The sequence below is a fragment of the Kocuria sp. KSNUG genome (assembly GCF_049532735.1).
In the GTDB taxonomy this organism is placed as follows: Bacteria; Actinomycetota; Actinomycetes; order Actinomycetales; family Micrococcaceae; genus Kocuria; species Kocuria rhizophila.
In genome coordinates this window covers 56,850-979,595 of record NZ_CP150981.1, presented here as the reverse complement: position 1 = coordinate 979,595, position 922,746 = coordinate 56,850, and the positions used below count along the sequence as shown (strand labels likewise).

Genomic DNA, 922,746 nt, shown 5'->3' with positions numbered 1-922,746 from the left:
CTACTACCCGCTCTCGACCCTGCTGCTCGCGGGTATCCGGGAGATCCTGGTGATCACCACCCCGCACGACGCCACCCAGTTCCGTCGGTTGCTCGGGGACGGCTCCCGCTTCGGCGCGGCGATCAGCTACGCCCAGCAGGAGTCCCCGGACGGGCTCGCGCAGGCGTTCCTGCTGGGCGCCGAGCACATCGGGAACGACAGCGTGTGCTTGATCCTGGGCGACAACATCTTCTACGGGCCCGGCCTGGGCACCCAGCTGCGCCGCTTCCACGATCTCCAGGGGGCCGCGATCTTCGGCTACCGCGTGGCGGATCCCAGCGCGTACGGCGTGGTGGAGTTCGACTCCGCAGGGCAGGCCGTGGCCATCGAGGAGAAGCCCGAGCACCCCCGCAGCGCCTACGCCGTCCCGGGGCTCTACTTCTACGACCGGCGCGCGGTGGAGTTCGCCCGCTCGCTCACGCCCTCACCGCGCGGGGAGCTGGAGATCACGGACCTCAACCGGATGTACATGGACCGCGGCGAGCTCTCCGTGCACGTGCTCCCGCGCGGCACCGCGTGGCTGGACACCGGAACGTTCGACTCCCTCGCGGACGCCACCAACTTCATCCGCACCGTCCAGGCGCGCCAGGGCACCTCGATCGGCTGCCCCGAGGAGGTCGCGTGGCGCATGGGCCTGATCACGGACGAGCAGCTGCGGGAACAGGCCACCGCACTGCGCAAGAGCGGCTACGGCGCGCACCTCGAGTCACTGCTCTCGGAGCACGACGCCGCCCTGCCGCAGCGCGGCTGAATCGCACCCCGGGCGCGGCAGAGCGGGCACGGCGGGTCCGTGAGAGCCGCGACTCAGCCGCACACCTCGGCGGCGTGAAGCGCGACCAGCCAGGCGGGGCACGGCGGCGTCGTCCGCGTCAGCCCACCCGGGAGAGCTGCCCGGACAGCTGCACTGCGGCCTCGCGCAGCAGGGGCACCGCGCGCTCCCCGAAGTCCCAGTCCACGCGCGTGGTGGGCCCGGACACCGAGATCGCGGTGGGGGTGGGGGTGTCCGGGACGAGCACGGAGAAGCAGCGGACGCCGATCTCCTGCTCCTCGTCGTCCACGGCGTAGCCGCGTTCGCGGATCAGCTCCAGGTCTGCCAGCAGCTCCTCCACCGTGCCAAGGCTCTTCTCTGTGGGGGTGGGCATGCCCATGGACGTGACGATCGAGACCACCTGCTCCTCGGGGAGGGTGGCCAGGATGGCCTTGCCCACGCCGGTGCCGTGCAGGTGGGCGCGGCGGCCCACCTCGGTGAACATGCGCATGGAGTGGGAGGACTGCGCCTGCCCCACGTACACGACCATGCGCCCGTCCAGCACGGCCATGTTGGCGGACTCCCCGAGCTGGTCCACGAGCCCTTGCAGCACGGGTTGGGCGTACGTGCCCAGCGCGAGCCCCGCCGCATTGCCCAGCCGGATGAGGCCCGGGCCCAGCGCGTAGCTGCGGTTGGGCAGCTGGCGCACGTATCCCAGGGGGATCAGCGTGCGCAGCAGCCGGTGGATGGTCGGCAACGGAAGCTGCGCCCTGCTCGCGAGCTCGCTCAGCGAGATCTCTCCTCCGGCGGCGGTGATGATGTCGAGCAGGCCGAAGACCCGTTCGACGGACTGCACCCCGCCCGTGCTCCTGCCCTCTGGCATCCGTGTGCTCCTCTGGTCGTCCGTGGTCTTGCGCGGGGCTCACCGCCGGCCGGCCCAGGCCGCAGCGGGACCGGACCGACGTGGCCGGGACTGTGCGGTTCCGGCGACTCCGCACGCGTGTGGCCTGCGTCTCAGCAGGACCTTGTCCTGGGTCACATCCTATGTCTAAACTCGTGGTAATGGAATAACTTTTCCACAATACGGATACCTGGAGGCACTCCATGAGCATCACCCACACCACCCCGCAGAACGTGGCCGCCGCGGACGAGATCCTCTCGGACGAGGCCCTCGCGTTCGTGGAGGCGCTGCACGAGAAGTTCGCGGACCGCCGTGAGGAGCTGCTCGGCCAGCGCGAGGCCGCCCGCACGAAGGCCGCCGAGACCGGCACCATGGACTTCCTCCCCGAGACCCGCGAGGTCCGGGAGGGCGACTGGAAGGTGGCTCCGGCCCCCGAGGCGTTGCTGGACCGGCGTGTGGAGATGACCGGGCCGGCGTCGCCCGCCAAGATGGCGATCAACGCCCTGAACTCCGGTGCCAAGGTGTGGCTCGCGGACCTCGAGGACGCCGCGTCCCCCAGCTGGGCCAACCAGGTGGACGCGATCGCCAACCTGCGCGACGCCGCCCGCGGCACCCTGGGCTTCACCTCCCCGGAGGGCAAGGAGTACAAGCTCCGCGAGGACGTGCCCCTGGCCGTGGTGGTCATGCGCCCGCGCGGCTGGCACCTGCCCGAGTACAACATCACGGTCAACGGCAAGACCGGTTCCGGCTCCCTCACGGACTTCGGGCTGCACTTCTTCCACACCGCCAAGCAGCTGATCGAGAACGGTCAGGGCCCCTACTACTACCTCCCCAAGATGGAGTCCTACCTGGAGGCGCGGCTGTGGAACGACGTGTTCACGTTCGCGGAGGAGTACCTGGGCATCGAGCACGGCACGGTGCGCGCCACCGTGCTGATCGAGACCATTCCCGCTGCGTTCCAGATGGACGAGATCCTCTACGAGCTGCGTGACCACGCCTCCGGGCTCAACGCCGGTCGCTGGGACTACCTGTTCTCCATCATCAAGTACTTCCGCGATGCCGGGGAGAAGTTCATCCTGGCGGACCGCTCCGCCGTGACCATGACCGCTCCCCTGATGCGCGCGTACACGGACCTGCTGGTGCAGACGTGCCACAAGCGGGGTGCCTTCGCCATGGGCGGCATGGCCGCGTTCATCCCCTCCCGCAAGGACGAGGAGATCAACAAGGCGGCCTTCGAGAAGGTCCGCAACGACAAGACCCGCGAGGCCGGGGACGGCTTCGACGGCTCGTGGGTGGCCCATCCGGACCTCGTGCCCGTGTGCCAGGAGGTCTTCGACGGCGTGCTCGGCGAGAAGCCGAACCAGGTGGACCACCAGCGCCCAGATGTGGACGTGACCGCCGAGATGCTGCTGGACGTGCCCTCCGCGGGCGACCAGCGCACCGAGAAGGAGCTCAACGCCAACCTGTACGTGGCCATCCGCTACGTGGCGGTGTGGCTCTCCGGCAGCGGCGCGGTGGCCATCCACAACCTCATGGAGGACGCCGCCACCGCGGAGATCTCCCGCTCGCAGATCTGGCAGCAGATCAAGAACGGCGTGGTCTACACGGACACCGGCAACACCGCCACGCGCGAGCTGGTGGCGGACGCCCTGGACACGCAGCTCGAGGTGCTGCGCGGTGAGATCGACCAGGAGAACTACGAGAAGTGGTTCGTCCCCGCGGGCAAGCTCATCTCGGACATGGTGCTCAGAGAGGACTACCCCGCGTTCCTCACGCTGTCCGCCTACGACCTCATGGAAGGCAGCAAGTGACACCGGAGCACCCGGACGCCTCCCCGGCCCCCGCCACGACCGCCCCACGCGGCGCGGCGGGGGCCGCCCCTCTCTGCCGGCGGGCTTCGCACGCCGCGCGGACCTGCTGCTCGCGGGCACGGACGCGGACCTCGCACGGTTCCTCCCCGGGGACTCCGGAACCCGCCAGCCCGTGCACACGTGCTACGTCCCGGCCGACCTCGTCACGGATCGGACGCCCGCCGAGTGGGGCGCTGCGGCGGCGTCGGCGGCCGAGGATGCGGGCGGGCTCGGGGCCCTGGCCGAGCTCGCGGGGATCGACGCCGCGGCCGCACCCGATCTCGTCGAGCGGGTGGCGCGCAAGCTGCGCACAGAACCGGTCGAGGACCTGCGCCTGGACCTCGAGGACGGCTACGGCGAGCGCCCGGACGCTGAGGAGGACGCCGACGCCGTGCGCGCCGCCCACACGGTGGCCGCGTTCGCCCGGAACCGCGCCTCGGGTGAGGCTCCGGCCCCGGCCTTCGCCGGCATCCGCTTCAAGTGCTTCGAGGCGGCCACCAGGATCCGCGGGCTGCGCACCCTGGACCTGTTCCTGAGCACCCTCGTACGCGAGGGCGGGCTCACGGAGGCCGGGATCAGCGAGGACGGGCTCCCCGGGGGGCTCGTGCTCACCCTGCCCAAGGTCTCGGCGGTGGAGCAGGTGGTCGTGATGGTGGAGGCGTGCGAGGCGTTCGAGGACGCCCTGGACCTGCCCGCCGGGCGGCTGCGCTTCGAGATCCAGATGGAGACCCCGGCCATGATCCTGGGCCCGGACGGCACGTGCCCCATTCCGGCGATGCTGCGCGCGGCGAAGGGTCGGGTCTCGGCCCTGCACTACGGCACGTACGACTACTCCGCGTCCATTGGGATCTCAGGGCAGTTCCAGTCCCTGGAGCACCCGGCCGCGGACCACGCCAAGGCCGTGATGCAGGTGGCCGTTGCCGGCACCGGAGTGCACCTCTCGGACGGTTCCACCAACCGGCTGCCCGTGGGGGACGCCGCCCAGCGCCGCGAGACCTGGGCACTGCACGCCCGCCTGGTCCGCCGGTCCCTGGAACGCGGCATCTACCAGGGCTGGGACCTGCACGCCCACCAGCTGCCCACGCGCTTCCTCACCAACTACGCGTTCTACCGCGGGGCGTTCGACAACGCCGCCCGCCGCCTGGTTGCCTACGCCGGCCGGTCCGTCCCCGGCATCGAGACGGCGGACGTGGCGGACGAGCCCGCCACCGCACGGGCCCTCGCCCGCTACGTGGTGCGCGGGGTACTGTGCGGTGCGGTGAGCGAGGACGAGCTGCGCGAGAAGGGCCTGGACCCGGAGACGGTGCGGGCCGTGGCGAACCCGGGCGCAGCGGCGTCGTCGTCCGCGGGAGACCGCACGAGCCCCGAGACAGGAGAAACCCCATGACCGAGCGCACGTACTGGGCCACCCGCGGGGGGCACCCGCCGCAGACGGACCTGCTCACGGACCGGGCGATGTTCCGAGAGGCGTACGCCGTGATCCCGCGCGGAACGCAGCGGGACATCGTGACCTCCTACCTGCCGTTCTGGGAGGACACGCGGCTGTGGGTGCTCGCGCGGCCCATGACCGGGTTTGCGGAGACCTTCTCGCAGTACCTCGTGGAGGTGGCGCCCGGCGGCGGCTCGGACAAGCCCGAGGACGATCCGGACGCGGAGGCCGTGCTGTTCGTGATGGAGGGCTCCCTGGAACTGACCCTGGGCGACGAGCCCGGGGACGGGGACACCCACGAGCTCACGCCGGGAGGGTACGCGTTCATCGCCCCCGGCGAGACGTGGACCGCGCACAACCGCGGGGGCGAGCACACCCGGTTCATGTGGATCCGCAAGCGCTACCAGAAGGTCGCGGGCGTCCCGAAGCCGGAGTCGTTCGTGACCAACGAGCGGGACATCGAGCCCACCCCCATGCCGGACACCGAGGGGCGCTGGGCCACCACGCGGTTCGTGGACCAGAAGGACCTGCGCCACGACATGCACGTGACCATCGTGACGTTCCTGCCCGGCGGGATCATCCCGTTCGCGGAGACCCACGTGATGGAGCACGGGCTCTACGTCCTGGAGGGCCAGGCCGTGTACCGGCTCAACGAGGACTGGGTGGAGGTCCAGGAGGGCGACTTCATGTGGCTGCGCGCGTTCTGCCCGCAGGCCTGCTACGCCGGTGGCCCCAAACCGTTCCGGTACCTGCTGTACAAGGACGTGAACCGGCACGCGCCGCTGGGCCTGGGAGGGCACGCGGGGCGGTGAGGGTCGCACCCGTCTGAGAAGGAGCCGCCGGGCACTGTGCCCGGCGGCTCCTTCCGTGGTCACTGGTCGCGGAACTCCTCCGCGAGCATCGCGTAGCCGTAGCCGTCGTGCCACTGGCCGTCCCGGTGCAGGGACTCCTTCACGCTGTGGATCTCACGCCGCATTCCCACCTTCTCCATGACCTTCCAGGACCCGGTGTTCTCCGCGAAGCAGCCGGCCTCCACCCGGTGGACGCCCATGTCGAACGCGATGGCCAGGCCTTCACGCACGAGCTCCGTGGCCACGCCGCGGCCCTGGGCCCAGGGCGCCACCACCCAGCCGAGTTCCACCTGCTGCCCCCGGGCCTGTTCGGTGACGTCCGTCTGGGACCACGCGTCCTGCTGCTTGACCATGAGATAGGCCGCGAGCCGCCCGGCCCAGTGGGCCATCAGGTGGGTGGCGGCCAGGGCGTCCCAGTCCGCCCGGAACTCCTCGCGCGAGGCATAGATCCGGGTGGTCCAGCGGTTCAGCTCCGGGGCTCTTTTCAACTCCCACAGAGCGTCGGCATCCTCCGGGGCCAGGCGACCCACGGTGAGCCGTTCGGTGTGGCGGGGCCAGGAGAGGTCGTGGATTGTGCGGGGCATGGGCTCAGGCTAGTGGAGCGCGGTGAAACGCACGACGCGCGACGGCGCCCCGGACCGTGAAGGTCCGGGGCGCCGTCGTCGGCATGCCTGGGCCCTGCCTCAGATCGTCTTCGCGTCGATCACGAAGCGGTAGCGGACGTCCGAGTCCACCACGCGGTCGTAGGCGTCGTTGACGTCCTCCGCGTTGATCAGTTCGATCTCCGCCGTGACCCCGTGCTCACCGCAGAAATCCAGCATCTCCTGGGTCTCGCGGATGCCGCCGATGTTGGAGCCCGTGAGGGACTTGCGACCGCTGATGAGCGAGCCCGCGCTGATCTGCAGGGGTTCGGTGGGCAGACCCAGCAGCACCATGGCACCGTGCGGGCGCAGGGTGGCCATGAACTCCTGCACGTCGATGTGCGCCGAGACGGTGTTGATGATGACGTCGAACGCACCCTTGTAGTTCTGCAGCGCGTCGGGGTCCTCGGCCCGTGCGATCCAGTCGGTGGCACCGAAGCGGCGGCCGTCCTCCTCCTTGGAGCGGGTCTGGCTGATCACCGTCACCTCAGCACCCATGGCGGCGGCGAGCTTCACGGCCACGTGGCCAAGACCACCCATGCCCACCACGGCCACCTTGGAGCCCTCGGTGACACCCCACGTGCGCAGCGGGGAGTACGTGGTGATGCCCGCGCACAGCAGCGGCGTGGTGGCTGCCGGATCCAAGTTCTCGGGGATGTGCAGGGCAAAGGCCTCGGACACGATCACCTCGGTGGAGTACCCACCGTCGGTCTGCTCCCCCGTGAAACGGTCCTTGCCGCGGTAGGTGCCCACGGCCTTCGGACAGTTGTTCTCCTCGCCCTTGAGGCACCACTCGCACTCGCGGCACGAGTCGACGAGACAGCCCACACCCGCGCGCTCTCCCACGGTGAACGTGGTGACCTCGGAGCCGATCTCCGTGACACGGCCGATGATCTCGTGCCCGGGAACGAGCGGGAAGTCGATGGGCCCCCACTCCTCGCGCACGGTGTGGATGTCCGAGTGGCAGATGCCGGCGAACTCGATCTCGATGCGGATGTCGTCCGGACGCAGGTCCCGGCGCTCGATGGTGCCCTTCTCGAGCGGGGCACCGGAGGCGACGGCCTGATAGGCAGCAACATTGGTAGTCATGGGACGTGACTCTAGACCTGCACCCCCGGCCAGGTCATTTCGGCGGAAAGGGGTTCGGTACCGGTTCGCGCCTGCCCGTGCGCGTGCGAGCTGCCCCACAACGTGCGCGTGCGGGGCGCGGTCTCACACCACCGAGTCGACGGCCAACTCGAACACACCCTCCTGCGCGGTGTAGTGCACCCACGTGCCCTGCCGGCGCGAGCTGACGAGCCCGGCCTCCCGAAGCTTGCGCAGGTGGTGCGAGATGGTCGCCTGGGACAGATCGAAGTCCGGGAGATCGCACACACAGATGCTTCCGGGCAGAGCCTTTCGGATCGAGAGGTACAGGCGCAGGCGCACCGGATCCGCCAGGGCTTTGAACACGGCGGCCGAGCGTTCGAGGCCGTCGGGCGCGTGATCGATGTGCAGCTCAGCCGAAATCATGAGCCTATTTTGACAACTGTCTATGCAGACGGCAAGCTGGATTGTATTGGCTTCTGTCTAAGCAAGGCCCCCTCGGGGTGCTCAGCCACGCGGCGCTTGCCCCCACGGCCCCGCCCTCCGGCGCGCAGTCGGGCCGCTGAGGCGGGGCCTCCGACGACGCCATCCGCTCGTGCCGCACCACTGGAGACGACCTTGAGAACTGACACACCACCGGCCGCCCGCCTCTCCACCCTCGACCGTTTCCTGCCCGTGTGGATCATTGCGGCCATGATTGCCGGTCTCGCGCTGGGCCGTCTGGTGCCGGGACTGGGGGAGGCACTGGGCGCCGTCGAGATCCAGGGGGTCTCGCTGCCGATCGCGATCGGCCTGCTCGTGATGATGTACCCGGTGCTCGCCAAGGTGCGCTACGACCGCCTGGACACCGTGACCGGGGACAAGCGCATGCTCGGGGCGTCCCTCCTGCTCAACTGGGTGGTCGGTCCCGCGCTGATGTTCGCCCTCGCCTGGATCTTCCTGCCCGACCTCCCCGAGTACCGGACGGGTCTCATCATCGTGGGCCTGGCGCGCTGCATCGCCATGGTCATCATCTGGAACGACCTCGCGTGCGGTGACCGTGAGGCGGCCGCCGTGCTCGTGGCCCTCAACTCGATCTTCCAGATCGTCGCGTTCGGCTTCCTCGGGTGGTTCTACCTGGAGGTGCTGCCGGGGTGGCTCGGGCTGGAGCAGGCGTCACTGGATGTCTCCCCCTGGCGGATCGCGGCGTCCGTGCTCGTGTTCCTGGGCGTCCCGCTCGTGGCCGGATACCTCTCACGGCGCATCGGCGAGAAGAAGTGGGGACGGGAGGCCTACGAGTCGTCGTTCCTGCCCAGGGTCGGCCCGTGGGCCCTGTACGGCCTGCTGTTCACCATCGTGATCCTGTTCGCCCTGCAGGGTGAGCAGATCACCTCCCAGCCGCTCGACGTGGTGCGGATCGCCCTTCCCCTGCTCGCCTACTTCCTGCTGATGTGGGGTGGCGGCTTCCTGCTGGGGCGGGCGCTGGGCTTCTCCTACGAACGGACCACCACCCTCGCCTTCACCGCCGCCGGGAACAACTTCGAGCTGGCCATCGCGGTGGCCATTGCCACGTTCGGTGTGACCAGCGGGCAGGCACTGGCAGGCGTCGTGGGGCCGCTCATCGAGGTTCCGGTCCTCGTCGGGCTCGTCTACGTGAGCCTGGCCCTCCGCAAGCACTACCCCCACCAGGAGATCCGCGCATGAGCCCCCAGGATCCCAGCGTGCTGTTCGTCTGCGTCCACAACGCGGGACGTTCACAGATGGCGGCCGCCTACGTGCGGCACCTCTCGCGCGGTGCCGTGGAGGTCCGCTCGGCCGGTTCCGCACCCGCCGCCTCCATCAACCCGGCGGTCCACGAGACCATGCTCGAGGAGGGGATCGACCTCAGTGCCGAAAGGCCCAAGGTGCTCACCAGGGATGCCGTGGAGGCCTCGGACGTGGTCATCGCCATGGGGTGCGGGGACGCGTGCCCCTACTACCCCGGCAAGCGCTACGAGGACTGGGCGCTGCAGGACCCCGCGGGGCAGGGCGTTGACGCCGTGCGTCCCATCCGCGACGAGATCAGGCGGCGCGTCGTCGAGCTGCTGGGCTCGCTCGGGGTGCTGGCAGGATGAGTCCGTGAGCTACACCGTCAACGCCTCGATCGTCTTCGCGGACCTCCCCCTGCTCGACCGCGCCGCCGCAGTGGCCCGGCAGGGATTCACCCGCGCGGAGTTCTGGTGGCCGTTCGACTCCCCCACGCCACCTCAAGAGGAGGTGGACGCCTTCGTGGCCTCCCTGCTGAATGCGGGCATCCAGCTCACCGGTCTCAACTTCTATGCCGGTGACATGCCCGCCGGCGGGCGCGGCGTGCTCTCCCATCCCTCCCGCGCGGCGGAGTTCCGCGCGAACGTGGACGTGGTCGCGGAGATCGCCCGTACCACGGGGTGCCGCCACTTCAATGCGCTGAATGGCAACCGCCTGGACGGTCTCGCCGGGGAGGAGCAGCGGACGACGGCGCTCGCGAACCTCCGCCACGCCGCGGACGTCCTCGCCCCGCTGGACGGGACGGTGCTGCTCGAACCGGTCTCCGGCGTCCCCACCTATCCCCTCAGAACCGCGGCGGACGCGCTCGCGGTGGTCGACGCCGTGAACCGGGAGAACGTGCGGCTGCTCGCGGACTTCTACCACCTGGCCGTCAACGGCGACGACGTGCCCGCCGTCATCGAGGCCCACGCCGCGGAGTTCGGGCACATCCAGATCGCGGACGCCCCCGGTCGCCACGAACCGGGCACGGGTGAGCTGCCAGTGCTCGACTGGGCGACCCGCTCCCGCGAGCTCGGCTACACCGGGGACGTCGCCCTCGAATACGTGCCGTCCCGCGAGGACCCGTTCTCCTGGTTGCCGCGCTCGGAGCGGGCATGAACGCGGTGTCACCGGCCGCCTGCCCGGCCGCACCGTCCACGTCCGGCCGCCCGCGCAGGGCCGTACCCGCACGCTCCCCACGGGCGGTGCGCGGAACGGGACCCTGCGGCGTCGTCGTGCTGGAATGGCCCCGCGGGGCGCGCTCCACCGGCGCGCGCCGGCCGTGACCGAGACCCGTCAGCAAGGAGGCGCCGTGCGCATCGTGGTGGCACCCGACAAGTTCAAGGGCTCCGTGACAGCCCGCGAGGCCGCCGCCCACCTCGCGGCCGGGATCCGGGACGCCTCCCCGGAGGTGGACGTGGTGGAGCTGCCCGTGGCCGACGGCGGCGAGGGCACACTCGACGCCGCCCTGGAGGCCGGTTTCGCGCGCCACGAGCTCACCGTCACGGGCCCCGCGGGCGATCCCGTGGCCGCGGCGTGGGCCCGGCGCGGGGACGAGGCGGTGGTCGAGATGGCGCTCGCCTCGGGCCTGGCCGCCCTGCCCCATCGTGACGGCGAGCCCCTCCTGCAGGCGCGCACCGCCACGAGCCACGGCACGGGCGAGCTGATCGCCGCCGCCCTGGACGCCGGGTGCACGCGCGTGGTCCTGGGCGTGGGCGGCAGCGCCACCACGGACGGCGGCGCCGGAATGCTCACCGCCCTGGGCCTGCAGCTGCTGGACGAGCACGGCGAGCCCCTGCCCCGGGGCGGCGCGGCGCTCGCGCATCTTCACACCGTGGACGCCTCCCGCCTGCACCCCCGCGTGCGGCATGCGCAGTTCGTGCTGGCCGCGGACGTGGACAACCCCCTGACCGGTCCGCGCGGAGCCGCCGCCGTCTTCGGCCCCCAGAAGGGCGCCTCACCGCGGGACGTCACGGAGCTCGACGCCGCCCTGGGCACCTTCCGCGACCGGCTCGCGGACGCGCTCGGCGAGCCCGCCCGCGCCGCCGCGAGCGCCCCGGGGGCCGGGGCTGCCGGTGGCGTGGGGTACGCGGCGCTCGCCGTGCTCGGGGCTGAACGCAGACCCGGCGTGGACGTGGTCCTGGACCTCGTGGACCTGGACACCGCCGTGGCGGGCGCAGACCTGCTCGTCACGGGCGAGGGCAGCCTGGACGAGCAGAGCCTGGGCGGCAAGACCCCGCTGGGCGTGCTGCGCGTGGGCCGCCGCCACGGTGTGCCGGTGATCGCCGTGTGCGGTCGCACCACGCTGTCCCCGAAGACACTGACCGGCGCGGGCTTCGCCGCCGTCCACGAGCTGCGAGCCCTCGCCCCGGACCCGGCCACCTCCATGCGCGACGCCCCACGTCTGCTGCGTGAGGTGGGTCACCGCCTACGCTCGCAGTAGCACCCGCAAGGCCACCACCGCCCGCCGCACCCACCACGGCACGCCCCACCGAAAGGACCACCGACATGAACGCCTCACCCCAGCGCGGTTCCCGCAAGACCTCGCACGACGACGCTGTGGCCCCGGACAGCGCGTCTCGGCCGTCTGAGGACGCGGCCGCCACGGACCCCGCCCGGGACGACGAGCAGGCCACGGTGGACGTGCGCACAAAGGTGGAGCGGGCGGCGTCGTCCCCCGAGCGTGACGAGTCCCCCGAGGAGGTCGCGGAGCAGAATTCGAACCTCGCGGAGACCCCCGAGAACCGCGCCGAACGGGGTGGTGAGCGCGCCGCGCAGATCGCGTTGGCCGCCGAGGTCAACGGTGCGGAGCACGTGCGCGCGCTGATCCGCGAGTACCAGGCCGAGCACCGTCTCACGGGCACGGACGAGTCTGCAGAAGAGCGAAGCACCGGACGGCGGAACGGCGAGTTCGACCTCGTGGTCCGCGGCCACCGGGTGATGTGCGGGGACCACTTCGTGCCCCGGGAGGTGGGCGTGCGGAACGGAAAGATCGCCGCGAGCGAGCCGCTCGGCGCCGGGCTGCAGGGCGCGCGGGTCGTGGAGCTGGCCGAGGACGAGACGCTGCTGCCCGGCCTCGTGGACACCCACGTGCACGTGAACGAGCCCGGGCGCACCGAGTGGGAGGGCTTCGCCACCGCCACCCGGGCGGCGGCCGCCGGCGGTGTGACCACCATCGTGGACATGCCCCTGAACTCCGTGCCCGCCACCGTGAACACGGCCGCCCTCGAGTACAAGCGGCTGTTCGCGCAGCAGAACGCGTTCGTGGACATCGGCTTCTGGGGCGGTGCGATCCCCGGTAACAAGGAGGACCTGCGCCCCCTGCACGACGACGGCGTGTTCGGGTTCAAGTGCTTCCTGCTGCACTCCGGTGTGGACGAGTTCCCGCACCTGGAGGCGGACGAGATGGAGGAGGCGCTCGCCGAGATCAAGACGTTCGACTCGTTGCTGATCGTGCACGCGGAGGACTCCCGCACCATCGACAAGGCCCCGCAGCCCCACGGCAACGTGTACGAGAACTTCCTGAAGTCCCGCCCGCGCGGTGCGGAGAACATTGCGATCGCGGAGGTCATCGAGCGCACCCGCTGGACCGGGGCGCGCTCGCACATCCTGCACCTGTCCTCCTCGGACGCGATCCCCATGATCCGCTCCGCCAAGAACGACGGCCTGGACATCACCGTGGAGACCTGCCCGCACTACCTCACGCTGCTCTCCGAGGAGATCCCGGACGGCGCCACCGCGTTCAAGTGCTGCCCGCCCGTGCGCGAGGTCTCCAACCGGGAGAAGCTGTGGGCGGGGCTGATCGACGGCACCATCGACTACATCGTGTCGGACCACTCCCCCTCCACGCTCGACCTCAAGGACCTCGGCAACGGGGACTTCGGGGTCGCGTGGGGCGGCGTCTCGTCGCTGCAGCTGGGCCTGTCCCTGATCTGGACGGAGGCACGACGCCGCGGGGTCGGGCTCGAGCGCGTGGTGCGGTGGATGTCCACTCGCCCTGCCGAGCGCGTGGGACTGCGCGGCAAGGGCAAGCTGTCCCTGGGCTACGACGCGGACATGGCCGTCTTCGCGGCGGACGAGAGCTACGTGGTGGATGCCCAGCGCCTGAACCACAAGAACCCGATCACCCCGTACCAGGGCAAGGTGCTGTCCGGGAAGGTCCGCGCGACCTTCGTGGGCGGGCGCGAGGTGGACTACGAGACGCCCACGGGACGACTCCTGAGCCGCGGCCAGGCCTGACGACGACGCCGTGCCTCGCCTTCATGGGGCGGGGCACGGCGTCCTGCAGGAGCGGGCCGACCTCGAGCCCGGTGGAACCGGCGGCTCAGCCTTCGCGCACGAACTGTCCGTGCAGCGACCGGGCGACGGCCTCCATGTCCACGGACCGTTGCTTTGTGACCCCCGTGTCGAGGTCCGAGTAGTCACTGACCAGCCAGTTGCGGCCCTTCACAAAACTTACTGATCCTGCCAGACCGGCCGCGCTTGCCAGGAGGTCGAAGACCTTGTCGCGGTCCGTCTTGGAGTCGAACCACAGGACTTCCAGCGTGTCCGTGCACATCCTGGATTCCCCGGTCGGTCCGGGCGGGTGCAGGACCTTCTCCGTGGGCGCCGGGGGATTCGTGTCGCAGTTCACCACGGCGTCCACGGCACCATAGGCGTCGTTCAGAGAGGCGTATTCCGGCAGGCCATCTTCGTCGCGACTGCACGCAGTAGTTCCGGCAGAAAGCAGCACGACCAGTACGAGGGTGGCGATCTTCCTCATGGGAACCTCGGTTCTTCGTCCCGCTGCCGCGCGATGAGCACGTGGTGCCGCACAAGGCACCCCCAGCCCGCTCAGCATCAGGCGTCATTCAGTTGGTTCAGTGTGCGCCCGCATCTTCCGCCCGCCAAGGGGCGCAGAGCAGTTCTCCCTGGGAACCTGCCGATGCCCCCTGAACCGTCGCTTGCAGCACCCGTCCCCCTCAGTAAAGATGAGCGAAAGGGAACCGCCCCACCGGGGCGCCAGAGGGGGCAAACATGGCCGAGGAAAAGACCGGCTCGATGCAGTACGGGGTCAAGAAGTTCGTCTACGTCGGAGGGACGCTCGCCATTCTGGTCAGCGTTGTGGCCATCGCTCTCAAGCTCTCGGCGGGAACCACATCCGGCCTGTTCTTCCCGCTGACCACCATGGTCCTCGCGGTGATCTTCATCCTCCTGGCGAGGTTCAATTCGAACGCCAAGTGACGGTCCTCAGGATCAGCGGCACAGGTGTCACTGCCAGTTCGTCTCACCATGCGCTTCCGCTTTTTCCTGTCGATGCCCGGGCTCTGCCATGCCGACATGACACGCTTGCCCGACCACGCGGCGCCCTTCCGCTGCGGCCATGGCAACCAACCGCCGGCCCTTCCCACCGGCTTTTTCACGGTGGACATCGAGGTCTTGCAGTCCTTCACATGGACCTACGCGTCCCCCGAAATCGACCCGGTGGCGGGGCGGCTCCCACACCGAGCGCGTCTGCTCCTCCGGTTCCGCCGGCGAGACTCACTCCCTTTCCCAGGCAAGACTCTCCGGGGACCACAAACTGCCCTCGGCAGAGCCATCAAGCACCGGATCGAGGAACGCGGTGGTGAGCTCAACGGCGGCATCGAACGTGAGGAAATCACCGCACGCTGGAACACGCCTCGCTACGGGCGGATACAGGCGGTCCCACGATTTCGGTGGTGCGAAGAACGGTGCTCCGGAGAGGCCCCGGTGTTCCCATTCGGCCGCAATGGCTTGTGAGAGTTCAATGCCGTTGACGTGCTGGGTCCGTGCGAGCACTACCAGGTCGACCAGATCTCGCACTCGGGTCGAAGACTGGTCTCCGGCGGAGCCGTACATGCTCTGCGTAGCGCAAACCTTGTCGGCAATGTGGTCGACCACGGGGTAAAGACTGACACGGGCTGGCGGCACGGCGGGAATGAGACCTGGACGGGTACAGACCTCTGGCGAGGCAGTCATCAGGGAACCTGTCACCACATCCACGCTGAAACTGTGGCGCCGCGTCACACCGCAGTAGGCGTCGAGCGACACCTTGCAGCCGGCGATGCCCGGTTGCAGCACACCCCCGGACGCTGCGCGGACCCCGGTCACGGCGAATCGGAAATGGTCACCCAGATCAATGGCGACTGCCGCCCGCAGCGCCGCTACGGCATCCTCAGGGTCAGCCAATTCCGCCAGGAGGTCGACGTCCTTGGTCGTGCGCGCATCATGCACCCGAACGAGCACGGCATTGCCTCCTTTGAGCACCCACCTCGCAGAGCGCGAAATGAACACCCGGGCGAGAAAACGATCGACGACGAACCGTCTGATGACGGCCTCAACCGGAGCCCCAGAGGTCATGGACTCCGTCTTGGCATGGGCTCTTACTGCAGCCCAGAGTGCATTGCCATCCCGATAGGGAAACCCCTCCGTCATTTCGTTCATTGCGAGATGCCGGTCGAGTCAGCGCCCGGGGGCAACGAATACCTATTGATATCGCTCATTGCAGGTGCAGCGCTCGAGAGCAGCGTCCTCTCGAAGTTCAGACCTGCTCCGTCGAGCAGGTATCCGAGCAGTGCGGCCCCGCTCGTCTGACCGTTCCTCCGCGCCAGCGGCTCCAGCGCCACCTCTAGCTCGTGAGGCGTGGCGAGATCCCTCCTCACCGCCTCGCCGACGATGTCGGCAACATGGGAGGGGTCGTGCCCGTCGCGCAGGAGGTCTGCGACGGTTCGAGCTGGTGTGGTCACCGGCAGACCACTGACAAGGGTCACGTCATCGGCGGCGAGCGCTGCGCGATGCAGTCGGATACCCCGCCTGCTCTGCTTCCTGCCGGGAACCGAGAGTTCCGGCTCGTCATCCAGGAGATCCCCCATCCCGTGCAGTGCCGCCGCCGAGGTGTGCGACAGCACCCCGGAGGCAATGAGATTGGTCAGCCGTTCTTCGGCGAATCGCCCGGGATCGAGCGACAGCCACGCGACTCGCATCGGAGTCCTTTCATCCACCGCCGCCGGGATGCCGTAGATGCCTCTGTCGAGCCGCTCGATGACACCGGCGGCTGCAAGACGTCCCAGGTGCAGCCGACTGATGCCCTCGCTCGCTGCCTGCGCGGTGGTGAGCAACCCCCATTGTCGTGCCGCCAGCTGCGACACCTGCGACACCACCTCAAGGAGCTTCATACCTGCAATTGTATCTGTCCAGAGATACAAGTGAAGCACTTTTGACCACTCAGGCTGCCCCGGTCACCCAATTCGCGTTGTTCCCACGACGACGCCGTGCCCCGCCCCACACAGGTCGGCACGGCGTCGTCGTCGTCCGGACGCGGACGAGGCGCCCACCCCGTGGAGGGTGGGCGCCTCGCTCATGCACTGCCGACGTGCGCCGGCGGGCGTGGAGCTACGACTCGCAGCAGGATGCCTGCTCCTGCTCGCCCTCGCAGCAGTGCCCCTTCTTCGGGGCCGGAACGTCCAGCACCGGGGAGCGGTCGAAGAAGCCCTCGGGGCGCAGCTTGAATCCCACGGTGTCCACGGGCATGATCGGCCAGTCCTCCACGCGCGGGAAGTGCGTCAGCCCGAAGGTGTGCCACACCACGATGTCCGTGCCGTCCACGGATCGGTCCTTGGTGGTCCACTCGGGCAGGCCACCGTGACCCGCGTGCTGGTTGGGGAAGTCGCCGGTGGGGTACCTCTCGGACTCCTCGTACGGGGTGACCCACAGGGCCTTGGTGGCGAACGTGGCCCGGCGGTGGATCGACGAGTCCTCGGAGGCGAGCATGGTGGGCAGCCCCTCCGGGTGCAGCTTGTAGCCCACGGGGTGGCCCAACCGGTTGGTGTGCTCGGTGCTGGAGACCACCCACGTGCGCGCCCGGGACATGTCCGCGTCCCGCATGGCGGCCTTCTCCGTCTCCAGCACGGTGCGCCTGCGGGTGAACGCGTTGCCGCGGGAGTTGTCGTCGGAGACGGGCACGCGCACCGCGTCCTCCTCCTCCACGCGGCACGGACCGCCGTCGAGCGCGAAGTCCAGGCGGGCCGAGAACAGGTGCTGGTGGAACGGCGCGCCCAGCCCCGGGGCGATCTCCGAGGCGAAGTCCGAGGAGCCGTTGGGCAGGGCGGAGGTGAAGACCACGCCGGTGGCCTTGGCCTCGAACTCGATGGTGCCGTCCAGGTAGAGGTACCAGTAGAAGCCGTAGTCGTAGTTGCCCACGGTGGTGAAGAAGGAGATCACCAGGCGGCGGTTGCGGCGGGTGTAGGCCACCCCGCTCCACAGGTCCGTGTGCTTGGAGAGGATGGACCAGTCCTCCTCGTGCATGCAGATGCCGTTGGTGATCTCCCGCGGCTCGCCGCGTCCGGTGACGACCACCGGGGACAGGTAGGTGATCTCACCCAGGCAGTCGCAGCCGAGCTCCAGGGAGTTGGCCCACTGCCCCACCAGGTACTCGCCGGTGTCGAAGTAGTTCTGCCAGGACCGCACCGGGGAGGGGTCCCCGTAGGGCACCATCATCTCCGCGATGGCCGCGCGGTCCAGGATGCGACGCTTCTCGCCCTGGTCCTCGAACGCGATGTTGTGCAGCACGAGCCCCTCGCGCATGTCGAAGCCCACGTCCAGGCTCCACTTCTCCCACTCCACGTGGTTGCCGCCGGTCACGGTGAAGGAGGGCCCCTCCGGCTGGGTGATCTCGATCGGCTTCTGTGTGGTGCGCGTGGGCCCGGTGAGCTCGGGATCCGTGTAGTTGCCGTGCTCCTGCGGCACCGGGACCACCTCCAGGTCCAGCACCTGGTCCACCGCCTGGTTGGTCACGTCCACGTAGGCCACGAGCCCGTCGATCGGGTGCGCCCACGCCGAGTCCTCCTCGTGCTCCTGCAGGAACGCCAGACCACGCAGCATGCGCCGCCCCTTCTCCTCCGGGTACTCGAACACCCCGGCGGACAGCGGCGCCACGCGCACCTTCTCCACGGGCAGGTTGCGCTTCTCCAGCGCAGCCAGCCAGCGCTCGTCCGTGGAGAGGATCTGCTCCACCATCTCGAACTCCTCCTCGAGCACCGGCAGCTCCCCGGTCTCGGAGGTGTCCAGCTCGGTCACGCTCTCCACGCGGCGCGCCGTCGCGGAGACGACGACGTCCTTGGCGGGTCCCCCGGCGACGCCGAGCAGGAACACGCGGAACCTGCGGTCCGCCGGCGCGTCCACGGGCGTGCCCCGTGCGGGTTCGACGAGGCCCAGGTACGCCATGCGCGCCGTCTCGGGGAAGTGCCCGGCGTCCTCCAGGACCTGGCGCACCACCCGGATCTCCTCGGGACTCTGGAGGGCGTACGGGCTGGTGGTCTCGTGCGACATGGTGGATCCTCTCGTGGTGCCGGCACCGCGGCGGGCCGTGACCCGCGGAATGTGGCCCGGATCACTTTTTGTTCTACGCTTGTAGAGATTAGGGCGACCCCCGCCGCGTGACAACCCCCTGGCCACCGACGACGCCGCCCGGACACCGTCTCCACGGCCCCGGAGGCCCCGCCCCGCGACCCAGACGCCCCCGACCCCCAGGAGGTTCGCAGATGCCCCGAGTGGTGGACCACACCGCCCGCCAGCAGGAGATCGTGCGCGCCGTGTGGCGCGTGCTCGCCCGGGACGGCTCCTCGGGGATGACCATGCGCCAGGTGGCCGCGGAGGCCGGGTACGCGAACGGCGCCCTCAAGCCGTACTTCGCATCCAAGGCGGATCTCATCGAGGCCACCTACACCCACGTGTTCGAGCGCACCAACGAGCGCGTGACCCGTGCGGTGGTGGGACGCTCCGGCCTGGCCGCCCTGGAGATGTTCTGCCGCGAGGTCATGCCCCTGGACGCGGACCGGCTGGACGAAGCCCGCGTGGTCATGACCTTCTGGCAGGAGGCCACCCACGACCCCGTGCGGGCGGAGCACAACCGGCGGTTCATGGCGCAGTGGCGCGGGTCCGTCACCGGGTGGCTGACCGAGGCACGGGACGCCGGGGAGCTCTCGGAGGACGTGGACCTCGTTCAGTGGGGAGACACCCTGCTGACCTTCCTGCTGGGCACCCAGGTCACCGCCGCACTCGGCCTGCCGATCGCCTCCCCCGACCTCCTGGAGGCCCAGCTGCAGGGGGTCCTCGCTCCCGTGCTCGCGCGTGGCCCAGAGCACGCCGGCGCGCCGTCCCCGCTCGCGTAACCTGCTGGGATGCGTTCCCCTCGCCCGCTTCCCGCGCGCCCCGACGACCACGACGACGGCCCTCCCGCCGGCAGCCGCTACCAGCGCCTCGACAGCGCCGCCGTCCGCGGTTCCGCGGCCACCCTGCAGCGCCGGATCTACGCCCGCTTCCCCCGCCGCAGCCTGTGGGAGGTGGGCGGTGAGCTGATCGCCCTGGTGGACGAGGTGGTCGAGGGAGGCGGCATCAGCCGGCGCCGGATCCGCTCGGCCCGGCTGCTCTCCCGGCTGGGCGTATTGGTGGTGCTGCTGGTCTTCGGCACGGCCATAGCCCTGGCCGCCGCGAGCATCTGGTCCAACCCCGACGCCCTGGGCCCCGTGGACTGGCTGCCCCTGCTGGAGACCGTGGTCAACGACCTCGTCTTCGCGGGCATCGCCATCTTCTTCCTGCTGGCGGTGCCCCAGCGCATGGAGCGCGCCCGGGTGCTGCGGGTGCTGCACCGGCTGCGCTCGCTCGCGCACGTGATCGACATGCACCAGCTCGTCAAGGTCCCCGAGCGCCTGCCGACCGCCCGTCCGGAGGCCGGGGGCACGACGTCGCCCGCGCACCCCCGCGGCCCAGGTGCCGGTTCCGCGCGGGCTGGCGGAGCGGCGTCGTCGGAGACGGCGGCGGGTGACGCGCACGGCCGCGGCGCGGGTCCGAGCGGTGACGACGTTCCGCCGGTGGCTGCGGACGGGCCCGGCGCGGCGGCGTCGGCGACCACGGATGAGCGCGGCGGAGAGCTGCGGATGTCCCGCGCCGAGATGACGCAGTACCTGGACTACTGCACCGAAATGCTCTCCCTGGTGGGCAAGACCGCGGCGCTGTTCGCGGAGGACACCACGGACGGGGACGTGCTGGATGCGGTGGAGGGCATCGAGACGCTGACCTCGGACATGGCGCGGAAGGTGTGGCAGAAGATCGCGATCATCCAGGAGCAGGCGGGCTGATCGCCCGGGATGCGGCCCGCCCCACGCAGGAACGGGGGACGGGCAGCTCGCTCCTGCGGCACGGCAGTCCGGCGGGCGGGCCCGCGTGGCGCCGGGCGGAGCGGCACGCCGTCGGCGACGCGCACCCCGGCAGGATCAGGACGCCGGGGTGATGAGCCCCTGCTCCACCATCCAGTCGTAGGCCACGTCCCCCGGCTCCTCGCCGCCCTGGTCCACGCGGGCGTTGAGCTCGCGCATGGTCTCGTCCGTGAGCAGCGGGGAGAGCTGCGCGAACACGTCCTCCAGCTCCGGGTACTGCTCCAGGGTCTCGGTGCTGAACACCGGCGCGGCGTTGTAGGCGGGGAAGAACCCGCGGTCGTCCTCCAGCAGCGTGAGGTCCAGGGTGTCGATGCGCCCGTCCGTGGTGAACGCCTCGCCGAAGTTGCAGTCCCCGGCGTCCGTGGCGGTGTAGACGGCGCCGGTGTCGTAGACCCCGATGTTCTCGTCCGGCACCCCGTCCGCCGCGCCGCGGTCCAGCCCGTACGCCTCCAGCATGGGGTTCAGCCCGTCCGGGCGTGAGTTGAACTCCGCCTCCACGCAGAACGTCCGCTCGCTCACAGGCAGCTCGGCCACGTCCGAGAACGTCTTGATGTCACCCAGCTCCGCCACGGCCTCGCTGCGCACCGCGAACCGGTAGGTGTTGTTCAGCGGGGCCGGTTCCGCCCACGTGAGACCGTTCTCCAGGTCCGCGTCCCGCACCGCCTCGTACTGCTTCTGCTGGTCCGCGATCCCCTTCTCGTGGTTGAGGTAGGTGATCCACGCGGTGCCCGTGTACTCGTAGGTCATGTCCGCCTCCCCGGAGAGCATGACCTCACGGGTGGGCTGGCTGCCCGGGATGTTGGTGAGGTCCGTGACCTCGAACCCGGCGGCCTGCGCGGCGAGCACGGCCATCTTGCCCAGGATGAGCTGCTCCGTGAAGTTCTTGCCCGCCACCGTGAGGTGCGCGTCCTCCGGCAGCCCCTCGATCGGCTGGATGGTGCCCGGCCCGGCCGCGGGCACGTAGGACGAGGCCGGCTGCAGTCCGCAGCCCGCCAGCAGGAGAACCCCGGCCACGGCGGCCACACCCGAGGCGGCACGTCGCCCCCGGCGGCGCGAGCGGTGCCGCCCACCGGGGGACGCGGGGGACCCGGTGGCCGCGATGTCCCGGTGCGCGGCGTCGCCGCCGTCCGGGGCGGGAGCAGCCGGGTCCGACGACGCCGCGTCGCCCGGCCACCCGCGGCCGTGGACTTCCGATGCCTGCGTCATGGTCACAGTCCCTTCGGTCGGGCCACGTGCTCGACCACACGGCCGAGCCAGTCGACGACGATGGCCAGCAGCGCGACCAGCAGCGATCCCACCACGAGGACCTTGGTCAGGTTGAGGTTCACGCCGGTGGTGATGAGGATGCCCAGCCCGCCGCCGTTGATGAACGTGGCCAGTGTGGCCGTGCCGACCAGCAGCACGAGGGCCGTGCGGATCCCGGCGAGCATGACGGGAACAGCCAGGGGAAGCTCCACGCGGAACAGCACCGCGGCTGCGCTCATGCCCATGCCCCGCCCGGCCTCCACGAGCCGCTGGTCCACCTGCTGCAGCCCCACCATGGTGTTGCGCAGCACCGGGAGCACGGCGTAGGCCACCAGGGCGATGACGGCCGCGGTGAAGCCGAAGCCCACGATGAAGGCCAGCAGCACGATCAGACCGATCGCGGGCGCGGCCTGCCCGATGTTCGCGACCACCATGACCGGCCCGGAGAGCCGCCGGAACGGGCGCCGGGTCAGCAGGATCCCCAGCGGGATGGCGATCACCAGCACGATGGCCGCCGCCACGACCGTGAGCTGCAGGTGCTCCACGGTGTAGTTCCACAGGTTCGTCGGTGCCAGGGTGGTCCGCTCGGTCTCGCTCAGATCCCCGAAAGCAAGGTAGGACCACAGACCCGCGATCGCCAGGAGCACCACGACCAGCTGGATCCACAGCGAGCGCATGCTTCCGCTCGTGAGGGTCTCGGCCGCTGCCTGGGTGGCGTCGGGGGCCTGGGTGGCCTCGGTGGCCTGGGTCGTGGCGCTCATGCCCGCCCGCCCCGCCCCTCGGGACCGGCACCCTGCTCGGGCCCTGCGGGGCCTCCGCGCGCCGGGTCTCCGTGCGCCGGGTCTCCGTGCGCCGGGTCTCCGAGGCCGGGGGACGGCGCGGCGTCGACCGCGGGGTCCGCGTCGCCGCTCCCGGTGCTCGCCTGACCCTCCCCGGCGAGAGCTGTGACGTCCTCGGAGGGTGCTTCGCCCGGTGCCGCGGCGTGGGACCCGGACGCCGCGGGTTCGGTGGTCGAGGCGGTGAACTGCGCCGTGTTCGCCCCCTCGGGGCTCTCGGAGTCCTCCCGGGCCGCGGACTGGGACGCGGAGATGGCGTCCATGATGGTGGCGATGGAGACCAGACCCACCAGGCGTCCCCTGCGGTCCACCACGAGCGCACTGCCCGTGCTGCCCATGAGCATCGCATCCAGGGCGTCGTGGAGGGTGGACTGCGCCGTCACCAGGGGGAGGTTGGGATCCGCCGCCGCGGGGAAGGACCGCAGCCGTTCGACCTGCCGGCGGGACAACCACTGCACGGGCCGCCCGGAGGAGTCCGTGAGCACCACGTTCTCCTCACCCGCGGCCACCATGGCCGCCAGCACGTCAGCGGGTGCGGTGTCCGCCGCTGCCACGTGCGCGTCCGCGAGCTGCACCTCCCCCACCCTGCTCAGGGTGAGCTGCTTGAGGCCCGCGCCGGAGCCGATGAAGCTCTCCACGAAGTCGTCCGCGGGATTGGCCAGGATGCGCTCCGGGGAGTCGTACTGCACGAGCCGCGCCCCCTCGTCGAACACGGCGATCCAGTCCCCGAGCTTCACGGCCTCGTCGAAGTCGTGGGTCACGCACACGATGGTCTTCTGCAGCTCGGCCTGGATGTTGAGCAGCTCGTTCTGCAGCCGCTGACGGGTGATGGGATCCACGGCACCGAAGGGCTCGTCCATGAGCAGCACGGGCGGGTCCGCCGCGAGCGCCCGGGCCACTCCCACACGCTGCTGCTGGCCGCCGGAGAGCTCCTTGGGGTAGCGGTCCCGGTAGGTGTCCGGGTCCAGGGAGACCAGTTCGAGCAGCTCGTCCACGCGGCGCGCGATGCGCTTCCTGTCCCACTTCAGCATCTTGGGGACCAGGGCGATGTTCGCCCCCACCGTCATGTGCGGGAACAGCCCACCGGCCTGGATGACGTAGCCGATGTTGCGGCGCAGCTTGTCACCGTCCATGCCCGTGACGTCGTCCCCGTTGATCACGATGCTGCCGCTCGAGGGTTCGATGAGCCTGTTGATCATCTTCAGCGTGGTGGTCTTGCCGCACCCGGAGGGGCCCACGAACATGACCACGCTGCCGGCCGGGATCTCCAGGGTGAGGCCGCCCACCGCAGGCTTCTTCTGGCCCGGGTACCGCTTGGTGACCTGCTGCAGGAGGATGGCGGCACCGCTCACGGACTGCTCGCCGGTTGCTGCTGCTGACTGTTCAGACACGGATACCTCGCGGAGTGGTGAGTCGACCGATGAGCACGAGCACCAGGTCGAGGATGACGGCCAGGACGATCACACCCACCACGCCCACGACGACCGACTCGAAGGCATTGGCACCTCCCAGCCGGGACAGGCCCGAGAAGATGAATCCGCCCAGTCCCGGGCCGAGGGTGTAGGCGGCCACGGCGGCGATGCCCATGACCATCTGTGCGGAGACCCGGATGCCCGCCATGATCACCGGCCAGGCCATGGGGATCTCCACGGTGAGCAGGGTGCGCAGCCGGCTCATCCCGATCCCGCGCGCGGATTCGCGCACGGCCCCGGGGATTCCGCTGAGCCCCACCACGGCGTTGCGCAGGATGGGCAGGGTGGCGAAGAAGGTCACCACGATCACCGCCGGGGTGACACCGAAGCCGAACGGTGCGATGAGCAGCCCGATGAGCGCGAAGGACGGGATGGTGAGCCCCACGGCGGAGACCCCGTTGGCGATCCCCGAGGCCGTGGAGCTGCGGTAGACCAGCGCGGCGATGACCACCGCCAGCACCGTGGCCAGCACGAGGCACTGGACCACCAGGCTGAAGTGCTGCCAGGACGCGAAGAGGATCTCCTCGCGTCTCTGGGTGATGAAGTCCCACATGGGTGTACCGGCTCCTCGGATCGGCGCGGAACCGGCGTTCGACACAGCGGGCCGTGGCGCCGCCGTGGGCCCGCTGGCTCGTTGCCGGCAGGAGCCGTCTCTCGCTCTTCGATCGTAGGTGCATTCGCGTCCTTCGGTACCGCGCCGCGCCGCACGTCGGTGCCCGGGTCCACACCCGCCGCAGGGCCTCCGAGGTTCTGCGGGCCGTCGCACCCGCGCGCCGTCCGTAGCAGGTAGCGCCGGGCGGCGTCGTGCGCGTGCCGCTGTCAGCGGAACCTGCCACCGTGATCTTGCAGGCTTCGGGAGCGCAGTGCCAGAGTAGGAGTCATCACCCGATAGAAAGGACCCTTAGCAATGTCTGACCTGTCCGGAAAGAAGATCCTCCTCCTCGTGAACAACCAGGGCGTGGAGCAGGACGAGCTGAAGGTGCCCGCGGACAAGCTGCGCGCGGCCGGTGCCGAGGTCACGGTGGCCGCCCCCGAGTCCGGCGAGGTGAAGTCGCTGGTGGGCGACTGGGACCTGGGCGAGACCTTCCCCGTGGACGCGACCATCTCCTCCGTGGACGATGCCGCGTACGACCTCCTGCTGCTGCCCGGCGGCACCCTGAGCGCGGACTCCCTGCGCCTGGACGAGGACGCCCAGAAGATCGCCAAGGCCTTCGCCTCCTCCGGCCGCCCGGTGGCCTCCATCTGCCACGGCCCGTGGCTGCTCGTGGAGACCGGCCTGGTGGACGGCAAGACCCTGACCTCCTACCAGTCGGTCAAGACGGACATCGTCAACGCCGGCGGCAGCTGGGTGGACGAGCAGGTGAAGGTGTGCCCCGCCAACGGCTGGACGCTGATCACCTCCCGCAACCCCGGTGACCTGGACGCGTTCGTGGGCGCCATCGCGGACCAGCTCACCGCCTGATCCGCGCCCCTTCACACCGCACGACGACGGCGGGCCCCACCGAAGAGGTGGGGCCCGCCGTTCGCGTGAGCTCGCGTCAGCGGCCCAGCACGTTCTTCAGCGCCCCGAGGATCAGGGTCACGGACTCCATCGACGCGTTCGGGCCCATGAGGCCGATGCGCCACACGGTGCTCGCGTACTCCTTCACGCCGGGGCCGATCTCGATGTTGTAGGTCTCCAGCAGTTCCTTGCGGACCGCGGCGGAGTCCACGCCCTCCGGGACCTTGACCGTGGTCAGCTCCGGCAGGCGGTGGCCCTCGCGGGCGAAGAGTTCCAGACCCATCTCCTGCAGCCCGTCCTGCAGCGCACGGCCTGCAGCCTCGTGACGCTCGCGGACGGCGTCGAGCCCCTCCGCCAGCACGCGGCGCAGACCGGCCTCCAGGGAGGCGACCATCGCAACCGGCGCGGTGTGGTGGTAGGTGCGGGTGGCTCCGGAGGCCTCCCCCACGTAGCCGCCCAGCATCCCGAGGTCCAGGTACCACGAGCGGGGCTTCTCCACGCGGCGCTCCCACGCCCGGTCCGAGACCGTGAACGGCGCCAGGCCGGGGGCCACGCCCAGGCACTTCTGGGTGCCGGCGTAGCCGATGTCGATGCCCCACTCGTCCGCCTTGAGCTCGATCCCGCCGATGGAGGTCACGGCGTCCACGAGCAGCAGGGCATCCCCCTTGAGGGCGCCGAGGGCGGCGATGTCCGAGCGGACACCCGTGGAGGTCTCCGCGTGCACCGCCGCGATGATCTTCGGGGACGGGTGCGCCGCGGCCACCTTCTCGGGGTCCACGGGCTCACCGAACGGGAAGTCCACGCGGGTCACCTCGGCACCGCAGCGGGCGGCGACGTCGCACATGCGCTCCCCGAACAGGCCGTTGACCGCGATCACCACGGGATCCCCCGGATTCACGAAGTTCACGAACGCCGCCTCCATGCCCGCGGAGCCCGTGGCGGACAGCGGCAGGGTGCGGCGGTTCTCGGTGCCCCACACCGTCCGCAGCCCGTCGCACGCGCTGTCCATGACCGCGAGAAACTGCGGGTCCAGGTGGCCGAGCAGCGGGCGCGCGAGCGCCTCGGTGGCCTCCGGGTACGGGTTGGTGGGGCCGGGGCCGAACAGGTGCCGGACGGTCATGATCTCGCTCATGGGAGGGTCTCCTGACTGCGCCGGCCGCGCTCGCGTCCTCACGAGGCGGTGCCCTCCGGAGCACCGGCGGACGGCGGCGCGCTGTGGTGTGCGGGGCCGTCTCCAGGGTAGAGCCAGATCACAGCCCGCGCGATTCCCGGCCGCTTCCCGCCCGGCCCCCCCTCGCTCGCCCTTCTGCGTGCGAACCGCTTCACCCCGGCGGTTTCGTGCCACCCCTCTGGTTGCCCTTGCGTGCCTTGCCTTTCCGCCCGACGACGCCGCGGGGCTCAGCCGGCCAGCTCGGCCCGCCGCTGGCGCAGCTCCCGTTCCGCGAATCGCAGCGGGGACCCGTGGAACGGCAGCGCCTCGAGGTCAATGGTGCTCGCGGCTTTCAGCGCCAGCGCGTTCGCCGAGTCCGCCGCGCGCTCCGGCAGCCCGATGGCACGGGCGAAGGCTGCCCAGTGACTCGCCCGAAGGTTCTTGACCCGCCCGTCCACCGGCAGCGCCTGGGTCCTGTCCTCGTAGAGGAGCGTGCAGGGCACGTCGTAGACGGGGGCCACCTCGAACCGTCCGCCGGTGCCCGCGAGCACGGAGACGTTCTTCGCGTGGAGATCGCCGTTGCCGGTCAGCCAGGAGAACACGAACTGCAGGTAGAGGTTTCTGGTGGCCACCAGGGGAGCCGCCGTCGTGCCCGCGAGCGCGCGCACCACCTCCTCCGAGGTGATGGTGTACTTCGCCGCCGGAGCCAGCCCCATGACCTGGCACGCGTCCTCCGCGGCAATGCGGGACCAGCTGCCGTCGCGGAATGTCCGGTCGAACCGCTCCACCATCAGCCCGGCAACGCCATGACGGTCCACCACGGTCTGCGCCGGGGCCACCGGGATCCTGAGGTGCCTCGCGGCGGCGAGGTGCAGTGCCTCGTTGGCGACGAGATGGGGGTGGTCCGGGGGATCCAGTTTGAGGATGTAGCGCTTCTCCGCCGCGGCCACGGGGGCGGTGAGCATCGACGCGCTGGCCTTCTCCTGGACCCCCGGCAGGGCGTGGAGGTCCAGAGCGGTGGCGAGTTGTGAGAAGTCGACGTCCTGCAGGTGAGCCGTGTCGACCAGCGGGTCGGGCTCGGCCGGAGGGGTTCCTGCGGGAACCACCTGGACGTCCCCCGGGGCATCAGCCCCCACGGCCATGAGCAGGGAGAGCTCATCATCCGGACTCGTCTTGATCGCGTTGCGCAGGACGGTCAGACGGTGACCCTCCGGCAGCAGACCCGCGAAGAACGCGGGCACCCCGCCCGAGGCCGTAGCGACGGGCGCCTCCTGGACGGGCAGCGTCGTCGCCACCGGAGGGCCTCCCAGCTGCCGGTACTGCTCGTCGTAGGTGAACACGGTGCTCGCAGCGTCACCCCGTTCCAGTCGTGCCGCCAGCCGCCCGGCCTTGTAGACGTCCGCCGCGGCGACCGAGCGCAGGCGCTGCACATCCGCCGTCATGCCACGCTCACCCGCAGACCGAGCACCCCGGCGGTGGCGACGAGGGCGGCCACCGTGGGGTTGCCCCGTCCCGTCTCGATGGCGCGCACCGTCCTCTCGGAGACGCCCGAGAGGTCCGCGAGGTCTTTCTGGGTGAGACCCGCCTCCCGGCGTGCCCGTCGGATGGCCTCGCCCGGTTCCACGATCCCCTGCATCAGTCTCTCCCTCCGGCAAGAAATTGCCGATATCGGTTCATAAAACCTCATTGTGCCGCCAAACCCCGAGAACCGGCAAGATGTTGCCTTTCTGGGCTCCGCGGAGTCGTCAATCTCATCCAAGGCGGATTATCGGCAGGATGCTGCCGCTCTGGGCAAGAAAGTCACCGCCAGCAGCACGGCCGCGACGATGAGCCCCAGGATGCACAGCACCGCGCCGTTCCACCCCGCGGCGGTGAAGGGGACACCCACTGCGTAGCCGAGCACCGACGATCCCCCGTAGTAGAACAGCGTGTACAGCGAGGACGCCTGCGCCCGGCCCTCCGTGGCGAGGGCGGGGACCCACCCGTTGGCCACGGAGTGCGTCGCGAAGAACCCGGCCGTGAACACGAGCAGCCCCGCCACGATCACCGGCAGCCACGGCACGGCGGTGAGCAGCAGCCCGCCGAGCATCACCAGGGCGGAGCCGAGCAGCACGGGCTTCCGGCCGAACCGCCCCGCGAGGCCCCCGGCCCGGGCGGAGGACCACGTGCCGGAGAGGTAGGCCAGGAACAGCACCGAGATCACGCTCTGGGGCACGTTGTACGGGGCCTCGCCCAGGTGGAATCCGAGGTAGTTGTAGACGGCCACGAACCCGCCCATGAGCAGGAAGCCCTGCAGGTAGAGGGTCAGCAGGCGGGGGTCCTTGAGGTGGATCCACAGGTGATCGAGCAGCCCGTGCTCGCCCGTGATCTTGACAGGCTGGGCCGTGAAACCGCGCTGCCGGGGGGCGAGCAGGATGAAGACGACGGCGGCGGCCGCCGCGATCAGGGCAACCACCGACGTACCCACGCGCCAGCCGAAGAAATCCGCGAGGGGTGCGGCCACGATCCTGCCGGAGAGCCCGCCGAGACTCGTTCCGGAGATGTAGGTGCCCGCCGCCACTGCTCCGTGGCGCGAGCTGACCTCCTCCGCGAGGTAGGCCATGGCCACCGCCGGGATGCCTCCCAAGGCCACACCCTCCGCGAAGCGGAGGGTCACGAGGGACTCGAACGTGGGCATGAGCCCCACAAGCACACCGAGCACGCTGGCTGCGCTCACCGCGGCGACCATCGTGCGACGTCGCCCCCACCGGTCGGAGACCAGGGACCAGGGGATCACACCCACCGCCAGGCCCATAGTGGCGGCAGAGACGGCGAGTGCTGACTGGGCGGCGTCCACGTGGAGGTCCTCGGCGAGGATGGGGAGCACGCCCTGCACGGAGTACAGCTGCGCGAACGTGGCCACCCCCGCGCACAGCAGGGCCACGAGGATGCGGCGGTAGCCGGAGCTGCCCCTGTCGTAGCCCTCCCACGGGCTGCGTGACGATGCCATAGCCGCAGATTCCCTCTCGTTCGGCCGGTGCCCCCGGGTTCGTCGATCCGCCGCATTACAGAGAGCGGTCGGGGCTCGCGGGCATGGACCGGTCCAGGCTACGCCGGTGGCACCGGTCGGCCAGTATGGTGCGTACCTGACTCGCCACGAGCCTCAGGCCAGCACAAATAGCAGCGCCAGCGGCAGCAGCATCCCGGCCCGCGGTCGTTGATAAACCCCAGAACCAGCCATAGACGGGACACACGATGACGCCCACCTGTGGCTACCGGCGGAGAAATCAGAAGTAACTTTATTTTCACGCGCAAAACTTTGCCAATTAGGAAATACACGTCTTGTCGGCCAGATCACCGCACCCGATCCAGCGACGACCGCGCAGCACGCGCAGCCGATTCTCAAACCGTTCATCCTCGTCGGTTCAATTATTACCCATAGTGCCGCCAACGATATCGCTAGTATTTACAGGCGCTTGAGTTTTTGAAAAGTAATGAACGAATCCTGTTCAGTTTTTTCGATGTCGATACAAATGTACGCCCAATGGCGTCATTCCCACTACCAGGAGAATTGTCAAGGACACCTGGAATGCGCCGGGTTCGAGGACGTTCCATATCAGTATCACAAGCAGGAGAAACACCCCGTAGCAAAACATGGCAACATAAAACGGTCGATTTCCGGGACTTTCTTTCACTTCAGGATCCCTCCACCTAAAATCGGTCCGGCGGGATCAGGATGCCCATCACGACCCCGGCGACTCCGATTACCACGAAGCCCACTCCCGCCATCGCCACACCAACAGGCTTCGATTGTCCTGCCAAGAATTTACCAAGTCTCCCGAACATACTTTTCTGGCCTTCAGCTATGCTAGAGGCAATAGCTTTTCGATTGCAAACAATTGCCATGCCAGAGATTATCGCGAACACACCGATGAAAATTACAGGTACCGTCATATCGCCTCCAAATATGGTTCACGATTCGACCAGGACAGGATCATCGCTTTCGACCAGCACCCAATGCGAACATGAGGCACGCCAACAGATAAACCCCGTAGAACGTGTAGACGGAGACCTCGTGGACTGCCCCCTCCGTTCTCCACGGCACATCCCCGTCGAAGACAAGAGAAACACCCACGCATGCCAGGAAGCCCGCCACAAATCCCAGCACCAGGAAGACCGCCAGCCTCTTGAACTGAGCCCCGGACAACCACCTGTTTTTTGGCAAGCCCACCACCTCGTTTCTGACTCTTCCTTTGACACCCCGCTCTTTAGCGGCACGTCGAAAGGTCCTCTGGGCTTGCCGCTCGTCACTGGTGACAAACGCAGGGGCAGTTTCAGCAAACAGTTCGAGCATCCGTGCGCTCATAGTGGGAGGCCACACTGATCTGAGGGTAGCCCCATGGGAACCACTCAGATGTTGTTAGACACGATCTGCATCACCAAGTGTCTTGCGTGGAGCCGGGGCGCAGTGTCCGGACCTGTCACCAGGGTGCGCCCGATGAATCCCGGGCGGCCCTTGTGGGGGCACCACCAGCAGTGTCGTCGTCCGGAGTCCAATCTGGGGCCCCACACCGGGCCGGGGACGGGCCCTGGAACACAGAACGCCCGCATCCTCCCTCAGGAAGAAGCGGGCGAACGTGCTTAGTTACAGGGGACGAGAACCCCGCAGCGGGATCAGGAACCCGAGACGGACGCGGCGAGCTTGTCCAGGGACTCCTCCAGGACGTTCTGGTCGAAGACCGGGAAGCTGACCTTCTTCTCCACCTTGGGGTTGGCGTGCTCCCACGAGTAGGTGAGGGTCACGGTGGTGGAGTCCGAGCCCTCGGGCTGCAGCTCGTACATCCACTCCCAGCCGTTGTCCTCCACGGAAGTGCCCTCCGGGCAGGGCTTCCACGCGATGAGCTTGTTGGGATCCAGCCCGGTGACGTGGTTCTCCATCTTGTAGTCCCCGCCCATCATCTCGGCGTTCATGTTCATCACGAACACGTCGCCGACCTTCTGGATGCGCTGGTCCGTGCCGGAGATGACGGTTCCGGAGGCGTCCAGGCCGGGGTGCTTGGCGGGCAGGGTCAAGACCTCGAAGATCTCCTCCGCCGGGGCGTCGATGACACGGCTGACAGTGATGCTCTTCTCGCTCACGAGATACCTCCTGTGTGGTGACGTGATCTGTTCCCTCACACGGTAGTCAGGACCGGGGGTGGGGGTTCAAGCGTTTTTGCGGTGGGCGAAGAACTCCGGGCCGTTCGGGCGGCCCGCGGGTTCGGGCCGCTGTGGCTGCGCGGACCCCGGCCACGGCGCCTCCTCCGGCCCTCCGGCCAGCTGCGCGAGGCCCAGCAGGTGGTGGGCGAACCCGAGCTCGGCGCGCCCCTCGAACCGCGCGGAGGTGATCGCCCGGATCCGGTCCGTGGCCTCGATGCGCGCTCCCGTCCGGTTCAGCGCGGCGACGAGCGCCTCGTCCTCGCTGCACTCCAGCGCGGGGAACCCGCCCGCATGCTCGTAGCTGCGCGCTCGCAACCCCATGTTCGCGGCGTGGATGTGCGGGTGCCCCTCCGCGAGCGTGTGCTCCCGCTGCCACAGGCGGTACACAGCCACCGGGCACTCCGCGGGGTCCGGCTCCACGGTGCCGAGCACCGCATCCACCCCGTGCGCCGCGCGCTCCAGCTGGTAGGCGACCCAGTTCTCGGGCACCGCGGTGTCCGCGTCCGTGGACGCGATCCATTCCGGCCGGCGGTTCGCCAGCGCCCACGACGCCGCCGCGGCCCGGGCTCCCCCCGCGCTGCGCCACGACCCCGTGACCACCTCCAGCTGTGCGGTTTCCGCGGGCAGTCCCGACGCCGCCCACGCGGTCCTCGCGCGGTCCACCGTGCGGTCGGTGCACGAGTCCGCGGCGAGCACCACGGTCACGCGGAGCGGCTCGGGCAGGTCTGGTCCATCGGGTCCACCGGGGGACGACAGCTCGGAGTCGACCGGCGACACGGCGGCGTCGTCCCCCGGCGGCGCGGACTCCGACCCCGCGGGCACGGCAGGGGCCGCCCCGGGGGCCGTCTGCGACGGCGCCCCCATCACGCGAGCCGTGGTGCAGGCCGCCGCAATCGCCGCCGCCACGGACGCGATGCACCGCCCCACCCGCTCCTCCTCGTTGCAGGCCGGAACCACCACCGCGACTCGCCGGATCATCCCTGCTCCCGCGGCACGGGTTCGAAGATCTCCAGCTCGAAGTCCCGTTCCCGGTGGCTCACCACGCGTCGAAGGTCCGGGCGGCGGCGCGCCTCGCGGTGCACATCCGCGCCGTCCAGGGGCCAGTCCTGGATGGGGTGGCGCCAGTGGCACAGCACCAGGTGCCCCTCCGGGTCCAGGGCAGTGGCGCAGCGCTCCAGCAGCTCGTCCCACTGCTCGGGGGAGCAGAAGTAGCCCATCTCGCTCACCACGATCAGGTCTCTGGGAGCCCACTCCTCCCGCCAGCCCGCGGGCAGCACGGCGTGGACGAGGTCGACGTTCGCGGCGCCGTCCTCCGCGAGCCGGGCGCGGGCGGCACGCAGGGCGACGTCGCTCGCGTCCACCGCGGTCACGGCACCCGCCCGCTGGGCAAGCTCCGCCGTGAGTGCGCCCGTGGAGCAGCCGATGTCGAGGACGCGCTCGTAGTGCCGCCGGGGCAGGCTCGCGAGCAGCACCTCGCGCTTGCGCCGCTCGTACCAGGAGGTGTCCACGTCCCAGGGGTCCGCGGCGTCGGAGTGCACGCGGTCGAACACCGCGGACTGGTCCGGGGCGGCCAGTACGAAGAGCTCGGCGGCGCGGTCGAAGTGGGCCAGCACGTGCGCCCCCAGCAGCACCTCGTCACCGGGCCGGTCCGAGAGCGGACGCACCTGCGTGACGTGGTGGGCCAGGGCGTCGCGCTTGGCCGCGCGGTCCTCCTCCGAGAGCGGCACCCGCACCAGACCGCGCGGCAGGCGGGTGGGTGAACCCCAATGCCAGTACCACACGGGGTACTGCGCGCAGCGCACACCCCGCGCACCGGCGGCGCGGGCCACCGTGCGGGCGAGCACCTCGTGGTCGGTGTGCCCGTCCCGCTCCCAGGTGACGACCGCGAGCGGGCTCTCCCCCTGGCCCGCCCAGTCGAGGTGCTCGGCCACGGGGGCCTCCAGCTGCTCCTCGGTGAGGCCCCCGTCCGTGAGGGACAGGTACACGGGTGGCGCATTCTGCCCGGTCAGGGTCCGCACCGCGGCGGCCAGCTCCTCGTGGCGCAGCCGCGCGAGCTCGTCCGGCGTGAACGTGGGGGAGTCCGGGTGGGAGTTCTCCCCCAGGGTCGCCACGACCACCCGCACCTCGGTGCCCTGCCGGGCGAGCCGGTGCACGGTGCCGCCCGCACCGAGGGTCTCGTCGTCCGGGTGCGCGGCGAACACGACGGCGCGGTCCACGCCCGCAAGCTCCAGCTCCGGGGCGCGGTGCAGGGCGCCGCAGCGGGCCCAGTCCTCCTCCAGGGTGCCCGGATCCCGGTGGTCGAAGCTCACCACGGGGTGTCCTCCTCCCCCAGCTCGAGGAGGGCGCGCCCGAGCGCGGCGGTGTCCCGCTCGGCGTGGTCCTGGCGGATGTAGACCTGCAGTGACTCCATGCGGCGGATGTGCGCCGGGTCCCCGGTGAGCGGGCCGGGGCCCGTGGCGCGGGAGACCACGCGGATGACCGTCTCGGCGGCGTCGGCCACGGTGCGGCGCACGCGCAGGGCCCAGGCGGCACCGCGGTCCCCGGCGGCGTCGCCCGCGTCCACGGCCGCGGCGGCCTGCTCCAGCACGGCGCGAGCCGCCCCGAGCGTGAGGTCCAGCTGCCCGAGGGCGGTGTGGGCGGCGTCGTCCACGGGGCGGCGGGGGTGGCGCAGCTGCCGCCACAGCAGGTCCGCAACCGACTGCGCGCCGCCCAGCCAGATGGCGGCCACACCCATGCCACCCCACGCGAAACCGGGGCGGGTGAGGTACCACTCGTCCGCGCCGAGCGGCTCGGCGGGGACGGCCTCGAACGTGACGGGCACGGTCACGACCTCCGCGAGCCCGTGCGAGGTCCACTGCGTCACGGGTGCCGGGCGAAAGCCGGGGTGGTCGGTGGCCACGACGAACGCGCGGCGGTGCCCGGTCGGCTCGCCGTGCTCGTCGGTCACGTGGGCGGTGACGACCGCGCGGGTCACGGAGTCCGCGAGCGAGCACCACGGTTTGGTGCCGGTGAGGGTCCAGGTGGGGACCGGCTGGTCGCCCGCACCGGGTGACGGCGTGCGGGCAGTTCCCCCGCTCCCGTCCGGCTCCGACGTCGACGCCGCGCCGCCCCGGTTCTCGGCGAACCTCAGGCCCGGCGCGCGGTCCGGACCGGGCGGCGTCGTCGTCGGCGGCGTGGCGAGCAGGGGATCCCCCGGGCCCTCGGCGGCCCACACGGCCCAGGTGTCGTGGTCGGTGACGAGGTCCTCGCGGCCGGCCTGGCGGAGGATCGCGAGGGCGTCCAGGTGGGGCTCGATGATGCGCGCGTACGCCAGGTCGGTGCGCCCGAGGCTGCTCAGCGAGCGCCACAGCTCGGCCGTGCACCCCTCCCCCGGGGCGGGCAGCTGCGGCCCGAGCTCGCGGGCCCGCTCCAGGGCGTGGGCCACGAAGTCCCGCACCGCGTGCGGATCGGGAACGGCGGCGGGCGGAAACGGAAGTTCTGCAGGCGCGGACACGACCATCAGCCTACGTGCAGTGACGGGCGCTCCCGCCGCACCCCGCCGGGGGTGGGGCGGGCCCTACGATGAGGGCAGACGACGGAAAGGCACACCCATGTTCACGGTCGACCCCCACTCCACCACCCCGGTGTACGAGCAGCTCGTGGAGTGCGTGCTGCGGGACGTCTCCGCAGGGGAGCTCGTGGTGGGTGACCGCATCCCGCCCGTGCGCACCCTCGCGGCGGACCTCGGGCTCGCGGCGGGGACCGTGGCCAAGGCGTACCGGGAGATGGAGACCCGCGGGATCATCGAGACCCACGGCCGCAAGGGCACGTTCATCGCGCAGAGCCGTGACGACCGGGAGTCCAGTGCGGCACGGGCGGCCGCCGCCTACCTGGACGTGGTCGCGGGTCAGCTGCACTACTCGCCCGAGGAGAGCGTGGCGCTGGTGCAGCGAGCGCTGGACAGGCGCGCGGCCCGGTGACCGCCCGGCCGGCCACCCTGGGCCCGACCCCCATGGAGGAGGACCCCGTGGATCCCGTGATCCAGACCCGCGCCCTGCACAAGCGCTTCGGCGATGTCCATGCTCTGCGTGGCATCGACCTCACCGTGGAGCGCGGCACCGTCCACGGCCTGATCGGGCCCAACGGGGCCGGGAAGTCCACGATGCTCCGCGTGCTCGTGGACATCATCCGCCCCACTGCAGGTTCGGTCTCGGTGCTGGGCGTGGCACCGCGCAGGGCCGCTCCCGGGCTGCGGCGCCGCATCGGCTATTTGCCGGGCGAGGTCAGGTTCACCGAGCGCAGCACCGGTCTCTCCGTGCTGGAGCACTTCGCCCGCATCAGCGGCCCGGTGGCCCCCGGCACCGTGGAGGAGCTGGCGCAACGGCTGGGACTGGACCTCCACCGCCCGGTGCGCACCCTGTCCAAGGGCAACCGGCAGAAGCTCGGACTGGTCCAGGCCTTCATGCACCGCCCGGAGCTGCTGATCCTGGACGAACCCACGAGCGGGCTCGATCCCCTCATGCAGCGCGAGTTCCTGAGCATGGTCCGCGAAGCGCGGGACAACGGCCAGACGGTGCTGCTCAGTTCCCACATCCTCGGCGAGATCCAGCACACCGCTGACGCCGCCTCCATCCTGGCCCACGGCACGGTGGTGGCCGAGGGGGACATCGCCTCGCTGCGCCTGGCCGGGGCCTCCCGGGTGCACGCCGTGCTCTCCGGATCCGCACCGCACACCGTGCGTGCCGCCCTCGAGGGGCTTCCCGGGCTGAGCGAGCTCACCGTCCGGGGTACGGACGCGGCGGCGGTCCAGGTGACGGGGCTGCTGCGTGGAGAGCCGGACGCGCTGCTCAAGGCGCTGGCCCAGCACACCGTCCACGAGCTCACCCTGGAGGCCCCCGACCTCGAGGAATCCGTTCTGGAACTCTACGAGAGCACGGTGACACCGTCATGACCACCCCCGTGCCTCACGCCACTCCGTGCCCCGTCCTGCGCCGGCAGCTGCACGGCGGACTGCGAGGGCTGCTCTGCTGGTGCCTCGGGTTGACCGCGGTGCTGTGCCTCTACCTCCCCCTCTACCCGAGCATCCAGACCCCCGGGTTCAGCGAGATGGTCGCGGCCATGCCGCCCACGCTCACCGAGACCCTGGGCTTTGACCAGATCGCCACGGGAGCGGGATACACCCAGGCCACCTACTTCGGCCTGCTCGGCCTGCTCATCGCCACACTGGCCAGCGTCTCCTGGGGTGCCCAGCTGATCGCGGGCGCCGAGGAGTCCGGCCGCCTGGAGCTGAGCCTGACCCACGCCGTGGGGCGCGGCCAGTACGCGCTGGAGAGTCTGGGCACCCTGGTGCTGCGGGTGCTGGTGCTGTGCGCACTGACCCTGGCGGTCGTCCTCACACTCAACGGCCCCGGGGAGCTCTCCCTCACGCCCGGCCACGTGCTCACCACCACGGCAGCCTGGGGAGCGCTGTGCCTCGCGTGCGGGGTCACCGCCCTGTCCGCCGGGGCCGCCAGTGGCCGCCGCGGTCTCGCGGTGGGCACGGGAGCGGCGGTGGGCATCGCGTCCTACGCGTTCGACGCGGTGGCCCGGAGCAAGGACTCGCTGGACTGGCTCTCCGCGGTTTCGCCCTACCACTGGGCCTTCGGCTCGGACCCGCTGAGCACGGGAGAGGGCTGGGCGGGGATCGGTCTGCTTCTCGTCTACTCCGCGGTGGCCTACCTCCTCGGCCACCTCGCTTTCACCCGCCGGGATCTCCACGCCTGATCCGCCCCGCAGTCCGCCCGCCGCTGATTGATTACGCTCGACGACGCCGCACCCCCGGTGGCGGGGCACCTCACCCCGCCACCCACCGCCCTGACCACCCGCTGGGCGGGTCTGCCATCACACGGTCCTCCCACGTGCCGCGCCTAGACTGGTGCCCCATGAAGTCCTTCGTAGCTCCCGCCCTGCTCGTGATCACCGCCGTCCTCCAGGCCATGGGGGTCTACCCCTACATCCAGGACGGCATCACGCTCGCCGGGCAGCTGCTCTTCCCCATCCTCTTCGGGCTCACGGCCATGTACCTCTCCCGCAAGGGCCGCCCCGGGGTCTTCGGCACCGCGCACATGGTCGTGCTGATCCTGTCCGTGGTCCTGCTGGTGCTGTCCCTGGTGGGCATGAGCCAGCAGCTGCCGTACTTCTACCCCACGATGATCATCTACTACATCGCCTTCGTGCTGCTCGTGGTGGAGTGCGGGCTGCGGATCGCCGGGCTGCCCAAGAAGGAGCGCCCCAAGGATCCCGAGCTCGACGAGGACCTCGAAGACCTCGAGGACACGGAGGAGGCAGAGGACGCCGACGAGCCTGCCCGCTGATCCCGTGACCGCCCGCGGCGCCGCCCACCGGGGCCTCCGCTTCGACACCGTGGTCGTGGCCGGTGGCCGCTCCTCGCGGCTCGGGGGAACCCCCAAGGCGCTGCTCCCCGTGGCGGGCTCCACCCTGCTGACCCGCACCGTGGACGCGGTGCTGCCGTTCGGGACCGTGGTGGTCGTGGGCCCGGAGGACCTCCCGCTGCCGTCTCACGTGCTGCGCACCCGCGAGGAACCTGCGTCCTCGGGACCGGCCGCCGCGGTGGCCGCCGGCGTCGTCGCTCTGGCGACCATTCCCGAGCGACTCCCCTGGACCGCCGTGCTCGCGTGCGACATGCCGGACGTGCACCGCGCGCTGGTGGAGCTGCGTTCGGCGGCGGAGCGGGCGGCGTCGGACGTGGCAGGGCTGATCGCGGTGACCGGTGAGGGGCGCCGGGAGAACCTGGTGGTCCTGGCCCGCACGGACGCGCTCCCCCGCGCCCTGGAGGCCGCGCCCACCGAGAACGCGTCCCTGCGCTCCGTGTGGCGGCGACTGGGTCCGCAGGAGGTCACCGTGCCCGCCGGAAGCACCTCGGACGTGGATACGTGGGAAGATGTTCACAGGCTCGACTCGTACTGAATCAGCACGCTGAGGAGACAAGATGCCCGGACTTCCGCACCCGCACGATGCCGCCGCCCACGAGGACCACGAGCAGTCGCAGCACCGCGAGGCCGTCGAACCGACCGTGCACTGGGCGTCCTGGGACGAGGCGCGCCGCATCGCGTACGGCGTTCCCCAGCCGCTGCCCAACATCCTCCTGCCGCTCGCGCAGTGCCTCGAGGAGACCCTCGCGGAGTCCGTGACCGCAGAGATGCCGGTTCCCCACTACGCCACGGCCGCCACGGACGGCTGGGCGGTGTCCGGCGAGGGCCCGTGGCGGGTCCGCACCCCGAAGCCCGCCGAGACCGACGAGCGGCTGTTGCTGACCCTGCCCCCGGACAAGCGCATGCTGGCCGTGGTGGAGCTTCACCCCGGTGACGCCACCCACGTGAACACCGGGGACGCCGTCCCCTACGGAACCACCGCCGTGCTGGAGGCCCACCGCGGTCACGTGGTTCCCGCGGACCCGGCCGCGGAGATCCCCGAGGACACCGAGCACGGGCGCAAGGCCGTGGAGGGCGACACCCTGGAGGACGCCACCCCCGCCGCTGTCCTGGTGAAGAACCAGGACGTCCGCGCCGTGGGTGAGGAGATCCAGCAGGGTGACCTGCTGCTGCGCGCGGGCCGCAAGCTCAACCCGGTGCACCTGGGTCTCGCGGCGAGCGCCGGCCACGACATGCTCCCCGTACGACGCCGCCCGCGCGTCACCGTGCTGCTCGGCTACGCCAACGTGGTGGAGGACGGCATCCCCGGACCCGGTGAGGTGCGCGACTCCCTGGGTCTGCAGCTGCCCGCGGTGCTCCGGGAACTCGGGGCGAACGTGGACCAGGTGCGCCGCGTGGCGGACGGCTGCGAGGGCATGGTCTCCGCCCTCACGGAGTCCCCCATGGGTGCGGGTTCACTGTTGGACGCCCGCGCCGAGATGGTCGTGACCACCGGCGGCACGGGTCACGGGGAGGACGACCACGTCCGTCAGGCCCTCGAGGAGCTGGGTGCCCACCTGATCCTGGACGGTGTGGCGCAGGAACCCGCACACGGCGTGATCCTCGCGAAGCTCCCGGAGGACGGCCCCGTGGTGCTCGCGCTGCCGGGCTCGCCCCTGAGCGCCATGACCGGTCTGCTCACGGTGGGCCACGCGCTGATCGCCGGGGCCACCGGTGAAGGACTGCCCACCACCCGCCGCCTCACGGCCGGACGCGCACTGGACCCGCTGGGCCGCACCCGTGTGATCCCCGCCTACATCCAGGACGGCCGGGTGATCCCCGAGCCCACGGTGGGCCCGGCCATGCTCTCGGGCCTCGCCCACGCGGACGTGCTGCTGGTGGTCCCCGAGGACGGGATGCAGCCGGGCCAGGACATGGAGGCCATCCCGCTGCCCTGGCGGTTGTGAGCCGGTGAGACGGCGCCGGCGGGCACGGATCGTGGAGGCGCTCCGGCCGCGAGCGTGGCACGTGCTGTGGTGTGAAGCAAATGCAGCAGAACGGGCCTCAGCGTGCATTTACTCCACTGGAGAGCACCATGTGATTCCGCTCCGCTGCCGACCTCCTGGGCGCCCGCCGGTCGGGCACCACCGGTAGGGGCGCCGTTGCCGGTCACGCCGTGACGCCGTTACGCCGTCACGAAGTACGTGATCGCCCCCACGATGAACGTCAGGGACGCCAGCAGCGCGCACGTGAGCTCCAGCAGGATCCCCACCCCCATGGCCTTGGCCGCCACCCAGGAACTGGCCAGCGCGGTGTTGAGGTTGCGGTTGCGCACGGTCTCGGAGAGCAGCAGCCCCACCAGGAACCCCACGAACAGGCCCACCACCGGGATCACGAACATCCCGACCACCGCACCCAGCACTCCGAAGAGCAGCGTGCGGTTGGGGATGGCCCGGCGCTTGAGCTTGCTGCCGGTGAGCACCAAGCTGGAGGACAGCCCCGCGATCAGCAGGGTCCCGCCCAGGGCCAGCACTACCCACCCCTCGGGTGAGTTCACCACGAAGGCCCAGATCACCAGCCCGATCAGCGCCAGGATGGATCCCGGCAGGATGGGGATCACGATTCCCACGCAGCCCACGATGATGAGGGCGACGGTCACGATGGTGGCGATGATGTCTGCGGTCACCGCCCCATCGTACGGTGGCGGCCCCGCGGACGATGGCGCTCCCGCACCTGGGCGGTGAGGTCCGGCCCCCGCCGCTCGCCTGCCCACCGGGCCACTTCCCCGGCTGCCCGCGCTCCGGACGTCCGCACTGCTCGGGCGCCAGGACCGGTCGGACGCCAGGTCCGGTCGGGCGCACGATCGCGCCCCCGCCGCCCGGCACCTGGGGTGCGTGGGCCACGGGGGCGCGGTGCGGCGTCGTCGGGCGGGCCGACGGCGTGCGGATCAGTCCACGAGCGCCCCGCGCAGGGTGCGCAGCGCCACGGACAGCGCGGCGAGCTCGGCGCCGGCGTCGTCCGACTCGGACATGGACTCGATCTCGTCCAGGACCTCGCGCAGCCGCTCGAGCCGGTCCGCGTTCTCCTGCTCCCAGGCCTGCACCTTCTGCTGGGCGTCCTCACCCGGGGACTCGAGCGCCTGCGCGGCGAGCGCGACGAGCGTGGAGTACAGGTCCTCGCGCATCGCGATCCGCGCCATGTTCTCCCAGCGGGTGGTCTGCGGCAGGGCGCTGATGCGGTTGAGCAGGTTCTCCAGCCCGTAGCGGTCGAACAGCGAGAAGTAGACGCGCGCGATCATCTGCACGCTCACCCCGTTCTCGTCCGTTCCCTCGGTCAGACCGCGCTCGGAGGACGACGCCGCCGCGCCGGCTCCGCCGCCCGACGTGCCGTCCTGCGCCGGGCCGGTGATGCCCTGCTGCTCGGCGAGCCGTGCCACGTCCAGCAGCGCGAACGCGTCCAGCAGCTCCGCCCACTCGACCGCGAGGTCCCGCGGTACGCCGTGGCGTTCGGCGAGCTCGGCCTCGGTCTGGGTGCGCTCCTCGGACTCCTCGCCCATGAGGTGCTCGGAGCCGAAGCGCAGGGCCACGATGGGGCGGTAGGTGTCCACGAGCTCCTGGATCCCGGTGTCCGTGTCCTGGCGGTGCAGGAACCAGCGGACCACGCGGTCCAGCAGGCGCCGCATGCGCAGCGACATCCGGTTCCAGACCTCCAGGGGCACGTCCGCGCCCAGCTGGGCGTGGCGGGTGGCGTAGCTGTCGAGCTCGAAGATCTCCATGGCCGCGGTGAACGCCCGGGCCACGTCCGCGAGGTCCGAACCGGAGTCGTCCACCACGCGGTACGCGAACGCGATCCCGCCGAAGTTGATGATCTGGTTGGCCACCACGGTGGAGATGATCTCCTTGCGCAGCGGGTGGGTGTCCAGCTCCGCGTCGAAGCGCTCCCGGATCTGCGCCGGGAAGTACTGGGACAGGGTGCGGTGGAACCACGGGTCGTCCGCGAGGTCGCTGTCCACGAGCGCCGCCGTGAGCTGGATCTTGGCGTAAGCCGTGAGCACGGACAGCTCCGGGCCGGTCAGGGGCTGACCCTGGGCGGCGCGCTCGCGCAGCTCGGTGTCCGAGGGCAGGAACTCCAGCTCCCGGTTGAGGTCCGCGGTGTCCTCCAGCCAGTGCATGAGCCGGATGAACATCTCCGTGAAGGAGACCCCGCGGGCGCGCTCGGTGGTGAGCAGCACGTTCTGCGCCACGTTGGTGCGCAGCACCAGCTCCGCCACCTCGTCCGTCATGGACTCGATGAACTCCGCACGCTCCTCCGTGGAGAGCAGCCCGGCCTGGACCATGCCGTCCACGAGGATCTTGATGTTCACCTCACGGTCGGAGGACTCCACGCCGCCGGAGTTGTCGATCGCGTCCGTGTTGACCAGGATCCCGTTCAGAGCGGCCTCGATGCGCCCGAGCTGGGTGGCGCCCAGGTTGCCGCCCTCGCCGATCACCTTGACGCGCAGGTCCTCGCCGTTCACACGGATCGCGTCGTTGGCCTTGTCCCCGACCTCCTGGTGGGTCTCGGAGGAGGCCTTCACGTAGGTGCCGATGCCGCCGTTGTAGAGCAGGTCCGCCGGTGCGAGCAGGATGCGGCGCACGAGCTCCTGCGGGCTGAGCGACTCCACGTCGTCCTCGATGCCCAGCGCCTCGCGCACCTGCGGGGTGAGCGGGATGGACTTCTCGCGGCGCGAGTACACGCCGCCGCCCTCGGAGATCACGCTGCGGTCGAAGTCCTGCCACGAGGTGCGCCCGGCGTTGAACAGCCGCTCGCGCTCCTTGTAGGAGGCCGCGGCGTCCGGGGTGGGGTCCAGGAAGATGTCCCGGTGGTCGAACGCGGCCAGCAGGTGGATGTGCTCTGAGAGCAGCATCCCGTTGCCGAACACGTCGCCGGACATGTCCCCCACACCCACCACGGTGAACGCCTCGGACTGGGTGTCCACGCCGAGCTCGAAGAAGTGGCGCTTCACGGACTCCCACGCACCGCGGGCCGTGATGCCCATGGCCTTGTGGTCGTAGCCCACGGAGCCGCCGGACGCGAACGCGTCCCCGAGCCAGAATCCGCGCTCCAGGGAGATCGCGTTCGCGGTGTCGGAGAACGCCGCGGTGCCCTTGTCCGCGGCGACCACCAGGTAGGAGTCGTCGCCGTCGCGGCGCACCACGTTCTCGGGGTGCACCACGGTGTCCCCGGCCTCACCGGAGGTCTCCGCGGAACCGCTCGCCCCGCCCTCGGCACCCGGGGTCGCATCCCCGCGGGACGACGACGCCGTGCCCTCCCCGGTCTCGGACTGGGCTCCGGTCTCCGCTTCGCGCACGATGTTGTCGGTGACGTCCAGCAGGGACGCGATGAAGAGCTTGTACGCCTCGCGCCCCTCGGTCAGCCAGCCCTCACGGTCCGTGGAGGGGTCGGGCAGCTGCTTGGGGAAGAACCCGCCCTTCGCACCCGTGGGCACGATGACCGCGTTCTTGACCATCTGCGCCTTGACCAGGCCCAGCACCTCGGTGCGGAAGTCCTCGCGGCGGTCGGACCAGCGCAGACCACCGCGGGCCACCTGACCGAAGCGCAGGTGCGTGCCCTCCACGCGCGGGGACCACACCCAGATCTCGAATGCGGGGCGGGGCTGCGGTGCCGCGGGGATGGCCGCGGGGTCCAGCTTGAACGCCATGGTGGGCCGGTTCTGGAACACGTTGGTGCGCAGGGTGGCCGTGACCACGTCCGCGAGCGCCCGGAACAGCCGGTCCGCGTCCAGGCTGGGAACGCTCTCCAGCACCTCGGCCAGCCGCTGGAGGGCGCCCTCGCGCGCCTGGCCGCGGGCGGCGTCGTCGTCCGTGAAGCGGGACGGGTCGAAGCTCGCGGAGAACAGCTCGGCGAGCTCGTGCGTGGCCTGCGGGTGGTCCACCAGGGTGTCCGCGATGAACTCGAAGGAGTTGGGGTAGCCCAGCTGCAGCAGGTACCGCACGTAGGCGCGGATCACGGCCACGGTGCGCCAGCCCATGCGCTCGGTGAGCACCAGGCGGTCCATGCTGTCGGACTCGGAGCGGTTGGAGAGCACCGCGCACAGGGTGTCCTCGATGAGGTCCTCCGTTTTGGCATCCTCGGGGCCCTCGGGGTCCACACCCTCGGGCAGCTCCACGCCGAAGTCGTAGAGCTGGAACTCACGGCCGTCCGCGGGGGTCACCGTGTAGGGGCGCTGGTCCAGCACGCGCAGGCCCATGTTGTGCAGCAGGGGCAGCAGCTCGGTGAGGGACAGGGACTGCGTGAGGTAGATGTTCAGCCGGACCTGGCCGTCCTCCGTCTGAGCCACGCGCACCTCGGCGGGCAGGTCCGGGTCGCGGCCCCACAGCTCCTCGCAGCGCTTGAGGTCCTGGATGGCCTCCTCGATCTCGTAGTCCTCGCGGTACGAGCCCGGGAACGCGTCCGCCCACACGGGGCCCAGCGCGCCGGCCTTCTCGTCCTCGAACTCGTGGCCGATCGCGCGGCCCAGGGACTCGGGCCACGAGCGCACCGCGGCGCGCAGGCGGGACTCGAGGTTCTCGTGGTCGAAGTCCCGCACCTCACCCGTGTAGGGCAGCCGGATGCGGAAGAACAGGCGGGCCAGGGAGGAGGAGGTCAGGCGCACCTCGAAGTCGATGGCCTCGGCGTCGAAGACCTCGAACAGCTGGGTCTCGATGCGCTGACGCACCGAGGTGTTGTAGCGGTCCCTGGGCAGGAACACCACGGCGGACATGAACCGCCCGAAGGTGTCCTGGCGCAGGAACAGGCGGGTCTGGCGGCGCTCGTTGAGCCCCAGCACGCCGCCGGCCGTCTCGTAGAGCTTCTCCGCGGACATGTGGAACAGCTCGTCCCGCGGGTAGTCCTCGATGATCCCCATGAGGTCCCGTGCGGAGTGCGAGTCCGGGAGGAAGCCGAAGCGCTCGACCACGCGCTCCACCTTCTCCCGCACGAGCGGTGTCTGCTGCGCGGGCACGGAGTAGGCGTGACGGGAGAACAGGCCCAGGATCAGGTACTCCCCGTCCACGTCCCCGTTCTCGGCGAACGTGCGCACGCCGATGTAGTCCAGGTACTCGCGGCGGTGGATCGAGGAGCGGCGGTTCGCCTTGGTCACGAACACCACCTGGTGGTCGCGGGCGTGCGCGCTGCCCAGGCCCGTGAGCTTCTGTGCGTGGCCCTCGGAGCCCTGCTCCCGCAGCAGCCCCAGGCCCGTGTCCGGGCGGGAGTGCAGCACGGCGTCCTCGCCGTCCGCCTCGAGGTCGTAGCGCTTGATGCCCATGAACACGAAGTTGCCGTCCCGCAACCACTGCAGGAAGTCCTGGGAGGCGCGGACGTCCGACAGTCGGGAGCCGTCCTGGAACGTGAGGTTCTCGAGGGGCGCGAGGGACTCCGCGATCACCCGGGCCTGCTCGTGCATGGCCTCCTGGTCCTCGGCCACCCGGCTCACGTCCGCCACCAGCGACTCGATGTGACGCGCGAGTTCACCGCGTTCCGCCTGGTCCAGGGAGCGGTGCAGCTCCATGCGGATCCACGACTCCACCGCGGTGGACGAGTCACGGCCCCGCGCGGCCGCCCCGGCCAGCTCGTCCGTGATCGGGATGGCCGTGGTGTCGCCGGAGGACACCGCGGAGATGTTGGGGACCTCGTCCAGGGACGTGAGCTCGTGGGAGCCGGCGTCGCGCACGGCCAGCAGCAGCGGGTGCAGCACCAGCTTGGCGCCACCCCAGTTGGCGGCGATCTCCGTGGTCAGCGTGGACACCAGGAACGGCATGTCCGTGGTGACCATGGAGAGCACGGTGACCCCGTGGTCCTCACGGACGTCGATGCACAGCTCGTCGGCCCCGCGGGTGCGGCCCACCTCCCGGTGGGTCTCGGCCCGCTCGGTGAGCACCGACTCCTGGGGGCCCACCAGGTCCGCGTCCGGCGCGGAGCGGTAGTACTCGTTGATCCATGCCCGCGCTCCGCTCCATCGCGGTCGCTGCCACACCGTGGGGATGGCCTGGGTGCTGGCTTGAGGAGAGGTCACTACTGCATCACGCCTTAGCTGTCGTTGAGTCGGGGATCGTAACTCCACGGCGTGGCACGTGACGCCCTGTGGGGCATCTCCGGGCAGGGTCCACCGGAACGCTCTTTCGGAGTCCACGATCCCTGCACCGCCCACGGCCACACTGCCGCATGTCCCACCACCATAGGACCCCGACGGCACGGGGACCAGACACGGCGCGTGTTCGACGGAAGCGTTGCGCGGTCAGCCCGCGGACAGCACCTGCTCCGCGGTGACCGTGAGCACCTGGCCGTTCTCCAGGCTGGGCAGCTCGGTGTCCAGCACCCGGTCCAGGGTGAGCCGGATGAGGGTGCCGTGGGCCACCACCATCACGTCCTGGCCCGGGAAGTCCGCGATGACCGTGCGCAGCACCGAGAGCCCCCGCTGCACCACGTCCTCGGTGGCCTCGCCGTGCTTCTCCATCATGGCGTGGCGCTCGTCGTCGCCCATGCCCGTGCAGTCGTGGCCCTCCACGTCGCCGAAGGCGCGCTCCACGAGGTCCTCGTAGGTGCGGGAAGGTTCCAGCCCGATCTCCCGCCCGATGATCTCCGCGGTCTCCCTGGCGCGCTGCAACGGGGAGGAGACCAGCACGTCCCAGTGCTCACCCGAGGCCGCCAGCTCGCGGCCCACCACGCGGGCCTGCTCGCGGCCGGTGTCATTGAGGGGGATGTCCGAGCGCCCCTGCAGCCGACGCTGCAGGTTCCAGTCGGTCTGGCCGTGGCGGATCAGGGTCAGGGTCGTTTCACTCACCCGTTCAACCTACCCCCGGGTCACGGCGGGCGGAGAGACGACGCCGCGCCCCCGAACGGCGGGGCGCGGCGTCGTTTTACCGGCAGGGGCCGGGAGGGAAGGGCTCAGACGCGGGGCTCGTCCTGGGTCTCGATGTCCACGCGCTCCTTGCGCAGGGTGTCCTCGACGACCTCGGTGCGCTCCACGCGCCGGGCCACGAGACGCACCCGCTGGTAGGGAACGCGCACGGTCTGCACCACGGGCTCGGAGCGGTAGAGGATGACCTCGTCCTCCCCGAGCGGCAGCTCTCGGCCGTCCAGGAACGCCTGGCGCTCCTCGGCCGAGATGGGGGTGCGCACCAGGTCAGGCTCCTCGGAGCCCAGCGTGACCTCCTGGCGCACGGGCTCGGTGACCACGTACTTGCGCAGCCGGGCGCGGCCCGTCTCCGCCTGCTCCCGCTCGATGACCAGTCGCTCCTCGTGACGGATCACGGAGGCGTGGTCCTCGTCGTGGGCTGCTGCTGCGTGGCGGGGAGCGCGCGGGTCCTGCCCCGGCGCGGTGTGCTGTGCTGGCATCCTGACCTCCTGGGAGTGTGTGGGTCCGAGATTATCAGCAGGGTTGCGGCACGGCTCACCGAGTAGCATGGGCTCACCTCGACCCGGCCCCGGGAGGATGAGCTGATGAGTTACTCGGATGACGGAAACGGGTTCTTCACACGAGCCCTGGACGCGGAGGACCGCGGGGACCACACCCTCGCGGAAACCGCCTACCGGCAGGCCATCGAGCTGTTCCAGGAGGCCGGGCCCGCGCACAGGGAGCTCGCGGCGTGCCACTACAACCTGGGGCACATCTACATGGTCATGGACCGGACCGGCAAGGCCGTCACGGAGTACCAGAGCGCGCTGGAGCACTTCTCCCAGCTGGAGGGCAGCGGCAAGCACAAGGCCCGCGCCCACCTCATCCTGGGTTCGCTGCTCGTGGAGACCGGGCAGCTGCGCGCCGCGGAGACCCACCTGCTGGACGCCCTCGGGCAGTACCTGGACGCCCCGCACGAGCCTCGGGACCAGGCGGACTGCTACGTCAACCTCGCGCGCGTCTACCGGGAGACCCGCCGCCACGCGCAGGCCGTGACCGCGTACAACCGGGCCGTGGACTTCTACGAGCAGGACCCCGACTCCTTCCGGGACCGTTCCGACTGCTTCACCGAGCTGGGCGCCCTCCACGAGCGCGCGGGCCAGCTGGACGAGTCCGCCGCCGCGTTCGCGGAGGCCGCCCGGCTGCGGCGCGCCGCGCAGCAGCAGGGCGGCCGCGCGTGAGCCCGTCCCTGGTCTACGGGTGCATGAACCTGGGCGGTTCGTGGGGCCAGGAGCGCATCCCGGCCATCCAGTACGACGCCGCCCGCGAGGCCGTGTACGCCGCGCACCGTTGCGGGTACTCGCTCTTCGACCACGCGGACATCTACATCGGCGGGGACTCCGAGACGGTGTTCGGGCGGATCATCGGCGAGGACGCCGTGCTGCGCCAGGCCGTGCAGGTCCAGACGAAGTGCGGCATCCGGCTCCCCGGGAACACCGCCCCCGCGGGAGCACCCGCCCACTACCGGCTGGACCGGGACGCCGTCCGCTCCTCGCTCGAGGGTTCCCTGCAACGGCTCGGCGTGGACCGCGTGGAGCGGTTCTTCCTGCACCGCCCGGATCCCCTGACGCCACCGGAGGAGACCGCCGCCGCCCTGGACGAGCTGCACCAGGAGGGGCTCATCGGCTCCGTGGGGCTGTCCAACATGACCACGGAGCACGTGGTGCAGCTGCGCCGCCACCTGCGCGCACCCGTCACGGCCGTGCAGATGCAGCTGAGCCTGGCCCACCGGGACCTCGTGGAGGCCCAGGTGCTGGCCAACCACCCGGACGGGGCTGCCGTGTCCTTCCCCCGCGGCCTGCCGGAGCTGTGCGCCGCGGAGGGCATCGAGATCCAGGCGTGGGGTGCGCTGGCCGGCGGCGTCTACTCCGGCGCCGCCCCTCCCCGGGACCCCGCCGCGGCCCACGGCCCATCGGGCCCGGGTGAGGCGGGCGGACGGGACCGCACGGCCGCCGACGCCGCGGGGGAACCGGACCGTGCGGCGTCGTCCGCCGGTGCCGAGGGCCTCCCCGACACGCCGGAGGAGCGCACGAGCGCCCTGGTCGCCCGACTCGCCGAGCGCTGGGAAGTTCCTGCGGAGGCCGTGGTGGTCGGCTGGCTGCTGCGCCTGCCCCACGGCATCCGCCCCGTGGTGGGGACGCTGAATCCGCGGCGGATCGCGGCCTGTGCGCAGGCTCCCCGTGCGGCGCAGCTCATGACGCACGAGGACTGGTACGCCCTGTGGACCGCGGCTCGCGGACGACCGTTGCCGTAGCCCCACCGCCCGGATGCGGGCCTCTTGTCACCGAACAGTGACCATTCGGTGCTTGCCTGTCCCCCGAGCCGGGGATATTTTCAATCGTGAAGTAGGCGCGGCGGGCTGCCGCGCGGCCGACAGGAAGATGGCAAGCATGGAGCATGACTGGCTCACCCGAGTGCCCGGGCACGTCGTGTGCCGCCCGGACCAGTTCGGCTACCGCACGGATCTCCCGGTGCTCGACGCCCCCGCGGGCCGCCGCCTCCGGGTGGACGAGCTCACGGACGTGGAGCTGCGCGTGGGATCCGGGCACCACCAGTTCGTCATCACCCACGCGGGGCGGACCTGGGTGGAGACGGTGGGGGTCTTCGAGGACGGCGCCGCCGAGCTGCCCATCCTGCGCGACATCTCGCACCCCTCCCCCTTCGCCTCCCACGTGGAGGTGGGCTGCACCGTCACGGAGCACTCCGCCCGCGGACTGCGCAAGGAGCTCGCGCGGATCCGGACCACGCTGGAGAGCGCACCCCTGGCGGTCTGCGTCCAGGACCCGGAGGAGCCCGCCGCCATCACGGCCGCCACGTGCCACGTGGACCGGGAGTCCCACGCCCTGCTGTGGTGGACGTGGCGCGTGCTGCCCGAGCACGGCGCGGTCCTGCGCACGCGCGCCGAGCTGCAGTTCGCCACAGCCCCGGGCGTCGCAGCCTGAACCCTGCGCGCCCGTCCGGCCTCAGAACGGCGACGGCGCGGTGTGCGGGGCGAGCACGTCCCGCTGCTCACGGGTGAGGCGCAGCACCGTGCGGGTCTCCGGCAGGTAGAACGCCAGCTGGGTCTGCGCGCGCACGCACGGGGAGCCGTCCGCGGAGTCCAGGATCTCGAACCCCAGCTCCAGGGTGGCGGCCTTCGCCGAGACCACCCACACGCGCACGTCCACCGGCTCGTTGCGGTACTCCAGGGGCCGCAGGTACTTCACCCGGTGCTCCGCGATCAGGGCCTGGGTCCCCTCCGGCAGCACCGAGAACAGCGGGATCCTGGGCGGGACCACCTGCTCCCCCGTGCCCACGGGAACGCCGAAGGCCGCGATCCGCGCCTCTTCCAGCACACGGATGACCTCCACGTTGTTGACGTGGCCGTACGGATCCATGTCCCCCCAGCGGAGGGGAACCGGGCAGGTCACGGCGCGTTCGAGATGTTCATTCGATCGCATGTGCTGACTCCTTGCTGGGTGTTTGGCCGTCCGGGCGCGGATCCACAGGTCACCACACCGCCGAGTGAGATGATATCGGCGACGTCCCGCCGAGCTGTCTCCAGCGAGAGGAACCCCGTGGCCCCGAAACCCTCCGGGCATCCCCCTGCGCTCAGGCGGAAGTGGCCCCTCGTGGTGCTGATCGCCCTGGCGATCCTCGTGAGCCTGTGGCTCGCGGTGTGCCACGCCGTCCTCGACAGTCCGGACGTGGACCCGCCCCGGACCTCGGACGCCGTGTTCGTGCTGGGCCCGCCGGACCCCACCCGCATGGCGTACGCGGAGGACCTCGTGTACAACCAGCACATCGCGGACACCCTGGTGATCTCCGCCCCGGACCCGCTGCCGTACGAATCGCCCGAGGCGGTGGCCTACTACAACGCCCGCTCGTTCTGCGAACCCCGTGACGGCGTGGAGGTGCTGTGCTTCAAACCCGACCCCTCCACCACGCAGGGAGAGGCCATGAAGCTGCAGGAGCTCGCGGAGGAGCGCGGGTGGGACACCGTCACCGCCGTGACGTTTACCCAGCACGTCTCCCGCTCCCGGCTGATCCTGGAACGCTGCTACTCCGGCGAACTGCGGATGTCCGCCGTGGACTTGCAGCTCTCGGGCAGGAGCCTGTTCAACCAGTACATCCACCAGAGCGCCGGGTACGTGAAGGCCTGGCTCACCCCGGGGTGCGACCAGCAGCTGCCCTGGACGCCCAAGTCCGGGGACTGAACGGGACCGCGCCGGTCCGACCTCGTGGCCCCGGCCCGGGTCGTTGCCACCGGAGACTGTGAAGGTCGCGCAACACGCGCCCCGCTCACGGGGACGCCGGCCCGCCCCGCGGGGAGACCGGCCCGCCCCGCGGGGACACCGGGCGCGCTCTGTCCGCGAGCGGCGTCGCCCCACGCAGACTCGCCCAGGGCGCAGTGTCGACGGCGCTTATGCGGGTCGGAAACCGTTCCTAACCTGGGGTTTCTCCTCTTCCCCGAGGTCTGGAAAGGACCGCCCCCATGCCCAGGACCGCCCCGTGATGGGCCCCAGCCACGCCGCGTGCGGTGCCGCCGCGTGGGTGGCACTGACCGGCACCTACACCGTGGATCTCGCGGACGTCTCCTTCCCCGTGGGCCTCGGCCTCATGCCCGTGGGCGATCCCGGGGTGGTCACCGGCGCGCTGATCTGCGCGGGGGCCGCCCTGCTGCCGGACCTCGACCACCCGGGCGGGACCGTTGCCCGGTCCCTGCCCCCGGTCTCGCGCTGGCTGGCACGGGGCCTGAGCAGACTCGCCGGCGGGCACCGCCGCGGCACGCACTCCCTCCTGGGGCTGCTCGCGATCATGGTGCTCGCCGAGCTCTCCCAGCGCGCCTCCGTCCCGGTGGGCGATGCCCTGCGGTGGAACGGCACGGAGTCCGCGGCGGACACGGCAGGCGGTGCGGCCACCGGTGCCGCGGTGTCCGGCGGGCTGGGGCCGGGTTCTGTGGGGTCGGGCGCGGTCGGTGACGCGGCGGCGTCGTTGCCCGGGCAGGTGTGGCCGCTGGCCGCAGTGCTGTCCGTGCTGCTGATCGCCTGTGCGGTCAAGGTGCTGGCCTTCGTCCCGGACCGGCTCTCCCACGCCAACTGGGTGGTGGGCATCCTGCTCGGGGCGTTCGTGGCCGCGCACCCCCCGGAGCATCCGCACTGGTTCGTGGTGGCCGTGGGGCTCGGGTGCGCCGTGCACATGGCCGGCGACCTGCTGACCACCCAGGGCATCCACCTGTTGTGGCCGCTGCGCCTCCCCCTTCCGCTGCCCCCCTCCCTCTACCGCCGGCGCTCGTTCGTGCGCCTCCCCCTGCTGGGCAACGCCGGATCCGGACGGGAGATCCTGCTGCTGGTGCCCGTCACCCTCTATGCCGTCGCGGGGCTGCTCTGCGCCGCCATCGCGTGGACGGGACTCACGGTCAGCATGTGAGGGAGCGCGACGCCGCGGCGCGGGTCGCGGGCGGCGTCGGCCCCGTCTTCGAGCACTCCACGACGCGCTGGTCCGTGGCGCACCCCGCCTCCCGGGGCCACGATTCGCCAACCCGGGCAGGGTGGGGTAGGCTTTTCGACGTTGCTCACGGGCGTACGCCGAGTGGGACAACGAGCGCGAGTGGCGGAATAGGCAGACGCGCACGGTTCAGGTCCGTGTGCCCGAGAGGGCGTGGGGGTTCAACTCCCCCCTCGCGCACCGCAGGAGACCCCGTTCGACCGAGAGGTCGGACGGGGTCTTTCTCATGCCCCGGCACCGCCCACCTGCGCGAACAGCGGCAGCACCCGGTTCTGGAAGTGGGTCTGCAGCACCACCACGCTGCGGGTCCGGTTCACGGCTCCGGTCCGGGCGATCGAGTCGATGACCCGTTGCAGGTCGTCGTTGGAGCGGGCCACCACGCGGACCATCACGTCGTGGTCCCCCGAGACCGTGTACATCTCGATCACCTCGGGGATCTCGCGCAGCGCCTCCCCCACGGGAACGTGGCCCACCCCCTGGCTGATCTCGATGGAGACGATCGCCATCACGGGGTAGCCGAACCGCGCCGGGTTCAGAGTGGGTGCCACGTCCTGGATCACGCCCGCGGCCTTGAGCTTGTCCAGGCGGGACTGCACGGTGGGGCGGGCCACTCCCAGCGCGCGCGACGCCGCGAGCACCCCGATCCCGGAGTCCTCGCTGAACAGCTGCACGATCCGGACGTCGAGCTCGTCGATCTTCATATCCGATTCCCCTGCCTGAGTGCCGACTGAGTGCCAGCGCGAACGCGTTGCACATGACATATTGTGCAGTGATCACCGGCACACACGCTGAGAACTGCACATTGTGCTCACTCCGGACTGCCCCGGTTGTGCGCCCCCATGGGCTATGTCACCGTGACTGCCACCACAGATCCCGCAAGGAGTCCTTCGTGTCCCATCATGCTTCCGAAGACGCGGCCCGATCCGCCGTGTCCCTGCGTTCCGCCCTGCAGTCGCTTCCTCCCTACAAGCCGGGGAAGTCCGCGGCCTCGTCCGACGTCATCACGTACAAGCTGTCCTCGAACGAGAACCCGTACCCGCCCCTGCCCTCCGTCCTGGACGCGGTCAACCAGATGTCCCCGGAGATGAACCTCTACCCGGACATGACCTGCCAGGCGGTCACGGAAGCCGTGGCGAGCCACTGGGGTGTGGAGCCGTCCTCCGTGAGCTTCGGCAGCGGTTCCGTGGAGGTCGCCTCCCAGATCATCCGCGCCGTGTGCGAGGAGGGCGACGAGGTCGTCTTCGCGTGGCGCTCCTTCGAGGCGTACCCGATCCTCACGGGGCTCGCGGGCGCCAAGGCCGTGCACGTGCCGCTGGACGAGAACGAGCGCCACGACCTCCCGGCCATGGCCGCGGCCGTCACCGAGCGCACCAAGGTGATCCTGGTCTGCACGCCCAACAACCCCACCGGAACCTCCGTGACCGCTGACGAGCTCCACGAGTTCATGAAGCAGGTCCCCGAGCACGTGCTCGTGGTGGTGGACGAGGCCTACGTGCACTTCAACGTGGACCCGGACGCCGCCCGCGGCATCGACTTCTTCCGCGCCTACCCGAACGTGGTGGTCCTCCACACGTTCTCCAAGGCGTACGGGCTGGCCGGTCTGCGCATCGGCTACGCGATCTCCCCGGACTACATCAGCGCCGCACTGCGGGCGGTGGCCATCCCCTTCGGAGTCACCAACCTGGCGCAGCAGGCGGCCCTGGCCAGCCTCGCCGCCGAGTCCGAGGTCGAGGAGCGCATCACCGCCCTCGTGGAGCAGCGCGACCACGTGCACCAGCAGCTCACGGAGCAGGGCTGGGACGTCGTCGAGTCGCAGGCGAACTTCGTGTGGCTGCGCACCGGTGAGCACACCGCGGCCGCGGAGGAGATTTTCACCCGGCACGGCGTGATCGTGCGCGCCTTCGGAGACGAGGGCATCCGCGTGAGCATCGGCTCCCCCGCCGGCAACCAGGCCTTCCTGGTGGCGGCAGAGGAAGTCCGCGCCCATCTCGACGGCACCGCGACCTCCCGGAACGAGGGCTGAACCCCATGAGCACCACCACCCCGCAGAGTCCCGGGCCCGCCCCGGACGCCTCCACCAAGACCGTCCGCGGCCTCAAGCCCCGCCAGCTGACCATGATGGGACTGGGCGGCGCGATCGGCGCGGGCCTGTTCCTGGGCAGCGGCAAGGGCGTGGCCGTGGCAGGGCCTGCCATCCTCGTCTCCTACGTGGTGGCCGGCGCCCTCGTGGTGCTGATCATGTGGATGATCGGTGAGCTCTCCGCCGCGAACCCCACGAGCGGCGCCTTCTCCACCCACGCACAGAACGCCTTCGGCCCCGTGGCCGGGTACACCGTGGGGTGGCTGTACTGGGTGCAGCTCGCGGTCGTGACCGCCGCCGAGGCCAACGGCGCCGCCACGATCCTCACGGGCATCCTGGGGGACTCCGTGGCAGGGATAGGCGTGCCACCCACATGGGTGCTGAGCCTGATCTTCATGGCGATCTTCACCGTGATCAACATGTTCGCCGTGAGCAAGTACGGCGAGTTCGAGTTCTGGTTCGCGTTCCTCAAGGTGGGCGTGATCCTGGCGTTCCTGGTGGTCGGCTTCCTGCTGATCTTCGGTGTGATCCCCGGGCACGACGGCGGCCTGTCCAACTTCCAGGACTTCGCCCCCACCGGGATCGCCGGCGTGGGTGCGGGCCTGCTGATCGTGATCTTCTCCTTCGGCGGCACCGAGATCGTGGCGATCGCCGCGGGTGAGACCGCGGACCCGCAGAAGAGCGTGGCCACGGCCATCCGCACCGTGGCGTGGCGCATCGTGCTGTTCTACATCGGCTCGGTGTTCATCATCGTCGCGATCCTGCCGCCCTCCCAGGCGGATCCGCCCGAGGGCCCCTTCGCCGCGGTGCTCAACGTCGCCGGGCTGCCGGCAGCGGGCAGCATCATGGCACTGATCGCCGTGTTCGCCCTGCTCAGTGCGCTCAACGCCAACATTTATGCCGCGTCACGCATGATGCACTCCCTGGCCCAGCGCAACTACGCCCCGGCCGCGATCAAGCGCACCGCGCACAACAGCGTGCCGCGCCGCGCCGTGTTGCTCACCGTGTCCTTCGGGTTCGTGGCGAGCATCCTGGAGGCGCTGTTCCCGGGCAAGGTGCTGGACACGCTGCTGGCGATCGTGGGCTCCACGATCATCATCATCTGGATCTCCGTGGCCGCCTCGCAGATCACCCTGCGCCACCGCCGCGAGCGGGAGAACCCCGGGGTGCGTGCCACCACGTACACCATGCCGCTCTTCCCGTTCCTGTCCTACCTCACGGTGGCCATGCTCGTGCTGATCGTGGTGGTCACCATGTTCGACCCCGCCAGCCGCAACCAGCTGCTGCTCACGGTCACCGCCACCGCGCTGATCGCGCTGACGGGCGTGTTCGTGACCCGTCGCTCCGAGCACACCGGCGCGGAGCACGCGGACCTCGGCGAGTAGGAGCGAACCCATGAGCACGCACGACGACGCCGCCGCCCACGATTCCGACGAGTCCCGCGAGACGACCGCCGGTCGAGCCGCGGTGGCGGGGTTGCGGGAGCACGGCGTGGACACCGTGTTCGGCATCCCCGGTGTGCAGACCTACGAGCTGTTCGAGGCCCTGCGCGAGGAACCGGGCATCGAGGTCATCGCCACGCGCCACGAACAGGCGAGCGCCTACATGGCGCTGGGCTACGCCCAGTCCACCGGGCGCCCGGGCGTGTTCAGCGTGGTACCCGGACCGGGCGTGCTCAATGCCGGCGCGGGCATGCTGACCTCGCTCGCGACGAGCACACCCACCGTGTGCCTCACGAGCGAGATCCCCACCGAGTTCATCGGCAGGGGGATGGGCCACCTGCACGAGATGCCGGACCAGCAGGCCACGGTCGCCTCGTTCACCACGTCCGCGAGCACCGTGACCGACCCCGCCGAGGTGCCCGCGGCGGTGGCCGAGGCGTTCGCACAGGCGACCGGCGGGCGGCCCGGACCGAGCGTCGTCGCCATCCCGTGGGACGTGCTCACGCAGAAGGCGGGCATGGAGAGCGTGGTGGCGCCCCCTGTGTCCGCTCCGGCGGCGGACGCGGGCGAGGTGGCCCGCGCCGCAGAGCTGCTGCGCTCCGCCCGCAACCCCATGATCATGGTGGGCAGCGGCGCCCGGCACGCGGGTACGGAGATCCTGGCCCTGGCCGAGAAGCTGCAGGCCCCCGTGGTCTCCCTGCGGGGTGGTCGGGGGATCGTTTCCGACGAGCACCCGCTGGGGTTCACGAGCGCCCAGGGCTTCGAGCGCTGGGCGGACACGGACGTGCTGCTCGGCATCGGCACCCGGCAGGAGCTCGTGTGGTTCCGCTGGCCGGACACCCCCGAGGGGCTGCGCACCGTCAACGTGGACATCGACCCGGCCCAGCAGGAGCGGCTCACGCCGGACGTCCCGCTCACCGGGGACGCACGGGCGGTCACCGCCCAGCTGCTCGAAGCTCTCAGGGACATGCCCGGACGGGCATCCCGCACCGCCGAGTTCGAGAGGGTCAAGGAGGGCGTCCGGGCCGAGATCGCACAGCTGCAGCCCCACAGCGACTATCTGGCCGCCATCCGCGAGACGCTCCCCCGGGACGGCTACTTCGTGGAAGAGGTCTCGCAGATCGGCTTCGCGTCCATCTTCGCCCTGGAGGTCTACGAGCCCCGCCACTTCATCAACAGCGGCTACCAGGGCAACCTGGGCTACGGCTTCCAGACGGCGCTGGGGGTCCAGGCCGCGCACCGGGACAGCGTGGTGGTCTCCGTGACCGGGGACGGCGGTTTCCTCTACGGCGTTCAGGAGCTCGCCACCGCCGTGCAGCACGGGCTGAACCTCATCACGGTGGTGTTCGACAACAAGGCCTTCGGCAACGTCCAGGCGGACCAGGTGCGGATCTACGGCCACGGCTCCGCCACCGAGCTGGCCAACCCGGACTTCGTGGCCCTCGCGGAGTCCTTCGGCGCCCTGGGTCTGCGCGCCACGTCCCCGGAGGAGCTGCGCACGGCCATGCGGGAGGCGATCGCGGCCCGGCGCCCCACGGTGATCGAGGTGCCCATGCCGCTGTCCCTCGAGCAGAGCCCGTGGAAGTTCCTCATGCCCGCGAGCCGGGCCGCGGCCGCGGAGCCGGACCGTCCCTGAGCGCGCGGCAGCGGTGAGCACAGCGGGGCACGACGCCGCCGTGCTCAGCCCCGCGCGACCGTCACCTTCCCCGTGGCGCGGTGCCACGTGGCGGTGTACCCGTTGGAGAACTTCTGCGCCATGCCCCCTGACACCGCGTACTCGTCCGTGACGGGATAGCCCCAGCCGTGCTCGTGTCCCGCCGTGGACCACGCCGAGCCGATGCCCCCGCTGAGCTTGACCACGTGCGTTCCTCCGCGGGGTGAGTACATGGCACGGAACCGGGCGCTTCCCTGGTGGAAGTCCTGGTACGCCCCACCGGGCAGGGCCCGCTCCGCCATCACGGGGTAGCCCCACGCGCGTTCCAGCCCGGCGGCCCGGTACGCGTTGCCGATGCCGGTCCCCCACTTCACGGGGTGCGCCCCGGTCTGCGAGCTCCAGTAGTAGGTGCAGTTGGCCGTGAAGCCCTGGTAGACCCCGCCCCGGTGGCCGGTGGGCTTCTCGGGGGAGGTGGGCTGCCCGTAGCGCGCCGCCCCGCCGGTGGCCAGGTAGTCGGTCTTGATGGCGCCCTTCAACCAGGACGAGGTCTGTGCGGGTGGGGCCGGGGGCAGTGCCGCGAGGTCGTGGCGCAGCAGCCCCACGATGTCGTACTCCTCGTGGTCGACCCCCGGCAGGGTGGACAGGGAGGTGCGGGTGAACCCGTCCTTCACATAGCGCTTCTGTCCCTTGGTGGCTGCGTTGCGGGCCGACCACGTGGGCGGGTTGGTGCTGCCCGCCACGTCCTCGGACCCCACGTGCCACGTCAGGGGCAGGGAGCGCACCGCTGCCCCTGGGTCGGTCTGCATCCCGTACGAGCCGCCGCCGCCGATGATCGTGGCGCCACCGCCCTTGATCCAGCTCTGCCGGTCCGCGAGCAGCTCGTAGGTGATGAACTCGGCACCGCCCGAGTAGCCGGTGAGCCACACCCGGGAGGCGTCCAGCCCGTACCGGGCCGTGAGGGAGCTCTGCAGGGCCCGGAACCAGTCGCCGTTGGCGTCTGCGTCCTCCCACCACGTGATGCCGTTGCCCTGGGCCTGGCGGTCCGGGGAGATCGGGACCACCAGCACCATGTTCTTCTTCCGGGCCTCCGCGGCCAGGGCCCGCATGTGCGCGCCCCCGGGGTCGTGGACCCAGGACTCGCCGGGCTTGTCGTAGTCGCCGCCCAGGTAGAAGACCGCTCCCACGGCCTTGGAGGGGTCCAGGCCGTCCGCGTAGACGTGGTAGGTGGAGGTCAGCCCGGCCGCGGTGAAGCTCTGGTGGAACGCCGTGGTGGGAGGGGCCGCGCGGGGTGCCTGCACGGCTGCCTGCTGCTTCTCGGGTGGGGCTGCTGCGGCGGCAGAGCCGGCCAGCAGGGTCAGGGTTGCCGCACACAGGGCTGCAGCGGGCATGACGGAAGAACGGGGGAAAGGCATGGGGGGGATGCTCTCTGGGGGGAATGTGCAGTTGTGGCCCCGCCCGGTCAGCTCAGGCCCGGACGGGGCGGTGGCCGGGCGTGCCGGGGCGCAGGTCCGTCCAGTGGTCGATCATGCCATCCCCGGGTGTCCCAGCCGGGCACGACCGCCCCCTGAGGTGCGACGACGCCGTCCCCGACCGCACCCGTGGGGCCCACCGCCGGCCTCCCCAGGGAGGCTGCCGGCCGCCCGTCCGCTCAGTCGCGCGGGGACTGCGCGGCGGTGGAGCCTGCGTGCCCCGCGCCACCCTCGGGAGTCGCCTCGGAACGCGCCGCATCCATCTCGACCCCGCTCATCCCGTCCTGGTGGGACTCCGCGGCCTCTGCCTCCGCGGCCGGGGCGGCGTCGTCGTCGTGCTTCTTGCCGAACGGCAGGACGTGGACGATGCCCACGATGATCGCGCCCCAGATGACGCCGAGGACCAGTGCGCACACCGTCTCCACGAGCCACGCGAGCACGGGACCCACGACGGCCACGTGGTGCACGGCCTCGCTCAGGTGGTGGACGAGCTCCTCCGGGGCGGTGAACCCCAGCTCGGCGGTGCCCACGAGGAGGATGTGCCCGCCGACCCACAGCATGGCGAACATGCCCACGATGGAAATGACGTTGAGGACCGAGGGCATGGCACGCACCAGGAACTCGCCGAAGCGCTGGGACTTCTCCGAGTCCCGCTTGGCCATGGCCAGGCCGATGTCGTCCATCTTCACGATCAGGGCCACGACCCCGTAGACCAGGAACGTGATGAAGATGGCCACCGCGATCAGGATGAGTGTGCGGGCCAGCAGGGGCTCGTTGGCCACCTCGTTGAGGGAGATCACCATGATCTCCGCGCTCAGGATGAGGTCCGTGCGGATGGCGCCCGCGGTGATCTTCTTCTCCGCCTCCGGACCCTGCTCCGCCGCCGGCTTCTTCTCCACGTGCTCCTTGGCGAACAGGTGCTCACCGATGGCCTCCGCACCCTCGAAGCACAGGTAGGTCCCCCCGATCATGAGCAGGGGCGTGAGCAGCAACGGCGCGAACTCGCTGAGGATCAGGGCGATCGGCAGGATGATGAGCAGCTTGTTGCGCAGGGAGCCTATTGTGATCTTCTTGATGATCGGCAGCTCGCGGCTGGGGCTGAGGCCCTCCACGTAGCGGGGGGTCACGGCGGTGTCGTCCACGACGACGCCCGCGGCCTTCGCGCTGGCCCGCCCGGCGGCCCCGGCGATGTCGTCGATGTTCGCGGCCGCCATCTTGGCGAGCGCCGCGACGTCGTCCAGCAGTGCGGCAAGTCCAGCGGACATGCGTGTACCTCTTCCCGTTCACCCAACACACGTGTGCGGGTCAAGCGTACGGGGTCTCCCCGGGAGCCTTCCCCAGAACGATCACCATGAAGTCGCTGTCCTCCCTCCACGGCCGCAGGTCCCACCCCGCCAGGGTGAGCTGGGGTGCCAGGCCCGCCGCGGCGGCGTCGGTCAGGAAGTCCTCGGTGGGATAGCCGCGTCCGGCGCCGAAGCCGACGACCGCGCGCCCCTCGGCAGTCAGGTGTGCGGCGAAACCGCGCAGCACGTCCTGGCGCGTGCTCTCGGCCAGGAACGTCATCACGTTGCCCGCGCACACGACGAGGTCGAAGGGTTCCCCCAGGTCCAGCTGGCTCAGCAGAGCGAGGTCCGCCACACGGTAGTCCGGCCCGGGGTGGTCCTTGCGGGCCGCGCGGATCAGCTCGGGGTCCACATCCACGGCGGTGACCGCGTGCCCCGCCCCGTGGAGGTGGCCTGCGATCCGTCCCGCTCCGCAACCGGCGTCCAGGATCCTCGCCCCGCGGGGGACCATGGCGTCCACGAGGCGCGCCTCCCCCACGATGTCCTCGCCGCGGCGCGCCATGGTGCGGAACCGGTCGATGTACCACTGCGAGTGCCCCGGGTTCTGCGCCACCTGGGCCATCCACCTGCTCTGTTCCACCATGGGGCCAGGGTAGGCGTTGAGGTGACGCCGCACACCATCACCGCACCCTGGGCCTCTGTCCGCCACGCCGGCGCGCGCAGCCGCCAGGGCCGGGCCCGCCACCGGTCACGACGACGCCGCGGCGCCACCCCGGTGCGCACGGCCGCCGCTGAGCGCCCCGTCTGAGAGCATGGACCCCGTTCACGGGGTTGCCGTGCACCGCACGACGGACCCCGCGCCATGCCCCGCCGACCGCCCCCGCGCCACGCACCCGAGGAGCAGCACATGAGCATCCTGCTGGCCGCCCTGGCCGCCGTCCTGGTGGGCACGGTCCTGCAACGGGTCTCGGGGACCGGGGTGGGCCTCGTGGTGGCGCCCGTGCTGTCCCTGCTCATGGGTCCGGGGGCCGGTGTGCTGGCCACCAATGCGGCCACCACGTGCTCCGGATTCCTCATCACCCTGTCCGTGCGGCGGCTCGTGGAGTGGCGCCACGCCGCTGTCCTGGTGGCCGCCTCGGTTCCGGGCATCGTGGCGGGGGCCGTGGTGGTGCGCTACGTGCCCAGCGCGTGGCTGCAGGTGGCCGTGGGCTCGGTGGTGCTCGCGGGGCTGGCCATCACCCGCTTCTCCCCCGCCACTCCCCACGGCACCCGTCGCGCCACGGTGGTGCCCGCCGGTGTGATCGGCGGGTTCTTCAACGCGACCGCGGGTGTCGCGGCGCCGGCCATGGTCATCTACTCGCGGGTGACCCGCTGGGACCAGGTGCGCTTCGCGGCCACCATGCAGCCGGTGTTCATGTCCATGGGGGCACTCTCGGCCGTCACCAAACTGGTGGCGGGCGTGCACTTCACCCTTCCCGTTCCCGCGTTCGTGGCGGTGGTGGCCCTTGTGCTCACCGTCCTGGCCGGCATCGCGATCGGGACGTGGCTGGCCCGCCACATGTCCAAGGCCACCGCGCAGAAACTGGCCATGATGCTCGCGACCGTGGGCGGCGTCGTCGTGCTGGTCCGCGGAACGATCACCCTGCTGACCACCTGACGCCACAGGAACCGGCGGGCACAGTGTCGGCGTACGACGCCGCCCGCCGCCTCAGCGCCCGGCGGCGCCCGCCTCCACCGCGTCCAGGTCCCGTACCTCGTGGCGGCGGCCGTAGGCCATGATGCCCAGGCACAGCGTGGCGATCACGGCGCCGGAGGCGAACAGCCACGGGTAGGTGGTGAACTCGGAGATCAGTGCGAGCACCATGGGTACGAAGAACCCGATGTAGGTCAGCGAGTAGAACACGGCGGTGAGCCCGGCGAGGTCGTCCGGGCGGGCGATCCGCTGGACCTCCTGCAGGCCGGAGACCAGCACGAGCCCGTAGCCGCAGCCCAGCACCGCGGAGGCCATCAGGACCAGCACCAGGTTCAGGGTGGCCGAGGCCAGCACCGCCGCGAGCATCCCCAGGATCACCGCGCACATGCCCACGGCGAGCGAGCGGATGGAACCGTCCCGGTCCAGGCGCTTGCCCAGCGGCTGGATGAAGAACCCGAAGCCCAGACCCACCAGGCACATCAGCCCGGAGAACGCGATCCCGTACTCCGGACCCACCACGTCCGCCATCAGAGCGGGCAGGATTGCGTAGGCGGAGGCCGCGCAGCCGAAGACCCACGGGGCGGAGGGCGCCACCACGAACCAGAAGCGGTGCTGCCGGGTGGCCGGGATCTTCAGGTCCGCCAGCAGCGGCCCGTGTGGGGGCGTGGCGCGCCGGGTCTCGGGAGCGCCGGCCACCAGGAACACGGCGGGCAGACAGATCGCCAGGTTGATCATGTAGGGCAGCACGGTCTGCAGGGGCGCGAACTGCGCGAGGGCCGCGGCCACCGCGGCACCGAGGGCGAACCCGGCGGTCAGGGACAGGGAGGCGCGACGCGCTCCCGAGACGCGCTCGGGGTGCTCCTCGTACGGTTTCTCGGAGAGCTCCTTGATCCAGGAGGTGCCCACGGCCATGCCGAGCCCGAGGGCCAGCCCGGAGAACACCCGGCCCACGAACAGCAGGAGCAGACTCTCGGCACCCACGGCCAGCAGGATGCTGCCCACCATGGCCAGCACCGGGGCCGGGATCATGAGCGTGCGGCGCCCGTGCCGGTCCGAGAGCGGCCCACCGATCAGCAGTGCGGGCACGATGCCCAACACATATGCCGCAAGGAGCATGTCAACGGCCACCTGCTCGTAGCCCTCAACCGTGCGGTACATGACCAGCAGGGGCGTGAACTCGTTGCCTCCCCACGCCACCGCCAGCAGCGCGGAACTGACCCTCATCCAGGGCTTGGTTCTCATGACGTCATTCCCTCGCAGTCACCCTCGGGGTGGGGGCCCGCCACCGGCGGCACGCGACCCCTGAACAGTGTCTGCATGCTAGGGCAGGGTGGGACAGGTCACAAAACTCGCCGGTAACAAATGGGGTCCAGAGCGGGACGGACCCTGCCGCGCCGGCTGGTCAGTGCTCGCTCTGGTAGAGCCGCCGGGCACGGACCCGCGCCTCGTGGTGGACCGCGGCCTCCGGGCGCACGAGCCGGCAGAACGCGAACCCCAGCAGCGCCGCCACGGTGTGCCCGATCGAGGACCAGTCGAGGTCCAGGAGCAGGCCCGTGGCGAGCAGCGCCACGAGCGCCCCGGCCCACAGCAGTCTGCGCAGCAGCGCTCCCCGGTAGGTGGCCAGCGCGGCGAGGGCGCAGAACCCGTAGCTCGCCCCCACGTCGATCAGCACGGGGGACGGCACGGGCAGCTCCGCGGTGCGGAACAGCCACACCTGGAGGTAGGCCACGGCCACGGTGGCGCCCACGTGCCCCAGTGCGAACCCTGCAAGAGTACGCTGCCATCCGAAGCGGTGCTCCAGGGGTGCGACCACCAGGCTGAACCCCACCCACCAGATGAGCAGCTCCACGGGGGACACGTACATGGCACTGCGCACGAGCACCGTCACCGGGTTGGTGCTGAGCTCGTGCAGGTTGGTGGACTGCTCCGCGAGGAACGCCTTGCGCAGCGGCTCGGAGGTGTTGGCCAAAAGCCACGTGGTGAACGTGAGCAGCGTGAGGTACAGGTACGTCAGCGGGGCCCGGCGCACCCAGTCCTTGACCGGCTCACCACGGCGCAGCCACCACGCACTGATCCCGCGGAACCCGGGCCAGGCGTGGTCCACGGCGTAGAGGAACCCCACCACCAGCAGCACGAGCGCGAGAGTGATCACGGGGAAAGTATGCGCCCGTGGTGCACGCCCCGGCACCGGAGTGCCCCCGCCCGGGACACCGCACCTCCCGCGGCGCGGCCAGGACGGTGGGCCGTCGGGGAGCGGGGGGTCGTGCACAGCCGGCCCGGCGGCGTCGTCGCCCCGTCCCCTTCGGACACGCCCGTCTCGCACGAAGGCCCCCCGGCGTGGCAGGGTTACCGGGTGACCTCGTGGTCACGCTCCGTCTGAGAGGAACACCGTGAACGACGACGACGTCCGCACCGGCCCCGCGCCCCGGGACTCCGCCCCGCAGGGCCCGGCAGCACACCCGGCGCCCACCACGGGGGCCGGGGCATGAGCCGGGTGCGCGAACCGTTGCCACCGCTCGTGGTGGTCATGGGGGTCTCGGGCTCCGGCAAGACCACCATCGGCACGCTCGTGGCCCACGAGCTGGGGGTCGAGTTCATCGACGGGGACAGCCTGCACCCCCTGGAGAACGTCCGGAAGATGGCCGCGGGCACCCCCTTGGACGACGACGACCGCTGGCCCTGGCTCGAGATCGTGGGCCGCACCCTGCACGAGCACGGCGAGCGCCGCGAGGGCCTCGTGGTGGCGTGCTCCGCGCTCAAGCGCGTCTACCGCGAGCGCATCCGCTCCCAGGTGCCCTCCGCACTGTTCCTGCACCTGGACGGCACCGTGGAGGTGCTGACCCGGCGCATCGAGGGTCGTAGCGGACACTTCATGCCGGCCGCTCTGCTGGAGTCCCAGATCGAGACCCTGGAGCCGCTCGCCCAAGAGGAGGGCGGGTACGTGCTCAACATCGACCAGCCCGTCGCGGACATGGTGGACGACGCCGTCACCCGGCTCCGCGCGCTCGTGGCCGCACAGTCCTGAGCGCGCCGGCCTGACCGGATCGTCCGGGCCGGGCCCTCCCGGCGGAAGGTCTCGGGGCCGCGGGACGGAATCGACGGGGCGGACGCGCGCTGCCCCGGGCCTGGCGGCGTCGTCCCGCGCCGGGCGCCGCCTGCCCCCTCAACCGCGCCGCAGCAGCACCGCCACCTCGTAGTGCCCGGTGTGGGGGAACATGTCCAGCAGCCGAGCCTCCACGGGGCGCAGGGACGGCATGCGGGCGAGGTCGCGCGCGAGGGTCGTGGCGTTGCACGAGGAGTACACCGCGTGACCCACGGACGAGGTCTCGAGCCACGCGCACAGGGAGGCGTCCAGACCGCGCCGCGGCGGGTTGACGATCGCGAGCTCCGGGGTGCCGGGCAGGTCCGCGGGGGTCGCGGCGGCGTCGTCCGCCAGGAAGCGCACGGAGCCCGGGCCGTCCTGCGGCAGTCCCATCGCCCGGGCGGTGCCCCGAGCCGAGGCCACGGCCTCCTCCGAGATCTCCGTGCCCACCACCTCGCGCCCCGGCCCGGCCACGTGCAGCGCGAAGCCGCCGACGCCGCAGTACAGGTCCCACACGCTGGCGGGCCCCACGGCGTCCACCCACTGCGCCACCTGCCGGTACAGCTGCTCGGTCACGGCCGTGTTGGTCTGGAAGAAAGAGCGCGGCCGCACGCGCAGGTCGATCCCGTTGAGGCCCATGACCAGCTCGCGCTGCTCGCTCAGCAGGATCTCCTCGGGGCCCTCGATCACCGCTTTGTGCTCGGGCTGGATGTTCACGGAGACCACCTCCGCCGCGGGCACCAGCTCGCGCAGCAGGTCCAGGTTCTCGGCGACCTTGGGCAGCTGGCGGGTGCTGCGCAGCACGAAGCGCACCATGAGCCGGCCCTCGGGGCTGCCTGTGACGATCACGTGCTTGATCTCCCCGCGGCGCTTCGCGACGTCGTAGGGCAGCAGCCGCACCCGCCCGATGAACTCCGCGAGCGCGTGCAGGGCGCGCGTGACGGGTTCGGGGTACAGCGGGCAGTCCCGGAGGTCCACGCCCGCCGCGCCGTCCAGGATGCCGAGCGTGGGCGCCCCCACCTCACCGGCCACCACCATCTTGGCCTTGTTGCGGAACCCCCGCTCCGCCGAGGCCACCGGCTCCAGCCACCGCGGCGCACCGTGCGCGTCCACGAGCTCCCGCACCAGCTCCTGCTTGCGGGCCAGCTGCCGCGCGTACGGGACCTCGATCACCGTGCAGGACCGGCACTCGCCCCGGTCGTAGTATCCGCATTCCACCCGCCCGAGTGTACGGCGGGCCTCGCCTGCCGGGCACGACGACGCCGCACGGCCGGGTGGGGTGCCCCTCCACCGTGTGTGGCGCGGGCCCGAGGATCGTGGCACCGTGAGGGCATTCGCCGCCCACCCCGAGGACCACAGCCATGAGCAACCAGCGCCCCTCCCCCGCCGTGATGCGGGGCCGCACCGATCCCGCGCGGGACGTGCGTCCGGTGGACTACACCTCGTGGCGCCCGTCCCCTGCGGCCCCGGGGATCGCCGGCGAGGAGGGAACGGAGACCACCGCGGCACGGAACGCGGCAGAACGGGGCACGCGGGCGGCGTCGTCCCCCGCGGCACCCGGAGCTGCGGCGCACGTGGCACCGGGCGGGACGCCCAAGCCGGGACCCGGACCTCGCCCGGCGCCCGCGGTCACCGTGGGAGACGCACCCCGCGAGCTGACCGTGGACCCGCAGCTCGCGGCCATGGTCGCGCGGCTGCGGTCCGAGGTGGCACCGGTGACGGGCACGCCGGAGAACGCGTTCTACACGGTGGACTCCGCACCGGGGCAGGAGCGGGAGCTGGACGTCCCCGCGGACGGGGTGGACGTGCACGGCGTGTGGGACGTGGGCGAGGACGCCCTGCGGGCCGTGGTGGCGGACCCCGAGGACACGTGGACCGCGGACCTGGGCCGCACCGACTACTACGTGCGCGGCCCGCTGTGCGTGCAGGTCACGCGCGCGGAGCACCGCGTGGTGGGGATCTACCGCAGCGGCTGGGCGATCGCGCGCCGACCGGACGAGACCTGGGCCGACACCCCCGACTCCCTGGAGCGCACGGGTGCCAAGCCCGGCGGCAGCGGCACGCGCTACCCCACCAACCGCCGGGAGCTGCTGGAACGGCTGCGCGCGGCGGGCTTCGAGGTCACCACCTCGGGGCCCACGCACGGCAAGATCACCCACCCGGACGTGCCCGGCCGGTTCCTGCCGTTCTCCTCCACACCGTCCTCGCAGCGCTACGGGCGCCACGTGGTCACCGCGGTCAAGCGGGTGTTCGGCATCGACGTGCGGTGAGCCGGGCCCGGGAACCAGCACGGTCCCCGGGCCCGGCCCACGGCGTTGCCCGACGACTGCCCGTCAGACGGACGCCGGCAGCTCGTCCACGCCGGTGCCGCGGCGCCCCCACGCCTGCAGCACGTCCAGGTAGCCCGCGCGGGTGCGCCGGGCCTGCTTCACGGCGCGACGCCCCCCGGCCTTGCGGGCCTCCTTGAGCCCACGACGCCGCTGCGTGCGCGTGCCCACCGCGCTCGTCACCGCGGGCTGCCCGTACTCGGCCGGGAGCTCCCGGGCCAGAGGCGACCCACGCAGCTCCTGCTCCGCCCGCGCGAGGTACTCGCGCTCCTGACGCCACGCGATCCGCGCCACCAGCACGAAGCACACCAGCGCCAGCACCACCTTGACCGGCATGCCCAGCCACGGCAGCGCCGCCACCGGAGGAGCGTTCCAGAGGAAGTGCAGCACCCACCCCAGGGCGTAGAGCCCGGCGAATGCCGAGATGCGCACCATCATGGAACAGTGCTTCACGGTGCGGCCCAGAAGATATGCCACCCCCACGCCAATGATCGCGGAGTACAGCCAGTGGGAGGAAATGCCAATGGTGCTGCGCAGCAGCGTCACACTGAAAGCACCCGAGAAATCACTGTTCGCATCCGTGGGCGCATTGTTCGCGGCATAGGAGACATTCTCGAAGATCTGGAACCCCAGACCCACGAACGCCCCCACCAGCAGTCCGTGCATGGGCCGGGTCAGCGTGCGGGAGGCCACCAGCATGATCACGAGCACTCCGATGGTCTTGCCCCACTCCTCGCTCGTGGGCCCCGCGAACGCGGCCCCCCAGTCCGCGCCCACTCCCCACGGGAGCAGCTTGGCCGCGAGCTCCAGGATGTGCTCGTTGGCGTGACCCCCGAGCCACGTGGGAACGGTGGCCCCGAACACGGTGGCCAGCAGCAGGATCCACGGCCGACGCGCCCGGTACGGGTCCGCCCACAGCACGATGACGGCGAACAGCACCAGGGTGAGCGCGAAGATCGGGGCGATCGCCAGCAGCGAGTCCTTCGCGGTGGTGAAGGACTTCGCCACCGCCAGGGACACCCCGGTGGTGCCCAGTGCCACCAGCACGCAGAACAGCCACCACACGGCCGAGCGCGGGCGGAAGAACTCGTGGCCGTACCCGGGTCCGTCCTGATCGGCTGTGACTCGCACGGCGGGGCGGGCCGGGGCCGCGGGGGTTGCGGTCGCGGTGCTCATTGCGCGCCCTCCTTGCTCGCGGCGAGGCTGTCCAGCAGACCCTGAAGGTCCGGAGCCTCGTCCTTGCTCGTGCTCGTGGCGGTGACCAGGACCACCGTGGCACCGTTGTGGACCACGGCGCACGGGCCCGTGGCCTTCTGCTCCGTCTTGATGGCCACGCAGCTCTTGCCGGTGAACCCGCCACCCCCGGACACGCTTCCGCCGTCGAACGCGGCGGAGGTGCCGTCGAGCGCCTGCTGGCGCAGCACGCGGTCCGCGGTGGTGTCGAAGTTCTGGCTGCCGTCCACCACCGACAGCGTCAGCTCCTGGTCCTGCTCCGCCCGGGTGAACGTCACCGAGGTGCGGCTCGTGGACGGGCTCGTGCTCCACCCCTCGGGCGCCCGGAACGTCACCGTGGTGCCCGCCGTGCTGTCCAGGGCACCCTGCTCGTGGGCCCCCACGGTCAGCTGCGGTGCGGGCACGGCGTGCGAGACCGCTGCGGGAACCGCCCACGTGCACGCCGTCATGACGGCGAGCACCGCGGCGGATGTTTTGTGCGTCACTTTCTTTTCCGTGTATCTTTCTCCCTCACGACAAGGACACGTGACGATATCACGGAAATGCGGGGGCAATTGTTTTCCTGTGACCTCCGTCAAACATTTTGTTTATGCAGGAGAACTAAGCAACGGTAAAAGCCCATGTCGGATTAGTGGCCACGCCCGAATTGTTCTGCAGGAGTGGTGCAGAACACGCGTGGTGGACCGCGTCGACAGCGCTCCCGGACTCAGCCGGCGGCCTCGGCTCGGGCGCGCTCGGCCCCACCGCGGGTCCAGGCCCGGGCGGAGAGACTGGTGAGCGCGTACACGGTGAGCAGGTCCACGGACGCGGACAGCAGGGCTCCCGCCGTGGGACGGCCGCCCTGGAAGAACGCGATCATCTGGAAGATCTGGGAGAAGGTGACCAGCGCAATCATGATGAGCCGCGAGCGCTGGCTGCCCTGGAAAGTGCGCCACCCGAGGAACAGGATGGCTCCCAGCATCAGCGCCAGGAGGACCACCATGAACGTCACCACGGCCACGCCCAGTCCCTGCGGCTCGCCGTCCAGTTGGAGGTCGCTCGTGAGCTCACCGGGGTGCAGCACCAGATCCAGCACGAGGGCCAGGGCGGAGAGCACGGTGAGCGCCCAGGCGGCAACGATCGAGAAGGGCCTGCGGGCGACGTCCTGGAGCACGTCCTCCGCAGAGGTCGCACGGTCGGTGGCCCGCCCTGCCTGCACTGGCGTGGTGGGCCCCACCGTGGCGGGCACGTCCTCGAGCAGCAGCACGGGCAGGTCGCCGTCCGTGCGGACGGCGTCCCCGCCGCCGTTGCGGCTGTGGTAGCCGGTGGAGAAGTCCTCGATCACCGCCACCTCGGCCTCCGGCACGGCGTGCAGCACGGTGTCCACCACGTAGTCGCGCTCCACGTCGATGTCCGCGTCGATCTTGTGCGTCACCTGCAGGGTGAACAGTGAGAGCCCCACCGCACGGTCGTACGTCCCGGCGGCGAGCCACTGCACGCGGTGGCCACCCGGCAACGGCCACCCCTCGGGGCAGGGCCAGAAGCGGATGTGGTGGCGCTGGGCGGCGTTGCCGTCCACTTCCTGCTGGTACGCGAACTCCTGGACCTTCCCGAACAGCAGCAGGGGGCTCACCGGCGCCTCAGGATAGCTCTTGCGGGTCACGGACGACTTCACGATCCCCCAGCTCGACCCGATCGTGATGGGATCCGCGAGCGTCCACCCGGCCGCCCGCATGGCCGTGTGGATCTGATCCCGTGAACCGTTGACCGCGAGGTTCACGGGATCTCCGAGCAGCCCGTCCGGGGTCACGGTGCGCCCGATGAAGTAGGAGGGCACGTAGATGGCCGTGAGCGTGCGGTGCAGCCGGGGAAGCGCCAGGTACGCCATGATCCCCCAGAAGACGATGCTGTAGCCCAGCAGCGTCCACCCGTCGTCCACGCTGCGCAGGATCACCACCGCGAACACGAAGACCAGCACCATCACGATGCCGAAGAAGACGTTCTCCACCATGTCCATCCCGAGCCCGGACCGCCGGTCCTGGACCTTCACGGGCGGGTGCCGGTACTCGGCGGGCCGCCGCGACGAGTCGTAGTGCTTCATGTGGTCTCCGTCCCGGGCACATGGCGGCTTCCGCCGACCGGCCGCGCTCAAGCTGTTCTGGCGCCCCGGGAACCTCCCGGTCTGGGCACCGCGTCCTGGCCGCGATCCTAGGCCAGGGGGCGCAGAAGAATTACCCGCGCCATCCGGTGACTGCTCGTTCCCATCCGGCCTGACCCCACTTCGGGGGACCACTCCACCAAAGTGTGGGCGAGTGCTCCCGGGCCCGGGCCGGGGCGGGGAAGTTAGGCTGGCACAGTACACACGGCGTGGCGCCCGCGGCACCGCTCAGGGGAGAGACGGTGGACGCCCACGGGGCGCAGCGCCGCACGTCTTTCGGGGGAGAGTTCATTGTTCAGCTTCTCAGGTCCGGGCCGCCCGTTGCGGTCCATGATCGGCACGTCGTCCCGCGCAGCCACCGCCCGCGCGAGCAGCCCGGACGAGGGCGTGGGCCACGGCTGGATCCCTGCAGGGGAGCGCTGGCTCGCGGTGGACGTCCACGAGCCCTCGGCCCCCGCGCGCGGTGCCACGGTCGTGGTGGCCGCCCCTCCGGGCCGGGAACGGGTCACGATGACCCGCACGGTGCTCCACACGGCGCGGGCTCTCGCGGCGGACGGCTGGCGAGTGGTGCGGTTCGACTGGTCCGGGACCGGGCAGAGCCCCTGCCTGGACGAGGCCTGCGACGCCCGGTGCTGGGCCGAGGACGTGCGCGCGGTGCGGGAGTGGGCGGGCGGCGGGCACCCGGTGCACGGTGTGGCCTTCAGCGTGGCGGGGGCTCTCATGGCCGCGGACGAGGACCACGGCTGGGCCCAGCGGATCCTGCTGGCCTCCGTGTCCGGGAGGCAGTGGCTGCGCCACCAGAGTGCGCTGCGGCGGATGGCCGGCGCGGACCTGCCCCCGCGCGTCACGGAGGGAACGGAGCTGCTGGACCTGCAGCTGGCCTCTGAGGGCGTCTCAGCAGTGAAGGCCGTGCCCGCCCCTGCGGAGGATGCCGCACGAGGCCTCCGGGTGCTCGGCGAGGATCTCACCGGTCCCCTCCCCCTCGACGTCCACCCCCGAGCAGCCACGGTGCCGGAGGGTCTGACGAGCACGGTGACCCGAGCACTGGCCGAGCACGCGCCGGCGCGCGGTGCGTCCACCCGGCAGGACGACGCCGGGGGCGAACCCGTCCGGTGCCTCACACTGGACGTCCACGGCACCGCGGTCCGTGTGTCCCGCGCCACCGTGGGACACGGCGAGCGCCCCGCGATCCTCACGGAACCCGTGGAGCGGGCGGCCGAGGCGCCGGGCCTCGCCCTGGTCTCCCCTGGTTCGGACGCCATGGAGACCGCGAGCGGGCTGTGGTTGCGCACCGCGCTTCTGTCCTCGGGTCGCGGTGCCGTGTGCCTGCTGGCCGAGCGCACGGACACCGGCGAGCTGGTGGACGCCACCCTGGCCCGCAACTCGAACCCCTACGCCCGGCACACCGTGGTGGAGTGCCGCGAACTCGTCACGCGGCTCGCGGACCTCACGGACGGGCCTCTCACGGCGGCGGGCATCTGCCTGGGCGCGTGGGGACTCGTGGCGGCGGCCCCGGAGCTTCCGCGGGCGGTCGCCGAGCGGCTGACCTTGCACGTGGTCAACAACGTGGCGTGGCAGCGGGAGCCGTGGCGGTACTGGCGCCAGGGTCTGCGCAGTGGGCCCCTGGCACCCCGGCTCCCGGGGGAGGAGTCACCCGCGCCCGAGGCCGCCCCGGAGCAGGGCGCACCCGCCCCCCGTTCGCCGGGACGGGTGCTCATCTCCCGCGCGGGCAGCGTGGGCCGGACCGTGGTGCGCGGCACGCGGGCCAGGGCCCACGCGGCGTCGCCCGGGATCAACTCGCTCGCCGCCACCGTGGGCATCATCGACGTCCCGCAGCCCGCGCTGCGGCGGCTGGCCCGGATTCCGGGTCTCACCGTCAAGGCGGTCTTCGGGCCCGCCGACGCCGCGCACTGCCACGTCACCGCCGCGCAGCAGGACGGGCGGTCCGCCCTGCTGCTGCTGGAGCCGCTGGACCACTCGGTGTTCGCCACGGCCTCCCGGGACACCCTGGCCCGCTACATCGTGGACGAGACCACGGCGCTGGGGCCCACTGGGCACTGACCGGGGCGCGGGCGGCACCACCGCCCGCGCCGGACGCGCAGACAACGAACGGCGGGACCCTGCAGGGTTCCGCCGTTCGGGCACTGCGGGGCATGTCCGGACGGGCTCCGGGCGCCGTGCGGCATGAGCTTCCTGAGAGCGTCCCCGGACGCGGGGCGGTCCCCTGCAAGCGGCTCAAGGCCGTGGAGATCACCCCGGAGCGCCCACGGACTTGGGGCGGTTCCGCGGTCTCCGCCGTAAGCACCGCCGCCCGACGAGCGCCGCCCCCACCGGGCGGCCTCAGCCGCCCTCCACGACCACGGGCATGGCACCCAGTGCCCGCACGCGTGCGTCCCGCCGCACGGCAGCCGTGACGGCACCGCGCACCGGCAGGTGCGCCGTCTCACCGGGCAGCACGTGCACGTAGCCGTCCTCGGCCACCGCCTCCCCCGCCGAGAACGCGCCGGAGGCTGGGAGGTCCAGCGCCACGAACCGGGCCAGCCCCGTGGCCGTGACCGCGACCCGCCAGGCACCGTCCTCCGCACGCTCCCACCGTGCGGCGAGGTCCGGGTCACCGGGGGCGTCCCTGCGGGGCCCGCCGCTGAGGTGCGTGTCCCGCGCGAGCACGCGGCCGGCGTCGTCGAGCAGCACGGCGGAGACCGCCTCGTACGCGCGCTCCCCGAAGCCGTAGGCGTGGTCCAGGTCCCGGAACGTGCCGTCCGCGAGGTCCGCGCGCAGCGTGTACTCGCCGTGCGCGGGCACCTCCACGGGGACCTCCAGCGGCGCCTGGCAGCCCCCGCGGACCGTGGCCACGGTCAGCCGCACGGTCGCGGTGAGGGGGTGGGCGGCGTCGTTGAAGACGTGCAGGGGCAGGCCGTCCCCGCCCGCGGGCACGAAGCACAGGGCCACGGGCGCGCACGCCCGCCGCATCCCGTACCACGCGGCGGTGGGCCGGCCGGTCACGTCCAGCACGCCCCACCCCGCCCCGGGTGCCGTGGACATCGCCGAGAGCACGAGAGCTCCCCGGCACGCGGACGTGGCCGCGCGCCACTGCGCGAAGGTCCGCTGGAACACGTGGGCGAGGGCGGCACGCTCCAGATCGAGCCGCGCGCCGTGGTCCGCCGGGGCGCCCTGCGGTGCCGGCCGTGCGGGACGCGCGAGGCCCGCGTCGGGATCGCTGTCCCGGTCCAGGAAGAGCCGGTGGACGTAGAGCCGCGTGGTGTCCTCGAAGGTCCACCCGGCGCCGGGATCGTGGGCCAGACCCTGCCGCCAGGCGTGGGCGGAGCCGGTGCCGTCCAGCGGTGCGTCCGTGCCGAACTGGGCCCGCACCACGGCCGGTTCGGGAGGCACCGCGAAGGCGAGGGACTCCGCGGCGAAGCGCACCCCGCGGGTCACGGCGTCCTCGACCGGACGCCCGTACGCCCCCACGCCGAAGTAGTGGCAGACGCCGTCCGCCGCGTCCACCGGGGAGCACGCCGGACGTTCCACCGACGACGCCGCCGCCTGCGCCGTCGGGACGCGATCCGCGCTGTTCGCCCGTGCTGCCACCGCTGGCGCCGTCCCGCCCGACGGGCCGGGCCCGCGCGAGGCCGCTGTTCCGCTCGTCGTGCCCTGGGCGGCGACCACCGCGGTTATCGGGGTGGCCCCGCGCGACGGCGCCCGGCCGCCCTCCCGCCCGCCGGCAGCGGGCAGGGACGGGAACCAGAGCCTGTGCGCCCGCTGCCGGGCGGCCTCCTGGGCGTGGCGCGCCGCGTCCAGGTCAGCGTCCGAGCACGGTGAGGACGGTACGACGACCACGTCCGCCCCCACCTCCCCCACCGCTGTGGGGATGTCCCGCACCAGCACCGGCGGAGTCCACTGCTCGGCGGGCCGCCCCGCGAGCACCGGCGCCTGGATGACCTCCGTGCCGCCGGAGAGCACCGCCGTGGAGGGGTGCGCGGCCAGCCGGGACGCCAGGGCACCCACCTCGGCGCGCAGCCCCGCGCGCCAGATCGGCTCGTCCGGAGGGTCCAGGGGACCGAGAGCCACGTCCTGCCATACCAGGATTCCCAGCTCGTCGCACGCCCGGTGGAACTCCTCCCTCTCGTAGCAGCCGGTTCCCGGGATGCGGACCATGGTGGTGCCCGCGTCCCGCAGCCGCGCGAGGACCGCACGAACGCACTCGGGGGATGCCGCCACCTCGTACGGGTCGGCACCCGTCCACACCGCACCGCGCACGAACAACGGAATGCGGTTGATCGTCAGGGCCAGTCCGCGGTGCTCGGCATCGCGGGGTTCGGCCTCCACCGTGCGGAAACCCACGGTGGCCGTGTGCTCCGCGCCCGCGGCACGCACCCGCACCGTGTAGCGGGACTGCCGGCCCATGCCGTGGGGCCACCACAGCTGGGGTCGGGGCACCGTGAGCCGCAGGGTGATGCATCCGTCGCTGTCGGCGTCCGCCGTCGAGACCTCCTGCTCGCAGGACACCGGGGCGTCGGCGGTGTCTCCTACCGCCGCGACCTCCACGCGCACGCGGGCTGCCTCGCGTCCCCTCAGCAGGTCCGCCACGGCGCACCGCACGCCCACCACCCCGTCACCGTGCTCGTCCACGAGGGTGCGCACCGCGAACGGCTCCGCTGGCAGCGCGCGTGCAGCCGCGGGTGCGGAGGCGGCGTCGTCGCCAGGGCCCGGCTCGTCCCGGAGTGTGACGTGGGGCGCGCCGACCGGACGGGCGCGCGGACCGCCCCACGGTCCGATCACGGGTTCGGTACCCCTCGCTGCGGCGGCCTCGTCGTCCGTGCCCGGCGCTTGCGGGAGGGCGGCGTCGAGTGCGGAGACCGGACGGGCGCTCAGCCCGCCCCACGGACCGATCACGGGACGGGCTCCCGGCCAGTCGATCGAGCCCACGAGAGGGGTGCGGCGCCAGCGCACCGAGCGGTCGGGGACCAGCGGCGAGAGCCAGCGGGCGCGCGGCTTCCGCGGTACCGGGACAGTGCTCAGCGGCAGCAGCCGGAGAGTGATGTCGCACCGGCCGGGCGGCAGCTCCACCGTGACGTCCCACGGCAGGAAGGCCGTGTCCGAGGCGTGGACCTCCTCCCCGGCCGCGAGCAGGCGGGCCACGGTGGCCACGCCGGTCGAGGTGAAGCGGTGGGGGCCGCCCGCGGTGGTGAGGCTGGTGCGGTACTCCCACACGGCGTCGGGCGCACCCGAGCGCAGGATCTGGTCCACGGCATGCTCCCCGAGTGCGTCGCGCAGCGCGCCGGTCACGGTGCCCGGAACTCGTGCTGGAACGCCCTGCGTCAGCACCGCGGCCCACGCGGCCAAATCGCCCTCCCGGGACGGAACCTCTTCGCCGGGCAGGACGTCCTCCCCCGGCGTGGCGGCCACCCCGTGGGTAGCATCCGCCTCAGCGGCCGGGTCCACGCGGTGCAGCGTCCACGTGGCCCGGGCCAGGACGTCCTGCGCGGCAGGCATCACTCGCCCATGCCCACGGCGTCCCGCACGCTCCGCATCCCGGTGTCGTAGCCGGAGACGAAGGCCTGCGCGGACGCGTCCACCCGCGGGGTGCGGCCCGACGCCGCCCGGGCCAGCTGGAACTGCAGGGTCTTGGCGGCGGCCGCGGCCGCGTCCAGGGACTCCGCGGCGGCCCGCAGCTGCAGGGCGTCGAGGTCGCTCGGCCACTGCTCCGCTCCCTCGGCGAGGTAGCGGCACGCGTGGGCCGCGAGCCCCGCCGTGAGGCCGGCCTGGCGCGTGGTGGCGAAGGAGTAGACGTGGAAGTAGTCCATGCCGCGCTCGGCGAGCGCGGGGAGCTCCTCGCGGATGGCGGCCACGAGCCGCTGGGCCGGACTCGTGTCCGGGGCCCGGCGGACGTGGGCCCGCGCCAGCCCCGTGGCGCACTGCCAGAGCTCGCGCGGCTCGAGCCGGTGCACGTCCTGCGTCCGCACGAGCTCCACGTATGGGAACGGCACCGTGCCGGCGCGTGCCCCCGGGCCCAGCGTGTTCTCCAGGTCCTCCCCGGAGAGCACGTGCACGCCGTCGTTGTGCAGGTACACGAGCTCCCCCGCCACGGGGTCCAGCCGCAGCGGCACGATGGACGTCTTGGTGTGGGCCGCGCGGTAGGAGACGCCCGCGGTGTCCGGGAGGTGGAACGCGTCCACCTCCACCACCAGGGCGTCCCCTCGGGACATGGCGCGCTGCAGGTGCTCGCCCAGCGGGCGCCACGTGTCGTACTCCCCCACGGTCAGCCCGTAGAGGGCCTCGATGTCCTCCTGGCGGGGCTTGAGGAACTCCCACTGGTCACCCAGGAAGTCCGCGCTGAACGCGGCTCCCAGCATGGGGACCGGGTCCAGCCCGAGGACCGTGGTGAGCCCGATCCACACGTCCATGTAGCAGTTGGTTGGTGACCACGGCTCCGCAGGATCGTGCAGCGCGGAGCGGGGGGCGTTCGCCGCGGTGAGCGACTCGCACCCCCGCACCGCCAGGACGTCGGTGCCGAACGGTGCCTCGGCGACCTCCCGCCCCGCCGGGCCACCGCGGTTCTCGGTCACGGTGGTCATGACAGACCCAGCTCCTGGCGCACGGAGGCCGGCCACGCGGCCACGTCGAAGCCGTGGACGGAGGCCAGAGCCAGCGCCACACGCTCCAGACCGAAGCCGAAGCACGCGGAGTGGGCCACGGCGCCGTCGGCGGTGCGCATGCCGAAGGCCTCACCGAAGTGGTCCTCGTGCAGGTTCGCGGAGGCGATGGCCGTGGGGTGGCCCGGGTAGACCTCCGTGAGGATCTCGAACTTCAGCTGCGCCTCGCGCTGACCCGCGCTGAGCAGCTTGCCCGCGCGGCCGAAGAACGGGTCGTTCGCGGTGTCCGCCTCCACGGTGAGCCCCAGCGCGCGCAGCAGCTCGGTGCCCGCCGCGAGCCACCTCTCGCGGTGCTCCTGCGCCTGCTGGGGCGTGCCGATCCGCACCGCCTCGAACATCCGGAACGTCACGAAGCGCATGGGGTCCGGACTGGGCTCGTGGCGGTAGCACTCGCCCATCAGCTCGAACACGGTGCCGTCCACCTGCGATCCTTCCAGGTACGCGTACAGCGGGTGGCACACGGCCGGGACCAGCGCGTGTCCGGCCGGGGTGAGCTGGGAGGACCAGTCGCCCTTGTCCTCGTACGTGGCCAGCAGCTGACGGTGGGCCTTGTTGTCCCCCTCGAAGGCGGAGATCGTGCCCAGCAGCTGCGGGAAGGACGCCACGTAGTCGGTGCGCTCCAGCAGCCGGGTGCCGTTGACCGGTGGGAAGCGCAGCCGGCGGGTTCCCGTCTCCGGCGAGAGCTCCCCGGCGATCTTCCGGGCGGCGGCCGCGATGCCCTGCACCACGTCCTCGGCCTGCGGGCCCAGGCCCGTGACGCCGTCGCCCAGGGTGGGCAGCAGCCAGTCGTTGGCCTCGAGCCCCGCGCGGAACGTGTCCTGCTGGGTGGCGAGGTCCTGGTGGGTGTCCATGATGGTCATCGTTGTCCCCTCGAGACGAGTTGCATGGTGGCGGTGTGCTGCAGGATGCGGTCGTTGTTGACCATGACGGACGGCCCGATGCTGTCCCGGTACAGCCGGGCCAGGCTCACGGGCGAGCGGTTGGCGAAGCCCGTGATCCCCACGATCACCAGGGCGTCCCCCACGATCCGCCGCACGGCCTCCGCGCCGGAGACCTTCAGGGTGTTCATGGCGATCGCGAACTGCATGGACTCGCACGCGGCGGGATCGTCGTACGCGGCCTCATAGCGTGCCACGGAGGCACGGACCACGTCCGTCATGGCCTGCAGCTGGACTTCCAGCTCGGCCAGGCGCAGGGCCGACGGCGGAGTGGTTCCCGGGGTCTTGCGCGCGGCCTTCTGCACCACGGAGCGGGCGGTCAGCCCGGCCTGGGTGGCCATGCCGAGCCACGCGGAAGCCCAGAGGCAGTGCGCGCCGGGCAGCATGGTCTGCGCGGAGATGGTCTCGAACAGTGCCGTGAACACGGCGTCGGCACGGGTGGTGGCGTCCAGCTCGAATGATTCGGAGCACGTGCCCCGCATCCCCAGGGCGTCCCAGCCGCGCTGGCGCTCGAGCTGCAGGTCCGCGGCCTCGACCACGAGCAGCACCTGGTCGCTCGACGCCGCTTCCTCGCTCGCGCGGGCCGTCACCAGGATGGCGTCCGCGTACGCGCCGTAGGAGATCACGGGGCACGTCTTGTGCAGGTGCACGCGGCCGTCGCCGGCCGGGCGCACCGCGCACGTGGACGAGCGGGTGTTGCCGCCGATGTTCACCTCGGTGGTCGCCGAGGCCAGCAGCAGACCCTCGGTGGCCACCCGGCGGGTGAAGTCACGCAGGTACTCCGTGTCCGCGTGCCGGGTCAGGCACAGCGTCTGCGAGTGGTGCATGGCCAGGATCATGGCGGTGGAGGTGCACTCACGCCCCACGCGCTCCAGCATGCGGCACAACTCGGTGATGCTCCACCCCAGCCCGCCGTCCGCCTCGGACATGGGCGCACCCAGCAGTCCCTGGGTGCGGGCCTCGTCGATCGCCTCCCGGGGGAAACGACCCTCCTCGTCCACGGCGGCCGCGAACTCGCGGGCCACCGCGGCCACGGCCTCCGCGCGGGCGGCGTTGCGCTGCGTGCGGTCCTCGTTCTCCGGTTCCTCCCGCTGCGCGCGGGGGGTGTCGCTCAGGACAGTGGTCTCAGTCATTCTGGATCGCCTCCACGGCCTCGGTGATGGACTGGACGGACGTGAACGTGGCCTTGGTCAGGCGCTCCTCGGGGAACTCGATGTCGAACTCGTCCTCCAGCCCGAGCATCACGTTCACGGACGCGTGCGAGGTCATCCCGGCGCGGTACAGGTCCGCGTCCACGGCGATGCTCTGGGCGTCCTCGGAGAGCTTGCCCTGGTCCGCCAGGACGGAGCGGACGGTGGTCTCGATGGCGGTGGAATCCATGGTGTGAACCTCTTTCGGTTGATCTGATGCTTCTCGTGCTCCGCGGTACCGCCCTCTCTGCGGTCCCAGCGGTGATCTTGTGGTCTTCGACGGGTGCTGTCAGGGCGCCGTGGCGCACGCCACGGCCATGGCGAAACCTGCGTCGTGCGAGGTGCTCACGCTCCAGTCCCGCACCCCGCCACGCTCCGCGACCCGCGCGGCGGTCCCCCGCAGCCGCACCTCGGGAACGCCCCCGGGCCCGGTGCGGATCATGATCTGGGGCCACGCCACGGCGTCCTCGACCCCGGGGCGCAGCACCTTCAGCACGGCCTCCTTGGCGGCGAACCGCCCGGCCACGGACTCCGCGGCCGGAAGCTCGGACGAGCTCGTGAGCTCCGCGATCTCCTCCGGCGCGAACACCGCGCGCAGGTAGCGTTCGCCCCGCTGGGCGAGGGCCTCCGCGACCGGTGCGACACCCTGCAGGTCGCAGCCCACGCGAGCCCCGCGGGCGGCGTCGTGCGCGGCGCTCACGACCCCCTCCCCGGAGGTGACCGCCTTGAACTCGGGGGCGACCGACGGCTCGCCCGCGGTGCGCTCGATCCCCACGCGCTCGGACCACCGGCCCAGGGCGACGACGGCGGCGGGGCGCCAGCACTGGAACACGTGTCCGCCGTCGCACTCACCCACCTGTCCGTACTCCGTGTACTGGTAGGGGACGCCGCGGGTGTCGAGCTCCCGCGCGAACGTGGCGGTGGTGTCCCGCAGAGCGGGCTCGATGTCCCCGTCCGCGCCGTTGCCCTGCCCCGCGAAGAGCTGCACGTGGACGTCCTCAAGCGACGCGCTGTGCGTCATGGGGTCGTGGGCCTTCCACTGCTCCTCGGTGGTGAAGTCCCCGTCACCGAACACCGCCTCCCACTGCCCCGTGGACTCGTGGGACGCGGCCGAGAAGTTCTGGCGCACGTCCTTGGAGGACAGGTCCAGGACCCCGGACAAGCTCACGGCCTCCCCGAAGAGGTCCGGGCGGTCCTCGGCGTAGCGGACGGCCCCGTAGCCTCCCATGGAGTTGCCCATCACCAGCCGGTGCTCCCGGTCCGTTGCGGTGGAGAGGTGGGAGTCCACCCACGGGACCACCTGCTCCAGGTGGAAGGTCTCCCAGTTCTGCGTCAGCTCGTCCTGCGTGGCCCAGTCGGTGTACCACCCCTGCTTGCCGCCGCTGACGATCACCGTGATCACCGGCAGGCCCTGGGTGACCTGCTCCGCCTGGCCCGCCTCGTACCACTGCAGGGCGGGGGCGTCGACCGCTCCGCTGCCCGGCAGCATGTAGACCACCGGGTACTTCTTGGCGGGGTCGTAGCCCTCCGGGGTGATCACCACCATCGAGTTGCGCCCGCCGGGCGCCTCCGGGGACACGGCGTCGGTGCTGACCCCGAGCTCCACCGCACGCGGGGAGAGACCCCGCGCAGAGGTGACCGTGATCCCGTGGTCCTGCGTGGTGATCGCCTCGGGGTCCTGGAAGCCCACCTGCGCCACCGCCTGGGCGTCGAACCCCGCGATCGAGCTCGTGCCGGTGGTGGCGTCCGGCGTGCCGCCCCCACCGCAGCCGGTGAGCAGCAGTGCGGCCGCCGCGCAGCCGGCGACGACCCGCACCGAGGCGGCGCGCGCGGTGCTGCGGTCTCTTCTCACACGGCGCACGGCGCCACCTCCTCCTGGGGGAAGGCGCTCAGCCCGAGCGCCGCGTCCACGATCTGCAGGGCGGTGCGGCGTGAGGCGCACGCCTGGAGCGAGTGGTCGAGCGCAGGAACCTGGGCCACCCGGATCCGCCGCCCCTGACGGGTGAGCCGGGCCAGCCCCTCCTCCCCGCGCTCCTGCCGGAACAGCAGGCCGTCCTCGGGGCCGAAGCAGAACAGGACCTCGGCACCTCGCGAGGCGTACTCCATGACCACCTCGGGGACGTTCGGGATGTTGCGCCTGCCCAGCGCAAGCCACACCGGGTACGGCATGCGGCGACGCACTCTGTTCTTGGCCCGGGTGCGCCAGCTGGCGCTGACCTCCACATCGGCCATGGTCCGCAGCTGCTCCAGCACGGCGTCCACGTCCCAGTTGCGGTAGAGCTTGTCGTAGTACGTCTCCCCGGCACGCCATGCCACGTTGTTGAGCACCACGCGGCTGGTCATGGCGCTCGTGGGCGGGGCCATGGCCACGAGCCAGCCCCCCACGCACAGGCCGACACCCGTGATCTCCTCCCCCGTGCGCTCCTTAAGCCAGGCGGCGCCCAGGTCCAGGTCCGCGACGCCCTGCCCGGTGTAGGGGTTGATGTCCTTGAGCTCGTCCAGACCGGCCGCGTCACCGCAGTGGTGACGCTCCACGCGGATGGCGGGCACGCCGCGGGCCGCGAGCCGACGGGCCTGCACGGTCCACAGACCCGTGGGGCCGTCCTTGGGGTCCGCGGAGGGCGGAGCCAGCAGAACGGCGCCGGCACCGGTCCCGTCGCGGCCCACGGGATGGGTGTAGGAGGCAGGCAGCAGATCCTCCCCGAGCTCGAGGAGCTCCTCGGCAACATCCACCCCGAACTCGGCCACGTGGAATCGCGCGGTGGTCCGTGGCTGCCAGGAGCTCACGTCCGCCCGCTCGGAGGCATCCTCCCGGGGGCCGTCCAGGCGGGCCACGAGCGAGGCGATCGCCTCCGGGCTGGACTTCGCGTAGATCGCCGCCACCCCGTAGAGCTTCTTGGCCACCGCGCGGTCCTCCTCGCGCACCGGCTCGAGCCCGGGAGTTGCGAGTTTGCGGGGATCCGGGAGCGCGCGGATGGCGGCGGCCTCCTCCCCCGTGAAGTGCGCTCCGCCAATCTCCACGCCGGAGTCCACCTCCGGCGGCAGGTCGAGTCCGCTGGCGCGGCGCAGCCCGGTGTACTGGCGCATGTACACGGCCCCGGAGACCGGCTCCCACAGCAGCCGCTTCTCGAACGGCAGCCCAGAGGTTGCCAGCACCGACGCCCCGATGCGCAGCCCGATCCCGTGGACCGGCAGCTCCGGGCCCACGAGCTCCCGGGCGGCGCCGTACGCCACCGCGAGGTCCCGGTGCCACACCTGCACGGGGTCGCTCCCGGGCGGGCGCTCACCCGACTCCGAGGTCCCGCTCCAGGCCATTCGGACGACCAGCCAGCCCGCCTGCGCCGCCCGCGCCGCAACCAGCCGCATGCTGCGGTGGCTGACCACTTCCTCGCGTGCCAGTGCGGGCGCCACGACGACGGCGCCGCGCACCTGACCGCTCTGCGGTCCGTGGACCCACGCGTGAATGGTGTGGTCGTCCCCCGTCAAAAAACTTGCCTGCCCGGCAATACGCATGAATTCTCCCCAGTTCTGCTCCGGATGCACCTCAGCCGTACACCGTTGCTCTGCCCCCGCCGCCACGACGAGCGCCGTTCTGCCGGCGTGTTCCCCACCGCCGACGGCGTGTCCCTGCCCCGAGCACCGCATTGCCCCCGCGGATGCCGTGCAGGTTTGCACTCACAAAGCATAGCCAGGACACGCATCAGCGGGCCGGGAAACAGTGTCCCCTAATGTGTGGTTTTCCATTGAAGCGACTATTTTCCCCGGTCCGACCAGCGCATTTACCGGGTTGTACCTACATGGGCCCACACAGAATTGTCGTCATTGCGGAGTCGAATACTTGGCGGCGTGATTATGATGGCAAACGCCGGTGTTCCAGGGAGAGAACGAGCACCGGCACCGACCGCCGTTCCCCGTGAACCGTCACGGGAAGCGGCAGGTGGGCCTGGGGAGGCCCACCGCAACTGGGGGAGAGCAGGGGCGGCGCCCCTGCTCTTCAGGGGGAGGAGAGAGCGTGGCACCACGCGTCCTGATCGTAGGTCTCAACTATTCACCGGAGCACACGGGCATCGCTCCGTACACCGCGGGCATGGCCCGGGCGCTACGCGATGCCGGGTGGGACACCGACGTCATCACCGGCCTGCCGCACTACCCGCAGTGGAGCATCCACGAGGGGTATCCGAAGCGCGGTGACGGGTACGAGGTCATCGACGGAGTGCCGGTGCTCCGCGTGCCACACCCCGTGCCGCACGACGCCGGGCAGCTGCGCCGGTTGGGCATGGAGGTCGTCTTCGGCCTGCGCGCCGCCACCGCCGCATGGGGGGACCCGGACGTCGTCGTGGTCGTCACGCCGGCGCTGTTCGCCTCCGCGATCGTGCGGGTGCGCGCGGCGTTGACCCGGACCCCGGTGGTCGCCTGGGTCCACGACATCTACACGGCTGGCCTCTCGGAGACGGGCGCGGCCAGTGGACCGGTCACGCGCCTGATGCGAGCGGTGGAGGGGACGTTCCTGCGCTCGTGCGACGGCGTCGTCGTGATCCACGACCGGTTCTCCGAGTACCTCCGCCGCCACATGGGAGTGGCGGCGGACAGGGTGACCACCGTGCGCAACTGGACCCACATCTCCGAGGCACCCAGCGTGGACACCGCCGCCCTGCGGCGGCGCTTCGGCTGGGAGCCGGAGGACGTGGTGGTGCTGCACACCGGCAACATGGGCGCCAAGCAGGACCTCGGCAACGTGGCTGCCGCCGCACAGGTGGCCGAGCGCACGGGTGCGCCGCTGCGGTTCGTGCTCGTGGGCGGCGGGCACCAGCGCCCGCAGCTCGAGGCGCTCGCGGAACGCACCCCGCGCTTCGAGGTGCTGCCCAGCGTGGACAACGACACGTACGCCGGGCTGCTGCGGGCCGCGGACATCCTGCTGGTCAACGAGCGTCCCGGGCTCACCGAGATGTGCGTGCCCAGCAAACTGACCAGCTACTTCACGGCTGACCGCCCCGTCCTCGCGGCCGTCGAGGCCGAGGGCCCCTCCGCCGCGGAGCTGGCGGCGGCGGACGCGGGCATCCGTGTGGAACCCGGTGATCCCGAGGCGCTCGTGGCGGGGGCCATGACACTGCACGAGGAGTGGATCACCACCGGGGGCGCCACCCACCGGGGCGGACGCGGCTACGTCCGTGACGTGCTGAGCCGCGGTGCCGCCGTGCGCTCCTTCACCACCGCCCTGCACAAGCTGCGCCCGGGCATCGCAGCGGAGCACAGGGCACCCGTCACCGCCCATTCCTGACACACCGGGCCGCACCGGCCCACCGCACTGATCCACCAGGGGAGAGACCACCATGAACCAGAAGAAAGCACTCATCACCGGCATCACCGGCCAGGACGGCTCGTACCTCGCGGAGCTGCTGCTGTCCAAGGGCTACGAGGTCCACGGCCTGATCCGCCGCGCGTCCACGTTCAACACGTCCCGGATCGACCACCTGTACCAGGACCCCCACAACCCGGACGCGCAGCTGTTCCTGCACTACGGGGACCTCTCGGACGCAGCACGGCTGGTCACCCTCATGGGGGAGATCGACCCGGACGAGGTCTACAACCTGGCCGCGCAGTCCCACGTGCGCGTGTCCTTCGACGAGCCCGAGCACACCGGTGACACCACCGGGCTGGGCACCGTGCGGCTGCTCGAGGCCGTGCGCCGCGCCGGCGTGAAGTGCCGTTTCTACCAGGCCTCCACATCAGAACTGTTCGGTGCCACGCCGCCCCCGCAGGACGAGAACACCCCGTTCTACCCGCGCTCGCCGTACGGCGCGGCCAAGATCTACTCGTACTGGATCACCAAGAACTACCGCGAGGCGTACGACATGTTCGCGGTGAACGGGATCCTCTTCAACCACGAGTCCCCGCGCCGCGGCGAGACCTTCGTGACCCGCAAGATCACGCGCGCCGTGGCCGCGATCGCCGCGGGCAAGCAGGAGCACCTGTACATGGGCAACCTGGATGCCATCCGCGACTGGGGCTACGCCGCCGAGTACGTGGAGGGCATGTGGCGCATGCTGCAGGTGGACGAGCCCGAGGACTTCGTGCTGGCCACCGGCCGGCCCAGCACGGTGCGCGAGTTCCTCGAGACCTCGTTCGAGCACGCCGGGCTGGACTGGGAGAAGCACGTGCGCTTCGACGAGCGCTACCTGCGACCCACCGAGGTGGACGCCCTGATCGGTGATCCGTCCAAGGCCGAGGAGAAGCTCGGGTGGAAGGCCACCGTGCACGCCCCCGAACTCGCCCGCATCATGGTGGACGCGGACCGCGCGGCCCTCGAGTGCGCGGGCACCCCGTGGATCGACACCGTCTCCCAGCACATCTGGGCCCCGGGGAAGGCCGCATGAGCACCGAACTGCACGAGGAGGAGATGGTGGACGCCACCGCACCGGGTGCCGACTGGCCCCGCACCGTCAGCGATCCGGCCGACGCCCGCACCACGGACGACGTCCGCTACACGCCGGGGCCCCTGGACCGCTCGGCACCGTTCTACGTGGCCGGGCACCGGGGCCTCGTGGGCTCCGCCATCTGGCGGCACCTGGAGTCCGCAGGGTTCGAGAACCTGGTGGGCGCCACGTCCGCGGAGCTGGACCTGCGGGACCGCGAGGCGGTCGAGGCCTTCATGGCGGAGCAGAAGCCCCAGTACATGGTGCTCGCGGCGGCCAAGGTCGGCGGCATCGGGGCGAACAGCACCCGCCCGGTGGACTTTCTCTCCGACAACCTGCGCATCCAGCTCAACCTCCTGGACGCCGCGCGCGCGGTGGACGTGGAACGGGTCCTGTTCCTGGGCTCGTCCTGCATCTACCCCAAGCTCGCGGAGCAGCCGCTGCGGGAAGATGCGCTGCTGACCGGCTACCTGGAGCCCACCAACGACGCCTACGCGATCGCCAAGATCGCGGGCATCCTGCACGTGCAGTCGGTGCGCCGCCAGTACGGGCTGCCCTGGATCTCGGCCATGCCCACCAACCTGTACGGGCCCGGGGACAACTTCTCCCCCACAGGCTCGCACGTGCTCCCGGCCATGATCCGCCGCTACGACCAGGCGGTGCGGGACGGCGACACGGAGATCACCAACTGGGGTTCCGGGTCACCGCGCCGCGAGTTCCTCCACGTGGACGACCTCGCCTCGGCGTGCCTGTTCCTGCTGGAGCACTACGACGGCCCCCAGCAGGTCAACGTGGGAGTGGGCGAGGACGTCTCGATCAAGGAGCTCTCGGAGCTCGTGGCCGCGGCCACCGGATTCGAGGGCACCACGCACTGGGACGCGTCCAAGCCGGACGGCACCCCCCGCAAGCTCATGGACGTCTCGCACCTGAGCGCGCTGGGCTGGACCGCGTCCATCGACCTGCCCACGGGGCTCGACGACGCCGTGGCCTGGTACCGCGCGCACCGGGACTCGGCGCGGGGCACCTGACACACTCCCGGCGAGCACACGACGGCGGGCGGTCCTTCACGGGGCCGCCCGCCGTTCTCGTGCTCCGCACCGTCACGGTCCCGCGTGGTGGCGGGTTCCGCCCAGGAGACGGCATCCCGGACCCTGCCCGCACCTGCAGGCGTGGCCGGTCTGCGGCTGAGCATCAGCCGGCCTGCAGGTGACGGCGCGAGGGAGCCCGAGAGCTGACGGGCGGCGTCGTCCTGCGCCGCAGGCCCCGCCCGCTCAGGGGCGGGGACCCGTGGAACGTGTCAGAGCACTCCCAGCCAGCAGACCGTGAGACCCACGGCGCTGAGCCCCGCCCCGAACCAGAAAGACCGCCACGGTGCGGCCCTGCCCACGAGCAGGTACGCGGTGAGCACCACGGCGAACTCGCGCAGCACCAGCACCGTGGCCGCGAGCTGCAGGTTGAACGACGCCACCCACGCGATCACGGCACCGAAGACGATGCCGATGACCGGCCCCACGAACGTCTTCCACGCCGCACCCGTGCGCACGAGCAGCACCGACGCCGCCCAGGACAGCACGCCGGGGAAGGACACCATGGCGATGAACGGCACCATGGCCATCGCCGGGCGCCACTCCTCCCCCAGAACCGGTGTGAGGACGATGGCGGCGACCTGCGAGACGACCACCCCTGCAACGGCCAGGATGAGCGCCCGGAACAGGTAGTGGTCGCTGGCGTCCCGGATCTCGTCGGGGGTCTCCTTGTCCGCCACCCCCACACGCACCATGTTGGCAGTCGACGCCGCGAGCGCGTCTCCCGGCGCACGGCCCACGGCGCTGCCCGCGGTGTAGGTGCCCAGCACCGCTGTCCCGGCGAAGACCGTCATGAACAGCCGCTCGGCCTGGCCCTGCAGCCAGGCCATGAGCGCGTAGCCGGACATCGTGGTCATGTCCGAGAGGATCGACTTCTCCCCGGGGGTGGACCGCGGCAGCGGTTCCGTGCTGCGTCGTGCGGCCCGCCAGCACAGCAGGGCGAAGGTGCCCTCCGTGACGGCCAGCTGCAGGGAGGGCCCCAGCAGCGAGTGGGTCATGACGAGCACCGCACCGCCCACGGCCAGTCCCGCAACGGAGGCACGCAGCTGCATCCGCGCCAGGGTCCCCCACTGGTTGGTGGCCTGCAGGGTGCCCACGTAGAGCAGCCCCAGGGCGCCGAAACCCGGAGCGAACGCGACGGGGAGCACCTGGAGGAACTCGCCCCAGGTCTCCAGGGTCCCGTTGGAGCGCAGGAAGAGCATGAGCCCCACGAGGATCGTGAACGCCAGCACGGGCATGACGGTGCGGTAGCGGTTCATGATCCGCATGCCGCCGGGCTCGGTCAGCACCCGGATCACCGCGAACCTGGCGCCGGAGTCGATGGTCACCTGGATGGCCGTGTAGCACAGCGTGACCACGTTGTAGATGCCCACGTAGTGCGGGTTGGTGAACGCCGCGAGGGTCAGGATGACCAGCGCCGAGGACACCCGGGGCAGGGCCCGCTCGATGAGTGACTTGATCTGGTTCAGCATGCGGGTTCCCTCGCCACGCCCGCGACCTGCGCCAGGTGCCGCCGCGTGTAGGGCCGTGTTCCGGGACGGACCCCGGCCACAACCGCCCGCAGCTGCTCGGCGGTGCCCACGGGACTGCCGGGACCGCCCCCGTTGTCCACGAGCCACGTCATGCCGCTCGTCCGGGCCCACGCGTCCCAGGCGCGCCGGACCTCGGGGTCCTGAGCGATGCGGGCGTGGTAGTCCGGCGCGCTCGACAGCTGCCCCGGGCTCAGCCGGTAGGCGATCAGGGGCATGGCCAGTTTGTGGATCCGGGCGCCCTGGCACAGGGCGTCGAGCCACAGGACGTAGTCCTCGGCGGTGTTGGGCCGCGCGTAGGCGTCCGCGAGTTCGAGCGTCTCCCGGCGCGCGAGCATGCTCGAGTGGAACAGCGGGTTCACGAACGGCAGCAGCAGTCCGAGCTCCGTGCTCGTGAGGCTCCGGGGGTAGGAAAGCCGAGGGAGCATTCCCTGCCCGAACCGGACGCCGCCGCCGCACACGATGTCCGCGTGGCCCAGTGCCCGCATGCTGGCGGTGAACCGCCACGGCAGCGAGAGGTCGTCCGCGTCGGTGCGCGCCACGAACGCGCTGTCGGTGGTGTCCAGCGCGTCCCGCATGCGCGCCACGGTCCCCACGTTCACGGCGTTCTCCCGCACGACGACGCGGCGGTCCGCCACCCGATGGGCGGCTCGCTCGGTCTCGGCGTCCGGGCCGTCCACGGAGACCACGAGCTCGGAGTCGCGGGGCATGGCCCGCAGCGTGGAGCGCATGGCGCTCTCCACGGTGGCACCCGCGCGGTACGCGGGCATGATGACGGTCAGCTGTGGCATGGTTCTCTTCCCGGTGATGATGGTCCGATGCGTGGGCTCCCCTGCCCCGCGGTCGGTGGATGGTGTCTCAGAGGCGGGCAGTGCTGCGCTGCCACGGGGCCTCGACCGTCTCGGACGGCTCGGGGTCGAGCGGCTGGCCCGTGTCGTACGGTCTCGCGAAGATCCGCTCGGCCACCCACAGCCCCCACAGCGGCAGGATCGAGAGCGTCACGAACACCTCGAAGGACTCCAGCTGCCCCACGATCCCCTGGAACACGAGGGTGGAGCCGATTGTGGCCAGAAGCACCCTGTTGGTCTCGCTGCGGCTGCGGCTGTAGGCGTCCGACACCACTGCGGAGACCAGCCCGAGGAGGAAGTATCCCCCCACAGCCCCGAGCACCCCGAAGTTCAGGATCATCTCGGCGGTGAAACCGGGCACCACGTAGATCTGGTCCTCCCCGCCCAGCAGGTCGTAGCCCGAGACCTCCACCATGGAGCGGAACGGGTTGTCCACGTCGATGCCCACGAGGTGCAGGAGCGAGAGAGGGACGTTGAGCAGGGCGCTCCACACCGTCTCGCCGTGGAGGGCGCCGTGGAGCTCCGTGTGGTTGGCGGCCCACGCGGCCATGGAGAACCGCCCCCACTGCCAGTCCACGAAGGACCAGGGGTCCGTGGTGGCTCCCACCCGCTGCATCGTGGTGTAGACGATGTAGCCGGCCAGCAGAGCTGCCCCCGCCACCATGAACGGCCAGCGCAGCACGTTGATCCTGGGGAGCATCAGCGCGAGCAGCGGGAACGCCACGTAGACGATCTCGGAGCGGCCGCCGTTCCAGGAGGCACTGACGGCCAAGGCTCCCAGGCCCACCACGAGCAGGATGGTGTTCCACACGGCGGGTCCCGGCGAACGACGTCGGCAGGCCAGCACCAGCACCAGCAGCGTCACAGCCCAGGGCAGCCATCCGGCCAGGAACGCGAACCTCGCGTTGCCGTCGTCCACCGCGATGATGCGCCCACCGGTCTGGTCGGTCGTGGCCCCCATGACGCGCACCAGTCCGAAAGCACCCGCGCCCGCGAGCGCGAGCGCGACACCCCCCACGGCCACCCGGTGCGCTGCGGCGAACGAGTAGAGGTTCTCCGGGGCGAGCGGTCGGCGGGGCATCGTACGGGCTCCCGCTCGGGCGGGAAACAGTCGGGGTCGAGGCAGCACGAGCCCAGCCCACAGCGCGCAGCTGCCCAGGAACGTGGCCCATGCGGCCTCCGTGAGCCCCGACGTGGAGCCCACGGGATCACCCGAGAGGACCTCGTAGAAGCCACGCTCCTTGGACCACTCGAGCACGTGGGCGAAGCCCGAGAGCACGTTGGCCAGCAGGAAGTTGAGCATCATCCACATCCGCAGGTTCAACCCGTCGATCTGCCGGGTGCGGACGTGGATGATCGCCAGCACACCCACCACTGCGGAGGCCGTCAGGAGAAGCACGGCGACCGCGACGGGATTCATCGCGCCCACGGTGCTCAGACCAGACCGGGACGACCGCGCGAGGCCCGCACCTTGTTGGCCACGAGGGACACGGGAGCGCCGCGGAAGGCGTCCACCGAGGTCTGCAGCTGATCCGCGGAGACGCGTCCCGGGACGGCGACCAGCAGGATCTCGTCGGAGAGCTCACCGAGCACCGCGGCATCGGCGGACTCGCTCAGCGGCGGACAGTCGAGGATGACCACGTCGAACTCCGACCGCAGGTCGCGGATCAGGGACTCCATGGGCTCGGAGCACACCAGGTCGCTGGAGCGGGACGTGGGCGGGCCGGCGGGCAGGAACGTGAGGCCGGGCCCGAGCCGCACCACGCCCTGCTGTGCCACGGCACGGTCCTCCACGAGGTCCGAGAGGCCCGGGTGGTTCTGCTGCTCGAGCAGCTCGGTGACGCCACGGTCGGAGAGGTGGGCGTCGACCAGGGCCACCCGGCTGCCGAGGCCCACGAAGCTGCGCGCCAGTTCGAGCGCCACGGTGCTCGCGCCGTCACCGGCGCGGGTGCCCGCGACCACGAGGACGGCGCAGCCGTCGGTCTGCGGAAGCACAGAGGCGTGGCGCTGCTGCAGGCGCGATCGCAGTGCGGTCACGTGCGGTGCCGCGTCGTCCGACGCCGAGCGCTCCAGGGCACCGGGCTCGAAGCTGCGCGCGTCGCTCAGCCGCTTCAGCTTGGGAACCGACACGGCCAGCGTGGCACCCGGTACGCGCCGCAGCTCCTCCACGGTGCGGGGCCGGCTGTTGAGGCTGCCCAGCACGAAGGCAAGGACCACTCCCAGCAGCGCCCCCACGCCCAGGCCGATGAGCGGGTAGCTCCAGGCCGGCAGACCTGTGGTCTCGTCCGGCACCTGAGCCTTGCTGAGGACGGTGGCCTGGACGGTCCCCTCCCTGTTGGCCACCTCCGGAGACAGCGTGCCAACTCCTTCGGTCAGCTGGTCGGCGACCCCGTTGGCCACGATCTGGGCCTCCTCCGGGGAGTCGGCCGTGGCGTCGATCTGGATGATCGAGGTGGCGGTCGGATTGGTGACGTCGAGCATCTCCTCGAGCTCTGCCACGGTCTTGTCCACGCCGGTGGCCTTGCGCACGGGTTCCAGGACGTAGGGCGACGTGGCCACCGTGGCGTAGGACTTCAGCTCCCGGGACAGGTACGTGGCCGCCTGGTTGAGCTCGGTGGCCGAGTCGCTCGTGGGAATGGACACGTAGAGCTCCGACGTGGCCTCGTACTTGGGCGGCAGCACGAGTGCGAGAACTACCCCCGCGAGCACGCCCACGAGCGTGAGTGCGGCTATCGCCTTCCACCAGTTCCTCAGTACATCGACGTAATCTCGCAGCGTCATGCGTCCTCCCAGCCCCCTTGTGACGACGGCCGGGCGAATGCTCCCCGAGCACTGCCCAGCGCCCGGAGGGATTGGTCTCAGCCCGACCGTCTCTCCCCATGTGATATTCCGCAGTCTAACGCGGGCCATCTGGTCCATGAACGCGGCCGTAGTTTCTGCGGAATGGCTTTGTACCCATATTGGGGGATAAATTGGCATCCTATTTTTCTCTTTCCCGGTAATCAGGGCGGGAAAGACGCGGCGATTCACGGTGCCCCTCACAAATTCCCATTCTCACGACAAGTACTCGAAACCTGCGGCATTCGCGCCGCCACATGCGTACTCATCCATCCCGCCCCCGTCCCGCAGTCACGGCCCACGCGCACACGCCTCTCGTCCGCGCCGCTCTCCAGCCGAGTGCGACACCCTCCCCGTGTTCCCTCTTGTGGGGTCAAAGCCCTCGGCCCGGGCCGGCCGCGGTGTGCCAAGCTGGGGCGCAGCGGCCGCGGAGTGCTGGGGAGCACGGACCCGGCCGCAGGAACAGTCACGAGCACGGACTGCTCGTCACACCAGGGGGAGAGAACATGACACACCACCGACGCCGCCTCGCCACATTCACGGGCCGCGGCTACGACAAGGGCCGCAGCATCCTCCAGTGCGCGGCGTGGGCACTCGTCGCGGAGCCGCTGCAGCGCTCCGTGCTGTGCCCCCCGCGCGTGCGCACGCGCATCCTGCGCGCGTTCGGGGCCCAGATCGGGGAGGGCACCCTGATCCGTCACGACGTGCGGATCCACTGGCCCTGGAAGCTGAGCGTGGGCGAGAACTCGTGGATCGGCGTCGGCGCGTGGCTGCTGAACCTGGAGCCCGTCACGATCGGCTCGGACGTGTGCATCTCGCAGGGCGCCATGCTGTGCACGGGCAGCCACCGCGCGGACGACCCCGCGTTCGAGTTCGACAACGCGCCCATCACCGTGGGCGACGGCGCGTGGATCGCCCTGCGCGCCACGGTCCTGCGCGGCGTGACCGTGGGCGAGGGCGCCGTGGTGGGCGCCACCGCCCTGATCACCCGGGACGTCCCGGCCGGCGAGCGCGTCCTGGCCCCCGTGGCCGCGAGGGCGTGAGCGGCATGCGGATCCTGCAGATCGTGGCCCTCGTCTCGGGCACCAACGCGTACGGCGGGCCCACCACGGTGGCCTTCAACCAGTGCCGTGCCCTGGCCGACGCCGGCCACGACGTCGTGCTCGCGGCCACCGGTTCCGAGCTGGGCACCCCGCTGCCCACGGAGCGCGACGGCGTGCGCACGGCCCTGTTCCCGCCGCACTTCGTGCTGCCGGGCGCGGGCTTTGCGGGGCTGACGTCCCCCGCGATGCTCTCGTGGGTGCGCCGGGTGGCCCCGAGCGCGGACGTGGTGCACGTGCACATGGCCCGGGACCTGCTGACGCTGCCCGCGGCGTGGCTCGCGCAGCGCGCGGGCACCCGGACGGTGCTGCAGACCCACGGGATGATCGACCCGTCGGAGAACCCGCTCGCGGGTCCGCTGGACGCCGCCCTGACCCGGCGCGTGCTGCGGGACGCGCACCGCATCTTTCACCTGACGCCGCGGGAGCAGCGGGAGGTGGCACAGGTGGCGCGCGGTCCCGTGAACCTCATGGAGCTGCACAACGGCATGCCCGTGGGCGCACGGTCGCGCACGGCGAGGACGGACGGGACCTGCCGGGTGCTGTTCCTCGCCCGCCTGCAGGAGCGCAAGCGTCCGCTCGCGTTCGTGGCCGCGGCCCGCTCGCTCGCGCAGCGCTTCCCGCACGCCACGTTCACGCTGGTGGGCCCGGATGAGGGACAGGGGGACGCAGTGCGCCGCGCGATCGCGGAGGCCGACCTCGGGGACCGTCTCACCTGGGCGGGCCCGGTGGACTCCGCGGGTGCCGCGCAGTGGATGCGAGACTCGGACCTCTACGTGCTGCCCTCGGTGGACGAGCCGTACCCCATGTCGGTGCTGGAGGCCATGTCCTCCGGGCTGCCGGTGGTGATCACGGATACGTGCGGTTTGGCGGGCACGGTGCGGCGCACCGGCTCCGGGGCGGTGGTGGACGACTCGCAGCCGGATCTCGAACGCGCACTCGCAGAGCTGCTGTCCGACCCCGACCTGCGGGAACGCACCGGGCGGGCGGCGCGGGACACCATCGCCCGGGAGTACGGCATGGACGCGGTCCGTGAGCGGCTGCTGCGGGCCTACCAGGGCTGAGCGCCACACGCACCAGGAAAAGGTCTCGGAGGTGTCCCCCGTGCGGGGGACGGCGGACTGGCCGATCGGCCAGTCCGGTCCTGGCCGGGGTTCCAGCCCAGATCTGGCCGGTGGTCGGTGGTCCCGGCCGGGGCGGCTCCGTAGCGTAGTTACTACCGGGTCAGAACGGATCAGCATCCGCTCGGGGATGGCCCGGTACATGTCACCGACGTTCAACAGCAAAGGACACGCACCATGGACATCTTCACCTCCATCATCCAGTCCCTCGGCACCGTTGCCGGCATCGTTCTCGACTTCCTCAAGGCCTTCGGCATCGCCGGCTGATTCCGGTCCTGAGACCCGGATGCGGGGTCTGATCCCGCATCCGCACCGCGCGGCCCCCGCTTCTCGGCGGGGGCCGTGCGCATGCCGTCACGACGCCGCCCGCACGGCTTCCCGCCGCGCCGCACGTCCGGCGCCGGGGCAGCGACCCCGGCCACGCGACGTCGTGCCCGTCCGCGGGTCACCCCGGCCCGACGGCGTCGTGCCCGGTCACGGGGCGGAGGGCCCCGAACCCGGACCGTAGGATGACAGCGTGAAGGCCTTACTGCTCGAGAACATCCACACCGACGCCGTCGACGCCCTGCGCAGCCGGGGGTTCGAGGTCGAGACCCGCAAGGGCGCCCTGGACCCCGAGGAGCTGCTCACCGCCCTGGAGGGCGTGGACCTGCTGGGCATCCGGTCCAAGACGCGGGTCACCCGTGAGGTCCTGGAGGCCCACCCGAAGCTGCTGGCCGTGGGCGCGTTCTGCATCGGGACCAACCAGATCGACCTCACGGCGGCCACGGACACCGCCACGGCCGTGTTCAACGCCCCGTTCTCCAACACCCGCTCCGTGGTGGAGCTCGCGCTCGCGGAGATCATCGCCCTGGCCCGCCACCTCACGGACAAGAACGCCGCCGTGCACCAGGGCGTGTGGAACAAGTCCGCCGAGGGCTCCCACGAGGTCCGCGGCCGCACGCTCGGCATCGTGGGCTACGGCAACATCGGCAAGCAGCTCTCCGTGGTCGCGGAGACCTTCGGCATGGACGTCTACTACTACGACGTCGAGGACCGCCTGGCCATGGGCAACGCCACCAGGTGCGACTCCCTGGAGCAGCTGCTCTCCTGCGTGGAGACCGTCACGCTGCACGTGGACGGGCGCGAGTCCAACACCGCCATGTTCGGCCGGGAGCAGTTCCGCCAGATGCGGCCCCGCTCCATCTTCCTCAACCTCTCGCGCGGCCACGTGGTGGACATCGAGGCGCTGCACGAGGCGCTCGTCTCGGGGCACCTGGCCGGCGCGGGCCTGGACGTCTACCCCTCGGAGCCCAAGGCCGCCGGGGAGCCCTTCGTCTCCCCGCTGCAGGGACTGCCCAACGTGATCCTCACCCCGCACGTGGGCGGTTCCACGGCGGAGGCCCAGGAGAACATCGGGGGCTTCGTGTCCGGCAAGCTGGTGGACTACTGCCGCTACGGCACCACGAGCCTGTCCGTGAACTTCCCCGAGGTCCAGCTGGACCCGGAGATCCGCGGCACCCGCCTGCTGCACATCCACAGCAACGTCCCCGGCGTGCTGGCGCGCGTGAACTCCGTGCTCGGCGAGCACGGGATCAACGTGGACCGCCAGCAGCTCGTGACCAAGGCCCAGATGGGCTACCTGGTCACGGACTGCGGCAACGGGGTCACCGAGGACGTGGTGGCCGCGATCCGCGCCCTGCCCGAGACCATCCGGGTGGCCACCGTCTCCTGACACCCGTTCCGGCGCACGACGCCGCCCGCGCACCGCGACCCCGTCACCCGCCCCGGGTGGCGGGGTCCGTTCGTGCGGGCAGGGCGCTGACTCGTCGCCGGCCCCGCCTCGGGCGGCCGCGCACGCGGACGCGCGGTCCGCGACCGCCGTGGGCCCCGTGTCGCCGGCCGGTGCGAGCCCCCGAGCCGCCGGTCCGACGCGTTCACAACCTGTCACGCGGGGCCGGCCCGGCGCGGCCCCGGGGTCCCCTCCCCCGCCCTCACCTACGCTGGAGGGGATCCCCTTTCCCACGACGATGTGGAGAACACCATGAGCCACCCGGCCGTGCCCGGCGCACACCTGAAGAACCTGGACCCGGATCCGCACCGCGGCGAGGAGGTGAACTTCCAGTCCCCGGGTGAGCGGGCTCCGGCCGAGAAGCCGCACACCCGCACGATCCGGCTGCTGGGACTGCTCGCGGGTCTCGCCCTCGCCGTGGCCATCTACGCGCTGATGCCGCAGGACGTGCCCCACAACGCCAAGCTCACCGCGGCCACCGCCGTGCTCATGGGCGTGTGGTGGATGACCGAGGCGCTGCCGCTGCCCGCCACGGCACTGATCCCCCTGGTGGTGTTCCCCACGCTGGGCGAGGACATCACGCTCGACAAGGTGGGCGCCTCCTACGGCAACAACATCATCTTCCTGTTCATGGGCGGGTTCCTGCTGGCCCTGGCCATGCAGCGGTGGAACCTGCACCGGCGCATCGCGCTGCTCACCGTCAAGGTCATGGGCACCAAGCCCTCCCAGATGGTCGCCGGGTTCATGGTGGCCACGGGCTTCCTGTCCATGTGGGTGTCCAACACCGCCACGGCCGTGATGATGCTGCCGATCGGCGTGTCCGTGCTGCTGCTCGTGACCAAGATCGGCTCGGGTGACGGGGAGACCGCCCCGGCCACCGCGGAGGCGGGGGAATCCCGCGACACCGGGGAGGTGGACCTGCAGGACGACCAGCTCAAGGAGGAGGTGGTCAAGTCCAACTTCGGCACCGCCCTGATGCTCGGCATCGCGTACTCGGCGTCCATCGGCTCCCTGGGCACGATCATCGGCACCCCGCCCAACACGCTCATGGCGGGCTACCTCTCGGACGCGCACGACATCACGATCGGCTTCGGCCAGTGGATGCTCGTGGGCGTTCCCCTGGCCGTGGTGCTCATGGCCCTGTGCTGGCTGCTGCTCACCAAGGTTCTCTTCAAGCCCGAGATCAGCGAGATCCCCGGCGGCAAGGAGCTGATCGGTGAGGAGCTGCACAAGCTCGGCCCCATGTCCTCGGGTGAGAAGCGCGTGCTCGCGCTGTTCGTGCTGGCCGCTGCGGCGTGGATCCTGGTGCCCATCCTCTTCGACGACCCCATGATCTCGGACGCCGGGATCGCGGTGGCCGTGGGCCTGCTGCTGTTCCTGTGCCCCGCCGGCGCCGCACCGGGCGTCCGGCTGCTGGACTGGGACACCGCGGTCAAGCTGCCGTGGGGCGTGCTGCTGCTGTTCGGCGGCGGCCTGGCGCTCTCCGCCCAGTTCTCCACCTCGGGGCTCACCGAGTGGATCGGCCAGCAGGTCCAGGGCCTCGGCGGCCTGCCCGTGGTGCTGCTGGTGCTGCTCATGGCGGGCGGGATCCTGCTGCTCACCGAGCTCACGTCCAACACCGCCACCGCGGCCACGTTCCTGCCCGTGGCGGGTGGCGTGGCCATGGGCATCGGCGTGGACCCCATGCTGCTGGCCATTCCGGTGGCGCTGGCCGCGACGTGCGCGTTCATGCTCCCCGTGGCCACCCCGCCCAACGCCATTGCGTTCGGCTCGGGCTACGTGACGGTGAGCCAGATGATCCGGGGCGGCGTGTGGCTCAACCTCATCGCCCTGGTGCTGATCACCATCACCACCATGACCCTGGGGGTGTGGGTCTTCGGCCTCACCTTCTGAGCCCGCTCCGCCGGGCCCACGACGCCGCCGCGCACCCCTGGGGGCCCGGCGGCGTCGTCGTACGGGGCGCGGGAGGCGTGCCGGGACTGGGACACGCAGGGAGACCAGCCGGCTCGTGCGCATGGTGGCAGGGGGTGCGGGGAGAAGAGCCCCGCGGGGCAGTGCGGGGCGCGCGGCCCGTTCCGCGGGCGTGCACGCATGCGAAGGCCCCGGGGTCGCGCGGGGCGATCCCCGGGGCCGTTGCGGAACCCTGGACGGGTGGGACTACTTCTTCTTGGAGCCCTTGGCCGAGGTGCGGGAGGACTTGGCCGCGCCCTTGCCCCCGGTGGCGGACTTCGCGGCGGTCTTCTCCGTGCGGGCCCCCGCGTGGTCCAGCACGCCCGCGCCGGACTCGATGTGCGAGCGTATGAACCACTGGAACAGCTCGAGACCGCGGACCTGGCCGATCAGCATGTCCTCAGTGATGGGGTCCACGTCGCTCACGCGGGCCAGCGCCTCGCGGTGGTCCGAGATGACGCCGTCGTACACGAGGTCCAGCGCGGCGAGGTGCTCCACGCCCGACGCGCGGTTGATGTCGTAGTCGTCCCACGTGCGCTCGGCCACGATGGCACCGGGCAGACCGTTGGGGGACACGCCCATGGTGGCCATGCGCTCGGCGAGGTCGTCCACGTAGCCGCGGACCTCCTCGATCTGCGGGTCCAGCATCTCGTGCACCGCGATGAAGTTGGGGCCCACCACGTTCCAGTGGGCGTGCTTGAGGGTCAGCTGCAGGTCGTTGAGGGCGTGCAGGCGCTGCTGCAGGATCTCCGCGACGGCGTGGCCCTGCGCGGTGGTGAGACCCGGGACGGTGAAATTGGCGTTCCGGGTGGACTTCTTGGCCATGACAACCTCCTGGTGGAGTCGCGGCTGCCAGCACGGGATCGCACCGGGCCCGACTTATTGTGATGAATTCAGAATAACAAGCCGACGGCGAGCGCACCAGGGTGCGGACGACGTCGCCCGCGCCTCCCCGGGGGATTGGTGATCCTGCTCACGCACTCTAGGGTGGAGAAAATACCTGAGACCTGGAGTATCGGATGACTGCCTACCCCCACCTTCTGTCCCCGCTGCGCGTGGGGTCCCTGACCCTGCCGCACCGCGTGATCATGGGGTCCATGCACACCGGCCTGGAGGAGACCCCGGGCGGTGAGCAGGAGCTCGCGGACTTCTACGTGGAGCGGGTGCGCGGCGGAGCGGGGCTGATCGTCACGGGCGGCGTATCCCCCAACCGGGAGGGTGCCGCCCGCGAGGGCGGGGCGCACCTGAGCGAGGAGTCGCAGCTGCCCCCGCACCGCACGGTCACCGACGCCGTGCACGCGGAGGGTGGCCTGATCGCCCTGCAGCTGATGCACAGCGGCCGCTACGCCATGCACGCGGACGCCGTGGCACCCTCCCCTCTCCGCGCACCGATCAACAAGGTCACCCCACGCGAGCTGAGCACCGAGGACGTGGCGCGGACCGTGGAGGACTTCGCGCGCGCCGCGGGTCTCGCGCAGCAGGCCGGCTACGACGGCGTGGAGATCATGGGCTCGGAGGGCTACCTGATCAACGAGTTCCTGGTGGCGCACACCAACCAGCGCACGGACCACTGGGGCGGCTCCCCCGAGGCCCGGCGGCGCTTCGCCGTGGAGGTCGTGCGGCGGGTGCGGGGGGTCGCCGGCCCGGACTTCCTCGTGATGTACCGGCTCTCCGCCCTGGACCTCGTCCCGGACGCCCAGGAGTTCGAGCAGGTGCTCGCGCTGGGGCGCGAGGTGGAGACCGCCGGCGCGTCGATCGTCAACACGGGCATCGGCTGGCACGAGGCGCGGATCCCCACGATCGCCACGAGCGTCCCGCCCGCCGGCTTCACGTGGGTGAGCCGCGCGCTGCGTGAGCACCTGGAGATCCCCGTGGCCGCGGTCAACCGCATCAACACCCCGGAGATCGGCGAGGCCGTGATCGAGCGGGGGGACGCGGACCTCGTGTGCCTGGCCCGCCCGTTCCTGGCGGACCCGTCCTTCGTGTCCAAGGCCCGTGAAAACCGCCCGGACGAGATCAACACGTGCATCGCGTGCAACCAGGCGTGCCTGGACCACACCTTCTCGGGCAAGCGGATGTCCTGCCTGGTCAACCCGCGGGCCATGCGCGAGACCGAGCTCGTCCTGGGGCCCACCCGCACGGCCGAGCAGATCGCCGTGGTGGGCGCGGGCCCCGCCGGTCTGGCGTTCGCGGAGGCCGCCGCGCAGCGCGGGCACCGGGTGACCCTGTTCGAGGAGCACACCGAGATCGGAGGCCAGTTCCAGCTGGCCCGGCTCATCCCCGGCAAGGAGGACTACGCCCACACCATCCGCTACTTCCGCACCCGCCTGGCGGAGCTCGGTGTCACGGTGCACACGGGCCGCACCGCCACGGCTGCGGACCTGGGGTTCGCGGACCGGGTGGTGCTGGCCACGGGGGTGAATCCGCGGGTGCCCGGGATCCCCGGCGAGGACGGACCCACCGTGCTCGGCTACAAGGAGGTCCTGGGCGGAGCGCCGGTGGGTGAGCGCGTGGCGATCATCGGCGGCGGCGGCATCGGCTTCGACGTGGCCCACTTCCTCACGCACGACCCCCGCGCGGACTTCTACGAGGAGTGGGGCGTGGACCGCACCCTCGAGGCGCGCGGCGGACTGCTGCGCCCCGCCCCCGCCGCGCCCCTGCGCCGCGTGAGCGTCCTGCAACGCACCCCGGGCAAGCCGGGAGCACGACTGGGCACCACCACGGGCTGGATCCACCGCGCCGAGCTGCGCATGGCGGACGTGCAGTTCGTCACCGGTGTGCAGTACCAGCGGATCGACGAGCAGGGCGTCCACGTGCTCGTGCCGGAACCGGATGCGGCGGCCCCGGAAGCCGGCCGTGCGGCGTCGTCCGGAGCCGGGGCCGGTGGCACGGCGCGTGCGGCGGGAACCACGGCGATGGCCGAGGCCCCCACACTGCGGAAGCTGCTGGTGCCCGCGGACACCGTGGTGCTGTGCGCGGGCCAGGAGTCCCGTGCTGATCTCGTGGACGAGATGCAGGGCGAGCGTCCCGTGCACGTGGTGGGCGGAGCGCACGTGGCCTCCGAGCTCGACGCCAAGCGCGCCATCAAGGATGCCGTGGAGCTCGCCGCGTCCCTGCCCTGACCGGGGGTGCCCCACGAGGCTCGGTGCCGGCCACCGCGACACCGGGAGGGTCACCCGGACGACGCGCCCGGCGCCGGACCCGGATCCCCCGGACGGCGGGGCGCACTGCGGTGCACGGGCCGGGCTGTCACCACCCGCCCAGTCCGGCCGGTTACTATTCTGGGAACTGCCCACGACCGTGTGCCCCACCGCGCCCCTCGCGGCGGCACGGAGAACGCCGCCACTGGCCGAGCGAGAAAGGAGGCGGAATGGGTTTCTGGACCGGACTCGAGAACGGCATCGAGAAGGCCGTGCGCACCGCCTTCACCGCGGGGTCGCGCAAGCGCGTCGAGGCCGTGGAGATCGCGAGCGCGCTGCGCCGCGAACTGGACCAGGAGTCCTTCGGAGTCTCCGGCGGGCGCACCATGGCACCGAACGTCTTCACCGTGGAGTTCTCGGACGACGACTTCCCGCGCGCCCAGGAGTGGGGGGTGCAGCTGGCCGAGGAGCTGTGCGACGTGGTCATCCGCCACGCCCGGTCCCAGGCCTACACGCTCCAGGGAGCGGTGCGGGTGAGCTTCGTGCGCGAGCCCGAGCTGGAGACCGGCGAGTTCCGGATCCTCTCGTCCTTCGAGCGCACCAGCGCCCCGCAGGCACCCGCGGACGCCGGGACCTCCGCGCGGGCGCCCCAGCCGCCGGCTCCGGCACCCCACGCGCAGCCCCGCCCCGCGGGCGAGCCCGCCCCCCTGCCCGCCGCGGTCCACGATCCCGTGGTGCCCCGGTCCGCGCCGAACGCCGTGCCCGTGATCGAGGCGGGCTCCGAGCGCTTCTCCCTCAACGCCCCGAGCGTGAGCGTGGGCCGTTCCGCGGAGGCGGACATCACCGTGGAGGACACCGGGGTCTCCCGCAAGCACCTGGAGATCCGTCGCCAGGGCCAGAACTATCTGGCTGTGGACCTCGGCTCCACCAACGGCTCCTCCGTGGACGGCCAGAGGATCCAGGGCCGCGCCCAGCTCGTGGACGGCTCCGTGATCACCATGGGACGTACCAGGCTGGTCTTCCGGCTGCTGGTCCCGAAGGAGAGGCGCTGACGTGTCCGAACTGACCGTGACCCTGCTGCAGTTCGGCTTCCTGGCCCTGCTGTGGCTGTTCATCGCCGCCGTGGTCTTCTCCCAGGCCCGCGACCTCAGCGTGAGCGGCAAGGCCCGCTCGCGATCCCGCGGCCGCACCCGCTCCGCCGTGGCCACCGAGGAGCCCTCCGGTCGTCGCGCTGAGCCCGCCGCTGCCGCCGCTCCCGTGACGGGTGGTTCCAGGCACCGGCCCCAGCAGCTCGTGGTGCTCGACGGCCCGCTCGCGGGCAGCAGCTACCAGCTGGGCGCCGCGCCCGTGATGCTCGGCCGCTCCCCCGAGGCCACCGTTCCGCTCGAGGACGACTACGCCTCGGGCCGCCACGCCCGCCTGTTCCCGCAGGGCTCACGCTGGTTCCTGGAGGACCTCGGCTCCACCAACGGCACGTTCGTGCAGGGCCAGAAGCTGACCCGCGCCGCGGCCGTGGAGCCGGGTGTCCAGTTCCGCGTGGGACGCACCGTGATGGAACTGAGGCCGTAGCCCATGCCCATCGCCTTCCGCTACGCCGCGCGCTCCGACGTGGGGCGCGTGCGCTCCAAGAACGACGACTCCGCCTACGCGGGACGGTACCTGGCCGTCGTCGCCGACGGCATGGGCGGCCACGTGGGCGGCGACGTGGCCTCCGCCTCCGCGGTGATCGACCTCACGCACCTGGACCACGCGGGTCACGACGGCGACGCCGAGACCGTGCTCGCGGACGAGATCCAGAACGCCAACCAGAACCTCGCGAAACTCGTGCAGTCCAATCCTCGGCTGGGCGGGATGGGCACCACCGTGACCTCCCTGCTGATCGACGGGGACGAGATCTCCGTGGCCCACATCGGGGACTCCCGCGCGTACCGGCTCTCCGAGAGCGAGGGCTTCCAGCAGGTCACCACGGACCACACCTTCGTGCAGCGCCTCATCGACGAGGGCCGGCTGCACCCCGAGGAGGCCGAGACCCACCCCCACAAGAACGTGCTGATGCGCGTGCTCGGGGACGTGGACGCCTCCCCGGAGCTCGAGGTCCGCACCGTGCGCCCCGCCGTGGGCGAGCGCTGGCTGCTGTGCTCCGACGGCCTCAACGCCGTGGTCAACGCCAGGACCATCGAGAGCGTGATGCGCTCCACGGGTGACCTCAACCAGATCGTGAACTCGCTCGTGGAGCTCACCCTGGACCGCGGTGCCCCCGACAACGTGACCGTGGTGGTCGTGCAGGTGGACGAGATCCCCCACGGCAACGAGGCGCACCCCATGACCGGGGAGGGCCACGGCGCCGTGCCGGACGAGTCCCGCACCTCGGACGAGCGGCTGCGCGTGGAGACCTACGAGGCGCTCGAGGACCACTGGAACGGGCCGATCGACTCGCCCGTGGCCGGTGGCGGGCACGACTACCGCGAGCCCGGGCGCCAGGACCCCGCCGATCAGGAACCACCGCAGTCCTCGGCCTCGGCGCTGCGCCAGGACCTCGCCGAACGCCCCCACCTCCTGGTGGGCGCGGCGGCCAACGCCACCCAGACGGGCCGGATCCCCACGGTCTCCGACTCCGCGATGCAGCGCCGCTCCACCATGCTCTCCACCTCCACCCTGGAGGAGACCACCGACCCCGCCGAGGTGCGCAGCCTGCTGCGCCGCAAGGGCGAGGACCCCGAACCCGGGACCAGGCGGCGTCGTGCCGCGTGGATCGCCGGCGGTGTGGTGCTCGCGGTCGCGCTGCTGCTGGGCGGCTGGGGAGCCCGCGCCTGGACGTCGTCGCAGTACTACGTGGGCGAGGACCAGGGAAAGGTGGCCGTCTACCAGGGCGTCTCGCAGAGCCTGGGTCCCATCGCGCTGAGCGAGCTCGACTCCACCACGGACATCTCCGTGGACTCCCTGTCCCAGTACGCCCAGGAACGGGTGCGCGCCACGATTCCCGCCGGGAGCCGCGAGGAGGCGGAGGAGATCGTGGTGGAGCTCAAGAACTCGAGCAGCCCGGAGCCCCGCCCCACCGGCAAGGTGACCGTCACCACACCCACCCCGGATCCGTCCCGCAGCGCCAGCGGGTCGCCGAGCCCGGGGCGGAGCTCCTCCGGGGGTGACGACTCGTGAGCACCCTTGCCGCGCCGGCCGCCGCGCCCGCCCAGCACCCTGCCGTGCTCCCCAAGCCCCGGCGCATCACCGAGCTGATGCTGCTGCTGATGGCCCTGACCATCGGCGTGGGCGCCAACATCCTGGTGGACCCCGAGCAGCTGGAGAAGGACCCCTCCCACATCATCGTGAGCGGGGCCGTCCTGGCCGGGGGCGCGCTGCTGGTGCACGTGGTGCTGTGGATCCGAGCCCGGTACGCGGACCCGTACCTGCTGCCCATTGCCGTGGCGCTCAACGGCCTGGGCCTGGCCATGATCCACCGCATCGACCTCTCCACGGGTCAGACCGCCGCGAACACCCAGGTGGTGTGGACCGCCGTGGCGATGGTCACGTGCTGCGTGGTGCTGTGGTTCCTCAAGGACCACCGCCGGCTGCGCAACGTCACCTACACCATGCTGCTGCTGTCCGTGGTGCTGCTCCTGCTGCCCATGGTTCCGGGGCTCGGCGTGGAGATCAACGGTGCCCGGCTGTGGATCTCCGTGGCGGGACGCACGTTCCAGCCCGGTGAGATCGCCAAGATCACGCTCGCCATCTTCTTCGCCGGGTACCTGTCCATGAACCGGGACCTGATCCTGCTGGCGGGGCGCAAGGTGGGGCCCGTGCGGCTGCCGCGCTTCAAGGACATCGCGCCCATGCTGGCCGCGTGGCTCATCGCGATCGGGGTGCTCGTGCTGCAGAAGGACATGGGCACGGCCATCATGTTCTTCGGCCTGTTCCTGGCCATGCTCTACCTGGCCACCGGTCGCCTGGGCTGGATCGTGCTGGGCCTCGTGCTCATGCTCGTGGGCGGTTTCGCCGCGAGCCGCATCTTCTCCCACGTGAGCCTGCGCCTGGACGCCTGGCTGTCCGCGTTCGACCCCGAGGTCTACACGCGCTCCCCCGGGGGCTCCGCCCAGATCGTGCAGGGGCTCTTCGGCCTCGCCTCGGGCGGGCTCTTCGGCCAGGGGCTCGGGCAGGGCCGCCCGGACCTCGTCTCGTATGCCAACTCGGACATGATCATCACGGCGTTCGGTGAGGAGCTCGGCCTGATCGGGCTCTCGGCCATCCTGGTGATGTTCCTGCTCTTCGCCTCGCGCGGTCTGCGCGCGGCGCTCGGCACCCGGGACGCGTTCGGCAAGCTGCTCGCGGGCGGGCTGTCCGCGCTGATGGTGCTGCAGCTGTTCATCGTGGTGGGCGGCGTGACCCGTCTGCTGCCGCTGACCGGACTGACCACACCGTTCATGTCCGCCGGCGGTTCGTCCCTGCTCTCCAACTGGATCATCGTGGCCATCCTGCTGGCCATCTCCCACAGCGCCCGGCGCCCGGTGGCCACCGGCCCCGCCACGGACGAGGACCTCGCGTCGGTCGAACGACGCCGCCGCGCCCGCGAGGAGCAGCGCGCCCAGGACGGGGACGCCGCCGAGCGGGAGCCGGCCACGCAGCCCACACCGTCCGCCGCCCTGGCCTCGTCCGCCAAGCCCCTCGACGCCGCCGCGCACGACGCCGCGGGGCCGGGCTCGGCCACCGAGGTGATGTCCCGTCTCACCACCCGAACGGACGCCGCCGAGCGCGGCACACGGGGCGAGGAGGGCGCAACGGCCCGCCCGGCGTCGTCGGCGGGCGACGACACTGCAGAAGCGAACTCGCGCACCGGACGCGCGGCCGACGAGGAAGGAGGGACTCCGTGAACAAGGCGATCCGCAGGATGTGGCTCATGGTCGCGGGCATCGTGATGGTGCTGCTGCTGACCCTGACGTACGTGCAGTTCTTCGCGGCCGATGCCCTCCAGGCCAACCCCTGGAACAACCGGACCCTCTACGAGCAGTTCGGCCAGGACCGGGGCTCGATCCTGGTGGACGGCCAGGAGATCGCCAAGTCCGTTCCGTCGAGCGACGACTTCGAGCACCAGCGCGTCTACACGGACTCCCCGATGTACTCCAACCTCACCGGCTACTTCTCGCTGGTCTACGGCGCCACGGGGCTGGAGTCCGCCATGGGCGACGAGCTCTCCGGGGCCTCCGACGACCAGTTCTACGACCGCGTGGTCTCCCTGTTCTCGGGCGACCAGCCCAAGGGCGCGTCCGTGGAGCTGACCCTGGACTCGGAGCTGCAGAAGGTGGCCTACAACGCGCTCGAGGGTCACAACGGCTCGATCGTGGCCGTGGACCCGAAGACCGGCGAGATCAAGGCCATGGTGTCCCGCAAGAGCTACGACGCGAACGTGATGTCCTCCCACAACACTGACGAGGTCGTGGCCGCGGCGGACCAGCTCAACGCGGACCCCGCCCAGCCCCTCGTGAACCGCGCGATCGGCGGCGACCTCTACGCGCCCGGCTCCACGTTCAAGCTCATCGACACCGTGGCAGCCCTGGAGTCCGGGAAGTACACCACGGACACCACGATCCCGAACCCCAGCGAGCTGCCGCTGCCGGACACCACCGTGACCCTGCCCAACTACCGCCAGGGTGGCTGCGCGGCCCGCTCGCAGGTGAATCTGCAGTTCGCCCTGGAGCAGTCCTGCAACACGCCGTTCGCCCAGATCGCGATGGAGCTCGGGCAGGACGAGATCCGCAAGACCGCCGAGAACTTCGGCTACGGCCAGGAGCTGAGCATCCCGCTGGAGGTGACCCCCTCGGTGTTCCCCGAGGAGATGAACCAGGCGCAGCTCGCCCTGTCCTCGATCGGGCAGTACGACGTCCGCACCACCCCGCTGCAGGTGGCCATGACCTCCGCGGCGATCGCCAACGACGGGGTGATGATGAAGCCCAGCCTGGTCAAGAACGTCCGTTCCTCGGACCTCTCCGTGATCGACGAGTTCAAGGCGGAGCAGCTGCGCCGCTCCACGGACGCGGAGACCGCGCAGACCGTGACCGAGCTGATGACCTCCGTGGTGGACAACGGCATCGCTTCCGGCGCGGCCGTGCCCGGCGTGAAGGTGGCCGGCAAGACCGGCACGGCGGAGACCGGCGAGGACGGATTGAACGATTCGTGGTTCACTGGATTCGCGCCCGCCGATGACCCCCAGTTGGCAGTGGCCGTGGTCGTCGAGGACGTGGACGTCACCACAGGGTCCACCGTGACCAGCCCCAGCGCACGGCAACTCTTCGAGGCGGTGTTGAACAAGTGAGACCATCGTCGAGCACCATTCTGGGCGGTCGCTACGCGCTCACGGAACGAATTGCCATCGGTGGCATGGGCGAGGTGTGGAAGGCCAAGGACCAGGTCCTGGGCCGCATCGTGGCCGTGAAGATCCTCAAGGACGAGTACAACGGGGATCCCACGTTCCTGCAGCGGTTCCGGGCCGAGGCCCGACACACGGCCCTGCTCAACCACCCCGGCGTGGCGAACGTCTTCGACTACGGCGAGGACGAGGGCTCCGCGTTCCTGGTCATGGAGCTCGTGCCGGGCGAGCCGCTGTCCAACATCATCGACCGGCAGAAGTCGCTGGACGCGGACACCGTGCTCAACTACATCGGGCAGACCGCGCGCGCCCTCGCGGCCGCCCACGCGCAGGGTCTGGTGCACCGGGACGTGAAGCCCGGCAACCTGATCATCACCCCGGACAACCGGGTCAAGGTCACGGACTTCGGCATCGCGCGCCTCGCGGACCAGGTGCCGCTCACCGCCACGGGACAGGTCATGGGCACGGCCCAGTACCTCGCCCCGGAGCAGGCCACGGGTCAGACCGCCACGGGCTCCTCGGACATCTACTCGCTGGGCATCATCGGCTACGAGCTGCTCGCGGGGCGGCGGCCCTTCACCGGGGAGTCGCAGATCGCGATCGCCCTGGCCCAGGTCAACGACAACCCCCCGCCGCTGCCGGACTCCGTTCCGGAACCGGTGCGGGCGCTCATCATGTCCATGCTGGCCAAGGATCCCGAGGACCGGCCCGAGAACGCCGGCAAGCTCGCCAACGCCGTGGACGCCCTGCGCCGCGGGGACGTGGCCTCCGCCGTGACCATGGTGCCCGGCATGGGCCCGTGGCTGTCCGACACCGGTTCTGCCGACGACCAGCCCACCGAGGCGATGGCCCCGGTCTCCGGGCCGAGTACGCGCGCCATGCCCGGCACCGCCGGGTCGGCCGCGGCGATCACGAGTTCCGCGGCCGCCGCGGACCGCCCGGACCCCCGGTACAGCGCCCACCCGTCCACGGCACAGTTGGACGCCGTCGAACAGACCCGGGGGTCGGAGGGCTCCTCCGGGACGAAGGCCAAACGCTCGGTGTGGGCGTGGCTGCTCCCTGTGCTCGCGCTCCTCGCGGTGCTCGTGCTCGCGGGCGTGTGGTTCTTCTCCACACGGGACTCCGCGGACTCCCCGGCACCGGGAACCGTGACCTCCTCCACCGTGACACCCACGCCGGAGAACACCGTGACCCTGCCCCAGAACATCGTGGGGCGGGACGCGGACCAGGTCTCCACCGAGATCACCGCCATGGGCGTGAACGTGGACAAGCGGCTGCAGCGGGACACCGGGCGGCCCGCCAACACCGTGGTCTCCTCGGATCCCGCGGGCGGCACGGACGTGGCGGTCGGCTCCACGGTGGTCATGTACGTGGCATGGGATCCCGCGGCCGCTCCGACCCAGGGCTCGGGTGGCGGATCCACCCCTGCCCCCTCGCAGCCCGCGCCCACGCAGGACCCGGACCAGGGGCCCGCAATCCCCGGCAACTCGGTCCCCCCTGCCGCTCCCAACACCGGGGGCAACGGCGCCACGAACGGCGCCGCTCCCGAGAACAGTGCCGCCGGCGGCACGCAGGACGGCGGCGTCTCCGACGGACAGGGCGTGCGGGCTGACGGCACCACGGACTCCACCGACCCGCAGGACACGGGTGCCGTGGCGGCTCCCTCCCCCGGCACGGGCACGGACGGGTAGAGCACATGGGTGGGTCTTCGGTTCCCGAGCTGATCAACGATCGCTACCAGGTCGGCGAGGTCATCGGCCGCGGCGGCATGGCCACGGTGCACGTGGGCCAGGACGTCCGGCTGGGCCGCCAGGTGGCCATCAAGATCCTGCGCCCCGAGCTCGCGGCGGACGAGACCTTCCACGAACGGTTCCAGCGCGAGGCGCACGCGGTCGCATCCCTGAACCACCACTCCATCGTGGCCATCTACGACACCGGCGAGATCCGGCCGCAGAGCCCGGACGGCGTGCTGCGGCCCTACATCGTGATGGAGTACGTGCCCGGGGAGACCCTGCGCGAGCTGATCCATGGCCCGGGCGTGGCCCCCGCCGCGGCCGTCGAGTACATGCTCGGGATCGTGGACGCGCTGTCCTTCAGCCACCGGGCGGGGATCGTGCACCGGGACATCAAGCCCGCCAACGTCAAGGTCACCCCGGACGGCAGCGTGAAGGTCATGGACTTCGGCATCGCGCGCGCCGTGGAGGACACCCAGGCGGCGCTCACGCAGTCCCAGGCGGTGCTGGGCACCGCGCAGTACCTCTCCCCGGAGCAGGCTCGCGGGGCCGCCGTGGACCCCCGCTCGGACCTCTACTCCGCGGCGTGCGTGCTGTTCGAGATGCTCACGGGCCGCGCGCCCTTCGTGGGCGAGTCCTCCGTGGCGATCGCCGCGCAGCACGTGCGGGACGCACCGCCCGCGCCGTCGGCCCTGAACCCGCAGCTGCCGCCCGCCGTGGACCGCTTCATGGAACGGGCCCTGGCCAAGAACCCGCAGGACCGCTTCGCGGACGCCGGTCAGATGCGCCGCGCCCTGCGGGAGCTCGGGGCCGCCCTGCCCGCCGATCTGGGTGCCACCCAGCCCATCAGCCCCACGGACGCCGCTGCCCTGGCGGACTCCCACACCAAGACCCTTCCCGCCGTGGGAGCCGCGGTCGCCGCCGGAGCCGTCACGGCGGCGGGGCGCAGCGAGGACACAGAACCCACCGAGCCCACGCCGTCCCCGCGGCCCGGGCCCTTCGAGCCGGACGACGACGCCGGTGCCGACGTTCCCGAGCGGCGGCACGGGCGGCGTGGCTGGGTCGTCGTCCTCGTCGTCGTCCTGCTGCTCTCCCTGCTGGGGGCCGGAACGGTGCTGGGTGTGCAGTGGTGGCAGAGCCAGCAGGTGGAGCAGGTGGCCCGGGTGACCGTGCCACAGGTCGAGGGCATGGACAGCACCACCGCCGAGAACACCCTGCGGGACGCGGGCCTGAACCCCACGTTCACCCCGGAGCACAGCGACACCGTGCCCGACAAGCACGTGATCGCAGTGTCCCCGGCCGCCGGCACCGAGGTGGACCGGGACTCCTCCGTGGTGGTGAGGGTGTCCGAGGGCCCCGAGAACGTGAAGGTCCCGGAGGACATCGTGGGCCAGTCCCTCGAGTACGCCCGGGAGTCCATCCAGCACGCCGGCCTCACCATGGGCCCCGTCAGCACCGTCAACAGCGCCACCGTGCCGGCGAACGCGGTGATCTCCTCGGATCCCGCACCCGGCAGCTCCGTGGCCAGGGACAGCGCGGTGAAGCTGCAGGTGTCCTCGGGAAAGGTGACGGTCCCGGATGTGGTGGGCCGCAGCCGCGCGGACGCCGAGAACGCCCTGCGCTCCGAGGACGTGCGGCTCAACTCCAACGTGGAGATCCGCGAGACGGAGGACGCGGAGACGGGAACGGTGCTCGCGCAGTCCGCCCCCGCCGGTTCGTCCGTGAGCCAGGGCTCCACCATCACGCTCACGGTCGCGAAGAAGACCGAACCGTCCCCCACGCCGACGCGGACCCCGGAGGAGACCACGGAGCCCACAGAGCCCACAGAGCCCACGGCGCCCGCGGAGACGGCCACGGCCTCCCCGAAGCCCACCCGGCCGCAGCCCTCGGGCGGGTCCACGGCCTCGCGCGACAGCGGCCGCTGACGTCCGCGGGACGTCTCCGTCGCACCGTTCTCCATCCGGCCACGGTTGCCGGCCCTGTGGCCGCTCCCGCGGCGGCTCGTCGCAACGGCAGACAGCGGCAGACGCAGAAGACCCGCGGCCCCTCAGGGGACCGCGGGTCTTCTCGCACGGGGCGCCACTCGGCGCAGCGGGTCAGGCCGTCATGAGCGGGGACAGCCCCGCGGCAGCGGCTGCGGCACCGTCCTGGCCGACCTCCTCGAGCCAGTTGCCCAGCATGAGGTAGCCGCCCTCGGTGAGCACGGACTCCGGGTGGAACTGCACGCCGTGCAGCGGGGCGGTGCGGTGCCTGAGCCCCATGACCACCTGCCCGTCGTCCGTGGTGGCGGTGACCTCCAGGCAGTCCGGGACGGTGTCCGTGGCCACGGCGAGCGAGTGGTACCGGGTGGCGGTGAACGGCGAGGGGACCCCGGCGAAGACGCTCTCCCCCTGGTGCACCAGCTGGGAGGTCTTGCCGTGCATGAGCTGCTGCGCGTGGCCCACGCGCGCCCCGTAAACCTCACCCAGGGCCTGGTGGCCCAGGCACACGCCGAGCAGCGGGGTGCGGGTGCGCTCCGCCCAGCGGATCAGGTCAGAGCACACGCCCGCGTCCGCGGGGGCTCCGGGGCCCGGTGAGAGCAGCACGCCCTGGTGCTCGCCCGCGAGGGCCGTGGCGGCGGGGACGTCGAGGTCGTCGTTGCGCACCACGGTGGTCTGGGCACCCAGCTGCTGGAGGTAGCCCACCAGCGTGTAGACAAAGCTGTCGTAGTTGTCCACGACGAGGATCTTCACAGACACTCAAGAACTCCTGCGCGTTCACCGGTTGAAAGAACTCGCGCAAGTCTACGCCCGCGCGGGCGATAGACTGAACGGCGATGTCACGCCGGGGCCGCCGCCCCGGAATTCACCGGTGGGCGCCCGCGCGAGCCACGGACCCACCCGCACGGCGCCGGGTCGCTCCCGCGCTAGGAGGAATGATCAGCAGTGTCGCAGCCCAAGAAGCGCTTCGGTAGATCCCGCAACGCCCAGGACGAAACACAGCAGTTCAGCCTCACGGAGGAGGACCGCGAGCTCGCCGCCCTCGCCGCGGAGATCCTGCCGCGCAACAGTGCCGCGGCCTCCTTCGAGCGTGCGGCCACCCGCCAGGCCGGTTCCACCTCCGTCTCGGCGCGGGACGCGGTCACGGACACCGAGCTCGCCGGGGGCCCCGGAGCCGCCTCGGACACCGCAGCCGACCACCAGCCCGACGCCGCGGTCACGCCTTCCACGAAGCGCAGGAAGCGCGGGAAGAAAACGAGCGCGCAGACGTCGGTCACGGCGTCGTCGGATGCGGCGAGCACCACCGGCGCGGACGACGCCGCCCCGCAGGCCGCCACCGCGGGCGCCGAGGACACCGCGGAGGAGACCCCGGCGGAGGCCAAGGCCCGCATCAAGGCCGCCCGGCAGGCCAAGCGCCGCGAGGAGAAGGCCGCCAAGGCCGAGGCCCGCGAGCACCGCGCCACCGAGTACCGCCCCACGCCCATGTGGTTCAAGGTGATCATGATCGGCCTGATGATCGTGGGGCTGCTGTGGATCATCGCCTACTACCTGTTCCAGGGCCTGGTGCCCATCCCGGGGATCGGCGAGTGGAACCTGTTCATCGGTCTCGGGTTCATGCTCGCCGGGCTGATCATGACCACGCAGTGGCGATGAGCACGCCTCAGGGCCCGCGCCCCGGGGACCGCTCCGACCCCGAGGGCTCCGGGACGACGCCACCGGGGCCCCTCACGGAGGCCGATGACCTCGAGGGCGGCTCTCGGACCGGGAGCGAATCCGGTCCCCGTGAGCACACCCCCCGGATCAACCCCGCGCGCATGGAAGTGCGGGTGCGCCGGATCGCGCTGCTGGGGCTCGTACTGGTCCCCCTGATCTACTTCGTCGTGCAGTCGCTGCGCTGAGACCCGTCAGCTCGCACGGCGCACGACCCCGAGCACGGGCCACGGCACCAGGACACGGCTGAGGCATCCGCGCACAGCAGCGGTTCCCGGACACGGCAGTGCCGGCGCCCCGTCGAGGATCGGGGGCACCGGCACGTCACGCGCACCGCTCAGGGGCGGAGCCGCTGAGGCGGGGAGCCGCTCAGACTGCTGAGCGTCTCAGGCGGCAGAGCCGGGAGCGGTGAACTCCACGTCCAGGTCGATCCGGACCTTGTCCGAGACCATGACCCCGCCGGCCTCCAGGGCCGCGTTCCAGGTGATGCCGAACTCCTTGCGGGAGATCGTGGTGGCGGCGGTGAAGCCCGCCCGGGTGGTGCCGAACGCGTCCACGGCCACGCCGTTGAACTCCGTCTCGAGCTCCACCTCGCGGGAGACCCCGCGCAGGGTCAGGATGCCCGTGACCGTGCCTTCCCCGCCGTCCAGGTGCACGCCGGTGATGTCATAGCTCATCTGCGGGAAGGTCTCCACGTCGAAGAACTCCGCGGAGCGCACGTGGTTGTCGCGGGCCTCGTTCTTGGTGTCCACCGAGGCCATCTCGATCTCCACCCGGCCGGTGGACCGAGCGGCGTCCTCGGCCACGGTCAGTTCGCCGGAGACCCCTGCGAACGTGCCGCGGACCTTGGAGATGCCGGCGTGGCGGACCGAGAACCCCACCTCGGTGTGCGCCGGGTCGAGGGTCCAGGTGCCGGTGGTCATGCCGTCGAGGGTGTTCATGGGTGCGTTCCTCCGCGTCTCGTGGGTCGGCGCTGCGCCAACCACTTGCTTGCTTCGGAAACTAAATTACGCCCACTTTGATGATGCGTCAATGTATGTCGAAGAAACTTTCTGTGCGGGTCCCGGCAGGGGCCGCAGCGCCTCCCTGGCTGGACTAGAGGTGCAGGTCCAGCACCGAGTTGTGACTCAGGCCGTGGAACTGGCGCTGGTGGTACACCAGGGGGCTGCCGGAGCCCTCCTCGCCCAGGACGTCCACCACCGCGGCGTTGAACACCAGCGCGGGCCCGGCCTTGATGCGGGCCAGCGGAATGGCGCGCAGCACGCGGCGCACATCCGTGAGCCGGGGTTCACCCGTGGGCAGGGTCTCCCAGGCCATGTCCTCCCCGAAGCGCGGGGCACCGGAGATCGCAAAGGAACGGGCCAGCTCCACGTTGTCGGAGTCCAGGAAGTGGACGATGAACGAATCCGCGGTGGCCACCACCGCGGCGGAGCCGCGCTTGGCCTGCAGGGAGAACCCCAGGATGGGCGGGTCCGCGGAGATCGAGGACACCGAGGACGCCGTGAGGCCCACCGGACCCTCCGGGCCGGCCACCGTGATGATGGCGATGCCCGCGGGGTGCTGGCCGAACGCGGACTTGAACCCCTCGGTGAGTCCGGGATCGCTTTGCAGCGCCTCCGTGGGGGCCACGAGATCCACGGCGTGCGCCGCCACGCTTTCGGCCTCCCGCCCCGTGGCGGGCACACCCTCCAACTCCGCCCCGCTCTGCGGTGTGGTGTCCTGGGGGGTTCTCTCGCTGACGCGCTCCGACATGATCATGGGTTCCTCTCCCGCGGTGCTCCGGGGTCGTCGGCCCGGCCCTCTGTCTCTCCCTGCTCCTCTCGATCCTGCCAGGGACAGCGCCCGCAGGACACCGTCTCAGGGTCCACATTCTGGGCCACACGGCGCAGAGCGGCGCCACCTTGGGGGACAGATTCGCACCTGCAACTCCGCCGTTCGCCCCACAGGTGCCACGCGCTCGGGGCCATTTCGTCCGCGCGCTGCCAAGGATCGGCCCGGGGCGGGCGGTCGGGGGTACCGCCCGGTTTCATGTCATCCGATGGTCTTGTACTCCCTGGCGTAGTGGATCAGGGGACGGTCCGTGGAACCGGCCCCCGCACCGCGGCCCATCGCGGTGACCCTGCCCACCACCACCAGGTGCGTGGCCGCCGTGTGCGCGGAGACGGTATCCAGCTCGAACCAGCTCAGGCAGCCGTCGATCACCGGGGTGCCCGTGCGCTGGGTGCGGTGGAACGGGACGGTGTCCAGCAACCCGTCCACGGGGTTGCCGGGACTCGCGAGCCAGTTGGCCACGGGGCGCTGATCCGAGGCCAGCAGGGACAGCGTCCACGTTCCGCTGCTCTCCACGGCCTCGCACATCCGGCCCATGTCGTACAGGCACACCAGCATGGTGGGCGGGTCGTAGGAGACGTCCGCGAAGGCGGTCACCGTAATCGCGTGGTCCTTGCCCCGGTACCGGGAGCACACCACCCCCACCCCCGAGGCGTGCTCGGCGGCCAGGGTGCGGTAGCGCTCCACCTGGGCCTCGGCCGGGTTCGGATCCACGGGTTCGATCTGCATGGGCCCAGTGTGTCACCGTCACCCACGACGCCGCCCGGCCAGGTCCGCCGCGAAGTCCCGCGGCCGCGCGCGCCCCACCCCGTGTCCACCACGTCACGCCCACGTGCAGCTGGTCGTCCCGCGCCGGTCCTGGCCCTCCCCGGCGGCGGCACCCGTGTCCCGTCACCTGCCGCCGCGGCCACCCGTCATGCGCAGCGTGATGTTCAGCCGCCCGCCGTTCTTGAGCCCCAGCTGGCGCCCGCCGGTCCCCGGCAGCACCTTGGGCACACCGTGGAACGCGTACCGGGACGGTCCGCCGAACACGAAGAGGTCCCCGGAACGCAGCTCCACGTCCTGGTACGGCGCCGTGCGGGTCTCGGTGTTGCCCAAACGGAACATGCACGTGTCCCCGAGCGAGAGGGACACGATGGGCGCGGCGGAGAACTCGTCCTTGTCCTGGTGCATGCCCATGTGGGCGGCGTCGTCGTAGAAGTTGACCAGCGCAGAGTCCGGGCGGTGCTCGCGCACCACCCGATCGATGCCGTCGAAGGCCACGGGGTCCGGGTCGGACGCGGCCACCGGCCCCGCGGCGTCGTCGTCCGCGCCCGGCCCGTAGGCCTCCGCCACCGCGCGGGTGCCGAGCGCCACGAGCCACTCCGGCAGCTCGGGCAGGCGCGGGCCCGCGGCAGCGCCGTAGCGGTAGGGCTCGCGCGTGCCGAGCATGACCGACTGCACGGACATCCGCCCGCCCCCGGGCATGACCTGGTGCTTCATGGGAGCAGCTCGCACCCACTCCCGGCAGACCGTGACCAGCTGCTGCTGGCACCCGGTGTCCAGCCAGTCGGGCACGTGCACCGCACCGGGTGCCAGCACGCGGCGTGAGCGCGGGACGGTGAAGAGCTCCTCGACCTCGTACTCGGACATGGCCCGAGCGTAGGACCGCACTCCGACACCCACACACGGACTCCCCCGCGGAATACCACGCCCACCAGTCCCGTTATTTCCACAGCAAGCTTTCGTCTGGAAAGGTCCTGCCATGTCCCTGCCCCTGTCCGTCATCGACTTCGCCACCGTGCGGGAGAACCAGCCGCTGCGCGAGACGTTCGCGGACTCCGTGACCCTCGCCCAGCACGTCGAACGCCTGGGCTACCAGCGCGTCTGGTACTCCGAGCACCACAACGCCCCCACCATTGCGTCCTCCGCTCCCGCGGTGCTGATCTCCCACATCGCGGCGCGCACCGAGAGCATCCGGCTCGGTTCCGGCGGCGTGATGCTGCCCAACCACTCCCCGCTGGTGGTCGCCGAGCAGTTCGGCACGCTCGCGGAGCTGTACCCCGGGCGCATCGACCTCGGCCTGGGGCGCGCGCCCGGCACGGACCCGCGCACCCTGCAGGCGCTGCGCCGTGCTCCCGAGGCCGCAGAGAACTTCCCCCAGGACGTCAGGGAGCTGCAGGGCTTCCTGCGGGACGAGTCGCTGATCCCGGGGGTGCGCGCGGTGCCCGGTGCGGGCACGAACGTGCCGCTGACCATCCTGGGCTCCTCGCTGTTCGGCGCCCAGCTCGCGGCGGCCTACGGCCTGCCGTACGCGTTCGCCTCGCACTTCGCCCCGGACGCACTGGTGGATGCCGTGGCGGCCTACCGCTCCCAGTTCCAGCCCTCCGAGCAGCTCGCGGAGCCGTACGTGATCGCGGCGGTGAACGTGATCGTCTCCGAGGACGCACAGGACGCCGCGCGCCAGCTCGAGGCCACGCAGCGGGCCCGCGTGAAGCTCATGCTGGGCCGCGGCCGCGAGTTCACGGACGAGGAGATGGACATGGTCATGGCCTCGCCCGCCGCGTCCCAGATCCTGCACATGCTCAGCTACATGGGCGTGGGCACCCCGGACACCGTGGTGGACTACCTGCACCGCTTCGCGGACCACGCGGACGCGGACGAGCTCATGATCTCGCCGCTGTCCACGCGCCAGCCGGACGTCCTGCAGTCCATGGAGCTGCTCGCGCGCGCCTGGTCCTGAGCCCGGAGTTCAGGCGAGGGAGTCCGGCACGCACGTGAGGGCGGCGTCGTGCACGGCGGGGAGTTCCGCGCACCGCCCGCACGCCGCCGGGAGCGCACTGCGCGGCCCCACACCGCACGGCCCGGTGCCGCGCCGCCATGACAACGACGCCGCTGCGCCGCCTCCGCCGCGCGCGGCACCGTAAATTCTCGCGCGCCTGGGCCGCACCCTACGATGACTCCCATGACCCACACCCCCGCGGAGAGCACCCCTGCGCCCCACGGCCTGCGCCGCATCAGCGCCCGGGACCGCACCGAGGCGCACCGGACCGCCACCCCGTTGGAACTGCTGTACGACCTCGTGTTCGTGGCGGCGTTCTCCCAGGCCGGTGTGGCGCTCGCGCACCAGGTGGAGACGGGCAACGTGGCCGGCGGGGTGCTCGCGTTCAGCGTGGCCATGTTCGCCGTGGTGTGGGCGTGGGTGGGCAACACGTGGTTCTCCTCCGCGTTCGACACCGACGACTGGCTGCAGCGGCTGTCCACCATGGTGCAGATGGCCGGGGTGGTGATCCTGGCGCTGGGGATCCCGCCGTTCTTCGAGTCCCTCCACGAGGAGCACGTGCACAACGGGCCCATGGTGGCCGGGTACATCGTGATGCGCCTGGGGCTGCTGGCACAGTGGCTGCGCGTCTACCTCAGGGTTCCCGAGCACCGGCACCGCGCGGGCGTGGTGATCCTCTGGACCGTGGTGGCGCAGATCGGCTGGACCCTGACCGCGGTGTTCCCCACCACGTGGCCCGTGTTCGTGGGCGCCGGGCTCGTACTGGTGGGCTTCGAGTTCCTGGGCCACCTGCTGCCCGGCGGCAGCCAGCAGGCCCCGTGGCACCCCCACCACCTCGCGGAGCGCTTCGGGCTCATCGCGATCATCACCCTCGGCGAGAGCGTCGTGGGAACCATTGCCGCGCTGCAGACCGCCCTGCCCGAGGAGGGCGGCTGGACGCTGCAGCCCGTCCTGGTGGTCGCCGCCGGGCTCGGTCTCACGTTCGGCGTGTGGTGGAGCTACTTCGGTGTGGACTTCGGCAGGGCGCTCGCGGCCCGGCCGTCGGTGGCGGGGATCTTCACTGTCCTGCACCTGGTGATCCTGGGCGCCATCGCCGCCATGGGCGCCGGTCTGCACGTGGCCGGCGCCGCGCTGGCCCACCCGGAGGAGGCCTCCCCCGAGCTCGCCGTGCTGTTCGTGGGGGTGCCGCTGCTGGTGTTCTACCTGGGCTTCTACGGGCTGTACACGGTGTTCGTGCCGGAGGCGGACCTGCGCCACATCGTGCTCATCCTGATCACGCTCGCGCTCGCCGCCACGGGCCCCCTGCTCGCGTGGTGGGGCGTGCCCATGGGCTGGTGCCTGCTGGTGGTCGCGGCCGCCACGCTGCCCACGGTGGTGGGCTACGAGTGGTTCGGCCACGACCACCAGGAGCAGCAGCTCCGGCGCCTGGAGCGCCGCACGCGCTGACAGTCTGCACCACGCGGCGAGCGGTCCTCAGCCGCGGACCTGGGACCACCAGATCAGCAGCATGGTCACCAGGAACCCCGTGAGGTAGTTCAACCACAGGAACGTCCTCCACCCGGCGTTCGCGCGCCCGGAGTCGGCGTCCGTGACGCCGCGGAAGCGCAAGGCGTTGAGCAGGTACGGCACCGCGAGCAGCGCGGCCAGCTGACCGGGCCACTCGGTGCACAGCATCAGGATCCCGGCGAGCGCGTACAGCCCCGCGGAGAGCCACACCGTGGGGCGGGCGCCCAGCACGGTGGCCACGGAGCCCAGCCCGCCCTCGCGGTCCGGGACCACGTCCTGCACCGCCCCGAACATCTGCGAGGCCATGCCCCACAGGAAGAACCCGGCCAGCAGGGCCCACAGCCCGCCGGTGAACTCCGTGCCCGCGAGCGCCAGCCCGTACACGGCCGGAGAGACGAAGTGCGTGGCGGAGGTCATCGCGTCCAGGAACGGGCGCTCCTTGAACCGCAGCCCCGCCCACGAGTAGGCGACCACCGCGAACAGGGACACCGCGAGCACCGCGAGTGAGACCCAGTTTCCCGTGGCCACGCCCCAGCCCGCGAGCACCAGGACGAACGGCACCGGCAGCAGGCAGGACGCCAGCAGCACGGGCCGCTGCGCCGCCCGGTCCACCACCGCGCCCTCCACGCCTCCCTTGCGGGGGTTGCGCAGGTCGGACTCGTAGTCGAAGACGTCGTTGATGCCGTACATCGCCAGGTTGTAGGGCACCAGGAAGAACACGGTGCCCAGCACCACCAGCCACCACGGCAGCCCACCGGTCAGCAGCACGGCCGCCGCGAACGGGTAGGCCGTGTTGACCCAGCTCAGGGGGCGCGAGGCCCAGAACAGCCTAGTGAGCACGTCCACTCCCCTCCTTGCCACCGGGCGCGCCGGGGGACGACGCCGCCCCCTCCCGTTCCCAGCCCAGCAGCAGCCACAGCGCGGGCAGCAGCAGTACACCCGCCACGGGGTAGGCGAAGTCCTCGAGCGGCGCGAGTCCGATCCGCACTCCGGAAATGTTCTGCTCCGTGTACGTCATGATCCCGGAGGCGATCATGACGTTGTCGAACACCGCCGTGAGGACCACGAGCAGCACCGCGGCCCCCGCGAGCGAAACCCAGAACAGTCGTCCCGGACGGCGCAGCAGCACCGCCACCGCGAGCACCACCACGGCGATCCCCAGGAAGATCGCGTTCACACCCCAGTACGTCATGAACGTTCTCCCGTCGGTGGTGTGCGGCTCGTCTCTGCCGCACGTGCCACGGCGTCCCCGGCGCTGGGGTGCCCCGCCGCGCGGGACCGCAGCCAGCGCCACAGCACGGGCGCGCCCAGCACGTAGACCATGGTCTGGTAGCCCAGGAACGCGAGGAAGAAGACCTCTTCCAGGGGCAGCTCGGGGGCCACGAAGATGCCCAGGGTCAGCGAGTTCTCGCCGTGCCAGAACAGGCCGTTGGCGATCCCAACGAGGTCCCAGGCCAGGAAGAACACCGTCCCCGCGAGCAGCACGAGCCACGCGCGCAGCGGGTTCCCGGACCAGAAGAACAGACCCCAGCGCCGGTCGAGCAGCGCGAAGCACCCCAGGAGCACGAGCAGAACGGCCAGGTACATCAGCGGCCCCCGTGTCCCCGGACCGCGTCCCGGACCACCTCGGAGGAGATCAGGCACATGGGCACGCCGATCCCCGGGCGCACCGAGGACCCCGCGTAGAAGAGGCCCGCGATCCCCGGGTCCGTGACACCCGGGCGGAACAGCGCCGACTGCCGCAGCGTGTGGCCCGGGCCCAGCATGGAACCGCGCCACGCGTTGAACTGCGCCTCGAAGTCCTCGGGGCCGTAGGTGCGGCGCACCACGATCCGCTCGGCAAGGTCCGGGATGTCCGCCCAGCGTGCGAGCTGCGCGATCGCGGCGTCCGCCACCCGCTCCACCTGCGGGGAACCGGGCTCGTCCATTTCGGGGGTGCGGACCCCGCCGCGGCCCCACTCCGGCACCGCCGGGGAGGGCACCAGGATGAACAGGTTCTCGTCCCCGTCGGGTGCGGTGCCCGGATCGGTGGCCGAGGTCATGGACACGTAGATCGAGGTCTGCTCCGCGAGCGGCGAGCCGTCCGCGATGCGCCCGAAGTTGTCGTCCCAGTCCGCGGTGAACAGCAGGTTGTGGTGCACGAGCTGCGGCAGCTTCCCCCGCACGCCCAGGCACACCAGCACCCCGGAGGGCCCGGGGTCACGGTGCGTCCACCGGGTCTCCGGCGCCCGGAAACGCTCCGGCAGCAGGCGGGTCTGCAGGTGGTGCAGGTCCGCGGCACCGATCACCACGTCCGCGGGGACCCTGACCTCGCCGACGCCGCCCGGCTCCCCCACGCGGTAGGTCACCCCGGTCACGGAGCCGGCCGAGCGGCGTCGTGCGCGGGCCGCACGCGCGAGGGACCGCGGCGAGGGTCGTGCGGACGAGACCTCGATGCCGCTGACCGCGGCACCGGTGACGATCTCCACCCCGGCCGCGCGCACGAGGCGTTCCATGGCGTCGACGAGCGCCGCGAACCCGCCCACGGGGTACTGCACCCCGTCGGTGAGGTCCAGGTGGCTCATGAGGTGGTACATCGCTGGGGCGGTGTCCGGGGAGGCGCCCAGGAACACGGCGGGGTAGCCCAGGATCTGGCGCTGCCGCGGGTCCCGGAACCGGGCCGCCACATAGCTCTTCATGGACGAGCTCAGCAGCCCGCCCAGCCGCGGCAGGTTGCGCAGCACCTCGGTGCGCGCGAGGTCCGTGGGGCGGGAGAAGTTGGTGTACAGGAAGTGCTTCTTGGCCAGCTCGTACACCTCCGCACCCGAGTCCAGGTACTCCCGCAGGGCCTCGGAGGAGCCGGGGTCGAGCTGCTCGAACAGCTCTTCCGCGTGCCCGGCGCGCACGTCCGTGGGCGGCTCGTCCAGGTGCTGCTCGAAGAACGTGCGGTAGCCGGGGTCCAGGCGGCGCAGGTCCAGCTGCTCGGCGGCGCTCGAGCCCATGAGCCGGAACCACCGGTCGATGACCTCGGGCATGAGGTACCAGCTGGGGCCGGTGTCGAACGTGAACCCCTCCGCGGACCAGCGCCCGGAGCGCCCACCCAGGGTGTCCCGCTGCTCCAGCAGGGTCACCCGGTGCCCGTCCCGGGCCAGCAGTCCCGCGGTGGCGAGCCCCGCGAACCCGCCACCGACCACGACCGTCCGCGGGGCACCCCCGCCGCCGTGAGCCGTGTGCGTGCTCGTGGTCTCGTTCGTGCTCGTCGTGGCCATGTGTGCTCCGCCCTGGTGCTCGTGGTCTTTCCGGTTCACGCCGTCACCTCCGTGTTCGACAGGGAACGCGCGGCGATCCGCAGCTTCACCGCGGTGGGCACGCTGATCCGGCGCCGCGTCAGCTCATGGGCGGGAACCCGCTCGATCCGGCGCGCGAGCTCCCCGAACAGCCCGTGGGCCATGGCCACCGCGCGGCGAGCGCGCCGGTCCAGGGCGAGGATGCCGGGCACGGCGGCGTCGAGGTCCGCGGTGAGGTCCGCGAGCAGCTCGGTCTTCTGCGCCTCGGTGAGGTGCTCGGGGTCCGCGCCGGGGAAGTACGTGCGCCCCAGCTGGTCGTGGTCCGCGCCAAGGTCCCGCAGGAAGTTGACCTTCTGGAACGCCGCGCCCAGCCGACGGGCGCAGTCCGTCAGCAGCTCGCGCTGGGCGGGGGTGTCCGCGAGGGTTCCGGGCATGTCCATGAACACGGCCAGGCACATCAGGCCCACCACCTCCGCGGAACCGTAGATGTAGGACTCCAACGAGGCGCCGTCGTGCTCCGCGACCTCCAGGTCCGCGCGCATCGAGGCGAAGAACGGGGCGGTCAGCTCGCGCCCGAAGCCGTGGCGGCGGGCCACGTCCGCGAAGCCGTGGACCACCAGGTCCGTGGCGAACCCGGTGTCCAGTGCCCGGTCCACGGCCGCCTCGTAGTCGTCCAGCGCGGCGCGCACCTGCGCGGCGTCCAGGCCCGCGGCCCGGGCGGTGCCGTCCACCACCTCGTCCGCCACGCGCACGAGCGCGTAGATCCCGGCGATGTCCCGGCGCACCGGACCCGGCAGGGTGCGGCAGGCCAGGGAGAACGAGGTGGAGTACTCGCCGATCACCCGCCCGGAGGCCGTCAGGGCGGTGCCGGTGTACAGGCGCAGCGGCGCGAACGCCTGCGCGTCCGGAGCGGTCATGGGGGTCCTCACTACGAGTCTCGGTTCAGGACGTGGTGGCACAGGCTGTCCAGCTGGGCGCGTTCATCCTCCGGCAGGGCCAGCCCGTCCAGGAGCTCGCGGGCCTGCCCCACCAGGTCGGTGGCCAGCTCCACGGCGGCCTCCCGCGCACCCGACGCCGCCAGCGCCTCCCGCGCACGCTCCACCGTGGCGGTGCCCGACGCGAGCTGCCCGAGCACCCGGCGGGTCCGCGGGACCTGCATCCCGTGGGCCGTGAGCACGGTGGCCTTGCCCGAGCGCAGGTCCGCGTCCACGGACTTGCCCGTGACCTCCGGGTCCCCGAAGGTGCCCAGGACGTCGTCGACCACCTGGTAGCCCACGCCCAGCAGCGCACCCGCGCGGGCCAGCCGCTCCGCGTCCTCCGCCGCCGCGCCCGCGAGCAGGGCCCCCGCGCGCAACGGGGCCTCGAACGAGTACGTGGCCGTCTTGAGACGCTCCATGTCCAGGATGTCCTGCACGCCCGGGTGCCCCGCACCGAAGCGGCGCAGGGACAGCAGCAGATCGTCCAGCTCTCCGGCCGCCGAGGCGGTCACGGCCTCGAACACCACGTCCGCCACGGCGCGGGAACGCCGCGGATCCTCGGTGCACGTGGTGGCCAGTCGCAGCGCGCCCGAGAGCAGCAGGTCCCCGGCGAGGATCGCCGCGGACTCCCCCGCGTGCTCCGCCTCCTCCGGGCTCGCACCGGCCGCCACGGCGTCCCGGCGGAACAGCTCGCCCACCGTGGGGCGGCCCCGGCGGCGCCAGTCCCGGTCCACCACGTCGTCGTGCACCAGCAGCGCCGCGTGCAGCATCTCGAACGACGCCGCCAGCCGCACGCAGGACGCGTCCGGAACCTGCGCGGCGGCGCCCCCGCCGGAAACCCGGGCGAAGGAGCGCCACGCGATGAGCGTCAGGCGCGGGCGGATGAGCTTGCCGCCCGCCAGCTGCTCCCGGATCCGCTCCCACAGCAGCGGAAACCCCGGGCTGCAGGGCACGCGGTGGGCGGGCGATGCGAAGAAGTCCTCCAGCTCGCGCAGGACGGCGGCGCGGAAAGGGAGCCATGCGGCGTCGTGGCCGGAGGCGGTACGGGGACCTGCGGTCACGGGGGTGCCCCCCGCGGGGACCTCGGGAAGATCGCGCGCGGAGCCCGTCACGAGGACTCCTCCGCGTGGACCGGACACACGGGCCCACCCGCCGCGGCCGCTGCCGGGCGCCCGCACAGCTGCTCCAGGTGGTCCTCCATGCGGGTGACCATCCCCGTGAGGAACTGCAGCACCGCGCGGCGGCCGGGCTCATCGAGGGTCGCGAGCTCCTCCTCGACCATGGCGACCATGGGGGCGACCTGCGCGGCCACCTCTGCCGTGGAGCGCTCCACGGCCCGCACTGTCATGCGGCGGCGGTCCTCGGGATGGGGTTCACGCACCACGTGCCCCGCCCGGACCAGCCGGTCCACCATGGCCGTGGCCGATGCCGTGGTGATGTGCAGCGCCCGCGCCAGCTCCGTGGGGCCCATGGGGCGGCGCATCAGAAGGGCCATGGCCGAGAAGTCCGTCTCCTTCAGGCCCATGATCCGCTGCAGCTGGTGGTCGATCTCGTGGTTGAGCGTGATCACCCGGCGCAGAGCACGGGCCTCGGGCCCGGCGGCCAGCAACCCCGCGGCACTCTGCGCCATGCTCCACCTCGCGTCACCGATAACTAGACAATCTAGTAAGCATCATGCTGTACGGGCGGGAGCCGTGTCCAACGCCACGGGACCCGCCCGCGAGGCGGCACTCACCCCAGACGGCGCAGCGCGCTCATCACGGACGCCCCGTAGCCGCCACCGAAGCGGATCGCGTGGATGAGCAGCGGAGGCAGCTGGTACCACGGCACCCGCTCATGCCAGCCGTCCGCGAGGGGGTGGGCGTCGTCGTACGCGGCGAAGCACTCGCGGCCGAAGCCACCGAAGAGCTGCATCATGGCAAGGTCGTACTCGCGGTGGCCGTAGAACGAGGACGGGTCGATCAGCCAGTTGCCCCCGGAGGCGTCCACCAAGCGGTTGCCGGCCCAGAGATCACCGTGCAGCAGGCTCGGGGACTCGGGCGGACCTGCCAGCTCGGCCGCCCGCGGAGCCAGCGACTCCAGCAGCGCCGACGCCGCCGGGTCCAGGTTCCCGGCGTCCACGGCCTGCCGCAGGAGGGGCTCGATCCGCCGCTCCAGCAGGAAGTCCGCCCAGTCGTCCGTGGGGGTGAGGTCCACCGGCGCGGATCCGATGCGCTCCGGCAGCTCCGGGCCCAGCCAGCCCACGTGCGGAGCGGGAGCCGCGTGGACCGCCGCGAGCCCGATGCCGAGGCTGCGTTCGGTGGCCCGGTCCGGAGCCCCGTGCGCCTCCTCGATCCACTCCAGCGCCAGGGCCTCCTCCGACACGAAGCGCACGGCCGGAACGCTGATCTCCTCGGGTGCCACTGCCCGCAGCTTCTCCAGGGCCGCGGCCTCCAGGGGAAGCACCCCGGAGGCCGGATTCCGCATGGTCTTGGCGAAGACCGGACCGTCGCCGGTCTCCAGCCGGAAGGCGTTGGCACCGTCCCCGCCGCTCAGGCTGCGGGCACCGCTCACCCCCAGTGCGCTCACGAGGTCCGGGGGTAGCTGGTCGAGAGGTGCCATGAATCCTGTCTAGCACCGGTCGTGAACGGGCACCACTCATCGCTCAACTCGGGACTGCTGCACGGTGGGGTGACATCCGATCTGGCTTGCCCGCCGGGTGGCCTGGAAGGATGGGCACCATGCCCGCCCCATATCCCCGAGAGTGCCGCGAAGACGTCGTTCGTGTGGGGCGCGCCCACGAGGATGGCATCACGCTCGCGCAGATCGCTCGTGAATTCGGCGTTCACGAGATGACTCTCCACAAATGGCTACGCCAAACCGATATCGAGGACGGCAACCGTTCCAGAAGAACCCCCGAGGAGTCCTCAGAGCTGCGCGACGCGCGCAGGAGCATCCGGCTTCTTGAGCAGGAGAACGAGGCCCTGGGCCGCGCGGCTGCGTACCTGTCCCAGGCGAACCTGCCGTCAAAAGGCTCTACCCCCGCAAGCGGCAGGTACCCCCACCGCTCGTGAGAGAGCCCGCCGTCAACGGGATTCCCGTCGCGGTGTCCTTGCGGGTTTTGAAGCTCTCCCGCCAGCCCTACTACCGGTGGCTGAAACACCAGGTCACCGCCTCGGAACTAATCGAGGCATACCGCGCGAACGCCTTGTTCGATGCCCACCGCGATGACCCCGAGTTCGGATCCCGGTTCGTGGTCACAGAAGCCCACGCGGCCGGCGAGGCGATGTGTGAGCGGACCGCGTGGCGGATCTGCCGAGACAACGAGTGGTGGTCGGTCTTCGGGAAGAAACGAGGGAAGAACGGCAAGCGCCCCGGCCCTCCCGTTCACGAGGACCTCGTGAAGCGAGACTTCACCGCGGATGACCTCAACGAGCTCTGGTTCACCGACATCACGGAACACTGAACTGATGAGGGAAAACTCTATCTCTGCGCGATCAAGGACGCATTCTCCGGGCGGATCGTGGGCTACTCCATCGACCCCCGGATGAAGGCCCACCTCGCGGTGAACGCACTGGTCAATGCGGCCACGCGGCGCGATGACGTGGCCGGTTGCATCGTCCATTCCGATCGGGGCTCCCAGGGCGTCAGTCTGGCCTACTCTGATGCGCTGATCGCCGCTGGTGTGAGCGCCTCGGTGGGCACGGTCGGGGATTCCTACGACAATGCCTTAGCCGAGACAGTCAACGGGCTCTACAAAGCCGAACTCATCCACGCGAAACGGGTGTGGGAGTCCACCGAGGCGGTGGAAGTGGCCGCGATGGGCTGGGTCCACTGGTGGAACACGACCCGGCTGCACGAGGCCCTCGGGTACGCCACTCCGGTCGAGACGGAAACCGCCTACCCTCACAACCACGACGCAGCGCCCGTTGCGTTATAACCACGGAACGAAACCCAGGGCGCTTCACTCGCGGCTTGACACTACAACTGTCACCTCACCGTGCAGCAGCCCCACACCATGCGTAGACGACCGGTCGGGGTCGGGGGTGCATTAGCGTGAGTCATGAGCGGGCTCTGCTTTCTCGCGGATGGGTTGTTGAGGAACTTCCATCCTGCGGGGTAGAGCCCGCTCGTCTCACATCACCCCACCACTCGTGCCAAGAACCTCATGCCCCACAACAACTAGATGTACTGTCTCAGCCACTCGGGCAGGTTCGGATCGTCGACCGCCCAGGATGCCTCGGACGTCTCGCCGCGCTGCCAAGTGCTCTCATCGCCATCGAAGAACTTGAAGCGGTTGCACTTGTACTTGACGACGGTGTCGCCTTCGAGCCGGTACTCGTTCCAGTAGTAGTTCTGCTTGCCGTACCCGCTCCACTCGTTCGTGGTGTAGATCGTCGTCATGCGGCCGAGTGTAGTCACGCCGCGAGCGCGGTTGTCTGCTGGTGCGCGATGAGTCGGCGCTGGGCCTTGGCCACGCCATTGACAGTCCAGGGGAGGCCGGTAGCCGTGGTGTGCCCCTCGGCGTTGAGCGCGGCAGCCGCAGCGGCGAGGGTGCGCGTGCTCCGCAGCGCCAGCAGCCGGTCGCCCGTGGCCGGGGGCAGCACCGACACGCGGCCCATGTGTCGCCCCTGACGCTTGGCGGCTTGCATCGCCGCGCTGGTGCGTTCACCGATCACCCGGCGCTCCCACTGGGCTACCGACATCATCACATTGGCCACAAGCTCGCCGGTCGGTGTGCTGGTGTCCACTCCCAGATCAATGGCGACGAGCGCCCAGCCGCGTGAGCGGGCCAGCTCCAGCACGCGAGCGAAGCGAAGCGGGAGCCGCGTGGACCGCCGCGAGCCCGATGCCGAAGCTGCGTTCGGTGGCCCGATCCGGCGCCCCGTGCGCCTCCTCGATCCACTCCAGCGCCAGAGCCTCCTCCGACACGAAGCACACGGCTGGGACAAGGACCTCCTCGGGTGCCACTGCCCGCAGCTTCTCCAGGGCCGCGGCCTCCAGGGGAAGCACCCCGGAGGCCGGATTCCGCATGGTCTTGGCGAAGACCGGACCGTCGCCGGTCTCCAGCCGGAAGGCGTTGGCACCGTCCCCGCCGCTCAGGCTGCGGGCACCGCTCACCCCCAGTGCGCTCACGAGGTCACGGGGGAGCTGCTCCACAAGTTCCATGACTCCTGTCTAGCACCTGCCTCCGTCCCGCTGGGACCGGCCCCGCCCACCGCGTCGGGACCAGGCCCACCCTCCCGCGGGCCGGGCCGCGCGCACACTTGTGCCCGACGGCCGGGACGGGTGGGGGCTCGCGCGGCCCGGCGCGGCAGTGCTGCGAACCTTGTGCCGGCTAGCAGCGCCAGGTTGCCGCCAGGCGAACTCGGAGTGACAGATGACCCACGATGCTGTTTGCCAGCCCGTCACGACGACCCTCCACGATGATTACCTGTGAGTACATCCCTGCCCGCTGGTCGCGGAGCCCCGCCGTCCGCCAGCCATCCTCCTGCCACGGTCCGGCGACGACGCCGCTGGAACGCCAAGCAAGTAGCCCTGGCGTTCGCTCTGATCGTCCCCAATCTCCTGCTGCTGGCCGTGTTCACCTACCGGCCGCTGATCGACAACATCCGGTTGTCCTTCTACAGCTGGAACATCTCCTCGCCCAAGGCCACGTTCATCGGCCTGGACAACTACGTCGAGTGGTTCAAGGACCCCGTCAGCTGGCAGATCCTCTGGAACACTGTGGTGTTCACGGGGTTCGCGGTGGTGGGGTCCATGGTCCTCGGGCTCGCACTCGCACTGCTGCTGGACCAGAAGCTCAGGGCACGTGGCTTCGTCCGCTCCTTCGTGTTCGCGCCGTACGTGATCTCCGGTGCGGCCGTGGGCGTGGCGTTCCAGTTCGTCTTCGACCCCAGCTACGGGCTGGTGCAGGACCTGCTGCGCCGGGTGGGCCTGGAGTCCCCCAACTTCTACCAGGAGCCGGGCTGGGCCCTGTTCATGATCACGGTCACCTACGTGTGGAAGAACCTGGGCTACACCTTCGTGATCTACCTGGCCGCGCTGCAGGCGCGCCGCACCGACCTGGACGAGGCCGCCGAGATCGACGGCACACCGGCCTGGCGCCGCTTCTGGCGGATCACGCTGCCCCAGCTGCGGCCCACCACGTTCTTCCTGTCCATCACCGTGCTGCTGAACTCGTTCCAGGTCTTCGACATCATCCAGGTCATGACCGGCGGCGGGCCCTTCGGCACGTCCACCACCACGATGGTCTACCAGGTCTACCAGGAGACGTTCGTCAACAACCGGGCGGGCTACGGCGCCGCGGTCGCCACCATCATGTTCCTGATCGTCCTGGTGATCACCGCCGTTCAGGTGCGCTTCCAAGAGCGGAGTGAGCAGTTCTCATGAAGATGTCCCGCATTTTCGGCTACCTGGCCATGGCGTTCGCCTTCGCGGTCGTGGCGGTTCCGGTGTACTTCATCATCATCACGTCGCTCAAGGAGCACTCGGACATCTACTCCGACCCCATCACGTGGTGGCCCAACCCCTTTGCGCCGGAGAACTACCGCTACGTCTTCGAGACGGTCAACTTCGGCCAGTACCTGCGCAACTCGATCATCATCACCACGGTCCTGACCGTGATCGAGGTGGTGCTGGGCGTGCTCACCGCCTACGCCTTCGCGTTCCTCGAGTTCCCGGGCCGGAAGGTGCTGTTCCTGTTCGTCATCGCGTCGCTCATGGTGCCGAGCCAGATCACGATCATCTCCAACTACGCGCTCGTGGCGGAACTGGGCTGGCGCAACACGTTCCAGGGCATCATCATCCCCCTGGCCGGGGTGGCCTTCGGGACGTTCCTCATGCGCAACCACTTCCTGAGCCTGCCCCGCGAGGTCATGGAGGCCGCGGAGATGGACGGCACGGGGTTCCTGCGCAAGCTGTTCCGCGTGGTGCTGCCCATGTCCTGGCCCACGCTGATCGCCTTCATCCTCATCACCGTGGTGACCGAGTGGAACCAGTACCTGTGGCCGTTCCTGATGTCCGACACGGACGCCGTGGCCCCGCTGCCCATCGGCCTCACCCAGCTGCAGAACAACGAGGGCCTGAGCAACTGGGGCCCGGTCATGGCCGGGACGGTCATCGCGACCATCCCCATGATCATCGTGTTCATCCTGCTGCAGCGCCACATGATCAAGGGTCTGACCGCGGGCGCGGTCAAGGGCTGACCCTCCACACACCACCCTCCAGCACATCCACCACCTCCTGAAGGAAGAAGCACACATGGAACTCTCACGTCGTCATGCCCTCGGCCTGCTGGGCCTCGGAACCGCCGCCGTGGCCCTGTCCGGCTGCGCCGGCACCGGGGGCGGAAGCTCCTCCGGCGGACAGGAGGCCTCCGGCCCGCTGCAGTTCTGGTCCAACCACCCCGCCAGCTCCAAGAGCCTGGAGCAGAAGCTCATCGACGCGTGGAACTCGGCCAACCCCGACACTCCGGCCGAGCTGATCGACGGCGGTGCCGACTACGAAGAGGTGGCGCAGAAGGTCAACGCCGCCCTGGCCGGCGGGGACCTCCCGGACGTGTTCGTGGCGTCGGACGTGAACTGGTTCAACTTCGCCCTGAACGAGGCCGTGACCCCGCTGGACGACCTGTGGCAGAAGGCCGGGATCGACTCCAGCACCTACGTGGACACGCTGCGCGAGGACTACAACTTCAACGACAAGCACTACTGCGCGCCGTACGCCCGCTCCACCTGCATCATGTACTTCAACAAGGACATGATGCGGAAGGCCGGCCTGCCCACGGACCGCGGGCCCCGCACGTGGGAGGAGTTCGCGCAGTGGGCGCCCCAGCTGGTCAAGGCCAACGGCGGCAAACCGGCGCTGATCCTCCCGGACGGTGCCAACTACATGGACTGGTACTTCCAGGGCATGATCTGGACGTTCGGGGGCGCCTACTCCCGCGACTGGACCGCCACCTTCACGGAGGAGAACTCCATCAAGGCCGGCGAGTACCTCAAGAAGCACGTGGCGGAGGGGCACATCAAGATCGTCCAGGACGGGGCCAACGACTTCGGGATCGGCAACGGCGCGGCGCTGCTGGAGTCCACGGGCTCCCTGGGTGGCCTCAAGGAGGCCGCGAAGTTCGACTTCTACACCACCTACCTGCCCGGCCCGAAGCCCGGCTGCGCCACCGGTGGCGCAGGCCTGGCGATCCCCAACGGCATCAGCGACGAGCGCAAGCTCACCGCCGCCAAGTTCATCGACTTCATGACGAACACCGACAACACGATCACGTTCACCCAGGCCACCGGCTACATGCCGGTGCGCAAGGACGCCATGGAGAAGCCCGAGGAGAAGAAGTTCCTCGAGGAGAACCCCAATGCGATGACCGCGATCAAGCAGCTGAACGAGAACACCCAGCCGCAGGACGCGGCCCGTGTGTTCGTCTCCGGCGGTGGCCAGCGGATCGGCGGCGGCCTGGACCGCATCACGTTCGGTGGCGAGGACGTCAAGACCGTCTTCCAGCAGCTGCAGGACGAGACCCAGAAGATCATCGACTCGGACATCAAGCCCAAGCTGTGATCCACCGCGGGTGGCGGCCCCTCTCGGGGCTGCCACCCGCGGCCCGATCCGAACGGCGCCCGCACCGCTTAACACCACGGTGAGCCCGCGGCGACCACCGCGCTGCGGCACCGAGTTCGTCACCACTGTCACCACCCAAGAGCCCGAGGAGCACCATGGCCACCGTCGAGTACAAGCACGCATCACGCATCTTCGATCCGGGCAAGCCGCCGGCGGTGTCCCAGCTCGATCTCAGCATCCGTGACGGTGAGCTCCTGGTCCTCGTGGGCCCCTCCGGCAGCGGCAAGTCCACGGCCATGCGGATGCTCGCCGGCCTCGAGCCCGTGGACGAGGGCTCCGTGTTCATCGACGGCCGCGACGTCACGGGCACCCGGGCCCGCGACCGTGACGTGGCCATGGTGTTCCAGTCCTACGCCCTGTACCCCAACATGACCGCGCGGCAGAACATGTCCTTCGCGCTGGAGAACGAGAAGCTGGACCGCGCCGAGATCGAGCAGCGGGTGGAGCGCGCCGCCGCCATGCTGGAGCTCGGGCCCCTCATGGACAAGCGTCCCGCGGCCATGTCCGGGGGACAGCGGCAGCGTGTGGCCATGGGCCGCTCGATCGTGCGCAACCCCAAGGTGTGGTGCATGGACGAGCCGCTGTCCAACCTGGATGCCACGCTGCGCGTGTCCACCCGCGCCCAGATCGCGGACCTCCAGCGGGAGCTGGGGGTCACCACCATCTACGTGACCCACGACCAGGTCGAGGCCATGACCATGGGCGACCGCGTGGCCGTGCTGCGCGACGGTCAGCTGCAGCAGGTGGCCGATCCGATCCACCTCTACGAGCACCCCGCAAACGTGTTCGTGGCTCGCTTCATCGGGTCGCCGGCGATGACCATCATGCACGACGTCCCCGTCCGGGACGGCCACGCGGTCCTCGACGCCGCGAGCGGGCTGCGGGTGCCCGTGCCGGCCGAGTTCTCGGCGCACGTGCGGGACACCGTGACCGTGGGTGTCCGTCCGGAGTCGTGGGAGATCACGGGCGAGGGTGACGCACCGGGGACCCCCGCTCTGCCCCTGCGGGTCCACCTGGTGGAGAAGCTCGGCTCCGAGGCGTTCATCCACTGCGTGCTGCCGGGCACCTCGGACCCCGGGACCGAGGACGCCCGCGCCATGCGGCTGGAGAAGGGCCGCGCCACCGTCCGCGCGGACAAGTTCCTGCAGATGGAGGCTGGATCCACGATCCACGTGCGGCCGAACGCCCGGGAGACGTGCTTCTTCGACCCCGCCTCCGGCGAGAACCTGGAGGTCGTGGTCGGCCGCTGACCACGCGTGTGTCCCCCGGGGTCCGACCCCGGGGACACGCCGTCCCGGGCCGTGTGTTTTTCACGGCGCGGGGCCCTCGTGCTACCGTCTCACCCACCAAAGGATCATGAGACCCGGCGAAAAGCTCTGGCTGGCCGGGCGGCAACCCTCCTGCTGTAGTGGGGTGCCCCAGATGACGATCCGGCCGCCGCGCAACCGCGTGGCTGGCAAGTACGGCGCACGGGGTCCACCTCCGGCGTCCTACCGCCGGAGGTTTTCTCATATGCCCGTCACACCGCCGACCGCCCGCGCCGAGGACAGGCCGCAGCTCGTGGCCGCGGCCCGCGCCGCGGACGAGCCCGTTTACGCGTCAGGCGCCCACCCCGCCGGCTCAGCCGTTCCCGTGGGCCCCGCCTCCTCGACGGGCGGGCACGATCCTGCGGGTGCCAGCCGCCCCAGTGGCGTTCCCACGGCGGCCACCTGCCGCGCGGGCGCACCCGCCGCCCCAGCGCCCAGCCCGGACTCGTCCGAGCCGTCCTGCTCCGAACCGCCCGCGCGCACGTCCTGGCTGGTGCGCCGCCCCCGGCGCTCCACGCTCGTCTCCTTCGAGGTGTTCCCGCCCCGCCCCACCGCGGACCCGGACACCGTGTGGCGCAGCATCGACGCCATGGCCCAGGCCGGGCCCGACTTCTTCTCCGTCACGCACGGACACTCGGGTGGTCGTGGTGTGTCCCGCGAGGCGCTGCGCCATCTGCGCCGCACCACCAGGACCCCCGTGATGGCCCACTTCACGTGCGGTGGCACCGACCGCGCGGGGCTGGAGCGTTCGGTGGAGCAGCTGCTGGACGACGGCGTCCGCGACCTCCTCGCGCTGCGCGGGGACCCGCCCCTGGGCGCCGGGCAGTGGCGGACCCCGCCCGGGGGGATCGGCCGGGCCTCGGAGCTGGTGCGGCTCATCCGGGACGTCGAGCGGCGTCGTTTCGGGGACGGGTTCCGCCCCGGGACGCGGCCGCTGTCCGTGTCGGTGGCGTGCTACCCGTCCCCCGCCCGGGGGCGTGACCCCGAGGCGGATCTCGCGTCCCTGTGGGAGAAGCAGGAGGCCGGGGCGGACTACGCGATCACGCAGGTGCTCTACGAGCCCGAGGACTACGCGTCGTTCCTGGAGCGGGCGCGCTCCGAGGGGATCCACATCCCGGTGGTCGCGGGTCTCATGCCCCTGACCAACCCGAAACGGTTGCAGCGGATGACGGAGATCACCGGAGTGCCCGTTCCCGAGCGGCTCACCCGGTTCCTCACCTCGGGCTCCCCCGAGGAGCTGCGGCACCGGGGCACCGCGGCCACGCTGTCGCTGATCGACGACCTCCTGGACCTGGGCTGCGCAGGCTTCCACCTGTACACGTTCAACCGCCCGGACGCGGCGCTCACCATCCTGGAGCACCTGCGCGTCCGGGATGCGGCCCGCGAGTACCGGGGCCGCAGCCCCGCGGCCTGACCGTGCGGCGTCGTGCGCACCGCCCACCGCAGAGCCGCACGCGCGGCTCTGCCCACGCGCGCTGGAGCACGTGCCCCGGTACGCCCGCCGCGCCCGTCACGCCCAGTGACCCCGTACAGCGCCGTCGCCGGCCCACCCGCGACGCGGCTGCCTCACACCCTTTTCACGTCACCACACCAACCCCTACAAGGAGAGATCATGACCGTCACGAATCCCACCCCCCTGCCCAGCGCCACGATCCTGGGCTACCCGCGCATCGGCCCGGACCGGGAACTCAAGCGGGCCCTCGAGGCCTACTGGGCGGAGCCCGCACGGCACCCGGCCCAGACCGTCCTGGACACTCTCGGCGACCTCCGGGAGCGCACGACCCTCAGGCTGCGCGAACTGGGGCTCACGCAGGACACCGCCGTGCCCTCCGAGGGCTTCGCCGTGGACCACGTCCTGGACACCGCGCTCGCCCTGGGTGCCGTGCCGGCCCGGTTCCGGGCGGAGGGCCTCCTCCCCGCCGCGCCGGACACCGAGCGCGGGATCGAGCTGATCACGGCCCTGTCCCGGGGGACGGACGATCTGGAGCCGCTGGAGCTGACCAAGTGGTTCGACACCAACTACCACTACTACGTCCCCGAGCTCGATCCGGGCACCGCCCTGCGGGCGCACCCGGAGAGCCTGGTCTCCCGGTACCGGGACACCCTGCGGCGCACCGGCGTGCGGACCCGCCCCGTGCTGGTGGGTCCCGTGACCTTCCTGCTGCTCTCGCGCCCGGAGACCCCCGCGGCCCACGGCGCGCGGGTGGACCCCCTGGCAGGGCTCGACGACGTCCTGGCCCAGTACGTCTCGATCCTCAGCTCTCTGCACGCGGCCGGTGTGCCGTGGGTGCAGCTGGACGAGCCCGCCCTCGCCGCGGACGGCTGGGGTGCGTCCCGCGAACGGATCCTCTCCGCGGTGACCACCGCGTACACGCGGCTGACCGCCCTGTCGGACCACCCCTCGGTGCTGGTGACCGTGGGCTACGGGGACGCCGGGCAGGACGCCCACCTCGCGCTGGCCCGCACGGGCGTGGACGCCCTCGCCGTGGACCTCGACCGCGGGGCCGTCCCCACCCGGGCCGCGCTCGAGGCGTGGGGCGAGCGGCCGGTGGTGGGCGGCGTCGTGGGCGGACGCACCGTGTGGCGCACGAACCTGGCGGGCGCCACGGACACCCTGCACCGGTTGCGTGCCGCGGGCCGCGGCCCCGTGGCGGTGGGCACGGCGACGCCGCTGCTGCACGTCCCGCACGACGTCACCCGGGAGACCGAACTGGACCCGGACGTGCGCAGCTGGGTGGCGTTCGCGGACCAGAAGGTGAGCGAGGTCGTCGAGCTGGCGCGCGGCGTCGAGCACGGCTGGGACTCGATTGCGCAGACCCTGGAGACCGACACCCGCATCCGCGAGGCCCGGGCCGCCCACCCCGCGACGCGCCGCCCCGAGATCCGCGAGCGCACCGCGGCCGTCTCCCCGGAGGACCGATGGCGCCCCTCAGCGGCTGAACGCCGGGCGGCGCAGCAGGAGCGGCTGAGGCTGCCGCTGCTGCCCACCACGACCATCGGCTCCTTCCCGCAGACCGCCGAGATCCGGGCGGCCCGCGCCGCCCACCGGGCGGGTCGCCTGGACGGCGCCGCCTACTGGGAGGCCATCCGGTCCGAGATCGCCCGCGCGGTGCGCGCCCAGGAGGAGCTGGGGCTGGACGTGCTGGTGCACGGAGAGGCGGAGCGCAACGACATGGTGCAGTACTTCGCGGAGTCCCTGGAGGGTTTCGCGACCACCCGCCACGGCTGGGTGCAGTCCTACGGCTCGCGGTGCACACGCCCGTCCATCCTGTTCGGGGACGTCTCCCGGCGCGTGCCCATCACCGTGGACTGGACGCGCTACGCGGCCTCGCTCACCGACCGTCCTGTGAAGGGCATGCTCACGGGTCCGGTCACGATTCTCGCGTGGTCCTTCGTGCGGGACGACGTCCCCGCGGCCGAGGTGGCCGATCAGGTGGCGCTGGCCCTGCGGGACGAGATCACCGACCTCGAAGCCGCCGGCACCGCCGTGGTGCAGGTGGACGAGCCCGCCCTGCGGGAGCTGCTGCCGCTGCGCGAGGCGGACCGTCCGGCCTACCTGGAGTGGTCCGTGGGCGCGTTCCGGCTGGCCACGGGTGCCGCCGCCGCGGACACGCAAATTCACACCCACCTCTGCTACTCCGAGTTCGAGACCGTGCTGGATGCGATCGAGGGTCTGGACGCGGACGTCACCACGCTGGAGGCCTCCCGCTCCGGCTCGGGCATCGTGGACGGTCTCGCCGCCGCGGACTTCCCGAGGGACGTGGGACCCGGTGTGTGGGACATCCACTCCCCGCGCGTGCCCTCCTTCGAGGAGGTGGCTCGCAGGGTGCGCCGTGCCGCCCACGCCATTGGCGCGGAGCGCGTGTGGGTCAACCCGGACTGCGGGCTCAAGACCCGTGGCTGGCCCGAGACCGAGGCAGCACTCGACCGCCTCGTGACCGCCGCGGTGTCCGTGCGCACGGAGCTCGAGCGGGAGGACCACGACGCCCGCGTCGGCGCGGGGCCCGTCCTTAGTTCAGCGGGCGCCGCCTGAGCCAGGAGACGGTGATTCCGGAACCACGGACCGCCCACGCCGCGCAAAACGCACGGCGCGGGCGGTCCGGCATGTTCGGGGCGGCGCATTCGGGCTCCGTGACGAGCCGTGGCATCCTCTGTCCGCCGGTCCTCACGGCGCGGCACCCGCCAGCCCGCAGACCGTCAACCCGTCAGACTGCCAGCCAGTCAGCCCGTGGGCGGCAGGGCCTCCGCCGGGACGGCCCGCTGGCGCACCAGCGCGGAGAGGTCGATGATCCGGTCCACGTCCTCCTCCTCGAACAGCACCTCCGGCCCGGACCAGGCGATGTCCGTGAAGGGCGGTTCGTAGAGCCGCTCCGGCTCCATGGCCCCGTTGCGGGTGAGCTCGTCGATCACCCGTTCGATGAACCGGATCTGCTCCACGGTGTGGGTGGAGCGGTTGAGGTACTCCGCGAACAGCGTGGACACCTCAGCCCGTTCCATGCCCACGAGCTTGCGGATGAGCAGGCCCATGCCCTGGTTCCGCTCGGCGGCGTCCCGCAGGGCGTCCCGGTCCCCCACCCCGTGCTCGATCATCATCTCCTCGAGGCTCTTGAGGTCCGCGGCCGTGAGCGGCTTGTTGCGGCGCAGCCGCTCGATGGCCACGTGGTCCAGGTGCTGGGTGAGGAACGCCCGGGCCTTCTGCTCGAAACGTGCCAGATCCGTGCCGGGAGCACGGGGGTGCAGCTCCACATCCCGGATCTCCTCCAGGGTGTCCTGGAAGTCGGTGTACACGGGATTGCGCCGGGTCTTCTCGATCAGCGCCACCAGCCCGCGGACGCGCTGGCGCAGCACGTCCAGCATGGGCAGGGTGACGTCCTGCCACCACTCGTCCCCGGCAGCGGCCTCGAGGATCTCGAGCTGCTTCTGGACGGCCGGGATCTTGTCCTTGCCCCGCAGCTGCTCCGCGATCTCCTGGATCCTGGCCCGGTAGCCCTCCCCCGCGGCGTCGTCCCCGTCCAGCAGCGCCACCTGGTGGCGCAGCACCAGCAGGTCGAAGCTCTTGGCGTCCACGTCCGGGTCCTGCTCGCTGGACGGCAACCCTGCGAGGTTGTCCATGACGTCCTGGGCGGAGGACTCGTCCAGCGCCTGCCACGCCTCGGGCCGGGCAAAGCGTTCCACGAGCCGCAGGTGCGGGCGTACCAGCACGTTCTCGCGGTTCATGCCCAGCACGTACCGCTGCACCGACGACGCCGTGTCCTCCCGCAGCTGCCGCACGTCACCGGCCAGGTTGCCGCGCTTGGCCTGCGCGTCGATCCCGCAGATCATCCGCACGCGGTGCTCCACGATGCGCTGGCTCAGGGACTTGGGCACGGAGCCCTTGGGCTCTGGGAGGTCCTGGTTGAAGAAGTCCAGGTTCCCGCAGCAGTCGAAGACCAGGAAGTCCTCCTTGTCCCGCCCCGGGCCGAAGAGGTCCGGGCGCAACCGGGTGCCGCGGCCGATCATCTGCCAGAACTTGGTCTTGGAACGCACCGGTTTGAAGAACACCAGGTTCACCACGTCCGGGACGTCCACGCCGGTGTCCAGCATGTCCACGGAGATGGCGATGTGCGGTTCCCTCTCCGGATCGCTGAAGTCGTCGATCAGGGACTGCGCATGGCGGCTGCCGTGGGTGATCGCGCTGGCGAAGCGGCCTCCGTAGCCGGGGTACTGGGCGTCGAAGCGTTCCTGGATGAAATCCGCGTGGCGCTGGTTGCGGGCGAAGATGATCGTCTTGCCCAGCCGGTCCCCGTTGGCCACCCGGTGCCCGGACTCCATGACCGCGGCCAGCACCTTGTCCACGGTGTCCGTGTTGAAGAGCACCCGGTTGATCTCCTCCGAGGAGACCTCGTCCGGGATCTCGCCCTCGCCCCAGTCGAGCTCGTCCCAGCGCTCCCGTTCTTCCTCGGTGCGCTCGTGGTAGCGCATGCCGCGGCGGATGAACCCGGTGCCGATCTCCTTGCCGCGCGGTGGCACGAGCTTGCCGTCCGCCACGGCCTCCTCCAGGGTGTACGCGTCCGTGGGGACGCCGTCCTCCAGGGCGAAGAGTTGATAGGTGTTGTGGTCGATGTCGTCCTTGGGCGTGGCGGTGAGGCCCAGCAGCAGGGAGTCGAAGTGCTCGAAGATGGCCCGGTACTTCTGGTACACGGAGCGGTGCGCCTCGTCCACGATCACCAGGTCGAAGAACCCCGGACCGAAGCGCCGCACCCCACCCTCGTTCTCGTGGATCAGGTTCAGCATGGTGGGGTACGTGGAGAGGTACACGCGCCCGGCGCCGGGGCGTTCGTCCACCAGGTTCACGGACGCGGTGTCCGTGAGCAGCTCCGCGAAGGCACGCTTGGCCTGGCGCACCAGGGCGGTGCGGTCCGCGAGGAACAGCACGTTCTTCGCCCAGTTATGCTCCTGCAGCTGCTTCACCAGGGCAATGGCCGTGCGGGTCTTGCCGGAGCCCGTGGCCATGACCAGCAGGGCCGCGCGCTGCTTCCGGTCGAAGGCATCGTCCACCGCGCGGATCGCTCGGGTCTGGTAGGGGCGCTCGAAGCCCGCGATGCTCTCGTCGATCGGCGCCTGCGCCAGGGCCGCGCGGGTGCCCCGCCGCTGGATGGCGAGTTCCAGCTCGTCCCGGGTGTAGAAGCCCTGGACGCGGCGCGGCGGGTAGCCGGCGGCGTCGTCCCAGATCTCGTGCTCGTAGCCGTTGGACAGGAAGATCACCGGACGACGCCCGTGCTCGCATTCCAGGGCGTCCGCGTAGAGCTTGGCCTGGTGCTGGCCGTCGCGCAGGCTCACGTGGCTGGCCTTGGCCTCCACAATGGCCAGGGGGCGGCCGTCCGTGCCCCACAGCACGTAGTCCACGCGGCCCGTACCGGAAGCGGTGGGCATCCCGGACACGGTGAACTCCCGGTCCCGGGGATCGGAGAGCTCCCACCCGGCCTCGAAGAGCAGGGTGTCGATGTTGGTCGCGCGGGTCTCGGCCTCGTTCAGGTCGCGGTCGTCGCGTGCAACAGGGACCTCCCTCCCGGCGCGAACGGCGGCCTGCAGCTCCGCGATGGTGGCCTGCTGCTGGGCGGCGAGGTCGTCCCGCTCCTTGAGCAGTTTTTGGTACTTGGCGTCCTGGTCCTTGAACTTCTGCGCAAGCTGCACCACCTGCTCGCGGGTCAGGGGCGCGGCCTGTGCGGCCACCTGAGGGTCGAACACCGCGTGCGGGTCCACGGTGTCCGGGTGGCGGGTGTAGCGCAGCGCCGCCCAGATCATCACGTGGTGCAGTTCCTTGAGGACCGGCAACGACTGCTGCCGAGAAATCGGCCCGGTCCGGTGCACAGCGGTATTGCCGTTCTTGCGGATCAGGTTCAGCTTGGCCTGGATCGCCGGGCCCGTGACGGCCACGAAGGCGGAGTCGTTCGTGCGGGCCGCCAGGTCCGAGGCGTAGGCCTCCCGCAGGTTCTCCATGTCGAACAGGAACCCCACGAGCACCTCAATGGCGCGGCGGCTGTAAAAGCACGCGGACCGCGGGTCGCTCATCACGTAGGACTCCGCCCGCGCGCAGTCCTCGTAGAGCTCCGGCCACTCGGCCCTCAAGAAATCGAAGTTGCCCACGCGCCCTCCCCGGCTCTATGCGTTTGGAACGACCCTACAGTTCGCCCGAGAACGCCCGCGACTGCAAGGACGCGAACAGCTCCTCGTCCTTCTCCAGCGCCCGCTCCACGAGAGCGCGCTGCGCGTTGATCTGCTCGACGCGGGCGGCGAACTCCTGCTGGACGGCGAGAGGCGGGATCGGAAGAGAAACGTCCCCAAGGATTTTCTGGTTAATCTTAAAAGTACCGTTCGTCGTTCTCGCACCCGCTTCTATCTGTTGCCGGACTACTCGCTGACCCCACAGTGCCGCCAAGTAAGGTGGACGAATTTTGTCAGCATCTAAACGGCAGGCAATCATGGTGTCCGGGAAGACGACCTGATCGTCGTCCGACTGGGGGAACACCCCCTGGCCCACCAGGTCGATATTTCCATTCCCCCGACATACCAAGAAGTCTTGCTTTCGCACACGAACATTCTCCTCGGGTATTCGGTCGAACATCGCTGCCCGTCGTGATGTAGGGTCGAACCTCCCATGTGTAATTGCACCAAGAGTCAGCACCTGCGCCCCAAATTCACCGCTGTTCGAAGGGGACAAACCATTGCGGAAGTTTTGGACGAGATCGCCGAATCGCATTTTCTGCGGTTCCGAGGAGACTGATAAATCGAGAAAAACTGACTGAGTAAGTTCATCAAGGAGAGCGAGGGAGGCACGGCGCTTCGTGCGGATCGCGTCAGCCTGATCCAGGATCCCCGCGATCCTCCGCTGCTCATCTAGTGGGGGTACAGGTATCATCAAAGAGGCAACGACGTTCCGAGTAATTCCTTTAATCGTCGCGCCCCGCGCCTGATCCGCGAGCGACCGAGCCGACAATTTCAAAAAATGGCGGATATAATTGGGGGAGATCCCGGTATGGGGTATGACTCCAGTAAGGTCCTGGCTGATTGCGGTTGCTCGATCCAATAACGCAACCTTCCCAACCGACGTCCTGGTTACCAGTACTAGTGCGCCCGCCTCAACAATGTTAGTTGCAGACTTCTGCACTGCTTCAGTCGTTATCCAAAACCGGGAAGAGATATCCCCCGAATCGTCGATGTCCGCACCTGTAATCCAAGGTATATGTCCGCCGTAATACTCGGCCACGGAACGGCTGGGCGTTCCTCCCGACACGAACGTAGCAACATCTCCCAGCTTCATACGTGTCATCGAAGATCCGCCTTCAATGACGCCAGCGAGTGCTCAATCATCTGATTGAGACGCTCGATATCATCAACGATCTCCGTAGGGCTACGGTGTTCTACTTCCTCCTGTACCACTTCGCGGTACCGGTTCAACGACAGGTCGTACCCCTGCTCCGCGATCTCCTCCTTGGGGACCACGAAGGACTGCTCTGTGCGCGCGCGACCCAGCTCGGCGGCGTTGCCCGACACGAACAAGCGGTAGTGCTCGCGAACGTCCGGGAGGTCATTCGCGTCCACAGGGGTGCGCTTGTCGTCCAGGGAGTAACCGTCCGCGCGGACGTCGTAGAACCACACGTTGTCGGTGCCGCCACTGTCCGTCTTGGTGAACAGCAGGATGGCCGTGGACACCCCCGCGTAGGGCTTGAAGACGCCCGAGGGGAGCTTGATCACCGCGTCCAGCTTCTGCTCCTCCACGAGCATGCGGCGCAGGTCCTTGTGCGCCTTGGAGGAACCGAACAGCACCCCGTCCGGAACGATCACGGCAGCACGCCCGCCGGTCTCCAGCATCTCCAGGAACAGGGCCAGGAAGAGCAGCTCGGTCTTCTTGGTCTTGATGGTCTTCAGCAGCGTCTGGGAGGTGGCCCCGTAGTCCAGGGAGCCCGCGAACGGCGGGTTGGCCAGGATCAGGCTGTACGTGGCGTCGTTGCGGGAAACCTCCGCCAGGGAGTCCCGGTACCGGATGTCCGCAGAACCGATGCCGTGCATCAGCATGTTCATGCTCGCAATGCGCAGCATGGTGGAGTCGAAGTCGTAGCCATGGAACATGCCCGAGCCGTAGTGAGCCCGCTTCTTCGGGTCGGAAAACAGGGTCTCGTCGTGCTCCCGCAGGTACTCGGACGCGGACACCAGGAACCCCGCCGTGCCGCACGCGGGGTCGCAGATGGTGTCCTCCGCGTTCGGCTCGGTGAGATCCACCATGAGGTCGATGATGTGCCGGGGCGTGCGGAACTGCCCATTCACACCGGCCGAGGCCAGCTTGGACAGCAGATATTCGTAGAGGTCCCCGTTGGTGTCCTGGCGCAGGTCCAACTGGTCCAGCAGGTCGATGACCTTGTGCAGCAGAGCCGGCGTGGGGATGGTGAACCGGGCGTCCCGCATGTGCTCCGTGTAGGCGCTCTCGCCACCCAGACGCCGGAGTAAGGGGAACACCCCGCGGTCCATCAACTCGTAAGCGGTGGCCGGGTCCTGGTTCTTGAGATGACTCCACCGCAGCTTCTGCTCATCCCCGGGGCCGAAGATGGGGTCCTCCGGGGTGCGCCCGGTACGGCTGGCCTTACGGTCGATGAGCTCCTGCTCCTGGTCCAGGCGCTTGATGTAGAGCAGGTAGGTGATCTGCTCGATCACCTCCAGCGGATTGGAGATGCCACCCGTCCAGAACGTGTTCCACACTCGGTCGATCTTCGACTTGAACTCACCCGTAATCACTCCGTCAGGCTACCCGGAGGAATGGGCAAGCACATGGGGAGACGCGCACTCGGAGACATTGCGTGCGAACTGGCACGCCCAGAAAAGACGATGGACCTCACGGGCTCCGCTGCCAGCGCCGGCCTCCCGGGGGAGCAGACCGGAAATGGTGTGTTAAATGCGGGGAGGCCCCACCTGGTCCACTCGGTGTGAGTGGTCCTGGTGAGGCCTCAACCCTTCCATGTTGATTCCGGCGGTGACTTACTCTCCCACACCCTACCGAGTGCAGTACCATCAGCGCTGTGGGTCTTAGCTACCGGGTTCGGGATGGGACCGGGCGTTTCCCCCACGCTATAACCACCGGAAACCTGTACCCCACCCCTGGTGGGGGAAACCTGGTTTCCCGTTGTCTACGGGAACAATATTCTGTTGCCAACCACACGACCCGGACCACCCTCACCGGAACACGCCACCCGGCCCCTGCCGGCCCAGGCTCTCCGGCCCGGGTTGCGTGTCCCCCGTGGGGTTGGGGTTGTTGGTGGTCAACCACATAGTGAACGCGAACACCACACTTGATGACTGTTTGTGTGTGTATAAGTCTTCGGTGTATTAGTACCAGTCAGCTCCACGCCTTGCAACGCTTCCACACCTGGCCTATCAACCCAGTCGTCTACTGGGCACCTCACACCCCTCAAAGGAGGCTAGGAAATCTCATCTCGGAGCAAGCTTCCCGCTTAGATGCTTTCAGCGGTTATCAATCCCGAACGTAGCTAATCAGCGATGCTCCTGGCGGAACAACTGACATACCAGAGGTTCGTCCGTCCCGGTCCTCTCGTACTAAGGACAGGCCTCCACAAATTTCCAACGCACGCAGCGGATAGGGACCGAACTGTCTCACGACGTTCTGAACCCAGCTCGCGTACCGCTTTAATGGGCGAACAGCCCAACCCTTGGGACCAACTCCAGCCCCAGGATGCGACGAGCCGACATCGAGGTGCCAAACCATGCCGTCGATATGGACTCTTGGGCAAGATCAGCCTGTTATCCCCGAGGTACCTTTTATCCGTTGAGCGACGGCCATTCCACAATGTACCGCCGGATCACTAGTCCCGACTTTCGTCCCTGCTCGAGCTGTCACTCTCACAGTCAAGCTCCCTTGTGCACTTACACTCAACACCTGATTGCCGACCAGGCTGAGGGAACCTTTGGGCGCCTCCGTTACTCTTTAGGAGGCAACCGCCCCAGTTAAACTACCCATCAGGCACTGTCCCTGACCCGGATCACGGGCCGAAGTTAGATGTCCAGAGTGACCAGAGTGGTATTTCAACAACGACTCCACCACCACTAGCGTGATAGCTTCACAGTCTCCCACCTATCCTACACAAGCCACACCGAACACCAATACCAAACTATAGTAAAGGTCTCGGGGTCTTTCCGTCCTGCTGCGCGAAACGAGCATCTTTACTCGTACTGCAATTTCGCCGAGTTCATGGTTGAGACAGTAGGGAAGTCGTTACTCCATTCGTGCAGGTCGGAACTTACCCGACAAGGAATTTCGCTACCTTAGGATGGTTATAGTTACCACCGCCGTTTACTGGGGCTTAAATTCTCCGCTTCGACCCAAGGGTCTAACAGGTCCTCTTAACCTTCCAGCACCGGGCAGGAGTCAGTCCGTATACATCGTCTTACGACTTCGCACGGACCTGTGTTTTTGATAAACAGTCGCTTCCCCCTAGCCTCTGCGACCCCACCCAGCTCACACAGCACGTGTGCTCACCAGGCAGGGCCCCCCTTCTCCCGAAGTTACGGGGGCATTTTGCCGAGTTCCTTAACCATGATTCTCTCGAACGCCTTAGTATTCTCTACCTGATCACCTGTGTCGGTTTGGGGTACGGGCGACTAGAACCTCACGTCGATGCTTTTCTTGGCAGCATAGGATCACCGAATTCCCTCACCTAAGAGAGTCCCATCACATCTCAGGCACACAACCCGCGGATTTACCAACGGGTCACCCTACATGCTTAGACCAGGACAACCATCGCCTGGCTCGGCTACCTTCCTGCGTCACACCTGTTAACACGTTTACCTCCCCGGATCAGGTCCCACGCTCCCCACACACCCCGCGACCCACAAGGGGCCACGGTCGTGGTGGTTCGGGTGGTTAGTATCCCCGGTTCAGTAGGGTCGGTTCTTCGTCGGTACGGGAATATCAACCCGTTGTCCATCGACTACGCCTGTCGGCCTCGCCTTAGGTCCCGACTCACCCAGGGCAGATTAGCTTGACCCTGGAACCCTTGATCATCCGGCGGACGGGTTTCTCACCCGTCTATCGCTACTCATGCCTGCATTCTCACTCGTTGAGGTTCCACCACTGGGTCACCCCGCAGCTTCACTACCCCAACGACGCTCCCCTACCCACAACACCACCTCAACCACAAACGGCTCAGCTATACGGTGTCATGCCACAACTTCGGCGGTGTACTTGAGCCCCGCTACATTATCGGCGCGGAATCACTTGACCAGTGAGCTATTACGCACTCTTTCAAGGGTGGCTGCTTCTAAGCCAACCTCCTGGTTGTCTAAGCAACTCCACATCCTTTCCCACTTAGCACACGCTTAGGGGCCTTAGTTGATGGTCTGGGCTGTTTCCCTTTCGACTATGAAGCTTATCCCCCACAGTCTCACTGCCACGCTCAACTTGACTGGCATTCGGAGTTTGGTTGACGTCAGTAACCTTGTAGGGCCCCTCAGCCATCCAGTAGCTCTACCTCCAGCAAGCAACACGCAACGCTGCACCTAAATGCATTTCGGGGAGAACCAGCTATCACGGAGTTTGATTGGCCTTTCACCCCTACCCACAGCTCATCCCCTCCATTTTCAACTGAAGTGGGTTCGGTCCTCCACGCGCTCTTACACGCGCTTCAACCTGGCCATGGGTAGATCACTCCGCTTCGGGTCTAGATCACGCCACTCACAACGCCCTATTCAGACTCGCTTTCGCTACGACTACCCCACACGGGTTAATCTCGCGACGTAACACTAACTCGCAGGCTCATTCTTCAAAAGGCACGCTGTCACCCCAAAAGGCTCCAACGGCTTGTAAGCACACGGTTTCAGGTACTATTTCACTCCCCTCCCGGGGTACTTTTCACCATTCCCTCACGGTACTGATCCGCTATCGGTCATCAGGAAGTATTCAGGCTTACCAGGTGGTCCTGGCAGATTCACACGAGATTTCACGGGCCCCGTGCTACTCGGGAGAACGTCACACCACGACAATGACAGTTTCGTCTACGGGACTCACACCCCCTACGGTCTGGCACTCACCACCAGTTCGACTACCACCACGCCACAGCGCCCAGGGTGGCGACCCCAGGAACAACGCATCCCACAACCCCGATCATGCAACCCTCGCCAGGTATCACACACAACCGGTTTAGCCACCATCCGCTTTCGCTCGCCACTACTCACGGAATCACTGTTGTTTTCTCTTCCTATGGGTACTGAGATGTTTCACTTCCCCACGTTCCTCCTCGCACCCTATGAATTCAGATACGAGTGACTACGCATAACACGCAGCCGGGTTACCCCATTCGGAGACCCTCGGATCACAGCTCGTTTATCAGCTCCCCGAGGCTTATCGCAGATTTCCACGTCCTTCATCAGCTCCTGATGCCAAGGCATCCACCGTGTGCTCGTAACAACTTATACGCCACACAACACAAATAAATCATCAAAGAACACACCACACACCCCAACAGGGTGCGCGGCGTCAAAGATGCTCGCGTCCACTATGTAGTTGACAAACAACAACCCACCAACACCACACCCACCCCAGAACACTCCAGGGCTTCGTGGTGCTGCGGGAAACCAACCAACACCAGCGTGTTGATCGACAACCCAACAATGTGCCACCACACCACCACCCCAACACCACCACCAGAACTCGTGTCCGGTCGTGTTCCCGTGTCAGGGAGCAGCGTGTCCGCTTGCTGATATTCCACCCATGAGCATCAACCACACCCCCACCACAACGATGAGGATCGTGGGCGCCGGCCACACGGCCAGCCACTGTGCTCCTTAGAAAGGAGGTGATCCAGCCGCACCTTCCGGTACGGCTACCTTGTTACGACTTAGTCCCAATCGCCAGTCCCACCTTCGACGGCTCCCCCCACAAGGGTTAGGCCACCGGCTTCGGGTGTTACCAACTTTCGTGACTTGACGGGCGGTGTGTACAAGGCCCGGGAACGTATTCACCGCAGCGTTGCTGATCTGCGATTACTAGCGACTCCGACTTCACGTGGTCGAGTTGCAGACCACGATCCGAACTGAGACCAGCTTTTTGGGATTAGCTCCACCTCGCGGCATCGCAACCCATTGTACTGGCCATTGTAGCATGCGTGAAGCCCAAGACATAAGGGGCATGATGATTTGACGTCATCCCCACCTTCCTCCGAGTTGACCCCGGCAGTCTCCTATGAGTCCCCACCATCACGTGCTGGCAACATAGAACGAGGGTTGCGCTCGTTGCGGGACTTAACCCAACATCTCACGACACGAGCTGACGACAACCATGCACCACCTGTACACCAGCCCCACAAGGGGGAAAGACCATCTCTGGCCCGGTCCGGTGTATGTCAAGCCTTGGTAAGGTTCTTCGCGTTGCATCGAATTAATCCGCATGCTCCGCCGCTTGTGCGGGCCCCCGTCAATTCCTTTGAGTTTTAGCCTTGCGGCCGTACTCCCCAGGCGGGGCACTTAATGCGTTAGCTACGGCGCGGAAAACGTGGAATGTTCCCCACACCTAGTGCCCAACGTTTACGGCATGGACTACCAGGGTATCTAATCCTGTTCGCTCCCCATGCTTTCGCTCCTCAGCGTCAGTAACAGCCCAGAGACCTGCCTTCGCCATCGGTGTTCCTCCTGATATCTGCGCATTTCACCGCTACACCAGGAATTCCAGTCTCCCCTACTGCACTCAAGTCTGCCCGTACCCACTGCACACCCGGGGTTAAGCCCCGGGCTTTCACAGCAGACGCGACAAACCGCCTACGAGCTCTTTACGCCCAATAATTCCGGACAACGCTTGCGCCCTACGTATTACCGCGGCTGCTGGCACGTAGTTAGCCGGCGCTTCTTCTGCACGTACCGTCACTTTCGCTTCTTCCGTGCTGAAAGAGGTTTACAACCCGAAGGCCGTCATCCCTCACGCGGCGTCGCTGCATCAGGCTTCCGCCCATTGTGCAATATTCCCCACTGCTGCCTCCCGTAGGAGTCTGGGCCGTGTCTCAGTCCCAGTGTGGCCGGTCACCCTCTCAGGCCGGCTACCCGTCGTCGCCTTGGTGAGCCATTACCCCACCAACAAGCTGATAGGCCGTGAGCCCATCCAAAACCAGTAAAACCCTTTCCACACACCACCATGCGGTGACATGTCATATCCAGTATTAGACCCAGTTTCCTAGGCTTATCCCAGAGTCAAGGGCAGGTTACTCACGTATTACTCACCCGTTCGCCACTCATCCACCCAGTGCAAGCACCAAGCTTCAGCGTTCGACTTGCATGTGTTAAGCACGCCGCCAGCGTTCGTCCTGAGCCAGGATCAAACTCTCCGTCAAAAAATTCAACAGAAACCACCCACCACGCGAAGCGCGGTACGATGGGATCCCAGCTGACACCCAACACCCCCAGGAAACGGGAAAACACCTGAAAAGGCATCGGGCCATCAACCAAAAATTTAAAACTTCTGGTATCAACAAACTAGACACACTATTGAGTTGACAAACAACACACCACATCTAAACCCTGATCTAGGGCTTTGGATTGGAAGTTTTGTGTTGCCGCGATTTGGAAGCTCTTGTGCTGTCCTGTTGGCAACTCGACTAGCTTATCCGTTCCTCATCCGGTCCGCAACTCCGCGTTCTCACGCGGTTGGTTCCTGTGGAGGAAGGGGGCTGGTCGACCGTCCAGGCCAGCTCTCGGCTGTCCGTCCTTGCGGCGACTCGGAATACATTACACACGGCCGCTGACCTGCGCAAAACGGCGTTTGCCCTGCCCAGTGGGGCTCCCTTGCTGGGGCGCAACCTCCCCCGCCGGCGCGTGGTCCCGTGCCAGCGGCACTGGGGCCGCCGAGTTCGTCAGTTGCGCAGCAAGTTCTTGCGCACCTTGCCCGTGGCCGTGCGGGGCAGCTCGTCGCTGAAGGTCACGGTGTCCGGCACTTTGAATCCGCTGAGCTGCGATCGCACGTGTTCACGCAGCTCGTCCTCCGTGACCTGGGAGCCGCCTGCACGCACCACGTGGGCCACGGGCCGTTCCCCCCACTTCTCGTGGGCCACCCCCACCACGGCCACGTCCAGAACGTCCGGGTGGGAGTAGAGCGCCTGCTCCACCTCGATCGAGGAGATGTTCTCGCCTCCGGAGATGATCACGTCCTTCGCGCGGTCCGTGAGCTGGATGTACCCGTTCGGGTGCATCACCCCGAGGTCCCCGGTGTGGAACCAGCCGCCCCGGAACGCCTCGCGTGTGGTCTCTGGATCCCTGTAGTAGCCGATCATCACGTTGTTCCCCCGGAGCACGACCTCCCCGAGCGACTCCCCGTCTGCGGGGACGTCCTGCATGTCGGGATCCACGATCCGAGCAGATTCCGCCTGGATCATGGCAACTCCCTGCCGGGACATCTGCCGCGCCCGGTCTGAGGCGGACAGGGACCGCCACTGCTCCTGGGGCTCGCAGATGGTGATGGGGCCGAACACCTCGGTGAGCCCGTACACGTGGACCACCTCGAAACTGGCGGTCTCCAGGCGCTCGATGATGCTCGGCGCGGGCGGGGCTCCCGCCGTGGTGATGCGGATGGGACGTTCCAGGGGGTGCGCCTGTTCCGCGTCCACGATCACCGAGCACACCGCCGGGGCGCCGCACAGGTGGGTGATGCCCTCCTGGTCGAATGCCTGCCAGATGGCGTCCGGGCGCACCGCTCGCAGACACACGTGCGTACCGCCGGCGGCCGTCACGGCCCACGTGGTGCACCACCCGTTGCAGTGGAACATGGGCAGGGTCCACAGGTACCGGGTCTCGCCTGTGAAACCGTTGTGGAACACCTCACCCAGATTGTTCAGGTACGCCCCCCGGTGGGAGTACAGCACTCCCTTGGGCCTGCCCGTGGTGCCCGAGGTGTAGTTCAGGGTGATGGGCGTGTTCTCGTCCGCCACGGCCCAGCGCACTGCCCCGCCGGCGGTGCCCTCGGTCTGGGGCGGAGCCGATGGCGTGCCGTCCAGGAACTCCTCGAACGTGGGCACGCCCGCTCCCGCCCCGTCCCGCACGGCCGGCAGACCCGCCTGGTCGTCGGGAATCTGCACCAGTGCGACCCCGGCACGGTCCGCGAGCGCCTCGGCCACGGTCTCCAGCGCTGAGACGTCCGCGAGGACCACGCGGGCCCCGCAGTGCTCGAGGATGTAGTTCAGTTCCCGAGCGCTCAACCGCGGGTTGAGCGGCACCAGCACGGCCCCGGCCGCGGGCACCGCGTAGTGCGCCATGAGCGCGGCAGGCACATTGGGGGCCACCATGGCCACGGTGGGCCAGTCCCGCTGCAGGAGATCCACCCCCTGGAACTCCTCGCTGGTCGACGACGCCGCTCGGGACGTTCCCTCCGCCGGGTCCTCCTCCCGTCGGTACCCCTCGGGTCCGGGGGATTCCGCCCCGGTCACCAGGGGCAGCAGCGCCGTGGCGAAGCGCCGCACGTCCCGTTGGAACTCCCGGTAGGTCCACTCCCGGGACCCGTGCACGACCGCACGGCGATCAGGGAAGACCTCCGCGCTGCGCTCCAGGAAGCGCAAGGGAGTCATGGGCTCGTTGTTGGCGAACATGATGCTCCTGAGGAGTCGGCGATCGGGACACACCCCGCCGGGTCACTTGTAGGCGGAGATCCCCGTGACGGACTTGCCGATGATGAGCGCCTGAACCGTCTCGGTGCCCTCGTACGTGTGGATGGCCTCGATGTCCGCGAAGTGCCGTGCCACGCGGTTCTCCATGAGGATGCCGTTGCCGCCCAGTAGATCCCGGGCGTTCATGGCCACCTGGCGCGCGGTGCGCGTGGCGGTGTACTTGGCCAGCGAGGCCTGCGGACCGCTGAGCGTCCCGGCCTCCTCCTTGCGGGCCATGGCCATCACGAGGGTCTGGATCTGGGTGAGCTCGCTGAGCATGCGGGTGAGCCGTTCCTGCACGATCTGCGATGCGGCCAGCGGGCGCCCGAACTGGTGGCGCTGCTTGGCGTAGTGCACCGCGGTCTCGTAGCACGCCTGGGCGTGGCCCACCGCGGCCCAGGCCACCCCGATGCGGGTGGCGAACAGCACAGCGGAGGTGTCCCGGAAGCTCTTGGCGTGCGGCAGGACGTTCTCCGTGGGCACGAAGACGTTCTCGAGCGTGATCTCGGCCTGGTGGATGGCCCGCAGGGCCAGCTTGGCCTTCATGGTGGTGCCCGTGTAGCCCTCCGACTCCTGGGGGACCACGAACCCGTGGACGGCGCCGTCCTCGTCGCTGCGTGCCCACACCACGGTGATCCCGCCCATGGATCCGTTGCCGATCCACTTCTTGGCGCCGTTGAGGATGTATCCGCCCTCCACAGGGGTGGCCTTGCTCTCGAGCCCGATGGAGTCGGAGCCGTGGGCCGGCTCGGTCAGCGCGAACGCACCGAGGAGCTTGCCAGTGGCCATGTCCGGCAGCCAGCGCTGCTTCTGCTCGTCGCTGCCACACAAGGCGATCGAGCGCATGGCCAGCCCGCCCTGGACACCGGACACCGTGGAGATGGAGCCGTCGCCGCGCGAGAGCTCCATGGCCACCAGACCAGCGGCCATCTTGGACATGGGGGGCATGCCGGGCACGTCCACGCCGTCGCGGAGCAGGTCGAGCTCGCCCATGCGGCGCACGAGGTCGAGGTTGTACTCGCCGCGGTCCCAGTACTCGGCGATGACGGGCAGGACGTCCTCCTGCACGAAGGTCCTGGCCCGCAGCTGGTGCGCGCGGTCCTCCTCCGTGATGTCCTCGAAGATCCCGGCCTCGTCCGTGGCCAGGGGCTCGTTGAGGTCGTAGTGCGGCTCCAGCGTGCCCGTGGGGAAGTCCTCCGGGTGGCTGATGGTGATGCCAGTGGTCTCCGTGCTGTCCTTGCTCATGGTGACTCCTCAGTCCTTCTGGAAAGTGCTACTGCTGGGCGGCGTCGAACCGGGCGCCCCGGACGCGCTCGGCGGCGCCGCAGCGGTCCAGGTACGGGGTGATGCCACCCAGGTGGAACGGGTAGTTGGCGCCCAGGATCATGCACAGGTCGATGTCCCGGGCGGTGGCGACAACGCCCTCGTCCAACATGTGGCCGATCTCGTCCGCGAGGGCATCCTGCGCGCGCGTGAGCAGCTCGCCGTCCGCGCCGTCACCGGACTGTGCGGCGACGCCGCTGTCCCGGCGGGTGCGTTCGAGGGCCTCGTGCGCACCCTCGGAGAGGTAGGTCTCGGACGTCTCGCCGCGCGCCGGCAGGGTGTTCTTGAGGCCGGCCTCCGCCACGGCGTCGAGCCACGGGGAGAGGGTGAACCGGTCCGGGTAGGCGTCGTTCATGGTGTGGGTGATGTGCACCAGCACCGCGGGACCCACGAAGTCCAGCAGCTGCAGCGGGGTCATGGGCAGACCCATGGGATCCAGGGCGTGGTCCACGGCCTGCGGGTCTCCCCCGGCATCCATGGCGCGGCCGATCTCGTCGAACATGCGGGTGAGCACGCGGTTGACCACGAAGCTCGGGGCGTCCTCCACCCGCACCGCGATCCGTCGCAGCTTTGCGGCGAGGTCGAACGCGGTGGCCAGGGTGGAGTCGTCAGTCTTCTCGCCGGCAACGATCTCGAGCAGCGGGGTGACCTCCACCGGATTGAACACGTGGAAGCCCACGAGCCGCTCGGGGTGCTGGAGGTCCCGGCCCATGGCCGTGATGGACAGCGAAGAGGTGTTCGTGGCGAGGATCGCGTCCTCCTTGATGACGGGCTCCCACTGCGCGAAGACCTGGCGCTTGACGTCCAACTCCTCGAAGACCGCCTCGATGACGAAGTCCGCGTCCGCGAGGTCCTCCGGGCTCCGGGCGCCCGTGATGAGCACGCCGAGCTGCTCGGCCTGCTCCTCCGTCATGCGACCCTTCTTGGCCTGGGCCGTGAACCGGTCCCGAGTGCGCTGCACACCGGCGGCCAGCCGCTCGTCGTCCAGGTCCGTCATGACCACCGGAATGCGGGCACCCTGCGCGATGAGGGACGCCAGCTGACCCGCCATGAGACCCGCGCCGATCACGGCTGCCTTCTTGATCTCCCGCACGGGAGCGTCCGGGACGTTGGCGGCCTGCTTGCTGCGGGCGCTCACGAGCTCGAACGCGTAGAGAGAGGCGCGCGCGGGCTCCGACTGCACGATGGTCTTGAACGCCTCGACCGCGGCCTCCGCGTTCTCCAGGCGGGAGTCGGTGCGGGCGCGGCCCACGAGCTCGATGGCGGCCACGGGGCCGGGAGCGGCGCCGTGCCAGGCCTGCTCCGCCTTGGCGGCAGCCTTCTGCACCGCGGCGTCCCAGGTCTGGGCGTCGTCCGTGGTGCGGCGGGGCTCGTGCTTGCCCTCGAGGGCCTCGACCACCCAGTCCTGCCAGGATGTGTCCCACTGCTCCGTGCCGGGGGCGCCCTCGAGCACGGCGTCCACGAGCCCGATCTCCGCGGCCTTGGCCGGGTTGAGGTTCTTGCCGCGCATGGAGTCGGTCACGATGATGTTCAGCGCCGCCTCCGCTCCCACGAGGTGCGGCAGGAGGTAGACGCCGCCCCAGCCCGGGAAGAAGCCCAGGTGGCACTCCGGAAGACCCATGGGGGCCTTGCCGGAGGTGGAGAGACGGTAGTCGGTGTGCAGCGCGAGCTCCAAGCCGCCACCCAGGGCCACTCCCGTGATGAGCGAGAACGTGGGCACGTCCATCTCCGCGAGCACCCCGAAGGCGTCGTGGCCGGAGCCGACGTACTCGTCCGACGTGCCGCTCAGCTGCGCCGCACGAATCTCCTTGAGGTTGGCACCGGCCCCGAAGGACTTCTGGTTGCCCGTGACGACCACCGCCTCCACCTGCGCGGTGTCAATCGCGGAGAGCTCCCGCTGCAGATCGCGCATGGCCTGGGAGCCCCAGATCACGAGACCGTTGGGGTCCGTGGAGTCCAGGCTGACCAGGGCGATGGGCTTCTCACGTCCCGGCAGCACCGGGGTGGTCACGGTGATGGTCACGGTGGACGGGAAGGACTGTTCGCTCACGCGGGGCTCCTGTGTGGGTTGGAGAGGTGGTGTGGACCACAGTGTTTGGGGCTCAGTCTGCCCTGAGACGCAGTCTCACGTCAAGATATTCGGTACCACCCGCCTCGCACCGCCGCCGCATCCGTCACCGCCTGGAGAGAACGCCCAGGCCTACCCAGCGGCACCGGGCCGAGGAGGACCCCGGCCCGGTCGGTGGCGGCACGGGCAGGTCTACGCGGACCCGGAGTCCGCACGACCCGCGGACCGGCCCCCCAGGGCCTCGTAGACCGAGCGCGCGGTGCGCTCGGCCACGGCGGCCGGGTCCTCGCCCTGCGGCACGACCACGACGACCGGCGCCGGTGCCGGGAAAGGTGGCGCCGCGGCGTCGTCGAACCGCACGGTGAGATCCGGCGGTAGGAAGGTGAGGTCCACGGGATGCGCCACGAAGGCACGACCCACCCCGAACACACCGCACAGCCACGCGATCCGCTGACTCAGGACCCCCACCAGCTGCTCGCCGTGCGCCGGGCGGGGAGCACGCAGCCAGGTGCGCAGGCAGGCGTTGTGCACCGCCACCGTGGCCGCGGCGAGCGCCACCGCGGTGACTCTGCGGTCCGGGGACTGGGGCAGCACCCGGCGCAGGAACGCGTGGAAGACGCGTTCGTAGCGGGAGGACATGGCGATCTCCCGGTCCCGGAGGGATTCCACGCGCTGCAGCAGGTCGTGCCGAGCCACAGCGCGGTCCCGGTGGTCGAGGTGGTGGCGGAACACCAGCTGTGCGCCCTCCGTGAGGCCGGCCTGGAGCGACTGCCCCGGGCGGCGCAGCAGCAGCTCCAGCTGCTGCAGGGTGGCGGCGTGGTCCGCGAAGACCATGTCCTCCTTGCTGCCGTACTTGCGGAAGAACGTGGCCCGGCTGATGCCCGCCGCTTGGGCAAGCTGCTCCACGGTGGTCTCCGTGTACCCGTGATCCGCCAGCATGCGGATGGAGCGCGTGACCACATCCACCCCCGCTCCGTGCGTCTCGCTCATCTGGGCCTCCTCGGCAGCACCATGGGTCTTCTGGCACGAGACTAGCGGCAATGAGACGGAGTCGCACGGGAGCACGACGCCGCACGGCCGGCTCCGGCGCGCACCGGACCCCGGCCGCATGACACCTTCTGCCTGCCCCGGCCCCGCGAGGAGTGGGTGAGGAGCCCTGACCTCAGCAGCGGTGCTCTCGACCCATCCGCGCCCTGCCGCGACCCTGCTCCCGCCACGCCGCCGCGGCAGGTGCGGGACGCGCGCGGTGGCCCGACACGCCGGGGCCGCGCGCGGATCCGTCGCGCCCCGTCCAGCCTGGGCGCCGGGCCGGGGGGCACGGCCGCGACACCCGTGGGGTGCGAACCCCCTGGAACGTCCCGCGTGGCGAGTGACCTGGGCTATACTTCCGAGTGTTCCGAGCCACAAGATCGGCAACCTGACCACCGGACGTCGGCACATCCATCCGTACTCCCGGAAGCTGGTTTCATCGGCTCTCGTCTTGTTCTATTTCGCTTTCGAGGAGGCGAGATGCGCATCTCCCGCATTTCCAAAACTCTCGGTGTCGCCGCAGCTGCGACCCTGGCCCTGACCGCCTGCGGCGGCGGCGGCGACTCCAACAGCTCCGGCGAGGCCGGCGACGGCAACGCGATCATCACCGCGGACTCCGTGGAGCCCCAGAACCCGCTGGTTCCCACCAACACCACCGAGACCGGCGGTGGCGTGGTCGTCCAGCAGATCTTCAACGGCCTGGTGACCTACGACTCCGAGGGCAAGACCCAGAACGACCTCGCCGAGTCCATCGAGTCCGAGGACAAGCAGACCTGGACCATCAAGATCAAGCCGGACATGAAGTTCACCAACGGTGAGGCCATCACTGCCCAGAGCTTCGTGGACTCCTGGAACTACGGCGCCGCGGCCAAGAACGCCCAGGGCACCTCGAGCTTCTTCGAGCCGATCGAGGGCTACGAGAAGGTCTCCGCCGAGGGCAGCAAGGACGACAAGATGTCCGGGCTGAAGGTCGTGGACGACACCACCTTCACCGTCAAGCTGGTCTCCCCGCAGTCGGACTTCGAGCAGCGCCTGGGTTACACCGCCTTCGCCCCGATGCCCTCCTCCGCCTTCAAGGACATGAAGGCCTTCGGCGAGAACCCCGTGGGCTACGGCCCGTACAAGATGGCCAAGGACGGCGCCTGGCAGCACAACTCCGCCATCGAGCTGGTGAAGAACGAGGACTACAAGGGCCCGGAGGCCGCCAAGAACGGCGGCATCACCTTCAAGCTCTACCAGAACCCGGACACGGCCTACCAGGACCTGATCTCCAACAACCTGGACGTGCTGCAGCAGGTGCCCACCGGGGCACTGGGCAACTACAAGTCCGACCTGGGCGACCGCTACTCCGACAAGCCCTACGCCGGCATCCAGACCATCGCCGTTCCGGAGTACCAGGACAACTGGAAGGGCGAGGCCGGCAAGCTGCGCCGCCAGGCCCTCTCCATGTCCATCAACCGTGAAGAGATCACCAAGGTGATCTTCAACGAGACGCGCCTGCCCGCCACCGACTTCACCGCCCCCACCATCGAGGGCTACCAGGAGGACCTGCCGAACTCGGAGAACACCAAGTTCGACGCGGAGAAGGCCAAGGAGCTCTGGGCCAAGGCCGAGAAGATCCAGCCCTACAACAAGTCCCAGAAGCTGACCATCGCCTACAACGCCGATGCCGGCGGACACAAGGAGTGGGTTGACGCGGTCGCCAACCAGATCAAGAACAACCTGGGCATCGAGGTGGAGGGCAAGTCCTACTCCACCTTCAAGGAGCTGCGCACGGACGCCAAGGCCGGGAAGCTGACCGGCGCCACCCGCTCAGGCTGGCAGGCCGACTACCCGTCCATGTACAACTTCATGGGCCCCACCTTCTCCAAGGGCGCATCCTCCAACGACTCCCGCTACGACAACCCGGAGTTCGAGGCCAAGCTGAACGAGGGTCTCGAGGCCAAGAGCACCGAGGACGGGGTGAAGAAGTTCCAGGAGGCCGATTCCATGCTGCTTGAGGACCTCCCCTCGATCCCGCTCTGGTACAACCAGGCCAACACCGCGTGGTCCGAGAACGTCTCGGGCGTGGGCACCGGCTGGGACGGCGTTCCCGAGTACTACAAGGTCGAGAAGACCGCGAACTGATCTTCTGACCCCCTAAAGCACACGGAGCAGGGAGGCGCGTGACTTTGGCGCCTCCCTGTCCCCGTGTTCCAGAGAGGAGCGACTCTTGGCCTGGTATCTGGTCAAAAGACTTCTGCAGCTGATCCCCGTGTTCTTCGGAGCCACGCTGCTGGTCTACTTCCTGGTCTTCATGACCCCCGGTGATCCGCTGGACGCGCTGTGCGGGGACAAGGGCTGCACGCCCGGTGTCGCCGCCGCGCTGACCGAGCAGTACCACCTGAACGACCCGTTCTTCGTCCAGTACTTCAGCTACATCGGCGGTCTGCTGACCGGTGACCTGGGCGTGAACTTCTCCGGACGCGAGATCAGTGAGGTGCTCGCGGACGCGTTCCCGGCGACCGTCCGACTCGCGATCATCGCGCTGGTCTTCGAGGCGATCTTCGGCATCACCTTCGGCCTGTACGCCGGGCTGAAGAAGGGCGGCTGGTTCGACTCGACCGTCCTGGTGCTCTCCCTCGTGGTCATCGCCGTCCCGATCTTCGTGCTCGGCTTCGTGATGCAGTACTTCGTGGGCGTCAAGTGGGGGCTCGCGAAACCCACGGTCTCCGGCGCCGCGGACTGGAGCGACCTGATCCTGCCGGGCATCGTGCTGGGCCTGGTCTCCTTCGCCCAGGTGCTGCGCCTGACCCGCACCGCCGTGGCGGAGAACGCCAGCGCGGACTACGTGCGCACCGCAACGGCCAAGGGCCTGACCCGCGGCCGTGTGATCCGGGTGCACATCCTGCGCAACTCGATGATCCCCGTGGCCACCTTCCTGGGCATGGACCTGGGAGCTCTGATGGGCGGCGCGATCGTCACCGAGGGCATCTTCAACGTCCCCGGCATCGGCAATCAGCTGTACAAGGCCCTGACCCTCGGGGACGCACCCATGGTCGTCTCCGTGGTGTCCGTGATGGTCATCATCTTCTGCGTGGCCAATCTGCTGGTTGACCTCCTCTACGCCTGGCTCGACCCGAGGATCCGTTATGCCTGAGAACAACTTCGAGAACAACGACTCCGCGGGCCGGGACCTGAACCCCGAGGCCCGTTCCCACGAGGCCGCCGCCCGGGAGATCCGGGAGACCGCCGACGCCCCGGCCGGCTCCCACCAGAAGGACCTGGGTGGGCTGAGCACCGGCGTCATGATGGAGCACTTCGTCGCGGACGTCGCGCAGACTCCCGTGGCGGCCACGGACTCCCGCTCGGCCGAGGGCGCGCCCGTGAGCCTGTGGCGCGATGCCTGGCGGCAGCTGCGGAAGAAGCCCACCTTCATCATCGCGGCGCTGCTGATCGTCCTGGTGATCGTGGTGGCCCTCTTCCCGCAGCTGTTCTGGACCGAAGACCCCTCCGCGGCCTCGACCCAGTGCCTGCTCGAGAACTCCAACGGCAAGGCCACCCCGGGGCACCCCATGGGCTTCACCGCCCAGGGCTGCGACGTGTACTCGCGCGTGATCGCCGGAACCCGGGCCTCGCTGATGGTGGGCCTGTTCACGACCATCGGTGTGGTCATCATCGGCGGCATCATCGGTGCCCTGGCCGGCTACTTCGGCGGCTGGCTCGACGCGATCCTCGCGCGACTGGGTGACATCTTCTTCGCCCTGCCCCTGATCCTGGGGGCACTTGTGGTCATGCAGCTGCCGTTCTTCAAGGCCAACCGCGGGGTCTGGACCCTGGTGGTGGTGCTGGTGCTCTTCGGCTGGCCACAGATCGCGCGCATCATGCGCGGGGCGGTGGTCGAGGTGCGCAACGCGGACTACGTGGTCAGCGCCCGCTCCCTGGGCGTCTCCTCGTTCGGCATCCTGGTGCGCCACATCATCCCGAACGCCATGGCACCGGTGATCGTGATCGCCACGATCTCGCTGGGCACGTTCATCGTGGCCGAGTCCACCCTGTCCTACCTCGGCATCGGCCTCCCGGCCAGCACCATGAGCTGGGGCAACGACATCTCGGACGCGAAGGACGCCTTCCGCTCGAACCCGATGCCCGTATTTTGGCCCGGCCTGGCACTCTCGCTGACCGTCCTGAGCTTCATCATGCTCGGGGACGCGCTGCGTGACGCGCTGGATCCCAAGGCCCGGAAGAAGTGATGAACATGTCTGAGGAGAAGAACCGTCCCCTGCTGGAGGTCCGCGATCTCGGGATCGCGTTCACCACCGCCACGGGCGAGGTGCAGGCCGTCGAGGACTCGAACTTCACCGTGATGCCCGGGGAGACCGTGGCCATCGTGGGTGAGTCCGGCTCGGGCAAGTCCACGTCGGCCCTGGCCGCGATCGGGTTGCTGCCCGCCAACGGCCGCGTGAACTCGGGTCAGATCATCTTCGACGGCGAGGACATCACGCACGCCAGCGAGAAGCGCAAGGTCAAGCTGCGCGGCAGCCAGATCGGCATGGTTCCGCAGGATCCGATGTCCAACCTCAACCCCGTGTGGAAGGTGGGCTTCCAGGTCCGGGAGACGCTCAAGGCCAACGGGCTGCCAGCGAAGGACGAGGACGTCGCCCGGGTGCTGAGCCAGGCCGGTCTGCCGGACGCGGAGAAGCGCGCGAAGCAGTACCCGCACGAGTTCTCCGGTGGCATGCGCCAGCGAGCCCTGATCTCGATCGGGCTCTCGTGCCAGCCGCGGCTGCTGATCGCGGACGAGCCCACCTCGGCCCTGGACGTCACGGTGCAGCGCACCATCCTGGACCACCTCCAGACCATGACCGACAAGCTGGGCACTGCGGTGCTGCTGATCACCCACGACCTGGGCCTCGCCGCGGAGCGCGCCCAGAAGGTCGTGGTGATGTACAAGGGCCGCGTGGTGGAGGCGGGCCCGGCGCTGCAGCTGCTGCGCAACCCGCGCCACCCCTACACCCAGAAGCTCGTGGACTCCGCGCCCTCGCTGGCGTCCCGGCGCATCGAGGTGGCCCGCACCCGCGGGGAGGAGTCCGAGGACCTGCTCGCGGAGCGCCCGCAGACGGCCATGCAGACCGCACTGCGACAGGACTTCGTCCAGGTCAAGGATCTGACGAAGGTCTACAAGCTGCGCGGGTCCTGGGGCCGGTCCGAGGACTTCACGGCGGTGGACAAGGTGTCCTTCGACATTCCCCGCGGCACCACCACCGCGGTGGTGGGTGAATCCGGTTCCGGCAAGTCCACCGTGGCCAAGATGATGCTCGGCCTGGAGCCGATCACCTCTGGGTCGATCGTCTTCGACGGCCAGGACGTGGCGCGGCTCAAGGGCAAGGAGATGTTCGCCTTCCGGCGCCGGGTGCAGCCGATCTTCCAGGACCCCTACGGTTCCCTGGACCCGATGTACAACATCTACCGCACGATCGAGGAGCCGCTGAAGGTCCACGGCGTGGGGACGTCCAAGGAACGGGAGAACAAAGTCCGGGAGCTCATGGACCAGGTCTCCCTGCCCCAGTCCATGCTCGCCCGGTACCCCAACGAGCTCTCGGGTGGCCAGCGCCAGCGCGTGGCGATCGCCCGCGCCCTCGCGCTCAACCCGGAGCTCGTGGTCTGCGACGAGGCCGTCTCCGCACTGGACGTGCTGGTGCAGGCGCAGATCCTCAACCTGCTGGCCGAGCTGCAGCACGAGCTGGGTCTCACGTACCTGTTCATCACGCACGACCTCGCGGTGGTCCGCCAGATCGCGGACAACGTGTGCGTCATGCAGAAGGGTTCACTGGTCGAGCGGGGTTCCACCGACTCCGTGTTCGAGAATCCCCAGACGGAGTACACCCGCCAGCTGCTGGCGGCGATCCCCGGAGCGGGTCTGCTCACGGCCGGCTGAGCGGGGACCGGTCCCACGGGCAGCTCCGCAGGACCGGACGGAACGGACGAAGCGCCCGGTGCCACGATCCACGTGGCACCGGGCGCTCCGTCATTCGGGGCGCCGTCTCGAGCGGGGCACCCCACACGGTGCGGCCGGGAGACCCGGCACCGGGACGAGGCCTCGGAACCGCCGCCCTCCCTTCGCCCGGCGCCGCACTGCCCCGCCGAGCCGCGGGGCACGTGACAGGGGGCTCAGCCCCCGAACGCCGCGGTGACCTGCCCGGGGACGGCCACGCGCACGGCGTAGAGCGAGCCCGCAGTGGGCTGGACGTGGTCCGGGAGGTTCTCGCGCGACGTCGTGATGTAGAGCGTGCGCAGGTCCTCGCCGCCCAGGGCGCATGCGGTGGTCTGCTTGGCGCCCACCGTGACCACGGTGTCCAGGGTGCCGTCCGGGAGGTAGCGGTGCACCTGGCCCGCACCGTTGAGGGCCACCCACACGGCGCCCTCGGAGTCCACGGTGAGACCGTCCGGGCTCACGGACACGCTGCCCGGTTCGTAGGTCTCCTCCGGGTCCGTGGCCGCCGCGGCGGCGTGCTCGTCCAGCACGGGAGCCACGAACGTGCGGCGGTTGCGCAGCCCTCCCTCAGCACTCCAGTCGAACACGGAGACCTCGTGGGTGGGGGTGTCGTTGTAGTAGGCCAGCGTGCCGTCCGGGGACCACGCAATCCCGTTGGAGATGCTCACGCCCTTGAGCACGGGCTCCCACGTGAGGTCCGTGGCCACGCGGTACAGGGTGGCGGAGCCCTCGGCCTGGTCGTACGCCATGGAGCCCACGTAGAAGGAGCCGTCCGGGGCCACACCGCCCTCGTTCATGCGGATGTCCGGGGTGTCCCACAGACCGATCTCGCGTTCCACCGTTCCGGTGGCATCCGTGAGGACGATCCCCCGTTCCACGGCGACGATCTGCCCGCCGCCCGCCCGGGGACGCACGCACGCGGCCACATCCCCCACGTGCTGCCGGCGCGGCTGGTCCTCCGGGGTGAACGTCATGACGTCCCCGGCGAGCATGTCCACCCAGGCCAGCCCGCCCCACGTCCGGCTCCAGCACGGCCCCTCGGCGTGGTGCATCCAGGACGGGGTGATCCTCTGCGCTGTCAGCTGGTTCACGGTTGCGGCCTCCTCTGGCTGGTGGGTGCGGGAATGCGGTCACGGTCGTAGGTGATCTCCGTGTAGCCGTGCGGCACGGGCTCGCCGTTCTCGTCCAGGCTCACGAACACGATCTTGTCGATGCTCAGGATCAGCTCGCGCGTGATCATGTTGCGCACCTGAGCGCGCATGGTCAGGGACGTGCGCCCGAACCGGGTGGCCGTGAGGCCCATCTCGATGAGGTCCCCCTCCACGGCGGAGGACACGAACTCGATCTCCGACATGTACTTGGTGACCGCCCGCCGGTTGCCCAGCTGCACGATCGCGTAGATCGCGGCCTCCTCGTCGATCCACCGCAGCAGCGAACCCCCGAACAGGGTGCCGTTGGCGTTGAGGTCCTCGGGCTTGACCCACTTGCGTGTGCGGAACGAGATGTCGCCGGGCTGTCTCATGCGCCCCAGCCTATGCGGGCAGGCTCGGGGCCGCGCAACGACGACGCCGCTCCGCAGCCCCCGCGCGCCGCGTACCGGGTCCTGTCCGGCCGTCCGCCCCTGGTAGGAGCGCCGGTCTCCACCGCACACGCACCAGCCCACCGCAGACACACCAGCCCACCGCACGCGCACCAACCCGCCGCCCTGGCGCCCGCTGCCACGCTGGGCCCGATGCGGGCGGCACGGCGGGCCCGGTGCGGGCGGCACGGTGGCGCGCGGCGGCGTCGTCCGCGATGATGCGGTCATGAGTGCCACCACGGGGGCCGCGAGCGCCGAACTGCAGGACCCCGGGCCGGGATTCCAGCGCCGGGTGCTGGGCGTGCTCGCGCTGGGTCAGATCCTGGGCGGGCTCGGCACCGGGGCCACGCTGGCACTGGGGGCGCTGCTGATCACGGAGGTCTCCGGCAACAGCGCCCTGTCCGGGATGGCGTCCACCATGAACACCCTGGGCGCGGCATTGGTGGCCATCCCGCTGGCGCGGCTCGCGCAGCACCGGGGCCGCCGGGTGTCGCTGACCACCGGGGCTCTCGTGGCGATCCTGGGGGCTGCCGTCATCGTGGTGGCCTCGACCCTGAACGTGCTCCCGGCGCTGCTCGTGGGCATGGGGCTGCTGGGTGCGGGCACTGCCCTGAACCTGCAGTCCCGCTTCGCGGCCACGGACGCGGCCGCCGCGAGCACGCGGGCGCGGGACCTCTCCCTGGTGGTGTGGTCCACCACCGTGGGAGCCGTGGTGGGCCCCAACCTTTTCGGTCCCGGCGAGGCGATCGGCCGCGCACTGGGGCTGCCGCCGTTCACGGGCGGGTTCGTGATCGTCCTGTGCGCGCAGTGCCTGGGTGCCGCGGTGTACTTCGTGGGGCTGCGCCCGGACCCCCTGGCCGTGGCCTTGGCCCGGGGCGGGTCCGTGGCGAACAGGCCGGACCCCGCGGGCGGGTTCACCCTTCTGCGCACCGTGCCCGCGGCGCGGCGAGCCGTGCTGGTGGTCGCGCTGTCCCACGCGGTGATGGTGAGCGTGATGTCCACGACCCCGGTGCACCTGACCAGCCACGGCGCCACGCTGTCCGTGGTGGGGCTGACCATCTCCCTGCACGTGGCCGGGATGTACGCGCTCTCGCCGGGGTTCGGATGGCTCGCGGACACGATCGGGCGTGTGAGCACGGTGCTGCTGGGGCAGGGGCTTCTCGTGGCGGCACTGGTGCTCACATGGCTGGGCTCGGACCAGCACAGGTTCGTGCTCGCCGCACTCGTTCTGCTGGGGCTCGGCTGGTCCGCGTCCACCGTGGCCGGTTCCACCATGGTCACCGAGTCCGTGACGGCCCACGACCGGCCCGGGCTCCAGGGCACCTCGGACCTCGTGATGAACCTGTGCGGCGCGGCCGGCGGGGCCCTTGCCGGTCCCGTGCTCGCCGCCGTGGGCTTCTCGGGGCTGGGTGTGGCCGCCATGCTGCTCGTGGCCCTCACGACCGCCTCGGCGCTGCGGGGCCGGTGAGCGCGTTCCCCGCTGGACCCCACGGATGGCGACGACGCCCCGGGGGCGGCCGGGGCGGCGTCGTCGACCGCGAGGGACGGGGCGGCGTCCTCGGACGAGGGGGACAGGGCGGCTACTGCCGGTCCGCGTCCCCGGGGCGCTCGGTACGACGGGCGGCGCGGCGTCGTTCGCTCTCCGCCCCCGGGGTACCCACGACCACGGGGAACGCGCCCGTGTAGCCCTCGCGCTCGGCGGCGATGGCCCGCACGCGCTTGCGCACCATGAACCAGCCGACGATCAGGATGGGGATCACAAGCGCCATCGAGGCGACCGTGAGGGTGCCCAGCGGGTAGTCGAAGGCCACGAGGACCAGCACGCCCACCAGGAACACCATGGTGAGCCAGTTGGTCCAGGGTGCGAACGGTGAGCGGTAGGCCGGACGCTCGTAGTGGCCCTGCCGAGCAAGGCGCACGAACTTCTGGTGCGGGAGCGTGATGGCCGCCCAGCCCACCAGGATGCCGATCGCGGAGATGTTCAGCACGATGCTGAAGGCGTCCTCCGGGACGTAGTAGTTGAGGATCACCCCGAGCGCCCCCACGCCCACCGTGAGCAGGATGCCCCCCGCGGGAACCCCCGAGCGCGTCATCTTGCCGGTGAACTTGGGTGCGGAACCGGCCATGGCCATGGAGTGCACGATGCGCCCCGTGGAGTACAGCCCCGCGTTGAGGGAGGACAGCGCCGCGGTGATGACCACGAGCTGCATGATGGGCGCGATGCCCTGGATCCCGATGGAGTCGAAGAACGTGACGAACGGGGACTCGTCCGCGGAGTACGCCGTGTAGGGCAGCAGCAGCGTGAGCAGCAGGACGGAGCCCACGTAGAACAGCGCGATGCGCAGGATCACCGTGTTGATCGCCTTGGGAATGGTCTTGCGCGGGTCCTTGGTCTCACCCGCGGTGATGCCCACCAGCTCGATGCCCGAGTACGCGAAGACCACACCCTGCGAGACCACGAGCGCGGGCAGCAGACCGTTGGGGAGGAAGCCCCCGTTCTCGCTGATCAGGGAGAACCCGGTGGGTGCGCCCGTGGGGGTCCCGAAGATCACGAAGCAGATGCCCACGATCAGGAACACCACCAGCGCGGAGACCTTCACCACCGCGAACCAGAACTCCATCTCCCCGAAGAGCTTCACGGAGATCAGGTTGGTGGCCATGACCACCACCAGCACCACGGCGGCGATCAGCCACTGCGGCAGGTCCGCGATGAACTGGCTGTACTGCCCGAACCACTTGACGTAGATGGCCATGGCGGTGGCGTCCACCACCGTGGTGGAGGCCCAGGAGAGCCAGTACATCCACCCCACGAAGTACGCGCTCTTCTCCCCGTAGAACTCACGGGTGTAGGACACGAAGGAGCCGGAGGACGGCCGGTGCATCACCAGCTCGCCGAGCTGCCGCAGGATCAGGTAGCCGAAGAACCCGGCCACCGCGTAGAGGATGAACAGGGCGGGACCGGCCGAGGCCAGCCCGCCACCGGCACCCAGGAACAGACCCGTGCCGATCGAGCTGCCGATCGCGATCATGTTGATCTGCCGCGTGGTGAGCCCCTTGCTGTACCCCTCCTGCTCGGCCACGAACTGGGCGCGCGTCTCCGGCCCGCCGGAAGGCTGGGTGTCGGAAGGGTGCGAGGCCATGGATGTACACCTTTTCTCGGTTGCGAGGATGACGCACTCCGCACAGGACCCGCGAGGTGCACAGAGGAAGCCTAAGCGCTGCGCCGCCCGATCGTGTCGTGCGGCTCACCATTTCGCGCCATTCGTCAGCCCCTCGGAGGTGCCGCCCAGGCGGGGACGACGCCGCCCGCGCGCCCGCCTGGAACGGCATCACCGCTGGTCAGCGGGCAGAGTGTGCGACGCAGGACCCACTCGGACCCGGCGGCCTCTGGCGCCTGAACCGCAACGGGGGCCGCCGGAACGGACGCCCCGGTGTCAGCGCCCGGTGCGCTCCCGGTGCTTGCAGCCGGGCCAGCAGCACGGGCGGCGCTTGCCCTCGTGCATCTCCTCGCCCGTGCGGCGGATGCGGCGGGCGCGGGTCTCGGGCTTCTTGGCGTCCTCCACCCAGCACACGAACTCGTTGCGGCCCAGGGGCGTCAGCCCGCGCCACAGCTCGGCGGTCTCCGGCTCCGCCAGCAGGGCCTCGGCGAGGTCCGCGGGCAGCTCGTGGACCACGCCGCCGGGGAGGTCGGCCGCCTGTGCGGGGGACGACGCCGCGGCGCCGGGCGCGCTGCCGGGCGCGGGCGTCGTCGTCTGCGGGGTGTCGCTCACGGTGCTCTCCCTGCCGTGGTCATGGATGAGGCTCGCCCTCATCACCGGCAGTGTGCCACGGGGACGGGGTGGGGGCCAGACGCTCCCTGGTCGTCCCACGAGGTTTTGCACTGCACATCTGGCCCGGAGGCCGTGACGTCCCGTCCCATGGTCCGCAACGGTTGGTCCCACAACAGTGGCGCTTAGTGGGAAGATGGGCACGGATCGTCTCATTAAGCTGCTTAATGAGACGATCTGCGGACTTCTTCTGAGAAAGGACCGTCATGACGTCCTCGAGCTGGCCCGCCGTCGGAGGGGAAACCCACCGCTGGCTCCACCGTGACCCCATGGCATCGCGCCGCACACTTTTGGAGAACAGAGGAGATTTCACCGCCGCAGTGGTGCCGGAGATCGCCCGCCTAACCCCCGTTCTCGCCGGAGCTGCGGCCGCGAGAGCACAGGAGGCGACGCGTGCCATGACAGCCTTCGGGGTGACGTCCGACCGCATGGCTGCCCTGCCGTTCTCCGCAGTCCTCCTTCGTGGCGAATCCGCCACCAGCTCGCAGATCGAAAACCTCACGGTGCATGCCAGGAAGCTCTCCCTCGCGGCGGTGGGTGCGCACGTGGGCGGCAACGCCGAACTGGTCGCTCGAAACGTCTTCGCCATGCAGGCGGCCATTGATGCCGCTTCCGACCTGAATGCCGACGCCGTGCGCCGCATGCACCGCGAACTCACCGTCGGGGTTCAGGACGACGCCGGCGAGTTCCGGGACCAGTGGGTGTGGATCGGAGGCCGCTCCCCGGTCACAGCCAGCTATGTGGCACCACGACACGAAGCCGTGCCGGCGGCGGTGGAGGACCTGGTGCTGTTCCTGCAGCGGCGGGACCTGGACCCCACGGTGCAGGCGGCCATCGCGCACGCGCAGTTCGAGACCATCCACCCGTTCACGGACGGAAACGGGCGCACCGGTCGCGCCATCGTGTCCTCCCTGCTCCGGGCCCGCGGCGTGGTCGACAACGTGACGGTCCCCATCTCTTCGGGACTGCTGCACGACATCGACGGGTACATCGCAGCTCTCACCGCCTATCGAGCTGGGCGCCCCACGGCCATTGTCGAGTGCTTCTCCGATGCCGCCATGGCCTCGCTGGCCAACGCCTCGATCCTGATGGCGGACGTCGAAGCGTTCCACGACAGGGTTCTTGACTCTCGCCGACGAGTGACGGCGTCCTTGCGCGCGGTCGCGCGGTTCTGCTGCTCCGAACCCGCTTTCACCGCGGGGATGCTGGAGAGCATCGGTGGAGTGCCCAAGGCCACTGCCTACCGCACCGTGGACGAGCTCACCACGGTGGGACTGATCCGCCACGAGCGGTCGGTCAAGGTGAAGGGGCAGAAAGTCTGGGTGGTTCCAGCGGTCCTCACCGCGCTGGACGAGTTCGCCGAGCGCGCGGGCCGCCGCACCTACGGTTCCAGCGAGTGAACATCCCATCAGCCGGGGCCTTGACCGCGCAGCCGGTACGGAGGGTGCACCACACGGCATCCGTGGCACCATGACGTCATGGCACTGACACTGCGGCACCTCACCTCCGAGGACGAACCCGTGGTCCGTGCCCTGCACGAGCAGCTGCGCCGGGACGACTTCGACTTCCTTCTCGAGAGAGGCAGCTGGGACGAGGTCCTGGAGGCCACGGCACGACAGTCCCGGGGCACGAACCTGCCGCCCGGACGGGTCCGCGCGGACTACCTCCTGGCCGAGGTGGACGGGCAGGTGGTGGGCAGGACCTCCATCAGGTACGACCTCACGGAGCACCTCCTCCGCGTGGGCGGGCACGTGGGCTACGGCGTGGGCCCCGCGTTCCGACGGCGCGGGTACGCCACGGAGATCCTGCGGCAGTCGGTGGGGCGCCTGAACGCGGCCGGTGTGGAGCGGGTACTGGTCACGTGCGCCGACGACAACGCGGCCTCCGCCGCAACCATCGAGGCCTGCGGCGGGGTGCTGGAGAACGTGGTCCCGGACGGGGACGGCCGCCCGACCCGCCGCTACTGGATCGGCTGACCGCCGCCGCATCGGCACCCCTCCACGGCGGTCTCACCGCCCGCGGTGGCGCGCGGCTCCCGCACTACTGGCGTTCCGGGGCGCTCCGCCCCTCCCCCAGCCCCCGCGCCAGGCGAGCCATGATGTCTCCCAGCCGGGCGACGTCGTCCTGCGTGAGCGCGGCGAAGAAGAGCTCCTCCACGTCCCGCGCGTGGTCCGGGCGCAGTCGCCGGAACGCCTGCGCGCCCTCGGCGGTCAGCGCGGCCTCCCAGCCGCGGCCGTCGCCCTGCGCACGACGCCGCTGCACCCAGCCCCGCTCGCCCAGCACCTTGACCTGGTAGTTCAGCCGCGACGGCGAGAACACCAGGCGGCGGGCCAGCTCCCCCATGCGCAGGCAGCGCCCGGGAGCCTCGTGGAGCAGCAGGAGCAGCTGGTACTCCATGAGCGAGCAGCCCTGGGCCTTGAGACGCTCCTCCACCCGGGACGTCAGCCGCGCCGTGGTCTCGAAGTAGAGCCGCCACGTGTCCCAGCGATCGGCCCCTTCCGCGCCGGTGGTCGACCCCGCGGCGGTCGGCTCGGAGCGGTCCTCGGGACGGCGTGCTTCTGAGGGCATGGAGCTCATCCTCGCACCGCCGCCAGCAGGTCCTCGAAGTTCGGCACCGCGGCGAACTCGTCCCGCGCGGAACGATCCGGGCGCGACGGCGCGTTCCGCCGGGCCCCCACGGACTCCGTGGAGGCATCGACTGTGGCGGAGCCGCCGTCCCCCGTGGCCCCGGAACCGGTGCCGTCCGCGGGACCCGGCCCGGCGGCGTCGTGCCCCGTCGCCCCGGCCCCGAGCATGCCGGCGAGCGCCGCCCCGGCCCGCTCGATGCGCGCCTGCAGGGACGCGTCCGCCCAGTCCTCCGTGGCGGCGTACACCCCGATGGGCAGGGTGAGCGCCTTGAGGTAGCTGAACAGCGGGCGCAGGGCGGTGTCCAGGACGAGGGAGTGGCGCGGGGAGCCGCCGGTCGCGGCCACCACGGTGGGCAGGTTCTCCAGGGCGCCCTCGTCGAAGAGGTCGAAGAACGCCTTGAACAGCCCGGAGTAGCTCGCCTTGTAGGTGGGCGTGGCCGCGATCAGCCCGTCCGCGGTGAACACGGCGTCCAGCGCCTCCTGCACCGCGGCGGGAGCCGTCCCGGTCAGCATGGCGTCCGTGATCCCGTGGGCGATCTCCCGCAGGGCCACCACGCGCACCTCGGATTCCTCACCACCCCGGGCGACGACGCCGCTCGCAGCCTGCGCGATCGCCCGTGCCAGACGCGTGGTGGACGCGTCCTCGGACAGGCCCGCGGTCACCACGGTGATCTTCAAGTGTTCGGTCATGATGTCTCTCCTGACTTCTCTGTGCTGCACGTCCTCGCCGCCCGGGGCCCGCCCGTCTCGAGGAGGGTCCTCCCCCGGGGCGGATCCTCCTCGAGACGGCCCCCCTGGGCCGCTCTACGCGGTGGGGCCCTGCGTGCCACCGGCGCCCTGGCGGGACGCCGTCTCCTCCGCGGCCGCGCGATCCTTGGCGGGACGGTCGCTGGCCGCCCGGTCCCTGGCCGCCTGCGAGTCCGGCCCGCCGCCGGGGATGGGATCCTCCCCCGCCGCGTGGCGTGCCACGAGGGACGCGTGGGTGGGGGCCTCCGGCATGTGGGCCGGCCGGGCGGCGTCGAACTCCTTGCGCAGCACCGGGAAGACCTCCTCTCCCAGGAAGTCCATCTGCTCCAGGACGTCCTTGAGCGGCAGGCCCGCGTGGTCCACCAGGAACAGCTGGCGCTGGTAGTCGCCCGCGTACTCCCGGAAGGAGAGGGTGCGCTCGATGACCTGCTGGGGCGAGCCCACGGTCAGCGGCGTCTGCTCCATGAAGGACTCCAGCGAGGGCCCGTGGCCGTACACCGGCGCGTTGTCGAAGTACGGCCGGAACCGGCGCACCGCGTCCTGCGAGTTCCTGGCCATGAACACCTGCCCGCCCAGGCCCACAATCGCCTGGTCCGCGGAGCCGTGGCCGTAGTACTCGTAGCGCTGGCGGTAGAACGCCACCATGCGCTCGGTGTGCTCCTTGTTCCAGAAGATGTTGTTGTGGAAGAACCCGTCCCCGTAGAACGCGGCCTGCTCCGGGATTTCCGGGGAGCGGATGGAGCCGTGCCACACGAACGGCGGGACGTCGTCCAGGGGCCGCGGGGTGGATGTGAAGCCCTGCAGCGGCGTGCGGAAGCGCCCGGAGAAGTTCACGCCCTCCTCGCGCCACAGCCGGTGCAGCAGCTGGTAGTTCTCCACGGCCAGCGGGATGCCCTGGCGGATGTCCTTGCCGAACCACGGGTAGACCGGGCCGGTGTTGCCGCGGCCCATGGTCAGGTCCACGCGACCGTCCGCGAGGTGCTGGACGTACGCGTAGTCCTCCGCGATCCGCACGGGGTCCGTGGTGGTGATCAGCGTGGTGGCCGTGGACAGCTGGATCCGCTCGGTCTGCGCCGCGACCGCCGCCATGAGCACGGGCGGGTTCGCGGGGGCCACGAACGGCGGGTTGTGGTGCTGGCCGGTGGCGAACACGTCCATCCCCAGCTCCTCCGCCTTGCGGGCGATTGCCACCGTGGCCTTGATGCGCTCGTTCTCGGTGGGGGTGCGGCCCGTGGTGGGGTCCCGGGTGACGTCCCCGATGGTGAAGACTCCGAGTTGCATGGTGCCTGCCTCCTTCGCGGCGGGACCGTCGCCCGCCCTGGTACTTCAAATTTGAACTACATCTGTAATGCGGCGCCCCGGAGAAATATTCCGGGGTGGATTGTTGAACAATCTGCGGCGCATCGGGCATGCTGGGGGGTCACACCCGATGAGACGGAGGTCACGCATGACGGTCATGGATCTGAACAGCGACGTGGGCGAGTCGTTCGGCGCCTGGGGCATGGGGGACGACGCCGCCATCTTCCGCTCCGTCTCCAGCGCCAACGTGGCCTGCGGCTTCCACGCCGGAGACCCCTCCGTGATGGCGCAGACCTGCCGGGACGCCGTGGCCGCCGGGGTCACCGTGGGAGCGCACGTGGCCTACCGGGACCTCGCGGGCTTCGGCCGTCGTTTCCTGGACTGCTCCCCCACCGAGCTCGCGGACGACGTCCTGTACCAGATGGGCGCGCTCGAGGCCGTGGCCCGCGCCGCGGGCACCACCGTGCGCTACGTCAAGCCCCACGGCGCCCTCTACAACACGATCGTGCACCACGAGGCCCACGCCCAGGCCGTGGTGGACGCCGTGAAGGCCTTCGGCGGGGACCTCCCCCTCCTCCTGCTGCCCGGCTCCGTGGCCCTGCGCACGGCGGAGAAGGCCGGGCTGCGCGCCGTGCCGGAGGCGTTCGCGGACCGCGGCTACACCCCCGAGGGCACGCTGGTCTCCCGGCGGGACCCGGGTGCGGTGCTGCACGACGCCGCCCAGGTCACCGAGCGCATGGTGCGCCTGGCCGAGGACGGCACGCTCACCGCGGTGGACGGCTCCACCGTGCGGATCCAGGCGGAGAGCATCTGCGTGCACGGGGACACCCCCGGCGCCGCGGCCATGGCCGCCGAGGTCCGCGCGGGCCTCGACCGCGCCGGGATCACCGTCCGGTCCTTCGCATGAGCGCACCGCACCCCGGACAGGCACCCCGCACCGCGCAGGAAGCGGGCGCACGGCAGGCGGCCCGCCCTGACACGACGGGAACGGTTCCCTCCTCGTCCGCCGAGGCCCGCCCGGTCCCGGAGCTGCGCTGGGCCGGAACCCACGCGTTCCTGCTCGACTGCGGCGAGCTCGCCGACGTCGTGCGCTGGCATGCCCACCTCACCGCGCACCCGTTCGCCGGGCAGACGGACGTGATTGCCGCCGCCCGCACCGTGCTGGTGACCTTCACGGACGCACGGTCGGCGCGGAAGGCCGCGAGCGGCGTCGTCACTGCCCGTCCCCGGGAGAACCGGGAGGCCGGGGGCAAGACCGTGGAGATCCCCGTGGTCTACGACGGCGCCGACCTCTCCGAGGTCGCCCGGCTCACCGGGCTGAGCGAGCAGGGCGTGGTGGACACCCACACCGGCACGGAGTGGACCGCCGCGTTCGGCGGCTTCGCCCCCGGCTTCGCGTACCTCAGCGCACCGGGCAACCCCCTGGACGTCCCCCGCCGGGACACCCCCCGCACCGCCGTGCCCGCGGGGTCCGTGGCGCTCGCGGGCGTCTTCTCCGCGATCTACCCCCAGCGCTCACCGGGCGGGTGGCAGCTGATCGGGCGCACGGACGCCGTCCTGTGGGACACCCACCGGGACTCCCCCGCGCTGATCCGCCCTGGGGACACCGTGCGCTACCGGGCCGTGCGCGAGCTCGTGACGCTGGCCGACGACGCCGCCCCGGACCCGCGCGGCGGCCCGCAGCTTCCCGGGGACTCGGCTCCCGCCGTTCAGTCGGGGGACGGCCCGGGCCAGGACACCGCGGGCCCGGGCCGCGACACGTCCGGCCGTGAGCACGCCGACGGTCTGCAACCCATCAGCGCGGCGGATGGCTCCCTCGCTGACGACGGTGGGCACGCCCTGGTGGTCGAGAACCCCGGGATGCAGACCCTGATCCAGGACCTGGGCCGCCCCGGACTGGGGGACCTGGGCGTGGTGGCCTCCGGTGCGGCGGACCGCGCCTCCGCGATGCAGGCCAACCGGATCGTGGGCAATGCCAGCTCAAACGCGGTCCTCGAGGTCACGATGGGCGGGTTGCAACTCACGGCCCGGGGCCACCACGTGCTCGCCCTGACCGGGGCGCCCGTGGGCGCCCGGATCACCGGCGGGGAGACCGAGCGCGCCGCCCCGTTCTGCACGCCGTTCGCCCTGTACGACGGCGAGCAGCTCACCCTGGACACCCCGAGCGCGGGGCTGCGCAGCTACCTCGCGGTCTCCGGAGGTCTCGACACGACCCCGGTGCTCGGCAGCCGTGCCACGGACGTGATGTCCGGGATCGGGCCCGCTCCCCTGGCCGCTGGTGACGTGCTGCCGGTGCGCCCGGCGCCAACCGGCCGCGCCGTGGGCCATGCCGAGGAGCCCGCGGTGCGCCTGCCCGCACCGCACGAGACCACCGTGCTCCGCGTGGTTCCGGGTCCGCGTGAGGACTGGTTCACCCCCGCCTCCCGCGCCGCCCTGGCGGAGCGGACGTGGCGCGTCAGCAGCGACTCCAACCGCGTGGGCGTGCGCTTCGAGACCCCGCAGGACGGCGGTCTCGAGCGCGGCCGCGACGGCGAGCTCGCGAGCGAGGGCGTGGTCACCGGTTCCCTCCAGGTCCCCCACTCCGGTGTGCCCGTGCTGTTCCTCGCCGACCACCCCGTCACGGGCGGGTACCCCGTGATCGGGGTGGTCGTCCCGGAGGACCTCCCCCTCGCCGCGCAGCTGCTGCCCGGCTCCGAGGTGCGGCTCCACCCGGTTCCGCTCCCGCCCGCCGACGCGGCGATCCCCGCCGCACCCGGCGCTGCACCGAGCCACGGGGTGGCACCGGGGGCCCGCTCCACACCGCCATCCCCCACGGACGCCCTCGGCGCCCAGGAGCCCACGACGACCCCCACCGCGACGATCCCCGCGGAGCAGCCCACCTCAGGAGACACCCCATGAAGAAGGTTCTGATCGCCAACCGCGGGGAGATCGCCGTGCGCGTGGCCCGCGCGTGCTCGGACGCCGGGCTCACCTCGGTGGCCGTGTACTCCGAGCCGGACGCGGACGCGATGCACGTCCACATGGCCGACGAGGCATATACCCTCCCCGGTTCCTCCTCCGCCGACACCTACCTCAACATCCCCGCCGTGCTGGCCGTGGCGGAGCGCTGCGGGGCGGACGCCGTGCACCCGGGCTACGGGTTCCTGTCGGAGAACGCGGACTTCGCGCGCGTCGTGGTGGCTGCCGGCCTCACCTGGATCGGCCCGAGCCCGGACGTGATCGAGGCGCTCGGCAACAAGGTCACGGCGCGGGAGATCGCCGTGCGCGCCGGGGCGCCGCTCGTCCCGGGAACCGACGGCCCCGTGGCTGATGCCGCCGAGGCCCGCGCGTTCGCGGCGGAGCACGGGCTGCCGATCGCCATCAAGGCGGCGTTCGGCGGTGGCGGACGCGGCATGCGCATCGCCCGGGAGCTCTCCGAGGTGGAATCGGCGTTCGACGCCGCCGTGCGCGAGGCCACCACCGCCTTCGGGCGTGGGGAGTGCTTCGTGGAGCGGTTCCTGGACCACCCGCGCCACGTGGAGGCCCAGGTGGTGGCGGACACCCACGGCAACGTGGTGGTCATGGGCACGCGCGACTGCTCCCTGCAGCGCCGCCACCAGAAACTCGTGGAGGAGGCCCCGGCGCCGTTCCTGACCGACGAGCAGCGCACCACGCTGCACGAGTCCGCCCGGGCCATCTGCCGCGAGGCCGGGTACACCGGCGCCGGCACGGTGGAGTACCTGGTGGCACCGGACGGACTGATCTCCTTCCTGGAGGTCAACACGCGCCTGCAGGTGGAGCACCCCGTGACCGAGGCGACCGCCGGAGTGGACCTGGTGCGCGAGCAGTTCCGCGTGGCCGAGGGCCTGCCGCTGAGCACCACCGAGGACCCCGCCCCGCGCGGCCACGCGATCGAGTTCCGGCTCAACGCGGAGGACCCCGCACTGGGGTTCCTCCCCACCCCGGGCACGGTGGAGGCGTTCGAGGCCCCCACGGGCGCGGGTGTGCGCGTGGACACCGGCGTGCGCACCGGATCCGTGGTCCCCGCCGAGTACGACTCGCTGCTCGCCAAGCTCATCGTGTGGGGCGAGGACCGGGCCCAGGCCGTGGTGCGCTCCCGCGCCGCCCTCCGTGAGCTCTCGATCCGCGGACTGCCCACCGTGGTGCCGTTCCACCGCGCCGTGCTGGACGAGCCCGCGTTCACCTCCACCGACCAGCTGGGCGTCTACACCACCTGGATCGAGGACGAGTTCGCGCAGGACCTCGAGACCTCACCCCACCTCGATCCCGAGGCCGCCCAGCGCACCACGTTCACGCTCGAGGTGGACGGGCGTGCAGTGCGGGTGGGCCTGCCCGCGCGCCTCGCACAGGCGCTGCTCCACGGCGGAGGCGGGACTCCGGGCGAGACGGGACAGGGCGGCGCGGCGGCGTCGTCGGACGCGGAGGACGGGACCGCGCTCACCGCGCCCATGAACGGCACGGTGGTCACGTGGCTCGCACAGGACGGCGAGGACGTCACGGAGGGTCAGCCGGTGCTGGTGGTCGAGGCCATGAAGATGGAGACCCCCGTGAAGGCCCACCGCTCCGGAACCCTGCGCCGTGGTGATGTGTCCGAGGGCGACGCCGTGCGCGCGGGTCAGACGCTCGGGGAGATCGCGTGAGCGGCCCGCCCGCCACCCACCCCGGAGCGTCCGGGCCACGCGAAGAGGTCCAGGCCGGCGCCCATGCCGCCGCCCGGCTGCGGACGCGGATCGCCGACGGCGCGCTGCCCCCGGGCGCGAAGCTGTCCGAGCACGCCGTGGCCGCCGAGCTCGGGATCTCCCGCAACACCCTGCGGGAGTGCTTCGCGATGCTCGCGGCGGAGGGGCTCGTGCTGCGGATACCCCACAGGGGCGTGTTCGTGGCGCGGCCCACCGCGGACGACGTCCGCGATCTCTATGCCGCCCGGAGCATCCTCGAGTCCGGGGCGGTGCTGTGGGGAACCGGGGATGCGGGGCTGCTGGAGCGGCTCCGCTCGATCGTCGCCGCGGCCCTGACGGCGCGGGACGGCGCGGACGTGGCCGGCATGGCGAACGCGAACCAGCGGTTCCACCGGTGCCTCGTGGAGGCCGCGGGGTCGCCCGCGCTGCTCCTGGACATGGACCGTGCCCTTGCCAGAATGCGCCTGGTGTTCCACGCGATGCTCGAGGACCGGGAGTTCCACGCGCGCTACGCCGTGCGCAATGCCGAGGTGCTTGCCGCACTGGAGTCCGGCGACCGGAGCCGTGCCGTCGAGCTGCTGCGGGACTCCCTGGGCGCGGCGCGGGACGAGATCCTCACCCGTCTGGAGTGAGGTCGGCCGGCCAGGTCCTCCGACGACCCGCCGTGGGCGTCACCGGAGAACCCCGCGACACCGCCGGTCGGGGCCGCTGTCGATGTGCGCCGCAGAGTGGACCACCCCGGGGGTGAGCCAGGGCACGGTCCCCTCGCCTCCGCGCCCCGTCAGGGCACCTGGTAGTCGGCGTCCCGGGCGTCGGTGACGAGCATGTGCCCCGGGGCGTGGGTGATCGCGAACGGCGGAGCCGACTCCATCACCGCGGCCTGCGGAGTGACCCCGCACGCCCAGAACACGGGCAGCTCGCCGGGGGCGATCCGCACGGCGTCGCCGAAGTCCGGCGATCCCAGATCCGCGATCCCCAGCGCCCCGGGATCCCCCACGTGCACGGGCGCGCCGTGGACGGCCGGGTAGCGGGAGGTGATCCGCACGGCGTCCGGCACCTGTGCCGCCGGAACCGGCCGCATGGACACCACGAGCGGCCCGGACAGCCGCCCCGCCGGCTCGCAGCGCCGCGAGGTGCGGTACATCGGGACGTTCACACCCTGGTCGATGTGCGCCAGGCGGACGCCGTGCGCCTGCAGCGCGTCCTCGAACGTGAACGAGCAGCCCAGCATGAGCGTGACCAGGTCCTCCCGCCAGTACGGGGTGATGTCGGTGGGGCGGGCCACCTCCACCCCGTTCTCGTAGACCACGTACTGCGGCACGTCCGTGCGGATGTCCCCGCCGGCCAGCAGCGGGCCCGTGGTCTTCCCCGCGTCCAGGACACCCAGCACGGGGCACGGCTTGGGGTTGCGCTGCGCGAAGAGCAGCACGTCGAACGCCAGCTCGCGAGGCACGATCACGAGGTTTGCCTGGGCGTGGCCCGGGGCCATTCCCGCGGTGTGGCGCACGAGCCCGGCACGGAAGCGCTCTCGTGCCTGGGCGGGGGTCAGCGCGGTCTCCATCATTGGGCGGCCTGTCCTGTCCGGGGGTCTCAGGCCCAGAGCTTGGAGAGCCCGGCCAGGGAGTTGACGGCGAGGAACACGGAGAGCACCCACGCGAGCACACCCACAATCAGCAGCCACCCGGGGTAGCGGTAGCCCTGCAGCAGGTCCCGGCGGCGCCAGCCCACCCACAGCAGGATCGCGAAGCCGAACGGAAGGATGAGGCCGTTGAACGCACCCGCGAAGACCAGCAGCGTCTGCGGGGCCTGGCCCAGCACCAGGTAGATCACTGCGCACACCAGGATGAAGCCCACCGTGAGCAGGTTGCGCGTGCGGGGGCTGCCCGTGGAGGAGGTGACGAAGGAGATGGAGGTGAACGCGGCACCGATCACGGAGGTCAGGGCGGCGGCCCACAGCACCACTCCGAAGATCCGCACCCCGACCTCCCCGGCGGCGGCCCGGAAGGCGTCCGCGGCCATGTTGTCCCCGGCCAGTGCCACGCCGCTCGCGACCACCCCGAAGATCGCAAGGAACAGCAGCACGCGCATGACGCACGTGACCAGGATGCCCAGCACGGACGTCCGGGTGATCTCGCGGACACTGTCCACTCCGGTGACGCCGGAGTCGATCATGCGGTGGGCGCCGGAGTACGTGATGTACCCGCCCACGGTGCCGCCGATGAGCGTGGTGATGACCAGGAAGTCCACTTCCTCCGGCATCACGGTGTTCTTGAGCGCCTCACCCACCGGGGGTGCCGCCACGATCGCCACGTACAGCATCATGAGGATCATCACGGCGCCCAGCACCACCACGATCCGGTCCAGGGCGAGACCCGCGCGCTTGGACAGGAAGACCAGGATGGCGACCACGGCCGAGATGGCCCCGCCGAGCGTGGGATCCATGCCCAGCATGGCATTCAACCCCAGCCCGGTTCCCGCGATGTTGCCGATGTTGAACACCGCACCGCCCAGGAACACCAGGGCCGCCAGGACGTACCCTGCCCCGGGGAGGACCTGGTTGGCCAGCTCCTGCGCCCGCATCCCCGAGACTCCGATGACCCGCCACACGTTCAGCTGCACGGCGATGTCCACCAGGATGGACACCAGGATCGCAAAGGCGAACGCGGCGCCCAGCTGCACGGTGAACACCGTGGTCTGGGTGATGAACCCCGGGCCGATCGCACTGGTGGCCATGAGGAACATGGCACCCAGCAGGGCGCTGCGGTGGCCGGAGTCCTTCCGGGCACCCGGTGTCTCGCGGTCGAGGTGCGGCTGTGGTGAGGCAGAGGACATGGATCCATCCCAGGGTCGGTGTGAGCAGAGCCACACGGCGGCTGACCACTGCACACTACAGGTTGTTCAACAATCTGCCCAGTGGCAGGCCCACCACACGCACGAACCGCCCGGGGAAGCCGTGAGGCTTTCCCGGGCGGTTCGTGGCGGACGGGCCGCGGGCGCTCGGAGCGAGCGTGCGGCGCCGTGGGATCAGCGCAGGATGGGCAGCTGCATGGGGTAGCGGTAGGCCTTGCCACCGCCGGCCTTGACCGCCGCGATGATGTGGAACACGAAGAGCATGATCCAGTACGCCGCGATCAGAAGGAAGCCGAGCGGGGACAGCACCACGGTGAACACGCAGATCCAGCCGATCAGGTTGATCAGCCACAGGGACGCGTTGAAGTTGAACGCCCCCGCCGCGGCCTGGCGCAGGAACGGGCTCTTGTCCTTGTAGATGAACCAGACGATCAGCGGACCCAGGAAGCTGAGCCAGCCCACGGAGATGATCGCCGCGATCGGGCTGGACAGGTGGGTCAGCACCGCCACGGTCTTCTCGTCGTCCTGGGGACCGCGAGCGCCCGCGGGGTACCCGCCCGGCTGCTGGGCGTAGCGGGGGTCGCCCTGGTAGCCACCGGGGTTCTGCGCGTAGCCCGGGTGCTGCGTGTACGGGCCGCCACCGGCGTTCTGTGCGTAGCGGGGGTCGCCCTGGGGCCGGCCCTGGCCACCGGCGTTCTGCGCGTAGCGCGGGTCTCCCTGCGGCTGCCCGGCCTGCGTGCCTGCCTGGGGCTGGCCGGCGCCGGGAGTGCCCTGGGGCTGCCCCGGGCGGGTGCCGCCCTGCGGCTGCGAAGGGCGAGGGGCACCCTGGTTCGGGATGTAGCCCTGCTGGCCCTGGTTCTGCCCCCACGCCTGCTCACCGGTGCCGCGGGCGTCGGCCGAGCCCTGCTCCTGCGGGGCCGACGCGGGCTGGCCACCGGTCGCTCCGGAACGGTAGTCGGGGCGCGGCTGCTGCGGTTCGTTGCTCATCTGGTCTCCATCGGTGTCGTTGCAAGGGCCTGCGCGGCCGACGTGCTGTGTGTGCTTCCAGCCTATTCTGACGCACCGCTCGGGACGGAGGGGTTATCCGCACTCTTGGGGAGGGGTTTTTCCGCGGAAGCCACCGCCGCGTCGGCGCTGTGCTTGGCCGGGCCGTCCGCTCCGCGCAGACCCACCCGCTTGTCGTACGCCCAGCCTCCGAGCAGACCCACCAGGAGGGCGACCACCAGCATGATGGACAGCCCGATCACGCCCGTGGTCAACCCCGCCTCCGGGATCGCGTCGAAGTACAGCGCGGAGCGCACGGACGTGAAGATGTGGTGCAGCGGCTCGAACGGGGCGATGGCGCGGAAGAAGTCCGGCACCGCCTCGAGCGGCACCACGGCTCCCGCGGAGGGCAGGCCCATGAAGACCAGGTAGATCAGGCACAGCAGCATGCCCACGCTGCCACCCACGGAGATCAGCGCCAGCACGATCGCGGAGACCGTGGACATCGCGAGCCACCCGAGCAGGAACACCAGGAAGCCGTGGGGCACAGGCATGCCCACGGCCGAGGCCACCCACATCATGAGCGCGGACGCGGGCAGTGCGGCCACCACGAAGGTCAGCCACTTCATGAGGAAGCCCACCGGACGGGGCAGGACGGCGCGGGGGTAGTCCTTGAAGAAAGGACCCATCTCGAAGGGCGCCATGCCCATGCGGCCGTCCATGAGAAGGTTCAGCGCCACGGAGCCGGAGAAGCCCACCACGAGCAGCAGGATGGAGTAGTAGAACGCGCTCATGCCCAGGGCCGTGCCGTCCGGGAGGTCGTTGTACGCCTTGGACACCATGCTCACGGGGTCCTTGAGGGTGTCCTTGGCCACCGAGCTGACGGTGGGCGCGAGTTCCTTGGCGATCTCCTCGGCGGAGCCCTCCTGGGACTTCTGCACCTGCTGGGCGAACTGCTGCACCTCGGGGCCACCCTGGGCGGCCTGGCGGGAGAGCTGCTCGGACTGTTCCTTCTGGCTCTGCTGCAGCTGCTGCAGCACCTTGTTGTAGGCCGCGTCCTCAGCGGGCGCCACGGACTCCGTGAGCTGCTCGCCGAGCGCCTTGCTGGCTTCCTGGATGCCGGGCTCGACCGCGCCCGTGGCCAGCCGCGTACCCAGGGAGCCGGCCTGCGGGTCCGTGTAGACGGTGACCTCGGGACGGGCGGCGTGATCCTTGGTGAGGGAGCCCTCGATGAGGCTCACGGTGTCCTCGGAGAAGCTCTCGGGGACCACCACGGCGGCGTAGAGCTCACCGCGGTCCAGCTGCTCCTTGGCCTCGTCCATGCTCAGCTCGCGCAGGTCGATCTTGTCGTCCTCCGCGGCCTTGTCCACGAACTCGCTCACGAGGTCCGTGCCCAGGTTCTCCTGGGTGGTCTTGCCGTTGGCCTTAGGTACCTCGGCGCCCTTGTCCTGGTTGATCACGGCAATGGGGAACTCCTTGAAGTTCTTGTCGGGGCTGGACAGACCGCCCAGGTACAGGGCGGTGCCGATCACCCCCACCGCGATGATGGCGAGCATGGGCAGCAGCCAGAACCCGAACTGGCCGAACGGCCGGCCGAGTCGGGCCCGGAACGAGTGGGCGGGTGCGTGTTTGGGTGTCACCGGTTTCTCCTGGCACAGAGGGATACACGAATGTATTGGGATTCGTGAACACGATACACTGATGTATTGAGAAGGGAAGACGAACCGAGGGACACGTGAGCAACAAGACAGAAGAACCCGCCGCACCCGCTGCCTGCCTCGGGAGGGACGGACAGCCCCTCGACAGTGACACTGCCACACCCGATGCCGCGCCGGACAGACGTTCCCGCAGTGCAACGCGGCTCAAACTGATCCGCAGCGCCCCGGCCGTGTTCGCCCAGCAGGGCATCGACGGCGCCTCCGTGAACGACCTGTGTGCGGCCGCCGGGTTCACGCGCGGGGCGTTCTACTCCAACTTCGAGTCCAAGCGGGAACTCGCGATCCTCGCGTTCGAGGACCTCGCCACCCAGCTGGAGGAGACCCTGGGGTCGGAGCTGGACCACTGGCTGGGCTCGGGTCTGGACGTGGACCAGGTGGTCACCCGCGTCATCGAGGGCGTCACGGACCGGGTGGCGAACGTGAACCAGCAGGCCCTGCGGGTGGAGCTGTCCATCGCGGCGTTCCGCTCGCCGGAGGTGCGAGAGCGCATGGCCCCCATCCGGGAACGGGTGTACCGCGCCATCGAGCAGGCGCTCGTGCGCGTGGCCGCCACCCAGCACCTCGAGTTCACGGTGCCCCCGGCAGACGTGGCCCGCGTGCTCCTGACGAGCTACTCGGGCCAGCTCGCGGACAACATGGCCATGGGCGACTCGGGGCGCGGTGCCCAGCAGGTCATCCCCACCATGTGGCTCGCCTTCACCCGCCCCGCCTGAGCGCGGCCGTCCCGCACCACGCCCCGGGAACGACGCCGTCGGGCCACCCCGAGTGGCCGGGCGCGGTCCCGGCGCGGGGCGGGTCGCGTCCCACCGTGCACTGAGAGGGGGGCGAGGACCGCACCCACCGCAGACCGGCGGCGGGCGCGGAACCCGGCCGCGCGGCGTCGTGGTGCCTCAGACCACGTACGGCAGCACGAAGAGCATGGTCAGGGACCAGATCAGGTGCGTGACGATGCCGGGGACGAGCGAGCGGGTGCGCTCGCGCAGGTAGCCCACGAACGCGCCGAGCGCGGCGGCCGCGAGGGCGAGCAGCGGGATGCCGGCGAGGGCGGTCACCGCGGTGTAGGCGATGGTGGTCACGAGGATCCGCCGACCCCGCGGCAGGATCCGCCAGAGCGCCCCGCGGTAGTAGACCTCCTCGGCCACGCCGTTGACCGCGGTGGTCAGAGCCACCATGACCAGGCTTCCCACCCGGGCGTGGTTGAGCAGCTCGTGCACCGGTTCGCTCAGGAACGGGATGAAGCGGACCATGAAGCCGCCGGCGATGAACACCACCGCGAGCACCACACCACCGACCACCGCGTCCCGCATGCCCCGCGGGGTGACCCGCCAGGGCAGGCGTTCGCCCGTCATGCGGATCGCGATCGAGCTGCCCGCGATGTACACGCCGGCCAGGATGAAGGTGGCGGGGTAGAACCACGGGTCCCCCGCGGGGATGCGCAGGGACCACGCGAGGCACGCGGCCGCGAGCACTCCGGTGGCGATCACCACCCACACGGTGCGCTTGCGCGTGGCCGCGGTGGTGTCCCCGTAGGGGCTGAGCCGATGTTCCGTCACCGAGGTTCCTTTCCGCCCGGCGCTACGATCCGCCGGGGATGTTCGGGACCCGCCGCCCGGGACTGCCCGGGCCCGTGCGGGCCGCTCGGCCGACCGGGCCGCGGGCTACTTGCGGCGCGGGTTGAGCACGCTGATGGTGGTGGAGAGCACCGAGGCGAAGGCGGTCCACCCGGCGTAGGGGCTCAGGATCACGCCCTTCTCCGGGGACACCTTGGCGCTGCGGCGCACCAGGTCCGCGCTGCTCACCGCGAGCAGCACGGACTCCACGGCCGCGGCCCGCAGCTTCTTGCGGTGGAAGAACAGGACGCTCCACCCGGCGTTGAGCGCCAGGTTCACGCCGAGTGCGGCGATGTAGGCCCGCTGCTCGTCGGTGCGGCCCTCCTCCCCCAGGTCCGCGATGGACAGCGAGCCCATGGCGGCGATGTCCGCGTACAGCGCGGTCCACGCCACGGGGAACGCCCAGCCCGGGGGCTGGAAGCGCGGCTTGCGCAGCTTCTCGTACCACGTCGACTCGGGGTCGCTCGCGAGCGTGCCCACCACCGCCGTGGCCGCAACGGCCGCCGTGGTGGACAGGAAGACCCGCCGCCAGCGGTTGAGGTCCAGGTCCGTGACCGCGGCGCGCACCGCGTCCGCGAAGGGGGTGTGCCCGCCCGGGGGCGCCCCGATGTAGTCGTCGAGGTCCCGCTCGTGGATCACGGTGTCGTGCTGCAGGCTGCCCACCAGGGGCCGGGCCAGCTTGGTGTCGATGGGGGTCACGAGCCCGATCCAGTTGGCTGCTAGCTCCGCGGTGGTCACGGGGGCGGTGATCATGAACCGCCCACCCTTGCCCACGGCGCGGGAGTACTGGTCCAGCATGTCCGCGTACTCGATGGCCTCGGGCCCGCCCACGTCGAACGTGCGGTTCACGTCCGCGGGCAGGTCCGCGGCGCCCACGAGGTAGTGCACCACGTCCGCCACGGCGATCGGCTGGATGCGGTTGCGCACCCACTGGGGGGCGATCGCGCCGGGCAGCCGCTCCGCGAGGTGGCGGATCATGATGAAGGACGAGGACTCGTCCCCGATCACCACACCGGTCTGCAGGGCCGCGGTGGGCACACCGGAGTCCATGAGCGCGCGGCCCACCTCCACGCGGGAGCGCAGGTGGTCGGAGAGCTGGTCCACGGGCTCGTCGTCCGGGTGCAGACCGCCCAGGTAGACGATGCGCTGCACGTGGGCGTCGTGCGCGGCGGTGCCGAAGGTCTCGGCCATCTCCACCTCCTCGCGCACGAAGTCGTCCGAGTCCCCCATGGAGTGCAGCAGGTACCAGGCCACGTCCACGTCCCGCATGGCCCGTGCGACGTCCGCGGCCTCGGAGGCGTTGCCCTCCACCACTTCCGCCTGGCCGGGTCCGGCGGACCGGCCCTCGGCGACGACGCTGTCCCCCCAGGGCAGGTGGCGGACCTTCTCCGCGCTGCGGCTCAGCAGGCGCACCCGCCAGCCGCGGCGCAGCAGCTCCTGGGCCACCTGGCCGCCGATGTAGCCCGTGGCACCCGTGACGAGAGCCAGCCGTGCGTTCTCACTCATGTGTCGTCCTCGCATCGTCCGTGTCGTGGCCGGGTGCGTGACCCGGAGGGCGGTGCCGCACCGCCGCAGTTCTCCCGGCCAGTATGTCAGCGTGCTGAGGGGCTGGGCCACGGACTCCGCTCAGGGCGAGACGTCCCCGGATCAGCCACCGACGTCCACGTCCTCGAAAATCAGGAACGTCTGGGTGTCCACCACCTCGGGCATGGGCTGGATGCGTTCGAAGATCACGTCCCGCAGCTCACCCGTGCCCCGGGCGCGCACCAGCAGCATCACGTCGAACGTGCCACCCACCAGGGCCACGTGCTGCACCTGCGGGATGCGGCGCAGCTTGGGGCCCAGGGTGTCCCACGTGTTCTGCTTCAGGCGCAGGGTCACGTAGGCGGAGGCCTCCAGGCCGGCCTTGGCGGGGTCGATCACCGCGGTGTAGCGCAGCACCACGCCCTGCTCGTGCAGCCGGCGGATCCGCTCGTACGCGTGCGCACGGGAAATGTGCACCTTGGCCGCGAGCGCGGTCACGGACTGCCGCGCGTCCCGTGTGAGCTCATCCAGGATGCGCCGGTCCGTCTCGTCCAGCTCCACGCGCTTGCTCTCCGCCATCCGCTCCACCTTTCCACCACCTCCCGGCCCTGTCACGGCCACGACGCCGCCGGGCAGCACCCCGCGCCGTCGCCCTTTCCGCGGCCCGCGCCGCAGCACCCGCCGACGACGCCGGCTCGCCCGTTCCCGGGGCCACCCGGCTGGTACCCGCCGCCCGTTCGGCCAGCGCCCCGGGGTGCGGCCCTGACATGCGGAGGCACCGGATGTGACGTGCAAGACATTTCCGCATGGCGCCCGTCACTCACGAGCAATTCGTCCACGGGAAACCCGTTCTGGAAGTCTACCGTCCACGAATTCCCCCCGGTGTGGAGACGGTGCGCCCGGATTGCCCATACTGACCGGACGACGTGTCCGACGCGTTGCCGCTCGATCCTGCCCGCGGCCGTCGCGGCACCACCGAGTTCCACCCAGAGAAGAAAGGGACGCACCATGAGCGAGCCCATCCCCGCCGGTGGCGAGTCCGCCACCCGGGAGCCCACCCCGCCCGTGAATCCGGCGGTGGAGGCCTCCAAGAACTTCGGGATCACGCCCGAGCAGTACATGCTGCCCGCAAGCTCGGAGATCCGTCTGCTCAACCCGGACGGCACCGCCGTCCCCGAGTCCGAGCAGGGCCAGGAGCCCGGCCACGAGTACCCCATGCCGGACACCGAGCGGCTGCTCAACGCCTACGAGAAGCTCGTGGTGGGCCGTCGCATCAACGACCAGAACATGGCGCTGGTGCGCCAGGGCCGCATGGCCGTGTACCCGTCCAGCCACGGCCAGGAGGCGTGCCAGGTGGCCGCGGCCCTGTGCCTCGAGGACGACGACTGGCTGTTCCCCACCTACCGCGACTCCGTGGCCGTGATGTCCCGCGGCGTGGATCCGCTGGAGGTCATGAGCACCTACCGCGGCGACTGGCACGGCGGCTACGACCCCAGGCAGTACAAGGTCTCCATCCAGGCCACCCCGCTCACCACGCAGCTGCTGCACGCCGTGGGCGTCGCCCACGCCGCCCAGCTGCGCGGCGAGAACACGGTGACGCTGGCCATGTGCGGTGACGGAGCGACGTCGGAGGGGGACTTCCACGAGGCCCTGAACTTCGCCGCCGTGTTCCAGCTGCCCGTGCTGTTCCTGGTGCAGAACAACGGCTACGCGATCTCCGTGCCGCTGTCCTCGCAGACCCGTGCGCCGTCCCTGGCCCACAAGGGCGTGGGCTACGGCATGGCCAGTGAGCGCGTGGACGGCAACGACCTCGCGGCCATGCTCTCCGTGCTGGGGCGCGGCATCGAGCTGTGCCGCCAGGGCGGCGGCCCGCTGCTCGTGGAGGCCATGACCTACCGCATGCAGGCGCACACCAACGCGGACGACGACACCCGCTACCGCGAGCGCGACGAGGTCAGCGAGTGGGTGGCCAAGGACCCGATCACCCGTATGCAGCGCTACCTGGAGGACCAGGGTGCGCTGACCGAGGACGCCACGGGAAAGATCTCCGAGCACGCCGAAGCCATGGCCAAGCGGCTGCGCGAGGCGATGTCCTCCAAGCCGGAGCTGGACCCGCAGGACCTGTTCCGCTTCGTCTACCACGAACCCACCACCCAGCTGCGCGAGCAGGGCGCCCAGCTCGCGGACGAGCTCTCCCGAGAGGAGGCGTGATGAGCGCTTCGAAAACCAGTTTCGCCAAGGCGCTGAACACCGCACTCGCGGACGCCATGGAGGCCTCCCGGGAGGTCGTGGTCTTCGGTGAGGACGTGGGCACCCTCGGTGGCGTCTTCCGCATCACCGACGGGCTGACCGCGCGCTTCGGCCGCGAGCGCTGCTTCGACACCCCGCTCGCGGAGTCCGGGATCATCGGCACCGCGGTGGGCATGGCCATGAACGGCATGCGCCCCGTGGCGGAGATGCAGTTCGACGCGTTCGCGTACCCCGCGTTCGAGCAGGTGGCCTCCCACGTGGCCAAGATGCACAACCGCACCCGGGGCAAGCTGAGCATGCCCCTGGTCATCCGCATCCCCTACGGCGGCGGCGTGGGCGGCGTGGAGCACCACTGCGACTCCTCCGAGTCCTACTACGCGCACACCCCCGGGCTGAAGGTCTTCACCCCGGCGTCCGTGACGGACGCGTACGTGATGCTGCGCGAGGCCATCGACTCCCCGGACCCCGTGGTGTTCTTCGAGCCCAAGCGGCTCTACTGGTCCACCGCGCAGGTGGACCTGGACGAGCTGCGCGAGCAGTACGAGAACGGGAGCCTGCCCACGCGCGAGGGCCACGCCGTCGTCGCCCGTGAGGGCAGCGACGCGACCCTGATCTCCTACGGCCCGTCCGTGCCGGTGTGCCTGGCCGCGGCGGAGGAGGCCGCGAAGGACGGAATGTCCGTGGAGGTCATCGACCTCGGTTCCGTGGTCCCCTACGACGACGAGACCGTGGCCGCGTCCGTGCGCCGCACCGGGCGCGCCGTGGTGGTCGCCGAGTCCCAGGGCTTCGCGTCCGTGGCCTCGGAGATCGCCGCGCGCACCCAGGAGCGCTGCTTCCACTCGCTCGCCGCACCGGTGCTGCGGGTCACGGGATTCGACATCCCCTACCCCTCACCGTCCTTCGAGCACCACCACATCCCGAGTTCCGAGCGCATCCTGGACGCGCTGGACGACCTGCAGTGGGAGGACTGACCCGTGAGCATCAATGTGTTCAACCTGCCCGACCTGGGCGAAGGGCTCACCGAGGCGGACATCCTCCGCTGGCTCGTGGCCGAGGGTGACACCGTCACCATGGACCAGCCCATCGTGGAGGTGGAGACCGCCAAGTCCGCCGTGGAGGTGCCCACCCCCTTCGAGGGCGTGGTCCACAAGCTTCACGGCGCGGAGGGCGACACCATGCTGGTGGACCAGCCCCTGATCTCCATCTCCGACGGCGTGGAGTCCCCCGAGACCCCTGCCGGCTCCGGGACGGACGCGGACGCCCCCGGCGCCGAGCACGGCGCGAGCTACCGCGAGGAGGAGCTCGCGGGCACCAAGCCCTCCGCCGAGCTGGCCGTGGACGAGGCCGATCCCGCCGCGGGTGAGGACGAGGAGTCCTCGGGCAACGTGCTGATCGGCTACGGCACCTCCGCCGCGTCCTCGTCCCGCCGCCGCCGCCGCAAGCGCGGCGCGGGCGCCGAGGCCGCCGAGCGGACCCACGAGGCGCTCGCCGAGGCCCCGCGGCTGGCTCCCACCGTGATCTCCCCGCTCGTGCGCAAGCTCGCGCGGGAGCACGGCGTGGACATCGCCACCCTGCAGGGCAGCGGTCCCGGTGGTCTGATCATGCGCAAGGACGTCCTCGCGGCCATCGACCAGGTGGACGACCAGCGGATGCGCGCCGACGCCGCCGGGCCGGCCCCCACGGGACTGTCCGCCGCGGAGCCCGCGGCGCCCGCTCCCGCCGGCCTGACCGCCACGGGAGGTGCGGCACCCCAGGGTGGTGCCGCGGCGTCGTCTTCCCCGGCCGCCGCCGGGACCGACTCCCGCACCGGGCTGCCGATCGCCTCGCAGGAGCCCGTCAAGGGCGTGCGCAAGACCATTGCGGACGCCATGACCCGCTCCCGCACGGAGATCCCCGAGGCCACCGTGTGGGTGGACGTGGACGCCACCGAGCTGCTGAAGCTGCGCTCCGAGCTCAAGGCCAAGGACCCGGAGAACACGCCGAGCCTGCTCGCGCTGATCGCCCGGTTCACCGTGGCCGGGCTGCGGAAGTTCCCGCAGCTCAACGCCCGCGTGGACACCGCCGAGGACGGCTCCCGGACCATCACCCGCCTGCAGGGCGTGAACCTGGGCCTCGCGGTGGAGTCCGAGCGCGGACTCATGGTGCCGAACCTGCGCAACGCGGACCAGCTCAGCGCCATGGAGCTGACCGGCGCCATGCGGGAGATCATCCAGGTGGCCCGTTCCGGCAAGGCCAGCCCCGCCCAGCTGAGCGGTTCCACGTTCACGCTGAACAACTACGGTGTGTTCGGCACGGACGGCGCCACCCCGATCATCAACCACCCCGAGGCCGCGATCCTGGGCATCGGGCGGATCATCGACAAGCCGTGGGTGGTGGACGGTGAACTGGCCGTCCGCAAGGTCACCACCGTGACCATCGCGTTCGACCACCGCGTGTGCGACGGCGGCGCGGCGGGCGGTTTCATCCGCTTCGTGGCCGACTGCATCGAGAACCCCGTGGGGGCTCTCACGCAGATCTGACGCGCACCGGGGCATCCCACCCCGGCAGGACCACGACGGCGCTCGGGCTTCGGCCCGGGCGCCGTCGCCGTGTGTCGGGGCTGCCCTGCGAGCGGCTCTCACGCGCGTGGCACACCCGTTGAGGAGGAACCGTCCTGGGACCCCGCGGGCACCGCGCCGGGATCAGTCCGTGGGGGAACCCAGTTCTCGCTCGGCCCACGCCCGCAGGCGCTCCACCAGGGCCGGGGGCAGGTCCCCGCCGGCCATGGCGTGCTCGGAGCGGGTCCGGGCCGTGCCCATCATGCGTTCGACGGCGCGCACGGAGCCGGAGCGCTCGAGCAGCTCGTGGGCGTGAGCGGCGTCGTCGTCCGTGAGGGCGCCCTGCGCCGCGCGCTCGCACAGGGAGCGCCACGCGGGGCCGTGGGGACCGGATGCCACGAACGTGCCGAGCACCGTGGGGCGGTCCGCGCGCAGCAGTTCACGCGCGCCGTGACCGCCGTCCGCGTGGGCGGCCAGGCGCAGCTCCTTGGCGAGACCGTGGGCCATGCCCAGGGCGCGGCCGGTGTCCGCCAGGGCGTTGACGTGCGCGGTGGGCGCTCCACCCAGCACGGCACCCGCGCGCAACGGCGCCTCGTAGCAGGGTACGGCGCTGCCGATCCGCAGGGCCTCCAGCACCTCGCCGTGCCCGACCGTGGCGGCGCGCTGGGTGAGCTCGCCCAGGATCCGCTCCCCCGCCGCGGCGTGGAACACGGAGTGGTCCAGGATCTCCAGGAGCTTGATCAGCCGGGACTCCGGTGCGTGGGACGTGGCGACCATCCGGTAGGCGGCGGCCAGGGCGATCTCGCTCGCGAGGGAGGTGTAGTGGACGGGGTCCTCGGGGGCCACCGGAGCGTCGTCCGGCGCGTCCCCACCAGGCTGACGGGACTGCACCGGCTCCACGCCCGGCGACGCCGCACCGATCGCTGTTCCGGGGCTCACACCCTCCCCGCGCAGCAGCAGGGCCGTGTTGAGCAGTTCGAAGCCCGCGGCCACGGCGTTGAGCACCGGGCGGGTGGGACGCGCCGGGTAGGCCTCCACCGCGGCCATCACGAAGTCCTGCTGCAGGCCCTGCGCGGCGTAGGTGACCTCCGCGACCCGGGCCCACACGCGCTCGTAGCCGGGGCTGAGGTCCGCAGCCCGGCGCCGGGAGTGCTCCAGGAACCCGCGCACCGCTGTGGCGGGAGTGAACTCCTGGGACCTGCGCCCGGTTCCGCTGCTGGTGTACGAGGAGGTGGGCGTCATGAGTCCATTTCAGCACACGGCGCAAGCGCCGGCGCCGTGTCAGATGGCCGGCATCAGCGCGAGCTGCACCGCGATGAACAGCATCACCAGGCCCACCCCCACGTCCACGATGCGCCACGTCAGCGGAGTGTTCAGCACGTGGGACAGCGCCCGCGCCCCGGCACCCAGGGCCGTGAACCAGATGACCGACCCCGTGAACGCGCCCGCAGCGAAGACCCAGCGCTGCTCCCCGTGCTGGTTGGCCAGGTTGCCCAGGATCAGAACCGCGTCCAGATAGGCGTGCGGGTTGAGCCACGTGAACGCGAGCGTCGCGAGGACGACCCCGCGCAGTGAACCTGCTCCGCCGCCCGCAGCCTCCATGGTCTGGGGTTTCAACGCTGACCTGAAGGACATCACCGCGAACACCGCGAGGTACACGACCCCCGCCCAGCGGAACGCGTTGATCAGCCACGGCACCTGCTCGATGAGCACCCCGATCCCCGCGGTGCCCAGCCCGATCAGGAAGATGTCCGAGACGATGCAGATGGCCACCACCACGCCCACGTGCTCGCGGCGAATCCCCTGCCGCAGCACGAAGGCGTTCTGGGCGCCGATGGCCACGATCAGGGCCAGGCCGGTCACCAGCCCGGGAAGGAACGCAGAAGTCACCCGGACAAGGTACATCCCCGGCGTGACGTCCCCGACATTCGGAGTACACCGCAGGACCTGGAGGTTATAGTTTCCCTAGAAATAATTGCGCCGGACGGCACGACGCCGTCCGCGCACCCCTGCGTGGAAGGACACCCCATGAGCACCCCCACCCTCGAGCAGCTCGCCCTCGACATCACCCGCGAGGACGCCGACCGGCTGTTCACCACGGCCCGCACCGCAAGTCACTTCACGGACGAGCCCGTGACCGCGGAGCAGCGGCACACCATCTACGAGCTCACCAAGATGGGTCCCACGGCGTTCAACTCGCAGCCCCTGCGCATCACGTGGGTGGAGTCCCCCGAGGCGCGCGAGCGCCTGGTGCAGCACATGAACGGCGGCAACCAGGAGAAGACCCGCAAGGCTCCGCTGACCGCCATCCTGTCCTTCGACGAGAACTGGCACACCCGCTTCCCGGAGTTCCTCCCCGCGGCCCCGCAGCTGCAGGGCATGTACGACGAGAACGCCGAGCTGCGCATGTCCAGCGGCACCGCCAACGCGCACATCCAGGTGGGCTACTTCATCATCGCGGCCCGCGCCGCCGGTCTGGCCGTGGGCCCCATGACCGGATTCGACGCCCCCGCCGTGGACCGGGAGTTCTTCGAGGGCACGGGCAAGCGCGCCATCGTGGTGGTCAACCTGGGCCGTCCCCAGGCACCGGGCTACGAACGCAACCCGCGCTTCGCCGTGGAGGACGTCACCGAGACCGTCTGAGAGCGGACGACGACGACGCGCCCCGCCGGTCGGGCCTTCGCCGTGGCGCCACTACCCGAGCTCTGGCCGTCCGCGCCACCGCTGTTCGCAGCGGCGTCGTGCGGCTTGTCCCTACGGGCCACATGGTCCCAGAACTGTTGCTCAGGACTTCCGGCTGATCTCTGCCGGCTCGGTACCCGCCCCGCTGTCTCCCGTGGCGAGCTTGGTGAGAACCGGCAGCGCGGCGTCGAGCGCGGCGACCTCCCGGGCGTCCAGTGTGGACAGCACGTCCGCGACGAAGCCGTTGCGGCGCTCGTCCTCGCGCGCCAGCACCTCTTCCCCTGCGGGTGTGAGGGACACGAGCACGGCGCGGGCGTCCGTGGGGTCGGGATCGCGGCGCACCAGACCCGCCCTGCTCAAGCGGTCAACACCCTGCGTGGCGGTGGGCGTGCGGACACCGAGGTTCGCGGCGATCGTGGTCATCCGCACCCCGCCCGGGCGCAGCATGGTCAACAGGCTGATCTGTTGGCTGGTGATCTGCCGGGACCCCTCCATGCTCCGCAGGAAATACACGCCGTGGCGCAGCACCTCCCGCAGGCGAGCCGCGCTCTCGAGCAGCCGGGTGCGGTCGACGTCGGGGGCGCAGGCGCGGGAGGTGTCCATGTTGTCCCATTCTACGGCGCCTAGAATGCGTCCATGCGGGAGATCCTCACGGCCCTGGACGGGCTCGCACCGGACCTCAGCCTCAGGGCGATGGACGCGGTGCACGGCCACGACGACCGGTGGAACGGCGCCCTGGACGTCCGCTCCCTCGCGGCGGCAAGTGTGGGGCTTGCAGCGGCGTCCGCCCGGGAGTTCACGCGGGCCAGCGGCCGACCATCGGTAGAGATCACGGCTACTCTGCCGGAGATCGTAGCGGCCTTCGCCTCCGTCTCCCAGCTGCGCATCGACGGCCAGCCGCTCCTCGGCTTCGCCCCGTGCTCCGGTTTCTTCCGCACTGCGGACGGGTGGCTCCGCACCCACGCCAACTACCCTCACCACCGGGCCCGGCTGTTCCGCGCCTTGGGGATCGACCACGACAACGCCCTGGCGCCCGCGCTGGCCCACCTCACCTCGCGGGACGCGGAGTCCCACATTGTTTCCGAGGGAGGTGTGGCTGCCTGTGTGGTGAGTGAGGGCGAGTGGCGGCAGGAGGCGGCACACGATCCCGGCCCGTGGCTCCATCTCTGCCCCGGGGATTCGAACATCGCTGATCGCCACCGCTCCCCCAGGCCGGACAGCCACCCGTGGCGGCCGGTGCACCCGCACGCGGGCAGTGTCCCTCTGCCCCTGCACGGCGTCCGAGTGGTCTCGCTGACCCGGGTGATTGCTGGTCCCACCGCCGCGAAGTTCCTGGCGGCACTGGGCGCGGACGTGATCCGCATCGACCCGCCCGCCATGCCCGAGCTGCTGGGACAGCATCTGGACACCGACCAGGGTGTGCGCTGCACCGCCCGTGACCTCAGCGACCCGATCGCGGCTGGAGACCTCGCTGGTCTGCTCGGTCAGGCTGACGTCCTGCTCACCGGATACCGCCCCGGCTCACTCGCCGCGCTGGGACTCGACGGCGCCCGCGTTCGTGAGCGGTTCCCCCACCTCGTTCATGTGGAGCTCAGTGCGTGGGAGCCCACCGGGCCCCGCGCTGGACAGCGGGGCTTCGACAGCATCGTCCAGGCGGCCACGGGAATCGCCCACCGGTACGGCTCCACAGACAGCACCGGGCTCTGGCGGCCTGGAGCACTGCCGGTACAGGCGCTGGACCACGTCACCGGATACGGCATGGCCGCGGCGGCGTGTGGGCTGCTGGCGGCGGGACGGTCAGGGTCCGCCCGGTTGTCCCTGGAGCGCACCGCGCGAGTTCTGCTGGACGGAGGAGGCTCGGAGTGCAGCCATCCTTCTCCGAACACCGGACCCAGATCCGAGACTGTTGAGATGACCACCGAGCACGGAAGGGTCACCTGTGTGCCGGCCCCCGTGCGGGTCAACGGGCGGCGGCCGCCGGTCCTGCCACCCCTTCCGACAGGCTGACATGCCCATGAGGGACCACGACCACGTACTGAGTGTTCATTTTTTACCTGCGTTCATTTATTCTGAACACAGGAAATGAATGAACGGAGTCACTGTGAGTGAACCCCTGAAGACTGCCCTCGAGAAGCGCCTGAACGAGTACCGCCTCTGCGCCGATGCCCCCGCATCACTCCAAGACCTGGAACGGGAGACCCCCACACCGCTCCTCCTCACGCACGACCTGGGATCCCAGCATTTCCGCGCCGTGGTGACCGACAGCCCAACCCTCACCCGTGTTCTTCAGCTGGATGGAGAAGTCGGCGACCCCCTTCTGCTTCTCGCGCCAGCGGTCAATCCCCGCAGCGCTCACGAGCTGCGCGTGGCGGGTGTCCAGTTCCTCGACGCCGCAGGAAATGCCTACCTCAGATTTGGGGGAGTGCTCATCGACGTACGAGGTCGCCGACCCGATCCGGCCACGGTCCAGAACCGCCGAGCACTCCGCCCGTCAGCCGGGCTCTTCACCCCTAGGCGTGCGCAGGTCATTTTCGCGCTGCTGTCCTGGCCCGAGTTGCTCCACTCCCCCGTCAGGACAGTCGCCGCCGCGGCCAAGGTGTCCCTGGGGCAAGCTCAATCCACCATGAAGCTCCTCGATGAGCAGAGATTCCTGGACCGCCGCAGCAAACGTCTGATGCGCCAGGATGTTCTCGCCGAACGGTGGGCCGATGCCTATGCCACGGGACTCGGACCCAAGACCCTGGTGCAGCAGTTCCACGGCGATCCTGCCCGCTTGGACCTTGCTGGTCACGGTGTGGTCTACGTGAGTGGCGAGCAATCTGCCTCGTGGATCAAGAATCCCGAAACCGCCACGCTGTACGTGGAGCACATCTCCCCCACGATGGTCTTGGCCAACCGCTGGCGGAAGGACGGGAACCTCAACATCATGATCCACACAGCCTTCTGGCTTCCCCCGGGCCATGAAGCCCACCCGCTCTCGTCCTTTCCGTCTCCTGCCCCTCCCCTCCTGGTGTACGCCGACCTGAAATCTGCGGGGGAGAGCCGCCAGCTGGAGGCCGCACAGCACGTCAAGGACAGCCATGCTCACATTTGGCGACCCTGACCCCGGGGTCCTGGATGTTGTGGGAGAAGTGGTCCAACGTCTCCGACAAGACACGGAAATCGCACCATCACAGGTGATGGTGGTGGGTGCCCACGCGCGGAACATCATTCACTCCGGCCTGGGCGAGTCCGCCCCCATCAGGTTGACGGATGACGTGGACCTCGCCCTGGCACTTCCCGGATGGGATACCTACCAGCCCATCACCAAGATCTACCCTCGCCTGGGGGACAGCCAGATGCGCTACCGCGTGAGCGGCATCCCCGTGGACTTCATGCCCTTCGGCCCCCGCGTCGAGAAACCGCCGGGGGCAGTCACCCCTCCGCCGCGCAAGGAGGCGTGGACCGTCGCCGGTTTCCAGGACGTCCACCGTCACGCCCAAGCCGTGGAAATCACCCCGCAAGGGGACACTGTTCGGGTGCCATCACCAGCCGGTTACACCGCGCTGAAACTACGGTCGTGGGCAGACAGAGCTCCGAACCACGACACCAAGGACGCCCAAGATCTTGCCGTGGCGTGCCACTGGTACACGGAATCCGAAGCTGTCCGGAACGAACTCTACGAGACCGGGCACGGACAGAATCTCTTGGAGGTCCACGACTACGCCCAGGACCTCGCGGCCGTGGCCCTTCTGTCCCACGAGGTGTCTGACATTCTCTCCGCCGCCATCGCGGCCAACCTGGCCAAGGACCTGAAGAATGTCGGCCCTGCCCTGCTGTCCAGGAATTTCACGACGTCGCTCGAGCGATTCCCCTCGGCCGACAGGGACCGCAGAGAAGCCATGATCACCAGTCTGCTGTCCGCACTCGCCTGACGGGCCACGGGCACGGGCTGAACGCCCCGTGGTCTACTCGATCAGCCGCTCAACGGGCTGGCCCGAGGGCATTCGCCGAACAGACCTCGGGCGGGAGGGGGTGCCTTCCCCGTCCCGCCCGAGACCGTCGCACCATGCGTCGTGGTGCGCGCCCGTCAGAGGCTCCGCAGCGCCTCCGCGAAACGCTTGACCCCTTCACGGATGCGCGCCGGGGCCACGCCCGAGAACGCGAGCCGCGCGGCGTTGGACTCCCGGCCGTCCATGTAGGACGCCGAGCCCGGCACGAGCACCACGCCGTGAGCGATCGCCTCGGCCAGGATGTCCTTGCCCCGCAGCTCCTCCGCGGTGACCCACGTGAAGAACCCGCCGGAGGGCGTGGTCCAGGATGCCGAGTCCGGCATGTACTCGGTGAGCGCCTCCTCCATGGCGGTCCAGCGCTCCTTGTAGAGCTCCACGGCCCGGTCCAGGGCGGGCTCCCAGTGCTCGGAGCCCACCCACGAGGTCACGAGCGACTGCGCCAGGTTGGACGGGTGGATCACCACGGACTCCGCGGCGATCTGCAGCCGACCGCGCACCTCCGGCGGCGCCGCCATCCAGCCCACGCGCAGCCCGGGCGCGAAGATCTTGGAGAAGCTGCCCAGGTGGATCACGTGCTCGGGGTCCATGCCGTGCATCGAGGGCCGCGGTTCACTGCGGTCGAAGGCCAGCAGCGCGTACGGGTCGTCCTCGACGATCATCACGTCCCGCTGCGCGCACACCTCCACGAGCTCACGACGCCGCTCCTCCGGCATGGTCACGCCGGTCGGGTTCTGGAAGCTCGGGATCGCGTACACGAACGGCACGCGCCTGCCCCGGGCCGCCAGCTCGTCGAGCGCCTGGGCCACGGCCTCCGGCTGCATGCCGTCGTGATCCATCTCCACGTGGTGGACGTCCACCTCGTAGGCACCGAACACGCCGAGCGCCCCCACGTAGGTGGGCCCCTCGGCCACGATCACGTCACCGGGGTTGCAGTAGAGCTTGGTCACGAGGTCCAGCCCGGCCTGCGAGCCCGTGGTGGGCAGGATGTCCGCGCCGGTCACGGTGGAGCCGCCGCGGGCCATGAGCTTGACCACGAGTTCGCGCAGCCCGTCCATCCCCGCGCCGGAGCCGTACTGCAGGATCTCCCCGGCGCGCCCGCGCAGCAGAAGGGACGCGACGTCGCCCACCGCGTCCGCGGGAAGCACGGACAGGTCCGGGTTGCCACCGGCCAGCGAGACCACGGAGGGGTCGCGGGCCACCTCGAACACGGCGCGGACCGGGGACGGGCGGAACTCCTCCGCGCGGGATGCGAAGCCCATCACATCTCCGATCCGTAGCGCGCGCCGGAGATGCCGTACGCGGGACCGTCCGCGGCGGCGTCAGCCCCCAGGCTGATCAGGGAGATCAGCTCGTAGACCACGTGCGCGGCGGCGATGCCGGTGAGCTCCGCGTGGTCGTACGCGGGTGAGACCTCCACGACGTCGCACGCCACCACGTCCAGGCCGCGCAGACCGCGCAGGATCTCCAGGACCTCGCGGCTCGTGATGCCGCCGGCCTCGGGTGTTCCGGTGCCGGGCGCGTGGGCGGGGTCCAGGACGTCGATGTCCAGGGAGATGTAGAGCGGGCGGTCCCCCACGCGCTCGCGCAGGGCCGCCACCACGGTGTCCACGCCGGAGCGCATGACGTCCGCGGAGGAGACGATCTCGAAGCCGAAGCGGGCGTCGTCCTCGAGGTCCTGCGTGCCGTAGAGGGGGCCGCGGGTGCCCACGTGCATCACGGCGTCGGTGTCGATGATCCCCTCCTCGAACGCGCGCCGGAACGGGGTGCCGTGCGTGTACTCGGCGCCGAAGTAGGTGTCCCACGTGTCCAGGTGGGCGTCGAAGTGCAGCAGCGCCACCTTGCCGTGGCGCGAGTGCGCCGCGCGCAGCAGGGGCAGGGCGATGGTGTGGTCACCACCGATCGCCACCACCTTGGTGGAGTCCCCCATGAGCTCCTTGGCCGCGGTCTCGATCGACTCGATGGCCTCGGGGATGTCGAACGGGTTGCCCACGATGTCCCCGGCGTCCGCGACCTGCAGGTTGGCGAAGGGCGAGTGGTTCTGCGCGGGGTTGTAGGGCCGCAGCAGGCGGGAGGACTCGCGCACGTGGTTGGGGCCGAACCGGGCACCGGAACGGTAGGACACCCCGGAGTCGAAGGGCACGCCCACCACGGCCACGTCCGTGTGCTCCACCTGGTCCGTGCGGGGCAGCCGCGCGAACGTGGCGGGCCCGGCCCACCGCGGTGTCAGGGCCGCGTTCACGGGCCCCACCCGCTGCTCACCAGCGCTGTTGGTCTCCACAATGCGTTCCGGTTCCACCCGTGCTCCTCTCGTCCCGGGATCGTCCGGGCGTCGTCCGGGGCCACGTCGCTGGGGCCCCTGGTGCTGCGACAGATCATCGCGGTGCTAGTTTTTGTGACCTGGTCCATAAACCCTAACGCCACGATCCCGCCCGGAAACGCAGCCGGACGAGGACGCGCGGCACCCTGTCCCCTGCCCGAGGAGAACCTCCGTGAACGTGCTCGTGATCGTGCTGTACCTGGCCGCCATGGTGGTGATCGGGCTGTGGGCGGCACGCCGTGCGCGCACCGCCACGGACTACCGGGTGGCCGGCCGACGCCTGGGCGCCGGGCTCTACACCTCCACCATGGCCGCCGTGGTGCTGGGCGGCGCCTCCACCGTGGGCGGCGTGGGGCTGGGCTACCAGTACGGGATCTCCGGGATGTGGCTCGTGGTGGCCATCGCCACCGGGCTCGCGGTGCTGAGCCTGTTCTTCGCCCCGCGCATCCAGTCGCTGAAGGTGTTCACGGTCTCGCAGATGCTGCAGCTGCGCTACGGCGCGCGCGGTGGGGCCACGGCGTCGTCGTTCGTGATGCTCGCGTACACCGTGATGATCGCCGTGACCTCCACCGCGGCCTACGCGTCGATCTTCTCCGTGCTGTTCCCCATCTCCCGGCCGTGGGCCATCCTGCTGGGCGGCGTGGTGGTGATCGCCTACTCCGTGCTGGGTGGGATGTGGTCCATCACGCTCACGGACCTCATGCAGTTCGTGTTCATGACCATCGGCATCTTCGCGATCCTGCTGCCCTTCTCCCTGGCCGCCGCGGGTGGCTGGTCCGGGATCACCGAGCGTCTGGACGCCTCCTACTTCTCCGCCGGGTCCATGGGATTCCAGGCGATCGTCACCCAGTTCGTGGTCTACGGATTCGGCATGCTGATCGGCCAGGACATCTGGCAGCGCGTGTTCACGGCCCGCTCCCCCAAGGTCGCCCGCTGGGGCGGGCTGGCCGCGGCCGGGTACGTGGCCGTCTACGGCGTGGCCGGCGCCCTGATCGGCACCGCCGCGGCGGCCGTGCTCCCCACCCTGGAGGTGCCCGAGGAGGCCTTCGCGGCCATGGCCCAGTACCACGTGCCCGCCGGCCTGGGCGGAATCGTCCTCGCGGCAGGGGTCGCGGCCATGATGTCCACGGCCTCCGGCGCCACGATCGCCGCGGCCACCGTGGCCCGCGTGGACGTGGTCCCCACGCTGCGCGGACTGTTCGGGGCCTCTCCCGAGGACGTGGAGCGCGCCCGCTCGGAGGAGGCCTCCGTGACGAAGGACCGGGTGTACGTGGTGGTGGTCGGTCTCGTGATCACCGCGCTGTCCATGCTGGTCAGCTCCACCGTGGTGGCCCTGACCATCGCGTACGACCTTTTGGTGGGCGGGCTGCTCGTGGCCGTGCTGGGCGGTTTGGTCTGGCGCCGCGGCACCGCGGCCGGGGCCATGTGGTCCATGGCCGCCGGTGTGGTGGCCACCGTGGTGGGCATGCTCGCCTTCGGTGTGCTGGCCAACGCCCCCATCTACCTGGGGCTCGTCAGCTCGGCCGTAGTATTCGTGGTGGTGTCGCTGGTGACCAGGCCCACGGCACCTCAGATCAGTGAAGAGTGGAACCGACGCATCCAGGAGTCCAAGGCATGAGCACCGAGAACAGCACCCCCGAGACCGGGGGGACCCAGGCGGCGTCGCGCCCCGAGCGCACCGTGGCCACGGCCGTGCTGGAGACCCTGCGCGGGTACGGGATCGACACCGTGTTCGGGATCCCCGGCACCCACTCCCTGGAGTTCTACCGGCCGCTGCGCGAGCTCGGGATCACCGCGATCACCACGCGCCACGAGCAGGGCGCGTCCTACGGTGCGGACGGCTGGTCCCAGGTGCGCGGGCTGCCCGGCGTGGTGATCACCACCTCGGGTCCGGGCCTGCTGAACTCGCTGTCCGGCGCGGCCACCGCGTACGCCGAGTCCCGGCCCATGATCCTGCTGTCCCCGGGGCGCCCCGTGGGCCACGACTTCCGGGACATCGGCTCGCTGCACGAGACCAAGAACCCCTCCGCGGCCGTCAACGCGATCGTGGGCGTCTCCCGCCGCGTGACCTCGGGCGCCGAGGCCGTGACCATGATCCACGACGCCATGCGGGACTTCGCGCACTCGCGGCCCCGCCCCATCCACATCGAGATCCCGCTGGACATCCTGGAGACCGCAGCTGACGTGCCCGCGTCCGCCACGGCACCGCGTCCCCTGGGTGAGCCCACGCCCGCCCCGGAGCACGACGTCGCCGCGGCCGTCTCCGCGCTCGCGGCCAGTGAGCGCCCGGTCATCCTGGCGGGCGGCGGCTCGCTCGCGGCCGGGGAGCGGCTGCTGGAGCTCGCGGAGCTGCTCGAGGCCCCCGTGATCACCACGACCAACGGCAAGGGCGCGATCCCGGAGAAGCACCGGCTCTCCCTGGGCGCGGACCTGCGGCTGAGCACCGCGCACGAGTTCCTGCGCACCGCGGACGCGCTGCTCGTGATCGGCTCCAAGGTGGGCGAGGCCGAGCTGTGGGGCGGGGACATCACCCCGCAGGGCCCGGTGGTGCGCGTGGACATCATGCGCGACCAGATGCTGTGCAACCTGACCCCGGACGTGGAGGTTCCCGGCAACGCCGCCGCGGTGGTGCCGCAGCTGCTCGACGGGCTGCGCGCCGCGTTCGAGGCCTCCGGTGCCGCGCCCCGCCCCGAGCGGGACCTGCGGGAGGTCTTCGACGCCATGGACGAGGAAGGTCGCCAGTGGGCCCCGGACCTCGCGGCGCTCAACGAGACCATCATGGAGGTGGTCCCGGACGACACCATCCTGGCTGGTGACTCCTCCCAGGTGACCTACATGGGCTCCACCACGTTCTTCCGTGCGCCCGCGCCGCACTCGCTGCTGTACATGGGCACCTACGCCACTCTGGGCTACGGACTGCCCGCAGCGGTGGGGGCCAAGCTGGCCGCACCGGAGCGCCCGGTGGTGTGCCTGGTGGGGGACGGCGCCCTGATGTTCTCCATCCAGGAGCTCATGACCGCGGTGGAGCTGAACCTGGACCTGCCCGTGATCTGCGTTGACAACGGCGGCTACGGGGAGATCCGGCAGAACATGGTGGACCGGGACATCGACCCCCTGGCCGTGGACCTCGTCCAGCCGGACTGGGTCAAGCTCGCGGAGGGCTTCGGCGCCACCGGGTTCCCCGCCACCATGGACACCCTGGCGGAGACCGTGCAGAAGGCACTCGCCACCAAGGGGCCGAGCCTGGTGCACCTGAAGATCTGAGCCGGGCTCGCCGGACGGGGATGCGCCACCTCCGGGTTGCGGGCACCTGACCGGTTGCTCCGGATCATCCGAGGAAAGGGAATGACCGCCGAACCGTGGGTTCGGCGGTCATTCTCGTCTTTGAAGCGCTGTGCCCCTGGTGCGGTGTCGTGGACGCACCCCGAGCCGTGGGGGTGGCGAGTCGGCAACGCGGGGCCGTGGGCGGGGCGGAAGCCCCGGGGTCACTGGCTGCTGAGGCCCAGCCCGATGAGTCCGATCCCGGAGAAGATGAGGATGGCCCAGAAGGCCAGGATGAGACCGGAGAGCACCACACCCGTGATGGCCATGCCACGACCGGCGGGTTCCTTCTTCAGGCCCACGAGGCCCAGCACGAACCCGATGATGGGGAAGATGAAGGTGAAGCCCAGGAAGATGCTCACGATGCCGAGGACCATGGAGGCCACGGACAGGCCCTTGGGTTCGGCGGCCTGACGCATGACGGTCACCTGGTGCGGCATGGGGGGCTGCTGCGCCACGGTCGACCCCGCGGCCGGGTAGTACTGCGAGGTGTCGCTGTGGGGGGCGTTGCCCTGCCACGTCTCGTGCTGGGCGGTGTCGTAGCGCGGGGCGTTGCCCTGCCAGGCGTCACCCTGGACGGCGTCGCGCTGCGGAGCACCGGCCTGCGAAGTACCGGTCTGCGACGTACTGGTCTGCGGAGTGCCCGCCTGCTGCACGTCAGCCTGCGGGGCGGGCTGCTGGTCGGGGGTCTGGGGCTGCTGGTTGTCAGGGTCCATCCAATGATTATGCATGTTGCTTTCAGCCCTGTGGGGTAGTGACGCTCCATTGCGACCGCCCCTGCTCCGCAGCCACCGCACGGGGCCACTGGCACGGTGCCGGGAGCGCGAGCCCGCAGGCCGGACGGTTCACCTCCCCCGCTGCCGGGGCAGCGGCCAGGTGGTGGCAACCCACGCGCGGACCTCGCGCCGGGTTCGCAGCCGGACCACGCGCAGGGCCGGGTGGGTGCGCTCCAGGGCCGGGATGCGGTGCCGGCAGCTGTTCCGCGTGGCCACCGCCCAGCGGATGATGTGCTCCGGGTCCGTGACGATGCTGCGCAGCGGGGCTTCCCGGTTGCCGTTCCACAGTTCCTCGCGGCGCAGACTGCGCCGCACGGTCCGGCGCACCACACGGGGGAACGTCACCGTCCAGAAGGGGACGTCGAGCCACACGAGGGTGTCGGCGCGCTCGGCGAGAAGGGGGCGGGCGGCGTCGTACTGCCACTCCGTGACCCACGACGGCTGGGACACCAGGCGCTGGACGTCCGCCACGAACTCGGGGCGCGGGGTCCAGCCCGGTCCGTGGAACAGGGCGTCGATCTCGGTGTGGGGGATCCCGGATCGCCCGGCGATCTCCCGGCAGAGCGTGGTCTTGCCCGCACCGCTGACCCCGGCCACCAGGATGCGACGGGGAACGGGCGGGGCACTGTCCATGCGGTGAGCCTATGCGCCCCGGAGACAGCGCCGGGCAGACCCGCAGCCACCCCGCCCCAGCCACGCCATGCAGGCCGTGAACGAGAGTGCGGACTCGGGCTCGTCGAAGATCCACAGCCCCTGCGTCCCAGAGCGGGCCACCAGGAACTCCAGGAACGACTCCCCGTGGCTCTGAAAGTTGTAGGCGCCGCCCAGACGGTTCACCTCCGAAAGGTAGGCGAAGGTGCCGTGCATCGTCTCCGCCCGCAGGAACACCCCGTCGCGGGCGCCACCCACACCGCGGACAAGCTGCAGGTGGTCGTGGAGCCCGGACTCCGTCGCCTGGGTCCTGTGCAGCACCTGGTCCCGCGTGCCGCCCTCCACGCTGAGCCCGAAGGCTTCCGCGACGGCCTCCACGAGCGTGGACTTCCCTGCGCCGTGATGTGTTGCACCTCACACTCGCGGGCGGATACGCTCAACTCCTCCAACGCCACGGCGGGCCCGCGAGGGGTCATCTACCGGGCACCAGCCAGTGCACACCGGCTCGAGTCGGTGGGGCGTCGGCCCGGGACACCTCTGGGCGCGCATCCGGCACAGCGACCCAGGAATTGAGGTGCCGATCGCCGTGAAGCGCATCGCAGAGACCAGCAGCGGATCAGCCGTGGCCCGCCCGGAGGACACGTACCTGGGGGTAGGCAAGTCCCTCGCGTACGGACTGCAGCACGTGCTCACCATGTACGGCGGGGTGATCGCGGTGCCGCTCATCATCGGCAACGCCGCCGGGCTGGATGCCACGGCCACGGGAATCCTGGTGGCGGCCGCCCTGTTCACCGGGGGTCTCGCCACCATCCTGCAGAGCGTGGGCGTGCCGTTCCTGGGAGCGCAGCTTCCCCTGGTGCAGGGCGTGTCCTTCGCGGGTGTGGCCACCATGCTCACCATCCTCCAGGGCACACCCGGGGAAGAGGGCCTGCGGGTGGTGTTCGGCGCGGTCCTGGTGGCATCCGCACTGGGGTTCGTGCTCGCGCCCTTCTTCGCCAAGATCATCCGGTTCTTCCCGCCGGTGGTCTCGGGGGTGGTCATCACGACCATCGGCGTGACCCTCATGCCGGTGGCGGCCGGGTGGGCCCTGGGACCGCAGGACAGTCCCGAGCACGGCTCAGTGGGCAACATCGGGCTGGCCGCGTTCACCCTGCTGGTGGTGCTGCTGCTGTCCAAGGTGGGCTCCGCCGCGATCTCCCGGCTGTCCATCCTGCTGGCCATCGTCATCGGCACCGTGGTGGCTGCGGTGACCGGTCAGGCTTCGTTCTCCGGCGTGGGCGAGGGGCCCGTGGTCGGGTTCCCCACCCCGTTCGCCTTCGGGACCCCTCTGTTCGTGGCCTCGGCCGTGCTGGGCATGTTCGTGGTGATCATCGTGACCATGACCGAGACCACCGCAGACATCGTGGCCGTGGGCGAGGTGGCCGAGACCCGCGTCGACTCGAAGCGCATTGCCAACGGGCTGCGCGCGGACATGCTCTCCTCCACGGTGTCCCCGGTGTTCAACTCCTTCACGCAGACCGCCTTCGCGCAGAACGTGGGGCTCGTGGCCATCACGGGGATCCGCAGCCGCTTCGTGGTGGCGGGGGCCGGCGTGATCATGGTGGTCCTTGGTCTGCTGCCCGTACTCGGCCGGGTGGTGGCCGCGGTGCCCTCACCCGTGCTGGGAGGTGCCGGCATCGTGCTGTTCGGGACCGTGGCGGCGTCGGGAATCCGCACCCTGGGCGGCGTGGACTACCGATCGGGGCTGAACCTGGTGGTCGTGGCGGTGGCGATGGCCATGGGCCTGATCCCCGTGGTCTCCCCCGGGTTCTACGAGCAGTTCCCCGCGTGGACCCAGGTGGTGCTGGGCTCCGGCATCAGCGCCGCCGCGCTCACCGCCGTGCTGCTGAACATCCTCTTCAACGAGATCACGTGGGGCTCCCGTCCGGACTCCTCGGTGTTCGCTGCCGCGCCTCCCCGCGTGCTGCCCCGCTCTTTCGTGCAGGGCCTCGAGGAGGGTGACACCGTGGTGGACGGCCGCTTGGTCGGCGGGGACGGGCAGGAGGTGGCCGTCGTCGAGGACCACCTGGTGGAGGACGCCCGCCGCCGAGTGGAGAGCGGCGAGCTCACGGAGACCGGCCAGATCCACCAGGTCTACGCCAAGGACGAGCATCGGGACGATCCCGGCGCGGAAGGAGCCCGCCATGACGAACACCCCTGACCAGGACACCGTCCACCGGCACCTGCTCACAGCCATCGAGGCCGCCAGGCGCAACGCGTCCGCGGACGGCGGGCCATTCGGCGCGGTGCTCGTGACCGCGGACGGGCGCGAGTTCACAGCGGTGAACCGCGTGACCGCGGACAACGACCCCACCGCCCATGCCGAGGTCTGCGCCATCCGCGCTGCGTGCTCAGCCCTGGGAACGTACGACCTCAGCGGTGCCACTCTCTACTCCAGCTGCGAACCGTGCCCCATGTGCCTGTCCTCCGCCCTGTGGGCGCGCCTGGACCGGGTCCACTTCGCCGCGGACCGGCACGACGCCGCGGCGGGCGGTTTCGACGACGCCGCCTTCTACGACTTCTTCACCGCCCCACCGGAGCAGAAGGACGCGTTGCTGCCCGTGCGCCACGTGGCCGTGGAGACCCGCACCTCGCCATTCGAGTCCTGGGCGGCGAACACGGAGCGCACCACCTACTGACTGGCCCGGGCGGGCACCCCTACTGCCCGAACTCCCCGAGCAGCGCAGCCGCGACACCTACCGCGATCGCTGCGGGGGACTTGCCCGGTATCCCGGGGAGCCCGATGGGGCACGTGATGCCGTCGACCACGGCCGCCGGATGCCCCTCCGCGACGAGCCGTTTGCGGAACCTCGCCCACTTGGCGGAGGAGCCGATGAGCCCCACGCTCGCCAGGTCCCCCCGGCGGAGCGCGGCGTCGCACAGGATGAAGTCCTCGGCGTGGTCGTGACTCATGATCAGCACGTGCGCCCCGGCGGGCAGCTCGTCCAGGGCGTTCTCCGGGGCGGGGCTGTGCCGCGGTTCCAGGTGCGCCGGGCCGTTGCGGAGGTCCTCGAACCGGGCGGGCGCCACGTGCTCGGCGCGGCTGTCCACCAGGTGCACCCGCACGGGGAACCGGGACAGCACGTGCGCCAGCTCCCAGCCCACGTGCCCCAGCCCGAAGACAGCCACCACGGGGCGAGCGCACTGCGGCTCGAGGAGCACGTGCACCACCCCGCCGCAGCACTGCCGGCCGTGCGCCACGCTCGCGTGCTCCGTCAGGGAGAACTCCAACGACTCGGGCGATCGCACGTCCGCCGCGATCATGGCCCGCGCCCGCTCGACCACCGTGGCCTCGAGGTTGCCGCCGCCCACGCTGTCCCACGTGCGGGCAGCGGCCACCACCATCTTGGAGCCCGCCTCCCGAGGCGCGTGCCCGCGCACGTGCGTCACGGTCGCGAGCACACCCGCCGAGCCCTCCCCGCGCAGCAGCTGCAGGGCGTCCAGCCAGTCCACGTCAGACGGCCGCCGGGGCATCCGCAGAGCCGGCGGGATGCGCCGTGGCCAGCGCCTCCCGGGCCTCCTGCACGGCCCAGAACACGGCCTCGGCAGTGGCGGGACTCGCGAGTTCCACGCTGTGCCCCTCCGGCCCGAACGACGCCGCCGCTGCACGCAGCGCCTCGCGCACGCTGAATGCGAGCATCAGCGGGGGTTCCCCCACGGCCTTGGAGCCGTAGACGACGCCGCTCTCGGTCGCCCTCTCGAACAGGTGCACGTTGAACTCCTCGGGCATCTCGGAGAAGCTCGGGAGCTTGTAGGTGCTCGCCGCCTGGGTGGTGAGCCGGCCGCGGGCGGGCCCGTCGGACTCGTCCCAGCGCAGGTCCTCCAGGGTCAACCACCCGGTGCCCTGCACGAAGCCGCCCTCGATCTGTCCCACGTCGATGAGCGGGGAGAGGCTGTCTCCCACGTCGTGGACGATGTCCGTGCGCAGCAGACGGTACGCTCCGGTGAAGCCGTCGACCTCCACCTCGGACACGGACGCCCCGTAGGAGAAGTACTTGAACGGCTCGCCCTGCATCCGCTGGGCGTCCCAGTGCAGTCCCTCGGTGCGGTAGTAGCCCGCGGCCCACAGGGAGATCCGCTGGAAGTAGGCCGTGTGGGCCAGTTCCGCAAACGTCATCTCGCGGTCGTGGAAGCCGAGCCCGGTGACGATCCCGTCCACGAAGCGGACGTCGTCCGGGTGGATGGAGAACTCGCGCGCCGCGACCTCGGCGAGCCGTTCCCGGATCTGCTCGCACGCGTTCTTGACGGCCCCGCCGTTGAGGTCCGAGCCAGAGCTGGCCGCGGTGGCGGAGGTGTTGGGCACCTTGTCGGTACGGGTGGGGGCGAGCCGCACGGTCTCCAGCGGGACACCCAGCGCAGTGGCCGCCACCTGACGCATCTTGGTGTGCAGCCCCTGGCCCATCTCGGTTCCGCCGTGGTTGATCAGCACGGAGCCGTCCCGGTACACGTGCACCAGCGCCCCGGCCTGGTTGAATGCCGTGAGGTTGAAGGAGATCCCGAACTTCACCGGTGTCACCGCGAGCGCCCGGCGCACGTCCGGGTGGGTGGCGTTGAACTCCTCGATCTCCCGACGCCGCCGTGTGACGTCCGCGCGCCGGTGCAGCTCGTTCCAGATGGCGCTCAGGCGCTCCGCATGGCGGACGGGCTGCCCGTAGGGGGTGAGCTGACCGGGGGTGTAGAGGTTGCGGCTGCGCAGTTCCGTGGGGTCCAGGCCCAGCAGCGGGGCGCAGCGGCCCATGACGTCCTCGATCACGAGCATGCCCTGCGGCCCGCCGAAGCCGCGGAAGGCCGTCTGAGAGGTCTTGTTCGTCCGTGCGACCCGGCCGTGCACCTCGATGTCCGGGATCCAGTACGCGTTCTCGATGTGGCACAGCGTGCGCTGCAGCACCGGCTCGGACAGGTCCAGGCTCCACCCGCCGTCGGACGTGACGGTGGCCCGCAGCGCGAGGAGGCGGCCGTCGTCGTCGAAGCCCACCTCCCACTGCGCGTGGTACGGGTGGCGCTTGCCGGACAGCGTGATGTCCTGGTTGCGGGTCAGCCGCAGCCGCACGGGCCGGCCGGTGAGGGTGGCACCCAGCGCGGCCACCGCCGCGAACCCGTGGGGCTGCATCTCCTTGCCGCCGAACCCGCCGCCCATGCGCAGGCACTGGACCGTCACGTCGTGGTTGTGCAGACCCAGCACGTGGGCCACGATCTCCTGGGTCTCGGTGGGGTGCTGGGTGCTGCACTGGACGAACACCTGCCCGCCCTCGTCCACGTGGGCGAGGGACGCGTGCGTCTCCAGGTAGAAGTGCTCCTGTCCGCCGAACTCGAACTCGCCGCTGAAGCGGTGCGGCGCACCCGTCAGACCGGCCTCCGCATCCCCTCGGCTGACCGTGGGCTGCCCGCCCTGAAAGCTCCCGGCGGCGATGGCCTCCGCGAGGGTGACGATCGACTCCAGGGGCTCGTACTCCACCGTCACGGCCTCCGCCCCCAGACGAGCGGACTCCAGGGTCTCCCCCAGCACCCAGCACACCGCCTGGCCGTGGAACATCACCTCGCAAGGGAACAGGGGCTCGTCCCCCTTGATCCCGGAGTCGTTGGTCCCGGGGACGTCCTCCGCCGTCAGCACGCGCGCCACACCGGGGACCTCCAGTGCTGGCGCGGCGTCCAGGGACGTGATCCGGGCGTGGGCGTGCGGGGCCTGCACGGGCCACGCGTGCAGCACGTTCTGGCTCCGGTGGATCAGGTCGTCCGTGTACAGCGCCTCACCGGTTGCGTGCTCCGACGCGCTGTCGTGGGCCACGGCGCGGCCCACGACCGGGTTCTCGGGACGATCCGCGAGCGACGTCATGAGCGCACCTTTCGGGCCTGTGCGGGCTGCGAACCAGCCCAGAACTTGAGCATGGACTGCTGGAGCATGGCCGAGCGGTAGCGGGAGCTCGCGCGCATGTCGTCGATCGGGGTGCCCTGCCGGGCCATGGCACGGGCCGCGGCCACCGCCGTCTCCCGGTTCCACGGCCTGCCGGTCAGCTCCTCCTCGACCTCCCGTGCCCGCAGGGGCGTTGCGGCCACGCCGCCCAGGCCGATCCGCGCTCGGGTCACGGCGGCGTCGTCGATCTGCAGGGCGATCGCCACGGAGACGCTGGAGATGTCGTCGAAACGGCGTTTGGCGATCTTGTGGAACGCAGCCGTGTTCGCGACCGGCAGCGGGATGCGCACCGCTTGGATGATCTCGTCCGGGCGGCGCACGCTCTCCCGGTAGCCGGTGTAGTACTCGTCCAGCGGCACCTCTCGCTCCCCGGACGACGACGCCAGGGTCAGCGACGCGCCCAGGGCCAGCAGCACCGGGGCGGAGTCCCCGATGGGCGAACCCGTGCCCAGGTTGCCGCCGAACGTGGCGGCGTTGCGGATCAGACGGGACGCGAACTGCGGGAACAGGTCGTCGAGCAGGGGCACACGGTGCTCCAGGGTCCGCTCGACCTCGGAGAGACTCAGACCCGCTCCGATCTCCAGGTGGTCCGCCGCGAGCGTGAGCCCGCGCATCTCCTCCAGGCGGTCCACCGCCACCACGGTGCGCGGGCGGGCGTGACGGATGTTGACCTCCACGCCGAGGTCCGTGGAGCCCGCGACGAGTCGTGCCTCGGGGTCCTCGGCCAGTGCCTCGAACAGCTCGGCCATGTTCACGGGGCGGACGAAGCGGGTGCCGCCCGTCTCGATCCGGGTGGGGAGCGCGGGCGGAGCGGGCTCGTCCTGGCGCCGACGCAGCAGATCCGTGTCCTCGGGCCGGCCGAGGGCATAGGCGGCGTCACGGATGGGGCGGTAGCCCGTGCAGCGGCACAGGTTGCCGCTCAGGGCGTGGAGGTCGAAGCCGTTGGGGCCGGACTCGTGGTCGGTGGCATGCTCCTCGCCCACCTCCTCCGTTCCGGTCTGCCCGGTCCCCTCCTGCGACTCCGATCCTGCGGGCACCGCCCGCTCGGGGCGGTAGTACTCGGCCGCCATCGCGCACACGAAACCGGGGGTGCAGTACCCGCACTGGGAGCCGCCGCGTGTGGACATCTCACGCTGGACCGGATGCAGGGTGCCGGGGCCACGCGGACCGGGAGCCGTGCCCAGTCCCTCAGCCGTGACGACCTCCTGGCCGTCGAAAGCGGCAGCGGCGGGCAGGCATGCGTTGACAGCGGTCCACCGAGTGCGGTTCTCCCCGTCGGGACGGGCCACGAGCACGGCACACGCTCCGCACTCGCCCTCGGCGCAGCCCTCCTTGGCTCCGGTGAGACCCTGCTCCCGCAGCGCGTCGAGCAGCCGCATGTGCGGGGCGATTGCCGAGAGTTTCCGCTCGCGACCGTTGACGGTCAACCGGATGTCGTTCATGGCGCTGGCTCCTCGTGACAAGCCACCGGGTGCAACGCGCAGCGGGCCGGTCCTCAGCCGTACCGGGAGCTCGCTGGCGCAGAACCAGTGCAGTGCGTGTGTGCTCGCCCGGTAGATAGTCCGCTTGCGGACCCGCCGTAGGCTGTTGGGTCACGTTAGTCAGATCACATGCCACGCCGCAAGACGTTGAAACCCCCATTGACGGAAGTGACACTGCTCACATACTGTGTACGGACAACAGATATATCAGATGCCGACAACCGGCGACCGGACCCGGCAGGCCCCGCCGAGGCACCGCGCCCGTTCCCACCGCCCAACCCCCCGCCCACCCGAACGGAGTCTCCCGATGGCCGACCTGCTCCCGGAACACCCGGACTTCCTGTGGCACAACCCGGACCCCAAGCCCTCCTACGACGCCGTGATCGTGGGCGGGGGCGGGCACGGGCTGGCCACGGCGTACTACCTGGCCAAGAACCACGGCATGACGAACGTGGCGGTGCTGGAGCGCGGGTGGCTGGCCGGCGGGAACATGGCCCGCAACACCACGATCATCCGTTCCAACTACCTGTGGGACGAGTCCGCGGCCATGTACGAGCACTCCCTGAAGCTGTGGGAGGGACTGCCGGAGGAGCTGGAGTACGACTTCCTGTTCTCGCAGCGCGGCGTGATGAACCTGGCCCACACCCTCGGGGACGTGCGGGAGTCCGTGCGCCGGGTGAACGCCAACAAGCTCAACGGCATCGACGCCGAGTGGATCGATCCGCGGCAGGTCAAGGAGCTGTGCCCGATCATCAACATCGACGACGACCTGCGCTACCCGGTCATGGGCGCCACCTACCAGCCGCGCGCGGGCATCGCCAAGCACGACCACGTGGCGTGGGCCTTCGCCCGCAAGTGCGACGAGCTGGGCGTGGACATCATCCAGAACTGCGAGGTCACCGGGTTCGTCAAGGACGGCGACCGCGTGGTGGCCGTGGAGACCTCGCGCGGGCGGATCAACGCCGGCAAGGTGGGCCTGTGCGCCGCCGGCCACAGCTCGGTGCTCGCGGAGCTGGCCGGGTTCCGGCTGCCCATCCAGTCCCACCCGCTGCAGGCGCTGGTCTCCGAGCTGCACGAGAAGGTGCACCCCACCGTGGTGATGTCCAACCACGTGCACGTGTACGTGTCCCAGGCCCACAAGGGCGAGCTGGTCATGGGCGCCGGGGTGGACGCCTACAACGGCTACGGCCAGCGCGGGGCGTTCCACGTGATCGAGGAGCAGATGGCCGCGGCCGTGGAGCTGTTCCCGGTGTTCGCGCGGGCCCACGTGCTGCGCACGTGGGGCGGGATCGTGGACATCACCCTGGACGCCTCCCCGATCGTCTCCAAGACCCCGGTGGAGCAGATGTACGTGAACTGCGGGTGGGGCACCGGCGGGTTCAAGGGCACGCCCGGTGCCGGCTACTCCTTCGCGCACACCATCGCCACCGACGAGCCGCACCCCCTCAACGAGCCGTTCTGCCTGGAGCGCTTCGAGACCGGTGTGCTCATCGACGAGCACGGCGCCGCCGCCGTGGCCCACTGACCCGACACCCCGGCGCCGCCGGTGGCGCCCCGACCCCCGTGCCCTCACCCGGCACCCCCTGACGACGCAGGAGACACCACCATGCTGCTGATCGAGTGCCCCTACTGCGGGCCGCGTGACGAGACCGAGTACCACTACGGCGGCGAGGCCCACGTGCCCTACCCGGAGGACCCCTCCGTGCTCTCGGACCGGGAGTGGGCCGAGTACCTCTTCTACCGCAACAACCCCAAGAGCCTGCTCAAGGAGCGCTGGGCCCACACGGTGGGGTGCCGCCGCTGGTTCAACGTGGTCCGGGACACCGCCACGTACGAGATCACGGCCGTCTACCGCATGGGCGAGAACGCCCCCGAGCAGGAGCCAGGAGGCACACGATGAGCGCATCGAACCGTTGTCCCGCGTCCGTCCGTGAGGGCACGGGCATCGACCGCGGCACCGAACTGTCCTTCACCGTGGACGGCCAGCAGTACACGGGCCACCCCGGTGACACCCTCGCGTCCGCTCTCCTGGCTGCCGGTCGAATCCGCTGCGGGGACTCCATGTACCTGGGACGCCCGCGCGGCATCGTGAGCGCAGGGGTCGAGGAGCCCAACGCCCTGGTCACGGTGCAGCCGCGCACGGCGCACGACGTCGCCGAGTCCATGCTTCCCGCCCCCGCGGTGGAGCTCACCGAGGCCATGATGGCGGAGTACGTCAGTGGACAGGGTCCCCTGGACCCCGCACGGGACGGCGCCTACTACGACACGCGCAACGTCCACACGGACGTCCTGGTGGTCGGCGCGGGCCCGGCGGGTCTCGCCGCGGCGCGTGAAGCGGCCCGCTCCGGGGCACGGGTGGTGCTCATGGACGAGCAGACACGGCCGGGCGGATCGCTGCTGAGCCGCCCGGACGACGTCGTGGACGGGGTGCCCGGGTGGCGGTGGGCCCGGCAGTGCGCCGAGGAGCTCGCCACCCACCCCGAGGTGACCGTGCTGCAGCGCACCACGGCGTTCGGCAGCTACGACAGCAACTACGTGGTGGCCCTGCAGAGGCGCACCGACCACCTCACGCAGGATCCCGGCCCGGGGGTGTCCCGGCAGCGGGTCTGGCACGTGCGCGCGGCCCAGGTGGTGCTGGCCACCGGCGCGCACGAGCGCCCCCTGGTGTTCGCGGACAACGACCGCCCCGGGATCATGCTCGCCGGGGCCGTGCGCACGTACCTCAACCGCTACGGGGTGGCCGCGGGCCGCCGCGCGGTGGTCACCACCACCAACGACTCCGCCTACGAACTCGTCGCGGACCTCGTGGCCGCCGGTGTCGAGGTGGTCGCCGTCGTGGACTCCCGCCCCGACCTCACGCAGACCGCCGAGCGTGTGGCCCGCGAGACCGGCGTGGGGGTGCGCACCGGCAGCGCCGTGTGCGGCACCGAAGGGGACGGCGAAGACGGGCGCGTGAGCGCCGTGCTGGTCACCGCGCTCGACGCCGCGGACCAGCCCGTGGGTGAGCCGGAACGCCTCGAGGCGGACCTGCTGGCTGTCTCCGGGGGCTGGAGCCCCGTGGTGCACCTGCACAGCCAGCGCCAGGGCAGACTGCGCTGGGACGGCGACCTCGCCGGCTTCGTGCCCGCGGGCGCGGTGCGCGACCAGCAGACGGCCGGCGCGGTCAACGGCACCCTGGACCTTGCCGGGTGCCTTGCCGAGGGCGCCCTCGCGGGCGCTCAGGCCGCCCAGGATGCGGGCTTCGCGTGCACGCCCCGGGTTCCCGACGCCACCGCCACGCCGATCGCGCCCACGCACCCCCTGTGGCTCGTCCCGGGCGGGCCCGGCGCGGAGCAGGACTGGGACAGGCACTTCGTGGACCTGCAGCGGGACCAGACGGTCGCGGACGTGCTGCGCTCCGTGGGCGCGGGAATGCGCTCGGTGGAGCACGTGAAGCGCTACACCTCCATCTCCACGGCCAACGACCAGGGCAAGACCTCCGCGGTCAACGCCATCGGCGTGATCGCCGCCGCGCTGAACCAGCAGGACGTGGGCGGTTTCGGCACCACCACCTACCGCGCGCCCTACACGCCCGTGGCCTTCGCGGCGCTGGCCGGACGACGCCGCGGGATGCTCTTCGACCCCGCGCGCCTGAGCCCGGTCCACCCGTGGCACGTGGCGCACGGTGCCGAGTTCGAGGACGTGGGGCAGTGGAAGCGCCCGTGGTTCTACCCGCAGGACGGTGAGGACATGGAGGCGGCCGTGCTGCGCGAGTGTGCGGCCGTGCGCACCGGGGTGGGGTTCATGGACGCCACCACGCTGGGCAAGATCGAGATCCGCGGCACGGACGCCGGTGAGTTCCTCAACCGCGTGTACACGAACGCGTTCAAGAAGCTCAAGCCCGGCATGGGCCGCTACGGCGTGATGTGCACCCCGGACGGGATGGTCTTCGACGACGGCGTGACCCTGCGCCTGGACGAGGACCGCTACCTGATGACCACCACCACGGGCAACGCCGCGGCGGTGCTCGAGTGGCTCGAGGAGTGGTCCCAGACGGAGTGGCCCGAGCTGGACGTGACCTTCACGTCCGTGACCGAGCAGTGGACCACGGTGGCCGTGGCCGGTCCGAGGTCCCGGGACGTCATCGCCAGGCTCGCACCGCAGCTGGACGTGTCCCAGGACGCGTTCCCGTTCATGGCGTTCCGGGAGACCGTGCTCGCCTCCGGGATCCCGGCGCGGATCTGCCGGATCTCGTTCTCGGGCGAGCTCGCGTACGAGGTCAACGTGTCCGGGTGGTACGGGCTCTCCGTGTGGGAGGACGTCTTCGCCGCGGGTGCGGAGTTCGGCATCACCCCCTACGGCACCGAGACCATGCACGTGCTGCGCGCGGAGAAGGCCTTCCCCATCGTGGGCCAGGACACCGACGGCACCGTGACCCCGCAGGACCTGGGCATGGAGTGGGTGGTGTCCAAGACCAAGGACTTCATCGGCAAGCGCTCCTACGACCGGCCATCGGCCACGGACCCGCAGCGCAAGCAGCTCGTGGCGGTGCTGCCCACGGACCGCGTGACCCGCCTGCCGGAGGGGGCGCAGCTGATCGACGCAGGCACCCCCGTGACGCCCGAGCGGGGCCCCGTGCCCATGGTCGGGCACGTGACCTCCGCCTACCGCAGCGCGGCACTGGACCGCACGTTCGGTCTCGCCCTGGTTCAGAACGGCCGCCAGCGCATCGGCGAGACCCTCCAGGCCCCGCTCGACGGCACGCTGGTGGACGTCACGATCGCCGAACCCGTCCTCTACGACCCCGAAGGGAACCGCCGAGATGGTTGAGTCACCCACCACCGACATCACCGGACTGCGCCACAGCCCGCTCGAACCGCTGGCCGAGGCCATGCGCGAGGGTGCCGTGGAGGGCGCCCGGGGCGTGGCCCTGCGGGAGATCCCGTTCCTGGCCATGGCGGGGATCCGTGTGACCCCCGGGACGCAGGCCGCGGAGGCGCTGTGCGGCGTCGTGGGCCTGGACCTGCCCGAGCACGTGGGGCAGGTGACCGGCTCCCCCGAGGCCACCGTGATCCTGTGGCAGGGACCGGACGAGTTCCTCCTCGTGGCCCAGGACGAGACCGCGGTCCCCGCCGAGCTCACGGACCCGGACCGTGGGCCGGGGGCGCTGCCGAGCCTGGCCACCCACCCGCTCGTCGTGCGCCTGGCCCGGACGCTCTCGGACTCGGGGGCGCGGGGCCAGGTGGTGGATCTCTCCGCCAACCGCACCACCCTGGAACTGGCCGGTCCCTCGGCCCGTGCGGTGCTGGAGAAAGGATGTCCCGTGGACCTGCACCCGCGCGCCTACCCCGTGGGACGGGCAGTGTCCACGACACTGGGGCCCGTACAGGTGCTGCTGTGGCGCACGGGTGAGGAGCGGTGGCAGATCATGCCGCGGGCCTCCTTCGCGCAGTACACGACCCTCTGGCTCCTGGACGCCATGACCGAGTTCGCCGCCCCCGAGATCCCCTGACACGGGGCCCGGGCGGCGGCCCCACCAGACCCGTTCCGAACGACCTACCGACCACGAGGAGAACCCGTGAGCATCCCGCAGCCCATGACGTCCGGAGCGGTTCCCACCGGTGGGTCCAGCCCCACCGAGCTGGTGCTGACCCTCGACTGCGCCGAGCAGCCGGGGATCGTGCACGCCGTGAGCGGTGTGCTCCTGGAGCACGGCGCCAACATCGTGGAGCTGACCCAGTACGACGACCGCCGCCTGGGGCACTTCTTCATGCGCGTGCACGTGGCTCCCACGGGTGGCACGGCGCTGGACGAGCACCGCCTGCGGGAGGACCTCACCCCGGTGGCCGAGCGGTTCGGGATGCGCTGGGAGCTCCACGAGCACCGGTCCAGGCGCCGCGTGCTGGTGATGGTCTCCAAGTTCGAGCACTGCCTCAGCGACCTGCTCTTCCGCGCCCGCACCGGGGAGCTGCCGGTGGAGATCGTGGCCGTGGTCTCCAACCACCTGGACCACCAGCGCCTGGTGGAGTGGCACGGGATCCCGTTCTTCCACGTGCCCGTCACCAAGGACACCAAGCCGGAGGCGGAGGCGCGGCTGCTGGAGCTCGTGGACCGCTTCGAGGTGGACCTGGTGGTGCTCGCCCGGTACATGCAGGTGCTCAGCGACTCCCTGGCCACCCGGATGGAGGGCCGGGTGATCAACATCCACCACTCGTTCCTGCCGTCCTTCAAGGGTGCCAAGCCGTACCACCAGGCCTACGCCCGCGGGGTCAAGACCGTGGGCGCCACCGCCCACTACGTCAACGCGGAGCTGGACGAGGGGCCGATCATCGCCCAGCAGGTGGTGGAGGTGAACCACGCCTACGGGCCGGAGGACCTGGTGGCGGCGGGCCGGGACACCGAGTGCAAGGCGCTCTCGGACGCCGTCCGCTGGCACTGCGAGGGAAGGGTGATCCTGCACGAGGGCAAGACGGTGGTGCTCCGGTGAGCGGGGACGCCACAGCGCCCACCGCGTTCCCCGCCGGGCCCGCGACCGCGGCAACGACCTCCACCACGCCCTCGCTGGAGCCCTCCGCCGCGGCCGCCGCGCAGGCCCCCGCGGCCGGCACGAACCCAGACCCTGGCCGGAACCCCGGCCCTGGTGCGAATCCCCGCACCGGGGGGAGCCCCGTCAGCGGCAGCAGCACCGGTTCCGGCCACCCGTCCCTGGCCGAGCAGGCCTTCCAGAAGCTGCAGGACCGGCTGATCTTCCTGGACATCGCCCCGGGTCTGCCGCTCAACGAGGCCCGCCTGTCCATCGAGCTGGACCTGGGCCGCACACCGCTGCGCGAGGCCATCAAACGTCTGGAGTCCGAGCACCTGGTGGTCACCTACCCTCGGCGCGGGACGTTCGCCACCCCCGTGGACATCACCGCGCTGACCGAGATCTCGCAGGTCCGCGAGGCGCTCGAACCGCTGGCCGCACGCACCGCCGCGCAGCGCCACGGTGGCCGGGCACACGATCGCCTGGCCACGCTCATGGCCGAGCTCTCCGCCCTCTCGGACGAGCAGCTGCAGCAGGACAACGCCCTGCGCTGGGACCTCAGTGTGCACCGGGCGGTCTACGAGGCCTCGGGCAACGCCCACCTGCGGGACACGCTGGAGCGCTACAGCAACCTGGCCACGCGCATCTGGTGCGTGGCCGCGGACCGCGTCCCCGGGCTGCGCGGTCACATCGACGTCCACACCACGCTGCTGCGCGCAGTGCTCGAGGGCGAGGCGGACACCGCCGCGGACGTCATGCTCCACCACGTGCAGGACTTCGAGGAGCAGATCCGGCAGGTGCTGTGAGTCCCCGCCCCCGCATTCCCCACTCCGCTGCGCGCCCCGCTGCTGACCGCTCTGCCGCGGTGAGCCCCGTGGCCAGCGGCCGCGACAGTGCCGCCGCTCACCGTCCCGCTGCTCGCCCCGCCGACAGTCACCCCGCGGCCGGCCACCTCGACGACGCCGCCCCGGCGCCTCCCGCTCAGCCCTCAGCTCCCCTGCGTCCGCCCGGGACGGAAGGCGAGGAGCACATCGTGCACCTGGACTCCGAGCGGTTCACGTGCGTCCGCACGGACGGCCCGGACACCGGCAGCCCCCTGGTGCTGGTGACCGGGATCGGCTTCGACCTCACCTCGTGGCCGGAGCAGTTCGTGACAGGACTGTGCGAGCACGGTCACCGCGTGATCCGCATCGACAACCGGGACGTCGGACGGTCCTTCCGCGCCCCCTCGGCCTCCCCCACCGCCCGGCAGCTGCTGCGGGGGACCCTGCCCGCGGGGCAGTACACCGTGGAGGACATGGCCCGGGACGTCGCCGACACGCTGGGTGCGCTGAACGTGGAGTGCGCGGACGTCCTGGGGTTCTCCCTGGGCGGGATGATCGCCCAGACGCTGGCGGCCCACCACCCCCGGCGGGTGCGGCGGCTGGTCTCCCTGTGCTCCACCACGGGCGCGCCGTCGGTGGGAACGGTCGCCGCGTCCACGGCCGCCATGCTGGCCCTTCCCGGCGCACGCACCCGGGGTGCGTTCATCGCCTCGCGGCTCGTGATGGCCCGCCACCTCGCGGGCACCGGCTTCCCCGTGGACCGAGCGCACGAGCGGCGGCTCGCGGCGGCCCACTGGGACCGCAGCCTGGACCCGCGTCACGAGGCCGCGGCGATGCGTCGTCAGATCGGCGCCATCCGCGCGTCCGGTGACCGCACGGAGGCGCTGGGCCGGATCACCGCCCCCACGCTGGTGGTCCACGGGGACCGCGACAGGATCGTGCGCCCGGACGGCGGCCCCGCCACCGCAGAGGCCATCTCCGGTGCCCGCTTCCTCACCATCCCCGGCATGGGCCACCAGGTGCATCCCCTGGTGGTGCCCCGGCTGCTGCCCCCGGTGCTCGAGCACCTGGTGCCGTGACGACCGCCGCCTCCTCCAGTCATGGCGACCGCGGGTCGTGATGCTCCGGTCCGTGGTACCAATGAGACCGGTCAACGATTCGAGCACCCCGCCCCGGCCTACCAGCGCCGGAGACAGAAAGCGACACGCATGCACACGACCCACCGCCGCCTGCCGCGTCTGGCCAGCACTCTGGTGTTCCTGGCCGCGCTGTGGTCCCTCGTCTCCATCCCGTTCCCGCGGGGCGAGTGGCTCTACATCGTGGACGACGTCTTCACCGCGCTCGGCGTTCCGGCCGGCCCCAACCTGTTCCTGGCCCTGAGCCTGTTCATCGTGGGGGCCGCGCTGCGACGTGGACTGCGGATCGCGTGGGTGGTCGCCCTCGGTGTACTGGCGGTGGAGATGCTCATCTATGTCCTGCTGGGCATCGCCCTGACCGTGGAGTCGTTCGAACCCGAGTTCGAGGTCCTGGACGGACTCCTGCTCGGCGCGGGGGTCCTCATCACGGCGGCGTGGATCGTCGCGTTCATCGTGCGCCGGGAGGACTTTCCCGCCCGCACGCGCCGCGGTGCCCTCCGGCAGGCGCTGCTGACCCTTCTGGGAGGGCTGCTGCTGGTCACCGCCCTGGTGTTCACCGTCTCCTGGCTGGTCCCCACCCACCTGCACGGCATCGAGCACCTGTGGTTCTCGTTCCGCAGCGTCACGGGTCTGTCCCTGCCCCGCAGCATCTCGGACGGGTCTCCGGGCCCGCACTGGCTGGCCACGCTGGGCGGAATCCTGGGCGCTGCCGTGCTCTTCTTCGCCGTGTGGCGCTTCACGCAGTCCGCCCAGCGGGCCGAGGTCATGAACCCGGAGGAGGAGCTGCACGTGCGTCGGCTCCTCGCCACGAACGGCGGCCAGGACTCGCTGGGGTACTTCGCGACCCGCCGGGACAAGTCCGTGATCTTCTCCGCGGACGGGCGCGCGGCCGTGTCCTACCGCGTCATCGGCACCGTCTGCCTGGCCTCCGGTGACCCGCTGGGCCACCCGGACGCGTGGCAGGACGCGATTGCCGCGTGGCTGCGGGAGGGCCGCGAGCACGCCTGGCGGATGGGAGTGCTGTCCGCGTCCGAGACCGGTGCCGAGGCGTACGTGAAGGCCGGTCTGCGAGCCCGCCCGCTCGGCGACGAGGCCGTTCTGGACACCGACACGTTCACGCTCGAGGGCCGCTCGATGCGACCGGTCAAGCGCGCCGTCGCCCGTGTGCGCGAGGCCGGCTGCACCGTCACCGTGCAGCGCCACAGCCAGCTGGACGCCGCCACCATGCAGCAGCTGGTGGAGCTCTCCGAGCAGTGGCGCGGCGACGAGGCGGACCGCGGGTTCTCCATGGCCCTGAACCGGCTGGCCGACCGCGCGGACGGCCGCAGCGTGGCCGTGCTGGTGCGGGACGCCGAGGGGCGCATCGTGGCCCTGCAGTCCTTCGTCCCGTGGGGCACGCGTGGGCTGTCCCTGGACCTGATGCGCCGCTCCCCCGAGGCCCCCAACGGCGTGAACGAGGCCATGGTGGCCACTCTCGCCGAGGAGGGCGGTGACCTGGGCGTGCGCGAGGTCTCCCTCAACTTCGCGATGTTCCGCTCCGTGTTCACCGGCGCGGACAAGGTGGGTGCCGGCGTGGGCGTGCGCCTCGCGGACCGGGTGCTCACGTGGGGCAACCGTTTCTGGCAGCTCGAGTCCCTGTACGAGGCCAACGCCAAGTACCTGCCCCGCTGGGACGCCCGCTTCGTCTGCTACGACTCCGCCGCGAACCTGCCGCACATCGGGATCGCGGCCGGCCGCGCGGAGGGCTTCCTGCCGGGCCGCTCACCGCGACCGGGGCACGACGGCGAGGCGCTCGTCGCGGGGCCCGGTGGCACTCCCGCGCGGCTCTCGGACCTCTGCCTCGAGCAGGACCGCGAGCTGCTCACCCCGCCCCGCCCGGTGCGCCACCTCACGGAGCAGCAGCGGGTCCGCCACGACAAGCTGGACGTGCTGCGCGCGGCGGGCATGGAGCCCTACCCCGTGGGCGTGCCCTACACGATGTCCCTGGAGCGGGCGCGGCAGATCATCGAGGAGGGTGCGGAGGCCACGGTCACCGAACCCGTCTCGCTGGGAGGGCGGGTGCGCGAGCTGCGCGACTTCGGCGGCGTCGTCTTCGCCGTGATCGAGGAGCACGACGTGCGGCTGCAGGTGGTCCTGGAGGACTCCGCCGTGAGCCCCGAGCTGCTGTCGCTGTGGCGGCGCGCGGTGGATGCGGGCGACCACGTGTCCATCACCGGAACCCTGGGCCGCAGCCGCCGCGGGGAGCCGTCCCTGCTGGCGACCTCCTGGACCATGGCGTCCAAGTCCCTGCGGCCCGTGCCGAGCGACCACACCGGGTTCACCAACCCCGAGGCCCGCGTGCGGCAGCGCTACCTGGACCTGATCGTGAACAAGGAGTCCTCGCGGCTGCTGCGGGCACGCTCACGGGGAATCGCCGCCATGCGCCAGTCCTTCATGCAGCGCGGCTACATGGAGGTGGAGACCCCCATGCTGCAGGCGGTGCACGGTGGTGCGAGTGCCCGCCCGTTCCGCACCCACATCAACGCGTACAACGCGGACCTGTACCTGCGAATCGCCCCGGAGCTGTACCTCAAGCACCTGTGCGTGGGTGGCATGGACAAGATCTTCGAACTCAACCGCAACTTCCGCAACGAGGGCGCGGACGCCACCCACAACCCCGAGTTCACCTCCGTGGAGGCGTACGCCGCGCACGGCGACTACAACACCATGCGGGAGCTCACCCGGGAGCTCATCATCGAGGTGGCCACCGCCATCCACGGCGAGCCCGTGGCGGTGCGCCCGGACGGCCACGGCGGGGAAGAGCGGATCCGCCTGGACCACGAGTGGCCCGTGATCCCGGTGCACCAGGCCGTCTCCGAGGCCACCGGCACGCTGCTCACCTCCGCCACCCCGGTGGAGGAGGTGCGCGCCGTCGCGGACGCCCACGGCGTGCACTGGAGCGAGGAGATGACCTCCGGTGAGGTGGTGCTGGAGCTCTACGACGAGCTGGTGGAGGGTCAGACCACCCTGCCGGTGTTCTACACGGACTTCCCGCTGGAGACCTCACCGCTGACGCGCACGCACCGCACGGACCCGAGGCTCTCGGAGCGCTGGGACCTGGTGGCGTTCGGCGCGGAGATCGGCACGGCGTACTCGGAGCTCGTGGACCCGGTGGACCAGCGCAACCGTCTGACGGAGCAGTCCTACAAGGCCGCCGCGGGTGACCCCGAGGCCATGGAGGTGGACGAGAACTTCCTCACCGCCCTGGAGTACGCCATGCCGCCCACGGGCGGACTGGGCATCGGCGTGGACCGGATGATCATGATGCTCACGGGCACCAACATCCGTGCCACGCTGGCGTTCCCGTTCACCCGCCCGAACGAGCAGCGCTGACGCGTCCGACCCCCGCGTGACCGGCCGCCGTCCACGGAGCACCCCGTGGGCGGCGGCCGTTTCTCGGCCCGGGAGCGCTCCCGCAGCACGCCCTGTGGGCGTCCAGCACCGTCTCCCCGAGCGGATGGCACCGGTTCAGGAGTGGGCCGAGCTGCCCCGGGCCACCCGCCCGCTGCGCAGCAGCACCACGGCCACCAGGGAACCCACCGCCCCGGCCACCGTGAGGGGCACGGTCAGCAGCGTGACGATCTCCCACAGCGGCGGCACCACCGCGCACGCCACCCCCACGGCCACCGCCGCGCAGGACAGGGCGAGGGGGTGGGACCCCCACGGGGCGGTCGACGCCGTCTCGACCCGCCGCAGCGCGGTGGCCACGGCGAGGACCACGGCCCAGCACAGCACCGCCAGCGGGATCCGCAGCCACCACCAGCCGGCCGAGCCGGGGGCGGGGTCGTACCCGCCCGCGAGGAACCACGCGGCCATCACGGCCACGACCAGCGGCAGGTGCCACAGGTAGATGGTCAGGGCGCGGGTGCCCACCACGTGGGCCACCACCTGCGCGGGCCGCCACCGCATGAGCCTGCGCAGCGCCGGGGAGAAGACCTCCAGCAGGCACGCCTGCGCCACCCCGAGCAGCACCATGCACACCGTGGGCGGGTTGAGGTTGGTGAGCATGTCCGGGGCGTAGGCACCGGAGGCCGCGCACACCCCGAGCAGCAGGTAGGCCCCCGCCGCGAGCGCCACGAGAGTCACCCGGGAGCGGGCCGCGAACCCCCCGTCCGCGCGGAAGAACCCGAGCTGCTGCACGAGCGGCCACACGAACACCATGTTGAGCAGCCCCCACCACTGCTGCCCGGTGGCCATGCGGATCAGGTCCACGGCCACGGTGCCCGAGAGCAGGAACCAGCACCACACCCACCCCATCTGTTCATGCATACGCATCAACAAGGGCGTGAAGGCCTGGCAGATCAGATAGGCGGCCAGGAACCACAGCGCCATCCCCATCCCGGACAGCGCGAACGTCACCAGCTCGCTCGGCACGCCCGCCGCGAGCGCCACTCCGGCCGCGAGCGCCAGCGCGCACCACAGCACGGCGGCCGGCTGCACGAGCCGCAGGGTGCGCTCCCGCACGTACTCCCCCGCGGCCATGCCCCGCGCACGACGACGCCGCCACGCCCCTGCCGTGGCCGCCCCACCCACCACGAAGAACAGCGGCATGACCTGCAGGAGCCACGTGGCCCACCAGTACCAGGGCTGCTGCATGGGCACGAGCACCGAGCGGATCTCCCCGGAGGCCGGGTCCCGGGTGATGGTGACCATGAGGATGTGCAGGCACACCACGGTGATCACGCACCCCACACGAGCGGCGTCCACGGCGGGATCGCGGTCAGTGGCCTGGGAGGCGGACGCGGGCTGGGCGCGAACGTCGTGGCTCATGCTCGTCACTCTAGGATGCGTCCGCCCGCGATCCGGGGCGGGACGCGCTGCCGTGGAGCCCGCAGCCTCGCACCGGGCGGCGGGTGGGACGCGCTGCTGAGAGCACGGGGCCGCGCCGCGCGCCGCGTGCGGGGCGGGGCCGCTCCGGCAGGGGCCGTCGCGTCTGTACGAGGACCCACGGGGTGGGCCGACGTGCGACGAGTTGCGCCGGAGTGCGCCGGGGTGGGGAAAACCCCACCCGGACCCGGTGGTCAGCTCTGGCGCGCGGGGCGGCGTGGTGTCCGTAGCGTGGAGGCCATGAGTACACGAGCCCCGGAACCCACGCCACCGTGGGACACCACCGAACACCTCCCCGCCGACTCCGAGCACACCCGCCCCCTGCCCCCGGCTGAGCAGACCCTCGCGGCCACAGGCGCTCCGGGCGCGGGCACCGCTGAGCACCCGGGCGACACTGCGGACCGCAGCCGCCCCACCGTGAACGCTCCCGTCCGGGAGTGGCGCGCGTTCTCCCCCAAGACCCTGTTCTTCGGGGGCCTGGACCTCGTGGTGGACTCGATGCTCAACAGCGCGCTGCTCTCCCTGATCTTCTTCCTGCTGACGGTCGGCGTGCTGACCATCCCGCTGCTGGGTGTGGGCGTGCTGGTCCTGGCCGCCACGGTCTACGTGCTGGTGGCCGCGGTGTGGCTGGAGCGGCGGCGTTCCGCCTCCTCGTTCGGGCTGGACATCCGCGATCCCCGCCGCCGGCGCAGCCCGCGCACGGACTGGGTGCGAGTCCCCCACCAGGTGTGGCTGGACGTCAGTGACGGCTCCCTGTGGCTCGGGCTGCTCCACCTGGTGCTCACGTGCGCCCTGGGCTGGGTGGCGCTGCTGCCCTTCGTCACGGTGGGTGCGGGCGTCGCCCTGGCCACTGCTCCCCTGTACGCCCCGGCGGACTCCGTGGTGCGCCAGCTGATGGCCGCCGCGGGGAACCTTCCCGAGTGGGCGCTCGTGCTGCTGGCCGTGGCCGCGGTGCTGCTGAGCATCCTGGTGGGTGTGCTGGCCACGGTGGCCCACCGCGCGCTGTCCGCCGCGCTGCTGCGCCAGAGCGAGGCCGTGCGGCTGCGCCGTGAGGCCGCCGAGTCCCGCCGCCAGGCGGAGCACGAGTCCGCCGCCAAGGAGTCCGCCGTGCGCGGCGCGGAGACCGAGCGCTCGCGCATCGAACGGGACCTGCACGACGGAGTCCAGCCGCAGCTGGTCTCGGTGGCCATGAACCTCTCGATGGCCAAGTCCCGGATCGACACCGATCCCGCGGCCGCCAAGGAACTCGTGGCCGAGGCCCACGGCACCACCAAGGCCGCGATCACCGAGCTGCGCCGCCTGGCCCGCGGGTTCCACCCCGCCGTCCTGGAGGACCGGGGGCTCGACGCCGCCGTGTCCGCCGTGGCCGCGCAGGCCCCGTTCCCCGTGGACGTCTCCGTCACGGCCCCGCGCCTGGACCCCCGCACGGAGGCCGCGATCTACTTCGCGGTGTCCGAGAGCCTCACCAACGCGATCAAGCACTCCGGGGCGCGCTCCGCTGACGTTGCCGTGTCCGTCCAGGACGGCCCCGTGCCCGGCAGCCCCGTGGTGGTGGCCGGCGTGCGCGACTTCGGCCGCGGCGGCGCCCGGGTGGTCCCCGGCGGAGGACTCTCCGGGATCCAGGACCGCATCCGTTCCGCGGGCGGCCGGTTCTTCGTGACCTCGCCCGTGGGCGGGCCCACCGAGGTGGTCGTGGAGCTGCCGCTCACCGCCCCCACCACCGGAGAGGAGAACTGAGATGCGCATCGTAATCGCCGAGGACGCCGTCCTGCTGCGCGCGGGGCTCGTGCGTTTGCTCACGGACGCCGGGCACCAGGTGGTGGCCGAGACGGACACCGCAGAGGGCCTCGTGAAGGCCGTGGCGGAGCACCGCCCGGACTTCGCCCTGGTGGACGTGCGGCTGCCGCCCTCGTTCAGCGACGAGGGCATCCGTGCCGCCGTGCTGATCCGCTCCGCCCACCCGGAGGTGGCCGTGCTGGTGCTGTCCCAGTACGTGGAGGAGCGCTACGCGTCCGAGCTGATCGCGTCCCGCCGCGAGGGCCTGGGCTACCTGCTCAAGGACCGCGTGGCAGACGTGGAGCAGTTCCTCGAGTCCGTACAGACCGTGGGTTCCGGCGGCACCGTGCTGGACCCGGAGGTGCTCACCCAGATCCTGGTGCGCTCGCGGCGCCGCGAGGACATGGAGCTGCTGTCCCCGCGCGAGCGCGAGGTGCTGGGCCTCATGGCGCAGGGGCTGTCCAACGCCTCGATCGCCGCGAACCTCTACCTCACCGAGTCGGCCGTGGAGAAGCACATCGGCTCGATCTTCGCCAAGTTGGGCGTCATCTCCGAGACCGGCAACCGCAGGGTCCTGGCCGTTCTCAAGTACCTCGGCTACTCGGACCACTCTCTCTAGGACACGTCATGAGCACACAGTTTCCCGATCCCTCATCCTCCCCCACGACGCCGCCCGCGGGCCTGTCCGGGGACGGCCGCCCGCCGCACGACCTCCGCGGGGACCGACCGCACGACCGCCCCGTGGGCCGCGGCGAGCGCCGCGCGTGGAACACGGCCACCACGGTGATCGGCGGTGTGACCGCGCTCGGGCTGCTGCTGGCCGGGGCGGGCACCGCCGCGGCGGTCGCGCTGACCCAGGAGCGCGACGGCTCCTGGACCGCGTCCTCCGATATCACCGAGATCCGCATCGACACCCGCGGGGCCGCTGTGAACGTCACCACGAGCCCCACCGTGGAGCACGTGGAGGTGCAGTGGCACGAGACCGGATGGTCCCTGCCCGATCAGCAGATCACCCCCACGGTGGAGAACGGCGTGCTGAGCCTGGACGCCGCGCAGCAGGAGCAGTCCGCGTGGGCCACCGGTCCCCAGCAGATCTCGGTGGTCGTTCCGCAGGACGCCCCCGCCACCTCCCTGGACATCTCCAGCACCGCCGGCGCGGTGAACGTGCGGGGCACCTACCAGGACGTCTCCGCTTCCTCCGAGATGGGCTCGGTCACGGCCACGGACGTCAAGGCCTCCGTGCTGAACGCCCGGGCGACCACCGGGCAGGTGGTGCTGAACGGGGTGAGTGTGAAGAACCGCCTGGACGCCCACGTGACGCTCGGCATGGCCCTCGTCGAGGCCCAGGGCCCCGCCCCGCAGCGCACCTCCGTCACCGCGACCACCGGCGCGTACGGGGTGGACATGCCCGGCGCGGACTACTGGTACCCGCAGGACAGCCAGCACGACGTCGCCGACCCCCGCCATCCGCGCACGACCACCCCCGGTGGCCCCGCGGACGGCAGCGAGGCGTGGGACTCCGCCGATGCCTGGAGCTCGGACGAGGGCCTGCAGAGCGCCACCCAGGGCGGGGCGCCGAGCACCGAGTACGACGCGGACGCCGTGTGCGGCTCCGCCCCCAAGGGCAGGCCCTGCCTCTTCCTGAAGGGGACGCCGGTGGACGTGCGGGATGCCGGGACCGTGGACGCGTGGGACGGCGACTGGCAGGAGCCCACGGACGGCTCCGCTGGGACGCCGAGCGCCTTCAGTTCCCCGCGCTCCTCGAACTCCCCGGCCTCGAGCCCCACGGTCTCCACCGCCCCGGGCCGCGACGAGTAGGTCTCCCGTCCGGCGCGTACGGGCTCCGGACGGGCGCCCCGCGGCACCGCTGACCAGGCGGGCCGCGGGGCCTTTCCCTGCCCCGGGCAGGAGGGGCGTGGTCGTGGACGGGAGCGCCGAACGTGGCGGCCAGGACGGCGTGCGGCGGGAACCTCCGCGCTCGGAGCGGGTGGCGGGGCACGGCGGGACGGTGCGCAGCGGCGTCGTCCCGCGGCTCCCGGACGGGCCGGGAGGCGACCCCGGGTGACACCGGATGACGCGCCAGGCGGTGCGCCCCGTAGCCTGGTCGGGTGACTTCCTCCGACCCCGCGGCCATGGACCGCGCGCGCATCCACCGCGCCCGGCTGGCCGTGTCCCTGCTGTTCCTCACGAACGGCGCGATCTTCTCCAACCTGCTCCCGCGGCTGCCCGAGTTCAAGGACATGTTCGAGCTGTCCAACGCGGCGTACGGGCTGGCGGTGATCGCGTTCCCGATCGGCGGTGTGGTGGCCGGGCCGCTGCCCGCGCCCGTCCTGCGCCGGTTCGGCACCGCCCGGACCGCGGCCGTGGGCTCGGTGCTCCTGGCCGCGGCCGTGTTCGTGGCCGGCTCCGTCCCGGTGCTCGCCGTGTTCGGGGCGGGACTGTTCGTCGCCGGGGTGCTGGACGCCGTGGTGGACACCGCCCAGAACGCCCAGGGGCTGCGGGTCCAGCGCCTGGCCGGGACGTCGATGATCAACTCGATGCACGCGCTGTGGAGCGTGGGTGCCGTGATCGGCGGGCTCATGGGCACCGCGGCCGCCGCGCTGCACGTCCCCCTGGCCTGGCACTTCCTCGTCAGCGGGGTGGTCTTCGCCGCCGTGGCCGTGCTGGCCATGCGGTGGGCCGTGCCGGACGACCACGAGGCCCACGCCGCCGCCCAGGCCGAGAACGTCCCCCTGGACACCGCCGGGCTCCCGCGCCTGCCCCGGGGCAGGCGCGCCGCCCTGCTGGGTCTGCTGCCCATCGCGGTGATCGCGATGTCCGGGGTGCTCGTGGAGGACGTGGGCTCCAACTGGTCCGCGGTGTACCTCCGGGACGTCCTGGAGGCCCCCGTGGGCCTGGTGGGGCTCGGCTACGTGAGCCTCGTGGGCGCGCAGTTCGTGGGCCGGATCGTGGGGGACCGTCTGATCGACGCGCTCGGCGCCGTGCTCGTGACCCGCATCGGAGGCGTCCTGATCTTCGTGGGCCTGGGAGCCGTGGCCCTCGCACCCGCCCCGTGGGTGGCCCTGGTGGGCTTCGCGCTCGCCGGTTTCGGCTGCGCCACCATGGTCCCCAACGCCTACGCGGCCGCGGACCACGCCCCGGGCCTCAAACCCGGCACGGGGCTCACACTGGTCAGCTGGTGCATGCGCATCGTGTTCGTGCTCTCCCCGCCGCTCGTGGGCGTGCTCGCGGACGCCGTGGGGTTGCGCACCGCGCTGCTCATCTTCCCCGTGATGGGTGTCCTCGCGTTCCTCTTCGCCGGGGCGCTGCGGGAGCGCCGCCGCTCCTGAACGCCGGCTCGACGGCCCTCCCACGGACGTACGGAATCCGGGCGCATACTGGGGAGCATGACTTCACAGTTCGGCCAGACCCGTTCCGAGCAGGGCCCCTCGCTGCTGCGCTCCGGCTACCTCTTCGCCTCCCGCGCACGACGCCGCGCGGGCCTGTCCGCGGACTCGGGCTGCCCCGTGCGCATGCCCCTGCTGGGCAAGAAGACCGTGCTGGTCCGTGGCGAGGAGGGCGTCAAGCTCTTCTACGACACGTCCCGCGTGCAGCGCGACGGCGCGATGCCCGGCGTCGTGCAGGGACCCCTGTTCGGTGCGGGGGCCGTGCACGGCCTGGACGGTGAGGCCCACCGGACGCGCAAGAACCAGCTCGCGGACATGGCGTACGAGGACGAGCGCGTGGCCGCGTACAAGCCCTTCGTGGCCGAGGAGCTCGAGGACCTCGTGGCGCGCTGGAAGGACGGCGACAACGTCTACGACGCCACCGCGATCGCCTTCGGCCGCGCGTCCTTCCGGTGGGCCGGTCTGCAGTGGGGCGTGCCGGAGATGGACCAGTGGGCGCACCGCATGAGCCGCCTGCTGGACACCTTCGGGCGCCCCGCGAGCCACGTGGTCTCCCGGCTGGACCGGATCGCCCTGGACCGCCGTTTCGCCGCGCTCATCACGGACGTCCGGGCCGGGCGGGTCCATGCTCCCCAGGACTCCGTGCTCGAGCACATGGCCGGGCTGGTGGACGAGCACGGCGAGCTGGTGGACGCCAAGACCGCGGGCATCGAGCTGCAGAACCTCACCCGCCCCAACGTGGCCGTGGCCCGCTTCGCCGCGTTCGCGGCCACCGCCCTGGCGGAGCACCCCGAGTGGGTCGAGCGCATCCGCACCGCCTCCGAGCAGCGCGGGGGCACCCTGCTGGACGTTCCCGAGGCCGTGGCCTTCGCGCAGGAGGTCCGACGCGTCTACCCGTTCGTGCCCATGCTCCCCGCGGAGCTCACGCAGGACACCGAGATCCAGGGCTGCCCCGTGCACAAGGGGGAACGCGTGGTCCTGGACATCCTGGGCACCAACACGGATCCGGCGTCCTGGGACCGCGCAGCCACGTTCGACCCCGAGCGCTTCCTGGGGGTGGCGGACGCCGAGGCGATCACCACGTTCATCCCCCAGGGCGGCGCGGACGTGCGCACGGGCCACCGCTGCCCCGGCGAGAAGATCGCCGTCACGTCCCTCTCCGCCGCCGTGGTGGCGCTGTGCCGCCCGGAGGTCCAGCTGCCGAACGACCAGGACGACCTCACGTTCTCGTGGACCCACATGCTCACCCGGCCGGTCACCGGGGTGCGGGTCCGCACCAGGCGCTGAGCACGACGCCGCCGGGCCCACCCGGACCCTGCGCTCCCCGCCACGCACCGCCCCGGACGACGCCGCCGGGAGGCTCGCGCGTGAGCCTCCCGGCGGCGTCGTGGTCCGGGTCCAGGAGTCGAGTGCCTCAGATCAGGCCGCGCAGGATGCCCTTCCAGTACAGGGCGGGCTGCAGCCAGCGGTCGAAGAGGAACGTCCACGGGCGGGGGTTGGCGAGGTCCCGGACGCCGAAGGACGGCTCCGGGCGCATCCGCCGGTCCACCTCCGCGAGCAGCAGCGTTCGTCGGGACAGGGCGATGGGCGCCACGGTGTAGCCGTCGTAGCGGTGGAGCTCCTCGGAATCAGCCGCGAGGAGGTTGTGCACCAGCACCGGGCTCTGGCTGCGGATCGCTCCGCCGGAGGCCATGATGCCCAGTCCGGCGGCATCCCCGAGGGACCACACGTGCGGGAAGCGGATGTGCCGCAACGTCTCGGGGTCCACGGCCACCCGGCCCGTCCCACCGTCGTCCGCGAGCCCGCTGTCCGAGATCCACTCCGGAGCCCGGTGCGGGGGCACCACGTGCAGGGCGTCGTAGTCCACGGTCTCCCGCGCCCCGCCCCGCGTGATGTGCAGGGTCCGGGCCTCCGGATCCACGGACTCGATGTGCGCGTCCAGGACGGCCTCCACGCCGTAGCGCCGCAGGGCGTCCTGGATGTGCCCGGCCACCCGGGGCTCCGGGAACAGCTCGGGCGCCTCCACGACCACCCGCACACGGAGGTCCTCCAGCACCCCGGTGCGGCGCCAGTGGTCGCACGCCATGAACAGCGGCTTGTACCCCACCCCGCCGCAGCCCACGTCCTCGAAGCGGATGGTGAACACCGCGGTCCCGCTGCGCAGCCCGGACATCAGGTCCCAGGTCTTGGGGGCGAGCTGCGTGATGTAGTTGGTGGCCGCGTGCGGGCCGTGCAGGGCTGCGGCCAGCCCGGGCACCCGGTCGAGGTCCGGTGCGATGCCGGGGGCCACCACCAGGTCGTCCCAGTCCAGTTCGGCGCCGTCGTCGAGCGCCACCGTGCGAGCCTGCGGATCCACCCCAGTGACCCGCTCACGGAGCCACCGGGCCCCGGAGGGCATGTACCGCCGCTGGGCCTTGCACACCTTGTTCAGCCCGGCCATGCCGGAGCCCACGTAGGAGAGCATGGGGCTGTAGGTGTGGGTGGGGCTCGGCTCCACGACCGTCACCCGGACCGAGTCCCGGGATGTCTGCCGCAAGAGGCGCGCCGCGCAGCTCAGGCCCGCGTTGCCACCCCCGATGATCACGATGCTTCGCACGTGTGCCCACTTCCCTGGTGCTGGTCCGGTGCTGGTGCCTCTTGCGGGCAGGCTAGCACCGCACGGTCGGGCATCGCAGGGTCGATCACCGTGTGGGGATGGGGAGCCCCGGGGTCAGTTCTTCGGTGCGGCCGGTCCCGGCGCCGCGGGCGCAGGCTGGTCCGCTCCCGGCGCGGCGGCGTTCTTGTCCTGGTAGAGCGGCGCATTCTTCACCAGGTCCTGGAGCTTGGTGAGCTCCGCCGTGGCCGCGGAGGTGAGCTTCTTGTCGGTGGGCTTGGCGGAAGCCTTCTCGACCGCCTGCTGGGTGATCCCCAGCTGCTTCGCGTACGCGGGGTCCGCGGTTGCCAGGTTGCGGGCGGTGAGCTGCTGGGTCAGCGCCTTGAGCTCCACGTTCAGGGGGGTCAGCGGCCCGAACTGCTCCGCCGGGGTCAGCTTCAGCTGCGTGGCCAGCAGGTTCTGGGTGCGCTGCTGGAACTGCTCCAGGGTGGTGAGCTTCGTGATGTCCGCCGTGTACGGGTTGACCGGGGAGGGCGCGGGCTTGGACGGTGCCGGTTTGGTGGGCGCCGGCTTGGACGGCGCTGGCTTCGTAGGTGCCGGCTTGGACGGTGCAGGCTTGGTGGGTGCCGGCTTGGACGGCGCGGACGTCGTAGGAGCCGGCTTGGAGGGCGCCGGCTTCGTCGGCGTCGCATCCGGTTTCCCGGACACCGGCAGCTTGGGATCAGTGGGCTTGCCGGAAGTGCTCGGGGAGCTGGACGCCACCGGGGTCTTCGGCGAGGTCTGGGACTTGCCGCCGCCCGCGGTGGGAGGACCGGACGGGGACGGGGTCAGACCTCTGGGCTTCGTGTTGGAAGTGTCCTTGGCCGGTGCCGTCTTCTGACCCAGCGCCCGGATCTCGTCCTGGCCCTTCGCGGGCGTCTTGGGGCCGGAACCCGCGTCCGTTCCGGGCTTGGCGTTCGGGTTGGTGGGGGCCTGCGAGACCCCGGCCTGGTCCGCCGTGGAGTACGCCGGGCGGGACGCCGGGATGATGTCCTCCCCGGACTTCCAGTCGAAGGACTGCGCGTCCACGACCTTGCCGTCCACCCACGTCTCGAAGTGCAGGTGCGGGCCGGTCACGCGCATGCCGGTCTGGCCCACCACACCCAGCTGCTCGGAGGCCTGGAGGGAGTCGCCCTCGCGCACCATGACCTCTTTGAGGTGGTTGTAGGTGGTTTTCATGCCGTTCGCGTGGGAGACCTCCACGCGGTTGCCGCCCCACACGTCCCAGAACACGGCGGTCACGGTGCCGTCCAGGGCGGCGACGGCGGGTGTGCCCTCGGGCGCGGAGATGTCCGTGCCGTTGTGGAACTCGTGCTGACCCGTGTCCGGCGCGGTGCGCCAGCCGAACTCGCCGCCCTTGAGCACCACCACGGGCTGCGCCGGGGCGATCAGGGTGTTGACGGGCAGCTCGCCCTCGAAGGTCGCGGGTGCGCGCGTGCTCGGCGCCACCGAGGACACCGCCCCGTTGCCCGCTCCGGCACCCGTTCCGGAGCCACCCGCTCCGGCCGAACCGCCGTTCGGCGGGGTGCTGCTGAGAGAGACGAGGGACGCGTCCTGGGCCGCCGAGATGGCCGCGGGGTCCGGCGTGGAGGCGAAGAGGGAGGGCTGAGCGGGCTGCGCGGCGTCGTCGGCGGGATCAGTGGCTCCGGGACGCTGCGGCCCCTGGGGGTCCTGCGCCATGGCGGGCTGCCACGGGGCGGTGTCGGTGCCATTGCTCAGTGCCACGCTCCCGGCCACGAGCAGGGAGAAGGACGTGAAAGCCACCAGCGCCATGGACGGCTTCCTGCTGGTGGATGAGCGTGCGCTTGAACGAGCCATGGGTGCGATCGTCTCTCCCGGGATGGACTTCGGCGCCGTGAGCCCTCGGGCCGACAGTCAGTAGAGCCAGTGTAGGTGAACTCACAGCGTCTATGTAGTTTCATCGACGTGAAAGTCGGAGCTGGTCAGTACCGCCCGGTCCAGTCGTCCACCATGCCGCGGACGTAGGCGGCCTGTCCGACGTGCTGGGCGGCGTCGTCGATCGTGGAGACGATGCGCACGCCGCGGGTGACGGGCGGGTCCCAGGAGTCGTCCACGACCTCGTCCAGGGAGGCGTCGTCGAGGCCGTTCACGTACTCCGCCGTGCCGCAGCACACCGCACGCAGGTAGCCGATCAGCAGCCCGGGGTCCTGCACCCGTACGCTCGCAACCTGTTCGGGGCCGTCCCCGAAGCCGAAGTCCTCCGCGGGGCGCTCCAGTCCGAACGACTCGCACCAGCTCTGCGCGGTCCACACCTGCTCCGCCCCGCACAGCGCGGCGATCTGCGCGTCCTGCTGCCGCGCGGCGTGCCACAGCAACCAGGACATGGAGTTGTGCGTGCCGTCCGGCATGCGGGTCAGCACCTCAGCGGAGACGCCCTCCACCGCGGCCTCCGCCGCTTCCACCGGGCGCTTCGCCGCGTCCGCCAAAAGTTCCCGAGCACCCATGTTCCACCTGATTCCGCACCGGTTTCGTGTGATCCACCTCCCACTGTACGACCGCAGTGCGGGGCGCGGGAGGGGTGGGCACCGCAGGTGCAGGGCGGGTTCCGGGCACGACGCCGCCCGCTCGCGGTCAGGCGCTCTCCATCACCAGGCGCACGAACTCCGTGACCGCCGGTGAGCGCTCCCCGTCACGCCACACCAGGTGGACCGGCACCGGTCCCAGGCCCTCTCCGGGGCGCACCTCGAGAGTCGGGTGGTGGTAGTACCGCATGGTGGAGGCGGGGGTGATGCCGAACCGGCGGGGGTCCGCGGCGATCGCCACGATCCACTCGTCCACGCCGCACACGGTGAGAATCTCCCCGGGGCCCATGGCCGCGAGCCACTGCGCCGTGGTGGTCCCGCCGTGGGGATTGACCACCGCGTGCAGTCCCGCGAGATCCTGCGCCGCCACGCGGGTCGCGCGGTGCAGCACGCTGTCCCGGGAGAACACCACCGCGCGCTCCTCGCGGTGCAGGATCCTGCTGCGCACGCCCTCGGCCGTCACGGGGCCACGGACCACGGCGACGTCCGCCGCACCCCGGGCCACTGCGGCGTCGGGCGCGGTGAGCTGCGTGAGACGGCACGCGCCGTCGGGATGGGCGGTGCTCCACGCGCGCACGGCGCCGGAGACGGCCGCGTCCAGCCCCGCCCACGCGTAGGCCACGGTGACGGACCACGGTTCCCAGCGCCCGGGATCCACCAGGGCGTCGACGCCGCGCAGCACCTCCTCGCAGCGCTGGGCGAAGACCTCCCCGCGCGCGGTGAGCACCGCACCGTGCGGTCCGCGCTCTACAAGCCGCACGCCCACCGCCGCCTCGATCTCCCGCAGCGTCCGTGACGCCGTGGGCTGCGTGATCCCCAGCTCCCGCGCGGCCCCGGACAACGACGACGCCGCGGCCAGCGCCGCGAACATCCGCACGTGCCGCAGCTCCAAGGTCATGCGCCCAGCGTATAGCGGTGTGCGACGACGGGTCTTCCCCCGTCCGCCGCGGTGCGTGAGTCTGGGGGTCTGCGTCCGTGCTCACCCACCCGGAGGAACTCGCCATGACCACCACCCGCAACACCGCGGCCCTGGGACTGTTCCTGCTGCTGTGGTCCAGCGGGGCGGTGGCCACGGCCCTCGGCCTCGCGCACATGGACGCGGAACTGTTCCTGCTGCTCCGCGCACTGGTCACGGCCGGGATCGCGTGGGTGCTGTGCTGGCTGCTGCGCTCCGCCCTGCCCCGCACGCGTCACGAGTGGGCGGCGATGATCGGCACCGGAGTACTGATGCACGTGCTCTACCAGGCGTTCTTCTTCGGATCCGTCGCGGCGGGGATCGCCCCGGGGCTGCTGTCCCTGGTGGTCGCGTGCCAGCCGCTGCTGACCGCGGTGGTCACCGGTCAGCGGGGCCGCGTGGCCTGGGCGGGCATCCTCCTGGGCTTCGGAGGTCTCGCGCTGGCGTGCACCCCGGACCTCACGAGCGCGGACTCCACAGGGTGGGGCATCGCTGCGGCGGCCGGGGCGCTCGTGACGCTGACCGCCGCCACCGTCTCCCAGTCCCGGATCCGCCGCGTGGGCGTGCTGGCGAACCTCGCCGTGCAGAGCACCACGGGCATCCCCGTGTTCTTGGCCGCCACCCTGCTCATGCGTCCGCAGCTGCCGCCGCTGGCGCCCGCCACCGTTCTGCCCGTGCTGTGGATGGGTGCCGTGATCGGGGTGGTGGCCACCGGGCTGCTCTACTGGCTCGTGCAGCGGGTGGACGTGGTCACAGTGACCAGCGTGCAGTTCCTGGTCCCGGCGGTCACGGCCGTGCTGGACCGGCTCGTGCGCGGCGAGTCCCTGCACGGGATCACCCTCGTGGGCATGGCCGTGGTGATCTGCGCGCTGTTCCTCTTCCAGCGGGGACGACGACGCCGCGGGGCCGCGGCCGGCGCCCCTCGCACCGACCGCGGCCCCGCCGCAGCACCCCGGGCGCCTTCCGCGCCCCCGTCGGGTCAGTCGTCGTAGGTCAGGCACTCCTCGACGGGCCAGCCCAGCTGCTCCCACATGGGCAGCTTGTTCCACTCCTTGACGAACTCCACGAGTTTGCCGTCCTGCACGCGGAACAGCGCGCACGCGGTCCAGGTGGCCTGGCGTCCGGTGGGCTGGATGTCCCCGTGCGGGGCGCCCTGGTGGGTGCCCTGGGCGGTGTAGCGCAGGGCCACGCGGTCGTCCTTGACGAACTCCACGTCGAAGCTCTCGAAGTGCAGGTCGTCCAGCTTGGTCATGAGTTCGCCGTGCACGTCCGCGTACTGCTCCAGGGTCTCGGTGCCGGGGAACGTGGTGGGGCCCACGAAACGGTTGTTCGGCGCACACAGGTGCGCCACGGCGTCGGCGCTGGCCTCACCCGGGGCGTAGGCGATGCGCATGTACTCCTTGGCCAGCTCCAGGTTGGCCTTTTCCTGCTCGGTGAGGGTGGTGGTGTCGGTCATGGTGTCTCCTTCGCGAGCGGGGCGGCACCCCGCGAGAACTGGTGCGAGAACTGGTGGGAGGATCGCCGGTGCGGCGAGGCCGTGCACGCGCGGACTCGCCGAGCGAGCAGGTGCCCGGGAGCGCCGTCGTGACGGTACCCCCGGGCACCCGTGTGGTGGAGCGTGCGGGGTCAGCCCGCCACGCGCACCAGCTTGGTGTTGGAGAACTCGTCGAAGCCCCAGCGGCCCAGCTCGCGGCCGTAGCCGGAGCGGCGCACGCCGCCGAAGGGCAGGCCCGGCATGGTGGTGCCGTGCTCGTTGACGTAAGTCATGCCCACCTCGAGGCGGCGCGCGACCTCCTCGGCCTTCGCGGCGTCCGCGCTCCACACGGAGCCGGACAGGCCGAAGTCGGAGTCGTTGGCGATCTCCACGGCCTCGTCCACCGAGTCGTAGGAGTAGACCACGGCCACGGGGCCGAAGATCTCCTCCTTGAACGCGTCCATCTCCCGGGTGACACCGGTCAGGACGGCCGGAGCCATCCACGCGCCGTCCTTGTCCAGGGCCTTGCCGCCGGTGTGCAGGGTGGCTCCCTGCTCCACGGCGCGCTCCACCTGGGACACGGCGTCGTCGCGGCCCTCCACGGAGGACAGCGGGCCGATCTTGGTGTCCTCGGCCAGGGGGTCGCCCACCGTCATGCCCTCGACGGTCTCCACGACCTTGGCGACGAACTCGTCGAACATCCCGGACGGCACCAGGATCCGCTTGGGCGAGTTGCAGGCCTGGCCCGCGTTGCGCATGCGGGTCACGGCCACCGTCTTGGCGGTCTTGGCCACGTCCACGTCGTCCAGCACGATCAGCGGGTCGGAGCCGCCGAGCTCCAGGACGCTCTTCTTGAGGTTCTGGGCGGCGGTGGTGGCAACGGCCTTGCCCGCGCCCTCGCTGCCGGTCAGGGAGACGCCGCGCACGCGCGGGTCCGCGATGATGTCCGTGATCTGGTCCGTGCTCGCGAAGAGGTTGATGTAGGCGTCCTCGGGGATGCCCGCGGCGTGCAGGATCTCCTCGATCAGCTCACCCGTGCGGGCACAGATGGACGCGTGCTTGAGCAGCACGGTGTTGCCCAGCATCAGGTTGGGTGCCGCGAAACGGGCCACCTGGTACTGCGGGAAGTTCCAGGGCATGACGCCCACCAGAACACCCACGGGCTCGGTGACGACCACGGACTTGGCGCTGTCGCCCACGTCCAGGGTCTCCTCCTCCAGGAGGGCCGGGCCGTGCTCCGCGTACCAGCGGTAGATCGCGGAGGACAGGGCCACCTCGCCCTGCGCCTGCTTGAACGGCTTGCCCATCTCGGTGCTGATCACGCGGGCGAGCTCGTCCCCGCGCTCCTGGAACGCGTCCGCCACGGCGGTCAGCGCGGCGGCGCGCTGCTCCACGGGGGTCTTCCGCCAGGACGTGAAGGCGGCATCCGCGCGCTCGACGGCGCTGGCGACGTCCGCGTCCGTGGCGGAGGTGAACTCCTGCTCGACGACTCCGGTGGCTGGATTCTCTGTGCGGTAGGCCATGAGGTCTCCTTCTGTCTCGGATTCTCTTCTCGGACGATCGAGCATGTCCTCACCCTCGTTAACGAGAGCCCACGGGGGAAGATTCCCGAGGACAGCATGCTGACTTCCCACCGGGCACGCCACTCGCCTGCGCGCACCGTGGCGGAGGACGACGCCGCACCGTCACGTTCCAGGCGGACGACACCGAGCGCTGTCGTTCGGGCGCGCTGGGCATCATCGGCACACCGACTCTCGCTCTGCTCGCTCCGCACGACGGGCGGGATTCCCTCTGGTCCACCGCCATCATCGTGCTGGTGCTCGTTCTCATGTTCGGCATCATGATGCTGGACCGCAGGCGTCTGCCGCACGAACCTCCCGGCGGGGACGCCCTGCCCTGGCAGAAGGCCCTCGCATCCGCTCGCCGCCACCGGACGGTTCCAGAACTTCCGGACGTGCGACTGATGGCCGCCCGCGCCTTTTACGACAGACTCTGGTCCGCAGGGCTTCTCTGGTGCTTCCTCGCAGGTCTGGGCTGCGCCGCACTCGTCAGACCGGACCTGTCCTGGTTCGGGGCGCTGGGTGGCCTGCTGGTCGTGGCGCTGCTCACCGCGGCCCGGGTGCCCTCCGCGTGGGCGTACCTGACACTCAATGCCGCCGCGAGCCACCCGTCGGAGTCGCCGACGACCACCGCAGCACCCGCGGGGCCACACCCCAGCACTCGTCACTAGTTGTCCCTGGAGACGCGCTCATGGGGCGGAGTTCACCCGAGAGGCCCCGTCGGTGAGAAAGCTGCTCGGCGCTGGCCGGCCCCGAGGAACCGCGAGCTGCATCTGCGCGGGTGAACATTCCGTGCGGCGCGATGCCCTAGTTCCGCCGGGACGTCCGCCAGAACCACAGCCACACCAGCCCGAAGACGGCGATCAGCGCCAGGCCCGCCTGGCCGAGGTCGACGTCCGCGAGCGCCGCGGTCACCGGGTCTTCCAGGCCCAGGAGGTCGTGGAGGAACCCGCCCAGGGTGATCGCGGCGATGAACAGGGCGGAGACCGCGGAGATCAGGGTGACGGTCGCGTTGAACCGCCGCCGGGTGCCCGTCTCGGTCAGGGCGGAGGAGTAGAGCTTCATCATGCCGAGCCCGTTGAGGGTGTCGCACAGGGTCATGGCGGCGGTGAACGCCACGGGCAGGCCCAGCAGGGCGAACGCCGGGACACCGGCCAGGGACGCCGAGACCGTGAGCAGCAGCAGGCCGATGGTGGTGGCGGTGTCGAAGCCCAGGCCGAAGAGGAACCCCAGCACGAAGATGTCCCGCGGGCGGCGCACACGCTGCAGGGGCTTGCGCAGCAGCCGGGACACCAGGCCCCAGTTGCTGTCCAGGTCGTGCCGGTGGCCCCGCACCGTGACCCCACCCCGGGACGCTGCGCGGAGCAGCCCCACGGAGATGCTCGCGTTGTAGAGTCCGAGCACCAGCAGGTACACCCCCGAGACCCCGGCGCCGATCAGCCCGAGCACGTGGTTCGCGGAGCTGCCCTCCTCGAACGCCCCGCTCACGAACTGCGCGCCCGCGACCACCATGATCCCGGCGAGCGTCACCACCAGGGAGTGGCCCAGGCTGAACGCGAAGCCCACGCTCGCCGGATTCATGCCCTCGGACACGAACTTGCGGGTGGAGTTGTCGATCGCGGAGATGTGGTCCCAGTCGTAGCTGTGCTTCATGCCCGCGGCGTACGCGGTGAGCACCACACCGAGCGCCAGGGGCTCGGCTCCCGGGGCCAGGGTGGTGCTCAGCAGGCCCGCGGCCAGCACGTGGAGGGCGGCCACGGCGGCGAGCGTGCAGCCGACCCGCACGCGCAGCGGCAGGCGGTGCCGCTCGGTCACGTAACGTCGGTAGAGGGTGGGGTGGGAAGCGGACACGGTTCTCCTCGTGGGGTGGTGCTGGTCAGTACTTGCGCAGCCGCAGGGGCGACTGTCCACGCCAGCGCTGGCGGAGCTCGTCCACCACGGCCCGGTGCAGCGCGGTGATCGCGCTGGTGGAGTGGGCGAGGGAACGCACGCACACGCACCGCACGCCGTACGGCTTTCCCGCCCCGGCACGGGTGATCCCGGAGTGGGTGCCGGACGCGTCGACGAGCTCGCAGAGACGCTCGTAGAGCTCGTCGTCCAGGCGCGCGTCCGCGACCAGCAGCTGCCCGGTGTGGCTGAAACCCTCCATGAACCCGACGCCGGACATGCCCCCGTGCACGTCCGGACGGATCCGCAGCTGGTCCACCACCAGGCGCCGCGCCCGCTCCCCGGCCGGTGCCGCGCCGGTCCCCCCGGACGACGCCGCCCGGTCCGGTCCGCCGGGCACGTGACTGGGGTCCCCGGGCCGGTCCTGGGCCTCCGCCGCTGGCGCGCCCCGGTCCGGTGCCGCCGGGGCCGGCACCTCCGGCGGGGTCACCCGCACCTCGGTGCGCAGCCGCAGCTCGTCGTACGCGAACGACTCCCCGGACGGGGACCACCCTGGCGTCACGACCTCCGCGAGCAGCAGGGACGCCGCGGGATCCATGTCCACGCGTGTCCGCTGGAGGTAGGAGCCCCCGCGGTAGACGATCAGCTGGTCCGGCACGTGCTCCAGGCAGCTGCCCGGACCGAGCCGCACGGTCATGTCCTGGGTCGCGGGACCCTGCGGGGTGCGGTACACCTTAGTCGCGGACTGCGTGGTCAGCACCAGGGAGGCGTCCCGCTCCACGGCCACGTCCAGCAGGTAGGCGTCCGCACCCAGGTACGCGCCCCCGGGGTTGACCACCGTGTAGGTGACCTGCCCGGAACGGTCCAGGTAGTGCGGGCGCAGCACCCGCAGCGCGCCCTCGTGGAACTGCCGGGCGGCGTACGAGCGCCCGTTCCGCTCGGCCACGCTCAGGCGCAGCTGCCCGGCCCACTCCGCGGGGGACGACGCCGCCGCGGCACCGTTGCGCGCCTCCGCGGACCCGGCGGGGCCACGCCCAGGGTCCGGGTTCCCCGCGTCAGCGGCCCCGGAACGGTCCTGGTCCACGGCGGTGGGCGCCGGAGCGGAGCCCACCGCGGCGGCGTCGCGCCCGGCCCCGGGAGCGCCAGCGGACGGCATCGGGGTGTCGGTGGCGGGCGGCGTCGTCGTGCCGGTGGCGGGTGTCTCAGGCAAGGTCGAGCATCAGGACGTCGGTGCGGATCCACTCCTGGACGCGCTCGAGTCCCTCGTCCGTCTTGAGGTTGGTGAACGCGAACGGCTTGTCCTTGCGAAAGACCCTGGAATCCTCCTCCATCACGCCAAGGTCCGCGCCCACGTGGGGCGCCAGGTCCGTCTTGTTGATGACGAACAGGTCCGACTTGATCATGCCCTGCCCGGCCTTGCGGGGGATCTTCTCGCCCTGGGCCACGTCGATCACGTAGATGGAGAAGTCCACCAGCTCGGGGCTGAAGGTGGCGGAGAGGTTGTCCCCGCCGGACTCCACGAAGATCACCTGCAGGTCCGGGAAGCGCTTCTTCAGCTGCTCGATCGCGGCCTCGTTCATGGAGGTGTCCTCGCGGATGGCGGTGTGCGGGCAGCCGCCGGTCTCCAGACCGATGATCCGTTCCTCGGGCAGCACCGAGGTGCGCGCGAGGATCTTGGCGTCCTCGATCGTGTAGATGTCGTTGGTGATCGCGGCCATGGAGATCTCGTGGCTCATGGCGCGCGTGAGGCGCTCCACCAGCTGCGTCTTGCCCGCTCCCACGGGTCCTCCCACACCGATGATGACGGGGTCCATGCTGTTCCTCCTGCTGCTCGTGGTCTCTCGTGCGTTCTCTTGGTGCCTCTTGGGGGGCTCGTGCGCTGGTGCCTTCACGCGGCTCGACCCTCGGGTCGCGCGAAGGCGGGCGAACCCGGCGCGGCGGCGTCGTCGTGCTCAGCTCATGAAGAGTCTGGCCCGCTGGCGCTCGTGGTTCATCTGGGCGATCTCCAGCCCGGGGGCGACGGCCCCCAGCACCTCCTCGGCGACGCCCTGCGCCACGAGGTCCCGGGAGACCGCGACGGCGCGACCCACCCACTCCTGCGCCTCCCGGATCACCGCCTGGCCGGTGTTCTGCCCCAGCGGAATGCCACGCACGGCGTTCTGGGCCAGGGAGATCACCGTGGCGTACACGTGGGAGGCCACTGCGGTGTCCTCGGGGACGTCCAGACCCCGGGCGAGCACACCCCACACGGTGGCCTGGTGCCCGTGCAGCCTCTCCTCCACCACGCCCTGCTGGTAGCGCTGCACCCACTCGCCCGGGTAGCTGCCGGCTCCGATGCTCAGCAGCCGTCTGCCCATGGTCATCCCGCCCTCCCGGATCTGGCGGGGCAGGGCCTGGGCGGTGACGAGCTCGTCCAGGTCCTCGACCCGCTCGAAGCCCTCGGCCGCGTAGACCAGGCGGACGGCCAGGGCGTCCGTGAAGGTCAGCTGCTGGTCCACGAACATCTCCAGCCACGCGGCGAAGCTCTCCCGGTCCTCCAGCTGCTCCGCGGCCATGTACGTCTCGAAGCCCAGCGAGTGGCTGAACGCCCCGGTGGGCAGCGCGGAGTCCGTGAGCTGCATCAGCCCCAGGAGACCGCTCAGGCTCGGCTCCACCACCGGATCAGTGGGTGTGCTCGGCGTGGCGGAACGGCACGGGCATGACGCGCTCCTGGCGGGAGTACGGCACCTGGTGGTGGTCCAGGAAGTCCTGCACGGTGTGGTCGTACTGCACCACCATCACCTGCGCCCCGTACTCGCTGTCCTCGTCGAAGAACTGCGCCTGCAGGTGCCGGTTGCCCAGGCTGTGCGCCACGAACGCCATCTCCACGATGGAGCGCGCGCCGATTACCAGCACGTCCGTGGGCAGCACCTGGACCACCACCGCGTTGCCACGCCGCCCGCCAGAGTGCTCCGCCTGGCCGTGGTCTCCGGTGTGGTTCCCGGCGTCGCCTCCCGCCGCGTCCTCCACTGCGAGCACGTCCCCGTCCCTGAGGTCCGGGGCGCCGGAAGGCAGGCGGAGCCCGAGCTGGCGGTCGTGGTCGGTGCTCAGCCGCTGGATGCGCTTGACCAGCTCCGCGCTGGGCAGGACCACCTTCTCGAGGTGCCTGCCGGCCGCCAGCTCGCGGCCGCTCTCCTCGTGGATGTTGCCCAGGATCTCGGTGACGATCACGGGTGCTCTCCTCTCGCTGTGCGGTGTCTCGGACGTGGTGGGTGCCAGTGCGGCGGCAGGTCTGCCGCCACCCGGTTGCCGGACCGGCCTGCGAGCCGGTCCGCGCGGCGTCGTGGGGCCCGGAGCCCCTCGCGGCCCCGGAACCGGGCGTCAGAACAGGAAGTAGCGCTGCGCCATGGGCAGCACGTGCTGCGGCTCGCACGTGACGGGCGTGCCGTCCACGCGCACCTCGTAGGTCTCCGGGTCCACGCGCAGCTGCGGGGTCTCGCCGTTGAACTTCATGTCCGCCTTGGTCAGCGTGCGGATGTCCCGGCACTCGCGCACCACCTTCTCCAGCCCGAGCGAGCGCGGCACCCCGGCCCGGATGGCCGCCTGGGACATGAACGTGATGGAGGAGCGGGCGGCCGCCTTGCCGTACGCACCGAACGCCCTGCGGTACCAGCGCGGCTGCGGCGTGGGGATGGACGCGTTCGGATCGCCCATCACACCGTGCACCATCTGACCGCCCTTGATGATCAGGTCCGGCTTCACGCCGAAGAACGTGGGCTCCCACAGCACGAGGTCCGCGAACTTGCCCTCCTCCACGGAGCCCACCGCGTGCGAGATGCCGTGGGCGATCGCCGGGTTGATCGTGTACTTGGAGATGTAGCGCTTGATGCGGTGGTTGTCCCCCACCGTGCCCTCGTCCTCGGGCAGCGGCCCGCGCTGGCGCTTCATGGAGTCCGCGACCTGCCACGTGCGCAGCACCACCTCCCCCACCCGGCCCATGGCCTGCGAGTCCGAGGAGGTCATGGAGAAGATGCCCATGTCCTGCAGCACGTCCTCCGCCGCAATGGTCTCCTTGCGGATGCGCGAGTCCGCGAACGCCACATCCTCGGGAATGTCCGGGTTGAGGTGGTGGCACACCATGAGCATGTCCAGGTGCTCCTCGAGGGTGTTGCGCGTGTACGGCAGCGTGGGGTTCGTGGACGCCGGGAGGATGTTCGGGTCCTGCGCCAGCTCGATGATGTCCGGGGCGTGCCCGCCGCCCGCTCCCTCCGTGTGGAACGTGTGGATCACCCGTCCGGCGATCGCCGCACGGGTGTCCTCCACGAAGCCGGCCTCGTTGAGGGTGTCCGTGTGGATGGCCACCTGGACGTCGTACTCGTCCGCGACCTGCAGGGACGTGTTGATGGAGGACGGCGTGGCGCCCCAGTCCTCGTGGATCTTCAGCCCGATCGCACCCGCCCGGATCTGCTCCGCCATGGGCGAGATGGCCGAGCCGTGCCCCTTGCCGAGCAGCCCGAAGTTCATGGGGAACTCCTCGAAGGAGCGCAGCATGTTGTGGATGTTCCACTCGCCCGGGGTGATGGTGGTGGCCTTCGAGGACTCGCTCGGCCCCGTGCCGCCGCCGATCATGGTGGTGATCCCGGAGACCAGCGCCGTCTCGATCTGGTCCGGGCTGATGAAGTGGATGTGGGAGTCGATCCCACCCGCGGTGAGGATCTTGCCCTCCCCGGCGATCACGTCCGTGGCCACACCGATCACGATGTCCACACCGTCCATGATGTGGGGGTTGCCGGCCTTGCCGATCTTCTGGATGTGCCCGTCCCGCACCGCCACGTCCGCCTTGAAGATCCCCGTCCAGTCGATGACCACCACGTTGGTGATCACGAGATCCGGGATCCCCACGTCCCGCACCAGCTGGCCGTTCTGGCCCATGCCGTCCCGCACCACCTTGCCGCCGCCGAACACGGCCTCCTCGCCGGGAGTGGTGAGGTCCTTCTCGATACGCGCGAACAGTTCCGTGTCCGCCAGGCGGACCGCGTCCCCCGTGGTGGGGCCGTACAGGCTCGCGTACTGCTCGCGGCTCATCTCAAAGCTCATGCTCGACCTTCTCGTTCGGCGGTGGCGGCTGGTCTCGGGGTGCTGCTGGCCGCGGCGGTGGCGGCCGGTCTCGGCGCTCCCGGCGCCGTGGTCTCGGTGCAGTGGTCTCGGTGCAGTGGTCTCTCGGCCCGGTGGGCGCCTGTTCGGCACGACGTCGCACGGTGGGCCGGTTCAGCGGGTCTCGTTGGAGAAGCCCTCGCGTTCGCGCAACGGCTGCGGGGCGTCCCCCGCGGCGGAACGGTGACGCGCGGGGGTGACGGGTGCGGCGTCGTCGTCCAGTGAGGTCGGAGCGTGGGCGTCCAGCGGGCCGTCCATGAGGTCCCGGAAGCCGTGGACCACGCGGTCCCCGCCCAGGGGGATCAGCCGCACCGTGGTGGAGTCCCCCGGTTCGAGGCGCACGGCGGTGCCGGCGGGGATGTCCAGACGGTGTCCCACGGCCCTGCCGCGGTCGAACTCCAGGGCCCGGTTGGCCTCGGCGAAGTGGAAGTGCGAGCCCACCTGCACGGGACGGTCCCCGCGGTTGAGCACCTCCAGGGTGATGGCCTCCCGCCCCTCGTTGCAGACCACGGGGGTCTCGGCCAGGACGTACTCTCCGGGTGTCATGGGTGCTCCTCGGGTCGCGGCCGCGTCAGCGGATGGGGTCGTGGACGGTCACGAGCTTGGTGCCGTCCGGGAACGTGGCCTCCACCTGGACGTCCGGGATCATCTCGGGCACACCCTCCATGACGTCCTCACGGGTGAGGATGGTGCTGCCCCAGCTCATCAGCTCCGCCACGGTGCGCCCGTCACGGGCCCCCTCCAGGAGCTCGTACGTGATGACGGCGATGGCCTCGGGGTGGTTGAGCTTCAGTCCCCGCGCCTGCCGACGACGTGCCAGGTCAGCGGCGACCACCACCAGGAGCTTCTCCTGGTCCTTGGGCTGCAGGTGCATGCTCGGTCCCCTCCGGTCGGCAGGCTCGGTCCTCGGCGTTCCGCGGTGCGGGCAGGTACGGCTACCGTCCGGTACGCGGTGCTCGTCAGCGTACCTCCACACCGTGGCGCTCTCCCGCCCCCCGTGTGACAGCCGTGTAAACATCCGAGCCCGCTTCCCCGTCACCGTTCGCACGGGGAGGCAAAAGCGGGCTCAGAAGTCTCGGACGCGGGCCGCCGCGTCCGTCCAGGACGACGTCGTCACGCCGCTCGAGCGCGACGCCGCCGGAGCGCGACGTCGACGGGACGGGACGACGTCGTCGGGCTGGGACCCCGCGGCCGGCCCAGAAGGGCGCGGCGTCGCCTGGCAGCGGTGCGGTGTCGCCGGGTCTCAGGCGACCGTGCCGCGCACCCGGCGGTCCGCGCGGAGCACGCGGAACAGGGCCACCGCCACAGCCGCGACCAGGGCGCCCCCGAAGATCGAGGTCCACTGCATGCCCGCCGAGAAGGCGGCCACGGCGGCGTCGGCGATCTGCGCGCCCAGCGGGGACTCCGCGGCCACGTCCAGCGCCCCGCCGAGCGTCTCGTGGGCGGCCTGCGCGCTGTCGGAGCTCACGGCCGCGGGCAGGTCCAGGTGCGCCTGGTAGAACGCGGTGGTCAGCCCGCCCAGCACGGCGGTGCCGAGCACGGCACCCACCTCGTAGCCCGTCTCGGACACGGCGGACGCCGCACCGGCCTTGGCCGCGGGCACCGAGGAGACCACGAGGTCCGTGGACAGCGTGGTCGCCAGCCCGGTGCCTGCGCTCATCACGGTGAAGGCCACGAGCACGGGCACCGAGGACTCCTGCTGGTCGGTGAACGCGACCACGAAGAACCCGGCCGCCACGAGCAGCAGACCCAGCACCACGGCGGTGCGCACGCCCACGAGCCGGGAGATCCGCTCGGCGCCGAGCCCGGCGAGGATGGAAAGCACCAGGCCGGGGATCATCAGCAGGCCCGAGGTCATGGGGTCCCGCCCGTCCACGAGCTGCAGGTACTGCGTGAAGAAGAACAGGAACCCGAACAGCGCCACGTTGGAGACCATGTTCACGGACAGGCCACCGGAGAAGCGGGGGCTGCGGAAGAAGCGCAGGTCCAGCATGGGGTAGCCCTTGACCACCTGTCGCCGCGCGAACAGGGCACCGCACAGCACGCCCGCGGTGATGAACAGCAGACCGTGCAGGGGGGAGCCGCCGGTGGCGAGGGACTTGATGCCGTAGACCACGGGGGCCATGGTGGCCATCGCCAGCACGATGGAGACGGGGTCCACCGGCCCCGGGTGGGGGTCCTTCGACTCGGGCAGCACCAGGGGCGCCGAGACGAGGAACGCAATCATCGCCAGGACCGCCAGCAGGAACACGGAGCCCCACCAGAAGTGGTTGAGCAGGAAGCCGCCGGCAATCGGGCCGAGGGCCGCCCCCGCGCTGAACCCGGCGGTCCAGATGGCAATGGCCAGGCTGCGCTGCCTGTCGTCGTGGAACACCGTGCGCAGCAGGGAGAGCGTGGTGGGCAGCAGCATGGAGCCGAAGACCGCCGTGCCCACGCGGGCTGCCAGCAGCCACTGCGCGCTCGGGGCGAAGGCCGCGAGCAGCGAGATCAGCCCGAAGCCCGTGGAGCCGATGAAGAGCATCTTCCGGCGGCCGATGCGGTCACCCAGGCTGCCCATGGGGATCAGCAGGGCCGCGAGGATCAGGGGGTAGACGTCCACGATCCACAGCAGCTGCGCCGCGGTGGGGCGCAGCCCCTGGGAGATCGCGGGCAGCGCGAAGCTCAGCGCCGTGTTGTTCACGGACACCAGCAGCACGGGGAGCATCAGCGCGCCGAGGGCCGCCCACTCACGGGGACCTGCTGTGCGCTGCTGTTCGACCATCACGGACACCTTCTGAACCTCCTGGGACTCGGGTTGCGGCGGGGACGACGGGAGTCGTACGCCCTTGTACCGAACCCCGGGGGACGGGGCACCTCACCGATCTTTACCGTCCAGACGGTACAGTTAAACGCTCAGAGAAGGCAATCATTCCCGTCACACCGTGAGGTCCACCACCGCATGCCCCGCAAACCCGAAGCCCGCGACAAGCTCCTGGCCGCCTTCGAGCACCTCGTGCTCACGGAGGGGGAACGCGCCGCGACCCTCGACGCCGTCGCCGCCCAGGCCGGGGTCTCCAAGGGCGGCCTGCTCTACCACTTCCCCCACCGCCAGGCCCTCGTGGACGCAGCCCTGGCCCGCTGCGAGGAGCTCGCCGCCGAGGACCTCAGCCGCCTGGCGGCGTCCCCCCGGGGCGCGGCCCGCGAGTTCCTGGCCACGTCGCTCTGGGCGGACAGCCCCCTGGACCGCAGCCTGGGGGTTGCGTTCCGGCTCGTGCAGGCGCGGGAGCCCGGCGCCCAGCAGACGTGCGCTCGCGTGGAGCACGGCTGGTACTCCGCGGTCCTGGAGGACGTGGGGGACCCCGTGGTCGCCACCGCCGTCCAAGCCATGGGGGACGGTCTGTACCAGCAGGCGTCCATGGGCCTGCTGCCTGAGAGCAGCGGGGAGAAGCAGCAGGTCCTCGACCGCCTCCTGGAGGCCCTGGACCGGCTCACGGGCTCGCACCCGGCAGGCTGAGCGCCGCGCACGAGGACGCCGCTGCCCCGCCTTTCCCCGCGGGGTACGACGACGCCGTGCCGCCACTTCCCGGCGCCGGCCACCTCCCCGACACCCCACCTGCCCGCACCACCCGCACCTGCCTGCGTCTCAAGTGCAGCTTTCGACGCTTTTCGCCCGTGAGACGTCAAAAGCTGCACAAAATGCGCAGCGGGAGCCCCGGTGGACGCGGCGGCACGCAACAGGTCCCGCCCCGGGCACGGGGAAGGGGCGTGGCCGCCCGTACGCGACCACGCCCCTGGTTCACCGGATCCCCTGGTCGGGATCCTCGTGCACACCGGCTCCCCCGGTGCGCGTCCTCAGTCCGCGCGGGCCATGCCCTGCACCGGGCTGAGCTTCGTGGCCCGCCGCACCGGCAGCGCCGAGGCGAGGACGGCCACGACCACGGCACCGGCCAGGATCAGGAGGAACCCTGTCCAGGGCACCACGGGCTGCACGGCGAAGCTGTCCGGGAGCACGGCCATCACTCCCAGCACACCGAAGATCCAGCCCACCACGAGACCCACCACGGTGGCCACGAGGGAGATCACGAGTGCCTCCCGGCGGATCAGTGCCCCCAGCTGCCGCTTGGAGAGCCCCAGGGCCCGCAGCAGCGAGTTCTCCCGGGCCCGCTCCAGCACGGAGAGGGAGGTGGTGGAGGCGATGCCCAGGACGGCCACCACCACGGCCACGGCGAGCAGCCCGAGCACCACGGTCAGCAGGATGTCCAGGACGGAGACGTAGCTGGCCTTCTCCAGCAGGGCACCACCCAGCTGGTTGGCGTCCACGTGCAGGATCTCCGCCACGGACTTCTGCAGGTCCCCCGCCTTCTGGGCGTTCAGGTACTGGGCGGCGTCGATGGTGGCGGTGGAGCCGTCCGGCAGGCTGCCGTCGGTCTGCACACCCACCACGTCCGGGAGCTTCTGCAGGTCCGTCACCTGCTGGGGGCTCAGCTGGCCCGCCTCCGCCGGGACGGAGATGTCCACGGGGCGGTCGCGGTCGAGCTGGTCCAGCAGCGTGGTGCGCGCCACCTGCTGGCCCGTGAGCACCGTGGCCACGAGCAGCACACCGATCAGCAGCGCGGTGGCCGTGGTGCTGGTGCGGGTGGGGTAGCGGGCGGCGTTGGCCGCGGCCAGGCGGGAGGGGATGCCGCCGGGCAGCAGCTTCCCCGCGCCCTTCACGAGACCCGGGACGTAGGCGCGGGAGGTGAGCACCACGCCCAGGAAGGCGGCCAGACCGCCCACGATGCCCAGGCCCGCGCTGTGCTGCAGGGCGCCGAACACGAGGGCCGCGGCACCGGCCACGAGCACGACGGCGCCGAGGACGATGCGCACCACGGGCAGGCCGTCCGCGGCACGGGAGCCGCGCAGTCCGTCCAGTGCCGAGGCACCGCGAGCGCGGCGGGCCGGGCCGAGGGAGGCGATCACGGTCAGCAGCACACCGGTGACCAGACCCACGACCACGTCGCGGGGGCTCAGCGTCAGGGTGAGCACACCGGTGGCTCCGGTCGCGTTGAGCAGGGCGACGAGCCCGCCCACGGCGGCCACGCCGATCGCCGAGGCGACCACGCCGATGGCGAGACCCTCGAGCAGCACCGCACGGCGCAGCTGGGAACCGGTGGCGCCCACGCAGCGCAGCAGGGCGAGCTCACGGGCCCGCTGGGCGGTGAGCACGGACAGCGTGTTGGTGACCACGAGCAGCGCGACGAGCACGGAGAGTCCGGCGAACAGGCCCAGGAAGATGGCCATGACGTCGGTCCCCTGGGACATCTCCTGCAGGGAGTCGTCGGCGATCTGCTCGGGGGTCTTCACCTCCAGGGCGGGCTGCCCGGCGTGGCCCATGCCCAGGACGCGGTTGACCTCGGTGGCCAGGGAGTCGAGCCCCTCCTGGTCGAGGGTCCCGGCGGTGCGCAGCAGGATGGCCTGCTGGCCGTTCGCCCCCGCCATGCTCTCCCCGGGCAGACGCTGCAGACCGGCACTCGTGGCGTACCAGTCGGGCAGGCTCGAGGAGGCGGTCCCCTCCGTGAGGCCGCTCAGGGTGTACTGCACGGGGGCGCCCGTCTCGTCACCCGCCTGCCCGAGCTCCACGGTGTCGCCCACTCTCGCGTGCAGCTGGTCGGCGACCTTCTCGGTGGTCACGATCTGCTGGGGCGTCTCGGGAAGCTTCCCCTCCGCCACGGTGGTGGGCAACAGGGAGTTGTCCGAGGGGAGGTCGCTCACGAAAGTCATGCCGGAGCTGGAGGCGGAGGTGTCCCCCTCCACACGCGCCAGTTTCGACCGGGGTGCCCAGGCGCCGTCCACCTGGGGCAGCTCCTCGAGCTTGTCGATCTGCTGGGCGTCCGCGGTGGCGGGGGCCTTCTCGGCGTCCGGGCTGGTCACCACGGCGTCGGCGTTCTTGTAGGGAGCCGCGAGGTCGGAGGCGAGGCTCGTGCTCAGGGTGCTGGCCAGGCCGAGCGCCGCGGTCATGAACGCGGCGCACACGGCCACGCAGACCACCACGAGCGCGTAGCGGCTCCACTGCCGGGTCAGCCGGGAGTAGACGACTCTCAGCATCAGCGGGCTCCCGTCATCGCGTCGTCGGAGACGATCTCGCCGTCGCGCACGCGCAGCACGCGGTCCGCGGCCTCGGCCACGGTGGCGTCGTGGGTGACGACGACGACGGTCTGGCCCAGCTCGTCCACGCAGCGGCGCAGCAGGGCCAGCACCTCCTGGGACGTGGCCGAGTCGAGCGCGCCCGTGGGCTCGTCCGCGATCACCACGTCCGGCTGGGAGAGCAGGGCGCGGGCGATCGCCACGCGCTGCTGCTGGCCGCCGGACATCTCATCCGGGCGGTGGTCCAGGCGCTTGGTGATCTGCAGGGTGGTGGCCAGCGCGTCCAGGCGCTGGGCGTCCACCTTCTTGCCGGCCAGGGCGAGCGGCAGCTCGATGTTCTGGCGGGCGGTGAGCGTGGGAACCAGGTTGAACGCCTGGAAGACGAAGCCCACGTGGTCACGCCGGAAGCGGGTCAGCTGGTCGTCGGAGAGCCCGGCGATGTCCTGGCCACCCACCACGATCCGGGTCTCGGGGTTGCGGTCCGGGGAGTCGAGCCCGGCGAGGCAGTGCACGAGGGTGGACTTGCCGGAGCCCGAGGGCCCCATCACTGCCACGAACGTGCCGGCGGGGATCTCCAGGCTCACGTCCTTCAGAGCCTGCACCGCCGTGCCGCCCGCGCCGTACGTGCGGGAGACGTGTGCGGCGCTCACGGCCACGGGGCGGGCAGCGTGCGAGGCACCGTGTTCGGGGGCCTGGGGGGTCTCGGACCAGGGCGGGTTGTCGTAGCGCTCGGGTGAGGGTTCAGCAGAAGTCATGGCTCCAGTCTGCCGCGCGCGCCGCCCCCGTTCATCGGACGGGGGTACGAGCTTGCCCGGAGCAGAGCATGGCGTGCACCACAGTGCATCCCCCGGCCTCATCCCCCGGTATGAGACCACCGGCGAACTCAGCCCGGCAGCACCACGCCGGTCTCGTACGCGATCACCACGGCCTGCACCCGGTCCCTCGCCTGCAGCTTGGAGAGGATGTGGGAGACGTGCGTCTTGACCGTGGGCTCCGAGAGGAACAGCCGCTGCATGATCTCCCCGTTGGAGCAGCCCTCGCCGATCAGCTCGAAGACCTCCCGCTCGCGCGAGGTGAGGCTCTGCAGCCGGGGGTCCTGCCACGGATCTGACGCCGGGCCCGCCGCTGCCGCCTGCGCACTCGCGCTCGTGACCACACCGCCCGGGCCAACGGTCACGTCCGCACCGAGCAGGGGGGACGACGCCGCATTGCGGGTGCCGTCCCCGGAAGCTGCGCCCGCGGTGACGGCTGCACCGCTGCCGGGCGCGGCGTCCGCACCCGCCGCAGCGGGGGTGCTGGAACCCGAACTCGGGCGCTGCGCCCCGGAGACCAGGTGGGAGAGCAGACGCCGCGTGGTGGACGGGGCGATCACCGCGTCCCCGCGCGCCACCGTGCGCACGGCGTCCAGCAGCTCCTCGGGGCGGGCGTCCTTGAGCAGGAAGCCGCTGGCCCCCGCCTGTATGCCTTCAAGTGCATACTCGTCGAGGTCGAAGGTGGTGAGCACGATGATCCGCACCTGAGGGGCCACGGCCAGGATCTCGCGCGTGGCCTCGATCCCGTTCATGCGCGGCATCCGCACGTCCATGAGGATCACGTCCGGGGCTCCGGAACCCTCGCCGCCCTCGTCCCCCGGGGCCCCGCGCCCGGATCCGGAGCCGCCGAGGGCGCAACGCACGGCGTCGACCGCCGCCACGCCGTCGTCCACGTCCCCCACCACGGTGAGGTCCGGCTGGGAGTCCACGAGCATGCGGAATCCGCCGCGGACCAGCGGCTGGTCGTCCACGATGAGAACCCTCACGGGCGGTGCTGTCGTCATTTCCCCTCCCCGGGCAGGGTAACCCGGACCACGAACACGTCCGAACGCTCCGGGTGGGGACCCGCGGTGAGGGAGCCGCCGTAGAGCGAGACCCGCTCGCGCAGTCCCTGCAGCCCGAAGCCGCCGCGGGGAGCACGGGTGGCGCCGTGCGCGCCGTCGTTGGTGATCTCCGCCCAGGATCCCTCGCGGCCGTGCTCGACCACGATCCGCACCGAGGACGCCTGCCACGCGTGCTTGAGAACGTTCGTCATGGCCTCCTGGACCACCCTGTAGAGAGTGAGCTGCGCACCGGAGGACAGCGCCGGCTCCCCGCTCACGCGGTACTCCACCGGCAGCCCGGCGTCACGCACGGAGGCCACCAGGTGCTCGATCTGCTCCAGCTGCGGCACCGGCGCGGTCCCGTTCTCGTCCTCGGTGCGCAGCACGCCCAGCAGCTTGCGCATCTCGGTGAGCGAGCCGCGAGCGGTCTCCGCGATGGTGCCGAGCGTCTCCACCGCCACCTCGGGGTTCGACGCCGCGGCGTAGCGCGCGCCGTCCGCCTGGGCGATCACGACCGAGAGGGAGTGGGCGACGACGTCGTGCATCTCCCGCGCGATCCTCGCCCGCTCGTCCTGCGCCGCGAGCCGCACCTCCTGCTCCCGCTCGATCTCCAGACGGCGGGCGCGGTCCTCGAGCTGCTCGCGGCGCTGGCGGCGCCCCCGTGCGAGGTCCCCCGCGAGGTGCGCGACCGTGACGAACGCGGCCGCGCCGACCCCGAAGGCCGTGCCGGCGACGGCCCACTCCACCGGGGAGTAGCCGTCGAAGAGGTACAGGAACCAGTGGTTGCTGCGCAGCCCGAGAACGGCGCTGCCGAGAATCGCGGCAACGAAGACGGCGCGGCGCTGCCCGCGGGGCGAACGGCTGGCCGCGGTGTAGACCACCCAGGGCACGGCCCACAGGCACACGCTGATGGGCGCCACGTTGACCACGAGCACGCTGGCCGTGCTCACGAGTCCCACGGAGAACGCCGTCAGGGTGGGGGCCGCGCGGCGGAAGAACAGGGGCAGCCAGCACAGCACCGAGCACCACCAGGTGAGTGCGTCCCCCACCCCCGCCGTGAAGACGACCGTGACGACACCCCCCACGCACGTGAGCACGGCGTTGCTCAGATGGGGGTGATTCTCGACCCACTGGGCCATGCGCAGGTGTGCAGCCATCACCGCAGCACACTATCGGCCTCCGAGCGGCGCAGGCATCGTCCCGGGGAATGAGTCGTGGGACGTGGCCCACAGCTATTTGCAGTAACTGCACATACCCGGTTACTCTCGGGTGGTGATCGGACACTGCACACGGATGGGCACGGCACGGGACGGGCGGGGCACGCGCCGCGCCTCCACGCGCCGCGACATCCTCGCGGCCGCGGAGGAGCTCGTGCTGGAGAACGGCCTCTCCGGCCTGCGCACCAAGGACCTCGTGCTGCGCTCCGGGGTCTCCGAACGAACCGTCTTCAACCACTTCGACATCATCGAGGACACCGCGCTGACTAGGATCGAGGAGTACCTCACCCCCCTGTTCAGCGATCTGGACGTCCCGACCGAGACCCCGGTGGAGCAGCTTCCCGCCGTCGTCCGGGACCGCGTCCTCACCCACCTGGCCACACCGGCCGGACTGGAGTGCCTCACCGGCTTCGTCCGGCTGGCCGCGGCCCTCGCGCCGGACTCCGGCGAGGTCCTGACCCGTCACGTGGTCCTCACGCTCACGAGCATGGGGAGCCTCGCGAGCTCGGAGGTGGAGGAGACGCGCCCCGAGCTGTCCGTGGAGCAGCAGCTGCGGCTGCGGCTCTACCTGAGCAACCTGGCGCTGGCCATGGGCCTCGGCCTGGCCCGCGCCGCGCTGCACCGCCTGCCCAAGGAGGTCCTGACCACGCTGGAGGTCAGGGACCGCATTCCTCCGGCAGAGGAGCTCGTTCCCCACATCGAGTGGGCCTTCCAGCAGGTGGACGCCGGCCTGCCGCAGCTGTGACGCGTCCTCCACAATCCACCGGCGGGACCCTGGAGTCCCGCCGACCCGCCCTACAGACCGGTAAGTGAGTCATGGCGAAATTCCTCTACACCCTGGGCGGCTTCGCCGCCCGCAGGGCCTGGGTGGTCATCACCACCTGGCTCGTGATCCTGCTCGCCCTGGGAGGCGCGTTCCTCGCCTTCAAGGGCGAGCTGAGCAACAACATCACGATCCCCGGGACCAAGGCCGCACAGGTCCAGGACGACCTCGCCGGGGCGTTCGACATGAACGCGGACGCCGGAGTGGGCCAGGCCATCGTCTCCACCACGGACGGCAGCCGGATCACCGACCAGCAGAAGCAGGCGGTGGCCACCGCGCTGAAGAAGGTGGACGGCATCGACGGGGTGGACTCCACCACGGACCCGTTCGCGCAGCAGAAGCAGCTGGACGACGGCCGCAAGCAGCTCGAGGACGGCCGCTCCCAGCTGGAGCAGGGTGAGCAGCAGCTGCACGACGCGCAGAGCAAGATCGACGCCGCCCGCTCCAAGATCCCGTCCAACGCCCCGGCGTCCGCCACCCAGCAGATCGACCAGCAGCAGTCCCAGCTGGACGAGCAGAAGAAGAAGCTCGAGGAGCAGAAGCCCGAGCTGGAGCGCAACGAGAAGAAGCTCGAGCTCACCAGCGAGTACGGCTCGGTCTCCGAGGACGGCACCACCGCACTGACGGGCGTCACGTTCGAGAAGGAGATCAACGAGGTCTCCAAGGACACCCTCCAGGATGTGCGCTCCGCGTTCGAGGACACGGACCTGCACGGGCTGGAGGTCCAGTTCGACCAGAACCTCGAGGGCATGACCGAGATGGGCGTGACCTCCGAGATCATCGGCATGGTGATCGCCCTGATCATCCTGCTGATCATGCTCGGCACGTTCGTGGCCGCCGGACTGCCCGTGCTCATGGCCCTCGTGGGGGTGGGCGCCGCGTACCTGGGGGCGTTCACGCTCTCAGACGTGGTGGAGATGAACTCCACGACCCCCGCCCTGGGCTCCATGCTGGGTCTCGCGGTGGGCATCGACTACTCCCTGTTCATCCTCAACCGCCACCGCAACAACCTGCGCCGCGGCATGGGGATGCACGAGTCCATCGCCCTGGCCACCGGCACGAGCGGCAACGCGGTGCTCTTCGCCGGCACCACCGTGGTGATCGCGCTGCTCGCCCTGAACGTAGTGGGCATCCCGTTCCTGTCCGTGATGGGCAACGTGGCCGCGTTCGCCGTGGTGATGGCCGTGGCCGTGGCCGTGACGCTTACCCCGGCCATGCTCTCCCTGATCGGGCGCCGCGTGATGCCCCGACGCCGCTGGGACGCCATCCAGCGCCGCGCCCAGCTGCGCCGCGAGGCAGCGCAGACCGTGGGTGAGGACGAGCAGCACACCGCGGACCGCGCCCACGCCCTGACCGCCGAGCGGGACACCACCCCGCGCGGCTGGCTCAAGGTGGTGCTCGCCAAGCCCGTCCTGACCATTCTGGCCACCGTGGCGGTCCTGGGGATCATCGCCGTGCCCATGGGACAGCTGCGGCTCGGCCTGCCGGACGGCAGCAGCCAGAGCGAGGACTCGGGCGCGTACAAGACGTACAAGATCGTGGAGGAGAAGTTCGGCGCCGGGCGCAACGGCACCGTCGTGGCCGCCGCCTACCTGCCGGACGGCACCACCGAGGAGCAGGCCCAGGACCTGCAGGTGGACCTGGGAGAGCAGCTGCGCGAGCAGGAGCACGTCTCCGCCGTGGTGCCCGCCGCGATCAGCAAGGACCACTCCATGCTGCTGTACCAGATCATCCCGGACGAGGGCCCCAGCGCCGAGTCCACCACGGACCTGGTCAACAGCCTGCGGGACCTGCACCTGGACACCCCCGAGGGGGATGCGACCTTCGGGGTCACGGGTCAGACGGCCATGAACATCGACATCTCCGAGAACCTCTTCAAGGTGCTGCCGGTCTACCTGGGCATCGTGGTGGGGCTGTCGCTGATCGTGCTGATCCTCGTCTTCCGCTCCATCTGGGTGCCGCTGTCCGCGACGATCGGGTTCCTGTTCTCCCTGCTCGCGGCCTTCGGTGCCACCGTGGCCGTGTTCCAGTGGGGCTGGCTGGGCTCGCTGTTCAACGTGACGGAGCCCGGGCCCATCCTGAGCTTCCTGCCCATCCTGGCGGTCGGGATCCTCTTCGGGCTCGCCATGGACTACCAGATGTTCCTGGTCTCTGCCATGCGCGAGGCGTTCAGCCACGGCAGGGACGGGAAGACGGCAGTGGTCGTGGGCTACAACCACAGCGCCCGCGTGGTCGTGGCCGCCGCGCTCATCATGACCGGCGTGTTCATGGGCTTCGTGTTCAGCGGTGACCCGATGATCGCCTCGATCGGCTTCGTGCTCTCCGCGGGCGTGCTCTTCGACGCCTTCGTGGTGCGCATGACGCTCATCCCGGCACTCATGCACCTCATGGGCTCCAAGGCCTGGTGGTTCCCGAAGTGGGCGGAGCGGATCGTCCCGGACGTGGACGTCGAGGGCGCCTCCCTGGAGCGCCCCGCACAGCCCACCCACTGAGCGCTGCGCCGAGCAGTCCACCGACCGGCCGCCGTCCCGCTGAGCGGGGCGGCGGCCGACGGGCGTTCCGGGCCGGGTGGGCCGGAGTTCAGGCGCTCAGGAAAACCACTGGGTGGGCGGGCCCGCGGTGAGCAGCACGGCGAACAGCAGCGCCACGAGCACCAGCAGGGCCAGCCCGCAGAGCACGGGCCAGCGCAGGATCACCGCCAGCAGCTTCTCCGCCGGGGTGCGTGCCGGTTCACGCCCGGCCACGCTCCCGGTGTCGGCGCCCGCGGCGTCCCCGGGTCGTGCGGCTTCCCCGGTGCCCGCCCCGCGCGGGGGCGAGGCTGCGGCACCGGCCGGTCGGGCGTCGTCGTCGTGCTCCGGGAGGGTGCCCGCGGGGGCCACGCGCCAGGAGTCCGAGAGCAGACCCCGGCGCTCCACGTGCCGCTCGAACGGGACGGTGGCGAACGGGACGGCCGAGAGCACCAGGCCCAGCACACCGGTGCCCGCGGGCCAGCGGCGGTCCGTCCAGACCACCACGGTGGACACGCAGTAGCTCAGGAACACGAACCCGTGGATCCCGCCGCCCAGGCGCACGGGGAGGTCCCCGGCGTGGAGGACGTACTTGGCGAGCATGCCGAAGATCAGCAGCGTCCAGGTGACGGCCTCGGCGGTGGCCGCCGTGCGGTAGAGCCTGCGGGGGCTCACGCGGCGGTGTCCTGGTCCGGCTTGCTGGTGGCGTCCCGGACCTCGCCCACGAGCTCCTCCAGGACGTCCTCCAGCGCCACGATGAACACCGACTCGTCGGACGTGCGGGAGTCCCGCGCCACCTCGCCCACCAGGGCGAAGTGCGCGCCTTTGGCCTGCATGGTGCGGGTGACCTTGCGCAGCTTGTCTCCCGGAGCCACGCGGGCGAAGCGCCGCACGATGGCCGGGGGGATCGACTGCTCACGCGCCGTCTCCGGCAGGCCCAGCACGTCCTTGGTGTGGATGTAGCCCATGAGCCGCTCCTCCGCGTTGCGCACGGGGAAGCGGGAGTAGCCCGTCTCCGCGCACAGCTCTTCCACGCCCGCCACCGTGATGTCGAACGGGACGGTGCGCATGCCGGTCAGGGGCAGGGCCACGTCCGCGGCTGTCTTGTTCTCGAAGTTCAGGGCGCCGGTGAGCAGACGGATCTCGTCGTTGTCCAGCAGCCCCTCGCGCCCGGACTCGGCCACGAACCCGCGGACGTCGTCCGAGGTGAACGCGGAGGCCACCTCGTCCTTGGGTTCCACCTTGAACAGCCAGCGCACCAGGTGGTTGGCGGTCTCGTTCATGACCCAGATGGTGGGCCGGAAGACCACGGTGAACCCGTGCAGCACGGGCCCGAGCACCTGGGCCACGCGGCTGGGGACCGCGATGGCGATGTTCTTGGGCACCATCTCGCCCAGGATCATGTGCAGGAACGTCACGATGAGCAGCGCGATCACCAGGGCGATCGGGTGCAGCAGCGCCTCGGGGACGCCCAGCGCCTCCATGGGGACCTCGATCAGGTGCGCGATCGCCGGCTCGCCCACGGCGCCGATCAGCAGCGAGCACGCCGTGACACCCAGCTGCGTGGCGGCCAGCGAGGTGGAGACGTTCTCGATGCCCTTCAGGGCATACTTCGCGGAGCTGGAGCCCTCGGCGGCCAGCGGTTCCAGCTGGTCGCGGCGGGCGGAGACCACGGCGAACTCGCTCGCCACGAAGAACGCGTTCCCCGCGAGCAGCAGGACCAGGATGATGATGGCTGTGCTGGTGGTCATCGTTGCTCCTCCCCGGGATCCACGTCGGACACGTCCTCGTCACGGTGGAAGCCGGGGGCTCCCCTGTTCTCGCCCTGCGAGAGGCGGAACTCCTCCGCCGTCTCGGGCTCCCGGTTGTCCCCGCCCAGGGGGTCCGGTCTGCCGGGCGGCTGCCACGCCGTCGACGTCGTGGAGCCGCCGCGCTCGTCCGGGTTGCCACCCACGCGGTGCACCAGGATGCGGTCCACGCGGTGCTGGTCCATGCGCATCACGTCCAGGCGGATCTCCGCCTTGGTGGGGAGGTCGTCGTCGTCGCGGTGGAAGTGGTCCACGGCCTCCACGGTGAGGGTGTCCCCCACCTGCGGCAGCCGGTCCAGCTCCTCGGCCATCAGACCGCCCAGGGTGTCCGACTCCTCGCCCTCGGGCATGTCCACGCGCAGCACGTCACCCAGCTCGTCCGGGCGCAGCAGCCCGGAGACCACCAGGCCGCCGTCGCGCGTGCGGCGGAAGCGCTGCACCCGGGTGTCCTGCTCGTCGTCGATCTCGCCCACGATCTCCTCGATCAGGTCCTCCAGGGTGACGATGCCGGCGGTGCCGCCGTACTCGTCCACCACCACGGCCAGCTGCAGCCCCTTGACGCGCAGCTGGCGCATGAGGGGGTCCAGGGTCATGGACTCGGAGACCACGTCCGCGGGGACGCACACGTCCGAGACTCGCACGACGGCGCGCTCGTCGAACGGCACCGCGAGCGCGTGGGTGTAGTGCACCACGCCCACGATGTCGTCCACGGTCTCGCCCGTCACGGGGAACCGGGAGTGCCCGGTCTCCGACGCCGTGAGCAGCATGTGCTCCACGGTGTCCTCGGCGTCCAGGAAGGTGACACGGGGCCGGGGGCGCATGACGTCTGCGGCGGTGCGGTCCCCGAACTCGATGGAGCGGGCCACCAGTTCGGCCGTGCCGGCGTCGAGCGTGCCCTCACGGCCGGAACGGCTGACCACCGAGGCGAGCTCCTCCGCGGTACGGGCGTTGGCCACCTCCTCGGTGGGGGTGAAGCCCAGCACCTTGAGCACCGCGTTCGCGGAGCTGTTGAGCATGGACACGAGCCACCCGAAGACCGTCATGAAGAGCTTCTGCGGGAGCACCACCGCGTGGGTCACCCGCATGGGGTCCGCGATGGCCCAGTTCTTGGGCACGAGCTCGCTGAACACCATCTGGCTGAAGGTGGCCACGACGAACGCGGCGACCGTGGCGATTCCCACCGCCACGGCGTCGGGAACGCCCGCCCAGCCGAGACCCTCGGTGAACAGGGTGCCCAGACTCGGGCCGGTCAGGTAGCCCGCCATGAGGCTCGTGACCGTGATGCCCAGCTGGGCACCCGAGAGGTTGGTGGAGGTCTTCTTGAGGCTCTCCTCGATCACCACGGCGCGCTTGTCCCCGGCCTTCTCGGCGCGCTGCACGGCCTGGCGGTCCACGGTGAGGAACGCGAACTCCACCGCGACGAACAGTGCGTTGGCCAGCACCAGGAACAGGAAGGCGAGAAGGAGGAGCCAGGCTGTCAGCACCAGCTCACCCCGTGGCGGGGCGCGGACGCGCGGAGGGGAAACGGGGAACCGGTCGAACGGGAGTCAGGGGAACAGCTGCGCTGCCCCGGACTGTCCGACTCCTTGTCATCGGCCGAGGCGAGCGCACCGAAGCACGCCGCGGGCCGGTTGTGTTGAGATGTCACGTACCCAGAATACCGAATGCGCGCCGTCCTACCGTGGCCCGTGTCAGCTCACCCGCCCCAGGATGTGCTGGGCGCACCCGCGCAGGTCCTCGTTGCGGAACCGGTAGCCGCTGGCCAGCAGCTTGCCCACGTCCACGCGGTGGCTGGCCGCCACGAGCTCCTCGGTGGCCTGGGCCCCCAGGACGGCCCTGGGGCCTGCCAGGGGCGTGGGAACCACGGCGGGGCGGTGCAGCACACCGGCCACGGTTCTGGCGAAGTTCTTCTGCCGTTCGGGCTGGGGCGCCGCCACGTTGAAGGGGCCATCGGCATCCTCGGTGAGGGCCAGGTGCGCCACCGCACCGGCCATGTCGTCCAGCCCGATCCAGCTCTGCCACTGCTCGCCGCCGCCCATGGGCCCGGACAGGCCCGCCTGCATCAGGGGCAGCTGGGGTTTCAGCAGCCCGCCCGTGGGGGACAGCACCAGACCGGTGCGGACGTTGACCACGCGCATCCCGTACGCGGTGGCTCCGTGGGCGGCGCGCTCCCACTCGCGGCACACCTCGGCGAGGAAACCGTCCCCGGAGGACGAGTTCTCCGTGAGCACCTCGTCCCCGCGGCCCGTGCCGTAGTAGCCGATCGCGGAAGCCACCACGAGGGCACGCGGACGCTTCGCGGCGGGCACCTGACCCAGTGCGCGCACCAGCAGGTTGGTGCTGTCCACGCGCGAGTCCATGATCTCCCGCTTCTTCTCGGGCGTGAAGCGCGTGGCGATGCTCTCCCCGCCCAGGTGGATCACGACGTCGATCCCCTCCAGGTCACGCGGGTTCAGCAGGCCCCTGTCCGGGTCCCAGCCGATGACACCCTCACCGGTGGAGCCGCCGCGCTCGAGCCGGACGACCGTGTGGCCCCCGGTCTCGAGCAGCGCGCACACCTGCGAGCCGATCAGCCCGGAGGACCCGGACACCGCAAGGGTGAGCCGTGGGCCGTCGTGCTGCTCGTGGAACGCGAGGTCCGCCTTCAGCTGGCGCTCCCGGTACGCGAAGATCCGGTTCAGCTGGGGAGTCATGACCCGCTCGCCCAGGTCGTTGAGCTTGCCCGCCCACTGCGGCAGCGGACGCACGGTCACCCGGTCCCGGATCAGCGTGCCGCTGGACTCCGTCTCCTCGAAGACGTGCCGGTGCTCCCACTCCCCCAACGGACCCTTGGCCATGCGGTCGGTGAAGTAGTGCGGCGGGTCCCACTCCCCGTGCTCGGCGGTCCACGGCAGGTGCACCATGCCGAACGTGCCCGGCACGGACACCCCCAGCTTCGCCTCCGAGCCGGGCTCGATCCCGTCCGACGGCGCCTGGCGCACCTGGTCCGGGCCCCCACCGAAGGGCGGGGTCAACCGGGGCAGCGCGCCGGGGCGCTCGTGCCACGCGAACACCTGCTCCCGCGGTTGGCTCAGGCGGGTCTCGTGGATGTACTCGTGCGTCATGACGCTGCCGTCCGTTCGTTCGTCAGGGCGTGGTGGGTGCGTTCCCGCGGGCCGGGGCGGGTCAGCCGTTCTGGGGGACCTGGTCCACCAGCTGCTCGTCCCCGGGCTCGTCCGCCGGGGTCACGCGGCGCACCTGCTCGGAGGTGACCATCCGCTCCCGACGCCGTGGCTCCAGCTGCACCGGCGCCCCCGTCTCCAGGGACTTCAGCACCGCCTCGTTCACGCGCACGTCCAGCAGACCCTCCTCACCGGTGGGCTCGGGGGCCTCCCCGCTGCGCAGGCAGTCCACGAAGTACTGAGTCTGACCGCCGAACTGCTCCACGGGATCGTGGGCGAAGCTCTCGGAGGACCCGCTCGTGGTGAGGGTGTACTCGATGCCGGTGTCCGGGCCGAAACCGAAGCACGGCTCCGCGGAGATCTCCCCCTCCGTGCCGGCCACGGTGAAGCGCTCCACGGACTCGGAGGCGTACGTGATGGTGAACTGGGCCACCCGCTCGCCGGGGAACGTGAGGGTCACGGCCACCGTGTCGTCGAAGTCGAAGCCGCGGCCCGGGGTGCGCACGCCCTTGGCGTAGACCTCCACGGGCTCGTCGTGGAAGAGGTTGCGCACCATGTTCTGCGGGTAGGTGCCCATGTCCGGGATGGGCCCGCCCCAGTACCCGGAGTGGCCGCGGTGGTTCTCCTCGGTGATGTCCTGGGAGAACACGGAGGAGAAGTACCGGGGGTCCCCGATGACCTTCTGGTCCCGGACCTTCTCGATCATCTCCACGGTGCCCGGTTCCTGGTGCAGCCGGTAGGCCACCATGAGGGTGGCGCCGCTCTGCTCGGCGGCGTCGATGATGGCCTGGCAGTCCTCCACGGAGGTCTCCATGGGCTTCTCGAGCAGCACGTGGATCCCAGCCTTCAGCGCCGGTTCCGCGAATTCGCGGTGCCGGAACACCGGCGTGGCCACGTACACGGCGTCGATGTCGCCGGACGCGAGCAGCGCGGGGTACTCCTCGTACGAGTGGATGGCCACGCCGAACTCCTGGCCCAGCTCCTCCGCCTTCTCCGGGCTGGAGGTCACCAGGGCGGCGAGTTCGGCGTCCTCGATCCTGCTGAGACCGGGGATGAACGCCTGCTGGGAAATCTGTCCGACGCCCACCACCGCGAAGCGGACGGGACGGTCGTGAGAAACGGTGGCAACCATAGTTCTGACCTCCGGCATGTCGGGGACGGGCCACGCACACGAGTCAGGGGCTCATGGCGTGCTCTGCCACCACTGTAGGCATGCGCCCCGAGCGGTGTCAGTGCCCGTTCACCCACCGCGCACACACCCACTCGGCGCCCCTCTCGGCGCGGCACCCTGGTGCACCTGACTTCACGCGGGCGATCCGCACGACGCCGCCGCGGCAGTCGCGGCGCACCGCACTCACCGGGCGGCCCCCGCTCCGCGGCCGTGGGCGCGCAGGTTCGCTGCGCGGGATTCGAGCTTCTTCGTCACGAACCTGTTCCACACCGCCTGGGCGCCGTAGCCCAGGAGCGCGAGGACCACCACGAGCGCGAACACGGTGGGACCGTACGAGAGGACGGCCTCCCTGAGTATGGGATGAAGCGGACTGTCGGATGAGAAGATCTGAATCATCTGCACGATGGATTCACCTCGTTCGTAGGTTGCCGGCGAGAGTGGCTCGCCGCGGCACGAGGGTCTTCCAGTCGTCCGGACAACCCCGTCCCGAGTCAACCAAGCCTAGAGACGGATCTCGGTGGTGCCCATGGCCATCCGGCCAGATTTCTGGCGGGCACGACCTGCCCTGGACGCCTACAGCTCCCGCGCGTTCTTCAGCACCGGGATGGAGTTACGGGTGCGCTCCACGAGACCCATGTCCAGGTCCACCACGGCATAGTCCGGGGCGTCCCCGAGGGACGTCACCACGGATCCGTCCGGGGCCGCCACGATGCTGTGACCGACGCCGCGGGGCGCCTTCTCCGGGTTCTCCTCCCCCGCGGCCAGGGGGTTCGCCTGCCCCACGGCCACCACCCAGGAGGTGGTGTCCAGTGCCCGGGCGTGGGCGAGCAGCTCCCACTGCTCCGCCTTGCCCGGTCCGTCCCCCCAGGACGCACAGACCACGGTGACCGTGGCGCCGTCGTGCGCCAGGCGGGTGAACAGCCGGGGGAAGCGGATGTCGTAGCAGGTGGCGACGCCCACGGTGGTGTCTCCCACGGCGAAGGTGACGGGCTCCTCGCCCGGGTCCACGGTGTCCGACTCCAGGAAGCCGAAGGCGTCGTAGAGGTGGATCTTGTGGTAACCGCGCACGGTGCCGTCCGGGAGGGCGATCAGCACGGTGTTGCGCACGCGGTCGCCGTCACCCGGCGTGAACATGCCCGCGACGATCGCGAGCGAGTGCTGCTGTGCGAGCTCTGAGACGGCCGAGGCCCACGGGCCGTCCAGCGGCTCGGCCACGCCCTTGAGGCTGCGCCCGAACGCGACCATCGTGGCTTCGGGCAGCACCAGCAGGTCCGCGCCGTCCTCCCCCGCGCGACGGGCGAGGTCCGTGACGAGCCGCAGGTTCTCCCGGGGATCGTACGAGCTGAGCAGCTGGCCGAGTGCGATGCGCATGGGTGCCACCCTAGACGCCGACACCGCCGGGTCGTGAGACCGCGTCGCGGCGACGGGACCGCACTCGCGGCCCCGGTACGGGCGGCGTGCGCCCGGCCGTGAGAGGGATGCAGCCCGGCGAGCGCGTGGCACCCCGCCACCCTCAGGCGTCGCGTGCGATCTTCACCGCGCTGACGATCATCGGGATCTGCAGCGGCAACCGCCCCAGGGAGATGACCTGCTTGGACGCGGGCTCGTGCCGCCAGTCCCACGCCATCTTCCAGTTCCCGGGCCACACGCCCACGAACAGCGCGGCGGACACGGCCCCGCCGACGCGGCGGGTGGCCGGGACCAGCAGCAGGGCGGCGGTGGCCAGTTCCACGTACCCGGAGTACACGGACCACTGCCGGGCGGTCCCGGGCAGCTGCTCCGGAACCAGCTTGTCGAACCCCGCGGGGCGGACCAGGTGCAGCACCCCCATGCCGGCCAGGGCCAGTCCGGAGAACACGGCGGAGCGGTTGGCCTTGCGGCGGGCGGTCATCGGTTTCGTCGTCATGGCTTCACGGTACCGGTGGGTAGGCGTCGGCGCAGGACGCACGACGACGGCGTGGCCCCCACTGCCCCGGGGGACCTACCCTGGAACGCAACGAGCAGCGTCGTCGAACCGAGGAGATGCCCCGTGGACCCCTTCGTCTCCCCCGAGTGGCTGGCCGAGCACCGTGACGAGGTGGTGCTCGCGGACGCCCGCATGTACCTGGACGGGCGCAACGCGGAGGCCGAGTACCTGCAGGGGCACCTGCCGGGCGCGGTGTTCGTGAACACGGAGACCGCCCTGGCCGCACCCGCCGCCCCCGAGGGTGGGCGCCACCCCCTGCCGGAACCGGAGGACTTCGCCGCGGCGATGTCCCGCGTGGGCATCGGGGACGACACCACGGTGGTCGCGTACGACGACGCCGGGGGCGTGATGGCCGCGCGTCTCGTGTGGATGCTGCGCACCACGGGCCACCACGCCGCGCTGCTGGACGGCGGCCCCGCGTCCGTCCCCGCCGCGGATCTGGAACGCCGGCGCACCGTGCTCCCGGAGGCCCGCTTCACCCCCGTTCCATGGCCGCGGGAAGCGCTCGCCACCATGGATGAGGCCGCCCACGGGCCCGTGGTCGTGGACGCGAGGGACCGGGCCCGGTACGCCGGCACCACCCCGGATCCCGTGGATCCGCGCTCGGGGCACATCCCCGGCGCCGTGAACGTCCCGTGCCGGGAGCACCTCGCGGAGGACCGGACGCTGCAGCCCGTCGAGGAGCTGCGGGCGCGTTTCGAGGCCGCCGGGGTCACAGACGCGAGCCGCATGATCTCGTACTGCGGTTCCGGGGTGACGGCGTGCCACAACCTGCTGGTGGCCGAGCACGCCGGGCTGGGCGTGGGGCGGCTGTTCCCCGGCAGCTGGTCCCAGTACTCCCACACGGACCGACCGGTGGAGACGTCACCCGGTAGCTGAACCGCCCGTGGGGGTACTGACACCTCGCCCGCCGCAGTGCCAAGATGGAGCACACGCCACGTGGCCCGCGCCACGACGACATCAGGAGGCACGACATGACCCAGCAGCCCGAGAACACGGATCCCATCGCGTCCGCCGGTCAGATCGACGACCCGGACCAGCCCACCACCATGAAGGGCCAGGACGACTCCCGCGCCGGCCGTGACACCCAGCCGGACGAGAGCGCCACGGACGGGGACCCCGACCAACCGGGCACATCCCGCCACGCCGCGTCCGCTCCCCGTTCGGGAACCGTCCGCGACGCCGACGGCGCCACCGCCGCCTCCGCGACCCGGGGCGCCGTCCGTGACGACCGCGGCGAGACCGTCGGCAAGCCGCCCAAAGCCATCCGGGAAACCGGTGTGCCCGTGGTGGACGGCGACGCCGTGGATGCCGCGAGCGCGCGCGAGGTGGACTCGGAGGCGCTGGCCGGAACCCGCAAGTTCCAGCCCCGCCCCGGGGACGCGAACCCGAACGTGTCGGACAACCCGGAGAACTTCCCGGACCACGAGAACCGTTCCGCGCACGAAGGTGTCGCGGGCGGGGGTGACGTGCGCGAGCATACGTCGGACCGGGACATGGTGAACCGGAACCTCTCGGACCTGGATCGGGACACCGATGACCGCCACGTGACCCGCCGGGAGACGGTGGACCGCACCACCGCCGATGCGCAGGCCTCCGACCAGGACACCACCCGCCAGGACCGGGACACCGATGACGGCAACAGCACGGTCCAGTACGAGAACCCGGAGAGCATTCCCGCCGTGGAACCCGTGCGCCACTCGCGCATGGTGGAGGAACGCGTCCAGGAGCAGGAGCGGGACTTCGACCTCGGGACCACGGAGGACGGCGAACGCTACCTCACCCCCAAGGACGTTCCCGGGGCCTGAGCGCACCCACGACGCACGCCCGGCCGGATGCCCCTCCGGCCGGGCGTCTGCGTGTCCGGGGTTCGAGGACACCCCGCCCCGGTGGCCCGTCGCGTGCGCCCCCGCGCCCCGGGCCGAGCACCTGTCCCCCAAAGATCACTCATGTCCACCCGATGTCATCACCGCAGGTCAGAGGCGAACTTCCCCGGTGTTGGCGGGTTGTGTATGCGTTTGCAAAATCACGACTCGGTCACGGGGCGGGCAGGGCCTTGCGCGCCGTCGGTGATCTTGCGAACCTGTTTGCTATGGCGAAGCAAATGACACCTCGGATCCGGCTGGCCGCGGCCGCACTGATCGGCACGGTCGCGATCAGCGGATGCGCCGGCGGTCCCTCCTCCGGTCCCGACAGGGGTGGCGCGGCCGCGAGCGCCGACGGCGCTGCGCAGGGAAGCGCCCCGGCGACCGGTGCGACGTCGTCCGATCCCGCGGAACTGGCCGACGGTGTCACACCCGCCGAGGCGAACACCGCGGACGTCTATGAGCTCACGAAGACCTACACGGACCCGGACAAGCTGTTCACCGTGAAGTACCCCGAGAACTGGACGGCTCAGCAGAACCGGGGATACCTGGAACTCACCAGCCCGGACGGGAAGGTCACGGGCACGGTGGCCTCAACCAAGGCCCGCCCGCCCAAGGGCGGCTGGTTCACCCGCCCCACGCACCCCCTGATCGGGCACGAGACGGAGCTGGGGAAACAGCTGAACACCAAGGTGTTCACGTACTCCACCTATGTGGCGGCCCCGCAGCGCAAGGACCGCGAGGACGCCGTGCTGTGGGGACTCACGGAGTCCGACGACAAGGGCATCGTGCACCTCAAGAGCGGCAAGGGACGCGCGGACCTGTGGGCGGAGTTCTACTACGGACCCGTCAACGAGGGGAACCGCCCCCTGTCCCAGGCCAAGGGTGTCGAGCTGGTCAACGAGATCAATCAGACGGACGATGCCGGAACCGTGGACGCGATCCTGAAATCCGTCCGCTCCGGCTCATAGGGCCCCCACACCACCCGTCGTCCGTCGTGGCGGGGCGCTCCGCGCGGGGAGAGGAGCAGGCATGGTCATCCTGGCAGCACACCGAGCACCACGTTCACCGTGGCCGCCAGGATGACCGTGCTGAACACGCAGACAGCAGGCAGTGGCGCAGGATCACGGCGCCGCTTCCTCCCGTGCCCCACGCATGATGCCGGTGCAGCGCCGAGGGATCAGCGCAGGGCGGCGGGGAGGCTCTCGAGCAGCCGCAGCCAGATCTCGGAGACCGTGGGATAGCTGGGCACGGCGTGGCGCAGCAGCTTCACGGGCACCCGCCCCACGATCGCGATCGTCGCCCCGTGCACCAGTTCGGTGGCCTCCGGTCCCACGAACGTGGCACCCAGGAGGCACCCCGAGTCCTCGTCCACCACCAGTGTGGCGCGCCCGGCGGCGTCGTCCCGCAGCAGGGCGGCACCCGCAGCACCGGTGATCGGGGCCTCCGCGACGACGACGCCGTGCCCCGCCTCCCGCGCCTCGGCCTCGGTCATGCCCACGGCACCGACCGGGGGATCGGTGAACACGGCCTGCGGCACGGGAACGGGACCGTCCGGGGCGGTCTCGTGCCGTCCGGCGAGCCGGGAGCCGAGCACTCGGGCCTCGTACTTGCCCCAGTGGGTGAGCAGGGCGGTGCCGGCGGCGTCCCCGATCAGGTGCAGCCAGTCCGGCAGCCGCCCGGCGCGGGCGTCCTCCGGGGTGACCCCCACGGACTCCAGCCCCAGGTCGGTGAGGCGCGGCGTGCGGCCGGTGGCCACGAGCACCTCGTCCACCTCCAGCGGATCGCCCGTGGTGCGCAGCCGGACCGTGCCGCCGTGGATCCGGCCGAGACCGGTGTCCCGTGCGTCCTCGCGGTGAGCGGTCTCCACAGTCGTGTTCAGCCGCACGTCCACCCCGGCGTCCTCTAGGCCCGCGCGGACGAGCTCCCCCACGAACGGTTCGTTCTTCGCGAGCAGCGCGTCGCCGCGCACGAGCAGCGTGACGGAGGAGCCGAGCGCGGCCAGCCAGGTGGCGGCCTCCACGGCCACCACGCCGCCGCCCACGATCGCCAGGCGCGGCGGGACCTCCACGACCCCGGTGGCGTCCTTGGAGCTCCACGCGTGCAGACCCTCCAGGGCGGGCGGGACCACCTCGACGGAGCCGGTGGCGACCACCACCGCTCGCCGGGCGGCCAGCGTCCGCTCGCCGTCCGGACCGGTGACCCGGACGGTGCGGGGCCCCGTGATCGCGCCATGCCCGCGCACCACGCGCAGACCGGCGCCCTCCGCCCAGCGGACCTGCCCGGCGTCGTCGTAGTGGGAGACCCACGCGTCCCGGCGCGCGAGCAGCTCCCGCACCCGGACGGCCGGGGAGTCCACGCCGTCCAGGTGCGCGGCGGTGCGCGCCACCTCCACGGGGCGCAGCAGGGCCTTGCTGGGCATGCACGCGTAGTAGGAGCAGTCCCCACCCATGAGGGCCTCCTCCACGATGACGGCGGAGAGCCCGCCCTCGTGGGCGTACTGCGCCACGTTCTCCCCCGCGGGCCCGCCGCCGATCACGACGACGTCCGCGACGTCCTCCGCGCTCGTGCCGGTTTCCGGGGTGCTCTGGTTCGCGGTGGTCATGAGGGCTCCGTTCGTCGTGGCTGTGGGGCGAGTCTAGATGGATGGTGCGCACCGCTGTTCCCGGTGCGGCCCCGGCGCTGGTTGCCCAGCCGCGTCCATGCGCGGGCGTGTGCGATGCTGACGAGATGACTCAGCTGACCCGCCAGGAAAATGTCTTCGTCCTCGACATCAGCGACTCGCCCGAGGGCGACCACCGCTTCACCCACGAGCGGATCCAGGCCATCGACGCCGCCCTCACGCAGGTGGAGTCCACACCGGGGGATCTCGCGCTGGTGATCACGGCGCAGGGCAAGTTCTTCTCGAACGGTCTCGTGCCGGATCTGTTCGTCGAGCCCGGATACGGCAAGGCGTTCCAGGGACTCCTCGCCCGTCTCCTGGTCCTGGAGGTCCCCACCGTCTGCGCGGCCAACGGCCACTGCTACGGCGGTGGGCTGCTGCTGGCCCTGGCGTGCGACGAGCGCTGCGCCCGGTCGGAGCGCGGGTTCCTGTGCCTCCCGGAGACCTCCATCGGGGTCCCGTTCACCTCCGGGCTAGCCGCCCTGGTCTCCGCACGCCTCGCGCCGCGCGAGGTCCACCGTGCGATGATCCTGTCCCAGCGCTACGACGCCCCCGCGGCCGCCGCGGCAGGAATTGTCGACGACGCCGTTCCCGGCGCGGATCTGCTGGCCCACGCCGTGCGCCGGGCCGGTGAGCTGAGCCCGCTCCGCGGCTCCGTCCTGGCCACGAACAAGCGGCGGCGGTACGCGGAAGTCGTGGAGGCGCTGCACCGCGCTGAGCCGCTCACCGTGGAGTCGGACGCCTGAGCCAACCTCTTGATGCTGTGCGTACGCGGCGCACCACCCGAGTCACACCGTCTTCGCGCCAGCATGTCGCGGGACGGGTGGGACTGGCGCGGTGGGCTCACGCCCGCCCGTGTTCCACGGCCGGTGACAACTGAAAGAAGCCGCAGCACCCAACGGACGCAAGAAGTCAGTGCGCGATAGGGACAGTGGCGTCCCACGACCACGCGTCTAACCGAGGGCATTCGCCCAGGGGTGCTCGACCGCAGCTGTAGAGAAGCACGGCAGTGGGATCACCGGTGGGTGAGTTGGGGAAGAGCCGATCCAGTAGTGGCGTGCACAAGGTCGCGGGTGGCTTCCATTCCAGACGCAGGCCACAGGCCATGTCATAGGTGTGAACAAGGACCTCGACGGCACCCATTGCAGCGAACCCGGAGCCGTCCGACACTCCATAGGGGTGCCAGCCCGTGGCCTCGGGCTGGGCGTTCTCGACGGCCAGCTCAAGCATTCGGCCGCACATGGCGATTGCGTCAAGAATCTGGCGGTTAGTTGCGTTCGGATCGATCACGGCGTCAATGGGCAGATAGTTGTCCTGGGGTTCGGCGATCATCTGGGACGCGTAGGAGAACAGATCGTCTGCCACGTGCGCCGCCGTGTCACGGCAGGACCACTCCACGTCGCCGGCGGGCACTACCCACGATGTGTCCACGACTGCACTCAACAACGACCGCATCTGCATGACCGAATTGCCGAGCACTTTCGTCATCAAATCCATGCTTAGAGACTAGTGCCGCGGCTCCCCGCAGCACCCCGAGGTTTCTTTGCGTAGTTGGGTGTGAGGGGACGGAGACGCGCCGCCGCCCCCAGGGAGGTCGGGCTGGGGTCATCGTGATCAGCCGGTTGTCATATGGCGCGGGCTGATGTTCTCCCCGAGGTGCACCGTGGTCAAGGCCGAGGAGTCATGGCTGTCCTCCGGGACCAACCGCATCTCAAAGATGGGCCTGTCCGCTTCCGCAGGCCATTGCGAGACGAGGCGCCGCGAACCGGGCCCTCTCCTCGGAGAGTTCGGCAGCAAGTTGCGGGCCGAGGGCCTCATCCGGAAGAGGGTGAAACCCCAGCTTCCGGTAGTAGGGGGCATTCCACGGGACGTCGGCGAAGGTGGTCAGCGTCAGCCGTTCATCGCCGCGGTCGCGCGCCCACGAGGCGACGGCATCGACCAGGTCTGCTCCGATGCGCTGCCCGGCATGATCTGGGTGAACGCTGACCTGCTCGAGGTGAGCGCTCCCGTCGCGCTCGACGGCTAGGGCGTAGGCCACGACCTGGTCGTCGACCGTGGCAACCCACACCCGGCCGTCCGATGCATGCCCCGAGAGTTGCTGAACATCGGGCAAGGGGTCGTCGGCAATCTCCGGCATCCCAATCGAGCGGAAAGCCTCCCCCGCGGCGGCTTCAATGGTCGGCAGGCTGAGCACGTCTGCAGGGAATGCTAGACGAATCACGGGCATCTACTCAGAGACCTTGGGTGCTGAGACGGCAACGGGTAACGCCGTAGCGGATGAATAAGGACACAGCCGAGGCACGGGGAAAGCAGTCACTCGCGGTGGAATGCCTGCGCACGCTCTATAGCGTGGGCGATCTGCCGGGCTTGCGCGACCGAGTCCACAACAACCGCGTATCGATTTCCCGCACGGGTTGCGATGTCGACTCGGCCCTTCCCACCCGTGCTGAGTCGGACGCCACGGGGGGGGGACTTTGCTCGACCTGTCACAACCCAATTCACAAAGCCGTGATTGAGACCGTCGTCCTCGTGAGTACAGACAGAGGCGATGTCGGGCAGCAGCAGGGAGCGGCGATAGAGGGGTGCCAGGAGTGTCACCGTCCCGGCTTCCGGATCAACCGACACACCCACTGACAGCCCTGCCGATGCCAGCCAATTACCGCGGGACGTGAAGTGCATGCGACCTGTGTCGCTCAAGCTTCACCACCCCGATCCTGTCTAGCGCATGTTTAATCTTCGCTCGGCGCACATACTAGGCTCTTCAGAGTTGAGGGTGTAGTTCGGGTTGGCGCGTCGGTCGCCGGATAGGGGTCGAGGCCTCCCGAAGATGAAGGTTCCTACACGCCTCATCTGGAAGACCTCGACGTGCCTGACGCTACCTTCGCCTGCCCTGATGTGACCACCTTCGCCCGCCTGGACGAGCTCGGCCTCGAAGTCGTCGGGCAGCGCCTCGATCCTGACCGGGCGGTCCTGGCCTGCCGGATCGTCGCTACGGACCAGTGGTGCCGTCGCTGCGGATGCGAGGGGACGCCCCGGGACACGGTGATCCGGCGGCTGGCTCACGAGCCACTGGGCTGGCGCCCCACGATCCTGCGGGTCACGGTCCGCCGCTACCGGTGCACCGGGTGCGGACACGTGTGGCGCCAGGACACCAGCCCGGCCGCCGAGCCCCGGGCGAAGCTCTCCCGCCGGGGCCTGCGGTGGGCGCTGGAAGGCATCGTGTGCCAGCACCTCACCGTCGCCCGCGTGGCCGAGGGCCTGGGAGTCTCGTGGAACACCGCCAACGACGCGGTCCTGGCCGAGGGCCGCCGGGTCCTCATCGAGGACCCCACACGGTTCGACGGCGTGGCCGCGATCGGCGTCGACGAGCACGTCTGGCGGCACACCCGCCGCGGCGACAAGTACGTCACCGTCATCATCGACCTCACCCCGGTCCGCGCCGGGACGGGTCCGGCCCGGCTGCTGGACATGGTCGAGGGACGCTCCAAGGCGGCGTTCAAGGACTGGCTGGCCGAGCGCGAGGACGCCTGGCGCCAGGGCGTGGAAGTGGTCGCGATGGACGGGTTCACCGGGTTCAAGACCGCAACCACCGAGGAGCTGCCCGAGGCCGTGGCGGTCATGGACCCCTTCCACGTCGTGCGCCTGGCCGGCGATGCCCTGGATGCGTGCCGGCGCCGCGTTCAGCAGGACACCCGTGGCCACCGCGGCCGGGCGGGCGATCCCCTCTACTCGGCTCGCCGGACCCTACTCACCGGAGCGGGCCTGCTCACCGACAAGCAGCGGGACCGGCTGGAGAAGCTGTTCACGGCCGACGCCCACGTCGAGGTCGAAGCCACCTGGGGGATCTACCAGAGGATGATCACCGCCTACCGAGAGCCCGACCGGGCCCGAGGCCGAGAGCTGATGCAGCGGCTGATCGACTCACTGCGCCACGGCGTCCCGGATGCGCTGAGCGAGGCGATCACGCTCGGACGGACCCTGGCCAAGCGCGCCGCCGACGTGCTGGCCTACTTCGACCGCCCCGGCACATCCAACGGCCCGACCGAGGCGATCAACGGACGGCTGGAGCACCTGCGCGGCAGCGCGCTGGGGTTCCGGGACCTCACCAACTACATCGCCAGATCCCTGCTGGAGACCGGAGGGTTCAGGCCGCGACTACACCCTGGATCGTGAAGAGCCAGGAAAGTCGGGGCAGTCCCGTCCCAACGCCGTTCGACGCTCCATTAACAGATTGTCGGCGCGCGAGACTAGACTGAGCGCAGATCGCCTAGGAGGCAGACCGTGACGGAATCCGAAGTATGGGCCTATCCCGCAGAGTACGGTGCCGCCGCATCGGCTTGGATGAACGATGCAGTCGACACCTTGAGTCGTGAGATCCACCCGCTTCTCGCATCAATCCGCCGTGAACGAGTTGCCGATTTACCCCGGCCGGAAGAGCATGCACCGGAAACCGCACAACTTGCGTCACCTCTGTTCCGCGGTATCAAGACTGAGCAAATTGTGCGCATTGATGCGCAAGACGCCCTGTGTGGGGACGTCGATTCGTTTTTGACCATGACTTTCCAACTCGCGGATGCCCTCGGATCTCAGTTCATGGATGGCTTCCTGAGTCACATCAGTGAGGTCAGTGAAGCATATGATCAAACGCTCGATGCTAAGGGTCGGGACATTATAGACGTCATAATAGATTCCCTTGAGACCCTTGACATCTCATTTAATGAGAACGGCGAACATAACCTAACCATGGTTCTTCATCCAGACACTGCGGAAAAACTTCAAAACACGAAACTGACGCCCAGGCAAAAAGCACGTCTTCAACAGGTTCTTCAGCGCAGGCGGGAGGAGTGGAATGCTTCGCGCCGTCGTCACGACCTTCCTTGAGAGCCTTACCGAGCGGGAGTTCGACGCACCCTTACTCGCTCTCCTCTCCTTACAAGGCTTCACCGACATCCACTTCATCCACGGCGGATTTGAGTTCGGGAAAGACGTTATTGCTAAGCGTCACGATGCTGACGGCCAGACACTGCGGCAGTACTCCATCCAATCCAAAGCCGGCGATCTCGGCCAATCCGACTGGAGAGCTGTCCGGCCACAATTGGAGGAGTGCGAGTACAACACGCGTGCCCATCCAAGCTTCGATGCAGAGCTACCGCGCGTCGCAGTGCTTGTGACCACTGGAATTCTGAAAGGCGGCGCACCAGTCGACGCGCAGGAATTCAAGGCAGCATGCGCGAACCGCGGTCTAGCCGACTTCGAAGTCTGGGACCGTAACACGCTTGTGGACTGGCTCTGTCAGGACCCTTCTCTCGGACTTGCCGACCTCAGCGTTCAAGACGATTTGGTAGCCCTACTTGGTTCGATAGCTCGCCTCCAGGTGACCGAGCCGATGTTGGAGCGCCACACCCGCTCCTGGCTCGAAGGTGACGCTGCCCCCAAGCGGCTTGCTCGGGCGTCTATCGAGACCGCGATGATGTCCCACGAGCTTCGCAAGGCACATCGCCTGGACCTGGCGGCATTCCTTGCTCTTCATCTCTACCGCGCCTCCTGGGAACCACCCAACACCGAAACCAACGGTGTGCGTTCCGCGGCTTCCAATGCTGCACTGCGGTTGTTCATTTCAACGGCAACCGAACTTTTGGACCAAGTCGAGCCACTCCTTGACGATCCAAATAGGCTCGCGCACAGCGTGGCAGGCGTAGGGTACGTGTTTACTTACCCAGCAGTTTGCAGCCGACTGGCGGAAATATTCAGTCTACTTGCCCTAATCGAACCACCGGCCGATCCTGCTAAACGTGCGATTTCCGCAGTAGCCTCTCTGGCCGCGCACCACCCCGGTACGACCCGCCCACCTTCGGACCAGTTCGCCGCCGCCATCTTGCCTGTTTCCACTGTGCTTGCTCGAACGGACGTCAATGCGGCCCGTGCATTCCTACGCGAGGTTGCCCAGTGGTTACTGGACAGCTACGACGCAAACAAGGATGGTCTCGGCCTCGGATCAATTGATGAAGACGAAAAGACTCAATTTGAGCGTATCGTCGCGGGTAAGACGACTTTCACGTCACTTAATGTGCGAAATTCCAGCTATCTGGCCTCAGTAATCCTGGACGCCCTATCGATCACGGATGCATCGGAGCTCTACGACGTCGTCCTTAAAAACATGGATGCCCTCCGACTCTTCGCGACTGGGTTTCGCGCAGACGAAGTGCACGCCCGGTGGCGGCGTGGCGGACCGAATGTATACCCGCATCCGCGAATTATCTACCTGCCCTGGGCCAACCGGTCGAGCACTAGCCATGCTGCGCCGGGCACGGCCATGGACGCGGTACTACTCGCCTCTGTTACCCGTACCCGTCACTACGTCGGAGCGTTCGAGGAGCTCATCCGACTTACCGTCAAGGATGGCCCCATGGAACCGAGCACTGAAGCAATAGGTGGTGGAAGTGAATAAAAGTTTTACATCTGGGTTACATGCAAATTCCTGTGGGGTTAAGCCACCCAACTCCAGGACAACCAAGTATTTAGCCACGCCGCCGCGACAGCGCCTAACACCGCCAACCGCACCGATTCCAACAGCAGAGCGGGGACACCGAGGTAGGAATGTGGTCCTGGTATGAACGCGGCAGAGGGCACTAAGACGACCACAGCCACCAACGATCACATCGTGCCCAGAATGTACCTGCGACGGTTCGCCATCGAACGTTCCGGTGGCCCGCAAGTGAGTGTAGCCAGAATGGATGCCCCGGAGAAGGACTTCATTGTCAACACACGAAATGTCGGGGCAGAGAAATCATTTTATTGGGGTTCCGGGCCGGACGGTGTTCCCACACATGATATGGAAGTGTTCCTCAGCGGCATAGAAACGGAGGCAACAACCGCGTTCAGGCGCATTCTTGACAAAGGAACACTGCCGACCGACAATGCCTTCCCCAACCGTTGGCCGCCCACCACAGAAACACGAGTCGTCATCGCATGGTGGATTGCCGCTCAGCTCATTCGGACCGCACCGCAACGCGAACGCCTCTGGCGCCTTCATGGTGATAACCCTTTGGAGCCACCCCGCTCACTGCGGCGAGCAGACCTTCACCACGCCTATATCGTCCAAGCGGTGGCTCCACTTGCGGCCCTAATCTATGCCCGACCTTGGGGGTTCGGCTTCACTAGCCTGTGCCTGCTTACCTCCGATACACCAGTACAGGTTCTCAATGCTCGCGAGGACGACGATCCACTCGACACGGCCGCTTACTGGGACATCTACGTGCCGCTGGACCCTCACCGATTCCTGTACCTGCCCGGCAAGATGCATGCCAGCCAACAACGTTTGATGCGTGATCACCGAATCAATCTTCCAGGCGGCCTCGCGATTCCTTTAAATCATGAGGTCATTGAAACCGCACACCGTCACATCATCTGGCATCCACAACATGATCCAAGATCAAGAAGCTATCTGGACGACGCACTGGCAACTAGGCATTCCCGGCAAATGCACGGTAACACGGGCAAGGTTCTGCAATACACCGCACTAGACGGCGACTTTGGAATCGAACGACGATGGCTCCACACGCACACGTGGGACTCTGGACAGTCCACCGACATAGCTACCGAAGCCGACGACACAAAGTCTGAGGCAGAGCTGGTCGCCCTCGTCGAACAGATGTCGAGACAACTCGAAAGTGCGAAAGTCGAGTTCGATAAGCGACAGCAGACCTAAACGTCGTTGCGACCTTGCAGGAGACGCATCATCGTGGCGACCATGTGTTGGCCCTGGAGCTGATCGTCGGGCGTCTGCTGGTATTCCTGGCCGGTCATGCCGTCGCCTTGGCGGCGGTTCTGCGGGGGCTCGAGACCTTCGATGAGGATCGCTTCCATGGTGGCCACCACCAGGTCTGTCCCGAAGGTCTCCGCTGCCCGTCCGAGCCGGCCGTTGGTGAGCACCGGACGCAGGCCGAACCAGGAGAACCGGTCCCAGCGCCCGGACAGCCGGTCCTTGGTGAATCGCCCCGGGTCTGGTGGGGGCTCTGAATCCACGGGAGGATGAGGAGCATGGCAGCACCGAGGAAGTACCCCGACAAGCTTCGGGAGAGAGCCACGAGGATGGCAGTTCAGTCACGGCGCGATCCATCGACGAGATCGGGAACGTTTCGCCGTGTGGGCGAGCAGCTCGGGATCAATCCCGAGACTCTGAGGAACTGGGTCGTGCAGGCCGAGGTCGACGAGGGGCACCGTCCCGGGACCACGACCAGCGAGTCCCAGCGCCTGGTCGAGCTGGAGAAGGAAGTGCGTGAGCTGCGCAGGGCGAACTCGATCCTGCGTTCAGCCTCGGCTTTTTTCGCGGCGGAGCTCGACCGCCCACAGCGTTGATCGTGGAGTACATCGACCAGTACAGGCATGAGTTCGGCGTCGAGCCGATCTGTCGAACGCTGACCGCAGCGGGCACGCAGATCGCGCCGAGCACGTACTACGCGTTCAAGACCCGCCCACCCTCGAAGCGAGCACTACGCGACGAGGAACTGCTGGTCGAGATCCACCGCGTCCATGCGGCGAACTTCGGCGTCTACGGGACGAAGAAGGTCCACGCCCAGCTGCGCCGCGAGGGCGTCGTCGTCGCGCGTTGCACGGTCGAGCGGCTCATGCGCGTCGCGGGGTTGCGAGGGGTCAGCCGGGCCAAGGGCCCGCGCACCACGATCTCCGGTCGTGGCCCGGATGATCGTCCTGACCTGGTCGAACGTGACTTCACCGCGACCGCTCCGAACCAGTTGTGGGTCGCGGACATCACCTACTGCCGCACCTTCGCCGGCTGGGTCTATGCCGCGTTCATCATCGACGTGTTCTCCCGCCGCGTGGTCGGCTGGCAGCTGTCGAAATCGCTGCGGACGGACCTCGCGCTGGACGCGCTCGAGATGGGCATCTGGACCCGCGATCACGCAGGCCAGGCCGTCACCGGGCTCACGCACCACAGTGACAAGGGCGTTCAATACGTCGCCATCCGCTACACCGAGCGTCTTGCCGAGGCCGGCGCGGCCGCCTCGGTCGGCTCCACCGGCGACTCGTATGACAATGCCCTGGCCGAGGCCTTCAACTCGCTGTTCAAGGCCGAACTGGTCCGCAACCGCGGGCCCTGGAAGAACATCGACGACCTCGAGATCGCGACCGCAGAATACATCGACTGGTTCAACCACCGGCGGCTGCACGGCGAGATCGGCATGATCCCGCCCGTCGAGCTCGAGGACACCTACCATCACAATCACCCCGCATCGGCACCCGCCGAGACGGCACTTGCGAGCCTCTAGTAAACTCGGGGCGATTCAGTACCCGCGTGAGCGCGTTCCTGGACACCCGGAATCTCCGCCAATATCGTGGTCATCACGACGAACCGGTCACCGGGGCGTTGTCTGCCGGAGGCCCTACTGGGGCCTCCGCGCTTATGTGAGGCACCCACTTGCGTGCGGTCTGGTCCTTCCGGTTCCGGTTCCGGTTCCACGTGCATATACCCATGCGCGACGACGCACTGCACACCACGCCCTCTGCCCGGTCATGTCGTCAGACACTTACGCAGAAGCACCCAGGGGCGCCGCGAAGTAGTCCTCGATCCTCCGCCACGCGTGCTCGCGGTCCTCTCGGGTGCCCCGAAACCCGCCACGTGCCACAGCGAAGCCAGGGCGGCAGGTCCCGGCATCGAGTCGTTGAGAAAGGCGTGCCCCGCGCTCGGGTACTCCTGGACGTCGTACCCCACCGAGGCGGCGTCGAGCTTTGCCTCCAGCTTCTGCGCCGCACCCCGGTTCTGCAGGTCCCGCGCACCGTAGGAACCCACCACCGGGCAGGCGTGGCCCACGTCCTCGGGGACGGTTCCATAGTTCACGCTCGCCACGGCGTAGCGGCCCCGGTCGCAGGTCAGCAGCGCGAAGCCCCCGCCCATGCAGAAGCCGATGATGCCCACGGCCTCGGTGGTCTCCGGCTGGGCGAGCAGCCACTGCCGACTGGTCTCGATGTCCACCAGCGCCTCGCCCTTACCCGTGCTCAGGGCACGGATCGTGGCAACCAGGTGCCGCCGCGCCCTGCCGTCCAAGTACAGGTCCGGGACAACGACCTCGTAGCCCCACCCGGCTATGCGGCCGGGGTTCATTCATGCCCCGGAGGGCTCAGACCCGGAACGCCCCCGCCAGGTTCCGCGCCCCGGAAGCCAGCAGGGCGACGTCGGCGCCCACGTTCACGAAGTCCGCGCCCGCGGCGAGGTAGTCCCGCGCCTGGTCCTGCGCGAACGCATTGACGCCCACGAACTTGCCCGCCGCCTGCACCGCGGTGATCACGTGCTTCACGGCGGCGACGACGTCCGGGTGGGTCTGCTGCCCGATCAGACCCATGGAGGCGGCGAGGTCCGAGGGGCCCACGAACACGCCGTCCACCCCGTCCACCGCGGCGATCTCCTCGATGCCCGCCACGGCCGCCGCGGACTCCGCCTGCACCACAAGGGTGATGGTCTCCCGGGCACGCGGCAGGTAGCCGGGGATCCCACCCCAGCGCCCGGAACGCGCCAGTGCCGCACCCACGCCGCGCACGCCCGCGGACGGGTACGCCACGGACCGGGCTGCGGCCTCCGCCTCGGCCACGGAGTCCACCATGGGCACGATCAGCGACTGCACCCCGAGGTCCAGGTACTGCTTGATGATGACCTCGTCGTTGTCCGGCACCCGCACCACGGACAGGGTGGGGTACCCGGCGATCGCGCGCAGCTGCGCCTGGATGGACTCCAGGGACAGGGGCGAGTGCTCGCCGTCCACCAGGAGGTAGTCGAAGCCCGCGCTCGCGCAGATCTCCGCCGCCGTGGGGTCCCCCGAGGACACGAAGATGCCGGTGATCGGGTCCTCGGGCGTGCGCGGCAGCGCGAAGAGGTCCTTGAGGCTCGGCAGCACACCCGGCAGGTTGGCCGCGTCCGCGGCGCGGAAGGTGTGGATCAGGTCGTTCACTCGAAGCGACACGTGATGGCTCCCAACTGTCCGTAGTCGGCGTGGACGGTGTCCCCGGGGTGGACCCACATGGGCTTGGTGAAGGACCCGGCCAGCACGATGCTCCCGGCCTCCAGCGCGTCCCCGTGCGCGGCGAGCTTGTTCGCGAGCCACGCGACACCGTTCGCGGGGTGGTTGAGCACGGCCGCGGCCACGCCCGTGTCCTCGAGGGTCTCGTTGCGGTACAGCAGCGCAGACACCCACCGCAGGTCCACGGCGTCAGGCGCCACGGGGTTGCCGCCGTAGACCATCCCGCCCAGGGCCGCGTTGTCCGAGATGGTGTCAACGATCGTGCGGCCCTCCATCTGGATCCGCGAGCTCAGGATCTCCAGCGCCGGCACCACGTACTCGGTGGCCCGCAGCACGTCGAAGATGCTCGCGTGCGGCCCGCGCAGCTCGTCCTTGAGCACGAACGCGAGCTCCACCTCGATCCGCACGTTCGAGTACTGCCCGTGCTCGATCACCGAGCCGTTCTCATGGACCTGGTCCGCAAAGATCGCTCCGTAGTCCGGTTCCGTGATCCCCGTGGCCTCCTGCATGACCTTGGAGGTGAGCCCGATCTTCCGGCCCACCAGCCGCCGCCCCGAGTCCTGCGCGCGCCTGCGCCACTCGTTCTGCACCGCGTAGGAGTCCTCCACGGTCATCTCCGGGTAGCGCTTGGTGAGGCGCTCGATCATCGTGCGGTTCGCCTCCGCGGCGGCCAGTTCGTCCGCGATGGCCACCACGCGTTCGTGGTCCAGCATGTCCTTGCCTTTCGGTTCGTGCGTGCGCGGTGGACGACGACGCCGCTCGCCCACCGAGGGCGCGGGCGGCGTCGTCGTCGCGGGTCAGAGCTGGTGACCCATCTTGTACTCGCCCTTCTTCCAGTCCGGCATGGACTCCTCACCCTCGGAGGGGCGCGTGTAGGAGAAGCCGTCCGCGCCGATCGTCACGGCCAGCTCGGAGTCGTCCGTGCGGGAGACGACCTCCTGCGGGTTGCCGTCCAGGTCCAGCACCAGGGACGCCTCCGTGTACCAGGAGGGGACCACGGGGGTGCCCCACCAGTCGCGGCGCTGGTTGTCGTGGACGTCCCACGTGACCACGGGGTTGTCCGGGTCACCGGTGTAGTAGTCCTGCGTGTAGATCTCCACGCGGTGCCCGTCCGGGTCCCGCAGGTAGAGGTAGAACGCGTTGGACACGCCGTGGCGGCCGGGGCCGCGCTCGATCCTGTCCGACTGGCGCAGTGCACCGAGCTTGTCGCAGATGGCCAGGATGTTGTGCTTCTCGTGGGTCGCGAAGGCCACGTGGTGCATGCGGGGCCCGTCGCCGCCGGTCATGGCCGTGTCGTGCACGGTGGGCTTGCGGCGCATCCACGCGGCGTACACCGTGCCCTGCTCGTCCTGGATGTCCTCGGTCACGCGGAAGCCCAGGTCCTGCATGAACTTGGTGGCGCGGGGGACGTCCGGGGTGACCTGGTTGAAGTGGTCCAGGCGCACCAGGGCACCCGGGGTGTAGAGGTCGTAGCGCCACGCGAGGCGCTCCACGTGCTCCACGTCGTGGAAGAACTCGTACGGGAAGCCCAGGGGGTCCTCCACGCGCACGGACTCGCCGATGCCCTTGGTGAAGCCCTCCGCGCGGCGCTCCACGCGGCAGCCGAGCCCCTCGTAGAAAGCGACGGCCTTGTCCAGGTCCTCGGGGGTGCGCACGCGGTAGGAGAACGCCGCCACGGCGGCCACGGGGCCCTGGCGCAGCACCAGGTTGTGGTGGATGAACTCCTCGATCGAGCGCAGGTAGACGGTGTTCTCGTCCTCCTCCGTGACCGTCAGCCCCAGCACGTCCACGTAGAACGCGCGGGAGGCCGCGAGGTCCGTGACCACGAGCTCCATGTACGCGCAGCGCAGGATGTCCGGCGCGGGAGCCGAAGGGGTCGTGATGGGGTTGTCGGTGGTGATCGGGGCTTCCTGGGAAACGTAGAAGCCCGAGGACGTCATTGTCCGATCAGCGGGATTCGTCATGATGTGTCCTTCGTGGTGAGGGTGGTGGAGTTTCTGATGCCTGCCGCCGCCGCGGGCCGGGCGGACCGCGACGGCGAGGGCGTGGTGCGTGGGCGTGGGTGCCGGGTGGGCGTCGACGCCGCCTGGCCGGGGCTCAGCCGTCCGTCTTCGCGGCGGCGTCCTCCTGCTTGCCGAAGACCGGGTTGTGCACTTCACCGAGGTTGATGTGCACGGCCTGCTGGTCCGTGTAGAAGTCGATCGAGCGGTAGCCGCCCTCGTGGCCCAGCCCGGAGGCCTTCACGCCGCCGAACGGGGTGCGCAGGTCACGCACGTTGTTGGAGTTCAGCCACACCATGCCCGCCTCCACGTTCTGCGCGAAGTTGTGGGCGCGCTTGAGGTCGCTGGTCCAGATATAGGCGGCCAGGCCGTACTTGGTGTTGTTCGCGAGCTCCAGGGCCTCCTCGTCCGTGTCGAACGGGGTGATGGCCACCACCGGACCGAAGATCTCCTCCTGGAAGATCCGGGCGTCCGGGGCCACGTCCACGAACACCGTGGGCGCCACGTAGTTGCCGGTCTCGAAGCCCTCGGGACGGCCGCCACCGGCGACCAGACGGGCCTCCTGCTTGCCGATCTCCACGTAGGACATGACCTTCTCGTAGTGCTCCGGGTGCACCAGGGCACCCACCTCGGTGCTGGGGTCCGAGGGCAGACCCACCTTCACGCGTTTGGCCTGCGCGGCGTAGCGCTCCACGAACTCGTCGTAGATCCCGCGCTGCACCAGGATGCGCGAGCCCGCGGTGCAGCGCTCGCCGTTGAGGGAGAACACCCCGAAGATCGTGGCGTTGATCGAGGCCTCGAGGTCCGCGTCCTCGAAGACCACGGCCGGGGACTTGCCGCCCAGCTCCATGGACAGGCCCTTGAGGTACGGGGCGGCGTTGGCGAAGATGATCTGCCCGGTGCGGGACTCGCCCGTGAACGAGATCAGGGGGACGTCCGGGTGCTTGACCAGGGAGTCACCGGCGTAGCCCTCCTCGCCGAAGCCGTTGACCAGGTTGAAGACACCGGCGGGGACACCGGCCTCCTCGAAGATCCCGGGCCACAGGGAGGCGGAGAGCGGGGTGAACTCGGCGGGCTTGAGCACCACGCAGTTGCCGGTGGCCAGTGCGGGGCCCAGCTTCCAGGACTCGAGCATGAACGGGGTGTTCCACGGCGTGATCAGACCGGCCACGCCAATGGGCTTGCGGTTCACGTAGTTCACCTGGCGGCCCGGGACCTTGTAGGCGTCGTCGATCTGGGCGACGATCAGGTCCGCGAAGAACCGGAAGTTCTCCGCCGCGCGGCGGGCCTGGCCCAGCGCCTGGGTGATGGGCAGCCCGGAGTCGTAGGACTCCATGGCGGCCAGCTGGTCCCCGCGGGACTCCACGATGTCCGCGATCCTGTGGAGGATCCGGGAGCGCTCACGCGGGAGCATCTTGGGCCACGGGCCCTCCTCGAACGCCTTCTTGGCGGCGGCCACGGCGGCGTCGACGTCCGCCTTCTTGCCGGAGGCGGCCGTGATGTAGGGCTCGTTGGTCACGGGGTTAAGCACGTCGAACGTGTCCCCGTCGATGGAGTCCGCCCACTCGCCACCGATGTAGTGGCGGATGGACTCGGGAAGGTTATCGGGCTTGGTGTCCTGCAGAGCGGCCATGTGATGACTCCTCGGATTCGGTGGGGTGGATGCTTGTCAGTGGGTCACGCGGATCGCCGCTGCACCTCGTCCGGCTCCCCGCGGCTGCTGAGGTAGCTGCGCAGGGTGGCCGCACGGTGCTGGCGCACCGCCCGCTCCACGGCCTCGGCCGGGGCGTGGGTCTCGATGAGGTGGAGGATGTGGTGGTGCTCGTTGACCGAGGCGCGGGCACGCTCCGGGACGAACGAGAACGTGGAGGTCCGCAGGTGGTTCAGCCGCTCCCACTCCACCGTGACCAGGTCGTTGAGCCGCTCGTTGGGGCACCGGCACGCGAGCACGCGGTGGAACTCGTGGTTGGTCTCCGTGAACGTCTGCGGGTCGAAGTTCTTCAGCGACTCCTCCATGGCGGCGTTGAGCTCCCGCGCGCGGGCGAGGTCCGCGGCCGTGATGCGCTCGGCCGACATGGCCGTGGCCGCGCCCTCCAGGACCGCGAGGGTCTCCATGCTGTAGGTGTACTGCTCGCCGTCCACCATGGACACCCGCGCACCCACGTTGCGCTCGAACGTCACGAGCCCCTCCGCCTCGAGCCTGCGGATGGCCTCGCGCACCGGCACCACGGACATCCCCAGCGTCTCGGCAATGCTCGCGAGCACCAGGCGGTAGCCCGGGGAGAACGCCTGGGACATGATCTGGGCCTTGATCCAGTCGTACGCGCGCTGCGCCTTGGAGGGGGCGGCGCCAGCGGTGTCCGCGGTCAGGGGCATGTGGTCCTCGGTTCGGGTCAGGTGATCGGGTGCGGGATGCGCTCAGGCGCGGGTCACTCGGAGGGCAGCGGGTTCTCGGCCAGCCACTGCTGGAACTTCTGCTTCCACTCCCCCGTGGGCGGGAACAGCCCGTCCACCGGGTGCCCCTCGGCCACGCGCTCGGCCACCCAGGCGTCCTCGTGCTCCTTGGCCAGGGCGTCCTGGACCACCTCCTCGGCGAGCTCGCGCGGGATCACGACGACGCCGTCGTCGTCCCCCACGACCACGTCACCCGGCAGCACGGTCACGTTGCCGCAGGCCACGGCCACGTCCGACTCCCACGGCACGTGCCGCCGGCCGAGCACGGCAGGGTTGGGGCCCTTGCAGAACACGGGCAGCCCGATCTCCTGCACCGCCGCGTAGTCGCGCACGCCACCGTCCGTGACCACGCCGGCCGCGCCGTTGTGGCGGGCGCGCAGGGCGAGGACGTCCCCGAGGGTCGCGGAACCGGTCTCCCCGCGCGCCTCGATCACGATCACCTCACCCTCGCCCACGGCGTCGAACGCGCGCTTCTGGGCGTTGTAGCCGCCGCCGTGGCTCGTGAAGAGGTCCTCGCGGTTGGGCACGAAACGCAGGGTCTTGGCGGTGCCCACCAGCTTGGTGCCGGGGGTCTGCGGGAAGACGTCCGCGACCACCACGTTGTTCAGCCCGCGCTTGCGCAGCTGGGCGGACAGGCCCGCGGTGGGGGCCTTGTCGAGCTTCGCGCGCAGTGCCGGGCTGAGGGCGTGCTCCTGGCCCTGCTCCGGCAGGCCCGCGGCCTCGCGCGAGCCCCACGCCTCCTCGCGCTGGGTGTCGTTCACCGCGGGCATGGCACCGAGGCCCTCGTCGAAGCCCTCGGTCCCCTCGGTCACGCGGCTGACCAGCCGACCGGACGACGGCGCTCCGGCCGCGGTCGGCGCGTCCACCTCCACCTCCACGACGTCCCCGGGACGGGCGACCGAGGACCCGGCGGGGGTGCCCGTGAGGATCACGTCCCCCTCCCCCAGAGTCACGTGCTGGGAGAGGTCCGCCACGAACTGGGCGAGCGGGAAGATCATGTTCTCGGGGGCCGTGGTGTCCTCCTGGACCACCTGGCCGTTGAGCCAGGTGCGGACACGCAGCTGCTCCGGTGAGACCTCGCGGGCGTCGATCAGCGCGGGGCCCAGGGAGGTGTAGCCGTCCCGGCCCTTGTTGCGCAGATTGGAGCCCTTGTCCGCGGCGCGCAGGTCGTAGAGGCCCCAGTCGTTGGAGGCCGTCACGGCGGCCACGTGGCTCCACGCGTCCTCGAGGGAGACGTTGCGGGCGGGCGTGCCGATCACCAGGGCGATCTCACCCTCGAACGCGAGCAGCTCGGTGCCCGCGGGGCGCTTCACGGCGGCACCGGAACCGGCGAGCGAGCTGGCCGGCTTCAGGAAGTAGGACGGCACGGCGGGCTTGCGACCGCGCTGGGCCGCGCGGGACTCGTAGGCCACGTGCACGGCGACGATCTTGCCGGGACGCACCGGCACGGGCTGCGGGGTGGCGGCGCCATCCGCGGTGTGCTGGGCGTTCTGGGGGTTCTCGGTCACCGTGACCGCCTCCTCGTGGTCGGCAGGATGTTATCGAAAATCGTATATTATCTGGACAGGGGCGACAAGTGGCTTGGATCACCTTATTGTCGCAGGACTGCCAGTGACCGCCGAGATTTCAGGGCACTCGGACCCTGAGCGCACGGAATCTTCGGGGCGTCACACTTCCGCGAGATCCACCGGCACCCTGTTACGTGCACCACATATCGTATATGATCTGGGCAACAGACTTACATGCGCACCGACTCACCGCCGGGGAGAGCACCGTCGCTCACCCGTGCCCGGTGCTCGGTCCGGACCATCGCAGAACGCAGGAGAAGGCATGCTCTTTCATCAGAACGGATACGTCTCCGAGGACCCTCGCGTGCAGGAGGCCCGCGGCTACGGGGTGGACCGCGCCGAGGACCTCCCGGACACCATGGACGTGCTCATCGTGGGTTCCGGTCCGGCCGGTGTGATCGCCGCGGCGCAGCTCTCCCAGTACCCGGAGGTCAGCACCCGGATCATCGAGCGCCGCACCGGGCGTCTGGAGATCGGACAGGCGGACGGGCTGCAGGCGCGCAGCGTGGAGACCTTCCAGTCCTTCGGCTTCGCGCAGGAGATCATCCAGGAGGCGTTCATGCTCCGGGAGATGTGCTTCTGGAACCCGGACCCCACGAACCCGCAGAACATCGTGCGCACGGGCCGCCCCGCGGACGACCCCCACGGCATCTCCGAGTTCCCGCACATGATCGTGAACCAGGCGCGCGTGCTCGACTACTTCCTGCGCTCCGCCAAGCGCGGGCCGGGGCGGATCGAGCCGGACTACGGCATCGAGTTCGTGGGCCTGGAGGTGGACCAGGAGCAGGAGCACCCGGTCGCCGTCACGATCCGCTACGTGGCCGGGCCCCGCGAGGGCGAGGAGCGCACCGTGCGCGCCAAGTACGTCTTCGGCTGCGACGGCGCCGCGTCCCGCGTGCGCAAGTCCATCGGCCGCAAGCTCGAGGGCAAGGGCGCCAACCACGCGTGGGGTGTCATGGACGTGCTCGCCAACACGGACTTCCCGGACATCCGCACCAAGTGCGCGATCAACTCCGTGCACGGCTCCATCCTGCACATCCCCCGCGAGGGCGGGCTGCTGTTCCGCATGTACGTGGACCTGGGCGAGGTGCCCGAGGACGACAACCACGAGATCCGCAAGACCCCCGTGGAGGAGGTCATCCGCCGGGCGAACGAGATCATCCACCCCTACAGCGTGGACGTGAAGTCCGTGGCGTGGTCCTCCGTGTACGAGGTGGGCCACCGCCTCACGGACCACTTCGACGACGTCGACACCGAGGACCGCGGCACCCGCTGCCCCCGCGTGTTCATCGCCGGGGACGCGTGCCACACCCACTCCGCGAAGGCCGGCCAGGGCATGAACGTGTCCATGCAGGACGGCTGGAACCTGGGCTGGAAGCTCGGCGCCGTGCTTTCGGGCCGCGCGGACGAGTCCCTCCTGGACACCTACTCCGAGGAGCGGCAGGTCATCGCCAAGAACCTGATCGACTTCGACCGCCAGTGGTCCACGCTCATGGCCACCCCGCAGGACAAGCTCCCGGACCCCAAGTACCTCGAGGAGTTCTACGTCAAGACCGCCGAGTTCCCGGCCGGGTTCATGACCGAGTACCAGCCCTCGCTGATCGTCGCGGGCGCGGAGCACCAGGACCTCGCGGAGGGCTACCCCGTGGGCAAGCGCTTCAAGTCCGCGAAGGTCCAGCGGGTGTGCGACTCCGTGGTGGTGCACCAGGGCCACGAGGCCACCGCGGACGGTCGCTGGCGCATCCACGTGTACGCGGACTCCGCGGTGGCCGGGGCGGACTCCCCCACCTCCGCGTTCGCCGAGTGGCTGCAGAACGACCCCGCCTCGCCGCTCGTGGCCTACCGCCGCGAGGGGGACGGGGACGACGCCCTCTTCGACGTGGACGTCACCTACCAGCAGTCCTACGACCAGGTGGACATCAACGCCGTCCCCCGCGCGTTCAAGCCGCAGGTGGGGCCGTTCGAGCTGAACTACTGGGAGCGCGTGTACGCCGCGATCCCCGGTGAGGACATCTTCGACCTGCGGAAGATCAGCCGCGACGGCGCCGTGGTGGTGGTCCGCCCGGACCACTACGTGGCCGCCGTCCTCCCGCTGGACGCCACCGCCGAACTCGGCGAGTTCTTCGCGGGCTTCCTCCGCAAGGGCTGACCCACAGAGCCTCCCCGCCGCACCCGGGGATGGAACGACCCGCCGCGCACTCCTTGGGGGAGTGCGCGGCGGGTCTTCTGCATGCTGGCCCGGGGTCGCCCGGAGCGGGGCGACGTCCAGGGCGGGCCGGGGCGCGGCCCTCGGAGGTCAGGCGGAGATGACCACGCTGGCCTCGGACGTGTTGACCCGGAACGTCAGGGTCTCGCGGAGGTAGAGGTCCACGGTGTCCGCGGTGTGGGACGTGTAGCCGATCGCGGTGTCCAGACCCAGGTGCAGCTCGTAGTCGCCGCCGCGCGCGGAGAGCAGCAGGGCGTCGTCGAGCGCGGGGGCCCAGATGATGCTGCCGTCGCCCAGGATGCGGGAGATGTGCTCGTGGATCGGGTAGCCGTGGTCGGTGGTCTCCGTGACCTCCGTGTAGAGCTCCGCGGGCAGCAGCAGGTTGTACGGCCCGGCCACACCGGCCAGCCGCAGCTCCGTCTTGGCCTTCGCCACCGCGTTCGGGAACTCGCGGACGTCCTGGGGCATGGCCACGCGGCCGTTGTCGCTCGCGGGTGCGATGCCCTGGATCCCGGCGGCGTCCGAGCCGTAGAAGACGGTGCGGTCCTCGGCGGAGGCCAGGGCCACGGCGGCGTCCTTCACGGGCTGCCAGTCCGGGTCCGTGGCACCGCGCTCCACGGAGTCCACGTCCGAGCGCTTCACCGTGAACGGGGCCCGCAGCTCCACCACGCGCACCACGTGGCGCTGCAGGGCCTCCACCCCGGTGGTGTCCGCCTCCACGCGGCTCACGTGCCCGGTGCCCAGCGCGGAGAACTCCGCCCCGGCAGGTTCCGGCATGTCGACGACGCGGCGCGCGGCCACGCGGGCGCGGAAGGTCCGGCGCGCCTCGTCCTCCATGTCCGACCACGCGGCGGAGGAGATGGGTGCAAGATCCCGGTACAGGTTGTTCATCGTGAGCTCCTTCAAGGGGTTCTGGAGAGGTCTTTGCTGGTGGTGGCGGTGGCGCGGCACCGGTGGCCGGCGGGCCCGGTTCAGGGTCGCTTGAGGCTGCCGATGCCCAGGGAACCGTCCGCGGAGGCGACGGGCGCGGGGTCGGCGGGCGCGGCGTCGTCGTCGGCCTGGGAATTGGAGGAGGTCTCCCGCGGGGGCACCGTGGTGGGATCGTCCAGGAAGGACCTGGGCGGGGCGAAGAACAGGCCCCCGGTGACTGCGGTGGAGAAGTCCAGGATGCGGTCGTAGGTGCCCGGCGGGTTGCCGATGAACATGTTCTCCAGCATGGTCTCGGTGATCGCCGGGTCCGCCGCGTCGCCGATGAAGTAGGTGCCGAACTCGGCCGAGCCCACCTCGCCGAAGGGCATGTTGTCCCGCACGATCTCGCGGGCGTGGCCGTCCACGTCGTCGAGGTCGTTGAGCGCCACGTGCGAGTTGGCGGGCTTCTGCTCGTCCGACATCTCGATGTCCTCGAGCTTCGAGCGGCCGATGACCCGTTCCTGCTCGCCCGTGGACAGCGCCTCCCACTCGTCCATCTGGTGCAGGTACTTCTGGACCAGCACGTAGCTGCCACCGCGGTAGGCCGGGTCCTGGTCCCCCACCACGGCCGCGGTCTGGGCGTCGTCCTCCTCCGGGTTCGCGGTGCCGTCCACGAAGCCCAGCAGGTCCCGCTCCTCGAAGAACTTGAAGCCGTGGACCTCGTCCTGCACCTGCGTGTAGGGCCGCAGCCGCGTCATGAGGTGCTTGGCCAGCTCGAAGCACACGTCCTGGGTGCCCGCCCGCAGGTGGATCAGGATGTCCCCCGGGGTGGCCGGTGCGGAGTGCACCTCCCCGTGGAACTCCTTGAACGGGTGCAGGTCCCTGGGCAGCGGCGCGTCGAAGAGCCGGCCCCAGGCGTCGTGGCCGATGCCCACCACGCACAGCAGGTTGCTCGTGGGCACACGGAACGAGACCGCCTTGGTGAGGTCCGAGACCTCGGTCAGGACGTCCGCCACCTGGGACTCCGAGCCCTCGTTGATGGTCAGGACCAGGAACATGGCGGCCTTGGCCGGTGGGGCCACGATCTTCTGGGTGGGCATGGTGCCTCCTGGGTGAGCGGGTGCGCCGTGGGGCAGGGTCACCTCCACACTATGCCCGGGGCCGGGCCCGCGGCGATCAGTGCGCGGCACCCGTCTCGATGAGCAGCACACCGCCCACGATCAGGACAAGACCGGCGCCCATGATCCAGGTGAGGGGCTCCTTGAAGAACACGCGGCTGATGAGCGCGGTGAGCGCCACGCCGGCGGCGGCCCAGATCCCGTACGCCACCCCGAGCGGCATGCCCTCCGCGAGCACGACTCCCAGCAGCGAGAACGCCACGGCGTAGCCCGCGGCCACGCCGAGCCACCACAGCCGGCTGCCCACGCTCACCATGCGCAGGGACACGGTGCCGCCCACCTCACAGAGGATCGCGACGCCGAGCAGAACGTAGCTGAGCACGGTCACCGGGCCACCTCCGGACCCGTCGCCTCCGGCTGGGAGCGGCGCTGCGCCACCTGGGAGCCGAGCTCCACGAGGAGCACACCCACCATGACCAGGACGAGCCCGGCACCCATGAGCGGCGTGATGGTCTCCCCGTAGACGATCGAGGACAGCACCGCTGTGGCGGCCACCCCCGTGGCGCCCCAGATCCCGTACCCCACGCCCAGGGTCATGCCGTGCCGCAAGGACGCGAACAGTCCGAGGAAGGAGCCGAGGTATCCGGCCGCCACCAGGGCGTAGAACGCGGGGTTCTCCACGGCGGCTTTCAGCGCCAGCGAACCCGTCACCTCGGACGCGATCGCGGCGGTCAGGTACAGCCATTTCTGCATGGGGCGGGGATCTCCTCTGGACGTGGTGCGGTGCGGCGTGCCGGGCAGTCGTGCAAGCAGCAAGAAGTGGTGGCGGAGCGCTCAGAGCCCGCGGAACAACTCCACCACATCCGCCGCGGTGGTGTCGCGGCAGGCCGCGAAGCCCGTGCCCGCCCAGAGGTTCAGTCCCTCGGGATCCGCGGACGATGCCGCCCGCAGCGGGGCGGTCATGTAGTGCACCTGGGGGTAGCCGGTCACCTCGTGCGCCGCCATCTGGTCCGTGAAGCGGTTGCGCAGCGCTCGGGCCGCCCGGCCGGAGAATGCGCGGGTCACCACGGTCTCCGTGTGCGCGCCGTCCAGCAGGGCCGCCCGGTGCGCGGGCTTCGTGCCGGCCTCCACCGCGGTGAGGAACAGCGTGCCCACCTGCACGGCCGCGGCACCCCGCGCGAGGAGGGCGGCGGCGTCGTCCCGGCCGGTGATCCCGCCCGCGGCCACGAGCGGAATGTCCGTCGCACGGCGGGCGGCCACCAGCAGGTCCGCCGTGGTGATGTCCTCCGGCTCCGTGTCCTGGCCGTGGGTGGCGCGGTGTCCGCCCGCCTCACGGCCCTGCACCACGATTGCGTCCGGACGCAGCCGGGCCGCGGCCGCCACCTCGTCCGCGGACGTCGCGTTGAGCACGACGGCGCTGCCCGCGTTCCGCAACCGGGCGACGTCGTCCGCGGTGGGCAGCCCGAACGTGAAGGAGACGAGTGGGACGGGGTGGGCCGTGAGGTGGGCAAGTTTCGCGGGGTACTCGTCGTCCACGTACTCACCCGGCTGCGGTGTGGCGACGTCCAGCTCGGCGGCCGGCGGTGCCAGCGCACGGGCGTAGTCCGCCAGCGCGGCGGGATCTGAGGGGTCCTTCTCCGGAACGAACAGGTTCACCCCGAAGCGGTCCGTGTGCGCGGCGACCTCCCGAACCTCCTCCGCCATCGCGTCAGTGCTCTTGTACCCGGCGGCGAGCATGCCCAGCCCGCCGGCACGCGCCACGGCCACCGCGAGCGCGGGCGTGGACGGCCCACCCGCCATGGGCGCCTGCACCACGGGCACGGGCAGGGTGGTCAGGGGATTGGTCATGGCGTCTCCTTACACTGGCAGGCGTGTCCGCATCCCATGATCCCCGCCAGGCCCCCGTTCCGTCCTCCTCGCCCTCCGGGAACGACGACGCCGCCCGCCCCGTCATCAAGGTCACCGGCGTGGTCCTGCGCCGCGCCTCGGACGGCTGCGTGCTGACCGTGCGCAAACGCGGGACCAGCATGTTCATGTTCCCCGGCGGGAAACCGGAGGCGGGCGAGACCCCCGAGGAGACCGGGATCCGCGAAGTGCGCGAGGAGCTGGGGATCGAACTGTCCCCGGCGGACCTCGTGCCGGTGGGCGAGTGGCACAGCGACGCCGCCAACGAACCCGGTCACGGGCTGCACAGCCACGTGTTCATGAGCACGGCCCCACTGACGCGGACTCCGGTGCCGGCCGCGGAGATCGAGGAGCTGCGGTGGCAACCCCTGGACGGCGTGGAGGACGTGGAGGACCTCGCCCCGCTGGCCCGCTGGTATGCGCTGCCGGCTGTGCGGGATGCGGCACGGTAGCCCGGTCACGGCGAATCTGGTCCCGCGGACACTCGCTGGTTCGGGCCTGGCGCACTACCGGCTCCTGCTGCCACTACACAACGAGGCAAGCGAGGCACGCTGCCCGTGGTCGGCATTCCTACCCCGCGAAGTCGAGGACACTGAGCAGCTGCGGAGCATCGACCTCTCCGATCTGCGCCACCGTGCGGCGCTTGCGGGCCGAGACATGACCAGCTGGGACTCCTGCAGGGGTGCCGTGTCCGGATACTTCGTACGCACGCTACGTGAAGCGCTGGAGGAGTTCGTGGCCGCGCACGCCACATGGACACTGGTCCGTTGGCAGGGTTACCAGCACGGTCTAAACGCTGCAACACCGGTGACCGTCGGGGATCGGGAATGCGCTCAGCAGATCCTGGACCTCGACGACTCCATGTCCAGCATCGGTGAACTGGGGATGCCGGACTTCCTCTGGTCTTCGACGCTGCAGTTCGGATGGGGTGCACCGCCGTACCCCGACTGGGGCATCATAACGGTGGCGCTGCAGGACTACATGCGGCACTTCGCGCCTCGGGACTTCGAAGCCTTCGCCGTCCCGCTGGAGGCGGCCCTCCCGGACAGCCTGGGTGACTGGGTGTAGGAGGGCATGACGATGACTACACGGGCGCAAACGATGAGCAAGTTCCCTGGGCGAGTGTCGAGGCCACTCCCGAGGACTTCATTCTCACCGAGGTCTCAATCAGCATGCCGGGGACCGGCAGCAAGAATGCAGCCAAGCTCTTCCGCGTGCTCGTGATGACACCGGGTTCGAGACAGCAGACCGCACGGCAACCTGTGCAGGGATTGCGCCGGTCACGCGACAATCTGGGACCTTGATCCGCAGTGAGTTCCCCGCCCGCGCAGGTAACCGACGGTTGAAGAACGAGCTTTTTTACTCCGTGTGGTTCGAGGCAATCCACGACCCCGTCCCGACGGTCTACTACGATCGCAAACGAGCCGACCGCCAACGCCGCGGCGCAGCCGTTATCTGGTTGCCCTGCCATCATTGCAATGTGATCTTCGCGGTGCTCGGCGACAGCACCTGTTATCAGCCACCCACCGCCCCTACCCCGCGCCGACCGCTCTCGCGGCGTGACCCGGAATATGGGGACACCCCCCGAACGGATGGACCCGATGAGCCAGCCCACCCCCGCAGTACCTTCCACTCCCTCCCCCGCGACTTCGCAGAGTACCGAGCCTATGAAAGGCTCCAAGAAGAAGCGAACTATCAACTGGGGCCTGGTGCGCTGCTCGTGGGCCGCACTCGTGCTCCTTGGGTTCGTCATTCTTTCCCTCCCCGTGGCCCCAAGCGGCGAGTCGGGTGACTGGTCAACAAGCGTGAGCTCAGCGGCCATGAATTTCTCGCTCCGGGAGGACGAGGCGCAGGGCGCTCCGCAGCAGGCTGTCGTGAGCGGCTGGTACACCAATGACCTTCTGGCAGTGCAGACGAAGATCGCGGGTGACCAGAAAGAGCAGACGGAGCACATCGCCCGAATGCTGTTCTTCCTGGGAATCGGCCTTCTCGGCGACCGGGTGATCCACTCCGCGGAGGCGTTCCGCACTGCACGCAGCTCCTAGACGGCGGGACAGCCACCTTCCGCCCCGCGCCACGACCCGCACAGCCACATGCTCCTCAGCACCACCCCGCTGGAGCATTTCCCAGCACCCGCCGCGGGGACCTATGGGCCGCGGTGGTAGGTCTTTAAGGACGTCGGCGACCTGACCCCACTGCCCCGATGGCACGCGATTCCGGGAGGTGCAAGTTGCGGACGCGCCATAATGTGAGTCGCTGCGCGAAGACGGGCAGCGGATCCTGCACGTAGGAGGAATGCACATGGGCATCCTCGCCCTGGGCGTGTTTGTTGCCGTGACCGTGGTGATGAACGTCCCGCTCAAGCGTCCGATCTCTGAGTCGCTGCTCGTAGCACTGGTCTCCACTGCCCTCGTGGGCGGTGGAGACGCCCCACGGCTTCTGTGGGAGGGAGTGTGGGGCGCTCTCGACAACGACGTGACTTTCGCGGGCATGGCCTTCGTATTCATGGGAGTCATCGTCTCCGCCACGGGACTAATCGAACGTTTGATCGAGATATTCAACTCGGTCTTCGGACGGGTGAGGGGCGGGGCCGCCTACGTGTCGACGGCCGGTTCTGCAGCCATTGGTCTCGTGGCCGGCTCCACCGCCGGCAACGCCGCCACTGTGGGATCCGTGACCATCCCCTGGATGAAGGAGAACGGCTGGTCCTCGACCCGCGCCGCCACCCTCGTAGCGGGAAACTCCGGTCTGGGAGTGTCCCTGCCGCCGAACTCCACGATGTTCATCCTCCTCGCAACCCCAGCCGCCGCTGGGGTGAGCTCCGGCGATGTCTACGTGGCACTCATGGTCGCGGGCGCATTCGCCGTGCTCTACCGGATGGTCATCGTCTTCATCTGGGCCCGCCGCGACGGCATCCAGCGGGCGACGAGCCACAAAATCGCGCCCCTGGGCGCGGCATTGCGCACCGGTTGGACCTCCACGCTGATCTTCCTGGGCATCCTAATCCCCGTGTCTCTGACGTTCGGGCCGCTGTTCGACCTGCTTTCCGCGCCAGAACGGATCGGGGAGAACTCAATGGGTGAGATTTCGATCATTGTTTGGGTGCCCATCCTGATTTCGATAATCGCACTCATAGAGGGACGCAAACGGCTCCGGGGGCAGTGGGGTTCCATCCGCGCGGCGCTGACCGCCGAGATCCCCCAGTTCGCCACCGTGGGCGTCTCCCTGTTCGCGGCACTGGCGGCGTCCACCATCATGAGCGACCTCGGCGTGGGCGACCAGTTGACCGCGTCTCTCAACAGCCTGCACCTGCCCAAGCCGCTGCTCGTGCTGCTGGTGTGCGTGGCGATCGTCGTCGTGGCGACGCCGCTGTCCTCAACCGCGACCGCCGCGGCCGTGGGCGCCCCGGCCGTCATCGCGCTGGGCTCGGTGGGCGTGCCGCCCGTCGTCTCTATCTGCGCTGTCCTGATCTGCACATCCACGGAGGGTGCGTCCCCGCCGGTTGGCGCACCGATCTACCTGGCTTCCGGTATGGCCGAGGTGAACCCACAGCGCACCTTCGTCCCGCTCATCCTGTGGTTCGTCCTCCCCATCATCGGGCTGGGCTGGCTGCTCGCCATGGGCTGGCTCCCCCTGCCCCACTGACCACGCCCACGAATCCCCCGGGTGACAGCATTCCGGCGAAAGGCACCACGATGAAACGAATCCTCGACATACTGTTCTGGGCGACCCTATGCGCGTTCTTGGTCCTGGGTACATGCATCGTCCTGGGCCAACTGGTTGGCATCATCCTCATGAGCCCTGCACTGGTGGAATACATCCCCGCGTGGCTGAATTGGCCAGCCTTCACCGCCGCAACAATGTGCGCCCTGGTTGCATTCATTCGGCAGTATTTGCCCGATGCCACGCGGGAAAAAACCAACAGTCCGCAATGAGCCTGTTCTAATTCTGCGCAGGACAATGACACTATCGATCCGTGACGCGAGGCAGGCAAGGCTACCGTTGTTCCCGAAATATTGGCCCAGGATTTTTGATCAGTACCTGAAAACCGACTGGTGCCATGGAGAACACAGCCACCGTGAAGAAGTGATAGAGCTTAAACTTACGGCCAGGTCAGGGGGCGGTTAAGCCCAGGAACCCGCAATACGTCACACGCCAGAGACCGACTGTTCGTTTCCCTATGTGCGGGTAGCACAGCACCGCCCTCAGAATCTCCTGCCGCCGGGACCGCGTCTCGTCGGATGCCCCACCAGGGCGCCTGTCGAGAGGCCCTGCCCACTGTGCCGCGTCTCAACCGGAGGCGGGCGAGACCGCCGGGGAGACCGGGATCCGCGAGGTGCGCGAGGAACTGGGGATCGAACTGTCCCCGGCGGATCTGGAGCCGGTGGGCGAGTGGCACAGCGACGCCGCCAACGAACCCGGTCACGGGCTGCACAGCCACGTGTTCATGAGCACGGCTCCGCTGACGCAGACTCCGGTGCCGGCCGCAGAGATCGAGGAGCTGCGGTGGCAGCCCCTGGACGGCGTGGAGGACGTCGAGGACCTCGCCCCGCTGGCCCGCTGGTACGCGCTGCCGGCGGTGCGGGGATGGGCTCCTAGCTGATCTGCGGGTTACCCCGGGCGCCCTTACTGCCGGGGGATTCGACCCCAGTGCTCCAACCGACTAACGCGGAACTTGTGCAGGAGCAACTGGCCGCCAGCAAAGATGGTGGCATAGACAGCTGGGACCAGCATGAGGTCCCACGTGATCTCCCTGGGCCAGAACATCAGGATCAGCACCACGGAGAGTCCAACGGTCGACAAGAATGTGACCGCTGCCAGGAACAACGCTCGAAGCACTGTGTGGGGATAGTACGGATCCGCTCTCAGGATCTGCTGCCGCCGGGACTGGGACTCGCCGGAAGCGCCCACTGGTGCGCCTTTCGCTGACCCCTGCCCCCCCCGTGTCGCGTGTCGAAGACGTTTGGTTCGCTCGTGGACATCGCTGCCTCACCCGCTCAGGTTGTTCCACCGGGAATCTCCCGGTCTCCCACCGTCTCAGACAGCACAGGGCCGGACAATGACCATTCGGCCACTCTCCCCCCGCCGCGCGACCGGGGTGAGACGACGCGCGGGGCCGGCCGTGCGGCGTCGTCGGCGCCCACGAGGACCCCACGGCGGCGCGAGAGGCTTCGGAAGCGACCCCGCGGGAGGCGGTCAGGCCGCGGGCGTCTCGTCCTTCCGCGCCGCCCGGCGGACCTGCAGCGCACCCAGGAAGCCGAGCAGGATGAACCCGGTGGCGATCACGAGCGCCCACTGGGTGGCGTGCGTGAAACCGGTGGAGAGGGCGTCGATCACGTGCTGCGTCTCCGGCCCGAGGGGCTGCTGCGCGGCCTGGCCCTGCAGCTGCGGGATCATGCCGCCCGCGGACTGGCGGGTGGCGTCCGCGAGCTTGTCCGCCTGGGCGGCGTCGAGCCCGGTGGCGTCCAGCGCGGCGGGCAGGGTGAGGCTCATGGACACGGACAGCGCCGCGCCCGCGAACGCCGTGCCCAGCGCCGAGCCGATCTGACGGACGGTGCTCTGCGTGGCGGATGCCTGGCCCGACGACGCCACGGGCACGTCCCGCAGCACGGTACCGGTCAGCTGCGCGGACGCGAGCCCCAGGCCCACGCCGTAGACCACGAGCGGCAGCGCCACGAGCCACGCGGCGGTGCCCGGACCCATGACCAGGGCGAGCACCACCACGCCCACCACCTCGAGCCCCAGGCCGATCAGCACGGTTCCGGGCGCCCCGAACTTCGCGGCCAGGTGCCGGGCGGACGCGCCCGAGATGAACGCGCCGATGGCCATGGCCGCGAGCACCAGGCCGGACTGCATGATGTCCAGGCCCAGCACGTTGGTCAGGTACAGCGGCAGCACGAAGATGATCGCGAACTCGCCCACGGCCACCATGGCGGCCGCCAGGTTGCCCCACGAGAACGTGCGCACCTGGAACAGGTTCAGGTCCAGCAGCGCCGAGCGGCGCACCTTCGCGCGGTGGCGCTCCCACACGATGAACAGGCCGAGGGCCACGAAGCCCACCACCAGGGCGATCGCCACGATGGACACCGGCGCCGTGGCGGGCCACACCCACCCGAAGATCGAGAAGTCCGCCGTGGGGGTGAGCCAGCCGATGGCCGGGCCCTCGATGATCGCGAACACCAGCGCGCCGAACGCGATGGCGCTGAGCATGGCCCCGTCCACGTCCGCCCCGCGTTCGCGCACGTCGCTGCGGGTGTTGGTGATGCTGCCCCACCCCACCACCGCGATGATCGCCGCGAGCGGCAGGTTCACCAGGAAGATCCAGTGCCACGACGCCCAGTGGGTCAGGGCGCCGCCCACCAGCGGGCCGATCGCCGCGGCACCGGACATCACCGCGCCCCACACGCCGAACGCCGGGCCGCGGTACTTCCCGCGGAACAGCGCGTTCACCGTGGACAGGGTGGACGGCATGATGAACGCCGCGCCGAGCGCCTGCACCGCGCGGGACGCGATGAGCCCCCCCGCCGTGCCGGACAGGGCCGCCAGCAGGCTGCCCCCGGCGAAGACCACGAGCCCCACCATGAACATGGTCTTGCGCCCCCAGCGGTCCGCGAGCTTGCCCGTGGACAGCAGCAGCGCCGCGAGCAGCACCGCGTAGAGGCTGTTGACCCACTGCGCGTCCGTGAGGTTCAGGTGCAGGTCCTGGATGATCGCGGGCAGGGCGACCCCCACGATCGTGCCGTCCAGCACGATCATCCCGAGCCCGGCGGCGAGCGCCGCGAGCGCGATCCAGTCCTTACGGCTCGGGGCGTCCACGGCCTCGACGCCGCTGGGGTGCGTGTCCGTCGCTGGTGTCGATGCCATGGTCGCGCCTTCCGCAGGGGGTCCGTTCCCACCCTGGCCCCGGCCCGGTGGCCGGGAGGGGCAGGGAGAGTGCTTCTCGCGGGAAGACTATCCGCTCACCGTGTGAACGTGCAGGGACCGGTGGCGGACGTCGTGGTCGTCGTGTGCCTACCGCTCACGGGAGGCGGGACGTCAGGTTCGGCGTATGACCGTGGCGGAGTCCACGGTGACGTCGCCGGGACCGGGTGCGGCGGCGGCGTCCGGGGCGGGGACTGTGATGCCGAGGTCGGCGGGGGTGACGGTGCGGAAGTCCTGGTGGGGGTCGTCCACGGGGGCGCGCAGCAGCGTGGCCGTGGCCCAGCCGTGGGTGAGGAGGTAGTGGTCGCTCTCGGGTTCCTCGGGTCCTGTCTCCGCACTGTAGGTCACCGCGATGTGCTTCTCGTCCCCGCGCCCGATCTGCGCCTGGACCGCTCCGAAGCTCGCGAGCCGGGCGGGTTTGAGCCCCCGCAGCCGGTCCGGGGACACGTCCGGGACGTTGACGTTGAGGATCCACTCGTCGAACGGGCGGTGCTCCCAGCGCTCCAGTGCGTAGCGGGTGACCAGCAGGGCTGTGTCCCAGTGCTGGGGTGCACCGGAGGTGATGGACACCGCGATCCCCGGGATCCCGTGGGACGCGCCCGTGAGCACCGCGCCCACGGTGCCCGAGTGCAGAGTGGCCTTGCCCGTGTTCGCGCCCAGGTTCACGCCGGAGAGGATCATGTCCGGGCGCTGGCCGAAGGCCCCGTAGGAGGCCAGGAACGCAATCAGCGCGGGGGCGGCCTTCACCCCCACGCACTCCACGCCCTCGGGCATCCGGGGCGGGTCCGCGGGGACCAGGGCGATCCGCCCGTCGATCTCCTCACCGGACAGGGACGAGCTGGCGCCCGAGTACTCCTCGGCGGGAGCGGCCACCTTGACACTGTGCCCGCGGTCCAGCGCGGCCCGCGCGAGCACCGACAGTCCCGGGGACGAGATGCCGTCGTCGTTGGTGACCAGGATGTGCATGGGGTCCATGGTGGCACGCGGCCCGGGCCCGGACCAGGGTGGCGCCCCCTGTGACCGGGCCCGTCAGGAGAGGGTGCGCACCGTGATCTGGCGGGCGAACTTCTCTATGGTCGTGCGGTTGCCGGTGCCGAGCCCACGGCGGGCCACGTTCAGCGCACCCGCCGAGGCTCCCAGGGCCACGGCGTCCACCAGGTCCAGGCCGCGCGCCAGTCCCACGGAGATGCCCGCGGTCATGGAGTCCCCCGCCCCGCGGTGGTCCAGCGGCGTGATGGACGGCGCCGAGACCTCCCGCACGGTGTCCTTCTCCACGAGCAGCGCCGGGTCCTTGGCGCGCGAGACCACGACGGCGCCCGCACCCCGCTCCACGAGCGCCCGCCCGGCGTCCACGAGGGACTCGGGGGTGTCGTCCGAGCCGAGGTCCAGGTCCCGGACCTCCTCGTGGCTGATCTTGAGCACGTCCACGTGGGCGTCCACGGCGGCCAGCGCAGGAGCGCCGCTCAGGTCCGCGACCACGGTGGTCCCCGCGTCCCGGGTGTCCCGGATGAGCCGGCCGAAGAACGACGCCGGCAGCACGTCCCCGGGTTCCGCGCCCGTGACCGTGAGGACGTCCGAGGCCAGGGCGTCCACGAACGCGGTGCCGTATAGGTCGTCCAGCTCGTGGCGGGAGAGCTCGGGCGGCGGCATGTGGGCCACGGTCTCCCGGTCCTCACCGCGCAGGTCGTACACGTAGCCGCCGTTGCCGTACCCGTAGCGCACGGCGTTGACCTGCATCCCGAGCCCGTCCAGCATGGAGCGGATCAGGGTGCCCAGCTCACCACCGAACGGCCCGTTCACCGAGACGTCCGCGCCCAGGGAGCCGGCCATGCGGGCCACCCACAGGCCCTGCCCGCCGGGGTGCATGTGCACGTCCGACTCGTGGGGGCTGCGGTTGCGGTTCGCCGCCGGCTCCGTGATCTCCGTGATCAGCAGCGGCGTGGGAACCAGGATGGACAGGCGCGGCGCGGCGCCGGAGCGGGTCTCGGTCACGAACGAAAGCTACATCACACCATCCCTGGTGAACAGCACATGGAGGTGCCACCATGGTGGGATGAATTCCACCGCACCGGTCCGCATCGTGGAGGGTCAGGCCGCCAGCGAGCACACCCTGCAGGCCCTGAGCGCGTACTTCAGCGAACTGGACCACCGGATCGACGGCGGGTTCGACCCCGCGCTCACCGAGGTCTCCGGCCCTGAGGACGTGACCCCGCCCCACGGGGACTTCTTCCTCATGACGGACCTGGTCACGGGAGCCGTGATCGCATGCGGAGCGGTCCGGCGGATCGACGACGAGCGCGTGGAGCTGCGCCGGATCTGGGTCACCCCGGAGCACCGCGGCAAGGGCCACGCCCGTACGCTCGTCCGGGCGCTCGAGAACAAGGTGCGCTCCTTCGGCGCCACCACGGCCGTGGTCTCCCTGAACCCGGAGATGACCGAGGGCATCGCGATGTTCCGCAACCGCGGCTACGAGCCCGTGGAGTCCTTCCACCAGGACACCACCGCCTCGGTGTTCCTGGCGCGGGTGCTCTAGGGCCTCAGTCCCGCGCGTCCCGCGTCCTCTTGTCGTTCGCCTTCTCGATGGCCTCCACCAGCTCGTCCTTGGTCATGTCCGAACGGCCCTGCACGTCCAGTTCCTGGGCGATCTCGTAGAGGTGCTCCTTGGAGGCGTTCGCATCCACTCCCCCGGCGGTGTCCTCGGAGTTGAGCCCGCCCTGCTCCGCGCTGGCGTCCGACGGGCCGTTCTCCTCCTTGGGCTCCCAGTGGTCCCCCACCTTCTCGTAGGTGTGCTTCACCGCGGCCCACGCGGTGCGGGCGGCGCGGGACTCGTCGTGGTACTCGTCCTCCGCAGAGTCGTACGCCTGCGCGAACGTGTCCTGCGCCTTCTCGTCCGAGCGCCGCAGCGTGGACGGAATCTCGTCCTGACGCGCGCGACCGTTCTTCCTCGCCTTGGGCACGGTGTCCTCCTGCTCTCGGGAACGTCTCTGGTGCTTCGATTCTAGGAACGACGACGCCGCCCGCCCCACCCATTCGGACCCGACGCAACCCGTGTGCGCCTTGAGCTGAATCCGCTCAACTTTAATGCTCCAACCCTTGGCACCCGGCCGGGGAGAGTGCTAATTTATGAGCAGTTGAGTCAGGGGTACTCAAGGAACGTGACGGCTCCTCGTCCACCGGTTTCACGGGGGCTCCGGGGCGCACCACGGACGAGTCGCACAGGAAAGGAACAGCAGTCATGGCAACCTTCGATCCGTTCTCCGAGGTCCAGAACTTCGCCAACCAGGTGCTCTCCACCCGCAACGGCCTGGAGCAGATGCCCATGGACCTCTTTCGCCGGGGCTCCAACTACTACCTCGCCGCGGACCTCCCGGGCATCGACCCCACCAGCGTGGACGTGGACGTGGACGGCCAGCTGCTGACCATCCGCGCGCAGCGCCGCCTGCCCTCCGCGGAGAAGGACACCAAGTGGATCGTGCGCGAGCGCCGCAACCACTCCTTCGTGCGCCAGCTGAACCTGGGCCAGGGCATCGACACCGAGAACATCACCGCCGCGTACGACAACGGCGTGCTGACCGTGACCATCCCCGTGTCCCCCAAGTCCCAGCCGCGCAAGATCCAGGTGGCCACGGGCCAGAACCAGGACAACGTGGTGCTGGAGAACGGCCAGCAGGAGCAGCAGGCCGAGTCCGGCGAGGACTCCGAGAGCTGACCGCCCGGCGCCAGCCGGCACGCACTGAGTGAGCCACGAGGGCCCGCGGGAGATCCCGTGGGCCCTCGGTCACGCGCGGGGGCCTGGGACTCACCCCGCGAAGAAGAACCGGGTCAGGTGGAAGAACACCGGTGCCGCGAAGATCAGGGAGTCCATCCGGTCCAGGATCCCGCCGTGGCCCGGGATGAGCGCCCCGAAGTCCTTGATGCCGCGGTCCCGTTTGAGGCTGCTCATCACGAGCCCGCCCACGAAACCCAGCAGGCAGGACACCAGGGCCAGCACCCCGGCCTGCCACGGGGTGAACGGGGTCAGCCACCACAGCGCCGCCCCCAGAGCCGTGGCGGAGAGCACCCCGCCCACGAAGCCCTCCCACGTCTTGTTCGGGCTCACGGTGGGCGCGATCCGGTGCCGGCCCACGGTCTTGCCCCACAGGTACTGCAGGACGTCCGAGCCCTGCACCACCACGGCGAGGAACAGCAGCAGCGCGCCCGCCTCCACGCCACCGGAGCCCACGGCGGAGCCGTCCGCCGCGGCCCTGCCCTCGTGGATGGCCACGGGCAGCTGCAGCACCGCCGGGAGGTAGCTCAGGGCGTAGACGCACACCATGAGCCCCCACTGGCTCAGGGCGGCCCGGTGCAGGAACGACTCCGTGCGCCCGGACAGCGCGAGCAGCACGGGCAGGAACAGGAACGCGTACACCGGGATGAAGATGGCGAACATCCCGTACCAGTGCTCCCACACGAACCAGAAGTGCAGCGGGGCGAGAACCACCATGATCCAGCTCAGCACCCTCCGGTCCCGCTCCCCGGGCGGCAGCAGGTTGGCGAACTCCCGCAGGGCCAGCAGGGACAGGGCGAGGAACAGCAGCACCACCGCGGTCTCCCCCAGTGCCAGGCTGCCCACGAGCACCGCCACCATGATCCACCAGGCGAAGATCCGCTGCCGCACGTTCAGCAGCGTGGCCCGCAGCCCTTCCGACGCCGTGCGCCGGTACATCAGCTCCGCCACCACGGTGGCGAGCACCAGGAACCCCAGCAGTCCGGCGAGGAACCACCACGTGGGCCCGCCCAGCAGTCCGATCTCCATGGCGGCCTACCCCTTCTCCCGCAGTTCGCGGGCCACGGCCAGCAGCCGGGTGGTCACGGTCAGCGCGCACCCCAGCACCACGAGCACGAGCGTGACCCACAGGACGCTCCCGCGCGGCCACCCCCACCACGGCTCGGTGGCGCTCAGCAGGATCCCCGCCAGGAGCAGCCACATGCGCCGCTGCTTGGGCAGCACCCCACCGAACTGCTGCGCGCACCCCACGCTCACGCCCAGGGTCCGCACGTAGGCGGTGAGCACCGCGAGGCTCCCGGCCAGCCACCCCAGGGCTGCACCGCCCACCACCGACGACGCCGCCCAGCCGGCCCCCGCGAGCAGCGCCAAGTCTGAGATCCGGTCCGGCACCTCGTTGTAGAGCTCCCCCGTGGGTGTGCGTAGCCCGCCCTCCACGGCGAGCATCCCGTCGAACATGTTGCACAGCAGACGCAGGGGGATGCAGAGCGCGGCGAGGACGAGCGCGAGGGTGCGGGCGGCGTCGTCCGCGTGCACCGAGACCGCCAGGCAGCCGCAGCCCACCAGGGAGACGAGCACCGAGGCCACCGAGATGTGGTTGGGGCGCAGTCCCGCGCGCTGCAGGGCGCCGGCGATGGCGGTGGCCCACCCGGCGGAACGCTGCGGGATGGGCCTGCGCAGGGGATCGGTGGTGGCCATGCGGCGTCTCCTCGGGCCGTGGGGACTGTGGATCTGCGCCAACAGTGGCACACCCGCGGCCCTGCGGTGGTTGGATGTCCACAACCGCGCCGCCTCGAGACCACCGGGAGACCACCGTGCACAGCAGAACCCTGGACGGGCCCACGCGGCCCTGGAGCCCGCACCGGCCACGGCTGACCTGCGGAGACGCTCCGCGTGCCACACCGGGAGCCGCCGTCACGCGCCGCGCCCACCCCGGGGTGGTGGAGCCCGGTGAGTGTGCTGCGTGACCACGCCGTGGCCGGTGCCTGGGGCTTCGCGGAGGCCACCGCGTTCTTCGTGGTCCCGGACGTGTGGCTCTCCGCGGCTGCCCTCCGGAACCTGCCCCGCGGACTCGCGTGCGCGGCGTCGGCCACCACGGGTGCCCTGGTGGGCGGCGCCGTGATGCACCGCTGGGGTGCCCGTGTTCCCGGTGACGACTCGGCGCGGATGCTCGCCCGGATCCCCGCGGTCTCCTCCGCGATGGTCGCGCGGGTGGAACGGGACATGGCCGCCCGCGGGTTCACGGCCGTGCTCCTGGGGCCGCTGCGGGGCACCCCCTACAAGCTCTACGCCCGCACCGCCGGGCTGCGCGGTGATCCGCTGCACCGGTTCCTCGCGTGGTCCGTGCCCGCACGGGCCCCGCGCTTCGTGGTGGTCACGGCCGCGGTCGGCGGGATCTCCGCCCTGCACGGACGGCTCTGGCCGGACGCTCCCGAACGGGTGCGGTGGGCGATCTTCGGCACCGGGTGGACCGCGTTCTACGCGTGGTACTTCCGCACGGTGGGCCGGGAATGAGAACGGGCCCCGGGCAACGACCAGGACGGTCGGCACCCGGGGCCCGTTGAGCCGGTGCGAGGGACGCTCAGCGGCCCATCCAGCGCACCACCCGGTCGAGGTCCTCGGTGGCCCGCTTGGACCACACCATCAGGGCGTACACGTGGGGGCCGCCCTCGCACACCACGGTGGTGGTGTCCACGCCCGCACGGACCAGGTCCGTGACGAACTCCATGGTGTCCGGGAACAGCATGTCCCGGTCCCCCTGCAGCACGAACGTGCGCGGCAGGCCGTGCACCTCACCGAACGCGGGGCTCACCATGGGGTCCGTGACGTCGCGGGTTCCGGCCCACCAGCGGCCGGCCGCGCGCGGCCCCTCGGTGTCCAGCATGTGGTCCACGGAGCGGTACTCCTCGATCTCCGGATTGCTCACTGTGGCATCGACCCACGGGGACACCAGGATGAGCCCTGCGGGCTGCTCGGCACCGGCCTCGCGCAGCCGCATGGCCTGAGCGACCGCCAGACCACCGCCGGCGGAATCACCGGCGAGGAAGACCCGCGGGGACAGGGACCGCGCCAGGGACCACACGCCGTCGGCGAGCGCCAGGGCCTCGTCCACCGTGTGATCCGGAGCGAGCCCGTAGCCCGGCACCACCACGGTGGCCCCGGTGCGCTGCATGAGGGCGTCGATCCACCGCCAGTGCGTCCCCGTCATGGGGTGCACGTACGCCCCACCGTGCCAGTGGATGACCACCGGCGCAGCCGCACGCTCCAGGGCGGGCCTGGGACGTGCGATGACCACCGGTCGCCCGGTCACCATGACCTTCTCGAACGTCGCCCGCTTGTGCATGGACTTGTGCGGGGCGGCCTCCTCACGGGGGCTCGCCAGCGAGGCCAGCAGCTTCTGCTCGGACTCCCACACGTCGGGAAGCACCCGCAGACCCTGGTTGGTCGCGCGCAGCGCGGGATCAGCGGGCACGAGGACCACGTCCGGGGTCACCTCCCGGGCCGCAGGGCCGTCAGCGCCCGGGGCCTCGTGGCCCGGGACGTCCGCTGCGTGGCGCCCGTGGCGCCGCGCGCGGTGCTGCTCGGTCACGGTCCGCTCGGCCACGGGCACCCCCAGCGGTGCCGACGCCGCATGGCGGGCATCCTCCGGCACGTCCAGGTCTCCCGACGCCGCGTGGCGGGCCCCGGCCGCAGCGGCCGCAGACCCCGCGGCAGCCGAGGGCCCACCGGATGTCCGGCCCTCAGGGGCGGAGTTCTCCACGGTGGCACCGGCACCTTCCGGAATCTCGGCGGCGACGGTTCGGCCACCCGGGCCGAGCTCACCCCCGACGGCGGACCGGTCGTGGCTCGACCCCTCCCCGTGGACGGTCTCTTTCTCGGAGGAGTCCCGGTGGTGGGCGGCCACCCCGGCTGCACCTGCCGCCGCACCGGCCACGGCCGCCCCGGTGTGCTGAGCCGAACCGCGGTGGCGGTGGGCCGAGTCCGCGCGGTGGCGACCCCTGGCGTGGGAGTGGCGTGCGGCGTCGTCGTCCGCGTGGTCCGCTGCGTCCGCGGTGGAGGCGGCGGTCTCGCGCAGCAGGGACTCACCCTCCACGTCCACGTGCGGCAGGATCTTGTCCAGCCAGCGCGGCAGCCACCAGGCCTTCTCGCCCAGCAGGCGCATGACCGCGGGGATCAGCAGCATCCGCACCACGAACGCGTCCAGCAGCACACCACCCGCGAGCGCGAAGCCGATGGGCCGGATCATGGACAGCTCCGAGAAGATGAAGCCCGCGAACACGGAGATCATGATGATCGCCGCGGCCGTGACCACGGAGCGCCCGGCGCGGAAGCCGTGGACCACGGCCTGCCGCGCGGGGTGCCCGTGGACGTAGGCCTCGCGCATGCCGGAGACCAGGAACAGCTGGTAGTCCATGGCCAGGCCGAACAGGATGCCGACCATCAGGGTGGGCAGGAAGCTCAGGATGGGCCCGGGATCGTGCACGCCGAACAGGGCGCCGCCCCAGCCCCACTGGTACACCGCGACCACGGCGCCCAAGGACGCCAGCACCGAGAGCAGGAAGCCCAGGGTGGCGATCACGGGGACCAGCACGGAGCGGAACACCATGAGCAGCAGCAGCAGCGAGATGAGCATGACCACGCCGAGGTACAGCGGGAGCTTCTCGCCGAGCAGCTGGGAGACGTCGATGTTCGCTGCGGTGGTGCCCGCCACGCCCACGTGGACGTCCTCCTGGGACTCCAGGTCGCCGTTGAGGTCGCGGATGCTGCCCACGAGCTCCTCGGTGGCCGCCTCGGCGGGCCCGGACTCGGGGATCACCTGGATCACGCCGGTGGCGCGGTCGTCCGTGAGCTGGCCGGGGAGCACGTTGGCCACGTCCTCCTGGGCGGCCAGCTGGTCCGAGACCACGTTGATCTTCTCCTGCGCCTCGGCCTTGCTGAGGCCCTCGGGCAGGTCCACGACGACGGCGATGGGACCGTTCTCGCCGGCCCCGAAGTCCTCCGCGATGCGCTGGTACGCCTTGTACTGCGTGCTGTCCTCGGCCTCGATGGAGGCGTCCGGCAGACCCAGGCGCATGCTCTGCGCGGGGATCGCCAGCACGATCAGCACGGCCGCGCACGCCAGCGTGGTGATCCACGGGTGGCGCAGGTGCAGGGGCACGTTGTGCTCGTCGATGCTCTCCTCGTGCGGCGCGGCGTTGCGCTGCTTCTTGGGCAGCACCCGCCGCCCGGCCAGCGAGAGCAGCGCCGGGGTGAGGGTCAGGGTCAGCAGCAGGGCCACCAGCACGGCCAGTCCTGCCGTGGTGCCCATGAGCCCCAGGAAGGGGATGCCCGTGACGTTCAGCGCCACCAGGGCCACCATCACCGTGAGCGCCGCGAAGAACACCGCGGTGCCGGAGGTCCCCACGGCCAGACCGATCGACTCGCGCACCTCCACGCCGCGGCGCAGCTGCTGGCGGTGCCGGTTGAGCACGAACAGCGAGTAGTCGATGCCCACCGCGAGCCCCAGCATCACGCCGAGCATGGGCGTCACCGACATCATGTCCACCGCACCGGAGAACGAGAGCGTGATGCAGGTGGCCACGGCCACGCCCAGCAGTGCCGTGAGCACGGGGAGCGCGGCCGGCACGAGGGCCCGCAGCATGATGAGCAGCACCAGCCCGGCCACGACCACGCCGATGATCTCGGACGGGCCCAGCAGCGCGGTGATGTCCTGCGCGATCTCCTGGGAGAACTCCACACCCACGCCGTCCACCGGGTGGGCGCGGACGGCGTCCATCACGGCGGTCTTGGTGTCCGCCTCCACCGCGTTCTGCTCCTGCGTGAAGTTGACCACGCTGATCGCGGAGTTCTGGTCCTCGGAGACCACGCGGTAGTCGCCCATGCGCTCGTAGCTCTGCTCACCCTGCTCGAGCTGGGCCTTCTGCTGCTCCAGCTGGTTCGGGTCGATCCCCTGCTGCTTGAGCACCTGCTCCGGGCTCACCCCGGGTGGGAGGCTCTTCTGCAGCTGGGCCATCTGCTTCTCGCCCTGTTCCAGCTTCTGACGGCCGTCCTCGAGCTGCTTCCGGCCGTCGTCCAGCTGCTGCTGGCGCTCGAACGGGTTGACGGTGGAGTCCACCCCGGAGACGTCCTCCGTGGCCTTCAGTGCGTCCTCGATGCCGTCCTTCTGGGCCTGGGTGAACTCCGAGCCGTCCTCGGTGTAGAACACCACCCGGCCCGTCCCCTGGTTGGCCTCCGGCATCTCCGCCTTCAGCTTGTCCGCCAGGTTCTGCGTCTCGGTCCCGGGGATCGTGATGGCGTTGCTCAGGTGCACCCCCGAGACGGCCACCCCGCCCACGGCCAGCGCCAGGACGGCGAGCCACACCAGGATCACCGCCCACGCGTGGGCGGCCGAGCTCTTGCCCAGCCTGTACAGAAGTCGTGCCACGGAAGTTCTCCTACTGAGTCGTCTGTGCGGTGAAGTGTCTGGCGGGTGCGCCGCGCGGGGCGGCCGCGGATCCCGGGTGGTGCCTGTTCGGGGTGGTCCCCGTCGGTGCGCTGGTCTCGTTCGCTGCGGTGGTTCTCTGCCGCTGCGGTGGTTCTCGGGTGCCGGGTGGTCTCGGGCGGGGGACGACGCCGCGGCGTCAGGTGTCGAAGCCCCTCCCCAGCACCTCCAGGGCGGTGGACAGCAGCTCGTCCCAGGTGTCACGCCCCCGCTCGTCCAGGACCCCGCCGGTGCGGACCAGCCACTCGTCCAGGCACTCGGCGAGCGAGTTGATGAGGGTGGTGGCCACGAGGTGCGTCTGGAACGGGGTGTACTGCGGCAGACGCTCCCGCAGTACCTCGTTCAACCGCTGCACGGCGGTCCGGGTCACCCGGAAGCCCCACAGGGACGCGGCCGGAGTCTCCTGCACGTCCACGGAGAACATGGGTTGGAGGTCACCGATCAGCACATGGGCGCGCAGCGCGTCGATCAGCTGCCGGTAGACCTCCCCGAGGGTGGCGGTACCCGTGCCCGAGGGCCGCGGAAGATCCTGCAGCACCGTGTCGATCAGCCCGGCCACCAGTTCCGAGAGGTACTCGAACGCCGCGTCCTGTGCGGAGGGGAAGTGGTTGAAGATGGTCCGCCGCGACACCCCGGCTCGCGCAGCCAGATCGTTGACGGTCACCCGTTCCGCACCCAGTTCTGCGGTCAGCTCCCCCGCCGCGGCGACGATGGCCCGGCGGTTGCGCAGCCTGATGGCCTCGCGCTTGTCCTTGGGCTCCGCCTCGGGCCGTTCACGGCATCCGGAGATCAGCTGGGGTGTCACGGGGCCATCGTACGGCAGTCTTTGCACGGAGTGCACCTTGTTGTGCGGAGGGTCTCACGGACCCGGGCGCCGCCCCACGCCTACGCTGCGTCCGCGACGCCGTCTCACCCCAGGTAGCGCGCCCTCACGTCCGCGGGGAGCATACCGCCACCCGTGAGCCACGCGAGGTGGGTGGCCCCCTTGGGAACGCGACCCTCCTCGCCCGGACGAGGTCCGCCACCCTCCCGAGCTTCTACCTCTCCCGGGACGCGGCGGATGGCCTCCAGCGCCGACGCCGCGGACGGCTCCACCACTATGCCCTCCGAGGCATGCAAGGCTCTGACCTGGGCCGTCATCTGCTCGTCCGACGCCGTGACGCAGCCCGCGATCAGCCCCTGCATGGCACGGCCCACGAAACCCGAGGGGCGCCCCACCGCCAGACCGTCCGCGACCGTGCGAGTGGTGAGTCCGAGCTCCGCCACGGAGATGCCGTCGTGGAGTCCCGTGTGCAGCCCCAGGAGCATGCACGGCGCCTGGGTGGGCTCCACGAACACGCACTGCACCGCATCCCCGAACTCCCTCGCCAGGCCGTAGGCCACCCCGCCGGGAGCCCCTCCGATCCCGCACGGCAGGTACACGTAGAGGGGGTGCTCCCGGTCCACGGTGATGCCCTGGTCCGCAAGCTGGCGTGCCACGCGCGCGCCGGCCACCGCGTACCCGGCGAACAGGCTGAGGGAGTGCTCGTCGTCCACGAAGTGCACGGCGTCGTCGTGCTCCGCCACCCGGCGACCCGCGGCCACAGCCTCCGTGTAGTCCGTGCTGTGCTCGACCACTTCCACGCCCCGCGAGCGCAGCAGGTCCTTCTTCCACTGCTGGGCGTGGGTGGACATGTGCACCGTGGCCTGCAGCCCGAGGGCGGCGGAGATGATCCCGATGGACAGTCCCAGGTTGCCGGTGGAACCCACCACCACGCGGTGCTCGGCCATGAGGGCGCCGAACGGGGCGCTGCTGAACGCCGTCGAGTCCTTGTCCGCATCCGGGCGCATTGTCGGGTCCGGCAGGAGGCCGTGCGCCACGGCCAGCGACTCCGCGTACTGCAGCACCTCGTGGACGCCTCCCCGCGCCTTGACGGACCCGCTGACCGGGAGGATGTCGTCCCTCTTGAGCAGCACCCGTCCGCTCCGCAGCTCGGCGACCTCCTGCCATGCCGACGCCTCCTGCAGCGGGGACTCGATGAGCCCGCCCGCGGCGGCGGTGTCCGGGAAGGTCGCCGCGATCCAGGGGCGGAAGCGCTCGAGGCGCGCGGCGGCGTCGTCGACGATCGCGGGGTCCACCCCGGACGCCGAGAGCCCGTGCGCGGCGTCCGTCGCGGCGGGGTTCCACCAGGTGAGGGGCTCCTCGCGGGCCAGGCGCGCGGCCAGCGGATCTGCGAGGAGTCGCCCGGAGGCCGCATCCTCCCGGGCCGGGGACGGGGAGGCGGTGCGCGGGTCGGGACGCTGTGCTGTCATGCGTCCATCATGGCGCGGTCACGGGGAGGGGGCCACTGCGGACTGCGTCACACCACCCGGCGCACATTTTCCGGCCGGGTGGCGTGCATGGCGACCGCCGCCACGAGGCCCGCGACGCCCGCCCCCAGCGTGAGCACGAAGCCGCGTTCGGGCACCGCGGACAGCAGCCCGCCCATCGCGGAGCCGAACGAAACACCCAGGACGATGCACGTGGTGAGCATGGTCATCACACTGGCCATGCGGTGCGACGGTGCGACCTCCTCGCCGCGGGTGTACGAGCTGACCAGCAGCGTGCCCACGCCGAGGCCCGTGGCCGCGAAGATCACGCTGAGCGCCACCGGCCCCGGAACGCCCATCAGCAGCACGGCCGTGACCCCCACGACGAGCGCCCCGCACGCCACGCGCACCGACAGCGGCACGCGGGAGGGCAGGCGGGACACCAGCAGGCTCGCGAGCGCGCTGCCCACGCCCATGCAGCCGTAGATCAGGCCGGTGTAGGCCTCCGTCCCGCGCTCGGCGTTGATGGCCGTGAGCGCGGTCTGCGTGGAGCCGAACACGGTGCCCACGCACAGGCACGCGAGCATGGGCGGCAGCACGGCGGACCAGCGGACCCGAGGGGCAGTGCCGTCGGTGACCTCGATGGAGCGGGTGTCCAGGGTCAGGTTGCGCCGCTGCGCGAGGTAGGCGATGAAGCACCCCTGCCCCAGCAGCACCCACACCATGAGCACCACGAGCGCGGGGTTCGGCCCCAGTACCCCCACCAGCACGCCCGCGATCACGGGGCCCAGCACGAAGCCCACTTCGTCGCACGCGGTCTCGTACCCCAGGGCCTTGCTCACCAGCCCCGGCGTACGACGACGCCGCGCGAGCGCCGACCAGCGCGCCCTCGCGATGGCGCCGATCTGCGGATTCGCGGCGCCGATGACGGCCCCGGCCACCAGGACCAGGGAGGAGGGTGCCTCGAGGAGCACCACCGCCAGCAGCGATCCCATGCCCAGGAGCTGCACCGCCGTGGCGGAGACGACCACGGGCAGCGGTCCGAAACGGTCGACCATCCGGCCCAGCAGCGGGGCGCCCACGGCGGAACCCAGACCCGTGGCGGCCACGGTGAGACCGGCGAGCCCCAGCCCCAGGCCCGCCCCGCTCACGTAGAGCAGCACGCCCAGCTGGACGGTGGCGGCGGGCAGGCGGCCGATGAGTCCCGTGATCAGGAACGGCCAGCCACCCGCGGACACGAGCGAGGGGACGCCGGCCGGTGCGGGCGCCGTCGTGCTCTGGGATGGGTGGGGCGGGGGTGTGCTCATGTGCGTGCTCCTGGGTACGACCGACGACCGCGCACCCGACCACACACGCGGAGAACCCCTGACAACGCTGCCAATTCTACCGGGGCCCCACCGGGCGGGCGTGCGGTCTTGGGGAGTAAACGCAGCCTGAGCAGCGAAAATCCGCTTTTGCTCCGTTAGTGCAGACCCCCCGCCCGAGGATCAAGTGCAGATTTTGCCGTCTACCGCCGAGTAGACGGCAAAATCTGCACTTTGTCTTCAGGGGGTGGAGTGGGCAGCTCGGCCCAGCACGCATCCCCAAAGGCCGTGCACGCCAGGACCAGCCGCCATGTGTCCCGCATCACATACTGGGAGCATGACGAACACAGCAGACAGCGCCCGCCACACCGTCGTCGTGGGCGCGGGCACCGCAGGATCCATCATCGCCGGGCGCCTCGCGGAGGCCGGGCACCGGGTGACGCTGATCGAGGCGGGTGGTGAGGACACCAACCCCGCCATCCCGCACCTCTCCCGACTGGGCGAGCTCTGGCACAGCCCCGAGGACTGGGACTACTTCACCGTGCCGCAGGAGCACGCATCCGGCCGGGTCATCCACTGGCCGCGCGGACGCGTACTGGGCGGCTCCCACGCACTGAACGCCGCCATCTGGGTCCGCGGCAACCCGCTCGACTACGACGACTGGGCCGCCGCGGGCTGCGACGGCTGGGCGTGGCGCGACGTCGCACCCGTCTTCGAGGCGCTAGAGGCCTACGACGGCCCCACCGGGGACGACGACGCCGCCGCACCCCGCGGCACGGACGGTCTCGTCCCGGTGGTGGGCAGCTACCGGCGCAGCCCGATCTTCGACTCCATCATCGCGGCCGCAGAGGCAGTAGGGGTGCCGTTCAACGCCGACTACAACTCCGGTTCCCAGGAGGGCATCTCCCAGGAGCAGCTGACCGTGGCGGGCGGCCGGCGTGTGACCACCTACATGGCGTACGCGAAGCCGTGGGTGGACCGGGGCGCCATCGAGGTCCGCACCGGGGCGGTGGTGGAACGGCTGGTGCTGACCGACGGCAAGGTCACAGGGGTTCAGCTGCACACGGGAACGAACGCACAGGTGGAGGGCATCTCACCCGAGGAACCCACCGCGGACCTCGCCTCGAACGGCGAGATCATCGAGGCGGACGAGGTGGTGCTGTGCGCCGGGGCACTGGACAGCCCCAAGATCCTCATGCGCTCAGGCATCGGCCCCGCGGAGCACCTGCGCGAGGTGGGGATCGAGCCGGTGGTGGACCTTCCCGGTGTGGGCAAGAACCTGCACGACCACCTGCTCGTGCCCGTGATCGCGGAGGCCACGGCACGGACCCTCGAGCACCCCGAAGACGAGATCGCGGTGACCCAGACCCACCTGTTCTGGAAGTCCACCCCGGACCAGGACCGCCCGGACACCCAGCCCCTGCACTTCTGCGTGCCCATGTACGACGACCAGATGGAGGGCCCCGCCAACGCCTTCACCCTGCACACCGCGCTGGTCCGCCCGTACTCGCGGGGCAGGATCACCCTGACCGGACCCAGCAGCACGGACCCCGCCAACTACGACCCCAACATCTTCTCGGACCCCCGGGACCGGGAGGCGCTGCGGGTGTCGCTGCGGCAGGGACGGGCGATGGCGGCGTCGTCCCCCTTGGCCGAGGAGTGGGGTGCGCAGGAGATCTACCCCGGACCGGACGTGGTCACCGAGGCCGACGAGGACGCCTACATGGACCGGGCCGTGACCACCTACCACCACCAGGTGGGCACGTGCCGCATGGGGACCGACGAGATGGCCGTGGTGGATCCCGCCACACTGCGTGTGGGGGGAGTGGACGGCGTGCGGGTGGTGGACGCCTCCGTGATGCCGTTCATCACCAATGGCAACACGAATGCCCCCTCCGCGATGATCGGCGAGAAGGGTGCGCGGATGCTGCTGGGCGAATGATCCGCCGGGCGGGAGTGCTGTCAGCGGGTCAGCGCAGGGCACGGTTACAGGGGCAGGAGAGGCACCAGGCAGCGAGGGCCGTGCTGTCTTGTGGAGTAAATGCAGCCTGAGCAACGAAAATCTGCAGTAACTCCGTTAGTGCAGTCCCCCGCCCGAGGATTAAGTGAAGATTTTGGCGTCTACCACCGAGTAGACGGCAAAATCTGCACGTTGTCTTCCGAGGTGGGCGGCTGGCGCCCCGCGGGCCCTGCCCCTACGCGTTCACCGTGGCGACCGGGTAGTCCACGTACCCCTTCGGGCCGCCCACGTAGAAGGTCTTGGGGTCCGGGGTGTTCAGCTCCAGACCGTCGCGCCAGCGCTCCACCAGGTCCGGGTTGGCGATCAGTTCACGCCCCACCATGACGCCGTCGGCGAGGTCCGCGGCCATGATGTGCTCCGACTCCTCGAACTCGGTGTACTCGCTGAACCCGCTGTTGAGGTAGAACACCCCGTCGAACTGGCCGCGCAGCTCCTGCACGAACTCGCCGTCGATGTCCTTGTGCAGCACGGAGAGGTACGCCAGCCCCAGGTCGCTCAGGCCGGCGAGCAGCGCGGCGTAGGTGGCGCGGACGTCCTCGTGGTCGTCCTCGATGGCGCCCTGGACGTTGTGCTCGGGGGAGATCCGCAGACCCACCCGGTCGGCGCCGATCTCCTGGGCGACGGCGCGCACCACCTCCACCACGAAGCGCGCCCGGTTCTCGGGCGACCCTCCGTACTCGTCCGTGCGGTGGTTGGAAGAGGGGGCCAGGAACTCGTGGAGGATGTACCCGTTCGCGCCATGGATCTCCACGCCGTCGATCCCCGCATCCACCGCACGGCGCGCGGCGGAGACGAACTCCTGCCGGATCCGCGGCAGCTCGTCGGTCGCCAGCGCGCGCGGCACGGGGATGGGCTGCTTGCCGCTGGGCACGTGGGTCTGCTGGTCGATCCCGACGGCGCTCGGAGCCTCCGGCGTGGCGCCTCCCGTGAGCTCGGGGTGCGAGACGCGGCCCGCGTTCATGACTTGCATGAACACCACGCCGCCCTTGTCGTGGACCCCCTCAGCGACGCGGGACCACCCGAGGGCCTGCTCGGTGGTCTCGATCCCGGCCTGACCCCAGAACCCCCGGCTCGTCAGAGCGGGGAACGTGCCCTCGGTGACCACCAGCCCCGCGGACGCCCGCTGCGCGTAGTACTCCACGTTCATGTCCTTGGGCACGCCGTCCTCGTCGGAGCGCATCCGGGTGAGCGGCGCCATGGCCACACGGTTGGAGAGCTCGAAGGCTCCTACGGTGATGGGGTCGAACAGGGTGGGCATGCGGGTCCCTCCGTCGAAACTGCGGTTACTGCCTGGTCATGAGGGACAACACCCTTGCCGCGCTGACCATTCCTGCGGAAAGTTCACCACCTGACATCATCGCCTCAGGAGTGGGCCCCCACGAGAGCTGCCCCCCGGTTCCACAGCGCCCGGACACACCTGGGGCCGGGTGCCCCCGCTCCTGCGAGCGGTCCGCACCCGGCCCCGTCGATCCCCCATCGGGTCACCTGCCCACCCGGTCATTCCCCTGGTCTTGCGCACTCCGCGGCACTCACCCGTACCACTTCTTCTCCGCCGCGGCCTTGGTGCCGTCCTGCGAGGCGATGTCCAGCCAGTTGTCCACGTACTCCTCCCACACGGCATCCCCCTGCGGCAGGAGGTAGCCCTTGTCGAAGTGGTCGAAGGGCTTGTCCGGGTGCACCGAGCACAGTTCGGGGTGTGTGTGCGCCACCCATCGGGTCTCGGAGGCGTCCGTGACCATCACGTCTGCTGTGCCCTGGATGATCTGGTCGAAGATCGTGTTGTTGTCCTCGTACTTGGTCACCTCGGCCTTTGGGAAGTTCTTGGTGGCGAACTTCTCGTTGGTACCGCCCACGGGCGTGATGACCCTTACGCCTGGCTTGTTGATTTCCCCCACGGTGTCGTACTTCTCCTCCTCGCCGCACCGCACCACCGGTGTCTTGCCGTCCGGGGAAGTCGGCTCCGTGAACGTGACCTTCTGGGCCCGATCCGTGGTGTACGAGATGCCACCCACCGCGATGTCGCAGTGCTGGTCCATGTCCGAGACGACGTTCGCCCACGAGGTCTGCACGAACTCCACGTCCGCGCCGAGCGACTCCCCCAGATTCCGGGCCATGTCCACGTCGATGCCGGACCACTCACCGCTCTTCGGGTCCTTGTACGTGTACGGCCTGTAGTCCCCGGTGGTGCACACCTGGATCTTGTGGTCCCGCAGCACCTCACCAAGCCGGGAGTCAGCCGCGGCAGGGGCCACCGAGGCCTCGGACGACGACGCCGCGGCGCCGTTCTCCTGTCCCTGCTCACCGCACCCGGTGAGCAGCCCCGCGGCGGCGAGGGCGACACCCGCGGCGAGCACGGCGGTGGGTCGTGACGATGTCTTCATGGCAACCTTTCTCGATCCTGGCGCGGAGAGCCCGGGCGGACGTGGGTAGGTCGGCGGATGCGGCTCGACCCCACCCACGACCACGCCGGCGCGCCCCGCGAGCGGGCGGCGCCGTTCTGGCGTGCGGCAGCTGCTGGAACGCCGGGCGGGGATCCGCCGTGACCGTGCGGGTGCCCCGCCCTGTCCGGGGCCCCCGCACGCGCGGGTCTCAGCGGGAGATCACCTTGCTCGCCGCCACGGACTTGAGGCCCTCCACGCCGAACTCCAGGCCGAAGCCGGACTTCTTGATGCCGCCGAAGGGGATGCGCGGGTCCACCGCGCCGTGCTTGTTGATCCACACTGTGCCGGCCTCGAGGCGCTGGGCCACGGCCATGGCGTTCTCCGTGCTGGAGCTCCACACGGACGCCCCGAGCCCCACGTCCAGCCCGTTGGCCATGGCCACGGCCTCGTCCACGTCCGAGTACTTGACGATGGGCAGCGCCGGACCGAACTGCTCCTGGGTCACCAGCGGGTTGTCGTTGGGCAGGTCCGCGATGATCGTGGTGGGGTAGAAGTACCCGGGCTGATCGGCCACCGGGTCCCCGCCCAGGAGCACGCGACCGCCGCCGCTCTTGGCGTCCTCCACGAGCCCGGCCACGATGTCGTACTGCTGCTTGTTCTGCAGCGGGCCCAGCACGTTCTGCTCCTCGCGGCCGTTGCCCATGGGCATCTGGCGGGCCACGGCCACGAGCGCCTCGCACACGTCCTCGTAGACGTCCTCGTGCACGTACAGCCGCTTGAGCGCCGCGCACGTCTGCCCGGTGTTGATGAACGCGCCCCAGAAAAGGTCCCCGGCAACGGCCTGGGCGTCCACGTCCGGGAGCACGACGCCGGCGTCGTTGCCTCCCAGCTCCAGGGTCAGGCGGGCTAGGCCGTCCGCCGCGGAGCGCATGATCGCCTGGCCGGTCTTGGTGGAGCCGGTGAACATGATCTTGTCCACGTCCTCGTGGGTGGACAGCGCCTTGCCCACCTCCCCGCCGCCGGGAACCACGCGCAGGACGTCAGCGGGCAGCGCCTGGTTGAGCACGTGCACCAGGCCCAGCACGGACAGCGGCGTGTACTCGGAGGGCTTGACCACCACGGTGTTGCCCATGCGCAGCGAGGCCGCGACCTGCCACACGGTGATCATCATGGGCCAGTTCCACGGCCCGATGGCACCCACGACGCCGAGCGGCACGTACTGCATCTCCGCGTACCCGGACTCGTCGTCCACGAGCACCTCGGGCTCCAGCGGGAAGTCCGCGCTGGCGCGCAGCCACCCCACGCAGCCGCCCACCTCGAACGCCGCGTTCGGACCGTTCTTCACGGGCTTGCCCTGCTCGCAGGACAGCAGTTCGGCGAGCGCCTCGGCGTTCGCCTCGACGGCGTCCGCCGCTTTGTGCAGGTACTCGGAGCGCTTGGCGTGACCCAGCCCCGCCCAGTCCGGCTGGGCCGCGCGGGCTGCGGCCACGGCGTCGTCGAGCTCGGCGGTGGTGGACTCGTGGACGGTGCCGACCACCTCACCGGTGGCGGGGTCCAGGATCTCGCGGCCGGACGGATCGGTGATGGCCGAGAGCAGGTCTTGGCAGGTGTTCACAGTGACTCCTCGTGGCGGTGGACGGGCCGCGCGGGTGAGCGTGGCCGACTGGTGCCATTGTGCCGTGGATCACGTCATGGTGCGGCGGGGGAACGGTGTCCGGCAGTCCAGGACAACTGCCGCACACTGAGCGACAACACGGGCGACTGTGACGCACAACACAATGAGGGAAACGATCCGCCCACCCCTGGAGGCCACCGTGTCCCGACCCACCACCCTGGCGAGACGCCACCTGTCCACCACCGCGCTGGTGTTCATGATCATCGCCGCGTCCGCACCGCTCACCGTGCTCGCCGGCGGGGTGCCCACCACGTTCGCGGTCTCCGGGATCCTGGGCGTGCCCGTGAGCTACCTGGCGCTCGGCGTGATCATCATGCTCTTCGCGGTGGGATACGGCGCCATGAGCGGCCACATCCAGAACGCGGGCGCGTTCTACGCCTACATCACCGAAGGGCTCGGCAACCGGCAGGGCGTGGCCGCGGCCATCCTGGCGCTGGTCTCGTACAACATGATGCAGGTGGGGCTCTACGGGCTGTTCGGCTTCTCCCTGGCCACGCTGCTGTCCACGGTCCTGGGTGTGAGCATCCCGTGGTGGGCGGCCGCCCTGCTGGGCTGGGTGGTCGTGGCCGCCCTGGGCGTGAACAGCGTGGACCTCTCCGCCAAGGTGCTCGGTGTCCTGGTGGCCCTGGAGTTCGTGGTGGTCACCGTGGTGTCCGTGCTGGCCCTGGTGAGCGCCCCCGAGGGGATCTCCACAGAGCCGCTGCAGCCCTCCAGCTTCTTCGCCGGCGGCGTGGGCGTCCTGCTGTCCTTCGGCTTCGCGGCGTTCATGGGCTTCGAGTCCGGCGCCATCTACTCGGAGGAGACCAGGAACCCGCGCCGCACGGTCGCCCGCGCCACCTACATCGCGGTGGGCGTCATCGCCGTCTTCTACGCGGTCTCCGCGTGGGCCCTGGCCGTGGGGGTGGGCCCCTCGCAGATCGTGGCCGCCGCCCAGGAGTTCGGCCCGGACCTCGTGTTCGTGTGGCTCGCCGAGCGCAGCCCGGCCCTCGCGACGGTCGCCAACGTCCTCTTCATCACCTCGCTGCTCGCCGCCCTCGTGGCGTTCCACAACGGCGCCGCCCGCTACTTCTTCGCGCTGGGCCGCACGGGCGTGCTCCCCCGCCGGCTGGGAGGGGTGTCCCCGCGCACGGGCGCCCCGGTGGCGGGCTCCGTGGCGCAGTCGGTGGTGGGGCTGGCGGTCATCGTGGTGTTCGCAATTGCGGGCGCAGGCTCCGAGCTCGGCGAGCTGTTCCCCGTGCTCACGCTGTTCACGTGGCTCACGAACGCCGCCGCGTTCGGGCTGGTGTTCCTGCTTGCCGTGACCTCCGTGGCCGTCCTGGCCTGGTTCGCCCGCGACCACCACGGCCACGGGGTCTGGACGCGGATCGTCGCACCGGCCATCTCCGCCGTCGCACTCGTGGCGGTGGCCGTGCTGGTGCTCTCCAACTTCGACCTGCTGATCGGCGCCGAGGGCTTCTCCCCGCTCGTGGTTGTGATGCCCGGAATCATCATCGGCTCCGGCGTGGTGGGCCTGGTGTGGGGCGAGATCCTGCGCCGAACCCGCCCCGAGGTCTACGCCGCCATGGACAACGTGGACCAGATCCCCGAGTCCCAGGAGATCCCGGTGGTCCCCGAGCGGCAGTGACGCCGGCGCACGACGCCGCTCGGCCGGGTTCGCGGGGCACGCCCGGGGTGTGCCGTGCGCCCGTTGAGGACCCCGTCCCCTTGAGTCGTTGCGCAGTGCACGGCGGTGCCGCGCTCCATGACCGCGTGCTCTCCGCCCGCGCTGCGTCCCCGGGCGGTGCTCTCGGCGAGCGGGCGGCGTCGTGAACCGGGGCTCAGGAGGCGGCGAGCACGCGGCGTCGGTACGCGGAAGGCGTCTCCCCGAACTCGGCCTTGAAGATCTTGCTCACGTGCGCCGGGTCCGTCAGGCCGCAGCGCGCGCTGAGTGTGTGGACGGCCTCCCCGCGGTGCACGGGATCGGCGAGCGCCGCGCGCACCGCGGCCAGCCGGGCGGCCCGGATGTGGGAGGCGACCGTGAGGCCCTGGGCGGCGAAACGGCTGTGCAGCTGCCGCACGGACACGTACAGCGCGCGGGCCACGGACCCCGGAGAGAGCTCCGGGTCCGCAAGATGGTCTGCGATGTACGCCGTGGCCTGCTGCACCAGCAGGTCCCCGGCCTGCTCGGCGGCCGGTTCCACGACCTCCGCGGAGAGCACGCTGACCAGCATGTCCAGCGCGGAGCGCACGAGCTTGATGGCGTGGGGGCCGCGCAGCAGGTCCATGTTCTCGGCCAGGTTGCGGAACATGGGCACCGCCACCCGGCCCAGGCCGTCCTCCTGCCCGATGCGCTGGGCGGTCACCAGGTCCAGCTGGGCGGGGATCAGCTGCACCACCGAGCGCGGGAAGGTCATGATCATGCTGCGCTGGGGGCCGTCGAAGACCAGCTCGTACGGGCGGTAGGCCACGTAGAGCCCCAGACTTCCGGGACTCAGCACGCACTCCCGCCCGTCCTGGCGCAGCTGGGCCTCACCCTCCAGCTGGAGACTCAGCTTGAGGTACTCGCCGGCGTCCCGCTCCACCATCTCTGCGGTGCGGACCACGCGGTGGGCGTTGGTGGTCATGTCGAAGAGGTGGACGTCGTCCAGCTCCACCGTGGTGAGGTCCGCACGGAACTCGCCCTCCACCGGAGCGGTGATCTCCAGGGCTGCGAAGGACGCGTTGATGAGCTCGCGCCACTGGGCCATGGTGAGGTCCCGGCGCTGATCGGACGCGGACCCCGGCCGGTCCGGCCGTGCGTGGCCCACCGGCTGTGCCGGCTCGGTGGAATCTCGCATCTGCGCCCCTCTCCCGTTCCGTGGGAACCGCCGCGGTCGTTTCCCGCATGGTACGCGCCGGACACCCACCCGCCCCGGTGTTGCAACGGGGGCTGTGCAGTGCCCCTAGAGTGTTGTCGTACCGCGCCGCCGCCCGCTCACGGGCGCGGCTCCCCGGGCCTGCACCGCTGCGGCCCCGACGTCCGGAGGACCACCATGTACGCCGATCCCACCGACATGAACGCCATCCGCGAGCTGCTCCACGAGATCCTCCGCAACGATCCGGCCCCGCTGCACCTGGGCATCGACCTGGGCGAGATCGAGCAGGGCAAGGTCAGCATGTCCATGACCGTCTCGGACTTCATGGCCAACGGACACGGCATCTGCCACGGCGGATACCTGTTCACCCTCGCGGACACCACGCTCGCGTACTGCTGCGCCACCGCAGGCGCGCCGATCGTCACGCGCAACGCCGAGATCACGTTCACGGCCCCCGCGCACACCGGCCAGACCGTGACGGCCACGGCCACGCGCCGGGTGAGCTTCGGGAGGAACCAGATCTGCGACGTCGTGCTGGAGGCCGACGGCCGTGTGGTGGCCTACTTCACCGGCCAGGGCACCACCCCGCCGGCCCCGAAGACGCAGGTGCAGGCCTGACGCCAAGCCCCTGAACGACGACGGCCCCGCGGCACCCGTACGGGGTGCCGCGGGGATCGTCGTCCGGGACGGACGCGGGAGAGGCCCGGGGCCGTGCGACCGCCCCGCCCGGTCGCGCCGAAGCCGGCCGAGCGGCGTCGTCCCCCGCAGGTCCCGCCCGTGGGGCCCCCGGCAGGGGCCGGAGCGGAGATCAGACCGCGGACCAGCCGCCGTCCGAGGGCAGGACCACGCCGTTGACGTTCACGCCGTCGTCGCTGGCCAGGAAGCAGATGGAGGAGGCCAGGTGCGCCGCGCTGGCCACCCCCGGCATGTTGGCCTGGACGGTGGCCAGGCGGGCGCCGCCGAACTGGGAGGCGTCGCTGGGGATCTTGATGCCCGTTGCCACGCCACCGGGGGCCACCGCGTTGAAGCGCAGACCGGAGGTGGCGTACATGAACGCCGAGCTGCGGGTCATGCCGACCACGGCGTGCTTGGACGCGGTGTAGGCGATACCCGCGGCGGAACCGCGCAGCCCCGCCTCGGAGGTCAGGTTGACCACGCTGCCGCGGCCGGCCTCGAGCATGAGCGGGACCACCGCGCGGGTCAGGCGCATCATGGCCTCGACGTTCACCGCGAACACGCGCTGCCACGTGGCGTCCGTGACCTCGTGCACCGGGGCGAAGTTGTCCATGATCCCGGCGTTGTTCACCAGGGCGTCGATCCGGCCGTCGCATGCGGCCACGACCTTCTGGGCGGCGTCCTCCTCGGTGAGGTTCGCCGTGACGGGCACCAGGTTCTCCCCGAGCTCCTGCGCGAGGCTCGTCAGGCCATCCTCCGCGAGGTCAACGGCGACCACGCGGCCACCCTCGGCCACCACGCGCATGGCCACGGCACGGCCGATGCCCGATGCCGCTCCGGTCACCACCACGGTCTGGCCGGCGAAGCGCTCTGGGGTGGCCTTCTCCACCCACTCGGCGTTGAGCATCTGGGGCATGGCGGGATTCTCGGACATCACGATCTCCTTCGATCAGCACATCGGCGAACAGTGGGGTGGTTCAGACGGAGTCCGTGCGGTGCACGATCCTCCCGTCGCACACGGTCAGCTCCGCGGTGACGTCCTTGAGCTCCTGGACGTCCACCTCGAAGGGATGACGGTCCAACAGCACCAAGTCTCCCAGGAAGCCCTCCGCAATACAGCCCACCCTGTGCTCCTCGAACGAGGCCTTGGCCGCTTCCACGGTGTACGCGTCCAGGGCCTCGGCCACCGTGATGTTCTGGGCGGTGTCCGTGACCTGCCCGGACACGGACGTGCGGGTCACGCACGCGTAGATGCCGAACCACGGGTTGGCCGTGGTCACAGGGAAGTCCGAATTGCTCGGTGCCGTGATCCCGCGGTCCAGGAACGTGCGCATGGGGTACGTCCGCTCCATCCGCTCCGGCCCGAGGTTCGTGAAGTAGGAGTCCCCGAGCTCGTGGAGGAACGCCGTGGAGGACGCCGCGACGATCCGGCCCTCCACCAGTCGGCGCAGGTCCTCCTCCGTGGGCAGCGCGCAGTGCTCCACCCGGTGGCGACGCCGCGTGACCGCCTTCTCGTAGGCCGCCTCGGGGTCCGCGGTCTCGGCGGCAACCTCATGCCCCGCTCCCTCGATGAGGTCCAGGGCCTGCTCCACGGCGCGCTCCCCGATCCCGTGGATGGCCAGCCGCAGCCCGTTGCGCAGCGCCTGGGCGGCCATGGGGGCGATGTCCGGGGTGTCGTAGTAAAGGATGCCGCGGGAGTCGGTGCCCTCGAACGGCTCCTCCACTGCGGCGGTCCGGCCACCCACGGAGCCGTCCAGGATGAACTTCATGCCCTGGATCCGCACCAGGTCGTCCCCCAACCCGCTGCGGATCCCGGTGCCGATCACCTCGTCGTAGCTTCCGTGGAAGTCACCGAGCTTCAGCGCGAAGTACCACGGCCGGAACCGTGTGGTGAGCTCGCCGTCGTCCTTCAGACGCAGGTAGGTGCCCATCTCCAGGGGCCCGGTGCTCATGTCGTGCACCGTGGTGAGCCCCCATGCCGCGAAGTCCTGCTGGGCCACGCGCATGCCGTCCAGCAGCTCCTCCGCCCCGCTCACCGGCAGGTCCGCGAGCGACATTGCGGTCTCCTGGAGCAGCCCGGTGGGCTCCCCGTTCTCGTCCCGCACGATGCACCCGCCGGAGGGGTCCGGGGTGTCCCGCGTGATGCCCATGCGCTCCAGCGCCGCGGTGTTCACGAGCGCCATGTGAGCGCACGTGCGCTTGAGGTACACCGGGTGCTCCGGGGCGGCCTCGTCCAGGTCCGCGCGGGTGGGCCCGCCGCCGTCCATCCGGTGCTCGTCGTAGCCCCAGCCGATCACCCACTCCCCCGCCTCGGTATCCTGGGCCGCCTCACGGATCGCCGTGACGACGTCGCCCGCTCGCGGTGTGGCGGACGGCCGGCAGTCCGCGTTCAGCGCCAGCCGCGCGTACAGCCCCGGGTGCCCGTGCGTCTCGATGAGCCCCGGCATGAGGTACCGCCCGCCCGCGTCCACCACCGGCGCATCCGGTGCCGTGCGGCGTCGTGCCTCGTCCGAGTCCCCCACGAAGGTGATGACACCGTCCTGGACCACCACCGACTGCGGCTCGGGACGGTACTGCCCCGCGGGTCGGTGCACCACGGCGTTGAGCACGGTGAGGCTGCGGGCGTGCTGTTCTGTCATGTCTGATTCCTCGTTTCCACCGGGGTCACCGGTTCAGCAGGTCTCCGGAGATCTGGTCCACGCTCTGCTCCTCGTCCCGGCGGATGAGCCGGCGGGCTCCGATCGAGGACGCCAGGGAGATGACACCCAGCACCATCAGCAGCAGGGCCGGGCCCGTGGAGCCGCCGCCCGTGACCCCGAGGATCCACGCGGCCAGCGCGGGCATGAACCCGGCGATCACGCCCGCGAAGTTGGCGCACATGGCGATCGCGGAGTAGCGGACCGTGACCGGGAACAGCTGGGTGAGCATCGTGCCCACCGGGGCGTACGGGATGGAGGCGAAGCCGATGCCCAGGATCATCGCGGCGGTGATCCACACGACGTCGCGCGTGTCCACGAGCCAGAAGATGGGGAACGCGAGCACCGTGGCCAGTGCGTAGCCCAGGACCACGACGATGGATGGAGAGGTCCGGTCGGCCAGCTTGCCCGCGACGGTCATGGTGACCAGCTGGGCCACCGCACCCCACGTGATGGCCGTGAGGATCACGGGCGAGGGCAACCCCAGCTCGCCCGTCACGTAGCTGATCATGAACGTGGTGAGTACGAAGAACCCGGCGTTGCCGAAGAGGTACGTGCCCACGCCCAGGATCAGTCGGCCGGGCACGGTCCGCAGGATCTCGACGGCGGGCAGCCCCTCCTTCTCCTGGGGAGCCGCCGCGCGGGCGGCCTGGGCGTCCTTGTAGTCGTCGGTCTCGTCCACACGCAGCCGGATCCACACGCCCACGACCACCAGCAGGATGGAGATGAGGTACGGGATGCGCCAGGCGCCCTCCAGGAACGACTCCCCGGAGACGGCCACCACGGCGGCCACGATCATCGAGGACAGGATGGTGCCGGTGGGAGAACCCAGCTGCACCACCGATCCGTAGAACCCGCGCTTGCCCTCGGGTGCGTTCTCCACGGCCATCAGGGTGGCACCGCCCCACTCGCCGCCCGCGGCCATGCCCTGCACGCACCGCAGGATGGCCAGCAGGATGGGCGCCACGATGCCGGCGGTCTCGAACGTGGGCAGCACCCCGATCAGGGTGGAGGAGACACCCATGGCCACGATCGTGATCGTGAGGATGGTGCGTCGGCCCAGCCGGTCCCCGAAGTGCCCCGCGAGCAGCGCTCCGATGGGCCGTGCGATGAAGCCCACCCCGAACAGCAGGAAGGACTGGATCACCGCGAGGGCGGGATCGTCCCCGCCGAAGAACAGCGGCGCGAACACGATGGAGGAGGTGGTGCCGAACAGGAAGAAGTCGTACCACTCGAGGGAGGTGCCCACGTACGCGCCGATCAGCGCGCGGCGGGCCTTGCGGGGGTCGTGCTTCCGGGCGGTCTGACCGCCCTGCGTGTGGTCCGCGGGACCACCGTGCGTGTGGGACATGGGCACCTCTGGATCGGGGAGGGAAGACCGGCCCGCGGGGTCGCGGGGTCTTCCCAGCAACTATGTGACCCAGCTCGCAGAGCGTCAAATGGTCCACGCACCGCCGCGCACGACGCCGCTCGGGCCGTCCGCGACAGCTCCCGCCCGTGTGCGCCCTGCGTGGCTCGGCCAGGCGGCGTCGTGCCCGGCACCGGCGCCCTGTGGTGCCGCCAGTCGTCGGGGACGAACGGCGCCGCATGTGTCACTTCATCCGGTGGGCTCGAGACGGTTGTGGCGCCGCGCCCCGAGTGGTCGACTGGCACCATGAGTGAAAACAGCATCTGGGAAGCCCTGCAGACCGCCCGCGACAAGGCCAAGGAGCGTGAGGACGAGGAGAAGCAGCGCGTCGAGGACGCGGACAACCACGAGCAGCAGCGCGCGGCGAGTTCTCGCGTGGCCGCCCGCCAGGCCGTCCGGGAGACCCTGGACGACATCCTCGCCGAGCGGGAGGACTGAGCCGTGGCGGGCAGACACACCGCGGACGGGGGCCAGACCGCCAAGGAGCGGACCGTGGGGATGACTCCAGAGCAGGAGCAGGAGTACCTCACGGACGACCGCACCCAGCCACAGCCCGCAGACGGCGGGATCGGCGCCATGACGGACATGCAGGGCCGGGAGCCGGACACCGGCAACTAGCCCCGCAGCGACCCCACGAACCCCCACAGCGTCTGCGCCGCCTCCGTGAGGTGGTGCGCGAAGCCCTCCAGGTCCTCGCTGGTGTCCCTGCGGTAGTTCACGCAGAACTCGTAGCTGTCCGCGCACGTGGTGTAGGTGACGCCGAAGCCCTCGGGTGTGGTGGGGGCGAACGCGTAGCGCACGATCCGGTCCGGCCCGCCGATGGACGTGGTCGAGAGGAAGTCGCGGCGCACCGCCGCGAGCGCCGGGGACTCGAAGAACGCGGAGGTCTCACCGGTGCGCTCGGCCATCATGGCAAGCCCCAGCAGGTGCCGGTCCACCCCGTGGGCGCTCTTGCACGCCTTGACCCAGCCGCGGTGGGCGTCCAGCGCCGCGCGGAAGAGGTCCTCGGTGGCGGTGCCCTCGTGCAGGGCCCGGACGAACGCGGCGGCCTCGGGGGTGACGGGGCGCAGGCACTCGGTGCGCCCGGCCTGGTATTCCCGCATGTCCACGGCCTCGTAGACCCCGCGCACCCGCCCGTACGTGGCGTGCTGGGCGAGCAGCATGATGAGCTGCTGGGCGGCGTCGTCGCTGATCCGGAACGGCAGCTCCGCGCGGTGCGGGCGCGGCACCATTACGCGGTGCACGCCCAGCAGCGCGGCCTCGCTGCGGTAGCTGGCGACCGCCGCCACGAGATCCTCCCGCAGCCCCGGGGCGATGTCCCACGTGAGGGCCTCCGGTGACGGTGCGTCCGGCAGGTGCGCCTCGTCCGGGACCGCGACGTCCTGCAGCTCCCCGGCGACCGCCAGGATCGTGGCGCCGTCCACGGTGCTGTGCTCCACGAGCATCGCGAGCCACTCGTCCTCCAGGCACACCTCGTACGTGATGGGCTTGTACGCCCACGCGTGCCCCACCTCGAACGCCGAGCGCTCCAGGTGCTCCACGACCTCCGCGCGCGCCTCCACCAGGTTGACCACGAACAGCATGCGCGTGATGCGCTCGTAGACCTCCGCGTTGTGCGCGTCCGCGGTCAGCCGCTCCAGCAACGGCGCCGCCGTCCCGCTGCCCAGGTAGGACAGCGCCCCGAACGGCAGCTCGGTCTCGCGCGGCTCGTCCCGTTCGAGCACTCCCCGCAGCCCCTGCGCCACGGTCCGCAGCGGCACCGGCTGACAGCCCTCAGTGGCAATCGGCAGCGCGTACAGCCGCCCGCGGTGGATCACACCGATCTCCGGGACCTCCACCGCGCCGCCGGACGACGACGCCGCGCGGCCCGGTCTGCGGATCTCGTCCCGTTCCGGGAGGGGATGGCGGACTCCCCCGGCCAGGCACTCCCACTGCTCCATGCTCAGGGGGTTGCCGCGCGGGTCCACCTGCTGGGGAGTCTCCCCGCGCACCTGCCGCAGGTGCACCGCGGCCGCGCGGTACACGAGCTCCGCGGCCCGCCCCACACCGGGTGCACCGTAGTCCCCCGCGATCTGGAAGCCCACGCTGGTGGTCAGCGGCAACGGGGTGCGGACTGTGAGGTAGCCGTCCAGCCACTCCCGCGAGAGCCAGCTGCGCCCCTCGGCGTCCTCCGCGCGGGCGAACTCCTCCAGGGCGGTCTGCAGCCGCGGGCCCTCCTGGGATGCGAAGCGCTCGACCTCCCGTTGGGCACACTCCAGGGTCTCCCGGTCCACCAGCGGCTCGGCCGCCGTGAGGAACCGGGACAGCGTCTCGTCCAGCGGTGGCACGGGCAGGGTCTTCGCGCTCATGGGGTCCTTTCGGCGGTGCGGCAGGAGTGGGCCAGGGGCGTGTCCACGCACCACGCGCGCAGCAGGGCGTGGATGTGGCGGTCGTAGGCGGCGTCGGCGTCCTCCCCGTCCGCCACGCCGGGATGGTGCATCTCGATGGCGATCCAGCCGTGGATTCCCGCCCGCACGGACGCCCCGATGTGGGTGACCGGGACCGGGTGGAGGGTGCCCTCGTCGATCCCTGCGCGGATCAGCCGGTACATCAGGCGCGTGGAGGCCTCCGCGAACTCGACGCGCTCCGCGTCCCCCACCATGGGTGTGCCCAGCCAGGGGCGGCCGCGGCCCAGGATCACCTTGTACAGCTCGGGCTTCGCGAGCACCCAGCGGCGGCTCTCCCGCGCCAGGGCGCACAGGTCCTCGAGGGGCCGCCCGGTGGTGAGTGCTCCCTCCTGCGCCCGCAGGTAGTCGGCGAGGGCCTCACGGCGCACCTCGGCGATCAGCGCGTCACGGCTGCCGAACATGGTGTAGATGGCGGTGGTGGAGCATCCGTGCTTGGCCGCCAGCGGCCGGAGGGACACGGACTCCACGCCACCGGACAGGATCTGCTCGGCGGCGTCCCGGATCAGGGCTCGGCGGGTGGTCTCATCGAATTTGCGGGGGCGCGCCACGCTCGCAATGCTACTGGTCAGGCGGGGGTGCGGGAGTTCGGTGACGGACCGGGGCACACCGCCCCGACCACGACGCCGTAGGCCGGCTCACCTGCCGATTCGCGCCGGTACGGGTCAGGAGCCGGAACGCGCCTGCCGGTTGCGGCGGATGCGCTTGAGCACCCACCAGATCACCAGTACGAGGACGACGACCACCACGATGCGCGAGAACACGCTCGCGTACTGCTCCGCGATGTGCCAGTTCTCGCCCAGGTAGAACCCGGCCAGCACGAAGACGGTGTTCCAGATCAAGGACCCCAGACCGCTGAGCAGCACGAAGAGTCCGAACGGCATGCGCTCGATGCCCGCCGGGATGGAGATCAGTGACCGGAAGATGGGGATCATCCGCCCGAAGAACACCGCCTTGCGGCCGTGGCGCTCGAACCACGCCTCGGTGCGGTCCAGGTCGTAGAGGTCCACCAGGGGCATCTTGTCCACCACGATCCGCAGCCGGCGGCGCCCCAGCGCGATGCCGATCCAGTACAGCGCGATGGCGCCCACGATCGAACCCAGGGTGGTCCAGAAGATGGCGCTCGCCACGCTGAATCCGCCCTGGCTCGCGGTGAAACCGGCCAGCGGGAGGATCACCTCGGACGGCAGGGGCGGGAAGAGGTTCTCCAGCGCCACCAGGAAGCCGGCGCCGGGGGCACCGATCGCGTTCATCACGTCCACCACCCACGCCGCAACGCCGGTGAGTTGGGAACCGCTCTCGGCGGTGGCGGCCAGGATGGCAGGCAAGGACATGAAGGTGTTCTCCGCACGTGGTCGTCAGGGGTGGGGCCCATCCTACGGGTGCGGGCTCGGAGCCGGCTTGGAGGTTCCGGGGCGTTGCACGGTTGAATGGTTGCATGCGCCTGTGGACACTTCACCCCTCCCTGCTGGATCGACGCGCCCTCGTGGCGGACTGGCGGGAGGGTCTGCTGGCCCAGAAGGTGCTCCTGGGGCAGACCACGGGCTACACCCGCCACCCGCAGCTGCAGCGCTTCCGCGCCACGAGTGATCCGGTGGGCTTCGTGGCGGCCTACCTGCACGGCGTCGCGGACGAGGCGGACCACCGCGGCTACAGCTTCGACCGCTCCCGCGTGGCGCGCCCCCGGGACACCGAGTCCCGGTCCATCACGGTCACCACGGGCCAGCTGCGCTACGAGTTCGAGTTCCTGCTGCAGAAGGTCCTCGCCCGGGACCCGCAGTGGGCCCGCACCGCCCTGGACGGCACGGATCCCGACGCCGCCCCCGCCCACCCGCTGTTCGCGGTGGTTCCCGGGGAGGTTGCCGAGTGGGAGCGGGTCAAGCCGTGAACGGAGCGTCGGGGCAGGGAGCCGCGCGGCGGCGTCGCCGGATCTCACGGTGGCTCGCGATCACGGCGAGCGTGCTGGCCGGGCTGCTCGCGCTGGCCGTGGTGGGCCTGCTGATCTGGAGCGGAACGGGTGTGATGGCGGCCGAGCCCGGGCCGTGGCAGGGCGTGCTGGACGATCCCGCAATCAGCGTGGCGCAGGAGGACGACGCCGTGGTGCTGCGCCCCGCGCACCACACCGGCCCGGAGCGCGGGATGGTGTTCTACCCCGGGGCCAAGGTGGAGCCGGAGGCCTATGCGGCGCGGCTGTCCGGGCTGGTGGTCGAGGACGGGATGACCGTGGTGATCGCGGACCCGTGGCTGCACCTGGCCCTGTTCGACCGGCGTGATCCGAGCACGTTCACCGACCACGCGCCGGAGGTCGAGGAGTGGTTCGTGAGCGGTCACTCGATGGGCGGGGTGCGGGCGTGCCAGGTGGCCCCGGAGTCCGAGGGGCTGCTGCTGCTCGGCTCCTACTGCGCCACGGACCTCTCGGGGACGCAGCTGCCGGTGCTCAGCATCGGCGGCGAACAGGATGGACTGTCCACGCCGGAGAAGATCTCCGGGGCGCGGGACATGCTGCCAGCGAGCGCCACCATGGTGCAGGTGCCGGGGGCCAGCCACGCGAGCTTCGGGGACTACAGCCCGCAGGCCGGGGACGGCACGGCGAGCATCTCCGACGAGGAGATGACCGCACGGGTGACCGGTCTGGTGCACGAGGAGCTGCTGGGCGCAGAAAGCTGAGGCACGGCGCTCCGACCGTGCGAGCGATTTCCTCGACCTTCTAATTGTTGACGCGTCATCACGGGCTGTGGGACACTGGACATGCCCATTGCCGCACGACCGACATGGACAAGGACACTCCCATGAGCACGCCCGCCGCCGCCCGAACTGTCAGCACCCCGACCCGCGGAGGCCGCTCGTGGCTCTCCCTGATCCCCTTCGTCCTGCTCGTCGCGGCGGTCGCCGCCCTCGGCGGACTGGCTTCCTCCAACGCCCAGGAGGTCTACGGGAACCTGGAGCTGCCGTTCTTCGCCCCGCCCGCGTGGCTGTCCGGGCCCGCCTGGGCCGTGTTCTACACGCTCATCACCGTGGCCGGTTGGCTGGCGTTCCGCGCCCGCGGCTTCTCCTTCCCCCTCTACCTGTGGGGCGTCCAGCTGGTGCTCAACGCCCTGTGGACCCCGCTGTTCTTCGGCGCGGAGATGTACTGGCTCGCGTTCGTGGACATCGCCGCCCTGTGGGTGGCCGTGGTGTGGTGCGTGGCCGCGTTCTGGAAGGTCAGCCGCCTGGCCTCGGGGCTCATGGTCCCGTACCTCGGGTGGGTCACGTTCGCCGCGGCCCTGAACCTGGGGATCGCGCTGCTCAACTGACGCCCCGGACCACGCGTCCGCGGTCCACTGGCGCCCGGCTCCGCACAGTGCGAGTCTGGTGCCCGTGCCCACCGATGACCCCGCCACCGCCGAGCGGTGCCCCGCCGTGCCCACGAGGGACGCGCGCTCCGACGCCGCGAGCGACGTCGGCGAGGTGGACCTCGCCCTGAGCTACCGCGCGCCCCTGGACCTGCACAGTCTGTTCGTGTGGTTTGCGGTGCATGCCGTCGAGGGCATGGAGATCGGGACGGCCACCTCGTACTCCCGGACCCTGCGGCTGCCGGGCGGCCCCGCGTGGCTGCGGGTCTACCGGCAGGGGGCGGACGAGCTGCGGTTGCGCGCCCGGCTCACGGACCTCGCGGATCTGCCCGCCCTGATCGCCCGGGTCCGGAGGCTCTTCGACCTGGATGCCGACCCCCTCGCTGTGGACGCAGCGCTCTCCCGACTACCCGCCTTGCGACCGCTCGTCGCGGCCCGGCCGGGGCTGCGCGTCGTCGGCTCCGTGGACGCGGAGGAGACGCTGTTCCGCACCCTGATCGGCCAGCAGATCTCCCTGGCCGCCGCGCGCACCATGCTCGCCGCCCGCACACGGGAAATGGGCGAACCCGCCCCCGACTTCGCCCCGGGGCTGAGCCACATGTTCCCCACGGCGGCGGCGATCGCGGAGCACGGCGAGCGCTTCCTGCGCGGCCCCGCGGCCAGGGTGCGCGCGGTGCTCGGGGCCGCACGCGCCGTCGCCTCCGGGGAGCTCAGCCTGTCCCCCGGGGACGACGCCGCCCAGCAGCGTGCCGCCCTGATCGCCCTTCCCGGGGTGGGGCCGTGGACCGCGGACCACGTGCGCATGCGGGTCACCGGGGACCCGGACGTGTTCCTGGTGGACGACGGCGCCATGCGGGCCGGTGCCCAGCGGATCGGCCTGCCCGGGGACAGGAAGGCGCTGACCGCGTGGGCGCAGGACGCCGCCCCGTGGCGCAGCTACGCCACCACCCACCTGTGGGGTCCGCTGACCCCACCCGCCACCTTCGACGAGAGCGAGCAGCCATGACCCACACCGTGGAGACCATCGACACCCCGGACGGCCCCTTCACCGCCGTGGCCGGACAGGACGGGGCGGTGATCGCCTCGGGGTGGACCGCGTCCCCCGAGGAGGCGCTCGCCCGGGTGCGCGTGCAGTGGCGCCCGGACGACGTGCGCACCGGAACCGTGGCGGCGATGGACGCGGTGCGGGCCTACTACGAGGGGGAGCACGACCCGGTCACGGCCGTGCCCGTGGACCTGCACGGCACGGACGGGCAGCTCGCGGGGTGGGAGCAGCTGCGGCGGATCAAGCCCGGTGACCCGCTGACGTACACGGAGTTCGCGGACGCCCTGGGCTCCCCGCGGGCGGTGCGGGCTGCGGCGTCGGTGTGCGCCCGCAATCCCGTGGCGCTGTTCGTGCCGTGCCACCGGGTGCTGCGCGCGGACGGCTCCCTGGGCGGCTTCGCGTGGGGTGAGGACGTGAAGCGGAGCCTGCTGGATCGGGAAGCTGCGGCGCGGAGGCACTGAGCCCGCGGGCCAACTGAGCCCGGCGTGTGGCCGGACGGCCGGGGTGCCGGGAATGTTCGGGACACAGCGGGGGCGCGTCCGCCCCGGGGCGCCCGGCCCCCACGCACACGGCACGCGCGACGCCGCTCTCGGCCGACAGCGCCCCACCCCGGTCCCCGCCGCACCGCCGTGCAGCGTGGGGCGCCGTCCGATCAGCCTGGGAGCGCCCGCGGCACTGCCGGGCCGCGTGAGGGCCACAGTACGCCATCCCGCGCCGCCCCCGGAGGTCTCCCGGCGGCGTGACAGACTGGCCCGGTGGAACGGGTGAGTGCGGCGCAGGCCATGACGTGCAGCGTCGTCATCCCCGTGCGCAACGACGCCGCGTACCTCGAGCGCTGCGTGCGGGCCCTGCGGGAGCAGACCCGCGTGCCGGACGAGATCGTGGTGGTGGACAACGCCTCCTCGGACCACCTGGCAGAGGTGCTGGCGCGGTACCCGGAGGTGCGGTGCGTGCGGGAGCCGGAGCCCGGCGTCGCCCACGCGGCCGCCGCCGGGTACGATGCCGCGCGCGGTGACCTGATCCTGCGCTGCGACGCGGACAGCCTGCCCGCTCCGGGGTGGGTAGAGCGGCACGCCACCACGCTGACGCGCGCGCTGGCCCGGCCGCACGGCGCGGACGTGGTGGCGGTCTCCGGGATCGCGCGCTTCGGCCCACGGTTCCCCGCGGCCGGACGGGTCATGGGCGCGGCCTACATCACGGCCTACCGGCTGGTGGCCGGGACCGCTCTGGGGCACTGGGCGCTGTGGGGCTCCAACATGGCGTTCACGCGGTCCTGGTGGCGGCGGGTGTCCTCCACGGTGCACCGCGACGCGCACGTGCACGACGACTTCGACCTCAGCTTCCGCGTGCGGCCCCACGAGCGGGTGGTCATGGACCCGGGCAGTGCCGCCGTGGTCTCGTGGCGGGCGGTGGTCTCACCGCCGCGGATCCGCCGGCAGCTGCGCATGGCCGCGGCCACCCTGCGCGCCAACTGGCGCACCGAGCGGCCGTGGATGCGGATCCGCGCTCGCCTGGCCCACCGGGGAGCCCGCCCGTGACGCCTCGTTCCTCGCCGCGAACCACCTCCCCGCACAACCCCCGGCAGAACGACGCCGCACGGTCGCCCGGGCGCGCCCGTCCCTCGGGAGTGCCGCCTCGCCGGGGCTCGAACCCGGGCTGCGAGCAGGACGGAGCGAAAACGACGTCGTCCTCGGCGCGAGCGGACACAGGCGTTCCGGCCGAAACCGGGGGCACCCTCGCCCGGCGCACGGGGTGGTTGCGCCGAGCGGGTGCGGTGGCGGCGTCGGCCACGTGCTTCACGGCGATCGTGGTGGCCCTGGTCTACGCCCTGGACGCCCGCTGGGTGGACACCGCCGTGCTCATGCTGGCTGGGCTGGGGCAGGTGATCGCGTTCCTGTGGTTCCGCGCGCCGTGGCCGCGGGCGGTGTGCTCCCTGATCCTGCTCACGGCGGCGGTGAGCGCGGCGCAGCAGCTCTACAACCGGATCTGGTGGTGGGACATCCTGATCCACTTCCTCGCGGTCCATGCACTGGTGTGGATGCTCTGGAACCGGGTGCTTCGAGGCAGCGCGCAGCTGCGGAACCGGATGCGGGACGCGCGCCGGGAACCGTACCTGCTGTGCGCGCTGGCCGGGCTGTTCCTCGCCACGGTGTGGGAGGTCATGGAGCTGCTGGGGTTCCTGTTCGTGACCCCGGAGATCCACATCCCGCCGCTGGACACCCTCCTCGACGTGATCGTGGGGGTGCTCGGCGCCGCACTGGTGGGGCGGCACAGGACGCCGCGGTAAGGGCTGTGGCGGCAGGGCAGCGTGAGGGAACCCTCCGAGGAGCCTGCCAGCTGCCCGGCCCGCGGGCCCGCCCGAGCCCACCGGTCGTGGCGCGCCACGGCCGGTGACCCGCGCGATTACTTGCGCCGACCCCGCAGGGCGCCGGTGGACCACAGCGCCGCGGCGATGAGGACGGGCTGGAAGAACAGGCGTACGAAGCGCTTGGTGTCCGTGTCCAGTCCGAAGCCGTCCCGGTGGTGGATCCACTGGGCCAGGTTGCCGGGGAACACCGCGGCAAAGAAGCCGGCGGCGACCAGCCCGACCGTGCGGCGTCGTGACCGGGCGGCGATCAGGGAGGCGCCCAGCGCAATCTCCACCACGCCGGACGCGAGGACGGTGACGTCCGTGTCCAGGGGCACGAAGTTCGGGACCTGGGCCTGGAACTCGTCACGGGCGAAGGTCAGGTGACTGACGCCGGCGAAGGCCAGGAAGCCGCCGAGGGCCGTGCGGACGATGTGGCGGGCGGGGGAGAGCGGGGCGGGGTTCTTCGAGCGTGTGCCGCGGCGCAAATTTCGACGGGAGGTGTGCAGAACATTCATGACGACTCCTTCGTGCTGGCGAACCTGGCGAGTCTCGACCCCCCAAGTGCCGAGACCCGCCACAACCATGGCCGCGCGCAGACGCTGGTGACCCAGAGCCCACGCCAGCGGTCCCTGGCCGCCCGGATGTGCAGCCTGGGGGATCGGCTGCTGCGGTGAGCGGTCTTGACAGAGCATAGTTGTGTGCGTTTTTGTTGTCCACAACTCAATTGCTGGGGCAGTCTGATGGGGTTTCGCTCGACGCTGACCGGAAATGGCGTGTCCCTTGCAGTTGACCCCTCTGGAACGAGGACACAGTTTCACGGTCAGGTTCAGCAGCTATTGAGGGGCTTACCCCCGCAGGCGCGGGGAGAACATCACCTCCGCTCTCCGTCGTCCTGACGCGGAAGGCTCATCGCCGCAGGCGCGGGGAGCACCTCGCCCCATTACCTTGTGAGTGCCTCCGATGGTCGGGGGTCTGATCGCTCGGCCGGGTATGGCTTTGTTGCCCTGCCGTTGATGGTCCTGGGCTGGGCAGTCTCCTCCTCGCTGCACACCGTGGGGTTGCCGTTACTCGCTCTGGAACATGCCCTGCTGAACCCGGGTGCCAGCCGCGGCAGGCAGGGCCTGATACACCACAGCGACCGGGGTAGCCAGTACGTCAGTCTGGCTTACTGGGATGCGCTGATCGCCGCCGGCGTGAGCGCCTCGGTAGGCACCGTCGGGGATTCCTACGACAACGCCTTGGCCGAGACGGTCAACGGACCCTACGAAGCCGAACTCATCCACGCGAAACGGGTCTGGGAGTCCACCGAGGCGGTGGAACTGGCCACGATGGGCTGGGTCCACTGGTGGAACACGACCCGGTTGCACGAGGCCCTCGGGTACACCACTCCGGTCGAGACGGAAACGGCCTACACTCACGATCACGACGCAGCACCTGTTGCGTTATAACCACGGAACAAAACCCAGGGCGCTTCAGAGCCTGATTGATCGGGTCCGATCCCGAGAGGCCACCGGGGCGGTAGTCCCGCTTCACCCATTCGACACCGGTCCGGGCAGGCTCACGCTGGTAGAGCTGTCTGACCCGCGCACCCTCCCGCCCGCGAAGCTGCTGCATGGTCAGAGCGGATGCGTCCTCACCAGGAAACCGGTATTCGTACATTCGCCGTGCGATGGACAATCTTTGCCGCTGATTGGCAAATGCCCTCGCCGGAGCCTCCAGGAGTCGGCTCGACCGGGCTAAGGGCCAACCAGCCGCATACCATCGAACACCACTCGTGAAGTTTCCACACCTCTCTGACCTGCGAAAACGCTTCTAGTCCGGTAGGGCTAGATCCCTAAGGATTGGGCATTTTTGTCCATGCCCCGCGCAACCCAGGTGCTCAACAGTCCTCGTGGACCGTCAGCCCCCTCCCGACTTCGACCAAGGAGAGCGCCAAGAAGCAGCGCTCGCAGACCACGGCCTGGGAGTTCAAGCACTCACACCCCCGACACTCGGGGCACTTCCAGTCCCCACAGGTGGCGCACTGCCCGGATGAGGTGTCCGCCGCGAAGCACTCCCCGCACGCGGCACACTCCACACGCCCGTCCGAACTCAGGCGGCTACGACGGTCGCGGCGTGTGGACGTCGCGACGGCGATCACGAGGCCCTCGTGGAGTGCGACGTCGATCCGGACGTCCGTGTCGGCCCAGCCCGTCGAGTAGCGGATGCCTTCTCCGCCGACGAGGGTGTGATGACCGTCTGTCAGGGCCCGTTCCGCTGCCGTCGCGAGGGAAGGCTGCGTGATCCGCTTGCCCGGGGTGTAGGGCTTGCCGTTCGAGTCGGCGTACCAGATGCGTCCCTCGACATCAGCCAGCATGACCAGCCGCTCCCCCGGCAGGTTGAGGGCAGAGATGCAACAGGTGGTCGCGGACGCTTCCGTCAAGGCCACCATCCGACAGAGACCGGCTGCGGTCACGCCTGCACCGAGGTGTTCTTGCACTACTGCGTCGGGGACAAGCAATGTGGCGGCGAAATCGTTGACGATCTTCTCCTCCACCATCCGCGCCTTGTCCCCCAAGGTCGGGAGCACCCGGTATTGCCAGTCCTCGTCGCCGTAGAGAAGGTGGTGCCCTACCTCGTGCAGGGCGGTGAAATTGTTGCGCTTTTCGTTCCCGAGACGACGCAGGGTGATCGTAGGCGGCTCGCTATCGCCGTCGTAGACGCCACCCAAGTCGCAAGCGCCCTTCGGGCGCTCGTGGGTCCAGCGGACCTCTACGTCGGGCACGAGCGCGAGCGCACCTTGTGGATCGGTGCTGGCGAGTGCCGCTACGTGCGGATACGAGGCGCTCAGTACCTCGCGCAGGTGAGTGCTTGCCTGTGAGACCAGTGTCTGGCTGGACCACTCGGCGGCGCTACGCCCGTCCGGGAGTGACATCTCACCGTGTCTCTTCCAAGAGTTGCTTCAGCGCGAACTGTACGCGCGCCTGGGCGGCTTCGGAAGGCTCAGCGTGCGTAACCTGCCGAGCAGCCTGAAGCGAGCGCTCCCACAGGGAGGTTCGAGCCCGCTGCTCCGTCCCCCCCATCTGCCCCATCAAGGTCACCACATCGTGCTTGTAGGTCGGCAGGGCGATCACTTGGGCACCGTCGTCCGCGACCGGGGTGAGTACGTCTTCTGGCCCAAGGTCCGGAGGCAGTAGGCCCAGCACGGTGTCGACCTCCTCCTGCGTCGGTACTTTCACCCCACGGACGAGTGCTGAGGCACGCCCCGGCTTGACGGCCCAGACCTCCGCGAGGTGCTCAACATCAAGGCCGCGCTCTTCGAGCAACTCTTGGCTGAAGACACCAACCCCGGGTCTGGCGCTTGGCCAAGCCCAGTCCCCGAGGTCCCATGCCTGCCAGCACACCGCCTCGAACGCGGCCTCGGCCTCAGGGCTCTCGATCGAAGGGCACCATGAGACCTCGGCTCCTGTCTCGCCCTCAGTCACCGCCCAACGGATCTCGCGCGTCGTGCGGTCATCCAAGACACGGCCCAGCCGCCGATCAAGGGCTGCCATGGAGAGCCCGAACTCGGCATCGGGCCAGCCGACCATGCTGCCGAGGCCCGGGATGTCGACCGTGAAGGCGGGTGCCGCCGCGTCGCCTGAGGGGTTTGTCAGAGGCCATGCAAGGATGTGCATCTGCCTGGTGGCTGCGACGAGCACGAGTCCTCGGTCCTGACCGTCCGCGCTCACCACCCACGCATCTCCTACGCCCGGACGCGGCTCACCGCCCGTTGCGGGCAACCGCAACGGGGAACCCAAAGCATCCATCAACATCAGAAGTTCTTCCGTCCAAGCCTGAGCGTCGCTGCCCAGAACGACCCCAGTGCGCCAGCTTCGTCTTCGGGCAACCTTCCAAGGTAGCGGCAGAGGGCCTCATCGGCCAAAGCCGACCGGGGCACAGGGCGCTGGTTCACGTCGGTCCAGTAGCCGTCCTTGGTCAGGCCGATGGCGTCGTTCTTGGCAGATTTCAAGGTGCGGGCACCCTTGCCTGGGTGCGTGGTCCGCGTCAGCGTGTGCACGGCCCGCTTGCTGATCTCGACCACGCCGGACAGACGCCCGTTCGAGCCATGCTTGTCGCCGTTGGCCGACATCTTGGGCGAGACTCGATAGACGTCCCCGCACTCTGGGTCAGTCTTCGTTCCCCCGGTCATGAACGCCATTTAACCAGATATCACCGGCACACGCGCTAGGGACACTCCCCCGGGCTAATTGTCACTCCGCCTGGCTACAGTCCAGGCGTATGAGAGGGCCAACCACCGACGCAAGTCTGTCCGCCCACACGTCCCAGCGTGGGCGCTGCCGTGGAGAAGTGCCACCGCATCAACAAGCGCGCGCTCGACATGCATGGGCATGCAATCGTTGGGTCGCCCCACGGGGTAGTACTGAGCGCGCGTCTCGTCTGCCTCTCGGTTTGCAATCCGGTAGGACGCAAGCACGGTGCCGTCTTCATGCACCCCCTTCGCGTAGACCTCGGGCGCTTCTGTCCCTCGCATGGTCCATCGGCGCAGTCCCTTGCGAACATCGCCATAGCACCAGCCATTCTGCTTGGCGAGGAGGCTCCCCGTGAAGGTCTGGTGGAAGAGGTTCCTCCCAGCATGGGTATCTATCGGAGTGGAATCCCTGAGCGGCCCGAAGGGAACTGCTGCGGCTACAAGGGCAACGCCTTCCGTGGAGTCAAGAGGAAGGGCGGCCTTCTCGAAAAGCGACTGCAAGTGGCGCTCACGATCCTCGTTCTGGTGGAACCGTGAGCGGAAGGCGTGCTCGATCTCTCGATCACTCAGGAACACGGTGTGAGGTCCGTTCCTGCGGGGAGCGACGAGGGCGCTCTGCCCCTTCCGTGCGAATTGCGGCACCTCTCGTGAGGCGGGCACGCGCAGCAGGACGACATTACCGCCGTCCCCTCCGGCTGGGATGAACTCGTATCCCCGTCACTGGCGGACCAGTACGAGCGTAGGCAACCTGCCTGATCTTCTGCTCAGCGACGGCATTCCAGGCGATGGAGTGATCTCAGCAGCGGCAGATATCGCCCTATCCTCTGCAACACCAAGGACGATCCATCCACCCCCGCTATTGGCCATTGCCGCGATGTCCTTCGCTACCTCGTCCTGCCACTGAGGATTTCGGGAATCAAGGTAGTCGCACTGCTTCCAGTCGAGATCGACTGCTTCCTCCACCTTCTGCTCGACAGCACACTCGATGAGGTCCCAAGTGATGTCGCCCGGCTTCAGTCCAAGGGCCCGATGGATCGGGGTGAACATCTGCGCCCCCTCAACCCAGCGTCTTCACCGGGTTCGTACTCCCCAAGAGGTCTTCCCACGAGTCGGCGGCCTTGACATCACTCTCGTAGGCAATGGCGTAGCCCCACTTCTGTTTATCGAAGGATGAGTGGCTGCTGAGGAGGCGAATGGTCTCCTCGGCTGCCTTGCGCTTGGCCTGCACGACCTGGTCGTCCTTCCCGGATTCGGCTTTGCCCTCAATGATCCAGTAGTAGCCGTCCACGTCGAGTGCCACGAAGTCCGGGTTGTAGTCCTGCGCCAGCGTGTAGGCAATGGTGGCCTTGTCCGTTGAATAGAGCCGCTTCCACCACTTGATCGCTCCGGACCGGTTGAGCATCGCGGCGATCCGATACTCAGCGGAGAAAGAGTCGAACGCCGCTGCCTCGAACAAGCCCTTGGCCCAAGGGCCGTAATGCTGATGGCGCAGGAAACCCTCTCCCTTGGAATCGGCAGGGAGGAGGTCGAGCACGGCCCTGCCGGGCAGAAGCGTGTACTCGGTCGCGATAGGCAGTTCGTGCGGGTGCAGGACGGTCCGCGTCCCCTGCCCCCGGACGTGTTCTCTCGCTGCACGCGCAATGACCTCCCGGGCTTGCACCACTGCTGAGGCGAGCAACTTCTGCGTCCACTCGGTGGTCCCGGACTCTGCGATCAGAAGTGGCGCAATATGATTCTCAAGAACCGAGAGGTTCTCCGGGTCGCTGGAGTCGAAGACGCGCAGTCGCATGACGGACTGGATGAGGTCCTTCTTGGCCTGATCGCTGTCGATGCTGATGGAGGAGACGCGGACATCCTCCTCCTCGCGTGTCACGATCTGCTCGCCCTTGAACGTGATGACTTCCCGCGCCAGCACGCCGCCCTGGTCCTTGATCCTGCGGGCTGCGTTCTTAATGGCGTCGTCCTCGACCCGGGAGAGCCGGAACTCCGAGGTCTCCCGGATCATGGTTGTGCTCGGGAAGGTGAAGGTCTCACCCTCGAACTGCTCGTTCATGCGGATGATGACGGGCTCGGGCGTCTCATCGGCTCCAACCTGGGCGTCGTCGTCAATGACGACCACACCAACTGCGCCCCCGGCAAGTTCCCGGACCTCCGACTGGTCCTCCGGGGCTGGCGTCTGAGTCTGCTCCGTCAAATCCTGCCTGTGTGCCGCTGGGGTGGTGTCCGCCTGGTCCCGATCTCCCGAGTCAGGAGACACCGGATCAGGCGTGGGGGTCGGCTCTGGACTCGCCACGCCCTCGGGTGTGAGGTCCTCCAGTCCGAATGACTTCAGGACCTGCTCATCACTGAGGAACTTGCGGAAGGAGTCGTGCCCAAGGACGTCCAACTGGTCGACGTGCGCCGATCCGGTCCACTTGCCGAACGGCAGACGGAGGCCTCTGCCCATCGTCTGCTGCGTGAGCACCTCAGAAGCCATCGCGCGCAGCGTCACCATGACGGCGACGTTCTTGACGTCCCAGCCTTCCTTCAACTTGTTGACGCTGACCACGCAGCGGACAGGCGAATGGGGCAGGTCCATCTCGCGCAGGCGCTGGAGCGTCTGCACGTCGTCGTGCTGGTTGTCGACCTGGAGGACAGCGCTCTCACTGCCGAAGAACTCCGGGCCTCGCAAGAGGGCCGTCACCTGCGTCGCATGCGCCACGTCGGCACACTGCACGAACAGGGCGGCGTTCACTTCGGGGACGTCCGGCGCGGAGCGGTGGTATGCCTCGTAGTGCTTCTGCTTGACCTCCAGCAATGCCACCGCGTCACGAAGTTGCTGCTCCTCTTTCTCATCCCCGTACCCACCGCGCCGGAACGCGAGAACCGGACGCTTGACGTACCTCTCCTGAATCGCCCGCTTCAGCGGGTAGCGGAAGATCACGTGGTCTTCCTCGGAGGCTGAAGCAGTCAGGCCCACGACCGCCGCCGGAGACAGGTCTCGGATGCCTGCTCGGAAAGCCTGAGCGGTCTCGCCGTAAAGGTGGTGCTCGTCTGCGATGACCACCAAGTCCTCGCGCTCGCGTAGGTACTCGTGCAGGTTCCCCGAGTTTTCGCGGAACTTCCTAAAAGCCCGACGCACGCCGTCCTGAGTCTTGCCGGATGTCTCACCCTCAGCATCCGTGGGTACCGTCAACTGATGGACGTTGAGGATGAACAACTGCACCGGGTCACCGCTATCGGAAAACACCGTGGCCATCGTCTCGTTCGGACGCCACGTATCGTAGTCACTCGGAGTGACGACGAAGGGGCTGGACAGGGAGCCCTCAATGTACTTGGGGTCCCCCTCTGAGAAGTTCGCGACCGTCTTGTCCTGCACGACGGTCGAAGGGGTGACGATGAGGACGTCGTGGATGCCCTTCTCACGGAGGTACTCAATCAACGCCGCCATGATGTATGTCTTGCCCGCCCCCGTTGCCAGGTCAAGCACCAGTGGCACCTCGGGGTCATACCCGTTGGCGAGCGCCTCGACCACAGTGTGGAAGGCCCTCGCGTTTGGTTCGCGCAGGTCGAACCGCTGCGCAATCTCCGCGACCAGGTGCTGGTCATAGGTGAATCCAGGGATCATTGCTTGCCCTTCGTCTGGACTGAGAACAGGTCGCTCGGGATATGCACAACGCGGGAACCGCGTCGAGCCTTTCGCAGGGCCTCCGATGTCCCGTCGAGGACGACCGTGGAGGCGACAGTCAAACTCTCGCCCTCACCGAGATGCGAAACCAGCGAGGGCACGTACTCGGGCGTGAGCGGGTCGCGAGTGACGTAGAGGCGCATCGCCCCACGCACCCCGTGGAAGTGTCTGTCCTCCGGCGTGAGACGGAAGCGCAGATGCGCAGCGATGGAGGCTGTGAGAACGGCCGGGTCCTGTGCGGCCCTGGTCATCGTCACGACGCCAAGGTCCGGGTCAAAGTCGAAGCAAGCCGGGGTGAGGTGGGCGACCTGAAAGCCTCCACCGCCAAGCCAGTTGATTTCGCCGGGTAGACGCTCAGTCTTGATCTGCTGAACGACGGAGCGCTTGACCACTGGGAGGAAGTCAATACTGGTGACGCCTTCGCCCGCGAACTTTTCCAGAAGGCGGATGAGTTCTACACCTTCCGCTTCTGACAGAACGGATTCATCGGCACGGCGGTCGGCGCGGACATTCTTTCGGAATCCCTCCAATAAGTCGACCCGCGACTCCAGTACCTTCGACGCCTTGTTGAGTGCACCCTCGATCTTCCAAGCGTCGGATGCAGTGAGTCCGTCCGGGAGGGCGATACCTTCCTTGGGCCTCCGCTCCTCGACTCTGCGGACTGTTCGCGTAATACCAAGCGGGTCTTGCCCCCGCACGACCTTCTCCAGTCGAGGACGGGTGAAGGTCTCGAAGTTGTCCCTACTGAGTTCACACGTGACCCATCGACGTCCCATCTTGTGGGCCACCGCTGCAGTGGTGCCCGATCCGCCAAAGAAATCCATCACGACGTCGCCTGGATCGGTTGAAATGTGAACGATCCGCTCCAACAGCCGCTCCGGCTTGGGAGTATCGAAAGGGTTCTCTACCTCGGGGAACATCCTGTTGAGGTGGTCACGCTTCGCTTCCTGATTGGTCCCCACGTCCGAGGCATCCCACCAAGTCACCGGAACAGTCCCGTCCTGCGCTTCATGCAGATATGTCTTGATCACCGGGAGGCCATCACCCTTGCGCCCGAAGTGCACCCGCCCCTCAGCGCGCGCCTTTTCGAAGGTGTCCCGCGAGAAAGCCCAGAACCGGCCCCGGGCGGGCGTGACCACTCGGCCAGAAGGAAGTGTGATGGGCCATCGGGAGTCCTCGCCCCCACTCTTGGCCGTTCCATCCGCTCCTTGGCGCCACGGTCCTCGGGGATCGCCGTCAGGATTCGCGTACCGACGCACTTGACCATCGGTCCTAGAAAGGAGGTTCCTTCGAGCCGTCCACTCGTCCCTATTCTTGGCGTAGACCGTTATGTAGTCATGCGAGGCAGCCATGGCCGTTTTTCCTTTGGCCCCCGGTGCCTTCTCCCAGACGACGCTTCCGACGAAGTTCCCGGGCCCGAAAACTTCGTCCAGCAGGACGCGCATCCGATGCATCTCAACATCGTCAAGGTGAACCCAGATCGCACCGTCTCTTCTGAGAAGTCGATGCATGTGGGCCAGCCGATCCCTCATCAAGGTCAACCACACTGAGTGCTCCAGGTTGTCCTCATAGTTGGCGAAGGTCTGAGCAGTGTTGAAGGGCGGGTCGATATAGATACACCGAACCTTGCCCACGTATTTCAGGCGCAGTTCCGGTACGCGGGTCAGTGCTTCGAGAACGTCGCCGGACTCGCCGAGGATGAGCAGGTTGTCGGTCGTCGGCTCCAGGTCGGCGCGCTCGCTGTAGACCACGCCATCTTCCTTGGGTGCCCGCTCACCCTCCACGTACTCGTCCCTGACGAGCGTGCGAGTCTCGCAGTATCGAGGGTCCCGTGGGTCGACCCACATGTACGCGTATCGACCCGTCTCCGTGGGGATCAGCGCCTTGTCCTTGTTGAACCAAGTCAACTCCAGTCGCTGCTCACCGCTGCTCGTCATACGTCCGCCTTGCTCCTCAGGACAGCCCCGGTCGGAGCTTTTCTTCTTCATCGTAGGTCGGGGCACCGACACACCCCTGGAGGCTTGCCGACCAGAGCTCGGTCCAGCTGAAGCGCCCTGGGTTTCGTTCCGTGGTTAGACGGTCACGGGCGCGGTCGTCGTCGGGTGAGTGTAGGCCGCCTCGACCTCTGCGGGGGTGCGGTAGCCGAGTGCCTCATGGAGTCGGGCAGTGTTCCACCAGTGGACCCAGCCCATCGTGGCGAGCTCGACCTCGCTGACGGACTGTCAGATCCGCTTCGAGTAGATCAACTCTGCCTTGTAGAGGCCGTTCACGGTCTCGGCCAGCGCGTTGTCGTAGCTGTCTCCGACGGTGCCAACCGATGCTTTCACGCCAGCAGTGATCAAGGCGTCCGAATAGGCCAGCGAGACGTATTGACTGCCCCTGTCGGAGTGATTGATCAATCCGCGCCCGTTCCTACTCGCCCCGGTGGAAACAAGGGCGTGCTCCAGCGCGAGCATTGGTAGTGACTCCGTGTGGAGCGTGGGGCGACTGCCCAGCCGACAATTCTGCGGCTGAACACATCGGTGATGAACGCGACGTAGTAAAACCCGGTGAGAATCCGGGCGTAGGTGATGTCCGCGACCCAGAGCTGCTGCGGGCGGTCCGCGACGAACCTCCGCTGGCCCAGGTCGGGACGCTGGTCAGCACCGGCCCCGCGACGGGTGGTGATGGGCTTGGGACCTCGTCGCACACCGTGGAGGCCGGTGATATTCATCAGCCTCGCTACCTGGTCACGGCCGACATCCCATCCTGCGCGGCGCATTACATGCCACATCTTCCGAACCCCCGTAGACGCTGTAGTTCTGTTCGTGGATCCGCCGTACCTCCTCGACGAGCAGTTTGTCGCGGATGCTTCGAGCAGATGCCTGCCTGCTCTTGGAGGCGCGGTATCCACGGGAGGTGATGAACCCACATTCTGTCGCACCGAGGATGCGGCAGATGGCCTCGATCCCCGAGCTTCACGCCATGCATGTCGATGAACGCGATCATTTCGTCGTGGGGCGGTCGAGCTCCGCTGCGAAAAAGCTGAGGCGGCTTTCAGGATCTCGTTCGCGCGTCGCGCCTCGGCGAGTTCCCGCCGAAGCCACCGGTTCTCCTCCTCCAGGGGATCTCCCGGGCCGCCCGGTTCGGTGGGGCCGTAGCGGTTGCACCAGATCCGCAGCGTCTCGGTGCCAACGTCGAGCTGTGGCGCGACAACGCGGATCGATACTGCGCGGGGCCCACCCTCGCGGGCTTGACGGTCGTAGACCATGCGCACGGCACGGTCACGCAGCTCTGGACTGAACTTCTTGGGCATACTCCGATTCTCCTTGCTGAGACTCGGAACGAAACCCAGGACGCTTCAGTGCGTGTCGGTGAGGTGGAGCAAACTTCGCTCCATGCGCATTCAACTTCACACACATCCGCAGTTAAAACTAGACCGGTCTCACCCCCGCACCCCGGGGAACTGCCCACCACAGTACGACAGCCTGACCAGGAGTTTCACCGCTGCGCTCACTACCCTGGCCTCATGACCACCACCCACCGCTTCACCGGCCACATCGCCGGCGCGGGCACCTCCGGCGGCACGCGCCTGGTGATCGGCTGCTGGGACCGCACCCCGCAGGGTCCGTTCGCGGACGTCATGGTCGCCCACCCGGACGGCCGTCGTGAGCTGCTGGCCCCCACCGACTGGGTGGCCGACTTCGTCTCCGCCACCTACTCCTTCGACACCGTCACCCGCGTTCCCGTGAGCGTGCAGCGCACCGGGTTCTCCCGCGCCTCCCGCTGGACGGTCACCGCCGGACCGCTCACGTGGCAGTTCAGCGTGGGCCCGCGAGCGCCGCTCGGCCTGCTCCTGCAGTCGGTTCCGCGGCCGCTGGGCACGTCCCTGCCCTTCGCGCGGATCACCAACCTGGTGGCGCCGCACGTGATGCCCGGCGTGCAGACCCTGGGCACCGCGGGCAACGGCCGCACCGAGTGGTACTCCGCCTACGACCTCCACGCCATCACGTTCTCCCGCGCCACGTGGGGCGGCCACGACCTGGGCACGCTCACGGACATGACCCCTCCCCCGAACTTCGGGTTCAGCTCCACGCCCCGCCGCCCGAGCCTCACCGCGCTGACCAGCACGGTGCGGGTTCCCGGCTCCGGGCGCTGACGACGCCGCACGGTCGGCACCTGCCGCCCGCTCACCTCACCGCCGCGCCACCCGCGCTTCCAGCCCGGTCCGCACGGACGGCCACTCGTGCTCGAGCACCGAGTAGACCACGGTGTCCCGCAGCACCCCGTTGCGCTCCAGCCGGTCCCCGCGCAGCACGCCGTCCAGGCGGGCGCCGAGGCGTTCGATGGCGGCGCGGGACTGCTGGTTGGCCCAGCTGGTCTCGTAGCGCACGCACCGGCAGCCGAGCTCCTCGAACGCGTGGGTCATGAGCAGCAGCTTGGACTCCGCGTTGGTGCCCGTGCCGTGGGTGGAGGCCCGGTTCCAGGTGTGCCCGATGCTCACGCGCGGCACCGCCCACTGGGGGTCGTAGAAGGAGGTCATCCCCAGCACGGCATCATCCGACTGCCGCACGGCCACGAAGGGGAGCATGAAACCCTCCTCCTGCCATGTGAGGCGCTGCTCGACCACCTCTGCCATGCCGTCCGGTGCGGGAACGGAGGTGTACCAGCGGTCCCACATGCGCCCATCCTCGGTGGCCTCGACCAGGCCGTCCAGGTGCTCTCGGGTCAGAGGTTCCAGCCGCACGAGCCGGCCGTGCAGGGTCACGGGTGTCCACGTCATGGGGCCACTGTCTCACGGGCCACCCCGGGGCGATCTGCCGAACCCTTCAGCACTTCGGCTCAGAGCACACCTAAAGGTGTAGCCACGACCGTCAGGGTGCTGACATTGTGGTGACACCACACCCGATGTCCCATCCGTGGGTGTGCCGTCTCTTCGTAGGAGGATCATCATGTCCGCACACGAGAACCAGACACCCCAGGTCCCGGGAGTTCCCGGCACCGGGGACACGCCCCTCGAGGAACCCACCACACCGCGTGAGCCCCTGCCTCCCAAGCCGGACCAGGGCGCACCCGAGCGGGTGTCCCCCACCGGTGCGCCGACCGATGCGCCCATGTCCAGCATGGCGCAGCAGGGCGAGTACCTGACCACGGCGCACGGTGCCCGACTGACCAACTCGGACCAGTCCCTCAAGGCCGGCCCGCGCGGTCCCGTGCTGCTGCAGGACCACCACTTCCGCGAGAAGATCTCGCACTTCGACCACGAGCGCATCCCCGAGCGCGTGGTCCACGCCCGCGGCACCGGCGCCCACGGCACGTTCCGCTCCTACGGCACCGCGTCCCGCATCAGCCGGGCGGGCGTCTTCGCGGAGGGCAAGGAGACGCCGGTGTTCGTGCGCTTCTCCACCGTCCTGGGCTCCCGTGGCTCCGGGGACCTGGCCCGAGACACCCGCGGCTTCGCCGTGAAGTTCTACACGGACGAGGGCACCTGGGACCTGGTGGGCAACAACATCCCCGTGTTCTTCATCCAGGACGCCATCAAGTTCCCGGACGTGATCCACGCGGGCAAGCCCCACCCGGATCGGGAGATTCCCCAGGCGCAGTCCGCGCACGACACGTTCTGGGACTTCGTGTCCCTGCACACCGAGGCCCAGCACCACACCATCTGGAACATGTCCGACCGTGGCATCCCGCGCTCCTTCCGCACCATGGAGGGCTTCGGCATCCACACCTTCCGGCTCGTGGCGCAGGACGGCTCCACCGCGCTCGTGAAGTTCCACTGGAAGCCGCGTCTGGGCGTGCACTCCGTGGTCTGGGAGGAGGCCCAGCTGGTCAACGGCGCGGACCCGGACTTCCACCGCCGCGACCTGGCGGACGCCATCGAGGCCGGCGCGTTCCCCCAGTGGGAGCTGGGCGTGCAGGTCTTCGAGGACAACGAGGAGCAGAGCTTCCAGGGCATCGACCTGCTCGATCCCACGAAGATCGTGCCGGAGGAACTGGTTCCCGTGCAGCCCGTGGGTCTCATGACCCTGGACAGGAACCCCTCGAACTACTTCGCGGAGACGGAGCAGGTGGCGTTCAACCCCAACAACCTGGTCCCGGGCATCGACGTGACCAACGACCCCCTGCTGCAGGGCCGGCTCTTCTCCTACCTGGACACCCAGATCACCCGCCTGGGCGGACCGAACTGGAACCAGCTGCCCATCAACCGTCCGCACGCCGCGGTCAACGACATGCTGCGGGACGGCTACCACCAGAGCGCGGTGCACTCGGGAGTGGCCCCCTACCGCCCCAACTCGCTGGACGGCGGCAACCCGTTCGAGACGCCCGAGAGCGAGCACGCCTTCATCGACTACCCCGCCCCCGTGGCGGAGTCCGTGAAGGAACGCGCCCGGCCGCAGTCGTTCGAGGACCACTTCTCCCAGGCGCGGATGTTCTGGCTCAGCCTGAGCGAGGTGGAGCGGGAGCACACCGCGCAGGCCTACGCGTTCGAGCTCGGCAAGTGCTGGGACGAGACCATCCGCGTGCGCCAGCTGCGGCACCTCTTCGCCATCGACCCCTCCCTGGGGCACACCGTGGCGCAGGGGCTGGGCCTGCCGGACCAGGAGCCCACGGTGGCCCCGGCCCAGGACGTCCAGCCCTCACCGGCGCTGTCCCAGGTGGGCGGCACGTGGCCCGTGGAGGGCCGCCAGGTGGGCATCCTGGTGGGCCCGGACACGGACGCGGAGCAGCTCACCACGCTGATCTCCCGGATCGACGCCGAGGACATGGTCCCGCTCGTGATCGCACCGCAGGGCGGCGAGGTGGTCCCGGGCGTCGTCGCCCACCGCACGCTGCTCACGGCGCGCTCCATCGAGTTCGACGCCGTGGTGGTCACCACCGCGGGAGCACCCGCCCACCAGGTGGCCGCGGGAATGGACGCGAAGGCCGGTGCGCCCAGCCCGGGCGACGTGGACCCCCGCGTGAGCCTGCTGCTCAACGAGATGTGGCGCCACGCCAAGGCGATCGCGGCCTTCGGGCCCGGCGTCACGGCCCTGGAGACGCTGCAGATCGGGCAGACGCCCGGCGTGGTCGCGGCGGAGTCCGCCGAGGACGCGCTGGACTCCGTGGTTCAGCTGCTCGGCAGCCACCGGGTCTGGGAACGCTTCCCGACCACCGGTATGTTGGCGTAGGGAACAACCACAGCAGTTCACGGGGTTGCCCGCGGATCGTGACCCGGTCACGGTCCGCGGGTCACCGCCTGCTCCCCCACCCATCGCGTGCGCGGTAGGACACCGTGCACGCTGTGCCGACGACGCCACCCACCCGGTGTGCATCCTCGGCGGCACGTCCGCCAGCGGGCCACACGACCCGCGGGCGGACCACTCAACGACTTCGTCACGGGAGACCACGATCATGACCACAACCCCCGTCCGCACTGCCGCCCCGGCCGCTCGGGGACCCGTGAGCACCGCCCTCCTGGACGTCCTGACCGGCCCCGAGGACACCCCGGACGCCGCCTACGAGACGCTCGCGAGCGCCGTCGCCCGCGCCGTGGAGACCACGGAGGACGTGCTCGCGGACGAGGACGTCCAGCTCTCCCTGTTCCTGCTGTACCTGCTGCACTACGGCCCGGCCGAGTTCGTGACCGGGGACCGCGAGTGGGACCCCCAGCTGCTGCGCATCCGCGCGGTGCTCGAGGAGCGCTTCGAGCGTGAGCTGCGGGAGCGGGTGCCCCTGCCGGACCCCATGCCGCAGGACGGCGCCGAGCTGGTGGACACGATGTTCGCCATCACCGGCGGGGCGGAGAAGCCCACCCTGGCCACATGGCTCGCCCGGCACCCCAGCGAGGAGATCCTGCGTGAGTTCCTCATCCACCGCTCCATCTACACGCTGCGCGAGGCGGACCCGCACTCGTGGGGCATCGCCCGGCTGCGGGGCCGTGCGAAGGCCGCGCTGGTGGAGATCCAGTCGGACGAGTACGGCGGCGGCCGCCCCGAGCGCGTGCACGCCACGATCTTCGCCCAGAGCATGCGCGGCGTGGGGCTGGACGACACCCTGGACCACTACCTGGACCTGGTGCCCGCGCCCACGCTCGCGTCCATGAACGTGATGAGCCTGTTCGGCCTGCACCGCCGGCTGCGCGGCGCGATCGCCGGGCACCTCGCGGCGTTCGAGATGACCTCCTCGATCCCCAACAAGTACTACGGCCGCGCGTTCCGCAAGCTCGGCTACGGCACGGACGTCACCTGGTACTACGACGAGCACGTGGAGGCCGACGCCGTGCACGAGCAGATCGCCGCCCGGGACCTCGCCGGGGCGCTCGCCCAGGACGACCCGGAGCTGCTGGAGGACGTGCTGTTCGGGGCATCCGCGTGCCTGTACGTGGACGGCCTCATGGGGGATCACATGCTGGAGTGCTGGAGCAACGAGCGCTCCTCGCTGCGCGCGGACGACGCCGCTGGGGCCACTCTGTGAGCAACGAACGCCCCGAGGACTCCCCCGCTGACGACCCCGTGGTCATCACCCCGTGCCCCAACGGGCCGCTGCTCGTGCGCGGGGACGTGCTGATCGCCCCGGAACCGGGGGCCGAGCCGCAGAAGCCGCCGCGCCGCGTCGTCGCCCTGTGCCGGTGCAACATGTCCTCGATCGCGCCGTTCTGCGACGGCTCGCACAAGCTCGCGAACTTCCGCACGCGCCCGCCGCGCTACAACATCGGCAGCCCGCGGGAGGACGCGGACCAGGAGGACTGAGGCCCCGGCCGCGGGGCAGCGCAGACCGGCCCGCACGGCAGCCGCACTCCCCCGCCTCCCCTCCGGACGAAGAACGGCGCCCCGCAGGCATGAGCCTGCGGGGCGTCGTTGGTCCTGCGTGGAACTCAGTTCTCGGTGGCGGGGTTCTCGCCCTTGTTGTCGGTCATGGCGCCGACGCCCTCGTCGGCGGGCTCGGCGTCCACCTGGGTGTCCTGGGCCATGGCCGCGGCCTCGTCCTGCGGGTTCATCTTGATGGACTCTTCCCCGGCGTTGGCGGGATTCTTCTGTGCCACGGTGCTGCCCTTCCTCTGGACTGCTGGTCGGCGGGATCACCGACAAGCCCATTTTCGTCAGTGTGCTGTCTGCTGACAAGTGGTGGCGTGAGCCACGTTCCGGGGGTCCGTGTCAAGCACGCGTCACGCTGTGACATGGGGCGACGCACGACGACACACACCTTGGGCCCGGGTTCGGGCGGTTCCTACGCTGGGGCGACTCACGCGGTAACCCGCCGGTACCCCCACCGGATCCACCGCCCGCCGTGCAGGAGGCATCGTGCGCACACTCATCGTGCTGGCCCTCGTGGGCTTCGGAGCACAGCTCGTGGACGGCTCCCTGGGCATGGCCTACGGCGTGACCTCCTCCACCCTGCTGCTCGCCGCAGGGCTGACCCCGGCGTCCGTGTCCGCCACGGTGCACCTGGCGGAAGTGGGCACCACGCTCGCGTCCGGGTTCTCGCACTGGCGCTTCGGCAACATCGACTGGCGCGTGGTGGGCTTCATGGCCGTGCCCGGCGGGATCGCGGCGTTCTTCGGCGCGAACCTGCTCACCGTCTCCGGCGACGCCGCCGCACCGGTCATGTCCACGACTCTCCTGCTGCTCGGGGTCTACGTGGTGTGGCGGTTCCTGAGCATCGGCCGACGGCGTCCCTCATTCCGTGGCCGCGTGCCCGCTGCATTCCTGGTGCCCCTGGCCGCGGTGGCCGGGTTCATGGACGCGATCGGCGGCGGCGGGTGGGGGCCCGTGGGCACCCCCACGCTGCTGGCCTCCGGCAAGATCGCACCCCGCAAGGTCATCGGCTCGATCGACACGTCCGAGTTCGTGGTCAGCCTGGGCGCCTCCGCCGGTTTCCTGCTCTCCCTGGGCGCACAGGGCATCGACGTGGGCATGGTGGTCGCGCTGCTCATTGGCGGCGTCGCTGCCGCACCGCTCGCGGCATGGCTCGTACGCCTGCTCGCCCCGCGCATCCTCGCGATCGGCGCGGGCGGGCTCATCATCGTGACCAACGCGCGCACCCTCCTGCGGGTGGATGCCGTCCGCTCCACGCTTCCCGACGCCGCTCTCACCCTGGTCCTCGGGGGTCTCGTCGTGCTGTGGGCCGCTGCGCTGGTGTGGGTGATCCGCCGGGAGGTCGCGGACCGCCGCGCAACCCCGGCGCGCACGGAGGTGCGGGTGCCGGAGAAGGTGTGAGGGCGGCGTCGTCCCCGAACGGTTCTGTGCCTGACCGTCACCCTGCCAGCGAGCAGCGGTAGAGTCGCCGCAGGCGAAAGGAGCACGTCATGGCCGAGCACGAGCCCGAGGACACCAACTCTCGACAGCTCTCGGCGGAGGAGAAGCGGCGCATTCTTCTGGCATCGCAGACCCGCCTTGCCGGGGTCAACGAACTCCTCAAAGACAGGTGACCCCCTGGACGCCGCTGACCGTTGACGACGTTCTTGCGGCTCACGAGGAGATCCTCCCGACACCCATCCGTGACCGGGCTGCGCTGGAGAGTGCCGTGGCGAAGCCGTGGGCCGGGTACCTGGGGGTTGAGCTCTATCCGACGTTGGCCGACAAAGCGGCCGCACTGCTCGTCGGCCTGGCGCGAAACCACCCGTTCGTCGACGGCAACAAGCGTACGGCTCTCGGCACCACGGATTACTTCCTGAGCCTCAACGGCTACTTTCTCAACTTTTCCACGGACGAGGAGTTGGCGGCGTTCGTGGTGGAGGTCGCCCAGGGGCAGGTCCACCACGAGTTCGTCTCAGCGTGAATCGCGGCGCATCTGGACGCTCTGCCCGCCGGGACGACCTGATCTCAGGTCCCGAGGTGCGTCCTTTCAGTCCATCTGAGCTGTCCGGCGTGAGTCACGTTGTGGACCATGGGTGCCACCCTGTGAAATTCTCGAATTCGCGGTGCAGGATGTCACCCGCACCGGTGAGGAGACACGATGGGCAGTCGAGGACACTTCATTCTGGGAGCTCTGTTCGCCCTGCTGGGGCTTGCCCGCTTTTTCACCGGCGGTTCAGCGGTCTTCGGATGGGTGAATCTCGGCCTGGGCGCGGCGTGGTTCTTACTGGGTTGGCGACTCAAGCGCCGCGAAGACGCCACCGCTGGTATCGCAGAGAGCGAGGCAGGATCTCCGTCGCGGGAGCCCTCATTACTGGAAGGTGAACGCCAGTCACCGGGCGATCCCTCTCGCGGCTAAGACGCGCCGCGTACAGCAAAACGAGAAACTCCTGGATTTCTGACGTGTCCGGCCCAGCATCACCCTAGCCGCTCAATGTCGGAGGGCAGTTCGTTAGCGTGGGCCAGATCGAGATTCCCTCGCACGATCGGGCACCCGGCCCCGCCAGTTATCTCCGGAAGGAACCCCACCCGTGAAGAACACGTCAGCCATCCAGTACATCGGTACCGTCGTCGTCACGCTCATCGCCGTCTTCGGGACTGCCGGCATCGACAACTTCTGGATGCGCCTGGTCGTGGGGCTGGCCATTGCCTGCCTTGGCGCCTTCGCGGTGATGTTCCTCCAGCGGCATGCGGATCGGCGCGCCCCTGAGGACCGGGCAGAGTAGCCCCTCGCTCAGCCCCTGCGCTCCCGCAGCGTCTCCAACTGCTGCGGCGACACTGCCGCTCCGGTCTCACCCGCCTGCACGGCGAGTTCCACCTGGTTCGAGCCTGTTTTCCAGAGCACTGCCACGTTAGCGGTCAAATTTATGAGAGTTGACTACCGCGTCCGCCCTTCATTTAGCGCACTAACGACCGCTTGCATCTCAGCACTACCCCGGGCCAGCCGACTTGTCCGGCGCGCCCCACGGGAAAGTGGCGACGTTTTGAGACATGCGGGCTCGAACGAGGACGGGGTTGTAAGTGGGGATCGGGTTGGGCTGCCTGTTGTGGGTGCGGCCTAATGCCGGGGATCAGGTTGGCACCCTTTCTGCCGTGCTGCTGTCCTACGATCCGGGCCTCACAGAAGCGGTCCTCCTTGCAGACGAGACGTGGGGGCGCCCGGTCGGCGGTACGACAGGAGGACGCCTACGCCACCGTCAAACTCGATACCGGCGAAGCACGGACCGGTCTCGACAACCTCGAAACCGAGGGACCGGTGCAGGTCAAGCGATGGCGCATTGCGGGCGTTCACCACGCTGTGCAAAGGCCCGTCTGCGAGTGTCTCGACCGCGTCGATTACCGCCTGCAGCAATCGCCGACCGACGCCGGACCGCCGGATCTCAGGGACCACCGTCAGGCCAGCTGTGAGCCACTGGCCCGCTTCCTGGGGACGCAGGGACGTTACCGTCGCGCCGGACCACCCCACGACCCGGGGCCCGTCCGGACAGGTGAGTTCCGCGACGAGCAGCACCGGTGCGTGGTCCAGCAACCGCTGCGCAGCCGGTGCCCAGTCCGACGGGGTGCCACCGCGTGTGGCCATCACGGTGGCCAGGGCCGCGGCGTCCTGCGGAAAGGCGCCACGGACCTGCAGGGCTTGTTCTCGGGGCAAAGGACTCATCTGGACCATCCTGGAGTACTGGCTTGAGGCCAGGGAAAGGTTTTCCTTGTCCGTGCGTCCTTGCACAGCTTCCCATGGACCACGAGCAGCTCGTCCACAGTTAGTCCCCCAGGTTGTCGGGAAGGACAGCATCACGAGGGACGGAGAAGGCCTCGAAACCCCGGGGTGCGAAGCGCCGGACGAAGTCTTCCGCCGCCACGGTGAGAACGCCCCAATCCGGATACAGCGGCGCGCCCCAGCCGAACTGCCGGGTGGAGGACCACATGAAATCCGGCACTCCCAGCTCTGCCATGCTGGTCATCGCGTCATCAAGGTCCAGGACCTGCTGAGCGCAGTCCAGGCCCCTCAGGGTCACTCGTGTCGCATCCGCTTGCTCGTGCCGATAGCCCCGCCAACGAGCCAGTGTCCACGTGGCATGAGGGGGCACGAACCCCTCCAGGGCCCCCCGGAGGGTGTGCACGAAGTCTTCGGACACAGCACCTCGGCAGGTGTCCCAGCCGGTCATGTCCTGCCCTGCCTCCAGTGCGCGGTGCCGGAGGTCCTCCAGATCGCTGTTCCGCAGCTGATCGCGTGCATACATCCCGCCGGGAAGGAAGGCAGACCACGGTCTGTAAACGTCGCGCTCCTCCTGGCGCAGCGGCAGCAGCAGCCTGTAGTGCGCCAGGTCCACCTGGGCGAGGGCTGGGGGTACCAGATCCGCCGCGACCGGGTTACCGCGCGCCATCGCACGCCGCCCATCTGATCGACCAGACTGTCGCCCTCGGTATCCATGCCGACCTCCATCACCAGCGGACAGGGCAGCTGGGCCACGCGCTCGCCCACCTACCCCTTCCGTTCCCGCAGCGTCTCGAGCAGCTGCGGGATGACCTTGTGGAGGTCCCCCACCACGCCGTAGTCCGCGATCTCGAAGATCTGGGCGTTCTCGTCCTTGTTGATCGCCACGATGGTCTGCGAGGTCTGCATGCCCGCCCGGTGCTGGATGGCGCCGGAGACACCCGCGCACAGGTACAGCTGCGGGGACACCGTCACACCGGTCTGACCCACCTGCGCGGCGTGCTCCACCCAGCCCGCATCCACGGCCGCGCGGGACGCCCCCACCGCGGCGCCGAGCTCGTCCGCGAGCTCTTCGACCAGGGAGAAGTCCTCACCCACGCCGCGGCCGCCCACCACCACGGTCTTGGCCTCGGTGAGCTTGGGGCGCGACGACGCCGGCGCGGCCTCCGTTCCCGTGACCGTGGCCGCCGGGCCGGAGACCGACACCGACAGCGGCTTCACCTCCGGCGCCTGCCCCCCGCTCACGTCCTCGGTCTGCACCGAGTTGGGGGCGAGCGTGACGAACGCGAGCTCCGTGGTGGGCTCCGCCGTGGTGGTGTAACCGCCCGCGAGCACGGACTTGGTCACGGTGCGGTCCTCCGCCACGCCCACCGCGTCGGTGATGATCGCCGCCGAGTGACGCACGGCCAGGCGGGCGAACCACTCGGTGGTGTCTGCGTCGTTGGCGCCCAGCACGAGCGTGGCCCCGGAGTCCGCCAGGGCGGCGTCGAGCAGGGCGGTGTCCGTCAGGGACAGGTCCGCGGCCTCCTGCTCCGGGACGAGCAGAGTGGTCACGCCGTAGCCACCGAGCTCGTCGGCCAGGCCCTCGGGCTGAGGCTCGTGGCTGAGCACGGTCACGGGATCTCCCCCGGCGAGGGTGCGCGCGAGCGTGAGCAGCTCGTGGTCCGGGGAGCGCAGCTGACGGGTGTGGCCGAGGTCTACGAGGACGTGCATGGTGTTTCCTCTCGAACGCAGTGGAAGATCGTGGGTGCGGCGCGGGACGGGCCCGCGGCGACCGGGTGCGGTGGTCGCACCGCCGGGACACGGGCCCGGGCGGCCGTGAGGCGCCCCGGGCCGCGCGGCCGTCAGAGCAGGCGGCGCTGCGCGAGGAAGTCCGCGAGCTGGATCCCGGCCTCGCCCTCGTCCTGGACCACCGTTCCGGCCTCGCGCGGGGGCCGGGCGGTGGCGGACTGCACGGATGCGCCCGCGGCGTCGCGCCCCACGGTGGAGGCCTCCACACCGATCTCCGCGAGGCTCAGCACGGCCGAGGGCTTCTTCTTCGCGGCCATGATCGCCTTGAAGTTGGGATAGCGCGGCTCGTTCGCCTGGTCCGTGACCGAGACGACCGCGGGGAAGGACACCGCCACGGTCTGGGTGGCGTCCGCTCCGGGGCGGGTCAGGGCCAGCCCGGTGTTCCCCTCGTCCCAGGCCACGCTGTCCGCGCGGGTCACGAGCGCGAAGTCCAGGCGCTCGGCGAGCATCGCGGGCATCACGGAGGTCTCCCCGTCCGTGGACGCCAGACCCGTGAGCACCAGGTCCACCCCGCCGTGCTCCTCGCCCACGTGCTGGATCGCGGCGGCGAGCGCCGCGGAGGTGCCGAGCGCGTCGGAGCCGGCCAGGGCGTCGTCGGCCACGTGGAACGCGGCGTCCGCGCCCATCTGCAGGGCTTTCTTCACGGCGCCGGAGGCGTCCTCGGGGCCCAAGGTCACGGCGATGATGGTGACCTCCGCCTCCGGGGCCGCCTCGCGCAGGGCGATGGCCGCCTCCAGGGGGTACTCGTCCAGCTCGGAGAGGATCGACTCCCCGCGGTCCACGGTGAGGTCATCCTGGAACGTGCGCTGCTTCTGGGCGTCCGGAACGTGCTTGACCGGAACCACGATGTTCGTGCTCATCAGTTCTCCCTCGTCTCGGTACGGGACGTCTCAGCGCCCGGTTCGTCGGTGCGGGGCGTCTCGGTGCGGGGTGCCCGCGCCACGGTGCGCTCCGCGTGGCGCAGCAGCGGCCCGTCGATCATGTGGCCCTCGAAGCGGAACACGCCGGGCGCCCCCTCGGCGGCCGCCAGCAGACGGCGCGCGTAGTCCACGTCCTCGGCAGTGGGCAGGTACGCCTCGCGGATCACGGCCACCTGGCCGGGGTGGATGCACGCGGTGGCCGCGAACCCGCTGCCCGCGGCGTCCTCCGCTTCTGCGGCGAGGCCCTCGGTGTCCGCGATGTCCACGTGCACGGCGTCGATTGCCGCCTTGCCGTGGGCACCCGCGGCCAGCAGCACCGCGGCGCGCGCGGCCACGGCCACGTCCCGGTAGGAGCCGTCCGGGCGGCGGCTGGACCGCCCGCCCAGGGACGCCACCAGGTCCTCCGCGCCCCACATCAGGGCGACGACGCCGCTGGGCGCCGCGATCTCGGACGCCGCCACGATCCCGGCGGCCGTCTCGCACAGGGCGATGACCTGCACGTCCGGCAGGGCGTCCGTGATCCGGCGGACCTGCTCGGCGGACTCCGCCTTGGCGAGCATCACGGTCCGGAACGGGGTGTCCCGCAGGGTGGCGAGGTCGTCCTCGAAGAACGGCGAGGCGGCGTCGTTGAGGCGCACCACCGTGGTGGCGGGGTCCAGCTCCGCGGCGCGCACGTTGTCCCGCGCGGCGGGCTTGGCGTCCGGGGCCACGGCGTCCTCGAGGTCGAGGATCACCGCGTCCGCCCGCTCGGCGGCCTTGGCGAAGCGCTCGGGGCGGTCCGCCGGGCAGAAGAGGATGGCCGGGCCCATCGTGAAGGTGGGGGTCGTCATGACTGGTCCTTCCCTGAGGAGTCTGCGACCGAGGCCGCGGCGCCGGGAGCCGACGCGGCGTCGTCGTGACCGGTGGCCGCGGGGGCGCCCTGCATGAGCACCGAGCGCACGCACGTGGCCACCACGGTGCCGTCCTGGTTGCGGCCCACGTGGCGGACCTTGATGATGCCCTGGCCCGGCCGGGATTTGGAGGGGCGCGCGTCCAGGATCTCGGACTCGCTGTAGAGCGTGTCCCCGTGGTGCATGGGGTGCGGGAACGCAACCTCCTCGAAGCCCAGGTTCGCCACGATCGTGCCCTGCGTGAGCTGCGCGACGGACGCGCCCACGATGATCGACAGCGTCATCATGGAGTTTACCAGCCGTTCCCCGAACTCCTGGCGCTCGCTCCACGCGGCGTCCAGGTGCAGGGACTGGGTGTTCATGGTGAGGGTGGTGAACAGGACGTTGTCCGCCTCCGTGACGGTGCGCCCGGGGGCGTGCTTGTACACGGCGCCCACCTCGAACTCGTCGAAGTACAGCCCGCGCTGCTCGATGACCTTGGCCATGCGGTTCTCCTTGCCGGTGCGCCCCGGTCGGGGGCGGCGCGTTCGGTCGTGCTCGGGTGACGTGGTGCCGGGCGCCCCGGTCACAGCCCCAGTTCGCGGGCGATCAGCATGAGCTGGACCTCCGTGGTGCCCTCGCCCACCTCCAGGATCTTGGAGTCGCGGTAGTGGCGGGCCACGCGGAACTCGTTGATGAACCCGTAGCCGCCGAACACCTGGGTGGCGTCCCGGGCGTTGTCCATCGCGGCCTCACCGGCCACCAGCTTGGCGATCGCGGCCTCCGTCTTGAACGGCTTGCCCTTGAGCATGCGGGACGCGGCGTCGTAGTAGGCCAGGCGGGCCTGGTGCACGCGGGCACGCATCCGGGCGATCTTGAACGCCACGGCCTGGTTCTTGCCGATCGAGCGGCCGAACTGCTCACGCTCGGTGGCGTAGCGGATGGCCTCCTCGAGGCAGCCCTGCGCGGCACCCGTGGCGAGGGCGGCAATCGCAATGCGTCCCTCGTCCAGGATCCGCAGGAAGTTCGCGTAGCCGCGGCCCCGCTCGCCCAGCAGGTTGGCCTCCGGGACGGTGACGTCCTCGAACGTCAGCGGGTGGGTGTCCGAGGCGTTCCAGCCCACCTTGTTGTACGCCTTCTGCGCGGTGAAACCGGGAGTGTCCGTGGGGACCAGGATGGTGGAGATCTCCTTCTTCTCCCGCCCGTCCGCCGTGGTGGTGGTGCCCGTGACCGCGGTGACGGTGACGAGCTTGGTGATGTCCGTGCCGGAGTTGGTGATGAACTCCTTGCTGCCGTTGATCACCCAGTTGCCGTCCTTGAGCTCCGCGCGGGTGCGGGTGCCGCCGGCGTCGGAGCCGGCCTCCGGCTCGGTGAGCCCGAAGCCCGCGAGCGCCTGGCCGCTGGCCAGCTGGGGCAGCCACTGCTGCTTCTGCTCCTCGGTGCCGAACAGGTACACGGGCATGGCGCCCAGCGAGACGCCCGCCTCCAGGGTGATGGCCACGGACTGGTCCACGCGGGCGATCTGCTCCAGGGCCAGGCACAGCGCGAAGTAGTCCCCGCCCTGTCCCCCGTACTCCTCCGGGAACGGCAGGCCGAACAGGCCCATCTCCGCCATCTGGGACTGGATCTCGTACGGGAACGAGTGCTCCTCGTCGTGCTTGGCGGAGACCGGGGCGATCTCCTCGTCCGCGAACTCGCGCACGGCGTCCGAGAGCGCCTGGTACTCCTCGGACAGTTCGAACGTGTTCAGCTCGGTGTTCTCGCTCATGCCTGGTCCTCCGTGTGGTCGTGGGTGTCCTGCTCTGTGCTGTCCTGCTCGGTGTCGTCCGTCTCGATCGTGGCGACCACCTGGTCCACCTTCACTCGGTCCCCCACGCCCACCAGGACCGTGACGGTCCCGGGCAGGGTGGCGGTGATCGGGTGCTCCATCTTCATGGCCTCGACGGAGACCACGGTGCGGCCCTCGGCCACGTGCTCGCCGCTCTCCGCGAGCACGGCCACCACGGTGCCCGGCATGGGGGAGCGCAGCTCCGGTCCGCCCGCGGTGGTCTCCCGCTCGATCTGCGCAAGCTGCGCCTGCAGCGCCCCGGTGCGGGTCCGCACGGGGATCTCGAACGACGCCGCTCCCTCGCTCACGTGCACCGTGCGGCCTTCCGCGGTGTCCGGGTTCCCGGTTCCCACGGCGGTCACGACGGCGCGCGAGGGGTCCTCCTCGAACGGGGCCGGTCCGGGCAGGGCCGTGGTGGCGGAGAAGCCGTCCGCGCGCCACGCGGTGCCGCCGATCCGTCGCGCGGCGTCGGCGTCCGGCAGGGAACGCGGCCCCGCGGCGTCGTCGTCCCGGGCGCCGAGACCCACGTGGGTGGCGAGCGCCTCCAGGTAGGGGTCCGGCTGGGCGAACTGAAGCTCCAGAAGCTTGCGCTCGATGAGGCCCGTGTCCATGCGCCCGGCCACCACGTCCTCGTCCGTGAGCAGCATGTGAAGGTACTCCACATTGGTGCCCACGCCCAGGATCACGGTGTCCTCGAGCGCGGTGCGCAGGCGCTGCAGCGCGGTGCGACGGTCGGGGCCGTGGGCGATGACCTTGGCGAGCATGGGGTCGTAGTCCAGGCCCACGCGCTGACCCGCCATGATCCCGGAGTCCACGCGGACCCCCGGGCCAGAGGCGTCCCGCAGGGCCACCACGGTGCCCTCGGTGGGCAGGAAGCCGCGCGCGGGGTTCTCCGCGTAGACGCGCGCCTCCACGGCGTGGCCGTCCAGGTGGACGTCCTCCTGGGTGAGCGTGAGGTGCTCGCCGTCCGCGATCCGCACCTGCCACTCCACCAGGTCCACGCCCGTGACCATCTCGGTCACCGGGTGCTCCACCTGCAGGCGGGTGTTCATCTCCATGAAGTAGAAGGTGTCCGGCTCGCGGTCCGAGACCAGGAACTCCACGGTCCCGGCGCCCACGTAGTCCACGGCCTTCGCGGCGGCCACGGCGGCCTCCCCGATGCGCGCACGGGTGGCGGCGTCCAGCAGAGCGGACGGGGCCTCCTCGATCACCTTCTGGTGGCGGCGCTGCAGCGAGCACTCCCGCTCCCCCAGGTGGATCACGTGGCCGTGGGTGTCCGCGAGAACCTGCACCTCGATGTGGCGCGGGGTGGCCACGAGCTGCTCGATCAGCAGGGTGTCGTCCCCGAAGCTCTGCTTCGCCACGCGGCGCGCGGCGGGCAACGCCTCGGCGAGGTCCTCGAAGCGCTCGACCACGTGCATGCCCTTGCCGCCACCACCGGCCGACGGCTTGATGAGCACGGGGAACGGCATCCCCTCGGCGGCGGCCACGAGCTGCTCGTCCGTGAGACCGGGCTCGGAGACGCCCTGCACCAGGGGGACCCCGTGCTCGGCCACCTGCAGCTTGGAGGCGATCTTGTCCCCCATGATCTCCAGCGCGCGCTCCCGCGGGCCGATGAACGCAATCCCCGCCGCGGCGCACGCGCGGGCGAAGTCCACGTTCTCGGCGAGGAAGCCGTAGCCGGGGTGGACGGCCTCCGCGCCGGTCTCCCGGGCGGCGGCCACCACAGCGTCGATGTCCAGGTAGCTCTCGGCGGCGGCCGCGGGACCGATCCGCACGGCCACGTCCGCCTCCTTCACGTGGCGGGCGCCGGCATCGGCGTCCGAGTACACGGCCACGGAGCGGATGCCCATGGCGCGCAGGGTGCGCATCACGCGCACGGCGATCTCGCCTCGGTTGGCGACGAGCACGGTGGAAAACATGAACGAGGACTCCTACATCCGGAAGAGGCCGAAGCCCGGGTCGGGAAGGGGTTGCAGGGACGCCGCGGCCAGCGCCATGGCCAGGACGCGGCGGGTGTCCGCGGGCTCGATCACACCGTCGTCCCACAGCCGGGCCGTGGAGTAGTACGGGTTGCTCTGGGACTCGAACTGCTCACGGATGGGGGCTTCGAAGCGCTCCTGCTCCTCCGGGTCCATCTGCTCGCCGCGCGCCGCCAGCTGGTCCTTCTTGACCGTGGACAGCACCGACGCCGCCTGCGGACCGCCCATCACGGAGATCCGGGCGTTGGGCCACATGAACAGGAACCGCGGGGAGTACGCGCGCCCGCACATGGAGTAGTTGCCGGCGCCGAAGGAGCCGCCCACCACCACCGTGAACTTGGGAACCCGGGTGGAGGCCACCGCGGTGACCATCTTGGCGCCGTTCTTGGCAATGCCACCGGCCTCCGCGTCCCGGCCCACCATGAAGCCGGTGATGTTCTGCAGGAACACCAGGGGCACGCCGCGCTGGTCGCACAGCTCGATGAAGTGCGCGCCCTTGAGCGCGGCCTCGGAGAAGAGGATGCCGTTGTTCGCCACGATCCCCACGGGGTGGCCGTCGATGTGCGCAAAGCCCGTGACCAGCGTGGTGCCGTAGTCCTTCTTGAACTCGTGGAACTCGCTGCCGTCCACGATCCGCCCGATGACCTCCCGCACGTCGTAGGAGCCGTTGACGTCCGCGGGGATGATCCCGTCCAGGTCCGCCACGCTCAGGTCTGGCTCCCGGGCGGCAACCACGTCCCACGCCACGGTCTTCTGCTCGGGCAGGGTGGCCACGATGTCCCGGACGATCTCCAGGGCGTGCTCGTCGTTCTCCGCGAGGTGGTCGGTCACGCCGGAGGTGAGGGTGTGCAGCTCGCCGCCGCCCAGCTCCTCCGGGGTGACTTCCTCCCCGATGGCCGCCTTCACCAGGGGCGGGCCGCCCAGGAAGATGGTGCCCTGGTTGCGCACGATCACGGTCTCGTCGCTCATTGCGGGCACGTACGCGCCGCCCGCGGTGCACGAGCCCAGCACGGCGGAGATCTGCGGGATGCCGCGGGCGGAGAGGTTCGCCTGGTTGTAGAAGATCCGCCCGAAGTGGTCCCGGTCCGGGAACACCTCGTCCTGAAGGGGCAGGAACGCCCCGCCGGAGTCCACCAGGTACACGCACGGCAGCTTGTTCTCCGCGGCGATCTCCTGCGCCCGCAGGTGCTTCTTGACCGTCACGGGGTAGTAGGCGCCGCCCTTCACGGTGGCGTCGTTGCACACCACCACCACGAGGCGGCCCCGGACCATCCCGATCCCGGCGATGACCCCGGCACCCGGGCACGCGCCGTCGTACATGTCCTCCGCGGCCAGGGCACCGATCTCCAGGAACGGCGAGCCCTCGTCCAGCAGCCGGGCCACGCGCTCGCGCGGCAGCAGCTTGCCGCGGGAGCGGTGGCGCTCACGGCTCTTCTCGGGACCGCCCAGGGCGGCCCGCGCCGTGCGCTCACGCAGCTCGTCCCGCAGCCGCGCACTGGTCTCGCTGTTCGTGCGGAACGCGGCGGAACTGCGATCCAGCTCGCTCGTGAGGAAAGCCATGTCGTCCCTTCGGAAAATTCAGTTAATGCTCGATAACTAAGGTGGACTATAGTGATGCGCATCACCGTTGTCCACGCCCCACCGCCCAGCGTCCGCACAGGTCCGGGGGTGGGCACGGCACCCGAAGGAGGTTGCGTGGTCGTGACGCCCCGCGAGCAGGCCAAGAGCGAGCGTCGTCGCAGGATTCTCGACGCCGCCGCGCAGCTTTTCGCGCGCCACGGCTACCAGGCGGTGACCCTGCAGAGCATCGGCGAGCGCGCCGGGATCTCCGGGCCCGGGGTGTACCGGCACTTCGAGAGCAAGCAGGAGATCCTGTGCGAGCTGCTCGTGGGGATCTCCCAGCGCCTGCTGGACGGCGGGCGCGCGATCCGCGCCGAGCACGGGGACACATCCCGGGCGCTGGCGGAGCTGATCTCCTTCCACGTGGACTTCGCCCTCGCGGACGCCGCTCTGATCCGCGTGCACGAACGCGACTTCGGGTCCCTGGAGCAGCACAACCGTCGCACCGTGCGGGAGATCCAGCGGCTCTACCTGGCCGAGTGGCGCCACGTGCTGCTCGCCCTGGAGCCCGGTCGCTCCCTCCAGGACCAGACCACGCGCGCGTTCGCCGTGATCGGCCTGATCAACTCCACCGCGTACTCCCGCGCCCGGACCGAGAGCCCGGACGCCCAGGTCAGCGCGGTCCTCAAGGAGATGTCCCGGCTCGCGCTGGGCATCTCCGCCGAACCCGTTCCCAGTGAAAGGTGACCCCATGATCCACGGCTTCTACGACGAAGAGCACGAGGAGTTCCGCTCGGTGGCCCGCGAGTTCAACGAGCGCGAGGTGGCCCCGCACTACGCGCAGTGGCACGCCGAGCACATGATGGACCGTGGCATCTGGAACCAGGCCGCGGAGGCCGGGCTGCTCGGGCTGGCCGTCCCGGAGGACCACGAGGGCATGGGGCTCGCCGACTACCGCTTCCGCTGCGTGATGGACGAGGAGTTCGTGCGCTCGGGCCACCTGGCCCTGGGGCTCGCGTTCCACCTGCAGGACGACTGGGTGCTGCCGCACCTGCTCGCGTACGGCACGGACGAGCAGAAGCAGCGCTGGCTGCCCGCGATCCTGGGCGGGGAGATGGTCACGAGCGTCGCCTTCACCGAGCCCGGCGCGGGATCCGACCTGCGCGGGGTGCGCACCAAGGCCGTGCGCGACGGCGACGAGTACGTGCTCAACGGCCAGAAGACGTTCATCGGCAACGGCATCTCCGGCGACGCCGCCCTGGTCCTTGCCCGCACGGACGGCGGCACCTCCCCGCGCGGGAACCGGGACAGCTTCAGCCTGTTCCTCGTGGAGAAGAAGGACCACGAGGGCTACACCACGGGCAAGCAGCTGGACAAGATGGGCCTGCAGGCCTCGGACACCGCCGAGCTGTTCTTCGACGACGTCCGGGTGCCCGCCGCCAACCTCGTGGGCGAGGAGGGCAAGGGGCTGGACCAGGTCACCGAGCAGCTGCCGCAGGGGCGGCTGGGCGTGGCCGTGGCCGCCATGGCCATCGCCGAGGGCGTGCTGGCCGAGACCACGGAGTTCGTCTCCAGCCGCAACGTGTTCGGCGAGCGCGTCCTGGACTTCCAGAACACGCAGTTCGAGCTCGCGGAGCTGACCGCGCAGCTGGAGGCCTCGCAGGCGTACGTGGCGCACTGCGTGGAGCTGTTCAACCGCGGTCAGCTGGATCTCATCGCGGCGTCGAAGGTCAAGCTGCAGGCCACCGGCACCGTGAAGGACCTGGTGGACCGCTGCCTGCAGCTGCACGGCGGGTTCGGCTACATCCTGGAGTCCTCCGTGGCGCAGGCGTACACGGCCGTGCGGCTGCTCACGATCTTCGGCGGCACGGACGAGATCCTCAAGGCCACGGTGGGCCACCACATCGCGGCCGCGAACTGAGCACACCACCCCACCTCGAGCCACCCGCCGGCCGCGGCCCCTGCTGACCCTCCCGGCACCCGACCAAGGAGACACCGATGACCGACCCCACGCCGTCCTACGCCGCCGGGCCCACCGATCAGCCGCTGCTGGAGGAGACCATCGGCGAGAACCTGCACCGCACCGCCGAGCGCTTCCCAGACCACGAGGCCCTCGTGGACGTGGCCGCCGGGAAACGGTGGACCTACCGCGAGTTCCTGCGAGACGTCCGGTCCCTGGCCACGGGGCTGGACCGGCTGGGCGTGCGCGCGGGTGACCGGGTGGGGATCTGGGGGCCCAACTCGTGGGAGTGGGTGCTCACGCAGTACGCGTCCGCTGAGCTCGGCGCCATCCTGGTCAACATCAACCCGTCCTACCGCCAGCACGAGGTGGACTTCGCGCTCGCGCAGGCCGGGATCTCCACGGTCATCAGCAGCCCCGCATTCAAGAACAGCGACTACGCGGGGATGCTGGAGGCCGCCCGCCCCCACGCCCCGGAGCTGCAGAACGTGGTGCTCATGGGCAGCCCCGAGTGGGACGCCCTGTTCGTGGAGCCAGACGACGCCCGGCTCGCCTCGGTCGCCGCCGGTCTGCACGCCGACGACGCCGTGAACATCCAGTACACGTCCGGCACCACCGGGCGACCCAAGGGAGCCACGCTCAGCCACCGGAACATCCTCAACAACGGGTACTTCATCGGCGAGCTGCTGCACTACACCGCCGAGGACCGGATCGTGGTGGTCCCGCCGCTGTACCACTGCTTCGGGATGGTGATCGGCAACCTGGCCGCCACCAGCCACGGCTGCGCGATCATCCTCTCCGGGCCGGGCTTCGACCCGCGGGCCGCGCTGCGCGCCGTCGCCCAGGAGAGGGCGACCAGCCTGTACGGGGTGCCCACCATGTTCATCGCGGAGCTGGAGCTGCCGGACTTCGGGGACTACGACCTCTCCACCCTGCGCACCGGGGTGATGGCGGGGTCCCCGTGCCCCATGGAGGTCATGCGCAAGGTCATCTCCGAGATGCACATGAGCGAGGTGGCCATCTGCTACGGCATGACCGAGACCTCCCCCGTGAGCTTCCAGACCCGCTCCGACGACTCCCTGGACCGCCGCGTGGGCACCGTGGGGCGGGTGCACCCGCACGTGGAGGTCAAGATCGTGGACCCCTCCACGGGCGATACCGTGCCCCGCGGGCAGGCCGGCGAGTTCTGCACCCGCGGCTACTCGGTGATGAAGGGCTACTGGGGCCAGGAGGAGAAGACCCGCGAGGCCATCGACCCGGAGGGGTGGCTGCACACCGGGGACATCGCCGTGATGGACGAGGACGGCTACGCGCAGATCACCGGGCGCATCAAGGACATGGTGATCCGCGGCGGGGAGAACATCTACCCGCGCGAGGTGGAGGAGTTCCTCTACACCCACCCGGACGTCGTCGATGCCCAGGTGATCGGCGTGCCCAGCGAGAAGTACGGCGAGGAGCTCATGGTGTGGCTGCGGCTGCGCGACGGCGCTCCCGCCCTCACCGCCGAGGCCATCCTGGAGTTCGCGGACGGGAAGATCTCCCGCCACAAGATCCCCCGCTACGTGCACGTGGTGGAGGAGTTCCCCATGACCGTGACCGGCAAGGTCCGCAAGGTGGAGATGCGCGAGGAGGCGTTGAAACTGCTGGACCTGGAGGGGTGAGACCACCGGTCGTTCATTTATAAGTGGAAATGCGTTGCGGTGTCACTGAACGAGCAGCGACTACTGCGCTCCAGGAGCACCCGATGACGACCACGGTTGAACGGATCAACATCTCAGCACAGACCGTGCGGGAGGCGCAGGCCCCGGCACAGCACGGCGCAAGCCTGGTTCTTCGCGATGCTGCAGGCAACGACGTGGCTCTCCCGGCGGAGGTGCAGAGAACACTTCTCCGCGCCCTGTCCGCCATCGCGGAACACGGCTCGGTGAACATCGCCCAGACGCCCGAGGAGCTGACGAGCACCGTGGCCGCCAATCTCCTGGGCGTCTCCCGCCCCACACTCCTGCGGTGGGCCCGGGAGGGGCAGATCGAATCGTTCAAGGTCGGATCCCATGCGCGGTTCCGGCGTGCTGACGTGCTTCAGCTGCGCCAGCAGCGCGAACTGGCACGGCGTGCCGCATGTCAGGAGCTGCGGGAGCTGGATGCTGAGAACGACGTCGAATTTTTCGCAGATTAGCGGCTCGCGGTGTGCGGCCCCATGGGCGGTGTCCGCGTCCTTCGCCGGGAACACCTTTCGCACCCCGCCTGTCTGATTCCCATGGTGCGCAAACAGCTGAGCTACTGGGGTGCCAGGGCAAACCATGTGCAGCTGGACGAGGCATTCTCTCGTGCCGGTTGCCCCCAGTTCGCGAGGAGAGTGCGACGGACGCTCTCCCAGATCGCCCGTATGCCGTGAGAGGAGTGGACATGCTGACACTCGAGGAGATCTTTCCTCCGTTCGGACTGCGCATCACGTGCGGGGACCTGGAGCTGCGCGTGCTGCGGGACGAGGACTTCCCGGAGCTGGTGGAACTCGTCCAGGGCGGGATCTCCGTGGCGGGTCTGCCCATGCCGTTTCTACGCGCCTGGCACGAGGAACCGTTCGCGCCGGGGACACCCGACGGCTTCCCGACCACATCGCTGTCCTGGTGGTGGACTCAGCGCTCCACGTTCGCACCGCAGCACTGGAACCTGGCGCTGGCCGTCCGGTCCCGGGGCGAGCTGGTGGGGGTGCAGGACCTCACGGCGCGGGATTTCCCCGTGGCACGCGCGGTCAGTTCGGGCTCGTGGCTCGGGCGCGCGCACCACGGGCAGGGCATGGGCACTCTCATGCGCCAGATGGCCGTGGAGTTCGCGTTCGACGAGTTGGACGCCCTCGCGTGCCACTCGGAGTACGTGGTGGGCAACCACGCCTCCGCCGCAGTGAGCCGCAAGACCGGCTACACGGACAACGGCAGGGCCCGCATTGCCCAGAACACCCGCGACGGCGGCGTGGGCGTGGAGGAGCAGCGCGTCGTCGTCACCCCGGGGACGTACGTGCGCCCGGAGACACCGGTGACCTGCGAGGGCACGGAGGCCCTGCGCCGGTTCTTCGGGGTCGAGCGCCCGTGCGATGGTGCGCACCACCCCTTGCCGCCATCCTGACGGCGGGTGAAACTGACTACCTGTAGTCAATCCACCCCTGAAAGGGGGATGACGCCATGACCGTGACCGCGTCCGTGAATCTGTCCGACGAAATTGGGGCCAAGCTGGAGCGCTTGGCGGCCCGCACCGGGCGCTCGAAGTCCTACTACCTGCGCGAGGCCGTGGAAACACACACCGACCAGCTGGTCCGCGACTACGAGATCCTGCAAACCGCACAGAATGTGCGCAACGGCCGAGAACGCACCTACTCGCTGGCCGAGGTGGAGGACATTCTTGACCTGGGCGCTTGAGTTCCCCGGAACGTCGTTGCGAGCCCTGAGGAAGATCAACCACCCCGACCTGGCACCGGCGATCAGCCCAGCCAGTCCTCGAACCGTGTGGCCGTGACGAACGCGTCCCGCGGGATCAGCCCTCCATTGGCGATGCCGCGCCCCAGGTAGGGCGCCTCCTTGATCGTGGTCGGGCGCTGGCCGCCCAGGTCCCCACCCGCGGCGAGGATGCGGCGGGCGAAGTTCGCGATGGTGTCCACGGGGCTTGACCCCGGTTCTTGGACACGCTGAATCCAGCACCTGCTGGGGAAGCGAGATGATCCAGGAATCATGGCCAGGAAGAACTACTCCGAGGAGTTCCGTCGTCAGGCCGTCGACTTGTACGAGTCCACCCCGGGCGCCACGGTCCGCGGCATCGCCGAGGATCTCGGCATCGTGCGCGGCACGCTGCGGCACTGGCTCGAGGTCTACGGGACCGGCAAGAAGACCGCCGCTGACGGGACATTGACCTCCAGCCCACTGCAGTCCAAGCCGTCGCCGACAAGCCCTACGGGTCCCGCCGGTGAGACGCCTGAGCAGAAGATCGCCCGGCTCGAGGCCCGGGTCAACGAGCTCGAGGTCGAGACGACGAAGCTGACCACCGAGCGGGAGATCCTCCAGCGGGCGGCCAAGTATTTCGCTGGGGAGACGGGCTGGTGAGTCGCTTCCAGTTCGTCGCCGACAACTCCGCCACCTTCGAGGTGAAGCGACTGTGTGAGCTCGTCGAGATCGAGCGCTCGTCCTACTACGTCTGGCTCAAGGCTGCCCCGGCCCGAGAAGCCAGGGCAGCTGACGACGCGGCGCTGGCAGAGCGGATCAGGGCTGTCCATGCCGAGGACAACACCCAGGGTGCGCCACGGATCACCGCCGAGCTCAACGACAGCGCGCCTGCCGGTGAGCGGGTAAACCACAAGCGCGTCGCCAGGGTGATGCGGCTGCAAGGAATCCGGGGCTATGTGAAGAAGCGGCGGGTGCGGACCACGATCCCCGAACCGTCTGGCCAGAAGTACCCCGACCTGCTCAAGCGCGACTTCACCGCCCCGGCGCCAGGGCTGCGCTACGTCGGCGACATCACCTATCTGCCGATCGCCGACGGCACGAACCTCTACCTGGCGACCGTGATCGACTGCTACAGCCGTCGGCTTGTCGGGTGGGCCATCGCTGACCACATGCGTACCGAGCTCGTCGAGGACGCGTTGAAGGCCGCCGCCGCAACCCGGGGCACCCTCAAGGGCAGCGTATTTCACAGCGACCACGGGTCGGTCTACTGCTCGAAGGACTACGCCAAGCTCTGTCGCAAGCTCGGCGTCACCCAGTCCATGGGCGCCGTCGGGTCCAGCGCGGACAACGCGTTGGCCGAGTCGTTCAACGCCACCATGAAGCGCGAGGTTCTCCAAGACGCCGCCTGCTGGAGCAACGAACTGGTCTGCCGCCGGCAGGTCTTCAGGTGGCTCGTCCGCTACAACACCAAGCGACGCCATTCGTGGTGCCGCTACGTCCCGCCGGTCCTCTACGAGACCGGCAACACCGCTACGCTGCCGACGGCTGCGTAATCACACCCCGTGTCCAAGATCCGGGGGTAGGGCCCTTGCGCGGTGCCGTCTACTACACCGACGGTCAGCTCGAGGACGACGCCCGCCTCGTGATCGCGCTGGCCCGCACCGCCGCGGCGCACGGCGCGGACGTCCTCACCCGGTGCGCCGCGACCGACCTGCGTGAGGACCGACTCACCCTCACGGACGAGACGACGGGCGAGAGCGTCGAGGCTCGGGGCACGGTCGTCTCGGCGACCGGCGTGTGGGCCGGTGAACACGACCCGTCGTTGCGGATCTCGCCGAGCCGCGGATCCCACCTGGTCGTGCGGGCCGAGGCGCTCGGGTGTCCCAGCGCCGTGTTCACCGCGCCGGTGCCGGGTCACTTCGGCCGGTTCGTGTTCGCTCTGCCACAGAGCGACGGCCTCGTGCTCGTCGGCCTCACCGACGACGCCGCTCCCGGGGTCGACGGCATCGCTCCGCCGGTGCCGGAATCCGACGAGGACTTCCTCCTCGCCACGATCAACCGCGCGCTGGAGCGCCCCCTGACCAGGCAGGACGTGGTGGGCCGGTTCGCCGGGCTGCGGCCGTTGGTGCTGCCGACTCCGTCGGGCGGGTCGACGGGAGGGACGAAGAGGCGGATCGGGAGGCACGGGTTCGGGGAGAGGCGCGAGCACGGCGCGTCGGGGGATCTGTCGGAGGGCGCGGAGCGCGCACTCGTCGAGGCGGGCGCGACCGCCGACGTGTCCCGACGGCACCTGCTCATCGACGAACCTGGCCGGCCCCTGACGATCGCCGGGGGCAAGCTCACGACCTATCGCACGATGGCCGAGGACGCCGTGGACGCCGCCTGCCGTCGTCTCGGGACGGACCGGGAGTGCCGGACGAGGACGCTCCCGCTCGTGGGCGCGGCGCCGCGGGAGGTGCTGGCCCGTCTCGAGGAACCGACCCGTCTCGTGCGCCGTTACGGCACCGAGGCCGGTCGTGTCGCGGAGTTGGGCCGTCGGTACCCCCGGTTCGCGGGCCCCGTCGCCGAGGGCGTCGCCTACACCGGTGCGGAGATGCTCTTCGGCGTGCTGGCGGAGGGCGCCCTCACGGTGGAGGACCTCGTCGAACGCCGCACCCGCACCTCCTTCGTCGAGTCCGCCGTCCCCGCCGCCCGCGAGGTCGCCGCCCAGGTCCTGGAACTCGCGACCACCTGACCCCCGCCCCCCGGATGACGTCATCGATGACGTCATGCGGGGTGAGGAAGGGGGCAGGGGGGCCATCGACACGGCTGAGCGCGTCGAGCGCGTGCTCGCCCTCGTGAGGTCCGAGGGCGCGGACGGCCCCAGAGCCACGGCGTTCCAAGTCGAGAGGCCCCCTCCCGGGTTGGGAGGGGGCCTCTCGTTCATCGCCGGTGCGGACGACCGGGCGAGCACCGGTCTCGATCCGCCGGCCTGGTCAGCTCTCCCAGCCCGCGTCGGCGATCCAGCGCAGGGCGGTGAGGGAGGGCATGAACATGTTCTGCCCGCCGCGGAGGCGGTTGAACGTCGTCACGCCGTCGACACGGCGGCGCACCGGCTCCGCGGGGATGGTGAACACGCCCGGCTCTTCGTGGAGGCCCACGACGGGGTCTCGTTCCGTGCCGAGGTCGATGAAGTTGCCCCGGTTGATCCACTCCTGCTGGAGGAATTCCACCGTGTCGTAGGCGCGGGCGCTGATGAAGATGAACACGATGCCGCGCGATCCGTCGTCGTCCGCCGCCGTGACGTCGCGGGTCCACTTGGGGCCGAACGTCGAGGAGCGCCGGATGATCCGGTGGATGTTCTCGTCCGAGAGGATGGTGAGCTCTGAACCGCGCGGATTGAGACGACGGGAGTGGGCCGCGTGCGGACACACGAACCCGGTCGCGTCGTCGTCGTAGTCGAAGTCGTTGTTGCGCATCGGGTCGGCGCCGAGCTCGGGATCGTCGGCCTGGGGGGCCAGCTCGAGCGGCGCTCCGGAACGCCACCGTCCGACCATCTTCGCGCCGAGCCGGTCCTGCGCCTCGACGCTGTCGCCGTGCTCCCGCAGGAAGTCGTTCCACGCGCCCACGCGACTGTCGTACTTGCGGAACACCACGAACGAACCGTTGCGGCCGAGGACGTCAGGACTCGGCATCGCGACGGGCGCGCCGGTTTCGCTGTCCTCGCCGAGGATGAACTCGCCCGCGGCGATCGCCGGACCCTCCCCGGGGAGGGCCTCGACGCCCGCACCCGCGACGACGGGCTGGCTGATCGAGTCACGGAACCCGAACGGGTTCTCGGCGTCCTCGTCGGCGCCGAAGGGGTGCGACCGCAACAGGGTGACGCCGGGGGTGTCGTCGAGGACGCCGAGGGCCTTCGACCTCGCCTCCTCGAGGGCCTCCTCACCGTCGGCGTAGATCGTCACGGCGATGTGGAAGTCGTCTCCGCGGTACAGCTCCTCCCACGTCTCCGGCGCGTTCTCGCCGGTGTCGCGGAGCTGCTCCGCCCGCGCGGCCATCCCCTGACGGAACGGCAGGGGGAAGCTCGAGAGCGACTCCTCGGGGAGTCCGAGTGCTGTGAGGCCGTCGTGGCTGAGGGCGACCCCGGTCCACGCGTGCAGCTCCTCGGTCCAGTCTTTCGCCGAGGGCACGTGGTCGACGAGCTTGCCGAGCAGGGCGCGGCCACCCTCCGCCTCGTCGATGCGCAGCGCGGCGTGGATGCCGACGTACGGTTCCGGGCGCGAGCGCAGGATGAGCGCCTGGATGTCCTCGAGGTCGACCGTGACGCGTTCCTGCCGGAACCGTTCGCGCAGGTGCTGCAGCAGCCCCGCCATCAATAATCCACTCCCTCGGGCGTCGACAGCGCCTTCGTCAGCTCGGTGAGCGCCTCGCGGGTCGTCGCGTCCATGGCGGAGTTCTCCGCCATGCGGTCGAGGAAGGTCTGCAGAGCCTTGTCGGTGCGCTGGTAGCGGCGCACGTCGACGACGGTGGCCTGCGGATTGGCGACGAACCAGCCGGCCGCATCGATCTGGTGATTCGCGATGTAGTCCTTGACGTCGGGCGAGTCGATACCGGGCCACCCCTCGACGTTGGCGAACAACAGGTCCATGAGCTCGGGGATCTTCGTCGCGAAGTCGTCGATGTAGGTGTCCCAGTCCCCGTCGTAGGCGGTCGCGAAGAGGATGCGGGTGTCGTCGTCGAGGAACACGAACCGCATGTTGTGCAGGGTGGAGACGCGCTGGGCTCCGTCGAAGTTGCCGCCGGTGAGCGAGAAGATCCGGCGAAGGCGGTTGGCGCCACCGGGCTTGAGGTCGGCGATGGCGGTGAGTTCGGAGACGTTGCCGGACTGGATGCCCGCGCGGCCGGCGGAATGCGCCGTGCCCTCGAGGTCGGGTTCGCGGTCGGCGAGGATGGCCTCGGCGGCGATCCGACCGATCTGCGGGGCGTCCTCCGCGATCTCGCCGATGAGGCGGCGGAGTTCCTCCAGCTTGGACTCGTGTGCGATGCGGGGGTCGCCGGTCGTCGTGTCGGAGTGGTCGGTCACGGTTCTCTCCTCCGGTTCGGAGTTCAGGTGGGGATCTCGGTGAGGGCGTCGGGCTCGTGGCGCGTCACGTCGTTGAGGTGGTGACGCTGCACGGAGGACGACTCGTAGGCGAGCTTGCGCACGCGCATGATCGACCCGAGGGGCCGATGGGCCTCGACTCCGTTCCACGGGTTGAACGCGAGGTGGTCGTCACCGGCGACCCGACGGGCGGGTCCGCCGACGTCCTGCGGGTCGAAACGGACCGTCGCGACCACGCGGAACGGGGACTCGTCCTCGTCCCAGAGCACGGCGGCGTCCTCGACGGGCATGGTCTTCAGGTCGGTGCACAGCTGCGCCCGCAGCTCGTACGTCGCGCCCTTGGTCATGAAGTGGCGGACGACCGCGGTACGCATCGCGTCGAAGTCGTCGCCGACGTCGACGCCGGTGAGCTCGGCGACCTCCCCGGTCGGCGCGAGGGACATCTTGGCGACGTGGTCGCCGTAACGGATCGCGGCCTGGGTGTAGAAGGTCTCACCGAGCATGTGGGAGTAGTCGTTCGCGAGGCCCTGGACGGTCGCGCCGGGGGTGCGACCGAGTTTCTCGGTGATCGAGGCGATGCCCCGGGCGGCGGCGGAGACCGCCTTCTGCGCGGCGGCCGGGTTGCTCGCGTTCTTCTCGAGGATGTCGAGCATGTCCTCGTACTTGGTCACGGTGCCGAACGCGAGCGTCGGGAAGTTCACCATGAGGAAGTCCTGGTTGGCGCCACCGAGGTCGGGGGACAGGCGCTCGCCCTCCACGCCGATGATCTTGAGCGCGAAACCCCGCGGGGCAGGGATCTCGTCGGAGTGGATGTCGCCGGGTGCCGACGAGAGGCGGGCGACGACCTCGTGGGTGCCGGGGGTGGCGAAGATGCCCTGCGCGAGCTCGTGCGGCAGGTCGTCGTGGACGGTGAGTTGCCCGGTGATGATCGCGTGGCTCTTGGCGTGCGCGTCGCGGTGGGCGTGGCGGTGACGGTCGGCGTTCTCCGCCTGGGTGGCGGCCATTCGTTCGACGATTCGCTGGGAGATCTCGGCCTCGTTCTCGACGGGGACCTCGACGTCATCGTGGTAGCGGATGGGGTTCATCGGTATGCCTCCTCGACATCGCGACAACAATATTGTACTGGACTCAATTTGGCTCTTCAACTTTGAGCGTGGTGCTGGGTGTTCACGCCGCGATCGGTCGGGGCGCATAGCCAATGATGCGGCATCTGTAGTTCCGATGGTTGCGGTACCCGCGCCCGACCCTCTTGATCGTCTTGGCGGTCAGGTTCGCCGCCTCGGTGCGAGCGTTCGTGACCCTGGTTCGGCAGAAGGTGAGCAGCTCACGACGCCAGGCCAGCAGGGTCCGGAACAGCGCGGCCGGCTCGGGCAGGTGGGTGGCTCGCACGGCGCTCTCAAGGCGGGCCCAGTGCCGCTGGAAGGAGGGCGTGTCGGTGGCGGTGAGGACCTGGCGGACGTGTTCCTTGATGCCCCACGCGACGGCCAGCTCGACGTCCTCGGCCAGGATCTGCTGCAGCTTGGTGCGCTGCCGGACGGTGAGCCGGTCACCGGCGCAGGTGAGCAGCTTGCGGTACTTCCACGGGGTGTCGGTCGCCCGCCCTCGGCGCTCGTGCAGCTCCCACACCCGGCGCCTCCTCACCTTGGTGACCATCTCGTTGGCCAGCCGCACCACGTGCCAGTGGTCCACGCTGACCTTCGCCCGCGGTAGTGCCTTGCGGACCGCGGCCCGGAACTCACTCGACATGTCCAGGGCGACGACCTGCACCCGCCGGCGCCACCACCGCGGCCGCGCCGCGAGCCAGGAGGTGACGACCTTGCCGCGGCGGCCGTCGACGACGTCCAGGATCGCGCCGTCGTCCAGGTCGGTGAACACGATGGACCACGGCTCGACCCGCTTCACCGCGTGGGTGTCCGGGTCGCGCAGGTAGCGCACGGTGCGGAACCGGTGCTCATCGATCCCCAGGTGCCGCACGTGCCGGCGGTCCACGCCGGTGTCCAGGTCCAGGGTGGTGGTGAGCATCCGCATCACCGTGGGCCAGGACAGGTGCGCCTCGTGCGCGACCCGGGACACCGCCCGCGGCTCGGCCCGGCAGGCGGATATCACCTGCTCGGTCAGCCGGGTCGTGACCCTCGCCCGCGCGGGCAGCTGCTCGGTCTCCTCGGTGAACGACCGCCGCGGGCACAACGACTCACGGCAGGCGTAGCGGCGCTTGCGCACGAGCACGTCGAGCCGCTCACCCCCGCACGGCACGTCCTTCACGCGCTGGGTAGGTCTTGCCTGGATCCGCGAGGACAGCACCCCGCAGGAGGGGCAGACGCCCTCGCTCGTGGTCGTCTCGATCAGCACCTGCCGCGGTTGCTCAACGCCGACGCCAGGGGTGGCCGAGACGACTCGGTAACCGGACAGGTTGAACAGGATCGACGCCGCATCGACGTCGAACGTAGGCTTGTGCACGCTCGCGGTCCTCGCTCATGAGATGTCTAGACAACACCCATGCTGGCGTAGGGCCGCGAGCCCTACTTCAGGGCCCCACCACGCTCAAAGTTGAAGAGCCTCGTTCCCGCCACATGCTCGGCCCCGCGGCCGCCCCTCACAGGCTCTTGAACAGCTCCAGCGCGTGCGCCCGGGACTCCTTGAGGTCCACGATGGGCTCCACGCCCTCCTGCCGCCCGTTCCAGCGGTCCACGTAGACGAAGTCGGGGTCGAACTTCTTCTGCTGCGTCTCCGCGTTGAAGATCCGGAAGTAGGGCGCGGCGTCCGTGCCGCAGCCGGCCACCCACTGCCAGTTGTGCGGGTTGCTCGCGGGGTCCGCGTCCACCAGGGTGTCCCAGAACCACTGCTCGCCCAGGCGCCAGTCGATCAGCAGGTTCTTGGCCAGCAGGGACGCCACGACCATGCGCACCCGGTTCTGCATGGTGCCGGTCTCCCACAGCTCGTGCATCCCGGCGTCCACCAGGGGGATCCCGGTGCGCCCCATCTGCCACGCCGCGAGCACGTCCTCGTCCAGCGGCGGCCACGGGAAGGAGTCGAACTTCGGGTTGATGTTCTCGGTGGCCATGTCCGGGTGGACGTAGAGGTTGTACCAGGAGAACTCGCGCCACCCCACTTCGGTGAGGAACTTCCCGGGGTTCTCCGCACGCTCCAGGGCGGTGTGCCACACGGTGTACGGGCTGATCTCGCCCCAGCGCAGGTGCGGGGACAGCCCGGACGTGGCGGGCCTGGCGGGCACGTCCCGGTCCTGGGTGTAGCGGGGCAACCGCTCGTCCAGGAACTCGTCCAGCCGTTCGTGCGCCGCCCGCTCCCCCACGGTCCACGTGCGCGCCAGGCCCCCGGACCAGTCCGGGTGCGTGGGCAGCAGCTCCCAGCCGACCAGGTCCTCGGAGGCCGGTGCCGGGTCCGCGTGGTCGATCGACGACGGCGCCGGGTACGGTTCCCGGGGCGGCGGCCCGCTGGTGCACGCCCGCCAGAACGGCGTGAACACCCGGTACGGATCCCCGTTCTGGGTGGAGACGGTCCACGGCTCGAACATGAGCGATCCGGCATACGAGTGGGCCTCCACACCGTTCTCCCCGGCCCACTCCTTGAGCCCGGCATCCACCGCGCGCTCCGGCCCGCCGTAGCGGCGGTTCCACAGCAGCCGGTCCGCGCCGGTCTCGCGCACGACGTGGGGCACCACCTTCCCTGCCGGACCGCGCCGCAGCGTGAGGGGCACCCCCAGCTCCGACAGATCCGAGGCGAGCGAGGTCAGGGAGTGGTGCAGCCACCACTTGGCCGCACCGCCGAGCGGGCGGACCCCCTCGGACTCCTCGTCCAGGACGTAGAGGCACACCACGGGCTCCCCGTGGGAGACGGCCTCGTGCAGGGCGGGGTGGTCGGTGACCCGGAGGTCGTCGCGGAACAGCACCACGGTGGTCATCTGGGCTCCTCACCCGTTCGGTCGGTGGTGTGCACCGACCCCCGCTGCTGCGCAGCGGGGGTCGCGGCCTCGGTCACGGCCAATCTACACAGCGGGACCGCACCGGACCCGGGAGGGGGGCCCGCAGCGGTCTGCACCACGGCACCGGCGGCCGGGCGCGGACCCGGCCCAGCGGCGTCGTCCTCCGGCCGTGACGTGGGGCGTCAGGAGATCAGGCCGTAGATGATGCCGCTGACCGCCACGAGACCGGCCACGGTGACGAACACGTTGGAGATCCTGCCCCGGTAGGGCTCCAGCGCCGGCAGCTTGCGGATCGCGTACATGGGCATGAGATAGAGGATCACGGCGATCACCGGCCCCGCGAGGGACTCGATGAGCGAGAGGATGCTGGGGTTCAGGATGGCCACGAGCCACGTGGTCACGAAGATGAACACGGCCACAGCGGTCTTGAGGGCCCTGTCGCTGATCTTCGTGCCTGTGGGGTCCACGGTGGAGCGCACAATGCCCACGGCACCCTCCGCCGCGCCCATGTAGTGGCCGAAGAACGAGGAGGCGATCGCGGCGAGTGCCACCGCCGGGCCCAGGTAGGCGATGAACGGGCTGCCGTTCTCGTTGGCCAGGTAGGACAGCACGGGCAGGTTCTGGTCCTTGGCGCCCTGCAGCCCGGTGGGACCCAGGGACAGCACGCAGGACCACACGAAGCCCATGGTGAAGATGACCAGCAGCAGGGTGGAGCGCTTGAGCACCACGGAGGCGCGCTCGCTCGCGCGGTCCCCGTACTCGTGCTTCATGGCCACGGAGAACTGCGAGATGGCGGGTGAGTGGTTGAACGCGAACACGAGCACCGGGATGATCATCCACACGGACATCAGGAAGTCCCCGGCGGAGGGCACGCCCCGGAACGCACTGAAGTCCCACGTGGGGATCAGGAACAGGGTCACGCCCAGCAGGATGAGGATCAGCGGGTACACGAGCCACTGGGTGACGATCAGCATGATCCGCTGCCCCGTGAACATCACGAGCATCAGCAGCGCCACCAGCACGCCCGAGAGCAGCCAGCGCGGCGGAGAGGCCAGGTGGAACTGGTTGACCAGCAGGCTGTCCACGGTGTTGGTGATGCCCACGCCGTAGATCAGCACGATCGGGTAGATCGCCAGGAAGTAGACGATGGTGATCAGCCGGCCCAGGCCCTCGCCGAAGGCCTTGCGGGCCACGCCGGTGATGTCCTCGTCCGGCACGGGGGACGCGCACACGAAGCGGGACAGCGCCCGGTGGGAGAGGTACGTCATGGGCCCGATCAGCACCGTGACGATCAGCAGCGGCCACAGACCGCCCAGGCCCGCGTTGATGGGCAGGAACAGCACCCCCGCGCCCACGGCGGTGCCGAAGAGGGAGATCGCCCAGTTGGTCTCGAACCGGCGGTTGGCGTGGCCCGGGGCGGGGCTCCCCGAGTGGGGCCGCGCGGCGGTGGCGGTGGCGGTGGCGGTGGCGGTGGCGGTGGCGGTGGCAGTGGCGGCCGAGGATCCCCCGGCGGGCGTGGACGTGCGGTCGTGGTCGTGTTCCGGCACCGGGGTCTCCGTGCTGTTGGGGAAAGGGAAGAGCGGAAGGATGCGGACACCCTGTGAGCCGGGCCATAGTTATACGCGACTCGCCCCCGTTGTTCAACAACCCCGGCCGTGACGGGCGCGCCCCCTGACCCCCGCCCCGCGTGGTGGGCACGCCTTCAGTCCGCGCGCGCCCCGAGCGTCACCGCACGTCATCCCGGAAATGCGCCTCCCGTACCATGGTGGGCATGGATCCCGAGTTCCGCCTGGACACGCAGCTGTGCTTCGCGCTGTACACCGCCTCGCGCAAGGTGACCAGCGCGTACCGTGAACCTCTCAAGGCCATCGGGCTGACCTACCCGCAGTACCTGGTGATGCTTGTGCTATGGGAGCAGGACCACCGCTCGGTCCGCCAGCTGGGCGAGACCCTCGCCCTGGACAGCGGCACCCTCTCCCCACTGCTGCGCCGCGTGGAGGCGGCGGGCTTCGTGACCCGCCGCCGCAGCGAGCAGGACGAACGCTCCGTGGTCATCTCCCTCACGGACGCCGGGCGTGCCCTGCAGGAACCGGCCGCGGGGATGCAGCGCGAGCTGCTGGACGAGCTGGACATGTCCCCCAGGGACAGGAAGACCCTGCACAGGCTGGCCCAGAAGCTGTGCCACGTGCTGTGACGGCTTCTGGGTGCACCCGTGCAGGGTCCGCTCAGCAGGCGCTGAGGATCACAGCACGCCGTACTCCTCGAGCAGCTCGCCCACCTCGCCGTCCTCCAGCCGACGACGCAGCCGCTTGCGCAGCGGTTCCGGCCCGGGGATCCGGACCTTCTCGCCGTCCCGCAGCCGGGTGAGGCCCTCCAGCAGCACCCGCACGTCATAGGTGCTGCCCCACGTCTCGGGAACGCCGCGCTCCACCCCCATGAGCTGGTACACGGCCTCCATGCCGGTGCGCACCGAGTACTCGGTGGTGAAGATGCAGTCGCGGCCGGTCTCGGCGAACTGGCCGATGAACGCGAAGTTGCGGGCACCCTCGGGCACCACCTGGGGGCGGTCGCCCGCGTGGCGGGGCATGAAGAAGCTGGTCACGTACGGCATCATCACGGGCACCGTCTTGGCGCCGGTGGCAGCGAGCTCCGGGATCTCCTCCACGGGAACGCCCATGTGGTAGAGCCACTCCTGGGTGATCTCCTCGCCCGTGCACTCGGCCATGGTCTTCTTCACGAAGTCGCCGGGGGTGTCCACGAACAGCGAGTAGACCCACACCACGATCTGGTCCTTCGGCTGCTTCTTGAAGTGCGGCTGGCGGTTCACGGTCCAGCTGAGCAGCCACGAGGAGTCCTCCGCCGTGACGATCCCGCCCGTGACCACGCGGCCGCTGAACGGGTCCCGCTGCGCGATCTTGCGGATGTATTCGGGAATCCGCTCGTCCAGGGTGGTGACGGTGGCGGACTCCCACTTGGTCTCGTCGATCGAGGAGCAGAACACCTCGGGGCGCCCGAAGGAGGGGTCCTTGGCGGCGATCCGCTTCCACAGGTCCCAGGCCGAGGCGGGGCCGCGGTCGAGCTCCGCGGGGGTGGCGTGGTCGCCGTCGTTGGAGTTGTCCACGAGGGAGCCGATGGTGGTGAACACGAGGTCGTGCTCACCGAGCTCCTGGGTCTCGGTGGCGCCCTCGCGCACCCAGTGGATCGCGGTGGCGCGGATCTCGCCGTTGCGGTGGGAGAAGTCGATGTCGCGGACGTCGGTGTCGTACTGGAAGGTGACGCCGCGCTCGGTGAGGTAGGAAATCAGGGGCAGCACGAAGGACTCGTACTGGTTGTACTTGGAGAACTTCAGCGCGGAGAAGTCCGGCAGCCCGCCGATGTGGTGCACGAAGCGGTGAAGGTAGAGCTTGAACTCCAGCGCGGAGTGCCACTCCTCGAACGCGAACATGGTGCGCCAGTACATCCAGAACGGGGAGGCCAGGAACTCCTTGCTCATCACGTCCTGGATCTTCTTGCCCTCCATCTCCTCGCGCGTGGCCAGGAAGATGTGCAGGAGGTCCTTCTGGGCGCGCTGCGGGAGGTCGAACTTGCCCTCGTGGCCCGCGTCCTGGCCCTGCTTCACGGTGGCGCGGCGCAGGGAGTAGTTGGGGTCGTCCCGGTTGAGCCACGCGAACTCGTCCAGCACGGACGCGCCCTCGATCTCCAGGGACGGCACGGAGCGCATCATGTCCCACAGGCACTCCATGTGGTTCTCGAGCTCACGCCCGCCGCGGATCACGAACCCCTTCTCGGGCACGTCCAGCCCATCCAGGGCACCGCCGGGCAGCCGGCCCTTCTCCACCACGGTCACGTTCTCGCCGGGCACGCCGGCGTCCCGGACCAGGAACACCGCCGCCGCGAGTCCGGCGAGACCGGATCCCACGATCCACGCACGGGTGTCCTGTGCGTGCTCCGCCGGGCGGGGCCGCATGAAGGCCTCGTAGTTGCCTGCTGTGAACTGCATGTCGTTCCTCCTTCCGCGGGGGCGTCACCTTGGCGCTCCCTGCGTTCATAATTGAGCCTACTCAATTTTGAGTGCAATACAATTATCTGGTGGAGAAAATTCAGAACCCGACGCCCCGCGGCAGAACACGCCCCCTGGAGCACGTGGCTTCCCGCGTGAGCCCGCGCGGCCCCGGGCGCCGCGAGATCGCCAAGGCGAAGAAGCGCGCCCGCATCCTGGCCGCCGCCCGCTCGCTCATGAGCGAGAAGGGCTACGCGCAGATGTCCATGAGCGAGGTCGCCTCCCGCGCGGACGTGGCCGCGGGCACCGTGTTCCAGTACGCCGCCACCAAGGCGGAGCTGCTGATGATGGTCACCGAGAACATCTGGGCGGACCACGTCAACGACATCCTGGACGCCACCCCCTACCCCGGCCACCGCTCCCCCGCTGCGGTGGTGGACGCCATCATGGACTCACTCGCCCCGGTCTTCGACATGGCCGTGCGCTGGCCGGAGACCACCGTGTGGATCGCACGCGAGATTCTCTTCGGCGAGGACCTCCCTCACCGCCGCGAGGTGCTGGTGCTGGTGGAGAAGCTCGAGAACCACATCGCGCGGATGCTCGCGGGCTGCCGTTCCGCCGCCCACGCCGGCACTACACCTCTGGACGTGGGCGCACGGATGATCGTGACCAGCGGGCTCGCGGAGCTCAACCGCGCCCGCCAGGGCCGCGCCGAGCTGCGCCTGGTGCTCGAGCGAATGCGGGAGATCGTCGCCCTCGTGGCCGCGGGCGTGGACAGTGCACTTCCTCCCGCGCACGACGCCGCTGTCCCCGCGTCCCCGGCGACCGCCCGGTAGCCCGCCGAGGCACCACGCCGCTGCGCCCCCGCCTCTTGACAACCCCGGGCGGCCCATCCGGGAATCACGGAGCGGCTCCAGCGCGCCATGGGCAGGGCCGCCCGGCGTCAGCGGGGACGAACCCGTGACCTGCGCGGCGCGTGACGGAGCGCGCGGACCCGGCCGTGCGGCGTCGTCGTCCGGGCATGGGAAAGCCCCGGCTCGCGAACGGGCCGGGGCTCTCAGCAGGCGGGGATCAGCTGCGGGGCAGGGTGATCAGCGCAGTGTGGTCGTCCAGCGGCGGGCGGTGGCGGCCGCTGCCCCGGACGAACAGCGCGTAGCCCACGCCCAGGAGCACGAGCCACACGACGCCCACGATCAGCGCCACGCGGGTGTCCGGGAACCAGCCGAGCAGCACGATCACGAACAGGATGCCGACGGTCGCGGCCCACGAGGCCACGGGCCAGAACGGGACCTTGAACTCGGACTCGGGGCGGTTCTTGCGCTCGATCTCCCGCCTCATGGCGATGTGCGAGAGCAGGATCATGAGCCACACCCACACGGTGGCGAACGTGGCGATCGAGGCGATGATGAGGAACACGTCCTCGGGGATCACAGCGTTGAGGACCGCGCCGATGCCCAGGGCGATGCCCATGACCACCACGGTGAGCCACGGGACGCCGTTGCGGGAGACCTTGGTGAAGGCCCGGGGCGCCTGGCCCTGCTCCGCGAGGCCGAAGAGCATGCGGCCCGCGCCGAAGGTGTCGGCGTTGATCGCGGAGACGGCGGCGACGATGACCACCACGTTGAGGATGGATGCCGCAGCGGGAATACCCAGGGCGGAGAAGATCTGCACGAACGGGCTGGCCTCGCCGGTGATCTCGGTCCACGGCACCAGGGACATCAGCACCACCATGGTGCCCACGTAGAACAGCAGGATGCGGGCGGGCACGGCGTTGACGGCCTTGGGGATGGAGCGGGCCGGATCACCGGCTTCACCGGCGGTGATGCCGATGGTCTCGATGCCGCCGAACGCGAAGACCACCACGGACAGCGCGGCCAGCAGACCGCCCAGGCCGTTGGGCATGAAGCCTCCGTGGTCCACCAGGTTCTGCAGCCCCACGGGCTCGCCCGGGGCGTAGGAGACGCCGATCACCATGAGCACGATGCCGCCGCCGATCATCGCCAGGATGGCCCCCACCTTGATGATGGTCAGCCAGAACTCCATCTCGCCGAAGATCTTCACGTTGCGGGTGTTGATCGCGGCAATGAACAGGATGACGGCGGTGACCCAGATCCAGCGGGGGGTGTCCGGGAACCAGAAGCCCATGTACACGCCGAACGCGGTGACGTCCGCAATGGCCACCACGATCATCTCGAACACGAACGTCCAGCCCGTGACGAAGCCCGCGAACGGGCCCAGGTAGCGCGCGGCATACTGGCCGAATGAACCAGGGACGGGGTGGCGCACGGCCATCTCGCCCAGGGCCCGCATGACCATGTAGACCACCGCTCCGGCGATCAGGTACGCGAGGATCACCGACGGGCCGGCCACCTGGATGGCGGTGGCCGAGCCGTAGAACAGCCCGGTTCCGATCGCCGAGCCCAGCGCGATGAACTGGATGTGGCGCATGCTCAGCCCGCGGGACAGGGTGGGGTGGCCCGCCCCGCCCTGCTGCGGTGCGGGCGGCGGGGATGCGGGACTACTCATGGCGCTCTCCTGTGGTGTTCCCGGCGGGGCCGGTCGGTGGGGTCGGTGCGGCGGGCGCCGCCTCGGTGGACGACGTCGTCCCCGCGCCTCCCGCGTGCGGGGACGTGCCCGCGGTGGCCAGGTGCGGCGTCGTGGTGATCAGGGCGTCGTGGGCCAGGGTGGTGATGAGGCGCGCGGCGGCGCGGGCGGTGCGGCCGTCCACGTCCATCCGCGGCAGCAGCTCCACCACGTCCACGAGCACCAGTTTGCCGCTGCGGGCCACGCGGTGGCACACGGCCTGGATGGTCTCCAGGGGAACACCGTATCCGGCCGGGGCGCTCACGCCGGGCGCCACCGCGGCGGGCAGGACGTCCAGGTCGATGCTCAGGTGGATGGCGTCCACGCGCTCGACGAGGCGGTCCACGACGTCCAGGACGGTGTCGAGGTGGCGGGGCTGGCACTGCTCGTCCGTGAGGTACTCGACGCCCAGCTCCTCCGCGGTGCGGAACAGGACGCCGGTGTTGTTGGGCTCGCTGATGCCCAGCACGGTGTAGTCGAACGTGCGGCCCGCCGCCTGGTCCGCGCGGGCCATCTGCAGGAACGGGGTGCCGGAGGAGGGCTCGTCCGCCTGGCGGAGGTCGAAGTGGGCGTCCAGGTTCAGTACGCCTACGCGCTGCCCCTGCAGCCGGTCGCAGCGGGTGCGCCCCAGGTAGCTGCCCCACGCGGTGTCGTGCCCGCCGCCCAGGACGACCACGGGGTTGCCGGTGTCCAGGAGGCGCGCGACCTTATGGCCCAGGATGTCCTGACCGTCCTCCAGGTCCCGGTCCGGGACCACCACGGTGCCGGCGTCGTGGATGCCGAAGTCGGAATGCATTGCCAGCGGGGCGAGGGCACCGCGCAGGGCGTCCGGGCCCTCGGAGGCGCCCACGCGGCCCTTGTTGCGGCGCACGCCCTCGTCGCAGGAGAAGCCGATGAGCTCGACGGCGGGGGCCTGCGGGACAGCACCCTGGTCGACACCGTCCTGGTCATCACCCCGGGGGGCATTCTGCGTGGTCTGCTGCTCGGCGTCCTGGGCGATGCCCTGCCGCGCTTTCTGGTGCCAGCGCAGGTGCTCGGGGGTGTCCCCGTCCGTCCTGCCGCTCCACACCTCGGGGTCCGGAGGGGTGATCCGGGTGGTCGTCATGCAGCGTCCTTCCCCGCGGTGCCGCCTCCCCGGGCCGCCTCGCGGTGCTCGCGTGTGATCTGAATTACCTTCTGCTCCACACAAGCCCATCACCGGGGATCGCGGGGAGGCCCGACACCAGATATCGTCTGGTATTCCAGACACGCAGATCGTACGGCACGGCGCCCGGACGACGACGGCGCTCGCCGGGTTTACGGGGTGGGGCGCCGCATCTCGGAAACGGCTGGGGCGCGCACGGGTGACCGTGCGGCGTCGTGCGCCAGAGCAAACACCGACCGAAGGAAGCGCGATGACCGGAGCCAAGGTGCCTGCCGCGCAGAGTACGCTGCGGATCCTGCGGTTCCTGGCGTCGCGGAAGGGGCCGGTGGCGGCGTCGTCGATTGCGACGGCGCTGGAGCTGCCGCGGTCCAGCGTGTACCACCTGCTGGCGGTGATGACGGAGCAGGGGTTTGTGGTGCACCTGCCCGAGGAGCGGCTGTACGGGCTGGGGATTGCGGCGTTCGAGCTGTCGTCGGCGTACACGCGGCAGGACCCGATGGCGCGGCTGGGCGAGCCGCTGCTGCGGGCGCTCGTGGATGCGGTGGGCGAGAACGCGCACCTGGCGGTGATGCACGGGCGGGACGTGGTGTACGTGGTGGAGGAGCGGGCGCCGTACAAGCCCTCGCTCGTGACGAACGTGGGGGTGCGCATCCCGGCGCACCTCACGGCGAGCGGACGGTCGATGCTCGCCGGCCTGCCCGCGGCACAGGTGAGGGCGCTGTACCCGGACCGGGACTCGTTCGCGTCGCGCTGGGAGAGCACGGCGATCACGACGCCGGGTCAGTTGCGCGCAGAGCTCTCGCGGACCCGGGAGCGCGGCTGGGCCGTGGAGGAGGGGGACGTGACGCCGAACTTCGCGTCCGTGGCGGTCGCGGCGCACGACCACCGGGGACTGCCGGTCGCGGGGGTGGCGCTGACGTTCCTGGGGCACAAGATCGACGACGAGCGGCGGACGGAGCTGGTGGGACACGTGCGGCGGACGGCGGAGGCGCTGACGCGGCGGTTGCATGGGGCGGTGCCGGGGGTTTAGAGAAACCGGCCCCGGGGGCCCTGCACAGGGTTCCTACCCATTGTCGGGGCCCCCTCCGCCACGACCTGCGTTGATCCGTGTCAACACCGTCATGCCCTCTTATATCTATGCCACCGTCGATCTGGTGGCATGCATGCTGCCGTCTGGGGCAGTCCAAGTAACAACGCAGTCCGCGTCTTCACCTGCTTGCCAGCCTCTCCACAAAGGGAGACGACGTTCTTTATCTGGGGGGATGGTTCCGACTTCTGTAACTGCACCCTCCGTCCGGAGGTCGAATTCTGGGTGGGGCTCGCCATCTGGATGTACATACTGGTAAGTGACATGAGTTACTGGAACGCCGGTCTTATTGGCGAGAACTAGAAAACTTCTGCGCTTGTTCTTTAGCCTTCCCTTGGAGTCCGCTTCGGAATAGTGCTCGTCCTCCATAGATGGCCACACACCGATTGCTGGATTTTCCTCGAAAGAATGGGGGTACTTAGCGGCATCGTTAAGTCGACCGTCTGGCGCAGGCGTAGCGACTGCGATTTCTTGAAGCAAAGTGTTGATGACTTGAGTTAATTCGTCGCGGGAGCGGTATTCCCGGTAGAACGAGCGGTTTTGGATGCTTCTCAAATATTCTTCAAGGCGACCCTTTTCCGCCGTGGCTTCTTTGCCCTCAAGGGAACGGTCTGGGACGCGGTTTACTAAAATTGCCACCCTCTTTCCGGCCTTATGAAGGCGTTCAATTTCCTCAACGGTGCCGGAGGGGTGACTTTTAGTCGGCGTGCCCAAGCGATCTGTGAAAATTACAATCGCCACGTCGGAGTTATCAACAATAACCGAATTAAGCGCTTGCTGGGGATGTTCTCCATACGAGGGTGTAGCACCGTGTTGCCAATCAGTGGGTGAGAAGTGGACCTGAAGCCGTTGACCAAGTGTTGCGTTCCAGGTGCGCATAGCATTTAAAACAATACTCGAATGTTCAGGTGGCTGATCCGACGGTGAAGAAAGGAGTACCTGAACAACATTAGCTATATAGGGCACAATTTACTCCGCGAGATGGGCAACGGGGGGTGGGGTGGAAATTTACAGCAGGCTAGAGTATGGAGCATACGCGCTCGGCGTTGTGGGGCATGGCGCTATTGATGCGAACCCCCACTATCACGCCACGAGCCGCATGTACCGTTGCCGAGCGGCCTCACCGGTCGTTCCGACGAATGTGCCGATCGCGGCCCATGACATGCCTGCGCGACGAGCCGTGCGCACGGCGTCGATGACGTGACGTTCTGCGGCGGACTGTTCAGCGACGGCCGCGCGCAGAGCCGTGATCGCATCCACGTCCAGCTCGTCCTCGGGCCGCGGTTCGTACTGCTCGAAGCGCGCAGCCAGCTCATCGGCGTGAGCAAGGATCTCCTCCACGGTTCGGGGCATGGTCATCACCTCAGATATTTCCGACGGGCAGGCATGGCGTGGACGATGACGTCAGCGGTGTGTCCCTGCACGTATCCGACTTCCAGAACGATGGCGGCCCGGTTCGCACCAATCAGCATGGTGAACCCCTCACCGAGGTCCCACGCACGGATCGGGTTGCGGTAGGCGTGAAGAATGTCGGCCTCCACGAGGCGGTGCTTCAACGCTGATGGCGCGATGACTGGCTCATCCACTCTTACAAGTTACTTTGCGTTGCACTGACGCTACAAGGGTTTTGTCCCGCGCCTGTGTCTGGCATCCCAGACACAACCCCCTCCAGAACCCGTGACCCCCGTCACCGTCCGTGGTCCCATGGATTCATTCCCCGTCTGCGGCCTCACGCGCCCCGGACCGACCCGCACCAGGAGGACCACTCATGGCACTGCCCAACGCCCGCCCCGTCCGCGCACCCCGCGGCACCGAGATCAGCGCCAAGAGCTGGCAGACCGAAGCGCCCATGCGCATGCTCATGAACAACCTGGACCCGGAGGTCGCCGAGCGTCCGGACGACCTGGTGGTCTACGGCGGCACCGGCCGCGCGGCTCGCAGCTGGGAGGCGTTCGACGCCATCGTCAAGACCCTCAAGGAGCTCGAGGAGGACGAGACGCTGCTGGTGCAGTCCGGCAAGCCCGTGGGCGTGCTGCGCACCAACAAGTGGGCCCCGCGCGTGCTGATCGCCAACTCCAACCTGGTGGGCGACTGGGCCACCTGGCCCGAGTTCCGCAAGCTCGAGGACGAGGGCCTCATGATGTACGGCCAGATGACCGCCGGGTCCTGGATCTACATCGCCACGCAGGGAATTCTGCAGGGCACCTACGAGACGTTCTACGCCGTCGCCCGCAAGATGCACGAGGAGGGCCGCATCCCCGAGCCCACCCTGGCCGGCACCCTGACCATCACCGGCGGCTGCGGCGGCATGGGCGGCGCACAGCCGCTGGCCGTCACCCTCAACGGCGGCGCGTGCCTCGTCGTCGACGTGGACGAGACCCGCCTGAAGCGCCGCCAGTCCAAGCGCTACCTGGACGAGGTGGAGACGGACCTGGACACCGCGCTCGCCAAGGTCATGGCCGCCAAGAACGAGCACCGCGCGCTGTCCGTGGGCTACGTGGGCAACGCCGCGGACGTGTTCCCGGAGCTGCTGCGCCGCCACCGCGCGGGCGAGATCTCCGTGGACGTGGTCACGGACCAGACCTCCGCGCACGACCCCCTGTCCTACCTGCCCACCGAGTTCACCGTGGAGCAGTGGGACGCCGAGGCCAAGGCTGATCCCATCGGGTTCACCAAGAAGGCCCAGGAGGCCATGGCCGCGCAGGTCCAGGCGATGGTCGAGTTCCAGGACGAGGGCGCCGAGGTCTTCGACTACGGCAACTCCATCCGCGACGAGGCCCGCCACGCCGGCTACACCCGCGCGTTCGAGTTCCCGGGCTTCGTCCCGGCGTACATCCGCCCGCTGTTCTGCGAGGGCCTCGGCCCCTTCCGCTGGGTGGCGCTCTCCGGCGACCCCAAGGACATCGAGGTCACGGACAACGCCATCAAGGAGCTCTTCCCGGACAACACGCACCTGCACGAGTGGATCGACGCCGCGCAGGAGCACGTGGAGTTCGAGGGCCTGCCCGCGCGCATCTGCTGGCTGGGTTACGGCGAGCGCCACAAGGCCGGGCTGCTCTTCAACAAGCTCGTGGCCGAGGGCAAGGTCTCCGCACCCATCGTGATCGGCCGTGACCACCTGGACTCCGGTTCGGTGGCCTCGCCCTACCGCGAGACCGAGTCCATGAAGGACGGTTCGGACGCGATCGCGGACTGGCCGCTGCTCAACGCGCTCACCGCAGCGTCCTCCGGTGCCACCTGGGTCTCCATCCACCACGGCGGCGGCGTGGGCATCGGCCGCTCCATCCACGCGGGCCAGGTCTCGGTCGCGGACGGCACCGATCTCGCCGCCGAGAAGCTCGAGCGCCTGCTCACCAACGACCCCGGCATGGGCGTGATCCGCCACGCGGACGCCGGCTACGAGCGCGCCGTCCAGGTGGCGGACGAGCGCGGCGTCAACATCCCCATGCACAACGACCTCGCAGCCACCCGCCAGGCGGACCAGTGACCGGGGGTCCCACCCCCACCGCCGGGGACGACGACGCCGCCCGCGGCCACCGCGCCGAGGCTCACCCGGGTGCCGCCTCCTCGCGGACGGCACCGGGGGTGACCAGCGACGCAGCCCAGCCCGGCGCGCGGTCGCACCGGGCGGCGTCGTCCGTCGGCGGGTCCGAGCTCATCACTGGCATCGGCGAGCTGCACACCGTGGACCCCGCGCGGGGCGAGGACTCCGTGCTCCGGGACGCGGCCGTCGTCGTCGAGGACGGGCTGATCGCGTGGGTGGGCCGCGCCTCCGAGGCGCCCGCGGCGGACCGTGCCGTGGATGTCGAGGGGCGCGCGGTGCTGCCCGGCTGGGTGGACTCGCACACGCACCTGGTCTTCGCCGGGGACCGTGGTGAGGAGTTCGCCGCGCGTATGGCCGGTGAGGCATACGCGGCGGGTGGCATTGGTGTGACCACGAACGCGACCCGGGAAGCCAGCGACGAGACCCTGCGCGGGCTCGTGGCCGGGCGCGTGCGGGATGCCGTGGCCGGTGGCACCACCTACCTGGAGACCAAGACGGGCTACGGCCTGGACGTGGAGCAGGAGCTGCGCGCGGCGAGGATTGCTGCGGACGCCGCGGACGAGGTCACGTTCCTGGGCGCCCACCTGGTGCCCGAGGGCGTGGATGCGGACGAGTACGTGGAGACGGTGTGCGGACCCATGCTCCAGGCCGTGACCCCGTACGTGCAGTGGGCGGACGTGTTCTGCGAGCGCGGTGCGTTCAACCCCGAGCAGTCGCGCCGCGTGCTGGAGGCCTGCCGGGATGCGGGGCTCGGGCTGCGGGTGCACGGCAACCAGATCGGCCCCGGTAAGGGAGTGTCCCTGGCCGTGGAGCTGGGGGCGGCGTCCGTGGACCACTGCAACTTCCTCTCGGAGGAGGACGTGGCGGCGCTGGCCGGCTCGGACACCGTGGCCACTGTGCTGCCGGCGTGCGACCTCTCCACCCGTGCCCCCCTGGCCCCGGCCCGTGAGCTGCTGGACGCGGGAGCCACCGTGGCGATCGCCTCCAACTGCAACCCCGGCACCAGCTACACCACCTCCATGAACTTCTGTGTGGCCACCGCGGTGCTGCAGATGAAGCTCACGGTGGACGAGGCGATCCGCGCGGCCACGCTCGGCGGCGCGAAGGCGCTGCGTCGCGACGTCTCCACCCCAGGCCGGCCCGCCGTGGGCCACCTCGCGGTGGGAACGCGCGCGGACCTGCACGTGCTGGACGCCCCTCAGGCCGTCCACCTGGCCTACCGCCCCGGCATGCCCCTCACGTGGGGCGTGTGGCGGGCGGGCCGCCGGGAGATCTGAGCGCACCGAGTGACCCGGGGTCATCCACCCCCGGGTCACTCGCAGGCCACCCCTCTACTTTCTCCACGAGTTGCCCAGACGACTCGGACCACTGACCGGAAGGACCCTTCCCCATGACCCTCTTCGACACCGACCTCCCCACCACCGTGCAGCTGGGCTCCTCCGGCGTGACGGTGGGTGACGTGATCGCCGTCGCCCGCCACGACGCCCGCGTGGAGCTGACCGACGAGGCCCGCGAGCACGTGGCCAAGGTGCGCCGCCACATCGACGAGCTGGCGGCGTCGGACGTGCCCGCGTACGGGATCTCCACCGGCTTCGGCGCGCTGGCCAACAAGCACATCCCCCTGGAGAAGCGCACGCGGCTGCAGAAGTCCCTGGTGCGCTCCCACGCCGCGGGCACCGGGCCCACCGTGGAGCGGGAGGTGGTGCGGGCCCTGATGTTCCTGCGCGCCAAGACCCTGGCGTCCGGGCACACGGGCATCCGCGTGGAGACCCTGGAGACCATGCTCGCCGTGCTCAACGCGGGCATCACGCCGGTGGTGCACGAGTTCGGCTCGCTGGGCTGCTCGGGCGACCTGGCGCCGCTCGCCCACTGCGCGCTCGTGCTCATGGGCGAGGGTCGCGCCGTCGGACCGGACGGCACTGAGCGCCCCGTGCCCGAGCTGCTCGCCGAGGCCGGGATCGAGCCCGTGACCCTCGCCGAGAAGGAGGGCCTGGCGCTGATCAACGGCACGGACGGCATGCTGGGCCAGCTCATCATGGCGCTGGCGGACCTGCAGAACCTGCTCACCGCCGCGGACATCACCGCCGCGTTCTCCGTGGAGGGTCTGCTGGGCACGGACCGCGTGTTCGTCCCCGAGCTGCATGAGCCGCTGCGCCCCCACCCGGGCCAGAAGTATGCCGCTGCGAACATGCTCAAGGTCCTGGAGGGCTCCGGCATCGTGGCCTCCCACCGTGTGGGCGACGACCGCGTGCAGGACGCCTATTCCCTGCGCTGCGCCCCCCAGGTGGCCGGCGGCAGCCGGGACACCGCCCGCTACGCGCTGACCGTCGCGCAGCAGGAGCTCGCCGCGGCCGTGGACAACCCCGTGGTCCTGGACGACGGCACCGTGAGCTCCAACGGCAACTTCCACGGTGCGCCCGTGGCCTACGTGCTGGACTTCATGGCCATCCCGATCGCGGATCTGGCCTCTATGTCCGAGCGCCGTACCGACCGCATGCTGGACCCGGCCCGTTCCAACGGCCTGCCCCCGTTCCTCGCGGAGGACCCGGGCACGGACTCCGGGCTGATGATCGCGCAGTACACCCAGGCCGGGCTGGTCTCGGACATGAAGCGCCTGGCGGCGCCTGCCTCCGTGGACTCGATCCCCAGCTCCGCCATGCAGGAGGACCACGTGTCCATGGGCTGGCACGCCGCCCGCAAGCTGCGCCAGGCCGTGCTGAACCTGCGCCGCGTGCTCGCCATCGAGCTGCTCACCTCCACCCGCGCGATCGCCCTGCGCGCGCCCCTGGAGCCGGGCGCGGCGGCGTCGGCGGTCATTGCGGACCTGGACGGCCGCGTGGGCGCGCCCGGCGAGGACCGCTTCATGGCGCCGGAGATCGAGGCCGCCGAGAAGTACGTGGCGTCGGGGCGCCTGGTGCGCACGGTCGAGTCCGCGGTGGGCCCGCTGAACTGACCGGCACGCGCGGAGGCGGGGCACGACGTCGCCCGCGTGCCTCCCCCGCGCACGGCCGGTTCCCGTGGGGCCGGGGCACCGCGTCTGAGGAGAGGTTCTGCCCCCGGAAAGTGCGTTCGCGGCGGCAGACTCTCTCCCTGCACGCCGGGCCGGACGCGGGGCCACGCTCGGACCTGTCCCCACCGCAAGCCGAGTTGTATCGTGGCTCACACGCGTGAAGGGAGCGTCCATGCCCGTCTACGAGTTCCGGTGCGAGGCCTGCGGGCCGTTCGACGCCCACCACGCCATGGCCCAGGTGCCACGCTCCCAGGACTGCCCCGCGTGCGGCGCGGACGCACGGCGGGTGTTCTCCGCGGTGGGCCTGTCCCGCGCGAACTCCCCCCGGGCACGTGCGATGGACGACGCCGCCCGCACGGCTGACGCGCCCGACGTCGTCCGATCGCTGCCCCGCCAGCCCGGCGCTCCCGGAGCGGCGCCCGCCGTGACCCGGGACCCCCGGCACGCGAAGCTGCCGCGGCCCTAGCTTCCCCGCACTGCCGCGCGGGAACCGCCCGCGGGGCTCTCCAGAAAGGTCACGGACCATGCCAGAAGTGATTTTCCCGCTGGACTCCACCAAGCCCTTCACCGAGCAGAAGCTGACCGGTCACAACCGCTGGCACCCGGACATCCCGCCCGTGGCCACGCTCAAGCGCGGGGAGAGCTACCGCATCGACTGCCGCGAGTGGTTCGACGGCGCCATCAAGAACGACGACTCAGCGGACGACATCCGGGACGCCCCGCTGAACCGGGTGCACGCGCTGTCCGGGCCGTTCCGGATCGAGGGCGCGGAGCCCGGCGACCTGCTCATCGTGGACATCCTTGACGTGGGGCCGATCCCGCAGGAGGAGGGCCCGCTGGCCGGTCAGGGCTGGGGCTACACGGGGATCTTCGCGCAGAAGAACGGCGGCAGCTTCCTGGTGGACCAGTTCCCGGACGCGTACAAGGCCGTGTGGGACTTCCGCGGTGGCGAGTGCATCTCTCGGCACATCCCCGGCGTGACGTTCACGGGCATGGTCCACCCCGGTCTCATGGGCACCGCGCCGTCCGCGGAGCTGCTGGCGACGTGGAACAAGCGCGAGGGCGATCTGATCGCCACCGAGCCGAACCGAGTGCCCCCGCTGGCTCTCCCGCCGGAGCCGGACTCCGCGATCCTCGGGTCGCTGACCGGCGCGGACTTCGACCGCGTGGCCGGCGAGGGCGCCCGCACCGCGCCCCCGCGCGAGAACGGCGGCAACCAGGACATCAAGAACTTCACCAAGGGCTCGCGCGTGTTCTACCCGGTGTACGTGTCCGGGGCGAACCTCTCCATGGGTGACCTGCACTTCTCCCAGGGGGACGGTGAGATCACGTTCTGCGGTGGCATCGAGATGGGCGGTTTCATCGACATCCACGTGGACGTGATCAAGGGCGGCATGGACACCTACGGCGTGAGCGAGAACGCCATCTTCATGCCCGGACGCAACGGCCCCGTGTACTCGGAGTGGCTCGCGTTCTCGGGCACGTCCGTCACGCTCGACGGCGAGCAGCGCTACCTGGACTCGCACCTGTCCTACCAGCGCGCGATCCTCCACGCGATCGACTACCTCGCCAAGTTCGGCTGGTCCAAGGAGCAGGCATACCTGCTGCTGGGTGCCGCCCCGATCGAGGGCCGCTTCTCCGGGGTGGTGGACATCCCCAACTCGTGCGCCACGGTGTACCTGCCCACGGAGATCTTCGACGTGGACATCCGACCCTCCGCGGGCGGCCCCACGCAGGTGGACCCGGGCATGGGCGCCCCGCGGGCGATGAACCCGGGCTGATCCCGCCTGCGCGCCGCCCTGGGTGCACAGACACCCGGGCGGCGCTCAGGGGGTGTGGCTCGAGCTTCCGCTCTCCCCCTCGAACGGCCACCCGTGCGCCGCGAGCATCGCCCGGATGCGTGCGATCTCCTCGGGTGTGGGCTCGTCCTCCGTGGCGCGCTGGATGGCGTCGCGGGCGTCGGCCTCGGAGGGTGCCACTCCCTGGTCCCGGGCGTCCTGGGCCAGTTGGTCCGCGATCGCGGCCATGTCTGCGTCGTCCAACTGGGGACGCAGCACGGCGAGCACCGGGAGGTAGTCCTGGGTGGGGACCCCGTTGGGGTAGTCGGCGCGCAGCCAGTTCATCACCCGCGCCACGTAGCCGGGCTGGCGGGGTGCTTCGTCCTGGCTCGCACCCACCAGGGGCCAGCCGGCGCGCGCGAGCTCCGCGGCGACATCGTGCTGCTGGGATTCAGAGGACGAGGCGGGGCCCAGGAGGTCTCCCGCGGACACGTCCAGCGCCTCGAGCAGGCGCTCGGTGCGGAGCGGGCCCACCGTGCGGGCCAGCAGCTCCGCGAGCGCGGCGTGCTGCTCGGGCGGGACGCCCTGCGGGTAGGCGGCCTGAATGTGCTCGAGAGCCGCGTCGAAAGTCATCATCCGAACACCGTGATCCCCAGGTAGTGCTCCAAGCTCTCACGGGTGATCCAGAGAACCCCGATCAGCACCGCGGCGAGCACGATCGCACAGCAGAGTACCGCCCCGGCGAGCGCCAGGGGGTTCCTGCGAGCCGTGCCGTCGGGGCCGGGGTCCGGGGTGGCGCGGCTCCACAGGGTGATGCCGACGGTGAACAGCGCGGGCAGTCCGGCGCCGAAGCACAGCCCGGCCACGAGCACGGCCAGGGCGGATCTCGCCATCTCGGCAATCATGGGCGGGTGACCTCCTGAGCTCCGGAGCGGAGGGAGTCGCCGGGCGCCACGGTGGTGGTGCCCTCGTCCCAGTCGTCGTTGACGTTGTGGCGGTCCACCTTCTGGTGGCGGGAGCGCATGAAGATCAGGGCGGACGTGACCACCATGAACAGGAAGATGGTCACCGCGCCGGCCAGTCCCCCGATCGCGTGGGCGACCACGAAGCACACCGCGCCCACCACGGCCGCGGCGGGCAGCGTGAGCAGCCAGCCCACGACCATGCGCCCGGCCACGCCCCAGCGCACGGTGGCGCCGGGCTTGCCCACCCCGGACCCGAGGATGGACCCGGTGGCCACGTGCGTGGTGGACAGGGCCATGCCGAAGTGGCTGGAGGTCAGGATGATGGCCGCCGACGACGCCTCGGCCGCCATTCCCTGCGGCGGCTCGATCTCCACGAGGCCCTTGCCGAGGGTCCGGATCACGCGCCAGCCGCCCAGGTACGTGCCCAGCGCGATGGCCACGGCGCAGGAGACGATGATCCACGGGGGCAGGCCGTTGTCCTCGATGCCCTGCACGCTCAGGCTGCCGTGCGCGATCAGGGCCAGGGCGATCACGCCCATGGTCTTCTGCGCGTCACCGGTGCCGTGGGCCAGGGACACCAGCGACGCCGTTCCCACCTGTCCCCAGCGGAACCCCTGGTCCCGGTGGCGGCGGTCCGCGCCGCGGGCGATGAGGTACACGAGCGCGGTTCCCACGGCGGCCACGCAGCCGGCAATGAAAGGGGCCAGCGCGGCGGGAACCAGGATCTTCTCCACCACACCGGCCCAGTTCACCCCGGCCACCCCGAGCGAGACGAGGCCCGCTCCGATCAGCCCGCCGAACAGCGCGTGGGAGGAGCTGGAGGGCAGGCCGAACAGCCAGGTGGCCAGGTTCCAGAGGATTCCGCCGATGAGGCCGGAGAAGATGAGGGTCAGCGCGATGGTGGGGTCCAGCCCCGGCACCAGCCCCCCGTCCGGGGTCTGGATGCGCAGCACGTCCTTGGTGACCGTGGTGGCCACCTCCACGGAGAGGAACGCGCCCACCAGGTTCAGCACCGCGGACAGCGTCACGGCCGTGCGGGGTTTCAGTGCTCCGGTGGCGATGGACGTGGCCATCGCGTTGCCGGTGTCGTGGAATCCGTTGGTGAAGTCGAAGGCCAGTGCGGTCACGACCACCAGGCCCAGGATCACCAGTTCAACTGTCATCCCCCCAGGATGATCCCCGCCGGGGCTCCGTGCCAAAAACGCGGCCGCACCCGGTCCCGTGGTGTCCAACACCTCGCGGGATACGCACGTACCCGCTACCACCGGTTGCGGGTACGTGCGCGGTCCTCGCGGCGGGGTGGCCGCCCCTCGGGCGGGGTTTGTGGTGCCGGTGGGGCGCCCCTCGAGCGCGGGGCTCGCCCCTGTCCAGAACAGGGTGTCAGCCCTTGCGGAGGGTGATCTGCCAGCTGGCGTCGCCCTTCTCCAGGAACTCCGTGACCTCGTGGCCGTCCGTGGCCGCCCACTGCGGGATGGCCTCGGTGGCCTGCGTGCAGTCGAAGTCGATCACCAGGTGGTCGCCGGTCTGCAGGGTCTGCATCACGTCCTTGGCCTCGATCAGCGGGAACGGGCACACCGCCCCGAGCGAGTCCAGGGCCCAGTAGCCGTCCCCCAGGTCCTTCAGCTTCGACGACGCCGCTGCGCCCGGGTTCCTGACCATCAGCGCCGTGGGTGCCGCGGCACCTCCCGAGAACACGTCCGCGCCCGAGGTGGGGGCGGCGTCGTGCACGGGGGTGTCCGAGGCGAAGGCGCGAGCCGTGGGGGCGGCGTCGATGGAGTTGTCGTCCGGTGCGGTGGCGTCCACGGTGTGGTCCAGGCTCTCGGCCGTGGAGTAGGTGCCGTCCGCGCCCGTGGCGGGCTGGGCGGCGGTGGGCTTGAGCCAGATCTTGGTGGCCGCACCCACGCCGAGGGCGATGAAGAGCAGCGCGATCCAGCCCTGGAACGTGAACAGGCTGGTCTGGACCATGCCGTTGCCCACGGTGCAGCCGCCGGCCAGCGCCGCACCCACGCCCATGAGCAGACCGCCCGCAATGGAGCGCACCGTGGTGGTCGCGTCCGGGACGCGCACGCGGAACTCGCCCGTGGCCTTGGCCGCGATGAACGAGCCCACCAGGATGCCGAGCACGAGCATGACACCCCAGTCGAGCTTCTCGTCCGCGCCGGTGACCAGGAAGTTCAGCAGGTTGGCGGTGGGGGTGGTGATGCCCAGGCCGTCGTTGCGGCCGGTTGCGGCAGACAGGGGCCATGCGATGACGCCGATCAGGCCGACGAGCGCGCCGGCGGTGTAGACGTGCAGGGGCCTCTTCCAGGCGGGGCGCCCGCTCAGCCGCGCGGGCTTCACCGTGTTCTTCTCGCGGGTGAGGAAGTGACGCACCATCACACCCGTCACCGCGGCCAGCGCGATCACGAACAGCCACGGGGAGACACCCAGGGCGTCCGGGATGGTCGTGAGGCCGGTGTCCCACTCCTTCATGCCGGAGTTGAAGTCCTTGAGCACACCCGTCTTCATGGCGGAGGCGGACAGTGCGTACATGGCCAGCGCGATCCACGAACCCACCAGACCCTCACCCGAGCGGTACCACGTGCCGGAGGCGCAGCCGCCGGCCAGGATGATGCCCACGCCGAACATGAACCCACCCACGACCACCGCGAGCGGCATGAACGAGGGGTAGTCCGGGGAGATCACGCCGAGCGAGGTGAGCGCGGCCAACCCTACGGCGTGCACGCTGATCACCACGAGCAGAGCGGTGAACGTGCGCCACGAGCGCTGCAGGAAGATGTCCCGAAGCATGCCCGTCACGCAGAAGCGGCCGCGCTGCATCACGATGCCGAGCAGCGCGCCGAGGACGAGTCCGGTGAGGATCATGAGGGTGCCTGATTCCCGTGCGCCCGCGGGCACACGTTTCAGAAGTGGTTGACGAGGGAAGGACCACTACTGAACTACGCCCCGGCGCCGAGGTCCAGGGAGGTGTCACACGGCGCAACAGTGGGCCTGGCCGGGCCCCGGGCCCATGATTTAGACTGGAGTATGCCGACCTCCCCCCGCCGCTCCCCCGCCCTCGCATCCGACGCCCACGACGGCGCCGGGTCGACTGTCTCGCGGCGGACCCTGGCGAAGGGGGCAGCGTGGGCCGCGCCAGTAATTCTGGCCACCAGTACCGCACCGGTTGTCGCAGCGTCCCCCTGTGGGTCCTACAAAAAAGGACAACCCCTCCCGGCGTCGGCGTTTTCCGTCACGTACCTGAATGTTATTAGCGAAGGCCTTGGTGATGCGATTTCAGGCAAACAAGTGGGACTTATTTTCGGATTCCGGGTTAGCGGTGAAGCGAAGCGCTGCGGGGTAATTTCGGGCACCATTTCCTCTGCCAATAATTCTGGTCTTTCCCGTGGTCAAATCAATGACCCCACGGGCACAATCTACAACATGACAAATGATACTTCCATATCCGCCGGTGGATCGGTAGGGGTTGCAAACGGCTCATGCCAAAGCGGATTCAATGGCACGGAGGCCTGCGGCGATGCGCGCTTCTCCCGATATGACCTGACCGACTCGCAAAATACGAAAAGGTATCAAGTAAGCCGTATTTCCCTCTACCGTTCAGTGACTGTCTCTGGGTATGGAACGTCGACTATTTATCTCAATGCCACGATTCCTACCAGCGGGTCGTTCCCCCATGTGGGAACCAATTTCAGCGTCACCTCAAGGCCCGCTTTTTAGCTGGTTTGCTGTATCTGCGTCTGCATGAATGGATCTTTGAATCACGTAGCAAGACGGTGGAGGACCTGGTACGCAACCCGCCCCACCGACATCGGCACCTGCCCGAACACCGCTCTGGGGATCGGGTGGCGGCACAGCTCCGCCGTGCGTGACTCGTCCCAGTCCACGTAGACGTACCAGCCGCCCTCTCGGTCTCCGCCACCTGGGCGATCCACCTCCGGGGATCGTCCAGCCCGGCCAGTCCCGTTCTCCGGCGCTTCGACACCGCCCACCTCGAACGCCGTCCGCCGCACCCTCCCCACCGCGCACAGCTCCTGCCGCTTGGACAGGTACGCCCAGATCACGTCCCCCGCCTTCATGGTGCGGAAGCCCGTGCGCAGGCACCAGCGGTCGATGGGCTGCGAGCGCCCGATCGCCTCCCACACCTCGGTCGCGTCCTCCCGGGTGCGCCAGTCCGCGGGCATGTGCTCCGCGTGGGCTGCGGGGTTGATCGGCAGGAACCAGTGGACGTCCTCGCTCATCCGTGACCCACCCAGGAGTCTGCGGATCCGTGCGCCAGTAACGCGTCGTACCCCTCGCGGAACGTGGGGTACCGCCATTCCTCGCGGGGCACCAGGGCATGCACCAGCTCCCCGTCCACGACCTTCCCGAGCGGCCCCTCCCCCGCTCCGGAGTCGTCCGGCGGCACGGGCACACCCAGCCGCTGCGCGAGGTGGGCGGCCACGTCACCCAGCGGGGCGGCGTCGTGGTCCACGGCGAGCAGCAGCCGCGGGAGCCAAGCCGGTGCCGACGACGACGCCGCCCCGCCCGCCCCCGCGGCCGTCCCGTTCTGCGAGGCCCCCGTTCGGGGACCCGCCGCGTCACCGTCTCCGCCGGCCATCCCCGTCCGCCCAGATTTCTCCCCCGCGCCCTGCGCGAGGCCTCGTTCCAGCAGCGTGGCCAGAACCGTCACCAGGTCGTCCCGGTGAATCCTGTTGGTCACCCGCCGGTGGGCCAGGGGCGCCCCGCGGCGCACCCGCTCGATCATGGACGTGCGCCCCGGTCCGTAGATGCCCGCGGGCCGCACGATCACGAGGTCCGGGAACAGCTTGGCCGCGAGTTCCTCCGCCGCGAGCAGCACGTGCGCGGTGGGTCGTTGCGGATCGGGCGGGGTGGACTCGGTGACGCGTTCGCCGTCGCCACCGCCCAGCACGCCCGTCGAGGACACCAGGACCACGAGCGGCTCCTGCTCCCCAAGCGCCCGCCGCAACCCCCGCAGGCCGCCCAGGTAGGTGTGCTCGTAACCCGCGACGTCGTGGCCGTCCGACGTGAGGGTGACCACCACGGCGTCGACCGCGGGAACCACCGTGTCCCCGGGGTCGGTGAGGTCCAGCGAGAGTCCGGCGAGCGGGGCGGGCAGCCGGTCCGCGTGACGGCGCACGCCGGTGGCCTCCCACCCCCGCTCCACCAGTCGCAGGCCCAGCGCGGTTCCCACGTCCCCGCACCCGGCCAGCAGAACGGTTCGCGTCGCGTTCTCAGTCATGCCTCCACCCTGCCACGCAGCTCCGCACGAACCACACCGTGGAGCGTCGAACAAACTTTCGTCACCCCACTTACCATCGCCGCCGAAGCGGTCTACGCTGGGAACTCCCAAGCCCCGCATCACCTCATCGGCCCTCAGGGCCGGAACGGAGATTGCACCATGATCATGAAGACTCTGCACGACGCCGGAATCCGCTCCGAGTACGCCTATGCCGCGGGCATGGGCTCCATTGGCCTCGCCTTCGTGTCCTGGGGACTCTCGCGCTTCAAGAGCGACGACTCCAAGGCGCAGTCGGACCGCTGGGGCATCTTCGTGGGCCACTGGGCCCCCACCTTCATGAGCGTGGGTCTGGCGCTTTCCCAGTACGAACAGACCCTCGAGACCAAGAAGAAGTAGCCACCGGCCCCGCAGCCACTCGGCGCAGAGGAACCGCCCCGTACCTTCCTGGTGCGGGGCGGTTCGTCTGTCAGCGGCTGCCGGGTTCAGTGGCCGTAGCCCTGGGACTGCTCCTCCGTGCCGGCCTGCTCCTCGAAGAACTCCTGCTGCTCCTTGCTGTCCGCCTGCTCGGCAGCCTTCTGGCGCTGCTCGTCGGCGTCCACCTGACTGACCGACTCGGTGTTCTCGTCCTGCGGGTCCTTGCCCATGGCGCGCTCCTTCACGGTTGCGTGGTGCGCCACCCCGAACCCTGCGGCCCGGACGACGGCGCCGTGCCCCCGAGCATCCTCAGCTCACCGGGGCGTGTCAACGGGGTTCAACGATGGCGCCCATTCGTCACCCGGCAGCCGCGAGCGCGCGCTGCACCCACGCCGTCAGGGGGCCGGGAGACCACTGTCCCACGCCCTGGATCTCCTCCACCGGACGGGCGCCGCGCAGAGCGTTGGTCACGAACACCTCAGACACCTCCGCGACATCCGCGAGGGTGATGTCCCGTTCGCATACCTCGTACCCGGCGGACCGAAGTGTCGAGAGCACCCGGGCGCGCATCACCCCGGGCAGGATCCGGCCATCCGCGGGCGGTGTGGTGACCGCGCCGCCGCGCACCACGAACACGTTCGCCCGCCCGGTCTCCAGCACCGTGCCGTCAGCATCCACCAGCAGCGGATCGCACACCGGGGACCACGGACCGGGCACGGTGTCCAGGGCGCGGCGGTCCGCCCACTTGTGGCATCCCCACCCGCCGGAGACCACCACTGGACGCAGTGCCCACGGCTCCACGGGAGGGGCCGATCCGGGCGGGTTCAGCGGAGCGTGCGTCAGCTCGAACCGCAGCGGCCCCGCGTCCGGAACCGCCGTGACCCGCAACCGGTGCGGGCCGTCCAACCCGGCGGCACGCTGGACGATCTGCTCCGCGAGTGCCCCCGGCAGCTCACGGGAGAAGCACGCACGCACGCTGCCCCCGAGCCGCGCCAGGTGCTCCGCCAGCTGCTCGGGGCGGCCCTCGCGGACGAGCATCGTGGTGAACACCCCCAGGGAGGGAGCGGGTCTGGTGTGCACCACGGGCAAGGTACTCAGGAATGCCGCCGCGCACGGCGAGGCCGCTCCACCGCCGCCCACACACGCCGGGGTCGCCACCTCCGAGGACTCCGCGTGCTCCCCCCACTCCCGGGACAGCCCTGCCCCGAACCGGGCACCCACCGCATCCAGCAGCGGAGCGGCCTTCACGAGCGTCTCGAACGCCTCACCCTCCGGATCCGAGTCTGCGACGATCCCCCCGCCCACACCCAGCCGCACCGCACCGCCGGAGAACTCGAAGGTCCGGATGGCCACGTTCATCACCAGCCCCGCCACCGGGCTCACGCACCCGATGCCTCCGGTGTAGACGCCCCGCGCGGTGGTCTCCAGCTCGTTGATGATCTCCGTGGCCCGAATCTTGGGCGCCCCCGTGCACGAGCCGGGTGGAAACGTGGAACGCAGCAGGGCGGCGTCGTCGAGCCCGGGGCGCAGCGTGCCGTGGACGTCCGCGACCAGGTGGTGCACGCCCGTGTGCGGCTCCACGCGCGGCACGGCGGGGCTCAGGACGGAGCCGGGGACGCACGCGCGGGAGAGGTCGTTGCGCATGAGGTCCACGATCATCACGTTCTCCGCACGGTTCTTGGCGGAGGCGTGCAGCTCGCGGGGGTCCGAGTCCGCGGGGGCGGTGCCCTTGATCGGGGAGGTCAGCACGGCGTCCCCCGTGCGGCGCACGTAGAGCTCCGGGGACAGGCTCGCCACCGCGCCGCCCGGCACGCGCAGGAACGCGGCGAAACGCGGGCGCAGCCGCTCGTACCCGGCGCAGAACAGGTCCAGCGGGTCGCCGTGGAAGCCCGCCGTGAGCTCACGGCAGATGTTCGCCTGGAAGATGTCTCCGTCCCGGATGTGCGCCAGTGCGCGTCGCACGGCCTCGGCGTGGGCCGTGCCGGTCACGGCGGCCTCGAACGGCTCGCAGCGGTACGGGCGCGGCGCGCACGCCTCGGACGACGACGCCGCGGGGCCGGGCACCGCAGGTCCGTCCGGTTCCGGAGGGGTGCCGTTGTCGCCGCTGGTGGCAGCCTTCTGCGACGGAGCGGCATCCAGGGGCGGCGTCGAGAGGTCGTGGACCGCGGCCGCCGTCGGGGGGCCGGTGCCCGCGAGCGCCCGCTGCACCGCAGCGATCGTCTCAGCCACCCGGGCAGGGTTCGCGCCGGGAAGGGACTCGCAGAACCAGCGGTCCGCGGCGGCGCGGTGCACCAGGACGTGGTCGTAGTGCGCGAGGTGGTGCTCCGGCAGGCCGCCCGAGCGCGGCGGTGCAGGCGGGAGGGACTCGAGGCGGCGCGAGAGCTGGTAGCCAAGGTGGCCGAGCCAGCCGCCGCCGAACCGGACGGGGTCTTCAGGGGTGCGCGCGGCGTCGTCGACCCCGGAACCCAGCGCGGCGAACGGGTCCGCGTCCGCGCCCAGCACGCGCGCAGGCCGGATGCCGATGACCGCATCCCCGTGCAGCCAGTCGCCGAACAGAGCCGCGAGCCCGGGCTCATCACGCAGTGCGCGCAGCATCTGCACGGGACTCACGCGGTGCGGCAGGGCGGTGCGGGGCACGGGTTCCTCTCGGGGCAGGGCTGGCCGAGCCCATGATACGAACGAACCGCCCCGCACGGGTGCGCGGGGCGGTTCGTTGGACGGGGCAGGGGCGGGTGGCAGCGGCGTCGCCGTCCGGAGACCCGAACGCGGGGCCCGCACGGCCGCCCGCACCGAGCGCGTTCAGTCCTGGGGCGCGGCCTCCAGGGCAGAGGCGTGGTGCGCGGCCTGCGAGCCCGATTTCTCGGACTCCACCACGTAGACCGGATCGTCGTCCGTGGCCTTGAACGTCTGGCCCTTGAACTCGAACTCGTCCGTGTGCTCGGACCGGACCGTGCCCTGGGTGGGCCCCTGCGGGGTGTTCCACTGGACCTTGTCACCCTTGCTGAACGCCATGGTGTGCCCTTCCGTCAGCGCGCGTGCGCGGTGCTCAGATCTTCACGACCATCTTGCCCGTGTTCGCGCCCTTCATCATGTCGATGAAGGCGTCCACGGCGTGGTCCAGGCCCTCCACCACGGTCTCGTCGTAGGCGATCTTTCCGGAGGTGAACCACTCGGTCATCCGGGAGGTGTACTCCTCGGCGACGTCCCAGTGGTCGCCCATGGTGAAGCCCTCGAGCTTCAGGGAGTTCTTGATGATGTTGCCCATGTTGTCCGGACCGCAGGGGCGCTCGGTGGAGTTGTACTGGCTGATCGCGCCGCACACCGCCACCCGGCCGTGGCGGTTGAGCACGTCCAGGGCCGCCTCGAGGTGGTCGCCGCCCACGTTGTCGTAGTAGACGTCCACGCCGTCCTCGCCCACGGCCTGCGCGAGCTGCTCACGGATGGGGGCGTCCTTGTAGTTGAGCACCGCGTCGAAGCCGTACTTCTCGGTCAGCAGCTTGGCCTTCTCGTCCGAACCGGCGGAGCCGATCACGTACGAGGCACCCAGCTGCTTGGCGATCTGACCGGCCGCGGAGCCCACGGCGCCGGCTGCGCCCGAGACGAACACGCGGTCGCCCTCCTTCAGCCCGGCAATGCGGGTGAGCCCGGTGTAGGCGGTCATGCCCGTCATCCCCAGGATGCCCAGGTACACGGACAGCGGGGTGTCCGGGATCTCCTGGATGGCGGTGAACTCGTCCGCGGAGCCCTGCGCGAGGTCCCGCCAACCGTACTGGTGCAGCACGGGGGTGCCCTCGGGCAGCTTCTCGGAGCGGGACTCGACCACGCGGCCCACGGCCCCGCCGGTCATGGTCTCGTTCAGTGCGAACGGCGGCACGTAGCTCTTCTCGTCCCGCATGCGGCCCCGCATGTAGGGGTCCACGGAGATGAACTCGTTGCGCACACGCACCTGACCGTCCTGCAGCTCGGGCAGCTCCACGGTCTCGGTGCGGAAGTTCTCGGGCTCGGGCCACCCCTCCGGGCGGGACACGAGCTGGATCTGGGTGCTGGTGGAATCGTTGGAAGCCATGTCTGCATCGTGGCACGCCCAGGCCCTTTCCGCAGCAAGGATTCGCGCGGAGCGGACGGCGGGCGGAACGGGAATAAATGCCACCTGACCGGCCGACAGTGAGAACGTTCCTGGCGAAACCCTTGTGAGCCCGGTCACGTCGTGTAATAGTAATAACTCACTATTACAGTTCCGCACGGAAGACCTCCCGCATCGAGGGGCACCGACCACCGGAGACGACATGACCATCAGCAACCACAACGTCCTGGCACCGCGCCGGGGCGCCCGCAAACCCACCGGGCTCGCGTGCGGCGAGCGCCCCACCGAACCCAAGGGACCACTGTTCATCGCGGCCCTCGCCTTCGCGCAGCTGGCCCTCTACGTGGCCCTGCTGGGCCCGGTCATGGTGTCCATGGCCCTGAAGGTCTCCACCCTCACGGACGATCCCACCCAGCGCACCAGCATGGTGGGATCGGTGCTCGGCGTGGGCGCCCTGGCCGCGGTGATCGGCAACGCCCTGTTCGGGCGGCTCTCGGACCGCACGATGTCCCGCTTCGGCCGCCGCCGCCCGTGGCTGATCGGTGGATCCCTCGTGATGGGAGTCGCGCTCGTGGGCATCAGCCAGGCCACGAGCGCCCCGATGCTGGCCGTGGGATGGTTCGTGGCGCAGCTGGGCGCGAACGCCGCGTTCAGCCCGTACATCGCCACGCTCGCGGACCAGCTGCCGCAGGAGCAGTACGCCAAGGTCTCCGCGACCGTGGGCGTGATGCAGAGCGTGGGCGTCCTGGTGAGCACGTGGTTCGCGTCCCTGTTCGCCTCCAACATGCTGCTGCTCTTCGCGGTCCCTGCCGCCGTGGGCGTGGTGGGGCTGTGCCTCTACGCGCTCGTGCTGCCGGACCCGGTGCTCACCCAGCGACCGCCGCGGCTGGACCTCAAGGAGCTGCTGGGCTCCTTCTGGGTCAATCCGTTGCGCCACAAGGACTTCGGGTTTGCGTGGTGGTCCCGCTTCCTCATCATGCTCTCCAGCTTCATGTTCACCTCCTTCCGCCTGCCGTTCGTCACAGACCGCCTGCACATCGCACCCGCCGACGCCGCCGGTGTCGTCTTCCTGGGTGTCCTCACCTACACCGTGGCCCTGGTCCCGGCGAGCTACCTGGCCGGTTGGCTCTCGGACCGCACCGGGCGCCGCAAGCTGCCCGTGGCCCTGGCCACCGCGCTGTTCGCGGTGGGGACCTATCTGCTGCTGCACGTGGAGTCGGTGCCGCAGTTCTACATGGTGGAGGCCCTGCTGGGGATCGCATACGGCATCTACATGAGCGTGGACATGGCGCTCGTGCTGCAGGTGCTGCCCAACCCCGAGGACAACGCCAAGGACCTGGGCGTGTTCAACATGGCCAACGCCATGCCCCAGTCCCTCGCACCCTTCCTGGGTGCGGCGCTGCTCGCCACGAGCGTCACCGCCACCGAACCCAACTACGCCCTGCTCCTGGGTGCGGCGGCCACCGCCGCGCTCGCCGGAGCCGCCGCTGTTCTCCCGATCCGGAAAGTGAAGTAGCCATGACGGACACCATCTCTGCCCCCTCCAGCCCGGTTCACCGGTTCTCGGAGCTCATCGCGTCCCTGACCCTCGAGGACAAGGTCCACCTGCTCACCGGGGAGACTGCGTTCACCCTGCCCGGCAACGGCGCCATCGGTCTGGCGCCCCTCGCCTTCTCGGACGGCCCCACCGGGGTGCGCGGCCTGAAGTTCGTGGGCGGGGACCCCGTGGCACTGTTCCCGAACGCCACCCTGATCTCCGGGGCCTGGGACGACGACGTCGCCGCGCAGGTCGGTCGCATGCTCGCCGAGGAGGCGCAGCGCCAGCACATCCACGTGGTCCTGGGGCCCACCATCAACCTCCACCGCACCCCCCTGGGCGGACGCCTGTTCGAGGCGTACTCCGAGGACCCCTACCTCACCGGGCGCACCGCCACCGCGTACGTGCGCAGCATGCAGGAGCAGGGCATCGCCGCGTGCCTCAAGCACCTGGTGGCCAACGAGTCGGAGACCATGCGCAACTTCATGGACTCCCGGGTCTCCGAGGAGGCGCTGCGCGAGGTCTACCTGCTGCCGTTCGAGATGGCCGCGCAGGACTCCCACGTGTGGTCCATGATGTGCGCGTACAACGACGTCAACGGTGTGGCGGCCAGCGAGCACTCGGGGATCCAGAACGGGATCGTCAAGGGCGAGTGGGACTGGGACGGTCTCATCATGAGCGACTGGTTCGCCACCAAGCGCACCTCGGCCTCCGCGAACGGGGGCATGGACCTGGTGATGCCGGGCCCGGACGGCCCGTGGGGCGAGCGCCTCGTGGCCGCCGTGCGCCGCGGCGAGGTGGCCGAGTCCACCGTGGACGACCACCTCGCCCGGCTGCTGCTGCTCGCCCGGCGCACCGGTGCCCTCACCGAGGGTGGGACGGACCGGGTCTGGCCCGCGGACCTGCCCGCCCCGGACGGGCAGGTCCGCCAGGAGCAGCTGCGGGAGATCGCGGCGCGCGGCATGACAGTGCTGGTCAATGACGGCGTGCTGCCGCTCGCGGAGGGGCCCCTGGCCCTGATCGGCCGGCACGCGGTGGACACCGTGGACATGGGCGGCGGCTCCGCCGCGGTCAACCCGCCGTACCAGGTCACCGTGGCGGAGGGGATGCGCGCGCTGCTCGGTGAGCGCCTCACCGTGGTGGACGGCCCCGAGGTCCGCACCCGGGCGGTCCCGGCGAGCGCGGAGTACGTGAGAGACCCCGCCACGGCCACGCCCGGCATGGAGGTGGCCCTGTTCGCCGCGGACGGCACGGAGCTCTCCCGCTACCACAGCGACTCCGCCGCCATCTCGATCGGCTGGGACGACGACCTCCCGCAGACCCCCACCACCGCTGTGCTGCGCGCCGTGCTGGACAACGCCGCGGGCCCGGTCACCGTGGGTGCCGTGGGTGGTGGCCGCTGGTCCGTGGCGGCCGCAGGCCAGGAGATCTCCGCCGAACTGGGCTTCGCGGGCAACGACCCCGGCGAGACCATGCTGGTCCCGCCGTCCTTCTCCGAGGTGCTCGAGCTCCCGGAGCACGCGACCGTCACGGCCACCCTCCACATGGAGCCGGTGGACTGGTGCGAGGTGCTGCTGGGAAACCCGGCGCTGGACCTCGCCGAGGAGAGCCACCTGCTGGACATGTCCGCCATGGGGCTCACGGCCCTGGTGGCCGCACCCGCACCGCGCCCGGAGGAGGACGTCCTGCGGGACGCGGAGACGGCCGCGCGGGAGGCGGGGACCGCCGTCGTCGTGGTGGGGCTGTCCCCGGAGCAGGAGACGGAGGCCGCGGACAAGACCACGCTGGCTCTGCCCGGCGCGCAGGACGAGCTGGTGCGGCGCGTGGCGGGCGCCGCGGAGAAGACCGTGGTGGTGGTCAACGCGGCCACCCCCGTGCTCATGCCGTGGCTCGAGGACGTGGACGCCGTGGTGGTCGTGGGGCTGCCCGGACAGGAGGGCGGTCACGCGGTGGCCGCGGTGCTCACGGGCGAGCTGGAGCCCACCGGGCGGCTGGCCACCACGTACCCCGCCGCGGACGGCCGGGCACCGGCCTGGAACGTGACACCGGGTGAAGAGCTGGAGCTGAGCTACGACGACGGCGTGTTCATCGGCTACCGCGGCTACTACGAGGGGCACGCGCCGGCCCCGCTGTTCTGGTTCGGCCACGGGCTGGGCTACGCCACGTGGGAGTACGGGGATGTGGACGTCACAGGCACCCCCGAGAACGGTCTGCGCGTGGCCGTGGACGTCACGAACACCGGCGAGCGGGACTCTCGAGAGACCGTGCAGGTCTACCTCCGGCCCGCAGAGTCCGACCAGCCCGTGCGGCTCGTGGGCTACCAGGGCGTGCAGGTCCCGGCCGGGGAGGCAGCGCAGGTGGAGGTCGTCTGCGATCCCCGCCTCTTCCGACGCTGGGACGCGGGCACCGAGGGGTGGCGCGCGCTGGAACCCGGCGGGACGCTTCTGGTGGCCCGCGGCCTGGGGGACGTGCGGGCGCGGCTACCGTTGACCTGAACCCACGGACTCGGCGGGTGCCCGCTCGTGCGAGCACCCGCCGCGCACCGTCCCAGCAAGGAGTGACCATGCCCGCAGGAACCACCACGAGTCGACCGAGCGGCCGCCCCCGCGGCGCGGACACCGCCGCGCGGCGGGAGGACATCCTGGCCGTGGCCTCCGAGCTGTTCTCGGTGGACGGCTACCGCGGCACGTCCATGAGCCGGGTGGCGAAGGCCGCGGGCATCAGCCACACCGGGCTGGTGCACCACTTCCCCACCAAGGACGACCTGCTGGGTGCCGTGATGGACCGCCGCGACGAGCTCGACACCGCCCGGGCGTTCTCCCCCGCGGGTGAGCGGCCCCGGGGCTGGGACTACCTGCACGCCCTCGTGCAGCTGGTGCGCAACAACGAGGAGCACCCCGGTATGGTGCGGCTGTTCACCACCGTCTCCGGTGAGGCCGTGGACCCCGGGCACCCCGCCAGCGCGTGGCTGCGCCGCCACCACGAGACCACCGTGGCGCAGCTCCGCTCAGCCTTCGAGGAGGCCGCCGCCGCGGGTGAGCTGGCCCCGGACGCCCCCGTGGCGGCCATGTGCCGCCTGCTGGTGGCCACCATGGACGGGCTGCAGACCCAGTGGCTCAGCGGCACCGCCCCGGGGATGGCCGACGACCTCGCGTGCCTCGTGGAGACTTTCGAGCACCGCTGGCGCCGCTAACGACGCCGCCCGACCCGACCCCCGCGCGCACCGCGCCTTCCCCGTGAAGACCGGTGCGCGCCGTCGTTCCCGGGGCCTGCACCCGGAGCCCGCAGGCTGGGCCCGAGCCCCCGGATGTGAGGAAACCGTGAGGATCCGCGGGGCACCCGTATGGGTTCCGTGAGGAGGCCTCCCCCGGCAGTGGGCGCGGGCGTCTACTGAGGTTCTGCACCCAGGGAGGGTGCACCGGCCGGCGTCCTGCGGCCGGGGATCTCCGATCGGAGCCAGCAGTGCTTGATGTGGTGTACGTCCTGGGCGTGGTCGCCCTGTTCATGGTCGTGGTGATGGTGGGCAAGGCGGTGGACAAGCTGTGATCGTGCTCAGCGGCATCGCGTTCGTGCTGGGCGTCGCGGCCATCGCGTACCTGGTCTTCGCCCTGGTGAACCCGGAGAGCTTCTGATGGAGTGGGTTCCCTTCCTCGCGTCCCTGGGCACGCTGGTGCTGGCCCTCGCGCTGGCCTACCGGCCCCTGGGCGACTACATGGCGTGGGTGTTCCGGTCCCCCGCGCACTGGGCCCCCGAGCGGGCCGTCTACAAGCTGACCGGCGTGGCCGCGGACCAGGAGCAGTCCTGGCAGGCGTACCTGCGCTCGGTGCTGTACTTCTCCCTGGCCGGTGTCCTGCTGCTGTACGTGCTGCAGCGCACCCAGCAGTGGCTGCCGTTCTCCGTGGGCGGTGAGAACACGGAGCCGGGGGTCGCGTTCAACACGGCCATCTCCTTCGTGACCAACACCAACTGGCAGGCGTACTCGGGGGAGAACCTCGCGTACACCGTCCAGTTCCTGGGCCTGGCGGTGCAGAACTTCGTCTCCGCCGCCACGGGCATCGCGGTGGCCGTGGCCCTGGTGCGCGGCTTCGCGTACCGGCGCAGCGGCACGATCGGCAACTTCTGGGTGGACCTGCTGCGCACCACCGTGCGCGTGCTGCTGCCACTGTCCATCCTGGGCGCGCTGGCCCTGATCGCGGGCGGTGTGGTGCAGAACTTCGACGGCTTCACGGACGTCACCACCGTGGCCGGCGGCACGCAGTCCATCCCGGGCGGGCCCGTGGCCTCCCAGGAGGTCATCAAGGAGCTGGGCACCAACGGCGGCGGCTTCTACAACGCCAACGCCTCCCACCCCTTCGAGAACCCCACCGGGTGGACCAGCCTCTTCGAGTGCTTCCTGATCCTGGTGATCCCGTTCTCCCTGCCCCGCACGTTCGGGCGCCTGGTGGGCGACAACCGCCAGGGCTACGCCATCCTCGCGGTCATGGGCGTGCTGTACCTGGCCTCGGTGTTCGCCCTGGCCGCGTTCGAGTCCGCCGGGCAGGGCACCGCCCCGGAGCTCGCGGGCGGACCCATGGAGGGCAAGGAGGCGCGCTTCGGCATCCCGCAGTCCGTGCTCTTCGCGGCCACCACCACCCTGACCTCCACGGGTGCGGTGAACTCGATGCACGACTCCTACACCGCCCTGGGCGGGATGGTCCCCATGCTCAACATGCTCCTGGGAGAGGTGGCCCCCGGAGGTGTGGGCTCCGGGCTCTACGGAATGCTCGTGATCGCGGTGATCGCCGTCTTCGTCGCCGGGCTGCTCGTGGGCCGCACCCCCGAGTACCTGGGCAAGAAGATCGGCCCGCGCGAGATGAAGCTCGCGAGCCTCTACATCCTGGTGATGCCCGTGCTGGTGCTCGCCGGGGTGGGCCTGAGCTTCGGGATCCCCGCGCTGCGGGACAGCATCGAGAACGAGTCCCTGACCAACACCGGCCCGCACGGGCTCTCCGAGGTGCTCTACGCGTTCGCCTCCGGCGCCAACAACAACGGCTCGGCGTTCGCGGGCCTCACCGCGGACACCCCCTGGCTCACCGCCGCGATCGGCGTGGCCATGCTGTTCGGCCGGTTCATCCCGATCGCCCTGGTGCTCGCCCTGGCCGGTTCCCTCGCGGCGCAGGAGAAGGTCCCGGAGACCGCGGGCACCCTGCCCACGCACCGGCCCTTGTTCGTGGGGCTCACCGCCGGCACCGCGGTCCTGGTGACCGCCCTCGTGTTCTTCCCCGTTCTCACGCTGGGTCCCCTGGCAGAAGGTCTGATGCAGTCATGAGCACCACCGTCACCGAAGCACGCCCCGAGGCCCCCGCGGCCCGCCCGGCCGCACCCCGCAAAACGCTCACGTGGCAGCAGCTGCGCGAGGCCCTGCCCGGTGCCGTGCGCAAGCTCGACCCCCGCACCCAGTGGCACAACCCCGTGATGTTCATCGTGTGGGTGGGAGCCGTGGTCACCACGGTGTTCGCCGTGGCGGAGCTGTTCGCCGGCGGTGCGCAGGACTCCGGCGGCACCCCGGTCCCCGCCACGTTCACGTGGGCGATCGCCGTGTGGCTGTGGCTCACCGTGGTCTTCGCGAACCTCGCGGAGTCCATCGCGGAGGGCCGCGGCAAAGCCCAGGCGCAGACGCTGCGCCAGACCCGCACCAGCACCACCGCCCACCGCGTGCGGGACTACGACGACGCCGCGGACCCGGGTGCCCAGCGGGCCGTCACCGAGGACGCGTCCTCGGCGGACCTCACCCTGGGTGACGTGGTGGTGGTCTCCGCGGGCGAGCTGATCCCCGGGGACGGGGACATCGTGTGGGGCATCGCGAGCGTGGACGAGTCCGCGATCACCGGCGAGTCCGCCCCCGTGGTGCGCGAGTCCGGCGGGGACCGCTCCGCGGTGACCGGCGGCACGCGCGTGCTCTCGGACCGGATCGTCGTGCGGATCACCTCCAAGCCCGGTGAGACGTTCGTGGACCGGATGATCTCCCTGGTGGAGGGCGCCGCCCGCCAGCGCACCCCCAACGAGATCGCCCTGAACATCCTGCTGGCCTCCCTGTCCATCGTGTTCGTGGTGGTCACGCTGACCCTGAACCCGATCGCCTCCTACCCCGCGAGCCCCGCGAGCGTGACCGTGCTGATCGCGCTGCTCGTGTGCCTGATCCCCACGACCATCGGCGCGCTGCTCTCCGCGATCGGGATCGCGGGCATGGACCGGCTCGTGCAGCGCAACGTGCTGGCCATGTCCGGGCGCGCCGTGGAGGCCGCCGGGGACGTGACCACCCTGCTGCTCGACAAGACCGGCACCATCACCTACGGCAACCGCCGCGCCACCGCGTTCGTCCCGCTCACCGGGGTGGCCGAGGAGGAGCTCGTGCACGCCGCGGCGCTCTCCTCGCTGGCGGACCCCACGCCCGAGGGCTCCTCGATCGTGGACCTGGCCCGCGAGCGCGGCGCGAGCCTCGAGCAGGAGGCCGCGGGCGACGTCGTGCCCTTCACAGCGCAGACACGGATGTCCGGGCTGGACCTGCCGGACGGCTCGCAGATCCGCAAGGGCGCGGGCTCCGCGATCGTCGCGTGGCTCTCGGAGGACGGCGCGCAGCCGGACGACGCCGCCCGCGGTGAGCTCCAGGAGCGCGTCACCAAGATCTCCCGCTCGGGCGGCACCCCGCTGGTGGTCGCGCACAAGCGGGCCGACGGCGCGGCGCGCGTGCTCGGCGTGGTGCACCTCAAGGACGTGGTCAAGGAGGGGCTCACCGAGCGCTTCGCGCAGCTGCGCGCCATGGGCATCCGCACCGTGATGGTCACGGGTGACAACCCCCTGACCGCCGCGGCGATCGCGGAGGAGGCCGGCGTGGACGACTACCTCGCGGAGGCCACCCCGGAGCAGAAGCTCGCGTACATCCGCACGGAGCAGGAGGGCGGGAACCTCGTGGCCATGACCGGGGACGGCACCAACGACGCCCCCGCGCTGGCCCAGGCGGACGTGGGCGTGGCCATGAACACCGGCACCTCCGCGGCCAAGGAGGCCGGGAACATGGTGGACCTGGACTCGGACCCCACCAAGCTCATCGACATCGTGGCCATCGGCAAGCAGCTGCTCATCACCCGCGGGGCGCTCACCACGTTCTCGATCGCCAACGACATCGCCAAGTACTTCGCGATCATCCCCGCGATCTTCATCGGGGTGTTCCCGGGGCTCGCGGTGCTCAACGTGATGGGCCTGCACTCGCCGGCCTCCGCGGTGCTCTCCGCCGTGATCTTCAACGCGATCGTGATCGTGTTCCTGGTCCCGCTGGCCCTGCGCGGCGTGAAGTACCGGCCCATGAACGCGTCCAAGACCCTGGGGCGCAACCTCGCGGTCTACGGGCTGGGCGGGATCATCATGCCCTTCCTGGGGATCTGGCTGATCGACCTGGTGGTCCGGTTGATCCCGGGCTTCTGAGCCGGCCCCCACCCCGCACCACAGAGATTTCGAGTCGTCGAGAAAGAAGCGATCGTCATGAGCATTGCCGCACACTCCTCCGGGCGCACCATGTCGGTGGCCGTCCGCACCCTGATCGTGCTCACCCTGCTGCTGGGCGTGGGCTACACCGCGGTGGTCACCGGGCTCGGGTACCTCGCGTTCCCCGAGCAGAGCCACGGGTCCATGATGACGGACGGCAACGGTGAGGTCCGGGGGTCCTCGCTGATCGGTCAGTCCTTCACGGACGCGGACGGCAACCCCCTGCCGCAGTACTTCCAGCCCCGGCCCTCGGCCGCCGGGGACGCGGGGTACGACGCGTCGTCGTCCTCCGGCACCAACTGGGGTCCAGAGAACGAGAACCTGGTGGAGGCCATCACCCAGCGCAAGCAGGCGATCGCGGAGCTCAACGGGGTGCCCGAGTCCGACGTCCCCGCGGACGCCCTGACCGCCTCCTCCTCCGGTCTGGACCCCCACATCAGCGCGCGCTACGCGGACATCCAGGTGGAGCGCGTGGCCCGGGAGCGGGGTCTTCCGGTAGAACAGGTGCGGGAGCTCGTGAGCCAGCACACCAAGAAGCCCGATCTGGGCTACGTGGGTGACCGCGTGGTGAACGTGGCCGAGCTCAACCTGGCACTGGACGAGACGAGGCACTGACATGACCGCACCGGGGCGGCTGAGGGTGCTGCTCGGCGCCGCTCCCGGCGTGGGCAAGACCTACCGGATGCTCGCGGAGGGCAAGGCGCTGCTGGCCGAGGGCAGGGACGTGGTGATCGGCGTCGTGGAGACCCACGGCCGCGCGGCCACCGCCGCCATGACCGAGGGTCTGCCCCAGGTCCCCCGGCTGCGCACCCGCTACCGGGACGTGGAGCTGGAGGAGATGGACGTGGCCGCCGTGCTGGAGCGCGCTCCGGACATCACCCTGGTGGACGAGCTCGCCCACACCAACGCCCCCGGCTCCGCGCACGAGAAGCGCTGGGAGGACGTCCAACAGCTGCTCGCCGCGGGGATCGACGTGATCTCCACGGTGAACGTGCAGCACATCGAGTCCCTCAACGACGTGGTGGAGCGCATCACCGGCGCCGCCCAGCGGGAGACCGTGCCGGACCGGTTCCTGCGCGGCGCGCACCAGATCGAGGTGGTGGACCTGGCGCCCCAGGTGCTGCGGGACCGGCTCGCGGAGGGACTGGTCTACCCGGCCGAGCGCGTGGACGCGGCGCTGTCCCACTACTTCCGGCTGGGCAACCTCACCGCGCTGCGCGAGCTCGCGCTGCTGTGGCTCGCGGACGAGGTGGACCAGGCGCTCATGCACTACCGCCGCGAGCACGACATCGACGGCAAGTGGGAGGCCCGCGAGCGCGTCGTCGTGGCACTGACGGGCGGGCCCGAGGGCGAGACCCTGCTGCGCCGCGGCGCCCGGGTGGCCGCGCGCTCGGCGGGCGGGGACCTGCTGGCCGTGCACGTGATCGCGCAGGACGGCGTGCGCGCCGAGAACCCGGCGGCACTCGCGCAGCAGCGGGCGCTCGTGGAGAAGCTCGGCGGGACCTTCCACCAGGTGGTGGGGGACGACGTCCCCGCGGCCCTCGTGGAGTTCGCTCGCTCGGTCAACGCCACGCAGCTGGTGCTGGGCACCAGCCGCCGCAGCCGGCTCGCGGCGGCCTTCACGGGACCGGGCATCGGGGCCACGGTCACCAAGGAGTCCGGGGAGATCGACGTGCACATGGTCGCCCACGCGCAGGCGGGCGGGCAGTTCACGCTCCCCCCGCTGGGCGGGGCGCTCTCCGCACGACGCCGCGTGCTCGGCTTCCTGGTGGCGCTGCTGGGTGGCCCGGTGCTCACGGTGGCGCTGGCCGGGGTGCGCTCCCCGGACGCCATCACGAGCGACGTGCTGATGTACCAGCTGCTCGTGGTGGTCGTGGCGCTCGTGGGCGGGATCTGGCCCGCGCTGTTCGCGGCGGTGCTCTCCGGGCTCACGCTGGACTACTTCTTCATCGACCCCATCCACACCATCACCATCGCGGATCCCCTGCACCTGCTGGCGCTGATCCTCTACACGGTGATCGCCGCGCTCGTGAGCTTCGTGGTGGACCGCGCGGCCCGCTACACCCGCACCGCCCGCCGGGCCGCCGCGGAGTCAGAACTGATCCAGAGCATCGCGGGCAGCGTGCTGCGGGGTGAGGACGCCGTGCAGGCCCTCGTGGACCGCGCGCACGAGGTGTTCCGCGTTCCGGGGGTGCGCATCATGGCGGGAGACACGGTGGTCGCGAGCGCGGGGGACGTGGCGCCCGGGGACGAGCCCACGGTCATGCCCCTGGACGGCGGCGGTGCCCTGGAGCTGCACGGCGGGCACCTGGCCTCGTCCGAGCGGCGGCTGCTGAGCGTCGTCGCCGTGCAGATGAGCGCGGCCCTGGAGCGGCAGCGGCTGCAGGCGGCAGCCGAGGAGATCGGGCCGATCGCGGCGTCGGACCGGGTGCGCGGTGCGCTGCTGTCCGCGCTGAGCCACGACCTGCGCCGGCCGCTCGCCTCCGCCACGGCGGCGGTGGGCGGGCTGCGCGCGGCCGGGGACTCGCTCACGCCCGAAGACCGGCAGGAGCTCATGGACACCGCGGACGAGAGCCTCACCGCGCTGGCCACCCTGGTCAACGACCTGCTGGACGTGAGCCGCGTGCAGGCGGGCGTGCTGTCCCTGGGCACCACGTCCACGGACCCGGCGGACTCGGTGGCCTCCGCGCTGGACGAGCTGCAGCTGGGGCCCTCCGAGGTGCGCCTGGACCTGGCCCACCACGGCGCCACGGTGCTCGCGGACCCGGTGCTGCTGCAGCGTGCGCTCGTGAACCTGCTGGCCAACGCCGGGCGGCACACCCCCGCGGGCGTTCCGGTCTCGGTCACCACCAGCACGTTCGCGGACCGGCTGGAGATCCGCGTGATCGACCACGGCCCCGGGATCGCCCCCGAGCGCCACGACGAGATGTTCCTGCCGTTCCAGCGGCTCGGGGACACGGACAACACCACGGGCCTGGGGCTCGGTCTGGCGCTCTCGCGTGGTTTCGTGGAGGCCATGCACGGCACACTCACCCCGGAGGACACCCCGGGCGGCGGACTGACCATGGTGGTCTCCCTGCCGCTGGAGACGCTCGGGACGACGCCGCCGCTCGCGGACTCCCCGCCCGAGGCTGCGGTGGCGCGCGGGGCGGGTCGCACGACGGGCGAGCGCGGGGACTCCGCACACACCGCCCGGGTGCGTTCCGACGCCGGGGCGGCTCCGCAGAACGGCTCGACAGATCCGGTGACGGGTTCGCGCGGGGCGGGGACAGCGGCGTCGTCCGCCGGTGCCCGCGGGCAGGAAGGGGTTCACGGTGAAGATCCTCATCGCGGATGACGACCCGCAGATCCTGCGGGCGCTGCGGATCATCCTGGGTGCGAAGGGCTACCGGGTGATCACGGCGGCGAACGGCGCGGAGGCCGTGAGCGCGGCGGTGGACGAGCAGCCGGACATGTTCCTGCTGGACCTGGGGATGCCGCAGCTGGACGGGATCGAGGTGATCCAGGGGATCCGCGGCTGGTCCCAGGCGCCCATCCTGGTGGTCTCCGGGCGCACGGGAGCGGCGGACAAGGTGCAGGCGCTGGACACCGGCGCGGACGACTACATCACCAAGCCGTTCGCGATCGACGAGCTGCTCGCCCGGATCCGCGCGCTGACCCGGCGCATTCCGCAGGAGAAGACCGTGGCGGTCGCGCGGCTGGGGGACGTGACGGTGGACCTGGCCACCCACAGCGTGACCCGCACGGTGGAGGGCGGGGTCAAGCAGATCCGGCTGACGCCCACGGAGTGGCAGGTCATGGAAGTGCTGCTGCGCAACGCGGGCAAGCTGGTGACCCGCCAGACCCTGCTCACCCACGTGTGGGGCACCGAGCACGTGCAGGACAGCGGGTACCTGCGGCTCTACATCTCGCAGCTGCGCAAGAAGCTGGAGGCGGACCCGGGCAACCCCCGGCACATCCTCACGGAGCAGGGTATGGGGTACCGGCTGGTGGGCGCGGAGGTGTGAGCCGGGTCAGACCGCGCTGGATCCCCCCTCGGTCACGCGCCTCTTCTCGAAGGCCCTGCCGATGAGCGGGGCGGTGAGGCCGTGGAGCATCACGGACAGGAACACGAGCATCACCACGGTCTGCACGATCAGGTTGTTCTGCTCCGGGTCCCCCTCCTGGATGGCGAGCAGCGCGAAGACCAGGGAGGCGATCCCGCGCGGGCCCAGCCACGCGACCGTGAGGCGCTCCACCCAGGAAAGGGCGGAGGGCGTCGTCGCCAGGAGGACGGGGACGGCGCGGCCCACGGTGAGGGCGATCAGGACCACCAGGGCCACCCGCCAGTCCGGCCCGGCCTGGAGCACCAGCATGGTGAGCTGACCCATCACGAACCAGATGGGCATGATCGCGAAGGTGGCCACGCTCTCCGTGAACTCCAGGAGCTCGTGGAGCATGTCCCCCGCCAGCGTGCGGAAGACCATGCCCGCGATGAAGGCGGCCACGAAGCCGTTGGCGTGGACCTGCATGCCCAGGGTGTAGGCCAGCAGCGGGGCGGCCAGGGTGACCAGGCGCAGGGCCGGCAGCTCAGCCCAGCCGCGGGTGTGGGAGGCCCTGATGCCAGCTCCCAGGACCGTACCCACGGCGCCGCCCACCACGAGGGCGAGGAACAGGGCGGGGACCAGCTCGTCCAGGGCCGCGAAGGGGTCCTCCACGTGCTCGCCCTGGCCCAGCAGGGCGAGGGCGAAGAGGAACACGGGCGCCACCAGGGCGTCATTGTAGCCGCTCTCCGCGGTCAGCAGGTTGCGGACCCGCAGGGGGATCCGTTCGTCCTTGAGCAGGGAGGAGGCCGGGGCCAGGTCACTGGGTACCAGGATGCACGCGAGCACCAGGTACAGGGACAGCCGCAGCTCAGGGAGGATGACCCCGGCCGCGAAGAACATCACGATCAGGCTGAGCGGCAGCGCCAGGAACAGCACCCTCAGCACCGGTCCTCGCCGGCTGCTGCGCGGGGCGTCCTTGACCTCCAGGGCGTCCAGGAACAGCAGCAGGGACAGCACCACCTCCACGGTGCGCTCCACACCGGGACTCGTGAGCGCGTCGATCAGCGGCTCCGAGGTCTCCCACCCCGCGGCCATACCCAGCAGGATCAGCGCGATGGGTGCGGTCACGTACCAGCGGGTCAGCCGCCCGGACACGAGCGACCACACCACGATGGCTGCCAGGATGACGGAGGCCGTGAGGAACATGGAGGCGGGTCTCCGGATTCGTCGAGGGGCGGACTGTCAGCGGAGGGCGGTCCGGGTGCCTCGGGGTTCGCCCGGGAACATTTTGCCACCTCGCCCGCGGCGCGGAGCGTGCGGCCCGGGGTCACCTGCCGCCGTGCCCGGGGCCCTGCCCAGGCACCCCGGCCCCGAGGCGTGTCAGCCCTGACGCGCCTTCATGCGGGGGTTCTTCTTGTTGATCACGTAGGTCTTCCCGCGGCGGCGGACCACCTGCGAGCCGGGGACCTTCTTGAGGGAGCGGAGGGAGTTGCGGACCTTCACCGGGGTCTCCTTGCGTAGGGGCTTTTGCGAACGGTTCTCAGATTACCATTCGCGGCCACGCCCTGGACGACGACGCCGCACGCGGGCTCCCGGGCGCCACGCACCTGGGCGCGGGGCTCCCGGGCGCGGGGCGGGGAGAGGGGGCCTCGCGGCGTCGTCATCCGCTGTGGTCTGCCGGTGGCGTCAGCGGCGCGGGGCGAGCTCGTCCTCCACGACCCACTTGTGGTTGGTCATGGTCATGCCGTCGGCCTCGTAGTCGACCATGTAGACGGTCTGCGTGGTGGAAGAGGCGATGGTGCCCTTCGCACCCTTCATGCCCTCCATGTGGTCGGCTTCGATGGTGACCTCGGTGCCGTCCGCGAGGCGCTCGGAACCTGCGTCCTGGAGCTCCTCCTGGACCACCCACTTGTGGTCGGTGACCTCGGGCCCGCCGTCTGTGGGGGTGTAGTTCACGGCGTAGGTCACGGTCTTGTAGGCACCCACCACGGTGGCCGGGGCGTCCTTCATGCCCTCCATGTGGTCGGTGGTCAGCGTGACCTGCGTGCCCACGGGGTAGGTGGGGTTCTCCGCGGCGGCAATGCCCTCCGGGGCGGGGCCACCGTCCATGGCGTGCATGTGCTCCTGGCCGTGCTCGTGCCCACCCTGGCTCGCGCTGGGTGAGCCGCTCGCGGGCGACGACGCCGCCTGGCTCGTCGCGCTGTCGCTCGCGCTGGTCTCGTGGCCCTGGTGCGCGGAGTGGTCCGCGGAGTCGGTGCCGGCGGAGCAGGCGGTGGCGGCCACCAGGATGGCGAGACCGGCGAAGGTGAGGGGAAGTCGACGCATGGGAAGGATCCTTTCTGCGGACTCGCCCGGGGTTCGGAGCCCCCGGTGCGAGCGGTTTCTTGCTCGGAACCTGTGGAGGGGGCCAAGGCCCCGCGCTCGTGGGCCCCTACAGCAGGGTGCCGAGGGAGGCGACGAAGCCGCCGAGCATGAACGCGCTGATGCCGTACGCCAGGGGACGGTTGTCCATGGGGCCGCCGCCGGAGGCATGGTGGGTGATGGCGTGGCCCTTGCCGCGGCGCAGCAGGGCCTTGTTCACCGGATACGCCGCGAAGTACGCGATCACGAGGGACAGGGCCATGGAACCCCAGAACAGGGCGTCCAGCAGGCCGGCATCCATGGCGCCGGGGACCAGCCACATGACGAGGTTGTCCACGACCTCCATGGTGAGGATGGAGACGGTGTCCGCGGCAAGCACGAGGCGCAGGGCCTGACCCACGCTGATGCCCGAGCGCAGCAGGGGCAGGGAGGACAGGGCGTAGCCGAACACGAAGGCCAGGGCGATGGCCACGGCGGTGCTCGTGACGTTGCCCCACCCGAACACGGTGGCCAGGATCAGGCCGAGGATCTCACCGATGGAGCAGCCGGTGAGGCAGTGGAGGGTGGCGCTGGCGGCCATGTTGGACATGTCGTGGCCTGGGTGGTCGGAGGTGGTGTGGTCGTGCATGTCGTGACCCGCGTGGAGGTCTGGATGGTGGGTGGAGTGAGAGGTGGCGGGCGTGGTCATGGCATTGAGTGTATACCCTAGGGGGGTATGCAGTCATGTGTGACAGTGCCGACCTGGGTCAGGTTGTGACCGCCTCGTGCCCATGGCTCCAATTCCCAGGGGTCGGGTGAGCGGGCTCCTCATGCACCCGACCCCCTACGCCCTATCGCCTAAGCCGGTAGAGATCCCCCTCGCGAATGACATCGCCACTATCGGACAGCCGACCCAGGGCCTCCAGATAGGCATCAGCGATGCGACTACCAGTCCTCCCATAGCCCATGAGGCGGTTGAGTCGAGCCGTAACCTCGGCGAACGGCAAGGCCCGCGATGACTTCCCGAGCACGAACACCACCGCGTTTTCAATCTCCTGGGGCGGGATGGACGTAATATCACGAGGCGCCCCATCCTCATTTCCCACTCGCACAATATTCCACGTAGCGGAGTCCACACCGCGCGGCCAGTAGCAGGCCACTCCCCCGGCGGTAGTCCTGCGAATGTCCCGCGGCACACACTGGAGGATTTGCTCACGTCGTCGAGAATTAGTCTTTCCAAGCGAGAACCGTGCTGCCACGTTGGATGCCAATTCCTTAGCTAGCAATGGACCTTCTGCCTCAATGACATCTTCTAGCTGTTCAGCCACACGCTGGCGGCTCGTTCGCGACGGTAGGGCGTCCAAGACATTCAAATCCCCGACATGTGGCACGGGTGCGGCCCGGAACGGGCGAACCTCGATCTCTTTTCGCGCGGGATCCATGTCAGTCGGTTCAACGTCGGAATTCAATTCGGGCGCTGGCTGGGGGGAGTCCTGTAGCACCTGGTTCATGACCGACATGACGTGTTTATGGGTGTCATTCACTGAGCGCGCGTCCGTGACGGATTCAAGCTCCTCTCCCGGAGCGAGATGCTGAGTGATGTTGCTGCCCAAGTCGTCGTCACCCCCCATTGACTGGGTGGCCGCCCCTTCATCCTGATGCTCGTCAGCCCGCTGCGACACGGCATTGACTGCTTCTGCGGCGAGGAGGCGCTCCGAGATAACCGTCATGCGATCTCGCGCGTCCTGTATGGCCTGCTCGCGGTTCTGCCACCAGCTGGGTAGCCAGATTTGAATGACATCTGCCCAGCCCATCTGGGTCAGCACCTGCGCGGGCACAGCATCGCGATCTGACACAGTGGAGCGCCGCGCCCAAGCAGGCCCATCGAGCATCAGCGCGAACCACTGGGGCGAGTCCTCCGCACGCACCGCCAGATCCACCCGGAACTTGGACATCCCAAACTCCTCGTAGACCTCGAACCCCGCGTCACGGAACGCCGCTGCAACGTCCTCTCGATGGAGTTCTCGAGTTCGCGCAGCAGAATCCGTCATCGGAGTTTCTGTGTTTTCCCGTGCGAAGAGCAGGTACTCCCTGAGATGCTTCATCCCTTCAGAACTCGTCCGCTGCAAATCGATGTGTTCAGGATCGAAAGAGCTGTAGATTACCACTTCGCGCCGTGCCCGCGTGATCGCCACGTTGAGCCGGCGGTGCCCACCCTGTGCCGACAGAGGCCCGAATTGCAACCGCATTTTCTTGGTTACAGGATCGGGAGAGAACGCCAAAGAGAAGAGGATGACGTCTCGCTCGTCCCCCTGCATGTTCTCCAAGTTTTTCACGATGAGGGCATCCTCGTCCTTAGACAGGGCCTCGCGTACGGCCGGGTTATCCAGCTCCTCCAGGAGATCCTGGATCAACGTCTGCTGCTGCTTGTTAAAGGTCACAACACCAATGGACGTCTCGGGGTCGCTCTCCAGTCGATTGATCACATCGTTCACGATCAATTCAGCTTCCACCCGGTTGGTGCGAGTTGCTTTACGGTCACCGCCATCGAAGTGGCCGTTCACCCTCTTGAGAGTTATTCCAAAACCCGGTCGCGCGAGGGGCGGGGCGGGGAAGGTGGAAAGCTCCCCCTGGTAGTACCGCTGGTTGGAGTAGGCAATGAGCGACTCATCTTGACTGCGGTAGTGCCAAGTGAGCATCTTGCGCTCCAGGTTGGCGCTCACCGCTTCCGACAGAATGGACTCCTGATCGCTAGCGACTACGGCTTCCTGAGATTCAGTGTCATCGTCTTCCGAAGCGCCAGACGCGAACATGGAGGACGGTGGCATTTGCTGGGAGTCGCCGACGACGACCGCGGATTTCGCGCGCCCCAGGGAGCCAATCGCGTCCGCCACCTTGATCTGAGAGGCCTCATCAAAAATAACCATGTCAAAATTCAGCGTCCCCACGGGCAGGTTCTTCGCCACGCTTGAGGGACTCATCAACATGCAGGGCGTGACGTCCAAAATGGCATCCCCTGACGACTCGATGAGTTGGCGAATGGTACCTCCGCGCTTCCGGTCCATCTCACGACGCAACTGCACCTGTGAGGAACTCAACCGAAACTTCTTCAATCCCCTTTGGCGAAGGAGACGAGACGGGAGCTCGGTCCGGAGCTCCGATCGCACTCGGTCATTGAGGGCCTTGTATTCGTCAACCCTTCGCGATCGCTCCCGGGGGTCGAACTGGAGGAGGTCCATATCGTCCAACCGATCAGCCAGCTGTTCTCGCGCTATCCGCAGCCGGAGGCGCGCAGCTAACTCGTCCGCGGGGACGGAGCCGCTGGCCAACCCTTCGGAAAGATCCGTGAGCCCACAAGCTGCCAGGGCGCGCACGGATTCCAGCGCACGTTGGTACCGCCGGAGACCAGCGGTGCGGTCACGCTCCGCCTGATCACGCCAGCCCTCGCTACTTCGGTCAATGACAGACAGCAGGTCATTACTTCCCTGCCATTGGGCCAGTGACTCGGTGTCTGCATTCAGCGCTCGGAGCATGTCTTGCCATGCGTTGGTGTAGCCCGCCATATCCAGGGCCATTGCACCGTTCTCGAAGGACGCGATGTCACTATCCGAGAACACTCGCCGGATGCTACGCACAAGCCGGGCACGTTGAAGGACATCTTCCGGCAGACCAACTTGACGGGGATCTCGGATCGTCCATCCCGCTCTGCCGGGCAGCAGCCGTTCCGCATCCATGTCGATCTTCTGAGCCCGCTCTTGTGCCCAGCTCAAGTGATTGAGGAAGACTTTTGCATCCGCTGTCAGGTGGAGCGCCGTCGGCAAGACCATGCCTTCCACCTGTTGCTGGATCTCACCCAGCGCTCGTTTGCCGCCGAATAGCTTCTTCTGGGCATCCCGGATCTGGCGTTGCAGGTCATCTGTATTGACCCCCCAGGTTTGCGGGCGCAGAGCGGCAGCAAAGTCTCCAAGCTCGTGGACGAACTGCCGGACGTCAGCCAGAAGCAAGTCCATGGAGGCTTCCCAGTCAGGGACGCGTTGAGTCACTTCCCGATAATCTGCCACTGGCATATGACGGCCGACGCGAACATCCTGGAGCCAATCGGCAAGCAGCGTCCACGACGCAGGGTCCGGATAGCGGCGGAAGAGTGCCTTACCCTGCTCTCCCAACCGGTCATGCTGCGCCAAAAATTCTCGGACATAGTGCATGGCGGTGGGGCCGTCGGGTTCCTCAGTGACGGCGCTAGCGACAGGGCCAGCGATCCGCCAAGGATCGTCGGCCATTCGATGAGGGCCCAAGGCCTTGAGCGCCTTCTCCGCACGACCAGCGATGGCCGCGACCCGCTCCGCCTCTGTCGCGTCGCGAATCAGGCGCGGTGGGACGGTGATGTTCTCCATCTCAGACCCGCCCCCGAGCTGCGCGCTCTGATGCACTAGCCCCAAGAAATCCTGGTGTGCTTGCCACACCGACAACGCACGGTCGGAACTGCCGTGCAGCTTCTGGGGATAGGCCGCCAGGGACTCGATGGACCTCCGGAAATCTTGTTTAAGGGCTCTGAAGGCGGCACTGTTGCCCTGCGCCTCCGCCTCCCAGGATTCGAGCAGTTGGCGCCGGACATCCCCCACAGTCTGGCTCCGGCCGTGGACTTGAAGGGTCAGAGGGGCGAGCCCCACTCGATCGAGTCGAGTACGCACGACTTCCAGGGCCGCCTGCTTCTCAGCTACAAAGAGGACCTTTTTCCCCTTATCAAGGCTGTTGGCAATCATGTTGGTGATCGTCTGGGATTTACCCGTTCCCGGAGGGCCTTCCAGTACGAAAGTTCGTCCTGCGCTGGCCCAGGCGATTGCCTCAAGCTGAGAGCCATCCACCGGCACAGGAAGGACCGCATCAGCTTCCAGGAGTTCGGTCACCGTCGGGGCGGGGACCGGGTCCTCGAAGTTCTCGAGGGGCGACTCCACGAGGTGCTTGACCACGGGATTCCCCAGGAATTCCTCCCAATGCTCCCCGAGATCTCGCCACATCTCTACAGTGGCGAACTGCAGGATAGCCAGACGAACATCCGGCTTAACGTGGAAGGCCACTTTCTCTACTGCCAATGCGGTGCGGATTTCGCGCAGCACCCGCGGGATGTCGATGCCGTGCGCATCCTCAGGGGGCTCCGCCAAGACGGGGATACTCAGGTTGAATTCCGCCCGGAGTTTTTCGATGAGACACCAGTTGGGCTCGGCCTTCGCTCCTTCGTCGATCGATAGCCGATACTTTTGTTTTTTCCCACCCTCCAATCGCACGGGGAGTAGGAATAATGGCGCAAGTGCTTGCTGATCCGTAGCAGTCTTCCAGGCCAGCGCTCCCAGGGTGACGAACAAGTTGTTGGCACCGGATTCATCAAGAGCTAGCTTGGCATCCCGGCGCAACCTATCCAAGCGCGACGAATAACTCGAAACGGAGACGTTCGCGTACAGGGTCTTCTCCGCGATGAGAATGCGATCAAGGGCGTCATCGCCCAGTTCACGCGCCGTCTGATGCCCGGCGGCAGTTGCCAGTTCCGCGATGTCATCATGGGCCCGCACCGTGAACCGCTGCCCCGCGGCCAGCATGTCCTCCAAGCGTGCAAGGGAGCGCTCGGCAACCGCCAGGGACATAGCCCGGCTTGGTAGCTTGAGCAACGGGTTCCGCAGAGAGAGGTCCAGCAGCGAATGCCGCCACGAGCGGATCCTCGGCGGGAAGTTCTTCTCCTCAGACTCTCTGTAGGAGGCCGGTTCCACGGCCTCCTCGTGAACGCTCAACGGAATGGGGGTAGGCGCTGGGCGCTCCTCGACCAGCTCCACGACCTCTCCCGCGCTATTGGTGCGAATGCGGGGCAACGGCTTCACCCGGCGGTGGGCGGCGGCGATATCCAGCACGTGATCGATCTCGCCATCAAAGTGTGCTTCCGTCGCTCGTTGGGCGTCGCTCCATGAGCTCTTGCCCGTAACTGCCGTCATCTCTACAGGAACGAGCAATCCACTGTGCACAACGTTGTCGATCATGCCCCGATCCGCCAGGGCGAGCTCTGCGAGCTGGATGTCCTCGGTCAGGAACCCAGCGAAGGCATGTCCCGGTGCTTGCACGATCACGGGATTCAAGCCCGCCTGTTCCAGGGCCGCCGCATACAGGACGCTGAGGTCCAAGCAGGTTCCCATCCGGTCTTCAACCACCTCGTCGACTCGACGGATCTTCTGCCCCGTGGTTTCGAAGGACGCAGGCGGGTTGACGTAGCTGAGCTCCAGCTCCTGGACGGCCCGAAAGATCGCTTCCGCGATAAGCCGTGCCCTATCAGCGCCCGACTGGTATCCCTCGAGTGATGACGAGCCCGTAGCGTCTCGCAGAATTTCGCTGGCGCGGTTCATGAGCGGTACGAGCGCCTTGCTGTTCGGCGTCACGAAGGCCGCCAGCAGCTCGGGGATGGAGCGTGCGTACCACTCGTTGTGAGCCAGCAAAGCCACCGGGCGGGTGTGGGTGTGCCGGTGGCCGTCGATGACCACATTGATTCGTAGGCTGGTCTGGGTTGCCTCGTCGATGTCGGCAAATTGTCGGGCGGGCATGTACCACGCGAGGTAAGAGCTGTCTCGTTCCTGCAGCTCATACTCCCGGTCTTCTCGAACCGCCGGGAGGGAGATGGGCTTGAGGCGAAGCGGGTCCGCAGTCACGGTATGGTGATCGTCTCCCAAGGTCACAACGATCTCATCTACCGAATGTGATGCGGTCTGGTCCGTGTGACCGGCAAGAATTTGAACCACGGGGCTCACGTTGTTGTGGGCCAGGGCAAAATTGATTGCCTCTCGGTATCGGACCTCAACCTTGACGGGCCCCTGCTCGAAGTGGGCGGTCTGACAGCCTGGCTGAACATCCCGGTAGGGATCCAGGTCCTCGTTCAAACGCTCTTCGGGCGTCTGGTATCCGTTGTCTGCTGGCTCCCCATCATGCTCGGGGGGTTGCTGCCCACCACGTTCCTCATCATGGTGAGACGAGGAGGCCCCGGGGGCGAAATCGCCTGATGTAGAAGCGGTACCCTCATTCTCCGGATCTGCCGCCTCGGCTGTCGCGGGGGGCGCTATGGGTTCGGCCGCTGGATCGATCGTTGGCCTAATCGCAGGCTCCACGGGCCGCACGAGGTCTTCGGATGTTGTCGGGAGGGGTTCAAGTCCAGCCAGGAGTTCTTCATATTCGAAAGTTCGCCCGTCGGCAAGTTCCGCAATCCGCCGAGAAGCTTTGTCGGCGTCCACGACATCGAGAATGAGCTCCATTGCTTCCAGGCCAGCGATCACAGTGCTGGAGGACATGCTCGTATTGGCCGAGTTGGCGAGGTTAAGGACACGAAGGGCTTCGGTGGCCCATCCGATGTCCGTTCGGTCGAAGAGCCCGTTAAATCGTTCGGAGTGGAAGATGATTGTCTTGAGAATTACCCGCGGGTCATTCAAGGCATATTCCGCATTATGCCGACCAAGTCTCTGAAAGTCAGCACGCGAAATGAGCTCTATCCAGGATTCTGGATCGCCCGGCACAGGGGCATGATCCTCCACCAGCGGACGCAGGGTGTGGGCAAGGACCGCACCGCCTTGGAGGGCAGTTTCGTAGGTTTGAGGAGTGCGCATGGGGGGATCGCCTTCGCAAATTAAGTTGTTGAGGTTGAAACTATCAGCAGTCTAGGAGATCTTCTCGTCCACCACGTATATCCGCTTCAGTGGCAGCTTGTCGCGCCACTTGGAAGGAAGCGACTCGTAGTAGGTGAGTGTGAGATCCGTGATCTCCTTACCGCCCAGCAGTCGGAGGTTGTGGCGTTCACGTTCCAGTGCGGCCGCCTCGCTGCTGTACGAGCCCAGGGTCACGAACAAGCCATGTTCGTCTTTGGCACCCAGCGTCCCCAGGAGACCCTGAATATCGGGGCGTCCTTTGGTGGAGGCGGTGTGTTTGCACTGAACCTTGATGAGGGGCGGTTCAAGACCAAGGACGTCTCTGTGAGCGAGCACGTCCACACCCCCATCCGCCGTGTATGCAGTGACGCGCGCCTGATAGCCCATGGCTCTCAGGAGATCAGCCACAAATTCCTCGAACGCCTGATGCGTGAGATCTTCCAGGAGGGTCCGCGTGATGAAGTCGTTGGTGTTGTCCTCGATCTGCTTCGCAGTCGGTAGCGCATCGTGTGCGTCCTCCTCCAGATCAGCCGCGGAGACCCTCGCCTCCGAAGAGGCGGGCCTTCCCACTGGAAGGGAAGAGGGCCCGTCGGTGGTCTGCAGCGACGCTTCGAAGGCGTCTTCGGAAGGCGCGTTCAAGAACTCCTGAAAGAGACTCGCATGGCGCTTCACTTGGAACAGCGTGAGCGCCGACCCAATCTCGTAGAGGGCCGACTTCGGAAAGATCCCGCGGGGGACGCCCGTCTTGAGCCACCGCACCGCGCGTCTGTGCCTATGAATTCGCTCTCCGGCGTGGTACCGGTACTCCCCGATGACCTCACCAAAGTTCAACGTCCGATCCGCTTTGCTGGGAAAGATCACGATGTCTCCCTCGGCCATCTCGAAGGCGAAACGCCGCTGGATCCCCGCCCATAGAGCGATAGCCCCCTGCTTGGCACTGGGTTCACTGACGAGAAGGGCTGCCTTGATGCGCTCCGGGTCATCCCCCATGAGGGAGATATCCCCGATCTCCCACCCGATCGAGACGAACCCTTCGGAGAGCAGCTCTTCGGCGAGAACGTCGTTGTGGATACCCCACATGGTCATGACCGCACCTCCCCCGCCACCGGCAAGAACTGACTCGCCTTCTTACTCCACGAGATCGCCAGCACGTCGCGGGCACGTGTAGCTCCCACATAGAGCAGGGAGCGCTCCCGCAGGGCGTTGTCCTCGTGGGCCTTCTCGTCGTAGTCGCTGCCGGCAAAGAACCGGGGGATGGATGCCTCGCTCACGTCGAACAGCAGCACACGGGAGAACTCCGTGCCCTTGGCCCGGTGGAGGGTCATCACCGCGGGGGTTCCTTGCGGAATGTCCTGCTTGTCCACCGGGGCCGCGTTGACGCCCAGTTCTCCCAGAGTGCGGACCAGCGCGTCGCGCTGCTTCTTGGTGCGGGTGAGGATGCCCAGGGTGCTGGCGGGGAGGCCCTCCTCAGCCAGTTCCTCGAGCCACCTTCTGATCAGCTCGGCCACGAGCTCGTACTCCTGCGCGAGATCCCGCGCGGGCAGCAGAACGGGCACGGGCCCCGAGCGGCTGGACACATATCGCTCGTGGGCGTGGTCCACCGCCTCCCCCTCGACCTCGTCCAGGTTGTACTCCCCGCCCTCCAACACCTTGAGAGCCAGCGCAAGGTTCTGTTCGGTGGTGCGGTAGTTCAGACGAAGCCGCCGTGAGCGCCCCACCACCTTGATGCCGTAGTGGCCCAGCACAATCCGCTGACCGTAGATTCGCTGGTTCGAGTCCTCGGCGATGAACAGGTCATCGGGGCCCTCCGCCACGCACGCCCTGGCCAGTTGCCAGCGCGTGGGGGTGAAGTCCTGCCCCTCGTCGATCAGTACGTGATCCGCGGGGAGCCGCCCTTCAGAACGGCGCAGGAAAGCCGCAGCAATTGCCGCCGCTTCATCCCAGTCAACGGATTGCGTGGCCAAACCGTCGGCACGGTAACGCTGCACCGCAGCCCAGACTGCACGTCGTTGGTTGCGCCCCAGGCGTGTTCCTCGACCCATCCGCGGAGCCCGGAGGTACTCCCGCTCCTCGGTGATCAGCGCCGGCAGGATCACCTCCTGGTACTCGGACTGGAAGAACGCGGGCACCGCCACCTGGTGGGGCAGCTCCGTTCCGGCCGCCTCGATGGCCTCGTCCCACGGGCTCGCCCCGTACGCGCCGGAGCTGCGGTAGTCAGGGGTCCGCTGAACCCCCCACCCCACCACCTCTTCCATGGCCTGAGACAGTCCCTGCGACCCGTTAGCGACCCCCAGCACCCGGTGGGCCACCTGATCCAGTGTCATCACCGTGATGCCGGGCTGGCCAAGCTGCCCTGCCATGCGCACGCGCGGGTCCAGCGCACGGATCTGCTGCGCGATCATGTCCACCAGGTTGCGCGTGTAGGACACCACCAGCACACGCGCGTCCGGGTTCTCTCGCGCCAAGCGCACCGCCCGGTGGACGAGCACCACAGTCTTACCCGTGCCCGCGCCGCCGGAGAGCCGGAACGGTCCGGAGGTTTTCTTGTCCACGTATTCCTGCTGGTCGGGGTGCAGGAACAGCCGCCACGCATCGAAGTCGCCGCTGGCGAGGGCCTTCTCCAGGGCGGCGTCGTCCTCAATCAAGTGGAACTGAGAGGCCGCCCGCGGCGTAGTCACCGCGCGCACCACGGCATCGGTCTCGGAGGGCACGCCCACCTCGGTGCCGCCTGTCACGGGCTCGTCCACGGCTGTGTACCGCTCTCGCACGGTCTCCAATGTCTCCCCCGTGGCGAGGTCCAGCAGCGCGTCCGCCTGCCAGCCACCCACCCGGCCCAGGAAGGCCATGAGGTCCGCTTCCGAGCCCGCACGCACGGCCACCGTGGCCACGGACTCGTCCACCCCCAGTTGGGCGGTGAGCTCTTCCGCTGCCAGGGCAGCCAGGGGGTTACGCGCCACAATCACCGTTTCGGGCTGGGCCTCGGGGGACGACGACGCCGTGTCCTCCTCCTGTTGCAACGCCACCATCTCCGCGGCGCGGGCTTCTACCAATGCCTTGAGCTCGGCATCCGTGTAGTGCTCCGCACCGGCAATGGCGGTGGAATCCACCTGACGGATCTCCGCTGCGCCGCTGGTGGGGTTCACCCGCGCGTAGGCCTTGGCCGCCACCTGGTAAGCGTCGTCGTGCGCGTACACGCCGTAGAGCAGCCACAGCGAGCCCAGGTCGAAGAGGACGAGCCGGTAGAACTGGTCCACCCGCGCCGTGCGAACGCGATCATCCGCGCAGTTCTGAATGGGCTCCACGTGCAGGCCATTGGTGGTGGGGTCCTTGATGAGCTTCTCCAGCGTGGCATTCACCTTGCCCGCAATGGATTTCTCGTAGCTGCCCAGGAACCCTCGGTCCAGGATGAGCTGTTTCTGCGGCGCAGTCATGGCATCTCCGTCTTCCGTTGAGTGGTGTCACCGTGGGTGGTCAGAATCTTTCGAATGGTGTCCGTATCGGGGCCCGTCACGGTCCAGTCAGGTGGGGCTACCGCGGCGAAGGCCTCCGCGCTCTTCTCCTCGGCCAGCCATGCAAGCTTGAAGTCGGTCCACAGCAGATCCACCACGTATCCCTGCATTTCTTCCCCGATCTCGGGGAAGGGCAGCCCTTGCTGACCCGCAAGTGTCAAGATCTGCGCCTCTTCGGGTGAATCGGCCTGCGAGACGGCGTTCTTCCAGTCAGGGGTCAATTCCACGGGCCCGGAAGAGTGGAGGATGTTCATGCTGCCCAATCCTGCGCGTTCCTTCTCGGTAGAAGACGCGGGGGCGTCCTGCGTACTGGGCAGGTGGGAGAAGAACTCCAGCCACTGGTTTTCTTCTCGCTCCTCGGCCGCATGCTCCGCCGCGGACGTCCACGTTTCCAGGATGGTGACGGCGCCGGGCTCCATGTCCTGCCGGAGGTTGGACAGCGCCAACCACTGGCGCCAGGAATCGGAGAAATAGGGCGATTCCACGGCGGCGTCCCGATCATCCAGCACCACGGCCAGCCGGCTGTGAGTGGGCGTGACGTCCCCCAAGATCACCAGGGGGCCCGTGCGGCGGACAAACCCCTTGGTGGTCGGCGTCCGCGGAGGATTCGGAAGCGGTGACTCAGGCGGCGTGTCCAGGATGGCTCGGGCCTGTTCGGCCAGGGCATCCAGACTCACCGGCGTGGGCTTTCCCGTGAAGAGCAGCAGATTCAGTTTCTTGGCCACGCTGAGTTGCCGCTTGAACGGATCGGTCTTGCTGTCGCTGATCAAGCTCAGCAATTGGTCAAAGGGGTTGGCATCCAGGTAGCTGAGGTCCGCGGCATCCACCACCCCCTGGCGCTGCAGGGCTCGCGTGAACTGTGTGACCCACATGTCCGTGAGGACCCCCTGGCCAGGCTCCCCGCGCTGCGCTGCCTCGTACGCGTCCAGGTCCGCGTGGGTCACCACGTACACCAGGTAGCCGCGCTCGCGCAGACCACGCCGCTTGGCGGCGTCGTCGCCCACCCGGTCGTGTGCGGTCGTGGCGTGGTACGTGCGCCCGTCCAGATAAATGGCCGCGCCCTGGCTACCGAACTGGCCCTGCCAGGTGAGCAGCGCGTCCGGTTGGGTATCCCCCAGGCGCACCTGGGAGGCGTAGGAATAGCGCACGCCACCCAACATGACGGAAAATCCCTGACCGCCGTCGCCCACCGTGTCCGTGACCTGAGCCCCAGGCAGAGCACCCACGGCGGCACGGAACATCCGACGGAAGCGGTGCTCGAGGGCCGATTCAAAGTCATCGCCCACGGGCGCACGGCCTTCCTCCACGCGCCAGGTCATCTCATCCCCGGGCTCCTCGTCGCCCAGTATGGTGCCCAGGATCTCGACGGCGCGCTGCCGGCTCAGGTACTCACGCTTCGACGCGCGCACGTGGGGCATCAGGCAGCGGAAGCAGGCCGCTTTGTCCTCGTCCTGGCACACGCAGCCCACCAGGAACTCGTGGGCTCCGCGCAGCAGATGCCACAGGGATTCAGGGGTTGCCAGCTCTGCGAGGTAGCCCGTGCCGCCGGGCACGGAATCGAACAGCAGCAGCGAGTCCGCGTTGTTCCGGCTGACATCCGGAACCACCTCCATGTTCAGGTGGCTGATTTCCCCGCCGAAGCGCTCCCGCAATCCCAGCATGAGCGCGCAGTAGAAGCTCCAGAGGGACCGCCCGGAAGTGTCTTCCGTGATGGACGGCGGGAGGCTGATCATGATGGATTCCGTGACCAGCTCCCGGGCCAGCACCACGGACACGGATTCCGGGTTCTCTACCCTGCGCTGCGTGCACCAGCCTTGGTGTTCCCGTGCGCTGTTCTCGTCCGTGTTCTCGTCCTGGTGACCACAGACGGGGCAGATCAAGAATCCGCCAATGCGCTGCGAGCGCCCCGCGAGCGTTGCTTCGCGAGCGCCTTCCCGCGGCTTGCCCACGTTCATGCGCGTAAGCCGTGACCCGCGGCGGAACGTGACACCCACCCCGGTCCCGCCGATGGACCACTCCGCCCGGGTGTCGGACTTCGTGAAGTCCGGGATGGTCAGGGTGTCGTATGAGGTGCTATCGCGGTCCTCGCGGCCGTCGGAGATCTTGGCCTGGTTCAGCTCCATGGTGGAGGACACCTTGGTCAGCTCCACCACGTTCAGATGCTGACCCGAGTCCGCGATGGCCGGCTTAAGGCATGCGGGGCACGCGTCCATGCGCTCCGTGGGGGCAATCTCCTGGCTGTACCCGCACGCCGGGCAGAAGGCGAACCGGCGGACCCCGGCGCCGTCACTGCCCACGTCCACCGAGTCGATCTTCAGCTCGTGGCCCCCGGCGTAGAAGGTGTTGCCGGGCGCCAGTTCGGTGAGGGCCGTGAAGCCCGAGCGTTCATATTCCGCGGGGATGTGCTTCCAGTTATCGTGCTCATCCCGGTAGGTGAGCGTGGCCTCCAAACTCACCGCGTCATCGAACAGGGTGAAGTTGGGTAGCACACCAAAGCGCTCGAGCACGCCGATCCAGTGCTCGTGGCTCAGTTGCGAGGACTCTGCTCGCAGCCTCGCGCTGCTTCCCTTGAGCCGGCGTTCCTCCCGCTCGCGCGCCGCGGGGTCCTCCGTGAGACCCAGCTTCTGCTCCTGCTCGTCCAGCAGTTGTTGCTGTCCCTCGAGTTCCGTGGCGAGCTTGCCGTCTTCCTCCGCCGTAATCACCACGGTCCCATCGGCAATCGCTCGAAGCTGCTTCTCCACGCGCTCCCGGCGATGATGCAGCTCGGCCTTCTCGCGCTGCCACCGCTGTACCGAGGCCTTGATGGCTCGTTCCAGTCCGCTGGGTTCGCCGTTCTCCGGCCACGTGGCCCACGTGCGCAGGGCCTGCGCCGCTTCATGGGTCATGCCCCGCCGGGGCTCGTCGCCCACCTGGAACGCGGAGAGGAACTCATCCAGTCGCTGCTGGGAATGCTCGCGCGCATCGGCCAGGAGTGTGCCCAAGAACGTCCCGGGGTCGCTGGACTTCATGACGGAAGCCGCGCGCGCGGGATCCGGCGTGCCCTCGTCCCCCGCCATGCGGTCCATGAGGAACGCCGTGTACTGCCGGTGCAGAATCTCCTCCGCGGACAAATACGCGGCCGGGGGGCGCACCCCGCCGTTGAGCATGAACTGCGGTTCGATGAACGCCGAGCCCTTGCCGCGCGTGGTCATGAAGGCCAGGTCCAGGGAGTTTCCGGTCAGGCGGCCAGCGCGACCCACGCGCTGCAGATAGGAGGCCACGGTGTCCGGGATGGACGCCAGGATCACGGTGGAGAGATCGCCAATGTCGATGCCCATTTCCAGCGTGGGCGTGGCCACCAGCACGTTGGGGGCTCCCGGCGTGGTCTCACTGTTCTTGAACTCGTTCTCGTACTGCAGGCGCGTGTCCGCGGCGAGCAGCGACGTGTGTTCGCGGGCAATCACACGCCGCATGTCCCCGCGGTACAGGCTGCGGTAGTAGCTGTCCCGCAGGGTGTCCGGGTGGAGCGAGCCCTTGCACTGGTAGGCGGTGCAGGGACCGCCCGCCAGGGTGCGCAGGGTATCGGGGAGTCCCGTGACCACCTGACCGCACTCGGGGCAGCGCAGAATCTCGGCGGGGCCGGACAGGGCGGCCAGCACCAGGTTCTTCGGGCGCAAGCCGTAGCTTTCCGCGGTCACGGTGCCCCGTTGCATCACAGGAACCGTGTCGGTCAGCCGGTGCTCGCTGAGCGCGGTGAACAGGGGCTTGAGCAGGTATCCCGCCCGGCGCCGGTCCACGCCCAAGCAGCGTGAGGTCCAGTCCACGTACCAGCTGTTGGAGTTGGTGAGATCCTTGAACTCGGAATTTTCCTTGAACCGGCCCGTGGCGGGGAACGCGGGCGCTCGTCGCTGGCGTGGGAAGGCGGGCATCACGTCCTTGGGCCGGCGCCCGCCCCAAATTTCGTAGCGGGTTCCGCCCTTCTCGCGGTGCGGGCGCAGCCACTCGTGGGCGATGGCACCGTCTCCACGCAGGCGCTCCACGATGCCGCGCACCCACGCGCCGGGCCGCGCGGCCCCGCGGGCTTCGATCCCGGGCAGGTCGATGGTCAGTTCCCGCGCGGCCAGCTCCAGCACGTCATGACCCAGGGTCTCTAGCTCGCCCTCGGCCGCCTGCACGGAGGCCGCGGCCGTTCCGGTGGCGGCCAGGGTGCGCCCGTAAGACTCCACGAGGCCCACCTCGAGTTCCACGTCGAACTCCAGGCGCGTGGCCACACGCTCCCGGGCACGACGCCGCCTGTTCCGGTCCTCGGAGTCATCCCAGTACCCGCGAACGGGCGCGTTTTCGGCAATCGAGGGGTGCAGCAGCCGGTACCGGTCCTCAGGTTCTTGGGCCAGTTCCATCATGCGCTTAACCACGTCCCGCACCGGAGTGGGCTCGTCGGCCAGCGCGGACTGAATCGCCGAACGCAATGCCAGGGAGTATGAGCGAGCCTCCACGAAACCCGCCCGATGTGCGGCGTCCTGCACGGAGTCCGTGAACACCAGCGACTTCTTCTCGCTGAGGTTCAGCCCCTCCGCACCGAACAGGCTGGAGAGCGCCACGGAGAGCAGCGTGGCGGTGCGGGAGCCCACAAATCGAATGCCATCGTTTTCTTGGCACGCCGGGCAGTTGTCTCTGATGCTCAGGCCGTCCGCTTCCAGGCCCACGTGCATCCACACGGGGAGGGCATCCAGATCCCCGGCGTCCTCTTGCGGAAGCTCGTCCTCGATCGCGCGCCGTTCCGGATTGAGGAACCGGAGGCGATCATCGCTCTGAGGTTCCACACCGGGCACAGAAATCAGCGCGCGGAACCGCCCGGATCTGCGGGCCTGGGCTTCACGGATGGTCTGGGGTTTCACGATCAGATCGCCCGTGCCGGTGAGCGCCACACCCCACCCGGAGCGCCCGCAGTGTCGGCAGTAGATGGCCGGCAGGAAGCTGCCATCATGCACGCCCCGATCGTCGCTCCATGCAAACGCAACGGCTGGCGACGCCGCCCGGTCAACGTGGGACACCTCCCGCGTCCAGAGGTGCAGCTCCACATTGGGGAAGCTGTTGCGCTCCGCCCGCGAGCGCACGTGGGACAACGCGCCACCCAGCGCCTCCACGCAGCGGGCTCCGGTGGTGTCCCGGTCCAGGTGGGGCACGAGGGCGGCGGCGAGATCGCGGATCGAAGTGGCTTGGGCCGCGGCCGACAGAAGCGCGCTCACGAGGGGGTGCGCGAGGAAGAGGTCCCGTTCGGTGGCGGCGTCGAGCTCGGCGTTCTCCGCCAGGCTCTCCAGGGGCGGCCAGAGCACGGCGAGCACGCGGCGGGTCAGTTCGGCCGGCTCCGGCAGCCGCCCGTCCGTGGCCCCAGGCAGGAGCTCCAGGACCGGTTGCAGCTGGGTCAGCGTGGGATGCTCCTGCGCCTGCAGGTCCGCACCCGTGATGCCGGAAACTGACCCCGAGCGGAGGCGTTCTAGCGCGGCGTCACGCAGCGCGTCCTGCGTGACGCGGCGTTCCGTGACCACGGATTCCACGGTGAACGGAGTGCCGAAGATGGTGCTCGCGAAATCCGCCACGGGGGCGATATCGCTTTCGTCCCCCAGCGTGGCGGAGGTGGCCACCGGGACCATGGCAGTGCGCTGCGGGGCCAGGCGCTCCAGGACCAGGCGCAGCCTGCGGATGAGCATGGCCACGTCGGTTCCCTGGGCACCGTTGTAGGTGTGGAACTCGTCCAGCACCAGGTACCGCAGGGACTCGGCCGAGTGCTCCCACAGCGGGCGGTCTGCCGAGCGCAGGAGGAGCTGGTCCAGCATCTTGTAGTTGGTGAGGATGATGTCCGGCACCGCCGAGCGGATGGTGTGCCGGTCCTCGATGAGTCCCTCCGGGGACATGACCGTGCGCGGTGCCCCCGAGTGCTCGCCCGTGTAGAGCGCGGCCGTCACGCCGTTCAGCGCCGGGTTCTCGTGGATCATCCGCGCCAGGCGGCCCGCCTGGTCATTGGCCAGGGCGTTCATGGGGTACAGGATGATCGCCTTGATCCCGTGCACGCCTTGCTTCCGAGCCCGGACCGCGTAATCGAGCAGCGGGTAGAGGAACGCTTCGGTCTTACCCGATCCGGTTCCCGTGGTCACGATGGTGGGTTCCGGGATCCGCAGGCCCCGGCGGTCCTGCGGGCCCTCCACCGACGGGTCCGTGGTGAGGCGGCGGAACGCTTCGGCCTGGTGGGCGTACGGCTGGAACCAGTCCGGCAGCACGCTCAGCGGGGAGGCCCCGGGCTCGGTGTGGAACGGCAGGCGTGTCCGCAGGAACGGTCCCCGGAAGATTCCCTGGTCCTTGTCGCTCAGGAAGTCAGCAAACGCGTCCCGCGCATAGCGGTCCGAGAACTCAATGGCCGTGGTGACGTATTCCACCAGGGCCGACTTCATGGCCTCGGCCTGCAGCGAGGGAAGCAGCTCACTCATGCGCCGTTGACTCCTTCGTAGACACCCGGTTGATACACACCCTGCTCCATGCGCTCGGCAAAGGCGGCGTACGCCTCACGCATGTCCGCCTCCCGGTCCAGGATCCGGAAGGGCTCGGGAGCGGTGATCTGGCGGCCCTCGGGGGTTTCATACGTGCGGTCCGCAATGCTCAGGCCGTACTCCGGACGCCCAGCCTTATTCCATGCCGTGCGCACAGTGGACGGGATCAAGCGACCGTTGGCGTCGTAGACCTTGCCGCGCTTATCCTCACCACGCTCGTATGTGTAGAGCACCCCGAACTGGGTGCGGTATAGCGTGCACAGCTCGTCAATGGGAATGCCGGTCACGTGAGCCATGATCGCGTCGATCTCCACGAGGGCCCGACGACGGTCCTCGTCCCGGCGCAGCGGGGTTGCCGCCGACCACTCCGAGGACACGTCCCCAAGGGCGGGGCGGTCCGGCCGCTCACGACCGCCCGTCCACGATTCCTGCGACATGGCAGGCGTCCAGCAGTCCCGCCAGAGGTCTGCGTAGGCCTCGGTGAGGCAGTTCAGGCGGAGGATACGCAGGGCAGCCGCTGGTGCCAGAGGATGCTCTTCCGGGATGAGGGGGAGTCGTCCCACGATGCTGGGATACAGGCCACCTCCCACCGTTGTTCGAGCCATGAAATCCGAAATAAGAGAACTGATTCCAGCTGCGGTTAATGCGAGCGCGCGGGGGTTCCCGGGAAATCCTGCGCCGATGACTGCGTTAACTGATGAGGTACCGGGAGGATAGATAGCTGGAATTAGAGTTCGTTCGCCAGTGGTCGCGGCCATCGCTCGCCACATCACCCGGTAGTGGTCTCGCACCGGCACCGCAACGTCTTCGCGGGGGTTGTGGGTATCTTTCACCGTCCAGAAACCGTAGTTACGGTCGTAGCGAGCAGTTGATTCCGACCCATCCATATCGTACTCGTAAACAGGTTTGTACTCGGTAACGGGCAGCGCATCCGAGGGAAGCATCTCAAGGTCCACCGGTGAATAATCGCGATTCCCACCCATTGTGGAATTTCGTGAGGCATAAAATGGGTTGCCTACTTGGAAGTACGGACCCTGCAAGATCACATCCCGCCATGACTCGGCGCGGCCCCAACGGGATTCGAAGTACCCGTCACGTCGCCCGAACGTTTCATTCATCCCAATACTAAAGCAGGGCGACCATCCACGAAGCGCCGGAATATCAGTAAGCCGCTCCAGCGCGTCCGCTGCAGCACGATTCACGGTGAAGACCATTCGAGTTTCATCAATCGGTATTTCCCGCGAGCCGCCCTCCATGAGCGCATGCCATGTTGTGAGCACTCCGTAATCAACATCTTCGATTCGGGCGGCATGGGGACGTAGATCCCACTTGCCATTATTTTCTTTAAACCCCGGCTGGGCGCCACCCCCGTCGTGAATGAGCGACCCAACGACACTGGAGGGGTGATACATGGATACAGCATTCTTAAACGCCGGGGCTTGCGCGTTGCCGTAAATATTCACACTATATGAAACGTGGTTATCGACCTCCCCAAAAAGTTTTAAGTCATTAATAAAATTCCAGTGCCGCCGCAAGTGTCGATAGGTCTGGCGGCGAAGTGCATATCCCCGGGCATCCGTGAGGTGAGATGCTGGGTGAATCAGGGCGACGCATCCAATAGAGGACGAATGACGCCACGCCTGCGCCATGAAAGCACGATAAAGGTCTGGACGCATACCATGAAACTCCGGGAATTCGCTTCCGGCCCCTAAATACTCGGCCAGCACAGTCGTATCGGTCGAACCAGCAAGCACGCTCTCCGTGGCTCCGGGAAGCTGTAACGTACGCTCGTGACGAACTCGCCTCAACTTTTCGGTTGGCTTCTCTATGAGCGTCCACCACGGGTCGATTTCTCCCAAAAGCGCTGCCATATCCAAATCCGGCCGTACCCACGGCGGGTTCCCCACCTGGAAGTCGAATCCGCCGCGGGAGAACACCGCCGCGAAGTCGAGCTCCCAGTGGAAGAACCGCTGCTCCTTGGCAATCCGCTGAGCCTCACGCAGCCACGGAGTCTCTGAGAGCAAACGGTCAATGTTCATGGCCTTGTCGGCGGGGAACATGGCCTCAATGTTCTGGAGCGTTTCCCATTCGGTTTCGCTCCTGCCGAAGTACTCCGCTTGCTGGTTGGACTTGACCGTGAATTTCGAGCCCGTGATTTTTCGAATGGTCGTGAGCCATTCCTCGAACGTGGGCGGCTCCGGAGCATCGTCACGCAGCGTGACGGGCCAGAACCACAGGGCGCACCACGCGTCCATGATGAGCCGCAGCCGGCGGTACGCGGAGTTCGGATCCTCCAGCCACGCCTCGATCTCCTCACGTGTGACCGAGCCCCCGGGCTCCACGTCCGCTCCCCACACGTCGATGGACCGGCGGGACTGGTGCTCCGCTTCCACCATGCGGCGCTTGGCCAGCTGCCAGAGTTCGTCAATGCGCTCCGTGAGGGACGTGAGCTCCTTGATCTCCGTCTTGGTGGGCTTGCGGTGCACGCGCTTGGCCCATTCCCGCAGCGCCTTGGCCTGCTCGGGGGCGAGCTTCTTGATCTCCTTATTGGAACCCGCCGCGCCCCAGCCCTCCGCGGGCAACAGGAAGTGGAAGATCCCCGTGGTCGCGTCCACGGTGCGGTCCAGGGGGACGTGACGCGGCGTCGTCGTCATCCGAACCTTGGGGGTGGATTTGGTGACCACCGAAGTGTCGTACACCGAGTGCCGCGCGCCCACCAGCGAGTTGCCGGAGCGCAAGCGCAGGCCAAACCACGGCGCCTTCAGCCCCCGGGACATGGTGTCCAACCACAGGGACACCTCCGCGAGCTCCACCGCGGTGGGATTGAGGTCCACCCCGTAGACGTTGTGCAACGCGATGTAGGCCTTCACGCGCTGCAGCTCGCGCGGATAGTCCTCGGGGTCGATCTTCTGATCGAGCTCCGCCTGCCGCCGCTCCAGGTAGGCAGCGGCCAGCTGACCCACAGCCTCGATGGCGAACGCGCCGGAACCCAGCGCCGGCTCGCACACCGAGAGGCCCAGGATGTCCTGGGCGGAGAGGTCATCCGTAAGCAGCTCCTCCAGGCCCTGCTGCACCGTGAACTCCGTGAGCACCTTGGGCGAGTAGTAGGACGCCGACTGCTGCCGCTGCCGCCCCGAGAGCCGGAACACGAACTCCCCAAAGTGATAGGTGCGAGGAGACTCCTTGCCCAGATCGTCCTCCGTCATGACCACGTGCTCGCGCAGCTCCTCGTCCACGCGATCCTCGGGCACCACCCACGAACCATCCGCCGGGTTGCCGCGCTTGGCCACTTCCACCAGGGTCTCGCTGGCAAACGAACCCGTGTAGCTCATGAGGGACTCGTACACCGCCCCCAGCTGGTTGATGCCCAGGGCCACGTAGCTGATGAACCCGCGGTCCTTGCCGCGGCGCTCCTTGGTGAGCAGCAGGTTCTGCAGCACCCGCTGCAGGGCCTTATTACCCAGCTGCACCTCGTCAATGAGGTGGGTGCGGGACGGCCGGAACAGATCCGAGCGCAGCGCCTCGAAAGTGAGGCCTTCGCGCGCGGCGTGCCCGGCGGCGTCGTGCTCCGGCGCCTCATCGGGGCTATGGCCGCTCTCTACGAGGTCGAACAGCACCTTGAGCGAGGCGTAGAAGTGCGTGCCCTGCTCGGAGCGGGACGAGAGCTGCTTGAGGGTGAGCTCACGCAACCGGTCGATGGAGTACCCGGCGTCGTACTCCGGATCACCCGTGGGCACCACGCCCAATTCCGGGCTGGCCTCCGCGTACAGCAGGAACAGGATCCGGTAGAGGTACCGCAGGGACTGCACCGCGAGCACCTGCGCCTGGTCATCTCGCAGCGGCGCCAGCCCCTGCTCCTTGCGCCGGGACACTACCTCGTTGGCGATGACCTCAATGGACTCCCGCACGCCCTCCCGCAGGTCCTTAGACACACCCACGGCATTGCGCACGGACTCCTCGCGGCGCTCGTCCCACCGGATGATCCCATTCGCGTCCGGGGTCACGGAGGCAGCGGACAAGCACGCGAGCATGCGCTGGATCTCGCCACCAGACTTGGTGTCACCGCGCTCAGCAATCGTTTGGACGTCCACCGCGAGGTACCGGCCCTGCGGCCACCCGTCCTCACTGGTGAGCACCACTGTGCGCCCGGCCAGCACCAGCATGTACCGCGGGGGCTGATCCTCAGACACCAGCGCGGACAGCAGTTCGCTCACCCCCGACACGGGGTCCCCGGACTCCTCGTCCAGGGTGACGTCCTCGGTGAGCAGGCCGTGGTGCTTGGACAGCAGCTCCTCGGCGGTCTCCGCGGCGAGCGCGTCAATCACCACCACGCTCGGCTCCGTGGTGCCCATGGCCGAATACCACCGCACGGCGCCGGCACCGCGGTGGGGAGCGGCGTCGTAATCCAGGACGTCCCGCAGCATGGCCGCCGACGCCGCCGAGGCGCGTCCCAGCGCATCGCGCCGCTGCTGGGGGCTGGCGTTCTCGGGCAGCTCCGCGGCCATCGAGTGCAGAGCAATCAGCTCGGACAGCACCCGCTGGCGCGACGAGGTGAAGCGCTCCAGCGGGCTATGGAAGGATTCGTTGTCCTCCGCCTCCTGCTTCCACTCCTTGATGAGTTTCTTGGTCTCCGCGAGGAACGTGCGGGAATTCTCATCCGCCGTGAAGTAGAACTCGCTGATCCAATCGTTGACCACCACCAGGGCATCGCTGGACGGCATGATCACTTCCCTCCCTTGGGTACAACCACCAGCAACGGGCGCACATAGGTGCGGTCCGGAAGCATCTCCTGCGCCAGCCGGCGCTCACCCTCCACCGCGGAACGGGTTTGCTTGAACAACTGGGTCTGCGCGGCCACGCCCTCCGCGGCGCGCTCCCACGCGTCCATGCGCTCTACCCATGCATCCACGCGCTCCTTGGCCTGCTGGTGGGCAGCCACGGATACCCCCCGTTCCATGAAGTCACGGGCGGCGGTGACCGCCAGCGGGATGAGGGATTGGTACTGCTCGGGCTCCTGCACGGGCACACCCACCATGTCCGGGGTGAGGCCCAGGTCCGCGACGAGCTCGGCGGGAGAAGCACTGGGCTGCACCATCGGGTAATCCCCCATGAACTGCACCCTCATGTACGAGACCGCGATGTTCTGGCCGCGGCGGTTGGTCACGATCCCCTGCATCACCACGGTGGGCTGCTGTGCCGCGGCCTGCACCGCAAAAATCTCGTCTCTGCCCAGGTGGGCCAGGGAGCGATCCGCGGCCCAATCCAGGACCGGGTGCAGCGGGGAGAGGTAGTGGGTGTCCGGCCACGAGGTGCCCTTGGCATCATTGCGCGCGGCACTCAACCGCTCCTCCGCCGTGGACTTGTCCGGGGTCAGACGGATGCGGTCCAGGACCCCGCGCTCCTCCAGGTAGGACTGCGGCAGGGCCAGCAGGCGTTGGCGCAGGTCCGGGCTCGGTTCGAACGTGAGAGCTTGCAGATGGCCCGCGTTGTTGCGCTCAATGGTGAGCCCCACCCCGCCATGGTCCCGGGTCCTGTCAGGTTCGGCGTACAGCTCCGCGAGCCCCTCCCGGAGGTAGTCCACGTCCGAGGCGAACAGGCCGGAGCTCTGGGCGGCATCCGGTATCTCGTTATCCGCGTCGGCTGGGTCCTCCTCGGTGCCTGCGTTCATCAGGAAGTCCACCCAGAAGTTCTCGTCGTGCTCCGCCGCCTGCTCCGGGGCGGGGACCACGGCGTCGAACTCCTTGGCGCCGCGTAGCACCTCGGTGATGGCCTTTTCCTCGGCATCACCCGAGTAGGCGCCCATCAGCGACGCCGCGTCCCCGAGCTTCTCGTGCGCTTCCCGTTCACGCTCCATCAAGCGGGTGAGCACGTGAATGTCGCCGGAGAACTCGCCCGCGCCCTCCAGGTCCAACAGCAACGTGGTGATTTGCGGTGAATGCAGCTGCCCGTAGCGGTCAATACGGCCATTGCGCTGCTCGATGCGGATCAGGGACCACGGAATGTCGTAGTGGATCAGCTCGTGGCACTGCAGGTGGAGGTTCACGCCCTCCGAAGCCACGTCACCGGTGACCAGCACGCGAATGGGGGTCGAGGCCTGCTTGAAGGACTCCACCAGCTCCTGCTGCTCCACGTCCGTGAGGCCGCCGTGGAGCACACGTACCTGGTTCGGTTTGAGCTTCAAATCCTTGACCAGATGCTCGCGCAACCACTCCAGAGTGGGGACTCGCTCCGCAAAGACCACGGCGCGTTCGGTGGACCGCGGGCCCACGCTCTTGCTCTTCAGCTGCGCCACGAGTTCGCGGTACTTACCGGAACGGGGTGTGGAGCCGTTCTCGGGCAAGCACGCGGCGTTGAGGTCCCGCAATCGCAGCAGCGCCTCCTGCTCCGCGCCGGCAGCGGCGTTACCCTCGATCGAGCGCAGGCGTGCATCGATGGTGGCCTGCAGTGCCACCGGGGAGGACAGGAACGCCTTGGCCAGGGTCCACGGGAACAACCGTGACCCCTTGCCCGTGACCGGGGCGCTTCCCCGGGGGTGGGTCCACGTAGCGGACAGCTCCTCCCCCACCGCAAACTCCTCGGGGCTGGGCTCCACCACCAGGTTCTGCGGCTCCTTGCGCTCGGCCCAGCGATCACCCACCTCGTTTTTCACGGCCTCCGAATAGCGGTGGCGGCGGATCATGAGGTTACTCACCGCGGCCTTGCTGATATCGCCCCGGGCGCTCACGCTCGTGGGTTCCAGCAGCGTGAGCAGCTGCGCGAAGGAGGAGCTGTTGCCGTTGTGCGGGGTGGCCGAGGCGAGGATCAGGGCATCCGTGTTGGGCGCGAGGATGTTGGCCAGCTGGTTGTTCTGAGTGGCCTGGTTGGTCACGTTGTGGGACTCGTCAATCACCACGGCATCCCAGTGGTGCTTGCGCAGATCGTGGATGAAGCGGTCCTGCTTGAGGGTGTCGATCGAGATGATGACCTTCTCGAAGAACGTGAACGGATTGCGCGTAGCGGGGAGCTTCTGCTTGACCTTCTGCACGCCCTCCGAGTCCAAGCGGACGAACGGGATGGCGAAGCGCGACCACAGCTCGTGCTGCATCTGCTCCAACACGTGGCGAGGCGTCACAATCAAGATCCGTCGGCCGCGGCCACGGCGGATCAACTCGGCCAGGATCATGCCGATTTCCAGGGTTTTACCGAGGCCCACGGCATCCGCGATGAGCAATCGGGTGCGCAGCCGGCCCGGTTCCAGAGCCTTCTCTACCGCTTGGCGCTGATAGGTCAGTGCATCCGCGAGCGCGTGAGAGGTCAGGGCGGGTTGCGGCTCGGAAATGGGCAAGGAGGTCTTGCGCAGCGTGGACTCCAACCACAGCCGGGACTTCGCGTAGTGGGAGCTCGTGTCCGCCACCAGGCGGGTCTGCGAGGGATCCTGCGTGCGGACGGAATCAATGCTCCGGTAGAACTGCGCGGTGGTCCCCTCCACCAGTTCACTCACGCCGCGCACCGTGAGCAGTTCCCCGTCCGCGGTCTGCTCCACCGCGGACACCAGCCACTGCTCATCCCGCACCTCCACGATGGCACCGGGGGCAATATCTAGCGCTTGATCAGTCATCAACGACTCCGTGTGGCGGGACAGTTACCTGGCAGTCTACAAATGCAAACGCATGCTGGGGTGTGTGCCGCCACATCCGTGGCCTGGTCCGGACCCCGGGCGGTACGGCCCCGTGGATATGTCCGGCTGCACTCACTGAACGTGTCGGCGGTCACTTGTACTGTGAGTCGCATGATTCAGTCGGCCACGCAGTACCCCGTTCGGACCCTCCTGGATGCGACCAGCCGGTTGACCTACGTCATCCCGCCGTATCAGCGCGAGTACTCGTGGCAACGCGCCCAGTGGGAGAACCTCTTCCAAGACCTCCTCGAGGCCGAAGGGCAGCACTTCCTGGGGACGATCATCTCCCTGAATAACTCCTCGGACACGATGGATCCTCGATTGGAGCTGATCGACGGGCAGCAACGCCTCACGACTCTCTCGATCCTGCTGGCCGCGTGCTACAGCGTGCTCTCGGATCATCGGGATGACCTCGACGAGGAGCAGGTCTTCAGCCTCAGCAACCTCGGACGCCAGCTCATCGTGCCCGCCACCAAGTCGCCTCGGTTGTCCCTGCAGACCCAAGGAGATAACAGGGCGGACTACCTCTACATGCTCCACTGTGCGGGCCTGAAGGTGGACGCTCCAGCACCGTCCTACTACGGGCTTCGGAGGGTTGCCCGCTGCTTCACCTATTTCCGAGACTCCATCCTGGAACTTGCCGTGGAGCCCGAAACTCCGGGCACACGGCCCACCAGCCCTCAAGAAGCAGCTCACCGCATGATGGAAGCCGCCAATGAAGCCATCATCGTGAAGATCGAGGTGTCCACCGCCTCGGATGCCTTCACGCTCTTCGAGTCGCTCAACAACCGTGGTCTCCCGCTGTCCCCGGTAGACCTCATCAAGAACCAGTTCCTGTCCCTCTCTGACGCCCGCAGGTCCATGAGCGTGGACGATGCCTTCGCCCTCTGGGACACGATGTTGCGCAACCTCGGGGACTCATACAGCGTCCACGAGCGCTTCCTCCGGCACTACTACAACGCGTTCAACGCCGAACTCCCGGAGGTACCGAACGCGAGCTTGGCTACCAAGAAAAATCTCATTCGTATCTACGAGACCCTCTTCAAGGCCAATCTGACGGATCAAATCACGCGATTGGTCGCGGCCAGCGCCATCTTCGGACGCATCGCCTGCACTCAGGAACCGTCGGCCCCCACACCGCTGGACACCGCCTACCGAGATCTCAACCGAGTCCAGGCGGCACCATCCTTCGTGCTCCTGCTGTGGTTGCAGACTCACGCGGATGATAAGCATTTCAGCGAGAAGGACCTCACCGATGTGACGGACGAACTGGTGAACTTCTTCGCCCGTCGCAATGTCACGGGTTATCCAGCCACCTACGCCCTGCCCCGCTTGTTCATGGGGATCATCAAGGAATCACAGGAGCAAGATCGAGCAGGCATTCTGCACCTCATCGCGGACGCGCTGCGTCAGAATTCTTCGGATGATGCGACATTCCGCGCACGCCTTGAACAGGACCTCTACACCGAGAACATCGATGCGGCACGGTTCGTCCTCACCGCCCTTTCAGAGCAGGGAATGACCAATGAGAACCGCCGGGACCTGTGGGAGCGTCAATCGGGCCGCTACGTGTGGACCATCGAGCACATCCTGCCCCAGGGAGAAAACCTTCCGGCAGCGTGGATCGAGATGCTTGGAGGCGAGGAAGCAGCCGCCCAAGCGCAGGCGAGCTACGCCCATAAGCTCGGGAACCTGACGTTCAGCGTCTACAACAGCAACCTCGGCAACCGAGGCTTCCTGGACAAGCGGGACCACCGGGACAGCAACGGCAACTACATCGGATATCGCAACGGCATCCCGCTCAACGCGGACCTGGCCGACAGGGACACATGGGGCCCCACGGAGATCCAGGAACGCACCACGCAGTTGGTGGATCGCGCCCTCGCCCGGTTCCCGCTGCCCAGCGCATAGCTCAGCCAGATGGGCTGATAGGGACCCACCAAGCAGACACAGCGGCACCAGCACGCACCCGCCCGGTCCCGCGGCGTCGTCGTCCCCCGCCCATCCGCACAACAGAAAGGGGCCCGCGGCACACGCCACGGACCCCCGAAAGAGCGACCGTCAGTCCACCGCCAGCCGCCCCCGCTTCGCGTGCGGGTGCCGCCCGTGGACCGCGTGGTAGAGCAGCGCCGCCACGACCACCAGCACGGCCAGCACCGTGTACATGGTGCCGAAGCCGGTGGCGGAGAGCAGCAGGCCCAGGACCACGGGGCCGATGCCCACGCCCACGTCCATGAGCAGCAGCAGCGTGGAGATGCCGGTGCCCAGCTTGTGGGCGGGCACCGCGCTCACGGCGATGGCTTGCGCGGCCGGCATGAGCGTGCCGTAGCCCAGGCCGGTCATGGCGCCGGCCACGACCACCTGCCAGTCCTGCGTGGCCACGGCCAGGATGCCCAGCGCCACGGCGAAGCAGATGAGTCCCATGTAGACCACCACGTTGTCCCCGCGCTGGTCCTGCACTTTGCCCAGCACCAGGCGCATGACCAGCATGGCCACGGCGTACGCCACGAAGAACAGGGCGGCACCGGTGGTGACCCCGCGGTCCTCGGCGTAGGCGTTGAGGTAGGTGATCACGCCCGCGTAGCAGACGCCCACCACCAGCATGAAGGAGCCGATGGGCAGCACGGACGGGTGCGCGATGTCGCTCAGCGAGAACTTCGAACGCTCCGCCTTCGCCTCCTGCTGCGCCAGCGGCTCGCGCAGGAAGATGCCCAGCACCAGGCCGAGCACGGCCGTGGCCAGGGTGGTCCAGAACAGCCACGTGTAGTCCAGGTTGCCCACCAGGAAGAGTCCCAGGGCGGGACCGATCGCCGTCGCCAGCGTGGTGCCCAGCGCGAAGTACCCGGTGCCCTCGCCGCGGCGGGAGTCCGGGATCACGGACTGCGCGATCGTCATGACCGCGGTGCTCGCGAACGCGTAGCCGAAGCCGTGGACCATGCGCACCGCGATCAGCACGGGCAGCGATCCCGCCGGGATGTACAGCGCGCACGCCACCGCCACGACCACCAGGGCGATCAGCAGCATCCGGCGCCGCCCCAGCACGTCCACCAGGTAGCCGGAGACGAGCCGCGCCAGGGTGGCACCCACCACGAACGCGCTCGAGGCGAAGCCGCCCACCGCGTCCGAGGCCGCGAAGCTCTTCACCGCGTACAGCGCCATGGTGGTGACCAGCATGTAGAAGGTCAGGTACTGCAGGAAGTTCACCACCCACGCCACCACGAACGTGGGCGTGACCAGCCGCTCGGGTCCGGCGGAGTGGGCCGGGCCGGGCGCGGACCGCTCCACGACGACGGGCAGCTGACCGGTGGGAACGTGGTCCTGGGTGTCGACCGACACAGGCACCTCCTGGGGTTCTCGGATTTGTATAGTGCAAAATATTACTCAGGAATTTGTATGATGCAATCTGCGGGTTCGCGGCCCACGCCTGCGCACCCGCCCCCCACGACGACGCCGCCCCGCCACCTCCCCGCTCCGGCGCCCCGGAGGCGCGGGCCCGGCACCGGCAGGGATGACCAGCAGAGATGAAAGGATGGACCCGTGCAGAGCGAGGATTCCGTGAGCGAGCTGGTCTACGAGCACATGCTGCTGTCCCGGTACGCCCTCCAGGGCGCGCCCCCGCAGTCGCGCACGGAGGCGCTCGACCGCAGCTCCACCGTGCTGCTCGCACGCCTACAGGCCGGCGGCCCCATGAGCGTCGCCGAGCTCGCGCAGTCCTTCGGCCTGGACATCTCCACCGTCCACCGCCAGGTGGCCGCCGCCATGAAGAGCGGTCTGATCGAGCGCATCAAGGACCCCGAGGGCGGCGTGGCCCGCAAGCACCGCCCCACCGATGAAGGTCTGCGCCGCCTGGACGCCGAGCTGCACTCCCGCCGGGAGTCCTTCGAGCGCTTCACGCAAGACTGGCCCGCGGAGGACGTGGCCACCCTGGCCCACCTCACCCGCCGCTTCAACGAGAGCGTGGAGGCGAGCCTCGGCCACAGCTGGCCGCGCGACTACCCCACGGACTCCTAGCGCACGACGCCGCCCGGGCCGTCCTCAGCGCCCCTCCACCTCCGCGATCAGCAATGCCACGTGCAGGGATGTTCGCGATTCGGGATCGTCCAGCGACACCCCCAGCCTGCGTTCCAGCCGGGCCAGCCGCCCGTAGAGCGCCGGGCGGGAGAGGTGGATCCGCTGGGCCAGCAGGCTCTTGTTCCCGCCGCACGCTAGGAACTGCGTCAGCAGCTCCCGGTCCTCGTGGCGCTCCGCGTCCAGGACGCTCCCGAGTTCAGCGCGCGCAAACATCTGCACGCGCTCGTCCCCCCGCAGCATCGCGAGCAGTCCGCGCAGCCGCACGTCCTGCGCGCGGAAGCACCGCCGCCGCGGGGTGCCGGACCAAGCGGCGTCGTCCTGTGCCGAGCGGTCCGCCACGGTCCCGTCCTGCGAGGAGCCGACTTCCGCGGAACCGCCCCGCGCGAGCAGGGACACCGCGGCCTCCGCGATCATTCCGGCCTCGTCCAGGCGCGCGGCCGCGCCGATCATGCCCGCCTCGGGATCGGTGACCCCCGCGAGCACCCGCCACTCTTCCCCCAGGCGCTGCTCCGCCGCCGCGAGCACCCGTTCCACCACCGCGTCCTGCGGGGTGCGCGCGGCCAGCGGCACCAGCACGGCCACGGAGGCGGCGCCGAGACGGCCCGCGAGCGCCGTCGTGCGCTCCCGGCCCAGCGCCCACGCGAGCGCGTCGAGCACGGCACCGCCGCCCTGGTGCTCGCCCAGCGCGTCCGCGCCCGGACGCTCCCAGCGCACGACCACCGGCAGCCACGCGGCCGGGACCGCCTCGCTCAGCACCCCGTGTCGCAGCACGCCGATCCCGAGTTCGTGCGTGCGCCGCCGCGCGGAGTCCTCGTCCACGTTCCACGGGCGCCGCAGCTCGTGCAGCAGGGCGGTCTCCGCCTGACGCTTCTCGTCCCGGCGGCTGCGCTCGGACAGCAGCGTGAGCGCCACCCCCTGCGCGGCCCGCTCCAGCACGGTGGCGCGCAGCGCGGGCCCGGCGCCCTGCGGCTCGGCGGACAGCCACCCGACCGTCTCCCCCGCGACCACCACGGGCACGGTCCCCTCGCTCTCCCCCGGTGACGACGACGCCGCCCGCCGCTGCCACTCAACCTCGGCGCCCAGCAGCCGCCCGGCCTCCGCCACGATCCGCTGCACCGGGGCGGCCTCCAGGGTCAGCTGGGTGAAGACCTCGTGGATGCGGCGGTCCGTCTCCAGCTGCTCGAGCTGGCGCGCGGCGATCCGGCGGTGCGCCTCCTGCGTGACGGCCACGAACCGTACCTGGCGGCTCAACAGGTACACGGGCAGCTCCCGGTGTGCGGCCGCCGCGCGCAGCACCCGCACCACCGGCTCCCGCCCGGAGAGCACCTCGACCGCGAGCGCCACTGCCCCGGCCTTCTCGATGCCGTCGAGGAACGCGGCGGCAGACTCGTCCCCGCGGCCCTCGGCGAGCGCGGCGTCCAGGATCCGCACCGTGGAGAGCACGAACTCCCCGCCCTCCAGCAGCCCGGTGGCGTCACTCGTCTCGATCACGTGCACCCACCGCACCGGAAGGCCCGTCGCGGCCGCGGCACGCTCGGAGAGCAGCTGGGGATTGCCACGGCGGAACGGCTCCAGGGCGGCGACGCCCCCCACCGTGAGGGCGGCCGGACTGGGGGTAGTGGGTGCGGAGGCGGGCTGCGCATCCGGGGCGGGGGCGGCGTCGTCGTCCGGGGACGGGCCGGAAACGGCGGGGTGGGAGGTGCGTGCCATGGCCACAGCCTAGGCTGCGGCAGGCAACACTCTGTCAAGAAGTCAGGGCTATGGACTGACACATCGTCTCTGGTGGCGCGCCCCTCTGCACTCCCAGGATGGAGGCAGACGCCCCGCGCCGGTGCCCTGCCGGGCGCCGCGGGGACAGACGGCAGACAGCAACGGAAGGACAGCCCGTGGAGACCATCCGCCACTGGATCAACAACGCGTACACCGCCGGAGCCGAGGAGGACCACGACACCGCGGACGTGACCAATCCGGCCACGGGCGAGGTCACCGGCCGCGTGCACATGGGCACGGCGGCCACCGCGGACGAGGCCGTGGCCGCGGCCAAGGCGGCGTTCCCCGCCTGGCGGGACACGTCCCTGACCAAGCGGATGCAGATCCTCTTCCGCTACCGCGAGCTGCTCAACGCGCGCAAGGAGGAGCTCGCCGCGCTGATCACCGCCGAGCACGGCAAGGTGCTGGACGACGCGCTGGGCGAGGTCACGCGCGGGCTGGAAGTCGTGGAGTTCGCGTGCGCCATGCCCCACCTACTGAAGGGCGGCTACACCGAGAACGCCTCCACCGAGGTGGACGTGCACTCCGTGCGCCAGCCGCTGGGCCCGGTGGCGATCATCTCCCCGTTCAACTTCCCGGCCATGGTGCCCATGTGGTTCTTCCCCATCGCGATCGCCACCGGCAACACCGTGGTGCTCAAGCCCTCGGAGAAGGACCCCTCCGCCGCGAACTGGGAGGCCGAGCTGTGGAAGGAGGCGGGGCTGCCGGACGGCGTGTTCAACGTGCTCCACGGCGGCAAGCCCGCGGTGGACCGGCTGCTGGAGCACCCGGACATCTCCTCGGTGTCCTTCGTGGGCTCCACCCCCATTGCCCAGTACGTGTACGAGACCGCCACGGCCACCGGCAAGCGCGTCCAGGCGCTGGGCGGCGCGAAGAACCACATGGTGGTGCTGCCGGACGCGGACCTGGACGTGGCCGCGGACAACGCCATCAACGCGGGCTTCGGCTCCGCCGGCGAGCGCTGCATGGCCATCTCGGTGCTCGTGGCCGTCGGGGACATCGCGGACGACCTCGTGGCGAAGATCGCCGAGCGCGCCCGCACCCTGCGCACCGGTGACGGCCGCCGCGGCGCGGACATGGGCCCCCTGGTCACCGCGGCCCACCGGGACCGCGTGGCCGGGTTCGTGGACGCCGGCGAGCAGGCGGGCGCCACCGTGGTGGTGGACGGGCGCCAGGGCAGCTACGACGCCGAGGGTTCCGGCTTCTTCCTGGGCCCCACCCTCTTCGACCACGTCACCCCGCAGATGTCCGTGTACACCGAGGAGATCTTCGGACCCGTGCTGTGCGTGGTGCGCGCGGACACCTACGACGAGGCCATCGAGCTGGTCAACGCCAACCCCTATGGCAACGGCACCGCCATCTTCACCAACGACGGCGGCGCGGCCCGGCGCTACCAGAACGAGGTGAGCGTGGGGATGATCGGCGTGAACGTGCCCATTCCCGTGCCCATGTCCTACTACTCGTTCGGCGGGTGGAAGAACTCGCTGTTCGGGGACTCCCACGCCCACGGCACCGAGGGGGTCAATTTCTTCACGCGCGGCAAGGTGGTCACCACCCGCTGGCTGGACCCCTCCCACGGCGGCATCAACCTGGGGTTCCCACAGAACGGCTGAGCCCGGCGCCACCCGCCCCTCCCCATCCACCCGCGCCGTCGCGGCGCGCACCGGAAAGAGATGATCATGACCGACACCGTTGCCACCCCCGCCCGCTCGGCACTCGAGCCCGTGAGCCGGGACCCGCAGATCAGCGACGAGCTGCTCGACCAGGGCCGCGAGGCCTACCGCGTGGACCGCGAGCACGTGTTCCACTCGTGGAGCGCCCAGCAGAAGATCAATCCCATGACGGTCGTCAAGGCCGAGGGCTCCCACCTGTGGGACGGGGAGGGGCGCAAGCTCATCGACTTCTCCTCGCAGATGGTCAACACGAACATCGGCCACTCCCACCCGAAGGTGGTCGCCGCGATCCAGGAGCAGGCCGGGAAGATCGCCACCATCGCGCCCTCCCACGCGAACGACGCCCGTTCCGAGGCCGCCCGCCTCATCTGCGAGCTCGCCCCCGCGGGGCTGGACCACGTGTTCTTCACCAACGGCGGCGCGGACGCCGTGGAGCACGCCATCCGCATGGCCCGCATCCACACGGGCCGGCACAAGGTGCTCTCCGCCTACCGCTCCTACCACGGTGGAACGGACCTCGCGGTGAACGTCACGGGGGACACCCGGCGCTTCGACGCGGACCGCTCCAGCGCCGGCGTGGCCCGTTTCCTGCCGCCCTACCTCTACCGCAGCTACTTCCACGCGGCGGACGAGCAGCAGGAGTCCGAGCGCGCGCTGGAGCACCTGGAGCAGGTCATCCAGCTGGAGGGCGCCAAGAACATCGCCGCGGTCATCCTGGAGACCGTGCCCGGCACCGCGGGGATCTACGCACCGCCGCCCGGCTACCTGGCCGGGGTGCGGGAGCTGACCCGCAAGTACGGGCTGCTCATGATCGCGGACGAGGTCATGGCCGGCTTCGGCCGCACCGGGAAATGGTTCGCATTCGAGCACTGGGACGTCACCCCGGACCTCATCACCTTCGCCAAGGGCGTGAACTCCGGGTACGTGCCGCTGGGCGGCGTCGTGATCTCGGACGAGGTCTACCGGACGTTCGCCGAGTACCCGTACCAGGGCGGGCTCACCTACTCCGGGCACCCGCTCGCGTGCGCGGCCGCCGTGGCCACCATCAACGCCATGCGGGACGAGCAGATGGTCGAGAACGCGGAGCGCATCGGCCGGGAGGTCATCGGGCCCCGGCTCCAGGAGATCAAGCGGCGCCACCCCTCCGTGGGGGACGTGCGCGGGCTCGGTGCCTTCTGGGCCGTGGAACTCGTGAAGAACCGCGAGACCAAGGAGCCGATGGCCGCCTATGGTGGGACCAGCCCCGAGATGAACGAGCTCGTGGCCGAGTGCAAGAAGCTCGGCATGCTTCCCTTCAACAACTACAACCGCGTGCACGTGGTCCCGCCGCTGAACACCCCGGACGACGTCCTGCACCGCGGCCTGGACATCCTCGACCAGGCGATCGAGCTCACGGACCGGCACGTCACCGCCTGATCCCGCCCGTTCGCCCCGCAGCCCGCGCCCCGGGGACGACGCCGCCGCGTCGCCTCCCGGGGCGGCGGCGTCGTCCCGCCCGGGGCACCCGCCCCGAGAACTGGAGAAGCCCATGGAACCGACCGTCGTCTACCCGGCCCGCGTGGTGCGCACCATGGACCCGGCCTGCCCCACGGCGGAGGCGGTGGCCGTGCGCGGGGACCGGTTCCGCGCCGTGGGAACGGTGGAGGAGCTGATGGCGTACCCGCACGCCGTCCTGGACACCCGCTACGAGGACCGCGTGCTGCTGCCGGGGCTCGTGGAGGCGCACAGCCACGCCGGGACGGGCACCGTGTGGCAGGGCGTGTACGTGGGCTGGGTGGACCGCACGGACCCGGGCGGCGTGTTCTGGCCGGGGTGTCGCAGCATCGAGGACGTCGTGCAGCGGCTCGCGGCCCAGGAGGCGGAGCTCGCCGGCCCCCACGAGACCCTGGACGCGTGGGGCATGGACTCCATCTACTTCCCCGAGCGGCCGCTGACCGCCGCGGACCTGGATAGGGTGACCACCGAGCGGCCCGTGTACGTGGCCCACGCGAGCGGGCACGCGTGCACGGTCAACACCGCCGCGCTGCGCCGCTGCGGCGTGGACGCCACCACCGCGGTGGACGGCGTGGCCAAGGACGAGCACGGGCAGCCCACGGGTGAGCTCCACGAGTTCGCGGCCATGGGGCTGGTCTCGGAGATCTCCGCGGGACCGGGGGTGCTGCGCGTCAACGAGGCCGCGCTGGGCGCGTTCGCCCAGAATGGCGTGAACACGGGCACCACCACGCTCACCGACCTCGGTTCCCAGGTGCTGCTGCGCGAGGGCGGGGTGGAGTTCTACCGGGGGACCGTGCACGAGGGGTTCCCGGCCCGGCTCAACGTGTTCCACTTCGGGGCCGGAGCGGGGCCCATGTCCCCCTCGCTCGCCGAGGACGCCGAACGCCTCGTGCGGCTGAAGCAGGACTCGGACGAGTGGCTGTGGCTGGGCAACGTGAAGCTCATGCTGGACGGCACCCTGCAGGGCTTCACCGCCCGCGTGATGCCGCCGGGCTACTACGGGGACCAGCCCAACGGGATCTGGAACGTGACCCCGGAGGAGTTCCTCCGGGCCTTCGAGACCTTCCACCGGGCGGGGCTGCTCATCCACGTGCACTGCAACGGGGACCAGGCCACGCAGCTGTTCCTGGACACCCTGGAAAAGGTCCTGGTGGAGCACCCCCGCCCGGACCACCGCCACACGTGCACCCACTCGCAGATGACCACCCCCGCGCAGTACCGCCGCATGGCCGCCCTGGGGGCGTGCGCCAATGTGTTTGCCAACCACCTCTGGGCCTGGGGGGACCAGCACCTGGACCTCACCGTGGGCCCGGACCGGGCGCGCCGGAACAACGCGGCCGCCACGGCGCTGCGCTGCGGGGTGCCCATCAGCCTGCACTCGGACTCCCCCGTGACCCCGCTCGGGCTCCTGCACACCGTGCAGCACGCGGTCACGCGCCGGACGCAGTCCGGCCGCGTGATGGGCGAGCACGAGCGGATCACCGTGCAGCAGGCCCTGAAGGCCGTGACCATCGGCTCCGCGTACATGCTCAAGATGGACGACGCGGTGGGCTCCATCGAGGCCGGGAAGTTCGCAGACCTGGCGGTCCTCGAGGAAGATCCCCTCGCCGTCCCCGAAGATGCCATCGGAGGCATCCACGTGCACGGCACCGTGGTGGGCGGGCGGCACTGCGCGAGCACCGTACCCGAGCCCGGCGAGCGCTGATGCCCTCCCTGAGCATCGTCGGCGGCTACCTGGGCGCCGGGAAGTCGACGGTGGTCAACCGCCTGCTCGCCGGGGTCCTCCCCGGCCGCACGGCGGTGGTGGTCAACGACTTCGGGGCCGTGAACATCGACGCCTCGCTGATCTCCTCCCGCGGCGAGGACACCATCGAGCTGACCAACGGCTGCATCTGCTGCCAGATCACCGACGACGTGCAGCGCACCATGACCGCTCTGGCCCGGCGGACCGACCTCGACCACGTGGTGTGCGAGGTCAGCGGCGTCGGCGATCCGGGGCAGCTGGGCTCGTGGCGGCGCTTCCCCGGCTTCACCGCGGGGCCGGTGCTGGTGTGCGCGGACGCCACCGCCATCCCCCGCCTGCTGCGGGACGAGTTCGTGGGGGACACGGTCGCACGCCAGCTCGCCGCCGCGGAGACGGTGCTCGTGACCAAGACGGACCTTGCCACGCCCGCCGAGGTCGACGACGCCGCCGCCCTCGTCCGCGCCGCAGCACCGCACGTCCCTGTTCACCACCAGGACCCGCGGGACCCCGCGCGCACGCTGGGCGAGATGCTCGCCACTGGGCCAGCCGCGACGACGGGCAGGGTCACCGGGGACGCCGATCCTTCGGAGCCCTTCACCGTGCGACCGGCCTTCCCGGGGGCCGATCCAGCTGCCGCGGCCCCATCCCACAACGACGCCCACGCCGCCCGGCACCGCACCGTCACCATCCCCTGCCCCGCAGTGGTGGAGATCGACCCACTGCTCCACCACCTGCAACGGCTCCCGGAGCGGGTGGTGCGCGCAAAGGGTGTGGTGCGGGACGAGGCCGGGGCGTGGCACGAGGTGCACCTGGCGGGCGGTCGCGCATCCGCCGCGCCACTCCGCGAGGGGGCCCAGCCGCCCGAGGAGCCCTGCCTGGTGCTGATCGCGGCGGGCCCCGAGGCGGAGTGCTGCGCCCGGGACTCCGCCGCCACCCTCCTGAGCCTCCTGAGCGGCTGAGGCGCACACCGGAACGGTGACCGGTGCTCGCCACCGGCCAGGCGGAGGGCGCCCGGCCGCGGACCGGTCGTGCCAGAGCGGCGGTGCGGCGGCGTCGTCGTGACCGGGAGGGCACGGCCCGGCGAAGGCGGCACCGGGACGGGCCGCCTGGCACTGGCCCCGCCGCCGGACACTACAGTGGGGAGCGTGTCTCGCATCACGAACTTCACACGCCAGGGACTGCGGTTCGACGTTCTCGACCAGGGCCCGGAGGACGGCCCCGTGGTCCTGCTGCTGCACGGGTTCCCGCAGGACGCCCACGGCTGGGACGCCGTCACGGAGCGGCTCAACGCGCAGGGCCTGCGCACCCTCGCCATGGACCAGCGCGGATACTCCCCGGGCGCTCGGCCCACCGAGGTGGCCGCGTACCGCCGCGAGGAGCTCTCCGCGGATGCACTGGCCCTCGCGGACGCGGCCGGCGCGGAGACCTTCCACCTGGTGGGCCACGACTGGGGCGGGGTGCTCGCGTGGGACATCGCCCTGCGCGCACCGGAGCGGGTGGCTTCGCTGACCGTGCTGTCCACCCCGCACCCCACCGCACTGGGCCACGCCCTGAAGACCGCGGACCAGCTCAAGAAGTCCTGGTACATCGGCATGTTCCAGATCCCAGCCCTTCCGGAGCGATTGCTCGCGGGGCGGGTCGGAGCGTTCACGCGCCGGGCGGGCATCCCCAAGGACGCGGCCAACCGCTACGGGCGCCGCTTCGCGACCGCCGAGGACCTGCGCGGGCCCATCAACTGGTACCGCGCGATGTTCCGCAAGGACGGCGTGACTGGAACACATGCCGGCAACGGCATCATCACGGTGCCCACCACGTTCGTGTGGGGGAGGCGGGATCCCGCCCTGGGCCGCACCGCCGCCGAGGAGACCGAGGTGTACGTGCACGCGCCGTACGAGTTCATCGAGCTCGACGCCGGGCACTGGCTCCCCGAGCGCGAGGCCGCCAGGGTGACCGAGGCGGTCATCGACCAGATCTCTTCCGCCACGTCCACCTGACGCCTGCGGGCCGAAGCCGCTCCCTCCCTCAGGACGCCGGCGACCCCAGCACCTCCAGCACGGCGTCCCCGTACTCGGCGAGCTTCTTGGCGCCCACCCCGCTGATCCCGCTCAACTGGGCTGTGGTTTCCGGGGCCGCTTCCACGATCCCCACGAGGGTGGCGTCCGAGAACACCATGTAGGGCGGGATCTGCTTCTGCTTGGCCACCGAGGTCCGCCACTCGCGCAGAGCCTCGAACGTCTCCTTGGCAGCCTCGTCCAGTGCGTCCGTGGCCCGCGAGCGCCCGCCGCTTCCGGCGGACCGGGCACGACCGCCCCCGCGTGCCGCGGGTGCCCTGTCCACCGCGAGTTCCAGGTTGATCTCCCCGCGCAGCACGGGTCCGGCCTCCGGTCCGGGGACCAGCACGCCGAAGTCGCCCACGGCTTCCACCACGCGGCGCGCCAGCAGCTGGCGCAGCACGGACCGCCACTCCCGCTCCGAGAGCTCCTGACCGATCCCCCACACACTGAGCTCCTGATGGCGAGAGGCCTCGGTCCGGTCGTTGGAGCGGCCCAGCAGGATGTCGAAGACCTTGCCGGAGCCGAACTGCTCACCGCGTTCACGCTGCAGCCGGATGAGCGTGGACAGCAGCTTCTGGGCGGGCACCGTGGCGTCCCAGACCTTGGGCGGGTTCAGGCACGTGTCGCAGTTCCCGCAGGCCTCGGAGTCCTGCCCGAAGTACCGCAGCAGCTGCACGCGGCGGCAGTCCGTGGTCTCGCACAGCGCGAGCATGGCGTCCAGGTGAGAGCGTGCGTTGCGCTTGTGCAGGTCACTGCCCTCGCCCTGGTCGATCATCCGCCGCAGGTTCACCACGTCCCCCAGGCCGTACGCCATCCATGCCGTGGAGGGCATGCCATCACGGCCCGCGCGGCCGGTCTCCTGGTAGTACCCCTCGATGCTCTTGGGCAGGTCCAGGTGGGCTACGAAGCGCACGTCCGGCTTGTCGATCCCCATGCCGAACGCGATCGTGGCGACGACGACGATCCCCTCCTCCCGCAGGAACCGCACCTGGGTGTCGTGGCGCACCGCGGCGTCGAGCCCCGCGTGGTAGGGCAGGGCGGTGACCCCGCGCTTCGAGAGCCAGGCCGCGGTGGACTCCACGCTCTTGCGGGAGAGGCAGTAGACGATGCCGGCCTCCCCCGGGTGCTCTGACTGGATCAGCCGCAGCAGCTGGTCCTTGGCGCCGTCCTTGGGCTCGATCCGGTACTGGATGTTGGGGCGGTCGAAGTTGGAGACGAAGTGCCGGGCGTTCTCCATGCGCAGCCGCTCGGTGATTTCCTGGTGCGTGGCCCGCGTGGCGGTGGCGGTGAGCGCGATGCGGGGAACGTCCGGGAAGGCGTCCGCCAGCACGGACAGCCCCATGTAGTCGGGCCGGAAGTCGTGGCCCCACTGGGACACGCAGTGCGCCTCGTCGATCGCGAACAGGGCGATCGGCGAGCGCCTCAGCAGGTCGATGGTGCGCGGCAGGATCAGCCGCTCGGGTGCCATGTAGAGGAGGTCGATCTCCCCGGCGCCGAGCTGCCGTTCGACCTCCTGGGCCTCGTAGGGCTCCAGCGTGGAGTTGAGGAAGGCCGCGCGGATGCCCACGGCCTCGAGTGCGGCCACCTGGTCCGCCATGAGCGCGATCAGCGGGGAGACCACCACGCCCGTGCCCTCCCGCAGGATCGCGGGGATCTGGTAGCACAGCGATTTGCCGCCGCCCGTGGGCATGAGCACCACGGCGTCCCCGCCGCCGACCACCTGGTCGATGATCTCCGCCTGCTCACCCCGGAAGGCGTCGTAGCCGAAGACTTCCCGCAGGACAGCAAGGGACTCGGTCTCGGTGCTCGTGGAGGTCATGCCTCCAGGGTAGGTGCCCGGCGTTACGTCACTGAGTGCCCACCCGCCGTCGTGTGGACAACAACCGCATCTCAGTCACGCAGGATGGCCGGGAGCATGTCCAGCTCGTTGAGCCGGTGCACCACGTATTTCGTGAGGGCATTGCGGTGCAGGCTCACCACATACCGCCCTGGCCCCGTCGTCTTCTGCAGCAACCCGGACTCGACCATGCGGCGCAGCCGGTGGCTCCTGTTCGACGCAGACCCCTTGATCACGCCTTCGAGATCGCCCGCCTTGACCTTCCCCTGGCGCGCCACCACGTAGATCACGTCTGCTTCCGTTTCCGTGAGCTCCCCGTCCGCAAGAGCGGCATTGACTGATGGCCCCACGACCTCCTCGGAGATGAAACGCGGGGCGGCAAGCCGACTGACCCTGTCCATGTCGTCCTTGAGCCCGTGGATCACATATCCGGCCCATGCCAGAATCCCTTCCTGGCTCAAAGAGTCCGCGCCTGCGAGCTTGTCGTAGTATGCCTGCCGGTCCGCGCCGAAGACTGCCGTGGGGTTCAGTGGTCGCGCGGCACTCCTGGACGTGTAGCCCTGGTTGCTCAGCATCGCGTACGTCAGAAGGCGCGAGACTCGACCGTTGCCGTTGGCGAAAGGGTGTATCCACACGAACCGGTGATGGACGAGTGCAATCTGGAGAAGCTGGTGCTGGGCGGGTACATCCCTGTTTGCGAACTCCAGGAGCTGGTCCATGTCCGCCTGGACGGATCCCGGCTCGGGCGGGAGGTGGGACGCTCCGGCAATCCCGACGGGGACCGTTCGATAGCGGCCCGGATGCTCGTCCCCTTCCCGCTGGAGTCCTTGCACGGCAAGCTGGTGAAGTTCGCGGATCAGCCCATGCGTCAGGACCAGCCGCCCGCCAGCGGCCAACTCGTCCAGGTAGTCCGTCGCCTGCTCCAGCTGCAGGATCTCCCGCACGGCATCCGCCGCCGGCCGCCCCGCGGCCGCAGACCGCCGCGCCTCGGCCACGACGTCCGCCACCGTGGTCCTGTTCCCTTCGATGCGCGCTGACATGACGCTCGTGAGCCCCTGGAACAGTCTGCGCAGTTCAAGTCCGAGGGGGTCCTCCAGGCGCTCGGTGCGAAAATCAACGCGCGCCCGCTCCAGGGCGAACAGGTCCGTGACGAGCGCACTCGCAAAATCCACGCTGGGGAAGTCCATGGGCTCCATGCGCCAAATTTTAGCCCGATGACAGAAGAAGTTGACGGCAGGAGGCCCTGACCCTTTGAAATACAGGGAAGTGGAGAGCTACCTTTGCACCCATTGTTGACACTGGCGATGTGGGAAAGTTGACGGATCCTCGCGCGAGCATGCCATCTCGCGGCCCCTGTCACGAGGGTGGCGACGGACCGCCGGGTGCGCACTAGACTCGCCGGGTACGTCACGACGATCCGCGCCCGCGGAGGAACGAGGCTCACGTGCGCCAGGAGGCAGCCGGCTCTCATGCCGGCACCAGACAGCGCTGACCCGCGCGGCCGTCATCTGCGGATGACCGGGCCGCGCCCTTCCTCACGCCCGAAAACCTCACCGCGTCCCTGCTCCGCGACCGGACCGGGCCCGGCGTCGTCGCGCTCCCGTACGACGACGCCGCCGCGCCTCCCCGCCCGCGCCCGGGTACGTGCGCCACGAAACGCCCGCGAGCGCCGTCGTGCCCGCAGTGACGCACCAGAACGAAAGCCCAGAACCTTGCATACGCATACAGAATTCGAGATCCGCAAGAGCTTCATCAACTGTTCCAAAGGTGCGGCCCAGCGCATCAACATCCCCCAGGACGTGCTGCACACCGCGTGGGAGCAGCAGATCTTCCTGGGGTGGTACGACACCAAGTCGCCGCGCGCCGGCTACGTGGTGGTCGAGACCGAGGACGGCCTGCGCGGGCTCGTCATGGAGAAGAGCGCGCAGAAGGCGACGGGCGGGGCGCGGATGTGCCAGATCTGCCTGACCCTGCACCCGGCCAGCGGTGTGTCGCTCGTGTCCATCCAGCGCTCCAAGTCCGCCAAGGACAAGTACAGCTCCGTGGGCACGTACGTGTGCTCCAACCTGGCGTGCAGCGACTACACGCTGGGGCGGCGCAAGCCCGAGGGTGTGCGCCAGATGGAAGAGACCATGAGTCCCGAGGAACGTGCCGAGCGCACGCTCGAGAACATGCGCGGCCTCGTGCAGCGCGTGGCGGAGGCCATGGGGAAGTAGCTGCTCAGCTGTTGAAGGGCTTGGAGAAGATCGGCACCATGATGTCGCTGAAGTTCTCCTCGTCCGTCATCTCCCTGCGGAACTTCTGGCCCGGGTGCTTGAGGGCGAACTGCCTGCGGCGCCCGGCCCAGAGGGTCTCCGACGCGAGGTACTGACCCAGCATGCCGCCCATGCTGAGGCAGAATGCGGTGATCGCGGCCTTGAGCACGGATTCCCCGGCGTCCTGCATGCCGAAGATCGTGCCCAGCACGCCCTGGTACACCAGCATGCCGGGGAACTGCGGCAGGAGCACAATCATCAGCGTGGCGTTGGAGGCCAGGTTCAGGGTGCGCGTGAGGGTCACGCTCAGTGCGCCCGAGATGATGGAGCAGATCAGGATGGCGCCGTAGGAGCTGATGCCCAGCGCCCCGAAGCCGAGAACTCCCAGCTGCACGAGGCCGCCGAACAACCCCAGGGCCCACAGCTTCCACCCGCGGCCGCCGGAAGCGAGCGCGAACCCCGCGGACACCGCGAACGCGCCCAGGACGGACAGTGCCCACCGGGAGTCGTCCGCCTCGAGGGTCTCGATGTAGTCCATGGAGCTGCCCACGAGCGGCTGCATGGCGTGGATGCCCACCGTCACACCGGCGACCAGACCTGCCGTGCTGGTCACGGCTTCCAGGATCCGGCCGGATGCGGAGACGTACCAGCCGGTGATGACGTCGTGCACCGCACCGTAGGCCGCGATCCCCGCGAGCCACGCGGCGAGCGCGGCCACGATGCACACCGCGGTCTGGGTGATGTCGAAGAGGACCCCTGCCACGGTCGCCCCCAGCACAGCGGTGAGCCCACCTGCCGCCAGGCTGAAGATTTCCGGTGCCTTGATGCGCTGGATGAGCGCGTACACCCCGTACACGACCGCCGAGACCACGCCCGCGCTGATGGCGGTGCCCCAGCTGCCCCCGAGGATCAGCGCGAAGCCCACACCAAACATGGTGAAACCGGTCATGATCAGCTTGTGGCCGATCACCCGGGACTTCGCCATGATCTCGTCCATGCGCTCGCTGGCCTCGTCCGCACTGAGCTCCCCCAGCACGAACTTCTCCAGCACCTCACCGGTGGCGGTGCGCAGCTCAATGTCCAGCGTTCCGGGCTGGGTCTCGAACACCCGCGTGCTCGGTGCCTTGTCCGGCTGGTCCTGGTGGCTGATGGTCACCTGCCCCAGGGAGACACTGACGGTCACGTCCCGCAGGTCGGTCTTGCGGAAGATCGACAGCAGCGACTTGGTGGTGTTGGCGGACCCCGCCCCGCTGCGGATCAGCGCGTCCGCGATCTGGAAGGCGAGTTTGTAAGCGGCCTGTTCAGTGGTGAGCACTGGCCAAGCGTAGTGGGGCGCCGCAGTTACCGGCGAGGCGATGAGGGGGCAGTCTGGTGGGAGGTTGGCCACACGCCCCGCCCGGCCATTCCTGCAAAGGGAGGCGCTGAGCTGCTCAGAACCCTTCCAGCGCCATGTTCGCAAACCGTGAGTAGTGCCCCTGGAAGGCCACCACGATGGTCTTGGTGGGGCCGTTGCGGTGCTTCGCCACGATCACGTCCGCCTCACCGGCACGCGGGGACTCCTTGTCGTACACGTCCTCACGGTGCAGGAGGATGACCATGTCCGCGTCCTGCTCGATCGAGTTGTGCACCGTCACCCCGTTGGCAATGAAGTTGTGCGAACCCACCACGGTGGCGTCGAAAACCTCTTCCTCGCCGTCATGGGTGATGGACAGGATGCGGTCCCAGTAGAGGTCGTTCATGGCGATCATGTCGAGCTCGTGGGTGTCCAGGGCCTCGATGACCCGGGCCATCCGGGTACGGGAAGGGGCCGTCTTGTAGAGAGCCGATCCGCAGTACCGGGTCCCCAGGGCCTCCTGGAATGAGCGGTGCGTGATGCCCTTCTGTTCGATGATCCGCCGGACATCGTCCCAGACGTCGATGGGCATTGTGTCCACATTGGTGTTGTGCTTGATGTCCCGCAGAATCTCCAGCAGATGCTCGACGTTGCGCGATCGATCTCCATGAACGCCGATCTGCTCCAGGAACATGAGCTGGTCCTCCGTCCCGGAGATGTCGACGGTGTGCGATGGGCGGTAAGCACTCTTCTGGGTGGACTTGATCCGGCCCACAATGCCAAAGCGCATGAGGAGCCGGCTGACGTCATCTGCAAGTCGACGTGAGGTTGACGAGTAGTAGATGCGACCTCCCCGCTGATTCTTGTTGACTGTGACGGAACCGTCCGTCGCCCACAAGTGATGCAGAAAGAGCTTGATCTGGCGTTTTGGAAGAGAGAACACGGCTTGCGGAACAAATTTTTCGTGGCTCCGAGCGCCGAAGAGGCCCATGCCGTCGAGCCAGCCCGCTATGGGGTTCCGTCTGCCATGAGTCAGTCGGTACGGCGCGGGCAAACGAAGGGACGTGCAGCGGGAAGCCGCATGTTCATCTCGTACCGGGGTGATGCCGAAGTGGGCGGCAGCACTCGTCACCACTCGTAGATTGTTCTCATCGATCGAGGCGTAACGAATGGGCTGGCGTCGTACGAATGAACCGTCTCCAATCAGATGAGCCAGCATCACCACCTCGTGATCGCCCCACTGCGTCTCCTGCTCCGGCGCACACACGTGCCGCGGGATGCCCAGTCTCTCTCCAGCCGTGAGATCTCCCAGCGCCGTCCAGCCGTCGTAGGTGAAGAACTTGTGGTTGGCCGTGGCCCGGACCTCGCGGCCGGATGCGAGCCGGAGCTTGTACACAGGTTTGGTGCCCGTGGAGAAGACGTGCGTCATGGGCCGCTTCACGTACCGGAGGTCATCCGCAAGTGCCCACACGGGCACGTCCTTCTCCCCGGAGTCGAAGAGTTCACGCATGGTCGTCTCCGCGCCGGTGTCCGCCCGCAGGATGCGAGTGTCGCCGGCGAGGCAGCCCGATTCGCGCAGGTCACTCACCTGCGGCTTCTTGTCCTGGCGCTGCTCCGCACCACGGTTCAGCTGGGACAGCGCCACCACGGGCACGTCCAGCTCCTTGGCGAGCAGCTTGAGAGCACGGGAGAACTCGGAGACCTCCTGCTGGCGGGACTCCACCTTCTTGCCGGAGCTCATGAGCTGCAGGTAGTCCAGGATCACCAGGTTGAGGTCGTGCTTCTGCTTGAGCCGGCGGCACTTGGCGCGGATCTCCATGAGCGACATGTTCGGGGAGTCGTCGATGAACAGGGGTGCCTCGTTCATCTTGCCCATGATCTGCGCGATCTTGGCCCACTGGTCGTCGTGCAGGGTGCCCGCGCGCAGGTCCTGCATGTTGAGGGTGCCCTCCGCAGAGAGCAGTCGCATGGCGATCTCGTTGCGGCTCATCTCCAGGGAGAAGATCACCGAGGTCATGCCGTGCTTGATGGAGGCCGAGCGCGCGACGTCCAGCGCGAGCGTGGACTTGCCCATGGCCGGACGGGCCGCGATCACGATCATCTGCCCGCCCTGGAAGCCGTGCGTCAGCTCGTCCAGCTCGTGGAAGCCTGTGGGCACACCCTGCATGCCCGAGCGGCTGCCCGCGGCCTCGATCTCGTCCACGGTGGCTTCCATGACGTCCTTCAGCGGGACGTAGTCCTCCGCCGTGCGCCGCTCCGCCACCTGGTAGATCTCGCCCTGGGCCTCGTTGACGATGTCGTCCACTTCGCCGTCGTGCGCGTAGCCCAGCTGCACGATCTTGGTGCCGGCCTCCACCAGCCGCCGCAGCACCGCGCGTTCCCGCACGATCTCCGCGTAGAAGCCCGCGTTCGCCGCAGTGGGCACGGAGGCGATGAGCGAGTGCAGGTAGGCGATCCCGCCGATCCGCTCGATCTCACCGTTCTTGGTGAGCTCGTCCCCCACGGTGATCGCGTCCGCGGGCTCGCCGCGCCCGTAGAGGGACACCACGGCGTCGTAGATGTTCTCGTGCGCCGGCTTGTAGAAGTCGACGCCGCGCAGCACCTCCACCACGTCCGCGATGGCGTCCTTGGAGAGCATCATGCCGCCCAGCACCGACTGCTCGGCCTGGTTGTCGTGCGGCATGGTGCGGCCGTAGTCCTCGCGCGGCCCGGACGTGTATTCGGACACCCTGTCTCACTTTCTTCACGACGGCGGCGCCCGTCCTCCGCGGCGCACCCCGCCATTCTCGCACCGCCCTCAGACCCGCACAGCGCGTGCTCCCGCGCTGTCCACGGCCTGTGGAAAACCCTGTGGGAAACGTGTGGAACACGCCGCTCGGCCGTGTGCACAGCATGTGGAGATCTCTGTGGACAAGCAGGCTTAGCTGTGGACGGGTCAGCTGATGAGCACCAGGGACATGAGCCACAGCAAGGGGGAGCACAGCAGCGCCAGCAGGAGCACCAGCACGAACCTGCCGCGCAGCCGGGGGAACGACACGATCCCGGCGACCCCGATGATCCCGGCCACCAGGGAAGTGACGGCACTCAGGATCAGCCCTGCCAGAAGCACCCCCATGGAGAACTCCGGGCTGAAGGAGTTGCCCACCAGGAACCCGCCGAAGAAAAGGACCACGGTGAGGGCCACACATCCCAGCCCGGCCCAGAACAGCTTCCGGCCCGTGCTCACCGTGTACACACTCCTGGAGATCATGACCTCGATCCTCCCACGAACCGCTCCGGAGAGGCTGGATGCCTCCGGGCATGGAAGAACCCCGTGGAAGGCATTCCACGGGGTTCTCACGGATCCTGCGCGGATCCACCGGGGATCACCCGTCCGCGCCCCTTGACGGATGCGGACGGGCTCGCCGAGCACCGGGGTGCTGCGGCGGGACCACGGGGATCAGGCGGGGACGACCTCGAACTCCACGTTCGCGTTGACGTCCTCGTGCAGGTGGACCACGGCCTGGTACACGCCGGTGGTCTTGATGCGCTGGGTCAGGTCCACGCGACGCTTGTCGATGGAACCGAGACCGGCGTTCTCCACAGCGGAGGCGATGTCGCCGGCGCGGACCGTGCCGAACAGGCGACCCTCGGCACCAGCCGTGACCGGAACGGTCAGGGTGGTGGAGGTCAGCTTGGCGGCGAGAGCCTGCGCGTCCTCGAGGGAGGACAGCTCACGTGCCGCACGAGCCTGCTTGATCGACTCGATCTGCTTCTCGGCGCCACGGCTCCACGGGGTGGCGAAGCCGCGGGGGAACAGGAAGTTACGGGCGTAGCCGTTCTTCACGTCCACCACGTCGCCAGCGGAACCGAGCCCGGAGACTTCCTGGGTCAGGATGATCTTTGCCATGAGTTCTCAGTCCTCTCTGATCAGCGGCCGGCGCCGGAGTAGGGCAGCAGTGCCACTTCACGAGCGTTCTTGATCGCCTGGGCGATCTTGCGCTGCTCCTGGACGGACACGCCGGTCACGCGGCGAGCGCGGATCTTTCCGCGATCGGAGATGAACTTGCGCAGCAGTGCGACGTCCTTGTAGTCGATCTCGGTGACGTCAGCCGCCTTGAGCGGGTTCTGCTTTGGTTTCGGCTTGCGAATTTCAGCCTTGGCCATCGTGGTGCTCCTTTTCTGGTGCGGAGCCCGCAGGCGGACCTGCGGGATGGGGTGGATTGTTGATGTTTAGAAGGGAGGCTCGTCCTCGGAGTCGGCGCCCCAGTCGTAGTTCCCGCCGGAGGACTGACCCCAGGGGTCACCGCCCTGCTGCGGTCGCTGCTGGCCGCCACGGCCGCCCTGGTTCCCGTTGAACCCGCCGCCCTGGTTGCCGCCCTGGTTGAAACCACCGCCGCCGCTCGGGGAGTCGTTGAACCCTCCCTGGCCGCCGCCCTGGTTTCCTCCGAAGCCGCCCTGACCGCCGCCGAAGCCCTGGTTCCCGCCGTAGGAGTTTCCTCCGCCGCGCGAGTTCCGGTTGATCTTGGCGGTCGCGTACTTCATGGAGGGGCCGATCTCGTCCACTTCCAGCTCGGTGCTGGTGCGGCGCTCCCCTTCCTTGGTCTCGTACGAGCGTGCCTTGAGGCGGCCCTGGACGATCACGCGGGTGCCCTTGGTGAGGGACTCCGCCACGTTCTCGGCCGCCTCACGCCACACCGAGCAGCGCATGAAAAGAGTTTCCTGGTCTTTCCACTCGTTGCTCTGCCGGTCGAAGGCGCGCGGGGTGGACGCAACGGTGAAGTTGGCCACGGCGGCTCCGGACGGCGTGAAGCGAAGTTCGGGGTCTGCGGTCAGATTTCCGATCACTGTGATGACGGTGTCGCCAGCCATGTGAACCTCCGGATGTGTGGACGCTGGATGCGAGACTCAGTGGGTTGACAAGCATCTCACGGAGCCCGTAAGGGCTGCCGGGGAGAGTGCGGTGTGCAGTCCGGGTGGACCGCACGTCAGCTCACTTGCCGTGGATCTTCTGCTCTTCCGGGCGGATGATCTTGGTGCGCATCACGGCCTCGTTCAGGCTCAGGACACGGTCCAGTTCCTTGGCGGTCTGCGGCTCGGCGGTGAAGTTCACCACGGCGTAGATCCCCTCGGACTTCTTCTGGATCTCGTAGGCCAGGCGACGACGGCCCCAGATGTCGAGCTTGTCGACGGTGCCGTTCTCCTTGGTGACGACCTCGAGGAACTTCTTGAGGGTCGGCTCGACGGCACGCTCCTCCACCTCGGGGTTGAGGATGACCATCAGTTCGTATTCACGCATGTAAAGAACCCACCTCCTTCGGGCTGAGCGGCTGCGGTCCTTCCGCAGCAGGAGGTTCTGTGCGTTGTCGGTGCCGGCACGAGAAACGGCGCACGGCACACAGACTTGCCCACTTTACTACAGCGGTGCCTCAGTAGCCACTGACGCGCCGGGCCAGCCGGGCGTTGAGAGTGCCCACCCGCACCGGGATCACGAAGATGTCCACGAGCAGCAGCAGCCACAGGGGAATCAGTAGGAACCACCCGATGATGATGCCCACGGTGGCCCACCCCGCCACCCCGAGGGTGAGGTAGATCAGGCCTTGGAACGGCTGGGACAGGTAGAACTTGTGGACCCCGAACTGGCCCAGGAAGAACCACAGCACGTACGCGAGCAGCGTGGACTTGCCACCCACCACGTTCACGTTGACCGTGGGGCCTCCCCAGGAGGCGCCGGCGGTGTTGCCGTACGGCGAGCCCGGACGGGCCCCGCCCCGCGGCGGCATGGGCTGCGCGCGGTAGTACTCCGGTTCCTCGGCCATGGTGGCTCCCCTGTCCTCGTGCTGCACTGCGGTGTCTCGGCTGTCTCCAGTCTAGGAGGGCCGAGGGCCCGCCTGGGGGTGGGTCAGCGGGGAGCGCAACCGGACGTCGGTGTCCAGGTGCTCCCCGGTGGTGCGGGCCGTCACCTCGATCTCGAAGGACACCGTCTCCACCATCTGCCGCCCGTTCTGCAGCCACGTGACCCGGGCCTGCGCCTGCCGGAAGGGCACCGCGTGGAAGGTGAGGGGATCCCGCGCGTCGGGCTCCAGCAGCAGCGCGGGACGCGAGGTGAGCTGCCAGCGCACGTTGGAGACCCCGTCCGCCAGACCGCTCGTCCCGGTCGGTGCGCCACCCCCGGACGACGGCGCCCGCTCGGCCTTCCGGGGCACGGGACAGGTGGCCGCGTTGAAACGCACCACGCTGCCGCATGTGCTGAGGGTGTTCTGCACCTCGCGCTCCACCTCCTCCCACATGCGTGGCGAGGCCTCGTAGGTCATGCCCGCCTCGGCCGGACGCGGATCCGCAAGAGATATCTCCGTGACGGCATGCTTCCCGGCCAGCAGGTACGAGTCCTGCGGCAGGGCGACGTCGTACTGACCGGGGAGGCCCTCGAAGCGCCAGGTGCGGGCGGGACCGCCAGGAGGGGCGTCCGGGTCCGACCCGATCGCGGTGCCCTCGGGGCGAACCTTCTGCCCGTTGACGGCCAGCGCGTCCACGGCGGCGGGCAGGCGGACGGTCACGGGCGCGTGCTCGCGGTCGCGCAGCTGCCAGGCGTCGTTGAACGGCCCCCACGCCGTCACGAGGTGCACGATGTAGTCGCGCCGGACCACGGAGCCGTCCCCCAGGCCCACGTCCACGGTGACCACCGCCGTGTCCCCGGTGACCCGGGTGCCCACGAACTCGTGGCGCTGCGGGCGGTTGCCCGCGGCTCGGTACGCGGGGTTGGTGAGCACCTGGTCGAGCCCGTCGTCCTCCGTGGTCAGCAGCGGCGCCATGACCTGCCGGGAGCTGCCGCCCTCCAGGTAGCTCAGGTAGGTGTCCACGGGGGACTCCGGGTCCCGGGCCACCAGGAACCAGTTCGCGGCGGAGGTCCACACCGTGACGATGCCGACCACGAGGGCGAGGACCACCACGAGCGGCACGGCCAGGGCGCGCAGGGTGGGCAGCGCCAGGTTCTCGAGGGCCTCGGGTTCGTGTCTGCTCATGGGTAGTACGGCGGGCTACTGCACGGCGGAGGCGCCCAGGGCCGCCGCCTTGCGGCCGCGGAACATGTCCACCACCACGGCCACCACCAGGTACACGAGGAACGCGTAGCGCACCACGGCCAGCAGGTCCTGGGCGCTCCACCCGAACTCCTGCACCCAGGGCAGGGTGGGCCACGCCGAGCTGGGCAGCACCACGGTGGCCCAGTAAAGGGTCTCCACCACCTGCCACAGCGCGAACTCCACCCAGTTGCGCCGGCACAGGATCACGAGCGGCACGAGCCACAGCACGTAGGTCAGGGAGTACTCCTTGGCCAGCAGGATGTAGAGCGCCAGCAGCAAGAAGGTCACCTGCACCACGGAGGGTTCACGCTTGCTCAGCAGTGCGACGAGCAGGACGAACACCAGGGCCAGCACCATGCTCAGCAGGACGAACTGGCCACCGTCCCCGGTGCCCAGGGAGACTCCGGTGCGAGGCTCCACGGTGGAGCCCCACACGTTCCACAGGGAGGAGCTGCCCGTGTCGGAGCGGACCATCTCGTTGAACTGCGCGAGCCACCGGTCCCAGGCCGTGAGCATGTAGGTGCCGTTGATCACCGCCCACGCGAACACGGCCCACAGCAGCGCGGAGACGATGTCCTTCAGGAACCGGTGCCGGGCGGCCATGATCAGGATGGCCAGCAGCACCACCACCGGGAAGAAGGCCACAGACGCGCCGAAACCCACCATGATCCCGGCCACGGCGGGGTTGCCGCGCACGTACCCCAGGACGGCCAGCATCATGAAGAGCACGGCCCACAGGTCCCAGGACTGGAAGCCCACCAGCACCACCACGGGGGACAGTGCCATGACCAGCGCATCCGTGCTGCGGTTGCCGCTCAGCGACGACACCACGGCCACGATCGCCAGCCACACCAGCGCCAGCAGCACCACCGAGAGGTCCAGGTAGAAGCCCTGCCCCACGTCCAGACCCATCAGGGAGGACAGGTTGGAGGCGAACCACCCGATGATCGTGGTGATCATGCCCACCAGCACGGGCTGGTCCCCCGTGGGGCCGCCCGTGAAGAAGCCTCCGGCCACGTCCGAGGAGTGCACCCCCAGATCGCCCGCGTCGATCACGGTGGCGCACAGCTGCGGGACCTGCTCCGCGACGTTCCACTCCGGCACGTGGCACGGGATGCGGATGAGGTAGGCCATCATCACCGTGTACAGCCCCACGCCCAGCAGCATCAGGCCGGCACTTGCTCCGGACCTGTTGCGCGCACCTTCGAGGCTCATGCGGGGTCTCCTAGGACGTGGGCGGGGAATCGATCACCAGTGTTCCACGCGGGTGCGCGTTCTCGGGCGTCATGTCACTCTGCGGCGCGCAGTGCCGGGCGACACCTGCCCGGTGGAGCGGCGCACGGCACCGAGTCCGTGGAACGGCGCGCGGCACCGGGCCTGCGGCGCGGCCCCAGCGCCGGACCACACCGGGGTGGCGCAGCGCCCCGCCCCTCAGCACGACGCCGCCGCTCGGCTCAGGAGCCCCCGATGCCCTTCTCACGGGCCCACCGCAGCAGCCGCTCCCGCGCCTCGTCCTCCCCGAGCGCCCCCTCGTCCAGGCGCAGCTCCAGGAGGTACGTGTAGGCCCGACCCACCTGGGGTCCCGGCGGGATGCCCAGGACCTCCATGATCTGCTGCCCGTCTAGCTCGGGGCGCACGGCGTCGAGCTGCTCCTGCTCCGCCAGCTGCGCGATGCGCCGCTCGAGCTCGTCGTAGTGCCCGGCCAGCCGGGCGGCCTTGCGCCGGTTGCGGGTGGTCACGTCCGAGCGGGTCAGCCGGTGCAGCCGCTCGAGCTCGCTCCCCGCGTCCCGCACGTAGCGGCGCACCGCGGAGTCGGTCCAGTCCGCCTCTCCATATCCGTAGAAACGCATATGAAGTTCCACCAGACGGGTGACCCGCTTGATCGTGTCGTTGTCGAAGCGCAGCGTCCTCATCCGCTTGCGGGTGAGCTTGGCGCCCACCACCTCGTGGTGGCGGAAGCTGACCGCCCCGGACGGCTCGAAGCGCCGGGTGGCGGGCTTGCCCACGTCGTGCATCAGCGCGGCGAAGCGCAGCGCGAAGTCCGGGGCGGGAACGGGGCCCTCCGCATCCGTCTCCTTCTCGGCGGCCTGCTCCATGACCGTGAGGGAATGCTGGTAGACATCCTTGTGGTGGTGGGCCTCGTCCGTCTCGAGCTGCAGCGCCGGCACCTCGGGCAGCACGATCTGGGCGAGGCCGGTGTCCACCATGAGTTCGACGCCGCGCCGCGGCTGGGCGCCGCAGATCAGCTTGACCAGCTCCTCGCGCACGCGCTCTGCGGAGACGATCTCGATCCGCTGCGCCATGGCAGTCATTGCCTCACGCACCGGTTCCGCCACCGTCAGACCCAGCTGGGACGTGAAGCGGGCGGCGCGCATCATGCGCAGGGGATCGTCCGTGAAGGAGTCCTCCGGGGTTCCGGGGGTGCGCAGGACACCCGCGTGCAGGTCCTTGATGCCCCCGAAGGGATCCACGAGCTCCATGTCCGGCAGCCGCAGCGCCATGGCGTTGACCGTGAAGTCACGGCGGCGCAGATCCTCCGTGAGGTCGTCCCCGAACGCCACCGTGGGTTTGCGCGAATCGGGGTCGTAGGCCTCGGCGCGGTAGGTGGTGACCTCCAGCTGCATGCCCGCCTTGCGCATCCCGATGGTCCCGAAGTCCCGTCCGATCTCCCAGTGGGCGTCCGCCCAGTCGCGGATGACGGCCAGGGTCTGATCGGGATCCGCGTCCGTGGTGAAGTCCAGGTCCAGGGCCTCCCGCCCCAGGAGCAGATCGCGGACGGGACCGCCCACGAGGGACAGCTCGTGCCCGGAGGCGGCGAAGAGCCGGCCCAGTTCGAGGGAGACGGGGTGGAGGGAGGAGGTGTCCAGCAGCTGCGTCATGATGCGAGCCATTATCGCATCACGGCCCCGAGCGGCCTCGCCGGCCGCCGCCACCGAACCGGGGCGGGGTCGCGCCACGGCTTCTCGACTGCCCTGCCGGGGCTGCGGCGGGGGCCTCCGGCGGCCGTCAGGGAGTGCCAGGTGATTGTGGCTAAGGTAGACGGCATGGCTTTCCCCGTACCCAGCGCGCCCAAGAGGCGACCGAACCAACCGGTCTCCGCGCTGCCCACGGTGGAAGAGGTCTCGGCCGGTGGGATCGTGGTCAACCTGTCCGACCCCACGCATCCGGTGGCCATCATCGCTCGCATCAACCGCGGTGGGCGCCTGGAGTGGTGCCTCCCCAAGGGGCATCCCGAGGGTGAGGAGACCAACCAGGAGGCCGCCGTGCGGGAGATCGAGGAGGAAACCGGGATCAGGGGCCGGGTGCTCTCCCCGCTGGGCAGCATCGACTACTGGTTCACCGTCTCCGGGCACCGTGTGCACAAGACCGTCCACCATTTCCTGCTGGAGGCCACCGGCGGATTCCTGACCACCGAGAACGATCCCGACCACGAGGCCGTGGACGTGGCGTGGGCGGGCATCGACGACCTCGGGCGCAAGCTGTCCTTCCCCAACGAGCGGCGCATCGCCGACATCGCCCGGGAATACATCATCCACCAGTTGTAAGGTGTCCCGTTCGACCCGTGCCGCGCCGCGGACGGTCCCACCCTTCGTGCAGGAGGCCTTGTTCCATGCAGAGCTCCGGGGCGCGCGCCAGCGCCATCATGGCCTCCGGGACCCTGGTGTCCCGGATCCTGGGTTTCGTCAAGACCTTCCTGATCACGGTGGCCATCGGCTCCGCCGCCACCATGGCGGACGTGTTCCAGCTGGCCAACACCCTGCCCAACCTGATCTACGTGCTGATCGCCGGCGGTGTGTTCAACGCGGTTCTGGTGCCGCAGATCATCAAGGCGTCCAAGTCCGAGGACGAGGGCGCTGACTACATCTCGCGGCTGCTGACGCTCGCCGTGATCGCCCTGCTGGTGATCACCGCCGCCGTGCTGCTGTGCGTGGGGCCCATCATGCGGCTCATGGGCCCCGGCTGGTCCCAGGAGCAGCTGGCCATGGGCACCATGTTCGCGGTGATCACGTTCCCCCAGATCTTCTTCTACGGGCTCTACACCGTGGTGGGCCAGGTGCTCAACGCCAAGGGCGCGTTCGGGGCCTACATGTGGGCGCCCGTGCTGAACAACGTCATCGCGATCGCCTCGCTGCTGGTGTTCATCTACCTGTTCGGCCCGTTCCGCACCACCCCGCACACGCTGGAGAACTGGACGTCGGCGCAGACGTTCTGGCTCGTGGGGATGTCCACGGTGGGCGTGGCCGCCCAGGCCTTCATCCTGTTCTGGCCGCTCGCGCGGCTGGGTCTGCGCGTCCGCCCGCGCTTCGGGTGGCGCGGGATCGGGCTGTCCGCCGCGGGTCGGCTGGGCGGCTGGACCCTGGCCACCGGCGTGATCGCCAACCTCGCCTTCATGGCCCTGTACCGCACGGCGGCCATCCCCACCGGAGCTCGCTCCGACGTTCCCGCCGGCCCGGGCGGTCCCGCCCCGATCGCGGGCACGGCCGTGCTGGACCAGGCCACGATGCTCTACGCCCTGCCCCACGGGGTGATCGGGCTGTCCATCGCCACCGTGCTGTTCAACCGGATGGCGGCCGCCGCCGCGGAGCACGACCGCGAGTCCCTGGTGTCCTCCCTCTCCTCGAGCCTGCGCGTCACGGGCGTGGCCACGGTGTTCTGCATGGTGGCCCTGATCGTCTACGCCGGACCGCTGGGCATGCTGTTCTCCGGCGGTGTCCCCGCGGCGGGCGCCGTGATCGGGCAGGTCATCACCGTGATCGCGATCGGCGCACCGTTCATGTCCACGGCGTTCATGCTGGGCCGCGCGTTCTACGCCCAGGAGGACGCCCGCACACCGTTCATGGTGCAGCTCGCGGTATCCGTGTTCACGGTGCTCGGCGCCGTGGTCATCGCCCACGCCGTCCCGCCCGAGCAGATGGTGTTCGCCGTGGCCGGGTGCTACGCCCTGCAGAACATCCTGGCCACGGTCATCTACCACTACGCGCTCAAGCGGCGGATCGGCGACTACGGCCTGTCCCGCATCGTGGGCTCGCACGCCCGGATCCTGGCGGCCTCCCTCGTGGCGGGGCTCGTCGGCGTGGCGGCCCTGTGGCTCATGGGCGGCTACAGCACGGACGGCTTCCCGTGGCACCGGCAGGTCACGGCGCTGGCCACCATCGCGGTCGGAGGCATCGCCATGGCCGTGGGCTACGCGGTGGCCCTGAAGGTCTTCCGGGTGCAGGAGTTCGCGTCCCTCGTGGCCCCGCTGAAGGCCAAGCTCGGCCGGTAGACTGCCGGAAAGTTCGTTCTCGCGTCCGTGCGACCGCCGCGGCGCCCGAATCAGAGGGAGCCACCGTGTCCCAGCCCATCGCGCTCGGAACCGTCCTGGGCGGCCGCTACAAGGTCAGCGCGTCGCTGCTGAGCACCGCCGACCACGACCACGTGCTCCAGGGCGAGGACCAGATCCTGCGCCGTCGGGTGTCCATCCTGGTTCCCGCGCCCGCGCACGAGTCCACCGTGGTGGAGAACGCCCGTTCCCTCGCGGCCGGCTCCGGGCACAGCGGCTTCCAGGTCCTGGACATGGGCCAGACCGAGGACGCCACCTACCTGGTCACGTCCTACGCACCCGCCGCGGACCTGCTGGACGCGCTGCTGTTCGCGGACCAGCACTCGGACGACTACTCCCTCTCCGACGACATCTTCGGGGATGCGCGCACCGCGTCCTCGGCGTCCTACATCTACGAGGAGCCGGATCCCACCCAGCCGCAGCGCAGCGTCGCACCCCGCACGGAGGAGCCCCAGGACGAGCAGCCCGCCGTCACGCGCTGGAGCGCCTCGGACTACGACGACTACTCCTCGGCGCCGCCCGCACCGTCCGTGCGCAACAGGCTCGGCCTCGCGCGCAAGGTCCGCCCTGGTGCCGTGCGCTCCACCATGTTCGACCGCGCAGCCTCCCGCGGCGGCTCCGGTGGTGCCACGGTGGCCGCCGGCGCCATCGACCCCACGTACGACGGCGACAACCGCTACGAGAGCTTCGAGCGCACCGAGGGCAAGCCGGACCGCCTGGACGAGCGCCACGGCGGCTCACGCGCCGTCCCGTCCGGCGACGCCGCCGGCATCCCTGACGCGCCCGGGCCCCTCGACGACGCCGCCCCGGCCGCCGCGTCCCGGGACCGCGCCGAAGCTGCCACCACAGGTTCCACCGAGCGGACCGATGACAGGACCGCGGGAACGGCTGACGAAAGCACCGGTGGCACCGCCGGCGCGGGGGCTGCCGCTGCAGGGGCCGCACTCGGAGGAGCCACGGGGGCAGGCGCCACGCATCAGCAGCGCGGGCAGGGGCTCGATCCGGAGCCGGAAACCGCCTCTTCACCCGCCAGCGCGGCCGTGGGGGGTCCGCACGCGGGAGGTGCTGACGCCGCCGTGGCCGGTGCCAGCACCGGACCCGGAACCGCTTCCCGTGAGGACCTCGAGCAGGTCACAACACACAGGAACCCGGGCACGGAGGACGTGCCCGCCACGCACGGCAGGGACGCGGTCGACGCGGGTACGGCCACGGCTGGTGCGGCCGCAACGGGCACGGGCAACGGGGACACGTCGGACACCGTGGGCTCCACCGCAGAGGACTCCCGCAAGGGACCGTTGCGCTGGCTCCTGCTGCTCCTGCTGGCCATCGTGCTGATTGCCGCCATTGTCCTGGGGTTCCGGGGACTCGGAGCCCTGACGAGCCAGTTCACCAGTGAGGGAGCACCGGAGCAGACCGCGGCTCCGGCGGATCCCAGCGGCTCTCCCGCCGCGACGGCCGCACCCAGCGCCGCGGCGGCGCCGGACGTGGCCTCCGCCTCCCGGCTGACCTCCGATCCGAACTTCATGGCGGACACGGACGCCACCCTGAACCAGGCCACGGACGGCGATCCCGCCACCTACTGGCTCAGCTACGGGTTCTCCAGCGCGCAGTTCGGCAACCTCGCGGACAGCGTGGGTCTTGCGGTGCAGCTGAAGGAACCCGCAACGGCCCAGGAGCTGACCATCCAGCAGGCGGACGGCTCCGGCGGCCAGTTCACCGTCTACGTCTCGGACCAGCCCTCTCTCGAGGGCGCCCAGGAGGTGGGCAAGGGCTCCTTCACCGGCCCCGAGGTCACCGTTGCGCTCTCGGACGCCGCACGCAGCACGCCCCACCAGTACGTGCTGGTCCAGTGGACCGAGCTGCCCCAGCTGAGCAACCCCATTGGCGGATACCCCTTCGGTCTGCGGATCGGAGAGGTGGACGTCCGCTGACCCCACGGGGTCCGGGTGGTCCCCACGGTGGGCCCACGGGGCTGTCCAGGCCCCGGGGACCCGCGGTGCGGCGTCGTCGTCCCCCGTGCGGCGCGACCAGCCCAGGACGCCCCGCGGGGTGGAATATCTGAGCGTGCTCCCCACGTTCTGACGTGTAGTCGACCTCCGCGAACGCGGTGACCCATGGAAAGGCTTCGAAGCAGTGAGCAACCAGCCCGGCATCTTCTCCAGCGCCGTGAACATCGGCGTGGGCGGCGCCGCCCAGCCGTCCACCGCCCCGGCTGCGGCCCCGGGTGACGACGCCGTTCACGACGTCGTCATCGTGGGCTCCGGTCCCGCGGGGTACACCGCCGCGATCTACACCGCGCGGGCCAACCTCAAGCCCGTGGTGCTGGCGGGCTCCGTGACCGCCGGCGGCGAACTCATGAACACCACCGAGGTGGAGAACTACCCCGGGTTCGTGGACGGCATCATGGGCCCCGAGCTCATGGACAGCATGCAGCAGCAGGCGGAACGCTTCGGCGCGGACATCCGCTTCGAGGACGTCGTCTCGGTGGAGCTGGACGGTGAGGTCAAGACCGTGACCATCGAGGACGGCACGGTCCTGCGGACGCGCGCCGTGATCATCTCCACGGGCTCCGCCTACCGCAAGCTGGGGCTAGAGGACGAGGAGCGCCTGTCCGGGCACGGTGTCTCCTGGTGCGCCACGTGCGACGGCTTCTTCTTCAAGGGTCAGAACATCGCCGTGGTGGGCGGTGGTGACTCCGCGATCGAGGAGGCCACCTTCCTCACCAAGTTCGCGGACAAGGTCACGCTGATCCACCGCCGGGACGAGTTCCGTGCCTCGGACATCATGAAGCAGCGCGCGTTCGACGACCCCAAGATCGAGATCCTGTGGAACACCAGGGTCACGGGCATCAACGGTGCGGACAAGGTGGAGTCCCTCGCCCTGGAGGACACGGTCACCGGTGAGGCCTCGGAACTCGCGGTCACCGGGCTGTTCGTGGCCATCGGCTCGGACCCGCGCGTGGATCTCGTGCGGGACCAGCTGGAGCTCACGGTGGACAGCACGATCGCCGTGGACGGCCGCTCCTCCACCACCTCGCTGCCCGGTGTCTTCGCCGCGGGCGACGTGGTGGACCCCACCTACCGCCAGGCCATCACGGCCGCGGGCTCGGGCTGCGTGGCCGCCGTGGACGTGGAGCACTACCTGGCGGCGCTGGACAGCTGAACCGGCCGGGACTGCGGCTGCCCCCTGGACGCTGCACCCCCCTCCTCCGCCCGGACCCGTCCCCGCGGAAGCCTCCGGACAGAACCGTCCGGGCGACACCGACGAAAGGAACCAGACATGAGCTCAGCCAAGGACGTCACCGACGCCACCTTCCAGACCGAGGTCCTCGAGAACTCCAAGCCCACCATCGTGGACTTCTGGGCGGAGTGGTGCGGCCCCTGCCGCCAGCTCGGCCCCGTCCTGGACGCCCTCGCCGCCGAGTACGCCGACCAGGTGGACGTGGTGAAGGTCAACGTGGACGACAACCCCGCGATCGCCTCCCAGTACGGCATCACCTCCATCCCTGCGGTGTACCTCTTCGCCAACGGCGAGGTGGCCAAGACCTCCGTGGGCGCCAAGCCCAAGTCCGCGCTGGAGAAGGAGTTCGGGGAGTACCTCACCCCCTCCGCGTGAGAACACCCGCCCGGGTCAGCGCACCGCCGGTGCGCGGGCCCGGGTTTTCTCTGACATCATTCACCCCAGACCAGAAGCCCGCACGAGCGGGACCACCAACAGCAGGGAGGCCCACGTGCCGCAACCCACCGCAGGAGCACCGCTTCGCCACGGCGTGTCCGATCGACGGGTCCTGGGGCTCAGGGAGAGACTGCTGCGCGCCGGCGCACAGGACACCGAGCTGGCGCCCGACGCCGCCCGCAATCCCTCGGTCTTCGACGGTCACGTGGACCGGGCGGTGAGGGGTTTCCAGCAGCACAAGGGGCTCATCGTGGACGGCGTGGTGGGGCCGGACACCGAGGCAGCGCTCAACGACGCGCAGTACTCCCTGGGGGACCGGCCGCTGTTCCTTCAGGAGGAGCGCCCGTTGCACGGGGACGACGTGGAGGAACTGCAGACCAACCTTTCCCTGTTGGGTTTCTACTACGGACACCTGGATGGGACGTTCACGCGCCAGACCGAGTACGCGGTCAAGGAGCTGCAGAGCAGTTTGGGGACCGAGGTCGACGGCGTCGTGGACCGGGAGACGCTCACGGGGCTGGCCCGCGTGAGCAAGAAGATCACCACCGCCAAAGCCTTCTCCCTGCGCGATCACCGGCGGCTCGAGACGCTGCACGAGGCGCTGCGCGGACGGGTGGTCGTTCTGGTTCCCTCGGCCGCGGGGTCCACCACGGCACCCGATACCGCACCCCCCGGGTTCACCACGGCCCAGGACGAGATCACGATGGACGTGGCGGTCCGCGCCTACGACCTGCTGAGCAACGTGGGGGCCGTGCCCGTCCTGGTGGATCCCTCGCCCTGCGGGGACTCTTCGTCCCAGGCCGGCCGGGTGCCCACACACAAGGAGCACGAGCCCGCTGTCACACGATGCGAGCGGAAATCCGAGGCAGGACCCTCCCTCCCGTCCCCGGAACCCGGGACCCGCCCAGCGGACCGTCGCGTCAGCGTCCGCACGCAGCAAGAGGCCCTGGCAGCACATCCCCAGGCCGTGGTGCTGTGTCTGCAGTGCGACTGGAACCGCTCTGCACACGCTGAGGGCGTTGCCACGTTCTACTGGGGTGACCCTGCCACGGGACAGTCCTACGCACCCATCGGCCACAAGGCCTCGGACATGATCCTCCGGGAACTCGTGGCCCGAACCGGCGCCCTGGACCTGGGCAGCCACGCCCGGCAGTGGAGCACGCTGCGCAGCACGGGCACGGCGACCGCCTGGGTGGAGCTGGGATACCTCTCCAACCCCGTCGAGAGGGAGCAGCTGGGCACCGAGTCCTACCGAGCTCGCCTGGCTGAGTCCCTGCTGTGCGGACTCCAGCGCGTCATGGCACCCGCGCCGGAGCCAACGGCCACGGGCACCATGAGCCTCGCGGACATCGAAGCGTACTACCGGGAGAACCCCCGCGCCGAGGTGCGCAGCGATCCCACGGCCTGAGCGACGCGCTCTGCCCCTGCACCCCCTCTGATCCTCTCTCGCCCTGGCGTGCCGACGTTGCCACCACATCCTGATGACACCAGACGGCCCCGATGTTTCACGTGAAACATCGGGGCCGTCTGCGTCGTCGGGGGATCCTCAGTGGATCATTCCGGTGATCAGCTCTCCGGATCGAGCTTGGGGTCCAACACGTCGATGATGCGGTTCAGATCCTCTACCGAAGCGAACTCGATGGTCATCTTGCCCTTACGAGCGCCCAGCTGGATCTTGACGCTGGTGTCGAGCTTGTCCGAGAACGCGTCAGCAATGTAGCCCAGCCGGTCGTCGTGACGGGTGCTGGGCGCCTTGCGCCTGCTGGACTGTCGCTTGAGGCCGTCGGAGAGCGCCACCGCTTCCTCCGTGGCCCTCACGGACAGTCCTTCCGCCACGATGCGCTGAGCCAGCCGTTCCATCTCCGCCGGATCCGTCAGAGCCAGCAGGGCACGTGCGTGCCCTGAGCTCAGCACACCGGCCGCCACCCGGCGTTGCACCAGGGCCGGGAGACGCAGAAGGCGCAGCGTGTTGGAGATCTGCGGGCGGGAGCGCCCGATACGCTCCGACAGCTGCTCCTGAGTGGCACCGAACTCCTCCATCAGCTGCTGGTATGCGGCCGCCTCTTCCAGGGGATTCAGCTGCGCTCGGTGGAGGTTCTCAAGCAGCGCATCGCGGAGAAGGTCGTCATCGGCGGTTTCTCGAACGATCGCGGGGATCGAGTCGATCCCAGCAGCCTGAACCGCGCGCCAGCGGCGCTCACCCATAACCAGCTCATACGTTTCCGGACCGCCGTCGCGGCTGGGACGCACCACGATGGGCTGAAGAACGCCAAGTTCCTTCACGGAGAAGGCGAGCTCCTCGAGCTCGTCCTCGTCGAACACCTGCCGTGGCTGCTTGCGGTTGGGGTGGATGTCCGTCACGGCCAGCTCGGCGAACGTGGCACCGGGGACGGCCCGCAGGTCTGCGTCGTCACCGCTCGCTTCGGCGGGCGCCGGAAGCTTTTCGGGCGCACTGACCACTGAATCGGGGGCCGTCTCCGGAGAGTTTTCGGCCAGCAAGGACGCGTCTCCATCTCGAGTCTTCGTGCCTCGCCCCGTGGGCTCTTCACCAGCGCGCTGCGGCCCCGAAGCCTCGGAGCCTCTGGCCGCGGACGTTTCACGTGAAACATCGACTTCCCGGCTGGACACATCCAACTCTGAAGCCGCACCCCCAAAAGGCTTCTGGTCGATCTCAGAGAACGTGACGGGCGTTTGAGGCAGGAAGGAATCGCGCTCAAAAGCCGGCGTGCACGTTGTCGATTCACTCGACGTCTCATCGCGGCGCGATGTTTGCTGAGAGACAGCATCATCATCCGACGACGCATGCGACGAGCCCACAGGGCTGGACGGGGCCCCAGAGAACGAGTCCGGATCGGACGGCAGGAAGAACATGTCCACGGGCCTGCTCACGTTCGTCGTGCTTCGCAGGGCCTGGCCCATGTCACGTCGACGTTGAGCGGTTCGCCCCGTTGCGTCCGCCGTGCGAGCGCCCGATCGCGATGCCCCCAGCCCGGATGTTTCACGTGAAACATCGTTTGCCCGATTCCGATCCTTTTGGCCCGTATTTTCTCGCTTCGTGGAGTCCTGCGCTGCCTCCACCAGGTGTCCACTGGAATTGGCGGGCTGATCGAAGTCAGCATGTGCCCCGCTGTTTTCGGGGCTGGTCGCGTTCCCGCGCGCACTCTCAGCGTCAGCGGATCCGGTACCAGTATCGGTGTCCGCACCAGAGGATTTCTTGGCGTCCGCGGTTTTTGCTTCTCCCGTGGGTGCTTTGCCGACCGTGGACCTCTTGCTCTTGGCGGTCTTCTCGACCCCTGCCCGGCTGGGCGCGTCAACTTCCGTGACCTTGGAGGACTGCTTGGCTCCAGACCCGGCCTTCTTCGCCGCGTCAGGACCCGCAGAGCTGGAGGTCGCTTTTCGTCTCGTCGTGGTGCGTGTCGACGAGGGCGAATCCTCGCCTGCGGTCACCGTCTTGGGCCCCTTTCCCGTCGAGGCGGTGTTCTTGGCGTCTCCGGATGTCCTGGGTGGCTTTGCGCCGCCGCCCGAGCCGGTTCGCTGGCGTCGCGGACTGCTCTCCGGCTTTTGTCGCACATCGGCGGCCTCGTTCTGGGACCCCGCAGCTGTGCGAGGAGTTTCCGGTTCTCCACTGGGAATGAGGGCACCAAGACCCCGCCCGAGCCCCCGACGTCGTTCGACCACGTTCATGTCCTTCCACCGATGATGTCGTGTCCATCGTAGCCGTGGTGCGGCTGGCTCCTCGCGTTGCCGCATGCATTCCGCGCCATGTCCTGGAACGACCCGCGTCTTACAAGGCGTCGCCCAACGCTCTGCCTGCGAACAGCAGAAGGCCCCGATGTTTCACGTGAAACATCGGGGCGTTCAGAGGCGGGTGCCGTCCGCCAGCTATTATGTCCGAGCGCCGACCGAGGGTCCTAGCATTCCCACATGCGCGGCTGCCATTTCATGGTCCGTTCGGCAGCGGCGACTATACGCGAGACTTCAGCGCTGGGAGGTGCCGGGTTCCCGCGTGGCCAGTTCCGCCGCCGCTTCAAGATAGGAGAGCGCGCCCGTGGAACTCGGGTCGTAGGTGATCACACTCTGCTGGTAGCTCGGCGCCTCGGAGATCCGCACAGACCGCGGAATCATCGTCTCCATGACCTCGTCCGGGAAGTGTTGACGCACCTCGTCTGCTACCTGCGACGCCAAGTTAGTCCTGCCGTCGTACATGGTCAGCAGAATGGAGGAGACCGTGAGCTGAGGGTTGAGGTGCTTCTGAATCATCTTGATGTTGTTCAGGAGCTGGCTCAGTCCCTCCAGGGCGTAGTACTCGCACTGGATGGGAATCAGCACTTCCGTGGCGGCCACGAAGGCGTTGATGGTCAGCAGGCCCAGGCTCGGGGGACAGTCGATGAACACGTAGTCCAGCCGGGGCAGACCGTTCTGCTCGCGTGACTCCGCGTACTCCGCGAGAGCTCGTTGCAGACGCTGCTCACGGGCCACCACGGACACGAGTTCGATCTCCGCGCCGGCCAGGTCGATCGTGGCGGGGAGGACCCACAGGTTCTCCATCTCGGGAGACTCCTTGACCACGTCCGCCACCGGCACCTCATCGATGAGAATGTCGTACACCGAATCCGCATCCGAGCCGTGCGGGATTCCCAGAGCTGTGGAGGCGTTGCCCTGGGGGTCGTTGTCGACCACGAGCACGTGCTGGCCCTGCTGGGCCAGAGCCACCGCCAGGTTCACGGACGTGCTGGTCTTGCCCACGCCGCCCTTCTGGTTGCTGATGGTGATGAAGCGGGTGTTCTGCGGGTGCTCCAAGTGGACGTTCTTGAGCTTGGCGCGGCGCTTGTTCTCTTCCACGAGTTTCCTCCCCAGGGCGGTATCAGCCACCGCATCCTGTGCTGTGAGACCGGCGTGAGCGTCTGTTTCACGTGAAACATGCTTGCCGCGATCCGGAACAACCTTTTTGGGCTGATTAGCGGGATCGGGTGGTAACCCGAAATCGTGTCCGCGCTTCACTGCCTGCGGGTCGTGCTCCGGGGTGGTCATCGACGGTCCCTTTCATGGCTGATGCGTGCTCCTCGTAGCTTATCCGCATCCGCCCCAGCACTCTGGTGCCCGGGCAGGTCAGAGCACCAGGCGTACCACCGTGGTGGGTTCCCTCAGCAGGTCCTCACCCACGGTCAGAACCTCCGACTCCCTGACGCCGAAGCGCCCCAACTTCTTGGACGCCTTCGTGAGCTCGTCCTGCGCCGACCGGCCCTTGAGGGCGAGCAGCTCGCCGCGTCCCTTCAGCAGGGGGAGGGTGATGTCCACCAGACCCACCAGAGCGGACACCGCACGCGCGGTGACCACGTCCACGGCACCCACGTCCTGCTTGGCCTGTTCCGCGCGGGCACGAAGCACCCGAACACTGCCCAGCTCGAGGTCGGAGACGACCTCCTCGAGCCACACCACGCGTCGCTCCAGCGGTTCCACCAGGGTGATCTGCAGATCCGGGCGGGCGATGGCCAGGCACAGACCCGGCAGTCCCGCCCCCGATCCCACGTCCACCACGCGCGAGTCAGTGGGGATGAGTTCCTGCACCACTGCGCAGTTGAGCACGTGCCGTTCCCACAGGCGGGGGGCCTCCCGGGGGCCAATGAGACCGCGCACGATCCCGGACGAGGCCAGGTGCTCCGTGTAGCGCCGCGCAAGGTCCAGCCGTGGTCCGAAGATGGCCCGCGCCGCAGGTTCCAGGTCCCCGAGCGGTGGAGCCGGCTGAGGCTCCGGTGCGGCCCGGTAGGCGGGTTCCTGGCCGGAACCGCGTGCCGCTGCGGCCGACGGACCAGGGGACCGCCCCTGGGCATCCTGGGCGCTCATGCGCCGGCCGAGATCACGATGTGGCGCCCATCGCCGTCACCCTCGGACTCGGAGACAAGCCCGGCCTCCGCCACGGCGTCGTGGACGATCTTGCGCTCATACGGGGACAGGGGCGGCAGGTGCACGCTTTCCCCGTCCGCGCGGACCCGCGCGACGGCGTCGTCGGCCATCGAGCGCAGCTCGGCGGCGCGCTCGTCCCGATGACCCGCCACATCGAGGATCAGACGGCTGCGCCGCTGCGTGGCGCTCAGGACGGACAGTCGGGCGAGCTCCTGCAGAGCCTCCACGATCTCACCGTCCTGACCCACGAGAGCCTGCAGATCGGCGTCGTCGTCCTCGGCCACGACGGAGACGTAGGTGCGGCCGTCGCGCACCTCGATGTCGATGTCACCGTCGATGTCCGCGGTGTCGAGGAGCTCCTCGATGTAGTCCGCGGCGATCTCGCCCTCCTCCTCGAGCGGAGAGAGCGAGGCAGTGTCCGACTCCGACTCCGGTGCCACGATCTCCTCCGGAGCCGTGTCCTGGGCGTTGTCCGTCTCGTTCATGGCGGGAGACCTCTCAGCCGTTGTTCTTCTTGGTCTGCTGCTTCTGACGCTTCTTGGACACGGGCTGGTTGCGCTGGCCGGCGGCCGCACGCACCCGCTGCTCCTCGACCTTCTCCTCGTGCTCCTTCTTGGTCATGCCCACAGGAGGCAGACCCTTGGCGGCGCGCCGCTCGTTGAGCTCGCGCTCCGCCTGGGAGCCCTTGGTGGGGTTGTTGCGGATGACCCACCACTGCTGGCCCATGGACCACAGGTTGGAGACGGTCCAGTAGACGAGCACACCCAGAGGGAAGTTGATGCCGCCCACCGCGAAGATGATGGGGAACAGGTAGAGCATCATCTGCTGCTGGCGATACATGGGCGAGGCCTTGGCGGTGTCGCTCATGTTGCGGGAGGTCAGCTGCTTCTGCGTGATGAACTGGGTGGCGCTCATGGCCACGATCATCACGACGGCCAGGATGATCGTGGCCGTGTGGTTGCCGTCGCCCGGCTGCATCAGCGTGGAGAACAGCGGGGCACCGAAGATGGTGGACTCGTTGAACTGGTGGACCATCTCCGGCGTGAGCACGTGGATGGCCTCGTTGTTGGCGGCCGCCTGGGGGACCGAACGCAGCACCTGGAACAGCGCGAAGAACACAGGCATCTGCACGATCACCGGCAGGCAGGCCGCGAACGGGTTGGAACCGTGCTTCTTGTACAGGGCCATCTGCTCCTCCGCCATGGCCTGGCGGGAGAGCTGGTCCTTCTTGCCCTTGTACTTGGCCTGCAGCTTGGCCATCTCCGGCTGCAGCTCCTGCATGCCGCGCATGGACTTGATCTGCTTGAGGAACAGCGGGATGGTCAGCGTGCGCATCACCAGGGTCAGGCCCACGATGCACAGCACCCAGGTGAAGCCGGACGTGGGGTCCAGGCCGATGAAGGTGAAGATCTCGTAGAAGACCCACAGGACCGCGGACACGATCCATTTGAAGGGCAAGAGAATCAGGTCGAAGAAGTTCATCGAGCGTTGGCTCCTTGAGCCGCATGGTGGCGGGCCTGACAGTCGTGCGTGTACTCACGCACGAGGTTCGGGTGGTTGAGCAGAACGATTCTGGGGGTCGTGGCGAGGGTCGGGAACTCCCGGCCACCCCCCGGGATCCTGTCGATCCCCCCGGCAGCCCAGGGATGGCAGCGCAGCAGCCGCATCACGCTCAGCCCCAGTCCGCGCACGGCACCGTGCACGGTGACGGCTTCGAGCGCGTAGGCGGAGCACGAGGGGAAGTAGCGGCACACGTCCCCGTAGAGCGGGGAGACGATGGTCCTGTAGAGCTTGAGCAGGGCGATCAGAAGGTTCTGCGGAGCCTGCTTGACCGCGCCGAGCACGCCACCCGAGGTGTTGAACTCGTGCGGGGCACGTGCCAGAAGCTGCTCAGGAGTCACCCGTGGTGTCACGTGCGCCTCCTTCTCGATCGTCCACGGGGCACGTTACGGCATGGTGCCCGGGGGCTGCTGTGAGCGTCATCGTGCCCGGTGCGCCGCGGCCGTGAATGCGGCCCGGTAGTCGCTGCCCAGTTCGTCCCAGTCCGCAGCCGCGGCGGGGGGCAGGGCCCGCACCACCACGTCCATGCCGTGGGGCTGGTCCCGCACGCTGCCGGCAGCGAGCTCGCGCAGCCGACGCTTGACCTTGTTGCGCGTCACCGCGTTGCCCACGGCCTTGGACACCACGAATCCCACGCGGGACGGTTCACCCGTGTGCATGCGCACGGATACGACGACGTTCCGGCGACCGCTGCGGGCACCGGAACGTACTGTGGTCGTGAACTGCGCCGAGGTCCGCATCCGATGCCGGGTGGGCAGCATGACGCGAACCTCGAGACGGGGGGCTCAGGCCGAGAGGCTGGCGCGGCCCTTGCTGCGGCGAGCACCGATGATGGCGCGGCCGGCGCGGGTGCGCATGCGAGCACGGAAGCCGTGCTTGCGGGCGCGGCGGCGGTTGTTCGGCTGGAAAGTCCGCTTGGGCATTAGTCACTCCATGAGGTTGGACTACGGTGAGCCGACTGCGAGAAGTCGCAGGGGGCGCACGCGGTAGGTTTCTGGGGGCGTGCGGGTACGCAGAAATCACGCTCTGCACGCACAAGACTTATCAACAGTAGTCAATGGGACCAGCCGGGTCAAATGCCGGGGCCGACGCCGCTAGCTCCCGTGGCCACGACCGCCGCGTGGTGGGGGAGGGCGCCGCGGGGCCCATCGTGCGCCCCGGGCGTCGCCCTCCTGATGCTCCCGCCATTCTCCCCCGCGGGCTTGCCGCGCCTGCCCCGCGAGCCTCGGGCCGTCATCCTCAGGCGCGGTCCCACCCATGTGCACTCTTCCCGGGCTTCGGCACCGCTCCCCGGTTGGGTCGCTCGCACCGGCGGCAGCCCCTCCACACCTGTGCACACACCGTCCGCCGAACATGTGGAAAACGTCGGATCCGCGCCGTGGCACGGCGAGTTGTCCCCAGGCCGGAACTACACGTTTGTAGTTCCGCAGACCCGCAAATTCGGGCTATGAACTGCTGTGACACGTGCTCTAGGCTGATCCCCACGGCCGCCCCCCACGAGCTTTATCCACCGCTGTGAACAACTCTGTGGAAAACTGGGCCGTTCCCGGTCCATCACGTCAGGAGTCGCTCATGCAGCAGGACAACCAGACCCTGTCCGAGCAGTGGGCAGAGTGTGTCCGCATCATGAACGAGAACCCCCGGGTGACCGGGCGCTCACGCGGCAACATCGCCGTGTGCGAGCCCCGTGGCCTGATGGGTTCCACGCTCCTGGTGGCCGTTCCCAGTGAGGTCACCCGCGAGTTCCTCCAGCACCGGCCCATGTCCGAGATCCTGGACGACACCGTGCACAGGGTCTTCGGAGCCGACACCCTGGTGGCCTTCGTGGTGGACCCGGAACTCGAGATCCACTCGAGCCCGCCCCGCCCCCCGGCGGACACCCGCCGCGCAGGGACCGGTCGCACACAGCACACCTCGACGGATGGTGGCCGGGCGGACACCGAGTCCAGCTCCGCACAGCAGCGCGGGCCCGGTGCGCCCTCGCTGACCGAGATCGAGGCGGAGCGCGCCCCGGGCTCGTTCCTCACTCCCCGGGAGCAGGCGGCGGATCCGGAGCACCGGTTCTCGGCACATCCCGGTGCAGAGCCATCCGTCGCCTCACCCCCTCGCGACGCGGAGTTCGGAGGACTCCCGCCCCGCAGGGAGGAGACCCCGGTCCCCGCGCCGCGGGAGGTGCTCACCACCGGCAACGGCTCCGACACCAGCCCCGCCGACTCCGAGTGGGACAGCTCCGCCAGGCTGAACCCCAAATACGTGTTCGACTCGTTCGTGATCGGCCAGTCCAACCGCTTTGCCCACGCCGCAGCGTTCGCGGTCGCAGAGACCCCGGCCAAGGCATATAACCCTCTGTTCATCTACGGGGACTCCGGGTTGGGCAAGACCCACCTGCTGCACGCCATCGGCCACTACGCCAAGCGGCTCTACCCCAAGATGCGGGTGCGGTACGTGAACTCCGAGGAGTTCACCAACGACTTCATCAACTCCATCCGCGACGACGAGGGCTCGTCCTTCAAGGGCATCTACCGCAACGTGGACCTGCTGCTGATCGACGACATCCAGTTCCTCGCGGGCAAGGAGCACACGCAGGAGGAGTTCTTCCACACCTTCAACGCGCTGCACAACCACGAGAAGCAGATCGTCATCACCTCCGACATGCCGCCCAAGCAGCTCACCGGCTTCGCCGAGCGCATGCGGTCCCGGTTCGAGTGGGGTCTGATCACGGACGTGCAGCCGCCCGAGCTCGAGACGCGCATCGCGATCCTGCGGAAGAAGGCCATCAGTGAGGGGATGGACGCTCCGGACGACGTGATGGAGTACATCGCCTCCCACATCTCCACGAACATCCGCGAGCTCGAGGGCGCGCTCATCCGCGTGACCGCGTTCGCGTCCCTCAACAAGCAGCCCGTGGATCTTCCGCTGGCCGAACTGGTGCTCAAGGACCTGATCACGGACGACGGCGGGCAGGAGATCACCGCGGCGTCGATCCTCGGCCAGACCGCGGCGTTCTTCAACATCACCCTGGACGAGCTGAAGTCCAAGTCCCGCACCCGGACCCTCGTGACCGCCCGACAGATCGCCATGTACCTGCTGCGCGAGCTCACGGACATGTCCCTGCCCAAGATCGGACAGGAGCTGGGGGGCCGTGACCACACCACCGTGATGCACGCCGACCGCAAGATCCGCACCCTCATGGCGGAGCGCCGGCAGATCTTCGACCAGGTCACGGAACTGACCAACCGGATCAAGCAGCAGTCGCGCGAGGGCTGAGCCCGGCGGGGAGCACCCGCACCGCAGAGATCCTCCACGGGGCCCCGGACACGATGTCCGGGGCCCCGTTCTTGTGATTCGTCCACAGGCGCCGACCGCTCCACCCCGGGCCTCTGGAGGCGCGGTCCACAGCGCGGGAGCCCGGTGTGGACGGTCTGTGCACGGTCGAAAACGCGGCAGTGTGGAAAAATCTGTGGACAACGAGCCAGGACCGGTGGAGAACCTCTGAGAACCGGTGGGCAGTGCTGTGGAATCCCCGGAATCACGCGGAAGTTCTGCACTGAGCGGTCACAGACAGACGGCCGCCGATCCACAGTGCATCAACACCGTGGAGCCGTTCGACAGCTGGGAAGCAGGCGGTTATCCACAGAACCCACAGGGGTTATTAACACTTCTGACCCTTAAAGAAAGATCCACCGAACAACAAAAATCCGATCGATCCACCCCCGGGCACCTCGCGAGGATCTCTGTAATTACACGAATCCCCGGCACCGCGGTTCCGCACACGATCTCCCCACCACACACTCCGTTGGGGAGCCGTGCTGCGTGGCGGATACCATGCAGGGAAGACACTCCTGTCCAAAGCCAACAGAGGGGCACCTTCGTGAAGTTCTCGGTCGAGCGCGACGTACTGGCTGAAGCAGTCACCTGGACTGCCCGTTCGCTGTCCCCACGACCCCCTGTTCCCGTGCTGTCCGGTCTGCTCATCAAAGCCGAGAACGGGTCCCTGTCCATCGCGAGCTTCGACTACGAGATCTCCGCCCGGCTCACCATCAGTGCAGACGTCATGGAGGAGGGAACCACGCTCGTCTCGGGTCGTCTGCTCGCGGACATCTGCCGCTCGCTGCCCTCCGCGCCCGTGCAGCTCGAAGCCGACGGCGGAAAGGTGACCCTCACGTGCCGGTCCTCCAAGTTCAACCTCGCAGCCATGCCGGTGGACGACTACCCCCAGCTGCCCGGCCTCCCGGAGCTCTCCGGTGTGGTGGCCGGCGACGAGTTCGCCCACGCGGTCGCACAGGTGAACATCGCGGCGTCCAAGGACGACACCCTCCCGATCCTCACCGGCATCCGCATGGAGATCGAGGGGGAGAAGATGACGCTCCTGGCCACGGACCGGTACCGACTGGCCATGCGTGAGCTCACCTGGCGGCCCACCGATCCCACGCTGTCCACCGCCGCGCTCATCAAGGCCAAGACCCTCAACGACGTCGCCAAGACCCTCGGGTCCGCCGGGGACGTCAACATGGCGCTGGCGGAGAACACCGAACTCGTGGGCTTCGAGTCCGGCGGTCGGCGCACCACCAGCCTGCTGATCGACGGCGAGTACCCCAAGATCCGCTCGCTGTTCCCCGAGAACACCCCGATCACCGCGGTGGTGCGCACCTCGGAGCTGGTCGAGGCCGTGCGACGTGTGTCCCTCGTGGCCGAGCGCAACACCCCGGTGCGGCTGGCCTTCAGCGAGGGCCAGGTGGCGCTCGACGCCGGCACCGGTGAGGACGCCCAGGCCTCCGAGGTCCTGGACGCGCAGCTCAACGGGGACGACATCACCGTGGCGTTCAACCCCACGTACCTGTCCGAGGGCCTGAACGCGTTCGACTCGGCCTACGTGCGGTTCTCGTTCACCGCCCCGCCCAAGCCCGCCGTGCTCTCCGCCCAGGCAGAACCGGACGGCGAGGACAACGTGGACTACAAGTACCTGCTCATGCCGGTCCGTCTGCCCAACCAGTGATCGTGTGTTCGTAGACCACCTCTCGCTGCTGGACTACCGGACCTACGCCGGTCTGGACCTTGCCCTGACCCCGGGGCTCACGGTGTTCGCGGGCCCCAACGGCGTGGGCAAGACCAACATCGTGGAGGCGGTGGACTGGGCCGCGTCCCTGGCCTCCCACCGTGTCTCCGGCAACGGCCCCCTGATCGCCACGGGTTCGGAGCGTGCCATCATCCGGCTGCGGGTGAACCGCGGTGGGCAGCGCACGGTGCTGGAGTACGAGCTCAATGCGGCACGGGCTAATCGCGTGCGGATCAACCGCGCGGCACCCGTGCGAGCCCGTGAGGCGCTCGGGACGCTGCACACCGTGCTGTTCTCCCCCGAGGACCTCACCCTGGTCAAGGGCGATCCGTCCCACCGGCGGCGGTTCCTGGACGACCTCGCCACGGCCATGCGGCCCGTGCTCTCCGCGGCCCGCTCGGACTACGACCGTGCGCTGAAGCAGCGCAACGCCCTGCTCAAGTCCACTCGCCGTTCCCGGGCCTTCTCGGACTCGGACCGGGCGACACTCGCGGTGTGGAACGACCAGCTGGCCCGGGCCGGCGCGGCTCTGATGGCCGCGAGGCTCCAGCTCCTCGAGGCTCTCGAACCCGAGGTGGACCGCGCCTACCAGCAGCTCACGGAGGGTCCCAAGCACGTCAGGCTCGAGTACGAGAGCTCCTCCGTGGCCCCGGGAGCCGACCAGCATGCCCTCGCCCACTTCACCGTGGCGGACCTCCACGGGCTGATGATGGACGCCTTCGAACGGGTGGAGCGCCAGGAGCGCGAGCGCGGCATCACCCTGGTGGGTCCGCACCGGGACGACCTGCTGATCCGCCTGGGTGACACCCCCGCGAAGGGCTACGCGTCCCACGGGGAGACCTGGTCCATCGCCCTCTCGCTGCGGCTGGGGTCCTGGTACGTGCACGTCGCCGACGACCCGTCCCCGGGCGCCGCGCCGGTGCTGATCCTGGACGACGTGTTCGCGGAGCTGGACGCCCGTCGCCGGAGTCGGCTGGCGGAGCTCGTGCGGCAGGCGGAGCAGGTGCTCGTCACGGCGGCGGTGGACGAGGACCTTCCCGCGGCTCTGCTCGAGAGCTCCCACACGGTCGTCGACGTGGAACCGGGCGTGGTCCGGGAACGCGGCGCGGCGGCGTCGTCCCCCGGAGCGGGTCACCACGAGGGCGCCGGGAATGAGTGACACGGTGCACCGGGACGTGGTGGACGCCGCGGCCGTGGCCCTGCAGCGGGCGCGGAAGGCGGCGCAGGACCGCGGGGACAAGCCGCTGTCCTCCGCGGCCGCGGCCAAGAACATGCGGGCATTCGGAACCGCCATGGAGGAGGGGACCGGCTCCCCGGCGCTGCGCAGCAGGAACCGCTTCGGAACGGACCCCCGGCAGCTGGGCGGGTTCTCGGGCCCGGGACGCTCGGCGCGGGACCCCCGGCCGCTGTCCTCGGTGGTGGACACGCTCATGACCCACCGCGGGTGGAAGACCCCCGTGAACGTGAGCAGCGTGCTCGCGGACTGGGCCTCCCTGGTGGGCCCGCGCAACGCCGAGCACACGTGGCCGGAGCACTTCGAGGACACGGTGGTGCGGGTGCGGTGCGACTCCACGGCGTACGCCACCCAGTTGAGGCTGATCCAGTCCGAGATCCTGCGCAGCTTCGCCGAGAAGCTGGGAGAGGGCATTGTCACCAGACTGGAAATTCACGGCCCGGTGGGGCCCAGCTGGAAACGGGGGCGCTGGGCGGTGCAGGGTCGGGGCCCACGGGACACGTACGGGTAGCCGGACCCGCCCAAAACCCGCCAGAATCGCACGAGCCGCTCCGAGCCCCGGAAATGACGTCACCCATCACAGCGGGGGGCCCAGGGCGTCTGGAGGCCGTTGAGGGCTTGATCCACGGGAAGATCCGCTAGAATGAGGAGTCACAGATCTCTTCGTCCCGCCAGCCGATGAGCCGCGAGCCGTCTCATCGGCTGTACTCATGCGGGCAGGGCGACGATCGCCAACGATTACGCAGGAGGACCGGAAACCCCGTGGCTACAGAGGACTCCCCACAGCACGAGTACGGCGCGAGCGACATCACCGTCCTGGAAGGCCTCGAGGCGGTCAGGAAGCGCCCGGGGATGTACATCGGCTCCACCGGGCCCCGGGGTCTGCACCACCTGGTCTACGAGGTGGTCGACAACTCCGTGGACGAGGCCCTGGCCGGCTACTGCGACCACATCGAGGTGACGCTGCAGGCGGACGGCGGCGTGCGCGTGTCCGACAACGGCCGCGGCATCCCCGTGGACATGCACCCCACGGAGGGCAGGCCCACCGTGGAGGTCGTGATGACCATCCTGCACGCGGGCGGCAAGTTCGGCGGCGGCGGCTACGCCGTCTCCGGTGGTCTGCACGGCGTGGGCATCTCCGTGGTCAACGCCCTGTCCTCACGGGTGGACACCGAGGTCCGCCGCCAGGGGCACGTGTGGCGGATGAGTTTCGCGAACGGCGGCCGCCCCCAGGGTGAGCTGGTCAAGGGCGAGGCCACGGACGAGACGGGCACCACGCAGGTCTTCTACCCGGACGCCGGGATCTTCGAGACCGTGGACTTCGACTTCGAGACCCTGCGGGCCCGCTTCCAGCAGATGGCGTTCCTGAACAAGGGTCTGCGGATCTCCCTCACGGACGAGCGCGCCTCTGACGAGACCGGCGAGGAGATCGCCGGGGACACCCCCGCGGACGCCACCGGCCCCCTCGAGGGTCAGGATGGCGGCACGGCCGGCGCGGACGACGACGCCGCGGCGGCCGGCGCGCGCCAGGTGGTCTACTGCTACGAGGACGGCCTGCTGGACTACGTGACCTTCCTGAACTCCTCCAAGAAGGCGGAGCTGATCCACCAGGACGTGATCTCCCTGGAGGTGGACGACCAGGACAAGAAGATGTCCCTGGAGCTGGCCATGCAGTGGACCACGGCGTTCAACGAGTCCGTGCACACGTACGCCAACACGATCAACACGCACGAGGGCGGCACCCACGAGGAGGGCTTCCGCACCGCGCTGACCACGCTGATCAACCGCTACGCCCGCGAGAACAAGCTGCTGCGGGACAAGGACGACAACCTCACGGGCGAGGACGTCCGCGAGGGGCTCACCGCGGTGATCTCCATCAAGCTCTCCGAGCCGCAGTTCGAGGGCCAGACCAAGACCAAGCTGGGCAACTCGGAGGCCAAGACCTTCGTGCAGCGCGAGATGTTCGAGCTCTTCGGGGCGTGGCTGGAGCGCAACCCGAACCCGGCCAAGGACATCATCCGCAAGGCCATCTACGCGTCCCAGGCCCGCCTGGCCGCCCGCAAGGCGCGCGAGACCACGCGCCGCAAGGGCCTGCTGGAGTCCGGCGGGATGCCCGGCAAGCTCAAGGACTGCTCCTCCAAGGACCCCACGCTCTCGGAGATCTACATCGTGGAGGGCGACTCCGCGGGTGGTTCTGCGGTGCAGGGCCGCGACCCCGCGCACCAGGCGATCCTCCCGCTGCGCGGCAAGATCCTCAACGTGGAGCGCGCCCGGCTGGACCGTGCGCTGTCCAACGCCGAGGTGCAGTCCATGATCACGGCGTTCGGTGCGGGCATCGGGGACGACTTCGACATCGAGAAGGCCCGGTACCACAAGATCGTGCTGATGGCGGACGCGGACGTGGACGGCCAGCACATCACCACGCTGCTGCTCACGCTGCTGTTCCGCTTCATGCGTCCGCTCATCGAGCACGGCTACGTGTACCTCGCGCAGCCGCCGCTGTACCGCATCAAGTGGTCCAACGCACCGCACGACTACGTGTTCTCGGACGCGGAGCGCGACGCCGCCCTGGCCAAGGGTCTCGCGGAGAACCGCCGCCTGCCCAAGGACAACGGCATCCAGCGCTACAAGGGTCTGGGCGAGATGGACTACACCGAGCTGTGGGAGACCACCATGGACCCGGAGCACCGCACGCTGCTGCAGGTCACCATGGACGACGCCGCCGCGGCGGACCAGGTCTTCTCGGTGCTGATGGGCGAGGACGTGGAGTCCCGCCGGGAGTTCATCCAGCAGAACGCCAAGGACATTCGGTTCCTGGACATCTAGTCATGTCACCCGCCGGATATTCCCCTTCCGGCATGAACAGTGGACCGCGAGAGACCAGCAGAAACGGATAGCAACGCATGAGTGACGAGACGCAGGCCGGCCCCGGCCCCGTGGATCCGGAGAACACCCCCGAGGCGGTCGAGGGAGTCGTGGTGGACGACCTCGAGGTGACCTCGGACCGCGTGGAGCAGATCGACCTGCAGACGGAGATGCAGCGCTCCTACCTGGACTACGCCATGGCCGTGATCGTGGGCCGTGCGCTGCCGGACGTGCGGGACGGTCTCAAGCCCGTGCACCGCCGCGTGCTCTACACGATGTACGACGGCGGCTACCGCCCGGAGCGCTCGTTCAACAAGTGCGCGCGCGTGGTCGGCGACGTGATGGGCAACTACCACCCGCACGGCGACTCCGCGATCTACGACGCCCTGGTGCGGCTGATCCAGAACTGGACCATGCGCTACCCGCTCGCGCTGGGACAGGGCAACTTCGGCTCCCCGGGCAACGACGGCGCCGCGGCACCCCGGTACACCGAGACCAAGATGGCGCCGCTGGCCATGGAGATGGTCCGGGACATCCACGAGGACACCGTGGACTTCCAGGACAACTACGACGGCAAGCAGCAGGAGCCCACGGTGCTGCCGTCCCGGTTCCCGAACCTGCTGGTCAACGGCTCCGCGGGCATCGCGGTGGGCATGGCCACGAACATCCCACCGCACAACCTGCGCGAGGTCGCGGACGGCGTCCAGTGGTACCTGCAGAACCCGGACGTGGACCGCGAGACCCTGCTGGAGGAGCTCATCAAGCGGGTCAAGGGACCCGACTTCCCGTCCGGCGCGCAAATCCTGGGCCACAAGGGGATCGAGCAGGCCTACCGCACCGGTCGCGGCTCCATCACGCAGCGCGCCGTGGTCAGTGTGGAGGAGATCCACAACCGCACGTGCCTGGTGGTCACCGAGCTGCCCTACCAGGTCAACCCGGACAACCTGGCGATCAAGATCGCGGACCTGGTCAAGGACGGCAAGGTCCAGGGCATCGCCGACATGCGCGACGAGACCTCCGGGCGCACCGGCCAGCGCCTGGTGATCGTGCTCAAGCGGGACGCCGTGCCCAAGGTGGTGCTCAACAACCTCTACAAGCACACGCAGCTGCAGGAGAACTTCTCCGCGAACATGCTCGCGCTCGTGGACGGCGTGCCGCGCACCCTGTCGCTGGACGCGTTCGTGCACCACTGGGTGACGCACCAGATGGAAGTCATCGTGCGGCGCACCAGGTACCGCCTCAAGCAGGCGCAGGAGGAGGCGCACATCCTGCTGGGCCTGCTCAAGGCCCTGGACGCCCTGGACGAGGTCATCGCCCTGATCCGCCGCTCCCCCACCGTGGAGGAGGCCCGCAGCGGGCTCATGGAGCTGCTCGGGATCGACGAGGCGCAGGCCCAGGCGATCCTCAACATGCAGCTGCGCCGCCTGGCCGCCCTGGAGCGCCAGAAGATCCAGGACCGGCACGCGGAGCTGCAGCGGCTGATCGCGGAGTACGAGGAGATCATCGCGTCCGAGGCGCGGCAGCGCGAGATCATCTCGGAGGAGCTCGCGGAGATCGTGGAGCGCTACGGGGACGACCGCCGCACCGAGGTGCTGTACGGCTTCGACGGGGACGTCTCCATGGAGGACCTCATCCCGCAGCAGCAGGTGGTGGTCACGATCACCCGTGACGGCTACGTCAAGCGCACCCGCGCGGACGAGTACCGCGCCCAGCACCGCGGCGGCCGCGGCATCAAGGGCGCCCAGCTGCGCGGGGACGACGTGGTGGAGCACTTCTTCGTGACGAACACCCACCACTGGATCCTGTTCTTCACCACCCTGGGCCGGGTCTACCGCGTCAAGGCCTACGAGTTCGTGGAGGCCGGGCGGGACGCCAAGGGCCAGCACGTGGCCAACCTCATGGAGTTCCAGCCCGAGGAGCGGATCGCCAAGGTCATGGAGCTGCGCTCCTATCAGGACGCGCCGTACCTGGTGCTCGCCACCCGCAACGGCCTGGTCAAGAAGTCCCGCCTCACGGACTACGACACCAACCGCTCCGCCGGTGTGATCGCGATCAACCTGCGCGAGGACGACGAGCTGGTCTCCGCCATGCTCGTGGACACGGACGACGACGTCATGCTGATCTCGCGCCACGGCCAGTCCCTGCGCTTCCGGGCCGACGACGACGCCCTGCGCCCCATGGGACGCGCCACCTCGGGTGTCACCGGCATGAAGTTCCGCTCGGGTGACGAGCTGCTCTCCGCCAACGTGGTCCACGACGACTCCCACGTGTTCGTGGTGACGGAGGGCGGCTACGCAAAGCGCACCTCCGTCCAGGAGTACCGCGTGCAGGGCCGTGGTGGGCTGGGCATCAAGGTGGCCAAGCTCGCCGAGGTCCGCGGCGGCCTGGTGGGCGGTCTGATCGTGGGCGAGAACGACGAGGTGCTCGTGGTCATGGAGAGCGGGAAGGTGGTCCGCTCCAACGTGAGCGAGGTGCCGGCCCGCGGCCGCGACACCATGGGTGTGATCTTCGCCAAGCCGGGCTCCGAGGACACCATCGTGGGCGTGGCCCGCAACGCGGAGCGCGAGATCGAGAAGGAAGTGGCCGAGGAGGACGCGGCGCACGGCACCGCGCCGGGCGGCGTCGTCGGCGAGGGCCAGGACGCCGAGTCCGGCGACGCCGTCCCGGAGGGCACCGGGTACGGCCAGGCTGACTCCGACGGCCAGAACGATGCAGTAGCGTTGGAGGACAACGACAACGGAGGTGACGCATGAGCGCGAGCTCGGCCTCGAAAGCGGGCAAGCCCGCGACGACTTCTTCCCCCAAGAAGTCCAAGCCCCAGCAGAACGGAAAGAATTCCGGCAAGGGGCTCGTGCGACCCGCCCCCCGGGCCAAGGTGCGCCGCGCCCGCCTGGTGGTCTCCAAGGTGGACACGTGGTCCGTCCTGAAGCTGGCGTTCCTGCTGTCCGTGGCCCTCGGGATCATCACCGTGGTGGCGTCCCTCGTGATGTGGCTCGTGCTGGATCTGACCGGCCTCTTCCAGGGCATCAACGAGCTGCTGTCCATGCTCGGCGGCAGCGCCGAGGGAGCGGACATCAAGGAGTTCCTGTCGCTCGGCAACACGGCGCTGTTCTCCACCCTGATCTCCGTGGTCAACGTGATCCTGCTGTCCGCGCTGTCCGTGCTGGGTGCGTTGCTCTACAACATCGCGGCGTCGCTGATCGGCGGCATCGGGGTGACCCTCACCGACGACTGATCCCCGGCCCGCACAGATTTGGTGCGGGGACCAACCTCCGGTAAAGTCTTGGCGTGGCCAGGCAGAGAATGCTCTGTTCCGGCCACGCTGAGGGCGTATAGCTCAGACGGTTAGAGCGCTTCGCTGATAACGAAGAGGTCCCAGGTTCAATTCCTGGTACGCCCACCCATCGAATTCCCACCCACCGCGAGTTCTGCTCGACCGGAGGAACCCCGTGAAGTCACGCATTGCGGCACTCGTCGCCCTGACCGGACTGACGGTCGCCGCTGTGAAGTCCTGGCGAGATGCGGAGGCCAAACGGGAAGCATGGAATTCGGCAGTGGATCCCGTGGACTGAGAACCGCGGGCACGGCGTTCCTCCCGGTGGAGGAGCGCCGCAACTGAATACGGGGCCTTAGCTCAGTTGGTAGAGCGCTGCCTTTGCAAGGCAGATGTCAGGAGTTCGAATCTCCTAGGCTCCACACCCGGACCCCGGGCACCTCTTCTTCCATGAGGTGTCCGGGGTTCTTCTCGTTCCCCCGGAGCGGTGGACGAGGCACCGGTGACCGGACGCGTCTCGTTCGCCCCGTTCCTGGTCACACCTCCCGCACGGACCGGCGGCCCGCCATGCAACGCAACTGTCACCGAGGGGCCCGGGGCCGTGACAGACTGGTCCCCACCTGTGACGTGCCCCATATCGAAGTGCGGAGTCTCCCCATGCGCGACAAGACCCCCCTGCAGCCCCTGGCCTCGGTCGATCCCCACGAGCCGCTCGAGCGGATCGAGCGCTGGAAGCTGATCGGTCCCGGTCTGGTGGTCGCCGCCACGGGCGTGGGGGCCGCGGACATGGTGGCCACGCTCACCGCCGGATCCCGGTACGGGTACACCCTGCTGTGGGCGGTGGTGGCCGGCACCATCATGAAGATCGTGCTCGTGGAAGGGGCGGGGCGCTACTCCCTGGCCAGCGGCCGCACCATCTTCGAGGGCTGGCGGTCCCTGGGACGCTGGACCTCGTGGTACTTCGGCCCATACATCATCATCTGGGGCTTCGTGTACGGGGCCACCGCCATGTCCTCCTCCGCACTGCCCCTCGCAGCCCTGTTCCCGTTCCTGCCGCTGTGGGCGTGGGCCATGATCATGGGTCTGCTGGGGTTCGGGATCGTGTGGCTCGGACGGTACGCGGTCATCGAGAAGATCACCGCGGCCATGGTGGGCGTCATGTTCGTGGTCATGGTGGGCCTGGCCGTCATCACGGTGCCGGACATCCCGGAGATGCTCACCGGGCTGATCCCCGTGATCCCCCAGGGCGGCGTGGTGTACACGCTCGCACTGGCCGGTGGGGTGGGCGGCACCATCACCCTGGCCGCGTACGGCTATTGGCTGCGGGAGAAGGGCTGGCACCAGCCCCGCTGGATGCGCGTCATGCAGCTCGACAACGTGGTGGCCTACACGATGACCGGAATCTTCGTCCTGGCCATGCTCGTGGTGGGTGCCGAGGTGCTCTACTCGGCGGGCTACGCGATCAGCGCCGGGGACAAAGGGCTGCTGGACCTCGACAAGGTGCTGCGCGAGCGCTACGGGGACGTGATCGGCGCGACGTTCCTCGTGGGCTTCTGGGCCGCCTCGTTCTCCTCCGTGGTGGGCGTGTGGTCCGGGGTCTCCCTCATGTTCGCGGACTACTGGGGCAACGTCCGCCACAAGCCCAGTGGGCACCCGGACACGCGGACCGGCGGCAAGTACTTCAAGTTCTACCTGCTGTGGCTCACCTTCCCGCCCATGCTGCTGCTGCTCCTGGACAAGCCGGTGTTCCTGATCCTGCTCTACGGCGTGCTGGGCGCCCTGTTCATGCCATTCCTGGCCATCACGCTGCTGGGGCTGCTCAACACGTCACGCACTCCCAAGAAGTGGCGCAACGGCATGTTCACGAACGCCGTGCTGGTGGTGTGCGCGGTGCTGTTCATCATCCTGGGCCTCTACCAGACCTACGACACCGTTGCCGGGATCTTCTCCTGACGCGGCACTGACAACGACGACGCCGCGCCCCTCGGACGAGGAGCGCGGCGTCGTGCTGCGGTCACGGGACCCCCTGCGGGGACCCAGCGAAACTTCAGTGCTTGGTGTCGCCCGGGTTGTGCTTGGACGCGTTGTCCGCAGAACCCAGCTTGGTGTCGTCGGTCTTGGAGCCCTTGATCTGCTCCTTGACCTCGTTGACGGTCTGCTTGGCGTCCTCGGCCACCGACTTCACGCCGTCCGTGGCGCGGTGGGCCGCCTGCGTTGCGGTGCCCTCCTGGTGCACGGTGGACGTGGGGTCCTTGACGTCGTCCACCTTCACACCGGTGCCGGCGGCCACGGTGGAGTTGGTGTTGACGGGGGACGCGGAGACGCGCGGCGACGCGGTGGCCGGGGTCTTCCAGGGATCCTGCACCGGACGGGAAGCGCGCCATGCGGCCACGCCTGCCACGCCACCGGCCACGAGCAGACCGAGGACCAGCAGGCCCTTGTGACCGCCCTGGGCCTTCTTCTGCTGCTTGGCGTACTCCTTGGCCGAGTTCTTGGCGGCCTTCTGGATGCGCTTGACCGTCTTCTTGTCGCCCGTCAGCTTGGTGACGAGCGCGTCGAACTGGTCCGAGGTGTCCGCGTCCGCGACCTTGGCGGCCAGCGCGGCGACGGCGCCCGAGTACTTCTCCTGGGCGGCGGCGCGACCGGTGGCGGTCTTCTTGGCGGCCTTGGCGGCGAGGGGAGCGGCAGCCGCGACACCCGCGGCCTTGGCCTTCTCGCTGCGCTTGCGGGCGTCCTCGCCGAAGCTCTGGGCCTTGCCCAGACCGTCCTGGACGTACGGGCTCGTGGCCTCGACGCCGCTCGCGAGGGCTGTGGCGCCGGCCTCCACCCCGTGCTGCAGCTTCTCGCCGAGCTCACCGATCTCGGTGGACAGCCAGTCCCCCGCGTGGACGACCTTGTGCCCGGCCGCCTTGCTGGTGGCCTCGGCCTGCTTCTGAGCCTTGCTCTTGAACACGCTCATGATGTCTCCCTCCTACCGTGGTGATGATGTAAATCTCCACTTCCCAGCATACGTTCTGTGGGCTGGGAGACTCCCGGGGATCGGGTTGCTCGGGGGCCTTTTCACTGTGCGCTGAACACCTTTCGGCCGTCCTGACGGCTGCGTGACACCCGTGCCAGAATGACAGCCATGACTTCCGCTACTGCCACGCACAAGGCAACCATCCACACCAACCACGGGGACATCGTGGTGGAGCTCTTCGGCAACCACGCCCCCAAGACGGTCAAGAACTTCGTGGGTCTCTCGGATGGGACCCAGGAGTGGGCCGATCCCCGTACCGGCGAGAAGCAGACCGGTCCGCTCTACAAGGACGTCGTGTTCCACCGGATCATCAAGGACTTCATGATCCAGGGCGGCGACCCGCTGGGTCAGGGCATCGGCGGCCCGGGCTACAACTTCGACGACGAGATCCACCCCGAGCTGAACTTCAACGCCCCGTACATGCTGGCCATGGCCAACGCCGGCACGCGCAACGGGCGCGGCACCAACGGCTCGCAGTTCTTCATCACCACCGCCCCCACCACCTGGCTGCAGGGCAAGCACACCATCTTTGGCGAGGTCGCGGACGACGAGTCCAAGAAGGTCGTGGACGAGCTCAACACCGTCCGCACCGGCGGCCAGGACCGCCCCGTGGAGGACTGCGTGATCACCTCCATCGACGTGGAAGCTCTCTGAGTCCCACTCGAGGCCACACAGCGTGGAGCCCACCCGGTGATCGGGTGGGCTCCACGACTATCTGGGGAGAAATTCCGCTCCCACCAGTTGATATGCCGGAGATGACATGAGCGACGACCGCGCCAGTGACGGGTTCGATCCCCGGACGTCCCACCCGCACGGGGATTCTGAGCTCGGGGGAGGCCCCGGAGCTCACCGGGGTGGCGGGGTGCCGGCTCCCCGTTACGGCCAGTACCTCCCCGGCCGGCAACCGCGCGACCCTCGGGAGGGCAGCGGCGCCACTCAGGGTTCGGCACCGCACGGCTACGGACCGCCCGGTCATGGACCGTCCAACCCCCGGCAGCCTGACCCCGCCCGTAAAGGTGCGCCCGCCCGCGCGCGATCTCGGAGAGGGCGCGGACGCAGTGGCTGGCCGGTGACCTGGACGCTCATCGGCATCTGCACGGGCATGTGGGCTGTGCAGTGGCTCACGCGCCTGTTCACGCCCTACGACCTCTCCACCGTGCTGGGCTACGCCCCCGCTCTCACCACGTCCCAGCCGTGGCGGATGCTCACGAGCGGTTTCGTGCACGCCATGCCCTCGCCCGTGCACCTGCTGCTGAACATGTACACCCTGTACCTCTTCGGCCGGATGCTGGAGCCCCTGCTGGGAGCGTGGCGGATGGCCGCGCTGTTCGTGCTCTCCGTGATCGGCGGCTCGGTGGGGGTGCTGCTGCTCGGCGATCCATGGGTGCTCGTGATCGGTGCCTCCGGCGGCATCTTCGGACTCTTCGGCGCCATGTTCGTGTTCATGCGGCACTTCGAGAACAACATCGTGCCCATCACGGTGCTGATCGTGATCAACCTGGCGTTCGGTTTCCTGGTGGGAGGTGTGGCGTGGCAGGCCCACCTGGGCGGCCTCGTCACCGGCGCGATCGTGGCGGCGATCATGCTGCCGCGGCTGCGGGGAAGGATCTGATGAGGTGCCCCACGGCGTTCTCCACAGAGCTTGTCCACAGCTGTTAACAACTTACACATCTGTAATTCCACAGCTGTGAACAACTCTGTGGATACCGCATATCCGGGATTTTCCGCCCCCGATCCACACATGTGCGGGGAGATATTCACACTTTTCTCCACACCTGTGGACAACCTGCGTGCACCGGGTGGGGAGAAGCCGCCGGTGACCTCCCGCACACGGGTCCCCCAGGGCGAATAATTTCCCCTGCGCGCGCGTTGTCCGTGTGTGCGCCGTGACGGATGTGTGCCGTACGCCGCCACCCGCTCATCCCGTACCCGCCGTCGCGTGCGAAGAGCCGCCCCGAGAGGCACGGCCGCCCCGTGCCACCCCTCGCTCCCGGATCCTCGAAAGGCCGCGTGGTCATGACCCAGCTGACTCCTGCTCGCCGCCGTCTCGCCCTGCTCGCCCTGGCGCTGGGCGGCTTCGGCATCGGCTGCACCGAATTCGCCTCCATGGGCCTGCTGCCCCAGATCGCCCAGGACCTCATGCCGCAGCTCTACGGGCAGTCGCCGGAAACGGGGATCGCCCGGGCGGGCTGGATGGTGAGCGCCTACGCGGCGGGCGTGGTCGTCGGGGCCCCGGTGATCTCCTTCCTGGCGGCGAAGTCCTCGCGCACGGTCATGCTCCTGGTGATGGCGGCGGCACTGCTCGCGGGCAGCCTGACCTCCGCACTGGCGCCCTCCTTCGAGTCCCTGGTCGTGCTGCGCTTCCTGGCGGGCGTTCCCCACGGTGCCTACTTCGGGCTCGCGTCGCTCGTGGCCGCCACCGTCATGGGCCCCGGCAACCAGGCCAAGGGTGTGGCCCTCGCCCTGTCCGGTCTCACGGTGGCGAACGTGGTGGGCGTGCCCGTCATGACGGCCATCGGTCAGGCGTGGGGATGGCGGATGGCGTACGTCGCGGTGGCCGTGGTCTTCACCGTGACCGTCATCGGCCTGTGGTTCACGGTCCCCCGCCAGGAGCCCGTGGTCGGGGCCAGCCGACGCGGTGAGCTCAGGGCCTTCGTCCTGCCCCAGGTGTGGATCGTGATGGGCGTGGCCGCCGTGGGCTTCGGCGGGTTCTTCGCGATCTACACGTATCTCACCCAGATGGGCCGCGAGCTCGCGGGGCTGCCCGCCGGCGCGATCCCGTGGCTGCTCGCGGTGGTGGGCGTGGGCATGACGATCGGCAACGCCCTCGGCGGCATCAGCGCCGACCGCAGCGCCCGGCGCACCATGGCGGTGGGCTTCCCGGCACTGGCCGCAGCACTTCTGCTCATGGGGATTCTCGGTGGCTCCCCGGTGGGGATCTTCGTGGCCGGCTTCGTGATGGCACTGGTCAACTCGTTCATCATGCCCAGCATCCAGAGCTGGCTCATCACGGCCGCGGGTTCCGCCCAGCTGATGGGCGCGTCCCTGAACCACGCCGCGTTCAACGTGGCCAACTCGATCGGGGCCCTGCTGGGCGGCGTCGTGATCTCCGCCGGCTTCGGCTACCGCTCACCGGCCGTGGTGGCGTGCGCACTGTCCATCGTGGGCGGGCTGCTCGCGCTCGCGGGGGTCCAGCGGCAGAAGGTGGACCGACGACGCCGCCTGGCGGCCGGGCACCCCGTCACCGCCTCCCAGACGGCGGTCTGAGCAGGGACCGGATCACGCGAGCAGGAACCGGCCTGCCCACAGGAACAGCCCGGCGTCCAGCAGCATGAGCAGGGACGCCAGGCCCAGCAGGGCGGTGACGACCACCGAGATCCTGGGCGCCACGGCCGCCCACGCGCGTCGCATCACTGCGGAGAACCGTTCCTGCCTGCCCAGCACGGTCAGCAGCACCAGGGCGGTCAGGGCGATCTGGCTCAGCAGGGCCCATGCCACCCATCCGAGGACCACCCGGGGCAGGGGCTGCGTGGCGGCGACCGCCACGTGGATGTCGAACGGGATGTCGAGCACCACGATCCCCACGAACACGAGGGACGTGGCGTACAGGGCCCAGGGGCTGGCGGCGGGCTTTTCGGGAGTCGACTCTCCCCGGGCCCGGCGGCGCGAGACGGCCCGCCACAGCGCGTAGCCCCCGAGTGCCACTGCGAGACCGACCTCGACCCGTGCGGCGGTGCTGCCGTGGCGCACCAGGGCCCACCAGTCCACGCGCTGCAGGCGGGGTCCCGCCAGCAGGCTGAGCGCCAGGCCCCACGCCGCGGTGCCTCCCAGCAGGAGGGCGGATGCGCCCATGATGTGGCGGCGGCGGACCCCCGCACCGAGGGCGGCTGCCATGATGACCATGGGGGCAGGGTCGAAGCCACCCAGGGCGGTGACGAACACCGTTCCCGCATATTCCCCCGCGTTCATCTCAAGTCCTGGGTTCCGCTCATGCCGGGGCTGGCGCGAAGGCGGGGGACGTCCGGCCCAGCCACGCGAGAGAAGAGTCCAGCTGCGCCTCCCAGAGTGCGACCCGGTGACCCCCGCTCTGGGAGATGTTCGTCTCCAGGCTCGTGGGCGCGGAGACGGCCGGGGCGAAGCCGTGCACGGCGTTCACCGACACCGTGTCCTCACCGCCCGAGAAGAACCAGAGACGCACGTCCGGCTTCTCGCGTCGGACCACCGGGGCGAGGTCGTAGGCCGCCGGATCCGCGGTCCTCCACTGCTGTCCAGGGCTGTACATGGGCGCGAAGTAGCCGGCCAGGTTCACGCTGCTGGACCAGATCTGGGGATGGCGCACCGTGAACATGGACGAGCACCAGCCGCCGGCGCTGTAGCCCAGGGTGGACCACGCGGCCCGATCGCTCGAGACCCGGAGGTTCGCGCGGATCCAGGACACCACGTCCCTGCTCACGTAGGTGTCCCACAGCCCGTGGTCGCTGTCCACGCACTCGGTGTCGTTGTTGCCCGGGTAGACGTCCGGAATCACCACGATCGACTCCCGCATGGTGCCGTCCGAGACCGCGGAGCGGATGTGGTGGCCGATGTCCATGGCCTTGGTGTACGTCCGCACGTCCCCCGGGAAGCCCGTGAACGCGGTGATCACGGGGTAGGCCCGCTGCGGCTGCGCCATGTATGAGGGCGGTAGCCAGGCCGTGGCATCCTGCGTGATGCCCGACTCATGCCCGGAAAGGGTGAAGTGGACCCACTGGCCCGAGGTGTTGGCGGCATCCACCTGTGATCCGAAGAAGGAGCTGGCGGTGGGGTTGGTCTGTGCTGCGGTGAAGGGCTGGTGGGGCAGATCCCTCGCGCCGGTGGTCACGGCGGCGGGGGCGGCCCCGACGCTCGCGGTGGTCACCGGGCCCCCTCCGTCCGAGAGCAGGTCACCCCAGCTCGAGTACCACTGGTTGTCCATGTTCAGCTTCAGGAAGACACCCACGAGGGTCAGCAGGAGCACCAGCACCACGCACACGAACTGCACCACGTACTTTCCCAGCCCCGGCCCACGACGCCGCGGCAGGACCACCACCGTGACCGCGAGCAGGACGAGCGCCGCCCCCGCGACGACGGCGAAGAGGGGCCACCCTGTCAGCTCGAAGAACGCCATGGCACGCTGCTCGTTTCCTGTGGACTGCCCGTGGACTTGGTGGGATGACCGGTGGTCTCCTCGAGAGAGTGGATCACCGCACGGGGACAGCATAGGTATCCACGGCGCCGGACGGGCATGGCGCGGGACACGACAGGGCGTTGGCGGGAAATGAGAGGGCTGCTGCCAGGTCTGTCCCAGCCGTCCCTCGGCCACCGGACGGCCGGTGAGGAGGCCGAACCGGGATCCCGGACCCGCCGACCCCCGTAGAGCGATCTCCGGAAGCGCGGACGCGAACGGCCCGGGCGGCGTCGTGAACGCCCCCAACGGCGACCCGGTCGCGAGGGCGCATAATGGGTCACCATGACGCTTGAACTGATGCAGACCGCGGGAGCCCTCGCGCCCCAGCTGCTCCCGCTGGGGGACCCCGAGCAGCTGCTGCAGCAGCTCGGACCGTGGGCCCTGGCCGGCATGACCGTGATCGTGTTCATCGAGTCCGGGCTGCTGTTCCCGTTCCTGCCCGGCGACTCGCTGCTGTTCACGGGCGGTCTGCTGCACGAGGCACTGAACATCCCGCTGTGGCTCATGATCCTGGTGCCGTTCATCGCCGCGGTGGCCGGTGACCAGGTGGGGTACTTCCTGGGGCACCGGTACGGGCGGCGGTTCTTCAAGGACGACGCGCGGTTCCTGAAGACCGCGTACCTGCGCCAGACCGAGGACTTCTTCCACAAGTACGGGGGCCGGTCGATCGTGCTCGCGCGCTTCGTGCCCATCGTGCGGACCTACGTGCCCCTCGTGGCGGGGGCCGCACGCCACCCCTACCGGCAGTTCGTGGGATGGAACGTGCTGGGCGGCTTCCTGTGGGTCACCATCATGGTGGTGGCGGGCTCCCTGCTGGGCGGCATCCCGCTGATCCGCGACCACGTGGACCTGATTGCCATCCTGATCGTGTTCCTCTCGCTGATCCCGGTGGCCGTCCAGATCATCACGAGCATGCGGGGCAGGAGCGTGCAGAGCTGACCCGCGCGGGGCCTACGGCACGATCGTGAACTTCACGTTCCCGTCCCCGCCGCGCTCGGCCGTGCGCAGCACGTCGATGGTCTCCTCGAGCGGGTGCACGGGGCCCAGGCAGTAGTCCACGGTGACCTGGCCGTCCCGGATGCGCCGCACGGCCTCGTGGAAAGAGACGAGACCGGGCTCGGACTGGGCGGCCACGGAGCCCTGGAGCCGGACCGACTTGCGGAAGACCTCGTAGACCGGCACGGGTGCGGACTCGAAGCTCTCGTAGAGGCCGAACCACCCGACGATCCCGCGGTCGGCCACGATCTCCACGGCCTCCGCGCGCAGGGCGTCCGAGCCCACGGCCTCGATCACGAGATCCGCCCCCGCGTTGCCGGTGGCCTCGGAGACCACGGCCGTCAGCTCCTCGTGCGGCACGTGCACGGTGCGGGCACCGAGCTGCCGGGCGATCTCGAGCCGCGACTCCTCCTTGTCGGAGACGATCACCTGCTCGAAGCCCCGCAGGAGTGCGTCCTGGAGGAAGAACAGCCCGGCGGAACCGGCTCCCATGACCACACAGGTTCCGGCACGCCGGGGCGGTACCTCGGTGGGCCAGTAGAGGTTCATGGCGTAGATGCAGGTACCCATCTGCTGGGCCATGAGGTAGCGCCGCATCTGCGTCAGGTCCGAGGGGTCCACCTCCGGGGGCAGCGCCACCGCGTGGTCCTCGTCCAGGAGCATGTACTCGGCGAAGGCGCCGCCGAGCTCCCCGGGCGCGAGGCACAGCACCGCGGTGCCCTCGGGGAACTTCTCGGAGCGGGACCGGGTCACCACACCCACTCCCTCGTGACCCGGGTAGCCGGGCAGCTCGGGGCCCCGCGGGTGGAGCGTGCCGTGCAGCACGGAGTGCAGGTCCGAGCCGCACACCGACGCCGCGACCATCTTGACCACGAACTCGCCGTCCTGCGTGGCCTCGGGATCGGGCCACTGCTTCACCACGACGGTTCCGGGGCTGGGGACGTGGGTGGCGCGCATGGTGCTCCTTCGGATCGGTGCGGGTGTGCTGGTCACTCTGCACGCTACGCCATGGTGAGTTCCGGCTCACACGCAGGACGTCTCCGGCTGCCGATAGCCTGTGACGGTGCAACTTCCCCGGGCCCTGGCCCCCTTCTCCTCGCGCGAGTACACGGTGCTCGCCCTGGCCATGGGCGTGAGCGTGTTCGGGTCCGGGCTGTGGGCCGTGGCCATGGTGGCACGGGTCATGGAGCTCGGGGGATCGGCCGTGGACCTGTCCCTGGTCACGGCGGCCGGAGCCGTGGGAATGGTCGTCTTCGTGCTCGTGGGGGGAGTGGCTGCGGACAGGTTCCGCCTGACGGTGATCCTGCGGTGCGTGGAGGTCACCAACCTGGTCACGGCCACGACCATCGTGATCTCCACCTGGACGGACACCCTCGCCCTGTGGCACCTGGGCGTCGCGGCCTTCGTGTTCTCCGGGGCCGTGGGCTTCTTCTACCCGGCCTACTCCGCCGCGCTGCCCCGGATCCTGCCGGTCCACCAGCTGCTCGCGGCCAACGGCGTGGAGGGCACGGCCCGCCCCCTGCTGCAGCTCGCGGCAGGCCCCGCCGTGGGTGGTGCCCTCACGGGTCTGGCGCTGCCCGGGGCCTCCGTCCTGGCCATCGCCGTGTGCCACGCCGTGGCGCTGGTGTTCATGCTGCGGCTGCGGCTCCCGGAGCGGGGCGACGACGCCGCACAGGACGCGGCGGCGTCGCAGTCCTCGATGCTGCGCGAGATGCTGGAGGGCTTCCAGTACTGCGTGCGCACACCGTGGCTGCTGTGGACCCTGCTCTGGGCCATGACCGCGATCTTCCTGTTCATGGGTCCGCTCGAGGTGCTCGTCCCGTTCCTCGTGGTGGACCGGCTGGGGGGCACCGTGGCGGACTACGGCGCCATGCTGGGTCTCTACGGCATCTCCACGGCGGTGGGCTCCAGCGTGATGGCCTCCCTCCAGCTGCCGCGGAAGTACCTCACCACCATGATCTGGCTCTGGGGCTTCGGCACGCTGCCGTTCGGCCTGGCGGGGATGACGGACTCGTGGTGGGTCATGGCGGGCGCGCTGTGCGTGTTCGGCGCCACCGGCGGGGCGGGCCAGGTCATCTGGGGCACCCTGCTGCAGCGCCGCGTCCCCTCGCACATGCTCGGCCGGATCTCCTCCCTGGACTTCTTCGTGTCCCTGCTGCTCATGCCCATCTCCATGGCCGTGGCGGGCCCGGTCTCGCAAGTGGTCCCACCCGAGGCCATCTTCTGGGGCGTCGCCCTGCTCACCCCCGCCCTCGGGGTGGTGGCGGTATTCGTGGGCCGGATGCACCGGGACCAGGCGGAGCACCCGCTGCGCTGACGACGCCGCCGCGAGCCTCGCAGGGAGGCTCGCGGCGGCGTCGGGATACATTTCTGAACTCAGTTTATACTTGGTTCAGTATGCCTTCTGGCGCTGCTCCACGACCAGGTGGATCACCGCGAACGTGTGGTCCTCGTCGATGGCCCGGTACGCCCGCTCCAACCCCTCGGGGATCTCGGACTGCCGTTCCACCCGGACGCCCACACCGTGGAACGCCGCGGCCATGGCCGCGAAGTCCGGGTTCTTCAGCTGCGTCCCGGACACATGGCCCGGGTACTGGCGCTCCTGGTGGGTGCGGATGGTGCCGTACTCCTGGTTGTCCATCACGATCACGAGCGGGGTGGCGCCGTACTGCGCGGCCGTGGCCAGCTCCTGCCCGTTCATGAGGAACTCGCCGTCCCCGGCGATCGAAACCACGCGGCGGCCCGGGAAGTTCAGCGAGGCCGCCACCGCGGAGGGCACCGAGTACCCCATGGAGCCGTTGCGCGCGGAGATCATGGACGCGTACCCGTTGGTGGGGAAGTAGCGGTGCGCCCAGTTGGTGTGCTCACCTGCCCCGAAGGTGACCATGGCGTCCTCGGGAAGGGTCCGCACCAGCTCGGTCATCAGGGCGTCCATCGTGGCGGTGCCGTCCTGCTCGGGGCGCGGCTGCGGCGTGGAGAAGTCCACCTGCTGCTGCCGCATCCGGTGGCACCAGTCCCGCCACGTGTCCTTGACCGGCAGAGTCATCCGCACCAGGTCCCGTACGAACACGTCCGGCTTGGCCACGATCTGGTAGGTCACGGCACCCGAACGGCCGCGCATGGAGGGGTCCATGGTCACGATGAAATTTTCCTTGGACCAGTCCTGGCGCACCAGGAACCCGTTGGTGATCACGTCACCGGGGACCGTGCCCACGAAGACCAGCAGGTCCGTCTCCTCCATCAGGTCGAACGTGGGCTTGGGGCGCCCGTACCCGATGGGACCCACGTAGGAGGGGGAGCCGAAGGGGACCGTGCCCTCGCAGCGCCACTCGGCCGCGGCGGGGATGTGGTGCTCCTCGAGCCACCGCGTGAACCGCTCGGCGCCCTGCGCACTCCAGTCGTTGCCGCCGAACACGAACAGGGGCTTCATGGACTGCTGCAGTGCGGCCTCGAGGGCCTTCCAGTCGTCCACGGTCATCCCACCGCCGGCCACGGGGATCTCCGGGTGCAGCGTGGCGTCGATCTCGCGGGTGATGACGTCCTCCGGGAGTCCCACCACCACGGGGCCGGGGCGACCGGAGCGGGCCGCGAACATGGCCTCGGCCACGTACTCCGAGGCGCGCTCCGCGTGGTCCAGCACCATCACGCGCTTGGCACCGGAGGCGAACCACTGGTGCGGGTCGAACTCCTGGAAGGCCTCCTTCTCCCGGTGCTCGAACGGGATCAGCCCCACGAACAGCACCATGGGAGTGGAGTCCTGCCACGCGGTGTGCAGACCCACGTGGGCGTTGGCGGCGCCGGGGCCGCGGGTCACCATGGCCACACCGGGGACCTGGTTCATCTTCCCGTCCGCCTCCGCCATGTACGCCGCCCCGCCCTCGTGGCGGCACACCACCGTCTCGATGGCCGAGCCGTGCAGGCCGTCGAGAACGTCCAGGTAGCTCTCCCCGGGGACCACGTACGCGCGCTCGACGCCGTGCGCCGCGAGGGACTCGACGATCACGTGCCCCGCGGACATGCGGCCCGGAGCTGCGGTGGCGGTTGGCTGCGTCATGGGAAGGTCTCTTTTCGCCGTCAGGACGGGCGCCGGAACCGGAAGGCCGCAGCGCCCACGAGTGTTCTTCGCAAAATACCCGACGGCGGGAAAACGCACGGCAATGCGTCCAGCATGCGACACGGACGGGGTCAATGACGCCGTCCGCCCCGGTCTGCGCAGATGCAGGCCGGGGCGGACGAGAGGTGTGGTGCGGGGGAGCCGGTCAGTCGTGCATGTCCTCGAGCTCCACGTTGTTGGTCTCGCGGACCATCTTGATGGTGAACACCAGGGACACCACCGCGAAGAACGCGTAGATCCCGTACGTCAGACCCAGCGAGTTGTTGGACATCGTGGGGAAGGAGACGGTCACGGCCCAGTTGGCCAGCCACTGCACCGCACCGGCCACGGCGAGAGCCGCACCGCGGATGTGGTTGGGGAACATCTCGCCGAGCAGCACCCACATGAGCGGGCCCCAGGAGACGCCGAAGAACACCACGAAGAGGTTGGCCGCCACGAGAGCCACGGGTCCCGCCACGGGGCCGAGGACCGGGGTGAGCTGACCGTCCACCATCTCCTTGCCGGCGGTGGCGAAGATGAAGGACATGACGCCCAGGGTCACTGCCATGCCGCCGGAGCCCACGAGCAGCAGCGGCCGCCGCCCCACCTTGTCCACCAGGAAGATGGCCACGATGGTCACGAGCACGTTGACCACGGAGGTGGCCACGGAGATGGCGAAGGAGTCGGACTCCTGGAACCCCACGGACTCCCACAGCGTGTTGGAGTAGTAGAAGATCACGTTGATGCCCACGAACTGCTGCAGGGCGGCCAGACCGATGCCCACCCAGACCACGGGCTTGAGCCCGGCCATGGAACCGCGCAGGTCCGAGAAGCGCGGCTTGCGCTCGTTGTTCACGGTGGTGCGGATCTTGTCCACGCGGACGTCCACGGCGTCGTCGCCGTGGATCCGGGACAGCACGCTGCGCGCCTCGTCCTCGCGGCCGGCGGCCACCAGGAAGCGGGGGGACTCCGGGATCAGGAAGGAGCCGATGCCGTAGAGCAGGGCGGGGACGGCCATGATCAGGAACATCCAGCGCCACGCGGCCAGCCCGAGCCACAGCTCCTGGGAGGCCCCGCCGGCCCAGGTGGCGAGCAGGGCGTCCACGAGCAGGGACAGGAAGATGCCCAGCACGATGCCCATCTGCTGCAGGGAGCCCAGCCGCCCGCGCAGGTGGGCGGGGGAGACCTCGGCGATGTAGGCGGGGGCGATCACGGAGGCCACGCCCACGCCCACGCCGCCGATCACGCGCCAGAAGACGAGCCACTCGATGGACTGCGTGAGACCGCAGCCGATCGCGGAGAGCAGGAACAGCAGGGCCGCCACCTTCATGACGGGGATGCGGCCCGTGCGGTCCGCGATGCGGGAGCCGAAGAAGGCACCCACGGCGGCACCCAGCAGGGCGGCGGCCACGGCGAAGCCGAGCGGCCCGGGGCCCACGTCGAAGGTGGACTGGATGGAGGAGACGGCGCCGTTGATCACGGCGGAGTCGTATCCGAAGAGGAGGCCACCGAAGGCGGCCACGGTGGTGATGCGAACCACCGCAGCGGTGTTCGTCTGGTGGTGCTCCGTCGGGTGTGCTTGCGCCGCTTGGCTCATCCCACAGCTCCCTTGCTGTCGTGAAGTTCAACGCTCGGTGGATCCCGCACCCCGCCGTCCGCCGTGCACAGCTGGACGCGCGGGACCAAGGGCGCGGTCAGCGAGAACCGAGCCTCTGTGACCGTGGATGCATGTGGAGCGGCCGCCGGGGTGGACGGTGACCCCAGCGTAGGACTCGCATCACAGAATGTCCATGAGTCGAACACAACGGCGCGTCCTGCCTTCTCTGGCTCGGTGGGCGGACATGGCATCTCGCATCAGGCTCCGCGAGGACCTCTTGCGCCGGGCCCCGTGTGCGGACAACCCTGCGGATTGATCGCCGCCGTCCGGCGGGGCGGGTGGCTCACACGGGGAGGGGGGTTCCCGCCCGGGCGAGCAGCAGCGCACCGGTGAGGTGCGCCCGCGGGCCCAGCTCGGACGCGGTGATCAGCACCCGGTCTGCGCGCTGCAGGGTGTACTTCTCCACGGTCCGCCGCAGCGGATCGAGCAGCAGGTCCCCGGCGAGGGCGAGGTCACCGCCAACGACCACGAGCTGAGGGTTGAGCAGATTGCACAGCTGGGCCACGGCGCCGCCGATGAGGTCCCCGGAGTCCGCGACCACCCTGGCGCACCCAGGATCTCCCGCGAGGGCCGCGTCCACCAGGTCAGCCACCGTCTCCAGCGGGCGTCCCGACGAGTGCACGAGACCGAGCACGGCGGCGGAGGACACGAAGGTCTCGAGGCAGCCTCTGTTCCCGCAGCGGCAGAGTCCGGCCCGCTCGTCCAGGGTGACGTGGCCGATCTCCCCCGCGGAGCCCGTGGCGCCGCGGTAGAGCCGGCCGCCCAGGACCAGTCCCGCCCCCACCCCGTGAGAGACCTTGAGATAGGCCATGTCCTGCGCGTCGCGTCCGGCTCCGAGGGAGTGCTCGCTGACGGCACCCGCGTTCGCGTCGTTCTCCAGGACCACGGGGCAGTCCAGGATCCGGGAGGCGAGGTCCTGGACGTCCATACCCGCCCAGTGGGGCAGGATGGCGGCGGAGTCCAGCTCCCGCCCCCGTGCGGCCACGGGGGCGGGCACCGCGATCCCGGCCTGCAGGAATCGTTGCGAGGTGATGCCGAGCTCGTGACGCAGCTCGTCGGCCATGCCGCGCGCGGTCTCGAGGACCGCGGCGGCGCCGTGGTCGGGCGGCAGCTCGCGGCGCTTCTGGGCGAGGATCTCCACATTGAGGTCCGCCACGGCCACGGCCACGTGACGGTGGCCCACGTCCACTCCCAGCAGGTGCCCGGCTCGGGGACTGAAACGCACGCTCTGACCCCTGCGTCCCCCGTGGTCCGGTTCCACGGCGAGCAGGTCGCACCTGGTGAGCTCCTTGACGATCGAGGAGACGGTCGACGGCGCCAGGGCCGTCTCCCGCGCGATTCGCGCCTGGGTCACGGCCCCCAGTTCGCGCACGGCGTCCACCACCCGTCGCCGGTTGGCCACGCGCAGGGCCGTCTGTGATCCCGGAGCGGTGGGGTTCGCGACGCGTGCGGCAGTCTCGGCCCGCGCGGCGTTGCACTCCGCCTCGTGGGGGCTGCCGACCGTGGCTGGGTGCGGTGGGCCTGGCCGACCCGCGGCGGGGCGCTCCGCGGGCAGCGCTGTGGGTGAGGACGCCATCGTCTCTTCCCTTCTCGAATGCTCGTGGTGGCCTGAGTGTAGTCAACGTTCGGGCAACGAACGCGGGGTCTGAACAGGAGGAGATAACTTCCCTGCGGGGGCTCAGGAAGGGCCGAAGTGCATCCGGGGAGCGGGCACTGCACATGCCTGGGAAAGCATGCAACGTTATGAGGTCGCTTTTTTGCGCCTCGTTTCACGTGAAACGTGTGCCTGCTGTCGCCACGCTGGGCACGACACGCCAGCACCAGGTTTCACACGGTGTCTCGTGTCACCATTGCTGTATGACCAATCCGGCGCAGTACACTTCCCCCTCGCCGGGCGGGTCCCCGTGGCACTTGCCGCAGTTGCGTCACCGCGTGGCCGTTCCTCTGGTCGTGGTGCTGCTAACAGCGACAATCGGCCGTCTGCTGGTGCTCTCACCGCAGGTGACCGACGCGGAGACCGCGTTGCTCGAGGGGCTGTCCCAGCATCGCAACGTCCTTCTGGACGGCATCGCCACCCTGGCACAGTTCACGCTGTCCAACGGCGGGGTGGTTCTCATCATCGCGGCCATCATCGGCTGGCTTGCCGTCATCCGACGCCGTCCCCTCGACGCCACGGGGTTCGCCATCGCCGCGCTCGCGGGCTGGGGCGCGGTGGGTCTCGTGAAAGTCCTGGTGGAACGTCCCCGCCCCGCGGTTGCCGGCGATCCACTGGAAGTGGTTGCGGGATCGACGTCGTTCCCCTCCTCCCACACGGGCGCCCTGGTCGCCATCGTCCTCGCCCTCAGTTTCGTGGCCTCGCGCCGACGGACCCGGCGCAACGTGCTGCTGTGGGGCACCCTCGGCGTGGCCGTGGTCGGCGCCGCCCGCGTGTACTCGGGGGCCCACTACCCCCTGGACGTCCTGGCCGCCCTGCCGGTGGCCTGGGCGGGGGTGATGGTGGGAACCGCCGTGGCCAACAAGGTGGTCCCCGCCCTGGCCTTCGGGTTCTCCTGGCAGCAGGCGGGTGTGTCCCTCGAGGCACCCGCCTCACGCCGCGCCGCGGCCCGGACAGCGGCTCCCGCCAAGGCGCCCGGCTCGACGGCCCGCCGCACCACGGGCTCCCCCGACACCCGCGATCCGCAGCGCTCGGACCGCGCGGCCTGATCCCTGAGTCCCACTCGGGCGCCCAGTGCCGGTGACGGGTGGACCGCGCTGAACCATCGGCGGGCACGTCCGGACAGGACGTGCGCTCACCCCCCAGGACGAACGACGGCGGGGCCGAACCTCTGGGAGGTTCGGCCCCGCCGTCGTCGTGTGATTCTGTGCGCGGAGTGTCCGGGGCGTGCCCGCGGCCCCGGTCCCGGGAGGAACTTGCGTCGTTCACCCATGGCAGAACCCTCAGCGTCGCCGTGGACGCCGCGGGGCTTGCCGCGGTCGCCCGGCGGAGTGTCAGTCCTGCGTGTACTCGGCCTTCACGCACAGCACGGGGCACCCGGCCTCGAGCAGCAGGCGCTGCGTGGTGGGCGCCATGATGAGCTTGCCCACCGGTGTGCGGCGGCGGGTGCCGATCACCAGCAGCGTGGTGTGCGCGCGGTCGGTGACGTCGAGGATGGTGTCCGCCGGATCGGCGTCGTCCGCCATGGGGACCAGCTCGTAGGCGACGCCGCTCGCGTCCAGTGCGGCGCGGTCCTCCTGCACCGCGGCCTCGGTCTCCTCGGGGCCCGTGTGGCGGCCCCAGCGCTTGGTGTGGTGGCCCTGGACCACCACGAGGTCCGCGGCACGCAGCTTGGCCTCGTCGATGGCGGCACGCAGAGCGGCGCGCCCGGCGGGGGTTGGCAGGTATCCGACAACGATGTTCATGGGGTCTCCTGGTCCGTCACGAGGTGGGTTCTGGGGTGGGCCGGGGACCTCAGCGGTCCACGTCCTCGAGGTGGGCGATGTCCTCGGGGTGCTGGAAGCGCGTGCGGCGCCCCGTGAACAGGCGGGCGTAGAGGAAGTTCACCAGCCACAGCACCACGCCGAGGGCGATCAGCACCAGGGCGATCTGGTACTCGATGGTGTCCTGCGCCCACGGACCCAGCAGGAACGCGCACGTCACGGCACCCAGGTAGGGGAGTACGCGCGGCGCGTGGAAGTAGTCGTGGCCCTCCTGCGAGCGGTCCCGGCGCAGGATGATGGCGGCCACGTTGACCACGGTGAACACGCCCAGCAGGAGCAGGGCCGTGGTGCCACCGAGCGCGGATGCTGTGCTCTTGCCCATGATGTTGTTCACGACCACGATCAGCAGCATGCCCAGGGCGGTGGTGAAGAGGATGGCCGTCCAGGGGGTGCGGCGTCCGGGGAGGACCTTGGACAGGAACCCGGGGATGACACCCTGCTTGGCCATGCCGTAGAGCAGGCGCGAGGCCATGAGCATGTTGATCAGCGCGGTGTTGGCCACGGCGAAGATGGTGAGGAACGGGTAGATGGTGTCGATCGGGATGTTGGGCGCACCGATCTTGACCACGTCCAGCAGCGGGGTGGTGGACTCGCTCAGCTGGCCGATGGGGACGATCGCCACGGTGAACAGGGACACCACCACGTAGATGACGCCCGTGATGCACAGCCCGAACAGCATGACCCGCGGGAAGTTGCGGGTGGGGTCCTTGGTCTCCTCGACCATGTTGACGGAGTCCTCGAAGCCCACGAAGGAGAAGAACGCCAGGGAGGTCACCGAGGACAGCGCCAGGAACATGTTCTTGTCCTCGGCGGTCTCGAAGATCATGGTGCGGCTGAAGTCCGCGTTGCCCTGGAACGCCGCCCAGAAGCCCACGAGGATCACGATCAGCAGGCCGGTGAGCTCGATGACGGTGAGCACCACGTTGAGCTTCACGGACTCGGAGACGCCGCGCAGGTTGACGAGCGCGAGCAGGGCCATGAAGCCCACGGCCACGAGGGTGATGCCGAACGGGCTCAGGTCCAGGTGGAAGCCCTTGGCGAAGTTCGCCGCCACGGTGCTCGATGCGGTGGCCGCCGAGGTCAGCCCGGAGCACAGCACCGCGAAGGTCACCAGGAAGGTGAGGAAGTGGATGCCGAAGGCCTTGTGCGTGTAGAGCGCCGCACCGGAGGCGCCGGGGTACTTGGTCACGAGTTCCAGGTACGAGAACGCGGTGATGGTGGCCACCACGAACGCCACGAGGATCGGGGCCCACGCGGCGCCGCCGATCTCGCCGGCGATGTTGCCGGTCAAGGCGTAGACGCCGGTGCCCAGGATGTCGCCCACGATGAACAGCAGCAGCAGGCCCGGGCCCATCACGCGCTTGAGTTCTTGGTTCTCCCCCGAGGGGTCCGTGCCCCCGGCTGCGGCCGTGTCACGGCCCGTGGCCGACGACGCCGGTGTGGCGCCGTTCGGCGTAGCTGAACTGCTCATGTTGTCCTCCGCGGATCGACCAGAGTGCGGCCGCGCACGGTTCACCCGCTCGGGGGTTCGACCTGTGATCCGCGGCTCATTGCGTACAGGTAACCCTAAGCGATGACGCGTGCTGCGGGGCTCATCGTGACCGGATCGGAAAAGGCGCGTCCCGCGCACCCATGAAGGGTGGCGGGACGCGCTCTCAGGCGGAGAGGTGGATCAGCGAATGCCGCGCATCATCTTGAGGATGGGCTTGGCGACCAGCAGCATGACCACGCCGAGCACGATGGTGACCGCACCCATGGTGCCGAAGTAGGCGACCTCGTTCTCGCGGCTGTAGAACTCGGCCAGCGAGCCGGACAGTGCGGTGCCCAGCGCCACCGAGAGGTTGTACAGGGCGACCATCTGCACCGGGAACTTCCGCGGTGCCAGCTTGGTGGCCAGGGACAGCCCCACGGGGGAGAGGAACAGCTCGCCCAGGGTGGCGACGAAGAGGATCAGCACGATCCAGCCCACGAACACGGACGCGGTGTCCGCCTGGGTGATGAACAGCAGGAACGCTGCGCCGATCAGCAGCAGCGCGATGCCGAACTTGACCGGCGTGCTGGGCTGGCGGGTTCCGAGCTTGGTCCACACACCCGCGAACACCATGCCGAGCAGGATGATGAACACGGGGTTGATGGACTGGACCGCGGACGGCTTGAACTCGAAGCCGAAGATGCTCAGGTCCAGACGGGTGTCCGCGTAGACGGCCAGCACGGTGAACTGCTGCTGGAACAGGGCGAAGAATGCCGCTGTGGCAATGAACAGGGGGATGAAGGCGACCACTCGGGAGTGCTCCTCCGGGGAGAGCCCCTTGTCCTTCAGCATGATGACGAACAGGGCGATGGCCGCCACCAGGGAGACCAGGACCACGGCACCGGACAGGTTGCCGGGGTTGAGAATGCCGGTGAACAGCAGCACCAGCACCACGGCCACGAAGCCCACGGCGATGCCGATCCACTTGCCGTACTGCGAGCGGGGCAGGGGGTTCGCCACCGTGTGCACGGAGTCCGGCAGGCCCTTGCGGGTGAGGAAGTACTGCACCAGGCCCAGGGCCATGAAGAAGGCGGCGATGCCGAAGCCGGCGTGGAAGCCCCAGGTGCCCCACGCGAAGCTCGTGAGCAGCGGACCGAAGAGGGCGCCGATGTTCACGCCCATGTAGTAGATGGAGAAGCCGGCGTCACGTCGGGGGTCGTTGCGCTCGTAGAGCGTGCCCACCAGGTTCACGCACGTGGTCTTCAGGCCACCGGAACCCACGGCCACGCACAGCAGGCCGATGGCCAGACCGGGCACGCTCGGAATCAGGGCCAGCGCGATGTGGCCGATCATGATCAGCACCGCGGAGGCGAGCATGGTGCGCTCGGAGCCGATCAAGCGGTCGGCCACCCAGCCGCCCAGGATGGAGCACAGGTACACGGTGCCGCCGTAGGCGCCCACGATGCCTGTCGCCACACCCTGGTCGAGGCCGAGGCCGCCCTCCGCCGCGGGGTAGTACATGTAGTACAGGACGAGGGCCTGCATGCCGTAGAAGGAGAAGCGCTCCCACATCTCCACGGAGAAGAGGTTGGCCAGCATGCCGGGCTGACCGAAGAAGGTTTTCCTGCCCGCGGGGTTGTGCGGGTCGATGGACGGGTTCGGATCGTTCGGCGCGTTGCCGGTGAGGCCGCTGCCTGGTGTGCTCTGACTCATAGGTCACCATGATGCACCCGGATGCCCGGGGAACTGTTGTGCGACGCACACCCCGAAGCCCCCGGGTTCCTGTGAGGCAGGACACCCGGAGGCTTCGTGACGCAGGCGCGGCGCGTGGTACGGAATCAGTCGTTGAAGTCCGCGGGGTCCGGGCCGATGCGGCCGTTGTCGCGGGTCAGGCCGTTGATCTGCTCGACCTCCTCCGGGGTGAGCGTGAGCTTCTGGGCGTCCCAGTTCTCCTGGATGCGCTGCGGGGTCACGGACTTGGGGAACACCACGTTGCCGATGGCCAGGTGCCACGCGATGACCACCTGGGCGGGGGTGGCGCCGTGCGCCTCGGCGATCTTCCCGATGGTCTCGTCCTGGAGGTCGGCCTTGCCCTGGCCCAGCGGGGACCACGCCTCGGTGACGATCCCGTGCTGGGCGCCCAGCTGGCGCAACCCCTGCTGGTTGAAGTAGGGGTGCAGCTCGATCTGGTGGGCGGCGGGGACCACCCCGGTGTCCAGCACGTCCTGCAGCGCCTTCTCCGTGAAGTTCGAGACGCCGATGGACCGGGCCTTGCCGGAGGCCTTGATCTCCCGCAGCGCCTTCCAGGTCTCCAGGTACTTGCCCTTCTCCGGCTGGGACCAGTGGATGAGGTAGAGGTCCACGTGGTCCAGGCCGAGGCGCTCGAGGGACTTGTCCATGGCCTGCAGGGCGGACTCGTAGCCCTGGTCGTCGTTCCACAGCTTGGTGGTCACGAACAGCTCCTCGCGCGGGACGCCGCTCTTGGCGATCGCGCGGCCCACACCCTCCTCGTTGCCGTAGATCTTGGCGGTGTCGATGTGCCGGTAGCCGATCTTCAGGGCCTGGCTCACCACGTCCTCCGCCACGTCCGCGTCCACCTGCCACACGCCGAAGCCGAACTGCGGGATGGCGTTTCCGTCATTGAGCTGGAGGGTCTGGTTCTCGGGCATGGCTGCTCAATCCTTTCGTTGACAACTACCTCTAAGTCAACTGCGCGGTGGCCGGGTCTGACAAGCGGTTAAGTTGTGGGTGAAGTTTCCCGGGCGGCCCCACGGCCGGGCCGGGCGGTCAGGGAAACGTGGTGAAATGGACGCATGAAGTTCGATTTCCAGCGTGTCAAGACCCCCGCCTACCTCACCTCCGTGGCTCTGGTGGTGATCGGGCTGCTGTGCGCCGTGGGCTCGCTGGCGGTGCTCGCCTGGATCCTCACCATTCTGGGGATCGCCCTCAATGTCGTGGCCGTGAGCATCACCGCAATCGACGACCTCCCCGCACGCGCTCGCCGCACCGGCACCCGCGTGGTCGTGGACCCGGAGCCGGAGACCGACCAGCACGACGTCGTCGCTACCGCACGTGGGCAGCGCGCGGTCTTCGGGCGCTCCGCAACATCTGAGGGGACGTCCGCGCAGGGCGGCTCCTCGGCGGCCCGCCCGTCCGCAGCCCCGGCCAAGGACCGTTCCGAGGTCTGAGCTGCCCCTTCCGGGGCCGGTCTCGGACCCGGGGTCGACCTGCGATCCTGGCCCGTGGGCCCCGGCCGTGGTTCGGGCCGGCTCACCGGGGTGGGCGCGTCCGCGCCCGGTCCGGCGCCCGCCCCCCTCTGGTGAGGGGTGAACGCCTGGGGACCTCCTCCCCACAGGAGACGGCCGGTCGTCAGTTCATCGCGGCGGCGCGGTAGATCTGCTGCACCTTCTCGGCGGGCAGGCGGGTCTCGATACTCACCGTGTTCTCCGGGTCCGAGCGCAGGTAGCGCACCAGTCCGTGGGAGCCCACCTCGAGCTTCTCCGCGTCCGCCACGGCGTACACGGCGTCCAGGGTGCCGGTGAACGCGGGGCCCTGCGTGGGGTTCACGCGCACGGTGAGGTGTGCGGTCACGGTGTCGGAGACACCGTTCTCGTCGAAGGGCGACTCCACGTCCAGCTCGCGGATGATGCCCACTCCGTAGCCGATCACACCGGGCAGCCGCGCGGCCAGGTGTCCCTGCGCCTTGGTGAAGGAGCGGCGCAGCACGGCCACCCAGGACAGCGCCGCGGCCACCAGGACCACGGCGATGACCCCCAGCCACAGGCCGTTGCGGGTGTCCGCGAAGCGCATTCCGCTCAGCACGATCACGAGCGCGGACACCAGCGGGATCACGAGCAGCAGGGACGCCACCAGGCGCTCCCCCACGGGCGGTTTCCGCGCGGCAGGTGCGCCGTCACCGGCCCCGTCCGGTGCGGCTTCGGTGTTCGACGACGTCGCCCCGGTCCCCTCCGCGGCAACCGCCCCCGACGGCGCTGTGCTCTGTGCGGCGTCAACTGAGCCCGGCGCCGTCCCGTCCTTCATCTCGGCCATGGCGTCCGACGGTGCGCCGGCCCCCTCGGTCGCGTCGCGGTCCGAGGAGGAGGGCGTCCTCCTCAGCTGACGCAGCGCGGCGGCGTCGAAGCCCCGGTCGTTCACGGTGACGGGCGCGGGCCAGGTGGCGTGGGAATCCATGGGGACCATTATGAGACACCACGGGTGACCGCCCGGAGCACTCACGTCAGCATGTACTGCTTGCGCAGCTTTTCTCCGGTGCTCAGCGTGACGGTGATATCGCTGTACGAGGCGACCCTTTCTTTACCTGCTCTGACGTCCGCATCCGATAGGGCCGGCACTCCCGTGTAGTTCACCCGAAACTTCGCGGAGGGTCCGGTGGTGAAATCCCTGCACCCTGCGCCATCCGTGGTGTAGGTCCCCACCGTGTCCCGAGCCGCGGACCAGGTCATGTTGACATCCCATGAGGGCAGGTTCTCGCCGTTGGGGTACGTCTTGGTCAGGTTGTTGCCGGTGTTGGTGACCACGTTGTCGAAGCCGCTGCCCGCGGTGGGGGTCCATGTGGAGGTGCAGCCGCTGGCCGTGCACTTCTTGTCCTTGGAGCTGGCGGTGGAGTCGCCCATCCAGAATGCACCGGGGCCGCTGGACGTCTGGTCCTTACGGTTCTGGATCCAGAAGTTGTAGGTGATGCTCTGAACCGTCACGCCCTGGGGGAGGTTGTCCACGTACGTCTGCCCCCCGACCGTCAGGTACTGGTTGGTGGTGCGTCCCGAGAACGTGTAGATGGTTCCGAAGTCGTAGTACAAGCCTCCGCTGAACCGGAGCGAGGGCAGGCACTTGCCCGATGCTGCCACGGCGGGCGCAGCCGATGCCGCCGCAATGACCGGGATCGACCACGCGGCGCCCTTGGCGAGGGTGCGTCGGGTGAGGGTGCGGGCGTCGTGCTGCTGCTGGGTCATGCGCTGGTGCTCTCCCTCGTGTGTCTGCGCCCCGGGGCGCGCGATGCCGTCCGTCTGCCGGGTCCGGCGGCGGAGGCCCGGGCAGGCGGTCGGCTCTGGGGGGTGCCTGCCGGGGCGAATCGCTCGCCCACCAGGCTACGCGCCGTCACCGGCGGGCCCGGGCAGGCTGTGTAACCGGCCGCGCCCCCGGGGCGGAAACATTTGCAGCGGCAATATATTCTCACTACAATCTCTGGCATGACTGAGACGAAGTGGCTGTCCGAGGAGGAGCGGGAGGCGTGGCTCGCGCTCGTGTCGATCATGTTCCGGCTGCCGGGGCGCGTGGAGAATCAGCTGCGCACCGAGGAGGACATGTCCCTGGCGGAGTACCTGGTGCTCGCCATGCTGTCGGAGGCGCCGAAGCACCGGCACAAGATGTCTGCGCTGGCAACGGCCACGAACACCTCGCAGTCGCGGCTCTCGCGCATCGTTGCCCGCATGGAGCGGGACGGCCTCGTCACCCGGGAGGGCCGGCAGGATGATCGCCGTGTGGTGATCGCGGAGATCACCCCGGCGGGCCTCGAGCGCGTCAAGGAGGCCGCGCCGGCCCACGTGCGTCACGTCCGGGAGATGGTCTTCGACCGGTTGAGCCCCGAACAGGTGGAGCAGCTGCGGGAGATCGGCCGTGCACTCAACTGCGGTGCCAACGCCCGCAGCGTGCTGGGCCTGGACTGACGCGCCAGACCATCTCGGTTCGTCCGTCGTGGGAGTCTGAGCGCGGGTCTACAGTGACGGCGTGAGCATGCAGAGCGCCCACATGGCCATGTGGCGGACCATGAGCGGGCAGAACAACAAGGGCCGCCGGATCAGCTGGGACACCGTCAAGCGAATTGCCACGTTCGCCCGACCGCACCGCAGTGCACTGATCGCGTTCGTGCTGGTGTCCGTGGTGCTGGCGGTGCTGGGGGTCGTGACCCCGGTGCTCGCCGGGGACGTGGTCAACGCGATCACCGGCGGCCACGACGTCTCCGTGGTCGTGTGGCTGGCCATCGCGATCGCGGTGGTGGCCGTGGCGGACGCCGGGCTCTCCCTGGTGAGCCGCCTGCAGTCCGCGCGCATCGGCGAGGGTCTCATCTACGACCTGCGCACGGCCGTCTACGACCACGTGCAGACCATGCCGCTGGCCTTCTTCACCCGCACGCGCACGGGTGCCCTGGTGTCCCGCCTGAACACGGATGTGATCGGCGCCCAGCGCGCCTTCGCCGGGACGCTGTCCGGGGTGGTGTCCAACCTGGTGTCCCTGGTGCTCACCGTGGCGGTCATGGTGACCATCTCGTGGCAGGTGACGCTGCTGTCCCTGCTGCTGCTCCCCATCTTCCTGGTCCCCGCCCGCGCCATGGGCGGCAGGCTGGCCTCACTGCAGCGGCAGTCCGCGCAGTACAACGCACAGATGTCCACGCGCATGACCGAGCGCTTCTCCGCGGGCGGCGCCACCCTGGTCAAGCTCTACAGCGATCCCGCCGAGGAGTCCCGCGAGTTCGCGGCCCGCGCGGCTGATGTGCGCGGCATCGGGATCCGCTCCACCATGCTGCAGACCACCTTCGTCACGGCGCTGACCCTGGTCTCCGCGCTCGCCCTCGCACTCGTGTACGGCGTGGGTGGCACCCAGGCGCTGCTGGGCCACCTGGACGCCGGCTCCGTGGTGGCGCTGGGCATGCTGCTGACCAGGCTCTACACCCCGCTGACCATGCTCGCGAACGCCCACATGGACATCATGAGCGCCGTGGTGAGCTTCGAGCGCGTGTTCGAGGTCCTGGATATCAAGCCCCTGATCACGGAGGGCCCCGGCGCCCGCGCTCTGCCCGAGGGCCCGGTGGCCGTGGAGTTCGACCACGTGAGCTTCTCCTACCCGTCCGCGGAGAAGGTCTCGCTCGCATCCCTGGAGGACGTCGCGGTGCTCGACTCCCGGGGCGGCGAGGAGGTGCTGCACGACGTCAGCTTCCGCGCGGCGCCCGGGCACACCGTGGCGCTCGTGGGCTCCTCCGGTGCCGGCAAGTCCACGATCGCCCAGCTGGTCGCGCGGCTGTACGACGTGGACTCCGGCGAGGTGAGCATCGGCGGTCAGGACGTGCGGGACACCACCTTCGAGTCCCTGCGCCACACCGTGGGAATGGTCATGCAGGACGGTCACCTCTTCCACGACACCATCCGGGCCAACCTCGCGGTGGCCCGGGAGGGTGTCACGGACGAGGAGGTGTGGGACGCCCTGGAGCGCTCGCGGCTGCGCCACGTCATCGCGTCCCTGCCGGACGGGCTGGACACCGTGGTGGGGGAGCGCGGCTACCGGCTCTCGGGAGGTGAGCGGCAGCGCCTCACGATTGCCCGGCTGCTCCTGGCCCGCCCGCGCGTGGTCATCCTGGACGAGGCCACCTCCGCGCTGGACTCCACCAACGAGGCCCACGTGCAGGCCGCGCTGGACGAGGCCATGTCCGGGCGCACCGCCGTGGTGATCGCCCACCGGCTCTCCACCATCCGCCGGGCGGACCAGATCCTGGTGGTCGAGGCCGGTCGGATCGCCGAGCGGGGCACCCACGAGGAGCTGCTCGCGCGCGGCGGCCGCTACGCGGAGCTGCACGAGACGCAGTTCGCCGCGAGCCGCCAGGACCACGACGACGCCCGGTAGCGTTCCCGGCGGACGCACGGTTCCCCTCGAGATCAGGAGTCAGGCATGAGCGGCTGGGAGAGGCTCTGGGAGGAGCTCGGCATCACGCTCCCGCACGCGGTGGGCGTGGTGCTCTCCGCCGCGGGGATCTACGTGGTGTTCCTGGTGTTCGTCCGGCTGCTGGGCCAGCGGGTGCTCTCGGCCATGTCCACGTTCGACGTGGTGGTGACCGTGATGCTCGGCGCCGTGGCCGGGCGCGTGATCCTGGGGCACCCGCCCACCCTCGCGAGCGGTGTGCTGGGCCTGGCCACCCTGTTCCTGCTGGAGGCGGTCTTCGGCCAGCTGGGGACACGCCCGCGGCTGCAGCGGCTGTTCAACGCCCCCACCCGGCTGCTCATGATCGGGGACGAGGTGCAGGAGGCGGAGCTGCGGCGCTCCCACATCACCCGTTCCGAGCTCCACGGGGCGCTGCGCCGTGCCGGTGTGCGCTCCTACGGGGAGGTGGCCTGCGTGCTCCACGAGTCCGGTGGGGGGATCAGCGTGCTGCGCCGCGGCGTCCTCGTGGACCGCCACCTGCTCTCGGACGTGGTCGGTGTGGAACGGATACCGGACGAGTTCCTCGCTCCGGAACGCACCGATTAGTTCGCACGCTGATTGTTGCAGCCGACTATGATGAGGGCCACGCCTACGAAGGGACACGGACCCCATGACCGACATGGCCATCCGCTATCGCGGTGTGAGCAAGGTCTATCCGGATGGAACCACAGCGGTCGACGACCTCGACCTCGATGTCCCCGCGGGGTCCCTCACGGTGTTCGTGGGACCCTCCGGCTGCGGCAAGACCACGTCCCTGCGCATGCTCAACCGCATGGTGGAGCCCACCGGCGGTGTGGTGGAGGTCAACGGGCGGGACGTCTCCAGCATCCCGGCCGCCCAGCTGCGCCGCTCCATGGGCTACGTGATGCAGCAGTCGGGTCTGCTGCCCCACAAGACCGTGGAGGACAACATCGCCACGGTGCCCCGGCTGAACGGGGTGTCCAAGCGCGAGGCGCGGGCGGGCGCGCGGGAGCTGCTGGGCTCGGTGGGTCTGGACGAGTCCCTGGCCACCCGCTACCCGGCGCAGCTCTCCGGCGGTCAGCAGCAGCGCGTGGGCGTGGCCCGGGCGCTCGCGGCGGATCCGCCCATCCTGCTCATGGACGAGCCGTTCTCCGCGGTGGACCCGGTGGTGCGCCAGGACCTGCAGCAGGAGCTGCTGGACCTGCAGAAGCGGCTGCACCGCACCATCGTGTTCGTGACCCACGACATCGACGAGGCCGTCCTGCTGGGCAACCGCGTGGCGGTCTTCGCCCGGGGCGGCCGGCTGGCCCAGTACGCCACCCCCGAGGAACTGCTGCGGGCTCCCGCGGACGACTTCGTGGCGGACTTCATCGGCAGGGACCGCGGCTTCCGCTCCCTGAGCTTCGACAGCGCCACCGTGGCGCTGCAGCCCGTCACGGTGCTGTCCTCCGCCACGGGTGAGCGCACCGTGGTGGGCCCGGGTGCGGAGAACGCCGCGCCGTGGCAGGGAACCGGTGCGGCGGCGTCGTCGGACTGGGTGCTCGTGGTGGACGAGCGGCAGCATCCCCTGGGGTGGCTCCCGGTGCGCGAGAGCGGCGAGGCCGCCGGACACGAGGAGCTGCGCGTGGGCGGGACCCTCTGGCACTCCGGAGGGTCCCTGCGCACCGCGCTCGACGCCGCGCTGTCCTCCCCGTCCGGGCAGGCCGTGGCCGTCCACGAGGACGGCTCGGTGGCCGGTGTGGTCCCGGGTGACGCCGTGATGCGCGCCATCGAGGACCAGCGCTCCACCCGTGAGGACCGGGGGCAGAGGCCGTGAACTGGCTGACGAACAACTGGCCCACGGTCCTGGAGCTGGCGGGCTCCCACCTGGTGCAGTCCGTGATCCCGGTGCTCGTGGGGCTGCTCATCAGCGTTCCCCTGGCGCGGCTGGCGGCGGGAAACCGGTGGCTGCGACCCGTGTTCGTCACGGGCTCCTCGCTGCTCTACACCATCCCCTCCCTCACCCTGTTCGTGGTGCTGCCGCTGATCCTGGGCACGCAGATCACCTCCGTGGTCAACGTGGTCGTGGCGCTGACCCTGTACGTGGTCGCCATCCTGGTGCGCTCGTGCGTGGACGCGTTCGAGTCCCTGGACCGGGACGTCCTGCAGGCGGCCACGGCCATGGGCTACAAGCCCGCGCGCCGCTTCTTCGGGGTGGAGGTGCCGCTGGCCGTGCCCGTGATGATCGCGGGCCTGCGGGTGGCCACCGTCTCGAACATCTCCATGGTCTCGGTGGGTGCGGTGATCGGCATCCAGTCCCTGGGCACGCTGTTCACGGACGGGCTGCGCCGCTCCATCGTTGCGGAGATCGTGGTGGGCATCGTGGCCACCGTCGTCATCGCGGTGGTCCTGGACCAGCTGCTGCGCCTGCTGGGCCACGTGCTGACCCGCTGGCAGCGCACCGGTACCGGCGGGAAGAACCCGGCCGTGCGGCGCGGTGACGGCCGCGGCACCCGGGCCCGCGCCGGGGGATCACGGGACGAGGCGGGCTCCCTGGCCGCCGTGGAGTCCGGAGGTGCCACCGCATGAACCTGTTTGCCGAAGCCGGCCAGTTCCTCACCGACCCCGCCAACTGGACGGGCGCCGCGGGCATCCCCCAGCGGATGCTCGAGCACGTGGGCTACAGCCTGCTGACCATGGTGATCGCGCTGGTGGTCGCCGTCCCGCTGGGTCTGTGGGTCGGCCACTCGGGCCGCGGCGGGGGTGTGGTCGTGGGGCTGGCCGGGGCGCTGCGCTCGCTGCCCACCCTGGGTCTGCTCACGCTGTTCACCCTGCTGATGGGCCTCGGCCTGATGCCGCCCATCCTGGCGCTCGTGCTGCTGGCCATCCCGCCCATCCTGTCCGGCACCTACTCCGGGATAGCCGCGGTGTCCCCCGCACTCGTGGACGCCGCGCGAGCCATGGGCATGACGGAGTCCCAGACCCTGTTCCGCGTTGAGGTCCCGGTGGCGCTGCCCGTGATCCTGGGCGGGATCCGCAACGCCGCGCTGCAGGTGCTCGCGACCGTGACCATCGTGGCGTACATCAACCTGGGCGGTCTGGGCCGCTACCTGATCGACGGGCTCGCGGTGCGCGACTACTCGCGCATGCTCGCGTCCGTGGTGCTCGTGGCGGCGCTCGCGCTCACTGCGGACGCACTTCTCGCCCTCACCCAACGCCTGGTGACGTCGCCGGGTCTCAGACTGACAGGAGATCGCCCATGACCTTCCACCACTCGTCCCCCCGCTCCCGCTGGCGGCCCGTGGCCTTCGCCGGGGTGGCCGTCTCCGCCCTGCTCGCCCTCACGGCGTGCGGCGGCGGCTCCGACCCCCTCGCGGAGGAGAACGACGGCGCCTCGGGCGGTTCATCGGACACCGTCACCGTGGGCTCGGCGGACTTCCCCGAGTCCCAGATCATCGCGGAGCTCTACGCCGGGGTGCTGCGGGACGCCGGCGTCACGGCCGAGACCTCGCCGGGCATCGGCGCCCGCGAGGCGTACGTGGGCGCGGTCAAGGACGGTTCCGTGGACGTGGTCCCGGACTACTCCGGCAACCTGCTGCTCTTCGCGGACAAAGACGCCCAGGCGGCGTCGGCGGAAGAGATCACCAAGGCCCTGCCGGGCGCGCTGGAGAGCCAGGGTCTCTCGGTCCTGGACGCGTCCAAGGCCGAGGACAAGGACGCCCTGGTGGTCACGCAGGCCACGGCGGAGAAGTACGGTCTGAAGTCCGCCACGGACCTCTCCTCGGTGTGCGGCGAGCTCGTCATGGCCGGACCCCCGGAGTTCCAGGAGCGCGCGTACGGCGTGAGCGGGCTCAAGGAGAAGTACGACTGCTCGTTCAAGTCCTTCCAGCCCATCAACGACGGCGGCGGGCCCCTCACGGTCCAGGCGCTGACCAAGGGCGACGCCCAGGTGGCGGACATCTTCACCACCACCCCGGCCATCCAGGACGAGAACCTGGTGGTGCTGGAGGATCCCAAGAACAACTTCATCGCCCAGCAGGTGCTGCCGCTCACCGCGCCGGACCGCCTGCCCCAGGAGGCGGTGGACGCGCTCAACGAGTTCTCCACCAAGCTCACCACGCAGGACCTGATCGACCTCAACCGCAAGGTCAGCGGGGACGAGCAGCAGAACCCCGCGGACGCCGCGAAGCAATGGCTGACGGACAACGGGTACGACAAGGCTTCTTGAGCCGTCTCCCACCCACGGACTCGGGCCGCGCCCGGTGGTCCCGCCGACACGGCGGAACCACCGGGCGTTCGTCATCTTCCGTTCATTCGCACGTGTGCAGGCACGGGAGCGAAGTGGTGAGCACCCCGTTCTGCACAGCGTTGTCCACACGCGCGCCGGGCTGGGGCCGCAGCCTCCTGACCTGCGGTGACGCGGGCGTTTCCCCACGTGGCACCTCGTTGCACACAGGGCCTTGTCCACACCTGTGGATAACGCTGTGCACACGCTGTGCAGTGAACTCCGGGTGCTCGGGGGGTCACGGGGACGTCACCTGGTGGTCACGGGATCTCTCCTGCCCGTGCTGGACGGGCCGCGCCCTCCCTCGGGAGCGCCCGGCAGATCCGAGCTGGGGGTCAAGGGGGATCCCGGGCGCCATCACTGCTCACGGACGTGCTGCGTGCCGGCAGAGGGGGCCTTCCCGTGCTGCCTGACACCATCCCCCACCGCATCACCGGTCGCGAGAACCTGCTGGCTGCGCTGCGGGAGCAGATCCCCTATTTCCGGCAGCTCGGGCTCAGCAACCTGCACCTCATACCCCTGTACGAGAGCCCCGCGGGCACCGCGTGGGTGAACTACGTGCGCGGCCACGACGACATCGGCTGGGCCTTCTCCGAGGACGACGCCGCGACCTGTTCTCCGTGGAGGGGCGGATCTTCGGCGGGACCCGGGGCATGATCTCGGTGCGCCGCAGCACGCCGGAGTTCGAGGGCACCACCCTCATCCCGTTCAACATGCACAACAGCCACGTCCCGGGGTACCAGCGCCCGGGCGAGCACAGCCTGGTCCTGTGCCTGGCGAACGTCAGCGACTGGTCGCAGTTCGTGACCGGGGAAACGCTCGGCGGATTCCTGACCACTGCCACTCTGCTGCACGAGCAGTCCGAGGTGGACCTGCGCCACGGGATCGTCCCGGAGGCCCACGGGTTCCAGCGGCTCCGGGTCATCCCGGTGCGCTGAACCACCCCCGGTGGGGGTGTTATGTGGGGTGTCCACCTAAGAGGGGTGATTGCACCCATAAGGGTGGACATGGGCGGTTGTCCACAGGATCTTTCCACAGGCGTGGATAAGTTACACGCCTGTGCTCTCCCCGCGCGGACCGCACGACCGTTCGGTATCTCGTCTGGTCAGGGAGGGTTTCGGGGCAATCCACCCACGGAACATGCAATTACATCGAATATGTGTTCGAATTGTGCACAGACTTCTCCACGGCTGTGGATAACCGTTGTCCACCAGCTGTGTACGAGACACACTCCCCGAGCGGGGTGACGAGTTGTGGACTTTGCATCAGACTGGACCTCTGATGACAAGCGTGCCGTGGCCGCTCGGTGGGACGAGCGGCCTGGGGAGGGGCACGTCCTAGGGGGAAAACATGTCTGTGTGCATCACGCAGGTCGGGGAGTCCGACCGCAGTTTCACCATGGTCGCGGAGCAGGATGTGTCCGTGACCGTCGAAGAGTTCGACCGTGCGATCGGTCGACCCAGGGAGATGGGCGAGTGGTTCGGTGTCGAGTTCACCTGGCCCACGTGTCCCGACCACCAGATGGAGGTGGGTTCCGCCCTGGAGTTCAGGGCACCGATCGGCCCGCTGCACTTCGACTTCATCATGATCGTGGCGGACCGGGTGCCCGAGGAATTGCTGCTGTTCCGCACCACGCGCGGATCCGTGGACGTCACCCTCGAGTACACGTGGTGGGCCACGAGCACCGGAACCCGGGTGCGGATGAACATCGACTTCCGGTTGCGTCATGAACTGTGGTGGCGGACCCGGTGGACGCAGGCCGTGGCCCGGCGCAAGGTGACGCTGGGGATGGAGCGGATGCGCCAGCAGCTGGGTGCGGCTCCGAGTGTCCAGACGGCCGTGCCTGTGGCGGCCGGCAGTGGCGCGGAGTCGCCCCGGGAGACCGGTGCTCCCGGGCGGGGCCGCATGGCAGCCGCCCACCGTGCCGCCCACGCGCGGCACCGCGCGCAGCGCGCCTGACCGGCTCAGGGGGTGGCGCGGGTCTCCGGGGCCAGGGAACGCTCCATGCGCAGCACGCGCACCCGGTATTCCATGCCGGGGACGTCGAAGTCCACCGCCCCGCGCGGTGTGTAGCCCAGCCCGGCGTAGAAGGGCTGGAGCACCGGATTGGACTCGTCGCAGTCCAGGCGGGAGATCGTGCGCCCGGAGGCCGCAATTGCCTGCTCCGCCACGCGGATGAGGCGGGACCCCGTTCCGGTGCCGCTCAGCGAGCGGTCCACAGCCACCCCGTGGATGTACCCCGCGGGCTCGGGCTGCTCGCCCCAGATCGGGAGGTCCTCCCAGACCACGCGCACGCTCGCGAGCACGTCCCCCGGGCACTGGGGGGACTCCATGACCCACCACTCGCCCCGGTCGATCTCCTGCTGCACGTGGTCGAGTGCGAACTCGCCCTCGCGCCACTGGTCGATCCCGCGCGCCTGCATCCAGCGGGCCAGCGTGTCCCGGAGGGCAATGATGCCGCGGGCGTGCTCACGCCTCGCACGCACCACCTCCAGTGAGCTCGGGTCAACGCCGGCGGGGGCACGACGGCGCCGGGTGGCGTCCCCGGCGTCGGCTGCGCTCTCGGACTCCGGGACATTCCCGGATCCCGCGCGGGAGCCCGGTGCGGTGACACCCGGGGCGAGGTGCGGAACGGGGCGTGCGGCGTCGTCGTCTGGCATGACCCGAGACTAGGGCAGGCACGTGGCCCGGGCCCCGGGGTGTGACAGAACGTGACGGGGAGCCCGGGGCCCGTACGCCAGGGGCTGAACGTCCTTGACCGGAGCGAGACGGCGGGCGGAAAGTTGAAGCATCACGTCTCCGCAAAGGAAGGATGATTCACCATGGCTGAAAAGTTCACTCTCCCCGATCTTCCGTACGACTACGCGGCGCTCGAGCCGCACATCTCCGCGCAGATCATGCAGCTGCACCACGACAAGCACCACAACACGTACGTGACCGGTGCGAACACCGCCCTGGAGAAGATGGAGGAGGCCCGCGCCAACGGTGACGCCGCCGGAGCCGCGAAGTTCTCCAAGGACCTCCAGTTCAACCTGGGTGGTCACATCAACCACTCGATCTTCTGGAAGAACCTCTCCCCCGAGGGTGGCGACAAGCCCACCGGTGAGCTCGCCGCGGCGATCGACAACTTCTTCGGCTCCTTCGACGCCTTCCGTGACCACTTCACGGCTGCCGCCACCACCATCCAGGGTTCCGGCTGGGCGATCCTCGCGTACGAGCCGATCGCCGGCAACCTGGTGATCGAGCAGATGTACGACCAGCAGAACGGTGTCCCCGTGGCCACCATCCCGCTGCTGCAGCTGGACATGTGGGAGCACGCCTTCTACCTGGACTACCAGAACGTCAAGGCGGACTACGTCAAGGCCTTCTGGAACATCGTGAACTGGGCGGACGTCACCGCGCGCTTCGAGAAGGCGCGCGCCGGGGCCTCGTCCCTCATCTGATCCCGTCGTGACGCGTCGCCCCGCGATGCCATGACCTCTCGAAACCCCGCCCGGCGCCCGCCGTGCGGGGTTTCGCGCTACCAGCCACGCCTCCCGAGGAGTTCCGCCCATGAGTACGCCCCGTTTCCTGGTGACCCGGGAGATCCCCGAGCCCGGCCCGAGCATCCTGCGCGACGCGGGGGAGGTGGAGATCCGCAGCGGCATGACCGCCGAGGAGCTGCGGGAAGCGGTCACGGGCGGCGAGTACGACGTGGTGCTGTCCCAGACCTCCGACGCCTTCTCCGCGGAGCTTCTGGGTGAGGCCCGGATCAGGGGCATCGCGAACTACGGCGTGGGGTACAACAACATCGACGTGGCGGCGGCCGGGGAGCACGGGATCGCCGTGGGCAACACCCCGGACGTGCTGGACGACGCCACCGCGAACGTGGCCGTTCTGCTGCTTCTGGGTGCCGCGCGCCGGGCGCACGAGGCCTCCGAGTTCCTGCGCAGCGGTCAGTTCCAGGGGCTGCGTCCGCAGCTGCTGGTGGGTCAGGACGTCACCGGCGCCACGCTGGGGATCGCGGGCATGGGTCGGATCGGCAAGGCCGTGGCCCGGCGCGCACTGGGGCTGGGTATGACCGTCCAGTTCACGCAGCGGCCGCCGCAGGACCGGGCGGTGTCCGACGACGAACTGGGCGAGCTGGCGGGGCACGTCACCCAGGTGCCGTGGGACGAGCTCGTGGCCACGAGCGACTACCTCTCGCTGCACGTCCCGCTCACGGAGGACACCACGCACCTGGTGGACGCGGACGTCCTGCGCCGCATGAAATCCACGGCGGTGCTGGTCAACACGGCGCGTGGGCCGGTGGTGGACGAGAAGGCCCTGGTGCACGCCCTGCGCGAGGGCCAGATCTTCGCCGCCGGGCTGGACGTGTTCGAGAACGAACCCGCCGTGGAGCCCGGTCTGCTGGAGCTGCCCAACGCGTTCCTGCTCCCGCACATCGGCTCCGCGGAAGCGGGCACGCGGGCGGGGATGGCGCGGATGGCCGCGGAGAACGCCGTGGCCATGGCCCGCGGGGAGAAGCCTCCGTACCCGGTGGAGGCGTAGCTCGCGCGGCCGGCCCGCAGTGCCAGGTCTCCGCTGTGGGACATTCCGGAAAAGTCGGGCCTCGGGGGCGCCCAGCGGCCTGCATGCAGGGACCTGGGGCCCGAGCGCGGCACTGGCCGGGTCCGGCGTCCGTCATTGAGACGGCGTGGGCGGGTCAGCCGCGCCCCTGGAGTGCTGCGACCACGTCCGCCGTGGCGGAGATCGCGGTGTCGACGTCCTGCTCGGTGGTGTCCCGGCCCAGGCTGAAGCGGACCGCGGTGCTCGCCACCTCCGGTGAGAGGCCCAGCGCGGTGAGCACGTGGGACGGTTCCGTGGAACCCGCCGAGCACGCCGACCCCGAGGACACCTGCACCCCGCGGTTCTCCAGGTCCACCAGCACCGTCTCCCCGTTGACCCCGGGGAAGCAGAAGCTGGCGTTAGGGGCCAGCCTGTTCCCACCGGCTCTGGGATCCGGGCCCGTGAGCAGGGCACCGGGAACGCGGTCGAGGATGCCCTCGATGAGCCGGTCCCGCAGCGCCCCCGTTCGTCGTGCGTGCTCCTCGCGTTCCGCCTCCGCCCGTTCCAGGGCGACCGCGAGTCCCACCGCTCCCGCCACGGTGGAGGTCCCGGACCTGCGGCCCCGCTCGTGACCGCCGCCACTGAGCAGTGGCCGCAGCGGTGTGCCCCGCGCGATCCAGAGCAGTCCGATGCCCGGGGGTGTGCCCATCTTGTGGCCCGCGAGGCTCAACGCACTCACTCCGAGGGCCCGCACGTCCAGGGGGAGCACGCCCGCGGCCTGCACGGCATCCGTGTGCAGGGGAACGCCGTGCTCGGCGGCGATCTCCGCCAGGGCGGTGATGTCCTGCACGGTGCCCACCTCGTTGTTCGCGAGCATCACGGAGGCCACCGCCACCTCGGCTCCACCCTCCGGCGCCGTCGCGTCGGGTGCGGTGGTGGGGCGGACGGCCGCCGGCGTCCCACTCTCCCTGCCGTGAACGACGCCGCCCGCTCGCCCGCCGGCGCCCTGTGCGGTGTGCTGCGCTCCCGGCCGTGCGGCGTCGTCGTCCGCCAGGAGCGCGGCGCGGAAGGCCTCCGGGGTGACCGCGCCGCTCGGGTCCACGGGGACCGTCCGGGCGGTGAAGCCGTCGTAGCGGGCGAGGTCCGCGGCGGAGTCCAGGACGGCGTGGTGCTCGATCGCGCTCGTGACCACGCGGGTGCGGGACGGGCGGCGCTCGCGGCGGGCCAGGGCGATGCCCTTGACCGCGAGGTTGCCAGCCTCCGTGCCCCCGGAGGTGAAGACGATCTCCCCCGGACGGGCGTGGAGCACCGCCGCGACGCGCTCGCGGGCGTCCTCCAGGGCGTGTGCGGCGCGTCGCCCGCGCTCGTGGTGGCTGGACGCGTTGCCGAACTCGCTCGTGAGCCAGGGCCACATGGCCTCGAGCACGTCCCGGCGGGGAGCCGCGGTGGCGGCGTGGTCCAGGTAGATCATGGGTGACCTCGTTCGACGGGTGGTGGCCTGCGGGGATCCGTGGCGGGCGCCGCCGGGAGGGGCCGGCGGACCGTGCTCGTGCGCAGACCAGGTGCGGCGGCCCCGCGGGACGCGGGGCGTCAGGTGTCGGGCATTCGGGGCCGGGCGCGGCTCAGGTGCTGGGCCGCGGGTCCACGGCGATGTCCAGGCCCAGGTCCAGGGCACGCACCGAGTGGGTCAGCGCCCCCACGGAGATCACGTCCACGCCCGTGGCGGCCACCCGGCCGATGGTCTCCAGGGTGATCCCGCCGGAGGCCTCCACCGCGGCGCGGCCGTCGATCATGGCCACCCCGCTGACGAGGTCTGCGGGGGCGAAGTTGTCCAGCAGCACCACGTCCGCGCCGCCGGCCAGGACGTCCTCGATCTGGTCCAGCCGGTCCACCTCCACCACCAAGCATGCCGTGTGTGGCATCTTCCGGCGCAGTTCGCGCAGGGCGCGGGGCAGGGACGCGCCCCCGGCGGTGAGGACGGCCAGGTGGTTGTCCTTGAGCATCACCGCGTCCGAGAGCCCGAAGCGGTGGTTGTGCCCGCCGCCGCACGTCACGGCGTGCTTCTCGAGTGCCCGCAGGCCCGGCGTGGTCTTGCGGGTGTCGCACACGCGGGTGCGGGTGATGGTTCCGGTGGGCAGCTTGTTCGCGCGCTCCACCTCGGCCACGGTCTCCTCCACGGCGGCGACGTAGCGCGCGGTGGTCGTGGCGATCCCGGACATCCGCTGCACCAGGTTCAGCACCGTGCGCTCGGCGGTCAGGATGGCCCGGGCCGGTCCGGTCACGGTGGCCACTGCGGTGCCGGGATCGAGGGAGTCCCCGTCCGCAACGTGGAGCTCCACCTCCACCGAGGGGTCGAGCAGGGTGAAGCCCACCCGGATCACCTCCGCGCCCGCGAACACTCCGCTCTCCCGGGAGGTCACCGTGGCGGTGGCGTGCGCGTCCCCGGGGAGCGCGAGCTCGGAGGTGAGGTCACCCCACGGGGCGTCCTCGGCGAGTCCCGCGCGGATCACGGCCTCAACGGCTGGTCGATGCAGCATGTGCTGTCCTTTCGTTGCTGGTGGACGTCGGATCGTCGGCGCGGTGGTGCGCTCCGCGGGACTCGGTTCGCCGCCGCGCCGACCGGACGAGCTCGCGCGCCACGGTCAGCAGGTTCCGATCCTCGTGCTCGGCAAGTGTGCCCGCGCCCGCTCGGCGCCCCGCGGACGACGACGCCGCGAGCCACCCGTCCAGCACCCGTTCCGTCTGCGCGAGTCCCTCCTCGGTGCGAACCACTCCGGCACCCTGCCACATCACGGCCTGGAGGGCCGCACGGGTGAACGGGATCCGTTCGCCCGGACGTGGGGCGGCGCTGGGGAGCGGGGCGGACGCCGCTCTAGAAGATGCGTATGCATATACGTGCGGGCCCGGGGACGGGGCGTCGTCGCCCTCCCGGGCGGGGTGGAGAGCGGGTCCTGACCAGGCCGTGGGATCGGCTCGTGCGCTGGCCACGAGTCGGCCCACCCGGTCCCCGAACACCACGGCCTCCAGCAGCGAGTTGGACGCCAGCCGGTTGGCGCCGTGCAGTCCCGTGGCCGCGCACTCGCCCACGGCCCACAGCCCGGGGACCGCGGTGCGCCCGGCGGCGTCGGTGGCGATCCCGCCCATGAGGTAGTGCGCGGCCGGGCTCACCGGAACCGGTTCCCGGGACCAGTCGATCCCGCGTTCCCGCAGGGCACGGTCGATCGTGGGGAAGCGCCGGGCTAGGTGCTCGGCCCGGGTCAGGCCGTTCGACACGGGCAGCGCGGTGCAGTCCAGCACCACGTGCGCGTTGGGTGCGGACGCGCGTTCGGCGGCAATCTCCCGGGCCACGACGTCCCGCGGCGCGAGTTCCGCCCGGGGATCCACCTCGAGCATGAAGCGCTCGCCCCGGTGGTTGCGCAGCACCGCGCCCTCGCCGCGCACGGCCTCGGAGACCAGGAACGACCCCGGGGCGGCCAGCGCGGTGGGGTGGAACTGCAGGAACTCCAGATCACGCACCGCGGCCCCCGCGCGCAGGGCCAGCGCGATGCCGTCCCCCGTGGCGACCTCGGGATTGGTGGTGAACGGGTAGAGGTGGCCCGCGCCGCCTGTGGCGAGCACCACGTGATCGGCGGCCAGGACGTGCTCGGGACCCAGTCGACCCGCGGGATCCACGGAGCGCGCGGTCACGCCGGACAGCGCTCCGCGCCGCTGCAGAATTCCGGTGACCAGTGTGTATGCCTGCACACACATGTCCCCCGACGCGCCAGCCTCTTGCGCCCGTGCGGTGAGGGCCTCCTGGATCACCCTCCCGGTGGCATCACCCCCGGCGTGCAGGATCCGCGGCACACTGTGCGCCCCCTCGAGCCCCTGGACCCACCGGGAGTCTGGTCCTGCCACGCGGTCGAAGGCCACGCCTCGCCGGGTGAGGAGCGTGACCGCGTCCGGGGAGTCGGCGACGACGCCGCGCACCACCTCCGCATCGCACAGCCCCGCTCCTGCGGCCTGGGTGTCCCGTGCGTGCAGCTCAGGGGTGTCGAGGGCCTGGCCACCCGGGAGGTCGCGGGTCATGGCGGCAATTCCGCCCTGCGCGCGGTCCGTGGCGGTGTGGCCGAGGGTTGACTTGGTCAGGACGGTGACCCGGGCACCGCACGAGGCCGCCCGCAGCGCGGCGGTGAGTCCGGCGGCACCGGAGCCCACGACGAGAACGCGCGGAGCGGCGTCGTCGTCCGGGCGGCCCCGCGCCTCACGCACGCGGCACCGCGGCGAGCATGCGCTCCAGGGCCACCGACGCCTCGGCCGCGACCTCGGGTGCCACGCTGACCTGGTTGACCACGCGCCCCGCCACGAGCTCCTCCAGGACCCACGCGAGGTACCCGGGGTGGATGCGGTACATCGTGGAGCACGGGCAGATCACCGGGTCCAGGCAGAAGATGGTGTGCTCGGGGTGCTCCGCGGCCAGGCGGTTGACCATGTTGATCTCGGTGCCGATCGCGAAGGTCTGCCCCGGTTCCGCCGCGGCCACGGCCTTGCGGATGTGGTCCGTGGAGCCGGCGGAGTCCGCGGCGTCCACCACCTCCATGGGGCACTCGGGGTGGACCACCACGGTGCACCCGGGGTGCTCGGCGCGGGCCTGCTCGATCTGCGCCACGGTGAAGCGGCGGTGCACGGAGCAGAAGCCGTGCCACAGGATCACGCGCGCATCCTCCAGGGCCGCGGGGGAGTTGCCGCCCAGTGGCCTGTTCGGGTTCCACAGGGGCATCTGCTCGAGCGGCACCCCCATCGCCTTGGCGGTGTTGCGGCCCAGGTGCTGGTCCGGGAAGAACAGCACCCGCTGCCCGCGGGCGAACGCCCACTCCAGCACGGTGGCGGCATTCGAGGACGTGCACACGATGCCCCCGTGGCGCCCGCAGAACGCCTTGAGGGCGGCGGAGGAGTTCATGTAGGTCACGGGGACCACCGAGGCCAGCGGCTCGCCGCGCTCGTCCGTGCGCACGGCGCCGTGCTCGTCCGTGGCGTGGGGGCCCAGGACGTCCACGAGCTCCGCCCAGCACTCCTCCACGGAGTCCTCGCCCGCCATGTCCGCCATGGAGCAGCCCGCGGCGGGGTTGGGCAGGATCACGGACTGCTGCTCCGTGGAGAGGATGTCCGCGGTCTCGGCCATGAAGTGCACGCCGCAGAACACGATCGCCTCCGCCTCCGGGTGCGCCTTGGCCTGCTGCGCGAGCTGGAACGAGTCCCCGATGAAGTCAGCGTGCGCCACGATCTCGTCCCGCTGGTAGAAGTGGCCCATCACCACCACGCGGTCCCCCAGGGTCTGCTTGGCCGCGCGGATCATGGCGTCCAGCTCCTCGGGACTCGCGTCCCGGTACCGCTGCGGAATGGTGGGCTGCGCGGGGGAACCCGGGGGAACGACGTCGTGCTGGGACGCACCGGGGCCGTAGCCCTCGGTGAGCGGGGTCGGGAAGTCCCACGGCTGCTCCGCGAGGGCGGCGCTGCACGAGCCGCCGGTCGCACCGGGCTGCGCGGCGGCGTCATCGTCCCCGGGGCGGGAGGACAGCAGGGTGAGGCGGGTGGCGACGGAGGTCATGGTGTCTCCTGGCTCGAAGGGCTCTCGTGTGTCGGTGGGGTCGAGGGATCCGGTGGGCCGGGACGCTCCGCGGGGTGCGGACCGGGCCGGGTGAAGTCCGGGGCGCCGTCCGCCGTGAAGCGGTACAGCGCCGGAGGCCGGTGCGGGGTTCCGGCCACGCGCTCGCCGGTGTCCTGCAGCCGCCCCGAGCGCAGTGCGTGGCGGCGGAAGTTGGGGGCGTCCACGGCGCGGCCCAGGATGGCCTCGTGCACCTCGCGCAGCTGGGCGATCGTGAAAGAGGCGGGAAGGAAGGAGCGGGCCACGGTGGGGTCCGCGATCCGGTCGCGCAGCCGGTCCAGCGCGTGGGCAACGATCAGCGAGTGGTCGAAGGCCAGGGGCGGCAGATCGGTGGCGCGCAGCCACGCGACGTTGAGGTCGTCCTCGCGTGCGGCGGCCTCCCGCGGGGACAGTGCGGCCCAGTAGACCACGGTGACCATGCGCTCGTCGGCGCCCTGCGAGCGGGTGAGGCCGCCGAACGTGGCGAGCTGCTCCAGGTGGGCGGCGTCGAGACCCGTGGTGAGCCGGAGGCAGGCGGCCGCGGCATCATCCAGCGCCTGGTCCTCGTCCAGGGGCCCGCCGGGCAGCGCCCACCGGTGGTGGTACGGCTCGCGGATCCGGCGCACCAGGGGCAGCCAGAGCTCGTGGCGCCCGCCCGGCCCCGTGGGGCGCACCGTGAAGATCACGGTGGACACGGCGATGCTCGTGCACGGGGTGCCCACGACCACCGCCCTTCGCCATGTGGACCGAGCTGGCGCCCGGTTGATGTCATGGTGACTCTAACGCCTGAAAGTCACCGTGACTCTTAGTTCGAGGATGTGACGTCCGGGGGGTGCGAGCGGGCGGGTCGTGGCGTGCGGCGACCGGTGGAGCGGCGCCACATTACCCGCACGTTCGTGTCCTCACGCACGACGGGCCGGGCGTTGCGTACGTTAGGCAGATCACACGTCCGCCGTCAGAACGGAATCCGCAATGTCCTCAACCGCACCCAGCGCCCGCCCGAAGGGCGCGGGCAGCAAGGGAACCGGCGGCCTGCTCCGGGTCCTGAACTGGATCGAGTGGCTGGGCAACAAGCTCCCCGATCCCTTCTGGCTGTTCCTCCTGCTGGCGGGCATCGTCCTGCTGCTCAGCTGGATCCTGTCCGCCGTGGGGCTCAGCGCGGTCAACCCGGCCACGGGGGAGACCGTGGCGGTGACCAACCTGCTGTCCCCGGAGGGGCTGCGCAAGATGGTCTCCGAGGCCGTCACCAACTTCGTGGAGTTCCCGCCGCTGGGCCTGGTGATCGTGGTCCTGCTCGGTGTGGCCGTGGCGGAGCAGTCCGGGATGATCTCCGCGGCGCTGCGCGGGTCCGTGGCGCGCGTGGGCCCCAAATGGCTGACCTTCGTGCTGGCACTGACCGGCATCACCGGGTCCATCGCCTCGGACGCCATGTACGTGGTGCTCATCCCCCTGGGTGCGCTCGCCTTCAAGGCCGCCGGGCGCTCGCCCGTGGTGGGGCTGATCGTGGCGTTCACGTCCGTGGCGGCGGGCTTCAACGCGTCCCTGCTGCCCACGGCGTCGGACGCCCTGCTGGGTGGCATCACCACCGCCGCTGCGGGACTGATCGACGACTCCGTGATCGTGACCCCGGTGTCCAACTACTTCTTCACGTTCGTCTCCTCCTTCGTGCTCGCGGGCATCATCACGCTCGTCACGGAGACGGTGCTGTCCAAGCGCGGTGAGGCGCTCGCCGAGGACACGGACACCAAGCAGCAGGACATGGGCGACTTCAACGACATGCGCCTGAAGCCCCGTGAGAAGCGCGGGCTGCGCAACGCGGGGATCGCGTTCGTGATCATGCTGGCCATCTACCTGGCGCTGCTGCTGATCCCCGGCTCGCCGCTGCGCGCGGAGGACGGCTCCATCCTGATGTCCCCGCTGCTGCTCAACGTGGGCATCGTCATCGCGATCATGTTCGCGGTGGTGGGCTGGGTCTACGGCCGGGCCGCCGGGACCATGACCACCGCCCGCGAGGTCCCCGAGGCCATGGCCAAGGGCCTGGCCGGCGTCACCCCCGTGCTCGTGCTGTTCTTCGCGGCCGCGCAGTTCACCGCGTACTTCCAGTGGTCCGGGATCGGGCCCGTGCTGGCCGTGTACGGCGCGGACTTCATCGGCTCGCTGGGCCTCAGCCCCGTGTTCACGTTCGCGGGCATCGTGGTGATCGTGGCCGTGATGAACCTGCTCATCACCTCCGGCTCCGCCCAGTGGACCCTGCTGGCCCCGGTGATGGTGCCCATGCTCATGCTGCTGAACGTGTCCCCGGAGATGACCCAGGCGCTGTTCCGCATCGGCGACTCACCCACCAACGTGATCAGCCCCGTGAGCCCGTACTTCGCCCTGGTGCTCGGCTACCTGCGCCGCTACCAGAAGGAGGCCGGTGTGGGCACCCTGATCTCCCTGGTGCTGCCGGTGTCGATCGCCATGCTGATCGGCTGGTTCCTGCTGTTCGTGGCCTGGTACCTGCTGGGTCTGCCCCTCGGCCCCCAGGATCTCTAGGAGAGGACGTCATGACGTCACAGCACGACGACCACCTGCGCCGCGCCATCCAGGTGTCCCAGGACGCCCGCGAGCACGGCAACCACCCCTTTGGTGCGGTGCTCGTGGCACCGGACGGGAGCATCGCCCTCGAGGCGGAGAACACCGTGGTGACAGGCAGGGACGTCACGCACCACGCGGAGACCAACCTGGTGCGCAAGGCGTGGCGTGAGATCCCCGCCGACCAGCTGCCGGGGTACACGCTGGTCACCTCGTGCGAGCCGTGCGCGATGTGCTCGGGCGCCATCTACTGGGCCGGGATCGGCACGGTGGTCTTCGGGCTCGCGGAGACGGGCCTGCTCGCCCTCACGGGCAACCACCCCGAGAACCCCACCCTCGACCACCCGTGCCGTCTCGTGTTCGCCGCCGGCAGCCGTGGCACCACGGTGGTGGGCCCCATCCTCGAGGACGAGGCCGCGGTGCCCCACGCGGGCTTCTGGGTCTCCTGATCCAATGACGACGGCGCCCCCGCCCGCGCGATGCGGACGGGGGCGCCGTCGACTCCTCCCGCCGGGGCGGGACCGTGGGACCTCAGTCGCCGGTCTTCACGGTGAGCTTGTCCCCGGACACCACCACGGTGCCGGAGGTGGAGATGCTCGTGGTGGTGTCCTCGTCGGACCAGTCGGCGGGCTCGTCGTCGTCGTACTCGTCGTTGTGCTGGTAGTCCAGACGCGCCTCACCGGACTTGGTGGTGGTGAAGGCGATCTCGCCGCTGTCGAACGGGGAGCGGGACACCGAGTACGTGGGGTACTTCTCGATGCTCCACACGGGGTTGCGGTAGTCCTCCTCGTCCCCGTAGATCGAGTACTCGAAGGGGCAGCCCTCGGGCTCGAACTCGGCGGTCTTGGCGCACTTGTCCAGCTGCGCGTTGAGCTGCTTGGTGACGTCCTGCTCGAGCGCGGGGGTGAAGGACTGCTGGAACGCCATGCCGGAGGACAGGGGCGCGGATCCGGCGCGGATCTCGGCCACCTGCTCGCCGCCGTAGGTCACGTACTTGCTCGTGGAGGACACGGCCACGGCGTAGTCACCGGGCAGCACCGTGAACTGCGTGCTGTGGGCCTCGCCCTGCTCGTCCACCGCGACCTTCTGGCCGTTGACGGTGAGCTCGCTGACGCCCGCGGGGACCTCCACGCTGAAGCTCTGGTACAGCGGGACGCCCGCGCTCTCGTCCACGCGCCAGGACTTGAACAGTCCGTTGCGGGAGTCGCTGACCATGGGCACGTCCACGGGGGTGGTCACGCCGTCCTGGGTCACGGTGGCGCTCACGGTGGCGTGGTCCCCGTCGATCCGGGTGTCCTTGATCTCGTAGGACGAGATCCGGTTCTCGGCGGCGCCGTAGACCTCGTCCGTGAGCAGAGCACGCTCGCTGGTGCTCACGTTCGGGTTGGCCGCCTCCGTCACGGCGGTGGCCTTCCCGTTCGTCGCGGACTGCAGCAGCTGCTCGGCCTGCTTGTCCGGGCCGAACACGGTGCGGCCCAGCACGGAGAACACCACGGCGGCCACCACGGCCAGCAGCAGCACGGCGCCCACGATGATCGCGATCAGCCGGATCCGCTTCTTCTTGGCGGGATCCATGGGCTCACGCGGCGGGCGCGTGTAGGCGGCGGCCGCGGCGTCGTCGTACCGGGGCAGCTCCTGGGTCTGCTCCCCGGGAACGGGGGCCGTGTGGTCACGCTGCGCGGTCACGGCGGGCTCCGCGGGGTACTGCGGGGACGACGCCGCCGCGGCGGTTTCCTGCGCGGGGGCAGCGGGTGCGGGGGTACCGGGCGCCGCGGCGCCCTGCGGTGCCGCGGCGTTCGCCGTGCCGTGGTGCGCGACGGCCGCGCCACCCATGGCGGCGGCGGAGGCCACCACCGCGGCGCGTCCCCGGGAGCGTTCCGAGCCGCGCAGCCAGCGGGTCACCGGGGCGGGCAGGGAGTGCATGAACGCGGGGGCCACGAAGCGCGCGAGCAGCTCGATGACCACGCCCCACAGCAGGAACACCAGGCAGGTCCAGCCGGCCGGGCGCACGCTGAAGGCTCCCGAGGCGGGGCTGCTGACGTCCTCGAAGGCGTAGCCGGCCACGCGCAGCAGCCACATGAGCAGCAGGCCCAGCAGGAAGTAGGCCAGGGGCAGGACGCCCCAGGCCACGGGATTGCGGGCCACCCGCTGGTCCACGGGGCGCACGTGCGCCCAGACGAGGGCCGCGCAGACCACGGACAGTACGGCCAGGACGATGATCAGCACCACGGCCCACGCGGGGGTGGCGCCGTCGGTCCACAGGTAGACCGCCTGGGCACGTCCCGTGAGGTCGCCCAGGGTGGCCGCCTCGCCGCCCACGAACAGGGCCGACAGCAGGCCCATGACGAACAGCCAGCCCACGGCCAGGGGCAGCCAGAACAAGGCGGAGAAGCCCGCCACCGCGCCGCCCTTGACGAACGCCCCGATCACCAGCAGCAGCCCGGTGATCGCGCCGAACACGACGAACTGCACGACCATGGGCCGCAGCACCTGCAGCAGCCCGGGAGCGGTGCGCTCCGCGCCGATCACCACCCGGCCGGGGGAGGTCTGGGTGGAGCGCACGCTCAGGGCGGCAGCCACGCTCAGGAGCCCCACCACGAACAGGACGGGGAACAGCAGGCCGCCCATGGCCGTGATGCGCACCCGCAGATCCGTGGAGTAGAAGGTGGTGTCCGACTGCAGCGCGGTGAGCGCGGTGAAGATCAGCGCCATGACACCCCAGCTGACACCGGCGAGAGCGGCCATGAGCCACTGCACCGCGCGGGTCTCCACCCGCAGGTGGGAGGTGAGCTTGCGGGCGGTGAACCACGCCGCGGCGATGCCGCACGCGAGGGCGAAGTACTGCGGGATCGTGATGCCCGCGGAACCGCTCTCACCGTCCGCGCTGATGATCAGGCGCAGGGGGACCAGGGCCGCCATCGCGGCCAGCTGGAAGGGAGCGGCGACGATCCAGCTCCACGCGGAGGAGTCCGGCTCCACGCCGGTGATGTCGTCCACCTGGTCATTGAGCTGCTCACTCAGGCTGGTGCCGGAGTCGTCCGAGATGGCCGCACCCAGCAGGGTCAGCAGCAGGGCGATCACGGTGCCCGCCACGGTTCCCAGGTAGCCGGCCACGCCCGCCACGAGAGGCGTCCACCAGTGCCGGGAGGTCATGCTCGCCAGCGCGGCGGGGGGTGTGTAGGCGGGGGCGCCGGTCTGACCGGCGGTCGCGGTGGTGGCGGTGCCGGCGGCGGGTGCCCCGGCGCTCGCGGCAGGCGCGTTCGACGGCGCTCCCGCGGTGCCGTTCGCGGCGGCACCGTTGCTCTGGTGGGCCTCGTCCGTGCCCTTGGTGCCCTGGACGGGCGGCATGGCCCGGGTCTGCTCCGTGTCGCCCGCGGCGGGGGTGGTCTCGTCCCGGTGGTGTCCCGTGCCCTCAGCGGCGGGAACACCCCCGGTGGTGTTCGGGTCCGGTTCCCGGGCCTCGCCCGCCGGATCGTGCGCCGATGAAGGCATGGTCATCTCTCCCTGGTGTCTGCAGCCGGTGCCCAGCACGTGATCCTGGGCAATTCCTGAATAACAGACATCGGGGCCCCGCGAGGGTGCGACCTACCGACGGGGGGACATGTTTATGAATAAGTCACGAAAAAGTGCTCCAGCGCCCGCGTGTGCGCCACCCCCGGTGGGGCGGCGGCGGAGCGCGAACTCAGATGGCCTGCGGCCCGGCAGATCCTGCCGGGTACTCCTGCAGGGGTGCGCACGTGTCGTAGGCGTGCTGGATGAGATCGATGATCCGCCAGCCCTCCTCGGTGGCGTCCGCGCGCACGGTGAAGGTGGGGTCCCCGTCCAGGATCCAGCGCATCACGGAGCCGTACGCGGTGAGTCCCGGCTCCGGGACACTGCTGGAGAGCGTGAGCCGGTTCATCCCGCGGGAGTCGAAGGGGCTGCCCACGTTGGTCTCCAGCTGCACGTGCTCCTCCTCGAAGCCCACGCTGAGTGCGTTGGGTGCAGTGGGGTGCGGCCAGCCCTTGTACTCGTGCGGCGGACGGCGGAAGGTCACGCGGATGTGCTGGGCCGGGTCGCCGATCGCCTTGCCGGAGCGCAGTGTCACGGGCACCCCGTTCCAGCGCCAGGTGTCCACCTCCAGGGTCACCTGCACGAAGGTCTCGGTCTCTCGCTCCGGATCCACGTCCTTCTCCCGTGCGTAGTCCGGGACCTCGTGCCCGCCCACGGTTCCGGCGGTGTAGCGTCCGCGCACCACGGGGGTGATGCCGGGGTGCTCGGCGGCGTGCATCGCGGACTCCTCGTCCCACAGCCGGGTGGCCCGCAGAATGTGCGCGGTGTTCGCGGGGACCTCCACGGCGTCGAAGCGGGAGGGCGGGTCCATCATGGTCAGCGCCATGACCTGCAGCAGGTGGGACTGCAGCATGTCCCGGGCCGCACCCGTGGAGTCGTAGAACGCGCCGCGGCCCTCCAGGGCCAGGGTCTCGTCAAAGACGATCTCGATGGAGGCGATGTGCCGCCGGTCCCAGATGGGCTCGAACATCCGGTTGGCGAAGCGCAGTCCCACGATGTCCAGGACGCCGGGCATGCCCAGGAAGTGATCCACGCGGAACGTGTGGTCCTCGTCCACCAGCTGCGCCACCTGGGCATTGAGTGCGCGCGCGGAGGCCAGGTCCGTGCCCACGGGCTTCTCCAGGGCCAGGTACAGGTCCTCGGGCAGCGACTCCAGCTCGGCCAGGGCTGCGCAGGCCTTCTTGGTGATGGCCGGCGCCAGCGCGAAGTACAGGCAGACCGGCCCGTCGACGTCGCCCAGCAGCTTCTCGAGGTCCCCCGCCTCGGTGACGTCGCACGAGATCCACCGCGTGTTCTCACGGGCCCGCTCGACAGCGGGTCCCGTGGCCCCCACGGAGTCGAAGGCCTTGGCCACGGTCTCCTCCCAGGTCTCCGCGCGGACGTCGTCGTCCGGGCCGAGGGGGCCGGGGAACTCGCCCGGGGCGGAACCCACCACCGTGATGTCCCGGTCGGGCTGCAGCTCGAGCAACGAGCCCAGCCCCGGCAGCAGAAGGCGCGCGGCGAGATCGCCGGAGGCACCGAGAATCACAAGGGTCCTGATGTTGTCCATGGGGCCAGGGTAGGGGGTCGGGCTGGGCCCGCCCTCATCCAGGACTACTGGTGCGGCAAGGTGGGACCTCTGGAGTCCGTACCGGGGCAGGGCGGGAGGGAGACCAAGCGGGAATGCACAACCGAAGTATCTCGAATTGCTCCAGGACTGGAGAATTCGCCGTAAGCTGTTTTCATGAGAGAAATAGCGACGGTTCATGCGGAACCTCAGCAGGTCACAGACAGCCCTGTCTACCGAGTGAATTTCTGGTCGCAACCGCCACCTGGATTCGGGTGGCCCCTTGACGCCTATGCCCTGGCGGACGCCCGAGATGTCCATGAGGTGATCGCGTGGGCAGAGGAGCGGTCTGAGGGGCGAAAAATCGAAATCTTTGTCGAAGTGGACCAAGAACCAGAGGGGGAGTTCTCAGCTCCCCGTAAAACTGATCTCCTACGATTGGCGGGATGCAATCCGAACGAGGGGGTGAGTGTAGAAATTGGCCGATTCGTGCCAGAGGAACCTTTTTGACGCCTGTGCCAGATCTCGACCTGTGATGCCCGGTAATACGGTGCTTCACGCGGGTGTGTGTCGGGACGACTGCTGCGTGGATCACGGGGGTCTCGGGAGTCCGGGAATCTTGCTCGAGCGCGGGATGCCTCGGGCAACGACGGCCTGTGGCGCAAAAAATAGTCGGTGGGGGCTTGAAATGTCTGGAACAGTTCGATATTGCATTTCGGCATGTGAGTTCGTTGCTCAGACCATGAATGGGTGGTAGCATCGCTCCCCCTCAGAAGCAGAAAAGTCATCTGAATGGAGGCAGAAGCGCGGAATCCCTGCACCTCCATGGTTGTTGCTTTGATCGCCTTCAGGGCGCGACGCGACTAAGTCTCGAAAGTTGAAAAATAAAAAAGTTTGCAGTTCCGACACTGATATGGTTCCTCCTTGTCCTTTCGGGCGTCGCGTTCTTCGTCTAGCATGACAGCACCATGGCCCTGCTGATTGGTGGCCTGGGGGTGCTGATATGGGGATTCACGTCCTCGGGCCTCGGGGAAGTTCCTCCGGCCGGGTCGAGGCCGGACCCCAAGGCGGTAAAGGAGTACAGGAGGGAAAACCCAGGCGCCACAGTTTCAGATGGAATTCGGGCGACTTCGGAAAGTCACAAGTAGCGCAAACGCGTCCGGGTCCAATCGGGCAAGCAGTTCCCTGCTTTCGCTCCCCCGTTCCGGTCCCTCCATCGTCTGCGCAGCCTCCGTGCGGCCGTGCCCTTGAGGTGATTTCGCGGCCGGTTCGGGGGAGTTGGGAACATGGCCACGTGTCAGGTGTCCCGCGTGAACTTTCTGCGAAGGGGAAGAGAACGAATTGTCCGAGGCTCTTCGGGCAGGTTGACCGGGATGCTCCTTGGAGCGCTGACCGGTCAGGCTGGTCGACCGCACAGGGGGTGTGGTGCTGGCGTTGTGATCCTCTTCAGGCTCCGGTGCTTCAATATTGCCCATGAATACCCCCCTCGAGGACTACGCCCTGCTGGCCGATCTGCACACGGGACCGCTGGTCTCCCGGGAGGGCAGCATCGACTGGCTGTGCTTCCCGCGATTCGACTCGCCCGCCGTGTTCTGCGCACTGCTCGGGGATGAGGACAACGGGCGCTGGAAGCTCAGCGCCGTGGACGGTGAAGTGGTCTCCCGCCGCTACGTGCCCAACACGTTCATCCTGGAGACGGAGTGGAAGACCCCCACGGGCCGGGTGCTCGTGACCGATTTCCTCCCGCCCAGTGACGACCACGCGGACCTGGTGCGCCGCGTGAAGTGCCTGGAGGGCACGGTGGAGGTGGCACACGATCTCCGCTTCCGCTTCGACTACGGGAAGATCACCCCGTGGGTCCGCCACGTGGACCTGTCCCCCGAGGCCGCCCCGGGAGAGTCCGCGGGTCACACACCCACCGGCCCGAATCCCGTGGGTGCGTCGCACTCACCGGATCAGCGCCACCAGCGCGCTCCGGGGGAGGAAGCCGGCTCCGAGGGCCACGAGGGTGAGGGCGCGGATGGTGAGCACGTCAGCGCCGGGCGTGCCCCGCGGTGGTACCGCCACTTCCGGGAGCGGGTCCGCGACGCTGCCCACCAGGCCCGCACGGAGGACTGCTCCGGGCAGGGACTGCTCGCGGTGGCCGGTCCGGACGCGCTGCTGCTGACCGGGCCCGCGCTGGAGCCCTACCAGCTGGGCCGGGACGGCCAGGACGTGGCCGTGGACCACGACGCCGCCCACGGCCCCGGCGCGGACATCCGCGTTCTCGAGGGGCTGCGTCGCGGCCACCGCGGCACCTTCCGCCTGGAGGCCGGGGAGCAGCTGGACTGGGTGCTCACCTGGAGCGAGTCCTACCGCGAGCTGCTGGTCCCCGCGGACCCGGAGCGCGCGCAGCAGGTCACGCACGAGTTCTGGGAGGACTGGGCCTCCGCGGTGGACTGCGACGGCGAGTACCACGAGATCGTCAAGCGCTCCCTGTTGGTGCTGCGCGCCCTGACCCACTCGGAGACCGGCGGGATCGTGGCGGCTCCCACGGCGGGGCTGCCCGAGGAGTTCGGGGGCTCCCGCAACTGGGACTACCGCTACACGTGGCTGCGGGACGCCGCGCTGACCATCAGCGCCCTTGTGCAGCGCGGTCACGAGCACGGTGCGCTGCTGTGGCGGGACTGGCTGCTGCGCGCCGTGGCCGGCAACCCGGACCAGCTGCAGATCCTCTACGGGGTGGACGGCCGCCGCAACCTCACCGAGCGCGAGCTGGACCACCTGGGAGGCTACGAGGACTCCCGCCCGGTGCGGATCGGCAACGGCGCTGAGGGGCAGTACCAGGCGGACGTGGCCGGTGAGGTGATGATGGCGCTGGCCACCCTGCGGGACGCCGGGCAGGAGGAGAACGACTACTCGTGGGGCCTGCAGTGCAACCTCCTGTCCTTCTGCGAGCTGCGCATGGACACTCCCGACAACGGGATCTGGGAGATGCGCGGCGAGCCCCACTTCTTCACGCACGGGCGCGTGATGATGTGGGCGGCGTTCAACGAGGGCCTGCGGGCGGTGAAGGAGCACGGACTCACCGGGGACGTGGAGCGCTGGACCCGGCTGCGGGACGAGCTGCACCGGGAGATCTGGGAGAAGGGCTACGACGAGGAGCTGGGGATCTTCACCCAGACCTACGCCAACCGCGAGGTGGACGCCTCCCTGCTGCAACTGCCGCAGACCGGGTTCATCGAGCCCGACCACCCCGCCATGCTGCGCACCGTGGCGCGGATCGAGCAGGACCTGCAGGACGAGCACGGCCAGCTGCGCCGCTACCGCACCACCAGTGGCGGGGAGTCCATGGACGGGCTCTCCGGCCACGAGTACCCGTTCGTGATCTGCACCTTCTGGCTCGTGGAGCAGTACGCGCGCTCGGGCCGCCTGGAGGACGCGCGGGAGCTCATGCGCACCACCGCAGGCTTCGCCTCGGACCTCGGGCTGCTCTCCGAGGAGTACGACGTCGACCAGCACCGTCTCGCGGGCAACTTCCCCCAGGCGTTCAGCCACCTGGGTCTGATCCGCGCCGCGGATGCCCTGGAGCAGGCCCTCCGCGCGGCGGGCTGAGGCAGGAACCGGGTACCGCGGCGTCGTCGTCCGGCGAGTGGCCAGCGCACCGGGCGGTGGCACGGAGAGCGCGGGGCGCCGCCGCGAGAGAACCCCGAGCGTGGAGAAGGCCCACCCCGAGCGGGGTGGGCCTTATCCGTGGGCACGGCGGGGCGTGGGACGAACTCCCGCGTGCCGCGCCGCAGGATCTCACGGGTCACCCGGCGGTCTGAGCCCGGGTGCCGCGGGAGGGCGGATCAGCGGCTGCCGGTGAGTACCGAGGTGTTCAGCATCAGGTTGGGCGAGCCGTTGACGTAGTCGATGGTGCGGGGGGTCGCGGTGTTCTTGAGTGCGCGCTCCACCTCGGAGACACTCGCGTTGGGGTGCTGCTGCAGGTACAGGGCCGCGGCACCGGCCACGTGGGGCGTGGCCATGGAGGTGCCGGAGATCGTGTTGGTCCCCGAGTCGCTGGACGGCCACGCCGAGGTGATGTCCGTGCCCGGGGCCAGGATGTCCACGCACGAGCCCCAGTTGGAGAACTCCGAGAGCCGGTCCCGGCGGTCCGTGGAGCCCACGGTGATCGCGGAGGAGGCGCGCGCGGGGGAGTAGTAGCAGGCGTTCGCGTAGTCGTTGCCCGCAGCCACGAGCGGAACCACCCCGGCGCGGGACATCCGCGCGATCGCGTTGTCCATGGCCGCGGAGACGTCTCCGCCCAGGCTCATGTTCGCCACGGAGGGCCCGTTCGCGTTGGAGGAGACCCAGTCCATGCCGGCCACGATGCCCGCGGTGGAGCCCGTGCCGTCACAGCCGAGCACACGCACGGGGACCACGTCCGCGCCCTTGGCCACGCCGTACCGGGAGCCCGCGGTGGTGCCGGCCACGTGCGTGCCGTGGCCGTTGCAGTCGCTGCTGCCGCGGCCGTCGTCCACGGCCGTGACACCCGGGTCGATGCGGCCCCGGAACTCGGAGTGGGAGGCGCGCACGCCGGTGTCGATGATGAAGGCGGTGACGCCCGCGCCGGTGGCGTTGTAGGAGTACGTGCCGTTGAGGGGCAGGTCCTTCTGGTCGGAGCGGTCCAGGCCCCACGTGGCGCCGGACTGCGTGGCGCTGGCGCGGACGGTCTTGTTCTTCTCCACCACGGCCACGGCGGGATCGGCGTCCAGGGCCTTGACCTGGGCGGGGGTCAGGTCAGCGGTGAACCCGCCGATGCTCTTGAACTCCTGCTTGACCTTCACGCCCTTGGACTGCCACTTGTCCACCTGCTTCTCGGTGGTGCTGGCCACGGCGTTCTTGCCCGCCGCGCCGGCCATGCCTTTGGGCATCTTGGAGTCGATGGTGGGCAGCTCCAGCATGACCACGTACTCGCCGCCGGTCACGTCCAGGACCTGGGCCTGCTGATTGGTGGCGTCCACGGTGGTCGCTGCGGGCGGGGCGGCCACGCCGGGGGTCACGGTGCCGAGGGCCACGGCGGCCGCGGCGGCGGTGGCGAGAATCGCGTTCTTCTTGTGCATGGGAGGACCTTCGATCAGGTTCGTGGACATCCGGTGTTAATCCGGGAATGCCGCTGCTGATAAGGACACACCGATCCCCGGGGCGCAGCGCCGCGGGTCCAGCGGGTACAGAATGCGCTCCCTGCCACCGTGGGACGACCATCACCGCAGGTCAGAGGCGGGTCAGCGAGTGCCCTATCACCGTAATGCGATTGTTATCGGAAACACAATGGCCGAACGGCCAATGTTTGAGGGTGGCTGTCGGGATATTCCCTGCGGCCGAAAAGATAGGGCCCTTTACTATTACCGGAGAATCCCTGGGCGGGTGCCACACCCGCCGGAACGTGCTCGTCCCGGACCACCCTCGGGGAGGTTGCCCGCCCCAGGTGTCCCACGTACCGTGGATCCGTTCCGTGCGGACCCTCCCGGGGCGCACGATCACACGACTCCCGGTGGCCCATCCGCGCCGCCCGCGGAGTCCGACAGCGGGGAGATGTGGACGTGGCACTCAGTGTTCTGGATTTGTTCTCGGTGGGAATCGGACCCTCGTCCTCCCACACCGTGGGCCCCATGCGGGCCGCCCGGCTCTTCGTGGCGGGCCTTGCCGACGACGCCCTGCTGGACTCCGTGACGCGCGTCCACTCCCAGCTCTTCGGCTCCCTGGGCGCCACCGGCTGGGGCCACGGCTCGGACAAGGCCGTGATCCTGGGGCTCATGGGTGAGGACCCGGAGACCGTGGACACCGATCTCGCGGACGAGAAGGTGGCGCTCGCGGGCGAGCAGGGCGAGCTGCGCCTGGACGGCACGCACGCCATCGCGTTCGACCGCGCGCAGGACGTCATCATGCACCGCCGCAAGTCCCTGCCCACCCACCCCAACGGCATGAGCTTCACGGCGTACGACGCCGCCGGCGAGGTCATCCGCGAGAGCATCTACTACTCCGTGGGTGGCGGGTTCGTGGTGGACGACTCCAAGAGCAGCGCGGACAAGATCGTGGAGGACACCACCCCCGTGAAGTACCCGTTCAGCACGGGTGACGAGCTGCTGGCCATCTGCGAGGCCGAGAACCTGTCCATCGCCCAGGTGATGGCCGCCAACGAGCTCTCGTGGCGCCCCGCGGAAGAGACCCGCGAGCAGCTGCTGCACATCTGGTCCGTGATGCAGGAGTGCGTGGAGAACGGCTGCACCCGCGAGGAGAAGACCCTCCCCGGGGGACTGAAGGTGCGGCGTCGTGCGCCGGAGATGCGCAAGCGGCTGCTGGCCAAGGAGCCCGGCAACGACCCCCTGTACGGCATGGACTGGGTGAACCTGTACGCGCTCGCCGTGAACGAGGAGAACGCGTCCGGCGGGCGCATCGTCACCGCCCCCACCAACGGTGCGGCCGGAATCATCCCCGCGGTGCTGCACTTCTACACGCGCTTCATGGAGGACGCGTGCGACGACAAGATCGTGGACTTCCTGCTCACGTCCGCGGCGATCGGGATCGTGATCAAGGAGAACGCCTCGATCTCCGGCGCCGAGGTGGGCTGCCAGGGCGAGGTGGGCTCCGCGTGCTCCATGGCCGCGGCCGGGCTGTGCGCCGTGCTGGGCGGTAGCGTCCGCCAGGTGGAGTGCGCCGCGGAGATGGGCATCGAGCACAACCTGGGGCTCACGTGCGACCCCGTGGGCGGGCTGGTGCAGATCCCGTGCATCGAGCGCAACGCGATCGCCAGCGTGAAGGCCATCAACTCCGCGCGGCTGTCCATGCAGGGGGACGGCATCCACAAGGTGTCACTGGACCAGGTGGTCAAGACCATGCGGGAGACCGGCGCGGACATGAAGATCAAGTACAAGGAGACCTCCCGCGGCGGCCTGGCCGTGAACGTCATCGAGTGCTGAGCGTGCGGCACCGCCGCTGACCCGAGGATCCCCGCCGGAGCATCCCGGCGGGGATCCGTCATGTCCGGGGTGCGAGTGGCGGTGCGTCCGGGACAATGGCGGCATGGCCACCTCACTGCTGCTGCTCGCGGACACCCACCTGCCCAAGCGCGCCAAGGATCTTCCCGCCCAGGTGTGGGAGGAGGTGGAGGCCGCGGACGTCGTCGTGCACGCCGGTGACTGGGTGGACCTGGCCACGTTCGAGGCGCTGCGCGAGCGCTCCCGCCGGCTGATCTGCGTGTGGGGCAACAACGACGGCCCCGAGCTGCGCGCCGAGATGCCGGAGACCGCCAGGTGGGAGCTCGAGGGCCTGCGCTGGGCCATGACCCACGAGACCGGGGCGAAGCAGGGCCGCGAGAAGCGCATGGACGCGGCGTTCCCGGACACGGACGTGCTGGTGTTCGGCCACAGCCACATCCCGTGGGACACTGTGGCACCCTCCGGGATGCGCCTGCTGAACCCCGGATCCCCCACGGACCGGCGCCGCCAGGCGCACTGCACGTACATGCGGGTCACGGCTGACGCGGGTGCGCTCACGGCGGTGGATCTGGTGGAGCTGCCGCGGCGCTGAGCACTGCAGTGTGAGTGACGGGTGTCACTCCGGGGTCCTGTCCCGGGGTAGGCTGAGCGCCACCTGTACGGCGGTCTCCCGCCGATGCCCGCACCCGCCCGAGGAGCAGACATGACCGCTGACGACCCCGGCTCGAGTGCCGCCACGGTCACCACCCCGCCCCCGCCGCGCGGCAACCGCCTTCCCCACCAGCTCACACTGCGGGGACTCGTGGGCGGGTTCCGGGCAAGCACCGGGCGTTTCCTGCGGTACCAGATCGTCGCGGCGCTGCTGGCCGGCCTGGTCATCCTGCCGCTCTTCCGCCTGGCGTTGAACGGACTGATCCGCTCGACCGGGCGCTCGGCGATCTCCAGCGGGGATTACGTCTCGTTCCTGCTGTCCGTGCAGGGCGTGGGGCTGGTTCTGGTAGCGCTGCTGGTGCTGAGCCTGCTGATCGTGATCAACATCAACGGCCTGGTGCTGATCGCCGCCGACAACCTGACCGGCCGACGCAAGAACACCCTGTGGGCGGACGTCCGCGCCGCCCTGGCATCCTTCCGCTGGTTCCTGCACCCGGCCGCCCTGCTGATCCTGCTCTACGTGGGCCTCGTGGTGCCGCTGACCGGCACCGGGCTGGGGATCTCCGCGCTGGAGGGTCTGCGGATCCCGAACTTCATCACCAGCGTGATCTACGCCAACCCGCTGTACATGACGGGCTACGTGCTGCTCATGATCGCGCTGGGGCTCGTGGGCGTCCTGAGCATCTTCGTGTTCCACGCAGTGCTGCTGCGGGGCACCGGGGTGTGGAGCGGGTTCCGGTTCTCCTGGCGCCTGGTCCGCCAGCAGGCCCGGCTGTTCTTCCTGGGCCTGCTGCCCCGCCTGCTGATCCTGGCCGCCATCGCGGTCCTGGCGGTCGGACTGTTCCTCCTCCTGGCTGCCCTGCCCGCCGTGTTCATGCAGCCGCAGACGTTCGGCTCCCGCTTCGCCCTGCTGACCGGTCTGCTGCTGGTGGGTGTGGTGCTCGCCGTTGCGGGCTTCGTGCTCGCACCGTTCGCCGTGTACGTGCTCACGGCGTTCTTCGTGGTGGCCGCGCCCCACGTGGACTCCCGCGCCACGGACCCGGGAACGACGACGGACGAGGCCTTCCGTGCCAGCCCCACCCCCGCGGACGTGGCGGCGGCGGGGAAAGACGCGCCGCGGCGTCGTCGTGGCCTCTGGATCGGGGCGGCGGCCGTGGTGACCGCGGTGTGTGTGGGCCTGGCCGCGGTGCTCGCGGCGAACTTCGACGCCGCCTTCGTGGACAAGCGGCCCATGCAGGTGGTGGCACACCGTGCCGGCGGTGACCTGGCGCCCGAGAACTCGGTGCCCGGTGTGGAGGCCGCGGCCGAGGCGGGCGCGGCGATCTCCGAGTTCGACGTCCGGCGCACGAAGGACGGCGTGTACATGATCAACCACGACCCGAACTTCAAGCGCGTGGCCGGGGACCCCCGCACCCTGGAGGAGATGACGTCCGAACAGGTGAAGCAGCTGAGGATCCACAACGAGTTCGGCACCCAGCCCGCCGAGGCCCCCGTGCCCACCCTGGGGCAGATGCTGGACGCTGGGAAGGACCGCATCGGGATGTTCGTGGAGCTCAAGGGCCCCACCGCGGACCACCAGATGGTGGAGGACGTGATCCGGGAGATCCGCGCGAAGGGCATGGAGGACCAGTCCGTGCTGCTGTCCTTGGACTACGAGCTCATCAAGTACATCGAGGAGAAGCACCCGGAGATCGAGACCGGCTACCTGTTCTACTTCACCGTGGGGGAGAGCGAGAAGCTGGTGGGTGACTACCTGATCCTGGAGGAGGATGCCGCGACCCCGGACCGGATCGCACGCATCCACGCCGAGGGCAAGAAGGCCGTGGTGTGGACCGTGAACACCCCCGAGTCCATGGAGAAGTTCCTGGGCTCCGAGGCGGACGCGGTCATCACGGACCATGTCCTGCAGGTCAAGGACAAGGAGGAGGAGCTGGCGCACCGCAGCGACCTGCAGCGGGTCATGGACACGCTGTTCGTGGGGTGAGCCGGGGCGGGCTGCTCCGTCAGCGGTCGCCGCCGTCCTGCGCGCGGCCGTCGAAGAACCGGGACAGGTACGTGGCCAGGAGGCACAGCAGGCCGGCCACGGTGAGCCCCGCCGTGAGGAAACAGGCCATGCCGGCGCCGATGTTCGCCCCGCCCTCCGGGTTCTGCGCGTCCAGCATCAGCCATCCGTAGCTCGCCAGGAACCCGACGAGTCCCACCAGGGTGAGGGAGAGCGAGAATTTCATCGCGGATGACATGTCGGTCTCCTTCGTGTCCGGTCGGTGCTCCGCCTGTCTCCGGCGGGCTCCGGTCAGGCCGGGCCGGGTGCCTCGGGCGGGCAAGCGTAGTGGGTTCACACTAGCCAACACCGCCCGTTCTGGACAGGGTCCCGGCGCGCACGGACAGGGTCCCCGGGGTGCGGCCTACAGTGGGGTCCATGAGGCTCTTCGCCGCCGCCTACCCTCCCCGCGCCGCCCGTGAGCACCTGGTGCGAGCCATGGCCGAAGTGCGCGCTCTGACGGGCACCGCCCTGCGCTGGGGTGATCCCGAGCAGTGGCACGTGACCCTCGCGTTCTACGGGGACCAGCCGGAGGGAGCCGTGCCCGATCTCTCGGAGCACCTGCGGGAGGTGTCCCGTTCGTTCCCGCCCCTGCGGGTCAGCCTGCACGGGGCGGGCTCCTTCTCCGGGACCACCCTGTGGGTGGGGGTGGCCGGACAGAGCGCCGAGCTCACGGAGCTGATGCACGCGTGCTCCCTGGACCCGGACGAGCGCGCCCGCCAGCGCGCCCACCTCACCGTGGCCCGCACCTCACGCACGGAGCGTGCACGCCAGGCCAAGGAACGACGCCGCGGCTCCCGCGTCCGCGCGCACAGCGGCCCGGAACTGGCCCACGTGGTGCACGCGCTGTCCGTGTACGAGGGCCCGGAGTGGACGGTGAGCGAGACCCGGCTGATGGCCTCGGAACTGGGGGAGGGGCGCTCGGGAGGGGCGCTGCACACGACCGTGGAGCGGCATCCGATGTCCGGCGTCTGATCCTGCTCGACCCACAGCCCCTACTGTGGAGCCCATGGCCCAGATCACCCGCGCACCCCGGTCCAGCACGTGGCTGTGGATCCTGGTGGCCGCCGCGGTGCTCACCCAGACCGGGCTGAACCTCTTCCGCCCCATCACGTCCTACAAGCTGCTGGGCCTCGGTGCGGACCCCGTGGTCATCGGCCTCACCACCGCCGCCTACGCCCTGCTGCCCCTGGTCACCGCCGTGTGGCTGGGGCGGATGTCCGACCGGATTCCGCAGCTGCGTCTGCTGATCCTCGCCGGGGTGGGTTTCCTGGCGCTGGCCGGGGTGGGGCTCGCGCTCGCGAACTCCGTGTGGCTGATCTTCGCGGCCAGCGCGGTGCTGGGCATGGGGCACCTGTGCTTCACGATCGGCGGGCAGACCGCGATTGCCCGCTACGCCGCGGACCGGGACCTGGACAAGGGCTTCGGGTGGTTCACCGCCGCGTTCTCTGCGGGCCAGATGATCGGTCCGGCACTCGGCGGGTGGATCGTGGGCCACGGCTCGGACGTTGCCTCCCCCGAGCGCCTCGCCGCCGTGAACGAGAGCCTGTGGATCGGCGTGCTCGTCACGGTGCTCGCCGCCCCGCTGCTGGCCTTCCGCCTGGGCCCGGCATCGCAGCGTCCCAGCGAGAACGCGATCCCTGACGACGCCGCTGCAGCGGGCCCCGAGCCGCACGCCGACGAGCGCCCCGACGTCCTGCGCATCCTCCGTGCCCCGGGGGTCATGTCCAACATGGTGGCGTCCCTGTCCCTGCTGGCGATGATCGACATCCTCACCGCGTTCCTTCCCCTGGTGGGTGAGGAGGCGGGGGTGGCCCCCTCCGTGGTGGGCGTGCTCCTGGGGGTCCGGGGGCTGGCGTCGATCGCCTCGCGCCTGCTGCTGCCGCTGCTGTCCGGGAGGTTCTCCCGCCGCGCGCTGCTGATCGCGAGCCTGCTGGCCTCCGGGCTGGCGCTGATCGTCCCCCCGCTGTTCCTGGACAGCTTCTGGTGGGCCGCCCTGTTCCTCGCCGTGGGCGGGTTCTTCCTGGGGCTGGGCCAGCCGCTGACCATGACCCTGATCTCCACCGCCGTTCCGGGCACGTGGCGCGGCTCGGCGCTCGCGGTGCGGCTCATGGGCAATCGGCTGGGACAGGTGGTCCTCCCCGTGGCCGCCGGCGCGGTGGCCGCCCCGTTCGGTCCGGGTGGTGCCATCTGGCTCACGTGCGCGCTGCTCGTGGCCAGCGGCGTGGAGAAAGCGGTGCGGCGGCCGCAGTAGGAGCGGGGCGGCGTCGTCGTCGTCCGAAACCTTCGCCGAGCGAGGGAGGCACAGAGCTCGAGGCGGCGGGCAGGCCAGAGGGCACCCGCACCGCCGGCCTGTGCCACGGGCAGTCGGTGCGCCGCCCCGCCGTTGCCACTGGCCAGGTGCACGCCGCGACGCGAGATGCGCGTCACACCCGGCACGTAGCATGGCCTCACGATCACCGGCGGGGCCACGTCCCGCTCCGACGCGCCACGGGAGGCTCCCTCATGACCCAGCAGCACGGCTCCGACTTCCTGGACGCGTTCGCGCAGATGTCCCGCAACGGCGGGCTGGACTCCGGTGGCGTGGAGCGGCAGGCGGCCACCGAGGCGGATGGGCTGAACCGGCAGTGGTTCGCGGGCTGGCTCACCGCCCGCGGCGCCACGGTGCACTACGACGCCGTCGGCAACCAGTTCGGCCTGTTCGAGCACACTCCCGGTGCGCCCTACGTGCTGGTGGGCTCGCACATGGACTCGCAGCCGCGGGCCGGGCGGTTCGACGGCGCGTACGGCGTGCTCGCCGGAGCGCACGCGTGCGCGGAACTGTTCCGTGCGGCATCGTCCGGGGAGGTGGAACTGAGCCGGAACCTGTGCGTCGTGAACTGGTTCAACGAGGAGGGCTGCCGCTTCAAGCCCTCGATGATGGGCAGCTCCGTGTACACGGGCAAGCGGGACCTGGAGGAGACGCTCGAGGTCCGGGACACCGCCGGGGTGAGCGTGCGCGAGGCGCTGGACGCCCTCGGCCAGCGCGGTGAGGACAGCATCCCGGAGGCCACCGCCTACGTGGAGCTGCACATCCAGCAGGGCAAGTCCATGGAGGAGGACGGCTTCACCATCGGCCTGGTGGAGGCCACGTGGGGCGTGCGCAAGTACGAGTTCCTGGTGCTGGGGGAACAGGCGCACACCGGGTCCACGCTCATCGAGGACCGCAGGGATGCGCTGCTCGGGGCGTCGCTGCTGATCGCCTCGGCGCGGAAAGTGGCACTGGAGCACGATGTCATCACGTCCTGCGGGGAGCTGCTGATCGAGCCCAATTCCCCGGTGGCCGTGGCCCGCGAGGCCCGGCTCGTGATCGACCTCCGCAGCCCGGACGCCGAGCGCCTGACCGCCGCGGACGAGCACTTCGCCCGGGAGGTGGAGGAGGCTGCCCGCGCCGCGAACGTGGAGATCCAGACCGTGAACCGTCACGCGTGGGACGTGCTGGAGTACGCCCCGGAGGGCCTGGCGCTCGCCCAGGAGGTCGTGACGGAGCTGGGCCTGCCGCACACCCGGATCATGACGCTTGCGGGTCACGACTCCACCAACGTGAAGGACGTGCTGCCCACCGTGATGCTGTTCGTGCCCTCCCACAAGGGCATCACGCACAACGAGTACGAGTTCACCTCGGACGAGGACATGCTCGCGGGGCTGGAGATGCTCACCGCCACCCTGTGGCGGGTGGCGCAGGGGGAGCTGGGCTGAGCCGGCGCTCACGATGAGGCGAAGGGACGGGGATCGGGCGCGAGCGGCGTCGTCGCCCCCCGCAATTCCAGGCGGGTGCCGGCAGGTGTGGCCCCGGTCATAGAGTGGGGGGAAACCCCGATCCGAGGAGGACCCCGTGACCGATCCCCTGCCCCTGGACGGCGTGCTCGTCGCCGACTTCTCGCGCGTGCTCGCCGGGCCGCTGTGCACCATGACGCTCGCGGACCTCGGCGCGCGCGTGATCAAGGTGGAGCGCCCCGGCAGCGGGGACGACACCCGGCACTGGGGCCCGCCGTTCTCCGAGACCGGTCCCACGTACTACGAGTCCGTGAACCGCAACAAGGAGTCCGTGTGCCTGGACCTGCGGGAGGACGAGGGCCGCGAGCTCGCGCGTGAACTCGCCCTGCGTGCGGACGTGGTGGTGGAGAACTTCAAGCCCGGCGGGATGGCCAAGCTGGGGCTCGGCTACGACGAGATCTCCGCGGAGAACCCCGGCGTGGTCTTCGTGTCCATCTCCGGCTTCGGCACGGCGGGCGGTGCGCACCTGGCCGGCTACGACTTCCTGGTGCAGGCCGTGGGCGGGCTCATGAGCATCACCGGCCGCGCGGACGGCGAGCCCACCAAGGCCGGCGTCGCGCTCGTGGACGTGCTCACCGCCAAGGACGCCACGATCGGCACGCTCGCCGCGCTCGAACAACGACGCCGCACGGGCCGCGGCGCGCACATCGACGTCAGTCTGCTGTCCAGCCTGCAGGGCGCGCTGGTGAACCAGGGTCAGGCGTACCTGGGGGCCGGGAAGGTGCCGCAGCGGATGGGCAACGACCACCCGTCGATCGTCCCGTACCAGCTGCTGCAGTGCGCTGATGCGCCCCTGGCCGTGACGGTGGGCAACGACCGCCAGTTCCGGAAGTTCACCGAGGTGCTCGGCATCCCGGAGACCGCCGAGGACGAGCGATACGCCGAGAACGGCGCCCGCGTGGAGCACCGTGACGAGCTCACTGCACTCCTCGAGGAGGCCCTCGCCACGAGGACCGCATCCGAGTGGCAGGAGGCCCTGACCGAGGTGGGGGTGCCCGCGGGCAAGGTGGGCGGCATCGACGAGGGCGTGGCGCTCGCTGAAGAGCTCGGCCTGGAACCCACCGTGGACGTGCAGGACCGCACGGGGGAGACCGTGGGCCGCCAGTTCCGCCACCCGGCGCAGTGGACCCCGCCGCTGGCGTCTCCCACGGTGGCTCCGCCGCAGCTGGGGGAGGACACGGAGACGGTGGTGCAGTGGCTGCGGGAACCCCGGGACCGGCAGATGTGAGAAATCAGGCTCCGCACCCGGCTACGCGTAGTGTGTCCGCAGTCATACAGTGGACCCATGAGTGAACTGAATCCCGTGGACGTCATGGACCTGGTGAGCTTCGACTCCCTGCTGTCCGAAGAAGAGATCGCGCTGCGCGCAACGGTGCGCGAGTTCGTGGACACCGCCATCAAGCCGAACATCGCCGAGTGGTACGACAACGCCGTCTTCCCTCTCGAGATCGTGCCGGAGATGGCCAAGCTGGGCCTGCTGGGCATGCACCTCAAGGGCTACGGCTGCGCGGGCCGCTCCGCCGTGGAGTACGGCCTGGCCGGTGCGGAGCTGGAGGCCGGGGACTCGGGACTGCGCACGTTCGTGTCCGTGCAGGGCTCGCTGGCCATGAGCGCCATCTACAAGTGGGGCTCCGAGGAGCAGAAGCAGCAGTGGCTGCCGCAGATGGCCGCCGGTGAGGCCATCGGCTGCTTCGGCCTGACCGAGCCCACCGCGGGCTCCGACCCCTCCTCCATGCAGACCTTCGCCCGCAAGGACGGCGAGGACTGGGTCATCAACGGCGCCAAGCGCTGGATTGGGCTGGCCAGCGTGGCCAAGGTGGCCGTGATCTGGGCGCAGACCGACGACGGGATCCGTGGCTTCGTGGTCCCCACCAACACCCCGGGCTTCAAGGCCACACCCATCACGGCCAAGCTGTCCATGCGTGCGTCCATCCAGTGCGACATCGAGCTCACGGACGTGCGCCTGCCCGCCTCCGCCATGCTGCCGGAGGCCAAGGGTCTGCGCGGTCCGTTCTCGTGCCTCAACGAGGCCCGCTACGGCATCATCTGGGGCGCGATGGGTGCCGCACGTGACTCCTTCGAGGCCGCGCTCGCCTACTCCCAGGAGCGCATGCAGTTCGACCGCCCGCTCTCCGGCTACCAGATGACGCAGCAGAAGCTGGTGAACATGGCGCTGGAGATCGACAAGGGCTTCCTGCTCGCCCTGCAGCTCGGACGGCTCAAGGACGCCGGAAAGCTGCAGAACCACCAGATCTCGGTGGGCAAGCTCAACAACTGTCGCGAGGCCATCAAGATCGCTCGCGAGGCCCGCACCGTCCTGGGCGGCAACGGCGTCACTCTGGACTACTCGCCGTTGCGCCACGCCAACAACCTGGAGTCCGTGCGCACCTACGAGGGCACGGACGAGGTGCACTCGCTCATCCTGGGACAGCAGCTCACGGGGGTGGGCGCGTTCCGCTGAACCGCCCATGCGCCGGACGTCCCCGCGCACGGACGCCCGGCGCTTTCCGCGCCCTGGACACCGCGGACGACGCCGCCCGCGGTGTCCGCGGTGTGACCCCACCGATCGATTCCCCACCGGACGAGCCCCGAGCCGAGAGACAAGGAGTGCTCCATGAGTGCTGCGACCGTGACCCTGAACCACCTCATCGACGGCCGGTGGGTGCCCGGCGAGGGGGATGTGTTCACCTCCGGCAACCCTGCTCGCCCGGACGAGACCGTGGCGGAGGGCGCCAGAGCCACGCCCGAGCAGGTCACCGCCGCCATGGCCGCGGCCCACTCAGCGCTGTCCCAGTGGTCCGTGGGGACCCCGATGGCGTCCCGCGGCGTGGTCCTCGCGAAGGCCGCCGCCCTGCTGCGGGAGCGCGCGCAGCAGCACGGTGAGGAGCTCGCCCGGGAGGAGGGCAAGACCCTGGCCGAGGGCGTGGGGGAGGTGACCCGCGCCGCGCAGATCCTCGACTACTTCGCGGACGAGGGCGAGCGCTGCGCAGGTGAGGTGTTCCACTCGCCGCGCGGAGGCGAGCGCATCCTGGTGACGCGCAAGCCCCTGGGTGTAGTGGGTGTGATCACCCCGTTCAACTTCCCGATCGCCATCCCCGCGTGGAAGATCGCGCCGGCACTGGTCTACGGCAACACCGTGGTGTGGAAGCCCGCGAGTGCTGTGCCCCTGCTGGCGGTGCGCCTCGCGCAGGCGCTGCACGATGCCGGGTTGCCCCACGGCGTGCTGAACCTGGTGATGGGCTCCGGCTCTCTGGGGGACACCCTGCTGGAGGACCCCCGCCTGGACGGACTGACCTTCACGGGCTCCACGGCAGTGGGCCGCGCCCTGTGCGGGCGTGCCGCCGAGCGCGGGATCCCCGTGCAGGCGGATATGGGCGGCAAGAACGCGTCCGTGGTGCTCGCGGACGCGGACGTGGAGCTGGCCACCGAGCAGGTGCTGTTCGGGGCGTTCCGCTCCACGGGTCAGAAGTGCACGGCCACCTCCCGCCTGATCGTGGAGGAGCCCGTGGCCGAGCGCGTCCTGGACCGGCTCCGGGAACGGCTGGAGCAGTGGACCGTGGGCGACCCCACGGACCCGTCCGTGCACATGGGCCCGCTCGTGAGCGCCGCCGCGGCCCAGGACGTGCGGGACGGCGTGGATGCCGCACTCTCCACGGGTGCGTGGGAGACCTACCGCGGGACATCCCCCGAGGGTGACGCGTTCGTGCCCGCCACCATCGTGGAGGTCCCCGCCGACGACGCCGGGCTGGGCAACGACGCCTGGCGCGAGGAGTTCTTCGGCCCCGTCCTCACCGTGGTCCGGGCGCGGGACGCCGCGCACGCCTTCGAGCTCGCGAACGACAGCGAGTTCGGGCTGTCCTGCGCCCTGTTCACGGACAGCACCGAGCGCATCCTTGAGGCCATGGACGTGATCGACGTGGGCATCCTGCACGTCAACTCGGAGTCCGCCGGTGCGGATCCGCACGTTCCCTTCGGTGGCGCCAAGAAGTCCGGCTACGGCCCCAAGGAGCAGGGTGCGGCAGCCAAGGAGTTCTTCACGCACACCACCACGGTGTACCTGCGGGGCGCGCAGACCTGATCCGTCCGCGGTCGTCCGCGACCGGGGGGGCAGGTTTCACGGCGGGCGGCGGATCGCCACGGGGGTGAGGGCTGAGGTGGTCAGGCGACCGGCAGTCCCGTCCGTTCTGCGGCCTCACGCCACCTCGTGGTTCTCGCCGTCGGTCTCGGCGCGTGGCCCGGCCCGTTCACCTCAGGAGCGTGCGCGCGAGCAGTGGCGCGCCGAGCATCGGTTCGCGCTCCAGGAGGGTCACCGTGATCCCGCGGTCCTCCAGGAACCCGGCGAGTCCCCGGCCCACCATACTGCCCGCGAGTCCTCCGCCCACCACCGTGGGCAGCTGCTGCCCCAGTGTGGCCGCGGCCGTGAGCACAAGCCCCGAGAGGTGGGCGGCGGCGTCGGCCACCAGGACGCGCGCGGCCGGGTCCCCGCGCTCCGCCAGCTCGCACACGGGGCGCGCGAGGCCTGCCCAGCGTGTGCGTTCGGGGTGCTCGTGGAAGGCCGCGATGAGATCCGTGGGGGTCTCGGCTCCCACGTGGTTCAGCACCGCCCGCGCCAGGTCTCCGTGGGTGCGTGCCCCGTTGGCGACGTCGCTCGTGCCGGCGCGCTGCGCCTCCGCCAGTACACGGCGCACGGCTTCCCGGCCGATCCAGTACCCGCTGCCCTCGTCGCCCAGCAGGTACCCCCAGCCGCCCGCTCGGGCCTCCCGGCCGGTGGCGTCCACGCCCCAGGCCACGGACCCGGTGCCAGCGATCAGTGCGATCCCGGCGGTGAGACCGCCCGCGGCGAGGATCAGGCGGGTGTCGTGCACGGCCCGGACCGGTGTGGCCGGGTCCAACGAACCGGCCGAGCGCAGGAGATCGGCCAGTACGGCGGCGTCGTGCGGGGAGTCCACGCCCCCGGCGCCCGCTATCACCGGGGTGCCGGGTGGGGCAGCCAGTTCGGTCAGGACGCACCGCAGGGCGTTGTGGGCCGCCCCACGGCTGACGTTCTGCACGTTCGCGCTGCCCGAGCGAGCCGTGCGGAGCGGCTCGTTCCCGTGGAACAGGGCGCCGCGCGTGTGGGAGCCGCCGATGTCGAGGCCCACGAGGAACCCGGCCGTGGTGCCCGCGTCATCGGGGCTCGCGTGCTCGGCTCCGGCGACGCCCGGGAAGCCGGCCCCGCCTGGGCCCGTGAGGCCGCTGCCGGGGGCCCGCCCCGAGGGCTCTGCGCTCACCGCCGTGGCCGGGTCAGTTCGCGACCTGGACCTCGCCCATCTCCTCCCAGCCGTCGCCGTCGATCTGGCGGGAGATGATGCGCGGGGTCTTGACCAGGTACTGCGGGAACTGCTCGGTCATCTTCCGGAAGTGCTCCGAGTTCACGTGGGCCTCGGCGGCGTCCTCCTCGAAGGCCTCCACCAGCACGTACTCGTGGGGGTTGTCCAGGCTGCGGGACCACTCGAACCACTTGTTGCCGGGCTCCTGGCGGGTGGCCTCCGTGAACTCGGCCACCAGCTCGGGCCAGCGCCCCACGTACTCGTCCTTGGCCTCGAACTTGACCACGATGAAGATCACTGCGCTGCTCCTCCGGTTGTCTGCTGGGGTGGTGCATCCGGATCCAGCATAGGACGCCGTGCCGACGTCATGGGCCCTCTCAGAGGCCCGCCGCTACCAGCCGGCGATCACCGGAGATCTGGGCGAGCCGATACCGGCAGAAGGGCTCCACCCGGTGGATGTGCCTTCGGGGCAGCGGAAGTGAGGTGCGCTGAGCGGGCCGGGCATGCGAAAGGCCCCCGCGATCATCGCGAGGGCCTTCCGGTTGAAAGGTTGCGGGTGCGGAGCTCAGCTCAGCCCGTCCTTGAGGTTCTTGCCAGCGTCCTTGACGTTCTCCACGGACTGCTTGGCGCCACCGGATGCCTTGTCCGCAGCTCCTTCGGCCTGCAGATCGCGGTTGTCCGTGGCGTCGCCCAGCTTCTCCTTGGCAGAGCCAGAAGCCTTCTCCGCAGCATTGCTGATCTTGTCACCGAGTCCCATAGACACTTCCTTCCGTGGAGCGAACAGGTGCTCACAATGTAGTCCCGCGCCGAATCGATGGGAAGACACGGACGGGGATTTCTTCTCCGGCGAACTCCACTCCGGACGCGGCCGTCACGGGCGGACGCTCACTGGTAGGAGACGAACCACGGCTTCGGGTCCAGCGCGTAGGTCTGCTGGGGCGTGTACATGGGGGTGTCCTCGTCGTAGAAGTTCTTCCACGCCATGCGGATGCCCTCGGGCAGGCCCTCTTGGAGCGCGTTCCACGTGCCGGTCTTCAGGTCCGGGGTCCCGTGCCCATCCGCGTGCAGCACGAACGCGAGTTCGGGGTGCTTGGTGTTGATCGCCTCGCGGTTCTGGATCATGGACATGGAGAACTGGTGCAGGATCAGCGACTTCTGGGGCAGCTGGTTGTCCCTGGTGAGCTGGGCCAGCCACTCCGACGTCTTGTTGATCTCCGAGGCCTCCACCGAGCCGATCTGCTGCAGGGGCAGCTGACCCGGGGCCAGTCGCCACTCCGCGTCCAGCGCGAGGCCCACGTTGGGGCGCTTGAGCAGCTCCTCGTACTGCTTGGCCTGCGTGAGGAAGTCCGCCTGGCCCGGCTGCAGGTCCAGGACCACGTAGACGTCGTTCTTCTCCGCGGCCTCCACGTACGGCATGAGCTGCTCCACCGTTGACTCGGTGGAGTAGTTGCCGTCCGGGCCCGGTTCCGAGGACGCCGTGGTGGCGATGATCTCGAACGCGGGGATGACCTTCTCCTCGCTGTAGGGCTCGTAGCTCTTGGCGAGCTCCTTCACGCGGGTCACGGACGCCTCGGGCCCCTGCTCGCCCAGGGCCCCGAGCCCAGGGGTGCCCGGGTGTCCGTACAGGGCCACGTAGCGGCGGTCCGGGAACATGGTGGTGCCTCCGCCGATCAGCTCCGCCGGTTCCTCGGGGGTCGGGGTGGCGTTGGGCTGCTCGGACTGCGACGCCGCCGACTCCCCGGATGTGTCTCCGCTCTGTGCCTCACCCCCTGAGCTGCAGCCCACGAGCAGGAACGAGGCGCAGAGAATGGCGAGAACGGTGGAGCGGCGGGAGCGCATGACGCGAGAACCTCTATCCAAGTGGGGGGGGGTGTCCCTATGTTCCGAGTCAAGCCGCGAGAGCGGTTGGCTCGGGGGTTGGGGTGGGTGGTTGGTAGTAGGTGCCGTTGCGGAGCATCGCGAAGATGACGTTGCAACGACGACGGGCCAGGCAGATCACGGCGGCGTTGTGTCGTTTACCTTCGGCTCGTTTGCGATCGTAGTAGGCCTTCGAGATCGGGTCGCGATTCGAGGCGATCCACGCGGAGTAGAACAGTGCGTTCTTCAATCGTTTGTTGCCCGAACGGGCGGGGAACTCACCACGGATCGACGTCCCTGATCGTCGTGTGACCGGGGCGATGCCCGCATACGCGGCCAGGTGGCCCGCGGTCTCGAACCCGGTGCCATCACCGATCGCGAGGAGGATCTGGGCGGCGGTCTTGATGCCGATCCCCGGCATGCTCATCAAGACCGAGGCGAGAGGGAAGTCCTCCAGCATGGCCTCGACTTCGTGGGCGACCGTTTCCCGTTGCGCTTTCAACTCCCTGACCTGCCCGGCCACCCTGGGGATCACGAGCTCGACCGCCGCGGTCGCCGGCACTGTCACGGTCTGCTCGCCCAGCGCCGTGAAGATCTTCTCGACCAGCGCTGAGGGATCGCGGCGAGAATGGGAACGAGCGAACCTCAGAACCCGTCCCCGCCCAGCGGAGGTGAACCCGGTGGGGCCTCCGAACTTCTCTAGCAGCTCCAGCACGAGGTCGGTGGAGAGGGTCCCGCCGGGGAAGACACGTTCTAGTGCGGGGTGGATCTGGGTGAGCAGCGAACGGATCCGGTTCAACGCCCTGGTGGTCTCGTGGGCGAGGTCCTCGTCGAACCCGGCGAGGACTTTCAGCGCGGAGAGGACCTCGTTGTCATGGTCGACCTGCCGCAGCGTGTGGGGCATGGTGCGGGCGGTGTCGGCGATGATGAACGCGTCTCTGGCGTCGGTCTTCGATCTTCCCGGATACAGGTCTGCTGCCTTTCGCATAGCCAGCCCGGGAAGATAAGCCACAGCGCAGCCGGTGTCTCTGGCCACCGCGATCGGCAACGCCCCGATGGTGTTGGGCTGGTCCACGACCATCAGCACCTCACCACGCTCCTGCAAGCTGGTGAACAACTCACGCAGCTGGGTCTCGTCCTGCGGGAGGGGTTTGTCGAACAGTCTGTGCCCGGTCGCATCCAGCGCGCACCCGTGGTGGGCGGTCTTGCCCACATCCAGGCCGATGATCACCGCGAAACGGTTCTCCATGATGAGCCTCCTTGGCACACCATCGCTGGTCGCAGTCTTGACACCCGATGCCGGCACCCACGTTACGAAGAGACCTCGCCACCACGGCGGCGGGCCGTGTCCCTATCAGCGGTCAACGCGTGTCTCTCGACCGGGCGGCAACACCCCCCGGACCATCAATGGCAGGGCAACAAAGCCATACCCGGCCGAGCGACCAGACCCCCGACCATCGGAGGCACTCACAAGGTAACGGGCAACCGAAAACATCGCATCTCTCAGCACGCTGCGGATGCGGGATGCCTTCACCCTATGTCCTCCCGGGGTGGCTCGTGGGAGGATGACGACACCATTGTTAACGCACGAGGTGTCCATGAGCCATCATCCCGGTCCCCCGCCGCACGACCCGGCTGACGGCGCCGGCCCAGAACCGCCGGTCACCGCGTACGAGCCCGTCGATCACGACTGCCGGGAGGACGTCCGGGGTGCCGGCGGCCCCGTCGGAGGGGGCACGGACCACACGGGCAACGGGGACCCCCAGGGCTACGGGGAGACCCCCGCCACGGCACCCCGTTCACGCAACGGCGTGTCGCCGTGGGTGGTCATCGTCCTGGTGGGCGTGGGTGCACTCATCGGTCTCGCAGTGCTCGTGGGGCTGATCTACCTCCTAGTGGCCTCTCTGGACAGCTCACCGGGGGACGAGCCCGCACCTGTCGCCACTTCCGAGGGAGCGGCGGAGCCGACACGGGGCGGCGAGCGCACGAGCCCCGGCCCGGCGTCGTCGTCATCCGGGCGAGAGTCGTCGCGCCCGGCGGTGTCGACGAGCGCGCCGTCGTCGAGCGCGGCTGGCACTCAGGCGCTGACGGCCCCGAGCGGAAAACCCCTGGTGCACGAGAGCGGGACGTTCGAGGAGCTCACGCTGGAGCAGAGGGAGGAGAACGCCGTAACTCTCCCCGCCGGAAACGAGCCGCTGCTCGTGGTGTGGAGTGCTGCGGGTGGAGGGGACGGCGGTTCCCTGTTTCTCACCGGGGCGGAGCGTCCCGGAGGGCAGTCGTCGGTGACCCTGGGCTCCGTGGGTCCGGGTCAGACGGGGACGGCACTGGTCAACGCCTCGAGCACCAAGCGCCACACCGCCGTGCTCTACCCGGAGGGCAACTCCGGGATGGCGTGGGACGTGAAGGTCTACCCGCTGTCCGCGCTTCCCGAGGTTGAACGAGGCAAAACCGTGACCGGGGAGGGCCCCGGGGTCTTCCGGCTGCCGCAGGGGCCGGCCCGCACGCACTCCCTGGAGGTGACCGCGGAGCACGACGTCCCCGCGGTGGCCGTCTACGACGCCGACGACCTCGGGCTCTCCACCGCGTTCGAGTACGGGACGTCCCCCGTGACGCTGGACGTCGAGGTCGGCGGCGGTGAGCAGGTGGTGGTGGTCGAGTCGAAGGAGAAGTGGAGCTTCCGGCCCGCCGGGTGAGGGCCGCGCACGGGCCCGCAACTGGTCCCGCGGGGTCGTGCATTAGCGGAGCAAACGCAGCCCGGAGGCCGAAATTCTGCACTGACGGAGCAAATGCACGACGCTCCGCAGGGCTTGGGGTGCTGGGGCGCCAGGGTGCTGAGCCGTTGCCGGTGCGGCGGGCGACGCCGCCGGGTCAGCCCCGCGGGCGCAGGACGGTGTTCGGCAGCTCCGGTGCGGGCAGCGGGCCCGGCTGGTCGGGTGGGAAGGTCCCGAACTGCGGGAAGGGACGCCCGTCCCGGTACCCGGTGCCCCGCAGCTCGTCGAGCTCCGCCCCGCCCACAGGGCCCCCGGTGCGGTCCGGGGCCAGCGGTGAGTCGGGGCCCGGCGCCGCGAAGCCCATCTCCTCCATGTACGCGCGCCGCCACGCGGCGATCTCCTCGTGGGAGCGGCCCACGAAGTTCCACCACATCACGATCTGCTCGTTGAGGGGCGCCCCGCCGATGAGCAGGACCGTGGCGGCGTCGTCGCCCGTGGTGAGGGGCAGGCGGGAGCGGCCCGTGCCCGCGAACCCGATGCCGTGCCGGGGGATCTCCACGCCGTCCAGGGAGAGCGGAGCGTCCACGCGCAGCACGCCGTGCTCGTGCTCGGGTGGTACGTCGACCTCCACGGTGGTGCGCGGTTCGATCCGTAGCTCCGCGCCCGTGAGCGGGATGCGCGTGGCCACGGGGGACTCCGCCCCCAGCAGGGAGCCGAGGAACACGCGGGCCCGGTACCCCGGCCCCGCCAGGAGCTCGGGGCGGTGGGTGTCCAGGCTCGGCTCCCCGAAGCGGAACTCGTCCGGGAACGCGTACCAGAGCTGCACGCCGTGGAGCACGCTGGTGTCCCGGGTGGAGAACTCGGAGTGGGTGATCCCGCGTCCGGCGTTCATCAGGTCCACCTCTCCGGGGCGGACGGTGGCCCAGTTCCCGGCGGAGTCCACGTGGTCGATGCGGCCCTCGAACAGCCAGGACACGGTGGCCAGGCCCGTGTGGGGGTGGCGTGGGACCTTCATCCCACCGGTGGCCGCCACGTGGTCCGGGCCGTAGGAGTCCAGGAAGCACCAGGCGCCGATCAGCGACCGGCCCTTCTGCGGCAGGGTGCGCCGCACGGTCATCCCGCGCGGGCCGCCCAGGGGCACGTCACGGGGCTCCAGGATCTCCACGGGCCCGTTCTCCCCGTCCGCCACGACGACGCCGCTGCGCAGCCCGCCGCGCGCCGGCGGGGGTCCCGGGCGGCACACGGTGGGCTGCGGGTCCTTCTCGGGGTTGCTCACCGCTCGCCTCCGGCCCGGTCCTGCTGCGTGCCGGGGTTCCCGGAGGTGGGCTGGTCGTGCCGGTCGACAGGGACCGCCGGGGCGGTCGCGGTCGGGTCCGGTGGCGAGGAGGCGCGGTCCTCGCCGGTCCCGCGCTGGGCCACCCACTGCTGGAACACGGCCGAGTCCTGCTCGCCCAGGCCGGCATCCACGAGGCGCTGGGCGGCGTCGCGCAGTGGCCCGCCCAGCACGGAGGCGGTGCCGGTGGCGCGGGCGGCGTCGAGGTAGGCGGAGACGTCCTTGTGGACGAAGGCCGCGCGGGCGGAAACCGAGTAGTCGTGGGCCACGAGCTTGGGGGTCTTGTCCGCCATGACCACGGACCCGGCGTAGCCGCCCTGCATCAGCTCCAGCAGCTCGGCCAGGTCCAGGCCCGCGCGCTCGGCCACCACGGACGCCTCCGCGAGGGCCACGATCTGCGCGGCGCAGATCAGCTGGTTGCACGCCTTGGCCACTTGCCCCGCGCCGAGCGGCCCCAGGTGCACGGGCCGCCCGCAGGCCGCCAGCACGTCCATCACCGGGGTCACCTCGTCCGAGGCTCCGCCCACCATGATGGACAGCTCGCCCCGCACGGCGCCCGCTTCGCCCCCGGACACGGGCGCGTCCACGAGCGCGAGGTCCGGGTGCTCGCGGTGCCAGCGGGCGACGTCGTCCGGGGACACGGTGGAGCCGATCACGATGACGCCGCCGCCGCTCTCGCGGTCCCGCTCTGCCGCGCCGTCCGCGAGGTGCGGCAGCAGCGCGTCGATCTCCGGGGCGCCCGGGACCATGAGGAGCACGACGTCCGCCTGGCTCGCCATGTGGCGGGGATCGTCCACGGGGCGGGCACCGTCCGCCTTGCGCAGGGAGTGCCGCAGGACCATGACGTCGTGGCCGGCGTCGACCAGGTGCCCGGTCATGGGGGTGCCCATGGCGCCCAGGCCGATGACGCCAACGGTGCGGGGGATGGTGGTCATGGTGACTCCTGGGTTCGGGGTGCAGGGGTGTTCCATTGTGGCCCGTGGTGCGGTGGAGGGGTAGATGCGTTGGCGCACTAAATGAAAACGGTTCTCATGTAGTGGTACGGTTCCGCCATGCACACACCACGAGACCCCGGTCCCACTGCCCGCCGATCCACCACCGCCTCCGCCGCGCGGCGCAACGTGCCGCTGCCCCTGGCGGTGACCTGCCTGGGGGTGACCGCGCTGCTGCTGAGCGGGTGCGCGCAGGGTGGCGGGGCGGCGTCGTCGTCCTCGGCGAGCCCCAGCGAGAAGGCGACGCCGGCGGCGAAGGAGGTCTCGCACCTGGCCCCGCGTGCGGTGCTCGCGTACGAGGGCGGGCTGCTCACGGTGGACACCGAGTCCGGGGAGGTGGTGGAGGACGTCGCGGAGGACGGGTTCCTGCGGCTCAACGACGCGGGAGACGGGCGGCACGTGATGGTGTCGGACGGGGACGAGTTCAAGGCCTTCGACACCGGGCTGGAGGCCAAGGCGCACGGCGACCACCACCACTACTACGAGTCGGCGCCCGCGCTGACCGGCCGCACGTTCGCCGCTCCCCACGCGGGGCACGTGGTGGTGCACGACGGGAAGACCACCCTGTTCGGGGACGGCGACGGGTCCATCCAGACCTTCGCATCCGAGGCGCTCAAGGAGAAGGGCGAGCCCTCGGTGGAGAAGCGGGCGACGAAGGCACCGCACCACGGCGTGGCGCTGGAGCTCTCCGACGGCACCCTGTTCACCACGCAGGGCACCGAGGACGAGCGGCACACCGCGCAGGTGCTCGCACCGGACGGTTCCGTCAGAGCGGAGACCACCGACTGCCCCGGTGTGCACGGGGAGGCCGCGGCGGCGCCCGGCAAGCGCACGGACACCGTCATGGTCGGCTGCGAGAGCGGGCCCGTGGTGTACCGGGACGGAGCGTTCCACAAGGTGCCCGTGAAGGACGCCTACGCGCGCTCCGGGAACCTGGCGGGCTCGGAGGCGTCCCCGATCGTGCTCGGCGACTACAAGGTGGACAAGGACGCGGAGCACGAGCACCCCACCCGGGTGACGCTGTTCGACACCCGCAACGACTCGCACCAGCTCGTGGACCTGGGCTCCTCCTACTGGTTCCGTTCCCTGGCCCGCGGACCCCACGGCGAGGGACTCGTGCTGACGTACGACGGCACGCTCGCCGTGATCGCGCCGAACACCGGGAAGATCACGAAACGGATCCCCGTGATCTCGCCGTGGCAGGAGAAGGACGACTGGCAGCAGGCCGGGCCCGCGGTCAAGGTGGCCGGGGACAAGGCGTACGTCACGGACGCGGAGCACCGGAAGCTGCACGTGGTGGACCTGGGTGCCGGCACCGTGGCCAAGAGCATCGACCTGCCGCAGACCCCGGTGGAGCTGGCTGTGACCACGGGCAAGCCCCACGGTGCGGGGGCTGCCTCCAGCGAGGGTCACGACCACGGCACCGAGGGGCACCACGGGGAGGCGTCGCACGGCCACTGAGCCGCGCGGCCACTGGGTCGCAGGGGTGCGGTGGCTGGCCGCGGCCTCGGGGCGGCTCGGTCCGGCTGGGCGCCATGGCTGAGGTCGGCGCAGAACACGGCGACGCCGCCGGGCAGGGTCCCGGCGGCGTCGCGGCTGTGCGGGTGGAGGAGTCGTCAGGGCTGGTAGGACCACTCCCAGCCCTGCGCGCTCGGGTCCCCGCCGAGCAGCTCGGGCAGGATGATCGAGCCCTTCTCCGTGGGAACGTCGAAGACGAGTGTTCCCGAGGCCTTTTCACCGGCGTTGATGTCAGTGGGGATGGCGGAGCCCTCGGGCATGCAGCCGTATCCGTTGCCGATGATGTCGTTGCCCTGCATCGTCTTGCCTGTGGGGTCCACCATGCGGAAACCACCCTGGCGTGTGCTCACCGTCTTGTAGAGGTTCGGGTACTTGTTGATCTCGCCATAGGGGGCAACCTCAACGGACACGTCCATGACGACGAAGTGACCGTTGGCGGGCTGCTGAACGTACGACCCCGTGCACACGGGATCCACCTTGATCGAGTTCACTTTCCACGTGGCCAGCTGCTTCCCCTCGGGGGACTTCTCGATGGCCACCGCACCGGGCTTCATGGGGATCGTGCCCCGGTCGGTGAGCTCATTCGAGTCAGAGCTGCTGGTCAGCTCCGTGGTGGAGGACAGGAGACCCCCTGCCACAGGAGGGGCTTGGCTCGAGGAGGCCGCTGGGTCTGCCGTCGGCGACTCGATGTCAACCGTCTCCTCGGTTGGAGAACTGGCCGCGGGTTCCTCGTCGGATCCGGCCAGGGTTCCGATTCCGAAGGTCAGGGTGAGGAGCAGGACCGCACCCAGGGCGCCAAGGATCCAGGGCCAAACCCGCTTCTTGGGCTCTGGTGCCTGAGGCTGCGTCGACGGATAGTCGGGGTAGGACATGGGGGGGCTCCAGGGGGGGGAGGTCGAGCAAGCATGATTTCTCATGGAAAGCTACCGGAGCGCTCGCCCCGCCACGTGCGGTGACGCTTCATGACCTCCGGTTCATGACTGCTGAGGGCCCTGGCGCATCTGCTCGTCCGCCTCCTCTGCCCCCGCCCGCTGCTAATGAATCGGTGCGCGTCTTGCAGAACACGGCGACGCCGCCGGGAGGGGATCCCGGCGGCGTCACCCTTCAGCGCTGGTGGCGCGCTCAGTCCGCCGTGGAGCGGAACGCCCCGTGCGGGTGCGCCAGCTGGTCATCGGCTGGAACGGGTCCGATGGCGTCCCACAGCTCCACCCAGCGGCCGTCCTCGATGCGCCACAACTCGCAAAAGAAGTGCCGCTCGCCGCCGATGGACCCCTCGGAGAACGTCAGCACGAAGTTCCCGTCCGCCACCGTGCGGTGCAGGGTGTCGTACGTCAGGGGTGTGCCGTCCTCCTTGAGCTGTTTGAGGAAGTCGACCATGTTCTGCACGCCATCGGGAATGTCCGCCGAGTGCTGGATGAAGGTGTCGTCCTCGCGCGTGAACCGCCCCGCGGCGTCGTAGTCCTGGCCCTGCAGGAACGTGGTCCACGCAGAGGTGACGAACCGCCGGTTCGCCTCCGTGTCCGCCGTGGCGTCCACCTCGGTGGCCCCGTCCAGCTGGGTGTGCCCCGAGGCGTTGGGCTCGGTCTCGGTGACGAGTCCGTCCCAGTGCTCCACGATCTTCCCGTTCGCCACGCGGTAGATGTCGAACCCCACGTACAGCTCCTCCGGGTCGAGACCCGGGTAGGAGCCGTGCAGGGCCACCAGTCCGGCGGCGTCGTCCACCAGGACTCGCACGACGTCGTGCCGCAGCCCCTCCCCTGCTCCGGACACCAGCTCTCGCAGCCCGTCCTTGCCGTTCTCCACCAGCGGGGAGTGCTCCACGTAGTCCTCGGAGAAGTGCCGGTCCAGGGAGCTCAGGTCGTGCTCGGTGAACAGCTCGCGGTCCGCCGTGAGGACGAGATCTCGAATATCGCTCATGATGTGCTCCGTTCGTGTCCGTGGTTCCCGATCAGTCCAGCGAGCTCATGACGTGCTTGACGCGCGTGTACTCCTCAACGGCGTACTTGGAGAGGTCCTTGCCGTAGCCGGAGTGCTTGAACCCGCCGTGGGGCATCTCCGCGACCAGCGGGATGTGGGTGTTGATCCACACGCAGCCGTAGTCCAGGTCCCGGGACATCCGCAGCGCCCGTCCGTGGTCCTTGGTCCACACCGAGGACGCCAACCCGTACTCCACGCCGTTGGCCATCTCCACGGCCTGCTCCTCATCCGTGAAGCTCTGGACGGTGAGCACCGGTCCGAAGATCTCGTTCTGGATCGCTTCGTCGTCCTGGCGCAGGTCTGCGATGACCGTGGGCTCGAAGAAGAAGCCGTCACCCTCGGCGCGCTTGCCGCCGGTGGTCACCCGGGCGTGCTCGGGGAGGCGCTGGATGAAGCCGCTGACCTGCTCCATCTGCCGTTCGTTGTTCAGCGGACCGTAGAGGATGTCCTCCTTCTCCGGTGAGCCGAACGCGGTGGCCTTCGCGGCCTCGGTGAGCTTGGTGAGGAACTCCTCCTTGACGGACTCCGCCACCATGATGCGGGTGGAGGCGGTGCAGTCCTGACCGGCGTTGAAGAGGCCGGCCTCGGCAAGGGTGCTCGCGGCGGCGTCGAGATCCGCGTCTTCGAAGACCACGCACGGCGCCTTGCCGCCCAGCTCGAGGTGGGCGCGGGTGAGGTTCTTGGCCGCCGCCGCGGCCACGGCCAGCCCGGCGCGCACGGAACCCGTGATGGAGACGAGACCCGCCGCGGGGTGGGACACGACCATCTCGCCGGTCTTCGCGTTGCCGAGCACCACGTTGAAGGTGCCCTCGGGCAGGAACTCGGAGGCGATCTCGGCGAACAGCAGGGCGGACTCCGGGGTGGTGTCCGAGGGCTTGAGCACAACGGTGTTGCCGGCCGCCAGAGCGGGCCCCACCTTCCAGATGGCCATCATCAGCGGGTAGTTCCACGGGGTCACCTGACCCACCACACCGATCGGTTCACGGCGGATCACCGAGTTGAAGCCTTCCATGTACTCGCCGCTGGCCAGGCCCTCCATGAGCCGGGCCGCTCCGGCGAAGAACCGGATCTGGTCCGCACCCACCTCTACCTCTTCGCTCTGGATGAGGTACTTGGGCTGACCGGTGTTGCGGGACTGGGCCTCCACAAGGTCGGCGCCGCGGGCCTCCACCGCATCGGCGATGCGCAGCAGTGCCAGCTGACGGGCGCTCGGCGTCATCCGCCCCCAGGTTTTCGACGCCGCCCGGGCCGCCTCGTACGCTGCCGTGACGTCCTCGGCGGTGGAGTTGGGCGACTGGCCGGTGACCTGTCCCGTGGCCGGGTTCACGAGGTCGAAGGTCTCGGACGAGGCGGATGCCACGTAGGAATTGTTGATGAAGTTCTTGAGCATGGGAACTCACCCTCCGTTCGCAACGGTGCCTGCGGGGTGCGCAGGCGAGACCCCACTCCATTGTGAGGCCCCTCACAGAGCGTATCGGAAGCACTGCGGCTGGCGCCCGGAGGTGTGGGGCGTGTGGGCCGGAGTACCGTGGATCCATGCCCACCAATGATCCCGCCAGTGTGCGCCTGGACGTGTGGCTGTGGTCCGTCCGGCTGTTCAAGACCCGTTCCTCCGCCACACAGGGGTGCCGTGCCGGCCACGTCCGGCTCAACGGCGCCCCCGTGAAAGCCTCCCAACCGGTGCGCGTGGGGGACAGGGTGAGCGTGAAGCGCCCGGGGTGGCAGCAGGAGTTCGAGGTCACCCGGTTGATCGTCAAGCGCGTGGGCGCCCCGGTGGCCGCGAAGTGCTACGTGGACCACTCACCGCCGCGTCCCGCGGAGCTCAGCGTGCCCGTGGCCCGCCGGGACCGTGGCGCGGGGCGGCCCACCAAGAAGGACCGACGGGAGCTGGAGCGGCTGCGGGGTCTGAACTAGACGCGGTGCGGAGAGCGCCGAACTTCGGTGCGGACTCCTTCCACACCTCGCAGGCCGCAGGGTGACCGGCCACCGGGAACAGCCGGAGACCAGCACCCGGAGACGCACGCACGGAACCCGACCGTGCGGCGTCGTCCCCCGGCCTCAGCTCGGCCAGCGCAGCTCCGTGGACGGCTGCGCGGGGCCGGGCCCGAACCAGCCCTGCCACCCGCCGTGCGTGAGCAGGGTGCGGGTGCGGCGGTCGAGCAGGGCGAGGTAGAGAGTGAAGGCCACGGCGATCACGAACGCCACCTGGGACACGCTCACCCGCAGGTCGATGAAAGGCCACACGGAGAGCTGGTCCTGCGCGCCGAAGACCACGAAGAACGTGATCACGATGTAGATGCTGCGGATCTGCCAGTTGTCCTTGATGCCGGTGGCGGCCAGGAAGGGCAGGAACCACAGGATGTACCAGGGCTGGATGATGGGGGAGAGCAGCACCACGGCCGCGAAGGCAATGCTCATGCGGCGCACAATCTTCCGGTCCCCGCCCACGAACATGAGCACCAGCACGATGATGATCGCGCTGCCCTGGAGCAGGCGGCGGAACTGCTGGGCCAGCTGGTCGCCGTGCAGGCCCAGTGCGTTGCCCAGCTGCTCCACCTGCTGTCCCAGGAACCCGGAGGGTGAGTAGCCGGTGTAGCCGGGGGTGGGGTCCAGCAGCGCCCAGGTCCAGCCGAGCCCCAGGCCGTCCACCAGCCCACTGACCGCCAGCACACCGAAGCTGAGGGATGCCGTGGCCGCCCAGATCAGGAAGCGGCGCGGCCAGGAGGCGCCCTTGCCCGCCCACAGCAGCCCGACGAACGGCAGCAGCAGGATGGTGATGGGTTTGATGCCGATGGACCCCGTCACCAGAAGTATTCCGATGATCGGATGTTTCGTGGCCGCGAAGTACACGCCGGCCACGGCGAGCCCCACCATGAGGGCGTCGTTGTGGGCGCTGGCCACGAAGCTGATGAGGAACAGCGGGTTGGCCACGGAGATCCACAGGGCGCGGGCGCCGTTGACGTTGTGCAGCCGGGCGAGCTTGGGCACGTAGACCACGCACAGCGCCACGCCCGCGCAGGCCACCAGCCGGAACAGCATGACGGCGAGGTCCGGCTGCGCGTCGGTGATCTTGACCACCGCGGCGGCGATCCACAGGAAGTAGGGCCCGTAGGGGGTGCGGGCCTCGGCCCACTCGGGGTCCGCGCCCAGCATGAACCAGTTGTCCAGGGAGGAGATGCCCTCCGTGTACGGGTCCTGGCCGGCCAGCATGAGCCGTCCCTGACCGATGTACGCATAGACGTCACGGGAGTAGATGGGCACGGCGAAAAACAGGGGAAGCGACCACGCCACGATGGCCGTGGTCACGGTGCGCTGGGAGCCCGGGGGCCAGCCCCGCAGGCGCTGGCCGAGCCGCAGCCAGGAACGGATGAGCAGCATGGCGCCCAGGGTCAGCAGGGCCGTGCACGCGTAGACCCCCCACGCGTTCACGCGCAGCTCGATGATCAGGGGGTGGCGGACCATGGGTGAGCCGTTGGCGATCCACCCGGTTCCCAGAGAGCCCAGGAACATCATGACCGAGCCGATCACGCCCTGGATCACGGCCACCCGGGCGTGCAGCTCGATGGTGGCGGTCGATCCGGTGTGCGGTCCCGCGGGCGGGGCGGCAGAAGCTGACGCGGTCATGGACTCCAACCCCCTCGGCCTACCAGCGGTGGGCGAGCCGAGGTGTTCAGCGGCTCCGCCCCTCGACTTTACAGGACGGCCTCCCCGCTCCCCGGCAATCTTCCGGGGGATTCGGTGGGGCGGGGGAACCGTTCCCCGGCGCGCCCCCATAGACTCTGAGGGCGGGGAGACACCACGCGTGCACCCAGGCCGCCGGAGCGCCCTCGGGCGACCGGCACCGGGCAGGCGCCACCCCGCCTGAACACCACACGTCACGCCGTCGGACAAGGACCCTTTCGTGCCCACTGAGAAATACTTCGCGGCCCTCACCCGGTTCCGCGATGCCGTGATCCCCCGGCGCTGGCAGCACGCGCTCATGACCCCCCGCGGTCTGCTGGTGGGGTTCCTGGTGGTGCACGTGGGCTTCCTGGTCTTCGCGCTGATCGTGTCCCTGCAGGGCAACGCCTTCAGCGACACCAACATCTACCGGGACTGGGCGGCCGCCGGCTTCGACGAGGCGAATCTGCCCTCCGGCCCGAGCCCGTGGGTGTACCCCGTGCTCGCGCAGATCCCCATGGCCATCGCCTACGCCTTCGGTCCCGGCCCGTTCTTCTTCCTGTGGGTCCTGATCATCTCGGTGCTGGACGCCCTGGCCATGGGAAAGCTCACGGACTGGGGTCGCAACCGCGCGGCCCTGCCCGCCGGCTGGTGGTGGCTCCTGTTCATCCTGCTCATGGGCTGGCTGGGCTTCGCCCGCGTGGACGGGCTCACCGCTCCGATCGTGCTGATCGGCCTGGTCTACGGCGTCTCCCGCCCCTTCGCGGCGTCCGCGGTGCTGAGCATCGCCACGTGGATCAAGGTCTGGCCGGCTGCGGTGGTGCTCGCCCTGCTGACCGCCGCACGACGCCGCGGCGCCGTCCTGCTCGCCGGCATCCTGGTGACGCTGGGCGCGGTGGGTGTGGCGGCGGCGTCGGGCTCGGTGGAGAAGATCGCGGACTTCGCCACGCAGCAGGGTGACCGCGGGATGCAGCTCGAGGCCACCTTCACCACGCCGTGGTTGTGGCTGTCCGTGCTGCACATCGGCGACTCCCACATGTACATGAACACGGACATCAACTCCATGCAGGTGGACGGCCCCGGCTCGGACGTGATGTCCAAGCTCATGCAGCCGTTGCTGCTGCTCGCGGCCCTCGCCGTGGTGTGGCTGATCCTGCGCGGGCTGCACCGCGGCGTGAACGCCGGCCGGCTGGACCGCACCGCCCTGTTCCTGGCGGGGTCCCTGACCATGGTCACCGCGTTCATCGTGTTCAACAAGGTGGGCTCGCCCCAGTTCATGGTGTGGCTGGGCCCCGTGATCGCGGTGGGCCTGGTGCACGACTGGCGCGTGTGGCGCACCCCGGCGGCGCTCGCCGTGCTGATCGGGATCGCCACGTTCCTGATCTACCCGCTCTTCTACACGGCCCTGAGCCACAACAACCCGTTCATGGCCGCGGTGCTCACCCTCCGCAACGCGCTGCTCGTGGTGCTCATGTGGTGGTCCGCGCGCCGGCTGTACCGCCTGGGCTCCGCTCCGAAGGAGGCGCCGGTTGCGTCCCCGCAGGGCTGAGGCCGACGCCGCGGGGTTCCGTTCCCGCGCGGGCGCGTGGCTGATGCGCCCGGCCGCGGTGTGGTGCGGCTTCGCCGTGGTGCACCTGTACTTCCTGGGCTGGATGGCCTCGTTCTTCCTGCACGGCTGGGCGTTCAGCGACACCGAGCAGTACCGCGAGTGGGCCATGGCGGGCTACAACGCCCCGGTCGAGGACTCCGTGAGCCCGTGGGTGTACCCCGTGCTGGCGCAGGTGTTCATCTTCCTGCCCAGGGTCATGGGGTACGACCTCTACCTCCTGGGCTGGACGCTCATGATCACCGCCCTCAACGCGGTGGCCATGTGGTTCCTGTTGCACCGCGCCCACCGTCCCGCGCGCGGCGAGCTGCCGGAGCTGGTGGGGGACGGCCCGGGCGGCGTCGTCCCTGCGGGGATCGGCGCGGGTGGCCCCCACGGCAGCTCCGCCGTGCAGAGCCGCCGGCGTGGCGCCGTGGTGGCCGGCTGGTGGTGGGTCGTCTTCACCGTGTTCATGGGCTACCTCAGCTTTGCGCGCGTGGAGGGCGTGGCGGCGCCCATCATGCTCGTGGGGCTGCTCTACGCGGTGCGCCACCCCGCGGTCGGCTCCGCGCTGCTGAGCGTGGCCACCTGGATCAAGGTGTGGCCCGCGGCCGCCATCCTGGCCATGGTGATCGCGCTGCGGCAGCGGGTGCGCGTGGTGCTGGCGGGTGTGGCCGTGACCGCAGCGGTGGTCGCGGGCGTGCTCGTGCTCGGGGGCATCGACAAGATCGCGGACTTCGCGCTGAACCAGGGCTCCCGCGGCATGCAGCTCGAGGCCACGTTCTCCACCCCGTGGGTGTGGGGAGCAGTGCTCGGCATCGACGGCTTCCGGATCGCGGACAACACCGCGATCAACTCCACCGAGGTCTACGGCCCGGGGGTGGAGACCATGGCCTCCCTCATGCAGCCACTGCTGCTCGTGGCGGTGGTGCTGTCCGCGGCTCTGCTGATCCGGGCGCTGCGGCGCGGTGCGGACCGCGGGCGGCTCGTCTACGCGGGCACCCTGCTGCTGACGCTCGTGCTGATCGTGTTCAACAAGGTGGGCTCCCCGCAGTTCATGGTCTGGCTGGCTCCCGTGATCATGGTGGGGCTGCTCCACGACCGCGTGCGGTGGCGCACCCCCGCGCTGCTGACCCTGGGGATCGCCGCCACCACGTTCGTGATCTACCCGCTGTTCTACACGCCACTGATCCACGCGAACCCGGTCATGGCCGCGGTGCTCACCACGCGCAACGCGCTGCTGGTGGCCCTGCTGGTGTGGACCGTACGCAGAATCTGGCAGCTGGGCAGCCGGGCGCGGGTGGATGCGCGGACCTGAGGAGTGCCCGCACCACGCTCGGATGCTCATCGTGTGCCCGGGGCAGGGCGGCCCAGGGCTCCTGCACCCACGACCGGTAGGATCACCGGTACCACGAGCGAGGAGATGAGGATGAGCCACAACGATTCTGCGCGGGCTGGATCCGGCACCGCACCCGCACCGAGCGTGCAGCAGGACGGCCTGGAGCCCCGGCGTCAGCCGGGGGAGGTCGGCCTGGACACGGCTTCCCCGTCACCGGTGACCGTCCCGGAGGGATGGTTCCGCGCGGGTGCGGGGATAACCGTCCACAATGTCTCGCGGCCCACGATCGCCCCGTTCCTGCCCGCTCCGGAAACGGCCACGGGAGCCAGTGTCCTCATCGCCCCCGGCGGGGGATTCATGATGCTCTCCATGTCCGGGGAAGGCTGGGACGTGGCGCAGTGGCTTGCCTCACATGGAGTGGCTGCGTTCGTGCTGAAATACCGGCTGCTCCCCACCCCGGAGTACGCCGAGGGCGTCATGGCCCAGCTCATGCAGCGGGTGGGTACCCCGGAGGCCCAGGAGGATTCCGGGTGGTTCCAGGAGGGAGCGCGACTGGCTACCGAGGACGCCTTTGCGGCGCTGGACCACATCCGCGCGGAGGCCGGCCACTACGGAATCGATCCCCATCGGATCGGGATGCTGGGCTTCTCCGCCGGGGCGTTCACCGCCATGAACGTGGCGTGCACCGCCAATCCCGAGTCCATGCCGGATTTCCTGGCCTGCCTGTACGGCCCCTCGAGCACTCCGGAGCTGCCCGTCCCGGTGAATCCGCCTCCGCTGTGGGCCGCTCTCGCCGCGGACGACCCTTTGGTGGGGGACAGCGATTTTGGGCTGTTCAACGCGTGGCGGGCCCATGGAGGCACTGCGGAGTTCCATCTGCACGACGGCGGTGGTCACGGCTACGGATTCGCGGGGGTTGCCGGAACCACCACGAGCCGATGGCCCAGCATGTTCCTGGATTGGCTGCGGGTTCGGGGTGTGGCCTCCGAGAAGTGAGATCGCGTCGGCGTCGGTGATGCGTGCTCTCCGCGCGTTGGGCTCGCCCCCGCTGTTAGGCTACGGGTGTGCCCATGGGGGCACGACCCCCCTCGACGATCGGAGTCCTCCATGAAGGCCGTTCCCCAGCGCAGTGCCGGCATCCTCATCACCATGGGTGCCATGGCCGCCCTCCTGGGCATCATCACCGTTCTGGTCCCCATGGGGACCGCTGTGGCGCTCGTGATGATCTGGGGTGCCTACGCCCTGATCGAGGGCATCACCATGCTCATCGCGGTGTTCCGCGGCAAGTCCGCGCACGGTCGTTGGATGGGAATCATGGCGGGAATCGTCGGTGTGATCGTGGGCATCGCCGCCCTGATCCACCCCTTCGCCGGCGTGGCCACCTTCACCTTCCTGATCGGCATCTGGCTCCTGATCCGCGGCGTCGTCGATCTCGTGGCCGGCATCAAGGGGACCGCCGGGAAGAAGTCCCGCGTCTGGCTGATCATCAGCGCCGTCCTGTGGATCATCGGTGGCGTGCTGTTCATGGTCAACCCCGGGGTCGGCGCCCTCACCATCACCCTGTGGCTGGGGATCCTGGCCATCGCGTGGGGCGTTGCCCTGATCGTCGCCGGATTCTCCGTGCGCTCGCAGCGCAAGAAGATGGAGCAGGCGAACGCCTCCGCGTCCCGCGCGGGCGTCTGACAGACGCTTCCCGTTTCCTGCTGCCCCTCGAGGATCCGCACCGTGTTCAGAACAACCGCGCTGACCCGCCGCTCCCTGGCCATTGCCGTGGGGCAGGGCATCCTCGGCGGTGCCGTGGCGGCGGTGATGCTCGGGCTGATGCACTCGCTCCAGCACGCCATCTGGAGCTCCACCGACGCCCGGTGGCTGATCCCGCTCATCATCCTCACCGGCGGCGCGATCCTCGCCGTCCTGCACCACTGGGCCGCGGATGAAGGTCTCATCGAGCAGGTCAGCGACGCTGCCGACCCCGTGAGACTGCACCGGCGCCGCACCGCCTTCATGGCGCTGCGAGGTGTGGTGGCCGTGGGCTTCGGCGGGGCGATCGGCCCGGAGGCCAGCCTGATCGCGGTCATGGGGGAGATCTCCGCCCTCGTGACCACGCGGGTGGCACGCAACGAGGAGGAGGAGCGGCTGATAGGCCAGACCGGCACCTCGGCCTCGCTCGGTGCCCTGTACGGGGCACCCACGGGCTCCACGCTGTTCGAGCCGGACCGCAAGGAAAAGGCCGCGAGCCTCGCGAACATCATCGCGGGCGCCGTGGGTTTCATCAGCTTCCTGCTGGTCCACGACCTCTTCTCCGCACCGGGTCTCACGCTGGGTCTGCAGCACGTGGACCTGAGCGTGCGGGACGTGGCCGCCAGCGCCGTCGCCGCTCTGTTCGGTTCACTCCTCGCCGTGTTCTACATCGGCGTCCGCGGGCCGATCGGCGCCCTTGCCGCGAAGATCACCCGCCCCTGGGTGCGCATCATGGCGGGCACGGTCGTCTTCGCGGCGATGGCCACGGCGGTGCCCCAGATCCGCTTCTCGGGCCACGAGGACGTGGGCGGGGTGCTGGAGCTCGTGAGCGCCGGTGCGTGGTGGGCGCTGCTCGGAATTGCACTGCTGAAGATGGTGGCCACCGCGATCAACCTCACCACGGGCTGGCTGGGCGGCGACTTCTTCCCGCTGGTCCTGGCGGGTTCCGCCGCGGGAGTCCTGGCGTGCTCGTTCCTGGACCTTCCCGTGGAAGCTGCCGCCGTGGCCGGCATGGCTGCCGCGACCACCGTGGGGATGCGCAAACCCACGGCGGTGTTCATCATCGTGGTTCTGGTGAGCGGTGGCGTGGCGATCCCCGCGGCCATCATGGGGACCGCCGTGGGGCTGATCTTCTACGCGATCACGCCGGATCCGGCTCCGGTTCACTGACCGGCGGACCTCACTGCCGCTCGCGCTCGAACAGGGACAGCGTGCGCAGCATCTGACCCACGATCGGGTCCACCCCGTCCCGGTTCACCTCTTTCAACTGGCGCATCTCGTGGTGCAGCGCCTCCATCTCGGTGTCCATGGCGGCGGCGGTGTCTGCGGCGCTGATCAGGCGCCTGCGGAGGTCCTCAGGGACCTCTCCGGCGAGCTTGTAGTGGATCTTGTGCTCGAGGCTGGCCCAGAAGTCCATGGCGATGGTGCGGACCTGCACCTCCACGGGGACCACCTCCACCCGGGAGGACAGGAACACCGGCACCTTCACGATCAGGTGCAGACTGCGGTACCCGCTCTCCTTGGGCTCCCGGATGTAGTCCTTCTCCTGCACGAGCGTGAGGTCCTCCTGGGAGCACAGCATGTCCCGGACCCGGTAGACGTCGTGGGCGAACGAGCACGTGATCCGCACCCCGGCGATGTCCGTGAGGTTGGCCTTGATCTCCGCCAGGCTGTTCAGGCCGCGGGACTCCGCCTTGCGGTGCAGGCTGTCGAGGCTCTTGAGGCGGCTGCTGACGTGCTCGATCGGGTTGTAGTCGTGCACGGACGTGAACTCCCGGCGCAGCACCCGGACCTTGGTCTCGATCTCGTCGATCGCCGAGCGGTACGTGACCACGAAGTGCTCCACCTCCTCGCGGGTGGCGTGGAAGCGCTCGAGGGCGTTGAGCACGGGGCTCTGGGGAGTGTCCATGCGCCCATTATCGCCCGGTCTGCTGGTGGGACGTGCCCTGCGACGGCTGGAAGCCGTCAGAACATGCTGGTTCTCTCCTGAGGACTCCCGGGGGCTGTGGGCAATCGTTGCACGCCACCGGGTCACCGCCTCCGGCTGTGTGGTCACGGTCGGTCGCGGTTGCGCCCCGGGCCGGCCGCTAGGACCCGTCCCCCCGGCGTTTCAGCCGGTTCATCGCGTAGCCGAGCAGCGAGGGTGCCTCCTCGGGTTCGCGGGCCTCGGCGTTGCGCAGCCGGTCCTCACGCTTCTCCCGGTGGCGCCGCAGGTGGTCCTCGTAGCGCTTCTGGTTCAGGCGCTGCTGCTGCTGTTCCGCGGCCTCCACCTGCGGGTCGGGGGTGGCGCCGTTCGGCCAGTCGTCCGCGTCCACGCGCGTGATCGGGGCAGTGGCCTCCGTGGGGGCGCGTTCCGCCTCCACCACGCGGGGCAGCCGCCGCCGGACCGCCTCCCGCTCGGCGCGTTCGGCCAGGCGGCGCTGGGACTTGCTCTGCCGCCGCGGTTCCGCGTACCGCTCCCGGATCTGCTCGATCACGGGCAGCTCGTCCGTGGTCTCGTACGGTTCCTCCGGGTGCGCCGCGCCCCCGTGGTACGACGCCGCCGCCCGCTCCCGGCCGCGCGCGGGTGGCACCGCGGCGTCGTCGTCCGTGTAGTGGGAGACGCGCGGGGTGGGCCCCGTGTCGTAGGAGTGCTCCGGCAGCGGGGTGACGCGCGGGACGGGGCCGGTGTCCACCACGACCTCCGCGGGGGTCTCCCAGCGGGTGGCGGCGAACACGCGGTGGCTGCGCCAGCCCCGGAACAGCTTCCACCCCAGGTACGCGATGCCCAGCAGCAGCACCGTGGCGGGCTCGCCGTAGCCGGTGGAGTAGTAGACCGTGGCCACGAGCAGCGCCAGGATGCCCACCACGAGCGGCGCGAGGGCCACGGGGGACTGCACGGGCAGCAGTCCCAGCAGGTCTCGGCTGTAGCGGCTGTCGTGGTGGCGACCGTGCAGTGCGTGCGCGCGGATCTTCACGCCCGGTGGTGTGTGCTCGGTGAGTTTCAGGACCGTGACGGGCGGCTCGTCCGGATCGTCCGGGTTGAGCACCACCGTGCGCGAACGCCCGGCGGCCAGTGCGGCGCGCTGCGTCGCGGTGGCTCCCGCCAGCAGAAGGTAGCCGCCCATGGCGAGCAGGACGTACGGGACGAGCACCGCCAGCGCGAGCGTCACCACCCGCCACACCCAGCCGACGTCACCCGCCGGGAAGTTGCGGAACTGCAGGGGCCCGTGGGTGAACCACAGCAGGCCGGTGCCCGCCACGAGCGCGCCCAGGCCGTTGAGCACCGCGTGGACGCGCAGGCGCGGCCAGCCGCGGGCCGAACGCGCGGCCCGGCGTTGCTCGCGTGTGCGCATGGGTGCTCCTGGAGTCCCGGGGACGTGGGGGTGGTCTCAGGGTAAGCGGTGCGGCGGACACGCACGAGGTGCCCCGGGCGGGATGCCGGGGGCGGGATGCGCTCGCGGTGGGCGCAGGCTCGGGTGTCGGCCCGGGACACTGCGTGAGCACCCTAGGATCGGTGCGTGGCCCGCTTCCTCCTCGACGTCTCGCCCGTGCGCGAGATCCCCGCCTTCCGCCGGCTGTGGGCGGGCTCCACGCTGTCCATGCTGGGCAGCCAGTTCACGGTCATCGCCATCAGCCTGGAGGTCTTCGAGCTCACCCGCTCCACGTTCGCGGTGGGGCTCGTGGGGATCTTCGCCCTGGTGCCGCTGATCGTCGCGGGGCTCTACGGCGGGTCCATCGGGGACGCCCACGACCGCCGGCTGGCCGGGCTGTGGACCACCGTGGGACTGTTCGCCATGACCGTGGCGCTCGCCGCGCACGCGTGGCTGGACGTCCGCAGCGTGGGGGTGCTCTACGCGATCGTGTCCCTGCACTCCTTTGCCCAGGGCCTGGGCCAGCCCGTGCGCGGGGCCATCGTCCCCCGCCTGGTGCCCGCCCGCCAGCTGCCCGCGGCCAACGCGCTGTTCCAGCTGACCATGGGCTCGTGCCTGATGGTGGGGCCGCTGCTGGGTGCGTTCACGGTGGCGGGTCTGGGGTTCGCGTGGGCGTACACGCTGGACGCCCTGAGCTTCGCCGTGAGCCTGTGGGCCATGTACAAGCTCCCGCCGCTGCCGCCCGAGCCCGGCGAGGGCGGTGCCACCAGGGCGGGGTTCCGCTCGGTGGTGGAGGGCTTCCGCTTCCTGGCCACCCGTCCGAACCTGCGCATGACGTTCCTGCTGGACATCGCCGCCATGGTGTTCGCGATGCCGCGCGTGCTGTTCCCCGTGCTCGGGGCCTCCGTGTTGGGCGGGGACCAGGTCACGGTGGGTCTGCTCACCGCCTCCCTGGCCGCGGGCTCCGTGGTCGCGGGGGTGTTCTCAGGAACATTCATACGCATCAACCATCACGGCCGGGCCTGCGCCGCCGCCGTGGCGGGCTGGGCGGTCTGCATCATGGCGTTCGGCGGGGTGGTGCTGCTCGCGTCCGAGGGCGCCGGCGCGGACACCGCCTGGCCCCTCGTGCTCTCGTGCGCGACCCTCGTGGCCGCCGGGGTCATGGACTCCGTGTCCATGCTCTTCCGCACCACCATCCTGCAGGCCGCGACACCGGACGCCCTGCGCAGCAGGCTGCAGGGCATCTTCATCGTCGTCGTCGCCGGAGGGCCCCGCCTCGGGGACGCCGTGCTGGGTGCCGGGGGCCAGCTGCTCGGCCCGGGCTGGGCGGCGCTCGGCGGAGCGGCCGTGTGCCTGGTCCTCGTGCTGCTCCTGGTGCGCGCGTTCCCCGGCTTCCTGCGCTACGACGCACGAGACCCGCAGCCCTGATCCTCCCGGAACCGCCCGGGGGACGACGCCGCCCGGACCGCCGGTCGTGTCTGCGCACCGCCGCGCCGGTCACCCGAGCAGACGCGCCCGCCCCGCCGGTCCGCAGACAGCGCGGTCGTCGGCGCACGGGGGCGCCGTCCCCGTGGGCGCTGTCCGTGGGCCCCGCCTACCCTGGAGCGGTGCCCTCATCCCCCGCGCAGCAGCCCCCGCCCGACGACCCCTGTCAGTCCGTCCCTGACACCCCAGCCCCTGACACCCCAGCCCCTGACGCCCCAGCCCCTGGCGACCACTCAGCATCGTCCCGAGCTGCGACCTCGCCGGGAAGCGGCGGGGGCGCGCCGGGTGACCCCGCGGCGTCGGCTCCTTCCAGCGCTCCGGGTCTGAACCGGCAGATCCTCGCGCTCGCCGTGCCCGCGTTCGGGGCGCTGATCGCGGAGCCGCTGTTCCTGCTCGCGGACTCCGCGATCATCGGGCACCTGGGCACTGCCGAGCTCGCGGGTGTGGGGATCGCGTCCACCCTGGTGCAGACCGTGGTGGGACTCATGGTGTTCCTGGCCTACAGCACCACGCCCGCGGTGGCGCGCCATCTCGGGGCTGGACGGATGGCGGACGCCCTGCGCGTGGGCCGGGACGGGCTGTGGACCGCCGCCGGGCTGGGCATCCTCCTGGCGGCCGTGGGCGCGGTGGTGATGCGGCCCCTGCTGCGTGCGATGGGTGCGCAGGGGGAGGTGCTGGACCACGCGACGTCGTACGCGCTGTGGTCCCTGCCCGGCCTGGTGGCCATGCTGATCGTCCTCGCGGCGGTGGGGGTGCTGCGCGGGCTGCAGGACACCACCACCCCGCTGCTCGTCGCCGGTGTGGGTGCGGCAGTGAACGCCGGACTGAACGTCGCCCTGGTGTACGGCGCGGACCTGGGGGTCGCGGGTGCGGCGATCGGCACCAGCATCACGCAGTGGGGCATGGCCCTGACCTACCTGGTGATGCTGGGGCGCCGGTTCCGCGCGGAGGGCGTGGCGGTGCGGACCAGCTGGGAGGGGATCCGCGGGCACCTCACCGTGGGCTCGTGGCTCATGCTGCGCACCCTGTCCCTGAGGGTGGCGATCCTCTCCACCGTGGTGGTGGCCACCGCGCAGGGCGCCGAGAACCTGGCCGCGTACCAACTGACCATGACGATCTTCAACTTCCTGGCCTTCGCCCTGGACGCGCTCGCCATCGCCGCTCAGGCGCTGCTGGGCAAGGAGCTGGGTGCCCGGGACGTGAGCCGCCAGGAGGACCGGGAGGCGGTGCGGCTGCTCATGCGGCGGCTGCTGCGCTGGGGGCTGGGCTTCGGTGTGGTCACCGGACTGCTGGTGGGCGTGCTGGGCCCGCGGCTGGGGTTCCTCTTCACGGACTCGCAGGATGTGCAGGCACTGTTCGGCGTCTCCCTGCTGGTGGTCGTGGTGGGACAGCCGGTCGCGGCGTTCGTGTTCGTGCTCGACGGCGTGCTGATCGGCGCGGGGGACGCCCGATACCTGGCCCTGGCCGGGGTGGTGAACCTGGTGGTCTACCTCCCGCTGCTGGGGGCCGTGGCCCAGTGGGGCGGCACCGGAGTCACCGGGGCGGTCTGGCTGTGGCTCGCGTACGCCGGGGGCTACACGGGTGCCCGCGCGGCGACCCTGGGGTGGCGCATCCGCGGCTCGCGCTGGATGCTCGCCATGGCGTGAGGGCAGGGCGGCACCGCTCCGGCCCCGCGGGAGCCGCGGAGGGGTCCGGGAGGTGCCGCCGCGTGGAGGCGCGGCGGGGCAGAGTGCCGGGCCGAGCGGCGTCGTGCACCGGGGCGGCCCACGAGCACAGGGGCGACGTGTGGTGAACCGTTCCGTTCCCAGCTCACGGGACTACTGTTAAGGCATGAACAAAGACGTTCGCAACACCTCGTCCACCGCTCCCGTCCTCGTGGGCATCGACGGATCGGAGATCGCCCTGCGGGCTCTCGACCGTGCGCTCGCGGAGGCCCGTGCCCGCAACGTGGCCGTGCGCCTGCTCGGCGCGTTCCCCGTGGCCATCGTGGGGGAGCCCGAACTGGAGGCCCGCTACCGGGACGCTGTCAGCCAGGAGTGTGAGAACAACCTGCTGGCCGCCGTGGAGCACGCCCGACAGCAGGATCCGGAGATCCCGATCGACACGGTCACCGCCGAGGGCGACGCCGCCCGCTCCGTGCTGCGCGCCGCCAAGGACTGCTCCCTGGTGGTCATGGGCAAGCGCGGCCGGGGAGGCGCCCTTCGCGGCCGTCTGGGCTCGGTCTCCAACGCGGTGGCCGCCCACAGTCCGGTCCCCGTGATCGTGGTTCCGCCCGGGGCGCAGCAGGACTCCTCGGACCAGGAGCAGGCCCGCTCCGAGGCGCAGGAGGGGCAGGACGTCCAGCTCACCGAGCAGCAGGAGAAGGCGCGCGTCCCCGCGTCCGAGACGGACTTCTCCGGGACCGTGGTGGTGGGCGTGGACGCCGCCGGGGACGAGAACCCCGCGGTGGCCCAGGCCATCGAGTACGCCACGTCCCACGGGCTGGGGCTCAGCCTGGTGTCCGTGAACGGGGCGCTGTCCGGAACGCCCGAGTGGTTCCAGGACCAGTACAACCAGACCTACTACTTCGACGAGTCCCTCAAGAAGCTCTCGGCGCTGGCGCGCAGCATCGCGGAGCGGGCACCGGGCGTGCAGGTCTCCGACTACGCCTTCCTGGGCCGGCCGGGGCGCGTGCTCGTGCAGGCCTCCCGCACCGCGGACCTCGTGGTGGTGGGTTCCCGCGGGGTCGGAGGATTCACCGGCCTGCTCATGGGCTCCGTGTCCCAGGCCGTGCTGACCGGCGCCGCCGGACCCGTGATGGTGGTCCCCAGCAAGCGCTGAGCCCGCTCCGGCGCATCCCCTTTCCCGATCGAGACAAGCAGGTGCAGATTCATGACACAGAACATCGTGGTGGCGTACGACGGCTCCGACCACAGTGAGCGCGCTCTGGACTGGGCGATCGCGGAGTCCCAGCAGCGGCAGCTGCCCCTGAAGATCGTGCTCTCCACGGGGCGCCAGACCGGGCTGGACCAGTCCCTCTACGGTGCCTTTGCGGAGGCGTTGCAGGAGGAGTCGGAGAAGCTCGCCAAGCACGCCGTGGAGAAGGCGAGGACCGCGGGCGTGACCGCCCAGGGCATCATCGAGCGCGGTGACGCCGCCGGGGTCATCGTCTACGAGGCGCAGGACGCCGACATGGTGGTCATGGGCAAGCGCGGTCACCACGGGGTGCGCGGTCGGGTGGGCTCGGTCTCCGCGGCCGTGGCCTCCCACGCCAAGGTCCCGGTGGTCATTCTCCCGGAGAGCTGGAACCCCGAGGAGCGCGAGTCCCGCCCCGAGGGCGAGAGCTTCGCCGGCTGCGTGGTGGTGGGCGTGGACAAGCTCGGCACCGAGAACCCCGCGGTGCCGCTGGCCGCCCGCTACGCCACCGGGCACGGCCTCACGCTCGCGGTGGTCAGCGTGGTCCCCACCACCAGCTACCTGCCCATGAACTCCTACGAGCTGGACCGTGCGGTCCAGGAGCAGCTCAAGGCACCGGCGCAAGAGCTCACGGAGTCCGTGGCGCAGGAGCTGCGCGGCGACTTCCCGGACCTGGAGATCGTCACGCGCGTGCTGGACGGGCGCCCCGCAGACGCGCTCGTGGACGCCTCGCACACCGCGGACCTGATGGTCATGGGTACGCGCGGCTACGGCGGCTTCCGTGGTCTGCTCATGGGTTCCGTCTCCCAGGCCGTGCTGGCGGACGCGGACTCGCCGGTGATGGTGGTTCCCAGCGCACGCAGCTGACGCGTACGACGCCGCACGGCGGGCACACACGGGCCGGTTCCCTGGACCAGGGGGCCGGCCCGCGGTCGTGTCCGCCGGGACGTCGCGTCCAGGGCCGCCGGATGTGGTCCGGGACACGTCACGCACGTAGCCTGGACGGCACGAAGCGGCGCACCGCGCCGGACGCCGAGCCCGGGAGGATCCCGTGACCACCTCGAAGACCGCCCTGTCCCCTGCGTCGCGCGTGCTGCTCACGGCAGCGCTGGGCGCCTCCCTCGTGGCGGGCTCCGCGTTGCCCGCTCAGGCCCTGGAGGTTCCACCGCGCCCCGCCGAGGGGGCGGTCCAGGACCAGGCGGACCTGCTGACCACGCAGGAGGAGGCGGAGCTCAACCGGCTGATCGGGGACAAGAACAAGGAGAACGAGTACATCCGCGCCGCGGTGCTCACGGTGAACGACACCCAGGGCGAGGACATCGAGGAGTTCTCCCGCCGGGTCGCCACGGACTGGGGTGTGGGTGAGGACGGCCGCAACAACGGCGTGCTCGTGGTCGCGGACATGGGCGAGCGGGAGCTGCGCATCGAGGTGGCGGACGGCGCCCGCGAGGTGCTCTCGGACTCGGACGCCGAGAAGATCATGGAGCAGGAGCTCGAGCCCGGATTCAAGGACGAGGACTACGCCGGCGCGTTCACGGACACCGTCACGGAGGTCTACGACCAGGCGAACCCGCAGGCCGCCGCGGACCGGGAGGCCAAGAGCAACACCATTGTGGCGGTGGTGCTCGGCGCGCTCGGACTGGGCGGCGTGGTGACCGCACTCCTCGTCTGGGGTCACAGCCGCCGCACCAGGAAGATTCGTGAGCAGGCGGACCGGGAGATCGAGCAGTTCCAGCGCGAGCACCCGGAGGAGAACATCACGGAGGGCATGCGCCGTGCGTACTACCGCTACCGCGAGCAGAACCGCAAGGCCCCCGGGCTCAACGACACACCCGGCACCGCCAAGGACAAGGACGGGGTGGAGCGCGAGGTGCAGTACGCGCCGTCGTTCCAGTCCTGGCTGCCGCTGTACGTGATGTACCCGTCCGTCTACAGCGGGGCCTCGCACTCGTCCGGTTCCTCGGGATCCAGCTACGGCGGAGGCGCGTCCACCTCGTTCGGCGGCGGTGGCGGCTTCACCGGCGGCGGGGCGTCCGGCAGCTTCTGAGCACACCCGCGCCCGCGCGCAGGGGTGGGCGCGGGTGTGCTCAGACGGCGTCGAAGACGTTGAGGTAGCGCCGGATCCGTTCGTTGCCGGACGCGAAGAAGTCCTCCGGGGCGCCGTCGAACCCCACGCCGCCGTCCGCCAGGAACACGATCCTGTCCGCGACCCGGCGTGCGAAGCCGATGTTGTGGGTGACCACCACCAGGGAGCGGCGCTCTCGGGCCAGTTCCACCATGACCTTGATGACCTCGGCCTCCAGCTCGGGGTCCAGCGCGGAGGTGGGCTCGTCGAAGAGCAGGTAGTCCGGCTCCACCGCCAGGGCCCGGGCGATCGCCACGCGCTGCTGCTGACCGCCCGAGAGGTTGTCCGGGTACTCGTCCAGCCGGTGCGCCATGCCCACCTTGTCCAGCAGCTCCTCGGCGCGGGCGCGGGCGGCGGCCCGGTCGGTCTTGCCGTTGAGCACCGGGGGCATGGCCACGTTGTCCCGCACGCTCTGGTGGGGGAACAGGTTGTACCCCTGGAACACCATGGCCGAGCGGCGGCGGATGGCGGAGACCTGCTTGCGGGTGAGCGTCCCGCCGAATGTCACCGAGTCCCCGTTGATGCTCAGGCTGCCGGACTCCGGGATCTCCAGCAGGTTCATGGTGCGCAGCAGGGTGGACTTCCCGGACCCGGACGGTCCCAGCACCACGGTGGTCTCACCGTCCCGCAGGGACAGCGAGATGCCCTTCAGCACCGGGGTGGCGCCGAAGCTCTTGGAGACGTCGCGCAGCTCAAGCATGGGGGCTCCTCACGTAGCGGTTGGACGCCCGCTCCAGGCGGGACTGCAGGAAGGACAGGACGGTGAAGATGGCCAGGTAGATCACGGCCACCTCCGTGTAGAGCGCGAGCGGCTGGAACGTGGTGGCCGCGATCTGGCGGCCCACCTGGAACACGTCCGCCAGGGTGATGACCATGACCAGGGACGTGCCCTTGACCAGGTCGATCAGATCGTTGCCCAGCGGGGGCAGCGCGATCCGCAGCGCCTGGGGCGCGATCACGTGGCGGACGGTCTGCCACCCCGTGTAGTTCAGGGTCCGGGCGGCCTCGAGCTGGCCCCGCGGGATGGACTGCACGGAGGCCCGCAGGGTCTCCGCGGCGTAGGCGCCGGTGTTGAGGGTGAACGCGATGATCGCGGACGTCCACGCGGAGAGCGTGATCCCGGCGGCGGGCAGGCCGTAGAAGATGATGAACAGCTGCACCAGGATCGGGGTGCCCCTGAACAGCCACACGTAGAAGCGCGAGACCCACTGCAGCGGCAGGATCCGGCTCAGGCGCATGGTGGTCGCGAGCACCGCGACCACCAGGGCCAGCACGAAGGAGACGATGCTGAGCGGAATGGTCACCGTCACGGTGGCCGCCAGCAGCTGGGGCAGGGAATCGGCCCATAGGCTCAGGAAATCTGTCATGGCTCCGGGGTGAGGTCGGTGGACACGTACTTCTCGTAGATCTTCTTCAGATCTCCGTTGTCCATGTGGGTGGTCAGGGACGCGTCCACGGCCGAGCGCAGCCGCGGCTGGTTCAGGGGCATGAGCACCGCGGACTCCGAGGGCTCGCCGAGCGCGCCGTCCAGGAGGCGGATCTCGGCGTCCGGGCGCTGGTCGAAGAAGGACTGGAACGTCACGAAGTCGTTGCCGGTCATGTCCACGCGGCCGAAGGTCACCAGCATGACCGCTTCGTCGAAGCCCGTCACGGGCACCAGCTGGGCACCCTCCTGGGCCATGGTCTGGCCGAAGTTGGAAGTCTCCGTCTGGGCCGCGGTGTGCCCGGGCACCTGGTCCACGGAGGTCAGCGGGGAGTCCTTGGCGACCCCCACCCTCCCCTCGGAGACCGCGTACGGGATGGAGAAGTCGAACTTCTCCTTGCGCTTGTCGGTGGGGGCGATGTTGTTGAGCACCAGGTCGTAGCGCCCGGCGTCCACCCCGGCGATCAGCGAGTCCCACTGGGTCTCCACGAACGTGGCGCGCACACCGAGGTCCCGGGCGATCAGCTCCGCGATCTCCTTCTCGAAGCCCACCAGGGCCCCGGAGCCGTCGTGGTAGCCGTAGGGGCGGAACGTCCCCTCCATGCCGATGCGCACCTCGCCGGCGTCCTGGATCCGCCGCAGGGCGTCCTCGGCGGGCGCGGTGGTGGAACCGTCCGGAGCCCCGGGGTCCGAGGAGCAGGCCGCGAGGACGGTGCTGAGCCCCACCAGGCCGGTGGCGCCGAGGACGGCCCGCCGGGTCGGTCGGTGCGGTGACATGGCGATCCCCGCGCTCAGGCCGCGTCGAGGGCCTGGGTGAGGTCCGCGAGCAGGTCCTCGACGTCCTCGATGCCCACGGCCACGCGCAGCAGGTTCTCGGTCAGGTGGGCGGTCTCCCTGTCCTCGGGGGAGTACGCCCCGTGGGTCATGGAGGTGGGGAGGCAGATCAGTGACTCGATCCCGCCCAGGCTCACGGCGAATCCGAAGATCTCCAGTGCGCCCAGGAACGCGCGGACGTCCTTGCCCGGCACGAGCTCGAACGAGAACAGCCCTCCGGGGCCGTCCGCCTGGGACTGCTGGATCCGGGCCTCGGCGTCGTCGTACGAGCCCGGCACGAGAACACGCGCCACCTCGGGGCGCCCGCGCAGGAACTCCACGATCTTCCGGGCGTTCTCCTGCTGGCGGTCCAGGCGGATCCCCAGGGTCTTCACCGACTGGATCAGCCGGTACGAGTCGATGGGGGACAGCACCCCGCCCGAGATCATCTGGTCCAGGTGCACCTGCTCGGCCAGGGCGTCGTCGTTCGTGCTCACGACGCCGCCCAGCAGGTCCCCGTGCCCGCCCAGGTACTTGGTGGCGGACTGCACGGTGACGTCCGCGCCCAGCTCCAGGGGACGCTGCAGGTAGGGCGTGAGGAAGGTGTTGTCCACGACCACCTGGGCTCCGTGGCGGTGGGCCAGCTCCACCACGCGGCGGATGTCGGTCACGCGCAGCGTGGGGTTGGAGGGGGTCTCCAGGAACACCATGCGGGTGCTCTCGTCGAAGTCCTCGTCCGTGAGCTGGTTGAGGTCGTCGTGGAAGCGGGTGGTGACACCGCGCTTGGGCAGCTCGATGGTGGCCCAGCGGTAGTTCCCGCCGTACACGGGCAGGCCCATGATGATCGAGTCACCGGAGTGCAGGGTGCCCAGCACGGCGCCCGTGGCCGCCATGCCGGTGGAGAACGCGAACGCGTGCCGCGCCCCCTCGAGGGCGGCCAGCGTGGTCTCGACGTCGGTGCGGGTGGGGTTGGACCCGCGCTGGTACTCGAACGGCCCCTCCCCGCCCTCGGTGGGCTGCAGGAAGGTGGACGCGGTGTGGATCGGGGGCACCACGGCGCCCAGGGCGACGTCGTGCAGCGCGTGGATGGTGCGAGTGGTGAAGCCTGCCAAGAGATCCTCCGTCGACGTGGTCAAGGGAGTCAGGTCTACACCGTGCCGCCCGGTGGGCGCTACCCGTGTTGCGCCGGATGTCGCGCGGCGTCCTGCAGCAGCAGCCGGTGCAGCGTGGTGTCCCCCATGAGCTCGGGGTGGAAGCTGATGCCCAGGATGTTCCCCTGCCGCACCGCGACCACCGCGTCCCCGTGCGTGGCGAGCACCTCCACGCCCGCGCCGCGGCGGGTGACCTCCGGTGCACGGATGAAGGCGGCCTTCAGGTGGTCTCCGGGGTTGACGACGTCGCTCGGCGGGCCCAGCCACGGCAGGTCCACTTCCGCAGAGGCCACCTGCGAGCCGAACGCGTTGCGGTTCACGCTCACGTCCAGCACACCGAGGGACTGCTGACCCGGTGCCGGGTCCTCGATCCCCGAGGACAGCATGATGAGCCCCGCACACGTCCCGAGCGTGGGCAGCCCGCCGCGGATCGCCTCCTGCAACGGCTCGAACAGCCCGAACGTGCGGCACAGCCGGTCCACGGTGGAGGACTCCCCACCGGGCAGGATGAGGGCTTCGATGCCGTCCAGGTCCTCCGGGGCGCGCACCTTCACGGCACGGGCGCCCAGGGACTCCACGGCGCGCACGTGCTCGACCACCCCGCCCTGCAGGGCGAGCACGCCCACCACGGGCTGCTCGCTCCCGTCGGGCGTGACGACCACGGTGCTCGTGCCCGAGGCGGCATCGGTGCCGCGGCGTGCCGACCCTGCCGCACCCGTGGTCTGCTCGGCCACCGCGGTGGACTCGCCGTCCACGGGGGACGACGCCGCCTCCCCGGCCCGCGCGCCCGAGGTGGGGAGGGCGGCGGTGGCCGGGAGGGCGGCGTCGTCGGTCATGGGGTGCTGCGAGCGGGGCTCGCTCACCAGCCCCGCTCCGCGAGGCGGTGCGGCGCGGGGAGGTCCGCCACGTTGATGCCCACCATGGCCTCGCCCAGGCCGCGGGAGGCGTCCGCGATGCGGGCGGGGTCGTCGTAGTAGGCGGTCGCGGCCACGATCGCGCGGGCACGCTCGGCGGGGTTGCCGGACTTGAAGATGCCCGAGCCCACGAACACGCCGTCCGCGCCCAGCTGCATCATCATCGCGGCGTCCGCGGGGGTGGCCACGCCGCCGGCGGTGAACATCACGACCGGCAGGGACCCGGTGCGGGCCACCTCGGCCACGAGCTCGTAGGGTGCCTGCAGCTCCTTGGCCTTCACGTACAGGGCGTCCGGCGCGGCGGTGCAGAGCGCCTGCAGCTCCGCGATCTGCGCGCGGATGGTGCGGATGTGCTTGGTGGCCTCGGAGACGTCACCCGTGCCGGCCTCGCCCTTGGAGCGGATCATGGCCGCACCCTCGGTGATCCGGCGCAGCGCCTCACCCAGGTTGGTGGCGCCGCACACGAACGGGACGTCGAAGCGGTGCTTGTCGATGTGGTTGGCGTAGTCCGCGGGGGAGAGCACCTCGGACTCGTCGATGTAGTCCACCTTGAGGTGCTGCAGCACCTGCGCCTCCACGAAGTGCCCGATCCGGGCCTTGGCCATCACGGGGATGGAGACGGTGTCGATGATGGACTCGATGAGGTCCGGATCGCTCATGCGGGCCACGCCGCCCTGCGAGCGGATGTCCGCGGGCACGCGCTCCAGTGCCATCACGGCCACCGCGCCGGCGTCCTCGGCGATCCGCGCCTGCTCCGCGGTGACCACGTCCATGATCACGCCGCCCTTGAGCATGTCCGCGAGGCCGCGCTTCACGAGGCGCGAGCCGGTCACGGGGGTGGGGTTCTGGGCGGAGGTCTGGGAAGTCTCAGTCATGGAGTCCATCCTGTCGCGGGGAAGTGGTCCAGTGACAGGGCCATAATCGACGGGAACGTTTGGTCCAGTTGCCGCTCGGTCGTAGTGAGCAAAAATAGGGAAATCGTGGCAGGTATATAAAGTTTCCTATACCCGCATAGAATTTCCTGCATGGACCTCGCTGCCAACCCCTACAGCCCCGGCTCGGGCCTGCGCCCGAAAGTCCTCAGCGGCCGCAAGGCGGAAGTCGAGGCCTTCGACCTCCTGATCGCCCGTACCAAGCTGCGCCGCCCCAACCGGGGAATGGTCTTCACCGGGCTGCGCGGCGTGGGCAAGACCGTGCTCCTGAACGTTCTCCGGGCCCAGGCAGACCATCACGGCTGGCTCACGGTCCAGTTGGAGGGTCGTCCGGAGGGACGGGGCCGGGAAGAAGTGAGGGACAGGCTCTCCCGTGAGCTCATCGTCGCCGCCCGGCGGCACCACGGGCGTCACCCGGGACCCCGCTTCGCGGAAGCCTTGGCCACCATCCAGTCCTTCAGCGTCTCGGTGGGCCCCGGTGGGGTGTCCGCAGGGGTGGATCTGAGGGGCGGGCGGGCCAATTCCGGGCGTCTGGACGTGGACCTGGAAGAACTCGTGGCGGACCTCAGCGAACCTCTCGGGGCTGAGCACAGTGCCTTCGGCCTGTTCATCGACGAGATGCAGGACCTGGATCCGGATCTGATGAGTGCCATCATCACGGTGCAGCACATCGCTGGGCAGCGGGAGTGGCCGTTCTACCTCATCTGCGCGGGACTGCCCACCTTGCCCGCGACCCTCAGCGCCGCACGCAGCTACGCAGAGCGCCTCTTCGACTACCGGAGCATCGGACCGCTGAGCCGAGAGGCGGCGGGTCATGCCCTGTCCAGGCCCGCGAAGGAGGTCGGTGCAACCTTCGAGCCCGAGGCTCTCGATGCGCTCGTCTCCGCCACGGGCGGCTATCCCTACTTCATCCAGGAGTTCGGCCAGGCCGTGTGGGAGGTCGCCCCGTCCACTCCTTTCACCGCTGAGGATGCCGAGCTGGCCATCCAGCGGGGGTGGGCGCAACTGGACGCCGGGTTCTTCCCCGCACGGTGGGGACGGGCCACTGGCAGAGAGCGTCAGTACATGAGCGCCATGGCACAGGATGGCGACGGGCCGTCGAGAACCGGTGAGTTGGCGGCACGCCTCGGTGTCACCACGAGCACGCTCGGTCCCACCCGCGCGCAGCTGCTTCACAAGGGCGTGATCTACGCACCTGAGCACGGGAAGGTGGCCTTCACGGTGCCTGGCATGGCCGGATACATCGCTCGGCAGTTCGGGGCATGAGGCACCCCCGGGACATCGACCTGCCCCTCACCGTGGACCGCACCTCCGGGGTGCCCCTGGGCGAGCAGCTGGTGCGTCAGGTCCGTGACCTCGCGGCGCGCGGCGTGCTCCGCCCCGGTGACCCGCTGCCCTCCTCCCGGGCGCTCGCGGCCCGCCTGGGCACCTCCCGCGGCACCGTGACTGCGGCGTGGGACGTCCTCACGGGGGAGGGCTACCTGGTGGCGGACCGTGGCGCCACCCGGATCACGCCGTCCCTGCACCTGGACCCGGAGAACGCACCGGCACCGACGACGCCCCCAGCCCGCACGACGCCGCTCCCAGCCCGTACGACGCCGCGCCGGCCCCTCCCCGTGCCGCCCCCGTCCCAGACGCCCCCGCCCCGCGCGACCCCGCCCGCCCGCACGACCACGCCCCGCCGCACGGCCCCACGGGACCCCACGACGCCGCCCGCCCGCCCGGGCGCCGCGCGGCGCCCCCGGTCTGCCGCAGCACCACCAGGGACCCCGCTCCCGAGTGTGACCACCGTGGGCGCGGGCCGGGTCCTCGACCTGCGCCCGGGCACGGGACCCGTCACCGCCCTGGACACCCCCGCGTGGCGCGGTGCGTGGCGGGACGCCGCGGGCGCCACTGCTCGGGGTGAGACGGCGGGGGCGTCCCTCCAGGAGCACCTCTCGGCGTACCTGCGCCTCAGCCGCGGCATCGTGCGTGCCCCGGAGGACATCCTGGTCACGGCCGGGGTCCGGGACGGGCTGCAGCTGGTGCTGCGGGTGCTCGGGCTCGCGCGGCGTCGCACCCTGCGGGTGGCTGTGGAGAACCCCGGCTACCCCGCGCTGCGCCGGGTGGTGGAGGCCACCGGGCACACCGCCCTGCCCGTGACCGTGGACCACCACGGTCTGGACCCCGCCGCCCTGCCCACCGGACGCTGGGGTGGTGCGAGCCGCTGGGACGTGAGCGCTGCCCCGGACGTGCTGGTGCTCACCCCGGGCCACCAGTACCCGCTGGGCGGCACCATGCCCGTGAGCCGCCGCGCGGAGCTGCTGGCCTGGGCGCGTGAGCACGGTGCGGTGGTCATCGAGGACGACTACGACTCCGAGCTGCGCCACACCGGCCAGCCCCTGCCCGCCCTCGGGGCCCTGGACACCGCGCGGGACACCGTGGTCACGCTCGGCAGCTTCGCCAAGGTGCTCGGCAGCTCCGTGGGGGTGGGGCACCTGGTGGCCCCCGATCCGCTGCTGCCGGATCTGCTCCGGGCGCGGGAGGACCTGGGCTCGCCGGTGTCCCGCGTGGCGCAGGACGCGATCGCCCGGTTCATGGACACCGGAGAGTTCCAGCGCCACACCGCGCGCATGCGCCGTTCCTTCCGACGACGCCGCTCGCTCGTCTCGGACGCGCTCGCGGACCTCCCCGGCGTGGTCGTGGTGCCCATGGCCGGTGGCGCGCACGCGGTGGTCGAGGTCCCGGACGAGGACGCCGCGGTGGCCCGGGCCCGTGAGCGGGGCGTGCTGGTGAGCGGACTCGGGGAGTACTGGACGGGACGTGCACGCCCCGCGGGCCGGACGCGGGCGGCGTCGTCTTCCGGGGGGGGACTGGTGCTGGGGCTGACCGCGCGGGACGAGGATCTCGCGCAGGGTGCGGCGGTGCTGCGGGAGGTGCTGAGCGGGGCCCCGGTCGTGGAGGCTCCGGACGCGGGGGCTCCCACCAGGGACGCTCGGTAGACTGGCGGAAACACCCACGGCAGATTCAGGAGTTCCGGCGTGCCCCCACAGATTTCCGCACCGCGCGGCGGCGAGAACCGCGCCGTCCGGGGAACCGACGTGCGCCACGACCTCTGGGCGCCCACGCTGGTGCGCGCCGTGGTGGCGCTCGTGTTCGCGGCGGTCACCGTGTTCTGGCAGGAGCCGTCGCTCGAGGCCGGGCGCTGGGTCATGGCGTTCTTCCTGGTGGGAACCGGGGCGTCCGCGATCTTCCTGCAGGTGCGCCTGAACCGCCGCGAGGACGTGGACCTCGGGGCCAGCCGGTCCATTCCGCAGTCCTACGGCGTGCTGTACGTCCTGGGTGGTGTGCTCACCGCAGTGGTGGCCCAGAGCAACTGGTTGTTCGTCCTGCTGTCCTCGGTGATCCTGGCGCTGTGCGGGATCACGGAACTCGTGCTCGGCATGCGCTTCCGCGGGCAGTTCCCGCTGGGGCGGGACTGGACCCTGTGCGGTGCGATCACCGTGTTCGCCGCCATGGGCATGGTGCTCGTGGAGACCCTCGGGGCCAAGGCCGAGCTGGGCGTGGTGGGCGGTGCCGCCATCCTGATCGGTGTCACCCAGCTGATCGCCGCGCTGAGCCTGCGCCACGACGCGCGGGTGGCGGACGGCCCCGCCGCGGGCCCGGCCCGCGAGGCCTGACGGCGTAGACTGGCTCCTTGAACCGACGGGCGGGAAGCCGCCCCTGACGCACACCCCCCAGCACTGCCAGGAGGAATCACGTGGCCCAGCGCACTGAGCACAACGGCCGGCGCAAGACCGACATCAAGGGGCCCCTGGTCATCTCGGCGGTGCTCGCGGTCGTGGCGTTCGTGATCGTGTCCGTGGTGGCCGCCGGCGGTTCGGACAACGCCGCCCGCGTGGGCCTCGGGCTGATCGCCGCGGGCATCACGTTCATCGCCTCCGTGGTGGTGTGCGCCACCCTCATGCTGCTGGAGAAGCCCAACGCCGAGGAGCTCGGCCAGGGCACCGGCGTGAACCGCTCCTCCGCCAAGATCTTCGCGGAGAACAAGGCTCGTCGGGAGGCCGAGCGGGCCCGCCGGGCCGAGCAGGGTGGCACCGCGTCCACCGCCTCGGACGAGCCGGAGTTCGGGCAGCGTGTGCACCCGGACACCCAGGGTGAGGAGCCGGGCTCGAGCGCCCGCTGATCCGCACACTGATCTGTTGACGGCTCCGCCTCGGTGACTCCTGGTCCCCGGGGCGGAGCCGTTGTGGCAGCTCGCGCCGCCGCGCGCGCCCTCAGCGGGCGAACCCCCGCAGCCGCAGCGAGTTCAGCACCACGAACACCGAGCTGAACGCCATCGCGGCACCGGCGACCATGGGGTTGAGCAGCCCCAGGGCGGCCACCGGGATGGCCACGGTGTTGTACGCGAACGCCCAGAACAGGTTGGACTTGATGGTGGACAGCGTCTTGCGCGACAGCCGGATGGCCAGCGGAACGGCGGTGAGCTCGCTGCGCACCACGGTGATGTCCGCGGCCTGCATGGCGGCGTCCGTGCCGGAGCCCATGGCGATCCCGAGGTCGGCAGTGGTCAGGGCCGGGGCGTCGTTGACGCCGTCGCCCACCATGGCCACCACGTGGCCCTCGGAGCGCAGCTTCTCGATGGCCTGGACCTTGCCGTCCGGGGTGACGTCCGCGATCACGTCCGCGGGGTCGATGCCCACCTGTTCGGCCACGGAACGCGCGACCGCGGCGTTGTCGCCAGTCAGCAGGACGGGGCGCAGCCCCAGCTCCTTGAGCTCGGCGATCGCCGCCGGGGCCTCGTCCTTCACGGTGTCCCGCAGGTCGACGAATCCGGCCAGCCGCCCGTCCACCGCCACGAGGATGGTAGTGGTGCCGCCCGCGCGGGCCAGCTCCAGGGCGTCGGACTCCTCGGTGTTCAGGCGCACGCCGTTCTCGTGCAGCCAGGACTCACGGCCCACCACCACGAAACGGGCGTTCATGCCGTCCGGGACGTAGCCCCGCACGCCGCCGCCCGGTGCGGACTCGAAGCGGGTGACCTCGTAGCGGTGCGGGGTGGCCGCCGCAATGGCGTGGGCGATCGGGTGCTCCGAGTAGCGCTCCACGGCAGCGGCCAGGTCCAGCACCTGGTCCTTGGACCATGCGTTCAGCGGGGTCACCACGCTCACGGCCATCTCACCGTGGGTCACGGTGCCGGTCTTGTCCATCACCACGGAGTCCACGGAACGGGTGTCCTCCAGGACCTCCGCGGAGGTGATGAGGATGCCCAGCTGGGCGCCGCGCCCGGTCCCGGTGAGCATGGCTGTGGGGGTGGCCAGGCCCAGGGCGCACGGGCACGCGATGACCAGCACGGACACCGCCGCCACGAACGCGCGGTTGGGGTCCCCGGTCAGCACGAGCCAGATCACGAGCGTCAGCAGGGCGATGCCCATGACCACGGGCACGAACACGGACGAGATCCGGTCCGCGAGCCGCGCCACCGGGGCCTTGGTGGCCTGGGCGCGGGCAACCGTGCGGCTCATCGAGGCCAGGACGGTGTCCGAGCCCACGTGGGTGGCGCGGGCCAGCAGCCGGCCCGTGGTGTTCACGGTGGCTCCGGTCAGCTCGTCCCCGGCCCCCACCTCCACGGGCATGGACTCGCCCGTGAGCATGGAGGCGTCCACGGCGGACTCGCCCTCCAGGACCACGGCGTCCGTGGCGATCTTCTCGCCGGGTCGCACCGTGAAGGTGTCTCCCACGCGCAGCTCGGACACGGGCACCGTGCGTTCGGTGCCGTCCTCGGCCACCACGGTGGCCTGCTGCGCGCCGAGGTCCAGCAGGGCCTTCAGGGCCTCACCGGAGCGGGACTTGGCGCGGGCCTCGAGCCAACGCCCCAGCAGCAGGAACGTGGTCACCAGGGCCGCGGACTCGAAGTACAGCTGGTGCGCGGACATGTCCATGCCCTCGCCCGGGTGGGCGTGGGCGGTCATGCCCGGATCGGCCACCAGGTGCCACAGCGAGAACAGGTACGCGGCGGCCACGCCCAGGGAAACCAGCGTGTCCATGGTGGTGGACAGGTGCCGCGCGTTCACGGCGGTGGCCCGGTGGAACGGCCACGCCGCCCACGTGACCACGGGCAGCGCGAGCAGCGCCGCCACCCAGCCCCAGTGCGGGAACTGGGCGCCCGGGACCATGGACATCACGAACACGGGCACGGAGAACGCCGCCGCGACCCAGAAGCGCTTCTTGAGGTCGTTCATCCGGCGCTGCGCCGGGGTGGTCTCGAGCGCCGGATCGCGGTGCTCGTTCTTGGCCGGTCCCCGCTCGCTGCGGGCGGTGTCCTCAGCGGGTTCCTGGGCACCGCGGGGCGCGGCAGCCGCTGGGCTCGCGTCAGGGGAGGCGGACGACGACGTCGTACCCGCCGCTGCGTCCCCCGCGTCCGGCTGGCCTGCGGTTTCGTGGGAGACGGGGTTCCCGCCCTGGTGGGGAGCCTCGGAGGGCTCCGGGCCCGTGCCCGGACGGGAGGTCCCGGAGGGCGCGCCGGAGCCGTGGGTCGCGGTGGTCCCCTGGGCGGCGTCGGGGCCGCCGGTACCGGTCCGCCGCTGGGATGCCGGCGCGCTCTGCTGCGCGCCTCCCGTGATGCGGGCCTCGTACCCGGCGCGGTGGACGGTGTCCACGATCTGCTCGTCCGGGACGTTCTGAGGGACCTTCACGGTCGCGGACTCCAGGGCCAGGTTCACCGCGGGGTCCACGCCGTCGATCTTGCGCAGCTTGCGCTCGATCCGGCCCACGCACGAGGCGCACGTCATGCCGGAGATCTCCAGCTCCAGCTCCCGCAGGGGTCCGTGGACCTCGCTGTCGAGGGTGTCGGTGGATGTGGTGATGTCACTCAACGGTGTACCCCGCTTCCGTCACGGCCGCGGAGATCTCCTCCGGGCTCAGCTCGCGCTCGCTCGTGATGCGCACCGGGGACGTGCCGCCCGCCTTGAGGTCCACGTCCACGGACGTCACGCCGGGGATCTCGGACAGCTCCTCCGTGACGGAGGAGACGCAGTGGCCGCAGGTCATGCCGGAGACGTTGACGGTGGTGTTCATGGATTTCTCCTTCGGGTCGGTGGGCCCGGGGTGGGCCCGGAAAATCGTGAGGGGGTGTGCGTCAGCTCTTGACCAGGCGCGCGATCGCGGCGTTGGCCTCCGCGAGCTTCTCGTCCATCTCCGAGGTGTCCCCGGTGTCGTGGGCGTGCTCCACGGCGTGCTTGACGCAGTGGCCCAGGTGCTCCTCCATGAGCCCCAGGCTCACGGACTTCAGGGCTGACTGGATCGCGGAGATCTGCGTGAGGACGTCGATGCAGTAGGTGTCCTCGTCGATCATCCGCTGGATCCCGCGCACCTGGCCCTCGATGCGCTTGAGGCGCCGGGCGTAGGAGGCCTTGTCCTGGGTGTAGCCGTGGGTGGGGGTGTCCTGGGTGCTCATGGCTCCCACCGTATACCCCTTGGGGGTACCCGTTCAAGGTGGGGCCGGTCACGCGAGGTGTCGGGGCGATTCGGGATCGCCGGGCCATGCCGGGCGGAGTGGTGCGGGGATCGGGGCGCGAGGCACGCCCGGGGTGACCGGGCGGCGTCGTGGACGGGTGCTGCGGAGGTGGCGAGGGCTCAGGAACCGCTGCGCAGCACCGTGCGCATGGTGCGCTGCAGCGCGTGGGCCATCTCCTCGGTGCCCACCGCCGAGGCGGGGGAGTCCGCGGCCTGCTGCCGCAGGACCGTCATGAGCCCGCCGGCCACGAAGTAGGTCCGCAGCCACTGGTCGGGGTCGAGGTCGTCCAGCCCCGTGTCGAAGGCGGCCCGCGCCACGCGCTCGGCGAGCCACAGCTCCACGATGGGGCGCACGCGCGAGGCGAGCTGGCGGTTGCCCACGGTGGCCAGGTTCCCCATGCCGTGGGTGTGCACGAAGTCGATCAGCCGCTCCAGGGGCTTCTCGATCCCGGAGCCCTCGAACGTCTCGAACTCGCGCGCGGTGTGCGAGAGCTCCTGCTTCACGATGTCGGCGTAGACGTCGTCGAGGCCCGAGTAGTGCTGGTAGAAGGTGGGGCGCGAGATCGCGGCCTTCTTGCACAGCTGGGAGATGGTGATGCTGCGGGCGTCCTGGACCTCCAGCAGCTGAAGGCACGCGGTGCGCACGGCGTTCAGGGTGTGGGCCACCCGGACGTCCACCGGGGGGCCCTGGGGGGTGTCGTCGGCCGGGGCGTCCATGGGGCCAGGATAGCAGTTGCGAACGGCTTACCTTACATTTGAAAAGCACACTTACAGGTGTAAGGTAGGCCGACATGTCGTCACCTCAACCACCCGGGACCGGGTCCCGCGTTCCGGCCACGATGATCCTCGTGGCCATGCTCTTCCCCGTGTTCATGGCCTTCGCGTATCCCGCCTCCTACGTATCGGCCATGCACCAGCCCGCGCCGCACCACATGGAGGTGGAGGTGATCGGCGCCGGTGCGCCCGCCCAGCAGGTGGCCCGCCAGGTGGCGGCGCAGGGCAAGGACGCGCTGGACGTCAGCACCGTGGCGGATGCGGACACCGCGCGCCAGGACGTGCTCGAGCGCAGGACCCGCGCCGCGTTCGACCCCGCGAGCGGGGACCTCTTCGTGGCCAGTGCCGGCGGCCGGCAGGCCACCGGGGTCGCGCAGGGGGTGTTCCAGCAGGTGGCCTCCCAGACGGGGGTGCCACTGAAGGTTCAGGACCTCCGCAAGCCCGCACCCAAGGACACCCTGGGCATCGCGTACATGTACCTCATGACGGCGTGCGTGACGGCCGGCTACGTCACCTCCACGATGCTCGGCAACCTGGGCAAGGGCATGCGGCTGCGCTCCAAGCTGGCGCTGATCGGGGTGCTGTCGGTGGTGGCCGCCGTGCTCACCACCGGTGTCACCTGGGGCTTCTACGGGGTGTACGACTCGCACCTGGTGGCCGCCGGTCTGGTGGCCATGGGCGCGTACCTCACCGCGGCCGTGTTCCAGCTCGGCGTGGGCGGTCTGCTGGGCCAGGCCGCCACGATCGTGGGGATCACCGTGTTCGTGATCCTGGGCATCCCGGCCTCGGGGATCGCCACCAGCCCGGACCTGATGCCCGGTTTCTTCCAGGTGATCCACCGCATGATGCCCACCGGCGCCATCGGCGAGCTGCTGCAGCGGATCGTCTACTTCGACGGCCACGGCGTGGGCCCCTGGATCCTGCTGCTGGCCACCTGGCTGCTGCTGGGCGCGGGGCTGCTGTGGCTGGGCTCCCTCCGCTCCCCGCACCCGGGTGAGGACCGCGGCGTGATCGCGGACCAGGTGGACCACGCCCGCAAGCACCCCGACGAGCCCCTTCTCACGGCTTACGACTCCGACGACTCCGATGACGACGACGCCGCCGCGCGCCCCGCGCGCGCACGGCACCGGGCCCAGGAAGTGACGCACGCATGAACGATCAGAACCCGACCCCCGGCCAGGACCGTGGGGACGCCGCGGTGAGTGCGGCGGGCTCCACGGTGGTCCCCGAGTCCGAGCGCCCGCTCGAGGACGGCTTCATGGGCCGGATGGCGCAGATGCCTCCCGCCTCGGCCATCGGTGCTATGCAGAATCCCACGGCCCCGCCGCGCCGCACGGTGGACGCGAAGCTCACGCAGAAGCGCATGGTCACGGTGGGCATGCTGCTGCCGCTGTTCATGATGTTCGTGATGCCCATGCTCATGGTGGGCACCACCGTGGATGTGACCCCCCGTGACATGCAGGTGGCCGTGATCGGCACCGGCGCGCAGACTGCGGACCTCGCCCAGCAGCTCACGGACGGCTCCGCGGGGGACTTCGACGTGCACCGCGTGGACACCGTGGACGACGGCCGCCACGAGGTGCGCACGCACGACGCCCGCGCGGCCTACGACCCCGCCACCGGCACCCTCTACACCGCCGGGGCCAACGGCCGCCAGGTGAACGCCGCCGTGACGCAGCTGTTCACCCCGGTGGCGCAGAAGGCGCAGAAGCAGCTGCACACCGAGGACGTGGCCCCCGCGGCGGAGAACGACCCGAACGGCACCACCATCACCTACCTGGCCCTCGGGGCGATCCTGGGCGGGTTCATGACGGGCATCGTGAGCAGCCTCATGCCCGCCGGCACCAAGCTGCGCATCGCGCTGTGGTTCCTCATGCCGGCCGTGGTGGCCACGGGCATGGTGGTCTACGGCTGGGCGGTGTTCGGGATCTTCAGCGGCAGCGCGTTCGTGCCGTGGTGCATGCTCTACATGCTGTGCCTGTCCTGCGTGACCGTGACCACCGGGCTCATGCTCGTGTTTGGTCCCGTGGCCATGCCGGTGTGCATCTTCCTCATGCCGCTGCTCGGTCTCGGCGCCTCGGGGCTGACGACGCCGCTCGACATGGTCGGCGGTTTCTACGGCTGGGTGCACGGCTGGCTGTACTCGCCCCAGGGCGTGGCGGCCATCCGGGACGCCATCTACTTCCAGGACGTGTCCCTCGCGGCGCCGGTGTGGATCATGATCGCGTGGATCGCGGGCGGGATCGCCCTGGCCGTGTTCGGCACCCTGCGCCAGAAGCGCCGCCACCTGTTCGCCGTGCTGAGCGAACGGGAAGAGGCCAACACCGCGGCGGCCGCGGCGGCGGCGTCGGTCTAGGAGATCGGTTTAGGAGACGGGGGTGGGCCGGGCGCAACAGTTCCGGCCACCACTGCGTCACGCCGTGGCAGGGGCGCCCCTCAGTCGAGAGGGGCCTCCCGCTTGGCTTGTGAACGCAGAGCCCCGCCCCGGTTGTGCCGCATGGTGAGAATGAGTGACGGCATCATGAACGCGACCACCGCGGCGGAGGCCCATGCGCCCACCTCCTGGAATCCCCGGATCGCGCCCCACATGAGCAGACTAAGACTGGCCGCCAGCATGAGATAGAAAACTGCGGGGCGTCGAGGACTGTGCGGCGCGCGCCCGAAGATCATCGGCAGTCGGGAGTTCTGGTTGGCCGCTGCCACCATGCGCATGGCGCAGAAGCTGAGCAGCGCACCCAGAGCGATGACGATGAGCCACACCATTGCCGAAACCGCCTCACGTTGCCGAAATTGGTGGTCGTCGTGCAGGGCCCACGACTGTACCCGTCGGCTGCGGGTCCACCCGTCAGGCGCGTCAGGGCGGTGAATGTCGGCGCCGGTGCTCGGCACCTGGTCAAAGACGTCTGCGCGCAGTCCTAGAGGTGAGCCGGGGGACGAGGCGGCAGGGCGGCGTCGTCATGCGGGAAAGTCAGGCCGCGGCGACCGGGGCGGCTGCGAGGACGGGTTCCGCGACCGAGTAGTCCAGGGTGGTGCGGGCGAACGAGGCGCCTAGGATGGCCTCCAGGCCGGGAATGAGCTCGGTGGTGATCTCGTCCTTGATGCGCTGGTTCTCCATGCTGGGGGTGAAGGCCAGGGTGACGGTGAGGTGAAGGTCGTCGAGGCCGCCCGTGATGGCAAAGTCCGCCGAGGCCACGGAGGGGTACACCTGCACACCGAGGGTGGCGGCGCGGGCCACGGAGGGCAGAGACACGCCCTCGAACGGGGTGTTCCGGGCAGATCCGAGATCGGTGACGGGCACCACCGTGGTGTCCGGTGCCGGGTCCTGTGCGAGCAGCATTGCGAGCCCTCCGCTCTTCCTGAAAGCAGCCTTGGGGGAGCGGCGACAGGTTGATGGTCCAACTAACTGTTAGCTAATCTACTGGACCTATGCAGACGACATGTGCACCAGCCGCGAATCGCGCCGAGAACGACGCTGTATGACGTCCGAACCCGCCGTCCCGCGGCACTTCTGGTACGACGACTCGACCGAATCCGCGAGCGGCGTGGACGTCCTGAACCTGCTGCGCCGCTACCGGGAGGCCGAGACGACCATGCGCTCGCGCGTGCGCGCGGACATGGACATGGGCGAGAAGGACATCCTGGCGCTGCGGCATCTGATCTCGGCGGACAAGGCGGGCACGGCTCTGCGCCAGAAGGACGTGGCCGCGATGCTCGGCATCACCAACGCCTCCACGAGCGCCCTGGTGGACCGCCTGGTCCGCGATGGCTACGCGGAGCGCATCCCCCACCCGGACGACCGCCGGTCCGTGGCGGTGGTCCCCACCGAGCACGGCAAGGAAGAGGTCCGCACCACCCTGCGGGACATGCACGGGCGGATGATGGCGGTGGTCAACGACATGTCCGCTGCGGAGCGGGACGTGGTGGCGGCCTTCCTGCGGAGGATGATCGAGGGCGTCACGCAGCCGCCGGCTTCCTGACGCGCCGGATGCGGGGCTTTGTTAGTCTCCCCATCATGTCGGTCGCGGAGCTCTCGGTCAGCCACCAGAACTACCTGAGGGCCATCTGGAACCTGGGGGAGTGGTCCGCGGACCCCGTCACCACCTCCGCCGTGGCCCAGAAGGTGGGGCTGCGCGCCTCCACCGTTTCGGATGCGCTCAAGAAGCTCACGGAGCACGGCCTGGTGGCCCACACCCCGTACGGCGCCATCGAGCTCACCGAGCAGGGCCGGGCGCTCGCCGTAGAGATGGTGCGCCGCCACCGGCTGATCGAGACCTTCCTGGTGGAGATGCTCGGCTACCGCTGGGACCAGGTCCACGACGAGGCGGAGCACCTGGAGCACGCCGCCTCCGACTTCATGATCGACCGCCTGGACGATCTCCTGGGGCACCCCTCCCGCGACCCGCACGGTGATCCGATCCCCGCCAAGGACGGCACCATCACCTCTCCCGACGCCGTCTCCCTCACCACCGTCCCGGACGGTTCCCGCGTGCGCGTGGAACGGATCTCGGACCGGGACTCGGGACTGCTCCGCTTCTTCGCCGAGCAGGGCATCGGCGTGGGGGTCCCCCTGGACATCCGCTCCGGCGGCCCCTACTCGGGTTCGGTCCAGGCTGTGCTGGACGACGGCGCTCGCAACGTCCCCCTCGGACAGACCGCCACCGACGCGGTCTGGGTCTCGCTTGGCGAGGTCAGTTCCTGACAGGACCGGGGCCTTCGGGGCGAGCCCGGCAAGCGAAACGACGGTGAGAGGGGCGCGGGGGCGGAGACTTTCTGTCCCGCGGCCCCCGGGCGCCACTCGGCGTCAGCCCCCTCCCGGGTCAGAGGATGCAGAACTCGTTGCCCTCGGGGTCCGCCATGACGGCCCAGCCCAGGTCGTGGCGGCGGTCGTCGACCATGACCGCTCCCAGGCGGAGCGCCCGCGTGATCTCCTCCTCCTGGGGGGCTCCCTGGGGAACGAGGTCCATGTGGGCCCGGTTCTTGACCTTCTTGGCGTCCGGGACCCTGAAGAAGAGCACGATGTAGCCGTCGGGGGTCACCAGGTAGCACTCGTCGGAGCCCGGGTGGTAGCAGTCGGGTTCGTGGATCGCCCAGTTCGTGAGCTCGCGCCAGAACTCCGCGACGGTGTGCGGGTCGATGGCGTCCCAGGTGGTGTGCGACAGGCGAAGCGACATGAGGGGTCTCTTTTCTCGAGCGGTCGACTGCAGGGTGTCTCTCACGGGTGAAACGTATGTTGCTTGTGAGAGTCAAACCCGGATCCCCCTCACATGCAAGACTTGACGTGTCTGTGAGGAGGGTGCATGACGGAGTTCAGCCACATTTCGGGCGACCGGATGCTCGACCTGGTCAACACCGTGGAGTGGCGGCTCGGCGGCCCCGCGCGGGAGGAGGATCTGACCTCCTACGACCGCGTGCTCACGTGGTGCCGGGAGTCCGGGCTGCTCGACGCGACTGAGCAGGAACAGCTCCAGGCTCTTGCCGGAGAGGATCCGCGCACCGCCGCCGCTGAACTGGGTCGGGTTGTCGCGCTGCGCGAGCGGGTCTACGAGGCACTGTTCCACGGTGACGAGCACGCGTCGGAGGCCATTGCCACCGCCTACCGGACCACCCTGGGCCACTCCCGCCTGTCCCGCCGCGGCGCGGGCTGGTGCTGGTCCGACAACGAGCTCACGCTGGCGACCGCCCGCCATCGCATCACCCGCGGCCTGGTAGAACTCATGAACCGGGGCGACCTCGACCGGCTCCACCAGTGCGAGGACGCCACCTGCGGGTGGGTCTACCTCGACACGTCCCCCCGGCGGAACCGGCGCTGGTGCGTCACGAGCGACTGCGGGGACCGGAACCGCTCCCGTGCCTACTACGCGCGGCAGCAGGAACGGAAGCGTGCCGCACAGGCCAGGGACCGGAACTCATAGCGCTGCCGCCCGGGCAGCCTTGGCCCGGCGGGGATCGACGCCTGCCCGACGCGCGCACGCAGGTCCCGTGTGGCGCGGGCAGGGTGCGGGACGCTGCCGGACCCGGCCCGGGCGCGGAGGTGCCCTACCCCGCCACCGCCCGCCGGCGACGTCGGGCCGCCAGTCTGCTGCCCAGCACCCCGTGCGCGGGGCTGAGCAAGTACGCGAGCGCGAAGGCCGCCGCGTGGACGAGCACCACCAGCCCGCCGGGGGAGGCGTTGAGCCAGTAGCTGAGGTAGATGCCCAGCACCGCGGACGCCGCCGAGACGCATGGCGCGATCACGAGCATCGCCCCGAACCGCTCGGTGAGCAGGTGCGCGGTGGCGCCCGGGATGATGAGCATGGCCACCACGAGCACCACCCCCACCACCTGCAGGGCGGCCACGGAGGTCACCGCGAGCAGCCCCAGCAGCAGCCCGCCCAGGAACCGGGGGGAGAGCCCGATGGCGTGCGCGTGCTGGGGGTCGAACGCGTAGAGGGTGAGGTCCCGCCGCTTGAGCACCATCACCGTCAGCGCCACCACCGCCAGCGCGCAGATCTGCAGCTGCTCCGCGGCGGAGATGCCCAGCACGTTGCCGACAATGATGTGGGTCAGGTTCGTCTGGCTGGGGGTGACCGAGATGAGGACCAGGCCCAGCGCGAACAGGGACGTGAACACGATTCCGATGGACGCGTCCTCCTTGACCCTGCTGGTCCCGCGCAGCCCGCCGATCAGCACCACGGCCAGCACGCCCGCGGCCAGCGCCCCCACGGTGAACGGGATGCCCAGGATGTAGGCGAGCACCACGCCGGGCAGCACCGCGTGGGACACGGCGTCCCCCATGAGCGACCACCCCACGAGCACCAGCCAGCACGAGAGCACCGCGCACACGGACGCCGCGGCCACGGTGGTGACCAGCGCACGCAGCATGAACTCGTACTCCAGCGGCTGGGTGAGCAGCTCCAGAGCGCTCATGCGCGGCCTCCTCGGTGCCTGGTGGGCGCGGCGGGTCCCGTCACGGCGGTGGACCCGTTGCGCGGGGGCACGATGCCGCCAGGGCCCGTAGCGTCCCCCGCGGCAGGGCCCGGTGGCGAACCCTCGTGAACCGCGCCCGCGGCGAGCGGCGCGCGGTCGGCGGGAGCGGCGTCGTCGTCCCCCGAGGACCGCGTGGACGAGGCGCCGGAGAGCACGTCCAGGCCGAACGCGCGCACCAGGTGCTCGGGCGCGAGACCCTCCGCGACCGGCCCGTGGAAGAGCACGTGACGGCGCAGCAGCACCACGCTCTGCGCGAGCTGCGGCAGCGCGTGCAGGTCGTGGGTGGCCACCACCACCGCGCAGCCCTGGGCGGCGAGCTCGTGCAGCAGCCGCACGATGGTCGCCTCGCTGCGCTTGTCCACGCCCGCGAACGGCTCGTCCAGCAGCATGATCCGCGCGCCCTGGGCGATCGCGCGCGCCACGAACACGCGCTTGCGCTGCCCGCCGGACAGCCGCCCGATCTGCCGCCCCGCGAGCTCCGTGAGCTCCACCCGCTCCAGCGCGTCCGCCACGGCGGCCCGGTCCGCGGGACGCGCCCGCCGGGTGGGGCCCATGTGCCCGTAGCGCCCGGTCATGACCACGTCCCGCACGGACAGCGGGAACGCCCAGTCCACGTCCTCGCTCTGCGGCACGTACCCCACCACGCCCTGCTTCCGCGCGGCGCGCGGCTCCATCCCGTCGAGCAGCACCTCGCCGGCCTCGAGCCGCACGGTGCCCATGAGCGCCTTGAACAGCGTGGACTTCCCGGAGCCGTTCATGCCCACCAGCCCGGTGACCTGCCCGGGGGCGATCTCCAGGTCCACACCGTCCAGGGCGCGCACACTGCCGTAGTCCACGACGACGCCGCGCGCCCGGATCGCGGACGTCACCGCGTCTCCCCGGAGAGGCCGCGGGCAATGGTGTCCGCGTCGTGGCGCAGCAGGTCCAGGTAGGTGGGGACGGGGCCGTCCTTCTCCGAGAGGGAGTCCACGTAGAGGGTGCCGCCGTGGCGGGCGCCGGTGGCCTCCGCGACCTGCTTCATGGGCTTGTCGGAGACGGTGGACTCGCAGAACACCGCGGGCACCTTGTGCCGGTCCACGAACTCGATGGCGGAGCTGACCTGCTGCGGGGTGGCCTCCTGCTCCGCGTTGACGGGCCAGATGTACTTCTCGGTGAGCCCGGTGTCCCGCGCCAGGTAGGAGAACGCGCCCTCGCACGTGACCAGCGCGCGCTCGTTGCGCGGCAGGGCCTCCAGCTTCCGGGTCAGCTCCGTGCCGATCGAGCGAATCCGCTCCTTGTACTTCTCCCCGTTGTCCCGGAACTGCTGGGCGTGTTCGGCGTCCAGCTCGCTGAGTGCGGCGACGATGTTGTCCACGTAGCGCTCCCCGTTGCGCGGACTCATCCACGCGTGGGGGTTGGGGGTTCCGGGGGTGTCCGCGACGTCGAGGGGCTCCACGCCCTCGGAGACCACCCTGTGGGCCACGTTGGCGGACGAGGTGAACTGCTCGAGCCACTGCTCCAGGTGCAGGCCGTTGTCCAGCACCAGGTCCGCTCGGGACGCCGTTGTGACGTCCTGCGGGGTGGGCTCGTAGTCGTGGATCTCCGCGCCCGGCTTGGTGATGGACTCCACGGTCACGTGCTCCCCGGCCACTGCCGCGGTCATGTCCTGCAGCACGGTGAACGTGGTCAGCACGGTGGGCTTCTCGGAGCTCCCGCCGCCGGGCCCGGCCCCCGCGCAGCCGCTCAGCACCAGCACACCCGCGGTGGCCGCAGCGGCGGCCCTCCATCCCTGTCGATCTCGCACCCGGACGCCCTCCTCGTTCCTGTGAATTCTAAAGTTCGGTGTACCGAACTTTAGACCGGGGCGAGGGTCCGGGCAAGGAACGACGCCGCTCTACCTCCCGGCGTGCATGACGGCCCCGGGGGTGGGCTGGGCGTCGAAGCGCACGCCCCGCGGGTCCGGGGGCAGGGCGGCCAGGATCAGCAGGGCGATGCCTCCCAGCCCGGGAACGAGGATGAGCAGGAACCACAGCCCGGAGAGGTTGCAGTCGTGCAGGCGCCGCACGGACAGGGCGACGGTGAAGACGACCAGCAGGACCACCGCGAGCAGCAGCACCAGGGAGAGCACCAGCAGCACGATGGCGAGCCCGCCGTCCACATCCGGCCAGGCCAGGTAACCGCGGTCCTCCGCGAGCGTGTAGGCCCCCGAGAAGAGGAAGGTGAACAGGGCGATCCACCAGTACTCGGAGCGTGAGGCCCGCCCGGAGAACGTGGTGCCCTTGCGGACGAAGTTCTTGACGGCCCGCCACGGACCCACGGGTTCGCCGGGCTGGGTGTCGTAGTACACGGGCTGGTACGGCAGGGTCATGGGTGGCGTCCTCCTGGGGCTCTCGCGGGGCCGTTCGGTCTGCCGGTCGGCCCGCAACGAACCCGACCGGCGCACGGTGAACCATCCACCGTACCGAGGTGCCACCCAGGCCACATCGGCCGAACGGCCAGAGTTCCGTGCAGCGTGAGCCGACCGCTCGTTCGTGAGATTCTGGGGGCATGGCTTCCAAGATCGAGGACTATGCCCTGCTGTCCAACATGCGCAGCGGGCCGCTGGTCTCCCGCTACGGGTCGGTGGACTGGTGGTGCGTGCCCCGCTTCGACTCGCCCGCGCTGTTCGGCGCCCTGCTGGGCACCCCGGACCACGGCCGCTGGCTGCTCGCGCCCTACTGCGCGGTGGACGACGACGCCGCGGTGGACATGTCCCTGCCCGGCGTCGTGGCGGTGGAGCGCTTCTACGCGGAGAACACGTTCGTGCTGCACACGGTGTGGTCCACGGACACCGGCACGGTGCGCGTTACGGACTTCATGCCGCTCAACGCCCGCACCGAGCTGATCCGCCGGGTGGAGGGCCTCACGGGTGAGGTGGAGATGTTCCAGGACATCCGGCTGCGCTTCAACTACGGCTCGTCCGTGCCGTGGCTGAGCCGCTTCGACGTCCTGGAGGACGAGTCGGAGGACGCCGAGGCCGAGTCCGTGCTGGTGGGGATGGCCGGACCGGACTCCGTGGTCTTCCACGGCGACCCGCTGCCGGAGGCGGATCCGGACAGGACCAAGCGCCGCCACGCGGGCTCCTTCACGGTGGCGGCCGGACAGACCCGGGACTTCACTCTCACGTGGTTCCCGTCCCACGGCGTGCCCCCGGAGGCGGTGGACGTGAACGAGACGCTGACGGCCACCGTGAACCTGTGGCAGGAGTGGACCGAGCGCTACGAGCCCTACGACCCCCTCACGGATCCCGCCGCCATGAACCACACGGACCCGGACGAGCAGCCCCCCGCGCTGCACGCCTCCGGCGCGGACGCCGAGGACCTGGACACCTCCGAGCGCCTCTCCGCGCGGGACGTGGGCCGCCACGGGGACCGCCCCCACCAGGAGGGCACCTCCCTGGGCGGTTTCCGGCTCACCGCCACGGACGACGAGCCCGAGGAGCTGATCCGGCGCAGCCTGCTGGTGGTGCGCGGGCTCATGCACCAGGCCACGGGCGGACTCATCGGTGCCCCCACCACGTCCCTTCCGGAGGTCGTGGGCGCGGACCGCAACTGGGACCACCGGCTCGCGTGGCCCCGGGACGCGGCGTCGGCACTGGAGGTCATGCTGGACCACGGTCACGACCGCGAGGCCGCCCAGCTGCGCAACTGGCTGCTGCGTGCGGTGGCCGGGGACGTGAACAACCCCTCCAACATCTACACCCTGGACGGCTCCCCCCAGATCCGCGAGCGGCTGGTGGACCTGCCGGGCTACGAGCGCTCGCGCCCCGTCCGTGACGGCAACTCCTCCGGCAGCCACTACCAGTCGGACGTGGCAGGGCACGTGCTGCGGGTCTTCGAGATGCTGCGCCGGCGCGGCGTGCAGGAGGACCACCTCTCGTGGCCGCTGCAGCAGGCGCTGCTGCGCGCCGTGGTGGCCAACTACGAGGAGAAGGACCAGGGCATCTGGGAGATGCGCGGCGAGCCGCAGTACTACACGCACTCCCGCGTGATGATGTGGGCCGCCATGCAGGCGGGTGTGGATGCGGTGCGCATCCACGGTCTGCCCGGTGACGTGGAGACCTGGGAGGAGCACCGGGACCAGCTCGCGCACGAGGTCTGGACCAGCGGCTACGACCCCCAGGTGGGCTCGTTCGTGCAGTACTACGGCTCCACGGACGTGGACGCCTCCCTGCTGCAGCTGCCCATGGTGGGCTTCGTGGCCTACGACGACGAGCGCATGCTCGGCACCGTGGAGCGCATCCGCAGGGAGCTCACGGACCGCTCCGGCCTGCTGCACCGCTACCGCAACCTGCCGCAGCTCACGGACCTGGACGACGTCGAGGCGTTCGCGTCCTCGATCGGCCAGGACGGCTTCGCGGGCCAGTCCGCGCCGTCCGTCTCCGCCACGCTGCAGCTGGCCGAGCAGCTCGCGCTGTGCGGGCACACCCAGGAGGCGGTGCGGCTCACGGACGTGGCGCTGGGCACCGCCAACGAGCTGGGCCTGCTGCCCTCCACGTACTCGCCCACCCACCGCCGCGCCACGGGCAACTTCCCGCAGGTGGAGGCGCACCTGCGCCTGATCCGCGTGCTGGACATCCTGAAGGCGGAGACCGCCCCGGACGCCTCCTGACGCACGGGGGCACGACGCCGCGCCGGCCGTGTTCTGCGTTCGGCACCCGGGTGCCGGGCGCGTGGGAGGTGGCCGTGCGGCGTCGTCGTGACCCCGAGGTGCCCGGAGTGCTGTTGCCGCGCGTCATGTGCAGGCGTCGCACAGCCTGCGATTACTTGCCTCCCGGAGGCGCACGGTAGCGTGAGCGCACCAGCTACGCCGGGCCCGGTGTGACTCGGCTGGTGGCCGAGGGAGTGCCTCGGCACCCTTGCCGGGCCGAGACTTTGGGAGGCGCTGCAATGGCACGCACCGTCAATACCGGAACCGATCCCCACGCCCTCGCCGATCCCGCCGTGGACCTCGTGCGCACCTGGCTGCAGCGGGCGCAGGAGAACCAGCGCAACAACAAGCAGAAGAACCCCGCGGAGGACCGTCTGGCCGCCGTGCTCCAGGACCCGAACGGGCTGGAGTTCACGGTGGGCTTCGTGGACCGCGTGATCCGCACGGAGGACACGAAGGCTGCGGCAAAGGCGCTGCAGGACATCACCAAGCTGACCCCGCAGTCCATGTCCGTGGCGGACCGCGCGCAGATCCAGGCGGGCACAGTGCTCTCCGGCGCGCTGCCCTCCGTGGTGGTCCCCGCGGCCCGCACCCGGCTGCGCCAGATGGTGGGCCACATGGTCGTGGACGCCCGCCCCGGGCCGTTCGGCAAGTCCGTGAAGAACATCAAGCAGCAGGGCCACCGGCTCAACATCAACCTCCTGGGCGAGGAGGTGCTGGGCGAGGACGAGGCCAAGAAGCACCTCGCGGACGCCGAGGGCCTGCTGCGCCGCGAGGACGTGGACTACGTCTCCCTGAAGGTCTCCTCCGTGGTGCCGCAGCTGTCCCACTGGGGCTTCGAGCGCACCGCCGAGCGCGTGGTGGAGCGGCTGCTGCCGCTGTACGAGACCGCGGCCACCAAGGGCACCGGGAAGATGTTCATCAACCTGGACATGGAGGTCTACTCGGACCTGGAGCTGACCATCGAGGTGTTCAAGCGGCTGCTCGACAAGCCGCAGCTGAAGAACCTCGAGGCCGGCATCGTGGTCCAGGCCTACCTCCCGGACGCACTCAGCGCCGTGGAGCGGCTCTCCGAGTGGTCCGCGCAGCGCGTGGCGGACGGCGGCGCCCAGATCAAGGTGCGCCTGGTCAAGGGTGCCAACCTGGCCATGGAGAACGTGGACGCCGAGATGCACGGCTGGCCCCTGGCCACCATGGAGTCCAAGCAGGCCACGGACACCAACTACAAGCGCGTGCTGGCGTGGCTGTTCCACCCCGAGCGCATGACGGGCATGCGCCTGGGTGTGGCCGGGCACAACCTGTTCGACATCGCCTTCGCGCACCTGCTCGCGGACCAGCGCGGCGTGACCGACCGCATCGAGTTCGAGATGCTGCAGGGCATGGCCACCGCGCAGAGCGAGGCCGTGGCCACGGACGTGGGCCAGCTGCTGCTCTACGTGCCGGCCGTGAAGCCCGCGGAGTTCGACGTCGCCGTGTCCTACCTGGTCCGCCGGCTCGAGGAGAACTCCGCGAACGAGAACTTCATGTCCGGGATCTTCGACCTGGGCCCGGACAACTGGGTGTTCCAGCGCGAGGAGGGCCGCTTCCGGGCAGCCCTCGCGGACCTGGAGGAGGACCCCCAGGTGCCCTCGCCGCGTCGTGTGCAGGACCGCAGCGCGGAGACCGTGGGCGCGGAGCCCACCATCCCGCTGGACGAGCCGTTCCGCAACGAGCCGGACACGGACGTCTCCGTGCCCGCCAACCAGCGCTGGGCGGAGACCCTGGCCGAGAAGATCGGCAGCAGCGAGTGGTACGCCTCCGTGGCCGTGCCCGAGCTGCTGAAGGACATGGACCAGGACTCGGACGAGGCCGTGCAGGCCGTGAACGACGTGGTGGCCACCGCCAAGAGCGCCGGCAAGCGCTGGGCGGACACCCCCGCCCGTGAGCGCGCCGAGATCCTCAACCGCGCCGCGGACATCCTCGCCGCACGCCGAGGCCACCTCATGGCCGTGGCCGGTGCGGAGACCGGCAAGGTGCTGGAGCAGGCGGACCCCGAGGTCTCCGAGGCCGTGGACTTCTGCCGCTACTACGCCCGCCGTGCGCTGGAGCTGGAGTTCGTGGACGGCGGCGACTTCGTGCCGCACGCCGTGACCGTGGTGACCCCGCCGTGGAACTTCCCGCTGGCCATCCCCACGGGCACCACCGTGGCACCCCTGGCCACCGGTTCGGCCGTGATCCACAAGCCGTCCCCCGAGTCCCGCCGCTGCTCCACCGCGGTGTGCGAGGCGCTGTGGGAGGCCGGTGTGCCGCGCGACGTGCTGCAGCTCGTGGACGCCGTGGAGGGTGAGGCCGGCAAGACGCTGATCTCCCACCCGGACGTGGAGCGCGTGGTGCTCACCGGCGCCTACGAGACCGCGCAGCTGTTCGCGTCGTGGGATCCGGAGCGCCCGCTCACGGCGGAGACCTCCGGCAAGAACTCCCTGGTGATCACCCCCAGCGCGGACCGGGACCAGGCGGTGTGGGACCTCGTCTCCAGCGCCTTCGGCCACGCGGGGCAGAAGTGCTCCGCGGCGTCCCTGGGCATCCTGGTGGGTTCCGTGGCCACGTCCGAGCGGTTCCGCCGCCAGCTCGTGGACGCCGCCTCCTCCATGGTGGTGGACTGGCCGGTGAACCTGCAGGCCACCGTGGGCCCCACCGTGGAGCAGCCCTCGGAGAAGCTCCTGCGCGGGCTCACCCAGCTGGAGCCCGGTGAGGAGTGGCTCATCGAGCCCAAGCAGCTGGACGACTCCGGCCGGCTGTGGCGCCCCGGGATCCGCACGGGTGTGAAGCCCGGATCCTTCTTCCACCTCACCGAGTGCTTCGGCCCCGTCCTGGGGCTCATGTCCGCGGACAGCCTCGAGCAGGCCGTGGAGCTGCAGAACGCCACGGACTACGGGCTCACCGCGGGCATCCACTCCCTGGACGCGGACGAGATCCTGCGCTGGGTGGACTCCGTGCAGGCCGGCAACCTCTACGTGAACCGTGGGATCACGGGTGCGATCGTGCAGCGCCAGCCGTTCGGCGGCTGGAAGCGCTCCTCCGTGGGCCTCGGCGCCAAGGCTGGCGGGCCCAACTACCTGGCGTCGCTGGGCCGCTGGAAGCGCGCCGGGTTCTCGTCCTCCAGCACGGACCGCGGTGCGGCCGGTGCGTGGGTCCTGGACCCGCGCGTGCACCGCGCGCTGGACGCCGTGACCCCGCTGATCTCGGACGAGGACCTCGTGTGGCTGCGCCGCGCCGCGCAGTCGGACCAGTCCGAGTGGCAGCGCGAGTTCGGCCAGGTCAAGGACCCCACCGCCCTGCGCAGCGAGGCCAACCTGTTCCGCTACCGCCCCCGCACCGTGGTGGTGCGCGCCCAGGAGGGTGCGTCCCTCACGGACATCCTGCGCGTGGGCCTCGCCGCCGTGCGCTCCGGTTCGCAGGTGATCCTCAGCGCCGCCACCGAGGTGCCGGAGGCCGTCAACGGGCTCTTCGCCACGGTGCTGAACCCGGCGTCCGACGCCGAGTTCGCGCACGCCCTGGGCACCGGTTCCCTGGGTCCGCTGGGTCAGCTCTCGGACCTGCGCGCACTGGACGACGACGCCCTGGACGTCCGCCACGGCGCCCGCGTCCGCGTGATCTCCCCGTGGGACGGCTCCGAGGAGGACCTCAAGGACCTCTACGCGGTGCGCGCCGAGCACCCGGACATCGCCCTGATCACCGAGGACGTGGTGGGCACCGGGCGCGTGGAGATGATGTACATGCTGGCGGAGCAGGCCGTGTCCATCACCATGCACCGCTTCGGCAACCACAGCCAGTCCATGCAGCGCGTGGTGGACGAGCTGGTGCGGTGACCCGGCGGCGTCGTGCCTGACGCCTGACCGACCACGAGCCGCGCTCCCGGAAGACCGGGGGCGCGGCTCGTACCGTGTCCGGGTGCGGTCGGGCGGTGCGATCCCGCGACGCACGGACCGCTCCGCGGGTCTCAGGCCCGGTGGGAGTCCTTTCGCTGCTGACCGCGACGAATGCCGCCGGACACCACCAGGAGTACCGCCACCACCAGCAGTGGCCAGCCGATGAGGCCGCGCCAGGCCAGGTCGGTGAAGGTGATCAGAGCCGCCGCGGCGACGGCCAGGAGCACGCCGAGGACGAGGAGCCAGGGGGTTCGGGATGAAGTAGTGGTAGCCATCCCACCACGGTAGGAGCGCGGTGGGGGGGCGGGACAATGGCCGTTCGGCCACTCTTTGCGAGGATGTCACCATGGATCCATGACGGGATTTCATCATGTCGAAGTGTGGGTCGCTGATCTGGCTCAGGCGCGGTCCGAGTGGGGTTGGCTCCTCGAGCAACTTGGGTTCAGCCAGTCGGACGAGTGGGTTGAGGGCGAGTCCTGGTCAGCAGGGGGCGCTTATCTCACGCTGACCACCTCGCCAAACCTTTCCGGTGCTGTTCACGACCGGCGAGCCCCGGGCGTGAACCATCTCGCATTCATCGCGGGCCCCTCTGAACGCGTGGATGAAATCATGAGAGTTGCCCCCGAGCACGGCTGGTGGCCCCTGTACCAGGAGCGCTATCCCCATGCCGGCGGTCCTGAGCACTACGCTGGCTGGCTGGAGAATTCCGCAGGATTCAAAGCGGAACTAGTGGCTGCGGGGGCTTGATCGCGTCCTGGTCCCATACAGAGAGCACTACACGCCGGATGTGGTGTAGACGACTTCCTCCACATCTCGCCCATCTGTGCTCAAAGAGCGGGCAGTGAGCGTCATACCCACCCGCTCACACAGGAGGCGGGAGGCTCGGTTGTCAGCGTCAGTTCGCGCACTGACCTGGCTAAAGCCCCACGTGCCAAGGGCTGCGGAGAGAACACCGGCGACAGCTTCGGAGGCCAGGCCTTTTCCCGTATAAGCAGGGTTGAACACGTACCCGATTTCGGCGGTGTGCTCCGCGTCGGTCCACGTCAGTCCTACCTCGCCTACGACCTCCCGGGTGGCGCGGAGCTCGGCCAGGAGCACCAATTCGTCGCCGGGTCCATTCAGCTGTGCACCGGCATAGGTATCAAGTTCCTCGTCAGTTTTCTGGCGGGTCCACGTGCCTGCGCTCAAGTAGCGGGCGACATCTGCTCGGGACCGGTATGCAAAGACCGCATCGACATCAGCGGGGCGGGGTCGGCGAAGTAGGAGGCGAGGGGTCTCAATCATGTCCGCATGCTAGTCCGTGGGGAGAAAGCCGAAACACCATTTAAATATTTTTCATGCATCACTGCCCCCACCAGCAGCGTTGCAAACGTACAAGTTGTACGCTTTCGGTATGATCTCCGTGACGCTTTCCCAGTTCCGCAACCAGCAGAGTGATTACATTGCGACCGCGCAGCGCGAGCCTTTGGAGATCACTTCGCTGGGCGCGGGACGACGCGCCGTGGTGGTCTCGCCCGAGTTCTACGACCGTGCGGTGACGGCCCTTGAGGATGTGGCCGATGTCCGGGCCGCGGCATCTGCGCGCACGGAGCAGGAGTCGCGAGTTTCCCACGTGGCCCTGCGGAGAGAACTTGGCATCTGAGACCCTCGAGGCCCTGCCCGCCGGATAGAAGGGCACTGGCATAAGCAGGTGTCGGGGAGCATATTCAACGGGGCAACTGGGGAAGAAGTTCACTGACGAACTGCTCGTAGCCAGAATCGCTTGCGCGTGAGCCGCACAGGGCCGCCGGAGGTCTCTCGGTGGAGCGCCAGAAGTCGGTCTGCGTAGCGGTCCACTGTGAAGTCATCCGGCGTCTCCCACGGCACCAGCTGCAGGTACGCCACGAGCGCGGCGACGTCTCGGAACTCGTAGGCACCCACGTGCTCATCTCCCTCGGCTACGTGGAACCCAGCAGTCTCGAGATCCCTCCGCATGGTTGTGATGTTGACATGCGGCAACTCGTCATGGTCCCCGAGCCATGCCTTCAGCTCATGGGCCTCGTCGCCACCAACTTGTTGGGTGATGAACTGTCCTTTCTTGACCAGGACGCGTGCGAGCTCCTGAGGGGAGAACGACTCGTGCCGGTTGAGAACAAGGTCAAATCGATTGTCCGAAAAGGGCATTTCGACCGAGTCGACATCTTTGTCCGGTGCTTTGTACTCGAAGACCTCCACGGCCAGAGGCGAAAGTGCCTCTCGGGCGACTGCCAGGTTAGGGGGCCACCCCTCTGTCGCTATCGTGTCTGGTGGTAGTGCGTCCCTGAATGACCTCAAGAACTCGCCTCCGCCGGTCCCCATGTCGAGAACGCTTGTTGCAGCCGCCAACGCTGTCCGGTAAATCGCCGCAAGATCCCAAGGCTCGGGCGACTCCGTCATCCGATCAGCTAGATCGGAAAAATCCCACCCCTCTGGCTGCGCACGCTCCTCAGCGCGCCAAGACGCAATCAGTTGTTTCTCAGTCTCTTCCATCCTCCTAAGGTAGGTGATTTCCTTGCAGCGACTCTGACTCGGAATGATGTGACGAGCGCGGCCACTTCAGTAGCGTCCCTGGTCCAGCTCAGCGGGATGCGCCACAGTCCCAGTGTCTAAAGCGTGTGAGGTGCATTTCTGCCCGCAAAGTTGTGGAAATCCTTGGCAGAACCGCGCCTCACGCGTCGCCGCCCGCGTCCGCGACGTGCGCCCCTCACGCCCCCGTCAGCGCGTCCACGAACACCTTCTCGATGTCCTCCGGCGCCGTGGCGATGTGGGAGGACCCACCCGTGGTCTCCGCGATCCGCTTCAGGACGTCCTCGTTCGCGTCCTGGGAGATGCCCACCGTGATGATGCGCACCGGGTTCTCCGGGTCCTGCTCCTTCTCCAGCGTGGCGAGCAGCTCGTCCAGGCCCATGGATCCCGGGTCCTGGTTGATGCCGTCGGTCAGCACGATCACCGTGCGCAGGTGGTCCGGGGCGTCCTCGTGCAGCACCTGGCGGTAGGCGGCCAGCGTGGTGTCGTACAGCCCCGTGTAGCCCTTGGGCACGTAGGTCAACGACTGGGCCTCCTGCGCGAGCTGGTCCCGCTGGGTGGCGCCGTCCACCGGGGCGGACAGTTCCCGCACCGGGGTCAGGGAGCGGTAGTCCTTGTCCCCGTCCAGGTGGCGCGCGAACGTCCACAGCCCCAGCGCGTCGTGCTCCGGGAACAGTCCCACGGCCGTGGAGGCGGCGGCTTTCGTGAGGTCCATCCGGGTGGAGCCGTCCGGCAGCGCCGGGGTGCCCATGGAACCTGACGTGTCGATGGCCACGAGCGCGTGGAACGGCTCCGCGAGGTGCTTCCACTGCCCCAGGGCCTGCGTCAGGGCGGCGTCGTCCGCGGTGGGCGCCTCGGAGGCCGGACGGTCGCCCGGGGTGCTCGCCACGAGCGCCGTGTCCGCGTGCCGGCCGCGGTAGTCGTCCCACTCGCCGCGCGTGACCACGGTGGCCGCGGGGTGTTCCGCGCCCGCGGCGTAGGCGGGCGCGCTCGGGTCCGCAGGCGCCGGTGTGCTCGGGGCGGGGTCCGCCGCGACCTGGTCCAGGCGCTGCGCCGCGGTCTGGACGGGTGCGGCATCGCCCTCGGTGCGGGCGCGCCGCTTCATGGCCTGCTCCGTGTCCGCGCGGTCCGCCTGCCCGTCCTGCACCTCGCCCAGTGCGCGCGAGATCAGCTCACGCGTCCCGGCGTCCTCACCCGGTGTGCCGAGCTCCACGGCGGGGTCCTGCAGCACCGCGGCCCACGTCCCTGCCCCGGTCTCTGCGGGACCGACGACGACGGGCTCGCCCCCTTCCGCGCCCGCCGCCCCGGAGGCGCCGCTCGCCTCGGAACCACCGGCGGCGTCGTCGTCAGAGTCCAGGCGCGAGATGGAGAAGGCCGTGCTGAGGATCAGCACCAGCGCGGCCGCCACCGCGAGCCACAGCAGAGATCTGCCCTGCCCTCCCCGCTCTGCGCGGTGCGCGGCGCGGTGCTTGCCTGGCTCGGTCATGTCGATGTCCCCCCGTTCCGTGGGAGACCCCGGGAGGACCCCGTAGAACGGTCACCCCCGGCGCGCCCCCGCACGCGGCAGCCGTGTCAGGACCCCCGTGCCGGGGTGCTGCCACGCCCCGACGTCCCTTCTGGGAACCACCCTACGGTGTCACGGGTCACACGGCGTGGATCCCGGGTCAGCCGAGGCGGGAGAACGGCTCGGCGTACTCGTAGGGGCCCCGTGGGCCCCGGTACTCGTCCGGGGACACGACGCCGCCGTCCCCCAGCGGCACCGCCTGGAAGAACTCGCCCCGCTCGGGCTCCCCGGTGATCCCGAGCCGGGAGGCCGGGAGGAACCCGAAACGTGAGTAGAACCCTGGATCACCCAGCAGCACCAGGGCCGGTTGCCCGGCGCGGGTGGCGCGCTCGACCAGAGCGGTCATGAGCCGTGACCCGATGCCCTCGCCCTGCCGCGCGGGATCCACGGCCACGGGGCCCACACCCAGCACGGCCTCGCCCCCGCAGCGGCCCCACGTGGCCATCGCGAACCCCACGAGGTCCGCGCCGTCGTGGGCGGTCAGCGCGAAGCGGGGGTCGTGGGCGGGGGAGCCGCGCAACCAGCCCACGAGGGTGGCCTCACCCGGGGCGCCGTCCGCCTCCACGGGCGGGGCGCTGTGCTCGGCGTCCGTGAAGGCGCGGGCCACGAGGGCGCGGACGGCGGCGGAGCCCCGGGGGTCTTCGGGGCGGATGTCGATGCTCATGCGTTCATTGTCCCCGGTGCGGGATCCGCCGTCCGGCCTCGCGGCGCGCCAGGAACGGCGTGTTCACGGAAGCGGCCCCGAGGCCTCGGACGGGGGGCGGGCCTCGCTCGAACCTGACCGGCCGGCCCCGCGCCCACTCGGCCAGGACGTGGGCACTGACGGGCCCCCGGCGCAGAGCGTCTCGCCGTGGGGGCTGGGCGCAGCCGCCCAGGCGGGTCTCAGCCGAGCTCACCCCGCAGGTACGGTGCCGTGGCGCTGTCCGCGTGCGCGGCGACGTCGTCCGGGGTGCCCGCGGCGACCACCCGGCCGCCGTCCGCTCCCGCGCCGGGGCCCATGTCCACCACGTGGTCCGCCTGGGCGACCATGCGCATGTCCAGCTCGGCCATGACCACGGTGTTGCCCGCGTCCGCGAGCCCCTGCAGGTGGTTCATGAGGCGGTCGCTGTCCGCCGGGTGCAGCCCTGCGGTGGGCTCGTCCAGCACGTAGAGGGTGTCCCCGCGGGAGGCTCGCTGCAGCTCGGAGGCGAGCTTGACCCGCTGGGCCTCACCCCCCGAGAGCTCCGTGGCCGGCTGGCCCAGCCGCAGGTAGCCGAGCCCCACGTCCCGCAGCACGCCCAGGCTGTGGTGGATGGAGCCCTCGCCCTCGAAGAACGCGTGCGCCTGGTCCACGCTCATGCCCAGCACGTCCGCCACGGAGCGCTCCCGCCACAGCACCTCCAGGGTGCTCTCCTTGTACCGGGTGCCGTGGCAGTCCGGGCACGGGGCGTACACGCTGGGCAGGAACAGCAGCTCCACCATCACGCTGCCCTCGCCCTCGCACGTGGGGCAGCGCCCGCCCACCACGTTGAACGAGAACCGCCCGGCCTTGTACCCGCGCGTCCTGGCCTCGTCCGTGGCGGCGTAGAGCTTGCGGACGTCGTCGAACAGCCCCGTGTACGTGGCCACGTTGGAGCGCGGCGTGCGGCCGATCGGCTTCTGGTCGATCACGACGACGCGGCGCACGCCCTCCGGCACCGAGGTGACCTTCCCGCGGACGTCCTCGGCGGCGTCGTCGGCCGTCAGCAGGTCCGACTCCGGATCGCCCGTGATCTCCGGGGACTCGCCCGTGCGCTGGCCCAGGCGCTCGCGCACGAGGACCGGCAGGGCCTGGCTGACCAGGCTGGACTTGCCCGAGCCGGAGATGCCCGTGACGGCGGTGAGGCACCCGGCGGGGAAGCTCACGTCCAGGCCGCGCAGGTTGTTGCGGGTTACCCCGTCGAGGGCCAGCCAGCCCCGTGGCGTGCGCGGCTCGCGCGGGGCGGGAGCGGTGGCGTGCTCCGGGAAGAGGTAGCGGCGCGTGGCGGACTCGGGGACGTCCGTGAGGCCCCGGGGATCGCCGCTGTAGAGGACGCGTCCGCCGCGCTCGCCGGCGTCGGGGCCGATGTCCACGAGCCAGTCCGCCTCCTGGATCACCGTGAGGGAGTGCTCCACGATGAACAGGCTGTTGCCGCGGTCCTTGAGCCCGTGCAGGATCTCGATCAGCGCGTCCAGGTCGCGCGGGTGCAGACCGGCGGAGGGCTCGTCCAGGACGTACGCCACTCCGAAGAGCTTGGAGGAGAGCTGCGTGGCCAGGCGCAGCCGCTGCCGCTCGCCGCCGGAGAGGGTGGGCGTGGTGCGGTCCAGGGAGAGGTAGCCCAGGCCCAGGTCGATCATGGGCTGCAGCCGCGCCACGAGGTCCGCGGCCAGGCGCTGGGCGGCGGCACGCTTCTCCACGGAGAGGTTCGGGGTGCGCCGGACGTCCGGGGCGGCGTCGTGCGCCGCGCCTCCCTGCGCCACCCGGGCGGCGGTGGAGGCCTCGCGGCACTCGGCGTCCAGCACGTGGTCCGCCAGGTGCCCGGCCTCGCTCGGGGTCCAGCCCTCCGCGGCCACGGCGCGCGCGATGTCTGCGAGGCGCTCCAGGGGGAGGTGGGAGAACTCAGCGATGTCCAGGCCCTCGAACGTGACCGACAGCGCTTCCTTCTTGATCTTCTTGCCGTGGCACTCGGAGCACAGCTCGCTGGTGAGGTACTGGGCCGCGCGCTTCTTGGTGCTGGGGCTCTTGGCGTTGGCGAACGTGTCCAGCACGTAGCGCCGCGCGCCGATGAACGTGCCCTGGTAGGTGGGCTCCACACCCTCCTGCTGGGCCTTGCGCGTCTGGTTCGGGCTCAGCCCGCGGTACACGCCCACCGTGGGGCGCTCCTCGGTGTAGAGGATCCAGTCCCGGTCCTTTTGCGGCAGGTCCTTCCAGGGGGTGTCCACGTCGTAGCCCAGGGACACGAGGATGTCCCGCTGGTTCTGTCCGGCCCACGCCACGGGCCAGGAGGCCACGGCGCGCTCGCGGATGGTCAGGCTCGGGTCCGGGACCATGGTGTCCTCGGTGACCTCGTACACCCGCCCGATGCCGTGGCACGTGGGGCACGCGCCCTGCACGGTGTTCGCGGAGAAGTCCTCCGCGTAGAGCATGCCCTGCCCCGGCGGGTACCACCCGGCGCGCGAGTACAGCATCCGCACCAGGCTGGACAGCGTGGTCACGGTGGCCACGTCCGAGCGCGCCCCACCCCCGCCGCGCTGCTGCTGGAGGGCGACGGCGGGCGGCAGCCCCTCGATCACGTCCACGTCCGGGACACCCGCCTGGTCGATGAGCCGCCGCGCGTACGGCGCCACGGACTCCAGGTAGCGCCGCTGCGACTCCGCGAACAGCGTGCCGAACGCGAGCGAGGACTTCCCCGAGCCGGACACCCCCGTGAACACCACGATGGAATCCCGGGGCAGGTCCAGGGAGACGTCCTGCAGGTTGTTCTGGCGCGCGCCGCGCACCACCACGCCGTGTTGCCAGGGTGCGGTGCCGTTCTGCTCAGTAGTCATCCTGGCCACGCTACCCGGGGCGACGCCGCGCGGTCCGGTCAGTGGGGCAGGGCGTGTGAGAGGGTGCGGAGATGAGAAAAGCCCTGCTCGTCATCGGCTTCGCGCTGTTCGGCGCCCTGCTCTACTGGTTGCGCGCCGAGTTCAACATCACCCTGTCCAAGCAGACGCCGTCGGGAGGCGTGGAGGACGTCGACTTCAGCGTCGGGTGGCTGCTCGTATGGACCGTCCTGGGTGCGGCACTGGGAGCGGGGGCCGCGTTCCGCGGCGGCAAGGAGGATTCGGGCCACCGCTGATCGCCGCCCCGCGGCAACCGGCTCGCCGCGGGACTGCAGCGGGATTCGTTCTGGGCCCGACTACAGCAGGATCACCAGCAGCACCATGATCGCCACGATCACCGCGAACGTGATGGCCCAGTTGCGGGCCACACTGCGGTTCTCGTTCCGGGTCTCCTCGCTGTTCGGGTCGCGCGGAGCGTGGCGCTCGCTGCCCGCCCCGTAGTACAGCTCGTTGGTCGACGGCCGGCGCGGGGGGACCGGCGGGCCGTAACCGTCGGGCGAGCCGGCGGGACCGGGCGCGCGGGCGGCGTCGTACCCGTCCTGGGGCTCGGGGCGGGAGCCGGCGGGGCCCGCCGCGCTGCCCGGATCCCAGGTCTCCCGCGGCGCGCCCGCGCCGGGGCCCGCGATGGAGTCGCGCACGGGCACGCCCTCGCCGGGGTAGCGCCCGCTGGGCTGGGCGGGCTCGTCCAGCTCGTCGTCGTGCAGCATCTCGGAGGCCGGGATGCCGGTGGTCGTGACCGCGGGGCCCTGGGACAGCACGGGATCCTGCGGGGACGGTCGGGAAGCTGGCGCGGGCGACGACGCCGCCGCGCCACCCTGCGCACTGTCCGCCGCCGCGCGCAGCACCTCGGAGAACCGGGTCAGGGGGCCCTTCTGTGCACGTCCTGCGCCCTGGGCTACCTGGTCGGCGCGGTCCGCGACGGAACGCAGCACCGCGGCGTCGGACAGCCCGAGGTCCCGTGCCGCCATGGCGAGCTCGAGGGGAGGCCGCGAGGGGTCGGCAGTGGTGGCCCACTCCAGCAGGCCCGTGCGGACGGGGGAGGACAGCGACTCCCGCAGGGCGGGCTGCAGTGCCGGGACGTCCGCCAGCGCGAGAAGCTCGAGCGGCGGGGTGCTCCCGTAGCCGTGGGCCGCCTGGTCCAGCGGGCCGCGGTCGCCGAAGAGGGCGGCGAGCATGGCGGCCGCCGCGTACCGGTCCTCCACGGTGTCCGCGTCCGAGGCGCGGCGCGCCAGCTCGGCCTGGGCGGGAGAGCCCACCCGGCGGACGGCGTCCAGCAGCGCGGGGTCCGCGCGCACCAGTCGCGCCGGCTCCTGCAGGGCCCGGGCGAGTTCCGGATCCAGTGGCTCGGTCATGGTGTCCGCCTTCCGTGGTCTCGTGCGCATTCTCGGGCACGAGCCTACGTGAGGGGACCGGGAACGGGCGGGGGCAGCCCCGGAAGCGTCCCGGGGAGGGGTCAGGGGCTGACCATGGACAGCGGAGAAGGGTTCCCGCGCACCGTGTTCAGGGTGAAGCTCGCGGTGCCCTGGAGGTAGCGGTCGTCGGAGAACTCGATGGGACTGCCCTCGCTCGTGAACGCCCGGCGGCGCACCCGCAGCAGGGGCGTGCCCTCGGGGACCTCCAGGAGGCGGGCGTCCTCGGGGTCCGCGCCCACGGCGTCGATCGTGCGGGTGGCGTTGTTCACGTCCACCCCGGACTCGAGCAGGTGCTGGTAGATGGACCCTGAGTCGGTGTCGAACAGCAGCACGTGGCGCCCCACGTCCAGGGGGTAGTTCAGACGCTCCACCATGGCGGGCGCCCCGTTGAGCAGGCGAAGCCGGAACACGGTGACCACCTGGTCCGCGGGGTCGATCTCCAGCCCTGCCGCGAGCACGGGACCCGCCTGGTGCTTGGTGACGCTCTGCGTGACCTGCCCCGGCTCGAACCCGGACTGGCGGCACCACTCGGAGTAGGAGATCACGCCGTCGAAGGACTGGGTGGGCACGGTGTCCAACACGATGGTGCGGCGCCCCCGACCGGAGGAGATCAGTCCCTCGGAGCGCAGGGTGGCCATGGCCTGACGGACGGGCCCGCGCGAGGAGTGGAACTGCTCGCACAGCTGCGCCTCGGAGGGCAGCGGGTCGCCCGGGGGGAACTCACCGCGGTGGATCGCAGTGCGCAGGTACGCGGCGATCTCACGGTGCTGCTGCAGGGCGGTCTTCATGGTGTCGCTCTCGGATCAGGGGGCGGGGACTGTCAGCGCAAACATATCGGGTTGTCCCAGGGTGGCGGCAGGACGGACTCCGTGCGTGGACGGCGTGTGACGGTCAGGTGAACGGTCCTTTAAATGTATATACAACACGGCCGCGGCGGTCCGGGGCGCACCTAGCATCGGGGGCGTGAAAACCTCAACAGACCTTCTCGTGGTGGGCTCCGGCATCCTGGGCCTGGCCACCGCCTTCCGTGCCCACCGTCAGGGACGCAGCGTGCGCGTCGTCGACGTCGCCGACCGCCCCGTGGGCGCGTCCATCCAGAACTTCGGCCACGCGTGCTTCACGGCGCAGGCGGACGTCATCCAGGACGTCGCGGCCTCCGCGCGGGAGGGGTGGCTCGACGCCGCCCGGGCCGCCGGTTTCTGGGCCGCCGAGTCCGGAACCCACATCCCCGCCCTGACGGAGACCGAGGCCCGCGTGCTGGAGGAGTTCGCGGCGCACCGCGGCTCCGATCAGGTCACGCTGCTCACCCGGGAACAGGTGGCCCGGGCCGTGGGCAACCCCGAGCTGCGGGCGCACTCCGGCGCCCACCTGCCCCGTGACATGCGCGTGAACCCGCGTGAGGCGGCGCCCGTGCTGGCCCGCTGGCTCGCCTCCGAGGGGGTGGAGTTCACGTGGCGCACGCGGGTGTTCGCCGTGGCCGATGGTGTGGCCCACACCAGTCGCGGGGAGATCCACGCCGCCGAGATCGTGGTGTGCCCGGGGGTCCAGGTGGAGCAGATGTTCCCCGAGATCGCCGAGCGCCACGGGGTGCGGGCGTGCACGCTGGTGATGTGCCTGATCGAACGCCCCGGCTCCGTGCCGGCGGAGCTGGCCCTGCTCACGGGCACCTCGCTGGCCCGCTACGACGGGTTCACGGCCATGCCCTCGGCGGCGGCACTCGGTGAGGAGCTGGCCCAGCGGGAGCCCGAGCTCGTGGCGTGCAAGGCCAACCTCATGGCCACGGCCATCCCCGGTGGGGTGCTCGTGGGGGACAGCCACGCCTACGACGTGAGCCCGGAACCGTTCGTGGAGGAGGAGCTCGGCGATCTGCTGCTGGACCGCGCCACGGGCTACCTGGGGATCGGGCGGCCGGTGGTGAAGCAGCGCTGGCTCGGCTGCTACGCGGACAGCGCCGCCACCAACCTGGTCCTGGAGCGCCCGGATCCGCGCACCACCGTGGTGGTGGTGACGTCCGGAATCGGCATGACGCTGTCCTTCGGCATTGCGGAGCTCGCCCTGTCCGGAGGGTCCGTTCCGGGCTTCTGATCCCGGGGTCTGGCGTACCGACGGTCCCTGGGGCCGCGCCGGGGCACCCCACCGCGATCCCTCGCCCCTGCATGCGCACAGCCCCGGTGCCTGCGGACTGGGCTCATCGAGGGCTGCCGCGGGGCCTTCTGCGCCCCGCGGATGACCCTCGCGTGAGGGTTCGGTGAAGTGTGGGTGAACAACCCCAATTTGTATATACAAGTGACGGCGAGGTGCTTCAGACTTGTGGTGCGGGGCCGCCCCGCACCACCGCCTCCTGATCCTCGATCTGCGCACAGTGCCCTCCGCGCACGCTGCCGGGCACCACACCGCGCCACCCACCTCACCGCACCTCCGCACAGAAGGACATCCCTGTGAAGACTTCCCGCCGCCGCTGCCTCGCGGCCGCCGTTCTGCTGACCGCCACCGTCCCGCTGCTGACCGGCTGCGGCTCGGACGACTCCCAGAAGGACACCATCACGTTCGCCGCCGTCCCGGCCGAGTCCTCCACGTCGCTGGAGAGCGACTACTCCGCCATCACCAAGCTGCTGGAGCAGGAGACCGGCGCCACGGTGGAGTTCCAGAACGCCTCGGACTACGCCGCGGTGATCGAGGGCCAGCGGGCCGGCCAGATCGACATCGCCTCCTACGGACCGTTCTCCTACACGATCGCCAAGGACTCGGGGGTCAACGCCGAGGCCATTGCCGCGCCCACCAACGACAAGAGCAAGGATCCCGCCTACACGTCGCTGGCCTACGTGCGCCAGGACTCGGACATCAAGGACCTCTCGGACCTCGAGGGCAAGAAGGTGTGTTTCGTGGACGCCGCCTCCACCTCGGGCTACCTGGTGCCCATGAAGGGGCTCAAGGACGAGGGCATCGACATCGAGGAGGACCTCGAGGCCGTGATGGCCGGCGGCCACGACGCGTCCCTGCTGTCCCTGGAGTCCGGCCAGTGCGACGCCGCCTTCGCCCACGACACCATGCTCAAGACCCTGGAGGACTCCGGGCAGGTGGAGAAGGGCGCGCTGCGCCCCGTGTGGGAGTCCGAGCCCATCCCGGAGGACCCCATTGCCCTGAACACCGACACCCTGGAGCCGGAGATGGCGGAGAAGATCACCACCGCCATCCGGGACAAGGCGAACAAGCCCGCGCTCGTGGAAGCGGGGATCTGCACCTCGGAGGAGGAGTGCACGCTGCCCGAGGAGATCGAGTACGGCTACCTGCCCGTCACGGACGAGGACTACAACACCATCCGTGACATCTGCACCGCCACCGACGCCGACGCCTGCCACAGCGCGGGCTGAGCGGAACAGGAGATGACCATGAACACCGTTCCCGTGGAACCCGCCGTGCTCACCCCGGCACCGACGCTGGCCGCACCCGTCCGCTTCGACCACGTCACCAAGGACTTCGGCGGGGGCGTGCTGGGCCTCGACGACGTCACCATGGACTTCGCGAGCGGAGCCATCACCGTGCTGCTGGGGCTCTCCGGATCCGGCAAGTCCACCATGCTGCGCCACATCAACGGGCTGCAGAGTGCGAGCGCCGGCACCGTGAACGTGCTGGGCAACGACGTCAGCTCGCTGTCCGGGCGCCGGCTGCGCGCGCTGCGCAAGGACATCGGCGTGATCTTCCAGTCCTTCAACCTGATCGGTCCCATGTCCGTGCTGGAGAACGTGTGCACGGGGCGGCTCGGTTCGCTCCGGGGCCCGCGGCTCTCGCTCATGATGTACCCCAAGGACGTCCGCGCGGAGGCCATGGCCAAGCTGGACCGCGTGGGTCTCGCGGACCGCGCCCACCAGCGCGCGGATACGCTCTCCGGCGGTCAGCAGCAGCGCGTGGCGATCGCACGGGCGCTCATGCAGCACCCGCGGATCCTGCTCGCGGACGAACCCGTGGCCTCCCTGGACCCGGTCTCCGCCCACGAGGTGATGTCCCTGCTCAAGCAGATCGCGCAGGAGCAGGGGCTCACGGTCATCAGCTCCCTGCACCAGGTGCAGCTGGCCATCGACTTCGCGGACCGCATCGTGGGGCTGCGCAGCGGGCGGATCGTGCTCAACCAGAGCACCCGCGGCATGGACGCCGTGCAGGCGTCACGGATCTACGAGAACGTCTCGGGCGTCCCGGAGCAGGGGGAGGGCGGCGTCGTGACGCAGACCCAGCAGCGCCCGGGCGCCACGGCGGTGCCCGCGCGACCGGCGCCGCGGCCGGGGACGATCGCGGCGGCGTCGACCATGGCGGCCCTGTTCGTCGCGGGGGTGTGGTCCCTCGGCTCGCTCGGGATCGACGTGAGCACGATCGTCGACTCGCTCGACAACGCGGTGGCCTTCGCGCGCCGCATGTTCCCGCTGGACTTCCCGCCCGTGGCGGAGACGGTGGGCCTGATCCTGGAGACCCTGGCCATCGTCTTCCTGGCCACGTTCCTGTCCGTGATGATCTCGGTGCCGCTGGCCCTGGCCGCAGCCAGGCCGACGACGCACGGCCGGGTCTCGCGCGGCACCGCCCGCACGCTGATCGTGCTGGCCCGCGCCGTGCCGGACCTGGTCCTCGCGATCGTGTTCCTGCGCATGTTCGGGCTGGGCGCCACGGCGGGCATCCTGGCCATGGGCATCCACTCGGTGGGGATGGTGGCCAAGCTCTACGCGGACGCCATCGAGGAGCTCGACGACGGTCCCCGCGAGTCCGTGGAGTCCGTCGGCGCGGACCGCGGGCAGCAGATCATGGCGGCGATCCCCCAGGTGCTGCTGCCCCAGATCGTGGCCACCGCGCTGCACCGCTTCGACATCAACCTGCGCACCTCCGTGCTGCTGGGCTACGTGGGCGTGGGCGGCATCGGACTGGCGATCGCCGACGCCCTGCGCACCCTCAACTACCAGCGGGGCATGGCGCTCGCGCTGATCGTGCTGGTGCTGTGCATCGCGGTGGAGCTGACCTCCGGGGCGATCCGCGCGGCGCTGCTGGGCCGTTCCGGAGCCACGGTGCGCCGGGGGACCTGGGCGGACTCCCTGTTCGCGCGGCTCGACGGCGGGCGGGAGACCCCCGTGCGTCTGACCCCGCCGTGGACCGTGCACCGCGTCCAGCGCTTCGTGTCCGCCGCCGTGGTCCTGCTGCTGCTCGGGCTGTCCCTGCACCGCGTGGACCTCTCCTGGAGCACCATCTGGCAGGGCGTGCTGGCCGCGCCCGAGACCCTCGGGCTCTTCCTGCCGCCGTCCACCGGGGGATCCCTGGAGGTCATCCTCGAGGCGCTCGTGGTCACCGTGCAGATCGCCCTGGCGGCCACCGTGCTCGGAGCGGTGCTGGCACTTCCCATCGGGATCCTGGCCGCGAACAACGTGGTTGCGAACAAGGCGGTGCGGACGTTCTTCCGGGTGCTCATCGTGGTCATCCGCGGCATCCCGGAGCTGATCCTGGCCATCATCTTCGTGGTCGTCACCGGTCTCGGAGCGGTCGCGGGAACCCTCGCGCTCGCGGTGGGGGCGGTGGGCCTGCTCTCCAAGCTCGTGGCCGACTCCCTCGAGGAGACCGACACCGCCGTGCAGGACGCCATGCGCGCCGCCGGGGCCTCGGAGCCCCAGGTGTTCTTCGCGGCCACCGTGCGCCAGGCCGCCCCGGCCTTCGTGGCCCACACCATGTACCTCCTGGACACGAACATCCGCGCGGCCACGCTGCTGGGTGTGGTGGGCGCCGGCGGCGTGGGCTTCCTGCTGCTCAACGCGTCCCGGGTGAACCAGTTCGACGTGGTCACCACCATCCTGATCCTCATGGTCACCGTGGTCCTGGCGGTGGAGGCGCTGTCCCTGTGGCTGCGCTCCACGGTCCGCTGACCCGCGGCACGGCCCCCACGCACGTCACACGAAAGAGAGAGCACATCATGATCACACTGGCCGTCTTCGACATGGCAGGCACCACGATCGACGATCGGGACGAGGTCTACCGCGTGCTGCGCGAGGCCACCGAGCGGGAGGGTGCCGACTACACGGACGAGCAGTTCCAGGAGTGGATGGGCACCGAGAAGCACTGGGCCATCGAGAACCTGCTCCGCATCGGCGGCGTGGAGGCGGACGAGGAGACCGTGGAGCGGGCCTGGTCCTGGTTCCGCGAGGAGCTGCGCCGCACCTACACCGAGAACCCGCCCACCCCCCTGCCCGGGGTGGAGGACGCGCTGCGCGAGCTGCGTTCCCAGGGTGTGTCGGTGGCGCTGACCACGGGGTTCTCCCGCGAGATCACGGACCTGATCCTGGGGGCACTGGGCTGGGACGACGGCGACGTGGTGGACGTCTCCGTGGCCGGTGACCAGGTGCCGGCGGGCCGCCCCGAGCCGTTCATGATCCAGCGGGCCATGTCCGAGCTGGGCGTCACGGATCCCGCCGAGGTGGTCAGCACCGGGGACACTGCGTCGGACGTCGTCTCCGCCCAGCGCGCCGGGGTGACCTCCGTGGGTGTCCTCACGGGCCACCTCACCCGCGAGGACTTCGAGGGTCTGGAGGCGGACATCGTGCTGGGCTCGGTCGCGGAGCTGCCCACGCACCCCGTCCTGACCAGCGCGCCGGTCGGCGAGCGGTGAGCTGCGCGGCACCCGGCGGGGCGGCGTCGTCGTCCGCGCCCGTCCAGTCCTCCGGTGAGGCGGCGGGGACGACGGCGACCGCGTGGGTCTGGCACGGCGGCGGCGAGTTCCGCGCCGAGCAGCTCGCCGTGCCCGAGCCGGGACCCGGCGAGGCGGTCGTGGCGCTCGCGGCCGCCACGGTGTGCGGCTCGGACCGGCACACCATCAGCGGACGCCGCTCCGGCGCGTGCCCCTCCGTGCTCGGACACGAGGGCGTGGGCGTGGTGACCGCGAGCAACGGCGCCCGCACGGTGGGCGGCGCGCTCCTGGAACCCGGGGACCGCGTGGTGTTCGGCGTGACCAGCACGTGCGGGCACTGCACCCCGTGCCGCCGGGGGCTCACCGCCAAGTGCGAGAGCGTCCGGAAGGTGGGGCACGAGGCGCTCGCGAGCGACTGGCCGCTGTCGGGGACCTACGCCACCCACATCCTGCTGCGCGCGGGGATCGCCGTGGTCACGGTGCCCGCCTCCCTGCCGGACGGTGTGGCCGCCACGGCGGGGTGCGCCGTGGCCACCGTCATGGCCATGCTGGAGCGCGCCGGGGACCTCTCGGGGCGGCGGGTGCTCGTCTCCGGTCTGGGCATGCTCGGGACCGTGGCCGTGGCCGCCGCCCTGGACCGCGGGGCGGCGGAGGTGTGCGCCGTGGACCTGCACGAGGACCGCCGCGCGACCGCCCGCGCCGTAGGTGCCGCGCAGGTGGCCGACGACGCCGCGCAGCTCGGCACCGTGGACGTGGCCCTGGAGCTCTCCGGGAACCCTGCCGGTGTCACCGCGTGCCTGGACGCCCTGGACCTGGGCGGAACGGCGGTGCTCGCCGGCAGCGTGGCCCCCGCGGGCACGGTGGCGGTGGACCCCGAGTGGATCGTGCGGGGCTGGCGCACCGTGACCGGGGTGCACAACTACGAACCCCGGCACCTGCGGCAGGCCGTGGACTTCCTGGCCTCCGGAGCGCACGGGCTGCCGTGGGACGAGGTGCTGGGCGGGCCCATCGCGCCCGAGGAGCTGGGGCGTGAGTTCACGGGACCGGCGCCCGGGACGCTGCGCACCGTCGTCGTGATGCCGTGATGCCGTGAACCCGTGATGCCGCGGGAGGAGCCCCCGTTACAGTGATCGACTGTGACCCGCATCCCACCCGCGCCCACGCGCAAGGCCCCCGGCATCCTGCTCGCGGTGCTGATGGCCGCGATGGCTGCCGGGCCGGTGTTCAACTACGGGGTGGGTGCGCTGAGCGCCACCATCGTGGAGAGCTACGGGATCACCGAGGGGCAGTACGGCTTCATCATCACCGCGGTGTTCGTGGTGGCGGGTCTCGCCGCGCCGCTGCTCGGGGTGCTCGCGGACCGCATCGACACCCGCGTGCAGCTCACCCTGATCTTCGGGGGCGTGCTGGTGGCGTTCCTGCTCAGCGCCACGTGGCAGTCCTACGCCGTGCTGCTGGTCGCGGCCATGGTCGCGGGGCTCGCGCAGTCCTTCTCCAACCCGGTGACCAACCGGATCGTCGCGCAGCGCGTCCCACTGACCCAGCGCTCCGCGTGGATGGGGTGGAAGCAGTCCGGGGTCCAGGTGGGTCTGCTGGTCGCGGGCCTCACGTTCCCGGTGGTGGGCGCGGCACTCGGCTGGCGGGGTGCCGCGCTGTTCGGGGCGCTGCTGTGCGTTCCCCTGCTCGTCACGGGGTGGACCGTGGTCACCCGGCTGCAGCGCCGCGCCCGCGAGATCACTCCGACGACGATGCCGCCCGCTCCCTCCGCCGCGGGGCGCGCTCCCGCACCACCGCGCGACCGCCCCTCCGCCGGTCTGCCCGAGCCGACCCATGGGGGACCGTTCGAGTCCGCCCCCGTGGAACTGTCCGACGCCGTGGCCGACGGCGTGAACCCGGACCCCGGCCAGGTCTCGCCGGAACGACCCGGGCTGCGCGCCGCGGGTGCGGGAGCCTCGGGAAGGGGCGCCGCGGCGTCGTCGGGCGCGCTGCCGCCGGCGGTGTGGCTGCTGACGCTGACGTCTTTCCTCAACGCGGTGGGCACGCAGGGCGTGAACGTGTACGCGTCCCTGTTCGCGGTGCGGGCCATGGGGTACACCGTCACGGTGGCCGGGCTGCTGCTGGGGGTGATGGGTGTGATCGGGATCGGAAGCCGGATCGGGTGGGGCCGGGTGACCGGCAAACTGGGCAGGCCCGCGCCGCTGATCCAGGTCATGAGCGTGGGCGGGATCGTGGGGCTCGGGCTGCTCGTGCTCGCGGAGACCACGCAGCAGCACTGGCTCATGTGGCTGGGCGTCGCCTTCCACGCAGCACTGCCCCTGGCGGCGAACGTAGTGATCAACTCGGGCATCGTGGCCGCCGTGCCCAAGAAACGGATCGGTGTGGCGTCCGGACTGGTGGCCACCGGGATGTACCTGGGCTTCGCGCTCGGGCCCGTGGTGGTGGGCCAGCTCGTCGACCTCACGGGGGCGTTCACCGCCGGCTGGGCCGCCGTGGCCGGAGCCTACGTGCTGTGCTTCGTGGCGGCGCTGGTGCTGGGGCGGGTGCAGCGGAGGAGCGACGCCTGAGCCGGTGGGCGGCGCATACTGGTCCGCATGGGACACGTGGACGCGGACCACTGGGGCCGGTACAACGCCGCCCAGGCCGGACGGGGCATCCGGCCTCTCGCCCGCCTGGCGGCGGAGGCGGCGGGACCCGGTGAGGGACGCAGCGCCGTCGAACTGGGCTGCGGGGCGGGGCGTGAGGCCGCCTTTCTGGCAGACCACGGCTGGCTCGTGCAGACGTTCGACGCCGATCCCACCGTGGTGGAGACCATCGCGGAGCTCGCCACGGACCGCGCCATCGAGCACACCCGGGCCCGCCTGCAGGACCTGCGCGAGCTGCCGCCGTGCGACCTGGTGCTCGCGTGCGTCTCGCTGCCGTTCATTCCGCGCGCTGATTTCCCCGCGCTGTGGGGCGCCGTCCTCCGGGCGCTGCGCCCGGGAGGCGTCCTGGCGGTGGACCTCTTCGGCGACCGGGACGACTGGGCCGCGGGGGACGGCACGTTCCTGACCCGTGACGAGGTGGACGAGCTGGTCACCGGCCTGGAGGTGCTGCGTCTGCACGAGGAGGAGCGCGACGGCCCCGCGTTCTCCGGGCCCAAGCACTGGCACACGTACCAGCTCGTCGCGCGCAGCCCCTGACAGTGCAGACCCTGACCGCGAGGCCGTTGCGCCGCGCGGTGGCGCGCCAGGGGAGTGGCCGCGCGGCGGCGAGTGCAGCGCCCCCGGTTCATGTGGTGCCATGGACCCATGAGTTCACCCCGCACGGACCTCGCCCAGACTCTCCGCCGCCTGGACGGCGGCAGCTACGGCGCCTACAAGCAGCTCAAGGGTTCGTGGCGGCTGGGGGACGTGGAGCTGATCGTGGACCGCGTGCAGGCGGACCCGTACGCCCCGCCGTCCCTGGCTCGGATCCGGGTCAGCCTGGCCGACACCGGGATCCCGCCCGAGCTGATCGCCACCCGGGACGCCCGCGTGGCGGCCGGGGACTTCCTCACCCGTGAGTTCGCCCGGGCCGCCCGGGAGCTGGGCCCGCGCGGCGGCAAGGACTCCGGTGGCATCTCGATCCAGCGCACGGGCCAGGAGATCCTCGAACGCTCCTCCGTGATCGTCCCGGACCCCGGGGACGCGGTGGATCCCGCCCCGGCTCGCGAGGCCGGCCTGTGCGGGGCAGGGGACGCCGTCTCGGAGGGCGGGGCGCGCGGGGCCGGCCGGGCGGCGTCGTCGCAGACCGCTGACCCGGGCGCCGTGGAAGTGCGCTGCGAGATCGCCCTGCCCGCCGCGGGCCGTCGCATCAAGGGCCACGCCGCGCACCGGCTGCTCACCGAGGTGCTGCCGGGCGTCGTCGAGCGTGCGCTGCGCTGGGAGAACCTGGACCCCGCCGCGTTCGAGGCGCACGTGACCTCCCACCTGGACGCCCAGCACCTGCGCGCGCAGCTGCCCCAGCGCGGACTCGTGGCGTTCGTGGCCGACGGCGCCGTGCTGCCCCGCGCCTCCGGTCACCGGGACGAGCCGCTCGCCCACGGGGCGGTGCCGTTCGAGACCCCGTCGCGGCTGCGCGTGGAGCTCGAGCTCGAGGACGGCTCCACCGTGAGCGGCATGGGCGTGCCGGAGGGTGTCACGGTGATCGTGGGTGGCGGCTACCACGGCAAGTCCACGCTGCTGCAGGCGCTGGAGCGCGGGGTCTACAGCCACGTGCCCGGTGACGGCCGCGAGCGCGTGGTCACCCTGCCGAGTGCCGTGTCCGTGCGCGCGGAGGACGGACGGTCGGTGTCCCACACGGACGTGTCCCCGTTCATCACCAACCTGCCCACCGGCGCGGACACCCGCGACTTCAGCACGTCCAATGCGTCCGGCTCCACGTCCCAGGCGGCGGCCACGGTGGAAGCGGTGGAGGCGGAGGCCGGCGTGCTGCTGCTGGACGAGGATACGTGCGCCACCAACCTCATGGTCCGGGACGAGCGCATGCGCGCCATGGTCCCGGGCGAGCGCGAGCCCATCACCCCGTTCGTGGACCGGGTGGGCGCCCTCTACGCCGAGCGCGGGGTGTCCTCGATCCTGGTCACGGGCGGCTCCGGGGCATTCCTGGACGTCGCGGACCTCGTGATCGCCATGGACGCCTACCGTGCCGTGGACGTCACCGACCGCGCGCGGCAGGTGGTGCGGGACTTCCCGCGCCCCGAGGACATGCGTCCCGCGGAGTCCTTCGGGGAGATCCGCCCGCACGTTCCCGGCGGTGTCTCGGCGGACGCCGCGTCCCGGGCCTCGGGGCACGACGCCGCCCGGTCCGCTCCGCGCCACGGCGCCGCTCAGCGGGGCGGCAGGGACAAGCCGGCCCGGGCCCGCGGGCTCGACACCATCCAGCGGGGCCGCGAGGACGTGGACCTCTCCGCCCTGAGCCAGCTCGTGGACCCTTCGCAGACGGAGGCGATCGCGCGGCTCATCGAAGAGGTGGAGCGCACCGCCGACGGCCGCACACCCCTCACCCGCCTGGTGGATGATGCCTTGGAGCGGGTGGCGCGGGACGGACTGGACGCCCTGGCCCTCCACCGCGGCCACCCGGGACACCTGGCGCTGCCCAGGGCGCAGGACGTGGCGGCGGCGTACCACCGGGTCCGCCGCTGAGCTGACCGGCCCGGGGCGTGCGGGATGCCCCTGACTCACCTCTGCATTTGCTCCGTCAGTGCAGATTTATGCGTCGATTTCTGCACTAGCGGAGCACATGCAGACGCCTACGAGGGGCGCCGACGGGGGCGGCGTCGTCGTCTACTCGACGACCGCGCGGCGGATCTCGTCCAGCGAGGTGAGTTCTCCCGCGTTGATGCGTTCGCGCACCGACTCGTACTGCTCCTGGGAGGACGCGAACGGGATCTCCCGTCCCTGGGCGTCCAGCAGGCGGCCGTCCACGAACTGGTCGCCGTCCTGCAGGGCGCCCGCCTCCCGCGGGGAGAGCACGCGCAGTCCGACCGTGCCCATGCCCATGGCCTCCGTGGTGCGCTTGTGCACGCTGAGCTCGTTGAAGAAGAAGTTCATCACCAGGGCGGCCACCGCGGCGGAGGAGATGCCGGAGGAGAAGATGATGCCCACCCACGCCGGGAACGCGGCGTAGAAGTCCGGGGCCACGATCGGCACCATCCCGAAGGACAGGGAGACCGCCACGATGATCAGGTTCATGCCGCCGCGGTAGTCCACGCGCGCCAGGGTGCGGATGCCCGAGGACATCACGGTGCCGAACAGCACGAAGCCCGCGCCGCCCATCACCGGCAGCGGGATCGCGGCGATCACCTGGCCGAGCACCGGGAGCATGCCCAGCAGCACCATGAACACGCCACCCAGTGCCACCACGTAGCGGCTCCTGACCTTGGTGATGGCCACCAGGCCCACGTTCTGCACGAACGCCGTCTGCGTGAAGGAGTTGAACACGGGTGCCACGGCGGAGGAGAGCATGTCCGCGCGCAGCCCGTCCGCGATGCGCGCGGAGTCGATGCGCGAGCCCGTGACCTCGGACAGGGCCAGGATGTCCGCGGTGGTCTCCGCCATGTTCACCAGGATCACGATGCACATGGCCACGATCGCCGCCATGTGGAACGTGGGCGGGCCGAAGTGGAACGGCGAGGGCAGTGCGAACCACGGGCCCTGCCCCACCTGCGAGAAGTCCGCCATCCCCAGCGCCCACGCCACCACGGTGCCGACGACGATCGCCACCAGGATGGCCAGGCGGGACAGCACCGCGCCGCCGAACTTGGACAGCAGCAGCACCGCGAGCAGCGTGATCCCGGCCAGGGCGATGTTCGCCAGCGAGCCGTACCCGGGCGCCTTCTCGTCCCCGCCCATGGACCACGACGCCGCCACGGGCACCAGGGTGATGCCGATCGTCGTGATGATCGACCCCGTGACCACGGGCGGGAAGAACCGCAGTACGCGGGCGAAGAACGGGGCCATCAGGAACCCGAACACGGAGGCCACCATGATGGAGCCGATCACGGACTGCATGCCACCGCCCGTGGCCAGCACCGACAGCATGGTGGCGATTCCGGTGAAGGACACCCCCTGCACGAGCGGCAGCTGGCAGCCGATCCGCGGCAGCCCCCACGCCTGCAGGAACGTGGCGAACCCGCCCACGAACAGGGCTGCGGCCACGAGCAGGGCGGTCGTGGCGGCGTCGTACCCCGCGGCTCCGGCCACCACGAGCGGCACGGCGATGAGCCCGCCGTACATGGTGAGGATGTGCTGGACGGCGTAGACCACGGTGCGCCCGGCACCCAGCCGTTCGTCCTCGGGGCGGGAGGCCCGCTCCGCGGCGGGGGCGGGTGCTGCGCTGCTGGACATGAGGATCCTCGATCGTGGCGGGGTGGAGGTGGCCTCAAGAAGTGTAGGTGGGGCGGGCCACGTGCGGCGCGCGTGCGGGAAAACCGACTAATCTACGGGAATGGCCTTTCACGCGGACTCCACCGAACTGGACAACAAGGAAATCCTCACCTGGGAAGGGTTCGGCAGTGCCACCCGCGAGCTCGCCCAGCAGATCGTGGACTCGGAATTCGTCCCCGACATCATCATCGCGGTGGCCCGGGGCGGTCTGCTGCCCGCCGGGTCCCTCTCCTACGCCATGGGCGTGAAGCTCTCGGACGCCGTGAACGTCGAGTTCTACACGGACGTGCACGAAACCCTGCCTGATCCGGTGCTGCTGGCGCCCATGCTGGACACCGAGTCCATCAGTGACAAGAAGGTCCTGGTGGTGGACGACGTCGTGGACTCCGGGCGCACCCTGGCCCTCGTGCTCGAGCTGCTGCGCGGCTACGGCGCCGAGTGCCGCTCCGCGGTGATCTACGAGAAGCCCCGCTCCGAGGTCCGCCCCGACTTCTCCTGGAAGTCCACGGACGAGTGGATCGTCTTCCCGTGGTCCGCCGAGGAGCCGGTCACCAAGTCCCGCTGATCCGGGCCGCGGGACCCGGCGACGGGTCAGTGCTGCACGCGCTCCCACACGAGGGCCGCGGTGGCCTCGGCGATGGCGCGCTCCTCGTCCGTGGCGGCCACCAGGACCTCGATGGCCGAGCCGGGTGCGCTGATCCGGGCCACGTCCCCGTCGGGGTGCTCGTTGAGCGCGGGGTCCAGGGCGATGCCGAGCGCGCCCAGCTGATCGCACACCAGGGTCCGGAACTCGGGGGAGTTCTCCCCGATGCCCGCGGTGAAGATCAAGGCCTGCGCGCCGCCCACCGCCACGTGGTAGCCGCCGATGTACTTGGCCAGCCGGTACGCGGCCATTTCCAGTGCGAGCTGGGCCCGCTGGTCCCCGGACTCGGCGCGCTGCTGCACGGCGCGCATGTCCGAGTCCCCGCACACGCCCTGCAGCCCGGACTCGTTGTTGAGGATCCGGTTCATGTCCTTGGCACTCAGCTCGGGGTTGCGCTCCAGCATGGCCGTGACCACCGAGGGGTCCAGGTCACCGCTGCGGGTGCCCATCACCAGTCCCGCGAGCGGCGTGTAGCCCATGGACGTGTCGAAGGACCGGCCCTCACGGATAGCGGTGGCGGAGGCGCCGTTGCCCAGGTGGGCCACCACCGCGTTGAACTGCTCGCGCGGGATCCCCAGGAACTCGCACGCCTTGCCCGTCACGTAGTCGTGGGAGGTGCCGTGGAAGCCGTAGCGGCGCATCCCGTCCATCTCGTACCAGCTGTCGGGGATCGCGTAGCGCCACGCCTTCTCGGGCATGGTGCGGTGGAAGGCGGTGTCGAACACACACACCTGGGGCATGCCCGGGTAGGTCTTCTGGATGGCCCGCAGCCCCAGCGCATGGGCGGGGTTGTGCAGCGGGGCCAGGGGAGCGAGCCGCTCGATGGCGCGGATGATCTCGTTGTTCACGAGCACGGGGGCGGAGAACCGTTCACCACCGTGGACCACACGGTGCCCCGCGGCGTCGATCGTGCGCCCGCCGAGCTCCTCGTCCAGGCGCTGTGCGAGGATCTCCAGGGCCTGCGTGTGGTCCTCGACGTCCGAGGTGCCGATGTTCTCGATCAGCCCCTTGGTGATCACCTCACCGCCGGCCATGCCCGCGGTGGCCGTAGCCAGGGGCACGTTCTCGTCGATCGCCGGCATGGAGGAGGTGTAGGCGCTGGGCTCGGAGCCCTCCGGGGTGACCTCCCGCACCTGGTACTTGATGGAGGAGGAGCCGCAGTTGACGACGAGCACGAGCATGACGAGATCCTTAGGGAGCGACGGTGCGGGAGAGCTGCTCCCATGATCTCACGCACGGTGCGGGCTCCGAGTGACCGGTGGGTGGCCCCTGCACGACCCACTCCTTGCCGCCCGGTGACAGGCCGGGGCCCTACCATGGGGCAACACGTGTCCCTCGCTGCAACGGAGCACCCATGGACTGGACGGTCTTCGCCACCACGATCTACCTGATCATCGACTACAGCATCAAGATCATCGCCATCGGTGTGGTGCCCGAGAACCGGCGGCCGTCCTCCTCCACCGCGTGGCTCATGATCATCCTGGTGCTGCCCGTGGTGGGCCTGCCGCTGTTCCTCATGCTGGGCAGCCCCTACGTGCGGGGGCGGCGGATGCGCATCCAGGAGGACGCCAACAAGAGCCTCACGGAGGGCCTGGAGCAGTACCCGGACCTGCCCGAGGGCGCAGAGCCCCCGCGGTGGCTCGAGTCCTTCACGCACATGAACCGGCGGCTCACGGGGCTGCCGTGCGTCACGGGCACCCACGTGGAGCTGCTCACGGAGGAGCACGCCGTGATCGCGTCCATGGTGGACGCCGTGGACGCCGCGCAGGACTACGTCCACGTGGAGGTCTACATCATGGCGTGGGACCAGACCACGGCCCCGTTCTTCGAGGCGTTCGAGCGGGCGGTGCGCCGCGGCGTCGTTGTCCGTGTGCTGCTGGACCAGCTGGGGTCCCGCAAGTACCCCGGGTACCGCGATCTGGGCAAGCGGTTCGACGCCGCCGGGTTCCAGTGGCGCCTCATGATGCCGCTGCGGCCGTGGCGCGGCGAGCTGCGCCGCCCGGACCTGCGCAACCACCGCAAGCTCGTGGTGGTGGACGGCAACGTGGCGTTCATGGGCAGCCAGAACATGATCGACTCCAGCTACCTCTCCGAGAAGAACATGGAGATCGGGCGCCGCTGGGTGGACATCATGGTGCGCCTGACCGGTGAGATCACGGAGGAGATCGAGGCGGTCTTCGCCGTGGACTGGTACAGCGAGACCAACGAGCGGATCATGGCGGACACGTTCGTCCCCTCGCACGCCCCGGTCCCGGTGACCGGCCCGGACGGCCCGGGCAACTACATGCAGCTGCTGCCTTCGGGGCCGGGCTTCGAGACGCGTCCCAACGAGCGGCTCTTCGCGAGCATGGCCGACGCCGCACAGGAGAGCCTGGTGCTGTGCAGCCCGTACTTCATCCCGGACGAGTCCCTGCTGGCCGCCGTGACCACGGCCGCCTACCGAGGGGTGCGCGTGGAGCTGTTCACCAGCGAGAAGGCGGACCAGTTCATGGTGGGCCACGCCCAGGCCTCCTACTACGAGGCCCTGCTGGACGCGGGCGTGATCATCTACCAGTACCGCAGCCCCGAGGTGCTGCACACCAAGTTCATGGTGGTGGACGACGAGATGTCCGTGATGGGCTCGTCCAACATGGACATGCGCTCCATGGGGCTGAACTACGAGATCAGCCTGCTCGCGTTCGGCGGGGACATGGTGGGCAGCCTGCAGGACCTCGCCCAGCAGTACCGGGACGCCTCCACGGTGCTCACCGGCGAGAAGTGGAAGGGCCGCTCCGTGGGGGAGCGCTACCTCAACAGCGTCTTCCGCCTCACCTCCGCCCTGATGTGAGGGCGGGCGACGCCGCCCCCGGTCCTCCCGGGGGCGGCCGCCTCAGAGCGTCTGCGCCTGGATCGCGGTGATCGCCACGGTGTTGACGATGTCGTCCACGGTGCACCCGCGGGAGAGGTCGTTCACGGGCTTGCGCAGCCCCTGCAGCACGGGGCCCACGGCCACCGCGCCCGCAGACTGCTGCACGGCCTTGTAGGTGTTGTTGCCGGTGTTCAGGTCCGGGAACACGAACACCGTGGCCTGCCCTGCCACGTGCGAACCCGGGAGCTTGGACTTGGCGATCGAGGCGTCCACGGCGGCGTCGTACTGGATGGGGCCCTCCACCTCGAAGTCCGGGTCCGCGGCGCGCACGAGCTCGGTGGCCGCGCGCACCCGCTCCACGTCCGCCCCGGAGCCGGAGCCGCCGGTGGAGTAGGACAGCATGGCCACGCGCGGGTCCACGCCGAACTCGCGCGCCGTCTGGGCGGAGGCCAGGGCGATGTCCGCGAGCTGCTGCTCGTCCGGATTGGGGTTCACGGCGCAGTCGCCGTAGACCAGCACGCGGTCCGCGAGCAGCATGAAGAACACCGAGGACACGATGTTCACGCCCTCCCGGGTCTTCACGAACTCCAGGGCCGGGCGGATGGTGTTCGCGGTGGTGTGGGCGGCGCCGGAGACCATGCCGTCCACGTCCCCCAGCTGCACCATCATGGTGCCGAAGTAGGAGCCGTCCAGCATGCGCTCGAGCGCCTGGTCCTTGCTCACGCCCTTGTGGGAGCGCAGCCGCACGTACTCGTCCGCGTACCTGTTCCGCAGGGCGTCGTCGTGCTGGAAGTCCACCAGGTCCAGGCCCTCGGCGTCGAAGTCCAGCTCGATGCCCTCGGACTGCGCGAGCGCGCGGACGGCCTCGGGATCGCCGAGCACCGTGAGGTCGCAGAAGTTGCGGCGGTGGATCAGCTCCGCGGCGCGCAGGATGCGGGGGTCGTCCCCCTCGGGCAGCACGATCCGCTTGCGGTCCGCGCGCGCGGACTCCACGAGCTCGTGCAGGAAGCGCAGCGGCGTGCGCTTCACGGGCCGCGGCAGGGTCAGGCGGCCGGAGAGCTCCTCGCTGTCCACGTGCTCCGCCCACGCGCCGCGCGCCGCGGCGATCTTCCGGGAGTGCGCGCCGGCCAGGGTGCCGCGCGTGGCCGCCACGGCCTGCCCGGTGGTGAACGTGTCCCGCTCGGTGGTCAGCACGGGGAACGGGGCCGCGCCCAGCAGTGCGCCCACCGCGCCGGAGGGCCGGAAGCCCCCGGTCAGGAGCATTCCGGCGGGCACCGGCAGCGTGGGCGCCAACGACGACGCCAGGGTTGCCGAGACCACGTCCGTCCGGTCCCCGGGGGTGATCACCAGGTCCCCGTCCGCGATCTGGTCCAGGAAGTTTCCCGCGGTCATCGCGGCCACCTTCACGGCCTTGATGTCGCGGTCCAGGGACGAGGAGTTGAAGTCCGTGCCGTAGCCCTGGGCGTCCACGAGCTCGGCCACGGTGGGGTTGGAGATCGCGGGCAGCTCCGGGATCACGTACGCGGGGAGGTTGTGGTTGCCGGGCTTGGCCTCGCGGCGGATCTGCTCCGCGTGCTCCGGGTCCGCGCGGTTGACGATCACGGCGTAGATGTCGCACCCGGCCTGGCGCAGCTCGGTGCGGGTCACGTCCACGGCGTTGAGCACGTCCTTGACCCGCTCGGACTCGTGGGCGCCGATCACGGCGGCCACGGAGCAGCCCATGTCGTTGGCCAGGCGGGCGTTGAGGTCGAACTCCGCAGTGGCGGCGTTGTGGGCCACCAGGTCGGTGCCGTCCACCACGATCACGTCGCACTCCCGCGCCATCTCGGAGTACACGGCCACGGCGGCGGAGTCGAGCTCGTCGTGCTCACCGGAGGCGAGGATCTCGCGGCAGCGCTCCAGGGAGACCGCGCCCCGGCACCGGGAGTCCGGCAGGTCGAAGGTGCGCTTCATGAGCTGCAGCACCGGATCGTCCTCGGGGGAGGTGCCGTCGAACACCGGGCGGAAGAAGCCCAGGGCGTCCGTGCGCTTGAACATGGTGTCCGTGAGCCCCAGCGCCACCAGCGTCTTGCCGCTCTGCGGCGTCATCGCGGAGATGTAGATGCCCTGCGTCATGGAACGTGCTCCCTCGGTAGCGTCCGGCTGTGTCTCCAAGTCTAGGGAAGCGGTCCCCGTGCCGACCCGCGAGCAGTGGTGAGTTCGGCGACAGAACGGGTCGCACGACGTGACCCGTACCATGCCGGAGTATTTCGTACTACCCTTGCGTCATACGAAATTGGGCGGGCGAGGGTGGTCATGAGAGTGCACGTGCATTCGCGAGTCGTCGCGCGTCACCCGGAGGTCACGGTGGACCAGGTGATCGAGGCTTTTGAGGGAACGTTGCGATCCCGCGCCCGGGACACCACGCCAGTCCAGTGGGTGGGCGTCGGTGCCGACGCCGGCGGGCGACTGCTGGAGTACATCGCGGTGGAGGACGAACCGGACGGATGGCTGGTTTTCCACGCGATGCCAGTGACAACCAAGGTGCTCGTGGAAGTCGGGCTGAGGAGGTAGGAACATGAACCGCTACACGGATGTGAACGGGGTGCCGTTCACCGATGACGACATGGAACGGTGGGCCGAGGAGGCGGAGTCCGCAGAGGGGTTCACCGGAGGACACAAGGGGCCGTCGGTGCCCGGGCGCCCGATCAGCGTGGGGGTTGCGGCACGGCCCTTCACCCTCCGCCTGGATGCCGCGCGCCGAGCGAAGCTCAACGATGCGGCGCAGGCGCGTCACACCACTGCCTCTCAACTGGTCCGTGATCTCATCGACGCACTCTGAATCCTGTGCTCTGACCAGCGTCGTTCCTGCCGGGGGTGTCCGAGCCCCGGGGTGATCCGCCGGCAGGGTCCGTGCCGCACCAGGGGGTCGCGCTCCCTGCATCCCAGTGGGAGACTGGATGCATGCTGGTCGCCTTCTCCGTCTCCCCCAGTGGTGGGGACAATCCCGATGCCTCCGTCCACGACGCCGTGGCCGCCGCCGTCCACGTGGTGCGCGAGTCCGGGCTGCCCAACCGCACCGACTCCATGTTCACCACCATCGAGGGTGAGTGGGACGAGTGCATGGCCGTGGTCAAAGAGGCCACCGCGGCGGTCGCCGAGTACGGGCCACGAGTGTCCCTGGTGCTCAAGGCGGACATCCGCCCGGGCCACACCGGCGAGCTGACGGGCAAGCTGGAGCGGCTGGAGTCCGCGCTATCCCGCCACGAGCTGGGCCGTTCGCAGGAACGCCGCGGCATCACCTCGGGCACTGCCGGCTCGAACGGCCCCGCCGCCTCCGAAGGCGTCCCCGCCTCGGATGGCGCCACCGGCCCGGAGGGCACCACGAGCTCCGACGCCGCCGGTCGGAAGTGACGGCCCCGCGCACCTCGTGAGCAGGAAGAGCAAGAGCACCCAACGGGCCGGCCGTGCGGAAACCGGCGCCGCGGCGTCGTCGGACGCGCCGGGGCTCGTGGAGCGCACCTGGGTCACGGACACCGGCACCGTGGAGCTGCAGCAGGACACGTACGTGCCCGGCGCGTGGGTGCTGCGGGTGAACGGGGTGCCGTCCTCGCACATCGTCCCGGACCGCCCGGACCAGCTGGAGTTCGAGTACATGCGCTGGTTCTCCACGGTGCTCGAGGACCACGTCGGCTCGCACCTGGACCCCACCGCGCTGCGCGTCCTGCACCTTGGCGGCGGCGCGTGCTCCATGGCTCGCTACCTCGCGTGGCGCTACCCGCAGGCGCGTCAGGTGGTCGTGGAACTCGACGCCGCCCTGGCCACCCTCGTGCGCGAGTGGCTGGACCTGCCGCGGGCGCCGCTGCTGCGGATCCGCCCGGGGGAGGCGAGGGCGGTCACGGAGTCGCTCAGCGAGGACTCGCGGGACATCGTGATCCGGGACGTCTTCGCGGGGGAGCAGACCCCGGGGCACCTGCGCACGCTCGAGTTCGCGCGCCACGTGGACCGCGTGCTCGCCCCGGGTGGGCTGTACCTGCTGAACGTGGGGGACACCCGCAACCTCAAGGGCACCCGGGCGGAGATCGCGGCGCTGCTGGAGGTCTTCGAGCACGTCGCCGCGGTCGCGGACGCCCCCATGCTCAAGGGCCGCCGCTACGGCAACGTGGTGCTCGCCGCCTCGCACGCACCCCTGCCCGCGGCCGGTTCCGCCGACGCCGCCGCGCTGGGCCGCGAGCTGCTCGGCGGCTCCCTGCCGGCCCAGTACAAGGACACCGTGTGGTGCCGCGAGCTCGCGGCGGACACCCGGCCGTGGTTCGACAAGCCCGCGGATCCGATCCCCGAGGGCCCGGACGCGGCCTGACGGGCATCACGACGAACGCCGCCCGCGCCTCACGGGAGCGGGCCCGTGGGAGGCGGCGAGCGGCGTCGTCGTCAGGAGAAGTGGATCAGCTCGCCCAGCCCTCGATCACGCCGATGCCGAAGAACGCCACGAACGCGAGTGCCACCACGTACATGAGCGGGTGGACGTCCTTGGCGCGGCCCTGCACCAGGCGGATGAACACGTAGGAGACGAAGCCCGCGCCGATGCCGTTGGCGATCGAGTACGTGAACGGCATGACCGCGAACGTGAGGAACGCGGGGATCGCGACGCCCAGGTCCGCCCAGTCGATGGCCACCACGTTGCGGGCCATGAGGAAGCCGACCACCACCATGGCGGGGGCCACGGCCTCGAACGGGACCACGTTGACCAGCGGGGTGAGGAACATGGCGGCGAGGAACAGCACGCCGGTGACCACGTTGGCCAGGCCGGTGCGGGCGCCGTCCGCGATGCCCGTGGAGGACTCCACGAAGATCTGGTTGGAGGACACGGAGCCCGCGCCGCCGGCCACGGCACCAAGGGCGTCCACGAGGAGCACGCGGTCCACGTTCTCGATCTGGCCGTCCGCGTCCTCGAGCCCGGCCTGGCGGGACAGCCCCACCATGGTGCCCATCGCGTCGAAGAAGATGGACAGCAGGATGGTGAAGATCAGCAGGGCGCACGCGATCCCGCCGAGCTCCCGGAAGGCGTCGATGGGCGCGGCGGAGCCCAGCAGGGACAGGTCCGGCACCGCGAACAGCGCCTCCGGGGAGGACGGCACCACGAGCGACCAGCCGTGCGGGTTGTCCACGGAGGAGCCGCTGGGGGAGACCGCCTCCAGCACGTGCGCCAGGACGGTGGTGAGCACCACCGAGATCAGGATCCCGCCCCTGACGTTGCGCACCATCAGCGCGACGGTCAGCAGCAGGCCCACCACGAACGTGAGGGTGGGCCAGCCGAAGAGCTCACCGCCGGTGCCCAGCTGCACCGGAACGGTGGTGTGGGCGGCGTCCGGGATGCGGCGCACGAAGCCGGCGTTCACGAACCCGATCAGCGCGATGAACAGCCCGATGCCCACCACGATCGCGGTCTTGAGGGAGTCCGGCACCGCGTTGAACACCGCCGTGCGGAACCCGGTGACCACCAGGACCACCATGATCACGCCGGCCCAGATCACCAGACCCATCACCTGCGGCCACGTGAGCCCGGGGTTCGTGGCGATCGTGACGGCCAGGAACGCGTTCACGCCCAGCCCGGCGGCCATGCCGAACGGGGACCTGGCCCACACACCCATGAGGATGGTCAGCACGCCGGCCACCAGCGCGGTCATGGCGGCCACGCGCTCGCCGCCCAGGGTGTTCCCGGCGCCGTCCGGGCCGTAGCCGAGCACCAGCGGGTTGAGCACCACGATGTAGCTCATGGCGATGAACGTGGCCACGCCGCCGCGGACCTCGCGGCCCACGGTGGAGCCACGCCTCGTGATGGAGAAGAAGCGGTCCAGCCCGCCTCGGGGCTCGCTGCGCTGAGCGGGCGGGGTGGAAGACGACATGCAGATCCTCACGGGTGGGCGCTGGCCGCGCCGAACGGGACGGGTGGGGGTGTTTGTGTAGAAATACTACGACGACGCCGCCCGCGCACCGTGCCGCAGCGCCCGCCACGGTCCCCAGTCCGGTGGGGCAGGCGGGCCGGTGGCGCCAGGACCCGGAGCCGTCGCTCCGCCTCCGGGGCGGCTGCGTGGTTAGGCAGGACTGACCTGAGTTCACTACCGTTGATCCCAGTCCCTGTCTGCACGCGGGATCCGTGTGCGCGTCGAAAGGAATCACCACCGTGACAACCCCCACCTCCCGCCCGCTGCGCGTGGCCGTGATCGGCGCCGGCCCGGCCGGGATCTACGCCGCGGACATGCTCACCAAGACCGAGGCGGTCCGCGAGGGCGAGCTCGAGGTCAGCGTGGACCTGTTCGACCGCTACCCCACCCCGTTCGGGCTCATCCGCTACGGCGTGGCCCCGGACCACCCGCGCATCAAGGGGATCATCACGGCGCTGCGCTCCATCCTGGGCCGCGGGGACATCCGGTTCTTCGGCAACGTGGAGTACGGCCGGGACATCACCCTGGGCGAGTTCCTCACCCACTACGACGCCGTCATCTTCGCGACCGGTGCCGTCAACGACGCCCCGCTGGACATCCCCGGAGCGGACTTGGACGGCTCCTACGGCGCGGCCCGCTTCGTGGCCTGGTACGACGGCCACCCGGACTACCCGCGCACGTGGCCGCTGGAGGCCAAGGAGATCGCGGTGATTGGCAACGGCAACGTGGCGCTGGACGTGGCGCGGGTGCTCTCCAAGCACGCGGACGACATGCTGGTCACGGAGATCCCGGGCAACGTGTACCAGGGGCTGAAGCAGTCCCCGGTCACGGACGTGCACATCTTCGGGCGCCGCGGCCCCGCCCAGATCAAGTTCACGCCCCTGGAGCTGCGTGAGCTGGCCAAGTCCCGGGACGTGGACATCGTGGTCTACGACGAGGACTTCCAGTTCGACGAGGCCTCCGAGAAGGCCATGACCGAGAACAACCAGACCAAGGTCATGATGAAGACGCTGCAGAAGTGGCGTGAGGACGAGACCCCCAAGACCGCGTCCCGCCGGCTGCACCTGCACTTCCTGCAGACCCCGGACGAGATCCTCGGGGACGAGGACGGCAAGGTCCGTGCCATCCGCATGGAGCGCACGCGCCTCAACGGGGACGCCTCCGTGACCGGCACGGGCGAGTACACCGAGTACCCGGTGCAGGCCGTCTACCACGCGATCGGCTACCTGGGCTCCCCCCTGCCCGAGCTGCCCTTCGACCCCGAGCGCGGGGTCATCCTCAACGAGGAGGGCCGCGTGGTGGAGGCGGACGGCACCCCGGTGCCCGGCGTCTACGCCACCGGCTGGATCAAGCGCGGACCCGTGGGGCTGATCGGCGCCACCAAGTCCGACGCCCTGGAGACCGTGACCCACCTCGTGGCGGACCGTGCCTCCCTGGCCGATCCGGACAACCCGGACCCCCAGGCCGTGGTGGAGCTGCTCGAGTCCAAGGACGTGCAGTACACCACGTGGGACGGCTGGCTCGCCCTGGACGAGTACGAGCAGAGCCTGGGCCAGTCCTCGCACGACGCCGAGGGCAATCCCCGCGAGCGCGTCAAGGTGGTGGAGCGGGACGAGATGATCTCCGTCTCCCGCAACGGCTCGGGCCAGTAGGCCCTCGCCTCACGCATCGTCCACGGAGCGGGGTGGGGCGGGGTGGGAAGCACCGGGTGCGCCCGGGCTGCCCGCCCCGCCCCGCGGCGTCGGGGCGCGCGGGTGCTGCTGGGGGAACGACGCCGCCAGCACCGTCCCCGGGGTGAGGGTGACCTTCCTGCCCCGGCCGGGGGCCGTGCGTGCACCCCCGGTCCGTGCCCGCGGCGTCGACCGTGCGGATCAGACGCCGAGGACGCGGTGGGTGTGCTCGTTGAGCAGCAGCCCGTGGGGGTCCAGCTCCGCCCGCAGTGCCAGGAACTCCTCCCAGCGCGGGTAGAGCGGTGCGAGGTCCGCGGCGGTGCGCGTGTGCAGCGTGCCCCAGTGGGGGCGGCCGCCGTGCTCCACCAGGATCCGCTCCGCGGCGGTGAGGAAGGACTGGCTGGGGCGCCTGCCGTACTGGCGCAGGTTGATCCACCCCGTGTAGCGCCCCGTGGCCGGGGACAGGAACCCGGGGTCCGGCGGAGAGCACCGCACGGTCAGGGGGAACGAGAGGTCGTACACGTGGGCGTCCGCGAGGACCTTCAGCTCCCGCACCGCGGAGGCCGTGGCCTCCAGCGGCAGCGCGTACTCGGCGGCCACGTAGCGCACCGGACGGGCCACCGTGAACACGCTGTAGGACACGTCCGTGTAGCGCCGCGAGCTCTCCGCGAGGGACTCGATGCGGTTCAGCCCGGTCACGGCACGCGGGATCAGGTTCCCCACGCGGCCCAGCCCGGCGGTCAAGGAGGTGCGCAGAACGGCGTCGTCCGCGCGGCGCAGCGCCCGGGAGATCGGTGAGGCGGGGCGCGTGTAGGAGTCCGGGAGGCGGTGCAGGCGGCTCAGGATGCGGGTGTGGGCCGTGGTGGTCCCGGGCATCCAGGAGAACTCGACGTGGTCCGCGGCGGACATCCGTTCCTGCAGGGTGTCCAGCAGCGCACCGAGCGGCTCGCGGAACTCGGCGCAGTGCAGCCGGAACGCGCTGACGCACTGGAGGGTCACGGAGACCACCACGCCCAGCACGCCCAGGTGCACCCGGGCGGCGTCGAACAGGTCCGGGCGGTGGGTCTCCGAGCAGGAGATCAGCTCACCGGTGGGGGTGGCCAGGCTCAGCCCGATCACCTGACCGCCCAGGGACGGCTGCCCCAGGCCCGTGCCGTGGGTGCCCGTGGCCAGCGCGCCGCCCACGCTCATGTGCGAGGAGTCGGGGAGGTTGGCCAGCGCCAGCCCGTGCTGCTCCAGGATCAGATTCAGCTCCTGCAGCGTGGTGCCGGCGAACACCGTGACCCGCTGGTGGTCCTCGTCCACGGAGACCAGGCCCTTGAGGGCGGAGGTGTCCAGCAGGACGCCCTCCGTGGGGACCAGAGGCGCGCAGCTGTGGCCGGAGCCGGCAGTGCGCAGGCTCAGCCCGTGCTCCTGCGCCTCGCTCAGCACGCGCAGCACCTCGTCCGAGGTGGTGGGACGGACCCGCACCGTGGGATCCGCGGTGAGGTTGCCTCCCCAGGACCGCCACGTGCCGTTCTTCACCCGGGCCGTCATGCCCGGTGCTCCGCGTGTGCTCACGGCTCGTCTCCGTTCCGGGGGCGTTCAGCCCCCTCGATCCTCATCCGTGCCGGCACTGCACGTGCCCTCGCCCGCGCCGGCGCACCGCTGACGCTCTGCCTGCGGCGTGCGTCGCAGCCGTCGCGGGCGCCCGGAACCGCGGGGGTTGGCCGTGTCGCGTGGCCGGGACCGCACGGTGCGGGCCTGACGTGCGCCGCGGCGTCGTCGCAGCGATCCGGACGTCCCCATCATCTCACCGCAGCCCCGCCGCCGGTGACCGGGTGGCTAGGCTGGGAGCAGGAATCCACGGTCGGGGAGGGAACAGCAGTGAGGGCACCAGACGCCGAGATCATCGTGGGAGTGGACGGCTCCGAGCAGAGCCTGGGCGCCCTGCACTGGGCCGCACGGGAAGCACGGCGCCGCGGCGCACCGCTGCACGTGGTCACCGCCTACACGGTGCCCATGATCGGGGGGTCCACGTTCGACGTGGGCTACGCCGCGTTCGACGACGCCGCCATGAACCGCGCCGTGGAGGAGCTCGTGGCTGACGCCCGACGCCGCGTGGCCGAGCTGGACGTGGAGGTCCGGTCCACGGTCCAGGCCGGGGACCCCTCCGGTGTGCTCGTGGACCTCAGCAGGGATGCGCAGCTGCTGGTCCTGGGGTCCCGGGGCCACGGGAGGTTCCTGGGCCGGCTGCTGGGTTCGGTGTCCACGGCGGTGCCCGCCCACGCGCACTGCCCCGTGGGGATCATCCCCCTGCAGTGGGGCACCGACTACCGGGTCAGTGAGAACGTGAGCCGCCGCCCGGCTTTCGTGGACGGCGTGACGGTCGGCTCGGACGGCTCTCCGCACGCGAGCGCCGCCATGCTGTGGGCCGCGGACGAGGCGGAGCAGCTGGGGGTGCCGCTCACGGTGCTGTGCGCCGCGCCCTCGGATGCCGGGTCCTACGCCTGGCTGCCCTCTCCCGTGGACTTCGACGACCTGCGCGGTGAGGTGCGGGCCGCTCTGGACGTGTGCGTCCAGTGGCTGCGCGGCCACTTCCCGGGGCTCGAGATCACCGGGGAGCTCGCGGACGGATCGCCCATCGACGCCCTCGTGGAGCGCTCCGCCCGGAACCAGCTGGTGGTCACGGGCACGCGCGGTCGCGGCGGGTTCGCGGGCATGCTCCTGGGCTCCACGTCCCAGGGGGTGCTGCACCACTGCACCGGGCCGGTCATGATCGTCCCGTCCTTCGAGGACCCGCGGCTGGCGGACCGCCCCGAGGTGGCGGTCTAGCCTGCAGCTGTCCGCACCGGGGCGGCTCCACCCGTGTCACCAGCGGGGAGGAGGCATGCAGCCCCGGGGTGCGATGCGCCGGATCGGCCCCCAGCGCTGCGTGGCACTGCCCGGGGAATCGGCCGCGTCCCGCGGGGCCGCCTGTGTCCGCCCGGCCCACTCCGCCCGGGCGGGTCCACCCTTATCACGCCTGTTTGTGGAACGGGTGGTTTCCCTCTAGGATACTGAAGGTTCATCGTCCCATGGTGCCCTGTGTGCTGTCGGACGGAGTTCTGGCCCCCATCGTCTAGCGGCCTAGGACACCGCCCTTTCACGGCGGCGGCACGGGTTCGAATCCCGTTGGGGGTACGGTTTCCACTCGGAGCACCGCCGGGGACACGATTTGCACAGTGAGTCGTTCGTCCTGGTAGGATATCCACTCGTTGGAAACAACCAAGGCCCTGTAGCGCAGTTGGTTAGCGCGCCGCCCTGTCACGGCGGAGGTCGCGGGTTCAAGTCCCGTCAGGGTCGCTCAGGCGGCGATGAAAAGGCAACTTTTCGCGCCGTCGCGGCATATCATCGAGAGGTTTCCTCCCGGTGCGTGCCTGGCTCTGTAGCTCAGTTGGTAGAGCGTACGACTGAAAATCGTAAGGTCACCGGATCGACGCCGGTCGGAGCCACTGAACCCTCGCGTGGCTTCTACACGCGGGGGTTCTTTGCTGTTCGGGGTGATCCCCCCACGCTGTTCGCGTGCCGAGCGTCTCAGCCCCCACCCCCGCGCGGTGGGAACGACGCCGTTTGCCACCTCTACGGCCCCGCTCGCCGTGCGTGCTCGCACCGGACCCTCAGCCCACACCGAGGTTGCGGGCCTACCGTGGTCACCGATGGACGGGCCCAGGGCAGTGGGTTCCGCGCGGAAGAGGGAGCTGGCCATGCGACGGCGGATGCGCGTGCTGTGTGCCACCACGGTGCTGGCGGCACTCTCCGCCGGTCTGACCGGGTGCAGTGCCCAGGACCCCTCCGGCACGGCCCTCGAGACTTCCCCCACAGCCCCCAGCTCCACGGTCACGAGCGCCCGGCCCACGGCCTCACGCTCCGCGTCCTCCGCGAGCACCCAGGAGTGCTTCGACGTCGCTGAGGCCGTGAGTGGCGTGGAGCTGCTGCCCCTGGGCCACGACGGTGAGCACGAGAGCCAGGACGCCGGAGACCTGGACGAGGCCCGCGCCTCCGCGGACCAGATGTTTGCCCAGCTGCCCTCCGCCGTGCAGCCGGCCTTCGAGGAGGTGGAGCGAATCCTCGACGGCGCCGGGGACGCCCTGGAGCCCTCCGAGGCCGCCAAGATCCAGCAGGCCCTCACCCCCGCCGACGCCTGGCTGCAGTCCCACTGCTCTGCGAGCCCGGGCGCCAGCGCATCCGGTGAGATGCCGCCCACCGGCTGACCCCGCCCCGGGAACCCGGCGCATCCGGGGCCGTCACGCACACTCGGACCCGGGTCAGGACCTCAGAGTTCCAGCCACACCGCGCTGTCCACGGTCAGGCGGTCTCCGATCACCGCGTCCTGGCCGCTCGTGAGCAGCAGTGTGCCGCGCGAGAGCTCTACGATCTCGGCCTCACTCTCCCCGAGGTTCGCCGCCACCAGCACCGTGCGGCCCTCGCGGGAAGTGAGCACGTACGCCAGCACACCCTCCGGGCCGTCGCTCAGCTCGTGCCACCTGAAGTCCGCGGTGCCCAGGCCCAGCTCCCCGCGCACCTGCAGGGCACGCCGGTAGAGGTTGAGCGTGGACTGCGGGTCGCCCTCCTGGTGGTCCACCGTGATCTCGCGGAAGGACTCCGGCTGCGGCAGCCACGGGTTCGGGCCGAAACCCAGCCCCTCGCCCGCGGGGGACCAGGGGAGAGGTACCCGAGCGCCGTCGCGCCCCAGCTCCGCGCCCGCGGTGCGGTGGAACGTGGGATCCTCACGGGCGGCGTCGGGAAGGGCCGTGTGCTCCGGAAGGCCCAGCTCATCACCCTGGTAGACGTACGCCGAGCCCGGCAGGGACAGCTCCACCAGGGCGGCTGCGCGGGCCCGGCGCAGGCCCCGTCCGTGGTGGGGCTGCTCGTCCTGCGCGCCGATGCCGTTGGGGTACGCCGTCCGCGAGCCCAGGCCGTAGCGGGAGGCGTGGCGCACGGTGTCGTGGTTGGAGAGCACCCACGTGCAGGGCGCACCCACCTCGTAGTTGGCGCGCAGCGAGATGTCCACGGTGTCCCGCATGCGGTCGCGGTGCCAGCCGGAGATCAGGAAGTCGAAGTTGAACGCCTGCTGGGCCTCGTCCGGTCGGACGTAGCGAGCCAGACGCTCGGCAGGGCTCACCCACGCCTCGACCACCAGCATCCGGTCCCCGGGGTACTCCTGCAGCACGCGGTGCCAGTCGCGGTAGATCTCGTGCACGCCGTCCTGGTCGAAGTACGGGCCGGTGTCCATGGTCTTGGTGGGCTCGTCCGCGTCCGCGGGGTCCTGAGCTCCGACGACGTCGCCCGATCCGGTTCCGGCCCCGCCCGCCTGCTCGGCGCCGACCGTCTCCGGTCCGGGGGGTGCCGCTTCGGTGGCGTCCGAGGACGTGGCGTCCGCGGTGCTGTCCTGAGCTGCGCCGTGGTCCGAGGTGGTGTCCTCCGCGGAAGTGCCCTCCACCATGTGGACCTGCTCGTCCCAGTCGGGGAGGCCCTCGGCCTTGATCATCCCGTGGGCCACGTCCACCCGGAAGCCGTCCGCGCCGCGGTCCAGCCAGAACCGCAGGATGGCGCGGAACTCCTCCCACACCTTCGGGTTCTTCCAGTCCAGATCCGGCTGGGAGGAGTCGAAGAGGTGCAGGTACCACTGGCCGTCCGGCACACGGGTCCACGCGGAACCGCCGAACAAGGACTTCCAGTTGTTGGGCGGCAGCTCGCCGTTCTCGCCCCTGCCCTCCCGGAAGATGTAGCGGGCGCGCTCCGGTGAACCAGGGGCTGAGGCCAGGGCGGCCCGGAACCAGTCGTGGTCCTCGGACGTGTGGTTGGGCACCAGGTCCACGATGATCTTCAACCCCAGCCGGTGGGCCTCCTCCCGCATCCGGTCGTAGTCCTCCAGCGAACCGAAGCGGGGATCCACGGTGCGGTAGTCCGCGACGTCGTAGCCGGCGTCGTGCTGCGGCGAGAGGTAGAAGGGGGAGAGCCAGACGGCGTCCACGCCCAGGCGCTTGAGGTAGGGCAGCTTCTCGGTCACGCCGCCCAGATCACCCATGCCGTCCCCGTTGGAGTCCTTGAAGGAGCGGGGATACACCTGGTAGATCACGGCGTCGCGCCACCACTCGGAACCGGAGGGGGCGGGGAAGGAGGTCTGGGAGAGAGTCACGCGCTCCAGGCTACCCACGGCTGGCCGCCACGTGCCAAAGGGCGCCAAACCCTCTGCGCGCCACCCGCCCCGCCCCGCCCGAACACGTGACCGCCTGCCACCCGCCAGCTGCATTTGCTCCGTTAGTGCAGAAAATAGGACCCCCAGCTGCATTTGCTCCACTAGACAGCGTCCAACCCCCCGGGGGCGAGGGCGCAGAGAGGCGGTGGAGCCCCGGTCAGAGGGGGGTGTGGAGCAGGGCTGTGGACAACCTGCCCCGGTCAACCGAACGTCAACCTACAGTTCGGGCATGGTGTTGTACCAGCAGCGTCCAGCCCCGTTTCCCGCCGAGCCACTGGTGGTTCCCACGGCGGAAACCGGCCGACGCGCCTCACAGTTGCTCGCCAGCCCGGGCGTGCAGCGACTCGCGCGGGGATTGTGGGTGCTCCGGGACGAGCCGCTCACGGCGGTGGAAAGAGCTGTTCTCCTGCAGCGGCATCTGTGCCGGCCCGAGTCCGGGCTTCTGGTGAGCGGCCTGCACGGGCTGGAGCTGCTGCGGCTCCCCGTGGGCGGAAGTGAGGCGTGGGTGCAGGACGTGCTTGCCCGGCCCCACCAGTCGCGTGGTCAACGCCAGGCTGTGTTCAGTGCCGCCTCACTGAACGCCGCGAACCACTGCGTTGAGCTTCTCTGGACTGATCACCGCGCTCAGTCCAAGCAGGAGGGAGTGCGCATTGCCATGTCCCACGGTCTGCCCAGCCTCGAGGGCCCATGGGGCAGCAGGATTGCCCATCCACTGGAGATGCTGTCCCGGATGAGCACCGCGCTGTCTCCGTGGCGGATCACCGCATGCCTGGACGCGCTGCTGTCCACCCGCTTCGCTGTCCCTGGCACGTCCCGCCCGGTGCAGTTCACACGAGACGAGTTGGAGGAGAGCTTGGACCAGCTCCCTCCAGCCGCCCGAGGTGTCATCCGGCTGCGCCGCGCGTGGCGTGATGCCCGGTCACCGTGCTGGTCGGCGGCGGAGACCCTGACCCGGCTGCTCATTGCCCGTCACGACCTGCCCGAGCCGTCCCTGAACCACCAGGTGACGATCGCAGGGCGCACGTTCTTCCTGGACCTGGCATGGCCAGGTGCACGAACGGCCCTGGAGTACAACGGCGGCGTCCATGCTCGTGAGGTGTCCCAGTACCGGGACGAGATGTACCGCCTGTCCCTCCTGCGCGACGCGGGGTGGGACGTCTCTGTCCTCACGTGGGACGACCTTCGCTCCCCGACCCGCAGGATGACGTGGCTCTCGCGCATACAAGAGGGTCTGGGTAGCCCGCACCGTGCTCTCTAGTGGAGTAAACGCAGCCACACGGCCTTGAATCTGCAATAACGGAGCAAATGCAGCACCTGCCCCCGGGTGCTGAGAGCGAGGGGGCGACGGCGCTCGGTTCGGCTCTTGAGGGTCAGTTCGCCTGCTGCAACTGCGCCAGCGGGGCCCAGCGCCTGAAGATGCGGCGCAGCGCCGCGGTTGCGGATCCGAAGTCCCCCTCACGGAGCAGGTCCAGGGCGTCGGCCATGTCCTGCGGGGACTCGTCCGGCTGGATCCGGTCCGCGAGAGAGCCGTAGTCCAGGCTCACCAGGGAAGCGGAGCTGAAGGATCCCAGCCAGCGGCTCAACCGGGTGAGGTCCTGGGCGAAGGCGGCGGCCTGTCGGGCCTCGTCCGGGAGGTCGTCCTCGGGGGCGTCGCCGGAGACGGCCCGTCCGGCGTCGTCGACAATTTGTGCGGCCTGGAGGGTGCGCTGCGCGGCGGCGTCCGCGGGGGCGATGAACCGGTGGATCTGGTGCCCGGAGTGCTGGGACGCCACATGGTCCGCTGGGGTGAAGGCCGCGAACCATGCCAGGGGGATCGCGTAGGCGGCCTCCCGGGTGTAGACGGGCTGGAAGGCCTCGGTGGAGGTGGCCCTGGCGGCGTCCTCCACCTCCTGCTCGGGGACCAGGAGGGGCAGGAGCTGGGCGCTGTCCTCGTTCTCGGCGGCGGTGAACAGGCGCAGGGAGCGGCGCAGGCGCTGGGTGGGGTGGAACACGGGGAAGTCCCCCGGGTGGTTCGGGGACGCACCGGGAACGTGACCCGGGGCGCCGGCGGGCCCCGAGGCGCTCGGAGCCCCCGCGGAACCTGCAGCACCTGCAACACCCGAGATGCGAGCAGCCCCCGGATGGCCTGGAAAACCGGAAGCGCCCGGAGCGCCGGGGGCACCCGCAAAACCCGGAGCGCCCGCAGCGCCCGGGGAACCCGAAGCACCCGCAGCGCCCGGGGAACCCGAAGCACCCGCGGTGCCCGGGGAACCGGAGGCGCCCGGGGCCCCCGACGGCCCCGGCACCCCCGCCAACCGCCGCGCCCCGGCCGGAGCCGTGGAGAACGGCATGCTCCACAGGGGCTCGCGGGCCGGGGGCAGCAGGGACTGGGAGGTGTCCGCGATGCGGGCGAGCTGCTCCGAGAACTCGTGCACGCCCCCGGTGAAGGGGTCCAGGGCGCGGGGGATGCCGGGGGCGTAGTGCGCGTCCAGGTCCTGCTGGGGGACGTAGACGCGCAGCGCGAACCGCACGGGCGGGCCCGTGATGCTGCGGTAGGCGCTGCCCGCGTTGATCAGGGGCACGGGATCAGTCGATCTCGATCACGACGGGCGCGTGGTCCGAGGCGCCCTTGCCCTTGCGCTCGTCCCGGTCGATCCAGGCGTCCTGCACGCGGGCGGCCAGCGCGGGGGAGCACAGCTGGAAGTCGATGCGCATGCCCTCCTTCTTGGGGAAGCGCAGCTGCTTGTAGTCCCAGTACGTGTAGACGCCGGGGCCGGGGTGGCGCGGGCGGACCACGTCCTGGTAGCCGGCGTCATCGATGAACGCGTGGAACGCCGCGCGCTCCGGTTCGCTGACGTGGGTGTAGCCGCCCTCCTTGAAGAGCTGGATGTCCCACACGTCGTCGTCCTGCGGGGCCACGTTCCAGTCACCCACCAGGGCGATCTGCGCGTTCGGATCGTCCTGCAGCCACTGCTTGGCGTGGCCCTCCAGCACCCGCAGCCACTCGAGCTTGTACGGCATGTGGGGGTCCTCCAGGCCGCGGCCGTTGGGCACGTAGAGGGACCACACGCGCACGCCGCCGCACGTGGCGCCGATCGCGCGGGCCTCCTGCGCGGGCTCCTGGCCGGGCTTGCCGAACGTGGGCTGCTCCGGGAAGGTGCGCTCCACGTCCGTGAGCCCCACGCGCGAGGCGATGGCCACGCCGTTCCACTGGCTCACGCCGAAGTGCGCCACCTCGTAGCCCGCGAACTCGAACAGCTCCCACGGGAAGTTCTCGTCCTTGGCCTTGGTCTCCTGGATGGCCAGGACGTCCACGTCCGAGCGGTCGAGCCACGCCTCGATGCGGTCGGCCCGGGCGCGGATGGAGTTCACGTTCCACGTGGCAATTCTCATGGGCACCACCGTAGCCACCCGCGCCGCACCGGAGAAACCGTGCAGGGCGCCCCGCACGGTCCACGGCCGCCGCAGGCACGGGGCACGACGCCGCTGGGCCGGGTCCCACGCACGGGGCCGGTGCGGCGCGTGGGGCCTGGGACGGTCGGGCCTTGCACGCCGGGCCTCACAGGTCGGTACGCCCAGGGGACCGAGCACCCCCACCGGAGGATCCCGCGGGCCGCACGCCCGGGCCGCGGGCGTCGTCGTGCTCCCGCGCCCCACGGGCGGGGTGCCGCCCCGCGTTCACGCCCCGCCGGAGGCGAGACGCCCGACGCGCCGAGCACCCCCGCTCGTGATTGCCGCTCACAGCGGCCCCGCTCCCCGCCGCGGGCGTCGTCGTGCTCACACGCCTCAGGCGTGGGGGACCACCTCCGGCCCGGAGCCGATTCCCCGGGGACTTCCACCGGGATCCCAGGCGGGAGGCGGGACGCCCGGGAACACGGGGCAGTAGTGTGGCGGGATGACCCCCACGAACGTGCTGTCCCAGATCAGAGAACGCCGCATCCTCCTCAAGACCGCGGGCGTCGGAGCGGGGGCCCTGCTCGCCGCACAGGTCGTGGTGGTGGCGTCGCTGGCCGGGGTGGACTGGTGGCAGCAGCGCGGGCGCAAGCAGCGTGATGCGCCGCGTCCGGGGACGTTCTCGGCGCAGGTGCAGGACTCGGAGCTGACCATCTACACGTCCGGGAAGGACGTCTACGAGGACATGCTCGAGGCCATCGACAACGCAGAGCGCTCCATCCACTTGGAGACGTTCATCTGGAAGAACGATGAGATCGGGCAGCGCTTCCTGGACGGCATGAACCGCGCTGTGGAGCGCGGCGTGGACGTGTTCGTGATCTACGACGGCTTTGCCAACCTGGTCATCCCGCAGACCTTCTACTCCTTCGACAGCGACATCCACGTGTTCCGCGTGCCGTTCCTGCGCCGCCCGTTCTGGAAGGGCCCCCTGCGGTTCTCGGGTCTGAACCACTCCAAGATCCTGGTGGTGGATGACGAGATCGGGTTCGTGGGCGGGTTCAACATCGGCTCCCTGTACTCCCGGCAGTGGCGGGACACGCACATCCGTGAGGTCGGCCCGGCCGTGTGGGGTCTGCGCAACGCGATCGCCACGGTGTGGAACGAGGACCGCGAGCCGGACAAGGAGATCGAGTGGGTCCCGCCGCAGAGCTGGGATCCCGAGGTGCGGGTGAACGCGAACCTGCCCATCCAGATCGTGTACCCCATCCGTGAGATGTACATGAACGCGATCGACCGGGCGCAGCACCACATCTGGATCAACACCCCGTACTTCATCCCGGACCAGCAGGTGCTGGACACGCTCCTGGACGCCGCGCGCCGCGGGGTGGACGTCCGGGTCATGGTCCCCAAGGACTCCAACCACATCCTCTCGGACTGGGTGTCCCGGGGGTTCTACGGCCAGCTGCTGGAGGGCGGGGTGACCATCCTGCTCTACGGCGCGTGCATGATCCACGCCAAGACCGCCACGATCGACGGCCAGTGGTCCACCGTGGGCACCGCCAACCTGGACCGCCTCTCCCTGTCCTTCAACTACGAGACCAACGTGGAGATCGTGGACCCGGACTTCGCCGCCCAGATGGAGAAGGTCTTCCTCGCGGACAGCGAGCACTGCGAGGAGCTCACCTCCCCCCAGTGGCGGGAGCGCCACCCCATGGCGCGGGTCGCGGAGGTCCTGCTGGTCCCGCTGCGCCCCCTGCTCTGACGTCCCCGGCGTACGACGACGCCGCACGGCCGGCCCCCGCACGCCCGTCACGGGAGCGCCGTCGTGCGGAGGGCGTCAGCCCTGGGTAAGGTGGCCGCGCAGCCTGGTGGCGGTGTACTCGGTGCGGAACAGGCCGCGGCGCTGCAGCTCGGGGACCACCAGGTCCACGAAGTCCGTGAGCGAGTCCGGCTGCACGGGCGGCATGAGGTTGAAGCCGTCCGCGCCGCCGTTCTCCAACCACTCCTGCATGCGGTCCGCAATCGACTCCGGGGTGCCCACCATGGTGCAGTGCCCACCGCCGGCGGCCAGGCGCCCGAGCAGCTGGCGGACCGTGGGGTTCTCCGCCTCGATGATCCGCAGGATGGTGCCGTAGCGGCCCTGCGGACCGGTGAACTCCCCCAGGGGCGGCAGCGGGGGCACGGGCGCGTCCAGGTCCCAGCCCGAGCAGTCCTGCTCCACGAACGTGGAGAGCTGCGCGAGTGACTGCTCCACGGGCAGCAGCCGGTCCACGCGGTCCTGCTTGGCGAGGGCCTCCTCGTGGGTGCGGCCCACGTAGGTGACCAGCCCGGGCATCACGACCACGGACTCCGGATCGCGCCCGGCCCGGGCCACCTCCGCCTTGACCGAGGAGTAGTACTCCTGGGCGGCGGGGAGGTCGTAGGCCACGGCGTAGATCCCCTCCGCGAAGTCCCCGGCCAGGGCCTTGCCGGGCCCGGACGCGCCGGCCTGGAACAGCACCGGCTCGCCCTGCGGGGAGCGCGGGACCGTGAGGGGTCCGTCCACCAGGAAGTGTCGGCCCTCGTGGTCCAGGCGGTGGACCTTGGAGGGGTCCGCCCACCGGCCCTCGGGGTCTGCGGTGACGGCGTCCTCGTCCCAGCTGGCCCACAGGGCGCGGGCCACCTCCACGAACTCGCGGGCGCGCTCGTAGCGCTCGTCCTTGGGCGGCATGGCCCGGTAGCCGTGGTTGCGGGCCTCGGCGTCCCACATGGAGGTCACCACGTTCCAGCCCGCCCGGCCGCCCGAGATGTGGTCCAGGGACGCGAGCATCCGGGCCGCGTGGAACGGGGTGAAGAACGTGGAGGACACCGTGCACACCAGGCCGATGCGTTCGGTGGCCCGCGCCATCGCGGACAGTGCGGTCAGCGGTTCGAGGGACCAGTGGGGTCCGCCGGAGACGTCGCCCACGCTGTGGCCGTCCGCGAAGAACACGGCGTCGAACAGGCCGCGCTCGGCGGTCCGCGCGAGCTCCTCGTAGTAGCTGATGTCCGTGAGGCGGTGCACCGAGGAGTTCGGGGCGCGCCACGCCGCCTGGTGGTGGCCGGTGCCGTAGAGGAACGCGTTGAGGTGGAGGCGGCGGGCCGGTGCCTTCGTGGGCGACGACGCCGCAGCCACCGTCCGCGGCGTCGGCTCGGCTTCGGGGGCGGGTGCCGACGCCGTGCCCCCGGCAGGTGCCGTGCGCTCGGGAGCGGGCCGGGCGGCGTCGTCGTGCGCGGAGGGGGCGGCCATGTCAGTCCATCACCAGCCCGCCGTCGACCACGAGGTTCTGGCCGGTGACCCCGCGGGACCAGTCCGAGGCGAAGAACAGGGCGGTGTCCGCGAACTCCTCCGGGGTGGTCACGCGGCCCAGGGGAGTGCCGGCGGCGATGAAGTCGAAGACCTCGTCCGGGGTGGCGGCGCTCGCGTCCGTGGTGCGCAGCAGGCCGCCGGAGATCATGTTGACGGTGATGCCCTGCGGGCCCAGGTCCTTGGCGGCGGTGCGGGTGAGGGAGAGCAGGGCGGCCTTCGCGGCGGTGTAGTCGTGGTAGGGGACCACGGGGTTCTGGAAGAGGTTGGTGCCGATGTTGATGATGCGGCCCTCACCGGCCTCCGCCATGCCCGGGGTGACCGCGTGCATCACATTGAGGGCCCCGATCACGGCGCCCTGGAACTGCTGCGTGAGGTTCTCCGCGGTCAGGTTCTCCAGGGTGGGGCGGGCGTCCCCGTTGAAGCTGAAGTCCACCAGGGCGTTGTTCACCGCCACCGTGATCGGCGCGCCGAAGTGCTCCCGGGCCCGGGAGACCATGTCCCGCACCTGCTGCGCGTCGGTCACGTCCGCCTGGACGGCCAGGGCGCGGTCCTCGCCGAGCTCCGCGACCAGGGCCCGGGCGCGGTCCTCGCTCGCGTGGTAGTTGGCGACGACGCGCGCCCCCTCGCGCGCGAACGCCCGGCTGAGGTGCTCCCCCAGCCCGCGGGCTCCGCCGGTGACCAGGACGATGGTGTTCTCGATCCGCATGCTCACTCCTGTGGCTCACGGCGAAGAAAGCGGTGCGCCACCTGCGCGGTGCGACCGTGACATCCCTTCGCCAGTACTAACTGGACAGGTTCGACGGGTGTCATCTCAGCCGCTTTGACTTCCCCATCTGTGTGCCCGGTGGGCTGAGAGGGAAGGGTGGCGGCACCCCGTGTCACTGGTGGTCAGTGTAGCCAGGGAGCTCTGGCGAGGATCAAGGGGGTGGGTTGACCGGGGAAGGACGGGGCCGCAGGGAACCCTGATAGAAAAGTGGTGGGACCGATTGACCGGTGCTGTGCGCGGCGCTCGGCGGCGGCGCACGGCAACCAGAACGGAGACGGGCGAATGTCAGATCGAACAGGCGCTTCACGGGCGAGGAACGTCGGATGGGTGCTGTGGCTCGCCGCGTTGCTCGTCTGGATCGCGGGACTCGTGGCCGAGCGACTCCTGTACTCCGGATCCCTGTCCTGTGAACTGGGCGACGGAAGCTCGATCTACGGTGAGGCGGGGTGGAGCTGGGTGCCACTGGGCCACATGTGCACCTGGGAGAACGTGGGCGGCGTGACGATCGTGGACGAGCCGTCCATGATGACTCTCGTTCCGGCGCTGGTCCTGCTCCTGTGGGGAATCAGTCTGGTGATAGCTCGTGCTTCCAAGCCACAACCGCGCCGCAGTCCGGAGTAGCCGGTCTTGCCGGTGGCGGCTCGGTCAGGACAGGCCGTTGCTCGCGGGGCGGCGCGCCTCGCGACGCCGATCAGCCTCGATTTCCGCACGCCGTTCCTTCACCGCCTTGGAGAAGAAAATGACGGCGAATAGCAGTTCCATGGTCATGAGCAGCCATGATTCCCGCGCTCCGACGAAGGTGATCACGAAGAGGGCCGCCATCACGGAACCCTGAATCAGGCAGCCCGTGGATTTCCGTTTCAACATGCCCCCACCGTAGGCAGATGCTCGTGAGAACGCCTCGTCTCCCGGGCTGCCGCGACGGAAAAGCCGAACGGAGTGCTGGGCGGCTCCTGTCCGGCAGCCGCCCCGAGTGCGCCACGCAAAACCGCCCTGCTACCCTTGATGGCTGGTGTGCCGGGAAGTCTGGTCGGCGGAAACAAGCGTGATGCCCGTCGACACTGGAGTACTCCATGCCCCTGCACCACACGACCACCCCTGCCCTCCGTGAGCCCGGATCCCCGGAGCCCGTGGCGCAGGAAGAGTCCACCGGCTTCGTCTCGGAGCCCGGTTTCTTCAACCATCCTGAGCCCCCGTGCGAGCCCGACCACCCCTCGGGTGGCGTCTTCTCCCGCCTGCAGGACGTCCTGCGCCGCGAGACTGTGGCCGGCATCCTCCTCGTGGTTGCCGCCGTCATCGCCATCGTCTGGGCCAACTCGCCCTTCGCGGAGAGTTACTTCGCCCTGCGTGACCTCAAGGTGGGCTACGAGCCGTGGCACCTGAACCTCAGCCTCGGCGCCTGGGCCGCGGACGGGCTGCTCGCCATCTTCTTCTTCCTCGTGGGTCTGGAGCTCAAACGCGAGTTCGTCGCGGGTGACCTGCGGGACCTCAGCAAGGCGGCGGTGCCGATCGCGGCGGCCGTGGGCGGCGTCGTGGTCCCCGCGCTGATCTACGCGGCCGTGAACGCCACGAACCCCGAGACCCTGGGCGGCTGGGCGATTCCCACCGCCACGGACATCGCCTTCGCCGTGGCGGTGCTCGCGATCGTGGGCTCGCACCTGCCCAGCGCGCTCCGCCTGTTCCTGCTGACCCTGGCGGTGGTGGACGACCTGCTGGCCATCACGATCATCGCGATCTTCTACACCGACGAGGTGCACGTGCTCCCGCTGCTCCTCGCGCTCGTCCCGCTGGCCGCGTTCGGGCTGCTGGCGCACCGCTTCCCCCGCTTCTTCGCGCACCGCACGTGGGCCGCGTGGGTGATCCTGGTGCCGCTGGCCGTGGTCACGTGGGCCCTGGTCCACGAGGCCGGGATCCACGCCACGGTCGCGGGCGTGCTGCTCGGTTTCGCCGTTCCCGTCATGGGGGCCAAGGCGTCCGGGGAGCCCGTGGAGCTCGCCGAGCACCTGGAGCACCGCGTCCGGCCCCTGTCCGCCGGGTTCGCGGTGCCGGTCTTCGCGTTCTTCTCCGCGGGCGTCGCAGTGGGCGGCTGGGACGGATTGACGACGGCGCTCGCCGCCCCCGTCACGCTCGGCATCATCGCGGGCCTCGTCCTGGGCAAGCCGCTGGGCATCATTGCCGCCACGTGGCTCACCACCGTGCTCACCGGGCGGAAGCTGGACCCGTCCTACAAGTGGATCGACCTGGTGGGGATCGCGCTGCTGGCCGGGATCGGGTTCACGGTGTCCCTGCTGATCGCGGAGCTCAGCTTCGACCCGTCCGCGGCCGCCGGGGACCAGGCCAAGGTGGCCGTACTGACCGCGTCGGTGCTGGCAGCGGTGCTGGCCGGTGGTTTGCTGGCGGTCCGCAACCGCCACTACCGGGTGGGTGCGGTTGCTGCCGGATCAGGGAACACCGCGTCCCACGCATAGCAGTGGGGGGCTGGTCCTCCGTCGCCGGGCAGGGGCTCAGCCCTCCCGTCACCACCCGTCCGTCGGCGTGACCCACCGCCCCCCTGCCGCCCGCACGGGCCGCGTGGAGGTGGAACCACGCCGGGCGCCGGAGCCGAGGACGGCGCAGGGGCCCACTCGTGAACGAGTGAGCCCCTGGCCGCAGTCCCGGATCTGGAGAACTGCCAAGCGGAGTGATGATCAGCGACCGGTGCGGTCGGTGCCGTCCACATTGGTGTTGCCCGCGTTGGGGGTGCGGTCCGTGGAACCCGCGGTGCGCGTGCGGTCCGTGGCCCCAACGTTGTGGGTACGGTCGGTGGTGCCCACGTTGTGGTTGCGCTCCACGGGAACGGTCTTGTTCTTCTTCAGCAGGCCACCCAGACCGGCGAGACCGAGCAGGCCCCACAGGCCGGCGTTGCCGTGGCCTTCGTCCTCCTGCTGGGTGGAGGCGGGAGCGGGGCTCTCCGTGGCGGCCATGGCCGGGGCGGACACGCCGGACAGGATGGCCAGGGACAGAGCGGCAGCAGCTGCGGTCTTACGCATAGCGGGTTCTCCTTTGCTGGGGAACGTCATCTATTGATGACTCATCAATCAGCGTACTTGCTATTGGGGGGTTCCGGCGATTCACTTCCCCGGGGAAGACCTGCTCCGGCACGAGCGGGGTGCTCCTCCCGCCACCACCCGTCCGCCGGCGTGACCGGCACGGTGCGCTTGTGCCGGGAGCGCAGGAAGATCTGCTCCAGCTTCTCCGCGACCTCCACGGGGACGTCCTTGCCCTCGAGGTAGTCGTCGATGTCCTCGTACGTGAGGCCCAGCTCGTCCTCGTCCGTGCGCCCGGGGTTGTCGTTGAGCAGGTCCGCGGTGGGGACCTTCCCGACCAGCCGCTCCGAGGCCCCCAGGTACTCCAGCAGCTGCCGGTTCTGCCGCTTGTCCAGTCCGGCCAGCGGCAGGAGGTCCGCTCCGCCGTCCCCGAACTTGGTGAAGAACCCGGTGATGGACTCTGCCGCGTGGTCCGTGCCGATCACCAGCAGGTTGTGGTCCCCGCCCACCGCGTACTGCGCGGTCATGCGCACGCGGGCCTTGGTGTTGCCGCGGGTGAAGTCGGTGAGCTGCTCGCCGGTGGCCGCGGCGTAGGCGGCCTCGAACCCGTCGACGGCCGGAGCGACGTCGTACGTGACCACCCGGTCCGGCTCAATGAAGGCGAGCGCGGCCTGTGCGTCGTCCTCGTCCTGCTGGGTGCGGTAGGGCAGGCGCATGGCCACGAACTCCGCGGGGATCTCGTCCTCGCGCAGCTTCTCCACGGCCAGCTGCGCGAGCCGTCCCGCGAGCGTGGAGTCCACGCCGCCGCTGATGCCCAGCACGAAGCCCCTGGTGTGCGTCGCCCGGAGGTAGTCGCACAGGAAGTCGACGCGCCGCGCCGCCTCCGTCTCCGGGTCGATCCGCGGGGCCACCCCGAGCTCGGCGATGATCTGTGCCTGCAATTCACGCATGCCGCCATGCTAGCGACCGCGTGTTTCAGGGGTGTGACGGACCCCCGGTCCACGACGCCGCTGGGTCGCCTCGGCGAGTCCCTCACCGTCACCCCGCACCTGGCCAGGATGGCAGGGGCGCATCATGTGCGGCATCTGTCGTGTCAACAGAGGGGCAGCGTTCCGGGCCGAATGCGGTGGCGGACCGTCACCCGTGCGTGTGAGGCGGGGCGCGGCGGCGTCGTGAGATGCTGGCCACATGACTGAGAACACCTACGAAACCATCCTGGTCCGCCGCGAGGGACGCGTGGGCGTGATCACGCTGAACCGTCCCAAGGCGCTGAACGCGCTGAACGTGCAGACCATGACCGAGCTCGTGGCGGCCGCCACCGACCTGGACCGCGATCCGGAGATCGGTGCGATCGTCCTGACCGGCTCCGAGAAGGCGTTCGCCGCGGGCGCCGACATCAAGGAGATGGGTTCCAAGACCGGTTCGGACATGTACCGCGAGGACTTCTTCTCCGCGTGGGACACCTTCGCCCGGCTGCGCACGCCGAAGATCGCGGCGGTCGCGGGCTACGCCCTGGGCGGTGGCTGCGAGGCGGCCATGATGTGCGACATGATCATCGCCGCGGACACCGCCAAGTTCGGGCAGCCGGAGATCACCCTGGGCGTCATCCCGGGCATGGGCGGCACCCAGCGGCTGACCCGCGCAGTGGGCAAGGCCAAGGCGATGGACCTCATCCTCACCGGCCGCCAGATGGACGCCGAGGAGGCCGAGCGCTCCGGACTCGTTTCCCGTGTGGTCCCCGCCGACTCCCTCATGGACACCGCGCTGGAGGTCGCCACGAAGATCTCCGGCATGTCCAAGCCGGTGGCCCAGCACGCCGTGGAGACCGTCAACACCGCGTACGAGACCACCCTGGCCGCGGGACTGCAGTACGAGCGCCGCGTGTTCCACGGGCTGTTCTCCACTGCGGACCAGAAGGAGGGCATGGCGGCCTTCACGGAGAAGCGGAAGCCGAACTTCTCCCACGAGTGAGCCCGGGCTCCGTCCTGTGGCGCAGATGATGTGCTGACAGGGCACGCGCAGACGACGCCGCTCCCCGGAAGGTGGGGAGCGACGTCGTCGTTCTGCCCGGGGGGGTGCTCCTGGGGTGACCTGCGCGCCCCGGGGTGGTCTGCATTAGCGGAGCAAACGCAGAAATGCGGCTGCGGATCTGCTTTTACTCCACTAGGCAGCACCAGCGGCCAGCTGTCCACCGGCGCGGCACCATCTGGGTCCGCATCTGCGGGTCCTTCTGCCCCGGGGGCCCGCATCTGCGGATAACATGCGCTCATGACCTTTCTCCGTGTGGCTCAGGCCGCCTCGTTCATGGGTGTCAGCGACGACACCGTCCGGCGGTGGATCGACCAGGGTGCCCTTCCCGGGCAGAAGGACGGCACGGGGCACCTGGTGGTGGACGGTGCGGACCTCGCCGAGCTGGCGCGTCGCACCGCGGTGAGCCCCGAGGATCCCGCGCGCGTGAGCAGCTCGGCCCGCAACCGGCTGGTGGGGCTGGTGACCGCGGTGAAGTCCGACCCCGTGATGTCCCAGGTGGAGCTGCAGTGCGGTCCGCACCGCATCGTGTCGCTCATGAGCACGGAGGCGGTGGAGGACCTCGGGCTCGCACTCGGTTCCGTGGCCACGGCCGTGGTGAAGTCCACGGCGGTCATCGTGGAGACGGAGGGGCGCAAATGATGGCGTGCGCAGAGCAGAAGACACCGGGCACCGCGGGTAGACGCCGCCTCACCGCCCTCGTGGCCGCTGTGGGTCTGGGCACCCTGGTGCTCACCGGCTGCGGTGGGCAGAGCGGGGAAAGCAATGCAGCGGCGTCGTCCTCGGAGGCCGGGGGCGGGGACAAGACCCTGCGGGTGTCCGCGGCGGCCTCCCTGACCCAGTCCTTCGACCAGCTGGCGGAGGAGTTCGAGAGGGACCACCCCGGCGTGGACGTGGACGTGAACTACGGCGGGTCCTCGGGGCTCGTGCAGCAGCTCACCGAGGGCGCACCCGCGGACGTGTTCGCCTCCGCGGACCAGAAGAACATCAAGAAGCTGACGGACGCGGACCTCGCCCAGGGGGAGCCGAAGATCTTCGCGACCAACGTGCTGACCCTCGTGGTGCCCAAGGACAACCCGGCGGGGATCACGAGCTTGCAGGATGTGCTGGACAAGAAGGTCAAGCTCGTCACGTGCGCCCCCGAGGTGCCGTGCGGTGCCGCCACCCAGACGGTGGAGAAGGCCAACGGCGTGGAGCTCAAACCCGTGAGCCAGGAGAACGCCGTGACGGACGTGCTCGGCAAGGTCACCAGCGGTCAGGCGGACGCCGGCATCGTGTACGTCACGGATGCCAGGGCCGCCGGGGACAAGGTCACGACCATCGACATTCCCAAGACGGACGAGGCGGTCAACAACTACCCGATCGTGGCCCTGAAGGACTCCGAGCAGCCGGAGCTTGCCGCGCAGTTCGTGGACCTCGTCACGGGTGAGCAAGGGCAGAAGGTGCTGCGGGACGCGGGCTTCGGCGCCCCGTGACGCGCCGGTTCTCCGCCACCCCGCGGTGGGTTCTGCTCCCGGCGGCCGTGGGTGCGCTGCTCATCCTGCTGCCCCTGGTGGGGATGCTCCTGCGCATCGACTGGGCGCACCTGGGGGAGCTGCTCACGAGTGAGTCGTCGCTTGCCGCGCTGTGGCTGAGCCTGCGCACGGCAGTGGTCTCCACCGCGCTGTGCGTGGTCCTGGGCTGTCCGCTGGCCCTGGTGCTGGCGCGCTCCACGGCCCGGGGCCTCACCGTGTTCCGCTCGCTGGTGCTGCTGCCGCTCGTGCTGCCCCCGGTGGTGGGCGGCATTGCGCTGCTGTACACGTTCGGGCGCACGGGCTTCCTGGGCGCGCCGCTCGCGGCACTGGGCGTGGACATCGCGTTCTCCACCACGGCGGTGGTGCTCGCGCAGACGTTCGTGGCCCTGCCGTTCCTGGTGGTTTCGCTGGAGGGCGCGCTGCGCACCACGGGCACCCGCTACGAGCAGATCGCCGCGGGCCTGGGTGCCTCCCCCACGCGCACGCTCTTCCGCGTGACTTTGCCGGTCACCCTGCCCGCCGTGCTCTCCGGCGCCGCGCTGTCCTTCGCGCGCTGCCTGGGCGAGTTCGGCGCCACCCTCACGTTCGCGGGCAGCCTGGAGGGCGTCACGCGCACGCTCCCGCTGGAGATCTACCTGCAGCGCGAAACCGACCCCGACGCCGCCGTGGCCCTCTCCCTGCTCCTCGTCCTGGTCGCGCTGCTGGTCGTCAGCCTCACCACGCCCGCACGACGACGCCGCGGCGCCGGCTTCCGCGCCAACCTCACCCGGTGGGTGGGGCGGGATGGCGCCGGTGGACCGAGCGGTCAGGCCGATCCGGAGTCGCGTGCGGATGCCGCCGCCCCGGGTGGGGGCGGGGAAGGGCCTGCCGATCCGACCGCGTCAGAGGAGTCCCGGTCCATGGGTGGGCGTACCCCGTTCGCGTCGCTGCCGCAGAAACAGGAAACCCACGATGCGCCGTCGGCCACGCCCACGGTCTCAGCTGGCAGTCCGGCGCAGGGGTCCCACCACCCCATCGGGCTGCGGGTGGACGTCACTCACGAACCACGAGGTGTGGCCGCCGAGTTCAGCGTGGAGCCGGGCACCACCGTGGCGCTGCTCGGGCCCAACGGGGTGGGGAAGTCCACGGTGTTCGGCGTGGTCGCCGGCCTGGTGGCACCGGATCGCGGCGCGGTCCAGGTGGGGGAGCGGTGTGTGGTCCGGGCGGACACCGGAGACCGGCCCGTGTGGGTCCCCGCGCACCGTAGGGGAGTGGCCCTCATGGCCCAGGAACCCCTGCTGTTCCCCCACCTGAGCGTGCTGGACAACGTGGCGTTCGGGCCGCGGGCGAGCGGGGCAGGGAGGGCGGAAGGGCGGCGTCGTGCCCGGGCATGGCTGCGGGAGGTGGGCGCGGAGGAGTTCGTGCAGCGGCGCCCGGATGAGCTCTCGGGAGGGCAGGCGCAGCGGGTCGCGATCGCGCGCGTGCTGGCTGCGGATCCGCGCGTGATCTTGCTGGACGAGCCCATGAGCGCACTGGACGTGGCGGCCCGGCCCCGCATGAGACAGGTGCTGAAACGCGTGCTGGCCGGGCGCACCGCGGTGGTCATCACGCACGACGACGCGGACGTCGCCGAGCTCGCGGACACCGTCGTGCGCCTGGAACGGGCGGAACCCGCCAGGCGCCGCTGACTGTCCAGGGAGACCTCGAGAAACGGGCAGCCCCAGCACAGAGGACCGGTCCTCACCCAGGGCAGGGTGGGGACCGGCCCTCGTGTCCGGAAGAGGAACGCCGAGCGGCGCGCCTACTTCACCTCGCGCGTGAGCACCCGCCAGATGCCGATCAGCAGCGGCACCCCGATCCACAGCAGCGAGGACGTTCCCAGCTGACCCCACTCTGTGGCAGTGAGGTCCACTCCCTCCATGAGCGGGGTGGAGGCCGCGGTCATGTTCACCCACGCCCCGAGATCTTGCAGAGAAGGGACCATCAGAGCGGCTGCCGAGTACAGGGTGGGCAGGACGAAGTAGGCCACGATGGCCAGCGGCACGGACAGCAGCGCCAGCCCGAATGCCACACCCTGCAGGAGGGCGAGCATCTGGGTGAGCCACTGGCCCGCCAGCTGCCCGGGATCGAGGTCGATGCTCACGGGGCTGCCGGAGAGCCCGGCAGAGATCAGGTGTGCGAGCAGTGCCAGGACCCACGCCGCCGCGAAGGCGATCGTCCCCAGGACGAGTGCTGCGAGCAGCTTGGCGAGCACCACCCGGATCCTGCGGGGTTCCTGCGTGAACGTGATCAGGGCGGTGCGCTGGCTCCACTCGTTGCACGCCGTGATGATCCCCAGCACGGGCAGCAGCAACCCCTGCGGCGTCATTGTTACGACGAACAGACCGGCGAGGTCCGCACCCTCCTCACGGGTCAGCCACACGGTGAGCCCCAGCGCGAGGGCGGTGAGCACGCCGATCGCGATCAGCAGACCGCGCCCGGCGCGCGTGTCCACCTGCTTGCGCAGCTCCACGCGCAGCAGGGTGAGGAACGACAGCCCGCGGCCCGTCGGTTCTGCATGGCCCCAGGGGGCCGTGGTGGTGGTTGCGGTGCTCATGCGGTGGGCTCCTCTCGGGCGGGCATTCCCTGGGCGGGTGACGGCTGCGCGGGCGGTGTGGCGCCGGACGACGCCGCCGCGCCGGGTGGGGTGCCGCCCCGCCCCTGCTCGTCGCGGGCGGTGTCCGCGGTGAGCTGCAGGAACATGTCCTCCAGCCGGGTGCCGTCCGCGGGGCGCAGCAGGGTCAGGGGCACACCGGCGTCGAGCGCTACGCGACCCACGCGGGCGGCGTCGGCCTCGATCTCGGCGGCACCGTCCGCGCGCCCGGAGAAGGTGATGCCCGCGGTGCTCAGCGCGGTGGCGAAGGCCGCCTGGTCCTCGGCGTCGGCCACGCAGCCGGGGCGGGTGGCGAGCAGGTCCGTCATGCGGCCCTGGGCGACGATCCGGCCGTGGCCGATCATCACGAGGTCGTCCGCGACCTGCTCCACCTCGTGCAGCAGGTGCGAACTCAGCAGCACGGTGCCGCCCCGGTCCGCGAAGTCCCGGAGCAGACCGCGCATCCAGCGGATGCCCGCGGGGTCCAGGCCGTTGGCGGGTTCGTCCAGTACAAGCACCTGGGGTGAGCCCAATAGCGCGCCCGCGAGACCGAGGCGCTGACGCATGCCCAGGGAGTAGTTCTTCACACGGCGGCACGCCTCGGAGGGCTCCAGCCCCACGAGTTCCAGCATCTCGTCCACCCGTGCCCTGCCCGCACCCGTGATGGTGGCGGCGAGCTGCAGCACCTCGCGGCCGGTGCGACCGGGATGCTGTGCGGCGGCGTCGAGCATCACGCCCACATGCCGGCTGGGGTTGGGCAGCTCGGCGTAGCGGTGGCCCAGCACGAGCGCCTCACCCGAGCTGGCCGGGGTGAGACCGGTGAGCATCCGCAGGGCCGTGGACTTGCCCGCGCCGTTGGGCCCCAGGAAACCGGTGACCCGGCCGGGCCGGGCCGTGAAGGAGATGTCGTCCACCGCGGTGAATCCGCCGTAGCGCTTGGTGAGGTGCTCGATGCGAATCATGACCTACATCCTGAGGGAAGAAGAGGAGAATCCTGAAAAAATGATGAACCCGGGCGCGTCCCCTGGGTGGCGCGGTGGAGAGGATGTGCCTGCGCGATCAACCAGGCAGGGGCCTCACGCACGCTCCGAGTGGGGGCGGAAACCCCGCCTCCACCGGGGCGAACGAGATTCGTTCATGCGCGCCTCCCACAGGTCCAGCTCGATGGTGATTCCGGGGCCCACCGCGTCCTGCACCCTTTCCGCAAGCCGTTCGCCCTCACGGTGGCTGGCATCCCGTTGCTCCTCCGTGGGCCAGCCCTTCTCGTGGTCGAAGTGCTGGTTGAAGTTCCGGGTCCAGGCCAGGACGTCCTGGGTCAGGTCCGGCGGGAGAGGGAAGTGATCCTGCTCCAGCAGGCCGTCCTCTGCCCAGAACGGCCAGTTGCAGCCGTACTCGTTAAACATGCGAACGCTTGTGGGTGTGGACACGGGGTCGTTCCTCTCGGGAGACGGGTGCTTCGACGATCCTCATCCGGTTCGAGGATGTCGGCAAGGGGGCAAGACAGCACCGGACGGCGCGGGACAGCAGAACGGGACCCCACGTGCCGGTTGGTGCCCACCCGCGGGCCGATAGCATGAGCGGGCCGGTGAGCACCCGGCGTCGTCGTCGAGAAGGGACACCCCATGGCTTTCGTCTGCAGCGCCACCTGGACCGCCAAGCCCGGCGAGGAAGAGACCGTGCGCGCCGCGCTCGCCGAGCTCTCGCCCGCCTCCCGCGAGGAGCCCGGGAACCTCTACTACCAGGCGTACCAGAGCCCGGAGGAGCCCGCCGTGTTCCGCATCTTCGAGGTGTACCAGGACAAGGCCGCGTTCAAGGCCCACGTGTGCTCGGCGCACTTCGCGCAGTTCGGCGTGGGGCAGGCGATCCCGGCGCTGGCGAACAACGAGCACGAGACGTACGAGACGCTCGATTTCTGACGGGCCGCCCGTGAGCAGCCACGAAAGGCCGACGACGCTGCGCCCGGTCCCCGCCCCGGCTGAACGGGCACCCGCCTGGGCCGTGGCCCTCTCCGAGGTATTCCAGGCACCCCTTGTGCTGGCGGCGTTGCTGGTCGTCCTCCCGTGGAGTGCCCACGGCACCCTCGCCTCCCTAGCGTGGGGTGTGGCCGCGGCGCTCGCGGTGTGCGGGGTCTCGCTGGCCACCGTCACCGTGCTGTCGCGCCGGGGTGTTCTCACCGACCACCACGTGAGCGTCAAGCAGCACCGACGTCCGGTGATGATCGGGACGTTCCTGCTGGTGGCGGCGTTCCTCGCTGTGACTCTCGCATTCCACGGGCCCGTGGAGATCACGGGCCTGCTTACCGCCACGCTCGCCGCCAGCGCGGTGGTGGCCCTGGTCAGCCCGTGGTGGAAGATCTCGGTGCACGGGATGATGATGGGCGGCACCGCCGTGATCCTGCCCGTCGCGTGGGGTCCGTGGGGTCTGCTGTTCATCCCCGTGGCGGTGGCCGTCTGCGTGAGCCGTCACGTGCTGGGCGCCCACACCTGGGCGCAGCTGATCGTGGGTTCTGCGTACGGGGTGGTGTTCCTGGGCGGGATCTACTGGCTGATCGCGGTCTGACCCGTCGCGCCGGTGCATCTCCCGGGATGACGACGCCGCGCGGTGCCCGGCTGCCTCCCCACGCTTTCGAGCTGTGCGCCGTCGCTGAGCCCAGTGGCAATCGGTGGCGTCGTGGCGGTCCGGAAGCGAGGGTGATCAGGGGCCGGGCGCTGGGGGTGCGGCGTCGGCGCCATTCTTGGCGGCGCTGACGATGGGAAACAAACCCAGGACCAGCACGATCGAGGGGATTATCCCCAGCCAGGGGACGAGCCATTCGGGCCCGAGGAATAGCAGGGCCAGGCACAGCAGGTCCACGGCCAGCGCCACCAGGAGAACGGTGCGGGACACGGGCAGGGCCGCGGCATGTCCGGCATGCCACGCCTCATCGCTGCGATGGGTGGCTTTGATGTGGATGCCGATGAACCCGTTGCGGTCCACAGGTTCCGATGCCGCCGCTCGAATGACCGCGTAGACGAAGCCCACCACCACGGCGGACATCACGATAACGATGAGCGCGCCCACGCTGGATTCATTCATGCGAGGGAGGATATCCCAGCGAACTCGTGGCGGTCACCCACGACTGGGGATGCCGGCGATATGAACCCTTCAGAGGCCACCTGGAGATTGTCGGGATTATAAATTCGACCCATGACGACCTCAATCGCCCTCCGGCCTCTGCGCGTGACCGATGCCCCTGAGATGGCGGCAGTCCTGGCCGATCTGGAGCTGTACCGCTACACGGGCGGCGAGCCCCCGAGCATTGACGGCCTGGAGAGGCAGCACGCCGTGCAGACCCGTGGCCACTCTTCGGATGGAAGTGAACTGTGGCTCAACCGCATTGTGGTGGTGGGGCCGGAGGAACAGGCGGTGGGCTACGTGCAGGCCACCGTTCCGCTGGACGGCTCGCCTGCGGAGATCGCCTGGGTCGTCGGGGTCCCCTGGCAGGGCCGGGGTTACGCCGCTCGGGCAGCCGCCCTCCTGATCGAAGAACTCCGGCGGAAGGGGGTGTCCCGGGTCCTGGCTCACATCCACCCTGAGCACGAGGCGTCCCAGCGGATCGCCCGCCGTCTGGGGATGGCCCCTACGGAGACCGTGGTCGACGGAGAGACGCGGTGGGTCACCACCCTGGCGCGCGGGAAATGCCCCAGCGCTCGAGGCGCTCACTCCCATGCGGGGGGTCCGGATCGGACTCGCAGAGTCAGCCAAGACAGACCTGCATCTGACGGGACACGGGACAACAGGTGCTGAGGACGTGTCTCGCCATCGTACGGGGGTGATGGGTGCCATACTCCGGGTGTGGAGAACCCCCAGCAGCGGTTGCAACCCCATCTGCGTCCCGGCGAGAAACTTCTGTGGTCCGGTCAACCTGACCCGCGCGTCCACTTCATGCCGTCCGACGGGTTCCTCGTGCCCTTCAGCGTCCTGTGGTGCGCTTTCGCCGTGTACTGGACGTGGATAGTCCTGAATTCAGGCAAGCCCCGGTGGTTTGTTCTCGTGGGGCTGCTCTTCGTGGTGGTGGGCCTCTACCAGATGGTCGGACGTTTCCTCGTCAAAGCTCGGCGCAAGCGACGTACCGTCTACGGCCTCACAGACACCCGGGCGATCGTGGTGGAGGGTGGACGCAACGTCTCGGACGTCCGGGTGAAGGATGTGCCCGTGAAGGTGAGGAAACACCGTGACGGGGTGCATGTCGAGATCATCTTCGGGGCATCCGGACTTCAAAAGGGCTACCTCAACAGCGGTATGGAGATCTTCTCACCGGGGCGAGACTCGCCCGTGGCCTTCTTCGACGTCCCCGACTCGGAGGCCCTGCTGCGCGAGCTGGAGCAGGTGCGCTGACACCCGGAGCGGTCACACGGCCCTGAGGTGCTCACCGCGGGGATCGCCGTCCGGGAAGTTTCCTCGCAGCTCCTCCATGAAGCCCGTGGGGGTCGGGGCGTCCCAGTAGGGGTTGCCACTCTGCGGCTCGACAGTCGGGTCGAAGGGAGTGACCTCCAGAACCACATGTCCGCGATCCACGGGCACGATCTCGCGGCGGTACTCACGCCGTGAGACGCCGTCCGACACCACGACGTGCCCGTACCCCTCCTTCAGGTGCGCTGAGACGACTCGGAGGTCCGGGTACAGGTCGTCGAGCATGGCAGGAGTCAGCGACAGGTCGTAGAGGAACCCCGCCCAGTTGCACCGCAGGTTCTCCGGGAACTCGCCGTACTCCAGCGTCACCCGACCGTCCTCCGCGACGGTGATGCCCACGATGTCTTCCCCGGCGGCAATGTCGCACGCCCGGTGGTAGAAGTTGTGCGACTTTCCCATGGATGATTCTCCGTGCTACGAGTGAGAGGTTGGGCGGTACGGTCGGGTCTTGGGCTCGTCGAGAAGTGCCTCACCGATGGGGTCTCACGATCCCCCAAGGAGTGTCCCATGCACCACCAAGACCTCTCGCCGGTCCGTCCTCTGTCGAGTCGGGACGGCGACGCTCTGCGTGAGGCCACCCTGGGCAACATGAACTGGTGCGGAGAACGCTTCTCGCGCGAGGACGTTCTCGCCGATCCCGCAATCGCCCACTACACGATGTTCGAACCGGAGCGCGGAGACTTCGGCTTCATCATGGTGGACCCTTCGAGCGTCGTCGGCGTGGCTTGGGCGCAGTTCCTGGGCACGGAAAATCCCGGGTACGGGTTCGTTTCCGCTGACGTTCCAGAAGCCAGTCTGTGGGTGGCCCCCGAGCGCCGGGGTGCCGGGCACGGGCGTCGGCTGCTCCGACGGCTTCTCGCGGAGAGTGCCGCCCGCGGGCACAACCGCGTCAGCCTCTCCGTGGAGGACGGCAACCGTGCGAGAGACCTTTATGAGTCCGAAGGGTTCCTGGCGGTCCCCGGGCGAGAGTGTGACGGGGTCATGGTGTGGAAGGCGGGGTGACGCGGACCGGTCGCCCCACGGGAGCACTGCAGGGAGTCACCAGCAGCGACCTCGGAGATCGATACGGCCATTGGGCCAGGTGTCCACATCCCGCGTTCCAGAACACACCATCACCGGGGCGCCTGTTTCTTCCACCGTGTGACCGGAACCGCCACGGGAACGGAACCGCTCGGTGACCTCAAGGCGCTTGTACCCACACGACTCGTAGAACGGGACCACCTCCTCTCGACAACCGAGGTATCCGTAGTCGGCCGGCGCAGTGGATCGGGCGGCGTCCTGAGCTTCAGCGAGCAGTTGCACACCAAGGCCCTGGCCTCGATGCGAGGGGGAGACCAGCACTCCGCCGGTGCCCGCAACCAGCACGTCGTGGTCACCCACGACAATCATCCGTCGCTGGGTGCCCACGTGACCCACGACCCTCCCGCCCTCCACTGCCATGACGTGCAGTTCGGCGGGAGCGTAGCCGTAGGGCGCGTCAGGGTTCCACGCGCCCTCGTCGGCTCGGTACTCCGCGTTGAAGAGCTGTTCCAACTGGTAGAGCTGTCCGCCCGTCAGGTCCTCGTGCCACACCGGGCAGATGTCAGTTTCCAGACTCACTCACCCCGCAACGACGGGAAGTCCGTGTCCGCGTACTCCACGGAGTCGCCGGAACCGGTCTCGCTCGTCGACTCGCCCGCTCCACCCGCCGCCGCCCCGGCGTCCCCCAGCGTGTCCGGGTGCAGCAGCGCCTCCCGGCGGCGCAGCTCCACCCGGCGGATCTTCCCGGAGATGGTCTTGGGCAGCTCCGCGAACTCCAGCCGCCGGATGCGCTTGTACGGGGCGAGGTTCACGCGGCAGTGGTGCAGGATGCTCTCGGCGGTCTCCGCGGTGGGTTCGTGACCGTCCGCGAGCACCACGTACGCCTTGGGCACCGCCAGACGGATCGAGTCCGGCGAGGGAACCACGGCCACCTCCACCACGGCGGGGTGCTCGATCACCACGGACTCCAGCTCGAACGGGGAGAGCCGGTAGTCGGAGGCCTTGAACACGTCGTCCGCGCGGCCCACGTACGTGAACACCCCGGTGGCGTCCCGCGAGACCACGTCGCCCGTGTGGTAGACCCCGTCCCGGAACGCGTCCGCGGTCTTCTGCGGGTCCCCGTGGTAGCCGGGGGTCAGCCCGATCGGCCGGGGGTCCAGCCGCAGGCACAGCTCACCCTCGGTCTCGCTCTCCTGGTCAGTGTTCGGGTCGATCAGCACCACGTCGTAGCCCGGCAGCGCCCGGCCCATGGACCCGGGCTTCACGGGCATGCCCGGGGTGTTGGCGATCTGCAGAGAGGACTCCGTCTGCCCGAACCCGTCCCGGATGTCCGTGCCCCAGGCGGCCTTCACACGCGAGATGATCTCCGGGTTCAGCGGCTCGCCCGCGGCCACGGTCTTGCGCGGCGGGTTCTTCAGGTGGGACAGGTCCGACTGGATCAGCATGCGCCACACGGTGGGCGGCGCGCAGAACGAGGTCACGTGCTCGCGCTCCATCTGGTCCATCAGCGCCACGGCGTTGAAGCGCGTGTAGTTGTAGAGGAACACGGTGGCACCGGCGATGAACGGCGCGAAGAAGTTCGACCACGCGTGCTTGGCCCACCCCGGCGACGCCACGTTCAGGTGCACGTCCCCCGGCTCCAGCCCGATCCAGTACATCGTGGACAGGTGCCCCACCGGGTAGGAGGTGTTCGTGTGCTCCACGAGCTTGGGCAGCGAGGTGGTCCCGGACGTGAAGTACAGCAGCAGCGTGGCATCCGCGGGGGAGGGCTCGAGCACCTCGAACGTCTTCGGTCCGTTGAAGGACCGTGCATAGTCCAGCACGCGGTGCTCCCCGATCGGCGCCAGTTCCGCACTCCCGGACGACGACGCCGCTGCGCCGCCTTCCGCACCACCCGCACCGTCCACGGTGCTCGCGGCATTCCCCGACGTCGTGCCCGAGGAGGTGTCCGCGCCGGAGGTGGACGAGGCGGTGCCCCCGGAGGTGCCGGGGCCCGAGGAACCGGCCGGGGCGGCGTCGTCGTCCGCGGAGGGGGAGGCGAAGGCCCCGGAGGTGGGACGCACGCGGTGGTCCGGCTGATCCGGGACCTGGATGATCGTGAAGTCCCCGGGGACGTCCGCGAACTTCAGCGCGTTGCTGTGGGAGGTGACCACCCACGAGGCGTTGCCGCGCTCCACGCGGTCCCGGAGGTCGTTCTCCCCGAGCATCACGGTGGTGGGGATCATGGGTGCGCCCAGCTTGGTGCACGCGAGCATGGTCTCCCACAGCTCCACCTGGTTGCCGAGCATGAGGATCACCCGGTCCCCGCGCTGCACCCCCTGGCCGCGCAGCCACGTGGCGAGCTGGGACGAGCGCCGGGAGAGCTCGGCGTAGGTGCGGCGGGTCTGGGTGCCGTCCTCCTCGACGATCACCAGCGCCTCGCGGTCGGCCTCCTCGCCGGCGCCGAGGGCGTCGAACCAGTCGAGGGCGAAGTTGAAGGTGTCGAAGCGCGGCCACTCGAACTCGGCGTGGGCGGCGTCCAGGTCCGTGCGCAGGCGCAGCAGCTGGTCCCGTGCGGCGCGGAAACGCTCGGTGACGGACTGCCCGGACGCGGCGGTCTGGGGTGCGGTGGTCTCGCTCATGGGGATCCTCGTTCCAGTGCGGGGACCCCGTGCCGCGCCCGTGAACCACGGTGTTCACCGGGGCCGTGCGGCCGCCAGGGGTCCGGGTGAGAACTTTCCCCCCAACGTACTGCAGGAACCCGCCCGGATGTGGTCCGTGTCACGGGAAATATCGAGGGGTCGAGGGAGTCCCCCGAGGTGAACTCCCCAGCCCGGGCCCGTACGATCGGCCGGGACAGCAAACGGGCGGCGTCGTGCGCCGCGCACCACAACGGCAGGAGCGGACATGGACATCAGGGGTACTTCGGCGATCGTCACGGGGGCGGCCTCCGGGCTGGGAGCGGCCACCGCCGCGCAGCTCATCGAGCGCGGAGCGAAGGTCGTGGGCATCGACCTGCCGGGCGGCATCGAGAAGGCGCCCCAAGTCGAGGGCCTGACGTACGTGGCCGCGGACGTGACCAACGAGGACGAGGTGCGCGCCGCCGTCGCCCGGGCCGCGGAGATCGCCCCGCTGCGCACCGTGGTGAACTGCGCAGGGATCGGCCCGTCCGCGCGCGTGGTGGGCCGCAACGGCGTGCACGACCTCGCCCTCTTCGACCGCGTGGTGCGCATCAACCTGGTGGGAACGTTCACCGTGCTCGCGCTCGCGGCCGAGGTGATGACCGCGCAGGAGCCGGTGGACGAGGCCGGCCAACGCGGCGTCGTGATCAACACCGCGTCCGTGGCGGCGTTCGAGGGCCAGATCGGGCAGGCGGCGTACGCGGCGTCCAAGGGCGGCGTCCACTCGCTGACCATCGCTGCCGCCCGCGACCTCTCCTCGAAGGGCGTGCGCGTCATGACGATCGCCCCCGGCATCGTGGACACCCCCATGCTCGGCAGCGTGGGGGAGGACTTCCGCTCAGCGCTCGCCGAGTCCGTGCCGTTCCCGCACCGCCTGGCCCAGCCCGCGGAGTTCGCGCAGCTCGCCGGGATGATCGTGGAGCACGACTACCTCAACGGCGAGACCATCCGCATGGACGGCGCCCTGCGCATGGCGCCGCGCTGATCCTCGCTGCCGCGCGCCTGCCGCGCCCGGGCCACAAGTCACCCGGGCGACGACGCCGCACGGCCCCGCCCACGACGATGCCTCGCCACGGTCATCCGTGACGAGGCATCGTCAGGTGGTGGCCGGAGCCTCGTGGCTCCGGCCTGGATGGAAAAAGCCCCCGGGGGTCGTGCCGCTGAGGTCGGCGCGGCCCCCGGGGAGCACGGTGCAGATCAGTCGACCGTCAGCACGATCTTGCCCACGGCGTGGCCCTCCTGGCTGGCCGTGAAGGCGTCCGGGAGCTGCTCGAGCGGGAAAGTGCGGTCCACGCGGACGGTGAGCTGGCCGTCGTCGGCCAGGCGGGAGAGCTCGGCGAGCTGCTCGGCGTCCGGGGTGACCCACATGTAGTGACCGCCGTGCTTCGCCACCTCGGGGTCCGCGATGGAGCCGTGCTGGCCGCCGTCCGCGAGCACGGCCAGGGTGTCCTCCACCACGCCGCCCACGAAGTCCGCGACGATGTCCACCCCGTTCGGGGCGAGCTCCTTCACGCGCTCCGCGAGGCCCTCGCCGTACTCCACGGGCTCGGCGCCGAGCTCACGCACGTAGTCGTGGTTCTTGGCCGAGGCGGTGCCGATCACCCGCGCGCCGAAGGCCGTGGCGATCTGCACGCCCATGCTCCCCACGCCGCCGGAGGCCGCGTGGATCAGCACGGTCTTGCCCTCCGCGAGGCCCAGCCGCGTGAGCACCTGGTAGGCGGTGAGTCCCGCGAGCGGCAGCCCGCCGGCCTGCTCCCAGCTCAGGGCCGCCGGCTTGGGGGCGAGGGTGCGCACCGGGACCGTGACGTACTGCGCGAACGTGCCGCCGTGGATCCAGTCCTTGCGGGCGTAGGCGATCACCTCGTCGCCCTCGGACACGCTGGGGGTGTCGAAGCCCTTGCCCACGACGACGCCCGCGACGTCCCAGCCGGGGATCGCCGGGAACTGGGCGTTCATCATGGGATCGAGTCCGCCGGACATCACCTTCCAGTCCACGGGGTTGATGCCCGCGGCCTTGACCTGCACCAGGACCTCGCCCGGGCCCACCTTGGGCATGGGCTGGTCGGTGAGCTCCAGGACGGAGGTGTCGCCGTACTGCTGATATGTCTGCGCTTTCATCGTGGTCATGTCCGGTTCAACCGAGCCGGGCGGGGGCCTTATTCCATGCCGCGGCAAGTTTCTCATCGTGCCTGGTCGGACGACGCCGCCCGGTGGCGTCGAGCGCCCGCCTCCCCGGGGGTGCGGCGGGCGGTGGGCCGCCTCAGGCGGAGATCAGCGCGATGCCCGCGAGCACCGCGGCGCAGCCGATGAGGCGCGGCACCAGGCGGTTCTCCTTGTAGATCCACCACGCGAGCAGTGAGCCCACCACGATGCTCGACTCCCGCAGGGGAGCCACGAGCGCCACCGGGGTGGACTGCATGGCGAACAGCACCAGGATGTACGCGAGCGGGGAGAGCAGGCCCACCGCGATGATCCGGTTGCGGTCCACGGTCCACGAGTGCGCCATCTCCTGCCGCTGCCGCCACGCCTTGGGGGTCAGGGTGAGCACCAGGACCACCGAGGTCAGCGCGAAGTACAGCACGGGCGGCAGGTCCAGGGTGGCCATCGAGTGGTCGTCCCACAGGGTGTAGCCCGCGATGCACGCGCCCACGGCGGCACCCCACAGCACGCCGGTCAGGGCGGAGCCTCGGGCGGGCGCGGCGTCGTCGTCGTCACGCGTGGACGTGGGTGTGCCGAACGTGGCGACCACGGCCACGCCCACGAGCACGGCGATGGCGCCGGCGGCGGCCGTGGGGGAGAGCTGCTCGCCCAGGAACAGGACGGCCACGATCATGGTGATCATGGGCCCGGTGCCGCGGGCCACGGCGTAGACCACGCCCAGGGGAGCGCGGTCGTAGCCGGTCTGCAGGGCGATGCCGTAGACGGTGTGCAGCAGCCCGGAGACCACGGCGGCGCCCACGAGCGGCCACCCCCAGGACTGCCACGCCCCGGGTTCCAGCAGGCTCACGGGGATCAGCACCACGGAGGAGACCAGTCCGTACCACCACACGAAGAGGGTCCCGTTGCCGCGGATTCCTTTGGCCAGGATGTTCCAGACCGCGTGCACCACGGCGGCCAGCAGGATCAGGGACACGCTGAGAGTGGACATCACCGTCCATTGGAGCGCATTCCGGGGTGGGCGGGCGAATCGAAGAGCGAATTGTGTCGGCAGAAGGTGACGGCAAGCTGCTGGCCAGGTGAATGCTCGGTGAACTCTTCCGACAGCCCAGTCCCGCCGGTAGCTCAGTCCCTCCGGTAGCTCAGCAGCTCCGCCATGGCCGCCACGGTCTCCCGGGCGATGTCCGAACGGTTCTCCACGTGCAGCTTGAACATGACGCCCTCGCCCAGGGAGATGACCAGCTCGGCGGGGATCGCCGTGAACCCGCTGAGCCGCAGCAGCTCGCGGGCCTGGGCCTCGAGCCGCACGCGCTCCTCCGCGAGCACGGTGGCCAGCTCCGTGTTCTCGCGGGTGGTGTCCACGAGCCAGCACAGGGTGCCGCGCAGCTGTGCGTCCCCGAGCCCCCTGCCGGTGATGACCCGGAGCATGCGCTGCGCGGTGACCTCCGCACTGGGCTGGTCGGGGTCCGCAGACGCCTCGGTCAGCGCCCGCTGCGCCTCCGCGTCCCGGCGGGCCTCGATGTCCTCCACGCACGCCCGCAGCAGGGCGTCCCGGGTGGCGAAGTAGTAGCGGATGGAGCCGTTGGGCACACCCGCCTTCTCGGCCACCTGGCGGTGGGTCACGGCCGCGGTGCCGCCGCTCGCCAGCAGCTCGCACGCGGCCGCGAGGATGTCCGCCCTGCGCGCCACGGCGCGGGCCTGGGTGCCTGCGATGATCATCACTCCCAAAACTAGTACGGGCGTACAACTATGCTATATCCTCAACGGGTGCCACCCGCCGCGCGGGCAGAATCAGCGACAAGGCAAGCTCAGCCATGACAGCAGCTCTCGACACTCCTGAGGTGACTCACACCCCCGCGGGGCCGCCCCGCTCCTTCCTGCTCGCCCTGGCCGCCGTGCTGGGCGTGGGACCCTTCGCGATCGACATGTACCTCGCGTCCCTGCCGGAGATCGGCGCCGAGTTCGCCGCGCCGTCCTGGCTGGTCCAGCTCACCCTCACCGGCTACCTCGTGATGCTCGGCGCGGGGCAGCTCGTGGCGGGGCCCGTGACGGACGCGTTCGGGCGGCGTCGTCCCCTGCTGCTGGGCCTCGCCATCTTCGTCGTCGGCTGCCTGCTGGCCGCCGTGGCCCCGTCCATGACCGTGCTCGTGGTGGCGCGCATGCTGCAGGGCGCGGGAGCGGCCATGGCGTTCGTGGCGGTCAACACGGCCGTTCGGGACTGCGTCTCCGGCGACGCCGCCACCCGCGCCTTCGCCGTGCTCGTCACCGTGACCTCCGCGATTCCCATGATCTCCCCGGCCGTGGGCGGGTGGATCAGCGAGTACTTCGGGTGGCGCCCGGTGTTCCTCGTGCTCGCGCTGATCGGGGCCGCGTCCCTGGGCGTCGTGGCCCGGTGGCTGCCCGAGTCCCTTCCCGCGCAGCGTCGAACGCCGCTGGCCTTCGGGCCCGTGCTGCGCGCCTACGCCGGGCACCTGCGCTCGCGGCGGATGCTGGTGCCCCTGGGTGCGCTGGCGGGCACGTACGTCTACCTCTTCTGCTACCTGGGGGGCGCGTCCTACGTGTACCAGGACCACTACGGCGTGGGGCAGGCGGACTTCGGCATGATCTTCGGCGTCACGGGCTTCGCCTCGGTGGGCGGGGCCGTCATGGGCCACCGCCTGGCGCACCGCCTGACCACGGGCCAGCTGGGTGTCTTCGGCATGCTCGTCATGGTCTCGGGCGGCATCCTGGCCTCGTGCGCGGCGGTCTTCACGGACTCGTTGCTCCTGCTGGCCCTGAGCGTGGGGTTCGGGCTGCTCGGCGTGGGCGCGTGCCAGCCCGCGTTCATGTCCCTGTGCATGTCCTCGGCCACCACGAACATGGGTGCGGCCTCCGCACTGCTCGGCGCCACCCAGTTCCTCTCCGGCGCGCTCACGACGGCGCTCATCGCCTTCCCCGCGGCGCTCGCCCCCTGGGCGTGGGCCGCCACGATGCTCGGGGTCGCGGTGGTCTCCCTCGGGATCGCCCTCGTGGCGGCGCGGTGGTCCGCTCCGACCCGCCGAGTCTGACGGTCGCGGCGCCCGAGAGGTCCGCACCGCAGGCCGTCTAGGCTGTCGAGCGCACGCCTGTCCATGTTCCGACATCCTCAGGAGAACCCCATGACCGCATCCAGTGCGGACCACGCGCCCGGGGTGCAGACCACACCCCGGGCCCGCACCGCTCGACCCGCCGTGGAGGGGATGTCCGAGGCCCGCCGGCCCACGGGTCCCGTTGTGGCAATCATCGTCACCCTGCTCATCATGGGTCTCGGCCAGCTGCCCGTGGCCCCGCTGGCGCTCATGCTGCCCACGACTACTTTCGGTGGGCAGCTGCTGTTCACGGCGAGCTTCCTGCTGCCCATGCTCATGTTCTTCGCGTGGGTGCGCTTCAAGGAGAAGCGCCCCGTCGCGTCGCTCGGCTTCCGTGGCCCGGCTGGCAAGCAGATTCTGATCGGTGCCGTTGTGGGGGTGGCGCTGACAACCTTCACGGTCCTGGTGAACCTGCTGCTGGGCACCGCAAGTCTGGGAAGCCCCACGTGGGGCATGCTGCTTCCCGCCCTCGTGCTGCTCGTGGGCTTCGCCATCCAGGGCTCCACCGAGGAGATCGCGGACCGCGGCTTCCTCACGCAGGCCGTGGCGCCCCGCTGGGGTCTGGTGGCCGCCATGATCATCCAGACCATCGTGTTTGCCGTCCTGCACGGCGCCAACGGCGGTCTCACCTGGGTTGCCTGGGGCAACCTGTGCGCCGTCGCCGTGTTCCTGGGGCTGTGGGTCTGGGTGTCGGGCAACCTGTGGGGCGCGTGCGCGTTCCACGCCTTCTGGAACTGGAGCCAGGGCAACCTGTGGGGTGCGCCGGTCTCCCACGCGCAGGTGGGCACCTCCGTGGCCCACTACACCCCGCACGAGGGCAGCTCCGCTCTGCTCACCGGGGGCACCTTCGGCCTGGAGGGCTCCGTGATCCCGCTGCTGATCTTCATTGCGAGCTCAGTGGTGCTGGTGATCGTGGGGCGCCGTCGTCAGGCGTCCACCGGTCGCGTGCACGCGGCCTGACGCAGCCGCTGCGCCGTGGCGTCCGGACCGGCGTCGGAACCCGCGAGGGCTCCGTCACCGGTCTCGCACTTCGGGACCACTGCGACGTGGTGCGGCCCACATCCAGGCTCCGCGTGAAAGGCTGGGTTCCGTGAAGAAAAGACTTGTCGCCGAATGGGAGCCCGCGCTCGGGGCCTTCGTCACGTGGCCCGCGGCCCTGCCGGGAGCCCTGCTGCGGGACCTCGCGCTGGACGAGCACCTCTGGGTTCTCGTCACGGACGCCGCCTCGGAGAACGACGCCGCCGCGTGGTTCGCGTCCCAGGGCGTCTCCCCGGACCGGGTCACGTTCGTGCGCGCCCCGCAGGGCGACGACGCCGTGTGGGTGCGCGACTGGGGCCCGCACCCGGTGATGGACGAGCACGGTCAGCTGTGGTGCGTGGGCCCGCGGTACGTCTACGCCACCCCGTTCACGGCCCACGAGCCGGGCGCCCCGCTCGAGACCGCGGACCGTGAACCCCTCGCCGCGCTCGAGTACGAGCCCGTGGACCAGCGGGCCCAGCCCGCGCTCGCACGGGCGCTGGGGCTGCCGTTCGAGAAGCTCCCGCACGCCTTCACGGGTGGCAACGTGCTCTCGGACGGCCACGACCTGCTCATCAGCACCCAGGTGCTCGTGGCCGAGAACGCGTTCGACGGCGCCACGTGGGACGAGGTGCGCCAGGACGCCTCCGCTGCAACGGGCATGAGCGAGCACGTGGTGCTGCCCGACTACGAGAACTGGGGCATCCAGCACGCGGACTGCCTGCTCAAGGTCCTGGACGAGGAGCGGCTGCTGGTGCTGCGCCCGCCCGCAGACCACCCGCTGCGGGCGCGCTACGACGCCATCGTGACCGAGCACCTGGAACCGCTGCTGACCCGCTGGGGGCGACCCTTCGAGATCCTGCGCATGGACACCGGCATCAGCCCCCACGGCGGACTCGCGCCCTATGTGAACTCGGTGGTCCTCAACAAGGTGGTCTACGTGCCGCGCTACGGCATCCCGGAGGACGAGACCGCCCTGGAGCAGTGGCGCGCGGCCATGCCGGGCTACGAGGTCCGTGGGTACACGTTTTCCTTCGACAAGGAGCCCCACGCGGTGCGCAATCCCCGCAACACGGGCCCCACCGGCTGGCGGGACGGGGACGTGCTGCACTGCCGTGTGAGAGGTGTGTTCGACCCGCAGATGGTGCACGTGTCCGTGCGCCGCCCCGGCCCGGAGAACCCCTCCCTGGTGCGCGTGCGCGCGGAGGGCTGCGGCGGCACCCGGGTGAAGACGGTGACCCTGCTGAGCCGCCGGGCGGGCGATGCGGAGGCCACCCGCACTCCCATGCGGGAGACCGCACTGAACGGGGAGTACACGGCCCACCTGCCGCAGGGCTCGAATTCCGGGGAGCTCGAGTACGCCGTGGAGGTCGCCTGCGAGGACGGCCGCGTGCAGCGCTGGCCGCGCCCGTCGACGGCGTGGCTGCGCGCGTCGATAGACTGACCGACCGTGGCCAAGCTCTACTTCCGCTACGGCGCGATGAACTCCGGCAAGTCGACCGCGCTGCTGCAGGCGGCGTACAACTACGAGGAACGCGGGCAGCGCGTGCTGCTCGCCAAGCCCCGCGTGGACACCAAGGGTGAGGACCAGATCCTCTCCCGCCTGGGCGTCACCCGCTCCGTGGACTTCCTCATCCCGCCGGGAGAAAGCGTCACGGGGCTGTTCAAGCGCCACGCCCTGGGCGACGACCCGGACGCCCTGCTCGAGCACGTGGAGGCCCAGCCCGTGGCCTGCCTGCTCGTGGACGAGGCGCAGTTCCTGGAGACCGAGCAGGTGGACGACCTGCTGCGCATCGCGGTGCTCTCCGAGGTTCCCGTGATGGCCTACGGCATCCGCACCGACTTCCGCACCCGGTCCTTCCCCGGCTCCGAGCGGCTCATGGAGCTCGCGCACTCGCTCGAGGAGCTCAAGACCATCTGCCGCTGCGGCCGCAAGGCGGTGTTCAACACCCGCAAGGTGGGGGAGGACTTCGTGTTCGAGGGGGACCAGGTGGCCATCGACGGCGTGGCCGTGACCTACGAGTCCCTGTGCGCGGCGTGCTACCTGCGCGAGTCCGGCGGCAGGCTGGGCTGAGGCCCGTGCGCTGACGACGCCGCTGCTCGGGTTCCCCTGCCACGGCACCTCGGCGGGCCGAGTCCGGTCTGCGCGCGGCCGTCCACGTGGGGTGAGCGGGCCCCGTCGCCGTGCTGCTCGCGTGAGCGAGGCCTCACGGAAACGCCGCAAACGATGTGCCGGGCAAGCCGGACATCATGCTGGTGGTGACCTCCGCCACAGTTCCCTGGTCAGCAACCCCGTGCTCTCGATGGGTGGTAGCCCGTCGTCCAAGGAGCGCAGCTGTCCGTAGATTTTCCGCATGGAACCACGGTTCTCGATGAGTCCGCGTGGAACAGCGGCCTCCAGGACCTGCTCGGTGCTCATGATCTTGAGGGCGCCCACGGATGAGTCGCCGTGGCGCAATCTTTCCAGGCGGCGTTTTTCTGCGGACGCGACCTGCGTGCCGCGGATCTCGTCGATCAGGATCCAGACTTCCTGGCCCTTCTGGGCGGCCGCCACGGCGTGGGCGATCACCATGGTTTCCCCGAGGTCCCTGCGTGTTCGGAGCCGTTGCGTCATGGGCATGCGTTCCAGTCGCACGATGACCTGGTCGAGGTCGCTCGTCACAGTATCGGGCAGAACCTGCCACAGCTGTTCCGGCAACTTGGACACCACTCGTTGTGCGTGCTGGAACCTGCTGTCGCGTGCGGCTTTGCCCAAGACCTCGTCCCGGACTGTCTCGGGAACGCTGACGCCGCCCATGCACGCGAAGAACAGGCGTTCGTGGCCTGCGGCGAAAAAGTTCAGCGCCGGGCCCGCGTCAACGATCGGCCGGGTAGTCATGCAGTGCCATTCGAGTCGTCGAGATCGTCCAAGAACGCGAGGTCCACGGGGGCCTGGGGGAGGCTTCGAGGATCGTCTCGCACTATCTCTTGTGTGCGCGGCATGACGTTGGACTCGGCCAGCTCGTCTTCCACGACGTTCGCTGGCAGACCTCGCAACCGGGCGATGGTCTGAACCGACACCACACCCTCCGCATATCCCTCGATCGCTCGTGCCAGCAGACGCCGCGGGGCTCTGGTTTGTCGGGACTCCGCCTGCCGCGCTTTGTACTGGTCACCCCAGCCGTGTCGTGCGGCGAGTTGCGGTGTTGACATCTTGAGCCATTCGCTCTTCCGCGAAGCATCTACGAGACCGGCCTGATGGAGAGCGATGGCCGCGATGGCTGGGGACACCTGGAACAGTTGCACGAGCATGGACAGGTCTGCTTCGGTCACGGTGCGCCGATTTCCGAAGACGTCGTAAATGGCAGCCTGGGGCAGCAGCAAGTGACGCGAAAAAGCATCCGCGCGCACCTCGACGGGATCACGTTTCTCGAGTTCCCGGCCCGGCATCCAGTCCTCGAACTCCACGTGCGCCAACTCGTGACCCAGGCTGCTTCGCTGCCTCATGGGATTGTCGGTTGCTGCCACCACGATGAACGTTGTTCCCGTCTCAGGGGACCTGGCCGCCAAACCGTGTTCATCAGGGCCAGCGGCGAGTACGGCCACATCTATGCCCGTTGCCCGCTCAATGATGGGGATCAGATCCCCCAGCGGGTGCGAGCCCAAATTGTTCCGTTCCCGGAAACCTTGGGCGGCCATCTGAGCCTCTTTTTCATGTGCTACCTGGTGCGGCACGGGGTCACACCGCGGTCGAGATGGCTTGGTCGGTCAGGTACGCGTCAAGATCCATGAAGTCCATGACGGCCTTCTTCATGTCAGCCATGCCGGAACCTTCGGTGGAACGAGCGGCCCAGGAGATCTGGTCTTCGGCGATTCCGCCACCCGTCAGCTGCGCATAGGTGTGGCCAGTTGCCTGGGCAATCAGTATGAGCTCGGTTGTCTTGGCCTGGCGGGTTCCGTTGATGATGCGGGAGATGGCCGCTTGGGCAATGCCAGTTTCGTCCGCAATGGAGCGCTGGCTCATGTTGGAGCTTGCCAGGGCAGCTCCCACGAGCTGTCCGACGGTGGGGGATGGCACGGTGAACTCCTGTGAATCAGTGGAAGATGTACTGATTCAGTCTACGCGCCGAGGGCGTGTGAGGCGACACTCATGGTGGCGTGCTGGGTCCCCAGGGTGCCCCGTCGCCCGCCCGCGCCGCACCAGCGTTCCGGGTATGCGTCGTCCCCGCTGCCGCGCCGCCCGGGCCCGTAAGCTGGGCGCATGAGCACCGACTTCTCTCCCGTGGACCTGGACACCGCCCGCGAGCGCCTGCGCGACCTCATCAAGGACCTCGCCGTGGTGCGGGGCAGGGTCACGCTGGCCAGCGGCATCGAGGCGGACTACTACGTGGACCTGCGGCGGGTGACGCTGCACCACGAAGCCTCCCGCTACGTGGGCCAGGTGATGCTGGGTCTGCTGGACGAGGCGGGCATCGAGTTCGACGCCGCCGGCGGCCTCACCATGGGCGCTGACCCGGTGGGCCACGCGATCATGCGCACCGCCGGGGACCAGGACCGCGCGATCGACACGTTCGTGGTGCGCAAGGCCCAGAAATCCTACGGCATGGGCCGCCAGGTGGAGGGCCCCAGCGTGAAGGGTCGCAACGTGGTGGTCGTGGAGGACACCTCCACGACCGGTGGCTCCGCGCTGACCGCGGTGGAGGCCCTGCAGAAGGCGGGCGCGAACGTGGTGGCCGTGGCCGTGATCGTGGACCGCCGCACCGGCGCCAAGGAGCGCATCGAGGAGACCGCGGGCGTGCCGTGCCTGTACGCCTATTCCAAGGACGAGCTGGGGCTTGACTGAGCCGGAGCTTCCCGCTGACCGCGTGGTCGGCGTGGGCCCCTGGCCCGGCGAGTGGCCCACTGGAGACCACTGGGACCCCGAGCTGCTGCGCAACGGCGACCGTCGCAACGTGGCGGACCCGTACCGCTACTGGCGCATGGACGCGATCATCGCGGACCTGGACTCCAGGCGCCACGCCTTCCACGTGGCGGTGGAGAACTGGGAGCACGACTTCAACATCGGCTCCGTGGTGCGCACCGCCAACGCGTTCCTGGCGCGCGAGGTCCACATCATCGGACGACGCCGCTGGAACCGTCGCGGGGCCATGGTCACCGACCGCTACCAGCACGTGCGCCATCACGCGAGCGTCGCGGAGTTCGTGGAGTGGGCGCGCGGCGAGGGGCTCGCGGTGCTGGCCATCGACAACGTCCCCGGCTCGCAGCTGATCGAGACGTTCGAGCTGCCCGAGCGCTGCGTCCTGGTGTTCGGCCAGGAGGGCCCGGGGGTCTCCGAGGAGCTCGTCGACCAGGCGGACGCGGTGCTGGCCATCGAGCAGTTCGGCTCCACGCGCTCGATCAACGCGGGGGCCGCGGCCGCGGTAACAATGCACGCCTGGATCCGCCGGCACGTGTTCGGTCAGCGGGTCGGCTGAACAACCTTCCCCAGCGCCTCCAGCACCGCCTGCGCCGCTCTGTGGTTCCGCGCGCTCTCCCGCCACGCCGCGGTGATCGTGCGGCACGGTGGGGGATAACCCAGGGGTAGGGTCACGATCCCCTCGGGAGCGGAGCCCAGTGCCAGTTCAGGCAGCACCGCCACCGCGTGCCCGCCCGCCACGAACGCCGCCTGCACCGAGAGGTCCTCGGAGACGCACGTGACGCGCGGTTCGAAGCCGCGGCGTCGGCACTGCTCACCCAGCCACGCGCGCGGCGGGGTGTGCTGCGGTTCGCCGGCCCACGCGGCGTCGGCCAGCTGGGCCAGGACGTCCTGGCCCGGGTCCAGCAGGGCCGCCCGCTCCGCGCTCATGGCCACCCGCAGCGGATCCTCGAGCAGCGGCACCAGCACCACCCCGGGCGTGGGCGGCGTGACCGCGCCGGGGTAGCTCTCAGCGATGACCACGTCCACGCCCGCTCCGGGCAGTGCGGCCAGGGCCTCGTCGGTCTCGCCCAGCCGGAAGACCACCTCGACCCCGGGGTGCTCGCGGCGCAGGATGCCCAGCGCGGCCGGCACCAGGGTGGTTGCGACCGTCTGGAACGCCGCCACCGTGACCGTGCCGCGCGGCTCGCTCGCGGCGGCGAGCACGTCCGCCTCCGCGCGCTCCAGGTCCGCGAGGATCGTGCGGGCGTGCCCGGCCAGGATGGTGCCCTGATCGGTCAGCACGAGCCGCCGCCCCACCCGTTCCACGAGCGCCGCACCCACGTCCTTCTCCAGCTGGTGCAACTGCTGGGACACCGCCGACGTGCTGTACGAGAGGGTCTCGGCCACCGCCGTGAGCGTGCCCAGGCGGCTGAGCTCGGCCAGGATCCTGAGCCGGTCCACGTTCAGCACGGGGTCTCCTCTCGGGCGGGTCCGGTCGGTACGGCGCTTCGGTGCGACGGCAGGGCGCGGGGTGACGACGCTGGGGCGTCGCCGTGCGCGCTACGCCCCCGTCAGAGGCGCTGCGGGGCCGAGGCCCCTGTCTCGTGGCTCAGTGTGTCACGCGGCGGGCAACGGGTTGGCGCCGAGCCCCTCCGTGCTGATGAGCAGCACCACGGAGTCCTTGTCCAGCCCCAGCTCGTCGCGCGCTCCCGGCGCGCCCAGCAGCTCGCGCACCCCGGCCAACGACGCCGCTCCGCACGGTCCCGAGTCCTGCCCCAGTCCCTGCAGGTCGCCCACCGCGCGGCGGCACTCGTCCTCGGTCACGGAGACGGCGGCGCTCACGCCGTCCCGGATGGTGGGCCACCCGATCCCGGACGGGGTGCCGCAGTTGAGTCCGGCCATCATGGTGGGGGCAGAGGTGTCCACGGTGACGGGCTCACCGGCCCGCAAGGACTGGGCCACGCAGTCCGCGGTGCGCGGTTCCACCGTGAGCAGGGCCGCCGTGCTGCGGGCCACGCCCCGGTAGTGGTCCACCATGGCGTGGGCCAGGGCGCCGACCCCCACGGGGCAGGCCACGAGGTCCGGGCCGTGGGCGCCCGCGGCGGCAAGCTGCTCGTCGGCCTCGGCGAACAGGGTCATGTAGCCCTCCACGATCCAGCGCGGCACCTCCTCGTATCCCGGCCACGAGGTGTCCTGGACCAGCAGCTCGTCCGGACCGGCGGCCGAGCGCGCGGCGGTGGCCACGGCGTCGTCGTAGGAGGGGCCGCCGAAGACGACCGGGGCGCCCTCGGCCTCGATGGCCCGCACGGCGGTGTCACCCACACCGCCCGGGATGTAGACGCGGGCGCGCAGGCCCAGCAGGGCGGCCATGCGGGCGACGGCGCGGCCGTGGTTGCCGTCCGTGGCGGTGACGATCGTGAGCTGGGGGGAGCCCGCAGCGCGCAGACCGTCCCGCAGGCTCTCCACGGTGATGTTCTCGGCGGGCAGCCCGATCCGCTGGGCCACGGTGCGGCACACGGCCCACGAGGCACCGAGGATCTTGAAGGCGGGCAGGCCCAGGCGGTCCGACTCGTCCTTGACGAACACCCGGCCCACGCCGAGCTCCGCGGCCAGGGCGGGCAGCTCGCGCAGGGCGGTGGGGGCGTAGCCGGTCATGCTGCGGTGCAGCTCGTGGGCAGAGGCCCGCCCGGGGGTGGTGCGCCACTGGGCGGCGCGGACGTTGAGATACGGGGAGGCGGTGTGTGAGGTGGTCATGTCTCCATGCTCCCGGCGTCTGATGCATAAGAAAAGCAGTAGTTTCTACACGTAATTTTCCTGTGCTGCTTCAAATTGACCGGAGGGTGCGACCCCCTCGGGTGGTCGGCACCGTGGTGTCTGAACGGGTGTGCTGCCCTCGAGGGCGGGAGTGGATGGCCCATACAAGCCCATGTCATTGCATGCAAATGAGGGGCAACACGTGGTCTTTCGGACCCTGGCCGGGGTTTCCAAGTTGCCGTACAGTTACGTGAGTCACGTCACATCACGGGAGGTTCACATGGCTCCCACTTCAACGACTGCACGGCCCATGCCCCTCCGACGCTCAGCGGGTGCTCTTGCCTTGGGGATCGGCCTGCTGCTGACGGGTCTGCAGTCCGCACATGCGGAGACTCCGGCGAGTCCGCCGCCGGTCGGGGGCTTCTCGGAGCTGCCACGCTCCGCCCAGGGCCAGGCACTGCAGGAGGAGGGTCTCACGTGGGAGGACGTGGCTCGGGGGCAGGCGCTGCAGAAGCTCTCCGCCACCACGGGCGGCGCGTTCTACGAGACCCCGGCCCAGTTGCCGGCCACGGACGGGGACGTGGTGCGCTCGGAGCCGTCCACGTTCTACCTGGACCCCGTCAAGCTCATCAAGCCCAACGCGTCCTCCACGCGCATCATGTACAAGACCACCAACAGCAAGAACCAGGCCGTGCCCACCACCGGCACGGTGCTGGAGTCCAAGGCCGCCTGGAAGAAAGCCGGTCCGCGCCCGCTCGTGGTGCTGTCCCCGGGCACGCAGGGCATGGGTGACCCGTGCGCCCCCTCCCGCCAGCTGGCCATGGGCATGAACTACGAGGGCATCAGCCTGGCCGGGCTGGTCAACGCCGGGTACAACGTGGTGGTCCCGGACTACATCGGCCTGGGCACCGAGGGCGCCCACACCTACATGAACCGGGTGGACCAGGGCCACGCCGTGCTGGACGCGGTGCGTGCCGCGCAGCGCCTCGGCGTGAAGGGCATGGACGCCACCACGCCCGTGGCCGCCGTGGGCTACTCGCAGGGTGGCGGAGCCACCGCCTCCGCCGTGGAGATGGCACCCCAGTACGCCCCCGAGCTGAAGATCAAGAGCGCGTGGGTGGGTGCCCCGCCCGCGGACCTCGTGGCCACGGGCAAGAAGATCGACTCCAGCCTGTTCACGGGCCTGTCCTTCTACGTGATGGGCGCCGCCCAGGACTCCGGGGTGGACGTGCGGAGCAAGCTCAACGCGGAGGGGCAGAAGCGCTACGACAAGGCGCAGGAGAGCTGCGTCATCGGGGGTGTCCTGGGTGAAGCCCTGGTGCCCTCCACGACCCTCACGGCGGACGGCCGCTCGTTCTCCCAGCTGCTCGAGGACCCCGAGCTGAAGGGGTACCTCAAGGCTCAGGACAACGGTGCCACGGGCCGCCACCCCGCCGTGCCGGTGCGGGTCGCGCACGGGCTCGCGGACGACGTCGTGCCCTACCAGGCGGGGCGCAACCTCGCCAAGAGCTGGTGCACCGCCGGGACGAACGTGTCCCTGCAGACACTGGTGACCCCCACCCACCTGGGCGGCTACGTGGAGGGCATCCCCTCGATGCTCGCCTACCTGGACGCCCGCTTCAACGGCATCCCGCAAACCAGCTCGTGCTGGCGGCTGTGAGGCCGTGAGCTGAGCTGCCGCGCCCCGGTACCGCAAACACGCGGGACCGGGGCGCGGTGCTGGTGCGGCGGCGTCGTGCCCGCCGCGGACCTGCAAAAAAGCATGTGACGGCGGTCGAATCATGATCCGCGCCACAGGAGCCAGGCCCCTGGTCGCCTAGACTGGGAACAGGCCTCAGGCCACGGTCCAACCGTGCATCGGGAACCCAGAAGAAGGAGCACTCCATGCCCATCGCAACCCCTGACGTTTACTCCGAGATGATCGACCGGGCCAAGGAGAAGGGCTTCGCGTACCCGGCCATCAACGTGACCTCCTCGCAGACGCTCAACGCCGCGATCCGCGGTTTCGCCGAGGCCGGTTCGGACGGCATCATCCAGGCCTCCACCAGCGGTGCGGCGTACTGGTCCGGCTCCTCCGTGAAGGACATGGTCACGGGTTCGCTGGCCATGGCCGCGTTCGCCCGGGAGGTGGCCAAGAAGTACGACGTCAACATCGCCCTGCACACCGACCACTGCCCGCAGGACAAGCTCGAGGGCTTCGTGCTTCCGCTGCTCGCCGAGTCCGAGAAGGCCGTGGCCCGCGGCGAGGACCCCATCTTCCAGTCGCACATGTGGGACGGCTCCGCGATCGCCCTGGACGAGAACCTGAAGATCGCCCAGGAGCTGCTGGAGCGCACCAACAAGGCGCACATCATCCTGGAGGTCGAGATCGGCGCCGTGGGCGGCGAGGAGGACGGCGTGGTCGGCGAGATCAACGACTCCCTCTACACCACCGTGGCGGACGGCATGAAGACCATCGAGGCGCTCGGCGCCGGCGAGAAGGGCCGCTACATCACCGCCCTGACCTTCGGCAACGTCCACGGCGTCTACAAGCCCGGCAACGTGCGCCTGCGCCCCGAGCTGCTCAAGGAGATCCAGGACGAGGTCGGGAAGAAGATCGGCAAGGACCGCCCGTTCGACCTCGTGTTCCACGGCGGCTCCGGCTCCACCGCCCAGGAGATCGCGGATGCCGTCTCCTACGGCGTGATCAAGATGAACGTGGACACCGACACCCAGTACGCGTTCACCCGCCCCGTGGCCGGCTTCATGCTGAGCAACTACGACGGCGTCCTGAAGATCGACGGCGAGGTCGGCAACAAGAAGAAGTACGACCCCCGCGTGTGGGGCGCCGAGGCCGAGACCGGCATGGCCGCCCGCGTGGTGGAGGCCTGCCAGGACCTCGGATCCGCGGGCACGTCCATCAAGTAGCCCGCACGTTTCTCTCCGGCGCCCCGCACGTCCGCGTGCGGGGCGCCGCCGTGCTGTGGAGCGGCGTCGTGAACCGTGCGTACAGTGGCAGCGAACCCCGCACGACCGTGGAAAGGAACCACCGTGGCACTGCTCGGCAAGAACCTGCTGGACGAACCGGAGCCCACGCACCTGGAGGAGAACGAGGCGATGACCGCGCGCTTCGAGGCCGGTGACGAGGCCGAGGACCTCGCCGCCGCGTTCCCCAAGGAGCAGCTGCCGTGGGCGATCCTCGCGGAGGAGGCGCTCGCGGACGGGCGCACCCTGGAGGGCTACGCGTACGCGCGCGTGGGCTACCACCGCGGCCTGGACTCGCTGCGCGCCCACGGCTGGAAGGGCCACGGCGCCGTGCCGTACGCGCACGAGCCCAACCGCGGGTTCCTGCGGGCGCTCGCCGCGCTCGGCCAGGCCGCCGCGCAGATCGGTGAGTCGGACGAGGCTGCCCGGATCGAGAAGTTCCTGAACGACTCGGACCCGGAGGCGGCGGCGCAGATCCAGGCCCGCTGACCTCTGTCTCCGCCGCGCCGTGCGGCTCCCGAGCGCCCGTTCCCGTGTGGGGGCGGGCGCTCGGTCACATTCGGGAGGGCCCCTGCTCCCTGTCAGTCCCGTGGGACACAATGGGGACACATCAGGGGCTCAGCGCGGAGTCCGAGTACATCCCCTCGTGCTGCGCGCCGCCCATGGACTTCCCACGAGGAGCGTGCCGTCATGAGAATCTCCGTCCCCCGCGAGATCAAGCCCGAAGAAGCCCGTGTGGGCCTCACCCCCACCATGGTCACCTCGCTGACCGCCCAGGGCCACGAGGTCTTCGTGGAGAAGGGCGCCGGTCTGGGGGCCGGGTTCTCCGACGACGACTACCGCGAGGCGGGCGCGCAGCTCACCTCCCAGGAGGAGGCGTGGGCCCAGGCCGAGCTGCTCGTGAAGGTCAAGGAGCCGATCCCCGCGGAGTACGGGTTCCTGCGCTCCGACCTTACCGTGTTCACGTACCTGCACCTCGCGGCCAGCCGTGAGCTGACCGAGGCCATGCTGGACAGCGGCGTCACCGGCATCGCCTACGAGACCGTGCGCGTGGGCCGGACCCTCCCGCTGCTGCGCCCGATGTCCGAGATCGCGGGGCGCCTGGCGATCGCCAACGCCGCGCACCACCTGCAGTTCCACGCCGGCGGCTCAGGCATCCTGCTGGGCCGCGTGCCCGGTGTGGTCCCCTCCACCGTGCTGGTGATCGGCGGCGGCACCGTGGGCGAGCACGCCGCACGCGCCGCCGTGGGCGCCGGTGCGGACGTGACCATCCTGGAGGCCAACGGGGACCGCATCCGCCAGCTGGACGCCCTGTTCCCCCACGCCCGTGTCCTGATGAGCGACGCCCACCGGATCGAGGAGGAGCTGCCCCGCGCGGACGTGGTGGTCGGCTCCGTGCTGATCCCGGGTGCCGCCGCCCCCAAGCTCGTGCGGCGCGAGCACCTGTCCCTGCTCAAGCCGCACGCCCTCATGGTGGACGTGGCCGTGGACCAGGGCGGCTGCTTCGAGACCACCCACCCCACCTCCTACCACGACCCCGTGTACGAGGTGGACGGCATCCGCCACTACTGCGTGGCCAACCTCCCGGGTGCGGTGCCCGTCACCGCCACCCAGGGCCTCACGCACGCCACCACGCCGTACGTCATGCGCCTCGCCGGCGGCATCGACGCCGCCCTGGAGTCCGACGCCGCTCTGGCCACCGGGCTCTCCACGCGTGGCGGCAAGCTCCACACGCCGGGCGTGGCGGAGACCTTCCCGGACCTGCCCTCGGCGGTCTGAGCGCCGCGGCTCGGGCTGCACCACGCGCGCGGTGCGGCACCGCGCACGACGACGCGCCGGCACCGGCCGCCGCGGGGAACGTTCCCTGCGGCGGCCGGTGCCGGTGTCATGGAGGGGCGCCCACCGCGTCCACCGCCCCCCTCGCCGGCGCAAGCCGGTGCCGTGGCCGGAGGGCTCGCGCCCTGGACCGGGTCCCGCGCCGCGGTCAGGAGGTGGGTGCGGGAGCGGGCCGGGCGGCGTCGTCGTTGCGGATGAAGAGCTTGCACGCCAGGGCGATCAGACAGACCAGCACGAACGTGGCGATGAACTGGATGCGCACGGCCGGGTCCAGCAGTCCGATGACCACGATGGCCGCGAGCAGGGCCAGCGCGAAGTAGGAGAGCCACGGGAAGGCCCACATCCGCAGCGGCGAGGACTCACCAGCGCGGTCCATGCGCCGGCGCAGGATGATCTGCGAGACCAGGGCGATGCCCCACACCACCAGGCACGTGGAGCCCAGCAGGTTGAGCATCACGTTCAGCACGGTCTCCGGCCACAGGTAGTTCAGCACCACGGCGATGAAGCCGAAGACCACCGAGGCGACTACCGCCGCACGCGGCACACCGCGCGGCGTCGTGTTCGCCAGCGCGCGCGGGGCCGAGCCGCGGCGGGCCAGGGAGAACAGCATGCGGGAGCTGCCGTAGATGTTGGCGTTCAGTGCGGACAGCAGGGCCAGCACGATCACGATGTTCATGAGCACGTCCGCGCCGGGGATCCCGGCCTCGGTGAGCACGGCCACGAACGGGCTGGAGGACAGGCCCTCGTTGTCCCACGGCAGGACCAGCACCATGACGGACACGGAACCCACGTAGAAGATGAGGATGCGCACCAGGATGGTGCGGATGGCATCGGCCACGTTCTTCTGGGGATCCTCGGTCTCCGCTGCGGCAATGGTGACCAGCTCGGTGCCACCGAAGGCGAAGACCACCACCAGCAGGGCGGAGGCCACACCCGTGAGGCCGTTGGGCATGAAGCCGCCGTGCTCGGTGAGGTTGGACAGTCCCGGGCTCGGCACGTCCAGCGCGCCGATCAGCAGCAGCACGCCCACCACCAGGAACCCGACCACGGCCGCCACCTTGAGCAGTGCGAACCAGAACTCGGCCTCGCCCAGTGTTCCGACCCGCACCAGGTTGATCACGGTGAACACCGCCATGAAGATCAGCGCCCACGCCCACTGCGGCAGGGAGGGCCACATCTCGGTGACCAGCTGCGCGGCGGCGGTGGCCTCCGCGGCCACGACCACCACGATCTGCGCCCACCACAGCCAGCCGAGCGCGCGGCCCATCGTGGGCCCGAGTGCCTTGCCGGCGTACGTGGAGAACGCCCCGGAGGAGGGGTCCGCCGCGGCCATCTCACCGAGGGCCCGCATCACCAGCACCAGCAGTGTGCACGCCACCAGGTAGGAGATCAGCACGGCGGGACCGGCCGTCTGGATCGCGGCACCCGTGCCCACGAACAGCCCCGTGCCGATGGCCGAGCCGAGCGCCATCATCACCAGGTGCCGGGGCTTGAGGTAGCTGCCGTGCTCAGGGCCCGAGGGCACGTGCGGGGTGTGCTCCCGGTTGCCCCCGTGGATCACACTGCCCGAGCCGGTTCCCGGGGACTCGGCGGGAGAATGGTGGGGAGCGCGCGGGGAGGTCATGGGAGAAAAGATTACCCGGACGCCCAGCGGGCCGTTGTCGGCCACCGGCCGGGGCAGGGCGGAGCCGTCGACGCCGGCGGGGGACAGCGTCGTCGGCACGGCGGGCGGCGCGCAACCGCGGCCCGTTGACCGCGGCGGTGCCCCGGTTCTGCGGCGCCCGGGGGAGCCCCCGGCGCAGCCGTCCGCCACGCCACCACTGCCGCTGGTCACACCGCCCTGACGTCGAGCGGAGGATCCGGGCCGTCGGTAGTCTGCGGTCATGCGCAATCTTCTGCAGGACCACCGCCGCGTCCCTCGCACCCGCAGGCAGCCCATCTACCTGATCTCCTGGGCCGGCTACCCGAACTTCGGGGACGAGCTGATCGCCGCGGCCTGGGTCAACCACCTCGCCAGGGTGGCGCCCACCACGGACGTGTGGCTGGACGTGCGCGAACCGGGGACCGTCACCGCCCTGCTGCGAGGACTGCACCCGCGCCTGCACGTGGTCAACACGGTGTTCCGAGCCATGCACGAGAGGTTCCACGGTCTGGACCGCTCCATGCGCAGCCTGATCGAGGACCTCGGCTCCCCGAAGTACGACGCCGGTCTGCTCGCGCTGCGGGAAGCGGGCACGGTGCACCTGCTGGGTGGCGGGGTGCTGCACGCGAACTGGCCGGAGAACTTCCAGGTGGTCGACGCCATGCGCACGGTCCGCGAACTCTCCGGAGCACGGCTGTTCGCCACGGGCCAGGGCCTGATGCCCTTCGCCGGCGATCCCCTCTCCGACCTGGACCACCTCAGTGTGCGGGACCGTCCCAGCGCCGACGCCGCCGGGATTCCCCTGGGGTTCGACGACGCCTTCCTCCTCGCAGAGGATCCCCGCCACGCGCGAACCCTGGGCCTGCTGGGCGACCAGGGCGGGGGCAGGGTCAGCGCCGGGGCGGACGGACCGTGGACGCCCACGGAAGTGGTGCTGTGCATCCAATCCGACACCTTGGCCGAGGGAGCACTCGAGAGGATGCTGGAATTCGCCCGCGCCCAGCTGCAGCGGTGGGATCTGCCCCGCGAATCCGTGCGCTACCTGGAGGCCATTCCCGGGGACGACTACGTGGGTTTCGACCGGCTGCGGGACGTGGTGGCACCGGACGGGTTCATCCCCTTCCAAGCCGCGTGGGACGGGGACTTCACCTTCGGCCCGCACCAGGTGTGGCTCACCACCCGGTTCCACCACCATCTGATCGCCGCCCTGCACGGCGCCCGGGGGGTTGCTCTCAGCGGCAAGCCCGGGTACTACGACGTCAAGCACCAGTCCGTGGTGGAGGCCGGCTCCCAGTGGACCGTGAGGCATGCCGGGGAGCAGCTGGACCCCGTGGGACTCGAGGCGCTTGCCGCGCCCTCCGGGTTTGCCGAGGCGGTCCGGGCCAAGCGGGACGAGGCCGCCCAGCTCTACGGGCGGTAGGCGGGGGTCACGGGGCCCGGGACCCTGACCTTCGGGCGTCGTACGCTCGCCGCGCACCTGGTCCCACTGCCACGCCAAGGGCCCCGTGACCTCCTGGAGTGGAGGTCACGGGGCCCTTGCGGTTGACGGGGCGGATCAGCGGGGGTGCCGCAACCCGTCCCTGTGGGCTACTTCATCTGGTCGAACCGGTAGAGGAAGGCAGCCATCTGATCGCGCTTGACCGGCTCGTAGGGACGGAAGGTCCCGTCCGGCCAGCCCTTGGCGATGCCCACGCTGTTCATCCAGGAGATCTCCTTGTAGAACTCCTGGTTGGTGCGAACGTCCTTGAAGGGGGACTTCGCGGGGGCGGTGTAGGCCGGCGAACCTGCCATGCGGTAGAAGAACGCGGCCATCTGCTCGCGGCTGATCTGCTGACCGGGGCGGAACGTGCCGTCCGGCCAACCCTTGGTGATGCCCTGCTCACTCATCCAGGAGATCTCCTTGTAGAAGACGTGGCTGGTGGGCACGTCCTTGAAGGGAGACTTCGTGGGAGGGGTGTACTGAGGCGAGCCGGCCATCCGGTAGAGGAACGCGGCCATCTGATCACGCTGCACGGACTGGCCCGGGCGGAACGTGCCGTCCGGCCAGCCCTTGGTGATGCCCTTGTTGGCCAGCCAGGAGATCTCGGAGTAGAACACGTGGCTCTTCGGGACGTCCTTGAACATCGGGTTCTGGGTCTCCGGCGGTGCCGCCGGGGACTGCACGGTCTTCACCTCGGCCTTGGCGCCGTCCTGGCCCGCCTTGATGCCGGAGAGGTCCCCGGTGGCGTTGTGCAGGTGCAGGAACAGGGCCTCACCCTTGGTCGAGCTGGACGCTCGGTGCGCGGTCAGCTTCTTGCCGGGCTGGTCGTTGAACAGCGACGCATTGAACTTCTCACCGCGGAAGGAGACCTTCGGGTTGACCGGGTTGTACGTGATGGCACCTGAGCGGTCCACCGCGCCGTTGACGTTCGCAGAGTAGGTGTTCACCTGGTAGGTCAGCTTGGTGTCGGCCTTGGCGGGATCAATGCCCATCTTGGCGGCGCTGACAGGCATCACCATGGCGTTCGTGTCGAACGTGTTGGTGTCCACGTCACCCCAGGAACCGTTCAGCGGCTGGCTGTCGATCACCGTGAGCTCACCGTTGACGTAGCCGTACAGATTCACCACGGGGTAGTCCAGACCGTCCACGCGGCTCAGCGCCGCGTAGTAGTCGGGGCGGCCGTCACCGGAGGTGTCGATGGGGATCTCCACCTCCACGTCGGGCTTGATGGTGGAGGCGTTGCCCCAGCTGGAGATGCCGAAGTTGATGAGGCCGTCCTTGGCCACATCACCCTTCTCGGCCTTCAGCTGCGGGATGTTGGAGGACGTTCCCACGTACTGCAGGTCCGCGAACTGGGAGTTGCCGCCGGCAAGGTCGGTGGCGTCCATCCGAGCGGACTTCGCACCCAGCTCGAAGGCACCCACGGCCGACTTCCAGCCGCCCTGGTCCAGGCCGGTGCCGGCCAGGGAGACGCTGCTCGTGTTGTTCTTGTCCCACTGGTCCAGCTTGGCGTTGTCCACGCGCATGTCCGCGGACGGCTTCGGCGCGATCGACATGGGCAGGCGCATGTCCTTGCCGTTCTCGCTCAGCACCAGGCGGCCCGACTCGGTGGCCAGGAACTGACGCGCCTCTCCCAGCTGGGTCACGGCCTCCGAGGGGTCGTGGGTCTTCTTCATCTGGGCCCGGTCCACGGTGGCGGTCACCTTGATGGTGGCCTTGCCGCCCTTGGGGACGGTCACGGAGCTCGGAGCGGAGATGGTCACACCCGGAACGTCGGTGGAGGCGTCGAAGCGCACCTTGTAGGTGTGCGCGGCGCCGCCGGCGTTGTCCAGGACCAGCTCACGGGAGAAGCTCTGCTTGCCGTCCTTGATCTCGGTGACGCCGAAGGTCGAGGAGACCAGTGCGGGATCAGCCTTGTCGTAGACCATCACGTCCTGGTTCACGGCGCGCAGTGCATCCACACGGCCCGAACCCACGCGGTCCACCGCGGAGGTCGCACCGTTCGCGGCGTGCACGTCGTGGACGGCGGTGTTCATGATGGCGGACTTGAGCAGCTGCGGGCTGTAGTTCTGGTGCTTCTGCTGCACCAGAGCGGCGATGCCCGCCACGTGCGGGGTGGCCATCGAGGTGCCGGTCATGACCGCCACGCCGTTGCCCTGGGCCACACCGGCCGAGCCGATCGCGGTGCCGGGCGCGGCGACGTCGGGCTTGATGACGCCGTTGCTACCGTGCTGGCCGCGGGACGTGGAGTCGTTGACCTGGTCCTTGTGGCCGGTCTGCGCCTTGGCGGCACCGATCCACTCCGGGGACATCTTGATCTTGGCGCCGCCGGCCTGGGCCGCGGGCTTGATCTTGGCCACGGACTCCTTGCTCATGAGCAGACCGGGGATCTTGGCGTTGCCCGCAATGGCGGAGGGGTCCACCGAGTAGTCGGACTCCAGGACCACGCCCTTGCCGCCGGCAGCGGCCACGTTGTCGAAGCGGACCTTCGAGCCGCACGGGAACGGGCCGTTGTCCTCCCAGTCGAGCATGACCCACTTGCCCGCGAAGTCCTGCGAGAAGGGGCTGCAGCCGAACTTGTTGTCCTGAGGCGCCACGACCACGTTGCCCTCGAGCTGCTCGGGCTTGGCACCCGCGTAGTTGAAGCTGCCGCTGTACGAGCCGATCAGCTCACCCTTGGCGCTGTCCGGGGACAGGCCCTCGGCCTTGTCCTGCACGGCGGTGCTGCCCTGTGAGTTGGCCACGGTCAGGGCGGAACGCGCGCTGCCCGGTGAACCGGAGATCTCGTGGGAGTCGCCGGCGTTGCCCGCCGCGATGACGGAGAGGATGCCCTGTCGGGACAGGGCGTCGATCAGGTCGTTCTGGGGATCGTCGGCCGGGCCGAAGTCGGAGCCCAGGGACATGTTGATGATGTCCGCCTTGTCCGAGAAGTCCCCGTCCATGTTGGGATCGAGAGCACGGTCCATGGCGTCGATGACCAGGTTGGTGGAGCCCTCGCAGCCGAAGACCCGCAGACCGATCAGCTCGGCCCCGGGGGCGGTGCCCGGACCGATCCTCATCTTGCCCACCTGGTCCTTGGTGAGCTTGGTGTGGTCGCCCCGGAAGGTCTTGCCGTCCTCGCCCACACCGTAGCCGGCGGTGGTGCCGGAGACGTGCGTACCGTGACCGCCTGCTTCGCAGTCCAGCGGGTTGTTGTCCGGCTTTGCCACGCTGGTGGGGATCCGGGCGTCGTAGTCGTCACCGGCGAGGTCGTAGCCCCCCACGAACTTCTTGGGGTCGTAGAGCCCCGAGTCCTTGGACGGCAGGTCGTTCGACGCCTTGGCCTTCGCATAGGCCTCGGCGGTGCCCGGTCCGCCGAAGTCTGCGTGGGTGTAGTCGATGCCCGAGTCGATGATCGCGACCTTGACGCCCTTGCCGGTCTGCCCCGTCTGGGTCCAGGAGTCCAGGGTGGCGGTGTCCACGACCGAGCCCGCGTTGTTGCGGAACTTGGGGACGATTTTGGAGACCTTCACGACGTCGGAGCGCTTGGCGAGCTCGCGCAGCTTGGCGGCATCGCCCTGGAGGGCCACGCCCCGCATGGCGTTGGCCGTGGTGTAGAGCACCTCGGAGCCGGACTCGGAGGCCAGGGTGGTGCTGGCCTTGTCCACGGACTGGCGGATGGCCTGGACCTGGGCGGCGGCCTGGACCGGGTTCTGCCCCCCGGTGCGCACGCCTGCTGGCTGCGTGGCCTCGAAGGCGCTCTGGCCCTTGAGCTGGACGAAGACGGCTACCTGACCCTCGGCCTTCTTCAGCTCGGAGCTGATGAGGTTGTCGGGGTTCTGGGTGTTGAGGTCATCCGATTTGGGTGCCGGGGTCATGTCCACGGCGCTGGCCGGCAGCACCGTTCCCAGGGCCAGCGACAGGCCCAGGGCTGTAGCCAGGCAGGTCTTGGCGGCTCTGCCGCGACCTGCTCGTGTTTCGTGATTCATGTCTCGTCCTTTGACATTGGGGGCGATGCCGTGAGATGCATCACAGTGCCCCCAGGGTACGCTGTTCTGCAGTGAAAAGCAACGATTTCGTAAAAATCACCTGTGTTACACCTGAAAATGAGCTGGGTACTGCGCGGTAGTAGCATCCCCGGCGCCGATCGGGTCGCGGCGCCCCGCCCACACGGGCCTCCCGGGCGCTCCGGGTAGACTGGGCCGTTGGTTCCTCCGGCCCCCGGGGCCGCACCCGCACAGAGAGTGATTCCATGCCAGCAATCGTGATCGTCGGCGCCCAGTGGGGCGATGAGGGCAAGGGTAAGGCCACGGATCTGCTCGGTGGTCGCGTGGACTACGTGGTCAAGCCGAACGGCGGCAACAACGCCGGGCACACCGTGGTGGTGGGCGGCGAGAAGTTCGAGCTCAAGCTCCTCCCCGCAGGCATCCTGAGCCCCAATGCCACGTCCGTGATCGGCAACGGCGTGGTGATCAACCCCCAGGCGCTCTTCGAGGAGATCGACGGTCTCGAGGCGCGCGGCGCGGACACCTCGCACCTGCGGATCTCCGCGAACGCGCACCTCGTGGCGCCGTACCACCAGACGCTGGACCAGGTCAGCGAGCGGTTCCTGGGCAAGCGCGCGATCGGCACCACCGGGCGCGGCATCGGCCCCACCTACATGGACAAGGTCGGGCGCCTGGGCATCCGGGTGCAGGACGTGCTGGACGAATCCATCCTGCGGCAGAAGATCGAGGGTGCGCTGCGTCAGAAGAACGAGCTGCTGGTCAAGCTCTACAACCGGCGGGCGTTCGAGGTGGACGAGATCGCGGAGTACTTCATGGGTTTCGCGGAGCGACTGTCCCCCATGATCGTGGACTCCACCCGGCTGCTCAACGAGGCCCTGGACCGCGACGAGGTGGTCCTGATGGAGGGTGGGCAGGCCACCTACCTGGACGTCGACCACGGAACCTACCCGTTCGTCACCTCCTCCAACCCCACGGCCGGCGGCGCCTCCGTGGGTTCAGGTGTGGGCCCCACGCGCATCGCCCGCGTGATCGGAATCCAGAAGGCCTACACCACCCGGGTGGGGGCAGGCCCGTTCCCCACCGAGCTTTTCGACGAGATGGGGGAGCGGCTGCGCACCACGGGCGGGGAGTTCGGCGTGAACACCGGCCGTCCCCGCCGCACCGGGTGGTACGACGCCGTCATGGCCCGCCAGGCCGCGCGGATCAACGGCTTCACGGACCTGTTCATCACCAAGCTGGACGTGCTCACCGGGATCACGGAGATCCCCGTGTGCGTCGCCTACGAGGTGGACGGTCAGCGCTTCGACGAGATGCCCATGACGCAGTCCGACTTCCACCACGCCAAGCCGGTCTACGAGACGTTCCCCGGGTGGACCGAGGACATCACGGGAGCACGGTCGCTCGAGGACCTGCCGAAGAACGCGCAGGACTACGTCCACGCGCTCGAGGCCATGTCCGGCTGCCGGATCTCGGCCATCGGCGTGGGGCCGGACCGCGACGACACCATCGTGGTGCGGGACCTGATCGCGGACTGACCCGTCCGCCCGCAGACACGGAACCGCCCCGCTCTCTCCAGAGAACGGGGCGGTTCTCCCGTTGCGGGACGGTTCCCGCGGGGCGGGTGGCCGGCCTGGGCGAGCGCGCGGGCGGCGTCGTACGACGACGCCCGCGCACCGAGCCGCGCCACGGAGCGCTGGGTGCCGAGGTCAGTGCCCGGGGGTCACGTCCGCAGTGCGCAGGTCCACCGGCTTGTCCTTGGTGACCAGCTTGTGGCCGAGCCACAGGGCCAGGAACACCGGCAGGCCCAGGTAGGAGGACAGCAGGCTCAGGGGGTTGACGTCCCCGGAGGTGAAGATGCTGTACCCCTGTCCCACGATCACGATGGCGCACATGACCAGTGCCACGATGGGCCCGATCGGGAAGAAGCGCGCCCGGTACGTGAGGTCCTTGGGATCTCCGCCCTGCAGGACGTAGGCCTTGCGGAACCGGTAGTGGCTCCACGCGATGCCCATCCACACGATGAACCCGGCCAGACCGGAGGCGTTGATCAGCCACACGTACGCCTCTCCCTCGCCGATCAGAGTGGTGAGGAAGCAGAACATGCCGATGAGCGTGGTGGCCAGCAGCGCGTGCATGGGCACGCCGCGGCGGTTGACCGTGGCGAGGAAGCGCGGGGCCTTGCCGCTCTTCGCCAGGGCGTAGAGCATGCGCGTGGACGCATAGAGGCCGGAGTTGCCGGCCGAGAGGATCGCGGTGAGGATGACCGCGTTCATCACGGAGGCCGTGGCCAGAACACCCGCGTGCTCGAACACCAGCGTGAACGGGGAGATGGAGACGTCCTCCACGTCGCTCGCCAGCAGGCTGGGATCGGTGTAGGGGATCAGGAAGCCGATCACGGTGATCGCGCCGATGTAGAAGAGCAGGATGCGCAGGAACACCGTGCGGATGGCCTTGGGGACCGTCTCGCCGGGGTTCTCCGCCTCGCCGGCGGCCACGCCCACGAGCTCGGTGCCCTGGAAGGAGAAGCCGGCCACCATGAAGATGGACATGATGCCCGTGAACCCGTTCACGAAGGGCGCCTCGCCCGCGGTCCAGTTGTGGAACCCGGGGGAGGGGCCGCCCAGGATCCCCAGGATCATGAGGACGCCCAGGATCAGGAAGATCACCACGGTGATCACCTTCACCAGGGAGAACCAGAACTCGCCCTCGCCGTACGCGCGTGCGCTCAGGGCGTTGAGTGCGAACAGGATGACCAGGAAGACGGCGGACCAGATCCACGCGGGAACGTCCGGGAACCAGTAGCGCATCACCAGCGCGGCGGCCACGAGCTCTGCGGCCACCGTGATGGCCCAGTTGTACCAGTAGTTCCAGCCGATGGCGAAGCCGAACGAGCGGCTGATGTAGCGGGTGGAGTACTCCTCGAAAGAGCCTGCCACCGGCAGGTGCGTGGCCATCTCGCCCAGGGACTGCATGAGCAGGAACACCATCAGGCCGATGGCCGCGTACGCCACCAGCGCGCCGCCGGGGCCCGCGGTGTTGATGGAGTTGCCCGAGGCCACGAACAGGCCGGTGCCGATGGCACCGCCCATGGCGATCATGGTCAGGTGGCGGGACTTCAGGGTGCGCTGCAGCGAGCCGTCAGCGGGATCTCCCTGGCCGGGCTGCTGCGGATCGGGCTGGCGGTTGACAGTGGCGTGGGGTGGCGTGGTGGCCGCCCCGGCGTGTCCGCCGCCGGATGAAGATGAAGACACTGGGTCCTCCCAGGGATTGTGGATCCGGGGTCGCGCAGCGGTTCTGCGGCTGTCCGCCATTATGCGCGGCCCGTCCGGCTCGCGGGGCATTCCCACGCCCGGACCCGCCTAAGTGGTGACAACTCCTCAGAAAAACAGGATGGCCACGATACCCAGCAGTCCCAGGAGCACGCAGGCCGCGGCGGTCAGGAGGACAGAGGCGGCGTCGGGGGTGATCTCGTCAGTGGCAATACCGGTGACGGAGCGGCGATAGCGCATGCGCTGAGTGGCATAGATACCGGCCGCGAGGCTCAGGGCCACGATGAGCAGGCTGAGGACGAAGGCGCCGTGCGTCGGGAGCCACCGCAGGTGCAGAGCGGTCGCACCGCACAGTGACAGCAGCGTGCGGCCCCAGGACAGCACGGTGCGTTCGGGCTGCAGCCCCGGGTCGTCGTGCCCGCACACGTTCGCGGCCGGTGGGGAGGTCATCGCGCCAGGACCACGGCCACCAGGACGCCGGAGGCAATGGCCCCGCCGATTGCCACGAACGGGGCGATCAGCGGGAGCGGCAGGGGGGTCTTGTGCCGCATCGACCGCTCCACCTTGATCCACCGCACGGCGGCTCCGGCGCTGAGCAGCATGCCGAGCAGCAGTAGCACGATGGACAGCACCTTCCGCAGTGCCAGGTCGAAGATGTCGCCCGTGAACGCCTCCACGGCGATGCCCCCGGCCAGGAAGGCCAGGGAGGTGCGGATCCAGGCCAGGAAGGTCCGCTCGTTGGCCAGCGTGAACCGGGGGTCCGGCTCTGTCCCGCCGCGCAGCAGGCGGCGGCTCACGGGGTCACGACGGCGCGCGTCCGGGTCTTCGGGATGGCTCACGGTCCTCCTCGGGGTGCTCCTCCCCCGATGGTATGCCGTACGGCGGATCCGGAGCGGACGACCGGTGCCCAGTCCCGGCTCCTTGTTCCTGGGAGCAACCCGGGAGAGGATGGTCGCACTCGCAAATACCTACGTCCTGGAGGACGCACCATGAGTTCGAGCAACCAGCCGACCCGGGAACCCCGGAACCACGAGGACGTCCCTCGCGGCCCGCAGCGACACCACGGTTCCGTGGATCCGCAGGAAGCTCGGGGCGTGCCCGTGGACACCAACCAGTACCACCCCTACGCCCAGCCGGCGGGGCGCTGGGAGTACGTTCCCGGCTGCCCCCAGGACGCGCAGCGCTACGCGGAGGCCACCAGGAGCACGGACACGTCCCTGGTGCTCGGCATCCTGTCCGTCACCGTCCTCCCTCTCCTCGCGCCGTTCGCGCTGTGGCAGGCGAACAAGGCTGAGAAGCTGGGCGGCCGAGCCACCGCGGGCAAGGTGCTGGGCTGGGTGGGGCTGGTCATGCTGGTGCTCGTGATCCTCTGGCTCGTGTTCATCCTGGTGATGTGGGGAGTGTTCATCACCCAGATGCCGAGCGTGGCGGACTCCTCGGTCTGACGTTCCAGGGCGGAGCGCTGGGCAGGTTCGCGGCACCGCCGCACACACCCTGTCACTCGGCACCCACCCGTGAGGTGCCCCGCCTCCCGCCCGGGCGGTTTCGTGGGACACCGCAGGCCGGCTCCACGAGTCCGTGACGACGACGGCCGGTCCCCTCGAGCGCGAGGGAACCGGCCGTCGTCGTACCCGGGGAGGGTCACCAGATGGTGACGCGCTCCTCCTCGGGCAGCCACATGCCGTCGCCCTCCGTGACGTCGAACGCCTCGTAGAACGCGTCCACGTTGCGCGGGGTCTGCCCGGCGCGGAACTCGGCGGGGGAGTGGGGGTCCGTGGCGATGCGCGTGCGCAGGGCCTCGTCCCGGGACTTCTCCTGCCAGACGTAGCCCCACGAGATGAACAGCCGCTGCGCGGGGGTGTAGCCGTCGATGCTCTCCGTGTCCGGCGTCGGCCTCTTCTCCTGGGCGCGCTTCCATGCCTTGTAGGCGATGGACAGGCCCCCCAGGTCTCCGATGTTCTCGCCCAGGGTGAGCTCGCCGTTGACGTGCGGCGCGGCGTCGTCGTCACCGAACTGGGCGGGGGTGAGAGCCGCGTACTGGCCCACGAGGCGGGCGGTGCGCTCCTCGAAGGCCGCGCGGTCCTCGTCGGTCCACCAGTTGCGCAGCCGGCCCTCGCCGTCGCACGTGGAGCCCTTGTCGTCGAAGCCGTGCCCGATCTCGTGGCCGATCACCGAGCCGATGCCGCCGTAGTTCACGGCGTCGTCTGCGGTCTCGTCGAAGAACGGGGGCTGCAGGATGGCGGCGGGGAACACGATCTCGTTGCGCAGCGGGTGGTAGTAGGCGTTGACCGTCTGCGGGGTCATGAGCCACTCGTGCTTCTCCACGGGCTGCCCGGCCTTGCGCGCGAGCTCGTCCACCGCGAACTGGGTGGTGCGCACCACGTTGCCCACGAGGTCGTCCCCGCGGATCTCCAGGGCGGAGTAGTCCTTCCACTTGTCCGGGAAGCCGATCTTGGGGGTGAACCCGGAGAGCTTCTTGAGCGCCTCCGCGCGCGTGCCCTCGGTCATCCAGTCGAGGTTCTCGATGGAGTCCCGGTACGCGTCCAGCAGGTTGGCCACCAGCTCGTCCATGCGGGCCTTCGCCGTGGGGGAGAAGTGCTCCGCCACGTAGAGCTTGCCCACGGCCTCGCCCAGCGCGCCGTTCACCAGCCCGACGCCGCGCTTCCACCGCTCGCGCAGCTGCGGGGTCCCGGACAGCACCGTGCCGTAGAACGCGAAGTTCTGGGCCACGAACGGCTCCGAGAGGTACGCGGCGCGGGAGGAGACCACGTGCCAGCGGGCCCAGGACTTCCACGCGTCCATCTCGTCCTGGGTGAGCAGCTCGTCCAGGCCCGTGAAGAAGCTCGGCTGGGCGTTGACCACCGTGGCCAGGTGCTCCGGCGTGAGACCCATGCCCTCGAGGACCGCGTTCCAGTCCAGGTTCCGCGTCTGGCCCGTGAGCTCCTGGAAGCTCATGGGGTTGTACATCTTGGTGAGGTCCCGGACCGTGACCTTGTCCCAGTGGTGGGAGGCGATGCGCGTCTCCAGGTCCACAACCGCGCGAGCCTGCTGCGCGGCGTCGTCGAACCCCGCGAGTTCGAGCATGGTCTGGACGTGCGTCACGTACTGCTCACGGATCTGCGCGTACTGCTCCTCGCGGTAGTACTCCTCGTCCGGCAGGCCCAGCCCGGACTGGCCCACGAACACGAGGTTGCGCTGCGGGTCACCCGGATCCGAGTCCAGGTCGATGTCCAGCGCTGCGCCGATGCCCCGCCGCATGGCCGTGCCGAACCAGCGGGACAGCGCGCGCGGCGAGTCGATCGCGGCCACGGCATCGAGGTCCTCGCGCAGCGGTTCGGCGCCGAGCTCCTCGATGCGCTCGGTGTCCATGAAGGAGCGGTACAGCAGTGCGATCTTGGTCTCCGCGCTCTGCTCCGCCGCCGACGCCGTCCGCTCACCGTCCGCGCTCGCGCCCGTGATGATCTCCCGCACCGCCTGCTCGGCCTGGTCCCGCAGCTCCACGAAGGCACCGGTGCTGGCCTTGTCGTCCGGGATCTGCGCGGTGCGCAACCACGTGCCGTTGACGTGGCGGAAGAGGTCGTCCTGGGGGCGGACCGAGCGGTCGAAGGCGTCGAGGTCGAACACAGAAGTCGTCATGGTCACACGCTAACCACCAGTGCTGTGCGGCTCCACGGGTGGCGGGGTGAATCTGCGGACGGCTAAACCCGTCCGGCCCGTCACTCGTCTGCGGGCTCCGCGTCCGAGATCTTCTCGCCGCGTCGCTCGGCCATGAGCAGCTCCCAGGTGCGGACCAGGCGGGGCAGCGAGATGATCACGAGTCCGCCCAGCATGTTGAACGGGATGACCCACGCGAACCACCCGAGCCAGTCCAGGTAGGAGTAGTCCCACCCGGCGTGCATGGCTCCGAAGATCACGATCGAGTTCAGCGCTCCGTGGAGCATGCCGAGGCCCACCACCAGGAAACCGCCGATCAGGGAGATCACGGCGGTCATCATGTCGCTGTTGGTACCCTGCTGCATTCGCGTCATCAGGGTGATGGTGGAACCGGCCAGCAGGGCGAGGCACACGGTCTCCGTGCCGAACCCGTCCGAGACGTACCCGGTGGCCACCTCCACGAGCGTGGTGGAGAAATCGGGGAACGCGGCAACCACCACCCACATGAAAGCCCACCCGCCCACCAGGTTGGTCACCAGGGTCACGACCCACAGCCGCAGCAGCGCCCACCACGAGCCGTGGCCGGCCACCACCGCGTTGATGGGCAGCAGGAAGTCCTCCGTGAACAGCTCCGAGTGGGCCAGGCGCAGGGCCAGCAGACCGATCCCGAACGCCGTTCCGGCCAGCAGCTTGGAGCCGGTGGCGTCCATGACGGCGAGCATGGCCATGATCCCGAGCCCCACGTCGATCCCGCCGAACAGCCCCGTGACGACCAGCGCCCGCCATGTGCGGTGCAACCGGTCCGTGCCCTCCTGGACGGTGTTCTTGAACTCCTCGACCAGCTCGTCCTCGAGGGGCTGGTCCGTGCGCCCCGAGGAACGCCGTGCGGTCTCACTGTCTCGGGTGGCGGCCATGGGGTTCAGCGTAGGGCACGGGGAAGACCCCGGTGCGCGCGCCCGCGCCACCGCGCACGGCGTGCATTAGCGGAGCAAACGCAGTATGGGCGCCGGATTTGTGCACTAGCGGAGCAAATGCAGCAGGGCGTCCACGGGTGCCCTGCTCAGCCCCTGCCGGTGAACTCGGGCTTTCGCTTCTCCTGGAACGCCTTGAAGCCCTCACGGTAGTCGGACGTGGCGCACAGCGCGGTCTGCGCGGCGTTCTCCGCGGCCATGGACTCCCACAGCCCGATCCGTTGGTCCCGGATCTGTGCCACGAGTTCCTTGGACGCCACGAACGCCTGCGTGGCCCCGCCGGCGGCACGGCGCACCCGCGTGAGCGTGAAGTCCATGAGCTCCTCCGCGGGCACCGCGCGGGAGAACAGCCCGGACGCCACGGCCTCCGCGCCGTTCATGAGCTCCGCAGTGTAGATGAGGTCCAGCGTGCGGTGGGCGCCGAGCCGCTCGGTGAACAGTGCGTGCCCGCCGGAGTCCAGCGTGGCCCCCAGGTTCGCGAAGGGTGAGCCGATCTTGGCGTTCTCCGCCACGTAGACCACGTCCGTGGCAATCGCCAGGCCCAGCCCCACACCCAGGCACGCCCCCTGCACCGCCGCGAACGTGGGCGCGGGGAACGAGGACATCCGCTGCAGCAACGGCTGGAGGGTCCCGGTGAGGTAGCCCTCGGTGTCGTCCGTGGCCGGATCCACCCCGGAGATGTCCCGGCCTGCGCAGAAACCCCTGCCCTCACCCGTGAGCAGCAGCGCCCGCACACCGGCCGCCTCCGCCTCGGTGTAGGCATCCGTCAACTCGTGCAGCGCGGACTCGTCCAGCGAGTTCATCTTCTCGGGTGCGTTGAGCACCACGTGGGCGATCTCGTCCTCGATGGTCAGGTCGATCACGGTGTTCTCCTCGGGGTTCGGGTCTCGTGTCCGGGGTCTCGGCGGGGCACAGTGCGCAGCGGCTGACGGGGGCGTCATTGTCGTCCTGGCCCAGCGGGCCCACGCACCGGCACCGCGCCGCCGCATGCGCGCCGCGTCCGCACGGTGCGCGCCCCACGCGAGCCGGCAGGTACGGCGACGACGCCGCCTGGGGCCCAGCGCGGCGTCGTCGTCAGGGGAGTGGGTCAGGCGTCGAAGTCCACGCGCAGCTCGTCCGAGGTGGGGCGGGTCTGGCACGTGAGCACGTAGCCGGCGTCCACCTCGTCCTTCTCGAGCGCGAAGTTCTCGTCCATCTCGAACTCGCCCTTGGTGACCTTGGCGCGGCAGGTGCCGCACACCCCACCCGCGCACGCGAAGGGGACGTCCGGGCGCACGCGCAGAGCGGCGTTGAGCACGGTCTCCGCGGCGGACTTGGGGGATTCCACCTGGGCGGAGGTGCCGTCCAGGTTGAAGACGATTGTGTAGTTCTCGCCCTTGGGGTCCGCCACGACCGGGCGGCCCTGCTGGCCCTGGGGAGCGGTGGGCTTGCCCGTGGTGAACAGCTCGAAGCGGACGCGGGACTCGTCCACGCCTCGCTCCTTGAGGACGTCCCGGCACAGCTGCACGAGCTCGAACGGGCCGCACAGGAACCACTCGTCCGCGGAGTCCACCTGGATCACGCGGTCCAGCAGCTCCTCGAGCTTGTCGTGGTCGATCCGCCCGGACATCAGCGGCGAGATCCGCTGCTCGCGGGACAGCACGTGGTGCACGGCCAGGCGCGCGGGGTACTTGTCCTTGAGGTCACCCAGCTCTTCGGCGAACATCACGTCCATGGAGGAGCGGTTCGCGTAGATCACGTCCATCTGGGCGGTGTCCGAGACGCGCAGCAGGGCGCGGGCGATCGCCATGATGGGGGTGATCCCGGAACCGGCGGCGAAGGCCACCAGGTGCACGTTGCGCTTCTTGGCCACCTCCTTCTCGGCCAGTTTCTCGGGATCGTTCATGGAGGTGATGTTGACCTTGGAGGTGAACGCGCCCTGCGGGTTCATCACGTCCAGGGTGTCACCGGCGGCCAGCTGCTCGTTGGCCCACGTGGAGAACACGCCGCCCATGTCCTTCTTGATGGCCACGCGGATCTCACCGGGGGTGGGGTCGGCGCAGATGGAGTAGGACCGGCGCACCTCGTGGCCGTTGATCTGCGCGCGGATGGCCACGTACTGACCCGGGAGGTAGTCGTAGTCCGCCACGAGGTCCTCGGGCACGTCGAACGTGACCTCCACGGAGTCGGAGGTCAGCTTGCGCACCTCGGAGACCGTGAGGGTGTTGAACACGGCACGGCGCTTGCCGCCGCCCGCGCTGGCTTCGGTGGCGTCCTCCAGCGTGGAGGTGTCCGCGGTTTCGCTCATGATCAGTGCACCTTGAAGTAGTCGAAGGGTTCTTTGCAGTCGTCGCAGACCCACAGGGCCTTGCAGGACGTGGACCCGAAGCGGGTCATCTCGTGGGTGCGCAGGGACTCGCAGCGCGGGCACTTCACGGCCAGGCTCAACCGCACGGGCCCGGAGTTGTGACCGGCGGCAGTGCGCCCGGTGGGCGGTGCGATGCCGTACTCGTTGAGCTTGGCGCGGCCCTCGGCGGACATCCAGTCCGTGGTCCACGCCGGGCGCAGCACCTGCACCACGCGCACGTTCTCGTAGCCGGCGGCGGTCACGGCCGCCTCGAGGTCCGCGGCCATGGTGTCCATGGCGGGGCACCCGGAGTAGGTGGGGGTGATGACCACCACCGTCTCGTCCTCCCCGGCCACGGCGTCCCGCAGCACCCCGAGGTCCTCGAGCGTGAGCACGGGGATCTCGGGGTCGCACACGGTGGCCGCGACGTCCCACAGGGCGGCGTCGGCCGGGTCGTCCGGGCGCCGCGAGGGCCCCAGGGGGACTTCACGGGGTGCCACGCCACCGGTGGGCGGCAGGGAACGGGGCGGAACGCGGGAGAACACGGAACTCACCACGTGGCGCCGGGATGCTGGCGGGCGAGCCACTGCATCTCGGCGAGGATGTACCCGCGGTACTCGGAGTAGGCGCCGTCGCGGGGCTCCGCGGACAGCCGGGCCTGGGCCACGTTGGGGACCTCGAGCTCGGCCTTGGCCAGCAGCGCGGTCACGCGGTCCATGGTCCGCTCGCGCAGCGTGGAGGGGCGCACGGCCACGCCCTCGAGCTCGTCGTGCAGCGGCTCGTCCGCGAACAGCTCGTCCAGGTAGGGCCACATGTAGTAGAGCCCGTCCTGGATGCGCCGCTTGGACTCCTCGGTGCCGAGGCCCAGGCGCAGGATCCACTGGGCCGCGTGGTCCTGGTGGTACTCCACCTCCTTGAGGGCCTTGTCCGCGATCGCGGCCAGGGTCTGGTCCGTGGAGGACTGCAGCGCGGAGTAGAGCTCGTACTGGTAGAAGGAGAACAGCAGCTGACGCGCGATGGTCTGGCCGAAGTCCCCGTTCTCCTGCTCCACGAGGCGCACGGAGCGGAACTCCTCCTCGTTGCGGAAGTACGCGAGCTCGTCCTCGGTCTTGCCCCACGCGGAGCCCGCGTAGGTCAGCAGGAAGCGCGCGTGGCCGATGAGGTCCAGGGCGATGTTGCCCAGCGCGATGTCCTCCTCGAGCTCGGGTGCCCGCGAGATCCACCAGCCCAGACGCTGGGACAGCATCAGGGCGTCGTCGCCGAGCCGCAGCGCGTACTGGGCCACGGCCTCGGGAGCCCTGCCGCCGGTCTCCGCAATGTCCTCGGCGGTGATGGCGACGCCCGCGGACTGCTTGGTGGCGGAGTCGTGGGAGGCGAAGGCGCTCACAGGTGCTTCACCCCTTCGCTCTTGGTGTAGTACGTGGCGTGGCGGTAGCTCTTGCCCTGCGCGGACTCGAAGTAGCCGCCCTTGGAGTCCGGGTCCGAGGCGGTGATCGCGTCCGCGGGGACCACCCACACGCTCGTGCCCTCGTTGCGCCGCGTGTAGAGGTCACGCGCGTTGCGCACGGCCATGGTGGCGTCCGGGGCGTGCAGCGAGCCCGCGTGCACGTGGGACAGCCCGCGCGAGGAGCGCACGAAGACCTCCCACAGGGGCCAGTTGCCGTTCTGGTTCTCGCTCATGCTCACGCTCCGATCAGCTCGGCGGAGCCGCGCCCCGCCATGACGGTGAAGTCCTCGTTCGCCTCGGCCGACGACGCCGCTGCCGCAGCCTCCGCGGTCTCGCGGGCCTGCCGCTGGGCGTAGGCCTCGGCGGCCTCGCGCACCCACGCGCCGTTGGCGTGCGCCTCGCGGCGGCGCTTCATGCGCTGGACGTTGCAGGGCCCGGAGCCCTTGATCACGGACATGAACTCGTTCCAGTCCAGCTGGCCGTAGTCGTAGTGCCCGCGCTCCTCGTTCCACTTGAGGTCCGGGTCCGGCAGGGTCAGGCCCAGGGCCTCGGCCTGCGGGACGATCATGTCCACGAAGCGCTGGCGCAGCTCGTCGTTGGAGAAGCGCTTGATGTTCCACTCCATGGACTGCTGGGAGTTGGGGGAGTCGGCGTCCGGGGGGCCGAACATCTGGAGAGCGGGGCCGTAGAAGCGGTTCACGGCGTCCTGCGCCATCTGCTTCTGGGCCTCGGTGCCGTGGGAGAGCTCGTAGAGGATCTCCCAGCCCTGGCGCTGGTGGAAGGACTCCTCCTTGCAGATGCGCACCATCGCGCGGCCGTACGGCCCATAGGAGGCGCGGCACAGCGGGACCTGGTTGCAGATCGCGGCGCCGTCCACGAGCCAGCCGATCGCACCCATGTCGGCCCACGTGCGGGCCGGGTAGTTGAAGATCGAGGAGTACTTGGCCTTGCCGCTGAGCAGCTGCTCGTTGAGCACGGAGCGCGGGGTGCCCAGGGTCTCCGCGGCGGAGTAGAGGTACAGCCCGTGGCCGGCCTCGTCCTGGACCTTGGCCATCAGCACGGCCTTGCGCTTGAGGCTCGGGGCGCGGGTGATCCAGTTGGCCTCCGGCTGCATGCCGATGATCTCGGAGTGCGCGTGCTGGGAGACCTGGCGGGTCAGGCTCTTCCGGTAGGCCTCGGGCATCCAGTCGCGGGGCTCCACGCGGGAGTCCTCGCTGATGAGGTGGTCGAAGTGCTGCTGCTCGGCGGTGGTGGCCGCCTGGTCCGCAGTGGTGGTCTGCTCAGTCATGGTGTGTCCTCGGTTCACGGGTGAGATGGGAGCGGAGGATGAACTCTGTACGCTGCCGACGATAATAACTGACCGCTCGTTCAGAATATAGACCCCCGGTGTGGCCGTCAACACATTTTTCGCCCTCGGTCAGGGGGTGCGTCAACGGTGGCGGCGCTGCAACGGAGCGCAGACTTGTTGACACACGTCACAATTCGCGGTTGTCTACTGACCGATCGTTCTGAAAATCGGAAGGAGCTCCCCGGTGCCACATCATCCGGTGCTCACGGGGGATCGCGCCTCCGAGTGGCTGGGCATCACCGTGCAGCGTGCTGACCCTGGCCACTGCGTGATCTCCATGGTTGTGCGTGACGAGATGCTCAACGGCTTCGGGATCGCCCACGGCGGCATGATCTTCGCCCTGGCCGACTCCTGCTTCGCCATGACCTGCAACGACCCCGACCCTGACGGCACCTCCATGACGGTGGCGCAGGGTGTGGACATCAACTTCCTCAGCTCCGCACAGCCCGGGCAGACCCTGGTGGCGGAGGGCCGCCAGATCGCCACCACCGGACGCAGCGGCCTGTGCGACATCACCGTCACCACCCAGGACGGGGACGTGATCGCCCAGTTCCGCGGCCGCAGCCGCACCGTGCCCCTTCGCCAGAAAGCGTGAATCCCATGACGTCGTGCTCCGTCCCCAACCCGTACCGCCCCGAGGCCTCCCAGGATCCGTCCCAGCCGGATCCGGAGGAGCTGATGAGCCGGGACCAGATCGAGGCCCTGCAGACCGAGCGGCTGAACTGGACTCTGCACTACGCGTACGAGAACGTCCCCGCGTACAAAGAGCTCTTCGACGAGCACGGTGTGCACCCGGACGACTTCCGCGATCTGGAGGACCTGGCCAAGTTCCCGTACACGGACAAGGAGTTCCTGCGGAAGGCCTACCCGTTCAAGTCCTTCGCCACGCCCATGTCCGAGATCCGCCGGATCCACGCGTCCTCGGGCACCACCGGTCAGCCCACCGTGGTGGCCTACACCGAGGAGGACCTCCTCACGTGGGGCTCCCTGGTGGCCCGCTGCTTCCGGATGTCCGGGATCAAGCCCGGGGACAAGGTGCACAACGCGTACGGCTACGGCCTGTTCACCGGCGGCCTGGGCGCCCACTACGGCGCCGAGCGCCTGGGGTGCGCGGTGATCCCGATGTCCGGCGGGCAGACCGAGAAGCAGGTGCAGCTGATCCGGGACTTCGACCCCGAGGCCATCCTCTCCACGCCCACCTACCTGCTCACGATCGCGGACGGGTTCCGCAAGCTGGGCTTCGACCCGCGGGAGACGTCCCTCAAGCACGCCGTGCTGGGCGCGGAGCCGTGGACCGAGGAGATGCGCCACGAGATCGAGAAGACCTTCGACATCACCGCGTGCGACATCTACGGGCTGTCCGAGGTCATGGGCCCCGGCGTGGCCGGCGAGTCCTTCGAGACCAAGGACGGCTCGCACATCTGGGAGGACCACTTCCGCCCGGAGATCATCGACCCGTTCGACGACACCGTGCTGCCCACGGGCCGCCCCGGTGAGCTGGTGTTCACAGCGCTGACCAAGCAGGCGCTGCCGATCATCCGCTACCGCACCCACGACCTCACCCGCCTGCTCCCGGGCACCGCGCGCCCCGGGCACCGCCGCATGGGCCGCATCACGGGGCGTTCGGACGACATGATCATCCTGCGCGGCGTGAACCTGTTCCCGTCCCAGATCGAGGAGCTCGCGCTGAAGATCCCGGCGCTGTCCCCGCACTTCACGCTGGAGATCACCCGGCCTCACCGCATGGACCAGATGACCATCCACATCGAGCGCCGCGAGGACGCCACGGTGGAGGAGGCCCAGGAGGCCGGGCGCGTGCTGCAGCACGAGATCAAGACCAAAATCGGCTCCAGCGCGGCCATCGACATCGCGGAGCCCGGTACCCTGGAGCGCTCCTCGGGCAAGCTGCGCCGCGTGTACGACCGTCGCGACAAGTAGTTCTCCGCCCTGCCGCCGGTCCTCCGTGGGGGCGGGAGCCAGGTGACGAACCGGTAACCTGAACATCCCGTCCCCCGGAAGATCGAGGCCCACGCCCATGTCCCCCGAACGCACCACCGCCGACGACGCCGCTGCCGCACCCCGGCGCGGCCGTCCCGGCTACGACCGCGAGACCCTGCTGGCCGTGTGCGTGGACGTGTTCAACCGCTACGGCTACGACGCCACGTCCATGGGGATGCTGTCCAAGCACCTGGGGATCTCCAAGTCCGCGATCTACCACCACGTGGAGTCCAAGGAGGAGATCCTGGGGCAGGCCCTGGACCGCGCCCTGGACGCCCTCGAGGCGGTGTTCGCGGAGGTGCTCGCGAGCGACAGCGGTCCCGTGGTCAAGCTCGAGCGGATCCTCGACGGCTCCGTGCGGGTGCTCGTGGCGCAGATGCCCTACGTGACGCTGCTGCTGCGGCTGCGCGGGAACTCGGAGGTCGAGGAGGCGGCGCTGCAGCGGCGTCGTACCCTGACCCGCAACCTGGAGGACCTGGTGCGTGAGGCCCAGGAGCTGGGCGAGCTGCGCTCGGACATCTCCGGGAAGTCCGCGCCGCGCCTCATGCTGGGGATGGTCAACTCGATCGTGGACTGGTACCAGCCCGGGCGCTCCGGGACGGTGGACCAGCTGGCCGCGACCGTGGTGACCATGGTCTTCGCGGGCCTGCGGGCGTAGCCGGCGCTCCCACCGAGGGCAGGTGCCCGCACCCGCCTAGGGTGAGCTCATGGACATCTCCCGTTCCCGAGATTTCGACCCCGCCGAGCTGATCGGTCTGTACGACGCCGTGGGGTGGAGCTCCTACACGCGGCGCCCCGAGGACTTCGGGCCCATGATCCGCAACGCGTGGCTGGTCATCTCCGCATGGGACGCGGGGGAGCTGGTGGGCCTGGTCCGGGTCGTGGGCGACGGTGTGACGGTTGCCTACATCCAGGACCTTCTGGTGCACCCGGCGCACCAGCGCCAGGGCATCGGACGCGCGCTGCTCACCGAGGTGCTGGCCGAGACAGCGCACATCCGCCAGGTCTACATCACCACGGACGATCCCCTCTGGAACCGTCACGTGGTGAAGCTCTACCGCTCCCTGGGCTTCCGCCCCACCGCGGACCTGGGCTGCACCACGCTCGCGATCATGCGCTGAGCGGGCCAGCCCGCCAGGAACGCTGCCCGGCAGTGCACGCGCGACGGCCGTCGGCACACACCGAGGCCCCGCGACGCGTCGTCGCGGGGCCTCAACGTTCAGGTGCGGTCCGGGGTGTCGGCGGAACCTGCGCCGGGGCTCAGGCCTCCGGCACGGGCCACTGCTTGGCCACCAGGGTCAGGACGTCGTAGGTGGCCACGATCTCGTCCTTCTGGTTGGTCAGCCGGGCATCCCACGCCACTTCGCCGTACTCGTCCGTCACACGCGGGGTGATCTTCTTGGCGGTCAGGGTCACGCGGATGGCGTCGTCGTAGGTCACCGGGGTGATGAAGCGCAGGTTCTCCAGCCCGTAGTTGGCGAGCACGGGCCCCGGGGCGGGCTCCACGAACAGTCCGGCGGCCCAGGAGACCAGCAGGTAGCCGTGGGCCACGCGGCGCGGGAAGAACGGGTTGGCCGTGGCGGCCTCCTCGTCCGTGTGCGCGTAGAACGTGTCCCCGGTCTTCTCCGCGAACTCCAGGATGTCCTCAAGCTTCACGGTGCGCAGGTCCGAGACGAACTGGTCCCCGATCCGCAGGGTTTGGAGGGACTTGCGGAAGGGGTGCTCGCCCGTGCCGTTCTCCACGTCCTCGCGGGTCACGGTGTTCGCGGTGGCGCCCCAGTGCCACTGACCGGTGATCCCGGTGAGCAGGTCCGGGGAGCCCTGCACGGCGGTGCGCTGCATGTAGTGCTTCACGGCGCGCACGCCGCCCAGCTCCTCGCCACCGCCGGCACGGCCGGGTCCGCCGTGCACCAGGTGGGGCACGGGCGAGCCGTGACCGGTGGAGGTCCTGGCGTCGTCGCGGTCCAGGAACAGCACGCGCCCGTGGTGCGCACCGATCCCGGACGCGAACTGCGCCGCGAGCTCGGGGGAGTGGGTGCACACGGTGGCCACCAGGGAACCGCCACCCAGGGCGGCGATCTCCACGGCGTCCGCCACGTCACCCGAGTAGCCGAGCACGGAGGTGACCGGGCCGAACGCCTCGACCTCGTGCACGGCGGGGGTGCGGGCGTCGTCGAACGAGAGCAGGGTGACCGGGAAGAACGCGCCGTCCTGGGGCACGGAGGACAGCTCCTCGGGTCCGCCCAGCTCCACCGTGGCGCCGGCGTCGATCAGGGTGCGCACGGAGCGCAGCACCTCGGAGGCCTGGTCCTCGGACGCGAGCGGGCCCACGGTGGTGGCGGGGTCCCGGGGATCGCCCACCACGCCGCGCTGAGCGACGCGCTCCTGCAGCGCCGCGACCACGGCCGGCTTGATCTCCTGCGGCACGATCACCCGGCGCACTGCGGTGCACTTCTGACCGGCCTTGGCGGTGATCTCCAGGACCACGGACTTCACGAACGCCTCGAACTCGGGGGAGTCCTCGGTGACGTCCGGGGCCATGACGGCGGCGTTGAGGGAGTCGGTCTCCGCGGTGAAGCGCACGCCCTTCTCCTGCACGTGGCTGTGCGCGCGCAGGGACCGCGCGGTGGCGGCGGAACCGGTGAAGGCCACGTGGTCGCGGGCGTCCAGGTGGTCCAGAAGGTCCCGGGCGGAGCCGGAGATCAGCTGCAGCGAGCCCTCCGGCAGCAGTCCCGAGTCCAGCATGAGCCGCACGCACGCCTCGGTCACGTACCCGGTGGGGGTGGCGGGCTTCACGATGGTGGGCACCCCGGCGATGAACGCGGGCGCGAACTTCTCGAGCATGCCCCACACGGGGAAGTTGAACGCGTTGATCTGCACGGCCACGCCGGGCAGCCGGGTGTAGATGTGCTCGCCCAGGAACGAACCGTCCCGGGAGAGCTGCTCCACGGCGCCGTCCACGACCACGTTGGAGTTCGGCAGCTCGCGGCGCCCCTTGGAGGAGAACGTGAACAGCGTGCCGATGCCGCCGTCGATGTCGATCAGGTGGTCCTTGGCCGTGGCTCCCGTGGCGTCGGAGATCTCGTACAGCTCCTCCTTGTGCTCGCCGAGGTACTGGGCCAGCTGCTTGAGGATCAGCGCGCGGTCGTGGATCCGCAGGGCCCCCAGGGAGGTCTGGCCCACGGTGCGCGCGTACTCCACGGCACCGGCGGTGTCGATCCCGTCCGTGCTCACGCGCGCCACGAGCTCGCCGGTGGCGGCGTTGCGCACGTCCGCGACCTTCTGCGGGTCCTCCGGGCGCCACCACTCACCCTTGACGAAGCTGGGCAGGATCTGCGGCTGCGGGGTGTCGGTTGCCTGGTTCTGGGTGCTCACGCGGGGTCCTCCGGACTGTCGCGGCCGTTAGCCGAACGATCGGTCAGTATTGCCCCCAGGATAACCTAGGTCACACAGGCACACCATGGCCGTCACCCGGGCCCACGCCTCACAGCACCACGGGACCGCCGGTCCCGGACCGCACTGGGCCGCCGCCCGCTGCAGCACGGGCCCGCCTGGCCCACGACGCCGCTCGGCCGCCGTGCGCAGCGAGCGCACCCGGACGGCGTCGTGCCCCCACGACACGAGGAGCAGACATGCACGAGGACCCCACCCCCGCGGACGCACGCGTGGAGAACGAGCGGCGCGCGGCGTCGTCGGACGAGCAGAAGGGCAGGGCGTTCGACCCCTGGAGCATCGAGCTGGGCGAGCTGGACCGGAAGATGGGCGTGGAGGTGGAGGAGCAGTCCGCCGAGCGGATCGTGGCGACCATGCCCGTGGAGGGCAACCGGCAGTCGCTGGGACTGCTGCACGGCGGTGCGTCCGTGGCGCTCGGGGAGATGCTGGGCTCGTGGGCCGCGGTGATCCACGGCTCCACCATGGGCAAGGTGGCCGTGGGCGTGGACATCAACGCCACCCACCACGCCTCCGCCACGAGCGGGCGGGTGCGCGGGGTGGCCACGGCCATTCGCCTGGGCCGCACCATGACCAGCCACGAGGTGGTCATCACGCACATCGACACCGGCCGCCGGCTGTGCACGGTGCGGATCACCAACTTCCTCAAGGACGCGCCGAGCTCCTGAGCTGTGGCTCAGAGTGCGCGCGGGACCTGGGGCGGCCGACGGGTCACCGTGGGCAGTTCCCGGCCGCACCCGGTCGTCGCCGCCGGCCCGGGGCGGCGCGCCTGCACGCACAGAGCCGCCCCGGCGCCGCAGGGTTGCGGTGCCGGGGCGGTTCGTCGTCCGCGGGAGGGCTGAGGAGCCCCTCGGTGCGGACGGGGTGAACGCGGGGGTCCGGGTGCGAAGTCAAAGGCCCCAATGACCGTGCTGCGACCCCCGCGGGTCCGGTTCAGTCCGTGGCCGCTGGGCGGCTCAGAACTGGGCGCTCTCGGTGGAGCCCTTGAGAGCGATGGTCGAGGAGTTCGGGTTGACCACCTGGGACACCAGGTCGAAGTAGCCGGTGCCCACCTCGCGCTGGTGCTTGGTGGCGGTGTAGCCGCGCTCCTCGGCGGCGAACTCGCGCTCCTGCAGGTCCACGTAGGCGCTCATCTGGTTGCGGGCGTAGCCGTGGGCCAGGTCGAACATGGAGTAGTTCAGGGCGTGGAAGCCCGCCAGGGTGATGAACTGGAAGCGGTAGCCCATGGCGGCGAGCTCGCGCTGGAACTTGGCGATGGTGTCGTCGTCCAGGTGCTTCTTCCAGTTGAAGGACGGCGAGCAGTTGTACGCCAGCATCTGGTCCGGGAACTCCTCGTGGACGGCCTCCGCGAACTGCTTGGCGAGCTCGAGGTCGGGCGTGCCGGTCTCCATCCAGATGAGGTCCGAGTACGGGGCGTACGCCTTGGCGCGGGCGATGCAGGGCTCGATGCCGTTGCGGACCTTGTAGAAGCCCTCCGCGGTGCGCTCGCCGGTGATGAACTCGGCGTCCTGCTCGTCCACGTCCGAGGTGATCAGCGTGGCGGCCTCGGCGTCCGTGCGGGCGATGATGATGCTGGGGACGTCCTCCACGTCCGCCGCCAGGCGTGCCGCGTTGAGGGTGCGCACATGCTGCTGGGTGGGGATCAGCACCTTGCCGCCCAGGTGGCCGCACTTCTTCTCGGAGGCCAGCTGGTCCTCCCAGTGCACGCCGGCCGCGCCCGCATCGATCATGGACTTCATGAGCTCGAACGCGTTGAGCGGTCCGCCGAAGCCGGCCTCCGCGTCCGCGACGATCGGCGCCATCCAGTTCTCCACGGTGTGGACGTCCTCGGCGTGCTCGATCTGGTCCGCGCGCTTGAGCGCGTTGTTGATCCGGCGCACCACCTGCGGAACGGAGTTCGCGGGGTAGAGGGACTGGTCCGGGTAGGTCTGGCCCGCCAGGTTGGCGTCACCGGCCACCTGCCAGCCGGAGAGGTAGATGGCCTTGAGCCCGGCCTTGACCTGCTGGACCGCCTGGTTGCCGGTCAGAGCGCCCAGAGCATTGATGTAATCCTCCGAGTTGAGCAGGTGCCAGAGTCGCTCCGCGCCGCGCCGGGCGTTGGTGTGCTCTTCTCGAAAGGAGCCCTGCAGACGCAGGACCTCCTCGGGGGCGTAGTCACGGGTCACGCCCGCCCAGCGGGGGTTCTCCTCCCAGTCGCGGGCCAGCTCGGCGGCGCTGCGGAGGTTGCTGTTCTCGCTGCTCATCTCGGTCTCCTTCGATCGGTCGTCCCGGCGGTACGGGGAAGTTCCGCCCGGGTAACTTGATGAGTTCTACTTTTGCCGCGATCTGCACCCCTGCAAAGGGGTTTTGCGAGTGAAGAACCGCATTTCTTCACGCCTGGGAAAATTGGTTCTAAACTCGGGGTATGACCCCTACCACAGGCCCCCGCAGGCGGCGCCGCACCGTCGACGCCGCTCCCTCCCCCTCCACAACCGGTCGCACCCCCGCGGACACCGACGGGCGGAGGGCCCCCGCCGCGCGCGGCACCGCGGGGTCGCGGACCCCCTCGGCGGCCGCCACTGGCCGGGACGGCAGGGGTGCCGAACGCGCGGCACCCGGCGCGGCGGCGTCGTCCTCCGGGGGCCGCGATGCCCTGCGGGGCTCACGCGCCGGAGCGGGAACCGGGGCGAGCAGACGGACGCCGTCCCCGGTGCCGCCGGAGGAGGCGGGGGACCCCACGGACCCGATCGTGCTGGGGCGCCGCATCCGGTACCGCCGCAAGCGACTGCGGATCACCCTGGAGGAGCTCGCGCGCACCGTGGGCATGGCACCCAGTGCGCTGTCCCTGATCGAGAACGGCAAGCGCGAGCCCAAGCTCAGCACCCTCTCGGCCCTGGCCGGTGCGCTGGACATGGGTGTGGAGCAGCTGCTCGGGTCCAAGGCGCCGTCCCGCCGCATGGAGCTGGAGATCCAGGTGGAGCGGGTGCAGCGCGGGCCCATGTACGCGGCCCTCGGGCTGCCCACCGTGCGCGTGGGTCCGGGGATGAGCACCGAGACGCTCGAGGCGCTCGCCGCCCTGCAGCAGCAGCTCGGCCAGCGGCTGGAGGAGCAGGCCGCCACCCCGGAGGAGGCCCGGCGCGCCAACACCCAGCTGCGCGCGCGGATGCAGGGTGTGAACAACTACTTCGAGCGCATCGAGACCATGGCCGCGGAGCTGCTGGCCGCGATCAAGCACACGGGCGGGCCGCTGTCCGAGCACCACATCTCCCGGCTCGTGGAGCACGTGGGCTTCGAGATCCACCAGGTTCCGGACCTGCCGCACTCCACGCGCTCCGTCACGGACCTGCGCAACCGGCGGTTCTACCTGCCCACCTCCGCCGGGGCGGGCTCCCCGTGGTCCGTGCTGCTGCAGGCCGTGGGGCACCACCTGCTGGAGCACCGCCGGCCCGCGGACTACGGCGAGTTCCTGGAGCAGCGCGTTGAGACCAACTACTTCGCCGCGGCGCTGATGATCCCGGAGGCATCCGCGGTGGACCTGCTGGCCCGCGCCAAGTCTCAGCGGGAGCTGTCCGTGGACGACCTCCGGGACGCGTTCGCGGTGTCCCACGAGACCGCCGCGCACCGGATGACCAACCTGATGACCCACCACTTCGACATCCCCACGCACTTCGAGAAGGTGCACTCCTCCGGGATCATCCACAAGGCGTGGCAGAACGACGGCCTGCAGTTCCCCACGGACCACAGCGGAGCCGTGGAGGGTCAGCGAGCGTGCCGGTTCTTCTCCGCCCGCCAGGCGTTTTCGGGCACCAACCGGCTGCTGTCCCACTTCCAGTACACGGACACCCCCCACGGCACGTACTGGTGCTCGGCGCGTGTGGAGGGCTCCGAGCACGGCGAGTTCTCCATCTCCTTCGGGGTGCCCTACGAGCACGTCAAGTGGTTCCGTGGCCGCGCCACCTCCTACCGGCGCACCTCCACGTGCCCGGACCCCGCGTGCTGCCAGCAGCCCTCCCCGGCGCTCGCGGACCAGTGGGAGGGGCAGGCCTGGCCCTCGGCGCGTCCGGCCACCCACATGCTCGCGGCCATGCCCGCCGGAGCGTTCCCCGGAGTGGACGAGACGGAGGTCTTCCGGTTCCTGCAGCGCCACGCGCCCGCCGTTGAACTGGACGAGGACCTCGCGTAACCTCCATCACATTCCTACTGCCGCGTAGCCTGCCGTCCGCGGCCCGTGCGTGTTCCGTCCCGGGGCGCCGTCGGGTCCATCGCACCCGGGCCACTCCGGGGGCGACGACGCCGCGCGGCCCCGTCCGCGACGAAAGGCCAGTCCCATGACCATCTCCACGTGCGACCTCTACGACGAGCGCGGCGACGAGCTGCAGTCCGTGACCACCCAGTTCATCTCGGTGGGGGGTGTGCACCAGTTCACCGGCCCCATCCGCACGGTGCGGTGCTTCGAGTCCAACGTGGACGTCAAGAAGCTGGTGGCGACCCCGGGTGAGGGTGCCGTGCTCGTGGTGGACGGGCAGGGCTCCATGAACTGCGCGCTGCTGGGGGACAACGTGGCACGCACCGCCATGCAGAACGGCTGGGCCGGACTGGTGATCAACGCCCCCGTGCGGGACCGTGTGGAGCTCGGCACCCTGGAGATCGGCGTCAAGGCGCTGGGCACCAACCCCCGCAAGTCCTCGCCCAACGACTTCGGAGAGACGGACGTGATCCTCAACTTCGGCGGCGTGACCTTCCGGCCCGGCAAGACCCTGTGGGCGGACGAGGACGGGATCCTCGTGGAACGCTGACGCCCGAGCCGGCGCGGGGCAGGGGGCGGCCCACCGGGGATCCGGCAGACGAGAGGAGCGGACCCGCCGCAGCGGGACCGCTCCTCTCCTGTCGCTGGTCAGGCGTTGCCTGCCAGGGGTGTGGGCGCTACTTCTGGGCCACGAACGCGGACCCGTTCCACGTCCACTGCACGGTCTCCCCGGTGAGAACGCCGTCCGAGCCCACGACCTTCTGAGTCACGGTGGGTTTCCCGGCGGCGTCGATCGTCACGCCAGCCTGCTCGAACGGGTACTGAGACTTCTCCGACCCGGGCAGCGTGCCGTGGGAGTCGTAGCCCTTCTCCGTGGGGCTGATCACGGTGACACCCATGCTGTCCGAGAAGTAGACGTTGCCGTACTTGTCCACGGGACTCTTGGGGTCCACCTCCCACAGCTGGTCGCCGATCATGGGTTCGGCGCCGAACGAGACGGCGGTGGTCTTCTCCGGGGAGGAGGCGTATCCCACGGACTGCCCGTTCTGGTAGACGGCGTAGCTGGGCCGCTTCCCCTGCGGGGCGGTGTCCGGCACGGTGGTCAGCGTGTAGGACACGATCTCCATGGGACCGAACGTGGGGTGCTGGACCTTCACGCGGGCGGTCTCCTCGCAGACACCGGCGCACGGATCCTTCACGGCCGGCAGAGCGGAACCGGAGCCGGGTGCTCCGCTCGTGGAGGGCGCGGCGCTGGCTGCGGGCGAGCCGGCGGCGTCGCCCCCGCCGGTCGTGGCGGCGGGACTGGCCGGTGCGGACGACGCCGTTGCGGCCTGGGTCTGCGACGCGGCCGGGCTGCTCGCCTCGGCGGACTCCCCGCCCTGCCCGCACCCCACGAGGAGCGGGACGGCCACGGCGGCTGCGGTCACGATCTTGAGCTTATGGCTGTTCATGGTTCTCACCTTGCGGATGGATCACCTGCGATTGCCAACACCTCCACCCTGCGACGTGGTGTTTGCAATAGCAACACCTGTGATGCAATCGTGACCGTCGCCCGCCTCGCTCCTGCTCCGTGCGCTCGCGCCCGATCGTCCCGGCACCCTCGGGCGGGAGTCCAAGGCCTGCAGCTCGGGTGTCCTGGTGGGTGACGCAGCGCGGGCGGCCCTGGAGGTGGGCGGCCCGGGATCGAGAACGAGCGGCCCACGCACTGCTGTGCGAGCCGCTCGTCTTCGTCCCCTCCGGGTCCCAACCCCGGTTCTCCCCCCATCTCCCCGCGCCGGTTCCCAACACCGGCGCCGGCCCCTTTCTCCCCTCCGGGTGGGGGCCCGGATCCTTCAGGTGGGACATGCTCCACCCTGAAGCACGAGATTTGCGTGTGCAACCGTTTGTGATCGAATCGTGACAGGAAAATGCCCGCCACCCGGAAGCTCCGGGTGGCGGGCTGCAGTGCAGAACACCTCTCTGCCGTGCTCGGACGGTGCGCGCGGCGTCAGGAGTAGTCGTAGAAGCCCTTCCCGGACTTCTTGCCCAGCTCACCGCGCTCCACCATGTCCCGCATGAGCTGCGGCGGAGCGAAGCGGGGGCCGAGCTCCTTCTCCAGGTACTCGGCGATCCCCAGCCGGACGTCCAGACCCACGATGTCCGTGAGCGCGAGCGGACCCACGGGGTGCTTGTAGCCGAGCACCATGGCGTTGTCGATGTCCTCGGGGGAGGCCACGCCCTCCTCGACCATGCGGATGGCCTCCAGGCCCAGCGCCACTCCCAGGCGGGAGGACGCGAAGCCGGGGGCGTCCTTGACGGTCACGGGGGTCTTTCCGAGCCCCGCGACCCACTGCGCGGTGAGATCCTGCATGTCCTGCCCGGTGCGCTCGCCCACCACGATCTCCACGAGCTTGGAGGCCGGAACCGGGTTGAAGAAGTGCATGCCGCAGAAGCGCTCGGGGCGCTGCAGCTCGGCGGCGAGCCCGTCGATGGACAGTGACGAGGTGTTGGAGGCGAGCCACGCGTCCTCACGCAGGTTGGCCTCCACGTTCTGCAGGGAGGAGACCTTGAGGTCCCAGAGCTCGGGAACGGCCTCGACCACCAGGTCGCACTGTGCGAAGTCCGCGTAGTCCACGCTGACCGCGAAGTCCTCGGTCCACACGTCCAGGTTGCCGTCGATCTTCCCGCGCTCCAGGGACTTGGCGAGGTCGGACTCCACGCGCTCCTTCGCCGCCTCCGCGGCGGGGGCGTCCACCTCCACCACGGTCACGCGGGATCCTGCGATCAGGAACGCGTGCGCGATGCCCGCGCCCATGCGGCCACCACCCAGCACACCCACGGTGGCGGGAACAGCGGACTCGGTCTTCTCGGTCATTTCTTGGGCTCCTTCTTGCGGTCCAGGAACGCTTGCATGCGGTCGAACTTGGCCTGCGACTCGAACAGGACGGCCTGCGCGAGCTCGTCCACGTGGGGGTGCGCCTCGCGCGGCATGGCGAACACCCGCTTGGAGATCCGCACGGCCAGCGGGTCCTGCGCGGCGATCCGGTCCGCGAGCGCGTCTGCGGCGGTCAGCAGCTCGTCCGGCTCGTGGATCTCGGTGATCAGGCGGGCCTCCAGGGCCTCGTCCGCGGAGAGGATGCGCCCGGCCATCAGGATGTCCTTGGCCAGGGCCTCCCCCGCGAGCTCCTTGAGCCGCCACAGGGCACCGGCCGCTGCGATGATGCCCAGCCCGGTCTCCGGTTGGCCCACCTTCAGGCGCGGCGTGCCGATCCGGAAGTCCGCGGCCCACGCGAGCTCCGCGCCGCCGCCCAGGGCGTAGCCGTCCAGGGCAGCGACCACGGGCATGGGCAGCTTGGCGATCCGGTCGAAGATCTGCGAGTTCACTCCGCGCAGGGCGTCCTCACGACGCCGCTCGCGCAGCTGGGCGATGTCCGCACCGGAGGCGAAGATCCCCTTGCCGTTCACGCGGGTGCCGCTGAGCACCATGATCTTCGGCTCGCGCTCCAGGTGCCCGCACACCGTGTGCAGCTCGTCCACCATGACCTGGTCGATCGCGTTGCGCACGTCCGGGCGGTCCAGGGCCACGTGCAGGCGGTCCGGGCGCTCGCTCACGCGCAGCGCCTCGAAGTCCGCGGCCCACGCGGGTGTTCCGCCCGCTGCCTGCTCCTCCGCGATGGCTGCCGCGGGTGAGCCGCCGGTGGCCGTGGTGCCGGGGGCGGCGGCCCCCGCCGTGTTCCCGTTCTCCGAGGACGACGCTGCGGTGGTGCCGTCCGCGCGGGGGTCGCGTGCGGCGTCGTCGTGCGTGGTGTTCGTGTCCGTCACGGCCGGATCACACCCGCTCGATCAGCAGGGCGGCGCCCTGGCCCACGCCGATGCACATGGTGGCCAGGCCCTTGGCGGTGCGCTCGCGCTCCATGCGGCCCATCAGGGTGATCACGATGCGCGAGCCGGAGGAGCCCAGCGGGTGACCGAGGGCAATGGCGCCGCCGTCCCGGTTGACGATCTCGGGATCCAGGCCGAGGCGGCGGATGGAGCCGAGGGACTGCGTGGCGAAGGCCTCGTTGATCTCCACGGAGCCGAGGTCCCCCACGGACCAGCCCGCGCGCTCGAGGACCTTCTCGGACGCGGGCACCGGGCCCAGGCCCATGATCTCGGGCGCGAGACCGGCGGAGGCGCCGTCCACCACCCGGGCCCGGGCGGTGAGACCGTACTTGGTCACGGCACGCTCGCTGGCCACGATCACGGCGGATGCGCCGTCGTTGAGCGAGGACGAGTTGCCGGCGGTGACCACGGAGCCGCCCTTCACCACGGGGCGCAGCTTGGCGAGCACCTCGGTGGTGGAGCCCTCGCGGGGGCCCTCGTCCGTGTCCACCACGGTGACCGCACCCTTGCGACCCCTGACCTCCACCGGGACGATCTCGTCCGTGAAGTGCCCCGCCGCGATGGCCGCGAGCGCCTTGCGGTGGGACTTCGCGGCGAACTCGTCCGCGTCCTCGCGGGAGATGCCGTCCACGCGGGCGACCTCCTCCGCGGTCTCCGGCATGGAGTAGGTCATCTTGCCGTCCCGGGAGAGGGGACCGTCCACGAACGCGGGGTTGGGGAAGCGCCAGCCGATCGAGGTGTCGTAGACCTCGCCGGGCTTGGCGAACGCTGTGGTGGGCTTCTCCATGACCCACGGGGCGCGGGACATGGACTCCACACCGCCGGCCACCACGATGTCCGCAGCACCGGACTTGACCATCTGCGAGGCGATCGTGATCGCGGACATGCCCGAGGCGCACAGCCGGTTCACGGTGATCCCGGGAACGGTGTCCGGGTAGCCGTTGAGCAGCCACGCCATGCGGGCCACGTTGCGGTTCTCCTCACCGGCGCCGTTGGCGTTGCCCAGGATGACCTCGTCCACCAGGGAGGGGTCGATCCCGGAGTCCTCCACCACGGAGCGGATGCACAGGGCGGCGAGGTCGTCCGGACGCACCGAGGACAGGGCCCCTCCGTAGCGGCCCACGGGAGTGCGGGCTCCTCCGACGAGAAAGGCGTGGGGCATCTCGGACATGGCATCTCCTCAGGGGCGCAATAACTGACCGTTCGTTCTAGTTCAGGTTCCCCGATCGTGTGAGCCACGTCAATCGGTGACCGTGCATGTCAGCCTCCATCCGGACAGACCGCGGGCCCGACATCCTGGGCGGATGCCGGGCCCGCGGTGGGGAACCGGTCAGCCCCCGAGTGCACACCGACCGGGAGCTGTGGAGCGCGAGGCTCAGTGGCGTGCGGCGTCCGTGCCCGTCTCGGGCTCGCCGGCCACCGGGGCCACGCTCTCGCCCGGGTGGGAGCGCACGTACTCCTCGTGCACCTCGGCCACGTGCAGGTCCTTGCCCTGGTCCGACTTCTTCACGAAGCACACCGCGATGAAGGACACCAGGGACAGCAGGGCGATGTAGAGCCCGATGGTCCAGGCCTGGCCCGTGCGGCCCAGCAGAAGCTCCGCGATCATGGGGGCGAAGGCGCCGCCGATGATCGAGCCGAGCGCGTAGCCGATCGAGACGCCCGAGTAGCGGACGCGGGCCGGGAACAGCTCCGCGTACATCGCGGACTGCGGACCGTAGGACGGGCCCAGGCCCATGGTGAGGATGAAGATGGCCAGCGCGAACAGCGGCAGGGATGCCGTGTTGAGCATCCACCACATGGGGATGGCCCACAGGATGATGATGCCGTAGCCGATCTGGAACGTGAGCTTGCGCCCGATCCGGTCCGACATCCACCCGCCGAGCATGGTGAAGATGAGCCATCCCACGCCGCCCACGATGGAGGCGATCAGCGTCTCGGGGCGGGACATGCCCAGTGCCTTGGTTCCGTAGGACGCGAAGAACGCGATCACCAGGTAGCCCGCGGCGTTGTTGCCCGCGAAGATCAGCGCGGCCAGGAGCACCTCGCGCGGGTTCTTGCGGAACAGCTGGCCCAGGGGTGCGGAGGACTCCTTGGCGCGCTGCTGCATCTCCAGGAACACCGGGGACTCGTCCACGGAGCGGCGGATGATCCAGCCCACGAAGATCAGCACGATGGAGAAGAGGAACGGCACGCGCCAGCCCCAGGTCTCGAACTGCTCGGGGGTCAGGGTGGTGGTCAGGAAGAACATGAACAGGGTGGCCATGAGCATGCCGATCGGCACGCCGATCTGCGGGTAGGCGCCGAACAGGCCGCGCTTGTTCACGGGGGCGTGCTCCACGGACATCAGGGCCGCCCCGCCCCACTCGCCGCCGGCGGAGAAGCCCTGCAGGATGCGCAGCAGGATCAGCAGGATGGGTGCCGCGATGCCGATCTGCTCGTACGTGGGCAGCAGGCCGATCAGCGTGGTGGCCGCGCCCATGCCGAACAGGGTCATCACCAGGGTCACCTTGCGGCCGAACCGGTCGCCGATGTGCCCGGCCACGATGGCCCCGAGCGGGCGGAACAGGAAGCTGATGCCCAGGGACGCCCAGGAGACCACCTGCGCGAGCTGCGCGTTTTCCGCCCCCAGGGGGTTGAAGAAGTGGGCCGCCAGGATGAAGGCGGCCGCCTGCGCGTAGATGAAGAAGTCGTACCACTCGATGGTGGTGCCCACGAGGGTTCCCGCAAGGACCTTGCGCTCTTCTCGTGACATGGTGCGGCCCTGCGCGGGCGCTGTGGTGGTTGCCATGTGGGGTCTCCAGGATCGTCGGACCGGAGTCCGTGGGGTGCCAGTGGCGGATGGGTCACGCATTAACCGACCAATTGGTCGTGAAGTGAGTGTAGAGCTGGGTGTGAACCGCGTCACCTGTGTCGTGTATCAAATCGTATATGTTACGTCGGGTGCAAGGGGCTCGGCGTCTCGACCTCTCGCCCGGTCCTGACATGGTTGGCCGCGAGGACCGCACCGTTCCGGGCGGGGGCGGGCCTGCGTACCCTGGAGCAAAGACCACCGCGAGTGAGGGCACCCGACATGACCGAGACCACTCTCAACGACAAGAAGGCGCTCGTGACCGGCGGTGCCAGCGGCATCGGAGCCGCCGCGGTCCGGGCGCTCGCCGCGCGCGGCGCCCACGTGGTGGTCGCGGACATCGACCACGACGCCGCCCAGCGCCTCGCGGACGAGGTGGGCGGTGAGGCGTGGGCCGTGGACCTCACGGACACCGCCGCGCTCGCGGAGCTGCGCCTGGACGTGGACGTGCTGGTCAACAACGCGGGCATCCAGAAGGTCTCGCCCGTCCAGGACTTCGACCCCGCGGACCTCCACCGGATCCTCACCCTCATGCTGGAGTCCCCGTTCCTGCTGATCCGCGCCGCCGTCCCCCACATGTACGAGCAGGGGTGGGGTCGGATCGTCAACGTGTCCTCGGTGCACGGGCTGCGGGCGTCCGCGTTCAAGTCCGCGTACGTGGCGGCCAAGCACGGACTCGAGGGGCTCTCCAAGGCCGTGGCTCTGGAGGGTGCGCCGCACGGTGTCACGAGCAACTGCGTGAACCCCAGCTACGTGCGCACCCCGCTGGTGGACAAGCAGATCAAGGACCAGGCAGCCACGCACGGCATCCCGGAGGAGCAGGTGGTCGAGAAGATCATGCTCACCGAGTCCGCGATCAAGCGCCTCGTGGAGCCCGAGGAGGTGGGCGAGCTGATCGCCTTCCTGGCCGGCCCGTCCGCGGGTATGGTCACGGGCTCCTCCTACGCCATGGACGGCGGCTGGATGGCCTCCTGAGCCGACGACGCCGCCCGCGCACCTGCCGCGCCACGCGTTCGGCGGCCGGGACGCGGACCGTCTACGCTGAGATGCGGATCACACGTGCACACAATGCGAAAGGGTGGCCATGTCCAAACTCAGAGACAGCGCGGCGGAGCTGCTGGCCGAGACCCTGCGGGACGGCATGACGCTCGCGGTGGGCGGTTTCGGGCTCTCCGGTGTCCCGCGGGATCTCATCGAGGCGGTGCGGGAGAGCGGGGTCAAGGACCTCACGGTGGTCTCCAACAACATGGGCGTGGACGGCAAGGGTCTGGGGCTGCTGCTCGAGAACCGCCAGGTCTCCAAGGTGCTGGCCTCCTACGTGGGGGAGAACAAGGAGTTCGCGCGCCAGTTCCTGGAGGGTGAGCTGGAGGTGGAGTTCAACCCCCAGGGCACCCTCGCGGAGCGGCTGCGGGCCGGCGGCGCGGGAATCCCCGCGTTCTACACCGCCACCGGTGTGGGCACACCCGTGGCGGAGGGCAAACCCACCGCCGAGTTCGACGGCCGCACGTACGTGCAGGAGCGCGGGATCGTGGCGGACGTGGCCCTGGTGCACGCGTGGCGCGGAGACACGGACGGAAACCTGGTCTACCGGCGCACGTCCCGCAACTTCAACCCGGTGTGCGCGGCGTCCGGGAGGGTCACCTTCGCGGAGGTCGAGGAGATCATGGCCCCCGGCGAGCTGGACCCGGACCACATCGTGACCCCGGGGGTGTACGTGCAGCACGTGGTGCAGTACTCGGGAGCGCCCAAGGAGATCGAGCAGCGCACCACCCGGCCTCGGCCAGACGCGCAGGGCGCGGGCGGCGTCGAGGGAGGAGCGGCATGAGCTGGACACGCGACGAGATGGCGGCCATCGCGGCGTCGGAACTGGCGGACGGCGACTACGTGAACCTGGGGATCGGCATCCCCACGCTCGTGGCCAACAACCTGCCGCCGGGCGTGAGCGTGGTGCTGCAGTCCGAGAACGGCGTGCTGGGCATGGGCCCGTTCCCGTACGAGGGGGACGAGGACCCGGACCTCATCAACGCCGGGAAGCAGACCATCACGCTGCAGCCGGGGGCGGCGATCTTCGACTCCGCCACGTCCTTCGGGATGATCCGCGGCGGGCACGTGAAGATGGCCATCCTGGGCGCCATGCAGGTCTCCGAGACCGGGGACCTGGCCAACTGGATGATCCCGGGCAAGATGGTCAAGGGCATGGGCGGCGCCATGGACCTCGTGGCCGGAACCCCTCGCGTGCTGGTGCTCACCGAGCACGTGGCCAAGGACGGCTCCGCGAAGCTCAAGCGCGAGTGCGACCTCCCGCTCACCGGGGTGGGCGTGGTGGACCGCATCATCACGGACCTGTGCGTGTTCGACGTCGAGGAGGCCGGACTGGTGCTGCGCACCCTGGCCCCCGGCGTGACCGAGGCCGAGGTGGCCGAGAAGACCGAAGCGAACTACCGGGTGGATCTGGTGGACGTGACCCCCGATTCCGTACCCGTTCAGGAGGAACAGTGACAGAGAACGCCAATGACATCGTGATCGTCAACGGGGCGCGCACCCCGCAGGGCAAGCTGCTGGGGGCCCTCGCGTCCCAGAGCGCCGTGGACCTGGGGGCGCACGCCATCAAGCACGCCCTCCAGCGCGCGGGTGTGGCCCCGGAGGACGTGGACTACGTCTACATGGGCAACGTGGTGCAGGCCGGCGGCGGGCAGAACCCCGCCAAGCAGGCCGCCGTGGCCGCGGGGCTTCCCATGACCGTGCCCGCCATGAGCCTGAACAAGGTGTGCCTGTCCGGGCTGGTGGCCGTGACCGAGGCCGCGCGGATGATCCGCGCGGGCGAGGCGGACGTCGTCGTCGCCGGCGGCATGGAGTCCATGACCAACGCCCCGCACCTGGCGCTGGGGGCTCGCAAGGGGACGTCCTACGGGGACATGACCCTCGCCGACTCACTGGCCCACGACGGCCTCGTGGACGTGGAGCTGCAGGTCCCCATGGGAGAGCTGACCGAGACCGGCAACTCCGAGCGCTCCATCACGCGTGAGGAGCAGGACCGGGTGGCCGCGCGCAGCCACCAGCTGGCCGGCAAGGCGCAGCAGAGCGGCGTCTTCGCGGACGAGATCGCGCCGATCGAGATCCCGCAGCGCAAGGGCGATCCCGTGACGGTCTCCGAGGACCAGGGCGTGCGCCCGGACTCCACCGCCGAGGGGCTGGGCAAGCTCCGGGCCGCCTTCACCAAGGACGGCACCATCACCGCGGGCAACTCCTCCCCGATCTCCGACGGCGCCGCCGCCCTCGTGCTGACCACGCGCGGCTACGCGGAGGAGCACGGCCTGGACTGGCTCGCCGTGGTGGGCAAGCCGGGGCAGGTGGCCGGGCCGGACACGTCCCTGCACTCGCAGCCCTCGCGCGCGATCGAGCACGCCCTGTCCCGCTCGGAGTGGACCGCGGCGGATCTGGACTTCATCGAGATCAACGAGGCGTTCGCCGCGGTCTCCGTGCAGTCCGTTCGGGATCTCGGGGTGGACATGGACAAGGTCAACATCCACGGCGGCGCGATCGCCCTGGGCCACCCCATCGGTGCGTCCGGTGCCCGCCTGGCGCTGCACGCGGCCATGGAGCTCGCCCGGCGCGGCTCCGGCAAGGCCGCGGTCTCGCTGTGCGGCGGCGGCGGTCAGGGTGAGGCGCTGCTGCTGAGCCGCTGACACGAGTGGTGCCGCCGGGCGGCGCCGCACGACCGACGGGGTGTCCCGCTCACCAGAGCGGGGCACCCCGTTCTCGTGGCCCGGGGCATGGGCGGAGGGTCGGGCCCGGGGGTGGGTGGTGGCCCCGCAGGTCCGGGCGGACACGTCATGTCGGCCGCTGCGGGTGCGAGACCCGTGCCACGGAGCGCACGCGTCAGTAGGCTGATGAGGGCAAGCGGTCCGACGGCGGGCGGCGGTGCGGTTCCCGCTCGGGACACGCGCGCTGCGTCCGACCACGGGCCACCGCGCGACTCGGGAGGGAACATGGCACATCCGGAATCCACACCCGCTGCCCCGTCCGCAGGATCGGTGAGGAGCGAGAGGACGGCCGACCGGGCGGCGTCGACCCCGGACGTCACCCGCACCCGGAAGCGGGCCGCGCTGTCCGGGTTCCTGTTCGGCTGCGGGATCGCGGCGGCCATGATCGACCTGTTCATCTTCCACCTGGGCCTGCAGTGGCACCACTTCTACGACCTCTCCACGCACGAGGTCGCTCTCGTGACCGACGGCTTCTTTCATGCGTTTGCATGGTTCATCACGGTGTGGGGTCTGTTCATGCTGGCCGACGTGCGCCGCAGTGGCGGGGTGCACTGGCCCCACTGGGTGGGTGCGGTGATCCTGGGCGTCGGCTCCTTCCAGCTCTTCGACGGGATCGTGGACCACAAGCTGCTGGGCATCCACCAGATCCGCTACGGCGTGGACCTGCTGCCGTACGACCTGGTGTGGAACGGCACGGCCGTGGTTCTCATGCTCGTGGGGTACCTGGTGATGCGGCGCGGCGCCCGGGCGTACCGGGCGGCGTAATGGGCTCGGGGATTCTGATCCTCCCCGGGTTCCTGACGCTCTCCGCGCCCCCGGGGCTTCTCGCGGCTGCGGTGCACGCGGGGGAGCAGGGGCACGGGGGCCACGGGCAGCACGGTGGTGGTGCCGCTGGGCACGCGGACGCCGCGGTGGCCGCCCCGTGGCCGCTCTTCGAGTGGTTGGTCCTCGCGCTCGTGCTGCTCGCCGCAGTGGCGTACTGCTGGTGCCTGTGGGCCGGGCGCGGGCGACGCGGCGTGGCCACCTGGCGCCCGGTCAGCTTCCTCGCGGGACTGGCGTGCGTGGGTGCCGGGCTGGTGGGGCCCGTGGCCCAGGCCGGTCACGCAAGCTTCACGATGCACATGGTGGGGCACCTGCTGGTGGGGATGATCGGGCCGCTGCTCCTGGTGCTGGGCGCCCCGGTGCGGGTGCTGCTGCGCGGGCTGCCCACGGCCGGGGCCCGGAGGGTCACGCGGGTGCTGCGGTTCCCGTGGATCAGGTTCGTGATGCACCCCGCGGTGGCCGCCGTGCTCAACGTGGGCGGGCTGTGGCTGCTCTACACCACCGGGCTGTTCCACTGGATGCACGCCTCGGCGCTCGGCCACGCGGTGGTGCACACGCACATCTTCCTGGCCGGGTACGTGTTCACCGCCTCGATCGCTGGGCCGGATCCGGATCCGCACCGCTCGTCCTTCCGCGTGCGCGCGGCCGTCCTGGTGCTGTTCATCGCCGCCCACTCCATCCTGGCCAAGTGGCTGTTCGCCCATCCGCCCGCGGGGGTGGGGCTCGCGGACGCGGAGGTTGGGGCGCAGCTCATGTACTACGGCGGGGACGTGGTGGACGTGGCCCTCATCGTGCTGCTGTTCCTCGGCCACCACCGGGCCACAGTGCCGCGAGTGGATGGCTCCCGCCGCCCGGAGGTCACGGCGCGCGACCGGGCGTGAGCGGACGGGCTGGGAGCGGGGCCTCGTGGGCCCGCGCCGCGCCGTCGTGGGCACGTGGCACGAGGCGGGGGACGGGCGGGACTGCGGATGCGCACGAGGCGGGGAGACGCGCGAGGCCGTCACACTGCGCGCACGCCATGTAACGCATGTCACTTTCCTTAGGATCGGGGCGGTACCTGATCCGAACCACCCCTGAGGAACCCCCATGAGCTCCCCGCAGCACTCCCCGGCCCGAGCGGCCTCGTCCGAACCGGTCCTGGCCCGCGCCATGCGCCCCGTCAACTACGTGGTGGAGCGGTTCATCCCCTCCGCGCTGATCTTCGCGATCGTGCTGACCGCGGTGGTCGGCGTCATGGCGCTGCTCCTCACGGACGCGAGCCCCGTGACCGTGATCGAGGGGTGGGGTGCCGGGCTCTCCGGACTGCTCGCGTTCATGACCCAGATGGCCCTGGTGCTTCTGCTGGGCCACGCCCTCGCGAGCACCCGGCCCGTGCGGGCGCTGCTCGGGCGGCTCGCGGCCATGCCGCAGACCGCGCTGGCCGCGTACGTGTTCGTGTTCGTGGTGGCCGCGGTGGCGTGCCTCATCACGTGGGGCTTCGGACTGGTGGTGGGCGGGCTGCTTGCGCGCGAGGTGGCCGCCGAGTTCTCCCGGCGCGGCACCCCCGTGAGCTTCCCGATGCTCGTGGCCGCCGGCTTCTCCGGCATGGCCGTGTGGCACATGGGGTACTCGGGCTCGGGCCCGCTCACCGCGGCCACTCCCGGCTCCTTCATCGAGAAGCAGGTGGGCCACGTCATCCCCGTCTCCGAGACCACGTTCTCCTGGTGGAACATGACCGCAGCGGTGGTCACCGTGGTCCTCGTGGCGCTGGCCCTGTGGCTCGTGGCCCCGCGTGCCGTCCCCGAGTCCCACAGCATCACCGCGGAGGCGCTCGCGCAGTCCGAGCAGCAGATCCCCGAGCCCGCCATCGAGGCCCCCGCCGACCGCCTGGACGCCTCCCGGATCCCCACCCTGCTGGTGGGTCTCGCCCTCGTGGCCTATCTGATCATCCACTTCACGGGCGGCGGCAGCGTCACCCTGGACATCGTGAACTGGATGTTCCTGGCCCTGATCTTCCTGCTGTCCCGCAACGCGTTCGAGGTCATGGCCCTGGTGAAGAACGCCGCCGCGAACGTGGGCGACATCCTGCTGCAGTTCCCGCTGTACGCCGGGATCATGGGCATCATGACCGCCACGGGGCTGATCCAGGTGCTCTCCGACTCCATCGTGGCGGTCGCCACCCCGGAGACCTTGGGCCTGCTGGCTTTTCTCTCCGCGGGCCTGGTCAACTTCTTCGTCCCGTCCGGCGGCGGTCAGGTGGCCATCCAGGCACCCATCCTGCTCGACGCCGCCGCCCGCCTGGGCGTGGACCCGTCCGTGATCATCATGTCCGTGGCGTACGGCGACCAGTGGACCAACATGATCCAGCCGTTCTGGGCCCTGCCCCTGCTCGCGATCGCCGGGCTGAAGATCCGCGACATCCTGAGCTACACCACCGTGGTGCTCATCGTCTCCGGTCTGGTCTTCGGGGCCACCATGCTGGTGGTGGGTTCGGGGGATTAGCGCACTCGTCTAGCGTTCTAAAAATTCCCAACGCGACACGCTCCCGTAGCGCGGTTTCGAAGCGGCAGCCCCTATAAGTTCGTAGAACCGATGGGCCCAGCTATTGCCCCGACCGATGGGTGAAGGTGCTTTCCAAAAAACTATTTGCATTTTATTTCGCTAGAAAAATTGCGAAACCGGATACCAGTAAGATAATTATTAACATTGGAAAATACTGGAATGGGCTGAATTTCATGATTAAAAACTGACCATTTCAAATAATATGAAATCAACTGCAAATCTGAAGAGGTGACGACGTGGCGCCGTCAAACGCAACTGAACTGACCGTTCTAGGTCAAAGTTTACAAAATCTCTATACGCAATACGCGCAGAACAACTTTGTTGTAAACCGGAGGTACCAGCGCAAACTGGTATGGGGTGTCGAAGAAAAACAGGCGCTTATTGACTCAATTCGCAGTAACTTACCTATTCCGCTGGTTTTGCTTGCAGAAAATTCGATCAAAAACTTGCCCCAGCTCGAAATTATAGATGGTCTACAACGCCTAAACTCAATATTTTCGTTTATCGAAAATGAATTCCCTTATAACGGGAAATATTTTGATCTCGACACCCTGGCTGACACGAAGTTGAGACGCGACGAGGGAGATTTCATCCAGCGTGAGCCGCTCCTCGATAGAAAAACTTGCGTAGATATCGTTAATTATCAACTCCCGGTTTCCACCTATCGCTCTGCTACAGAAGACTCCGTAGACGAAGTCTTTAGGCGTATCAACTCATCGGGGCGCAAATTAAGCTTGCAGGAAATTCGTCAGGCGGGCGTTACGTCCGAGCTGGCGGGCCTCGTGAGACGAATCAGCGCTAGCATTCGGGGAGATGCTACGCTTTCTGAAATGTTACCCCTCGCGGAGATGCCTAAAATTAGTATTACAAACAGAGACCTGCCCTACGGGATCCCAAGCGAAGATGTCTTCTGGGTAAAAAACGGAATCCTCGACAAAGATGCAGTTCGCGAGTCCCGAGACGAAGAACTGGTTCTTGATATTCTTCTTGATATTATTCTCGATCCACTGGCTGTTAGTGGAAGTGCCTACCGAAACTCTGCATATGGACGAGATGGTAACGCATCAACCTCCGAAGGTGCGGTTGCTCAGCGCATAAATTCTCTTGGGACAAAAAATATTGAGAAGAGCTTTACTTTAACTCTCGATATAATAAAAAACACTATTATTGAATCGGGAGAACCGTGGGCGTCTTGGGTAATAACCCAAAGGAATCCTCGGGGAATCCCTCGTTATTTCCATGCAGTTTTTGTTTCCCTCCATGAACTCCTTGTTCAAGGAAATGAATTATCTGACCTGCCGGGATTGACTAGAGAGTTAGAGGGGTTCTGGGACAGGGATCTCACTGTGCCGGCTGGCGGAGGTAATTGGGGGGCAAACAGAAAGCGCCCATTGTTCGATTCTATCAAGGCAGTACTTCAACAGTACTTTGCACAAAGCAACGATCCGATCGCTCAGCGTACGCGGCAGAGTGCAACAGAGTTCGAAATTCAAATGCAGATGGCGCTCACCGAGCATTCTTTGTTTGAGTTAAAGCAGGGTTTTACACGTCTAGATGAATCCAAGATATTTGATGAGGACGCTTTTGAGGCAGTTCTCCGTACGGCATCGGCCATGGCAAACCATTCCACTGATGCAGAGGGCTTTATATTTTTTGGAGTTGCGGACCGTCCTCAGCATGCAAAGAGAATAGTTAGCCTCTACAAGATCAACCCGCTTGAAGTGGGTGAGTTTATTGTCACGGGTACTGAGCATGAACTAGCGGCTCTTGGGTGGAACAGGGACCAACATATGCAGTGGCTAGTTCAACGAATCAAAAAATCTAAATTAGATGGGGCTTTTGCATCTCAGCTTGCAAGCACGCTTTCCGTATTTGACTACATGGGTTACGCCATTTGGGCCCTCCGTCCAAAATCGATGTCCCTTCCTGTATCTTGGGATGGAAATTTTTATATAAGGCAGGGTAATTCCACCCACCAACTTAAAGGTACTGAAATTCTCGAGCTAGTCGCTCGTTTTAGTCGAAAATAAGGAGGTGTAGGTACCTAATTTCAGCCTGTACCATAGCGGGGTGAAAATACCTGCATTTTATTTTGAGATGCGAATTATGTCAACGAGAATAGTACCCCTATGTGTTTATGCGGGGCCCGTATTGTTGGGTAAGCTACGAGGGTAGTTATTTTAGGCGTGCGGGCGGCTCGCTTTCGACTGCGGGTAGGGTTGCGAAGCTCGCCGCAGAAAATTTGAAAGGGCGACTGGTTTTGCTGTCGGGCAGGCAGGGTACAGTCCGTGACGGGACTATACCCGCCTGCCGCCACTACCTATATCGAACCTGTCGTCAGAGTGCCCGAACATGGTGCCGCCTAGCGGATGTTAGGTTGTTTTCACGTGGAGACCAGGGAGTTTTGAGGATCTCGTTCGGGGATACTGTTGGTGGCCACTACGACCAGGAGGCCGAAGACTAAGCTAGAGGCTTTGGTGAATAGAAACAATTAATGTCCTCCCATGGCTGCGATGACCCGTTAGAGACCGTGTATATCTCTCCGTGGTTGATTTTAGTCAGATCGTCTGATGGGTGGCCGTGCCTGTCGTCGGGCCATCGCGGCAGCGTGCAGGCACATGTCATGTCCGGCAGGACGACGCACGGTCCGGGGGTGGGCGGTTGGTGGTGCTGGCCCGACTGGCGAGGTCGGCGGGCTGGAGTGGTACGTCTATGGCCTCAGACGGTGGTCCCGGTCCTCTTCCCGGTTCTGAGCCCGGCGGCCGAGACATGGTCGCGGGGGCGCGGTGCTGTTCCAACCTTGCGGGGGTTCGCGCCTCAGCGCACCATGCGGATCTCGCGGAGGTCCTCCAGAGTGGGCTCGGTCAAAGAGGCTCCATCCGCGCGGAAGCCGTTGCGCTCGTAGAAGCGGATTGCGCGGGGATTGGCCTCGGCCACCCACAGCTGCGCGGGCTCCTCGCCAAGAACGGCGTCGAGCAGTGCCTGCCCCGCCCCGCTGCCGTGGTGGTCCCGCAGCACGTAGAGCATGCGCAGGGCCAGCTCCCGTGCAGGGTCCTCCTCCTCGGGGCGGCCCGCACCCGCGAACCCCACGATCGTCCCGCCTACCTCGGCCACACGCAGCCGGTCACGGACGGCGGGGTCAGCAAGCATCCGGGACCACATCTTCCGGCGCGCCTGCCGGGCGGCGTCCCCGAAGAAGTGCTCCGGCACGAGTCCCGTGTAGGTCTCCCGCCAGGACTGCACGTGGACCTCAGCAATCCTCGGGGCGTCCTCGGGCGAAGGCACTCGCAGAGTGAAAGAGGTCGTCGTCATGCGGGCATTCTTCCCCGTCCTGCTCGCGCACGACAGCGGGGCGCCGCCGCTGCACCAGGACCATGCGGACGTCCGCCTCTCAACGCCTGCAATAACGGAGCAGATGCAGATTCGCGGCCGCGATGCTGCATTTACTCCACCTCACAGCGTCCTGCTTGCCGGGCCACGCCTCGCACGGCCCACGACGCCGCCGCTACGCCAGGATCGCGCGCACGCCCGCCTCGAACTCGGCGTCCATGGTGGCGGTGGGCAGGTCCATCGACTCGCGGGTCTGCTGGGCGGTCACGGATCCCAGGGTGAAGCGGGTGAGCGTGAGGGCCAGCGTCTCGGCGTCCTCCGGGGTCATGCCCCGGTCCGTCAGCGCCGTGATGAGCAGCGGAACGGGCTGCATCCCCAATGGATCCAGGGCGTGCGCCACACTCACCACGTCCGCGCCGTCCCGCACGGCGAGCACCGCGGAACGGAACCGGGCGATGAGAAGGCGCGCGGCGGCGTCGTCGTCCGCGGTGTGCGCGGGGCGGACCGAGGGGGTCTCGAGCGGGGCGACCATGCGCTGCGCGAGGACCGCGAGGAGCTCCTGCTTGTTGGCCACGTGCCAGTAGAGCGCCCCGGGCTGGACGCCCAGCTCCCTGGCCAGGCGGCGCATGGAGAGGTCGCCGAGGCCGTAGGTCTGCAGGATGTGCCACGCGGCATCCACCACCTGGCTGCGGTCCAGTGCCACGGCGTGCCTCCCTGCTCTCGTGCCCGGGTGTGGGTTCCGCGGAAACTCTACCGAGTTGGGGTGGGTGGGATGTGTGCTGTGCGGGCGCCGTCGTTCGGGGCCCTGCAGGCACTGAGGAGGCTCGGACGCCCGGCCTGCCCGTGGTGGCGCGTTCTGCGAGGCGCGACCGCCCGTGAGGGGCGACGACGTCGGGTACGTCCCGATGGGCGCGCGTGCTCCCGTCACGAATTGACTTTCCTGAACGCCGTTCAATAATTGAACAATGTTCAAGAACCCCGCAGAGCTGGCCGAGCGCGTTCTCGCCGGCACCCCCGTGACCCCGGACGAAGCCCTCGAACTCCTGCGCACCGACGATCCCGGCATGCTGGATCTGGTGGCGGCCGCCGCACGCCTGCGCCGCGAGCACTTCGGGATGACCGTGAAGGTGAACTACCTGGTCAACCTGAAGTCCGGGCTGTGCGCGGAGGACTGCGGCTACTGCTCCCAGCGCTTGAATGCCGGGACGGACATCCTCAAGTACTCGTGGCTGAGTCCCGAGCAGGCCGTGGAGCAGGCCGAGTACGGCATCAAGGGCGGGGCCAGCCGCGTGTGCCTCGTGGCCAGCGGTCGCGGGCCCTCCAACCGCGAGGTGGGCACCGTGACCCGCACGGTGGAGGCGCTCAAGGAGCAGCACCCGGACGTGGAGGTCTGCGCGTGCCTCGGTCTGCTCAAGGACGGCCAGGCGGAGTCCCTCAGTGGCGCGGGCGTGGACGCGTACAACCACAACCTCAACACCGCCGAGTCCAACTACGAGTCCATCTGTTCCACCCACACCTACCAGGACCGCGTGGACACCGTGGAGCGGGCCAAGGACGCGGGTCTGTCCCCGTGCTCGGGGCTGATCGTGGGCATGCGCGAGACGGACGAGCAGCTCGTCGAGGCGGTGTTCGCGCTGCGGGACCTGGGCTCGGACTCCGTGCCCGTCAACTTCCTCATGCCGTTCGAGGGCACGCCCCTGGCCGGCATGTGGCAGCTCAGCCCGCAGAAGTGCCTCAAGATCCTCGCCGTGGTGCGCTTCGTATGCCCGGACAAGGAGATCCGGATGGCCGGCGGGCGCGAGATGCACCTGCGCTCGCTGCAGCCCCTTGCCCTGCACGTGGTCAACTCGCTGTTCCTGGGCGACTACCTCACGTCCGAGGGCCAGGCCGCCGAGGCGGACCTGGCCATGATCGCCGACGCCGGGTTCACCGTCCTCGGGGCCGGTCCGGATCCGTCCCGGGACCGTCACGTCGGCCCGGCGGCGGCCCAGGGGAGCGGTGCGGAGCAGGGCTCGGGGGAGCGGACGACGACGCCGTGCGGGTCCGTGTGCGGATCGGCCGCTGGTTCCGGGGCCGCGTCCGGTGACGGTTCTGAGCCCGAGGGTGCGAGTATCCCCGCTGACGTGTCCCGGGGCGGGCCGGTCGAGGCGGTCGACAGCTCCCGCGAGGCCGGTTCCCGAAACACTGGCGACCGGGCGCGGGCCCGCGACACCGCGGCGTCGTCCGCGCCGACCGGCACCGGGATGTCTCCGGCCCTCGCGGCGCTGCTGGGCTCGGGGGACGGCCCGGAGCGGGACGAGGACGACACCAGGGTGCGGGTGGAGCTGAGCCCGACCGTGCGGCGTCGTGGTGCGGGCACGTCGGTGGCGCCGAATGCCTGAGCCCGGCCCCGTGGGAGATATGCCTCCCGGGGAAAGTCTTGCCGCGCGGGACCGCGGGCTGCTGTGGCACCCGTACGCCGCGCTGGACGGCCCCGCCCCGTACACCGTGGAGGCGGCGGAGGGCGTGACCCTCACGCTCGTGAGCCCCGAGGGTGAGCGCATCGAGGCGATCGACGGCATGGCCTCGTGGTGGTGCGCGGTGCACGGATACCGGAATCCGGAGCTGGACCGCGCGGTCGTGGACCAGGTCACCGAGTTCTCCCACGTGATGTTCGGCGGCCTCACGCACCGGCCCGCCGTGGAGCTCGCCGAGCTGCTGGTGGAGGTGACCCCGCCCGAGCTGCAGCACGTGTTCTTCGCGGACTCCGGATCGGTGAGCGTGGAGGTGGCCCTCAAGCTGGCCGTGCAGTACCAGGCGGCCCGCGGGCGCCCGGAGCGCCGCCGCATCCTCACGGTCCGCGGCGGCTACCACGGGGACACCACCGGGGCCATGAGCGTGTGCGACCCCGAGGGCGGGATGCATGCCGAGTTCTCGGGGCTGGTGGCGGAACAGCTGTTCGTGGCGCCCCCGCCGGCGGCCACCACGCCCGACGGCACCGTGTGGCACGCGGACGAGGGCAGCGTGACGCAGTGGATCGAGGACGTTCGGGCCACCGCGCGGAAGCACCGGGGTGAGCTCGCGGGGATCATCGTGGAGCCCGTGCTGCAGGGCGCGGGCGGAATGCGCACCTACCACCCCACGTGCCTGCGGGCGCTGCGGGACCTGGCGGACGAGCTGGACCTGGTGTTCATCGTGGACGAGATTGCCACCGGCTTCGGGCGCACCGGCAAGTGGTTCGCGAGCGAGTGGGCGGATGTGGTCCCGGACGTGATGTGTGTGGGCAAGGCCCTGACGGGCGGGTACATGACCCTGGCGGCGGTGCTCGTCTCCGCAGTCGTGGGGGAGGTGATCACCGCGTCCGAGCAGCGCGCGCTCATGCACGGGCCCACGTTCATGGGCAACCCGCTCGCGTGCGCCGTGGCCTTGCAGTCAGTTCGTATGCTCCGCGAGACATGGTCGGAGGACGTGGCACGCCTGTCCGCGGCCTTCAGCGAGATCCTTCCTGTGGCGGCTGAGCTGTCGGTGGTCAAGGACGTGCGGGTGATCGGCGGGGTGGGGGTCGTGGAGTTCCACGAAGCACCCGATCCGGCGGCCCTCACCCGCACGGCGCTGGAGCAGGGGGTGTGGTTCCGCCCCTTCGGCACGCTGCTCTACACCATGCCGCCGTACGTGTGCACGGACGAGGAGGTCCGCACGATCTCCTACGCCCTGCTCCGAGCCGCCCAGCACGTGGAACTGCAGGCCGGGTCATGACTGCTGCTGCTTCCGCACGCACAGTGGATGCCGCAGGACCGCTCGACGACTGGCTCTGCGACCGACGCGAGCAGCGGGAGAAGGCGGCTCTTCAACTTTGAGCGTGGTGGGGCCCTGAAGTAGGGCTCGCGGCCCTACGCCAGCATGGGTGTTGTCTAGACATCTCATGAGCGAGGACCGCGAGCGTGCACAAGCCTACGTTCGACGTCGATGCGGCGTCGATCCTGTTCAACCTGTCCGGTTACCGAGTCGTCTCGGCCACCCCTGGCGTCGGCGTTGAGCAACCGCGGCAGGTGCTGATCGAGACGACCACGAGCGAGGGCGTCTGCCCCTCCTGCGGGGTGCTGTCCTCGCGGATCCAGGCAAGACCTACCCAGCGCGTGAAGGACGTGCCGTGCGGGGGTGAGCGGCTCGACGTGCTCGTGCGCAAGCGCCGCTACGCCTGCCGTGAGTCGTTGTGCCCGCGGCGGTCGTTCACCGAGGAGACCGAGCAGCTGCCCGCGCGGGCGAGGGTCACGACCCGGCTGACCGAGCAGGTGATATCCGCCTGCCGGGCCGAGCCGCGGGCGGTGTCCCGGGTCGCGCACGAGGCGCACCTGTCCTGGCCCACGGTGATGCGGATGCTCACCACCACCCTGGACCTGGACACCGGCGTGGACCGCCGGCACGTGCGGCACCTGGGGATCGATGAGCACCGGTTCCGCACCGTGCGCTACCTGCGCGACCCGGACACCCACGCGGTGAAGCGGGTCGAGCCGTGGTCCATCGTGTTCACCGACCTGGACGACGGCGCGATCCTGGACGTCGTCGACGGCCGCCGCGGCAAGGTCGTCACCTCCTGGCTCGCGGCGCGGCCGCGGTGGTGGCGCCGGCGGGTGCAGGTCGTCGCCCTGGACATGTCGAGTGAGTTCCGGGCCGCGGTCCGCAAGGCACTACCGCGGGCGAAGGTCAGCGTGGACCACTGGCACGTGGTGCGGCTGGCCAACGAGATGGTCACCAAGGTGAGGAGGCGCCGGGTGTGGGAGCTGCACGAGCGCCGAGGGCGGGCGACCGACACCCCGTGGAAGTACCGCAAGCTGCTCACCTGCGCCGGTGACCGGCTCACCGTCCGGCAGCGCACCAAGCTGCAGCAGATCCTGGCCGAGGACGTCGAGCTGGCCGTCGCGTGGGGCATCAAGGAACACGTCCGCCAGGTCCTCACCGCCACCGACACGCCCTCCTTCCAGCGGCACTGGGCCCGCCTTGAGAGCGCCGTGCGAGCCACCCACCTGCCCGAGCCGGCCGCGCTGTTCCGGACCCTGCTGGCCTGGCGTCGTGAGCTGCTCACCTTCTGCCGAACCAGGGTCACGAACGCTCGCACCGAGGCGGCGAACCTGACCGCCAAGACGATCAAGAGGGTCGGGCGCGGGTACCGCAACCATCGGAACTACAGATGCCGCATCATTGGCTATGCGCCCCGACCGATCGCGGCGTGAACACCCAGCACCACGCTCAAAGTTGAAGAGCCGAGAAGGCGGGACTGCGGCGTCGGCTGCGGTGCCTCCCCGGCGGTTGCGTGGATCTGGCGTCGAACGACTACCTGGGGCTCTCCCGGGACCCGCGCGTCGTGGCCGCGGCCCGTGCGGCGCTGGAGGAGTTCGGCACCGGATCACGCGCCTCGCGCCTGGTCACGGGCACGCTGGGGATCCACGAGTGGCTGGAACGGGAGCTGTGCGCGCTCACCGGCCAGCCCGCGGCGCTGGCGTTCTCGAGCGGGTACGCCGCCAACACCGGCGTGCTCACTGCGCTGGGAGACGCGGACACGCTCATCGTCTCGGACACCCACGCGCACGCATCGCTGGTTGACGGGGCCCGGCTGTCCCGCTCGCCGGTGCGGATCGCGCGGCACTCGGACGTCGCGCACGTGGCGGAACTGCTGGCCGAGCGCTCTGAGACACGCGCGATCGTGGTCGTGGAATCGGTCTACTCGGTGTGGGGTGATCATGCACCGCTCAGGGAGCTCGCGGAGACGTGCAAGCGGCAGAATGCGCTCCTGCTCGTGGACGAGGCGCACGGCATCGGCGTGGCCGGCGGAGGGCGGGGGCTCGTGCACGAGCTCGGGCTTGCGGGATCCCCGCACGTGGCGCTGACGCTCACGCTGTCCAAGGCGCTGGGCGCGCAGGGCGGGGCGGTGCTCGGCTCACCCGCCCTGCGGGAGCACCTGGTCAACACGGCTCGCCCGTTCATCTTCGACACGGCCCTGGCACCGACGTCCGCGGCGGCCGCGACTGAGGCCGCGCGGATCATCGGGGAAGCCCCCGAGCTGGCGGCCCGGTTGCACGAGCGGGCGCGATTCGTGGCGTCCGCGCTGAACATCCCGCACGCCAGGGCGGCGGTGCAGTCCGTGCCCATGGTCACTCCGGAGTCTGCGGTTCGGGCCGCGGAGCAGCTGGGGGCCCGGGGTGTCGCGGTGGGCTGTTTCCGTCCGCCCTCGGTGCCGGACGGCATCAGCCGCCTGCGCATCACGGCGCCAGGAAACATGGAATTACAGGAATTGTCGGGAGCGCTGGATCACGTCCGGGAGGTGCTGGCGGACGTGTCCGGGGGTGACCCGGTCACCCCGTGAGCGGTCCCGGGCTACGAGTCCACGCGCTCTGTTCCAGCGGTGGCCCAGGGGGAGCACGTCCCCGGGCGCGGCACGCAGGGCGTGGGCGGTCCTCGCTACGGTCCTTCGCCACCACATCAGCAACGGGCAGGAGACACCATGAAAAATCCTTTGAACGGCATCTTTTTGTCGCTCCCGCGCACCGTGGTGGTGACGGGAACGGACACCGACGTGGGCAAGACCTACGCCACGGCTGCTCTCGCCGTGGCCGGCTGGTACGCGGGGCGCCGCCGGATCGCCGTCTACAAGCCTCAGCAAACCGGCATGCGCGGTGACGACCCGGGGGACGTGCACGACGTCGCCCGGCTGGCCCGCGCCGCCGGCGTCCCGTCAGAGGCGCTCACCATTGCGGAGGGGCAGCGGCTGACCGAACCCATGGCGCCCCCTCCCGCCGCGGCCATCGACGGGGTGGAGCTGCTGCCGATCACGGCCCACGTGGCGAAAATCCTGGAACTACAAGAATCCCACGACCTCGTGCTGGTGGAGGGCAGCGGCGGCGTTCTCGTGGAGCTGGATGGAGACCGGCGCACGATTGCCGATCTGGCGGCAGCGTTGCAGCAGGAGGAGGCGCTCGGTGCGCAGACCGTCCTGGTGGCCCGCCCGGACCTTGGCACCCTCAACCACACCCTGCTGAGCCTGGAGGCCCTGCTGCACCGCGGAGTCAACGTGGCCGGGGTGGTCCTGGGCAGCTGGCCCACAGAGCCCGACCGCCTGCACACCTCCAACCGTGAGTACCTGGCGGACCTCCCGGCGCTCGACGGGCAGCGCATCCCGCTGCTGGGTGCCGTCCCGCAAGGATGGGGGCACGGGAGCCGCTGATTGCTGGAAAGGCGGGGGCCGGCGTCGTCGTGCCGCTCTCAGCCCCCCGCCACCGTGGCCCCGTAGAGGCGCTCGAACCGTTCGTGGACCAGGCGGTAGTGCTCCTGCGCCGCCTCACGCGGGGAGTACGTGGCCGCGGGCTCCGGCGAGGACCGCTCCACGTTTGGCGCCAGCGACTCCAGCATCAGCAGGGCGTTGCCCCGGCACGTGGAGCGCTTTATTGTCTGGTGGATCACGGGAGTGCCCAGGTAGTCGCCCAGGATCTGCAGCCACGAGGGCAGCTCCTGGGTGACCCGCCCGGCGGCCACGATCCGTTCCACGCCCGTGGAGGCGCTCTCCAGCTCGTCGGAGACCCGGCGGTAGGACCCTGCGATTCCCTCGAGCATCCCGCGGGCCATGGCGGGTGCGTCCGTGGTGGCGGAGACATCTGAGAACACCGCTCGCGCGCTGCCCGCCCACCCCGTGGAGCGCTCACCCGTGAGGAACGGCAGCACGCCGGGGGTCTCGGCGCTCACGGGGGCGGCGGCGATCCCGTTCAGCACCTCGGTGTCCAGGGCTAAGGTGTCCTGCAACCAGCTCACCGCGCGCCCCACGTCGTTGAGCGCCCCGCCCAGCAGGCACCGGGAGGAGTCGATGCGGTAGCACCACAGTCCCGGCGGGATGTCCTGCGGGCGGTGGTGCAGCAGCACGCGCATGGCCCCGGAGGTGGCCGCGGACGCCACGATGGTGCGCTCGTCCGTGCCACCCACCCCGATGTTCGCGCACAGCCCGTCCGCGACCGGCGCGAACCACCGCGCCTCCGAGAGCCCTCGCCACCGCTGCACGCGTGAGGGGTCCACGTCCGGCAGGGGCTCGTGGGGTTCCAGGATCGGGGACAGCTTCTCCTCGGTGATCCCCGCAATCCGGAGCATGCGCTGGTCCCAGTTGCCCGAGCGCCGGTTCAGCAGCCCCGTCCACGCTGCGGTCGCAGTGCCGGCGGCGGTGGTCCCGAGCAGCCGCAGCCACACGTACTCGCCAATGCTCAGCCACCGCTCCGCGGCTTCGAAGTCCTCCGGCCGGGTCTCCCGCAGCCACCGGAAGCGCGGCGCCAGGTAGCTCGTGTGCAGCCGCGCGCCCATCTTCTGCTGCACCTCGCGCTCGTCCAGCTCCTCCCGCAGCCGCGCGAGCTGCGGCGCGCACCGGGAGTCCGCGTACGTGAAGCACTCGGTCACGGCCTCGCCGTCGGCGTCCACGCCCACCAGGGAGGATGCGAAGGAGTCCAGCCCGACGCCGCCCACGCGCCCCGCGAGCTCCGGCCGGTCGCACACGCGGTCCAGGATCTCCGTGATCTCCCCGACCACCTGGTCCGGGTCCATCACGGACGTGCCGTCGGACGCGGTGGTGAACTCGTGCGGAACCTTGTCCCGGTAGTGGCGCACGGGCGTGCCGGTGGCGTCGTAGAGGGAGCCGCGGGTCGCGGTGGAACCGATGTCCAGCGTCATCACCAGCGGATCTCGCGCGTCCTCCAGGTCCACCGCGAAGTCGGCGCCGTCGTGCGGGCGGGGTGTCCTCTTGTGCTTGCCCATGTCTCTCCTGATCCCGCGTCCGCCGCGGGCTCTCGGGTTTCGGTGGTCTGCGCCCCAGTCTAGGAACCGCCGCCGGGGTCGCCGCACCACGGGGCACGACGCCGCTCGGAGGCTCCCGCGGGCGGGGCGCCTTCGCAGCCCCTGGGGCGGGAACGCCTGAGGTGCGGTTCTGCCCCGGATTTCGCGGAAATTCCGGGTAGAACTGCACCTCAGACGCTGCGGATCGCGGCACAGGGGAGCAAGCCCGCTCAGCGGGGCGGTTGCACGGCGGAGAACGGTGAGGCGGGGCGGGGAGCTGGCCGTGCGGCGTCGTCGGCGGGAGGAGCGGTGCCTGCAACTAAAGTCCGGGATGTGAGATCCGTGACCGCGATGTGAAACCCGCCCCGGGGCCGCGCGTAGGCTGGGGCGCAACACGTGTGCCGGGGCGGGGTTGGAGAGCGACGGCCCGCCCCGGCACTGTCTTTCGGGAAGGAACCACAGTGCCGCAGCTGCGTTCAGCAACGTCCACCACCGGCCGCAACATGGCGGGAGCGCGCGCCCTCTGGCGGGCCACGGGCATGGGGAGCGAGGACTTCGGGAAGCCGATCGTGGCGATTGCGAACTCGTTCACGCAGTTCGTCCCCGGCCACGTGCACCTCAAGAACATGGGTGACCTGGTGGCGTCCGCGGTCCAGGAGGCCGGGGGCGTGGCCAAGGAGTTCAACACCATCGCGGTGGACGACGGCATCGCCATGGGCCACGACGGCATGCTGTACTCGCTGCCTTCGCGGGACATCATCGCGGACTCCGTGGAGTACATGGTCAACGCCCACTGCGCGGACGCGCTGGTGTGCATCTCCAACTGCGACAAGATCACCCCGGGCATGCTCATGGCGGCGCTGCGGCTGAACATCCCCGTGGTGTTCGTCTCCGGCGGACCCATGGAGTCCGGCGAGGGTGTGGAGGGCGTGGTGGAGCACCGCGTGGACCTGGTGGATGCCATGTCCCTGGCCGTGGACGAGTCCGTCACGGACGCGCAGCTCGCGCAGATCGAGGAGAACGCGTGCCCCACGTGCGGCTCGTGCTCCGGGATGTTCACCGCCAACTCCATGAACTGCCTCACCGAGGCGCTGGGGCTCTCCCTGCCCGGCAACGGCACCACGCTGGCCACCCACGTCAACCGCAAGCGGCTGTTCCTGGAGGCCGGTCGCCGAGCGGTGGAGTCCGCGAAGAAGTACTACGAGCAGGACGACGAGTCCGTGCTGCCGCGGAACATCGCCACCAAGGCCGCGTTCGAGAACGCCATGGCCCTGGACATCGCCATGGGCGGCTCCACCAACACCGTGCTGCACATCCTGGCCGCCGCGCAGGAGGCCGAGGTGGACTTCACCCTCTCGGACATCGACGCCCTCTCCCGCCGCGTGCCGTGCTTGGCGAAGGTGGCGCCGAACTCCACAAAGTTCCACATCGAGCACGTGCACCGCGCCGGCGGCATCCCCGCGATCCTCGGCGAGCTGCGCCGCGGGGGGCTGCTCAACGAGGACGTCCACACCGTGCACTCCCAGACCATGGGCGAGTGGCTGGACGAGTGGGACATCCGCTCGGGCAAGGCGTCCGACGCCGCCCGCGACTTCTTCCTCGCGGCTCCCGGCGGGGTGCGCACCACCCAGGCGTTCTCGCAGGCCAACGAGTACGAGGACCACGACGTGGACGCCGCCGAGGGCTGCATCCGCTCCGTGGAGCACGCCTACACCGCGGAGGGTGGGCTGTGCGTGCTGTTCGGCAACATCGCGGAGGACGGCGCGGTCATCAAGACCGCGGGCATCGACCCCGAGCTGTTCCACTTCACGGGCCGGGCGTTCGTGGTGGAGTCCCAGGACGAGGCCGTGCACGAGATCCTCTCCAAGAACGTGACGGAGGGGGACATCGTCGTCATTGCGTACGAGGGCCCCAAGGGCGGCCCCGGGATGCAGGAGATGCTCTACCCCACCAGCTATCTCAAGGGCCTGGGCCTGGGTAAGACGTGCGCGCTCATCACGGACGGCCGCTTCTCGGGCGGCACGTCCGGGCTGTCGATCGGGCACATCTCCCCGGAGGCCGCCGCGGGCGGGGCCATCGGCCTCGTGGAGCACGGGGACGAGATCGAGATCGACGTGGAGAACCGCGTGCTGCGGGTCAACGTGGACGACGCCGAGCTCGCGCGCCGTCGCCAGCAGAAGGGGGATGCCCCCTGGAAGCCCACCAGGCCGCGCGAGCGCCGGGTGTCCAAGGCGCTGAAGGCGTACGCGTCCATGGTGACCAGTGCGGACAAGGGTGCGGTGCGCGTGGTCGAGGACTGATCTCGACCGCTCGCCCCTGAGGTCCCCTGAACCCGGGCAGGAATCGGATACTGTGTGCTGAATTGGTGCGACAGCACACACTATTTCCCGCCCGGGCCCTCAGAAGGCTGGACCAGCCCCGTGGCCCGGGACCTCCCGTAGATCCCGGAGTTCTCCATGGAAGCACTGACCGAGCTCGTCCAGACGGTGGGCGACACCATCTGGTACGTGGTCTTCGCCATCCTCATCGGCGTGGGCCTGTACCTCACCATCCGCACCAAGGGCATCCAGCTGCGCGGCATCCCCGAGATGTTCCGCGTGCTGACCGACCCGCCGGGTGAGGAGGGCGGCCGCAAGGGCATCTCCTCCTTCCGTGCGTTCACCGTCTCGGCGGCGGCGCGCGTGGGCACGGGCAACATCGCCGGCGTGGCCATCGCCATCACCCTGGGCGGGCCCGGCGCCGTGTTCTGGATGTGGGTCATCGCCGCGATCGGGGCCGCGAGCGCGTTCGTGGAGTCCCTGCTGGGCCAGCTCTACAAGATCAAGACGGCGGACGGCTACGTGGGCGGTCCGGCGTACTACATGGAGCGCGGGCTCAACAAGCGGTGGATGGGCGTGCTGTTCGCCGTCATCATCACCGTGACCTACGGCTTCGTGTTCAACTCCGTGCAGTCCAACTCGATCGTGGACGCCGTGGCCGGTTCCTTGAACATCGACGTGACCAACGGGCAGAACATGTGGCTGCGCGTGGTGCTGGGCCTTGTCGTGGTGGTGCTGACCGCCGCGGTGGTCTTCGGCGGGATCCGCTCCATCTCCGCGGTCACCCAGGTGGTCGTGCCCGTGATGGCCGTGATGTACATCTTCCTGGGCCTGCTGGTGGTCGTCCTCAACATCACCGAGGTCCCCGCGATGTTCGCCATGATCATCCAGGGCGCGTTCGGCATCCAGGAGTTCGTGACCGGTGGTCTGATCGGCGTGGTGGTGCAGGGCATGAAGCGCGGCCTGTTCTCCAACGAGGCCGGCATGGGCTCCGCCCCGAACGCCGGTGCGACCGCGTCCATCTCCCACCCCGCCAAGCAGGGCTTCGTGCAGTCCCTGGGCGTCTTCTTCGACACCATGCTGGTGTGCTCGGTGACCGCGTTCATCGTGCTGCTGTCCAACCCCAGCTACGGGGACCAGCGTCAGGGTGCGTCCCTCACGCAGACCGCTCTGGGCATGCAGCTGGGCGAGTGGGCCGTGCACTTCCTGACCATCGCGATCTTCATGTTCGCGTGGTCCTCGGTGATCGGCAACTACTACTACGGCGAGTCCAACGTCCGGTTCATGACCCAGTCCAAGACCGTCATGAACGTCTACCGCTTCGCCGTGCTGGTGAGCGTGTTCATGGGCTCGGTGCTGGCCCTGGATCTCGTGTGGTCGCTCGCGGACCTGTTCATGGCGTTCATGGCCACGCTGAACCTGATCGCCCTGGTCATGCTCTCCGGCGTGGCCGTCAAGGTGCTGCAGAACTACATGGAGCAGCGCAAGGCCGGCGTGGAGCCCGTGTTCAAGGCCGGTGACATCCCCGGCATCCACGGGCTCTCCGCCTGGGACGGCACGGACACCGTGACCCTGCCGATCTTCTGGGAGCAGCGCACGCAGGAGAAGAACACCGCCCGCGGCTGAACCCTCCCGCGGGCGCACGGCGGATCCGTCCGCACCGGATCACGACGCCGCCCGCTCCCGTCCATGACGAAACCCCCGGCCGCTGCCGGGGGTTTCGTCATGTCCTGCAGGGTGTGCAGAGCGGGTTGCGGTGCTGTGGGAGGCGACCCAGCGGCGTCGTCAGGAGGACTGCTTGTCCCCGCCGAGCTCACGCTCGACCTGGACCTCGATGGCACCGGTGAGGGTGTCGTTGTCCGCGGGGGACTCCTCGGTGGCGTCGCGCAGCTGGTTCTCGTTGTACTCCGAGAACTCCTTGCTGTCGTCACCGCGCATGGTCATGAGCGCGCGGATGCGGTTGCGGCGCCCGGCCTCGGCGCTGATGGCCTCACGGTTGCGGATCCACCAGATGAACATGACGACCACCAGGACCATGCCCACGTAGCCGATGATCGGGTAGACCACGCTCATCAGGGTGTCGAAGCCGAAGAGGCTGAACAGGTAACCCACCACGCACAGCCCCAGGAACACCGGGACGTAGCGCTTGCGGTGGTTCACGGTCACGCGACGGCCCAGGGCGTAGAACATGCTGATGCAGGTGTTGTAGATCATCACGAACGTCACGAACACCATGGCGAGGGCCGCCATCGGGTGGATGGTTTCGAACAGCTGGAGCATGGGGACGTCGGCCTCGCCCACGGACTCGAACGTGACCAGCAGGGCGAACGCGTTCATGAGCAGCAGCACCGTGTAGACGGCACCGCCCAGCAGTCCGCCGCGTCCGGCGTCCCGGGGGCTCAGGGTGTTGCCGCCGATCACCAGGGACATGGACACGCCGAGCATCAGAGCCATGCAGGTGTAGTTGATGGCGGACAGCCACCACGGGCTCACGGGGGAGTCCGCCTGGACGGCGAGGTCGTTGAGCGCGGCGAAGTCCACGGGGAGCTGGGTGACCGCGTATCCGAAGGCGATGATCACGGCCAGGAAGATCAGAGGGGTGACCCCGGAGATGATGTTGGTGACCTTGTTGACGTCCAGCAGGCCCGTGAGCATCACGATGACCAGCATGACGGCGGAGCCGATCCATGCGGGAAGTCCGAACTGCTGCTCCAGGGTGGAACCGGCGCCGGCGAGCATCACGATGCCCATGGCCAGCAGGGTGAGGGACACGGAGATGTCCAGGAACCGGGAGATCACGGGGGCGGACACCGAACGGAAGACGGCCAGGTGCTCGTCGGCCATGAAGTAGCTGCCGATGTTGATGATCACGGCACCGGCGGCAACCATCAGGATGCCAGCGAGCAGCGCGCCCGCCAGGCCCCACACGCCGAAGGAGATGAAGTACTGGATGACCTCCTGTCCCGTCGCGAATCCTGCGCCCACCATGAGGCCGATGAAGGCCAGGGCGACTTGGGTGGTTTTCTTGGCGGACACGAGAGCAGCTCCTCGGAGTGGTCGGATGGTGCGGCGGCACGGTGTGCGGCGGAAGATTCTACCCGGCCACCCTCCAAGCATAGGGAATGCCCTCGGTGCGCCCTCAGGTCACATTCGGGGGTGAGGACGGTGCGGGCGCGGTGCAGGTTAGGCTTGCCTTAGAGAATTCTGGAACGCAGAATTGACGTAAGAGCAGTCGGGGGTCGGTGCGGCCTCCTGCGAGCAGAGCCGGACTCGGGGGTCGTGGACATGAAGCGCAACCAGCGGGGGAGCAGCACGTCGCCGTGCGCCACCCTGTGCGACGTGAAGCCCGGCGAGGACGCCTGCATCGCGCTCCTCGAGGACGCCCTGGACCCCGTGGTGCGCCGCCGCCTGGGGGCTCTCGGGTTCCGCGAGGGAGAACAGGTCACGTGTCTGCGCCGCGCCCCGATGGGCAGTCCCATCCTCTTCCGTGTGTGCGGGGCCGAGGTCTGTCTGCGCACGGACCAGGCGCGGGCCGTGCGGATCGGTGAGGTGGCTGCGGAGCCGGTGGCAGCGGCGTCGTGAGCTGCCACAGCTCCACCGGGAGCGGCGTGGGAACCCTGGAGGGCACCCTGGAGGTTGCGCTCCTGGGCTCCCCCAACACCGGCAAGTCCTCCCTGTTCAACCGGCTCACCGGGCTGTCCGCGGCCACGGGGAACTATCCCGGTGTCACGGTCACCCGTTCCCGCGGCACGGCGCGGACGCCGTCCGGGTCCGTGACCGTGACGGACCTCCCGGGGACGTACTCCCTGGAACCGGCCAGCCCGGATGAAGAGGTGGTCCTGGACCACCTCCACGGTCGGCTGGACAGCGACGCCGCGCCGGACGCACTTCTCGTGGTCATGGACTCCACCACGCTGTACCGGTCCCTGGGACTGTGCGCCGAAGCGCTGGCGCTGGGGCGTCCCACGGCCGTGGTGCTCACCATGGTGGACGAGCTGCGGGCCCGCGGCGGGGACGTGGACATCTCGGCGCTCTCCCGCGCGCTCGGTGTACCGGTGGTCGAGACCGTCGCCCACCGGGGCCGCGGTGTGGCGGAGGTCCGCGAGCTGCTGGGTGGCGCCGCCGACTGGCCCGTGGCCCTCGTCCCCCCGCCGTGCGGGGAGGACGCGCAGCTGAGCGGGTGGATCCGCTCCGTGCTCGACTCCGCGCAGTACAAGGCTCCGTGGGCGTCCGTGGCCACCTCCAGGATCGACCGGGTGCTGCTGCACCCCGTGTGGGGAACACTCGTTTTCCTGGCCGTGATGTTCTGCTTCTTCCAGGTCATCTTCACCGTGGCCGCACCCATCCAGAACGCCATCCAGGCCGTGTTCGACCACTGGGGAGAGCTCGGGGCGCAGACCCTGGGGTCCGGCTTCGCGGCGGACTTCGTGGGCACGGCGCTGATCGGCGGTGTGGGCGGTGTGCTCGTGTTCCTCCCCCAGATCCTGCTGCTCTACCTCATGATCTCAATCCTCGAGTCCGTGGGGTACATGTCCCGTGCGGCATTCCTGATGGATCGGATCATGGCCCGCAGCGGCCTGGACGGGCGCGCTTTCGTGGCCATGCTGTCCTCCACAGCGTGCGCGGTGCCCGGGATCATGGCCACGCGCACCATGCCGTCCTCGCGGGACCGGATCGCCACGATCATGTCCGCACCGCTCATGACCTGTTCGGCCCGGCTGCCCGTGTACCTCCTGCTGATCTCACTCCTGGTGCCCGACGACGCCCGGCTGGGTCCGTTCTCCATGCAGGGCGCCGCGCTGTTCGGCATGTACCTGCTGGGCGGTCTGGCCTCCCTGGTGGTGGCGCGCATCTTCAAGGCCACCCTGCTGCGGCGCGGGGCGCTGCCGTTCTACCTGGAGATGCCGCCCTACCGGATCCCCACGCTGCGCGGAATCCTGCGCGCGGTGTGGAGCCCGGTGTGGATGTTCCTGCGGAAGGTGGGCACCATCATCCTGGTGGTCACCGCGGTGCTGTGGGTGCTCATCAACTTCCCCGCGCGTGAGGCCGAGACCGCGCACATGGACGAGGCCGAGGCGCAGTCCTACGTCATGGAGCACTCGTTCGCGGGGATGGCCGGACGCGCCGTGGAGCCGGTGTTCGAGCCCCTCGGCTTCGACTGGCGGGTGGACATCGGCCTGATCGGCTCCTTCGCCGCCCGCGAGGTCTTCGTCTCCACCATGGGGCAGGTGGCCGCGGCGGAGGACCCGGAGGATCCGGGTGAGGCCCTGCAGCAGATGACCTACACCCACGGACCCCACCAGGGGGAGCAGGTGTTCACCGCTCCCACCATCGTGGCACTCATGCTGTTCTTCGCGTTCGCCATGCAGTGCGTGTCCACGCTGGCGACCATGCGGCGGGAGACCAACTCGTGGAAGTGGCCGGCACTGGCCGTGGTCTACATGTTCGCGCTGGCCTACGGGAGCGCGTGGCTGGGCCACTGGATCACCGGGCTCGTGGTCGCGTGAGAGCCGCGGACGTCTCCCTGCACCCCGAGGTCCAGCAGGACCCCGCAGTAGTTCGGTGGGTGCTGACCGGGCGCACGGACTCCTTCGCGCGGGTCGCGACGGATCCCGGTGAGGGGCTGGCCCGGCTGCTGGTGGACGGGACACTCGTGGCGCTGGACGGCGGTGCGGGGTGGATCGACACCACGCTGGCCCCGGGCCGGAGTTGGCGGGAGGCCGCAGGGCGGGTGCGGGGCGCGGTCGTGGAGCATGTCGCGACTTCCGAGCCCCGGGAGCTGGGCGTTGAGGACCTGCGTCGGCTGGCCCACACCGTGCTGGAGCGGGAGGTCGCCCCCGTGGCCGGCGCCCACGGCGGGCGCATCGAGATCTCCGGAGTGGAGGGCCACACGGTGACGGTGGCGCTGGAGGGGGCGTGCCACGGATGCCCTGCGGCGAAGACCACCCTGCAGGACCGTTTCCAGGCCGCGCTGCGGCGGTGGGATCCGGAGGCTGTGGTGGTGGCAGTTGGCGGCTCCGCACGCGCCGCTGCTCCGCGCGGTGGGCAGGCATGGCTCCCGTTCCCGGGCCTCAGCCGCCGCGCCCACGGCGGGTGAGGCCCGCCACGGCGGGGCGGTGCCGTCGGGTCTCAGCGCTCGGTGGGCCCTCCGGGTGCCGGGTACCGGTCCGGGAAGCTGCGGTGCAGGTTCTCCCGTGCCACCGACGTGAGGTTCTCCAGCGGCAGCCCCGCGGGGCACACCTCGGTGCAGTCCCCCAGCAGGGAGCACGGACCGAACTCCCGGTCCGCGGCGTCCAGGACCTTGGCGGCGCGCTCGTCACGTTCCTCGGGGGTCTTGGCCAGCGGCGGCAGGTGCTTGAGCATGGTGCCCACGAACAGCTGTCCGGAACCGTTGGGGCACGCGGCGATGCACGCGCCGCAGCTGATGCAGCCGGCGGTGTTCAGCGCCTTCATGGCCACCGGGAACTTGGCCTCCTTGGACACACGCCGCAGGGATTTCTTGTCCACGGCCAGGTCCTTCGTGACGGGCAGCGCCCCGGCGCGCAGGGGTTCGAGGAAGACCTCGTCCCCGTCCCGGTAGGCGTTCAGGGACTGCATGCACGAGGCCCTGTTGCGGTCCGGGCCGTGCGGCACGCCGTCCACGGTCACGCCGCACTTGCCGCAGATGCCCTCGCGGCAGCCGTCGTCGAAGCTCACGGGCTCGTCCCCCTGGCGTTCCAGGGTCTCGTTGACGGCGTCCAGCAGCTCGAGGACGCTCATGTCCTCGCGCGCCTGGACGGGGTGGACGGTCTCGAAGCCCCCGGGGGTGTCGGCGTCCGCCTGGCGCCACACGTGCACGGTCAGCAGCATCAGCGCACCACCTTGAAGGATACGGCCAGGGGAATACTCGCGTTGCCCACGGCGACGACGGCGCCCACGGCCTTCGCGGCGACATCCACCCGGTGCACGCGCCGGGCCGTGGTCGTGAGCCCGGTGTCCAGCGCGGCCGTGCGGAGCCCGTGGACCATGTGCCCGGCCAGCGCCGCCATGGAGGTCGTGTAGAACACCGCCACCACGGGCCGGGAGAGGCTGCCCACCAGGTTCCCGTAGGCGTCCCCGTGCTTGAAGGCACGCGAGGCCGCCGGGCGGGTGCCCGTGGTCAGGTCCAGCACGTGATAGGTCACGAACAGGCCGAGCACCGCACCCGTGGAGCGCATGGAGCGGGCGATGACCTGGGGGACCGAGCGGCGTCGTCCCCGGGGGCGACGGCGGGGGGCATCGGCCTCGAAGCGGCCCGGGAGGAAGGCGCCGTCGAACGGGGCGCGACGGTAAACCTTTGCTGTGCCCGTCGACCGCTCGGGTGCGCCCGTGGGTCGCCCGGGCAGCGCGAGGCGGGGGCGCCGGTCCACCACCGTGGCGACCTGCCGCGTGACCTGCCGGACGGTTCCCGCCACGGTGCGTCCCTCGGCGCGCCAAGCCCGCAGGGTCAGGTCCGTGCCGGCGGCCACGTGGGTGGCCGTGCTCGCGAGCAGCCCGATCCGCGCCGCCCACAGCAGGGTGTTCGCGGGCAGGACCGGCGCGCCCGCGTGGCGCAGCAGCAGCGCGTAGCGGTTGTACCGCTCCCGCCCCAGGTAGACCTGCATGTTGCCCGCCATGTGTCCCACGGTGAACACGCTCAGCACAGTCCCAGAGGCGGCCATCGCGAGTTTCAGGTCTGCGTTCGACGCCGCTCCCACCGAGGCCTGCCACGCGCCCGTGGTCGCCGGGGCGGCGTCGTCGCCGGCGGTGGCGTCTGCGGCCCGGCGCGGGGGCGGCGCAGCGGTCGGTGCGGTGCCCTGGCGCGAGGGAGGGGTGGCGGGGTTCATCACTGAGCCATCTTAGAAGCTCCCCGGGAGGGTCATCAGTTCCCGGGGTCACACGCGGTCATGCCCGTTGCGCACCGGACACGGCACCCGCCCCGGGGGTCGCACGACGCCGCTGCGGTGCGTCCCGCGCGCACGTCCGGGTGTCGTGCTCGGGGGCGGCTGCGCTGCGCCGCTCTTGAGGTGCCGGCCGTGGTGTGTGAGCGTGGAGACCATGCAGCCTGGATACGACGACCTCGCCGAGGGGTACACGCGCGCGTTCCCCATCAAGCTCACGAGTGCGTCATGAGCGGCACGGCCAAGGAGTGGGGCACGCTGGCGGAGCTGTGTCTGGTGCTGGCGGGGATCCCGCTGGCGGTGATGGCTCCCCAGGTGCTGTGGCAGGTCTTCGGGGAACACCAGGCCACCGGGCCGCTCACCCTGCTGGCTCAGTTCCTGGCCACGTGCGTGGTCCTGGTGGTGCTCATGCTGGTGGACACGCTCGTGGACGCCGCATTCCTGGCCCTGACCCGGAACACAGTGGCCACCCAGATCTGCTCCGCCGTCGTGTTCGTGCTGGTGATTGCCGCGCTCTTCTCCGTGTGGGTGCCGTGGTCCGTGGGGCTCGTGCTGGTCAGCGTCGTCTCGGCTCTCGTGCTGCTGCTGTTCTCGAAGCTCACGACCGAGCGGTACAAGGGCTTGCTGGAGCGGGACAGCTGAGCGCGGAGCCCCGGTGTGAACATCCGCCGGGATGTGCGGGAGGCGCGGCAGACGGCGTCCCGCTAGCCGTCCCCGCGGCCCCGCCAGTACCACGGGCCGGTCTGCCGTCCGCTCAGTCCCCCGTGACTCCGTCGAGCGCCTCCCGCAGCAGGTCCGCGTGGCCGCAGTGGCGGGCGTACTCCTCGATCATGTGGGTGATCACCCAGCGCGCGCTCATGTCTCCGCCAACGGGCCGTTTCACCGGGGCGTCCAGCGGGTTGGCGTGCTCCGCGGCGAAGAGGACCCACCGCTGCCGAGACGTCTCCACGGCTGAGGACCAGAGGGACCGCAGCTGCGCGGCGTCGTCGTCCGGGGCCGAGTTCCAGTCCCAGTCGGGGTCCTGCTGCCACTCCACCGCATCCCACGGTGAGCACGGTTCACGCCCGCCGAGCACGTGGCAGAACCAGTGGTCCTCCACGTAGGCGAGGTGTTTGAGCATCCCGCCCAGTGTCATGGAGGTGGGCAGCGGTCTGCTGTGCAGCTGTTCCGTGCTCAGTCCCTCCGTCTTCCAGCGGATCGTCGCACGCAGGAAGTCCAGGAACCCGAACAGGGTGGTGGTCTCGTCTCCGCGCTGGGGCGGTTCTGGGCGGCCATGCTCGTCCACGGCGGGTGATGTCATGCGGCTCACACTAGGCCTCGGGGCGCCGGACCGCCGTGTGCCACACCGGCGGACGACGCCGCTCGGCCCCGCAGTCCCGCCCCGCGCGTCGATTGCCCCAGCCCCGCCGCGTCGTGGTGCGCTGGCGCAGCGCCCGGGCCGCCGTGCGCAGTTGTTACTCCAGAGTCGACATGATGCCCCGAACCGGTGTTGCCTCTGTGTGACGCGGCCTACAGTGACAGTGCAGCCCACATGTGAAGTGCACATCCGAATATGCTGCGAAGGAGCAACCATGAAGGTCTTCGGTCACGCAGAGCCCGGTTCCCCGGCGGAGGAGATGGACGTCGACCGCCCGGCCCTGGAGGGGACGGACGTCATCGTCCGGGTCACGCACTCGGGGGTGTGCCACTCGGACGTGCACTGTCAGGACGGCTACTTCGACCTCGGCGACGCCGGCCACTACGAACTGACCGCCGCGGGTGCCCAGTACCCGGTGGTGCTCGGCCACGAGATCGTGGGGGAAGTGGTGGCCACCGGCCCGGACGCCACCGTGCAGCCCGGTGACACCAAGTACATCGTCTACCCCTGGATCGGCTGCGGCGAGTGCAAGGCCTGCCGGGAGGACCGCGAGAACTACTGCAGCGGGAAGAAGCGCAACCTGTCCGTGCAGCGCAGGGGCGGCTACGCCGAGGAGGTGCACGTTCCGGGGGAGCGCTACCTGATCCCGCTGGGCGACATCGACCCGTCCTTCGGCGCCACGCTCGCGTGCTCCGGGCTGACGTCCTTCTCCGCCGTGCAGAAGATCATGCCGGTTCCCGCGGACAAGCCCGTGGCCGTGATCGGCGCCGGCGGCGTGGGGCTCATGACCATTGCCGTGCTCAAGGCCCTGGGCCACGAGAACATCGTGGCCGTGGACATGAGCCAGGCCGCCCTGGAGAATGCCACCGCGGTTGGCGCCTCCGCGACCGTGACCGTGGGCGGGGAGAACCTGGTCAAGGACATCGTCGCGGCCGGCGGGGAGAAGATCGCCGCGGCCATCGACCTGGTCAACAACGGGGACACCTCCAGCGCCGCGCTGTTCGCCATGGCCAACGGCGGCACCCTGGTGAGCGTGGGGCTGTTCGGCGGCCAGTACTCGTTCCCCACCGCGCTCGCGGCGTTCAACCTGCTGAACATCCGCGGCAACTTCGTGGGCAGCCTCCCCGAGCTCAAGGAGCTCGTGCAGCTCGCCCAGGACGTGGACCTGCCCCGGCCGCCCATCGTGGAGGTCCCGCTCAGCGCCGAGCAGGTCAACGCGTCCCTGGAGGGACTGCGCAACCGCACCGTCAACGGCCGCGCGGTGCTCGTGGCGGACTGACCTGCACCGGGCCCCGTGCCCACCGCGCACGACGACGCCGTCGCCGCCCCGATCTCACGGGTTGGCGACGGCGTTCGCGCACCCGGGCGCGGAACGCGCACGCGGGCACACCCCCGGCGCGGTCCGGCCCCTCATGCCCCACCCGGGCCGCCCGGCTCCGTGTGGGCAGCTCGGAGTGGACGATGCGGAGGGGACGGACGACGCCGCACCGGGCCGCGCGGCGTCGTCGTCCGGGGTGGTGTCAGAGCAGGCCGGAGGTGAGGCGGCAGATGTTCTCCACGTACTTGCGCCCCAGGGAGCGCTGCTCCCACGCGGCCACGTCCAGGAGCGTGGAGCACGCCGTGAAGTCCTCGACCACGCGTTCCATGCGGGCGCGGAACTCCCGGTCCACGATCATCACGGAGACCTCGAGGTCCAGGGCGAAGGAACGCTCGTCCATGTTGGAGGAGCCGATCACGGAGACGATGTCGTCCACGAGCACGAACTTGGCGTGCAGCACCGTGGGGGAGCTGTAGCGGTAGATCTCCACACCGGCGCGCGCCAGCTCGGAGTAGTACGAGTTCTGGGCGTGCTGCGCGAGGAACTGGTCAGAGGTCTCCCCCACGAACAGCTGGATCTGCACCCCGGCCTGCGCCTCCGTGGTGAGGGCATGGAGCAGGGACTCGTCCGGCACGAAGTACGGGCTGGAGATCACCACCCGGCGGTTGGCGTTGTAGATCAGGTGGTTGAACAGCCGCAGGTTGTTCTCGGTCTCGAAGCCGGGCCCGGAGGGGACCACCTGCGCGTACGCGGGCCCGGGGCTCGGCTCCAGGGCGGAGGGGGACTCGTCCAGCAGCAGGTCGTCCGTCTCGGAGTACCAGTCGGAGACGAACACGGCGTTGAGCTCCGTGACCACGGCGCCGGTGCAACGGATCATGAGGTCACGCCACTGGCGGCCCTTCCGGATGTTCTTCCGCTTGTTGTACGAGCGGTGGATGATGTTCTGCGAGCCCGTGTGGGCCACCCGGCCGTCCACCACCAGGATCTTGCGGTGGTTGCGCAGGTCCGGGCGCTGCCACTCCCCGCGCCACGGGCGGATGGGCAGCATGCGGCGCCACGGCACACCGGAGCGGTCGAACTCCTTGACCAGTTCGGCGTAGCCGGGGTATCCCAGGGAGCCCACGTGGTCGATGAGGATGCGCACGCGCACGCCCCGCTCGTGGGCCCGGATCAGGGCGTTGAGCAGGTCGCGGGAGACCTGGTCCACGGCCACGATGTAGAACTCGAAGTGCACGTAGTCCGTGGCGGCGTCCACGTCCGCGGCCATCCGCGCCATGTTCTCGTGGTTGTCGGGAAGGATCTCGAAGTGGTTGCCGCCCACCATGGGCAGCGCGCCCAGGTTCTGGTTGAGTTCCGCCGTGGTGCGCACCCACTGGGGGTAGCGCTCCAGCTCGCGGTCCACGGCCACCCCCGGGGGAGTGTTCTCCTGGATCACGTGGTTCATCCGTGCCTGCTGCTCCATGCGCTTGCGCGGCAGGCGGGCGGAGCCGAGCACCAGGAACAGCACGATCCCCGCGTACGGCACCAGGAAGATGGCCAACAACCACGCGAGCGCCACGGACGGGCGGCGCCGGTGGGGGATCCAGCCCAGGGCCACGATCTTGAGCAGCAGGTCCAGCCCCGCGAGGGCCACCAGGATCCACTCGGGCAGGGTGTCCGCGGGCAGCAGGTTGAAGGGTATCCAGGGGCTCACGGGAGTGGCTCAGGGGCGCGGCAGGCGGTAGGAGTCCTCCGTGCCGTCGGAGGGCAGGGGCTGGAACCCGCACCGCGCGAGGACGTGGTGTGCGGGGTGCTCGCCCGTGGGCACCGAGGCCTGGACCGCGCGCACGTCGGGATCCTCGAAGGCTTCCTCCAGCAGGGCGCGCAACCCCTCGGTGGCGAGCCCCTGGCCCCGGTGCTGCGGCACCAGGGACCCCTCGACCTCGAGCTCGTGGTCCATGGCGGGTCCCGTGAACCCCGCCGCGCCGATGACCTGGCCCGAGGAGCGCTCCACCACGGCCCGCTGCGCGCACCGGGACTCGATGAAGTAGTGCTGCCCGGCGGCCACGGCGTCCCGGGCCCAGTCCTGGTTCTGCAGCGAGGGGAAGCCCTCCGCGAAGTGGGGCAGGGAGGTGCCCGAGGCGACGGCCTCCAGCTCGTCCGGCGTGAACGGCCGCAGCTCCAGCCGACGCGTGACTATCGGCCCCGGGGGCTCGTCGCCCGGCAGCTCGTCCACCATTCCCACACCCTCCAAAGTCTCTCGTGCCGCCCGCTCACTCGCGGAGCTCAGCCGAAGTGCCGCGGCAGCGTGTCCTCGTGAGCGGCCCGCAGCTCGTCCAACGGCACCGCGAACTCCCCCTGGAAGTCCAGGGATCCGTTCTCGGTGTCCACGACACCGATCCTTGCGAAAGGATAGTTGCGCACGGTGCACATGTCCCGGAAGCGGACCTCCTCGGAGCGCGGCACGCTCACGACGGCGCGCGCCTGGGTCTCGGAGAACAGCAGCGTGAACAGGTCCAGGCCGTCACGCTCGGCCACCTCGCCGAGGCTGATGCGGGCGCCCACGCCGAAGCGCAGGGCCATCTCGGCGAGCGTGGCGGCGAGCCCGCCCTCGGCGACGTCGTGCGCGGCGTCGATCATGCCGTCCCGGGACATGTTGATCAGCATGTCCGCGAGCACGCGCTCCCGGTCCAGGTCCACGCGCGGGGGCGTGCCGCCCAGGTGGCCGCGGATGCGCGCCCACTCGGAGCCGTCCAGCTCGTCCGCGGTCTCTCCCATGAGGTAGACCGCCTGGCCGTCCTCGCGCCAGCCCGAGGGGGTGCGGCGCGTGACGTCGTCGAACACGCCCATCATGGCCACCACCGGGGTGGGGTTGATGGCCACACCGCCGGTCTGGTTGTAGAGGGACACGTTGCCGCCCGTGACGGGCACGCCGATGGCCTGGCAGCCGTCCGCGAGACCGCGCACGGCCTCCGCGAACTGCCACATCACGTCCGGGTCCTCGGGGGAGCCGAAGTTCAGGCAGTCGGAGACCGCCACGGGGCGGGCGCCCGCGGTGGCCACGTTGCGGTACGCCTGCGCGAGGGCGAGCTGCGCGCCGTGGTACGGGTCCAGGCGGGTGTAGCGGCCGTTGGAGTCCGTGGACAGGGCCACGCCCAGGTTGCTGCGCTCGTCCACGCGGACCACGCCGGCGTCGTCGGGCATGGCCATGGCCGTGTTGCCCTGCACGTAGCGGTCGTACTGGCTGGTGACCCACTCCTTGGAGCACAGGTTGGGGGAGGCCATCAGCTCGAGCAGCGCGGGGCCGAGCTCCGCACCGGACGGGCGCGCGGCGTCCTCGGGGGAGCCGGTGAAGTGCGCTTCCTGCAGGGCGTCCTGGGACGCGGGGCGGTCATAGGGGCGCTCGTAGACGGGGCCGTCGTGGGCCACGGTGCGCGGATCCACGTCCACGATCACCTCGCCCTGGTAGTCGATGACCAGCCGGCCGGTGTCCGTGACCTCCCCGATCCACGAGTACTCGACGTCCCACCTGGCCATGACCGCCTCGAAGGCCTCGACCTTCTCGGGGGTGACCACGGCCATCATCCGCTCCTGGGACTCGGACATGAGGATCTCACCCGGGGTCAGCGAGGGATCGCGCAGCAGCACCTCGTCCAGGTTCACCCGCATCCCGCCGTCCCCGTTGGAGGCCAGCTCGGAGGTGGCGCAGGAGATGCCCGCCGCCCCGAGGTCCTGGATGCCCTCCACCAGGGAGGACTTGAACAGCTCCAGGCAGCACTCGATGAGCACCTTCTCCGCGAAGGGGTCACCCACCTGCACGGCGGGGCGCTTGGAGGGCTTGGAGTCGTCGAAGGACTCCGACGCCAGCACGGACGCACCGCCGATGCCGTCACCGCCGGTGCGCGCTCCGAAGAGCACCACCCTGTTGCCCGTGCCGGAGGCGGTGGCCAGGCGGATGTCCTCGTGGCGCATCACGCCCACGGCCAGCGCGTTGACCAGGGGGTTGCCCTGGTAGCAGGGGTCGAACTCCACCTCGCCGCCGATGTTCGGCAGCCCCAGCGAGTTGCCGTAGCCGCCCACGCCGGCCACGATCCCGTGCACCACGCGCTGGGTGTCCGGGTGGTCGATCGCGCCGAAGCGCAGCGGGTCCATCACGGCCACGGGGCGGGCACCCATGGAGATGATGTCCCGCACGATCCCGCCCACGCCCGTGGCCGCACCCTGGTAGGGCTCCACGTAGGACGGGTGGTTGTGGGACTCGATCTTGAACGTCACGGCCCAGCCGTCCCCGATGTCCGTGACACCGGCGTTCTCCCCGATGCCCACCATGAGATTCTGGCGCATCTCGTCCGTGACCTTCTCGCCGAACTGGCGCAGGTGCACCTTGGAGGACTTGTAGGAGCAGTGCTCGGACCACATCACGGAGTACATGGCCAGCTCCGCCGCGGTGGGGCGGCGGCCCAGGATCTCCTTGATGCGCTCGAACTCGACCTCGTTCAGGCCCAGCTCGGCCCAGGGCAGCTCGGTGTCCGGGGTAGCGGTGGCGTGCTCCACGGTGTCCAGGTTGAAGTGCGTTTCACTCATGACGTCTGCGGGTCCCTTACGTGAACGGGTGGGGCGTGAGGTGCGCTCACGCCGGTTCGTGGTGGCTGGTGGGTGCTGCGCGGTGGCGGTGGCCCGCTCGCGGCGGAGGGGAGGTCGGCCTGCCGTGCGCTGGGGCACGACGACGCCGCCCAGGTCCGCGGCGTCGTCGTCCGTCAGCGGGTCAGGCGCTCCAGGACGGAGACGAACACGTCCAGCCCGTCCGTGCCCTCGCGCATCCCCACGGTGCCGGCGCCGGAGAGGTCCGCGCCGAAACCGGGCTCCACGGCGTGCTCGGGGTGCGGCATGAGCCCCACCACGTTGCCCTGCGCGTTGGTGATCCCGGCGATGTCGTTGCGGGAGCCGTTCGGGTTGCCGCCCGTGTAGCGGAAGACCACGCGGTGCTCGGCCTCGAGCTCGTCCAGGGTGCGCTGGCCCGCCACGTACTGCCCGTCCTGGTTCTTCAGCGGCACCACGATCTCCTGGCCGGCCGTGAAGCGACCGGTCCACGCAGTGTCCGCGTTCTCCACGCGCAGGCCCTGGTCCCGGCAGATGAACTTCAGCTGCTCGTTCTTGATCATGGACCCGGGCAGCAGGTGCGCCTCGGTGAGCACCTGGAAGCCGTTGCAGATCCCGAGCACGGGCATCCCGCCGTCCGCGCTCGCCGCGTCCACGATCTTGTCCATGAGCGGGGCGAAGCGCGCGATCGCGCCGGCCCGGAGGTAGTCGCCGTAGGAGAAGCCGCCGGGCAGGATCACCGCGTCCACGCCCTGCAGGTCCTCGTCCGCGTACCACAGCGGCACGGCAGTGCCGCCGGCGATCTCCACGGCGCGGGCGGCGTCGCGGTCGTCCAGGGTGCCGGGAAAGGTCACCACGCCCACGCGCACGGCCGCGAGGCGGGAGTCCGGGGCGGGCTGGGAGAGGTCCGCCACCAGGGGGGTCTGCTCGGCGGTCAGGTTCTGGGCCACGCTCAGTGCTCCTCGGGCAGTGCGCTGACGTTGACCACGTCCTCGATCACCGGGTTGGAGAGCAGCTTCTCCGCGGCCTCGCGGGCCTGCGCGAGCACCTGCTCGGTGGCCTCGCCCTCCACGGTGAGCTCGAAGCGGCGGCCCTGGCGGACCTCGGTGAAGCCGCTGAGACCGATGCGGGGCAGCTCGTTCGCAATGGCCTTGCCCTGCGGGTCGAGGATCTCCGGCTTGGGCATGACGTCGACGACGATTCGGGCCATGGAACGCTCCTGTACGCGGTGTGGGAACTGTGGGGCGCGCGGAGTCGGTGCCGTCTCACGTCGGGCGCGTCCGGGAGCGTTCCCCGGGCGACGACGACGCTCCGCGAGCTTGCGCTCCCCACTCTAGTGGGTGCCCGCGACCCGCTCCGGCATCAGCGGACCGCAACTCTCGATTTCCGGCCCACCCCGGGGAGAGCCGGTGCGGGACTCACACGTCCACCTCGACGAGACCGGCCACCTCCCGGCACGGGACCTCCGGCAGGTTCTTGGCCGGGTCCGGGGGTGCGGTGCGGCCCATCTCCAGGGCCAGCCGGGATCCCTGGAAGGTGCCCGCGAGGTCGAAGACCCAGTAGTGGTTGGGGCATTCCAGCGCATCGGCGCCCTGCTCCGCCGAGCGGCACACGGTGGCGCCCTGGTGCGGGCACTCATTGCGCAGGGCCCGCAGGAACCCCGCGGAGTCCCGCGTGAGCACCAGGGAGGCGTCCCCCACACGCACCGGGACCGCACTGGACGGCCCCGCGAGCGCGCGGGTGACCGCGGCGGCGTCGGGAACCTGCTGCCAGCTCACGCGGCGGCGGCCAGGATGCGGTCCGTGGCGGAGACCAGGCGGTGCCGCAGCTCCGTGCCGCGTGCGGCGAACGCGCGCTGCCGCCGCACGTACTCGGCCTTGCCCTCGGGGGTCTCGATCCGCACGGGCTCGTAGCCCCAGTCCGCGAGGTCGTAGGGGGAGGCCTCCATGTCCGTGACGCGCACGTCCCACGCGAGCTCGAAGCAGTCCGCAAGCAGCTCCGAGTCCACCGCGGGCAGCAGCTTGTACGCCCACTTGTAGAGGTCCATGCTCGCGTGCAGGCACCCCGGCTGCTCCATGGTGCGCTGGGCCTCGCGCGTGGGCTGCAGCTCGTTGCGCTCCACGGCCTGCGGCTGGAAGAAGCGGAACGCGTCGAAGTGCGAGCACCGGATCCGGTGGCCCTCCACCACGGCATCGGTGCCGCTCGCGCCCAGGCGCAGCGCCGCGTTCTCGTGGCGCACGCCGTTCTCGTCCGCGCGATACGCCATGGCCCACTCGTGCAGCCCGAAGCAGTCGAACGTGCCGGACTTGGCCGCGGTGTTCGCCAGGATCTCGCGCGTGAACTTCACCGCCGTCTCCCGCTTGGCCACGAACGCGTGCGCATCCACGACGACGCCGCTCGCGGCCTCCCGTGCGGCCACGGCGGCCAGCTCCGCGGCGGTGGCGGGGCGGTAGAACTTCCAGTCCGCGCGCTCCGGGGCGCCGAGCAGGACAACCCCGGGGCCCGGGTGCCAGCGGGTGAACTGCGCGGGGGAGAGCGTGTAGTAGGTGAAGAGGAAGTCCTCCACGGGGTGCTTCTCCCCGCGGGAACGGCGCTCCAGGAACGGCTCCGTCCAGCGGGAGACCCGGTCCTGGTGGGCCCGTTCCCTCCGGGTCCACTCCTCCCGGCTGAGGACCTCACGCACGGGTGCCGTCCTCCTCGTTCTCCTGCGCGTTCTCCTGTGCGGTGGCGATCAGCAGGTGCATCTCTTCGTTGAGCCGTTGCACCTGTTCCGCAGTGACCCGCAGCCGGCGCATCATCTCCTCCGGGACCTGCACGGCCCGTTCCCGCAGCGCAGCACCCTCGGGCGTGACGGTCACGGCGAGCGCGCGCTCGTTGCCCGGATCCCGCTCCCGGGTGATGAGCCCGCGGGCCTCCAGGCGCTTGAGCAGCGGGGAGAGCGTGGCGGAATCCTGCATGAGGTGCTCACCCAGGTCCTTGACCGTGCGCGGGTGGCGGTCCCACAGGGCCAGCATCACCAGGTACTGCGGGTGGGTCAGGCCCAGCGGCTCCAGGACCGGGCGGTAGCTGTGCACCACCATGCGCGAGGCCACGGACAGGGAGAAGCACAGCTGGTTCGACAGGGCCAGTGGGTCCTCGGCAGGCGTGGGGCGTGTGGTCATGGCAGGTGCGCCGGGGTCAGCGCCCCGTGCCCCCGTAGACGGTCGCTTCCTCGCTGGAGTCCAGGTCGAAGGCCGTGTGGACGGCGCGCACGGCCTCGTCGAGCTTGTCCACGGAGGTCACGATCGAGATGCGGACCTCGGACGTGGAGATCATGTCCACGTTGATGTTCGCGTCCGCGAGCGCCTGGAAGAACTGGAAGGCCACGCCCGTGTTCGTCTTCATGCCCGCCCCCACCAGCGACAGTTTGCCCACCTCGCTGTTGTAGTCCAGGCGGGTGTAGCCGATCTTCTCCTCGGCGGCGCGCAGCAGGTTCATGGCCAGCGTGCCCTGGGACTCGTCCAGGGTGAAGGACACGTCCGTGAGCGGGTGCTCGCCGGTGGAGACGTTCTGCACGATCATGTCCACGTACACCTCGGAGTCCGCAAGCAGGCGGAAGATCCGTGAGGCGATGCCCGGGTGGTCCGGTGCGCCCACGATCGTGATCTTGGCCTGGCTGCGATCATGAGCGATACCGGCGATCAGCGGCTGTTCCAAGGGGATCTCCTTCTGGGGAGTGAGGATCTCGTCGGGGCTGGGCAGGACCCAGGTGCCCTCGTTGTGGGTGAAGGACGAGCGGACGTGCAGCGGGACGTTGAAGCGGCGGGCGTACTCCACGCAGCGCAGGTGCAGGATCTTGGCGCCGTTCGCCGCCAGTTCCAGCATCTCCTCCGAGGAGACCCGGTCCAGCTTCTGGGCCGAGGGCACGATGCGCGGATCCGCGGAGTACACGCCGTCCACGTCCGAGTAGATCTCGCACACGTCCGCCTTGAGGGCTGCGGCCAGCGCCACGGCGGTGGTGTCCGAACCGCCACGGCCGAGCGTGGTGATGTCCTTAGAAGACCGGTTCATGCCCTGGAAACCGGCGATGATCGCCACGTTGTCGTTGTCCAGCGCCTCCTGAACCCGCAGCGGGCTGACCTCCACGAGCTTGGCCGCACCGTGGGCGCCGTCCGTGATCATGCCCGCCTGGGAGCCCGTGAAGGACTGCGCCGGGACGCCGAGGTCCGAGATGGCCATGGCCAGCAGCGCCATGGAGATCCGCTCACCCGAGGTCAGCAGCATGTCCAGCTCGCGGGCGGGTGGCTTGCGGGCCACCTCGTTGGCGAGGTCCAGGAGGTCGTCGGTGGTGTCGCCCATGGCGGAGACGACCACGACCACCTGGTTGCCGGCGTTGCGGGTCTCGGCCACTCGCCGGGCGACCCTGCGGACGCCGTCGGCATCGGCGACCGACGAGCCGCCGAACTTCTGGACAATGAGGCTCATGCATTCCTCTCGCGGACGGGCACCTGCCCTGTGCGGGCGGGCGGTCTCGGGGATTCTGCTCCATGCTACTGGTTCGGGGAACCGCCGATCACGGGATCACGGGGCGGCTCCGGGCAGGCAGGCGCACTGTCCGGCGGGCCAGCGCGGTGCCCTACGTGGCCTCCGAGACCACAGTGCGGCCCTCGAACGCGCGGCCCAGTGTGACCTCGTCCGCGTACTCCAGGTCACCGCCCACAGGCAGCCCGGAGGCCAGACGGGTGACTCGGATGCCCAGGGTCTTCAGCAGTCGGGACAGGTACGTGGCCGTGGCCTCGCCCTCGAGGTTGGGGTCCGTGGCCAGGACGATCTCCTGCACCGTCTCGTCCGACAGCCGGGTCATCAGCTCCCGGATGCGCAGCTGGTCCGGGCCCACTCCCTGCAGCGGGGAGATGGCGCCGCCCAGCACGTGGTAGAGCCCGCGGTAGCTGCGGGTGCGCTCAATGGCCATGACGTCCTTGGACTCCTCCACCACGCAGATCACGCTGCGGTCCCGGCGGGCATCCCGACAGATGGCGCACTCCTCCTGCTCGGTCACGTTGCCGCAGACCACGCAGAAGGACACGGAGGTCTTCACCGTGGAGATGGCGTCCACGAGCTGCTGGACCTCGTCCTTGTCCGCGTCCAGCAGGTGGAACGCGATGCGCTGCGCGGACTTGGGGCCCACGCCGGGCAGGCGTCCCAGCTCGTCGATGAGGTCTTGGACCGGTCCTTCGTACACGGTGCTCCTTCAGGAAGATGGTGGTGGCCGGAGCCGCGGGCCGGCGGGTCACCGTACGGTGGTGCGGCGGGGCAGTGTCGCGGGAGGGCGGCTACGCGGCCCTGTGGCTCGGTGCGCGGCACGCTGTGGCGTCCTGTGGTGCCGGGCGGGCCGTTGTGGCGCGCCGGTCACTGGCTCGCGTCGTGCGCCCGCTCGTCGATGAGCATCCCCCCCAGGATGCGTTCGATCGCGGCCTTCCCGTACAGGGACGAGTCCTCCAGGGATTCGTCGTCCGCGCCCGGGACGAAGTTCTCCTCGTCCACGCCGGGGCTGCGGGTGCTGGGCGGCGCGATGTTCGCGGATCCTCTGCTGGCCGCCGCGATGGCTGCCGCGTGGCGCTCGCGCCAGCCGCGACGCGGGGTTCCCGGGCCGCCCGTGCTGCCCAGGGAGCTCTCCGCGGCGTCGGAGGGCGCGGCAGGGGCAGAGGCCGGCGACGCCGACGGGCTCGGCTCGTCGTACATGTCCGCCGGGGGTTCGTCCTCCAGTGGAGGGGGCGGTTCTTCGGGGCTCCAGTACTCGGGACCGCGGTCGGCGGAGGGGCGGTGAGCCGGGGCGGTCGACGGGCCGTGGTCCTGCCGACCCCCACCGTGAGGGCTGGGACGCAGTGCGTCGTCGTCCTGGGTTCCCTCGGCGGAGCCGCCGTCCCGAGGGTCGGGGACGTGAGCGGACCCCACCGCGCCGATCTTGGAACCGGTTGCCTGCTCGCTTCTCTGGGTCCCGTCCATGGCCGCGGCGCCCGGTGCGCGGCGCCCACGACCGTCACGGGCGAGGGGCTCACCGGTGGGGGAGCCGGAGCCGTCCGGTGCCGGGTTTCCGGGCCGGGGATCGGGGCTTGTGGCGGTGCCGGGATCCTCGGCTGCTCCGGACGACGAGTCGACCGGCGGCGCCGAGGAAGACGCGGTGTCTGTGGGTTCGGCCTCCCGGGGTGCCTGGGTGCTCTGAGGTTCGGAGCTCGTTCGGCTCTCTCCGGACTCGGTGCCCGGCTGGGGGATTGCGGCCACGGACCACGAGGTGACCGGTTCGTCGTCCTCCGGTGGTGCGGTGTCGGAGCCGCGCGACCCGCGCGGCTGCGCCTCCTGTGGGGCTGGCTGCCCACCGGGCCCTTCCCGGAACGGTGGCGCGGACGATCCCTGCGGGAACCCGGGGCCCGCTTCATCGGAGGACGGTGCCTGCCGCCGTCGGTTGACTCCGAAGCCCTCCGGCTCCCGGAAGTAGTCCGGCTGCTCCTGGGAGGACGACGGGTCCGTGGCAGAAGGACCGCGAGGGGCGCGAGGTGCTGGACCTCGCCCGCCAGGGCCCTTCCCGGGGCCGGCGGACGGTCCGTCTGCGCCGCCGCCCTGGCCCCTCGTGTCCCCGGGACGCACAGCCTCGACCCCGCACTCCAGACCCACCACGTTCTGGATGGCAGCGCGGACGTCCGCCTCGAAGCGGGGGAAGTTCATGATGTCGCCGTCACCCTCGAAGGCGATGCGCAGCGTGGAGTTCTCGTAGGCGATGGGGGTGCCGCGCACCGTGATGGCCCAGGCCACACGCCGGATCTCCGCCAGCGCGGACACGATCTCCGGCCAGGAGGAGCGCAGCAGCTCCAGCTCGCCGCTCGTGACGTCACTGGCGGCGGCGTCGCCCCCGCCGGAGTCGCTCCCGCCGGAGTGCTCGGCGTGCTGAGAACCAGCAGCCTGCTGTCCCGGTGCTGCTGCGGTGTCTCGACCGGCGGGACGACCCGTGGCGGATCCACCGCGTTCGCGCTCGGAACGGGGCCGGTCGGACGCGTTGTTCTGTGCTGCGGCTTCGGGGTCGGACGTGGTCCCGTCTGCGGGCGGGTGACTTCCCTGGGGACCGCGAGCCTCTTCCGGGACCGGGTCACCGGCGGCGGGGTGCTCGCTGCCCTGCGGATCCTCCGCCTCGTCCTCGGGGATCGAGGGCTCGGCGATGTCCGGTGTGGTCATGGCGGAGCGGCCCGGTTCCGAGCCGTCCTGCCGGACGGGCCCGGACGGCGTCGGGTCCGAGGGCTCACGGGCGGGAGCCGTAGAAGAGTCGGGGTCCGACGACGCGTCGGGGGCCACGGGTGCGATCTCGGGAGCACCGGGTACGTGAGCTGCGGGCGCGTCGCTCTGTTCCACCGTTCCCGACGCAGCGGGCACCTCTTGGCCGCCCTGCCGGATCCCGGCGCCCCGCGGGATGCTGAGGCGCCGCTCCAGCCGGTCCACGCGGGAGGTGATGCCGCGGGTGGTGTCGTCCGCGGAGGGCAGCAGGATGCGGGCGCACAGCAGCTCCAGGTGCAGCTGCGGGGAGGTGGCCCCCGTCATCTCGTTGAGCGCCTCGTTGGTGATGTCCGCGGAGCGGGAGAGTTCTGCGGCGCCCAGCTGGGTGGCCTGGTTGCGCAGGCGGTTGATCTGGTCCGTGGGCATCCCGTGCAGGATGTTGGCGGCAGAATCCGGGACGGCGTTGACCACCACGAGGTCACGGAAACGTTCCAGCAGGTCCTCCACGAACCGGCGGGGGTCCTGCCCGGTCTGGATCACGCGGTCCACGGAGGAGAACACCGTGGCGGCGTCCCCGGCGGCGAAGGCGTCCACGACGTCGTCCAGCAGAGCCGCGTGGGTGTAGCCGAGCAGGGCGACCGCGAGGTCGTAGGTGAGCCCGCGCTCGTCCGAGCCCGCCATGAGCTGGTCCAGGACGGACAGCGAGTCGCGCACGGACCCGCCGCCGGCGCGCACCACCAGGGAGAGCACACCGGGTTCGGTGGTGACGCCCTCCTCCTGGCACAGCTGCTCGAGGTAGCGCATGAGGGGCTCGGGCGGCACCAGCCGGAAGGGGTAGTGGTGCGTGCGGGAGCGGATGGTGGTGAGCACCTTGGAGGGCTCCGTGGTGGCGAAGATGAACTTCACGTGCTCCGGCGGCTCCTCCACGATCTTCAGCAGTGCGTTGAAGCCCTCGCGCGTGACCATGTGGGCCTCGTCGATGATGAAGATCTTGTAGCGGTCCCGTACGGGTGCGAAGGTGGCGCGCTCCCGCAGGTCACGCGCGTGGTCCACGCCGCCGTGGGAGGCGGCGTCCATCTCGATGACGTCCAGCGAGCCGGCACCGTCCCGGGCCAGGTCCTGGCAGGACTCGCACCGTCCGCACGGGGTGGCCGTGGGCCCCTCGGCGCAGTTCAGGCAGCGGGCGAGGATGCGAGCGGACGTGGTCTTGCCGCAGCCCCGGGGGCCGGAGAAGAGGTAGGCGTGATTGACCCTGTTCTTGCGCAGCGCGGTCATCAGCGGCTCGGTCACGTGCTCCTGACCGATGACGTCCTCGAAGGTCTCCGGGCGGTAGCGGCGGTACAGGGCGGTAGTCACAGACAAGACTCTAGCGGGGGTCGCAGACGCCCTCAGGGGGCTCGTGCACATGGGGAGCCAGGAACGTGAAGACCCCCCGTGCACCCGCCAGAGCCCATATACCCTTGCTGCCTTCCGGCCCTGGGGGAGTTTTACGAGATGGCGCCACACGAGGGGCTGGCCACTACTTTAGCCCAAGCGCGCGCCGAGTTCGAACCCGCGCCACGTACCGTGCGGTCCCAGCCACTGCCTCGGCGAGGAGTCATGTCGGACAGATTTGGGGGCCGTGGGCGTGCCGCCCGTGAATCCGATTGAGCGCCACCTATATTGAGTGACGCACCTCACTGTCACATCTGCCGTGAGGGTCCCCGAGGGGCACCCGGTCACCCGCGGGATCCCGAGAAAGGAGCTCCGGCTCATGGCATCTGTCACCTACGACCACATCACGTGCCAATACCCGGGCGCCGAGCGACCTTCCGTGACGGATCTCGATCTGGACATCGCCGATGGGGAGTTCTTGGTTCTGGTCGGCCCGTCGGGTTGTGGCAAGTCCACCACGCTGCGCATGCTCGCGGGCCTCGAGGAGGTGACAGACGGTCGCATCTTCATCGGCGACCGTGACGTCACGGATGTTCCCGCCAGAGACCGCGACATCGCCATGGTCTTCCAGAACTACGCGCTGTATCCCCACATGACCGTGGCAGAAAACATGGGCTTCGCCCTGAAGATCGCGAAGGTCAACGCCGCCGAGCGTCGTCGCCGCGTGGAGGAGGCCGCCGCCGTCCTGGACCTGACGCCCTATCTCGACCGCAAGCCCAAGGCGCTTTCCGGCGGACAGCGACAGCGTGTGGCCATGGGGCGGGCCATTGTCCGCTCGCCCCAGGTGTTTCTCATGGATGAGCCGTTGTCCAACCTGGATGCCAAGCTGCGCGTCCAGACGCGCACACAGATCGCCGCGCTGACGCGGCGCCTCGGGGTCACCACCGTGTACGTGACCCACGACCAGGTCGAGGCCATGACCATGGGAGACCGGGTGGCGGTGCTCAAGGACGGTCATCTCGTCCAGGTGGACACCCCGCGCAACCTCTACGACCACCCGAACAGCGAGTTCGTGGCGGGCTTCATCGGATCACCCGCCATGAACCTCTTCCGTGTTCCCGTCGAGGGCGACCACCTCACGCTGGGCTCCATGAAACTCTCGCTGACCCGGGATCAGTGCCAGGCGATCACAGGGGACTCCGTGACGGTGGGCATCCGTTCCGAGGACCTGCTCCCGGCTTCGGACGGCCACGGTCTGCCCATTGCCGTAGAGATGGTGGAGGAGCTCGGGGCGGACGCCTACGTCTACGGCCATCTGGCTCCGCTCACCGCGGCCAACACCGTCGTCCGTGTTGAGCCGTCCGCGGCCGCCGCGCAGGGGTACCCGGATGAGGACGCGCCTCCCAGCCCCGTGGTGCTGCGGGCCGAGGGGCGCACACCCCCCGCCGTGGGCGCCACGGTGTGGGTGGCTCCCGTCGCGGAACGCATCCACTTCTTCGACGCGAACGGGGGGCGTCGCCTCCCGGACTGACAGGTTCCCGGCATTCTCCTGCCGACGCCGCTGCCCCACCCCGAGTGCCACCGCCACCGATGAGGATTCATCCCATGATTCATTCCCGACGCTGGGCCGCCGCCGCCGCCGCCTCCCTTGCCCTCCTGCTCACGGGGTGCTCCTCCACCCCCGGGGCGCCAGCTCTCGGAGCGGGCAGCAGCGAGATCATCGTCCAGGCCGGTGAGGACGAGATCCCCGGCCTGCAGAGCACTGCCGAGGAGTACACCCGGGATACAGGTGTGGATGTGCGGTTCGTGCAGCGAGAGATCAACGCTCAGGCGATTTCCAACTTCATCTCGCAGTCGCCCACCGGGCAGGCCCCGGACATCATCGTGTCTCCGCACGACAACCTGGGGCAGCTGGCCGCCAACGGCGTCGTTGCTCCGGTGGAGCTCGGGGACGCCGGTGAGGACTTCACGAAGAACGCCCAGGACGCCGTCAAGTACAACGGCGTGAGCTACGGCGTCCCCTACGGCGTGGAGAGTGTGGCGCTCGTGCGCAACAACGAGCTCACGACGGCGGAGCCCTCCACCTTCGACGATCTGCGGGCAGACGGACACAGGGTCATGAAGGAGCAGGGTGTCTCCTACCCCTTCACGGTGAGCCAGGACCCTGACGCCGGAGATCCTTACCACCTCTATCCCCTGCAGACGTCCTTCGGTGCCGAAGTATTCAAGCGCGAGAAGAGCGGCGAGTACACCGACGAGCTGGCCATGGGTGGCGAGCAGGGGCACCAGTTCGCCGAGTACCTCGCTGACCTGGGCAAGAGCGGAGACCTGCGCACGTCCATGACTCCGGACATCGCCAAGGAGTCGTTCATCAAGGGAGACTCGCCGTACCACATCGCAGGGCCGTGGGACGTCGCAGAGATCGAGGAGGCCGGCATGGACGTCACGGTTCTGCCGGTGCCTCCGGCTGGCCCCGAGGAGGCACGCCCCTTTGCGGGGGTCCGTGCCTTCTTCGTCAACGCCAATGCACAGAACCCCGTGGCCGCCCAGGACTTCGCCGCCAATTATCTGACGCGCGCGGATGCCCAGGACAGCCTGTACGAGAGCACGGGGCGTCCGCCGGCGAGCAAGACCGCCATCGAGAACATCAGTGACGATCCGCTGCGCACCTCCTATGCGGAAATCGCCACCACCGCCCTGCCCATGCCCGCGATCCCGGCCATGGGTGCCGTGTGGTCCTTCTGGGGGACCGCGGAGAACGGCATTGTGGAAGGCGACGGGGCGCCCGTGGAGCTGTGGGACCAGATGATCGCCAACATCGAAGGGCAGATCCAATGAGCACGAACACAGGTCAGCCCCCAGCGGGGTTCGCGGCGCAGAACACCGGCGCCGGCGTCCCCGAGCCAAAGCGCGTGGCTCGGCAGTCCCACTCCCGGGGGTTCGGTGCGGGCTTCCTCGTCAAGCTCGTGCTGATGGCGCTGGTCAACGCCTTCGGGCTCTTCGGCATCCTCTCCGCATGGGCCGCGGGCAGCTGGGCAATCCTGACGTTCCTGGTCCTCGCCCTGGTGGTGGCGGACCTGGTCTACTTCCTCCCCACGCGCAAGCTCCTGCCCGCCAAGTATCTCTACCCTGGCCTTCTCTTCCTGCTGGTATTCCAGGTCTTCGTCCTCCTCTACACGGCGGGTACGGCGTTCACCAACTACGGCGACGGACACAACTCGTCCAAGGAAGCCGCCATCGGACAGCTGACCCGGACGTACGAGCAGAGGGTTGAGGGCAGTCCGCAGTACGAGGTCACCGTCCTGAGCAAGGACGGCGAGCTCGCGCTGGCCACCGTGGAGGACGGCAAGGTCCTCGTGGGAACGGCGGAGCAGCCGCTGGCTCCTGCGGCGGACGCGCAAGTTTCAGGCACCACCGTCGAATCGGTGGCCGGGTACGAGGTCCTGGACCGCGAGCGCATCAATGCCTCGTCCGAGGACCTCATGGCTCTCCGGGTGCCGGCCACGGGTGAACCCCAGGACGGTGCGCTGCGCACGGATGACGGCCGCACCGCCTACGCCTACAACCCCACCCTCGTCTACGACGAGGCACAGAATGCCATGGTCTCCGAGGACGGGACCGTGTACGCCGACAACGGCGAGGGGGCGTTCGTCGGTCCCGACGGTGAGGAGCTGAAGCCCGGTTGGCGGGTGTTCGTGGGGTTCCAGAACTTCGCCACGATCTTCGATCCCGAGATCCTGGGTGGTCCCTTCGTGTCCGTCACGTTGTGGACCTTCACGTTCGCGATCCTCTCCGTGGCGCTGACCTTCTTCCTGGGCCTCATGCTGGCCATCCTGCTGAACGACAAGAACCTCAAGTTCCGCAACGTCTACCGGGCCATCATCTTCCTGCCCTATGCCTTCCCCGCCTTCCTCTCGATCCTCATCTGGGCGGGGTTGCTGAACACGGACTTCGGGTACATCAACAACGTGCTGCTCGGTGGGGCGCACGTGCCGTGGCTGGATGATCCGTGGCTCGCCAAGGTGTCCCTGCTCCTCGTCAACACGTGGCTCGGGTTCCCCTACATGTTCCTGGTCACCACGGGGGCGCTGCAGTCCATCCCGTCGGAGCTCTACGAGTCGGCGGACATGGACGGTGCCCGCGGTGTTCAGAAGTTCCGGTCCATCACCCTGCCGATGCTGATGGTGGCCGTGGGGCCGCTGCTGATTGCCTCGTTCGCCATGAACTTCAACAACTTCAACGTGATTTACCTCCTGACGGGGGGTGGGCCCCAGGACCTGGAGTCCACCACCGGGGTGGGCGCCACGGACATCCTCATCTCGTTCGTGTACAAGATCGCCTTCCAGGGCGGCACCAACGACTACGGCGTGGCGTCTGCGCTGTCCATCCTCATCTTCATCATGGTCGCCGTGGTCTCGGCCCTGACGTTCCGTCGCAGCAAGGCTCTCGAGGAGATCAACTGACATGTCCACTTCATCGACGTCCAGCGCCGCCAGCGCCGAGGTCTCCAACAAGCGCTCCCACCAGGCCCAACTGCCCGCGCGGAGGGGTGCCCGTTCTCGGCTGAGCCCGGGCCAGCGCTTTGCGCGTGGTGGCTGGAAGCACGTGGCTGCCATCGCCACGTGCATCTTCGCCCTGTTCCCCCTCGTGTACGCACTGTCCGCGTCCTTGTCCCCCACGGGGTCCCTGCTGGGTTCCAACGAGCTGTTCGCTCAGGTCACGAGCGCCAACTACCACGACCTGCTCAATGACCCGCAGAACCCGTTCCTGAAGTGGTTCGGCAATTCACTGGTGATCTCGGTGACGACCACGGTGGGCACCGTTCTCATGGGCGCGGCTGCCGCCTACGCGTTCTCCCGGTTCCGCTTCCGCTTCCGCCGCGGTGGACTGATGTCGCTCCTCGTGATCCAGATGTTCCCCCAGCTGCTCGCCTTCGTGGCCATCTTCCTGCTGCTGTTCGGAATATCCGAGGTGTACCCGTTCTTGGGTCTCAACTCCCGCATGGGCCTCGTGGCCGTGTACCTGGGGGGAGCCCTGGGAGCCAACACGTTCTTGATGTACGGGTTCTTCAACACCATCCCCCGGGACCTGGACGAGGCGGCCACGCTGGACGGGGCCTCCCACGCCCAGATCTACTGGACCATCATCCTGCCGCTGGTCTCTCCCATCCTGGTGGTCGTGGGCATGCTGTCCTTCATCGCATCCTTCTCCGACTTCCTCCTGGCTCAGATCGTTCTTCAGGACCCGGAGAAGTACACCTTGGCCGTGGGGCTCTACCAATTCGTGTCCGTGCAGTTCGGAGAGAACTGGGGTGTGTTCACCGCCGGAGCCATGCTGGCGGCCATCCCGGTGGTTCTGCTCTTCCTCTTCCTGCAGCGGTACATCGTCTCCGGTCTCACCGGCGGCGCGGTCAAGGGATGATGGCATCACGGCGAGCGTGCCAACCTGGGGTGGCGTTCGGGCCGTTGAGGAGAATCTGCCGGTCGTGGATTCGCGCGCTGGACGGGAGTTCGGCTATGCTGAATGCCGCACGTGCCCCGCGAGAGCGGAACACGTGCATGCCTGGAGGATTCGCCTAGCGGCCTATGGCGCACGCCTGGAACGCGTGTTGGGTTAACGCCCTCGGGGGTTCAAATCCCCCATCCTCCGCAGCAGACACGAGCCGCGACAACGTTCACGTTGTCGCGGCTCGTGTCATTCGGAGCCGCAGGTCCTTGTAGGACCTGCGGCCTTTTCATGCCGCCCCCGGCGCTGACGTGGCGCACCCGAGGAATCGCTGTGCCGGTCCGGGAACCTCTCTGGCTGCGGCAGCCACGGGCCCCGCAGCCAGGACGGGAACTACTTGCGGCGGGGAGTGAACGAGGTGGAGCACTTCCACGTGGTCTTGCCGGAGACGGCGGTGACGTCCACCCAGACCGTGCGGCCCGGGGTTGCCCCGGCGATGGGGTACTTCACTGCGGCGGTGCCGCGGGCGGAGGCCTTGGCCTGTTTGGTGTTGGTCGTGGTCTTGTACTTCGCGCGGGTGGTCACCTTGGCGTTGGCGCCCACGCGGGACACGTTCACCACCGTGGTGGTCCACTGGCGGGGGTTCTTGACGGAGACACTTGCGGTGCACGGTTTGGCGGAGCTCGCGGCTTCGGCGGGCGCGGCGTCGGCCACGGAGAGACCCGCGGCCAGGGCGAGTGCGAGGACGGTGGCGGCGACGGAACGGCGCAGGGGTGCGGTGGCGACCATGGTGGGTCCTTTGCAGAGGGGGGCGCACTGGGGATTCTGCAGTGCTCGATGATCGACAGCCCGGCCGATCCGTTCCTGCGCCCAAGGGTGATCAGAACAGCAGGATCGTAGCCCCGCCCACGGCGGACCGTGGGTTCGCGAGTGAAAATTACACATGATTGCTCATGGAAAAACCTCACGAGCCGACCGTGCAGACTGCGGGGGCGTGACAGTGCCCCTGCGACCGCCCGCTGGCGGCCACAGGGGCACGTCGTCCGGAGCGAGCTGCTACCGGCCCGCCCGGAACCCGGCGATGGCAGGGTCGTGGTCGGAGGAGGCCGCCGCGTCCGGGCGGTAGTAGTCCAGCGCGGTGGTGCGGTACTGCGCGTACTGCAGCAGCGGCGACTGGCCGGAGTTGACGTTCCACACGTCCGCGCCCGTGGTGCGCTGCTGCAGGCTCCGCGAGACCAGGAGGTGGTCCAGGGAGCCCACCTGCCCGCCGTACACGTAGGTGTGCTCGGCGGCCGCGGGTGCGGAGACGAAGCCAGCCGAGTAGAGGACCTGCATGGGGTCCTCCTGCGTGTAGGAGTTGAAGTCGCCCAGCAGCGCCACGTCCTCGGAGCCGACTCGGTCCGTGAGTTCCGGGATCCAGTCCACCAGCGCCTCGGCCTGGGCCACCCGGGCGGCGTTCCACGCGCCCTGCCCGTCACCGGCATCCGCATTGGGGCCGTCCTTGGGCCCGGAGCCCTTGGACTTGAAGTGGTTGACCACCACGGTGATGGGGGCGTTGGAGCCGCGGCCCTGGCCCTGGGTGGCCGTGAAGGACGCGGCCAACGGAGTCCGGGCGTTCTCGAAGGCCCCGCCGGCGCTCGCCTCGGCACCGAGTGCCTGGGTGTCACCCATCAGGGTCGCCTCGGCGGGCTGGTAGATGATCGCGTTGGTGATGAAGTCCTGGTCCGCCACCGGCTGCAGCTGGGAGGCGTCCACGGGGGCCATGGCCCACTTCTCGTAGCCGGCCGCGCCGTTGAGCGCACCCACCAGGGTGGCCAGCGCCTCGTCCGGCTCCTCCCCGAGCTTCGCGGAGTTCTCGATCTCCATGAGCCCCACCACGGAGGCATCCAGCTGGTTGATCGCCGCCACGGTCTTGGCCTGCTGGCGCTGCAGGTCCGCCGCGTCGTAGGCGCCGCGAACGTCGCAGCCCTGGGCCACGTTGTACGTGCCGTCGGTGGAGTAGTTCCCACCCTTGCACTTCTCCTGCTGGCCCGTGGTGGTGAAGTAGTTCAGCACGTTGAACGAGGCCACGGAGATCTGGCCCCCCACGCGCGGGGTCTTGTCGGAGGCGGGGGTGAAGCGGGCGGGCTCGGTGCCCCGGGTGATCGGGGACGTGGGCTGCAGGCGCCAGGAGTCGTGGCGGTAGTCCACGATCACGGGGGCGGTGATCTTCGCGCGGTCGCCCACCTCCACGGGGTTCTGCGGATCCAGGTACGGCACGGTACGCGCTTCCTGCTTGGGGCTCGCGGCGAAGCCACGGTTGGTGCCGTCGTCCAGGGTCACCGAGATGGCCTCGTTGCGCGCGGCCTGCGCCTCGGCCTCGGGGCTGCCGGGCAGGGCGACGTCGGTGGGCTGGGCTGGGAGCGCCGAGCCCGCCGAGAGCCCGAGCTCTCCGTAGCGACCCACACCGTAGGTGTTCGCCACCCGGTAGTTCTCCCGGGGCTGGTACACCATGGACTCCAAGTTCTCCCGGTAGGAGACGGTGGAGGCCCAGTCGGTGGTGACCGGCTTGACCGGTGCCACCTTCTTGACGACCTTCTTGACGCTCACGTTCCCCGAGAGCTGCGTGAGGCCCTTGTACTCGCCGGCGGTGCCGGTGACCTGCACGGCATCACCCTTCTGCACGGTCACGGGAGCCTGCCCGGTGTAGACGAACAGCCCGGTGGAGGCCGTGGTCCCGGTGATCGTCCCTCCGGAGCCCGGCGTCTGGATCACGAACCCGCCGAGGGATCCGGGTCCTGGCGGGTACACCGCGGTGACCACCGCGGGCTCCGTGGTGACGGTCCGGCCCGCCAGGGGAGTGCTCTCCCCGGTGCCCTGGATGGCGGCGATGCTCGTGGTGCTCGGCGCGGCCATGGCGGGAGCGGCACCGAGTCCTGTGGTGAGAAGCGCGGCGCTGAGCGAGATGGCGAGAGCGCCACGGCGCACTGCGCCGGCGGGGGCGGGGGAGTGGGGTGTGTGCACGGTGATCTCCTGGGCATGGGCTGTGGAAGGGGCTCCGACGAGGGGTGGACGGTCGAGAGGGTTCGAGCGGTCCGTCCGGTCCAGCACTGCTGCCAGTGAGCGTAGGGAGAGCAAAAGGCCAGGTCATGACCGAAAAGTGAACTGTTCGTGAGCCATGTCACGCGGGGAGCAGGCGTGGGGTGGGTTCCCCGGGGCCGGCTCCTCGGTCATGGCCCCGGGACGCCATGTGTGGACAACTGCCGTGGCCTCGTAGCGCGAAGGTCGCCCATCAGGCGGGGGCGCGCGTCCCATCGACGGCACGCTGCGCCCCCACCCCGGCAGGCGGGGAACCGGCCGGAGCCGGTCAGTGCTTGCCGGGGACCTTCACGTCCACCCACACGAGGTGGTGGTCGGTGGTTGCGGCGGGGTCGCTCGTGAGCTCCGAGCCGGGTTCGCCGAGCTTCGGCCAGAACACCCCGCTCCGGCACGCCTGGAGATTCTTGGAGGGCAGCACGTAGTCCGTCCGCAGGTTGCCCGGGGCGGGGGTGTCGGAGAAGTCCCCGGTGTCGTACGCGGGATCGGAGACGTGGGTGCGGTTGGCGCCACCCTGCAGCGCGGCCGCCTCCACGGCGCCGGCGGAGGTGGGGCGCGGATCGCGGACCCGGGAGCTGGTCAGGAGCTGGTCGATCGCGCCGGGGTAGGAGTCGCCGTCGTTCGGGTCCGAGTTGTAGTCACCCAGGACCACGAAGCGCTCGCCGGGTTTGAGACCACCGCGCGCCCCGGCGTCGTCGTAGATGTAGCGCGACTGGGACGGGGAGCCCACGTAGTCGGACCAGAAGCGGATCTCGTCGTTGTTGCGGCGGCCGTTGCGGTCCTCGGGGCCGTCGAAGCTCGGCGGGGTGGGGTGGGCCGCGAGCACGTGGACGGTCTTGCCGCCCACCCGCACGGGGACGTCCCAGTGGGACTTGGAGGACAGCCGCAGCTTCTTCTGCTGCTCCGGGGTGTAGTAGGACGTGGGCATCTCGTTGCCGGGCATGTCCTGCCAGCGGAAGGTCTGGAACGTACGCACCTGGTCCCGGTCGATCGGGTACTTGGAGTAGACGACCATGCCGTACTGGCCGGGGAACTGGCCGAAGCCCCAGGCGTCACCGGCCCCGCCCACGGTGCCGTTCTGGTCCAGGTCCATGCCGGAGGGTACGCCCGTGTTCACGGGGGCCGTGTAGTAGTACGGGTAGTCCTGGGGCGCCTTGCCGTTCTGGCTCACGGACAGGTAGTTGTCACGGAACGCCTCGGCGGCCTTGCCGCCCGGCACGTAGTCGAACTCGTTGACCAGCACCACGTCCGGCGCGTTGATCTGGATGACCTCCGCGATGTTCTGCGCCTGCTCGTTGTCCGGCGTGCTGAGATCGCGGAGCAGCTGCCCCTCCGTACCGCGGTTCAGGGACGCGTTGTACGTGGCCACGCGCAGCGGCGCGGTCCCGTGCTGGGCCTTCTGCCCCTGCTGGCCGTTCGCGGACGACGACGCCGCTGCCGCCGCGGCAGCCCCGGACGTCGCCGCGGTTCCGGACGCCGGCGCGGCGGTGGAGGCGAGCGCGGGGGTGGCGCACGCGAGGGGGAGAACGAGGCAGGTGGCTGCCAGGGCGGTGAGTGAGTTCTTCATGGCTACTCCCTGTGTCGGAACTGGTGCGCACGAGAGTAAGAGCTGCATCGGTCCAGGTCATGACCGCAATGTGAAGTTTCGGTGTGCATCGAGCGCGAGGCTGTGGGTCATCGGTGAGACGCGACGACCTGCACTGCACGGCGGCGCGAGGCAGCACAGGGCATTCGCACCGGCGCCGGTGTGATCCCAAACGGGAAGGCCCCCGCACCGGTGTGGCGCGGGGGCCTTCCCCGGGGTCCCGGGATCAGGACACCGCGCTGAGCTGCGGCGGCTGCTGGGGCAGCCGGACGGGGTGGAAGTCGGCGTCGAACTGTGCGCCCAGGCCGCGCTGGATGAAGCGGACGGTGGCCATCGTGCGCTCCTGCTGGGTCCGGGTGCTCTCCACGGAGGTGGTGCGGTCCGCGGTGGAGGTCAGGGAACCGTGCACCAGCTGGGACAGCTCGTGGGTGTCCCCCTCGGGCAGGTAGCCCTCGTCCATGGCGCGCCGCAGGATTCCCGCGAGCACGCCCTGCAGCTTCTGCACGTGCTCGCCGAGCTTGGCGAAGTCCTCGGGGGAGAGCACGGTGCGCATGGCCTGGCCGGGGGGCAGGTGGCGGCGGCTGAGGTCCTCGATCTGGTGCTGGATGTAGACGCCCAGCTGGTCCACGGGGTTCTCGGTGGCCGCGAGGTCCCGGTTCAGGTCCGCGACGAAACGCTCGGTCTTGTCCAGGGCGTAGGCCACCAGCAGCTCGCCCATGTCCGCGAAGTAGTTGTAGACCGCGGTGCGGCCCACCCCGGCGGTCTTGGCCACGCGGGTCATGGTGAGGTCCGTGAGCCCGTTGCTGTACAGCAGCTCGCCGAACGCGTCGAGGATCGCGCGCTGGGTCCGCTCGCGCTGAGCGGCATTGCTGGGAGCTGTGATGCGGGGCATGACGACACCTTACCTTGTTCTGTCAGCAAAATTGGATTTCGCTGACCACTCGTGCGGGTTCGATGTCCATTCCACCCCGTGGGATCGGGGAATGCCCCGCGGAACAGGGCATTCCCCGAAGGCTCCCAGGAACCTCGGTGGCGCTGTGCGGTTACGCCTCAGCGGCGTATCCGCCCTGCCACAGGGAGTCGAACGGCAGGTGCGATCCCAGGCGGTGCCGGATGCCGGCGGTCACGAAGCTCTTGGCGGTGCGGGCGGCGTCGAGCGGGGTGGCGCCCTTGGCGAGCTCCGCGGTCACGGCCGCCGCGAGCGAGCAACCCGCGCCGGACACGGGCACCTCGCCCACCTTGGGCTCGGTGAGCACCTCCAGGGTGGAGCCGTCGTAGAACACGTCCACGGCCTCCGCACCGGCCAGCCGCACGCCGCCCTTGGCGAGCACGGCCGCGCCGGAGGAGTCGTGGATGCGCTTCGCGGCCTCCTTGAGGTCCTCCACCGAGTCGATGGACGCCATCCCGGACAGGGACAGGGACTCGAAGTGGTTGGGGGTCACGAACGTGGCCAGCGGCAGCACCTCCGCCTTCAGCGCCTGGTCCGTGTCCGGGGCCGCACCCGGCTCCTGGCCCTTGCAGATCAGCACGGGGTCCAGCACCAGGTGACGGGGCTCGAGCTCCTTCATGGCCGTGGCCACGGTGCGGATGGTGTCCGGGTGGCCGAGCATCCCGATCTTCACGGCGTCCAGGTCGTAGGCCGCGGTGATGGTCTGCAGCTGGTTCGCCAGGGTCTGCTGGTCCACGGGGGTCACGCGGTGGCCCCAGTCGTTCTCGGGGTCGAACGCGACGATGCACGTCAGTGCCAGGGAGCCGAAGACCCCCAGGGACGTGAAGGTCTTGATGTCGGCGAGCGCCCCGGCGCCGCCGGTGGCCTCGGAGCCCGCGACGGTCATGGCGACGGGCGGCTGGTTGCGTGTGGTTTCGCTCATGCTCCACATTGTGCTCCGACCGGCACCGGCCCCGCGAGTTTCGAACGCCCCACTACACTGGTGCGCGACGTCGGGTGGCAGGCGACGTCCCCTCACCGCACGCGACGACCCCAAGGACACCCGTGTCTTCCCACGCCACCCCGCCCCGCGCCTCCGTCTCCTCCACCGCGCCGAACGACGACGCCGCCGCGCGCGCCGCGTCCCCGGCTGCCACCGCGCAGCCGGCCTTCGCCCGCCGCCCCCGCACGTACTTCGACGTGATCCTCGCGGCGTACTGCGTGATCCTGGTGCTCTCCAACATCGGCGCCACCAAGGGCGTGCAGTTCGGCCCGGTCATCACGGACGGCGGGTTCTTCCTGTTCCCGCTGGCCTACGTGCTGGGGGACGTGGTCTCCGAGGTCTACGGCTTCCGCGCCGCCCGCAAGGCGATCCTCACCTCGTTCTTCTTCGGGGCGTTCGCCTCGGTGGTGTTCTGGATCGTGATCATCCTGCCTCCCGCCCCGTTCTACGAGAACCAGGCGGCTTTCGAGGCGGTGCTCGGGCCCGTGCCGCTCATCGTGGTGGCCTCCCTGCTGGGCTATCTGGTGGGTCAGCTGCTCAACGCCTACGTGATGGTCAAGGTCAAGCAGCGCACGCAGGAGAAGCACCTGTGGGCGCGGCTGATCTCCTCCACCATGGTGGGCGAGCTCGTGGACACGGTCATCTTCTGCACGATCGCCGCGCCCATCATCGGCATCGACTCGTGGTCCGGGTTCCTCAACTACGTGCTCGTGGGCTACGTCTACAAGTGCCTCGTGGAGGTCGTGATCATGCCGGTCACCTACGCCGCGATCGCGTGGATCAAGCGCCGCGAGCCCAGCTACGCGGAGCCCGCCCCGCTGCAGGGCTGAGGGTCGCGCAGAACGGCGCGTGCGGCGTCGTCGTGCGCCGGGCTCAGCGGTCCAGGTAGGCGAGCTGGGCCGCGATCGAGTGCTCGGCCGCGCGGCGCACCCCGGCGGGGACGTCCGCGTAGACGGCGTCCGTGACGGTCTCCACGGTGGCGCGCCCGCCCAGCTCCGCGACGACGCCGCGCACCTGCTCCAGCCGCTCCAGCCGGTGCTCCGCGAGCTCGTCGCACACGTCCTGCAAGTCCGGCAGCGGTGCGCCGTGGGCGGGCAGGCCCATGGCACCTGAGCGTGTGCCGAGCCGTTCGAGGGTGTGCAGGTAGTCGTCCAGGGTGCCGTCCGGGTGGTCGATCATGGTGGTGCCGCGTCCCAGGACGGTGTCGCCGGTGAGAATGGTTTCCGGCTCGTCGTGGTGCAGCAGGAGCGAGACGGAGTCCGAGGTGTGCCCGGGGGTGGCGAGCACGCGGATGCTCACGCCCGCGGCCAGCACGCAGTCCCCGTCCCGCAGGGGTTCGCCGCTGTCCCGGCAGAACTCGGGCAGGGCCGCGCGGACGGGCGCGCCGGTGATCTCGTGCAGGCGGTCGATGCCGTCCGTGTGGTCCCCGTGGCGGTGCGTCACCAGGATCAGCACCACCCTGCCGGTGGCGGCCACGGCCTGCAGGTGCTCCTCGTCCAGGGGCCCCGGGTCCACCACGACGACGTCCGCGCCCGGCCACTCGCCCCGCCCCTGCGCGGACGGGTGCTGGCCGTAGTTCGGGTGCTCCGGCCCGGTTCCGGGGGCGGAGAGGATCCAAGTGTTGGTGCCGTCCAGGGTCATGGGCCCGGGGTTCGGCGCCAGGATCATCCCGGCGCACGCGCTCACGCGGTGCAGCACGCCGGGGACGGTGTAGTCGGGCTGGGCGCTCATGCTCGAGCACTCCGTCCCGCGGCCACCGCGCGGACGACGACGCCGCTGCCGCCGGCTCGCGCGGCCCAGGTCACCGAGCGCGCGGCGCGGCAGAGCGGTCCCGTGGCCGGGATGCGCCTGGTCTCGCTCAACACGTGAAGCCCTCGAACCTGCGGATCCCTGAACCCCCGCCTGCTGCGGCGGGGCATCGGGTGGACCCACCGGGGCCGTGGATCCGCGTGCAGAGGACTCCCGGCGGGTTGAAGAAGTTCACGGAAGTCTAACGCGGGGGAGCGGGGCCAGATTCACTGCGTCCAGTAGGGGTGATCCGGACAGCCCGCGTGGACTCGCGGCCAGACCGGTCCGGCCCGCAGGCCACCGTGACAGGACGTCGGTCGCGCCGTCGGGGCGGCGCATGCCTGCGAGGTCCGCCCTGCAGGACTGCGGTCCGGGGAGGTTCAACGCGGTTCCTGGGGGCTACGGTTGTGACATGGCTGACATCGAGACCACCGGTGAGAATTCCTTCTACATGCTCCACGGCCGCCTGCGATCCACTCCGGGCGAGGGAGACACTCTGGCAAGCATCCTGAGCGAACAGGAGCGCGGCGAACCGATGCCGGGATGCCGCCTCTACCTGGTCGCCCGCGACCCGGAGGACGCCGACGCGGTGTGGGTCACCGAGGTCTGGGACACGCCGGCTGCCCACAGTGCGTCGTTGCAGATCCCGGCGGTGCAGGAGCGGATCGCCCGGGCCATGCCCATCATCGACCGGGCGGGGATGTCGCAGCAGGAGCTCGTGGCTGTCGCCGGCATTCCCACGGCGCTCTGAGATGTTGTCGCCCTCGCGAGACGCGCGTGGGCGGTCGCCGCGGCACCAGCCGGCCCCGCGGCGTCGTCGTCAGGCGCTGGGCCGGGTGGTGCCGTAGTAGGTGCCCAGGAACTCGTCCCGGTACTCGAAGTAGGTGTCCGCCTCGAGGGCGGCGCGGGCGCCGGCCACGAGGTCCAGCACGAAGCGCTCGTTGTGGATGGACGCCAGGGTGGCGGCGTTGCGCTCCTTGGACTTGAACAGGTGCCGCAGGTAGGCGCGCGTGTAGTGCGTGCACGTGTAGCAGGGGCACGTGTCCGAGATGGGCGTGAATTCCCGCTTGAAGCGGATGTTCGTGAGGTTGAACCGGCCCGTGGGGGAGTAGACCGCGGAGGAGCGGGCCACGCGGGTGGGGGAGACGCAGTCGAAGGTGTCCACGCCGTTGTCGATCGCGGTGAAGATGTCGTCCGGCTCGGAGATGCCCAGCAGGTGCTTGGGGGTGTTCTCCGGCAGTTCCTCGGTGCACCAGCGCACGATCGTGCCCAGCTGCGACTTTTCCAACGCGCCACCGATGCCGAAGCCGTCGAAACCCATCTCCGACAGGTCCCGGCACGCCTGGCGGCGCAGGTCCTCGTACTGGGCGCCCTGGATCACGCCGAACAGCGCCTGGTAGGGCTTGTGGGCGCGCTCATCCGTGAGCCGGCGGTGCTCCGCGACGCAGCGCAGCGCCCACTTCCGGGTGCGCTCCAGGGCGGTCTCCTGGTACTCGCGGGTGTTGTGGAGGGTGGTGAGCTCGTCGAACGCGAACATGATGTCCGCGCCGATGTTGTGCTGCACCTGCATGGAGACCTCCGGGGTGAACCGGTGCAGGTCCCCGTTGAGGTAGGAGCGGAACCACACGCCGTCGTCGTCCACGCGCGCCATGCGCTTCTGGCCGGGCGCCATCTGGGAGTCCCCCAGGGGGTTGGCCACGGTGGACATGTCGATCACCTTGCCCAGCCCCGAGCCCAGGGACATCACCTGGAACCCGCCGGAGTCCGTGAACGTGGGGCCCGGCCAGTTCATGAACGTGCTCAGCCCACCGGCCTCGTCCAGGACGTCGTCGCCGGGTTCGAGAAACAGGTGGTACGCGTTGGCCAGCATGGCCTGCGCGCCCTCGGCCGCCATGGACTCGGGCAGCACCGCCTTCATCGCGGCCTGGGTGGCCACGGGGATGAACGCGGGGGTCTGGATCTGCCCGTGCGGGGTGGTGATGGTGCCCGTGCGGGCCTGGAACTGCCCGCCGTTCTCCCGCACCCGCTCCTCGGGCAGGGAGGGACTGTCACGCAGCCGGGTGTGGAGCGCGAAGCTGAACGGGGGTGTGGGATCTGTGGTGGGCACCCGACCATTGTGCCGGGTCCGGTGGCCGAAGGGGTCCCGGGCACGTGCCGGCGAGGGGAACGACGCCGCTCGGGGCCGCCGCGTGGCGTCGTCACCGGAGCCCCGGCGTGCCGTCTCCAAGGCGCCCCCGGGATCTCGGTGCGCCGTCTCCTGGGCCCCGGGTCTCAGCCGGCCGGGGGAACGTGGCCCAGCCGTTGCGAGACCTCCCGGGCGGCATCCGTGCACGCCGTCACCAGCAGGGCCACCTGGTCCTCCGTGACCCGGTACCGCGGGGCCGCGATGACCACCGCGGACACGAGCTCACCCCGGTGGTCGAAGACAGGTGCGGCCACCCCGATCTCGTCCATTGAGGTCCTGCCGTAGTTCACGGCCACCCCGGCCTCGCGCACCTCGGCGAGCTCACCCAGGTAGGCGTCCACGGCGGCGTCGGCCGTGGAGTGGTGCGTGAGGGTGCCGGCCAGCAGCAGTGCGCGCACCCGCTCCTGGGGCTGGTGGGCCAGGAACACCTGGACCGTGGAGCTCGGGGCGGAGTTGTAGCGGGTGCCCAGGGGGATGGTGTGCTTGATCTCCCGCGGGCTGGGGATCTGCTCCACGCACACCGTCTCCGTACCGTTCCACACCACCAGGGCGCTGGTCTCACCGGTGCGCTCCGTGAGCTCCTGCAGCACGGGGTAGGCCACGCGGCGCTCGTCCAGCTCCGCGAGCAGGGGCCCGGCCAGGGTGATCAGCCCGAGCCCCAGGGTGTACTTGAGGGACTGCGGATCGCGCTCCACCAGGTTCTCCTGTTCCAGGCTGGTCAGGATCCGGGACACGGTGGACTTGTGCAGCCCCACGCGCCCGGCGATGTCCGTGACGCCCAGGTGCGGCTCGTCCACGGTGAAGCAGCGCAGCACGCCGATGGCGTTGGAGACCACGGGAGTGGTGCGGGAGTCGTTGGTCGCAGAAGTCATGGCGTTCCGTATTCTCCCGCACGCACCGGGGCGGCACCGCAGACACGCGGCACCGCCCCGGTGCGTGAAGGGGATCTCACGCGTCCACGATGTTGTGCTCGGGGCCGTAGGGGAACCTGGTGATGTTCTCCACGGTGTCCTCCCCGATCACCAGGATGTCGTGCTCGCGGTAGCCGCCGGCACCGGGCTGACCCTCCGGGATGGTGATCATGGGTTCCATGGAGATCACCATGCCCGGTTCCAGCACGGTGTCGATGTCCTCGCGCAGCTCCAGCCCGGCCTCCCTGCCGTAGTAGTGGGAGAGCACGCCGAACGAGTGGCCGTAGCCGAACGTCCGGTTGGCCAGCAGCCCGTGGGACACGTAGATCTTGTTGAGCTCGTGGGCGATGTCCTGGCACACCGCGCCGGGCTTGATGAGCTCCTGCCCGCGCTCGTGGACCTCCACGTTGATCTCCCACAGCTCGCGCGAGCGGGCGTCCGGCTCCCCGAGGAACAGGGTGCGTTCCAGGGCGGTGTAGTACCCGGAGGTCATCGGGAAGCAGTTCAGGGACAGGATGTCCCCGCGCCGCAGCCGGCGTGTGGTGGCCCAGTTGTGGGCGCCGTCCGTGTTGAGTCCGGACTGGAACCACACCCAGGTGTCCCGGACCTCGCGCAGTGGGAACGTGGTGGCGATCTCGTGGATCATGGCCTCGGTCCCGGCCAGGGCCACCTCGTACTCGGTGACGCCCTCGCGGATCGCGTTGCGGATGGCCTCACCGCCCAGGTCCCCGATGCGCGCGCCGTCCTTGATGACCGCGATCTCCTCCGCGGACTTGAACATGCGCTGACGCATGGACTCCAGGGAGACGTCCACCAGCTCGGCGTCCGGGAACGCGTCCTGGATGCGCTGCCGGTTCAGCAGCGGCAGGGCGTCGTCCTCCACACCGATCCTGCGGGCGGTGATCCCGCGCTGGCGCAGCACCTCCTGCAGCGCGAAGTAGTAGTTGTCGCGCTGCCAGTCCGTGTAGACCACGTTCTCGCCGTAGCTGGTGCGCCACGGCATGCCGGCGTCGATGTTCGCGGTCACGGTCACGGAGTCCTCCGGGGTGACCACCAGCGCGTAGCTGCGCCCGAACGTGGTGTAGAGGAAGTCCGAGTAGTACTTGATGCCGTGGTGGCTCGTGAGGATCACGGCGTCCAGCTGCTTGTCCGCCATGATCCGGCGCAGCCCGTCCAGGCGGCGCTCGAACTCGGCGTCGGAGAACGTGAGCTGCTCCTTCTGGCCGTTGTGCATGACCTTCAGGCGGGCGAGCTCCGAGACATCGGTGGCGGGTGACGTGTTCATGATCCTCCTTGGTGGTGGGTCTGGTGGGCCGGGACGGCGGCGACGCCGCGGCGTCGCCGCCCCTGCCCCGGTGGGGGTGGGTCGGTGCTCCCGCGCTGCCCGCACCGTGCAGCGGGGCCGAGGGCGGTGCGGTCTGGGGGAGGGGTGGGTCAGTGCGTCAGTGGTTCGCGGTGCGTCTCGTGGGAGAGGGCGACGGCCACGAAGGACACTGCGGCGGCGGCCATGAGGTACCAGGCGGGGGCGAGCTCGCTGTGGAAAGCGGAGATCAGCAGCGTGGCCATGAACGGCGCGGTGCCGCCGAAGATGGCGTTGGACAGGTTGAAGCTCACCGCGAAGCCGCTGTAGCGGATGCGGGTGGGGAACTGCTCGGCCAGGAAGCTGGGCAGGGTGCCGTCGTTGAGCGTGAGCATGGCGCCCAGCACCACCTGCACCAGCAGCACCACCAGGAACGAGCCCTCGTCCAGCAGCAGGAACAGCGGGACGGTCAGCAGCACGAAGCACACGGACGCGGCCATGAGCAGCTTCTTGCGCCCGAAGCGGTCCGAGGCCAGGCCCGTGAGGAAGATGAAGCCGATGTAGGACAGCAGCGCCAGGGACGTGGCCAGGAAGGACTCGGTCTTGCCGAAGCCGATCTCCTCGGACAGGTACGTGGGCATGTAGCTGAGCAGCATGTAGAAGCCCACCGCGTTGAGCAGCACGGCGCCGCACGCGCGCAGCAGCGTGGCCCAGTGGTGGCGGAACATGTCCCGCATGGGGGCGTGGATGACCTCGTCCTCCTGGGCGAGCTCCTGGAACACGGGAGTGTCCTCGAGCTTGGTGCGCACGTAGCGCCCGATCAGACCCATGGGGGCGGCCAGCAGGAACGGGATGCGCCAGCCCCACACGTTCATCTGGTCCCCGGAGAGCACGGCGGTCAGGGCGGCCACGAACAGGGAGCCGAACAGCAGGCCCGCGGCGGTGCTCGCGGGCACCACCGCGGCGTAGAGCCCGCGGCGGTGGGCCGGGGCGTACTCCACCAGGAAGGCCGAGGCGCCCGCGTACTCACCGGCGGCGGAGAAGCCCTGCACGATCCGCACCACGAGCAGCAGGATGGGGGCGAAGATCCCGATGGTCCCGTACCCGGGGATCAGGGCCATGCAGAACGTGGCGCCGGTCATGATCAGGATGGACAGGGACAGCGCGGTGCGCCGCCCGAGCCGGTCTCCCAGGTGGCCCCAGAAGAAACCGCCCACGGGCCGGACGAAGAAGGAGATGGCGAACAGCGCGAAGGTCGCGAGCAGCGCCGTCTGCGGATCGGACTCCGGGAAGAACACCACGGCGATGGTCGCGGCCAGGTAGCCGTACACGGCGTAGTCGAACCACTCCACGAAATTGCCGATGAAGCTGGCTCCGATGACCCGGCGGCGCGTCCCGGCGGAGACGGCGGCCGCGGCGTGCGGCGGGCCTCCCGCGGAGGTGACCTGCGGAGCTGAAGCATCGTGCGTCATGGATCCCCCAGGGGTCGGGGGTTGCAAATAGTGCAACCCGGTTGCCACAAGCTACGGGCAATCGGGTGTACCGGTCAATGGAAGGCCGGTAACTTGCGCGAGCACGCGACGACCCGGAGCCGTCACCAGCTCCGGGTCATCAAGTGGCGCAACCTTGTTGCAGTCAGGGGGCTAGGGATGTCGTGGCACCCAGGGGGTGCGCTCAGCGACCCCAGCCCGCGTGGGCGATCGCCTGGCGGATGAGGTCCTCGCGCCCGCCCTCGAACTCCTCCTGGACGTCCAGGGACAGTGCTTCATCCGGGGTCATCCAGGACAGCTGCAGCGCGTCCTGGCGCGGTTCGCACTCGCCGCGCACAGGGATGATGTAGCTCAGGGCCACGGCGTGCTGGCGGTCGTCGGTCAGCCCGGTCTCGGACGGGGACGGGAAGAACTCGGACACCGCGAACGGCACGGTGGTGGAGGGCATCTGCGGCATGGCCAGCGGGCCCAGGTCCTTCTCCAGGTGGCGCAGCAGCGCGGCGCGCACCGTCTCCCGGTACATCACGCGCCCGGAGACGAACGTGCGGACCATCCGGCCCTCGTCGTTGGCGGTCAGCAGCAACCCGATCTCGGACAGGCAGCCCAGGGGGTCCAGGCGCACGGGAATGGCCTGGACGTACACAATGGGCAGCGTGGCGCGGGCTCGGTTGAGGTCGTCCTCGCTGAGCCAACCAGGGTTCGGGTCCGGGGTGCGTACTGAGCTCATGCCTCGTTTCTACCCCCGGCACACCCCCGCGGGCCAGAGTCCCTCCGCGTGGCGGGCCCGGTTCAGCGGTCAGCCGAACGCGCGGCCGCCTCCAGCACGGTCCACGCCTGCACCTGGGTGCTCAGCTCCACGGGCGCGCCGGTGCGCTGCGCCTGGTTCGCGTGCTGGGACGGCTCCGGGGAGAACACCGCCACGGTCTCGCCGCCGCTCGTGCCAGGATTCGAGAAGTCCTCGTCCGGGTCGAACTCGCGGCGCCCGTCCCACAGGGCGTCCGCGGTGTCGCACACCAGCGCCTGCGCCGTGCGGCGTGCCTCGGCATCCAGCTCGGACGACGACGCCGCGCAGCCCAGGTAGCGCGCCAGGATCCCCGTGAACAGCCCGGCATCCCCGCCGCCCTGCCCCGTGAGTACGGGCGCGCCGTGCGGGCCGGGGACCGTGAACTGCTGCGCCGCCCCCTGCACGAGCTGGGAGGCGCGGGAGAGCCAGAGCTCGCGCTCGGCGGCGTCGTCCGTCACGCGGGCCAGTTCGAGCGCGGCACCCAGCACGGGGCCGCTGTTGTACGTGTAGACGTGCCGGTCCACCGCCGTGATCTCCGAGCCGGAGCCGGCGGCGACCATGCGGATGCCGTCCAGGAAGACTCCCCGCTCGGTGTCGAAGAGGGTGTCGAAGAGCCACGTGAGCAGCGCACGGGCCTGGTCCACCCGATGCATCCTCAGGAACGTGAGGGCCACCGGGGCCGTGGAGGCGGTGTTCTTGTAGTCGCGGGTCATGTTCCACCACGCCCCACCGCCCAGGTTCTCGTCGCACCCGGACTCGAGCCGCTTGGCCAGCGCGACGCCGTCGTCCTGCACCGTGCGCGTGGTGCGGCCAGTGGCCGCGACGTCCTCGTGGCGCAGCCTGCCCAGCGCGAGGGACAGCCACGCCATGTCGTCGAAGAACACGTTGTTGGTCACCCGGCCGCCGCTGTGCACCGCGATGCCCCGCAGCAGCTGGTGCGCGCGGGACCGGGAGCGGGCGGCGGCGTCGTGCTGGCCGGACGCGCGCTCGCGGGCGGCGGCGTCCACGAACGCCTCCAGCAGGTGCGCCTGCCACCAGTAGTGCCACGGGCCCCGGCGCGGGTGCGGGAACGCGACGGCGCCCAGGTACGTGCCCGGCACGCGGAACGCACGGGAGCCGAACAGCCGGTCCACGGAACGGGCGGCGGTGGCGGCGCGGTGGGCGGGGGACTCGGACATGGCGGGGCTCCTGCGGGACGTGGCGGGGTGTGGCAGAAGCCTAACGGGGCCGGGGTGCGGTGGGGCCCCAGAACCCGCTTGAGCGCGGCTCAGCCCCACGTGTGGATCTTCTCGATGGCCTGACGCTTCATACTGACCTGGAAATTGGGAAAGTGTTTCGTATAGCGGGATGTGTCAAAGACATTATCCCTACGTTGGTGCGGCAGCAGTTGATTGGTCTCGCGCATGGCGGGGGTTAGGCTTTAGGCGGTTTATTTTTACAGAGCGCTACGAACAGGGCTGCGTGCCCCTCCGGAGTGGGATGCACCCCGTCTGAGATCAGATCCGGCCGGTTTTCCAGGGCGGGCCATAGATCTAGGACATCACGGTTGGTGGCCTCGCCGAACTTCATAAGCTCGTCCCGGTAATTTCGTAGAGCGCCAGGTTCGAGATGAAGTCCGAATTCACGCGCCGCCCGTTGCTCATCCGTCCAGGTGGGCCCAAGGACCACAGGCCGCGCGCCTCGATCCTCGATGTGGGTGCACAAGACGCCCATGATTTCCACCAGGTCATCAGGGGAATGCCGACCGACATTGGCATCCGCGAGGTCATTGATGCCTGCATGCACCAAGACAGTGTCGGCGTGCCGTCGGTCGACTTCGTCAAGTGCCCGGCGAAAAGTATCCGCCAAAGTGGCACCGGGGATGGCGAGCTGGAACACCCGATGGTTTGCCTCGTCCGCGCCAATGTGACTTTGAGCCAATAGCGCCGCCCAGCCTCCGGCCAGGTCGGTCCGTCCATAGGCGATACTGTCCCCGGTCACGGCGATCCGCTCAGCTGCTTTGAGCGGGTTTGCGGCGACGTACGCCCAGGCGGCGTCTCCATCCCGCAAGCGCACCCGTCTTCTTACATAGGCATCCACCTCGTAGGCATCTGCTTGGGCGAGCTGCTCGGCAGACAGTTTAAGGACGCCACCGCCCACTGCTGCGTCCGCGCGGCGCCGCAATCCCTTGTGAACGGCGGACCCGCTCACCTCGATCACATGCGGGTCGGTGATCACCACGTCGACGACGTCGTGCCCGGCAAGCGTGGCCCGGCGGGAGGGGACGGATGCGCCGAATACGGCCTGTTGTACGGGGTCATCCAAGAGCGTGCCGAACGAGAAAAGCAGATCAGGAGCATCGCGAGCTGTCATAGGCGAAGCATAGATAAGGCGAGGCAATGACGGCGCTTTCTCGTCTCCCTTCGCAGGGGCGTGTAGAGGAGAGGCGCGCCCTTATCAGCCCAGCGCCTCCCGCAGCGCCGGCTCCCGCACCTGGTCCCCGAGCCACGGGCTGAAGGCATAGGGGGCTGACTCGACCGCGGCGATCATGTCCTGCGGTGCGGTCCAGGCGTACTCGGCCACCTCCGACTCCGCGGGCCGCGGGTCGGTGTCCGTGACGGCCACGAACACGGGGCAGAACTCGTTCTCCACCACGCCGGTGGCGTCCGTGGCGCGGTACTGGAACTCGGGGACCACCACGGTGAGGTTGCGGATCTCCAGGCCCAGTTCCTGGCGGGCGCGGCGGGCGATCGCGTCCTCGAAGGACTCGTCCGGCCCCGGGTGGCCGCAGAAGCTGTTGGACCACACACCGGGCCACGTGCGCTTGCTCAGCGCCCGGCGGGTCACGAGCACCCGGCCGTCCGGGTCCAGCACGTGGCACGAGAACGCCAGATGCAACGGAGTGGCTTCGGTGTGGACCTCGGACTTCAGGGCGGTCCCGGCCGGCTGGTGCTGCTCGTCCAGGAGCACAACGCGCTCCGGGGTGCTGTTCTCGCTCACGGTCCCGCCTCACGGTGGTGTGTTAGGTTCCTCGCCATGGTATCGGCCGGGTCGGACACACAGTGAGACGCCGGGTCACCCCACCCCTGCCCACCGTTCGCGGCGTGGGGCCCACCCGGGTGCGCATGCCCGGCCCGGGCGCCCCGGACCCCGTGCTCGACTCTCTCCCCGGTCTGCCCGCCACCGCGGTGGACTACGTCCGGGCCCGCTTTCCCGACGACGCCGCGTGGTTCGCCGAGCAGGTGGCGGCCGGCCGCGTGGTCGGGGACGGCGGCGTCCTCGTGACCCCGGCGACCCCCTATGAACCGGGGGTGTCAGTGTGGTTCCACCGCCCCGTGCCGGACGAGGACGCCCCGCCCGTCACGCTGGACGTGCTCCACGAGGACGAGTGGATCGTGGCCGTGGACAAGCCCCACGGGCTGTGCAGCACACCCAAGGGGGAGAACGTCCGGCGCTCGGTGGTGGTGGCCGCACGCTGCCAGTTCGGCAACGACGAGATCTCCGCGCTGCACCGCCTGGACCGCTCCACCGGCGGAGTGCTGCTGCTGTGCAAGCGCGCAGAGGACCGCGGCGCGTTCCACCGCATGTTCCAGGAGCGCACGGTGCGCAAGACGTACTGGGCCGTGGCGGGCGTGAACGAGCGCGTAGGGGAGGAGCCCGTGCGCGTGGAGTCCAGGATCCGCAAGATCCAGGGTGTGGTGCAGGCGTTCGAGGAACCGGGGGAGGTCAATGCGGTCACGGACATCCGCCGCGTGGAGACCTTCCAGGACGTGGACGGGGAATGGGGGCTGTACGAGATCGCCCCGCTGACCGGGCGCACCCACCAGATCCGGGTGCACATGACGTCGCTCGGGCTGCCGCTGCGCGGGGACAGGCTCTACCCGCAGCCGCGCGAGGAATTCGACGTGGAGGACCCGGACAACCCCCTGCAGCTGATTGCCCGCTCCATCGAGTTCGTGCACCCCCGCACGGGACGGAACGTGCGGATCGATTCGCGCCTGACGCCGAGCAGCCACGCGGCCGCCACCGGGGCCGTCACGTAACGATTGCGTAACATGTGATGGGCCGCACTCCAAGATGCCCTGCCGGGGTACCGTTGCCCGCGGGTCTTCCCCCCCGTTTCCGGGCCCACGACGCACACGCCGCCATCGGACGTGCGCCGCACCTGTCGGCGCCTGCCGACGCGAGCTGTCCCCGCAGCGTGTACCGCCCCGCCGCATCCCGCGACGGGACCCCTGCGCGCCCGAAGACGAAACGACGCCACATGCCTCCTCGCCACCTCGCTGTCCGCACCGGGCAGAGCTCCTTCCGCCGCGCCGTCACGGCGCTCACGGCAACCACCGCGGCGGCCGCCGTGGTCCTCGCCGGCGGCCTGTTCACCGCGCCAGCGGCCAACGCCTCCTCCTCGGACATCGTCTCCGTGTCCTCCGGCACCCGGAACGCGGACGCCCAGAAGATGCTCGGGCAGATCAACAGCCACCGGGCCTCCCGCGGTCTCAAGCCCGTGAAGTACTCCCCGTCCCTGTCCGGGATCGCCCAGGGCCAGTCCAACCGGCTGGTGAACCAGGAAGTCATCAGCCACACCAACACGTTCCTCACCGACTCCCGGGCCGCCGGCTACGACGCCGCGGGGGAGATCCACGCCCTGTCCTGGCAGAACAACGTCACGGAGCTCACCAACTGGTGGAAGGGCTCGCCCGCGCACAACAAGGTGCTCACGGATCCTCGCATGGAAGTGGTGGGCATCGGACTCACCTACGTGGACGGCAGCCTGGGCCGCACGGGTCAGGGCTGGCGGCTGGTCGGCACCGTGACCTCGTACGGCTACCCCGCCGGCCGGGCACCCGCTGATGCCCGCACCAGTGTGACGGGCGGCCCGGTGGCGCCGCAGTCCAAGCCGCCCACGGGCGCGGCCGCCGCGAACTACTCCGTCACGGGTGGCATCCGTGCCCGGTACAACGCGCTGGGCGGTGCCGCCGTGATCGGCACCCCGGTGACGCCCGAGCGCGGCGGACTTCCCGGCGGGGGCGTGTACCAGAACTTCCGCGCCCCCAACGGCGCACAGTGGAAGATCCTCTGGTCCCCCCGCAGCGGCGCGCACGCCGTGAAGGAGACGGGCGCGATCGGCAAGGCCTGGAAGGCCCGCGGCTACGAGCGCGGACTGGGCTATCCCGTCACGGACGAGTACCGCTCCGGCTCCGAGGTGCGCCAGCGCTTCTCCAACGGCTACACGGTGCACTGGTCCCGCACCACCAACCGCACCTGGATCACGCACTGACCCGTCCCTCCACGACGATGCCGCCCCGCGGACTCCCTGCCTCGGCGCGGGTCCGCGGGGCGGTGGCGTGTCAGGCCGCGGCCTGGCAACGGGGGCACCACGCGATGGTGCGCAGGTGCTGCACCGCGGTGCGTGAGGGGGCGGGGTCCACGGTGAGCAGGGCGTCGTCGATCTCCCCGCGCTTGAGCTGCGTCCCGCAGCGGCGGCACGGCTGACCGTCCTTGCCGTACGCCCAAAACAGCGGGCGGCCCTGCGGCGCCTGGCCCACGGTGGAGCGCATGGAGCGGTCCTTGTTCAGGTGCAGCAGCTTGTGGGCGAGCGTGACGATCTCCCGCAGCTTGCCCTCCGGCAGGGAGTCCACGCGGGCCCACGGGTTGGTGCGCGTCATGAACAGGGTCTCCACGCGGTACACGTTGCCGATGCCCGCGAGGTTGCGCTGGTCCATCAGGGCGGTGCCGATCGCGCGGTCCGGCTGGGCGCTCAGCCGCTCCAGCGCCTTCTCCAGGTCCCAGTCCGGGCCGAGGATGTCCGGGCCCAGGTAGCCCACGAGCTCCTGATCCTCCAGCCGGGTGGGCACCAGGCGCACGTCCTTGACGTCGAAGCCCACGGCCTCCACTTCTTTGGTGCGCAGGATGGCTCGGATGGTGTGCGAGCCCTGCCCGGTGGACACGTCCGCACTGAGCCGGGTGCGCGCCTCGGCCGCCGAGCGCACGCTGCCACCCCTCCGAACTTGGCCGCGCGGGCGGTAGGGGCTTGCGCCGGGTCGGCTCCTGCGCCCGGCGGGGCGCGCGGCGTCGTCCTGCTGCCGGTCGAAGACCCGCCAGGTGCCGTCCATCATGAGGTGCGAGTGCAGGGTGAGGGGTTCGGCGCCGGACTTCATCTGCTTCGCGTCCGGGGCCGCGGAGAGCCGGATGAGGATGTGCTTCCCACGCGGCACCACCGCCACCACGGTGCGCCCGGACACGTCCGAGGTGGCGAGAGCGGGCACCCGGAAGTCCGAGCTCTCGATCACGGCGCCCTCCAGCGCCTCGCGCAGCATCTTGCACTGGCGGTAGACGGAATCACCTTCGGGCACGGGGTCTCCTCGGTTCGCGGTGGGGTGTTCAGCGTATGCCGTGACTCCTCACGAGTGGCCGAATGGCCATTGTGGACGGTCTCGAACCGTGATGTCGTGGATAGCTCGTTCCGACGTGAGGAGAACCGAATGTCTGCTGAGAAAAGCACTGCACTGGGGCAGGAGAAGACCCGCGCGCTGGCCGTGGGCCTGGGACTTGTGGCGCTCGCGGGTCTCGTGGTCGCATACTTCGCGGACACGGACAGCACGTTCTACCTGCGGGTGATCGGTTTCCTGGTGTTTGCAGTGGCGGGTCTTGGCTCAAGCATGATGTTCATCCGCAGTCGCAAAGCACCCGCCGTCGGCCACGAGAACGGTGCATGAGGACCGCCGAAACCGCGCGAAATCCCGAGAACTGGACCCCGCCTCCCCTGTGGGCGCCACTGTCCGGGCACCTGATGATGGGTGCCCTCAAGGTGCCGGTGATCGTCCTCCTGCTCTGGTTGGCGACTCTTCCGGGGTGGCTGCGAGCGGTACCCGTGGAGAATCTCATCGTCGTGGCCATCGCGGCCGTGCTCATCGGGGAAGTCCTGACCACCCTGGCGGAGCGGCCTTTCGTGGTGAGGCGGCGGCTCTCCGCCCCGGGAGGGTGGGACTATGCACTGCTGCCCGTGCTGATCCATGCCCTCGTGGGATTGGGTCTCGGCGCCCTCCTCCTGGGCGGTCTGAGGGGCGGTGTGGCGCTGGGCGCCGCGTATGCCGTGGCAACCGCGGGTGAGGTGATCCTGTCGAAGTCCTGGCAGCCGGGTGACACCCAGGCCGAGTTCGATGAGAAATGGCGTCGGTTCAAGCAGATGACGCACGAGACGTTCGACGACGACGTGCAAGACCTCAAACGGCAGGCCGGTCAGAAGGTCCGGGACAGCTACTACAAGCGCAAGGGAAATGAGTGAGGCGAGAGCGGGTGGCACTAAGCGCATAGGTGGGCGTTCTCGACGCGTTCTGCACCGACAGTGCCAGCGGTGCCAGCAGTGCGGCATCGCGGTGATGCGGTCGACATCGGTGCGTCCGCCGGTCGCGGGAGTCAGTGGTCAGTGAACTGCGCGGGACGTCCGCCAGGCGAATTTGACCGGGACGATGGCCTGAGCTGCGCAACTCATCCGCGGCTATGAGGTGTGCGTGGGCGCTTTCGACAGATGACGAAAGGCCATGCTCGACAGTGCCAGCGAGACTACGGCGAGTATCTGCCAACCCAGGAGAGCCCACCATGTGCCAAAAGCTGCGCCCATGGCGCCACCTGCGAGGGTGCCAAAGGGCACAGCACCGCGCGTGAGCATGCGTCGAAGGGCGGTTACGCGTCCAAGAGTCCCCTCCGGGCAGGCGCGTGCGAAGACCGTTGCTTGGGTGATGTTGTTGAGCACCACCATGAACCCCCACAGGGCGGACCCCGCGAGCAGGTAGACCCCCGCGTGGCTGCGGTCTACATATGCCATCAGGTGGAGCCCCACGGCCGCCGCGCATCCGAATGAGCCAGTGAGGATGCATCCGCGGTCACCGAGAACCGAAATGCAACGGCTGGCAATAGCGGCAATCACCAGTGCACCGGCTGAACCCGCAGTGAGCTGGAAGCCGAGGAACTCCGGCCCCATGCGGAGATCGGTGAGGATCCAGACGGCCTCCACAGGTACGAAGAGTGACATACCCAGGTTGCTGGCCGTGCCGCTCAGGGCGAGTAGCCATAGTGCGGGAGCGCTGCGGAGGACGCTCCATCCTTCGACGGCATCCCTCCAGAAACGGGCCCACCGGGAGAGGGCGGCTTCAGCATTGGCTATCCCGGATTTTGCGCTTTCGCGCTGCGCTGGAGAGATCATTCGGACCTTGAGGGCCACCAGCCCGGCTGCCAGGAGAAATGCTGCAGAGAGGGCGAGAACGGGTCCCGATCCCAGTTTCGCCACCGCGAGACCGGCGGCTGCGGGCACGATCAGCCCCAGAGCCGCATCGGCGGATTCGAGTCGTGCCGCCAAGCGGGGCACATGGGCAGGGGGCGCGACGCGGGGAACGAGTGTCGTCTGTGTGGTCTCAGCCAGCACGGTGAGTACCCCCAGGAGGCACATGACCGCTGCGAGGTGGAAAAACGTGAGAGCGTTTACCGCCCAGGCGAGCACGAGCGTGCTGAGCAGGGCCGCCTTTGCGATGCCGGTCGCCGACAGGAGAACAGGGCTGAGGCGGCGGTCCACCATGATGCCGATCGGGACGCCGAAGACGAGGAATCCGAGCCCGGACAACGTCATTAGCACGCCCATCTGGTCGGCGCCCGCACCCAGGACCAGAACGGCCAGCACGTCTACGGCGACATCCGTGGCCGAGCGTCCCCCGGCATCGAGCCCGTTCGAGAGCACCAGCCATCGAGCGCGACCCAGACCCTCCGCGGAGAAGCCACCGCCTTCCGCTGGAGAGAGTCGCGCGATGTTCAACGGCATGGACGAAGTGTGTCAGACAAGAGAGCGCTGGCCCTCGTGAGTCAGCTCGATGTCTGTGAGGTTCTGCTGGATGCATCCCTGGATGAAGTCCGGGACTAATGGGCGTGAGCAGCCAACACCTGAGGCGGATCAGTGCCAGCGGCGCAGCATCGCTTTGGTCTGGGCAAGATCGGACCGCCCGCTGGCGACGGCGACGACGAGTTCGTAGGCGGCGTCGTCGGGGGCCTCCATCCAGGCTCCGTTGAGGTCCAAGAACACCACCGTGGCCAGCCAGCCGAGGCGCTTGTTCCCATCAACCAGCGGGTGGTTGCGAACGAGTGACTCCAGCAGTGCAGCAGCTTTCTCATCCAGTGAGGGATATGCCTCATGGCCCCACAGCGCGGTGGCAGGGCGGTGCGCGGCGGCATCCAGCAGTCCTAGGTCGCGCAGCGGACCGACACCGAGGTCCTCGATCAGCGCCAGCAGATCCTCGGTGGTCAGGTATTCGGTCATCGGCCGAGGCGGTCCAGCACATCGGCATAGCGAGCGCGCGCCCGTCCTGAGGAATCGGTGACTCGACGCTCATGACCACGACGTGCGGCCACCTCGTGGATGGCGCGGACCGTGGCCTCCTGCCTGCTGATGCCTTCTGCCTCGGCGAGTTCCGCGAGCGCCCGCTCGTCATCCTCTGTCAGTCTCAATGTCATTGCCATACCCGAAATGGTATCAAAGTGGTACTACGTGGAGTTTTCGGAAGTAGCGCCCCGCCAAGGCGTCGTCACCTGCCCCCACCAACCGGCGCCCGCATCCGCACGCCCTTCGGCGTCTGGTAGAAGCCGCCCGCGAGCAGTCCGTCCCGCACGGCGGTGACCAGCTCCTCCGAGGACAGCACCGAGTCCCCGTTGACCTTCTCCACCACCAGGGAGTCCACGGCCTTGCGCTGCACCAGGCCGGCCACGGCCTCCGCCGCGAGGTGCAGCAGTGCGGGGTCCGAGACGAAGGCCAGTGCCGTCTTCCCACCGCGTTCCAGGTACAGGGTCAGCGCGCCGTCCACGAGCACCACCACGGCACCGGCCTTGCGCCCCGGCCGGTGCTTCGTGCTGGACTCCAGCACCACCGCCTCCGGCCAGTCCAGTGCCGCGCCGTACGGGTTCGCGGGGTCCGTGGCCGCCAGGGCGAGGACCTGGGGCTCGGCCTTGCGGGCGGCGTCGTCGTCCGTGAAGCTGCGCAGCACGTCAACCGTTGCCGGTTGCGTGAACTGGGCGGCCCCGAGACCCTCGATGAAGTAGCCCCGCCGTGCCCGCCCCGCGTCCTCCAGGGCGCGCAGCACCTTGTAGACGGTCGAGAAACCGCCCGGCACGTCCTCCACCGCCACGGGCCCGCGCGTGAGGATGCCGTAGCGGTCCAGCAGCAGCTCCGCCTGGGCCTGCGCGCGCACGGTGGGGTTCAGAGGCTCGGGGCGCAGCACGGACCACCGCCCGGCCGTCGTGCGCTCCTCGCCGCCCCCGGAGGCGCGCACCACGCGCGTGCCGGACGGGGCGGCGTCGCCGGAGGAACCCGCGGGGTCGAAACCGGCCGGCCCGCGGCCCACCGCGCGCAGCCGGGCCGCACCCCGGCGCCCTGCGGAGCGGGAACGCCCCGGCCGCTTGGGCGTCTTGTGCGCGGAGTGCCCGCCGGAGATCAGCGCGCGCACCGGCGCATACGTGTCATTGGTGATGAGCCCCGCCCACAGCAGGTTCCACAGCGCGGTGCGCAGCTGGGCCATGTCCACGCTCACGCCCGCCTCGGCGAGGGGCTGGACCAGCTGCCACGCGAAGTACGCCCCGCCGCCCTGCAGCACCGTGAGCAGCTCCCGTTCGAGCGCGGAGTCCAGGGCGTCCGCGGCGGCGTCCAGCTGCGCGACCGGCGGCAGCGAGAGCTCCGCGGACTCGGCCAGGTGGAAGGCCACCCAGCCGTCCTCGCCGCCCAGGGACCCGGCGCCGGAGAAGATGACCTCGCCCGTGGCCATGAGCTCGTCCAGCATGGCGGGCCGGTAGTCCACCACGCGCTGCGCGAGCACGAGCGGCTCCCACGCGGACGCCGGAATCGGCACCCCGGCCAGCTGGTCGATCACGGTCAGCACCCCGTCCAGCCCCCGCAGCTGGTGCCCCTTCACAGCGTGCTGCCACGCGGGCAGGAACGTGGCGTACGCCTGCGGGTCCACCGGCTCCACGTCCGCGCGCAGGGCCGCCAGCGAACGACGCCGCAGGGTCCGCAGCACCTCAATGTCGCACCACTCCGAGTCCGACGCCGCCGGGTCACCGCTCGGACGGAACGCCCCCTCGCTCACGCGGCGCTGCTTGCCCAGGGACCGCAGCGCGGACTCCACCACGGCCGGGCCCAGGCTCAGGGCCTGCGCGGCCTCCGCCACGCTGAACGGCCCGTGCGTTCGGGCGTACCGGGAGACGAGGTCCCCCACGGGATCCGCCACCGGTTCCAGGAACGCGAGCGGCACCCCCATGGGCAGGGGCTGCCCGAGGGCGTCCCGCATCCGTGCGGCGTCCTCTACCGCGCAGTAGACCTCGCGCCCGCCCACGCGCAGCACGATCGCGCGGTTGGTGTCCACGAGGGTGTCCAGCAGCTCGCGCGCGGCATCGGGGGAGATCGCCCGGTACGCGGGGTCCTCGGCCCGCTCCGTCTCCTCGTCGTCAGGACCGCCCGACGCCGCCGCGTCACCCGGGCCGCCCTCGTCCCCGATCAGGGCGGACACGGGGGTGCTCGCCGCCTCCGGTACCGCGGACGACGCGGCGCCCGAAGCCTCAGCGTCGGCGGCCGGGGCGTCTGGCTCCGCGGCACCCACCCCGGGGCCGTTGCCCGCGGCGGATTCGGACTCTGCGGCCGGCGACCCCACCGGAACGGAACCGTCCCCCCGCAGGCGCAGGGCGGCGTCGTCGGCGGTCATGGGCCCGAGCAGGCGCAGCAGGTCCGCCGCGCCCTCCACCCCGCGCAGGCGGCGGTCCGGGGCGAGGCGCTGCAGCTGCAGGACGGTGGTCTCGATGACCTCGGGGTCCAGCAGTTCGCGCAGCTCGGCGCGGCCCAGCAGCTCGTTGAGCAGGGCGGGGTCCAGGGACAGTGCTGCGGCCTTGCGCTCGGCCAGGGGCGAGTCGCCCTCGTAGAGGAACTGCGCCACGTACCCGAACAGCAGGGTGCGCGCGAAGGGCGAGGGGGAGTCCGTGGTGGTCTCCACCACCCGCAGCTTGCGCCCGGCCAGGTCCCGCTGCAGCTGGAGCAGGGCGGGGACGTCGTACACGTCCTGGAGGCACTCGCGCACCGTCTCCAGAATGATGGGGAACTGCGGGTACTTCCGGGCCACGTCCAGCAGCTGGGCCGAGCGCTGGCGCTGCTGCCACAGGGGCGTGCGCTTGCCGGGATCGGCGCGCGGCAGGAGCAGGGCACGCGCGGCGTTCTCCCGGAACCGGGACGCGAACAGCGCGGAACCGCCCACCTCCTCGGTGACGATCTGCTCGAGCTCCTCCGGCTCGAAGAGGAACAGCTCCGCCCCGGGAGGCTCCTCGTCCGTGGCGGGCACACGCAGCACGATGCCGTCGTCCGCGGCCTGGGCGGATGCGTCCAGACCCCAGCGCTCGTCCAGCCGGGCCCGGACGGCCAGCGCCCACGGGCCGTGCACGGGCGTGCCGAACGGGCTGTGCAGCACCACGCGCCAGTCCCCGAGCTCGTCCCGGAACCGCTCCACCATGAGCGTGCGGTCGTCCGGCACGTGCTCCGTGGCCTCGCGCTGCTCCGCGAGGTACGCCAGCAGGTTGTCCTGCGCCCACTCGTCCAGCCCGGACACCGCCAGGCGCTCGCGGGCCTCAGCGTTCGCGGCACCGGCCAGTTCCCGGGTGAATCGCCCGACGGCGCGCCCCAGCTCCACGGGCCGCCCCAGCCCGTCCCCGTGCCAGAACGGCAGCTTGCCCGGAACACCCGGCGCCGGGGCCACGACCACCCGGTTGTGGGTGATCTCCTCGATCCGCCAGCTGGAGGCGCCCAGCGCGATGATGTCCCCCACGCGGGACTCGTAGACCATCTCCTCGTCCAGCTCGCCCACGCGCTTGGGGGACTTGGAGTCCTGCTCGCCCACCAGGAACACGGGGAACAGACCGCGGTCCGGGATGGTGCCGCCGCTCGTGGTCGCCAGGCGCAGCGCACCGGGGCGGGCCTGCAGCGTTCCCGTCTCGCGGTCCCACACCAGGCGCGGGCGCAGCTGCGCGAACTCGTCCGAGGGGTACCGCCCGGCAAGCAGGTCCAGCACGGCGTCGTACGCGGAGCGCGGCAGGGAGCGGAACGGGGCGCTGCGGCGCACGGTGTCGTACCAGGCCTCCACGTCCACGTCCTCCGCGGCCACCGCGGAGACCGTCTGCTGGGCCAGGATGTCCAGGGGATTGGCGGGCACCGAGAGCGGCTCCAGGTTCCCGGCGAGCATCTGCTCCGCGATCACCGCGGCGTCCCGCACGTCCCCGCGGTGCTTGGGGTAGATCCGCCCGATCGACACCTCACCCACCTGGTGCCCGGCACGCCCCACGCGCTGCAGGCCGGAGGCCGCCGAGGGCGGGGACTCGATCTGGACCACCAGGTCCACGTGGCCCATGTCGATGCCCAGCTCCAGGGACGAGGTGGCCACCACGCACCGCAGCCGCCCGGTCTTGAGGTCCTCCTCGATCAGGCTGCGCTGGTCCTTGGACACCGAGCCGTGGTGGGCGCGCGCGAGCACCGGGGAAGCCCCCTCGTGCCGGTTGCTCTGCCGGGGGATCGCGGCGGGCTCCCGGTCGCCTGTCGCAGGGCGGGCGACGCCGCCCGGGCCGTCGGGCGCGCCAGTCCCGTCCCCGGGGGCGCCGAACGGCGCTGCGTGGCCGGGGGCTCGCCCGTGACGGCCGGGACCGTCCGAGGGTGCACCGGGGGTGCCCGGCGTGTCGTCCCCCTCGACCGCGAAACCGTTGGGACCTTCGGGCCCGGCGCCCTCCTCCCCGGCCGCGCGCCGCGCGCTCTCCGCGAAGAGGTGGTTCAGCGCGTCCCCCACGGCCACGGGGTCCCCGGAGCGCTCGCCGACCGGGGACTGCTCCGCGGCGTTCTCCATGCGGAACTCGTGGATCTCGTTGAGCCGCGCGGTGAGCTTCTCCGCGAGCCCGCGGGAGTTCGCGAACACGATCGTGGAGCGGTGGGCCTCCACGAGGTCCACGATCCGCTCCTCCACGTGCGGCCAGATGGACGCCGTGGCCTGCCCGGACCCGCCCAGGTCCCCGTCCAGGGTCGGGGAGCCGTCCGATGACGGCGACGTCGCCGCCCCGCCCAGCACGGTCATGTCCGGGATGGGCACGGAGACCGTGAGGTCCCAGTCCTTCTCGGACGGCGGGCGCACCACGTCCACGGGCTGCGAGCCGCCCAGGAAACCGGCCACGGTGTCCACGGGTTCCACGGTGGCGGAGAGCCCGATCCGCTGGGCCGGCTCCTCCAGCAGGTCGTCCAGGCGTTCGAGGCTCACCGCGAGGTGCGCGCCGCGCTTGGTCCCGGCCACCGCGTGCACCTCGTCGATGATCACGGTGTTCACGTGGCGCAGGGTCTCCCGTGCCTTGGACGTGAGCATGAGGTACAGGGACTCGGGGGTGGTGATGAGGATGTCCGGCGGGTGGGCCAGCAGGGAGCGGCGGATCGCCTGGGGGGTGTCCCCCGAGCGGACCCCCACGGAGATCCCCGGGGGCTCACCCCCGGCGGCCCTGACCGCCTGGGTGATCCCGATCAGCGGGGCCCGCAGGTTGCGCTCCACGTCCACGCCCAGGGCCTTGAGCGGGGAGATGTAGAGCACCGAGGTGCGGTCCTCGGCAGGGGCGGCCGCGGCGTCGTCGTCCCCGGAGGAGCCCGGGGCGGCGGTGCCGCCCCGTGAGCTCCCGTCAGGGGAACCCGCGGGGGACTTGACCGCGAGCAGCCGGTCGATGGACCACAGGAACGCCGCGAGGGTCTTGCCGGAACCGGTGGGGGCCACCACGAGAGCGTGGTGGCCCGCCGAGATGGCCTCCCACGCGCCGCGCTGGGCCGCCGTGGGCCCGTGGAAGGCGGCGTCGAACCACTGCGCGGTCGCGGGGGAGAAGAGGTTCAGGACCGAGTCAGGATCCAAAGCCCTTGACCTGGAGCTGGGAGACCTTGGGGTTGCCACAGGCCTGACCCGGGTAGGAGACCACGAGCGACTCGTGGCTGCCCGGCGGGTAGATGCGCAGGCCCGTGACGTCGTGCGGGTTGCACACCTGCCCGATCACGCCGGGATTGGTGATGCTCACGCTGGTGCTCGTGGACGCTCCCGGCTGCAGGGTGACCGGCGCCGTGGGGGCCTCCGTGCGGGAGGCGGGGGCGCCCACGATGGCTCCGCCCGCGTCCACGAAGGAGACCCCCGGGTAGCCGTTGAGGGTGCAGGGCGCGGAGCCCTTGTTGGTCAGGGTGAGGGTCGTGATGGTGTGCCCGGCCGCACCGTTGGAGGGGGCTGCGGTGCCGCTGAGGTTCGACGCGTTGCACACGGCACCCGCGGCCTGCTGGTCCGCCTTCTCCTTGTCGAAGGGGCTCGCGGTGGGCATGCCCACCTCCGGAGCCGACGCCATGCGGGTCTCCGTGGGCTGGGGCTTGGAGGCGTCCTCGGCCTGGGTGGTCTCGGTCGAGGCGGTGGGCGGCGCCGGCGTGGCCGATGCGGAACCGTTCGTCGCGCTCGGGGACGTGGTCGGGCTCGGGGACGCGGACGGGCTCGCCGACGTGCTCGAGCTCGCGGAGCTCGCGTCGCCGGAGGACGGTTCATCGCCGGAGGAACCGCACGCGGACAGCGCCAGCAGGGCGGTCAGGGCAGTGGCGGCGAGCAGCGGACGGGAGTGCCTGTGGGTGCCCCGGGGGTCGGGCGATGAGGTCGTCATGGTGACAGTGTCCTACGTTTCGTCGGCAATGCGGCACACATCACCTCTGCGAGGTGCACCGCGTCGGCCTGCGTGCCCTGGGCGATCTGCGTGCGGCACGAGAAACCGTCCGCCAGCACGATCGCCCCGGGTTCCGCGGCCCGGATCGCGGGGAAGAGGTTGCGCTCGCCGAGTGTCCGCGAGATCTCGTAGTGCCCCGGCTCGAAGCCCCAGTTCCCGGCCAGCCCGCAGCACCCGCCGCCCACCACGGAGGTGTCCACGCCCAGCTTCTCCAGCACGGTGAGCTCTGGGGAGTAGTCCCCCATGGCCTTCTCGTGGCAGTGCACCTGGCACACCGCGCTGCTCGGACCCTGCCGGGTCTCCAGCGGCTCGAACGGCCAGTCCCCGCCGGCCTCCAGGTGGGCCGCCGCGAACTCGCCCAGGGTCCGGGTGAGGCCCTTCACCACGTGGGCCCGGGGGTCATCGGGCAGCAGCTCGGTGATCTCGTGCTGGAGCATCACCGTGCAGGACGGCTCCAGCCCGATCACCGGGTACCCGGCCTCCAGCAGCGGTGCCATCACGTCCAGGGTCTGGCGCAGCACCTTCCGGGTCATGTCCAGCTGACCCGTGGAGTGCCACGTGAGCCCGCAGCACACGTCCCCCATGGGCATCAGCACGCGGTAGCCCATGGCCTCCAGGACCTCCACGGCGGCCTTGCCGGGTCCGTCCGCTGAGTAGGTGGTGAACGTGTCCGGCCACAGCACCACGGACGGGCGCCCGGCGGGATCGGCCCCCGCCATCCCAGTCGCTTGGGCACTGCGGACCGACGACGCCGCACGGCCGCCTCCGCGCGGAGCCGCACCGGCGGCGTCGTTCCCGGCAACGTGGCCCGCGTGCTGGGAGCGCGCGCGGAACCACGCGGTGAACGGGGTGTCGTTGAAGCGGATCATGTCGCGGCGCGGTTCGATGCCGCCGAGCTTCTTGGTGAGTGCCTCTACGGCCGGGATGCGTTCCAGGACGTTGACCGCGCGCAGGGAGCCGGGCACGCGGGCCGCGATCCGCATGAGCCACGGCATCCACCCCATGGTGAGGTGCGCCATGGGCCGGCGGTCCCGGCCGATGAACGAGCGGAGGCCCTGCCGGAAGTGGTGGTGCAGGAACTCGGCCTTGTAGGTGGCCATGTCCACGTTCACGGGGCACTCGGTGGCGCACGCCTTGCAGGACAGGCACAGGTCCAGGGCCTCGTAGGTCTCCTTGGACTTCCAGCCGTCCGTGAGGTGCTCGCCGCGCAGCATCTCCGCGAGTGAGCGCATGCGGCCTCGCGTGGAGTGCACCTCGTCCCCGGTGGCGTGGAAGGAGGGGCACATGGCCCCGGAGTCCGAGCGGCACGCTCCCACCCCCACGCAGCGGTTCACGGCCTGGCCGAACGAGCCGTTGTCGTGGGAGAAGGCGTGCACCGGGGTGAGCTCGAACGTGCGCGCACCCGGTCCGGGGCGGATGCCACGGTCCAGCGGCTCCGGATCCACCAGCACGCCCGGGTTGAACACGCCCTCGGGGTCGAAGATCCGCTTGAAGCGCGCGAACGCGGCCAGCGCCTCCGGTGTGTAGATGGTGCTCAGCATCTCGGAACGGGCGCGGCCGTCCCCGTGCTCGCCGGATACCGAGCCCCCGTAGCGGTGCACCAGCTCGGCGGCCCGCTCGATGAACTCCCGGTACTGCGCCACCCCGTGCTCGGAGTTGAAGTCGAAGGAGATGCGGATGTGCACGCAGCCTTCGCCGAAGTGGCCGAACGGGATGCCGCGCAGATCCATCTCCTCCAGCAGGGCGTAGAGGTCCCGCAGGTACTCGCCCAGCCGGGCCGGAGGCACCGCGGAGTCCTCCCACCCGGGCCACGCCTCGCCGCCGTCCGGCAGGCGGGTCACGATGCCCGCTCCGGCCTCACGGATGTGCCACAGGGCCCGGGCCTGCGCAGGGTCGCCGACCACCACCGAGTCCACCACTGTCTCCTCGACCAGCGCGGGGAGTCTCCGGGCGGCGTCGTACGCCTGCTCGGGGGTGTCCCCGGCGACCTCGCAGTACAGCCAGCCGCCCCCGCGCGGGAGCTCGGAACCGGCCTGCTCCTGGCCGGGGCGGGTGCGCAGGGCGGCCAGCAGGTCCGAGCCCATGCCCTCGATGGTGGTGACGCCGGAGACCCGGAGCGCGGGTGCGGCGCTCGCGGCGTCGATCGCGTCCTGGAACCCGAGGACCGCCAGCGCGGTGTGCGCGGGCTTGGCCACGAGCTTGACCGTGAGCTCCGTGATGATCCCGCACGTGCCCTCGGTGCCCGCGAAGGCCTTGGCGGTGTCGAAGCCGTTCTCGCCCAGCAGGTAGTGCAGCCCGTAGCCGGAGACCTGGCGCGGGAACTGGCCCAGCTCGGTGCGCAGCATGGCCAGGTGGTCGTTGCGCAGCCGCTCCAGCTGCGAGGTCAGGGCGGGCTCGGAGGTGCCGCCCGCGTCCAGGGTGACCAGGCGGCCGTCGGCCAGCATGACCGTGACCGAGACCAGGTTCTCCGCACTCGTGCCCCACGCAACCGAGTGGGAGCCGCACGCGTTGTTGGCCACCATGCCGCCCACCGTGCAGCGCGAGTGGGTGGAGGGGTCCGGGCCGTAGGTGAGGCCGAACTCGGAGGCGGCCTCCCGCAGCTGGTCGCAGATGACCCCGGGCTCGATCCGCGCCGTGCAGGCCTGCGGGTCGATCTCCAGGATGCGGCGGAAGTGGCGGGAGGTGTCGATCACCAGGCCCTCGCCGATCGCGTTGCCCGCCACGGACGTGCCGCCGCCGCGGGGGACCACGGACCAGCCGTTCTCCCGCGCGGTGGCGAGCAGCTCGCGGATCTCCGCGACCGAGCTCGGCTCGGCCACCGCGGCGGGGAGCCTGCGGTAGATCGAGGCGTCCGAGACGTACGCCGCGCGCGTGGTCAGATCGTCCCGCAGGACCGTCATGCTGCTCTCTCTTCCTCCGCGCGTGGCCGTGCTCGTCTCAGCGGTGGGCGCTCACCACTCCGGGGCGATCTCGATCTCCGCGCCGTCCAGGTCCTCGGACCACTCCACCTGGCAGGTCAGGCGGGAGTTGTCGTGACGGGTGTCGTCCAGCATCTCCAGGAGGTCTTCCTCCTCCTCGTTGGTGCCGCCCGTCTTCACGAACGTCTCCTGGTCAAGGTACGAGTGGCACGTGGAGCACGAGGCGTTGCCGCCGCACGTGGCCAGGATGGGGAACTTGTTGCGGGTGAGGCACTCCATGAGGGACTCGAAGTCCTTCCACTCCACACCCTCGGTGCGCACACCGTCGCGGTCGGTCACGTTGATCTGGATGCTGCTCACTCGCCTGGACCTCCTGGGGCACTCGCCCCGGCCGAATTGTTCTGGGAACCAGCCGCCATTCTACGAGCGCCCGTCAAACCCCGCGTCATCGCACGACGCCGCCCGGCCGGCTTCCGCACGCGGGTCCCGTGCCGCCCGTGCCACCCGTGCCGCCCGGGGTGCTCGGGGCGCGGCCGGGGGGGTGCATCGCACCGGGGGCGCCAGCCAGGGGCCTGGACCGCACTGCCGAACCGGCCCGCTCCCGCCGGGGCGGGCGGCGTCGTTCGCGCAGCGGGGCTTCAGCCCATGCGGCGGACGGTCAGCGCCTGGGCCACCCGGCCGATCGGGCCCTGCTCGTCGAAGAGCTCCGAGTGGGTCAGGCCCACGCCGTCCCCGCCGAACTCCACGTTGGTGTCCAGGCCCACCCACGCGGAGACCGGGGCGCGGAACATGTGGATGGTGAGGTCCACGTTGGGGAACGCCCACGGGCCGATCTCCACGCGGGGCGCCAGGCCGTTGGCGGCGTCCACCGCGCTGATGAACTGGGCGGTGGGGGAGGACTCCTCGCCCTCCACCACGGCCTTGCTGATCCGCAGCCAGCCCGCGCCGCTGCCCGGGCGGGGCATGCGCGCCACGCGGGCCTCGAGGGAGCCGATGTAGCCGCCGCCCCACTGCTCGTACATGTTCAGCTCCTCGCACTGCTCCAGCGGCGTGAGCGGCTCGATCTCCCCGCCCGCCACGTCCTGGGTGTCCGAGGTCTTCAGCCGCCACATGCTCAGCCGGATGCAGTCCCGCCCGCCGCTGCTCATGGTGGCCTCCACCAGCTCGATGGTCTTGCCCGGGCGCAGCACGCGGGTGTGCACCTCGATCTCGCCGCCGGCGATGAACCCCAGGATGTCGAACGAGAAGCGCACCGGGATCATGTCCTCGCGCGGGTGGTTGCGCTCGATCTCGTGCACCAGCAGCCCGGAGGACGCCGCCATGTGCTGCTCCTGGGGGCTCCATGCACCCTGGGTGAACACGGTGGTGCGGAAACTGTGCTCACCGGTGCGGATGTAGTGGGCGTCCGGGGTGTCCTCGCCGTTCACGCCCAGGTGGCCCACGGGCTGCTCGTCGCTCATGCGCTGATCCTCTTCCTGTCCGGGCCGTGGGCGCGCGGCGCATCCCAGGGGACACCCCCATCCACGGCCAAAGTGTGTGCCGGATTACACCCTAGGGGGAGGGCCGTGTGAACGCCTACCGGCGCGTAGTGCGAGCTCGCGCCTGTCCCGCGGGAGTTCTCGGTGAGCCGAGCTCCTGCCACGGACACCGGGCGGGATCAGGGCAGGGCGAGCCGGAACACCTTGCGCCACGCCTGGAACACCTGGCGGGGCAGCGGACCGGAGGTGTAGCGGATCCCGTACTGCTGGCAGATCTCCCGCACGCGCGGTGCGATCTGGGCCAGCCGGTTGGAGGGCATGTCCGGGAACAGGTGGTGCTCGATCTGGAAGGAGAGGTTGCCGCTCATGAAGTGCATGAGGCGGGAGCCGTCGATGTTCGCGGATCCCATGGCCTGCCGCCGGTACCAGTGCCCCCGCGACTCGTTCTCCACCTCGTCCTCCGTGAAGGTCTCTGCACCGTCCGGGAAGTGGCCGCAGAAGATCACCGCGTGCGCCCAGATGTTGCGGATCACGTTCGCCGCCAGGAAGCCCTTGATCGACGCCTTCCCCGACCCGGTGAGGGACGCCAGCAGGGGCGAGACCACGAAGTCCTTCGCGGACTGCCGCCCGAGCTTCTTCATCACGCGCTTGAAGTCCTCCCAGGTGGCTCGGCCGGACTTGGTCCCGGCGCGGAACTGGTCCAGCTCCACGTCGTAGATGGCGATCCCCCACTCGAAAGCCGGGGCCAGGAGGAGGTTGATCACGGGATTGAGCAGGTTCACCGGCCGCCACGGCTGGTCCGGGTCCATGCGCAGCACGTTGTACCCCACGTCCCGGTCCTTGCCGAGCACGTTGGTCCAGGTGTGGTGGAGATCGTTGTGGGTGCGCTGCCAGCCGACGGACGGTGCCACGAAGTCCCACTCCCACGTGGTGGAGTGGATCTCCTTGTCGTTCATCCAGTCCCACTGACCGTGCAGGACGTTGTGCCCGATCTCCATGTTCTCCAGGATCTTGCCCACGCTCAGGCAGCCCACGCCGCTCCACCACAGGGGCTTGTGCCGGGAGAAGATCATGCACGCGCGCCCCGTCAGCTCCAGGCCGCGCTGCAGGGCCACCACACGGCGGATGTATCGCGCGTCCGACTGCCCGCGCTGGGAGAAGATGTCCTCCCGCACGGCGTCGAGCTGTGCCGCGAGGTCGTCGAGTTCCGCCCGCGTGAGATTCAGGGGATCACGGCTCTTCAACTTTGAGCGTGGTGCTGGGTGTTCACGCCGCGATCGGTCGGGGCGCATAGCCAATGATGCGGCATCTGTAGTTCCGATGGTTGCGGTACCCGCGCCCGACCCTCTTGATCGTCTTGGCGGTCAGGTTCGCCGCCTCGGTGCGAGCGTTCGTGACCCTGGTTCGGCAGAAGGTGAGCAGCTCACGACGCCAGGCCAGCAGGGTCCGGAACAGCGCGGCCGGCTCGGGCAGGTGGGTGGCTCGCACGGCGCTCTCAAGGCGGGCCCAGTGCCGCTGGAAGGAGGGCGTGTCGGTGGCGGTGAGGACCTGGCGGACGTGTTCCTTGATGCCCCACGCGACGGCCAGCTCGACGTCCTCGGCCAGGATCTGCTGCAGCTTGGTGCGCTGCCGGACGGTGAGCCGGTCACCGGCGCAGGTGAGCAGCTTGCGGTACTTCCACGGGGTGTCGGTCGCCCGCCCTCGGCGCTCGTGCAGCTCCCACACCCGGCGCCTCCTCACCTTGGTGACCATCTCGTTGGCCAGCCGCACCACGTGCCAGTGGTCCACGCTGACCTTCGCCCGCGGTAGTGCCTTGCGGACCGCGGCCCGGAACTCACTCGACATGTCCAGGGCGACGACCTGCACCCGCCGGCGCCACCACCGCGGCCGCGCCGCGAGCCAGGAGGTGACGACCTTGCCGCGGCGGCCGTCGACGACGTCCAGGATCGCGCCGTCGTCCAGGTCGGTGAACACGATGGACCACGGCTCGACCCGCTTCACCGCGTGGGTGTCCGGGTCGCGCAGGTAGCGCACGGTGCGGAACCGGTGCTCATCGATCCCCAGGTGCCGCACGTGCCGGCGGTCCACGCCGGTGTCCAGGTCCAGGGTGGTGGTGAGCATCCGCATCACCGTGGGCCAGGACAGGTGCGCCTCGTGCGCGACCCGGGACACCGCCCGCGGCTCGGCCCGGCAGGCGGATATCACCTGCTCGGTCAGCCGGGTCGTGACCCTCGCCCGCGCGGGCAGCTGCTCGGTCTCCTCGGTGAACGACCGCCGCGGGCACAACGACTCACGGCAGGCGTAGCGGCGCTTGCGCACGAGCACGTCGAGCCGCTCACCCCCGCACGGCACGTCCTTCACGCGCTGGGTAGGTCTTGCCTGGATCCGCGAGGACAGCACCCCGCAGGAGGGGCAGACGCCCTCGCTCGTGGTCGTCTCGATCAGCACCTGCCGCGGTTGCTCAACGCCGACGCCAGGGGTGGCCGAGACGACTCGGTAACCGGACAGGTTGAACAGGATCGACGCCGCATCGACGTCGAACGTAGGCTTGTGCACGCTCGCGGTCCTCGCTCATGAGATGTCTAGACAACACCCATGCTGGCGTAGGGCCGCGAGCCCTACTTCAGGGCCCCACCACGCTCAAAGTTGAAGAGCCGGGATCACCCGGTGGACGCGGCGCTGTTCTGGTGTCCGGGGTGGGGGTGGCTGAGGTGAGCGTCATGGGGGTTCCTTTGTTCAAGGGGTGCAGGCCGGAGGGATCGGTACCGGCGGAGAGGGGAGAGTGGCGGGTGTCAGGCGTCGAATGCGGCGTAGGGGGAGGGCCTCGTCACGCAGGTCTGGATGGGCCCGGGTTCCCGGTGGAGCTCACCGGTGCGGATGTTGGTGACCGCTCCGTCCGTCATGGGAATCAGGCAGCTGTGGCAGATGCCCATCCGGCAGCCGTGGGGCAAGGGGTGCTCGGCGCGTTCGGCGGCCTCCAGGATGGTGTCGCGCTCACCCACCGCCACGGTGAGGCCGCTGCGCTGGAGACGGATCTCTCCCGGGCGCCCGCCGGTGGCTGCGCGCGCCACATCGAACCTCTCCACCACGGGGGCGTGGCCGGAAACCTCCCCCAGTGCCTCCACGGCCGTGACGAAGGAGTCTGGGCCGCACGCGTACGTCGCGCGCGCCCGGTGGTCGGGGCACAGCGCGCCCACCTCACCCGGGTCCGCGGCGTCGAGCCTGCCGCGCTCCTCGGTGAACCAGAGGACCGGGCGGAGGCCGGGGAACTGGTCGGCGAGCTCCAGGATCTCGTCGTGGAAGATGCACGACTCCCGGTTCCTGGCCACGTAGACCAGGACCACGTCGTGATCCGGTCTGCGAGGCATGAGGGTCCGCAGCATGGACATCACCGGGGTGATGCCGGAACCGGCCACCATGAAGAGCAGCTCCGTGGGCATCTCCGGGAGGATGAACTGACCCTCCGGGCGCTCCAGGTACAGCACATCCCCGGGAGCGGCCCGGTGGACGAGGTGCTCGGACACGGTGCCCTGGGCCCTGACGGTGATCGAGGGGTCGCCGTGCTCGGGAGCGCTGAGGGAGTAGGGGCGCCAGATCCGCTTCCCGTCCACCTCCACGCCGATCCGCGCCCACTGGCCCGCGCGGTGCGGGATCCAGCCGTCGCCGGCGGTGAAGAAGGCGGTCACGGTGTCGGGCGTCTCCCGGTGGATGCGGGTGATCCGCCCGCGCGTGTAGTGGGCGCTCGAGAGTGCGCCGAAGAGTTGTGCGAAAGAGCGCGGATCCTGGGGGTAGCTCAGGATGCCGGCTGCTGTGTGGAGGAATCTCACGATCCCGGAGCGGCCCATGCCCAAGTTCTATCCGATTGATAAGCAGGCTGGCAATCCCTGCGGGCCCTTTTCATCCTTCGGGCTTCCTGGAGGCGCTGCGGCGTGGCGCACCCCTGCAACGAAGAACACCCCGAACCTGAGGTTCGGGGTGTTCTCGAAGTCCCTGATCGGGACAGTGGCGGTGACGGTGGGATTTGAACCCACGTTGGCTTTGACACCAAACATCATTTCGAGTGATGCACCTTCGGCCGCTCGGACACGTCACCAGCTCCCAGCACTTTACAGGCCGGGACGCAACCCCTCCAAACCGGAGCCGTGTGCTGGCACGGTCCGCGGCGGCGTCGGGGTGCCTGGCTGTGAGGCGGGGATCGGCCGGTGCGGTGGGAGCTGGCGCGGGCTGGCTACGGAATGCCGGGGCGCCGGAGGGTCGGGGGCGAGGCCGCGCGGGGGCGGCGTCGTGCCGCGGAGCGGTCAGCGGCGCTCAGCGGTGGGTGCGGAAGAACTCGCGCAGCAGGGCGGCGCACTCGCTCTCCCGGACGCCCCCGGTGACCTCCACCCAGTGGTTGAGGCGGGGGTCCCGCACGATGTCGAACACCGAGCCGCACGCCCCGGCCTTCGGGTCCCACGCGCCGAACACCACGGTGGGCACGCGCGCCAGCACGATGGCCCCGGCGCACATGGCGCACGGCTCCAGAGTGACGACGAGGGTGCATCCCTCCAAGCGCCACTCACCGCGCTGTGCGGCCGCCTCGCGCAGGGCCAGCACTTCCGCGTGCGCGGTGGGATCGCCGCACTCCTCGCGACGGTTGCGGCCGGTGCCGATGACCCGGCCGTCCGCGTCCAGGACGACGGCGCCGATGGGCACGTCCCCGGACCCCGCCGTGAGTGCCGCCTCGGAAAGCGCCAGGTCCATCCAGCCCGCGAGCTGGATGGACCTGGCGGTGTGCGGAAGAGACATCAGGGTCAGCGCTGGACCCGGTTCTGGTTGAACCAGGCCGAGGTGGGCGCCTTGTACGCGGTGACGATCCAGAGGATGTCCACGATCAGCTTGGCGACGACCAGCACGATGATGATGATGTTCCACGGCGCGGGGTAGATGCCCAGACCGAACACGCTGAACAGGGACGAGAGGATCGCGATGGCCGCGAACACCGTGCCCAGGATGCGGGCCCAGTTCTTGCCCTTCTTCAGGAACGTGTAGACCAGCAGGTAGAGGGCCGCGGTGACGACGAGACCCACCACTGTGCCTGCGGTGCCTCCGACACCAGCGGCCTGGTCAGCCGCCTTGGTGGCCATCTCCGTGCTCAGGCCCTTGTCTTTGAAGTACTGCAGGTAGTCGACGTTCGCCGAGGCGATCAGACCCACGATGCCGTTGAGCACGTAGATGCCCAGGGAGATCAGGGTCAGCTTCAGCAACCGGTCCACGGTGGAGGGGCGCTCCATCGTGCCGGTGTACTGGCCGGGGTTGTACTCCGCGGTGCCGTACTTCCCGCCGGCCTGACCGTACTGCTGATCGGAGGGCTGGCCGTTGGGGCCACCCTGCGGTGCGCCGTTGACCGCGCCCTGGCCGTAGGGCATGGGCTGGCCGGACTGTCCCGGGCCGGGCTGTCCGAGGGCGCCGGACTGCGGGTTCTGCGGTTCGTTCGGAGTGGTGCTCATGACTGCCGTCCTTTCATCGGGTGGTGCGAGTGGTGGTGCAGGTGTGGGGGGTCACTCGTAGCGCAGGGCGGTGATGGGATCCTGGCGGGCGGCCCGCACGGCGGGGATGGTGCCGGCCAGGAAGGCGATGAACATGACCGAGAGGATGATCAGGGCAATGTTCACGGGGTTGAACAGGAACAGGCTCAGTCCGGGCAGCGAGGACAGCAACCCGTTGGACAGCACCCCGCTGAGGATGCTTCCGGCGGCCACGGCCACGGCCGCCCCGATGGCGGAACCCAGGAAGCCGATGAAGACCGCCTCCAGGGAGAACAGCCCGAAGATCTTGCCGCCGCTCATGCCCAGCGCCTTCATGAGCCCGATCTCCCGGGTGCGCTCCTGCACGGACATCAGCAGGGTGTTCACGATGCCGAAGCCGGCGGCGAGCAGCGCGATGATCGCGAAGGAGTTGAGGATCCACACGATGCCGTTGATGACCGCGCGGAACATGCCCAGCTGGTCCTCCACGGTCTGACCCCGCATCTGCTCGTCGGCGAGCGCGGACTTGATGGAGCCCACCTTGGACATGTCGTCCACGGTGGCCGTGGCGGTGAAGTAGGAGTTCGGCACCTTCCGCGGGCTGCCCGAGGCCTGGTAGTCGTACAGCTTCTTGTTCAGGCCCGCAGAGGGGATGGGGTTGTCGGAGGAGCCGGCCAGGGATGCCTGGGACACGCCCGAGACCTTCGCCGTGAACGTCTTGTCCTGGTCCACGGCGTTGCCGATGGCGATCTTCACGGTCTTGCCCACGGCGTCCTGGTTCGATCCCAGGCCCAGCGGCTCCACCCAGGAGGCCGGGAGCAGGATCTCGTCCTTGGCGCGCTCGGGAACCTCACCGGACTCCAGCTGCAGCCCGTCCGCCTCGGGGGGCGAGCCCAGGCTCAGCTTGAACTTCTTGCCGTCGGCGGACTCCAGGTACTTGGGGGTGACCAGGTACATGGGGTCCACGGAACCCACGCCGTCGATCTTCTCGATCTTGTCGATGTCCGAATCCGTGAGCCCGCTGACGGAGCCGAAGCCCAGCCGCACGTCGGCCTCGTCGGGGTTGTACTCGGTGGGTCCGTCCTCCTCGTTCGAGCCGGGGGTGGACTGCTCGGAGACCTTCTGGACGAACAGGGCGTTCTCGTTGCCGAACGCGGCCACGGTCTTGTCGATGTAGTCGTTGACGCCGGTGCCGATCCCCGAGGTCAGGGTGAGCGTGAACGAGCCGATGAAGATCGCGATCACGGTCAGGACGGTGCGCGCCTTGGACCGGAAGGTGTTGCCGATCGCCGTGCGCAGCAGATCGATGAATTTCACGCGGTGGCTCCTGGCTGGTCGGTGGTGCTGGTGGGGGCCGCGTGCCTGCCGGGGCGCGACGGTTCCTGCGCGGCGCGGGCGATCTCGGCGGCGTCGTCCTCGGTGAGGGTCACGATCGCGCCGGTCGCGGGCTCCGTGACCTGCTGGACCCCGGCGGGCTGCTGGGCCCAGGGGTGCTCCTGCGCCCGGTCCTGCTCGGCGACGCCGCTCGTGTTCTTGCCGGGGTTCGGCACCACCTCACCGTCCACCAGGTAGATCTGACGCGAGCAGCGCTGGGCGAGGTCCTCGTCGTGCGTGACGACCACCAGGGTGATGCCCTGGTCCCGGTTGAGACCGAAGAGGATGTCCTCCACCACCTTGGAGGTGGCGGAGTCCAGGTTGCCCGTGGGCTCGTCCGCGAAGATCACGGACGGGTTGTTGATCAGAGCGCGCGCGATCACCACGCGCTGCTTCTGGCCGCCGGAGAGATCGGTGGCCTTGTTGTCCGCCTTGTCCGCCATCTCCAGCTGCTCGAGCGCCTCCAGTCCCCGGCGCTTGCGCTCGGATGCCGGGACACCGGCGATCTTCAGCGGCAGCGTGACGTTCTCCAGCACGCTCTGGTTGGGGGTCAGGAAGAACTGCTGGAACACGAAGCCGAACGCGGAGTTGCGCAGCTCGTTGAGCTCCTTGGCGCTGAGATCGCCCGTGGGCCTGCCCTCCAGCGCCACCACGCCGTGCGTGGGGCCGTCCAGCAGGGCCAGCAGGTGCATGAGGGTGGACTTGCCCGAACCGGACTTGCCCACCACGGCCACCGACTCGCCCTTGCCGATCTCCAGGTTGATGCCCTTGAGGGCGTCGAACCTGGTGTCGCCCCTGCCGTAGATCTTGACCAGGTTCTCCGTTTCGAGAACGGGAGCCGCCATGTGTGGTGCCCCTTCCGAGGGTTGCCGTGCACGGGATGTCTGTGAAGTCACACTGTGTTCCCCCCGAGAATAGAGCACGGCCTCCCGGCACCGGCGGAGGAGGGTGGGCCCGTGACGACATCGTGACGCCCCGCCGGCGGGGTCCACGGCGCCGGTGGTGTCCGGTGAACCCCCGGGCCAGCGCCTCCGGCCGCCACCTCCGGTCGACGACTCGGGCCGGCACCGCGGCAGGTGTCCCGGTGCGGCGCGACGGGAGGGGCGCCGCGGCGTCGTTCAGGTGCTCGGAGTGGCCCCGGACCGCCGCAACCCCGTCCGCTGGGCGCGACTGCTAGATTCTGGGTATGCGAGTCACCGTCTTGGATCACCCGTTGGTCGCCCACAAGCTGAGCGTGTTGCGTGAGAAGGACACGTCCTCCCCCGTGTTCCGCCAGCTGGTGGAGGAGCTGGTCACGCTGCTGGCCTACGAGGCCACCCGCGAGGTGCGCGTGGAGCCGAAGACCATCCAGACCCCGGTGGCCGAGACGCAGGGCACCGCTCTGAGCCGGCCGCGTCCGCTGGTGGTGCCGATCCTGCGCGCGGGCCTGGGGATGCTCGAGGGCATGACCCGCCTGGTCCCCACGGCCGAGGTCGGCTTCCTGGGCATGGCCCGGGACGACACCACCCTGGACATCATCACCTACGCCGAGCGGCTGCCGGACGACCTCACGGGCCGCCAGGTGTACGTGCTGGACCCCATGCTCGCCACGGGTGGCACCCTGAGCGAGGCCATCAAGTTCCTCTACCGCCGCGGCGCGGAGGAGATCACGTGCGTGTGCCTGCTGGCCGCGCCCGAGGGGCTGGAGCGTCTGGAGCGCGAGCTCGGGGACAGCCAGGTCAACGTGGTTCTCGCGTCCGTGGACGAGCGGCTGGACGAGAACGCGTACATTGTCCCGGGCCTGGGGGACGCCGGGGACCGGCTGTACGGCGTGGTGGACTGAGCCCACCCAGTTCTCCACTCGCGGGACGTCCGACCCCATCCGGGCGGGAAAAGCAAGCAGTTTTCCACTGGGAGTAACCGGGGGCGTGTCCCATCTCACGATGCGAGAAAATCGCGCGTATATTACTTGCCAGTGGAGTCGTGTGTCGCCGAACATGGACGATAACGCCGTTTTCCAGTGAATTCACGGGAACGGGGCTCAACGAGGCAGGGGTTGGAATGTCAGGCGCACCGGGTTACGTCCACATCTCGCAGCGGCACCGTGTGCCCGGCGCCCAGCCCGCCGCGCGCACTCGTGGAACCCATCGCGCCCCGATCGGGTCGGAGGACCACCGGCACCTGCGCTCCGTGGCCGCGGACTTCGCGCCCCAGGCCCGCCCCGAGGCGCAGGCGGTGCTCGAGCAGCAGCCCACGGAGGCCCGGGGCTTCGTGCTCTACGTGGGCGTGGACGAGCAGGCCGCGGCGGACCGCGGCATCAACCTGGTCCAGCTGGTGCAGGAGATCCGCCAGCACATCCGCTCCACGGTTCCCGAGTCCGACTCCTACGCGGCCGTGGCCCTCGCCCCGGTGAACGCCGAGGGCACGGACTTGGAGGTCGTGCGCAGCGCACTGGGGGACCCCACCTTCACGGACCCGGTCATCGAGCCCCTGACCCCGCTGCCGGCCTGCGGTGCCGGCAGTCGCATCGACCACCAGCGCGTGGGCGTGCTGATCGACCTGTCCCGCCGCGAGGTGTTCCTGGACGGGGACCTGCTGAACCTCACCCACCGCGAGTTCGAGCTGCTCAACTACCTGGTGGAGAACGGCACCCGCACCGTGGGCCGCACCGAGTTGCTCGACAGCCTCTGGGGGGATGCCGAGGAGATCCCCTCCGAACGCACGATCGACGTCCACGTCCGGCGGCTGCGCTCCAAGCTGGGACGCCTGGCCAACACGGTGCGCACCGTGCGCGGGCAGGGCTACCGGTTCTACGACCACCCCGAAGTGGTCGTGTGGGCCGCCCCCGAGTACTCCATCTGACGGCCTTCCGGCTCATCCGGCCGAGACTCCACGCCCCGCCGGTGCAACCACTGTGCGCACTCAGGACGCCACTGCCCATGCCGCGCGCCGCGCACGACGCCGCCCGCAACGGTGCCCGGCGGCGTCGCCAGCCGGGGTGAGCGGCCCGTGACAGACTGGCACGCATGACGCGCCACGACCTCAAGCAGCTGGTGATCATGCGCCACGGGGAAGCCGACTTCCCGCGGGACGTGCCGGACCACGACCGTCCGCTCGTGCCCCGCGGAGCGCGGGAGGCCGCGGCGGCGGGTGCGTGGCTGGCGGAGAACGCACCGCCCGAGATGATCCTGGTCTCGCCGGCCCTGCGCACCCGACAAACGGTCACGTGGGTGTGCCACGAGCTCGGGGAGAGGGCCCCCACCCCGCAGCTGTGGGACTCGCTGTACAACGGTTCGGACGCGCAGCTGCTCGCCGCGGTCAACCACGTGCCGGAATCCGTGCGCACCCTGCTGGTGGTCGCGCACATGCCCGGTGTCCTGGACGCCGTGCTGCGCCTGGCCTCACGGGACTCGGACCAGGACGCCATGATGGACGCCGCCGCGGGGTTCCCCACCGCGGGAACGGCGGTGCTGGAGGTTGCCGGGGACTGGGCCCTGCTCGACGATGCCGACGCCCGGCTCACGCGGTTCCACGCCCCGCGGGTGTGAGGGGGCCGGCGCGCTCACTGTGCGCGTTGCTCCACGGCCCGGCGGCGGAATGACGATCTGTGCCACGGGCGGCACCCCTGGGCCTGCGCTTCGGGGGTCCCGCGCCGCGACACCATCGCCGGGCACCCGGGCCGTCCCGGGTCAGCGCCTGGGCTCGCAGGCCACCCCGTCCCCGTCCCCGTCCAGACCGGTGCGGTACCCGGGGGAGCCCGCGTACAGGGGTGCCATCCCGGCGGCGCGCGCGTCCACGCACCGGGAGAAGTAGAGGTCCCCGGAGGGGGCGTTGGCGGGTGGTGCCCCGGGTGCCGGTGCGGCGGGTGGTGCCGGCTGCGCGGGGGCCGCGGGCTGGGCAGGAACCTCCGCGACGGGCTCGTCCACGGGCTCGTCCACGGGCGCCGGCCACTGGCGCGCACGCGGCAGCTGCTGGCCGGGGCAGGCCTCCAGCACCCGGACCGTCGCGTTCTTCTCCGCGTCCGTGACCCACAGCTCGTAGTTCTTCTTCACCGCGATCTGCGTGGCCACGTACTCGCAGCGCTCACCCGTGGCAGGCGGCAGCCAGGTGGCGGCGTCCCCGTCCGACTTGCGGTTGTTGCTGGGGCCGTCCACGGCCAGCAGGTTGAGGGGGTCGTTGGCGAGCTCGGTGCGCCGGGCGGCGTCGAGCTGCTGGGCGCCCTTCTGCCACGCGTCGGAGAGCGCGACCACGTGGTCGATCTGCACCTCGGAGCTGGTGTCCTGCCCCGCCGTGAAGGCCGTGGCCACCCCGGTGTACGGGCTCAGCAGGGAACCGGCCGCGACCGTGCAGCCGTGCGTCCCGGGCTTCACGTCGATCCCCGTGAGGTCCCGGCGCAGCACGTCGTTGCGGGTGTCGCAGCCGTTGTGGTCGGTGTCCGCCCAGCGCGGTCCGAACTCGTCCCGGGAGTAGCCGGTCTTGGGGGCACGGCCCTTCACGGGGATATCGTCCAGCGCCGCCAGCGCGGTGCCGGGCGCGGCATCGCGCGGGTGTCCCTCGGCGAGGTGCTCCCCGGCGGACGACGACGCCGCGCCCGGCCCGGGCGCGGCGGTGCGGCTCGCGGAGGTGGCGGGCGTGGCGGAGGGGGCCGGCGGCGGCGTCGGGCTCCGTGTGGTGGCGGAGCCTGTGGAGGACGCAGACGGTGCCGGAGTGCCCGGCGTGCCGCACCCGGTGAGGGCGAGTGCAAGGGCGGAGGCCGCCACCGCGAACCGTGCGGCGGGGGAGGTGCGGGGGGAAGTCAGGGGGATCTCGATCCTGCCGGTGCCGCGGGGGCGGCGTTCAACGCAAGAACCCCGCATCCGGGGATGCGGGGTTCTGAGGAAGTGCGCCCGGAGGGATTCGAACCCCCAACCTTCTGATCCGTAGTCAGATGCTCTATCCGTTGAGCTACGGGCGCCTCTGTTCCGCAACCACTGGCTGCGCAACGGGTAACAACTTACACCCGAGGGCCCCCATGGACAAATCGTGGAACGGACGGCCCGGGGCACACCGCGCCGTCATGGGGGACGGGGCGCGGCCTCCCCGCGATAGACTCGGCCCACACCCCTGTGCCACCCAGGAGAGCCTGGACCCCGGCGCCGCTCCACAGCGACGTGGAGCGCTCGGACCGGAAGGGTCAGGCCCCCAGGGGGCGCGGCACGCACGACGGCCTCAACGAGGAGACATGTCAATGGCTGACAACAGCACAGCAAGCACCGGGACCACGGAACTCAACCAGGAGGTCCGGCAGTCGCTGGAGAATCCCCCCACGGACTACCGCGAGCTGGTGGACTGGGTGCGGGAGATCGCGGAGCTGGCGCAGCCCGACCGCATCCACTGGGCCGACGGCTCAGACGCCGAGTGGACGCAGCTGACCGACCAGATGGTCGAGGCGGGCACCCTGGTGCGGCTGTCCGAGGAGAAGTTCCCCAACTCCTTCGCGGCGTTCTCGGACCCCGAGGACGTGGCGCGTGTGGAGGAGCGCACCTTCATCTGCACCAAGACCCAGAAGGGAGCGGGACCCACCAACAACTGGGAGGACCCGCAGGTCATGAAGGAGACGCTGAACAAGCGCTTCTCCGGTGCCATGCGCGGGCGCACCATGTACGTGATTCCGTTCGTGATGGGCTCCCTGGATGCTCAGAAGCCCCAGTACGGCGTGGAGATCTCCGACTCGCCCTACGTGGTGTGCTCCATGCGCATCATGGCCACGATCGGCAGCGAGGTCCTGGACAAGATGTCCCGGGACAAGGCCCCGTTCGTGGAGTGCGTTCACTCCCTCGGCGCCCCGCTGGCTCCGGGTCAGCAGGACGTGCCCTGGCCCTGCAACCCCGCCAAGTACATCGTGCAGTTCCCCGAGGACCGCGCCATCTGGTCCTTCGGCTCGGGCTACGGCGGCAACGCCCTGCTGGGCAAGAAGTGCTACGCGCTGCGCATCGCCTCCGCGATCGCCCACGACGAGGGCTGGTTGGCGGAGCACATGCTCATCCTCAAGGTCACCGACCCCGAGGGTGACTCCCGCTTCATCGCGGCCGCCTTCCCGTCCGCGTGCGGCAAGACCAACTTCGCCATGCTCGAGCCCACGGTTCCCGGGTGGAAGGCCGAGATGGTGGGTGACGACATCGCCTGGATCCGTTTCGGCAAGGACCGCACCCCGCGCGTGGTCAACCCCGAGGCCGGGCTGTTCGGTGTGGCACCGGGCACCGGCTGGTCCACCAACCCGAACGCCATGCACGCGATCGCCCGCGGCAACACCATCTTCACCAACGTGGCCCTCACGGACGACGGCGGCGTGTGGTGGGAGGGCATGACCGACGAGGTCCCCGAGCACCTCACGGACTGGAAGGGCAACGACTGGACCCCGGACGCCGGGCGTCCCGCCGCGCACCCCAACTCCCGGTTCTGCACGCCCATCAAGCAGGTGGACATGCTCGCCCCCGAGTACGACGATCCCGAGGGTGTGCCGCTGTCCGCGATCATCTTCGGCGGCCGCCGCAAGACCACGGTGCCCCTGGTGTCCGAGTCCTTCGGCTGGGAGCACGGCGTGTTCCAGGGCGCCACGCTGTCCTCGGAGACCACCGCCGCCGCCAAGGGCGCGGTGGGTGTGGTGCGCCGCGACCCCATGGCAATGCTCCCGTTCATCGGCTACAACGCGAACGACTACCTGGAGCACTGGCTGGACACCGGCGCCCGCATGGGCGAGGAGAACATGCCGCGGATCTACTACGTGAACTGGTTCCGCCGCACCCCGGACGGCGGCTTCGCGTGGCCCGGCTTCGGTGAGAACTCCCGCGTGGTCAAGTGGATCGTGGAGCGCCTCAAGGGCACTGCGGGAGGCCAGGAGACCCCCGTGGGCATCCTGCCCCGCAAGGAGGACCTGGACCTCACCGGCCTGGAGATCTCCGACGAGGAGCTGGACGCCGCTCTGCGCGTGGACAAGGACGAGTGGCTCGCGGAGCTGCCCGGCATCGACGAGTGGTTCACCCGTCTGCGCGACGTCCCCGAGGTCATCCTCGAGCAGCGCGCCGGCCTGGAGGAGCGCCTGAAGAACAGCTGACGCCCCAGCACGGACGACGCCGCGCGGCCCAGTGGGCTGCGCGGCGTCGTCGTACCTGCCGGGAGACGGAGGTGGTGCCCGGGGTGCTCAGCCCTGGCGCACGATGCCCAGGACGGTGTCCCGGACGGCCTCCACGGCGGCGGTGTCCGGGGCCTCCACGTTGAGCCGCAGGAAGGGCTCGGTGTTGGAGGGGCGCAGGTTGAACCACCAGCCCTGCTCGGGGTGGGTGAACGTGGTGCCGTCCATGTCCTCGACCGTGACGGCGGGATCGGTCGCGGCGAAGTGCGCGCGCACGCGGTCCACGGCGGCGGCCTTGTCCTCGATCTCGGAGTTGATCTCGCCGGAGGCCACGTAGGGGTCGTAGCGGTCCATGAGGTCGCTGAGGGTGCCGTCCTGCTCGCCCAGGGCCGCCAGGACGTGCATGGCCGCGAGCATCCCGGTGTCCGCGTTGAAGAAGTCCTTGAAGTAGTAGTGCGCGGAGTGCTCACCGCCGAAGACCGCGTGCTCGGAGGCCATCACGGCCTTGATGAACGAGTGGCCCACGCGGGTCCGCACGGCGCGGCCACCGTTCGCCTCGATCAGCTCGGGCACGGCCTTCGAGGTGATGAGGTTGTGGATCACCGCGGGGTGCTCCTCGCCCGCGGCACGGGCCCGGGCGATCTCGCGCTCGGCCACGATCGCGGCCACGGCGGAGGGGGAGACCGGCTCGCCGTCCTGGTCCACCACGAAGCAGCGGTCGGCATCCCCGTCGAACGCGAGGCCGATGTCGGCACTGTGCTCCCGGACGGCCTTCTGCAGGTCCACCAGGTTGGCGGGCTCCAGCGGGTTGGCCGGGTGGTTGGGGAACGTGCCGTCCAGCTCGAAGTACAGGGGCACGATCTCCAGCGGCAGCGCCTCCAGCAGAGCATCCCCCAGAACGGCGGGGGTGGTCAGACCCGCCATGCCGTTGCCGGCGTCCACCACGACCTTCAGCGGGCGGATGCCGCTCAGGTCCACCAGCGAGCGCAGGTAGTGGGCGTAGTCGCCCAGCACGTCCCGGCGCGTCACCTGGCCGCGGTGATCCGCCGCGGGGATCTCCCCGGAGTCCAGGTAGCGCTGCGCGGTGTCCCGGATCTCGTACAGGCCGGTGTCCGAGGACACGGGCACAGCCCCCGCCTTCGACATCTTGATGCCGTTGTACTGCGCCGGGTTGTGGCTCGCGGTGAAGGTGGCGCCCGCGCAGTCCAGGGTGCCGCACGCGAAGTACAGCTCGTCCGTGGAGATGCTGCCGATCACCGTGACGTCCGCGCCGCGCCGCGTGGCGCCGTCCGCGAAGGCCTCGATGAACTCCGGGGAGGAGGGGCGCATGTCCCCGCCCACCACCACGGAGGAGCCGGTGAGGTCCAGGACGTCCACGAAGGCCGCGCCGGTGGCCCGCACGCTCTCGGCGGTGATGCTCTCGCCCACGATCCCGCGGACGTCGTAGGCCTTGAATGATGAGGAAAGGTCAGTGGTCACGGTGCATGATTCTACGGGAGCCCCCGAGGGTGTCCGCGGGCGGATCCGGGGGTGCCCGGGCATCCGTGGGCCGCTGTGGTTACATGAGAGCCATGGCCGAGTTCCTGAGGATGAGCAACCCGATCCAGCACTACGCCTGGGGGTCCTGCTCGGTGCTCGCCGAGATGCAGGGCCGTCCCGGCCCCACTGAAGAGCCCGAGGCGGAGCTGTGGATGGGCGCGCACTCCAGCGCACCGTCCCGCGTGAGCGTGGGCGGGCAGCAGCGCGGGCTCGACGAGCTGGCCCCCCACCTGCCGTTCCTGCTCAAGATCCTGGCCATCGACGCACCCCTGTCCATCCAGGTCCACCCCACGTCCGAGCAGGCCCGCGAGGGGTTTGCGCGGGAGAACGCTGCAGGCGTCGCCCTGGATGCCCCCCACCGCAACTACAAGGACCCCCACGCCAAGCCCGAGACCGTGGTGGCCCTCACGGACATGTGGCTGCTCGCGGGACAGCAGAGCCGGGAGCAGCTCTCGGTCGTGGCCGAGGACCTCGGTCTCTCATGGCTCGCCACGGCGGCGGCCTCCCCCTGCCCGCTGCGCCACGCGCTGGAGCTCTCCGACGCCGCCGCCGCGGCCGCCGTGCGCGAAAGCGTCACCGCGGCCGCCCCCGCGCCCGACACGACGGCGTCCGCACAAGAGGGGACCGTGTCGTTGTCCCCCGAGCAGGGCCCGGGCGAGCGTGCGCGCCGGCTCATCCGGCTGCTGACCCACCACCATCCTGATGACCGGGGTCTGCTCGTGGCGCTGTGCATGAACGTGGTCCACCTCAGCCCGGGGCAGGCGCTGTTCACCCCCGCGCGGCAGGTCCACGCCTACCTCAGCGGAACGGCCGTGGAGATCATGGGCTGCTCGGACAACGTGCTGCGCGCCGGGCTCACGTCCAAGCACGTGGACGTTCCCGAGCTGCTGCGGGTCATGGCCGAGACCCAGCAGCCCGTGACGCCGCTGGTGGCGCGCACCGCCGAGGACGGAGCCGTGCGCTATCCCCTGTGGGACCCGGCCGTCTCCCTGCTCTGCGCCCGGGTCACCCCGCAGACGCCGCTCGTGCGGGAGATCGCGGACACGTGCCTGGTGCTCGTCACCGAGGGCTCCCTGGAGGTGGGCGCCCACCGCGTGGAGGCGGACGAGGTGACCGCCGCACGCACCGGGGCGGGCGGCGTCGTCGACCCCGAGCAGGAGGCCCCGGGGGCGGGGAGCGCCGCACGGCCCGCTGCGGGAACCCGCGTGAGGGCAGGGGAATCACTCATCCGCCTGGGCGGACCGTGCACCGTGACGGCCACGGGGACCGGCCAGCTGTTCCTCGTGGAGGCGGTCACCCCGGGGCGCCCGCAGAGCCCCGGTCCCACCCTTTAGGTTGTCGCGCATCCGCCCCGTGAGGAGTTGAATGACTGGGCCCTGGTTTCGACAATTCATGGGAGAGCACATGGACCGGCGGATCGAACGCACCCGCGCAGCGGTGGTGAGAGCCACAGTGGCCCTGGTGGCCGACCGCGGCGCGCAGGTGGGAATGACCGAGATCGCCGATGCCGCGGGAGTCAGCCGCAAGGCCGTGTACGAGAACTTCGGATCCCGCGACCAGGTGCTGCGCCGCACCACCGAGTCCCTGCTCGAGCAGGTGCCCCTGGACCTGGATGCGGCCCGGGCGGCGGGAGGCAGCCCCTGGGACGCTGTTCTGCCGCCCATCGCCAGACACGTCGAGCAGTTCCGCGCCTTCTACCGCGCCGTGCTGTCCGGACCGGGATGCTTCATGGTGCGCGACGCGGTGGTGGACCACGCGGTCGCCGGGTTGCGGGACGTGCGCGAGCAGCAGGGGGCGGCCCCGGGCGAGGACGAGGGCGAGTGCGACCGTTTCATCGTCCACGGCCTCGTGGGAGTGATCTCCGACAGTCTGGTCCAGCACCTCCAGGCCGACCTCCAGGGCTTGGTCCGCAAGCTGACCTCGGGCCTGTCCACCACCGTGAGCTGCTGAGGCGGGCTTCAGAACGCACGACGCCGCTGGGCTCGACCGGTGGTGCGGGAGCCGCGGAATATTCGCGTGCCGCCCACCGCTGTACGTGGCCCGGGGGCGGACACGGCCCCGGCAGGATTCGTTCCGACAGGAGGGACTTCGAGATGACTGAGATCACGATCATCGGCGGCCACGGCAAGGTGGGGCTGCAGCTGAGCAGGCTGCTCGCCGCACAGGGGGACACGGTCAATGCCGTGATCCGCAAGGAGGAGCAGCGCCAGGACATCGAGGACACGGGGGCGAACCCGGTCGTGGCGGACGTCCAGGACATGGACGTGGCCGCCCTCACGGAGCTGCTGTCCAGCCAGGACGCCGTGGTCTGGTCCGCCGGTGCAGGCGGTGGATCCCCGGAACGCACCTACGCCGTGGACCGGGACGCGGCCATCCGCTCGATGGACGCCGCTGAGGCCGCCGGGGTGAAGCACTACGTCATGGTCTCCTACATGGGGGCGGGTCAGGACCACGGGGTCCCGGAGGACAACGACTTCCACGCGTACGCCCAGTCCAAGGCGGACGCGGACGACCACCTGCGCGCCAGCTCGCTCACCTGGACCATCCTGGGCCCCGGGATGCTCACCGACGACGCCGCCTCGGGCGCCATCGCGCTCGGCAGGGCGGGGGAGGGCGACTCCAACGACACCGCGCGCGGCAACGTGGCCCTCGTGGCCGCCCGGGTGCTCGCGGACCCGCAGGGGACCGCGAAGAAGTTCATCGAGTTCGCGGACGGGGACACCCCCGTGGCCGAGGCCGTCGACTCGCTCGACTGACCGGGGCTCCCGCCGCGGCCGCAGCAGCTCGGACCGCGATCAGGCAGTCCGCACCGCCCGGTGTGCGACACCCCGGCAGGGGTGTCGCACACCGGGCGGTCTTCTAGGCTGAGAGCATGGAGACGCCATCGATCCACCCCGAATCCTCCGGCGGCCGCGGCCAGGAGTCCCTGGACCTCACCGAGGTCATCGCCCTCACCGCCGTGGTGCACGGCACGGTTCAGGGCGTGGGGTTCAGGTACTGGTGCTGGCGGCAGGCCGAGAAGCTGGGGCTCACGGGCACCGCGACCAACAACGAGGACGGCACCGTGGGCGTCGTCGCCGAGGGGCCGCGCTGGGCCGTGGGGGAATTCCTGCAGGCGCTGATCTCGCGGGACACCCCGGGCGCGGTGATCACGGTGGACGAGCACTTCGGTCCCGCCACGGGGCAGTACACGGACTTCAGCACCCACTGAGACCGCGCGGCCAAGGCTGTTCACCTCCGGTTGACCTGCGCCGCCTACGGTGGGGGCACCCGCAGCCCGCCACACGAGGAGAACCATGACCGTCACGGAGTCCGAGGAGATCCCCCCGCGGGCCGAGTGCGCCGCCCTGTGCCTGGAGCGGGTGCGCGAGCTGCTGCGGCGGATCCGTGCGGCACGCGAGGCACGGCTCGAGGGCATCAACGGGGTGGCCCCCCGCCACCGGCACTCCGCGGTCAACCTGGTGGACTACACCGCGGTGCGCTCCGAGGACGTCCGGGACCTGCAGATCCAGCTCGCGGGCCTGGGCGTCTCATCCCTGGGGCGCATGGAGTCGGGCGTGGCCGAGCACCTCACCGCCGTGGCCCGGACCCTCGCCGCCGTGGCGGGGTTACCGGACCCTCAGCTGCCGGACCTCGACCCCGGGCTGCTCCCCGGGGAGGACCTGCGCTCCGGACCGGTCACGCTGGCGCGGAACACCGTGCGGCTGGTGGGCCAGGCGCCGGAGGGCAGGGCCACGCGCATCATGGTCACCATGCCCTCGGAGGCGGCCCAGGACCCCGCGCTCGTCACCCGCATGGTGGCTGCCGGCATGGACGTGGCCCGCATCAACTGCGCCCATGACGGACCGCAGGAGTGGTCCAGGATGATCGAGCACCTGCGGGCCGCGGCGTCGGACCTGGGCACGGACGTGCGCATCGCCATGGACCTGGCCGGGCCCAAGGTGCGCACCGGCCCCGTGGAGCCCGGGCCGCGCGTCGAGAAGATCAAGCCCGAGCGGGACGCCACGGGTCACGTGATCCGCCCCGCTCGCCTGTGGCTCGGGGCCCAGCACTCGGAGGACGTCCCCGCGGTGGCGGTCGCACCCGAGCAGTGGCTCGCCGAGCGCACGGTGGGCGAACGCCTCCAGCTGCGGGACGCGCGGGACTCCGGTCGCACCCTGCGGGTCGTTGAGACCCACGACGACGCCGTGCTGGTGGAGTTCTCCAAGACCGTCTACTTCGCCACGGGTCTGGTGCTGCGCACCCGGGACGGTTCCGAGGCCACCCTGGGGGAGCTGCCGGAGACCGAGCAGTACCTCCGCGTGGCCACGGGGGACACGCTGCGGCTGCTCAACAGCACGGATCCGGTCCCGGTGGGCGGACCGTCCCCGGTGCGCGTTGGGTGCACACTGCCCGAGGCGTTCCAGGACGCCGCGGCGGGCCAGCGCGTGTGGCTGGACGACGGGAAGATCGGTGGCGTGATCCGCCACGTGCACGCCGAGCACATGGACGTGGAGATCACCCACGCGAGCCCGGCGGGCAGCAAGCTCAAGGCCGAGAAGGGCATCAACTTCCCCGACACGGATCTGCGGATCCCCGCGCTGACTGCGAAGGACCGGGAGGACCTGGCGTTCGTCGTCCAGCACGCGGACATCGTCAACATGTCCTTCGTGCGCAGCGCCCAGGACGTGGCAGACCTCCTGGCCGAGCTGCAGGCGCTGGGGGCCGACTCGGTGGACATCACGCTCAAGATCGAGACCGTGGGCGGCTTCGAGCACCTGCCCATGGTGCTGCTCGAGGCCATGCGGTGGCAGGACTCCGGTGTGATGATCGCCCGCGGGGACCTGGCCGTGGAGACCGGTTTCGAGCGCATGGCGGAGGTCCAGCAGGAGATCCTGTGGCTGTGCGAGGCCGCGCACGTTCCCGTCATCTGGGCCACGCAGGTGCTGGAGACCCTCGCCAAGAAGGGGCTGCCCTCCCGTGCGGAGATCACGGACGCCGCCCAGGGCCAGCAGGCCGAGTGCGTGATGCTCAACAAGGGGCCCTTCGTGGTGGAGGCCATCCGCACCCTGTCCTCGGTGCTCGAGCGGATGTCCGGGCACGCCTCCAAGAAGACGGACCTGCTGCGACGGCTGAACGCGTGGGAGGACTTCGTGCGCGGACCCGCCCCGGAGCGTGCCGTCTGCCGGGCCCGGGGCTTGTGTGCCCTGGGCGTACGGGGTGCGCGGGCCCGCGCGCCGCCGCGAGCGCTGTGCCATAGTGAGTCCGATGTGCTCGGCCTCGGCCGCCGAGCAGCCCCTATCCGTCTCGAGGAGTGGACACAGATGCGCGTAAACCCCCTGAACAAGGCGTTCGACGAGCACGGGCAGCCGTCGCCGGGCGTGGAGAAGTTCCTGAACCACGCGCTGCGCGTCCAGCGGCCCTGGGTGGTCAAGATGATCAAGCACATGCGCAGGCAGCACCCCGACGAGACGCCCGCGCAGCTCGCCAAGCGCGCACGCAAGCTCTACGTGCGCTCGGTGACCGCGGGCGGCGGCGCGGTGGGCGCCACCGCCGCGATCCGGGGGATCGGGACCCTGACCTCCTTCGGGCTGTCCTCGGTGGCCGTCACCGGCTACCTCGAGGCGACCGCGCTCTACGCCCAGGCGGTCGCGGAGCTGCACGGGGTCGAGCCCAAGGACGAGGACCAGAACCGCACCATGGTCATGGCCCTGATGCTCGGGGACGACGGGCAGGCGCTCATGGGCCAGCTGCTCACCAGCTCCTCCACGAGCAAGAGCATCTCCAACAAGTGGGGGCTCATGATGGGCAAGTCCGGCAGCAACGCCAAGTTCTTCGACGTGGGCCGGTCCATCCGCAGCATGTTCGTCAAGCGCTTCATCGCCCGCCAGTCCGGTGCCATGCTGGGCCGCGCCCTGCCCTTCGGGATCGGCGCGTTCGTGGGCGGCGGCGCCAACCTGGCCATGGCCCGTCAGGTCATCAAGTCCGCCGACGAGGCGTTCGGGGAGTTCCCGGAGCAGTTCCCTCCCAACCTGACCCTCGGGGACCGCGCAGAGGCGTTCGAGGGCGGGACCACAGCCTCCCAGCAGGAGGCCCTGGAGACCGCCACCACCGGGCGCGAGTGACACTGCAGGCCGCGTGACGGAGCGGGCGCCCCGGGGACCACCGTCCTCGGGGCGCCTGTTCGTTCACGCGGACGTCATCCCAAGGCTACTGGCGCGTCAGTTGGTGCTCGGTCTCCCGTCGCCGCGGCTTCCTACCGTGGGGCCGTGGCTGCCTCGACCGAACGTCCTCCCGCCCGTCCTCTGATCTACGCGCACCGCGGATCCTCGCACCGCTATCCGGAGCTGACCCGGGCGGCCTACGTCCAGGCGATCGCCGACGGCGCGGACGGCGTGGAGTGCGACGTCCACCTGACACGTGACGGCCACCTGGTGCTGCACCACGACGCCCAGCTGGGCCGCACGTCCAACGGCTCCGGGCCAGTGGCCCAGCACACCCTGGCGCAGCTGCGGGAGCTGGACTTCACCTCGTGGAAGGGTGTGGAGATCCCGCCGTCCCACGGGGCGGCCCACGAGCAGCTGCTCACGCTGGACGAGCTGCTGGACCTGCTGCTGGCCGCCGGGCGTCCCATGGGCCTCGCCGTGGAGACCAAGCACCCCAGCCCGTACGGCCACGGGCTGGAGGAGGCCCTGCTCGTGCTGCTCATGCGGCGCGGCTGGAACCCGGAGACCGGGATGCTCGGAACCGTGACGGTCTCGATCATGAGCTTCCACCCGGATGCCGTGCGCCACGTGCTGGACCACGTGCCACCGCGCCACGTGTGCCAGCTGGTCTCTCAGTCCACCGTGGAGTCGGTGCGCGCCGGTCTCGGCGTGGGCACCGCCACCGCCGCCGTGTGCCGCGCGGGCATGCGCCTCGTGATGCCTCCCGGGGTGCCCCTCATCTCCCGTGGGGAGGTGGAGCTCGCGGGGCCGGGGATCCGGTTCGTGCGGGACAACCCCCGGCTGGTGGAGCAGTGGCTCCAGCGCGGATCCGTGCTGCGGGTGTGGACGGTGGACACCTTCGCGGACACCCACGTGTGCCTGGCCCTGGGGGTCCAGCAGATCACCACCAACGTGCCCGCGCTGGTCCGCCGCTGGACCACCGAGCACGTGAACTCTGCACAGACCGCCTCGGAGAGCGCCTCTCCGAACGTCTCGGCGCACGGCCGAGGCGTTCGGGAGCGCGAGCTGGTTGCCGCGGCTCAGAGGCCGTAGGAGTCCACGAGCTGTTCCGCCAGCCCGGTGTACCCGCCCGGGGTCAGTGCGCTGAGGCGCTGGGCGGTCTCCTCGGACAGCCCCAGCCCAGCGATGAACTCCCGCATGCGCCGGGCGTCCACGCGGTGTCCGCGGGTCAGATCCCTGAGCCGCTCGTAGGGGTTGCCCATCCCCTCGCGGCCCGCAACGGCCTCCGCCCGCATGGCGGTCTGGACGGCCTCCCCGAGCACCTCCCAGTTCTGGTCGAGGTCCTCCGCCAGGGTGGCCTCCGCGACGTCCAGGCGCTCCAGGCCCTTGACCACGTTGGAGATGGCCAGCAGCGAGTGCCCGAAGGCCACGCCGATGTTGCGCTGGGAGGAGGAGTCGGTGAGGTCCCGCTGCCACCGGGAGGTCACGAGCGTGGCGGCCAGGGTGTCCAGCAGGGAGCAGGAGATCTCCGCGTTGGCCTCCGCGTTCTCGAACCGGATGGGGTTGACCTTGTGCGGCATGGTGGAGGATCCCGTGGCGCCCTCCACGGGGATCTGCTGGAAGTAGCCGATCGAGATGTAGGACCACACGTCCGTGCACAGGTTGTGCAGGATCCGGTTGAAGCGCGCCACGTCCGAGTAGAGCTCGGCCTGCCAGTCGTGGGACTCGATCTGGGTGGTCAGGGGGTTCCACGTGAGCCCCAGGCCGGTCACGAACGAGCGGGAGATCCCCGGCCAGTCCGTGTCCGGTGCGGCGGCGGTGTGGGCCGCGAAGGTTCCGGTGGCGCCGTTGAGCTTGCCCAGGAACTCGGTGCCGGCCACGCGCTGCACCTGACGGTCCAGGCGGTGGGCGAAGACCGCGAGCTCCTTGCCCAGGGTGGTGGGCGTGGCGGGCTGGCCGTGCGTGCGGGAGAGCATGGGCACTGCCTTGGCCTCGCGGGCCATGGCGGAGACCGCCGCCACGAGACCGCGCGCCGCGGGCAGCCAGACCTGCTCCACCGCGTCCTTGACGCCCAGGGCGTAGGAGAGGTTGTTGATGTCCTCGGAGGTGCACGCGAAGTGCACCAGGGGCGTGAGGTGCCCGAGGCCCAGCTCCGGCAGGCGCCGCCCGATGAAGTACTCCACCGCCTTCACGTCGTGGACCGTGACGGCTTCGAGCTCCGCGAGTTCCGCCACGGCGGCGGCGTCGAAGCCGGTCACGATGGCGCGCAGTCCCGCTTCCTGTTCGGCCGTGAGGGGCTCCAGGCCGGCCAGTGCGCGCTGGGCGCACAGGTGGATGAACCACTCGACCTCCACGTGCACTCGCTCGCGATTCAGCGCGGCCTCGGAGAGGTGGTCCACCAGGGGGGCGGTCTGCGGGCGGTAGCGGCCGTCCAGCGGTCCCAGCGCCAAGGCGGGGCTCTGCTGGCCCAGGGCCACTCGTCCGGACGGGAGGGTCTGCGCGGCATTCGACATGGTTCCCATTCTTCCACGGGCCAGGGGGCGCCCGCCCGGTGCGAGGTGCCGCGGCGAGGGGCCTGCACCGCCGGGCACCCGGGGTGGCCCGGGAGGCCCGAGTCCCCAGCCCCCACCGGGCGGCTCTCGCTCCGCCGCACGGCTTTCTAGCCTGGTCCCGCGCGACGAGCCCCCCGTCCGCGCAGTGCGGAGAGGACACCACATGACACCCACGGCACTCGCCGCCGCGCCCGGGGCGTTCCCCGGGATCAGCGGACTGGTCCACGAGCACCTCACGGCTCTCGCCCAGCGGTACGACGACGCCGCCGAGCACCTGGGCGTCCTGCGTGCCCGGGTGGCCGAGGCCGGAGAGGTGCACGGGACCTGGTGCGGACCGGGCGCCCGCCTCTTCAAGATTCGGGTGGAGCAAGACGTGGCCGGACTGGGCGAGGACATCGCGATGTGCCGGGAGGTCTCCCGGACGCTGCGCTGGTCCGCGACCGCGCTCGCGGACCGCCTCGCGGAGCTCGAGACCGCGGCGGGAATCGGCGCCCCGCTGCTGTCCACCCTCGGGGCCGTCCTGGGGCCGGGTCTCCTGACCGCACCCGCGGGGCGTCGGCCGTGAGCCCCGTGGACGGTGCGGGCCGCCCGACGCATCCGGCGCCACCGGCCCACGAACCCCGCCAGGCGGCGTCGCCGGGTGGAGCCGTCACGGAGCTCCGCGGTCCCGCGGAGGATCTGCAGGGTGAGCTGTACGGTGACGCGGCGGCGTCGCGTCCCGCGGCGGAGGGGTTCGAGTCCGAGCAGGACGTCGCGGCCGCGGTGGCCGGCGCACGGGAAACCATGGTCGTGCACAGCGGCGCGGGAGTGGGCGGCGGGACCACGGTGGACACGGACGGGATGCGGGCCACGTGCGGGGACCTCTCGCGCGTGGCCTCGGAGTGCCGCGAGGTGGCGGCCACCCTCACGCCGCTCGCGGTCGAGGCGCAGCTGTGGGCCCTGACCGGAGAGCCCCTGCTGGGTGACGCGGCGGTGGTGTCGGGGCTGCTCGTGACGGGTGTGCTGGACCACGCGGCGGAGGTCTCCCACACGGCCCGGAAGCTCGAGGTGGCCGCGCAGCGCTACGAGGCGGCCGAGCGGACCATCACCGGGGCGTTCAGCGCCGAGCAGCTGAAGGCACCCTGGCCGGGAGCGGGAGTCGCGTTCCTGCGGGACATGGCACGCTCGGTGGAGGATCTCGAGGTGGCCTTCACCCGCGCCGGGATCGACAGCCCCGAGGCTTTCTGGGACGACGTCCGGTTCACCGGCTTCGGGCTCCTGGTCCGCGGCGGAGGTCCCCACGGCACGGACGCGATAGTCCGCGGTCCGGGCCTGGACGACCTCCTGGACGGGGCCCTCCAGCTGCCGTGGCCCGACGGCGCCGCGGCCGGGTCCGGCGCTACGGCGGAGGATGGTGCGGCCGAGGGGGCGTCAGGCGCGGCAGCCGGCCCCGCGGCGTCGGCCACGGGGCGGCGCCCGACGATCGGTGAGCAGCTGCGGAACATCGCGGTGGAGCGGCTCTCGACCGCCGGTCGCAGGGTGACGGAGGGGTCCCTTGCTGAGGAACCTCCTGCCGCGGACGGCGCGGACATCTCGGAACTGGAGGTGGCCGTGGCCGCGATGACGATGGCTGTGCCCGGGGCGGCCGGTGTGTACGCGCTGTATCGCGAAGGCCGTCGGTTGAACCCGGCGGAACGCACCGGGGCGGCGCTCGGGGGAGTGGTTCGCAACCTGGAGGAGGACCATCCCCTGTACCCGGCGCGGCGAGAGGTGTTCACGGGAGTCACCCCGCGCACTGCGCGTGAGCACCACATGACGCCGCTGCCCCGCAGGCCCCTGCCCGCCGGTGTGCGCCACGACGGCGCCGTGCCCACCACCGTGGCCGGAACGGCCGCGGCCCTCAAGGACGCCAAGAACATCGTCTCGGGCGCGGACGCGAGCGGCGAATCCGTGGAGAACAGCACGGTGATGGTGCAGAAGGCCACCGGCGCGGACGGACGCAGCGCGTACTCGGTGGTTCTCACCGGGACCGAGCAGTGGTCGGACGGGCCCGGTGTGCACGACCTCAAGGGCATCGGCCAGGGTATGACGGCATCCCCCACGGACTCCCTCACCGAGCTCCCGCAGGCTCAGCGCATGGCGTTGCAGGCCCTGCAGGACGCGGGCATCCGCCCCGGGGACACGGTGGTGCTCACGGGCCACAGCCTGGGCGGGATCGACGCCGCTGGGCTCGCCGCGAACCAGGAGTTCCGCAGCCGCTACGACGTCCAGGCCGTCACCACGTACGGCGCCCCCGTGGGGGACTTCGCCATTCCTGCCGAGACCTCGGTGATGGCCGTGGAGCACGTCGACGACCTGGTCCCCACCCTGGACGGCGTGCCCAACCCGGACGGTGGACGCCGGTCCACGGTGCGGGTGAACACGCCCTACGCGGGCGCGGTGGGCTACAAGGGCGGGCCACTGGGAACCGCGGCGCACGAGATGAACCTCTACGTCGTGGGAGCCCAGGGCATCTCAGGGTCCGGCAACCCGACCGTGGAGGCCCACGAGCGGCAGCTGGCCGCAGCCGTTCCCCACGGGCCGGGAGTCCGGACCGAGACCTACGTGTACGCCGGGTGGGAGGAGCACGTCGGCCTGGAGGGGGAGAGGGTCCAGGGTGGCGGTGCGCCGCCGGCCCGGTGAGGGCGAGGCGTCGCTGCCCGGGGGCGTGAGGCGCCCGCGCCCACGGCTGGTACCCGCAGCCCGCGTCAGTCCGGCCACCGCGGCGGGGACCCGGTGGACGCGGATCTGGGCACGCCGGTCGGGGAGCGGTGGGCCGGGCAGGCCGATTTCGGCCCGACGGGGCCAACGCCACGCACGCGACCGCCCGGTTGTCTGGGAGTTCTCGCAGAAGCCGGTGGAGCGAGGAACGGTTCGTCCTGGTCGGCGCTGCACGGGGTCGTGCTGGTCGGTCGGGGCGGAGGGAGGGCGGTCGCGCGGCACGGTCCCGCGGGGCTGCGCCCTGCACAAGGAGCCCGGGGGTCGCAGCGCACTTGCGGGGGTGCCGCAGAGCCGGGTTCTCACGGATTCCCGTCAGTTACCACGAGCGAACACGCCCGGTTTGTGACCTGCGGCACTTCGAACCGCGCCCGTGTAGGCTCTGGTGAACCCGAGGCGAACGCCCGATTCCTGGAACTCTGCGCGACCTTCCCGTACCCCTCACCATGCCGACACCCCGGCAGCACCGAGGACGCGGAGCGCCCCCGAGAACCTGTGTTCGCAAGGCTCGACATGACCGGGGCGATCCTCCGGTCATGAAGACAGTGGAAGGACCGAGACCGACCATGGAACCACGTACCCATCCGGGTGCTGTGCAGAGCACGCTCCCCCGGCACCAGTTGCTGGACGAGCGCGGCGTCGTCACGCAGAACCCGCTCCTGACCCCCTATGCGGAGGACATCACCGTCGATGACCTCAAGCATCTCTACCGCTCCATGACCATGTCGCGGCGGATCGACGAGGAAGGCACCTCGTTGCAGCGCCAGGGACAGCTGGTGCTCTGGGTGCCCCTGCGGGGCCAGGAGGCCGCGCAGATCGGCTCCGCGTGGCCCACGCGGCCCACCGACAGGCTCTACCCCTCCTACCGCGAGCACGCCGTGGCCTTCGAGCGCGGCGTGGAGCCCTCCGAGCTCATGCGCTACTTCCGCGGACACACCGCGGGTGGCTGGGACCCCGAGAAGCACAACCTCAACCTCTACACCGTGGTGCTCGGCTCTCAGGCACCCCACGCCGTGGGGTACGCCATGGGCACCATGATGGACCGCAAGGCCGCCGAGGATGCCGGAACGCCGCTGGAGACCGACCCCGATGCCGTGGTCGCGTACTTCGGGGACGGTGCCAGCACCGAGGGCGAGGTCCACGAGTCCATGGTCTTCGCGGCGTCCTACGACGCACCGGTGCTGTTCTTCATCCAGAACAACCAGTGGGCCATCTCCGTGCCCTTCTCCACGCAGTCCCGCGGACCCCTCGCCGCGAGGGCGGCGGGCTACGGCTTCGAGGGCCTGCGGGTGGACGGCAACGACATCCTGGCCGTGGTGGCCGCCACGCGCTACGCCCTGGAGAAGATTCGCAAGGGCGAGGGCCCCGTCCTCATCGAGGCCGAGACTTACCGCATGGGCGCGCACACCACCGCGGACGATCCCACCAAGTACCGCAAGCGGGAGGAGGAGGACCAGTGGGGCCTGCTCGATCCCATCGAGCGGCTCAAGGTCCACCTGCGCACCGAGCACGGTGTGGATGACTCGTTCTTCGACACCGTGGCGCAGGAGAACGACGACCTCGCGAACCGGATGCGCGCGGACGTCCTCGCCATGACCCCGCCCGAGTTCGTGGACCGGTTCGAGCACGTCTACGCCGAACCGCACTCGCTCGTGGACGCCGAGCGCGCCGAGTACCTGGAGTACCAGGCCGGATTCGACGTCGCGGACGAAGCCCAGAACTCGGAACCGGAAGGAGCGGGCGCGTGAGCAAGCTGACCATTGCCAAGGCCATCACCGCAGGGCTCACGCGAGCCATGGAGGACGACCCCAAGGTCATGCTCATGGGGGAGGACATCGGTTCCCTGGGCGGCGTGTACCGCGTGACGGAGGGGCTCAAGGCCCGGTTCGGTGCGCACCGCGTGCTGGACAGCCCTCTGGGCGAGGCGGGCATCGTGGGCACCGCGGTGGGGCTTGCGCAGCGCGGTTACCGCCCGGTGTGCGAGATCCAGTTCGACGGGTTCACCTTTCCCGCGTTCAACCAGATCACCACGCAGGTGGCGAAGATCCACGCGCGCTCCGAGGGCAAGCTCAAGCTGCCCATGACCATCCGCATCCCGTACGGCGGCGTCATCGGGTCGGTCGAGCACCACTCCGAGTCCCCGGAGGCGCTGTACGCGCACACCGCGGGGCTGCGGATCATCACCCCGTCCAACGCGCACGACGCCTACTGGATGGAGCAGCAGGCGATCGCGAGCGACGACCCGGTCATCATCTTCGAGCCCAAGCGCCGCTACTGGCTCAAGGGCGAGGTGGACGAGACCGCCGAACCCACGGACCCGTTCTCCGCCGCCGTGATCCGGGAGGGCGAGGACGCCACCGTGGTGGCCTGGGGTCCCCTGGTGCCCGTGGCGCTGGCCGCGGCGAATGCCGCCGAGGAGGACGGGCGCAGCGTGGAGGTCATCGACCTGCGCAGCATCTCGCCGATCGACTTCGACACGCTCACCGCCTCGGTCCGCAAGACCGGTCGCCTGGTGATTGCCCACGAGGCCCCCACGTTCGGCGGCCTGGGCGGAGAGATCGCCGCGCGCGTGACCGAGCAGGCCTTCTACTCGCTCGAGGCCCCGGTGCTGCGCGTGGGAGCGTTCCACATGCCGTACCCGCCGGCCGCGGTGGAGGAGCACTACGTCCCGGATCTGGACCGGGTGCTCGACGCACTCGACCGTTCCTTCACCTACTAGACATTCAGACCATCACCGCGCTCGACGACGAGTGCGGTGTCCCCAGGAGGGAGAACAGATGTCCCAGGTTTTCACACTGCCCGACGTGGGCGAAGGGCTGACCGAGGCCGACATCCTGGCCTGGAAGGTGTCCAAGGGCGACACCGTGTCCGTCAACCAGGTGCTCGTCGAGATCGAGACCGCGAAGTCCGTGGTGGAGCTGCCCTCCCCGTACGCGGGAACGGTGCAGGAGCTCATGGTGGCCGAGGGCGACACCGTGGACGTGGGCACGCCCATCATCACGGTCAGCTCGGGCGACGACGCCCCCGCGGGCGGCACCGACCCCGGGTACACGGGCACGGTGCCCCAGGACGGTCTCGCCGATGCCTCCGGATCTGCGGCCGGTGCGGCCGCTTCGCCGGAGGGCGAGGAGCAGCCCCAGGGCCAGGCGCTCGTGGGCTCGGGGCCCAAGGCGGATCCCGTGCGTCGGCGCCGCCGCAACCGCCCGGCCTCCGGCGCCCCGCAGGAGCGCGAGGAGGCCCCCGCGCAGAGCGCTGCACCCGTCCCAGCCCCGGCCGATGTGGACGGCGGGGGCACCACCGCAGTCACGGGCCCCGCGGGTGGTGTGGTGCCCCGGCGACCCGGTCTGGCCAAGCCCCCCGTGCGCAAGGCCGCCAGGGAGATGGGTATCGACCTCGCGGACGTGGAGGCCACGGGCGAGGCGGGTCAGGTCACCAAGCGCGATCTGCTGGCCCACGCCGAGCGCAGCGGTGCGTCTGGAGCCTCGTCCGGTGCTGCGGCTCCCGTGGCTGTTCGCGAGAACGGTGAGCGGGTCGAGCGGATCAAGGTCAAGGGCGTCCGCAAGGCCACGGCCCAGAACATGGTCAAGTCCGCGTTCACCGCGCCGCACGTGTCCATCTTCGTGGAGGTGGATGCCACCCGGACCATGGAGTTCGTCAAGCGGCTCAAGCAGTCCCCGCGCATGGAGGGCGTGAAGATCTCTCCGCTGCTGATCGTGGCCAAGGCCGTGATCTGGGCCGCAGAGCGCAACCCGGACGTGAACGCCACGTGGTCGGACACCGAGATCATCGTGAAGCACTTCATGAACCTGGGGATCGCGGCGGCCACGCCGCGGGGTCTGCTGGTGCCCAACATCAAGGACGCGCAGGACCTCTCCCTGCGCGATCTCGCCGTGGCGCTGCAGCAGCTCACCGAGACGGCACGCGCCGGGCGCACGCAGCCTGCGGAGATGCAGGGCGGCACGCTGTCGATCACGAACATCGGTGTCCTGGGAGCGGACACCGGCACCCCCATCATCAATCCCGGGGAGTCAGGCATCCTGGCGTTCGGGGCCATCAAGCAGAAGCCGTGGGTGATGGACGGGGAGGTGGTTCCCCGCTGGATCACCACTCTCTCCGGCTCGTTCGACCACCGCGTGGTGGACGGGGAACTGGCTGCCCGCTTCATGTCGGACGTGGCCCGGATCGTGGAGGAGCCGGCCCTGTTGCTGGAGTGAGTCACGGCTGACCGCGCCCTTCCGGGGCACGGCGCAGACGCATCGAGGGGCACCCGCGGCACACGCGGGTGCCCCTCGCTGCGCCGGGCGCCCCTCCGCCGCGCCGGGCGCCCCTCCGTCGTGCCGGGCGCCGTGAACCGCGGCACCGCCCGGAGTGCCTCGCCGCAGCGGGGAACGGACGGGTCGTCCCGGGCGCGTGTCACGTGGCGCGGAAGCACCCCGCCACGTGACCGGGCGCCCGCCCGATCCGCTGCAGCCACCGGTGGGCGGTCACCGGACCCACCAGCACGATCCCGTGGGAGCGCAGGGTGAGGGACAGCCTGCGGGACGCGGCGGTGCTGTCCGGCAGGTCCAGCGCGTTCTGCGGTGGTGCCTCCGCCGGTGGCACCTGGGCTTCGGTGAGCAGCTCGTTCCACCGGGTGACGTCCCAGTCCTGGCACACCTCCGCGTTGTGGATCACCGCCTCGATCTTGGCCCGGTTGCGGATCAGGTCAGCGGTCACCAGGAGGTCCTCGACGTCGTCCTCGTCGAACAGAGCCACGCGCTCCGGGCGCAGGTGGGCCATGTGCAGGTACCAGGCCCCGTGGCGTGCGGACTGCGACCACCGGGCCAGCCCCGAGTCGACCAGTTCGAGCATGAGGGCGGCGAAGTGCTCGGCGGGGGTGCTCGGAGGGGTCCCCCACTCGTCGTCGTGGTCCGCGAGTGCGCCGGCCGTGCCGAGCGCCCAGGGGCAGCGGGACACACCGTCCCCGCACAGCACTGAGCGGAAGGCGTCGCGGGGGCTGGCGGTGGGGCGCTGATGGCTCCCGCCGGCCGCGGGGAGCGTCCCGGACGTGGGCAGCGCCGGCCCGGGAGCCGGGGGATCTGGTGCCGGGGCTGGTGGCTGCGCCGGGCAGGGGAGGGAACGTGCCGTCGTCGTCATGGCAGGAGGCTAGGACGCACGTGAGGCCCCGGTGCCGTGGGGCGGCAGCTCTGTGGAGTGCGGGATGGTGACTGCGGCTGAGGACCCGGGTGTGCAGGGCGCTCGCCGCGGGGCGCGCCCGGGCGAGCCGGAGGACGGGTGCCGCCTGGCAAGTGCGCGGTGCACGGTGCGTGGCGTCGATCACCGGCCCCGCCGGAGGACGCCCGGTCGGAGGAGGCGGCGGCATCCGGTCAGAAGGTGGACACGGCGCCCGTGACGTCCTCGATCTCCACGGCCAGGGGGTCGTCGTCGGGGTTCTGGGAGTCGTGGACGATGAACACGGCGGCGGGATCGCCCGGGGGCAGGGCGCGGACCGTGACCACTCCCGAGCGGACGTGGGCGAAGATCTCGGAGAGCTGGCGGGCGGTGGCGGAGAGCACCGCGTCGGACGGCGGGGTGCCGCGCTCGTCGAGGATGTCCACCGTGATCCCGCGGGCACGCGCCGCCCGGGTGAGCTCCAGGACGTGGGGGGTGGCGATGGAGCGGCCACGGATGCTGTCCCGCAGCTGCGCCTCCGTGAGGCGGAACTGCTGCAGGTCGTAGTCGGTGACCACCGTGGACTCCTGGGCGATCTGCTCCAGGAGACCGCCGGCGAGGCGGCGCACCTCGTCCACGCGGCGGCTCGAGGCGTGGCGCATGTCCTTCTCGACCTCGTCGTTGCTGCGGGCGGCTTCGAGGATCCGCTGCCTCTCCTCCCGCCGGTTCATGAAGAAGGTGTACTGCCGCTCCACCATCCAGGTCACGATCATCACGGCCACACCCACCACGTGGTAGGCCTCGATGGGGAGGGGCACCCCGTCCACCACGGGCCAGCGGAGCACGGACATGACCGTCACACCGAGCCACACGAGCAGCGCCCATCCCGGTCTGCGACGCATCCCCAGAGCGAACAGCTCGGCGATGAACCCCAGGTGGAACCACGGGGACTGCCCGGCGTCCGTGGTCAGTGGAGTGGCCGCGTAGCCCTGCTGCGCCGCCACCAGGAACAGGGTGGCGCTCAGCGCGGTGGGGACCACGTGGAACCGGCGGCCGTCCCACGCCGGCAGGGCGATGATCAGCCCGGACACCGCGTACGCCGTGAGGGAGACGAACATCGCCCACCTGGAGGTCGCGTCCTCGAGGTGACGCAGCGCGTCCACGAACGGTGCGCCGAACGTGGCCAGGACGAGGAGCCCCATGAAGCGGTGGGCGAAGACCGGGCGGGTGACCTCGCTCATGCCACCACGTCCTTGGGCCACACGAGGTCCACCCGGGTGCCCCGGCCCGGGGCGGAGTCCAGGTGGACCACCCCGCCGATGGAGTCCACGTTCTCCATGATGGACACGCGCACACCGAGCCTGCGGTTCGGCACGTCGTGGTAGTTGAAGCCCCGGCCGTTGTCGCTGATGATGAAGCGCAGGTAGAAGCCCTCGGGATTGATGGGGCTCGCCTCGCAGATCTCGCCCTCCATGGCCACGGTGGTGATCGCGCTGCCGGAGTGCCGTGCGCTGTTGGACACGGCCTCCGTGACGGCCTGCGTGAGCCCGTGGGCCACGTAGGCGGGGACGAACACTCGGGGCTCACCGACGGGCCGCATGGGCGCCCGCAGGTTGGTAAAGCGCACGCGGTCCCGCCACGGGGACAGGGCCTCCATCAGCTCGTCCATGAGGTCGTGCACCATCACGGTGTGCGCGCCCGAGGCACGGCTGGACTCCTCGGCCAGCACATCCTGGGCCCGCGCGGCGAGCTCGCGGGTCCTGCGGGGCAGCACCCCGTGGTTGCGGGAGGCGTCGAGCAGCGCGGCCATGACGTTGTCGTGGATCAGACGGTCGATCCGTTCCTGGTCCTCCGTCTCCGACCGGCTGCGGGTCATGGCGAGCGTCTCGGACAGCGCCTCGGCGTAGTTGCGGTCCATGCGCTCGGTGCCACGCTTGCCCACCGTGATGATCATGATGAGCGTCAGGGCGAACACCAGACGGGAGAGTCCCGCCGCCACCCAGGACTCCGCCGTGGGAGTGACCGAGATGATCTGACTGGCCACAGTCGCGTAGACGGCCTCGATCCCCACGGTGTACAGCACGGCGGCCGCGGGACTCCACAGCACGGCCGCGGCCCCGGAGGCCAGGATGATGAACCCCGAGATCCACGGGTTCTGGGGCAGCATGCCCCCGGTGTAGGCCAGGGGCAGCGTCAGGATGGATGCGGCCACCACCGCGGTGTACGCCCGGAACACCCACGGGCGCACCGAGTGGTGCAGCCCGTAGTAGAGGGTGAGACCCGTCAGGACACCGAGCGCGGCCAGGAAGATGCTGTACCAGCCGTGCAGGTGCGACTGCTGCTGGGCGAAGATGGGCAACACCTCGATCAGGTGGGTCACCCCGAAGACCCCCACCCCGATCATCGCGAGCCAGTGGGCACGGTAGGTGTAGACCCCCAGTTTCCCCGGCGCGGTGGTGGCGAAGAACCGCTTCCACCGCAGCTGGGTGCTGACCACGCGGTAGGAGCGGGCCCTGCTCCCCGAGCTCCTGCCGCGCAGGGTCACGGGGTGCCCGGGGTGCTCGTCACAGCTTCTTCTCAGCCGTGGTGACGTCGTCCTCCGGATCCACCAGACCGTCCTCGATGGCGCGGATGCGCAGATCGATCTTGGTGGGCGCGGGGCGTCCGATGCGGGCGTACTTCTCCCGGATCCTGTCGATGTTGGTCTTCACCGCGGACTGCTTGATGCCCATGCGCCGCGCCACCTGGACCTGCGCGAACCCGGAGGCGTACAGCCGCAGGGTCTCGCGCTCGCGCGGGGACAGGGCCGCGCGCGAGAACTCCACGTCCCCGTCGATCGCCGCGGCCAGCTCCTTGGTGATCACCGGCTTGCCGTCCGCGATGGCGCGCGCCTCCTCGATGGCGTGCTCCAGCGGGTCGGACTTGCGCACCAGGCCCAGTGCGCCGGCGCGCAGGGCCTCCCTGATCAGTGCCGCGTTCTCGGCGATGCTGAAGATCAGCACCTTCATGCCCGCGCTGCGCAGCCGCTCCACGTTGCTCGCGGGGCGGGACTTGTCCGCCAGGGACAGGTCCAGCAGGACGACGTCGCACTCGATGCGCTTGGCCCCCTGCGCCGTGAGGGCGGGATTCTCCGGGTCCCGGCCCAACTGGTCCAGCAGCGTGGTCACGGAGTCCGAGGACCCCACCAGCTTGACGTCCGCCAGCGATGTCATGGACACCAGGCGGACACCTTCCCGAACCACTTCATGGTCGTCGACGATCGCGACGAGTGTTGAAGGCATGGATGTTTCCTCCGTACTCCCCTGTGGAGGCCCAGCCCAGGCCCCCGACAGTACGGAAGTCTACTGGCTCATTGCATGCGAAATGCTCCAAGCGTCCACTTTGCGGTGGTAGTACATTCCCCACAGTCCGCCGAGGACCGCGCCCACGAGACCCAGCACCAGCAGCCCGCCGATCGCCACAAGACCCACGGTTGGATTCGCCCCGATCATCTCCTGGGCCACCCAGCGGGAACCGTCCTCCACGGCGGCCTGTCCCGCCCACAGCAGCGCGGCGGCGGAGGCCGCGGCCCGGGCGACGACCGACCACAGCCACACGCACACCCCCTGCGCGGCTCCCGAGAACCGGGCCATGCGCCCGGCCACGTAGCCGCCCGCCAGCATCGACAGCAGCTCGACCGCACCCAGGACGACGACGCCGCCCCACAGCTGCGCGGACCCCGGCTCGTTCCAGGCCCGCGCCAGGGCGTCTCCCGCGCTGAGCCCGGTGTCGAGGCCCACGGCGGGGCCCGCGAGGATGGCGAGGGCCGTCAGCAGCGCACCCAGCGCCGCCGCCGTGAGCAGCCCCATGAGCCCGGGGACGATCTGCAGACCCCCGAAACGCTGACGCTGCCGGGCGCGCAGGGCCTCCGCCGTGAGACGCGGGGCCGCGGAGGCGCCTCCGGGGCGGACCGCGGGTCGCATCGTGTCCCACGACGCCTCGGCGGAGATCCTCTCCTGGGGGTGGGTGAGGTGGTCGTCGCCCACCGGGTTGGCCGGGCCGGAGTGCTGGTCCCGGGGGTGCAGACGCCCGGAGGCCACGCCGGTGCGGCCCGTGGGAGGGGCGCTGGGCAGGGGGCGGGTCCGTGCGGCGTCGTCCGCCGTGGAGGCGGGAACGGCCGCGGTGCGGGCCTCCTGCGCAGCGGCGGACCCGGGCTGGCCGTCGGGACCGGACCGGTGGTCGGGACGGGGAAGGGGCCGGGTGTCCTGGGAGGCGGAGTCGGGCCGCGCCGAGCCGTGTCCGCCCGTCCAGGGCGCGTTGCCGTCGTCGAAGGGGTCGCGGGCGGAGGAGGGGGACATGCGGGGGCCTCGATTCGGCGGGGAGTCCTGTGGCGGGTCCCCCGAAGTCTATCGAGGGCGGGGCGCCCGGCAGGAGCGGTGCCCCGCCTGCCGGGGCGCCTGCCGCAGGGCGGGTAATCTCGCTGTCATGGCTGACGTGAATTCCCGTGACTTCCTGGCGACCCGACCCTGGACGGCGAGCTACGACCCCGGGGTCCCTCGGGACCTGGACCTGCCCGAGACCTCCCTGGTGCACATGCTCGAGAAGTCCGTGGCGCGGCACGGGGCCAAGACCGCGGTCGAGTTCTTCGGCGCGGGAACCACCTACGCGCAGCTCGGGGAGCAGGTGCAGAGCGTGGCCGAGGGGCTGCGGGTGCTGGGCGTGCAGGCCGGGGACCGGGTGGCGATCGTGCTGCCCAACTGCCCCCAGCACATCGTGGCGTTCTACGCCGTGCTGCGGCTCGGTGCGATCGTGGTGGAGCACAACCCCCTCTACACGACCCCCGAGCTGCGCCACCAGTTCGAGGACCACGGTGCCCGCGTGGTGATCGCGTGGGACAAGGTGGCGTCGCGGATCACCAGCATGCCCAAGGACCTGGCCGTGGAGCACGTGGTGTCCGTGGACATCACCGCCGCCATGCCCGCGGCCATGCGCCTGGGCCTGCGGCTGCCCCTCAAGAAGCTCGCGGAGCAGCGGCGCGAGCTCACGGCCGCCGCTCCGGGCACGATCGCCTGGAAGTCCCTCCTGGACTCCGCGCCCCTGCGCTCGGACCACCCCCGCCCGAGTGCCACGGACATCGCCCTGCTGCAGTACACCTCCGGCACCACGGGCCAGCCCAAGGGCGCGATGCTGAGCCACCGGAACCTGGAGTCCAACGCGCTGATGGGGCAGCACTGGCTGGACAGCTCCTCGGACGAGGTCGTCTACGGCGTGCTTCCCCTGTTCCACGCCTTCGGGCTCACACTGGGTCTCACGTTCGCCATGTCACTCGGGGCCAAGCTGGTGCTGTTCCCCACGGTGCGTGCGGATCTGATCCTGAAGGCCATGAAGAAGTCCATGCCCACCGTGCTGCCGGCGGTTCCCCCGGTGTACCAGAAGGTGCTCGACGCCGCGCGGGAGCAGGGCAAGGACATCTCGGGCATCCGTGTGGCGGTTTCCGGTGCCATGAGCCTGCCCGTGCCCCTGGTGGCCACATGGGAGCAGGCCACGGGCGGCATGCTGATCGAGGGGTACGGGCTGACCGAGTGCTCACCCCTGGTGGCGTGCAACCCCCTCAACGACCACCGCCGGGCGGGGTCGATCGGCATCCCGTTCCCCGGCACCGACATCCGCATGGTGGACCCGGAGACGGGTGAGGACGTTCCGCTGGATGGCGAGGGCGAGCTGCTGGTCAAGGGCCCGCAGACCACCCAGGGCTACTGGAAGCGCCCGGAGGAGACCGCCAAGCTCTTCACCGAGGACGGCTGGCTGCGCTCCGGGGACATCGTCACCGTGGACCAGGACGGCTTCCTGCGGGTGGTGGACCGCATCAAGGAGGTCATCATCACCGGCGGGTTCAACGTGGCCCCCACCGAGGTGGAGACCGCCCTGAAGCTGCACGACAGCGTGGCCGACGCCGCCGTGGTGGGGATCCCCAACGACGACGGCAACGAGACCGTGGTGGCCGCCGTGGTGCTGGAACCCGGGGTGAGCCTCGACGAGGCTGCCCTGCGCCAGCACTGCTACGACAAGGTCACCCGGTACAAGGTCCCCCGCCGGATCATCGCCATGGACGATCTTCCCCGCACGATGCTCGGCAAGACCCTGCGACGGGCCGTCAAGGAGGAGATCCTGGAGAAGAAGCTCCTGGACTCCTGACCGCACCGCGCACCCGGTGCCACGGGCGGCAGCGGTGTGACGCATCCGGGGAACGGCCCGGGTGGGCTGGCTGGAGCACGTTCTCGGCGGCCCGCCGGGAGGCCGTGGCTCCGGACCCGAGGAGGTGGCCCGACATGGAGATCCGGCAGCTGACCTGCTTCGTCGCGGTGGCCGAGGAACGTCACTTCGGCCGGGCCGCCGAGCGGCTGCACATGGCGCAGCCGGCGCTGTCCCTGCTGATCCGTCAGCTGGAGGAGAACCTGGGTGCCAGACTCCTGGACCGCACCACGCGCAGGGTGGACCTCACCCCCGCGGGTCAGGAGCTGCTGGACCGGGGGAGGCGGGTCCTCCACGACCTCGAGCTGCTCGAGGCCGATGTCCGGCGGGAGGGCGACGCCTCGACGGGTGTGCTCCGGCTGGGGTTCGCCGGGGCCGCGGCGTACGACGTCGTCCCGGAGCTGGCGCGCGCGGTGCGGGCGGGGCTGCCCGGCGTCACCCTGAGCCTGCGGGGTGAGCTGCCGTCACCGGCGCTGGAGTCCGGGCTGCGGGACGGGAGCCTGGACGCGGCACTGCTGCACCCGCCCGTGGCCTCGCCGGGCATCCGCCACCGCGTCGTGGGGCGTGAGCCCCTCGTGGTGGCCCTGCCCGTCGACGCACCGCTGACCGCGCGGCCGTCGGTTGGCGTGGGCGCCCTGGAGGGTCTTCCGGTGGTTGCGCACCCGCCCGGGTCACCGCTGCACCGGGCCGCCCAGGAGCTGTTCCTCGCCGCGGGGCTCCCCCTGCGCATCGGGCAGGTGGCGCAGGACACGGCGAGCATGCTGTCACTCGTGGCGGCGGGAGGCGGGGTGGCGCTGGTTCCCGCGTCCGTGCGGGCCCTGCAGCTGCGGGGGGTCGTGTACGCGGAGCTCGAGGGGTCCCCGCAGATCGACCTCGCACTCGCCTGGCGTGACGAGGACCGCTCCGCCCGGCTGCGGGCTTTCCTGGATGTTGCACTGGGGTGGGTTGACTCCGCGGGAGCCACGGGCACGAGCCCTGCGGCGCGCTGACGGGTCCGGGCCGCGCGGTTGACTCCCGCCGGGCGGCAGCTGCGCGGGCCACCGCAGCGTGTCCGCGGGCCGGATGGGCTCATCCGGGCCGTCTCCGCTCCCGGCGGGGCGCCTCGGAGCACCCGGACCCTGTGGCTCACCCGGGGGACAGGGAACGGGGGAGAAGGACGAGGCGGTCGTTGCTCCGTGGCTCGACGGTGCGAGCGACGTTCCGCAACGGTGCAGGTCAGAGGCCGGTTGCAGCGCTGTTTTGCGGGTTTACTTGCGTCTGGATGGACTTGCCGCATAAAGTGGTGATGTCGGCCGAAGTGGCCCGGGTGCATCCCCCCAAATGCGCACCCGGATGATCCCCCGGCTGGCCGGCGTCCCGATCTCCCCCAGATTCGGGATGTCCGACGGGTCCTGCCGATCCCCCAAGTGGCAGGACCCGTCCCCTGTTAACGGGCCTTTCCGGCTCCTTCCCGAACGGACCGCACCGGGTGAGGCGCGGAGTCCTCCCGCCCGGTGCGGCGCCTCAGGCCAGTTTCAGATCCCCCAGACGGGGAACCACCTTGTGGGCGATGCTCAGCAGGGCCGTGCTCTCGTCCTCGGTCAGCTGGTCCACGAAGGCGGCCCGGACCATGGCGATGTGGGCGGGGGCCGCGCGGGTGATGGAGCTGCGCCCGTGCTCGGTAATCGCCACCACCAGGCCGCGGGCATCGGTGGGGCTGGGTGAGCGTCGGATCATGTCGCGGCGCTCCATGCGGGAGAGCATGTGGGACAGCCGCGAGCGCTCCCAGCCGAGCATGCGCAGCAGCTCGCGGGAGGGCAGCTCGCCGGTGGCCGACTCCGAGAGCGGGACCAGGACCTCGTACTCGGAGCCGGACAGCTCGCTGTCGCGCTGCAGCTGCCGGTCCACGGCGCGCTCCATGCTGCGGGACAGTTCCAGGAAGGCCCGCCACACCTCCTGCTCCCGGGCGTTCAGCCAGGGTGGGGTGCGGTTGCTCGATGTGCTGTCCATGCTCTGCTGCTTCCTCGGGGAGGCACCCCGTGCCGGGAGGGGGGTGTCTCAGGCGCGGGGGTCGCGTTTGATCCAGTCCGAATCGTAGTGGGTGCCGCCGGTGCCGCGCTCGCGCTCACGCAGCCGGTCGGCGTAGTCCGTGGGGCGCAGGGGCGAGTCGTCGTCGTCGGGGCGGGTGAAGCGGGCGGTCGCCACGAGCCCGAAACCCAGCCCGGCGCCCACGACCATGGTCATCCCTCCCACGATGAACGCGAGGACGTAGTCGTCCAGCAGGTCGGCGGGGACGGACGGGCCGAGCCACGAGGGCACCACGAACGCCATCCCCAGGCACGCGAAGCCGGGGACGAGCAGGACGGCGGGGATCAGCCAGAGCTTGGACCACGAGCGGCGCTCGGGCTCGCCGGGATCCTGGAAGACGGGCAGGGCGCGCGTCTGCACGAGCGCGTACCCCAGGACGCCGAGCACCACGAGGATCGCGCCCAGCACCCAGCCGAACCACAGGTCCATGGCCACGAGGGCCAGTCCTGCGAGCAGCCCCAGCATGATCACGGTGAAGGAGAGCCCTCGGCCCATCCTCCGGGCGGCGCGGGTCGCGGTGGTGCGGGCCTCGGAGCCGGCCGGGGCGGCGTCGTGCGCGGACCCGGTGGGCGACGCCGCCCGCGCACCGTGCGCGGGGCCGTGAGCTGCGGCGGTCCTGCTGGTGGGCGCCCCGCCCGGGTCCTGAGGCGGTGTCTGTGCGGGATCAACGCGGATGCCGTACTGCGGGCGGTCGGCGGCGCCGGGGCGGGTCACGGAGTCCTGCGGGGTGGTCGGACCGGAGGGAGCGTGGTCGGGTTTGCGTCCCGGGTCGCCATCTCGGGGGGTGCCGTGGTCCGCCCCCTCGGCGGCGGAGTTCCGGGCACGAGGGTTCTGGGCGTGCGGGTCCACGGCGCGGAGATCCGGCGAGTTGTGCTCGTCCCGGGGGCGCTGATCGGGGTTCATGGTGGCGATCCGAGGGTGTGGTCGGCGGTGCCGTGCGGACCGTGCCGCGAACGGGCTGGACACCGCCACTGTAGTCCGCTCGGCCCGGGACCGTCGCGGGCCAGGGGGGGCGGAAAAAGCGTGACGTATCATCAAGTCACACCACCGGAGGAGGACGCCATGACGGATCCCACCACGAGCACCACCCACTCCACCGCGGGGCTCTACGTCCACGCGGGGGAGGAGTACACGCGGGACACCACGTACATCGAGGACCGGATCGTGACGGAGCCGGACAGCGCCGAGCTCGCCCCCGGCGCTCGCGCGTGGCCGGTCGAGGCAGGGCGGTACCGGCTGGTCGCGGCGCGGGCGTGCCCGTGGGCCAACCGCACGCTGATCGTGCGCCGGCTGCTGGGCCTGGAGGACGCGATCTCCGTGGGGATGCCCGGACCCACGCACGACGCCCGGTCCTGGCGCTTCGACCTGGACCCCGACGGCCGGGATCCGGTGCTCGGCACGCAGCGGCTGCAGCAGAACTACCTCGCGCGGTTCCCGGACTACCCGCGCGGCATCACGGTGCCCGCGATCGTGGACGTCCCCACGGGGCAGGTGGTCACCAACGACTTCCCACAGATCACCGAGGACTTCGCCACCCAGTGGACCGCGTTCCACCGCGAGGGTGCCCCGGACCTGTGGCCCGCCGAGCTGGTTCCCGAGATGCGACGGGTGATGAAGCGCGTCTACACCGAGATCAACAACGGCGTGTACCGCTGCGGCTTCGCCGGTTCCCAGCAGGCCTACGACGCCGCGTACGAGCGGCTGTGGACCGCCCTCGACTGGGTGGAGGACCGGCTGGGCACGCGGCGCTACCTCATGGGGGAGCACATCACCGAGGCGGACGTGCGGCTGTTCACCACCCTGGTGCGCTTCGACCCCGTCTACGTGAGCCACTTCAAGGCCTCCCGCAACAAGCTCACCGAAATGCCCAACCTGTGGGGCTACGCCCGGGACCTCTTCCAGACCCCCGGCTTCGGGGACACGGTGGACTTCCAGCAGATCAAGGAGCACTACTTCGTGGTGCACCGGGACATCAACCCCTCGGGCATCGTGCCGCTCGGCCCCGATCTCTCCCCCTGGACGACGCCGCACGGCCGGGAGGCGCTCGGCGGCTCGCCGTTCGCGCCCGGCGCCACGGCCCCCGGCCCGGTGCGCGCCGAGGAGCGGGTGGCCCCGGAGCACACCCCTCTGGCCTCCTGAGCAGCGCTGGGCTGAGCCGGTCCTGGCTGAGCGGGCGGGGGCTGAGCGGACGGTGGGTTGAGCGGGCAGGGCGTTGAGCTGTTGCTGGGCTGATCCGGCGCGGCGTGCGGTGGTGGGAACCGCACAAATCCCGGGCGGGGCCTTTTGTGCCCACCCCTCGGGACCGGCCCCGCGCGGGGCCACTAGGGTTGAGCGGGTGCTCCGCGCCTGATCCCCGCGGCACTTCCGCACACCACCACCCCTGAGGCGGCTTGTGCGCGCTGTGTCCCCGCCCGGGCCGGGCGGTCCCCGGCCGCGCAGAGCACCAACCACCCCGGCGCCGCCACCGGCGTCCACCGTTCACGCACCCGATCGAGGAGATCCATGGCCCCGTACCGCAACCAGCGCGCAGCAGCACTTCCCGCACGGCTCTCCCGCACGTGGCTGCTCACCTCAGCGGCGGACACCTCTCTGTTCGCCCCCGCCATGGCCTCGGAGGCGGACTCCGTGGTCCTGGACATCGAGGACGCCGTCCCGGAGGAGGACAAGGACCGCGCTCGCGGGGAGATGGTCGCCGCCATGCAGGACGGCGTGTCCGCGTGGGTGCGCATCAACGACATCACCACCCCGCACTGGGAGAAGGACCTGGCGGCGCTGACCGAGGTGCCCAACCTGCGGGGCATCGTGCTGGCCAAGACCGAGCACCCGGACCACATCACCAAGACCGCCATGATGAGCCGCGCGGGCACCCCCGTGGTCGCGCTCATCGAGTCCGCCGTGGGTCTCATGAACGCCTACGACATCGCCCGCGCGCCCGGGGTGTTCCGTCTGGCCTTCGGGGTGGGGGACTTCCGCAAGGACACCGGCGCCTCGGGGGATCCCATGGCCCTCGCGTTCGCGCGCTCCACCCTGGTCACGGCCTCCCGCGTGGGCGAGCTGCCGGGGCCCATCGACGGCCCGAGCAACGGCGTGTCCGGGGACGAGCTCGAGGCGGCGTGCAAGGTCACCCAGTCCATGGGCATGACCGGCAAGCTGTGCCTGGACCCGGCCCAGACCGATGCGATCAACCACGCCCTGGCGCCGAGCGACCAGGAGATCCGGTGGGCGCGGGAGATGATCGAGCAGGCGAACTCGGGACACGGGGGAGCGGACGGTTCCTACCTGCCCCGCCTCGCGCGTGCCAAGAAGGTGTCGGAGCTCGCGGAGACCTACGGCCTCTGGAACAGCTGAGCGCCGCGCGGGACCCGGGGTCCGGGTGGCACGCCGTGGGTCCCGCGGTGCTCAGTCGGCCAGACCCCAGGCGCGCAGCATCGGCGTGAGGGTGGGGTCCCCGAGGGACTCCACCAGGAAGTGCGTGGCCATGGGCTCGCTGTGGCCGAGCGGTGCGCCCAGCACCCACAGGCCCGCGGCCCGGGCCGCCGTGGCGCCGGCGGGGGAGTCCTCCACGGCCAGGGTGTCCGCGGCGTCGACCCCCAGGCGGCGCACCGCCTCCTCGTAGATGTCCGGCGCGGGCTTGCCGCGCGGGACGTCCTCGGCGCTGACCCAGGTCTGCAGGACGTCCGCGAGTCCCACTGCGTGCATCTTGCGGTCCAGGATGGCGCGCGTGGAGTTGCTGGCCACCGCCACCGGGACGTGGCGCGCCGCGGCGCGCACCGTCTCCACCGCTCCGGGCAGCGGGTCCATAGTCGCCCCGACCACGTCCGCCTCGGTGCCCACGAGCCGGTCGTGGATCTCGTCCTCGCCGGGAGCGGACGCGCCGGCGGACTCCCGGGCGCGCGCCGCGATGAAGGCGGCGATGTCCCGCGCGGACAGGCCCATGAGGCCGGCCTCGGTGCGCTCGTCGATCGTCACGCCCACCTGCTCCGCCACCCGGTGCTGCACGCGCGCCCAGGCACGCTCGGTGTCCATGAGCACACCGTCGCAGTCGAAGACGACGGCGCGCGGACGCCATGACGGGTCGGGGCCGGGCAGGGTCGGTTGCATCACCTCAGTCAACCACGCCCCGGGGTGCCCCTGGCCGCGGGGGATGCAAGGCGGCGTCGTCGCCCGGGCCGGGGAGCTCAGCCGGCTGACTAGAGTGGGAGCATGGCTGACGACGCAGGCAAATCAGGGGAGAGCACGGTGCAGCGACTGGCCGCCGAGTACGGTGTGGCCACCGAGTACCGGGGGTTCGAGGGGGACACCGTCACCGTCCCGGACCAGACGCTGCGCAGCGTGCTCACCGCGCTGGGCGCGGACGTCACGGACGACGACGCCGCCGCTCGCACCCTGCGCGAGCGCGAGCTGGCACCGTGGCGCCGACTGCTTCCCCCCGTGGTGATCACGGAGGTGGAGCAGGGCGCGCGCGTGGCCGTGACCACGGTCCAGGGCGATCCGGCGCGCGTGCGGGTGTGGCCCGAGGACGAGCCGGAGGAGGTTCGGGAGCTGCACCCCGCTGCCGGGGCGGAGGCCGAGACACGCGAGGTGGACGGCGTCACCCGCCAGCGGGTGCAGTACAAGCTGCCCCGGGAGCTTCCCCTGGGCTGGTACCGCCTGGAAGCCGTGACGGACTCGGGCGAGGAGAGCGCCGTGGACGTGGCGGTGACACCGCGCCGGCTGAGCACCACCGACCGGCTGCGCGGGCGCCGCCGCTGGGGGTACATGGCGCAGCTGTACTCGGTGATGTCCTCGCGCTCGTGGGGCGTGGGGGACCTCTCGGACCTGGCCTCCCTCGCGGCGATCAGCGGTGTGCAGGGCGCGGACTACGTGCTCATCAACCCCTTGCACGCGGCGGAGCCGGAGCCGCCCGTGGAGCCCTCCCCGTACCTGCCCTCGAGCCGCCGGTTCTTCAACCCCCTCTACCTGCGGGTGGCGGACGTGGCCGAGTTCCCGTACCTGCGCCCCGCGGACCGCGAGGTGGTGGACCGCCTGGCCGCCATCCAGCGCAAAGCCGTGCTGGACCCCTCCACGATCGACCGCGACGCCGCGTACGCGGCCAAGCTCACGGCACTCAAGCTGCTCTACACCGTGCGGCGCTCGCCGTACCGCCAGCAGCAGCTCGAGGCGTTCGTGGCCCAGGCCGGGCAGCCGCTGCAGGACTTCGCCCTGTGGTGCGCGCTGCGCGAGGAGCTGGGGGAGGACTCGCCGCTGTGGCGGGACGAGGCGCGCTCCCCCGAGGCCCCGTGCGCGCGGGAGGCCCGCACCCGGCTGGCCCACCGGATCGACTTCCACGTGTGGCTGCAGTGGTTGCTGGACGAGCAGCTCGAGGCCGCCCAGCGTGCGGCCCATCGGGCGGGCATGGACATCGGCGTGGTGCACGACCTCGCGGTGGGCGTGCACAAGCACGGTGCGGACGCGTGGGCCCTGCAGGAGGCCATGGCACCCGGGGTGAGCGTGGGTGCCCCCGCGGACATGTACAACCAGCTGGGCCAGGACTGGAGCCAGCCCCCGTGGGATCCGGAGAAGCTCGCGGAGCTCGGCTACCGCCCCTGGCGGCAGATGATGCGCACCATCTTCCGGCACGCGGGGGGCGTGCGGATCGACCACGTCGCGGGCCTGTTCCGGCTGTGGTGGATCCCCGAGGGCAACAATGCCTCCGACGGCACGTACGTCTACTACGACCACGAGGCCATGGTGGGGGTGCTGGCACTGGAGGCCGAGCTCGCCGGCGTGGTGGTCGTGGGCGAGGACCTCGGCACCGTGGAGGACAGCGTGCGGGAGTACCTCGGGAGCAAGGGCGTGCTCGGCACGTCCATCCTGTGGTTCGAGATGGACGGGGACGTGCCGCTGGACCCGTCCCGCTACCGCGAGCTGTGCATGGCCTCGGTCAACACCCACGACCTGCCACCCACCCCGGGGTATCTCGAAGGGGTCCAGCTGCAGCTGCGGGAGGACCTCGGGCTGCTCGCGCGCTCCCCGGAGGAGGAACGGGAGGAGGCTCGCAAGCAGCTGGACACGTTCTTCACCGCCGTCGCGGATGCGGGCTACCTCCCCGAGGGGAAGGGGGCGCAGGACCGGCGCAGGATCGAGGCGCTGTACCGGTACCTGTGCGATGCGCCCTCGCTGCTGCTCAACGTCTCCCTCGTGGACGCCGTGGGGGAGAAGCGGATCCAGAACCAGCCCGGCACGAGCGACGAGTACCCCAACTGGCGGGTGCCCCTCGCGGACGCCGAGGGCCGCCCGGTGATGCTGGGCTCCCTGCCCCAGCTGGACCGGGTCAACTCGCTGGTGGACGTGGTCAACGGGGCGCTCGGCACCCACCGGCGCACCGCGGAGGTCAAGGCTCCTGTGCAGCCCGAGCGCCGGGACCAGGCGGACCCGTTCCGGGGCGCCTCCTGAGCCGGTGGGCCACGAAGCTTGCCTCACGGGAGGAATTAGGTAACACTGGCCTTACCTAATCTCCTGGGTGAGGGGATGGGATCGCAGGAAACACGCGGGGCGGTGGGCCGGGTCATGGACGGTCCGCCGCCCCGCGTGCCTTTTCGCCGCCGAATTGGCCGAGGGCGGGGCACCGGCTACGATCGAGGGGCGCTCAATCGCACCGTTCTGCGTTCCGCGTTTGCGAGAGAGCCCGCAGAAGCCTAGAATCTAAGGCTGTCGTGTGGTGGAGTCCATCTACCGGCGCCTTGATCTTCACCGTCTTCGTCGTAGCGAGTGCCCTGACCGGTACTGCCGCGGGGCAGAGACCCATCACGCCCGGCGCGCGAACGGTGGCATTTTCTTGAGGTGGCGGATCACTCGTGGCCACGGCTGCTGGCGGAGCACCGCCCGGCGGCCACCATGCGTGCCGTCATTTCGTCGACATTGGACATTGGAGGAGAACACTATGGCAGCGCACTGCCAGGTGACCGGGGCCCAGCCGGGCTTTGGCCACAGCATCTCGCACTCGCACCGCCGCACCAAGCGCCGGTGGAACCCGAACATCCAGAAGAAGCGCTACTGGGTGCCCTCGTTGCGTCGCAACGTCACGCTCAACCTGAGCGCCAAGGGCATCAAGGTCATCGACGCCCGCGGCATCGATGCCGTGGTCAACGAGCTCATCGCACGTGGGGAGAAGATCTGAGATGGCCAAGGACAAGGACGTACGTCCCATCATCAAGCTGAAGTCCACGGCCGGTACCGGGTTCACCTACGTCACCCGCAAGAACCGCCGCAACAACCCCGACCGCCTCGTCATGAAGAAGTACGACCCGGTGGTCCGCAAGCACGTCGATTTCCGCGAGGAGCGCTGAATCCATGGCCAAGAAGTCCAAGATCGCCAAGAACGAGCAGCGCAAGGTCATCGTCGAGCGCTATGCGGCCAAGCGCGCTGAGCTGAAGAAGACCCTCGTGGACGAGAACGCGTCCCCCGAGGCCCGCGAGGAGGCCCGCCTGGGTCTGCAGAAGCTCCCCCGTGACGCCTCCCCGATCCGCGTGCGCAACCGCGACCAGATCGACGGCCGTCCCCGTGGCACCTTCCAGCGCTTCGGGATCTCCCGCGTGCGCTTCCGCGACATGGCTCACCGCGGCGAATTGCCCGGCATCTACAAGTCCAGCTGGTAATTTCTGCACCGGAAGCCGACCCCCCGGTCGTGCCTTCCCCAGAGAACGCCCACCTAGTCCAGGAGGACAAGCACATGGCTATGAACCGCAGCGAACTCGTTGCCGAGGTTGCCGAGAAGTCCGGCAACACCCAGGCCGCCGTCAACGGCGTGCTGGATTCCCTCTTCGAGGTCTTCGAGAGCTCCGTCTCCAAGGGCGAGAAGATCACCATCCCCGGGTGGATGGCCGTGGAGCGCACCGACCGTGCCGCTCGCCAGGGCCGCAACCCCCAGACCGGAGAGGCCATCCAGATCCCGGCCGGCCACGGTGTGAAGCTCACCGCGGGCTCCAAGCTCAAGGCTGCTGTCTCCTCCAAGTGAGGTAGCGCGGAGCGGGTCTCAGCACCCGCCCCCGTTCAAGGGACCGTTCACGCACTGCGCGTGAGCGGTCCCTTCGCGTGTCCGCTGGTGGTCGAAGTCAGGGCCCCGGTGGCGCATAATGGAAGTCCCATCCACTGCGTCTGCCCCGGAGGTGTTCGGTGTCCCGTCGTGCCCGCCGACTTGCCCGGGGCTGGGTGGCCGCTGTCGTGGCCACCACTCTGGCCGCCGGTTCGCACGCGGCGGTGGACGGCACCTGGCCCTCCCTGATGATCGTGGCGCTGTCCACGTGCCTGGCCGCACCCCTGTGCATGCTCCTGGCCGGGCGCATGCTCTCCCGCTGGTGCGTGGCGCTGAGCGTGGTCCTGTCGCAGGCGCTGCTGCACACGCTGTTCGCGCAGTCCGCCGGTGCCATGACTGCCGTGGACCACACCCACCACCACGTGGCCGCGGCGGTGGACGGCCCCGCCGTGGTGATCTCCGTGGCCCCCGTGAGCCACCACGGCGGTGGCATGCTCGCCGCCCACGTGATAGCGGCAGTGGCCACCTACCTCCTGCTCCGCCACGGCGAAGTGGCGGGTTTCCGGCTGCTGGGCTCCCTGTCCCTGCGCATCCAGCGCATTCTCGCACCCGTGCTGCGTCCTGTGGCCACGGCACCTCGACGCGTCTCCTGGACCTCGCCGCGGTCGCTGAGCGACCAGCTGCTGCTGCCCTCCGTGTGCGGCTACCGGGGGCCCCCGGTGACGGCCTAGGCATCGCCCGGGGTGCTGCACCCCGCGGATCCGGTGCCGCCGTCAGCGTTCATCGCATCCGCTTCGCCGCAGCTCGCGGCACGAACGCGCCCACCGGCGCAGGAGAGCACCCCCATGACACACCACCCACTGTCCATGCCCACCACAGGTTCGGCCGGCGCGTCGGGCCACGGGGCCGACGCCGCGGCGTCGCCCGCGTGGTCCACCGCCCCCGGCGCGGGGCTGCGCGCCGTTCTGCCGGCGCTGTGCACCGCCCTGCTCGCGCTGGCACTCGTGCTGGCGCCGGCCGCCCCTGCGGCGGCCCACGACGAGCTCGTGCGCAGCAACCCCGAGGCCGGGGCCACGCTGGAGAAGGCACCCACCACGCTCGAGCTGACGTTCTCCGGAGAGATCCAGGACATCGGCGGCGAGATCAGGGTCACCGACTCCCGGGGCACGGACGTCACCCGCGGCACGCTCGCGGTGCAGAACACCAAGGTGTCCCAGCCGCTGCGTGAGGGCGGGGACACGGACGAGACCTACACCGTCACGTGGCGCGTGGTCTCGCAGGACGGGCACCCCATCGAGGGCACGTTCACCTACACGGTGGGTGAGGGCGCCGGGACCACCGCGTCCCCCGCGCCCGTGACCTCGGGATCGCAGGACTCCGCGGCGGCGTCCGGCGAGGAGACCGTGACCGGAACGGGAATCCCCAGCTGGGTTCTCCCCGTGATCGGCGGGGTCCTGGCCCTGATCCTGCTCCTCGTGATCCTTGTGGTCGCCACGCGCCCCAAGCAGCGCTGAGCCCCCGATTCATCCTCCCGGTCCACACCGGGTCCACCTGTTCATACTCAGACCGGCATGTGAAACGGGCGCGGGAGCGCCGGGACGCAGCCACGGGCAGCACAGGCCACCGGCGACAGCCACGGCGAGCGCGGGTGCACCCGCCACGGTTCCAGCCGTGGTGACCGCCTCTGATCCGATGCTCGCACCGTGACGGGTGACGCGGCCCGGGGTCCCCAGGCGGCAGGCACGGAGCGCGCGGCGGGCACGGGGAACGACTCCCGTCGCCTCTCCCACGGCCCGTGGAGACTGCGCTCGGCGGTTCCCCACCGCAGGGGAGCCCCGAAGTCTCTCGGCTCCGCACACCGAGCGGCGCTCGGCGCGAGCGGGCTCGGCAGCCCTGGTGCACCGCAGGCCCGTGCGCGACCGGTCCACAGATCCCATCGAAGGACACACACCATGGACGACCAGACCACCACGACCACCCTCACCCCGGCGCTGTCCGGCCGACCTGTCCACCGGGCCCTCGCTGCCGCGGCAGCGCTCGGCCTGGGGCTCGCGGCCCTCACGGGATGTTCCGCGCAGGGCGGTGACCAGGCGGCGTCGGACTCCGGGCAGGGCTCGGCGAGCCAGAGCGCGGCCGCAGGCCCCCTGGAGCTCAGCGAGGGCTGGGCCAAGGCCGCCCCGTCCGGGATGACGGCGGTGTTCGGCACCGTCACGAACACCTCGGACCAGGAGGTCACGCTGGAGGGCGCCTCCGCGGACGGGATCGCGGACGACGTGGAGCTGCACGAGACCGCGATGGACGCCTCGAGCGGGTCAACGCAGATGCAGGAGAAGGACGGTGGCTTCACGATCGCCCCGGGGGAGAGCGTGAAGCTGGAGCCCGGCGCGAACCACATCATGCTCATGGGCCTCACGTGCTCGCTGCAGGCCGGCAGCGATCTCACCCTGCAGCTCGAGACCGGGAGCGGGGCACAGGACGTGACCGTACCGGTCCGCGACTACTCGGGGGCCAAGGAGAACTACGCGCCCGCCGAGGACGAGAGCGGCGCTTCGCACGAGCACGAGCACGAGGACGGCGCCGATGACGGCGAGGGAATGACGTCCTCGCCCGCCACGGAGGACCACGCGGGCCACACCGGTGCGGCGTCGCCGTCCTCCTCTGCCCTTCCGGAATGCCATGCCCACTGATCGCAGCCCCTCCTCGGGGTGGAGCCGGCGGTCGCTCCTCACGGGAGCGGTCGCCGGCGCCGGCGCCACGGGTCTCGGGGCGGTCTCCGCCGCGGCCCTGGGCGCCGGGGACCCCCGGTTCTCCGCGGCGCAGGACGAGCCCCGCCCCGGCCTGAAGACCGAGCCGTTCCACGGCGCGCGCCAGGCGGGGGTGGCCACGCTGCCCCAGGCGTTCTGCGCGTTCGTGGCCCTGGACCTCGACGAGGGGGCCACACGCGACTCCCTGCGGCGCATGCTGCGGGTGCTCACGGACGACGCCGCCGCGCTCACCCAGGGGCAGGCTCCCCTCAACGACCAGGAACCCTGGCTCGCGGAGAACCCCTCGCGGCTCACCGTGACCGTGGGCTTCGGCCCTCGCACGGTGAAGCTGATCGACCCCGCGCGGGCACCGCGGTGGTTGCGGCCCCTGCCCGCGTTCGGCGTGGACAAGCTGCAGTCCCGGTGGAACCAGGGAGATCTGCTGCTGCAGCTGTGCTGCGACGACAAGCTGACCCTGGCCCACGCCCAGCGGGTGCTGCTCAAGGACTCGCGCTCGTTCGCGAGCGTGCGGTGGGTCCAGGACGGCTTCCGCAACACGGTGGGAGCCACCCCGGACGGCCAGACCATGCGTAACCTGTTCGGTCAGGTGGACGGCACCGCGAACCCCTATCCCGGGGAGAGCGACCACGAGAAGGTGGTCTACGGCCAGGGCGGCTTCACGCCCTGGATCCAGGACGGCACCTCCGTGGTGATCCGGCGCATCCACATGAACCTGGACACGTGGGACGAGGCGGACACGCCCGCCCGGGAGGACGCCGTGGGCCGCAGGCTCTCGGACGGCGCGCCCCTCACGGGCAGCCAGGAGCACGACGAACCGGACTTCGAGGCCAAGGGGCCTCTGGGGTTCCCGGTCATCTCCTCCTACAGCCACGTGCGCCGCTCCCGGAGCGAGAACCCGGACGAGAAGATCTTCCGCAGGGTCTACAACTATGATCTGGCGGTGAGCGACGCCTCGGGACAGAGCCGCTCCGGTGACGTGGCCGGAGGGGTGTCCAGCACGGGACTGATCTTCGCGTCCTACCAGTCGGACCCCGACCGCCAGTTCGTGCCCATCCAGAAGCGGCTGGACGAGCTGGACATGCTGAACACGTGGACCGTTCCCATCGGGTCCGCGGTCTTCGCGATCCCGCCGGGCTGCCAGCCGGGCGGGTTCATCGGGGACGCGCTGTTCACGTGAGCCGCACAGCACCGAGCACGAGCCCGGGGGCACCACGCCCCGCGAGCACCAGAGCGATCGACCCACGGGCCGGAGGAGCACCAGGATGAGCACCACCGCACGGAGCCGGGACACCGCCCCGGCCCGGAAGAGCACGCCGGCACCCCCGCAGAACGGGGGTGTCAGCGTGAGCCCGTGGACCATCTCGGTGGTCCTGGTGGCGGCGATGATCGGGATGTCGGCCGCGCTGGTCTTCGGCGGCGCGGCCGCTCCCCGGCAGGTCGCGGACCCCGGAGCGCTCGTGCGGTGGGGTCTGCCCGTGGTGGAGACCGTGCACAACATCGCGATGTCGGTGGTCATGGGCGGGCTGCTGCTCGCCATCGGCGTGGTGCCGCGCTTCGCGGACACGTCCCGCAAGCGCCCTCCTCGCAACAGCAGGGACCAGCAGGGCGAACCGGAGCACCCGGTCTACCGGGAGGTGCTGCGGCTGGTCGAGGCCGCCTCCGTGGTGTGGACGGTGTCCGCGGTGGCGGTGCTCGTGTTCACGTACGCGGACGTCTCCGGCTCGGGCTTCGGACGCGGGGAGAGCTACACCCAGGAGCTGCTGCACTACATCACCGGGCTGGCCACGGGACAGTCCCAGGCCGTGATCGTGATGGTCGCGGCGGTGGTCACCACCCTGGTGTTCGGGGTGCGCTCGCTGCTGGGGCTGTTCTGCACCCTCGCGCTGTCCTTCGTGGCCCTCGTGGCCCTCGCCCTGACCGGCCATGCGGCCGGGGGTGCGGACCACATGGGCGCGGTCAACTCCCTCGGTCTGCACCTGCTGGGCGTGTGCCTGTGGGTGGGCGGACTCATCGTGCTGATCTGGGTGGGCCCGCTGCTCTCCCGGGAGACCACCGTGGTGAGCCGCCGCGGCGGGAGCACGCACACGGAGCCGCTGCTCGCTGTGGTGCTGCGCCGGTACTCCGCCGTGGCCCTGGGCTGCTACGTGCTCGTGCTGCTCTCCGGGATCGTCAACGCCGCGGTGCGGATCGGGTCCTGGGAGCAGCTGAGCACCCCCTACGGACTGATCGCGCTGAGCAAGCTGGGCCTCACCGTGCTGCTGGCCGCGGCCGGGTTCGCGCACCGGCAGTGGCTGATCCCCGGCGTGGCGGACGGCTCCCGGTCCCGCACGGCCACCCTGTGGCGCGTGATCGTGGTGGAGGTGGTGCTCATGGGTCTGCTCATGGGCATCGCGACCGCCCTGAGCCGCACGGCTCCTCCGGTCCCGGAGGAGCTGGAACCCGACGCCTCACCCGCGCGCATCCTCACGTGGTACGAGCTTCCTCCGGAGCCCACGCTGAGCAACTGGTTCACGCTGTGGCGCTGGGACTGGTTCTGGGTGGCCGTGGTGGCCTTCTTCGCGGTGGTCTACCTGTGGGCGGCCGTGAAGGTGTGGCGCCGCGGCGACACGTGGTCCCCGCTGCGCACCGCGTCCTGGTTCGTGGGCCTCGCGGCGCTGCTCTACGCCACGTGCGGCGGCGTGGCCATCTACGCGCGCGTGCTGTTCTCCGCCCACATGGTGGAGCACATGACGCTGACCATGATCGTGCCGCTGTTCCTGGTCTCCGGCGCGCCCGTCACGGTGGTGCTCAAGGCGCTCGAACCGCGCCGAGACGGCACCCGCGGGCCCCGCGAGTGGATCCTGCGGCTCGTGCACTCCACGTGGGGCAAGGTCGTGACGCACCCGATCTTCGCCGCCGCCAACTTCGCGTTCTCGATCGTGCTGTTCTACTTCACGGACCTGTTCAGCTTCACGCTGCGCTACCACGTGGGCCACGAGTTCATGATGGTGCACTTCCTGTTCACCGGGTACATGTTCGCGCTGGTGCTGATCGGCATCGACCCCATCCCGCACCGCCCCACGTATCCCATGCGCCTGGTGCTGCTGCTGGCCACCATGGCCGCGCACGCGTTCATCGGCATCAGCATCATGAGCCTGACCACGGTGCTGCAGGCCTCGTGGTTCGGCAACATGGGCCGCCCGTGGGGCCCCAGCGCACTGGAGGACCAGCAGCTGGGCGGCATGCTGATGTGGGGGATCGGCGAGTTCCCCACCTTCCTGCTGGCCGTGATCATGGCCGTGCTGTGGGCCATGGAGGGCAGCAAGGAGAACCGCCGCGTGGACCGGCAGGCGGACCGCACGGACGACGCCGAGCTGCGGGCGTACAACGAGATGATGGCCGAGCTCGCCGAGCGGGACCAGCCCCGCCGCTGAGCCGCGGGAGCGGGGGCCGGTGTGCGGGGCGTCATGCGATGCGCGGGAAGTGCGGACGCGCGGATAGCGTTGGATCCTGAGAGACCCCCTGATTTCCGTGGAAGGACCCCTGTGACCGCTGCACGCATGAACACCCCCGTTCGCGCCTCCGAGCTGACGGGCCGCGCCTGGCTCAACACCGGGGGCCAGGAGCTGGACCTGCAGGCGCTGCGCGGGAAGATCGTGATCCTGGACTTCTGGTCCTTCTGCTGCATCAACTGCCTGCACGTGCTGGACGAGCTGCGCCCGCTCGAGGAGAAGCACTCGGACGTGGTGGTGACCGTGGGGGTGCACTCTCCCAAGTTCGAGCACGAGGCGGACCCGGACGCCCTGGCCGCCGCGGTGGACCGCTACGAGATCGCGCACCCCGTGCTGGACGACCCCGAGTTGAGCACGTGGGACGCCTACACCGCACGCGCGTGGCCCACCCTGGTGGTCGTGGACCCCGAGGGGTACATCGTGGCGCACCTCTCCGGCGAGGGCCACGTGTCGGGGCTCGAGTCCCTGGTGGCGGAGCTCGTGGCCGAGCACGAGGCCAAGGGCACGCTGCACCGCGGGGACGGACCCTACGTGCCGCGCCCGCGCCCCGAGGGCGAGCTGCGCTTCCCGGGCAAGGTGGTCGGGCTGCCGGACGGCTCGTTCATGGTGAGCGACACCGGCCACCACCGGCTGGTGCAGCTCGAGTCGGACCTGAGCACGGTGCGCCGTGCGATCGGCGACGGCACGCGCGGCTGGGTGGACGGCCCACGCGAGCTCGCCCGCTTCAACGAGCCCCAGGGCATCGCGACGCTCCCGGCGCACGTCCGCGCCGAGGTGGGCTACGACCTCGTGGTCGCGGACACCGTGAACCACCGGCTGCGCGGTGTGGACCTGGGCTCCGGCTCCGTGCGCACCCTCGCCGGCAACGGCGTGCAGCGGCTGCTCGACGACGCCCGGGCCCGCGGCACGGACCCGAACGTCATCACCGGCACCGATCCCACCGAGGTGGCGCTGTCCTCCCCGTGGGACCTCGTGTGGTCCGACGCCGCCGACACCCTGGTGGTCGCGATGGCCGGAACCCACCAGCTGTTCTCCTTCGACCCCCGCACCGGGGCGCTCGCCGTGCTGGCCGGCACGGGGGACGAGGGCCTGCGGGACGGCGCCGCCCGGGAGTCCTGGTTCGCGCAGCCCTCCGGGCTGGCCCAGGACGCCCACGGGGACCTCTGGGTCGCGGACTCGGAGTCCTCCGCCCTGCGCCGGGTGCGGTGCGCGGTCGGCGACGCCGCGGCGTCGCCCACCGGTTCTGAGACAGCCACGGCTTCCGGCGCACCCACGGCCGTGGGCGATCCGGCCGGATTCTCCGTCGGGGCCGGCGAGGAAGCCCCCGCGGGGACCGACGCCGCGGCGTCGCCGACCGGCTCCGGGGCACCCGCGGCCGTGGACGCCGCCGCCGAGGTGGCGGTGGAGTCCGCCGTGGGGCTGGGGCTCTTCGACTTCGGGTTCCGGGACGGTCCCGCCGCCGAGGCGCGCCTGCAGCACTGCCTGGGGGTGACCGTGCTCCCCGACGGCTCCGTGGCCGTGGCGGACACCTACAACGGCGCTGTGCGCCGCTACGACCCCGCCACCGGTGAGGTCTCCACGCTCACGCGCGGTCTCGCCGAGCCCTCGGATGTGCTGCTGGACACCTCTCACGACGAGCCCGTGCTGGTGGTCGTGGAGACCAACGCGCACCGCCTCGTACGCGTCCCCGTGCCCAAGAAAGCGCAGACCGTGGACGAGGGCGCTGCCCAGGTGCAGCGCAAGCGGACCCCGGTGGCACCCGGTGAGGTGGCGCTCGCGGTGCGCTTCTCCGCCCCGGCGGGCCAGAAGCTCGACACCCGGTGGGGGGACCCCACCCAGCTGAAGGTCTCCTCCTCCCCGGAGGACGCGCTGGTCGAGGGCGGCGGGACGTCCCAGGGCCTGACCCGCACGCTGCGCCTCGCGGACGGTGTCACCGAAGGAGTCCTGCACGTGACCGCCCGCGCGGCCGCGTGCGACGGCTCCCCGGACGGGGAGATCCCAGAGCACGCCGCGTGCCACCTCTACCAGCAGGACTGGGGAATCCCGTTCACCGTGGATCCCGAGGCGCCCGGTGAGCTGACCCTCGAGCTGCGCGGCACGGACTGACCCCGCGGCACCGGCTGCCACCGGGGCACCGGCTGACCCTGCGGCGGGACGCTACTTCGGGGTGACGGTGGCCTGGTCCCCCGTGACCTTCAGGCCCGCGGAGAAGGTGAAGGGCACGTCCTCGGAGACCGTGGACGTCCGCCCGTCGTACAGGTCCACCGCGGTGAACTCGATGTGGGCGGTGCCCCTGCTGTCCGGCAGCGACCACTGGTCCGCGTGCGGTCCGGCCAGGCGCACCTCCGGCCGGGGGTAGTCCCTGATGCTCCAGGACACCTCACCCTGGATCCGGCCCGGGAAGTCGTAGGAGAACGGGCACCCCTCGGGGTAGAGGCTGTCCTGCTCCGCGCACCGGTCCAGGTGCGCGTGGATCTGCTCGTCCACCTGCTGCTTCATCGTCTCGGACGGGACGGCCGTGAGCTCCATGGTGGTGTGCTGGTCCTCGTCGCTGACCGGCACCTCGCGGGGCTCCGCCGTGATCATGGGGGAGCTGTAGGACCCCGTGTAGACCCCGGGGTAGAACACCGCGAAGTCCCGGGAGGAGTCCGGCAGCGCCACGGAGGCGCCGTTGATGTCCACCGCAGTGGAGCCGGGCATGGACACGGTCATGGTGGGCAGCGTGGAGGGGTCGAAGTCCCACACCGTGAAGAACCCCCACTGGGTCTCGGCCGGGTGCAGCGTGAACTCCGAGGAGGCCGGCTCCCCGTCCAGCAGGTAGCTCGCGCGCACCACCGCACGGTCCTTGTCGGAGGAGACGGTGGAGACCTCGACGTCCTCCAGGTGGCTGCCCGCCTCCGCGAGGGCGTCCCCGTCCAGCAGGGCCGCGTTCGAATCCGGCACCTGGGCGTTCAGCAACCCCAGCGCCTTGCCGCCGTCCCCGTCCTGCAGGGCCTGGAAGTACTCGCGGACATCCGTCTCCGGGCCGTACTGGTACTTGTTCACCAGGGCGATCGTGACCGCCGCCGCCGCGACCGACAGCACGATCAGGAAGAACCACGCCCCCACGGCCCTGATGATGCGATCGCTGCGTTCCATGGATCTTCACGTTAGTGGATCACCGGGCCGGGGGCGGACCCGTGTCCCGGACGGCGGGCCCGTGGCTGGACCATGGTGCCGCAGGGCCTCGGCCGGATCCTGTGTCCTCGGACGGCGGGGCGCGTGGCGACGGCAGGGACCGGCCCCGGTGCCCGTCCGCTGAGGTGCCACTAGGCTGGACCGGGCGACGCCGCGGCGTCGCCCCCACCGCAGATCCGTCCCAGGGCGGAGCCCCACACCGAACCGCCAGCGCGGAGGCAGCACATGGCAGAGACCGTCCGACAGGTGCCGCCCCGGTACGGGGAGCCCGAGCACGTGTTCCACCCGCGCATCGGATCCTATGGGCGGCGGGTGCTGGCCGCGTGCCCACCGCTGGCGCTCGTCGGTCTGGCCGTGGCCATGATCTACGTCCGCCGCGCGGGCGGCCTCGCCCTGGTGCTGCTGGTGCTGCTGGCGCTCGTGGGAGCCGTGGCCTGCTACGGCTACCTCCGCCCGGCGCTCGTGGTCCTCACGCAGAGCCACGTGCTGGCGTCCCGGTGGGTGGGATTCCGGGCCGTGGCGCGGGAACGGGTTCCGCAGGTGGTGACCGTGGAGGCGCTGCTCCCGCCGCACGCGGGGGAGGGGCGCTCCCAGGGCCGGCCGCACCTGTGGTTCGTGACCGCCGCAGGACGTTGCGCCCTGTCCCTGGACGGCACGGTGTGGGATGTCAGGACCCTGCAGGAGATCGCCCGGCTCAGCGGCGCCCAGCACGTGAATTTCAGGCGGGCCACCCCCGCTCAGGTCAGCGAGCACTGGCCCCGGCTCGTTTCCTGGTGGGTGCGGTTTCCCCGGGTGCGCTACGCGTTCTCCTCGCTGGCACTCGTGGCCGTGGTGGTCGCCCTCGTGGGGTGGGCGTTCTTCCCGGGCGCGGGGTGATTCTGCGGCGACGCCGTGAGTGGTGCCTGTTGACGAGGCGGTGCCCCAACACCCGCGCACGAGAACGGCCGGTCCCCCGCGGGGGACCGGCCGTTCTCGTGCAGACCGGGCGCTGCCGGACTCGTCGGGGTCAGCGGGCGGCGCTGCTGCCGCCGTCCGTTCCCTGGCCCTCGCGGACGGGAGCACCGGAGGTCGCGGCGGCCCCGTCGCGCTGCCGGGCGCGTGCGATCTCGGACTCGCGCTCCTCGTTGGCCTCGCGGGTCAGCTCCGCTCCGGCCTCGGCGTCGCGCGTGAGGTTCTCGCCCGTCTCGGGGTTGAACACGTGCATGCGGCGGCTGTCCAGCCAGATCTTGGAGTTCGAGCCACCGCGGATGCGGGAGGACGCGTCCAGGGACACGACCACCTGAGCGGGCATCTCGTCCGCGTCCAGCTCCTGGGCCAGCTCGTTGAGCTTGTGCTGGACCGTGTCGTCCTGCTGGTAGTGGATGTAGCCGTACTGCTGGTTGCCCAGCCACTCCGTGTGCGTGAACTCGGCGTCGAACATGGTGCCGTGGCCCACCTTGGCCTCGTCCACGAACTTGGCGTCCTCGAAGTGCTCCGGGCGCAGCCCCAGCAGCACGAGTTCGGGAGCCCCCGAGAGCCTGGCCTGCACACGCTCCGGAACCTCGATGTCACCGATGGGCGTGCGGAACGTCCCGCCCTCGATGCGCGCCGGGATGAAGTTCATGGACGGGGCGCCGATGAACCCTGCCACGAACAGGTTCACGGGCTGTTCGTAGAGCTCGCGCGGGGAGGCGATCTGCTGCAGCTGACCGCGCTTGAGCACGGCCACCCGGTCACCGAGCGTCATGGCCTCGGTCTGGTCGTGGGTCACGTAGATCGACGTGATGCCCATGCGGCGCTGCAGCTGCGCGATCTCCGTGCGCATCTGGCCCCGGAGCTTGGCGTCCAGGTTGGACAGCGGCTCGTCGAAGAGGAACGCGTCCGCGTCGCGCACGATCGCGCGGCCCATGGCCACACGCTGGCGCTGACCGCCCGAGAGGTTCGCGGGCTTGCGCTCGAGGTGCTCGTTGAGGTCCAGGGTCTCCGCGGCCTCGCGCACCTTCCGGTCGATCTCGTCGTTGCTGAACTGGCCCTTGGCCAGGCGCAGCGGGAACGCGATGTTCTCGTACACCGAGAGGTGCGGGTAGAGGGCGTAGTTCTGGAACACCATCGAGAGGTTGCGCTCGCGCGGCTGCCGGTCGTTGACCCGCTCGCCGTTGATCTTCAGGTCCCCGCTGGTGATGTCCTCGAGCCCCACGACCATGCGCAGCAGCGTGGACTTGCCGCAGCCCGAGGGGCCCACGAGGATGAGGAACTCGCCGTCGGCGATGTCGATGGAGATGTCGTTGACCGCAGGGAAGCCGTCGTCGTACTTCTTGACGAGGTGCTCCATGGTGATAGCTGCCATGTTGTGTCAGTCCTTACTGTGTCTGAGCGTGTGGAGGGGCCGGGCTCAGCCCTTGACGGCGCCCTGGGTCAAACCGGAGACGATCTGGCGCTGGAAGGCCAGCACGAGGATCACCACGGGAATCGTCACGATGATCGCCGCGGCCGCGATGGCGCCGGCCGGGTCCTCGAACTGGGACGCACCCGTGAAGAACGCCAGGGCCGCGGGGACCGGGCGGGCCGCCGAGGTGGAGGTCAGTCCGATGCCGTAGACGAAGTCGTTCCACGCGATGAAGAAGGCGATGATGGCGGTGGTGAACACGCCCGGCAGGGTCAGCGGCACGATGACCTTGCGGAAGGCCTGCCACGTGGTGGCGCCGTCCACCTGCGCCGCGCGCTCGAGGTCCCACGGGATCTGCTGGAAGTACGCCGCGAGCGTCCAGATGGAGATCGGCAGCGTCAGCGAGAGGTAGGGGATGATCAGGCCGAGCCAGGTGTCGTAGAGCCCCACCTGGCGCCACAGGTTGAACAGCGGCGTGACGATCGAGATGACCGGGAACATGGAGACCACCAGGGCGGTGGTCAGCACGAGCTTCTTGCCCGGGAAGTCCAGCCGGGCGATGGCGTAGGCGCACAGCGTGGCCAGCACCACGGCGATCAAGGTGGCGATGAGCGAGATGCCGATCGAGTTGCGCAGCGCCGGGAGGAACAGGTCCTTGGCGTCCCCCACGAAGATCTGCTCGTAGTTGTCGGTGACGAACTCCGTGGGCAGGAACTTCCCGGAGTTCAGGTCCGAGGGGGACTTGAAGGACGTCATCAGGATGGACAGCACCGGGAACAGTGCGTAGACCAGCACCACCACGGAGATGACGGCCCAACCGATCTTCTGTTTAGTGCTCAGCATGGCGGGTCACTTCCCCTTCCCAGAGCCACCGGTCAGGTCCACCTTGAAGATCTTGATCGCCACGAGCGCGATGAGCATCACGCACGCGAACAGGATCACCGAGATGGCCGAACCCAGGCCGATTTCCAGACGACCGATGGACGTGCGGTACGCGAGCAGCGAGAGCGTCTCGGTGCCGTACTGTCCCTGGGTCATGATGAAGACGTTGTCGAAGATGCGGAAGGCGTCCAGCGCGCGGAACACCACGGCCACCATGATGGCGGCCTTCATGTTCGGCAGGATCACCCGCACCAGGCGCTGCCACGCGGACGCGCCGTCCACGCGCGCGGCCTCCGTGAGCTCGCCGGGAACCTGCGCCAGCCCGGAGAGCAGCAGCAGGGAGATGAACGGCGTGGTCTTCCAGATCTCCGAGGCCATGATCACGAACAGAGCCGGACCGGCGGAGCCGAACCAGTTGAACTCCGGACCGATCATGGGCAGCCACGAGAGCCAGTTGTTCACGTAGCCGGTGGTGATGTCGAAGGCGTAGAACCATGCGAACGCGGAGACCACGGTGATGATGCCGTAGGGCACCAGGATCGCGGTGCGAAGGAGCCCGCGGGTGGCCTTGACCGCGCTGTGCATCACGAGGGCGAGCGCGAGGCCGAGCACGAGCTCGACCACCACGGTGACCACGGTGATGAGCACGGTGACCCCGAGGTCCCGCCAGAACACGATGTCCGAGAAGACCGTGACGTAGTTGTCCAGGCCCACGAACTCCTTGTCCCCGGGTGCCGTGAGTCGGAAGGAGAACAGGGAGTCCCACAGCGCCTGCACGATCGGGTAGAGCGTGACCAGGAGCATGATGACGAACGCCGGACCGGCGAGCAGCCACCCCAGCTTCCGCTCGGAGCGGGCCCGGTCCGAGAGCTGCGCCTTCTTGCGCGGCTTCCCGGTCCCGGTGGCGCGGGTGCGCGAATCGACCGTGGTGCTCACAGCAGCGCATCTCCCTTCAGGACTTCCTCGATGAATGCGGTGGTCTCACGAGGGGTGTTCTCGTTCACCTCGCTGGGCGGGGTCCAGTGCTGCTGGATCGCGGTGGAGATCTCGTTGTAGTACGGGGTCTGCGGTCGGGGCCTGGCGGCGTCCAGGGACGTGCGGATGGTGTCCGCCATGGGGAACGCCTCCTTGGCCGCGGGGTCGTCGAAGGCCTTGGCGGAGGAGGGCGGGTTGCCGTTGGTGGCGAAGTACTGCGCCTGGTGCTCGGTGGAGACGATGCACTGCACCGCGTCCCACGCGAGGTCCTGGTGCTCGGACGCCGAGCCCACGCCGAGGTTGATTCCACCCAGCGGGGGAGCGGACGGGGTGTCAGCGTCCACACGGGGCCACGTGGTCCACTTGATGTCGTCCACCACGGACTGCTCCAGGGAGCCGTCCTCCACCGCGGCCTTGGACGCGGAGTAGATGAACGGGTAGTTGACCATGAACGAGCCCTTGTCCCCCTGGAACTGGATCATGGAGGCGTTCTCGTCCTGGGTGGCCAGGCCGGGGCCGCCGAGGCCCTCCGTGCCGATGGTCCCGACGATCTCGGCGGCCTTCTGTCCCGCCTCGGAGTCCAGGTTGACCTGTGCGTCCTGACCGGCCTCGCCGTCCGTGACGATCTGGCCGCCGCCGGACTCCACGAGCGCATTGACCCACACGGACATGGACTCGCCGCGGGTGCCCTGCACGCCCAGGTACTTGTCCTGGGTCTGTGCGGCCTTGATGATCTGGTCCCACGTGACCGGCTGGGACATGTCCAGGCCGGCGGCCTTGGCCACCGAGTCCCGGTACCACAGCAGCTGCGTGTTGGCCCAGAACGGGATGGCCACGAGCTCGTCGTTCCACGTGGCACCCTGCAGGGGACCCTCGAGGGTGTCCTTGGTGGTGGCCTCGACGACGTCCTGCGGGGGCTTGGCCAGGAAGCCGGGCTCGGCGAGCTCGGGCACGAAGGGCGGGTCCAGGCTCATGATGTCCATGGAGGTGTCGCCGGCGGCCAGGCGGCGGGCGAGCTGCTCGCGCTGGGATGACGCGTCGCGGGGCAGCAGGGAGGTCTGGATCGTGTACTTCCCGCCGGAGGCCTCGGAGCAGTCCTGCGCGATGACGGCCTGTCCGCCGTCGTCGGGGTTGATGTACCACGTGAGCGTGGGCGGGCCGGCCTCCCCGCCGCTGCACCCCGTGAGCAGCATGGCGGACGCGGCCGCGGCGGCCGCGACACTGCGGACGGTGCGCGGTTTCCCGGCCCTCTGTGAGTGGTGAGTGGACTTCACGGTGGTTCCTCCCCTGGCGAGCACATGTGCTGGGTGATCAGGCCCGTCATCACACGTGTGCCGTGGCCCATCCAGCGTCCGCCCAGTCTACGGGTGGCCCGCGTCACGCCGGGTGTGTGACTCGACGTCAGGAGAGAAAAACTGCGACCGCCGTCATCGTGAGCATGGAGGTCACCGTGGTGAGCAGGACGGTGTCCCGGCACACGGTGGTCGCCCGGTCGTAGCGCACCGCGGCCACGTAGAGGTTCTGGGCGGTGGGGAGGGAGGCCATGACGACCACGGCGTACAGGGCCGGCCCGGTGAGACCCAGCGCCCACGCGAGGGCGAAGGCCAGTGCCGGGTGGACCACCACTTTGGCTCCCGTGGCCAGCAGGGTGTCCACGCGCGCGCCGGGGACGGACAGGGGGCGCGCGCACCAGGGAGATGCCGAACGCGAGCAGCATCGCGGGCACCGCGGCGCCGGCGACGATCCGCACGGGCTCCAGGACCAGGTCGGGGAGGGTGAGACCCGTGGCCGCGCAGAGGATGCCCAGGGCGGAGCCCACGATCAGCGGGTTGGTCACGATGCTCCGCAGCACGGAGGACACCGTGGGGCGCCGCCCGCCCGTCAGGGTGTCCATCGCGGTCAGGTAGAGCGGAGTGTTCAGGGTCAGCTGGAACAGCATCACCGGGGCCACCTGGGAGGCGTCCCCCAGCACGAACATGGCAATCGGGATTCCCAGGTTCGCGGCGTTCACCTGGCCCGCCGCCTGCGAGGCCATGACCACGGTGGAGGCGTCCCGGCGCAGCAGGAAGCGCGACACCAGGCCGTAGCCGAGCATCGTGAGCCACGCGGAGCCGGCCGCCACGAGCAACGGGGCGGAGAACACCTGGTGGACGTCCGCCTCGGACAGGGTGAGGAACAGCAGCGGCGGGGAGCCCACGTAGAACGCGAGCCGTGACAGCACCTGCTGCGCGTCCGCGCCGAGCACGCCCAGGCGCCCGATGCCGTAGCCCAGCCCGATCACGGCCCACACGATGAAGAACCCGGAGAGCACTCCTGTCATGACCGGCGGCTCCTCGGTTCGGGAATGGTGCGTGCAGTGCTCGCCCGCGGGCGGGGTGTCGTGGGGATCTCGGCACCTCGGTGGCGGCCGGGTTCGCGGCGCGCTTCCCGGCGGGGGAACGACGCCGCCCCTGCCCCGCGGTGGCGACGGGCCCGCCCGGCGAGGAGCATCAGGCGCCGGGGACGGCGGCGTCCTCCCGGGCGGCGTCGTGCTCCAGGGCGTGCGGCGGTCGCACCATGTCCCCGACGACGGCGTCCGCGGGGTCCGAGCCCAGGGCCACGATCCTGTTGTGCTCGTCCACGTGCACCACGTGGGGCTCGTAGGTCCGTGCCTCGGCGGTGTCCATGAGTCCGTAGGCGATCAGGATCACCAGGTCGTCGGGGTGCACCAGGTGGGCGGCAGCCCCGTTGATGCCCAGCACCCCGCTGCCGCGCTCGCCCGCGATCGTGTAGGTCTCGAGCCGGGCGCCGTTGGTGATGTCCACGATGGACACGAGCTCGCCGGGGAGGATGTTCGCGGCGTCGAGCAGGTCCTGGTCCACGGTCACGGAACCCACGTAGTGCAGGTCCGCCTGGGTGACGGTGGCCCGGTGGATCTTGCCGGTGAACATGGTGCGCAGCATGGTGGCTCCTGGTGCGGTGAGTGGGATCCGGTGCGCCCCGGGCCGGAAAGGTGCGGGACGGCAGGCCGCCGACGGAAACGCCCCGGGACCTTGGCAGGTACCCGGGGCGTTCACCGATCGGTGCGGAGCGGCTGACGGGAATCGAACCCGCGTATCAGGCTTGGGAAGCGTGCGCTCTACCATTGAGCTACAGCCGCATGGTTCGGAGGGAGCGCTCGGGAGCGGCTCCGGATCGAACGCCCACCACTGTACAACACGTTCGGGTGCGGTGCTGTTTCCCACCCACGTCCTCCGCCGGCACCTCGACGCCCCGGCGAGGATGCGGCCCGTGGACTACCGTGGAGTCGTGCTCATCTCAGACCGCGACATCCGCCGCCACCTGGACTCGGGACGCGTGCGCCTGGAGCCCTGCGACCCCGCCATGATCCAGCCCGCCAGCGTGGACGTGCGCCTGGACCGCTGGTTCCGGCTGTTCGACAACCACAAGTACGCGCACATCGACCCGGAGCAGGAGCAGCCCGAGCTCACCCGCCTGGTGGAGGTGGCCCCGGACGAGCCGTTCGTGCTGCACCCGGGGGAGTTCGTGCTGGGGGCCACCTACGAGAAGGTCACGCTGCCGGAGGACGTGGCCGCGCGTCTCGAGGGCAAGTCCTCGCTGGGGCGGCTGGGGCTGCTCACGCACTCGACGGCCGGGTTCATCGACCCCGGGTTCTCGGGCCACGTGACGCTCGAGCTCTCCAACATGGCCACCCTGCCCATCAAGCTGTGGCCGGGCTCCAAGGTGGGGCAGCTGTGCTTCTTCCAGCTCTCCTCGCCCACCGAGCACCCCTACGGCAGCGGTGCCTACGGCAACCGGTACCAGGGCCAGCGCGGCCCCACGGCGTCCCGCAGCCACGTGAACTTCCACCGCACGGTCATCGAGTAGCCCCTCACACGCGGGCCGTCGTGAGCCCTTCGGGCGGCTTGGGGGTCACCAGCAGCAGGGCCAGCCCCACGGCCACCACGGTGAGGATCCCCAGGATCCCGTAGATCTGCGCGCCCATCAGGGACACGAACAGGCCGAACAGACCCGGGGCCATGAAGCTCACCGCGCGGCCAGTGGTGGCGTAGAGCCCGTAGATCTCCCCGTCCCGCCCCGGGGGGATGAGGCGCCCCAGGTACGTCCGCGACGCCGCCTGGGCCGGACCCACGAACAGGCACAGCGCCAGTCCGCACACCCAGAACGCGGGCTTGCCGTGCCAGAACAGCAGGACGATCCCGGCCGCCATGACGCCCACGAGCGAACCGATGATCACCTTGCGGGGACCCAAGGCGTCGTCGAGCGAGCCGCCCACGAACGCGCCGAGGGCGGCGATCAGATTGGCGGCCACCGCGAAGACGATGACCTCGGTGAGCGAGAAGCCGAACGAGCCGGCCGCGAGCACGCCGCCGAACGTGAAGACACCGGCCAGTCCGTCCCGGTAGACGGCGGAGGAGAGCAGGAAGAACACGGTGCCGCGCGAGACCCGCCACAGCCCGGCGATCGTGGCGAAGAGCTCCCGGTAGGCCCCCACGATCCCGCGCCGGTGCCGCGGCTCGGGCGCGGGGGCGGCGTCGGGCCCTGCAAGACCGCCGAGCGTGGGTGTCGAGGCGGGGGACGGGCCGTGCACCTCGCCGTCGTATGCCCGGAACGGCATGGAGCGCGCCGCGAAGAGCAGGGGCAGGCAGAAGACCAGGATCCACGCGGCGCTGAACAGCGCCACCGCCCGGTAGTTCAGTGCGTCCTCGGTGGGGATGCCCAGAAACCCCGGCGTGACGAAGCCGAAGAGCACGAACCCCAGGGCGAAGATCCCGCCCACGTACCCCGCGCCCCATCCCCAGCCGGAGATCTTGCCCATGCGTGCGGGGCCGGCCAGAGCGGGGAGCATCGCGTTGTAGCCCACGGTGGCGAACTCCTGGGCCACACTGCCCGCGGCCACGAGCGCCACGCCGAGGAACAGGTAGGAGGGCTCCGGCCGGGCGAAGAAGGCCAGAGCGGTGCACGCCACGAGCACCACGGTGTTCCACGTGAGGAACGAGGCGCGGGAGCGGGGGGTGTCGCTGCGCTGGCCCACGATCGGGGCGGTGAGCGCGATCGCGAACCCCGCCACCGTCATGCCGATGCTCAGCACCGTGGACGTGTACTCGGGGCTCCCGAAGGCCGAGCTCGTGAGGTACACCGTGAACACGAACGTGAGCATCACGGAGTTGTAGGCGGAGGCGCCCGTGTCCCAGAGACACCACATCAGCACCCTGGCGCGAGAACCTCCCTCGACGGGTTCCGTGGTGCCGTGCGGGGCCGTGCTCGTGCGCTCAGCGGTCATGGAGCTCACCCTACGGTGCGGTGCGCGTCACGGCCCGCAGCCGGGGCGGGCCGGGGGAGAGATGTTTCCGGGAGTTCACCGGGACCGGGTCGGGGACATGTCAACCACTGGTTTTGTTACGATGAGGTCTCGACGATACTCCCCGCTTCCCCTGCGTGTCTGCTGCGCCTTTCCTGGGAACCGGTGTGCTCCAACAGCGGCGCGAAAGGTGGGACCCCATGATCCCGGTGCTGCTGCTCCACGGAGTCATGGCACTGTTCGCACCCGCGATCCTCAAGCGCACCGGGCGCTCCGGTTTCTACGTGGTGGCCCTCGCGCCCCTGGTGGGCCTCGTGTGGCTGCTGTCCCAGACCTCGCGCGTGTACGGCCCCGAGCACGGCTGGTCCACCACCCTGGAGTGGATCCCCCAGCTGGGGATCACCCTGTCGTTCCGCATGGACGCCCTGGCCTACATGATGTGCCTGCTGGTGCTCGGCGTGGGGGCCCTGGTGCTCGCGTACTGTGCGCGCTACTTCAAGGCGGATGCGCAGGACATCGGCTCGTTCGCCGCGCAGCTCGTGGCGTTCGCCGGCGCCATGTTCGGGCTGGTCACGGCGGACGACCTCATGGTGCTGTTCGTCTTCTGGGAGATCACCTCGGTGCTCTCCTTCCTCCTCATCTCCTACTCCCGCACCAAGCTGGCCGCACGGCGTGCCGCGCTGCAGGCCCTCGTGATCACCACCGCGGGCGGACTGGCCATGCTCGTGGGGCTCATCATGCTGGGGACCGAGGCCGGGACGTTCCGCATCTCGGGTGTGCTCGAGGCGGCCCCGGAGATGCTGGGCTCCACCACCGTGGACGTGGCCGTGGTGCTGGTGCTCGCGGGCGTGGTGACCAAGTCCGCGCTGTTCCCCACGCACTTCTGGCTGCCCGCCGCGATGGCCGCGCCCACTCCGGTCTCCGCCTACCTCCACGCCGCGGCCATGGTGAAGGCGGGCATCTACCTCGTGGCCCGTCTCGCCCCCGGGTTCGCCGAGACGCAGTACTGGCTGCCGCTCACGCTGACCCTGGGGCTCGGCACCATGATCTTCGGCGGCTGGGCGGCGCTGCGGCAGCACGACCTCAAGCTCATCCTGGCCTACGGCACCGTGAGCCAGCTCGGGTTCATCACGGCGGTGGTGTCCTTCGGCACCGCGGACACGGCCATGGCGGGCATGGGCATGGTCATGGCCCACGGCCTGTTCAAGGCCACCCTGTTCCTCGCCGTGGGTGTGATCGACCACCAGGCCGGGACCCGTGACATCCGCAGGCTCTCGGGCGTGGGCCGCATGGCACCCAAGCTGTTCACGGTGTCCGTGATCGGCGCGGCCTCCATGGCGGGGTTCCCGCCCCTGCTCGGCTTCGTGGCCAAGGAGGCCGTGCTCACCGCGTTCTGGGGGGACGTCGCCGAACTCCCCGGTGCGGTGGCCCTGGTCTGCGCCGTGGTCGGCTCCGTGCTCACGGTCGCGTACAGCGCCCGCTTCCTGTGGGGCGGCTTCGCCCGCAAGTCCGCGTCCTTCTCGGATCTCGACGCCGCCCCCGACGGCCAGTCGGTCATCAGCGACTTCACCCCGGCGCCCTGGGCGTTCCTCATGGCCCCCATGGTCCTGGCCGGAGCCACCGTGGTGCTCGGGCTGTTCCCCGCACCCCTCGAAGCCGGGATCGTCCCCTACCAGCAGCTGTTCCCCGACGCCGCCGAGTCCCACGTGCACCTGGTGCTGTGGCACGGGCTGACCCCGGCGCTGGGCTTCTCCGCGTTCATCATCGTGGCCGGGCTGCTGCTGCACAGGGCGCGCGGACCGGTCGCCCGCTTCCAGCGGCGGCTCCCCTCCCTGCCCTCGGGCGACTACGTGTACCGCTGGATCATCAACGTGCTGGACATCGTGGCGGTGTGGCTGACCGGACGCACCCAGCGTGGTTCGCTCATGTTCTACCTGTCCGTGATCCTCGTGACGGCCGTGGTGGTGCCGCTCGTGGCCCTGTTCTGGTTCGAGACCCCGCCCCTCGCGGGCTTCCGCGTGGCGGACTCCCCGGCGCAGCTGGCCACCGGGATCGCCATGGTGGTGGCGGCGCTGCTCGTGCTCACCGCGGGCAAGCGGTTCCTGGCGGTGCTGCTGGTCTCCGTGACGGGCTACGGGCTGGCCCTGCTGTTCGCGCTGCACGGCGCCCCGGACCTCGCCCTCACCCAGATGCTCGTGGAGACGATCTCCCTGGTGGCCTTCGTGCTGGCGCTGCGCTCGCTGCCCGGGCCGCTGTGGAACCGACGCAAGGCCGGGCACCGGGTCTTCCGCGCCGTCTTCGCCGTGGTCTTCGGCCTCTTCATGATGGCGCTCGCCGCCTTCTCCATGTCCTCCCGCACCGCGGAGCGGATCTCCCTGGACATGCCGTCCATGGCATACGAGCAGGGCCACGGTGAGAACGTGGTGAACGTGATCCTCGTGGACATCCGGGCGTGGGACACCATGGGGGAGATCTCCGTGCTCACCGTGGCCGCCACCGGGATCGCCTCCCTGATCTTCGTGAAGGGCCGCGGCGACCGGCTGCGCAGCGAGCGCCACCAGCTGGACACCCGGCGGCTGCAGGCGCTGCGCGGCGCGGACTCCGCGGCCCACTCCACGCAGGCCAGGACCCAGGAGATCGAGGTGGCCCGGCGCTTCTCGTCCCGCCCGGACGCGGACCCGTTCCTGCTGGCCGGACGCACGCTCGCCCCGGAGCGGCGCTCGATCATCTTCGAGGTCGTGGCGCGCCTGCTCTTCCACACGTTCATGCTGGTCTCCCTCTACCTCCTGCTCGCGGGGCACAACGACCCGGGGGGCGGGTTCGCCGGAGGGCTCATGGCCTCCCTGGCCCTGACACTGCGCTACCTGGCCGGCGGCCGGTACGAGCTCGAGCGGGCCACTCCCGTCAACGCGGGGTGGATGCTCGGTGCCGGACTGGCCCTGGCCTCCCTGTACGCCCTGACGCCCCTGTTCTTCGGCGGCGCGGTCATGGAGAGCTACACGTTCGAGTGGGACCTGCCGCTGTTCGGCCACGTGAAGTTCGTGACCGCGCTGATCTTCGACGTGGGCGTGTACCTGATCGTGGTGGGTCTGGTGCTCGACATCCTGCGCTCGCTGGGCGGGCGGATCGACGAGCGCATCGAGCGCTCGGCCGTCGAGGACGGACGCAAGCGCACGGGCGGGGGCTCCCGCATCCGGCTGACCCGCAACGGACCCGTGATGACCGCCACCCGCTCCGAGGACCCGGACGCCCCCGAGGGCTCCATGGTCTCGGGGGACGAGACCTCGGAGGTGCGGCCGTGACCGTCAACCTGACCCTGCTCGTGGTGATGGGAGTGCTGTTCTCCGTGGGGGTGTACCTGCTCCTGGAGCGCTCGCTCACGCGCGTGCTGCTGGGCCTCATGCTGCTGACCAACGGAGCGAACCTGCTGATCCTGCACACCAGTGGGGTGCCGGGCGCGGCACCGCTCTACGACTCGTCCCTGGATCCCTCCGAGTACTCGGACCCGCTGCCCCAGGCCCTCGTGCTGACGTCCATCGTGATCTCCCTGGCCACCACGGCGTTCCTGCTGTCCATGATCTGGCGCTCCTGGATCCTGGCCCGCCGGGACGAGATCCAGGACGACCTCGAGGACCGTCGCGTGGCCCAGCAGTCCTCGTACGACGCCGAGGACGACGACGCCATCCCGCAGGACGCCTCGGAGTTCGCCACCCCGGAGGCCCCCTTCACGCCCTCGCGCCACAACGCCGAGGAGGCCTCGGAGTCACCGGGCCACCACAGGGTGGAGAGGCAGCCACGCACGGACAGGAGGGATCCGCATGAGCACTGACCTGGCGCAGCTGGCACCGCTCGCGGTGCTCATCCCGTTCCTGGGCGCGGCCCTGAACTTCGTGATCGTGCACCGCAACAGGCTCCAGCGCACCGTGACCGTGGGAGCCATGGCACTGACCCTGCTCCTGGACGCCGTCATGCTCGCGGACGTGTGGAACCAGGGTCCGCAGGCCGTGCACCTGGGCGGCTGGGCGGCCCCGTACGGGATCGTCATGGTGGTGGACCAGCTCTCCGCGCTCATGCTCGTGGTGTCGGTGGTCGTGTCCCTCGCGGTGCTCGTCTACGCGGTCAGCGAGGGCGTGGCCGGCGGGGACGACGAGGGCCCCATCTCGATCTTCTACCCCACGTTCCTGCTGCTCGTGGCCGGTGTCTCCAACGCGTTCCTGGCCGGAGACCTGTTCAACCTCTACGTGGGCTTCGAGATCCTCCTGACGGCCTCCTACGTGCTGCTCACCATGGGAGGGACCGCGCAGCGCATCCGGGCGGGCGTGACCTACGTGGTGGTCTCCGTGATCTCCTCGATCCTGTTCCTCATCACCCTGGGGATGATCTACGGGGCCACCGGCACCGTGAACATGGCGGACCTCTCCGTGAAGCTCGCGGACCTCCCGCAGGGCACGCAGCTGCAGCTGCACCTCATGCTGCTGATCGCGTTCGGGGTCAAGGCCGCGGTCTTCCCGCTGTCCTTCTGGCTCCCCGACTCCTACCCCACGGCCTCCGCGCCGGTGACCGCGGTGTTCGCGGGGCTGCTGACCAAGGTGGGCGTCTACTCCATCATCCGCACCGAGACCCTGCTGTTCCCGGACCGGCAGATCAACGGGCTGCTGATGTGGGTGGCCCTGCTGACCATGCTCGTGGGCATCCTGGGCGCGCTGGCCCAGATCGACATCAAGCGCATGCTGTCCTTCACGCTCATCAGCCACATCGGCTACATGATCTTCGGGATCGCCGTGGGCACCCCCCAGGCTCTGGCGGCCGTGGTCTACTACATCGCCCACCACATCGTGATCCAGACGAGCCTGTTCCTGGTGGCGGGGCTCATCGAGCGCCGCGGCGGGTCCACCAACGTGGACCGCCTCGCGGGGATGCTGCGGATCTCGCCGCTCCTGGGAGTGCTGTACCTCATCCCAGCTCTGAATCTGGGTGGCATCCCGCCGTTCTCCGGCTTCCTGGGCAAGGTGGGGCTGCTCGAGGCGGGCATCGCGAGCGGCACCTGGCTGGACTACCTGCTGGTGGGCGTGTCCGTGCTCGTCTCGCTGCTCACGCTGCTCGTGCTGATCCGGGTGTGGAACCGCGTGTTCCTGCGCCGCGTGGAGGATGCCGAGTACCCGGATCCCGTGCTGCGGGCCACCACGGCCCAGGGGCACCACCCGCGCAACTCGCGCGTGGTCACCGGGAACCCGGGCAGCATGCTGTCCGGCGGGTCGGACGTGGTGCTGCTGCCCAGGACCATGGTGGGGGCCACCACCGCTCTCGTGGTGGTGGGGGTCGCGCTCACGGTCTTCGCGGGTCCGCTGTTCGACCTTGCGGGCAGCGCCGCGGACAACCTGGTGCACCCGGACCGCTACGTCGACGCCGTGCTGGCCCCCGTGGGCGAGGGCGGCGTGAGCGAGGAGGCACCATGAGCACGTCCGCCGTCCGGCGCCAGGCCCGCAACTCCCTGCGGGCCGAGCTGCCGCTGATCCTGTGGCTCGTGGTGGTGTGGGGAGCACTGTGGGGCGACTGGAGCCCCGGCAACCTCATCTTCGGGCTGCTGCTGGCCCTGCTGGTCACACGCACACTGGTGCTGCCCCCGGTCCGGCTGTCCGGTCGCTTCAACGTGCTGCACTTCGCCCTGTTCGTGGTCACGTTCGTGTGGCAGGTGGCCAGGGCCAGCATCCACGTGTTCCGGGTGGCGCTCGTGCAGGGACCGCGCGTGCACAACGCGGTGCTGCGGGTGCCGCTGCGGCAGAACAACGATCTGCTGATGACCGCCGTGGGGCACACCATGGCGCTGATCCCGGGGTCGCTCGTGGTCGAGGTGGACCGGGGGAACGGCATCCTCTACTTCCACGTGCTGGACATCGCCACGCCGGAGCAGGCCGAGGCGTTCCGCCGTTCGGTGCTGGACATCGAGGCGGCCTGGATCCGGATCATGGGCTCGCGGGAGGACCTGGCACTGCTGCCGGTCAAGGGGGACCCGGACCGCACGGAGGCCACGGGAGCCGTCGAGTCCCCCACCGAAGACATGGACGAGGCCGGGAGCGGGCCCGGAGAGGAGCGGTCATGACCCTGTTCGACGTCGCCGTGTGGGTGTGCGGCGTGATCCTCGCGCTCGCCGCCGCGGGCACCATCTACCGCCTGGCCAAGGGGCCGTCCCTGCTGGACCGGGTGATCGCCACGGACGTGCTCCTGGCCATCGTGGGCGCCGCGCTGGCCGTGGAGATGGTGTACCACCGCCACACGGACAACCTGGTGCTGCTCGTGATCGTCTCCCTCGTGGGATTCCTGGGCTCGGTCACGGTGGCGCGCAACGTGGGGCTGGACCGCTCATGAACTGGCACACGGTGACGGACGTGGCGGCAGTGGTGTGCCTGGTCGCGGGGACGTTCATGTCGCTCGCGGCCGCGGTGGGCCTCGTGCGCTTCCCCGATCTGCTCTCCCGCATGCACGCGGGCACCAAGCCCCAGGTCTTCGGGCTGCTCCTGCTGCTCACCGCGCTCGCGCTCGCCAGCGGGGAGCCCCGGATGATTCCCCTGCTGGTCCTCGCGTGGATCTTCCAGCTGCTGACGGTCCCGGTCTCCGCGCACATGGTGGGCCGTGCGGCCTACCGGTCCAAGCACCTGCACGAGGAGAACCTCGTGGCGGACGAGCTGCGCGACGTCGTGGCCCGGGCCGGCGAGGACCGCCCCGACTGACGACACACGGAGCGGCGCCACCCGGGCAGGTGGCGCCACCCCGGCGCACGGGTTCGTATGCTGGGGTGGGAGCACGACGCCGTCGGCCACCACGCGCCGGCGGCACTTTCGAGAACCGAGGAGATTCCCATGAACAAGGCGATGGACATTTTCGGCACGGTGGCCTCCCTGGGCGGCGTGGCCGTGGCCAACAAGGCCATGACCGTGGCGTGGAAGCAGATCACGGGCAACGAGCCCCCCGCCAAGAACCCGGACGAGGACGAGGCCTGGCGCGACATCATCATCTGGGCCGTGATCACCGGTGTGGTGGCCACGGTCATCAAGGTGGGCATCTCCCGCCAGGTGGCCAAGATGCAGTCCGACGACAACGACTCCACGAAGTCCTCGCAGGCCGAGATCTGAGTCCTGCTCCGGCGGCACTCCCGCTGCTGAGGGTCATGCGCCACGCGGTGCGCCCTCACGGCGGGAGTGTGCCGGGACCGGGGTGCGGCGCACGGCGTTCACCTCTCACCACGGCGGTCGGCCGGGGCGCTCCAGGCGCCCCGGCCGACCGCCGTGGTGGTCTAGACTGGTGGCTCAACGACAGGGGAGCGCCACCGCGGCGCTGAGAGTGCGCGTGAGCGCAGACCCTCGAACCTGATCCGGTTCATACCGGCGCTAGGGAGTCGAGCATCTCAAGAGCCCGTCCGCCACGGTGCGCGGGGCTCTTCCCCTCCTGGAACCTTCAGGAGGAATTCCCATGACACAGCTCAGCAGCACCCCCACCGGAACCGCACGGGGCACCGCCCGCCCACAGTCCTGGCGGGTCGTGGACATCGTGGTGGCGGCGGTTCTGGCCGCCGCGTGCGCGGTGATCTTCTGGATGTGGTCCAACCTGCTGTACCCCGTGGTCGCCACGGCCTCGGTGGCGTATCCGCCCTCGGCGGGGCTGATCTCGGGCGGCTGGCTCGTGGCGGGCACCCTGGGGGCGCTCATCATCCGCAAGCCCGGCGCGGCCCTGTTCTGCGAGCTGCTCGCGGCAGTGCTGGAGGGCTTCCTGGGAACCCACTTCGGGTGGACCGTGGTGATCTCCGGGCTCATCCAGGGCCTCGGCGTGGAGCTCGTGTTCCTCCTGACCGGCTACCGACGCTTCGGCCTGGCCGTGGCCACGGCGGCCGGTGCGCTCTCGGGACTGTTCCTCGGGGTGAGCGAGAACATCATGTACAACTACGAGTGGGCCCTGGACCAGAAGGTCGTCTACGCCGCGCTCACCACTCTTTCCGGCGCGGTGATCGCCGGCGCCCTGATGTGGCTCGTGGTGCGGGCGCTGCAGGCCACCGGGGTGCTCGGGGCGCTGGCCTCCGGCGCCACGCGCCGTCGATGACGGAACCGACGGCACCCGGGGACACCACGGAACCCAGGGACTCCGCAGAACCGGTGGACGCGGCGGAATCCGGGAGACCGGCGACATCTGCGGGACCGGCGCGATCTGGAGGGTTGGCGGAACCTGCAGGACCGGAGAAATCTGCAGGGGCGGCGGAACCCGCCGTCGCGGCGGGGCCTGGCGACCGGACGGAGCCGGTGCCCGCGGGCGCGGCCGTCCGGCTCGAGCGGTTCGGGTGGCACTACCCCGGCCGTCAGGACCCGAGCCTGCGTGACGTCACCGCCGTGATCGAACCGGGGGAGCGCGTGCTGCTGCTGGGGCCCTCCGGTGCCGGGAAGTCCACGCTGCTGCAGGCCCTCGCGGGCGTGGAGCAGGACCCGGACGGGCAGTCCCGCTCGGGTGGGTTGAGCGTGGACGGGACGGACCCGCGGGACGCGCGCGGCGCCGTGGGCTTCATGCACCAGGACCCCGAGACCCAGGTGATCCTCTCCCGCGTGGGGGACGACGTCGCGTTCGGGCTGGAGAACATCTCGGTGCCCCCCGATCAGATCTGGCCCCGTGTGGACGAGGCGCTCGCGCGGGTGGGGCTGACGCTGCCCCTCGCGCACTCCACCACCGCGCTGTCCGGCGGGCAGAAGCAGCGCCTCGCGCTCGCGGGCGTCATGGCCATGCGGCCCCGGCTGCTGCTGCTGGACGAGCCCACCGCGAGTGTGGACCAGGAGGGCGCGGAGCAGCTGTGCCGGGCCGTCTCCGAGGCGGTGTCGCAGGACGGCATCACGCTCGTGGTCGTGGAGCACCGGGTGGCCCTGTGGGAACCCGTGGTGGACCGGGTGATCGTGCTGGACGAGCACGGCCGGGTGGCCTTCGACGGCCCCACCCGCGAGACCCTCCACGACGCCCGCCACCTGCTCCAGGAGCAGGGCACGTGGGTGCCCGGGTGGGTTCCGACCACGCGCGCCCCCGCCCCGGCGGACACCCGCGGCCAGGACGCCGGGCAGGTGCTGCTGAGCGCCCGGGACCTCGCCGTCTCCCGCGTGCAGCCGGCGCGGCGCGAGATCGCACGCCGGCGGCGTCGTGCCCGGAAGGCCTGGCGGCGCGGCGTGGATCCGGCGGTGGACCCCCTGGACGGCTGGGACGCGCCCGTGGCCGCCGAGGGCATCAGCCTGGACGTCCGTGCCGGCCGTGCGCTCGCCGTGACCGGCGTGAACGGGGCGGGCAAGTCCACCCTGGCGCTGACACTGGCCGGTCTGCTCGTCCCCGTGCGCGGCACGGTGCGGGCTTCCGCGGCCCTCGCGGACGGCGCGCCGCAGGACCCCTCGCTGTGGGACGGCGGGGAGCTGATCTCGCGCGTGGGCACGGTCTTCCAGCACCCCGAGCACCAGTTCCTGCGCCCCACCGTGCGCGCGGAGCTCGAGTTCGGACCGCGTCAGCTGCTGCGCCGCGCCGGGGCCTCGGGAGACGAGCTGCCGGAGCACGACGCCGCCCGGGTGGAGGACCTGCTGCGTCGCCTGCGCCTCGAGGAGCTCGCGGACGCCAACCCGTTCACCCTGTCCGGCGGCCAGAAGCGCCGCCTGTCGGTGGCCACCGTGCTCGCGGCGGCCCCGCGCGTGCTGATCCTGGACGAGCCCACGTTCGGTCAGGACGCCCAGACCTGGAGGGAACTCGTGGACCTGCTCGTGGCGGAGATGGACCGGGGTACCGCGGTGGTCGCGGTGACCCACGACCACGACCTCGTGGCGGCGCTGCAGGCGCAGGACGTGAGGCTCGGCGCATGAGCACGCCCGTGGCACCGTCCATGTTCGGCCCCCGCACGGGGTTGCTGGCCCGCGCCAACCCGGTGGTCAAGCTGCTGGGTGCGCTGCTCATCACGCTCGTGATCGTGGTGAGCGCGGACCCCGTGACCAACGCCGTGGCCCTCGCGGGGCAGCTCGTGCTCCTCGCGGGTGTGGGGCTCGGCCCGTGGCGGCTGCTGCGGCTGCTGTGGCCCCTCGCGGTGGCCGCGCTGATCAGCGGATGGGGCACCGCGATGCTCTCGCCCGCGGGTGGCGCGGTCCTTGTGGACGTCGGTTGGCTCACGATCACCACCGGGTCCCTCGCCGCGGGCGGCGCGATCGCCCTGCGCGGACTCGCGATCGCGCTCCCGGGGATCACCGTGCTGCTGACCACCGATCCCACGGACCTCGCGGACGGGCTCGCACAGACCCTCAGGCTGCCGGCTCGCTTCGTGCTCGCGGCCCTCGCGGCCATGCGCCTCGTGGAGGTCATGATCACCGAGTGGAGCGTGCTCGCGTCCGCCCGCCGGGCGCGCGGCGCGGGGGGTCGGGGTGGTCCGGTGGCCGCTGTGCAGGAGTTCGGCGGTCAGGCGTTCGCGCTTCTCGTCCAGTCCCTGCGCCGCGCCACGCGCCTGGCCATGACCATGGAGGCGCGTGGCTTCGGCGCCGGACCGCGCACGTGGGCCCGGAGTCTGCACTACAGCCGCGTGGACGTCCTCGTCGGCGCCGCCGTGCTGTTCACCGCGGTGGGTTCTCTGGTGATCTCCCTGGCGCTGGGCACGCACCGCTTCATCTGGCAGTGAGGCCGCCGCCGGCGTCGTCCGGTGTGGGGCGGGTCTGCTGGTGCGCGGGCGGAGGCGGGAGCCGGCGCCCCACCAGGAAACCGGTGAGCGTGCGCGTGAGCTCGGGGTCCGTGGGCACCGGGTGCCCGTCCACCGTGGTCACGGGGACGGCCAGACGCACCGAGGAGGTCAACCACACGGCGTCCGCCCGCAGCAGGTCCCGCGGGTGCAGGGGGCCGTGGTCCACCGCCCAGCCGTGGGCGCGGGCGGTCTCGAAGATCCGGGCCTGGGACGTCCCGGGCAGGATTCCGCGGGACGGTTCCGGCGTGACGAGGGTGGGCGGGGCACCCGGCGTGGTGCGCGCGCAGACCACGGAGGACGTGGCCCCCTCCAGGATGCGGTGCTCGGAGGAGGTCATGAACACGGCGTCCTGCGCGCCGTTCTCCCGCGCGTGGCGCACCGCGGCCATGTTCACCGCGTAGGAGAGGGTTTTCACGCCGGGCAGCAGCCACGGCAGATCGGCGTCCTCGGCGGGGTCGTGGCCGCGTTCCAGGAGCAGGACTCCCAGCCCGTCGCGGCGTGCCGCGAACGTGGTGGCGGGGACCGGGGAGGCGGTGAGCCACGCCCAGGGCGTGCCGCCCGGGACACCCCGCGAGATGCTGAGCTTCACCGCGTGCTCCGCCCCGAGGTCCAGGGAGGAGTCCCGGGAGCCGGGCCCGGCGGCATCGAGCACCATGCGCAGCGCGGTGCGGCACGTGGCGGCGGAGGGAGCGGGCAGTCCGGCGCTGCGGGCGGATGAGCACAGCCGTTCGTGGTGGGCGGCGAACTTGTAGGCCTCCCCGTCCAGGACGTGCATCGTCTCGAACACGCCGTCCCCGCGGGTCAGTGCCTGGTCCTCCAGTCCCACGAGCGGGCGGTCCGGGTCCACGAGCCGCGGCTCGCCCGCGGGCGAGATGACCACGGCCGCGCCGCCTCGCGCGGTCATGAGGGGTCCCGGTCCTCCGGGGTGGGGTCCTCCGAGGACGGGCCGGGGTGGATGATGTCCGCGCACTCCCACACGGGATCCTCCGCGAGGTACTCCGCCTCCTGGGCGGCCCACTGGTCCCAGTGGCCCTCGTAGGCGGCGCCGTCACGCTCCAGCGCCCGCCGCCGGCGCTGGGAGGTGGGCAGCTCCACCCACACGGACGTGTCCAGGAGCATCCGGGCCTCGCGGTGGCACGCGCCCACGCCCTCCAGAAGAACGATCTCGGCGGTGCGGGTCAGCCGCGGCGTGCCCGGCTCACTGGTCAGCCAGTCCCACGCCGTCCAGTGGGCGTCCTCGCCGGCGCGCAGTGGCTCGAGGATCTCCGTGCGGTAGGCGGCCATGCCCGCCAGCAGGCCGTCCCACCCGGGGTAGAGGTCCTCCAGGCGGAACACCACGACGTCGTGCGAGCGGCGCAGCACCGCGGCGAGCTGGTCCGTGAGCGTGGTCTTGCCGGCCCCGGACCGCCCGTCGATGCCCACCAGGCAGGGCCTGCGCGTGGCCGCCGGGAGCAGCCGCGCCAGGTTGACCCCGTCCGGGAAGTGCGCGATCTCCTCCGGCTGGAACACCTCGTCGGGAGTGATCACGATGCGGACACCCGTTCGTCGAGCCACGAGACCACGCCGGGCACGGCCGCGCTGATCTGCTCCCACGCGGTGTCGAAGTCCTCGGACCCGCCGTACCAGGGGTCCGCGATGTCCAGGTCCGTGTGCTCGGGGTCCACGGCCGGGTCGAAGCTGCGCAGCAGGCGCACGGTGTCCGGGTGGCCCTCGGGCAGCCGCTGACGCAGCCTGCGGGCGTGCTCGGCGGTCATGGCCAGCAGCAGATCCGCGTCCGCGAGCTCGCGGTCCGTGACGCGGTGCGCGCTGTGCTCCGGCAGCTCCAGACCGTTGTCCGCGAGGACGGCGTCGGCACGGGGGTCCACGGGGTTGCCGTGCTCCTCGTCGCTCACACCGGCGGAGCCCACGGTGACGGCGTCATCGAGTCCGGCGCGCCCGATCTCGCGACGCAGCAGTGCCTCGGCCATGGGGGAGCGGCAGATGTTGCCGGTGCACACCGTGACGATTTCGATCATGGCCACCACTGTACGAAAAATCCGTCGGCGGTGAGGCTGTCACCGTGCCGGGCGGGCCGCCCACGTCTGGCGCTCGATGCCCGAGAGCAGCAGGTCGAGCCCCGCGGCGTACTCGGCGCGGTCGTCGTGGCGGCGGAACTCACCCAGCACCGAGTGCACGAACGGGAAGTCCTGCGTGCTCGCGTGGTCCCAGCGCTCGAGCTGCTCGCGGAACATCTGCTCGGCGTCCTGCTCGTGGCGCTGGGCCTGGCGCTGGGAGATCTCCGCGCCCATCCCGGACGCGTAGTTGGTCACGGCCATGGAGGCGTGGAACTGCTGGGAGGTGCTCAGCTCCATGCGCTGCAGGATCTGCCCGGTGCACTCCCACGTGCGCAGGGCGTTCTCCTCGTCCGGGCCCGCGTGCATCAGCTGCTCCGCGAGCCAGAGGTGCTCCAGCATCTGCGCGAACAGGCACAGGGAGAGCCGGCGCAGGTCCACGAGCGCTTCCCGGGTCCCGGCGCTCGTGCGGGGGTCCGGCTCGGGTGCCGGCAGCTGGGCGAACTGCTCGGGCGTGCTCCGCCCCGCCGCGCGCAGCTCCTCGAACTGGGCCAGCGCGCGGCCCAGCACCTCGTCCGCGACCATCGCCATGAGCTCGTCCTTGCCGGACGCGTACCAGTAGAGGCTCGCCACGCCGCTGCTGAGCTCGGCGGCCAGCCCCCGCAGGGTCAGCCGCGCGGCGCCGTCCCGGTCCAGCATGGCGATCGCGGTGTCCACGATCGCCTCCACGGACAGGGACGCACGACGCCGCCCGCCCGCTCGGGCACTTGCCCCGCGGGTTCGCGGACCGGGCGCGCCGTCCCGAGGCTCCTGGGGTCGCGCTGCGGTCTTCTGATCGGGGGAGGGTTCTGCGGCGGGTCCACGGGTGTCTGCCATGAGGCTCACGGTACGCAGGGTGTTGCGCGGAATCAAACATCGTTCTATTCTCGAACACAATTCGATTCTCGAACAACGTTCGACACTTGTGGAAGGACCTCTCATGACCCAACTCGTCGCCGGCGGCGCGCGGCACCGCGCCGCCACCGCACCCCAGAGCCTGCGTGCCGCATGGCCCGCGCTGCTGGGACTCTGCCTCACCCAGCTCGTGGAGATGGTGGACAACTCCATCCTCAACGTGGCCGTTCCCGTGATCGGGCGGGACCTCAACGCCAGCCCCACGGACCTGCAGTGGATCGTGGGCGCCTACTCCCTCACCTTGGGCGGATTGCTCATGGTGGGAGGTACTCTGGGGGACCGCCTCGGGAGGCGCCGCACCATCTCGTGGGGCCTGGCGCTGTTCGGACTCGCGGGGCTCGCCGTGCTGCTCGTCCAGACCCCTGCCCAGCTCATCGCGGTGCGCGCCGTCTCCGGAGCCTTCGCGGCGCTGATCGCCCCCATCACCATGTCCCTGCTCTTCCGGCTGTTCGACCGTGATGACCTCCGGGGCCGGGCCATCGGTCTGGTCATGACCGTCTCCCTCATCGGCTTCGCCCTGGGCCCCACGCTGGCGGGACTCGCACTGGAGCACATGCCGTGGCAGATGCTGCTGGTGCTCAACGCCCCCGTGGCGCTGGTCGCGTGGATCGGCGTGCGCGCGGGGCTGTCCCCGGACCGGGTCGAGGAGCGTCGTGGCGGCGGCACGGACGTCCCCGGCGCCGTGCTCTCCGTGGCGGCGCTGGGGCTGCTGCTCTACACCTTCACCGCGGGAGTGGAGTTCGGTTGGCTGGACCTGCGCACCCTGGGCATCCTGGCGGGAGGGCTGCTCGCACTCGCCGGCTTCGTGTGGCGGGAGCGCACCGCGGGGGACCCGATGCTGGACCTGTCCCTGCTGAGCATCCCCACGGTGCGGGGCTCGGCCATCCTGCAGACCTCGGTGATGACCGCGATGGCCGGTGTGATGTTCGTGTCCACCCAGCTCTACCAGTTCGCCTGGGGGTGGAGCCCCCTGCAGGCCGGGCTCGCCAACCTGCCGTTCGTGGTGGGCATGCTGGGGGCGGGGCCCTTCGTGGACCGCGCGGTGGCGGCCTGGGGGCACCGGCGGACCTCCACCGGCGCGGTCCTGCTGCTGCTCGCGAGCCTCGGGGTGTGGGTCTACGCCGTGGGCCACGGGTTCGTGTGGTGCGCGCTGGGGATGCTCATGATGACCGCCGCCATGCGGACCATCATGACCACCGGGGCGGTGGCGCTCATGGGGGCGCTGCCCGAGAGTCACACCTCCATGGGCTCGGCCATGAACGACACCGCCCAGGAGGTGGGCAACGCCGTGGGGCTCGCCCTGGTGGGCGCCGTGATGGCGTCCGTGGTGGGCACCGCCCTGCCCACCGGCGCGTGGGACCCCGCCACCGTCCTCGCGTTCGTGCACTCGCAGCAGATCTCGTTCGCGCTGCTCGCGGTGCTGGTGGTCGTGCTGGCCGGGGTGGGTCTGCGCACGCTGACCGACTCCCGGCAGACGGAAGAGCACTGACGGGTGCCGCCCACCCATGAGCAACGGGGTGCACGTCCGCGGACGTGCACCCCGTTGAGTGGTGCTTCTCAGGAGGGCGTCACCGCCCCCGCACTACTTCTGGTTGGCGTTGTGGGGAGTGGTCTGCTCCCACGGCGCCTCGCCCTCGGGCGTCTGCTCCACGATGTCGTCCACCGCGGAGGAGACCCAGCGGGACTTGTACTGGAAGTCCGTCTCGTCACCGTTCTCGTCCGTCTGGCGGTACCACTCGGTGATCGCCGGGTCGTGCGAGTCGAACGAGTCGCCCGCGGCACGGTGGCCCTCGGCGTGCTCCACCTGCAGCGCGAAGTTGTCGCCGTGCTCGGCCAGACCCGTGGACACGGCCTTCTCCACGGCGGAGACGGCGAAGCGCGTGCGCAGGGTGGCCGGGTCGTTGCGCAGGTCGCGGTAGAGCGCGACCATCATGAACGCCATGATCACCGCGAACGGCAGCGCCGAGACGATCACCAGGTTCTGCATCCCGGCCAGGGCGTCGTCGCCGCCCACCAGGAGCATGACGATCGCGATGCCGGAGAGGCACGCGCCCCAGAAGACCACGATCCACTTGCTGGGCTCCGGGCGCCCGCGCTGGGTCATGGTGCCCATGACCACCGAGGCGGAGTCCGCGCTGGTGATGAAGAAGATGCCGATCACGACCATGGCGAGCACCGAGGTCACACCGGTCAGCGGCAGCTGGTCGAACAGGCCGAACAGCATGGACTCGGCGCCGGACTCCACGGAGAGGTCCGCGCCGTTCTTGGCGAAGTACATGGCCGAGCCGCCGAAGACGATGAACCACAGCACGCACACGGAGGCCGGGACCACGAGGACCACGGTCACGAACTGGCGGATGGAGCGGCCACGGGAGATCTTGGCGATGAACATGCCCACGAACGGGGACCAGGAGAGCCACCAGGCCCAGTAGTACACGGTCCAGCTGTTCGAGAACTCGGCGCTCTCGGGTCCCCACGCCGCGGACTGGCCGGTCATGAAGAGGAACTCGGAGATGTAGGTGGAGAACGTGGAGGGGATCAGCGTCAGCAGGTAGACGGTGGGGCCCACGAAGAACACGAACAGCGCCAGGATGAACGCGAGCGTCAGGTTGATGTTGGACAGGTAGCGGATGCCGCGGGAGACGCCCGAGACGGCCGAGATGATGAAGCCCACGGACAGCAGCGCGATGATCATGATCAGGGCGTTGTTGCCCAGCTCGCCGATCCCACCCACGATCGAGATGCCGGAGCCGATCTGCATGGCGCCCATGCCCAGGGAGGCCGCGGTGCCGAACAGGGTGGCGAAGATCGCGAACACGTCGATGAGCTTGCCCAGGGGGCCGTCCACGCGCTTGTGACCGAGCAGCGCGGTGAACACGCGGGAGATCAGGGGCGCGCGGCCGCGGCGGTAGGCGCCGTAGGCCACGGAGACGCCGACCACGGCGTAGATGGCCCAGGGGTTCAGCGCCCAGTGGAAGGCGGACTGCACGAGGGCGTAGACCGCCATGGACTCCTCGCCGGCCTCGGCCACGTGGGAGAACCCGGGGATCCCGCTCTCGAAGTAGGTCATGGGCTCGAAGGCGCCGTAGAACATGAGCCCGATGCCCATGCCGGCGGCGAAGAGCATCGCGAGCCAGGAGAAGAAGGAGTACTCGGGCTCCTCGTCGTCACGGCCGAGCTTGATGCGTCCGGTGCGGGTGAAGCCGATGAAGAGCATGAAGAACACGGCCGCGGTGGAGAGCAGGATGAAGAACCACCCCGTGTTCTCCGTGACCCAGGCCAGCGCGGTGGCAGAGACGGCGGAGAGGCTCTCGGTCCCCAGCACGCCCCAGGCGATGAACCCCACGATCAGCAGGGCGGTGATGATGAACACCGCCTTGTCCGTGGAGAAGCGGACCTTGCGGTCCTCCACGCCCACGCCCGGCACCAGTGCCGGGTGGATGCCGTGGGGGTACGTCAGCTCGTCGAAGATCTGTCGCGGCCTGCTGCGGGTCGCGGGTCCGGCGGAGGAGCCGTGGTGGGCGGGGGGTTGCTGCGGTTCCGATTCCGGGGAATGCGGTGGCGTGCTCAAGACAGTTCTCCTGACTGCGGCGGGGGAGTGTGGGATCTCGTGAAGGTGTGTGGTCTCCCGTGGACGTGGTGGGCGTGCGCCCGGAATCGGGCAATGTTTCGCCCTGGGCGTACAAACCCCCGATTGTAACGCCGAATCGGTAGGCGCCCTAACTCACGCGCGGGGTTCCGGGCGACATGGTCCCCACGCTCTTGAGTGAAGACGACTCAACTTAAGTTGACACCACCGACTCAACGAGTAAACTTGAGTCTTGAAAGCTCAAGGATTGACGGTCCGGGTCGACACCCCCACGGGACCCCGGACCGCCCCGCAACAACGAAAGGACAGAGAATGTCTCGTGCAGTAGGAATCGACCTCGGTACCACCAACTCCGTGGTCGCAGTGCTGGAGGGCGGCGAGCCCGTCGTCATCGCCAACGCCGAGGGTGCGCGCACCACCCCGTCCGTCGTCGCGTTCTCCAAGGACGGCGAGACCCTCGTGGGTGACGTGGCCAAGCGCCAGGCCGTGACCAACGTGGACCGTACCGTGGCCTCCGTGAAGCGCCACATGGGCACCGACTGGACCACCGAGATCGACGGCAAGAAGTACACCCCGCAGGAGATCTCCGCCCGCACGCTCATGAAGCTCAAGGCGGACGCGGAGTCCTACCTGGGCGACAAGGTCACGGACGCCGTGATCACCGTCCCCGCGTACTTCAACGACGCCGAGCGTCAGGCCACCAAGGAGGCCGGTGAGGTTGCCGGCATGAACGTGCTGCGCATCGTCAACGAGCCCACCGCCGCGGCCCTGGCCTACGGCCTGGAGAAGGGCAAGGAGGACGAGCTCATCCTGGTCTTCGACCTCGGTGGCGGCACCTTCGACGTCTCCCTGCTGGAGGTCGGCAAGGACGAGGACGACTTCTCCACCATCCAGGTCCGCGCCACCGCCGGTGACAACCGTCTGGGCGGCGACGACTGGGACCAGCGGATCGTGGACTGGCTGCTGGAGCAGGTGAAGTCCAAGACCGGTGCGGACCTGTCCAAGGACAAGATCGCCCTGCAGCGCCTGAAGGAGTCCGCGGAGCAGGCCAAGAAGGAGCTCTCCTCGGCCACCTCCACCACCATCTCCCTGCAGTACCTGTCCGTGACCCCCGAGGGCCCGGTGCACCTGGACGAGAAGCTCTCCCGCGCCAAGTTC

The 922,746-nt window shown here is 70.1% G+C and carries 783 protein-coding genes, 10 tRNA genes, 3 rRNA genes, 1 other RNA gene, 7 pseudogenes, 3 riboswitches and 1 other annotated feature (2 of these 808 running past the window's edge); of the genes and pseudogenes, 380 read left to right on the top strand and 424 right to left on the bottom strand.

Annotated elements, in window-relative coordinates:
* A protein-coding gene (rfbA, locus tag AABM36_RS04270; RefSeq protein ID WP_406925379.1) for a glucose-1-phosphate thymidylyltransferase RfbA crosses the window boundary here: on the top strand, positions 1 to 790 show its 3' portion. It extends 101 nt beyond the left edge of the window; the window shows 790 of its 891 coding nt (coding positions 102-891); its start codon lies beyond the left edge, outside the window; the stop codon is at positions 788 to 790.
* Positions 791 to 908: 118 nt separating this feature from the next.
* Here the strand turns inward: rfbA and AABM36_RS04265 are convergent, their stop codons facing one another.
* Positions 909 to 1,670 (bottom strand): IclR family transcriptional regulator, encoded by a 762-nt coding sequence (locus AABM36_RS04265; RefSeq protein ID WP_406925380.1) that lies wholly within the window; start codon positions 1,668 to 1,670, stop codon positions 909 to 911.
* Positions 1,671 to 1,891: 221 nt separating this feature from the next.
* On the opposite strand from AABM36_RS04265, the gene aceB reads away from it, so the two are divergent.
* From aceB to AABM36_RS04250, 3 genes are all read left to right on the top strand, one after another.
* Positions 1,892 to 3,499, top strand: a complete 1,608-nt coding sequence (gene aceB / locus AABM36_RS04260; protein WP_406925381.1) for a malate synthase A — start codon at positions 1,892 to 1,894, stop codon at positions 3,497 to 3,499.
* A 73-nt stretch (positions 3,500 to 3,572) separates the two neighbouring features.
* The gene (locus tag AABM36_RS04255; RefSeq protein WP_423447909.1) at positions 3,573 to 4,925 is read left to right on the top strand and encodes a DUF6986 family protein; all 1,353 of its coding nucleotides are present in this window, start codon (positions 3,573 to 3,575) and stop codon (positions 4,923 to 4,925) included.
* On the top strand, positions 4,922 to 5,779 hold the full coding sequence (locus AABM36_RS04250; protein WP_406925383.1) for a bifunctional allantoicase/(S)-ureidoglycine aminohydrolase: 858 nt from the start codon (positions 4,922 to 4,924) through the stop codon (positions 5,777 to 5,779). Before AABM36_RS04255 ends, AABM36_RS04250 begins: the two co-directional genes overlap by 4 nt.
* A gap of 59 nt (positions 5,780 to 5,838) precedes the next feature.
* On the opposite strand, the gene AABM36_RS04245 is transcribed toward AABM36_RS04250, so the two are convergent.
* The 3 genes from AABM36_RS04245 to AABM36_RS04235 form a co-directional block, all read right to left on the bottom strand.
* A complete protein-coding gene (locus AABM36_RS04245; protein WP_406925384.1) occupies positions 5,839 to 6,402 on the bottom strand; it encodes a GNAT family N-acetyltransferase in 564 nt (187 codons plus the stop codon).
* Positions 6,403 to 6,501: 99 nt separating this feature from the next.
* A complete protein-coding gene (locus AABM36_RS04240) occupies positions 6,502 to 7,548 on the bottom strand; it encodes an NAD(P)-dependent alcohol dehydrogenase (RefSeq protein WP_406925385.1) in 1,047 nt (348 codons plus the stop codon).
* Between the two features lie 123 nt (positions 7,549 to 7,671).
* Positions 7,672 to 7,971, bottom strand: coding sequence for an ArsR/SmtB family transcription factor (locus AABM36_RS04235; RefSeq protein ID WP_406925386.1), 300 nt, complete (start codon positions 7,969 to 7,971; stop codon positions 7,672 to 7,674).
* A 192-nt stretch (positions 7,972 to 8,163) separates the two neighbouring features.
* On the opposite strand from AABM36_RS04235, the gene arsB reads away from it, so the two are divergent.
* The 5 genes from arsB to allB all read left to right on the top strand — a co-directional run bounded on the left by arsB (position 8,164) and on the right by allB (position 13,548).
* The gene (gene arsB, locus AABM36_RS04230) at positions 8,164 to 9,228 is read left to right on the top strand and encodes an ACR3 family arsenite efflux transporter (protein WP_406925387.1); all 1,065 of its coding nucleotides are present in this window, start codon (positions 8,164 to 8,166) and stop codon (positions 9,226 to 9,228) included.
* The gene (locus tag AABM36_RS04225) at positions 9,225 to 9,638 is read left to right on the top strand and encodes an arsenate reductase ArsC (protein ID WP_406925388.1); all 414 of its coding nucleotides are present in this window, start codon (positions 9,225 to 9,227) and stop codon (positions 9,636 to 9,638) included. The genes arsB and AABM36_RS04225 overlap by 4 nt, the downstream gene beginning before the upstream one ends.
* A gap of 4 nt (positions 9,639 to 9,642) precedes the next feature.
* Positions 9,643 to 10,428, top strand: a complete 786-nt coding sequence (locus tag AABM36_RS04220) for a hydroxypyruvate isomerase family protein (RefSeq protein ID WP_406925389.1) — start codon at positions 9,643 to 9,645, stop codon at positions 10,426 to 10,428.
* 193 nt (positions 10,429 to 10,621) lie between these two features.
* The gene (locus tag AABM36_RS04215) at positions 10,622 to 11,752 is read left to right on the top strand and encodes a glycerate kinase (RefSeq protein WP_406925390.1); all 1,131 of its coding nucleotides are present in this window, start codon (positions 10,622 to 10,624) and stop codon (positions 11,750 to 11,752) included.
* A 476-nt stretch (positions 11,753 to 12,228) separates the two neighbouring features.
* On the top strand, positions 12,229 to 13,548 hold the full coding sequence (gene allB / locus AABM36_RS04210; protein ID WP_406925407.1) for an allantoinase AllB: 1,320 nt from the start codon (positions 12,229 to 12,231) through the stop codon (positions 13,546 to 13,548).
* Between the two features lie 85 nt (positions 13,549 to 13,633).
* Here the strand turns inward: allB and AABM36_RS04205 are convergent, their stop codons facing one another.
* Positions 13,634 to 14,071, bottom strand: a complete 438-nt coding sequence (locus tag AABM36_RS04205) for a hypothetical protein (protein WP_406925391.1) — start codon at positions 14,069 to 14,071, stop codon at positions 13,634 to 13,636.
* A 254-nt stretch (positions 14,072 to 14,325) separates the two neighbouring features.
* On the opposite strand from AABM36_RS04205, the gene AABM36_RS04200 reads away from it, so the two are divergent.
* Positions 14,326 to 14,532 carry a hypothetical protein gene (locus tag AABM36_RS04200; RefSeq protein ID WP_406925392.1) on the top strand — a complete coding sequence of 69 codons (207 nt, stop codon included), beginning with the start codon at positions 14,326 to 14,328 and terminating at the stop codon, positions 14,530 to 14,532.
* A gap of 297 nt (positions 14,533 to 14,829) precedes the next feature.
* Here the strand turns inward: AABM36_RS04200 and AABM36_RS04195 are convergent, their stop codons facing one another.
* From AABM36_RS04195 to AABM36_RS04185, 3 genes are all read right to left on the bottom strand, one after another.
* Positions 14,830 to 15,753 carry a nucleotidyl transferase AbiEii/AbiGii toxin family protein gene (locus AABM36_RS04195; RefSeq protein ID WP_406925393.1) on the bottom strand — a complete coding sequence of 308 codons (924 nt, stop codon included), beginning with the start codon at positions 15,751 to 15,753 and terminating at the stop codon, positions 14,830 to 14,832.
* A complete protein-coding gene (locus AABM36_RS04190) occupies positions 15,750 to 16,484 on the bottom strand; it encodes a type IV toxin-antitoxin system AbiEi family antitoxin domain-containing protein (RefSeq protein WP_423447484.1) in 735 nt (244 codons plus the stop codon). Before AABM36_RS04190 ends, AABM36_RS04195 begins: the two co-directional genes overlap by 4 nt.
* A 217-nt stretch (positions 16,485 to 16,701) precedes the next feature.
* Positions 16,702 to 18,636: a primary-amine oxidase gene (locus AABM36_RS04185; protein WP_423447482.1), complete on the bottom strand. Its 1,935-nt coding sequence runs from the start codon at positions 18,634 to 18,636 to the stop codon at positions 16,702 to 16,704.
* A 212-nt stretch (positions 18,637 to 18,848) separates the two neighbouring features.
* On the opposite strand from AABM36_RS04185, the gene AABM36_RS04180 reads away from it, so the two are divergent.
* Complete coding sequence (locus tag AABM36_RS04180) at positions 18,849 to 19,478, top strand: TetR/AcrR family transcriptional regulator (RefSeq protein ID WP_423447480.1); 630 nt, start codon at positions 18,849 to 18,851, stop codon at positions 19,476 to 19,478.
* A 9-nt stretch (positions 19,479 to 19,487) separates the two neighbouring features.
* The gene (locus AABM36_RS04175) at positions 19,488 to 20,444 is read left to right on the top strand and encodes a hypothetical protein (RefSeq protein ID WP_406925397.1); all 957 of its coding nucleotides are present in this window, start codon (positions 19,488 to 19,490) and stop codon (positions 20,442 to 20,444) included.
* A gap of 135 nt (positions 20,445 to 20,579) precedes the next feature.
* Here AABM36_RS04175 and AABM36_RS04170 read toward each other — a convergent pair whose 3' ends face one another.
* The 4 genes from AABM36_RS04170 to AABM36_RS04155 all read right to left on the bottom strand — a co-directional run bounded on the left by AABM36_RS04170 (position 20,580) and on the right by AABM36_RS04155 (position 24,628).
* Positions 20,580 to 21,734 (bottom strand): glycine betaine ABC transporter substrate-binding protein, encoded by a 1,155-nt coding sequence (locus AABM36_RS04170; protein WP_423447478.1) that lies wholly within the window; start codon positions 21,732 to 21,734, stop codon positions 20,580 to 20,582.
* On the bottom strand, positions 21,731 to 22,444 hold the full coding sequence (locus tag AABM36_RS04165; RefSeq protein ID WP_406925408.1) for an ABC transporter permease: 714 nt from the start codon (positions 22,442 to 22,444) through the stop codon (positions 21,731 to 21,733). The genes AABM36_RS04170 and AABM36_RS04165 overlap by 4 nt, the downstream gene beginning before the upstream one ends.
* An 80-nt stretch (positions 22,445 to 22,524) precedes the next feature.
* A complete protein-coding gene (locus AABM36_RS04160) occupies positions 22,525 to 23,994 on the bottom strand; it encodes an ATP-binding cassette domain-containing protein (RefSeq protein WP_423447476.1) in 1,470 nt (489 codons plus the stop codon).
* Positions 23,987 to 24,628, bottom strand: a complete 642-nt coding sequence (locus AABM36_RS04155) for an ABC transporter permease (protein WP_406925400.1) — start codon at positions 24,626 to 24,628, stop codon at positions 23,987 to 23,989. Before AABM36_RS04155 ends, AABM36_RS04160 begins: the two co-directional genes overlap by 8 nt.
* 354 nt (positions 24,629 to 24,982) lie before the next feature.
* On the opposite strand from AABM36_RS04155, the gene AABM36_RS04150 reads away from it, so the two are divergent.
* Positions 24,983 to 25,537 (top strand): type 1 glutamine amidotransferase domain-containing protein, encoded by a 555-nt coding sequence (locus AABM36_RS04150; RefSeq protein WP_406925401.1) that lies wholly within the window; start codon positions 24,983 to 24,985, stop codon positions 25,535 to 25,537.
* A 76-nt stretch (positions 25,538 to 25,613) separates the two neighbouring features.
* Here AABM36_RS04150 and AABM36_RS04145 read toward each other — a convergent pair whose 3' ends face one another.
* The 9 genes from AABM36_RS04145 to AABM36_RS04105 form a co-directional block, all read right to left on the bottom strand.
* Complete coding sequence (locus AABM36_RS04145; protein ID WP_423447473.1) at positions 25,614 to 26,708, bottom strand: pyridoxal-phosphate-dependent aminotransferase family protein; 1,095 nt, start codon at positions 26,706 to 26,708, stop codon at positions 25,614 to 25,616.
* Positions 26,709 to 26,974: 266 nt separating this feature from the next.
* A complete protein-coding gene (locus AABM36_RS04140) occupies positions 26,975 to 28,168 on the bottom strand; it encodes a type II toxin-antitoxin system HipA family toxin (protein WP_406925403.1) in 1,194 nt (397 codons plus the stop codon).
* Positions 28,165 to 28,362, bottom strand: a complete 198-nt coding sequence (locus tag AABM36_RS04135) for a helix-turn-helix transcriptional regulator (RefSeq protein WP_019310632.1) — start codon at positions 28,360 to 28,362, stop codon at positions 28,165 to 28,167. The genes AABM36_RS04140 and AABM36_RS04135 overlap by 4 nt, the downstream gene beginning before the upstream one ends.
* A gap of 129 nt (positions 28,363 to 28,491) precedes the next feature.
* Positions 28,492 to 29,715 (bottom strand): MFS transporter, encoded by a 1,224-nt coding sequence (locus AABM36_RS04130; protein ID WP_423447471.1) that lies wholly within the window; start codon positions 29,713 to 29,715, stop codon positions 28,492 to 28,494.
* A 984-nt stretch (positions 29,716 to 30,699) separates the two neighbouring features.
* Positions 30,700 to 31,071, bottom strand: coding sequence for a hypothetical protein (locus tag AABM36_RS04125; RefSeq protein WP_423447469.1), 372 nt, complete (start codon positions 31,069 to 31,071; stop codon positions 30,700 to 30,702).
* Between the two features lie 308 nt (positions 31,072 to 31,379).
* On the bottom strand, positions 31,380 to 31,844 hold the full coding sequence (locus AABM36_RS04120) for an SRPBCC domain-containing protein (protein WP_039100965.1): 465 nt from the start codon (positions 31,842 to 31,844) through the stop codon (positions 31,380 to 31,382).
* A gap of 66 nt (positions 31,845 to 31,910) precedes the next feature.
* A complete protein-coding gene (locus AABM36_RS04115; protein ID WP_423447466.1) occupies positions 31,911 to 32,882 on the bottom strand; it encodes a glycosyltransferase in 972 nt (323 codons plus the stop codon).
* Entirely contained in the window at positions 32,879 to 34,213 is a 1,335-nt protein-coding gene (locus AABM36_RS04110; RefSeq protein WP_423447464.1) for a PIG-L family deacetylase, read from the bottom strand. The genes AABM36_RS04115 and AABM36_RS04110 overlap by 4 nt, the downstream gene beginning before the upstream one ends.
* Entirely contained in the window at positions 34,210 to 35,397 is a 1,188-nt protein-coding gene (locus AABM36_RS04105) for an acyl-CoA dehydrogenase family protein (RefSeq protein ID WP_423447462.1), read from the bottom strand. The genes AABM36_RS04110 and AABM36_RS04105 overlap by 4 nt, the downstream gene beginning before the upstream one ends.
* 97 nt (positions 35,398 to 35,494) lie before the next feature.
* Between AABM36_RS04105 and AABM36_RS04100 the strand changes: the two genes are divergently transcribed.
* From AABM36_RS04100 to AABM36_RS04075, 6 genes are all read left to right on the top strand, one after another.
* A complete protein-coding gene (locus tag AABM36_RS04100; protein WP_423447460.1) occupies positions 35,495 to 35,863 on the top strand; it encodes a GntR family transcriptional regulator in 369 nt (122 codons plus the stop codon).
* Positions 35,860 to 36,834: an ABC transporter ATP-binding protein gene (locus AABM36_RS04095; protein ID WP_423447458.1), complete on the top strand. Its 975-nt coding sequence runs from the start codon at positions 35,860 to 35,862 to the stop codon at positions 36,832 to 36,834. The genes AABM36_RS04100 and AABM36_RS04095 overlap by 4 nt, the downstream gene beginning before the upstream one ends.
* A complete protein-coding gene (locus AABM36_RS04090; RefSeq protein ID WP_423447456.1) occupies positions 36,831 to 37,646 on the top strand; it encodes an ABC transporter permease subunit in 816 nt (271 codons plus the stop codon). Before AABM36_RS04095 ends, AABM36_RS04090 begins: the two co-directional genes overlap by 4 nt.
* A gap of 158 nt (positions 37,647 to 37,804) precedes the next feature.
* Positions 37,805 to 38,236: a hypothetical protein gene (locus tag AABM36_RS04085; RefSeq protein WP_423447454.1), complete on the top strand. Its 432-nt coding sequence runs from the start codon at positions 37,805 to 37,807 to the stop codon at positions 38,234 to 38,236.
* A gap of 4 nt (positions 38,237 to 38,240) precedes the next feature.
* Positions 38,241 to 38,849 (top strand): molybdenum cofactor guanylyltransferase, encoded by a 609-nt coding sequence (gene mobA / locus AABM36_RS04080; protein ID WP_423447452.1) that lies wholly within the window; start codon positions 38,241 to 38,243, stop codon positions 38,847 to 38,849.
* A gap of 22 nt (positions 38,850 to 38,871) precedes the next feature.
* A complete protein-coding gene (locus tag AABM36_RS04075; RefSeq protein ID WP_423447450.1) occupies positions 38,872 to 40,260 on the top strand; it encodes a molybdopterin molybdotransferase MoeA in 1,389 nt (462 codons plus the stop codon).
* A 218-nt stretch (positions 40,261 to 40,478) separates the two neighbouring features.
* Here AABM36_RS04075 and AABM36_RS04070 read toward each other — a convergent pair whose 3' ends face one another.
* The 4 genes from AABM36_RS04070 to AABM36_RS04055 all read right to left on the bottom strand — a co-directional run bounded on the left by AABM36_RS04070 (position 40,479) and on the right by AABM36_RS04055 (position 47,668).
* Positions 40,479 to 40,979: a DUF456 domain-containing protein gene (locus AABM36_RS04070; RefSeq protein ID WP_423447448.1), complete on the bottom strand. Its 501-nt coding sequence runs from the start codon at positions 40,977 to 40,979 to the stop codon at positions 40,479 to 40,481.
* Between the two features lie 261 nt (positions 40,980 to 41,240).
* Positions 41,241 to 46,346, bottom strand: a complete 5,106-nt coding sequence (locus AABM36_RS04065) for an NAD-glutamate dehydrogenase (protein ID WP_423447446.1) — start codon at positions 46,344 to 46,346, stop codon at positions 41,241 to 41,243.
* Between the two features lie 222 nt (positions 46,347 to 46,568).
* Positions 46,569 to 47,114: a histidine phosphatase family protein gene (locus tag AABM36_RS04060; protein ID WP_423447445.1), complete on the bottom strand. Its 546-nt coding sequence runs from the start codon at positions 47,112 to 47,114 to the stop codon at positions 46,569 to 46,571.
* A gap of 104 nt (positions 47,115 to 47,218) precedes the next feature.
* Positions 47,219 to 47,668: a YsnF/AvaK domain-containing protein gene (locus AABM36_RS04055; protein WP_406925412.1), complete on the bottom strand. Its 450-nt coding sequence runs from the start codon at positions 47,666 to 47,668 to the stop codon at positions 47,219 to 47,221.
* 105 nt (positions 47,669 to 47,773) lie between these two features.
* Between AABM36_RS04055 and AABM36_RS04050 the strand changes: the two genes are divergently transcribed.
* The 3 genes from AABM36_RS04050 (at position 47,774) to AABM36_RS04040 (ending at position 50,170) form a co-directional block, all read left to right on the top strand.
* A complete protein-coding gene (locus tag AABM36_RS04050; RefSeq protein WP_406925413.1) occupies positions 47,774 to 48,409 on the top strand; it encodes a tetratricopeptide repeat protein in 636 nt (211 codons plus the stop codon).
* The gene (locus tag AABM36_RS04045; protein WP_406925414.1) at positions 48,406 to 49,482 is read left to right on the top strand and encodes an aldo/keto reductase; all 1,077 of its coding nucleotides are present in this window, start codon (positions 48,406 to 48,408) and stop codon (positions 49,480 to 49,482) included. Before AABM36_RS04050 ends, AABM36_RS04045 begins: the two co-directional genes overlap by 4 nt.
* Before the next feature lie 136 nt (positions 49,483 to 49,618).
* Positions 49,619 to 50,170 carry a DUF2617 family protein gene (locus tag AABM36_RS04040; protein ID WP_406925415.1) on the top strand — a complete coding sequence of 184 codons (552 nt, stop codon included), beginning with the start codon at positions 49,619 to 49,621 and terminating at the stop codon, positions 50,168 to 50,170.
* A gap of 21 nt (positions 50,171 to 50,191) precedes the next feature.
* Here the strand turns inward: AABM36_RS04040 and AABM36_RS04035 are convergent, their stop codons facing one another.
* On the bottom strand, positions 50,192 to 50,668 hold the full coding sequence (locus tag AABM36_RS04035) for an acyl-CoA thioesterase (protein WP_406925416.1): 477 nt from the start codon (positions 50,666 to 50,668) through the stop codon (positions 50,192 to 50,194).
* 117 nt (positions 50,669 to 50,785) lie between these two features.
* Between AABM36_RS04035 and AABM36_RS04030 the strand changes: the two genes are divergently transcribed.
* The 3 genes from AABM36_RS04030 (at position 50,786) to AABM36_RS04020 (ending at position 52,895) form a co-directional block, all read left to right on the top strand.
* Positions 50,786 to 51,424 (top strand): YdcF family protein, encoded by a 639-nt coding sequence (locus AABM36_RS04030; protein WP_406925417.1) that lies wholly within the window; start codon positions 50,786 to 50,788, stop codon positions 51,422 to 51,424.
* Positions 51,425 to 51,722: 298 nt separating this feature from the next.
* Complete coding sequence (locus AABM36_RS04025; RefSeq protein ID WP_423447906.1) at positions 51,723 to 52,637, top strand: metal-dependent hydrolase; 915 nt, start codon at positions 51,723 to 51,725, stop codon at positions 52,635 to 52,637.
* Positions 52,638 to 52,811: 174 nt separating this feature from the next.
* A tRNA-Leu gene (locus AABM36_RS04020) sits at positions 52,812 to 52,895 on the top strand.
* 44 nt (positions 52,896 to 52,939) lie between these two features.
* On the opposite strand, the gene AABM36_RS04015 is transcribed toward AABM36_RS04020, so the two are convergent.
* Positions 52,940 to 53,416 carry an Lrp/AsnC family transcriptional regulator gene (locus tag AABM36_RS04015; RefSeq protein ID WP_423447442.1) on the bottom strand — a complete coding sequence of 159 codons (477 nt, stop codon included), beginning with the start codon at positions 53,414 to 53,416 and terminating at the stop codon, positions 52,940 to 52,942.
* A 188-nt stretch (positions 53,417 to 53,604) separates the two neighbouring features.
* Here AABM36_RS04015 and hisC point away from each other — a divergent pair, with 188 nt between their 5' ends.
* Genes hisC through AABM36_RS04000 form a run of 3 tightly spaced genes read left to right on the top strand, consistent with a single transcriptional unit; the run spans position 53,605 to position 57,873 of the window.
* Positions 53,605 to 54,738 (top strand): histidinol-phosphate transaminase, encoded by a 1,134-nt coding sequence (hisC, locus tag AABM36_RS04010; RefSeq protein WP_423447440.1) that lies wholly within the window; start codon positions 53,605 to 53,607, stop codon positions 54,736 to 54,738.
* 5 nt (positions 54,739 to 54,743) lie between these two features.
* The gene (locus AABM36_RS04005; protein ID WP_406018920.1) at positions 54,744 to 56,180 is read left to right on the top strand and encodes an amino acid permease; all 1,437 of its coding nucleotides are present in this window, start codon (positions 54,744 to 54,746) and stop codon (positions 56,178 to 56,180) included.
* 10 nt (positions 56,181 to 56,190) lie between these two features.
* On the top strand, positions 56,191 to 57,873 hold the full coding sequence (locus tag AABM36_RS04000; protein ID WP_423447438.1) for a thiamine pyrophosphate-dependent enzyme: 1,683 nt from the start codon (positions 56,191 to 56,193) through the stop codon (positions 57,871 to 57,873).
* 44 nt (positions 57,874 to 57,917) lie between these two features.
* Here the strand turns inward: AABM36_RS04000 and AABM36_RS03995 are convergent, their stop codons facing one another.
* The 3 genes from AABM36_RS03995 to AABM36_RS03985 form a co-directional block, all read right to left on the bottom strand.
* The gene (locus tag AABM36_RS03995) at positions 57,918 to 59,303 is read right to left on the bottom strand and encodes a hypothetical protein (RefSeq protein WP_423447436.1); all 1,386 of its coding nucleotides are present in this window, start codon (positions 59,301 to 59,303) and stop codon (positions 57,918 to 57,920) included.
* A gap of 236 nt (positions 59,304 to 59,539) precedes the next feature.
* The gene (locus tag AABM36_RS03990) at positions 59,540 to 60,625 is read right to left on the bottom strand and encodes a DUF808 domain-containing protein (RefSeq protein ID WP_423447434.1); all 1,086 of its coding nucleotides are present in this window, start codon (positions 60,623 to 60,625) and stop codon (positions 59,540 to 59,542) included.
* Positions 60,626 to 60,665: 40 nt separating this feature from the next.
* On the bottom strand, positions 60,666 to 61,286 hold the full coding sequence (locus tag AABM36_RS03985) for a class I SAM-dependent methyltransferase (RefSeq protein WP_423447431.1): 621 nt from the start codon (positions 61,284 to 61,286) through the stop codon (positions 60,666 to 60,668).
* Positions 61,287 to 61,550: 264 nt separating this feature from the next.
* Here AABM36_RS03985 and AABM36_RS03980 point away from each other — a divergent pair, with 264 nt between their 5' ends.
* Positions 61,551 to 62,300 (top strand): TSUP family transporter, encoded by a 750-nt coding sequence (locus tag AABM36_RS03980; RefSeq protein WP_423447430.1) that lies wholly within the window; start codon positions 61,551 to 61,553, stop codon positions 62,298 to 62,300.
* A gap of 51 nt (positions 62,301 to 62,351) precedes the next feature.
* Here AABM36_RS03980 and AABM36_RS03975 read toward each other — a convergent pair whose 3' ends face one another.
* Both AABM36_RS03975 and AABM36_RS03970 read right to left on the bottom strand, forming a co-directional pair.
* A complete protein-coding gene (locus tag AABM36_RS03975) occupies positions 62,352 to 63,578 on the bottom strand; it encodes an MFS transporter (RefSeq protein WP_423447429.1) in 1,227 nt (408 codons plus the stop codon).
* Positions 63,579 to 63,738: 160 nt separating this feature from the next.
* Positions 63,739 to 64,488: a rhomboid-like protein gene (locus AABM36_RS03970; protein ID WP_047978773.1), complete on the bottom strand. Its 750-nt coding sequence runs from the start codon at positions 64,486 to 64,488 to the stop codon at positions 63,739 to 63,741.
* Between the two features lie 333 nt (positions 64,489 to 64,821).
* Here AABM36_RS03970 and AABM36_RS03965 point away from each other — a divergent pair, with 333 nt between their 5' ends.
* Positions 64,822 to 65,361, top strand: a complete 540-nt coding sequence (locus AABM36_RS03965) for a gluconokinase (RefSeq protein ID WP_070636609.1) — start codon at positions 64,822 to 64,824, stop codon at positions 65,359 to 65,361.
* 138 nt (positions 65,362 to 65,499) lie between these two features.
* Here the strand turns inward: AABM36_RS03965 and rlmC are convergent, their stop codons facing one another.
* Positions 65,500 to 66,636: a 23S rRNA (uracil(747)-C(5))-methyltransferase RlmC gene (rlmC, locus tag AABM36_RS03960; protein ID WP_070636608.1), complete on the bottom strand. Its 1,137-nt coding sequence runs from the start codon at positions 66,634 to 66,636 to the stop codon at positions 65,500 to 65,502.
* Positions 66,637 to 66,779: 143 nt separating this feature from the next.
* Between rlmC and AABM36_RS03955 the strand changes: the two genes are divergently transcribed.
* Positions 66,780 to 67,688, top strand: a complete 909-nt coding sequence (locus AABM36_RS03955) for a hypothetical protein (protein WP_019311057.1) — start codon at positions 66,780 to 66,782, stop codon at positions 67,686 to 67,688.
* A gap of 63 nt (positions 67,689 to 67,751) precedes the next feature.
* Here the strand turns inward: AABM36_RS03955 and AABM36_RS03950 are convergent, their stop codons facing one another.
* The 3 genes from AABM36_RS03950 to AABM36_RS03940 form a co-directional block, all read right to left on the bottom strand.
* Entirely contained in the window at positions 67,752 to 68,921 is a 1,170-nt protein-coding gene (locus AABM36_RS03950; protein ID WP_070636607.1) for a PrsW family intramembrane metalloprotease, read from the bottom strand.
* Positions 68,918 to 69,463, bottom strand: coding sequence for a hypothetical protein (locus AABM36_RS03945; protein ID WP_059281793.1), 546 nt, complete (start codon positions 69,461 to 69,463; stop codon positions 68,918 to 68,920). The genes AABM36_RS03950 and AABM36_RS03945 overlap by 4 nt, the downstream gene beginning before the upstream one ends.
* A gap of 221 nt (positions 69,464 to 69,684) precedes the next feature.
* Positions 69,685 to 71,058 carry an LssY C-terminal domain-containing protein gene (locus AABM36_RS03940; RefSeq protein ID WP_070636606.1) on the bottom strand — a complete coding sequence of 458 codons (1,374 nt, stop codon included), beginning with the start codon at positions 71,056 to 71,058 and terminating at the stop codon, positions 69,685 to 69,687.
* Between the two features lie 387 nt (positions 71,059 to 71,445).
* Between AABM36_RS03940 and AABM36_RS03935 the strand changes: the two genes are divergently transcribed.
* Entirely contained in the window at positions 71,446 to 73,176 is a 1,731-nt protein-coding gene (locus AABM36_RS03935; protein ID WP_070636605.1) for a hypothetical protein, read from the top strand.
* Positions 73,177 to 73,455: 279 nt separating this feature from the next.
* On the opposite strand, the gene AABM36_RS03930 is transcribed toward AABM36_RS03935, so the two are convergent.
* The 7 genes from AABM36_RS03930 to AABM36_RS03900 all read right to left on the bottom strand — a co-directional run bounded on the left by AABM36_RS03930 (position 73,456) and on the right by AABM36_RS03900 (position 83,409).
* Complete coding sequence (locus AABM36_RS03930) at positions 73,456 to 76,608, bottom strand: hypothetical protein (protein ID WP_070636604.1); 3,153 nt, start codon at positions 76,606 to 76,608, stop codon at positions 73,456 to 73,458.
* Positions 76,608 to 77,690 carry a DUF1839 family protein gene (locus AABM36_RS03925; protein ID WP_070636603.1) on the bottom strand — a complete coding sequence of 361 codons (1,083 nt, stop codon included), beginning with the start codon at positions 77,688 to 77,690 and terminating at the stop codon, positions 76,608 to 76,610. Before AABM36_RS03925 ends, AABM36_RS03930 begins: the two co-directional genes overlap by 1 nt.
* A complete protein-coding gene (locus AABM36_RS03920; RefSeq protein WP_070636602.1) occupies positions 77,687 to 78,628 on the bottom strand; it encodes a hypothetical protein in 942 nt (313 codons plus the stop codon). The genes AABM36_RS03925 and AABM36_RS03920 overlap by 4 nt, the downstream gene beginning before the upstream one ends.
* Positions 78,625 to 79,839, bottom strand: a complete 1,215-nt coding sequence (locus AABM36_RS03915; protein WP_019311049.1) for an acyl-CoA dehydrogenase family protein — start codon at positions 79,837 to 79,839, stop codon at positions 78,625 to 78,627. The genes AABM36_RS03920 and AABM36_RS03915 overlap by 4 nt, the downstream gene beginning before the upstream one ends.
* Positions 79,832 to 80,086, bottom strand: a complete 255-nt coding sequence (locus AABM36_RS03910) for an acyl carrier protein (protein WP_019311048.1) — start codon at positions 80,084 to 80,086, stop codon at positions 79,832 to 79,834. The genes AABM36_RS03915 and AABM36_RS03910 overlap by 8 nt, the downstream gene beginning before the upstream one ends.
* Positions 80,087 to 80,185: 99 nt before the next feature.
* A complete protein-coding gene (locus AABM36_RS03905) occupies positions 80,186 to 81,757 on the bottom strand; it encodes an alpha/beta hydrolase-fold protein (protein ID WP_423447428.1) in 1,572 nt (523 codons plus the stop codon).
* Complete coding sequence (locus tag AABM36_RS03900; protein WP_239356497.1) at positions 81,745 to 83,409, bottom strand: hypothetical protein; 1,665 nt, start codon at positions 83,407 to 83,409, stop codon at positions 81,745 to 81,747. The genes AABM36_RS03905 and AABM36_RS03900 overlap by 13 nt, the downstream gene beginning before the upstream one ends.
* Positions 83,410 to 83,908: 499 nt before the next feature.
* Between AABM36_RS03900 and AABM36_RS03895 the strand changes: the two genes are divergently transcribed.
* The 3 genes from AABM36_RS03895 to AABM36_RS03885 are packed head-to-tail and all read left to right on the top strand — an operon-like array spanning position 83,909 to position 87,337.
* The gene (locus AABM36_RS03895; protein WP_019311044.1) at positions 83,909 to 85,174 is read left to right on the top strand and encodes a glycosyltransferase family 4 protein; all 1,266 of its coding nucleotides are present in this window, start codon (positions 83,909 to 83,911) and stop codon (positions 85,172 to 85,174) included.
* Between the two features lie 52 nt (positions 85,175 to 85,226).
* Positions 85,227 to 86,270: a GDP-mannose 4,6-dehydratase gene (gene gmd, locus AABM36_RS03890; RefSeq protein WP_019311043.1), complete on the top strand. Its 1,044-nt coding sequence runs from the start codon at positions 85,227 to 85,229 to the stop codon at positions 86,268 to 86,270.
* Positions 86,267 to 87,337, top strand: a complete 1,071-nt coding sequence (locus AABM36_RS03885; RefSeq protein WP_019311042.1) for a GDP-L-fucose synthase family protein — start codon at positions 86,267 to 86,269, stop codon at positions 87,335 to 87,337. Before gmd ends, AABM36_RS03885 begins: the two co-directional genes overlap by 4 nt.
* Before the next feature lie 269 nt (positions 87,338 to 87,606).
* Here AABM36_RS03885 and AABM36_RS03880 read toward each other — a convergent pair whose 3' ends face one another.
* The 4 genes from AABM36_RS03880 to AABM36_RS03865 all read right to left on the bottom strand — a co-directional run bounded on the left by AABM36_RS03880 (position 87,607) and on the right by AABM36_RS03865 (position 92,552).
* Positions 87,607 to 88,866: a lipopolysaccharide biosynthesis protein gene (locus tag AABM36_RS03880; protein ID WP_019311041.1), complete on the bottom strand. Its 1,260-nt coding sequence runs from the start codon at positions 88,864 to 88,866 to the stop codon at positions 87,607 to 87,609.
* Complete coding sequence (locus tag AABM36_RS03875) at positions 88,860 to 89,714, bottom strand: glycosyltransferase family 2 protein (RefSeq protein WP_070636601.1); 855 nt, start codon at positions 89,712 to 89,714, stop codon at positions 88,860 to 88,862. Before AABM36_RS03875 ends, AABM36_RS03880 begins: the two co-directional genes overlap by 7 nt.
* A gap of 67 nt (positions 89,715 to 89,781) precedes the next feature.
* Entirely contained in the window at positions 89,782 to 91,191 is a 1,410-nt protein-coding gene (locus AABM36_RS03870) for an O-antigen polymerase (RefSeq protein ID WP_070636600.1), read from the bottom strand.
* Positions 91,192 to 91,205: 14 nt separating this feature from the next.
* A complete protein-coding gene (locus AABM36_RS03865; RefSeq protein WP_423447427.1) occupies positions 91,206 to 92,552 on the bottom strand; it encodes a Wzz/FepE/Etk N-terminal domain-containing protein in 1,347 nt (448 codons plus the stop codon).
* Between the two features lie 563 nt (positions 92,553 to 93,115).
* Here AABM36_RS03865 and AABM36_RS03860 point away from each other — a divergent pair.
* The 4 genes from AABM36_RS03860 to AABM36_RS03845 all read left to right on the top strand — a co-directional run bounded on the left by AABM36_RS03860 (position 93,116) and on the right by AABM36_RS03845 (position 98,494).
* Entirely contained in the window at positions 93,116 to 93,652 is a 537-nt protein-coding gene (locus tag AABM36_RS03860; RefSeq protein WP_070636599.1) for a DapH/DapD/GlmU-related protein, read from the top strand.
* A 5-nt stretch (positions 93,653 to 93,657) separates the two neighbouring features.
* On the top strand, positions 93,658 to 94,773 hold the full coding sequence (locus AABM36_RS03855) for a glycosyltransferase (RefSeq protein ID WP_423447904.1): 1,116 nt from the start codon (positions 93,658 to 93,660) through the stop codon (positions 94,771 to 94,773).
* Between the two features lie 574 nt (positions 94,774 to 95,347).
* Complete coding sequence (serA, locus tag AABM36_RS03850) at positions 95,348 to 96,544, top strand: phosphoglycerate dehydrogenase (protein WP_039101347.1); 1,197 nt, start codon at positions 95,348 to 95,350, stop codon at positions 96,542 to 96,544.
* 309 nt (positions 96,545 to 96,853) lie between these two features.
* Positions 96,854 to 98,494, top strand: a complete 1,641-nt coding sequence (locus AABM36_RS03845) for an SLC13 family permease (protein WP_052239284.1) — start codon at positions 96,854 to 96,856, stop codon at positions 98,492 to 98,494.
* Between the two features lie 264 nt (positions 98,495 to 98,758).
* Here AABM36_RS03845 and AABM36_RS03840 read toward each other — a convergent pair whose 3' ends face one another.
* Positions 98,759 to 99,376 (bottom strand): Dps family protein, encoded by a 618-nt coding sequence (locus AABM36_RS03840; RefSeq protein WP_019311032.1) that lies wholly within the window; start codon positions 99,374 to 99,376, stop codon positions 98,759 to 98,761.
* Between the two features lie 194 nt (positions 99,377 to 99,570).
* Here AABM36_RS03840 and AABM36_RS03835 point away from each other — a divergent pair, with 194 nt between their 5' ends.
* From AABM36_RS03835 to pknB, 8 genes are all read left to right on the top strand, one after another.
* Entirely contained in the window at positions 99,571 to 101,673 is a 2,103-nt protein-coding gene (locus AABM36_RS03835) for an NADPH-dependent 2,4-dienoyl-CoA reductase (RefSeq protein WP_039101345.1), read from the top strand.
* Between the two features lie 248 nt (positions 101,674 to 101,921).
* Positions 101,922 to 102,743 carry an FhaA domain-containing protein gene (locus AABM36_RS03830; RefSeq protein ID WP_423447423.1) on the top strand — a complete coding sequence of 274 codons (822 nt, stop codon included), beginning with the start codon at positions 101,922 to 101,924 and terminating at the stop codon, positions 102,741 to 102,743.
* A 1-nt stretch (position 102,744) separates the two neighbouring features.
* Positions 102,745 to 103,260, top strand: a complete 516-nt coding sequence (locus tag AABM36_RS03825; RefSeq protein ID WP_423447421.1) for an FHA domain-containing protein FhaB/FipA — start codon at positions 102,745 to 102,747, stop codon at positions 103,258 to 103,260.
* A gap of 3 nt (positions 103,261 to 103,263) precedes the next feature.
* The gene (locus AABM36_RS03820; protein ID WP_039101343.1) at positions 103,264 to 104,847 is read left to right on the top strand and encodes a PP2C family protein-serine/threonine phosphatase; all 1,584 of its coding nucleotides are present in this window, start codon (positions 103,264 to 103,266) and stop codon (positions 104,845 to 104,847) included.
* On the top strand, positions 104,844 to 106,553 hold the full coding sequence (locus tag AABM36_RS03815) for an FtsW/RodA/SpoVE family cell cycle protein (RefSeq protein WP_039101342.1): 1,710 nt from the start codon (positions 104,844 to 104,846) through the stop codon (positions 106,551 to 106,553). Before AABM36_RS03820 ends, AABM36_RS03815 begins: the two co-directional genes overlap by 4 nt.
* Positions 106,550 to 107,992: a peptidoglycan D,D-transpeptidase FtsI family protein gene (locus AABM36_RS03810; protein ID WP_423447418.1), complete on the top strand. Its 1,443-nt coding sequence runs from the start codon at positions 106,550 to 106,552 to the stop codon at positions 107,990 to 107,992. Before AABM36_RS03815 ends, AABM36_RS03810 begins: the two co-directional genes overlap by 4 nt.
* Complete coding sequence (locus AABM36_RS03805) at positions 107,989 to 109,737, top strand: protein kinase domain-containing protein (protein WP_423447416.1); 1,749 nt, start codon at positions 107,989 to 107,991, stop codon at positions 109,735 to 109,737. Before AABM36_RS03810 ends, AABM36_RS03805 begins: the two co-directional genes overlap by 4 nt.
* A 5-nt stretch (positions 109,738 to 109,742) precedes the next feature.
* Entirely contained in the window at positions 109,743 to 111,704 is a 1,962-nt protein-coding gene (gene pknB, locus AABM36_RS03800; RefSeq protein WP_423447414.1) for a Stk1 family PASTA domain-containing Ser/Thr kinase, read from the top strand.
* Positions 111,705 to 111,875: 171 nt separating this feature from the next.
* Here the strand turns inward: pknB and AABM36_RS03795 are convergent, their stop codons facing one another.
* Positions 111,876 to 112,517 carry an anthranilate synthase component II gene (locus tag AABM36_RS03795; protein WP_019311023.1) on the bottom strand — a complete coding sequence of 214 codons (642 nt, stop codon included), beginning with the start codon at positions 112,515 to 112,517 and terminating at the stop codon, positions 111,876 to 111,878.
* A 186-nt stretch (positions 112,518 to 112,703) separates the two neighbouring features.
* On the opposite strand from AABM36_RS03795, the gene AABM36_RS03790 reads away from it, so the two are divergent.
* Positions 112,704 to 113,411 carry a cell division protein CrgA gene (locus AABM36_RS03790; RefSeq protein ID WP_423447412.1) on the top strand — a complete coding sequence of 236 codons (708 nt, stop codon included), beginning with the start codon at positions 112,704 to 112,706 and terminating at the stop codon, positions 113,409 to 113,411.
* On the top strand, positions 113,408 to 113,656 hold the full coding sequence (locus AABM36_RS03785) for a hypothetical protein (RefSeq protein ID WP_259906286.1): 249 nt from the start codon (positions 113,408 to 113,410) through the stop codon (positions 113,654 to 113,656). The genes AABM36_RS03790 and AABM36_RS03785 overlap by 4 nt, the downstream gene beginning before the upstream one ends.
* Positions 113,657 to 113,854: 198 nt before the next feature.
* Here AABM36_RS03785 and AABM36_RS03780 read toward each other — a convergent pair whose 3' ends face one another.
* The 4 genes from AABM36_RS03780 to AABM36_RS03765 form a co-directional block, all read right to left on the bottom strand.
* Entirely contained in the window at positions 113,855 to 114,409 is a 555-nt protein-coding gene (locus AABM36_RS03780) for a YceI family protein (protein WP_121566667.1), read from the bottom strand.
* A 154-nt stretch (positions 114,410 to 114,563) separates the two neighbouring features.
* Positions 114,564 to 115,226, bottom strand: a complete 663-nt coding sequence (locus tag AABM36_RS03775; protein WP_259906284.1) for a flavin reductase family protein — start codon at positions 115,224 to 115,226, stop codon at positions 114,564 to 114,566.
* 273 nt (positions 115,227 to 115,499) lie between these two features.
* Positions 115,500 to 116,027, bottom strand: a complete 528-nt coding sequence (locus AABM36_RS03770; protein WP_019311018.1) for a flavin reductase family protein — start codon at positions 116,025 to 116,027, stop codon at positions 115,500 to 115,502.
* Positions 116,028 to 116,189: 162 nt separating this feature from the next.
* Positions 116,190 to 116,930, bottom strand: coding sequence for an alpha-ketoglutarate-dependent dioxygenase AlkB family protein (locus tag AABM36_RS03765; RefSeq protein WP_029603571.1), 741 nt, complete (start codon positions 116,928 to 116,930; stop codon positions 116,190 to 116,192).
* 112 nt (positions 116,931 to 117,042) lie between these two features.
* On the opposite strand from AABM36_RS03765, the gene AABM36_RS03760 reads away from it, so the two are divergent.
* A complete protein-coding gene (locus AABM36_RS03760) occupies positions 117,043 to 118,020 on the top strand; it encodes an LLM class flavin-dependent oxidoreductase (RefSeq protein ID WP_019311298.1) in 978 nt (325 codons plus the stop codon).
* Between the two features lie 222 nt (positions 118,021 to 118,242).
* Complete coding sequence (locus AABM36_RS03755; RefSeq protein WP_423447410.1) at positions 118,243 to 119,505, top strand: low temperature requirement protein A; 1,263 nt, start codon at positions 118,243 to 118,245, stop codon at positions 119,503 to 119,505.
* 27 nt (positions 119,506 to 119,532) lie between these two features.
* Here AABM36_RS03755 and AABM36_RS03750 read toward each other — a convergent pair whose 3' ends face one another.
* The 8 genes from AABM36_RS03750 to AABM36_RS03715 form a co-directional block, all read right to left on the bottom strand.
* A complete protein-coding gene (locus AABM36_RS03750) occupies positions 119,533 to 120,405 on the bottom strand; it encodes a prenyltransferase (RefSeq protein ID WP_039101387.1) in 873 nt (290 codons plus the stop codon).
* A complete protein-coding gene (locus AABM36_RS03745) occupies positions 120,395 to 120,757 on the bottom strand; it encodes a lycopene cyclase domain-containing protein (protein WP_039101332.1) in 363 nt (120 codons plus the stop codon). Before AABM36_RS03745 ends, AABM36_RS03750 begins: the two co-directional genes overlap by 11 nt.
* Positions 120,754 to 121,152 carry a lycopene cyclase domain-containing protein gene (locus tag AABM36_RS03740; RefSeq protein WP_065118179.1) on the bottom strand — a complete coding sequence of 133 codons (399 nt, stop codon included), beginning with the start codon at positions 121,150 to 121,152 and terminating at the stop codon, positions 120,754 to 120,756. The genes AABM36_RS03745 and AABM36_RS03740 overlap by 4 nt, the downstream gene beginning before the upstream one ends.
* Positions 121,152 to 122,813 carry a phytoene desaturase family protein gene (crtI, locus tag AABM36_RS03735; RefSeq protein WP_374755808.1) on the bottom strand — a complete coding sequence of 554 codons (1,662 nt, stop codon included), beginning with the start codon at positions 122,811 to 122,813 and terminating at the stop codon, positions 121,152 to 121,154. The genes AABM36_RS03740 and crtI overlap by 1 nt, the downstream gene beginning before the upstream one ends.
* 35 nt (positions 122,814 to 122,848) lie before the next feature.
* Entirely contained in the window at positions 122,849 to 123,748 is a 900-nt protein-coding gene (locus AABM36_RS03730) for a phytoene/squalene synthase family protein (RefSeq protein ID WP_059281472.1), read from the bottom strand.
* A gap of 11 nt (positions 123,749 to 123,759) precedes the next feature.
* A complete protein-coding gene (locus tag AABM36_RS03725; protein ID WP_059281473.1) occupies positions 123,760 to 124,920 on the bottom strand; it encodes a polyprenyl synthetase family protein in 1,161 nt (386 codons plus the stop codon).
* Entirely contained in the window at positions 124,917 to 125,438 is a 522-nt protein-coding gene (locus AABM36_RS03720; RefSeq protein WP_235586652.1) for a MarR family winged helix-turn-helix transcriptional regulator, read from the bottom strand. Before AABM36_RS03720 ends, AABM36_RS03725 begins: the two co-directional genes overlap by 4 nt.
* A gap of 101 nt (positions 125,439 to 125,539) precedes the next feature.
* Positions 125,540 to 126,409 carry a fructosamine kinase family protein gene (locus tag AABM36_RS03715; RefSeq protein ID WP_423447407.1) on the bottom strand — a complete coding sequence of 290 codons (870 nt, stop codon included), beginning with the start codon at positions 126,407 to 126,409 and terminating at the stop codon, positions 125,540 to 125,542.
* Between the two features lie 110 nt (positions 126,410 to 126,519).
* Here AABM36_RS03715 and AABM36_RS03710 point away from each other — a divergent pair, with 110 nt between their 5' ends.
* The 3 genes and pseudogenes from AABM36_RS03710 to AABM36_RS03700 form a co-directional block, all read left to right on the top strand.
* Positions 126,520 to 126,861, top strand: a complete 342-nt coding sequence (locus tag AABM36_RS03710) for a transposase (RefSeq protein WP_327062975.1) — start codon at positions 126,520 to 126,522, stop codon at positions 126,859 to 126,861.
* Complete coding sequence (locus AABM36_RS03705; RefSeq protein ID WP_019311280.1) at positions 126,858 to 127,253, top strand: IS3 family transposase; 396 nt, start codon at positions 126,858 to 126,860, stop codon at positions 127,251 to 127,253. The genes AABM36_RS03710 and AABM36_RS03705 overlap by 4 nt, the downstream gene beginning before the upstream one ends.
* Before the next feature lie 18 nt (positions 127,254 to 127,271).
* A pseudogene (locus tag AABM36_RS03700) lies at positions 127,272 to 127,727 on the top strand (transposase); the annotation flags it as partial.
* A 242-nt stretch (positions 127,728 to 127,969) separates the two neighbouring features.
* On the opposite strand, the gene AABM36_RS03695 reads toward AABM36_RS03700, so the two are convergent.
* Genes AABM36_RS03695 through AABM36_RS03685 form a run of 3 tightly spaced genes read right to left on the bottom strand, consistent with a single transcriptional unit; the run spans position 127,970 to position 128,956 of the window.
* Entirely contained in the window at positions 127,970 to 128,191 is a 222-nt protein-coding gene (locus tag AABM36_RS03695) for a hypothetical protein (RefSeq protein ID WP_019311278.1), read from the bottom strand.
* Between the two features lie 14 nt (positions 128,192 to 128,205).
* Complete coding sequence (locus tag AABM36_RS03690; protein ID WP_237708761.1) at positions 128,206 to 128,592, bottom strand: recombinase family protein; 387 nt, start codon at positions 128,590 to 128,592, stop codon at positions 128,206 to 128,208.
* Positions 128,546 to 128,956, bottom strand: coding sequence for a fructosamine kinase family protein (locus AABM36_RS03685; protein WP_019311276.1), 411 nt, complete (start codon positions 128,954 to 128,956; stop codon positions 128,546 to 128,548). The genes AABM36_RS03690 and AABM36_RS03685 overlap by 47 nt, the downstream gene beginning before the upstream one ends.
* Positions 128,957 to 129,223: 267 nt before the next feature.
* Between AABM36_RS03685 and AABM36_RS03680 the strand changes: the two genes are divergently transcribed.
* The 6 genes from AABM36_RS03680 to metE all read left to right on the top strand — a co-directional run bounded on the left by AABM36_RS03680 (position 129,224) and on the right by metE (position 137,752).
* The gene (locus AABM36_RS03680; RefSeq protein WP_029603694.1) at positions 129,224 to 130,180 is read left to right on the top strand and encodes a carbohydrate ABC transporter permease; all 957 of its coding nucleotides are present in this window, start codon (positions 129,224 to 129,226) and stop codon (positions 130,178 to 130,180) included.
* Positions 130,181 to 130,182: 2 nt separating this feature from the next.
* Positions 130,183 to 130,995 (top strand): carbohydrate ABC transporter permease, encoded by an 813-nt coding sequence (locus AABM36_RS03675; protein WP_035885441.1) that lies wholly within the window; start codon positions 130,183 to 130,185, stop codon positions 130,993 to 130,995.
* A 55-nt stretch (positions 130,996 to 131,050) separates the two neighbouring features.
* Entirely contained in the window at positions 131,051 to 132,352 is a 1,302-nt protein-coding gene (locus tag AABM36_RS03670) for an ABC transporter substrate-binding protein (protein WP_019311273.1), read from the top strand.
* A gap of 155 nt (positions 132,353 to 132,507) precedes the next feature.
* Entirely contained in the window at positions 132,508 to 133,662 is a 1,155-nt protein-coding gene (locus tag AABM36_RS03665; RefSeq protein ID WP_289929913.1) for an ABC transporter ATP-binding protein, read from the top strand.
* Positions 133,663 to 133,764: 102 nt separating this feature from the next.
* Positions 133,765 to 133,881: riboswitch (SAM riboswitch) on the top strand.
* 43 nt (positions 133,882 to 133,924) lie between these two features.
* Positions 133,925 to 135,133, top strand: a complete 1,209-nt coding sequence (locus AABM36_RS03660) for a methylenetetrahydrofolate reductase (protein WP_289929911.1) — start codon at positions 133,925 to 133,927, stop codon at positions 135,131 to 135,133.
* 198 nt (positions 135,134 to 135,331) lie between these two features.
* Positions 135,332 to 137,752, top strand: coding sequence for a 5-methyltetrahydropteroyltriglutamate--homocysteine S-methyltransferase (metE, locus tag AABM36_RS03655; RefSeq protein ID WP_423447401.1), 2,421 nt, complete (start codon positions 135,332 to 135,334; stop codon positions 137,750 to 137,752).
* A 188-nt stretch (positions 137,753 to 137,940) separates the two neighbouring features.
* Here the strand turns inward: metE and AABM36_RS03650 are convergent, their stop codons facing one another.
* The 10 genes from AABM36_RS03650 to AABM36_RS03605 all read right to left on the bottom strand — a co-directional run bounded on the left by AABM36_RS03650 (position 137,941) and on the right by AABM36_RS03605 (position 156,264).
* Complete coding sequence (locus AABM36_RS03650; RefSeq protein ID WP_423447399.1) at positions 137,941 to 141,345, bottom strand: DEAD/DEAH box helicase family protein; 3,405 nt, start codon at positions 141,343 to 141,345, stop codon at positions 137,941 to 137,943.
* 34 nt (positions 141,346 to 141,379) lie between these two features.
* Positions 141,380 to 142,519 carry a restriction endonuclease subunit S gene (locus AABM36_RS03645; protein WP_183085978.1) on the bottom strand — a complete coding sequence of 380 codons (1,140 nt, stop codon included), beginning with the start codon at positions 142,517 to 142,519 and terminating at the stop codon, positions 141,380 to 141,382.
* Between the two features lie 5 nt (positions 142,520 to 142,524).
* Positions 142,525 to 143,988: a type I restriction-modification system subunit M gene (locus AABM36_RS03640; protein WP_423447397.1), complete on the bottom strand. Its 1,464-nt coding sequence runs from the start codon at positions 143,986 to 143,988 to the stop codon at positions 142,525 to 142,527.
* Between the two features lie 227 nt (positions 143,989 to 144,215).
* A 5S ribosomal RNA gene (rrf, locus tag AABM36_RS03635) occupies positions 144,216 to 144,332 on the bottom strand.
* A gap of 224 nt (positions 144,333 to 144,556) precedes the next feature.
* Positions 144,557 to 147,678 (bottom strand): 23S ribosomal RNA (locus AABM36_RS03630).
* 373 nt (positions 147,679 to 148,051) lie between these two features.
* Positions 148,052 to 149,582, bottom strand: a 16S ribosomal RNA gene (locus AABM36_RS03625).
* The 16S, 23S and 5S rRNA genes sit together here, the layout of an rRNA operon.
* A gap of 519 nt (positions 149,583 to 150,101) precedes the next feature.
* Positions 150,102 to 151,826 (bottom strand): AMP-binding protein, encoded by a 1,725-nt coding sequence (locus AABM36_RS03620; protein WP_257745130.1) that lies wholly within the window; start codon positions 151,824 to 151,826, stop codon positions 150,102 to 150,104.
* Between the two features lie 42 nt (positions 151,827 to 151,868).
* On the bottom strand, positions 151,869 to 153,128 hold the full coding sequence (locus AABM36_RS03615; RefSeq protein WP_019310760.1) for an acyl-CoA dehydrogenase family protein: 1,260 nt from the start codon (positions 153,126 to 153,128) through the stop codon (positions 151,869 to 151,871).
* Between the two features lie 28 nt (positions 153,129 to 153,156).
* Positions 153,157 to 155,256: a 3-hydroxyacyl-CoA dehydrogenase NAD-binding domain-containing protein gene (locus AABM36_RS03610; protein ID WP_257745131.1), complete on the bottom strand. Its 2,100-nt coding sequence runs from the start codon at positions 155,254 to 155,256 to the stop codon at positions 153,157 to 153,159.
* 210 nt (positions 155,257 to 155,466) lie between these two features.
* A complete protein-coding gene (locus tag AABM36_RS03605; RefSeq protein ID WP_423447394.1) occupies positions 155,467 to 156,264 on the bottom strand; it encodes a TetR/AcrR family transcriptional regulator in 798 nt (265 codons plus the stop codon).
* Positions 156,265 to 156,783: 519 nt separating this feature from the next.
* Here AABM36_RS03605 and AABM36_RS03600 point away from each other — a divergent pair.
* The 4 genes from AABM36_RS03600 (at position 156,784) to AABM36_RS03585 (ending at position 162,220) form a co-directional block, all read left to right on the top strand.
* Complete coding sequence (locus AABM36_RS03600) at positions 156,784 to 158,430, top strand: peptide ABC transporter substrate-binding protein (RefSeq protein ID WP_039100639.1); 1,647 nt, start codon at positions 156,784 to 156,786, stop codon at positions 158,428 to 158,430.
* A gap of 85 nt (positions 158,431 to 158,515) precedes the next feature.
* The gene (locus AABM36_RS03595; RefSeq protein WP_019310764.1) at positions 158,516 to 159,442 is read left to right on the top strand and encodes an ABC transporter permease; all 927 of its coding nucleotides are present in this window, start codon (positions 158,516 to 158,518) and stop codon (positions 159,440 to 159,442) included.
* Positions 159,435 to 160,535, top strand: coding sequence for an ABC transporter permease (locus AABM36_RS03590; RefSeq protein ID WP_019310765.1), 1,101 nt, complete (start codon positions 159,435 to 159,437; stop codon positions 160,533 to 160,535). The genes AABM36_RS03595 and AABM36_RS03590 overlap by 8 nt, the downstream gene beginning before the upstream one ends.
* 5 nt (positions 160,536 to 160,540) lie before the next feature.
* Complete coding sequence (locus tag AABM36_RS03585; RefSeq protein WP_223110676.1) at positions 160,541 to 162,220, top strand: dipeptide ABC transporter ATP-binding protein; 1,680 nt, start codon at positions 160,541 to 160,543, stop codon at positions 162,218 to 162,220.
* Positions 162,221 to 162,453: 233 nt separating this feature from the next.
* Here AABM36_RS03585 and AABM36_RS03580 read toward each other — a convergent pair whose 3' ends face one another.
* On the bottom strand, positions 162,454 to 163,368 hold the full coding sequence (locus AABM36_RS03580) for an SMP-30/gluconolactonase/LRE family protein (RefSeq protein ID WP_102613839.1): 915 nt from the start codon (positions 163,366 to 163,368) through the stop codon (positions 162,454 to 162,456).
* Positions 163,365 to 163,799, bottom strand: a complete 435-nt coding sequence (locus AABM36_RS03575) for an acyl-CoA thioesterase (RefSeq protein ID WP_019310768.1) — start codon at positions 163,797 to 163,799, stop codon at positions 163,365 to 163,367. Before AABM36_RS03575 ends, AABM36_RS03580 begins: the two co-directional genes overlap by 4 nt.
* A 283-nt stretch (positions 163,800 to 164,082) precedes the next feature.
* On the opposite strand from AABM36_RS03575, the gene AABM36_RS03570 reads away from it, so the two are divergent.
* Entirely contained in the window at positions 164,083 to 165,324 is a 1,242-nt protein-coding gene (locus AABM36_RS03570; RefSeq protein WP_052239374.1) for an MFS transporter, read from the top strand.
* Positions 165,325 to 165,436: 112 nt separating this feature from the next.
* Here AABM36_RS03570 and AABM36_RS03565 read toward each other — a convergent pair whose 3' ends face one another.
* Positions 165,437 to 166,996 (bottom strand): amino acid permease, encoded by a 1,560-nt coding sequence (locus AABM36_RS03565; RefSeq protein ID WP_102613838.1) that lies wholly within the window; start codon positions 166,994 to 166,996, stop codon positions 165,437 to 165,439.
* 294 nt (positions 166,997 to 167,290) lie between these two features.
* Positions 167,291 to 167,626, bottom strand: a complete 336-nt coding sequence (locus AABM36_RS03560; protein WP_019310771.1) for a YdeI/OmpD-associated family protein — start codon at positions 167,624 to 167,626, stop codon at positions 167,291 to 167,293.
* 455 nt (positions 167,627 to 168,081) lie between these two features.
* Between AABM36_RS03560 and AABM36_RS03555 the strand changes: the two genes are divergently transcribed.
* The gene (locus AABM36_RS03555) at positions 168,082 to 169,083 is read left to right on the top strand and encodes a Fic family protein (protein WP_019310772.1); all 1,002 of its coding nucleotides are present in this window, start codon (positions 168,082 to 168,084) and stop codon (positions 169,081 to 169,083) included.
* 78 nt (positions 169,084 to 169,161) lie between these two features.
* Positions 169,162 to 169,659 carry a GNAT family N-acetyltransferase gene (locus AABM36_RS03550; protein ID WP_059281576.1) on the top strand — a complete coding sequence of 166 codons (498 nt, stop codon included), beginning with the start codon at positions 169,162 to 169,164 and terminating at the stop codon, positions 169,657 to 169,659.
* Between the two features lie 64 nt (positions 169,660 to 169,723).
* Here AABM36_RS03550 and AABM36_RS03545 read toward each other — a convergent pair whose 3' ends face one another.
* The 3 genes from AABM36_RS03545 to AABM36_RS03535 form a co-directional block, all read right to left on the bottom strand.
* The gene (locus tag AABM36_RS03545; RefSeq protein WP_100205759.1) at positions 169,724 to 170,251 is read right to left on the bottom strand and encodes a MarR family winged helix-turn-helix transcriptional regulator; all 528 of its coding nucleotides are present in this window, start codon (positions 170,249 to 170,251) and stop codon (positions 169,724 to 169,726) included.
* A gap of 5 nt (positions 170,252 to 170,256) precedes the next feature.
* Positions 170,257 to 171,000, bottom strand: a complete 744-nt coding sequence (locus tag AABM36_RS03540; protein ID WP_019310775.1) for a CE1759 family FMN reductase — start codon at positions 170,998 to 171,000, stop codon at positions 170,257 to 170,259.
* Between the two features lie 114 nt (positions 171,001 to 171,114).
* A complete protein-coding gene (locus tag AABM36_RS03535; RefSeq protein ID WP_019310776.1) occupies positions 171,115 to 172,338 on the bottom strand; it encodes an LLM class flavin-dependent oxidoreductase in 1,224 nt (407 codons plus the stop codon).
* Positions 172,339 to 172,504: 166 nt separating this feature from the next.
* On the opposite strand from AABM36_RS03535, the gene AABM36_RS03530 reads away from it, so the two are divergent.
* The 4 genes from AABM36_RS03530 to AABM36_RS03515 are packed head-to-tail and all read left to right on the top strand — an operon-like array spanning position 172,505 to position 177,667.
* The gene (locus tag AABM36_RS03530; protein ID WP_019310777.1) at positions 172,505 to 173,263 is read left to right on the top strand and encodes a LamB/YcsF family protein; all 759 of its coding nucleotides are present in this window, start codon (positions 172,505 to 172,507) and stop codon (positions 173,261 to 173,263) included.
* A complete protein-coding gene (locus AABM36_RS03525; RefSeq protein WP_423447388.1) occupies positions 173,260 to 175,254 on the top strand; it encodes a 5-oxoprolinase/urea amidolyase family protein in 1,995 nt (664 codons plus the stop codon). The genes AABM36_RS03530 and AABM36_RS03525 overlap by 4 nt, the downstream gene beginning before the upstream one ends.
* Positions 175,251 to 176,996, top strand: a complete 1,746-nt coding sequence (locus AABM36_RS03520) for a biotin carboxylase N-terminal domain-containing protein (RefSeq protein WP_121241788.1) — start codon at positions 175,251 to 175,253, stop codon at positions 176,994 to 176,996. Before AABM36_RS03525 ends, AABM36_RS03520 begins: the two co-directional genes overlap by 4 nt.
* On the top strand, positions 176,993 to 177,667 hold the full coding sequence (locus AABM36_RS03515; protein WP_121241786.1) for a GntR family transcriptional regulator: 675 nt from the start codon (positions 176,993 to 176,995) through the stop codon (positions 177,665 to 177,667). Before AABM36_RS03520 ends, AABM36_RS03515 begins: the two co-directional genes overlap by 4 nt.
* A gap of 149 nt (positions 177,668 to 177,816) precedes the next feature.
* On the opposite strand, the gene AABM36_RS03510 is transcribed toward AABM36_RS03515, so the two are convergent.
* The 4 genes from AABM36_RS03510 to AABM36_RS03495 form a co-directional block, all read right to left on the bottom strand.
* On the bottom strand, positions 177,817 to 178,596 hold the full coding sequence (locus tag AABM36_RS03510; protein WP_121241870.1) for a putative hydro-lyase: 780 nt from the start codon (positions 178,594 to 178,596) through the stop codon (positions 177,817 to 177,819).
* Positions 178,597 to 178,625: 29 nt separating this feature from the next.
* Entirely contained in the window at positions 178,626 to 179,867 is a 1,242-nt protein-coding gene (locus tag AABM36_RS03505) for an NRAMP family divalent metal transporter (RefSeq protein ID WP_423447385.1), read from the bottom strand.
* A 192-nt stretch (positions 179,868 to 180,059) separates the two neighbouring features.
* Positions 180,060 to 180,872 (bottom strand): DUF4870 domain-containing protein, encoded by an 813-nt coding sequence (locus AABM36_RS03500; protein WP_423447383.1) that lies wholly within the window; start codon positions 180,870 to 180,872, stop codon positions 180,060 to 180,062.
* 62 nt (positions 180,873 to 180,934) lie between these two features.
* The gene (locus AABM36_RS03495) at positions 180,935 to 182,509 is read right to left on the bottom strand and encodes a DUF3533 domain-containing protein (protein WP_121241784.1); all 1,575 of its coding nucleotides are present in this window, start codon (positions 182,507 to 182,509) and stop codon (positions 180,935 to 180,937) included.
* Between the two features lie 95 nt (positions 182,510 to 182,604).
* Here AABM36_RS03495 and AABM36_RS03490 point away from each other — a divergent pair, with 95 nt between their 5' ends.
* Positions 182,605 to 183,300 carry a TetR/AcrR family transcriptional regulator gene (locus AABM36_RS03490; RefSeq protein WP_121241783.1) on the top strand — a complete coding sequence of 232 codons (696 nt, stop codon included), beginning with the start codon at positions 182,605 to 182,607 and terminating at the stop codon, positions 183,298 to 183,300.
* A gap of 177 nt (positions 183,301 to 183,477) precedes the next feature.
* On the opposite strand, the gene AABM36_RS03485 is transcribed toward AABM36_RS03490, so the two are convergent.
* From AABM36_RS03485 to AABM36_RS03475, 3 genes are all read right to left on the bottom strand, one after another.
* Entirely contained in the window at positions 183,478 to 184,140 is a 663-nt protein-coding gene (locus AABM36_RS03485) for a CPBP family intramembrane glutamic endopeptidase (RefSeq protein WP_039102114.1), read from the bottom strand.
* 105 nt (positions 184,141 to 184,245) lie between these two features.
* The gene (locus AABM36_RS03480) at positions 184,246 to 185,703 is read right to left on the bottom strand and encodes a tryptophan-rich sensory protein (RefSeq protein ID WP_039102113.1); all 1,458 of its coding nucleotides are present in this window, start codon (positions 185,701 to 185,703) and stop codon (positions 184,246 to 184,248) included.
* 141 nt (positions 185,704 to 185,844) lie between these two features.
* Positions 185,845 to 186,300: an Lrp/AsnC family transcriptional regulator gene (locus AABM36_RS03475; RefSeq protein WP_121241781.1), complete on the bottom strand. Its 456-nt coding sequence runs from the start codon at positions 186,298 to 186,300 to the stop codon at positions 185,845 to 185,847.
* Positions 186,301 to 186,729: 429 nt separating this feature from the next.
* Between AABM36_RS03475 and AABM36_RS03470 the strand changes: the two genes are divergently transcribed.
* From AABM36_RS03470 to AABM36_RS03460, 3 genes are read left to right on the top strand one after another with little or no spacing between them, the layout of a single operon-like run.
* Positions 186,730 to 187,932, top strand: a complete 1,203-nt coding sequence (locus tag AABM36_RS03470) for a thiamine pyrophosphate-dependent dehydrogenase E1 component subunit alpha (protein WP_039102111.1) — start codon at positions 186,730 to 186,732, stop codon at positions 187,930 to 187,932.
* The gene (locus tag AABM36_RS03465; protein ID WP_039102110.1) at positions 187,932 to 188,942 is read left to right on the top strand and encodes an alpha-ketoacid dehydrogenase subunit beta; all 1,011 of its coding nucleotides are present in this window, start codon (positions 187,932 to 187,934) and stop codon (positions 188,940 to 188,942) included. Before AABM36_RS03470 ends, AABM36_RS03465 begins: the two co-directional genes overlap by 1 nt.
* Positions 188,943 to 188,945: 3 nt before the next feature.
* Positions 188,946 to 190,490 carry a dihydrolipoamide acetyltransferase family protein gene (locus tag AABM36_RS03460; protein ID WP_039102109.1) on the top strand — a complete coding sequence of 515 codons (1,545 nt, stop codon included), beginning with the start codon at positions 188,946 to 188,948 and terminating at the stop codon, positions 190,488 to 190,490.
* Between the two features lie 162 nt (positions 190,491 to 190,652).
* Here AABM36_RS03460 and AABM36_RS03455 read toward each other — a convergent pair whose 3' ends face one another.
* Both AABM36_RS03455 and AABM36_RS03450 read right to left on the bottom strand, forming a co-directional pair.
* Complete coding sequence (locus AABM36_RS03455) at positions 190,653 to 191,750, bottom strand: hypothetical protein (RefSeq protein ID WP_039102108.1); 1,098 nt, start codon at positions 191,748 to 191,750, stop codon at positions 190,653 to 190,655.
* Positions 191,751 to 191,789: 39 nt separating this feature from the next.
* Positions 191,790 to 192,413, bottom strand: a complete 624-nt coding sequence (locus AABM36_RS03450; RefSeq protein ID WP_039102107.1) for a LysE/ArgO family amino acid transporter — start codon at positions 192,411 to 192,413, stop codon at positions 191,790 to 191,792.
* A gap of 123 nt (positions 192,414 to 192,536) precedes the next feature.
* On the opposite strand from AABM36_RS03450, the gene AABM36_RS03445 reads away from it, so the two are divergent.
* Entirely contained in the window at positions 192,537 to 193,151 is a 615-nt protein-coding gene (locus tag AABM36_RS03445; RefSeq protein WP_121241779.1) for a malonic semialdehyde reductase, read from the top strand.
* 141 nt (positions 193,152 to 193,292) lie between these two features.
* Here the strand turns inward: AABM36_RS03445 and AABM36_RS03440 are convergent, their stop codons facing one another.
* Positions 193,293 to 193,793, bottom strand: a complete 501-nt coding sequence (locus tag AABM36_RS03440) for a MarR family winged helix-turn-helix transcriptional regulator (RefSeq protein WP_052239371.1) — start codon at positions 193,791 to 193,793, stop codon at positions 193,293 to 193,295.
* 33 nt (positions 193,794 to 193,826) lie between these two features.
* Here AABM36_RS03440 and AABM36_RS03435 point away from each other — a divergent pair, with 33 nt between their 5' ends.
* The 3 genes from AABM36_RS03435 (at position 193,827) to AABM36_RS03425 (ending at position 197,104) form a co-directional block, all read left to right on the top strand.
* Positions 193,827 to 195,197 (top strand): CoA transferase, encoded by a 1,371-nt coding sequence (locus tag AABM36_RS03435; protein WP_052239370.1) that lies wholly within the window; start codon positions 193,827 to 193,829, stop codon positions 195,195 to 195,197.
* 94 nt (positions 195,198 to 195,291) lie between these two features.
* Positions 195,292 to 196,293, top strand: a complete 1,002-nt coding sequence (locus tag AABM36_RS03430) for a type IV toxin-antitoxin system AbiEi family antitoxin (protein WP_158596697.1) — start codon at positions 195,292 to 195,294, stop codon at positions 196,291 to 196,293.
* A 76-nt stretch (positions 196,294 to 196,369) separates the two neighbouring features.
* Positions 196,370 to 197,104, top strand: a complete 735-nt coding sequence (locus tag AABM36_RS03425; RefSeq protein WP_423447378.1) for a hypothetical protein — start codon at positions 196,370 to 196,372, stop codon at positions 197,102 to 197,104.
* Positions 197,105 to 197,259: 155 nt separating this feature from the next.
* Here AABM36_RS03425 and AABM36_RS03420 read toward each other — a convergent pair whose 3' ends face one another.
* On the bottom strand, positions 197,260 to 198,441 hold the full coding sequence (locus AABM36_RS03420) for a PLP-dependent aminotransferase family protein (protein ID WP_039102106.1): 1,182 nt from the start codon (positions 198,439 to 198,441) through the stop codon (positions 197,260 to 197,262).
* Positions 198,441 to 199,478, bottom strand: coding sequence for an agmatinase (gene speB, locus AABM36_RS03415; RefSeq protein WP_052239366.1), 1,038 nt, complete (start codon positions 199,476 to 199,478; stop codon positions 198,441 to 198,443). The genes AABM36_RS03420 and speB overlap by 1 nt, the downstream gene beginning before the upstream one ends.
* Positions 199,479 to 199,671: 193 nt before the next feature.
* Between speB and AABM36_RS03410 the strand changes: the two genes are divergently transcribed.
* Positions 199,672 to 201,117 carry a sodium:solute symporter gene (locus AABM36_RS03410; protein ID WP_121241777.1) on the top strand — a complete coding sequence of 482 codons (1,446 nt, stop codon included), beginning with the start codon at positions 199,672 to 199,674 and terminating at the stop codon, positions 201,115 to 201,117.
* The gene (locus tag AABM36_RS03405) at positions 201,114 to 202,763 is read left to right on the top strand and encodes a thiamine pyrophosphate-binding protein (protein WP_121241775.1); all 1,650 of its coding nucleotides are present in this window, start codon (positions 201,114 to 201,116) and stop codon (positions 202,761 to 202,763) included. Before AABM36_RS03410 ends, AABM36_RS03405 begins: the two co-directional genes overlap by 4 nt.
* 221 nt (positions 202,764 to 202,984) lie before the next feature.
* Here the strand turns inward: AABM36_RS03405 and AABM36_RS03400 are convergent, their stop codons facing one another.
* The 3 genes from AABM36_RS03400 to AABM36_RS03390 all read right to left on the bottom strand — a co-directional run bounded on the left by AABM36_RS03400 (position 202,985) and on the right by AABM36_RS03390 (position 204,625).
* Positions 202,985 to 203,536, bottom strand: a complete 552-nt coding sequence (locus tag AABM36_RS03400) for a DUF4190 domain-containing protein (RefSeq protein WP_423447375.1) — start codon at positions 203,534 to 203,536, stop codon at positions 202,985 to 202,987.
* 129 nt (positions 203,537 to 203,665) lie between these two features.
* Positions 203,666 to 204,229, bottom strand: coding sequence for an AAA family ATPase (locus tag AABM36_RS03395; RefSeq protein WP_121241773.1), 564 nt, complete (start codon positions 204,227 to 204,229; stop codon positions 203,666 to 203,668).
* Between the two features lie 9 nt (positions 204,230 to 204,238).
* A complete protein-coding gene (locus tag AABM36_RS03390) occupies positions 204,239 to 204,625 on the bottom strand; it encodes a hypothetical protein (RefSeq protein WP_121241771.1) in 387 nt (128 codons plus the stop codon).
* A 208-nt stretch (positions 204,626 to 204,833) separates the two neighbouring features.
* Between AABM36_RS03390 and AABM36_RS03385 the strand changes: the two genes are divergently transcribed.
* Together AABM36_RS03385 and AABM36_RS03380 are read left to right on the top strand one after the other, a co-directional pair.
* Positions 204,834 to 206,447, top strand: a complete 1,614-nt coding sequence (locus AABM36_RS03385; protein WP_121241862.1) for a nucleobase:cation symporter-2 family protein — start codon at positions 204,834 to 204,836, stop codon at positions 206,445 to 206,447.
* The gene (locus AABM36_RS03380; protein ID WP_121241769.1) at positions 206,431 to 206,925 is read left to right on the top strand and encodes a nucleoside deaminase; all 495 of its coding nucleotides are present in this window, start codon (positions 206,431 to 206,433) and stop codon (positions 206,923 to 206,925) included. Before AABM36_RS03385 ends, AABM36_RS03380 begins: the two co-directional genes overlap by 17 nt.
* Positions 206,926 to 206,944: 19 nt before the next feature.
* Here AABM36_RS03380 and xdhC read toward each other — a convergent pair whose 3' ends face one another.
* The 3 genes from xdhC to AABM36_RS03365 are packed head-to-tail and all read right to left on the bottom strand — an operon-like array spanning position 206,945 to position 211,639.
* A complete protein-coding gene (gene xdhC, locus AABM36_RS03375) occupies positions 206,945 to 207,739 on the bottom strand; it encodes a xanthine dehydrogenase accessory protein XdhC (protein ID WP_121241860.1) in 795 nt (264 codons plus the stop codon).
* A 1-nt stretch (position 207,740) separates the two neighbouring features.
* On the bottom strand, positions 207,741 to 210,119 hold the full coding sequence (gene xdhB, locus AABM36_RS03370; protein ID WP_121241767.1) for a xanthine dehydrogenase molybdopterin binding subunit: 2,379 nt from the start codon (positions 210,117 to 210,119) through the stop codon (positions 207,741 to 207,743).
* Entirely contained in the window at positions 210,116 to 211,639 is a 1,524-nt protein-coding gene (locus AABM36_RS03365; protein WP_121241765.1) for an FAD binding domain-containing protein, read from the bottom strand. The genes xdhB and AABM36_RS03365 overlap by 4 nt, the downstream gene beginning before the upstream one ends.
* A 346-nt stretch (positions 211,640 to 211,985) precedes the next feature.
* On the opposite strand from AABM36_RS03365, the gene AABM36_RS03360 reads away from it, so the two are divergent.
* The 8 genes from AABM36_RS03360 (at position 211,986) to lysX (ending at position 223,512) form a co-directional block, all read left to right on the top strand.
* Positions 211,986 to 213,203: a sarcosine oxidase subunit beta family protein gene (locus AABM36_RS03360; RefSeq protein WP_121241763.1), complete on the top strand. Its 1,218-nt coding sequence runs from the start codon at positions 211,986 to 211,988 to the stop codon at positions 213,201 to 213,203.
* A gap of 81 nt (positions 213,204 to 213,284) precedes the next feature.
* The gene (locus AABM36_RS03355) at positions 213,285 to 213,578 is read left to right on the top strand and encodes a sarcosine oxidase subunit delta (protein ID WP_121241761.1); all 294 of its coding nucleotides are present in this window, start codon (positions 213,285 to 213,287) and stop codon (positions 213,576 to 213,578) included.
* Positions 213,575 to 216,487 (top strand): sarcosine oxidase subunit alpha family protein, encoded by a 2,913-nt coding sequence (locus AABM36_RS03350; RefSeq protein ID WP_121241759.1) that lies wholly within the window; start codon positions 213,575 to 213,577, stop codon positions 216,485 to 216,487. Before AABM36_RS03355 ends, AABM36_RS03350 begins: the two co-directional genes overlap by 4 nt.
* A complete protein-coding gene (locus tag AABM36_RS03345) occupies positions 216,480 to 217,169 on the top strand; it encodes a sarcosine oxidase subunit gamma family protein (RefSeq protein ID WP_121241758.1) in 690 nt (229 codons plus the stop codon). The genes AABM36_RS03350 and AABM36_RS03345 overlap by 8 nt, the downstream gene beginning before the upstream one ends.
* An 84-nt stretch (positions 217,170 to 217,253) precedes the next feature.
* Complete coding sequence (purU, locus tag AABM36_RS03340; RefSeq protein ID WP_199717490.1) at positions 217,254 to 218,144, top strand: formyltetrahydrofolate deformylase; 891 nt, start codon at positions 217,254 to 217,256, stop codon at positions 218,142 to 218,144.
* Between the two features lie 218 nt (positions 218,145 to 218,362).
* Positions 218,363 to 218,986 carry a GntR family transcriptional regulator gene (locus tag AABM36_RS03335; RefSeq protein ID WP_121241858.1) on the top strand — a complete coding sequence of 208 codons (624 nt, stop codon included), beginning with the start codon at positions 218,363 to 218,365 and terminating at the stop codon, positions 218,984 to 218,986.
* Positions 218,987 to 219,213: 227 nt separating this feature from the next.
* Positions 219,214 to 220,083: an alpha/beta fold hydrolase gene (locus AABM36_RS03330; RefSeq protein WP_423447370.1), complete on the top strand. Its 870-nt coding sequence runs from the start codon at positions 219,214 to 219,216 to the stop codon at positions 220,081 to 220,083.
* Positions 220,084 to 220,212: 129 nt separating this feature from the next.
* Positions 220,213 to 223,512, top strand: a complete 3,300-nt coding sequence (gene lysX / locus AABM36_RS03325) for a bifunctional lysylphosphatidylglycerol synthetase/lysine--tRNA ligase LysX (protein WP_121241754.1) — start codon at positions 220,213 to 220,215, stop codon at positions 223,510 to 223,512.
* A gap of 135 nt (positions 223,513 to 223,647) precedes the next feature.
* Here the strand turns inward: lysX and AABM36_RS03320 are convergent, their stop codons facing one another.
* Complete coding sequence (locus tag AABM36_RS03320; RefSeq protein WP_121241752.1) at positions 223,648 to 224,949, bottom strand: acyltransferase family protein; 1,302 nt, start codon at positions 224,947 to 224,949, stop codon at positions 223,648 to 223,650.
* Positions 224,950 to 225,246: 297 nt separating this feature from the next.
* On the opposite strand from AABM36_RS03320, the gene AABM36_RS03315 reads away from it, so the two are divergent.
* From AABM36_RS03315 to AABM36_RS03295, 5 genes are all read left to right on the top strand, one after another.
* Positions 225,247 to 226,743 carry a sensor histidine kinase gene (locus AABM36_RS03315; protein WP_423447367.1) on the top strand — a complete coding sequence of 499 codons (1,497 nt, stop codon included), beginning with the start codon at positions 225,247 to 225,249 and terminating at the stop codon, positions 226,741 to 226,743.
* 1 nt (position 226,744) lies between these two features.
* Positions 226,745 to 227,401 carry a response regulator transcription factor gene (locus tag AABM36_RS03310; protein ID WP_121241750.1) on the top strand — a complete coding sequence of 219 codons (657 nt, stop codon included), beginning with the start codon at positions 226,745 to 226,747 and terminating at the stop codon, positions 227,399 to 227,401.
* Between the two features lie 8 nt (positions 227,402 to 227,409).
* Complete coding sequence (locus AABM36_RS03305; RefSeq protein WP_121241748.1) at positions 227,410 to 228,600, top strand: DUF4097 family beta strand repeat-containing protein; 1,191 nt, start codon at positions 227,410 to 227,412, stop codon at positions 228,598 to 228,600.
* A 290-nt stretch (positions 228,601 to 228,890) separates the two neighbouring features.
* Complete coding sequence (locus AABM36_RS03300; RefSeq protein WP_121241746.1) at positions 228,891 to 230,111, top strand: MFS transporter; 1,221 nt, start codon at positions 228,891 to 228,893, stop codon at positions 230,109 to 230,111.
* A gap of 57 nt (positions 230,112 to 230,168) precedes the next feature.
* Entirely contained in the window at positions 230,169 to 231,455 is a 1,287-nt protein-coding gene (locus AABM36_RS03295) for a cytochrome P450 (RefSeq protein WP_121241744.1), read from the top strand.
* 127 nt (positions 231,456 to 231,582) lie between these two features.
* On the opposite strand, the gene AABM36_RS03290 is transcribed toward AABM36_RS03295, so the two are convergent.
* From AABM36_RS03290 to AABM36_RS03275, 4 genes are all read right to left on the bottom strand, one after another.
* On the bottom strand, positions 231,583 to 232,764 hold the full coding sequence (locus AABM36_RS03290; RefSeq protein WP_121241743.1) for an NAD(P)/FAD-dependent oxidoreductase: 1,182 nt from the start codon (positions 232,762 to 232,764) through the stop codon (positions 231,583 to 231,585).
* 114 nt (positions 232,765 to 232,878) lie between these two features.
* Complete coding sequence (locus AABM36_RS03285) at positions 232,879 to 234,573, bottom strand: peptidoglycan DD-metalloendopeptidase family protein (RefSeq protein WP_121241741.1); 1,695 nt, start codon at positions 234,571 to 234,573, stop codon at positions 232,879 to 232,881.
* 170 nt (positions 234,574 to 234,743) lie between these two features.
* Positions 234,744 to 235,265 carry a mycothiol transferase gene (locus AABM36_RS03280; protein WP_121241739.1) on the bottom strand — a complete coding sequence of 174 codons (522 nt, stop codon included), beginning with the start codon at positions 235,263 to 235,265 and terminating at the stop codon, positions 234,744 to 234,746.
* 127 nt (positions 235,266 to 235,392) lie between these two features.
* Entirely contained in the window at positions 235,393 to 236,241 is an 849-nt protein-coding gene (locus AABM36_RS03275; protein WP_121241737.1) for a LysR family transcriptional regulator, read from the bottom strand.
* Between the two features lie 104 nt (positions 236,242 to 236,345).
* On the opposite strand from AABM36_RS03275, the gene AABM36_RS03270 reads away from it, so the two are divergent.
* A complete protein-coding gene (locus AABM36_RS03270; protein WP_121241735.1) occupies positions 236,346 to 237,290 on the top strand; it encodes a DMT family transporter in 945 nt (314 codons plus the stop codon).
* Here the strand turns inward: AABM36_RS03270 and AABM36_RS03265 are convergent.
* Both AABM36_RS03265 and AABM36_RS03260 read right to left on the bottom strand, forming a co-directional pair.
* The gene (locus AABM36_RS03265) at positions 237,278 to 237,754 is read right to left on the bottom strand and encodes an ester cyclase (RefSeq protein ID WP_121241732.1); all 477 of its coding nucleotides are present in this window, start codon (positions 237,752 to 237,754) and stop codon (positions 237,278 to 237,280) included. The two genes, AABM36_RS03270 and AABM36_RS03265, sit on opposite strands and share 13 nt — an antisense overlap.
* 170 nt (positions 237,755 to 237,924) lie before the next feature.
* Positions 237,925 to 239,295, bottom strand: coding sequence for an NAD-dependent succinate-semialdehyde dehydrogenase (locus AABM36_RS03260; RefSeq protein ID WP_423447362.1), 1,371 nt, complete (start codon positions 239,293 to 239,295; stop codon positions 237,925 to 237,927).
* Between the two features lie 287 nt (positions 239,296 to 239,582).
* Here AABM36_RS03260 and AABM36_RS03255 point away from each other — a divergent pair, with 287 nt between their 5' ends.
* The gene (locus tag AABM36_RS03255; protein ID WP_423447360.1) at positions 239,583 to 240,002 is read left to right on the top strand and encodes a hypothetical protein; all 420 of its coding nucleotides are present in this window, start codon (positions 239,583 to 239,585) and stop codon (positions 240,000 to 240,002) included.
* A 136-nt stretch (positions 240,003 to 240,138) separates the two neighbouring features.
* On the opposite strand, the gene AABM36_RS03250 is transcribed toward AABM36_RS03255, so the two are convergent.
* The 9 genes from AABM36_RS03250 to AABM36_RS03210 all read right to left on the bottom strand — a co-directional run bounded on the left by AABM36_RS03250 (position 240,139) and on the right by AABM36_RS03210 (position 249,112).
* Entirely contained in the window at positions 240,139 to 241,182 is a 1,044-nt protein-coding gene (locus AABM36_RS03250; protein ID WP_039100747.1) for a HoxN/HupN/NixA family nickel/cobalt transporter, read from the bottom strand.
* A gap of 25 nt (positions 241,183 to 241,207) precedes the next feature.
* Positions 241,208 to 242,329, bottom strand: coding sequence for an urease accessory protein UreD (locus AABM36_RS03245; RefSeq protein ID WP_423447900.1), 1,122 nt, complete (start codon positions 242,327 to 242,329; stop codon positions 241,208 to 241,210).
* A 91-nt stretch (positions 242,330 to 242,420) separates the two neighbouring features.
* A complete protein-coding gene (ureG, locus tag AABM36_RS03240; RefSeq protein WP_012399236.1) occupies positions 242,421 to 243,032 on the bottom strand; it encodes an urease accessory protein UreG in 612 nt (203 codons plus the stop codon).
* Positions 243,033 to 243,170: 138 nt separating this feature from the next.
* Positions 243,171 to 243,875: an urease accessory protein UreF gene (locus AABM36_RS03235; protein WP_019310827.1), complete on the bottom strand. Its 705-nt coding sequence runs from the start codon at positions 243,873 to 243,875 to the stop codon at positions 243,171 to 243,173.
* 4 nt (positions 243,876 to 243,879) lie between these two features.
* Positions 243,880 to 244,428, bottom strand: a complete 549-nt coding sequence (ureE, locus tag AABM36_RS03230; RefSeq protein ID WP_019310828.1) for an urease accessory protein UreE — start codon at positions 244,426 to 244,428, stop codon at positions 243,880 to 243,882.
* Positions 244,429 to 244,578: 150 nt separating this feature from the next.
* Positions 244,579 to 246,294, bottom strand: a complete 1,716-nt coding sequence (gene ureC / locus AABM36_RS03225; RefSeq protein ID WP_019310829.1) for an urease subunit alpha — start codon at positions 246,292 to 246,294, stop codon at positions 244,579 to 244,581.
* A 171-nt stretch (positions 246,295 to 246,465) separates the two neighbouring features.
* Positions 246,466 to 246,897, bottom strand: coding sequence for an urease subunit beta (locus AABM36_RS03220; protein ID WP_019310830.1), 432 nt, complete (start codon positions 246,895 to 246,897; stop codon positions 246,466 to 246,468).
* Positions 246,898 to 246,922: 25 nt separating this feature from the next.
* Positions 246,923 to 247,225: an urease subunit gamma gene (locus AABM36_RS03215; protein ID WP_019310831.1), complete on the bottom strand. Its 303-nt coding sequence runs from the start codon at positions 247,223 to 247,225 to the stop codon at positions 246,923 to 246,925.
* A gap of 369 nt (positions 247,226 to 247,594) precedes the next feature.
* Positions 247,595 to 249,112: an MFS transporter gene (locus AABM36_RS03210; protein WP_035885378.1), complete on the bottom strand. Its 1,518-nt coding sequence runs from the start codon at positions 249,110 to 249,112 to the stop codon at positions 247,595 to 247,597.
* Between the two features lie 177 nt (positions 249,113 to 249,289).
* Between AABM36_RS03210 and AABM36_RS03205 the strand changes: the two genes are divergently transcribed.
* Entirely contained in the window at positions 249,290 to 249,844 is a 555-nt protein-coding gene (locus AABM36_RS03205; protein WP_019310833.1) for a TetR/AcrR family transcriptional regulator, read from the top strand.
* A gap of 338 nt (positions 249,845 to 250,182) precedes the next feature.
* Here AABM36_RS03205 and AABM36_RS03200 read toward each other — a convergent pair whose 3' ends face one another.
* The 4 genes from AABM36_RS03200 to AABM36_RS03185 all read right to left on the bottom strand — a co-directional run bounded on the left by AABM36_RS03200 (position 250,183) and on the right by AABM36_RS03185 (position 255,465).
* Positions 250,183 to 252,414, bottom strand: coding sequence for an FtsX-like permease family protein (locus AABM36_RS03200; RefSeq protein ID WP_019310834.1), 2,232 nt, complete (start codon positions 252,412 to 252,414; stop codon positions 250,183 to 250,185).
* Complete coding sequence (locus AABM36_RS03195) at positions 252,414 to 253,208, bottom strand: ABC transporter ATP-binding protein (protein WP_019310835.1); 795 nt, start codon at positions 253,206 to 253,208, stop codon at positions 252,414 to 252,416. The genes AABM36_RS03200 and AABM36_RS03195 overlap by 1 nt, the downstream gene beginning before the upstream one ends.
* Positions 253,209 to 253,336: 128 nt before the next feature.
* Entirely contained in the window at positions 253,337 to 254,269 is a 933-nt protein-coding gene (locus AABM36_RS03190; RefSeq protein WP_039100744.1) for a response regulator transcription factor, read from the bottom strand.
* Positions 254,266 to 255,465, bottom strand: coding sequence for a sensor histidine kinase (locus AABM36_RS03185; RefSeq protein ID WP_019310837.1), 1,200 nt, complete (start codon positions 255,463 to 255,465; stop codon positions 254,266 to 254,268). Before AABM36_RS03185 ends, AABM36_RS03190 begins: the two co-directional genes overlap by 4 nt.
* Before the next feature lie 136 nt (positions 255,466 to 255,601).
* Here AABM36_RS03185 and AABM36_RS03180 point away from each other — a divergent pair, with 136 nt between their 5' ends.
* A complete protein-coding gene (locus AABM36_RS03180; protein ID WP_423447355.1) occupies positions 255,602 to 256,270 on the top strand; it encodes a TetR/AcrR family transcriptional regulator in 669 nt (222 codons plus the stop codon).
* Between the two features lie 71 nt (positions 256,271 to 256,341).
* Positions 256,342 to 258,840, top strand: coding sequence for an MMPL family transporter (locus tag AABM36_RS03175; protein WP_423447353.1), 2,499 nt, complete (start codon positions 256,342 to 256,344; stop codon positions 258,838 to 258,840).
* A gap of 96 nt (positions 258,841 to 258,936) precedes the next feature.
* Here the strand turns inward: AABM36_RS03175 and AABM36_RS03170 are convergent, their stop codons facing one another.
* The 8 genes from AABM36_RS03170 to AABM36_RS03135 form a co-directional block, all read right to left on the bottom strand.
* Entirely contained in the window at positions 258,937 to 259,530 is a 594-nt protein-coding gene (locus AABM36_RS03170; protein ID WP_019310840.1) for a DUF3817 domain-containing protein, read from the bottom strand.
* Positions 259,527 to 260,606 carry a hemolysin family protein gene (locus tag AABM36_RS03165; RefSeq protein ID WP_124109651.1) on the bottom strand — a complete coding sequence of 360 codons (1,080 nt, stop codon included), beginning with the start codon at positions 260,604 to 260,606 and terminating at the stop codon, positions 259,527 to 259,529. Before AABM36_RS03165 ends, AABM36_RS03170 begins: the two co-directional genes overlap by 4 nt.
* A complete protein-coding gene (locus tag AABM36_RS03160; RefSeq protein ID WP_249494227.1) occupies positions 260,603 to 262,147 on the bottom strand; it encodes a hemolysin family protein in 1,545 nt (514 codons plus the stop codon). Before AABM36_RS03160 ends, AABM36_RS03165 begins: the two co-directional genes overlap by 4 nt.
* Positions 262,148 to 262,354: 207 nt before the next feature.
* Complete coding sequence (locus AABM36_RS03155) at positions 262,355 to 263,767, bottom strand: TIGR01777 family oxidoreductase (protein WP_423447351.1); 1,413 nt, start codon at positions 263,765 to 263,767, stop codon at positions 262,355 to 262,357.
* Between the two features lie 61 nt (positions 263,768 to 263,828).
* Positions 263,829 to 264,956: a Gfo/Idh/MocA family protein gene (locus AABM36_RS03150; RefSeq protein ID WP_423447350.1), complete on the bottom strand. Its 1,128-nt coding sequence runs from the start codon at positions 264,954 to 264,956 to the stop codon at positions 263,829 to 263,831.
* A 222-nt stretch (positions 264,957 to 265,178) separates the two neighbouring features.
* The gene (locus AABM36_RS03145; RefSeq protein WP_423447348.1) at positions 265,179 to 265,316 is read right to left on the bottom strand and encodes a hypothetical protein; all 138 of its coding nucleotides are present in this window, start codon (positions 265,314 to 265,316) and stop codon (positions 265,179 to 265,181) included.
* Positions 265,317 to 265,568: 252 nt separating this feature from the next.
* A complete protein-coding gene (locus AABM36_RS03140) occupies positions 265,569 to 266,366 on the bottom strand; it encodes a carbon-nitrogen hydrolase family protein (RefSeq protein ID WP_423447346.1) in 798 nt (265 codons plus the stop codon).
* 142 nt (positions 266,367 to 266,508) lie between these two features.
* Entirely contained in the window at positions 266,509 to 266,901 is a 393-nt protein-coding gene (locus AABM36_RS03135; protein WP_423447345.1) for a DoxX family protein, read from the bottom strand.
* Between the two features lie 123 nt (positions 266,902 to 267,024).
* Here AABM36_RS03135 and AABM36_RS03130 point away from each other — a divergent pair, with 123 nt between their 5' ends.
* The 3 genes from AABM36_RS03130 (at position 267,025) to AABM36_RS03120 (ending at position 269,797) form a co-directional block, all read left to right on the top strand.
* Complete coding sequence (locus AABM36_RS03130) at positions 267,025 to 267,840, top strand: sulfurtransferase (RefSeq protein ID WP_110919410.1); 816 nt, start codon at positions 267,025 to 267,027, stop codon at positions 267,838 to 267,840.
* 95 nt (positions 267,841 to 267,935) lie between these two features.
* Complete coding sequence (locus AABM36_RS03125; protein ID WP_423447344.1) at positions 267,936 to 268,769, top strand: hypothetical protein; 834 nt, start codon at positions 267,936 to 267,938, stop codon at positions 268,767 to 268,769.
* 296 nt (positions 268,770 to 269,065) lie between these two features.
* Entirely contained in the window at positions 269,066 to 269,797 is a 732-nt protein-coding gene (locus tag AABM36_RS03120) for a hypothetical protein (RefSeq protein WP_233542843.1), read from the top strand.
* A 209-nt stretch (positions 269,798 to 270,006) separates the two neighbouring features.
* Here AABM36_RS03120 and AABM36_RS03115 read toward each other — a convergent pair whose 3' ends face one another.
* Positions 270,007 to 271,431, bottom strand: coding sequence for a dihydrolipoyl dehydrogenase family protein (locus AABM36_RS03115; protein ID WP_423447342.1), 1,425 nt, complete (start codon positions 271,429 to 271,431; stop codon positions 270,007 to 270,009).
* Positions 271,432 to 271,556: 125 nt separating this feature from the next.
* Between AABM36_RS03115 and AABM36_RS03110 the strand changes: the two genes are divergently transcribed.
* A complete protein-coding gene (locus AABM36_RS03110) occupies positions 271,557 to 272,234 on the top strand; it encodes an enoyl-CoA hydratase/isomerase family protein (RefSeq protein WP_423447340.1) in 678 nt (225 codons plus the stop codon).
* A 166-nt stretch (positions 272,235 to 272,400) separates the two neighbouring features.
* On the opposite strand, the gene AABM36_RS03105 is transcribed toward AABM36_RS03110, so the two are convergent.
* Both AABM36_RS03105 and AABM36_RS03100 read right to left on the bottom strand, forming a co-directional pair.
* Positions 272,401 to 272,985 carry a maleylpyruvate isomerase N-terminal domain-containing protein gene (locus AABM36_RS03105; protein ID WP_126874860.1) on the bottom strand — a complete coding sequence of 195 codons (585 nt, stop codon included), beginning with the start codon at positions 272,983 to 272,985 and terminating at the stop codon, positions 272,401 to 272,403.
* A 214-nt stretch (positions 272,986 to 273,199) separates the two neighbouring features.
* The gene (locus tag AABM36_RS03100) at positions 273,200 to 273,682 is read right to left on the bottom strand and encodes a GNAT family N-acetyltransferase (RefSeq protein WP_229568181.1); all 483 of its coding nucleotides are present in this window, start codon (positions 273,680 to 273,682) and stop codon (positions 273,200 to 273,202) included.
* A gap of 671 nt (positions 273,683 to 274,353) precedes the next feature.
* Here AABM36_RS03100 and AABM36_RS03095 point away from each other — a divergent pair.
* The 4 genes from AABM36_RS03095 to AABM36_RS03080 all read left to right on the top strand — a co-directional run bounded on the left by AABM36_RS03095 (position 274,354) and on the right by AABM36_RS03080 (position 279,196).
* Positions 274,354 to 275,661, top strand: a complete 1,308-nt coding sequence (locus AABM36_RS03095) for an ISL3 family transposase (protein ID WP_423447338.1) — start codon at positions 274,354 to 274,356, stop codon at positions 275,659 to 275,661.
* A gap of 108 nt (positions 275,662 to 275,769) precedes the next feature.
* Positions 275,770 to 276,369 (top strand): hypothetical protein, encoded by a 600-nt coding sequence (locus AABM36_RS03090; protein WP_423447336.1) that lies wholly within the window; start codon positions 275,770 to 275,772, stop codon positions 276,367 to 276,369.
* The gene (locus AABM36_RS03085; protein ID WP_423447334.1) at positions 276,338 to 277,936 is read left to right on the top strand and encodes a hypothetical protein; all 1,599 of its coding nucleotides are present in this window, start codon (positions 276,338 to 276,340) and stop codon (positions 277,934 to 277,936) included. The genes AABM36_RS03090 and AABM36_RS03085 overlap by 32 nt, the downstream gene beginning before the upstream one ends.
* A 162-nt stretch (positions 277,937 to 278,098) precedes the next feature.
* Positions 278,099 to 279,196 (top strand): DUF4238 domain-containing protein, encoded by a 1,098-nt coding sequence (locus AABM36_RS03080; protein ID WP_081477505.1) that lies wholly within the window; start codon positions 278,099 to 278,101, stop codon positions 279,194 to 279,196.
* Here AABM36_RS03080 and AABM36_RS03075 read toward each other — a convergent pair.
* Positions 279,193 to 279,513: a hypothetical protein gene (locus AABM36_RS03075; protein WP_208547041.1), complete on the bottom strand. Its 321-nt coding sequence runs from the start codon at positions 279,511 to 279,513 to the stop codon at positions 279,193 to 279,195. The genes AABM36_RS03080 and AABM36_RS03075 overlap by 4 nt on opposite strands.
* A 15-nt stretch (positions 279,514 to 279,528) precedes the next feature.
* Between AABM36_RS03075 and AABM36_RS03070 the strand changes: the two genes are divergently transcribed.
* A protein-coding gene (locus tag AABM36_RS03070; RefSeq protein WP_423447332.1) for an IS3 family transposase occupies positions 279,529 to 280,775 on the top strand; the annotation gives its coding sequence in 2 pieces (ribosomal slippage) (positions 279,529 to 279,814 and positions 279,814 to 280,775; 1,248 coding nt in all).
* Positions 279,807 to 279,935: a sequence feature (AL1L pseudoknot), on the top strand. Its footprint overlaps the gene before it by 129 nt.
* Positions 280,776 to 281,017: 242 nt before the next feature.
* On the opposite strand, the gene AABM36_RS03065 is transcribed toward AABM36_RS03070, so the two are convergent.
* The 7 genes from AABM36_RS03065 to AABM36_RS03035 form a co-directional block, all read right to left on the bottom strand.
* Positions 281,018 to 281,608 carry a dienelactone hydrolase family protein gene (locus AABM36_RS03065; RefSeq protein WP_271074089.1) on the bottom strand — a complete coding sequence of 197 codons (591 nt, stop codon included), beginning with the start codon at positions 281,606 to 281,608 and terminating at the stop codon, positions 281,018 to 281,020.
* A gap of 16 nt (positions 281,609 to 281,624) precedes the next feature.
* Positions 281,625 to 282,395: an HpcH/HpaI aldolase family protein gene (locus AABM36_RS03060; protein WP_423447897.1), complete on the bottom strand. Its 771-nt coding sequence runs from the start codon at positions 282,393 to 282,395 to the stop codon at positions 281,625 to 281,627.
* A 50-nt stretch (positions 282,396 to 282,445) separates the two neighbouring features.
* Positions 282,446 to 283,231 carry a 2-oxo-hept-4-ene-1,7-dioate hydratase gene (hpaH, locus tag AABM36_RS03055; protein WP_249494213.1) on the bottom strand — a complete coding sequence of 262 codons (786 nt, stop codon included), beginning with the start codon at positions 283,229 to 283,231 and terminating at the stop codon, positions 282,446 to 282,448.
* A gap of 84 nt (positions 283,232 to 283,315) precedes the next feature.
* The gene (hpaD, locus tag AABM36_RS03050) at positions 283,316 to 284,482 is read right to left on the bottom strand and encodes a 3,4-dihydroxyphenylacetate 2,3-dioxygenase (protein WP_423447329.1); all 1,167 of its coding nucleotides are present in this window, start codon (positions 284,480 to 284,482) and stop codon (positions 283,316 to 283,318) included.
* Between the two features lie 133 nt (positions 284,483 to 284,615).
* Positions 284,616 to 286,151 (bottom strand): 5-carboxymethyl-2-hydroxymuconate semialdehyde dehydrogenase, encoded by a 1,536-nt coding sequence (hpaE, locus tag AABM36_RS03045; RefSeq protein WP_423447328.1) that lies wholly within the window; start codon positions 286,149 to 286,151, stop codon positions 284,616 to 284,618.
* A gap of 44 nt (positions 286,152 to 286,195) precedes the next feature.
* Positions 286,196 to 286,894: a GntR family transcriptional regulator gene (locus AABM36_RS03040; protein WP_423447326.1), complete on the bottom strand. Its 699-nt coding sequence runs from the start codon at positions 286,892 to 286,894 to the stop codon at positions 286,196 to 286,198.
* 53 nt (positions 286,895 to 286,947) lie between these two features.
* Positions 286,948 to 288,480: a fumarylacetoacetate hydrolase family protein gene (locus AABM36_RS03035; RefSeq protein WP_423447324.1), complete on the bottom strand. Its 1,533-nt coding sequence runs from the start codon at positions 288,478 to 288,480 to the stop codon at positions 286,948 to 286,950.
* A gap of 322 nt (positions 288,481 to 288,802) precedes the next feature.
* Between AABM36_RS03035 and AABM36_RS03030 the strand changes: the two genes are divergently transcribed.
* Positions 288,803 to 290,689, top strand: coding sequence for an FAD-binding monooxygenase (locus AABM36_RS03030; RefSeq protein WP_423447322.1), 1,887 nt, complete (start codon positions 288,803 to 288,805; stop codon positions 290,687 to 290,689).
* 147 nt (positions 290,690 to 290,836) lie between these two features.
* Here the strand turns inward: AABM36_RS03030 and AABM36_RS03025 are convergent, their stop codons facing one another.
* The 5 genes from AABM36_RS03025 to AABM36_RS03005 all read right to left on the bottom strand — a co-directional run bounded on the left by AABM36_RS03025 (position 290,837) and on the right by AABM36_RS03005 (position 294,621).
* Positions 290,837 to 291,637 (bottom strand): family 1 encapsulin nanocompartment shell protein, encoded by an 801-nt coding sequence (locus tag AABM36_RS03025; protein WP_423447320.1) that lies wholly within the window; start codon positions 291,635 to 291,637, stop codon positions 290,837 to 290,839.
* An 80-nt stretch (positions 291,638 to 291,717) separates the two neighbouring features.
* A complete protein-coding gene (locus AABM36_RS03020; protein ID WP_423447318.1) occupies positions 291,718 to 292,755 on the bottom strand; it encodes a Dyp-type peroxidase in 1,038 nt (345 codons plus the stop codon).
* Positions 292,756 to 292,831: 76 nt separating this feature from the next.
* Positions 292,832 to 293,161, bottom strand: coding sequence for a DMT family transporter (locus AABM36_RS03015; RefSeq protein WP_039100725.1), 330 nt, complete (start codon positions 293,159 to 293,161; stop codon positions 292,832 to 292,834).
* Positions 293,158 to 293,526: a DMT family transporter gene (locus tag AABM36_RS03010; RefSeq protein WP_039100724.1), complete on the bottom strand. Its 369-nt coding sequence runs from the start codon at positions 293,524 to 293,526 to the stop codon at positions 293,158 to 293,160. The genes AABM36_RS03015 and AABM36_RS03010 overlap by 4 nt, the downstream gene beginning before the upstream one ends.
* Positions 293,527 to 293,607: 81 nt before the next feature.
* The gene (locus AABM36_RS03005) at positions 293,608 to 294,621 is read right to left on the bottom strand and encodes an NAD(P)H-dependent flavin oxidoreductase (RefSeq protein WP_423447317.1); all 1,014 of its coding nucleotides are present in this window, start codon (positions 294,619 to 294,621) and stop codon (positions 293,608 to 293,610) included.
* A 23-nt stretch (positions 294,622 to 294,644) separates the two neighbouring features.
* Here AABM36_RS03005 and AABM36_RS03000 point away from each other — a divergent pair, with 23 nt between their 5' ends.
* The 6 genes and pseudogenes from AABM36_RS03000 (at position 294,645) to AABM36_RS02975 (ending at position 299,281) form a co-directional block, all read left to right on the top strand.
* Positions 294,645 to 295,130 carry an NUDIX hydrolase gene (locus AABM36_RS03000; protein WP_423447316.1) on the top strand — a complete coding sequence of 162 codons (486 nt, stop codon included), beginning with the start codon at positions 294,645 to 294,647 and terminating at the stop codon, positions 295,128 to 295,130.
* A 235-nt stretch (positions 295,131 to 295,365) separates the two neighbouring features.
* Positions 295,366 to 295,746: a hypothetical protein gene (locus tag AABM36_RS02995; protein WP_423447314.1), complete on the top strand. Its 381-nt coding sequence runs from the start codon at positions 295,366 to 295,368 to the stop codon at positions 295,744 to 295,746.
* A gap of 46 nt (positions 295,747 to 295,792) precedes the next feature.
* A pseudogene (locus tag AABM36_RS02990) lies at positions 295,793 to 296,008 on the top strand (hypothetical protein); the annotation flags it as partial.
* A 337-nt stretch (positions 296,009 to 296,345) separates the two neighbouring features.
* Positions 296,346 to 296,723 (top strand): hypothetical protein, encoded by a 378-nt coding sequence (locus AABM36_RS02985; RefSeq protein WP_423447312.1) that lies wholly within the window; start codon positions 296,346 to 296,348, stop codon positions 296,721 to 296,723.
* A gap of 256 nt (positions 296,724 to 296,979) precedes the next feature.
* Positions 296,980 to 298,323: a TRAP transporter large permease subunit gene (locus AABM36_RS02980; protein ID WP_423447310.1), complete on the top strand. Its 1,344-nt coding sequence runs from the start codon at positions 296,980 to 296,982 to the stop codon at positions 298,321 to 298,323.
* A gap of 565 nt (positions 298,324 to 298,888) precedes the next feature.
* Positions 298,889 to 299,281, top strand: a complete 393-nt coding sequence (locus tag AABM36_RS02975; RefSeq protein WP_423447896.1) for an NUDIX hydrolase — start codon at positions 298,889 to 298,891, stop codon at positions 299,279 to 299,281.
* Positions 299,282 to 299,874: 593 nt separating this feature from the next.
* Here AABM36_RS02975 and AABM36_RS02970 read toward each other — a convergent pair.
* The 3 genes from AABM36_RS02970 to AABM36_RS02960 form a co-directional block, all read right to left on the bottom strand.
* Entirely contained in the window at positions 299,875 to 301,542 is a 1,668-nt protein-coding gene (locus AABM36_RS02970; RefSeq protein ID WP_423447309.1) for an MFS transporter, read from the bottom strand.
* Between the two features lie 171 nt (positions 301,543 to 301,713).
* Positions 301,714 to 302,565 carry a 5'/3'-nucleotidase SurE gene (gene surE / locus AABM36_RS02965; RefSeq protein ID WP_423447307.1) on the bottom strand — a complete coding sequence of 284 codons (852 nt, stop codon included), beginning with the start codon at positions 302,563 to 302,565 and terminating at the stop codon, positions 301,714 to 301,716.
* A gap of 63 nt (positions 302,566 to 302,628) precedes the next feature.
* Complete coding sequence (locus AABM36_RS02960; protein WP_039100720.1) at positions 302,629 to 303,591, bottom strand: 1-phosphofructokinase family hexose kinase; 963 nt, start codon at positions 303,589 to 303,591, stop codon at positions 302,629 to 302,631.
* Between the two features lie 61 nt (positions 303,592 to 303,652).
* Here AABM36_RS02960 and AABM36_RS02955 point away from each other — a divergent pair, with 61 nt between their 5' ends.
* Positions 303,653 to 304,132, top strand: a complete 480-nt coding sequence (locus AABM36_RS02955; RefSeq protein WP_019311164.1) for a GNAT family N-acetyltransferase — start codon at positions 303,653 to 303,655, stop codon at positions 304,130 to 304,132.
* A 4-nt stretch (positions 304,133 to 304,136) separates the two neighbouring features.
* On the opposite strand, the gene AABM36_RS02950 is transcribed toward AABM36_RS02955, so the two are convergent.
* The gene (locus tag AABM36_RS02950) at positions 304,137 to 304,556 is read right to left on the bottom strand and encodes a ChaB family protein (protein ID WP_423447304.1); all 420 of its coding nucleotides are present in this window, start codon (positions 304,554 to 304,556) and stop codon (positions 304,137 to 304,139) included.
* A gap of 278 nt (positions 304,557 to 304,834) precedes the next feature.
* Here AABM36_RS02950 and AABM36_RS02945 point away from each other — a divergent pair, with 278 nt between their 5' ends.
* Positions 304,835 to 305,308: an Hsp20/alpha crystallin family protein gene (locus tag AABM36_RS02945; protein ID WP_039100717.1), complete on the top strand. Its 474-nt coding sequence runs from the start codon at positions 304,835 to 304,837 to the stop codon at positions 305,306 to 305,308.
* 90 nt (positions 305,309 to 305,398) lie between these two features.
* Here AABM36_RS02945 and AABM36_RS02940 read toward each other — a convergent pair whose 3' ends face one another.
* Both AABM36_RS02940 and AABM36_RS02935 read right to left on the bottom strand, forming a co-directional pair.
* Complete coding sequence (locus AABM36_RS02940) at positions 305,399 to 306,394, bottom strand: phosphatidate cytidylyltransferase (protein ID WP_423447302.1); 996 nt, start codon at positions 306,392 to 306,394, stop codon at positions 305,399 to 305,401.
* Positions 306,395 to 306,400: 6 nt separating this feature from the next.
* Positions 306,401 to 307,063 carry a CDP-alcohol phosphatidyltransferase family protein gene (locus tag AABM36_RS02935; RefSeq protein WP_423447300.1) on the bottom strand — a complete coding sequence of 221 codons (663 nt, stop codon included), beginning with the start codon at positions 307,061 to 307,063 and terminating at the stop codon, positions 306,401 to 306,403.
* 252 nt (positions 307,064 to 307,315) lie between these two features.
* Between AABM36_RS02935 and AABM36_RS02930 the strand changes: the two genes are divergently transcribed.
* Positions 307,316 to 307,879, top strand: coding sequence for a hypothetical protein (locus AABM36_RS02930; protein ID WP_423447299.1), 564 nt, complete (start codon positions 307,316 to 307,318; stop codon positions 307,877 to 307,879).
* Positions 307,880 to 307,946: 67 nt separating this feature from the next.
* Here AABM36_RS02930 and AABM36_RS02925 read toward each other — a convergent pair whose 3' ends face one another.
* The 4 genes from AABM36_RS02925 to AABM36_RS02910 form a co-directional block, all read right to left on the bottom strand.
* On the bottom strand, positions 307,947 to 311,789 hold the full coding sequence (locus tag AABM36_RS02925) for an MMPL family transporter (RefSeq protein WP_423447297.1): 3,843 nt from the start codon (positions 311,787 to 311,789) through the stop codon (positions 307,947 to 307,949).
* A gap of 196 nt (positions 311,790 to 311,985) precedes the next feature.
* Positions 311,986 to 312,651, bottom strand: coding sequence for a TetR/AcrR family transcriptional regulator (locus tag AABM36_RS02920; protein WP_423447295.1), 666 nt, complete (start codon positions 312,649 to 312,651; stop codon positions 311,986 to 311,988).
* A gap of 104 nt (positions 312,652 to 312,755) precedes the next feature.
* Complete coding sequence (locus tag AABM36_RS02915) at positions 312,756 to 314,138, bottom strand: D-serine ammonia-lyase (RefSeq protein ID WP_121241634.1); 1,383 nt, start codon at positions 314,136 to 314,138, stop codon at positions 312,756 to 312,758.
* 47 nt (positions 314,139 to 314,185) lie between these two features.
* Positions 314,186 to 315,442 (bottom strand): MFS transporter, encoded by a 1,257-nt coding sequence (locus tag AABM36_RS02910; RefSeq protein ID WP_121241632.1) that lies wholly within the window; start codon positions 315,440 to 315,442, stop codon positions 314,186 to 314,188.
* A gap of 334 nt (positions 315,443 to 315,776) precedes the next feature.
* On the opposite strand from AABM36_RS02910, the gene AABM36_RS02905 reads away from it, so the two are divergent.
* The gene (locus tag AABM36_RS02905) at positions 315,777 to 317,381 is read left to right on the top strand and encodes a GMC family oxidoreductase (protein ID WP_121241630.1); all 1,605 of its coding nucleotides are present in this window, start codon (positions 315,777 to 315,779) and stop codon (positions 317,379 to 317,381) included.
* Positions 317,382 to 317,634: 253 nt separating this feature from the next.
* Here the strand turns inward: AABM36_RS02905 and AABM36_RS02900 are convergent, their stop codons facing one another.
* From AABM36_RS02900 to AABM36_RS02890, 3 genes are all read right to left on the bottom strand, one after another.
* Positions 317,635 to 318,717 carry an alkene reductase gene (locus AABM36_RS02900; RefSeq protein ID WP_121241628.1) on the bottom strand — a complete coding sequence of 361 codons (1,083 nt, stop codon included), beginning with the start codon at positions 318,715 to 318,717 and terminating at the stop codon, positions 317,635 to 317,637.
* A gap of 271 nt (positions 318,718 to 318,988) precedes the next feature.
* The gene (locus tag AABM36_RS02895) at positions 318,989 to 319,840 is read right to left on the bottom strand and encodes a transporter substrate-binding domain-containing protein (protein ID WP_121241626.1); all 852 of its coding nucleotides are present in this window, start codon (positions 319,838 to 319,840) and stop codon (positions 318,989 to 318,991) included.
* 208 nt (positions 319,841 to 320,048) lie between these two features.
* Entirely contained in the window at positions 320,049 to 321,455 is a 1,407-nt protein-coding gene (locus AABM36_RS02890) for an aldehyde dehydrogenase family protein (RefSeq protein ID WP_423447291.1), read from the bottom strand.
* 163 nt (positions 321,456 to 321,618) lie between these two features.
* Between AABM36_RS02890 and AABM36_RS02885 the strand changes: the two genes are divergently transcribed.
* Positions 321,619 to 323,139, top strand: coding sequence for an APC family permease (locus AABM36_RS02885; protein WP_423447289.1), 1,521 nt, complete (start codon positions 321,619 to 321,621; stop codon positions 323,137 to 323,139).
* Positions 323,140 to 323,332: 193 nt separating this feature from the next.
* Here the strand turns inward: AABM36_RS02885 and AABM36_RS02880 are convergent, their stop codons facing one another.
* The gene (locus AABM36_RS02880) at positions 323,333 to 324,331 is read right to left on the bottom strand and encodes a helix-turn-helix domain-containing protein (protein WP_423447287.1); all 999 of its coding nucleotides are present in this window, start codon (positions 324,329 to 324,331) and stop codon (positions 323,333 to 323,335) included.
* Between the two features lie 195 nt (positions 324,332 to 324,526).
* On the opposite strand from AABM36_RS02880, the gene AABM36_RS02875 reads away from it, so the two are divergent.
* Complete coding sequence (locus AABM36_RS02875) at positions 324,527 to 324,967, top strand: PaaI family thioesterase (protein WP_423447285.1); 441 nt, start codon at positions 324,527 to 324,529, stop codon at positions 324,965 to 324,967.
* 190 nt (positions 324,968 to 325,157) lie between these two features.
* Here the strand turns inward: AABM36_RS02875 and AABM36_RS02870 are convergent, their stop codons facing one another.
* The 3 genes from AABM36_RS02870 to AABM36_RS02860 are packed head-to-tail and all read right to left on the bottom strand — an operon-like array spanning position 325,158 to position 329,071.
* Positions 325,158 to 325,958, bottom strand: a complete 801-nt coding sequence (locus tag AABM36_RS02870; protein WP_423447284.1) for an SDR family NAD(P)-dependent oxidoreductase — start codon at positions 325,956 to 325,958, stop codon at positions 325,158 to 325,160.
* Between the two features lie 43 nt (positions 325,959 to 326,001).
* Complete coding sequence (locus tag AABM36_RS02865) at positions 326,002 to 327,663, bottom strand: amidohydrolase (RefSeq protein ID WP_423447282.1); 1,662 nt, start codon at positions 327,661 to 327,663, stop codon at positions 326,002 to 326,004.
* A gap of 25 nt (positions 327,664 to 327,688) precedes the next feature.
* A complete protein-coding gene (locus tag AABM36_RS02860; protein WP_423447280.1) occupies positions 327,689 to 329,071 on the bottom strand; it encodes an MFS transporter in 1,383 nt (460 codons plus the stop codon).
* Positions 329,072 to 329,374: 303 nt separating this feature from the next.
* Between AABM36_RS02860 and AABM36_RS02855 the strand changes: the two genes are divergently transcribed.
* Entirely contained in the window at positions 329,375 to 329,566 is a 192-nt protein-coding gene (locus tag AABM36_RS02855; RefSeq protein ID WP_423447278.1) for a hypothetical protein, read from the top strand.
* 3 nt (positions 329,567 to 329,569) lie between these two features.
* On the top strand, positions 329,570 to 329,746 hold the full coding sequence (locus AABM36_RS02850; protein ID WP_423447276.1) for a hypothetical protein: 177 nt from the start codon (positions 329,570 to 329,572) through the stop codon (positions 329,744 to 329,746).
* Here the strand turns inward: AABM36_RS02850 and AABM36_RS02845 are convergent.
* From AABM36_RS02845 to AABM36_RS02835, 3 genes are all read right to left on the bottom strand, one after another.
* Entirely contained in the window at positions 329,743 to 331,476 is a 1,734-nt protein-coding gene (locus AABM36_RS02845) for a choline/carnitine O-acyltransferase (RefSeq protein ID WP_423447274.1), read from the bottom strand. The genes AABM36_RS02850 and AABM36_RS02845 overlap by 4 nt on opposite strands.
* Positions 331,473 to 332,123, bottom strand: coding sequence for a TetR/AcrR family transcriptional regulator (locus AABM36_RS02840; protein WP_423447273.1), 651 nt, complete (start codon positions 332,121 to 332,123; stop codon positions 331,473 to 331,475). Before AABM36_RS02840 ends, AABM36_RS02845 begins: the two co-directional genes overlap by 4 nt.
* 114 nt (positions 332,124 to 332,237) lie before the next feature.
* Complete coding sequence (locus tag AABM36_RS02835; RefSeq protein WP_423447271.1) at positions 332,238 to 332,906, bottom strand: DedA family protein; 669 nt, start codon at positions 332,904 to 332,906, stop codon at positions 332,238 to 332,240.
* A gap of 104 nt (positions 332,907 to 333,010) precedes the next feature.
* Between AABM36_RS02835 and AABM36_RS02830 the strand changes: the two genes are divergently transcribed.
* From AABM36_RS02830 to AABM36_RS02800, 7 genes are all read left to right on the top strand, one after another.
* A complete protein-coding gene (locus AABM36_RS02830) occupies positions 333,011 to 333,460 on the top strand; it encodes a pyrimidine dimer DNA glycosylase/endonuclease V (RefSeq protein WP_423447269.1) in 450 nt (149 codons plus the stop codon).
* On the top strand, positions 333,457 to 334,239 hold the full coding sequence (locus AABM36_RS02825) for an alpha/beta hydrolase (RefSeq protein ID WP_423447267.1): 783 nt from the start codon (positions 333,457 to 333,459) through the stop codon (positions 334,237 to 334,239). Before AABM36_RS02830 ends, AABM36_RS02825 begins: the two co-directional genes overlap by 4 nt.
* 122 nt (positions 334,240 to 334,361) lie before the next feature.
* On the top strand, positions 334,362 to 334,865 hold the full coding sequence (locus AABM36_RS02820; RefSeq protein WP_423447265.1) for a TspO/MBR family protein: 504 nt from the start codon (positions 334,362 to 334,364) through the stop codon (positions 334,863 to 334,865).
* Between the two features lie 64 nt (positions 334,866 to 334,929).
* Positions 334,930 to 335,910: a DNA-3-methyladenine glycosylase family protein gene (locus AABM36_RS02815; RefSeq protein ID WP_423447263.1), complete on the top strand. Its 981-nt coding sequence runs from the start codon at positions 334,930 to 334,932 to the stop codon at positions 335,908 to 335,910.
* Positions 335,907 to 336,410 (top strand): methylated-DNA--[protein]-cysteine S-methyltransferase, encoded by a 504-nt coding sequence (locus AABM36_RS02810; RefSeq protein ID WP_423447261.1) that lies wholly within the window; start codon positions 335,907 to 335,909, stop codon positions 336,408 to 336,410. The genes AABM36_RS02815 and AABM36_RS02810 overlap by 4 nt, the downstream gene beginning before the upstream one ends.
* A 294-nt stretch (positions 336,411 to 336,704) precedes the next feature.
* A complete protein-coding gene (locus AABM36_RS02805) occupies positions 336,705 to 337,487 on the top strand; it encodes a glycosyltransferase family A protein (protein WP_423447259.1) in 783 nt (260 codons plus the stop codon).
* Positions 337,488 to 337,723: 236 nt separating this feature from the next.
* Entirely contained in the window at positions 337,724 to 338,236 is a 513-nt protein-coding gene (locus AABM36_RS02800; protein WP_423447257.1) for a hypothetical protein, read from the top strand.
* A gap of 116 nt (positions 338,237 to 338,352) precedes the next feature.
* On the opposite strand, the gene AABM36_RS02795 is transcribed toward AABM36_RS02800, so the two are convergent.
* Complete coding sequence (locus AABM36_RS02795; RefSeq protein WP_271074074.1) at positions 338,353 to 338,814, bottom strand: DoxX family protein; 462 nt, start codon at positions 338,812 to 338,814, stop codon at positions 338,353 to 338,355.
* Positions 338,815 to 339,315: 501 nt separating this feature from the next.
* Between AABM36_RS02795 and AABM36_RS02790 the strand changes: the two are divergent.
* Positions 339,316 to 339,747 (top strand): annotated as a pseudogene (locus AABM36_RS02790) (integrase core domain-containing protein); the annotation flags it as partial.
* Positions 339,748 to 340,178: 431 nt separating this feature from the next.
* On the opposite strand, the gene AABM36_RS02785 reads toward AABM36_RS02790, so the two are convergent.
* The 3 genes from AABM36_RS02785 to AABM36_RS02775 all read right to left on the bottom strand — a co-directional run bounded on the left by AABM36_RS02785 (position 340,179) and on the right by AABM36_RS02775 (position 342,479).
* Positions 340,179 to 341,213 (bottom strand): ImmA/IrrE family metallo-endopeptidase, encoded by a 1,035-nt coding sequence (locus AABM36_RS02785; protein WP_271073712.1) that lies wholly within the window; start codon positions 341,211 to 341,213, stop codon positions 340,179 to 340,181.
* Between the two features lies 1 nt (position 341,214).
* The gene (locus AABM36_RS02780; RefSeq protein ID WP_271073713.1) at positions 341,215 to 341,979 is read right to left on the bottom strand and encodes a hypothetical protein; all 765 of its coding nucleotides are present in this window, start codon (positions 341,977 to 341,979) and stop codon (positions 341,215 to 341,217) included.
* Positions 341,980 to 342,092: 113 nt separating this feature from the next.
* Entirely contained in the window at positions 342,093 to 342,479 is a 387-nt protein-coding gene (locus AABM36_RS02775) for a hypothetical protein (protein WP_271073714.1), read from the bottom strand.
* Between the two features lie 129 nt (positions 342,480 to 342,608).
* Between AABM36_RS02775 and AABM36_RS02770 the strand changes: the two genes are divergently transcribed.
* The gene (locus tag AABM36_RS02770; protein ID WP_271073715.1) at positions 342,609 to 343,067 is read left to right on the top strand and encodes a hypothetical protein; all 459 of its coding nucleotides are present in this window, start codon (positions 342,609 to 342,611) and stop codon (positions 343,065 to 343,067) included.
* Positions 343,068 to 343,247: 180 nt separating this feature from the next.
* Here the strand turns inward: AABM36_RS02770 and AABM36_RS02765 are convergent, their stop codons facing one another.
* From AABM36_RS02765 to AABM36_RS02750, 4 genes and pseudogenes are all read right to left on the bottom strand, one after another.
* Positions 343,248 to 343,577: a helix-turn-helix domain-containing protein gene (locus AABM36_RS02765; RefSeq protein WP_271073716.1), complete on the bottom strand. Its 330-nt coding sequence runs from the start codon at positions 343,575 to 343,577 to the stop codon at positions 343,248 to 343,250.
* A 10-nt stretch (positions 343,578 to 343,587) separates the two neighbouring features.
* Positions 343,588 to 346,137: a DEAD/DEAH box helicase gene (locus AABM36_RS02760; protein ID WP_423447253.1), complete on the bottom strand. Its 2,550-nt coding sequence runs from the start codon at positions 346,135 to 346,137 to the stop codon at positions 343,588 to 343,590.
* Complete coding sequence (locus tag AABM36_RS02755) at positions 346,134 to 348,134, bottom strand: site-specific DNA-methyltransferase (RefSeq protein ID WP_423447251.1); 2,001 nt, start codon at positions 348,132 to 348,134, stop codon at positions 346,134 to 346,136. The genes AABM36_RS02760 and AABM36_RS02755 overlap by 4 nt, the downstream gene beginning before the upstream one ends.
* 135 nt (positions 348,135 to 348,269) lie before the next feature.
* Positions 348,270 to 349,492: pseudogene (locus AABM36_RS02750) on the bottom strand (IS3 family transposase).
* Between the two features lie 213 nt (positions 349,493 to 349,705).
* Here AABM36_RS02750 and AABM36_RS02745 point away from each other — a divergent pair.
* Complete coding sequence (locus AABM36_RS02745; protein ID WP_271073719.1) at positions 349,706 to 350,335, top strand: hypothetical protein; 630 nt, start codon at positions 349,706 to 349,708, stop codon at positions 350,333 to 350,335.
* Positions 350,336 to 350,371: 36 nt separating this feature from the next.
* Here AABM36_RS02745 and AABM36_RS02740 read toward each other — a convergent pair whose 3' ends face one another.
* A complete protein-coding gene (locus tag AABM36_RS02740; protein WP_271073720.1) occupies positions 350,372 to 350,959 on the bottom strand; it encodes a GNAT family N-acetyltransferase in 588 nt (195 codons plus the stop codon).
* 169 nt (positions 350,960 to 351,128) lie between these two features.
* Between AABM36_RS02740 and AABM36_RS02735 the strand changes: the two genes are divergently transcribed.
* The 3 genes from AABM36_RS02735 to AABM36_RS02725 all read left to right on the top strand — a co-directional run bounded on the left by AABM36_RS02735 (position 351,129) and on the right by AABM36_RS02725 (position 354,908).
* Positions 351,129 to 353,348 carry a catalase gene (locus AABM36_RS02735; RefSeq protein ID WP_271073721.1) on the top strand — a complete coding sequence of 740 codons (2,220 nt, stop codon included), beginning with the start codon at positions 351,129 to 351,131 and terminating at the stop codon, positions 353,346 to 353,348.
* 223 nt (positions 353,349 to 353,571) lie between these two features.
* The gene (locus AABM36_RS02730) at positions 353,572 to 354,633 is read left to right on the top strand and encodes an iron-containing redox enzyme family protein (protein WP_423447248.1); all 1,062 of its coding nucleotides are present in this window, start codon (positions 353,572 to 353,574) and stop codon (positions 354,631 to 354,633) included.
* Positions 354,630 to 354,908, top strand: a complete 279-nt coding sequence (locus AABM36_RS02725) for a CDGSH iron-sulfur domain-containing protein (protein ID WP_423447246.1) — start codon at positions 354,630 to 354,632, stop codon at positions 354,906 to 354,908. Before AABM36_RS02730 ends, AABM36_RS02725 begins: the two co-directional genes overlap by 4 nt.
* Before the next feature lie 125 nt (positions 354,909 to 355,033).
* On the opposite strand, the gene AABM36_RS02720 is transcribed toward AABM36_RS02725, so the two are convergent.
* A complete protein-coding gene (locus AABM36_RS02720) occupies positions 355,034 to 355,201 on the bottom strand; it encodes a hypothetical protein (protein WP_423447244.1) in 168 nt (55 codons plus the stop codon).
* A 259-nt stretch (positions 355,202 to 355,460) separates the two neighbouring features.
* On the opposite strand from AABM36_RS02720, the gene AABM36_RS02715 reads away from it, so the two are divergent.
* The 4 genes from AABM36_RS02715 (at position 355,461) to AABM36_RS02700 (ending at position 357,739) form a co-directional block, all read left to right on the top strand.
* Entirely contained in the window at positions 355,461 to 356,375 is a 915-nt protein-coding gene (locus AABM36_RS02715) for a sulfite exporter TauE/SafE family protein (protein WP_423447242.1), read from the top strand.
* Positions 356,376 to 356,464: 89 nt separating this feature from the next.
* Positions 356,465 to 356,587, top strand: a complete 123-nt coding sequence (locus tag AABM36_RS02710) for a hypothetical protein (RefSeq protein WP_423447240.1) — start codon at positions 356,465 to 356,467, stop codon at positions 356,585 to 356,587.
* A complete protein-coding gene (locus AABM36_RS02705) occupies positions 356,584 to 356,937 on the top strand; it encodes a type II toxin-antitoxin system death-on-curing family toxin (protein WP_423447239.1) in 354 nt (117 codons plus the stop codon). The genes AABM36_RS02710 and AABM36_RS02705 overlap by 4 nt, the downstream gene beginning before the upstream one ends.
* Before the next feature lie 607 nt (positions 356,938 to 357,544).
* A complete protein-coding gene (locus AABM36_RS02700; protein ID WP_423447237.1) occupies positions 357,545 to 357,739 on the top strand; it encodes a hypothetical protein in 195 nt (64 codons plus the stop codon).
* 392 nt (positions 357,740 to 358,131) lie between these two features.
* On the opposite strand, the gene AABM36_RS02695 is transcribed toward AABM36_RS02700, so the two are convergent.
* From AABM36_RS02695 to AABM36_RS02655, 9 genes are all read right to left on the bottom strand, one after another.
* Positions 358,132 to 358,671, bottom strand: coding sequence for a GNAT family N-acetyltransferase (locus AABM36_RS02695; RefSeq protein WP_423447235.1), 540 nt, complete (start codon positions 358,669 to 358,671; stop codon positions 358,132 to 358,134).
* A 100-nt stretch (positions 358,672 to 358,771) separates the two neighbouring features.
* Positions 358,772 to 359,395: a hypothetical protein gene (locus AABM36_RS02690; RefSeq protein WP_423447233.1), complete on the bottom strand. Its 624-nt coding sequence runs from the start codon at positions 359,393 to 359,395 to the stop codon at positions 358,772 to 358,774.
* A 98-nt stretch (positions 359,396 to 359,493) separates the two neighbouring features.
* A complete protein-coding gene (locus AABM36_RS02685) occupies positions 359,494 to 360,438 on the bottom strand; it encodes an electron transfer flavoprotein subunit alpha/FixB family protein (RefSeq protein WP_423447231.1) in 945 nt (314 codons plus the stop codon).
* Between the two features lie 131 nt (positions 360,439 to 360,569).
* On the bottom strand, positions 360,570 to 361,376 hold the full coding sequence (locus tag AABM36_RS02680) for an electron transfer flavoprotein subunit beta/FixA family protein (RefSeq protein WP_423447229.1): 807 nt from the start codon (positions 361,374 to 361,376) through the stop codon (positions 360,570 to 360,572).
* Positions 361,376 to 362,266 (bottom strand): HpcH/HpaI aldolase/citrate lyase family protein, encoded by an 891-nt coding sequence (locus AABM36_RS02675; RefSeq protein ID WP_423447227.1) that lies wholly within the window; start codon positions 362,264 to 362,266, stop codon positions 361,376 to 361,378. The genes AABM36_RS02680 and AABM36_RS02675 overlap by 1 nt, the downstream gene beginning before the upstream one ends.
* Positions 362,263 to 362,811 carry a MaoC family dehydratase gene (locus tag AABM36_RS02670; protein WP_423447225.1) on the bottom strand — a complete coding sequence of 183 codons (549 nt, stop codon included), beginning with the start codon at positions 362,809 to 362,811 and terminating at the stop codon, positions 362,263 to 362,265. The genes AABM36_RS02675 and AABM36_RS02670 overlap by 4 nt, the downstream gene beginning before the upstream one ends.
* Before the next feature lie 80 nt (positions 362,812 to 362,891).
* A complete protein-coding gene (locus AABM36_RS02665) occupies positions 362,892 to 364,055 on the bottom strand; it encodes an acyl-CoA dehydrogenase family protein (RefSeq protein ID WP_029603297.1) in 1,164 nt (387 codons plus the stop codon).
* Positions 364,056 to 364,069: 14 nt separating this feature from the next.
* Positions 364,070 to 366,055, bottom strand: coding sequence for a biotin carboxylase N-terminal domain-containing protein (locus tag AABM36_RS02660; RefSeq protein WP_019310318.1), 1,986 nt, complete (start codon positions 366,053 to 366,055; stop codon positions 364,070 to 364,072).
* A 12-nt stretch (positions 366,056 to 366,067) separates the two neighbouring features.
* Positions 366,068 to 367,675: a carboxyl transferase domain-containing protein gene (locus AABM36_RS02655; protein WP_029603299.1), complete on the bottom strand. Its 1,608-nt coding sequence runs from the start codon at positions 367,673 to 367,675 to the stop codon at positions 366,068 to 366,070.
* Positions 367,676 to 367,810: 135 nt separating this feature from the next.
* Between AABM36_RS02655 and AABM36_RS02650 the strand changes: the two genes are divergently transcribed.
* The 6 genes from AABM36_RS02650 to relB all read left to right on the top strand — a co-directional run bounded on the left by AABM36_RS02650 (position 367,811) and on the right by relB (position 373,048).
* On the top strand, positions 367,811 to 368,422 hold the full coding sequence (locus AABM36_RS02650; RefSeq protein ID WP_019310319.1) for a TetR/AcrR family transcriptional regulator: 612 nt from the start codon (positions 367,811 to 367,813) through the stop codon (positions 368,420 to 368,422).
* Between the two features lie 4 nt (positions 368,423 to 368,426).
* Positions 368,427 to 369,596: an acyl-CoA dehydrogenase family protein gene (locus tag AABM36_RS02645; RefSeq protein ID WP_019310320.1), complete on the top strand. Its 1,170-nt coding sequence runs from the start codon at positions 368,427 to 368,429 to the stop codon at positions 369,594 to 369,596.
* A gap of 77 nt (positions 369,597 to 369,673) precedes the next feature.
* On the top strand, positions 369,674 to 371,296 hold the full coding sequence (locus tag AABM36_RS02640; protein ID WP_019310321.1) for an AMP-binding protein: 1,623 nt from the start codon (positions 369,674 to 369,676) through the stop codon (positions 371,294 to 371,296).
* 83 nt (positions 371,297 to 371,379) lie between these two features.
* A complete protein-coding gene (locus tag AABM36_RS02635) occupies positions 371,380 to 371,811 on the top strand; it encodes a helix-turn-helix domain-containing protein (RefSeq protein ID WP_019310322.1) in 432 nt (143 codons plus the stop codon).
* 230 nt (positions 371,812 to 372,041) lie between these two features.
* The gene (locus tag AABM36_RS02630; RefSeq protein ID WP_019310323.1) at positions 372,042 to 372,758 is read left to right on the top strand and encodes a GNAT family N-acetyltransferase; all 717 of its coding nucleotides are present in this window, start codon (positions 372,042 to 372,044) and stop codon (positions 372,756 to 372,758) included.
* 56 nt (positions 372,759 to 372,814) lie between these two features.
* Entirely contained in the window at positions 372,815 to 373,048 is a 234-nt protein-coding gene (gene relB / locus AABM36_RS02625) for a type II toxin-antitoxin system RelB family antitoxin (protein WP_019310324.1), read from the top strand.
* Between the two features lie 62 nt (positions 373,049 to 373,110).
* Here the strand turns inward: relB and AABM36_RS02620 are convergent, their stop codons facing one another.
* Complete coding sequence (locus tag AABM36_RS02620; protein ID WP_019310325.1) at positions 373,111 to 373,287, bottom strand: hypothetical protein; 177 nt, start codon at positions 373,285 to 373,287, stop codon at positions 373,111 to 373,113.
* A 70-nt stretch (positions 373,288 to 373,357) separates the two neighbouring features.
* Between AABM36_RS02620 and AABM36_RS02615 the strand changes: the two genes are divergently transcribed.
* Both AABM36_RS02615 and AABM36_RS02610 read left to right on the top strand, forming a co-directional pair.
* A protein-coding gene (locus tag AABM36_RS02615; RefSeq protein WP_100205721.1) for an IS3 family transposase occupies positions 373,358 to 374,619 on the top strand; the annotation gives its coding sequence in 2 pieces (ribosomal slippage) (positions 373,358 to 373,709 and positions 373,709 to 374,619; 1,263 coding nt in all).
* A 35-nt stretch (positions 374,620 to 374,654) separates the two neighbouring features.
* Positions 374,655 to 375,800: a glycerol-3-phosphate dehydrogenase/oxidase gene (locus AABM36_RS02610; protein ID WP_019310328.1), complete on the top strand. Its 1,146-nt coding sequence runs from the start codon at positions 374,655 to 374,657 to the stop codon at positions 375,798 to 375,800.
* Between the two features lie 241 nt (positions 375,801 to 376,041).
* On the opposite strand, the gene AABM36_RS02605 is transcribed toward AABM36_RS02610, so the two are convergent.
* The 6 genes from AABM36_RS02605 to AABM36_RS02580 form a co-directional block, all read right to left on the bottom strand.
* Positions 376,042 to 377,418 (bottom strand): Dyp-type peroxidase, encoded by a 1,377-nt coding sequence (locus AABM36_RS02605; RefSeq protein WP_019310329.1) that lies wholly within the window; start codon positions 377,416 to 377,418, stop codon positions 376,042 to 376,044.
* Positions 377,418 to 378,071, bottom strand: coding sequence for a hypothetical protein (locus tag AABM36_RS02600; RefSeq protein WP_267866079.1), 654 nt, complete (start codon positions 378,069 to 378,071; stop codon positions 377,418 to 377,420). Before AABM36_RS02600 ends, AABM36_RS02605 begins: the two co-directional genes overlap by 1 nt.
* Before the next feature lie 80 nt (positions 378,072 to 378,151).
* Positions 378,152 to 379,231 (bottom strand): catalase family protein, encoded by a 1,080-nt coding sequence (locus AABM36_RS02595; RefSeq protein ID WP_019310331.1) that lies wholly within the window; start codon positions 379,229 to 379,231, stop codon positions 378,152 to 378,154.
* 82 nt (positions 379,232 to 379,313) lie between these two features.
* A complete protein-coding gene (locus tag AABM36_RS02590) occupies positions 379,314 to 380,603 on the bottom strand; it encodes an ISL3 family transposase (RefSeq protein ID WP_019310332.1) in 1,290 nt (429 codons plus the stop codon).
* 136 nt (positions 380,604 to 380,739) lie between these two features.
* Positions 380,740 to 382,065 carry a cryptochrome/photolyase family protein gene (locus tag AABM36_RS02585; protein WP_121241605.1) on the bottom strand — a complete coding sequence of 442 codons (1,326 nt, stop codon included), beginning with the start codon at positions 382,063 to 382,065 and terminating at the stop codon, positions 380,740 to 380,742.
* A gap of 203 nt (positions 382,066 to 382,268) precedes the next feature.
* Positions 382,269 to 383,633 (bottom strand): aromatic amino acid transport family protein, encoded by a 1,365-nt coding sequence (locus tag AABM36_RS02580; protein ID WP_019310334.1) that lies wholly within the window; start codon positions 383,631 to 383,633, stop codon positions 382,269 to 382,271.
* Between the two features lie 215 nt (positions 383,634 to 383,848).
* Between AABM36_RS02580 and AABM36_RS02575 the strand changes: the two genes are divergently transcribed.
* Positions 383,849 to 384,280 carry a MarR family winged helix-turn-helix transcriptional regulator gene (locus AABM36_RS02575; RefSeq protein WP_012399356.1) on the top strand — a complete coding sequence of 144 codons (432 nt, stop codon included), beginning with the start codon at positions 383,849 to 383,851 and terminating at the stop codon, positions 384,278 to 384,280.
* A gap of 48 nt (positions 384,281 to 384,328) precedes the next feature.
* Here the strand turns inward: AABM36_RS02575 and AABM36_RS02570 are convergent, their stop codons facing one another.
* On the bottom strand, positions 384,329 to 386,086 hold the full coding sequence (locus tag AABM36_RS02570) for an oleate hydratase (protein ID WP_012399357.1): 1,758 nt from the start codon (positions 386,084 to 386,086) through the stop codon (positions 384,329 to 384,331).
* Positions 386,087 to 386,175: 89 nt separating this feature from the next.
* Between AABM36_RS02570 and AABM36_RS02565 the strand changes: the two genes are divergently transcribed.
* Positions 386,176 to 386,922 (top strand): TetR/AcrR family transcriptional regulator, encoded by a 747-nt coding sequence (locus tag AABM36_RS02565; protein WP_237708740.1) that lies wholly within the window; start codon positions 386,176 to 386,178, stop codon positions 386,920 to 386,922.
* Positions 386,923 to 387,157: 235 nt separating this feature from the next.
* Here AABM36_RS02565 and AABM36_RS02560 read toward each other — a convergent pair whose 3' ends face one another.
* Positions 387,158 to 388,612, bottom strand: a complete 1,455-nt coding sequence (locus AABM36_RS02560) for an amino acid permease (RefSeq protein ID WP_019310336.1) — start codon at positions 388,610 to 388,612, stop codon at positions 387,158 to 387,160.
* Complete coding sequence (hutG, locus tag AABM36_RS02555; RefSeq protein ID WP_423447217.1) at positions 388,605 to 389,774, bottom strand: formimidoylglutamase; 1,170 nt, start codon at positions 389,772 to 389,774, stop codon at positions 388,605 to 388,607. The genes AABM36_RS02560 and hutG overlap by 8 nt, the downstream gene beginning before the upstream one ends.
* 289 nt (positions 389,775 to 390,063) lie before the next feature.
* Here hutG and AABM36_RS02550 point away from each other — a divergent pair, with 289 nt between their 5' ends.
* The gene (locus tag AABM36_RS02550; protein ID WP_423447215.1) at positions 390,064 to 390,843 is read left to right on the top strand and encodes an IclR family transcriptional regulator; all 780 of its coding nucleotides are present in this window, start codon (positions 390,064 to 390,066) and stop codon (positions 390,841 to 390,843) included.
* 105 nt (positions 390,844 to 390,948) lie between these two features.
* Here AABM36_RS02550 and AABM36_RS02545 read toward each other — a convergent pair whose 3' ends face one another.
* The 3 genes from AABM36_RS02545 to AABM36_RS02535 all read right to left on the bottom strand — a co-directional run bounded on the left by AABM36_RS02545 (position 390,949) and on the right by AABM36_RS02535 (position 392,486).
* Positions 390,949 to 391,779: a hypothetical protein gene (locus AABM36_RS02545; RefSeq protein WP_423447213.1), complete on the bottom strand. Its 831-nt coding sequence runs from the start codon at positions 391,777 to 391,779 to the stop codon at positions 390,949 to 390,951.
* A 204-nt stretch (positions 391,780 to 391,983) separates the two neighbouring features.
* Positions 391,984 to 392,253: a hypothetical protein gene (locus AABM36_RS02540; protein WP_423447211.1), complete on the bottom strand. Its 270-nt coding sequence runs from the start codon at positions 392,251 to 392,253 to the stop codon at positions 391,984 to 391,986.
* A 5-nt stretch (positions 392,254 to 392,258) separates the two neighbouring features.
* Positions 392,259 to 392,486, bottom strand: a complete 228-nt coding sequence (locus tag AABM36_RS02535; RefSeq protein ID WP_423447210.1) for a hypothetical protein — start codon at positions 392,484 to 392,486, stop codon at positions 392,259 to 392,261.
* 182 nt (positions 392,487 to 392,668) lie between these two features.
* On the opposite strand from AABM36_RS02535, the gene AABM36_RS02530 reads away from it, so the two are divergent.
* The 5 genes from AABM36_RS02530 (at position 392,669) to fmdA (ending at position 399,235) form a co-directional block, all read left to right on the top strand.
* Positions 392,669 to 394,387 (top strand): urocanate hydratase, encoded by a 1,719-nt coding sequence (locus AABM36_RS02530; protein WP_423447208.1) that lies wholly within the window; start codon positions 392,669 to 392,671, stop codon positions 394,385 to 394,387.
* 170 nt (positions 394,388 to 394,557) lie between these two features.
* Positions 394,558 to 395,721 (top strand): imidazolonepropionase, encoded by a 1,164-nt coding sequence (gene hutI, locus AABM36_RS02525; protein ID WP_423447893.1) that lies wholly within the window; start codon positions 394,558 to 394,560, stop codon positions 395,719 to 395,721.
* Between the two features lie 113 nt (positions 395,722 to 395,834).
* On the top strand, positions 395,835 to 397,397 hold the full coding sequence (gene hutH / locus AABM36_RS02520) for a histidine ammonia-lyase (protein WP_423447207.1): 1,563 nt from the start codon (positions 395,835 to 395,837) through the stop codon (positions 397,395 to 397,397).
* A 229-nt stretch (positions 397,398 to 397,626) separates the two neighbouring features.
* Positions 397,627 to 397,920, top strand: coding sequence for an FmdB family zinc ribbon protein (locus AABM36_RS02515; protein WP_423447205.1), 294 nt, complete (start codon positions 397,627 to 397,629; stop codon positions 397,918 to 397,920).
* A 58-nt stretch (positions 397,921 to 397,978) separates the two neighbouring features.
* Positions 397,979 to 399,235, top strand: coding sequence for a formamidase (fmdA, locus tag AABM36_RS02510; protein WP_423447203.1), 1,257 nt, complete (start codon positions 397,979 to 397,981; stop codon positions 399,233 to 399,235).
* A 45-nt stretch (positions 399,236 to 399,280) separates the two neighbouring features.
* Here fmdA and AABM36_RS02505 read toward each other — a convergent pair whose 3' ends face one another.
* From AABM36_RS02505 to AABM36_RS02475, 7 genes and pseudogenes are all read right to left on the bottom strand, one after another.
* The gene (locus AABM36_RS02505; protein ID WP_423447202.1) at positions 399,281 to 399,868 is read right to left on the bottom strand and encodes a DUF3349 domain-containing protein; all 588 of its coding nucleotides are present in this window, start codon (positions 399,866 to 399,868) and stop codon (positions 399,281 to 399,283) included.
* Positions 399,865 to 400,125: a hypothetical protein gene (locus AABM36_RS02500; protein ID WP_423447200.1), complete on the bottom strand. Its 261-nt coding sequence runs from the start codon at positions 400,123 to 400,125 to the stop codon at positions 399,865 to 399,867. Before AABM36_RS02500 ends, AABM36_RS02505 begins: the two co-directional genes overlap by 4 nt.
* 8 nt (positions 400,126 to 400,133) lie before the next feature.
* Positions 400,134 to 401,360, bottom strand: a complete 1,227-nt coding sequence (locus AABM36_RS02495; RefSeq protein WP_423447198.1) for an inorganic phosphate transporter — start codon at positions 401,358 to 401,360, stop codon at positions 400,134 to 400,136.
* A 217-nt stretch (positions 401,361 to 401,577) separates the two neighbouring features.
* Positions 401,578 to 401,790, bottom strand: coding sequence for a sulfurtransferase TusA family protein (locus tag AABM36_RS02490; protein ID WP_423447891.1), 213 nt, complete (start codon positions 401,788 to 401,790; stop codon positions 401,578 to 401,580).
* Between the two features lie 318 nt (positions 401,791 to 402,108).
* Positions 402,109 to 403,017: pseudogene (locus tag AABM36_RS02485) on the bottom strand (YeeE/YedE family protein); the annotation flags it as partial.
* Positions 403,018 to 403,955: 938 nt separating this feature from the next.
* Complete coding sequence (locus AABM36_RS02480) at positions 403,956 to 404,435, bottom strand: hypothetical protein (protein ID WP_423447196.1); 480 nt, start codon at positions 404,433 to 404,435, stop codon at positions 403,956 to 403,958.
* Positions 404,432 to 405,436 (bottom strand): NAD-dependent dehydratase, encoded by a 1,005-nt coding sequence (locus AABM36_RS02475; RefSeq protein WP_423447194.1) that lies wholly within the window; start codon positions 405,434 to 405,436, stop codon positions 404,432 to 404,434. The genes AABM36_RS02480 and AABM36_RS02475 overlap by 4 nt, the downstream gene beginning before the upstream one ends.
* Positions 405,437 to 405,595: 159 nt before the next feature.
* On the opposite strand from AABM36_RS02475, the gene AABM36_RS02470 reads away from it, so the two are divergent.
* Entirely contained in the window at positions 405,596 to 405,832 is a 237-nt protein-coding gene (locus tag AABM36_RS02470; protein WP_423447192.1) for a hypothetical protein, read from the top strand.
* An 86-nt stretch (positions 405,833 to 405,918) separates the two neighbouring features.
* Here AABM36_RS02470 and AABM36_RS02465 read toward each other — a convergent pair whose 3' ends face one another.
* The 4 genes from AABM36_RS02465 to AABM36_RS02450 all read right to left on the bottom strand — a co-directional run bounded on the left by AABM36_RS02465 (position 405,919) and on the right by AABM36_RS02450 (position 409,916).
* Positions 405,919 to 406,113, bottom strand: coding sequence for a hypothetical protein (locus AABM36_RS02465; RefSeq protein ID WP_423447190.1), 195 nt, complete (start codon positions 406,111 to 406,113; stop codon positions 405,919 to 405,921).
* A 94-nt stretch (positions 406,114 to 406,207) separates the two neighbouring features.
* Positions 406,208 to 408,487, bottom strand: coding sequence for a bifunctional anthranilate synthase component I family protein/class IV aminotransferase (locus AABM36_RS02460; RefSeq protein WP_423447188.1), 2,280 nt, complete (start codon positions 408,485 to 408,487; stop codon positions 406,208 to 406,210).
* 162 nt (positions 408,488 to 408,649) lie between these two features.
* On the bottom strand, positions 408,650 to 408,862 hold the full coding sequence (locus tag AABM36_RS02455; RefSeq protein ID WP_423447186.1) for a DUF2945 domain-containing protein: 213 nt from the start codon (positions 408,860 to 408,862) through the stop codon (positions 408,650 to 408,652).
* Positions 408,863 to 408,896: 34 nt separating this feature from the next.
* Positions 408,897 to 409,916, bottom strand: coding sequence for an NADP-dependent oxidoreductase (locus tag AABM36_RS02450; protein WP_423447184.1), 1,020 nt, complete (start codon positions 409,914 to 409,916; stop codon positions 408,897 to 408,899).
* Positions 409,917 to 410,136: 220 nt separating this feature from the next.
* Here AABM36_RS02450 and AABM36_RS02445 point away from each other — a divergent pair, with 220 nt between their 5' ends.
* The 9 genes from AABM36_RS02445 to AABM36_RS02405 all read left to right on the top strand — a co-directional run bounded on the left by AABM36_RS02445 (position 410,137) and on the right by AABM36_RS02405 (position 422,999).
* On the top strand, positions 410,137 to 411,450 hold the full coding sequence (locus tag AABM36_RS02445; protein ID WP_423447182.1) for an MFS transporter: 1,314 nt from the start codon (positions 410,137 to 410,139) through the stop codon (positions 411,448 to 411,450).
* 2 nt (positions 411,451 to 411,452) lie between these two features.
* Entirely contained in the window at positions 411,453 to 413,966 is a 2,514-nt protein-coding gene (locus AABM36_RS02440; RefSeq protein ID WP_423447180.1) for a beta-glucosidase family protein, read from the top strand.
* 68 nt (positions 413,967 to 414,034) lie between these two features.
* Complete coding sequence (locus tag AABM36_RS02435) at positions 414,035 to 414,664, top strand: TetR/AcrR family transcriptional regulator (protein WP_423447178.1); 630 nt, start codon at positions 414,035 to 414,037, stop codon at positions 414,662 to 414,664.
* 349 nt (positions 414,665 to 415,013) lie between these two features.
* Complete coding sequence (locus AABM36_RS02430) at positions 415,014 to 415,103, top strand: potassium-transporting ATPase subunit F (RefSeq protein WP_065118165.1); 90 nt, start codon at positions 415,014 to 415,016, stop codon at positions 415,101 to 415,103.
* Positions 415,103 to 416,779, top strand: a complete 1,677-nt coding sequence (gene kdpA / locus AABM36_RS02425) for a potassium-transporting ATPase subunit KdpA (protein WP_423447176.1) — start codon at positions 415,103 to 415,105, stop codon at positions 416,777 to 416,779. Before AABM36_RS02430 ends, kdpA begins: the two co-directional genes overlap by 1 nt.
* Positions 416,776 to 418,932 (top strand): potassium-transporting ATPase subunit KdpB, encoded by a 2,157-nt coding sequence (gene kdpB / locus AABM36_RS02420; RefSeq protein WP_423447174.1) that lies wholly within the window; start codon positions 416,776 to 416,778, stop codon positions 418,930 to 418,932. The genes kdpA and kdpB overlap by 4 nt, the downstream gene beginning before the upstream one ends.
* Before the next feature lie 57 nt (positions 418,933 to 418,989).
* The gene (kdpC, locus tag AABM36_RS02415; protein ID WP_059281275.1) at positions 418,990 to 419,607 is read left to right on the top strand and encodes a potassium-transporting ATPase subunit KdpC; all 618 of its coding nucleotides are present in this window, start codon (positions 418,990 to 418,992) and stop codon (positions 419,605 to 419,607) included.
* 1 nt (position 419,608) lies between these two features.
* Positions 419,609 to 422,329, top strand: coding sequence for an ATP-binding protein (locus tag AABM36_RS02410; RefSeq protein WP_423447171.1), 2,721 nt, complete (start codon positions 419,609 to 419,611; stop codon positions 422,327 to 422,329).
* Entirely contained in the window at positions 422,307 to 422,999 is a 693-nt protein-coding gene (locus AABM36_RS02405; RefSeq protein ID WP_423447170.1) for a response regulator, read from the top strand. The genes AABM36_RS02410 and AABM36_RS02405 overlap by 23 nt, the downstream gene beginning before the upstream one ends.
* Positions 423,000 to 423,005: 6 nt before the next feature.
* Here the strand turns inward: AABM36_RS02405 and AABM36_RS02400 are convergent, their stop codons facing one another.
* The 10 genes from AABM36_RS02400 to AABM36_RS02355 form a co-directional block, all read right to left on the bottom strand.
* The gene (locus AABM36_RS02400) at positions 423,006 to 424,223 is read right to left on the bottom strand and encodes a cation:proton antiporter (RefSeq protein WP_423447168.1); all 1,218 of its coding nucleotides are present in this window, start codon (positions 424,221 to 424,223) and stop codon (positions 423,006 to 423,008) included.
* Positions 424,224 to 424,397: 174 nt separating this feature from the next.
* Positions 424,398 to 424,520 (bottom strand): type B 50S ribosomal protein L36, encoded by a 123-nt coding sequence (gene ykgO, locus AABM36_RS02395; protein WP_055085155.1) that lies wholly within the window; start codon positions 424,518 to 424,520, stop codon positions 424,398 to 424,400.
* Between the two features lie 183 nt (positions 424,521 to 424,703).
* Complete coding sequence (locus AABM36_RS02390; protein WP_423447166.1) at positions 424,704 to 425,342, bottom strand: YdhK family protein; 639 nt, start codon at positions 425,340 to 425,342, stop codon at positions 424,704 to 424,706.
* Between the two features lie 106 nt (positions 425,343 to 425,448).
* On the bottom strand, positions 425,449 to 426,066 hold the full coding sequence (locus AABM36_RS02385; protein WP_423447164.1) for a DUF4396 domain-containing protein: 618 nt from the start codon (positions 426,064 to 426,066) through the stop codon (positions 425,449 to 425,451).
* Between the two features lie 142 nt (positions 426,067 to 426,208).
* Positions 426,209 to 432,988, bottom strand: coding sequence for a DUF3320 domain-containing protein (locus AABM36_RS02380; RefSeq protein ID WP_423447162.1), 6,780 nt, complete (start codon positions 432,986 to 432,988; stop codon positions 426,209 to 426,211).
* A 51-nt stretch (positions 432,989 to 433,039) separates the two neighbouring features.
* On the bottom strand, positions 433,040 to 434,113 hold the full coding sequence (locus AABM36_RS02375; RefSeq protein ID WP_423447160.1) for a restriction endonuclease: 1,074 nt from the start codon (positions 434,111 to 434,113) through the stop codon (positions 433,040 to 433,042).
* Positions 434,110 to 436,458, bottom strand: a complete 2,349-nt coding sequence (locus tag AABM36_RS02370) for a 3'-5' exonuclease (RefSeq protein WP_423447158.1) — start codon at positions 436,456 to 436,458, stop codon at positions 434,110 to 434,112. The genes AABM36_RS02375 and AABM36_RS02370 overlap by 4 nt, the downstream gene beginning before the upstream one ends.
* Positions 436,455 to 443,000: a DEAD/DEAH box helicase gene (locus AABM36_RS02365; RefSeq protein WP_423447156.1), complete on the bottom strand. Its 6,546-nt coding sequence runs from the start codon at positions 442,998 to 443,000 to the stop codon at positions 436,455 to 436,457. Before AABM36_RS02365 ends, AABM36_RS02370 begins: the two co-directional genes overlap by 4 nt.
* The gene (locus AABM36_RS02360) at positions 442,997 to 447,781 is read right to left on the bottom strand and encodes an Eco57I restriction-modification methylase domain-containing protein (RefSeq protein ID WP_423447154.1); all 4,785 of its coding nucleotides are present in this window, start codon (positions 447,779 to 447,781) and stop codon (positions 442,997 to 442,999) included. Before AABM36_RS02360 ends, AABM36_RS02365 begins: the two co-directional genes overlap by 4 nt.
* Before the next feature lie 2 nt (positions 447,782 to 447,783).
* Positions 447,784 to 450,657, bottom strand: coding sequence for a helicase-related protein (locus AABM36_RS02355; RefSeq protein WP_423447152.1), 2,874 nt, complete (start codon positions 450,655 to 450,657; stop codon positions 447,784 to 447,786).
* A gap of 171 nt (positions 450,658 to 450,828) precedes the next feature.
* Here AABM36_RS02355 and AABM36_RS02350 point away from each other — a divergent pair, with 171 nt between their 5' ends.
* Complete coding sequence (locus tag AABM36_RS02350; RefSeq protein WP_423447150.1) at positions 450,829 to 452,628, top strand: DUF262 domain-containing protein; 1,800 nt, start codon at positions 450,829 to 450,831, stop codon at positions 452,626 to 452,628.
* A 150-nt stretch (positions 452,629 to 452,778) separates the two neighbouring features.
* Here the strand turns inward: AABM36_RS02350 and AABM36_RS02345 are convergent, their stop codons facing one another.
* Positions 452,779 to 454,053 carry an MFS transporter gene (locus AABM36_RS02345; protein WP_423447148.1) on the bottom strand — a complete coding sequence of 425 codons (1,275 nt, stop codon included), beginning with the start codon at positions 454,051 to 454,053 and terminating at the stop codon, positions 452,779 to 452,781.
* A 201-nt stretch (positions 454,054 to 454,254) separates the two neighbouring features.
* Between AABM36_RS02345 and AABM36_RS02340 the strand changes: the two genes are divergently transcribed.
* Positions 454,255 to 454,728, top strand: coding sequence for a MarR family winged helix-turn-helix transcriptional regulator (locus AABM36_RS02340; RefSeq protein WP_423447146.1), 474 nt, complete (start codon positions 454,255 to 454,257; stop codon positions 454,726 to 454,728).
* 24 nt (positions 454,729 to 454,752) lie between these two features.
* Here AABM36_RS02340 and AABM36_RS02335 read toward each other — a convergent pair whose 3' ends face one another.
* Positions 454,753 to 456,498: a PucR family transcriptional regulator gene (locus tag AABM36_RS02335; RefSeq protein WP_423447144.1), complete on the bottom strand. Its 1,746-nt coding sequence runs from the start codon at positions 456,496 to 456,498 to the stop codon at positions 454,753 to 454,755.
* 176 nt (positions 456,499 to 456,674) lie between these two features.
* Between AABM36_RS02335 and AABM36_RS02330 the strand changes: the two genes are divergently transcribed.
* From AABM36_RS02330 to AABM36_RS02310, 5 genes are all read left to right on the top strand, one after another.
* On the top strand, positions 456,675 to 458,171 hold the full coding sequence (locus AABM36_RS02330) for a CoA-acylating methylmalonate-semialdehyde dehydrogenase (protein WP_423447142.1): 1,497 nt from the start codon (positions 456,675 to 456,677) through the stop codon (positions 458,169 to 458,171).
* A 60-nt stretch (positions 458,172 to 458,231) separates the two neighbouring features.
* Positions 458,232 to 459,647 carry an aspartate aminotransferase family protein gene (locus AABM36_RS02325; protein ID WP_423447140.1) on the top strand — a complete coding sequence of 472 codons (1,416 nt, stop codon included), beginning with the start codon at positions 458,232 to 458,234 and terminating at the stop codon, positions 459,645 to 459,647.
* 112 nt (positions 459,648 to 459,759) lie between these two features.
* Positions 459,760 to 461,430 (top strand): amidohydrolase, encoded by a 1,671-nt coding sequence (locus AABM36_RS02320; protein ID WP_423447138.1) that lies wholly within the window; start codon positions 459,760 to 459,762, stop codon positions 461,428 to 461,430.
* A complete protein-coding gene (locus AABM36_RS02315; protein WP_423447136.1) occupies positions 461,430 to 462,428 on the top strand; it encodes a CobW family GTP-binding protein in 999 nt (332 codons plus the stop codon). The genes AABM36_RS02320 and AABM36_RS02315 overlap by 1 nt, the downstream gene beginning before the upstream one ends.
* Positions 462,429 to 462,614: 186 nt before the next feature.
* Entirely contained in the window at positions 462,615 to 463,463 is an 849-nt protein-coding gene (locus AABM36_RS02310; protein ID WP_423447134.1) for an alpha/beta fold hydrolase, read from the top strand.
* Between the two features lie 28 nt (positions 463,464 to 463,491).
* Here AABM36_RS02310 and recQ read toward each other — a convergent pair whose 3' ends face one another.
* Both recQ and AABM36_RS02300 read right to left on the bottom strand, forming a co-directional pair.
* Positions 463,492 to 465,342: a DNA helicase RecQ gene (recQ, locus tag AABM36_RS02305; protein ID WP_423447132.1), complete on the bottom strand. Its 1,851-nt coding sequence runs from the start codon at positions 465,340 to 465,342 to the stop codon at positions 463,492 to 463,494.
* A 71-nt stretch (positions 465,343 to 465,413) separates the two neighbouring features.
* Positions 465,414 to 466,556, bottom strand: a complete 1,143-nt coding sequence (locus AABM36_RS02300) for a Fic family protein (RefSeq protein WP_423447130.1) — start codon at positions 466,554 to 466,556, stop codon at positions 465,414 to 465,416.
* Positions 466,557 to 467,072: 516 nt separating this feature from the next.
* On the opposite strand from AABM36_RS02300, the gene AABM36_RS02295 reads away from it, so the two are divergent.
* Entirely contained in the window at positions 467,073 to 467,576 is a 504-nt protein-coding gene (locus AABM36_RS02295) for an FBP domain-containing protein (RefSeq protein WP_423447128.1), read from the top strand.
* A gap of 4 nt (positions 467,577 to 467,580) precedes the next feature.
* On the opposite strand, the gene AABM36_RS02290 is transcribed toward AABM36_RS02295, so the two are convergent.
* The 11 genes from AABM36_RS02290 to AABM36_RS02240 form a co-directional block, all read right to left on the bottom strand.
* Positions 467,581 to 468,930 carry a threonine/serine ThrE exporter family protein gene (locus AABM36_RS02290; protein ID WP_423447126.1) on the bottom strand — a complete coding sequence of 450 codons (1,350 nt, stop codon included), beginning with the start codon at positions 468,928 to 468,930 and terminating at the stop codon, positions 467,581 to 467,583.
* A 115-nt stretch (positions 468,931 to 469,045) separates the two neighbouring features.
* Positions 469,046 to 471,676 (bottom strand): replicative DNA helicase, encoded by a 2,631-nt coding sequence (locus tag AABM36_RS02285; protein ID WP_124109073.1) that lies wholly within the window; start codon positions 471,674 to 471,676, stop codon positions 469,046 to 469,048.
* Positions 471,677 to 471,883: 207 nt separating this feature from the next.
* Complete coding sequence (locus tag AABM36_RS02280; protein ID WP_124109072.1) at positions 471,884 to 472,198, bottom strand: hypothetical protein; 315 nt, start codon at positions 472,196 to 472,198, stop codon at positions 471,884 to 471,886.
* Positions 472,199 to 472,387: 189 nt separating this feature from the next.
* Complete coding sequence (gene rplI, locus AABM36_RS02275; protein ID WP_012399404.1) at positions 472,388 to 472,837, bottom strand: 50S ribosomal protein L9; 450 nt, start codon at positions 472,835 to 472,837, stop codon at positions 472,388 to 472,390.
* Positions 472,838 to 472,857: 20 nt separating this feature from the next.
* Entirely contained in the window at positions 472,858 to 473,094 is a 237-nt protein-coding gene (gene rpsR, locus AABM36_RS02270) for a 30S ribosomal protein S18 (RefSeq protein WP_012399405.1), read from the bottom strand.
* Between the two features lie 66 nt (positions 473,095 to 473,160).
* On the bottom strand, positions 473,161 to 473,799 hold the full coding sequence (locus tag AABM36_RS02265; protein WP_124109071.1) for a single-stranded DNA-binding protein: 639 nt from the start codon (positions 473,797 to 473,799) through the stop codon (positions 473,161 to 473,163).
* A 121-nt stretch (positions 473,800 to 473,920) separates the two neighbouring features.
* Positions 473,921 to 474,226: a 30S ribosomal protein S6 gene (gene rpsF, locus AABM36_RS02260; protein WP_012399407.1), complete on the bottom strand. Its 306-nt coding sequence runs from the start codon at positions 474,224 to 474,226 to the stop codon at positions 473,921 to 473,923.
* A gap of 130 nt (positions 474,227 to 474,356) precedes the next feature.
* The gene (locus tag AABM36_RS02255; protein WP_124109070.1) at positions 474,357 to 474,746 is read right to left on the bottom strand and encodes a TM2 domain-containing protein; all 390 of its coding nucleotides are present in this window, start codon (positions 474,744 to 474,746) and stop codon (positions 474,357 to 474,359) included.
* A gap of 51 nt (positions 474,747 to 474,797) precedes the next feature.
* Entirely contained in the window at positions 474,798 to 475,949 is a 1,152-nt protein-coding gene (locus AABM36_RS02250) for a hypothetical protein (protein WP_423447122.1), read from the bottom strand.
* 15 nt (positions 475,950 to 475,964) lie between these two features.
* Positions 475,965 to 477,224: a glycosyltransferase 87 family protein gene (locus AABM36_RS02245; protein WP_164481610.1), complete on the bottom strand. Its 1,260-nt coding sequence runs from the start codon at positions 477,222 to 477,224 to the stop codon at positions 475,965 to 475,967.
* A 239-nt stretch (positions 477,225 to 477,463) separates the two neighbouring features.
* On the bottom strand, positions 477,464 to 478,888 hold the full coding sequence (locus AABM36_RS02240; protein ID WP_423447120.1) for a CCA tRNA nucleotidyltransferase: 1,425 nt from the start codon (positions 478,886 to 478,888) through the stop codon (positions 477,464 to 477,466).
* A gap of 165 nt (positions 478,889 to 479,053) precedes the next feature.
* On the opposite strand from AABM36_RS02240, the gene AABM36_RS02235 reads away from it, so the two are divergent.
* From AABM36_RS02235 to AABM36_RS02210, 6 genes are all read left to right on the top strand, one after another.
* The gene (locus tag AABM36_RS02235; protein ID WP_029603333.1) at positions 479,054 to 479,554 is read left to right on the top strand and encodes an NUDIX hydrolase; all 501 of its coding nucleotides are present in this window, start codon (positions 479,054 to 479,056) and stop codon (positions 479,552 to 479,554) included.
* Positions 479,555 to 479,619: 65 nt separating this feature from the next.
* Entirely contained in the window at positions 479,620 to 481,275 is a 1,656-nt protein-coding gene (murJ, locus tag AABM36_RS02230; RefSeq protein ID WP_396350286.1) for a murein biosynthesis integral membrane protein MurJ, read from the top strand.
* A 65-nt stretch (positions 481,276 to 481,340) separates the two neighbouring features.
* Positions 481,341 to 483,263 carry a hypothetical protein gene (locus tag AABM36_RS02225; RefSeq protein WP_423447117.1) on the top strand — a complete coding sequence of 641 codons (1,923 nt, stop codon included), beginning with the start codon at positions 481,341 to 481,343 and terminating at the stop codon, positions 483,261 to 483,263.
* Positions 483,264 to 483,510: 247 nt separating this feature from the next.
* Entirely contained in the window at positions 483,511 to 484,494 is a 984-nt protein-coding gene (gene trxB, locus AABM36_RS02220) for a thioredoxin-disulfide reductase (RefSeq protein ID WP_259897808.1), read from the top strand.
* Positions 484,495 to 484,611: 117 nt separating this feature from the next.
* Positions 484,612 to 484,947 (top strand): thioredoxin, encoded by a 336-nt coding sequence (gene trxA, locus AABM36_RS02215; RefSeq protein ID WP_423447115.1) that lies wholly within the window; start codon positions 484,612 to 484,614, stop codon positions 484,945 to 484,947.
* A 154-nt stretch (positions 484,948 to 485,101) separates the two neighbouring features.
* Positions 485,102 to 486,415 carry a peptidoglycan-binding protein gene (locus AABM36_RS02210; protein WP_423447113.1) on the top strand — a complete coding sequence of 438 codons (1,314 nt, stop codon included), beginning with the start codon at positions 485,102 to 485,104 and terminating at the stop codon, positions 486,413 to 486,415.
* A gap of 158 nt (positions 486,416 to 486,573) precedes the next feature.
* On the opposite strand, the gene AABM36_RS02205 is transcribed toward AABM36_RS02210, so the two are convergent.
* The 8 genes from AABM36_RS02205 to rpmH all read right to left on the bottom strand — a co-directional run bounded on the left by AABM36_RS02205 (position 486,574) and on the right by rpmH (position 493,394).
* On the bottom strand, positions 486,574 to 487,878 hold the full coding sequence (locus AABM36_RS02205; protein WP_423447889.1) for a ParB/RepB/Spo0J family partition protein: 1,305 nt from the start codon (positions 487,876 to 487,878) through the stop codon (positions 486,574 to 486,576).
* Positions 487,879 to 488,985: 1,107 nt separating this feature from the next.
* On the bottom strand, positions 488,986 to 489,849 hold the full coding sequence (locus AABM36_RS02200; protein WP_423447887.1) for a ParA family protein: 864 nt from the start codon (positions 489,847 to 489,849) through the stop codon (positions 488,986 to 488,988).
* A gap of 267 nt (positions 489,850 to 490,116) precedes the next feature.
* Positions 490,117 to 490,851, bottom strand: coding sequence for a 16S rRNA (guanine(527)-N(7))-methyltransferase RsmG (gene rsmG, locus AABM36_RS02195; protein ID WP_423447111.1), 735 nt, complete (start codon positions 490,849 to 490,851; stop codon positions 490,117 to 490,119).
* Positions 490,848 to 491,396, bottom strand: coding sequence for a protein jag (locus AABM36_RS02190; protein WP_423447109.1), 549 nt, complete (start codon positions 491,394 to 491,396; stop codon positions 490,848 to 490,850). Before AABM36_RS02190 ends, rsmG begins: the two co-directional genes overlap by 4 nt.
* Before the next feature lie 13 nt (positions 491,397 to 491,409).
* Positions 491,410 to 492,393 carry a membrane protein insertase YidC gene (gene yidC / locus AABM36_RS02185; protein WP_271073765.1) on the bottom strand — a complete coding sequence of 328 codons (984 nt, stop codon included), beginning with the start codon at positions 492,391 to 492,393 and terminating at the stop codon, positions 491,410 to 491,412.
* Positions 492,390 to 492,824: a membrane protein insertion efficiency factor YidD gene (yidD, locus tag AABM36_RS02180; RefSeq protein WP_224764933.1), complete on the bottom strand. Its 435-nt coding sequence runs from the start codon at positions 492,822 to 492,824 to the stop codon at positions 492,390 to 492,392. The genes yidC and yidD overlap by 4 nt, the downstream gene beginning before the upstream one ends.
* Before the next feature lie 66 nt (positions 492,825 to 492,890).
* Complete coding sequence (gene rnpA, locus AABM36_RS02175; protein ID WP_423447106.1) at positions 492,891 to 493,232, bottom strand: ribonuclease P protein component; 342 nt, start codon at positions 493,230 to 493,232, stop codon at positions 492,891 to 492,893.
* A gap of 24 nt (positions 493,233 to 493,256) precedes the next feature.
* Positions 493,257 to 493,394 (bottom strand): 50S ribosomal protein L34, encoded by a 138-nt coding sequence (gene rpmH, locus AABM36_RS02170; RefSeq protein WP_012399425.1) that lies wholly within the window; start codon positions 493,392 to 493,394, stop codon positions 493,257 to 493,259.
* Between the two features lie 649 nt (positions 493,395 to 494,043).
* On the opposite strand from rpmH, the gene dnaA reads away from it, so the two are divergent.
* From dnaA to AABM36_RS02115, 11 genes are all read left to right on the top strand, one after another.
* On the top strand, positions 494,044 to 495,738 hold the full coding sequence (dnaA, locus tag AABM36_RS02165) for a chromosomal replication initiator protein DnaA (RefSeq protein ID WP_423447104.1): 1,695 nt from the start codon (positions 494,044 to 494,046) through the stop codon (positions 495,736 to 495,738).
* 604 nt (positions 495,739 to 496,342) lie between these two features.
* On the top strand, positions 496,343 to 497,467 hold the full coding sequence (gene dnaN / locus AABM36_RS02160; RefSeq protein WP_423447102.1) for a DNA polymerase III subunit beta: 1,125 nt from the start codon (positions 496,343 to 496,345) through the stop codon (positions 497,465 to 497,467).
* A gap of 4 nt (positions 497,468 to 497,471) precedes the next feature.
* Complete coding sequence (recF, locus tag AABM36_RS02155; RefSeq protein WP_423447100.1) at positions 497,472 to 498,686, top strand: DNA replication/repair protein RecF; 1,215 nt, start codon at positions 497,472 to 497,474, stop codon at positions 498,684 to 498,686.
* Positions 498,679 to 499,272: a DUF721 domain-containing protein gene (locus tag AABM36_RS02150; RefSeq protein WP_423447099.1), complete on the top strand. Its 594-nt coding sequence runs from the start codon at positions 498,679 to 498,681 to the stop codon at positions 499,270 to 499,272. The genes recF and AABM36_RS02150 overlap by 8 nt, the downstream gene beginning before the upstream one ends.
* A gap of 251 nt (positions 499,273 to 499,523) precedes the next feature.
* Positions 499,524 to 501,587: a DNA topoisomerase (ATP-hydrolyzing) subunit B gene (gene gyrB / locus AABM36_RS02145; RefSeq protein ID WP_423447097.1), complete on the top strand. Its 2,064-nt coding sequence runs from the start codon at positions 499,524 to 499,526 to the stop codon at positions 501,585 to 501,587.
* A 77-nt stretch (positions 501,588 to 501,664) separates the two neighbouring features.
* Positions 501,665 to 504,379, top strand: coding sequence for a DNA gyrase subunit A (gyrA, locus tag AABM36_RS02140; RefSeq protein WP_423447095.1), 2,715 nt, complete (start codon positions 501,665 to 501,667; stop codon positions 504,377 to 504,379).
* Positions 504,376 to 504,861 carry a DUF3566 domain-containing protein gene (locus tag AABM36_RS02135; RefSeq protein WP_423447093.1) on the top strand — a complete coding sequence of 162 codons (486 nt, stop codon included), beginning with the start codon at positions 504,376 to 504,378 and terminating at the stop codon, positions 504,859 to 504,861. The genes gyrA and AABM36_RS02135 overlap by 4 nt, the downstream gene beginning before the upstream one ends.
* 91 nt (positions 504,862 to 504,952) lie before the next feature.
* Positions 504,953 to 505,026, top strand: a tRNA-Ile gene (locus AABM36_RS02130).
* Between the two features lie 49 nt (positions 505,027 to 505,075).
* On the top strand, positions 505,076 to 505,198 hold the full coding sequence (locus tag AABM36_RS02125) for a hypothetical protein (RefSeq protein WP_423447092.1): 123 nt from the start codon (positions 505,076 to 505,078) through the stop codon (positions 505,196 to 505,198).
* Between the two features lie 51 nt (positions 505,199 to 505,249).
* Positions 505,250 to 505,322 (top strand) — tRNA-Ala (locus AABM36_RS02120).
* Between the two features lie 235 nt (positions 505,323 to 505,557).
* Positions 505,558 to 506,853: an Nramp family divalent metal transporter gene (locus tag AABM36_RS02115; RefSeq protein WP_423447090.1), complete on the top strand. Its 1,296-nt coding sequence runs from the start codon at positions 505,558 to 505,560 to the stop codon at positions 506,851 to 506,853.
* Positions 506,854 to 506,947: 94 nt separating this feature from the next.
* On the opposite strand, the gene AABM36_RS02110 is transcribed toward AABM36_RS02115, so the two are convergent.
* A complete protein-coding gene (locus AABM36_RS02110; RefSeq protein ID WP_423447088.1) occupies positions 506,948 to 507,859 on the bottom strand; it encodes a hypothetical protein in 912 nt (303 codons plus the stop codon).
* Positions 507,860 to 508,018: 159 nt separating this feature from the next.
* Between AABM36_RS02110 and AABM36_RS02105 the strand changes: the two genes are divergently transcribed.
* From AABM36_RS02105 to AABM36_RS02095, 3 genes are all read left to right on the top strand, one after another.
* The gene (locus AABM36_RS02105) at positions 508,019 to 508,573 is read left to right on the top strand and encodes a peptidylprolyl isomerase (RefSeq protein WP_423447086.1); all 555 of its coding nucleotides are present in this window, start codon (positions 508,019 to 508,021) and stop codon (positions 508,571 to 508,573) included.
* 415 nt (positions 508,574 to 508,988) lie between these two features.
* On the top strand, positions 508,989 to 509,531 hold the full coding sequence (locus AABM36_RS02100) for a rhomboid family intramembrane serine protease (protein ID WP_423447084.1): 543 nt from the start codon (positions 508,989 to 508,991) through the stop codon (positions 509,529 to 509,531).
* Positions 509,532 to 509,935: 404 nt separating this feature from the next.
* On the top strand, positions 509,936 to 511,186 hold the full coding sequence (locus AABM36_RS02095; RefSeq protein WP_423447082.1) for an MFS transporter: 1,251 nt from the start codon (positions 509,936 to 509,938) through the stop codon (positions 511,184 to 511,186).
* A 12-nt stretch (positions 511,187 to 511,198) separates the two neighbouring features.
* On the opposite strand, the gene AABM36_RS02090 is transcribed toward AABM36_RS02095, so the two are convergent.
* Complete coding sequence (locus tag AABM36_RS02090; RefSeq protein ID WP_423447080.1) at positions 511,199 to 511,888, bottom strand: hypothetical protein; 690 nt, start codon at positions 511,886 to 511,888, stop codon at positions 511,199 to 511,201.
* 19 nt (positions 511,889 to 511,907) lie between these two features.
* Positions 511,908 to 513,065, bottom strand: coding sequence for an alpha/beta hydrolase (locus AABM36_RS02085; RefSeq protein WP_423447078.1), 1,158 nt, complete (start codon positions 513,063 to 513,065; stop codon positions 511,908 to 511,910).
* 342 nt (positions 513,066 to 513,407) lie between these two features.
* Between AABM36_RS02085 and AABM36_RS02080 the strand changes: the two genes are divergently transcribed.
* On the top strand, positions 513,408 to 514,064 hold the full coding sequence (locus AABM36_RS02080; protein WP_423447076.1) for a DedA family protein: 657 nt from the start codon (positions 513,408 to 513,410) through the stop codon (positions 514,062 to 514,064).
* A gap of 12 nt (positions 514,065 to 514,076) precedes the next feature.
* On the opposite strand, the gene AABM36_RS02075 is transcribed toward AABM36_RS02080, so the two are convergent.
* Positions 514,077 to 515,078 carry a zinc-binding dehydrogenase gene (locus AABM36_RS02075; protein WP_423447074.1) on the bottom strand — a complete coding sequence of 334 codons (1,002 nt, stop codon included), beginning with the start codon at positions 515,076 to 515,078 and terminating at the stop codon, positions 514,077 to 514,079.
* A gap of 106 nt (positions 515,079 to 515,184) precedes the next feature.
* Between AABM36_RS02075 and AABM36_RS02070 the strand changes: the two genes are divergently transcribed.
* Complete coding sequence (locus tag AABM36_RS02070; protein WP_423447072.1) at positions 515,185 to 516,438, top strand: MFS transporter; 1,254 nt, start codon at positions 515,185 to 515,187, stop codon at positions 516,436 to 516,438.
* Positions 516,439 to 516,513: 75 nt separating this feature from the next.
* On the opposite strand, the gene AABM36_RS02065 is transcribed toward AABM36_RS02070, so the two are convergent.
* From AABM36_RS02065 to AABM36_RS02055, 3 genes are all read right to left on the bottom strand, one after another.
* Positions 516,514 to 518,175: a thiamine pyrophosphate-dependent enzyme gene (locus AABM36_RS02065; RefSeq protein WP_423447070.1), complete on the bottom strand. Its 1,662-nt coding sequence runs from the start codon at positions 518,173 to 518,175 to the stop codon at positions 516,514 to 516,516.
* Between the two features lie 205 nt (positions 518,176 to 518,380).
* Positions 518,381 to 519,811 carry a sugar porter family MFS transporter gene (locus tag AABM36_RS02060; protein ID WP_423447069.1) on the bottom strand — a complete coding sequence of 477 codons (1,431 nt, stop codon included), beginning with the start codon at positions 519,809 to 519,811 and terminating at the stop codon, positions 518,381 to 518,383.
* Positions 519,812 to 520,154: 343 nt separating this feature from the next.
* Entirely contained in the window at positions 520,155 to 521,447 is a 1,293-nt protein-coding gene (locus AABM36_RS02055) for an ROK family transcriptional regulator (protein WP_423447067.1), read from the bottom strand.
* Positions 521,448 to 521,803: 356 nt separating this feature from the next.
* Between AABM36_RS02055 and AABM36_RS02050 the strand changes: the two genes are divergently transcribed.
* Complete coding sequence (locus AABM36_RS02050) at positions 521,804 to 522,574, top strand: phosphatase PAP2 family protein (protein WP_423447065.1); 771 nt, start codon at positions 521,804 to 521,806, stop codon at positions 522,572 to 522,574.
* Positions 522,575 to 522,859: 285 nt separating this feature from the next.
* Here the strand turns inward: AABM36_RS02050 and AABM36_RS02045 are convergent, their stop codons facing one another.
* From AABM36_RS02045 to AABM36_RS02030, 4 genes are all read right to left on the bottom strand, one after another.
* Positions 522,860 to 523,270, bottom strand: a complete 411-nt coding sequence (locus tag AABM36_RS02045) for a universal stress protein (RefSeq protein WP_423447063.1) — start codon at positions 523,268 to 523,270, stop codon at positions 522,860 to 522,862.
* Between the two features lie 49 nt (positions 523,271 to 523,319).
* Positions 523,320 to 524,819, bottom strand: a complete 1,500-nt coding sequence (locus AABM36_RS02040) for an APC family permease (RefSeq protein ID WP_423447061.1) — start codon at positions 524,817 to 524,819, stop codon at positions 523,320 to 523,322.
* Positions 524,820 to 525,020: 201 nt separating this feature from the next.
* Positions 525,021 to 526,532 carry a peptide MFS transporter gene (locus AABM36_RS02035; protein WP_423447059.1) on the bottom strand — a complete coding sequence of 504 codons (1,512 nt, stop codon included), beginning with the start codon at positions 526,530 to 526,532 and terminating at the stop codon, positions 525,021 to 525,023.
* Between the two features lie 125 nt (positions 526,533 to 526,657).
* Positions 526,658 to 527,488, bottom strand: a complete 831-nt coding sequence (locus AABM36_RS02030; RefSeq protein ID WP_423447057.1) for an aldo/keto reductase — start codon at positions 527,486 to 527,488, stop codon at positions 526,658 to 526,660.
* A 144-nt stretch (positions 527,489 to 527,632) separates the two neighbouring features.
* Here AABM36_RS02030 and AABM36_RS02025 point away from each other — a divergent pair, with 144 nt between their 5' ends.
* Positions 527,633 to 528,007: a hypothetical protein gene (locus AABM36_RS02025; RefSeq protein WP_423447055.1), complete on the top strand. Its 375-nt coding sequence runs from the start codon at positions 527,633 to 527,635 to the stop codon at positions 528,005 to 528,007.
* A 181-nt stretch (positions 528,008 to 528,188) separates the two neighbouring features.
* Here AABM36_RS02025 and AABM36_RS02020 read toward each other — a convergent pair whose 3' ends face one another.
* Both AABM36_RS02020 and AABM36_RS02015 read right to left on the bottom strand, forming a co-directional pair.
* Entirely contained in the window at positions 528,189 to 529,010 is an 822-nt protein-coding gene (locus AABM36_RS02020; RefSeq protein ID WP_423447053.1) for a hypothetical protein, read from the bottom strand.
* Positions 529,011 to 529,051: 41 nt separating this feature from the next.
* Positions 529,052 to 529,789 (bottom strand): hypothetical protein, encoded by a 738-nt coding sequence (locus tag AABM36_RS02015; protein ID WP_423447051.1) that lies wholly within the window; start codon positions 529,787 to 529,789, stop codon positions 529,052 to 529,054.
* A gap of 237 nt (positions 529,790 to 530,026) precedes the next feature.
* Here AABM36_RS02015 and AABM36_RS02010 point away from each other — a divergent pair, with 237 nt between their 5' ends.
* The 10 genes from AABM36_RS02010 to AABM36_RS01965 all read left to right on the top strand — a co-directional run bounded on the left by AABM36_RS02010 (position 530,027) and on the right by AABM36_RS01965 (position 538,710).
* Positions 530,027 to 530,503 (top strand): MarR family winged helix-turn-helix transcriptional regulator, encoded by a 477-nt coding sequence (locus AABM36_RS02010; RefSeq protein WP_423447049.1) that lies wholly within the window; start codon positions 530,027 to 530,029, stop codon positions 530,501 to 530,503.
* Between the two features lie 61 nt (positions 530,504 to 530,564).
* The gene (locus AABM36_RS02005) at positions 530,565 to 532,451 is read left to right on the top strand and encodes an ABC transporter ATP-binding protein (protein ID WP_423447047.1); all 1,887 of its coding nucleotides are present in this window, start codon (positions 530,565 to 530,567) and stop codon (positions 532,449 to 532,451) included.
* Between the two features lie 45 nt (positions 532,452 to 532,496).
* Positions 532,497 to 533,072, top strand: a complete 576-nt coding sequence (locus tag AABM36_RS02000) for a DUF421 domain-containing protein (protein ID WP_423447045.1) — start codon at positions 532,497 to 532,499, stop codon at positions 533,070 to 533,072.
* A 64-nt stretch (positions 533,073 to 533,136) separates the two neighbouring features.
* Entirely contained in the window at positions 533,137 to 534,303 is a 1,167-nt protein-coding gene (locus tag AABM36_RS01995; RefSeq protein WP_423447043.1) for an ABC transporter ATP-binding protein, read from the top strand.
* Complete coding sequence (locus tag AABM36_RS01990; RefSeq protein WP_423447041.1) at positions 534,300 to 535,055, top strand: ABC transporter permease; 756 nt, start codon at positions 534,300 to 534,302, stop codon at positions 535,053 to 535,055. Before AABM36_RS01995 ends, AABM36_RS01990 begins: the two co-directional genes overlap by 4 nt.
* Positions 535,052 to 535,729: an ABC transporter permease gene (locus AABM36_RS01985; RefSeq protein ID WP_423447039.1), complete on the top strand. Its 678-nt coding sequence runs from the start codon at positions 535,052 to 535,054 to the stop codon at positions 535,727 to 535,729. Before AABM36_RS01990 ends, AABM36_RS01985 begins: the two co-directional genes overlap by 4 nt.
* Entirely contained in the window at positions 535,726 to 536,694 is a 969-nt protein-coding gene (locus AABM36_RS01980; RefSeq protein WP_423447037.1) for an ABC transporter substrate-binding protein, read from the top strand. The genes AABM36_RS01985 and AABM36_RS01980 overlap by 4 nt, the downstream gene beginning before the upstream one ends.
* Positions 536,695 to 537,153: 459 nt before the next feature.
* Positions 537,154 to 537,408, top strand: a complete 255-nt coding sequence (locus AABM36_RS01975; protein WP_423447035.1) for a hypothetical protein — start codon at positions 537,154 to 537,156, stop codon at positions 537,406 to 537,408.
* A complete protein-coding gene (locus AABM36_RS01970; RefSeq protein ID WP_423447033.1) occupies positions 537,405 to 537,689 on the top strand; it encodes a hypothetical protein in 285 nt (94 codons plus the stop codon). Before AABM36_RS01975 ends, AABM36_RS01970 begins: the two co-directional genes overlap by 4 nt.
* 412 nt (positions 537,690 to 538,101) lie before the next feature.
* Complete coding sequence (locus tag AABM36_RS01965) at positions 538,102 to 538,710, top strand: hypothetical protein (protein WP_423447031.1); 609 nt, start codon at positions 538,102 to 538,104, stop codon at positions 538,708 to 538,710.
* 5 nt (positions 538,711 to 538,715) lie between these two features.
* Here AABM36_RS01965 and AABM36_RS01960 read toward each other — a convergent pair whose 3' ends face one another.
* Positions 538,716 to 539,411, bottom strand: a complete 696-nt coding sequence (locus AABM36_RS01960; RefSeq protein ID WP_423447029.1) for a GNAT family N-acetyltransferase — start codon at positions 539,409 to 539,411, stop codon at positions 538,716 to 538,718.
* Positions 539,412 to 539,573: 162 nt separating this feature from the next.
* On the opposite strand from AABM36_RS01960, the gene AABM36_RS01955 reads away from it, so the two are divergent.
* Both AABM36_RS01955 and AABM36_RS01950 read left to right on the top strand, forming a co-directional pair.
* Positions 539,574 to 540,194, top strand: a complete 621-nt coding sequence (locus AABM36_RS01955) for a superoxide dismutase (protein ID WP_423447027.1) — start codon at positions 539,574 to 539,576, stop codon at positions 540,192 to 540,194.
* A gap of 109 nt (positions 540,195 to 540,303) precedes the next feature.
* Entirely contained in the window at positions 540,304 to 541,281 is a 978-nt protein-coding gene (locus AABM36_RS01950) for a 2-hydroxyacid dehydrogenase (RefSeq protein WP_423447025.1), read from the top strand.
* A 154-nt stretch (positions 541,282 to 541,435) separates the two neighbouring features.
* Here the strand turns inward: AABM36_RS01950 and AABM36_RS01945 are convergent, their stop codons facing one another.
* The 5 genes from AABM36_RS01945 to AABM36_RS01925 form a co-directional block, all read right to left on the bottom strand.
* A complete protein-coding gene (locus AABM36_RS01945) occupies positions 541,436 to 542,749 on the bottom strand; it encodes a cysteine desulfurase family protein (protein ID WP_423447023.1) in 1,314 nt (437 codons plus the stop codon).
* Positions 542,750 to 542,900: 151 nt separating this feature from the next.
* Positions 542,901 to 543,815: a carboxylating nicotinate-nucleotide diphosphorylase gene (gene nadC / locus AABM36_RS01940; protein ID WP_423447021.1), complete on the bottom strand. Its 915-nt coding sequence runs from the start codon at positions 543,813 to 543,815 to the stop codon at positions 542,901 to 542,903.
* Positions 543,793 to 545,529, bottom strand: a complete 1,737-nt coding sequence (locus AABM36_RS01935) for an L-aspartate oxidase (protein ID WP_423447019.1) — start codon at positions 545,527 to 545,529, stop codon at positions 543,793 to 543,795. Before AABM36_RS01935 ends, nadC begins: the two co-directional genes overlap by 23 nt.
* Positions 545,522 to 546,865, bottom strand: coding sequence for a quinolinate synthase NadA (nadA, locus tag AABM36_RS01930; RefSeq protein ID WP_423447017.1), 1,344 nt, complete (start codon positions 546,863 to 546,865; stop codon positions 545,522 to 545,524). The genes AABM36_RS01935 and nadA overlap by 8 nt, the downstream gene beginning before the upstream one ends.
* The gene (locus tag AABM36_RS01925) at positions 546,862 to 547,623 is read right to left on the bottom strand and encodes an NUDIX hydrolase (protein ID WP_423447015.1); all 762 of its coding nucleotides are present in this window, start codon (positions 547,621 to 547,623) and stop codon (positions 546,862 to 546,864) included. The genes nadA and AABM36_RS01925 overlap by 4 nt, the downstream gene beginning before the upstream one ends.
* 250 nt (positions 547,624 to 547,873) lie before the next feature.
* Here AABM36_RS01925 and AABM36_RS01920 point away from each other — a divergent pair, with 250 nt between their 5' ends.
* Entirely contained in the window at positions 547,874 to 549,436 is a 1,563-nt protein-coding gene (locus tag AABM36_RS01920) for an AbgT family transporter (RefSeq protein WP_423447013.1), read from the top strand.
* 11 nt (positions 549,437 to 549,447) lie between these two features.
* A complete protein-coding gene (locus AABM36_RS01915) occupies positions 549,448 to 549,924 on the top strand; it encodes a nucleoside deaminase (RefSeq protein ID WP_423447011.1) in 477 nt (158 codons plus the stop codon).
* A gap of 82 nt (positions 549,925 to 550,006) precedes the next feature.
* On the opposite strand, the gene AABM36_RS01910 is transcribed toward AABM36_RS01915, so the two are convergent.
* Together AABM36_RS01910 and AABM36_RS01905 are read right to left on the bottom strand one after the other, a co-directional pair.
* Positions 550,007 to 552,967, bottom strand: coding sequence for a hypothetical protein (locus AABM36_RS01910; protein ID WP_423447009.1), 2,961 nt, complete (start codon positions 552,965 to 552,967; stop codon positions 550,007 to 550,009).
* A gap of 190 nt (positions 552,968 to 553,157) precedes the next feature.
* Positions 553,158 to 554,576 (bottom strand): glucose-6-phosphate dehydrogenase, encoded by a 1,419-nt coding sequence (locus tag AABM36_RS01905; RefSeq protein ID WP_423447007.1) that lies wholly within the window; start codon positions 554,574 to 554,576, stop codon positions 553,158 to 553,160.
* Positions 554,577 to 556,046: 1,470 nt separating this feature from the next.
* Here AABM36_RS01905 and AABM36_RS01900 point away from each other — a divergent pair.
* Entirely contained in the window at positions 556,047 to 558,167 is a 2,121-nt protein-coding gene (locus tag AABM36_RS01900) for a glycoside hydrolase family 15 protein (protein WP_423447005.1), read from the top strand.
* A 236-nt stretch (positions 558,168 to 558,403) separates the two neighbouring features.
* On the opposite strand, the gene AABM36_RS01895 is transcribed toward AABM36_RS01900, so the two are convergent.
* A complete protein-coding gene (locus tag AABM36_RS01895; protein WP_423447003.1) occupies positions 558,404 to 559,657 on the bottom strand; it encodes a S8 family peptidase in 1,254 nt (417 codons plus the stop codon).
* Between the two features lie 480 nt (positions 559,658 to 560,137).
* Here AABM36_RS01895 and AABM36_RS01890 point away from each other — a divergent pair, with 480 nt between their 5' ends.
* The 3 genes from AABM36_RS01890 to AABM36_RS01880 all read left to right on the top strand — a co-directional run bounded on the left by AABM36_RS01890 (position 560,138) and on the right by AABM36_RS01880 (position 564,167).
* On the top strand, positions 560,138 to 561,514 hold the full coding sequence (locus AABM36_RS01890; protein WP_059281672.1) for an L-serine ammonia-lyase: 1,377 nt from the start codon (positions 560,138 to 560,140) through the stop codon (positions 561,512 to 561,514).
* 103 nt (positions 561,515 to 561,617) lie between these two features.
* Positions 561,618 to 562,124, top strand: coding sequence for a metallophosphoesterase family protein (locus tag AABM36_RS01885; protein WP_423447001.1), 507 nt, complete (start codon positions 561,618 to 561,620; stop codon positions 562,122 to 562,124).
* 111 nt (positions 562,125 to 562,235) lie between these two features.
* Positions 562,236 to 564,167: a glycerophosphoryl diester phosphodiesterase membrane domain-containing protein gene (locus tag AABM36_RS01880; protein ID WP_423447000.1), complete on the top strand. Its 1,932-nt coding sequence runs from the start codon at positions 562,236 to 562,238 to the stop codon at positions 564,165 to 564,167.
* Between the two features lie 19 nt (positions 564,168 to 564,186).
* On the opposite strand, the gene AABM36_RS01875 is transcribed toward AABM36_RS01880, so the two are convergent.
* Entirely contained in the window at positions 564,187 to 564,423 is a 237-nt protein-coding gene (locus AABM36_RS01875) for a hypothetical protein (RefSeq protein ID WP_423446998.1), read from the bottom strand.
* A 179-nt stretch (positions 564,424 to 564,602) separates the two neighbouring features.
* Between AABM36_RS01875 and thpR the strand changes: the two genes are divergently transcribed.
* The 6 genes from thpR to AABM36_RS01845 all read left to right on the top strand — a co-directional run bounded on the left by thpR (position 564,603) and on the right by AABM36_RS01845 (position 572,118).
* Positions 564,603 to 565,199, top strand: coding sequence for an RNA 2',3'-cyclic phosphodiesterase (thpR, locus tag AABM36_RS01870; protein WP_423446996.1), 597 nt, complete (start codon positions 564,603 to 564,605; stop codon positions 565,197 to 565,199).
* A 34-nt stretch (positions 565,200 to 565,233) separates the two neighbouring features.
* Positions 565,234 to 566,478: an MFS transporter gene (locus AABM36_RS01865; RefSeq protein WP_423446994.1), complete on the top strand. Its 1,245-nt coding sequence runs from the start codon at positions 565,234 to 565,236 to the stop codon at positions 566,476 to 566,478.
* A gap of 251 nt (positions 566,479 to 566,729) precedes the next feature.
* Positions 566,730 to 567,962 (top strand): M20 family metallo-hydrolase, encoded by a 1,233-nt coding sequence (locus AABM36_RS01860; RefSeq protein WP_423446992.1) that lies wholly within the window; start codon positions 566,730 to 566,732, stop codon positions 567,960 to 567,962.
* A 136-nt stretch (positions 567,963 to 568,098) separates the two neighbouring features.
* Positions 568,099 to 569,268 (top strand): CaiB/BaiF CoA transferase family protein, encoded by a 1,170-nt coding sequence (locus tag AABM36_RS01855; RefSeq protein WP_423446990.1) that lies wholly within the window; start codon positions 568,099 to 568,101, stop codon positions 569,266 to 569,268.
* 57 nt (positions 569,269 to 569,325) lie between these two features.
* On the top strand, positions 569,326 to 570,501 hold the full coding sequence (locus tag AABM36_RS01850) for an acyl-CoA dehydrogenase family protein (RefSeq protein WP_423446988.1): 1,176 nt from the start codon (positions 569,326 to 569,328) through the stop codon (positions 570,499 to 570,501).
* Positions 570,502 to 570,654: 153 nt separating this feature from the next.
* On the top strand, positions 570,655 to 572,118 hold the full coding sequence (locus AABM36_RS01845) for an aldehyde dehydrogenase family protein (RefSeq protein ID WP_423446986.1): 1,464 nt from the start codon (positions 570,655 to 570,657) through the stop codon (positions 572,116 to 572,118).
* A 166-nt stretch (positions 572,119 to 572,284) separates the two neighbouring features.
* Here AABM36_RS01845 and AABM36_RS01840 read toward each other — a convergent pair whose 3' ends face one another.
* The 5 genes from AABM36_RS01840 to AABM36_RS01820 all read right to left on the bottom strand — a co-directional run bounded on the left by AABM36_RS01840 (position 572,285) and on the right by AABM36_RS01820 (position 576,455).
* On the bottom strand, positions 572,285 to 573,310 hold the full coding sequence (locus AABM36_RS01840; RefSeq protein ID WP_423446984.1) for an N-acetylglucosamine kinase: 1,026 nt from the start codon (positions 573,308 to 573,310) through the stop codon (positions 572,285 to 572,287).
* A 13-nt stretch (positions 573,311 to 573,323) separates the two neighbouring features.
* Positions 573,324 to 573,647, bottom strand: a complete 324-nt coding sequence (locus tag AABM36_RS01835; RefSeq protein WP_423446982.1) for a putative quinol monooxygenase — start codon at positions 573,645 to 573,647, stop codon at positions 573,324 to 573,326.
* A 267-nt stretch (positions 573,648 to 573,914) separates the two neighbouring features.
* The gene (locus AABM36_RS01830) at positions 573,915 to 574,106 is read right to left on the bottom strand and encodes a CsbD family protein (RefSeq protein ID WP_019309710.1); all 192 of its coding nucleotides are present in this window, start codon (positions 574,104 to 574,106) and stop codon (positions 573,915 to 573,917) included.
* A gap of 128 nt (positions 574,107 to 574,234) precedes the next feature.
* Positions 574,235 to 575,188: a hypothetical protein gene (locus AABM36_RS01825; protein WP_423446980.1), complete on the bottom strand. Its 954-nt coding sequence runs from the start codon at positions 575,186 to 575,188 to the stop codon at positions 574,235 to 574,237.
* Between the two features lie 49 nt (positions 575,189 to 575,237).
* A complete protein-coding gene (locus AABM36_RS01820) occupies positions 575,238 to 576,455 on the bottom strand; it encodes an IS110 family transposase (protein ID WP_290147500.1) in 1,218 nt (405 codons plus the stop codon).
* A 349-nt stretch (positions 576,456 to 576,804) separates the two neighbouring features.
* Here AABM36_RS01820 and AABM36_RS01815 point away from each other — a divergent pair, with 349 nt between their 5' ends.
* Positions 576,805 to 577,899, top strand: a complete 1,095-nt coding sequence (locus AABM36_RS01815; RefSeq protein WP_423446979.1) for a hypothetical protein — start codon at positions 576,805 to 576,807, stop codon at positions 577,897 to 577,899.
* Positions 577,900 to 578,074: 175 nt separating this feature from the next.
* Here the strand turns inward: AABM36_RS01815 and AABM36_RS01810 are convergent, their stop codons facing one another.
* Entirely contained in the window at positions 578,075 to 579,193 is a 1,119-nt protein-coding gene (locus AABM36_RS01810; protein ID WP_423446977.1) for a pirin family protein, read from the bottom strand.
* On the bottom strand, positions 579,190 to 580,185 hold the full coding sequence (locus tag AABM36_RS01805; RefSeq protein WP_423446975.1) for an NAD(P)-dependent oxidoreductase: 996 nt from the start codon (positions 580,183 to 580,185) through the stop codon (positions 579,190 to 579,192). The genes AABM36_RS01810 and AABM36_RS01805 overlap by 4 nt, the downstream gene beginning before the upstream one ends.
* A gap of 117 nt (positions 580,186 to 580,302) precedes the next feature.
* Between AABM36_RS01805 and AABM36_RS01800 the strand changes: the two genes are divergently transcribed.
* Positions 580,303 to 581,703, top strand: coding sequence for a hypothetical protein (locus AABM36_RS01800; RefSeq protein ID WP_423446973.1), 1,401 nt, complete (start codon positions 580,303 to 580,305; stop codon positions 581,701 to 581,703).
* A gap of 155 nt (positions 581,704 to 581,858) precedes the next feature.
* Here AABM36_RS01800 and AABM36_RS01795 read toward each other — a convergent pair whose 3' ends face one another.
* From AABM36_RS01795 to AABM36_RS01785, 3 genes are all read right to left on the bottom strand, one after another.
* Positions 581,859 to 582,398 (bottom strand): hypothetical protein, encoded by a 540-nt coding sequence (locus AABM36_RS01795; RefSeq protein ID WP_423446971.1) that lies wholly within the window; start codon positions 582,396 to 582,398, stop codon positions 581,859 to 581,861.
* 484 nt (positions 582,399 to 582,882) lie between these two features.
* Complete coding sequence (locus tag AABM36_RS01790) at positions 582,883 to 583,677, bottom strand: nuclear transport factor 2 family protein (protein ID WP_423446969.1); 795 nt, start codon at positions 583,675 to 583,677, stop codon at positions 582,883 to 582,885.
* A gap of 31 nt (positions 583,678 to 583,708) precedes the next feature.
* Positions 583,709 to 585,127 (bottom strand): gamma-aminobutyraldehyde dehydrogenase, encoded by a 1,419-nt coding sequence (locus AABM36_RS01785; protein WP_423446967.1) that lies wholly within the window; start codon positions 585,125 to 585,127, stop codon positions 583,709 to 583,711.
* Between the two features lie 146 nt (positions 585,128 to 585,273).
* Here AABM36_RS01785 and AABM36_RS01780 point away from each other — a divergent pair, with 146 nt between their 5' ends.
* Positions 585,274 to 585,651 carry an RNA-binding S4 domain-containing protein gene (locus AABM36_RS01780; RefSeq protein ID WP_423446965.1) on the top strand — a complete coding sequence of 126 codons (378 nt, stop codon included), beginning with the start codon at positions 585,274 to 585,276 and terminating at the stop codon, positions 585,649 to 585,651.
* 144 nt (positions 585,652 to 585,795) lie between these two features.
* Here AABM36_RS01780 and mptB read toward each other — a convergent pair whose 3' ends face one another.
* Entirely contained in the window at positions 585,796 to 587,361 is a 1,566-nt protein-coding gene (gene mptB, locus AABM36_RS01775) for a polyprenol phosphomannose-dependent alpha 1,6 mannosyltransferase MptB (protein ID WP_423446963.1), read from the bottom strand.
* Between the two features lie 277 nt (positions 587,362 to 587,638).
* On the opposite strand from mptB, the gene AABM36_RS01770 reads away from it, so the two are divergent.
* The 5 genes from AABM36_RS01770 to AABM36_RS01750 all read left to right on the top strand — a co-directional run bounded on the left by AABM36_RS01770 (position 587,639) and on the right by AABM36_RS01750 (position 593,231).
* Positions 587,639 to 588,946 carry a glycosyltransferase 87 family protein gene (locus AABM36_RS01770; protein WP_423446961.1) on the top strand — a complete coding sequence of 436 codons (1,308 nt, stop codon included), beginning with the start codon at positions 587,639 to 587,641 and terminating at the stop codon, positions 588,944 to 588,946.
* Positions 588,927 to 590,300 (top strand): hypothetical protein, encoded by a 1,374-nt coding sequence (locus tag AABM36_RS01765; protein WP_423446959.1) that lies wholly within the window; start codon positions 588,927 to 588,929, stop codon positions 590,298 to 590,300. Before AABM36_RS01770 ends, AABM36_RS01765 begins: the two co-directional genes overlap by 20 nt.
* A gap of 111 nt (positions 590,301 to 590,411) precedes the next feature.
* Positions 590,412 to 591,317, top strand: coding sequence for an alpha/beta hydrolase (locus tag AABM36_RS01760; protein WP_423446957.1), 906 nt, complete (start codon positions 590,412 to 590,414; stop codon positions 591,315 to 591,317).
* Between the two features lie 111 nt (positions 591,318 to 591,428).
* Positions 591,429 to 592,004 carry an HdeD family acid-resistance protein gene (locus AABM36_RS01755; RefSeq protein ID WP_423446955.1) on the top strand — a complete coding sequence of 192 codons (576 nt, stop codon included), beginning with the start codon at positions 591,429 to 591,431 and terminating at the stop codon, positions 592,002 to 592,004.
* Between the two features lie 42 nt (positions 592,005 to 592,046).
* Positions 592,047 to 593,231 (top strand): chloride channel protein, encoded by a 1,185-nt coding sequence (locus AABM36_RS01750; RefSeq protein WP_423446953.1) that lies wholly within the window; start codon positions 592,047 to 592,049, stop codon positions 593,229 to 593,231.
* A gap of 10 nt (positions 593,232 to 593,241) precedes the next feature.
* Here the strand turns inward: AABM36_RS01750 and AABM36_RS01745 are convergent, their stop codons facing one another.
* Together AABM36_RS01745 and AABM36_RS01740 are read right to left on the bottom strand one after the other, a co-directional pair.
* Positions 593,242 to 593,970, bottom strand: coding sequence for a GTP pyrophosphokinase (locus tag AABM36_RS01745; protein WP_423446951.1), 729 nt, complete (start codon positions 593,968 to 593,970; stop codon positions 593,242 to 593,244).
* Between the two features lie 178 nt (positions 593,971 to 594,148).
* A complete protein-coding gene (locus tag AABM36_RS01740; RefSeq protein ID WP_423446949.1) occupies positions 594,149 to 595,396 on the bottom strand; it encodes a hypothetical protein in 1,248 nt (415 codons plus the stop codon).
* Positions 595,397 to 595,561: 165 nt separating this feature from the next.
* On the opposite strand from AABM36_RS01740, the gene AABM36_RS01735 reads away from it, so the two are divergent.
* From AABM36_RS01735 to AABM36_RS01715, 5 genes are all read left to right on the top strand, one after another.
* Positions 595,562 to 596,842 carry an MFS transporter gene (locus tag AABM36_RS01735; RefSeq protein ID WP_423446947.1) on the top strand — a complete coding sequence of 427 codons (1,281 nt, stop codon included), beginning with the start codon at positions 595,562 to 595,564 and terminating at the stop codon, positions 596,840 to 596,842.
* Positions 596,843 to 597,249: 407 nt separating this feature from the next.
* On the top strand, positions 597,250 to 598,545 hold the full coding sequence (locus AABM36_RS01730; RefSeq protein WP_423446945.1) for an MATE family efflux transporter: 1,296 nt from the start codon (positions 597,250 to 597,252) through the stop codon (positions 598,543 to 598,545).
* A gap of 184 nt (positions 598,546 to 598,729) precedes the next feature.
* Positions 598,730 to 599,719 carry a universal stress protein gene (locus AABM36_RS01725; RefSeq protein ID WP_423446943.1) on the top strand — a complete coding sequence of 330 codons (990 nt, stop codon included), beginning with the start codon at positions 598,730 to 598,732 and terminating at the stop codon, positions 599,717 to 599,719.
* Positions 599,720 to 599,770: 51 nt separating this feature from the next.
* Positions 599,771 to 600,661, top strand: a complete 891-nt coding sequence (locus AABM36_RS01720; RefSeq protein WP_423446941.1) for a universal stress protein — start codon at positions 599,771 to 599,773, stop codon at positions 600,659 to 600,661.
* A 184-nt stretch (positions 600,662 to 600,845) separates the two neighbouring features.
* Positions 600,846 to 601,841, top strand: a complete 996-nt coding sequence (locus AABM36_RS01715; RefSeq protein WP_423446939.1) for a TPM domain-containing protein — start codon at positions 600,846 to 600,848, stop codon at positions 601,839 to 601,841.
* A 40-nt stretch (positions 601,842 to 601,881) separates the two neighbouring features.
* Here AABM36_RS01715 and AABM36_RS01710 read toward each other — a convergent pair whose 3' ends face one another.
* From AABM36_RS01710 to pdxS, 6 genes are all read right to left on the bottom strand, one after another.
* Positions 601,882 to 602,619, bottom strand: coding sequence for an amino acid ABC transporter ATP-binding protein (locus AABM36_RS01710; protein WP_259905553.1), 738 nt, complete (start codon positions 602,617 to 602,619; stop codon positions 601,882 to 601,884).
* A complete protein-coding gene (locus tag AABM36_RS01705) occupies positions 602,612 to 603,286 on the bottom strand; it encodes an amino acid ABC transporter permease (protein ID WP_019309736.1) in 675 nt (224 codons plus the stop codon). Before AABM36_RS01705 ends, AABM36_RS01710 begins: the two co-directional genes overlap by 8 nt.
* On the bottom strand, positions 603,283 to 604,119 hold the full coding sequence (locus AABM36_RS01700; RefSeq protein ID WP_423446936.1) for an amino acid ABC transporter substrate-binding protein: 837 nt from the start codon (positions 604,117 to 604,119) through the stop codon (positions 603,283 to 603,285). The genes AABM36_RS01705 and AABM36_RS01700 overlap by 4 nt, the downstream gene beginning before the upstream one ends.
* Before the next feature lie 14 nt (positions 604,120 to 604,133).
* The gene (locus AABM36_RS01695) at positions 604,134 to 605,267 is read right to left on the bottom strand and encodes a trans-sulfuration enzyme family protein (RefSeq protein WP_423446934.1); all 1,134 of its coding nucleotides are present in this window, start codon (positions 605,265 to 605,267) and stop codon (positions 604,134 to 604,136) included.
* Between the two features lie 59 nt (positions 605,268 to 605,326).
* Positions 605,327 to 605,968: a pyridoxal 5'-phosphate synthase glutaminase subunit PdxT gene (gene pdxT, locus AABM36_RS01690; protein ID WP_423447885.1), complete on the bottom strand. Its 642-nt coding sequence runs from the start codon at positions 605,966 to 605,968 to the stop codon at positions 605,327 to 605,329.
* Between the two features lie 197 nt (positions 605,969 to 606,165).
* A complete protein-coding gene (gene pdxS, locus AABM36_RS01685) occupies positions 606,166 to 607,095 on the bottom strand; it encodes a pyridoxal 5'-phosphate synthase lyase subunit PdxS (protein ID WP_423446932.1) in 930 nt (309 codons plus the stop codon).
* 150 nt (positions 607,096 to 607,245) lie between these two features.
* Here pdxS and AABM36_RS01680 point away from each other — a divergent pair, with 150 nt between their 5' ends.
* From AABM36_RS01680 to AABM36_RS01665, 4 genes are all read left to right on the top strand, one after another.
* A complete protein-coding gene (locus tag AABM36_RS01680; protein WP_423446930.1) occupies positions 607,246 to 608,418 on the top strand; it encodes an ATP-binding protein in 1,173 nt (390 codons plus the stop codon).
* Positions 608,415 to 610,133, top strand: coding sequence for a PLP-dependent aminotransferase family protein (locus tag AABM36_RS01675; protein WP_423446928.1), 1,719 nt, complete (start codon positions 608,415 to 608,417; stop codon positions 610,131 to 610,133). The genes AABM36_RS01680 and AABM36_RS01675 overlap by 4 nt, the downstream gene beginning before the upstream one ends.
* Before the next feature lie 39 nt (positions 610,134 to 610,172).
* Positions 610,173 to 610,811, top strand: coding sequence for a hypothetical protein (locus AABM36_RS01670; protein WP_423446926.1), 639 nt, complete (start codon positions 610,173 to 610,175; stop codon positions 610,809 to 610,811).
* 80 nt (positions 610,812 to 610,891) lie between these two features.
* Positions 610,892 to 611,317 carry a hypothetical protein gene (locus tag AABM36_RS01665; protein WP_070637160.1) on the top strand — a complete coding sequence of 142 codons (426 nt, stop codon included), beginning with the start codon at positions 610,892 to 610,894 and terminating at the stop codon, positions 611,315 to 611,317.
* A 91-nt stretch (positions 611,318 to 611,408) separates the two neighbouring features.
* Here the strand turns inward: AABM36_RS01665 and AABM36_RS01660 are convergent, their stop codons facing one another.
* The 4 genes from AABM36_RS01660 to AABM36_RS01645 all read right to left on the bottom strand — a co-directional run bounded on the left by AABM36_RS01660 (position 611,409) and on the right by AABM36_RS01645 (position 615,360).
* Positions 611,409 to 614,003: a heavy metal translocating P-type ATPase gene (locus AABM36_RS01660; protein ID WP_423446924.1), complete on the bottom strand. Its 2,595-nt coding sequence runs from the start codon at positions 614,001 to 614,003 to the stop codon at positions 611,409 to 611,411.
* Positions 613,996 to 614,205, bottom strand: a complete 210-nt coding sequence (locus AABM36_RS01655; protein WP_070637156.1) for a heavy-metal-associated domain-containing protein — start codon at positions 614,203 to 614,205, stop codon at positions 613,996 to 613,998. Before AABM36_RS01655 ends, AABM36_RS01660 begins: the two co-directional genes overlap by 8 nt.
* 61 nt (positions 614,206 to 614,266) lie before the next feature.
* A complete protein-coding gene (locus AABM36_RS01650) occupies positions 614,267 to 614,584 on the bottom strand; it encodes a metal-sensitive transcriptional regulator (RefSeq protein ID WP_039101494.1) in 318 nt (105 codons plus the stop codon).
* Between the two features lie 179 nt (positions 614,585 to 614,763).
* Positions 614,764 to 615,360, bottom strand: a complete 597-nt coding sequence (locus AABM36_RS01645) for a TetR/AcrR family transcriptional regulator (protein WP_039101495.1) — start codon at positions 615,358 to 615,360, stop codon at positions 614,764 to 614,766.
* Positions 615,361 to 615,434: 74 nt separating this feature from the next.
* Here AABM36_RS01645 and AABM36_RS01640 point away from each other — a divergent pair, with 74 nt between their 5' ends.
* Positions 615,435 to 616,571 (top strand): ABC transporter permease, encoded by a 1,137-nt coding sequence (locus tag AABM36_RS01640; protein ID WP_141756165.1) that lies wholly within the window; start codon positions 615,435 to 615,437, stop codon positions 616,569 to 616,571.
* Positions 616,568 to 617,773, top strand: a complete 1,206-nt coding sequence (locus tag AABM36_RS01635) for an ABC transporter permease (protein ID WP_423446920.1) — start codon at positions 616,568 to 616,570, stop codon at positions 617,771 to 617,773. The genes AABM36_RS01640 and AABM36_RS01635 overlap by 4 nt, the downstream gene beginning before the upstream one ends.
* 80 nt (positions 617,774 to 617,853) lie before the next feature.
* On the opposite strand, the gene AABM36_RS01630 is transcribed toward AABM36_RS01635, so the two are convergent.
* Together AABM36_RS01630 and AABM36_RS01625 are read right to left on the bottom strand one after the other, a co-directional pair.
* Complete coding sequence (locus AABM36_RS01630) at positions 617,854 to 618,180, bottom strand: hypothetical protein (protein WP_070637148.1); 327 nt, start codon at positions 618,178 to 618,180, stop codon at positions 617,854 to 617,856.
* Positions 618,181 to 618,385: 205 nt separating this feature from the next.
* Positions 618,386 to 618,754, bottom strand: coding sequence for a hypothetical protein (locus tag AABM36_RS01625; protein WP_102613402.1), 369 nt, complete (start codon positions 618,752 to 618,754; stop codon positions 618,386 to 618,388).
* A 139-nt stretch (positions 618,755 to 618,893) separates the two neighbouring features.
* Between AABM36_RS01625 and AABM36_RS01620 the strand changes: the two genes are divergently transcribed.
* Entirely contained in the window at positions 618,894 to 619,394 is a 501-nt protein-coding gene (locus AABM36_RS01620; protein ID WP_423446918.1) for a MarR family winged helix-turn-helix transcriptional regulator, read from the top strand.
* Positions 619,395 to 619,429: 35 nt separating this feature from the next.
* The gene (locus AABM36_RS01615; protein ID WP_423446916.1) at positions 619,430 to 620,116 is read left to right on the top strand and encodes a metal-dependent transcriptional regulator; all 687 of its coding nucleotides are present in this window, start codon (positions 619,430 to 619,432) and stop codon (positions 620,114 to 620,116) included.
* Between the two features lie 118 nt (positions 620,117 to 620,234).
* Here AABM36_RS01615 and AABM36_RS01610 read toward each other — a convergent pair whose 3' ends face one another.
* Entirely contained in the window at positions 620,235 to 620,588 is a 354-nt protein-coding gene (locus AABM36_RS01610; RefSeq protein WP_070637139.1) for a VOC family protein, read from the bottom strand.
* 126 nt (positions 620,589 to 620,714) lie between these two features.
* Here AABM36_RS01610 and AABM36_RS01605 point away from each other — a divergent pair, with 126 nt between their 5' ends.
* On the top strand, positions 620,715 to 621,329 hold the full coding sequence (locus tag AABM36_RS01605) for a CGNR zinc finger domain-containing protein (protein ID WP_070637137.1): 615 nt from the start codon (positions 620,715 to 620,717) through the stop codon (positions 621,327 to 621,329).
* Positions 621,330 to 621,453: 124 nt separating this feature from the next.
* On the opposite strand, the gene AABM36_RS01600 is transcribed toward AABM36_RS01605, so the two are convergent.
* The 4 genes from AABM36_RS01600 to AABM36_RS01585 all read right to left on the bottom strand — a co-directional run bounded on the left by AABM36_RS01600 (position 621,454) and on the right by AABM36_RS01585 (position 624,730).
* Complete coding sequence (locus AABM36_RS01600; protein WP_423446913.1) at positions 621,454 to 622,323, bottom strand: metal ABC transporter permease; 870 nt, start codon at positions 622,321 to 622,323, stop codon at positions 621,454 to 621,456.
* Entirely contained in the window at positions 622,320 to 623,252 is a 933-nt protein-coding gene (locus AABM36_RS01595; RefSeq protein WP_423446911.1) for a metal ABC transporter ATP-binding protein, read from the bottom strand. The genes AABM36_RS01600 and AABM36_RS01595 overlap by 4 nt, the downstream gene beginning before the upstream one ends.
* Positions 623,249 to 624,166: a metal ABC transporter substrate-binding protein gene (locus AABM36_RS01590; RefSeq protein WP_423446909.1), complete on the bottom strand. Its 918-nt coding sequence runs from the start codon at positions 624,164 to 624,166 to the stop codon at positions 623,249 to 623,251. Before AABM36_RS01590 ends, AABM36_RS01595 begins: the two co-directional genes overlap by 4 nt.
* Positions 624,167 to 624,256: 90 nt before the next feature.
* Positions 624,257 to 624,730 carry a DUF805 domain-containing protein gene (locus AABM36_RS01585; protein ID WP_423446908.1) on the bottom strand — a complete coding sequence of 158 codons (474 nt, stop codon included), beginning with the start codon at positions 624,728 to 624,730 and terminating at the stop codon, positions 624,257 to 624,259.
* A 179-nt stretch (positions 624,731 to 624,909) separates the two neighbouring features.
* Between AABM36_RS01585 and AABM36_RS01580 the strand changes: the two genes are divergently transcribed.
* Both AABM36_RS01580 and AABM36_RS01575 read left to right on the top strand, forming a co-directional pair.
* Positions 624,910 to 627,012: a glycoside hydrolase family 15 protein gene (locus AABM36_RS01580; RefSeq protein WP_423446906.1), complete on the top strand. Its 2,103-nt coding sequence runs from the start codon at positions 624,910 to 624,912 to the stop codon at positions 627,010 to 627,012.
* Between the two features lie 278 nt (positions 627,013 to 627,290).
* Positions 627,291 to 630,899, top strand: a complete 3,609-nt coding sequence (locus tag AABM36_RS01575; RefSeq protein ID WP_423446904.1) for a bifunctional proline dehydrogenase/L-glutamate gamma-semialdehyde dehydrogenase — start codon at positions 627,291 to 627,293, stop codon at positions 630,897 to 630,899.
* Positions 630,900 to 631,030: 131 nt separating this feature from the next.
* On the opposite strand, the gene AABM36_RS01570 is transcribed toward AABM36_RS01575, so the two are convergent.
* Positions 631,031 to 631,234: a hypothetical protein gene (locus AABM36_RS01570; protein ID WP_423446903.1), complete on the bottom strand. Its 204-nt coding sequence runs from the start codon at positions 631,232 to 631,234 to the stop codon at positions 631,031 to 631,033.
* Between the two features lie 79 nt (positions 631,235 to 631,313).
* On the opposite strand from AABM36_RS01570, the gene AABM36_RS01565 reads away from it, so the two are divergent.
* The gene (locus tag AABM36_RS01565; protein ID WP_423446901.1) at positions 631,314 to 631,706 is read left to right on the top strand and encodes a VOC family protein; all 393 of its coding nucleotides are present in this window, start codon (positions 631,314 to 631,316) and stop codon (positions 631,704 to 631,706) included.
* A gap of 27 nt (positions 631,707 to 631,733) precedes the next feature.
* On the opposite strand, the gene AABM36_RS01560 is transcribed toward AABM36_RS01565, so the two are convergent.
* Positions 631,734 to 632,243, bottom strand: coding sequence for a GNAT family N-acetyltransferase (locus AABM36_RS01560; protein WP_423446899.1), 510 nt, complete (start codon positions 632,241 to 632,243; stop codon positions 631,734 to 631,736).
* A gap of 109 nt (positions 632,244 to 632,352) precedes the next feature.
* Here AABM36_RS01560 and AABM36_RS01555 point away from each other — a divergent pair, with 109 nt between their 5' ends.
* Positions 632,353 to 632,601, top strand: coding sequence for a type II toxin-antitoxin system prevent-host-death family antitoxin (locus AABM36_RS01555; RefSeq protein WP_423446897.1), 249 nt, complete (start codon positions 632,353 to 632,355; stop codon positions 632,599 to 632,601).
* A gap of 89 nt (positions 632,602 to 632,690) precedes the next feature.
* Here AABM36_RS01555 and AABM36_RS01550 read toward each other — a convergent pair whose 3' ends face one another.
* The 4 genes from AABM36_RS01550 to AABM36_RS01535 all read right to left on the bottom strand — a co-directional run bounded on the left by AABM36_RS01550 (position 632,691) and on the right by AABM36_RS01535 (position 638,613).
* On the bottom strand, positions 632,691 to 633,467 hold the full coding sequence (locus tag AABM36_RS01550; protein WP_259905160.1) for a class I SAM-dependent methyltransferase: 777 nt from the start codon (positions 633,465 to 633,467) through the stop codon (positions 632,691 to 632,693).
* A 214-nt stretch (positions 633,468 to 633,681) separates the two neighbouring features.
* Positions 633,682 to 634,989 (bottom strand): VWA domain-containing protein, encoded by a 1,308-nt coding sequence (locus AABM36_RS01545; protein WP_423446896.1) that lies wholly within the window; start codon positions 634,987 to 634,989, stop codon positions 633,682 to 633,684.
* 178 nt (positions 634,990 to 635,167) lie between these two features.
* A complete protein-coding gene (locus AABM36_RS01540) occupies positions 635,168 to 635,731 on the bottom strand; it encodes a GNAT family N-acetyltransferase (RefSeq protein ID WP_423446894.1) in 564 nt (187 codons plus the stop codon).
* A gap of 218 nt (positions 635,732 to 635,949) precedes the next feature.
* Positions 635,950 to 638,613 carry an excinuclease ABC subunit A gene (locus AABM36_RS01535; protein WP_423446892.1) on the bottom strand — a complete coding sequence of 888 codons (2,664 nt, stop codon included), beginning with the start codon at positions 638,611 to 638,613 and terminating at the stop codon, positions 635,950 to 635,952.
* A 71-nt stretch (positions 638,614 to 638,684) separates the two neighbouring features.
* Between AABM36_RS01535 and AABM36_RS01530 the strand changes: the two genes are divergently transcribed.
* Positions 638,685 to 638,906: a hypothetical protein gene (locus tag AABM36_RS01530; RefSeq protein WP_423446891.1), complete on the top strand. Its 222-nt coding sequence runs from the start codon at positions 638,685 to 638,687 to the stop codon at positions 638,904 to 638,906.
* Positions 638,907 to 638,966: 60 nt separating this feature from the next.
* Here the strand turns inward: AABM36_RS01530 and AABM36_RS01525 are convergent, their stop codons facing one another.
* Positions 638,967 to 640,022, bottom strand: coding sequence for a hypothetical protein (locus AABM36_RS01525; RefSeq protein WP_423446889.1), 1,056 nt, complete (start codon positions 640,020 to 640,022; stop codon positions 638,967 to 638,969).
* Positions 640,023 to 640,123: 101 nt separating this feature from the next.
* The gene (locus tag AABM36_RS01520) at positions 640,124 to 640,870 is read right to left on the bottom strand and encodes a GntR family transcriptional regulator (RefSeq protein ID WP_423446888.1); all 747 of its coding nucleotides are present in this window, start codon (positions 640,868 to 640,870) and stop codon (positions 640,124 to 640,126) included.
* A 175-nt stretch (positions 640,871 to 641,045) separates the two neighbouring features.
* Between AABM36_RS01520 and AABM36_RS01515 the strand changes: the two genes are divergently transcribed.
* The 8 genes from AABM36_RS01515 (at position 641,046) to AABM36_RS01480 (ending at position 651,893) form a co-directional block, all read left to right on the top strand.
* Positions 641,046 to 642,167 (top strand): TIGR03364 family FAD-dependent oxidoreductase, encoded by a 1,122-nt coding sequence (locus tag AABM36_RS01515; protein WP_423446886.1) that lies wholly within the window; start codon positions 641,046 to 641,048, stop codon positions 642,165 to 642,167.
* A 353-nt stretch (positions 642,168 to 642,520) separates the two neighbouring features.
* Positions 642,521 to 643,453 carry a phosphate/phosphite/phosphonate ABC transporter substrate-binding protein gene (locus tag AABM36_RS01510; RefSeq protein WP_423446884.1) on the top strand — a complete coding sequence of 311 codons (933 nt, stop codon included), beginning with the start codon at positions 642,521 to 642,523 and terminating at the stop codon, positions 643,451 to 643,453.
* Positions 643,454 to 643,471: 18 nt separating this feature from the next.
* Complete coding sequence (gene phnE, locus AABM36_RS01505; protein ID WP_423446882.1) at positions 643,472 to 645,973, top strand: phosphonate ABC transporter, permease protein PhnE; 2,502 nt, start codon at positions 643,472 to 643,474, stop codon at positions 645,971 to 645,973.
* Between the two features lie 47 nt (positions 645,974 to 646,020).
* On the top strand, positions 646,021 to 646,713 hold the full coding sequence (locus AABM36_RS01500) for a phosphonatase-like hydrolase (RefSeq protein ID WP_423446880.1): 693 nt from the start codon (positions 646,021 to 646,023) through the stop codon (positions 646,711 to 646,713).
* Entirely contained in the window at positions 646,710 to 647,816 is a 1,107-nt protein-coding gene (locus tag AABM36_RS01495; RefSeq protein ID WP_423446878.1) for a zinc-binding dehydrogenase, read from the top strand. Before AABM36_RS01500 ends, AABM36_RS01495 begins: the two co-directional genes overlap by 4 nt.
* Positions 647,817 to 647,867: 51 nt before the next feature.
* Positions 647,868 to 649,295 (top strand): MFS transporter, encoded by a 1,428-nt coding sequence (locus tag AABM36_RS01490; RefSeq protein WP_423446876.1) that lies wholly within the window; start codon positions 647,868 to 647,870, stop codon positions 649,293 to 649,295.
* Between the two features lie 27 nt (positions 649,296 to 649,322).
* Positions 649,323 to 649,910: a class I SAM-dependent methyltransferase gene (locus AABM36_RS01485; RefSeq protein WP_423446874.1), complete on the top strand. Its 588-nt coding sequence runs from the start codon at positions 649,323 to 649,325 to the stop codon at positions 649,908 to 649,910.
* 108 nt (positions 649,911 to 650,018) lie between these two features.
* Positions 650,019 to 651,893, top strand: a complete 1,875-nt coding sequence (locus tag AABM36_RS01480) for an ABC-ATPase domain-containing protein (RefSeq protein WP_423446872.1) — start codon at positions 650,019 to 650,021, stop codon at positions 651,891 to 651,893.
* Between the two features lie 141 nt (positions 651,894 to 652,034).
* Here the strand turns inward: AABM36_RS01480 and AABM36_RS01475 are convergent, their stop codons facing one another.
* Entirely contained in the window at positions 652,035 to 653,597 is a 1,563-nt protein-coding gene (locus tag AABM36_RS01475) for a nucleobase:cation symporter-2 family protein (protein ID WP_423446870.1), read from the bottom strand.
* Positions 653,598 to 653,697: 100 nt separating this feature from the next.
* Here AABM36_RS01475 and AABM36_RS01470 point away from each other — a divergent pair, with 100 nt between their 5' ends.
* Positions 653,698 to 654,201 carry a phosphoribosyltransferase gene (locus AABM36_RS01470; protein ID WP_059281668.1) on the top strand — a complete coding sequence of 168 codons (504 nt, stop codon included), beginning with the start codon at positions 653,698 to 653,700 and terminating at the stop codon, positions 654,199 to 654,201.
* A 26-nt stretch (positions 654,202 to 654,227) separates the two neighbouring features.
* Here AABM36_RS01470 and AABM36_RS01465 read toward each other — a convergent pair whose 3' ends face one another.
* Entirely contained in the window at positions 654,228 to 655,460 is a 1,233-nt protein-coding gene (locus tag AABM36_RS01465) for an acetate/propionate family kinase (RefSeq protein WP_423446868.1), read from the bottom strand.
* A 173-nt stretch (positions 655,461 to 655,633) separates the two neighbouring features.
* On the opposite strand from AABM36_RS01465, the gene cls (AABM36_RS01460) reads away from it, so the two are divergent.
* Positions 655,634 to 657,106 carry a cardiolipin synthase gene (gene cls, locus AABM36_RS01460; protein WP_423446866.1) on the top strand — a complete coding sequence of 491 codons (1,473 nt, stop codon included), beginning with the start codon at positions 655,634 to 655,636 and terminating at the stop codon, positions 657,104 to 657,106.
* A 42-nt stretch (positions 657,107 to 657,148) separates the two neighbouring features.
* On the opposite strand, the gene pta is transcribed toward cls (AABM36_RS01460), so the two are convergent.
* Positions 657,149 to 659,242, bottom strand: coding sequence for a phosphate acetyltransferase (pta, locus tag AABM36_RS01455; RefSeq protein WP_423446864.1), 2,094 nt, complete (start codon positions 659,240 to 659,242; stop codon positions 657,149 to 657,151).
* Between the two features lie 231 nt (positions 659,243 to 659,473).
* Here pta and AABM36_RS01450 point away from each other — a divergent pair, with 231 nt between their 5' ends.
* The 4 genes and pseudogenes from AABM36_RS01450 (at position 659,474) to AABM36_RS01435 (ending at position 661,466) form a co-directional block, all read left to right on the top strand.
* Positions 659,474 to 659,680, top strand: coding sequence for a hypothetical protein (locus AABM36_RS01450; protein WP_259918732.1), 207 nt, complete (start codon positions 659,474 to 659,476; stop codon positions 659,678 to 659,680).
* A gap of 4 nt (positions 659,681 to 659,684) precedes the next feature.
* Positions 659,685 to 659,948, top strand: coding sequence for a CopG family transcriptional regulator (locus AABM36_RS01445; RefSeq protein WP_259918730.1), 264 nt, complete (start codon positions 659,685 to 659,687; stop codon positions 659,946 to 659,948).
* Between the two features lie 122 nt (positions 659,949 to 660,070).
* A pseudogene (locus tag AABM36_RS01440) lies at positions 660,071 to 660,379 on the top strand (thiamine-binding protein); the annotation flags it as partial.
* Positions 660,380 to 660,536: 157 nt separating this feature from the next.
* On the top strand, positions 660,537 to 661,466 hold the full coding sequence (locus tag AABM36_RS01435; RefSeq protein ID WP_423446862.1) for a spermidine synthase: 930 nt from the start codon (positions 660,537 to 660,539) through the stop codon (positions 661,464 to 661,466).
* Between the two features lie 85 nt (positions 661,467 to 661,551).
* Here AABM36_RS01435 and AABM36_RS01430 read toward each other — a convergent pair whose 3' ends face one another.
* Complete coding sequence (locus AABM36_RS01430; protein WP_047979033.1) at positions 661,552 to 663,012, bottom strand: NCS2 family permease; 1,461 nt, start codon at positions 663,010 to 663,012, stop codon at positions 661,552 to 661,554.
* 251 nt (positions 663,013 to 663,263) lie between these two features.
* Here AABM36_RS01430 and AABM36_RS01425 point away from each other — a divergent pair, with 251 nt between their 5' ends.
* On the top strand, positions 663,264 to 664,703 hold the full coding sequence (locus tag AABM36_RS01425) for an FAD-dependent oxidoreductase (protein ID WP_186319712.1): 1,440 nt from the start codon (positions 663,264 to 663,266) through the stop codon (positions 664,701 to 664,703).
* Between the two features lie 219 nt (positions 664,704 to 664,922).
* Here the strand turns inward: AABM36_RS01425 and AABM36_RS01420 are convergent, their stop codons facing one another.
* A complete protein-coding gene (locus tag AABM36_RS01420) occupies positions 664,923 to 666,281 on the bottom strand; it encodes a D-arabinono-1,4-lactone oxidase (protein WP_246829092.1) in 1,359 nt (452 codons plus the stop codon).
* 306 nt (positions 666,282 to 666,587) lie between these two features.
* Here AABM36_RS01420 and AABM36_RS01415 point away from each other — a divergent pair, with 306 nt between their 5' ends.
* From AABM36_RS01415 to AABM36_RS01395, 5 genes are all read left to right on the top strand, one after another.
* Positions 666,588 to 667,535, top strand: coding sequence for a universal stress protein (locus AABM36_RS01415; RefSeq protein ID WP_423446859.1), 948 nt, complete (start codon positions 666,588 to 666,590; stop codon positions 667,533 to 667,535).
* A 275-nt stretch (positions 667,536 to 667,810) separates the two neighbouring features.
* A tRNA-Glu gene (locus tag AABM36_RS01410) sits at positions 667,811 to 667,883 on the top strand.
* A gap of 88 nt (positions 667,884 to 667,971) precedes the next feature.
* Positions 667,972 to 668,045 (top strand) — tRNA-Asp (locus tag AABM36_RS01405).
* A gap of 76 nt (positions 668,046 to 668,121) precedes the next feature.
* Positions 668,122 to 668,194 (top strand) — tRNA-Phe (locus tag AABM36_RS01400).
* A 252-nt stretch (positions 668,195 to 668,446) separates the two neighbouring features.
* On the top strand, positions 668,447 to 668,953 hold the full coding sequence (locus tag AABM36_RS01395) for a hypothetical protein (protein WP_423446857.1): 507 nt from the start codon (positions 668,447 to 668,449) through the stop codon (positions 668,951 to 668,953).
* 62 nt (positions 668,954 to 669,015) lie between these two features.
* Here AABM36_RS01395 and AABM36_RS01390 read toward each other — a convergent pair whose 3' ends face one another.
* Positions 669,016 to 670,881 carry an alpha-amylase family glycosyl hydrolase gene (locus AABM36_RS01390; protein WP_423446855.1) on the bottom strand — a complete coding sequence of 622 codons (1,866 nt, stop codon included), beginning with the start codon at positions 670,879 to 670,881 and terminating at the stop codon, positions 669,016 to 669,018.
* A gap of 715 nt (positions 670,882 to 671,596) precedes the next feature.
* Between AABM36_RS01390 and AABM36_RS01385 the strand changes: the two genes are divergently transcribed.
* Entirely contained in the window at positions 671,597 to 672,199 is a 603-nt protein-coding gene (locus AABM36_RS01385) for a hypothetical protein (protein ID WP_423446853.1), read from the top strand.
* A gap of 112 nt (positions 672,200 to 672,311) precedes the next feature.
* Here the strand turns inward: AABM36_RS01385 and AABM36_RS01380 are convergent, their stop codons facing one another.
* Positions 672,312 to 673,502: a collagen-like triple helix repeat-containing protein gene (locus tag AABM36_RS01380; protein ID WP_423446851.1), complete on the bottom strand. Its 1,191-nt coding sequence runs from the start codon at positions 673,500 to 673,502 to the stop codon at positions 672,312 to 672,314.
* Positions 673,503 to 673,506: 4 nt separating this feature from the next.
* Positions 673,507 to 674,313 carry an exodeoxyribonuclease III gene (locus AABM36_RS01375; RefSeq protein ID WP_423446850.1) on the bottom strand — a complete coding sequence of 269 codons (807 nt, stop codon included), beginning with the start codon at positions 674,311 to 674,313 and terminating at the stop codon, positions 673,507 to 673,509.
* A gap of 502 nt (positions 674,314 to 674,815) precedes the next feature.
* Here AABM36_RS01375 and AABM36_RS01370 point away from each other — a divergent pair.
* The gene (locus AABM36_RS01370) at positions 674,816 to 676,075 is read left to right on the top strand and encodes a phospholipase D-like domain-containing protein (RefSeq protein ID WP_423446848.1); all 1,260 of its coding nucleotides are present in this window, start codon (positions 674,816 to 674,818) and stop codon (positions 676,073 to 676,075) included.
* Positions 676,076 to 676,150: 75 nt separating this feature from the next.
* Here AABM36_RS01370 and AABM36_RS01365 read toward each other — a convergent pair whose 3' ends face one another.
* On the bottom strand, positions 676,151 to 677,581 hold the full coding sequence (locus AABM36_RS01365; protein ID WP_423446846.1) for an LLM class flavin-dependent oxidoreductase: 1,431 nt from the start codon (positions 677,579 to 677,581) through the stop codon (positions 676,151 to 676,153).
* A gap of 1 nt (position 677,582) precedes the next feature.
* A complete protein-coding gene (locus tag AABM36_RS01360) occupies positions 677,583 to 678,347 on the bottom strand; it encodes a 3-oxoacyl-ACP reductase (protein WP_423446844.1) in 765 nt (254 codons plus the stop codon).
* A gap of 45 nt (positions 678,348 to 678,392) precedes the next feature.
* A riboswitch (TPP riboswitch) is annotated at positions 678,393 to 678,527 on the bottom strand.
* Positions 678,528 to 678,734: 207 nt separating this feature from the next.
* On the opposite strand from AABM36_RS01360, the gene AABM36_RS01355 reads away from it, so the two are divergent.
* Positions 678,735 to 679,028, top strand: a complete 294-nt coding sequence (locus tag AABM36_RS01355; protein ID WP_423446843.1) for a hypothetical protein — start codon at positions 678,735 to 678,737, stop codon at positions 679,026 to 679,028.
* A gap of 24 nt (positions 679,029 to 679,052) precedes the next feature.
* On the opposite strand, the gene AABM36_RS01350 is transcribed toward AABM36_RS01355, so the two are convergent.
* Positions 679,053 to 679,274: a hypothetical protein gene (locus AABM36_RS01350; RefSeq protein ID WP_423446841.1), complete on the bottom strand. Its 222-nt coding sequence runs from the start codon at positions 679,272 to 679,274 to the stop codon at positions 679,053 to 679,055.
* Positions 679,275 to 679,480: 206 nt separating this feature from the next.
* On the opposite strand from AABM36_RS01350, the gene nhaA reads away from it, so the two are divergent.
* Entirely contained in the window at positions 679,481 to 680,875 is a 1,395-nt protein-coding gene (gene nhaA, locus AABM36_RS01345) for a Na+/H+ antiporter NhaA (protein ID WP_423446839.1), read from the top strand.
* Positions 680,876 to 681,094: 219 nt separating this feature from the next.
* Here nhaA and AABM36_RS01340 read toward each other — a convergent pair whose 3' ends face one another.
* Both AABM36_RS01340 and nadE read right to left on the bottom strand, forming a co-directional pair.
* Entirely contained in the window at positions 681,095 to 681,436 is a 342-nt protein-coding gene (locus AABM36_RS01340; RefSeq protein WP_070637093.1) for a hypothetical protein, read from the bottom strand.
* Positions 681,437 to 681,480: 44 nt separating this feature from the next.
* On the bottom strand, positions 681,481 to 682,383 hold the full coding sequence (gene nadE, locus AABM36_RS01335) for an ammonia-dependent NAD(+) synthetase (RefSeq protein WP_070637092.1): 903 nt from the start codon (positions 682,381 to 682,383) through the stop codon (positions 681,481 to 681,483).
* A gap of 238 nt (positions 682,384 to 682,621) precedes the next feature.
* Here nadE and AABM36_RS01330 point away from each other — a divergent pair, with 238 nt between their 5' ends.
* From AABM36_RS01330 to AABM36_RS01315, 4 genes are all read left to right on the top strand, one after another.
* Positions 682,622 to 683,404: an enoyl-CoA hydratase gene (locus AABM36_RS01330; RefSeq protein ID WP_039102302.1), complete on the top strand. Its 783-nt coding sequence runs from the start codon at positions 682,622 to 682,624 to the stop codon at positions 683,402 to 683,404.
* Between the two features lie 297 nt (positions 683,405 to 683,701).
* Entirely contained in the window at positions 683,702 to 684,103 is a 402-nt protein-coding gene (locus tag AABM36_RS01325; RefSeq protein WP_039102303.1) for a TOBE domain-containing protein, read from the top strand.
* Positions 684,100 to 684,936 carry a molybdate ABC transporter substrate-binding protein gene (gene modA, locus AABM36_RS01320; RefSeq protein WP_070637091.1) on the top strand — a complete coding sequence of 279 codons (837 nt, stop codon included), beginning with the start codon at positions 684,100 to 684,102 and terminating at the stop codon, positions 684,934 to 684,936. The genes AABM36_RS01325 and modA overlap by 4 nt, the downstream gene beginning before the upstream one ends.
* Entirely contained in the window at positions 684,933 to 686,642 is a 1,710-nt protein-coding gene (locus tag AABM36_RS01315) for an ABC transporter permease (protein WP_145000178.1), read from the top strand. Before modA ends, AABM36_RS01315 begins: the two co-directional genes overlap by 4 nt.
* A 113-nt stretch (positions 686,643 to 686,755) precedes the next feature.
* Here AABM36_RS01315 and AABM36_RS01310 read toward each other — a convergent pair whose 3' ends face one another.
* The 3 genes from AABM36_RS01310 to AABM36_RS01300 all read right to left on the bottom strand — a co-directional run bounded on the left by AABM36_RS01310 (position 686,756) and on the right by AABM36_RS01300 (position 688,989).
* Positions 686,756 to 687,550 carry a hypothetical protein gene (locus tag AABM36_RS01310; protein ID WP_121241477.1) on the bottom strand — a complete coding sequence of 265 codons (795 nt, stop codon included), beginning with the start codon at positions 687,548 to 687,550 and terminating at the stop codon, positions 686,756 to 686,758.
* Entirely contained in the window at positions 687,547 to 688,548 is a 1,002-nt protein-coding gene (locus AABM36_RS01305; protein ID WP_423446834.1) for an ABC transporter ATP-binding protein, read from the bottom strand. The genes AABM36_RS01310 and AABM36_RS01305 overlap by 4 nt, the downstream gene beginning before the upstream one ends.
* A 114-nt stretch (positions 688,549 to 688,662) precedes the next feature.
* The gene (locus tag AABM36_RS01300; protein ID WP_423446832.1) at positions 688,663 to 688,989 is read right to left on the bottom strand and encodes a hypothetical protein; all 327 of its coding nucleotides are present in this window, start codon (positions 688,987 to 688,989) and stop codon (positions 688,663 to 688,665) included.
* Positions 688,990 to 689,208: 219 nt separating this feature from the next.
* Between AABM36_RS01300 and AABM36_RS01295 the strand changes: the two genes are divergently transcribed.
* Together AABM36_RS01295 and AABM36_RS01290 are read left to right on the top strand one after the other, a co-directional pair.
* Complete coding sequence (locus AABM36_RS01295; RefSeq protein WP_423446831.1) at positions 689,209 to 689,502, top strand: putative quinol monooxygenase; 294 nt, start codon at positions 689,209 to 689,211, stop codon at positions 689,500 to 689,502.
* A gap of 82 nt (positions 689,503 to 689,584) precedes the next feature.
* Entirely contained in the window at positions 689,585 to 690,145 is a 561-nt protein-coding gene (locus tag AABM36_RS01290) for a hypothetical protein (RefSeq protein WP_423446829.1), read from the top strand.
* Between the two features lie 135 nt (positions 690,146 to 690,280).
* Here the strand turns inward: AABM36_RS01290 and AABM36_RS01285 are convergent, their stop codons facing one another.
* Entirely contained in the window at positions 690,281 to 690,661 is a 381-nt protein-coding gene (locus AABM36_RS01285) for an SdpI family protein (protein ID WP_423446827.1), read from the bottom strand.
* 111 nt (positions 690,662 to 690,772) lie between these two features.
* On the opposite strand from AABM36_RS01285, the gene AABM36_RS01280 reads away from it, so the two are divergent.
* A complete protein-coding gene (locus AABM36_RS01280; RefSeq protein ID WP_423446825.1) occupies positions 690,773 to 691,372 on the top strand; it encodes a GNAT family N-acetyltransferase in 600 nt (199 codons plus the stop codon).
* Between the two features lie 48 nt (positions 691,373 to 691,420).
* A complete protein-coding gene (locus tag AABM36_RS01275) occupies positions 691,421 to 691,963 on the top strand; it encodes a hypothetical protein (protein WP_423446823.1) in 543 nt (180 codons plus the stop codon).
* Between the two features lie 12 nt (positions 691,964 to 691,975).
* Here AABM36_RS01275 and AABM36_RS01270 read toward each other — a convergent pair whose 3' ends face one another.
* A complete protein-coding gene (locus tag AABM36_RS01270) occupies positions 691,976 to 692,437 on the bottom strand; it encodes a hypothetical protein (RefSeq protein ID WP_423446821.1) in 462 nt (153 codons plus the stop codon).
* Positions 692,438 to 692,545: 108 nt separating this feature from the next.
* Here AABM36_RS01270 and AABM36_RS01265 point away from each other — a divergent pair, with 108 nt between their 5' ends.
* A complete protein-coding gene (locus AABM36_RS01265) occupies positions 692,546 to 693,040 on the top strand; it encodes a GNAT family N-acetyltransferase (RefSeq protein ID WP_423446819.1) in 495 nt (164 codons plus the stop codon).
* 36 nt (positions 693,041 to 693,076) lie between these two features.
* Here AABM36_RS01265 and AABM36_RS01260 read toward each other — a convergent pair whose 3' ends face one another.
* Both AABM36_RS01260 and AABM36_RS01255 read right to left on the bottom strand, forming a co-directional pair.
* Complete coding sequence (locus AABM36_RS01260; RefSeq protein WP_121241471.1) at positions 693,077 to 693,637, bottom strand: GNAT family N-acetyltransferase; 561 nt, start codon at positions 693,635 to 693,637, stop codon at positions 693,077 to 693,079.
* On the bottom strand, positions 693,634 to 695,679 hold the full coding sequence (locus AABM36_RS01255; protein WP_423446817.1) for an AMP-binding protein: 2,046 nt from the start codon (positions 695,677 to 695,679) through the stop codon (positions 693,634 to 693,636). The genes AABM36_RS01260 and AABM36_RS01255 overlap by 4 nt, the downstream gene beginning before the upstream one ends.
* A gap of 265 nt (positions 695,680 to 695,944) precedes the next feature.
* On the opposite strand from AABM36_RS01255, the gene AABM36_RS01250 reads away from it, so the two are divergent.
* Positions 695,945 to 696,703, top strand: a complete 759-nt coding sequence (locus AABM36_RS01250) for an SDR family NAD(P)-dependent oxidoreductase (protein WP_423446815.1) — start codon at positions 695,945 to 695,947, stop codon at positions 696,701 to 696,703.
* 212 nt (positions 696,704 to 696,915) lie between these two features.
* Here AABM36_RS01250 and AABM36_RS01245 read toward each other — a convergent pair whose 3' ends face one another.
* From AABM36_RS01245 to AABM36_RS01235, 3 genes are all read right to left on the bottom strand, one after another.
* The gene (locus AABM36_RS01245) at positions 696,916 to 697,836 is read right to left on the bottom strand and encodes an NADP-dependent oxidoreductase (RefSeq protein WP_423447883.1); all 921 of its coding nucleotides are present in this window, start codon (positions 697,834 to 697,836) and stop codon (positions 696,916 to 696,918) included.
* Positions 697,837 to 697,978: 142 nt separating this feature from the next.
* Positions 697,979 to 698,866 (bottom strand): EamA family transporter, encoded by an 888-nt coding sequence (locus tag AABM36_RS01240; protein ID WP_423446813.1) that lies wholly within the window; start codon positions 698,864 to 698,866, stop codon positions 697,979 to 697,981.
* A gap of 134 nt (positions 698,867 to 699,000) precedes the next feature.
* The gene (locus AABM36_RS01235; protein ID WP_423447881.1) at positions 699,001 to 699,594 is read right to left on the bottom strand and encodes a TetR/AcrR family transcriptional regulator; all 594 of its coding nucleotides are present in this window, start codon (positions 699,592 to 699,594) and stop codon (positions 699,001 to 699,003) included.
* 122 nt (positions 699,595 to 699,716) lie between these two features.
* On the opposite strand from AABM36_RS01235, the gene AABM36_RS01230 reads away from it, so the two are divergent.
* The 4 genes from AABM36_RS01230 (at position 699,717) to AABM36_RS01215 (ending at position 704,073) form a co-directional block, all read left to right on the top strand.
* Positions 699,717 to 700,922 (top strand): multidrug effflux MFS transporter, encoded by a 1,206-nt coding sequence (locus AABM36_RS01230; RefSeq protein WP_423446811.1) that lies wholly within the window; start codon positions 699,717 to 699,719, stop codon positions 700,920 to 700,922.
* Between the two features lie 90 nt (positions 700,923 to 701,012).
* Complete coding sequence (locus AABM36_RS01225; protein ID WP_423446809.1) at positions 701,013 to 701,942, top strand: CPBP family intramembrane glutamic endopeptidase; 930 nt, start codon at positions 701,013 to 701,015, stop codon at positions 701,940 to 701,942.
* A 130-nt stretch (positions 701,943 to 702,072) separates the two neighbouring features.
* The gene (locus AABM36_RS01220; protein ID WP_423446807.1) at positions 702,073 to 703,443 is read left to right on the top strand and encodes an agmatine deiminase family protein; all 1,371 of its coding nucleotides are present in this window, start codon (positions 702,073 to 702,075) and stop codon (positions 703,441 to 703,443) included.
* A gap of 6 nt (positions 703,444 to 703,449) precedes the next feature.
* Positions 703,450 to 704,073, top strand: a complete 624-nt coding sequence (locus tag AABM36_RS01215; protein ID WP_423446805.1) for a thymidine kinase — start codon at positions 703,450 to 703,452, stop codon at positions 704,071 to 704,073.
* 174 nt (positions 704,074 to 704,247) lie between these two features.
* On the opposite strand, the gene AABM36_RS01210 is transcribed toward AABM36_RS01215, so the two are convergent.
* Genes AABM36_RS01210 through AABM36_RS01200 form a run of 3 tightly spaced genes read right to left on the bottom strand, consistent with a single transcriptional unit; the run spans position 704,248 to position 706,056 of the window.
* Positions 704,248 to 704,877: a hypothetical protein gene (locus AABM36_RS01210; RefSeq protein WP_423446803.1), complete on the bottom strand. Its 630-nt coding sequence runs from the start codon at positions 704,875 to 704,877 to the stop codon at positions 704,248 to 704,250.
* Positions 704,874 to 705,677 (bottom strand): ImmA/IrrE family metallo-endopeptidase, encoded by an 804-nt coding sequence (locus AABM36_RS01205; protein ID WP_019309820.1) that lies wholly within the window; start codon positions 705,675 to 705,677, stop codon positions 704,874 to 704,876. Before AABM36_RS01205 ends, AABM36_RS01210 begins: the two co-directional genes overlap by 4 nt.
* A gap of 40 nt (positions 705,678 to 705,717) precedes the next feature.
* Positions 705,718 to 706,056: a helix-turn-helix domain-containing protein gene (locus tag AABM36_RS01200; RefSeq protein ID WP_019309821.1), complete on the bottom strand. Its 339-nt coding sequence runs from the start codon at positions 706,054 to 706,056 to the stop codon at positions 705,718 to 705,720.
* Positions 706,057 to 706,239: 183 nt separating this feature from the next.
* Between AABM36_RS01200 and pyrE the strand changes: the two genes are divergently transcribed.
* Entirely contained in the window at positions 706,240 to 706,821 is a 582-nt protein-coding gene (gene pyrE / locus AABM36_RS01195) for an orotate phosphoribosyltransferase (protein ID WP_019309822.1), read from the top strand.
* Positions 706,814 to 707,452, top strand: coding sequence for a TrmH family RNA methyltransferase (locus tag AABM36_RS01190; protein ID WP_019309823.1), 639 nt, complete (start codon positions 706,814 to 706,816; stop codon positions 707,450 to 707,452). Before pyrE ends, AABM36_RS01190 begins: the two co-directional genes overlap by 8 nt.
* Here AABM36_RS01190 and AABM36_RS01185 read toward each other — a convergent pair.
* A complete protein-coding gene (locus AABM36_RS01185; protein ID WP_019309824.1) occupies positions 707,437 to 708,345 on the bottom strand; it encodes a LysR family transcriptional regulator in 909 nt (302 codons plus the stop codon). The two genes, AABM36_RS01190 and AABM36_RS01185, sit on opposite strands and share 16 nt — an antisense overlap.
* Positions 708,346 to 708,492: 147 nt before the next feature.
* A complete protein-coding gene (locus tag AABM36_RS01180) occupies positions 708,493 to 709,629 on the bottom strand; it encodes a diaminopropionate ammonia-lyase (RefSeq protein ID WP_019309825.1) in 1,137 nt (378 codons plus the stop codon).
* Positions 709,630 to 709,909: 280 nt separating this feature from the next.
* Between AABM36_RS01180 and AABM36_RS01175 the strand changes: the two genes are divergently transcribed.
* The 4 genes from AABM36_RS01175 (at position 709,910) to ald (ending at position 714,372) form a co-directional block, all read left to right on the top strand.
* Entirely contained in the window at positions 709,910 to 711,289 is a 1,380-nt protein-coding gene (locus AABM36_RS01175; RefSeq protein WP_423446800.1) for a lipase family protein, read from the top strand.
* Positions 711,290 to 711,513: 224 nt separating this feature from the next.
* Positions 711,514 to 712,536 (top strand): class II fructose-bisphosphate aldolase, encoded by a 1,023-nt coding sequence (fbaA, locus tag AABM36_RS01170; protein ID WP_423446798.1) that lies wholly within the window; start codon positions 711,514 to 711,516, stop codon positions 712,534 to 712,536.
* 123 nt (positions 712,537 to 712,659) lie between these two features.
* Positions 712,660 to 713,082: a DUF3151 domain-containing protein gene (locus AABM36_RS01165; protein WP_259860483.1), complete on the top strand. Its 423-nt coding sequence runs from the start codon at positions 712,660 to 712,662 to the stop codon at positions 713,080 to 713,082.
* Between the two features lie 201 nt (positions 713,083 to 713,283).
* Positions 713,284 to 714,372, top strand: a complete 1,089-nt coding sequence (gene ald, locus AABM36_RS01160; protein ID WP_101888237.1) for an alanine dehydrogenase — start codon at positions 713,284 to 713,286, stop codon at positions 714,370 to 714,372.
* A 205-nt stretch (positions 714,373 to 714,577) separates the two neighbouring features.
* On the opposite strand, the gene AABM36_RS01155 is transcribed toward ald, so the two are convergent.
* On the bottom strand, positions 714,578 to 716,053 hold the full coding sequence (locus AABM36_RS01155; protein WP_102614009.1) for an amino acid permease: 1,476 nt from the start codon (positions 716,051 to 716,053) through the stop codon (positions 714,578 to 714,580).
* Between the two features lie 259 nt (positions 716,054 to 716,312).
* Between AABM36_RS01155 and AABM36_RS01150 the strand changes: the two genes are divergently transcribed.
* Positions 716,313 to 717,491 carry a polysaccharide pyruvyl transferase family protein gene (locus AABM36_RS01150; RefSeq protein ID WP_135010907.1) on the top strand — a complete coding sequence of 393 codons (1,179 nt, stop codon included), beginning with the start codon at positions 716,313 to 716,315 and terminating at the stop codon, positions 717,489 to 717,491.
* A 167-nt stretch (positions 717,492 to 717,658) separates the two neighbouring features.
* Here the strand turns inward: AABM36_RS01150 and AABM36_RS01145 are convergent, their stop codons facing one another.
* Positions 717,659 to 721,519, bottom strand: coding sequence for a S8 family serine peptidase (locus AABM36_RS01145; protein WP_223246184.1), 3,861 nt, complete (start codon positions 721,517 to 721,519; stop codon positions 717,659 to 717,661).
* Positions 721,520 to 721,782: 263 nt separating this feature from the next.
* On the opposite strand from AABM36_RS01145, the gene AABM36_RS01140 reads away from it, so the two are divergent.
* Entirely contained in the window at positions 721,783 to 723,072 is a 1,290-nt protein-coding gene (locus AABM36_RS01140) for an adenylosuccinate synthase (protein WP_070637049.1), read from the top strand.
* Between the two features lie 171 nt (positions 723,073 to 723,243).
* On the opposite strand, the gene AABM36_RS01135 is transcribed toward AABM36_RS01140, so the two are convergent.
* From AABM36_RS01135 to AABM36_RS01125, 3 genes are all read right to left on the bottom strand, one after another.
* Entirely contained in the window at positions 723,244 to 724,635 is a 1,392-nt protein-coding gene (locus AABM36_RS01135) for an amino acid permease (RefSeq protein ID WP_423447879.1), read from the bottom strand.
* Between the two features lie 279 nt (positions 724,636 to 724,914).
* Positions 724,915 to 725,256 carry a DUF202 domain-containing protein gene (locus tag AABM36_RS01130; protein WP_070637045.1) on the bottom strand — a complete coding sequence of 114 codons (342 nt, stop codon included), beginning with the start codon at positions 725,254 to 725,256 and terminating at the stop codon, positions 724,915 to 724,917.
* Positions 725,253 to 725,645 carry a YidH family protein gene (locus AABM36_RS01125; protein ID WP_070637043.1) on the bottom strand — a complete coding sequence of 131 codons (393 nt, stop codon included), beginning with the start codon at positions 725,643 to 725,645 and terminating at the stop codon, positions 725,253 to 725,255. The genes AABM36_RS01130 and AABM36_RS01125 overlap by 4 nt, the downstream gene beginning before the upstream one ends.
* Positions 725,646 to 725,795: 150 nt before the next feature.
* Here AABM36_RS01125 and AABM36_RS01120 point away from each other — a divergent pair, with 150 nt between their 5' ends.
* The gene (locus AABM36_RS01120; protein ID WP_070637041.1) at positions 725,796 to 726,251 is read left to right on the top strand and encodes a DUF4190 domain-containing protein; all 456 of its coding nucleotides are present in this window, start codon (positions 725,796 to 725,798) and stop codon (positions 726,249 to 726,251) included.
* A 196-nt stretch (positions 726,252 to 726,447) separates the two neighbouring features.
* On the opposite strand, the gene AABM36_RS01115 is transcribed toward AABM36_RS01120, so the two are convergent.
* The 8 genes from AABM36_RS01115 to paaA form a co-directional block, all read right to left on the bottom strand.
* Entirely contained in the window at positions 726,448 to 728,442 is a 1,995-nt protein-coding gene (locus AABM36_RS01115) for a M13 family metallopeptidase (RefSeq protein ID WP_423446794.1), read from the bottom strand.
* An 80-nt stretch (positions 728,443 to 728,522) separates the two neighbouring features.
* Entirely contained in the window at positions 728,523 to 729,374 is an 852-nt protein-coding gene (locus AABM36_RS01110) for a formate/nitrite transporter family protein (RefSeq protein ID WP_035885136.1), read from the bottom strand.
* Positions 729,375 to 729,520: 146 nt separating this feature from the next.
* A complete protein-coding gene (locus AABM36_RS01105) occupies positions 729,521 to 730,294 on the bottom strand; it encodes an enoyl-CoA hydratase/isomerase family protein (RefSeq protein WP_019309840.1) in 774 nt (257 codons plus the stop codon).
* Positions 730,295 to 730,518: 224 nt separating this feature from the next.
* On the bottom strand, positions 730,519 to 731,718 hold the full coding sequence (paaE, locus tag AABM36_RS01100; protein WP_257744967.1) for a 1,2-phenylacetyl-CoA epoxidase subunit PaaE: 1,200 nt from the start codon (positions 731,716 to 731,718) through the stop codon (positions 730,519 to 730,521).
* A gap of 2 nt (positions 731,719 to 731,720) precedes the next feature.
* Entirely contained in the window at positions 731,721 to 732,257 is a 537-nt protein-coding gene (paaD, locus tag AABM36_RS01095; RefSeq protein ID WP_082019307.1) for a 1,2-phenylacetyl-CoA epoxidase subunit PaaD, read from the bottom strand.
* 50 nt (positions 732,258 to 732,307) lie between these two features.
* Entirely contained in the window at positions 732,308 to 733,144 is an 837-nt protein-coding gene (gene paaC / locus AABM36_RS01090) for a 1,2-phenylacetyl-CoA epoxidase subunit PaaC (protein WP_423446791.1), read from the bottom strand.
* Complete coding sequence (gene paaB / locus AABM36_RS01085) at positions 733,141 to 733,437, bottom strand: 1,2-phenylacetyl-CoA epoxidase subunit PaaB (protein ID WP_012397288.1); 297 nt, start codon at positions 733,435 to 733,437, stop codon at positions 733,141 to 733,143. The genes paaC and paaB overlap by 4 nt, the downstream gene beginning before the upstream one ends.
* A gap of 2 nt (positions 733,438 to 733,439) precedes the next feature.
* A complete protein-coding gene (gene paaA, locus AABM36_RS01080) occupies positions 733,440 to 734,492 on the bottom strand; it encodes a 1,2-phenylacetyl-CoA epoxidase subunit PaaA (protein ID WP_070637033.1) in 1,053 nt (350 codons plus the stop codon).
* A 244-nt stretch (positions 734,493 to 734,736) separates the two neighbouring features.
* Between paaA and AABM36_RS01075 the strand changes: the two genes are divergently transcribed.
* The 4 genes from AABM36_RS01075 to AABM36_RS01060 all read left to right on the top strand — a co-directional run bounded on the left by AABM36_RS01075 (position 734,737) and on the right by AABM36_RS01060 (position 737,671).
* Complete coding sequence (locus AABM36_RS01075) at positions 734,737 to 735,147, top strand: PaaI family thioesterase (protein WP_070637032.1); 411 nt, start codon at positions 734,737 to 734,739, stop codon at positions 735,145 to 735,147.
* A 5-nt stretch (positions 735,148 to 735,152) separates the two neighbouring features.
* Complete coding sequence (locus tag AABM36_RS01070) at positions 735,153 to 736,490, top strand: phenylacetate--CoA ligase family protein (RefSeq protein WP_423446788.1); 1,338 nt, start codon at positions 735,153 to 735,155, stop codon at positions 736,488 to 736,490.
* Positions 736,491 to 736,587: 97 nt separating this feature from the next.
* A complete protein-coding gene (locus AABM36_RS01065; protein ID WP_070637031.1) occupies positions 736,588 to 737,208 on the top strand; it encodes a TetR/AcrR family transcriptional regulator in 621 nt (206 codons plus the stop codon).
* Positions 737,209 to 737,257: 49 nt separating this feature from the next.
* Entirely contained in the window at positions 737,258 to 737,671 is a 414-nt protein-coding gene (locus tag AABM36_RS01060; protein ID WP_070637030.1) for a GNAT family N-acetyltransferase, read from the top strand.
* A 139-nt stretch (positions 737,672 to 737,810) separates the two neighbouring features.
* On the opposite strand, the gene paaZ is transcribed toward AABM36_RS01060, so the two are convergent.
* Positions 737,811 to 739,925 (bottom strand): phenylacetic acid degradation bifunctional protein PaaZ, encoded by a 2,115-nt coding sequence (gene paaZ / locus AABM36_RS01055; RefSeq protein WP_423446785.1) that lies wholly within the window; start codon positions 739,923 to 739,925, stop codon positions 737,811 to 737,813.
* 257 nt (positions 739,926 to 740,182) lie between these two features.
* Between paaZ and AABM36_RS01050 the strand changes: the two genes are divergently transcribed.
* Positions 740,183 to 740,668, top strand: coding sequence for a hotdog fold thioesterase (locus AABM36_RS01050; RefSeq protein WP_019309852.1), 486 nt, complete (start codon positions 740,183 to 740,185; stop codon positions 740,666 to 740,668).
* A 288-nt stretch (positions 740,669 to 740,956) separates the two neighbouring features.
* Here AABM36_RS01050 and aceA read toward each other — a convergent pair whose 3' ends face one another.
* Entirely contained in the window at positions 740,957 to 742,243 is a 1,287-nt protein-coding gene (gene aceA / locus AABM36_RS01045) for an isocitrate lyase (RefSeq protein ID WP_039101611.1), read from the bottom strand.
* Between the two features lie 446 nt (positions 742,244 to 742,689).
* Between aceA and AABM36_RS01040 the strand changes: the two genes are divergently transcribed.
* Both AABM36_RS01040 and rraA read left to right on the top strand, forming a co-directional pair.
* Positions 742,690 to 744,162 carry a helix-turn-helix domain-containing protein gene (locus tag AABM36_RS01040; RefSeq protein ID WP_019309854.1) on the top strand — a complete coding sequence of 491 codons (1,473 nt, stop codon included), beginning with the start codon at positions 742,690 to 742,692 and terminating at the stop codon, positions 744,160 to 744,162.
* A gap of 145 nt (positions 744,163 to 744,307) precedes the next feature.
* Positions 744,308 to 744,775, top strand: a complete 468-nt coding sequence (gene rraA, locus AABM36_RS01035) for a ribonuclease E activity regulator RraA (RefSeq protein ID WP_135010695.1) — start codon at positions 744,308 to 744,310, stop codon at positions 744,773 to 744,775.
* A 127-nt stretch (positions 744,776 to 744,902) separates the two neighbouring features.
* Here the strand turns inward: rraA and AABM36_RS01030 are convergent, their stop codons facing one another.
* The 5 genes from AABM36_RS01030 to AABM36_RS01010 form a co-directional block, all read right to left on the bottom strand.
* Positions 744,903 to 745,676 carry a hypothetical protein gene (locus AABM36_RS01030; RefSeq protein ID WP_208547327.1) on the bottom strand — a complete coding sequence of 258 codons (774 nt, stop codon included), beginning with the start codon at positions 745,674 to 745,676 and terminating at the stop codon, positions 744,903 to 744,905.
* Between the two features lie 536 nt (positions 745,677 to 746,212).
* Entirely contained in the window at positions 746,213 to 747,079 is an 867-nt protein-coding gene (locus AABM36_RS01025; RefSeq protein ID WP_124109745.1) for a 3-hydroxyacyl-CoA dehydrogenase family protein, read from the bottom strand.
* The gene (locus AABM36_RS01020) at positions 747,076 to 747,879 is read right to left on the bottom strand and encodes an enoyl-CoA hydratase/isomerase family protein (protein ID WP_047979442.1); all 804 of its coding nucleotides are present in this window, start codon (positions 747,877 to 747,879) and stop codon (positions 747,076 to 747,078) included. The genes AABM36_RS01025 and AABM36_RS01020 overlap by 4 nt, the downstream gene beginning before the upstream one ends.
* 154 nt (positions 747,880 to 748,033) lie before the next feature.
* Complete coding sequence (locus AABM36_RS01015) at positions 748,034 to 749,257, bottom strand: thiolase family protein (protein ID WP_423446778.1); 1,224 nt, start codon at positions 749,255 to 749,257, stop codon at positions 748,034 to 748,036.
* A gap of 204 nt (positions 749,258 to 749,461) precedes the next feature.
* On the bottom strand, positions 749,462 to 750,877 hold the full coding sequence (locus AABM36_RS01010) for an MFS transporter (RefSeq protein ID WP_423446776.1): 1,416 nt from the start codon (positions 750,875 to 750,877) through the stop codon (positions 749,462 to 749,464).
* A gap of 282 nt (positions 750,878 to 751,159) precedes the next feature.
* Here AABM36_RS01010 and AABM36_RS01005 point away from each other — a divergent pair, with 282 nt between their 5' ends.
* The 8 genes from AABM36_RS01005 to AABM36_RS00970 all read left to right on the top strand — a co-directional run bounded on the left by AABM36_RS01005 (position 751,160) and on the right by AABM36_RS00970 (position 760,094).
* Positions 751,160 to 751,912 (top strand): 3-hydroxybutyrate dehydrogenase, encoded by a 753-nt coding sequence (locus tag AABM36_RS01005; protein WP_019309861.1) that lies wholly within the window; start codon positions 751,160 to 751,162, stop codon positions 751,910 to 751,912.
* Positions 751,913 to 752,021: 109 nt separating this feature from the next.
* A complete protein-coding gene (locus AABM36_RS01000; RefSeq protein ID WP_102614027.1) occupies positions 752,022 to 752,762 on the top strand; it encodes a CoA transferase subunit A in 741 nt (246 codons plus the stop codon).
* Entirely contained in the window at positions 752,759 to 753,436 is a 678-nt protein-coding gene (locus tag AABM36_RS00995) for a CoA transferase subunit B (protein ID WP_102614028.1), read from the top strand. The genes AABM36_RS01000 and AABM36_RS00995 overlap by 4 nt, the downstream gene beginning before the upstream one ends.
* Positions 753,433 to 754,623 (top strand): acetyl-CoA C-acetyltransferase, encoded by a 1,191-nt coding sequence (locus AABM36_RS00990; RefSeq protein WP_102614029.1) that lies wholly within the window; start codon positions 753,433 to 753,435, stop codon positions 754,621 to 754,623. Before AABM36_RS00995 ends, AABM36_RS00990 begins: the two co-directional genes overlap by 4 nt.
* Positions 754,624 to 754,926: 303 nt before the next feature.
* Positions 754,927 to 755,466, top strand: a complete 540-nt coding sequence (locus tag AABM36_RS00985) for a DUF2243 domain-containing protein (protein ID WP_423446772.1) — start codon at positions 754,927 to 754,929, stop codon at positions 755,464 to 755,466.
* Positions 755,466 to 756,404 (top strand): cytochrome c oxidase assembly protein, encoded by a 939-nt coding sequence (locus AABM36_RS00980; RefSeq protein WP_423446770.1) that lies wholly within the window; start codon positions 755,466 to 755,468, stop codon positions 756,402 to 756,404. Before AABM36_RS00985 ends, AABM36_RS00980 begins: the two co-directional genes overlap by 1 nt.
* 205 nt (positions 756,405 to 756,609) lie before the next feature.
* Positions 756,610 to 758,004, top strand: coding sequence for a short-chain fatty acid transporter (locus AABM36_RS00975; RefSeq protein ID WP_423446768.1), 1,395 nt, complete (start codon positions 756,610 to 756,612; stop codon positions 758,002 to 758,004).
* A gap of 296 nt (positions 758,005 to 758,300) precedes the next feature.
* The gene (locus AABM36_RS00970) at positions 758,301 to 760,094 is read left to right on the top strand and encodes a GmrSD restriction endonuclease domain-containing protein (protein ID WP_423446766.1); all 1,794 of its coding nucleotides are present in this window, start codon (positions 758,301 to 758,303) and stop codon (positions 760,092 to 760,094) included.
* A 787-nt stretch (positions 760,095 to 760,881) separates the two neighbouring features.
* Here AABM36_RS00970 and AABM36_RS00965 read toward each other — a convergent pair.
* On the bottom strand, positions 760,882 to 761,376 hold the full coding sequence (locus AABM36_RS00965; protein ID WP_144802020.1) for a GNAT family N-acetyltransferase: 495 nt from the start codon (positions 761,374 to 761,376) through the stop codon (positions 760,882 to 760,884).
* Between the two features lie 193 nt (positions 761,377 to 761,569).
* Positions 761,570 to 762,097 (bottom strand): TetR family transcriptional regulator, encoded by a 528-nt coding sequence (locus AABM36_RS00960; RefSeq protein WP_144802017.1) that lies wholly within the window; start codon positions 762,095 to 762,097, stop codon positions 761,570 to 761,572.
* Positions 762,098 to 762,359: 262 nt separating this feature from the next.
* Between AABM36_RS00960 and bioB the strand changes: the two genes are divergently transcribed.
* The 5 genes from bioB (at position 762,360) to bioD (ending at position 768,592) form a co-directional block, all read left to right on the top strand.
* Positions 762,360 to 763,775 (top strand): biotin synthase BioB, encoded by a 1,416-nt coding sequence (gene bioB / locus AABM36_RS00955; RefSeq protein WP_423446763.1) that lies wholly within the window; start codon positions 762,360 to 762,362, stop codon positions 763,773 to 763,775.
* Positions 763,768 to 765,129, top strand: coding sequence for an adenosylmethionine--8-amino-7-oxononanoate transaminase (gene bioA / locus AABM36_RS00950; protein WP_145000124.1), 1,362 nt, complete (start codon positions 763,768 to 763,770; stop codon positions 765,127 to 765,129). Before bioB ends, bioA begins: the two co-directional genes overlap by 8 nt.
* A 185-nt stretch (positions 765,130 to 765,314) precedes the next feature.
* Entirely contained in the window at positions 765,315 to 766,604 is a 1,290-nt protein-coding gene (locus AABM36_RS00945) for an ISL3 family transposase (protein ID WP_019310332.1), read from the top strand.
* Between the two features lie 80 nt (positions 766,605 to 766,684).
* Positions 766,685 to 767,734 carry an 8-amino-7-oxononanoate synthase gene (locus tag AABM36_RS00940; protein ID WP_423446761.1) on the top strand — a complete coding sequence of 350 codons (1,050 nt, stop codon included), beginning with the start codon at positions 766,685 to 766,687 and terminating at the stop codon, positions 767,732 to 767,734.
* A gap of 138 nt (positions 767,735 to 767,872) precedes the next feature.
* Positions 767,873 to 768,592 (top strand): dethiobiotin synthase, encoded by a 720-nt coding sequence (bioD, locus tag AABM36_RS00935; RefSeq protein ID WP_121566444.1) that lies wholly within the window; start codon positions 767,873 to 767,875, stop codon positions 768,590 to 768,592.
* A gap of 38 nt (positions 768,593 to 768,630) precedes the next feature.
* Here the strand turns inward: bioD and AABM36_RS00930 are convergent, their stop codons facing one another.
* Positions 768,631 to 770,157 (bottom strand): gluconokinase, encoded by a 1,527-nt coding sequence (locus tag AABM36_RS00930; protein ID WP_047979186.1) that lies wholly within the window; start codon positions 770,155 to 770,157, stop codon positions 768,631 to 768,633.
* A 479-nt stretch (positions 770,158 to 770,636) separates the two neighbouring features.
* Here AABM36_RS00930 and ilvD point away from each other — a divergent pair, with 479 nt between their 5' ends.
* Complete coding sequence (ilvD, locus tag AABM36_RS00925) at positions 770,637 to 772,475, top strand: dihydroxy-acid dehydratase (RefSeq protein ID WP_423446758.1); 1,839 nt, start codon at positions 770,637 to 770,639, stop codon at positions 772,473 to 772,475.
* A 156-nt stretch (positions 772,476 to 772,631) separates the two neighbouring features.
* A complete protein-coding gene (locus AABM36_RS00920) occupies positions 772,632 to 774,119 on the top strand; it encodes an alanine/glycine:cation symporter family protein (RefSeq protein WP_047979185.1) in 1,488 nt (495 codons plus the stop codon).
* A gap of 159 nt (positions 774,120 to 774,278) precedes the next feature.
* On the opposite strand, the gene AABM36_RS00915 is transcribed toward AABM36_RS00920, so the two are convergent.
* The gene (locus AABM36_RS00915; RefSeq protein WP_257744257.1) at positions 774,279 to 775,529 is read right to left on the bottom strand and encodes a YkvI family membrane protein; all 1,251 of its coding nucleotides are present in this window, start codon (positions 775,527 to 775,529) and stop codon (positions 774,279 to 774,281) included.
* A 249-nt stretch (positions 775,530 to 775,778) separates the two neighbouring features.
* Here AABM36_RS00915 and AABM36_RS00910 point away from each other — a divergent pair, with 249 nt between their 5' ends.
* From AABM36_RS00910 to AABM36_RS00900, 3 genes are read left to right on the top strand one after another with little or no spacing between them, the layout of a single operon-like run.
* Entirely contained in the window at positions 775,779 to 776,075 is a 297-nt protein-coding gene (locus tag AABM36_RS00910; RefSeq protein ID WP_047979421.1) for a FeoA family protein, read from the top strand.
* A complete protein-coding gene (feoB, locus tag AABM36_RS00905) occupies positions 776,072 to 778,000 on the top strand; it encodes a ferrous iron transporter B (RefSeq protein WP_257744256.1) in 1,929 nt (642 codons plus the stop codon). Before AABM36_RS00910 ends, feoB begins: the two co-directional genes overlap by 4 nt.
* Positions 777,997 to 778,590, top strand: a complete 594-nt coding sequence (locus AABM36_RS00900; RefSeq protein ID WP_047979419.1) for a NifU family protein — start codon at positions 777,997 to 777,999, stop codon at positions 778,588 to 778,590. The genes feoB and AABM36_RS00900 overlap by 4 nt, the downstream gene beginning before the upstream one ends.
* 32 nt (positions 778,591 to 778,622) lie before the next feature.
* Here the strand turns inward: AABM36_RS00900 and AABM36_RS00895 are convergent, their stop codons facing one another.
* The gene (locus AABM36_RS00895) at positions 778,623 to 779,342 is read right to left on the bottom strand and encodes a succinate dehydrogenase/fumarate reductase iron-sulfur subunit (RefSeq protein ID WP_019309881.1); all 720 of its coding nucleotides are present in this window, start codon (positions 779,340 to 779,342) and stop codon (positions 778,623 to 778,625) included.
* Positions 779,342 to 780,337 carry a hypothetical protein gene (locus tag AABM36_RS00890; protein WP_019309882.1) on the bottom strand — a complete coding sequence of 332 codons (996 nt, stop codon included), beginning with the start codon at positions 780,335 to 780,337 and terminating at the stop codon, positions 779,342 to 779,344. Before AABM36_RS00890 ends, AABM36_RS00895 begins: the two co-directional genes overlap by 1 nt.
* Positions 780,338 to 780,619: 282 nt before the next feature.
* On the opposite strand from AABM36_RS00890, the gene AABM36_RS00885 reads away from it, so the two are divergent.
* Positions 780,620 to 781,033, top strand: a complete 414-nt coding sequence (locus tag AABM36_RS00885; protein ID WP_047978869.1) for a hypothetical protein — start codon at positions 780,620 to 780,622, stop codon at positions 781,031 to 781,033.
* A gap of 112 nt (positions 781,034 to 781,145) precedes the next feature.
* On the opposite strand, the gene AABM36_RS00880 is transcribed toward AABM36_RS00885, so the two are convergent.
* Positions 781,146 to 781,700 (bottom strand): DinB family protein, encoded by a 555-nt coding sequence (locus AABM36_RS00880; protein WP_019309885.1) that lies wholly within the window; start codon positions 781,698 to 781,700, stop codon positions 781,146 to 781,148.
* A gap of 262 nt (positions 781,701 to 781,962) precedes the next feature.
* Between AABM36_RS00880 and AABM36_RS00875 the strand changes: the two genes are divergently transcribed.
* The gene (locus tag AABM36_RS00875; protein WP_019309886.1) at positions 781,963 to 783,027 is read left to right on the top strand and encodes an alcohol dehydrogenase; all 1,065 of its coding nucleotides are present in this window, start codon (positions 781,963 to 781,965) and stop codon (positions 783,025 to 783,027) included.
* Positions 783,028 to 783,268: 241 nt separating this feature from the next.
* Here AABM36_RS00875 and cls (AABM36_RS00870) read toward each other — a convergent pair whose 3' ends face one another.
* The 12 genes from cls (AABM36_RS00870) to ffs all read right to left on the bottom strand — a co-directional run bounded on the left by cls (AABM36_RS00870) (position 783,269) and on the right by ffs (position 796,403).
* Positions 783,269 to 784,759 (bottom strand): cardiolipin synthase, encoded by a 1,491-nt coding sequence (gene cls / locus AABM36_RS00870; protein WP_019309887.1) that lies wholly within the window; start codon positions 784,757 to 784,759, stop codon positions 783,269 to 783,271.
* Between the two features lie 9 nt (positions 784,760 to 784,768).
* Complete coding sequence (locus AABM36_RS00865; protein ID WP_019309888.1) at positions 784,769 to 785,284, bottom strand: GNAT family N-acetyltransferase; 516 nt, start codon at positions 785,282 to 785,284, stop codon at positions 784,769 to 784,771.
* Positions 785,285 to 785,331: 47 nt separating this feature from the next.
* Positions 785,332 to 787,629 carry a phosphoribosylformylglycinamidine synthase subunit PurL gene (gene purL / locus AABM36_RS00860; RefSeq protein WP_019309889.1) on the bottom strand — a complete coding sequence of 766 codons (2,298 nt, stop codon included), beginning with the start codon at positions 787,627 to 787,629 and terminating at the stop codon, positions 785,332 to 785,334.
* Between the two features lie 173 nt (positions 787,630 to 787,802).
* Positions 787,803 to 788,594, bottom strand: coding sequence for a phosphoribosylformylglycinamidine synthase subunit PurQ (gene purQ, locus AABM36_RS00855; protein ID WP_019309890.1), 792 nt, complete (start codon positions 788,592 to 788,594; stop codon positions 787,803 to 787,805).
* A gap of 2 nt (positions 788,595 to 788,596) precedes the next feature.
* On the bottom strand, positions 788,597 to 788,854 hold the full coding sequence (purS, locus tag AABM36_RS00850) for a phosphoribosylformylglycinamidine synthase subunit PurS (RefSeq protein ID WP_019309891.1): 258 nt from the start codon (positions 788,852 to 788,854) through the stop codon (positions 788,597 to 788,599).
* A gap of 208 nt (positions 788,855 to 789,062) precedes the next feature.
* Positions 789,063 to 789,422 carry a Rieske 2Fe-2S domain-containing protein gene (locus AABM36_RS00845; RefSeq protein WP_019309892.1) on the bottom strand — a complete coding sequence of 120 codons (360 nt, stop codon included), beginning with the start codon at positions 789,420 to 789,422 and terminating at the stop codon, positions 789,063 to 789,065.
* Positions 789,419 to 790,327 (bottom strand): hypothetical protein, encoded by a 909-nt coding sequence (locus AABM36_RS00840; RefSeq protein WP_019309893.1) that lies wholly within the window; start codon positions 790,325 to 790,327, stop codon positions 789,419 to 789,421. Before AABM36_RS00840 ends, AABM36_RS00845 begins: the two co-directional genes overlap by 4 nt.
* Entirely contained in the window at positions 790,320 to 790,805 is a 486-nt protein-coding gene (locus tag AABM36_RS00835; protein ID WP_019309894.1) for a MarR family winged helix-turn-helix transcriptional regulator, read from the bottom strand. Before AABM36_RS00835 ends, AABM36_RS00840 begins: the two co-directional genes overlap by 8 nt.
* 16 nt (positions 790,806 to 790,821) lie before the next feature.
* Positions 790,822 to 792,108 (bottom strand): aspartate kinase, encoded by a 1,287-nt coding sequence (locus AABM36_RS00830; RefSeq protein WP_019309895.1) that lies wholly within the window; start codon positions 792,106 to 792,108, stop codon positions 790,822 to 790,824.
* A 151-nt stretch (positions 792,109 to 792,259) separates the two neighbouring features.
* On the bottom strand, positions 792,260 to 792,865 hold the full coding sequence (gene recR, locus AABM36_RS00825; protein WP_019309896.1) for a recombination mediator RecR: 606 nt from the start codon (positions 792,863 to 792,865) through the stop codon (positions 792,260 to 792,262).
* A gap of 167 nt (positions 792,866 to 793,032) precedes the next feature.
* On the bottom strand, positions 793,033 to 796,242 hold the full coding sequence (locus AABM36_RS00820; RefSeq protein WP_019309897.1) for a DNA polymerase III subunit gamma and tau: 3,210 nt from the start codon (positions 796,240 to 796,242) through the stop codon (positions 793,033 to 793,035).
* Between the two features lie 64 nt (positions 796,243 to 796,306).
* Positions 796,307 to 796,403: signal recognition particle sRNA small type (gene ffs, locus AABM36_RS00815), an RNA gene on the bottom strand.
* Positions 796,404 to 796,639: 236 nt separating this feature from the next.
* On the opposite strand from ffs, the gene AABM36_RS00810 reads away from it, so the two are divergent.
* The 5 genes from AABM36_RS00810 to AABM36_RS00790 all read left to right on the top strand — a co-directional run bounded on the left by AABM36_RS00810 (position 796,640) and on the right by AABM36_RS00790 (position 801,909).
* Positions 796,640 to 797,791 carry an ABC transporter ATP-binding protein gene (locus tag AABM36_RS00810; protein ID WP_019309898.1) on the top strand — a complete coding sequence of 384 codons (1,152 nt, stop codon included), beginning with the start codon at positions 796,640 to 796,642 and terminating at the stop codon, positions 797,789 to 797,791.
* Between the two features lie 74 nt (positions 797,792 to 797,865).
* Positions 797,866 to 799,098, top strand: a complete 1,233-nt coding sequence (locus tag AABM36_RS00805) for a sugar ABC transporter substrate-binding protein (protein ID WP_019309899.1) — start codon at positions 797,866 to 797,868, stop codon at positions 799,096 to 799,098.
* Positions 799,095 to 800,723: an ABC transporter permease subunit gene (locus AABM36_RS00800; RefSeq protein WP_019309900.1), complete on the top strand. Its 1,629-nt coding sequence runs from the start codon at positions 799,095 to 799,097 to the stop codon at positions 800,721 to 800,723. The genes AABM36_RS00805 and AABM36_RS00800 overlap by 4 nt, the downstream gene beginning before the upstream one ends.
* 1 nt (position 800,724) lies before the next feature.
* Positions 800,725 to 801,681: a sugar ABC transporter permease gene (locus AABM36_RS00795; protein WP_223110251.1), complete on the top strand. Its 957-nt coding sequence runs from the start codon at positions 800,725 to 800,727 to the stop codon at positions 801,679 to 801,681.
* A 143-nt stretch (positions 801,682 to 801,824) separates the two neighbouring features.
* Positions 801,825 to 801,909, top strand: a tRNA-Ser gene (locus AABM36_RS00790).
* A gap of 189 nt (positions 801,910 to 802,098) precedes the next feature.
* Here the strand turns inward: AABM36_RS00790 and AABM36_RS00785 are convergent.
* The 5 genes from AABM36_RS00785 to AABM36_RS00765 all read right to left on the bottom strand — a co-directional run bounded on the left by AABM36_RS00785 (position 802,099) and on the right by AABM36_RS00765 (position 808,236).
* Entirely contained in the window at positions 802,099 to 802,494 is a 396-nt protein-coding gene (locus tag AABM36_RS00785; RefSeq protein WP_019309902.1) for a hypothetical protein, read from the bottom strand.
* Between the two features lie 267 nt (positions 802,495 to 802,761).
* Positions 802,762 to 804,708 carry an ExeM/NucH family extracellular endonuclease gene (locus AABM36_RS00780; protein WP_423446748.1) on the bottom strand — a complete coding sequence of 649 codons (1,947 nt, stop codon included), beginning with the start codon at positions 804,706 to 804,708 and terminating at the stop codon, positions 802,762 to 802,764.
* 343 nt (positions 804,709 to 805,051) lie between these two features.
* Positions 805,052 to 806,347: an endonuclease/exonuclease/phosphatase family protein gene (locus tag AABM36_RS00775; protein WP_423446746.1), complete on the bottom strand. Its 1,296-nt coding sequence runs from the start codon at positions 806,345 to 806,347 to the stop codon at positions 805,052 to 805,054.
* A 244-nt stretch (positions 806,348 to 806,591) separates the two neighbouring features.
* Positions 806,592 to 807,257: a TetR/AcrR family transcriptional regulator gene (locus AABM36_RS00770; protein WP_423446744.1), complete on the bottom strand. Its 666-nt coding sequence runs from the start codon at positions 807,255 to 807,257 to the stop codon at positions 806,592 to 806,594.
* Between the two features lie 151 nt (positions 807,258 to 807,408).
* Positions 807,409 to 808,236, bottom strand: a complete 828-nt coding sequence (locus tag AABM36_RS00765; protein ID WP_423446742.1) for a hydroxymethylpyrimidine/phosphomethylpyrimidine kinase — start codon at positions 808,234 to 808,236, stop codon at positions 807,409 to 807,411.
* A 122-nt stretch (positions 808,237 to 808,358) separates the two neighbouring features.
* Here AABM36_RS00765 and AABM36_RS00760 point away from each other — a divergent pair, with 122 nt between their 5' ends.
* On the top strand, positions 808,359 to 809,126 hold the full coding sequence (locus AABM36_RS00760; RefSeq protein WP_423446740.1) for a queuosine precursor transporter: 768 nt from the start codon (positions 808,359 to 808,361) through the stop codon (positions 809,124 to 809,126).
* Between the two features lie 43 nt (positions 809,127 to 809,169).
* Here AABM36_RS00760 and AABM36_RS00755 read toward each other — a convergent pair whose 3' ends face one another.
* On the bottom strand, positions 809,170 to 810,027 hold the full coding sequence (locus AABM36_RS00755) for an MBL fold metallo-hydrolase (RefSeq protein WP_423446738.1): 858 nt from the start codon (positions 810,025 to 810,027) through the stop codon (positions 809,170 to 809,172).
* Between the two features lie 469 nt (positions 810,028 to 810,496).
* Between AABM36_RS00755 and AABM36_RS00750 the strand changes: the two genes are divergently transcribed.
* Complete coding sequence (locus tag AABM36_RS00750; protein ID WP_423446736.1) at positions 810,497 to 810,835, top strand: putative quinol monooxygenase; 339 nt, start codon at positions 810,497 to 810,499, stop codon at positions 810,833 to 810,835.
* A 69-nt stretch (positions 810,836 to 810,904) separates the two neighbouring features.
* Here the strand turns inward: AABM36_RS00750 and tgt are convergent, their stop codons facing one another.
* The 8 genes from tgt to idi all read right to left on the bottom strand — a co-directional run bounded on the left by tgt (position 810,905) and on the right by idi (position 819,733).
* A complete protein-coding gene (gene tgt / locus AABM36_RS00745) occupies positions 810,905 to 812,191 on the bottom strand; it encodes a tRNA guanosine(34) transglycosylase Tgt (RefSeq protein WP_423446734.1) in 1,287 nt (428 codons plus the stop codon).
* A 164-nt stretch (positions 812,192 to 812,355) separates the two neighbouring features.
* Positions 812,356 to 813,141 (bottom strand): IclR family transcriptional regulator, encoded by a 786-nt coding sequence (locus tag AABM36_RS00740; protein WP_423446732.1) that lies wholly within the window; start codon positions 813,139 to 813,141, stop codon positions 812,356 to 812,358.
* A 76-nt stretch (positions 813,142 to 813,217) separates the two neighbouring features.
* Entirely contained in the window at positions 813,218 to 814,465 is a 1,248-nt protein-coding gene (locus AABM36_RS00735; protein ID WP_423446730.1) for an aminopeptidase P family protein, read from the bottom strand.
* Between the two features lie 149 nt (positions 814,466 to 814,614).
* On the bottom strand, positions 814,615 to 815,952 hold the full coding sequence (locus AABM36_RS00730; RefSeq protein ID WP_423446728.1) for an MFS transporter: 1,338 nt from the start codon (positions 815,950 to 815,952) through the stop codon (positions 814,615 to 814,617).
* Positions 815,953 to 816,154: 202 nt separating this feature from the next.
* On the bottom strand, positions 816,155 to 816,697 hold the full coding sequence (locus tag AABM36_RS00725; RefSeq protein ID WP_068469124.1) for an NUDIX hydrolase family protein: 543 nt from the start codon (positions 816,695 to 816,697) through the stop codon (positions 816,155 to 816,157).
* 62 nt (positions 816,698 to 816,759) lie between these two features.
* A complete protein-coding gene (locus tag AABM36_RS00720) occupies positions 816,760 to 817,932 on the bottom strand; it encodes a glycoside hydrolase family 76 protein (RefSeq protein ID WP_423446726.1) in 1,173 nt (390 codons plus the stop codon).
* A gap of 235 nt (positions 817,933 to 818,167) precedes the next feature.
* Positions 818,168 to 819,106 (bottom strand): GDSL-type esterase/lipase family protein, encoded by a 939-nt coding sequence (locus AABM36_RS00715; RefSeq protein ID WP_423446724.1) that lies wholly within the window; start codon positions 819,104 to 819,106, stop codon positions 818,168 to 818,170.
* Positions 819,107 to 819,190: 84 nt separating this feature from the next.
* Positions 819,191 to 819,733: an isopentenyl-diphosphate Delta-isomerase gene (idi, locus tag AABM36_RS00710; RefSeq protein WP_423446722.1), complete on the bottom strand. Its 543-nt coding sequence runs from the start codon at positions 819,731 to 819,733 to the stop codon at positions 819,191 to 819,193.
* 104 nt (positions 819,734 to 819,837) lie between these two features.
* Between idi and AABM36_RS00705 the strand changes: the two genes are divergently transcribed.
* Both AABM36_RS00705 and AABM36_RS00700 read left to right on the top strand, forming a co-directional pair.
* On the top strand, positions 819,838 to 820,776 hold the full coding sequence (locus tag AABM36_RS00705; RefSeq protein ID WP_423446720.1) for a pseudouridine synthase: 939 nt from the start codon (positions 819,838 to 819,840) through the stop codon (positions 820,774 to 820,776).
* A gap of 221 nt (positions 820,777 to 820,997) precedes the next feature.
* Positions 820,998 to 822,011, top strand: a complete 1,014-nt coding sequence (locus AABM36_RS00700) for a CAP domain-containing protein (RefSeq protein ID WP_423446718.1) — start codon at positions 820,998 to 821,000, stop codon at positions 822,009 to 822,011.
* Between the two features lie 70 nt (positions 822,012 to 822,081).
* Here AABM36_RS00700 and AABM36_RS00695 read toward each other — a convergent pair whose 3' ends face one another.
* Positions 822,082 to 823,086 carry a DNA-formamidopyrimidine glycosylase family protein gene (locus AABM36_RS00695; RefSeq protein ID WP_423446717.1) on the bottom strand — a complete coding sequence of 335 codons (1,005 nt, stop codon included), beginning with the start codon at positions 823,084 to 823,086 and terminating at the stop codon, positions 822,082 to 822,084.
* Positions 823,087 to 823,215: 129 nt separating this feature from the next.
* On the opposite strand from AABM36_RS00695, the gene AABM36_RS00690 reads away from it, so the two are divergent.
* A complete protein-coding gene (locus AABM36_RS00690) occupies positions 823,216 to 823,449 on the top strand; it encodes a hypothetical protein (protein WP_423446715.1) in 234 nt (77 codons plus the stop codon).
* Complete coding sequence (locus AABM36_RS00685) at positions 823,446 to 824,018, top strand: hypothetical protein (protein WP_423446713.1); 573 nt, start codon at positions 823,446 to 823,448, stop codon at positions 824,016 to 824,018. Before AABM36_RS00690 ends, AABM36_RS00685 begins: the two co-directional genes overlap by 4 nt.
* A 213-nt stretch (positions 824,019 to 824,231) precedes the next feature.
* On the opposite strand, the gene AABM36_RS00680 is transcribed toward AABM36_RS00685, so the two are convergent.
* The 16 genes from AABM36_RS00680 to AABM36_RS00605 all read right to left on the bottom strand — a co-directional run bounded on the left by AABM36_RS00680 (position 824,232) and on the right by AABM36_RS00605 (position 844,629).
* Complete coding sequence (locus AABM36_RS00680; protein WP_423446711.1) at positions 824,232 to 825,545, bottom strand: MFS transporter; 1,314 nt, start codon at positions 825,543 to 825,545, stop codon at positions 824,232 to 824,234.
* A gap of 129 nt (positions 825,546 to 825,674) precedes the next feature.
* Positions 825,675 to 826,037, bottom strand: a complete 363-nt coding sequence (locus tag AABM36_RS00675) for a type II toxin-antitoxin system death-on-curing family toxin (RefSeq protein WP_423446709.1) — start codon at positions 826,035 to 826,037, stop codon at positions 825,675 to 825,677.
* Positions 826,034 to 826,237, bottom strand: a complete 204-nt coding sequence (locus tag AABM36_RS00670) for a CopG family transcriptional regulator (RefSeq protein ID WP_423446707.1) — start codon at positions 826,235 to 826,237, stop codon at positions 826,034 to 826,036. Before AABM36_RS00670 ends, AABM36_RS00675 begins: the two co-directional genes overlap by 4 nt.
* A gap of 65 nt (positions 826,238 to 826,302) precedes the next feature.
* Positions 826,303 to 831,672: an Lhr family ATP-dependent helicase gene (locus tag AABM36_RS00665; protein ID WP_423446705.1), complete on the bottom strand. Its 5,370-nt coding sequence runs from the start codon at positions 831,670 to 831,672 to the stop codon at positions 826,303 to 826,305.
* Positions 831,662 to 832,450 (bottom strand): DUF4232 domain-containing protein, encoded by a 789-nt coding sequence (locus tag AABM36_RS00660; protein ID WP_039101655.1) that lies wholly within the window; start codon positions 832,448 to 832,450, stop codon positions 831,662 to 831,664. Before AABM36_RS00660 ends, AABM36_RS00665 begins: the two co-directional genes overlap by 11 nt.
* Positions 832,447 to 835,410 carry an FAD-binding and (Fe-S)-binding domain-containing protein gene (locus tag AABM36_RS00655; protein ID WP_423446702.1) on the bottom strand — a complete coding sequence of 988 codons (2,964 nt, stop codon included), beginning with the start codon at positions 835,408 to 835,410 and terminating at the stop codon, positions 832,447 to 832,449. The genes AABM36_RS00660 and AABM36_RS00655 overlap by 4 nt, the downstream gene beginning before the upstream one ends.
* A 51-nt stretch (positions 835,411 to 835,461) precedes the next feature.
* Positions 835,462 to 835,788, bottom strand: coding sequence for a 2Fe-2S iron-sulfur cluster-binding protein (locus AABM36_RS00650; RefSeq protein WP_019309925.1), 327 nt, complete (start codon positions 835,786 to 835,788; stop codon positions 835,462 to 835,464).
* Positions 835,789 to 836,066: 278 nt separating this feature from the next.
* Complete coding sequence (locus tag AABM36_RS00645) at positions 836,067 to 836,888, bottom strand: thioesterase family protein (RefSeq protein ID WP_019309926.1); 822 nt, start codon at positions 836,886 to 836,888, stop codon at positions 836,067 to 836,069.
* A gap of 197 nt (positions 836,889 to 837,085) precedes the next feature.
* Positions 837,086 to 838,198 carry a fatty acid desaturase family protein gene (locus AABM36_RS00640; RefSeq protein ID WP_423446700.1) on the bottom strand — a complete coding sequence of 371 codons (1,113 nt, stop codon included), beginning with the start codon at positions 838,196 to 838,198 and terminating at the stop codon, positions 837,086 to 837,088.
* Positions 838,173 to 839,462, bottom strand: a complete 1,290-nt coding sequence (locus AABM36_RS00635) for an ISL3 family transposase (protein WP_019310332.1) — start codon at positions 839,460 to 839,462, stop codon at positions 838,173 to 838,175. The genes AABM36_RS00640 and AABM36_RS00635 overlap by 26 nt, the downstream gene beginning before the upstream one ends.
* A gap of 236 nt (positions 839,463 to 839,698) precedes the next feature.
* Positions 839,699 to 840,751, bottom strand: coding sequence for a flavin reductase family protein (locus AABM36_RS00630; RefSeq protein ID WP_059281444.1), 1,053 nt, complete (start codon positions 840,749 to 840,751; stop codon positions 839,699 to 839,701).
* 158 nt (positions 840,752 to 840,909) lie between these two features.
* Positions 840,910 to 840,999 (bottom strand) — tRNA-Ser (locus tag AABM36_RS00625).
* Positions 841,000 to 841,214: 215 nt separating this feature from the next.
* Positions 841,215 to 841,691 carry a tRNA adenosine(34) deaminase TadA gene (gene tadA, locus AABM36_RS00620; RefSeq protein ID WP_059281445.1) on the bottom strand — a complete coding sequence of 159 codons (477 nt, stop codon included), beginning with the start codon at positions 841,689 to 841,691 and terminating at the stop codon, positions 841,215 to 841,217.
* Positions 841,692 to 841,696: 5 nt separating this feature from the next.
* Positions 841,697 to 842,392, bottom strand: coding sequence for a hypothetical protein (locus tag AABM36_RS00615; protein ID WP_059281446.1), 696 nt, complete (start codon positions 842,390 to 842,392; stop codon positions 841,697 to 841,699).
* Between the two features lie 51 nt (positions 842,393 to 842,443).
* Positions 842,444 to 843,727 (bottom strand): ABC transporter permease, encoded by a 1,284-nt coding sequence (locus AABM36_RS00610; protein ID WP_059281447.1) that lies wholly within the window; start codon positions 843,725 to 843,727, stop codon positions 842,444 to 842,446.
* Positions 843,724 to 844,629, bottom strand: coding sequence for an ABC transporter ATP-binding protein (locus tag AABM36_RS00605; RefSeq protein WP_059281448.1), 906 nt, complete (start codon positions 844,627 to 844,629; stop codon positions 843,724 to 843,726). Before AABM36_RS00605 ends, AABM36_RS00610 begins: the two co-directional genes overlap by 4 nt.
* Before the next feature lie 341 nt (positions 844,630 to 844,970).
* Between AABM36_RS00605 and upp the strand changes: the two genes are divergently transcribed.
* From upp to AABM36_RS00590, 3 genes are all read left to right on the top strand, one after another.
* Positions 844,971 to 845,606, top strand: coding sequence for a uracil phosphoribosyltransferase (gene upp / locus AABM36_RS00600; RefSeq protein WP_019309933.1), 636 nt, complete (start codon positions 844,971 to 844,973; stop codon positions 845,604 to 845,606).
* Between the two features lie 218 nt (positions 845,607 to 845,824).
* Positions 845,825 to 846,625 (top strand): winged helix-turn-helix domain-containing protein, encoded by an 801-nt coding sequence (locus AABM36_RS00595; protein WP_070636985.1) that lies wholly within the window; start codon positions 845,825 to 845,827, stop codon positions 846,623 to 846,625.
* 164 nt (positions 846,626 to 846,789) lie between these two features.
* Complete coding sequence (locus AABM36_RS00590) at positions 846,790 to 847,311, top strand: SixA phosphatase family protein (RefSeq protein WP_145001358.1); 522 nt, start codon at positions 846,790 to 846,792, stop codon at positions 847,309 to 847,311.
* A 141-nt stretch (positions 847,312 to 847,452) separates the two neighbouring features.
* On the opposite strand, the gene AABM36_RS00585 is transcribed toward AABM36_RS00590, so the two are convergent.
* Positions 847,453 to 848,619 (bottom strand): GmrSD restriction endonuclease domain-containing protein, encoded by a 1,167-nt coding sequence (locus AABM36_RS00585; protein WP_423446694.1) that lies wholly within the window; start codon positions 848,617 to 848,619, stop codon positions 847,453 to 847,455.
* 25 nt (positions 848,620 to 848,644) lie between these two features.
* Positions 848,645 to 848,717, bottom strand: a tRNA-Arg gene (locus tag AABM36_RS00580).
* A gap of 273 nt (positions 848,718 to 848,990) precedes the next feature.
* On the opposite strand from AABM36_RS00580, the gene AABM36_RS00575 reads away from it, so the two are divergent.
* Positions 848,991 to 850,856 (top strand): phosphoenolpyruvate carboxykinase (GTP), encoded by a 1,866-nt coding sequence (locus AABM36_RS00575; protein WP_423446693.1) that lies wholly within the window; start codon positions 848,991 to 848,993, stop codon positions 850,854 to 850,856.
* A gap of 87 nt (positions 850,857 to 850,943) precedes the next feature.
* Here the strand turns inward: AABM36_RS00575 and AABM36_RS00570 are convergent, their stop codons facing one another.
* Positions 850,944 to 852,353 (bottom strand): phosphomannomutase/phosphoglucomutase, encoded by a 1,410-nt coding sequence (locus AABM36_RS00570; RefSeq protein WP_423446692.1) that lies wholly within the window; start codon positions 852,351 to 852,353, stop codon positions 850,944 to 850,946.
* 92 nt (positions 852,354 to 852,445) lie between these two features.
* On the opposite strand from AABM36_RS00570, the gene manA reads away from it, so the two are divergent.
* From manA to AABM36_RS00540, 6 genes are all read left to right on the top strand, one after another.
* Positions 852,446 to 853,747, top strand: a complete 1,302-nt coding sequence (manA, locus tag AABM36_RS00565) for a mannose-6-phosphate isomerase, class I (RefSeq protein WP_423446691.1) — start codon at positions 852,446 to 852,448, stop codon at positions 853,745 to 853,747.
* A 58-nt stretch (positions 853,748 to 853,805) separates the two neighbouring features.
* Positions 853,806 to 854,363 carry a TetR/AcrR family transcriptional regulator gene (locus tag AABM36_RS00560; RefSeq protein ID WP_423446689.1) on the top strand — a complete coding sequence of 186 codons (558 nt, stop codon included), beginning with the start codon at positions 853,806 to 853,808 and terminating at the stop codon, positions 854,361 to 854,363.
* Between the two features lie 143 nt (positions 854,364 to 854,506).
* Complete coding sequence (locus AABM36_RS00555; protein WP_423446687.1) at positions 854,507 to 855,169, top strand: SDR family oxidoreductase; 663 nt, start codon at positions 854,507 to 854,509, stop codon at positions 855,167 to 855,169.
* 116 nt (positions 855,170 to 855,285) lie between these two features.
* On the top strand, positions 855,286 to 855,624 hold the full coding sequence (locus AABM36_RS00550) for an acylphosphatase (protein WP_423446685.1): 339 nt from the start codon (positions 855,286 to 855,288) through the stop codon (positions 855,622 to 855,624).
* A gap of 85 nt (positions 855,625 to 855,709) precedes the next feature.
* Complete coding sequence (locus AABM36_RS00545) at positions 855,710 to 858,517, top strand: pyruvate kinase (protein ID WP_423446683.1); 2,808 nt, start codon at positions 855,710 to 855,712, stop codon at positions 858,515 to 858,517.
* A 144-nt stretch (positions 858,518 to 858,661) separates the two neighbouring features.
* A complete protein-coding gene (locus tag AABM36_RS00540; RefSeq protein WP_423446681.1) occupies positions 858,662 to 859,651 on the top strand; it encodes a glycerophosphodiester phosphodiesterase in 990 nt (329 codons plus the stop codon).
* Here the strand turns inward: AABM36_RS00540 and purB are convergent.
* A complete protein-coding gene (purB, locus tag AABM36_RS00535; protein WP_423446680.1) occupies positions 859,639 to 861,081 on the bottom strand; it encodes an adenylosuccinate lyase in 1,443 nt (480 codons plus the stop codon). The two genes, AABM36_RS00540 and purB, sit on opposite strands and share 13 nt — an antisense overlap.
* Before the next feature lie 193 nt (positions 861,082 to 861,274).
* Between purB and AABM36_RS00530 the strand changes: the two genes are divergently transcribed.
* The 5 genes from AABM36_RS00530 (at position 861,275) to AABM36_RS00510 (ending at position 868,061) form a co-directional block, all read left to right on the top strand.
* A complete protein-coding gene (locus tag AABM36_RS00530) occupies positions 861,275 to 861,676 on the top strand; it encodes a hypothetical protein (protein WP_423446678.1) in 402 nt (133 codons plus the stop codon).
* The gene (locus AABM36_RS00525; protein WP_423446676.1) at positions 861,673 to 863,772 is read left to right on the top strand and encodes a lipase family protein; all 2,100 of its coding nucleotides are present in this window, start codon (positions 861,673 to 861,675) and stop codon (positions 863,770 to 863,772) included. Before AABM36_RS00530 ends, AABM36_RS00525 begins: the two co-directional genes overlap by 4 nt.
* 611 nt (positions 863,773 to 864,383) lie before the next feature.
* Positions 864,384 to 865,595: a thiamine pyrophosphate-dependent enzyme gene (locus AABM36_RS00520; RefSeq protein WP_423446674.1), complete on the top strand. Its 1,212-nt coding sequence runs from the start codon at positions 864,384 to 864,386 to the stop codon at positions 865,593 to 865,595.
* Positions 865,592 to 866,566: an alpha-ketoacid dehydrogenase subunit beta gene (locus AABM36_RS00515; RefSeq protein WP_423446672.1), complete on the top strand. Its 975-nt coding sequence runs from the start codon at positions 865,592 to 865,594 to the stop codon at positions 866,564 to 866,566. The genes AABM36_RS00520 and AABM36_RS00515 overlap by 4 nt, the downstream gene beginning before the upstream one ends.
* Positions 866,567 to 866,624: 58 nt before the next feature.
* Positions 866,625 to 868,061 carry a dihydrolipoamide acetyltransferase family protein gene (locus tag AABM36_RS00510; RefSeq protein ID WP_423446670.1) on the top strand — a complete coding sequence of 479 codons (1,437 nt, stop codon included), beginning with the start codon at positions 866,625 to 866,627 and terminating at the stop codon, positions 868,059 to 868,061.
* Positions 868,062 to 868,260: 199 nt separating this feature from the next.
* Here AABM36_RS00510 and AABM36_RS00505 read toward each other — a convergent pair whose 3' ends face one another.
* The 5 genes from AABM36_RS00505 to AABM36_RS00485 form a co-directional block, all read right to left on the bottom strand.
* The gene (locus tag AABM36_RS00505; protein WP_019309954.1) at positions 868,261 to 868,803 is read right to left on the bottom strand and encodes a DNA-3-methyladenine glycosylase I; all 543 of its coding nucleotides are present in this window, start codon (positions 868,801 to 868,803) and stop codon (positions 868,261 to 868,263) included.
* A 410-nt stretch (positions 868,804 to 869,213) separates the two neighbouring features.
* Positions 869,214 to 870,239 (bottom strand): hypothetical protein, encoded by a 1,026-nt coding sequence (locus AABM36_RS00500; protein ID WP_423446668.1) that lies wholly within the window; start codon positions 870,237 to 870,239, stop codon positions 869,214 to 869,216.
* Positions 870,236 to 871,495 carry an ATP-binding protein gene (locus AABM36_RS00495; RefSeq protein ID WP_423446666.1) on the bottom strand — a complete coding sequence of 420 codons (1,260 nt, stop codon included), beginning with the start codon at positions 871,493 to 871,495 and terminating at the stop codon, positions 870,236 to 870,238. The genes AABM36_RS00500 and AABM36_RS00495 overlap by 4 nt, the downstream gene beginning before the upstream one ends.
* A gap of 67 nt (positions 871,496 to 871,562) precedes the next feature.
* Entirely contained in the window at positions 871,563 to 872,279 is a 717-nt protein-coding gene (locus tag AABM36_RS00490) for a response regulator transcription factor (RefSeq protein WP_029603191.1), read from the bottom strand.
* 60 nt (positions 872,280 to 872,339) lie between these two features.
* Positions 872,340 to 873,335 carry a hypothetical protein gene (locus tag AABM36_RS00485; protein ID WP_019309958.1) on the bottom strand — a complete coding sequence of 332 codons (996 nt, stop codon included), beginning with the start codon at positions 873,333 to 873,335 and terminating at the stop codon, positions 872,340 to 872,342.
* 127 nt (positions 873,336 to 873,462) lie between these two features.
* Here AABM36_RS00485 and AABM36_RS00480 point away from each other — a divergent pair, with 127 nt between their 5' ends.
* On the top strand, positions 873,463 to 875,172 hold the full coding sequence (locus AABM36_RS00480) for a long-chain-fatty-acid--CoA ligase (RefSeq protein WP_019309959.1): 1,710 nt from the start codon (positions 873,463 to 873,465) through the stop codon (positions 875,170 to 875,172).
* 134 nt (positions 875,173 to 875,306) lie between these two features.
* A complete protein-coding gene (locus AABM36_RS00475) occupies positions 875,307 to 876,218 on the top strand; it encodes a LysR family transcriptional regulator (protein ID WP_019309960.1) in 912 nt (303 codons plus the stop codon).
* 514 nt (positions 876,219 to 876,732) lie between these two features.
* Here the strand turns inward: AABM36_RS00475 and AABM36_RS00470 are convergent.
* Together AABM36_RS00470 and AABM36_RS00465 are read right to left on the bottom strand one after the other, a co-directional pair.
* Entirely contained in the window at positions 876,733 to 877,218 is a 486-nt protein-coding gene (locus AABM36_RS00470) for a MarR family winged helix-turn-helix transcriptional regulator (protein ID WP_019309961.1), read from the bottom strand.
* 48 nt (positions 877,219 to 877,266) lie between these two features.
* On the bottom strand, positions 877,267 to 878,199 hold the full coding sequence (locus AABM36_RS00465) for an NADH-quinone oxidoreductase subunit J (protein WP_019309962.1): 933 nt from the start codon (positions 878,197 to 878,199) through the stop codon (positions 877,267 to 877,269).
* 159 nt (positions 878,200 to 878,358) lie between these two features.
* Here AABM36_RS00465 and AABM36_RS00460 point away from each other — a divergent pair, with 159 nt between their 5' ends.
* Both AABM36_RS00460 and AABM36_RS00455 read left to right on the top strand, forming a co-directional pair.
* On the top strand, positions 878,359 to 879,435 hold the full coding sequence (locus tag AABM36_RS00460; RefSeq protein WP_047979231.1) for a glutathione S-transferase family protein: 1,077 nt from the start codon (positions 878,359 to 878,361) through the stop codon (positions 879,433 to 879,435).
* A 363-nt stretch (positions 879,436 to 879,798) separates the two neighbouring features.
* Positions 879,799 to 880,644, top strand: coding sequence for an HpcH/HpaI aldolase/citrate lyase family protein (locus AABM36_RS00455; protein WP_019309964.1), 846 nt, complete (start codon positions 879,799 to 879,801; stop codon positions 880,642 to 880,644).
* Between the two features lie 51 nt (positions 880,645 to 880,695).
* On the opposite strand, the gene AABM36_RS00450 is transcribed toward AABM36_RS00455, so the two are convergent.
* Positions 880,696 to 881,397: an HAD family hydrolase gene (locus AABM36_RS00450; RefSeq protein WP_423446662.1), complete on the bottom strand. Its 702-nt coding sequence runs from the start codon at positions 881,395 to 881,397 to the stop codon at positions 880,696 to 880,698.
* 102 nt (positions 881,398 to 881,499) lie between these two features.
* Here AABM36_RS00450 and malQ point away from each other — a divergent pair, with 102 nt between their 5' ends.
* From malQ to AABM36_RS00395, 11 genes are all read left to right on the top strand, one after another.
* The gene (gene malQ / locus AABM36_RS00445; RefSeq protein ID WP_423446660.1) at positions 881,500 to 883,731 is read left to right on the top strand and encodes a 4-alpha-glucanotransferase; all 2,232 of its coding nucleotides are present in this window, start codon (positions 881,500 to 881,502) and stop codon (positions 883,729 to 883,731) included.
* A 487-nt stretch (positions 883,732 to 884,218) separates the two neighbouring features.
* Positions 884,219 to 884,455 carry a 50S ribosomal protein L28 gene (rpmB, locus tag AABM36_RS00440; protein WP_012397434.1) on the top strand — a complete coding sequence of 79 codons (237 nt, stop codon included), beginning with the start codon at positions 884,219 to 884,221 and terminating at the stop codon, positions 884,453 to 884,455.
* A gap of 1 nt (position 884,456) precedes the next feature.
* Positions 884,457 to 884,624: a 50S ribosomal protein L33 gene (rpmG, locus tag AABM36_RS00435; protein WP_012397435.1), complete on the top strand. Its 168-nt coding sequence runs from the start codon at positions 884,457 to 884,459 to the stop codon at positions 884,622 to 884,624.
* 4 nt (positions 884,625 to 884,628) lie between these two features.
* Complete coding sequence (gene rpsN, locus AABM36_RS00430) at positions 884,629 to 884,934, top strand: 30S ribosomal protein S14 (protein ID WP_012397436.1); 306 nt, start codon at positions 884,629 to 884,631, stop codon at positions 884,932 to 884,934.
* 74 nt (positions 884,935 to 885,008) lie between these two features.
* The gene (locus AABM36_RS00425; protein WP_423446657.1) at positions 885,009 to 885,293 is read left to right on the top strand and encodes an HU family DNA-binding protein; all 285 of its coding nucleotides are present in this window, start codon (positions 885,009 to 885,011) and stop codon (positions 885,291 to 885,293) included.
* A gap of 158 nt (positions 885,294 to 885,451) precedes the next feature.
* Positions 885,452 to 886,042, top strand: coding sequence for a hypothetical protein (locus tag AABM36_RS00420; RefSeq protein ID WP_423446656.1), 591 nt, complete (start codon positions 885,452 to 885,454; stop codon positions 886,040 to 886,042).
* 114 nt (positions 886,043 to 886,156) lie between these two features.
* On the top strand, positions 886,157 to 886,825 hold the full coding sequence (locus AABM36_RS00415; protein WP_423446655.1) for a copper resistance CopC family protein: 669 nt from the start codon (positions 886,157 to 886,159) through the stop codon (positions 886,823 to 886,825).
* A 438-nt stretch (positions 886,826 to 887,263) separates the two neighbouring features.
* Positions 887,264 to 887,998, top strand: a complete 735-nt coding sequence (locus AABM36_RS00410; RefSeq protein WP_423446654.1) for a copper chaperone PCu(A)C — start codon at positions 887,264 to 887,266, stop codon at positions 887,996 to 887,998.
* Positions 887,988 to 889,253, top strand: a complete 1,266-nt coding sequence (locus AABM36_RS00405) for a Dyp-type peroxidase (RefSeq protein ID WP_423446652.1) — start codon at positions 887,988 to 887,990, stop codon at positions 889,251 to 889,253. The genes AABM36_RS00410 and AABM36_RS00405 overlap by 11 nt, the downstream gene beginning before the upstream one ends.
* Positions 889,254 to 889,338: 85 nt before the next feature.
* Positions 889,339 to 891,489, top strand: coding sequence for a cytochrome c oxidase assembly protein (locus AABM36_RS00400; protein ID WP_423446650.1), 2,151 nt, complete (start codon positions 889,339 to 889,341; stop codon positions 891,487 to 891,489).
* A 126-nt stretch (positions 891,490 to 891,615) separates the two neighbouring features.
* Positions 891,616 to 893,673: an NHL domain-containing thioredoxin family protein gene (locus tag AABM36_RS00395; RefSeq protein WP_423446648.1), complete on the top strand. Its 2,058-nt coding sequence runs from the start codon at positions 891,616 to 891,618 to the stop codon at positions 893,671 to 893,673.
* A 51-nt stretch (positions 893,674 to 893,724) separates the two neighbouring features.
* Here the strand turns inward: AABM36_RS00395 and AABM36_RS00390 are convergent, their stop codons facing one another.
* Positions 893,725 to 894,705: a hypothetical protein gene (locus AABM36_RS00390; protein ID WP_423446647.1), complete on the bottom strand. Its 981-nt coding sequence runs from the start codon at positions 894,703 to 894,705 to the stop codon at positions 893,725 to 893,727.
* A 264-nt stretch (positions 894,706 to 894,969) separates the two neighbouring features.
* Here AABM36_RS00390 and AABM36_RS00385 point away from each other — a divergent pair, with 264 nt between their 5' ends.
* Entirely contained in the window at positions 894,970 to 895,620 is a 651-nt protein-coding gene (locus tag AABM36_RS00385) for a hypothetical protein (RefSeq protein WP_423446646.1), read from the top strand.
* A 130-nt stretch (positions 895,621 to 895,750) separates the two neighbouring features.
* On the opposite strand, the gene AABM36_RS00380 is transcribed toward AABM36_RS00385, so the two are convergent.
* The 7 genes and pseudogenes from AABM36_RS00380 to AABM36_RS00350 form a co-directional block, all read right to left on the bottom strand.
* A complete protein-coding gene (locus AABM36_RS00380; RefSeq protein ID WP_423446644.1) occupies positions 895,751 to 897,070 on the bottom strand; it encodes an ABC transporter ATP-binding protein in 1,320 nt (439 codons plus the stop codon).
* Between the two features lie 45 nt (positions 897,071 to 897,115).
* The gene (locus AABM36_RS00375; protein ID WP_423446643.1) at positions 897,116 to 897,952 is read right to left on the bottom strand and encodes a carbohydrate ABC transporter permease; all 837 of its coding nucleotides are present in this window, start codon (positions 897,950 to 897,952) and stop codon (positions 897,116 to 897,118) included.
* Between the two features lie 6 nt (positions 897,953 to 897,958).
* On the bottom strand, positions 897,959 to 898,927 hold the full coding sequence (locus AABM36_RS00370; protein ID WP_423446641.1) for a carbohydrate ABC transporter permease: 969 nt from the start codon (positions 898,925 to 898,927) through the stop codon (positions 897,959 to 897,961).
* Positions 898,924 to 900,240, bottom strand: coding sequence for an extracellular solute-binding protein (locus tag AABM36_RS00365; RefSeq protein ID WP_423446639.1), 1,317 nt, complete (start codon positions 900,238 to 900,240; stop codon positions 898,924 to 898,926). Before AABM36_RS00365 ends, AABM36_RS00370 begins: the two co-directional genes overlap by 4 nt.
* 127 nt (positions 900,241 to 900,367) lie before the next feature.
* Positions 900,368 to 901,286, bottom strand: a pseudogene (locus tag AABM36_RS00360) (AEC family transporter).
* Between the two features lie 169 nt (positions 901,287 to 901,455).
* Positions 901,456 to 901,908, bottom strand: coding sequence for an aspartate 1-decarboxylase (gene panD / locus AABM36_RS00355; RefSeq protein ID WP_423446637.1), 453 nt, complete (start codon positions 901,906 to 901,908; stop codon positions 901,456 to 901,458).
* A 126-nt stretch (positions 901,909 to 902,034) separates the two neighbouring features.
* Positions 902,035 to 902,105 (bottom strand) — tRNA-Gly (locus tag AABM36_RS00350).
* A gap of 149 nt (positions 902,106 to 902,254) precedes the next feature.
* Between AABM36_RS00350 and dcd the strand changes: the two genes are divergently transcribed.
* Entirely contained in the window at positions 902,255 to 902,833 is a 579-nt protein-coding gene (gene dcd, locus AABM36_RS00345; protein ID WP_423446635.1) for a dCTP deaminase, read from the top strand.
* A 4-nt stretch (positions 902,834 to 902,837) separates the two neighbouring features.
* Here dcd and AABM36_RS00340 read toward each other — a convergent pair whose 3' ends face one another.
* Positions 902,838 to 904,250, bottom strand: coding sequence for an MFS transporter (locus tag AABM36_RS00340; RefSeq protein ID WP_423446634.1), 1,413 nt, complete (start codon positions 904,248 to 904,250; stop codon positions 902,838 to 902,840).
* Positions 904,251 to 904,468: 218 nt separating this feature from the next.
* Between AABM36_RS00340 and AABM36_RS00335 the strand changes: the two genes are divergently transcribed.
* The 10 genes from AABM36_RS00335 to AABM36_RS00290 all read left to right on the top strand — a co-directional run bounded on the left by AABM36_RS00335 (position 904,469) and on the right by AABM36_RS00290 (position 914,934).
* Positions 904,469 to 907,570 carry a Na+/H+ antiporter subunit A gene (locus AABM36_RS00335; protein WP_423446632.1) on the top strand — a complete coding sequence of 1,034 codons (3,102 nt, stop codon included), beginning with the start codon at positions 904,469 to 904,471 and terminating at the stop codon, positions 907,568 to 907,570.
* On the top strand, positions 907,567 to 908,097 hold the full coding sequence (locus AABM36_RS00330; protein WP_423446630.1) for a Na(+)/H(+) antiporter subunit C: 531 nt from the start codon (positions 907,567 to 907,569) through the stop codon (positions 908,095 to 908,097). Before AABM36_RS00335 ends, AABM36_RS00330 begins: the two co-directional genes overlap by 4 nt.
* Complete coding sequence (locus AABM36_RS00325) at positions 908,087 to 909,724, top strand: Na+/H+ antiporter subunit D (protein ID WP_423446629.1); 1,638 nt, start codon at positions 908,087 to 908,089, stop codon at positions 909,722 to 909,724. Before AABM36_RS00330 ends, AABM36_RS00325 begins: the two co-directional genes overlap by 11 nt.
* A complete protein-coding gene (locus tag AABM36_RS00320) occupies positions 909,721 to 910,368 on the top strand; it encodes a Na+/H+ antiporter subunit E (protein WP_423446628.1) in 648 nt (215 codons plus the stop codon). The genes AABM36_RS00325 and AABM36_RS00320 overlap by 4 nt, the downstream gene beginning before the upstream one ends.
* Entirely contained in the window at positions 910,365 to 910,634 is a 270-nt protein-coding gene (locus AABM36_RS00315; protein ID WP_047979122.1) for a monovalent cation/H+ antiporter complex subunit F, read from the top strand. Before AABM36_RS00320 ends, AABM36_RS00315 begins: the two co-directional genes overlap by 4 nt.
* The gene (gene mnhG / locus AABM36_RS00310; RefSeq protein WP_039102146.1) at positions 910,631 to 910,996 is read left to right on the top strand and encodes a monovalent cation/H(+) antiporter subunit G; all 366 of its coding nucleotides are present in this window, start codon (positions 910,631 to 910,633) and stop codon (positions 910,994 to 910,996) included. The genes AABM36_RS00315 and mnhG overlap by 4 nt, the downstream gene beginning before the upstream one ends.
* Before the next feature lie 129 nt (positions 910,997 to 911,125).
* Positions 911,126 to 911,398 (top strand): DUF4235 domain-containing protein, encoded by a 273-nt coding sequence (locus tag AABM36_RS00305; RefSeq protein WP_423446627.1) that lies wholly within the window; start codon positions 911,126 to 911,128, stop codon positions 911,396 to 911,398.
* 172 nt (positions 911,399 to 911,570) lie between these two features.
* Positions 911,571 to 911,677: riboswitch (TPP riboswitch) on the top strand.
* Between the two features lie 58 nt (positions 911,678 to 911,735).
* Positions 911,736 to 912,359: an ECF transporter S component gene (locus AABM36_RS00300; protein WP_423446626.1), complete on the top strand. Its 624-nt coding sequence runs from the start codon at positions 911,736 to 911,738 to the stop codon at positions 912,357 to 912,359.
* A 197-nt stretch (positions 912,360 to 912,556) separates the two neighbouring features.
* Positions 912,557 to 914,134: an ABC transporter ATP-binding protein gene (locus tag AABM36_RS00295; RefSeq protein ID WP_423446624.1), complete on the top strand. Its 1,578-nt coding sequence runs from the start codon at positions 912,557 to 912,559 to the stop codon at positions 914,132 to 914,134.
* Complete coding sequence (locus tag AABM36_RS00290) at positions 914,131 to 914,934, top strand: energy-coupling factor transporter transmembrane component T family protein (RefSeq protein WP_423446622.1); 804 nt, start codon at positions 914,131 to 914,133, stop codon at positions 914,932 to 914,934. The genes AABM36_RS00295 and AABM36_RS00290 overlap by 4 nt, the downstream gene beginning before the upstream one ends.
* On the opposite strand, the gene AABM36_RS00285 is transcribed toward AABM36_RS00290, so the two are convergent.
* From AABM36_RS00285 to AABM36_RS00270, 4 genes are read right to left on the bottom strand one after another with little or no spacing between them, the layout of a single operon-like run.
* Positions 914,921 to 915,898, bottom strand: a complete 978-nt coding sequence (locus tag AABM36_RS00285; protein WP_423446620.1) for an aminotransferase class IV — start codon at positions 915,896 to 915,898, stop codon at positions 914,921 to 914,923. The two genes, AABM36_RS00290 and AABM36_RS00285, sit on opposite strands and share 14 nt — an antisense overlap.
* A complete protein-coding gene (locus tag AABM36_RS00280) occupies positions 915,895 to 916,521 on the bottom strand; it encodes a uridine kinase family protein (protein WP_423446618.1) in 627 nt (208 codons plus the stop codon). Before AABM36_RS00280 ends, AABM36_RS00285 begins: the two co-directional genes overlap by 4 nt.
* On the bottom strand, positions 916,518 to 917,009 hold the full coding sequence (locus AABM36_RS00275; RefSeq protein ID WP_423446616.1) for a low molecular weight protein-tyrosine-phosphatase: 492 nt from the start codon (positions 917,007 to 917,009) through the stop codon (positions 916,518 to 916,520). The genes AABM36_RS00280 and AABM36_RS00275 overlap by 4 nt, the downstream gene beginning before the upstream one ends.
* A gap of 39 nt (positions 917,010 to 917,048) precedes the next feature.
* Positions 917,049 to 917,921, bottom strand: a complete 873-nt coding sequence (locus AABM36_RS00270; protein ID WP_423446614.1) for a TetR/AcrR family transcriptional regulator — start codon at positions 917,919 to 917,921, stop codon at positions 917,049 to 917,051.
* Between the two features lie 103 nt (positions 917,922 to 918,024).
* Between AABM36_RS00270 and AABM36_RS00265 the strand changes: the two genes are divergently transcribed.
* Positions 918,025 to 919,488, top strand: coding sequence for an MFS transporter (locus tag AABM36_RS00265; RefSeq protein ID WP_423446612.1), 1,464 nt, complete (start codon positions 918,025 to 918,027; stop codon positions 919,486 to 919,488).
* Positions 919,489 to 919,581: 93 nt separating this feature from the next.
* On the opposite strand, the gene AABM36_RS00260 is transcribed toward AABM36_RS00265, so the two are convergent.
* Entirely contained in the window at positions 919,582 to 921,570 is a 1,989-nt protein-coding gene (locus tag AABM36_RS00260; RefSeq protein ID WP_423446610.1) for a BCCT family transporter, read from the bottom strand.
* A gap of 330 nt (positions 921,571 to 921,900) precedes the next feature.
* Here AABM36_RS00260 and dnaK point away from each other — a divergent pair, with 330 nt between their 5' ends.
* Positions 921,901 to 922,746, top strand: partial view of a molecular chaperone DnaK gene (dnaK, locus tag AABM36_RS00255; protein ID WP_423446608.1) — the beginning only. Its footprint extends 1,005 nt past the window's final position; 846 of the gene's 1,851 nt are visible here — the first part of the coding sequence; it begins with the start codon at positions 921,901 to 921,903; its stop codon lies beyond the right edge, outside the window.

Bases quoted from the DNA above. Each gene is read 5' to 3' on its own strand.
- relB (WP_019310324.1), top strand. From the start codon at position 372,815: ATGACCGTGACCGCGTCCGTGAATCTGTCCGACGAAATTGGGGCCAAG.
- AABM36_RS04025 (WP_423447906.1), top strand. From the start codon at position 51,723: ATGGGCCCCAGCCACGCCGCGTGCGGTGCCGCCGCGTGGGTGGCACTG.
- AABM36_RS02350 (WP_423447150.1), top strand. From the start codon at position 450,829: ATGATTCAGTCGGCCACGCAGTACCCCGTTCGGACCCTCCTGGATGCG.
- pta (WP_423446864.1), bottom strand. From the start codon at position 659,242: ATGACGCAGGGCATCTACATCTCCGCGATGACGCCGCAGAGCGGCAAG.
- AABM36_RS00460 (WP_047979231.1), top strand. From the start codon at position 878,359: ATGACGGATCCCACCACGAGCACCACCCACTCCACCGCGGGGCTCTAC.
- AABM36_RS04180 (WP_423447480.1), top strand. From the start codon at position 18,849: ATGCCCCGAGTGGTGGACCACACCGCCCGCCAGCAGGAGATCGTGCGC.
- AABM36_RS01875 (WP_423446998.1), bottom strand. From the start codon at position 564,423: ATGTCATCCGCGATGAAATTCTCGCTCTCCCTCACCCTGGTGGGACTC.
- AABM36_RS03405 (WP_121241775.1), top strand. From the start codon at position 201,114: ATGAGCACCGAGAACAGCACCCCCGAGACCGGGGGGACCCAGGCGGCG.
- AABM36_RS01970 (WP_423447033.1), top strand. From the start codon at position 537,405: ATGATCTCGGTGCGCCGCAGCACGCCGGAGTTCGAGGGCACCACCCTC.
- AABM36_RS03880 (WP_019311041.1), bottom strand. From the start codon at position 88,866: ATGCTGAACCAGATCAAGTCACTCATCGAGCGGGCCCTGCCCCGGGTG.
- AABM36_RS02040 (WP_423447061.1), bottom strand. From the start codon at position 524,819: ATGAGCAGTTCAGCTACGCCGAACGGCGCCACACCGGCGTCGTCGGCC.
- AABM36_RS02025 (WP_423447055.1), top strand. From the start codon at position 527,633: ATGAAGTTCGATTTCCAGCGTGTCAAGACCCCCGCCTACCTCACCTCC.
- AABM36_RS00335 (WP_423446632.1), top strand. From the start codon at position 904,469: ATGATCCCGGTGCTGCTGCTCCACGGAGTCATGGCACTGTTCGCACCC.
- hpaD (WP_423447329.1), bottom strand. From the start codon at position 284,482: ATGACGAATCCCGCTGATCGGACAATGACGTCCTCGGGCTTCTACGTT.
- AABM36_RS02545 (WP_423447213.1), bottom strand. From the start codon at position 391,779: ATGCGCACCTGGAACGCAACACTTGGTCAACGGCTTCAGGTCCACTTC.
- AABM36_RS00275 (WP_423446616.1), bottom strand. From the start codon at position 917,009: ATGATCGAAATCGTCACGGTGTGCACCGGCAACATCTGCCGCTCCCCC.
- AABM36_RS01150 (WP_135010907.1), top strand. From the start codon at position 716,313: ATGCGCAATCTTCTGCAGGACCACCGCCGCGTCCCTCGCACCCGCAGG.
- AABM36_RS01985 (WP_423447039.1), top strand. From the start codon at position 535,052: ATGAACCTGTTTGCCGAAGCCGGCCAGTTCCTCACCGACCCCGCCAAC.
- AABM36_RS01860 (WP_423446992.1), top strand. From the start codon at position 566,730: ATGACCCAGCAGCACGGCTCCGACTTCCTGGACGCGTTCGCGCAGATG.
- AABM36_RS00415 (WP_423446655.1), top strand. From the start codon at position 886,157: ATGACACACCACCCACTGTCCATGCCCACCACAGGTTCGGCCGGCGCG.
- AABM36_RS03965 (WP_070636609.1), top strand. From the start codon at position 64,822: ATGAGCCGGGTGCGCGAACCGTTGCCACCGCTCGTGGTGGTCATGGGG.
- AABM36_RS00895 (WP_019309881.1), bottom strand. From the start codon at position 779,342: ATGCTGCTGACCGTGCACGTGTGGCGCCAGGCGGACGCCGACACCCCC.
- AABM36_RS03285 (WP_121241741.1), bottom strand. From the start codon at position 234,573: ATGGCGCTGGTGGCTTTCACGTCCTTCTCCCTGCTCGTGGCCGGGAGC.
- AABM36_RS00405 (WP_423446652.1), top strand. From the start codon at position 887,988: ATGCCCACTGATCGCAGCCCCTCCTCGGGGTGGAGCCGGCGGTCGCTC.
- murJ (WP_396350286.1), top strand. From the start codon at position 479,620: ATGCAGAGCTCCGGGGCGCGCGCCAGCGCCATCATGGCCTCCGGGACC.
- AABM36_RS01485 (WP_423446874.1), top strand. From the start codon at position 649,323: ATGGGACACGTGGACGCGGACCACTGGGGCCGGTACAACGCCGCCCAG.
- AABM36_RS02235 (WP_029603333.1), top strand. From the start codon at position 479,054: ATGGCTTTCCCCGTACCCAGCGCGCCCAAGAGGCGACCGAACCAACCG.
- AABM36_RS02400 (WP_423447168.1), bottom strand. From the start codon at position 424,223: ATGTTCCTCACGGCCTCCGTCATCCTGGCAGCCATCGTGGTGTGGTCG.
- AABM36_RS00575 (WP_423446693.1), top strand. From the start codon at position 848,991: ATGGCTGACAACAGCACAGCAAGCACCGGGACCACGGAACTCAACCAG.
- AABM36_RS03600 (WP_039100639.1), top strand. From the start codon at position 156,784: ATGCGCATCTCCCGCATTTCCAAAACTCTCGGTGTCGCCGCAGCTGCG.
- AABM36_RS02740 (WP_271073720.1), bottom strand. From the start codon at position 350,959: ATGACGTGGACACCCGTGACCCTGCACGGCCGGCTCGTGCGGCTGGAA.
- AABM36_RS03215 (WP_019310831.1), bottom strand. From the start codon at position 247,225: ATGCACCTGCAGCCCAAGGACCAGGAGAAGCTCCTGGTGGTGGTCGCC.
- AABM36_RS03005 (WP_423447317.1), bottom strand. From the start codon at position 294,621: ATGACCAATCCCCTGACCACCCTGCCCGTGCCCGTGGTGCAGGCGCCC.
- AABM36_RS03505 (WP_423447385.1), bottom strand. From the start codon at position 179,867: ATGTCCTCTGCCTCACCACAGCCGCACCTCGACCGCGAGACACCGGGT.
- AABM36_RS00965 (WP_144802020.1), bottom strand. From the start codon at position 761,376: ATGACGACGACCTCTTTCACTCTGCGAGTGCCTTCGCCCGAGGACGCC.
- AABM36_RS00645 (WP_019309926.1), bottom strand. From the start codon at position 836,888: ATGAGCGACGAGCAGCCCGTGGGCCACCTGGGCGTGAACGGCGAGGAC.
- AABM36_RS01060 (WP_070637030.1), top strand. From the start codon at position 737,258: ATGGACATCTCCCGTTCCCGAGATTTCGACCCCGCCGAGCTGATCGGT.
- AABM36_RS03770 (WP_019311018.1), bottom strand. From the start codon at position 116,027: ATGCAGATCGAACCCGTGGATCCGAACCCGGCCGAGGCCCAGGTGGAG.
- AABM36_RS03920 (WP_070636602.1), bottom strand. From the start codon at position 78,628: ATGACCATCATGGACACCCACCAGGACCTCGCCACCCAGCAGGACACG.
- AABM36_RS02880 (WP_423447287.1), bottom strand. From the start codon at position 324,331: ATGCGAGATTCCACCGAGCCGGCACAGCCGGTGGGCCACGCACGGCCG.
- AABM36_RS02320 (WP_423447138.1), top strand. From the start codon at position 459,760: ATGGAACCGACCGTCGTCTACCCGGCCCGCGTGGTGCGCACCATGGAC.
- AABM36_RS03175 (WP_423447353.1), top strand. From the start codon at position 256,342: ATGGCGAAATTCCTCTACACCCTGGGCGGCTTCGCCGCCCGCAGGGCC.
- AABM36_RS01340 (WP_070637093.1), bottom strand. From the start codon at position 681,436: ATGCGTAAGACCGCAGCTGCTGCCGCTCTGTCCCTGGCCATCCTGTCC.
- AABM36_RS03450 (WP_039102107.1), bottom strand. From the start codon at position 192,413: ATGTACCTTGTCCGGGTGACTTCTGCGTTCCTTCCCGGGCTGGTGACC.
- AABM36_RS01725 (WP_423446943.1), top strand. From the start codon at position 598,730: ATGAACAAAGACGTTCGCAACACCTCGTCCACCGCTCCCGTCCTCGTG.
- AABM36_RS03550 (WP_059281576.1), top strand. From the start codon at position 169,162: ATGGCACTGACACTGCGGCACCTCACCTCCGAGGACGAACCCGTGGTC.
- AABM36_RS03190 (WP_039100744.1), bottom strand. From the start codon at position 254,269: ATGACGACAGCACCGCCCGTGAGGGTTCTCATCGTGGACGACCAGCCG.
- mptB (WP_423446963.1), bottom strand. From the start codon at position 587,361: ATGACCGCGTCAGCTTCTGCCGCCCCGCCCGCGGGACCGCACACCGGA.
- AABM36_RS03265 (WP_121241732.1), bottom strand. From the start codon at position 237,754: ATGACCGACACCACCACCCTCACCGAGCAGGAAAAGGCCAACCTGGAG.
- AABM36_RS03760 (WP_019311298.1), top strand. From the start codon at position 117,043: ATGTCCCTGCCCCTGTCCGTCATCGACTTCGCCACCGTGCGGGAGAAC.
- AABM36_RS01145 (WP_223246184.1), bottom strand. From the start codon at position 721,519: ATGAATCACGAAACACGAGCAGGTCGCGGCAGAGCCGCCAAGACCTGC.
- metE (WP_423447401.1), top strand. From the start codon at position 135,332: ATGACCGTCACGAATCCCACCCCCCTGCCCAGCGCCACGATCCTGGGC.
- AABM36_RS03685 (WP_019311276.1), bottom strand. From the start codon at position 128,956: ATGGAACTTGTGGAGCAGCTCCCCCGTGACCTCGTGAGCGCACTGGGG.
- AABM36_RS03135 (WP_423447345.1), bottom strand. From the start codon at position 266,901: ATGACGACGAAACCGATGACCGCCCGCCGCAAGGCCAACCGCTCCGCC.
- nadA (WP_423447017.1), bottom strand. From the start codon at position 546,865: ATGACCTCCGTCGCCACCCGCCTCACCCTGCTGTCCTCCCGCCCCGGG.
- AABM36_RS00685 (WP_423446713.1), top strand. From the start codon at position 823,446: ATGAGGACCGCCGAAACCGCGCGAAATCCCGAGAACTGGACCCCGCCT.
- AABM36_RS02115 (WP_423447090.1), top strand. From the start codon at position 505,558: ATGCGCGACAAGACCCCCCTGCAGCCCCTGGCCTCGGTCGATCCCCAC.
- AABM36_RS02110 (WP_423447088.1), bottom strand. From the start codon at position 507,859: ATGAGCGTGTTCAAGAGCAAGGCTCAGAAGCAGGCCGAGGCCACCAGC.
- AABM36_RS03720 (WP_235586652.1), bottom strand. From the start codon at position 125,438: ATGGCGCAGAGTGCCGCGGGGTTGCTGGCCGCCGGGCCCGAGGCCCGT.
- AABM36_RS03675 (WP_035885441.1), top strand. From the start codon at position 130,183: ATGTCCCGCATTTTCGGCTACCTGGCCATGGCGTTCGCCTTCGCGGTC.
- AABM36_RS01900 (WP_423447005.1), top strand. From the start codon at position 556,047: ATGAATACCCCCCTCGAGGACTACGCCCTGCTGGCCGATCTGCACACG.
- pdxS (WP_423446932.1), bottom strand. From the start codon at position 607,095: ATGACTGAGACTTCCCAGACCTCCGCCCAGAACCCCACCCCCGTGACC.
- AABM36_RS03105 (WP_126874860.1), bottom strand. From the start codon at position 272,985: ATGGATTTGATGACGAAAGTGCTCGGCAATTCGGTCATGCAGATGCGG.
- AABM36_RS01995 (WP_423447043.1), top strand. From the start codon at position 533,137: ATGACCGACATGGCCATCCGCTATCGCGGTGTGAGCAAGGTCTATCCG.
- AABM36_RS03995 (WP_423447436.1), bottom strand. From the start codon at position 59,303: ATGCCTTTCCCCCGTTCTTCCGTCATGCCCGCTGCAGCCCTGTGTGCG.
- AABM36_RS01005 (WP_019309861.1), top strand. From the start codon at position 751,160: ATGACCGAGACCACTCTCAACGACAAGAAGGCGCTCGTGACCGGCGGT.
- AABM36_RS02450 (WP_423447184.1), bottom strand. From the start codon at position 409,916: ATGGCTTCCAACGATTCCACCAGCACCCAGATCCAGCTCGTGTCCCGC.
- AABM36_RS04015 (WP_423447442.1), bottom strand. From the start codon at position 53,416: ATGAAGATCGACGAGCTCGACGTCCGGATCGTGCAGCTGTTCAGCGAG.
- AABM36_RS01465 (WP_423446868.1), bottom strand. From the start codon at position 655,460: ATGCTCGTGCTCGTCGTCAACTGCGGCTCCTCCTCCATCAAGTACCAG.
- pyrE (WP_019309822.1), top strand. From the start codon at position 706,240: ATGAGCACCGACTTCTCTCCCGTGGACCTGGACACCGCCCGCGAGCGC.
- AABM36_RS01640 (WP_141756165.1), top strand. From the start codon at position 615,435: ATGTCGTCACCTCAACCACCCGGGACCGGGTCCCGCGTTCCGGCCACG.
- AABM36_RS03425 (WP_423447378.1), top strand. From the start codon at position 196,370: ATGGTGGTGGGTGCCCACGCGCGGAACATCATTCACTCCGGCCTGGGC.
- AABM36_RS03350 (WP_121241759.1), top strand. From the start codon at position 213,575: ATGAGCGCATCGAACCGTTGTCCCGCGTCCGTCCGTGAGGGCACGGGC.
- AABM36_RS03500 (WP_423447383.1), bottom strand. From the start codon at position 180,872: ATGAGCAACGAACCGCAGCAGCCGCGCCCCGACTACCGTTCCGGAGCG.
- AABM36_RS00720 (WP_423446726.1), bottom strand. From the start codon at position 817,932: ATGTCCGAGTCCCCCGCCCACCGCGCCGCCACCGCCGCCCGTTCCGTG.
- AABM36_RS03765 (WP_029603571.1), bottom strand. From the start codon at position 116,930: ATGTCCGAGTACGAGGTCGAGGAGCTCTTCACCGTCCCGCGCTCACGC.
- AABM36_RS03115 (WP_423447342.1), bottom strand. From the start codon at position 271,431: ATGACCACCGCGAACCAGAGCACCCCGGAAACCGGCACGAGCGCGGAG.
- pknB (WP_423447414.1), top strand. From the start codon at position 109,743: ATGGGTGGGTCTTCGGTTCCCGAGCTGATCAACGATCGCTACCAGGTC.
- AABM36_RS01225 (WP_423446809.1), top strand. From the start codon at position 701,013: ATGACCGCATCCAGTGCGGACCACGCGCCCGGGGTGCAGACCACACCC.
- AABM36_RS01570 (WP_423446903.1), bottom strand. From the start codon at position 631,234: ATGGCTACCACTACTTCATCCCGAACCCCCTGGCTCCTCGTCCTCGGC.
- AABM36_RS00560 (WP_423446689.1), top strand. From the start codon at position 853,806: ATGGGAGAGCACATGGACCGGCGGATCGAACGCACCCGCGCAGCGGTG.
- AABM36_RS02205 (WP_423447889.1), bottom strand. From the start codon at position 487,878: ATGTTCTTCCTGCCGTCCGATCCGGACTCGTTCTCTGGGGCCCCGTCC.
- paaA (WP_070637033.1), bottom strand. From the start codon at position 734,492: ATGACTGAGCAGACCACCACTGCGGACCAGGCGGCCACCACCGCCGAG.
- AABM36_RS01445 (WP_259918730.1), top strand. From the start codon at position 659,685: ATGAACCGCTACACGGATGTGAACGGGGTGCCGTTCACCGATGACGAC.
- AABM36_RS03510 (WP_121241870.1), bottom strand. From the start codon at position 178,596: ATGGAGACCGCGCTGACCCCCGCCCAGGCACGAGAGCGCTTCCGTGCC.
- AABM36_RS01705 (WP_019309736.1), bottom strand. From the start codon at position 603,286: ATGACAGATTTCCTGAGCCTATGGGCCGATTCCCTGCCCCAGCTGCTG.
- AABM36_RS02380 (WP_423447162.1), bottom strand. From the start codon at position 432,988: ATGCGCACTCCTCAAACCTACGAAACTGCCCTCCAAGGCGGTGCGGTC.
- AABM36_RS03030 (WP_423447322.1), top strand. From the start codon at position 288,803: ATGCTCTTTCATCAGAACGGATACGTCTCCGAGGACCCTCGCGTGCAG.
- AABM36_RS01880 (WP_423447000.1), top strand. From the start codon at position 562,236: ATGACCGCTGACGACCCCGGCTCGAGTGCCGCCACGGTCACCACCCCG.
- AABM36_RS01525 (WP_423446889.1), bottom strand. From the start codon at position 640,022: ATGACCGAGCCACTGGATCCGGAACTCGCCCGGGCCCTGCAGGAGCCG.
- AABM36_RS02515 (WP_423447205.1), top strand. From the start codon at position 397,627: ATGCCCGTCTACGAGTTCCGGTGCGAGGCCTGCGGGCCGTTCGACGCC.
- AABM36_RS02540 (WP_423447211.1), bottom strand. From the start codon at position 392,253: ATGCCCCGAACCGTGGAGGAGATCCTTGCTCACGCCGATGAGCTGGCT.
- AABM36_RS03210 (WP_035885378.1), bottom strand. From the start codon at position 249,112: ATGGTCGAACAGCAGCGCACAGCAGGTCCCCGTGAGTGGGCGGCCCTC.
- AABM36_RS01820 (WP_290147500.1), bottom strand. From the start codon at position 576,455: ATGGAGAACCGTTTCGCGGTGATCATCGGCCTGGATGTGGGCAAGACC.
- AABM36_RS02410 (WP_423447171.1), top strand. From the start codon at position 419,609: ATGACCGCACCGGGGCGGCTGAGGGTGCTGCTCGGCGCCGCTCCCGGC.
- AABM36_RS01385 (WP_423446853.1), top strand. From the start codon at position 671,597: ATGTCCCACGGTCTGCCCAGCCTCGAGGGCCCATGGGGCAGCAGGATT.
- AABM36_RS03940 (WP_070636606.1), bottom strand. From the start codon at position 71,058: ATGAAGCACTACGACTCGTCGCGGCGGCCCGCCGAGTACCGGCACCCG.
- AABM36_RS01330 (WP_039102302.1), top strand. From the start codon at position 682,622: ATGACTGAGAACACCTACGAAACCATCCTGGTCCGCCGCGAGGGACGC.
- AABM36_RS02745 (WP_271073719.1), top strand. From the start codon at position 349,706: ATGACCACCACCCACCGCTTCACCGGCCACATCGCCGGCGCGGGCACC.
- nhaA (WP_423446839.1), top strand. From the start codon at position 679,481: ATGCCCCTGCACCACACGACCACCCCTGCCCTCCGTGAGCCCGGATCC.
- AABM36_RS03845 (WP_052239284.1), top strand. From the start codon at position 96,854: ATGAGCCACCCGGCCGTGCCCGGCGCACACCTGAAGAACCTGGACCCG.
- AABM36_RS02250 (WP_423447122.1), bottom strand. From the start codon at position 475,949: ATGAGCAGACACGAACCCGAGGCCCTCGAGAACCTGGCGCTGCCCACC.
- AABM36_RS00605 (WP_059281448.1), bottom strand. From the start codon at position 844,629: ATGGCGGCTCCCGTTCTCGAAACGGAGAACCTGGTCAAGATCTACGGC.
- AABM36_RS00340 (WP_423446634.1), bottom strand. From the start codon at position 904,250: ATGACCGCTGAGCGCACGAGCACGGCCCCGCACGGCACCACGGAACCC.
- AABM36_RS01360 (WP_423446844.1), bottom strand. From the start codon at position 678,347: ATGCGGATCGAGAACACCATCGTCCTGGTCACCGGCGGAGCCCGCGGG.
- AABM36_RS00890 (WP_019309882.1), bottom strand. From the start codon at position 780,337: ATGAACCCCGCCACCCCTCCCTCGCGCCAGGGCACCGCACCGACCGCT.
- AABM36_RS03400 (WP_423447375.1), bottom strand. From the start codon at position 203,536: ATGGACCCTGACAACCAGCAGCCCCAGACCCCCGACCAGCAGCCCGCC.
- AABM36_RS03315 (WP_423447367.1), top strand. From the start codon at position 225,247: ATGAGTACACGAGCCCCGGAACCCACGCCACCGTGGGACACCACCGAA.
- AABM36_RS01635 (WP_423446920.1), top strand. From the start codon at position 616,568: ATGAACGATCAGAACCCGACCCCCGGCCAGGACCGTGGGGACGCCGCG.
- AABM36_RS02030 (WP_423447057.1), bottom strand. From the start codon at position 527,488: ATGCCCGAGAACCAGACCCTCCAGCTCAATGACGGAAACGCCATCCCG.
- AABM36_RS00510 (WP_423446670.1), top strand. From the start codon at position 866,625: ATGTCCCAGGTTTTCACACTGCCCGACGTGGGCGAAGGGCTGACCGAG.
- AABM36_RS00660 (WP_039101655.1), bottom strand. From the start codon at position 832,450: ATGACGACCTCATCGCCCGACCCCCGGGGCACCCACAGGCACTCCCGT.
- AABM36_RS02900 (WP_121241628.1), bottom strand. From the start codon at position 318,717: ATGCCCACCCTGTTCGACCCCATCACCGTAGGAGCCTTCGAGCTCTCC.
- AABM36_RS00755 (WP_423446738.1), bottom strand. From the start codon at position 810,027: ATGAGCGCCCAGCCCGACTACACCGTCCCCGGCGTGCTGCACCGCGTG.
- kdpB (WP_423447174.1), top strand. From the start codon at position 416,776: ATGAGCACCACCGTCACCGAAGCACGCCCCGAGGCCCCCGCGGCCCGC.
- tadA (WP_059281445.1), bottom strand. From the start codon at position 841,691: ATGTCTCTTCCGCACACCGCCAGGTCCATCCAGCTCGCGGGCTGGATG.
- AABM36_RS00975 (WP_423446768.1), top strand. From the start codon at position 756,610: ATGAGCTCCCCGCAGCACTCCCCGGCCCGAGCGGCCTCGTCCGAACCG.
- AABM36_RS02730 (WP_423447248.1), top strand. From the start codon at position 353,572: ATGACCACAACCCCCGTCCGCACTGCCGCCCCGGCCGCTCGGGGACCC.
- AABM36_RS03855 (WP_423447904.1), top strand. From the start codon at position 93,658: ATGCGGATCCTGCAGATCGTGGCCCTCGTCTCGGGCACCAACGCGTAC.
- AABM36_RS03420 (WP_039102106.1), bottom strand. From the start codon at position 198,441: ATGGGCTTCGCATCCCGCGCGGAGGAGTTCCGCCCGTCCCCGGTCCGC.
- AABM36_RS03915 (WP_019311049.1), bottom strand. From the start codon at position 79,839: ATGACTGAGACCACTGTCCTGAGCGACACCCCCCGCGCGCAGCGGGAG.
- AABM36_RS03465 (WP_039102110.1), top strand. From the start codon at position 187,932: ATGAGCGCTTCGAAAACCAGTTTCGCCAAGGCGCTGAACACCGCACTC.
- AABM36_RS02315 (WP_423447136.1), top strand. From the start codon at position 461,430: ATGCCCTCCCTGAGCATCGTCGGCGGCTACCTGGGCGCCGGGAAGTCG.
- AABM36_RS00375 (WP_423446643.1), bottom strand. From the start codon at position 897,952: ATGCTGAGCACTAAACAGAAGATCGGTTGGGCCGTCATCTCCGTGGTG.
- AABM36_RS03820 (WP_039101343.1), top strand. From the start codon at position 103,264: ATGCCCATCGCCTTCCGCTACGCCGCGCGCTCCGACGTGGGGCGCGTG.
- AABM36_RS03380 (WP_121241769.1), top strand. From the start codon at position 206,431: ATGACGAACACCCCTGACCAGGACACCGTCCACCGGCACCTGCTCACA.
- AABM36_RS03125 (WP_423447344.1), top strand. From the start codon at position 267,936: ATGACCCAGCAGCCCGAGAACACGGATCCCATCGCGTCCGCCGGTCAG.
- AABM36_RS04225 (WP_406925388.1), top strand. From the start codon at position 9,225: ATGAGCCCCCAGGATCCCAGCGTGCTGTTCGTCTGCGTCCACAACGCG.
- AABM36_RS02855 (WP_423447278.1), top strand. From the start codon at position 329,375: ATGAGTGAAAACAGCATCTGGGAAGCCCTGCAGACCGCCCGCGACAAG.
- surE (WP_423447307.1), bottom strand. From the start codon at position 302,565: ATGCACATCCTGGTCACCAACGACGACGGCATCTCGTCCCCGGGACTG.
- AABM36_RS03605 (WP_423447394.1), bottom strand. From the start codon at position 156,264: ATGAGCGAGACGCACGGAGCGGGGGTGGATGTGGTCACGCGCTCCATC.
- AABM36_RS01270 (WP_423446821.1), bottom strand. From the start codon at position 692,437: ATGGGAAAGTCGCACAACTTCTACCACCGGGCGTGCGACATTGCCGCC.
- AABM36_RS01310 (WP_121241477.1), bottom strand. From the start codon at position 687,550: ATGAGCACCGCAACCACCACCACGGCCCCCTGGGGCCATGCAGAACCG.
- AABM36_RS01780 (WP_423446965.1), top strand. From the start codon at position 585,274: ATGCCCACCAATGATCCCGCCAGTGTGCGCCTGGACGTGTGGCTGTGG.
- AABM36_RS03860 (WP_070636599.1), top strand. From the start codon at position 93,116: ATGACACACCACCGACGCCGCCTCGCCACATTCACGGGCCGCGGCTAC.
- AABM36_RS04035 (WP_406925416.1), bottom strand. From the start codon at position 50,668: ATGCGATCGAATGAACATCTCGAACGCGCCGTGACCTGCCCGGTTCCC.
- AABM36_RS01000 (WP_102614027.1), top strand. From the start codon at position 752,022: ATGTCCAAACTCAGAGACAGCGCGGCGGAGCTGCTGGCCGAGACCCTG.
- AABM36_RS02905 (WP_121241630.1), top strand. From the start codon at position 315,777: ATGACGAACACAGCAGACAGCGCCCGCCACACCGTCGTCGTGGGCGCG.
- AABM36_RS01110 (WP_035885136.1), bottom strand. From the start codon at position 729,374: ATGGCCGCCACCCGAGACAGTGAGACCGCACGGCGTTCCTCGGGGCGC.
- AABM36_RS01375 (WP_423446850.1), bottom strand. From the start codon at position 674,313: ATGAGAATTGCCACGTGGAACGTGAACTCCATCCGCGCCCGGGCCGAC.
- AABM36_RS02875 (WP_423447285.1), top strand. From the start codon at position 324,527: ATGTACGCCGATCCCACCGACATGAACGCCATCCGCGAGCTGCTCCAC.
- AABM36_RS01350 (WP_423446841.1), bottom strand. From the start codon at position 679,274: ATGTTGAAACGGAAATCCACGGGCTGCCTGATTCAGGGTTCCGTGATG.
- AABM36_RS03435 (WP_052239370.1), top strand. From the start codon at position 193,827: ATGCGGGAGATCCTCACGGCCCTGGACGGGCTCGCACCGGACCTCAGC.
- AABM36_RS00830 (WP_019309895.1), bottom strand. From the start codon at position 792,108: ATGAGCCTCATTGTCCAGAAGTTCGGCGGCTCGTCGGTCGCCGATGCC.
- AABM36_RS01790 (WP_423446969.1), bottom strand. From the start codon at position 583,677: ATGAGCGATATTCGAGATCTCGTCCTCACGGCGGACCGCGAGCTGTTC.
- AABM36_RS03570 (WP_052239374.1), top strand. From the start codon at position 164,083: ATGAGTGCCACCACGGGGGCCGCGAGCGCCGAACTGCAGGACCCCGGG.
- AABM36_RS03220 (WP_019310830.1), bottom strand. From the start codon at position 246,897: ATGACACCCGGAGAGTACGTCCTGGCCGAGACCCCCGTGGTCTGCAAC.
- AABM36_RS00985 (WP_423446772.1), top strand. From the start codon at position 754,927: ATGGCACATCCGGAATCCACACCCGCTGCCCCGTCCGCAGGATCGGTG.
- AABM36_RS04135 (WP_019310632.1), bottom strand. From the start codon at position 28,362: ATGCAGGGGATCGTGGAACCGGGCGAGGCCATCCGACGGGCACGCCGG.
- rpsR (WP_012399405.1), bottom strand. From the start codon at position 473,094: ATGGCCAAGGCTGAAATTCGCAAGCCGAAACCAAAGCAGAACCCGCTC.
- ureG (WP_012399236.1), bottom strand. From the start codon at position 243,032: ATGGACCCCGTCATCATCGGTGTGGGAGGACCCGTGGGAGCGGGCAAG.
- AABM36_RS03575 (WP_019310768.1), bottom strand. From the start codon at position 163,799: ATGAGACAGCCCGGCGACATCTCGTTCCGCACACGCAAGTGGGTCAAG.
- rpmG (WP_012397435.1), top strand. From the start codon at position 884,457: ATGGCCAAGGACAAGGACGTACGTCCCATCATCAAGCTGAAGTCCACG.
- AABM36_RS01755 (WP_423446955.1), top strand. From the start codon at position 591,429: ATGAAGGCCGTTCCCCAGCGCAGTGCCGGCATCCTCATCACCATGGGT.
- AABM36_RS01480 (WP_423446872.1), top strand. From the start codon at position 650,019: ATGAGTTCACCCCGCACGGACCTCGCCCAGACTCTCCGCCGCCTGGAC.
- AABM36_RS00270 (WP_423446614.1), bottom strand. From the start codon at position 917,921: ATGGCAGACACCCGTGGACCCGCCGCAGAACCCTCCCCCGATCAGAAG.
- AABM36_RS00785 (WP_019309902.1), bottom strand. From the start codon at position 802,494: ATGGTCGCCACCGCACCCCTGCGCCGTTCCGTCGCCGCCACCGTCCTC.
- AABM36_RS04250 (WP_406925383.1), top strand. From the start codon at position 4,922: ATGACCGAGCGCACGTACTGGGCCACCCGCGGGGGGCACCCGCCGCAG.
- aceA (WP_039101611.1), bottom strand. From the start codon at position 742,243: ATGAGCAGCGAGAACAGCAACCTCCGCAGCGCCGCCGAGCTGGCCCGC.
- AABM36_RS01300 (WP_423446832.1), bottom strand. From the start codon at position 688,989: ATGTTTAACGAGTACGGCTGCAACTGGCCGTTCTGGGCAGAGGACGGC.
- AABM36_RS00725 (WP_068469124.1), bottom strand. From the start codon at position 816,697: ATGAGCTCAGTACGCACCCCGGACCCGAACCCTGGTTGGCTCAGCGAG.
- AABM36_RS02675 (WP_423447227.1), bottom strand. From the start codon at position 362,266: ATGACGACCCCCACCTTCACGATGGGCCCGGCCATCCTCTTCTGCCCG.
- fbaA (WP_423446798.1), top strand. From the start codon at position 711,514: ATGCCCATCGCAACCCCTGACGTTTACTCCGAGATGATCGACCGGGCC.
- AABM36_RS03305 (WP_121241748.1), top strand. From the start codon at position 227,410: ATGAGCACACAGTTTCCCGATCCCTCATCCTCCCCCACGACGCCGCCC.
- AABM36_RS03590 (WP_019310765.1), top strand. From the start codon at position 159,435: ATGCCTGAGAACAACTTCGAGAACAACGACTCCGCGGGCCGGGACCTG.
- AABM36_RS00400 (WP_423446650.1), top strand. From the start codon at position 889,339: ATGAGCACCACCGCACGGAGCCGGGACACCGCCCCGGCCCGGAAGAGC.
- thpR (WP_423446996.1), top strand. From the start codon at position 564,603: ATGAGGCTCTTCGCCGCCGCCTACCCTCCCCGCGCCGCCCGTGAGCAC.
- AABM36_RS01575 (WP_423446904.1), top strand. From the start codon at position 627,291: ATGGCACGCACCGTCAATACCGGAACCGATCCCCACGCCCTCGCCGAT.
- AABM36_RS03395 (WP_121241773.1), bottom strand. From the start codon at position 204,229: ATGGACAGTGCCCCGCCCGTTCCCCGTCGCATCCTGGTGGCCGGGGTC.
- AABM36_RS03010 (WP_039100724.1), bottom strand. From the start codon at position 293,526: ATGCAGAAATGGCTGTACCTGACCGCCGCGATCGCGTCCGAGGTGACG.
- AABM36_RS03195 (WP_019310835.1), bottom strand. From the start codon at position 253,208: ATGACTTCTGCTGAACCCTCACCCGAGCGCTACGACAACCCGCCCTGG.
- AABM36_RS03180 (WP_423447355.1), top strand. From the start codon at position 255,602: ATGGGCACGGCACGGGACGGGCGGGGCACGCGCCGCGCCTCCACGCGC.
- AABM36_RS00500 (WP_423446668.1), bottom strand. From the start codon at position 870,239: ATGAGCGAGGTCACCCGCCCGGTCTTCGCCCACCGCTTCATGGGGCTC.
- AABM36_RS01675 (WP_423446928.1), top strand. From the start codon at position 608,415: ATGAGGCACCCCCGGGACATCGACCTGCCCCTCACCGTGGACCGCACC.
- AABM36_RS01285 (WP_423446827.1), bottom strand. From the start codon at position 690,661: ATGAATGAATCCAGCGTGGGCGCGCTCATCGTTATCGTGATGTCCGCC.
- AABM36_RS02090 (WP_423447080.1), bottom strand. From the start codon at position 511,888: ATGAACGCGGGGGAATATGCGGGAACGGTGTTCGTCACCGCCCTGGGT.
- AABM36_RS02570 (WP_012399357.1), bottom strand. From the start codon at position 386,086: ATGCAGTTCACAGCAGGCAACTACGAGGCCTTCATGCGGCCCCGCCCG.
- AABM36_RS01610 (WP_070637139.1), bottom strand. From the start codon at position 620,588: ATGTCGCTTCGCCTGTCGCACACCACCTGGGACGCCATCGACCCGCAC.
- AABM36_RS01980 (WP_423447037.1), top strand. From the start codon at position 535,726: ATGACCTTCCACCACTCGTCCCCCCGCTCCCGCTGGCGGCCCGTGGCC.
- AABM36_RS02980 (WP_423447310.1), top strand. From the start codon at position 296,980: ATGGGCATCCTCGCCCTGGGCGTGTTTGTTGCCGTGACCGTGGTGATG.
- bioA (WP_145000124.1), top strand. From the start codon at position 763,768: ATGCCTGAGCCCGGCCCCGTGGGAGATATGCCTCCCGGGGAAAGTCTT.
- AABM36_RS02695 (WP_423447235.1), bottom strand. From the start codon at position 358,671: ATGAGTCCTTTGCCCCGAGAACAAGCCCTGCAGGTCCGTGGCGCCTTT.
- AABM36_RS00555 (WP_423446687.1), top strand. From the start codon at position 854,507: ATGACTGAGATCACGATCATCGGCGGCCACGGCAAGGTGGGGCTGCAG.
- AABM36_RS01545 (WP_423446896.1), bottom strand. From the start codon at position 634,989: ATGACCGAGCCAGGCAAGCACCGCGCCGCGCACCGCGCAGAGCGGGGA.
- AABM36_RS01895 (WP_423447003.1), bottom strand. From the start codon at position 559,657: ATGCACAAGAAGAACGCGATTCTCGCCACCGCCGCCGCGGCCGCCGTG.
- AABM36_RS00800 (WP_019309900.1), top strand. From the start codon at position 799,095: ATGAGCACGAACACAGGTCAGCCCCCAGCGGGGTTCGCGGCGCAGAAC.
- AABM36_RS02560 (WP_019310336.1), bottom strand. From the start codon at position 388,612: ATGAGTAGTCCCGCATCCCCGCCGCCCGCACCGCAGCAGGGCGGGGCG.
- AABM36_RS02265 (WP_124109071.1), bottom strand. From the start codon at position 473,799: ATGGCTGGCGACACCGTCATCACAGTGATCGGAAATCTGACCGCAGAC.
- AABM36_RS03620 (WP_257745130.1), bottom strand. From the start codon at position 151,826: ATGTTCGCCAACAACGAGCCCATGACTCCCTTGCGCTTCCTGGAGCGC.
- AABM36_RS01585 (WP_423446908.1), bottom strand. From the start codon at position 624,730: ATGACCCTGCCGTACCAGCCCGTGTACTACGACACCCAGCCCGGCGAA.
- fmdA (WP_423447203.1), top strand. From the start codon at position 397,979: ATGCCAGAAGTGATTTTCCCGCTGGACTCCACCAAGCCCTTCACCGAG.
- manA (WP_423446691.1), top strand. From the start codon at position 852,446: ATGGCCGAGTTCCTGAGGATGAGCAACCCGATCCAGCACTACGCCTGG.
- AABM36_RS02865 (WP_423447282.1), bottom strand. From the start codon at position 327,663: ATGACAGAACAGCACGCCCGCAGCCTCACCGTGCTCAACGCCGTGGTG.
- AABM36_RS02935 (WP_423447300.1), bottom strand. From the start codon at position 307,063: ATGGCCACCACCGATCCCCTGCGCAGGCCCATCCCGCAGCGTTCCGCC.
- AABM36_RS01955 (WP_423447027.1), top strand. From the start codon at position 539,574: ATGGCTGAAAAGTTCACTCTCCCCGATCTTCCGTACGACTACGCGGCG.
- AABM36_RS00885 (WP_047978869.1), top strand. From the start codon at position 780,620: ATGAGCGGCACGGCCAAGGAGTGGGGCACGCTGGCGGAGCTGTGTCTG.
- AABM36_RS01430 (WP_047979033.1), bottom strand. From the start codon at position 663,012: ATGTCGTCTTCCACCCCGCCCGCTCAGCGCAGCGAGCCCCGAGGCGGG.
- AABM36_RS02505 (WP_423447202.1), bottom strand. From the start codon at position 399,868: ATGATGACTTTCGACGCGGCTCTCGAGCACATTCAGGCCGCCTACCCG.
- AABM36_RS02135 (WP_423447093.1), top strand. From the start codon at position 504,376: ATGAGCGCGAGCTCGGCCTCGAAAGCGGGCAAGCCCGCGACGACTTCT.
- AABM36_RS03565 (WP_102613838.1), bottom strand. From the start codon at position 166,996: ATGGCCTCGCACCCTTCCGACACCCAGCCTTCCGGCGGGCCGGAGACG.
- AABM36_RS00465 (WP_019309962.1), bottom strand. From the start codon at position 878,199: ATGAACCCCGATCAGCGCCCCCGGGACGAGCACAACTCGCCGGATCTC.
- AABM36_RS01520 (WP_423446888.1), bottom strand. From the start codon at position 640,870: ATGAAGACCGCCCTGCAGCAGCACCGTGAGATCGCCGCGTACCTGCGC.
- AABM36_RS03085 (WP_423447334.1), top strand. From the start codon at position 276,338: ATGCTTCGCGCCGTCGTCACGACCTTCCTTGAGAGCCTTACCGAGCGG.
- AABM36_RS00910 (WP_047979421.1), top strand. From the start codon at position 775,779: ATGAAGCGCAACCAGCGGGGGAGCAGCACGTCGCCGTGCGCCACCCTG.
- AABM36_RS01825 (WP_423446980.1), bottom strand. From the start codon at position 575,188: ATGCGCTCCCGCCGCTCCACCGTTCTCGCCATTCTCTGCGCCTCGTTC.
- aceB (WP_406925381.1), top strand. From the start codon at position 1,892: ATGAGCATCACCCACACCACCCCGCAGAACGTGGCCGCCGCGGACGAG.
- AABM36_RS01120 (WP_070637041.1), top strand. From the start codon at position 725,796: ATGAGTTCGAGCAACCAGCCGACCCGGGAACCCCGGAACCACGAGGAC.
- AABM36_RS02635 (WP_019310322.1), top strand. From the start codon at position 371,380: ATGACGACCACGGTTGAACGGATCAACATCTCAGCACAGACCGTGCGG.
- AABM36_RS03865 (WP_423447427.1), bottom strand. From the start codon at position 92,552: ATGACGCTGCGAGATTACGTCGATGTACTGAGGAACTGGTGGAAGGCG.
- AABM36_RS00285 (WP_423446620.1), bottom strand. From the start codon at position 915,898: ATGACCGCGCGAGGCGGCGCGGCCGTGGTCATCTCGCCCGCGGGCGAG.
- AABM36_RS02985 (WP_423447312.1), top strand. From the start codon at position 296,346: ATGAAAGGCTCCAAGAAGAAGCGAACTATCAACTGGGGCCTGGTGCGC.
- AABM36_RS00490 (WP_029603191.1), bottom strand. From the start codon at position 872,279: ATGCCTTCAACACTCGTCGCGATCGTCGACGACCATGAAGTGGTTCGG.
- AABM36_RS02245 (WP_164481610.1), bottom strand. From the start codon at position 477,224: ATGAGCCTCGAAGGTGCGCGCAACAGGTCCGGAGCAAGTGCCGGCCTG.
- AABM36_RS02015 (WP_423447051.1), bottom strand. From the start codon at position 529,789: ATGACCCAGCAGCAGCACGACGCCCGCACCCTCACCCGACGCACCCTC.
- AABM36_RS03205 (WP_019310833.1), top strand. From the start codon at position 249,290: ATGCCCCGCAAACCCGAAGCCCGCGACAAGCTCCTGGCCGCCTTCGAG.
- AABM36_RS01625 (WP_102613402.1), bottom strand. From the start codon at position 618,754: ATGCTGCTCGCACAGGACCCGGCACCGGACACCACGGTGGTGCCCGTC.
- AABM36_RS02640 (WP_019310321.1), top strand. From the start codon at position 369,674: ATGACCGACCCCACGCCGTCCTACGCCGCCGGGCCCACCGATCAGCCG.
- AABM36_RS00315 (WP_047979122.1), top strand. From the start codon at position 910,365: ATGACCCTGTTCGACGTCGCCGTGTGGGTGTGCGGCGTGATCCTCGCG.
- AABM36_RS01305 (WP_423446834.1), bottom strand. From the start codon at position 688,548: ATGATTCGCATCGAGCACCTCACCAAGCGCTACGGCGGATTCACCGCG.
- AABM36_RS03020 (WP_423447318.1), bottom strand. From the start codon at position 292,755: ATGCCCACCCAGAAGATCGTGGCCCCACCGGCCAAGGCCGCCATGTTC.
- AABM36_RS03555 (WP_019310772.1), top strand. From the start codon at position 168,082: ATGACAGCCTTCGGGGTGACGTCCGACCGCATGGCTGCCCTGCCGTTC.
- AABM36_RS04235 (WP_406925386.1), bottom strand. From the start codon at position 7,971: ATGATTTCGGCTGAGCTGCACATCGATCACGCGCCCGACGGCCTCGAA.
- AABM36_RS01140 (WP_070637049.1), top strand. From the start codon at position 721,783: ATGCCAGCAATCGTGATCGTCGGCGCCCAGTGGGGCGATGAGGGCAAG.
- kdpA (WP_423447176.1), top strand. From the start codon at position 415,103: ATGGAGTGGGTTCCCTTCCTCGCGTCCCTGGGCACGCTGGTGCTGGCC.
- AABM36_RS00875 (WP_019309886.1), top strand. From the start codon at position 781,963: ATGAAGGTCTTCGGTCACGCAGAGCCCGGTTCCCCGGCGGAGGAGATG.
- AABM36_RS01470 (WP_059281668.1), top strand. From the start codon at position 653,698: ATGGCCTTTCACGCGGACTCCACCGAACTGGACAACAAGGAAATCCTC.
- AABM36_RS03835 (WP_039101345.1), top strand. From the start codon at position 99,571: ATGACTGCCTACCCCCACCTTCTGTCCCCGCTGCGCGTGGGGTCCCTG.
- AABM36_RS00480 (WP_019309959.1), top strand. From the start codon at position 873,463: ATGGCTGACGTGAATTCCCGTGACTTCCTGGCGACCCGACCCTGGACG.
- AABM36_RS03535 (WP_019310776.1), bottom strand. From the start codon at position 172,338: ATGCAACTCGGAGTCTTCACCATCGGGGACGTCACCCGGGACCCCACC.
- AABM36_RS02335 (WP_423447144.1), bottom strand. From the start codon at position 456,498: ATGGCACGCACCTCCCACCCCGCCGTTTCCGGCCCGTCCCCGGACGAC.
- rplI (WP_012399404.1), bottom strand. From the start codon at position 472,837: ATGGCAAAGATCATCCTGACCCAGGAAGTCTCCGGGCTCGGTTCCGCT.
- AABM36_RS02845 (WP_423447274.1), bottom strand. From the start codon at position 331,476: ATGAGCGCGAAGACCCTGCCCGTGCCACCGCTGGACGAGACGCTGTCC.
- AABM36_RS00300 (WP_423446626.1), top strand. From the start codon at position 911,736: ATGACACAGCTCAGCAGCACCCCCACCGGAACCGCACGGGGCACCGCC.
- AABM36_RS02000 (WP_423447045.1), top strand. From the start codon at position 532,497: ATGAGCGGCTGGGAGAGGCTCTGGGAGGAGCTCGGCATCACGCTCCCG.
- AABM36_RS02860 (WP_423447280.1), bottom strand. From the start codon at position 329,071: ATGTCCCACACGCACGGTGGTCCCGCGGACCACACGCAGGGCGGTCAG.
- rraA (WP_135010695.1), top strand. From the start codon at position 744,308: ATGACCATCTCCACGTGCGACCTCTACGACGAGCGCGGCGACGAGCTG.
- AABM36_RS00590 (WP_145001358.1), top strand. From the start codon at position 846,790: ATGACGCGCCACGACCTCAAGCAGCTGGTGATCATGCGCCACGGGGAA.
- AABM36_RS04115 (WP_423447466.1), bottom strand. From the start codon at position 32,882: ATGATCCGGCGAGTCGCGGTGGTGGTTCCGGCCTGCAACGAGGAGGAG.
- AABM36_RS04005 (WP_406018920.1), top strand. From the start codon at position 54,744: ATGAGCACCACCACCCCGCAGAGTCCCGGGCCCGCCCCGGACGCCTCC.
- AABM36_RS04050 (WP_406925413.1), top strand. From the start codon at position 47,774: ATGAGTTACTCGGATGACGGAAACGGGTTCTTCACACGAGCCCTGGAC.
- AABM36_RS03260 (WP_423447362.1), bottom strand. From the start codon at position 239,295: ATGGCCTACCGCACAGAGAATCCAGCCACCGGAGTCGTCGAGCAGGAG.
- AABM36_RS01530 (WP_423446891.1), top strand. From the start codon at position 638,685: ATGAGAAAAGCCCTGCTCGTCATCGGCTTCGCGCTGTTCGGCGCCCTG.
- AABM36_RS01030 (WP_208547327.1), bottom strand. From the start codon at position 745,676: ATGAACAGCCATAAGCTCAAGATCGTGACCGCAGCCGCCGTGGCCGTC.
- AABM36_RS02910 (WP_121241632.1), bottom strand. From the start codon at position 315,442: ATGAGCACACCCCCGCCCCACCCATCCCAGAGCACGACGGCGCCCGCA.
- AABM36_RS02065 (WP_423447070.1), bottom strand. From the start codon at position 518,175: ATGACGCAGCCAACCGCCACCGCAGCTCCGGGCCGCATGTCCGCGGGG.
- AABM36_RS01155 (WP_102614009.1), bottom strand. From the start codon at position 716,053: ATGACCTCCCCGCGCGCTCCCCACCATTCTCCCGCCGAGTCCCCGGGA.
- recQ (WP_423447132.1), bottom strand. From the start codon at position 465,342: ATGACCTCCACGAGCACCGAGACCGAGTCCCTTGCTGTCCTGCGGGAA.
- AABM36_RS02055 (WP_423447067.1), bottom strand. From the start codon at position 521,447: ATGGCGTCCTCACCCACAGCGCTGCCCGCGGAGCGCCCCGCCGCGGGT.
- AABM36_RS01580 (WP_423446906.1), top strand. From the start codon at position 624,910: ATGGCTTCCAAGATCGAGGACTATGCCCTGCTGTCCAACATGCGCAGC.
- AABM36_RS02835 (WP_423447271.1), bottom strand. From the start codon at position 332,906: ATGTCCTTGCCTGCCATCCTGGCCGCCACCGCCGAGAGCGGTTCCCAA.
- AABM36_RS01565 (WP_423446901.1), top strand. From the start codon at position 631,314: ATGACGGGATTTCATCATGTCGAAGTGTGGGTCGCTGATCTGGCTCAG.
- nadE (WP_070637092.1), bottom strand. From the start codon at position 682,383: ATGCGTGAATTGCAGGCACAGATCATCGCCGAGCTCGGGGTGGCCCCG.
- AABM36_RS03355 (WP_121241761.1), top strand. From the start codon at position 213,285: ATGCTGCTGATCGAGTGCCCCTACTGCGGGCCGCGTGACGAGACCGAG.
- AABM36_RS00265 (WP_423446612.1), top strand. From the start codon at position 918,025: ATGACCCAACTCGTCGCCGGCGGCGCGCGGCACCGCGCCGCCACCGCA.
- AABM36_RS00675 (WP_423446709.1), bottom strand. From the start codon at position 826,037: ATGACCGAATACCTGACCACCGAGGATCTGCTGGCGCTGATCGAGGAC.
- AABM36_RS02240 (WP_423447120.1), bottom strand. From the start codon at position 478,888: ATGACGCAGCTGCTGGACACCTCCTCCCTCCACCCCGTCTCCCTCGAA.
- AABM36_RS03540 (WP_019310775.1), bottom strand. From the start codon at position 171,000: ATGACCGAACACTTGAAGATCACCGTGGTGACCGCGGGCCTGTCCGAG.
- AABM36_RS00475 (WP_019309960.1), top strand. From the start codon at position 875,307: ATGGAGATCCGGCAGCTGACCTGCTTCGTCGCGGTGGCCGAGGAACGT.
- AABM36_RS00730 (WP_423446728.1), bottom strand. From the start codon at position 815,952: ATGACGCACGATGCTTCAGCTCCGCAGGTCACCTCCGCGGGAGGCCCG.
- AABM36_RS03910 (WP_019311048.1), bottom strand. From the start codon at position 80,086: ATGGATTCCACCGCCATCGAGACCACCGTCCGCTCCGTCCTGGCGGAC.
- AABM36_RS01010 (WP_423446776.1), bottom strand. From the start codon at position 750,877: ATGGCAACCACCACAGCGCCCGCGCAGGGCCGCACCATGTCACGAGAA.
- AABM36_RS02020 (WP_423447053.1), bottom strand. From the start codon at position 529,010: ATGGATTCCCACGCCACCTGGCCCGCGCCCGTCACCGTGAACGACCGG.
- AABM36_RS03875 (WP_070636601.1), bottom strand. From the start codon at position 89,714: ATGCCACAGCTGACCGTCATCATGCCCGCGTACCGCGCGGGTGCCACC.
- AABM36_RS01135 (WP_423447879.1), bottom strand. From the start codon at position 724,635: ATGATCGCCATGGGCGGTGCCATCGGCACCGGCCTGTTCGTGGCCTCG.
- AABM36_RS00395 (WP_423446648.1), top strand. From the start codon at position 891,616: ATGAACACCCCCGTTCGCGCCTCCGAGCTGACGGGCCGCGCCTGGCTC.
- hutG (WP_423447217.1), bottom strand. From the start codon at position 389,774: ATGACGACCACCCGGATCACCCCTCCGGACCCCGAGGTGTGGAGCGGC.
- AABM36_RS02760 (WP_423447253.1), bottom strand. From the start codon at position 346,137: ATGATCCCTGGATTCACCTATGACCAGCACCTGGTCGCGGAGATTGCG.
- AABM36_RS01800 (WP_423446973.1), top strand. From the start codon at position 580,303: ATGCACACACCACGAGACCCCGGTCCCACTGCCCGCCGATCCACCACC.
- AABM36_RS02690 (WP_423447233.1), bottom strand. From the start codon at position 359,395: ATGGCGCGCGGTAACCCGGTCGCGGCGGATCTGGTACCCCCAGCCCTC.
- AABM36_RS01760 (WP_423446957.1), top strand. From the start codon at position 590,412: ATGAGCCACAACGATTCTGCGCGGGCTGGATCCGGCACCGCACCCGCA.
- AABM36_RS02575 (WP_012399356.1), top strand. From the start codon at position 383,849: ATGGTGGGCATGGATCCCGAGTTCCGCCTGGACACGCAGCTGTGCTTC.
- AABM36_RS02735 (WP_271073721.1), top strand. From the start codon at position 351,129: ATGTCCGCACACGAGAACCAGACACCCCAGGTCCCGGGAGTTCCCGGC.
- purL (WP_019309889.1), bottom strand. From the start codon at position 787,629: ATGAGTGAAACGCACTTCAACCTGGACACCGTGGAGCACGCCACCGCT.
- AABM36_RS02870 (WP_423447284.1), bottom strand. From the start codon at position 325,958: ATGTCCGAGAATCCCGCCATGCCCCAGATGCTCAACGCCGAGTGGGTG.
- AABM36_RS00690 (WP_423446715.1), top strand. From the start codon at position 823,216: ATGTCTGCTGAGAAAAGCACTGCACTGGGGCAGGAGAAGACCCGCGCG.
- AABM36_RS02885 (WP_423447289.1), top strand. From the start codon at position 321,619: ATGAGGGAAACGATCCGCCCACCCCTGGAGGCCACCGTGTCCCGACCC.
- AABM36_RS00740 (WP_423446732.1), bottom strand. From the start codon at position 813,141: ATGACTTCTGCGACCAACGACTCCCGCACCACTCCCGTGGTCTCCAAC.
- AABM36_RS01395 (WP_423446857.1), top strand. From the start codon at position 668,447: ATGCGACGGCGGATGCGCGTGCTGTGTGCCACCACGGTGCTGGCGGCA.
- AABM36_RS00380 (WP_423446644.1), bottom strand. From the start codon at position 897,070: ATGGCAGCTATCACCATGGAGCACCTCGTCAAGAAGTACGACGACGGC.
- crtI (WP_374755808.1), bottom strand. From the start codon at position 122,813: ATGGCCACGACGAGCACGAACGAGACCACGAGCACGCACACGGCTCAC.
- AABM36_RS00680 (WP_423446711.1), bottom strand. From the start codon at position 825,545: ATGCCGTTGAACATCGCGCGACTCTCTCCAGCGGAAGGCGGTGGCTTC.
- AABM36_RS01785 (WP_423446967.1), bottom strand. From the start codon at position 585,127: ATGCTCAAGAACTTCATCAACAATTCCTACGTGGCATCCGCCTCGTCC.
- panD (WP_423446637.1), bottom strand. From the start codon at position 901,908: ATGCTGCGCACCATGTTCACCGGCAAGATCCACCGGGCCACCGTCACC.
- AABM36_RS01710 (WP_259905553.1), bottom strand. From the start codon at position 602,619: ATGCTTGAGCTGCGCGACGTCTCCAAGAGCTTCGGCGCCACCCCGGTG.
- AABM36_RS02550 (WP_423447215.1), top strand. From the start codon at position 390,064: ATGACCGGAGCCAAGGTGCCTGCCGCGCAGAGTACGCTGCGGATCCTG.
- AABM36_RS02810 (WP_423447261.1), top strand. From the start codon at position 335,907: ATGACCCACACCGTGGAGACCATCGACACCCCGGACGGCCCCTTCACC.
- AABM36_RS02445 (WP_423447182.1), top strand. From the start codon at position 410,137: ATGACCATCAGCAACCACAACGTCCTGGCACCGCGCCGGGGCGCCCGC.
- AABM36_RS04175 (WP_406925397.1), top strand. From the start codon at position 19,488: ATGCGTTCCCCTCGCCCGCTTCCCGCGCGCCCCGACGACCACGACGAC.
- paaE (WP_257744967.1), bottom strand. From the start codon at position 731,718: ATGAGCGAAACCGCGGACACCTCCACGCTGGAGGACGCCACCGAAGCC.
- AABM36_RS02035 (WP_423447059.1), bottom strand. From the start codon at position 526,532: ATGAGTCAGAGCACACCAGGCAGCGGCCTCACCGGCAACGCGCCGAAC.
- AABM36_RS03545 (WP_100205759.1), bottom strand. From the start codon at position 170,251: ATGCCCTCAGAAGCACGCCGTCCCGAGGACCGCTCCGAGCCGACCGCC.
- AABM36_RS04075 (WP_423447450.1), top strand. From the start codon at position 38,872: ATGCCCGGACTTCCGCACCCGCACGATGCCGCCGCCCACGAGGACCAC.
- AABM36_RS02010 (WP_423447049.1), top strand. From the start codon at position 530,027: ATGACTGAGACGAAGTGGCTGTCCGAGGAGGAGCGGGAGGCGTGGCTC.
- AABM36_RS03470 (WP_039102111.1), top strand. From the start codon at position 186,730: ATGAGCGAGCCCATCCCCGCCGGTGGCGAGTCCGCCACCCGGGAGCCC.
- AABM36_RS01560 (WP_423446899.1), bottom strand. From the start codon at position 632,243: ATGATTGAGACCCCTCGCCTCCTACTTCGCCGACCCCGCCCCGCTGAT.
- AABM36_RS03310 (WP_121241750.1), top strand. From the start codon at position 226,745: ATGCGCATCGTAATCGCCGAGGACGCCGTCCTGCTGCGCGCGGGGCTC.
- AABM36_RS00615 (WP_059281446.1), bottom strand. From the start codon at position 842,392: ATGAGCACCACTCCGAACGAACCGCAGAACCCGCAGTCCGGCGCCCTC.
- gmd (WP_019311043.1), top strand. From the start codon at position 85,227: ATGAACCAGAAGAAAGCACTCATCACCGGCATCACCGGCCAGGACGGC.
- AABM36_RS01830 (WP_019309710.1), bottom strand. From the start codon at position 574,106: ATGGGACTCGGTGACAAGATCAGCAATGCTGCGGAGAAGGCTTCTGGC.
- AABM36_RS03275 (WP_121241737.1), bottom strand. From the start codon at position 236,241: ATGACCTTGGAGCTGCGGCACGTGCGGATGTTCGCGGCGCTGGCCGCG.
- AABM36_RS02680 (WP_423447229.1), bottom strand. From the start codon at position 361,376: ATGAGCACGAACATCGTGGTTCCGGTCAAGCACGTTCCGGACGCCCAG.
- AABM36_RS03185 (WP_019310837.1), bottom strand. From the start codon at position 255,465: ATGGCTGCACACCTGCGCATGGCCCAGTGGGTCGAGAATCACCCCCAT.
- AABM36_RS03930 (WP_070636604.1), bottom strand. From the start codon at position 76,608: ATGCCTGCCGCGCAGGACGTCCTGGCCCGGGCCACGTGGACGCTGCAC.
- AABM36_RS04165 (WP_406925408.1), bottom strand. From the start codon at position 22,444: ATGCGCTCGCTGTGGATCCAGCTGGTCGTGGTGCTCCTGGCGATCGCG.
- AABM36_RS03950 (WP_070636607.1), bottom strand. From the start codon at position 68,921: ATGAGCACCGCGACCGCAACCCCCGCGGCCCCGGCCCGCCCCGCCGTG.
- AABM36_RS04240 (WP_406925385.1), bottom strand. From the start codon at position 7,548: ATGACTACCAATGTTGCTGCCTATCAGGCCGTCGCCTCCGGTGCCCCG.
- AABM36_RS01475 (WP_423446870.1), bottom strand. From the start codon at position 653,597: ATGTCCAGCAGCGCAGCACCCGCCCCCGCCGCGGAGCGGGCCTCCCGC.
- AABM36_RS03900 (WP_239356497.1), bottom strand. From the start codon at position 83,409: ATGCGTATTGCCGGGCAGGCAAGTTTTTTGACGGGGGACGACCACACC.
- AABM36_RS02280 (WP_124109072.1), bottom strand. From the start codon at position 472,198: ATGATCTCCAGGAGTGTGTACACGGTGAGCACGGGCCGGAAGCTGTTC.
- bioD (WP_121566444.1), top strand. From the start codon at position 767,873: ATGAAAAATCCTTTGAACGGCATCTTTTTGTCGCTCCCGCGCACCGTG.
- AABM36_RS03985 (WP_423447431.1), bottom strand. From the start codon at position 61,286: ATGGTGGAACAGAGCAGGTGGATGGCCCAGGTGGCGCAGAACCCGGGG.
- AABM36_RS00670 (WP_423446707.1), bottom strand. From the start codon at position 826,237: ATGGCAATGACATTGAGACTGACAGAGGATGACGAGCGGGCGCTCGCG.
- AABM36_RS01650 (WP_039101494.1), bottom strand. From the start codon at position 614,584: ATGAGCACCCAGGACACCCCCACCCACGGCTACACCCAGGACAAGGCC.
- rpsN (WP_012397436.1), top strand. From the start codon at position 884,629: ATGGCCAAGAAGTCCAAGATCGCCAAGAACGAGCAGCGCAAGGTCATC.
- AABM36_RS00770 (WP_423446744.1), bottom strand. From the start codon at position 807,257: ATGCCCCGCATCACAGCTCCCAGCAATGCCGCTCAGCGCGAGCGGACC.
- AABM36_RS04000 (WP_423447438.1), top strand. From the start codon at position 56,191: ATGAGCACGCACGACGACGCCGCCGCCCACGATTCCGACGAGTCCCGC.
- AABM36_RS01295 (WP_423446831.1), top strand. From the start codon at position 689,209: ATGGCTTTCGTCTGCAGCGCCACCTGGACCGCCAAGCCCGGCGAGGAA.
- AABM36_RS04055 (WP_406925412.1), bottom strand. From the start codon at position 47,668: ATGCCAGCACAGCACACCGCGCCGGGGCAGGACCCGCGCGCTCCCCGC.
- AABM36_RS03065 (WP_271074089.1), bottom strand. From the start codon at position 281,608: ATGAACCCCGGCCGCATAGCCGGGTGGGGCTACGAGGTCGTTGTCCCG.
- AABM36_RS02440 (WP_423447180.1), top strand. From the start codon at position 411,453: ATGACGGACACCATCTCTGCCCCCTCCAGCCCGGTTCACCGGTTCTCG.
- AABM36_RS00385 (WP_423446646.1), top strand. From the start codon at position 894,970: ATGGCAGAGACCGTCCGACAGGTGCCGCCCCGGTACGGGGAGCCCGAG.
- AABM36_RS02495 (WP_423447198.1), bottom strand. From the start codon at position 401,360: ATGACAGTTGAACTGGTGATCCTGGGCCTGGTGGTCGTGACCGCACTG.
- AABM36_RS02895 (WP_121241626.1), bottom strand. From the start codon at position 319,840: ATGAAGACATCGTCACGACCCACCGCCGTGCTCGCCGCGGGTGTCGCC.
- AABM36_RS03365 (WP_121241765.1), bottom strand. From the start codon at position 211,639: ATGAACGACATCCGGTTGACCGTCAACGGTCGCGAGCGGAAACTCTCG.
- AABM36_RS02190 (WP_423447109.1), bottom strand. From the start codon at position 491,396: ATGAACGAGACGGACAACGCCCAGGACACGGCTCCGGAGGAGATCGTG.
- AABM36_RS01180 (WP_019309825.1), bottom strand. From the start codon at position 709,629: ATGACCACCTCACACACCGCCTCCCCGTATCTCAACGTCCGCGCCGCC.
- AABM36_RS00520 (WP_423446674.1), top strand. From the start codon at position 864,384: ATGAAGACAGTGGAAGGACCGAGACCGACCATGGAACCACGTACCCAT.
- AABM36_RS04150 (WP_406925401.1), top strand. From the start codon at position 24,983: ATGTCTGACCTGTCCGGAAAGAAGATCCTCCTCCTCGTGAACAACCAG.
- AABM36_RS02355 (WP_423447152.1), bottom strand. From the start codon at position 450,657: ATGACTGATCAAGCGCTAGATATTGCCCCCGGTGCCATCGTGGAGGTG.
- AABM36_RS01965 (WP_423447031.1), top strand. From the start codon at position 538,102: ATGTCTGTGTGCATCACGCAGGTCGGGGAGTCCGACCGCAGTTTCACC.
- yidC (WP_271073765.1), bottom strand. From the start codon at position 492,393: ATGAACTTCTTCGACCTGATTCTCTTGCCCTTCAAATGGATCGTGTCC.
- AABM36_RS00795 (WP_223110251.1), top strand. From the start codon at position 800,725: ATGTCCACTTCATCGACGTCCAGCGCCGCCAGCGCCGAGGTCTCCAAC.
- AABM36_RS02105 (WP_423447086.1), top strand. From the start codon at position 508,019: ATGACAGCCATGACTTCCGCTACTGCCACGCACAAGGCAACCATCCAC.
- AABM36_RS03830 (WP_423447423.1), top strand. From the start codon at position 101,922: ATGGGTTTCTGGACCGGACTCGAGAACGGCATCGAGAAGGCCGTGCGC.
- hutH (WP_423447207.1), top strand. From the start codon at position 395,835: ATGACCCTCTTCGACACCGACCTCCCCACCACCGTGCAGCTGGGCTCC.
- AABM36_RS00325 (WP_423446629.1), top strand. From the start codon at position 908,087: ATGAGCACTGACCTGGCGCAGCTGGCACCGCTCGCGGTGCTCATCCCG.
- AABM36_RS00585 (WP_423446694.1), bottom strand. From the start codon at position 848,619: ATGCGGGGTTCTTGCGTTGAACGCCGCCCCCGCGGCACCGGCAGGATC.
- AABM36_RS00425 (WP_423446657.1), top strand. From the start codon at position 885,009: ATGGCTATGAACCGCAGCGAACTCGTTGCCGAGGTTGCCGAGAAGTCC.
- AABM36_RS03615 (WP_019310760.1), bottom strand. From the start codon at position 153,128: ATGAGCAAGGACAGCACGGAGACCACTGGCATCACCATCAGCCACCCG.
- AABM36_RS03345 (WP_121241758.1), top strand. From the start codon at position 216,480: ATGGTTGAGTCACCCACCACCGACATCACCGGACTGCGCCACAGCCCG.
- AABM36_RS01680 (WP_423446930.1), top strand. From the start codon at position 607,246: ATGGACCTCGCTGCCAACCCCTACAGCCCCGGCTCGGGCCTGCGCCCG.
- ald (WP_101888237.1), top strand. From the start codon at position 713,284: ATGAGAATCTCCGTCCCCCGCGAGATCAAGCCCGAAGAAGCCCGTGTG.
- AABM36_RS01655 (WP_070637156.1), bottom strand. From the start codon at position 614,205: ATGAACACCACCGTCAACGTCTCCGGCATGACCTGCGGCCACTGCGTC.
- AABM36_RS03785 (WP_259906286.1), top strand. From the start codon at position 113,408: ATGAGCACGCCTCAGGGCCCGCGCCCCGGGGACCGCTCCGACCCCGAG.
- xdhB (WP_121241767.1), bottom strand. From the start codon at position 210,119: ATGACGTCGCTCGCGGATCGTCCCGAGAACCCGGTCGTGGGCCGCGCC.
- AABM36_RS03455 (WP_039102108.1), bottom strand. From the start codon at position 191,750: ATGACGCCCACCTCCTCGTACACCAGCAGCGGAACCGGGCGCAGGTCC.
- gyrA (WP_423447095.1), top strand. From the start codon at position 501,665: ATGAGTGACGAGACGCAGGCCGGCCCCGGCCCCGTGGATCCGGAGAAC.
- AABM36_RS01555 (WP_423446897.1), top strand. From the start codon at position 632,353: ATGATCTCCGTGACGCTTTCCCAGTTCCGCAACCAGCAGAGTGATTAC.
- AABM36_RS01070 (WP_423446788.1), top strand. From the start codon at position 735,153: ATGACGTCGTGCTCCGTCCCCAACCCGTACCGCCCCGAGGCCTCCCAG.
- AABM36_RS03270 (WP_121241735.1), top strand. From the start codon at position 236,346: ATGACCACCACCCGCAACACCGCGGCCCTGGGACTGTTCCTGCTGCTG.
- AABM36_RS01850 (WP_423446988.1), top strand. From the start codon at position 569,326: ATGAGTGAACTGAATCCCGTGGACGTCATGGACCTGGTGAGCTTCGAC.
- AABM36_RS03025 (WP_423447320.1), bottom strand. From the start codon at position 291,637: ATGAACAACCTGTACCGGGATCTTGCACCCATCTCCTCCGCCGCGTGG.
- AABM36_RS02530 (WP_423447208.1), top strand. From the start codon at position 392,669: ATGGCACTGCCCAACGCCCGCCCCGTCCGCGCACCCCGCGGCACCGAG.
- AABM36_RS02470 (WP_423447192.1), top strand. From the start codon at position 405,596: ATGATCATGAAGACTCTGCACGACGCCGGAATCCGCTCCGAGTACGCC.
- AABM36_RS02915 (WP_121241634.1), bottom strand. From the start codon at position 314,138: ATGACAGCACAGCGTCCCGACCCGCGCACCGCCTCCCCGTCCCCGGCC.
- AABM36_RS02605 (WP_019310329.1), bottom strand. From the start codon at position 377,418: ATGGCGGGGCTGCTGCAGCACCTGCGCGAACGGTTCCGGCAGGAACGC.
- AABM36_RS04130 (WP_423447471.1), bottom strand. From the start codon at position 29,715: ATGGCATCGTCACGCAGCCCGTGGGAGGGCTACGACAGGGGCAGCTCC.
- AABM36_RS01370 (WP_423446848.1), top strand. From the start codon at position 674,816: ATGACCCCCACGAACGTGCTGTCCCAGATCAGAGAACGCCGCATCCTC.
- AABM36_RS01540 (WP_423446894.1), bottom strand. From the start codon at position 635,731: ATGAGCATCGACATCCGCCCCGAAGACCCCCGGGGCTCCGCCGCCGTC.
- AABM36_RS03715 (WP_423447407.1), bottom strand. From the start codon at position 126,409: ATGGCACCTCTCGACCAGCTACCCCCGGACCTCGTGAGCGCACTGGGG.
- AABM36_RS03200 (WP_019310834.1), bottom strand. From the start codon at position 252,414: ATGCTGAGAGTCGTCTACTCCCGGCTGACCCGGCAGTGGAGCCGCTAC.
- AABM36_RS03150 (WP_423447350.1), bottom strand. From the start codon at position 264,956: ATGGTTGCCACCGTTTCTCACGACCGTCCCGTCCGCTTCGCGGTGGTG.
- phnE (WP_423446882.1), top strand. From the start codon at position 643,472: ATGAACACCGTTCCCGTGGAACCCGCCGTGCTCACCCCGGCACCGACG.
- rnpA (WP_423447106.1), bottom strand. From the start codon at position 493,232: ATGCTGCCCACCCGGCATCGGATGCGGACCTCGGCGCAGTTCACGACC.
- AABM36_RS02585 (WP_121241605.1), bottom strand. From the start codon at position 382,065: ATGACCACCGTGGTGCTGTTCCGCGACGACCTCCGGGTCACCGACCAC.
- AABM36_RS04265 (WP_406925380.1), bottom strand. From the start codon at position 1,670: ATGCCAGAGGGCAGGAGCACGGGCGGGGTGCAGTCCGTCGAACGGGTC.
- AABM36_RS02940 (WP_423447302.1), bottom strand. From the start codon at position 306,394: ATGGAGATCGGACTGCTGGGCGGGCCCACGTGGTGGTTCCTCGCCGGA.
- AABM36_RS01630 (WP_070637148.1), bottom strand. From the start codon at position 618,180: ATGGTGTGGCTCATCGTCATCGCTCTGGGTGCGCTGCTCAGCTTCTGC.
- AABM36_RS00775 (WP_423446746.1), bottom strand. From the start codon at position 806,347: ATGAAGAACTCACTCACCGCCCTGGCAGCCACCTGCCTCGTTCTCCCC.
- AABM36_RS03520 (WP_121241788.1), top strand. From the start codon at position 175,251: ATGAAGAAGGTTCTGATCGCCAACCGCGGGGAGATCGCCGTGCGCGTG.
- AABM36_RS03280 (WP_121241739.1), bottom strand. From the start codon at position 235,265: ATGGGTGCTCGGGAACTTTTGGCGGACGCGGCGAAGCGCCCGGTGGAA.
- AABM36_RS00550 (WP_423446685.1), top strand. From the start codon at position 855,286: ATGGAGACGCCATCGATCCACCCCGAATCCTCCGGCGGCCGCGGCCAG.
- AABM36_RS01815 (WP_423446979.1), top strand. From the start codon at position 576,805: ATGAGCCATCATCCCGGTCCCCCGCCGCACGACCCGGCTGACGGCGCC.
- AABM36_RS00835 (WP_019309894.1), bottom strand. From the start codon at position 790,805: ATGACCACACGCCCCACGCCTGCCGAGGACCCACTGGCCCTGTCGAAC.
- AABM36_RS04040 (WP_406925415.1), top strand. From the start codon at position 49,619: ATGGAGCATGACTGGCTCACCCGAGTGCCCGGGCACGTCGTGTGCCGC.
- AABM36_RS02385 (WP_423447164.1), bottom strand. From the start codon at position 426,066: ATGACCACGCCCGCCACCTCTCACTCCACCCACCATCCAGACCTCCAC.
- AABM36_RS00930 (WP_047979186.1), bottom strand. From the start codon at position 770,157: ATGGGCAAGCACAAGAGGACACCCCGCCCGCACGACGGCGCCGACTTC.
- AABM36_RS02325 (WP_423447140.1), top strand. From the start codon at position 458,232: ATGATCATGACCGACACCGTTGCCACCCCCGCCCGCTCGGCACTCGAG.
- AABM36_RS02080 (WP_423447076.1), top strand. From the start codon at position 513,408: ATGACGCTTGAACTGATGCAGACCGCGGGAGCCCTCGCGCCCCAGCTG.
- AABM36_RS01620 (WP_423446918.1), top strand. From the start codon at position 618,894: ATGACGTCCGAACCCGCCGTCCCGCGGCACTTCTGGTACGACGACTCG.
- AABM36_RS00290 (WP_423446622.1), top strand. From the start codon at position 914,131: ATGAGCACGCCCGTGGCACCGTCCATGTTCGGCCCCCGCACGGGGTTG.
- AABM36_RS03745 (WP_039101332.1), bottom strand. From the start codon at position 120,757: ATGACGTACTGGGGTGTGAACGCGATCTTCCTGGGGATCGCCGTGGTG.
- AABM36_RS00390 (WP_423446647.1), bottom strand. From the start codon at position 894,705: ATGGAACGCAGCGATCGCATCATCAGGGCCGTGGGGGCGTGGTTCTTC.
- AABM36_RS01280 (WP_423446825.1), top strand. From the start codon at position 690,773: ATGACGACCTCAATCGCCCTCCGGCCTCTGCGCGTGACCGATGCCCCT.
- AABM36_RS02045 (WP_423447063.1), bottom strand. From the start codon at position 523,270: ATGAACATCGTTGTCGGATACCTGCCAACCCCCGCCGGGCGCGCCGCT.
- AABM36_RS01050 (WP_019309852.1), top strand. From the start codon at position 740,183: ATGCACGAGGACCCCACCCCCGCGGACGCACGCGTGGAGAACGAGCGG.
- AABM36_RS01645 (WP_039101495.1), bottom strand. From the start codon at position 615,360: ATGGACGCCCCGGCCGACGACACCCCCCAGGGCCCCCCGGTGGACGTC.
- AABM36_RS02655 (WP_029603299.1), bottom strand. From the start codon at position 367,675: ATGGCTTTCCTCACGAGCGAGCTGGATCGCAGTTCCGCCGCGTTCCGC.
- AABM36_RS01740 (WP_423446949.1), bottom strand. From the start codon at position 595,396: ATGCGCACACGCGAGCAACGCCGGGCCGCGCGTTCGGCCCGCGGCTGG.
- AABM36_RS03165 (WP_124109651.1), bottom strand. From the start codon at position 260,606: ATGACCACCAGCACAGCCATCATCATCCTGGTCCTGCTGCTCGCGGGG.
- AABM36_RS02595 (WP_019310331.1), bottom strand. From the start codon at position 379,231: ATGAACCCCATCCGCTACCACGATGACGTCGAGGTCCCCGTCGAGAAC.
- rsmG (WP_423447111.1), bottom strand. From the start codon at position 490,851: ATGAGCGCCCAGGATGCCCAGGGGCGGTCCCCTGGTCCGTCGGCCGCA.
- AABM36_RS03755 (WP_423447410.1), top strand. From the start codon at position 118,243: ATGACCCACACCCCCGCGGAGAGCACCCCTGCGCCCCACGGCCTGCGC.
- AABM36_RS02830 (WP_423447269.1), top strand. From the start codon at position 333,011: ATGCGCCTGTGGACACTTCACCCCTCCCTGCTGGATCGACGCGCCCTC.
- AABM36_RS00320 (WP_423446628.1), top strand. From the start codon at position 909,721: ATGAGCACGTCCGCCGTCCGGCGCCAGGCCCGCAACTCCCTGCGGGCC.
- rpsF (WP_012399407.1), bottom strand. From the start codon at position 474,226: ATGCGTGAATACGAACTGATGGTCATCCTCAACCCCGAGGTGGAGGAG.
- AABM36_RS04190 (WP_423447484.1), bottom strand. From the start codon at position 16,484: ATGAAGCTCCTTGAGGTGGTGTCGCAGGTGTCGCAGCTGGCGGCACGA.
- AABM36_RS02075 (WP_423447074.1), bottom strand. From the start codon at position 515,078: ATGCGCGCCACCCACGTCCCCAGCCCCGGAACCGTCGTGGTGAAGCAG.
- AABM36_RS01615 (WP_423446916.1), top strand. From the start codon at position 619,430: ATGTCGGTCGCGGAGCTCTCGGTCAGCCACCAGAACTACCTGAGGGCC.
- lysX (WP_121241754.1), top strand. From the start codon at position 220,213: ATGCACACGACCCACCGCCGCCTGCCGCGTCTGGCCAGCACTCTGGTG.
- AABM36_RS04245 (WP_406925384.1), bottom strand. From the start codon at position 6,402: ATGCCCCGCACAATCCACGACCTCTCCTGGCCCCGCCACACCGAACGG.
- nadC (WP_423447021.1), bottom strand. From the start codon at position 543,815: ATGCTGCATCGACCAGCCGTTGAGGCCGTGATCCGCGCGGGACTCGCC.
- AABM36_RS00995 (WP_102614028.1), top strand. From the start codon at position 752,759: ATGAGCTGGACACGCGACGAGATGGCGGCCATCGCGGCGTCGGAACTG.
- hpaH (WP_249494213.1), bottom strand. From the start codon at position 283,231: ATGCTGGACCACGAACGCGTGGTGGCCATCGCGGACGAACTGGCCGCC.
- AABM36_RS01365 (WP_423446846.1), bottom strand. From the start codon at position 677,581: ATGGCCGCCCCCTCCGCGCACGACGACGCCGCCCGGCCCGCTCCCGAG.
- dnaA (WP_423447104.1), top strand. From the start codon at position 494,044: ATGCAGCAGGACAACCAGACCCTGTCCGAGCAGTGGGCAGAGTGTGTC.
- purS (WP_019309891.1), bottom strand. From the start codon at position 788,854: ATGGCCCGAATCGTCGTCGACGTCATGCCCAAGCCGGAGATCCTCGAC.
- AABM36_RS02685 (WP_423447231.1), bottom strand. From the start codon at position 360,438: ATGCACGTCCTCGTAGACCTCGGCCACACCCGTCAGCTGCGCTCCCCG.
- AABM36_RS02390 (WP_423447166.1), bottom strand. From the start codon at position 425,342: ATGCGTCGACTTCCCCTCACCTTCGCCGGTCTCGCCATCCTGGTGGCC.
- AABM36_RS02475 (WP_423447194.1), bottom strand. From the start codon at position 405,436: ATGACTGAGAACGCGACGCGAACCGTTCTGCTGGCCGGGTGCGGGGAC.
- AABM36_RS00455 (WP_019309964.1), top strand. From the start codon at position 879,799: ATGGCCCCGTACCGCAACCAGCGCGCAGCAGCACTTCCCGCACGGCTC.
- AABM36_RS03885 (WP_019311042.1), top strand. From the start codon at position 86,267: ATGAGCACCGAACTGCACGAGGAGGAGATGGTGGACGCCACCGCACCG.
- AABM36_RS01885 (WP_423447001.1), top strand. From the start codon at position 561,618: ATGGCCACCTCACTGCTGCTGCTCGCGGACACCCACCTGCCCAAGCGC.
- AABM36_RS00920 (WP_047979185.1), top strand. From the start codon at position 772,632: ATGGAAGCACTGACCGAGCTCGTCCAGACGGTGGGCGACACCATCTGG.
- AABM36_RS02095 (WP_423447082.1), top strand. From the start codon at position 509,936: ATGACCCAGCTGACTCCTGCTCGCCGCCGTCTCGCCCTGCTCGCCCTG.
- AABM36_RS03525 (WP_423447388.1), top strand. From the start codon at position 173,260: ATGAGCGCACCGCACCCCGGACAGGCACCCCGCACCGCGCAGGAAGCG.
- AABM36_RS02755 (WP_423447251.1), bottom strand. From the start codon at position 348,134: ATGACGAGCAGCGGTGAGCAGCGACTGGAGTTGACTTGGTTCAACAAG.
- AABM36_RS03670 (WP_019311273.1), top strand. From the start codon at position 131,051: ATGGAACTCTCACGTCGTCATGCCCTCGGCCTGCTGGGCCTCGGAACC.
- AABM36_RS03695 (WP_019311278.1), bottom strand. From the start codon at position 128,191: ATGACGACGATCTACACCACGAACGAGTGGAGCGGGTACGGCAAGCAG.
- AABM36_RS04185 (WP_423447482.1), bottom strand. From the start codon at position 18,636: ATGTCGCACGAGACCACCAGCCCGTACGCCCTCCAGAGTCCCGAGGAG.
- AABM36_RS01550 (WP_259905160.1), bottom strand. From the start codon at position 633,467: ATGGAAGAGACTGAGAAACAACTGATTGCGTCTTGGCGCGCTGAGGAG.
- AABM36_RS00545 (WP_423446683.1), top strand. From the start codon at position 855,710: ATGACCGTCACGGAGTCCGAGGAGATCCCCCCGCGGGCCGAGTGCGCC.
- AABM36_RS04155 (WP_406925400.1), bottom strand. From the start codon at position 24,628: ATGTGGGACTTCATCACCCAGAGACGCGAGGAGATCCTCTTCGCGTCC.
- AABM36_RS01025 (WP_124109745.1), bottom strand. From the start codon at position 747,079: ATGACCGAGAAGACCGAGTCCGCTGTTCCCGCCACCGTGGGTGTGCTG.
- AABM36_RS00715 (WP_423446724.1), bottom strand. From the start codon at position 819,106: ATGACAGCTCGCGATGCTCCTGATCTGCTTTTCTCGTTCGGCACGCTC.
- hpaE (WP_423447328.1), bottom strand. From the start codon at position 286,151: ATGGCCGCTCTGCAGGACACCAAGCCCGATAACCTTCCCGAGTCCATC.
- trxA (WP_423447115.1), top strand. From the start codon at position 484,612: ATGAGCTCAGCCAAGGACGTCACCGACGCCACCTTCCAGACCGAGGTC.
- AABM36_RS01325 (WP_039102303.1), top strand. From the start codon at position 683,702: ATGACCTTTCTCCGTGTGGCTCAGGCCGCCTCGTTCATGGGTGTCAGC.
- AABM36_RS00735 (WP_423446730.1), bottom strand. From the start codon at position 814,465: ATGAACACGTCACCCGCCACCGATGTCTCGGAGCTCGCCCGCCTGAAG.
- AABM36_RS00470 (WP_019309961.1), bottom strand. From the start codon at position 877,218: ATGGACAGCACATCGAGCAACCGCACCCCACCCTGGCTGAACGCCCGG.
- AABM36_RS04125 (WP_423447469.1), bottom strand. From the start codon at position 31,071: ATGAGCGCACGGATGCTCGAACTGTTTGCTGAAACTGCCCCTGCGTTT.
- AABM36_RS03120 (WP_233542843.1), top strand. From the start codon at position 269,066: ATGACACCTCGGATCCGGCTGGCCGCGGCCGCACTGATCGGCACGGTC.
- AABM36_RS03440 (WP_052239371.1), bottom strand. From the start codon at position 193,793: ATGGACACCTCCCGCGCCTGCGCCCCCGACGTCGACCGCACCCGGCTG.
- AABM36_RS02955 (WP_019311164.1), top strand. From the start codon at position 303,653: ATGAATTCCACCGCACCGGTCCGCATCGTGGAGGGTCAGGCCGCCAGC.
- AABM36_RS01500 (WP_423446880.1), top strand. From the start codon at position 646,021: ATGATCACACTGGCCGTCTTCGACATGGCAGGCACCACGATCGACGAT.
- AABM36_RS04085 (WP_423447454.1), top strand. From the start codon at position 37,805: ATGAAGTCCTTCGTAGCTCCCGCCCTGCTCGTGATCACCGCCGTCCTC.
- ureC (WP_019310829.1), bottom strand. From the start codon at position 246,294: ATGAGCTTTGAGATGAGCCGCGAGCAGTACGCGAGCCTGTACGGCCCC.
- purB (WP_423446680.1), bottom strand. From the start codon at position 861,081: ATGGGAACCATGTCGAATGCCGCGCAGACCCTCCCGTCCGGACGAGTG.
- AABM36_RS00595 (WP_070636985.1), top strand. From the start codon at position 845,825: ATGTCAGGCGCACCGGGTTACGTCCACATCTCGCAGCGGCACCGTGTG.
- AABM36_RS01805 (WP_423446975.1), bottom strand. From the start codon at position 580,185: ATGACCACCATCCCCCGCACCGTTGGCGTCATCGGCCTGGGCGCCATG.
- AABM36_RS01240 (WP_423446813.1), bottom strand. From the start codon at position 698,866: ATGTCCACTCTCAGCGTGTCCCTGATCCTGCTGGCCGCCGTGGTGCAC.
- AABM36_RS00980 (WP_423446770.1), top strand. From the start codon at position 755,466: ATGGGCTCGGGGATTCTGATCCTCCCCGGGTTCCTGACGCTCTCCGCG.
- AABM36_RS03840 (WP_019311032.1), bottom strand. From the start codon at position 99,376: ATGGCCAAGAAGTCCACCCGGAACGCCAATTTCACCGTCCCGGGTCTC.
- AABM36_RS00305 (WP_423446627.1), top strand. From the start codon at position 911,126: ATGAACAAGGCGATGGACATTTTCGGCACGGTGGCCTCCCTGGGCGGC.
- AABM36_RS02710 (WP_423447240.1), top strand. From the start codon at position 356,465: ATGGCCGAGCACGAGCCCGAGGACACCAACTCTCGACAGCTCTCGGCG.
- AABM36_RS00750 (WP_423446736.1), top strand. From the start codon at position 810,497: ATGGCTGACATCGAGACCACCGGTGAGAATTCCTTCTACATGCTCCAC.
- AABM36_RS02775 (WP_271073714.1), bottom strand. From the start codon at position 342,479: ATGGCGTTCATGACCGGGGGAACGAAGACTGACCCAGAGTGCGGGGAC.
- AABM36_RS01130 (WP_070637045.1), bottom strand. From the start codon at position 725,256: ATGACCTCCCCACCGGCCGCGAACGTGTGCGGGCACGACGACCCGGGG.
- AABM36_RS04090 (WP_423447456.1), top strand. From the start codon at position 36,831: ATGACCACCCCCGTGCCTCACGCCACTCCGTGCCCCGTCCTGCGCCGG.
- AABM36_RS03870 (WP_070636600.1), bottom strand. From the start codon at position 91,191: ATGAATCCCGTCGCGGTCGCCGTGCTTCTCCTGACGGCCTCCGCAGTG.
- AABM36_RS02630 (WP_019310323.1), top strand. From the start codon at position 372,042: ATGCTGACACTCGAGGAGATCTTTCCTCCGTTCGGACTGCGCATCACG.
- AABM36_RS01535 (WP_423446892.1), bottom strand. From the start codon at position 638,613: ATGACTACTGAGCAGAACGGCACCGCACCCTGGCAACACGGCGTGGTG.
- AABM36_RS01255 (WP_423446817.1), bottom strand. From the start codon at position 695,679: ATGAGCGAGACCACCGCACCCCAGACCGCCGCGTCCGGGCAGTCCGTC.
- upp (WP_019309933.1), top strand. From the start codon at position 844,971: ATGCGAGTCACCGTCTTGGATCACCCGTTGGTCGCCCACAAGCTGAGC.
- AABM36_RS03935 (WP_070636605.1), top strand. From the start codon at position 71,446: ATGATCGGCACGTCGTCCCGCGCAGCCACCGCCCGCGCGAGCAGCCCG.
- AABM36_RS03480 (WP_039102113.1), bottom strand. From the start codon at position 185,703: ATGAGTGAGAACGCACGGCTGGCTCTCGTCACGGGTGCCACGGGCTAC.
- AABM36_RS01205 (WP_019309820.1), bottom strand. From the start codon at position 705,677: ATGGCCGCCCAAGGTTTCCGGGAACGGAACAATTTGGGCTCGCACCCG.
- AABM36_RS01745 (WP_423446951.1), bottom strand. From the start codon at position 593,970: ATGGACACTCCCCAGAGCCCCGTGCTCAACGCCCTCGAGCGCTTCCAC.
- AABM36_RS03140 (WP_423447346.1), bottom strand. From the start codon at position 266,366: ATGCGCATCGCACTCGGCCAGCTGCTCAGCTCGTACGATCCCCGGGAG.
- AABM36_RS01720 (WP_423446941.1), top strand. From the start codon at position 599,771: ATGACACAGAACATCGTGGTGGCGTACGACGGCTCCGACCACAGTGAG.
- AABM36_RS00700 (WP_423446718.1), top strand. From the start codon at position 820,998: ATGCCTCCTCGCCACCTCGCTGTCCGCACCGGGCAGAGCTCCTTCCGC.
- rpmH (WP_012399425.1), bottom strand. From the start codon at position 493,394: ATGCCCAAGCGGACTTTCCAGCCGAACAACCGCCGCCGCGCCCGCAAG.
- AABM36_RS00640 (WP_423446700.1), bottom strand. From the start codon at position 838,198: ATGCGCCCCGACCGATCGCGGCGTGAACACCCAGCACCACGCTCAAAG.
- AABM36_RS03780 (WP_121566667.1), bottom strand. From the start codon at position 114,409: ATGAACACCCTCGACGGCATGACCACCGGCACCTGGACCCTCGACCCG.
- AABM36_RS01700 (WP_423446936.1), bottom strand. From the start codon at position 604,119: ATGTCACCGCACCGACCGACCCGGCGGGCCGTCCTCGGCGCCACCGGC.
- AABM36_RS03955 (WP_019311057.1), top strand. From the start codon at position 66,780: ATGAGCAACCAGCGCCCCTCCCCCGCCGTGATGCGGGGCCGCACCGAT.
- AABM36_RS03730 (WP_059281472.1), bottom strand. From the start codon at position 123,748: ATGACCGCTCCGGACGCGCAGGCGTTCGCGCCGCTGCGCCTGTACACC.
- AABM36_RS03320 (WP_121241752.1), bottom strand. From the start codon at position 224,949: ATGAGCCACGACGTTCGCGCCCAGCCCGCGTCCGCCTCCCAGGCCACT.
- AABM36_RS03990 (WP_423447434.1), bottom strand. From the start codon at position 60,625: ATGTCCGCTGGACTTGCCGCACTGCTGGACGACGTCGCGGCGCTCGCC.
- AABM36_RS04100 (WP_423447460.1), top strand. From the start codon at position 35,495: ATGTTCACGGTCGACCCCCACTCCACCACCCCGGTGTACGAGCAGCTC.
- AABM36_RS02660 (WP_019310318.1), bottom strand. From the start codon at position 366,055: ATGTTTTCCACCGTGCTCGTCGCCAACCGAGGCGAGATCGCCGTGCGC.
- AABM36_RS02150 (WP_423447099.1), top strand. From the start codon at position 498,679: ATGAGTGACACGGTGCACCGGGACGTGGTGGACGCCGCGGCCGTGGCC.
- AABM36_RS03360 (WP_121241763.1), top strand. From the start codon at position 211,986: ATGGCCGACCTGCTCCCGGAACACCCGGACTTCCTGTGGCACAACCCG.
- paaB (WP_012397288.1), bottom strand. From the start codon at position 733,437: ATGAGCGAGAACCAGAACGGCAACTGGCCCCTGTGGGAGGTCTTCGTG.
- AABM36_RS02300 (WP_423447130.1), bottom strand. From the start codon at position 466,556: ATGGAGCCCATGGACTTCCCCAGCGTGGATTTTGCGAGTGCGCTCGTC.
- AABM36_RS02370 (WP_423447158.1), bottom strand. From the start codon at position 436,458: ATGACTGCGCCGCAGAAACAGCTCATCCTGGACCGAGGGTTCCTGGGC.
- AABM36_RS01245 (WP_423447883.1), bottom strand. From the start codon at position 697,836: ATGAAAGCGCAGACATATCAGCAGTACGGCGACACCTCCGTCCTGGAG.
- AABM36_RS02670 (WP_423447225.1), bottom strand. From the start codon at position 362,811: ATGGCCAAGGTCATCGAGCAGCGCGGGCTGTACTTCGACGAGTTCGAG.
- bioB (WP_423446763.1), top strand. From the start codon at position 762,360: ATGTTCAAGAACCCCGCAGAGCTGGCCGAGCGCGTTCTCGCCGGCACC.
- AABM36_RS01265 (WP_423446819.1), top strand. From the start codon at position 692,546: ATGCACCACCAAGACCTCTCGCCGGTCCGTCCTCTGTCGAGTCGGGAC.
- AABM36_RS01065 (WP_070637031.1), top strand. From the start codon at position 736,588: ATGTCCCCCGAACGCACCACCGCCGACGACGCCGCTGCCGCACCCCGG.
- AABM36_RS00485 (WP_019309958.1), bottom strand. From the start codon at position 873,335: ATGTCCCCCTCCTCCGCCCGCGACCCCTTCGACGACGGCAACGCGCCC.
- AABM36_RS01115 (WP_423446794.1), bottom strand. From the start codon at position 728,442: ATGACGACTTCTGTGTTCGACCTCGACGCCTTCGACCGCTCGGTCCGC.
- AABM36_RS02060 (WP_423447069.1), bottom strand. From the start codon at position 519,811: ATGAGCCAAGCGGCGCAAGCACACCCGACGGAGCACCACCAGACGAAC.
- AABM36_RS02645 (WP_019310320.1), top strand. From the start codon at position 368,427: ATGATCCACGGCTTCTACGACGAAGAGCACGAGGAGTTCCGCTCGGTG.
- AABM36_RS03110 (WP_423447340.1), top strand. From the start codon at position 271,557: ATGACTCAGCTGACCCGCCAGGAAAATGTCTTCGTCCTCGACATCAGC.
- AABM36_RS03445 (WP_121241779.1), top strand. From the start codon at position 192,537: ATGAGCACCCCCACCCTCGAGCAGCTCGCCCTCGACATCACCCGCGAG.
- AABM36_RS01250 (WP_423446815.1), top strand. From the start codon at position 695,945: ATGGACATCAGGGGTACTTCGGCGATCGTCACGGGGGCGGCCTCCGGG.
- AABM36_RS03645 (WP_183085978.1), bottom strand. From the start codon at position 142,519: ATGAAGCTGGGAGATGTTGCTACGTTCGTGTCGGGAGGAACGCCCAGC.
- AABM36_RS03665 (WP_289929913.1), top strand. From the start codon at position 132,508: ATGGCCACCGTCGAGTACAAGCACGCATCACGCATCTTCGATCCGGGC.
- AABM36_RS03660 (WP_289929911.1), top strand. From the start codon at position 133,925: ATGCCCGTCACACCGCCGACCGCCCGCGCCGAGGACAGGCCGCAGCTC.
- AABM36_RS02820 (WP_423447265.1), top strand. From the start codon at position 334,362: ATGAGCACGCCCGCCGCCGCCCGAACTGTCAGCACCCCGACCCGCGGA.
- AABM36_RS01845 (WP_423446986.1), top strand. From the start codon at position 570,655: ATGAGTGCTGCGACCGTGACCCTGAACCACCTCATCGACGGCCGGTGG.
- AABM36_RS04140 (WP_406925403.1), bottom strand. From the start codon at position 28,168: ATGACGGCGGATGTGCAGCGCCTGCGCTCGGTCGCCGCGGCGGACGTC.
- AABM36_RS00655 (WP_423446702.1), bottom strand. From the start codon at position 835,410: ATGACGGTCCTGCGGGACGATCTGACCACGCGCGCGGCGTACGTCTCG.
- AABM36_RS03040 (WP_423447326.1), bottom strand. From the start codon at position 286,894: ATGCCCCTGACCGCGGACACCGCTGGCGCCGCCCCCTCCAAGGCGCAG.
- AABM36_RS01605 (WP_070637137.1), top strand. From the start codon at position 620,715: ATGACGGAGTTCAGCCACATTTCGGGCGACCGGATGCTCGACCTGGTC.
- AABM36_RS03475 (WP_121241781.1), bottom strand. From the start codon at position 186,300: ATGGCGGAGAGCAAGCGCGTGGAGCTGGACGAGACGGACCGGCGCATC.
- AABM36_RS02375 (WP_423447160.1), bottom strand. From the start codon at position 434,113: ATGACCATGTGGGGTATCCACAACGACGTTCTCGCCGAAGAGCTGCTC.
- AABM36_RS03775 (WP_259906284.1), bottom strand. From the start codon at position 115,226: ATGATCATGTCGGAGCGCGTCAGCGAGAGAACCCCCCAGGACACCACA.
- AABM36_RS03980 (WP_423447430.1), top strand. From the start codon at position 61,551: ATGAGCATCCTGCTGGCCGCCCTGGCCGCCGTCCTGGTGGGCACGGTC.
- AABM36_RS03080 (WP_081477505.1), top strand. From the start codon at position 278,099: ATGAACGCGGCAGAGGGCACTAAGACGACCACAGCCACCAACGATCAC.
- AABM36_RS01950 (WP_423447025.1), top strand. From the start codon at position 540,304: ATGAGTACGCCCCGTTTCCTGGTGACCCGGGAGATCCCCGAGCCCGGC.
- AABM36_RS01910 (WP_423447009.1), bottom strand. From the start codon at position 552,967: ATGCCTTCATCGGCGCACGATCCGGCGGGCGAGGCCCGGGAACCGGAC.
- AABM36_RS01915 (WP_423447011.1), top strand. From the start codon at position 549,448: ATGACGTCACAGCACGACGACCACCTGCGCCGCGCCATCCAGGTGTCC.
- cls (WP_423446866.1), top strand. From the start codon at position 655,634: ATGGACTGGACGGTCTTCGCCACCACGATCTACCTGATCATCGACTAC.
- AABM36_RS01015 (WP_423446778.1), bottom strand. From the start codon at position 749,257: ATGTCCGAGATGCCCCACGCCTTTCTCGTCGGAGGAGCCCGCACTCCC.
- mnhG (WP_039102146.1), top strand. From the start codon at position 910,631: ATGAACTGGCACACGGTGACGGACGTGGCGGCAGTGGTGTGCCTGGTC.
- AABM36_RS03585 (WP_223110676.1), top strand. From the start codon at position 160,541: ATGTCTGAGGAGAAGAACCGTCCCCTGCTGGAGGTCCGCGATCTCGGG.
- AABM36_RS01945 (WP_423447023.1), bottom strand. From the start codon at position 542,749: ATGATCTACCTGGACCACGCCGCCACCGCGGCTCCCCGCCGGGACGTG.
- AABM36_RS02455 (WP_423447186.1), bottom strand. From the start codon at position 408,862: ATGGCGTTCAGCAAGGGTGACAAGGTCCAGTGGAACACCCCGCAGGGG.
- AABM36_RS00450 (WP_423446662.1), bottom strand. From the start codon at position 881,397: ATGCAACCGACCCTGCCCGGCCCCGACCCGTCATGGCGTCCGCGCGCC.
- AABM36_RS04145 (WP_423447473.1), bottom strand. From the start codon at position 26,708: ATGAGCGAGATCATGACCGTCCGGCACCTGTTCGGCCCCGGCCCCACC.
- AABM36_RS00410 (WP_423446654.1), top strand. From the start codon at position 887,264: ATGGACGACCAGACCACCACGACCACCCTCACCCCGGCGCTGTCCGGC.
- AABM36_RS02795 (WP_271074074.1), bottom strand. From the start codon at position 338,814: ATGAATGTTCTGCACACCTCCCGTCGAAATTTGCGCCGCGGCACACGC.
- AABM36_RS01175 (WP_423446800.1), top strand. From the start codon at position 709,910: ATGGCTCCCACTTCAACGACTGCACGGCCCATGCCCCTCCGACGCTCA.
- AABM36_RS04200 (WP_406925392.1), top strand. From the start codon at position 14,326: ATGGCCGAGGAAAAGACCGGCTCGATGCAGTACGGGGTCAAGAAGTTC.
- AABM36_RS03295 (WP_121241744.1), top strand. From the start codon at position 230,169: ATGACTTCACAGTTCGGCCAGACCCGTTCCGAGCAGGGCCCCTCGCTG.
- rpmB (WP_012397434.1), top strand. From the start codon at position 884,219: ATGGCAGCGCACTGCCAGGTGACCGGGGCCCAGCCGGGCTTTGGCCAC.
- AABM36_RS01960 (WP_423447029.1), bottom strand. From the start codon at position 539,411: ATGCCAGACGACGACGCCGCACGCCCCGTTCCGCACCTCGCCCCGGGT.
- AABM36_RS02480 (WP_423447196.1), bottom strand. From the start codon at position 404,435: ATGAGCGAGGACGTCCACTGGTTCCTGCCGATCAACCCCGCAGCCCAC.
- AABM36_RS02085 (WP_423447078.1), bottom strand. From the start codon at position 513,065: ATGGCGTTCTTCGAGCTGACAGGGTGGCCCCTCTTCGCCGTCGTCGCG.
- AABM36_RS04195 (WP_406925393.1), bottom strand. From the start codon at position 15,753: ATGAACGAAATGACGGAGGGGTTTCCCTATCGGGATGGCAATGCACTC.
- purU (WP_199717490.1), top strand. From the start codon at position 217,254: ATGACGTCCGGAGCGGTTCCCACCGGTGGGTCCAGCCCCACCGAGCTG.
- AABM36_RS03740 (WP_065118179.1), bottom strand. From the start codon at position 121,152: ATGTACCTGGCCGTTCTGCTCGTGCTCCTGGGGTGCTTCGCGCTGCTC.
- AABM36_RS01905 (WP_423447007.1), bottom strand. From the start codon at position 554,576: ATGGACAACATCAGGACCCTTGTGATTCTCGGTGCCTCCGGCGATCTC.
- AABM36_RS02970 (WP_423447309.1), bottom strand. From the start codon at position 301,542: ATGGCATCGACACCAGCGACGGACACGCACCCCAGCGGCGTCGAGGCC.
- malQ (WP_423446660.1), top strand. From the start codon at position 881,500: ATGGCTGACGACGCAGGCAAATCAGGGGAGAGCACGGTGCAGCGACTG.
- AABM36_RS02765 (WP_271073716.1), bottom strand. From the start codon at position 343,577: ATGTTCACCCCGATCCATCGGGCCCTTGGACTGAAGCCGGGCGACATC.
- AABM36_RS03925 (WP_070636603.1), bottom strand. From the start codon at position 77,690: ATGACCACCGTGACCGAGAACCGCGGTGGCCCGGCGGGGCGGGAGGTC.
- AABM36_RS02255 (WP_124109070.1), bottom strand. From the start codon at position 474,746: ATGGCCGAGGAACCGGAGTACTACCGCGCGCAGCCCATGCCGCCGCGG.
- AABM36_RS01920 (WP_423447013.1), top strand. From the start codon at position 547,874: ATGTCCTCAACCGCACCCAGCGCCCGCCCGAAGGGCGCGGGCAGCAAG.
- AABM36_RS01600 (WP_423446913.1), bottom strand. From the start codon at position 622,323: ATGAGCGCTCTGGAGCTGCTCACCCAGCCGCTGGAGTACGAGTTCATG.
- AABM36_RS02360 (WP_423447154.1), bottom strand. From the start codon at position 447,781: ATGCCGTCCAGCGATGCCCTGGTGGTGGTCAACGATTGGATCAGCGAG.
- kdpC (WP_059281275.1), top strand. From the start codon at position 418,990: ATGAGCATTGCCGCACACTCCTCCGGGCGCACCATGTCGGTGGCCGTC.
- modA (WP_070637091.1), top strand. From the start codon at position 684,100: ATGATGGCGTGCGCAGAGCAGAAGACACCGGGCACCGCGGGTAGACGC.
- AABM36_RS00805 (WP_019309899.1), top strand. From the start codon at position 797,866: ATGATTCATTCCCGACGCTGGGCCGCCGCCGCCGCCGCCTCCCTTGCC.
- AABM36_RS02365 (WP_423447156.1), bottom strand. From the start codon at position 443,000: ATGAGTGAGCTGCTTCCCTCGCTGCAGGCCGAGGCCATGAAGTCGGCC.
- AABM36_RS03530 (WP_019310777.1), top strand. From the start codon at position 172,505: ATGACGGTCATGGATCTGAACAGCGACGTGGGCGAGTCGTTCGGCGCC.
- AABM36_RS00630 (WP_059281444.1), bottom strand. From the start codon at position 840,751: ATGGGCCGCTCCGGGATCGTGAGATTCCTCCACACAGCAGCCGGCATC.
- AABM36_RS00765 (WP_423446742.1), bottom strand. From the start codon at position 808,236: ATGAGCGAAACCACACGCAACCAGCCGCCCGTCGCCATGACCGTCGCG.
- AABM36_RS03710 (WP_327062975.1), top strand. From the start codon at position 126,520: ATGGGCACCATGCCCGCCCCATATCCCCGAGAGTGCCGCGAAGACGTC.
- AABM36_RS00865 (WP_019309888.1), bottom strand. From the start codon at position 785,284: ATGGTGGACGAGCTGCCGGGCGACGAGCCCCCGGGGCCGATAGTCACG.
- AABM36_RS01235 (WP_423447881.1), bottom strand. From the start codon at position 699,594: ATGATCATCGCAGGCACCCAGGCCCGCGCCGTGGCGCGCAGGGCGGAC.
- AABM36_RS00810 (WP_019309898.1), top strand. From the start codon at position 796,640: ATGGCATCTGTCACCTACGACCACATCACGTGCCAATACCCGGGCGCC.
- AABM36_RS02945 (WP_039100717.1), top strand. From the start codon at position 304,835: ATGGCAACCTTCGATCCGTTCTCCGAGGTCCAGAACTTCGCCAACCAG.
- AABM36_RS03975 (WP_423447429.1), bottom strand. From the start codon at position 63,578: ATGAGAACCAAGCCCTGGATGAGGGTCAGTTCCGCGCTGCTGGCGGTG.
- AABM36_RS00530 (WP_423446678.1), top strand. From the start codon at position 861,275: ATGACACCCACGGCACTCGCCGCCGCGCCCGGGGCGTTCCCCGGGATC.
- AABM36_RS04205 (WP_406925391.1), bottom strand. From the start codon at position 14,071: ATGAGGAAGATCGCCACCCTCGTACTGGTCGTGCTGCTTTCTGCCGGA.
- AABM36_RS02785 (WP_271073712.1), bottom strand. From the start codon at position 341,213: ATGTCACTCCCGGACGGGCGTAGCGCCGCCGAGTGGTCCAGCCAGACA.
- AABM36_RS02500 (WP_423447200.1), bottom strand. From the start codon at position 400,125: ATGGCGAGATCCGCCCTGGCCGTGCTCGTGGCCGGGCTGTGCTTCGGC.
- AABM36_RS02435 (WP_423447178.1), top strand. From the start codon at position 414,035: ATGCCCGCAGGAACCACCACGAGTCGACCGAGCGGCCGCCCCCGCGGC.
- AABM36_RS01210 (WP_423446803.1), bottom strand. From the start codon at position 704,877: ATGACTACCCGGCCGATCGTTGACGCGGGCCCGGCGCTGAACTTTTTC.
- AABM36_RS03155 (WP_423447351.1), bottom strand. From the start codon at position 263,767: ATGACGCACGAGTACATCCACGAGACCCGCCTGAGCCAACCGCGGGAG.
- AABM36_RS01865 (WP_423446994.1), top strand. From the start codon at position 565,234: ATGGCCCAGATCACCCGCGCACCCCGGTCCAGCACGTGGCTGTGGATC.